This window comes from Streptomyces sp. CB02056 (genome assembly GCF_001905545.1).
Classification (GTDB): Bacteria; Actinomycetota; Actinomycetes; order Streptomycetales; family Streptomycetaceae; genus Kitasatospora.
This window is the reverse complement of the sequence record NZ_LIPD01000003.1, coordinates 283147-975673: the sequence shown is the minus strand read 5'-3', so window position 1 is coordinate 975673 and position 692527 is coordinate 283147. Positions and strand designations below refer to the sequence as shown.

629 protein-coding genes, 21 tRNA genes, 1 rRNA gene, 1 other RNA gene, 5 pseudogenes and 2 riboswitches are annotated in these 692527 nt (G+C 73.7%); of the genes and pseudogenes, 320 read left to right on the top strand and 337 right to left on the bottom strand.

All coding sequences use genetic code 11. From position 1 onward, the window contains the following. Positions 1-210: 210 nt before the first annotated feature. A pseudogene (locus tag AMK13_RS11875) lies at positions 211-1497 on the bottom strand (PP2C family protein-serine/threonine phosphatase); the annotation flags it as partial. Between the two features lie 206 nt (positions 1498-1703). After that, positions 1704-3152, bottom strand: a complete 1449-nt coding sequence (locus tag AMK13_RS11870; RefSeq protein ID WP_079272033.1) for an NAD(P)/FAD-dependent oxidoreductase — start codon at positions 3150-3152, stop codon at positions 1704-1706. Between the two features lie 476 nt (positions 3153-3628). On the opposite strand from AMK13_RS11870, the gene AMK13_RS11865 reads away from it, so the two are divergent. Continuing rightward, positions 3629-4516, top strand: a complete 888-nt coding sequence (locus tag AMK13_RS11865; RefSeq protein WP_241852827.1) for a TetR/AcrR family transcriptional regulator — start codon at positions 3629-3631, stop codon at positions 4514-4516. Between the two features lie 339 nt (positions 4517-4855). Continuing rightward, positions 4856-7108, top strand: a complete 2253-nt coding sequence (locus tag AMK13_RS11860) for a sigma-70 family RNA polymerase sigma factor (RefSeq protein ID WP_241852826.1) — start codon at positions 4856-4858, stop codon at positions 7106-7108. A 122-nt stretch (positions 7109-7230) separates the two neighbouring features. On the opposite strand, the gene AMK13_RS11855 is transcribed toward AMK13_RS11860, so the two are convergent. The 3 genes from AMK13_RS11855 to AMK13_RS11845 form a co-directional block, all read right to left on the bottom strand. Beyond that, on the bottom strand, positions 7231-7935 hold the full coding sequence (locus AMK13_RS11855) for a DsbA family oxidoreductase (RefSeq protein WP_049660456.1): 705 nt from the start codon (positions 7933-7935) through the stop codon (positions 7231-7233). 110 nt (positions 7936-8045) lie between these two features. Next, entirely contained in the window at positions 8046-8567 is a 522-nt protein-coding gene (locus AMK13_RS11850; RefSeq protein WP_074002090.1) for a universal stress protein, read from the bottom strand. Between the two features lie 115 nt (positions 8568-8682). After that, positions 8683-10842, bottom strand: a complete 2160-nt coding sequence (locus AMK13_RS11845; RefSeq protein WP_074002089.1) for an asparagine synthase-related protein — start codon at positions 10840-10842, stop codon at positions 8683-8685. 822 nt (positions 10843-11664) lie between these two features. Between AMK13_RS11845 and AMK13_RS11840 the strand changes: the two genes are divergently transcribed. The 7 genes from AMK13_RS11840 (at position 11665) to AMK13_RS11810 (ending at position 20281) form a co-directional block, all read left to right on the top strand. Then, on the top strand, positions 11665-13092 hold the full coding sequence (locus AMK13_RS11840) for a hypothetical protein (protein WP_049658584.1): 1428 nt from the start codon (positions 11665-11667) through the stop codon (positions 13090-13092). Positions 13093-13580: 488 nt separating this feature from the next. Beyond that, positions 13581-15158 carry a TROVE domain-containing protein gene (locus AMK13_RS11835; RefSeq protein WP_074002088.1) on the top strand — a complete coding sequence of 526 codons (1578 nt, stop codon included), beginning with the start codon at positions 13581-13583 and terminating at the stop codon, positions 15156-15158. Between the two features lie 123 nt (positions 15159-15281). Then, positions 15282-16112 (top strand): tRNA (guanosine(46)-N7)-methyltransferase TrmB, encoded by an 831-nt coding sequence (gene trmB / locus AMK13_RS11830; protein ID WP_049658578.1) that lies wholly within the window; start codon positions 15282-15284, stop codon positions 16110-16112. A gap of 115 nt (positions 16113-16227) precedes the next feature. Beyond that, the gene (locus AMK13_RS11825; protein ID WP_074002087.1) at positions 16228-17577 is read left to right on the top strand and encodes a PrsW family intramembrane metalloprotease; all 1350 of its coding nucleotides are present in this window, start codon (positions 16228-16230) and stop codon (positions 17575-17577) included. A gap of 98 nt (positions 17578-17675) precedes the next feature. Beyond that, a tRNA-Met gene (locus AMK13_RS11820) sits at positions 17676-17749 on the top strand. Positions 17750-17942: 193 nt separating this feature from the next. After that, the gene (locus AMK13_RS11815) at positions 17943-18716 is read left to right on the top strand and encodes a hypothetical protein (RefSeq protein ID WP_074002086.1); all 774 of its coding nucleotides are present in this window, start codon (positions 17943-17945) and stop codon (positions 18714-18716) included. A 425-nt stretch (positions 18717-19141) separates the two neighbouring features. Continuing rightward, positions 19142-20281, top strand: a complete 1140-nt coding sequence (locus AMK13_RS11810) for a hypothetical protein (protein WP_074002085.1) — start codon at positions 19142-19144, stop codon at positions 20279-20281. Between the two features lie 9 nt (positions 20282-20290). Here AMK13_RS11810 and AMK13_RS11805 read toward each other — a convergent pair whose 3' ends face one another. The 4 genes from AMK13_RS11805 to AMK13_RS11790 all read right to left on the bottom strand — a co-directional run bounded on the left by AMK13_RS11805 (position 20291) and on the right by AMK13_RS11790 (position 23086). Then, positions 20291-20740 (bottom strand): GNAT family N-acetyltransferase, encoded by a 450-nt coding sequence (locus AMK13_RS11805; RefSeq protein WP_074002084.1) that lies wholly within the window; start codon positions 20738-20740, stop codon positions 20291-20293. Between the two features lie 36 nt (positions 20741-20776). Beyond that, positions 20777-21520 (bottom strand): class I SAM-dependent methyltransferase, encoded by a 744-nt coding sequence (locus AMK13_RS11800; RefSeq protein WP_079272030.1) that lies wholly within the window; start codon positions 21518-21520, stop codon positions 20777-20779. A gap of 90 nt (positions 21521-21610) precedes the next feature. After that, positions 21611-22351, bottom strand: coding sequence for a sensor domain-containing protein (locus tag AMK13_RS11795; RefSeq protein ID WP_053112132.1), 741 nt, complete (start codon positions 22349-22351; stop codon positions 21611-21613). A gap of 120 nt (positions 22352-22471) precedes the next feature. Continuing rightward, positions 22472-23086 carry a GNAT family N-acetyltransferase gene (locus AMK13_RS11790; RefSeq protein ID WP_074002083.1) on the bottom strand — a complete coding sequence of 205 codons (615 nt, stop codon included), beginning with the start codon at positions 23084-23086 and terminating at the stop codon, positions 22472-22474. 42 nt (positions 23087-23128) lie between these two features. On the opposite strand from AMK13_RS11790, the gene AMK13_RS11785 reads away from it, so the two are divergent. Further along, entirely contained in the window at positions 23129-24004 is an 876-nt protein-coding gene (locus tag AMK13_RS11785; protein WP_074002082.1) for a hypothetical protein, read from the top strand. Between the two features lie 107 nt (positions 24005-24111). On the opposite strand, the gene AMK13_RS11780 is transcribed toward AMK13_RS11785, so the two are convergent. Then, positions 24112-24960 carry a M23 family metallopeptidase gene (locus AMK13_RS11780; RefSeq protein WP_074002081.1) on the bottom strand — a complete coding sequence of 283 codons (849 nt, stop codon included), beginning with the start codon at positions 24958-24960 and terminating at the stop codon, positions 24112-24114. A gap of 12 nt (positions 24961-24972) precedes the next feature. Further along, a riboswitch (cyclic di-AMP (ydaO/yuaA leader) is annotated at positions 24973-25131 on the bottom strand. Positions 25132-25326: 195 nt separating this feature from the next. On the opposite strand from AMK13_RS11780, the gene AMK13_RS11775 reads away from it, so the two are divergent. From AMK13_RS11775 to AMK13_RS41800, 11 genes are all read left to right on the top strand, one after another. Next, positions 25327-25617, top strand: a complete 291-nt coding sequence (locus AMK13_RS11775; RefSeq protein WP_074002080.1) for a YiaA/YiaB family inner membrane protein — start codon at positions 25327-25329, stop codon at positions 25615-25617. 84 nt (positions 25618-25701) lie between these two features. Continuing rightward, entirely contained in the window at positions 25702-26583 is an 882-nt protein-coding gene (locus AMK13_RS11770; RefSeq protein WP_198959332.1) for an alpha/beta fold hydrolase, read from the top strand. A 59-nt stretch (positions 26584-26642) separates the two neighbouring features. Next, entirely contained in the window at positions 26643-27209 is a 567-nt protein-coding gene (locus tag AMK13_RS11765; RefSeq protein WP_074002078.1) for a TetR/AcrR family transcriptional regulator, read from the top strand. 125 nt (positions 27210-27334) lie between these two features. Next, positions 27335-29554 carry a SpoIIE family protein phosphatase gene (locus AMK13_RS11760; protein ID WP_074002077.1) on the top strand — a complete coding sequence of 740 codons (2220 nt, stop codon included), beginning with the start codon at positions 27335-27337 and terminating at the stop codon, positions 29552-29554. 232 nt (positions 29555-29786) lie between these two features. After that, the gene (locus AMK13_RS11755) at positions 29787-31046 is read left to right on the top strand and encodes an ATP-binding protein (protein ID WP_074002076.1); all 1260 of its coding nucleotides are present in this window, start codon (positions 29787-29789) and stop codon (positions 31044-31046) included. Further along, positions 31030-31443: a roadblock/LC7 domain-containing protein gene (locus AMK13_RS11750; RefSeq protein ID WP_049653168.1), complete on the top strand. Its 414-nt coding sequence runs from the start codon at positions 31030-31032 to the stop codon at positions 31441-31443. The genes AMK13_RS11755 and AMK13_RS11750 overlap by 17 nt, the downstream gene beginning before the upstream one ends. Next, positions 31440-31805, top strand: coding sequence for a DUF742 domain-containing protein (locus tag AMK13_RS11745; RefSeq protein WP_049653167.1), 366 nt, complete (start codon positions 31440-31442; stop codon positions 31803-31805). Before AMK13_RS11750 ends, AMK13_RS11745 begins: the two co-directional genes overlap by 4 nt. A gap of 70 nt (positions 31806-31875) precedes the next feature. Beyond that, positions 31876-32445 (top strand): GTP-binding protein, encoded by a 570-nt coding sequence (locus AMK13_RS11740; RefSeq protein ID WP_049653188.1) that lies wholly within the window; start codon positions 31876-31878, stop codon positions 32443-32445. Continuing rightward, complete coding sequence (locus tag AMK13_RS44725; protein WP_241852825.1) at positions 32442-33905, top strand: cytochrome P450; 1464 nt, start codon at positions 32442-32444, stop codon at positions 33903-33905. The genes AMK13_RS11740 and AMK13_RS44725 overlap by 4 nt, the downstream gene beginning before the upstream one ends. Next, positions 33890-34975 carry a cytochrome P450 family protein gene (locus AMK13_RS11735; protein ID WP_241852824.1) on the top strand — a complete coding sequence of 362 codons (1086 nt, stop codon included), beginning with the start codon at positions 33890-33892 and terminating at the stop codon, positions 34973-34975. The genes AMK13_RS44725 and AMK13_RS11735 overlap by 16 nt, the downstream gene beginning before the upstream one ends. Before the next feature lie 43 nt (positions 34976-35018). Then, the gene (locus AMK13_RS41800) at positions 35019-35279 is read left to right on the top strand and encodes a hypothetical protein (protein ID WP_049653159.1); all 261 of its coding nucleotides are present in this window, start codon (positions 35019-35021) and stop codon (positions 35277-35279) included. A 112-nt stretch (positions 35280-35391) separates the two neighbouring features. Here the strand turns inward: AMK13_RS41800 and AMK13_RS11725 are convergent, their stop codons facing one another. Together AMK13_RS11725 and AMK13_RS11720 are read right to left on the bottom strand one after the other, a co-directional pair. After that, the gene (locus AMK13_RS11725; protein WP_074002074.1) at positions 35392-36216 is read right to left on the bottom strand and encodes an isocitrate lyase/PEP mutase family protein; all 825 of its coding nucleotides are present in this window, start codon (positions 36214-36216) and stop codon (positions 35392-35394) included. Then, positions 36213-36725, bottom strand: a complete 513-nt coding sequence (locus tag AMK13_RS11720; protein ID WP_079272027.1) for a carboxymuconolactone decarboxylase family protein — start codon at positions 36723-36725, stop codon at positions 36213-36215. Before AMK13_RS11720 ends, AMK13_RS11725 begins: the two co-directional genes overlap by 4 nt. A gap of 155 nt (positions 36726-36880) precedes the next feature. Here AMK13_RS11720 and AMK13_RS11715 point away from each other — a divergent pair, with 155 nt between their 5' ends. From AMK13_RS11715 to AMK13_RS11705, 3 genes are all read left to right on the top strand, one after another. Beyond that, a complete protein-coding gene (locus AMK13_RS11715) occupies positions 36881-37663 on the top strand; it encodes an NRDE family protein (protein ID WP_074002073.1) in 783 nt (260 codons plus the stop codon). A gap of 114 nt (positions 37664-37777) precedes the next feature. Further along, positions 37778-37993, top strand: a complete 216-nt coding sequence (locus tag AMK13_RS11710) for a hypothetical protein (protein WP_074002072.1) — start codon at positions 37778-37780, stop codon at positions 37991-37993. Between the two features lie 98 nt (positions 37994-38091). Next, the gene (locus AMK13_RS11705; RefSeq protein ID WP_074002071.1) at positions 38092-39015 is read left to right on the top strand and encodes an undecaprenyl-diphosphate phosphatase; all 924 of its coding nucleotides are present in this window, start codon (positions 38092-38094) and stop codon (positions 39013-39015) included. Here the strand turns inward: AMK13_RS11705 and AMK13_RS11700 are convergent. Beyond that, complete coding sequence (locus tag AMK13_RS11700) at positions 39000-39752, bottom strand: alpha/beta fold hydrolase (protein WP_074002070.1); 753 nt, start codon at positions 39750-39752, stop codon at positions 39000-39002. The genes AMK13_RS11705 and AMK13_RS11700 overlap by 16 nt on opposite strands. A 114-nt stretch (positions 39753-39866) precedes the next feature. After that, positions 39867-40745, bottom strand: a complete 879-nt coding sequence (locus AMK13_RS11695; RefSeq protein ID WP_074002186.1) for a sigma-70 family RNA polymerase sigma factor — start codon at positions 40743-40745, stop codon at positions 39867-39869. 210 nt (positions 40746-40955) lie between these two features. On the opposite strand from AMK13_RS11695, the gene pdxR reads away from it, so the two are divergent. Next, positions 40956-42398, top strand: a complete 1443-nt coding sequence (gene pdxR, locus AMK13_RS11690) for a MocR-like pyridoxine biosynthesis transcription factor PdxR (RefSeq protein WP_241852823.1) — start codon at positions 40956-40958, stop codon at positions 42396-42398. A 96-nt stretch (positions 42399-42494) separates the two neighbouring features. On the opposite strand, the gene AMK13_RS11685 is transcribed toward pdxR, so the two are convergent. The 10 genes from AMK13_RS11685 to AMK13_RS11640 all read right to left on the bottom strand — a co-directional run bounded on the left by AMK13_RS11685 (position 42495) and on the right by AMK13_RS11640 (position 53521). Continuing rightward, the gene (locus AMK13_RS11685) at positions 42495-42704 is read right to left on the bottom strand and encodes a DUF6126 family protein (protein ID WP_049651771.1); all 210 of its coding nucleotides are present in this window, start codon (positions 42702-42704) and stop codon (positions 42495-42497) included. 32 nt (positions 42705-42736) lie between these two features. Then, positions 42737-43372 (bottom strand): helix-turn-helix domain-containing protein, encoded by a 636-nt coding sequence (locus tag AMK13_RS11680; protein WP_049651770.1) that lies wholly within the window; start codon positions 43370-43372, stop codon positions 42737-42739. Between the two features lie 89 nt (positions 43373-43461). Then, the gene (locus AMK13_RS11675) at positions 43462-45174 is read right to left on the bottom strand and encodes a pyruvate dehydrogenase (RefSeq protein ID WP_049651777.1); all 1713 of its coding nucleotides are present in this window, start codon (positions 45172-45174) and stop codon (positions 43462-43464) included. Between the two features lie 139 nt (positions 45175-45313). After that, a complete protein-coding gene (locus AMK13_RS11670) occupies positions 45314-47722 on the bottom strand; it encodes a glycoside hydrolase family 65 protein (protein ID WP_074002068.1) in 2409 nt (802 codons plus the stop codon). Next, on the bottom strand, positions 47719-48468 hold the full coding sequence (locus AMK13_RS11665) for an HAD family hydrolase (protein WP_049651768.1): 750 nt from the start codon (positions 48466-48468) through the stop codon (positions 47719-47721). Before AMK13_RS11665 ends, AMK13_RS11670 begins: the two co-directional genes overlap by 4 nt. A 157-nt stretch (positions 48469-48625) precedes the next feature. Continuing rightward, positions 48626-49426, bottom strand: coding sequence for a VOC family protein (locus AMK13_RS11660; protein ID WP_049651767.1), 801 nt, complete (start codon positions 49424-49426; stop codon positions 48626-48628). Between the two features lie 262 nt (positions 49427-49688). After that, positions 49689-50180, bottom strand: coding sequence for an SRPBCC family protein (locus tag AMK13_RS11655; protein WP_049651766.1), 492 nt, complete (start codon positions 50178-50180; stop codon positions 49689-49691). Between the two features lie 132 nt (positions 50181-50312). Beyond that, positions 50313-52034 (bottom strand): LCP family protein, encoded by a 1722-nt coding sequence (locus AMK13_RS11650; RefSeq protein ID WP_079272026.1) that lies wholly within the window; start codon positions 52032-52034, stop codon positions 50313-50315. A 587-nt stretch (positions 52035-52621) separates the two neighbouring features. Continuing rightward, positions 52622-52694 (bottom strand) — tRNA-Lys (locus tag AMK13_RS11645). Between the two features lie 47 nt (positions 52695-52741). Next, positions 52742-53521, bottom strand: coding sequence for a nucleotidyltransferase domain-containing protein (locus tag AMK13_RS11640; protein WP_074002067.1), 780 nt, complete (start codon positions 53519-53521; stop codon positions 52742-52744). Between the two features lie 193 nt (positions 53522-53714). On the opposite strand from AMK13_RS11640, the gene AMK13_RS11635 reads away from it, so the two are divergent. Both AMK13_RS11635 and AMK13_RS11630 read left to right on the top strand, forming a co-directional pair. Beyond that, positions 53715-54476 carry an SDR family oxidoreductase gene (locus AMK13_RS11635; RefSeq protein ID WP_074002066.1) on the top strand — a complete coding sequence of 254 codons (762 nt, stop codon included), beginning with the start codon at positions 53715-53717 and terminating at the stop codon, positions 54474-54476. Between the two features lie 112 nt (positions 54477-54588). After that, on the top strand, positions 54589-55284 hold the full coding sequence (locus AMK13_RS11630) for a tyrosine-protein phosphatase (protein WP_074002065.1): 696 nt from the start codon (positions 54589-54591) through the stop codon (positions 55282-55284). A gap of 7 nt (positions 55285-55291) precedes the next feature. On the opposite strand, the pseudogene AMK13_RS11625 reads toward AMK13_RS11630, so the two are convergent. After that, positions 55292-55750 (bottom strand): annotated as a pseudogene (locus AMK13_RS11625) (RICIN domain-containing protein); the annotation flags it as partial. A 158-nt stretch (positions 55751-55908) separates the two neighbouring features. Between AMK13_RS11625 and AMK13_RS11620 the strand changes: the two are divergent. Both AMK13_RS11620 and AMK13_RS11615 read left to right on the top strand, forming a co-directional pair. Then, positions 55909-57003: a hypothetical protein gene (locus tag AMK13_RS11620; protein WP_074002184.1), complete on the top strand. Its 1095-nt coding sequence runs from the start codon at positions 55909-55911 to the stop codon at positions 57001-57003. A gap of 105 nt (positions 57004-57108) precedes the next feature. After that, complete coding sequence (locus tag AMK13_RS11615) at positions 57109-57444, top strand: hypothetical protein (protein WP_074002063.1); 336 nt, start codon at positions 57109-57111, stop codon at positions 57442-57444. Between the two features lie 7 nt (positions 57445-57451). On the opposite strand, the gene AMK13_RS11610 is transcribed toward AMK13_RS11615, so the two are convergent. From AMK13_RS11610 to crcB (AMK13_RS11585), 6 genes are all read right to left on the bottom strand, one after another. Further along, the gene (locus AMK13_RS11610) at positions 57452-58291 is read right to left on the bottom strand and encodes a TIGR02452 family protein (RefSeq protein WP_049660839.1); all 840 of its coding nucleotides are present in this window, start codon (positions 58289-58291) and stop codon (positions 57452-57454) included. 223 nt (positions 58292-58514) lie between these two features. After that, the gene (locus AMK13_RS11605) at positions 58515-60806 is read right to left on the bottom strand and encodes a DEAD/DEAH box helicase (RefSeq protein ID WP_380719618.1); all 2292 of its coding nucleotides are present in this window, start codon (positions 60804-60806) and stop codon (positions 58515-58517) included. A 195-nt stretch (positions 60807-61001) separates the two neighbouring features. Further along, on the bottom strand, positions 61002-61742 hold the full coding sequence (locus AMK13_RS11600; RefSeq protein WP_143204525.1) for a hypothetical protein: 741 nt from the start codon (positions 61740-61742) through the stop codon (positions 61002-61004). 157 nt (positions 61743-61899) lie between these two features. Next, a complete protein-coding gene (gene crcB, locus AMK13_RS11595; protein ID WP_074002061.1) occupies positions 61900-62274 on the bottom strand; it encodes a fluoride efflux transporter CrcB in 375 nt (124 codons plus the stop codon). Further along, positions 62271-62669: a DUF190 domain-containing protein gene (locus AMK13_RS11590; protein WP_074002060.1), complete on the bottom strand. Its 399-nt coding sequence runs from the start codon at positions 62667-62669 to the stop codon at positions 62271-62273. The genes crcB (AMK13_RS11595) and AMK13_RS11590 overlap by 4 nt, the downstream gene beginning before the upstream one ends. After that, positions 62666-63172: a fluoride efflux transporter CrcB gene (gene crcB, locus AMK13_RS11585; RefSeq protein WP_198959337.1), complete on the bottom strand. Its 507-nt coding sequence runs from the start codon at positions 63170-63172 to the stop codon at positions 62666-62668. Before crcB (AMK13_RS11585) ends, AMK13_RS11590 begins: the two co-directional genes overlap by 4 nt. Before the next feature lie 154 nt (positions 63173-63326). Between crcB (AMK13_RS11585) and AMK13_RS11580 the strand changes: the two genes are divergently transcribed. The 4 genes from AMK13_RS11580 (at position 63327) to AMK13_RS11565 (ending at position 64094) form a co-directional block, all read left to right on the top strand. Next, the gene (locus tag AMK13_RS11580) at positions 63327-63668 is read left to right on the top strand and encodes a metallopeptidase family protein (RefSeq protein WP_074002059.1); all 342 of its coding nucleotides are present in this window, start codon (positions 63327-63329) and stop codon (positions 63666-63668) included. Between the two features lie 115 nt (positions 63669-63783). After that, positions 63784-63856, top strand: a tRNA-Glu gene (locus AMK13_RS11575). Between the two features lie 63 nt (positions 63857-63919). Continuing rightward, a tRNA-Asp gene (locus tag AMK13_RS11570) sits at positions 63920-63993 on the top strand. 27 nt (positions 63994-64020) lie between these two features. Then, a tRNA-Phe gene (locus tag AMK13_RS11565) sits at positions 64021-64094 on the top strand. A gap of 66 nt (positions 64095-64160) precedes the next feature. Here AMK13_RS11565 and AMK13_RS11560 read toward each other — a convergent pair. Together AMK13_RS11560 and AMK13_RS11555 are read right to left on the bottom strand one after the other, a co-directional pair. Beyond that, positions 64161-64565: a type II toxin-antitoxin system VapC family toxin gene (locus AMK13_RS11560; protein WP_074002058.1), complete on the bottom strand. Its 405-nt coding sequence runs from the start codon at positions 64563-64565 to the stop codon at positions 64161-64163. Further along, the gene (locus AMK13_RS11555) at positions 64562-64792 is read right to left on the bottom strand and encodes a FitA-like ribbon-helix-helix domain-containing protein (RefSeq protein WP_074002057.1); all 231 of its coding nucleotides are present in this window, start codon (positions 64790-64792) and stop codon (positions 64562-64564) included. The genes AMK13_RS11560 and AMK13_RS11555 overlap by 4 nt, the downstream gene beginning before the upstream one ends. Positions 64793-64924: 132 nt before the next feature. On the opposite strand from AMK13_RS11555, the gene AMK13_RS11550 reads away from it, so the two are divergent. Then, entirely contained in the window at positions 64925-65410 is a 486-nt protein-coding gene (locus AMK13_RS11550) for a DUF3995 domain-containing protein (protein WP_074002181.1), read from the top strand. A gap of 107 nt (positions 65411-65517) precedes the next feature. On the opposite strand, the gene AMK13_RS11545 is transcribed toward AMK13_RS11550, so the two are convergent. Beyond that, positions 65518-66411, bottom strand: a complete 894-nt coding sequence (locus AMK13_RS11545) for a hypothetical protein (RefSeq protein WP_074002056.1) — start codon at positions 66409-66411, stop codon at positions 65518-65520. Further along, the gene (locus AMK13_RS11540; RefSeq protein WP_049654070.1) at positions 66408-66926 is read right to left on the bottom strand and encodes a SigE family RNA polymerase sigma factor; all 519 of its coding nucleotides are present in this window, start codon (positions 66924-66926) and stop codon (positions 66408-66410) included. Before AMK13_RS11540 ends, AMK13_RS11545 begins: the two co-directional genes overlap by 4 nt. A 150-nt stretch (positions 66927-67076) precedes the next feature. Between AMK13_RS11540 and hrpA the strand changes: the two genes are divergently transcribed. Together hrpA and AMK13_RS11530 are read left to right on the top strand one after the other, a co-directional pair. Then, positions 67077-71057, top strand: a complete 3981-nt coding sequence (gene hrpA / locus AMK13_RS11535) for an ATP-dependent RNA helicase HrpA (RefSeq protein WP_380719627.1) — start codon at positions 67077-67079, stop codon at positions 71055-71057. Between the two features lie 156 nt (positions 71058-71213). Then, positions 71214-71287, top strand: a tRNA-Asp gene (locus AMK13_RS11530). A gap of 359 nt (positions 71288-71646) precedes the next feature. On the opposite strand, the gene bldC is transcribed toward AMK13_RS11530, so the two are convergent. Both bldC and AMK13_RS11520 read right to left on the bottom strand, forming a co-directional pair. After that, on the bottom strand, positions 71647-71853 hold the full coding sequence (gene bldC / locus AMK13_RS11525; protein WP_014137253.1) for a developmental transcriptional regulator BldC: 207 nt from the start codon (positions 71851-71853) through the stop codon (positions 71647-71649). A 487-nt stretch (positions 71854-72340) separates the two neighbouring features. Further along, positions 72341-73279 (bottom strand): hypothetical protein, encoded by a 939-nt coding sequence (locus AMK13_RS11520; RefSeq protein ID WP_074002054.1) that lies wholly within the window; start codon positions 73277-73279, stop codon positions 72341-72343. Positions 73280-73477: 198 nt separating this feature from the next. On the opposite strand from AMK13_RS11520, the gene AMK13_RS11515 reads away from it, so the two are divergent. Together AMK13_RS11515 and AMK13_RS11510 are read left to right on the top strand one after the other, a co-directional pair. Then, the gene (locus tag AMK13_RS11515) at positions 73478-74635 is read left to right on the top strand and encodes a Glu/Leu/Phe/Val dehydrogenase dimerization domain-containing protein (RefSeq protein ID WP_074002053.1); all 1158 of its coding nucleotides are present in this window, start codon (positions 73478-73480) and stop codon (positions 74633-74635) included. 382 nt (positions 74636-75017) lie between these two features. Beyond that, on the top strand, positions 75018-75275 hold the full coding sequence (locus AMK13_RS11510; protein WP_049654080.1) for a DUF3073 domain-containing protein: 258 nt from the start codon (positions 75018-75020) through the stop codon (positions 75273-75275). A gap of 149 nt (positions 75276-75424) precedes the next feature. On the opposite strand, the gene purM is transcribed toward AMK13_RS11510, so the two are convergent. The 3 genes from purM to AMK13_RS11495 form a co-directional block, all read right to left on the bottom strand. Further along, positions 75425-76510, bottom strand: coding sequence for a phosphoribosylformylglycinamidine cyclo-ligase (gene purM, locus AMK13_RS11505; protein WP_074002052.1), 1086 nt, complete (start codon positions 76508-76510; stop codon positions 75425-75427). Between the two features lie 82 nt (positions 76511-76592). Beyond that, positions 76593-78176, bottom strand: a complete 1584-nt coding sequence (gene purF, locus AMK13_RS11500) for an amidophosphoribosyltransferase (protein WP_049654084.1) — start codon at positions 78174-78176, stop codon at positions 76593-76595. Between the two features lie 331 nt (positions 78177-78507). Further along, complete coding sequence (locus AMK13_RS11495) at positions 78508-79353, bottom strand: hypothetical protein (protein WP_074002051.1); 846 nt, start codon at positions 79351-79353, stop codon at positions 78508-78510. A gap of 126 nt (positions 79354-79479) precedes the next feature. On the opposite strand from AMK13_RS11495, the gene AMK13_RS11490 reads away from it, so the two are divergent. Both AMK13_RS11490 and AMK13_RS11485 read left to right on the top strand, forming a co-directional pair. Further along, on the top strand, positions 79480-80763 hold the full coding sequence (locus AMK13_RS11490; RefSeq protein ID WP_049656442.1) for an adenylosuccinate synthase: 1284 nt from the start codon (positions 79480-79482) through the stop codon (positions 80761-80763). Between the two features lie 133 nt (positions 80764-80896). Beyond that, the gene (locus AMK13_RS11485) at positions 80897-81499 is read left to right on the top strand and encodes a GNAT family N-acetyltransferase (protein WP_074002050.1); all 603 of its coding nucleotides are present in this window, start codon (positions 80897-80899) and stop codon (positions 81497-81499) included. Positions 81500-81539: 40 nt separating this feature from the next. Here the strand turns inward: AMK13_RS11485 and AMK13_RS45850 are convergent, their stop codons facing one another. Beyond that, a complete protein-coding gene (locus AMK13_RS45850) occupies positions 81540-81671 on the bottom strand; it encodes a hypothetical protein (RefSeq protein WP_259316694.1) in 132 nt (43 codons plus the stop codon). A gap of 371 nt (positions 81672-82042) precedes the next feature. Between AMK13_RS45850 and AMK13_RS11480 the strand changes: the two genes are divergently transcribed. The 3 genes from AMK13_RS11480 (at position 82043) to metG (ending at position 85036) form a co-directional block, all read left to right on the top strand. Next, on the top strand, positions 82043-82891 hold the full coding sequence (locus AMK13_RS11480) for a helix-turn-helix domain-containing protein (protein ID WP_063780290.1): 849 nt from the start codon (positions 82043-82045) through the stop codon (positions 82889-82891). Further along, on the top strand, positions 82888-83088 hold the full coding sequence (locus AMK13_RS11475; RefSeq protein WP_074002049.1) for a DUF397 domain-containing protein: 201 nt from the start codon (positions 82888-82890) through the stop codon (positions 83086-83088). Before AMK13_RS11480 ends, AMK13_RS11475 begins: the two co-directional genes overlap by 4 nt. A 214-nt stretch (positions 83089-83302) precedes the next feature. After that, positions 83303-85036 carry a methionine--tRNA ligase gene (gene metG / locus AMK13_RS11470; protein ID WP_074002048.1) on the top strand — a complete coding sequence of 578 codons (1734 nt, stop codon included), beginning with the start codon at positions 83303-83305 and terminating at the stop codon, positions 85034-85036. A 98-nt stretch (positions 85037-85134) separates the two neighbouring features. Here metG and AMK13_RS11465 read toward each other — a convergent pair whose 3' ends face one another. Then, on the bottom strand, positions 85135-87186 hold the full coding sequence (locus AMK13_RS11465) for a serine hydrolase domain-containing protein (protein ID WP_074002047.1): 2052 nt from the start codon (positions 87184-87186) through the stop codon (positions 85135-85137). Positions 87187-87453: 267 nt separating this feature from the next. On the opposite strand from AMK13_RS11465, the gene AMK13_RS11460 reads away from it, so the two are divergent. Both AMK13_RS11460 and AMK13_RS11455 read left to right on the top strand, forming a co-directional pair. Next, entirely contained in the window at positions 87454-88794 is a 1341-nt protein-coding gene (locus AMK13_RS11460) for a sensor histidine kinase (RefSeq protein WP_241852822.1), read from the top strand. Further along, on the top strand, positions 88758-89408 hold the full coding sequence (locus AMK13_RS11455; protein WP_074002046.1) for a response regulator: 651 nt from the start codon (positions 88758-88760) through the stop codon (positions 89406-89408). Before AMK13_RS11460 ends, AMK13_RS11455 begins: the two co-directional genes overlap by 37 nt. Before the next feature lie 7 nt (positions 89409-89415). Here AMK13_RS11455 and cutA read toward each other — a convergent pair whose 3' ends face one another. Beyond that, the gene (gene cutA, locus AMK13_RS11450; RefSeq protein WP_074002045.1) at positions 89416-89784 is read right to left on the bottom strand and encodes a divalent-cation tolerance protein CutA; all 369 of its coding nucleotides are present in this window, start codon (positions 89782-89784) and stop codon (positions 89416-89418) included. A 75-nt stretch (positions 89785-89859) separates the two neighbouring features. Between cutA and AMK13_RS11445 the strand changes: the two genes are divergently transcribed. Then, on the top strand, positions 89860-90699 hold the full coding sequence (locus AMK13_RS11445; RefSeq protein WP_074002044.1) for an alpha/beta fold hydrolase: 840 nt from the start codon (positions 89860-89862) through the stop codon (positions 90697-90699). A 70-nt stretch (positions 90700-90769) separates the two neighbouring features. Here AMK13_RS11445 and AMK13_RS11440 read toward each other — a convergent pair whose 3' ends face one another. From AMK13_RS11440 to AMK13_RS11430, 3 genes are all read right to left on the bottom strand, one after another. Next, complete coding sequence (locus tag AMK13_RS11440) at positions 90770-91672, bottom strand: class I SAM-dependent methyltransferase (protein ID WP_074002043.1); 903 nt, start codon at positions 91670-91672, stop codon at positions 90770-90772. A gap of 40 nt (positions 91673-91712) precedes the next feature. Continuing rightward, positions 91713-92750, bottom strand: a complete 1038-nt coding sequence (locus AMK13_RS11435) for an NAD(P)/FAD-dependent oxidoreductase (protein ID WP_079272052.1) — start codon at positions 92748-92750, stop codon at positions 91713-91715. 96 nt (positions 92751-92846) lie between these two features. Further along, positions 92847-93206, bottom strand: a complete 360-nt coding sequence (locus AMK13_RS11430; protein WP_241852821.1) for a hypothetical protein — start codon at positions 93204-93206, stop codon at positions 92847-92849. A 54-nt stretch (positions 93207-93260) separates the two neighbouring features. Here AMK13_RS11430 and AMK13_RS45845 point away from each other — a divergent pair, with 54 nt between their 5' ends. Beyond that, a complete protein-coding gene (locus AMK13_RS45845) occupies positions 93261-93392 on the top strand; it encodes a hypothetical protein (RefSeq protein WP_259316692.1) in 132 nt (43 codons plus the stop codon). Next, positions 93389-93793 (top strand): type II toxin-antitoxin system VapC family toxin, encoded by a 405-nt coding sequence (locus AMK13_RS11425; protein ID WP_074002041.1) that lies wholly within the window; start codon positions 93389-93391, stop codon positions 93791-93793. The genes AMK13_RS45845 and AMK13_RS11425 overlap by 4 nt, the downstream gene beginning before the upstream one ends. A 52-nt stretch (positions 93794-93845) precedes the next feature. Here the strand turns inward: AMK13_RS11425 and AMK13_RS11420 are convergent, their stop codons facing one another. After that, a complete protein-coding gene (locus tag AMK13_RS11420) occupies positions 93846-94415 on the bottom strand; it encodes a GNAT family N-acetyltransferase (RefSeq protein WP_079272023.1) in 570 nt (189 codons plus the stop codon). A 23-nt stretch (positions 94416-94438) separates the two neighbouring features. Beyond that, positions 94439-95356 (bottom strand): imine reductase family protein, encoded by a 918-nt coding sequence (locus tag AMK13_RS11415; protein ID WP_074002040.1) that lies wholly within the window; start codon positions 95354-95356, stop codon positions 94439-94441. Between the two features lie 105 nt (positions 95357-95461). Between AMK13_RS11415 and AMK13_RS11410 the strand changes: the two genes are divergently transcribed. Further along, positions 95462-95809, top strand: coding sequence for a winged helix-turn-helix transcriptional regulator (locus AMK13_RS11410; RefSeq protein ID WP_074002039.1), 348 nt, complete (start codon positions 95462-95464; stop codon positions 95807-95809). 51 nt (positions 95810-95860) lie between these two features. Here the strand turns inward: AMK13_RS11410 and AMK13_RS11405 are convergent, their stop codons facing one another. Together AMK13_RS11405 and AMK13_RS11400 are read right to left on the bottom strand one after the other, a co-directional pair. Next, positions 95861-96283: a DUF350 domain-containing protein gene (locus AMK13_RS11405; RefSeq protein ID WP_074002038.1), complete on the bottom strand. Its 423-nt coding sequence runs from the start codon at positions 96281-96283 to the stop codon at positions 95861-95863. A gap of 136 nt (positions 96284-96419) precedes the next feature. Then, entirely contained in the window at positions 96420-96908 is a 489-nt protein-coding gene (locus AMK13_RS11400; protein WP_049651067.1) for an LURP-one-related/scramblase family protein, read from the bottom strand. Between the two features lie 128 nt (positions 96909-97036). On the opposite strand from AMK13_RS11400, the gene AMK13_RS11395 reads away from it, so the two are divergent. The 3 genes from AMK13_RS11395 to AMK13_RS11385 all read left to right on the top strand — a co-directional run bounded on the left by AMK13_RS11395 (position 97037) and on the right by AMK13_RS11385 (position 100568). Beyond that, positions 97037-97549, top strand: a complete 513-nt coding sequence (locus AMK13_RS11395; protein ID WP_074002037.1) for a GNAT family N-acetyltransferase — start codon at positions 97037-97039, stop codon at positions 97547-97549. A 110-nt stretch (positions 97550-97659) separates the two neighbouring features. Then, on the top strand, positions 97660-98691 hold the full coding sequence (locus AMK13_RS11390; protein ID WP_074002036.1) for a Fic family protein: 1032 nt from the start codon (positions 97660-97662) through the stop codon (positions 98689-98691). Positions 98692-98738: 47 nt separating this feature from the next. Further along, a complete protein-coding gene (locus AMK13_RS11385; protein ID WP_074002035.1) occupies positions 98739-100568 on the top strand; it encodes an NHL domain-containing thioredoxin family protein in 1830 nt (609 codons plus the stop codon). 73 nt (positions 100569-100641) lie between these two features. Here the strand turns inward: AMK13_RS11385 and AMK13_RS11380 are convergent, their stop codons facing one another. After that, positions 100642-101949 carry a M18 family aminopeptidase gene (locus AMK13_RS11380; RefSeq protein WP_074002034.1) on the bottom strand — a complete coding sequence of 436 codons (1308 nt, stop codon included), beginning with the start codon at positions 101947-101949 and terminating at the stop codon, positions 100642-100644. Positions 101950-102275: 326 nt separating this feature from the next. Next, entirely contained in the window at positions 102276-104105 is a 1830-nt protein-coding gene (locus AMK13_RS11375; RefSeq protein ID WP_074002033.1) for an acyl-CoA dehydrogenase, read from the bottom strand. A gap of 213 nt (positions 104106-104318) precedes the next feature. On the opposite strand from AMK13_RS11375, the gene AMK13_RS11370 reads away from it, so the two are divergent. Together AMK13_RS11370 and AMK13_RS11365 are read left to right on the top strand one after the other, a co-directional pair. After that, positions 104319-104822, top strand: coding sequence for an SseB family protein (locus AMK13_RS11370; protein WP_049651062.1), 504 nt, complete (start codon positions 104319-104321; stop codon positions 104820-104822). Positions 104823-104946: 124 nt separating this feature from the next. Then, positions 104947-105906, top strand: a complete 960-nt coding sequence (locus tag AMK13_RS11365) for a pirin family protein (protein WP_049651061.1) — start codon at positions 104947-104949, stop codon at positions 105904-105906. A gap of 59 nt (positions 105907-105965) precedes the next feature. On the opposite strand, the gene AMK13_RS11360 is transcribed toward AMK13_RS11365, so the two are convergent. Next, a complete protein-coding gene (locus AMK13_RS11360) occupies positions 105966-106787 on the bottom strand; it encodes a protein phosphatase 2C domain-containing protein (protein WP_063780134.1) in 822 nt (273 codons plus the stop codon). Positions 106788-106990: 203 nt separating this feature from the next. Here AMK13_RS11360 and AMK13_RS43445 point away from each other — a divergent pair, with 203 nt between their 5' ends. Next, entirely contained in the window at positions 106991-107134 is a 144-nt protein-coding gene (locus tag AMK13_RS43445; RefSeq protein ID WP_158077691.1) for a hypothetical protein, read from the top strand. Between the two features lie 112 nt (positions 107135-107246). On the opposite strand, the gene AMK13_RS11355 is transcribed toward AMK13_RS43445, so the two are convergent. Next, the gene (locus tag AMK13_RS11355) at positions 107247-107855 is read right to left on the bottom strand and encodes a TIGR03086 family metal-binding protein (protein ID WP_074002032.1); all 609 of its coding nucleotides are present in this window, start codon (positions 107853-107855) and stop codon (positions 107247-107249) included. Continuing rightward, positions 107852-108718, bottom strand: a complete 867-nt coding sequence (locus tag AMK13_RS11350) for an alpha/beta hydrolase (RefSeq protein WP_074002031.1) — start codon at positions 108716-108718, stop codon at positions 107852-107854. The genes AMK13_RS11355 and AMK13_RS11350 overlap by 4 nt, the downstream gene beginning before the upstream one ends. Positions 108719-108883: 165 nt before the next feature. Between AMK13_RS11350 and AMK13_RS11345 the strand changes: the two genes are divergently transcribed. After that, positions 108884-109525 (top strand): TetR/AcrR family transcriptional regulator, encoded by a 642-nt coding sequence (locus AMK13_RS11345; RefSeq protein WP_074002030.1) that lies wholly within the window; start codon positions 108884-108886, stop codon positions 109523-109525. Here AMK13_RS11345 and AMK13_RS11340 read toward each other — a convergent pair. Continuing rightward, positions 109522-110862: an amidase gene (locus AMK13_RS11340; RefSeq protein WP_074002029.1), complete on the bottom strand. Its 1341-nt coding sequence runs from the start codon at positions 110860-110862 to the stop codon at positions 109522-109524. The genes AMK13_RS11345 and AMK13_RS11340 overlap by 4 nt on opposite strands. A 20-nt stretch (positions 110863-110882) precedes the next feature. Further along, on the bottom strand, positions 110883-111113 hold the full coding sequence (locus tag AMK13_RS11335) for a hypothetical protein (RefSeq protein ID WP_049657159.1): 231 nt from the start codon (positions 111111-111113) through the stop codon (positions 110883-110885). A 238-nt stretch (positions 111114-111351) separates the two neighbouring features. Here AMK13_RS11335 and AMK13_RS43440 point away from each other — a divergent pair, with 238 nt between their 5' ends. The 7 genes from AMK13_RS43440 (at position 111352) to AMK13_RS11300 (ending at position 117153) form a co-directional block, all read left to right on the top strand. Beyond that, a complete protein-coding gene (locus AMK13_RS43440; protein ID WP_049657156.1) occupies positions 111352-111576 on the top strand; it encodes a response regulator transcription factor in 225 nt (74 codons plus the stop codon). Between the two features lie 84 nt (positions 111577-111660). Next, positions 111661-111999 (top strand): hypothetical protein, encoded by a 339-nt coding sequence (locus AMK13_RS11325; RefSeq protein WP_074002028.1) that lies wholly within the window; start codon positions 111661-111663, stop codon positions 111997-111999. 99 nt (positions 112000-112098) lie between these two features. Continuing rightward, positions 112099-113022, top strand: a complete 924-nt coding sequence (locus AMK13_RS11320) for a hypothetical protein (RefSeq protein WP_074002027.1) — start codon at positions 112099-112101, stop codon at positions 113020-113022. Further along, entirely contained in the window at positions 113019-113594 is a 576-nt protein-coding gene (locus AMK13_RS11315; RefSeq protein ID WP_074002026.1) for a hypothetical protein, read from the top strand. The genes AMK13_RS11320 and AMK13_RS11315 overlap by 4 nt, the downstream gene beginning before the upstream one ends. A gap of 48 nt (positions 113595-113642) precedes the next feature. Beyond that, entirely contained in the window at positions 113643-115172 is a 1530-nt protein-coding gene (locus AMK13_RS11310; protein WP_143204524.1) for a peptidoglycan-binding domain-containing protein, read from the top strand. After that, a complete protein-coding gene (locus tag AMK13_RS11305; protein ID WP_049657146.1) occupies positions 115169-115897 on the top strand; it encodes an ABC transporter ATP-binding protein in 729 nt (242 codons plus the stop codon). The genes AMK13_RS11310 and AMK13_RS11305 overlap by 4 nt, the downstream gene beginning before the upstream one ends. Positions 115898-115908: 11 nt before the next feature. Beyond that, positions 115909-117153 carry an ABC transporter permease gene (locus tag AMK13_RS11300; protein WP_074002025.1) on the top strand — a complete coding sequence of 415 codons (1245 nt, stop codon included), beginning with the start codon at positions 115909-115911 and terminating at the stop codon, positions 117151-117153. 43 nt (positions 117154-117196) lie between these two features. On the opposite strand, the gene AMK13_RS11295 is transcribed toward AMK13_RS11300, so the two are convergent. Beyond that, positions 117197-117844: an ATP-binding protein gene (locus AMK13_RS11295; RefSeq protein WP_181970636.1), complete on the bottom strand. Its 648-nt coding sequence runs from the start codon at positions 117842-117844 to the stop codon at positions 117197-117199. A 229-nt stretch (positions 117845-118073) separates the two neighbouring features. On the opposite strand from AMK13_RS11295, the gene AMK13_RS11290 reads away from it, so the two are divergent. The 11 genes from AMK13_RS11290 (at position 118074) to AMK13_RS11240 (ending at position 130573) form a co-directional block, all read left to right on the top strand. Then, positions 118074-118898: a hypothetical protein gene (locus tag AMK13_RS11290; protein WP_079272020.1), complete on the top strand. Its 825-nt coding sequence runs from the start codon at positions 118074-118076 to the stop codon at positions 118896-118898. Between the two features lie 185 nt (positions 118899-119083). After that, positions 119084-119833, top strand: a complete 750-nt coding sequence (locus AMK13_RS11285) for a YcnI family copper-binding membrane protein (RefSeq protein WP_074002023.1) — start codon at positions 119084-119086, stop codon at positions 119831-119833. A gap of 78 nt (positions 119834-119911) precedes the next feature. Further along, positions 119912-120571, top strand: a complete 660-nt coding sequence (locus AMK13_RS11280) for an SCO family protein (protein ID WP_049660017.1) — start codon at positions 119912-119914, stop codon at positions 120569-120571. Further along, positions 120568-121083: a copper chaperone PCu(A)C gene (locus tag AMK13_RS11275; protein WP_107418708.1), complete on the top strand. Its 516-nt coding sequence runs from the start codon at positions 120568-120570 to the stop codon at positions 121081-121083. Before AMK13_RS11280 ends, AMK13_RS11275 begins: the two co-directional genes overlap by 4 nt. A 13-nt stretch (positions 121084-121096) precedes the next feature. Continuing rightward, positions 121097-123133: a FixH family protein gene (locus tag AMK13_RS11270; protein WP_074002022.1), complete on the top strand. Its 2037-nt coding sequence runs from the start codon at positions 121097-121099 to the stop codon at positions 123131-123133. Positions 123134-123147: 14 nt separating this feature from the next. Continuing rightward, positions 123148-124464, top strand: a complete 1317-nt coding sequence (gene efeB, locus AMK13_RS11265; protein WP_074002177.1) for an iron uptake transporter deferrochelatase/peroxidase subunit — start codon at positions 123148-123150, stop codon at positions 124462-124464. A 160-nt stretch (positions 124465-124624) separates the two neighbouring features. Continuing rightward, positions 124625-125560 (top strand): prephenate dehydratase, encoded by a 936-nt coding sequence (pheA, locus tag AMK13_RS11260; RefSeq protein ID WP_049652857.1) that lies wholly within the window; start codon positions 124625-124627, stop codon positions 125558-125560. A gap of 507 nt (positions 125561-126067) precedes the next feature. Next, on the top strand, positions 126068-127342 hold the full coding sequence (gene serS, locus AMK13_RS11255) for a serine--tRNA ligase (RefSeq protein WP_074002021.1): 1275 nt from the start codon (positions 126068-126070) through the stop codon (positions 127340-127342). A 49-nt stretch (positions 127343-127391) separates the two neighbouring features. After that, positions 127392-128237 (top strand): HAD family hydrolase, encoded by an 846-nt coding sequence (locus AMK13_RS11250; protein ID WP_049652861.1) that lies wholly within the window; start codon positions 127392-127394, stop codon positions 128235-128237. Between the two features lie 307 nt (positions 128238-128544). After that, complete coding sequence (locus AMK13_RS11245) at positions 128545-129267, top strand: FadR/GntR family transcriptional regulator (protein ID WP_049652863.1); 723 nt, start codon at positions 128545-128547, stop codon at positions 129265-129267. A 64-nt stretch (positions 129268-129331) separates the two neighbouring features. Next, the gene (locus tag AMK13_RS11240) at positions 129332-130573 is read left to right on the top strand and encodes a CynX/NimT family MFS transporter (protein WP_074002020.1); all 1242 of its coding nucleotides are present in this window, start codon (positions 129332-129334) and stop codon (positions 130571-130573) included. Positions 130574-130662: 89 nt separating this feature from the next. Here AMK13_RS11240 and AMK13_RS11235 read toward each other — a convergent pair whose 3' ends face one another. From AMK13_RS11235 to AMK13_RS11220, 4 genes are all read right to left on the bottom strand, one after another. Then, positions 130663-131379, bottom strand: a complete 717-nt coding sequence (locus AMK13_RS11235) for an ABC transporter permease (protein ID WP_049652868.1) — start codon at positions 131377-131379, stop codon at positions 130663-130665. 76 nt (positions 131380-131455) lie between these two features. Beyond that, on the bottom strand, positions 131456-132373 hold the full coding sequence (locus tag AMK13_RS11230; RefSeq protein WP_049652871.1) for an ABC transporter ATP-binding protein: 918 nt from the start codon (positions 132371-132373) through the stop codon (positions 131456-131458). A gap of 9 nt (positions 132374-132382) precedes the next feature. Next, a complete protein-coding gene (locus tag AMK13_RS11225; RefSeq protein ID WP_074002019.1) occupies positions 132383-133282 on the bottom strand; it encodes an ABC transporter permease in 900 nt (299 codons plus the stop codon). Further along, positions 133266-134243, bottom strand: coding sequence for an ABC transporter ATP-binding protein (locus AMK13_RS11220; RefSeq protein WP_049652877.1), 978 nt, complete (start codon positions 134241-134243; stop codon positions 133266-133268). Before AMK13_RS11220 ends, AMK13_RS11225 begins: the two co-directional genes overlap by 17 nt. Positions 134244-134457: 214 nt before the next feature. Between AMK13_RS11220 and AMK13_RS11215 the strand changes: the two genes are divergently transcribed. Genes AMK13_RS11215 through AMK13_RS11200 form a run of 4 tightly spaced genes read left to right on the top strand, consistent with a single transcriptional unit; the run spans position 134458 to position 138326 of the window. Beyond that, a complete protein-coding gene (locus AMK13_RS11215) occupies positions 134458-134898 on the top strand; it encodes a hypothetical protein (protein ID WP_074002018.1) in 441 nt (146 codons plus the stop codon). 13 nt (positions 134899-134911) lie between these two features. Continuing rightward, positions 134912-137194, top strand: a complete 2283-nt coding sequence (locus tag AMK13_RS11210; protein WP_074002017.1) for a hypothetical protein — start codon at positions 134912-134914, stop codon at positions 137192-137194. Continuing rightward, the gene (locus AMK13_RS11205) at positions 137191-137802 is read left to right on the top strand and encodes a hypothetical protein (protein ID WP_074002016.1); all 612 of its coding nucleotides are present in this window, start codon (positions 137191-137193) and stop codon (positions 137800-137802) included. Before AMK13_RS11210 ends, AMK13_RS11205 begins: the two co-directional genes overlap by 4 nt. Continuing rightward, on the top strand, positions 137799-138326 hold the full coding sequence (locus AMK13_RS11200) for a hypothetical protein (protein WP_074002015.1): 528 nt from the start codon (positions 137799-137801) through the stop codon (positions 138324-138326). Before AMK13_RS11205 ends, AMK13_RS11200 begins: the two co-directional genes overlap by 4 nt. A gap of 47 nt (positions 138327-138373) precedes the next feature. Here AMK13_RS11200 and AMK13_RS11195 read toward each other — a convergent pair whose 3' ends face one another. Beyond that, complete coding sequence (locus AMK13_RS11195) at positions 138374-139261, bottom strand: LLM class flavin-dependent oxidoreductase (protein WP_074002014.1); 888 nt, start codon at positions 139259-139261, stop codon at positions 138374-138376. 29 nt (positions 139262-139290) lie between these two features. Continuing rightward, the gene (locus tag AMK13_RS11190) at positions 139291-139497 is read right to left on the bottom strand and encodes a hypothetical protein (RefSeq protein WP_074002013.1); all 207 of its coding nucleotides are present in this window, start codon (positions 139495-139497) and stop codon (positions 139291-139293) included. A gap of 161 nt (positions 139498-139658) precedes the next feature. Here AMK13_RS11190 and AMK13_RS11185 point away from each other — a divergent pair, with 161 nt between their 5' ends. Beyond that, the gene (locus tag AMK13_RS11185) at positions 139659-140504 is read left to right on the top strand and encodes an HAD family hydrolase (RefSeq protein ID WP_074002012.1); all 846 of its coding nucleotides are present in this window, start codon (positions 139659-139661) and stop codon (positions 140502-140504) included. A gap of 28 nt (positions 140505-140532) precedes the next feature. Here the strand turns inward: AMK13_RS11185 and AMK13_RS11180 are convergent, their stop codons facing one another. The 20 genes from AMK13_RS11180 to AMK13_RS11085 all read right to left on the bottom strand — a co-directional run bounded on the left by AMK13_RS11180 (position 140533) and on the right by AMK13_RS11085 (position 167554). Continuing rightward, positions 140533-141459 (bottom strand): phosphate ABC transporter ATP-binding protein, encoded by a 927-nt coding sequence (locus AMK13_RS11180; RefSeq protein ID WP_079272019.1) that lies wholly within the window; start codon positions 141457-141459, stop codon positions 140533-140535. A 23-nt stretch (positions 141460-141482) separates the two neighbouring features. Beyond that, positions 141483-142406, bottom strand: coding sequence for a sortase (locus tag AMK13_RS11175; RefSeq protein ID WP_079272018.1), 924 nt, complete (start codon positions 142404-142406; stop codon positions 141483-141485). Continuing rightward, positions 142403-144208, bottom strand: coding sequence for a phosphate ABC transporter substrate-binding protein PstS (locus AMK13_RS11170; RefSeq protein WP_079272017.1), 1806 nt, complete (start codon positions 144206-144208; stop codon positions 142403-142405). Before AMK13_RS11170 ends, AMK13_RS11175 begins: the two co-directional genes overlap by 4 nt. Positions 144209-144246: 38 nt before the next feature. Continuing rightward, on the bottom strand, positions 144247-145494 hold the full coding sequence (gene pstA / locus AMK13_RS11165; protein WP_074002011.1) for a phosphate ABC transporter permease PstA: 1248 nt from the start codon (positions 145492-145494) through the stop codon (positions 144247-144249). Between the two features lie 64 nt (positions 145495-145558). Further along, positions 145559-146590: a phosphate ABC transporter permease subunit PstC gene (gene pstC / locus AMK13_RS11160; protein WP_049661130.1), complete on the bottom strand. Its 1032-nt coding sequence runs from the start codon at positions 146588-146590 to the stop codon at positions 145559-145561. Positions 146591-146705: 115 nt separating this feature from the next. Beyond that, positions 146706-149330: a hypothetical protein gene (locus AMK13_RS11155; RefSeq protein ID WP_143204523.1), complete on the bottom strand. Its 2625-nt coding sequence runs from the start codon at positions 149328-149330 to the stop codon at positions 146706-146708. Between the two features lie 247 nt (positions 149331-149577). Continuing rightward, positions 149578-150171 (bottom strand): hypothetical protein, encoded by a 594-nt coding sequence (locus tag AMK13_RS11150; RefSeq protein ID WP_074002009.1) that lies wholly within the window; start codon positions 150169-150171, stop codon positions 149578-149580. Between the two features lie 56 nt (positions 150172-150227). Further along, positions 150228-151268, bottom strand: coding sequence for a PstS family phosphate ABC transporter substrate-binding protein (locus AMK13_RS11145; RefSeq protein ID WP_074002008.1), 1041 nt, complete (start codon positions 151266-151268; stop codon positions 150228-150230). Positions 151269-151356: 88 nt separating this feature from the next. Continuing rightward, the gene (locus AMK13_RS11140; protein ID WP_049655594.1) at positions 151357-152388 is read right to left on the bottom strand and encodes a PstS family phosphate ABC transporter substrate-binding protein; all 1032 of its coding nucleotides are present in this window, start codon (positions 152386-152388) and stop codon (positions 151357-151359) included. Positions 152389-152838: 450 nt separating this feature from the next. After that, positions 152839-153243 (bottom strand): hypothetical protein, encoded by a 405-nt coding sequence (locus AMK13_RS11135; RefSeq protein ID WP_049655595.1) that lies wholly within the window; start codon positions 153241-153243, stop codon positions 152839-152841. After that, on the bottom strand, positions 153233-153646 hold the full coding sequence (locus AMK13_RS11130) for a DUF1508 domain-containing protein (protein ID WP_074002007.1): 414 nt from the start codon (positions 153644-153646) through the stop codon (positions 153233-153235). Before AMK13_RS11130 ends, AMK13_RS11135 begins: the two co-directional genes overlap by 11 nt. A 168-nt stretch (positions 153647-153814) precedes the next feature. Next, entirely contained in the window at positions 153815-155713 is a 1899-nt protein-coding gene (locus tag AMK13_RS11125) for a GAF domain-containing sensor histidine kinase (RefSeq protein WP_079272014.1), read from the bottom strand. 46 nt (positions 155714-155759) lie between these two features. Beyond that, positions 155760-159278: a thiol reductant ABC exporter subunit CydD gene (cydD, locus tag AMK13_RS11120; RefSeq protein WP_074002006.1), complete on the bottom strand. Its 3519-nt coding sequence runs from the start codon at positions 159276-159278 to the stop codon at positions 155760-155762. A gap of 4 nt (positions 159279-159282) precedes the next feature. Then, entirely contained in the window at positions 159283-160308 is a 1026-nt protein-coding gene (cydB, locus tag AMK13_RS11115; protein ID WP_074002005.1) for a cytochrome d ubiquinol oxidase subunit II, read from the bottom strand. 33 nt (positions 160309-160341) lie between these two features. After that, positions 160342-161886 (bottom strand): cytochrome ubiquinol oxidase subunit I, encoded by a 1545-nt coding sequence (locus AMK13_RS11110; RefSeq protein ID WP_049651270.1) that lies wholly within the window; start codon positions 161884-161886, stop codon positions 160342-160344. 372 nt (positions 161887-162258) lie between these two features. Continuing rightward, a complete protein-coding gene (locus AMK13_RS11105) occupies positions 162259-163620 on the bottom strand; it encodes an EF-hand domain-containing protein (protein ID WP_241852820.1) in 1362 nt (453 codons plus the stop codon). Then, positions 163613-163849, bottom strand: a complete 237-nt coding sequence (locus AMK13_RS44045; protein WP_074002003.1) for a hypothetical protein — start codon at positions 163847-163849, stop codon at positions 163613-163615. The genes AMK13_RS11105 and AMK13_RS44045 overlap by 8 nt, the downstream gene beginning before the upstream one ends. Before the next feature lie 255 nt (positions 163850-164104). Continuing rightward, complete coding sequence (locus AMK13_RS11095) at positions 164105-164992, bottom strand: LAETG motif-containing sortase-dependent surface protein (RefSeq protein ID WP_074002002.1); 888 nt, start codon at positions 164990-164992, stop codon at positions 164105-164107. 261 nt (positions 164993-165253) lie between these two features. Then, the gene (locus tag AMK13_RS11090) at positions 165254-166753 is read right to left on the bottom strand and encodes a sensor histidine kinase (RefSeq protein ID WP_074002001.1); all 1500 of its coding nucleotides are present in this window, start codon (positions 166751-166753) and stop codon (positions 165254-165256) included. Between the two features lie 12 nt (positions 166754-166765). After that, on the bottom strand, positions 166766-167554 hold the full coding sequence (locus AMK13_RS11085; RefSeq protein ID WP_274538680.1) for a response regulator transcription factor: 789 nt from the start codon (positions 167552-167554) through the stop codon (positions 166766-166768). A 398-nt stretch (positions 167555-167952) separates the two neighbouring features. On the opposite strand from AMK13_RS11085, the gene rrf reads away from it, so the two are divergent. Together rrf and AMK13_RS11075 are read left to right on the top strand one after the other, a co-directional pair. Then, positions 167953-168069 (top strand): 5S ribosomal RNA (gene rrf / locus AMK13_RS11080). Positions 168070-168301: 232 nt separating this feature from the next. Beyond that, on the top strand, positions 168302-169015 hold the full coding sequence (locus AMK13_RS11075; protein WP_030246527.1) for an IclR family transcriptional regulator: 714 nt from the start codon (positions 168302-168304) through the stop codon (positions 169013-169015). 112 nt (positions 169016-169127) lie between these two features. Here the strand turns inward: AMK13_RS11075 and aspS are convergent, their stop codons facing one another. Further along, complete coding sequence (gene aspS / locus AMK13_RS11070) at positions 169128-170435, bottom strand: aspartate--tRNA(Asn) ligase (protein WP_074001999.1); 1308 nt, start codon at positions 170433-170435, stop codon at positions 169128-169130. Between the two features lie 288 nt (positions 170436-170723). Beyond that, positions 170724-171077, bottom strand: a complete 354-nt coding sequence (locus tag AMK13_RS11065) for a UBP-type zinc finger domain-containing protein (RefSeq protein ID WP_049651258.1) — start codon at positions 171075-171077, stop codon at positions 170724-170726. A 383-nt stretch (positions 171078-171460) separates the two neighbouring features. Here AMK13_RS11065 and AMK13_RS11060 point away from each other — a divergent pair, with 383 nt between their 5' ends. Continuing rightward, positions 171461-173695 carry a transglycosylase domain-containing protein gene (locus tag AMK13_RS11060; protein WP_074001998.1) on the top strand — a complete coding sequence of 745 codons (2235 nt, stop codon included), beginning with the start codon at positions 171461-171463 and terminating at the stop codon, positions 173693-173695. 145 nt (positions 173696-173840) lie between these two features. After that, positions 173841-174275 carry a VOC family protein gene (locus AMK13_RS11055; protein WP_074001997.1) on the top strand — a complete coding sequence of 145 codons (435 nt, stop codon included), beginning with the start codon at positions 173841-173843 and terminating at the stop codon, positions 174273-174275. Positions 174276-174307: 32 nt separating this feature from the next. On the opposite strand, the gene AMK13_RS11050 is transcribed toward AMK13_RS11055, so the two are convergent. The 8 genes from AMK13_RS11050 to AMK13_RS11015 all read right to left on the bottom strand — a co-directional run bounded on the left by AMK13_RS11050 (position 174308) and on the right by AMK13_RS11015 (position 179828). Further along, on the bottom strand, positions 174308-175411 hold the full coding sequence (locus tag AMK13_RS11050; protein ID WP_074001996.1) for a methyltransferase domain-containing protein: 1104 nt from the start codon (positions 175409-175411) through the stop codon (positions 174308-174310). A 56-nt stretch (positions 175412-175467) separates the two neighbouring features. Continuing rightward, positions 175468-175596: a hypothetical protein gene (locus AMK13_RS45840; protein WP_274538679.1), complete on the bottom strand. Its 129-nt coding sequence runs from the start codon at positions 175594-175596 to the stop codon at positions 175468-175470. A gap of 888 nt (positions 175597-176484) precedes the next feature. Further along, on the bottom strand, positions 176485-176937 hold the full coding sequence (locus AMK13_RS11040) for an NUDIX domain-containing protein (protein ID WP_074002174.1): 453 nt from the start codon (positions 176935-176937) through the stop codon (positions 176485-176487). A gap of 72 nt (positions 176938-177009) precedes the next feature. Continuing rightward, positions 177010-177858: a helix-turn-helix domain-containing protein gene (locus AMK13_RS11035; protein WP_074001995.1), complete on the bottom strand. Its 849-nt coding sequence runs from the start codon at positions 177856-177858 to the stop codon at positions 177010-177012. Next, a complete protein-coding gene (locus AMK13_RS11030) occupies positions 177848-178369 on the bottom strand; it encodes a DUF6879 family protein (protein ID WP_074001994.1) in 522 nt (173 codons plus the stop codon). The genes AMK13_RS11035 and AMK13_RS11030 overlap by 11 nt, the downstream gene beginning before the upstream one ends. Continuing rightward, positions 178353-178574 (bottom strand): hypothetical protein, encoded by a 222-nt coding sequence (locus AMK13_RS11025; RefSeq protein ID WP_074001993.1) that lies wholly within the window; start codon positions 178572-178574, stop codon positions 178353-178355. Before AMK13_RS11025 ends, AMK13_RS11030 begins: the two co-directional genes overlap by 17 nt. A gap of 460 nt (positions 178575-179034) precedes the next feature. Further along, positions 179035-179436, bottom strand: a complete 402-nt coding sequence (locus AMK13_RS11020; protein ID WP_049651250.1) for a hypothetical protein — start codon at positions 179434-179436, stop codon at positions 179035-179037. 98 nt (positions 179437-179534) lie between these two features. Then, positions 179535-179828 carry a hypothetical protein gene (locus AMK13_RS11015; protein WP_143204522.1) on the bottom strand — a complete coding sequence of 98 codons (294 nt, stop codon included), beginning with the start codon at positions 179826-179828 and terminating at the stop codon, positions 179535-179537. A gap of 227 nt (positions 179829-180055) precedes the next feature. Here AMK13_RS11015 and AMK13_RS11010 point away from each other — a divergent pair, with 227 nt between their 5' ends. Further along, the gene (locus AMK13_RS11010; RefSeq protein ID WP_074001991.1) at positions 180056-180430 is read left to right on the top strand and encodes a hypothetical protein; all 375 of its coding nucleotides are present in this window, start codon (positions 180056-180058) and stop codon (positions 180428-180430) included. Positions 180431-180601: 171 nt separating this feature from the next. Here the strand turns inward: AMK13_RS11010 and AMK13_RS11005 are convergent, their stop codons facing one another. Both AMK13_RS11005 and AMK13_RS11000 read right to left on the bottom strand, forming a co-directional pair. Further along, a complete protein-coding gene (locus AMK13_RS11005) occupies positions 180602-180805 on the bottom strand; it encodes a DUF397 domain-containing protein (RefSeq protein ID WP_074001990.1) in 204 nt (67 codons plus the stop codon). Next, the gene (locus tag AMK13_RS11000) at positions 180798-181664 is read right to left on the bottom strand and encodes a helix-turn-helix domain-containing protein (protein ID WP_074001989.1); all 867 of its coding nucleotides are present in this window, start codon (positions 181662-181664) and stop codon (positions 180798-180800) included. Before AMK13_RS11000 ends, AMK13_RS11005 begins: the two co-directional genes overlap by 8 nt. Before the next feature lie 227 nt (positions 181665-181891). Between AMK13_RS11000 and AMK13_RS43435 the strand changes: the two genes are divergently transcribed. Both AMK13_RS43435 and AMK13_RS10990 read left to right on the top strand, forming a co-directional pair. Next, positions 181892-182245 carry an ATP-binding protein gene (locus AMK13_RS43435; RefSeq protein WP_158077690.1) on the top strand — a complete coding sequence of 118 codons (354 nt, stop codon included), beginning with the start codon at positions 181892-181894 and terminating at the stop codon, positions 182243-182245. Next, positions 182242-182493, top strand: coding sequence for a hypothetical protein (locus AMK13_RS10990; RefSeq protein WP_049651245.1), 252 nt, complete (start codon positions 182242-182244; stop codon positions 182491-182493). The genes AMK13_RS43435 and AMK13_RS10990 overlap by 4 nt, the downstream gene beginning before the upstream one ends. 83 nt (positions 182494-182576) lie before the next feature. Here the strand turns inward: AMK13_RS10990 and AMK13_RS44040 are convergent, their stop codons facing one another. The 5 genes from AMK13_RS44040 to hisC form a co-directional block, all read right to left on the bottom strand. After that, positions 182577-183239, bottom strand: coding sequence for a DUF5666 domain-containing protein (locus tag AMK13_RS44040; RefSeq protein WP_074001987.1), 663 nt, complete (start codon positions 183237-183239; stop codon positions 182577-182579). Between the two features lie 12 nt (positions 183240-183251). Further along, positions 183252-184463, bottom strand: a complete 1212-nt coding sequence (locus tag AMK13_RS10980) for an ABC transporter permease (protein ID WP_074001986.1) — start codon at positions 184461-184463, stop codon at positions 183252-183254. Further along, positions 184460-185314, bottom strand: coding sequence for an ABC transporter ATP-binding protein (locus AMK13_RS10975; RefSeq protein ID WP_074001985.1), 855 nt, complete (start codon positions 185312-185314; stop codon positions 184460-184462). Before AMK13_RS10975 ends, AMK13_RS10980 begins: the two co-directional genes overlap by 4 nt. A gap of 9 nt (positions 185315-185323) precedes the next feature. After that, a complete protein-coding gene (locus tag AMK13_RS10970; protein ID WP_074001984.1) occupies positions 185324-186706 on the bottom strand; it encodes an efflux RND transporter periplasmic adaptor subunit in 1383 nt (460 codons plus the stop codon). Between the two features lie 324 nt (positions 186707-187030). Beyond that, positions 187031-188110, bottom strand: coding sequence for a histidinol-phosphate transaminase (hisC, locus tag AMK13_RS10965; protein ID WP_049651240.1), 1080 nt, complete (start codon positions 188108-188110; stop codon positions 187031-187033). Positions 188111-188452: 342 nt separating this feature from the next. Here hisC and AMK13_RS10960 point away from each other — a divergent pair, with 342 nt between their 5' ends. The 5 genes from AMK13_RS10960 (at position 188453) to AMK13_RS45835 (ending at position 194681) form a co-directional block, all read left to right on the top strand. After that, the gene (locus AMK13_RS10960) at positions 188453-189610 is read left to right on the top strand and encodes a LacI family DNA-binding transcriptional regulator (RefSeq protein ID WP_074001983.1); all 1158 of its coding nucleotides are present in this window, start codon (positions 188453-188455) and stop codon (positions 189608-189610) included. A 421-nt stretch (positions 189611-190031) separates the two neighbouring features. Further along, entirely contained in the window at positions 190032-191144 is a 1113-nt protein-coding gene (locus AMK13_RS10955; protein ID WP_079272051.1) for a metallophosphoesterase, read from the top strand. Between the two features lie 272 nt (positions 191145-191416). Further along, the gene (locus AMK13_RS10950) at positions 191417-192508 is read left to right on the top strand and encodes a hypothetical protein (RefSeq protein WP_074001982.1); all 1092 of its coding nucleotides are present in this window, start codon (positions 191417-191419) and stop codon (positions 192506-192508) included. A 138-nt stretch (positions 192509-192646) separates the two neighbouring features. Further along, positions 192647-194122 carry an alpha/beta hydrolase family protein gene (locus AMK13_RS10945; RefSeq protein ID WP_074001981.1) on the top strand — a complete coding sequence of 492 codons (1476 nt, stop codon included), beginning with the start codon at positions 192647-192649 and terminating at the stop codon, positions 194120-194122. Positions 194123-194552: 430 nt separating this feature from the next. Further along, positions 194553-194681, top strand: coding sequence for a hypothetical protein (locus AMK13_RS45835; RefSeq protein ID WP_274538678.1), 129 nt, complete (start codon positions 194553-194555; stop codon positions 194679-194681). A gap of 21 nt (positions 194682-194702) precedes the next feature. Here AMK13_RS45835 and AMK13_RS10940 read toward each other — a convergent pair whose 3' ends face one another. Continuing rightward, the gene (locus AMK13_RS10940; RefSeq protein WP_074001980.1) at positions 194703-195626 is read right to left on the bottom strand and encodes a LysR family transcriptional regulator; all 924 of its coding nucleotides are present in this window, start codon (positions 195624-195626) and stop codon (positions 194703-194705) included. Positions 195627-195760: 134 nt separating this feature from the next. On the opposite strand from AMK13_RS10940, the gene AMK13_RS10935 reads away from it, so the two are divergent. Next, positions 195761-196147: a VOC family protein gene (locus AMK13_RS10935; RefSeq protein WP_074001979.1), complete on the top strand. Its 387-nt coding sequence runs from the start codon at positions 195761-195763 to the stop codon at positions 196145-196147. A gap of 91 nt (positions 196148-196238) precedes the next feature. On the opposite strand, the gene AMK13_RS10930 is transcribed toward AMK13_RS10935, so the two are convergent. The 4 genes from AMK13_RS10930 to AMK13_RS10915 form a co-directional block, all read right to left on the bottom strand. Continuing rightward, complete coding sequence (locus tag AMK13_RS10930) at positions 196239-196676, bottom strand: SRPBCC family protein (protein ID WP_049659222.1); 438 nt, start codon at positions 196674-196676, stop codon at positions 196239-196241. A gap of 154 nt (positions 196677-196830) precedes the next feature. Continuing rightward, positions 196831-197277, bottom strand: coding sequence for a type II toxin-antitoxin system VapC family toxin (locus AMK13_RS10925; RefSeq protein ID WP_074001978.1), 447 nt, complete (start codon positions 197275-197277; stop codon positions 196831-196833). Continuing rightward, positions 197267-197494 (bottom strand): AbrB/MazE/SpoVT family DNA-binding domain-containing protein, encoded by a 228-nt coding sequence (locus AMK13_RS10920; protein WP_074001977.1) that lies wholly within the window; start codon positions 197492-197494, stop codon positions 197267-197269. Before AMK13_RS10920 ends, AMK13_RS10925 begins: the two co-directional genes overlap by 11 nt. A gap of 127 nt (positions 197495-197621) precedes the next feature. Further along, entirely contained in the window at positions 197622-198419 is a 798-nt protein-coding gene (locus AMK13_RS10915) for a helix-turn-helix domain-containing protein (protein ID WP_107418718.1), read from the bottom strand. Between the two features lie 113 nt (positions 198420-198532). On the opposite strand from AMK13_RS10915, the gene AMK13_RS10910 reads away from it, so the two are divergent. Both AMK13_RS10910 and AMK13_RS10905 read left to right on the top strand, forming a co-directional pair. Then, positions 198533-198889: a VOC family protein gene (locus AMK13_RS10910; RefSeq protein ID WP_074001976.1), complete on the top strand. Its 357-nt coding sequence runs from the start codon at positions 198533-198535 to the stop codon at positions 198887-198889. Positions 198890-198906: 17 nt separating this feature from the next. Then, entirely contained in the window at positions 198907-199338 is a 432-nt protein-coding gene (locus AMK13_RS10905) for an SRPBCC family protein (protein ID WP_074001975.1), read from the top strand. A 58-nt stretch (positions 199339-199396) separates the two neighbouring features. On the opposite strand, the gene thiC is transcribed toward AMK13_RS10905, so the two are convergent. From thiC to tenA, 3 genes are all read right to left on the bottom strand, one after another. Further along, a complete protein-coding gene (gene thiC, locus AMK13_RS10900) occupies positions 199397-201211 on the bottom strand; it encodes a phosphomethylpyrimidine synthase ThiC (RefSeq protein WP_074001974.1) in 1815 nt (604 codons plus the stop codon). A gap of 258 nt (positions 201212-201469) precedes the next feature. Then, positions 201470-201670: a DUF5326 family protein gene (locus AMK13_RS10895; protein ID WP_049653234.1), complete on the bottom strand. Its 201-nt coding sequence runs from the start codon at positions 201668-201670 to the stop codon at positions 201470-201472. A gap of 272 nt (positions 201671-201942) precedes the next feature. Further along, positions 201943-202614 carry a thiaminase II gene (gene tenA, locus AMK13_RS10890; RefSeq protein WP_049653239.1) on the bottom strand — a complete coding sequence of 224 codons (672 nt, stop codon included), beginning with the start codon at positions 202612-202614 and terminating at the stop codon, positions 201943-201945. 163 nt (positions 202615-202777) lie between these two features. Here tenA and AMK13_RS10885 point away from each other — a divergent pair, with 163 nt between their 5' ends. Continuing rightward, positions 202778-203158, top strand: coding sequence for a phage holin family protein (locus AMK13_RS10885; RefSeq protein WP_049653241.1), 381 nt, complete (start codon positions 202778-202780; stop codon positions 203156-203158). 96 nt (positions 203159-203254) lie between these two features. Here AMK13_RS10885 and AMK13_RS10880 read toward each other — a convergent pair whose 3' ends face one another. Then, positions 203255-203680, bottom strand: coding sequence for an SsgA family sporulation/cell division regulator (locus tag AMK13_RS10880; RefSeq protein ID WP_049653243.1), 426 nt, complete (start codon positions 203678-203680; stop codon positions 203255-203257). Positions 203681-203877: 197 nt separating this feature from the next. Then, positions 203878-204771 (bottom strand): IclR family transcriptional regulator, encoded by an 894-nt coding sequence (locus tag AMK13_RS10875; protein ID WP_079272009.1) that lies wholly within the window; start codon positions 204769-204771, stop codon positions 203878-203880. 238 nt (positions 204772-205009) lie between these two features. Here AMK13_RS10875 and AMK13_RS10870 point away from each other — a divergent pair, with 238 nt between their 5' ends. Beyond that, positions 205010-205552 carry an NUDIX domain-containing protein gene (locus AMK13_RS10870; protein ID WP_074001973.1) on the top strand — a complete coding sequence of 181 codons (543 nt, stop codon included), beginning with the start codon at positions 205010-205012 and terminating at the stop codon, positions 205550-205552. On the opposite strand, the gene AMK13_RS10865 is transcribed toward AMK13_RS10870, so the two are convergent. The 4 genes from AMK13_RS10865 to pdhA (AMK13_RS10850) form a co-directional block, all read right to left on the bottom strand. Beyond that, complete coding sequence (locus AMK13_RS10865; RefSeq protein ID WP_079272050.1) at positions 205553-207028, bottom strand: globin domain-containing protein; 1476 nt, start codon at positions 207026-207028, stop codon at positions 205553-205555. A gap of 414 nt (positions 207029-207442) precedes the next feature. Continuing rightward, the gene (locus tag AMK13_RS10860) at positions 207443-208768 is read right to left on the bottom strand and encodes a dihydrolipoamide acetyltransferase family protein (protein WP_074001971.1); all 1326 of its coding nucleotides are present in this window, start codon (positions 208766-208768) and stop codon (positions 207443-207445) included. Next, positions 208768-209736, bottom strand: coding sequence for an alpha-ketoacid dehydrogenase subunit beta (locus AMK13_RS10855; RefSeq protein WP_074001970.1), 969 nt, complete (start codon positions 209734-209736; stop codon positions 208768-208770). Before AMK13_RS10855 ends, AMK13_RS10860 begins: the two co-directional genes overlap by 1 nt. 77 nt (positions 209737-209813) lie before the next feature. Continuing rightward, positions 209814-210956, bottom strand: a complete 1143-nt coding sequence (gene pdhA / locus AMK13_RS10850; RefSeq protein ID WP_074001969.1) for a pyruvate dehydrogenase (acetyl-transferring) E1 component subunit alpha — start codon at positions 210954-210956, stop codon at positions 209814-209816. A 149-nt stretch (positions 210957-211105) separates the two neighbouring features. Here pdhA (AMK13_RS10850) and AMK13_RS10845 point away from each other — a divergent pair, with 149 nt between their 5' ends. After that, on the top strand, positions 211106-211567 hold the full coding sequence (locus AMK13_RS10845) for an Lrp/AsnC family transcriptional regulator (RefSeq protein WP_049652805.1): 462 nt from the start codon (positions 211106-211108) through the stop codon (positions 211565-211567). Positions 211568-211615: 48 nt separating this feature from the next. On the opposite strand, the gene AMK13_RS10840 is transcribed toward AMK13_RS10845, so the two are convergent. After that, positions 211616-212200, bottom strand: a complete 585-nt coding sequence (locus AMK13_RS10840) for a TetR/AcrR family transcriptional regulator (protein WP_049652808.1) — start codon at positions 212198-212200, stop codon at positions 211616-211618. Positions 212201-212329: 129 nt separating this feature from the next. Between AMK13_RS10840 and AMK13_RS10835 the strand changes: the two genes are divergently transcribed. From AMK13_RS10835 to AMK13_RS10825, 3 genes are all read left to right on the top strand, one after another. Further along, positions 212330-213598, top strand: coding sequence for a glycosyltransferase family 39 protein (locus AMK13_RS10835; protein WP_079272007.1), 1269 nt, complete (start codon positions 212330-212332; stop codon positions 213596-213598). 161 nt (positions 213599-213759) lie between these two features. Next, positions 213760-215460 (top strand): phenylacetic acid degradation protein PaaN, encoded by a 1701-nt coding sequence (gene paaN / locus AMK13_RS10830; protein ID WP_074001966.1) that lies wholly within the window; start codon positions 213760-213762, stop codon positions 215458-215460. Positions 215461-215605: 145 nt separating this feature from the next. Further along, positions 215606-217096, top strand: a complete 1491-nt coding sequence (locus AMK13_RS10825; RefSeq protein ID WP_074001965.1) for an FAD-dependent monooxygenase — start codon at positions 215606-215608, stop codon at positions 217094-217096. A 60-nt stretch (positions 217097-217156) separates the two neighbouring features. On the opposite strand, the gene AMK13_RS10820 is transcribed toward AMK13_RS10825, so the two are convergent. Next, positions 217157-217723, bottom strand: coding sequence for a CGNR zinc finger domain-containing protein (locus AMK13_RS10820; protein WP_074001964.1), 567 nt, complete (start codon positions 217721-217723; stop codon positions 217157-217159). Positions 217724-217981: 258 nt separating this feature from the next. Here AMK13_RS10820 and AMK13_RS10815 point away from each other — a divergent pair, with 258 nt between their 5' ends. The 5 genes from AMK13_RS10815 (at position 217982) to AMK13_RS10795 (ending at position 224583) form a co-directional block, all read left to right on the top strand. Beyond that, complete coding sequence (locus AMK13_RS10815; RefSeq protein ID WP_079272006.1) at positions 217982-220153, top strand: protease pro-enzyme activation domain-containing protein; 2172 nt, start codon at positions 217982-217984, stop codon at positions 220151-220153. 315 nt (positions 220154-220468) lie between these two features. Then, on the top strand, positions 220469-221491 hold the full coding sequence (locus AMK13_RS10810; RefSeq protein WP_079272005.1) for a hypothetical protein: 1023 nt from the start codon (positions 220469-220471) through the stop codon (positions 221489-221491). 184 nt (positions 221492-221675) lie between these two features. Next, complete coding sequence (locus AMK13_RS10805; RefSeq protein WP_074001963.1) at positions 221676-222152, top strand: VOC family protein; 477 nt, start codon at positions 221676-221678, stop codon at positions 222150-222152. 15 nt (positions 222153-222167) lie between these two features. After that, positions 222168-223079: a pyridoxamine 5'-phosphate oxidase family protein gene (locus tag AMK13_RS10800; protein WP_074001962.1), complete on the top strand. Its 912-nt coding sequence runs from the start codon at positions 222168-222170 to the stop codon at positions 223077-223079. Between the two features lie 157 nt (positions 223080-223236). Then, positions 223237-224583, top strand: coding sequence for a peptidoglycan-binding protein (locus AMK13_RS10795; protein WP_107418707.1), 1347 nt, complete (start codon positions 223237-223239; stop codon positions 224581-224583). A 40-nt stretch (positions 224584-224623) separates the two neighbouring features. Here the strand turns inward: AMK13_RS10795 and AMK13_RS10790 are convergent, their stop codons facing one another. Further along, positions 224624-225385, bottom strand: a complete 762-nt coding sequence (locus AMK13_RS10790) for a TrmH family RNA methyltransferase (protein WP_074001961.1) — start codon at positions 225383-225385, stop codon at positions 224624-224626. Beyond that, positions 225382-226017 (bottom strand): TetR/AcrR family transcriptional regulator, encoded by a 636-nt coding sequence (locus AMK13_RS10785; RefSeq protein WP_074001960.1) that lies wholly within the window; start codon positions 226015-226017, stop codon positions 225382-225384. The genes AMK13_RS10790 and AMK13_RS10785 overlap by 4 nt, the downstream gene beginning before the upstream one ends. A 93-nt stretch (positions 226018-226110) precedes the next feature. On the opposite strand from AMK13_RS10785, the gene AMK13_RS10780 reads away from it, so the two are divergent. Then, positions 226111-226758, top strand: a complete 648-nt coding sequence (locus AMK13_RS10780) for a hypothetical protein (RefSeq protein ID WP_074001959.1) — start codon at positions 226111-226113, stop codon at positions 226756-226758. Positions 226759-226996: 238 nt separating this feature from the next. Here AMK13_RS10780 and AMK13_RS10775 read toward each other — a convergent pair whose 3' ends face one another. From AMK13_RS10775 to AMK13_RS41795, 4 genes are all read right to left on the bottom strand, one after another. Then, on the bottom strand, positions 226997-229168 hold the full coding sequence (locus AMK13_RS10775) for an FUSC family protein (protein ID WP_074001958.1): 2172 nt from the start codon (positions 229166-229168) through the stop codon (positions 226997-226999). A gap of 9 nt (positions 229169-229177) precedes the next feature. After that, entirely contained in the window at positions 229178-230446 is a 1269-nt protein-coding gene (locus AMK13_RS10770; protein ID WP_074001957.1) for an HTTM domain-containing protein, read from the bottom strand. Then, the gene (locus AMK13_RS10765) at positions 230443-231105 is read right to left on the bottom strand and encodes a DUF5819 family protein (RefSeq protein ID WP_049660264.1); all 663 of its coding nucleotides are present in this window, start codon (positions 231103-231105) and stop codon (positions 230443-230445) included. Before AMK13_RS10765 ends, AMK13_RS10770 begins: the two co-directional genes overlap by 4 nt. Positions 231106-231198: 93 nt before the next feature. Next, positions 231199-232419: a rhodanese-like domain-containing protein gene (locus AMK13_RS41795; RefSeq protein ID WP_074001955.1), complete on the bottom strand. Its 1221-nt coding sequence runs from the start codon at positions 232417-232419 to the stop codon at positions 231199-231201. 215 nt (positions 232420-232634) lie between these two features. On the opposite strand from AMK13_RS41795, the gene AMK13_RS10755 reads away from it, so the two are divergent. Continuing rightward, complete coding sequence (locus tag AMK13_RS10755) at positions 232635-235478, top strand: ATP-binding SpoIIE family protein phosphatase (RefSeq protein ID WP_241852818.1); 2844 nt, start codon at positions 232635-232637, stop codon at positions 235476-235478. An 82-nt stretch (positions 235479-235560) separates the two neighbouring features. On the opposite strand, the gene AMK13_RS43425 is transcribed toward AMK13_RS10755, so the two are convergent. Next, the gene (locus tag AMK13_RS43425; RefSeq protein ID WP_158077687.1) at positions 235561-236253 is read right to left on the bottom strand and encodes a hypothetical protein; all 693 of its coding nucleotides are present in this window, start codon (positions 236251-236253) and stop codon (positions 235561-235563) included. 277 nt (positions 236254-236530) lie between these two features. Next, the gene (locus AMK13_RS10745; RefSeq protein WP_079272003.1) at positions 236531-238360 is read right to left on the bottom strand and encodes a phosphatidylglycerol lysyltransferase domain-containing protein; all 1830 of its coding nucleotides are present in this window, start codon (positions 238358-238360) and stop codon (positions 236531-236533) included. A 338-nt stretch (positions 238361-238698) separates the two neighbouring features. On the opposite strand from AMK13_RS10745, the gene AMK13_RS10740 reads away from it, so the two are divergent. Next, the gene (locus AMK13_RS10740; protein ID WP_234348583.1) at positions 238699-239352 is read left to right on the top strand and encodes a response regulator; all 654 of its coding nucleotides are present in this window, start codon (positions 238699-238701) and stop codon (positions 239350-239352) included. Continuing rightward, on the top strand, positions 239349-240494 hold the full coding sequence (locus tag AMK13_RS10735; protein ID WP_079272002.1) for a sensor histidine kinase: 1146 nt from the start codon (positions 239349-239351) through the stop codon (positions 240492-240494). The genes AMK13_RS10740 and AMK13_RS10735 overlap by 4 nt, the downstream gene beginning before the upstream one ends. Before the next feature lie 84 nt (positions 240495-240578). On the opposite strand, the gene AMK13_RS10730 is transcribed toward AMK13_RS10735, so the two are convergent. Beyond that, positions 240579-240662 (bottom strand) — tRNA-Leu (locus AMK13_RS10730). 421 nt (positions 240663-241083) lie between these two features. Here AMK13_RS10730 and AMK13_RS10725 point away from each other — a divergent pair. From AMK13_RS10725 to pknB, 6 genes are all read left to right on the top strand, one after another. After that, positions 241084-241953, top strand: a complete 870-nt coding sequence (locus AMK13_RS10725; RefSeq protein ID WP_074001954.1) for an FhaA domain-containing protein — start codon at positions 241084-241086, stop codon at positions 241951-241953. 46 nt (positions 241954-241999) lie between these two features. Next, a complete protein-coding gene (locus AMK13_RS10720; RefSeq protein ID WP_074001953.1) occupies positions 242000-242545 on the top strand; it encodes an FHA domain-containing protein FhaB/FipA in 546 nt (181 codons plus the stop codon). A gap of 53 nt (positions 242546-242598) precedes the next feature. Next, positions 242599-244218, top strand: a complete 1620-nt coding sequence (locus AMK13_RS10715; protein WP_074001952.1) for a PP2C family protein-serine/threonine phosphatase — start codon at positions 242599-242601, stop codon at positions 244216-244218. 133 nt (positions 244219-244351) lie between these two features. Next, positions 244352-245755, top strand: coding sequence for an FtsW/RodA/SpoVE family cell cycle protein (locus tag AMK13_RS10710; protein WP_074002167.1), 1404 nt, complete (start codon positions 244352-244354; stop codon positions 245753-245755). Then, complete coding sequence (locus AMK13_RS10705; protein WP_074001951.1) at positions 245752-247209, top strand: peptidoglycan D,D-transpeptidase FtsI family protein; 1458 nt, start codon at positions 245752-245754, stop codon at positions 247207-247209. Before AMK13_RS10710 ends, AMK13_RS10705 begins: the two co-directional genes overlap by 4 nt. A gap of 260 nt (positions 247210-247469) precedes the next feature. Further along, positions 247470-249587 carry a Stk1 family PASTA domain-containing Ser/Thr kinase gene (gene pknB, locus AMK13_RS10700; RefSeq protein ID WP_074001950.1) on the top strand — a complete coding sequence of 706 codons (2118 nt, stop codon included), beginning with the start codon at positions 247470-247472 and terminating at the stop codon, positions 249585-249587. A 130-nt stretch (positions 249588-249717) separates the two neighbouring features. On the opposite strand, the gene AMK13_RS10695 is transcribed toward pknB, so the two are convergent. The 5 genes from AMK13_RS10695 to AMK13_RS10675 all read right to left on the bottom strand — a co-directional run bounded on the left by AMK13_RS10695 (position 249718) and on the right by AMK13_RS10675 (position 253432). Further along, positions 249718-250560, bottom strand: a complete 843-nt coding sequence (locus AMK13_RS10695) for a class E sortase (protein WP_074001949.1) — start codon at positions 250558-250560, stop codon at positions 249718-249720. A gap of 37 nt (positions 250561-250597) precedes the next feature. Beyond that, entirely contained in the window at positions 250598-251692 is a 1095-nt protein-coding gene (locus AMK13_RS10690; RefSeq protein ID WP_053112322.1) for a class E sortase, read from the bottom strand. Between the two features lie 5 nt (positions 251693-251697). Then, on the bottom strand, positions 251698-252363 hold the full coding sequence (locus AMK13_RS10685) for an aminodeoxychorismate/anthranilate synthase component II (RefSeq protein ID WP_074002166.1): 666 nt from the start codon (positions 252361-252363) through the stop codon (positions 251698-251700). A gap of 55 nt (positions 252364-252418) precedes the next feature. After that, positions 252419-252598: a hypothetical protein gene (locus tag AMK13_RS10680; RefSeq protein WP_049656795.1), complete on the bottom strand. Its 180-nt coding sequence runs from the start codon at positions 252596-252598 to the stop codon at positions 252419-252421. 69 nt (positions 252599-252667) lie between these two features. Then, complete coding sequence (locus AMK13_RS10675; protein ID WP_375877801.1) at positions 252668-253432, bottom strand: DUF881 domain-containing protein; 765 nt, start codon at positions 253430-253432, stop codon at positions 252668-252670. Between the two features lie 169 nt (positions 253433-253601). Between AMK13_RS10675 and crgA the strand changes: the two genes are divergently transcribed. Further along, the gene (gene crgA / locus AMK13_RS10670; protein WP_049656797.1) at positions 253602-253850 is read left to right on the top strand and encodes a cell division protein CrgA; all 249 of its coding nucleotides are present in this window, start codon (positions 253602-253604) and stop codon (positions 253848-253850) included. 347 nt (positions 253851-254197) lie between these two features. On the opposite strand, the gene AMK13_RS10665 is transcribed toward crgA, so the two are convergent. Further along, on the bottom strand, positions 254198-255091 hold the full coding sequence (locus AMK13_RS10665) for a rhomboid family intramembrane serine protease (RefSeq protein WP_074001947.1): 894 nt from the start codon (positions 255089-255091) through the stop codon (positions 254198-254200). 260 nt (positions 255092-255351) lie between these two features. Here AMK13_RS10665 and AMK13_RS10660 point away from each other — a divergent pair, with 260 nt between their 5' ends. Next, positions 255352-256089, top strand: coding sequence for a DUF5324 family protein (locus AMK13_RS10660; protein WP_074001946.1), 738 nt, complete (start codon positions 255352-255354; stop codon positions 256087-256089). 397 nt (positions 256090-256486) lie between these two features. On the opposite strand, the gene AMK13_RS10655 is transcribed toward AMK13_RS10660, so the two are convergent. Further along, positions 256487-256795 (bottom strand): hypothetical protein, encoded by a 309-nt coding sequence (locus tag AMK13_RS10655; protein ID WP_143204521.1) that lies wholly within the window; start codon positions 256793-256795, stop codon positions 256487-256489. 77 nt (positions 256796-256872) lie between these two features. Then, positions 256873-257355 carry a hypothetical protein gene (locus tag AMK13_RS10650; RefSeq protein ID WP_074001944.1) on the bottom strand — a complete coding sequence of 161 codons (483 nt, stop codon included), beginning with the start codon at positions 257353-257355 and terminating at the stop codon, positions 256873-256875. Positions 257356-258065: 710 nt separating this feature from the next. Between AMK13_RS10650 and AMK13_RS10645 the strand changes: the two genes are divergently transcribed. The 3 genes from AMK13_RS10645 to AMK13_RS10635 are packed head-to-tail and all read left to right on the top strand — an operon-like array spanning position 258066 to position 260503. After that, a complete protein-coding gene (locus AMK13_RS10645; RefSeq protein ID WP_074001943.1) occupies positions 258066-259379 on the top strand; it encodes a transcriptional regulator in 1314 nt (437 codons plus the stop codon). A gap of 51 nt (positions 259380-259430) precedes the next feature. Beyond that, positions 259431-259964 (top strand): NUDIX hydrolase, encoded by a 534-nt coding sequence (locus AMK13_RS10640; protein ID WP_241852817.1) that lies wholly within the window; start codon positions 259431-259433, stop codon positions 259962-259964. A 53-nt stretch (positions 259965-260017) separates the two neighbouring features. Then, a complete protein-coding gene (locus AMK13_RS10635; RefSeq protein WP_074001942.1) occupies positions 260018-260503 on the top strand; it encodes a hypothetical protein in 486 nt (161 codons plus the stop codon). Between the two features lie 51 nt (positions 260504-260554). Here the strand turns inward: AMK13_RS10635 and AMK13_RS10630 are convergent, their stop codons facing one another. The 26 genes from AMK13_RS10630 to AMK13_RS10505 all read right to left on the bottom strand — a co-directional run bounded on the left by AMK13_RS10630 (position 260555) and on the right by AMK13_RS10505 (position 279898). Next, positions 260555-261136, bottom strand: coding sequence for a hypothetical protein (locus AMK13_RS10630; protein ID WP_074001941.1), 582 nt, complete (start codon positions 261134-261136; stop codon positions 260555-260557). A gap of 142 nt (positions 261137-261278) precedes the next feature. Beyond that, the gene (locus AMK13_RS10625) at positions 261279-261596 is read right to left on the bottom strand and encodes a hypothetical protein (protein WP_074001940.1); all 318 of its coding nucleotides are present in this window, start codon (positions 261594-261596) and stop codon (positions 261279-261281) included. Further along, positions 261593-261844 carry a hypothetical protein gene (locus AMK13_RS10620; RefSeq protein WP_074001939.1) on the bottom strand — a complete coding sequence of 84 codons (252 nt, stop codon included), beginning with the start codon at positions 261842-261844 and terminating at the stop codon, positions 261593-261595. Before AMK13_RS10620 ends, AMK13_RS10625 begins: the two co-directional genes overlap by 4 nt. 9 nt (positions 261845-261853) lie before the next feature. Next, positions 261854-262963, bottom strand: a complete 1110-nt coding sequence (locus AMK13_RS10615; RefSeq protein WP_074001938.1) for a peptidoglycan-binding protein — start codon at positions 262961-262963, stop codon at positions 261854-261856. A gap of 73 nt (positions 262964-263036) precedes the next feature. After that, positions 263037-263543 (bottom strand): hypothetical protein, encoded by a 507-nt coding sequence (locus AMK13_RS10610; RefSeq protein WP_074001937.1) that lies wholly within the window; start codon positions 263541-263543, stop codon positions 263037-263039. A gap of 9 nt (positions 263544-263552) precedes the next feature. After that, on the bottom strand, positions 263553-266291 hold the full coding sequence (locus tag AMK13_RS10605) for a hypothetical protein (protein ID WP_074001936.1): 2739 nt from the start codon (positions 266289-266291) through the stop codon (positions 263553-263555). 15 nt (positions 266292-266306) lie between these two features. Then, positions 266307-268223 (bottom strand): phage tail tape measure protein, encoded by a 1917-nt coding sequence (locus AMK13_RS45830; protein ID WP_074001935.1) that lies wholly within the window; start codon positions 268221-268223, stop codon positions 266307-266309. Between the two features lie 15 nt (positions 268224-268238). After that, positions 268239-268379: a hypothetical protein gene (locus AMK13_RS43420; protein WP_158077686.1), complete on the bottom strand. Its 141-nt coding sequence runs from the start codon at positions 268377-268379 to the stop codon at positions 268239-268241. Further along, positions 268376-268780 (bottom strand): hypothetical protein, encoded by a 405-nt coding sequence (locus AMK13_RS10595; RefSeq protein ID WP_074001934.1) that lies wholly within the window; start codon positions 268778-268780, stop codon positions 268376-268378. The genes AMK13_RS43420 and AMK13_RS10595 overlap by 4 nt, the downstream gene beginning before the upstream one ends. Positions 268781-268793: 13 nt before the next feature. Further along, positions 268794-269291: a hypothetical protein gene (locus AMK13_RS10590; protein ID WP_074001933.1), complete on the bottom strand. Its 498-nt coding sequence runs from the start codon at positions 269289-269291 to the stop codon at positions 268794-268796. After that, positions 269291-269701, bottom strand: coding sequence for a phage tail tube protein (locus tag AMK13_RS10585; protein ID WP_074001932.1), 411 nt, complete (start codon positions 269699-269701; stop codon positions 269291-269293). Before AMK13_RS10585 ends, AMK13_RS10590 begins: the two co-directional genes overlap by 1 nt. Positions 269702-269714: 13 nt before the next feature. After that, positions 269715-270446 (bottom strand): hypothetical protein, encoded by a 732-nt coding sequence (locus tag AMK13_RS10580; RefSeq protein WP_074001931.1) that lies wholly within the window; start codon positions 270444-270446, stop codon positions 269715-269717. 2 nt (positions 270447-270448) lie between these two features. After that, positions 270449-270898: a hypothetical protein gene (locus AMK13_RS10575; protein WP_074001930.1), complete on the bottom strand. Its 450-nt coding sequence runs from the start codon at positions 270896-270898 to the stop codon at positions 270449-270451. A 12-nt stretch (positions 270899-270910) separates the two neighbouring features. Beyond that, a complete protein-coding gene (locus AMK13_RS10570) occupies positions 270911-271516 on the bottom strand; it encodes a hypothetical protein (protein WP_107418706.1) in 606 nt (201 codons plus the stop codon). Continuing rightward, on the bottom strand, positions 271513-271803 hold the full coding sequence (locus AMK13_RS10565; RefSeq protein WP_143204520.1) for a hypothetical protein: 291 nt from the start codon (positions 271801-271803) through the stop codon (positions 271513-271515). Before AMK13_RS10565 ends, AMK13_RS10570 begins: the two co-directional genes overlap by 4 nt. 69 nt (positions 271804-271872) lie before the next feature. Then, positions 271873-273105 (bottom strand): phage major capsid protein, encoded by a 1233-nt coding sequence (locus AMK13_RS10560; protein WP_074001928.1) that lies wholly within the window; start codon positions 273103-273105, stop codon positions 271873-271875. A gap of 89 nt (positions 273106-273194) precedes the next feature. Next, entirely contained in the window at positions 273195-273881 is a 687-nt protein-coding gene (locus AMK13_RS10555) for an HK97 family phage prohead protease (protein ID WP_074001927.1), read from the bottom strand. Continuing rightward, positions 273881-275071, bottom strand: coding sequence for a phage portal protein (locus tag AMK13_RS10550; RefSeq protein WP_143204519.1), 1191 nt, complete (start codon positions 275069-275071; stop codon positions 273881-273883). Before AMK13_RS10550 ends, AMK13_RS10555 begins: the two co-directional genes overlap by 1 nt. Positions 275072-275085: 14 nt before the next feature. After that, positions 275086-276525 carry a hypothetical protein gene (locus AMK13_RS10545; RefSeq protein ID WP_079271999.1) on the bottom strand — a complete coding sequence of 480 codons (1440 nt, stop codon included), beginning with the start codon at positions 276523-276525 and terminating at the stop codon, positions 275086-275088. Beyond that, positions 276515-276769 (bottom strand): hypothetical protein, encoded by a 255-nt coding sequence (locus AMK13_RS10540; RefSeq protein ID WP_143204518.1) that lies wholly within the window; start codon positions 276767-276769, stop codon positions 276515-276517. Before AMK13_RS10540 ends, AMK13_RS10545 begins: the two co-directional genes overlap by 11 nt. 486 nt (positions 276770-277255) lie before the next feature. Continuing rightward, positions 277256-277504: a hypothetical protein gene (locus AMK13_RS10530; RefSeq protein WP_074001923.1), complete on the bottom strand. Its 249-nt coding sequence runs from the start codon at positions 277502-277504 to the stop codon at positions 277256-277258. Then, entirely contained in the window at positions 277501-277782 is a 282-nt protein-coding gene (locus tag AMK13_RS10525; RefSeq protein WP_074001922.1) for a hypothetical protein, read from the bottom strand. Before AMK13_RS10525 ends, AMK13_RS10530 begins: the two co-directional genes overlap by 4 nt. Before the next feature lie 213 nt (positions 277783-277995). Beyond that, on the bottom strand, positions 277996-278217 hold the full coding sequence (locus AMK13_RS10520; protein ID WP_074001921.1) for a DNA-binding protein: 222 nt from the start codon (positions 278215-278217) through the stop codon (positions 277996-277998). Continuing rightward, positions 278214-278504, bottom strand: a complete 291-nt coding sequence (locus AMK13_RS10515) for a hypothetical protein (protein ID WP_074001920.1) — start codon at positions 278502-278504, stop codon at positions 278214-278216. Before AMK13_RS10515 ends, AMK13_RS10520 begins: the two co-directional genes overlap by 4 nt. Beyond that, a complete protein-coding gene (locus AMK13_RS10510) occupies positions 278501-279112 on the bottom strand; it encodes a hypothetical protein (protein WP_074001919.1) in 612 nt (203 codons plus the stop codon). The genes AMK13_RS10515 and AMK13_RS10510 overlap by 4 nt, the downstream gene beginning before the upstream one ends. A 63-nt stretch (positions 279113-279175) precedes the next feature. Further along, complete coding sequence (locus tag AMK13_RS10505; protein WP_074001918.1) at positions 279176-279898, bottom strand: hypothetical protein; 723 nt, start codon at positions 279896-279898, stop codon at positions 279176-279178. Positions 279899-280014: 116 nt separating this feature from the next. On the opposite strand from AMK13_RS10505, the gene AMK13_RS10500 reads away from it, so the two are divergent. Continuing rightward, positions 280015-280203, top strand: coding sequence for a hypothetical protein (locus AMK13_RS10500; protein ID WP_074001917.1), 189 nt, complete (start codon positions 280015-280017; stop codon positions 280201-280203). Positions 280204-280211: 8 nt separating this feature from the next. Here the strand turns inward: AMK13_RS10500 and AMK13_RS10495 are convergent, their stop codons facing one another. The 11 genes from AMK13_RS10495 to AMK13_RS10445 form a co-directional block, all read right to left on the bottom strand. Continuing rightward, on the bottom strand, positions 280212-280859 hold the full coding sequence (locus AMK13_RS10495; protein WP_074001916.1) for a hypothetical protein: 648 nt from the start codon (positions 280857-280859) through the stop codon (positions 280212-280214). A 58-nt stretch (positions 280860-280917) separates the two neighbouring features. After that, positions 280918-281493: a hypothetical protein gene (locus AMK13_RS44035; protein ID WP_074001915.1), complete on the bottom strand. Its 576-nt coding sequence runs from the start codon at positions 281491-281493 to the stop codon at positions 280918-280920. After that, on the bottom strand, positions 281490-281732 hold the full coding sequence (locus tag AMK13_RS10485; RefSeq protein WP_074001914.1) for a hypothetical protein: 243 nt from the start codon (positions 281730-281732) through the stop codon (positions 281490-281492). Before AMK13_RS10485 ends, AMK13_RS44035 begins: the two co-directional genes overlap by 4 nt. A 25-nt stretch (positions 281733-281757) precedes the next feature. Then, the gene (locus AMK13_RS10480; RefSeq protein WP_074001913.1) at positions 281758-283317 is read right to left on the bottom strand and encodes a hypothetical protein; all 1560 of its coding nucleotides are present in this window, start codon (positions 283315-283317) and stop codon (positions 281758-281760) included. An 88-nt stretch (positions 283318-283405) separates the two neighbouring features. Beyond that, entirely contained in the window at positions 283406-283885 is a 480-nt protein-coding gene (locus AMK13_RS41785; RefSeq protein ID WP_074001912.1) for a hypothetical protein, read from the bottom strand. Then, complete coding sequence (locus AMK13_RS42825; protein ID WP_143204517.1) at positions 283882-284094, bottom strand: hypothetical protein; 213 nt, start codon at positions 284092-284094, stop codon at positions 283882-283884. Before AMK13_RS42825 ends, AMK13_RS41785 begins: the two co-directional genes overlap by 4 nt. Next, positions 284091-284312, bottom strand: coding sequence for a hypothetical protein (locus tag AMK13_RS10470; protein ID WP_074001911.1), 222 nt, complete (start codon positions 284310-284312; stop codon positions 284091-284093). Before AMK13_RS10470 ends, AMK13_RS42825 begins: the two co-directional genes overlap by 4 nt. Continuing rightward, positions 284309-284716 carry a hypothetical protein gene (locus tag AMK13_RS40890; protein ID WP_079271997.1) on the bottom strand — a complete coding sequence of 136 codons (408 nt, stop codon included), beginning with the start codon at positions 284714-284716 and terminating at the stop codon, positions 284309-284311. Before AMK13_RS40890 ends, AMK13_RS10470 begins: the two co-directional genes overlap by 4 nt. Continuing rightward, complete coding sequence (locus AMK13_RS10460; RefSeq protein WP_074001910.1) at positions 284716-285069, bottom strand: hypothetical protein; 354 nt, start codon at positions 285067-285069, stop codon at positions 284716-284718. Before AMK13_RS10460 ends, AMK13_RS40890 begins: the two co-directional genes overlap by 1 nt. Beyond that, positions 285066-285698 (bottom strand): hypothetical protein, encoded by a 633-nt coding sequence (locus AMK13_RS10455; RefSeq protein ID WP_074001909.1) that lies wholly within the window; start codon positions 285696-285698, stop codon positions 285066-285068. Before AMK13_RS10455 ends, AMK13_RS10460 begins: the two co-directional genes overlap by 4 nt. Positions 285699-285990: 292 nt before the next feature. Then, positions 285991-286230, bottom strand: coding sequence for a hypothetical protein (locus tag AMK13_RS10445; protein WP_074001907.1), 240 nt, complete (start codon positions 286228-286230; stop codon positions 285991-285993). Between the two features lie 276 nt (positions 286231-286506). Between AMK13_RS10445 and AMK13_RS10440 the strand changes: the two genes are divergently transcribed. Next, the gene (locus tag AMK13_RS10440) at positions 286507-286923 is read left to right on the top strand and encodes a hypothetical protein (protein ID WP_143204516.1); all 417 of its coding nucleotides are present in this window, start codon (positions 286507-286509) and stop codon (positions 286921-286923) included. Positions 286924-287049: 126 nt separating this feature from the next. Then, entirely contained in the window at positions 287050-287313 is a 264-nt protein-coding gene (locus AMK13_RS10435; protein WP_074001905.1) for a hypothetical protein, read from the top strand. 56 nt (positions 287314-287369) lie between these two features. On the opposite strand, the gene AMK13_RS10430 is transcribed toward AMK13_RS10435, so the two are convergent. The 15 genes from AMK13_RS10430 to dnaA form a co-directional block, all read right to left on the bottom strand. Then, positions 287370-288665: a tyrosine-type recombinase/integrase gene (locus AMK13_RS10430; protein ID WP_079271996.1), complete on the bottom strand. Its 1296-nt coding sequence runs from the start codon at positions 288663-288665 to the stop codon at positions 287370-287372. Positions 288666-288768: 103 nt separating this feature from the next. After that, positions 288769-288841: transfer RNA gene (locus tag AMK13_RS10425), tRNA-Ala, on the bottom strand. Positions 288842-289027: 186 nt separating this feature from the next. Then, positions 289028-289156, bottom strand: coding sequence for a DLW-39 family protein (locus AMK13_RS44710; protein ID WP_014137031.1), 129 nt, complete (start codon positions 289154-289156; stop codon positions 289028-289030). A 259-nt stretch (positions 289157-289415) separates the two neighbouring features. Further along, on the bottom strand, positions 289416-289778 hold the full coding sequence (locus AMK13_RS10415) for a DUF6191 domain-containing protein (RefSeq protein ID WP_074001902.1): 363 nt from the start codon (positions 289776-289778) through the stop codon (positions 289416-289418). A gap of 156 nt (positions 289779-289934) precedes the next feature. After that, a tRNA-Ile gene (locus tag AMK13_RS10410) sits at positions 289935-290008 on the bottom strand. A gap of 85 nt (positions 290009-290093) precedes the next feature. Continuing rightward, a tRNA-Ile gene (locus tag AMK13_RS10405) sits at positions 290094-290170 on the bottom strand. Between the two features lie 16 nt (positions 290171-290186). Then, positions 290187-291581: an SAM-dependent methyltransferase gene (locus tag AMK13_RS10400; protein WP_074001901.1), complete on the bottom strand. Its 1395-nt coding sequence runs from the start codon at positions 291579-291581 to the stop codon at positions 290187-290189. A gap of 260 nt (positions 291582-291841) precedes the next feature. After that, a complete protein-coding gene (locus AMK13_RS10395) occupies positions 291842-292597 on the bottom strand; it encodes a DUF3566 domain-containing protein (protein WP_074002160.1) in 756 nt (251 codons plus the stop codon). Between the two features lie 150 nt (positions 292598-292747). After that, positions 292748-295357 (bottom strand): DNA gyrase subunit A, encoded by a 2610-nt coding sequence (gene gyrA, locus AMK13_RS10390; RefSeq protein WP_049654618.1) that lies wholly within the window; start codon positions 295355-295357, stop codon positions 292748-292750. 56 nt (positions 295358-295413) lie between these two features. Beyond that, the gene (gene gyrB / locus AMK13_RS10385) at positions 295414-297438 is read right to left on the bottom strand and encodes a DNA topoisomerase (ATP-hydrolyzing) subunit B (protein WP_369808323.1); all 2025 of its coding nucleotides are present in this window, start codon (positions 297436-297438) and stop codon (positions 295414-295416) included. Positions 297439-297697: 259 nt separating this feature from the next. Beyond that, complete coding sequence (locus tag AMK13_RS10380; RefSeq protein WP_049654619.1) at positions 297698-298237, bottom strand: DUF721 domain-containing protein; 540 nt, start codon at positions 298235-298237, stop codon at positions 297698-297700. 193 nt (positions 298238-298430) lie between these two features. Beyond that, the gene (gene recF / locus AMK13_RS10375; RefSeq protein WP_049654621.1) at positions 298431-299564 is read right to left on the bottom strand and encodes a DNA replication/repair protein RecF; all 1134 of its coding nucleotides are present in this window, start codon (positions 299562-299564) and stop codon (positions 298431-298433) included. Between the two features lie 41 nt (positions 299565-299605). Further along, positions 299606-300481, bottom strand: a complete 876-nt coding sequence (gene gnd / locus AMK13_RS10370; protein ID WP_049654622.1) for a phosphogluconate dehydrogenase (NAD(+)-dependent, decarboxylating) — start codon at positions 300479-300481, stop codon at positions 299606-299608. Positions 300482-300651: 170 nt separating this feature from the next. Then, entirely contained in the window at positions 300652-301782 is a 1131-nt protein-coding gene (dnaN, locus tag AMK13_RS10365) for a DNA polymerase III subunit beta (RefSeq protein ID WP_074001900.1), read from the bottom strand. Between the two features lie 953 nt (positions 301783-302735). Beyond that, entirely contained in the window at positions 302736-304592 is a 1857-nt protein-coding gene (gene dnaA / locus AMK13_RS10360) for a chromosomal replication initiator protein DnaA (protein ID WP_074001899.1), read from the bottom strand. Between the two features lie 353 nt (positions 304593-304945). Between dnaA and rpmH the strand changes: the two genes are divergently transcribed. The 9 genes from rpmH to AMK13_RS10315 all read left to right on the top strand — a co-directional run bounded on the left by rpmH (position 304946) and on the right by AMK13_RS10315 (position 311661). Beyond that, entirely contained in the window at positions 304946-305083 is a 138-nt protein-coding gene (rpmH, locus tag AMK13_RS10355; RefSeq protein ID WP_030305394.1) for a 50S ribosomal protein L34, read from the top strand. Positions 305084-305101: 18 nt separating this feature from the next. Then, a complete protein-coding gene (gene rnpA, locus AMK13_RS10350; protein WP_049655849.1) occupies positions 305102-305530 on the top strand; it encodes a ribonuclease P protein component in 429 nt (142 codons plus the stop codon). Further along, complete coding sequence (gene yidD / locus AMK13_RS10345) at positions 305527-305898, top strand: membrane protein insertion efficiency factor YidD (protein ID WP_049655851.1); 372 nt, start codon at positions 305527-305529, stop codon at positions 305896-305898. The genes rnpA and yidD overlap by 4 nt, the downstream gene beginning before the upstream one ends. Beyond that, positions 305895-307067 carry a membrane protein insertase YidC gene (gene yidC / locus AMK13_RS10340; protein ID WP_049655853.1) on the top strand — a complete coding sequence of 391 codons (1173 nt, stop codon included), beginning with the start codon at positions 305895-305897 and terminating at the stop codon, positions 307065-307067. The genes yidD and yidC overlap by 4 nt, the downstream gene beginning before the upstream one ends. Before the next feature lie 82 nt (positions 307068-307149). After that, on the top strand, positions 307150-307680 hold the full coding sequence (locus AMK13_RS10335; RefSeq protein ID WP_049655854.1) for a Jag family protein: 531 nt from the start codon (positions 307150-307152) through the stop codon (positions 307678-307680). A gap of 159 nt (positions 307681-307839) precedes the next feature. Then, on the top strand, positions 307840-308658 hold the full coding sequence (gene rsmG, locus AMK13_RS10330; RefSeq protein ID WP_079271995.1) for a 16S rRNA (guanine(527)-N(7))-methyltransferase RsmG: 819 nt from the start codon (positions 307840-307842) through the stop codon (positions 308656-308658). Between the two features lie 247 nt (positions 308659-308905). Further along, positions 308906-309877: a ParA family protein gene (locus AMK13_RS10325; RefSeq protein WP_074001898.1), complete on the top strand. Its 972-nt coding sequence runs from the start codon at positions 308906-308908 to the stop codon at positions 309875-309877. Next, the gene (locus AMK13_RS10320) at positions 309874-310914 is read left to right on the top strand and encodes a ParB/RepB/Spo0J family partition protein (protein WP_074001897.1); all 1041 of its coding nucleotides are present in this window, start codon (positions 309874-309876) and stop codon (positions 310912-310914) included. Before AMK13_RS10325 ends, AMK13_RS10320 begins: the two co-directional genes overlap by 4 nt. Positions 310915-311046: 132 nt before the next feature. Then, on the top strand, positions 311047-311661 hold the full coding sequence (locus AMK13_RS10315) for a GNAT family N-acetyltransferase (protein ID WP_049655856.1): 615 nt from the start codon (positions 311047-311049) through the stop codon (positions 311659-311661). Between the two features lie 93 nt (positions 311662-311754). On the opposite strand, the gene trxA is transcribed toward AMK13_RS10315, so the two are convergent. The 7 genes from trxA to AMK13_RS10280 all read right to left on the bottom strand — a co-directional run bounded on the left by trxA (position 311755) and on the right by AMK13_RS10280 (position 322490). Further along, positions 311755-312081 carry a thioredoxin gene (gene trxA / locus AMK13_RS10310; RefSeq protein ID WP_049655857.1) on the bottom strand — a complete coding sequence of 109 codons (327 nt, stop codon included), beginning with the start codon at positions 312079-312081 and terminating at the stop codon, positions 311755-311757. Between the two features lie 129 nt (positions 312082-312210). Next, positions 312211-313176: a thioredoxin-disulfide reductase gene (gene trxB, locus AMK13_RS10305; protein WP_049655859.1), complete on the bottom strand. Its 966-nt coding sequence runs from the start codon at positions 313174-313176 to the stop codon at positions 312211-312213. A gap of 173 nt (positions 313177-313349) precedes the next feature. Further along, on the bottom strand, positions 313350-314342 hold the full coding sequence (locus AMK13_RS10300; RefSeq protein ID WP_074001896.1) for a hypothetical protein: 993 nt from the start codon (positions 314340-314342) through the stop codon (positions 313350-313352). After that, positions 314339-315073, bottom strand: coding sequence for an RNA polymerase sigma factor SigM (gene sigM, locus AMK13_RS10295; RefSeq protein WP_079271994.1), 735 nt, complete (start codon positions 315071-315073; stop codon positions 314339-314341). Before sigM ends, AMK13_RS10300 begins: the two co-directional genes overlap by 4 nt. A 45-nt stretch (positions 315074-315118) precedes the next feature. Next, entirely contained in the window at positions 315119-317134 is a 2016-nt protein-coding gene (locus tag AMK13_RS10290; RefSeq protein WP_074001895.1) for a protein kinase family protein, read from the bottom strand. A gap of 303 nt (positions 317135-317437) precedes the next feature. Continuing rightward, complete coding sequence (gene murJ / locus AMK13_RS10285; protein ID WP_074001894.1) at positions 317438-319900, bottom strand: murein biosynthesis integral membrane protein MurJ; 2463 nt, start codon at positions 319898-319900, stop codon at positions 317438-317440. Between the two features lie 58 nt (positions 319901-319958). Next, the gene (locus tag AMK13_RS10280; protein ID WP_074001893.1) at positions 319959-322490 is read right to left on the bottom strand and encodes a DUF6049 family protein; all 2532 of its coding nucleotides are present in this window, start codon (positions 322488-322490) and stop codon (positions 319959-319961) included. 367 nt (positions 322491-322857) lie between these two features. Between AMK13_RS10280 and AMK13_RS10275 the strand changes: the two genes are divergently transcribed. Beyond that, positions 322858-324282 carry a CCA tRNA nucleotidyltransferase gene (locus AMK13_RS10275; protein ID WP_074002159.1) on the top strand — a complete coding sequence of 475 codons (1425 nt, stop codon included), beginning with the start codon at positions 322858-322860 and terminating at the stop codon, positions 324280-324282. Positions 324283-324381: 99 nt separating this feature from the next. On the opposite strand, the gene AMK13_RS10270 is transcribed toward AMK13_RS10275, so the two are convergent. From AMK13_RS10270 to AMK13_RS10250, 5 genes are all read right to left on the bottom strand, one after another. Then, the gene (locus AMK13_RS10270; protein ID WP_143204515.1) at positions 324382-325398 is read right to left on the bottom strand and encodes an LppU/SCO3897 family protein; all 1017 of its coding nucleotides are present in this window, start codon (positions 325396-325398) and stop codon (positions 324382-324384) included. 32 nt (positions 325399-325430) lie between these two features. After that, complete coding sequence (locus AMK13_RS44030) at positions 325431-326072, bottom strand: LppU/SCO3897 family protein (RefSeq protein WP_074001891.1); 642 nt, start codon at positions 326070-326072, stop codon at positions 325431-325433. Positions 326073-326180: 108 nt separating this feature from the next. Further along, the gene (locus AMK13_RS10260; protein ID WP_338016271.1) at positions 326181-327503 is read right to left on the bottom strand and encodes an MFS transporter; all 1323 of its coding nucleotides are present in this window, start codon (positions 327501-327503) and stop codon (positions 326181-326183) included. 189 nt (positions 327504-327692) lie between these two features. Continuing rightward, a complete protein-coding gene (locus AMK13_RS10255; protein ID WP_049651119.1) occupies positions 327693-328775 on the bottom strand; it encodes an inositol-3-phosphate synthase in 1083 nt (360 codons plus the stop codon). A gap of 126 nt (positions 328776-328901) precedes the next feature. Continuing rightward, positions 328902-329600 (bottom strand): PadR family transcriptional regulator, encoded by a 699-nt coding sequence (locus tag AMK13_RS10250; protein WP_049651118.1) that lies wholly within the window; start codon positions 329598-329600, stop codon positions 328902-328904. Positions 329601-330118: 518 nt separating this feature from the next. On the opposite strand from AMK13_RS10250, the gene AMK13_RS10245 reads away from it, so the two are divergent. Continuing rightward, a complete protein-coding gene (locus tag AMK13_RS10245) occupies positions 330119-332605 on the top strand; it encodes a transglycosylase domain-containing protein (RefSeq protein ID WP_241852815.1) in 2487 nt (828 codons plus the stop codon). A 169-nt stretch (positions 332606-332774) separates the two neighbouring features. Then, positions 332775-334352 (top strand): glycosyltransferase family 87 protein, encoded by a 1578-nt coding sequence (locus tag AMK13_RS10240; RefSeq protein WP_049651115.1) that lies wholly within the window; start codon positions 332775-332777, stop codon positions 334350-334352. Between the two features lie 40 nt (positions 334353-334392). Here the strand turns inward: AMK13_RS10240 and AMK13_RS10235 are convergent, their stop codons facing one another. The 3 genes from AMK13_RS10235 to AMK13_RS10225 form a co-directional block, all read right to left on the bottom strand. Continuing rightward, complete coding sequence (locus tag AMK13_RS10235) at positions 334393-335427, bottom strand: alanine racemase (protein ID WP_049651114.1); 1035 nt, start codon at positions 335425-335427, stop codon at positions 334393-334395. Positions 335428-335440: 13 nt separating this feature from the next. After that, positions 335441-336559: a lipid II:glycine glycyltransferase FemX gene (locus AMK13_RS10230; protein ID WP_074001890.1), complete on the bottom strand. Its 1119-nt coding sequence runs from the start codon at positions 336557-336559 to the stop codon at positions 335441-335443. A gap of 224 nt (positions 336560-336783) precedes the next feature. Further along, a complete protein-coding gene (locus AMK13_RS10225) occupies positions 336784-337083 on the bottom strand; it encodes a hypothetical protein (protein WP_074001889.1) in 300 nt (99 codons plus the stop codon). Between the two features lie 321 nt (positions 337084-337404). Here AMK13_RS10225 and rpsF point away from each other — a divergent pair, with 321 nt between their 5' ends. From rpsF to rplI, 4 genes are all read left to right on the top strand, one after another. Continuing rightward, entirely contained in the window at positions 337405-337695 is a 291-nt protein-coding gene (rpsF, locus tag AMK13_RS10220) for a 30S ribosomal protein S6 (protein ID WP_049651111.1), read from the top strand. A gap of 96 nt (positions 337696-337791) precedes the next feature. Beyond that, positions 337792-338409, top strand: a complete 618-nt coding sequence (locus tag AMK13_RS10215; protein ID WP_049651110.1) for a single-stranded DNA-binding protein — start codon at positions 337792-337794, stop codon at positions 338407-338409. A 79-nt stretch (positions 338410-338488) separates the two neighbouring features. Next, positions 338489-338725, top strand: a complete 237-nt coding sequence (gene rpsR / locus AMK13_RS10210; protein ID WP_030059640.1) for a 30S ribosomal protein S18 — start codon at positions 338489-338491, stop codon at positions 338723-338725. A gap of 17 nt (positions 338726-338742) precedes the next feature. Next, positions 338743-339189, top strand: coding sequence for a 50S ribosomal protein L9 (gene rplI / locus AMK13_RS10205; RefSeq protein WP_049651109.1), 447 nt, complete (start codon positions 338743-338745; stop codon positions 339187-339189). Positions 339190-339272: 83 nt separating this feature from the next. On the opposite strand, the gene AMK13_RS10200 is transcribed toward rplI, so the two are convergent. Further along, positions 339273-340619: an MATE family efflux transporter gene (locus AMK13_RS10200; protein ID WP_049651108.1), complete on the bottom strand. Its 1347-nt coding sequence runs from the start codon at positions 340617-340619 to the stop codon at positions 339273-339275. 451 nt (positions 340620-341070) lie between these two features. Between AMK13_RS10200 and dnaB the strand changes: the two genes are divergently transcribed. Beyond that, the gene (dnaB, locus tag AMK13_RS10195; RefSeq protein ID WP_079271991.1) at positions 341071-342675 is read left to right on the top strand and encodes a replicative DNA helicase; all 1605 of its coding nucleotides are present in this window, start codon (positions 341071-341073) and stop codon (positions 342673-342675) included. A 22-nt stretch (positions 342676-342697) separates the two neighbouring features. Here the strand turns inward: dnaB and manA are convergent, their stop codons facing one another. Continuing rightward, positions 342698-343876: a mannose-6-phosphate isomerase, class I gene (gene manA / locus AMK13_RS10190; protein ID WP_074001888.1), complete on the bottom strand. Its 1179-nt coding sequence runs from the start codon at positions 343874-343876 to the stop codon at positions 342698-342700. Positions 343877-344212: 336 nt separating this feature from the next. On the opposite strand from manA, the gene AMK13_RS10185 reads away from it, so the two are divergent. After that, positions 344213-344980, top strand: coding sequence for a polyprenol monophosphomannose synthase (locus AMK13_RS10185; RefSeq protein ID WP_074001887.1), 768 nt, complete (start codon positions 344213-344215; stop codon positions 344978-344980). A gap of 96 nt (positions 344981-345076) precedes the next feature. Here AMK13_RS10185 and AMK13_RS10180 read toward each other — a convergent pair whose 3' ends face one another. Next, entirely contained in the window at positions 345077-345484 is a 408-nt protein-coding gene (locus AMK13_RS10180; RefSeq protein ID WP_079271990.1) for a winged helix-turn-helix transcriptional regulator, read from the bottom strand. A gap of 107 nt (positions 345485-345591) precedes the next feature. Between AMK13_RS10180 and AMK13_RS10175 the strand changes: the two genes are divergently transcribed. From AMK13_RS10175 to AMK13_RS10130, 10 genes and pseudogenes are all read left to right on the top strand, one after another. Beyond that, positions 345592-346239, top strand: coding sequence for an FMN-dependent NADH-azoreductase (locus tag AMK13_RS10175; protein WP_074001886.1), 648 nt, complete (start codon positions 345592-345594; stop codon positions 346237-346239). A gap of 109 nt (positions 346240-346348) precedes the next feature. Beyond that, on the top strand, positions 346349-347338 hold the full coding sequence (locus AMK13_RS10170; RefSeq protein WP_074001885.1) for an MBL fold metallo-hydrolase: 990 nt from the start codon (positions 346349-346351) through the stop codon (positions 347336-347338). A 16-nt stretch (positions 347339-347354) separates the two neighbouring features. After that, positions 347355-348296: pseudogene (locus AMK13_RS46395) on the top strand (NTP transferase domain-containing protein). Next, a complete protein-coding gene (locus tag AMK13_RS10160) occupies positions 348293-349501 on the top strand; it encodes a molybdopterin molybdotransferase MoeA (RefSeq protein WP_241852812.1) in 1209 nt (402 codons plus the stop codon). The pseudogene AMK13_RS46395 and the gene AMK13_RS10160 overlap by 4 nt, the downstream one beginning before the upstream one ends. A 55-nt stretch (positions 349502-349556) precedes the next feature. Then, complete coding sequence (locus tag AMK13_RS10155; RefSeq protein WP_074001884.1) at positions 349557-350618, top strand: potassium channel family protein; 1062 nt, start codon at positions 349557-349559, stop codon at positions 350616-350618. Positions 350619-350736: 118 nt separating this feature from the next. Continuing rightward, entirely contained in the window at positions 350737-351714 is a 978-nt protein-coding gene (locus AMK13_RS10150) for an NAD(P)H-quinone oxidoreductase (RefSeq protein ID WP_049659602.1), read from the top strand. A 149-nt stretch (positions 351715-351863) separates the two neighbouring features. Beyond that, positions 351864-352652 (top strand): hypothetical protein, encoded by a 789-nt coding sequence (locus tag AMK13_RS10145; protein ID WP_074001883.1) that lies wholly within the window; start codon positions 351864-351866, stop codon positions 352650-352652. 292 nt (positions 352653-352944) lie between these two features. Then, positions 352945-353559, top strand: a complete 615-nt coding sequence (locus AMK13_RS10140; RefSeq protein WP_198959330.1) for a bacterial proteasome activator family protein — start codon at positions 352945-352947, stop codon at positions 353557-353559. Positions 353560-353861: 302 nt separating this feature from the next. Then, on the top strand, positions 353862-355307 hold the full coding sequence (locus AMK13_RS10135) for a protein kinase domain-containing protein (RefSeq protein ID WP_074001882.1): 1446 nt from the start codon (positions 353862-353864) through the stop codon (positions 355305-355307). A 112-nt stretch (positions 355308-355419) separates the two neighbouring features. Then, positions 355420-357138, top strand: coding sequence for a protein kinase domain-containing protein (locus AMK13_RS10130; protein WP_074001881.1), 1719 nt, complete (start codon positions 355420-355422; stop codon positions 357136-357138). 19 nt (positions 357139-357157) lie between these two features. On the opposite strand, the gene AMK13_RS10125 is transcribed toward AMK13_RS10130, so the two are convergent. Beyond that, the gene (locus tag AMK13_RS10125) at positions 357158-358258 is read right to left on the bottom strand and encodes a phosphotransferase (RefSeq protein WP_241852811.1); all 1101 of its coding nucleotides are present in this window, start codon (positions 358256-358258) and stop codon (positions 357158-357160) included. Between the two features lie 64 nt (positions 358259-358322). Further along, complete coding sequence (locus AMK13_RS10120) at positions 358323-358982, bottom strand: response regulator (RefSeq protein WP_074001879.1); 660 nt, start codon at positions 358980-358982, stop codon at positions 358323-358325. Between the two features lie 426 nt (positions 358983-359408). On the opposite strand from AMK13_RS10120, the gene pdhA (AMK13_RS10115) reads away from it, so the two are divergent. From pdhA (AMK13_RS10115) to AMK13_RS10105, 3 genes are read left to right on the top strand one after another with little or no spacing between them, the layout of a single operon-like run. Continuing rightward, a complete protein-coding gene (gene pdhA, locus AMK13_RS10115; RefSeq protein WP_049658931.1) occupies positions 359409-360563 on the top strand; it encodes a pyruvate dehydrogenase (acetyl-transferring) E1 component subunit alpha in 1155 nt (384 codons plus the stop codon). Then, positions 360563-361537, top strand: a complete 975-nt coding sequence (locus AMK13_RS10110; RefSeq protein ID WP_049658928.1) for an alpha-ketoacid dehydrogenase subunit beta — start codon at positions 360563-360565, stop codon at positions 361535-361537. The genes pdhA (AMK13_RS10115) and AMK13_RS10110 overlap by 1 nt, the downstream gene beginning before the upstream one ends. Before the next feature lie 15 nt (positions 361538-361552). Beyond that, the gene (locus AMK13_RS10105; RefSeq protein ID WP_074001878.1) at positions 361553-362989 is read left to right on the top strand and encodes a dihydrolipoamide acetyltransferase family protein; all 1437 of its coding nucleotides are present in this window, start codon (positions 361553-361555) and stop codon (positions 362987-362989) included. Positions 362990-363070: 81 nt separating this feature from the next. On the opposite strand, the gene AMK13_RS10100 is transcribed toward AMK13_RS10105, so the two are convergent. Continuing rightward, positions 363071-364027 carry an LAETG motif-containing sortase-dependent surface protein gene (locus AMK13_RS10100; RefSeq protein WP_074001877.1) on the bottom strand — a complete coding sequence of 319 codons (957 nt, stop codon included), beginning with the start codon at positions 364025-364027 and terminating at the stop codon, positions 363071-363073. A gap of 211 nt (positions 364028-364238) precedes the next feature. Then, positions 364239-365162 carry an LAETG motif-containing sortase-dependent surface protein gene (locus tag AMK13_RS41780; RefSeq protein ID WP_074001876.1) on the bottom strand — a complete coding sequence of 308 codons (924 nt, stop codon included), beginning with the start codon at positions 365160-365162 and terminating at the stop codon, positions 364239-364241. Positions 365163-365527: 365 nt separating this feature from the next. Between AMK13_RS41780 and AMK13_RS10090 the strand changes: the two genes are divergently transcribed. Continuing rightward, entirely contained in the window at positions 365528-366760 is a 1233-nt protein-coding gene (locus tag AMK13_RS10090; protein ID WP_079271989.1) for a M64 family metallopeptidase, read from the top strand. Positions 366761-366820: 60 nt separating this feature from the next. Continuing rightward, the gene (locus AMK13_RS10085; RefSeq protein ID WP_079271988.1) at positions 366821-368212 is read left to right on the top strand and encodes an MFS transporter; all 1392 of its coding nucleotides are present in this window, start codon (positions 366821-366823) and stop codon (positions 368210-368212) included. Between the two features lie 39 nt (positions 368213-368251). Here AMK13_RS10085 and AMK13_RS10080 read toward each other — a convergent pair whose 3' ends face one another. Further along, positions 368252-369073 carry a maleylpyruvate isomerase family mycothiol-dependent enzyme gene (locus tag AMK13_RS10080; protein ID WP_049656343.1) on the bottom strand — a complete coding sequence of 274 codons (822 nt, stop codon included), beginning with the start codon at positions 369071-369073 and terminating at the stop codon, positions 368252-368254. Positions 369074-369247: 174 nt separating this feature from the next. Between AMK13_RS10080 and AMK13_RS10075 the strand changes: the two genes are divergently transcribed. The 3 genes from AMK13_RS10075 (at position 369248) to AMK13_RS10065 (ending at position 372036) form a co-directional block, all read left to right on the top strand. Then, the gene (locus AMK13_RS10075; RefSeq protein ID WP_049656341.1) at positions 369248-370045 is read left to right on the top strand and encodes a carbon-nitrogen family hydrolase; all 798 of its coding nucleotides are present in this window, start codon (positions 369248-369250) and stop codon (positions 370043-370045) included. A gap of 209 nt (positions 370046-370254) precedes the next feature. Further along, positions 370255-371271, top strand: a complete 1017-nt coding sequence (locus tag AMK13_RS10070; RefSeq protein WP_074001873.1) for a GntR family transcriptional regulator — start codon at positions 370255-370257, stop codon at positions 371269-371271. A 117-nt stretch (positions 371272-371388) separates the two neighbouring features. Continuing rightward, positions 371389-372036 carry a hypothetical protein gene (locus AMK13_RS10065; protein WP_049659440.1) on the top strand — a complete coding sequence of 216 codons (648 nt, stop codon included), beginning with the start codon at positions 371389-371391 and terminating at the stop codon, positions 372034-372036. A 65-nt stretch (positions 372037-372101) separates the two neighbouring features. Here the strand turns inward: AMK13_RS10065 and AMK13_RS10060 are convergent, their stop codons facing one another. After that, complete coding sequence (locus tag AMK13_RS10060; RefSeq protein WP_074001872.1) at positions 372102-372887, bottom strand: SLATT domain-containing protein; 786 nt, start codon at positions 372885-372887, stop codon at positions 372102-372104. Positions 372888-373254: 367 nt separating this feature from the next. Between AMK13_RS10060 and purD the strand changes: the two genes are divergently transcribed. From purD to AMK13_RS10040, 4 genes are all read left to right on the top strand, one after another. Next, a complete protein-coding gene (gene purD / locus AMK13_RS10055) occupies positions 373255-374502 on the top strand; it encodes a phosphoribosylamine--glycine ligase (protein ID WP_049659445.1) in 1248 nt (415 codons plus the stop codon). Positions 374503-375127: 625 nt separating this feature from the next. Then, a complete protein-coding gene (locus AMK13_RS10050; protein WP_074001871.1) occupies positions 375128-376714 on the top strand; it encodes a hypothetical protein in 1587 nt (528 codons plus the stop codon). A 227-nt stretch (positions 376715-376941) separates the two neighbouring features. Then, a complete protein-coding gene (locus AMK13_RS10045) occupies positions 376942-378480 on the top strand; it encodes a N,N-dimethylformamidase beta subunit family domain-containing protein (protein ID WP_049654022.1) in 1539 nt (512 codons plus the stop codon). Between the two features lie 125 nt (positions 378481-378605). After that, positions 378606-379505, top strand: coding sequence for a phosphoribosylaminoimidazolesuccinocarboxamide synthase (locus AMK13_RS10040; RefSeq protein WP_049654021.1), 900 nt, complete (start codon positions 378606-378608; stop codon positions 379503-379505). Positions 379506-379538: 33 nt separating this feature from the next. Here AMK13_RS10040 and AMK13_RS10035 read toward each other — a convergent pair whose 3' ends face one another. From AMK13_RS10035 to AMK13_RS10005, 7 genes are all read right to left on the bottom strand, one after another. After that, positions 379539-380162 (bottom strand): response regulator transcription factor, encoded by a 624-nt coding sequence (locus tag AMK13_RS10035; RefSeq protein WP_049654019.1) that lies wholly within the window; start codon positions 380160-380162, stop codon positions 379539-379541. A gap of 17 nt (positions 380163-380179) precedes the next feature. Continuing rightward, positions 380180-381409: a sensor histidine kinase gene (locus AMK13_RS10030; RefSeq protein ID WP_079271987.1), complete on the bottom strand. Its 1230-nt coding sequence runs from the start codon at positions 381407-381409 to the stop codon at positions 380180-380182. Positions 381410-381506: 97 nt separating this feature from the next. Further along, entirely contained in the window at positions 381507-382334 is an 828-nt protein-coding gene (locus AMK13_RS10025) for an ABC transporter permease (protein ID WP_074001869.1), read from the bottom strand. Beyond that, a complete protein-coding gene (locus tag AMK13_RS10020) occupies positions 382331-383338 on the bottom strand; it encodes an ABC transporter ATP-binding protein (RefSeq protein WP_074001868.1) in 1008 nt (335 codons plus the stop codon). The genes AMK13_RS10025 and AMK13_RS10020 overlap by 4 nt, the downstream gene beginning before the upstream one ends. 187 nt (positions 383339-383525) lie before the next feature. Beyond that, positions 383526-383598 (bottom strand) — tRNA-Gly (locus AMK13_RS10015). Positions 383599-383637: 39 nt separating this feature from the next. Further along, positions 383638-383710 (bottom strand) — tRNA-Gly (locus tag AMK13_RS10010). Positions 383711-383853: 143 nt separating this feature from the next. Next, complete coding sequence (locus tag AMK13_RS10005; RefSeq protein ID WP_030056585.1) at positions 383854-384171, bottom strand: histone-like nucleoid-structuring protein Lsr2; 318 nt, start codon at positions 384169-384171, stop codon at positions 383854-383856. Between the two features lie 465 nt (positions 384172-384636). On the opposite strand from AMK13_RS10005, the gene purS reads away from it, so the two are divergent. The 4 genes from purS (at position 384637) to AMK13_RS09985 (ending at position 388761) form a co-directional block, all read left to right on the top strand. Next, entirely contained in the window at positions 384637-384891 is a 255-nt protein-coding gene (gene purS, locus AMK13_RS10000; RefSeq protein WP_049654013.1) for a phosphoribosylformylglycinamidine synthase subunit PurS, read from the top strand. Further along, positions 384888-385565 carry a phosphoribosylformylglycinamidine synthase subunit PurQ gene (purQ, locus tag AMK13_RS09995; RefSeq protein WP_049654011.1) on the top strand — a complete coding sequence of 226 codons (678 nt, stop codon included), beginning with the start codon at positions 384888-384890 and terminating at the stop codon, positions 385563-385565. Before purS ends, purQ begins: the two co-directional genes overlap by 4 nt. Next, the gene (gene purL / locus AMK13_RS09990; RefSeq protein ID WP_074001867.1) at positions 385565-387820 is read left to right on the top strand and encodes a phosphoribosylformylglycinamidine synthase subunit PurL; all 2256 of its coding nucleotides are present in this window, start codon (positions 385565-385567) and stop codon (positions 387818-387820) included. Before purQ ends, purL begins: the two co-directional genes overlap by 1 nt. A 65-nt stretch (positions 387821-387885) precedes the next feature. Further along, positions 387886-388761 (top strand): sterol carrier family protein, encoded by an 876-nt coding sequence (locus AMK13_RS09985; RefSeq protein ID WP_074001866.1) that lies wholly within the window; start codon positions 387886-387888, stop codon positions 388759-388761. A gap of 32 nt (positions 388762-388793) precedes the next feature. On the opposite strand, the gene AMK13_RS09980 is transcribed toward AMK13_RS09985, so the two are convergent. Beyond that, complete coding sequence (locus AMK13_RS09980) at positions 388794-389591, bottom strand: DUF3152 domain-containing protein (RefSeq protein ID WP_241852810.1); 798 nt, start codon at positions 389589-389591, stop codon at positions 388794-388796. A 218-nt stretch (positions 389592-389809) separates the two neighbouring features. On the opposite strand from AMK13_RS09980, the gene AMK13_RS09975 reads away from it, so the two are divergent. Further along, the gene (locus AMK13_RS09975) at positions 389810-390229 is read left to right on the top strand and encodes a DUF3151 domain-containing protein (protein ID WP_049659647.1); all 420 of its coding nucleotides are present in this window, start codon (positions 389810-389812) and stop codon (positions 390227-390229) included. Positions 390230-390370: 141 nt separating this feature from the next. On the opposite strand, the gene fbaA is transcribed toward AMK13_RS09975, so the two are convergent. Beyond that, positions 390371-391393 carry a class II fructose-bisphosphate aldolase gene (gene fbaA, locus AMK13_RS09970; RefSeq protein ID WP_049659648.1) on the bottom strand — a complete coding sequence of 341 codons (1023 nt, stop codon included), beginning with the start codon at positions 391391-391393 and terminating at the stop codon, positions 390371-390373. Between the two features lie 362 nt (positions 391394-391755). Between fbaA and AMK13_RS09965 the strand changes: the two genes are divergently transcribed. Further along, positions 391756-392478, top strand: a complete 723-nt coding sequence (locus AMK13_RS09965) for a DedA family protein (protein ID WP_074001865.1) — start codon at positions 391756-391758, stop codon at positions 392476-392478. Between the two features lie 105 nt (positions 392479-392583). Here AMK13_RS09965 and pyrE read toward each other — a convergent pair whose 3' ends face one another. The 6 genes from pyrE to AMK13_RS09935 form a co-directional block, all read right to left on the bottom strand. Continuing rightward, complete coding sequence (pyrE, locus tag AMK13_RS09960; RefSeq protein WP_049659651.1) at positions 392584-393120, bottom strand: orotate phosphoribosyltransferase; 537 nt, start codon at positions 393118-393120, stop codon at positions 392584-392586. A gap of 65 nt (positions 393121-393185) precedes the next feature. Continuing rightward, complete coding sequence (locus AMK13_RS09955; protein WP_143204512.1) at positions 393186-394211, bottom strand: hypothetical protein; 1026 nt, start codon at positions 394209-394211, stop codon at positions 393186-393188. Positions 394212-395049: 838 nt separating this feature from the next. Beyond that, positions 395050-396696, bottom strand: coding sequence for a polyamine aminopropyltransferase (locus AMK13_RS09950; RefSeq protein ID WP_274538677.1), 1647 nt, complete (start codon positions 396694-396696; stop codon positions 395050-395052). 155 nt (positions 396697-396851) lie between these two features. Beyond that, positions 396852-397382: a DUF2617 family protein gene (locus AMK13_RS09945; protein ID WP_074001863.1), complete on the bottom strand. Its 531-nt coding sequence runs from the start codon at positions 397380-397382 to the stop codon at positions 396852-396854. Between the two features lie 513 nt (positions 397383-397895). Continuing rightward, a complete protein-coding gene (locus AMK13_RS09940) occupies positions 397896-399056 on the bottom strand; it encodes a pyridoxal phosphate-dependent aminotransferase (RefSeq protein WP_049650410.1) in 1161 nt (386 codons plus the stop codon). A gap of 129 nt (positions 399057-399185) precedes the next feature. Further along, positions 399186-399743 carry a YbjN domain-containing protein gene (locus tag AMK13_RS09935; RefSeq protein WP_049650411.1) on the bottom strand — a complete coding sequence of 186 codons (558 nt, stop codon included), beginning with the start codon at positions 399741-399743 and terminating at the stop codon, positions 399186-399188. A gap of 440 nt (positions 399744-400183) precedes the next feature. On the opposite strand from AMK13_RS09935, the gene AMK13_RS09930 reads away from it, so the two are divergent. After that, entirely contained in the window at positions 400184-400465 is a 282-nt protein-coding gene (locus AMK13_RS09930) for a helix-turn-helix domain-containing protein (RefSeq protein WP_074001862.1), read from the top strand. A gap of 102 nt (positions 400466-400567) precedes the next feature. Here AMK13_RS09930 and clpB read toward each other — a convergent pair whose 3' ends face one another. Further along, the gene (gene clpB, locus AMK13_RS09925) at positions 400568-403174 is read right to left on the bottom strand and encodes an ATP-dependent chaperone ClpB (protein ID WP_049650413.1); all 2607 of its coding nucleotides are present in this window, start codon (positions 403172-403174) and stop codon (positions 400568-400570) included. Positions 403175-403271: 97 nt separating this feature from the next. Beyond that, positions 403272-404213: a LysR family transcriptional regulator gene (locus AMK13_RS09920; protein ID WP_074001861.1), complete on the bottom strand. Its 942-nt coding sequence runs from the start codon at positions 404211-404213 to the stop codon at positions 403272-403274. A 71-nt stretch (positions 404214-404284) separates the two neighbouring features. Here AMK13_RS09920 and AMK13_RS09915 point away from each other — a divergent pair, with 71 nt between their 5' ends. From AMK13_RS09915 to AMK13_RS09890, 6 genes are all read left to right on the top strand, one after another. Further along, complete coding sequence (locus tag AMK13_RS09915; RefSeq protein WP_074001860.1) at positions 404285-405394, top strand: TDT family transporter; 1110 nt, start codon at positions 404285-404287, stop codon at positions 405392-405394. Positions 405395-406102: 708 nt separating this feature from the next. Then, complete coding sequence (locus AMK13_RS09910) at positions 406103-407092, top strand: LuxR C-terminal-related transcriptional regulator (protein WP_241852809.1); 990 nt, start codon at positions 406103-406105, stop codon at positions 407090-407092. Beyond that, positions 407082-408056, top strand: coding sequence for a helix-turn-helix transcriptional regulator (locus AMK13_RS09905; RefSeq protein ID WP_074001859.1), 975 nt, complete (start codon positions 407082-407084; stop codon positions 408054-408056). Before AMK13_RS09910 ends, AMK13_RS09905 begins: the two co-directional genes overlap by 11 nt. After that, positions 408049-409029 (top strand): helix-turn-helix domain-containing protein, encoded by a 981-nt coding sequence (locus AMK13_RS09900; protein WP_074001858.1) that lies wholly within the window; start codon positions 408049-408051, stop codon positions 409027-409029. Before AMK13_RS09905 ends, AMK13_RS09900 begins: the two co-directional genes overlap by 8 nt. Then, the gene (locus AMK13_RS09895) at positions 409022-409981 is read left to right on the top strand and encodes a hypothetical protein (protein WP_074001857.1); all 960 of its coding nucleotides are present in this window, start codon (positions 409022-409024) and stop codon (positions 409979-409981) included. Before AMK13_RS09900 ends, AMK13_RS09895 begins: the two co-directional genes overlap by 8 nt. Further along, a complete protein-coding gene (locus tag AMK13_RS09890; RefSeq protein ID WP_074001856.1) occupies positions 409974-410945 on the top strand; it encodes a LuxR C-terminal-related transcriptional regulator in 972 nt (323 codons plus the stop codon). Before AMK13_RS09895 ends, AMK13_RS09890 begins: the two co-directional genes overlap by 8 nt. Before the next feature lie 7 nt (positions 410946-410952). Here the strand turns inward: AMK13_RS09890 and AMK13_RS09885 are convergent, their stop codons facing one another. Continuing rightward, positions 410953-411570: a hypothetical protein gene (locus AMK13_RS09885; RefSeq protein WP_143204511.1), complete on the bottom strand. Its 618-nt coding sequence runs from the start codon at positions 411568-411570 to the stop codon at positions 410953-410955. Positions 411571-411906: 336 nt separating this feature from the next. Between AMK13_RS09885 and AMK13_RS43415 the strand changes: the two genes are divergently transcribed. Beyond that, entirely contained in the window at positions 411907-412065 is a 159-nt protein-coding gene (locus tag AMK13_RS43415) for a hypothetical protein (RefSeq protein ID WP_158077685.1), read from the top strand. Between the two features lie 81 nt (positions 412066-412146). On the opposite strand, the gene AMK13_RS09880 is transcribed toward AMK13_RS43415, so the two are convergent. The 5 genes from AMK13_RS09880 to dnaK all read right to left on the bottom strand — a co-directional run bounded on the left by AMK13_RS09880 (position 412147) and on the right by dnaK (position 417614). Beyond that, entirely contained in the window at positions 412147-413136 is a 990-nt protein-coding gene (locus AMK13_RS09880; RefSeq protein WP_074001855.1) for a helix-turn-helix domain-containing protein, read from the bottom strand. Positions 413137-413310: 174 nt separating this feature from the next. Then, the gene (locus AMK13_RS09875) at positions 413311-413841 is read right to left on the bottom strand and encodes a heat shock protein transcriptional repressor HspR (RefSeq protein WP_274538676.1); all 531 of its coding nucleotides are present in this window, start codon (positions 413839-413841) and stop codon (positions 413311-413313) included. 7 nt (positions 413842-413848) lie between these two features. Continuing rightward, positions 413849-415012 carry a molecular chaperone DnaJ gene (gene dnaJ / locus AMK13_RS09870; RefSeq protein WP_049650429.1) on the bottom strand — a complete coding sequence of 388 codons (1164 nt, stop codon included), beginning with the start codon at positions 415010-415012 and terminating at the stop codon, positions 413849-413851. A 146-nt stretch (positions 415013-415158) separates the two neighbouring features. Continuing rightward, positions 415159-415776: a nucleotide exchange factor GrpE gene (gene grpE, locus AMK13_RS09865; protein ID WP_049650422.1), complete on the bottom strand. Its 618-nt coding sequence runs from the start codon at positions 415774-415776 to the stop codon at positions 415159-415161. Further along, positions 415773-417614 carry a molecular chaperone DnaK gene (dnaK, locus tag AMK13_RS09860; RefSeq protein ID WP_074001854.1) on the bottom strand — a complete coding sequence of 614 codons (1842 nt, stop codon included), beginning with the start codon at positions 417612-417614 and terminating at the stop codon, positions 415773-415775. Before dnaK ends, grpE begins: the two co-directional genes overlap by 4 nt. Before the next feature lie 308 nt (positions 417615-417922). On the opposite strand from dnaK, the gene AMK13_RS09855 reads away from it, so the two are divergent. From AMK13_RS09855 to AMK13_RS09840, 4 genes and pseudogenes are all read left to right on the top strand, one after another. Continuing rightward, positions 417923-420148, top strand: a complete 2226-nt coding sequence (locus tag AMK13_RS09855; protein ID WP_074001853.1) for a (Fe-S)-binding protein — start codon at positions 417923-417925, stop codon at positions 420146-420148. A 342-nt stretch (positions 420149-420490) separates the two neighbouring features. After that, positions 420491-421564: pseudogene (locus tag AMK13_RS09850) on the top strand (sugar phosphate nucleotidyltransferase); the annotation flags it as partial. Positions 421565-421750: 186 nt separating this feature from the next. Continuing rightward, entirely contained in the window at positions 421751-422815 is a 1065-nt protein-coding gene (locus AMK13_RS09845; protein ID WP_074001852.1) for a Yip1 family protein, read from the top strand. A gap of 124 nt (positions 422816-422939) precedes the next feature. After that, positions 422940-423830: a metal-dependent hydrolase gene (locus AMK13_RS09840; RefSeq protein WP_074001851.1), complete on the top strand. Its 891-nt coding sequence runs from the start codon at positions 422940-422942 to the stop codon at positions 423828-423830. An 86-nt stretch (positions 423831-423916) separates the two neighbouring features. On the opposite strand, the gene dcd is transcribed toward AMK13_RS09840, so the two are convergent. Further along, complete coding sequence (dcd, locus tag AMK13_RS09835) at positions 423917-424492, bottom strand: dCTP deaminase (protein ID WP_049651628.1); 576 nt, start codon at positions 424490-424492, stop codon at positions 423917-423919. A 71-nt stretch (positions 424493-424563) separates the two neighbouring features. After that, positions 424564-424785 carry a hypothetical protein gene (locus AMK13_RS09830; RefSeq protein ID WP_074001850.1) on the bottom strand — a complete coding sequence of 74 codons (222 nt, stop codon included), beginning with the start codon at positions 424783-424785 and terminating at the stop codon, positions 424564-424566. Between the two features lie 276 nt (positions 424786-425061). Here AMK13_RS09830 and AMK13_RS09825 point away from each other — a divergent pair. Next, positions 425062-425135, top strand: a tRNA-Gly gene (locus tag AMK13_RS09825). Between the two features lie 61 nt (positions 425136-425196). Here the strand turns inward: AMK13_RS09825 and AMK13_RS09820 are convergent. Further along, positions 425197-426132: a LysR family transcriptional regulator gene (locus AMK13_RS09820; protein WP_074001849.1), complete on the bottom strand. Its 936-nt coding sequence runs from the start codon at positions 426130-426132 to the stop codon at positions 425197-425199. A gap of 146 nt (positions 426133-426278) precedes the next feature. Between AMK13_RS09820 and AMK13_RS09815 the strand changes: the two genes are divergently transcribed. Continuing rightward, positions 426279-427517 (top strand): MFS transporter, encoded by a 1239-nt coding sequence (locus tag AMK13_RS09815; RefSeq protein ID WP_074001848.1) that lies wholly within the window; start codon positions 426279-426281, stop codon positions 427515-427517. Between the two features lie 46 nt (positions 427518-427563). Here the strand turns inward: AMK13_RS09815 and AMK13_RS09810 are convergent, their stop codons facing one another. Together AMK13_RS09810 and AMK13_RS09805 are read right to left on the bottom strand one after the other, a co-directional pair. Then, the gene (locus tag AMK13_RS09810; RefSeq protein ID WP_074001847.1) at positions 427564-428682 is read right to left on the bottom strand and encodes a nucleotide disphospho-sugar-binding domain-containing protein; all 1119 of its coding nucleotides are present in this window, start codon (positions 428680-428682) and stop codon (positions 427564-427566) included. 280 nt (positions 428683-428962) lie between these two features. Beyond that, entirely contained in the window at positions 428963-429745 is a 783-nt protein-coding gene (locus AMK13_RS09805) for an alpha/beta fold hydrolase (RefSeq protein ID WP_074001846.1), read from the bottom strand. A gap of 394 nt (positions 429746-430139) precedes the next feature. Between AMK13_RS09805 and AMK13_RS09800 the strand changes: the two genes are divergently transcribed. Then, on the top strand, positions 430140-430619 hold the full coding sequence (locus AMK13_RS09800) for a hypothetical protein (protein ID WP_074001845.1): 480 nt from the start codon (positions 430140-430142) through the stop codon (positions 430617-430619). A gap of 539 nt (positions 430620-431158) precedes the next feature. On the opposite strand, the gene AMK13_RS09795 is transcribed toward AMK13_RS09800, so the two are convergent. Together AMK13_RS09795 and AMK13_RS09790 are read right to left on the bottom strand one after the other, a co-directional pair. Then, positions 431159-431821: a response regulator gene (locus tag AMK13_RS09795; RefSeq protein WP_049651636.1), complete on the bottom strand. Its 663-nt coding sequence runs from the start codon at positions 431819-431821 to the stop codon at positions 431159-431161. Positions 431822-431884: 63 nt separating this feature from the next. Continuing rightward, on the bottom strand, positions 431885-433159 hold the full coding sequence (locus AMK13_RS09790) for a sensor histidine kinase (RefSeq protein WP_380718235.1): 1275 nt from the start codon (positions 433157-433159) through the stop codon (positions 431885-431887). A gap of 340 nt (positions 433160-433499) precedes the next feature. Between AMK13_RS09790 and AMK13_RS09785 the strand changes: the two genes are divergently transcribed. The 7 genes from AMK13_RS09785 (at position 433500) to AMK13_RS09755 (ending at position 440305) form a co-directional block, all read left to right on the top strand. Further along, positions 433500-434060 carry a GlcG/HbpS family heme-binding protein gene (locus AMK13_RS09785; protein WP_074001844.1) on the top strand — a complete coding sequence of 187 codons (561 nt, stop codon included), beginning with the start codon at positions 433500-433502 and terminating at the stop codon, positions 434058-434060. Between the two features lie 152 nt (positions 434061-434212). Continuing rightward, positions 434213-434644 carry a YunG family protein gene (locus tag AMK13_RS09780; RefSeq protein WP_049651638.1) on the top strand — a complete coding sequence of 144 codons (432 nt, stop codon included), beginning with the start codon at positions 434213-434215 and terminating at the stop codon, positions 434642-434644. Between the two features lie 109 nt (positions 434645-434753). Beyond that, positions 434754-435638: an NAD(P)-dependent oxidoreductase gene (locus AMK13_RS09775; protein ID WP_074001843.1), complete on the top strand. Its 885-nt coding sequence runs from the start codon at positions 434754-434756 to the stop codon at positions 435636-435638. Between the two features lie 156 nt (positions 435639-435794). Then, the gene (locus AMK13_RS09770; RefSeq protein WP_049651640.1) at positions 435795-436376 is read left to right on the top strand and encodes an NAD(P)H-dependent oxidoreductase; all 582 of its coding nucleotides are present in this window, start codon (positions 435795-435797) and stop codon (positions 436374-436376) included. Between the two features lie 394 nt (positions 436377-436770). Then, positions 436771-437913 carry an LPXTG cell wall anchor domain-containing protein gene (locus AMK13_RS45825; protein ID WP_143204510.1) on the top strand — a complete coding sequence of 381 codons (1143 nt, stop codon included), beginning with the start codon at positions 436771-436773 and terminating at the stop codon, positions 437911-437913. Positions 437914-438123: 210 nt separating this feature from the next. Further along, positions 438124-439374, top strand: coding sequence for a hypothetical protein (locus AMK13_RS09760; protein ID WP_375875080.1), 1251 nt, complete (start codon positions 438124-438126; stop codon positions 439372-439374). Between the two features lie 85 nt (positions 439375-439459). Further along, positions 439460-440305: a MerR family transcriptional regulator gene (locus AMK13_RS09755; RefSeq protein WP_074001841.1), complete on the top strand. Its 846-nt coding sequence runs from the start codon at positions 439460-439462 to the stop codon at positions 440303-440305. A 9-nt stretch (positions 440306-440314) separates the two neighbouring features. Here AMK13_RS09755 and AMK13_RS09750 read toward each other — a convergent pair whose 3' ends face one another. Beyond that, positions 440315-441370, bottom strand: a complete 1056-nt coding sequence (locus AMK13_RS09750) for a helix-turn-helix domain-containing protein (RefSeq protein ID WP_074001840.1) — start codon at positions 441368-441370, stop codon at positions 440315-440317. A gap of 234 nt (positions 441371-441604) precedes the next feature. Between AMK13_RS09750 and AMK13_RS09745 the strand changes: the two genes are divergently transcribed. From AMK13_RS09745 to AMK13_RS43410, 3 genes are all read left to right on the top strand, one after another. Further along, positions 441605-442282, top strand: a complete 678-nt coding sequence (locus AMK13_RS09745; protein WP_241852808.1) for an RNA polymerase sigma factor — start codon at positions 441605-441607, stop codon at positions 442280-442282. Continuing rightward, the gene (locus tag AMK13_RS41775; RefSeq protein WP_074001839.1) at positions 442279-443727 is read left to right on the top strand and encodes a hypothetical protein; all 1449 of its coding nucleotides are present in this window, start codon (positions 442279-442281) and stop codon (positions 443725-443727) included. Before AMK13_RS09745 ends, AMK13_RS41775 begins: the two co-directional genes overlap by 4 nt. A 256-nt stretch (positions 443728-443983) precedes the next feature. Further along, complete coding sequence (locus tag AMK13_RS43410; protein WP_074001838.1) at positions 443984-445180, top strand: hypothetical protein; 1197 nt, start codon at positions 443984-443986, stop codon at positions 445178-445180. 97 nt (positions 445181-445277) lie between these two features. Here AMK13_RS43410 and AMK13_RS09730 read toward each other — a convergent pair whose 3' ends face one another. Both AMK13_RS09730 and AMK13_RS09725 read right to left on the bottom strand, forming a co-directional pair. Then, positions 445278-446777: an aminopeptidase P family protein gene (locus AMK13_RS09730; protein WP_074001837.1), complete on the bottom strand. Its 1500-nt coding sequence runs from the start codon at positions 446775-446777 to the stop codon at positions 445278-445280. Between the two features lie 129 nt (positions 446778-446906). Beyond that, the gene (locus AMK13_RS09725) at positions 446907-448355 is read right to left on the bottom strand and encodes a PP2C family protein-serine/threonine phosphatase (RefSeq protein ID WP_079271983.1); all 1449 of its coding nucleotides are present in this window, start codon (positions 448353-448355) and stop codon (positions 446907-446909) included. 614 nt (positions 448356-448969) lie between these two features. Between AMK13_RS09725 and AMK13_RS09720 the strand changes: the two genes are divergently transcribed. Then, positions 448970-449632, top strand: a complete 663-nt coding sequence (locus tag AMK13_RS09720; protein ID WP_049655147.1) for a bifunctional DNA primase/polymerase — start codon at positions 448970-448972, stop codon at positions 449630-449632. 275 nt (positions 449633-449907) lie between these two features. Here the strand turns inward: AMK13_RS09720 and AMK13_RS09715 are convergent, their stop codons facing one another. From AMK13_RS09715 to AMK13_RS09700, 4 genes are all read right to left on the bottom strand, one after another. Continuing rightward, a complete protein-coding gene (locus AMK13_RS09715) occupies positions 449908-450891 on the bottom strand; it encodes a DUF5926 family protein (RefSeq protein WP_049655150.1) in 984 nt (327 codons plus the stop codon). 69 nt (positions 450892-450960) lie between these two features. Further along, entirely contained in the window at positions 450961-451380 is a 420-nt protein-coding gene (locus AMK13_RS09710) for an ATP-binding protein (protein ID WP_338016264.1), read from the bottom strand. A gap of 427 nt (positions 451381-451807) precedes the next feature. Beyond that, positions 451808-452632: a glycerophosphodiester phosphodiesterase gene (locus tag AMK13_RS09705; RefSeq protein ID WP_079271982.1), complete on the bottom strand. Its 825-nt coding sequence runs from the start codon at positions 452630-452632 to the stop codon at positions 451808-451810. 99 nt (positions 452633-452731) lie between these two features. Next, positions 452732-454150: a purine-cytosine permease family protein gene (locus AMK13_RS09700; RefSeq protein ID WP_079271981.1), complete on the bottom strand. Its 1419-nt coding sequence runs from the start codon at positions 454148-454150 to the stop codon at positions 452732-452734. Then, positions 454143-454287, bottom strand: a riboswitch (TPP riboswitch). It overlaps the preceding gene by 8 nt. Before the next feature lie 266 nt (positions 454288-454553). On the opposite strand from AMK13_RS09700, the gene AMK13_RS09695 reads away from it, so the two are divergent. The 5 genes from AMK13_RS09695 (at position 454554) to AMK13_RS09675 (ending at position 460482) form a co-directional block, all read left to right on the top strand. Beyond that, on the top strand, positions 454554-456428 hold the full coding sequence (locus tag AMK13_RS09695; RefSeq protein ID WP_241852806.1) for a S1C family serine protease: 1875 nt from the start codon (positions 454554-454556) through the stop codon (positions 456426-456428). Positions 456429-456491: 63 nt separating this feature from the next. Further along, positions 456492-456579 (top strand) — tRNA-Ser (locus tag AMK13_RS09690). A gap of 207 nt (positions 456580-456786) precedes the next feature. Continuing rightward, the gene (locus AMK13_RS09685) at positions 456787-457614 is read left to right on the top strand and encodes a MerR family transcriptional regulator (protein ID WP_074001836.1); all 828 of its coding nucleotides are present in this window, start codon (positions 456787-456789) and stop codon (positions 457612-457614) included. Positions 457615-457659: 45 nt separating this feature from the next. Continuing rightward, positions 457660-458877: an MFS transporter gene (locus tag AMK13_RS09680; protein ID WP_074001835.1), complete on the top strand. Its 1218-nt coding sequence runs from the start codon at positions 457660-457662 to the stop codon at positions 458875-458877. 240 nt (positions 458878-459117) lie between these two features. After that, positions 459118-460482 (top strand): FAD-binding oxidoreductase, encoded by a 1365-nt coding sequence (locus tag AMK13_RS09675; protein ID WP_074001834.1) that lies wholly within the window; start codon positions 459118-459120, stop codon positions 460480-460482. A 276-nt stretch (positions 460483-460758) separates the two neighbouring features. On the opposite strand, the gene AMK13_RS42820 is transcribed toward AMK13_RS09675, so the two are convergent. After that, positions 460759-460941: a hypothetical protein gene (locus AMK13_RS42820; RefSeq protein WP_143204509.1), complete on the bottom strand. Its 183-nt coding sequence runs from the start codon at positions 460939-460941 to the stop codon at positions 460759-460761. On the opposite strand from AMK13_RS42820, the gene AMK13_RS09670 reads away from it, so the two are divergent. Together AMK13_RS09670 and AMK13_RS09665 are read left to right on the top strand one after the other, a co-directional pair. Beyond that, positions 460940-461269 carry a hypothetical protein gene (locus AMK13_RS09670; protein ID WP_049656286.1) on the top strand — a complete coding sequence of 110 codons (330 nt, stop codon included), beginning with the start codon at positions 460940-460942 and terminating at the stop codon, positions 461267-461269. The genes AMK13_RS42820 and AMK13_RS09670 overlap by 2 nt on opposite strands. 532 nt (positions 461270-461801) lie before the next feature. Then, positions 461802-462602, top strand: coding sequence for a pyridoxine/pyridoxamine 5'-phosphate oxidase (locus AMK13_RS09665; protein ID WP_234348562.1), 801 nt, complete (start codon positions 461802-461804; stop codon positions 462600-462602). 50 nt (positions 462603-462652) lie between these two features. On the opposite strand, the gene AMK13_RS09660 is transcribed toward AMK13_RS09665, so the two are convergent. After that, the gene (locus AMK13_RS09660; RefSeq protein ID WP_198959328.1) at positions 462653-463720 is read right to left on the bottom strand and encodes an EamA family transporter; all 1068 of its coding nucleotides are present in this window, start codon (positions 463718-463720) and stop codon (positions 462653-462655) included. Between the two features lie 152 nt (positions 463721-463872). Here AMK13_RS09660 and AMK13_RS09655 point away from each other — a divergent pair, with 152 nt between their 5' ends. Next, entirely contained in the window at positions 463873-464745 is an 873-nt protein-coding gene (locus tag AMK13_RS09655) for a DUF1906 domain-containing protein (RefSeq protein ID WP_107418704.1), read from the top strand. A gap of 216 nt (positions 464746-464961) precedes the next feature. After that, positions 464962-466623 carry a long-chain fatty acid--CoA ligase gene (locus AMK13_RS09650; RefSeq protein ID WP_074001832.1) on the top strand — a complete coding sequence of 554 codons (1662 nt, stop codon included), beginning with the start codon at positions 464962-464964 and terminating at the stop codon, positions 466621-466623. Between the two features lie 67 nt (positions 466624-466690). Here AMK13_RS09650 and AMK13_RS09645 read toward each other — a convergent pair whose 3' ends face one another. Further along, entirely contained in the window at positions 466691-470221 is a 3531-nt protein-coding gene (locus AMK13_RS09645; protein WP_107418703.1) for a PAS domain-containing protein, read from the bottom strand. 177 nt (positions 470222-470398) lie between these two features. Here AMK13_RS09645 and AMK13_RS09640 point away from each other — a divergent pair. From AMK13_RS09640 to AMK13_RS45820, 6 genes are all read left to right on the top strand, one after another. Further along, positions 470399-470492 (top strand) — tRNA-Ser (locus AMK13_RS09640). Positions 470493-470755: 263 nt separating this feature from the next. Then, positions 470756-470828: transfer RNA gene (locus AMK13_RS09635), tRNA-Arg, on the top strand. A 34-nt stretch (positions 470829-470862) separates the two neighbouring features. Next, positions 470863-470938 (top strand) — tRNA-Arg (locus AMK13_RS09630). Positions 470939-471290: 352 nt separating this feature from the next. After that, positions 471291-473540, top strand: coding sequence for an Ig-like domain-containing protein (locus AMK13_RS09625; protein WP_074001831.1), 2250 nt, complete (start codon positions 471291-471293; stop codon positions 473538-473540). Positions 473541-473734: 194 nt separating this feature from the next. Then, complete coding sequence (locus tag AMK13_RS09620; protein WP_074001830.1) at positions 473735-475009, top strand: SPFH domain-containing protein; 1275 nt, start codon at positions 473735-473737, stop codon at positions 475007-475009. After that, positions 475006-476001, top strand: a complete 996-nt coding sequence (locus tag AMK13_RS45820) for a C40 family peptidase (protein ID WP_074001829.1) — start codon at positions 475006-475008, stop codon at positions 475999-476001. The genes AMK13_RS09620 and AMK13_RS45820 overlap by 4 nt, the downstream gene beginning before the upstream one ends. A gap of 98 nt (positions 476002-476099) precedes the next feature. Here AMK13_RS45820 and AMK13_RS09610 read toward each other — a convergent pair whose 3' ends face one another. Then, positions 476100-477053: an aldo/keto reductase gene (locus tag AMK13_RS09610; protein ID WP_049650145.1), complete on the bottom strand. Its 954-nt coding sequence runs from the start codon at positions 477051-477053 to the stop codon at positions 476100-476102. Between the two features lie 143 nt (positions 477054-477196). On the opposite strand from AMK13_RS09610, the gene AMK13_RS09605 reads away from it, so the two are divergent. Next, positions 477197-477397: a hypothetical protein gene (locus AMK13_RS09605; RefSeq protein ID WP_049650146.1), complete on the top strand. Its 201-nt coding sequence runs from the start codon at positions 477197-477199 to the stop codon at positions 477395-477397. Positions 477398-477451: 54 nt separating this feature from the next. Here the strand turns inward: AMK13_RS09605 and AMK13_RS09600 are convergent, their stop codons facing one another. The 8 genes and pseudogenes from AMK13_RS09600 to AMK13_RS09565 all read right to left on the bottom strand — a co-directional run bounded on the left by AMK13_RS09600 (position 477452) and on the right by AMK13_RS09565 (position 487840). After that, entirely contained in the window at positions 477452-478474 is a 1023-nt protein-coding gene (locus AMK13_RS09600; RefSeq protein ID WP_074001828.1) for an endo alpha-1,4 polygalactosaminidase, read from the bottom strand. A gap of 22 nt (positions 478475-478496) precedes the next feature. Next, a complete protein-coding gene (locus tag AMK13_RS09595; RefSeq protein ID WP_074001827.1) occupies positions 478497-479192 on the bottom strand; it encodes a spherulation-specific family 4 protein in 696 nt (231 codons plus the stop codon). Next, positions 479189-480106 carry an NAD-dependent epimerase/dehydratase family protein gene (locus AMK13_RS09590; RefSeq protein ID WP_074001826.1) on the bottom strand — a complete coding sequence of 306 codons (918 nt, stop codon included), beginning with the start codon at positions 480104-480106 and terminating at the stop codon, positions 479189-479191. Before AMK13_RS09590 ends, AMK13_RS09595 begins: the two co-directional genes overlap by 4 nt. A 125-nt stretch (positions 480107-480231) precedes the next feature. After that, positions 480232-480933 (bottom strand): annotated as a pseudogene (locus AMK13_RS09585) (nucleotidyltransferase family protein); the annotation flags it as partial. Between the two features lie 75 nt (positions 480934-481008). Further along, complete coding sequence (locus tag AMK13_RS09580) at positions 481009-482001, bottom strand: SDR family NAD(P)-dependent oxidoreductase (RefSeq protein ID WP_074001825.1); 993 nt, start codon at positions 481999-482001, stop codon at positions 481009-481011. Between the two features lie 159 nt (positions 482002-482160). After that, the gene (locus AMK13_RS09575; protein ID WP_074001824.1) at positions 482161-483693 is read right to left on the bottom strand and encodes a hypothetical protein; all 1533 of its coding nucleotides are present in this window, start codon (positions 483691-483693) and stop codon (positions 482161-482163) included. A 150-nt stretch (positions 483694-483843) separates the two neighbouring features. Beyond that, on the bottom strand, positions 483844-485358 hold the full coding sequence (pelF, locus tag AMK13_RS09570) for a GT4 family glycosyltransferase PelF (protein WP_074001823.1): 1515 nt from the start codon (positions 485356-485358) through the stop codon (positions 483844-483846). Positions 485359-485479: 121 nt separating this feature from the next. Beyond that, a complete protein-coding gene (locus AMK13_RS09565; RefSeq protein ID WP_234348242.1) occupies positions 485480-487840 on the bottom strand; it encodes a hypothetical protein in 2361 nt (786 codons plus the stop codon). A 354-nt stretch (positions 487841-488194) separates the two neighbouring features. Here AMK13_RS09565 and AMK13_RS09560 point away from each other — a divergent pair, with 354 nt between their 5' ends. Next, a complete protein-coding gene (locus tag AMK13_RS09560; RefSeq protein ID WP_079271976.1) occupies positions 488195-489184 on the top strand; it encodes a tyrosine-protein phosphatase in 990 nt (329 codons plus the stop codon). Here AMK13_RS09560 and AMK13_RS09555 read toward each other — a convergent pair. The 8 genes from AMK13_RS09555 to AMK13_RS09525 form a co-directional block, all read right to left on the bottom strand. Beyond that, positions 489171-490079: an RNA polymerase sigma factor SigF gene (locus tag AMK13_RS09555; RefSeq protein WP_049650154.1), complete on the bottom strand. Its 909-nt coding sequence runs from the start codon at positions 490077-490079 to the stop codon at positions 489171-489173. The genes AMK13_RS09560 and AMK13_RS09555 overlap by 14 nt on opposite strands. A gap of 144 nt (positions 490080-490223) precedes the next feature. Continuing rightward, positions 490224-491069 (bottom strand): RNA polymerase sigma factor SigF, encoded by an 846-nt coding sequence (locus tag AMK13_RS09550; protein ID WP_375876738.1) that lies wholly within the window; start codon positions 491067-491069, stop codon positions 490224-490226. A gap of 315 nt (positions 491070-491384) precedes the next feature. Then, positions 491385-491678, bottom strand: coding sequence for a Dabb family protein (locus AMK13_RS09545; protein WP_049650156.1), 294 nt, complete (start codon positions 491676-491678; stop codon positions 491385-491387). A 94-nt stretch (positions 491679-491772) separates the two neighbouring features. Next, the gene (locus tag AMK13_RS44025) at positions 491773-491937 is read right to left on the bottom strand and encodes a hypothetical protein (protein WP_181970620.1); all 165 of its coding nucleotides are present in this window, start codon (positions 491935-491937) and stop codon (positions 491773-491775) included. Positions 491938-492424: 487 nt separating this feature from the next. Next, positions 492425-492511 (bottom strand) — tRNA-Ser (locus AMK13_RS09540). A gap of 67 nt (positions 492512-492578) precedes the next feature. After that, entirely contained in the window at positions 492579-493106 is a 528-nt protein-coding gene (tadA, locus tag AMK13_RS09535; protein ID WP_079272045.1) for a tRNA adenosine(34) deaminase TadA, read from the bottom strand. 50 nt (positions 493107-493156) lie between these two features. Further along, positions 493157-493714 (bottom strand): tRNA adenosine deaminase-associated protein, encoded by a 558-nt coding sequence (locus AMK13_RS09530; RefSeq protein ID WP_049650157.1) that lies wholly within the window; start codon positions 493712-493714, stop codon positions 493157-493159. Positions 493715-494063: 349 nt separating this feature from the next. Then, positions 494064-494267, bottom strand: coding sequence for a hypothetical protein (locus tag AMK13_RS09525; protein WP_049650158.1), 204 nt, complete (start codon positions 494265-494267; stop codon positions 494064-494066). A 195-nt stretch (positions 494268-494462) separates the two neighbouring features. Between AMK13_RS09525 and upp the strand changes: the two genes are divergently transcribed. Beyond that, complete coding sequence (upp, locus tag AMK13_RS09520) at positions 494463-495098, top strand: uracil phosphoribosyltransferase (protein WP_049650159.1); 636 nt, start codon at positions 494463-494465, stop codon at positions 495096-495098. A 99-nt stretch (positions 495099-495197) separates the two neighbouring features. Here upp and AMK13_RS09515 read toward each other — a convergent pair whose 3' ends face one another. Both AMK13_RS09515 and AMK13_RS09510 read right to left on the bottom strand, forming a co-directional pair. Further along, on the bottom strand, positions 495198-495881 hold the full coding sequence (locus AMK13_RS09515) for a LytR C-terminal domain-containing protein (RefSeq protein ID WP_049650160.1): 684 nt from the start codon (positions 495879-495881) through the stop codon (positions 495198-495200). A 271-nt stretch (positions 495882-496152) separates the two neighbouring features. Next, a complete protein-coding gene (locus AMK13_RS09510; RefSeq protein WP_030061387.1) occupies positions 496153-496449 on the bottom strand; it encodes a type II toxin-antitoxin system VapB family antitoxin in 297 nt (98 codons plus the stop codon). A 192-nt stretch (positions 496450-496641) separates the two neighbouring features. On the opposite strand from AMK13_RS09510, the gene AMK13_RS09505 reads away from it, so the two are divergent. After that, positions 496642-498222, top strand: coding sequence for a helicase HerA-like domain-containing protein (locus tag AMK13_RS09505; RefSeq protein WP_074001822.1), 1581 nt, complete (start codon positions 496642-496644; stop codon positions 498220-498222). A 28-nt stretch (positions 498223-498250) separates the two neighbouring features. Here the strand turns inward: AMK13_RS09505 and AMK13_RS09500 are convergent, their stop codons facing one another. Next, positions 498251-499417 carry a hypothetical protein gene (locus tag AMK13_RS09500; RefSeq protein ID WP_074001821.1) on the bottom strand — a complete coding sequence of 389 codons (1167 nt, stop codon included), beginning with the start codon at positions 499415-499417 and terminating at the stop codon, positions 498251-498253. Positions 499418-499532: 115 nt separating this feature from the next. After that, positions 499533-500192: a rhomboid family intramembrane serine protease gene (locus tag AMK13_RS09495; protein ID WP_074001820.1), complete on the bottom strand. Its 660-nt coding sequence runs from the start codon at positions 500190-500192 to the stop codon at positions 499533-499535. A gap of 99 nt (positions 500193-500291) precedes the next feature. Between AMK13_RS09495 and AMK13_RS09490 the strand changes: the two genes are divergently transcribed. Together AMK13_RS09490 and AMK13_RS09485 are read left to right on the top strand one after the other, a co-directional pair. Continuing rightward, a complete protein-coding gene (locus AMK13_RS09490; RefSeq protein WP_049650163.1) occupies positions 500292-500810 on the top strand; it encodes a YbhB/YbcL family Raf kinase inhibitor-like protein in 519 nt (172 codons plus the stop codon). A gap of 14 nt (positions 500811-500824) precedes the next feature. Further along, a complete protein-coding gene (locus tag AMK13_RS09485) occupies positions 500825-501721 on the top strand; it encodes a hypothetical protein (protein WP_074001819.1) in 897 nt (298 codons plus the stop codon). Positions 501722-501744: 23 nt separating this feature from the next. Here AMK13_RS09485 and AMK13_RS09480 read toward each other — a convergent pair whose 3' ends face one another. Next, on the bottom strand, positions 501745-502743 hold the full coding sequence (locus AMK13_RS09480; RefSeq protein WP_049650165.1) for a helix-turn-helix transcriptional regulator: 999 nt from the start codon (positions 502741-502743) through the stop codon (positions 501745-501747). 117 nt (positions 502744-502860) lie between these two features. On the opposite strand from AMK13_RS09480, the gene AMK13_RS09475 reads away from it, so the two are divergent. After that, positions 502861-504387 (top strand): MFS transporter, encoded by a 1527-nt coding sequence (locus AMK13_RS09475; protein WP_107418702.1) that lies wholly within the window; start codon positions 502861-502863, stop codon positions 504385-504387. A 108-nt stretch (positions 504388-504495) separates the two neighbouring features. Here AMK13_RS09475 and AMK13_RS09470 read toward each other — a convergent pair whose 3' ends face one another. Next, positions 504496-505140 (bottom strand): HhH-GPD-type base excision DNA repair protein, encoded by a 645-nt coding sequence (locus tag AMK13_RS09470; protein WP_074001818.1) that lies wholly within the window; start codon positions 505138-505140, stop codon positions 504496-504498. Positions 505141-505551: 411 nt separating this feature from the next. Between AMK13_RS09470 and AMK13_RS40870 the strand changes: the two genes are divergently transcribed. The 3 genes from AMK13_RS40870 (at position 505552) to AMK13_RS09455 (ending at position 509492) form a co-directional block, all read left to right on the top strand. After that, positions 505552-508026: a terpene synthase family protein gene (locus tag AMK13_RS40870; RefSeq protein WP_079271974.1), complete on the top strand. Its 2475-nt coding sequence runs from the start codon at positions 505552-505554 to the stop codon at positions 508024-508026. 128 nt (positions 508027-508154) lie between these two features. Continuing rightward, the gene (locus tag AMK13_RS09460; RefSeq protein ID WP_074001817.1) at positions 508155-508952 is read left to right on the top strand and encodes a VOC family protein; all 798 of its coding nucleotides are present in this window, start codon (positions 508155-508157) and stop codon (positions 508950-508952) included. 36 nt (positions 508953-508988) lie between these two features. Beyond that, positions 508989-509492: a DinB family protein gene (locus tag AMK13_RS09455; protein WP_049660190.1), complete on the top strand. Its 504-nt coding sequence runs from the start codon at positions 508989-508991 to the stop codon at positions 509490-509492. A 43-nt stretch (positions 509493-509535) separates the two neighbouring features. On the opposite strand, the gene AMK13_RS09450 is transcribed toward AMK13_RS09455, so the two are convergent. Further along, on the bottom strand, positions 509536-510231 hold the full coding sequence (locus AMK13_RS09450) for an ArsR/SmtB family transcription factor (RefSeq protein ID WP_074001816.1): 696 nt from the start codon (positions 510229-510231) through the stop codon (positions 509536-509538). A gap of 163 nt (positions 510232-510394) precedes the next feature. On the opposite strand from AMK13_RS09450, the gene AMK13_RS44670 reads away from it, so the two are divergent. Both AMK13_RS44670 and AMK13_RS09440 read left to right on the top strand, forming a co-directional pair. Then, entirely contained in the window at positions 510395-511879 is a 1485-nt protein-coding gene (locus AMK13_RS44670; RefSeq protein ID WP_074001815.1) for a hypothetical protein, read from the top strand. Further along, positions 511876-512649, top strand: coding sequence for an isocitrate lyase/PEP mutase family protein (locus AMK13_RS09440; protein WP_074001814.1), 774 nt, complete (start codon positions 511876-511878; stop codon positions 512647-512649). Before AMK13_RS44670 ends, AMK13_RS09440 begins: the two co-directional genes overlap by 4 nt. A gap of 102 nt (positions 512650-512751) precedes the next feature. Here AMK13_RS09440 and AMK13_RS09435 read toward each other — a convergent pair whose 3' ends face one another. Continuing rightward, on the bottom strand, positions 512752-513516 hold the full coding sequence (locus AMK13_RS09435) for a TetR/AcrR family transcriptional regulator C-terminal domain-containing protein (protein ID WP_074001813.1): 765 nt from the start codon (positions 513514-513516) through the stop codon (positions 512752-512754). A gap of 310 nt (positions 513517-513826) precedes the next feature. On the opposite strand from AMK13_RS09435, the gene AMK13_RS09430 reads away from it, so the two are divergent. After that, positions 513827-515341, top strand: a complete 1515-nt coding sequence (locus AMK13_RS09430; RefSeq protein WP_074001812.1) for an MFS transporter — start codon at positions 513827-513829, stop codon at positions 515339-515341. 154 nt (positions 515342-515495) lie between these two features. Beyond that, positions 515496-516236 carry a helix-turn-helix domain-containing protein gene (locus tag AMK13_RS09425; protein ID WP_074001811.1) on the top strand — a complete coding sequence of 247 codons (741 nt, stop codon included), beginning with the start codon at positions 515496-515498 and terminating at the stop codon, positions 516234-516236. On the opposite strand, the gene AMK13_RS09420 is transcribed toward AMK13_RS09425, so the two are convergent. The 4 genes from AMK13_RS09420 to AMK13_RS09405 form a co-directional block, all read right to left on the bottom strand. Continuing rightward, the gene (locus tag AMK13_RS09420) at positions 516233-516646 is read right to left on the bottom strand and encodes a VOC family protein (protein WP_074001810.1); all 414 of its coding nucleotides are present in this window, start codon (positions 516644-516646) and stop codon (positions 516233-516235) included. The two genes, AMK13_RS09425 and AMK13_RS09420, sit on opposite strands and share 4 nt — an antisense overlap. 70 nt (positions 516647-516716) lie before the next feature. Continuing rightward, positions 516717-519161, bottom strand: coding sequence for a helicase C-terminal domain-containing protein (locus AMK13_RS09415; RefSeq protein ID WP_241852804.1), 2445 nt, complete (start codon positions 519159-519161; stop codon positions 516717-516719). A gap of 209 nt (positions 519162-519370) precedes the next feature. After that, positions 519371-520480, bottom strand: coding sequence for a hypothetical protein (locus AMK13_RS09410; RefSeq protein WP_074001809.1), 1110 nt, complete (start codon positions 520478-520480; stop codon positions 519371-519373). Positions 520481-520607: 127 nt separating this feature from the next. Beyond that, positions 520608-521234 (bottom strand): TetR/AcrR family transcriptional regulator, encoded by a 627-nt coding sequence (locus AMK13_RS09405; protein WP_074001808.1) that lies wholly within the window; start codon positions 521232-521234, stop codon positions 520608-520610. Between the two features lie 110 nt (positions 521235-521344). Here AMK13_RS09405 and AMK13_RS09400 point away from each other — a divergent pair, with 110 nt between their 5' ends. Next, entirely contained in the window at positions 521345-522028 is a 684-nt protein-coding gene (locus AMK13_RS09400) for a hypothetical protein (RefSeq protein WP_074001807.1), read from the top strand. A 28-nt stretch (positions 522029-522056) separates the two neighbouring features. On the opposite strand, the gene AMK13_RS09395 is transcribed toward AMK13_RS09400, so the two are convergent. Further along, positions 522057-522881, bottom strand: a complete 825-nt coding sequence (locus tag AMK13_RS09395; RefSeq protein WP_074001806.1) for an alpha/beta fold hydrolase — start codon at positions 522879-522881, stop codon at positions 522057-522059. A gap of 1545 nt (positions 522882-524426) precedes the next feature. Here AMK13_RS09395 and AMK13_RS09385 point away from each other — a divergent pair. Further along, on the top strand, positions 524427-526805 hold the full coding sequence (locus AMK13_RS09385; RefSeq protein ID WP_158077683.1) for a type I restriction-modification system subunit M/S: 2379 nt from the start codon (positions 524427-524429) through the stop codon (positions 526803-526805). Positions 526806-527056: 251 nt separating this feature from the next. Here the strand turns inward: AMK13_RS09385 and AMK13_RS09375 are convergent. Further along, positions 527057-527141: transfer RNA gene (locus AMK13_RS09375), tRNA-Ser, on the bottom strand. Between the two features lie 108 nt (positions 527142-527249). On the opposite strand from AMK13_RS09375, the gene ffs reads away from it, so the two are divergent. From ffs to AMK13_RS09325, 10 genes are all read left to right on the top strand, one after another. Continuing rightward, an RNA gene (gene ffs / locus AMK13_RS09370) (signal recognition particle sRNA small type) lies at positions 527250-527346 on the top strand. A gap of 77 nt (positions 527347-527423) precedes the next feature. Continuing rightward, the gene (locus tag AMK13_RS09365; protein ID WP_074001803.1) at positions 527424-529631 is read left to right on the top strand and encodes a DNA polymerase III subunit gamma and tau; all 2208 of its coding nucleotides are present in this window, start codon (positions 527424-527426) and stop codon (positions 529629-529631) included. A gap of 159 nt (positions 529632-529790) precedes the next feature. Continuing rightward, positions 529791-530132: a YbaB/EbfC family nucleoid-associated protein gene (locus AMK13_RS09360; protein WP_074001802.1), complete on the top strand. Its 342-nt coding sequence runs from the start codon at positions 529791-529793 to the stop codon at positions 530130-530132. Between the two features lie 249 nt (positions 530133-530381). Further along, the gene (gene recR, locus AMK13_RS09355) at positions 530382-530981 is read left to right on the top strand and encodes a recombination mediator RecR (protein WP_049658152.1); all 600 of its coding nucleotides are present in this window, start codon (positions 530382-530384) and stop codon (positions 530979-530981) included. Continuing rightward, entirely contained in the window at positions 530974-531687 is a 714-nt protein-coding gene (locus AMK13_RS09350; RefSeq protein WP_241852803.1) for a DUF5063 domain-containing protein, read from the top strand. Before recR ends, AMK13_RS09350 begins: the two co-directional genes overlap by 8 nt. A 375-nt stretch (positions 531688-532062) precedes the next feature. Continuing rightward, on the top strand, positions 532063-533343 hold the full coding sequence (locus AMK13_RS09345) for an aspartate kinase (RefSeq protein ID WP_074001801.1): 1281 nt from the start codon (positions 532063-532065) through the stop codon (positions 533341-533343). Positions 533344-533403: 60 nt separating this feature from the next. Continuing rightward, the gene (locus tag AMK13_RS09340) at positions 533404-534471 is read left to right on the top strand and encodes an aspartate-semialdehyde dehydrogenase (protein WP_074001800.1); all 1068 of its coding nucleotides are present in this window, start codon (positions 533404-533406) and stop codon (positions 534469-534471) included. 292 nt (positions 534472-534763) lie between these two features. Next, on the top strand, positions 534764-535309 hold the full coding sequence (locus AMK13_RS09335; protein ID WP_049658157.1) for a SigE family RNA polymerase sigma factor: 546 nt from the start codon (positions 534764-534766) through the stop codon (positions 535307-535309). Further along, a complete protein-coding gene (locus AMK13_RS09330) occupies positions 535302-536630 on the top strand; it encodes a hypothetical protein (RefSeq protein WP_143204507.1) in 1329 nt (442 codons plus the stop codon). Before AMK13_RS09335 ends, AMK13_RS09330 begins: the two co-directional genes overlap by 8 nt. A gap of 126 nt (positions 536631-536756) precedes the next feature. Further along, positions 536757-537536 carry an SURF1 family protein gene (locus AMK13_RS09325; RefSeq protein WP_049661142.1) on the top strand — a complete coding sequence of 260 codons (780 nt, stop codon included), beginning with the start codon at positions 536757-536759 and terminating at the stop codon, positions 537534-537536. A 70-nt stretch (positions 537537-537606) separates the two neighbouring features. Here AMK13_RS09325 and AMK13_RS09320 read toward each other — a convergent pair whose 3' ends face one another. The 4 genes from AMK13_RS09320 to AMK13_RS09305 form a co-directional block, all read right to left on the bottom strand. Beyond that, complete coding sequence (locus tag AMK13_RS09320; protein ID WP_074001798.1) at positions 537607-538215, bottom strand: hypothetical protein; 609 nt, start codon at positions 538213-538215, stop codon at positions 537607-537609. After that, the gene (locus AMK13_RS09315; protein ID WP_074001797.1) at positions 538212-540068 is read right to left on the bottom strand and encodes a S9 family peptidase; all 1857 of its coding nucleotides are present in this window, start codon (positions 540066-540068) and stop codon (positions 538212-538214) included. The genes AMK13_RS09320 and AMK13_RS09315 overlap by 4 nt, the downstream gene beginning before the upstream one ends. Positions 540069-540263: 195 nt before the next feature. Beyond that, complete coding sequence (locus AMK13_RS09310; protein ID WP_079271972.1) at positions 540264-541793, bottom strand: MFS transporter; 1530 nt, start codon at positions 541791-541793, stop codon at positions 540264-540266. Positions 541794-541905: 112 nt separating this feature from the next. Then, positions 541906-542283, bottom strand: coding sequence for a nuclear transport factor 2 family protein (locus AMK13_RS09305; protein ID WP_074002136.1), 378 nt, complete (start codon positions 542281-542283; stop codon positions 541906-541908). Positions 542284-542462: 179 nt separating this feature from the next. On the opposite strand from AMK13_RS09305, the gene AMK13_RS45815 reads away from it, so the two are divergent. After that, positions 542463-545258: an AAA family ATPase gene (locus AMK13_RS45815; protein WP_074001796.1), complete on the top strand. Its 2796-nt coding sequence runs from the start codon at positions 542463-542465 to the stop codon at positions 545256-545258. Positions 545259-545526: 268 nt separating this feature from the next. Here the strand turns inward: AMK13_RS45815 and AMK13_RS09295 are convergent. From AMK13_RS09295 to AMK13_RS09280, 4 genes are all read right to left on the bottom strand, one after another. Further along, positions 545527-545600, bottom strand: a tRNA-Pro gene (locus AMK13_RS09295). Between the two features lie 100 nt (positions 545601-545700). After that, positions 545701-546645, bottom strand: coding sequence for a metallophosphoesterase (locus AMK13_RS09290; protein ID WP_049658238.1), 945 nt, complete (start codon positions 546643-546645; stop codon positions 545701-545703). Further along, positions 546645-547355 (bottom strand): CGNR zinc finger domain-containing protein, encoded by a 711-nt coding sequence (locus AMK13_RS09285; RefSeq protein WP_074001795.1) that lies wholly within the window; start codon positions 547353-547355, stop codon positions 546645-546647. The genes AMK13_RS09290 and AMK13_RS09285 overlap by 1 nt, the downstream gene beginning before the upstream one ends. A 171-nt stretch (positions 547356-547526) precedes the next feature. Next, on the bottom strand, positions 547527-548792 hold the full coding sequence (locus AMK13_RS09280; protein ID WP_255357465.1) for a helix-turn-helix domain-containing protein: 1266 nt from the start codon (positions 548790-548792) through the stop codon (positions 547527-547529). Between the two features lie 816 nt (positions 548793-549608). On the opposite strand from AMK13_RS09280, the gene AMK13_RS09275 reads away from it, so the two are divergent. Further along, on the top strand, positions 549609-550061 hold the full coding sequence (locus AMK13_RS09275; protein WP_049658244.1) for a GatB/YqeY domain-containing protein: 453 nt from the start codon (positions 549609-549611) through the stop codon (positions 550059-550061). A gap of 179 nt (positions 550062-550240) precedes the next feature. Here the strand turns inward: AMK13_RS09275 and AMK13_RS09270 are convergent, their stop codons facing one another. Further along, positions 550241-552532, bottom strand: a complete 2292-nt coding sequence (locus tag AMK13_RS09270; protein ID WP_074001794.1) for a transglycosylase domain-containing protein — start codon at positions 552530-552532, stop codon at positions 550241-550243. 501 nt (positions 552533-553033) lie between these two features. Here AMK13_RS09270 and AMK13_RS09260 point away from each other — a divergent pair. Next, complete coding sequence (locus tag AMK13_RS09260) at positions 553034-553357, top strand: WhiB family transcriptional regulator (RefSeq protein ID WP_030240986.1); 324 nt, start codon at positions 553034-553036, stop codon at positions 553355-553357. A gap of 127 nt (positions 553358-553484) precedes the next feature. Here the strand turns inward: AMK13_RS09260 and AMK13_RS09255 are convergent, their stop codons facing one another. Continuing rightward, complete coding sequence (locus AMK13_RS09255) at positions 553485-554654, bottom strand: ArsA family ATPase (protein ID WP_074001792.1); 1170 nt, start codon at positions 554652-554654, stop codon at positions 553485-553487. After that, on the bottom strand, positions 554651-555724 hold the full coding sequence (locus AMK13_RS09250) for an ArsA-related P-loop ATPase (protein ID WP_074001791.1): 1074 nt from the start codon (positions 555722-555724) through the stop codon (positions 554651-554653). The genes AMK13_RS09255 and AMK13_RS09250 overlap by 4 nt, the downstream gene beginning before the upstream one ends. 212 nt (positions 555725-555936) lie before the next feature. Here AMK13_RS09250 and AMK13_RS41760 point away from each other — a divergent pair, with 212 nt between their 5' ends. The 5 genes from AMK13_RS41760 (at position 555937) to AMK13_RS09235 (ending at position 558689) form a co-directional block, all read left to right on the top strand. After that, positions 555937-556095: a DUF4177 domain-containing protein gene (locus AMK13_RS41760; RefSeq protein WP_094743074.1), complete on the top strand. Its 159-nt coding sequence runs from the start codon at positions 555937-555939 to the stop codon at positions 556093-556095. Beyond that, a complete protein-coding gene (locus AMK13_RS09245) occupies positions 556092-556559 on the top strand; it encodes a RidA family protein (protein WP_049656835.1) in 468 nt (155 codons plus the stop codon). Before AMK13_RS41760 ends, AMK13_RS09245 begins: the two co-directional genes overlap by 4 nt. Before the next feature lie 115 nt (positions 556560-556674). Beyond that, the gene (locus tag AMK13_RS09240) at positions 556675-557541 is read left to right on the top strand and encodes an NUDIX hydrolase (RefSeq protein WP_074001790.1); all 867 of its coding nucleotides are present in this window, start codon (positions 556675-556677) and stop codon (positions 557539-557541) included. A gap of 144 nt (positions 557542-557685) precedes the next feature. Further along, positions 557686-557859, top strand: a complete 174-nt coding sequence (locus AMK13_RS43405; RefSeq protein WP_158077682.1) for a hypothetical protein — start codon at positions 557686-557688, stop codon at positions 557857-557859. Then, complete coding sequence (locus AMK13_RS09235) at positions 557856-558689, top strand: MBL fold metallo-hydrolase (RefSeq protein WP_049656840.1); 834 nt, start codon at positions 557856-557858, stop codon at positions 558687-558689. The genes AMK13_RS43405 and AMK13_RS09235 overlap by 4 nt, the downstream gene beginning before the upstream one ends. Positions 558690-558772: 83 nt before the next feature. Here the strand turns inward: AMK13_RS09235 and AMK13_RS09230 are convergent, their stop codons facing one another. Further along, positions 558773-559447, bottom strand: a complete 675-nt coding sequence (locus AMK13_RS09230; RefSeq protein WP_030288117.1) for a Crp/Fnr family transcriptional regulator — start codon at positions 559445-559447, stop codon at positions 558773-558775. A gap of 309 nt (positions 559448-559756) precedes the next feature. Between AMK13_RS09230 and AMK13_RS09225 the strand changes: the two genes are divergently transcribed. The 3 genes from AMK13_RS09225 (at position 559757) to AMK13_RS09215 (ending at position 563349) form a co-directional block, all read left to right on the top strand. Beyond that, entirely contained in the window at positions 559757-561397 is a 1641-nt protein-coding gene (locus AMK13_RS09225) for an FUSC family protein (protein WP_074001789.1), read from the top strand. 51 nt (positions 561398-561448) lie between these two features. After that, positions 561449-561949 (top strand): MarR family winged helix-turn-helix transcriptional regulator, encoded by a 501-nt coding sequence (locus tag AMK13_RS09220; protein WP_049659810.1) that lies wholly within the window; start codon positions 561449-561451, stop codon positions 561947-561949. 266 nt (positions 561950-562215) lie between these two features. Then, on the top strand, positions 562216-563349 hold the full coding sequence (locus AMK13_RS09215) for a sensor histidine kinase (protein WP_158077681.1): 1134 nt from the start codon (positions 562216-562218) through the stop codon (positions 563347-563349). 44 nt (positions 563350-563393) lie between these two features. Here the strand turns inward: AMK13_RS09215 and AMK13_RS09210 are convergent, their stop codons facing one another. Both AMK13_RS09210 and AMK13_RS09205 read right to left on the bottom strand, forming a co-directional pair. Next, entirely contained in the window at positions 563394-565934 is a 2541-nt protein-coding gene (locus AMK13_RS09210) for an FtsX-like permease family protein (RefSeq protein WP_143204506.1), read from the bottom strand. A 218-nt stretch (positions 565935-566152) separates the two neighbouring features. Further along, a complete protein-coding gene (locus AMK13_RS09205; protein WP_074001786.1) occupies positions 566153-566785 on the bottom strand; it encodes a response regulator transcription factor in 633 nt (210 codons plus the stop codon). Between the two features lie 123 nt (positions 566786-566908). Between AMK13_RS09205 and nth the strand changes: the two genes are divergently transcribed. The 4 genes from nth to AMK13_RS09185 all read left to right on the top strand — a co-directional run bounded on the left by nth (position 566909) and on the right by AMK13_RS09185 (position 570661). Next, entirely contained in the window at positions 566909-567802 is an 894-nt protein-coding gene (gene nth, locus AMK13_RS09200) for an endonuclease III (protein WP_079271969.1), read from the top strand. Continuing rightward, complete coding sequence (locus AMK13_RS09195) at positions 567799-568572, top strand: NUDIX hydrolase (protein WP_049652149.1); 774 nt, start codon at positions 567799-567801, stop codon at positions 568570-568572. The genes nth and AMK13_RS09195 overlap by 4 nt, the downstream gene beginning before the upstream one ends. Before the next feature lie 46 nt (positions 568573-568618). After that, positions 568619-569806: a MarP family serine protease gene (locus AMK13_RS09190; protein ID WP_049652148.1), complete on the top strand. Its 1188-nt coding sequence runs from the start codon at positions 568619-568621 to the stop codon at positions 569804-569806. A 153-nt stretch (positions 569807-569959) separates the two neighbouring features. After that, positions 569960-570661: a metal-dependent hydrolase gene (locus tag AMK13_RS09185; protein ID WP_049652147.1), complete on the top strand. Its 702-nt coding sequence runs from the start codon at positions 569960-569962 to the stop codon at positions 570659-570661. Positions 570662-570773: 112 nt separating this feature from the next. Here AMK13_RS09185 and AMK13_RS09180 read toward each other — a convergent pair whose 3' ends face one another. From AMK13_RS09180 to AMK13_RS09150, 7 genes are all read right to left on the bottom strand, one after another. Continuing rightward, positions 570774-570974, bottom strand: a complete 201-nt coding sequence (locus tag AMK13_RS09180) for a hypothetical protein (RefSeq protein ID WP_049652146.1) — start codon at positions 570972-570974, stop codon at positions 570774-570776. Between the two features lie 231 nt (positions 570975-571205). Continuing rightward, complete coding sequence (locus AMK13_RS09175; protein ID WP_074001785.1) at positions 571206-572288, bottom strand: alpha/beta fold hydrolase; 1083 nt, start codon at positions 572286-572288, stop codon at positions 571206-571208. Between the two features lie 210 nt (positions 572289-572498). Then, positions 572499-572975, bottom strand: a complete 477-nt coding sequence (locus tag AMK13_RS09170; RefSeq protein ID WP_049652144.1) for a phage holin family protein — start codon at positions 572973-572975, stop codon at positions 572499-572501. Between the two features lie 249 nt (positions 572976-573224). After that, a complete protein-coding gene (gene nhaA / locus AMK13_RS09165; protein WP_074001784.1) occupies positions 573225-574631 on the bottom strand; it encodes a Na+/H+ antiporter NhaA in 1407 nt (468 codons plus the stop codon). A 455-nt stretch (positions 574632-575086) separates the two neighbouring features. Continuing rightward, on the bottom strand, positions 575087-577045 hold the full coding sequence (gene acs / locus AMK13_RS09160) for an acetate--CoA ligase (RefSeq protein ID WP_074001783.1): 1959 nt from the start codon (positions 577043-577045) through the stop codon (positions 575087-575089). A 264-nt stretch (positions 577046-577309) separates the two neighbouring features. Further along, complete coding sequence (locus tag AMK13_RS09155; protein ID WP_079271967.1) at positions 577310-579742, bottom strand: SulP family inorganic anion transporter; 2433 nt, start codon at positions 579740-579742, stop codon at positions 577310-577312. 452 nt (positions 579743-580194) lie between these two features. Next, positions 580195-581202 (bottom strand): ATP-binding protein, encoded by a 1008-nt coding sequence (locus tag AMK13_RS09150; protein WP_074001782.1) that lies wholly within the window; start codon positions 581200-581202, stop codon positions 580195-580197. Positions 581203-581418: 216 nt separating this feature from the next. On the opposite strand from AMK13_RS09150, the gene AMK13_RS09145 reads away from it, so the two are divergent. Continuing rightward, positions 581419-582309 carry an oxidoreductase gene (locus AMK13_RS09145; protein WP_074001781.1) on the top strand — a complete coding sequence of 297 codons (891 nt, stop codon included), beginning with the start codon at positions 581419-581421 and terminating at the stop codon, positions 582307-582309. 380 nt (positions 582310-582689) lie between these two features. Here AMK13_RS09145 and AMK13_RS09140 read toward each other — a convergent pair whose 3' ends face one another. Continuing rightward, entirely contained in the window at positions 582690-583487 is a 798-nt protein-coding gene (locus AMK13_RS09140; RefSeq protein WP_074002134.1) for an HAD family hydrolase, read from the bottom strand. 840 nt (positions 583488-584327) lie between these two features. Here AMK13_RS09140 and ssd point away from each other — a divergent pair. The 7 genes from ssd (at position 584328) to AMK13_RS09105 (ending at position 590227) form a co-directional block, all read left to right on the top strand. Further along, positions 584328-585452, top strand: a complete 1125-nt coding sequence (gene ssd / locus AMK13_RS09135) for a septum site-determining protein Ssd (RefSeq protein ID WP_074001780.1) — start codon at positions 584328-584330, stop codon at positions 585450-585452. Beyond that, positions 585452-586789, top strand: a complete 1338-nt coding sequence (locus AMK13_RS09130) for a TadA family conjugal transfer-associated ATPase (RefSeq protein WP_079271966.1) — start codon at positions 585452-585454, stop codon at positions 586787-586789. Before ssd ends, AMK13_RS09130 begins: the two co-directional genes overlap by 1 nt. 148 nt (positions 586790-586937) lie before the next feature. Further along, complete coding sequence (locus AMK13_RS45810; RefSeq protein WP_074001779.1) at positions 586938-587975, top strand: type II secretion system F family protein; 1038 nt, start codon at positions 586938-586940, stop codon at positions 587973-587975. A 152-nt stretch (positions 587976-588127) separates the two neighbouring features. Then, positions 588128-588748, top strand: coding sequence for a type II secretion system F family protein (locus AMK13_RS09120; RefSeq protein ID WP_241852802.1), 621 nt, complete (start codon positions 588128-588130; stop codon positions 588746-588748). Between the two features lie 54 nt (positions 588749-588802). Next, positions 588803-589096, top strand: a complete 294-nt coding sequence (locus tag AMK13_RS44645; RefSeq protein ID WP_079271963.1) for a DUF4244 domain-containing protein — start codon at positions 588803-588805, stop codon at positions 589094-589096. Between the two features lie 190 nt (positions 589097-589286). After that, entirely contained in the window at positions 589287-589712 is a 426-nt protein-coding gene (locus AMK13_RS09110) for a TadE family type IV pilus minor pilin (protein WP_074002130.1), read from the top strand. Further along, positions 589700-590227: an Rv3654c family TadE-like protein gene (locus AMK13_RS09105; protein ID WP_074001778.1), complete on the top strand. Its 528-nt coding sequence runs from the start codon at positions 589700-589702 to the stop codon at positions 590225-590227. Before AMK13_RS09110 ends, AMK13_RS09105 begins: the two co-directional genes overlap by 13 nt. Here the strand turns inward: AMK13_RS09105 and AMK13_RS09100 are convergent. Further along, positions 590222-592642, bottom strand: a complete 2421-nt coding sequence (locus AMK13_RS09100; protein ID WP_079271962.1) for a DEAD/DEAH box helicase — start codon at positions 592640-592642, stop codon at positions 590222-590224. The two genes, AMK13_RS09105 and AMK13_RS09100, sit on opposite strands and share 6 nt — an antisense overlap. Before the next feature lie 221 nt (positions 592643-592863). On the opposite strand from AMK13_RS09100, the gene bldG reads away from it, so the two are divergent. The 12 genes from bldG (at position 592864) to AMK13_RS09040 (ending at position 610090) form a co-directional block, all read left to right on the top strand. Continuing rightward, complete coding sequence (bldG, locus tag AMK13_RS09095; protein ID WP_049659132.1) at positions 592864-593205, top strand: anti-sigma factor antagonist BldG; 342 nt, start codon at positions 592864-592866, stop codon at positions 593203-593205. Between the two features lie 160 nt (positions 593206-593365). Next, positions 593366-593785, top strand: a complete 420-nt coding sequence (locus tag AMK13_RS09090; protein WP_049659131.1) for an ATP-binding protein — start codon at positions 593366-593368, stop codon at positions 593783-593785. A 386-nt stretch (positions 593786-594171) separates the two neighbouring features. Next, a complete protein-coding gene (locus tag AMK13_RS09085; RefSeq protein ID WP_074001776.1) occupies positions 594172-594948 on the top strand; it encodes a hypothetical protein in 777 nt (258 codons plus the stop codon). A gap of 278 nt (positions 594949-595226) precedes the next feature. Then, the gene (locus tag AMK13_RS09080) at positions 595227-596759 is read left to right on the top strand and encodes a DUF7059 domain-containing protein (RefSeq protein WP_079271961.1); all 1533 of its coding nucleotides are present in this window, start codon (positions 595227-595229) and stop codon (positions 596757-596759) included. Between the two features lie 215 nt (positions 596760-596974). Next, positions 596975-597433, top strand: a complete 459-nt coding sequence (locus tag AMK13_RS09075) for a DUF3592 domain-containing protein (RefSeq protein ID WP_117488501.1) — start codon at positions 596975-596977, stop codon at positions 597431-597433. 389 nt (positions 597434-597822) lie between these two features. After that, entirely contained in the window at positions 597823-600705 is a 2883-nt protein-coding gene (gene topA / locus AMK13_RS09070) for a type I DNA topoisomerase (RefSeq protein WP_074001774.1), read from the top strand. Positions 600706-600862: 157 nt separating this feature from the next. Then, entirely contained in the window at positions 600863-604387 is a 3525-nt protein-coding gene (gene tmk / locus AMK13_RS09065; RefSeq protein WP_074001773.1) for a dTMP kinase, read from the top strand. A gap of 284 nt (positions 604388-604671) precedes the next feature. Then, positions 604672-605883: a DNA polymerase III subunit delta' gene (locus AMK13_RS09060; protein WP_049660729.1), complete on the top strand. Its 1212-nt coding sequence runs from the start codon at positions 604672-604674 to the stop codon at positions 605881-605883. 235 nt (positions 605884-606118) lie between these two features. After that, positions 606119-607360, top strand: a complete 1242-nt coding sequence (locus AMK13_RS09055) for a hypothetical protein (RefSeq protein WP_074001772.1) — start codon at positions 606119-606121, stop codon at positions 607358-607360. Between the two features lie 133 nt (positions 607361-607493). Next, complete coding sequence (locus tag AMK13_RS09050) at positions 607494-609176, top strand: alpha/beta hydrolase (protein ID WP_079271960.1); 1683 nt, start codon at positions 607494-607496, stop codon at positions 609174-609176. A gap of 108 nt (positions 609177-609284) precedes the next feature. Next, positions 609285-609935, top strand: coding sequence for a leucine efflux protein LeuE (leuE, locus tag AMK13_RS09045; RefSeq protein ID WP_074001771.1), 651 nt, complete (start codon positions 609285-609287; stop codon positions 609933-609935). 81 nt (positions 609936-610016) lie between these two features. After that, a tRNA-Thr gene (locus AMK13_RS09040) sits at positions 610017-610090 on the top strand. 64 nt (positions 610091-610154) lie between these two features. Here AMK13_RS09040 and AMK13_RS09035 read toward each other — a convergent pair. Together AMK13_RS09035 and AMK13_RS09030 are read right to left on the bottom strand one after the other, a co-directional pair. Further along, positions 610155-610799 carry a LuxR C-terminal-related transcriptional regulator gene (locus AMK13_RS09035; RefSeq protein ID WP_074001770.1) on the bottom strand — a complete coding sequence of 215 codons (645 nt, stop codon included), beginning with the start codon at positions 610797-610799 and terminating at the stop codon, positions 610155-610157. Beyond that, a complete protein-coding gene (locus AMK13_RS09030) occupies positions 610751-612103 on the bottom strand; it encodes a sensor histidine kinase (protein ID WP_241852800.1) in 1353 nt (450 codons plus the stop codon). The genes AMK13_RS09035 and AMK13_RS09030 overlap by 49 nt, the downstream gene beginning before the upstream one ends. Before the next feature lie 240 nt (positions 612104-612343). On the opposite strand from AMK13_RS09030, the gene AMK13_RS09025 reads away from it, so the two are divergent. The 3 genes from AMK13_RS09025 to AMK13_RS09015 all read left to right on the top strand — a co-directional run bounded on the left by AMK13_RS09025 (position 612344) and on the right by AMK13_RS09015 (position 615374). Beyond that, positions 612344-612727: a hypothetical protein gene (locus AMK13_RS09025; protein ID WP_049654416.1), complete on the top strand. Its 384-nt coding sequence runs from the start codon at positions 612344-612346 to the stop codon at positions 612725-612727. A gap of 32 nt (positions 612728-612759) precedes the next feature. Then, complete coding sequence (locus AMK13_RS09020) at positions 612760-613662, top strand: ABC transporter ATP-binding protein (protein ID WP_074001769.1); 903 nt, start codon at positions 612760-612762, stop codon at positions 613660-613662. Between the two features lie 65 nt (positions 613663-613727). Beyond that, on the top strand, positions 613728-615374 hold the full coding sequence (locus tag AMK13_RS09015) for a hypothetical protein (RefSeq protein WP_074001768.1): 1647 nt from the start codon (positions 613728-613730) through the stop codon (positions 615372-615374). 123 nt (positions 615375-615497) lie between these two features. On the opposite strand, the gene AMK13_RS09010 is transcribed toward AMK13_RS09015, so the two are convergent. The 3 genes from AMK13_RS09010 to AMK13_RS09000 all read right to left on the bottom strand — a co-directional run bounded on the left by AMK13_RS09010 (position 615498) and on the right by AMK13_RS09000 (position 617443). Then, the gene (locus AMK13_RS09010; protein WP_049654411.1) at positions 615498-616082 is read right to left on the bottom strand and encodes a TrmH family RNA methyltransferase; all 585 of its coding nucleotides are present in this window, start codon (positions 616080-616082) and stop codon (positions 615498-615500) included. Beyond that, positions 616079-616723, bottom strand: coding sequence for a class I SAM-dependent methyltransferase (locus tag AMK13_RS09005; protein ID WP_049654410.1), 645 nt, complete (start codon positions 616721-616723; stop codon positions 616079-616081). Before AMK13_RS09005 ends, AMK13_RS09010 begins: the two co-directional genes overlap by 4 nt. Positions 616724-616930: 207 nt before the next feature. Then, on the bottom strand, positions 616931-617443 hold the full coding sequence (locus tag AMK13_RS09000; RefSeq protein WP_079271959.1) for a carboxymuconolactone decarboxylase family protein: 513 nt from the start codon (positions 617441-617443) through the stop codon (positions 616931-616933). A gap of 229 nt (positions 617444-617672) precedes the next feature. Between AMK13_RS09000 and AMK13_RS08995 the strand changes: the two genes are divergently transcribed. After that, positions 617673-617873: a hypothetical protein gene (locus AMK13_RS08995; protein ID WP_049654408.1), complete on the top strand. Its 201-nt coding sequence runs from the start codon at positions 617673-617675 to the stop codon at positions 617871-617873. 45 nt (positions 617874-617918) lie between these two features. Here AMK13_RS08995 and AMK13_RS43400 read toward each other — a convergent pair whose 3' ends face one another. Further along, positions 617919-620687 carry a lysylphosphatidylglycerol synthase transmembrane domain-containing protein gene (locus AMK13_RS43400; protein WP_074001767.1) on the bottom strand — a complete coding sequence of 923 codons (2769 nt, stop codon included), beginning with the start codon at positions 620685-620687 and terminating at the stop codon, positions 617919-617921. A gap of 68 nt (positions 620688-620755) precedes the next feature. Then, positions 620756-621517: an SDR family oxidoreductase gene (locus tag AMK13_RS08985; protein WP_074001766.1), complete on the bottom strand. Its 762-nt coding sequence runs from the start codon at positions 621515-621517 to the stop codon at positions 620756-620758. Between the two features lie 195 nt (positions 621518-621712). Between AMK13_RS08985 and AMK13_RS08980 the strand changes: the two genes are divergently transcribed. From AMK13_RS08980 to AMK13_RS08960, 5 genes are all read left to right on the top strand, one after another. After that, positions 621713-622639, top strand: a complete 927-nt coding sequence (locus AMK13_RS08980; RefSeq protein WP_049660173.1) for a helix-turn-helix transcriptional regulator — start codon at positions 621713-621715, stop codon at positions 622637-622639. A 38-nt stretch (positions 622640-622677) separates the two neighbouring features. Further along, the gene (locus AMK13_RS08975; protein ID WP_049660172.1) at positions 622678-622944 is read left to right on the top strand and encodes a UBP-type zinc finger domain-containing protein; all 267 of its coding nucleotides are present in this window, start codon (positions 622678-622680) and stop codon (positions 622942-622944) included. A gap of 190 nt (positions 622945-623134) precedes the next feature. After that, the gene (locus AMK13_RS08970) at positions 623135-623407 is read left to right on the top strand and encodes a hypothetical protein (RefSeq protein WP_049660170.1); all 273 of its coding nucleotides are present in this window, start codon (positions 623135-623137) and stop codon (positions 623405-623407) included. A 288-nt stretch (positions 623408-623695) separates the two neighbouring features. Further along, entirely contained in the window at positions 623696-624973 is a 1278-nt protein-coding gene (locus AMK13_RS08965; RefSeq protein WP_074001765.1) for a serine hydrolase domain-containing protein, read from the top strand. 122 nt (positions 624974-625095) lie between these two features. Continuing rightward, positions 625096-626073 (top strand): sigma-70 family RNA polymerase sigma factor, encoded by a 978-nt coding sequence (locus tag AMK13_RS08960; RefSeq protein ID WP_074001764.1) that lies wholly within the window; start codon positions 625096-625098, stop codon positions 626071-626073. Here the strand turns inward: AMK13_RS08960 and AMK13_RS41755 are convergent. Then, the gene (locus AMK13_RS41755; RefSeq protein ID WP_074001763.1) at positions 625981-626382 is read right to left on the bottom strand and encodes an STAS domain-containing protein; all 402 of its coding nucleotides are present in this window, start codon (positions 626380-626382) and stop codon (positions 625981-625983) included. The genes AMK13_RS08960 and AMK13_RS41755 overlap by 93 nt on opposite strands. Positions 626383-626500: 118 nt before the next feature. Between AMK13_RS41755 and AMK13_RS08950 the strand changes: the two genes are divergently transcribed. Then, positions 626501-626992 (top strand): NUDIX domain-containing protein, encoded by a 492-nt coding sequence (locus AMK13_RS08950; protein WP_063780323.1) that lies wholly within the window; start codon positions 626501-626503, stop codon positions 626990-626992. Between the two features lie 114 nt (positions 626993-627106). Here AMK13_RS08950 and AMK13_RS08945 read toward each other — a convergent pair whose 3' ends face one another. The 4 genes from AMK13_RS08945 to AMK13_RS08930 form a co-directional block, all read right to left on the bottom strand. Continuing rightward, the gene (locus tag AMK13_RS08945; RefSeq protein ID WP_049657457.1) at positions 627107-627865 is read right to left on the bottom strand and encodes a Clp protease N-terminal domain-containing protein; all 759 of its coding nucleotides are present in this window, start codon (positions 627863-627865) and stop codon (positions 627107-627109) included. Between the two features lie 77 nt (positions 627866-627942). Further along, complete coding sequence (locus AMK13_RS08940; RefSeq protein ID WP_074001762.1) at positions 627943-628686, bottom strand: tyrosine-protein phosphatase; 744 nt, start codon at positions 628684-628686, stop codon at positions 627943-627945. Positions 628687-628824: 138 nt separating this feature from the next. Beyond that, the gene (locus tag AMK13_RS08935) at positions 628825-629568 is read right to left on the bottom strand and encodes a VC0807 family protein (RefSeq protein WP_274538675.1); all 744 of its coding nucleotides are present in this window, start codon (positions 629566-629568) and stop codon (positions 628825-628827) included. Between the two features lie 173 nt (positions 629569-629741). Beyond that, positions 629742-630443 (bottom strand): hypothetical protein, encoded by a 702-nt coding sequence (locus tag AMK13_RS08930; RefSeq protein WP_074001761.1) that lies wholly within the window; start codon positions 630441-630443, stop codon positions 629742-629744. Positions 630444-630817: 374 nt separating this feature from the next. On the opposite strand from AMK13_RS08930, the gene AMK13_RS08925 reads away from it, so the two are divergent. From AMK13_RS08925 to AMK13_RS45805, 4 genes are all read left to right on the top strand, one after another. Next, a complete protein-coding gene (locus AMK13_RS08925) occupies positions 630818-631711 on the top strand; it encodes an RNA polymerase sigma factor (protein WP_443333950.1) in 894 nt (297 codons plus the stop codon). Beyond that, complete coding sequence (locus AMK13_RS08920) at positions 631708-632799, top strand: hypothetical protein (protein WP_074001759.1); 1092 nt, start codon at positions 631708-631710, stop codon at positions 632797-632799. The genes AMK13_RS08925 and AMK13_RS08920 overlap by 4 nt, the downstream gene beginning before the upstream one ends. 417 nt (positions 632800-633216) lie before the next feature. Beyond that, positions 633217-634887: a protein kinase domain-containing protein gene (locus AMK13_RS08915; RefSeq protein ID WP_074001758.1), complete on the top strand. Its 1671-nt coding sequence runs from the start codon at positions 633217-633219 to the stop codon at positions 634885-634887. A 20-nt stretch (positions 634888-634907) separates the two neighbouring features. Beyond that, entirely contained in the window at positions 634908-635042 is a 135-nt protein-coding gene (locus AMK13_RS45805) for a hypothetical protein (RefSeq protein WP_274538674.1), read from the top strand. 66 nt (positions 635043-635108) lie between these two features. Here AMK13_RS45805 and AMK13_RS08910 read toward each other — a convergent pair whose 3' ends face one another. The 5 genes from AMK13_RS08910 to AMK13_RS08890 all read right to left on the bottom strand — a co-directional run bounded on the left by AMK13_RS08910 (position 635109) and on the right by AMK13_RS08890 (position 640116). After that, the gene (locus tag AMK13_RS08910; RefSeq protein WP_053112473.1) at positions 635109-635633 is read right to left on the bottom strand and encodes an ion channel; all 525 of its coding nucleotides are present in this window, start codon (positions 635631-635633) and stop codon (positions 635109-635111) included. 88 nt (positions 635634-635721) lie between these two features. Beyond that, positions 635722-637059 (bottom strand): hypothetical protein, encoded by a 1338-nt coding sequence (locus AMK13_RS08905; protein WP_074001757.1) that lies wholly within the window; start codon positions 637057-637059, stop codon positions 635722-635724. Between the two features lie 207 nt (positions 637060-637266). After that, positions 637267-637557, bottom strand: coding sequence for a Sec-independent protein translocase subunit TatA (gene tatA, locus AMK13_RS08900; RefSeq protein ID WP_049659292.1), 291 nt, complete (start codon positions 637555-637557; stop codon positions 637267-637269). 221 nt (positions 637558-637778) lie between these two features. Next, complete coding sequence (locus tag AMK13_RS08895; RefSeq protein ID WP_074001756.1) at positions 637779-638348, bottom strand: methyltransferase family protein; 570 nt, start codon at positions 638346-638348, stop codon at positions 637779-637781. A 223-nt stretch (positions 638349-638571) separates the two neighbouring features. Further along, a complete protein-coding gene (locus tag AMK13_RS08890; protein ID WP_074001755.1) occupies positions 638572-640116 on the bottom strand; it encodes an MFS transporter in 1545 nt (514 codons plus the stop codon). Positions 640117-640199: 83 nt separating this feature from the next. Here AMK13_RS08890 and AMK13_RS08885 point away from each other — a divergent pair, with 83 nt between their 5' ends. Beyond that, entirely contained in the window at positions 640200-640790 is a 591-nt protein-coding gene (locus tag AMK13_RS08885; protein WP_074001754.1) for a TetR/AcrR family transcriptional regulator, read from the top strand. A gap of 58 nt (positions 640791-640848) precedes the next feature. On the opposite strand, the gene AMK13_RS08880 is transcribed toward AMK13_RS08885, so the two are convergent. Then, positions 640849-641166, bottom strand: coding sequence for a hypothetical protein (locus AMK13_RS08880; RefSeq protein WP_049659213.1), 318 nt, complete (start codon positions 641164-641166; stop codon positions 640849-640851). Between the two features lie 153 nt (positions 641167-641319). On the opposite strand from AMK13_RS08880, the gene AMK13_RS08875 reads away from it, so the two are divergent. Beyond that, complete coding sequence (locus AMK13_RS08875; RefSeq protein ID WP_074001753.1) at positions 641320-641583, top strand: hypothetical protein; 264 nt, start codon at positions 641320-641322, stop codon at positions 641581-641583. A 100-nt stretch (positions 641584-641683) separates the two neighbouring features. On the opposite strand, the gene AMK13_RS08870 is transcribed toward AMK13_RS08875, so the two are convergent. Further along, positions 641684-642841, bottom strand: coding sequence for an acyl-CoA dehydrogenase family protein (locus AMK13_RS08870; protein ID WP_074001752.1), 1158 nt, complete (start codon positions 642839-642841; stop codon positions 641684-641686). A 198-nt stretch (positions 642842-643039) separates the two neighbouring features. On the opposite strand from AMK13_RS08870, the gene AMK13_RS45800 reads away from it, so the two are divergent. Continuing rightward, positions 643040-644200 carry a TetR/AcrR family transcriptional regulator gene (locus AMK13_RS45800; protein ID WP_074001751.1) on the top strand — a complete coding sequence of 387 codons (1161 nt, stop codon included), beginning with the start codon at positions 643040-643042 and terminating at the stop codon, positions 644198-644200. 34 nt (positions 644201-644234) lie between these two features. On the opposite strand, the gene AMK13_RS08860 is transcribed toward AMK13_RS45800, so the two are convergent. Continuing rightward, positions 644235-644609 (bottom strand): hypothetical protein, encoded by a 375-nt coding sequence (locus AMK13_RS08860; protein WP_074001750.1) that lies wholly within the window; start codon positions 644607-644609, stop codon positions 644235-644237. Between the two features lie 255 nt (positions 644610-644864). On the opposite strand from AMK13_RS08860, the gene AMK13_RS08855 reads away from it, so the two are divergent. From AMK13_RS08855 to AMK13_RS08830, 6 genes are all read left to right on the top strand, one after another. After that, the gene (locus tag AMK13_RS08855) at positions 644865-646769 is read left to right on the top strand and encodes an ATP-binding protein (RefSeq protein ID WP_074001749.1); all 1905 of its coding nucleotides are present in this window, start codon (positions 644865-644867) and stop codon (positions 646767-646769) included. 61 nt (positions 646770-646830) lie between these two features. Continuing rightward, positions 646831-649191: a hypothetical protein gene (locus tag AMK13_RS08850; protein ID WP_074001748.1), complete on the top strand. Its 2361-nt coding sequence runs from the start codon at positions 646831-646833 to the stop codon at positions 649189-649191. 206 nt (positions 649192-649397) lie between these two features. Then, positions 649398-650051, top strand: a complete 654-nt coding sequence (locus AMK13_RS08845) for a DedA family protein (RefSeq protein WP_049659017.1) — start codon at positions 649398-649400, stop codon at positions 650049-650051. Between the two features lie 119 nt (positions 650052-650170). Further along, complete coding sequence (locus AMK13_RS08840; RefSeq protein WP_241852799.1) at positions 650171-652012, top strand: threonine/serine ThrE exporter family protein; 1842 nt, start codon at positions 650171-650173, stop codon at positions 652010-652012. A gap of 89 nt (positions 652013-652101) precedes the next feature. After that, positions 652102-653175 (top strand): hypothetical protein, encoded by a 1074-nt coding sequence (locus AMK13_RS08835; RefSeq protein WP_181970613.1) that lies wholly within the window; start codon positions 652102-652104, stop codon positions 653173-653175. A 294-nt stretch (positions 653176-653469) separates the two neighbouring features. Beyond that, the gene (locus AMK13_RS08830; protein WP_074001746.1) at positions 653470-654768 is read left to right on the top strand and encodes a C40 family peptidase; all 1299 of its coding nucleotides are present in this window, start codon (positions 653470-653472) and stop codon (positions 654766-654768) included. On the opposite strand, the gene AMK13_RS08825 is transcribed toward AMK13_RS08830, so the two are convergent. Then, the gene (locus tag AMK13_RS08825) at positions 654753-655181 is read right to left on the bottom strand and encodes a type II toxin-antitoxin system VapC family toxin (RefSeq protein ID WP_074001745.1); all 429 of its coding nucleotides are present in this window, start codon (positions 655179-655181) and stop codon (positions 654753-654755) included. The two genes, AMK13_RS08830 and AMK13_RS08825, sit on opposite strands and share 16 nt — an antisense overlap. Positions 655182-655303: 122 nt before the next feature. Next, positions 655304-655627, bottom strand: a complete 324-nt coding sequence (locus AMK13_RS08820) for a hypothetical protein (RefSeq protein ID WP_074001744.1) — start codon at positions 655625-655627, stop codon at positions 655304-655306. Positions 655628-655751: 124 nt separating this feature from the next. On the opposite strand from AMK13_RS08820, the gene AMK13_RS08815 reads away from it, so the two are divergent. Together AMK13_RS08815 and AMK13_RS08810 are read left to right on the top strand one after the other, a co-directional pair. Further along, positions 655752-656273: a GNAT family N-acetyltransferase gene (locus AMK13_RS08815; protein ID WP_074001743.1), complete on the top strand. Its 522-nt coding sequence runs from the start codon at positions 655752-655754 to the stop codon at positions 656271-656273. A 40-nt stretch (positions 656274-656313) separates the two neighbouring features. Next, a complete protein-coding gene (locus tag AMK13_RS08810) occupies positions 656314-657594 on the top strand; it encodes a GNAT family N-acetyltransferase (RefSeq protein ID WP_074001742.1) in 1281 nt (426 codons plus the stop codon). Positions 657595-657672: 78 nt separating this feature from the next. Here the strand turns inward: AMK13_RS08810 and AMK13_RS08805 are convergent, their stop codons facing one another. Both AMK13_RS08805 and AMK13_RS08800 read right to left on the bottom strand, forming a co-directional pair. Further along, positions 657673-658134, bottom strand: coding sequence for a hypothetical protein (locus AMK13_RS08805; RefSeq protein WP_074001741.1), 462 nt, complete (start codon positions 658132-658134; stop codon positions 657673-657675). 251 nt (positions 658135-658385) lie between these two features. Continuing rightward, a complete protein-coding gene (locus AMK13_RS08800) occupies positions 658386-659204 on the bottom strand; it encodes a TetR/AcrR family transcriptional regulator (protein WP_234348640.1) in 819 nt (272 codons plus the stop codon). 180 nt (positions 659205-659384) lie between these two features. Between AMK13_RS08800 and AMK13_RS08795 the strand changes: the two genes are divergently transcribed. After that, positions 659385-659957, top strand: a complete 573-nt coding sequence (locus tag AMK13_RS08795) for a GNAT family N-acetyltransferase (protein WP_107086613.1) — start codon at positions 659385-659387, stop codon at positions 659955-659957. A gap of 70 nt (positions 659958-660027) precedes the next feature. Here the strand turns inward: AMK13_RS08795 and AMK13_RS08790 are convergent, their stop codons facing one another. Together AMK13_RS08790 and AMK13_RS08785 are read right to left on the bottom strand one after the other, a co-directional pair. Then, positions 660028-660507 carry a macro domain-containing protein gene (locus AMK13_RS08790; RefSeq protein ID WP_074001740.1) on the bottom strand — a complete coding sequence of 160 codons (480 nt, stop codon included), beginning with the start codon at positions 660505-660507 and terminating at the stop codon, positions 660028-660030. A 9-nt stretch (positions 660508-660516) separates the two neighbouring features. After that, positions 660517-661875, bottom strand: a complete 1359-nt coding sequence (locus tag AMK13_RS08785) for an MFS transporter (protein ID WP_074001739.1) — start codon at positions 661873-661875, stop codon at positions 660517-660519. A 114-nt stretch (positions 661876-661989) separates the two neighbouring features. Between AMK13_RS08785 and AMK13_RS08780 the strand changes: the two genes are divergently transcribed. After that, positions 661990-662976, top strand: a complete 987-nt coding sequence (locus AMK13_RS08780) for a LysR family transcriptional regulator (RefSeq protein WP_074001738.1) — start codon at positions 661990-661992, stop codon at positions 662974-662976. A gap of 112 nt (positions 662977-663088) precedes the next feature. Here AMK13_RS08780 and AMK13_RS08775 read toward each other — a convergent pair whose 3' ends face one another. Continuing rightward, positions 663089-663703: a YceI family protein gene (locus AMK13_RS08775; protein WP_074001737.1), complete on the bottom strand. Its 615-nt coding sequence runs from the start codon at positions 663701-663703 to the stop codon at positions 663089-663091. Positions 663704-663887: 184 nt separating this feature from the next. On the opposite strand from AMK13_RS08775, the gene AMK13_RS08770 reads away from it, so the two are divergent. The 8 genes from AMK13_RS08770 to AMK13_RS08735 all read left to right on the top strand — a co-directional run bounded on the left by AMK13_RS08770 (position 663888) and on the right by AMK13_RS08735 (position 671901). After that, entirely contained in the window at positions 663888-667079 is a 3192-nt protein-coding gene (locus tag AMK13_RS08770; protein WP_074001736.1) for a DEAD/DEAH box helicase, read from the top strand. 25 nt (positions 667080-667104) lie between these two features. Next, positions 667105-667305, top strand: a complete 201-nt coding sequence (locus AMK13_RS08765) for a hypothetical protein (RefSeq protein ID WP_049654144.1) — start codon at positions 667105-667107, stop codon at positions 667303-667305. Positions 667306-667338: 33 nt separating this feature from the next. Beyond that, a complete protein-coding gene (locus AMK13_RS08760; RefSeq protein WP_241852798.1) occupies positions 667339-668343 on the top strand; it encodes an RNA polymerase sigma-70 factor in 1005 nt (334 codons plus the stop codon). A 34-nt stretch (positions 668344-668377) separates the two neighbouring features. Continuing rightward, positions 668378-669475, top strand: a complete 1098-nt coding sequence (locus tag AMK13_RS08755) for a DNA polymerase III subunit beta family protein (protein ID WP_074001735.1) — start codon at positions 668378-668380, stop codon at positions 669473-669475. Between the two features lie 82 nt (positions 669476-669557). Further along, a complete protein-coding gene (locus AMK13_RS08750) occupies positions 669558-670361 on the top strand; it encodes an alpha/beta fold hydrolase (protein WP_074001734.1) in 804 nt (267 codons plus the stop codon). A 104-nt stretch (positions 670362-670465) separates the two neighbouring features. Continuing rightward, positions 670466-670873 (top strand): helix-turn-helix domain-containing protein, encoded by a 408-nt coding sequence (locus AMK13_RS08745; RefSeq protein ID WP_049654148.1) that lies wholly within the window; start codon positions 670466-670468, stop codon positions 670871-670873. Between the two features lie 2 nt (positions 670874-670875). Then, positions 670876-671409 (top strand): hypothetical protein, encoded by a 534-nt coding sequence (locus AMK13_RS08740; protein WP_074001733.1) that lies wholly within the window; start codon positions 670876-670878, stop codon positions 671407-671409. A 138-nt stretch (positions 671410-671547) separates the two neighbouring features. Then, positions 671548-671901, top strand: a complete 354-nt coding sequence (locus AMK13_RS08735) for a DUF2516 family protein (protein WP_049654152.1) — start codon at positions 671548-671550, stop codon at positions 671899-671901. Positions 671902-672022: 121 nt separating this feature from the next. Here the strand turns inward: AMK13_RS08735 and AMK13_RS08730 are convergent, their stop codons facing one another. Continuing rightward, positions 672023-673516, bottom strand: a complete 1494-nt coding sequence (locus AMK13_RS08730) for a PP2C family protein-serine/threonine phosphatase (RefSeq protein ID WP_049654153.1) — start codon at positions 673514-673516, stop codon at positions 672023-672025. 249 nt (positions 673517-673765) lie between these two features. Between AMK13_RS08730 and AMK13_RS08725 the strand changes: the two genes are divergently transcribed. After that, positions 673766-674329, top strand: a complete 564-nt coding sequence (locus tag AMK13_RS08725) for an O-acetyl-ADP-ribose deacetylase (protein WP_074001732.1) — start codon at positions 673766-673768, stop codon at positions 674327-674329. A gap of 134 nt (positions 674330-674463) precedes the next feature. Here the strand turns inward: AMK13_RS08725 and AMK13_RS08720 are convergent, their stop codons facing one another. Next, on the bottom strand, positions 674464-675297 hold the full coding sequence (locus AMK13_RS08720) for an SAM-dependent methyltransferase (protein ID WP_074001731.1): 834 nt from the start codon (positions 675295-675297) through the stop codon (positions 674464-674466). Between the two features lie 216 nt (positions 675298-675513). Here AMK13_RS08720 and mshA point away from each other — a divergent pair, with 216 nt between their 5' ends. Both mshA and AMK13_RS08710 read left to right on the top strand, forming a co-directional pair. After that, the gene (mshA, locus tag AMK13_RS08715) at positions 675514-676884 is read left to right on the top strand and encodes a D-inositol-3-phosphate glycosyltransferase (RefSeq protein ID WP_369808316.1); all 1371 of its coding nucleotides are present in this window, start codon (positions 675514-675516) and stop codon (positions 676882-676884) included. A gap of 79 nt (positions 676885-676963) precedes the next feature. Then, complete coding sequence (locus AMK13_RS08710) at positions 676964-677536, top strand: YbjN domain-containing protein (RefSeq protein ID WP_074001730.1); 573 nt, start codon at positions 676964-676966, stop codon at positions 677534-677536. Between the two features lie 12 nt (positions 677537-677548). Here the strand turns inward: AMK13_RS08710 and AMK13_RS08705 are convergent, their stop codons facing one another. Beyond that, positions 677549-678889 carry an MDR family MFS transporter gene (locus AMK13_RS08705; RefSeq protein ID WP_074001729.1) on the bottom strand — a complete coding sequence of 447 codons (1341 nt, stop codon included), beginning with the start codon at positions 678887-678889 and terminating at the stop codon, positions 677549-677551. Positions 678890-679038: 149 nt separating this feature from the next. On the opposite strand from AMK13_RS08705, the gene AMK13_RS08700 reads away from it, so the two are divergent. Together AMK13_RS08700 and AMK13_RS08695 are read left to right on the top strand one after the other, a co-directional pair. Beyond that, positions 679039-679797: a phosphoglyceromutase gene (locus tag AMK13_RS08700; RefSeq protein ID WP_049657900.1), complete on the top strand. Its 759-nt coding sequence runs from the start codon at positions 679039-679041 to the stop codon at positions 679795-679797. A gap of 276 nt (positions 679798-680073) precedes the next feature. Next, positions 680074-680670, top strand: coding sequence for a lytic polysaccharide monooxygenase (locus tag AMK13_RS08695; RefSeq protein WP_074001728.1), 597 nt, complete (start codon positions 680074-680076; stop codon positions 680668-680670). 108 nt (positions 680671-680778) lie between these two features. On the opposite strand, the gene AMK13_RS08690 is transcribed toward AMK13_RS08695, so the two are convergent. Beyond that, the gene (locus AMK13_RS08690) at positions 680779-680958 is read right to left on the bottom strand and encodes a hypothetical protein (RefSeq protein ID WP_074001727.1); all 180 of its coding nucleotides are present in this window, start codon (positions 680956-680958) and stop codon (positions 680779-680781) included. 194 nt (positions 680959-681152) lie between these two features. Next, positions 681153-681842 carry a phosphate signaling complex protein PhoU gene (gene phoU, locus AMK13_RS08685; RefSeq protein ID WP_049657907.1) on the bottom strand — a complete coding sequence of 230 codons (690 nt, stop codon included), beginning with the start codon at positions 681840-681842 and terminating at the stop codon, positions 681153-681155. 306 nt (positions 681843-682148) lie between these two features. Here phoU and AMK13_RS08680 point away from each other — a divergent pair, with 306 nt between their 5' ends. Together AMK13_RS08680 and AMK13_RS08675 are read left to right on the top strand one after the other, a co-directional pair. Further along, a complete protein-coding gene (locus AMK13_RS08680) occupies positions 682149-683576 on the top strand; it encodes a sensor histidine kinase (protein WP_079271956.1) in 1428 nt (475 codons plus the stop codon). Between the two features lie 2 nt (positions 683577-683578). After that, positions 683579-684274 carry a response regulator transcription factor gene (locus AMK13_RS08675; RefSeq protein WP_031069385.1) on the top strand — a complete coding sequence of 232 codons (696 nt, stop codon included), beginning with the start codon at positions 683579-683581 and terminating at the stop codon, positions 684272-684274. A gap of 102 nt (positions 684275-684376) precedes the next feature. On the opposite strand, the gene AMK13_RS42810 is transcribed toward AMK13_RS08675, so the two are convergent. Further along, a complete protein-coding gene (locus AMK13_RS42810; protein ID WP_074001726.1) occupies positions 684377-685060 on the bottom strand; it encodes a hypothetical protein in 684 nt (227 codons plus the stop codon). Between the two features lie 450 nt (positions 685061-685510). Here AMK13_RS42810 and AMK13_RS08660 point away from each other — a divergent pair, with 450 nt between their 5' ends. From AMK13_RS08660 to AMK13_RS08630, 7 genes are all read left to right on the top strand, one after another. Further along, the gene (locus AMK13_RS08660; RefSeq protein ID WP_014136563.1) at positions 685511-685993 is read left to right on the top strand and encodes a CarD family transcriptional regulator; all 483 of its coding nucleotides are present in this window, start codon (positions 685511-685513) and stop codon (positions 685991-685993) included. A 308-nt stretch (positions 685994-686301) separates the two neighbouring features. Continuing rightward, the gene (gene ispD, locus AMK13_RS08655) at positions 686302-687057 is read left to right on the top strand and encodes a 2-C-methyl-D-erythritol 4-phosphate cytidylyltransferase (RefSeq protein ID WP_074001725.1); all 756 of its coding nucleotides are present in this window, start codon (positions 686302-686304) and stop codon (positions 687055-687057) included. Then, on the top strand, positions 687047-687547 hold the full coding sequence (ispF, locus tag AMK13_RS08650; protein ID WP_049657183.1) for a 2-C-methyl-D-erythritol 2,4-cyclodiphosphate synthase: 501 nt from the start codon (positions 687047-687049) through the stop codon (positions 687545-687547). Before ispD ends, ispF begins: the two co-directional genes overlap by 11 nt. A 141-nt stretch (positions 687548-687688) precedes the next feature. Beyond that, positions 687689-688081 (top strand): PPOX class F420-dependent oxidoreductase, encoded by a 393-nt coding sequence (locus tag AMK13_RS08645; protein WP_049657181.1) that lies wholly within the window; start codon positions 687689-687691, stop codon positions 688079-688081. A 95-nt stretch (positions 688082-688176) separates the two neighbouring features. Beyond that, entirely contained in the window at positions 688177-689571 is a 1395-nt protein-coding gene (cysS, locus tag AMK13_RS08640) for a cysteine--tRNA ligase (protein WP_049657179.1), read from the top strand. Positions 689572-689708: 137 nt separating this feature from the next. Next, on the top strand, positions 689709-690701 hold the full coding sequence (rlmB, locus tag AMK13_RS08635) for a 23S rRNA (guanosine(2251)-2'-O)-methyltransferase RlmB (RefSeq protein WP_049657177.1): 993 nt from the start codon (positions 689709-689711) through the stop codon (positions 690699-690701). Between the two features lie 168 nt (positions 690702-690869). Further along, on the top strand, positions 690870-692527 hold a 1658-nt coding region (locus AMK13_RS08630; RefSeq protein WP_074001724.1), incomplete at its 3' end, for a DoxX family membrane protein.

Genomic DNA, 692527 nt, shown 5'->3' with positions numbered 1-692527 from the left:
GCAACCCGATAAAACGAGCACGCCGAATAAGCACCAGGTCACAGCGCCGAAAAGCGCAAACGACCGGCACGAACCGGAAGTGGTGTTTCAGAGGATTGGCCACCGCGGGACCGTCCGCGCAGATGCGTGTCCGGTGCTCCCTGCCAGGCAGCTCGAAGAACACTAGACCTCTGGAGTCGCCGGGTCAAGTGGCGCAACCGAATTCTCGGTGCCCTCCTCCGCCGGCAGCTGGAAGGCCAGGACGGCGACGTCGTCGTCGTGCTCGGAGGTCACGCCCATCGCCCGCAGCAGCCGGGCGCAGATCACCTCGGGGGCGCCGATCGCGCCGGTCAGGGTGCGGGCCAGGAGGTCGAGGCCCTGGTCGATGTCCTCGTCCCGGCGCTCGACCAGTCCGTCGGTATAGAGGACACCGGTCGTACCGGGGAGCAGGCGCAGGGTGTGGGAGACGTGCAGGCCGCCGCCGGTGCCGAGCGGCGGGCCGTTCTGCTCCTCGCTGCGCAGGATGGTGCCGTCCGGGCAGCGCAGCAGGACGGGGAGGTGTCCGGCGGAGGCGTAGGAGAGGGTGCGGCGCCGCGGGTCCCAGACGGCGTAGGTGCAGGTGGCGATCTGGTTGGCGTCGATCTCCATGGCGAGGCCGTCGAGCAGGCGCATCACCTCGTGCGGCGGGAGGTCGAGGCGGGCGTAGGCGCGGACCGCCGTCCGCAGCTGGCCCATGACGGCGGCGGCGCGCAGGCCGCGGCCCATGACGTCGCCGATGACGAGTGCCGTGCGCCCGCCGTCGATGGCGATGACGTCGTACCAGTCGCCGCCGACCGCGGCCTCGGCGCCGCCCGGCTGGTAGGTGGCGGCGACCCGCAGGCCGGCCGGCTGGTCGAGCTTCTGCGGGAGCAGGCTGCGCTGGAGGGTGACGGCGGCCTCGCGCTGGCGGCGTTCCGCTTCGCGCAGGCGGGCCGCGGCGAGGACCTGGTCGGTGACCTCGGCGGCGAAGATCAGCACGCCGGCGGGCGGTCCCTCGGCGGGGGCGTCGCCGCCCTCCCCCGTGCCGAGCGGGACGCAGGAGACGTTGTAGTAGCGGTTGCCGGTGAGGCCGAGGATGCAGCGGGCCTTGACGCTGCGCGGGCGGCCGCCGCGGATGACCTGGTCCATCAGGGGCAGGACGCCCATGGTGGCGAGTTCGGGGAGCGCCTCGGCGGCCGGCAGTCCGGTGGGGCGTTCGCCGAAGAGTTCGCGGTAGGCGCGGTTGGCGTAGCCGAGCTGGTGGAGCGGGCCGTAGGTGACGGCGACCGGGGCGGGGATGCGGTTGAGGACCTCGCGCAGGTTCTGCGGCTTGTGCGGGTCGGGGAGCTCCGCGGTGGCGGCGGGGCCGGCCGGATCGCGGGGGCCCGGCACGACGACGCCCTCGGGGCAGGGCGCACCGTCCTCGGTGCCGGTCCCGGGGGGCGGGAGGGCACGCCAGGGGACTCCGGCGAGCCGGGCGCTCCAGCGCATGAGGTTCAAACGACGGCCGCTTCCTCGTTTTCCAGGCATATCATCACTTTTTGTGTGCGCAGCAGCACACGGGGTAATGACCAGGTCGGGCTGATCCTGTCAGGCGGAGGCCCGGTTCCGGAAGTCGCGCGCCCGGCGTGGCCGCCCGATCCGCCGTCCGACCCACTCCCCGGTTCGCCGTCCGGTCGGCCGCCGGCCCGGGTCGGCGGCCGCGGTCACCGGGGAGCATCGGGGCCGGCGTCGGACGGCCGTCCGGGCTCGGGGCCGAACCCCTCCTCGAAGGCCGAACGCGGGTGCTCCATCGCACCCAGCGAGACCGGCTCGCGGGAGAACACCCCGCCCAGCACCCAGTCCATCAGCACCCGCACCCGGCGCTCGGTGCTCGGCAGCCGCCGCAGGTGCCGGGCCCGGTGCAGCCACCAGGCCCGGCGGCCGGTGAGCCTGCCGCCGCGCCGGGTGTGGGCGACGGCCCGGTGCGGGCCGAGCGAGGTCGAGCAGGCGGCGGGGCCGGGCCGGTAGTCGGCCAGGCCCGGGGCGTGCGGGCCGCCGTCCAGGGCCACCACGACGTTGCGGGCGAGCAGCTCGGCCTGGGCGAAGGCGTGCTGGGCGTTGGGGGCGCAGGGGGCGCCGTCCGCGTTCGGGTCCGGTACGGCGGCGCAGTCGCCGGCCGCCCAGACGCCGGGCAGGGCGCGCCCGTCCGGTCCGACGGCCTGCAGGGTCGCCAGGCACCGCACCCGGCCGAGGGTGTCCAGCGGCAGGTCGGTCGCGCGCAGCAGCGGGGACGGCCGGACGCCCGCCGTCCAGACCAGCGTGCGGGCGCCGAAGCGGCTGCCGTCGGAGAGTGCCACGACCCGGTCGGCGGCGGACTCCAGGGTGGTGCTCAGCCGGATGTCGACGCCGCGTTCGCGCAGCTCCCCCAGGGTGTGCCGGGCGAGTTCGGGCGACTCCTCGGCGAGGATCCGCCCGGTCGCCTCGACCAGCACCCAGCGCAGGTCCTCGGCGCGGACGTTGTGGTAGCCGCGCACGGCGGTGCGGGCCATGTCCTCCAGTTCGGCGAGCGCGCCGACGCCCGCGTAGCCGGCGCCGACGAAGACGAAGGTGAGCGCGGCCTGGCGCAGCGCCGGGTCGCGGGTGGCGGAGGCGAGGTCGAGCTGCTCCAGGACGTGGTTGCGCAGGCCCACCGCCTCGCCGACGGTGGAGAAGCCGAGGCCGTGCTCGGCGAGGCCGGGCACCGGCGCCGTGCGGGAGACCGATCCGGGGGCCACCACGAGGACGTCGTAAGGGAGTTCGACCGGGGCGGGGGGTTCGCCGGGGCCCGCGGCGTCGGCCAGGGCGCGCCGGGCGGCGTGTTCGATCCGGGTGATCCGGGCGGTGAGCACCCGGCAGTCCGGCAGGACCCGGCGCAACGGGACGACCACGTGTCTCGGGTCGATCGAGCCGGCCGCCACCTCGGCCAGCAGCGGGTGGTAGGTGAAGTACGCCTGGGGCTCGACGACGGTGATCTCCGCCTCGCCGCGCCGCAGCCGTTCCCGCAGGGCGCGCTGGAGGTGGAGTGCGGCGGCCGTTCCGGCGCAGCCGCCGCCGGCGATCAGGATCCTGATGGTGCGCCTCCTGCCGATGCGACGTTTCGTCCCGGCCACCCCGCGGCCGGGGGTGTCCCCCATCACGCCCCCTATGAAGGACCGGCGGGGGTCGTCTTGTCCACAGTCCGTACGGGGCTGGTTGCGACGCGAGTGACCGTCGTGGCCAGTTGTGCCTACTGGGCGACTTTCTGACGCACTTTCGGCCTCGGAGAGTGGTGAACTATGGTCGGATTGTGTACCGGGGCGGCCGTCGCCATGACAATCAGCGGCGACGCACCGTGGAGCGGCCACTACGGCCAGTTCCAGCGTTGGCGTGAGAACCCGACTGGGGGACGGTCATCCGGGGAAGGGTAGTTCCCGGACAGGGCCCCGGTCGGTGCCGACGCGCCGAGCCGGACGTGGACCCGGCGCGGCGGCACGAACCGTGGTCACCGGATCGGGACGGGCGGCACGAGCATGGGTCATCGGGTCACTTCTGACGGGCCGAGCTGCACCGGGGGGTGCAGGGGCGGGCGACGACAGGGTCCGGTTTCGGACGCCTGCGGGGGAGAGTTGGGATGATGGATCAGGAGCAGGTATTGGGGCGGGCGGGTGCGTCGCAGGTCGGACCGGGCATGGTCCCCGAGCAGCGCGGCCCGGTGGACCTGCCGCAGGGCGGGACGGCACCGGCCGGTCTGGCCCGGGCGGCCGTCCCGTACCGGGTCGAGCCAGCGCCGGCCGCCGTGCCGGTGCCGGGGGCCCGGTTGCGGGTGGACGCCCGGCGGAACCTGGAGAGCGTGCTGCGGGCGGCGCGCGAGGTGTTCGGCGAGTTCGGCTACGGCGCGCCGATGGAGGAGGTGGCGCGCCGGGCCGGGGTCGGGGTCGGCACCGTCTACCGGCGCTTCCCGAGCAAGGAGGTGCTGGTCCAGCGGATCGCCGCCGAGGAGGTGGCGTGGCTGACCGCGCAGGCGCGGGAGTCGCTGTACGGCGGTGACGGCGCCTGGGAGGCGCTGGCCGGCTACCTGGCCCGCGCGGTGAGCAGCGGCGCCGGGCGGCTGCTGCCGCCGGAGGCGTTCCGGTACGCGGAGGAGCTGGGCCGGGTGCCCGAGCAGCGGGCGGCGGAGCCGCCGGCCGCGGTCCGCTTCGACCTGCGCGGCGAGGAGGCCCGTTCCGGCGGGGCGGTCGAGCCGTCGGCGGCCGACGCCGATCCCCGGCTGCTGCTCCAGCTGCTGGCCGCGCTGGTGGCGCGGGCCGGTGCGGCGGGCGAACTGCGGCCGGGCGTCACGGTGTCGGACGTGGTGCTGGTGCTGACGGCCTCGGTGCCGGTGCACGCGGCCCGTCCGTCGGTCTCCGCGCCGACGGCCGTCGGTTTCTCGCCGATTTCTCCGCAGACGGAGGGCCAGCCGGTCGCCGGGCCCTCGGACCGGCTGCTGCAGATCCTGTTGGACGGCCTGCGGGAGCGCTGACACCCGTCGGCCGGCCGGGCCGCCACGCCGGACGGGCACGGGAGTTGGGAGGAGGACCGGCGCGCGACCCGAGTGCGCGCGCCGGGGTGCGGGAGTCGCACACCCCGCCGCCGCACGCTGGGCGAACGCCCCCGCGACGGCCCCTCGGAGGAGTGGAAGGCGACCGGTCCGGCTACCGCCGATCCCTGCGCTATGCCATCCTTTGCCCGTGGTTGGAGCCAATGTCCCGATGCGCGCCGTTCGCGCGCCGTCGGCGCCGTACGCCGGGGAACCGTGCGCCTACGCACTCCCGCGCGCCCTGCCACACTACGGGGGCTGTCGTGGAATCTGGGGTCCGTTGTGAGCGCCGAGGAACAGAACGACTACGGGTACGGCCTCGACTTCGGGGGCCGCTCCGGTGAGACCGCCGAGGGGTCCGCCGCGGGCCCCTGCAGTCTCGGCAGCGCTGGCGGTACGGCCCAAGTGCCGGGCGCCGCAGCGGGTTCGGCCGCCGGCCACGTCCCCGACCAGGCCGGGATGCCCAGCCGCGAGACGCTCTCCGCCTCCGCCGCCGCACTGCCCCCGGGCCGGGTGCCCGGGCAGGCCCCGGCGGGCCGGGGCGGCGTCGCCCCCGAGGCGTTCGTCGGCGAACCGTTCACCGGCGACGGCCGCACCGCCCGGCCGACCGTGCCCGCCCCCGCCGACCCGGTGGACGGCGAGCGCCCGGCCTCCGACTCCGAGTTGACCGCCCGGGTGCGGGCCGGCGACGACACCGCGTACGAGGAGATCTACCGCCGGCACGCCGACTCGGTGCGCCGCTACGCCCGCACCTGCTGCCGGGACAGCTTCACCGCCGAGGACCTCGCGGGCGAGGTCTTCGCCCGCACCCTGCAGGCGCTGCGGGCGGGCAAGGGCCCCGAGTTCGCCGTCCGCGCGTACCTGCTGACCGCCGTGCGCAACGTCGCCGCCGCCTGGCACCGCAGCGAGCGGCGCGAGCAACTCGTCGACGACTTCGCCGTGTTCGCGCAGACCTCGGCCGCCGTGGTCGACTTCGACCTCGCCGACCCGGGCGCCGACGCCTGGGCGATGGCGATGGCCGACCAGCGGATGGTCATGCAGGCCTACGCCGAACTGCCCGAGGACGACCGGATGGTGCTCTGGCACACCGAGGTCGAGCGGGAGTCCCCGAAGACCGTCGCGGTGATGCTCGGCAAGACCGCCAACGCCACCGCCGTCCAGGCCCACCGGGCCCGCGACCGGCTCGCCGCCGCGTTCCTCCAGGCGCACGTCTCGGGCAGCCAGGACAGCGCCTGCGAGGCGTACGCCAACCGGCTCGGCGCGTACGCGCGCGGCTCGCTGCGCAAGCGGGCCTCGGCGGAGGTCGGCCGGCACCTCACTGAGTGCGACCGCTGCACGGCCGCCTGCCTGGAACTGACCGAGATCAACACCGGGCTGCGCGCCCTGCTGCCCGGCGGGGTGCTGGTCTGGATCGGCGTCGGCGGGTTCGGCGCCGCCGCGGCCGCCGTGGGCGGTGCCGCCGCCGTCGGCGGTGCGGCAGCGGCCGGGACGGCCGCCGCGACCTCCGGGTCCGCGGGAGCCGCGGGCGCTGCGGGCTCGGCCGGTGCGGCCGGTGCGGCCTCCGGCGGGGGCGGGGCCGGCGCCGCCGCGGCCGGCGAGGGCCTGGGCACCGCCGCCAAGGCCGGGATCGCCGCCGCCATCGCGGTCGCCGCGGCCGCCGTCGCCGCGTACGCGCTCACCGGCTCACCCGAACCGCAGCCCCCGGCGGCCGCTCCCCCGGCCCCCAGCGCCCCGGCCGCCGCCTCCCCGGCACCGCCCGCGCCCGCGTCCGCCGCACCCGCGGCACCCGCCGCGGCCCCGGCGCCCGGCGCCGCCGCACCGGCCCCGGAGGCGCCCGCGTCGAGCGCCGACACCAAGCCGGCCGCCGCGTCCACGCCCGCCCCGCCGCCCGCCACCACCCGGGCACCGGAGTCCGGCACGCCCACGTCCGGCAGCCCGAAGACGCCGACGCCGGCCTTCACTCCCCCGGTGGTGCCCGTACCGAGCCTGCCGCCGCTGCCCACCCCCGACGTGCCGGTCGTCCCGACGCCCACCCTGCCGCCGGTGCCGACCCCGACCGTCCCCACGCCGACGCCGCCCGTGCTCAGCGACTTCTGGGGCAACTCGCTGCCCGTGCTCAAGCCCGGCAGCAACCGGGTGCCGCCGCCCGAGCCGAGCATCCGGCAGAAGGACAGCGACAAGTTCTGGCAGCGGGACGGCGGCTGGATCGGCGGCGACTACCACCCGCACGTGATCACCGTGCACGCCCCGGCGGCCACCGTGATCGACCTCAACCGCACGTGCACGTCCTTCGACGCGCTGGCCGGGGTGGACGACGCCACGATCTCGCCGGGCGGGGTCGTCTTCACCGTCCAGGGCACCGACGGCACCGTCCTGTGGCGCTCCCGCGCGCTGGCCGTCGGCGACGACGCGGTGCCGGTGCACGTGCCGCTGGCCGGGCAGAAGGCGATCAAGCTGTCGGTCACGCCGGTGAGCGGGATCTGGTCGGCGCTGAACGTCGCGGACTGGGCCGAGGCCCGCTTCCGCTGCTCGTGACCCGGGCGCGCTCCGGGCGGGCATGACGGAGGCCCGCTCCAGGGGTGCTGGAGCGGGCCTCGGGTCCGCGGTGCCGTGCCCGGGTGGGCCGCCGGGGTGGGCGGCCTGGGCCCGGTCGGCCGTCAGATGGCGCAGGAGCCGTCCGCGCAGGCCTCCCCGGCCGGGGCGACCTGCACCGGGGCGGGGCGGCGCTCGCCGATCTCGGCGGCGACCTGCTCCAGCACCTTGCCGAAGGTCGCGGCGTCCTGGCCGCCCTGGACGGCCCACTTGCCCTCGAAGACGAAGGTCGGCACGGCGCTGATGCCCAGCTCCCGGCCCTCGGCCAGCTGGGCGTTGACCTCGGCGGTGCCCTCGTCGCCCGCCAGGTAGGCGGTCACCCGGTCCCGGTCCAGGCCGGACGCCACGGCGACGTCGGTCAGCGCGGCACGGTCGCCGACGTCGACGCCGTCGGTGAAGTGCGCCTTCAGCAGCGCCTCCTTCAGCCGCCCCTGGACGGCCGGGCCGTACTCGGACTCCGCGAGGTGCAGCAGGCGGTGGCCCAGGAAGGTGTTGGCGTGCAGCGCGGCGTCGAAGTCGTACGCGATGCCCTCGGCAAGGCCCAGCTCGGCCACCCGCGCGTCCATCGCCACCGACTGCGGGCCGTAGCGCTCGGCCAGCCAGGCGCGGTGCGGGCTCGCCGTGGCGGGGGCGTCCGGGACCAGCTGGTACGGACGGTAGACGACCTCGACCTGCTCCTTGCCCGGGAAGTCCGCCAGGGCCTGCTCGAAACGGCGCTTGCCGATGTAGCACCAGGGGCAGGCGATGTCGCTCCAGATCTCGACCTTCATGCGGGGGGCTCCAGGGGGCGTCTTGTGGGATGGGGACAAGATGGATGAACGATGAACCATCTCGGTACATTCCCGGCACCCCGCGGGCGTCTTTCCCGCTCCGCTCCAGGTCAGGCCGCGGGCGGCGCCGGAACCACCAGCACCGGGCAGGCCGCGTGGTGCACGACCGCCGAACTCACCGAACCCATCAGCAACCGGGCGAAGCCGCCGTTGCCCCGGGTGCCGATCACCAGCGTGTGCTGCCGGGTCGCCGCCTCCAGCAGCACCTCGATCACATTGCCCAGCACCACGTGCAGCGACAGCTCCCCCGCGTACGGCACGGGACGCCTGCGCTGCACGGCGGCCACCGAGCGGCGCAGCCCGTCCGCCATGCTCTCGACCAGCGTCTCCACGCTCTCCTGCACCAGCTCCGCCATCCCCGGGGGGTAACCGGCCGGCGCCGGGTTGACCACGGCGAGCACGTACAGCGGCAGCCCGAACAGCTCGGCCTCCGTCATCGCCCGGTCCAGCGCCCACAGCGACCCGTCCGACCCGTCGCACGCCGCCAGCACCCCGGGCGGCCGCCCCGCCGGCGGACGCCCGAGCACCGACAGCACGACCGGGACCTCCCGCCCCGCGCTCCCACCGGCCACCGCACGTCCTCCTCACCCCGGATCCACACCCCCGCCATCATCACCGCCCCGCCGATCCGGACCCGGCAACCGCGCCGCAGGGCGGGGAGGGGCGGGCCCGGGCGCCGGCGGGGGTTCAGGAGGTGAGGGCGGGTTGGCGGGGGGTGGGGAGGCCGGTCCAGCAGGCGCCGTGGCGGCGGGCGCGGATGCGGCGGAGCCAGAGTTCGGTGGAGACGAGGTCGGCGAGGCCGGCGAGGGCGGAGGAGGAGAGGGGGGTGGCGGGGTCGGCGGACTGGGCGAGGCCGGCCCGGACGGCGGGGAGGTCGATGAGGCCGGCGTCGGCGAGCAGCGGGGCGTCGAAGAGTTCGGCGAGGCCGTCGGCGGCGAGGCGCAGGCCGGTGCGGGCGGGGGCGGCGCGGTCGGGGCGGGGGACGCGGCCCCAGTCGGGGGGCAGGTCGGTGCGGCCGGCGCCGGTGAGGACGGCGTGCAGGAGGGCGTGCCGGGCGCCGGGCTGGAGGCGGACGTCGTCGGGCAGCAGCCGGGCGGCGCGCACCACCTGGTTGTCGAGGAAGGGCGCGTGCAGCCGTTGGCCGGGCTGTTCGGCGGCGTGCACGAGCGTGCGGAACCCGCGCGCCTGCCGGTAGAGGGCGTGCCGGGCCCGGTGCGCGCCGGGGTGTTCCCCGGGCGCCGGTCTGCGCGCCGCCAGGCGGAGCCGCAGCGCGACCGCGGAGAGCGCCTCGTCGGACAGCCAGCGGGCGGCCGGACCGGGCACGCACCAGGCGAGGTCGGCGGCCGAGCGGGCCCCGGCCGTACCGGCGCCGTCCGGGACGTGGCGGGCGGTCAGTCTGGCGGCCGCCTCGTCCAGCGCCTCGGCGTAGCGGACCCGGGAGAGCCGGTGGGCGGCCCGGACCACGGTGAGCGGGGTGCGCAGCGTGCCGGTGAGGACGCCCGCGGCCGCCCGGTCGGCGCCGGCCAACGCGACCACCGGGGACAGCAGTTCGCGCGGCCGGCCGGCCCGGAGGAGGTCGGCGAGCCGGGCCGGGTGCCCGTCCAGCACCTGCCGGGCGCCGTAGCCGGTGAGGTGGTCGGTGCCGCCGGCGTCGAAGCGGGCCTCGGCCCGGGCGGCGGCGACGAGTTCGGGCCCGGGCTCGTCGGTGAGCCGGCCGGACTGCGGGTCGGCGCCCGGCCCGGCGTACGGGAGGGTGTCCGGGCCGGGGTCGAGCACGGTGTGCCGCAGCCGCGGGGTGTCGGGGGCGAGCGCGAGACCGGCCGGGGGCCCGGTCTCGCCGAGCGTGACGGCGGCCAACTGCTCGGGGGCGGCGGGTTCCTGGGCGGCGGCGCGGGCCCAGGAGCCCTTGACCGCACCGCTCCTGGCCCCGGCCGCGGCCGCCCGGACCACTGCGGTGGACGCGGTCGCCGACGGCAGCGGGACGGCGGCGGCGAGCAGGGCGACGGTCGCGGAGGCCGTCCCGTACGACAGGTCGACGCCCAGCCGGGCCCGCCCGACCGGGTCGGCCGGGTCGGCCGGGTCGGGGACGGGGGCGGGCGAGGTGGTGCGGACCCGGGAGCGGACGGACTCCAGCAGGGCGCGGGTGAGTTCGCGGACGGCGGGCGCCTCGTCGCGCGGCTGCTCGGCGCCGGCCGGGTCGTCGTAGCCGGACAGGTACGGGCGGCCGCCGCGGATGCCGAGCACGTGCCCGGGCGGCACCCCCTGGACGCCTTCGTACGGGGTGCCGGTGCCGAGCGCCTCGGGGGACTCGGGGCAGGCGAGCCGGGCGGCGAGGTGGCCGGTGTCCAGCGGGGCGCCGACCAGGTCGGCGAGCGGCAGGGCGGCGGTGGCGTACGCGGTGCCGCCGGCCCACGGGGTGTGGAAGACGGGCTGGGCGCCGGCGAGGTCGGTGAGCAGCAGGGTGGACCGGGTGCCGGAGCGCAGCACGACGGTGTAGCTGCCGGGCCAGGCGGTCAGGTGGCGGACGGCGCCGCCGCGGGCGGCGGCGAGGCCGGCGGCGAGTTCGGCGTCGGTGGCGCCGCAGTGGCCGAGGACGGCGAGCCGGGAGGTGGCGGGGGTGTCCTCGACCTGGTCGGGGGCGGTGGGGCCGGTGCTGACCACGGCGGGGGCGCCGGGGCGGAGGGTGACCAGGCGGATCTCCCCGGGGCGCCAGTCGCCCACGGCCCAGAGCGGGTCCGGTCCGGCCCAGAGCGGGCGCGCGGCGATCGGCTCGACCCTGGCCAGCGCCTCGTACGCCGGGGTGCCCGCGCTCGACGCGCCCGTGCACCAGCCCGTCAGCCACCGCATCGCGCCTCCACCGGACGAGGACCTGCATCCGTGCGGTGCGTTCGTTCGCCGCCCGCCGGGCGGCCGGGTGGTGTGCCGTGGCGGCCCGTGCGCGTCCCGGCGTGCCCCCGCAGCTCGACGCGCCGTCAGTGGACATCGTGCCACCGCGGGCGGTCGCCGTGGTCGGTGTTTCGGGTTCCGCTTCCGTTCGGACCGCCCGTTCGACGGCAGCGGCGGCGGGGCGGGCCGGCCCGGGTGCGCCTGGGGATGCCTTCAAGGGCCCGGGGCCCGGGCGGCGCCCGATCACGCCGGGTGGGCAAGTTCCGTGCTTCGGAGGGGAGTTCGATCGTCCGGGCGCTCCCGAGGGGGCGGGCGGGCCGGGCCTCCCCCTCCCCGGCCCGGACCGCCGACGAACGCCTTTGGCATGGGCATCGCGAGATGGCCGAAAGGCGTCGCCCGACCCGGGAGGGCATCCGCACGCCCTCCCGGACTCCACCGCCGCCCGCGGGGATTGAGGCGGCGGCGTCCCCCGGCCCGCCGGGTCCTCGACGGCAGGCCGACCCACGACCACCAGCGAATCGCCGACCTGCCGGTCGGGCCAGGGGGCACGGCCGGGCGCACGTGTACACGGGACCGGAGCACGACGCTCCGGAGCGCCGCGCGGTCGGCCGGATCCGAGTGGTCCGGACCAACTCCGGTGCGGCACCGCCGAGTGCGCGATCCCGCCATCCGGAATGCGACCTCTTAACCGTCGGAACGCGTCCGACTACGCTAGGTACAGCAGCTACGGCCCGGTGCCGCCCGGGCCCCGCGCACAAGGCCGCAGGAGGTGCCGCCGCCACCATGACCGTCAGCCCACGTGGACCGAACGAACGGCTCGGCACGCTCCTGACCCTCGCCCAGATCAGCAACGCCGGACTGGCCCGCCGGGTCAACGACCTCGGCGCCCAGCGCGGGTTGACCCTGCGGTACGACAAGACCTCGGTGGCCCGCTGGGTCAGCAAGGGCATGGTGCCGCAGGGGCCCGTCCCGCACCTGATCGCCACCGCCATCGGCGGCAAGCTCGGCCGGCCCGTCCCGCTGGAGGAGATCGGCCTGGGCGACACCGACCCGGCGCCCGAACTCGGCCTGGCCTTCCCGCGCGAGGTCGCCGACGCGGTCCGCTCCGCGACCGACCTGTGGCGGGTCGACCTCGACCTGCGCCGGGGCCCCGGCGGCGGCCGCTGGAGCGACAGCCTGGCCGGCACCTTCTCGGTCGCCGCCTACGCGACCCCGGTCTCCCGCTGGCTGATCACCCCGGCGGACGGCTCGGTGGCCCGCGAGGTGCCGCGCTCCCCCACCGACACCTCCTCCTACCGGGTCGGCCACTCGGACGCCGCCAAGCTCCGCGAGGCCGCCCAGGAGGCCCGCCGCTGGGACTCCAAGTACGGTGGCGGGGACTGGCGTTCGTCGATGGTGCCGGAGTGCCTGCGGGTGGAGGCGGCACCGCTGCTGCTCGCCTCGTACAGCGACGCGGTCGGCCGGGCACTGTTCGGCGCGACGGCCGAACTGACCAGGCTGGCCGGCTGGATGGCCTTCGACACCGGGCAGCACGAGGCCGCCCAGCGCTACTACATCCAGGCGCTGCGGCTGGCCCGGGCCGCCGCCGACGTGCCGCTCGGCGGCTACGTGCTGGCCTCGATGAGCCTCCAGGCCGGCTACCGGGGCTTCGCCGAGGAGGCGGTCGACCTCGCCCAGGCCGCGCTGGAGCGCAACCGGGGCCTGGCCACCGCCCGCACCATGAGCTTCTTCCACCTGGTGGAGGCCCGGGCCCAGGCCAAGGCCCGCAACGCGGCGGCGTGCGCGACGGCGCTCGGCGCCGCGGAGAGCGCGCTCGAACGGGCGCGCGCCGGGGATCCCGATCCGGCGTGGATCGACTTCTACGCCTACGACCGGCTCGCCGCCGACGCCGCCGAGTGCTTCCGCGACCTCGGAGTGCCCTCCAAGGTCCGGCAGTTCACCCGCGAGGCGCTGGCCACGCCCACCGAGGGCTTCGTCCGCTCGCACGGCCTGCGGCTGGTGGTCTCGGCGATGGCCGAGGCGGAGGCGGGCAACCTGGACGCCGCGGTCGCCGCCGGCGAACGCGCCGTCGAGGTGGCCGGCCGGATCTCCTCGCAGCGCAGCCGGGAGTACGTGGTGGAGATGCTCCGGCGGCTGGAGCCCTTCCAGGGTGAACGCCGGGTACGGGAGTTGACCGAGCGGGCGCGCGCGGTGATCGTCGCCCCGGCGTGAGCGCCGGAGCGGCGACTCAGGCTGGTCATCGGACGGCGACCGGAACAGCGACCGGAACGGCGAGAGGGCCCGGCGGTAATTGAGGTGCGCCGGCGGGAGGGGCCTGGCTAGGGTTTCTCCCGTCCAGGTGCGCAGGCAGAGGTTACTTCCACTCTTAATGGGCGTGTCGCGGGTTCGAGTCCCGTCACCGGCTTCGGGCCGGTGTAGCTCAGTCGGTAGAGCAGCTATGTCACCTCAGCCGTCCTCGATCTCTGGACACCCACACGTGAACAGTTCGTCCGCACCTCCCGGTGCGACGGCAGCGGTTACTTCTTGGTGAGGCGCCCCCTGGGCGCTGCGGTTCGAGCCCGCGAAACACCGCCGCCACCTTTGATCTCGGGAGGCGGCTCCTCGTGGTGCCCGGGTCCCGTCAGCCGTGACGGCCCCGGGCACCGCTGCCGCAGCACGCCTCCCTCCCACCGACACCAGCACGCCGAGGGGGCTGCCGCATGTCCAGGTTCAACGTCCGCGGGGCCAAGTCCGGTCCGAGTTCGCCGGTGACCACCACCGGCGCGCGCACCGTCAACCACAACGGCGGCACCGGCTTCGTCCGGGACCGCAAGTCCGAGCTCTTCCTGCTCGCGGTGGCCAACATGGTCGGCCAGGACACCTTCCACGAGCGCGGCGGCGAGCGCGACGACCGCTACACCGCGCTGGTGCGCGAACTCGCCGTCGCCGAGCCGGAGTGGACCCTCGGACTGCTGCGCTGGCTGCGCCACGCCGCCCAGCTGCGCACCGCCGCCCTGGTCGGCGCCGCCGAGTTCACCCGCGCCCGGCTGGACGCGGGCGCCCACGGCCACTCCCGGCAGGCCGTCGCGGCGGTGCTGCGGCGCGCCGACGAGCCCGGCGAGCTGCTCGCCTACTGGACCTCGCGCTACGGCCGGGCGCTGCCCAAGCCGCTCAAGCGCGGTGTCGCGGACGCCGTCCGGCACCTGTACGACGCCCGCTCGCTGCTCAAGTACGACACCGCCGGCAAGGGCTACCGCTTCGGCGACGTGATCGAGCTGACCCACCCCTCGCCGGACCCGCGGAAGCACTGGCAGGGCGCGCTGTTCGCCCACGCGCTGGACCGCCGGCACCGGCCGGAAGAGGCCGTCCCGCCGGCCGCCGACCGGGTGCTGACCGCCAACCGCGAACTGCTCGCGCTGCCCGTCGAGGAGCGCCGGGCAGCGGTGACCGCCGAGGGCGGCGCGGAACGGCTGGCCGCCGCCGGGCTGACCTGGGAGGCCCTGGCGGGCTGGCTGCAGGGCCCGCTGGACGCGGCGGTCTGGGAGGCGGTCATCCCGTCCATGGGTCCGATGGCGCTGGTGCGGAACCTGCGCAACTTCGACCGGGCCGGGGTCCCGGACGCCGTCGCGGCCGAGGTCGCCCGGCGGATCTCCGACCAGGACGAGGTGCGGCGCTCGCGCCAGTTCCCGTTCCGCTACCTGGCCGCGTACCGCAACGTCCCCTCGCTGCGCTGGGGGCACGCGCTGGAGACCGCGCTCGGCCACTCGCTGGCCAACGTGCCGGAACTGCCCGGCCGGACGCTGATCCTGGTGGACCGCTCCGGTTCGATGTTCGACCGTTCCGGCGGGCCGACCGAGCTCAACCGGGCGGACTCCGCGGCGATCTTCGGCACCACGCTGAAGCTCCGGGCCGCCGAGGCGGACCTGGTCGAGTTCGGCACCACCAGCCGGGTCGTCGAGGTCGGCCGGGGCGAGGCGGTGCTGCGGGTGCTGGAACGGTTCTCCAGCCTCGGCGGCACCAACACCGCCGACGCGGTCCGGGCCCGCTACCGGGGCCACGACCGGGTGGTGATCGTCACCGACGAGCAGACCGGCCCGGGCCACCGGGGCGGTGACCCGCTCGCCGCCGTCCCGGCCCACGTGCCCGTCTACACCTGGAACCTGGCCGGCTACGCCCCGGGCCACGGTCCCGGCGGCGGCGCCCACCGGCACACCTTCGGCGGCCTGAGCGACGCGGCCTTCCGGCTGGTCCCCCTCCTGGAAGCCGGGGCGAACGCCCGCTGGCCCTGGGAGGAGTAGCGGGGCGGCGGAGGCTTCGGGGGCGGGTCGGCGCACCGGACGGAGGGCGGGCGGACGGGCCCGGATGAGCCCGGTCACAGGCCCGGCCGGGGCGCCCCGGCAGCCCCGTAGACTCGGTTGATTGTGACTGCCACCGCCCCGATCCCCCAGCCCTCGCCGTCCGCCCGGCTGTCCGCCGCGCCGGCCGCCTACCCCGCGCCGATGTACCCGCACAAGGCCACCGAGGCCCAGCACCGCGAGCGTCGCATCCGCAGCTTCCAGCCGCGCCGGGGCCGGATGACCAACGCCCAGGCGAGCGCCCTGGACCGGAGCTGGGAGACGTACGGCATCCCCATCGACGGCACCCCGCTGGACCTGCCGGAGCTGTTCGGCGGCCTGCCGGTGACCCTGGAGATCGGCTTCGGCATGGGCGAGACCACCGCCGCGATGGCCGCCGCCGACCCGGCCACCGGCATCCTCGCCGCCGACGTGCACACCCCCGGCCACGGCAACCTGCTCGGCATGCTGGAGCGCGACGGCTCCCGCAACGTCCGGACGGCCGCCGGGGACGCGGTGATCCTGCTGCGCGACATGCTCCAGGACGCCTCGCTGGCCGGTCTGCGGGTCTACTTCGCCGACCCGTGGCCCAAGCCGAAGCACCACAAGCGCCGGCTGGTCCAGCCCTCCTTCCTCGACCTGGTGCTGCCCCGCCTCGCCCCCGGCGCCCTGGTGCACTGCGCCACCGACTGGGAGCCGTACGCGGAGCAGATGCTGGCCGTGCTGTCCGCCTCGCCGGAGCTGGAGAACCTGCACCCCGAGGGCGACGGGACCGGCTGGCTGGAGCCCGCGGACCACCCGGACGGCAGCGTCCCCGGCTACGCCCCGCGGCCGGACTGGCGTCCGGTCACCAAGTTCGAACGGGCCGGGATCGCCAAGGGCCACGTCGTCCACGACCTGCTGTTCCGCCGCCGCTGACCCACCGGCCCGGTTCGAACGGGCCACCGCGCGGCGGCCGTACGGGCGGGACCGGGACGGACGGTTCGTCCCGAGTCCTCCCGGCGGGCCGCCGCCGTGGCCTACCCTGTGCCGCATGGGCAGCCCGTCCGGCGGCGGGTTCCGGGCGAACGGTCGGACGACGGTCGCCGCCGCCGGCGCACCGGAGACGGTCCCGCGCACCGGCGACACCCGGACCATCCCGGGGCCCCGGAGGCACCGGGCCCACCGCCCGCTGCCCGCTCCTGGCACCGCCGCCGTCCCGGTAGCGGCCCGGCCCCCGGCCGTCACCCCCGCCGCGACCCGGACGCCCGCCGCCCCCGCCACCCCCGGAGCCCCGCCGGGCCGCAGCCGCTCGGTGGCGCTCTCCTCGGTCACCGCGACCGCCGTACTGACCCTGATCGGCTGCGGGGTGCTGATCCTGCACCTCGTCCAGCGGCAGACCGGCACCGTCGGGCTGCTGGTCGGCCTGGGCCTGGCGATGGTGCCGCTGCCGTTCGTGCTCGGCGGCCTGGCCTGGCTCAACCTCACCGCCCGGGTGCCGCTGCGGCACACCGTGTTCTGCCTCGGCTGGGGCGCCTGCGCGGCCACCACCGTCGCCATCCTGGCCAACAACTGGACGGCGAACTACCTGTCCCGGTACCGGGGCCCGTTCGGGGAGCTGCTCGGCGCCGGGATCGCCACCCCGGTGATCGAGGAGACCGCCAAGGCCACCGCCCTGCTGGTGCTCCTGCTCCCGCTCGGCCAGCGGCTGCGCTGCCACGGCCGCCGCACCGGGCGCCCCTGCGCGCCGCTGCTGCGCCGGTCGCCCGCGCCCCGGAGCCCCCGCCCGTACCCGCGCCACCCAGTCGGGCCGCACGCCCGCGGCCGGCCGCGGCTGCGCCCGTACCTGCGGCCGCTGCCCTACCTTCGCCCGGCCCCGCCCTCCGGTGCGCCGCACCGCCGCTCCCGGCCGCGCACCCTGGCCGCCGGGGTGGTGCTCGGCGGGATGACCGCCTGCGGCTTCGCGTTCACCGAGAACGCCCTCTACCTGGGCCGGGCCTTCACCAGCGACCAGCGCCAGCGGCTGGACAGCATCGGCCTCGGCGACCCGCCCAGCCTGCGCGACTTCGACAGCACCGTGCAGACCTTCGTGCTGCGCGCCCTGCTCTCCCCCTTCGCCCACCCGCTGTTCACCGCGCTCACCGGGATCGGCCTGGCCCTCGCCCTCACCACCGCGCGGCGCTGGCTGGCCCGGCTGGCGGTCCCGGCCGGGCTGCTGCTGGCGATGGCGCTGCACGGCACCTGGAACGCCGCCGCCGACCTCGGCACGGACGGCTTCCTGGTGGTGTACGGGGCGCTGATGGTGCCCTGCTTCGCCGCGCTGGTCTGCTTCGCGGCCTGGGCGAGGTGCCGCACGGGCCGGCACGCGGCGCCCGCCCGGCGGCGGGCCGCCCGGGTGCCCTGAACAGGTGCCTGCGGAGGAGCTCGAGCGGTGCCTTCAAGAGGTGCTCGGGGAACCGATTTCCCATCTCGGCGACTTCCACGTATTGTTGTGTTTACCGACGCGGGGTGGAGCAGCTCGGTAGCTCGCTGGGCTCATAACCCAGAGGTCGCAGGTTCAAATCCTGTCCCCGCTACTCAGTAGCGGAAAGGCCCGGAGGATTCTTCCTCCGGGCCTTTCGCATGTCCGGGTACGGGCGCGGCACGTTCCTGCCACGAAGCTGTAACAGCGGCCCGTCCGACGATCACCTGTCAGGGACCTGAACCATACTGAGGAAAAATTCATCCAATTGGGGGGCCGCACGGGCCACCCCGGACAGGAATCACCACATGCTGTCGAAGCGCCTGGTCAGCACCGCCGCGATATGCCTCGTCCTGGCCGCCGGCACCGCCGCGTGCGGCAGTGCCACGAGCGACGGGAAGGCGGGCTCCGCGCAGAAGCTCGACACCGGCAAGCTCAGCGCCCAGGACATCGAGAAGCAGGCCAAGGAGGCCCTGGCCTCCGCGACCTCCCTCAAGATGGCGGGCACCGTCGACACCGGTGACGGTGCGATGGAGCTGAACCTGACGATGGACAACAAGAGCCAGTGCACCGGCACCATGGCGATGCCGGGCATGGGCAAGTTCGAGATCATCAGCGACGGCAAGACCTCGTACGTCAAGCCGGACACCGCCTTCTGGACCGCCGTGGGCGGCCCGAACGGCGCCAAGGCCGCCGAGCTGTTCAAGGGCCGCTACCTGACCGGCTTCGAGAGCGACCCGTCGATGGGCTCCCTCACCAAGGTCTGCAACCTGGCCGACTTCAGCAAGAAGATCACCGACAGCAAGAGCAGCAGCGACAAGGTCGAGAAGGGCTCCGCCGGCGACGTCAACGGCGTGAAGACCTTCAGCCTGAAGAGCACCGACTCCAAGGGCGAGGTCACGACCCTCCAGATCGCGACCGAGGGCAAGCCCTACCCGGTGCGGATCGAGCACGCCGGCGCCAAGGACGGCAACGGCAAGATCGACTTCAGCGAGTTCGACAAGCCGCTGACCGTCCAGGTCCCGTCGGCCGACAGCACGATCGACTTCACCAAGTTCAAGGACCAGCTCAAGACCGCCTGAGCGGCGGACGCGGGGACCGCGAAATAATCCGTTGCCTCCGGCCGGAGCGCTGCCTAGGCTGGCAGCACACTGAAGGGAGGTGATCCTGAGTTGAGTACCGTCAGGATGCGTGAGGTGGCTGCTCGCTAGAGCCGCCCCTGCCTGCGCAGGGTGAGGCCCCAGGCCTCCGGCAGGCGAAATCCACAGCAGTCACCCGGCCCGCGGGCTCACCGGTACATCCCCGGTGCCTCGGCGCCTGGCCAGTGCACGGGCCGGCGTAGAGGAGCAGCCCGCGGGTCGTCTGCGTTCCCGGGGAGCTTCCGGCACTGCGCCGGAGGCTCCCCGTGGCGTGTCCGGGGAGGGCCGTCGCGTGTCCGGGGCGGGGCCGCGGCGCTAGAGTCTGCGCGGGTTCCGGAGCGGAGCGGCGCGGGCACAGGGGGTAGGCGATGGCGAAGGCGCGGCGGCGGGACGGCGGGGCGGCCCTGCGGACGGTGCGGTGGTGCGCCACCGGGGTGCTGGCCGGGACGGGGCTGCTCGGACTGCTGCTGTTCGCGCTCGGCCGGGAGCACGCCTGGCAGGCGCTCGGCGGCGGACTGGTCGTGGTCGGGGCCTCGGTGGTGCTGGGCGGCGGGCTGGGCTTCCTGTTCGGGGTGCCCCGGGTCCGCGGTGGCGGCACCGGTGAGCCGCAGGGCTCGTACGCGCCGAACACCAATCTGGAGCAGGTCTCGGACTGGCTGACCAAGGTGCTGCTGGGCGTCGGGCTGACCCAGCTCGGCTCGCTCGGCGAACGGCTGCACGACCTCGGTACGGCGCTGGCGCCCGCCCTCGGCGGCGGCCCGGAGGCGGTGCCGTTCGCGGCGGCGCTCGTGCTGTACTTCCTGGTCTTCGGCTTCCTGGCCGGCTGGCTGGTGACCAGACTGGCACTGCCGCAGGTGCTGACCGAGACCGACCAGGCGCTGGACCTCTTCCTCGCCGGGCAGGACCGCGACCGGCACGGCGACAAGGTCGGCGCGGACGACCTGCGGGTCCGCGCGATGCAGCAGCTCGGACTGCTGGGCGGCAGCGCGGAGCGCCAGGCCGCCCTGGCCGGGCAGCTGCCGCCCGCCTCCGGTGCGCCGGCCGGGCCGGAGGGCGTGGTGGCGGAGGTCCGCTCGACCGCGCGGCGCTCGGCGCTGACCGCCGACCAGGTGCGGGCCCTCTTCGCGGACGGCTCCGAGGGCCGACGGATCCAGGCGCTCGCACTGATGCAGGGCGATCCGGCGCTGGCGGACCTGCCGAGCGTGCTGGACGCGATCGAGCACCCGCGCTCGGACTTCGAGCAGTACCACGGCCTGCTGGCCGCCCGGGGGCTGCTCTCCTGGCTGCCCGCCGCCGGGGCGCAGCGGCTGCGGGACGCGGTGGCGACGCAGCTGGTGGACCCGCGGGGCATCCCGTACGGGTCGGACCGCAGCTGGCTGGCGGAGAAGATCCTGTCCCGGCTCCAGGGGACGGCCCTCGTGCCGGAGCAGCCGGCCCGGCCCGCCCCGCAGGCCGTACCGGCCCAGCCGGGCGGGCCGGGCGGGCCGTCGGCCGCGGGGACCTCCTGACCGGAGGAACTACCGGACGGTGAAGCGCAGTTCGGGGCGGTCCCAGGTGATCCTGCCGTGCGCGGGGAAGGTGCCGACGCGTTCGGCGCCCACCCGCAGGTAGAAGCGCTCGGCGTCCGGGTGGGAGACCACCAGCACGCTGGCGATGCCGGCCGCGCGGGCCTGCTCCAGCATGTGCGCGATCAGCTCGCGGCCGGTGCCGCGCCCCTGGGCCTCGTCGGCGACGAACATCAGGTCCAGTTCGGCCGGTTCGCGGATCAGCCCGTAGAAGCCGAGCAGTTGGTCGGTGGCCGGGTCGAGGGCGAGGAACACCTCGTGGCCGGCGATGTAGTCGGGCGTCACCCGGTAGCCGTCGATCATCGGCGCGTACTCGCCGTGGTAGGCGGAGGAGGCCTGGATCAGGTCGGTGAGCCGGTCGGCGTCGGTCGCCTCTGCGCACCGGATAGTCGTCTCGATCATGGCGGCGAGTATAGGGGCAAACCGGAGTAGTGACTATTACATGACCGGCTGCCCGGCCGCCCGGCGTCGTCGGTCGGCGGCCCGCAGCACCAGGACCCGCACGGTGCGGCCGTCCACCGGCCCCGGACAGCGGAGGATCTCGCTGGCTATCCGGCGCTCGCCGAGCGCGTACCGCAGCGGGTCGAGGTGGCCGCAGCGGCGGCCGTGCCCGTCGTTCAGCGGCTGGACCCGGACCTCGCCGTCCGGGGAGGTGACCCGGACCAGCTCGGTCAGCGCCGCCAACTGGCGCTCCGGGCCGAAGACTTCGGGGTAGGCGAAGATCAGGTAGCCGCTCAGGGTGAGGGCGAAGGCGCCGTCCGCGAAGGGCAGCCGGGGCAGCGCGGCGGCCACGTACCGCTGCGGGTGGGCGGCCGAGTCGGCGGCGAACAGCCGGCGGGCCCGGTCCCAGCTGCGCAGGTACCGCTCGGGCCGGTACGGGCGGGGCGAGGGGTGGAGCCACGGCCGGGCGGTCATCGAGGCGGCCATCGCCGCCCGGGCGGCCAGGGCGAGGTCGGCGACCACCGGCGGCGGCAGCGCGTACGCCGGGTCGACGGCGACCACCCGGCAGCCCAGCTCGCGCGCCTCGGCGGCCAGGCCGGCCGCGCCCCCGGGGCAGTCCAGCAGCGGCCCGGGCAGGGCGGCGAGCCGGGCCCGGGTGAGGCCGAACAGGGCGCAGTACTCGTCCAGCGGACGGGAGGTGACCAGCACGTCCGGGAGGGCGGGGGGAGGGCCGGCGGCCACCCGGCCATCCGAACACGGAGCGGCCCCGCCCGCATCCGGAGGAGTCCGGAACGCAGGCGGGGCCGTCGGGGCCTGGATGGAGCCGGGCGGTCAGCGGCCGAGCAGGCCCTGGGCGGCGGCCCGGTTGACGTTGGTCAGGCCGCGGACCAGCTGGGTGGTGAGGAGGACCAGCAGCACCCCGAGGAGCGAGAGCCCGGCGATCTGCCAGGGCGCCTCGATGTCGTACACGTGCCGGATGTCGTGGCTGTCGTAGAAGTCGAACACCCGGTACCCGTGCCAGGAGGTGTAGGTCGGGAAGACCCAGTGGTACAGCGGGTAGAGCGCCGCCGCCCAGCCGAGCAGCAGGAACACCAGCGTCACCGCGAAGCTGAACACCGCCCAGGGGAGCATCAGCACCTGGTACAGCACGGCCTTCCAGCCGGCCCCGTCCGCCAGCCGCGCGGTGACCGCGCCCCAGCTGCCCTGGCGGACCCGGCGCACCGGCTCCGGGCCGGGGACGTCCAGGGCCAGCATGCCGCGCACCCGGGCCCGCTCCAGCCGGCCGAAGCCGCGGGCCGTGGCGGTCAGGGCGCCCAGCACGGGCAGGCCGAGCGCGGTGACGAAGGTGGCGAGGCCGAAGCAGAACATCGTGACCGCGACGGCGAAGCCGAGGATCGCCACCGGCAGGCCGGTGAGCGCGTAGCCGACCTCGCGGTAGTAGTACGCCGAGAACGGGGCCCGCCACAGGGCCGGCCGCCGCTCGGTCCGCCGGGCCCGGACGGGGCGCGGGTCGTCACCGCGACCGCCCAGAACGTCCCACTCCCGGTCCTCCACGCTGCGGCTGCTGCTCATGTTCCCGGCCCCCGGCCCCTCGTGCTGTCGTCTGTCGCTCGTTCGTCCCGCTGACTGCGTCCAGTCTGGTGGACGCGCCGCCCGGCCGTGATCCGGAGGCCTGGCGGATCCGGGGTGGGGTTAACCCCCCTCCACCCGGGCGGCCGGGCCCGGCCACTCCTCGGCGAGCAGCGTGAAGAGGTACGTGTCGGACCGGTCGCCGCCCGCGAACCCGGCGGACCGGACCCCGCCCTCGGACCCGTCGGACCGAGGCCGCCCCTCCGGCCGGAAGCCCAGCCGGGTGAGCACCCGGCCGGAGGCCGGGTTGGCCGCGGCGGTCCGGGCGGTCAGCCGGTGCAGGCCCAGGGTGCCGAAGGCGAAGTCGCGGAGCAGGCCGACGGTCTCGCCCGCGTAGCCCCGGCCCCAGGACCCGCGGGCCAGCACGCACCCGAGGTCGGCGGCGCCGTGCCCGTCGAGGGTGAGCGCGGCCTGCCCGATCGGCGTCGCGTCCCCGGGCTCCTCGGCGTCGGCGATCCTGGTGACGGCGAGCCGGTAGGTGTCCCGCTCCTCGGCCATCGCCTCCTCCAGGTAGAGCTCGATCTGGTCGGCGCAGTCCTCCCGGCCGCTCGGCCCGAAGGGCAGGTGGCGGGTGACCTCGGGGTCGCCGAACAGCGCGTGCAGCGCGTCCACCTCCTCCTCGGTGTGGTGGTACTCGCGGACGGCCAGGCGCGGGCCGGTGAGTCGTACGGGGACCATGGCTGCCGACCCTATCCCCGCCCGGCGGCTACCGTTCGGACTATGAACGACGAAGACCTGCGGCTCGCCCCGCGCACCAAGGCCGCCGACCTGCTCGCCTGGGCGGCCGAGCAGGGCCGCGCGCCGGTGGCCGAGGGGCCGCTGCGCGCGGTGCTGGCGCTGCTGGAGCTGGGCGAGGGCAGGATGCACGACGGCTGGCCCGAACTGACCTCCGACGCGGTGGAGCACCTGCTGTACGAGCGGCTCCACCTGTACGTCCAACCCGCGCCCGAGGAGGACCCGTTCGCCTACGGCGACGCCGTCCGGCTGCTGGTCGACCACCAGCGGGCGTCCCGGCGGCTGAACGCCAAGCGCCAGGAGCGGCTGCACGCGGAGGCCGAGTGGCAGGGCGAGGTCGCGGCCGGGCTGCTGCGCCGCGCCGACCTGGTGACCTGGCCCCGGCTGTACGCGCTGCTGCTGCACGCGTACGGGGTGGACGTCACGGACCCGGCGGCGGTGCGGGCCTGGCTGGCCGGCTTCGGGGAGCTCCCGGAGGAGGAGCGGCTGGCCGCGTACGAGGCGCTGGCACCGGCCGGCTGGCTGGACGAGCCGGACGAGCAGGGCTGGGGCCCGGGCCGGGTGCTGTCGGTCGGCATGGCCACGGACGGCGCTCGGCGGCTGCTGGAACAGGGCCTGATGCGGCGCAGCTACCGCAACCTGGCGGAGCTGACCGCGCTGGGGCGGCCGATGCCGGAGGAACTGGCCGGGGACTTCGGGCGGTTCGAGGAGGCGGCGGTCGAGGCGGCGCTCGACCTGTTCGGCGGGTGGACGGTGCCGGGGCTGCCGCAGCTGCTGGTGACGGAGTTCCCGGAGCTGGCGCCGGAGCCGGGCCAGGAGGAGATCGAGGCGTACCTGGCGCAGCTGCCCGCCGAGGAGTGAGACGCCGCGGCGAAGCCCCCGGTCCGGTGCTGGTGCTCCGGGCCGGGGGCTTCGCGCTGGGTCCGCCCGGGCGGGTGCCTCAGGGCGGGTGCGTCAGGGCTGGCGCCTCAGGGGTTGAGGCCGCGCTGCTGGAGCCAGGGCTCCGGGTCGACCGGGGCGCCGCCGCCGGGGCGGACCTCCATGTGCAGGTGCGGGCCGGTGACGTTGCCGGTCGCGCCGACCTTGCCGATCTGCTGGCCGGCGGCGACCTTGCCGGAGCCCTTGGTGATCGCGGAGAGGTGGCAGTACCAGATCTCGGTGCCGTCGGGCAGGGTCTCGACGATCCGGTAGCCGTACGAGCCGGCCCAGCCGGCCGAGGTGATGGTGCCCTGGCCGAGCGCGTGGACCGGGGTGCCGGTGTCGGCGGCGAAGTCCAGGCCGGTGTGCAGGTTGGCCCAGTAGCGGGCGCTCTGGCCGTAGTGGGCGGAGAGCCGGTAGTCCGTCACCGGGAGGGTGAGGGCGGCGGCCTTGGCCCGCTCGGCCTCCTCGGCGGCGCGCTTGGCCTCGGCCTCCTTGGCGGCGGCCTTGGCCTCCGCCTCCTGGGCGGCCTGGAGCCGGGCGGTCTCCTCGGCGGCGGTGCGCTGGCTGTCGGCCTGGTTCTGGATGCGGGCGGCGAGCGCGAGGCCGGGGTCGGCGGAGAGGGCGACCGCCGTCTCGTCCGGGGCCTCGATGGCGGGGGCGGCGGCCGGGGTCGCCGAGGTGAAGCCGGTGGCACCCAGGGTGGCGGCGACGGCGGTGACGCCGAGCAGCGGGGAGGTTCCGCGGGTCTGACGCGGCATCCGGTGGCGGTTGGTCTCGGCCTCCGCGGCGAAGTCCTCCGGGCCGAAGGCCTCGGGGCCGTCCGGGCCGGGGTGGTCGAGGAGCTGGGTACCGGCTGCGAAGCCGGCCGGTTGTGCCGGGGTGTGCGTCGACGCCACGGAGGCGCGCTCCTTTCCTTCCTTCGCGCCTACCGGGTTAGCTGACGGGTTCGGAGCAGGAAGGTCTCCTACGGCCGGGCCGGAGCCCCGCCGATTCACCCCAAGGAACGTGGTTCCCCGGCTCCCTGACCTGCCCGGAGGCCGGTCGGTGGGATTAGGCGACGGCGCACGGTGCCGTCTGGGTACGGCGTTGACAACCGCGCTGCGTTATCAAACGTTAATCCTAGGAGGCTCTGATTCCAAGCCATCCGTTCGGAGCAGCCCCGCGGCAGGTGATCGGACGTCAACGAACGGTCCCTCATGCACGGCCCCATCTGAGTACGCCTACTCATGTGCGGGCCGGCCGGGCCGCAGCATCCTGACGCCATGAGCGCACCGATGCAGACCCGCACCACGGCCGCCTACTACCTCCAGGCCGTCCTGTCCTTCGCCCTGTCGGGCACCGCCCTCGCCGTGGGGATCATCTACCTGCCGGTCGGCGGGTGGACCCGGGCCTTCCTCGGGCTCGGGCTCCTCTTCACGGTCAGCTCCGCGTTCACGCTGGCGAAGGTGATCCGGGACCGGCAGGAGTCCAACGACATGGTCACCCGGGTGGACCAGGCCCGGCTGGAGAAGCTGCTCAGCGAGCACGACCCGTTCAAGGTCGAAGGGGTCTGACCGCTCCCTTCCCCCTCTTCTCCGTCGCCTCCGACGCCTCCGGCACCCGACCGCTTGACGGCTAAGGCTATTAGCCTTAGCTTTATGGCTATCGGCAGCAACGCCGATGCCCCGCACCGGCGGCCCGAGGAGGACCCCATGAACGGCACCATCACCCCGAGCACCCAGTACCTCACCGTCCCCGGCGGCCGGATCGCCTACGACGACACCCGGCAGGGCGACGGCACCCCGGTCGTCCTGCTCCCCGGCATGCTCGACAGCCGGGCCGCGTACCGGCACCTGCGCCCGCTGCTCGTCGCCGCCGGCCACCGGGTCGTCACCATGGACCTGCGGGGCTTCGGCGAATCCTCGATCACCTGGGACGACTACGGCCCCGCCGCCCTCGCCGGCGACGTCCTCGCCCTGCTCGACCACCTCGGCATCGAGCGCGCCGTCCTCGCCGGGAACTCGTACACCGGGGCCACCGTCGTCAAGGCCGCCGGGGACGCCCCCGAGCGGGTCGCCGGGATCGTCCTGCTCAACGCCTTCGTCGAGAACCCGCCGCAGGGCGCCCTGATGCGCGGCGCCATGGGCCTGATGGGCGCCGCCCTCGTCCACTGGCCGGCCGCCTGGGGCTTCTACCTGCGCCGGATGGCCTTCCCCGGCGCCAGGCCCGCCGACTTCGACGCGTACGTGGACGGGCTGGTCGCCGCGCTGCGCACCCCGGGCCGGAAGACCGCCACCCGCGGGTACGTCCACGGCGACTCGGCGCCGGTCGGCTGGACGGCCGCGGTGCGGTGCCCGGCCCTGGTCGTCATGGGCAGCAAGGACCCCGACTTCCCGAAGCCGGAGCTGGTCGCCGACCGGCAGGCCGCCGCGCTCGGCGCGCGGAAGGCGATGATCGAGGGGTCCGGGCACTACCCGATGGCCGACAACCCGGCGGCCACCGCGGACGCCCTGCTGCCGTTCCTCGCCGAGCTCGGCTGAGCCCCGCCCGTCCGCTGCCCGCCCCTGCCCGACCTGATCCGTACGGAGAGCCCGAACCCATGCCCCGCGTAGGACTGACCCCCGACCAGGTCGTCGACCACGCCCTCGCCCTCATCGACGAGCAGGGCGCCGAGGCCCTCACCCTGGCCTCCGTCGCCGCCCGGGCCGGGGTCGCCACCCCCTCGCTGTACAAGCACGTCAGCGGCGGCCTCGCCGAACTGCGGCGGCTGATCGCCGTCCGGGTCACCGGGGACCTCGCCGACCGGCTGGCCGAGGCGGCCGTCGGACGCAGCGGGGACGACGCCGTCGCCGCCGTGCTGCGCGCCTACCACGCGTACGCCACCGAGCACCCGCACCGCTACAACGCCCTCCCCCAGGCCCCGCAGCCCGACGACGACCTGGCCCGGGCGGCCGCCCGGCTCGTCGGCGTGATCATCGCCGTGCTGCGGGAGTACGGGCTCGACGGCTCCGAGGCGGTCCACGCCGCCCGCACCGTGCGCTCCGTCGCCCACGGTTTCGCCTCCCTCACCACGGCCGGCGCCTTCCAGCTCACCGAGGACCTCGCCACCACCCAGGACCGCCTCATCGCCACCCTCACCACCGGCCTCCGCGCCTGGCCCGCGTAAGCGGCCGGCCCCGCACCGGGCACTGCGCAGGAAGTCGGCCCGGCCGACTTCCCGCGGTGGCGGTGGTGCTGGTGCGGCGGTTCGGTCGGCCTTCGCCGGTGGGGGAAATGGGGTATCAAGGACCAGTGCCCCTGGAGCCCGCCGGCAGTCCGACCGCGCGCAGTGCGATGCGCTGCGTGCGGCTGCTGCTGGGCTGCACCAGCGCGGCCGAGCTGCTCGGCACCGTCCTGGCCGAGGGCCCGAGCTGGATCACCGGCGAGGGGTCCGCGCTGTACCTGCTGGACTCCGCCGGGATGCTCCGGCTGACCGCCTCGCACGGGCTGCCGGACTGGGCGCACGAGCGCTACAGCGTGGTCGACCCGGCCGGTGAGCTGCCCGCCGCGATGGCCCTGCGGCTGCGCCGCCCGTACCTGCTCAGTCCCGAGCACACCAGCGTCGACTACCCGAACCGGAACACCGGCATGGGTACCGGGATGGTCGCCGTGATCACCCTGCCGATGGTCGTGGACGAGCGGCCGATCGGTGTGCTGGCCCTGGCGCTGGCCCACCGGGGCACCGTGCCGCGCCGCGACCTGGACGTCCTGGAGACCCTCGCCGAGGCCTGCGCCCACCGGCTGGCCCATCTGCTGGACCACGCCGACGCCCACCTCCCGTACGGCACCCGGGCACCGTACGGCGTCCGGTTACCCGAGGACCCGCGGGCGGCGGACGGCCGCCCCGCCGGGCTGGCGCACCCGCTGCTGTCGCTGGCCGTGCGGGCCGCCGGGCACGGGGCCTTCGAGCGGGACCTGGTCACCGGGGAGAGCTACTGGGACGCCGAGGCGTTCCGGCTGGCGGGCCGCCCGCCCGCCCCGGACGGCGCCGCCCCCGAGCTGGACCGGCTGGTCCACCCGGAGGACCTGCCGGACGTGCAGGCGGCGCTCGCCGAGGCGCTGGCCGCCGGCGGCCGCTACCGGATCGGCTACCGGGTGCTGCGGCCCGGCGGCAAGGTCGCCCGGGTCGAGGAGTCCGGCGAGGTGATGCTGGACGTGCACGGGCGGCCGGTGCGGATCGCCGGGCTGCTGGCCGAGGCCGGGCACCGGGAGCCGCCGCCGGCCGAGGGGCGGAACTCCCCGGCCGCCGCCCGGACGGCGCTGCTGCTGACGCTCACCCGGGCGCTGTCCCGGGCGGTGACCGTCCGGGACGTCACCACCGCCGTCACCGATGTCGCCCGCCCGGCGCTCGGCGCCGCCGGCATCGTCCTGGACCTGGTGGACGAGGGCCGGCTGCTGCCCGTCTCGCACACCGTGTACGGGGGCCCGCGCCGCACCGAGCTCACCCGTCTGGCGGACCTGTCCGAGTCCGTGATGCAGCGTTCGCTGGCCCGCTCCGCCCCGCTGTTCAGCGAGCCCGCCGCCGCCCGCACCCGACGCGACCCGCTCACCCCGGCCGCCTGGGCGGTGCTGCCGCTGGTCGCCTCCGGGCAGCAGGTCGGCTCGTGCCTGATCACCTTCGCCGCCGAGCGGGTGTTCAGCCGGGAGGACCGCACCCTGTACTCGGCCTTCGCCGGCATCCTGGCGCAGTCCCTGGAGCGGGCCCGGCTGTACGACACCCACCACCACCGGGCCTCCGAGCTGCAGCGGGCGATGCTCCCGCGCACCCTGCCGCGGCTGGCCGGGATCGCCAGCGCCGCCCGCTACCTGCCGAGCACCGAGGGGATGCAGATCGGCGGCGACTGGTACGACCTGCTGCGGCTGCCGGACGGCCGGATCGGGCTGGTGATCGGCGACGTCCAGGGCCACAACGCGGAGGCCACCGCGGTGATGGGCCAACTGCGCAGCGGGCTGCGGGCGTACGCGACGGACGGGCACGACCCGGCCGCCACCCTGACCCGCACCAGCCGGCTGCTGGCCGAGCTGGACACCGAGCTGTTCGCGACCTGCCTCTACCTGACCCTGGACCCGGCCGACGGCGTGCTGACCGCGGCCCGGGCCGGGCACCCGGCGCCGGTGCGGATCACCGCCGACGCCGCGGCCGTCGAGCTGGAGCTGCCGGGCGGGCCGCCGCTGGGGGTGGCCCCGGAGCGGCCGTACCCGCTGGCGGTGGAGCGGCTGGCGGTCGGCGAGACGCTGCTGGCGTACACCGACGGGCTGGTCGAGGACCGCGAGGAGGACTACGACGAGTCGGTGCAGCGGATGCTCGGCGGGCTCGAACTGTGGGCGCGGCAGACCGGTCCGGGGCGGATCGGCCCGGCGCCGGCGCTGGAGCGGCTGGCCGATCTGCTCACCCTGAACGTGACCGAGCGGCGGTCCCGGCCGGACGACGTGGCGCTGCTGCTCCTGCACCGGACGGCGCCCCTTCCGTAACACCGTGCGCACAGGCCCCACACATCACCGGACGCGATCCGGCCGGGCGGCTCGATCCCGACGTTCCCGGCGGTGCCGATCGGGCCGCTCCGATACCTCGTCAGGCGGTGGGATCGGGGTCGAACGATTGCCGATTGACGCCGAATTGACTCGATATTGACGAGATCCGGTCACTTGGCGAGATCCGTTCACACCTTCGTAGGATCATCACCCTAGAATTCGCGGCGTGACGATGACTCAGTGGTCCGTAACGGCAACCGGCGTACTCGCCGTCCTCGCCCTCGTGGCCGCCGCGCGGTACCGCGCCGTGTCCGTCACCCAGCGCGGCCGTGCCGACCGGCTGCGCGGCGAACTCCTCGCCGTCCAGGAACAGCTGGCCACCGAGCTCTCCCGCCGCGGCGCCGAACTCGCCGCCGTCCAGCAGGAGCAGGAGCACACCGCCTCCACCCAGCGGGCCTTCCTCAGCGTCGCCCGCCGGATCCTGGTGATGGCCCACGACCAGCAGGCGCTGCTGGACGAGATGGAGCGCACCCACGACGACCCGACGCTGCTGGAGGGCCTGCTCAAGGCCGACCACGCCGCCGCCCAACAGGCCCGGCTGGCCCAGACCCTGGCCGTGCTGTGCGGCGCGCGGGCCGGCCGGCACTGGCCGGAACCGGTCTCCCTGGAGGACGTCGTCCGCGGCGCCCAGTCGCGCATCCTGCCGTTCCAGCGCGTGGTGGTGCGCAGCCGGACCGAGACCGCGGTGGTCGGCGCCGCCGCCGAGGCGCTGATCCACGCGATCGCCGAGCTGCTGGACAACGCCACCCGCTACTCCCCGCCCAGCACCCAGGTGTTCGTCACCCTGATGCCGGTCCACAACGGCGCCGTCATCGAGATCGACGACGGCGGCGTCGGCATGCCGGAACAGGCCGTCGCCAAGGCCGCCGCCGCGCTGGCCGGCGGCAGCACCCTGGAGGTCTCCCGGCTGGGCGAGGTGCCGCAGCTGGGCCTCGCCGCGGTCGGCCGGCTCGCCGAGCAGTACGGCTTCCGGGTCACGCTCAGCTCGGCGCCCTCGCCGTACGGCGGCGTGCGGGTGGTCCTGCTGCTGCCGAACGCGCTGCTCACCGAGCCGCTGCCGCCCACCGTCCCCGGCCTCGGGCCGGACGACCGGGCGTTCAACCCCGGCCCCCGGCCGGCCTCTCCCGCCGGCCACCCCCTGGTGGAGACCCCGCCGCCCGGCCGGCACGCCGCGACCGGTGACACCCCTCCCCCGCTGCCCCGCCGGAGCCACCGGCGCGGCCGCACGGGCCGCCCCGCCCAGCACGCCGCTCCCCCACCGCCGCCCGCGCCGCCGTACCGCTCGGCCCGGGACGCGCAGGCGTTCATGGCGATGTTCCAGGCCGGGACGGCCAGCGGCCGTTCCGCCGCCCGGGCCCAGTCCACCCCTTCCCTTCCCGCTTCCCCCCGACTTCCCCAGCGCTCCGGAGAGTTCCATGACCACCACCCCTGATCTCGGCTGGCTGCTCGCCGACATCATCGCCGTCCCGCAGGTCCAGCACGCCGTCGTCGTCTCCAACGACGGCCTGGAGATCGGCCGCAGCGCGGGCATCCCGCGCGACGACGCCGAACGGCTCGCCGCCGCCTGCTCCGGACTGCAGTCGCTGGCCCGCGGCGTCGCGACGGGCTTCGGCGGACCGGGCAGCGCCACCCGCCAGATCATCATCGAGTACGGCGGCGGCTACCTCTTCGTCGTCGCCGCCGGGGCCGGCGCGCACCTGGCCGTGGTGGCCGGCGAGGCGGTCGACGCCGGCCTGGTCGCCTACCAGATGCAGGTCCTGGTCGAGCGGATCGGCACCCACCTCACCAGCCCGCCGCGCGTCGACCACGCGGCGGGGGGCCACCGGTGAGCGGCCCGGTCCGGCCGTACGTCATCACCGGTGGGCGCAGCCGCCCCACCCGGTCCGATCTGGCCGTGGAGAGCCTGGTCAGCGCCGTGCCCGGACCATTAGGACTGCCCGAGCCGCCGGACCTGCCCGAGCACGAGCTGATCAACCGTGAGCACCGGCGCATCCTCGCGCTCTGCCACAGCCTGCTGTCCGTCGCCGAAGTGGCGGCCCACCTGGGGCTGCCGCTCGGCGTCGTCAAGGTGCTGGTCGGTGACCTCTGGGACCTCGGCGCCGTGCAGGTGCTCCCGCCCGTCCCCCAGGCCGAACGCCTGCCCGCAACCCTCCTGGAGGAGGTGCTCGTTGGCCTCCGCCAACTCCGCTGAAGCCGTCCCCGACGCCCCGGACGCACCGGGCGCCACCGACGCCGCCGGGTCCGCCGCCGGGCCGCAGTACCTGCCCTCCTCGGTGCAGGGCGCGGTCAAGATCCTGGTCACCGGTCCGTTCGGGGTCGGCAAGACCACCCTGGTCGGCTCGCTGAGCGAGATCACCCCGCTGCGCACCGAGGAGACCATGACCGCCGCCAGCGCCGGCATCGACGACCTCACCGGTCGCGCCGGCAAGACCACCACCACGGTGGCGCTGGACTTCGGCCGGATCACGCTCAACTCGCGGCTCGCGCTGTACCTGTTCGGCACGCCCGGGCAGCAGCGGTTCTGGCCGCTCTGGGACGACCTGTCGCGCGGAGCGCTCGGCGCCATCGCCATGGTCGACCTGCGCCGCCCGGACGAGAGCTTCGACGTGCTCGGCCGGCTGGAGGAGCAGCGCATCCCGTTCGCGGTCGCGGTCAACACCTTCCCGGACACGCCGAGTTACCCGGAGGAGGAGCTGCGCTCGGCGCTGGACCTGCTGCCGGAGGTGCCGATCCTGCACTGCGACGCGCGCGACCGCCGGCAGTCCTACGACCTGCTGATCGACTTCGTCGACCACCTGCACCGCAACTCGATCCTGGAGCTCCAGGGATGACCTCCCCCGAACACCCGGGAGCCCCCGGGTGCCCCGTCGCCCACGGCGGCGGACGGCCCGGCGGGCTGCCCGTGGGCGTGCCGCTGACGCCGCTGTACGGCCCGGCCGTCGCCGAGGACCCGCACGGCCTGTACGCCCGGCTGCGCGAGCGCTACGGGCCGGTCGCCCCGATCGAGCTGGAGCCCGGGGTCGAGGCCTGGCTCGTCCTCGGCTACGCCGAGCTGCTCGAACTCACCCGCAACGAGGCGCTGTTCTCCAAGGACTCGCGCCGCTGGCGGGTGCCCGCCGAGGGCCGGCTGGCGGCCGACTCCCGGCTGCTGCCGATGACCTCCTGGCGGCCCACCCTGCTCAACCTGGACGGCGCCGAGCACCAGCGGCTGCGCGCCGCCGTCTCCGACACCCTCGCCCAGATCGACCACCGCCAGCTGCGCGGCACCACCGAGGCCGCCGCCAACGGGCTGATCGACGGCTGGGGCCCGGACGGCACCGCCGACCTGGTCGCCCAGTACGCGCGCCGGCTGCCGCTGCTGGTCTTCACCCAGCTGGTCGGACTGCCGGTGGAGAGCGGGCCCCGGGTGGTCGAGCTGATCAGCCACTTCGTGGACAGCAGCGCGCAGTCGCAGCGCGCCGGACTGGAGTTCCAGGCACTGCTCGTCGACCTGGTGCGCCGCCGCCGGGCCGCCCCCAGCGCCGACCTCACCTCCTGGCTGCTCGCCCACCCGGCCGGGCTGACCGACGAGGAGGCGGTGCACCACCTGGTGGTGCTGATGGTCGCGGGCAACGAGACCTCCATCAACTGGACCGGCAACACGCTGCGGCTGCTGCTCACCGACCGGCGCTTCCGGGCCACCCTCACCGGCGGGCGGCTGACCGTCTCCGACGCGCTGGAGGAGGTGCTCTGGCGCGACCCGCCCACCCAGAACTTCCCCGGCCGCTGGGCCACCGGCGACACCGTGCTCGGCGGCCAGTACATCAGCGCCGGCGACATGCTCGTCCTCGGCCTGGCCGCGGCCAACGCCGACCCGGCCGCACAGGGCGTCTCGGCCGCCGCGCAGGGCTCGCTCGGCGGCAACCGGGCCCACCTCGCCTGGGGCGCGGGCCGGCACGTCTGCCCGGCCCAGCACCCGGCCCGGATCATCGTCGAGACCGCCGTCGAGACCCTGCTGCACCGCCTGCCGGACCTCCAACTGGCCGTACCGCCCGGCGAGTTGGCCTGGCGCCCGTCCCCGTGGTCCCGGGCCCTGACCGCCCTCCCGGTGCTCTACAGCGCCTTCACCCCGCCCCGCCCGCCCGCCCCCGAGAGGCCCGCATGGACACCACCACCGAATCCGGAACCCGCGCCGAGCCCGTCAGACTCGACCCCTTCGGCCGCGACCAGCACGGCGAGAACGCCCGACTCCGCGAAGCCGGCCCCGCGGTCCTGGTGGAGCTCCCTGGCGGGGTGGTGGTCTGGGCGGTAACCCACCACGACACCCTCCAGTCGCTGCTGTCCGACCCCCGGGTCGGCAAGGACGCCCGGCTCTGGACGACCTTCCGGGAGGGACGGCTGCCGGAGGGCTGGCCGCTGCTCAACTTCATCGTCGTCCCCGGCATGGTCACCGCCGACGGCGAGGACCACCGGCGGCTGCGCGGACTGGTCTCGCAGGCCTTCACCCCGCGCCGGATAGCCGACCTGGCCCCCGCCGTCGAGGCCCGGACGGTCGCGCTGCTGGACGGGGTCGCGAAGCTGGAGGGCGAGTTCGACCTGCGGCGGCACTTCGCCTACCCGCTGCCGATGCAGGTGATCGGCGAACTGCTCGGCCTCGGGCTGGCGGAGCAGGACGAACTGCACGAGCTGTCCGACACCATGGTCTCCAGCTCGGCCACCCCGGCGGCGGCGCTGGCCGCGCAGCGGGGCCTGAACACGCTGCTGGCCTCGGTGGTGGCGGCCAAGCGGGCCGAGCCCGGCGACGACCTGACCACCGACCTGATCGCCGTCCACGAGGCGGGCGACCGGCTCAGCGAGGCCGAGCTGGTCGGCACCCTGCTGCTGATGCTGGTCGCCGGGCACGAGACCACGCTCAACCTGATCACCAACGCCGTCCGCGCCCTGCTCGCCCACCCGGACCAGCTGCGGCTCGTCCTGGACGGGGAGCAGCCGTGGTCGGCGGTGGTCGAGGAGACCCTGCGCTACGACTCCCCGGTCGGGCAGTTCCCGCTGCGCTACGCGAGCGAGGACATCGCGGTCGGCGACGTGGTGATCCGGCGCGGCGAGGCGCTGCTGGCCTCCTACGCGGCGGCCGGACGGGACTCCGGGCACCACCCGGACGCGGACCGCTTCGACCTCACCCGGCAGCCCGCCAAGCACCTGTCGCTCGGCCACGGCCCGCACTTCTGCCTCGGCTCCGGGCTCGCCCGGATGGAGGCCGAGACGGCGCTGCGGCACCTGTTCACCCGCTTCCCGGGGCTGGCCCTCGCGGAGGGCCGGACCGACGAGCCGATCGCCTCGTTCGTCAGCAACAGCGTGCGCACCCTGTGGGTGACGGTCTGAGCCGACCGGTTACCTGAGGGCGGTCCGGGTCGTTCGGCAGGGCATGAAGAAACTCGCCACCCTGGCCGCCCTCACCATGGCGGGCCTCGCCCTCGCCGTCCCGGCGGCCTCCGCCACCTCCCAGACCGCCTCCTCGCCGGACGCCACCGGCGGGCTCACCGACGGGCTCGAAGTCTCCCCCGGCGACCTCGCCCTGCGGACCGTGGGCAAGCTCCCGCTGCTCGGCAAGCCCGCCAACGAGATCGAGGCGATCGGGACCAACCAGATGGCCCACCCGGGGCTCAGCGGGCAGATCCTGAACTGACCCGGCGCTCCGCCACCGGAGCGCGGGCGGCCGGCCGACCCCCGAACGGCCGGCCGCCCACGCCACCCGACGCACGACGACCGCTCGACCCGCGGCGCTCAGGCCGCCGGGCTCAGAGCGCGGACAGCCGGTTGAGCTCCGGGTAGCCCAGCCCCTCCGCGAGCGCGGTGAACGTGCCGCTCCCGTACACCTCCTCGGCGGCCCGGCGGACCGCCGCGTACGCCACCTCGGCCAGGCCCGGGCCCAGGCTGATCCGGGCCACGCCGAGCTTCGCCAGCTCGGCGACCGCCGGGGAGCCGGGGCCGGCCAGCACGTTCAGCGGCGCCGGGACGGCCTCGACCAGGGCGGCGATGGTCTCCGGGTCGGACACCCCGGGGACGAACACCCCGTCCGCGCCCGCCTCGACGTACGCCCGCAGCCGGTGCACCGCGTCGTCCAGCCGGCCCTCCGGGGCGCCGATCCCGCGCAGGAACACGTCCGTCCGGGCGTTGACGAAGAGCGGCACGCCGGCCGCGTCCGCCGCGGCCCGGGCGGCCGCGATCCGCTCGGCGGCCTCCGCCGGGGGGCGCCCCTCGTCCTCCAGGTTCACCCCGACGGCACCGGTGGCGAGCAGCGCGGCGACCGTCTCCCCGACCCCGGCGGCGGTGTCCGCGTAGCCGCCCTCCAGGTCCGCGGTGACCGGCAGGTCGACGGCGCGGACCACCTGGGCGGTCCGGGCCAGCACCTGCCCGGGGTCGGCGCCGCCGCCGTCCGCGCTGCCGAGCGACCAGGACACGCTCGCGCTGGCCATCGCCACCGCCCGCGCCCCGGCGGCGGCCACCAGCCGGGCGCTCGGCACGTCCCAGGCGTTCGCCAGCACCAGCGGCTCGCCCGGGCGGTGCAGCTCCCGCAGCAGCCGGGCCCGCTCCCGCCGGACGGCGGGGTCCGCGGCGCTCACCTGGCGGCCGGGCTCATGCGGGTGGACACGCCGATCCGGTTCCAGGCGTTGATGGTGGCGATCAGCGCGATCAGCTGGGCCAGCTCGGTCTCGTCGAACCGCGCGGCGGCCTCCGCGTACACGGCGTCCGGCACGTGCCCCTGGGTCAGCAGGGTGACCGACTCGGTGAGGGCCAGGGCGGCGCGCTCACGGGCGGTGAACCACGGGGTCTCGCGCCAGGCCGGGAGGGAGACCAGGCGGTGGTCCTGCTCGCCGTGCTCGCGGGCGTCGGTGGAGTGCATGTCGATGCAGAAGGCGCAGCCGTTGAGCATCGAGGCGTGCACCTTGACCAGCTCGGCGATGACCGGGTCGACGCCCTCCCGGGAGGCCCGGTCCACGGCGACCATCGCCTGGTAGTAGGCGGGGGCGAGCTTGTGCATCAGCAGGCGCTGCTCGGGGGCGGGCACCGGGGCCCCGTCCGTACCGGCCGTCCCGTCCGCGGTCGCGCGCGTGGTCTCGTTCGTCGTCATGGTCGCCAGCCTAGGAGCGGGGTGGCCTGCCGTCCTGGTGCGTTCGGCCACGCGTTCCTTGGGCCACTTCCGGCGTGCGAACGACCGTGCGAGGATCGCCGGCAGGAGATCACCGCCAGGAGGTCTCCGACAGGACGAGGTCAGGGGGCCCGGTCGTGTGCACGGCGTTCGTCAGCATCGAGCCGGAAGCGGCCGTGCCGGTGCTGCTGCTGTCCGTCCGGGACGAGTACCTGGGCCGCGCCTGGCTGCCGCCGGACCACCACTGGCCGGACCGGCCCGACCTGCTCGGCGGACTGGACCTCGCGGCCGGCGGCACCTGGCTGGCCGTCGACCCCGTCCGGCACACCGCCGCCTGCCTGCTGAACGGCTTCGGCCCGCTCGCCCCCGCCGACGCCCGGCGCACCCGCGGCCGGCTGCCGCTCACCGCCGTCCGGGAGGGCGGCATCGGCCACCTCGACCTCACCCCGTACGACCCGTTCCACCTCGTCCTGGTCCGGGCCGACGGGGCCCGGGTGTCCAGCTGGAGCGGCGGACGGCTGGAGGAGCGCGAACTGCCGTCCGGCCTGAGCGTGGTGCTCAACGACGGGCTGGAGGGCCGGGCGGCCGACCGGACCACCTCCGAGCGGATCCGCGACCTGATGGCCGCGCGGGCCGCCCACTTCCGGTCCCGCCTCACCGCCGAACCCCGGCCCGAACCGACCGCCGACGGGCCGGCCGCCGCGGCCTGGGGCGGATGGCTGCCGATCGTCGCCGGGGACGGGCTGGCGCCGGACGCGGACGCCGCGCTGATCCAGCGGCGCGACTTCGGCGACGGGCGGATCTGGGGCTCCTCGTCGATCTCGCTGCTCGCGCTCGGGCCGGACCTGCTGCGCTACGACTTCGCGGCCGCGCCGGTGGCCGCGGACGGGCCGGGGTGGCGGCGGGTGGCGACGGGCTGACCCGCCGGGTCGCGGCGGGCGGCGGCGGGCGGCGGGCGGCGCCGGGAAAAGGGCTTGCACCTGACGCTGCGGGAGGCGGCATCGTGGCCCGGGTCGAGCCCGAAGGAGACCGCCGTGACCCGCCCGGACCCCCCGCGCCGCCCCCGCCGCCTGCTCGCCGTCCTGACCGTCGCCCTGCCGCTGGCCGGCATGCCGGCCGCGGTGACCGCCGTCGTCCTGCTCGGCGACGCGGCGCACCGGGCCGTCCCGTCCGCCACCGTCCTGGCCTCCGTGGCGGCGGCGCTGATCGGGCACCTCGCCCCCGGTGTCCCGCAGCCGTACGGTCGGTGAACTTCCGACGGCGGGGCTGCCGAACGTCTACATGCGCGTAGTAGCTTCGCGAGGGCCCCCGACCCGGCCGGCCACCGACCCCCGAGCGAAGGTGCGCGATGTCGACCCTGACCTACCCGGAAGCGATAGGCGTCGGCCTGCTCCAGGGCGTGACGGAACTCTTCCCGGTCTCCAGCCTCGGCCACAGCATCCTGCTGCCCGCCCTGGTCGGCGGGCGGATCCAGCACGACCTCGACATGACCGCCGAGGGCTCCTCGTACCTCGCCGCCCTGGTCGCCCTGCACCTGGCCACCGCGCTCGCCCTGGTGGTCTACTTCCGCAAGGACTGGGTCCGGGTGGTCGAGGGGCTGTTCGGCTCGATCCGGCACCGCCGGGTGGAGACCCGCAACGAGAGGCTCGCCTGGCTGCTCGTGCTGTCCACCATCCCGGTCGGCGTGGCCGGCCTCGCGCTGGAGAAGGCCCTGCGCAACGCGCTCGGCAAGCCCGTCCCGGCCGCGGTCTTCCTCGCCCTCAACGGGCTCGTGCTGCTCGGCGCCGAGCGGCTCAAGCGCGGCGGCACCGGCCGCCGCCGGGCCGGACACACCGCCGGACACGCCGACGACGAGCCGGGCCTGGACCCGGCGATCGCCTCCGACCACCGGCTGACCAGGCTCGGCTACGGGCAGGGCGCCTGGATCGGCGCCGCGCAGATCCTCGCGCTGTTCCCGGGCATCAGCCGCTCCGGCGTCACCATGAGCGCCGGCATCCTGCGCGGACTGCACCACGAGGACGCCGCCCGGTTCTCCTTCCTGCTCGCCACCCCGGTCATCCTGGCCGCCTCGGTGCTCAAGGTGCCCGAGCTGTTCAGGCCGGAGAACTCCGGCGTGCTCGGCCCCGTCCTCGCGGGCAGCCTCGCCGCCTTCGTGGCCGGCTACGTCTCGGTGCGGTTCCTCACCCGGTACTTCGAGACCCGCAGCCTGACGCCGTTCGCGCTGTACTGCTTCCTGGCCGGCGTCGGCAGCGCGGTCTACCTGTCGCTCTGAGCCGTCCGGCCGCCGCTCCGGGCCGTCCGGCCACCGCTCTTCGCCGTACGGGCCGCCTCACCCAGGATCCCGGCGAGGTCGGCCGGCCGGGAGAACATCGGCCAGTGCCCGGTGTCCAGCTCCACCAGCCGCCAGTGGCCGTCCGCGACCAGCCCGGCGACCACCGGCGGCGGCTCCGGCCAGTCCATCAGGCACTTCACGTACACCGCCGGGAGTCCGCTCAACGGGCCCTCCAGGAACGCCGGTTCGGTCAGCGAGGGGCCCGGGTGCGGGGTCGCCCCCGCGGCGATCCGGGCGATCTGCCGGACCGTCAGCCCCTGCTCGGCGAACTCGGCCGGCGGCAGCGGCGGCCACCAGCCCCCGTGCGCGGCCAGGTCGGCCCGCAGCGCGGCCGGCTCCGGCAGCTGGTCGGCGAAGGACTCCCCCGCCACCGGCACGTTGGCGTCCACCAGGACCAGCCCGGCCAGCCGCCCGCCGATCCGCTCGGCGGCCTGGCCCACCGGGATGCCCGAGTAGCTGTGCCCGACCAGCACCACCTCGCGCAGGTCCAGCCGCTCCACCTCCGCGACGACGTCCGCCACATGCGCCTGCTGCCCGGCGGGCGCGCCACGCTTCTCCGCGAGCCCGGAGAGCGTCAGCGGGTACGCCCCGTGCCCGGCCGCGCGCAGCTCCGCCACGACCTCGTCCCACGCCCAGGCGCCGAGCCAGGCGCCCGCCACCAGCACAAAGTTCGCCATGGGCGGCACCGTAGCGCGCGAGTGTGACGGCGGCCCGGAAAGCGACGGGAAACACCACGTGGAGGAACGGTGGGGGCGCCCCGCCCGCGCCCGGGCGCCCCCGGCGGTTCCGGGTCAGCCGGTGGTGAGGCCCAGGGCGGCCAGCCGGGTCGGGTCGGTGAGGATGTCCAGCCCGGTGATCCGGCCCTCGTGGACGGTGAACGACATGACCGACAGCGGACGGCCCCCGGCGAAGGACACCACCCCGGGCGAGCCGTTGACCAGCACCAGCCGGCCGTCGGCGGCGAACCGGGCGAAGGCGATCGCCTGCGAGGCGACGTCCGCCGCACCGCGGCGCAGCACGCTCGGCACCAGTGTGCCGCCGTCCGACCGGGCCACCACGTCCGGGTCGAGCACCGTCAGCAGAGCGTCGAAGTCCCCGCCCCGGGCGGCCCGCAGGAAGGCCTCCACCACCTCGCGCTTGCGGGCGTCGTCGGAATCCGCGGCCGGGGTCGCGCCCTGGACCCGGCGGCGGGCGCGGCTGGCCAACTGCCGGGTGGAGGCGGAGGTCCGGCCGAGCACCTCGGCGATCCCGTCGAAGGGCACCTCGAACATGTCGTGCAGCACGAAGGCCACCCGCTCCGCCGGGGAGAGCGTCTCCAGGACCACCATCAGCGCGATCCCGACCGAGTCCGCGACCAGCACCTCGTGCACCGGGTCCAGCGCCGACAGCCCGCCGACCACCGGGTCCGGCAGCCGCACCCGGCCCTCCTGCTCGGGCAGCGGATCCTCCCGGCGGGAGGCACGGGAACGCAACTGGTCCAGGCAGACCCGGCCGACCACGGTGGTGAGCCACGCCCCGAGGTTGCGCACCCCGCCCACATCGCTGCGGCCCAGCTTCAGCCAGGCCTCCTGCACGGCGTCCTCGGCCTCGGCGAGCGACCCGAGCATCCGGTAGGCCACCGCCCGCAGCTGGGGTCGCTCCGCCTCGAAACGCCGGGCCAGTTCGGCCAGTTCGGTCGGCTCGGCCGATTCGACTGCTTCAGCCGGCTCGGCCGATTCGGCCGGGAGGTTCTCCTCGCTCACCCTGTCACATCCTCGGGTCGGGATCCGTCGGTCCAGTGACGGACGCTAACCGACCGGGAGGACACGATGAGGAGGAGCCCTCCGGCGCCACCCGGTGACCCCGCCCGCGCCCCCTGGCGACAGGCGAGAATGGAGGCCGTGAGCACCTCCCGGACCACCTCCTGGACCACCTTCGGCGGCGACCTGCACCTGGACCTCACCGAGCGCCGGGCCGCCGGCGCCGGACTGCGGGCCGCCCTGGAGGACGCGCTGCGCGAGGCCGTCCAGGACGGGCGGCTCACCCCCGGCACCCGGCTGCCGTCCTCCCGGGCGCTCGGCGAGGACCTCGGGATCGCCCGCAACACCGTGGTCGAGGCGTACGGCCAGCTCACCGCCGAGGGCTGGCTCAGCTCCCGGCAGGGCTCCGGCACCACCGTCGCCCGGCGGACGGTCCCGGAACCGGTCCAGGGCCGGCGGCCGGCCCCCCGGGCGGTACGGGCGCGGCAGACCGCCCGGTACGACCTGATGTCCGGACGGCCCGACCTCTCGCTCTTCCCCCGCACCGCCTGGCTGGCCGCCGCCCGCCGCGCCCTCGCCACCGCGCCGCACGAGGCCCTCGACTACGGCAGCCCGCTCGGCCGGATCGAACTGCGGCAGGCGCTCACCCACTACCTGGCCCGGGTCCGCGGGGTGCGCACCGACCCCGACCACCTGCTCGTCTGCACCGGCGTCACCCAGGGCCTCGGCCTGCTCTGCGCCGCCCTGCGGGAACGCGGCGCCCGCACGCTCGCCGTCGAGGAGTACGGGCTGCCGCCGCAGCACGCGGTCGCCCGGGCCGCCGGACTCGCCACCGCCCCGGTGCCGCTGGACGCGGACGGCGCCCTGGTCGACCGGCTCGACCCCCGGGCCGGCGCCGTCCTCCTCACCCCCGCCCACCAGTTCCCCACCGGCGCGGCGCTCTCCGCCGACCGGCGGGCCGAGGCGGTGCGGTGGGCGCGGGAGCAGGACCGGTACGTCATCGAGGACGACTACGACGGCGAGTTCCGCTACGACCGGCAGCCGCTCGGCGCGATGCAGGCGCTGGACCCGGAACGGGTGGTGTACGCCGGGACGGCCGCCAAGAGCCTCGCGCCGGGCCTGCGGCTGGCCTGGCTGGCCCTGCCGGACGCGCTGGTCGAGCCGGTCGCCCGACTGAAGGCGCTGGCCGACACGATGTCCCCGGTGCTGGACCAGCTGACGCTCGCCGAACTGATCACCTCCGGCACGTACGACCGCCACGTACGGCGCTGCCGGCTGCACTACCGGCGCCGGCGCGACCACCTGGTCGCGGCGCTCGCCGAACACGCCCCGCACGTCCGGGTCACCGGCATCGCGGCCGGCCTGCACGTCGTCATCCGGCTGCCGCCCGGCTCCACCCCCGAACCCGAACTCCTCGCCCGCGCCCAGCAGGCCGGCCTCGCCCTCCACGGCCTCGCCTGGCACCGCACCACACCGTCCCCCGCCGAGGCCCCGACCGCCCTGGTCATCGGCTACGCCACCTCACCGGACCACGCCTTCCCGGCGGCGGTCCAGGCCCTCTGCGAACTGCTGCGCGGGGCCTGAGCGGGAGAGGGGAGTGCGGGTGGCCGGGCCGGTGCGGGAGCGGCGGTCCGCCCGCCCCCTCGGGGGTGGGGGCGGGCGGACGGTTCGGGGTGTGAACTACTTGTTCCGGCTGCCGAGTTGGAACAGGAGGATGATGAACCCGGCGAAGAGGTGGCAGCCGACGGTGTAGAGCACCAGGCGGTGGTAGACCCGCTTGTTGGCCCACTTGCCGGCGTCCATGGTCTTCGGGCCGGCCGGAGTGTCGGCACCGGCGGCCGGGTTCTCGGCGTCGGCGGCCGGGGTGACGGTGGTGGTGGGATCGGCCATGGTGATCTCCTCCGGGGTGTTCTGACGGCAGGTCAGTGAACGGCGGCGGGGCCGCCGCCGAGGCAGAGTTCGCCGCCGGGGCTCTGCAGCAGGGTGTGGACGAAGAGCAGTTCGACGCCGCTGTCCGACTCTGCGGCGATGCAGTGCGGGGTGAGCGAGTCGTAGTGGGCGGAGTCGCCCACCGCGAGGTGGTGGACGCGGTCGCCGAGGGTGACGCGGAGCGCGCCCTTGAGGACGTACAGCCACTCCTCGCCCGGGTGGACCCGGACCACCGTGTCCTGCACGCCCGGCGGGACGTGCACCCGCAGGGCCTGCATCGCGCGGCCGGGGGCGCCGGCCCGCCGGTAGCCCCAGCCACCGGCCCGGCCGGGTTCGATGGCGCCGCCGCGGACGATCGGGTCCGGCTCGGCGAGGGTCTCGCCGAGCAGGCCGGAGACCGAGGTCCCGTACGCGCGGGCGAGGCCGAGCAGGACGGGCAGCGAGGGCTGCCGGCGGCCGGTTTCCAGTCGGGACAGATAGGCTGGGGAGAGCCCGACCCGCCCGGCGGCCACCTCCAGCGTGAGACGGCTGCTGAGCCGGTGCTCACGGAGACGGGCGGCGAGGCCGGCGACCTCCTGGTCGTCGAGCTGTTCGCCTGCTGCGGCGGCGCCGGTGGAGCTGCTGGTCATGTGTCCAGTGGACACCCGCCGTGCCGCACGGGCAAGAATTTTGCCTCAGAGGCAAGACTTCCCTGGCAGGCCCCCCGACCGGCCCCCGCTCACGGCCGCGGGATGTTCCGCAGGTTGCTCCGGGCCAGGTCGACCATGCGTCCGACGCCGCCCGAGAGCACCGTCCTGCCCGCCGCCAGCGCGAAGCCCTTCAGCTGGGCGGCGGTGATGTGCGGCGGGATGGAGAGCGCGTTGGGGTCGGTGACCACGTCCACGAGGGCCGGGCCCGGCCGCTCCAGCGCCTCGACCAGCACCTCCCGGACCCGGGCCGGCTCGGTCACCCGCTTGGCCTGGATGCCCATCGCCCGGGCGATCCCGGCGTAGTCCACGTCCCCGTTGTCGATCTCGAACTCCGGGTAGCCGGAGACCAGCATCTCCAGCTTGATCATGCCGAGCGCGCCGTTGTTGAAGACCACCGTCTTCACCGGCAGCCGGTGCTTGGCCACCGTGAGCAGCTCGCCGAGCAGCATGCCGATCCCGCCGTCGCCCGCCATCGCGACCACCTGCCGCCCGGGGCAGGCGAGTTGGGCGCCGATCGCGTGCGGGAGGGCGTTGGCCATCGAGCCGTGCAGGAAGGAGCCGATCACCCGGCGGCGGCCGTTGGGCTGGAGGTAGCGGGCGGCCCAGACGTTGTTCATGCCGGTGTCCACGGTGAACACGGCGTCCTCGGCGGCCACCTCGTCGAGCACCGAGGCGACGTACTCGGGGTGGATCGGCAGGTGCTTCTCGATGTCCCGGGTGTAGGCGCCGATCACGTCCTCCAGCGACCGGCAGTGCTTGCGCAGCATCCCGTCCAGGAAGGCGCGGTCGCGCTTGGCGTCGAGCAGCGGCAGCACGGCCCGCAGGGTGGCGGCCACGTCGCCGTGGACGGCGAGTTCGAGCGCGGTGCGGCGGCCGAGCCGGGTGGCGTCGTGGTCGACCTGGACGGTGTGCGCCTGCGGCAGGAAGGAGTCGTACGGGAAGTCGGTGCCGAGCAGCACCACCAGGTCGGCGGAGTGCAGCGCCTCGTGGCAGGCCCCGTAGCCGAGCAGGCCGCTCATGCCCACGTCGTACGGGTTGTCGAACTGGATCCACTCCTTGCCGCGCAGGGAGTGGCCGATCGGCGCGTTCAGGGCCTGCGCGGCGGCCATCACCTCGGCGTGCGCCCCGCGCACCCCGGCGCCGCAGAACAGCACCACCTTGCGGGCGGCGTTGAGCAGCCGGGCCAGTTCCTGCACCTGGGACCAGGGCGGGGCGGCGACGGCCTGCTCGGTGAGGAAGTGGCTGGTGCCGGTGGGGGCGGCGGCGGAGAGCGCGGCGACGTCCCCGGGGAAGGCGAGCACCGAGACGCCGTGCGAGCCGAGCGCGTGCTGGACGGCGACCCGCAGCAGGCGGGGCAGCTGGGCGGGGGTCGAGAGCATCTCGCACCAGGTGCTGCAGTCGGTGAACACCCGCTCGGGGTGGGTCTCCTGGAAGAAGCCGGTGCCGATCTGCCCGGACGGGATGTGCGAGGCGAGCGCGAGCACGGGCAGGCCGCTGCGCTGGGCGTCGTACAGCCCCTGGACGAGGTGGGTGTTGCCGGGGCCGCAGGAGCCGGCGCAGACCGCGAGCCGGCCGGAGAGTTCGGCCTCGGCGGCGGCCGCGAAGGCGCCGGCCTCCTCGTTGCGCACGTGCACCCAGCTGATGCCGTCGGCCCGCCGGATGGCGTCCACGACCGGGTTGAGGCTGTCCCCGACCACGCCGTAGACCCGCTCCACCCCGGCCTGCCGGAGCACCTCCACCATCTGTTCGGCCACGCTCGGCACGGCGGCGACTCCTTCGCTGGGGCGGCTCCACGGGACACCAGCACTCTCCGGGGCGGCCGGGGGCGGCGCAGCCGGGGTGGGGCGAACGGGTGAGGCGGCGGGAGCGGGGTGCGGGCTGCTACTCGGCCGCCAGGTGGTCCTGCTGGCCGAGCTTGCCCGCCGCGAGGCCGGCCTGGGGCTTGCGGCGGCCGGGTTCGCGGCCCGGGGGCTGGGCGACCCGCTCCTGGGCGGGCGGGGCGGTGGTCGGCAGGGTGACCGGGGCACCGGACTTGACCTGCACCGCCTCGCCGTCGTGCCGGACGTGGAGGACCTCGCCGCGGCGCAGCGTGTACGTCGTCCGCTCGTGGGTGATCTCGACGCCGAGCAGGTGCCCGCGCACCAGCAACGAGAAGCTCAGCCGCATCAGCCCGGACGGCAGCCGGGGCCGGAACGAGAGCGCCTCGCCGTGGTCGCGCAGCCCGCCGAAGCCGGCCACCAGGGCGATGCAGGCCCCGGCGAGCGAGGCCATGTGCAGGCCGTCGCGGGTGTTGCCGCCGAGGTCGTGCAGGTCCATCAGCGCGGCCTCGGCCGTGTAGTCGTAGGCGAGGTCGAGCTGGCCGACCTCGGCGGCGATCACCGCCTGGGTGCAGGCGGAGAGCGAGGAGTCCCGGACGGTCAGCCGCTCGTAGTAGGCGAAGTTGCGGGCCTTCTGCTCGTCGGTGAAGGCGTCGCCGCGGACCTGCATGGCGAGCACCAGGTCGGCCTGCTTGACCACCTGCTTCCGGTACAGGTCGAAGTACGGGTAGTGCAGCAGCAGCGGGTAGTTCTCCGGCGGGGTGTGCTCGAAGTCCCAGACCTGGTGGTGGGTGAAGCCGTCGGCCTGCGGGTGCACGCCGAGGTCCTCGTCGTACGGGATGTACATCGCGGCGGCCGCGTCGCGCCAGGCGGCGGTCTCCTCGGTGTCCACGCCGAGCAGCGCGGCCTCGTGCGGGTTGCGGACGGCGGCCTCGGCGGCGGCGCGCAGGTTGGTCTGCGCCATCAGGTTGGTGAAGACGTTGTTGTCCGCGACCGCGCTGTACTCGTCGGGGCCGGTGACGCCCTCGATGCGGAACCTCCCGGCCACGTCGTGGTGGCCGAGCGAGCGCCACATCCGGGCGGTCTCGACGAGCAGTTCGAGCCCGTACTCGCGCTCGAACTCCGCGTCGCCGGTGGCCCGGACGTAGCGGGCGACGGCGGCGGCGATGTCGGCGCCGATGTGGAAGGCCGCGGTGCCGGCCGGCCAGTACCCGGAGCACTCCTCGCCGCGGATCGTCCGCCACGGGAACACCGCGCCGGACAGGCCGAGTTGGACCGCCCGCTCGCGGGCCAGCGGCAGGGTGGTGTGCCGCCAGCGCAGGGCCTGGTTGACGGCGGCGGGCAGGCAGTAGGTGAGCACCGGCAGGACGAAGGTCTCGGTGTCCCAGAAGCTGTGCCCGTCGTAGCCGGGCCCGGTCAGCCCCTTGGCGGGGATGGCCCGCTCCTCGCTGCGGGCGCCGGCCTGCAGGACGTGGAAGACGGCGAACCGGACGGCCTGCTGGAGTTCGACGTCGCCCTCGATCTCGATGTCGCTGGTCTCCCAGAACTCCTGGAGGAATTCGGCCTGTTCGGCGATCAGCCCGTCCCAGCCGGTGTACCGGGCGGCGGTCAGCGCGGCCTCCACCTGGTCCCGGACGGCGGGCAGCGAGCGGGTGCCGGACCAGCCGTAGGCCATGAACTTGGTCAGCCGCAGCCGCTGTCCGGCCTTGAGCACGGTGGTGACGCTGATCCGGCACTGGTCGGCGTCGGCCTCGGCGACGGTGTCGGACTTCTCCGGCCCCTCGATGATGTGGTCCATCCCGGCCGCGACCCGGATGCCGCTGTACCGGGTGCGGTGCACCAGGATCGCCTTGGTCCCGCTGGCGTGGTGCGCCTCGGGCTGCAGCGGCGCCTCCAGCACGGCGGCGGCCCGCGGGTCGCCCTCGGGGCCGCCGGGCAGCTGCTCGTTGGCGACCAGCTCGGACTGGAGCACGATCCGCACCGGGCCGTCCACCGCCTCGACGCTGTACTCGACGGCGGCGACGGCGCGCTGGGTGAGCGAGACCAGTCGGGAGGAGCGCACCCTGATCGTCCGCCCGGCCGGGGAGGTCCACTCCGCCTCGCGGTGCAGCAGGCCCTCGCGGACGTCCAACCAGCGCTTGTGGCTGACGAGTTCGCCGTAGCGCAGGTCGAAGGGCTCGTCGTCCACCAGCAGCCGGATGATCTTGCCGTTGGTCACGTTGATGACGCTCTGGCTGGACTCCGGGTAGCCGTAGCCGCCCTCGCCGTACGGCAGCGGGCGCAGCTCGAAGACGCCGTTGAGGTAGGTGCCGGGCAGGCCGTGCGGCTCGCCCTCGTCCAGGTTGGCGCGCAGGCCGATGTGGCCGTTGGAGAGCGCGAAGACCGACTCGGCGCGGGCCATCGAGGCCAGGTCCAGGCCCTGTTCGGTGATCTGCCAGGGGTCGATCGCGAAGTTCTTGTCCCCGGGAGTCATGCCTCCTCCTCCCCCAGGAGCTCGGAGAGGTCCTGGACGACCACGGTGGCGCCGTCCCGGCGCAGTTCGGCGGCCTGGCCGGTGCGGTCCACCCCGACCACCGCGCCGAAGCCGCCGGCCCGGCCGGAGGCGACCCCGGCGAGCGCGTCCTCGAAGACCGCGGCGTGGGCGGGTTCGACGCCGAGGGCGCGGGCGGCGTACAGGTAGGTGTCGGGGGCCGGCTTGCCGGGCAGTCCCTCGGCCTTGGCGGTGTTGCCGTCCACGATCACCTCGAACAGTTCCTCGATGCCGGCCGCCCGCAGCACGTCCCGGCAGTTGGCGCTGGAGGAGACCACGGCGCTGGGCAGCCCGGCCGCGCGCAGCCGGTGCACGTAGTCGACCGAGCCCTGGTACGCCTGGACGCCCTGCTCCCGGATCAGCCGCAGCACGGTGTCGTTCTTGGCCCGGCTGATCCCTTGCACCGTGGGGGAGTTGGGCGGATCGTCCGGGGTGCCCTCGGGCAGGTCGACGCCCCGGCTGCGCAGGAACGCGCGGGTGCCGTCCAGGCGCGGGCGGCCGTCCACGTAGGTGTCGTAGTCGGTGACGGCGTCGAAGGGGACGAACTGGCCGCCGGTGCGGGCGGCTTCGGCGCGCAGGAAGGCGTCGAAGGTGTCCTTCCAGGCCGCGGCGTGCACCTTCGCGGTCTGGGTGAGCACCCCGTCGAGGTCGAAGAGGAAAGCACGGATGTCGTCCGGTAGCCCCAGCATGGGTGCAGTCTTACCCGGGAACGGGGGGAAGCCGCCCATTTCCCGGCGGCGCGTCGCGGGAAGGGCGGCTTCCGGTTGCCGGGCGGGGCCGGGCCGGACCGGACCGGGGCGGGGCGGCGTCACGGCGCCAGGGCGGCGTTACGGCGCCGGGGCGGCGTTACGGCGAGTCGGGCATCTGCGCCTCGGGCGCCTCGATGACCGCGAAGACCGCGCCCTGCGGGTCCTGGACCACCGCCATCCGGCCGGACTGCATGTCGAAGGCCGGCTGGATCACCGAGCCGCCGGCCTTGACCAGGGCGTCCACCGTGGAGTCGGCGCCGTCCACCGAGAAGTAGGTCATCCAGTGCGAGGGCGTGCCGGCCGCCAGGTAGCCGGGGATCGCCTGCATGCCGCCCACCGTGCGGTCGGCGACGTTGAGCGAGAAGTAGCCGTCCATGCCCTGGATGGTGGCCGGGCGCAGCCCGAGGGCCGGCTGGTAGAAGCGGCCGGCCGCGCCGGTGTCGGCGGTGTTGAGCTCGTTCCAGACCAGTGCGCCGGGCTCGTTGACCACGCCCGCGCCGATGAAGTCCATCGCCTGCCAGACCCCGAACACCGCGCCGGTCGGGTCGGCGGCGACCAGCATCCGGCCGATCGTGCCGACGTCCATCGGGTCGTACAGGACCGTGCCGCCGGCCTCGGTGATGGACGCCCGGGCCGCGTCGGCGTCGTCCGAGGCGAGGTAGGTGGTCCAGGCGACGGGCGGCGTCGGCTGCCCCTCGGGCGCCGCCTGCGCCATGATCCCGGCGACCGGCCGGCCGTTGAGCATGCACACGGCGTAGCCGCCGAACTCGGCCGGGCCGACCTCGCCCTGCCAGCCGAACAGGTCGCGGTAGAAGTCGAGCGCGGCCTGCTGGTCGCTCGCCATCAGGTCGACCCAGCACGGGGTGCCGGGCTTGTACGGATCGGTGACTACGGGCATTGCTGGGCCTCCCGGAGGCGGTGGTGGCCGGCTGTGGTGGTCGGGACGGTCGGAGCGGTCGGGCCCTCGTCCCGGCCGGGCCTGGTGGGGGTACGGCCCGGCCGGGACGACGGCGGTACACCGCCACCTTCGGTCCGCCGCCGCGATCCCGCCACCGGACGGCGCCCTGGCGGGCGACCGGCGGCCGGACCGTCACGGGGCTCGGGCGGGGTGCTCACGGGCTGTTCACCGGGGCTGTTCACCGAACTCTTCCCCGGGCTGCTCACGGGGCGTCGTGGTGGTGCCCGGTGACGAAGTACGGCTGCACCTTGCCGCTCTGCGCGTAGTCCTTGAGCCGGACCAGCAGTTCGGCCCAGGTGCCGGCCACCGCCGGGACGCCGTCCTCGCTGCCCGGCTGCCAGCCGCCATGCCGGAACAGCAGCCGGGTGCGCCCGGGCGCGGCGGGCCGGTCGGGCTCGGAGGCGGTGGGCTCGTCGGGGGCGACGGGCTGGTCGGACAGTTCCCAGCTGATCCAGGTGCCGGCCCAGTGCGGCGGGAAGGACCCGGCGTTGGTCCACACCACCCGGTCCCGGTCGGCCCGCTCCACCCGCAGCCGGAACGGCTCGGGGACGTCGGGGAAGTCGAACAGCAGGACGTCGCCGTCCCGGTCCACGCCGGTGGTCCACCAGGCGGTCAGCCCGTCGTGCGTGGTGAGTGCGGCGAGCACCACGTCCCGGGGCGCGGCGATGTCGAGCTGGAGGGCGATCTCGGGCATGGGTCCGCCTTTCGGTGGCCGCCGGATTCCCTTACGCCCACCATGGCACGACCCCCGGGCCCGCGCGCCCCGGAGGGCGCCGGCCCGGGGGTCGTCCCCGTCGTTCCGGTGGGTGCGGTCGTTCCGGTGCGGTCAGCCGCCGCTGCCGTAACTGGTGTTCGCGCAGATGTCGTCGTCCGCCGAGCGGGCGTCGTTGGTGATGGTGGTCGGCAGCGGCTGCGGGGGCGCCGGGACACCCGGGGTGGCGGCCGTCGCGCCGCCGCCGGCGGGGGCACCGGTCGACATCCCCATCGCGGCCGCGAAGTCCTGGCCGGTGATCACCGAGATGCCCCGGGCGGTGCTGGACTCCAGGCTGGCGCCGGGGAACAGCGCGGCGACCTTCTCGGCGTTCGCCTTCTGCCCGGAGCCGTACTCGATCGTGGTGGTCTTGTACTTGGTGCTCGCCGCCTGGCCCGCCGTGCTGGCGGTGAACTTGGCGCCCTTCAGCAGTTCGGTCGCCTTGCCGGCCAGGCCGTTGGTCATCGTCCCGTTGTAGACCGCCACCCTGATCGCCGAGTTGGACGTGTCCGCGGCCGGGGCGGCCGGGGTGGTGGGCGCGGCGGGCTGCTGCGGAGCCGGGCCGGTGCCGTCCGCCGGGGCGTCCGGCTGCTGGCCGGTGGCGTTCTGGCCGTCGATGGTCTGGTCGGCCTTGAGGGTCTCCCAGAGCTTGTTGGCGTCCGGCTGGACCAGGTCGAGGTCCTTGTCCTGGGTGCGGAAGCGCCAGGGTGCCGTCACGAACTTCAGGTCGTGCATGTCGATGTTCTTCAGCGACAGGCCGAAGGAGGCAAGCTTGTCGGCCGAGTCCAGGCCCGGGTCGACGACCAGCGACTTGGTCGCGGCGTCGGCCAGCGGCAGGAGGGTGGTGGGGTTCATCCCCTCCTTCTTGATCTTGGTGGCGAGCGAGCCGAGGAAGGCCTGCTGGCGCTTCATCCGGCCGATGTCCGAGCCGTCGCCGATGCCGTGCCGCAGCCGGACGTAGTCGAGCGCCTGCTGGCCCTCGACGGTCTGCTTGCCCTGCGGGAGGACGAGGTCGCCCTTCCTCTTCAGGTTGGGGTTGATGTCCCCCTCGTAGATCGGCTTCGGCAGGCAGATGTCCACGCCGTTCACGGCCTTGGTCATCGCGGCGAAGCCGTTGAAGTCGACGACCAGGGTGTGGTCGACGCGGATTCCGGTGAGCTTCTCCACCGTGTTCTGGGTGCAGGCCGGGTTGCCGTCGTCGCTGCCGCCCATCGAGAACGCGGCGTTGAACAGGTCGGTGTTGCCGCCCTTGGTCCACTTGCCGTTGGGCAGCTTGCAGGACGGCAGCTCGACCTTGGCGTTGCGCGGTATCGAGATGCCGACGGCGTGCTTGTGGTCGGCGTAGACGTGCAGCAGGATCGTGGTGTCCGAGCGGGCGCCGCCGTCGTCGGCGCCGCCGCCGAGGTCGGAGTTGTTCTTGCCGCGGCTGTCCGAGCCGATCAGCAGCACGTTGACCGGCCTGTTGCCGTCCGCGTCGGCCTTCGCCTCCGGGGGGCGGTTGCGGGCTATGGCGTCGGCGTCGAAGGACTTGATGTTGGCGTTCAGCTTGAGGTAGATCGCGCCGCCGACACCGGCGATGACCACCAGCACGCCCGCCGTCGACCAGGCGACGATCTTCTTCACGTTCTTCTTGGGCTTGGCGCTCTTGCGCGCCGCGGCCCGGCCGCCGCCCGCGGCGGCCGCGGCACCCGCGGTGGCCGAACCGCCACCCTTGCCCTGCGCGGCACGGCGGGCCTCCGCCCGGCCACCGCTGCGCGGACCGGGCACTGGGCTCTCCGCACCTTCCGTCGTGGGCATGTCCTCGCCCCGAGCCGGGCTCTCGCCCCTCCGACCTGACATGCGCGTACCTTTCACCGACGGAAGCGACGCCCCTGACGATCCGGCGCACCGCACACAGAGAGACGGCCCGAACCGTTCCCAGGTTGCACATACGACCGTCACCACTAACCGACGATCGTGGCTTCCGATCATATTTAGGCCCGACACGATCACCGACCCTCGGCCCTCGGACAACCCCGCCGACCGACGGGCAACACCACCGCAGAACAGTCGAAAACGCCCGATTCCGACGTGACCCATGCCACTCCACCGGTCCGCGTCCACACCGAATTCCAGCCACCGGCACGGCAGGTGGGGGCGCCACGCGATCGGCACCGGCCGCGGGGCGCGCACCGGCCGCGGACGGCAGCGGATCGGCCCACCCCCGGACCAGGCACCCCAACGCCCTCGCACGCACCGGAGTTGGGCACGCGGGGCAGGCCCGGGCGGCTTCCGCCAGGACCGGCCGCGGCCCGTGACGGTGCGCGGCTCCGGGCGGCGGAACGCCCACGCCCGGGAACGACGGAGGCCGGATCGGAGAACATCCCGATCCGGCCTCGGTGCGGTGGGGCGCCAGGGGCTCGAACCCTGAACCTACGGATTAAAAGTCCGCAGCTCTGCCAATTGAGCTAGCGCCCCGCGGCCCTGGAACACCCGGGGTTCCGGGTGGGAGGACCACGGCGATCCTACCCGGTGGGGCCCAGGGCTCCGCCAGTGGATTGCGCGGGCGTGCCGGGGTTGTGGAGCGGGTCTTGAGGCGGTGTGTAGTGGGCGGCGCGGACCCGGCGGAGCCAGGCCTCGACGGGGCGCGGGTTGGGCGCGGCGGGCAGCACGCCGGGGCCGGCGAGGCGGTCGGCAGCGTCGGCCAGCAGGCCCTCCGCGAGGGTGGGGTGGTCGGCGATGCGTTCGCCCAGTTCGCGGATGCGTTCGGGGTCGGGCAGCCGGATCGGGTTGCGGCCGGTCTCGTGCAGGCGGACGGCCTGCTCGACCAGCCGGACCAGGTGCCGGGCGTGCTTGGCGGCCCGGCGGCGGGTGGCCGGGTCGGTGGTGTCGCGGGTCAGCAGCTTGCGGAACTGCTGGTCGGCGTAGCCGAGGTAGGCCTTCCGTACGGCCGGTGCGCTGAGGAAGGCCGTGCGCAGGCCGACCAGTTCGTCGCCGAGCGGGGTGCGGACCTCATAGAGCCCGTCCGGCAGCCAGACCAGCTCGGAGGCGGTCGGGTTGCAGCCCAGCGCCAGCCGGCACCACTTGGCGGCCTCGTGCAGGGTGAGGTCCGGCGCGGTGGTCACCTGGGACTCGGCCGGGCGGTGCAGGCCGTGCAACTCCTCGGTGGGGGTGGCGAACAGGCCCAGCCGGTCGAGGTCGGAGCCGGCGTGGGCGAAGCCGTACGCGGTGGAGCCGACGATGCCGGAGAGCAGCACCGTGCCGGGGACGGACGGAGGGACGGGAGCAGCGGGAACGGCGGACATCGGCGGACTCCTCTCGTACGGACGGGCGGGCACCGCATCCTCGTCCGGGCATCCTCGCCGGAGCGGGCCGCGCCGGGCGAGCGAATTCCGCTCCGGCGCCGGCCCGGCCGCCGATACCGGGCCCCGAGGATCGCGGCCCCGCGGGCGGCCGCGGCGGGTGTCCCCGGCCGGGCCGCCGGGTAGCGTACGGGCCATGTCGACCACCCCGACCGATGAGGTCCTGATCGTCACCGGCGCGAGTCGCGGCATCGGTGCCGCCACCGCCCTGCTGGCCGCCCGCCGCGGCTACCGGGTCTGCGTCAACTACCGTACGGACGAGGCCAACGCGGCCGCCGTCGTGGAGAAGATCCGGGCCGACGGCGGCACCGCCCTCGCGGTCCGCGCCGATGTCAGCCGCACCGCCGGGGTGGAGCGGCTGTTCACCACCGTGGACGCCGAACTCGGCCCGCTCACCGGGCTGGTGAACAACGCCGGCACGCTGGAGCAGCAGTGCCGGCTGGAGGAGATCGACGAGGACCGGCTGAACCGGATCTGGGCCGCCAACATCACCGGCCCGTTCCTCTGCGCGGCCCAGGCCGTCCGCCGGATGTCCACCCGGCACGGCGGGCGCGGCGGCGCCATCGTCAACGTCGGCTCGGCGGCCTCCCGGATCGGCTCGCCGAACGAGTACGTCGACTACGCGGCCGCCAAGGGCGCGGTGGACTCGATGACCCGCGGCCTCGCCCTGGAGGTCGCCGCCGAGGGCATCCGGGTCAACACGGTGCGACCGGGGCTGATCCACACCGGCATCCACGCGCTCGGCGGCGAGCCCGGCCGGGTCGACCGGGTCGCGCCCAACCTGCCGATGCGCCGCGGCGGGCAGCCGGAGGAGGTCGCCGAGGCGGTCCTCTTCCTGCTCTCCCCGGCGGCCTCGTACACCACGGGGGCGTTCCTGGAGGTCTCGGGCGGGCGCTGAACAGCCCGGTTCCGTACCGGAGGGGGCCGGTTTCGGCCAGCGTCGTCCCGCCACCGAGCGGCCCCCTCCGGTTTCCTTCCGCCCGTTCGCCCCCGCCCGTACGGTGGTGGCCATGACCGACGCCTTCATCGACATCCCCGGTGTGCGCAACTTCCGTGACGCGGGCGGGATCGGCGCCCTCCGCCGGGGCGTGCTGTACCGCTCCGGGTCCTTCCACACCCTCACCGAGGAGGGCGCCCGGCGGCTCAAGGCGCTCGGCCTGCGGACGGTGTTCGACCTGCGCAGCGCGTTCGAGCTGCGGACCTGGCCGGACCAGCGGCACGGCCTCGACCACGAGTCCCTCAACCTGCCGACCCTGCCCGCCGACCGCAAGGACGTCGACCGGCCCTGGCCCGAGGACCAGGCGGCCCTCTACCCCTTCATGGCCGAGACGGCCGGCCCCTCGCTGGCCGCCGTGGTCCGCCGCCTCGCCGCGCCGGACTCACTGGCCGCCGTCGTCCACTGCGCCGTCGGCAAGGACCGCACCGGCCTGACCATCGCCGTCCTCCAGTCCCTGCTGGGCGCCTCCGAGGCCGAGATCACCACCGACTTCCTGCGCTCCAACGTCGGCCTCGGCCTCGACAAGGGCCCCACCCCGTACGTCGACGAGACCGGCACCGAGCGGATCTCCCGCCCGGTCGACGCCGGGCACCTCGCCTCCTCGCTGGCCTGGATCCACGACCACCACGGCACCGTCCCCGACTACCTGCGCCACCACGGCACGACGGACGCCGAACTCGACGCCGTCCGCGCCAAGCTCTCGGACTGACCGGCCGTCAGCCCTCCCGGCGCTCGAAGCGCCACCACTGCGCCGGGGTGTCGGCGTCCTCCCGCTGGTGGACGTCGGCCTCCGGGGTGTCGCCCGCCGTCAGGGGCTTGCCGCTGATGAAGCTGGTCACCGTGTAGGTGCCCGGGGCGTCGACGTGGGCCTCCAGCAGCCACTCCTGGGCGCCGAAGGCGTTGGCCGACCACTGCTGGATCCGGACGCCGTCCTCCGTCGAGGCGCCGGCGACGTCCAGGCGCTTCCCGCTGCCGACGTTCTCGATGTGGAACAGCGCGCCGCCCGGGTGGACGGCGGTGAGGCGCCAGAGCCGGGCGTCGCTGCCGTCGTCCGCGCCGAGGACGATCCGGGCGCCGCTGCGCCGGGAGCCGTCGGCGACCCGCAGCAGCAGGCCGCTGCCGACGTTGCGGACGAGGTAGCTGCCGTCGGTGATCGCGGAGTCTGTCACGACCGCAGTCTGCCACCGGGCACCGACAGGCCGTCCCGCACCGCCGTACGGGCCGCCGTACGGGCCGCCGTGCGGGCCGCCGTGCGGGCCGCCGGCCGAGGGCTCCGAGCCGGGGGCGCGGAGGAGTTTCCGCCGGACCGGCCCCGCCCCCTATGCTGCGGCGAATGTCCACCGAGCAGATACCGTCGCACCGTCAACAGCCCACCTTCTCCGAAGCCGTGGCCGCCCTGGAGGCCGTGGTCGCGGCCGGGGACGACGAGCGGTTCGGGCCCGCCCTCGGCCTGGTCGGCGGGCTGTTCGGCGCGGCCGACCCGGCGGAGCGGGTGGCGGCCGGTCCCCGGCTGGCCGCGCTGCTGCCGGACGCCCCGCCCTTCCCCCGCGCGCACCTGGCCATGGTGGTGGGCGCCTGCGTGGAGCACGGCGCCGACCCGGTGGCCTGCTCCGGCCCGGTGCTGGCCGGTCTGCGCGGGGCGCTGACCGGCGCGCAGCTGCTGGTCCGGCGCTGGGTCTCCACCGGCGGCGGCCCGCTGCCCAGCGCGGAGGAGGACGATCCGGCCGAGGCGCACGAGCGGATCGCCGACCCGGCGCACCTGGACGAGTGGCACGCGCACCTGGCCGTGGTCGCCTGGTGGACGCTGCACCTGTGGCAGCAGGCGGCCTGGGCGGTGTACGCGCACGCGGAGGTCCGGGCCGAGGCCCGCGCCTCGGGCGTGACCGAGGTGCTCCTGGAGCTGTTCGACCGCTACCAGGGCGAGCAGCACGACTTCAAGGGCCTGGTCCACCTGGCGCTGATGCTGGACGACGAGCCGCTGCTGGTGCTCGACCGCCCCACCGGCACCGGCTACCTGCTGCGGATGAGCGGCCTGAGCGACACCTTCCAGCTGCACACCCTGCTCGCCGACGTGCTGATCGGCGGCGGCCACCTGCCCGGCACCCCGCAGGAGCGGGAGGTGGTGGCGCTGGCCCGGACGGCGTTCCTGGACGGCCGCCGGGTGATCGCCACCGGTGCCTTCAACCTGGTCGCGCCGGACGGCTCCTGGATCTGGAACGAGGGGACGCCGGGCGATATCCCGGTGGTGGACGGCGTGCGCACCCTGGTGCTGGAGCCGCTGCCGTACGAGCGCAGCTGGTCGGCCGGGCGGTTCATCCAGGAGGTTCCGGGCGACCTGCGGCTGGAGCGGGTGCTCGACCCGGTGGAGGCCGCCCGCCGGCTGGCCGCCACGGTGCCGGGGCAGACGCCCGCCGAGGCGTTCCGGTAGCCCGGGGCGCTCCGCCGAAGCCCGTTCCGGGAGGCCCCGACGGCCCCGCCCGTTCACCGGGTTAGGGTCGGAAGCCGACACAGCCCCCTACGAGTGGAGTCGACGATGGCGAAGGTCCCGAACGTGATCGCGGCCGCCGCGCCCGCCGCGCTGACCGCGGCGAGCGGTCTGGTCGGCGGTTACGGCGTCGCCCGCTGGAGCGGCCGGCGCGAACTGGGCGGCGCGGTGCTGGCGGTGGCCGGCGCCGGGGCGGCCGCGCAGTGGCGCCGGAGCTCGGGCACGGGCACCGCGGCGGCGCTGACCGGCCTGTACGTGGCGGCCTTCGGCGGCTCGCACCCGCTGGCGAAGAAGATCGGCGCCTGGCCGTCCGTGTTCGCGGTGACCGGCGTGGTCGCGGCGGCCTCCACGGCCGCGACGGCGCTCTCCGCCCGCAAGCGCTAGCCGGCCCTCACCGGACCGCGCGCTCCGCACCGAACCGGGCCTCGAAGGCGGCCCGGTTCGCCGAGACCGGCGCGCGGTCCCAGACCGCGAACACCACCCGGTCGAAGGCCGCCCCGTACCGGGCCAGCGCCCCCTCGAAGGCCTCGGCGACCTGCGCCGGGTCGTTGCCGAACACCCCGCAGCCCCAGGCGCCGAGCACCAGCGTGCGCAGCTCGTGCCGGGCGGCCGCGGCGAGCACGCGCACGGCCCGCTCGGCGAGCACGCCGCGGACGTCCGTACCGGGTGAACGCCGTTCCAGCTGACCGGCGTTGGGCGCGGGCGAGGTCAGGAAGGAGACCGGGTACGGCCGCGCCAGCAGCTCGCCGCGCCCGTCCCGGATCACCGGCACCGCCGGCGAGACGATCACCCGGTGGCTGTACCGGAGGTCGGTGGAGGCCCGGTGCGCCTCGTAGTAGTCCGGTGCCTCCAGCAGGCAGCTGTACAGCAGCGCGCTGCGGCACAGGTCTTCCTCCTGGGCGCGGGCGCCGCGCAGGTAGCCGCCGCCGGGGTTGCGCGCGGAGGCGAAGTTCAGCACCCCGACCGGCCCCGCCCCGGCGTCGACCAGCCGGCGGGCGGCCTGGACGCTCCCCTCGGCCGTGACCTCGATCCGCCCGGCCGCCGGCCCCGGCCCGCGGCCGCCCTCCGCCAGCAGCGCGTCCAGCCGCTCCGGCGCGTACGACACCGTGCCGGCCTTCGCCGCCGCCAACTCCTCCCCCACCCGCACGAGTTCACCCCCGGCCGTCCGGTAGCTCCCGCGCTCGGCGATCTCCTCGTTCACCCGTGCCACGTCGTGCAGTCTGCTGCTCATGGCCGCGACGCTACGGGACTACCGCGCCCGTGCGCCACAGGTTATTCTCACTTCCAGAACAACACCCCGGGGGGATGGCGGGGTGTCCGCGTGGGGGAAACGCGAAGGGCCCGCTCCAGGGGAGGAGCGGGCCCTTCGTGCGTTTCACGCGGTCGGCCCGGCCGTGTGGTCGGCCCGGCCGCACGTTCAGCCCGGCCGGCGGTCGGTCACCGCCGGTGCGGCGTCAGTTCTTCCAGCGCGGCTTGCGGTCGTCGCCGCCACCGAAGCCACCCGAACGGCCACCACGGTCGTCACGGTCACGGCCACCGCCGAAGCCGCCACGGTCACGGTTGAAGCCACCGCGGTCGGACTGCGGACGGCCACCGGAGCGGTGGTCGTCGCGGCGCGAGAACGGACGGCTGCTGCCGCCGCGCTCGTCACGGTCCCGGCCGAAGGACGGACGGTCGCCGAAGGAGCGGGCCGGACGGTCGCCGCCGCCGAAGCCACCCGAACGGCCGCCGCGGTCGTCACGGTCACGGTTGAAGCCACCGCGCTCGCGGTCGCCACCACCGAAGCCACCCGAACGGCCACCACGGTCGTCACGGTCACGACCGCCACCGAAGCCGCCACGGTCACGGTTGAAGCCACCGCGCTCGCGGTCGCCGCCACCGAAGCCACCCGAACGGCCACCACGGTCGTCACGGTCACGGCCACCGCCGAAGCCGCCACGGTCACGGTTGAAGCCACCGCGCTCGCGGTCGCCACCACCGAAGCCACCCGAACGGCCACCACGGTCATCGCGGTCACGACCGCCACCGAAGCCACCCGAACGGCCACCGCGGTCATCGCGGTCACGGCCACCGCCGAAGCCACCCGAACGGCCGCCCCGGTCGTCACGGTCACGGTCACGGCCGTAGGCCGGACGCTCGCCGCGCGCCTCGCGGTACGACGGGGCACGGTCCTCGGCCTGCGCCGCGGCGGGGGCCTCGGCGGCCGGAGCGGCCTCGGCCGACTCACCGGACTCGGCCTCGGCGGCCGGCTCCTCGTCCTCGATGCCCAGCTCGGCCCGCTCGCGCGCCGCACGGGCGGCCAGGCGGTCTGCCTCCTCGCGCAGCTCGGTGGCGCGGCGCTGCGCGCGCTCCAGCTGGCGGGTCATGTCGGCGAGCTCGCGCTCGGCGGCACCGGCGATGCCGGCGGCGCTCTCGGCCTGGACCTCGGTCAGCGAACGGGCGCCGGTGATCTTGGCGACCTCGGCGTCGAAGGCGTGGTCGAGGATGTGGCGCGAGGCGTCGACGCCCGCGTCCTCCATCAGGCGGAAGACGCCGCGGCGCTGGTGCGGCAGCACCAGGGTGACGACGGCGCCGGAGCGGCCGGCGCGCGCGGTGCGGCCCGAGCGGTGCAGGTAGTCCTTGTGGTCGCCGGCCGGGTCCACGTTCAGGACCAGGTCGATGCCGTCGACGTGGATGCCGCGGGCGGCGACGTCGGTGGCGACGACGACGTTGACGTAGCCGTCCTTGAAGTCGCCGAGGACGCGGGTACGGGCGCCCTGGGTCATACCGCCGTGCAGCGCGTCGGCCTTCACGCCGGCCTCGATCAGCTGCTCGGCGACGCGGTCGGCGCCCATCTGGGTGCGGACGAAGATGATCGTGCGGCCCTTGCGGGCGGCGATCGCGTTGGTGATCGGCGCCTTGTCCTTGGGCTTCACCACGAGGATGTGGTGGGTCATGGTGGTGACCGCGCCGGCCGACGGGTCGACCTCGTGGGTGACCGGGTTCTTCAGGTAGCGCTTGACCAGGGTGTCGATCTCGTTCTCCAGGGTGGCGGAGAACAGCAGGCGCTGGCCGCCGGCCGGCACCTGGTCGAGGATCTCGGTGACCTCGGGCAGGAAGCCCATGTCGGCCATCTGGTCGGCCTCGTCGAGCACGACGGTCCGGACGTCGGCGAGCTTGGCGCTGCCGCGGTTCAGCAGGTCGCGCAGACGGCCGGGGGTGGCGACGAGGATGTCGACGCCGCGCTCCAGCGCGTAGATCTGGTTCGACATCGAGGTGCCGCCGCAGACGACCTTGAGCTTGAGGCCGAGCACCGAGCCGAACGGCTCCAGGGCGTCGGCGACCTGCATGGCCAGCTCACGGGTCGGGACGAGGATCAGGCCGCGCGGGTGCTTGGGCTTGGTGCGCTCGCCGTCGGCCAGGCGGGTCAGCAGCGGCAGGCCGAAGCTGAGGGTCTTGCCGGAGCCGGTACGGCCACGGCCCAGCACGTCCTTGCCGGCCAGGGCGTCCGGGATGGTCGCGGCCTGGATCGGGAACGGGGTGGTCACACCGCGCTTGGCGAGGGCACGCACGACGTCGTCGTGCAGGCCCAGGTCGCCGAAGGTGATGGTGGGCTCGGCGGCCGCCTCCTCGGTGGCCTCCACGGTCTCCACGGCCTCGGCGATCACCTCGTCCGCGGCGGTGTCGTTGATGTCGTTGGTGTCGGTGACATCGGCGGCGGCCTCGTTCGCGGGCATGGCGAAGCGGGCGTCGTCAACGAGAGACATGCAAAACCTTCCGGAAGTGGCACGCGCCAAAGTCCGGGGTTCTGTTTCACAACCGCCTCTATGCGGTCAGCCACGGATCGCCGGAACGCGCCAAGGGCGCCAGATGGGAATAGGGCGCCAGTCAAATGGATCAAACGAACGATCTACCACCATAGACGAACCTGGGGATCAGAGGCAAACCCCCTGCTCAATCACCTAATGCGCGACCACCCGCGGGCTCGGGGCCGAGGAACCGGAGCTGCCGGAGGACGGGTCCGGGGCCGGCGGGACGGTCGCGGCGGGCGAGCTGTGCTCGGGCGCCGGAGTGCCGGACGGGTGGCTGCTCGGGGTGGACGAGGGCGTCCCGGCCGAGCCGCCGCCGGAGCGGCCCTCCCCGGTGCCGCCCGCCCCGCCGGTACCGCCGGAGCCCGCCGTACCGCCCGACCCGCCCGGGCCACCGCCCGGGTGCGGCACGGGACTTGTGTTCGCACCGCCCGCCGAACCGCCGCCCGGACCGCCGTCGGGAGCGCCCGACCCCGGCACCGGGACCACCCCGGCCACCGCGCCGTTCGCCCCCTGGGCCGCCTCGCCGGGCGCCGTCACGGTGGCCCCGTTCGCCCCGCCCTCGCCCTGGAGGCCCCCCGGCCGCTCCGGATGGCCCGAGGCCCCGCCCGGGTGCCCGGCCCCCGGCGAGGCCGAGGGCCCGCCCGTCGCCCCCGGCCGGGCCGCCGGACCGGCCTGCCCGACCGGCGCCACGCCGTGCTTCTCCTCCGCCGCCGGGCCGACGGACATGCACCCGGTCAGCCCGAGCCCGGTCACCGTCAGCAGCGCCGCCGCCCGTACCGCGCGCGAGCGCGGGAGCGCCGCCGCCCGCCCCGGAGCCGTACGCGCCGCGGCCAGCCGCACCCGCACCGCCCGTACCGCCCGCACCGTCCGTGCCGCCCGTACCGAAGCCACTGAGGTCCCTCTCTACCGCCCCACCCGGGCCGCCCACTCGCGCGCGGCCGCTTTTGGTGCCCAACGCGCGCCCGGCCCGGCGGGACACGGGCAGCGCCCAAGCTCGCCCGGGCCGGGAGGGCGCACCGGCCCCTCCCGAGGGCTTCCGGCGCCCCGCTCAGCCCCAGAGGGCCGAGGCCAGCTCCGCGCCCGCGTAGACCGCGGCCAGCCCGGCCGCCACGCTGCCGGCCGCGTTGGCCAGCGCGTACCGTCCGGCCCCGGTCTCGGCCAGCCGCAGGGTCTCGTACGAGAAGGTCGAGTAGGTGGTCAGCGCCCCGCAGAGCCCCGTCCCCAGCAGCAGCTGGACCTGCGAGGAGGCCGCGCCCGCCGCCACCGCGCCGGTCACCAGCCCGAGGACCAGGCAGCCGACCACGTTCACCGTGAACGTCCCCCACGGGAACACCGAGTCGTGCCGGGACTGCACCGCCCGGTCGGTCAGGTACCGCAGCGGCGCGCCGACCACCGCGCCCGCCACCACCAGCAGCCAGTTCACTCCGCCGTCTCCCCCCGGCCCGGATCCCGGCCCGCGTCCCGGCCCGGCTCCGCCGCCGGCCCCCGGCCCGCGTAGGTCACGACCTCGCAGCGGTCCAGCAGCACCAGCCCCTCCGCCACCATCCCGTCCAGCTGAGGCAGGAACGCCCGCACCCGCTCCTCCTCGTCCACGATCACCACCGCCACCGGCAGGTCCTCGCTCAGCGACAGCAGCCGCGTGGTGTGCACCAGCGACGAGGCCCCGAACCCCTCGATCCCCCGGAACACGCTCGCCCCGGCCAGCCCGGCCGCCCGGGCCCGGTGCACGATCTCGCTGTACAGCGGGCGGTGCTGCCACCGGTCGTTCTCCCCGACCAGCACGGTCAGCCGGAGCGCCGGCCCGCTCAGCCGGCTCACCGCGCGCCCCCACCGGGCGCCGTCGCGCCCCGTTCGGCCCCGCGGCGGACGGCCCGGTGCACCAGACGCCGGGTCAGTCCGGCCGCCGCCCACACCGCGAACAGCGCGCCCGCCAGCGTCAGCCCGAGGTACGCCACGGCGGGCCCCGGCCGGCCGCCCTCCAGCAGGCGGCGGACGTCCACCGCGTACGTCGAGAAGGTGGTGAACCCGCCCAGCACCCCGGTGCCGAAGAACGGCCGCACCAGCGGATGCGCCTGGCGCCCCTCGGTGATCACCACCAGGAACACCCCGATCACCGCGCAGCCGACCACGTTGACCAGCAGCGTCGTCCACGGGAAGGCCGACGGCCCGGTCCGCCAGCCGAGCCCGGCCGCGTACCGGGCGACCGCCCCGATCGCCCCGCCCAGCGCGACCACCGCCACCGCCCGCCCCTGCCCGCGCAGCACCGGCGGCCGGGCCCGGCCGAGCCGTCCGCCGGGGGCCGGCGCCGCGCCCGACGGCAGCACCCGGGCCGGGCCGTCCGCCGCGGTGCCCCCGGGCGCGGTGCCGTCCGCGGCGTCGTCCACGGCGCCCTCCGAAGTCGTCACAGCCCCATCAAACACCGGCCCCCGCCACCTGGCACACCGTCATCCGGCACCGGACAATGATCCGGTGGAGATGACCCGGGAAGAGTTCGAATCGCTGGTCGGCGACGCCCTCGACCAGATCCCCCCGCAGCTCGCGGCCATGATGGACAACGTCGCGATCTTCGTCGAGGACGAGCCCGACCCGAGCGACCCCGAGCTGCTCGGCCTCTACGAGGGGACCCCGCTCACCGAGCGCGGCGAGTGGTACGCGGGCGTCCTGCCCGACCGCATCCTGATCTACCGCGGCCCCACCCTGCGCCACTGCGAGACCCACGAGCAGGTGGTCGAGGAGGTCCGCACCACCGTCATCCACGAGGTCGCCCACCACTTCGGCTTCGACGACCACGAACTGGACGAGCTGGGCTGGTCCTGACCCCCGCCCACGGGCCCCGCCCCCCACCCGGCCGAAACCCGTTTTGGCGATCCGCCCCGCATCCCATATGCTTCTCGACGTCCCCGAACGCTGGGAACAGCGGGACAGGCCACAAGCCCTCATCGTCTAGTGGCCCAGGACGCCGCCCTTTCAAGGCGGTAGCACGGGTTCGAATCCCGTTGGGGGCACGCAGTACCGTAGTAAAGTGCAGTGCGCAAGACCGCAAGACCCTGAGTGGTTCGCCACTTCTAGGTCCCGTGGAGCAGTTGGTTAGCTCGCCACCCTGTCAAGGTGGAGGTCGCGGGTTCAAGTCCCGTCGGGATCGCTCGTCTCGCAAGAGACGGTGCAGTACGGCCAGGTAGCTCAGTTGGTACGAGCGTCCGCCTGAAAAGCGGAAGGTCGCCGGTTCGACCCCGGCCCTGGCCACAACCCGGAAGCCCCCGTAGCGAATTCGCTACGGGGGCTTCGCCGTTCTCCCGCCCCGCCGGCCGACTAGGCGAAGACCTCGATCGCGCACCTGGCCGCGCCGCTGCGTCGGATGCGGGCGTCGCTGGTGACCAGGGGGACGGCGAGGGTCTCGGCGAGTGCCACGTACTGGGCGTCGTAGGCGCTGATGTCGTGGTGGAGCTCCCGGACCCGCTGCCAGAGGACCAGCGTCTCGTGCTTGGTGACGGCGAGCGCCTGGTAGTCGGCGATCGCCTTCTCCGCCTCCTTCGCCGTGAGCTTCCCGCCCCGGACCATGCCGAACAGGGCCGAGACGAGCTCGTAGTCGAGCAGGCCCGGGGCGGCGAGCACATCCAGGTCGCGGAGCCGGGCGCGGACGGCGCGGCCGGCCGGGCCGTGGTCGGCGAGTGCCCGGACCAGGGCCGAGCAGTCCACGACGACGGTGGAGGTCACCGGGGCTCCCGGCCCTCGTCGATCGCCGAGAGGATGTCGGCGGTGCTGATCTCGGTCCGGGCCTCCCGGTCGAGCCTGGTCATCATCTCGGCGAGCGACGGGGTGGCCGCCTCGCGGGTGACGAGGTCGAGCAGGTAGGCCTGGAGGCTCTTTCCGGCCTGCGCGGCCTTCAGCTTGAGGGCGTCCAGGACCGGGTCCGGGACTTCGCGGATGGTGATGGCTGTCATGCCTGCATTTTAGCTGCACCAGCTGCATATTGCTGGCACTTCCGGGTGGGCGACCGGTTCCCCCTGGAGGGGGAGGGGGTACCGCCCGCGGGACGATCCGGCGGGGTGGGGCGGCGCGGGACCGTGGACGGCATGGAGACGACACGGGACACGGGGTGGAACCGGGTGGCGCGGGGCGCCGGGTACGCGGCGGCGGGGTGGGCGGTGGCCTTCGCGCTGGTGCACGTGTACTGGCTGGCGGACGGGCGGCTGGGGCTGCCGGACGGGCTGTCGGTGTGGAGCAGCACGCCGCTGCTGGTGATCGACGTGATCGCGATCCCGCTGTGCGCGGTGGCCGCGGCGGTGGCGCTGGCGCCGGTGCGGCGGTGGGGTGCCCGGGTGCCGGCCCGGCTGCTGGGCTTCGCGCTGTGGGGCACCACCGCGCTGCTGGTGCTGCACGCCGCGCCGTCGGTGCCGGACTGGATCGCGCTGGCCACCGGCGGCCGGTCGGGGGCCGAGCTGGACGCGATGGCCCGGTTCGCGACCTTCGGCTACGAGCCGTTCTTCCTGGCGGGCGGCCTGCTGTTCGCGGTCGTCTCGGCCGCCCGGCTCACCGTCCGCCGGGCGGCGGCACGGTGAGCCGGGCGGTGGGGCCGGGCGGCGTTGACCGTGTTCCTGGCGCCTGAGTAGGGTCGCGGACGGCGGGCTCGGTTCCGTCGAGCCCGCCATCCGGCCCGGTCAGGTGGTCAGGAGGTCCGGAGCCAGCTGTCGGTGCTGCTCACCACCGAGCCGTCCGCCGCGTACTGGGTGATCTTCGCGGCGTCGGTGCCCGGCTTCGCCACCACGCCGTAGTAGCGGAACGGGGAGTCCCCGACGGCGACCGGCACCGCCTCGGTGGTGCCGCCGGTCTTCCAGTCGACCGCGACCTTCGCGACCTCGGCCCGGACCCCTTCGATCACCACCGGCGGGATGCCCGTCGCGTGCTTGAGGCCGAGCGACGCGCCGCCGACCGCGGCCGGGTACCCGCCCGGGGAGGAGACCGCGTGCACGGAGTCGTCGGCCTGCCGCTTGCCGTCCACCGTGTAGTAGTAGTTCACCTCGTCGATGCCCGCGTCCCAGTTGCTGTCGACGTCGCTCTGCCTGACCGGCTTCACGTCCGGGTTGACGGCGTACCGCTCCGCCCGGATCAGCTGCGCCTGCTTGAGGGCGCCCTCCTTCGTGGGGGAGGTCGGCCACAGCGCCACCCAGGCCTCCCAGGCGTGGCCGTTCGCGGTGCCCTCGCCGACCTTGACCCGGGTGGGGTTGAACGGGTCCCGGGCGCCGGGCGCCTTCGGGGTGGCCGTGCCGCCCGCGGAGCCGGGGACGGCCACGTCGGTGGCCGAGGCCGCGACCACGGTCGAGACGGCCTGCCGGCCGCGCTCGCCGAGCACCGCCGTCCCCCCGGCGATCCCGGCGACCAGCGCCGCCGCCACCCCGGCGGTCAGCAGCCGCCGGCGCCGCAGCCGCCGCCGGCCCCCGGCGACCAGCCGGTCGTACGGGACCGTCCCGGTCTCGACGCTGCCGGCCAGTTCGCCCAGGGCCCGTACGGTGGCCGGCTCGTCGCCGCCCGCCTCGTCCCCGGGCAGGTACTGGTTGCTCATCTTGCCCCTCCGATGCTCGTCAGTCCGATGAGTGAGGAGGCCCCGCGGAGTTTGGCCAGCCCTCGGGCCGCCTGGCTCTTCACCGTCCCGACCGAGCAGCCCATGGCCTCCGCGGTCTGGGTCTCGCTGAGGTCCTCCCAGTAGCGCAGCACCACGGCCTGGCGCTGCCGCGGCGGCAGGGTGCCGAGCGCGGCGAGCAGCACGGCCCGGTCGTCCGGGTCGGTGCCGGCCGGCGCGGGCCGGTCCGGGAACTCGGTGACCGGGTACTCGACCAGCCGCCGCCGGAACCGCCGGGCGTGCTCGTTGATCACGATCCGGCGCACGTAGGCGTACGGATCGTCCGCGGCGCGCACCCTGTTCCAGGCCGCGTACGCCCGTTCCAGCGCCTGCTGGACCAGGTCCTCGGCGCCGTGCCGGTCCCCCGCGAGCAGGTACGCCGTCCTGAGCAGCCGTGACCAGGCGCTGCCGACGAACGTCCGGAACTCCTCGTCCCGGGCGGTCTTGTGGGCTCCCATGAGCACCTCCTCAACCCCCCAGAGCCCGGGACGGCCGTGGACCGTTGCCCGGCGTTCGCGATTCGCCGCTCACGGCTGTGACACTGGAGGGGCTCGAAAACCGAGGTGCGCTCCGCCGTGCCTCCTTGCGAACCTAGAGGGATGCCCGCAGTGAGTTCTCCCGCAGTCCAGTCCGCCACCGTACCCGCCGAGGGCGGCCCCGGAATCGGCGAGCTGGCCGCCCGTCTGCCCGAGCTGACCCTGCGCGACCAGGTGCGGATCGGGCGCCGGCTGGAGGGGGCCCGTCGGGTCCGCAAGCCCGAGGCCCGGCAGAAGGTCGCCGCCGAGATCGCCGCCGACATCGACCGCGCCGAGCTGGTCGTCGAGCGCCGCCGGAAGGCCGTGCCGGAGATCGGCTATCCCGCCGAGCTCCCGGTCAGCCAGAAGAAGGACGAGATCCTGGCGGCGATCCGGGACCACCAGGTGGTGATCGTCGCGGGCGAGACCGGCTCCGGCAAGACCACCCAGATCCCGAAGATCTGCCTGGAGCTGGGCCGCGGCGTGCGCGGCCTGGTCGGCCACACCCAGCCGCGCCGGATCGCCGCCCGCACGGTGGCGGAGCGGGTCGCGGAGGAGCTGGACAGCCCGCTCGGCGAGGCGGTCGGCTGGAAGGTCCGGTTCACCGACCAGGTCGGCCAGGACACCCTGGTCAAGCTGATGACGGACGGCATCCTGCTCGCGGAGATCCAGACCGACCGCGACCTGCACCAGTACGACACCCTGATCATCGACGAGGCGCACGAGCGCAGCCTCAACATCGACTTCATCCTCGGCTACGTCAAGCAGCTGCTCCCCCGCCGCCCGGACCTCAAGGTCGTGATCACCTCCGCGACCATCGACCCGGAGCGCTTCGCCCGCCACTTCGGCGACGCCCCGATCGTCGAGGTCTCCGGGCGCACCTACCCGGTGGAGGTCCGCTACCGGCCGCTCGCCGAGGACGGGGACGACGAGGCGGACGAGGTCGACCGCGACCGGGACCGGGACCAGGTCCAGGCGATCTGCGAGGCCGCCGAGGAGCTCCAGGCCGAGGGCCCGGGCGACATCCTGGTCTTCCTCTCCGGCGAGCGCGAGATCCGCGACACCGCGGACGCCCTCGACAAGCTGAAGCTGAAGAACACCGAGGTCCTGCCGCTGTACGCCCGGCTCAGCTCGGCCGAGCAGCACAGGGTCTTCCAGCGCTCGCGCAGCCGCCGGATCGTGCTGGCCACCAACGTCGCCGAGACCTCGCTGACCGTCCCCGGCATCAAGTACGTGATCGACCCGGGCACCGCCCGGATCTCCCGCTACAGCCACCGCACCAAGGTGCAGCGGCTGCCGATCGAGGCGATCAGCCAGGCCAGCGCCAACCAGCGCAAGGGCCGCTGCGGCCGCACCTCGGACGGCATCTGCATCCGGCTCTACTCGGAGGAGGACTTCCTCTCCCGCCCCGAGTTCACCGACGCCGAGATCCTGCGCACCAACCTGGCCTCGGTGATCCTCCAGATGACCGCGGCCGGCCTCGGCGACATCGCCGCCTTCCCGTTCCTGGACCCGCCGGACTCGCGCAACATCAAGGACGGCGTCCACCTGCTGCACGAGCTGGGCGCGCTGGACCCGGACGAGAAGGACCCGCGCAAGCGCCTGACCGCGCTCGGCCGCAAGCTCGCCCAGCTCCCGGTGGACCCGCGGATGGCCCGCATGGTGCTGGAGGCGGACCGCAACGGCTGCGTCCGCGACGTCATGGTGATCGCCGCCGCGCTCTCCATCCAGGACCCGCGCGAGCGCCCGGCCGAGAAGCGCCAGGCCGCCGACGAGCGGCACAAGCGGTTCAACTCGGAGACCTCCGACTTCCTCTCCTACCTGGCGATGTGGCGCTACGTCCGGGAGCAGCAGCGGGAGCTCTCCTCCTCGGCGTTCCGCCGGATGTGCAAGTCGGAGTTCCTCAACTACCTGCGGATACGGGAGTGGCAGGACATCTACGTCCAGCTGCGCACCGTCGCCAAGCAGTTGGGCGTCACGATCGAGGAGCCGCACGAGGACGCCGAGCCGGACGCCGACCGGATCCACCAGTCGCTGCTGGCCGGCCTGCTCTCCCACATCGGCCTGTTCGACGTGGAGAAGCGCGAGTACGGCGGCGCGCGCGGCGCCCGCTTCGCGGTCTTCCCGGGCTCCGGCCTGTTCAAGAAGCCGCCGCGCTGGGTGATGTCGGCCGAGCTGGTGGAGACCTCCCGGCTCTGGGCGCGGATCAACGCGAAGATCGAGCCGGAGTGGGTCGAGCCGCTGGCCGGCCACCTGATCAAGCGGAGCTACAGCGAGCCGCACTGGGAGAAGAAGGCCGGCGCCGTCATGGCGTACGAGAAGGTGACCCTCTACGGGATGCCGGTCGTCGCCCAGCGCAAGGTCAACTACGGGCGGATCGACCCGGAGCTCTGCCGCGAGCTGTTCATCCGCAACGCGCTGGTCGAGGGCGACTGGGAGACCCACCACCGGTTCTTCGCGGAGAACCGCAAGCTGCTCGGCGAGGTCGAGGAGCTGGAGAACCGGGCCCGCCGCCGGGACATCATGGTCGACGACCAGACCCTGTTCGAGTTCTACGACGCCCGGCTGCCCGAGGAGGTCGTCTCCACCCGGCACTTCGACTCCTGGTGGAAGAAGGCCCGGCACGAGCAGCCGGACCTGCTGAACTTCGAGAAGTCGATGCTGATCAACGACGCCGCGGGCGGCGTCACCGAGGCCGACTACCCGGACCACTGGCAGCAGGGCAAGCTCCGCTTCAAGCTGACCTACCAGTTCGAGCCGGGCAGCGACGCGGACGGCGTGACGGTGCACATCCCGCTGCCGGTGCTCAACCAGGTCACCGCGGAGGGCTTCGACTGGCAGATCCCCGGTCTGCGGGAGGAGCTGGTCACCGCGTACATCAAGTCGCTGCCGAAGGCGGTCCGCCGCAACTTCGTCCCGGCGCCGGACTTCGCCAAGGCGGCGCTGCGCGCGGTGAAGGACCGCCAGGAACCGCTCCTCCCGGCCCTGGAGCACGCCCTGAAGCGCCTGACGGCGGTCACCGTGCCCCCGGAGGCCTGGGACGACGAACGGGTCCCCGACCACCTCAAGGTGACCTTCCGGGTGGTGGACGGGCGCCGCAAGCTCGCCGAGTCCAAGGACCTGGAGGAGCTGCGGCTGAAGCTCAAGCCCAAGCTCAAGGAGACGCTCTCCTCGGCCGCCTCCGGCCAGGGCATCGAGCAGAGCGGGCTGACCGCCTGGCCGGCCTCGCTGCCGGTGCTCCAGCGCACCTTCGAGCAGCGCTCGCGCGGCCACTCGATGCGCGCCTACCCGGCACTGGTGGACGAGGGGCCGTCGGTCGGCGTCAAGCTGTTCGACACCCCGGAGGCGCAGGCCCGGTCGATGTGGGAGGGGACGCGGCGGCTGCTGACGCTGACCACCAACTCCCCGGCCAAGTCGATCCAGGGCCGGCTGGGCAACCAGGCGAAGCTGGCGCTCTCGCACAGCCCGCACGGTTCGATCACCGCCCTGTTCGAGGACGTGGTGTCGGCCGCGACGGACCGGCTGATGGCCCTGAACGGCGGCCCGGCCTGGGACGAGGCGGCCTTCGGGAAGCTGCACGACAAGGTGCGCGCGGACCTGTACGACCTGTCCGCGGACACCACCCTGAAGACGGCCACCGCGCTGATCGCCTTCCACAAGGCCTCGACCCGGCTGAAGTCGGTGAGCAGCCCGGTGCTGCTGAACGCGGTGAACGACGTCCGGCTGCACCTGGCCTCGCTGGTGCACCCGGGCTTCGTGACGGCCACCGGCTGGCAGCGGCTGCCGGACCTCAAGCGCTACCTGCTGGCGGTGGACCGCCGCCTGGAGGCGCTGCCCAACCACCCGCAGCGGGACGCCCAGCAGCTGCTGAAGGTGCAGCAGGTCCAGCAGGCGTACGGGGAGCTGCTGGCGGCGGTGCCGGCCGGGCACCAGCCGTCCGCGGAGGTGCGGGCGATCCGCTGGATGATCGAGGAGCTGCGGGTCAGTTTCTTCGCCCAGTCGCTGGGCACGCCGAGCCCGGTCTCGGAGAAGCGGATCATGAAGGCGATGGACGCGGCGCGGGCGACGCTCTGACCCGGGCGGGGGCGGGTGACCGCCCCCGCCGGTGCTGTGAGCTGCGGACGGGTGCGGGTGGGCGTTCAGGAGCCAGTTCGACCTGGGGGCCCACCATGGGCTACAGTCTGTCTTGTTCGCAGCGCGGCAAGCGAGTGAACGAGATCAGGAAACCCTGGTCCCGTGGAGCAGTTGGTTAGCTCGCCACCCTGTCAAGGTGGAGGTCGCGGGTTCAAGTCCCGTCGGGATCGCCGCAACGCGAGAGGCCCGGAACCGTCAGGTTCCGGGCCTCTCGCTTTTGGCCGTTCGGCCCTTTACCCCGAGTAGGTCTAGACCACAAGTGACAGACCGTGTGACGGTCGTCACCCGGTCCCCTCCGGAGCCGGCCTCGTGGAGCCCTCTCCGGAACCCCGTTAATTTAATATGTAAAATTGTACAGCTATTCACTGTAAATCCCCCCCACCCCACGCGCATCAAATCGTTATCCGGAGTTCAACATTCCGACCACTCGGCCGACGCCCGAACACCCTCGGGCGGGCACGACAAAGGGGCCGCTTACCGGACCCGGCGGAGTCCGGTAAGCGGCCCCTTTAAAAGAGCCTTCGGCCTATCAGGCCTCAGTACGCTGGGCGGGAATCCCAGCCAGCAGAGCGCGCACCTCCGCCTCACGGTAACGGCGGTGACCACCGAGCGTGCGAATCGACGTCAGCTTGCCTGCCTTGGCCCAGCGGGTGACCGTCTTCGGGTCCACGCGGAACATGGTGGCAACCTCTGCCGGCGTCAGCAGCGGCTCAGCATCAGGGGTACGAGCGGTCATGAGCGGCCTCCTCGGGAGAACCGAACCAGGGCGGTTCTATCCTTCAAATTCTGCACCTTGGCCCGCGATGCCCGAAATGGCATAGACGGGCCGAGTCGGTTATAGGACGAACGGCTTGTCCTGGTGTCTACAACTACACCATCCGTCCAGCCCTATCGACCAAACCGCCAAAATTGACCCCTCACGGGTTCAAGGCCGACGGATGGCGATGGACCACCCCATAGCGGACAGTCACATAGTGATGACATCCGGTTACGGGGGGACCAGACCCTCCGTTTCCCCGCAAAGCACGCATCGACTCCAGAACCACCCAAAAGTGGGCACGCTCACGTGAAGTTGGGCTGGTTGTCCCATTTTTGCACATAGGGGTAAGTTCGCGTCAACGGTGAGTAGTGTCACGTTCGGCAGCTATTGACCCGAACCGGGACCTTGGTCATCCGATGTGCAGCCCTTAGGACTCTTACAGTCATACACGCGCGGTCGGACGTCAGTTCGCGTGCCGCAGCGCCAGCACCCGGCGCCACCGCACCGTCAGCTCCCCGTGGACCCGCAGCGCCTCCGCGGTGTCGCCGGCCCGCAGCGCCCGCAGCCCCTCCTCCAGCTCCCCCGCCGAACGGTCCGCCAGGAGCCGCTCCGGGCCCAGCAGATGCACCAGGCCCCCGTAGTCCAGCTCCACCAGCGAGCGCGGGTGGAACTCCTCCAGCCAGCGCCCGACCCGCTCCGCGCCCCGCACCAGGTCCCCGTCCGGCGCCGCCTCGCGCAGCGCCCGGAAGGCCCGCGCCACCCGTCGGCGCGCCTGCGCCATCGGCACCAGGTAGAACAGCGCCGCCGGCCGGCCGCCCCGCTCCCCTCCCCCGCCCGGGCCGTCCACCGACCCCTCCCCGCCCGGCCCGTCCCCGCCCGGCACGAAGCAGCGGTCCTCGTCCCCGAACGGCAGGAACCAGTGCACCGGCACCTCCCACCGGCTGGTCAGGATCCACGGCCGGGCGTCCGGGTGCTCGGCCCGCCAGCGCTCCCGGTCCGCCTCGGCGGCCGCCCGGGCCACCGGCGGCAGCGCGGTGTCCAGCAGCGCCACCGGCGCCCCGGCCCGCAGCTCCTCCAGCGCCTGCCAGCTGCGCAGCCTGGTCGCCCACGGGCAGACGTACAGGACGCCGTCCACCAGCCGCAGGTACGCCCGCCCGCTCTCCCGCTCGGGCAGTGCCCGGGGCGTGCGGGCGGCCAGCCCGGCGAGCGCCTCCCGCTGCTCCTCCAGCACCGCCGCCGCCACCGGCTGGGCCGGCTCCGCGGCGTCCGGCCCGTGCTCCGCCGCCCAGGCCTGCCAGCGGGCCCGGTCGGGCTCCGGGTGGGCGGCCAGCGGCTCGTAGACCCGCAGGTGGGCCGCGTAGGGCGGCTGTACGGAGGTACGTACGACGGTCACGTCCTGCATGGTCGCACGCGCCGCGCGGCCCCGGGAGAGCGCGCCCCCGCACCGTTCGCGCCCGCACTCCGCACCGCCGTCCGTCTCACCCCTCGGACGTCCGGCCCCGGCTCGGGCAAGACGCCGGACCGGCGGCGCGCCCCCGACTACGCTTCGCCCTAGGCGCCCGCACCACAGCAGCGGGCCTTCAATACTGGAGTCACCACAGTGACCGACGTACAGACCCCCGCCACGCACCCCGCACCCGGCGTGCTCAGCAGGATCTTCCGTACCGAGCAGGACGGCGCCCCCGGCGACGGTCACGAGCAGGTCGTCCTCTGCCACGACCGCAGCTCGGGTCTGAAGGCGATCATCGCCATCCACTCGACCGCCCTGGGCCCGGCCCTCGGCGGCACCCGCTTCTTCCCGTACGCCTCCGAGGAGGCGGCGCTGGAGGACGCGCTGAACCTGTCCCGCGGGATGTCCTACAAGAACGCGCTGGCCGGGCTGGACCTCGGCGGCGGCAAGGCCGTCATCATCGGCGACCCGAACAAGGACAAGAACGAGGCGATGCTCCGGGCCTACGGCCGCTTCGTCGAGTCCCTGCGCGGCCGCTACATCACCGCCTGCGACGTGGGCACCTACGTCCAGGACATGGACGTCATCGCCCGCGAGACCGAGTTCGTGACCGGCCGCTCGCCCGAGCACGGCGGCGCCGGCGACTCGTCCATCCTGACCGCGTTCGGCGTCTTCCAGGGCATGCGCGCCACCGCCCAGGCCCGCTGGGGCCAGCCGACCCTGCGCGGCAAGCGGGTCGGCGTCGCGGGCGTCGGCAAGGTCGGCCACTACCTGGTCGGCCACCTGGTCGCGGACGGCGCCACGGTCGTCGTCACCGACCCCTTCGAGGCCGCCGTCAACCGCGTGCGCGCGGCCCACCCCGAGGTCGAGGTGGTCGCCGACACCGCCGCCCTGCTCCAGGCGAAGCTGGACGTCTACGCCCCCTGCGCCCTCGGCGGCGCGCTGACCGACGACGTCGTCGCGGCGCTGGGCGGCTTCGGCACCTCGATCGTCTGCGGCGCGGCCAACAACCAGCTGTCCCACCCGGGCGTCGAGAAGGACCTCGCCGACCGCGGCATCCTCTACGCCCCGGACTACCTGGTGAACTCCGGCGGCGTCATCCAGGTCGCCGACGAGATCGACGGCTTCAACTTCGAGCGGGCCAAGAACAAGGCCACGAAGATCTTCGACACCACCCTGGAGATCTTCACCCGGGCGACGGCCGACGGCGTCCCGCCGGCGGTCGCGGCCGACCGCCTGGCCGAGAAGCGGATGCGCGAGATCAGCGCCCTGCGCACGGTGCTGCTGCCCGGCGCCCGCCGCGGCTGACGGGTCACCAGCCGACCCCGTGGCGCGCGGGGGGCCGTCCCAGTGGCCCCCCGCGCATCACGATGTGGAACCGGATTCTCACTTCTCCGGCCGAACGGGTGATCCGAAGCCCCCCTAGGGGGGATAATCAGTCCTGGAACGACGGACCCAAGACACCTCTGGACAGCGCGCAAAACGCCGCAAAACCTCCCTTGACCTGGGAAGACCTGGTCGCGGGTGCGGTCGGTGCGCGCCACGTCACACTGACGACGTACCGTCCAGCGGCGGAAACAGGTACCGTTAATGCTCCAAGGGACGGTCCTCCCATTCGGGCAGGCCGGTCCTGATCATGAACACGTGTCAGACTCGGGGCCGTGAGCCCCATCGTTGAGGGGGTCGACCCATGGGGCGCGGCCGGGCCAAGGCCAAGCAGACGAAGGTCGCCCGCGAGCTGAAGTACAACAGCGGCGGGTTCGACGCTAACCGTCTGTCCAACGAGCTGGGCGTATCGCCGTCCACCGCTTCGATCGAGCCGGAGCCGATCGAGGAGGAGGAGGACGACGACCCGTACGCGGAGTACGCCGCCCGCTACGCCGACCTCGACGACGACGGCGACACCGAGCCGGGCACCGGGCCGTCGCAGGCCTCCCGCCGCTCGTAACAAGCAGTCCCGCCGGACCGGTCCGGGCGCCCTGGGCGCCGGGCCGGTCTTCGGCGTTCCCGCGTACGGCGGTCGCCGCGCGGGCCGGTCCTGACGACGGAAGGGCCCCTCCGGAGCTCCGGAGGGGCCCTTCCGTCGTCAGCGCCGGGTCAGTTCGCCCGGAAGCCCTCGTAGGCGTTGTAGAGGGCCGCGCCGCCCTCGTGCTCCTCGCCGCGCTCGACGATGTCGCCGAGCAGCCAGGCCTCCACGCCGCGGTCCTCCAGGATCGACAGCACGGCGTCCACCGAGTGCGGCGGGACGACCGCGACCATGCCGACGCCCATGTTCAGCGTCTTCTCGATCTCCAGGGTGGCCACCTTGCCGACCTCGGCGACGGTCCGGAAGACCGGCAGCGGGGTCCAGGTGCCGCGGTCCAGGCGGGCGTGCAGGCCGTCCGGGACGACCCGGGCCAGGTTGGCCGCCAGGCCGCCGCCGGTGACGTGCGAGAAGGCGTGCACCTCGGTGGCGCGGGTGAGCGCCAGGCAGTCCAGCGAGTAGATCCGGGTCGGCTCCAGCAGCTCCTCGCCGAGGGTCCGGCCGAACTCCTCGACCTTGCGGTCCAGCTTCCAGCCGGCCTCGTTCAGCAGCACGTGGCGGACCAGCGAGTAGCCGTTGGAGTGCAGGCCGGAGGCGGCCATCGCGATCACCACGTCGCCGGCCCGGACCCGGTCCGCGCCGAGCAGCCCGTCGGCCTCCACCACACCGGTGCCGGCACCCGCGACGTCGTACTCGTCCGGACCCAGCAGGCCCGGGTGCTCGGCGGTCTCGCCGCCGACCAGGGCGCAGCCGGCCAGCGCGCAGCCCTCGGCGATGCCCTTGACGATCGAGGCGACCCGCTCCGGGACGACCTTGCCGACGCAGATGTAGTCGGTCATGAACAGCGGCTCGGCGCCGCAGACCACCAGGTCGTCGACGACCATGCCGACCAGGTCGTGGCCGATGGTGTCGTGCTTGTCCATGGCGGCCGCGATGGCCACCTTGGTCCCCACGCCGTCGGTGGCCGAGGCCAGCAGCGGCCGCTCGTAGTTCTTGAAGGCGGACGCGTCGAAGAGGCCGGCGAAGCCGCCGAGACCGCCGACCACCTCGGGGCGGTTGGCCTTCTTCACCCACTGCTTCATGAGCTCGACGGCGCGGTCGCCCGCCTCGATGTCGACACCGGCGGCGGCGTAGGTGGCGCCGTTCTGGTTGCTGGTCACTGCGTGCGGCCCTTTCGGGTCAGGTGGGGGTGGTTCGGAAACAGCGGTGGGGCCCCGGTTCGCGGGACCCCACCGTGCGTTCTTACGGGCGGCGCAGCGCGTCGGCCGCGCCCGCCCCGCCGAGCAGCGACTGGACGCCGTCCAGGTCGCTGCCGCTGGTCGGCTTGCCGCGGACGGCGGGCGGCTGCTGGCCGCCCTTGATCTCGGCCTCCAGCAGGAGCTTGCCGAGCAGCGCCGGGTCGGGCAGCTCCATCGGGTACTCGCCGTCGAAGCAGGCCCGGCAGAGCCGGTCCTTGGGCTGCTTGGTGGCCTCGATCATGCCGTCGATCGAGATGTAGGAGAGCGAGTCCGCGCCGAGCGTGCGGCCGATCTCCTCGATGGTCATGCCGTTGGCGATCAGCTCCGCGCGGGTGGCGAAGTCGATGCCGAAGAAGCAGGGCCACTTCACCGGCGGCGAGGAGATCCGGATGTGCACCTCGGCGGCGCCGGCCTCGCGCAGCATCTTCACCAGCGCGCGCTGGGTGTTGCCGCGCACGATCGAGTCGTCCACGACCACCAGGCGCTTGCCGGCGATGACCTCGCGCAGCGGGTTGAGCTTGAGCCGGATGCCGAGCTGGCGGATGGTCTGGCTGGGCTGGATGAAGGTGCGGCCCACGTAGGCGTTCTTCACCAGGCCGGAGCCGTACGGGATGCCGCTGGCCTCGGCGTAGCCGATCGCGGCGGGGGTGCCGGACTCGGGCGTCGCTATCACCAGGTCGGCCTCGACGGGCGCCTCCTTGGCCAGCCGGCGGCCCATCTCCACGCGGGAGAGGTGCACGTTGCGGCCGGCGATGGAGGTGTCGGGGCGGGCCAGGTAGACGTACTCGAAGACGCAGCCCTTGGGCTTGGCCTCGGCGAACCGCGAGCTGCGCATGCCGTTCTCGTCGATGGCGATGAGCTCGCCCGGCTCGACCTCGCGGATGAAGGAGGCGCCGCAGATGTCCAGCGCCGCCGTCTCGGAGGCGACCACCCAGCCGCGCTCCAGCCGGCCGAGCACCAGCGGGCGGATGCCCTGCGGGTCACGGGCGGCGTAGAGGGTGTGCTCGTCCATGAAGACGAGCGAGAACGCGCCCTTGACCTTGGGCAGCACGACCTTGGCCGTCTCCTCGATGGAGAGGTCCGGGTGGCCGGCGAGCAGGGCCGTCACCAGGTCGGTGTCGTTGGTCGCGGCGTTCCGGCCGGAGCGCGAGACGTGCTCCTCGCCGGGCAGTTCGGCGACCATGGCCGCCAGTTCGGCGGTGTTCACCAGGTTTCCGTTGTGCCCGAGGGCCAGCGAACCGTGAACGGTCGCGCGGAAGGTCGGCTGGGCGTTCTCCCAGACCGAGGAACCGGTGGTCGAGTAGCGGGCGTGTCCGACGGCGATATGCCCGTGCAAGGACCCCAGCGATGCCTCGTCGAAGACCTGGGAGACGAGCCCCATGTCCTTGAAGACGAGAATCTGGGAGCCGTTGCTCACTGCGATGCCCGCGGATTCCTGACCGCGGTGCTGCAGGGCGTAAAGGCCGAAGAACGTGAGCTTGGCGACCTCCTCGCCGGGAGCCCAGACACCGAAGACGCCACAAGCGTCCTGGGGGCCTTTCTCACCGGGAAGAAGATCGTGGTTGAGTCTTCCGTCACCACGTGGCACGCCTTCGAGTCTAGGGCAGTTGACCCGGGCTTCCGGACCCCGGGACTGCGGCTTTGTCCCGCGATCGCGAGTTAACGCGCGTAGACAAAACCCCTTACCGGTCCGGCATTTCGGGTGGGGGGAATTCCGGCGCGTGGCGGTTGGCCTTGCGGTTCGCGCCTGTTGGGGAGTTCGGTGTGCGCGACGGCGGGGGTCGGGGGGCGGACGAACGTGAGCCTGCTCACCCGGGGTTCCCCCACCGGTCGCCCGGCGGTCGTCCGGCGGTCGTCCGCCCGTGGTTCCCCGGCTGCCCGCCGGTGGCTCCCTCGTCAGCCCGCCGGTGGTTCTCCCGTCAGGCCGCGGGCAGCAGCAGGCCCCAGGCCCCCGGGTGCACCGTCCAGGTCCGGGCCCGGACCGGGCCGACCGGATGGCCGTCCGCCTCGTAGCCGAAGCCGCGCCCGACCACCGAGACGCTCGCCGCCCGGGCCCGCACCAGGGCGCCGGAGGCGGCGACCACCACCTCCATCTCGCCCGTTCCGTGCGAGGCGCCGGCCGGGAGCGAGACCTGGACCAGCCGGACCGGCCGGTGGACGTCCGCGAGCAGTCGGCCGTCGGCCTCGACCCGGACCCGGGAGCCGTGGTCGGTGCCGTCCGGGGTGAGTGCGTTCGCCTGCTCGGCCGCAGCCAGTTTCGCCCATAGCGAACGCCAGCCCCCCGGACGGCCCACCGGACGGCGCGCGGCCCCGCCGGTGATCCGCACCCCGCCCAGCGCCACCCCGCCGCCGTCGTCGACCAGCAGGTCCAGCCGGCGCGGCGCGCCCGAGAGCACCGCCCGCGCGGCCCGGACCGGCTCCCCCGGCACGCCGAGCGCGCGGGCCGCGACCAGCTCCTCCGAGCGGCCGACCGGAACCATCCCCACCGGTTCGTCGCCCAGCTCACGCTGGCGGTGCAGGGCCTGGAGCACCCGCTGCAGAGCGAGGTCGGAACCGATCACCACCGGTCGCCTCCGACCCCGGTGCGAAAGCACCCGGTCGAGCTCGGAAGGGCTCTCCGGAAAGACCACCTTGACGTCCGCTCCCCCGCAGAGCACGTCCTTCGCGATCCGCACCGACTCGCCGTCGGTCTGCCGGGCCACCGGGTCGAGGAGCAGCAGGAGCGGCTCCGGGCCGCCGGTAGCAGGCGTGGACAGGGACGACACGACCGGTCCTTCCTCAGGTAATCTCTCGGTGCAAGAGCCCCTTGCGCCATTGCGCCAGGGGCTTCGTCTATCTCGGGGCAGACTGCGGCCTACGCAGGATGCCCCAACCGGAAGGGGTGTACGCCTGTGCCGGCACTCGTGCTCGTTGGCGCTCAGTGGGGAGACGAGGGCAAGGGGAAGGCCACCGACCTCCTCGGTGGCTCCGTGGACTACGTGGTCCGCTACCAGGGCGGCAACAACGCCGGTCACACGGTGGTCATCGGTGACCAGAAGTACGCCCTGCACCTGCTCCCTTCCGGCATCCTCAGCCCGAACGTGACGCCGGTGATCGGCAACGGCGTCGTGATCGACCCGGCCGTGCTGCTCTCCGAGCTGGCCGGCCTGAACGACCGCGGCATCGACACCTCCAAGCTGCTGATCTCGGGCAACGCCCACCTGATCACGCCGTACCACCGCACCCTGGACAAGGTCACCGAGCGCTTCCTCGGCAAGCGCCGGATCGGCACCACCGGCCGCGGCATCGGTCCGACCTACGCGGACAAGATCAACCGCGTCGGCATCCGGGTCCAGGACCTGTTCGACGAGTCGATCCTGCGCCAGAAGATCGAGGCGGCGCTGCACGACAAGAACCAGATCCTGGTCAAGCTGTACAACCGCCGCACCATCCCGGCCGACCTGGTGGTCGAGGAGTACCTGGGCTACGCGGAGAAGATCAAGCCCTTCCTCGCCGACACCACCCTCGTCCTGGACGAGGCGCTGAAGGCCGACAAGGTCGTCCTGCTGGAGGGCGGCCAGGGCACCCTGCTCGACGTCGACCACGGCACGTACCCCTTCGTGACCTCGTCGAACCCGACCGCGGGCGGCGCCTGCACCGGCGCCGGCATCGGCCCGACCAAGATCGACCGGGTCATCGGCATCCTCAAGGCCTACACCACCCGCGTCGGCTCCGGCCCGTTCCCGACCGAGCTGCTCGACGAGGACGGCGAGGCGCTGCGCCGGATCGGTGGCGAGCGCGGTGTCACCACCGGCCGCGACCGCCGCTGCGGCTGGTTCGACGCCGTCATCGCGCGCTACGCGACCCGGGTCAACGGCCTCACCGACTTCTTCCTCACCAAGCTGGACGTGCTGACCGGCTGGGAGCAGATCCCGGTCTGCGTCGCGTACGAGATCGACGGCAAGCGCGTCGAGGAGCTCCCCTACAACCAGTCGGACTTCCACCACGCCAAGCCGATCTACGAGACGCTGCCGGGCTGGACCGAGGACATCAGCAAGGCGAAGACCTTCGCCGAGCTGCCGAAGAACGCCCAGGCGTACGTGAAGGCGCTGGAGGAGATGTCGGGCGCGCCAATCTCGGCCATCGGCGTCGGCCCGGGCCGCGACGAGACGATCCAGATCAACTCGTTCATCTGAGCCTGATCCTCGGCTGACACTTCGAGGGCCCCGCGGGATCCGTCCCGCGGGGCCCTCGTTTGCCTCGCGCGGCAGATTTGCACTAGTACAAACATCTCTTGCTTCTAGTGCAGAGCGGCGCTACGTTCGGATCATGACCGCGAAGCTGCCCTCACCCGTCGTCCTCACCGGCCGCCACATCCGCCTGGAGCCGCTGGAGCGCCGCCACCTCGCCGACCTCTGGACGGCCGTCGGCTCCGACCCCGAGGTCTGGCGCTGGACCATGCACCTGCCGCCCGTCTCGGAGCAGGAGTTCGGCGCGGTCCTCGACATCCGCGTCGCCGAGGCGGCGGCCGGCGACTCGGTGAACTTCGCCGCCGTCGACCTCGCGAGCGGCCGGGCCGTCGGCGTCACCGGCTACCACGACCTCAGCGCGCAGGACGAGTCCGTCGAGATCGGCGGCACCTGGTACGCCCGCTCGGTCTGGCGCACGGCGGTCAACACCGAGGCCAAACTGCTGCTCCTCTCCCACGCGTTCGAGGACCTCGGCATGGGCCGCGTCTTCTGGAAGACCGATGCCCGCAACGAGCGCTCCCGCACCGCGATCCAGCGCCTCGGCGCCCAGTACGAGGGCACCCTCCGCCGCCACCGCCGGCGCCCCGACGGCACCTGGCGGGACAGCGCCTACTTCTCGATGCTCGCCGAGGAGTGGCCGGCGGCCAAGTCCCGTCTGACCGAGCGGCTTTCACGGGGCTGAGCCGCCGGACCGGCGGAGTGCGGCGAAGGGGGCGCGGAGGCTATTTCCGCTCGCCTCGGGCGGAATGGCCGGCCGCGAACTCGCGCTTGGCCGCGCGGGGTTCACAGGCCTGGATGTTCACCAGCCAGACCAGCCAGCCGACGAACAGGACGGCGAGCAGGAGCGCCGACAATCCGGCGACGAGAAGCGCATTCACCGGGATGCGGAAATGCGCCGGGGTGGATGGGGCCGGTGGGGAGGGCCGAGGGGCGTGGGGAGTGGCATGGCTGTCTCCGGTCGGTGATTTCGGGCGCCGCGACCATGCATCTGATGTGTCATTACGGCCGAATGTCGGCCGTTAGACGACTGTTTGACGACTGTTTAGGCGGCAACAAGTCAGTGAGTGACACGGATGACCATAGGGTCAAGGTGCCAGAGTTGCTACCGAGCGGGAAGACGTTCACTCCATCGTGGGGTATCCCCCATTTTGGTAGCTAGGGCCCGGTACGCGCGGCACACTTCACCGGAAGCATCGACGCGAGCCGCGACCCGGAGAAGAGAGTCATGCCACCCCGCTTGTCGCCGACCGTGCGCCAGCAGCGCCTCGGGATCGAGTTGCGCAGGATGCGCGAGCTCGTGGGCGTCACGCCCAAGAGCCTGGCCGCCACCATCGGCACCGACCTGCCCAAGATCTCCCAGATGGAGAACGGGAAGTCGGGCATCAGCGCCGAGCGGCTCCGGATCTGGGCGCACACCTGCGGCTGCGAGGACGGCCCTTACCTGGACGCCCTGTTGGCGATGACGCAGGACCGGCGCAAGTACTGGTGGGACGGCTACCGCGGCCGGCTGCCGAACGCGATCATCGACATCGCGGAGATGGAGCACCACGCCTCCTCCCTGTCCATCCTGAACAGCACCTTCATCCCCGGCCTGCTGCAGACCCCGGACTACGCCGCCGCGGTGTTCGAGCGGCTTCCCCCCCAGTACCGGCAGGAGGCGGACATCCGGAAGGCGTTCCGGATCCGGCGCCAGCAGATCTTCGTCGACCACCCGAAGCCGTACAGCGCATTCCTCCACGAATCCGCGCTGCGCATGCAGTTCGGCGGCCCGGACGTGCTGCGCGACCAGCTGCGGGGCCTGCTGGAGAACTCCGAACGGCCCGGGGTGGAGATCCGGGTGATCCCGTTCAGCGTGCCCACCTACACCGGCTCCGGGGAGAGCCTGTACCTCGCCCGCGGGCCCGTCCCGGAGCTCGACACCGTCCAGATCGATCTCTCCCACGGGCCGACATTCGTGCACACCCAGGTCGAACTGGCCTCCTACCGCCGGATCAAGGAGGAGACCGCGGCGATCGCGCTCGGACCGGACGAGTCCCGGGAGTTCATCCGGTGCTTGCTGAAAGACTTCGCATGAATACCTGGCGCAAGGCCTCGGCCAGCGGTGAGAGCACCGACTGCGTCGAGGTCAGAGCCGCGGGCGAACTGGTGGAGATCCGCGAGTCGGACCGGCCCGAGGTCGTCGTGCGGACCACCCCGCGCAAGTGGGCCGCCTTCGTCCGCGGGGTGAAGTCCGGGGAGTTCGACCGGTACGGGGACTTCACCCGGCCCTGATGCCCAACCCTGACGTCCGACCCTGACGTCCGGCCGTGATCCCGGCCGTGATTCCCGGCCCCGCCCGGCGCGTGCGGCGGCGCCGCCGACCGGCCCCGCTCCTTGCGCCCCGGCCCCCGCTCCTTGCCCTAGGCTGGCAGCCCACAGTGGACCCTGCGCCCGACACGGCACTCCGGGTGGGGTGCGCGTGCGGGAGAAATCGGAGCATCCGAGGATGGCTCGGCACCTGATCACCAGCGCCCTTCCGTACATCAACGGGATCAAGCACCTGGGCAACATGGTCGGGTCCATGCTCCCGGCGGACGTCTACGCCCGCTACCTGCGCCGACGCGGGCACGAGGTGCTGTTCATCTGCGCCACCGACGAGCACGGCACGCCCGCCGAACTCGCCGCCCAGGAAGCCGGGTTGCCGGTCGCGGAGTTCTGCGCCCGGGCGCACGACGCGCAGCGGGCGGTGTACGACGGCTTCGGGCTCTCCTTCGACCACTTCGGCCGCAGCTCCTCGCCGCAGAACCGGGAGATCACCCAGGAGATCGCCCGCGAGCTCCAGCGCAACGGCTTCATCGAGGAGCGCGCGATCCGCCAGGTGTACTCCAACGCCGACGGCCGCTTCCTGCCGGACCGCTACATCGTCGGCACCTGCCCGCACTGCGGCTACGACAAGGCCCGCGGCGACCAGTGCGAGAACTGCACCCGGGTGCTGGACCCGACCGACCTGCTGGAGCCGCGCTCGGCGATCAGCGGCAGCGCCGACCTGGAGGTCCGGGAGACCCGCCACCTGTTCCTGCTCCAGTCCAAGCTCACCGAGGAGGTCGAGGACTGGATCGACGCCCACGCCGACGACTGGCCGGTGCTGGCCTCCTCGATCGCCCGCAAGTGGCTGACCGAGGGCCTCCAGGACCGCTCGATCACCCGCGACCTGGAGTGGGGCGTCCCGGTGCCGGCCGACGTGTGGCCCGAACTGGCCGCCGAGGGCAAGGTGTTCTACGTCTGGTTCGACGCCCCGATCGAGTACATCGGCGCCGCCAAGGAGTGGGCGGACGCGGCCCCGGCCGGGCACCTGCGGGACTGGAAGTCCTGGTGGTACGAGGCCGACGAGAGCGTCCGGTACACCGAGTTCATGGGCAAGGACAACGTCCCGTTCCACACCGTGATGTTCCCGGCCACGCTGCTCGGCTCGCGCCGCCCCTGGAAGAAGGTCGACTACGTCAAGGCCTTCAACTGGCTGACGTACTACGGCGGGAAGTTCTCCACCAGCCAGCGGCGCGGCGTCTTCGGCAACGACGCGCTGGACCTGCTGCCCGCCGACTACTGGCGCTACTTCATGATGGCGCACGCACCCGAGTCGGACGACTCCAGCTTCACCTGGGACCTGTTCGCCTCGGTCGTCAACAAGGACCTCGCCGACACCCTCGGCAACTTCGTCAACCGGGTGCTCACCTTCAGCCGCAAGCGCTTCGGCGACGACGTCCCGGGCGGCCACGCCCCGGGCGAGGCCGAACAGCGCCTCGGCGAGCAGGTCGCCGGGCTGCTCGCCGAGTACGAGGCCCAGCTGGACGCGCTCAACTTCCGCAAGGCGGCGCAGGCCCTGCGCGCGCTGTGGAGCGCGGGCAACGCGTACCTGGACGAGAAGGCGCCCTGGCTCCAGGTGAAGACCGACCCGGAGGCGGCGGCGCTGACCCTGCGCACCGCGATGAACCTGATCCACCTGTACGCGGTGGTCTCCGAGCCGTTCATCCCGACCACGGCGGCGGCCATGCGCGGCGCCTTCGCGCTGCCCGCGGACTCGCCGGCCGCCACCCGCGACTGGATCGGCCCGGAGGAGGCGCGGGCGCTGGACCTGGTGCCGGCCGGGACGGCGTTCACGGTGCCGCCGGTGCTGTTCGCCAAGATCACGGACGAGGACCTGGCGGCCTGGACGGAGCGCTTCGGCGGCTCGGCGGGCTGAGCGGCTGGACGGCTGCGTGACGGCGGCGGGGCCCGGGGTGATTCCCGGGCCCCGCCGCCGTTCTCGTACCGCCGTACCGTCCTGCCGACGCGCCGCCCTCAGCCGAGCAGGTCCAGCGCGCCCGTCCCGGTGAGGTCGTACGCCCCCGCGAGGACCAGGAAGAGCAGCACCGCCAGCGTCAGCCCCGTGTAGTGCAGCCGCCCGAACAGGTTCCACCAGCGCCCGCGCCAGGCCAGCACCGTGCAGAGCGCCATCACCGGGGAGAGCACCAGGGCCGTCACGACCAGGGCCGGGACCACCGTCAGCAGCGGCGAATCGCCCAGGAACAGCGTCTGGTTGAGCGCGTTGGCGTCCGCCGTCAGCAGGGCGAAGCAGCCGGTGGCGGCGAGCAGCAGCGCCCCGGTGGTCCAGCCGAGCAGCCGTACGGCCGGCCGGTCGGCCCGGCCCCGGCGGCGGGCCAGGCGGACCGCCGCCGCCACCGGCCAGCCGAGCAGGGTGAGGGCGAGGACGGCGAGGCTGCCGACGGCGACCGCCTGGTGCGGGCCGGGTGCCTGGTACCAGGCGAGCCGCTGGTAGGCGATGGTCGGGTCGGCGTCGGTGAGCAGCGTGAGGGTGCCGTCGGCGGCCCGCTGGAAGGCGATCCGCGCGGTGCCGCCGACCTGCTGGAACAGACCGGGTTCGAGCTGCTCCCAGTGCGTCTCGGCCGCCTCCGGGTCCCGGGTGACGGGGCCGGTGACGGTGAGCCGGCCGTGCTCGGCGGTGACGTGAAGGGAGGCCATCAGGGCGGCGGCCCGGGTGAGGTCGGCGTGGCTGGTGCGGGTGGAGCGGTAGTCGCCGGTGTAGGCGTCCAGGTCGCCGGTGAGCGGCGCGGTCGCGGCGGCCGGGGGCGCGGGCAGGAAGCGGTCCAGGAAGGCGGTGAGCACCTGCTGGGTGGCCCAGCCGCCGCTGGCGTCGGTGCCGTCGCCGTTGAGGGTCACGTAGAGGCCGAGGCCGCGCTGGGGCAGCAGGGCGAGGTTGCTGTGGAAGCCGGGCACGTCGCCGTCCTTGACCAGCAGCTGCTCACTGCCGTGGGTGCGCTGCTCCAGCAGGTAGGCCAGGCCGGGCAGACGCGGGTCGGGGCCGTAGTGGCGGGCGAGCAGCCGCTCGGCCGTCGCCGGGTCGAGGATCCGCCGGGCGTCCGGGCCGCCCTGCGGGAGCAGGGCCAGCAGCAGCTTCGCCATGTCGTCGGCGGTGGTGACGGCGGCGGCGCCGGTGGGCGTCCAGGGGCCGTAGAGGCCCGCGGTCCCGGTCTGGCCGTCGCCCTCGGGGCGGTGGCCGCGGGCGAGGTCGGCGTCGATCGCGGCGGGGTGGGGCTGGCTGAAGGTGGTGCGGTCCATCCCGAGGGGCTGGAGGACGTGCTGGGAGACGTACTGGTCGAAGGGCTGCCCGGAGACCGTCTCGACCAGGTAACCGGCCAGCGCCACACCGTAGTTGTCGTACGCGGCGGCGGTGCCGGGGGCGCGGACCCGGTCCGGCTGGTGGGCGGCGAGCGAGGCGCCGAGGCCCTCGACCCGCTCGGGCCCGGCCTGGGCGAGGCCCATGAAGCTGTCGTCGAAGCCCGCGGTGTGGGTGAGCAGGTTCTCGACGGTGACCGGGCGGCCCGGGTAGCCGTCCCTGACCTTGAAGGCGGTCAGGTAGCGGTTGACGTCGGTGCCCAGGTCCAGCTTCCCCGCCGCGACCTGCTGGAGGACGGCGACGGCGGTGAACACCTTGGCGTCGGAGCCCATGAAGAAGGCGGTCCGCGCCGGGTCGACGGGCCGGTTCGTCCGGGTGTCGGCGACGCCGTAGCCGCCCGAGAAGACCTCCCGCCCGCCGGCCACCACGGTCACGGCGGCGCCGGGGATGCGGTGCTCGGCGAGCAGCCGGGGAAGCAGCTCGTCGAACAGGGCTCTCACCTGGACGGGGTCGGCCGGGGAGGGCGGCGCACCGGTGGCGGCCGTCGGCACGCCTGTTCGCGTCGTCGGCGCGCCGCTTCCGGCCGTCGGCGCACCTGTTCCGGACGCGCGCCCGGCGGCGTGGGCCGGGGTGAGGCCGTGGAGGAAGAGGCCGAGGGCGGCCAGCACCAGGACCAGACGGACCAGCGGACGGCCGGCGGCGAATCGCTCGGACATGGCGAACTCCCGTGATCATTGCGGTGGTTGGCGGGGGTCCGGCGCTCCGCTGACGGGCCGCTTCCGGACACCTCGAACGCTAGGCCGGGAGCGGTGGGCCGGGGCAGGGCCCCTGGGCGTCGATCGGAGGGTGTACCCAGGTACCGCCGAGAGGGGGCCGAGGCCCCGTGAACAGGGCGGCGGGGTAGGGCAGTCTGGTGGTCCGCAGGGTCGGGACGGCGGCCGCGAGGCCGGTACGGAGGGGGACGGACAGTGACAACGGGCAGCGTGGGCAAGGAAGTCGGGGACGGCGCCGAGGCCGCCGGGGTGAGCGCGGGCACGCCGCTCGACCGGGCGCGCCGGGCCGTACGGGACCTGCTGCGCGCGACGGCACTGGCCGGGTTCGCGGTGCCGCAGCTGCTGCTGCTCGTCGCCGCCACGGTCACCGCCGTCCTGCTGGGCGTGGGCCTCGGCGTCCTGCTGGTGCCGGCGACCGTCCTCGCCGTCCGGGCCCTGGCCGGCCGCCGCCGCACGCTGGCCGCCCGCTGGTCCGGCGTCGCGGTCCGCGAGCCGTACCGGCCGCTGCCGCCGGCCGAGCCGGGCCTCAAGGGCGCCTGGCAGCGCTGCCGGGCCCTGCTCGGCGACCCGGCCACCTGGCGGGACCTGCTCTGGCTGCTGGTCGACCCGGTGATCGGCTTCACCGTGGCGCTGTTCCCGCCGGCCCTGGTCGCCTTCGGCCTCTTCGGCCTGCTGCAGCCCTGGCTCTGGGAGCCGATCGCCTCGGCCGACGGCAACACCTGGTACTGGTGGGTGCACGTGACGGACCCGGGCAGCGCCCGGATCGCCGTCCTGCTCGCCGTCCCGACCCTCCTGGCCGGTCCGGCGATCGCCCCCGGCGCGCTGCGCGGCCACACCGCGCTGGCCGGGGCCCTGCTCGGCCCGACCGCCCGCGCCGAGGCGCTGGCCGCCCAGCGCAAGGTCGTCCACCTGACCGAGACCCGGCGCGACGCGCTCACCGCCCAGGCCGCCGAACTGCGCCGGATCGAACGGGACCTGCACGACGGCGCGCAGGCCCGGCTGGTGGCCATGGGGATGAACCTGGGCGTCGCCGAGCGGCTGGTCGAACGGGACCCGCAGGCCGCGAAGCAGCTGCTCGCCGAGACCCGCCAGGCCTCCGCCACCGCCCTCAACGAGCTGCGCGACCTGGTCCGCGGCATCCACCCGCCGGTCCTCGCCGACCGCGGACTGGCCGACGCCGTACGAGCCCTGGGCATGGACAGCCCGCTGAACGTCACGGTCACCGCCGACCTGCCCGGCCGCGCCGAGGCACCGGTCGAGTCCGCCGTCTACTTCGCCGTCTCCGAGGCCCTGACGAACGCCGCCAAGCACGCGGGCGCGAGCCGGGTCGACGTCCAACTCTGGTACCAGGACGGCACCCTGAAGGCCCAGGTCACCGACGACGGCACCGGCGGCGCCGACCCCTCGCGCGGCACCGGGCTGCGCGGCCTGGAACGGCGGCTTGCTACCTTCGACGGCGTCCTGGCCGTCCGCAGCCCGCTCGGCGGCCCCACGACCCTGACGATGGAGCTGCCGTGCGAGTTGTCCTCGCCGAGGACCTCTTCCTCCTGAGGGACGGACTGGTCCGGATGCTGGAGGCCTACGACTTCGAGGTCGTGGCCGCGGTGGACACCGGACCGGCCCTCCTGGAGGCCCTGCTCACCGAACGCCCGGACGTGGCCGTCGTCGACGTGCGGCTGCCCCCGACGTTCACCGACGAGGGCCTCCAGGCCGCCCTGGAGGCGCGCCGGCGGATCCCCGGGCTGCCGGTGCTGGTGCTCTCCCAGTACGTCGAGCAGCTCTACGCCAAGGAGCTGCTCGCCGACGGCACCGGCGCGATCGGCTACCTGCTGAAGGACCGGGTCTTCGACCCCGACGAGTTCGTGGAGACGGTCCGGCGGGTGGCGGCCGGCGGCACCGCGCTCGACCCGCAGGTGATCGCCATGCTGGTCGGCAGCAACGAACGCAACAAGCCGCTGGACCGCCTGACGCCGCGTGAGCGCGAGGTGCTGGGCCTGATGGCGGAGGGGCGCTCCAACGCGGCGATCGCCGAACGGATGGTGATCACCGAGCGGGCGGTGAAGAAGCACACCGCCAACATCTTCCTCAAGCTCGACCTGCCGCCCTCGGAGGAGGACCACCGGCGGGTGCTGGCCGTGCTCGCCTTCCTCCAGGTCGCGCCCTGAGCCGTCCTCAGTCCTCGGCGCCCTGGGTTTCCTCTGGCGTGGTTCCCTCGGGCGTGGTCTCCGCGGCCACCCAGTCGAGGTAGCCCCGGCTGCCGCCCGTCACCGGTACGGCGACCAGCTCGGGCGTCTCGTAGGAGTGCCGCCCGGCCACGAACGCGCCCAGCCGGTCCACGAGTTCGGCCCTGGTCTTGAGGTCGATCCGCCACTCCTCGGCATCCTGCACCTCGCCGTCCCACCAGTACACCGACCGTACGGGGTACACCTGGGCGCAGGCCGCCAGCCGCTCCCGCACCACGGCGGACGCCAGGGCCCGGGCCCGCTCCTCGCTCTCGTGGGTCGTGGTCACCACGACGAAGCGCCGCTCACTCGCTGTCATGCGCCGACGGTACCCCGGGACGGGTCGGCCGAATTCCCGTTGCCCCGGCCGGACGGCGGTTGCCACGATCGGCCGATGACCACCTTCACCGGCCCCGACGGCACCCGGCTCGGCTACCGCGTGCTCGGCCGGGGCGAGCCGCTGCTCGTCCTCGCCGGCGGCCCGATGCGCGACGCCGCGTACCTCGGCGACCTCGGCGGCCTCTCCGCGCACCGCGCCCTGCACGTCCTCGACCTGCGCGGCACGGGCCGCTCGGAGCGCCCGGCCGACCCGGCGGACCACCGGGTCGACCGGCAGGTGGCGGACGTCGAGGCCTTCCGGACCCACCTCGGGCTCGACCGGGTGGACCTCCTCGCCCACTCCGCCGGCTGCTCGCTCGCCACCCTGCACGCGCTGCGGCACCCGGAACGCACCGGTCGGCTGGTGCTGGTCACGCCCAGCCTCCGGATCTTCGGCAGCACCTCCTCCGAGGACGACTACCGCGAGGCGGCCGAGGCCCGCGGCCTCGCCGAGGAGGAGTGGTACCCGGCCGCCCGGGCCGCCGTCCGCACCGCCTTCGCCGGCGGCGCCGCCGACCCCGACGCCGTGGCACCGCTCTTCCACGGCACCTGGGACGCCGCCGCCCGCGCCCACGAGGCCGACCGCACCGCCCAGAGCCACCCGGAGGCCGCCGCGGCCTACCACGGCGGCGGCTTCCAACCCGCCGACGTCCGCGCCGCCGTGGCCGAACTCGCCTCCCCAGCACTCCTGTTGGCCGGCGAGTACGACCCCGACCCGAGGCCCGGGGCGGTCCGCGCCACGGCCGCGCTGTTCCGCCACGCCCGTACCGCCGTCCAGCCCGCCGCCGGCCACTACCCGTGGCTCGACGACCCGGCCGCCTTCAGCCGTACGGTGGCCGCTTTCCTCACACCCTGAAGCGACGCGCCGCACGGACGGTCCCACACCCGCATCCGCCAACCCGTGAGGCCCCGCAGGGGCCGCCGGGTCAGTCCCGGCGGGCCGTGTGGACGGTCATCGCGGAGAGGTAGAAGGCGTCCGGGCGGTGCAGGATCCCGGTGGGGGCGTCCTCGTCGAGCAGGGCGTCCAGGGTGGCCCGGTCCTCGGTGTCGAGCTGTTCGGCGAGCCGGTCGCGCAGCCGGGTCAGCTGGACGTGCAGGTAAGCGCGGACCGGGCCGGCGAGCGGGGCGGGGTGGTCGACCAGGAAGGTGCGGGTGCCGGTCGGGGTCAGCCCGGCCCGCCCGAGCATGGCCGGCCAGTCCTCGATCTCCTCGGTGCTGTCCGGCAGTTCGGCCCGCATGGTGGTGAAGCCGTCCTCGTGGGCGGCGTCCATCCGGGCCTGGAGGCCGGGCCGGCCGAGGCCGAAGTCGCGCGGCAGGTAGCGCGCGGGCAGGCCGCGTTCGGCGACGGCGAGCAGGCCGCCGGGCCGCAGCGCCCCGGCGAGCGAGGTGAGCGCGGCCTGCTGGTCGCCGAGGTGGTGGATGGCGTTGCCGGACCAGATCAGGTCGGCCTCGCCGAGCTTGTCGAACTCGGCGGGCAGGTCGGCCTGTCGGGTGCCGAGCCGACCACCGGAGCGGACCCGGGCACGCTCCAGCAGGGCGGCCGACTGGTCGACGGCCACCACCTCGGCCGCGGGGAAGACCTCCGCCAGCAGTCCGGCGATCACCCCGGGCCCGCTGCCGACGTCGAGGACCCGCCGAACCGCGCCCTCGCCGTGCAGGCCGAGCAGCCACCGCCCGGCCTCGGTGACGGCGCCGGCCCGCAGGTCGCCCTCCAGCTCCAGGTGCGCGGCGAGCGCGTCCCAGTCGAAGTCGGCGGCGGGGACGTGCCCGTGGGAGTGCCCGTGGGACGGGCCGTGGGAGTGGGAGTGGTCGTGCTGGTGCGCTGACATCAGGGTTTCTCCGATCGTGGGTTGACGAAAGCTTCCCCGCTCAGGCGGGCACGGCGGCACCGGACGCGCGGTACCGCACGACGGCCCGCTCGACCTCCTCCGCCGCGAGGTCGTGGTCGAGCGCGAAGGCGGCCGCCGCGCCCATCCCGGCGGCGGTGACCACCTGGGCGCGCGGGTCGGCGACGTTGCCGACCGCCCAGACGCCGGGGAGGCTGGTGCGGCCGGTCCGGTCGGTGGTGACCCAGCCGTTGTCGTCCCGGGCGCAGTCGAGGCCGAAGAGCAGCGCGTCCCGGGGCACCGGCTGCGGGAAGACGAACACCGCCTCGCGCGGCACCACCTGCCCGTTGGCGAGCTCGACGCCGCGCAGCCGCCCGTCGTCGGAGACCAGGCGGACGATCCGGCCCTCGACCACCCGGACGTCCCGGGCGGCGAGCCGTTCCCGCTCGTCGTCGGTCAGTGCGAGGGTGTGCGCGAGCAGCACCACGTCCGCCGACCACTGCCGCAGCAGCAGCGCCTGGTTGACCGCCCCGGGGCCGGTGCCGAGCACGCCGAGCGGGCGGTCGCGGACCTCCCAGCCGTGGCAGTACGGGCAGTTCAGCACATCCTGGCCCCACCGCTCGACCAGGCCGGGCAGCTCCGGCAGGCCGTCCCGCAGCCCGGTGGCGACGACCACCCGGCGCGCGTGCAGCACCGGCCCGCCGGCCAGGTGGACCACGAAGCCCGGCGCCGCGGACCCGGCCGGACCGGCACCGGCATCGGCACCGGCACCGGCGGGCTCGATGTGCTCGACCCGGGCGTCGATCAGGTCCGCCCCGTACCGGGCGACCTCCTCCCGCCCGACCGCGAGCAGCGCCGCCGGGGGCATGCCGTCCCGGCTCAGGTAGCCGTGCATGTGGGCGGCGGGCGCGTTGCGCGGCTCGCCGGCGTCCACCACCGCGACCCGGCGCCGGGCCCGGCCCAGCACCAGCGCGGCGTTCAGCCCCGCCGCTCCGGCGCCGACCACCACCACGTCGTAGCGCTCGCTCTCCCTGCTCCCGGTCACCCCGGCTGTCCTGGTCGTCCCGGTCGTCTCGCCCATGGCGCTCACCTCCACCGCCAGGCTGCGGCCCACCCCACCGGATCGGCAAGCAATGTTGCCGCCTCAGCAAACCCCGGCCCCGAGCCGACCCCGCCCTCAGCCCACCTCGGCGGCCCGCGCCCCCGTCCGCCGCCAGTACGACCGGGCGGCCACCGCCAGCGCGACCCCGTACCCGGCGAACCCGCACATCCCCACCCAGGCGACCTCCAGCGCGCTCTGCTCACCGGCGAACTCGCCCAGCCTGATCCGCGTCACCCCGGCGGTGCACAGCCCCAGGTAGCCGACCCCGACCACCCCGTACGGCGCCAGCGTGGCCGCACCCAGCAGGGCCGGGGTGAGCGGCAGCCAGCGCGGCACCCGGCGGCCGCGCAGCGGCAGGGTCCAGCGCGGGAAGACCTGCCCCCACGGACGGACCAGCCCCCAGAGCAGGAACACCCCGAGCAGCGCCAGCAGCATCGTGCCGTCCAGTCCCCAACGCTCCAGGGCGAGCCAGAGCCCGGAGGAGCCCCCGTGGAAGAGCTCCAGCGCAAGTGGCGGAGCGCACCCGCCGTCGACGCCGCACAGCTGCGGGCCGAGGCCGACACCTTCTACGGCGACGAGGACCGGGTCGAGGGCGGCGGCGACCCGTGGGAGCGCGCGTGAGCGAACGACGCCAGTGCGGCCTGCTCGACACCTGTGTGGTGATCGATCTGCCGCAGATCGATCCGGAACTCCTGCCGTTCGAGGTCGCCGTGCCCTCGGTGGTGCTGGCCGAGCTCTCCCAGGGTGTCGCCATGGCCAAGGACCCGGTGCAGATGCTGGCCAGGGCCCAACGGCTGGCCGACGTGGAGGCGGAGTTCACCGCCCTCCCGTTTGACCGTGAGGCCGCCCGGCGATTCGGAACACTGATCGCACTCACGATCCAGGCCAAGCGCGACCCCCGCCCTCGCCTCATGGACCTGATGATCGCTGCCACCGCCGCCGCCCACGGCCTACCGCTCTACACCCGGAACGCGGACGACTTCATCGGCCTGGAGCAGGGGATCGAGGTCATCGCGGTATAGCCGCTCCGACCGGGCCACCCCGCCCGGCCGTGGTGGCCGGGCGGGCCGGGGCTCATCCCCTCGGGGCGGCGAAGCAGTGGACGGTGACGGTGCGGCCGGAGGCCCACCGCTGGTCGCCGCTGCCGAGGTGGGTCCAGCCGAGGCGGCGGTAGAGGGCCACGGCGGCGGTGTCGGTGGCGAGGACGTCGAGCACGGGGTGCAGGCCGAGCGCCCGCGCGTGCGCCACGGCGCAGGCCAGCAACCGTGCGCCGATGAGGTGGCCGCGCGCCGTGGGGGCGACGTAGAGGCGGCCGATCACGCTGGTGAGCTCCGGGCGGCCGCCGGTGCGGTGGCCCCACAGGGCGGGGGCGAGGTCGTCCGGGGTGCTGCGGGCGAGGCCGACGTGTCCGGCGAGCCGGCCGTCCGACTCGGCGATCCAGGCGGCGAGCTGGCCGTCCGGGGTCAGCCAAGCGGCGGGGCGGTCGGGCCAGTCGGCGGGATAGCCGTCGGCCGCGTGGACGTCGCCGAGCACCCGGACGCAGTCGGCGAGGTCGTCGGCGCGGCGCGGTCGGACCAGCACCCCCGCTCCGGCCTGCCGTGAGTGGGACGCGACGACGGTGGCGCGTTCTTCGAGGTCTGCCATGCCGGTACGTTACCGGCCGGGCCTCACCGTCGCAGCAGGTCGACGACCCCGGTCAGGTCCTCCTCGCCACCGCCGATCTCCAGCCTGCGCTCCATCAACCGGAAGTACGGCTCCAGCAGTTCGGCGCTCACCCCCTGCTCCTCGGCGGTGCCCAGCAGCGTCTGCCGGCCGGCCACCTGCATCGCCAGGTTGGACACCACGCCCTGGGTGTAGTCGCCGCTCTCCAGCTGCTCCGCGGTCCTGGCCACCGAGCCGGACATCGCGGCGAGCCAGCCGCCCAGCAGCGGCGCCAGCTCGCCCGGTGCCACGTCCTCGCCGCGGACCAGCGCGAAGGCGTGCGCGATCCCGGCGAACATCCCGTACATCCCGCTGAGCAGCGCCACGTCGTGCAGCGCCGCGTACCCGGCGTCCGCGCCCACGTACCGGATGCCGGCCGGGACGGCGAGCGTGACCCCGTGCTCCTCGAACAGCTCGGACGAGCCGCTGTAGAACACGTACGCCCCGGCCGCCGGGACACCGATCATCGGCGGGACGGCCATGATCCCGCCGTCCAGGTAGCGGGCGCCTCGCTCCTCGGCCCAGGCGGCGCGGGCGCGGGCCTGCGCGGGGGTGCTGGTGACCAGGTTGACCAGGTCCTTGCCGGTCAGGTCGACGCCGTCCAGCGCCGCCGGCACGGAGGCGTCGTCGAGCAGGCAGACGACGACCAGCCGGTTCGCGGCGACCGCCTCCGCGGCGGTGGCGGCGACGGCGGCACCGCGGGCGGCGAGCCCCTCGGCGCGGGCGGCGGTGCGGTTCCAGACGGTCAGCGGGTGCCCGGCGGCGAGCCAGGCCCCGGCCAGCGCGGTACCCATCGCGCCGAGGCCGAGCAGGGTGAGCGGGGTGGACGGGGTGTTCAGGGCGGGCGTGGTCTCGGACGCGTTCTCAACGGGGTTGGTTGCCATGGCAGTCAGCCTCCGCGCTGCCCCCGGAAACGATCAAGTACGCACTTCGGAGTGGGTGGTTACCCTGGGGTCAGTATCCAGGTCGGAGGTTCGGAAGGGGTGGGCATGGCGACCGTGCCGAGGCCGGGGGCGTACATCTGCGGGACGGACGCCGCGATGGACGTGATCGGCGGCAAGTGGAAGGTGTCGATCCTCTGGGCCCTGGGCGAGCGCCCGCGCTGCCGCTTCGGCGAGCTGCGCCGGCTGCTGCCGGGGATCACCGAGAAGGTCCTGGCCGCGCACCTGCGCGAGATGGAGGCGCACGGCATCGTGCACCGGGAGGCGTACGAGGAGGTGCCGCCGCGGGTCGAGTACGCGCTGACCGAGGCGGGGCACCGCCTCAACACGGCGCTGGGGCCGCTGGGCGCCTGGGGCCGGGAGCACCTCCTGGGCGGGGCGCCGCACCCGGCGTAGCGCCGCCCCCCGGTGCGCCGTACCCGACGTGGCGCGGCCCGGGGAAGGGCCCTACGCGATCGCGGCCGACACCACCGCCGCCACCGCGATGTTGCAGGAGGCGGACACCCACACCGCCGGGTGCGGCTCCGGCTCGACCAGGATCGCGCCGAGCTTTCCCGGCGTCAGCAGGTCCACCAGCCAGAACGCGACGGCCATCAGCACCAGCCCGAGCAGGCCGTAACAGGCCGTCGACAGCAGGCCCTTGGCGAAGTCGGCGTAGGTGTACATGATCGCGGTGAAGACGATGCCGCCGATGCCGAGCAGCGCGGAGCTGAGCAGGACGGCGGCGTTGCGGTTGCGCTCGACCCAGATCTGGTGGCCGAGCCTGCCGGGCGTCAGCAGGTCGACCAGTCCGATGCCGAGGAGCAGCAGCACCACGCCGAGGGCGCCGTAGGCCGCCGCCGCACCGAGCCCGTGCAGGATGTCGTTCATCGTGGTTCCAGCCCCCGGTCCGCTCACGCCAGCCCCCGACCGGCTGGTCAGGGCCCCCGACCGCCTTGGTCAAGGGTTGGCAAAAGATACCCCACCCGGGTGAGGGGCGGACCGGGATCCGGAAACCGGGGACGGGTCAGTCGTCCTCGTGCACCAGGTGGTCGACGCAGGCCGCGACGGCCAGCAGCAGGCCGGTGTCCGCGCCGTCGGCGATCTCCACCCCGTAGGTGTCGCGGATCCGGAACCACTTGCGGCTGATCCGGGCCAGGTCGTCGCCGTGCTGGTTCTCGATCCGGTAGTCCTTGTCGATCAGGTTGCCGTGGATCTTCAGCTCGCCGCCGGAGGCCAGCTCCACCAGGTACTTGTCCCGGAACGGGGTGAACAGCTTCTCCCGGACGGTGGCGACCACCTCGCCGTCGGCGTCCTCGATCTTCATCGCGTCGCGGACGGTGAGCATCTTCTCCTTCACCACCGCGACCACCCGCCCGTGCGCGTCCTTCAGCTCGAAGGTGTCCCGCAGCCGCAGCACCTTGCCGTCCACCAGGTACGCCTTGCGGCCCCGGTCGTCCTCGATCCAGTAGTCGTCGCCGACCGCGAACAGCTTCTCCCTGACCAGGTACCGCACCTGCGACCTCCTCGTGTTGACGTCCGCCCCATTCGACCCCGGACCCCCGGCCGCGGGAAAGCACCGCCACGGGACGGCCGACCGGAAACCCCGTCGCACAACGGCCTCCGATCCCCTTCAATACGGCCATGCACCCTGACCTCACCACCGCCGAACTGCGCAGCGAGCGCCTCGACCTGCTGCCGATCGCCCCCGGGCACGCCGAGGAGCTGGCGGCCGCGCTCGCCGACCCGGCCCTGCACGCCTTCACGGGCGGCCGCCCGGCCACCGTCGAGGAGCTGCGCGCCCGCTGCGCCCGGCTCGCCGCCGGCTCCCCCGACCCGGCCGAGGCCTGGGGCAACTGGGTGCTGCGGCTGCGCGCCGACGGCGCCCTCACCGGCTACGTGCAGACCACCGTCCGCCCCGACGGGGCCGAACTCGCCTGGGTGGTCGGCACCCCCTGGCAGCGCCGCGGCCTGGCCACCGAGGCCGCCCGCACCCTGCTCGCCCACCTCACCGCCGCCGGCGCCACCACCGCCGTCGCCCACATCCACCCCGACCACCACGCCTCCGCCAGGATCGCCACCGCCCTCGGCCTGCGCCGCACCGCCCACACCCAGGACGGCGAGACCCGCTGGCAGGCCGACCTCACCCGCCCGTAACCCCTCGCGGCCCGCGCGGTCACCATGCACTGGTCAGATCCTTGCGGCCCTCAGAGTTGATAAGTTCAATTAGCCGCTGATGGCATGTATCAACTCTGGGGAGAGCGACGTTGGCAGGACGAGGCAGGCCCAGTCGCAGTACCGTCTACAACCGACTCGCCGGCGCGCTGACCGAGCTGAACGAGCGCTTCGGCGGACTCCCCAGTCCCCGAGAAGCCCAGGAGATCTGGGACGACATCTGGCACCAGGAAGCACACCACTCCACCGCGCTTGAGGGCAACACCCTGGTCCTTCGCGAGGTGCAAGCACTCCTGGACCAGGGTCGAGCCGTCGGAGCGAAGCCGCTCAGCGAGTACAACGAGGTCCAGGGCTACGCTGACGCCGCCCGCTGGGTCTACGGCCAGGCACTGGAACCGGACGCTTGGCATGACGGCCGCCTCGTTACCCTCAGCGAGATCCGCCATATCCACCACGCGGCGATGACCCCGGTCTGGAACGTGGCACCTCACCCGGACGCGAGCGACCGCGAAGGCCCCGGCAACTTCCGCGAGCACGACATCGCCCCCTTCACCGAAGGCATGACGCCGCCACGCTGGCCGCTGGTGCCGGCACAGGTCGAGCAGTGGGTTACCGAGGTCTGTGCTCTTGGCCGGCTGATCGAGGACAGCACGGATCTCGACCGGCCCCTCCCCGAGGAACTGGCCAGGATCCACAACCAGTTCGAACGAGTCCACCCGTTCCTCGACGGGAACGGCCGAACCGGTCGACTCGTCATGAACCTTGTCCTCGTCCGCCTCGGGTATCCGCCGATCATCATCCTCAAGCGACAGCGGGACGCGTACCTGACCGCACTACGCAGGGCGGACGCGGGAGACTACGGCACCCTCGGCGAGCTGATCGCCCGGGCGATGGAGGACAATCTCAACCGCTTCATCGTCCCCAACGTGGCCGGCCCCGCGAGGATGGTCCCGCTCGCCGCACTCGTCGATGAAGAGCTGTCTCTCGCAGCGCTCCGGCAAGCAGCCCAGCGCGGTCGCCTGAACGCCGTGCAGGGCCCTGACGGAGTCTGGCGCTCGTCACGCAAGTCCGTCGCGGCGTACAAGGCCGCCAAACACCAGCGCAGGCCCCGCTCCACGGCATGACGCCCCGCCCTGGAATGCGGGCAGCGGGCGTGCGGTTTGATTGACGCATGGCATCTCGTGCACGTGTACGCGCCCCCGAACTGGTCGGGGCAGGCGGTTGGCTGAACACCGGCGGCAAGGAGCTCACGCTCGCCGACTTCCGGGGCAAGATCACCATCCTGGACTTCTGGACCTTCTGCTGCATCAACTGCCTGCACGTCCTGGACGAGCTGCGGGAGCTGGAGGAGGCGCACCGCGACACCGTGGTGATCGTCGGGGTGCACTCGCCGAAGTTCGTGCACGAGGCCGACCACCAGGCCGTGGTCGACGCCGTCGCCCGCTACGAGGTGCACCACCCGGTGCTGGACGACCCGGCGCTGGCCACCTGGAAGCAGTACGCCGTCCGGGCCTGGCCGACGCTGGTGGTGATCGACCCGGAGGGCTACGTGGTCGCCCAGCACGCCGGCGAGGGGCATGCCCACGCGCTCGCCCGGCTGGTCGAGGAGCTGGAGGCCGAGCACGCCGCGAAGGGCACGCTGCGCCGCGGCGACGGCCCGTACGTGGCGCCGGAGCCGACCGCGGGAAGCCTGAAGTTCCCCGGCAAGGCGGTCCGGCTGCCGAACGGCCACTTCCTGGTCGCCGACTCCGGCCACCACTCGCTGGTCGAGCTGGCCGAGGACGGCGAGACGGTGGTGCGCCGGATCGGCGACGGGCAGCGCGGACTGGTGGACGGCGACGGCTCGGACGGCGCCGGCCCGCGGTTCAGCGAGCCGCAGGGCCTCGCGCTGCTGCCGGAGGGCTCGGCGTACGACGTGGTCGTCGCGGACACCGTCAACCACGCCCTGCGCGGCGTCCGCCTCGCCGACGGCCTGGTGACCACCCTGGCCGGCACCGGCCGCCAGTGGTGGCAGGGCTCGGCCACCGAGGGCCCGGCCCGCGAGGTGGACCTCTCCTCGCCGTGGGACGTCGCCTGGTTCGACGGCCGGGTGTGGATCGCGATGGCCGGCGTGCACCAGCTGTGGTCGTTCGACCCGGCCGCCGACACGGTCGCGGTCGCGGCCGGCACCACCAACGAGGGCCTGGTGGACGGGCCCGCCGCCGAGGCCTGGTTCGCCCAGCCGTCCGGCCTCGCCGTCTCCGCGGACGGCGAGCGGCTCTGGGTCGCCGACTCCGAGACCTCCGCGCTGCGCTGGGTTTCACGTGAAACAGGGGCGGTCCGGACCGCCGTCGGCACCGGCCTGTTCGACTTCGGCCACCGCGACGGCGCGGCCGACCAGGCGCTGTTCCAGCACCCGCTGGGCGTCACCGTGCTGCCGGACGGCTCGGTGGCCGTCGCCGACACCTACAACCACGCGCTGCGCCGCTACGACCCGGCGAGCGGTGAGGTCAGCACGCTGGCCACCGACCTGCGCGAGCCCTCCGGGGCGGTGCTGGTGGACGGCGACATCGTGGTGGTCGAGTCGGCCCGGCACCGGCTGACCAGGCTGCGGCTGCCGGAGGAGGCGGTACGGGTCGAGTCGGTGGCGCACCGCACCCGCCGCGCGGCCACCGAGGTCGCCCCGGGCGCCTTCCGGCTGGACGTGGTCTTCGAGGCGCCGAACGGCCAGAAGCTGGACGAGCGCTACGGCCCGTCCACCCGGCTGCTGGTCAGCTCGACCCCGCCCGAGCTGCTGGTCTCCGGCGCGGGCGCGGACACCGACCTCTCCCGTGAGCTGGTGCTCTCCGCCGAGGTCGCCGAGGGCGTGCTGCACGTCTCGGCGATGGCCGCCTCCTGCGACGACGACCCGGAGATCGAGTACCCGGCCTGCCACGTGCACCAGCAGGACTGGGGCGTGCCGGTGAAGCTGGTCGCCGACGGCGCCCGCCGCCTCCCGCTGGTCCTGGCCGGGATGGAGTAACCCGGAACAACGCTCGGCAGAACAGCGCGAAGGGGCCCGGCGGACGACCGCCGGGCCCCTTCCGCGTCCGCCGTCAGCCCTCCAGGAAGGCCTTGAGCGCGCTCGCCAGCAGGTACGGGTCCTCCGCGCCGCACAGTTCGCGCGCCGAGTGCATGGAGAGCGCCGCGATGCCGCAGTCCACCGTCTTGATGCCCAGCCGCGCCGCCGTGATCGGGCCGATCGTCGTACCGCAGGGCATGGCGTTGTTGGAGACGAAGGTCTGCCACGGCACGCCCGCCTTCTCGCAGGCGGCCGCGAACACCGCCCGCCCGACGCCGTCGGTCGCGTAGCGGTTGTTGACGTTGACCTTGAGGATCGGCCCGCCGTTCGGCATCGGGTGGTGGCCCGGCTCGTGCCGCTCGCTGTAGTTCGGGTGGACGGCGTGGCCCATGTCCGAGGAGAGGCAGACGGTGCCGGCGAGGGCCCGGGCCCGGTCCTCGGTGGTGCCGCCGCGCGCGTGCACCGTCCGGTCCAGCACGGTGCCGAGCAGCGGGCTCTGCGCGCCGGTGTCGGACTCGCTGCCGGTCTCCTCGTGGTCGAAGGCGGCCAGCACCGGGATGTACGGCAGGCTGGCGGCGCCCTCGGCGGTGGCGACGGCGGCGAGCGCGGCGGTGGCCGCGTGCACCGAGAGCAGGTTGTCCAGGCGCGGGGCGGCCAGCAGTTCGCGGTCGCGGCCCAGGTAGGAGGCGGGCTGGACGTCGTGGGTCATGAGGTCCCAGCCGGCCACGTCGGCGGCGTCCAGACCGGCCCGCTGGGCGACGTAGGAGATCAGCGCGCCCTCGTCGACCGGGCCGAGGCCCCAGATCGGGGTGAGGTGGCGCTGCTTGTCGAGCTTCATGCCCTCGTTGACCTGGCGGTCCAGGTGGATGGCGAGCTGCGGCACGCGCAGCAGCGGCTCGTCCAGCTGGACCAGCCGGGCGGTGCCGTCCTTGAGCGCGAGCCGGCCGGAGAGGCCGAGGTCGCGGTCCAGCCAGGTGTTCAGCGGGACGCCGCCGTAGATCTCCACGGCGACCTGCCGCCAGCCCTCCGAGCCGGTGTCCGGCACGGGCTTGACCCGCAGGTTGGGCGAGTCGGTGTGGGTGCCGACGATCCGGAACGGCGTCTCGGGGCCCGCTCCCTCCGGCAGGTACCAGGCGATCAGCGCGCCCCCGCGGATCAGGTAGCGCCCGCCGGCCGCGTCGTCCCACGCGTCCGTCTCGGCGACCTGCCGGAAGCCCGCCTTCTCCAGCCGCTCCGCGGCGCTCGCCACCGCGTGGTACGGGGAGGGTGAGGTGCCGAGGAACGCGATCAGGTCGTCGCTGTGCGTCCGGTCGAAGAATGCCTGGCGGGCGGCGGTCGACATGCTGCTCCTGGGTCGAGTGAGGGCCGAAGCCGGATGGGGAGTCGGCTTCGCACCTGAGCATATGCCCGTACACGGACAGGGCATTCGGAACACCTGGTTCGGTGCACGACCCGGACACGACCGTGAACCGCCGCGCACGGTCGGAGCTTTCCGCCGCCGGCCGCACGCCCGGACGCACACCCGGACCATGGCGCCGGACGCCCGCCCCGACCACGGCCCCGGACGCACCGAAGGGCCCGGTGGCAGCCGGGCCCTTCGGTGCGAGGGTGTGTCAGGCGGTTCGAGGGGTGCGCGGGCCCGGACGGGCCCGGCGGTCCCGGACGGGCCTAGAAGGCCTCCTCCGCCAGGTCCATGATCTCGTTGTCGATGCCCTCGGCGATCAGGCGCTGCGGGGTGACGGTCGGCAGGACGTTCTTGGCGAAGAAGCGGGCCGCCGCGACCTTGCCCTGGTAGAACGGGACGTCCTTCTCGGAGGCGCCGGCCTCCAGCTTGGCCAGGGCCACCACGGCCTGGCGCAGCAGCAGCCAGCCGACCACGACGTCGCCGGAGACCATCAGCAGGCGGGTGGTGTTCAGGCCCACCTTGTACATGTTCTTGACGTCCTGCTCGACCGAGGTCAGGTCGGCGATCAGCTTGCCGACGATGGCCGCCAGGTCCTCGGCGGCCTTGCCGAGCAGCTTGCGCTCGGCGGCCAGGGCGTCGCCGCCGGCGGCCGAGTCGACGAACTTCTGGATCTGCTCGGACAGCGCGGTCAGCGCCTGGCCGCCGTCCTTGACGATCTTGCGGAAGAAGAAGTCCTGGCCCTGGATCGCCGTGGTGCCCTCGTACAGGGTGTCGATCTTGGCGTCCCGGATGTACTGCTCGATCGGGTACTCCTGGAGGTACCCGGAGCCGCCGAAGGTCTGCAGCGACTGGGCGAGCTGCTCGTAGGACTTCTCCGAGCCGTAGCCCTTGACGATCGGCAGCAGCAGGTCGTTGAGGCGCTCGGCGGCCTCGTCGTGCTCGCCGCGCAGCTTGGCGGCCATCATGTCGTCCTGGGTGGACGCGGTGAACAGCACCAGCGCGCGCATGCCCTCGGCGTAGGCCTTCTGGGTCAGCAGCGAGCGGCGCACGTCCGGGTGGTGGGTGATGGTGACGCGCGGGGCGGTCTTGTCCAGGAACTGCGAGATGTCGGCGCCCTGCACGCGCTCCTTGGCGTACTCCAGGGCGTTCAGGTAGCCGGTGGAGAGGGTGGCGATGGCCTTCGTGCCGACCATCATCCGGGCGAACTCGATGATCTTGAACATCTGGCGGATGCCGTCGACCTTGTCGCCCAGCAGCCAGCCCTTGGCCGGGTGCTTGGCGCCGAAGGTCATCTCGCAGGTGTTCGAGGCCTTGAGGCCCATCTTGTGCTCGACGTTGGTGGCGTAGACGCCGTTGCGCTCGCCCAGCTCGCCGGTCTCCCAGTCGAAGTCGAACTTGGGGACGATGAACAGGCCCAGGCCCTTGGTGCCCGGCTTGCCGCCCTCGGGGCGGGCCAGCACCATGTGGATGATGTTCTCGGACATGTCGTGCTCGCCCGAGGTGATGAAGCGCTTGACGCCCTCGATGTGCCAGGAGCCGTCCTCCTGCTGGATCGCCTTGGTGCGGCCGGCGCCCACGTCGGAGCCCGCGTCGGGCTCGGTGAGGACCATGGTGGAGCCCCACAGGCGGTCGGTCATCCGCTTGGCGACCTCGAGCTGCTCCTCGGTGCCCTCCTCGGCGATGACGCCGGCGAAGGCCGGGCCGGAGGAGTACATCCAGATGGCCGGGTTGGAGCCCAGGATCTGCTCGGCGAAGGCCCAGATCAGCGAGTTCGGGGTGACCTGGCCGCCGATCGACTCCGGGATGCCCAGGCGCCACCACTCGGCGTCCATGAAGGTCTGGTAGCTCTTCTTGAAGGTGGCCGGGATCGGCGCGGTGCTGGTCTCCGGGTCGAAGACCGGCGGGTTGCGGTCGGTGTCGGCGTAGGACGCCGCGAGGTCGTTCTCGGCGAGGCGCGCGATCTCGCTGAGGATGTTCTTCGCGGTCTCGACGTCCATGTCCGCGAACGGTCCGGTGCCGTACACCTGCTCGCGGCCGAACACCTCGAAGAGGTTGAACTCCACGTCCCGCAGGTTGGACTTGTAGTGACCCATGGCCGTTATCTCCGGTTCGTCGCTTCCGGGAGACCGCCGCGTTCCGGCGTCCCGTACCCACCAGTAGGCATCATGATGCTACCCAGCGGTAACTTGGGCAAGCCCCCGCCGGCGAATCCGCTATGAACGTGGTCACGTCCCACAGCCGACGCGGCCACTCCTTGTCAGGATCGGTGCCAGCGGAGAGGGGTGCGCTCCCGCTAGCCTGTCCGTGTGTACGGATATGACCAGAACACATACCCGGGCGACCCCTACCAGCAGCAGGCGGGACCGCAGCAGGGCATGAACGGCATGCCCGGACCCGACGCCTACGGCGGGCAGTCGCAGGCCCCCCAGCAGTCCCTGTACCCCGAACCCTCGCCGCCCTCACTCGCGGACGCCGTCCGGGCCTTCACCACCGGCTCGATGGCGGTCGAGGACTTCCAGGCGATCTTCATCACCTCGAAGGTGCACTGCCCCCGCGGCGACCGCCCCGGCTTCCTGGCGCTGCACAACACCCCGACGCCGGTGATCCCGATGTTCAGCTCGCTGAAGGAGCTGCGCCGCTACGCCGGCAAGGACTCCAAGCACTTCACCGTCACCGGCGCCGAGGTCCTGGACCTACTGCCGACCGGCTACGGCTTCGCGCTGGACATGGAGGGCGAGCACCGGATGGTGTTCGACGCCAAGGCCGTCGAGCAGATGGTCGACTTCACGATGCGCCGGATGTACGGCTGAGCCATGCTGGACGAGGAGCCCTGCGCTCCTCCGTCACTACATAGTTCAACTTTCAACTTGCTTGTTGTTGAGGATTGAACTAATCTCATGGATGTAGGCCAGACACCCCCCGAAGGAGGCCGACATGCCCGCCGTGACCGTCGACAACCCGCTGACCCTCCCGCGCGTCACCACGCCGGACCCCGCCGTCACGAGCGCACGGCCGGTCCTCACCGTGGCGACCGCCCCCGAGGGCTACGAGGGCGAGGGCTTCCCCGTCCGCCGCGCCTTCGCCAGGATCAACCAGAAGTACCTCGACCCGTTCATCATGATGGACCAGATGGGCGAGGTGGACTACGCGGCCGGCGAGCCCAAGGGCACCCCCTGGCACCCGCACCGCGGCTTCGAGACCGTCACGTACATCATCGACGGAACGTTCATCCACCGGGACTCGCACGGCGGTGGCGGCACCATCACCGACGGCGACACCCAGTGGATGACGGCCGGCTCCGGCCTCCTGCACATCGAGACCCCGCCGGAGTCCCTGGTGCAGTCCGGCGGCCTCTTCCACGGCCTCCAGCTGTGGGTCAACCTGCCCGCCTCGGACAAGATGATCACCCCGAAGTACCAGGACATCCGCGGCGGCAGCGTCAAGCTGCTCAGCACCGAGGACGGCGGCGCGCTCCTGCGCGTCATCGCCGGCGAGCTGGACGGCCACCAGGGCCCGGGCACCACCTTCACCCCGATCACCATGATCCACGCCTCGATCAACCCCGGCGCCCAGATCACCCTGCCCTGGCGCGCCGACTTCAACGCCCTCGCCTACGGCCTCGCCGGCAACGGCTCGGCCGGCACCGAGCACCGCCCCTTCCACCGGGGCCAGGCCGTCGTCTTCGGCGACGGCGACTCGATCACCCTGCGCGCCGACGAGAAGCAGGACTCCCGCGACAACAACTTCGAGGTCGTCCTCCTCGGCGGCCTCCCGATCCGCGAACCCGTCGCCCACTACGGCCCGTTCGTGATGAACAGCCACCGCGAGCTCCAGCAGGCCATGGAGGACTTCCAGGCCGGCCGCCTCGGCACCATCCCCGCCGACGGCCACTGAGCCCGCCCGCTCGCGAGGGCCCGGACCGCACCCGGTCCGGGCCCTCGCGCGTCCACCGCCTACAGCAGCGCGTACAGGGCCGAGGCGTCGTCGTGCGTCTTGCCGCGCGGCCAGCGCTCGCAGCCGGCGTCCGCCCGCTCCACCGCCCGGACCTGGGCGATCAGCTCGCCCGGCCCGGACTCGGCGAGCAGCCGCAGCACGTCGCCCCAACTGCCCAGCCCGAAGCGCTCGGTGTAGCGCGAGGCGCCGTCGGTGAGGGCGGCCAGCGCGTGCAGCCGGTCCAGCCGGACGGAGCCGGTCTCGGCGTGCTCGGCCGCCCGAGGGCTGGCGGCGGCGATCCACGGTCCGTTGCCCCGGTTGCGGGCGGCGCGCACGGCCAGCACGTACTCCAGGTGCAGCGCGGCCCGCTCGGCCGAGCCGGGGACGGTCTCCCAGACCTGCCGGCGCAGCTCCTCGCCGCCGGGGAAGCGCTGGTTGTCCCCGATCACCTTCGGCGGGCCGTCCTTGAACTCCAGCACCAGCAGGGAGTCGCCGAGCACCAGGTACTCCAGCGCCTCGCCGTGCCGCCGGGCCGCGACGACCATCGCGGCGGGGGTGTTCGGGTGGGCCAGGTCGCAGCGGCCGCCGTGCAGCGCGGCCGTCTCCACGATGGCGTCGGCCAGGCAGTCGGCGATCGAGCGGTCCGCCCGGTCGGTGAGCCGGGCGAGCAGGTGCACGCCCAGCCGGCGCACGTACCAGGCCGTCCCGTGCCGGCACCCGGACTCCAGGCCGACCGGCGAGCTCGCGCCGTCCAGCAGGACCAGCGCCTCCGGCGAGGCCACCGCGAAGTCCTCGCTCTCGCGGTCGGGCCGCCGTGCTTCCCCTGCGAGCTGTAGCTGCATCCCGACAGTGTGGCCGCCGCCCCCGGCCCGCGCCCAGACCCGTGCGCCGGTGTGGCGCGGGCCGGGGGCCGGCGCCCGGTGGCAGCCGGGGTGATTCGGCCATACCGTCGGACAGTGACCGGACGATTCGGCCAATCGGAGCGGGTCGGGTTTGGGATCACCTTCGGGTGTCCGGGCGGCCCGCGACTGACGAGGAGCGGAAGATGTTCTGGGAGTTCATCGTGTTGCTGGCCGCCTCGCTCGGCTTCCCGACCGCCGCACTGCTCTTCCTGATCGGCGGCCCGCGCTTCCCCGACGAGCAGCGCGGCCCCGAGAGCCGGGGCGCCGGGGCCGCCCGCCGCCCGTAGGGCCTGCCCGACCGCGGACGCGGGCCGAAGGCAGGCCCCGGGGTTTCCGGAATCCCCTGTGTTCCGGAAACCCCGGGGCTGTGTTCCGGAAGCCCCGGGGCGGACAGGGCCGTTACGGCTTCCAGGCCGGGTCGCGGCCGAGCAGTGCCAGGGCGCGGTCGAACCGGCCGGTGCCGCCGCCGGGTTCGAGCCCCGGGGCAAAGGCCCGGCCGGGTGCCCGGTGTTCCTCGGTGTTCGGGACGGCCTCGGTCACCGTCAGCAGCGCGGTGGCCAGCGCGTCGTCGCCGTCCACCGCGGCGACCAGCGCGTCCTGGGTGCCGAGCGCGGCGGCGACGTCCCAGCCGTGCACCAGGGTGTCCAGCAGGTGGAAGCCCACCGCCTGGGTGAGCGGGAAGGGGCCGCCGTCGCGGATCTCGGCCAGCCAGATCGGCCGGTCCGCGGTGGCCGCCTCCCGGAAGGCCTCGGTGAGGTCGGTCCCGGTGCGCCGGAAGGCGCCCGCCGGGTCGGCGCCGAGCGGGGCGTCCGCGAACAGCGCCAGGTCCGGCCCGGCGCCGCGGGCGGCCGCGGCGAAGCCCTGGTGCTGGCCGACGCAGTGCTCCAGCAGCTTGCGCAGTGTCCACCCCGCGCAGGGGGTGGGCAGGTCGAGCTGGTCCGGCCGTAGGCCGTCCACCACCTGGACGGCCAACTCCATGGCCTGTGCGTGCAGTTCGACGATCCTCATACGACAGCGACCTCCCGGCCGGCAGAGATGAATCCGATCACCTGATCAACAACGGTCGGCTCCGCGATAATCCTGCTGTGGCCCAGGCCCTGAGTGATGGTCAGCTCCAGCCGCTCCCCGTACGCCTCGCGCAGCCGGTACGCCTCGCTCGGTGGGACGACGGTGTCGCCCTCGTCGTGCACGACCAGGACCGGCCCGTCGACCGCCTCGACCCGGCGGGCCGCGTCGAAGCGCTCCCAGCCCCCGGCGTCCCCGCCGAACAGCTCCCGCTCGATCCGCTCCCGCAGCGCCCGCTCGACCTCGGCGTCCAACCCGAGCCCGGCACAGAAGGCGGCCGGGAAGAAGCCCACCCGGGACACCCCGGAGACGGCCGCCAGCCGGCCCGCCCGCAGGCCGTCGGCCAGCGCCCCGAAGGCCGCGCAGACACCCAGCGAGTGCGCCAGCACGGCCTCGAACGGCCCGTACCGCTCCTGGAGACTCAGCGCGAGCTCGCGGTACTCCGGCACGCCGGTGGTCCGGCCGCCGGAGTCGCCGTGGCCCGGCGCGTCGAAGGCGACGACGCTCAGCCCGAGCGCCCGCAGCCGGGGCACGTACGGGGCGAACCGGGAGGCCCGGGAGCGCCAGCCGTGCAGCAGCAGGACCGGCCGCTCGCCGCTGCCCCAGCGGTAGCCGACCACCGCCTTGCCGTTCACGGCGAGCCGCTCGGTGGCCGCCCGTCCGTGCACCTCCCGCTCCGACGCGCGCACCCTGCTGCGCCGGACCGGGTGCGTGAACAGCTCGAAGGCGGCCCGCCCGGCCAGGCCGGGGGCGAACCGGGCGGTGGGGTTGAGGGTCGTACGGATCAGTCCGCGGGTCGGGTCCATCGGGTCTCCCTGCTCTCGCGCTCCTTGTCCTGCCTCGTTCGCGGCGAGATATTAGCACGACCGTTCGTGCAGTTTTAGGGTTCTCCGGGGCCGCCCCGATGCACCCACTACCCTGGGCGGCACGCAGGGCGAGCAGAACAGACGAGCAGAACAGGGGCGCGGACGATGGCCGGAACGACCACGGACGGACGGGTCCTGCGCGGCGAGGAGACCCGCCGCGCGGTGCTGCGCCGCGCCGTCGGGATCGCCTCCGTCGAGGGCCTGGACGCGCTCTCCATCGGCCGCCTCGCCACCGACCTCGGGCTCAGCAAGAGCGGCGTCTTCGCCGGCTTCGGCTCCAAGGAGGAGCTGCAGCTGGCCACCGTCCGCGCCGCCCGCCGGATCTTCGCCGACGCCGTCGTCGCCCCGGTCGCCGACACCCCGCCCGGCCTCGCCAGGGCCCGCGCCCTCTGCGAGAGCTGGCTGGCCTACTCCCGCGCCCGAGTCTTCCCCGGCGGCTGCTTCTTCTACGAGGTCACCGCCGAGTTCGACGCCCGCCCCGGCGCCGTCCGGGACGCCCTGGCCGGCTGCGCCCGGGAGTGGTCCGACACCGTCGTCGAGACCCTCGCCGCCGCCCGGGCGGCCGGCGCCCTGCGCCCCGACACCGACCTCGGGGACCTCGCCTTCGCCCTGATCGCCGTCCTGGAGACGGCCAACTCCCAGGCCGTGCTGCACGACGAGGACACCCCGTACGAGCGGGCCGGCCGCCTGCTGCTGCGCCTGCTGCGCGCCGAGGCCGCCGACCCGGCCGACCCGGCGCTCGCCTAACGCTCCGTCAGCACCCTTTCAATGAAGGCTGCTTGGGCCAGCAGAAGCTCGTCCCCGCCGGGCGCGCCGACCACCTGGAGGCCCAGCGGCAGCCCGTCCCCGGTCCGCCCGGCCGGCAGGCTCAGCGCCGGGCGCCCGAGGAAGCTCCACGGCAGCGACATCACCGCGTCCCCCGTGCTGTGCAGGCCCTCCGGCGCCCCGCCGGTCGCCGAGGGCGCCAGCCACAGGTCCACCCCGGCCGCCGCGCCCGCCGCGGCCACCCGCTCGCGCAGCCGCTCCCGGAACCGCAGGGCGGCCTCCCGGTCCTCGGCCGCGACGCCCCGGCCGACCCGGATGCCCGCCGCCGTCTCCGGCCGGTAGAGCCCGCCGAAGCGGGCGAACCAGTCGGCGTGGCCGCGGGCCAGCTCGAAGCGGTTGACCGTCTGCAGCTGCCGGACGACCTCGGCGAAGTCCGGGAACAGCTCGACCCGGCGCACCGTGAGCCCGGCCCGCGCCAGCCGGGCCAGCTGCTCCTCGAAGGCGCGCAGCGCGGCCGGCTCGGCGCACTCCAGGTACGTCCCGTCCGGCACCCCGAGCACGGGCGGCCGGACCTCCCCGGCACCGATCCGGTCCGGGGAGGGAAGCCGGCCGTCGCCCCGCCAGTCGTCGCAGAGCAGCGGGGCCGCCAGGGCCGCGCCCGCCAGGTCGGCGGTGAAGGTCCCCAGGGTGTCGAGGCTCGGCGCGTTCGGGATCACCCCCGCGATCGGGATCCGCCCGTACGTCGGCCGGAAGCCCACCACCCCGCAGTACGCGGCCGGGCGGATCACCGAGCCGACCGTCTGGGTGCCGATCGCCAGCGGCACCAGCCCGGCCGCGACCGCCGCCGCCGAACCGCTGCTGGAGCCGCCCGGGGTGTGCCCCGGACGGTGCGGATTGCGGGTCGGACCGGGGGCGCTCGCGGCGAACTCGGCGGTCACCGTCTTGCCCGCGACCATCGCCCCCGCCGCCAGCAGCCGGTCCACCACCACGGCCTGCGGCCCGGCCAGCACCCCGGGCGGCAGCGCCGAACCGCCGTGCGTGGGCAGCCCGTCCACGTGCACGATGTCCTTGACGCCCACCGCCACCCCGTACAGCGGCGGCCGCCGGTCGGGCTCCGGGTACCGCGCGGCCAGCTCGCGCGCCCGCGACCGCAGCCGGTCGTACCGCCCGGGCTCCGGCACGAACGCGTGGATCAGCGGGTCCACCCGCTCGACCAGCGCGCACAACCGGTCCACGTACTCGGGGAGTTCCGGCACACCGGCGCGCAGCCCGGCGGCCTCATCGGTCAACGGCGACGGCCGGACGAGGGATTCCTCCATGCCGAGCACGGTAGCGCCGTTTACGGGTGCTCGGCCGCCAGGTACGGCGCCTCGCGCAGGAAGTACGCCCCGCAGGTGTGGCAGCACAGCTCCGGGGTCTTCCCCCAGTCCACCGCCTCCCGCACCCGCGCGGCCGGGTCGAGCTCGCGGCCGCACATCGCCACACTCTCCTCGCCCCGGACCATGTGCCACAGCCGCACCCCGCCGGCCTCGCCGCCGGCGCCGTACTCGGCCCGCATCTGGTGCATCATGCCCCCATCGTCCGACCGTCGCGCGCACCCGGCAACCGGAGCGGAACCGCCGATCGGCGGCCCGTACGGCCCACCCCCGGCCGGCTCACCGCGGACATCCGGAGCGTCTCTCTCCGTAACATCCACGTTGACTGGGCCTACCGCCCGGCCGAGACTTGTCGTGCGTACGCTCCACACTCGGCTACGGGGGGAACCGATGGGCGATGCACAGCTTTTGACGATCGATCATCTTTCGAGAATGCGCGCGGCGGCCGACCGGGTCAGGGGGCTCTCCCAGCGCCGCGCCCAAGTCCTCGAACTCATCGGAACCGACCTGTCCAACCAGGAGATCGCCGCCGAACTGCGGATCGAGGAGCGGACCGTCAAGGCGCACACCGCCGCCCTGTTCGAGCAGCTCGGCGTGTGCTCGCGCATCCAACTGGCCCAGGCGGCCCTGCTATTCCGGCTGGAGGACTGTACCTGAGGACACTGGTGGACCGTCCGGCCCGGTGCTGAGATGTCCTGGCCCCACTCGGGGCATCGGCAACTACCCTCCGCACCAAGAGAGATGGGACTCACCATGCTCAAGAACCGCATGGGCCGCGTGGCCACCGTGGCGGCCGCCGCCGTCGCCGCGCTGACCCTCGGCACCGGGGCCGCCAACGCCCTCTACGTCAGCGACTACACCACCGCCGCCAACATCCGCAGCGGCCCGTACACCAACTCCTCCATCAACGGCATCGGCTACCCGGGCCACGGCACCAACGACTGGTGCTTCACCAACGGCTCGACCGTCAACGGCTGGTCCTACTGGGACAGCAACACCGACCGGAACACCGGCGTCTGGGGCTACACCCACGAGGACTACATCTCCGGAGCCCGCACGGGCCAGACGACTCGCTGCTGATCCGCCCCACCGCACCACGGCCCTCTTCGCCCCACCGCTAATGGGGCGAAGAGGGCTCCGCCCGAGACTACCGGCCCGCCCACCCGATGAGGTCCACTCGTGAGGTCCCACCGCCGCACCGCCCTGGTCGTCGCCGCCACCGGGCTCGCCCTGCTCACCGGCTGCTCCTCCGGCGGGAGCGCCGCCCCGACCACCGGCGGAACCGGCGGCCAGGCCGCCGCGCCCGCCCTGACCGCGACGCCCACCCCGACGACCGTGGCCGACACCCAGCAGCTCCCGCTGCGGGCCTTCGCGGCGAGCCCCCAGGAACTGACCGGCATCGCGAAGGCGCAGGGCCTGCTCACCCAGGACTGCATGAAGCGGCTCGGCTTCGCCTCCTGGCAGCCGAACAACGCCGACCTCACCAAGGCCGGCAAGGACGACATGCCCACGCCGTACGGGTTCCTCAACGAGGCGCAGGCCGCCCAGTACGGGTTCCACCAGCCCGGCACCGCCGGAGGAGCCAAGGTCGGCAGCGGCAGTCCGATGAACCCCGCCGAGTTCACCGCGCTGTCCGGGCTGAAGTCCCCCACCGGCGGCGAACCGGCCGGCGGCAGCACCCCGCCCGGCGGCTGCACCGGCGAGGCCGACCGCAAGCTCAAGGGCGACAAGCCGCCCGCCGCCGACGTCTACGGGGACCTCACCGGCCAGTCGATGAACCGCACCAAGGCGGACGCCCGGGTGGTCGCCGCCACCACCGAATGGGCGTCCTGCATGAAGCAGCGGGGCTACGCCTACGGCAACCCCGAGAGCCTCAGCACCGAGTCCTGGGGCCCCACGGTGACCCAGCGGGAGATCGACACCGCCAAGGCCGACGTCGCCTGCACCCGGCAGACCAACCTCTCCGGCATCGCCTTCGGCGTCCAGAGCGCCATCCAGAAGCAGCTGATCGAGCAGCACGACAACGAGCTGAAGGCCTACCGCGCCGCCATCCAGTCCCAGCTCGACCAGGCGGCGACGGTGCTGCGGGAGCACGGCCAGTGAGCCGCGCCCGGCCCGGCCGCCCGGCGCGGACGGCCGCCGCCGCCCTGGCCTGCGCCGCCGTCCTGGCCGCCGCGGGCTGCTCCGGCACCTCCTCGGCCGCCCCGGACCGCACCACCGCCACCGGCCCGAACGGCGAGCGGCTGACCGCGGTCGGGGACGACCTGCGGCAGCCGTACCTCGCCTACTGGGACGAGTGGACGAAGGTCGCCCGGGCCGGCGACGTCGCCGCTGCGCCGCTGGACGCCCACGCCGACGAGCCCAACCTCTCCATCCTGCGCGCCTCGGTGGACCAACTGCGCCAGGAGGGGCAGCACATGAGCGGCGAGGTGAAGCACCGGCTGCTCGGCGTGCGGACCGACGGGGAGGCCCGCCGGCTGTACGACTGCGTCGACCTGAACGCCTGGCGGATCGTGGACGCGGGCACCGGCCACGAGATCAGCCAGGTCGGCCGACGACCCGAGCAGCTCAGCATCATGACGATGCGTCTGATCGACGGGGTGTGGAAGGTCACAGACATCCAGAACCCGCTGCCGTGCCCCGGGGGCACCGCCGCCCCGCCCCGCAGCAGCTGACCCCCGTCCGAGCGCGAAGCACCGGAAGACGTACCGGAAATGGAAGCCGTGGAAACACCCGAGCCCGAGGCCACCGCAGCGGAACCCGCCACCCCGGCCGGGTCCACCCCGCGTCGACGGCGGCGGCTGATCGTCGTGATCGCCCTGGTCGCGGCGGTCACCGCCGGGGGCGGGATGTGGGCCGCCACCCTGATCCGCTCGCCGGAGCAGGCCGCCGCCGACGCCAAGGCGCCGCCCGCCTCGGTGCTCACGGCACCGGTGGTGCAGCGGGTGCTCTCCAACACCACCGTCCTGCGCGGGGTGTTCACGGCCGGCCAGTCCTTCCCGGTGCAGCCGGGCGCGGTCTCGGCCAGCGCCGGCGGCCCGGGCGGCGGCACCCCGATCGTGACGGCGCTGAAGGTCAACAGCGGGGACGCGGTGGACTCCGGACAGGTGCTGGCCGAGGTGTCCGGACGGCCGGTGATCGCCCTGCCCGGCTCGACACCCGCCTACCGCGACATGGCACCGGGCGAGTCCGGCGGCGACATCGGCCAACTGCAGGACGTGCTCCGGGACATGGGGTACTACCCGGGCGGCGACGACAAGGGGTACTTCGGGGCCGCCACCAAGGCCGCCGTGGCCAGGCTCTACCAGAAGCTCGGCTACCCGGCGGCCACCACCGGCGACCAGACCGCCACCGCCGTCCGGACCGCCCAGCAGGCCGTGGACCAGGCCAAACAGGCCGTCCGGGACCTGGAGAGCCAGCCCGCCCACGGCGGCGGCGAGCCGACCGCGGCGGCCACTCCGGCCACCACGGCCCCGGCGGCCGGCAAGAACGGCGCACCGGCCCCGGGAACCACCGGGACCGGCGCACCCGCCGGGGGTACCACTGGAGGTGCCGCCGCGCTCGCCCGGGCCCGCGCCGATCTCACCGCCAAGCAGCAGGACCTGGCCCGCGCCCAGGCCAAGGACGGCCCCCAACTGCCCGCCGCCGAGGTGGTCTTCCTGCCGGCGCTGCCGGCCCGGGTGGGCGCCGTCGGCGCCAGGGTCGGCGACAAGGTGACGGCCCCGGTCCTCACCCTCACCGCCGGCGGCCTCAACCTGACCGGCCACCTGCTCCCCGGCGACGCCCCGCTGGTCAAGCCCGGCATGGACGTCACCGTGCTGTCCGAGACCACGGGCGTCCAACTCGCCGCCAAGGTCGGCTCGGTGGGCGCGCTCGTCACCCCGGGAAGCCCCGGTGGCGGCGGGGGTGGGGGCGGCGCCGCCAGCGCGGCACCGGCGGCCCCGGGCGCCGGCACCGACCCCTACGTCCCGCTCGTCGTCACCCCCGACGCCCCCTGGGACCCGGCCCTGGAGGGCCAGGACGTCCGGATCACCGTGGTCGCCGCCTCCACCCAGGGCGAGGTGCTCGCCGTGCCCTCCTCCGCCATCAGCTCGGGCGTCGACGGCCGGACCTCGGTGTCCGTCGCGGGCACCGACGGCACCCGGCGCACCGTGGAGGTGACGGCGGGCGTCGCCGCGGACGGCTTCGTCGAGGTCAAGCCCGCCGCCGGAGCCGAGCTCAAGCCCGGCGAGCAGGTCGTGGTCGGCCGGTGAGCGGGGCCGGGACAGACCGCGCCGGAGCCGACCGCGACACCCCGGTGATCCGGCTGCGCGGGGCGTTCCGCACCTTCCCCGGCCCACCGCCGGTCACCGCCCTGCACCCCCTCGACCTGGAGGTCGCCCGCGGCGAGTACGCCGCCGTGATCGGCCCCTCGGGCTCCGGCAAGTCGACCTTCCTCAACCTGCTCGGCCTGCTCGACCGGCCCAGCGGCGGCACGTACGAACTCGACGGCATCGACACCGGCGCGCTCTCCGAGGCCCGCCGCACCGCGCTCCGCGGGCGCCGGATCGGCTTCGTCTTCCAGTCCTTCCACCTGCTGCCGTACCGGACCGCACTGGAGAACGTAATGCTCGCCCAGGTCTACAACGGATCGGCCAGGGCGGGCCGGGCCGACGCCGCCCGACGGGTCCTGGACCAGGTCGGCCTCGGCCACCGGGCCGAGGCCCTGCCCTCCAGGATGTCCGGCGGTGAACGCCAACGCGTCGCGGTGGCAAGGGCATTGGTGAACCGGCCGTCGCTCCTGCTGTGCGACGAACCGACCGGAAACCTCGACTCGGCGACGGCCCTGCGGGTCATGGAGCTGTTCGAGGAACTGCACGGGAGCGGCCTGACCCTGCTGGTCATCACCCATGACCGCGAGGTCGCCGAACGGGCCCGGCGGACCATCACCATCCGGGACGGCCGGCTGAGCGCGACCGGGGCGGCGGTCGAACGGTGAGGAGGCGCGCCATGTCCACCGAAGTCCCGCTCTCCCGGCTCGGGTTGACCGACCTGCTGAGCGAGGCGCTGTCCGGCATGGTGCAGCGGCCCGGCCGGTCGGTGCTCACCCTGCTGGGCACCGTCCTCGGCGTCGGCGCCTTCGTCGCCGTCCTCGGGCTCACCTCCAGCGCCACCGGCCAGATCGGCAAGCGCTTCTCGGCGCTGCAGAACACCACGGTCACCCTGGTCGGCCGCGGAGCGGAGGTGGTCCTCGGCAACGGCCAGCACCGCGCCGCCATGGACTTCCCCGAGGACGCCGACCGCCGGGTGGGCCGGCTCAACGGCGCGGTCGCGGCCGGGGTCTACTGGAGCGCGCCGCTGACCGAGCCGAAGATCTCCACCTCCCCGGTGCCCGGCACCGGCTCCGGCGCCGGGCTCAACGTCCTGGCGCTCTCCCCCGGCGGCTTCGACGCAATCGAGGCCCGGGTCTCCGCCGGCACCGTCTACAACGCCTTCCACAGCGAACGCGGCCTGCGCGTCGCGGTCCTGGGCTCGGCCGCCGCCGGACGGCTCGGCATCAGCCGCCTCGACGCCCACCCCGCGGTGTTCGTCAACGGCGTCGGCTTCACCGTCATCGGCATCATCGACGGCAGCGCCCGGCTGCCCGAGACCGCGCTCGACGTCATGGTGCCCACCACCACCGCGCGGACGCTCTGGGGCAACCCGCCGCCCGGGGAGAACGGCCGGGCCCGGATGGTGGTCCGCACCCGGACCGGCGCGGCCGCCCTGGTCGCCTCCCAGGCCCCGACCGCCCTGCGCCCGGAAGCCCCCAAGGACTTCGAGGCCCTCGCCCCGCCCGACCCGCACACCCTGCGGGACTCCGTCTCCACCGACCTCACCGGGCTGTTCCTGCTGCTGGCCGCCATCTGCCTGGTGATCGGCGCGGTCGGCATCGCCAACACCACGCTGGTCGCCGTCCTGGAGCGCACCGGCGAGATCGGCCTGCGGCGCGCCCTCGGCGCCCGGCCCCGGCACATCGCGGCCCAGTTCCTCACCGAGTCCACCGTGCTCGGCACCCTCGGCGGGCTGATCGGCACCGCGATCGGCGTGGCCGTCGTGGTGCTGGTCGCGCTGGCCCGCGACTGGACCGCCCTGCTCCAGCCCTGGACGGTCCTGCCCGCACCGCTGGCCGGCAGCCTGGTGGGCCTGCTGGCCGGCCTCTACCCGGCCCTCCGGGCCGCCGCCGTCGAACCGGCCGAAGCCCTGCGCCACTGACCCGACCCCGGCTCCCCCGCCGTCCCCTACAACGAAGCCCGCCCTACGAAGCCGCCCGCAGCAGCGCGTCGTCCTGCCACTTGAGGATCTTGTCGAAGCTGACGATCGCCCCGCGCAGCGGGTGGTTGCGCAGCTGGACGTGGTCGGTGAGGGCGTGGATGAGGAAGAGGCCGCGGCCGGACTCGGCGGTGAGGTCGGGGAGGGTGTCCAGGTCGACCGGGCGCAGGGTGGGGACGCTGGGGCGACAGGGCAGGACGTGGGTGTCGTACGGGTGGCCGTCACGGCGGGGGCCGTACGCGGCGAGGACGCGGGCCGGGACGGTGGCGCGGCCGCGGCGGGTGCGGCGGGGCGCCCGGCCGGCCGCCGCCGGACGGGCCTGGTCCGGCGCGGGGGTGCGGCGGACGGCGGCGGCCCCGGCGGGGGCGGGGGCCGGCAGGCCGGGGCCCGAGTCGGTGACCTCGATCCGCAGCCGGTCGCCGCAGATCGAGGCGGTGACCTGGAAGCCGTCGTCGGGCCGCCCGGTGGCGCCGTGCTCGACGGCGTTGGCGCAGGCCTCGGTGAGGGCGACGCCGAGGTCGTCCGCGATCTGCGGGTCGACGCCCGCGGTCGCCATCGCACCGAGCAGGATGCGCCGGGCCAGCGGAACGCTGGCCGGGTCGCGCTTGAGGTGCAGAGTCCACCAGATGTCCACGGGAGGTCCCTCCTGGCTGCGGCTCCACATACAACTAGGTATCTCCGGGCGATTCCCCGGCGAACCGTGCCCGGGGGCCGCTACCGCCCGTTCGGCGGATGGACCGGGGGCCGGGGTCTGTGCCGGGCGACGCGTACGCCCCCTCGCACGCGCCGCCGAAAGGGGCATTCGTAGGGATTTCCCACCCTGCCCGTGTCGGCGGCGTACGCAATGAGAGGATGGCCCGGCCATGACTGCCCTCGCCGCCGCCCCGCTCCCGGGCGCCCCCGGACCGGCCCAGCCGGTGGGGTCCGCCGCCTGGGACCTGCGGCTTGCCCGGGCGGTCCCGTTCGCGCTGGTGTGCACCCTGATAGCCGCCGCCGGGCACGCCCTGGCGGGTGGCGGGAACGTGCCGCCGACCGCGCTGGCGCTGGGCTTCGCCGCGGTGCTGGCGTTCGCGGTGGTCTGCGGCGGGCGGGAGCGTTCGCTGGCGGCCATCGCCGGGGCGCTCGGCGCCGGGCAGCTCGGACTGCACTGCCTCTTCCACGGTTTCAACGGTTTCGGCGGCTCCATGGCCGGCATGCACCACGGCGGCTCCGGTCCGCTGACCGTGCCGCAGGTGGCCGGCCGGCTGATCTGCAACGAGGCCCGCCCCGGCACGCTGCTCGGCCTGCCGGGCAGCCCGTCCCCGGAGCAGCTGGTCTCCTCCGCGGGCCTGGACCCGCACGCGTTCGCCGCCGCGCCCTGGTGGCAGGCCGGGGTCTTCGGCATGACGCCGTCGATGCTGGCCGGGCACCTCGGCGCCGCGCTGGTCGCGGGCTGGTGGCTGCGGCGCGGCGAGGCGGCCCTGTGGCAGCTGCTGCGGGTGGCCGCCACGGCCGCCCGGGAGCACTGGGCGGCGCCGCTGCGTACGGCGTTCGCGCTGGTGGCCGCGTTGCTGCGCGGTCTGTTCGGGACGGCCGGCCCGGCCCGCCGGTTCGGTGCCCGGGGCGGGGAGAGCCCGCTCCCGGCGGGTGCCGTGCTGCGGCACAGCGTGGTGCGGCGCGGCCCGCCGTGCGGGGCCCTCGCGTACTGACCGGCGTTTCCTGGCGGCCCTCGGCCGTCCCGGGTGCCCGGCGTGCGTACCGTCCGGCCGTTCCCCCGACCACCGGGGCGGCCCGAGGCTCCACCCCCGCGTCCCCACCCCCGCGGCCCCCGCGGCACGGCTCCCGTCCGTCGCCGGTTCCGGCTGCCGCCGAGCTCCGATCGGAGACCCGCATCATGCGTTCCCTTCCCGCCCGCCGTCTCGCCGCCGTCGCCCTCACCGCCGCCGCGTCCGTGGTGGCGCTGGCCGGCCCCGCCTTCGCGCACGTCACCGTGAACCCGGGTGCGGCCGCCCAGGGCGGCTACACGGCCGTCGACTTCCGGGTGCCGAACGAGAGCGACACGGCGGGCACGGTGAAGCTGGAGGTCAACCTCCCGCTGGACCACCCGCTGGCCTCGGTCCGGACCCTGCCGCTGCCGGGCTGGACCGCCGCGGTCGAGAAGGCCAAGCTCGACAAGCCGATCAAGGTGCACGGCAACGACGTCACCGAGGCCGTCTCCAAGATCACCTGGACCGCCGACGCCGGCACCAAGATCGCCCCCGGCCAGTTCCAGGAGTTCCGGGTCTCGCTCGGCCCGCTGCCGACCGACACCGACAACCTGGTCTTCAAGACCCTCCAGACCTACGACAACGGCGACATCGCCCGCTGGATCGACGAGACCAAGGACGGCCAGCCCGAGCCGGCCAAGCCCGCGCCCGTCCTGAAGCTCACCAAGGCCGCCGAGGGTGACGGCCACGGCGTCACCGCCTCCCCGGCCGCGGGCGCCCACGGGGGCAGCTCCGACCAGGCCGCCGCCTCCGGCGACGCCAAGTCCAGCGACTCCACCGCCCGCACCCTGGGCGTGGTCGGCATCGTCGTCGGTGTGATCGGCACCGCCGTCGGTGTGCTCGGCCTGCGCCGCAAGAGCGGCAACGCCGCCTCCTGACCCCACGCCGGTGGGGCCCGTACCCGGACCACGGGTACGGGCCCCACCGGTGGCCCACCCCGCACGATCGGAACTCCCATGCCCCGCACCACCCGCCTGGCCGGCGCGGCCGCCCTCGCGCTGGCCGCCGCCCTGACCCTCTCCGCCTGCGGCTCCTCCGGCGGCGGCTCCACCGCCGCCAAGGTCACCCGGCAGAAGGAGGACACCCCGTACCAGGGCACCAAGCTCGCCAAGAACTTCGAGAAGCCGGACCTCCAGCTGACCGACACCGCCGGCCAGCCCTTCGACCTGCGCCAGCAGACCAACGGCAAGGCCACCCTGCTGTTCTTCGGGTACACCAGCTGCCCGGACGTCTGCCCGACCACCATGGGCGACATCGGCGTCGCGATGAAGGCGCTCCCCGCGGAGGAGCGGCAGAAGGTCAACGTCGTCTTCGTCTCCACCGACCCGCAGCGCGACACCCCCCAGGTGCTGCGCACCTGGCTGGACTCGATGGGCAGCGACTTCATAGGCCTCACCGGGGACCTGGCCAAGGTGAAGACCGCCGCCAGGTCGCTCGGCATCATGATCGAGGACCCGGTCGTCAACGCGGACGGGACGGTCACCTCCACCCACGGCGCGCAGGTGCTGGCCTTCCTCCCCTCGGACGACAAGGCGCACGTGCTCTACATGAGCGGCACCGAGGAGAAGACCTACGAGCACGACCTGCCGCTGCTCGCCAAGGGGGTCGCGGCGTGACCCCGGTACAGACCGGGACCGGCCGCTTCCGCCGCAGCGCCCTGCTCGGCGCCGTCGTCGCCACGGCCCTGGGCGGCGGCGCCATCCTGGCCGCCTGCGGGACGGGCGGCGGCGCGGGCGGCCAGGACGGTGCCGCCGCCGGGCCGGCCCGGCTCAGCGTCGCCGACTCCTACATCCCGCTCCCCCCGGCCGGCGGCATGGCGGCCGGCTACCTGACCGTCCGCAACGACGGCGGGCAGGACCAGCTGCTCAAGGTGAGCAGCCCGGCCGCCGAGTCGGTCACCATGCACCGCTCGAGCGCGTCGACCATGGAGCAGGTGGACAGCCTGGACGTCCCCGCGCACGGCGCGCTGCAGCTCGCCCGGGGCGGCAACCACCTCATGATCATGGGATGGCAGAAGGCCCCGGTCCTCGGCGACGAGCTGGAGCTGGACCTCACCTTCGCCAAGTCCGGCACCATCTCGGTCAAGGTGCCGGTCAAGGAGCTCACCTACCGCCCCGGCCAGAGTTAAGGGGACCGCCACCATGCAGTCGGCCGGCCTGGAGAAGGCCACCCACCGCCGGATCGCCGGGGTGCTCGGAGTGCTCGGCGCGTTGCTCGCGCTGATGCTCGCGGGCGCCGGGCCGGCCTCCGCGCACGCCACCCTGGATTCCACCGACCCCCGGCAGAACTCGGTGGTCGCCACCGCCCCGCAGGCGGTGACGCTGACCTTCAGCGAGTCCGTCTCGCTCTCCAACGACTCCGTCCGGGTGCTCGACCCGGCCGGCAAGGCCGTGGACACCGGCAACCCGGCGCACGCCGACGGCAAGGGCAACACCGCCCGGGTCGGGCTGCGCGACGGACTCGCCAACGGCACGTACACGGTGGCCTGGCGGGCCGTCTCGGACGACTCCCACCCGGTCGGAGGGGCGTTCACCTTCTCCATCGGCGCGCCCTCGGACACCTCGGTGTCGGCCACCGCGCTCCAGGGCGCCGAGGCCGACGGCCTGGTCGCCGCCCTGTACGGCACCGGGCGCACCGTCGCGTACGCCGCCTTCGCGCTGCTGGTCGGCGTCGCCGCCTTCGTGCTGCTCTGCTGGCCGGCCGGCACCGCCCGGCGCCGGGTGCAGCGGCTGCTGATGACGGGCTGGACGGCGCTGCTGGTCTCCACCGTCGCGGTGCTGATGCTGCGCGGCCCGTACGAGCGCGGCTCCGGGATCGGGCAGGCCTTCGACCTGTCGCTGGTGCGCGCCACGCTGGACGAGCGGATCGGCACCGCGCTGGCCGCCCGGCTGCTGCTGCTCGCGGCGGGCGGGGTGTTCCTGTCGCTGCTGGTCGGGCAGCTGGGGCAGCCGCCGCGGCCGGTCGTGCCGAAGCCGCGGGACGAGGAGGAGGCCGGCACCGACGACCTCGCGCGCGGCGCGGCCTCCGAGGACGACGCCGAGGCCGCCGAGCTGCGCGAGCTGGAGCGGCGGGCCGCCGAACGGCCGCAGCGCGAGGCCCGGCTCGGCCTCGGCGTGGCCGGGCTGGTGCTGGCCGTCGCCCTCTCGGCGACCTGGGTCGGCGCCGACCACGCCTCGGTGGGCATCCAGGTCTGGCTGGCGCTGCCGCTCGGCATCCTGCACCTGATCGCGATGGCGCTCTGGCTGGGCGGGCTGGCCGCGCTGCTGGTCGCGCTGCGCGAGGGCGTCGGCGCCGAGGTGGTGGACCGCTTCTCGAAGATCGCCTTCGGCTCGGTGGCCGTCCTGGCCGGGACCGGGATCTACCAGTCCTGGCGGGGCCTGGGCAGCTGGGGCGCGCTGACCGGCACCGAGTACGGGCGGCTGCTGCTGGTGAAGAGCGGCTGCGTGGCCGCGATGCTGGGCGTCGCCTGGATCTCCCGCTCCTGGCTGGCCAGGCTGCGCTCGGCCCCGGCCGAGGCGGTCGAGGTCGCACCGGCCGAGCTGCCGGAGCCGGTCGCCGTGGCGGCGCACAGCGAGGACCCGGCCCGGCAGGCGCAGCTGGAGCGCCAGCGGGCCGCGCTGCGGAGCGCCGGACGCGACCGCGGGCTGACCCCGACCCGGGCCGGGCTGCGCCGCTCGGTGCTGGTCGAGGCGCTGGTCGCGGTGGCGGTGCTGGTGGTCACCACGATGCTCACCAACTCCCCGCCCGGGCGGGTGGCGGGCGAGGTCAAGGCCGGGGCGGCCGCCGCTCCGGCCGCCGGCGGGGCCGCCGCGGCGCCGCAGACCGAGCCGGGCCGCACCGTCGACCTCAAGCTCCCGTACGACACCAAGGGCCGGACGCCGAACGCCAAGGGCACCGCGACCGTCACCCTCAACCCGGCCCGGACCGGGCCGAACGAGGTGAAGCTCGCGCTGGACGGCGCGGACGGGCAGCCGGTGGACGTCCCCGAGGTGGAACTCGCCTTCACCCTGCCGGACCGCGACCTCGGTCCGCTGCCGGTCGCGCTCACCCCGGAGGGCACCGGCCGCTGGAGCGGCACCGCGCAGCTGCCGCTGGCGGGCACCTGGGTGGTGTCGGTGCAGATCCGCTCCTCCGACATCGACCAGACCACCCCGACCCAGCAGTTCAAGATCGGGTGAGCGGGGTGACCGACATGTCGACGGACCACGCTTCGTCAGGCCGCAAACCGACAAGCCACGGCCCGGCGGACCGCGCTTCGGCGGGGCCCGCGGGCTTCACCCGGCGGGCGCTGCTCGGCACCGCCGGGGCCGGGCTGCTGGTCGGGGCCGGCGCGGGCGTCGCCGGGGCGGTCGCCTACGACCGTCCCGACCGGAGCGGCCGGGCCGCGGCCGGCCCGGGCGGCGCGCTGGGCGCGGCCCGGGTGCCGTTCCGCGGCGAGCACCAGGCCGGGATCACCGACCCGCCGCAGGCCAGGGTCCAGCTGGCCGCCTTCGACCTGGCCGAGGGCGTCGGCCGGGACGGGCTGCGCACCCTGCTCCAGCGCTGGACGAAGGCGGCCGACCGGCTGACCGCCGGGGAGCCGTCCGAGGAGTTCGACAACCAGGTCGCGCTGGACGCCGGGCCCTGCTCGCTCACCGTCACGGTCGGCTTCGGCGCCACGCTGTTCGACAAGGCCGGGCTGGCCGACCGCCGCCCGCCCGGGCTCGCACCGCTGCCCGCCTTCCCCGGCGACGCGCTCGACCCGGCCCGCGGCGACGGCGACCTGTTCGTCCAGATCGGCGCGGACGACGCCCTGGTCGCGGTGCACGCCCTGCGGGTGCTCCAGCGGCTGGCGGCCGGTACGGCGGCGCTGCGCTGGCAGTCGGCCGGCTTCGCCCGCACCCCCGGCGCCGCCGCCCAGCCGGTGACCGGGCGCAACCTGATGGGCCAGATCGACGGCACCAACAACCCCCGGCCGGACGAGGACGGCTTCGCCGCCAAGGTGTTCTGCGCCGCCGGTGGCGACCAGCCGGCCTGGCTGACCGGCGGCTCGTACCTGGTGTTCCGGCGGATCCGGATGCTGCTGGACAACTGGGAGGCGCTGCCGGTGGACCGGCAGGAACGGGTGATCGGGCGGCGCAAGTCGGACGGCGCCCCGCTCGGCGCGCCCGCCGGGGCCGGCGAGCGCTCCCCGGTCGACCTCGCAGCGCAGGGCCCGGACGGCACCCTGGCGATCCCCGCCGACGCGCACATCCGGGTCGCCGCCCCGGCGGCCAACGGCGGGGCGGCGATGCTGCGGCGCGGGTTCTCGTACCACGACGGGCTGCTGCCGGACGGCTCACCGGACGCCGGGCTGCTCTTCCTCGCCTTCCAGAACGACCCGGGCAAGGGCTTCACCCCGGTGCAGCGCAAGCTCTCCCGGGGCGACGGCCTCTCCCGCTTCCTGCGGCACGAGGCGAGCGGCCTGTACGCGCTGCCGCCGGGCGCGCCGCCCGGCGGCTACCTCGGCCGGCAGCTGCTGGAGGGGTAGTTCCCCGGACGGTTCCCCGGGGGTCCGACCACGGACCCCCGGGATCCACCGCCGCGGTCCCGGCCACTGGAACGCTTGGCCGCCGGGGCCGTTGAATCGTTAGGGTGACTGCTTCGGCACACCCTGCCCGCGCAGTACCCCGGAACCCCACGGAGGCGTCATGTCGGCCACCCGCTACACCTACCTCGGACCGGCCGGCACGTTCACCGAGGCGGCCCTGCACACCCTGCCCGAGGCGGCGACCCGGGAGCTGGTGCCGCTGTCCTCGGTGGCGCTGGCGCTGGACGCGGTGCGCGGCGGGGAGGCGGCCGGGGCGTTCGTCCCGATCGAGAACTCGGTGGAGGGCGCGGTCACCGCGACCAACGACGAACTCGCCTCCGGCACACCGCTGATGATCTACCGTGAGGTGCTGCTGCCGATCACCTTCGCGCTGCTGGTGCGGCCGGGCACCGAGCTGTCCGGGATCAAGACGGTGACCAGCCACCCGGTGGCCCAGCCGCAGGTGCGGCGCTGGCTGGCGGCCAATCTGCCGGAGGCGGACTGGGAGTCGGCGGCCTCCAACGCGGACGGCGCCCGGCTGGTCGCCGAGGGCCGCTACGACGGCGCGTTCGCGGGCGAGTTCGCGGCGCCGATCTACGGGCTGGAGCCGCTGGTCAAGGAGATCGCGGACGCGAAGAGCGCGGCCACCCGGTTCGTCCTGGTCGGCCGCCCGGGGCGGGTCTCCTCGCCGACGGGCGCGGACAAGACCTCGATGGTGGTCTGGCTGCCGGACGACCACCCGGGCGCGCTGCTGGAACTGCTCCAGGAGTTCGCGGTGCGCGGGGTCAACCTGATGCGGATCGAGTCCCGCCCGACCGGCGAGGGCATGGGCAGCTACTGCTTCCTGATCGACTGCGAGGGCCACCTGTCCGAGCGCCGGGTCGGCGAGGCGATGATGGGGCTCAAGCGGATCTGCCCGCAGGTGCGGTACCTCGGCTCCTATCCGCGCGCCGACCGGCAGGAGTCCACCCACCGCCGGCCGGGGACCTCGGACGGGGATTTCACCTCGGCGGCGGACTGGCTCTCCCGCGCGCTCGACGGCCGCGGGGACATCTGAGCTTCGCCTCGAGTCCTTCCGGACTTTTCCGACTGTTTTCGCCCGGCCCGGGCGGCCCGGGCGGGTGACCGCACCGTCGTCCACAGGGGCCGTCGGGGCCGGAGACCGCTGTCCACAGGGCTCCCCGCTGTCCACAGCCCGGAGTTATCCACAGGCCTGGGGACGAGTCGACAAACCGGTATAGCCATTGCCCAGACCCGGTCGGACCATCGGTTTGCGTCGCAGAGATGACCAATCGGACCAGAGTCACCCGGTTGCCAGCAAATCACCCGTCCGAGTGCTTCAATTCCCTCACCCGAGAAGGTTGATTGAGGTTTGAAACCTCAATTCCCTGGTTCGTTCACGCGGAAGGCAATCCTCCCCTTTGATCCACAGGCCCGGGGCCCGGCCTGTGGATAACCCGGCGACGGGAAGTTCCCCACAGGAGTTATCCACAGGCGCGGGCGAGTTATCCCCAGGGAAAAAGCCGTACCGGTGGAGGAACGGTCTCCCGGTACGCTTGGGCCTGTGATTGACCTTCGCCTGCTCCGTGAGGACCCTGACCGAGTGCGCGCCTCGCAGCGCGTCCGTGGCGAGGACGTCGACCTGGTCGACGCCCTCCTCTCCGCCGATGAGCGGCGCCGGTCCTCGGGCAGCCGCTTCGACGAACTGCGCAGCGAGCAGCGGGTGCTCGGCAAGCAGGTCGCCCAGGCCAAGGGCGACGAGAAGGCCGCCCTGCTCCAGCGCACCAAGGACCTGGCCGCCGAGGTCAAGGCCGCCGACGCCGAGCAGGGAGCGGCCAAGGAGGAGGCCGACCGCCTGCTCCGCTCCCTGGCGAACCTCATCGACCCGGCCGCCCCGGTCGGCGGCGAGGAGGACTTCGTCACCCTCGAGGAGATCGGCACCCCGCGCGACTTCGCCGCCGAGGGCTTCGAGCCCCGCGACCACGTCGAGCTCGGCCAGATCCTCGGCGCGATCGACACCGAGCGCGGCGCCAAGGTCGCCGGTGCCCGCTCCTACTACCTGACCGGCGTCGGCGCGCTGCTGGAGCTCGCCCTGGTCAACATGGCGATCGCCCAGGCCACCGCGGCCGGCTTCATCCCGATGATCACCCCGACCCTGGTCCGCCCGGCCGCCATGGACGGCACCGGCTTCCTCGGCCAGGCCGCCGAGAACGTGTACCACCTCGCCGAGGACGACCGGTACCTGGTCGGCACCAGCGAGGTCCCGCTCGCGGCGTACCACATGGACGAGATCCTCGACGCCGACAAGCTGCCGCTGCGCTACGCCGGCTACTCGTCCTGCTTCCGCCGCGAGGCCGGCACCTACGGCAAGGACACCCGCGGCATCATCCGCGTCCACCAGTTCGAGAAGGTGGAGATGTTCGTCTACACCACTCCCGAGGACGCGGAGAACGAGCACCGGCGCCTGCTCCAGTGGGAGAAGGACTTCCTCAACGCGCTGGAGCTGCCGTACCGGGTGATCGACGTCGCCTCCGGCGACCTCGGCGCCTCGGCCGCGCGCAAGTTCGACATCGAGGCGTGGATCCCCACCCAGGGCAAGTACCGCGAGGTCACCTCGACCTCCAACACCACCGAGTACCAGGCCCGCCGGCTGTCGATCCGGATGCGCGAGGAGGGCAAGACCCGCCCGCTCGCCACCCTGAACGGCACCCTGGTCGCCGTCCCGCGCACCATCGTGGCGATCCTGGAGAACCACCAGCAGGCCGACGGCTCGGTCGTCGTGCCCGAGGCGCTGCGGCCGTACCTCGGCGGACGGACCGTCCTCGAGCCGGTCAAGTAAGCCGGCCCGCCCAGCACCACCTGCGACACTCCCGGGAGACGTACGGCCCATGAGCACCACCAGCCCCAGCCCCGTCTCCCCCGACGGTGGCGACCTGCCCTACCGGCTGGTCGCCACCGACCTCGACGGCACCCTGCTCACCAGCGGGGAGACCGTCTCCGAGCGCACCCGCGCCGCCCTGGCCGCGGCCACCGGCGCGGGCGCGCTGCACATCATCGTCACCGGGCGCTCCGCGGTCTGGGCCCGCCCGGTCTTCGACGAGATCGGCTACACCGGGATAGCGGTCTGCGGCCAGGGCGCCCAGGTGTACGACGCCGGCGCGCACAAGCTGCTCACCTCGCTCACCCTGGACCGGCGGCTCGCCGCGCTCGCGATCGAGAAGATCGAGGCCGAGACCGGCCCGCTGGCCATCGCCGCCAACCAGGACGGCCTCGACGGCCAGGTGCTGGCCGGCCCCGGCTACGAGCTGCTGATCGGCTCCGACCTGCCGGTCGTCCGGGTCGACCGCGGCGGGCTGTACGACTCCCCGCTCAGCAAGCTGTACATCCAGCACCACGCCCTCACCGACGACGCCCTCGCCGAGGCCGCCCGCCGCGCCGCCGGCGACCTGGTCGGCGTGGTGATGGCCGGCGCCGGCGTGGTCGAGCTGCTCCCGCTCGGCCTCTCCAAGGCCACCGGCCTGGCCGTCGCCGCCCGCCGCCTGGGCGTCCGCGCCGCCGACACCATCGCCTTCGGCGACATGCCCAACGACGTCCCGATGTTCGGCTGGGCCGCCCACGGCGTCGCCATGGCCAACGCCCACGAGGAACTCCTCGCCGTCGCCGACACCGTCACCACCAGCAACGACGAGGACGGCGTCGCCGCGGTCCTGGAGCACCTCTACCCGCAGCGCTGACGCCTCCGGCGCGGCCCTTGTGCGCCGTGCCCCGGGCTCGCACACCCCGTAACCCCGCCCGAAGCCGGAGAACCGCCGGCGCTCGGGCCATCCGCTGCGGCCTTCCGCCCCGCGCAGTTCCCCGCGCCCCTGCTGGGGCGCGGGGAACTGCTGTCTGCGGAGGAGACGCACCCCCGGCGGCGGGTGGGGTGAGGCCGATCGGGGGGTTCAGGGGCTGGTCAGGGATGGGTTGTAGGATGACCGGGCAAGCGGTTGTAGGATGACCGACGACTGGTTTCGGCGTGTGCGGTGGGAAGGGAGGTCCGGCATGAGCGGCGGTCTGCAGGCGGCCGGGCGGCGTTCCCTGGTGGACACCGCGATCGAGCAGTTGCGGGAGCAGCTGGCGGGTGGGGCGTGGCCGGTGGGGTCGCGGATTCCCACCGAGCACGAGCTGGCCGAGCAGCTGCGCGTCGGGCGGAACACCGTGCGGGAGGCGATCCGGGTGCTGGTGCACGCCGGGATGCTGGTCTCCCGGCAGGGCGAGGGGACGTTCGTCCGCTCCACCAGCGACCCGGCGTCCGTGCTGCGCGGCGTCCAGCGCTCCGGCATCCGGGACGTCCTGGAGGTCCGTGCGGCGCTGGAGACCGAGGGCGCCCGGCTGGCCGCGCTGCGGCACACCCCCGAGGACGTCCGGCGGATGCGCGCCGCCCTGGCCCGTGAGGCCGAGGTGTTCGCGGCGCACCCCGAGCGGGCGAGCCGCGAGGCCACCGTCGAGCACGACCTGGAGTTCCACACCGCCGTCGTCGAGGCCGCGCACAACCCCGCGCTGGCCGAGGTGTACCGCTACTTCGGTGCCTCCGTCCGCGAGGCGATGACCTCCGCCTTCGGCGACCACGACATGCCCGAGGCGGTCGTGGCCACCCACGAGGCGCTGGTCGACGCGATCGAGAGCGGTGACCCGGACCGGGCCGAGGCGGCGTGTCGTGCGCTGCTCGCCGGCCCGACCGCGGCCGTCGAGCAGCTGCTCGCGGCCATCGCGGCCCGGAAGTAGGACGGCGCGAGCCTCCCTTCCGCCGTCCGCTTCCCCCGCACATTCACGAAAGAACAGCACACCCATGGCCGTCACCCGTGCCCAGCAGCCGGTTGTCACCGCTCCTGCCCCGCTCCCCGGCCGCGCCCGGCTGGCCCATCCGCTGCTGCTGCTGACCGGCATCGTGCTGGTCGCGCTGAACATGCGCGCCTGTCTGGCCGCGGTCTCCCCGATGGTCGGCGAGATCCAGCGGACCTTCGGCCTCTCCGCCACCGCGAGCGGTCTGATCACTACCGTCCCGGTGCTGTTCCAGGGCGTCGGCGCCCCGCTCACCCCCCGGCTGACCCGCCGTTTCGGCGCCGAGCGGGTGGTGCTCGGCGCGGTGCTGGTGCTGGGCGCGGGCGTGCTGCTGCGGGTGCTGCCCTCGGTGGCGGCCCTGTACGCGGGCTGCGTGGTGATCGGCGTGGCGATCGCGGTGCTGAACGTGTCGATGCCGGGCCTGGTCAAGCGCGAGTTCCCGGACCGCGCGGCCACCATGACCGGCGTCTACTCGACCACCATGCTGGTCGGCGCCACGCTCGCGGCCGGCACCTCCGTCCCGCTGGAGCACGCGCTCGGCGGCGGCTGGCGGGCCTCGCTCGGCGCCTGGTCGCTGCTCGCGCTGGTCGCGGCGGTGGCCTGGCTGCCGCAGGTGCTGCGCTCCCGCCAGGAGCGGCAGGGGGCGGTGGCCGCGGCCGCCGCGCCGGCCAAGCCGATCGAGGGCATCTGGAAGTCCGCGCTGGCCTGGCAGATCAGCCTCTTCATGGGCATCTCGTCGCTGCTGGTCTACACCCTGGTCGCGTGGATGCCGACGATCCTGGCCGAGCACGGCATGGACCGCGGCCAGGCCGGTCTGGTCTTCGCCTTCTCCAACCTGGTGCAGGTGGCGGGCGCCTTCCTGGTGCCGCTGATGGCCGGCCGGATGACCAGCCAGCGCGCGCTGGCGGTGGTCATGGTCGCCCTGAACGGGCTGGGCATCGCGATGCTGCTGGTCGCGCCGGTCTCCGCCGCGTGGGTGTCGGCGACGATCCTGGGTGTGGCCCAGGGCGGTTCGCTGGGCCTGGGCCTGGCGTTCATCGTGCTGCGCACCGACACCGCGGCCGGTGCCGCCCAGCTGGGCGGGATGTCGCAGGCGATCGGCTACCTGGTCGCGGCGGCCGGCCCGGTCGGCGCGGGTGCGCTGCGCCAGCTGACCGGCGGCTGGGAGACCCCCCTGGTGCTGATGCTGGTGCTGGTCCTGGTGGTCGGCGCGGCCGGCTGGGGCGCGGGCCGCAACCGCACCCTCTGAACCGACCGCGCGCACTACAGCTCCGGACGGCGGTGAGCCCCGGACACCCTCACAGGTGTCCGGGGCTCACCGCTTGTGCGGTACGGGGCTCACTCCTCGCCGGCGAGGGTCATCCCGGCCAGTTTCACCGAGGCGAGCACCGTCGCCGCGACGGTGACCACCAGCAGCAGCGGCACGGCCGCTCCGAGCGAGACGTCCGAGCTGATCGCGTTCTGTCCCGCGACCGCCTCGGCCACCGAGCGGCCCCACTGCTGGATGCTCAGCGTCCGGGCGCCCTCGACGAAGTTGCCGACCGTCGACTCCCAGATCAGGGCGTACGCCAGACCGGCCACGACCGCGTGCCGGGTGACCACGCCGAGCAGCAGGAACAGCGCGCTGTACGCGGCCCCGGCGACCAGCACGGCCACGGTGTAGCCGAGCGCCACGCCGTCCTGGGTGCCGACCAGCAGCAGCCCGGCCAGCAGCGTCGGGACGACCGAGAACAGCCAGGTGACGCCGATCGCGACGACCAGCTTGGTGGTCACGATCCGCCACCGGGGCAGCGGCTTGGCGAGCAGGTAGACGATCGAGCCGTCGTCGATCTCGTTGGCGATCACCCCGGTGCCGACCACCAGTCCGAGGATCGGGATCAGGGTGCCGAGGCCGAGGGCGCCGAGGATGTTGTTGGCCATGTCGTGCGGGTCGGCGCTGGACACGCTCGCGACGGCCGCGACGACCAGCAGCAGGGCGGGGGCCACCAGCAGCAGCAGGCCGCGGCGGCGCCCCAGCAGCCCGCGCAGGGTCAGCCTGGCGACGGTGGGGTTCATGGTCGGTCGGCCCCTTCCTGGGCAACAACGGTCCTGGCGGCAGCGGTCCCGCCGACAGTGGTCCTGCCGACGGCGCTCACGCGGAGACCAGGTAGGAGAAGACGCTCTCCAGCGATTCGTCCGCCGGGGAGACGGTGTACAGCCGGATGCCGGCCTCCCGGGCGACCCTGGGCAGCAGGGTGGTGAAGCCCTGGAAGTTCACCGCTTCGATCCGCAGCGCCCGCTCCCGTTCGTCCACCTCGATGCCGCTGGTCGAGCCGTCGGCGATCAGCGCGGCGGCGAGCCGGCGGTCGTCGCTGGAGCGGACCAGGTAGCGGTGCGGGCGGTCGGTCATCAGCCGGCGGATCTTGCGGAAGTCGCCCGAGGCGGCGTGCCGTCCGGCGACCACCACCTCGATGTGCCGGGCCAGCTGCTCGACCTCCTCCAGGATGTGGGAGGAGAACAGCACCGTCCGGCCGTCGGCGCCGAAGCGGCGCAGCAGGTCCATCAGCTGGAGCCGCTGGCGCGGGTCCATGCCGTTGAAGGGCTCGTCGAGCAGCAGGACGGACGGGTCGTGGACCAGCGCGGAGGCCATCTTGACCCGCTGCTTCATGCCCTTGGAGTAGGTGCCGGTGCGGCGGTCCTTGGCGTAGTCCATCTCCACCAGGTCCAGCGCCCGGCGGGCGGCGGCGCCCGGCTGGGGCAGGCCGTGCAGTTCGGCGTTGGCGAGGACGAACTCCCAGCCGGTCAGGTAGTCGTACATCGACTCCCGCTCGGGCACCAGGCCGATCTGCTTGTACACCTGCTGGTTGCGCCAGATCGGCGCGCCGTCCAGGGTGACGGAGCCGCTGGAGGGGGCCAGGAAGCCGCTCATCATGTGGATGAGGGTGGACTTGCCCGCCCCGTTGGGACCGAGCAGGCCGGTGATGCCGGGGCCGATGGTCATGGTGATGTCGTTGACCGCGACCACGTTCCCGAACCAGCGGGAGACCTTGTCGATGCTGATGGTGGCCATGCCGCCCTCTCAGACGTTCCGGTAGCGGCGCAGCAGCAGCCGGTACGAGCCGACCACCATGGCCACCGCGACGAGCGCGAACACCGCCAGACCGAGGCCGCCCGGGGCGTGCCGGCGGTCGAAGCCGTCGCCGAGCCCGAACAGCTCGTTGACCAGGGACTCCACCAGGTCGGTGGGCGAGATCAGCGACATCCACTGTGGGGCGTCGGAGCCGGTCGTGCTGCGGTTGCTGATCCCGACCGCGGCCGCTCCCAGCGCGGCGCTGACCGCCAGGTAGCCCATGATGGCGGCCACGCCGAAGCCGCGGCGCGGGGTGGCGGCCGCGATCACCACGGCCACCGAGGTCGGCACCAGGGCGTACAGCACGGCCGCGACCAGGCCGTACAGGAAGTGCGCGGTGTTGTGCCCGAAGTCCATCCCGGCGAGCAGCGCGCCGATGTACAGCACCAGCAACGGGGATGCCATCAGCAGCAGTTGGGCGCAGACCATGGCGCCGAACTTGGCCCGGACGTAGTCGGTGCGGGTGATCGGGCGGGAGAAGTACAGCGGGACGGTCTGGTAGCGCAGGTCCCGGGAGAGCAGGACCGGCGCCTGGGAGGCGAGGAAGACCGAGATCACCAGGCTGAAGATGGAGAGGTAGCCCGCGTACTCGACCGGCAGCTCGTCGCGCTTCATCACGACCGAGACCGCCACGAAGATCAGCGCGGGCACGGTGATCACGCCCAGCACCAGCATCGGCAGCACCTTGGACTTGCCGGAGCGGCCGAGGCCGTACGCGGCGCGCAGGCTCTGGGTGAAGAGCGCGCGGGTGGCGTAGCTGCGGCCGAGCCGGGGGCCGGTGTAGCCGCGGTAGCCGATGTCGTGGATGACGCCGGTGTCGGCGGACCTGGTCTCAGGAGGCAGCGGCATCGTTCGTCCCTCCCTTGCTCTGCTCGGTGTCCTGGGCGTCGGTGAAGAGCTCGGCGACCCGGTGCCGGCGCTGCTCCAGCCGGACCAGGCCGAGGCCGAGTCCGGCGACGGCGTCGCGGATGGTGTCGTACGTCGACTCGTCGGCCAGCCGGACCAGCAGCAGGTGCGAGCCCTCGGGCTGGACGGACAGTCCGGCCGCGGCGAGCCGCTCGCGGACCGCCGGACCCGGCTCGCGGCCGTGGTCCTCCGGGAAGTCGCCGACCTCGACCGCGAGGACGGCCGTCGCCTCGGTGAAGGAGGCGGTGGAGGAGGAGCGCAGCAGCTTGCCGCCGTCGATCACGACAAGGTGGTCGCAGGTCCGCTCCAGCTCGCCGAGCAGGTGGGTGGTGACCAGCACCGAGATGCCGAAGTCGGTGTGCACCCGGCGGATCAGCGCCAGCATCTCGTCCCGGCCGGCCGGGTCGAGGCCGTTGGTCGGCTCGTCCAGCAGCACCAGTTTCGGGTCGTGCACCAGCGCCTGGGCGAGTTTGACCCGCTGCTTCATGCCGGTCGAGTAGCCGCCCATCGGGCGGTACCGCTCCTCGTACAGGCCGACGTGCCGCAGGGTGTCCGCGGTGCGCTCACGGGCGGCGGTGGCGGGCAGGCCCGCCATCCGCGCCATGTGCACCACGAACTCCGTCGCGGAGACGTCCGGTGGCAGGCAGTCGTGCTCGGGCATGTAGCCGACCTGCGCGCGGATCTCGGAGCCCTGGGTGGCGACGTCCAGGCCGAGGACCTCGCCGCGGCCGGAGGTCGCCGGGGCGAGCCCGAGCAGGATCTTGATGAGAGTGGACTTGCCCGCGCCGTTGGCCCCGACCAGACCGACCACACCCGGCCGCACCTCGACGGTGAGCTGGTCGAGCGCGGTGACACGGGGATACCTCTTGGTGAGGCCGTCCGTCTTGATGACAGCTGTGGACACGGGACCAAACGTAACGGCCTTGTGCGGTACGGGTCATGAGCTGGAATGACGAGGCCGTCTGCTGCTGCGGTATGACGTCGGAGCCCCTCACCCCTAGGGGTTAGAAAAAGCGGAATCCACCTGTACCCTTTGTCGAATCTCTTTACACACTTGCCTGACTCTTTGCCAACGGGGGTGCCGGAGCAGCGCCCCGGCACGGAGGGGGACGATCGACATGTCTGATCGGGCGACCGCGTTCGACCGGATGATGAACCCTTGGGCCTACGACGCGGACGGGAACCTGACCGACTCGGCCCGCGCCCGGGAAGCGGCCCGCACACAGCTCAACTCGGCCTCGGCGAGCGGCGGCGGAGGCGGGGGCGGGGGCGGCTTCAGCGCCGACACCAACGCGCTCACCACCGCGGGGAACAACTCCGACCAGATCCACGCCCGCCTCAACACCGAGGGCCGGGGCGCCGACGAGGCCACCGCCAAGGTGTCCACCTCGCTCGCCAATTGGAGCACCGGCAAGGCCGCGGCGGGCGCCGCCGGCACCTGGGACCAGTGCGTCGCCGCCCTCGGCGGCACCATCGGGCAGACCACCCAGGCGCTGCGCGCCACCGCCGCCAACTACCGGCAGAACGAGTCGGCCGTCCAGCACGACCTCGGCAACTGAGAGGACCACCGAGATGGTCGACTTCCACGAGCTCAGCACCGCCGACTTCGGCGTCCTGGACACCGCCGCCACCGCCTGGACCACCGTCGCCCAGAAGCTCCACGCGATGGACGGCGACTGGGACACCACGGTGATCGCCCAGGTCGACTCCGCCTGCTGGAGCGGCCCCGCCGCCGACCAGGCCCGCCCCGGCCTCCAGCGCACCAACGAGCAGCTGACCGCCGCCGTCACCGAGGCCAACGCCTTCGCCTCGATCTTCACCGAGGCGTCCACCGAGTTCAAGGCCGCGAAGACCAAGCTGGACAAGGCGGTCGCCGACGCCCGGACGGCCGGGCTGACCGTCACCGAGAACGGCACCGTGAGCTGGCCCCCGGCCGACAACGCCACCCGGCACGACTACGAGGCCCTCCGGGACTACCAGAAGGAGTGGGGCGACAAGGCGGAGGCCGCCCGCAAGGCGATCGACTCCGCCGTCGCCGAGGCCACCGCCGCCGACGAGCGGATCGCCTGGGCGCTGCGCGCCGACAGCATGACGGACGGTCAGAAGTCCTTCAACGGCAAGGCCATCGGCGGCGGCCCGGAGGCCGACGGCCGGCGCGCCGCCCAGCTCGCGGCCCGGGGCGGGGACATCACCGAGCCCGAACTGACCGAGCTGAACTCGCTGTTGGCCTCGCACGGCAACGACCCGAAGTTCGCCACCACGTTCTACCAGGACCTCGGCCCGGACGGCCTGATCAAGTCCTGGAACAGCATGGTCGGCGACCCGGCGCACCCCCGCGACGACAAGGACCCGCGCTGGAAGGCCTACCAGGACCTCCAGAAGAACCTCGGACTCGGCCTGGCCACCGCCACCCGCACCACCAACGAGCCGCACCTGTCCGACGAGTGGGCCGCCGCACTGCGCAAGGCCGGCTCCCAGCCGGTCTGGGACAAGCCGTACCGGGCCTCCGGCCTGGACTACGTGCCGTACGGCTACCAGGTGCTCTCCGGCATCCTGATGAACGGGAACTACGACGCCCACTTCATCAACCCGATCGCCGAGCACGTCACCCAGCTCGACACCCAGGACCGGTACTGGCCGGCCCCGATGCCCGGCTCCAAGATCCAGGGCTTCAACCTGACCGGCGGCGACGAGGCGGGCTCCGGCTTCCGCCCCACCACGGCGATCCTGGAGGCGCTCGCGCACAGCCCGGACGCGGCCAACAAGTTCTTCACCGAGCAGCCGACCGCCTACAACCAGGACGGCACGGTCAACCAGGGCGGCAAGCCGAAGCCCTCGGACTACTTCTCCTACTACTCCCACGACAAGGACTGGATCCCGGACACCACCTCCCGGGACTCCAAGGTGTGGGACGCGAGCAAGCAGGCCGGTCCGGCCGCCTTCGGCCGCGCCCTGGAGGCCGCCACCACCGGCCACCCGTACGACGAGCCGGGCCCCGTCCCCCCGGACCGGCACACCACCGAGCAGGCCGACCTGATGAAGCGGGTCGTGGACACCTTCGGCCGGCACGGCGACGACGGGGCGCTGGACGACATCAAGGGCGACGGCAAGCTCGCCGCCATGCGGGGCAGCCTCGGGCACATGACCGCCGAGTACATCGGCGACGTGCAGAACTCGCTCTCCCACGGCACCGACCTGCCGGTCAACGGCTCCCCGGCCTCCCTCGACGCCTCCTCCGTGGCCGGGCTGCTCGACGCCCTCGGCCGCGACCCGGACGCCTACGGCGCGGTGGCCAACGCCAACCAGGCGTACACCACCGCCCTCATCCGCGGCCACCTGGACAGCGGGCAGACCGACTTCGCCCGGCTGGAGTCGGACATCAAGCACAACGCCGAGTCCGGCGGCGTCGTCAGCGGCTACCTCAACCAGGCCCGCATCGACGAGGTGCACAACGAACACGCCGCCTCCGACAAGGAGTTCAACGACGCGCTGGAGAAGAACGTCGGCTACGGCAAGGACGCCTTCAACGCCGTCATCGGCAGCGTGACCGAGAAGATCCCGCTCGGCGGCGAGATCGCGGACCAGATCGTCGACTCGATCGCCGACAGCGTCATCGAGGCCAACAAGAAGGACACCACCGAGGACGGGCGCCAGGAGAGCCGCAACCACACCGCCGAGGCCGAGGGCCGGGTCGCGCGGGGGGCCGACCAGGCGGTCCGGGACGCCGGCAGCGGCACCGGGATCGCCCGCCAGGACATCGACCGGCTCGCCAACAGCGCCCGCGACAGCGCGCTCCAGGGCATGTCGCGCGGGACGGCGAACAACTCGTCCACCAACGCGAAGGGCGACGCGTGAGCGGGTCCGGCGCCGGGCCCGCGGCCCGCTGGGCCCGGCTCCTCGCGGGCCGCTGGGCCGGGCGGCTGCACGACCCGCTGCTGCTGCCCGCCGTGCTGGTCGTGGCGGTGGCCGCCGCCGGGTTCGTCGGCTACCGGGACTGGCAGGGCCACCGCCCGTCCGAGCCCCCCGGCCGGTCCGCCCACCTCTGCCGCCTGCCCACCGGCGCCGACACCCCGCTCGGACGGCTGCTGCCGCCCGGTGACCAGGACTCCGAGGAGCGGACCAGCTCCGGCGTCCGCGACACCGACCAGCAGAGCTGCGTCGTCCGGATCGACGGCCGCGCCGTGCTCACCCTCACCGCCGTCCGGCGCGAGGGGGAACTCGCTCTGGCCGCCGCGGAGGCCACCCGCCCGGACGCCCGCCCGCTCGACCTGCCCGGCCTGTCCGCGGCCTGGCCGGGCGGCGCCACCGCGGCCCAGTACTGCGTGACCGGGCCCAGCGGCTACATCGAGGTGCGGGTCACCGCCGGGGAGGCGGCCCGCGCCGACGGGGCGGACGGCCGACAGGCGATCGAAGAGGTCACCCGCGCCGCGCTGGCGGCGAAGACGAAGGAGCTCTGCCGGTGAAGCACCCCCGGGCCCTGATCGCGGGCGGTTCCGCGCTGCTGCTCGGCGGCGGCCTGCTCGGCTGGCACCTCTACCTCGACCACACCGCCTACCGGCCGCCGGCCGTCGCCCTGTCGCACGGCGAGTGCCGCGGCCTGCTCGACGACCCGGCCGTCACCGGGCTGCTCGGCGGCGCCCCCCGGGTCTTCGTGGAGACGACCTACCGGGCGGCGACCCCCGACGCCCCGGCCTCCGTGCGCTGCTCGGTCAACGGCGGGGACGGACGGCTGCTGACCGCCGAGGCGTCGTTCGGCGGCGTGCTCTCCGGCGGCGACAGCCTCGGCGCGGTGGGCTTCGAGTGCACCGTGGACGGCCGGCGCACCGGCTACCGCGCCGTCCTCAGGCTCACCGGCAAGGACGGGAAGCTCCTCCCGGACGGGCCCGGCCGCAAGCGGATGGGCGAGGCCGCCCGCGGCTTCGCCGAGCGCGCCGCCGGGCAGCAGCTCGGCTGCGCGGGCGGCGCCGAGCGGCTCGACGTGGTGTGAGCCGCCCGGCGCCGCTTCCGGCTCGTCGTCAGTCGTCGGATCCCGGTTCAGCCCAGCTGGGCGAGGCCCTCGGTGGCGATCCGTTCGAACACGGTGAGGTCGTTCTCGAAGATCGAGTCGGGGATCGGCCAGTGGATCACCAGCTCGGTGATGCCCACCTCCCGGTAGGTGCCCGCCCAGTCGACGAAGGCGTCCACCGACTGCAGCGGCTTCTCCGCCGTCGACCCCTGGAGCAGCACCTTCTCCAGCGTCCCGGCGTCCCGCCCGACGGCCTCGCAGGCCGCCGTCAGCTTCCCGATCTGCGCGGCGACCACGCCGGGCGCCTCCGCCACCGGCACGTCCGCCGGGCCCTTCGGGTCGCCGTACGTCACCCAGCCCTGCCCGTGCTCGGCGGCCAGCCGCATCCCGCGCGGGCCGGCGGCGGCCACGTAGAACGGCACCCGCGGGGTCTGCACGCAGCCCGGGATGTTCCGTGCCTCGACCGCCGAGTAGTACGTCCCCTCACGGGTCGTGGCGTCGTTGGTCAGCAGCTCGTCCAGCAGCGGCACGAACTCCCCGAACCGGTCCGCCCGCTCCTTCGGCGACCACGCCTCCTGGCCCAGCGCCGTCGCGTCGAAGCCCGTCCCGCCGGCCCCGATGCCCAGCGTGACCCGCCCGCCGGACACGTCGTCCAGCGTGATCAGCTCCTTCGCCAGCGTCACCGGGTGCCGGAAGTTCGGCGAGGTGACCAGCGTGCCGAGGCGCAGCCGCTCGGTGGCGCAGGCGGCCGCCGTCAGCGTCGGCAGCGAGCCGAACCAGGGCTCGTCCTGGAAGGACCGCCAGGACAGGTGGTCGTAGGTGTACGCGGTGTGGAAGCCGAGTTCCTCGGCCCGCCGCCAGGTCTTCTGCCCCTCGCTCCACCGGTGGACGGGGAGGATCACGGTGCTCAGTCGCATGCCCCCGACCCTACGTCCGCGCGGCGCGGTCACGGGTGCGGGCGGGTGCGCTGGGCGGGGAGGGACGGGGCGGAGGTGCGGCGGGCGAGGTCGGCGAGGGTGTGGAAGAGGACGTCGCCGAGCAGGACCGGGTCGCGCGAGGCTTCGGGTGCCCGCGGCGCTTCGGTGGCCTGCGGGTCGCGGGTGTCGGGGCGGGCGGGCGGGGGCGGCTGGTCACGGAGCTGGCGTGTGGGCATGGCTCTTCCTGCCGACGGGGTTGCCGTGGGCAGTCATGCCCGCCGTGGTCGGCCGAGCACCCCGGGTACGGGCGGATCGGCCGGAAACGGCGCATGAAGGGCTTGATCACTGCGGGGGCGTCCGCAGGCCGCGGACCCGGGCCGGTGCCCCGGCCGCGCCGATGGGCGAAGATGGACCGGTGACCGAATCCCGCACCGCGCCCCGCCTCATCGCCACCGACCTGGACGGCACCCTGCTCTGCTCCGGCGGCACCGTCACCGACCGCACCGCCGCGGCGCTGGCGGCGGCCGAGGCGGCCGGGGTGCGGGTGGTGTTCGTGACCGGGCGGCCGCCGCGCTGGATGCGGCAGGTGAGCCCGCACATCGGCGGCCACGGGGTGGCGATCTGCTCCAACGGCGGCGCGGTGGTGGACGTGCGGCGCGGCGAGCTGCTGGAGACCTTCCCGCTGCCGGTGGAGACCACCCTGGCGGTGGTCGAGACGCTGCGGGCCGCGCTGCCCGGCACCGCGTTCGCCTTCGAGTACCCGGGCGGCTGGGCCCGCGAGGCCGGCTACGCGGTGCCGATGTGGGGCGACGAGATGGAGCACGAGGTCGGCCCGGCGGAGGAGCTGCTGGGGGCCGGCGGGTCGGTCCGGGGCCTGTTCAAGCTGCTGGCCAAGCACCCGGACCTCGACCCGGACAAGTTCCTCGCCGAGGCCAGGGCGGCGGCCGGGCACCTGGCCGAGATCACCCGCTCCGCGTCGATCCCGCTGCTGGAGATCAGCGCGCCCGGCGTCACCAAGGCCAGCACGCTGGCCCGCTGGTGCGCCGGGCACGGGATCGACCGGAGCGAGGTGGTGGCCTTCGGCGACATGCCGAACGACCTGGAGATGCTGGCCTGGGCCGGCACCGCGTACGCCGTCGCCAACGCGCACCCGCAGGTGCTGGCGGCGGTGCCGCTGCACACCGTGAGCAACGAGCAGGACGGCGTCGCGGCGGTGCTGGAGGAGCTGCTCGGGCTCGGCTGAACCCGGGGCTCCTCCAGCCGGTCGGTGCTCAGCCGAAGCGGCCGTTGACGTAGTCCGAGGTCCGCTGGTCGCGCGGGCTGCCGAAGATCTGCCCGGTCGGCCCGGCCTCGACGATCCGCCCCGGGGTGTCGTGGGTGGCCAGGAAGAACGCGCAGGTCTGCGAGACGCGCTGGGCCTGCTGCATGTTGTGGGTGACGATCACGATGGTGAGCCGCCCGCGCAGTTCGGCGATGGTCTCCTCGACCCGGCGGGTGGAGGTCGGGTCGAGCGCGGAGCACGGCTCGTCCATCAGCAGGATGTCCGGCGAGACGGCCAACGACCGTGCGATGCACAGGCGTTGCTGCTGGCCGCCGGAGAGCGCCCCGCCCGGGGTGTGCAGCCGGGTGGACACCTCGTCCCAGAGCCCGGCCCGGCGCAGGCTGGTCTCCACCAGGTGCTGGCGCTCCTCCTTGGAGACCTTGATCCCGGCCAGCTTGAGCCCGCTGGAGACGTTGTCCTGGATGGACATCGCCGGGAACGGGTTGGGCCGCTGGAACACCATGCCGATCCGGCGCCGCACCTCGGCGGGCCGGCGGCCGGGCCGGTAGACGTCGTCGCCGTCCAGCAGCACCTCGCCGGCGAGGGCGGCGCCGCGCACCATCTCGTGCATCCGGTTGAGGATCCGCAGGTAGGTGGACTTGCCGCAGCCGGACGGGCCGATCAGCGCGGTGACCTCGCCGGCCGGCATCGCCAGCGAGACCCGCTCCAGCACCTTGCGGCTGCCGAACCAGGCGGAGACCTCCCGGGTCTCCAGCCCGGCGAGCGGCCCGCCGTCGGGGTGGCCGTCCGCGTCCTGCCCGTACGGCTGGTCCGCGTACGGGTCGGGGGCGACCGGGGGGAGGGTGATGGTGTCGGCGACCGGGTCGGTCGGTGAGAACTCGGCCTGCGGGGTGTCGGTCAGTGGTGCGTCGGTCATCGGAACGGTCCTCCGGGCGCGCGTCAGTAGAGGTTGGGCAGCAGGGCGGCGGCGTTCTCGTAGACCGCCCAGAGCAGCGCGCCGACCACCGGCGCGAGGCTCAGGTAGGCGGCCGAGCGCCGCCAGTACCGGGCCAGCACCAGGGCGCCGGCCACCGCGCCGAGCAGGCCGAGCGACCAGAGCTGGAGGGTGGCCAGCGCGCCCTTGTCCGCGGCCAGCGCCTTGTCGTACGGGACGGTGGCGGGCCGGCGGCCGGGGTTCTGCTCCGGGTCGCCGTCCAGCCGGGCGCCGATCAGCACGGTGGAGCCGGGGATCCAGTCGGAGTCGCCGGTGACCAGCACCATCCGGTTGCCGGCCGCCGGGTCGACGATCGGGTGGTCGCCGTCGCCGTACACGTTGACGGTGTAGCTGAACTTGCCCTGGCCGGTGGTGGTCTCGATCTTGTCGCCGACCCGCAGCTTGGACAGGTCGGCGAACGGCGCGCCGAAGGTGGCGCCGCGGCCGAAGAGCACGGTGACACCGCGCTGGCCGGGCAGCGCGGTGTCCCGGCGGTGGCCGGGGCCGCGCATCAGGTCCCGGCCGGTGGTGCCCTCGACGACCACGGCCTGGTGCAGGCCGATCGCCGGGATGTCCAGCAGCGCCACCGGGTCGCCGTCGGCGGCCGCGCCGGTTGGGGCGACCGCCCGGGCCAGCTGGTCGCGGAAGGTCTTGTACCCGGTGGACTGGTAGTGCCGCTGCTGGACGTGCGACAGCGTGAACAGGTACCCGACGAAGCCGAGCACCAGCGCGGCCGCGAGGCTGACCGCCCAGGCGCCCTGGAGGAACCGCCGCCGCCCGGGGGAGACGGCGGGCCGGACCGGGGCGTCGGACGCGGCGGGGGCGGCGGGGGCGGCCGGCTGCGCCGGGGCGCTCCGCTCGACCGGCTTCTCCAGCACCGGGGCCGTCACGAGGTGCCGCCCGAGCCGTTGCGGCGGCGCAGCAGACGGCGGCCGAGCAGCGGCGGGACGAGCACCACGGCGAGCAGCTCCAGCGCGGTGAGGGAGGACAGCATCCAGTCCTCGGGCTTGCCGCTGATCTCGACCACGTTGGCGGCCACCTCGGTGGCGGCGCCGCCGCGGCCGCGGGCGACCACCTGGCCGGTCTGCGGGTCGATCACGTCCTCGGTGCCGTCACCGGCGCCGGGTGCGTTCGGGTCGCCGCCGGCCGCTCCGGCGGCGTTCGGGTCGCCGGCACCGCCGGCCGTACCCGCGCCACCGGTACCGCCCGCCGCACCGCCGGTACCGGTGCCCCCGGTGCCACCGGACCCGCCGGTGCCGCCGGAACCGCCCGCCGCACCGCCGGAGCCGCCGGCCGCGCCGCCGGAACCGCCCGAGCCGGAGCCGGTCTTGACGGGCTGGCCGTCCTTCACGGTGCAGTCCAGCGGGCTGCCCGCCTTGTCGCAGGGGCTCGGCATCGGGGCGTTCTTGAGGACGGTCAGCTCCCCGGCCGAGTTGAAGGTCGGGTTGGCGCAGTTGGCGAGGGTGTCGGGGTCGACCGGGCTGGCGTTGCCGGGGATGTTCCTGGTCTGCAGCAGACCGCCCTTGACCAGGCCGCGCGGGATCGGCGAGTAGCCGAGGTCGTCCGCCTTGCCCTGGCCCTCGCACAGCACGTAGGAGAGGAAGCGGCTGAGCGCGGAGCCCTTGTCGTTGTTGAAGCGCGGCGGCGGGGGTGCCGAGGCTCCGGCGCGCGGCACGATCAGGTAGCTGTAGCTGGAGATCGGGTAGGCGCGCGGGTCGTCCATGGTGTAGACGCCGTCGAGGTTCTGCTGCAGGTAGTTCGGGTCGTTCGCGGGGGTGCCGTCGTCCACGCCGCGGATCTTGGCGGCGGTGAGCGCGACGGCGACGTTGGAGGCGGTCGGCAGCGCGTAGTAGCCGGCCTGGTTGAGCACCTTCACGACCGGCCAGTTGCTGCGCTTGGCGAAGGCGTACTCGTCGTAGCCGATGGTGCCGACGTTGGTCGGGGACTTGATGTAGCCGGCCACCACGTCGGAGCCGTTCTGCGCGGTCATCCGGCCGGAGGGCGGGAAGAACTCGGTGTAGTCACCGCAGCTCACGCCGTTGACGGACTTGCAGTAGGCGTCCCACTGGTCCTTGTGGGTGTGCTCCATCCAGCGGGTGAACTGCGCGGTGGCGCCGGAGCCGTCGGAGCGGACCACCGGGGTGATCGGCAGGCTGGGCAGCGGCTTGCCGTAGTCGTTGGTGATCTTCGGGTCGTTCCAGTTGGTGATCTTGTTCGTGAAGATGTCCACGACGGTCTGCGGGGAGAGCCGCAGGTCGCGGACCTGCTTGCCGCCGACCACCAGGTTGTACATGAAGGTGGTGCCGCCCGCGGTGATCGGGACGTAGGAGAAGCCCCAGGTCGGCTTCTCCGCGCTTCCGGTCCCGGACGCCTGGCCGCCCTGCCCCACCCCGCTGTCCTGCCCCGAGCGGAACGGCACGTCCGAGGCCGTGAAGTCGTCCTGCCCGTTCGACCAGGCGGTGCGGCCGGCCGCGGAGCCGACCGGGCTGAAGTTGATCTGGATGCCCTGCGGGGAGACGTCCTGCCGCCACTGGTCGATGGCAGGACCGGCCCAACTGGAGCCGTCCGCGCTCAGCGAGACGGAGGCCGCGAACGCCGGGGACTGCCCCAGCAGCGGGGAGGCCGCCGCGAGCATCAGGGACATCGTCCCCGCCAGCAGCCGGGCCACGGAGCGACTGAGGCCCCTGGACATGTGAACTCCTCTGGTACGGAGGGTGGTTGGTCTGGACATCAGTGCTTCGCCTGCGAGTGGAGGGCGTACGGACGGGCGATGCCCCCGAGGGCGGCCGCCTCCTGGCGGCGGGCCTCCCGGTTGATCCGGCGCTTCTGGGCCCGGGTCAGCTGCCCGGGACGGCGGCCGCCGAGCATGCGCGCGGTGACGAAGAGGATCAGCACCACGGCCATCAGGGTCAGGCCGGCCGCGAAGCCGCGCGCGATCATCCCGTCGTACGGCTGCTTGACGTAGTTCCAGATGTACAGCGGCAGCGACACCTGCTGCGCGTCGAACGGGCTGGCGTTGAACCGCGGGGTGAAGCCGGAGGTCAGCAGCACCGGCGAGGTCTCGCCGACGCCGCGCGCCATGCCGAGCACCACCGCGGTCACCAGACCGGGCCGGGCGGTCGGCAGCACCACGTTCCACACCGTGCGCCACTGGCTGCCGCCGAGCGCGTAGGAGGCCTCCCGCAGGGTGCCGGGCACCAGCCGGATGACCACCTCGGCGGCCCGGGTGACGATCGGCATCATCATCACGGTGAGCGCGAGCGAGGCCGCGAAGCCGCTCTTCTCGAAGCCGAAGGTGAGGATCACGATGCCGTAGACGAACAGGCCGGCCACGATGGACGGCAGCGCCGTCATCGCCTCGACCAGGGTGCGCACCGGGCGGGCCGCCCGGCCGCCGACCTCGGACATGAAGACGGCCGCCGCGATGCCCAGCGGAACGGCGAACAGGGAGGCCAGGCCCAGCTGTTCGAGCGAACCGACGATCGCGTTGAGCGCGCCGCCGGAGGTGAGCGGGTCGAGCGGGCCGGTGCGCTCCATCGACTCGGTGAAGAAGTTGAGGTGCTGGGCCGCCTCCCAGCCGCGGCTGGCGACGTAGCCGATCTGGTCGGCGGTCAGCGCGACCACCAGCAGCCCGGAGCTCCAGGCGACCACGGCGACCAGCCGGTCCCGCACCATCATCGGGTTCCACTGGAGCCGGCCGAGCAGGTAGTAGCCGGCCAGGAAGAGCAGGTACCAGCAGAGCAGGAAGCCGAAGGCGCCGCTGAACGGCAGCACCCGCTCGTAGAGCACCCAGTCCAGCGCGAGCGAGCCGACCGCCGCACCCGCCACGGTGAGGACGTCGTCGCGGGTGACGCCGCCGATCCGCAGCTTCTTCTCGGGGCCCGGGGTCCCGGCCGCGGCGGGCCCGGGGGACGCGGGGGGCGAGGGCTCGCCGGCGGGCCCGGACGCCGCGACCGGCGGCAGGTCGAGCGTGGTCATCGGATGGTCCCTTCACGGTGCGGACGGCTGCGTGCCCTGTGGGCGGACTGACGGTCGGTCATGCTCAGTCCGCCGTCGCGGCGCCGGAGCGCGAGCGGTTGATGACGATCCCGGCCAGCACGTTGACCAGCAGGGTGAGCGCGAACAGCACCAGGCCGGCGGCCATCAGCGCGGAGAGCGACAGCGCGTCCGACTCGCCGAAGCGCAGCGCGATCAGCGCGGAGATCGAGTTGGCGCCGTTCTCCAGGATGTGGGTGATGGCCTTGAAGTTCGGCGAGATGATCAGCGCGACGGCGATCGTCTCGCCCATCGCCCGGCCGAAGCCCAGCATCACCGCGCCGATGACCCCGCCCTTGCCGAACGGCAGGACGACCGCGCGGACCATCCCCCACCGGGTCGAGCCGAGCGCGTACGCGCCCTCCCGCTCGCCCTGCGGGGCCTGGGAGAACACCTCCCGGCTGAGCGAGGTCACGATCGGGATGATCATCAGGGAGACCACCACGCCGGCGATGAAGGTCGACGAGGTGTACGAGGTGCCGATGTCGCCGGTCCGCACCTTGAGGAAGGGGATGTACTCCCCCAGGTGGTTGGCCAGCCAGCGGACGAAGCCGATGATCCGCGGCTGCAGGAAGAACAGGCCCCACAGGCCGTAGACGATGCTGGGGATGGCCGCCATCAGGTCGATCAGCGAGACCAGGGCGGCCCGCAGCCGCACCGGGGCGTACTCGGAGATGAAGATCGCGGTGCCGATCGCCACCGGGACGGCGATGACCAGCGCGATCACCGCGATCAGCAGGCCGTTGGGCAGGACGGCGGCGATGCCGAAGTTGTGGGCGGCGGTCTGCCACTTCTGCTCGGTCAGGAAGGACAGGCCGACGGCGCGCAGCGCGTCGGAGCCGCGCAGGATCAGGAAGAAGGCGATCAGTCCCATGATCGCGAAGACCGAGAAGCCGGCCAGCCGCAGCACGCCGCGGAACACCCGGTCGCCCGGGGTCGCGGGGGAGGTGATCGTGCGGGGCACGTCCTGGTCGGGCCCGTGGTCGGGTTGGCGTGGTGCCCCGGCGTACGGTGCCGCGGGCTCGGCGGCGGATGTCATGGTGTGCTCTCCGTGCTCGGGAACGGGCGTGCTCGGTGAGGGACCGGGGCGCTGCCTCGGCGGGAGGGAAAGCGCTCGGCGGGGCCGGAACGGCGGCCCCGCCGAGCGCGGGTTCCTACTTGCGGCGCAGTCGCGACCACTGGGCGCGGGCGCCGGTCAGCACCTTCGCCCCGGCCGGGGTACCGCCCAGGACCAGCGCGGCCGGTCCTCCGACCAGCAGCACCAGGCCGGCGATCAGCGCGACGGGCAGCAGCAGGCGGGCGGTGCCGGGACGGTCGGGCACCGGGGTGCCGACCGGCGCCGCGGCGATCGCGTTGCCGGAGGGCGCGGCGCCCGCGCCGGGCTTGGCGCCGCCGGCCGCACCGGGAGCCGCGGCTCCGCCGGCCGTGCCGGTCCCGGTGGAGCCGGTGCCGGAGAGGCCGCCGCCGGACAGGCCGTCGGAGGAGCCGAAGCCGGTGCCGCCGGAGTTGCCGTCGGCGGTGGTGCCGCCGGTGCCGGAGCTGCTCACCGGGGTGGTGCCGTCGCCCGTGCCGCCGGAGCCGGAGGAACCGTTGCCGCTCTCCGGGGTGCCCGGCTCGCCGCCGGGCGGAGGGGCGGTCTGGTTGCCGGGCAGCTTGCCGTCCTGGGCCGCGACGTGCTGCACGGCCTCCTGGGCCTGCTGCCGCTGGGCGCCGGTCAGCGCGAGGTAGCCCTGGGCGAGCTGCCCCGGCGCGAGGCCGTAGGTCTGGCCGTCGGTGGTCACGGTCTTGAGGAACTGCGAGATCGACGCGGCCTTCTCGGCGGGCACGCCGCCGGTCGGCACCATCGCGTACTGCACCGCGGTCAGCGGGTACGCCCGCTGGTCACGCGAGAACGCGGTGTCCGGCGTGCCGTAGGGCAGCTGCTGGACCCCGGTGGCGGCGTCGGTCGGCATGTCGCCGACGGCGGCCTGGAAGCCGGCCGTGCCGGGCGACACGAAGGAGCCGGCCGGGTTGAGCAGCGAGGCCTCGGGGAGCGAGAACGCCTTGGCCTGGGCGGTGTCCATGATGGCGAGCAGCGAGCGCACGCCGGGGATCTGCGTGAAACAGGGCTTGTGGCTGCCGTCGGACTCGCTGTTCGGCTGCTGGCAGTTCGGCTGGTACTGCATCAGGTTGCGCGCCACCCGCCCGAGACCGTCGAGCGAGGGATTCCACTCGTACTGCTTCCAGTGCTTGAAGTCGACTCCCGCGCTGCCCTGCGCGGGCCCGGAGTAGTCCTGGACCTGGAACGCCTCCGCCGGGTAGCCGGCGAACTTCGGCTTCAGGTAGAAGCTGTCGACGCGCATGCCCCACGGGTCCGGCTCACCGTCGAGGAAGCGGCTCGCGTCCGGATCGGCGGCGAGCCACGAGGTCAGCTGGTAGGTGAAGTCGGTGGTGCCACCGGGAACACCGGGGTAGACCGTCAGGGTGCCGCCGCAGCTCGTCGGCCAGTGGATCCCGTTGGCCGCCGTCTCCGGGTTCAGCTGCTTGAACTCGGGGTCGGTGTAGAGGCAGGTCGAGTTGCCGGCCACGGAGGGGATGCTCATGCCCGGCGAGGCGTAGGACTGGGTGAGCAGCTTGGCGACCAGCCGGGCGTTCAGCTTCATGTCGCGGATCTGCCGACCGGTCTTCGGGTCGTCGATCAGGTACGTGACCGAGATGCCGGTCGTCGCGAGCGGGGCGTAGACGTACGGACGGGTGGGCGGCGAGCGGTCGGGCCGCGCCGTCAGCGCGACCTCCGTGCTGCTGCTGCCCCCCAGGAACGCGGCACGGGCCTGCGGCTCACCACCGGAGGGGACGTAGCCCACAGTCATCGGCGAGTCGCCCAGGCACAGGCCGGCCCGCCACTGCTGCATGGCCCGGTTGGCCATCTCCAGACCGGCGGCACCGAAGGCCTGGTTGCTCACCGTGCAGGAGTCCGCCGTGGGCGCGAAGGACAGCGGGACCACCGTCCGGTGCTGCCAGGCGCACTGCTCGCTGGTCCGGTTGCCCGTCTTCCAGTTCTGGTTGCCGGGGGTCATGATCCCGTCGGCGGCGGTGTAGCCGTCCGGGTCGGCGTCCAGGTCGTGGAACTCGCAGTCGGCCTTGCCGTCGAGGACCTGGAAGAGGTCCAGCGGGTCGCCGCCGTAGTTCGGCTCGACCACCAGGGAACAGGGGTGGGTCGCGTCACAGCCGAGCGTGGAGCTCTCCTTCGCGCTCCACACCTCGATCGAGGCGCTGCCCGAGCCGTCCGGGCCGGTGGCGGCGATCACCTGGTTGGTGGGCCACTCCGGCACCTCCGTGCGCGTCGGCCGGGGCGGCTGCTCGAAGCCCTTCGTCCGGTCGCCGCCGTAGAGGGTGCTGCCGTAACAGTCCGTCACCGCCGGGTCGGTGCCCCGGCACTGGTAGATCCGCACCGCGTAGAGGATGTGGGTCGACAGCGACTGTGCCGTCGGTGCGGGATCGTTGGTGCCCAGGTAGACCGTCGGGGTGAAGCCGCTCCAGGAGACCTGGAGGACCTGGTTGGTCAGGTTCGCCGTCTGGGAGACGGTCACGCTGCCCTCGGTGCCGTACTTCTTGGCGGACGGAATCCAGACCTTCGGGCCCGGGACGGTCACCGCCGAGTCGGCGTGCGCCTGTGGCGCCGCGCCCAACCCGATCGGAATGACGGCGAGCGCCGCCACCACGGCCTTGGCGAGGACCAGGGCCGGTAGTCGACGGCGCCACCTCCCTGGGCCTCTCGGGTCGGGTACGCGGTTTCTCATGGCGAGGCCTCCGGGAGATGCGGGCCGCCGAGGGAGGCGGCACGAGGGCGTCGATCGCGCTGGGGACGGACGGTTCCGTGCGTACTATTCGGCCAGCCGGACATGGCGGGATCCGGTCGACCAGATGTACGAGACCACAACGCGACGACTCCGTACCGGAGTTGGGAACTCCGCAAGCGAAGGGCCCGCGCCGAGGCGCGGGCCCGCCGACCTGCGGTTCAGTACCGGGTGAGCGGTACCGGGTGGTTCAGTGCGCCGGGGTGTAGGACAGCGCGAGCTTGCCGATCTTCTGGCCGGCGGTGAAGTAGCCGGTGCCCAGCTTGGTGTCGAGGTACTGCGCGCCGGCCGCGTCCACCTCGAAGCTGGAGGAGGTCAGGTTCTGGGTGAGGCCGCTGCGGGTGATCACGTTGTCGCCGGACGGGTCGAGCAGCGGGACCGGCGTGGTCGAGCCGTTCGGAACGGCGGTGAAGTAGCCGTTGTCGACCGAGAAGTCGAGCTGCTTGAAGGCCACGCTCTTGCCGGTCTTGAGGTTCAGGAAGAGCAGGCCGCCGCCGAACTGCACGTCGCCGTAGAAGTTCGGGATGTTCGCGGCGCCGCCGGTCACCGGAAGCGTCACGGTGAGGCCCGCCGTCTGGTCGTACGCCGGGTCCGCGGGCTGCAGCGGGATGATCACGATGCCGTTGAGCGCGGCGTTCGTCAGGAAGTTGACGTCGGTGGTGATCACGGCCTGGCCGGCGGCCGGGGTGGTGGCCGTGTCGGCGACGGCGACGCCGCTCACGGCGGTCAGGGAGAGGACGACGGCGGCACCGGTAGCGGCCAGGCGGGCGCTGATGCGGGACATGCTGGACTCCTTGGGAGAGGGAGAGGTGATGTGCGGGTGGTGCGGTTCGGCGGGGCTCAGGAATGGGTGACGGAGCCGCAGGCGATCTGCGGCAACGGGACGAAGCCGGACTTCCTGATGGCGTCCGCGCCGTTGCGGCAGATCCAGCCGCCGCGGCCGAAGATGCCGCGCAGCGCGGCACCACGGGTGTTGTCGGCGTACAGCTCCGCGTCGCGCAGGACGTTCGACAGCACGACCCCGTACGGCGCCGTGACGGCGGAGGCCGAGATCGTCCTGGTCTGCGGGTCGATGGGCGCGATGCCGTCGACGGACCTCAGGGTCAGGGCACCCGGCACGTCCTCACCACCGCCCTGCCCCTGGTACGCCTGGCCGATGTAGTAGCCCGTCGAGTAGGGGATCAACGCGTCGGGGTCGGCCAGGACCGGGTCGCTGCCCTGGTTCTCCCGGATGCCGCTGGTGACGCAGGCACCGGGGGTGACCGCGTAGCCGCGACCGATCGTGAGCAGGAAGTGCGCCCTCAGACCTGTCCCGGGCGGGGGAAGGTAGGCCTTGATGGTGGCGTTCGGCAGCGCCGGGTCGATCTGGTTCCAGGTGGTGACCGCGCAGGTGTAGATGTCCTTCAGGTTCCCGGTGCTCAGGTTCGCCGGGGCGTTTCCGGTGGCCGGGGCGGCCCAGGCGACGGCGTCCCAGGCGATGGCCACGAAGTCGTCCGTCGAGAGGTCGTCCTGCTGCGGGCCGCGTGACGCGCGGGCGAAGTCCACGGTGGTGCCGGTGCGGCCGTTCAGCGCGACCATGCCGGCGTGCTGGTCCGCGGGCCGGGCGATCGTCGTGGCACCCGACTTGGTGGTGATGGTCCCGCTCGGGCGCGTGTCCCAGCTGTACAGCCTCGGCGTCGCCGGATCCGTCAGCGAGGCGTTGTAGCCGCTCGCGATCCGGTTCATCAGGATCTGGGTCGTCCCGTCGCCGACACCCACGACGTCGACGGCACGCGGTGTGACACCGGCCGCCGGGTCGGCGAGCGCGGTACCGCCGACGGTGGTCGTCGCCAGGACGGCGATCGCGGCGGCACCGCCCAGCATGGTCATGGCCCTGCGCATCGGCCCGCCTCCGGCGTCCGGTCGTGGTGAGGGTGGCCCGGCGGCCGCGGGGCGAGGCCCCGCGGCCGCCGGTGTGGTGCGGGGTGGATCAGGAGTGGGTGACGGCGCCGCAGGCGAAGGCGGACAGCGGCAGGAAGCCGTAGCTCTTGAGGTCGTTGGCGCCGTTGTTGCAGAGCCAGCCGCCCTTGCCGAAGATGGCGCGCAGGGTGGCGTTCGAGTTCCACTCGGTGTCACGGAAGACGTTGTAGACCACGCGGGAGTACGGGGTGGCCGCGAAGGCGGCGCTGATCGTCTTGGCCGTGGTGTCCACCGGCAGGACACCGTTGACGTTGCGGATGGTCAGCGGGCCCTGGACGTCGGTGCCGCTGCCCTGGCCGTAGTAGACCTGGCCGATGTAGTGGGCCACGGAGTAGGGGACCAGCGCGTTGGGGTCGGCCAGGACCGAGTCGCTGCCCTGGTTCTCCTGGGTGCCGCTGGTGACGCAGCCACCGGGGGTGACCGCGACGCCGCCACCGATGGTGGTCAGGAAGTAGGAGCGGGTGCCGGAGTCGGTCTGCGGCAGGAAGGGCTTGATGGTGGCGTTCGGCAGCGACGCGTCGATGTCGTGCCAGTTGGTCACCGCACAGGTGAAGATGTCCTTCAGGTTCCCGGTGGTCAGGTTCGCCGGGGCGTTGCCGGTGGCCGGGGCGGCCCAGGCGACGGCGTCCTTCGCCAGGCTGACGAAGTAGTCGCTGCTCGGGTCGCTCGACTGCGGGCCGCGCGAGGAGCGGGCGAAGTCCACCGTGGTGTTGGTGTAGGTGGCCAGCGCCTTGATGCCGGCGCCGGAGCCGTTCGGGCGGGCGATCGCGGCGGAACCGGCCTTGGGGGTGATGGTGGTGCCGGTGGGGGTCGCGTCCCAGCTGTAGACGCGGGGGGCGTTCGGGTCGGTCAGCGACGCGTTGTAGTCGGCGGCGAGCTGGTTCACGACGGCCTGGGTGGTGTCGGAGCCGGTGCCCACGAAGTCGATGGCGCGCGGCGTCACGCCGGCGGCCGGGTCGGCGACGGCGGTGCCGCCGGCGACGGTCGCGATGGAGGTCGCCAGGGCGGCGACGGTGAGCAGCTTGGCAGCGGTCTTACGCATGTTCCTCTTCCTCCGGGGGAGAGACGTACATCGCGTGAAACCCGTACTCCGTTCGGGAGTTCGGGGCCGTGTGGCCGCGTCCGCTGCGGCCTCGCCGGCAGTGCCGATCCTGTCCGGCGGGGAGGTTCCGCCGGAAGGGAGGCCGGGTCCGGCCGGGGAATGTCGACTCATCGGTTCGACGAGGTTTAGCCACTGGTCAGCGTGCACGTGACAGGGGCACTACCGGCCCTCCGAACCCGGTCGACGTTCTTCTCCAGGAAGCTGCTCGGGGTGTTGCCGGAAACCTGCCCTTCACCGGAACTGCACGGACGGGGGCCGTGGACGGAACCGCCGCCTCCGGACGCGCCCCCGGACATGCTCCGGACATGCTCCGGATACGCCCCGACACGCCTCCGGACATGCCGACATGGCGGCCCGTCGCGTTCGACGGACCGCCATGCACACGGTCTCCTACAGCGGTCGGCGGCCGTCCCGCCCCGATCGCCGCAACTCCTGCCCCACCCACTGCAGTCCGGCCAGGAACCCCTCGATCCCCGCCTGGCACTGGTCCCGCCGCAGGTATCCCCGGGCGCTGCGGGCGACCGGGACGGCGTCGGCCGCCCCCGGCCGGGTGCTGCGCACCGGCAGGTAGGCGGCCCAGACCCACTGACGTCCTTCGGACTGCCCGACCGAGCACCGCAGCGCGGCCCGTTCGATCAGCAGCACCCGGACGGCCTCGGCGAGTTCGTCCTCGCTGCGGTACGTCCGTACGCCGACCCCGAGCGGCCTCCCGTTGGCGGCCCGCAGTGCCCAGCCGAGGCAGCGGTCGGCCGCCGGCACGATCAGCAGTCGCGGGCCGCGTCGCTCAGCGGCCATCGGTGCGTCTCAACGGTACGGCGGGCTCCGGGAGTTCGTGCGGAGGCTGCTTGGAGAGCAGCACCACGAACCGCCGGAAGGCGTTCTGGCAGGTCGCGTACCGCTCGTACGCGCGGCTGGAGCGCACCTCGGGGAGGGCGCGCGAGCCCGGGACGACCCAGATCCAGCCGATGCCCTCCCGCACGTGGGTGATGCGCGCGGTGAGCCCGGGCGCCGCGGCGCGCAGGCCGTCGAAGCCCCGCTCGGCCTCGCCCGCCGTCTCGAACGCGGCCGGGGTGATCGCGACCACCCGGCCGTTGGACGCCTTCAGTTGCCAGCGGTAGCGCCCGTCCGCTGCCCGTTCGGCGCGGAAACCCCCTCGACTTGCCCCTGCTGCGGTGTGACCGCGGCCGGCAGCGTTCACTGCCCCCTCCGTCCGGTTGCCCTCCGGTTTCCCCTCCGAGCGGAGCAAAGCTATGTGTGCACACGGAGCCCCCGAAAGCCCAGAACGTTCACAACTTGCGCTGTTGGTCGGGAAGTTCTCTCTCGTTTAACTTTCACCGGTTCTTGGTGGTAGTCCCGGTCGGAACCCTCAGAGCCGGGCCGTCCAGCGCACCATCGTGCCCTTGCGGTACGGCCCGCTCTCGTGCCAGGCGTCGCCGCCGAGCGCCTCGGCGCGCCGGGTGAGGTTGAGCAGGCCGCTGCGCCGGCCGCCGGCCGGGATGCCCACCCCGTCGTCGGTCACGGTGAGCAGCACGCCGGGCCGGCCGCCCCGGTCCAGCGAGTCCGGGTCGCCGCCCACCGGGCGGCCGTCCTCGCCCAGGTGGGTGGTCGCGTCGATCTCCACGCCGACCCGGGAGGCGCGCGCGTGCCGGGCCGTGTTGGAGAGCATCTCGCGCAGGGCGGCGAGCAGTTGACGGCCGGTCTTCTCCCCGACCAGGCTCTCCACCGGCCCGACGAAGCTCACCGAGGGCTTGAAGCCGAGCGCGGCCGCGGCCTGGCTGGCCTCCCGCAGCACCCGGGTGCGCAGGGTGTCCGGCGCGTCGCCGTGGTCGTCGTGCTGGAGGGCGTAGATGGTGGTGCGGACCTCCTGGATGGTGGCGTCCAGCTCGTCCACCGCCTTGCCGATGCCGACCCTGACCTCGGGGACGACGGCCCGCCGGGCGGCGCTCTCCAGCATCATCCCGGTGGCGAACAGCCGTTGGATCACCAGGTCGTGCAGGTCGCGGGCGATCCGGTCGCGGTCCTGGAAGACGGCCAGCCGCTGCTGGTCGCGCTGGCCCTCGGCGAGCCGCAGGGCCAGCGCGGCCTGCGAGGCGAAGGTCTCGGCGAGCTGCTTCTCGCTGTCGGTGAACGGCACCGCGCCGTGCGGGCGCCAGACGCAGAGCCCGCCGAGCACCCGCCCGGCGGCGACCATCGGCACGGCCATGGACGGGCCGAAGCGGCGGGCGAGCCGGATCACCACGGTCGGGTCGCTGGACATGTCGTCCAGGTAGACGCTCTCCCCCGCGAGCAGCCGCGCCGCGAAGCTCTCCCGGGGCAGCAGTTCGCCGCGGACGTACTCGGCCAGTTCGCCGGAGGCGTGCGCGACCCGCATCTGCCCGTCGCCCTCGCCGCCGCCCTCCGGGCCGGTCGGCAGCAGGATCATGCCGAGCGCGGCGTCCGCCAGCTCCCGTACCTGCTCGGCGGCGACGGTCAGCGCGCTCTCGGCCTGCTCGGCGGAGAGCAGGGCGGTGGCGACGGCGGCGGCGCCGGCGATCCAGCGTTCGCGGCGGCGGCCCTCCTCGTACAGCCGGGAGTTCTCGATGGCCACGCCGGCCGCCGCGGCGAGCGCGTGCACCACCTGCTCGTCCTCGGGGGTGAAGGCGCCGCCGCCCTTCTTCTCGGTGAGGTAGAGGTTGCCGAACACCTCCGCGCGGACCCGGATCGGCACGCCCAGGAAGGTCCTCATGCAGGGGTGGTGCGGCGGGAAGCCGGAGGAGCGCGGGTCGGTGCGGAGGTCGGCCAGCCGCAGCGGCTCGGGGCGGTCGATGAGCGCGCCGAGGATGCCCCGGCCGGCGGGCAGTTCGCCGATCTCGGCGGCGGTCTCGTCGTCGACCCCGACGTGGATGAAGTCGGCCAGGCCGGTGCCGCCGGGGGCGATCACGCCGAGCGCCGCGTAGCGGGCGTCGACCAGTTCGGCGGCGCCCACGGCGATCCGGTGCAGGGTGGCGTGCAGGTCCAGCCCGGCCCCGATCGAGACCACCGCCTCCAGCAGCCGCTGCATCCGGTCGGTGACCGCGGCGGCCGACTGCAGGCGCTCGGCGACCTCGGTGACCAGGGTGTCCAGCCCGAGTGAGGCGATCTCCGGCACCTGGTGGGGCGTCTGCTCGGCGGCGGCCCCGGGGAGGTCCGACGGGAGGCCCGGAGCGGGGTCCGACGGAAGGCCCGGAACGGGGTCCGACGGGAAGCCCGGAGCGGGGTCGGGCGGGAGGTCCGGCGTGGGGTCCATGAAGAAAGCCTACGTTTGTACGCTTTTCAGCCGAAGGACGGCGCGACTAACGGGTGACGGCCCGGCCGGCGGCGGCCGGAACCGGCTCCAGCAGCCCGTCCGCCTCCCGCTCCCGCCGCCACATCGCGTGCAGTCGCCCGTCCGGGTCGGCGACCAGCTCCGACCAGCGGCCCCGCTCGGCCACCCGTCCGCCGTCCAGCACCAGCACCTCGTCCACCGTGGTGTCGTCCAGCCCGGCCAGCCGGTGGGTGATCAGCACGGTGGTGCGGCCCTCGGTGGCGGCCAGCAGGTCGGCGGTGAGGGCGTCGGCGGTGGGCAGGTCGAGGTGCTCGGCGGGCTCGTCCAGGACCAGCACGGGGAAGTCCGCGAGCAGCGCCCGGGCGAGCGCCAGCCGCCGGCGCTGGCCGCCGGAGAGCCGGGCGCCGTGCTCGCCGACCATGGTGTCCAGGCCGTCCGGCAGGCCCTCGGTCCACTCCAGCAGCCGGGCGGCGGCCAGCGCGGCGCGCAGCTCCTCCTCCCCCGCCGCCGGCCGGGCCAGCCGCAGGTTCTCCCGCAGCGAGCTGTCGAAGACGTGGGCGTCCTGGGCGCAGAGCCCGATCACCCGGCGGACGGACTCGCCCGCCAGCGCGCGGCTGTCCACCGCCTCGGGGCGGCCGTCGGCGAACCGCACCGTCCCGGCGCTCGGCTCCAGGAAGCGCAGCAGCGCCTGGGCGAGGGTGGTCTTGCCGGAGCCGGACGGGCCGACCACGGCGATCCGGCGGCCGGCCGCGAGGTCGAGGTCCACCCCGACGAGCGCGTCCGCCGTCTGCCCGGGGTGCCGTACGGTCAGCCCGCGCACCGCGACGGGCAGCGGCCGCTCGGGCAGTGCCACCGGTTCGGCGGGCTCGGCGACCGGGGCTTCGGCGGAGAGCACCTCGTCCAGCCGGGCCCGCGCGGCGCGGCTGCGCTGGCGGGCCTGGACGGCGAGCGGCATCCCGGTGACGGCCTCGAAGGCGGCCAGCGGGGTCAGCACCACCACGGCCAGGCAGACCGGCGCCAGCACCCCGTCGCGCACCCCCTGGACGCCGACGGCGGCCGCGGCGGTCACGGTCAGCCCGGTGAGCAGGGCGATCAGCCCGGTGCCGAGCGCCGTGGTGGCGGCCGAGCGGGCGGCCAGCCCGGTCAGCGCGGCGTCGGCGCTACGGACGGCGGCCAGCCGGCCGGGCAGCGCGCCGGCCACGGTGAGCTCGGCGGTGCCGGTGAAGGCGTCCACCACGGCGGTGGCCAGGCGCCCGCGCGCCGGGGCCTGGCGCCGCTCGGCGCCGGCCGACCAGCGGGCGGCCAGGGCGGGCACCAGCCCGCCCGCGAGCAGCAGTCCGAGGCCGAGCACCAGCCCGGCGGCCGGCAGGAAGGCGGCCATCGCCGCGGTCGAGGCCAGCGCGACCAGGCCGGCCACCGCGGCCGGCAGCCGCCAGCGCAGGTAGTGGTCCTGGACGGCGTCCACGTCGGCGACCAGCCGGGAGAGCAGGTCGCCGCGCCGGAAGGCGGGCAGTCCGGCCGGGGCGAGCGCGCTCAGCCGCCGGTAGACGGCGGCCCGCAGGGTGCCGAGGGTGCGCAGCACCGCGTCGTGCGAGACCAGCCGCTCGGCGTAGCGGAAGACGCTGCGGCCGATGCCGAAGGCCCGTACCGAGGTGACGGCCATCATCAGGTAGAGCACCGGCGGCATCTCGGAGGCCCGGGAGATCAGGTAGCCGGAGGTGGCCATCAGCGCGACGGCGCAGCCGAGGGCGAGCGCGCCGAGCAGGATCGAGAGCGCCAGCCGGGGGGTGCCGCCGCCCTCGGGCCGGGGCTCCTCGGCGACGGCGGGGGCGGGAGTGGGGCGGCCGCTGTGGGCGAGCGGCGCCACCGGGGCGGCCGGGGCGGCGGCCGCCGGGGCGGCCGCCAGCCGTACCCGCCGGTCGGCGACGGCCAGCAGGGCGGGCCGGTGCGCGACCACCAGCACGGTGCGCGCCGGGTCGGCGGCGAGCGCCCGGACGGCGTCCACCACGGCCGCCTCGGAGGCGCCGTCCAGGTTGGCGGTCGGCTCGTCCAGCAGCACCAGCGGCCGGTCCTCGGCGAGCAGCACCCGGGCGAGGGCGAGGCGCTGGCGCTGCCCGGCGGAGAGCCCGGCGCCGTCCTCCCCCAGGACGGCGGCCAGGTCGGTCACGAAGTCGAGCGCGTGCGCGGCCCGCAGCGCCGTCCACAGCTGCTCGTCGGTGGCCTCCGGCCGGTAGAGCCGCAGGTTCTCGGCGACCGTCCCGGCGAACAGGTGCGGGTGCTGCGGCACCCAGGCGATCTGCCGCCGCCAGCTCTCCGGCTCCAGCTCGGCCAGGTCGTACGTCGTACGGCCGTCGGCGGCGGTGATCCGGACGGTGCCCGACGACGGGGCGGTGAGGCCGAGCAGCACGGCCAGCAGGGTGGACTTGCCGGCGCCGCTGGGGCCGGTGAGCGCCGTGCTGGAGCCCGGGCGCAGGGTCAGCGCGGCGCCGTCCAGCGCGGGCTCGGTGCGCCCGGGGTGCCGGACGACCAGGCCCTCGGCGGCGATCACGGCGCTCGCGAGGTCGGGTGCCGGGGTGGTGCCGGCGGCGGGCAGCGGGGTCTCCAGCACCCGGAACAGCTCGTCGGCGGCGGTCAGCCCCTCGACGCTGGAGTGGTAGAGCGCGCCGACCTGGCGGATCGGGAAGTACACCTCGGGGGCGAGCACCAGGATCAGCAGCCCGGTCTCCAGGTCGAGCGTGCCGTCCACCAGCCGGAAGCCGACGGTGACGGCGACCAGCGCGACGGACAGGGTGGAGAGCAGCTCCAGGGTGAAGGAGGAGACGAAGGCGATCCGCAGGGTGCGCAGGGTGGCCCGGCGGTAGTCGGCGGTGATCCGGGCGATGGTGGCGGCCTGGGTGCGGGCCCGGTTGAACACCTTGAGGGTGGGCAATCCGGCGACCACGTCGAGGAAGTGGTGGGAGAGCCGGGACAGGGTGTTCCACTGCCGGTCCATCCGGGACTGGGTGGCCATCCCGATCAGCACCATGAACAGCGGGATCAGCGGCAGCGTCCCGGCGATGACCGCGGCCGAGGTGAAGTCGGCGCCGACGATCCGCAGCAGCACGATCACCGGGACGACCACGGCCAGCGCCAGCTGCGGCAGGTAGCGGGCGAAGTAGTCGTCCAGCGCGTCGATGCCGCGGGTGGCGAGGGTGGTGAGTTCGCCGGTGCGCCGGCCCGCCAGGTAGGACGGGCCGAGCGCGGTGGCGTGGTCGAGCAGCCGGCGCCGCAGGGTGGACTTCACCCGGGCGACGGACCGGTGGGCGGTGAGTTCGGTGAGCCAGCCGACCAGCCCGCGCCCGACCGCGGTCAGGGCGAGCAGCAGCAGCGGCGTGGTCAGCTCGCCGAGCGTCGCCCCGCGCTGGAAGGCGCGGACGACGATCTCGGCGATCAGACTCGCCTGGGCGACCACCAGGGCCGCGCCGACCGCGCCGAGCAGCACGGATCCGGCGAGGAAGGCCCTGGTGGTGCGGGCGTACCCGAGGAGTCGGGGGTCGACCGGCTTCACGGCGTCAGGCCTGGTCGAGCGGGGCGGCCGGGTTGTGCCCGGGGATGTGCTGGACGCCGATCCGCTTGCGGAACACCCAGTACGTCCAGCCCTGGTAGAGCAGCACCAGCGGGGTGAAGATCGCCGCCACGACGGTCATCACCTTCAGCGTGTACGGCGAGGACGCGGCGTTGCTGACGGTCAGGCTCCACTCCGGGTTCAGGGTGGAAGGCATGACGTCCGGGAAGAGCGCCAGGAAGAGCATCGCGACCGCGGCCACGATGGTCGCCCCGGAGAGGCTGAACGCCCATCCCTCGCGGCCGAGCTGGTTGGCCGCCAGGGCGCCGAGCAGGGCGACCACCGCGACGATCATCGCGGCGAGGCTGCGGCCGTTGCCGTGGTCCACCTGGGTCCAGGTCAGGAAGGCCAGCGCCAGCACGGCGGTCGCCAGGCCGGAGACCAGGGCGGACCTGCGGGCCCGCTCGCGGATCTCGCCGACCGTCTTGAGCGCGGCGAACACCGAGCCGTGCAGGGTGAACAGGGCGAGCGTCACCAGGCCGCCGAGCAGCGCGTACGGGTTCAGCAGGTCCCAGAGGGTGCCGACGTAGTTCTTCTGCGCGTCGATGTCCACGCCGCGCACGATGTTGGCGAAGGCCACGCCCCAGAGGAAGGCCGGGAGGAGGGAGGTCCAGAAGATGGCCTCCTCCCAGTTCCGCTGCCAGCGGGCGCCGTCGTTCTTGGCCCGGTACTCGAAGGCCACCCCGCGGACGATCAGGCAGACCAGGATGACCAGCAGCGGGATGTAGAAGCCGCTGAAGAGCGTCGCGTACCAGTCCGGGAAGGCCGCGAAGGTGGCGCCGCCGGCGGTCAGCAGCCAGACCTCGTTGCCGTCCCAGACCGGGCCGATGGTGTTGATCAGCACCCGCCGCTCGGCGGTGTTGCGGGCCAGCGGCTTGGTCAGCACGCCGATCCCGAAGTCGAAGCCCTCCAGGAAGAAGTAGCCGATCCACAGGACCGCGATCAGCACGAACCAGACGTCGTGGAGTTGCATGTCAGATCCTCAGTTCCCCGGTGTCCCGGCGCCTCAGTAGGCGAAGGCGAGCGGCTTGTCGGCGTCCTCGTCCGAGGACGGTCCGCGCAACGACGGGTCCTTGGTGGGCGGCTGCTCGGTCACCACCGGGCCGGCCTTGGCGTACTTGACCAGCAGCCGGACCTCGATGACGGCGAGGATCGCGTACAGCGTGGTGAAGGTGGCCAGCGCGCCGATCTGGGTGCCGACGCTGACGTTGGGGGAGACCGCGCTGGCCGTGGTCATCAGGCCGAAGACGGCCCAGGGCTGACGGCCCATCTCGGTGAAGATCCAGCCGAAGCTGTTGGCGATCAGCGGGAAGCCCATGGTCAGGATGCCGATCCGCCAGCTCCACTTGGTCAGCTGCGGCCCCAGCTCGCGCCTGGGGGTGAGCATCAGCCGGGGCACCTCGGTCTCGCCGGTGCGGAACTCGGGGTGCAGGAAGAGCTTCTTCCGGGTGGTCCACAGGCCGATCAGGCCGGCCAGGAAGGAGGTCATCCCGAAGCCGATCATGAGGCGGAAGCCCCAGTAGGTGACGAAGATGCTCGGGATGTAGTCCTTGGGGTCGCCGCCGTGCTGGGCGGCCTCGGCGGCGGCGGTGTCGTTGATGCCGGGGACGGACGAGCTGAAGTCGCTGTGGGCGAGGAAGGAGAGTATCCCGGGGATCTCCAGGGCGACCGAGTTGTGGCCCTTGCTGACGTCCCCGACCGCGAAGACCGAGAACGGCGCCGGCGCCTGGGTCTCCCACAGCGCCTCGGCGGCGGCCATCTTCATCGGCTGCTGCTCGAACATGACCTTGCCCAGGGTGTCGCCGCTGAGCGCGGTGCCGGCGCCGAAGACGACCGCGAGCACCAGGCCGAGCCGCAGCGAGGTGCGCATCGCGGCGGTCTTCTTCGGGTCGGCGGTCTCGGGCTTGCGCTTGGCCTTCCAGAGGTGGAAGGAGGCGATGCCGACGACGAAGGCCGCTCCGGTGAGGAAGGCGGCGGTCAGGGTGTGGAAGACGACCACCAGGGTGGTGTTCTGGAACAGCACCCGGACGACGTCGGTCAGCTGGGCCTTGCCGGTGACCGGGTCGATCGCGTAGCCGACCGGGTGCTGCATCCAGGAGTTGGCGGCCAGGATGAAGTAGCCCGAGAGCACGGTGCCCAGCGCCACCATCCACATGCAGGCGCAGTGGATCTTCCTCGGCAGCTTGTCCCAGCCGAAGATCCACAGGCCGATGAAGGTGGACTCGAAGAAGAAGGCGATCAGCGCCTCCATCGCGAGCGGGGCGCCGAAGACGTCGCCGACGAAGCGGGAGTAGTCGGACCAGTTCATGCCGAACTGGAACTCCTGGACGATGCCGGTGACCACGCCCATCGCGATGTTGATGAGGAAGAGCTTTCCCCAGAACTTGGTGGCGTGGAAGTACTTCTCCTTGTTCGTCCGCACCCAGGCGGTCTCCAGACCGGCCACGATCGCGGCCAGGCTGATCGTGAGCGGGACGAAGAGGAAGTGGTAGACGGTGGTGATGCCGAATTGCCATCGCGCGATGGTTTCGTGAGCGATTGCCAGTTCCACGTCGCCCTCTCTCCCAACCTGCCCGCGTGACGACGGGCATCTTCCGGACAAACTTCATCTATAGCCGTAGACCGTTGCTCAACCACGCAAGCTTGTCCGCTTGTGAACGTGAACACGTTCACAAGGAGCAGTATCCACCATCCTTACGGGGGAACCGCAGGTGGGGTGGGATTGACAGGCTGTGCGCTGCGTCACGGGCCGCGGCGCGGTCCGCACAGTCTGCGGACCCACCGCGGGCCGGGGCAACGAACGACCGGGCGGACGGCCGGAAGTTGTTGGCCGAACCGGCGCTTGACAGGCCCGCGACCCGGTCGCCCCGACGGGATCCGCGTGCTAGGGCCTGTCCTCGGACTCGCCTCTGCGGGCCACGTCCTACGGGCGGCCGAGCAGCTCGGTGCCCGGGACGGAATCGGCGCGGGCCGTGAAGAACCCGGTGAATCCGGCCAGGAACTCCTCCCGGGTGATCCGCCCGTCCCCGTCGGCGTCCAGCCGGCGGAAACCGTGCGACAGCTCCGCCGGGTGCACGCGCGGCCCGCCGAACACCGCGCGGTACTCGTCGAACTCCAGGAAGCCGCTGCCGTCGGTGTCGGCCGCGGTGAACACCGCCCGCAGCGCGGGCAGCAGCCCCCGCTCCAGGTAGGCCTCGTCCCGGTCCAGGCCGGCCAGGGTCGCCGCCACGAACTCCTCCCGGCTGACCCTCCCGTCCCCGTTCGCGTCCATCACCGCGCGCAGCTGCTCCCACCAGCTGTCGAAGGCCTCGTACACCCGGGCCTCGCCCGCCTCGTCCAACTCCAGCTGCCAGCACACGTTGTGCGCCATCGCCCGCAGGTCGTGCGCGGTGATGAAGCCGTCGCCGGTCTGGTCGAGCACCTCGCGGAAGAAGCGGTCCAGCCGGGGCCCCCGGCCGTCCCGGTGCGGGCGGTGGCGCTTCGGCGCCCGGTGCTCCTCCGGGGAGCGGTAGCGCAGCCGGTCCGGGAGGAGCGGGACGACCGCACCGGCACCGCGGTGCAGCACGGCGGACAGCAGCGCGGCCCGCCGGGTCCGGACCAGCCCGAACCGCTCCCGCACCGCCGGCGGCAGGTCCGCCACCGTCAGCTCGCGGATCGCCCGGGCGACCACCACCCGCACCACCCGCCAACCCGCGTCGCCGAGGAACCGGAGCCGGCGCGGCGCGGGCGCCTCGCGCAGCAGGTCGTCCAACAGGTGGCGCGCCGCCTCGGTGTGCTCCAGCCGCTCCCGCGCGTACCGGGCGAAGTAGGCCGGCAACTCCCCCACGGTTTCCGGGATCTCGCCCTTCGGGAGGTCGAAGACGGCGACCGCCTCCCGGAACTCCGCGTACGCCTGCGCCAACTCCCCCGCGTCGTACCGGTCCCCGCCCAGCCGGCGCATCGCGACCACGCCCTCGAAGAGCGTCAGCAGCACCCACGCCCTGGTCGCCGCGTCCCCGGCGTCGTACGGCCGCCCGTCCGGCCCCGTCCCCCGGATCCGCTTGTGCGCCCGCTCCAGCCGCGCGACCTCCCGGCGCAGCGCGTCCGCGTCCTGGTAGAACAGCCGTCGCCCGCTGCCCAGCGTGTGCTCCACCCGCCGCCACGGGTGCGCCCGGTACGTCGAGTGCTCCGCCATCCCCGCCGCCACCACCGGATCCGCCGCCTGCAGCACCAGCAGCCGCCACGCGACCAGCACGATCCGCCACTCCGACAGGTCCCGCCTGAACGACGCGCCGCGTTCAGCCACGGCGCTCACCGGTGATCTCGGGACCGATCACGAAGCCCTTGGCGGGGCCCTCGGGGATCACGGCCTCCTTGCCGTACGGGACCCGGGTCGAGGTCGCGTAGGCACGGCGCTCGGGGTCGGGGCCGGTGAGGACGGTGACTGCGTCGAACCCCTCGATGATCTCCACATGGATGCCCTCGGGGACGTCCATGGACTTCCACATCTCCCACAGCGCCTGGTCCAGGTCCACGCCGGTCTCCTCAACAGCAACCGCGCTCATCGGAACACCCCAATTTCCCGTCCAGTGATCAGCCCGCGCGAGCCCGCGTGAGCAACGGCAGCACGGTCGCACGCGACCTGGGGGTCGGCCGGGTGAACGGCAACGGGTTCACTCGATCGAGGAGTTTCGGGGCCGGGAACGCCGGAACCGCAGGACGGGCCGGGGCCTGTCCTGCGGTTCGGGGGTGGTCGCGCCCGCCTTTCGGGCGGGCGCGGACCTGGTGGGTCAGGAAGCCGAGCGGGCCGGCTTGCGGCGGGAGACGTAGAGGGCGGCGGCGCCGAGGCCGAGGGCGAGGCCGGAGCCCAGGGCGAGGTACGGGGTGGCGGGGTTGGAACCGGTGTCGGCGAGTTCGGTGGCCGAGCCGGTGGTGGCGGCCTGCGTGGCGGTCGCGGTGCTGGTCGAGGTGGTCGACCTGTTCGAGGCGGTGGTGGCCCTGGTCGCGGTGGACGCCTTGGTCGCGGCGGTGTCCGAGGCCGGGGTGCCGGCGGCGGGCTGCTCGGCCGGCTTCTCGACCGGCTTCGCGGCGGCGGCCCGGGCGTCGGCGAGCGCCTTGTCCGCGGCGGCCTTGGTGGCGGCCGCGGCCTTGGTGGCCTCCTGGGCCGTGGAGATCCGCCGGAACGCCTCGACCTTGGCGTCGTCCAGGGCCTTGCCCGCGGCGGTCACGGCGGCCTTGGCCTTCTCGTCCGCGGCGGTGGCGGCGTTGGCGGCCTCGAACGCCTTCAGCATCCGCTCCCTGGCCTTGGGGAGGTCCTCCTCCTTGGCGGTGCCGTACGCCCGGGCGGCCTCCTCGGCCTCCTTGTCGGTGGTCTCCCTGGTCGCGGCGGCCTGCTTGGCGGCGGCCCGCGCCTCCTGGAGCCTGCCCTGGTAGGGCTGCGGGTCCTTCAGGAACGCGGTGGCCTCGGCCGTGACCTCGGCCTCGTTCGCGACGGCCGCCGTGTGGGCCTTGGCCGCGGCCCCGGCGGCCTGCTCCAGCTCGGCGATCGAGCCGCTGTCGCTCCGGGTCTGCGTCACCGACGCCGACTCCGCGAAGGCGGGCGCGGCGGAGAGCACGGCGGCGGGCGAGACGACGGCGGCGACGAGGACGGCCGAGACCAGCGAACGGCGGAGGTTCACGATGACCCCTTTCGGGTCGAAAGGAAAAGCAAGGGTCACGGCCGGAGGGTTCCTCACGGCCGGACGACGCCGATCATAGGCACACGCATTCTTAACGCTCCATGCCGGATTCCGGCAATGACCGGGCGTCCAACCTTCCGGGTTCGCCGGGGAATTGACGAGTCGACAAAGCCGGGGCAAAAGCGCGCCCCGAACGCCCGAATTCGTGGCATTCGGGTCGGCGGGGCCGAATTCGCGGCATTCGGCCCCGCGGGAATCCGGTCAGCGCTGCCGGGGGAGTTCGACGCGGAAGGTGGCGCCCTCGCCCGGGGCGGTGTGCAGGGTGAGGGTGCCGCCGTGGGCGCGGGTGAGGGCGGTGGCGATGGCGAGGCCGAGGCCGGCGCCGCCGCCGTTGTCGCGGCTGCGGGAGGCGTCGACCCGGAAGAACCGGTCGAAGACCCGCTGGGCCTGCTCCTCGGTGAGGCCCGGGCCGGAGTCGGCGACCTCCAGCAAGCAGACGCCGCCGGGGCCGGCGCCCACCCCGATCCGGACCGGGGTGCCGGCCGGGGTGTGCTTGACCGCGTTGCCGACCAGGTTGGTGACCACCTGCCGCAGCCGCGCCTCGTCGCCGAGGACGGGCGCCGCGCCGGGCGCGCCGGTGCCGGCCGGACCGGTGAGCGCGACCGGGCGGCTCGGGTCAAGGGCGGTGAGGTCGTGCAGCGCGTCGGCGGCGAGGGTGCGCAGGTCCATCGGGGCGAGGTCGAGCGGGCGCTCCTCGTCCAGCCGGGCGAGCACCAGCAGGTCCTCGACCAGGGCGCCCATCCGGTCGGCCTCGCTCTCGATCCGGGTCATGGTCCGCTTGACGTCGGCCTCGGTGGGCAGCGCGCCCATCCGGTACAGCTCGGCGAAGCCGCGGATGCCGGCCAGCGGGGTGCGCAGCTCGTGCGAGGCGTCCGCGACGAAGCGCCGCATCCGGGCCTCGGACTCGGCGCGGGCCGCGAAGGCCGCCTCGATCTGGGTGAGCATCCCGTTGAGCGCGATCGACAGCCGGCCGACCTCGGTGCCCGGGGAGAGCTCCGGCATCCGGTGCGACAGCTCGCCGGCCGCGATCCGCTCGGCGCCCGCCTCGATCCGGCGCAGCGGCCGCAGCCCGGCGCGCACCGCGAAGAAGCCGAGCGCGGCGATCAGCACCAGGACGCCGCCGCCGATGGCCAGGAAGGAGGTGCTCAGCCTGCCGATGGTGGCGTCGATGTCCTCGCGGGAGACCGCCACCATGACGTAGGTCGGGGTGACCGTCGGCGAGGCGTACGCGCTGGGGTTGGCGGCCTGCCCGCGGGGGGCCTGGAGCGGCAGCACCAGCACCCGCCAGCTGTGCCGGCCGCGCTGGTCGGGCAGGTCGAAGGGGACGTCGGGGGCGGTCCGGGTCGGGTCCAGTCCGGCCAGCTGGGGCGCCGGGTCGCTGTCCGAGACGGGCTGGCGCATCAGCGCCTGGACCTTGCCGTCCGAGGAGAGGTACTGCACCAGGTACTGGCTGGGCAGGCTGACCCGCCGCCCGGCGACCAGGGGCTTCCCCGCGGCCGGCGCGACCACCTGGCTCGGGGGCTTGCGGGAGAGCGGCAGCCCGTACCGCTGGAGCTGTTCGTCCAGCTGCTCCACCAGCTGGGTCCGTACGGCGCCGAGCACGAAGGTGTCGCTGACCGCGAGCCCGGTGGCGACCAGCGCGAACACGAGCACCAGCAGCCGGGCGCGCAGCGACAGCCGGGAGGAGAAGCGGGCGGGCACGAGCGGGTCCGGTCAGCCCTGCGGGGGGCGGCGCAGGGCGTAGCCGATGCCGCGCACGGTGTGGATCAGCTTGGGGCCGTGCACCGGGCCGGAGTCGAGCTTGCGGCGCAGGTAGGAGATGTACGACTCGACGATGGAGAGGTCCCCGCCGAAGTCGTAGGCCCAGACGTGGTCGAGGATCTGCGACTTGGAGACCACCCGGCCGACATTGGCCATCAGGTAGTGCAGCAGCTTGAACTCGGTCGGGGAGAGCGAGACCGGGGTGCCGCCCCGGGTGACCTCGTGGGCGACCGGGTCGAGGCTGAGGTCGGCGACGACCAGTCGGCCGTCCTCGGCGGGCCCGCCGGCCCGGCGCAGGATGGCGCGGATCCGGGCGATCAGCTCCTCCAGGCTGAAGGGCTTGGTGACGTAGTCGTCCGCCCCGGCGGCCAGGCCCTGGACCTTGTCGCCGACGCCGTCCTTGGCGGTGAGGAAGAGCACCGGCAGGTGGTCGGCGGGGTGCCCGTGGGCCGGCCCGGCTATCTGCCCGCGGCTGGTGCGCTCGCGCAGCTTCTCGACGACGGTGAAGCCGTCGAGGTCGGGGAGCATCACGTCGAGGACGACCAGGTCCGGGCGCTCGGCGGCGACCAGTTCGAGCGCCTCGGTGCCGGTGGCGGCGGAGGCGACGCGGAAGCCGGAGAAGCGCAGCGAGGCGGAGAGCAGCTCGCGGATGTTGGGCTCGTCGTCCACGACGAGCAGGAACGCCTCGCCCTGGCCGCCGGGCACCGTGGAACCGCCTGGTGTGGTGACAGTGCCTTGCACGGGGCTTTCGCCTCCCGGTCGGACGATGACGTTCAGCATGAGGCTAGCCCCCGGAGGCTATGCGGCATGGATGAATGTTGGATTAACACCTTATCGGTCGGTTTTTGGGCGATCGGCGCACAGGGGTGGGGTCGGTGGTGTGCGCACGGGCGTGGACACGACGGACGGGGCGCACACGCTGCGTGACGCGCCCCCTCGGTGTGCCGGCTCCCCCTCCGAGCGGGTCGACGGGAGCCGACGGGTGGACACCGCCCGCCGGTCGGCCCGACCCCCGGTCGCGAGCGACCCCCCGGACGCGACCGGCCCCTCGGGACCGCGGAATCCGTTCGCTTTTCCTCCTGCTATGATTTACAGCGAGGCGTAGGCAGTGCTTTCGAGCAATTGCCCGGCCCGATCATTTCGGTGGTCATAGCGAGAGGGAAACGCCCGGCTCCATTCCGAACCCGGAAGCTAAGCCTTTCAGCGCCGATGGTACTGCAGGGGGGACCCTGTGGGAGAGTAGGACGCCGCCGAATTCTTCTTACGGCCCCTGCCGTGTTTCGAAAGAGACACGGCAGGGGCTTTTTGCGTTTCCCCGGCCGTTCCCCGGCTGTTCCCCGCTTCCAGTGCGGGCGCCGACCCGCCCGCAGCGGCGCGTCCGCCATCCGAGACGCCGAGTCCCGGAAGTGGTGCTTTGCGGGCATCTGAGAGGATGGCGGACATCGAAACAGACTTGCGTCTCGCTACCTGAGACTGCAATATCATGCTATGGACAACACTAGCGGCGTCGGCGTTCTCGACAAGGCCGCTCTGGTGCTCAGCGCACTGGAGTCGGGCCCCGCCACACTGGCGGGGCTGGTCGCCGCCACCGGTCTGGCGCGCCCCACCGCCCACAGACTCGCCGTCGCACTCGAACACCACCGCCTGGTCACCCGCGACATGCAGGGCCGCTTCATCCTCGGCCCCCGCCTGTCCGAACTCTCCGCCGCCGCCGGCGAGGACCGACTGCTCGCCACCGCGGGCCCCGTCCTCACCCACCTGCGCGACGTCACCGGGGAGAGCGCGCAGCTCTACCGCCGCCAGGGCGAGATGCGCATCTGCGTCGCCGCCGCCGAACGACTCTCCGGTCTGCGCGACACCGTCCCCGTCGGCAGCACCCTGCCGATGAAGGCCGGCTCCGCCGCCCAGGTCCTCCTCGCCTGGGAAGAGCCCGAGCGCCTCCACCGAGGCCTCCAGGGCGCCCGCTTCACCGCCACCGCGCTCAGCGGCGTCCGCCGCCGCGGCTGGGCCCAGTCCATCGGGGAGCGCGAGCCGGGCGTCGCGTCCGTCTCCGCCCCCGTCCGCGGGCCGTCCAACCGCGTGGTGGCCGCCGTCTCCGTCTCCGGCCCCATCGAGCGGCTCACCCGCCACCCGGGTCGCCTGCACGCCCAGGCCATCATCGAGGCCGCCAACCGGCTCACCGAGGCCCTCCGCCGCAGCTGACCGCCGGGCAGCGCGGCCGGAACGCACGAACGGAACGGGCCGCGCCCGAGGAAAGGATCTCCTCGGGCGCGGCCCGTTCCGTCTTCCGGTCCCCCGCCTACGGTTCGACGCCCTACGGTTCGAGGCGGTGCGGGCCCCGGAAGAGGAACGTCGCCTCGCGGATCGACGGCAGGCCGACCGCCAGCATCAGCAGCCGGCCGAGCCCCAGACCGAGCCCGCCGTGCGGCGGGGTGCCGTAGCGGAAGCAGTCGAGGTACCCGGAGAGCGGGCCGGTGTCCATGCCCTTCTCCCGGGCCTGGGCGACGAGGCGGTCGTACCGGTGCTCGCGCTGGGCGCCGGTGGTGATCTCCACGCCCTTCCACAGCAGGTCGAAGGACTCGGTGACGCTCGGGTCGTCCTCCGGCCGCAGGTGGTAGAACGGCCGCACGGCGGCCGGGAAGCGGGTGACGAAGACGAACTCGTGCCCGGTCTCCTCGGCGATCAGGCCGCACAGCGCCCGCTCGCCCTCGGGGTCGAGGTCCTCCTTGACGCCCTCCGGGTCCCAGCCGGTGGCGCGGAGCCGGGCCAGCGCGTCGGCCATCGTGATCCGGGGGAACGGCAGTTCCGGGACGACGACCCGGGTGCCGAAGTGCTCGGCGATCGCCGCGCCGTGGCGCTCGGCCACGGCGGTCAGGACGCGGTGCAGCATCCGCTCCTCGAAGGCCATCACGTCCTCGGCCCCGTCGACCCAGGCGATCTCGACGTCGACCCCGGTGAACTCGGTGGCGTGCCGGGAGGTGAAGGACGGCTCGGCACGGAACACCGGCCCGATCTCGAAGACCCGGTCGATGCCGCCCGCGATGGCCATCTGCTTGTAGAACTGCGGGGACTGGGCGAGGTAGGCGGTCCGGCCGAAGTAGCCGACCTCGAACACCTCGGCGCCCGACTCGGAGGCCGTCCCCATGAGCTTCGGCGTGTGCAGCTCGGTGAAGCCCTCCTCGGCCGCCACCTCCCGCATCGCCCGCTCGACGGTCGTCTGGACGTCGAAGACCAGCTGCTGGGAGGGCCGCCGGATGTCGAGGAACCGCCAGTCCAGGCGCTGGTCGATCCCGGTCTTCTCGTCGATCGGCAGCTTCGGCTCGGCCGGTGAGACGACCTCCACGCGGGTCGGGACGATCTCCAGACCACCGAGCTTGACCTGCGGGTTGGCGACCACCCGGCCGGTGATCTTCACGGCGGACTCGACCGTCACGCCCTCGAAGGCGGCCTCGATGACGTCGTCCTCCCCACCCCGGAGGTGGGTGACCTGCACGAGACCGGTGTGGTCCCGGACCAGGACGAACTGGATGCGCCGCTGGAGTCGGAGCGTGTTCACCCACCCGTAGACGGTGACCGTCTCCTCCAGGTGCGCGGGCAGCTCGGCGACAAGGGTGCGCGTCATGACAGGGAACTCCCCGGGTTTGCGGGCGCGTTGGTCGCGCCACGTCGACGGGCGGTAAACGGCCGCCCTGGGCGCGTTCACCGTAGAGGATCAAGCCCGTGGGAGTCGCGGGGTTTTCCCTCGTGTCCGGGCGGACGGCGGCCGGTGTCCGGGCGGACGGCGGCCGGGCGGACGGCGGACAGGGGTCGGCGGCCCCTGCGCGGTGCGAGGGGCCGCCGGAACGGTGCGGTCGCCGTCGGCCGACCGCCTCGTACGGGGAGGAGGCGGTGGCCGTCGCGGTGGGGACCGTCAGTGCAGCTGCGACTGCCAGTCGACGGGGACCCGGCCGGCCGGGCCCGGGGTGGGCTGGGTGACCGGGTGGGCGGTGGGGGGTGCCAGCGGCGGGCCCTCGTAGTACTCGCCGGTGTCCAGGTTCCAGAACCACTCCTCGCCGGGCTCGAAGCTGACCAGGAACGGGTGGCCGGCCTGGCGCGCGTGCTTCGTCGCGTGCTGGGCGGGGGAGGAGTCGCAGCAGCCGATGTGGCCGCAGGCCGCGCAGCGGCGCAGGTGGAACCACCATCCGCCGCCGGCCAGGCACTCCGCGCAGCCGTCGCCGCTGGGCACCGCGGCGGGGTCGATTCCCGGGATCGGCTCGCCGGTCATAGCTGCCTCCTCGGCTGGGCGGTCCGTCCCCACCAGCCTGGCCCGGCCGCAGCGGCGCTGCCAGTCCGGGGCACCTGACCGTCCGCGGCACTTGACCGTCGGGGCACCTGACCGTCCGGGCGCCGCAACCTTTCGGCCCGCTCACGGCATCAACCTGGTAGGGGGCGGGCCACGGGAGGGGCGCCGCAGACGGGGCGGACCAGGGCGGCCGGGGGCGGGGCGGGGCGGACCGAGTCGGAGGCCGGCCGCCGAATTCCCCCGAATTCATTCGGTACGTATGCGATTCACCCCCCGGGAATCGACCCCGGAGCCTGTTGCAGAGCCGTGACAGCCGCACGCGAAAAACCGTTCGACCGGAGACTTCCAAGGGTTAGCATTCCGGAATGGCATCGAACCTCCCCCCGATATGGAGTTCCTCCGAGAACGCGGACCTCCAGCCGTCCCGCAAGGCCCCGCTCCGGCTGGCCCGCCTCGGTGCGACCTTCCTGGGGGTGAGCGTCGTGTCCGGTGTGCTGCTGGCAGGCCTGGTCCTACCCGTCGCCGGCGGCATCGGGCTGACGGCCAAGAGCACGGCGGAGGGGTTCGAGGACGTCCCGTCCGACTTCAAGACCCCGCCGCTCACCCAGGCGACGCAGATCTTCGACGCCAAGGGCGGCCTGATCGCCAAGGTCTACGAGCGCGACCGCACCGTCATCACCGCCGAGCAGATGTCGCCGTTCATGCGCCAGGCCCAGGTCGACATCGAGGACGCCCGCTTCTACGAGCACGGCGCCGTCGACCTCAAGGGCGTCCTCCGGGCGATCAGCAAGAACGCGGAGAGCGGCACCGCCTCCCAGGGCGCCTCCACGCTGACCCAGCAGTACGTCAAGAACGTCAACGTCGAGCAGGCCGGCGACGACCGGGACGCCGTCCTGGAGGCCCAGCGCAAGACCCTGGGCCGCAAGATCCAGGAGCTCAAGGTCGCGATCAAGCTGGAGGAGGAGGTGCCGAAGGAGCAGATCCTCACCAACTACCTCAACATCACGTACTACGGGAACGGCGCCTACGGGGTGGAGGCCGCCTCCCAGCGCTACTTCAGCAAGAGCAACAAGGACCTCACCGTCGCCGAGGCGGCGACGCTCGCCGGGCTGGTGCAGAACCCGTCCCAGTACGACCCGAAGCTGCACCCGCAGGCCGCGCAGAACCGCCGCGACACCGTCATCGACAAGATGCTGGAGAACAAGCACATCACCGCCGAGCAGGCGAAGGAGGCGAAGGCCGCCCCGCTCGGCCTGAACTACAAGGCGCCGCAGAACGGCTGCATCACCGCCCAGGCCGGCATGGGCTTCTTCTGCGACTACGTGCGCCACGTGGTCAAGCAGGACCCGGCCTTCGGCCAGAGCTCCGACGAGCGCAAGAAGTTCTGGAACCAGGGCGGCCTGAACATCTACACCACGCTGGACCCGGAGAAGCAGGCCGCCGCCCAGAACGCGGTGAGCAGCAACGTCCGGGTCACGGACAGCGTCTCCGCCGCCGCCTCCATGGTCGAACCCGGCACCGGCAAGATCCTCGCCATGGCCCAGACCCGCCCGTACGGCCTGGACACCAACCAGAACCAGACCGTCGTCAACCTCAACGTCGACGCGGCGATGGGCGGCGGCAACGGCTTCCAGCCCGGCTCCACCTTCAAGCCGGTCGTCGCGGCCGCGGCCCTGGAGGCGGGCCTGCCGGCGACCCAGGAGTACTCGTCCCCGAACAAGCTCGAGTACCCGACGATGAAGACCTGCGAGGGCACCTGGAAGAACGAGGCCCGGCCCAGGACGGTGGTGCCCAACGAGTCCGCGAGCGAGAAGGGCCCGTACCAGCTGAAGATGGCGATGGCCCTCTCGGTCAACACCTACTTCATCCAGATGGAGCAGGAGATCGGCCTCTGCGCGGTCAAGCAGATGGCCAACAAGCTCGGCATCACCACCAAGGCCAGCGGCAAGCCCCTGGAGGAGGTCCCCGCGATGGCCCTGGGCGTCGAGGAGATGAGCCCGCTGACCATGGCCAACGTCTACGCGACCTTCGCCGCCCAGGGCACCCACTGCGCCCCGGTCGCCATCAACCGGATCACCACCGTGGAGGGCAAGGACGTCCCCGTCCCGTCCTCCCAGTGCGAGAAGGCGTTCTCCGACTCGACGGCACGGGCGCTGAACACCGTCCTGAACGGCGTCACCGAGAACAACGGCACCGGCGCGGCGCTCAGCCTGGACGACAACCGCCAGATCGCCGGCAAGACCGGCACCTCGGACCGCAAGCGGGCCGCCTGGTTCAACGGCTACACCCCCCAACTCGCCACCGCCGTCTGGATCGGCGGCCCCCAGGGCGGCGTCGAGATGCGCAACATCACCATCAACGGGAAGTACCGGGCCGAGGTGTTCGGCGCCGACGGCCCCGGCCCGATCTGGCGGGACGCCATGAACCAGGCCCTGCGCGGCACCCCCAAGCAGTCCCTGCCGATGGCCGACATCCCCGACCCGGCCCCCCGGACCGACCCGAACAAGACCCCGTCCGGCACCGGCACCGGCGCCCCCGGCGGCCAGGCGACCGCCCCGGCGGGCCCGGCGACCACCACCGAGAACGACCAGCAGCCCTGACGCCGCGTTCCCCTCGCGTCGCCTCGCACGTCGCCCGCACGTCGCCCCGTCGAGCACCGGCTCGGCGGGGCGACGTCGTTCTCCCCCCCTGTGCGGTGCCGGAAATTGAGCGGTGCGACCTTCTTGTCATGGCTATGGTGGCCCGATGGCATCGATCAAGCAGTTCCAGGTCACCTTCGACTGCGCGGAGCCCGAGCGCGTCGGCCGCTTCTGGTGCGAGGCCCTGGGGTACGTCCCGCCGTCCACGCCGGAGGGGTTCGACACCTGGGACGACTACCAGCGCTCGCTGCCGCCCGAGAAGCGGGGCTCGTGGTTCGCCGCCAGTGACCCCACGGGTGCCGGCCCGCGCATGTACTTCCAGCGCGTCCCCGAAGGCAAGGTCGTCAAGAACCGGGTGCACCTCGACGTACGGGCCGGCACCGGCCTGGTCGGCGCGGAGCGCGTCGCGGCCCTGGAGGCCGAGTGCGCCCGACTGGTCGCCCTCGGCGCGACCCGCGTCCAGCTGCTGGTCGCCGACGAGGAGAACGAGTCGTGCCTCTCGATGCAGGACGTCGAGGGCAACGAGTTCTGCCTCGACTGAGCACCGCCCGGATTCCACAACTTCCTGTTCGCTCAGAGCGCCCAGCGGGTCACGCTGCCGTCCGGTGCCGAGTAGCTCACGAACTGCCCCTCCGGCCCGGCTTCGACCGTGAACCACTCACGGCGGGGGCGGTTCTGGCCCAGCCAGCTCCGGTGGGCGGCTTCGACCGCTCGCCAGAGGTCGCGGGGGCCGCTGCGGGCGACGGTGCCGCCGTGCGCGTGGGCGGTCGAACCGTCCGCGACATCGCGAAGGACGTGGCCGTCCCGGACGACGGTGGGACCGAGGTGGAGGTCGGCCCAGAACGCGAACCCCGGGTCGTCCAGGACCTGCGAGTTGGTCTCCGTCATCCGGCTATCCGCCTGCGGGCCCGGCACCTCCCGCCCGCTCTCCTTCCCGCCGCGCAACGGCATGAAGGCCGCCGGACGGGGCAGGAACCGCCCGACCGCGCGCCCGTCCGACACCTTGGTGAGCCTGGCCACCGCACCGCCCAGCGGGGCGACGATGAGGCCGCCCGGCGCGCACTGGTCGAGCCACGCCCGGGGCACGCGACGGACACCACAGGTGGCGATGATCCGGTCGTACGGCGCCCCCGGCGGGTACCCGTCGGCTCCATCAGCCTGGACCACGACGGGCGCGAAGCCGGCCTCGCCCAACCGGGCACGGGCGGTCGCCACCAGGTGCTCGGTACGGTCGACGGTCGTGACGTGGGCCGCCCCCGCGAGGTGGCAGAGCAGAGCGGCGTTGTAGCCCGTCCCCGTCCCGACCTCCAACACCCGCTCCCCGGGCCGGACATCCAGCGCGTCCAGCATGTCGGCCATCAGGCTCGGCAGCGTGGAGGATGAGGTCGCCACCCCGCGGACGCCGTCCGGCCCGGCATCCTCCGCATGCACGCCGCCCACCTCGGTGACCAGCACCCGGTCCGCGTACACCTCCCGCAGCCACGCCTCACCGGCCGGCCAGGGGCGGTGCACACCCCCTTCCTCCCGGTAGAACACCGGAACGAACGGATGCCGCGGCACATTGAGGAACGCCTCGACCACCCGCGACGACAGCACCGCGCTCACCCGCTCGATCTCCGAGGCCAACGCGACCCGCGCCCGCAGGAGTTGGTCTTCGCTGTGGAGGACAGTCGTCATGCCTGACGGACCCCTTCCAAGTAGTCGCAGATGGCAGCAGCCCACTGGGGTTCACCTCAGGGGGAGACCTGCTTGCCGGGGTCCGGCCCCGTGTAGACCGGCGAGCGGAAACGCCGACGGAACGCCTCCGGCCCGTACCGCTGGTCGAGCCAGTCGGTCAGGCAGGACAGGTCTCCGCTGATCATGGCGGAGAGGATGAGTGCGTGCAGGGTGTTCGCAGCGGTTCCACCCGTATCGGTGAGGAAGCACTGGTACCTCATGCCGACGCCACACTCGTATCCGGCCAGGGCCTGATGGAAGTCGGTGGCAACACCCGGCGACACGGTCGAAGTCGACCGCCTCCAACTGCCCGGTGGTGTCTCGGAAGGCCAGACGGTCATCCGGTTCGATGCGCTCGGCGATGCCGAGGAGATCGGCCACCGCAGCGGCGATCGACCGTGCTTCCCGGTCGGTGGCCCCCTCCATGATGATGCCGAGATTCCGCGTCGAGGAGGCTCCATCGCCGTCCCTCGCCGAGTACGTACGCCCTTCCGCGTCCACACAGTTGATCCCGTAACGGCTACGAACCACCTGGCCGTCCCGGAGCCGGTACTCCCGGAACGAGCCCCAGTGCAGGCAGTCATGGGCGTAGGACCGCAGTAGGTCGAGTGCCACGAGTTCCGGCGACGCCCATCGAGGATCACTCAGCCGGCCGTACCTCGTGATCACCGACGCCAACTGCACATGCCGGTAGCCCTGATTCGGGTGGTGGAAACCGCCGAACGCGTCCGGGCGCGTCGAACGCACCCCCACCCACACCCGGTCGATCGGCAGCATCCGGTCCAGCCCCAATTCACGGTAGCGATCAGCCAGAAGAGCCGCTCCCTGCCGGAACACCTCCCGGGCCCCCTCGTCCTGCCACGCCTCGACAACCCAGTGCAGGAGCGAGAACGCGATGTGCGGGTGCGCCTGGCCGAGTGCGGCGGTCGCCCGCCGTACGGCCAGGAGATGTGCCAGTTCAGCCCGTTCGTCCGGGCTGCCCGCCAGGTGCTCGTTCGGGCCCAGGCAGGAGGGCGTGAGCGAGCGGCCGAGGGTCAGCGACGTCGACGGCTGATCAACTGCCGGTGCGATTCCTGCAATCCGTCGGGGAGTTCGTCCGGTGAGAACCATTGAGCCTCCAGGATCTCGAACGAGGGGGCGCTGGTCTGTCCACTGACGTACAAGGCCTCGTAGGCGACTTCGACGCGCAGCTTGTAGCCGCTCTTCAGGTGCGCCAGTTCGCACACCTTCACCATGAGCCCCGTTTCCTCCCGGACCTCACGCACGATCGTGTCTTCGAAGCTCTCGCCCGCGTTCGCGTAGCCCGTCGGCAAGCCCCACTGCTGGCCCTCCGGCCACATCCGGTGCTTCAGCAGCAAGACCCGGCCGTCCTGGTGACGCACGATGCCCGTGACGCCCACCATGAACTTCGAGTGCCAGAGCCAGAGAACGCGCCACTGCATCGGACCACGGATGATCCGCCAGAGCTTCACGGCGACCTTCTTCATGGACCCGCCCTTCATGCAGAAATCAGGTTAGGGGAATTTCGGAAATCCCATCAACGTTATTCCGGAAATCGACTAAAGATCTCGCCGGCCCCCTCGAAAACGGGCGGCCCACTCCTCCAGCCTGACGCGGGCCTCATCACCCCAGAGCGAGTAGCCTTCGAATCTCCCGAACTCGTTCAGATACTCCTGAACATCCCTCGGATCACGGAAAACGAGCGCACCGGTGGACACTTCCACGGTGGCCAGAACGGCATCGTAGACCGTGAAGACATTCAGCGGAGCCCATGGCATGCGGCCGGCCATGGGGATGACCCCCAGCCGGACATTCGGCAACCGGGAGACCGACACCAGTCGATCGAGCTGCACGGCCATGGCCTGTTCCGAGACGAGCGGCCAGAGGCAGGCCTGCTCGGTCAGGATGAAGGTGAAGCTCTTGGCCCTCTCATAGAGAACGGCCTGCCTCTCCAGCTTCCTGGCGATGGCCTCCGAATGATCGCCGGGGAACAGGGCGAGGCTCGCCCTGATGTATTCGGGCGTCGCGAGCAGACCGGTGATCATGGTCGGCAGGAAGTACCTGAACTCCGTCGAGTGCCGTTCAAGGGCGGCCAGCTCGACCTGCTTCTTGTCCAGTCCCTTTCGGCGCAAGGCCTTGGCATCCTGCCACTCCGTGTTCGCGATGCGAGCGAGAGCGGTCACCCGCGCGATCAGCTCCGCCGGCGCGTCGAGCGCCCGCAGAATCAGTTCGACATCGACGAGGGACGGTATGACCTTGCCGGTCTCGATCTTGGAGATCTTGGACTGCGACATGTTGACACGCCGAGCGAGCTGGACCCCGGAGAGTCCAGCTCGCTTGCGAAGCTCTTGAAGGATCGCCGCCAGGTCCGCACTCGATCGGCCTAGATCCTGCGGATCAAGCGCCAATTCCCTTCACGTACTCCTCGAAAGGCACCGATTCGGCGATGGCGATCCGCTGGTATTCGATGAACGGGTCGACATCCCCCTCGAACACGGTGCGGTCGATCTGTGTTCCATCGGGAAGGTAGTTCATGAGCACCACCTCCGCCTTGTCGAACATCCAGTAGTCAGTGACTCCCGCCAACGGGTTGGGCCGATCCGTGACGTCCATGATCCGGACATCCTCGCCGGCCCACACATGCGGCAGGTAGTACATGAACTCGTAGCGGAGGTATTCGGAGAGCGGTCGCGTGACGATGTGCACCCGCCCCTTGGTTTTCCCCTCCCGCCGCACGCGCTTGAGGTCTTCCGTGTACTCGTTGGAATGCGCATGCGGGTCGATCCGTTCACCGGCTCGAAAGGCTCGCAGTTCCTCTTCCTCCTGCGGAACCCTGTAGGCCGGAAGGGTCTCAAGCCGCCAAGCCTCCGTCTCGAACTGACGGAACCTGGCTTGCCAGGCCTCACCATCCAAGCGCACGAACAGCCTCCCGAAGCACACTCTCGGGGATCTCCACCAGGCCCTCGCCGCCGGGCGGCGCGAAGGCGCCGGAGACGGCCCCCTGGATCACGAACGTCCCCCGCTCGGTGCGGTAGACGTTGGGACAGTCGTTCTGATTGCACTCCCCCGAGCCACCGCCGTCGCCCGTGTTGGTCAGCCGTGTGAGACCCGACCTGGTGTCCATCTCAACCCCCTTGGAGAGCGGTCCTGCCAGAGCACCTGGGCACGACGCTAGAGGGCTGGTCAGCGGCTGTCCACGACGGAAGGGAGGTATTCCCGTATCGGACTAAAGATCAAGATCGCGAGGCCTCCCGACCAACAACACGCTCCTGCAAGGACATTGGCTCCGCCCCACGCCAAGAGGAAACGAACATCCCCACCCGGCGGCTCCTTGCGGGGAGCGAGGAGCCGACGGGTAGGGCTACCGGCGCAGGAAGTCGGAACGGCGACTCTGCTGGCGAAGTCGATTTGCCGGGTATGTCGCAGCGAGCACTTCGTGACAAAACAGCTGGAAGCGCCCATCCTGTGGTCTCATATCGTGAGACAAACCTGTCGCAATACCACAGAACCAGCCCGCGACTTTGCCAGCAGAGTCGAACGGCCGACTTCCTGCGCCGAGTCGGGGTGGGGGTGGGGGTGGGGGTTCAGTCGGCGTTGGGGAAGGCGGCGCGCAGGGCGGGGGTGCGGGTGAGGATGGCGACGGCGAGGAGGGCGAGGGCGGAGAGGCCCTGGAGGACGGCGTACCAGGGCGGGCAGAGGCCGGGGATGAGGTCCACGGCGATGATGGCGATCGGCATCACGGTGGAGAGGGTGCGGACGCGGTCGAAGGCCTTGGCAGAGCCGTCGGCGGCGCGGGTGGCCAGCCGGTGGAGGTACGGGGCGACGGCGAGGAAGATGACGCCGCGGATCCACATGAACGGGGTCGTCGGGTGGCCGATGGACGCCATCACGGCGACCGTGCCGAGGACGATGGCACCGGCTAGGCCGAAGAGCGTGATGCACTTCTTCACCGTGGTGAAGGTGGACTGGTGGGCCGTGGGCGCCATGGTTCTTTCCCCTCCGTGTCGTTGTGGGAACGACGCTACGGAGCGGACGCGCGGCCGAGTATGGGTCCAGCCCCACAAGGGGGTGGGTCCAGCCCCACTTATGAAGCGGGCAGTGGACCCGGGTTGGTGATGACTCCGGTCCAGCAGCCGTCTTGGTCGGCCTCCTGCCAGGTGACCTCGAGTGTGCGGTGGGTGAGCTCCTCGGCCTTGCGGTGCATGGCCGTCTGCGCGATCACGGGCTCGCAGGAGGGCGCGGGTTCGTCGAGTCCCCCGTCGGCAATGCCGCCCGGTCCGGTGAAGTAGACGGCGTACCGCCACCGGTTCGGGGTCCGGTACAGGACGAGCATCGCCGGAGTGCCAAGTCTGCGCCAGTACGGCTCCCGCTTTCCCATGCCGGAACCGTAGCGGCACCGGCAGGAGGGGCCGCCGGGGCGGAGGCGGTGCGTAGGAAGTCGGGCCGGCCGACTTCCTGTGCCGGGTCTTATCGGGTTCTTGCCGGGAACCGGCAGGGGACCGGGCGGGATCTTGCGGGGTCCGGGCGGCGCGGGGCAGGGGCTGGTCTGGATAGTGTGATCGTCAGTGGACGTGAGCGAACGTCCGTGATGTGGGGGGTGGGGGCATGACTCCACTGGGCTTGAGCGTGGCCACCTGGTGGTGGATCGTCGTGCTGACGACGGTGCTGTTCTGGGCGATGGCGATACCGCCGCAGGTGACCCGGCAGTACCGGATCATGGTTGCCCTGGCGCCGCTGGTCGGAGCGCTCTTCCTGGTCGGGCGCTCCCACATGAACGGGACGACCTCGGCCGGCGCGCTGTCGATGTACGCGCTGGCGATGCTGTCGCTGACGCTGGGAACGGCCGGGCACCTCGGGAGGATGGCGCGCCTGCAACTGGCGGGCGACAGGGACGAAGTGCCGCTCACCTGGGGCTTCATGGTGCAGTTCTTCCTGTGCGTGACCGCGGGCTTCGTGGTGTATTTCGTGATCCAGCCGTAGGCGCGGGAGAGGGACGGACCGCACCCCGGCCTGGATCGGGGGTCATCCGGTCCGGGACGCCGAACTGGTCGACGGCGGAGTGGAGTTCGCGGTGGCAGGGTCGGGCCCCGACCACTTCTGAAGCACGCCGGCGGCCCCTTGCGGAGGAGCAAGGGGCCGCCGGACAGTTCGCTAGGCGGTGATGGTCACCAGGTGGTCGAACTCGCCCGCCTGAGTGCCCTGGAGGAACGCGGCGAAGTTGCGGGCGGTGGTGCGGACGATGACGTCGCCCTCGTCGGACTCCCGGAGTTCGATCACACCAGCATCGGCTCGCACCTCAACACAGTCTGCGTTCGAGCCCGAGAAACTGGACTTCTGCCAGGTGGAGTTACGCATATTTACTTTCCATGTCCTTCTTGATGGAGCGAATAAACTCTCGGGACTCCTCCCCCGAGAGAGCAGCCGAACCGATCCGGGCGAGCAGCGACCGAAACCTGGCCGTGTGAGCCGGGGCATCGAAGAGAAGGTTTCCGACACCCGAGTCCGACTGAACCGTGTCGAGTTCCTGAACCGGACCCTCGACGTACGTGAAGTTCTCGTTGGGCAGCGGGATCATGTCGACGTCGAACAGCACGACTCGGATGGAGATGTTGGGCCGCTCTGAGGCCTCGACAAGGGCGCCGAGTTGCTCGGCTTGGACCTTTGCCCCGCCGAACTGCATCCGCAGCGCCGCTTCATGGATGTATGCGGTGTACGGAGTCGCCTCAGAACGGATGATGTGCTGACGCCGCAGGCGGAAGGAGGCTCTCAGGTCGACCTCGTGCCCCGGCAGAGGCGGATAGGAGCGAGCGAAGACGGCTGAGGCATAGGTGTTGGTCTGAAGCAGCCCATGGATGAAGGCCATCGTGTAGACCGAGAGCGCCCGTGCGTGAGCCTCGATCTCAGCAACTTCGAGGAAGTCCTGCGAAAGGTTCCCCCGGTACTCCTCCCACCAGCCTCCCTTGTCGCGGTCCGTGATGATGTCCGCGAGCGCGTCGATCAGGGGCTCGTTGACGCACATGCACAACGCCGCGATCGTGCGCAGGCGTTCGACGCTGATGCCGGTCTTGCCGCTCTCCATCTGCGTCACGTGGGCGGGGTTGATGCCCAGTGCGCGGGCGAGCTGGCTGCCGCCGAGGCCGGCCTGTTCCCGCATCCTGCGAAGTTCGGCACCCAACCTCAACTGGCGAAGCGTCGGGTTCGATCGAAGGGCCATGGGTCCAGTCTGCCAGCCCCGTTCGGGGGAACTTCGCGTGGATCGCCACAAATCTGTGGCGCCTCACGCTATCGTCACCCTCAGAACGATCCGATGGATCGTCAGACACGCCTTGGTTCAGGGCAGTAGGCGCCTGCTGCCCTCTGGCCGAAGAGCGGCCACGCCCTGGTCCGGCTCGCGGCTCTCCCCCTCCACACCCATACCTCTCGGAGGTTCCCGTGTGCACCTTGAACACCCCCTCCCTCACCCTCACCCGGCAGGCCCTGCGGAGTGCCCTGACCCGCGCCTCCTGGGACACCGAGACCATCTTCAACGCCGAACTCGCCCTCAGCGAACTCATCGTCAACGCGTGGCGGCACGCCGGTACCGCCTCGCCCGTCGTCTACTTCTCCCTCGACGTCGACACCCTCCGGGTCTGCGTCGCGGACGAGAGCGCCCTGCTCCCCCAGGAGAAGCCCCTCTCCCTGCTCGCCGAGTCCGGCCGGGGCCTCCAGCTCGTCGCCGGGCTCACCCACCGCTGGGGCGTCGACCCCCAGGAGCGTGGCAAGACGGTCTGGTACGAGCTGGACTCCGCCGCGTGACCCGCGAACCGATCGCCCCCGACGACCCCCGGATGCGGAACTTCGCCGCCCCGCACATCACCGGCCTGCTCGGGGAGTTGCACCGTCGGGGCCTCCCGTACGGGCTGCTCTGGGGCTCGGCCTCGGCGGGCGAGACGATCCTCGACGGGCGTCTCCTCGTCGACTTCGGCAACGCGCCCGTGAGCACCCTCGTCAACCTCCTCCACCTGCTGCGGGACCTGGACCGGGAGGCGGCGTGGGAGCGGTGAGCCTCCTCGAACCGCGCTGAACACATGCGAAGGCCCTCGCCCACCGAAGGGGCGAGGGCCTCGCGGCGTCCGTCGGCTCCGGGTCAGCCGCCGGACGGGTTCCTGGGGGCGCCGCCACCGGCACCGCCGCCTCCACCACCAAAGCCACCGCCGAAGCCACCGCCGGCGGCGCCTTCGACCAGCTGGCTGGCGGTGTAGCCACCGTTGGCGTCGGGGGTGCCGACGACCGTCACGCTCTGGCCGGGCTGCAGGTCCCCGACCTTGCCCTCCTTGTTGAGCTGGACCTTTGTCGCGTCGCCGGTGGTGACCTTGATGGTGTTGCCGTTGGTGTCGGTCAGGTAGACGGTGTTGCCGTCGACGGCCTTGACCGTGCCCCGGGCGAAGCCGGCCTGCCCGCCCTGCCCCTGCCCGCCCTGCCCAGCGCCCTGCCCAGCGCCCTGGCCCCCACGGCGGGAGCCGCCCTGCCCCTGCCCGTAGCCACCTCCCTGAGCAGCAGCGGCGGCCGCCGGCCGGGCGGAGGACTTCCCGCCGCCCGTCGGCCCGTTGTTCTGCTGGTACCAGACCCCGCCCGCGAACGCCCCGGTGGCGATCACGCCGCCCGCCAGCACCAGGCTGAGCCAGGGCAGCTTCCGCCTCGGCGGCGCGGCCAGTTCGGCGCTCACGTCCCGCGCGTCCGGCGGGGTGGCGAGGAGGGCGACCTGCTCGGCGGGGGTTCCGGGCCCGACGGTGGCGATCTCTTTGCTCATGACAGTGGAGTCCTACTCGTGCCGGAGGGCGTCGATCGGCCGCAGCGAGGCGGCCCGGTTGGCGGGGTAGCTGCCGAAGAACAGCCCGATGGCGACGGCGATGGCGAAGGCGCCGAGCACCGATTCGGGGATCACCACGGGTTTGATGCCGACGATGCTGAAGTGCGAGCCGGCGATTCCGGCGGCCACGCCCAACCCCGCGCCGATCACCGAGAGCAGCGTCGACTCGGTGAGGAACTGCCCGAGGATCACCGCGCGCGGGGCACCGAGCGCCTTGCGGATGCCGATCTCCCTGGTCCGCTCGGTGACCGTCACCAGCATGATGTTGGTGATCCCGATCCCGCCGACCAGCAGCGAGATCGCGGCCACCGCGCCGAGCAGCACGGTGAAGGTCTTCGTCGTGCTCTCCCTCGCGGTGAGCAGGGAGGCCTGGCTGGTGATCCGGAAGTCCGCCTTGGCGGGGTCGGCGATCGCGTGCGTGCCGAGCAGGACGCGGGTGATCTCGGACTGGGCGGCCGTGGTGCTGTCCGCGTTCACGGCCTGGACCAGGATCTGGTTGACGGAGCCGAAGCCGGTGAAGGCGTTCTGCACCGTCGGCAGCGGGGCGATGACGACGTCGTCCGGGTCGGTGAAGCCGCTGCCGCCCTTGGCCTGGAGCACGCCGACCACGGTGAACGGCGTGCCGCCCAGCACCACGGACTTGCCGACCGGGTTCTCGGTGTCGAACAGCTGCTTGGCCGTCGTCGCGCCGAGCACCGCGACCTTGCGCGAGTCGAGCACGTCGTCGTCGGTGAAGTACTCGCCGTGCGCGACCTTCTGGTTGGCGGTCTCGAAGTACGACGGGTAGGTGCCGACGATCGAGCCGGGGCTGTACGAGATGTTCCCGTACAGCGCGGTGCCGCTGGTGGTGACCACCGGGGCGACCGACCTGATCGCCCCCGCGTCGGTGTCGCTCACCAGCGCCTTGGCGTCGGCGACCGTCAGCTTCCTCACCGAGGAGGTGGCCCGGGAGCCGCCGTTGGCCGAACCGGAGCTGACCGTCAGGGAATTGGTGCCGAGCGAGGTGATCGAGTCCTTCACCGCCACCGACGAGCCGTTGCCGACCGCCAGCAGCAGGATCACCGAGGCCACGCCGATCAGCACGCCGAGCATGGTGAGCGCCGAGCGCACCTTGTTGGCGGCCAGGCCGCCGACCGCGAAGCGGAGCGTCTGCCAGAGGATCACGCCGACACCTCCGCGCCCGCCACGCCGGCCGCGCCCGCCGGGCCCGCCGCGAGCTCCGCGTAGGCCGCGTCCAGGAAGGGCGGCGGCCCCTCCACGGGCGCCTGCCGCAGATCGCTCACGATCTGCCCGTCGACCAGTCGCAGCACCCGCTTGGCGTGCCGGGCGACCTCGTCCTCGTGGGTGATCAGCACGACCGTACGGCCGGTGGCGTTGAGCCCGTCGATCAGGGCCAGCACCTCCTCCGTCGAGCGGCTGTCGAGGTTGCCGGTCGGCTCGTCGGCGAGCAGCATCGCGGGCGCCGTCACCAGCGCCCGCGCCACCGCGACGCGCTGCTGCTGGCCGCCGGAGAGCTCGTTGGGCTTGTGGCCGGCCCGCTCGGCGAGCCCGACCAGCGACAGCGCGGCCATCGCCCGGCGGCGCCGCTCGGCGGTCCGGACGCCCGCGTAGGCGAGCGGCAGCTCGACCTGGGCGAGGGCGGTGGTGCGGGGCACCAGGTTGAAGGACTGGAAGACGAAGCCGATCTTGCGGTTGCGCACCAGTGCGAGCTGCTGCTCGTCCAGGTGGCCGACGTCGGTGCCGTCGAGGAGGTAGCGGCCGGCGGTCGGGACGTCCAGGCAGCCGAGGATGTTCATCAGCGTGGACTTGCCGGAGCCGGAGCTGCCCATCACGGCGACGAAGTCGCCCTGTTCGATGTCCAGGCTGACGCCCTGCGGCGCGCCGGTCTCCGGGTCGGAGGGGCCGCGCAGCGCGTGCACGGTGGCGTCGCCGTGCCCGTACGCCTTGGTGAGGCCGCGGATGCGGATCACCGGGACGGGGTGCGCGGGGACGCGCTTGTCGATGACGTGACGCATGCTCACGACTCAGCCCTTGCCGCCGCGACCGGCCCCGCCAGCGGTGCCGCCACCGCCACCGGAACCGCCCGGGAAGACCCCGCCGCCGGCCCCGCCCCGGTTGCCGCCGAGGCCCGGGAAGGAGGCGTTCGGGAAGCCGTTCCCGCCGCTGGTGGTGGGAAGTTCGACCTTGTCGCCCTCCTTCAGCCCGGAGACCACCTGCACCGTGCTGTCGCCCTCGACCCCGACCCCGACGGTGACCCGCTCGGAGGCGCCGTCCGGCTGCACCAGGGTCGCGGTGCGCGAGGTGCCGGTGCCGGACAGCGCGGAGGTGGGCAGCGAGAGCGCGTTGTCGGCCTCGCCGGTGATCACCTGGACGGTGGCGCTGAGGCCGGTGCGCAGCGTGCTGGTGTCGCCGGTGATCTGCAGCGTGGCCGCGTACTGGACGGCGGCGGAGCCGGCCGCGCCGCCGGAGCCGCTGCCGGTGGGCAGCGAACTGACCGACAGGACGGTCGCGTTGAGCTTGGTGTCGGACTGCGCGTTCAGGGTGACGGTGGCCGCCTCGCCCTTCTTCAGCTTGAGCGAGTCGAGCTCGGAGAAGTTCGCGGTGACCTGCATCCCGGTCGGGTTGGTGAGCACGATGAAGCCGCTCGGGGCGGCCGCCGAACCCGTGCCGGTCCCGGTGGACTTGCCGGAGGAGGACGAGGCGGAGGCGCCGGAGCCGGTGGCCCCGACGGTGTCGCCGACCTTGCCGGAGACCGAGGCGACCGTGCCGTCCACCGAGGCGGTCAGGGTGGTGCCGGCCAGCGCCGCCTGGGCGTTGGCCAGGTTGGTCTGCGCGGTGGCGACCTGCTGCTGGGCCTGGGCCACGGCCGCGTCGTCGACCTTGGTGGTGGTGACGGTGGTGGTCTGCGGGGCGGGCGTACTGCTCCCGCCCGCCCCGCGTCCACCGCTGCCGGCCCCGCCGCCGGGGGTGGCGGCGGAGGTGGCGCCCGGCAGCTGCTCGGTGGTCGTGGTGGTGACCCCGGCCTGGGCCTTGGTGAGGTTGGCCTGGGCCGTGGTGAGCGCGGCCTGGGCCGCGTCCACCTGCTGCTGGGCCGCCGTGGTGTCGACGGTGGCGAGCACCTGGCCCTTCTGCACGGCGTCCCCGACCGCGACCTTCACCGCGGTGAGCTTGCCACCGGTGGTGAAGTCCTGGGCCGCGTCGGTCGGTGAGACCAGGGTGCCGGTTCCGGACACGGTGGCCAGGACGGTGCCCTTGGACACCGTGGCGGTACGGGCCACGGGCTTCGCGGAAGCCGGGCCGGAGCTGCCGCTGACCGTGGCGTACACCAGGGCGGCGCCGCCCAGCAGGGCCACGCCGAGCGCGGAGTTGACGAGGACGGCGCCTCGCCGCCGTGGGAGCACCTTCATGGCGGACAGCTTCCCGGCGGGCTCTTGCGTCGTGCTGGGCGGCGGCTGGGAGAAGCCTGACCGGCCGGATCCGGGCATTGCGGACAGAACACCCGTCCCGTGCGGGCGCCTTGGCCGTCCCGTGGGCGGCCGTTGGGCCAACTCCCAGCGGGCTCCCAGCGATCTCCAGCCATCCGGGAGGGCGTTCTGAGGACGTTCTCACGGAGGCGCGAGGAGCTGCCGGGAGCTTCGGGGAGGCGCGCGGCGCCACGGGGGCACCCGCGCGGGAACGCCGCAGGGGCGCGCCGGAGGACCGACGCGCCCCTGCGGGCCCCAAGGGAAGAGTCAGAGCGACTTGCGGAAGGCCTCCGCCACCGCCAGGAAGATCGAGTTGCCCTCGGCCTCGCCGATCGACACCCGCACGCCCTCCGGGAACGGCCGCACGATCACGCCGGCCTCGGCGCACGCGGCGGCGAACTCCTGCGAGCGGTCGCCGAGCCAGAGCCAGACGAAGTTGGCCTGCGAGTCCGGGATCTCCCAGCCCTGGGCGCGCAGCCCGGCCACCACCCGGGTGCGCTCCTCGACCAGCGCCTCCACCCGCTCCAGCAGCGCCTCCTCGGCGCGCAGCGAGGCGACGGCCGCGTCCTGGGCGAGCCGGCTCACGCCGAACGGGGTGGCGACCTTGCGCAGCGCGGCCGCCACCGGCTCGTGCGCGATCGCGAAGCCGACCCGCAGGCCCGCCAGGCCGTACGCCTTGGAGAAGGTGCGCAGCACGCAGACGTTCGGGCGGTCCCGGTAGAGGTCGATGCCGTTGGGCACCTCGGGGTCGCGGATGAACTCGATGTAGGCCTCGTCGACCACGACCAGGACGTCGGCCGGGACGGCGTCCAGGAAGCGCTCCAGCTCGGCGCGGTGGATCACGTTGCCGGTGGGGTTGTTGGGGTTGCAGACGAAGACCAGCCGGGTGTTCGGGGTGATCGCGGCGAGCATCGCGTCCAGGTCGTGGTCGCCGTTCGCCTTGAGCGGCACCGGGACGGGGGTGGCCCCGGCGACGGTGGCGACGATCGGGTACGCCTCGAAGGAGCGCCAGGCGAAGATCACCTCGTCGCCCGGGCCGGCCGTGACGAGCACCAGCGACTGGGCGATGCCGACCGAGCCGGTGCCGGTGGCGATGTGCTCGGCGGGCACCCCGAAGCGCTCGGCCAGCACCGAGGTCAGCTCGGTGACGCCCATGTCGGGGTAGCGGTTGAACGAGCCGGCCGCCTTGACCGCCGTCTCCAGCACGCCGGGCAGCGGCTCGTAGGGGTTCTCGTTCGAGGACAGCTTGTAGGCGTCGGCGCCGGCCGGCTTGCCGGGCTTGTACGTGGGGATGCCGTCGAGGGTCGGCCGCAGCCGCGGGCCCTGCGCTGACGTACCACTGCTCACGGTCGTACTCCGTTTCCAGTTGCGGAACTCTCCGGTGCGCTCGCCCGCCACGGACGGGGTCGCCGCCGTGCCCGGGACCTCGTGACGCGTCCGGACCACCCCGGTCGGGTGCCTTGCACGATACCGACCGCCCTCACCCGTAGGAGTGAGATGCCCGGTCGGGTTACAGGCGCAGATCAGCCATTCTGCCCGGTTCCTTTGGCACATGTCAGAGGTAAGAGGCCTGGTTTCAGGCGGGTATCGAAGGGGCGCACCCCGGCTCACTCGTGGAGAAACGTATCTCTGCGGGCTCCCGATGCGCCGGTCACAGACCCTTGTCAGGAGCCATACGATCGGTCCGCCATGACAGCAGCAGCCAACCAGAGCGGTCGGCGTCCCACCACCTCACGGCGTCTGGAGCGGGCCGGCATCCGGGATGTGGCAGCAGCCGCCGGAGTGTCGATCACCACTGTCTCCGATGCGCTGAACGGGAAGGGCCGCCTGCCCGACGAGACCCGCAGCCGGGTGCGCGAGGTCGCCGAGCGCCTCGGCTACCGCCCCTCCGCGGCCGCCCGCACCCTGCGCACCGGACGGTCCGGCCTGATCGGCCTGACCGTCACGACCTACGGTGAAGAGCCGTTCACCTTCACCGAGTTCGCGTACTTCGCCGAGATGGCCCGGGCCGCCACCAGCGCCGCCCTCGGCCGCGGCTACGCGCTGGTGGTGCTGCCCGCCTCCTCCCGCCACGACGTCTGGGGCAACATCGCCCTCGACGGCACCGTGGTCATCGACCCGCCCGACCAGGACCCCCTGGTGAGCGAGCTGTACCGGTCCGGCGTCCCGGTGGTCAGCGACGGCAAGCCCGGCAACTGCCCGGTCACCGCCTGGGTCGACAACGACCACGAGGCCGCCGTGCTCGGCATCCTCGACCACCTCTCCGAGGCCGGCGCCCGCCGCATCGGCCTGCTCACCGGCACCAGCACCGACACCTACACCCGGCTCTCCACCGAGGCCTACCTCGGCTGGTGCGCCAAGGTCGGCCAGGAACCGGTGTACGAGACCTACCCGGCGCACGACCCGGCCGCCGGCGCCGTCGCCGCCGACCGGCTGCTCGCCCGGCCCGACCGGCCGGACGCCGTCTACGGGCTGTTCGACCCCAACGGCACCGACCTGCTGGCCGCCGCCCGCCGGTACGGCCTGCGGGTGCCGGACGACCTGCTGCTGGTCTGCTGCAGCGAGAGCGACGTCTACGCCACCACCGAACCGCCGATCACCACGCTCTCGCTCAAGCCGCGCAAGATCGGCACCACCGTGGTCAACCTGCTCATCGACGCGATCGAGGGCGTGGACTCCGGGACTGGCGTCGACATCGCCCGGCTCTTCCCGCCGCGGTTCCGCACCGCCGGCACCGGGCCGCCGCCGGGCACCCTGATGCCGACCGAACTGATCGTCCGCGCGTCCTCCCAGCGCCGGAGTCCGCGCACCACCGTCAGCCCGCCCCGGTCGCCTGGCGAGGTTTAGACCACCGCGCCGCGGCGGCCCCGGGACCGGGCCGCCGCGCCCGGGCAGAGCTGACGAGACCGTACCGAGCCGGGACAAAACGGACCTTGTGGGGCCGCCCGGCTGACGCTCCGGAGGATTGGATACCCACCAGGTGACGACGCCGGGAGAGTGGTCTTCCTATGATGGGCGAATGACACCCGAGGACCGCTTCCCCGGGCCTGAGCACCCCCACTCAGGCCCCCGCCACCAGCCGGACCTCGACGTGCTGCCGTACGGCACCTATTACGAACCCGATCCCTCCACCGGCTACCCCGCGGCCCCGTACGACGGGGAGACCCACGACGGGGAGACCTACAGCGGCTACGGCGGAGCCCGCTACCTGGAGCAGCACTGGCCCGCCGACGGTCAGGGCCACACCGTGCACGCCCAGGGGATCGGCATGGACCACAGCCCGGCCTTCGCGCAGCAGGGACAGGGCGGCTACGAGAACGGACCGGGGTACGAGGGGGGCCAGGAGCAGGGCGGGTACGACGGTCAGGAGCAGAACGGGTACGAGGGCGGCCAGGAGCGGAGCGGCTACGACGGCCAGGACCAGGGCGGCTACGAGCCCACCCTGCCCGACCAGCCCTCCCCGGCGCTCCAGCTCGCCGGCCGCGACGACCCGCCGACCATCGAGCTCGGCCCGCCGCTGCCCGACCCCGCCGCGCCGACCTACCCGTACCCGGCCCCCGGCCCCGGCGAGCCCCCCGGCCCGGTCTACGTCGTCGGCGACGTCCACGGCTACCTGGAGGAGCTGCGCGCCGAGCTGCGCCACCAAGGCCTGATCGACGCCGACGGCCACTGGTCCGCCGGCCGCGCCCGGATCTGGTTCCTCGGCGACTTCACCGACCGCGGCCCCGACGGCATCGGCGTCATCGACCTGGTCATGCAGCTGGCCGCCGAGGCCGCCGCGGCCGGCGGCTACTGCCGCGCCCTGATGGGCAACCACGAGCTGCTCTTCCTCGGCGCCGCCAAGTACGGCGACGAGCCCGTCCAGTCCACCGCCGGCACCGCCTCCTTCCTCGCCGCCTGGCGGCTCAACGGCGGCCAGCAGAACGACCTGGACCGCCTGGAGGCGCACCACATCAGCTGGCTCTCCCGGCTCCCCGCCATGGCGGTGGAGGACGGCCACCTGCTGCTGCACTCCGACACCACCGCGTACCTGGAGTACGGCGAGTCCATCCCCGACGTCAACGACGCGGTGCACAGCCTGCTCGCCGACGGCAGCGTGGACGAGTGGTGGGACTGCTTCCGCCGCTTCACCAAGCGGTTCGCCTTCCGCGGCGAAGCCGGGCCGCTGGCCGTCCACGAGCTGCTGGACACCTACGGCGGCAGCCGGATCGTGCACGGGCACAGCCCGATCCCGTACCTCACCGGCGCGGTGCACAACGACGACGGCCAGCCGCCGCACATCCCCGGGCCGTACGTGTACGCGGACGACCTCGCGGTGGCGATGGACGGCGGCGTCACCATGGAGGGGCGGCTGCTGGTCGCCCGGCTGCCCATCGGCTGACCGCCCGGCCGCCTGTCACCCGACCGCCCGGCCGTACGCCAACTGACGCCAGGCATAGAACAGTTGTTCCCGGCGCCCGAACCGTCGCACGCGCGCGTCCGGGGGCGCGAAATTCCGGAAACCGACTGTCAGCCCGGGCGTGCCCGCCCCTACCATGAGGCACACCACACCCGGCCGCCCGTCCGGCGGCCCGCCTCCGCGCCCGTTTCGGCGTCCTGAGGGCCGTACGCCCCCGGGGCCGAGCGAACGGGGTCCGCACGAACGGGGTCCCCATGACCAACCCCCCGCCCCTGCTCGCCGAGGACCGCCCGGAGTACGAGCGCCTCCTCACGGAAGCCCTGCGCGACCGCACCGTCCTCACCGCCCTGCGCGCACCCGGCGCGCTCGCCACCGCCGAACTGCGCCTCCGCGCCCTGCGCGACGCCGACCGCGTCAACGCCGCGGCCGCCACCGAGTACGCCCACTACACCCGGCTGCGCGAGGCCCTGCACAGCACACCCCCGCCACCGCCCGGCGGCGAACCCGCCAACCCCGGGCTGCTCACCCAGCTGCGCACCGGCGGCGGCGGAGGCGGACCGTTCCCCGTCCTCACCGTGCTCACCCCGATCCTGGCCTGGGCCGCCGCCCTGTTCCTGCTGCTGATCGGCTACCTGCTGCGCGCCGCCGAGCCGGGCCTCGCCCTCGCCGGCTCCCTGGTCACGGCCGGCTGGGTGGCGCTCGCCGCCGGGGTCGCCGCGATGGCCATCGGCATCATCGGGCTGCTGCTCACCGCCCTGCGCGACGGCGCCGCCACCGCCCCGGCCGGCACCGACCCGGAGCTCGCCGCCGAACTCGGCGACGCCCACGGCGAATGGCGCACCGCGCTGCGCGAGCGCGGACTCCTCCCGTACCTGCTCGACGCGCTGCCGCCGGTGCCGGCCCCGGCGACCCGACCCGGCGTCAGCCGCCCCGACGGCACCGGCCCCGACTTCAGCAGCCCGGACTTCACCGGCCCCGGCTACAGCTCACCCTCGTTCACCAGCCCCGGCGCCGAAGGACTGACCGACCGCGAAGGCCGCGTCCCCCGCCCGGCCGGCTTCACCCCACCCGACTTCACCGGACCCGGGTACACCCCACCCGACTTCACCGGACCCGACGCCGAAGAACTCACCGACCGCGAGGGCCGCGTCCCCCGCCCCGTCGGCTTCACCCCACCCGACTTCACCGGACCCGGGTACACCCCACCCGACTTCACCGGACCCGACGCCGAAGAACTCACCGACCGCGAAGGCCGCGTCCCCCGGCCAGCCGGCTTCACCCCACCCGACTTCACCGGACCCGGGTACACCCCGCCCGACTTCACTGGACCCGACGAGGTCCGCTGAACCCTCCGCTCCCCGGCCGGCGCCCCCGGACCGGGGGACATCCCCACCCCCGGTCCGGGGGCGGCCACCATCGTCCCGGGCCCCGCTGCCCGCCAGGCTGGAACCCACGAGTGGAGCACGACCCGGGGGAGACCAGCGATGCGCACCGGACCCGTCCGACCAGCCCGAACCGGACCGGCCCTGCTGCTGGTCACCGCCCTGCTGGCGGCCCTGCTGGGGCTGCTCCCCGGCGTCGGAGCCGAAGCAGCCGCAGCCGGAGCGGCGGGCGACGCGCCCGCGCCGGGCGGTCCGGTCCCCAGCCCGGTCGACTTCACCGGCGCCGGCGGCACCGTCCTGCACGGCCTGGTGCTGGCCGCGCCCGGCGCGAAGGCCGGCACCCCCGGCCCGGGACTGGTCATGCTCCCCGGGGCCGGCCCGGGCCCGCTCGCCGAGCTGCGGGCCGCCGCCGAGTCGTACGCGCGGCACGGCGTCACCGTCCTCGTCTTCGACAAGCGCACCGACGGCTACTCGACGACCCACCGGGACTACGGGCAGCTGGCCGACGACGCCCTGGCCGCCGTCCGGCTGCTGCGCGCCCGGCCGGAGGTCGCCCCGGACCGGGTCGGCCTGTGGGGCCTGTCCGAGGGCGCCTGGGTGGCCTCGCTCGCCGCCACCCGCACCACCGAGGCGGCGTACCTGGTCACCGTCGGGGCGGTCGGCCTCACCCCGGCCCGCCAGCAGGCCTGGGCGTACCGGGGCTACCTGCGCCACGCCGGCGTCTCCGGCTCGCTGGTCACCGCGCTCTCGGACACCTCCGTCCGCCTGCTCTCGGCGGCCGGGCTCTTCCCGGAGGCCGACTACGACCCGGTGCCGGTGTGGGAGCGGGTCCGCCAGCCCGTCCTGGCCGAGTGGGGCACGCTCGACCGCGAGGCCGCCCCCGAGGAGAGCGCGACGATCATCCGCCGGGCCCTCGACCGCGGCGGCAACACCCACTACACGCTGCGGACCGTCCCCGAGGTCCGGCACAACCTCCACCTGACCCGGGACGACGGCTACGACCGGCCCGACCTGCTCCCCGCCGACTACGCCGGGACCGAGTCCGCCTGGATCCAGCGGCTCGCCACCGGCCTCCCCGCCGCCTCCGCCGACCCGGCCCCGCACCAGGACACCCGCAGCCTCGCGCTCGACCCGCTCCCCTGGTACGAGTCCACCTGGTTCGAGGTCGTCGCCACCCTGCTCTGCCTGACCGGCTTCGCGGGCTACGCGCTGAGCGGCGCCGTCCGCCGCCTGCGCCGCCGGCCGCGCCCGGCCGCCCTGCCCCGGGCCGCCCGCTGGGCCGCCCTCGCCGGAACGGCCGCCCTCCTGGGCGCCCTCGGCTACCTGCTCTTCCTGATGCTCACCGCCGCGATGTTCCCGGGCCCGGTCCTGTTCGGCCGCCCGGTGGTCTGGCTGGCCGTCCAGCTGCTCGCGCTGTTCGCCCTCGGGGCGGCCGCCGTCGCCGCGGCCGGTGCCCGGCGGGAGCGGGCCGCCCTGGCCGCCGCCTCCCTGGCCGCCCGGGCGCGGCTGGGCGCCCTGCTGCTGGCCGGGCTGGTGTTCCTGCCCTGGGCCCTGTCCTGGGGACTGCTGCTGCCCTGACCCCCCGCCAGCGGGGCAACGGCCCGCTCCCTCGCCCGGGGGAGCGGGTTCGGCCCGGATGAGGACGCCCCGGCCGGCCCGCTCCGGGAGGGTCGGAGCCGGTGGCGGACGGACCGCGTCCGCCCGGGTCGGGAGGCGGAACCATGGGCGCACGGACGATCGCGGCACGACTGCACGGCACCCCCGCACCGGGCGTGCCCCGTTGGGCGGTCCGCACCGGGTACGCGATCACCCTGGCCGTCCTGCCCTCCTGCCTCTGGCGGATCGGCGGCTTCATCGTCGGCCTGCCGCTGCTCGACCACGGCCCGACACCACCGGAGCGGGACCCGGCCCCGTTCGACGGAGGCTGGGCGTACATCCTCGCGCTCAGCGTGGTCAGCGAGGCGCTGGCCCTCCTCTGCTTCGGCCTGGTCGCCCGCTGGGGCGAGGTGTGGGCGGGGTCGTCACCCACGGCTGGCAGACCGTCGTGTTCTGGATCGGCTACCTGCCGCCGGCCGCCTGGGGTCCGCTCCTCGCCGTGCTCACCGTGCACTACTACCGTCGGCGCAGGGCGAGTTGAGCCGCTTCGGGGCGGGCGCGGTCAGTCCGTCGCCGGCGCGCGGAGCGGCGCGCCCCCGGGCCGCTCCGCGACGACGTTCGTCGCCGCCCGGACGAAGGCGCGGACCCGGGCGGTGGTGTTGCTCTCCAGCCAGACCGGGCCGCGCTCGATCGGGGGCGCGTCGTGGATCGGCACGTACGCGACGTCCGGGCGCGGGTAGTAGTGGCGGGAGTGCTCGCCGACCGGGAGGACGCCGCGGCCCATCGCGACCAGGCTGAGCAGCTCGGAGAAGGTGCCGCCGGACGGGCCCTTGGGCACCGGACGGCCGGACGGGGTGCGGTCGGGGGTGCGGTCGCGCTTGAAGCCCGCCGAGGTGACGGCCGGGTACTGCACCACCGGGTGGTCGGCGAGCACCTCGACCGACACCGACCGCTCCGCGGCCAACGGGTGCCCGGCCGCCACCGCGAGGACCCGCCGCTCGGTCAGCAGCACCGGCCCGCGGGCCATGCCGTCGAACGGGTAGGAGGCGATCAGGACGTCGACCGAGCCGTCCTCCAGGCTCGACCGGGAGTTGGACAGCTGCACCTCGCGCACGTCCACCCGGCAGTCCGGGTACCGCTCGCCGAACAGCGCGGCCGCCTTGAGCAGCACGGGCGCCGTCCACTCCCCGAGGAACGCCACCCGGAGCTCCCCGGTGACGCCCCGGGCGGCGTCCTCCGCCCGGCGCAGCGCCGCCTCCGTCGCCGCCGCCACCGGCACCAGGTCCTCGGCCAACTGCCGCCCCACCGCGGTGAGTCGGACCGACCGGCTGGTGCGGTCGAACAGCTGCGCGCCGATCCGGCGCTCCAGTTTCCGCACCACCTGGCTGACCCGCCCCGTGGTCAGGTGCAGCCGCTCGGCGGTCCGCCCGAAGTGCAGCTCCTCGGCGAGCGCGAGGACGACCTCGATCTCCAGCCGCTCCAGCATCCCGGCCCCGCCCGCCCCTCGATCGTTGAATGCGGCTCAACGATCGTACGACGATCACGCGTTGATCAGGCCTCCGGCCAGGAGGATCGTGGAACCCGTCCCCAGCAGTCGCACCCGAGCGGAGCCGATCACCCATGCGCGTCGTAGCCTTCGACCACCTGGTCCTCAACGTCGCCGACGTCGAGCGTTCGCTGGCCTTCTACTCCGGCCTGCTCGGCCTGGCCCCCGTCCGGGTCGACGAGTGGCGGGCCGGCCGGGCGCCGTTCCCGTCCGTCCGGGTCGGCGCCGAGACCATCATCGACCTGGTCCACGGCCCCCGGCACGAGTCCAACGTCGACCACTTCTGCCTCACCGTCGAGCCCCTCGACTGGCAGGAGGTCATCGACGCCGGCACCTTCACCGTCCTCGAAGGCCCCGTCCCCCGCTACGGCGCCCGCGGCACCGCGACCTCCGTCTACGTCCAGGACCCGGACGGCAACACCGTCGAACTCCGCTGGTACCCCCAGGACGCCGACCGCTGAGCGGCGCCGACCGCCGAAGGGCGCCGACCGCCGAGCGGCGCCGCCCCCGGCCCGAGCACCGGGCCGGGACGGCACGCGGCCGGCCGCCGGGTCAGCTCCGGCCGGCGAGGTGCTCGACCAGCCGGTCGAAGCTGGAGTTCAGCCCCGCCTCGGCCTCCGGGCCGCGGTACATCTCCGGCACCCCGGTCTGGTGCAGCACCACCCGGGTGCGGCCCTCGTCGAGCCCGGTGAAGGTGAGGGTGGAGCGCATGCCCGAGCCCTCCTCCACCATCGCGAAGAACTCGCCCGCCCGGATCTCGGTGATCTCCGCCTTCAGCGGGTACCGGTCGCCGGTCTCGTCGACCACCATGGTGCTGTCGTAGCGCCCGCCCTCCTTCGCCTCGATGGTCACGGTGTCCAGCGGCACGTGGGTGCCGACCGGACCCCAGAAGCGGACGAACTGCTCCGGCTCGAAGTACGCCTCGAACGCGGCGGCGGGGGCGCCCGGCAGCTCGCGGGTGATGGTCAGCTCGCCCAGGTTCTCGGTCATCTCGGGATCTCCTCCGTGGTCACGTCTGTCGCTTGCACAGGGGTAGACCGGGACCGCCCCGAGAACTCATCGCTCCCCGCGAAAGTTTTTCCGACGAGTTCTCCGGGGTTCCTCCGGCGGGCCCGAAGCTCTTCCCCACCGGCCCCGGAACGCGCTACGGGCAGATCAGCTCGATGGTCGGGAAGTACGTGCGGTAGCGCGTGGCATCACGGGTCAACAACCGGTAGCCGCGCACCGCCGCATGCGCACCGATGTAGAAGTCCGGCAACGGTGCGGTCTTCTGCCCGCCGCGCTTGCGGTACAGCAGAAATGCCTTGCCGGCCAGGAACCCCGCCTCGTAAGGGAGCGGTTCCCGCGCGAAGTCCTCGACGGGAAGGACGGCGTCAAGGTCCTCGATCGCGGCGTACGCCACCGAGACCTCCGCGTAGACGATCGGGTTGATCACCACGTCGCCCTCGTCCTGGGCCTTGGCCAACGCGGCCTCCGACCAGTCGGCCCAGGCCTCGTCATCCGTCATCAGATCCAGCAGCACGCAGGAGTCGACAAGCGTCACCGGCCGCGCCCGGCCCGAACCGACCAGCCTCAACCGGCTACTCGCCACGCAGCAGCTCCATGATCTCGTCGGTGGACATGCCGCCCGAAGCGCTCCCCCTCATCCGGCGGGCCGCCCGCTGCCCTCTGGTGCCGTGGCCCTCCCGGCGCACTATCCGCAGGACGCCGCCCTCCTCGATGACGTCCACCTCGTCGCCGGGGCGCAGGCCGCACTTCTCGCGGAGTTCCGCGGGGATCGTGACCTGCCCTTTGCTGTTCAGCCGCATGTCCCACCTCCGGCGTAGCACGTATTACCTCTACCACGTAATACTAGTCCGGCGACGGACCCTCCGGGAGGTCCGCGACGAGCGGACCCTCCAGGCCTGAAGGCGGCATGCTCACCGCCCCGCCGGCTCATGACGGGCCCGGGCCCGGGGCGAGCAGCCGGCGCAGTGCCGTGGGTGTGTGCCCCACGTGCTCGCGGACGACGCGGGTCAGGTGCGCCTGGTCGGCGAAGCCGAGCTGGGCCGCCAGGGCGGCGAGGCCGGGTTCGCCCTCGACGATCCGGTCCATGGCCCGGATGACGCGTACGCGGTTGCGGTAGCGGGTCAGCGAGACGCCCGTCTCCCTGGAGAACACCCGGCTCAGCCGGTAGGGCGACACCTCCAGCAGCGCGGCCAGCGCGCAGAGCCCACCGGCCTCCGGGGCCTCCTCGATGATCGCCTCGCGCGCCGCCGCGGCCAGCGCCCGGTCGGCCGGCCGACCTGCCCGCCGGGCGCGGGCGGTCGGCTCACCGGCCGCGGCCGCGACGAGGCGGAGCAGTTCCTCCGCCAGCGCGTAGTCGATGTCGCCGGTGCCCGCGGCGGCGACCAGACGGCGGTGGGCGAGGTCGACGCGCGCGTCGACGTACACCGTCGTCGCGGCGGGCGGGCGCCCGAGGAGGGAGGGCTCGAACCTGACCGACGTGCAGACGTCGCCGCCGGCCGGGTGCGCGAAGCGCTCCTGCTCGCCGGGCGCGCCCAGGTAGGCCGTGGTCGCGTCCAGATCGGTGTCGGTGCCGTCGGCCGACCGCCGGAACCTGCCGCGTCGCACCAGCACCAGGCGGTGGTCGTCGCGGCTCTCCGGCCGCGACCACCGGGTGTGGTCGGAGCGGCACCCCACCACGGTCACGGTGAACTCCGGCCGGGCGGCGAGGGTCGATGCGGACAGCATGCCGCGGACGGTACCCGCCGGGTACGACAGGACGGCCCGCAAGGATCTTCAAGACCTCCGGTGCCGTCACCCCGGATGCTGGGGCCCACGTGACGACAGGAAGGGAGCCATCCATGGCCGTCCACGCGGAGCTCACCGCGATCACCATCGACTGCGCCGACCCCCGGGCCCTCGCCGGGTTCTACCGCCAGGTCACCGGCTGGGACCTCGGGCAGGCCGACGACGACTTCGTCCAACTCGGCGCGGGACCGGTCCGGTTGGCCTTCCAGCGGGTCGCCGGCTACCGGGGGCCCGGCTGGCCCGACGCCGCGAAGCACGCCCACCTCGACTTCGCCGTCGCCGACCCCGAGGCCGCGGTGAAGGAGCTGCTCGCGGCGGGGGCGACCAGGCCGGAGTTCCAGCCCGGCGAAGGCGATTGGACCGTTCTCGCCGACCCCGAGGGCCACCTGTTCTGCATCGCTTCGGCCTGACGAGGAGTCGACCACCCATGGCCTCGATCCACAAGGAACTCGTCATCGACGCCCGCCCCGAAGCGGTGTGGTCGGTGCTCAGCGACTACGGCGCGGTGCACGAGCGGCTGGCGCCCGGGTTCGTCACCGACACCGTGTTGAGCTCGGACACGCGCACCGTCACCTTCGCCGACGGCACGATCGTGCTCGAACGGCTCGTCGACCTCGACCACGAGGCGATGCGGGTCGCCTACACGGTCGTCGGCGGCAGCCTCCACCCGTCCCACCACCACGCGTCCATGCAGGCCCTTCCGGAGGCCGGCGGCCGGACGAGGTTCGTGTGGCACACCGACGTCCTGCCCGAGGCCCTGGCCGCACCGATCGCCGAGTCCGTCGAGCACGGTTCGGCGGTGATCCGCCGCACGCTGGAGGCCGCCGCACCGGTCGCCGGCCCCGACGCCGGGAGGTAGCGGAGGACCGCGAAAGCGCCGCCCCGAGCTGATCGGGGCGGCGCTCCGGCGTCCCGGGTCAGTCCACCAGCGGGAGGTAGACCTTGTTGCCCTGGGCCGCGAACTCGGCGGACTTCTCGGCCATGCCGGCCAGCGCCTCGGCGTCGAACTCACTGGAGACGGCGGTGGATCCGTCGCCGTGCTCGTCGCGGATCTTCTGGGAGATCTTCATCGAGCAGAACTTCGGGCCGCACATCGAGCAGAAGTGCGCGGTCTTGGCGGGCTCGGCGGGGAGGGTCTCGTCGTGGAAGTCGCGGGCGGTCTCCGGGTCGAGGGCCAGGTTGAACTGGTCCTCCCAGCGGAACTCGAAGCGGGCGTCGGAGAGGGCGTCGTCCCAGGCCTGGGCGCCGGGGTGGCCCTTGGCCAGGTCGGCGGCGTGGGCTGCGATCTTGTAGGTGATCACGCCGGTCTTGACGTCGTCCCGGTTGGGCAGGCCCAGGTGCTCCTTGGGGGTCACGTAGCAGAGCATCGCGGTGCCCCACCAGGCGATCATCGCGGCGCCGATGCCCGAGGTGATGTGGTCGTAGCCGGGGGCGACGTCCGTGGTCAGCGGGCCGAGGGTGTAGAACGGCGCCTCGTCGCAGATCTCCTTCTGGAGATCCATGTTCTCCCGGATCTTGTTCATCGGGACGTGGCCCGGGCCCTCGATCATCACCTGGACGTCCCGCTCGCGGGCGATCCGGCCGAGCTCGCCGAGGGTCTTCAACTCGGCGAACTGCGCCTCGTCGTTGGCGTCCGCGATCGAGCCAGGACGCAGGCCGTCACCGAGCGAGAAGGTGACGTCGTAGGAGGCGAGGATGGAGCAGAGCTCCTCGAAGTTGGTGTAGAGGAAGTTCTCCTGGTGGTGGGCCAGGCACCAGGCCGCCATGATCGAGCCGCCGCGCGAGACGATGCCGGTCTTGCGGCGCGCGGTGAGCGGGACATAGCGCAGCAGCACGCCGGCGTGGACGGTCATGTAGTCGACGCCCTGCTCGCACTGCTCGACGATGGTGTCCCGGTACACCTCCCAACTCAGCTCCTCGGCGCGGCCGTCCACCTTCTCCAGGGCCTGGTACAGCGGCACGGTGCCGATCGGCACGGGGGAGTTGCGCAGGATCCACTCACGGGTGGTGTGGATGTTGCGGCCGGTGGAGAGGTCCATGACGGTGTCGGCGCCCCAGCGGGTGGCCCAGGTCATCTTCTCCACCTCCTCCTCGATCGAGGAGGTGACGGCCGAGTTGCCGATGTTGGCGTTGATCTTCACCAGGAAGTTGGTGCCGATGACGGCCGGCTCCACCTCGGGGTGGTTCACGTTGACCGGGATGACGGCCCGGCCGCGGGCCACCTCGGCCCGCACGAACTCGGGCGCCAGGCCCTCGCGCAGCGCCACGAACTCCATCTCCGGCGTCACCACGCCCCGCTTGGCGTAGGCGAGTTGGGTGACGGCGGCACCACCGCGGCCGCGCAGCGGACGGCGCGGGCGGCCGGGGAAGACGGCGTCCAGGTTGCGCAGGTTCCCGCCGCGCGGCGAGGTGTGCTTGATCCCGTCGTCCTCGGGGCGCGACTCGCGGCCGTCGTACTCCTCGACGTCGCCGCGCTGGCGGATCCAGGGGTCCCGCAGCGCGGGCAGGCCGCGCCGCACGTCGGGCTCGTACGACGGGTCGGTGTACGGGCCGGAGGTGTCGTACAGCGGGACGGTCCCGCCGTTGGTGAGCCGCACCTCGCGGTACGGGACGCTCAGGTCGGGGCGCGATCCCTCGCGGTAGGCCTTGTGCCAGGCCGGGGTCGGGTAGCCGGTGCGCTCGCTGCTGGGGGCGCTCCGGACAGACTGCGGCTGTGCTTCGAACGTGGTCATCTGACCTCTACTCCCTACGCCGGCATTACCCGGTCAGGTTCCTGCGGTCGACGCAGCCGTCGGTCCGTCCGTCGACGTCCCGGTCAGCGTCCTCTCAGCCCGGTGCTCCGAGCTCCCGCGTCGCAGGCGGTGTTGCCTGCACACGACGCCCAACACCGTAGCGAGCGGATCGCCGCAGGTCCAGAGCGCCTCACGCCAGAGGCCCGGCTCCCCGTCTCGCGGGGGGCCGGGCCTCAGGGCGGCGGTCGGGGCGGCCGGTCAGCTCTTGGCCGCCTTCTTCACCAGGACCACCACGGCGGCCGCGATGCCGACCACCACCAGCAGCTTGATCACGATCGAGAGCAGTGCGCCGACGACGCCGAACACGAAGGCGACGATGTTCCAGGCCAGCACCAGGACCAGCACCGGGATGACGATGTTGCGCACCCAGGAGGGCAGCGACTTCCAGAGCTCAGCCATGTCGGTTCCTCTTCTCCCCTCGGGTCGGCCGCCGTCCGGTGCCGCATCCCGCTTGCTTTCGGTACTTCGATCGTACGGTGGCGCGAGTGCCGGAACGAGGCCCAACGGCCCGGAGAGAACCCCGAGATCCCCCCGATCCCGACCCCCCGGGTGACCCCCGAGAACTCCTCCGGCGGGGGCACGGCCCCGGGCCTTTACGACCTGTCCGAGCGACGCCGGAAGCAAGCCCGTCCGGACGACGGGCGGCAGGCGGCGGGCGCCGCCCGGACGGCTCAGACCGGCCAGCGCTCGCCGCGCCAGGCGGCGTCCCAGAACATCCACTCGTAGCGCGAGGTGGTCACGAAGTGCCCGACCACCTTCCGGCGTTCGGCCGCGGACAGCTCCTCGCCCAGCCGGTCGGTGAGCGCCAGCACCCGGCGGACCACCGACTGGAAGGCCTCGTCGCCGTAGGTGGAGATCCACTTGGCGTACAGCGGGTCGGGCGAGCCCTGGGCGAGCAGCGCCTCGCCGACCCGGGCGTAGATCCAGTAGCAGGGCAGCACCGCGCCGAGCGCCTCGGCGAAGGAGCCGCCGTAGACGGTGGCCAACAGGTAGCTGGTGTAGGCCCGGGTGGTGGGCAGCACCGGCTCGGCGGCGGCCTCCTCGGCGCTGCCGCCGAAGGCGGTCAGGAACTCGGCGTGCATGCCCTGCTCGGCGGCCAGCGCGCCGACCGCGTCGTCGGCGAAGGCCCGGACGTCCTCCTCGCCGGGTGCCTTGGCGGCGCAGACGGCGAGCGCGCGGGCGTAGTCGCGCAGGTAGTGCGAGTCCTGGACGACGAAGTGGCGGAAGGCCTCGCGCGGCAGGGTGCCGTCGGTGAGCCCGGCCAGGAAGGGGTGGGCGAGGATCTCGGCGTACACCGGCTCGATGGCCGCCCAGAGTTCTTCGGTCAGCGTCTTGGTGCTCATGACGCGACCCTAACCGCCGGGGCGGCCGGTCCTCCGGCCAGTGTGCCGCCGTCCTCCCCCGTCCCCGGGCCCGTCCGTCCACCTCCCGGACCAGGGGCATTCAGCACGACCCCGCCGTGTGGTGGTTCCGCCGGGAGGGTGGTTCCTGTCAGGCTTGGGCGGCATGAAGGGTTTCCTCATCAAGACACTGATCAACGCGGCGGCCATCTGGGTCGCCGCCTGGATCGTCAGCGGCATCCAACTCGCCCAGGGCAAGGCCGACTGGCAGCACAAGGCGCTGACGGTGCTCGGCGTCGCCGTCGTGTTCGGCGTGGTGAACTGGCTGATCAAGCCGGTGGTCAAGCTGTTCTCGTTCCCGCTGTTCATCCTCACGCTGGGACTGATCACCTTCGTGATCAACGCCCTGATGCTCCTGCTCACCTCCTGGGCCTCCGGGAAGCTGAGCCTGGACTTCCACGTGACCAACTTCGGCTCGGCGCTGGTCGGTTCACTGATCATCAGCCTGGTCGCGTGGGGCCTGCACCTGGCCCTGGACGACGACTGACCGGTGCCGTGCGGACGGCCGAAAGGGGCCCGCACCCGGGTGTTGCCACCGGGTACGGGCCCCTTCGCCGTTCCTGTGCGACCGCGGCCGGGGCGATCACCCCGCGTTCTCACGCCCCTTGAGCAGGTCCGCGAGCTGGGCGTCGATGTCCCGCCCGGAGAACTCCTGCCCCATCGGCACCAGCCGGTCGGTCCGCGCCAGGAAGGCGATCAGCGGCGCGGACGAGGCGCACAGCAGGGCGTCCCCGTCGGGGGAGTGCAGCACGATGCGGACCTCCGAGAGCTCGTCGCCGACCGGGCGGATGTGCACGTCGCCCTCGCCCGCCGGTCCGCTGATCCCGTCGAGCAGCAGCTCCCGCGCGAAGTACCAGGTGACCGGGGCGTCGCCGGGCAGGTGGAAGGTGAGCCGGACGGCGTACGGGTCGTCGGCCTCGTACGCCAGGTCCACCGGGAGGCGGAAGGAGAGCTCGTGCGAGACCACGAGGTTCATCACCAGGTGACCCTGGACTGTGCTGTGCTGCATGGCGCCAGTACCTCTCGTTCTGCCCGCGCCGTCGGTTCGCTTGGTCCGATGGCGGCGGACATGTTTTCGACGGTTTTTGTGACGGTTTATGCAACCAATCCACGTTCGATCATCATCGTCCATGTTTGGGGATGTAGTGGACAAGGCGTGCTTTTTCAAATGGTGAACGAGCCGGAGCAGGTCCAGACCAAGTGGTGTCAGAAGATGAACGACGGACTCATCGCCCCGACCCCGCGCCGCAGTTGGCACGCGACGGAGACCAGCCGGTCGGCCCGCTCGACCGGGAGCGACAGGGCCATCGTGGCGACCACCGGGCCGATGGTGATCGGGACGGCCGCGCAGACCGTGCCGAGCGCGTACTCCTGACGCTCCAGCACCGGCATGGTCGGCCGCAGCGAGGCGAGCCGGCGCAGCACCGCGGTCTCGCCGGTGAGGGTCGACGGGGTGAGCCCGGCCGGCGGGTGGCGGGCGAGGTGGTCGCGGCGCTCCTCCTCGGGCAGCTGGCCGAGCAGGCACTGGCCGATGGCGTGCGCGTGGGCGGTGGCCCGGAAGTCCGCCCAGGGCTCGACGGCCGGGCGGTTCGGGTCCTCGGCCACGTCCACCACGTGGACCTCGCCGTCCCGGTACAGCGCGAAGTAGACCGCGGCGCCGAGCTCGTCCCGTAAGGACCGCATCCGCGTCCGCAGGTCGGGGTCGCCGCACCGGCCGCGGGAGCGGGCTATGCCGTCGAGCGCCTCCCCGTGGAAGAAGCGCCCCTCGGAGCGCCGCAGGTAGCCCTCGTGGGCCAGGGTCCGCAGCAGGTGGTAGGCCGTGCCGAGGGGCAGTTCGGCGGCCCGGGCCAGCTGCTTGGCGGTCGCGCCGCGCCGGAAGCCCCCGACGGCCTCCAGCAGCCGCAGCGCCCGCTGGACGGAGCCGATCAGGGTGGGCCCGCGGTCCGCCTCGGGCGGCCGCGGCGCGGCGGGCCCGGCCTCCCGCGCGGTCCCGAGCGGACGTGCCGCCTCGAACGGTTGCTCTCCGAACGGGTGCTCCCCGAACGGTCGTGCTGTCTCGAACGGTTGCGTCTTCTCGAACGGCTGTGCGATCCGATCCATGACACCCAACCCCCAGCCCGAGTCCCTCGTACAGGTCCGTGCCCAGAACGGGCATGCGGAACGAAACCTCCGATTTGCCCGATAGCTGCTCATTGCAGCACAGCGGGACCCCGAACGGATGCACCCGACCGGGTCGGCGTTTCGACCCGTTCCCGGCGTGTTTCGACCCGTTCCCCGGGTTTCGTTCCTCCCCCGGCGCGGGAGACTTCCGCACAACGCGCCAGTCCCGGAGGTGGCCATGGGCCCCGAGAACCGCACCGCGCCACCACGCCCGGTCGTGAAGCGCACCGCGCGGGCGATCCTGCTGGAGCTGGACCCGGCCGATCCGTACGGCCCGGCCTCGATCGTGCTGATCCGGCGGGTCCGGCCGGACTCGCCGCACCCGTACTGGATCACGCCCGGCGGCGGGGTCGAGCGGGAGGACCGGACGGTGGTCGAGGCGCTGCACCGCGAGGTGGACGAGGAGCTCGGCGGCAAGGTCGTGGACGTGGTGCCCGCCTTCGTCGACACCATCAGCCACACCCACCATGACGACGGCACCCCGCTGCACCCGCACGGGGTCAAGGTGCAGCACTTCTTCGTCTGCCGGCTCGCCTCGATGGACCTCGACCGACGGCACGGGCCCGAGGTGACCGACCCCAACGGCGAGTACGAGGTGGTCCGGCTGCCGTTCACCCGCGAGGGCGTCACCTCGGTCAACGTGGTCCCGCCCCGGCTGCGGGCGTACCTGGCGGCCAACATCGAGGGCATCCGCGCGCTCCTCGCCCCCGACCTCGGGTGATCACACGGCGGCCGGGTCGCCGACCGGGTCGTGCCGGATCAGCTCGGCCGGGACCCCGGCCCGCAGCAGCACCCCGACGCCCCGGCGCACCATCGCCGGCGGCCCGCTGAGCACCGCCTCGCGACCGGTCCACGGGCCGAACCGGCCCACCGCATCGGGCAGTTCGCCGGTCAGCAGCCCGCCGGTCAGCAGTCCGCCGCCCAGCAAGCCCCCGGCGTGGCCGCCGCCGGAGAGCACCGGACGGACCGTCAACCAGGGGTGGCGAGCGGCCAGTTCGCGCAGCCCGTCCAGCGCGTACAGCTCCTCGGCCCGGCGGGCCCCGTAGAACACCTCGACCCGGCGGCCGGACGCACCGTGCTCGGCGGCCTCCTCGACCAGGGCGCGGATCGGCGCGATCCCGGTGCCGCCGCCGAGGCAGAGCAGGTCCCGGCCGGCCGCGTGGTCGACGGTCATCGCGCCGACCGCCGGGCCGAGCCGCAGCACGTCCCCGGGCGCGGCCCGGTGGACCAGCGCGTTGCTCACCCAGCCCGCCTGGACGGCCTTGACGTGGAAGGTCAGCAGCCCGTCCGGGCGGGGCGCGCCGGCGAAGGAGTAGTGCCGCCAGACCCGCGGCCACCAGGGCGTCTCCAGCGCGGTGTACTGCCCGGCCCGGAACGGGTAGGCCTGGTCCGGCCGGACGGTGACCACCGCGACGTCCCGGGTGCGGCGCTCGTGCCGGACGATCTCGCCCTGCCACCAGGCCGGCGAGGTGCGGGCGTCCTCCTCGGCGGCTTCGATCATGGCCGAGGAGATCATCCGGTAGGCGCGGCGCCAGGCCGACTCGGCCTCGGCGTCCCAGCGGTCGCCCGTGTACCGGGCCAGCGTTCCCACCAGGCACTCCTCCACCACCGCGTAGTGCCCGGCCAGTGCCCCGTACCGGCGGTGGGACCGGCCGAGCCCGGCCAGCGTGGCGCGCAGGGCCGCCGGCCGGTCGAGCTCGCGGACCACGGCCAGCAGGGTACGGAACAGCCGCTCGCGGTGGACGTCCATGGCGGCGGGGAAGGACGAGCGGAGCTCGGGGTGGCGCAGGAAGAGCAGCGCGAAGAAGTGCGCGGTGGCCCGGTCGGCGACCGGCTCGACGGCGGCGAGGCCGGCCCGGACCAGCCCGACCTCCCGGGCGGTGAGCGGCCGGCGGGCGGTGGCCGGGTCCTGCCCGGCGGCGGGGAGCGCGGCGGCGGGCTGCCCGGCGGGGGTCCGTACGCCCCAGGCGTCGCTCCACCGGTCGCCCGGGCCGACCCGGTTGAGGCCGGGAGCGTCGGCGAACAGCGGGCGGAAGCCGGCGGCGGGGGCGGGAGCCGGGGCGTGGACGTGGGCCGGAGCCGGGACGAACGGCGGTTGCAGCGGCCGGACGGGCTCCAGCAGCGACACCGGCGGCAGCACCTCCGTCGGTGCCTCCGCCGCCACCAGCGGCGGCAGGTCCGGCGGGTCCACGGGCATCGGCGGGGCCACGGGCGCAGGCGGGTCCAGGCGCACCGGCGGGGCCAGGGGCACCGGCGGCCGGGCGACCGCCTCCCGCGACGGGCCCCCGTCGGGCGCGGACTGTCGCAGGCCCGGGACAGACGAGACCCCCGCCGAGCCGTGCCCGGTACGGACCAGGACTGTTCCGCGGGACTTCACCGCTACGTTTCGAGTACCCAAGAGAATCGTTTCGCCCTCCGGCCGGCCTGCGCCACCACCTGGCTTGTCGCTACTGGCGCCAAGGCAGCGTGGCACGGCCCGACCGACCGACCGACGAATCACGCGAAGCCCGGACATCCGGGCCCGGAACGCGCTACTCTCCCCACCCCCGGTCGCCCCGGGTGTCCGTCCGCACACCCAGGGCGACCGGAGAGCCGGGCTCGACGGCGGTCCTCAGAGCTGCCGCAGCAGCATCCCCGGCTGCTCCACACAGTCCGCGACGAACCGCAGGAAGCCGCCCGCCGTCCCGCCGTCGCAGACCCGGTGGTCGAAGGTGAACGACAGCTGGGTCACCTCGCGGACCGCCAACTCCCCCTGGTGGACCCAGGGTTTGGCGACGATCCGACCGACCCCGAGCATCGCCGCCTCCGGGTGGTTGAGGATCGGGGTCGAGCCGTCCACGCCGAACACCCCGTAGTTGTTCAACGTGAAGGTGCCGCCGGTCAGTTCGGCCGGGGTGAGCGCGCCGTTGCGCGCCGCCTCGGTCAACCGGCCCAGCTCCTCGCCGAGTTGCCCGGTGCTGCGGTTCTGCGCGTCCCGCACCACCGGGACGACCAGTCCGCGCTCGCCCTGCGCGGCGAAGCCCAGGTGCACCGCCGAGTGCCGGACGATGCCCGAACCGTCCCCGGTCACCGAGGAGTTGAGCTCCGGGAAGCGCGCCAGGGCGACGGTGCAGATCCGCGCCAGCAGCGCCAGCACGCTCACCTTCGGCCCCGGCGTGGCGTTCAACTGCCGCCGCAGCGCCATGAGTTCGGTGGCGTCGGCGTCCACCCAGCAGGTCGCCGCCGGGATCTCCCGGTGGCTGCGGCTCAGCTTCTCGGCCACCGCCTTGCGCAGCCCGCGCAGCGGGACCACGCCGTCCTGCCCGGCCGGCCCGGCGGGCGCCGGAGCGGCCACCTTGGCCGCGACCGCCCGTTCGACGTCCGCGCGCATGATCAGTCCGTCCGGCCCGCTCCCGGTGAGCGCGGCCAGATCGACCCCCTGCTCCCGGGCCAGCCGCCGCACCAGCGGCGAGATCACCGGCACCACCGCCGGCCCGGCCGGGACGACCGGAGCCCGCACGGCCACGGCACCGGCGGCGACCACGGCCGAGGCCGAGGCCGGTGCCCCGACCCGGCGCCGCCGCCCGCCCCGGCCCGGCTCGGCGACCCCGAACCCGACCAACGGCCGCTCCACCTCGGCAGAGGCGGAGGCGGCGGCAGGCGCAGCGGCAGAGCCCGGCCCCGCCGCATCCTCCGGCCCGCTCCCCACCGCCGGCGCCACCGCGACCGTCACCAGCGGCGCGCCCACGGCGATCTCCTCGCCCACCTCGCCGTACCGCGCGGTGACCACCCCGCCGTACGGACAGGGCACCTCCACCACGGCCTTGGCGGTCTCCACCTCCACCACCGGCTGGTCGACCGCGATCACCTCGCCGACCTCGACCATCCAGCGCACCACCTCGGCCCCGGTGAGCCCCTCACCGAGGTCGGGCAGCCGGAACTCCCGTACGACGGGCATCATCCTCGGTCCTCCCACTGCAGCCGGGCGACCGCGTCCAGGATCCGGTCCACCCCGGGCAGGTGGTGGTGCTCCAGCATCGGCGGCGGGTACGGGACGTCGAAGCCGGTGACCCGCAGCACGGGCGCGGCCAGGTGGTGGAAGCAGCGCTCGGTGACCCGGGCGGCGATCTCCGCGCCGGTGCCGCCGAAGCCGCTCGCCTCGTGCACCACCACGGCCCGGCCGAGCGAGCGCACCACCCGGAAGACCGTCTCGTCGTCGAACGGCACCAGGGTGCGCAGGTCCAGCACCGCGAGGTCCCGGCCCTCGGCCTGCGCCGCCTCCGCCGCCGCCAGGCAGACCGGCAGCGAGGGGCCGTAGGTGATCAGCACGGCGGAGGTGCCGGTGCGCCGCAGCACCGCCCGGCCGATCGGCTCGACGGGCGCGTCCGGGTCGAACTCGGCCTTGCCCCAGTAGAGCCGCTTGGGCTCCAGGAACACCACCGGGTCGTCGGAGGCGATCGAGGCGCGCAGCAGCCCGTACGCGTCGGCCACCGTCCCCGGGGTGACCACGTGCAGGCCGGGGGTGCTGGTGTAGTAGGCCTCGGAGGCGTCGCTGTGGTGCTCGACGCCGCCGATGCCCCCGCCGTACGGGATGCGGACGGTGATCGGCAGCGGGAGCCGGCCCGCCGTGCGGTTGCGCATCTTGGCGACGTGCGAGAACAGCTGCTCCAGCGCCGGGTAGGCGAAGGCGTCGAACTGCATCTCGACGACCGGGCGCAGCCCGTACATCGCCATGCCGATCGCGGTGCCGAGGATGCCGGCCTCGGCCAGCGGGGTGTCCAGGCAGCGCTCCGGTCCGAACTCGGCGGTGAGCCCGTCGGTGATCCGGAAGACCCCGCCGAGCGCGCCGACGTCCTCGCCGAGCACGTGCACCGCCGGGTCCTCGCGCATGGCGTCCCGCAGCCCGGAGTTGAGCGCCTGCGCCATCGAGGCGGTGCGGACATCAGAGGGGCGCCGCGCAGAGGCTCCGCCAAGGGTGGGGGTGGGCGACGGGTGGGCCGTGCTCATCGGTCCGCCACCTCCGCCTCGGCGGCCAGCTCGGCGGCCAACTGGGCGGCCTGCTCGCGCAGTTGCGGGGTCGGCTCGGCGTAGACGTGGGCGAACAGCGACATCGGGTCCAGCTCCGGGTCGGTGTGGAACTCCGCCCGCATCCGGGCCGCCAGCGCCTCCGCCTCGTCGGCCGCCTCCCGCACCAGGCGGTCGTCCAGCACGCCGAGTCCGCGCAGCGCCCGCTCCATCAGCAGGATCGGGTCGTGCTCGCGCCAGGCTGCCACTTCGGGCTCGGTGCGGTAGCGGGTGGCGTCGTCGGCGTTGGTGTGGGCGTCGATCCGGTAGGTCAGCGCCTCGACCAGGGTCGGGCCGCCGCCGGCCCGGGCCCGCTCGACCGCCTCGGTCAGCACCGAGTGCACGGCGGGCGCGTCGTTGCCGTCCACCAGCCGACCCGGCATCCCGTAGCCGACGGCCTTGTGGGCCAGGCTCGGCGCGGCGGACTGCGCCCTGAGCGGCACGGAGATCGCGTAGCCGTTGTTCTGCACCAGGAAGACCACCGGGGCGTCCAGCACGGCCGCGAAGTTCAGCGCCTCGTGGAAGTCGCCCTCGCTGGTGCCGCCGTCGCCGAGCATCGCCAGCGCGACCACCGGCTCGCCGCGCAGCCGGGCGGCGTGCGCCAGCCCGACGGCGTGCGGGGCCTGGGTGGCGAGCGGGGTGCAGAGCGGGGCGGTGCGGCTGGCCCGCGGGTCGTAGCCGGTGTGGGCGCTGCCGCGCAGCAGGGTCAGCGCCTCCAGCGGGTCGACGCCCCGGGAGACCACGGCGAGGGTGTCGCGGTAGCTGGGGAAGAGCCAGTCGTGCTCGCCGAGCACCAGCGCGGCGGCGACCTGGCAGGCCTCCTGGCCGGTGGACGCCGGGTAGACGGCGAGCCGGCCCTGCTTGGTCAGGGTGGTGGCCTGCTGGTTGTACCGGCGGCCGACGACCAGGCGGCGGTACAGCTCGCGCAGCAGGGCGGGGTCGTACTTCTCCAGCGCGGGGGTGCCGATCGCCCGGACGGGGGAGGGGTCCGGGAGGAGGGGTGCCGGATCGGTGCGCGGGGCGGTGGCCCCGGGCAGCCAACCGGGTACACCCGCGTGGTGTCTGTGGTCGAGAACGGTCATCTCGGGGCACCTCCAGGGGTTGCGGGGGCTCCCTACCGATTGTTCGGTCGTCTGTTCATCTTGACCAGAAGCGTGACAAGGTGGTGGACATTCGGCCTGTACGGCGGTCGACTGGTGGCAGTGCGTCCAATCGGTGGGGGTGGGGGGTCATGTCGGCTGAACAGATGTCCAGACTCGACCGGGTCGACCGGTCGATCCTGCGGCTGCTGCAGCAGGACGGTCGCGCCTCCATCCGCTCGGTGGCCGAGCGGGTGCACGTGTCCCGGGCCAACGCGTACGCCCGGATCTCCAGGATGGTCGAGGACGGCATCATCCGCGGCTTCACCGCCAGGGTGGACCACGAACGGGCCGGTCAGGCCGCGTCGGCGTACGTCACCCTGAAAATCGTCCAGAACTCCTGGCGGACGGTGCGCGAGCAGCTGCTGGAGCTGCCCGGGGTGGCGCACATCGCGCTGGTCGGCGGGGACTTCGACGTCCTGCTGCTGGTGCACACCGCCGACAACAAGGCCCTGCGGGAGCTGGTGCTGGGCAGCATCCAGTCCATCCCGCAGGTGCTCGGCACCCGCACCATGCTGGTCTTCGAGGAGACCGACCAGGTGCCGCCGCTCTGAGGAGGGCTCCGCCTCGAGGGCGGGGCCCGGGCCCGGGGGAAGGACCGGTCAGCGCGCCCGCAGCCCGTCGAAGGCCAGGTGGACCACCGCGTCCGCGACCCCGTCGGCGGCCTTGAGCCCCGGCCGGTACCACTCCACGATCGAGTTGATCATCCCGAACAGCAGCCGGGTGGCCAGCCGCGGCTCCACGTCCGCGCGCAGCGCGCCGTCCGCGACCGCCGCCCGCAGCAGCTCGGCGACCTGGTGGTCGAAGTCCCGCCGGCGCTCCAGCGCCCACTGCTCGGTGGCCGTGTTGCCGCGCACCCGCAGCAGCAGCGTCACGTACGGCAGCTCGTCCAGCAGCACCTCGGCGGTGCGGCGCACCACGTGCTCCAGCCGCTCCACCGCCGGGCCCGCGACCGCCTCGGGCTCGGCCAGGATCGCGAACAGCCCGTCCAGCGCCCGGCCGACCGCCAGCCGCAGCAGCTCCTCCTTGCCGCGCACGTGGTGGTAGATGGAGGACTTGGAGATCCCGGCCGCCCGGGACAGGTCCTCCATCGAGGTGCCGTCGTAGCCGCGCTCGTTGAACACGTCGACGGTCACCGCGAGCAGTGACTCCACGGTGTAGGCGGTGCGCGTGGTGTGATCGGCCATCCTCCGAGTATCCCCGGCCGTCACCCCCGTCACGCGAGCGGGTCCGACTGGTCCACACCAACCAAGGGACGCCGACGGGGGCAGGCCCTAGACTCTGCGGACGATCCGTCCACGTCCAAGGCTGGGGACATGAACGCAATACCGGCAGTCGCCTCCGACGTGCCAGAGAAGCGCAGCGAGGAGCCGGAGGAGACCGCGCGCGCCTGGCAGGAGCGCGGCCGGGCCCTGGTGGTCCGCTTCGGACCGGCGGTGTGGTGCTACGCGGTGCTGAAGCTGATCGGCTTCACCGTCTTCATGAAGCTGCTCTCCTTCTCCGGGGAGTACGCCAAGAAGCCGGCCCGGTTCGGCGGCGGCGCCAACCCCTGGGACGTGGTGGCCACCTGGGACGGCTGGTGGTACCAGCAGGTGGCTCGGTTCGGCTACCACCCGGCGCTCGTCCCGATACCGAACGGCCCGGTCGGCTTCAGCGTCGAGCAGAACTCGGCCGCGTTCTTCCCGCTCTACCCCGGCCTGATGCGGATGACCTCGGACGTCACCGGCCTCGGCCTGTACGGCGCCGGGATGCTGGTCTCGGTGGTGGCCTCGCTGTTCGCCGCGGCCGGCATCTACGCCGTGGTGGAGAAGCTGACCGGCGACGCGCGCTCCGGTGTGATCGCGGCCGGCATCTGGGCGATCGCCCCGGGTTCCGGCGCCGAGTGGGCGGTCTACTCGGACTCCCTCTTCGTCGCGCTGGCCGCCTGGGCCTGCTACTGCGTGATGACGAAGCAGTGGGTCGCGGCCGGGGTGATCACCCTGGTCGCCGGGCTCAACCGGCCGACCTCCGCGGCGCTGATCGGCGCGGTCGGCCTGGCCGCGCTGGTCGAGCTGTACCGCCGCGAGAGCGGCGTCCTGCGCCCGCTGGCCGCGATGCTGCTGGCCCCGCTCGGCCTGCTCGGCTACGTGGGCTGGGTGGGCTGGCGGACCGGCGAGTGGGGCGGCTACTTCCGGCTGCAGCACGACGCCTGGCTGCACTACTTCGACTGGGGCCAGGGCACCTGGCACGCGATCCGCGGGGTGCTGCTGGGCCGCAGCGACTACCCCTTCGCCTTCCCGATACCGGACCTGTTCGCCACCCTGATCGTGCTCAGCCTGCCGATGCTGATCGTGCTGCTGGTCCGGCTGCGCCCGCCGCTGGTGCTGACCGCCTACACGCTGGCGACGATCGTCTCGGTGCTCGGCAGCCTGGGCATCTTCGGCAACGTCTCCCGCTACCTGCTGCCCGCGTTCCCGCTGTTCATCGCGCTGGCGGTGGGGATGCGCAAGCTGAGCCTGCCGGTGCTGGCCACCGTCCTGGGCACCGGCGCGGTCGCCTCCGGCTGGTACGCCGGGTACGTCATCTTCGAGCTGGGCGTGCCGTAGACCCGGACCACCCGAGCCCCCGGGGGCGCGTCCGCCACGGACGCGCCCCCGCGCGTTTCCCGGTGGATTCCTCCCACCACACCCTCGTGGCCCGACCGATCGTTCGGTTACTCTGTGACGTGTCCCGTCCTGCTTTCCGAGGCCCTCCGAGGAGCGCACAGATGTCCGCAGCGGTCACCCACCCCCTCGTCAGCGAGCTGGTCGAGCGCCACCAGGCCACCCTGGACGCCGCGCTCGCCGCCGCCGCCGAGCGCGACTACTGGTCGCCCTACCCCGAGTTCCCCAAGGCGTACGGCGAGAGCGGGCCGGCGGACGGCAAGGCCGCCTTCGACGCCCTGCTCGGCAAGCCCTTCACCCTCGAAGGCCACCCCACCGACGGCGACCAGGTCGGCGGCGAGGCCTCCCCGTACGGCGTCGAGCTGGGCATCACCTACCCGCACGCCGACCCGGACGCGCTGATCGCCGCGCTCACCGCCGCCCGCCCCGGCTGGGCCGCCGCGACCCCGCTGGAGCGCGCCGCCGTCTGCCTGGAGATCCTGCACCGGATCAACGCCCGCTCCCACGAGTTCGCCCAGGCCGTCATGCACACCACCGGCCAGGCCTACGGCATGGCCTTCCAGGCCGGCGGCCCGCACGCCCAGGACCGCGGCCTGGAGGCGGTCGCCTACGCGTACGCCGAGCAGACCCGGCTGCCGAAGCAGGCCGGCTGGACCAAGCCGCAGGGCAAGCGCGACCCGCTGGTGATGACCAAGGAGTTCACCGTCGTCCCGCGCGGCCTCGCGCTGCTGATCGGCTGCAACACCTTCCCCACCTGGAACGGCTACCCGGGCCTGTTCGCCTCGCTGGCCACCGGCAACCCCGTCCTGGTCAAGCCGCACCCGCGGGCCGTCCTGCCGCTCGCGCTGACCGTCGCCGTCGCCCGCGAGGTGCTCGCCGTGGCCGGCTTCGACCCGAACCTGGTCGTCCTGGCCGCCGAGCACGAGGGCGGCACCGTCGCCGCCGCCCTCGCGGTCCGCCCCGAGGTCAGGCTGATCGACTACACCGGCTCCACCTCCTTCGGCGACTGGCTGGAGGAGCACGCCAGGCAGGCGCAGGTGTACACCGAGAAGGCCGGCGTGAACGCCGTCGTCATCGACTCCACCGACGACTACAAGGGCATGCTGGGCAACCTGGCCTTCGCGCTCTCCCTCTACAGCGGCCAGATGTGCACCACCCCGCAGAACGTGCTGATCCCGCGCGGCGGCATCGCCACCGACCAGGGCGACAAGTCCTACGACCAGGTGGTCACCGACCTGGCCGGCGCCATCGAGGGCCTGCTCTCCGACGACGCCCGCGCCGCGGCGATCCTCGGCGCCGTGGTCAACCCCGGGGTGCTCCAGCGCTCGGCCGCCGCGGCCGGCGGCGAGTACGGCGAACTCGCCCTCGCCCCGCGCGCGGTGACCTCCCCGGACTTCCCCGGCGCGACCGTCCGCACCCCCGCGCTGGTCAAGCTGGACGCCGACAAGCCGGACGACCGCGCGGTCTTCCGCAGCGAGTGCTTCGGCCCGGTCTCCTTCGCCGTCGCCGTCGAATCCACCGCCGCCGCCGTCGAGTTGCTGCGCACCACGGTCCGCGAGAAGGGCGCCATGACGGCCTCCGGCTACACCACCTCGCCCGAGGTGGAGGCGCTGCTGGTCGAGGCCGCGCTGGACTCCGGCGTCTCGCTCTCGCTCAACCTGACCGGCGGCGTCTTCCCCAACCAGACCGCCGCCTTCTCCGACCTGCACGGCACCGGGGCCAACCCGGCCGCCAACTCGGCCTACTGCGACGGCGCGTTCGTCGCCAACCGGTTCCGCACGGTGGAGATCCGCCGGCACGCCTGAGCCGTTCACCCCCGTCACCGGGCCCCGGCGGTCACCCACCGCCGGGGCCCGGCGGTTCACAGCTCCGACGGCGCCCGCGATGATGGAGGCTGGGAGAACGCCGGGAACGGCGTACGACCGCCCTCCGAACAACGGGAGCTGATACATGGCCGTGAAGCCGACGACCGAAACCGACGTCCTGATCGTCGGCGCCGGACCGACCGGACTGCTGCTGGCCGGCGACCTCGCCGCCGCCGGAGTCGGCGTCACGGTACTGGAGAAGCGGGCCGCCGAGTCCAACCTCACCCGGGCCTTCGCCGTGCACGCCCGCAGCCTGGAGCTGCTGGACGCCCGGGGCCTGGCCGAGGAGCTGATCGCCACCGGCCGCCCGCTCGCCGAGCTGAGGATGTTCGACCGCTTCGGCATCGACCTCGCCGCGCTGCCCACCCGCTTCCCGTTCGTGCTGATCACCCCGCAGTACAACGTCGAACGGCTGCTGCTGGACCGCGCCGAGAAGGCCGGCGCGACCGTCCTGCGCGGCGCCGAGGTCACCGGGCTGCGCCAGGACGCCGAGGGCGTGACCCTGGAGACCCGGGACGGGCAGAGCCACCGCGCCGCGTACGCGGTCGCCACCGACGGCGTCCACTCCACCGTCCGCGACCTGCTGGGCATCCCGTTCCCCGGGGAGTCGGTGGTCGACTCGGTGGTGCTGGCCGACGTCCGGCTGGACCGCGAGCCCGCCCAGGCGATCACCGTCGGCGCCAACCAGGCCGGCTTCGCCTTCATCGCCCCGTTCGGCGACGGCTGGTTCCGGATCATCGCCTGGGACCGCGAGGAGCGGTACCCGGACGGCACCACCCCCTCCGCCGAGCAGCTCACCGCCCTCGTCCGGGCCATCCTCGGCGAGGACTACGGCCTGCACGAGGTGCGCTGGAGCTCCACCTTCCACAGCGACGAGCGGCAGGCCCCCAACTACCGCTCCGGCCGGGTCTTCCTGGCCGGCGACGCCGCGCACTGCCACTCCCCGGCCGGCGGCCAGGGCATGAACACCGGCCTCCAGGACGCCGCCAACCTCTCCTGGAAGCTCGCCGCGGCACTCCGGGGCCACGCCACCGACGCCCTCCTGGACACCTACCAGACCGAGCGGCACCCGGTCGGCAAGACGGTGCTGCGCACCTCCGGCGCGCTGATCCGGCTGGCCCTCGCCGAGTCCGCCCCCACCCGCGCCCTGCGCGGCGCGCTCACCGCGCTGGGCGGCCACCTCGACCCGGTCACCGAGCGCGGCGCCCGGCTGGTCTCCGGCATCGGCATCTCCTACCCCGCGCCCAAGGACGCCCACCCGCAGGTCGGCAAGCGCGTCCCGGACCTGCGGCTGACCGCCCTGAGCAAGCCCGCCGAGGGCGCCCCGGCCGCGCCCGAGCGGCTCTACGAGGCGCTGCGCGCCGGGAGGTTCGTCCTGGTCAGCAATGACGAGCTGGCCGCCGCCGAGCCCTGGGCCGACCGCATGGTCTCCGCCGCCCCCGCCGACCCGCACGGCAAGCTGCGCGACACCGTCCTGCTGATCCGCCCGGACGGCTACGTCGCCTGGGCCGCCGTCGACCCCGGCCAGGGCGAGCTGCGCGCCGCCCTCACCGACTGGCTCGGCGCCCCGGCCTGACCACCCCCGGGCGGGCCCGCGGCCCCCGCGCGCCCGCCCGGCCCGTCGTTCGCCGGCCGCTCAGCCCCGGGCCTTCACATAGTGCCGCGCCGCCTTCGCCCGGTTCCCGCACACCGCCATCCGGCACCACCGCCGGCGGCCGTTCTGCGAGGTGTCGAAGAAGTACAGGACGCACGCCTCGTGCGCGCACTGCTTGATCCGCTGGGCGCCCCGGTCCAGCAGGTCCAGGAAGTCGTCCGCCGCCAGCCAGGAGGCCAGCCACTCGGGCCGGTCCACCTCGACGTGCGCGGTCGGCCCCTGCGGGCCGAGCTCCCGGCGCAGCCGCCCGTGGCCCAGCACACCGTTCAGCCGGGCCACCGCCTCCGGCCCCAACTGCCCCTGCCCACCCAGCTCCTGGACGGCCTCGGCGATCACCTCACGGGTCTCCCGCAGGGCCGCGAGCCCCGACCCGGCGGCCCGGCAGCGGTCCGCGAGGCCGGCCGAGGAGAGCCAGATCGCGTAGCCGTCCGGTTCGGCGAGCAGGTCGTTGACGGGCGTTCCGGCCCAGCGCGTGTTGAGCAGGTCCAGTGCGAGCGGCTCACCGATCAGCGGTCGCGGGTCCCTCGGGTCCGGCTGCACGTCAGTCATCGCTCTCCCTCGGATCGGTCCGATTCTACGTCCGCCCCTTCCGCCCGGACTGGTCTGGACCGGCCCCGGAACCACGGTCATTCACTGTATGGAACCGCCGAGTTGGGGGCCCTCCACAGTTGACTGTTTTTTAGCAACGAATTGCCCGGCCATGAGCCAATTCGCACACGGGTTCTGTCATGTTCGAGCCAGCGTTCTCGACCCCCCTGAACGCCTGGTCCCTTGCCGGCCCCCCACAGCCGGCTGGAGGAGGATCCGTTGCGTCCCCGCTCCCTTGCCCTCGCCGCGGCGATAGCCGTGCTGCCGCTGACCGCCGTCTCGCTCGGTGTCTCCACCGCGCAGGCCGCCACTCCCAACGCCTCCCCGCGCGTCGCCCTGCCGAACACCGTGAACCCGGCGGTGGCCCACTCGGAGAAGAAGGGTGACGTCCCGGCCGCGCAGCAGATCTCGGTGTCCGTCAGCCTGAAGCTGCGCGACACCGACGCCCTGGACCGCTTCCTGACCGCCGTCACCACCCCGGGCGCCCCGGAGTACGGCCACTACCTGACGCCGGAGCAGTTCACCGCGCGGTTCGGCCCGACCCAGGCCGCCGTCGACCAGGTCCGGACGTACCTGGCCCAGCAGGGCCTGACCGTCTCCGACGTGAGCGCCAACCGCCAGGTGGTCAACGCCCGCGGCACCGCCGCCCAGGTCTCCCAGGCCTTCGGGACGCACGAGAGCGCGTACCTCGACCCGCAGCTCCAGCGCGCCTTCTTCGCCAACGACGCGGCAGCCTCGATCCCGTCCGACCTGGCCTCCGTGGTCCAGGGCGTCAGCGGCCTGGACAACCACGCGGTGCGCAAGAACCGCCTGGCCACCCCGAACGCGGTCGCCCCGAACTCGGTCACCCCGAACACGGCGACCGCGAGCCCGAGCGGCATGGCCCCGGCCCAGTACACCGGTGCGTACAACCTCAACAAGACCGGCGCGGACGGCACCGGCACCACGGTCGCGCTGTGGGAGTTCGACGGCTACCAGTCCTCGAACCTGACCACCTACGACTCCCAGTACGGCCTGTCCGGCCCGGCCGTCTCCACCGTCTCGGTGGACGGCGCCAACTACGACTCCGCCCCCGGCCAGGGCCAGGGCGAGGTCGAGCTGGACAGCGAGATCGTCCGCGGCGCGGCGCCCAAGGCCACCCAGCTGGTCTACGAGGCGCCCAACAGCGACCAGGGCGAGATCGACATGGCCAACAAGATCGTGACCGACAACAGGGTCTCGGTGGTCTCGATCTCCTGGGGCTCCTGCGAGCCGGACACCACCGCCGCCTCGATGACCGCGGTCGACAACGCCTTCAAGCAGGCCGCCGCCCAGGGCATCTCGATCTTCTCCGCCTCCGGCGACGACGGCTCCCGCGACTGCACCCGCTCCACCAGCGGCTCCGGCGTGAAGGCGGTCGACTTCCCGGCCTCCAGCCCGCACCAGACCGGCGTCGGCGGCACCAACCTCAAGGTCTCCAGCGGCAACGCCTACTCCTCGGAGAGCGCCTGGAGCACCGCCGGCGGCGGCGTCTCCACCGTGTTCGCCAAGCCGAGCTGGCAGACCGGCACCGGCGTCAGCGGCACCATGCGCACCGTCCCGGACGTCTCCTCCAACGCCGACCCGCAGAGCGGCTTCGCGATCTACACCGCCGGCGCCTGGCAGGTCTACGGCGGTACCAGCGCGGCCGCGCCGCTCTGGTCCGGCTACGCGGCCCAGTTCAACCAGAAGGCCAAGGCCGCCGGCCAGGCCGTCCTCGGCGAGGCCAGCCCGCGGCTGTACTCGGTGGCCAACGGCAGCGGCTACGGCAGCACCTTCCACGACGTGACCACCGGCGCCAACCAGGACTTCTCCGCCAAGGCCGGCTACGACCAGGTCACCGGCTGGGGCTCCCCGGTCGCCGACGCGCTGACCACCGCCCTGCTCGGCGGCACCACCACCCCGCCGTCCGGCGGCTGCACCGCCGCCCAGCTGGTCGCCAACGGCGGCTTCGAGAGCGGCACCGCCTCCCCGTGGACCGCCTCCAGCGGCGTGGTCAGCAACAGCTCCTCCGAGGCCGCCCACTCGGGCAGCTGGAAGGCCTGGCTGGACGGCTACGGCTCGGCCCACACCGACACCCTGTCGCAGACCGTCTCGATCCCGGCCGGCTGCGCCTCCGCCAAGCTGACCTTCTGGCTGCACGTCGACACCGCGGAGACCGGCACCACCGCGTACGACAAGCTGACCGTCCAGGCCAACAGCACCACGCTGGCGACCTACTCCAACGTGGACGCCGCCGCCGGCTACGTCCAGCGCACCCTGGACCTGACCTCCTTCGCGGGCCAGACCGTGACCGTCAAGTTCACCGGCACCGAGGACTCCTCGCTGCAGACCAGCTTCGTGATCGACGACGTCGCGCTGAACGTCGGCTGACCACCGGCCGCACCACCGCACCACCCGATCCCCGCCGGGGCGGAGCCGTCAGGGCCCGCCCCGGCGGTGTCCGTCCCGGGCCCTGCCGGAGCCGTCCGCCGGCCCGGTCGGGCCCCGGTCAGCGGCCCGTGTTTCCGGACTGTTTCAAGATCGATAACCCTTCGGTCCACCTGCCGTGACCACTGTCATACGCACGACTGATGACGTAGCCTCTCGACCGTGCATAGGGTTCCCCAAAGCTCGGTGAAGCCGCTGGCGGCGCGCCCCGGCGCCGACCCGGTCCCGCCGAACTCACCTGGTGGGGAGGGTCACCGTATGGCCGCACAGCAACCTCAGGACGCCGCGCGGCTGCGGCTGGTCGGATCGCACACGGAGCGCCCGGGCCCGCCCGGGCCGCCCGGCCCGACTCCCGCCACCCCCGGACCGCCCCCCGGCCGGCTCGCCCCGGTCGGCGGCTTCGCGGACACCCTCCACCTGGCGATCGAGGCCAGCGGCCTCAGCCTGGACCGCATCCGCGCCGCCCTCGCCGGGCGCGGCGTCAGGGTCAGCGTCACGACCCTGAGCTACTGGCGGCGCGGCCGCAGCCAGCCCGAGCGGGCCAGCTCGCTGCGCGCCGTCCACCTGCTGGAGGAGCTGCTCGGGCTGCCGCACAGCGCGCTCTCCTCGCTGCTCGGCCCGCCGCGCCCGCGCGGCCGCTGGGCCGCCGCGGCCAACACCTGCCACCTCGGGCTGGAGGACGTCTGGCCGGGCGAGCAGGAGATCGCCAACATCTTCGCCGAGCTGAACGCCCCGCCGGCCGGCGAGCTGGAGCGCCTGAGCATCCACGACTCCTACTACGTGGACGCCGAGCGGCGCGGCAACCTGCTGCGGATGCGCCAGGTGGTGCGCGCCACGGTCGGCGGCGTCGGCCGCTGCCTGGTGGTGCACATGGCCGACGAGGAGGCGGCCGGCTGCCCGGAGATCACCGCGGTGCGGCACGGCCGGCTGGGCCGGGTGCGCCGCCGCCCGGAGGCCGGGCTGATCGTCGGCGAGCTGATGCTGGACCGCCCGCTCGGCCTCGGCGACAGCACGGTCTTCGAGTACGAGGTGGAGATCCCGCCCGGCGGCCCGACCACGGAGTACAGCCGCCGCTTCGCCACCCCGGTGCGCGAGTACGTGCTCCAGGTGCACTTCGACCCGGCGGCCGTCCCGGCGCACTGCGAGCGCTACGACCGCGAGCCGGGGGCCGACGTCGACCACCGCCGCGAGCAGCTGTGGATCGGCGCCTCGGCGAGCGCCCACGTCCTGGCCCCGGACCAGCAGCCGGGCCACATCGGCATCCGCTGGGAGTGGGCCTAGCCCTTCCGCTCCTTCGAGACCCGCCGGACCTCACGGTCCGGCGGGTCTTTCGCATGCCCGCCCGAAGACCTGACCCTTCCGGCTCCCTGCACTGGTTGACGCTGCATCACCTAACTCCTACTCTCGTGAATACCGGTTAGGCAGCTGCCTCACCGGCAGCCGAAGCCTCCGGGAGTGACCAGGCATGTCCAGCACCGCCCAGCTCCGCACCCTGCAGACCGGCCACGTGGGCCTGAACGTCACCGACCTGGCCCGCTCGATCGCCTTCTACCGCGCCGTGTTCGGCCTCGACGTCACCGCCGAGGGCACCGACCCCGACCGCCGCTACGCCTTCCTCGGCCGCGACGGCCGCCTGATGGTGACGCTCTGGCAGCAGAGCGCGGGCCGCTTCGCCCCCGGCAACCCCGGCCTGCACCACCTCTCCTTCGAGGTCGAGAGCCTCGACGAGGTCCGCGCCACCGAGCGGCTGCTGCGCGAACTCGGCGCCGAGTTCGCCTACGACGGCGTCGTCCCGCACAGCGAGGGCTCGGCCTCCGGCGGCATCTTCTTCACCGACCCGGACGGCATCCGGCTGGAGGTCTACACCCGCACCGGCGTGGCCGGGACCGAGGCCGCCGCCCCCGCCCCCACCGCCACCGCCCCGACCTGCGGGTTCTTCTAGGAACCGGGCCCGGCCATGACCACCACCAGCACGCCGTACCACCCCGGCGAGCGGGCCGCCCAGGCCCGGGCCGGCCGGACCGAGCGGGCCGACCACGCCGGCCGGTCGATCCGCCGCACCGTCCCGGCGGTCGCCGCCCGCTTCCTGGCCGAGCGCCGGATGCTGGTCCTCGGCGCCGCCGACCGGGACGGCCGGGTCTGGGCCACCCAGCTGGCCGGCCCGGCGGGCTTCCTCACCGCCCCGGACGAACGCACCATGGCCGTCGCCGCCCTCCCCGCCGGGGCCGACCCCCTCGCCGAGGCACTGGCCGGCCCCGCCCGGGTCGGCACGATCGCGCTGGACCCGGCCGGCCGGCGCCGGATGCGGCTCAACGGCCGCTCCCTCCCGGACGGCCGGGGCGGGCTGCGGGTGCACGCCGACGAGGTGGTCGCCAACTGCCCGAAGTACATCCAGCGCCGCACCCCGACGGACCGCCCGGCCGCCGGCCCGCCCCGTACGGTCGCCGCCGGCCCCGTACTGACCACCGCCCAGCGGCTGGCGGCGGCCACCGCGGACACCTTCTTCATCGCCAGCACCGGCCCGGACGGCAGCGTGGACGCCTCCCACCGCGGCGGCTTCCCCGGCTTCCTGGAGCCGGTGGCGCCGGACCGGCTGCGCTGGCCCGAGTACCCGGGCAACAGCATGTTCCTGACGCTCGGGAACCTGGAGCTGGACCCGCGGGCCGGCCTGCTGCTGCCCGACTGGGAGACCGGCGGGGCGCTGCTCGTCACCGGCGAGGCCCGCACCGACTGGTCCGAGGAGGCCCGGCAGGGCGTCCCGGGCGCCGAGCGGATGGTCGAACTGGCCGTCACCGGCGTGCTCGAACTGGCCGACGCCACCCCGCTGACCTGGACCGACCCGGAGTACTCGCCCGCCATCCCGCGCTGACCCCGCCTCACTTCGCCTAGACCCTCCGCCCGACCCACGCCACGCCCGGGAGCCGAACGGGTCTCACCCGTTCGGCCTAACCCACCGTGACTCATCGCGCCCGCTTTGGGACTTTGGTCCGGATAACACGCGGAATAGTCCGGGAAAGAGGCGGAGCATGACCCTGACCGACCCCCTGTCCCCGCTCATCGAGTTCGACGACGTCGAACCGGCGGAGGACTGCATATGCGGGGGCTGCAACGCCCGCCGACGAGCACGGCTGCACGCCGCGCCCGTCCACGAGGGCGGACACGCCTCCGCCCGCAGCGTCCGCCGCCGGGCCGCCGTCCTGATGGCCGCCGTGGGCACCGCGCTGGGCGGCGGAGCGGCCGCCGCCGGCACCGCCACCGCGGCCCCCGCACCCGGCCCCACCCCGGGCGGCAACAGCAGCAGCCAGTCCCAGACCCCCCAGGGCGAGGTCAGCGGCCTCTACGGCCAGGCCCCCGGCGCCCGTACCTTCGCCGCGCCGCGCGCCGCCGCGGCGCCGCTCACCCGGGCCCAGATCATCCAGCGCGCCCAGACCTGGGTCGACCAGGGCGTGCCGTACAGCATGAGCCGCTACTGGTCGGACGGCTACCGCCAGGACTGCTCCGGCTTCGTCTCGATGGCCTGGGGCCTGGGCAGCAGTCAGACCACCTGGACACTGCCCAACTTCGCCGAGCGGATCGGCAAGAACGACCTCCAGCCCGGCGACGTCCTCATCTACAACAACCCGGCCAACCCCCAGGCCGGCTCGCACGTCACGATCTTCGGCGGCTGGGCCGACTCCTCGCGCACCAAGTACGTCGCCTACGAGCAGACCGGCCCCTCCGCCAAGAAGCGCTCCACCCCGTACGCGTACTGGAACAACTCCGGCTCCTACGTCCCGTACCGCTACACCGGCCTGTCCTCCGGCAGCAACGACGGCGGCGGCACCTCCTCCACCGCCTTCCCCGGGGCCGACAAGTTCGGCCCCGGCGCCAACAACGCGTCCGTCACCAGGCTCGGCCAGCTGCTGGTGCAGCGCGGCGGCGCCGGGTTCTACTCCGAGGGCCCCGGCCCGCGCTGGGGCGAGGCCGACCGCAAGGCCACCCAGGCCTTCCAACAGGCCCAGGGCTGGCGCGGCGCCGAGGCCGACGGCATCCCCGGCAAGGACACCTGGGACTACCTGGTCAACGGCAAGGGCCGCGACATCGGCGGCGGGGGAGGCACCCCGCTGCCGCCTCCGCCGCCGCCCGTCACCGGGGGCTCCGCCTTCCCCGGCGCGCAGTACTTCGGGCCCGGCCAGAGCAACGACCACATCCGGCAGCTCGGCGAGCAGCTGGTCCGCAAGGGCTTCGGCGGCTCGTACAGCGTCGGCCCGGGACCGCGCTGGACGGAGAGCGACCGCCGGGCCGTCCAGGCCTTCCAGCAGGCCCAGGGCTGGCGCGGCAGCGAGGCCGACGGCTACCCGGGCCCCGACACCTGGCGCCGGCTCTTCTCCTGACGCCCCCTCCGAGGCGCGGTGCCCACCCGGGCGCCGCGCCTCAGCGCTTCCCCGACATCCAGTGGAACAGGCCCATCCCGACGCTGGTCGCCAGGTTGAAGCTGGACACCCCGGGCCGCATCGGCACCGCCACCAACCGGTCGGCGCGGTCCTTGAGTTCCGCCGACACACCGTGCCGCTCCGTCCCGAAGGCGAGCAGCGCGTCGTCCGGGAACGGCACGTCCCGGATGTCCGCGCCCTCCGGGTCCAGCACGTACAGCGGCCCGTCCGGCAGCTCCGGCAGGGCCAGCCGCTCCACCGCGGTCGCGAAGTGCAGCCCGGCGCTCCCCCGCAGCACGTTCGGGTGCCACGGATCCAGGTCCCCGGTGGTCACCACCCCGGTGGCGCCGAAGCCCGCCGCGAGCCGGATCACCGCCCCGACGTTCCCCAGGTTGCGCGGGTTCTCCAACAGCACCACCGGCGACCGGCGCGGCAGCCGGCCCAGCACCGCCCGGTTCGCCTCGACCCCGGGCCGCACCGCCAGCGCGACCACCCCGGTCGGGTGCAGCCGCGGCACCAGCCCCCGCAGCGCCGCCTCCGGCAGCTCCACCGCGAGCCCCTCCAGCGCCGGAACGACGTCCGGCGCCAACTCACCCGCCAGCGCCAGCAGCGCGCCCCGGTCCGCGGTCAGCACCCGCCGCACCTCGCCGCCGAACCGCAGCGCGTGCTTCAGCGCGTGGAAGCCGTCCAGCAGCACCGCCCCCGGCTCCCGCTCGGCCGCCCGCCACGCCCGTACCAGCCCGTCCTCGTCCGTCCTGTTCACTCCGCCATCGTCTCCCCCGGGCGCCCCGCCGCGGCGATCACCTCGTCGAAACCGAGCGCCCGCCCCGGCGGGCCGTCCGTCGTGGCGGCCAGTCCGGCCAGCGCGAGGTCCAGGTGCCGGTGGACCAGCGAGCCGTCCGCGTCCAGCGCCGCCAGGGCGCCCGGCAGCGGACGGGACACCCGGACGCAGAGCAGCACCAGGTCCCCCATCCCGACGTCGGGGCGCAGCCGCCCGGCCTCCCGCGCGGCGCGCAGCAGATCCTCGACGGCCTCCACGGTGCCCCGCCGGACCGCCACCAGCTCCTCGTCCACCACCAGGCGCTCCAGCAGCACCACGATCGCCGCCCCCATCCGCAGATCGGCGGCGGCGTGCACGAAGCGGCGCAGCGCCTGCCACGGGTCCGCCTCGACGCGCCGCGCCTCCTGCGCGGCCTCGCCGAGCCGGGCCAGCAGGTCGGTGACCAGCGCTCGGACCAGCGCCTCCCGGTCCGGGAAGCGCCGGTAGAGCGTGCCCGGTCCGACCCCGGCCCGCCGCACCACCGCGTCCAACGGGGCGTCCGGGCCCCGCTCCAGGAACACCTCGCAGGCGGCGTCCAGGATCCTGCGCCGGCTGCGTTCCGCGTCGGCCCTCATCCACAACTCCCTAACCGGAGAAAATCTCTCCCCCTATGCTAGCGTCACCAGAAGCGGAGAAAAACTCTCCGCCTCTCCCGGAGGAGCGCCACCATGCCGACCAGCCTCACCATCCGCACCGAGATCGACGGCACCCCCCACCCCCGCGAGGCCGTCCTCGCCTGGGAACTCGACCGCGCCCGCGCCGCCCTGCACCTGCTCAAGCAGCGCCTCGGCGACACCCGCACCCGCGAACTCCTCACCCCCGACACCACCGCCGCCGACACCGCCCTGACCACCTGGGCCCAGGCCTCCGCCGGCCGCTGGAGCACCGCCGTCACCGAACTCACCGCCACCGGCATCGACGCCCGGACCTTCCTCACCTGGTGGCAGACCCGCCTCCACTCCGGCGACCGCACCGCCCTCCTCGCCGCCAACCCCGAGCACTACCTCGCCGACTCCACCGGCAACCGGGTCGAGATCATCGAAACCCTCGGCACCACCCCGACCCGCTTCTTCCTCCACTTCCACGACACCCCCGGCAACGCCACCTTCCCCGTCCGCATCGGCGGCACCGGCACCCTCGCCGACGGCACCGAAGTCCTCCACGTCATGCACGAGTTCGCCGACACCCCCGACGGCCTCCGCATCCGCCTCACCGTCCAGTTCCCCGAAGCCGCCCCCGACCTCCTCCCCACCGGCCACCAGTGGCACTTCGCCTGCGAGTTCACCAACTGGCTCCAAGCCGCCCACGCCGCCTGACACCCACGCACCCGTCACGCCCCTCAGCACCCTCCCCCCACCCCCAGCGGGCGCGCCCACCCACTCCCGCACCAGGGCCCCCTGCGCCACCCCCACCCACCCGCCCCTCCCCTCTGGCGAGAGGGACGCGCTGCGGGAGGGGGTGGCGCAGGGGGTGGCCGCGGAGAGGGGCGTGACGGGTGATTTTCAGACTGCCAACGGTGATAGCCCCCCACCCACAGGGTCGGCAGTCTGAAAATCATCCAGCCCCCGGAGCGGCCACCCCCGGAGCCGCCCCCGGCCCCCCACCCTCCCGAGAGCCCTCCCCCACAGAAGACCCCCGCAGAGCCCGCTCCAAGTCCCGCAGAGCCTGCCCCACCAACCGAACCCCCGCCCGCACCACATCCCGCTGCACCCCCGCCGGCGCCCCCGCCAACCCCTCCTCCAACCGCGCCTGCGCATCCCGCACCGCCCCGAACTCCACCGCCTGCCCCGTCAGCAGCGCCGCCGCCGCGAGCGCCGTCGCCAGCCGCAGCTCCTCCGCGTACTCCCCGGTCCCCGGCACAGGTTCCGCGTCCGCCGCCGGCAGGTGGGCCTCCAGCAGGACGGCCGCCCGCCCGAGGGCCCCGACCGCCGCCCGGGCCCGGTCGATCTGGCGCCGGCTGACCCCGGCCAGCCCGGTCTCGTGCCGTCCCGGTTCGGCGTCGGCCCGCTGCATCGCCTGGATCAGTTCGGACCGCGCCTCCCGCGAGTCCAGCAGCGCGCTCCGCACGACCCGCCCGCGCGGCGCCGCCGGCTTCTCGTAGCAGGCGATCACCGCTCCCGCGTACCGTCCGGCGGCCGCCAGCCACTCGGCGAGCCGTTCGCCGAGCCGGGCGGTCTGCCAGGTCGGGAACAGCGCGTACGTGACGAGCGCGATCGACCCGCCGAGCAGGGTGAGCCCGACCCGTTCGAAGGCCGTCACCAGCGGGTTGCCCTCCTGCAGCCCGAGCAGGAACACCACGTACGTGGAGATCCCGACGGTGGTGAGCGCGTACCCGGTGCGGAACGCGAGGTACGCCCCGCCGATGCAGACCACCGCCAGCGCGGCCAGCACCCATTCCCCGGGGTGGAGCAGCTGCACCACGAGCGTCGAGACGGCGACTCCGACCACCGTCCCGGCCAGCCGGGCGACGCCCCGGCTGTAGGTCTGCGCGAAGTCCGGCCGCATCACCATCGCGGCGGTCATCGGCGCCCAGTACCCGTGGTGGAACCCGACGAGCCGGGCCAGCAGGTAGGCGACGGTGACCACTCCGGCGAGCCGGACGGCGTGCTGGAAGATCGCCGAGCGCGGGTGCAGCTGCCGCCGGACGGCCCGCGCCGCGACCGGCAGCATCCGGGCGATGGTGGGCTTGCGCAGCGCCCCGCCGGCCCCGACCACCGGCGTGGTGATGGTGTCCTCGTCGTTACGGTCCAGGGTGTCCGCGGCCTTGCGCAGCAGCCCGCCGAGCCGCCGGGCGGAGCGCCGGGCCGCGCCCTGGAGCCGCGGCCCGTCGTCGGAGCCGACCAGGGTGAGCGAGGGCGCGGAGCGGGGGAGCCGGACCGGGTCGCCGGTGCGGATGGCCCGGGCGAGGGCGTCCATGACCTCGGCGGCGGCCGCCAGCACCTCCCGGGCCCGGTCCCGTTCGGGTCCTTCCTCGGGGGCGCCCACCTTGGGGTCGGCGAGTGCGGCGAGGGTGGGCCGGATGCGCTCGGCGATGCCGCGCAGGCCGCGCAGCTCGGGCGGCCGGTGGCGGTCCTGCCAGGGGGTGAGGGCGGCCGCGTGGCGGGCCGTCATGAACGGTTCCGGGTCCACGTGCGCGGTCGGGTCCTGCCGCAACCGCCGGGCGTAGTCGGCGAGTTCGGCGTAGGTGTCGGCGAGGGCCTGCCGCTGGGCGGTCCAGCTGCCGATCGGCCAGACGGTGATGACGGTGGCCTGGACGACCCCGCCGAGGGCGGCGACCAGCCCGTGGCTGAGCGCGGTGACGGTGCTGACGGGGAGCTGGACGACGATCAGCATCACCGAGACGGTGTTGGTGGCGACCACCCCGGCGGTGGGCCCGATCGCCCAGGCCAGCCCGGCGCCGAAGGCCCACACCGCGAGCAGTACCGGGAACAGTCCGGGGACGCCGGCGGCCAGGTAGCCGAGGAAGGTGCTGATGCCGAGTCCGGCCCCGGCCGCGACGGCGAGGCTGGCCCGGGGCCGGAAGCTGCGCTGGAAGGTCGCCGAGCCGGCGATGAACGCGCCCATCGCGGCCGAGGTGGCGAGCGCGACCCCGCCGAGCGCGAGGGTCGGGAAGAGCACCAGCGCCACCGCGACCGCCCCGCGCACCGCCCGCTTGGGGTCGGTGAGCGCCCGGTCCAGGGTGAGCCCGGTCCGCGCGGTGTCACGAAGTGCGGCGAACCAGGACATAGCGCCATCCTAGGGCGTGATCTCCGGGGCCGGGCCCGACCTCCGGCGGAGCCGCGCCGCCACCCACAGCAGGGCCCCGGTCGGCAGGAAGACCGCGTCCGCCGCGATCATCGCGAGCGAGAACACCGGCAGCCCGAGCACCACCGCGATCCCCGCGTGCTCCAGCACCATGACGGCCAGCAGGACGTTCTTGACCCGCCGGTTGACCAGCGTGAACGGGAACGCCACCTGGAGGACCACGGTGCCGTACGAGACCAGGAAGACCGGCAGCAGCGCCGAGCCGACCAGCGCGGACAGCCCCGGCCAGGGGGCGAAGTAGTCCAGGTGCAGCGGGTAGTACAGCGCGGTGCCGTCCTGCCAGCGCGAGCCCTGCACCTTGTACCAGCCGGCCGTGGCGTAGATCAGCACCACCTCGACGGCGATCACCAGCATCGCGCAGTTGTGCACCATGGTCGCCAGCGCGTCGAGCACCGCCCGCGGCTCGCCGTCCGGCCGCAGCCGGCCGAGCGTCCACCAGAGCCCGGCCACCGCCCAGAGCCCCCAGAACAGCGGCGACCAGCCGAGGTACGGGAAGGCCCGGTCGGTCCAGGTCAGGGTGTCGCCCGCGAAGCCGCCGAACTGACAGGCCGCCAGGACGGCCCCGAGCACCGCCCAGAGCACCACCCCGGTCCGCCCCGGCCGGGGCCTGCGGGCGTCCAGCGACCAGACCTCGGCGCAGCGGGTGAAGACCAGGTAGACCGCCATCAGGTGGACCACGTTGTCGCCGCCGTCGCCGAGGAAGACGTCGCGGTTCTGCAGGGACAGCACGGTGACCAGGAACAGCACCGTACTGGCCCTGGTCCGCCAGCCCAGCAGCACGGCCAGGGCGGCCAGCACCGCCAGGTGGTAGACCAGCTCGAACCAGAGCCGCCCGCCGAACCAGGGCAGCACGGTGAGCGCCCCGTTGTCGGCCAGCAGCCGCTGGGCCAGCTCCGTCGACCAGGGGGACCGGTCGCCGTACAGCACCCGCCGGTGGGGCCACTCGCGCAGCAGGTAGGCCAGCCAGACCAGCCCGAAGCCGATCCGCACCACCGCGGCCTGGTGACGGCCGAGCACCCGCCCGGTGAAGGCCTCCGCCGCCCGTCCGAGCGGCGCCCGCGGCCCGCGTGCCTCCCGCGTCTCCCGCACCGCACCGGGCTCCGCCGCCCGCCCGGCCCCGGCCTGCCGCGGCACACCGCCGGACGGCACCGCCGCACCCGGCGGCAGCGCCCCGTCGGCCCGTACCGTCGCCTCGTTCATCCGAGCAGCCCCCGGTAGTCCTCGTCCGCCACCGGCCACCACGGCAGCTCCCGCACCCGGGGCGCCGCCGGCGCGGGCTCGCCGCTCCAGGACGGCGGCGGGACGGTGACCGCGGTCGAGCGGAACTGGATCTCCAGGACCCGTTCGCCGTCCGCCTCCCGGCCGATCCGCTGCAGGGCGATCCGCTTGAGGTACTGCTCGGCGAGCCGGCCGCGCGGGGAGGCCGGGCTCTCGTCCTGCGGGTTGTGCGTGCCGTCGTAGAAGTCCCAGGCCCGGCGCAGCAGGTTCTGGTCGACGTGGCTGGGCGCCGGGTTGCCCCGTATCGCGGCGATGTCCTGCGCGGTCAGCCCGATCCAGTCCCCGGTACGGGTGGCCCCGGCGGGCGCGGCGGTGCGGACCCGGGCGTCCACGCTCACGTTCTGCTGGAGCGGGTTGGGCGCGAACAGCTTCCAGTTCTGCTCGAACTCCGGGTACACCAGGCCGTCGACCTCGTCCCGGTACTGCCGGGACACCGAATTGGCGGGCGCGACGTGCAGGAAGACCGCGGCGAGGAACAGCCCGGTGCCGCCGGCCAGCACCGCCCCGGCGAAGCCGAGGACCAGCTGCGCGGGCCTGGACCAGGCCCGTCCGGCAGCCGGCCGGTCCGTCGTCTCGGTCATGGCCTCCCCCGACCGGTCGGCGGGCACCGCCGACCCGGTGCCGGCGCGCTCGCGCGCGCCCATCCTGCCCTAAGGGCCGTGGGGCGGGGGCCGTCAGAGGACGAAGGCCTCCTGGCCGGTGCTGCTCACCATCGGACGGCCCGCACCCTGCCAGGCGTACATCCCGCCGTCCACGTTCACGGCCTCCCGGCCCTGCTGCACCAGGTACTGGACGACCTGCGCGGAGCGGCCGCCGACCCGGCAGAGCACGTACAGCTTCTCGTCCGGCAGCTCGCCGAGCCGGGCGATCACCTCGCCGATCGGGATGTGCAGGGCGCCGTCCACATGGCCGGCGTCCCACTCGTCCTGCTCGCGCACGTCCAGCAGGGCGGCGTCGGCGGGCACGGCGGCGGCGTCGGCGGAGGGGATCTGCGGGAACATCGTGTGGCTCTCCTGGGATTCGGTCGGGTGCGTGCCATTGTCGCCCACCGGCGCCGTGCCGTGGGCGCCGGAGGACGGGCCGTCCGCCGGGGCCGGGCCGCCGAGCAGCCGCGCCAGCTCGGCCTGCTGCCTGGCGGCCTTGGCCAGCAGCTCCTCGGCGAGCTGTTCCAGCAGCCGGTCCGGGTCCTGCGGGGCGAGGGCGAGCAGCTGCCCCATCGGGGTCTGCTCCAGCCGGACCTGCTCGGTGGCGGTCTCGGCGATCTTGGCGGTCAGCCAGTCCAGCCGGCGGCGCAGCCAGTCCGAGCGGTCGGGGGAGTCGACGGCGGGCGCGGCCTCCGGCGCGGTGGACCACTCGGCGGCCAGGGCCCCCAGCGCGCCCGCGTCCCCGTACGCGTAGGCCTCGTTGACCCGGACCAGGAAGGCGGCCCGGCGCTGCTGCTCGCCCGGGTCGGTGGTCAGGTCGGGGTGGGCGCGGCGGACCAGCTCGCGGTAGATCCGCTGGGCCTCCTTGCCGGGCCGCACCCGCTCCGGCGCGGCGGGCGGCGGCGGGGCCGGCTCGCCGTCCTGGCCGGTCTGCTCCCGCACCGAGTCGAACAGCGCGTCCAGGTCGGGCAGTTCGTCGACCTGCCGGCGCGCCTCGGCGGCCCGGCGCAGGTCCTCCGGCAGGCCGGTGCGGGCCGCCACGGCCTCGGCGACCAGCGCGTCCAGCTCGTCCAGCCGGGCGTAGAGCGGGCCGAGCAGCTGGTGGTGGATCAGCGCGAAGTTGTCGATCTCGACCCGCAGCGTCTGGACGTCCACGTCCATGCTGAGCCAGGCCAGCTCGGCGGCGGCGACCCGCTCCTCCAGTGCCTGCTGCTCCGGGTCGGTCCAGCGGGCGGGGCTCTGCGCGCTCAACTTCTCGCCTCTGTCTCGTCCGGCCGGCGGCGTCCTGCGGACCACTCGTACGGGCGGTCCGGCCTGCCACCCTACCGCCGTGATCGCGGGCCCCGTCCGGGTGAACCGGGGGTACGGACCGGCGCGCGGCGCGCGACACGCAACCGATCCTGAGGAATCTCCCCGTTTCGGTGTCGAGCCCGGCCCGGTCCGTGCTTCGCTGGTATCCGCACAGCGTGCCTTCCTCCGGAGAGACGGCCGCCCCGGGCGCGGCGGCCAGGCGGGAGCAGAGCGAATCCATGGTGGCCGAGTCCAACTCCACACCGCGGCCGGCGGGCGACGGAACCGCGCCGGGCGACCACCCGACGGGGGTGGCCGCCCTGGTCCGGCTCGCCCCCGTCCTGGTCGACCGGTCCGGCCGGATCGCGCAGTGGGGGCGGGCCGCCGAGGAGCTCTTCGGCCACCGCGCCGACGTCGCCCACGACCGCCCGGCCTCCGGCCTGCTGCCCGCCCTGGAGTCGCGGGTGCTCGAACGCTGCTCCGTCCGCCGCCCCTGCGACGCGTTCGACACCCTCGCCGAGCGGACCGCCGACGGCCGCCCCTGGATCGGAAGGCTGACCGTCACCGACCGCGAGGAGCACCAGCGCGACGTGCTCTGGTGGGCGTACCCGCTGCCCGGCCCGGTCGGCGGGCTGCTGGCGCTGGCCGCCGACGCCCGCCCGCTGCGCGCCACCGGGCCGCGGCTCGCGCTCGGCGAGCGGCTGCTCCCCTTCGCCGCCGCGCCCGGCGTCCGGGGCGGCTTCCACGCCCTGGCCGCGGCGCTCACCCCGGCCGGCCTGCCGGTGCCCGAGCCGCTGGTCCGGCTGCTGCCCGCCGCCCACCGCGCGGCGCTGCTGGCCGCGCTGGAACGGGGCGGACTGCCCGCCCTGCGGCTGGACCCGGCCACCGTGCTGCCGGTGCTGCCCGCCGACGCCCAGACCGGCAGGGCGCAGGCGGCCGCCGGCCTCGGCCGCCGCTACCCGACGCCCCAGCAGCGGGTCGCCCGGGTCGGCCCGCCGCCGCAGCCCGAGCAGGGCGCGCCCGGCCGCCGGCCGCCCGGCCCGCTGCCCGTCCAGCGCGAGACCCCGGACCGCCCCGCCGCCCAGCCCGCGGCCCCCTCCGCCGTCCGGCCGGTGGCCGCCGTCGGCGGCGGCTCGGCGGGCGCCGGCCCGTCCGTCCCTCCCCCCGCCTCCGGCCGGGAGGTGCCCCCGCCCACCGCAGGAGCCGCAGCCATCGAGCACGCCACCGTCGAGCCGTCCGCCACCGGCCGTCCGCCGCTGCGCACCGACCAGGCCCCGCCCGCCACCGTCCCGGTCCCCGCCCCCGCGGGCGGCGAGGGCCCGACCGGCGGCCGGCTCGGCCCGTTCCTCACCAACGGGCAGGCCGGCGAGCAGCTGGCCCTGCTGAACGAGGTCGGCGGCAAGGTCGGCACCACGCTGGACCTCGGCTTCACCGCCCACGAGCTCTGCCAGGTGCTGGTCCCCCGGGTCGCCGACTTCGCCTGCGTGGACCTGGTGGACGGGCTGATCTCGGACTCCGAGCTGCCGGCCGCCCGCCCGGACGACGACACCATGCTGCGCCGGGTCGCCCTGGTCTACAACGAGACCGGCGGCGTCTGGGACCACGTGCTCTCCGAGGGCTCGCTGGTCAGCATGCCCCGCCGCACCCCGCCCGGGATGGCCCTCCAGCTGAACCAGCCGGTGCTGGTCCCGGTGGTCAGCCCGGACGTCGCGGTCGACTACGCGATCGCGCTCGGCGACGCCCGGCTGACCCCGGTGGTCACCGGCCGCTCGATGCTGGTCGTCCCGCTCTCCGCCCGCGGCACCGTGCTGGGCATCCTCAAGCTGCTCCGGCTGCCGGACCGCGCGCCCTTCGACGAGAGCGACGCCGCGACCCTCAAGGAGCTGGCCGTCCGCGCCGCGCTGTCGCTGGACAACGCCCGGCTGCACCGCGCCGAGGCCAGGGTCGCCACCACCCTGCAGCGCTCGATGATCCCGACCCGCCCGCCGCAGATCCCCGGCGTGCAGATCGCCCACCGCTACCTGCCCGGCGACCCCAAGGCCGAGGTCGGCGGCGACTGGTTCGACGCGATCCAGCTGCCCGGCAGCCGGGTCGCCCTGGTGGTCGGCGACGTGATGGGCCACGGCATCCACTCGGCCGCCGCGATGGGCCGCTTCCGCACCGCGATGCAGACCCTCGCCGCCCTGGACCTGCCGCCCGGCCAGCTGCTGCGCCACCTGGACAACCTGGCCCACAAGCTCGGCGACGACCACCTCGCGACCTGCCTGTACGCGGTCTACGACCCGATCAACCGGACCTGCGAGCTGGCCAGCGCCGGCCACGTCCCGCCCGTACTGGTGCACCCGGACGGCACCGGCGAGCTGCTGGAGATCCCGGCCGGCGCGCCGATCGGCGTCGGCGGGGTGCCGTTCGTCGCCAAGACCATCGACGTCTCGGACGGCTCGATGCTGGTGCTCTGCACCGACGGCCTGGTCGAGGTCCGGGGCGGGGACATAGGAGCCGGCCTGGCCGCGCTCTGCGGCAACCTGATCGACCCCCGGCAGAGCCCCGAGCAGGCCTGCGACGTGGTGCTGCGCCGGCTGCACTCGGACGACCGCAAGGACGACGTCGCCCTGCTGGTGGCCCGCTTCGACGGGGTCGCCCCGTCCGAGGTGGCCACCTGGGACCTCACCGTGGACCACCGCGAGGTCGGCCGGGCCCGCTCGCTGGTCCGCGAGCAGCTGGCCGGCTGGCACCTGGAGGCGCTCAGCGACACCACCGAGCTGCTGGTCAGCGAGCTGGTGACGAACGCCGTCCGGGTCGCCCGGGACACCGTGAAGCTCCAGCTGATCCGGGTGGACAAACTGCTGGTCGAGGTCAGCGACGACAACCACAACCTGCCCTCGCTGGAGCCGGCCGAGCAGCTCGGCGAGACCGGCCGCGGCCTCACCCTGGTCACCAAGCTCGCCGAACGCTGGGGCACCGCCCGCAAGGCGGTGGGCAAGGTCGTCTGGTTCGAGCTCCCGCTCCCGCACGCCTGACGGCCGCGCCGACGGGCCCCGGACACCGAACGGCCGCGTACGGGCACCCGTACGCGGCCGGCTTGAGCGCGGTCGGCGCCCGTCAGGGGATGACGGCCCCCGCCGAGGTGCGCCGACGGGCCTCCACCGCGACCTCCCGCGAGGCGGCCGCGGCCACCGAGGCGGCGGCGCCGACCCCGGCCAGCACCCGCGGCCAGAAGTCCCCGAAGACCTCGACCGAGACGGCGATCAGCAGCGCGGTGATCACCGCGACCACGTGCTCCAGACCGGCCAGGTTCGGCAGCACGACCGCCTCGCCGATCATCACCGCCACCACCAGGCCGGCGGTGAGCCAGGCCCGGCAGCGGAACGCGATGCAGATCGCCAGCGCCACCACCGCGGCCGAGGGCCCGGTGTCCCGCACGTAGGCGACCCACTTCGGGAAGCCGAACAGGTGGTGCGGCCCGATCGCCACGCCGACCCGGGCGAACAGCGTGCCCGCCAGGGTGCAGGTGTAGGCGACCACCAGGGTCATCCGCCGGCCGAGCACGATCTCGGCGATCGAGAAGACCACGAACACCTGGGCCAGCGCCCCCCAGACCGGAAGGTCCAGCGCCGGCACGTACAGCGAGAGCGGGGTCCGCAGCAGCGAGACGTCCAGCGGCAGCGCCGCCCGCACCACCCCGATGTTGTTCACGAAACGCTCGCCGCCCGGCAGGTGCTGGACGACGCTGAACAGCAGGATCAGAAACGTCGCGACGGTGGCCAGGGGAACGGCGGCGAACTTCTTTCGCACCACCGCATCCCGGACCGTCGCGAACAGCGTTCCCCACTCGGCGACAGCGGCCGCTCCGGCGATTGCCAGCGGCCCCTTTCGCACGCCCCCCGCGTGGGTCCTGTGCATCACAACAGTTTCTCCGAATCCCCGAACGCTCTACTACTCCAACATTAGAAGCCAGTTAACAAAGCCACATCGGCACGGATGGGGAGTCGGGTCATCCTCTGGGGGGAGGCAATCCCCCCATCAGCCCCCCAATTCGACCGGCCGGTCCCCTCCGCCCCCCGACGGAGGGCTACCCCTTCCCGTCCCGGGCCGCCACCGGGACCCGCGGCGCCACCACGGCGGCCCGGGCGTGCCGGCGGCGGAACAGGGCGGGCAGGCTCGGCGCCACGATGAAACCCTCGGCGCGCGCGCTCGCGATACCGATCCGCGGAATCTCGCTGCTCTTCTCGAAGAGCAGGTAACGCGGTTCCCAGATCGGGCGGTACTTGGCATTGGCGCGGTACAGCGACTCGATCTGCCACCAGCGCGAGAAGAATCCCAGGATCGAGCGCCACAGCCGCAGCACCGGGCCGGCGCCGAGGCGCGAACCGCGCTCGAAGACGGAACGGAACATCGCGAAGTTCAGCGACACCCGCTTCAGCCCGACCTCGTCGGCGCGCTGCAGCAGCTCGATGACCATGAACTCCATCAGGCCGTTCTCGGTGTCCCGGGCCCGGCGCATCAGGTCCAGCGAGAGCCCGTCCGGGCCCCACGGCACGAAGCTCAGCAGCGCCTTGAGCTCGCCGTCCCCGTCGTGGCACTCCAGCATCACGCAGCGGCCGTCGCCCGGGTCGCCGAGCCGGCCGAGCGCCATCGAGAAGCCGCGCTCGGTCGCCCCGTCGCGCCACTCGTCGGCCTTGGCCACCAGCTCGGCCATCTCCGCCTCGGAGATGTCCTCGTGCCGGCGGATCCGCACCGTGTACCCGGCCCGCTTGACCCGGTTGTAGGCCTGCCGGACCACCCGCATCGCGCGGCCGTCCAGCGAGAACTCGTCCAGCTCGACGATCGCCTCGTCGCCCAGCTCCAGCGCGTCCAGCCCGTGCCGGGCGTAGATCACCCCGGCCTCCTCGGAGGCGCCCATCACGGCCGGCGCCCAGGCGTGCTCGCGGGCCTCGGACAGCCAGGCGTCGATCGCGCCCGGCCAGGCCTCCGGGTCCCCGATCGGGTCGCCCGAGGCGAGCGAGACGCCGCCGATGACCCGGTAGGTGACCGCCGCCTTGCCGCTGGGGGAGAAGACCACCGCCTTGTCCCGGCGCAGCGCGAAGTAGCCGAGCGAGTCCCGCTCGCCCTGCTTGTCCAGCAGCCCGCGCAGCCTGGCCTCGTCCTCGGCGGTGAGCAGCTCCTTGCCGCGCGGGCTGCGGAAGGCGACGTACAGCACCAGCAGGAAGAGCACCGCGCCCATCGCGTTGATCGCGGCGTTCACCCAGGTCGGCGCGGCGATCACCGAGCGCAGGTGCTCGGTCGGGGTGATCGTGATCATCCGGCCGACCGAGTACCGAAACAGGTCCCAGAAGCCGGCGCCGGAGAGCTCGTTGGTCATCCAGACCAGCAGCGCCCCGACCCCGCCGCCGAACGCCAGCCCGCCGACGAAGGTGGCCGCCGCGGTCTTCGGGTTGGAGCTGTCGCCCTTGGACGTGAACTCCTTCCGCCCGACCAGCAGCGCCAGGACGAACAGGCAGGTCAGGACAGTGGAGAAGTAGTTGAGCGGGTGCCTGTTGAAGCGCTCGTCCGGCACCAGCATGAACGCCAGGTAGAGCAGCGCGAAGAGACCGCCGAGCGCCGTGTTGAAGATCCACGCGGCCCGCTTGCGCCGCCGCATCGCGATCGCGAGGAAGACCGACAGCACCGCGCTGGCCAGCCCGGAGGTCATCAGGTACGGGGTGAAGTACTCACCCTCGTTGTGCTCGCTGACCTGGTTCCGGAAGGGCACCAGCAGGACCGTCGCCACGTTCAGCAGCGCGATCAGCCGCAGGTACCAGACGGAGGCCGCGGCGGCCCTCGGACGCCAGCGACCGGGCTCGTCGACGGGCCGGGGCCCGGGGGACGTGGCGGACGGCTCCGACTTCACAGTGGACGACACAGCTCAATTCCAAACGATCAGATGGTGGGGCGCATCCGCGAACGGCCCGGCGCCGGGCGCCCGCTCGGGCCCGACGGACTGACCGGCGACCTCGCCCGGCCGACCGCCCGAAATGGAGAAGCGGCCGGAAAAGAGTCAGCCAACTCCATGTTTCCCCACCCAGCCTGAGAATTGCGTGAACCGGGTAGCGGATTCCCACCCCCGCCGAACGGCGGGGGTGACCGCCCGCCGCACGTTCGGCACCCCGCCCCGCCTACCCCTACCCTCGAAACGACCCACGCGGACCGCCCCGACCCGGCCGCCCGAACCGAGGAGGCACCATCACCACCACCCGCGTGCTGATCGTCGACGACGAGATCCTGGTCCGCTCCGGCCTGGGGCTGATCGTCGGCTCCGCCGCCGACCTGGAGGTGGTCGGCGACTGCTCCGGCGGGCAGGCCGAGGAGCACGTCCAGCGGCTGCGCCCGCACGTGGTGCTGCTCGACATCCGGATGCCCGACCTCGACGGCATCTCGGTGCTGCGCCGCCTGCGCGCCCTGCCCGACCCGCCCGCCGTGGCGATGCTCACCACCTTCGACACCGACGAGTACATCGGCACCGCGCTGCGGGCCGGCGCGGCCGGCTTCCTGCTCAAGGACACCGCCCCCGACCAGCTGGTGCACGCCGTCCGGGTGCTCGCGGCCGGCGGCAACATCCTCTCCCCGACCGTCACCCGCACCGTGATCGGCGGCTACGTGGACGGCGGCGGCCCGGACGCCGAGGCCACCGCGCTCGCCCGCACCCTCACCGGCCGCGAGCTGGACGTGCTCTCGCTGCTCGGCGAGGGCCTGTCCAACGCCGAGATCGCCGACCGGCTGTTCCTCGGCACCGGCACGGTCAAGGACCACATCAGCGCGATCCTCGGCAAGCTCGGCGCCGCCAACCGGGTCCAGGCCGCCGTCCTGGCCCACCGGGCCGGTCTGGTCCGGCCCAAGCCCGGCGACGGGGCATGACGACCGCCGACCAACTGCCGTCCCGACGGCTGCCGGCCTGGTGCACCGCCCCCTGGCTGATGCTGCTGCTGCCCGTCCTGTACGCCCTGCTGGACGCCGCCCTGGTGGCCCGGGAGGCCGCCTGGTGGCAGGTGGCGCTGTCCACGCTGGCCGCCGTCGCCCTGTTCTGGCGCCGCCGCTTCCCGGTGGTGGCGCTGCTCCTCACCATGCCGGGCAGCTGGGTGGACGAGATCTGGCTGGCCCCGATCACGGCCGTCTACTCGGTGGCCGCCGAGCGCCCCCGCCCCCGGGTCGTGATCCCCTGCGGCGTCCTGTTCGCGCTGGTCGAGTTCTTCCACTGGCCGCTGCCCCAGGACGTCCTCGACCTCAGCCGCGCCACCGCGCTGGACGCCATCCAGGCCGTGATGCTGGCGGCCGGCCCGGCCGCCACCGGTCTGCTCGCCCGCACCCGGCGGGAGCTGGCCGCCCGGCTGGACGAGCTGACCCGCGGCCAGGAGCGGGAGAGTCGGCTGCTGGCCGAGCGGGTGCTGATCAGCGAGCGCGGCCGGCTGGCCCGGGAGATGCACGACGTGGTCTCGCACCAGGTCAGCCTGATCAGCATCCAGGCGGGCGCACTCCAGGTGAGCAGCCCCGACCCGGCCGCGGTGACCGCCGCCCGCACCATCCGGGAACTGTCCGTACGGACCCTGGACGAGCTGCGGCAGATGGTCGGGGTGCTGCGCGGCACCGGCGGGCTGCCGGACGCCCCGCTCGCCCCGCAGCCCCGGCTGGCCGACCTGCCCCGGCTGATCGAGCAGAGCGGCCTGGCCGCGGACACCGAGCTGGTCCCCGGCGACCGCCCGTGGCCGGAGGCGGTCGAGCGGGCCGCCTACCGCACCGTCCAGGAGGCGCTCACCAACATCACCAAGTACGCCCCGGAGGCGGCGGTGCACGTCCGGGTCCGGGCGAAGGGCCGCCGGCTGCGGGTCGAGGTCCGCAACGAGGCCCCGCCGGTGCGTCCGGCCGAGACCCTGCCGGGCGGCGGCCACGGCCTGGTCGGCCTGCGCGAGCGCGCCCAGCTGCTGGGCGGCACCCTCACCGCGGGGCCGACCCAGGACGGCGGCTTCGAGGTCCGCGCCGAACTCCCGGCCAGCCGCGGCTGATCCCGCCCGCCCCCGAAATCCACGCCACCGGGGAGCGGACGACAAAAAAGCCCCGCAGATCCGTAGATCTGCGGGGCTTCGCTGTGCGCGAGGGGGGAGTTGAACCCCCACGCCCTTTCGGGCACTGGAACCTGAATCCAGCGCGTCTGCCTATTCCGCCACCCGCGCATGGGTGTTGTCCTCGTTGCCGACCGGCCTTCCGAACCACTCGGTACCATCGGTACTTCGCGCTTCCTGGACCGGCCTCCCTTTCGGGCGGCCCTTCCGACGTGGAAAACATTAGCACGACCTGGGGGGCTGCTCCGAATCCGTTGTCCGGGGAGGCCCACGGCACCCGAACCGATGCCCGACGCACGCCCGTGCGACTGCCGGAAGGGTGCTCCGACGGGCACACCTGGCGTGCCGTACCCGACATGCGTCACCCTGTGTGTCCGAGCCCACCCCCGGGCACCACACGGTCCGGGAACCGTACGGAAGGGCCCGGCGTGGATACGATCAGTACGGAAGTACCGCAAGTAGGAGGCGCGACCGGGTCCCGGGCGGGATCCGGCCGGCAGGCAGGCGAACGAACCCTGGAAGGGGGTGCCCCATGGGAGTGCTGAAGAAGTTCGAGCAGCGGCTCGAGGGTCTCGTCAACGGCACCTTCGCCAAGGTGTTCAAGTCCGAGGTCCAGCCCGTGGAGATCGCCGGAGCGCTGCAGCGCGAGTGCGACAACAACGCGAGCATCTGGAACCGCGACCGCACCGTCGTGCCGAACGACTTCATCGTCGAACTGAGCCCGCACGACCACGAGCGGCTGAGCCCCTACTCCGGGCAGCTCGGCACCGAACTGGCCGGCATGGTCCGCGAGTACGCGGAGGCCCAGCGGTACACCTTCATGGGCCCGCTCCAGGTGAACCTGGAGAAGGCCGACGACCTGGACACCGGGCTGTACCGGGTGCGCAGCCGCACCCTCGCCGCCGAGGAGCCCCCGCAGCAGCAGCAGTACGCGCCGCCGCAGCCCGGCTACGACCGTGCGCCGGCCGCACCGGCCCCCGGCGCACCGTGGCAGCAGCCCGGCGCCGGCCAGTACAACGCGCCCCCGCCGCCGGCCGCGCCCCCCGCGATGCCCCCCGGTCAGCCGGCGCCCGCGGGCGGCAACGTCCGGGCGTTCCCCGGCGCGGGCCACGGCGGCGCCGGGACGCGCCGCTGGATCGAGGTGAACGGCGCCCGCCACCAGATCACCGGCTCGGCCTGCGTGCTCGGCCGCTCGACCGAGGCGGACGTGCGGATCGACGACCCCGGGGTCTCCCGCAAGCACGCCGAGATCCGGCCCGGCACCCCTTCGATGGTGCTCGACCTGGGGTCCACCAACGGCATCGTGGTGGACGGACAGCACACCCAGCGCGCTACGCTCCGCGACGGCTCGCGAATCGTCGTGGGCTCCACCACCATCGTCTACCGGCAGGTCGAAGGGTAGTGTCCGAATTGTTCGCGCGCCTCGCTCACCGACTGGCGGGACGGTCATGTCAGAACTGACCCTCACGGTCATGCGGCTGGGCTTCCTGGCCGTGTTGTGGCTGTTCGTCATCGTCGCGATCCAGGTGATCCGCAGCGACCTGTTCGGCACCAAGGTGAACCCGCGCTCCTCCCGTCGGGGCGCGAGCGCCACGACCGGCGGCGGCGCGGCCACCTCGACCGCCGCACGCGCCGCGGCGCCGACCCAGGCCGGCCCCGCGGCGGCCCAGACCCAGGGCGGCGGCGGGCGCCGCCGCGGCGGTCCGACCCAGCTCGTCGTGGTGCAGGGCTCGCTGGCCGGCACCACGGTGGCGCTCCAGGGCCAGACCATCACGCTCGGCCGCGCGCACGACTCCACCATCGTGCTGGACGACGACTACGCGTCCTCCCGGCATGCCAGGATCTATCCGGATCAGACTGGGCAGTGGACGGTCGAGGATCTAGGCTCCACCAACGGCACCTATCTGGACCGGCAGCGCCTGACCGCGCCCACTCCGCTCCAGCCGGGCATGCCGATCCGTATCGGCAGGACCGTCATCGAACTGCGGAAGTAGTAGCGCATGAGGGACAGCATCCCGTCCATGACCCAGAGGGGGGCACAGGTCGCATGACCCTGGTGCTGCGCTTCGCCGCCGGCTCCCACAAGGGACTGATCCGGGAGGGGAACGAGGACTCCGGCTACGCCGGGCCGCGGCTGCTGGCCGTGGCCGACGGCATGGGCGGCGCCGCGGCCGGCGAGGTCGCTTCCTCCGAGGTGCTCGGCTCGATCGTCCGGCTGGACGAGGACGTGCCGGGCCCCGACCTGCTGACCCTGCTGGGCGACGCCGTCCAGGGCGCCAACGACCGGCTCCGGCAGATGGTCGAGGAGGACCCGCAGCTGGAGGGCATGGGCTGCACGCTCACCGCCATGCTGTGGACGGGCCAGCGGATGGGCATGGTGCACGTCGGCGACTCCCGCGCCTACCTGCTGCGCGACGGTTCCCTGGTGCAGATCACCCAGGACCACACCTGGGTGCAGCGCCTGGTCGACGAGGGCCGGATCACGCCCGAGGAGGCCGAGACCCACCCGCAGCGCTCGCTGCTGATGCGGGCGCTGGACGGCCGCGGCCAGGTCGAGCCCGACCTGTCGATCCGCGAGGTCCGGGCCGGCGACCGCTACCTGATCTGCTCCGACGGCCTCTCCGGCCCGGTCAGCCACCAGACCCTCCAGGACACCCTCGGCAGCTACTACGCGCCCGAGCAGACCGTGCAGGAGCTGATCCAGCTCGCGCTGCGCGGCGGCGGTCCGGACAACATCACCTGCATCGTGGCGGACGTCATCGACGTCGGCGCCACGGACACCATGAGCGGCCAGTTCAACGACGTCCCGGTGGTGGTCGGCGCGGTCGCCGACGCCCCGCCGTCCTCGGCCGCCGCCGACCGCTCGATCGCGGACACCCCGGCCGGCCGCGCCGCCGGCCTCGGCCGCGGCCCGCAGGGCGCCTTCGGCCCGGCCGAGGGCTACGCGGAGGGCTTCGGCCCCGCGCAGAACGGTTTCGGTCCCGCCGAGGGCTACGAGGGCGAGTACGGCCCCGGCTCCGGCGAGCCCTCGGTGTACGGCACCGAGGACTTCGACGAGGAGCGGCCCTCGAGGCGCAAGCGCAAGGGCCTGACGGTCTCGCTGGCCGCCCTGGTCACGCTGGGCCTGCTCGGCGGCGCCGGCTACTTCGGCTACCAGTGGACCCAGGACCAGTACTACGTCGGCACCCAGGACGACCACGTCGCGATCTACCAGGGCATCAACCAGAACCTGGCCGGGGTGAGCCTGTCCTCGGTGCACTCCTCGTACAGCAGGATCCAGCTGAAGTGGCTGCCCGAGGACCAGCAGGTCCACGTGAAGAAGACCATCTCGGTCGGCAGCATGAAGGACGCCCAGTCGACGGTCAACGAGCTCGACGGCTGGGTCCAGCTCTGCCAGAAGGCCGCCAAGGCGACCGCCCCGGCCGTACCGCCCGCCACCCAGGCGACACAGGCCGCGTACCTGGCCAGCACGCCCACCCCGACCGAGAAGAACCGCGGTCCGGCCGCCACCACGCCGACCACCGCGCCCCCGGCCTCGCCGACCGCCCCGACGGCACCCGCCCCGGCGCCGAACGCGACCCCTCCGGCCACCGGCGCGCAGGGCGACCAGGCCCCCCCACTGACCGAAGAGGAACTCAGCCGGGCCAACTCCTGCCCGAAGCAGTGACGTCCGTGATCCGACATAGGACCGCCCCGAGCGGGTTTGCCGGCCGTCAGGGAGCGGTCACCACGTGAGCAGCTACGACCTGAGCCAGGAAACCACCCGGTCCGGCCGACGCCGGGCGGCGGCCGAACGCACGATCCCCCGTCGGCGGGGCAACACCACGATCTCCCCGCAGGAGGCGCCGAACCGGCGCAACACCGAGCTGGCCCTGCTGGTCTTCGCGGTGCTGCTGCCGGTCCTCGCGTACGCCAACGTCGGCCTCGCGATGGACGCCAAGCTGCCCGCGGGCATGCTCGGCTACGGGCTCGGCATGGGCGCCCTGGCACTGGTCGCGCACCTGCTGGTGCGCCGCTTCGCGCCGTACGCGGACCCGCTGATGCTGCCGATCGCCACCCTGCTCAACGGCCTCGGGGTGGTGATGATCTGGCGGCTGGACAAGGCGGGCAAGCTGCTCCGGGGCAACTACCCGGCGGCCGAGAACCAGCTGATGTGGTCGGCCCTCGGGATCGCCGGCTTCATCGGGGTGATGGTGCTGCTGAAGGACCACCGGGTGCTCCAGCGCTACACCTACATCTCGATGGTGGTGGCCCTGGTCCTGCTCGCGGCGCCGGCCTTCTTCCCGTCCCGGGCGGAGGACTTCGGCGCCAAGATCTGGATCCGGATGGGCAGCTTCTCCATCCAGCCGGGCGAGTTCGCCAAGATCGTCCTGACCGTGTTCTTCGCCGGCTACCTGATGGTCAAGCGGGACGCCCTGGCGCTGGCCAGCCGCCGGTTCATGGGCCTGTACCTGCCGCGCGGCCGCGACCTCGGCCCGATCATCGTGATCTGGCTGCTCAGCCTGCTGATCCTGATCTTCGAGAACGACCTGGGCACGTCCTTCCTGTTCTTCGGCCTGTTCGTGGTGATGCTCTACGTCGCCACCGAGCGGACCAGCTGGATCCTGTTCGGCCTGCTGATGTCGGTCGGCGGCGCGGTCGCGGTCGCCTCGACCGCGAGCCACGTGAAGGTCCGCATCGACGCCTGGCTCGACCCGATGGCCGCCTTCGGCGCCAACCCGCCGAAGGGCGCCACCGAGCAGATCGGCCAGTCGCTGATGGCGCTCGGCTCCGGCGGGGTCACCGGCTCCGGCCTGGGCCAGGGCCGCTCCTGGCTGATCGCCTTCGCCGCCAAGAGCGACTTCATCCTGGGCTCGTTCGGCGAGGAGCTCGGGCTGACCGGCCTGATGGCGATCTTCCTGCTGTACGCCCTGCTGGTGCAGCGCGGCCTGCGCACCGCGCTCGCCGCCCGCGACCCGTTCGGCAAGCTGTTCGCCGTCGGCCTCTCCTCGGCGATGGCGATCCAGGTGTTCGTCGTGGCCGGCGGTGTCACCGGGCTGATCCCGCTCACCGGTATGACCATGCCGTTCCTCGCGCAGGGCGGTTCGTCCGTGGTCGCCAACTGGGCGCTGGTCGCGATCCTGCTGAAGATCAGCGACAGCGCCCGCCGACCGGGGGCCGAACCGGCCCCGGCCACCGAGGGCCAGGAGGGACCAGCCCGATGAACAAGCCGATCCGCCGGGTATCGATCTTCTGCCTCGTCCTGATCCTGGCCCTGATGGTGCGCACCAACTGGGTGCAGGGCGTCCAGGCCGAGTCCTGGGCCACCAACAAGAACAACAAGCGCCAGCTGTACGACCGGTACGCCCACCCGCGCGGCAACATCATCGTCAGCGGCCAGCCGGTCACGAAGTCCGACTTCGTCAACGGCCTGCGCTACAAGTACAAGCGGTCCTGGGTCGACGGCCCGATGTACGCCCCGGTGACCGGCTACTCCTCCCAGGCCTACGGCTCCAGCCAGCTGGAGAACCTGGAGGACGGCATCCTCTCCGGCACCGACGACCGGCTGTTCTTCCGCAACACCCTGGACATGCTGACGGGCGAGCAGAAGCGCGGCGGCGACGTCGTCACCACCATCAACGCCAAGGTGCAGAAGGCCGCCTTCGACGCGATGGGCAACAAGAAGGGCGCGGTGGTCGCGCTCGACCCGAAGACCGGCGCGATCCTGGGCCTGGTCTCCACCCCGTCCTACGACCCGGGCACCTTCGCCGGCGGCGAGACGGCCGACCAGAACGCCTGGAAGGCCCTCGACGCGGACCCGAACAAGCCGACGCTCAACCGGGCGCTGAAGGAGACCTATCCGCCCGGCTCGACCTTCAAGCTGGTCACCGCGACCGCGGCGTTCGAGAACGGCCGCTACCAGAGCATCGACGACGCCACGGACACCCCGGAGCCGTACGTCCTGCCCGGCACGACCACCCAGCTGAAGAACGAGAGCCCGAACGAGCGCTGCGAGAACGCCACGATCAAGTCCGGGATGGACCAGTCCTGCAACACGGTCTTCGCCAAGATGGGCGCGGACCTGGGCAAGGAGCGGATGCGGGCGCAGGCCGAGAAGTTCGGCTTCAACAGCACGATCGACACCCCGGTCCGCTCCGAGAAGAGCGTCTTCCCGGACAGCTCGAGCCCGGACGGCACCGCCCAGGACTCGATCGGCCAGCACGACACCCGCGCCACCCCGCTCCAGATGGCCATGGTCTCCGCCGCGATCGCCAACAACGGCAGCCTGATGCAGCCGTACATGGTCGACCAGGAGCGCTCGGCCACGCTGACCACCGTCTCCAAGCACACCGAGAAGCAGTTCTCCCAGGCGATGAGCCCGGCCACCGCGCAGAAGATGCAGGACCTGATGGTCTCGGTGGTCGAGAACGGCACCGGCACCAACGCCAAGATCCCCGGCCTGCAGGTCGGCGGCAAGACCGGCACCGCGCAGCACGGCGAGGACAACGCCGGGCTCCCGTTCGCCTGGTTCACCTCCTGGGCGAAGACCCCGGACGGCCAGTCGGTCGCGGTCGCGGTGGTGGTCGAGGACGGCTCCCAGAACCGCGACGGCATCAGCGGCGGCCGCCTCGCCGCCCCGATCGCCAAGGCGGTGATGCAGGCCGCACTCGGCAAGTAGGAGCGCGGGTCCGGGGTGAGGGGAATGTCACGATGGGCAGCCCCGTCCGGATACCGGTCTGGTATCGGCCGACGGCTGACTCCGGTCCGCTGCGGTCCGACCGGTAGCGTATCCGCCAGCAGCGGGTGTGCCCGTTGCCGCCCGCGAGGCACCGCACGGCCCGGCCGGAGAACCGGTCGCGGACCGCGCGGCGTCACCCAGAGCGTGCGGGGACACCTACGTCACAACCTCACCGGCGGGTGAGGGAGAGGGTCGGAACTATGGAAGAGCCTCGTCGCCTCGGCGGCAGGTACGAGCTCGGCGGCGTCCTCGGACGCGGCGGCATGGCCGAGGTGTACCTCGCCCATGACACCCGACTCGGCCGCTCCGTCGCTGTGAAGACGCTCCGGGCCGACATGGCCCGGGATCCGTCGTTCCAGGCCCGGTTCCGCCGCGAGGCGCAGTCGGCGGCGTCCCTGAACCACCCCGCCATCGTCGCCGTGTACGACACCGGCGAGGACTACATCGACGGCATCTCCATCCCGTACATCGTGATGGAGTACGTCGAGGGGTCCACGCTGCGCGAGCTGCTGCACTCCGGCCGCCGGCTGCTGCCCGAGCGCGCGCTGGAGATGACCATCGGCATCCTCCAGGCCCTGGAGTACTCGCACCGGGCCGGCATCGTGCACCGCGACATCAAGCCGGCCAACGTGATGCTGACCCGGCAGGGCAACGTCAAGGTCATGGACTTCGGCATCGCCCGTGCGATGGGTGACGCCGGGATGACCATGACGCAGACCTCGGCCGTCATCGGCACCGCCCAGTACCTCTCCCCCGAGCAGGCCAAGGGCGAGCAGGTCGACGCCCGCTCCGACCTCTACTCCACCGGCTGCCTGCTCTACGAGCTGCTGACCGTGCGCCCGCCGTTCGTCGGCGACTCGCCCGTCGCGGTGGCCTACCAGCACGTCCGGGAGGAGCCGCAGCCGCCGTCGGTCTTCGACCCCGAGGTGCGCCCCGAGGTCGACGCGATCGTGCTGAAGGCGCTCGCCAAGGACCGCGACTACCGCTACCAGAGCGCCGACGAGATGCGCGACGACATCGAGCGCTTCCTCGACGGCCTGCCGGTGGCCGCCGCCCAGCAGGCCGCGTACGGCATGGGCCCGGGCGGCTACGGCTACGACCAGAACGGCTACCCGCAGCAGCACGACCCGTACGGCCAGACCAACGTGCTGCCGCAGCAGCCCGGCGGCCCGACCACCGTCCTGCCGCAGGCCTCCGGGCAGCCCGGCTACGGGCAGCAGGGCGGCTACCAGGACGACGGCTACGGCCAGACCTACGCCGGCCAGGCGGGCGGCAACGACGGCTACGACGACGGCTACGGCCGCGGCGGGGGCCGGCGGGGCGAGGACCCGCCGAAGAAGAGCAACACCTCCTGGATCGTGCTGGCGGTGGCCGCCGTGCTGGTCCTGGTCGGCACCTTCTTCGTCGCCCAGGCGATGTTCGCCGACAAGGGCACCAAGGAGACCGCGAAGGTCACCGCGCCGAACCTGGTCGGCAAGACCCTGGCGGAGGCCAAGACGGCCGCCGCCGCGGCCGGTGCCAAGCTCGTGGTGACCGAGGGCGACAAGATCGCCTGCCCGGACACCAACATCAAGAAGGACCAGGTCTGCACCCAGACCCCGCAGTCCGGCACCCAGGTCGCCGAGACCTCCACCATCACGGTGCAGGTCTCCTCGGGCCCGGCCAAGGCGCAGGTCCCCGGTGTGGTCGGCAAGCCCAAGGACCAGGCCACCAAGGCGCTCGCCGACCTCGGCTTCACCAACGTGACCACCGAGTACAAGGACGACGACACCGCCGCGCAGGACACCGTCACCGCCCAGGACCCGGCGCCCAACGCGGCCGTCGACCCGAGCGCCCCGATCAAGCTGACCGTGTCGCAGGGCAAGGCCAAGGTGACCGTCCCGAACGTGGCCGGGGCCCAGAAGGAGGACGCGCAGGCGACCCTCCAGGGCCTCGGCTTCCAGGTGGACGTCTCGAAGACCGCCCCGGCCCCCGACCCGAGCAAGGTCAACACCGTCGCCTCGCAGTCGATCCCGGCCAACACCAAGGCCCCGGCCAACAGCAAGATCTCGCTGACGATCTTCAAGGCGCAGGACAAGCCCCAGGTCCCGCCGCTGGCGAACGTCAAGCTGGGCGCCGCCGCGGACCAGCTGAAGGCGCTCGGCCTGACCTACGTCGTGGTCAGCGGTCCCCCGGACCCGAACGCGACGATCCTCCAGAGCAACCCGCCGGCCGGCACCCAGGTCGACCCGAACACCCAGATCCAGCTGTACACCAAGGCGGCCGAGCCCCCGAAAGGGAGCGACCCCACCACCACACCCCCCAAAGGGGACCACTAGGCCTCCGGTATTCCCCTGGTTCGGCTGAGCCGGGGAACGAGCAGCACGGAGCACGCCCGAGGGCCCGCCGCGACGAACGCGGCGGGCCCTCGGGCGTTCCGTACGGGCTCCAGGAGGCCCGTGGGCGGCTTCAGGAGTGCCGCAGCTCCGGCGGCGGGGTGCGCTTGGCGTCCATGTCGTCCACCCGCACCAGGCTCCCCCAGACGGCCATCCGGTAGCGCGAGGTGTACACCGGCGTGCAGGTGGTCAGGGTGATGTAGCGGCCGGGGCCCTCGTAGCCGGAGCGGGCCGGGACGGGCGCCACGATGCCGGTGTCGTACTTGGACGTCTCCGCCAGGGTGCTGTCGACCTTGTAGACGTACCACTTGTCCCGGGTCTCGACCACGACGGCGTCGCCCCGGTGGACGGCGTCCAGGTCGTGGAACTTGGCGCCGTGGCCGTCCCGGTGGGCGGCCAGCGCGAAGTTGCCCTGCTGGTCCCACGGCATCGCGGCCCGGTACGGCTGCTCGTAGACGCCCGCGACGCCGTCGTCCAGGACCTCGGTGGAGGTGCCCATCCGGATCAGCACCTGGTAGTCCCGGCCCATCGCCGGGACGTGCAGGAAGCCGACGTCGTCCCCGGCCGCGAACTGCTTCGGCACGGACCCGGGCTCGGCACCGGGGGCGCCGGGAGCAGCGGACGCGCCGGGGGCCGGGGCGGCGCCGGGCGTCGCCCCGGGGCCGGGGCGCGGGCCCGCGGCCCAGCTGCCGCGCAGCCGGTCGGCGGCCGCCGAGGCCGAGCGGTCCGCCTGCACGTTGGTCCACCAGAGCGAGTAGCCCACGAACAGGCCGAGCACCAGGCCCATGGTGATCAGCAGCTCGCCGAAGACCCCGAGCGCGGCCAGCGCCCGGCTCCGGCCCCGCCCGGCCCGCGGCTCGGGCGGGGCGAAGGCCTCCTGCGCCGGTTCGGCCGATCGCGCGCTCTCGTCCTGCATCTGCGGTGCTCCCCCTCCGGGCCGGGCGGCCGGGCGGCTACCCGCCCGTGATCGCGGCCGGCTTGCCCTGGGCACGCGGCCGTTCCTCGATCATCTTGCCAAAGACGATGAGGCGGAACTTGGAGGTGAACTCCGGCGTGCAGGTGGTCAGGGTGATGTAGCGGCCCGGACCGGCGTACCCCGCGCCGTTCGGCACCGGCTTGATCACGCTCACGTTGTTGGGGGAGGTCTCCGGGATGCCCCCGGTGACCTCGTAGGTGTAGTAGCCGGCCGCGGTCTCCACCACGATCTTGTCGCCCTTGCCGAGCTGGTTGATGTACCGGAACGGCTCGCCGTGGGTGTTGCGGTGGGCGGCCAGCGCGAAGTTGCCCGCCTTGTCGCCCGGCATCCCGGTTCCCGTGTAGTGGCCGACCAGGCCGTTGTCGAGCACCCCCGACTTGGAGGTGCCCTCGGCGATCGGGAACTTCAGCCCCAGCTTGGGCAGGTAGATGATGGCGAAGCCCTTGCCGGGCTCGAACACCTCGGGCTTGTCCGGCGCCGGGGCCGGCTGCCCCGGCTGGACGGGCGCGACGGCCGCGTTGAACTGCTGCTCCAGCTGGTTGCGGGCCCCGTCGGCGGCCGCGTCGGCCTGCACGTTGGTCCACCAGAGCTGGTACGCGACGAAGAGCAGCATCACCACGCCGAGCGTGATGCACAGCTCGCCGACGCTCCGGGCGGCCACCACGAGCACGGACTCCCGGGGGCGCACCCGCCCGGCGCCGCGGCCGTTCGACCGGCGCCGGCCGCTGCCGGAGCGCAGCGAGGTGCGGCCCTGGGCGGCGCGGCGGCGCTCGGCCCGGCCACCGGTGGGGGCCGGTTCGGCGGCCGGCGCGCCGAGGTCCAGGGGCAGCCGCAGCTGGAGGGTCTGGTCGGGCAGCCAGGGGTACTCGGGCCCGTCCACGATGGGCTCCTGGGCCTGCTCGTACACGCCCCAGGCGTCCTCGGGCACGGTCTGCACCGGGATCCCCTGCCGGTACGGCGCACCGCCGGTGCCGTCGTCCTGGCCCGGGTACCGGGGCCCGCCGTACTGCTGCGCGGTGCCGTACGGGTCCGCCTCCGGCTGGAAACGCCCCTCCGGACGCAGCGAGGTCACGCCGGTCAGCCCCGGCCGATCACCGGGGCGAGCCCGGCCGACCGGTCGACCGCCTGCGGGAAGCCGCACTCCGCGAGCCAGTTGGCGAGCATCCGGTGCCCGCCCTCGGTGAGCACCGACTCGGGGTGGAACTGCACGCCCTCGACCGGCAGTTCACGATGCCTGAGCCCCATGATCACGCCGCTCCCGGTGCGCGCGGTGACCACCAGTTCGGCCGGCACGGTGGCCGGCTCGACCGCGAGCGAGTGGTAGCGGGTCGCGGTCAGCGGCGAGGGCAGGCCCTCGAAGACGCCGCCGTCCTCGTGCTCGACCGGCGAGGTCTTGCCGTGCAGCAGCTCGGGCGCCCGGCCGACCACGGCGCCGTACGCGGCCGCGATCGACTGGAGGCCCAGGCAGACGCCGAACACCGGCAGCCCGATCCGCGCGCAGTGGTGCACCATCTCGATGCAGACCCCGGCCTCCTCCGGGGCGCCGGGCCCGGGGGAGAGCAGCACCCCGTCGAAGCCCTCGTCGCCGGAGCGGCGGACGGCGTGCTCGACGGTCACCTCGTCGTTGCGCACCACCTCGCAGGTGGCGCCGAGCTGGTACAGGTACTGGACCAGGTTGAAGACGAAGCTGTCGTAGTTGTCCACCACCAGGATGCGGGGCGGAGTGGTCGGCCGGGTCGTCATGCGCGCGTGGTCTCCGTGGGGTGCGGTGCGGGAAGGGAGTGCCGGGCCCGCCGGCTCAGCCGGTCGCGGCGCCGTCGCCGCCGTCCACTGTGACGTCGCCGAAGGGGAGCAGCGGTTCCGCCCACGGGAAGACGTAGGTGAAGAGGAGGTAGACGATCCCCAGCACGAGGAGCAGCGAAATGACGGCCCGGACCAGGGTGTTCCCCGGGAGGTGACGCCAGATCCAGCCGTACATGGTGCTCCCTCGACGTAGCGGACTGGGTTAAAGAGTAGACCCGCCGTGCGCGCCCGCGGGGCCGGTCCGCTACTGCTGGCCGCCCGCCGAGCGCAGCTCGGTGGTGCCGGAGTAGCCGGGCAGGCTCAGCTCGCCGCTCTCCTGGACCTTCCAGCCCAGCCCGTACGCCTGGACGTACTGGAGGTAGTTGCGGACCGTCGGGTCCGCCTCGACGGCCGAGCGCAGGGCGTCGGTCCGCCCGACCGCCCTGACCACGTACGGCGGGGAGTAGACCCGGCCCTGGAGCAGCAGGGTGTTGCCGACGCAGCGGACGGCGCTGGTGGAGATCAGCCGCTGGTCCATCACCTGCACCCCTTCGGCGCCGCCCCGCCACAGCGCGTTGACGACGGCCTGGATGTCCTGCTGGTGGATGACCAGGTCGTTGACGCCGGGCTCGGGCACCCCCGGGATGCGCGCGGTGGCGTTCGGCGGGGCGTCGTTGAGGGTGACGGTCAGGCCGCCGCCCTGGAGCGGCTCCAGGGCCGCGCCGGAGCGCAGGCCGCCCAGCTGCGCGGCGTTGGCGGGGTCGTGGCCCTGCTGCTCGGTGAGCTGCTGGGCGCGGGCCTGGAGGTCGGCGAGCTGGGACTGCGCCTGCTGGTTCTGGGCGCTGCGCTGGCGGACCACGTCGCCGAGGCTGAGCAACGAGTTGTCGGTCCGCAGGTCGGTGCCGCGGGCGGTCTGCGCGCTGATGTAGAAGAGCAGTCCGGCGAGCGCGAAGACGGCGCAGGTCAGGGCACGTCCGACAATTCGGGTGCCGGAACGGCGGGTACGGGCCGGCTCAGGGGGAATCGACAAATTAGTCACCGTACCCTTATCTCCTCTAGACCCGCCGAGCCACTACGCTAACGGACGCCGGTGGCATGTGGCGGAGCGGTCCCCAGGACGTTTCTCCACAGCCGACCGCGGCCGATTCCACCCGCTGCACCCTGCGCGGTCTCACAGCGCATCGACAGGAGAGCTCCTCGTGCCGAAGTCTCGACTCCGCAAGAAGTCCGACTACACCCCGCCGACCACGGCCGCGGTGAAGATCAGTTCGGGCCGTGGTTGGGTCGCGCCGCTGATGCTCGCGCTGTTCCTGATCGGCCTGGTGTGGATCGTCACCTACTACGTGACCAGCGGCACCTACCCGGTCGAGAGCTGGCGCAACTGGAACATCCTGGTCGGCTTCGGCTTCATCGCCGCCGGCTTCGGCGTCTCCACCCAGTGGAAGTGACGCTCCGCCCGTCCTGAGGCTCGGCTTCGAGCCGTTTCCCGCCGCTCCGGATCGCTCGTCCCGGGGCGGCGGTCAGGCGTGCCCGGAGCCGGGCGGGAGCGCACCGGAATCCGGTCGGTTATCCCCACCATCGGACTGTCGGGCTTATCCACATGGTTATCCACACTGGGGAAAAGTCCCCCGGGCCTGTGGATAACTTTCCCCGGCGGGCCCGTCCACAGCTGTGCACAACTCCCCGGGAACGGGAGAACCGCACAGCAGGACACGCGTAGAACACCAGTCCGCACCCGGGTGGTCGCACAGCCTGTGCACAACCCCGCACCCGCTGTGGACAAACGTCCGAGGGGTCAGGCGCCGTAGAGGGCCGTCCCGGCCAGCAGCATCCCCGCCTCGACCGCCACCGCGCCCGCCACCGTCAGCCCCTGCACCAGGCCGCGGCGCTCGCGCGGGGCGTACATCAGGCCGACCGCCGTCAGCGAGCCGAGCAGCAGGCCGCCGACGTGCGCCCGCCAGTCGACGCCCGGGCGGGAGAAGGTGACCACCAGGTTGAAGACCAGGAACGCCATCGCCGGGCCGAGCGGGCCCCTGTTCCGCAGCTGCAGCACGATCGTGGCGCCGATCAGCCCGAAGACCGCCCCGGAGGCGCCCACCGAGTTCATCCAGCCGCCGGCCACCAGGAAGGCGAAGGTGCTGCCGCCCAGGCCGGAGACCAGGTAGAGGGCCAGGAAGCGGAGCCGGCCGAGCGCCTCCTCCAGCGACGGGCCGAGCCAGTACAGCACCAGCATGTTCATCCCGACGTGCCACCACTCCAGGTGCAGGAAGGTGGCGGTCAGCAGCCGGTACCACTGGTCCGGGCCGTCGGCGATGCCCGCCGGGCCGCCGAGGATGTCCCGCCCGGCGCTGAACAGCGACCAGGTCTGGCCCAACCGCGGGGTGAGCACGAAGGCGGCCAGCACCCAGACCACGATGTTGAGCCCGATCAGCACCCGGGTGACCAGCCCGCCGTCGGCGGCCAGGGCCCCGCCGAACCGGGTGGTCGCCTGCCGCGACCCGGTGTGGCCGTTGCCGACGCACTCGGGGCACTGGAAGCCCACCGAGGCGGTCACCATGCACTGCGGGCAGATCGGCCGCTCGCAGCGGGTGCAGGAGACCCCGGTGGGGGTCTGCGGGTGCCGGTAGCAGTCGGGCGGTCCGGCCTCCGGGGACCGGTCGACCGACGGCCTCGGCTCGTCCGGGAGCATCAGCGGGTCCCCTTCCCGTACACGACCTCCGAAACCGCCAGCCTACTGCCGCGCCCCCGCCCCCGGACCGGCTCCCCCGCAGCCGGACCCGGCTTTCTCCGCCCCGCCGGGGGCGCTGTCCTCACGCCCGCCCCGTCCGGCCCGCCCCGGCAGGGGCCCCGCGTACGGCCCACCCCGACATGCCTCCGGACAAATCAGCATGCATGATCAGCATTCAGGTGGATATGTGCATAAAGGACACCACCCAGGAGGAGAGACTCGTGAGCTTTTCGGATTCGGCCCGTGAGACGGCCACCAGGACCCGGGACACCGCCGCACAGTTCGCGGACGGCGCCAAGCAGCGCCTCGGCCCCGCCTTGGACGCCTTCGGTCCGAAGGCCGCACAGGCCGCCCACCACCTCCGCTGCCAGTACGACCGGCACCTCGCCCCCCAGTTCGGCCAGGCCTTCGCCAACCTGCCGCCGGAGGCCCAGCAGAACACCCTGAAGGCCCTCCACCGGGCCCAGGAGGCCGCTCTGGCGGCCCGCCTGTCCGCCGCCCGGGCCGCGGACCAGGCGCGCGCCACCGTCGGCCCCAGGGTCGCCCAGGCGGTCGAGGAGGCCCGCGCCACCGTCGGCCCGGTCGCCCACGAGGCCCAGGCCCGCGGCGCCGCCGCGCTGACCGCCCTCCAGGGCAACGTCAGCTCGGCCGAGATCAGCGAACTGGCCGCCCGGAACGCCAGGAAGGAGCAGTGCAACCGCCTGGCCACCGGCCTCGCCGTGGCCGGCCTGCTGGCGATCGGCGGCGGCATCGTGGCCTGGCAGTGGTGGCGCCGGCACAGCAACCCGGAGTGGCTGGTCGAGCCCCCGGCCCCGCAGGAGCCCCGGCCGGCCGGCGCGCACGCCGCCTCCACGCCGGTGAACGGCTCCGGCCCGGAGGCCGTCGCCGAGTCGACGGACGGGTCCCCGACCGCCGGGAAGGACGGCCCCGCCGCCGAGGACGGCCCCGGGTCGCGCTGACCGTACGGACGAACGCCCGCAAACGCCGATCGGCCGTCGACCAGGATCCTGGTCGACGGCCGATCGGCTACTGCTGTGGGCTGTGGAGCATAGGAGACTCGAACTTTCTTTTTACACACTTGTGACCTGCGACGATGCGCCAGACACGGGCAAAAGTGGGCAATTGACGTGACGCTCGATGTCGATCGATACGGGTGGATGACCTCCGGTGCTGACTTGTCAGCATGCCCGGGAACGCAGAACCGCCCCCGAGAGGATGCTCTCGGGGGCGGCCCGGCCGCTACGGTCCGTCATCTGGACGGGCGGGCCGGCCTCGCGCAGACCCTCCCGCAGCAGCCGTTCAACCTGTCCGGTCAGCCTGCACTGGCCGAACAGAAGTTCGATCCCTTGCTCGGCGTCAGCCTCTACCCCAGACCTCGGGGTCCGCGCCGTATCCGGCCGCGATGAGAGCTTCACGGGTACAGGCCACGCCGACGGGCGTCACATAGCGCTCAGGTGCCGTGCGGTCGAGCCGGGCCACTCCGCACACGGTGCTTATGAACGATATGTACGTTCGGGGCAGGCTGAGGGCGGCCACCGTGACCTCGTCCATGTCCTCGGTGACCTGAAACGGCGCACCGGTGGTACGTAGGGAGGTCACGTCCGCCCATGCCTGGACCAGCTTGTGGATGTAGTCCGAGGAGAAGTCGGAGTTGGCCTCGGCCACCTGTTCCGCGATGTAGGTTGCGTACGCGGGGAAGGATTCCGCGAGCCACGCAGCCCCCCGAGACAGGACCCGTGCGCTCACTGGGCGGCCCCCTGCGCGGTTCGGTAGCCGTGGGAATCGGCGGCCTGTACCTTGCGCCGGATCCACTCGTCGGCTGCGGTCGGGGTGGGCAGCCACCCGGAGGCCTCGCCGTTGGTCAGCAGGTCCCGAACGATCCACTGCTCGGGATAGCCGACAGGGCGCTCCACCCGCTCGGCTACGTAGCGGGCACCGACACGCTGCCGACGGGTCATGCGGTCCCCGTACGCGACCCGCACAACGACGCTGCTGCTGTTCTGTAGGCGGAGAGGCACGTCGGTGGTCTCGTCCCCACGCATCCAGCGTTCCAGGTCATCAGTCCGGCCGGCGCCGAACATGCGCCGCATCGCTCTCCGCTGGACATCGTCGATCGGCAACGCGCTTACCGTCGCCCATACCCGCTCGATGGCTTGGAGGGCCGGGAGCGCCACAGGTTCAAGGTGTCCGTCCACCGACACAGTGAGGTGGTCGGTAAGGGTCATCAGGTGGTTTTCCTCGGTCTTGAGTCACGGGCACCGGGTCGGTGCAGGGGGCAGGCACAGTCGGGCCAGAAGTCCCAACGCGGCGGGTCGTCCGGCGGGCCGATCTCGGGGGGAGTCACGGTCACCGCGGTGAAGCTGTGGCGTCGGCCGTCGGCGGAGACCTTGTACGTGCGCAAGCTCAGACCGGGGTGACGCCCAGCCTGCTGACGGGTGTCCTCGGCGGGCCGGGTCATCTCAGCCCCTTGAGCCGGCGGCGACGGCGGCGGGCCTCGCCGATCTGCCAGATGACCAGCGCTCGGCGTCCGGCCCGCTTCAGGTCCGCCGCGTGCGTCACGGGGAGGTCCGGTGCCGGGCGGCCGGGGCGCCGGGGCGGGGTGACGAACATCACTTCGTCACCCCCGAAGCCGGGGGAGCGCAACCGCCGCGGCACGCGACGACCGCCCAGACGAGGCTGTCGCGCCGGATGTGCCCGGCCGGGCCGAAGGGGACGTCGGTCGCACCGCAGTCGATGCAGGCGCGTTCGTGGAGCTGGGCGTACGTGGGGGCCCTGCGTCCACGAGGCAATGCCGGTGAACTCATGGAACCAGCGTGCCGACGGCGACGGTCGGCGGGCAGGGCGTGCGCGAGGCGTGTCCGAGCACTTCGCTTCACACCCCGTGTGAAGCGAAGTGTTCTACGGTATCTGACACCGCATCAGCAGGAGGTCCCCCGTGGAGCCGAATCCGCTGCTCGACGCTCTCATCGACGAGGCCGAGATGTCGCACGCGGGCCTGGCCGCCCGTGTCAATGCCGCCACCGGAGCCAGGTACGACCACACCGCGGTCGCCCGGTGGATCCGTGGCCAGACGCCCCGAGGCGCGGTTCCCGATGCGATCTGCACGATCCTCGGGGAGCGGCTCGGCAGACCTTTCACGCTCGACGGCATCGGCATGGGTCGCCCCGGCTCGTCGTCAAACGAGCTTGTCGGGTACCTCGATCGGGCAACAGCTCTGTGGCGGTCGGACCGCCAGTCTCGTCCCGAGGTGCAGGCCGTTCCAGCGGTCACCGGCACGGCCGCCGTCGTCCCGGTCTGGGAATGGGAGAACCCCCCGGACGACCGCGACGTGTCCCGCGCGGGCACCCTTCACGTCGGCGTCACGGACGTACAGATGCTGCGGGCAGCCCGTACCCGGTACGAGCAGATGTACCGGGGCGCCGGCGGGGTCGCGACCAAGGGGCGGGTCGTCGGCTTCCTCACCGAGCACACCGCCCCCCTCGTCCGCGGGTCCTACACCGACGCCGTCGGCCGGGACCTCCTGCGGGCGGCCGGAGGCCTCGCCGCTGTCGCCGGTATCTGCTCGTACGACGCCGACGCCCAGGGCCTCGCACAGCGCTACTTCCACCAGGCGCTCCGACTCGCCAAGGCATCCGGCGACCGGGCGTTCGGCGGGTACGTGATAGCGCTCCTCGTCAACCAGGCGATCTACCTACGGGACTACCGGCAGGCCGTGGCCTTCGCCGAGGCCGGGATCCGGTCGGCCGGACCGCACGCCAGCTCAGCCCTCGCCACCGACCTGTACGCAATGCAGGCGAAGGCCTTCGCGCGGATGGGCGACGCCACCTCGGCCCACACGGCGATGGCCCACGCCGAAACCGCGGCCGGCCGCATCCGGCGTGAAGAGGAACCCCCAGAGACCGGCTACGTTCAACCGGGCCTGGTCGAGGCACAGCTGGCCGAGACCTTGATCAGCCTCGGAGACTGGGAGCCGGCACGGCAGTATGCCGAGGAAGCAGTACAGACCCAGGCCCACGCGCGAGGCCGCGTGCACCGACTTGCCACCCTCACGACTGTGGACCTCGGCCGGGGAGAGGTCGAGCAGGCCGCAGCCCACGCGGTGGGTGCCCTGGATCTGGCCGTGGGGATGGAATCCGGGCGCCTGAACGATCGCTTCGTGGCCCTCCGGCGGAAGCTGGCGGGCCACTCCACGACCGCGACGCGCGATGCCGTCGACCGGATCGACGACGCGCTCTCCGTGCCTCTGTGACGAGGCTGGGATACTGGCCGCCATCGGTGGCCAGTAGGTAGGGAGTTCGGCGTGTCGGTGTGGCGGAATCTGGGCGAGCACACGGTCTATGAGAACCCGTGGCTGCGGGTCAACTTGGCGGACGTCGAGCTGCCCGACGGGCGCCACCTCGACCACTACATCCTGCGGCAGCGGCCCGTTGCTCTGGCCACCGCAGTGAACGAGAAGCATGAAGTGCTGCTGCTCTGGAGGCATCGCTTCATCACCGACTCGTGGGGTTGGGAGTTGGCCGCCGGTGTCGTCGAGGACGGCGAAGACGTTGAGGCAGCGGCCGCCCGGGAGATGCTCGAAGAGACCGGGTGGCGCCCGGGCCCGCTCCGACACCTCCTCACGGTGGAGCCGAGTAACGGTTTGGCCGACGGCAAGCACCACATCTACTGGTCGGACCAGGCCGAGTACGTCGGACACCCTGAAGACGACTTCGAGTCGGATCGTCGGGAGTGGGTGCCGCTATCCTCCGTGCCCGACCTCGTGGCCAAGGGCGATGTCCGATCTGCCAACGCGGTGGCGGCGCTGCTGATGTTGTGGCGGATTCGGGAGTGCTGATACCGGCGGTACGTGTACCGTCTGCGCAAACCACACCAGTCCCAGGGGGGACCATGCGCATCCGTACCACCGTGTCGGCCCTCGCCGTCGGCCTAGCCGTCCTCGGCCTCGCCGCGTGCTCCAGCTCCACCACGTCCACCAGCAGCACCAAGGCGGAGGCGCCCGCGAGCAGCACGGCCGCCGCTCAGCCGACCTCGGCGGAGCCGCCGGCGCCCGAGGCGCCGGCGGCTGGGACGGCGTCGGCCGCACCTACGGCTAGCATCCCGCCGAAGCCGGACGAGGCGACAACGGCGGCGTACATCGCGGCGCTCAAGGCGATCGACCCGGAGATCGTCGGTGACAAGCCGGACCGGGCGGTGTCGCGTGGTCGTGACCAGTGCCGGTCGGTCGCCGACTCCCCCAAGGACACTGCCGGGTTGGTCGACCTCGCCAACAAGCGGTTCACCTCGCCGAAGCACCCGGACGGGTTCGGGGCCGAGAAGTCGGCGAAGATCCTCCAGGTCGTCCGCAAGCACATCTGCCCGACGTACGGCACCTGATCACGACGAATCGCCCCCGCCCGGGCCGAAGCCGGGGCGGGGGCGCGGTGGTTACCGGTGGGGGTTGAGGGCCCGGAGCCGGGTTGTGAACCCGGGGTCGACGTCGGGCCGGGCGCACCTACCGGTGGCCGGGTCGAGGTGCCCCCAAGTCCCGCGGCGGCCCTGACCGCAGAGCATGAGGGTCATGGTGCTCCCGGGCTCGTGGATGCGGGTGACCTCGTGGTAGAGGTCCCGGGATACGGCATTGGTGCTGCCCTCGGTGTGTTCCTGTCCGAGGTCGGCGAGCACCTGGCCGTCAACGACCCGGTACCGGTCCTCGGTGTACCCGCCTCCGAGGATGTACGACCGGAAAGTCCAGGGGTGCGAGTGCGGGGACGGCCGGCCGTCCGGCCGGCGGGTGTCCGCGGCGAACCAGATGTTGATCTTGGCGGTCCGCTCGGGGTCCTCCTGAAGCGTCAGCTCAGCCTTGCTGAGCTGACCATGGACGTCGGGCACCAGCCACCAGGCCGCCGGGTGAACGAACTGCTCCCAGGTGAGGGCGTACGTCGGCGCGTGGGCGGCGATGCCGGCGGCGGCGGTCTCGTAGTGCATGGTGCTCAGCGTGAGTCCAGGTGCGATCCGGATCGGTTCCATGTCGACAACTCTGGTCGCATACACGGCAGTTGACTAGGTGTTGTCTGTTGTCACTTGGGGTCGGAGTTGGACAACAGGTCTGACCAGGGGGTGGCCGGCGCACCAGGCAACGCCCCGCTCCGCCGGTGGCGGAGCGGGGCGGTCAGGGCTTCTGCTGGAGTTCCTGGACGGCGGCCTCGACGCGGTCGACGGCGTCTCGGAGGCTGCTACCCGAGTTGGGGTGTAGCTCGTGCTCGATCGCGCTGATGCGCACCATCACCCCGGGGCGGGCGGGAACGCCGGGTCGTGCCGGTGTGCCTTGCCAGTCCTCGGACCACGCTTCGACCACAGCGTGGATCTGCCGGATCCGCTGGACGGTCCGCCAGAGCAGAGCGAGGACGGCGGCGATGGCGCCGATGGCGGCGGCCCAGGCCGCGAGGGCGTCGAGCTGGACGACGCCGGTGTCGGCGAGGTCGGTCACTCGCGCACCGCCCGGGCCAGCGCGTTGGCGTCCGGGTCCGGAGCCTTCCGCAACCAGGCGGGGAGCCAGCTGTCCACCATCGGCAGCGCCATCACGCGGGTCACGGCTCCGGCCACGGCCAGGATGGTGCCGAGGCCGGGCAGGGTGCTGGGGATGTCGGCGGTCTGGACGAGCAGGGGCAGGCCGGCGGCGATGCCGAGGACGAGGGCGACCACGGTGCGGGTGGTGCGCCGTGCGGAGTCGGTCATGATCTTCTCCTAGTCGATGACGGTGAACTGGTGGGCGGCGCCGAGGCGTTCGAGGGTGCTGCGTCCGGGGATGCCGTCGGCGTCGCCGCCGGTGTAGCCGCAGCGGCGCTGCCAGGCGGCGTACGCGGTGACGGTGCGGGTGCCGAACGAGCCGTCCACCCACTGCGGGCCCAGCAGCGCCTCGTCCGCCAGCGCCTGCTCGACGACCTGGGCCTCGTCGGCGTAGGTCTGGTGGCCCTGCTCGGCGGCGGGGTCGGTGCGGGCGGCGGCGATCACGTGTGCGAGGGACACTGTGCGGCCGCCGGGCAGGGTGCCGAGCAGTTCCCTCAGCGAGTGCGGGCCGGGGATGCCGTCGGCGTCGGCGCCGGTGTAGCCGAGGCTGCGCTGGAAGTCGGCGTAGTTCTCGGTGTCGGCGTCGGTCCAGTCGGGGCCCGGGCCGGAGCGGTAGTGGCCGCCGAATCCGGCGCGGACCAGGGCCTCGCCGACGGCGGTCACCTGCGGGCCCTGGGCGCCGTACCCGTACGCCAGGCCGTTGACGACGGCCTGGTAGCGGGCGGGGACGTCCTCGGCGGGTGCCGGTGCGGGCTGCGGCGCCGGGGCGGCGTCGCCCGGCCGCGGGGCGCCGGCCTGAACCCAGGCGTACAGCGGCCCGCCCGGGCACGAGGTGGCGTAGCCGTCGCGGTGCCCCTGGATCTCGGGCCCCGCCCCGCCCTCGGCGCGCAGCCACTCGATCGCGTCCCTCAGCCCGTGCAGCTGCGCCGCGCTCGGCTCGGTGAGCCCGGAGTCGCCGAGCATGGCGCATACCGCGTAGTGGCCGGCGTTGAGGGTGGGGTTGCCGTTGGCGCCCGTCTTCCGGTGCGCTCCCCGGCCCTCGAACACCCATCCGTGCGGGCAGACGACGGCGGTGTACGCGATGTCGGAGTAGTCCTCCTTGGGGTCGGCGAGGTGGGAGGCCTGGAGTGCGCGCATCCGGGGCGCGCACCGGCCGTGGTCGGCGGCCAGGCTGACGGGCACGGCGGTGCCCTCGTAGTGGACCTTCACGCCGCGGGTGCTCTCGACGGCGACGAGCGTGTACTTCGACGGCGCGGCGCCCCACTGGGCGCGGGGGACGAACTGCATGGTGGGTGCCTCCAGGGCATGGGAAAGCCCCCGGGCCGGGACGGCACCGGGGGCGAGGGCGGGGCGGGGTGGGTCAGGCGATGCGCTGCGCGCGGAGCCACGACGATGCGGCGATCGTGGTCCCGGTGCCGTGGGCGGCGTACTGCGCCCACCGGAGCTGGAGCGTGCCGGCCGCCACGGTGACGATGTGCCCGGTCAAGCGGCATGAGGTCAGGGAGTTGGGGCCGCCGATGCCGTACGTTCCGGCGGCGACCGGCTGGCCGGGGATGCTGCTGTGGCTGGCGTAGGCCGCCTGGCCGCCGAGCGCCGGCGCGCCGATCGACCAGCGCATCGCGGTACCGGACGGCACCGCCCAGTCGAGTTGCAAGCCCCCCTGGTTGTACTCGCCGGCGTAGTACAGACAGCCGTCGAGGAGGTAGGCCGCGCCGGCCTCCAGCGGGAGGGACAGGTGGGGGTCGGCGGTCAGGGTCGTGGTGTTGGCGCGCGCGGTGTCGAGCGACTTGATCACGGTGATCGGCGGGATCGCGGCCAGCTGCGCCCCGAGGATGCGCTGGCCGGCGGCCCAGGGCGGGTACGCCACAGGGTCCTCCTAGAGAGAGATGATGGCGGGCTGCCAGAGCCGCACGTCGGCCCCGGCCGGGAGCGCCTTGACGACGCCGTTGACCGAGCGGACGACCTGCGCGCTCTGGGCGCCGCCGGACGGGGCGCCGATGGCGGTCACGGTGACCCGCTCACCGGCGATGGCCACGTCGAACGGCAGGTCGGCGGAGCTCGTGGTCCACGAGGGCCCGCTGGTGGTGGCGATGGACAGGGTGGTGGCCGTCGCGTCGGCGCCGACGGCCAGCCGGCTGCCGGCGGTGTCGGCCCGGCCGAGGACGGGGTCCTCCAGGACGGCGACCGACCACGGCCCGGCCGGCTGGCAGCTGAACACGACGTCCCAGTCGTACAGACCGATGGTCTCGGTGTAGCCCTCGGCGAGCAGGGCGACCGCGGCGGGACCGTCCTCGGGCGGCATGCCGATGATGTCGATCCGGTCGCGCAGGTCCAGGCCGAGGACGGTCGGGATCAGGTGGGGTGCGGCCGCGAGGTCGATGTGAACGCTCGGATACCGCGGGCCGTCCCAGGTGCCCAGGTGCAGCCTCCAACCCGCGAGGTCGGACAGCTGCTCATCCCGCCACAGGCTCAGCGTCACCCCCTCGTCGTACCGGCCGACGCCGGCGGGCGGGGGCTGCGTCGACATGCGGCTCGTCGTGTCGACCGCCCGGGCACTGGACCCGCCGGACCTCGTGATCGTGACGTCGTTGCGCACGCCCTGGTCGTCGTCGGCGGGCTCCAGCGGCGGCGCGACGTCGCCGCCCCCGTAGTCGAGGACGAGCCGGGGCAGCTGGTTGTAGGCCAGGTGGCCGGCCCGGTACCAGAGCGCGAGGTCGTCGATCCGCTCGGCCAGGATGCCGTGGTCGGAGTCCGCGGCTTCCTGGAGCAGCGCGAGCAGCGCGCCCGGGCGCTGCGCCCCCAGGGGGACCTCGGAGTCGACGTCCCCCTGGATGACGACCGGCACGCCTTCCTCACTGCACAGCCGCCCGATGCGCTCGGTCGGCCGGTTGCCCGTCCAGCCGTTGTCGGCGCGGTTGTAGACGTCGGCGTCGTGGTCGAACACGGCCAAGTGCCCGAGGCCCAGGCCGTTGAGGCCCTCGCCGAGCTGCGTGTCGAACTCGGTCGGGACACCGACCGACCCGACGTACGAGCCGGATCCGTTGCCGTTCGCCTCCGAGCTGACGGCGTACCACTTCATCGACCAGTCCACCCGTCCACCGTTCTGCGTGGCGTAGACGATCATCTGGCGCCACTCCGGCCCGGCGAACAAATTGTTCCCGGCGAGGTGGTCCATGACCGTCGTGCCGTTGGCGTCGAGCCCGTACAGGTGCACCGCGGTGCCGTCGAGCGCGCCGACGTCGAGGATCCACGTGCGCACCGTGCCGGTGGACGTCCAGGCGAGCAGCCGCGACGTCACCGTCGGGGCCGCCGTACACCGGTACACGAAGTGGATCTGCCACGTCTGCGGGGGCGCCGCGGGGGGCGGGACGGCGCCGCGGATCCGCGCCCCGGTGCGCAGCGTGGGCAGCGGCGAGGAACCGGTGAGGTCGCTGTCCGCGCCGAAGTCGACCGCGCTGGTCTCCAGCGGGCCGACACCGAGGACGGGGCTTGCGGCCTGGGTGGCGCCGCGCTCGTCCTCCATGGGCCAGTAGGCGAGCGGACGGCCGGTGGGGATGTAGCGGCGCAGCGTGCTCTGAAGCGGGGCCGCGCCCTGCCCGAGGCGGCGCATGATGCCGGCGGCCTGGATGGGGATGTAGGTGTCGCGGCCGCTCACGTCCCGGCGCGGCAACCACGAAGCCACCTCGCCGACGAAGCGGGGCACGAGGTTGGAGACGGAGGCGGGGGCGACGACGCTCCACGTCCGGCCCGCCCCGTCGGTGAACACCGTGGTACCCGCGGGCTGGACGGTGAAGTTGGGGTCGGCGACGACCACGCCGTTGATGCCGTTGCGGACCTCGGCGCGCAGCACGTGGGCGGGCAACCCGAGGACGGACGGGACGGCCGGGTTGTCACCGAGGACCAGGGGCGCTGCACCCGGGTGGACGGTGGTGGGTCCGGCGGCGGTGACGGGGCCGCCGAGTTCCGTCCAGGGCCCGGAGATGCTGGGGCCGGTGTAGAAGCGGGCGCTGTGGCCGCCGGCGCCGTTGTCGACGTCGAGGACGGCACGGACGGCCAGGCGGCCGGTGGGCGTCGGCTGGATAGACCAGTCCGAGCTGAGGTCCCTGATGGTGTCGTTGGTGCCGTCCTCCGTCCAGTCGAGGAACACGTAGCCGTTGCCGAGGTGGAGGCGCCAGCTGCGCCCGGTGGTGTCGTAGCGGGCGAGGATCTCGTAGTACTTGTCGTCCACGGGGACGTGCCACAGCTGGTCGAACTCGACGCGGATGTCGAGGTCACCGGCGATGCGGAGGGCGGGGGCGTCGGGGGTGCTGGCGCGGCTGCCGAATGCCCCGGTGATGTCGAGGTAGCTGGTCGGCCCGGGTACGCGGACGCGAAGCGGGGTGTTGCGGCCGATCCGCCCGTACAGCGGGGACGCCGCGTTGCGGGGGCTGTACTTCCCGTTGGGGTTGTTGAGGGTCATGGAGCACTTGGCGGGGTCGCACCGCGAGGCCTCGTCGTGGCGGCCGCGCTCGATGTGGATGCGGTCGCCCAGGCGGACGTCGGCGGTGATGTCCGTCCAGATGCCGTCGATCTGGAGGTCGACGCCGAGGCCGAGCGGGGTGTGCGGGAAGGCCATGCGGCCGCCCCCTTTCTACGTGAAGGCGACCTGGGCGTTTCCCTGTCCGGTGACCCGGACGATGCGGCGCATGAGGCGCTGGAGCTCGGAGTCGGCGCCGGCGGTGTCGAGGGTGATGCGCACCTCGACCACGCCTCCTCCGGCGGCGGCGCGGGACAGGGGGGTGACGGTGGCGCCGCCGGGCAGGTTCAGCAGTTCGGGTCCGGCCTCACCGACCAGCACGGTGCCGGACCCGGTGATCTGGCCGCCCTTGGCGAGCATGGGGATGTGCGGCATGGACCAGCCCCGGCCACCGATCGCAGGGATCCAGTCCGGCATCGTGAACGACAACCGGCCGACGGTGGAGTTCCAGAACCGGCCGACGGCGTTGAACGCGGTGCGGAACGGGCTCATGATGATCTCGCCCAGCGTCGCGAAGCCGGATGCGATGCGGCCCGGCAGCGATGCGACGAAGTCGAACGCCGCCGCCGCGCCGGACCGGATCGAGTCCCAGTGCCGGGAGATGTACAGCACGGCCAGGCCGAAGGGACCGGCCAGGATCGCGAGCAGCAGCGGCCAGTTCGCGGCGACCCAGTTCCAGACCGCAACCATGGCACCCCAGACGGCGTTCCAGCAGGCCGTGACGATGTCGCGGAACGTCTCCGAGTGCTGCCAGAGCAAGACGACGGCGGCGACCAGGGCGATCACGCCGATGATGATCAGCGTGATCGGGTTGGCGGCGAGCGCGGCGTTCCAGGCCCACTGCGCGGCGGTGGCCACGGTCTGCACGCCGGTCCAGATGCCCTGGGCGGCAGACCACGCCATCGTGGCGCCCTGGACGACGAGGATCGCCGCGGCGACCACGCCGAGGGCGATCGCGAGCGGCTGCACCCAGGACGAGTGCGCCTGCCCGAACTGAACCAACTGGCCGCCGACGTCCGCGAGTTTGAGCATCGTCTCGCGTTTGAACTTCTCCAGGGCGGTAGCCGGGTTGTCGGCGATCGTCTTGGCCATCTGGTCGGTTGCGCCGGCGATGTCGCCGAGCGCGGCCTTCGCGCTCGACGGGTCGAGCGCCATCAACGCCTTCTGCGTGTCCTCGCTCTTGGTCCCGAACAGGGCGAGTGCCGCGTTGTTGCGTTCCACCGGGTCTTTGATGCTCCGGATCCTGTCGAAGACCTGGTCGAGCGCGGCCGCCGCCTTGGGGCCGCCCTCGACGAAGACCTTCTGCATCTGCTTGCCGTTGAGGCCGATGCCCTTGAACGCGGCCATCGTCGCGTCGTCGCCCTTCTGGGCGATCAGGACGAACTCCTTGAGCGCGTCGGCGACGACGTCGGCGTCGCGGGCGCCGGCGCGCAATCCCTGGGCGAGCAGGCCGGTTGCCGTCGCTCCGTCCAACCCCAACTGGCGGAACTGGGTGGAGTATTCGCCTACGGTGTCGATCAGATCGCCGCTCTTGTCAACGCCGCTCTGCATGGCCTTGGTGATGATGTCGAACGCCTCGTCGGCGTCCTTGGCGAGGCCGGTACGAAGGAACTGGCCCACCGCGGCGGTGGATTCGGCGACGTCGATGTCGAAGGTCTTGGCGAGCGCCATGGCCTTGGTGGTGATGCGCTCCAGGCCGGCGCTCGCGGCGTCTCCGCCGATGTTCTGGACGACGCCCTTGATCGCGGCGTTGACGTCGGCGGTGGACTCCCCCCAGGCCTGCTTGTAGACGCTGGCACTCACCTTCGACAGCTCGGCCGCGCGCTCGGCGCCGACGCCGAGTTGGGCGGCGAGCTTGTCCGAGGCCGCGCCCATGTCGAGGGAGTCGGCGACGCCCTTGCCGAGCGCACCGGCGACGGCGGCGGAGATGCCGGCCGCCGCCGTCCCGATCTTCTCCTTCATCTGGCCCAAGGTGGCCGACGCTTTGTCCTTGGCGATCAGGTTGAACACGAGGGAGGTGTCGGAGGCCATGTCACCCCCTCGTGGTCACCGCCGGCGGGCGTCTTCGGTCTGCTTCTCGTAGGCGTCCAGCCAGGCGTGGACGTGCTCGGTCTCCTCGACCGTCATCAGCTGCCACTCCCACGGGCGGATGCCCAGGAGGTGCGCGGCGTCGCCGAGTCGCCTCACCCGGCGATCGGCGGCAGCGCTTTTCCCTCGGGCTCCTCGTGGGCGTCGGCGATCTCGGCGTCGAGCTGGGCGAGGACGGCATCCCGGACGTCGGCCGACACGGTCTCGGCCGCCTGCTCGCGGATGATCATCAGCTCGGCCTTGCTGTGCTCCAGGCGCAGCTCGTCCCAGGCGTAGTCGACGTCCTCGAAGCGGGTGGTGGGATGGGCGCGCTTCAGGAAGACGAACAGCAGCGCACGTCGGCACAGGCTGTTGCCCTTGATGACGGCCTGGGTGAACTCGGAGAAGTTCCGGCCGGTGAGTCGCTCCAGTCGCTCCCGCTCGGCCGACATCAGCTTGGTGGGCTGGTAGGGCCAGCGCTGGGGCTCGTCGGACCCCTCGGGCTGGTAGACGAGGTACATGGGTGGTGGTCTCCTATCGGGCCCGGTCGGCGATTCGGCGGGCCATGGCGTCCATCGCGTCGGCGACGGCCTGGCGGTAGGTGGCGGAGTTGGGCTGCATCGCGCGATCGAACCACTGGACCTTGCCGTGCTGGACGCGCCAGGCGCCGCGACCGAAGGTCTGGGTGCGCCAGCCGGCCGCGCGCTGGGTGCGCTTCGGCGCGTTGGCAAAGTTCCTGATGCCCTGGATCTTGCGGGACTTGACGCGGGCTCCGGTCCAGCGGCCGCCCAGCTTGACCTCGGGGCGGATCTTCTTGGCGATCGCGGAGCGCAGCGCGGGGGCGGCGGTACTGGCGGCGGCCATCGACATGATGCCGGACTTGGCCTGTTCGGCCGCGGGCTTGAGCGCGTCGCGCATGCCCTTCGCGAGGTCCTTGCGGAGCTGCTTGCCGTCCTCCTCGGCGCGCAGCGCGGCGGTGAGGGCGTCGATGCCCTCGAAGCTGACCGAGACATCGACGGGGGACTCGGCCATCAGCTGGTGGCGCGGACGACTTCGCCCGAGGTGGGGTAGCTGACGCCGGCCGTGGCCTCGTCGCCGACGCTGCCGGAGATCGGCTGCCACTCCTTGATCAGGATCTGGCCGGAGTACTTGGGGTTGGAGGGGCCGACGGCGGCCTGGGTGGGCCGGACCTCGAAGCTCACGACCTGGCCGAGCAGCGGCCACATGATCGAATCGAGCTTTCCGGCGGCGAAGTCCTGGAGCAGCTCCAGGCCGAGCGTCCCGGACTTGAGGCCGCCGATGCTGACCTTCCAGCCGCTGGAGACGTACGTCGTGACGTCCTTCTCCTCGCACTCGATCGCCAACTCGGCCTTCTTCGCGTACTCGTTGAGGACGTTCCCGGCGATGTTGAGGTACTCGCCGGTCAGGACCATGGTGGGCATGGTGCCCTCCCTTCTACTGGATGCCGAGGGCGGCGACGAACGTGATCGAGGGGCCGGTCCCGGCGACGGTCCAGGCGACGCGCCACCACGTGTCGGTGACCGGTGCCGGGACGGCGAGGGCCTGGCCGCCGAGGCCGGCGGCGGCGGTGTAGGTGGCCCGGGTGGTCGGGGTGGTGAACGCGGCGTCGGCGGCGGACTCGACGCGGACGGTCAGCGTCGGCGTGGTGCCGGCGGCCGAGAGGACGTGCAGCGTGCCGTACAGGAGACGGCCGTCGGGGACGGGGCCGAGCTGGAGGGCGGTGCCGGCGCCGGTGCCGGAGCGGGCGGTACCGGGCGGGTGGGCGATCTGCCCGCGGGTCATCGCGCCGGTGCCGGACGCGCCGGCCTGCCAGGGGGCGAGGTCGCCGACGGCGCCGCCGAGCGTGTAGTCGGTGCGCAGCGCCTGGGTGAGGTAGGCGAGGGAGCCGACGGCTGCCAGGTGCGGGGCGACGGTCCACGGGACGACGCCGCCGATCGTCGCCCACGTGGCGTCGTCGACCAGGCCGGGATCACCGGCCTCCCAGAACCCTTCTGCAGTCACCTTGCTGGAGCGCAAGCCGCCCTGGACGCGCTTCCAGCCGCCGGTGCCGAAGACGGTGCGGTCCTTGACCTCGCACTCGACGGCCAGCTCGGCTTTGTTGGAGGCGCCGGTGAGGTCGGCGCCACCGGCGAACAGGCGTACGTCGGTGAGGACTTGGGCGGCCATGGTCACGTCCTCCCGTCGCCGATGACGCGGATGATCAGCTCGGCGCCGACGTACTGGGTGCCGGCGTGCTCGTACCAGCGGTAGCCCTGGACGCGGGCGAGGTGGAGGTCGTCGGCCAGGCCCCCGAGGGCGGGCTGGCCGGGGGCGCCGCGGGCGGCCTCGATCGCGCCCTTCAGCGAGGCCGGGCCGGCGCCGGACAGCATGGCGTCGAGGATGAGCTGGGCGGCGCGGTCGTCCTGGCGGCCGACGAGGATGCGGCAGGTGAACTCGGCCTCGTCCCGGCCGCGGCCGAACGTCACGTCGTAGGTGACGGTGTACTCGCCGACAAAGAAGTGCGGCGCCGACACACTGTCGGGGGTGTAGCCGGTGCTGGTGAGCTGGGCGGCGCCGGCCGGGAGGGTGACGGCGCGGGCGGCGTCGGCGATGGCGGCGCGGACGGCGGCGAACTGCACGGTGGGGGCCTCCTATCCGAATCCGGGCACGATGAAGTGCTCGATCAGGGCCCAGACGTCCGGGTCGCGGCGGGACAGCCGTACGACGCCCCACTCGGCGGAGCCGGTGACGCCCTCGGGGCTGTCCTTGCGCCGGTAGAGGCGGGCGGCCTGGATGAGGGTGGCCTGGACGATGTCGTCGGGGACGGCGGGCCAGCCCCAGCGGGCGGTGACCCGCACGCGGCTGGTGCCGTAGCCCCAGGTCCCGGCCGGGATGACGAGGGCGGTGACGGGGCGGCCGCGCGCGAGCGCGTTGTCGGGGCCGGTCTCGTACCCGGCGACGGCCGTCCAGGCGCCGGCGGTTCCGGTCTCGACGAGCAGGCCGGCCGGGTCGCCGATGTCGTCCACGACCAGGCGCTCGCCGCCGTCGGTGCTCAGCGTCCGGCCCCCGGGGTTGTAGGTGCGGGCGGTCGGCGCCGGGTCGAGCCAGAAGCGCCGGCCGCACGCCGAGTCGATGCCGCGCGCGGCCGCGCTCAGCGCCATGGCGAGCAGCGTGTCCCGGGTGAGGTCGCCCGGGTCGATCTGGAGCGACAGCTTCAGCTCGGCGAGGGTGGCGTAGTCGGTGGCCACGGTCGTCACGTCCGGACGATGTTGCCCTCGGCGTCCCGGGGCAGACGCGGGCGGCCGCGGCGCCGTGCGCCGGTGCCGTCCTCGGTGGCCTCGGGGTCGGCGTCGTCCGGGCCGTCCTCGGGATCGGTGCCGTCCGGGCCGTCCTCGGGATCGTCCTTCTCCTCGATGACGGTGGCGTTGCGGTGGGCGACGAGCTGGCGGGCCTCGGTCTCGGGCAGGTCGAGGACGGCGCCGGGCGGCGGCCAGTCCTGGCCGTCCCGGGTGCCGGACATCTGGATACTCATGCGCACGCGCACGGGGTGACTCCTCGCGGTGGTAGGGGAGGTGGGGCGCCGGCGCGCGGGTGCGCGCCGACGCCGGGCGGATCAGGTCGCGGCGCCGGCGAAGTGCTTGATCGCGCCCGTGGTGTCGACCTGGTCGCCGTCGCCGCGCAGGATCGCGCGGTAGGTGATCAGGTCGGAGTTGAACGCGTAGTCGTCGGAGCGCTCGAAGCGGATCGCCTCGACCTGCCGCACGAAGTACGTCGAGAAGTCCCCGAACAGCACGCTCTTCGCGGTGACGGCGGGGGCGGGCATGTTCGGGTCGGTGAACAGCGGCTTGCCGAGGATGCTGTCCGGCGCCCCGGACAGGCCCGGGGTCCACAGGTACTGGCCCGTGGAGTCCTTGAGCTTGCGGACGGCGGCGACGGTGGAGTCGCGCATCATCCACCCGCACGACGCCGAGGCCCGGTACGGCGCGATGACCGAGTAGAACAGGTCGATCAGGTCGTCGGCGGACGGGACACCGGCCACGCCGGTCGCGCCGGTCTTGCCGAGCGAGGCCGCGGTCAGCACGCCGTTGGGCTGCGAGGTGCCGGTCCCGGTGACGAGGTGCGCGCCGAACCCGTTGCCCAGCGCCCGGCCCGCCTGCGTGGCGAGGTAGCCGATGAGGTCGACGGCGGTGTCGTTGGCCAGCTCGTGACTCACCTGGAGCAACAGGCCGTACTTGTAGGCGTCGAGCGGGACCTGGCCGAAGGCGGGATCGCTGGCAGGCAGGGCGCCGGCCTCGGCGACGATCGACGCGTTCGCCGAGTGCGCGGTGGTCTTCGGTACCTGCATCTGCTCGCCGGTCGAGGTGGTCAGCACGGTGGGCCCGGCGGCGAGGACACCGGACACCTCGATCATGTGCTGGACCAGGCGCCGGTAGAAGCTGACCGGCACCGTGCTGGCGCCGCTGCCCGCGGTGAGCTTGGACAGGGTGCGCAGGTCCATCGGCATCGGGCCGTCGGGCCGGATCTCGAAGCTGCGGCTGCCGGACTGGCCGGTCAGCCAGGACCGGACCTGCTCGGCCTCGCCCTTGGCCTGCGGGGCGGTGCGCTCGGCGGGCTTGGCCAGGAGATCGGCGAACGCGGCCTCGGCGTCCGCCGCGCGCTGCTCGGCGGCGGCCATGTCCTTGACGCGCTCGTCGATCCGGTCGAGGTCGGCGTTCAGGCGCTGGTAGGTCTGCTCCTCCTCTCCGGTCAGCTCGCGCTTGTCAGCCTCGGCGGTGTCCAACACGGCCTTGGCCTGCTCCCAGATGCTGGCGCGGCGCTCCTGGAGCCGCTTAATGAAGTCGCTCATGTGGTGCCCTCCCTGGGCATGACGGTGTCGCCCGCCGGCCGGGCCGGGGGCGTGGTGGACGGGGGTGTCGAGGTGGGGGTCGCCCTGCCTCAGGGGGTGCGGCGCCTCAGCAGTTCGGCGCGCCGCTGCCGCAGGCTCACGAGCGGGTGGGGGTCGCCCTGCCCGGCCGGAGCCGCGTCGATGACGGTGGTCGCGGGGGCGCGGCCGAGGAAGCGGGCCAGGCCGTCGCCCGCGGCGGCGGCCCGGACCTCCTCGACGGTGGCGCCGGCCCGCTCGGCGAGGGAGCGCAGCCCGGTGTCGGTGTCGAGGTAGGCCGGGCTGTTGACGGGGGCGACGTCGACCAGCTGGCCGGACAGCAGGGTGCGCATGGGGAAGCCCTGGTCGGTCAGGCCCCAGTCGTCGTCGAAGCAGAAGAACGCGAACGAGGACCGGGTGACGTCGCCGCGCGCGACCAGCTCGTAGACGTCGGCGCGGGTGGACGGCAGGTCGGCGGTGTAGTCGAGGCCGGTGCCGTCCACGACCAGGCGCAGCGTGCCGCCCGCAGTCGTGCCCAACAGGAAGTCGTCGTCGTGGTTGTAGCGGGCCATCGCCTCGGGCCAGCCGTCGCCCTCGCTCTTGGCGAAGAAGGCGGGGTCGATGCGCTCGACGAAGCCGCCCAAGTTCCTGCTGAGCTTGTTGAACTTGGCGGCGTACCCGCCGATGGTCATCTTGCCTGCGCCGGTGTCCGCGCGGACCTCGACCAGGCCGCGCGCCGTGCGGCGCTCTGCCGTGCTCATCAGGCCTCCAGGGCCGGTGCGTTGGTGGGTATGGCCTTGCGCTGCGGCCCGTACAGGTCGCCGCCCGCGCCCGGGGGCAAGGGGGCGAGGTTCTCCAGCGCGCGGATCTCGTCGAGGTTGCGCCAGCCCTGTTCCAGGGCCAGGCCGTGCGCCCGGTAGCGCTCGATGATCGTCGTGCGGATCATGGCGTCCGCGTTGAAGCGCACGGCTTCGCGGCCGGGCATCAGGGTGGAGAACACGTTCTCCAGCCGGACCAGCCACGGGCGCAGCGTCAGCGTGATCAACTCGTTGGCGGCGGCCTCGACGTTGGTGTAGGTCATGGATCCGCCGGAGTCGCCGCCGACCATGGTCGGCGGGACGCCGTAGATCGCTGCGATCTGCGAGGCGGTGAGCTTCGCGGTCTCGATGAACTGCGACTCTTCGGGCGAGACTTGCAGCGCGGTGAAGTCCCAGTCGCTGCCCAAGACGAGGGGCTTGCGGGAGCGGATCCGGGCGGAGATCCGGTCGCTGATCTCTTCGGACTCGTCCCGGCTGATCGTGCGGGAGCCGTTCTTCAGCACGCCCGGCGGCGTGCCGCCGTTGGTGAACCACGACAGCCCGTAGTCGGTGGTCTCCAGGCCCACGCCGATGGTGCGGGCGAAGACCTGGACCGGGGACATCCCCTTGACGTGGCCGGGGAGCACCATCCAGGGGATGTGGACGATGTCGGCGTCGGGTACCTGGCGGCCCTGCCAGTAGAAGACGGGCCGGGTCGGGACCTGGTCATCGACGAAGACGTCGTCGGGGTTGAGCCACTCGATCGTCGTCGGGTAGCCGAGGCCGTCCCGTTGGGTGATCAGCCCGTAGGCGTTGCCGCGCAGGCACAGCGAGATGACGCACTTCTGGAGCCAGGTGAAGAGGTCGTCGCGGGCAGCCGGCGCCCACAGCAGTTCGGGGATGTAGCTGAGGGGTTCGCGGTTGGAGCCGTCGCGTCGGTACAGCTGGAGCGGCAGCGAGGCAACCTGCTCGGAGATCAGGCGCACGCACGACCACAGCGGGATCAGGGACAGTGCGCGCTCGGTGGACACCTGGGACCGGGCGGAGCCGCCCGACCCCCAGGGCAGCGAGGTGATCGCCCGCGACGTCGCGCCGGAGATCCACCGCAGCGGCGCCGCGAGCGCGCGGCCGAAGCGGCCCATACGGCTGGACATCGGCTTCACCTCCTTCACAGGACGGAGTCGAGGACGTCGTAGTCGGCGTCCTCGACGAGGTGGGTCCTGGTCTCCCAGGCCCAGCGGGCGAGGGTGACGGCGACCAGGGGGGAGATGTCGACGGTGGAGATGCGCCGGCCCCAGGCCCAGGCGTCGCCGAGCGGGCGGGTCTTGGCGCCGCGGATCGCCTCGGCGACCTCGGGCTGTGCGGTGTGCCGTACGGTGCGCTGGGTGATCGCGTCGACCAGCTGGCCGCACGCGGCGGCGACGTCGGGCGCGGCCGGGACGGCGAGGTCGCCGCGCACGGGCCGCTCGACGTCCTCGGGGCGGCCGATGCCGGCTTTGTCGAGGTCGACCAGCAGGGAGCCGGCCGGGCCCTTGGCGTCGAGGGCGATCGCCACCGGATCCCAGCGGTCGGCGAGTTGGACCAGGCGGTCGACGATCCACTCGGTCCCCGGGCGGCGGTCGATCACCTCCAGGTGGCCGGTGCCGTCGGCGCGCAGCCCGTACGCCGCGATGCTCGCCCAGTCCCGGGACGGTGTGACGTCCAAGGCGAACGCGACGTCGCCGACCAGCTGGGACTCCTCGTCGGCGAGGGCGTCCCAGACGGCCGGGTCGATGACGCCGCCGCCCTCGGTGAGCCGGGGCAGCCACGCGCCCAGGCGCTCGATCATGAACCGCTCGCCGAGGCCCGAGGGCAGGGACTCGCCCCGGACGAACTCCTCGGTGATCCGGCCGCCGAGGGCCGGGTTGCACGCGTACCAGAGGTCGACGTCCTGGGCGGCGCGGCGGCGATGCTCGGGGTCGGTGGGGTCGAGGTCGGTACCCCAGTCCAGGTGCATCAGCCGTGGGTCCGCACCGGACTCGCCGTCCTCGCGCAGGTTGTAGCACCACGCGTCGGGGCTCTCTGGCGGCGTGCCGAAGAACCACAGCTGCGGGTCGGGGCGGGCCGACATGGTCGGCATCAGTGCGGCGATCTGGGCCGGGGTGATCTCCTGTGCCTCGTCCAAGATGTTCTTGTCGCCGGAGAAGCCTCGGCCGGACCCGCGGCTCCTCGCGATGAACTTCAGGCGGCCGCCGCCGGCGGACTTGCGCAGCTCGATGCCCTGCTCGCCGTTGGCCTGCCAGTACTTGTGGACGTGCCGGTCGAGGTCGGGGGTGTTCTCCACCAGCTCCCGGATCCGCCGGTACCCCTCCTCGGCGGTCTTGTACTCGTGCGCCGAGTGCATGATCAGTTCCTCGCGAGTGAGGAACAACCAGCCGAGCTCCAGGGCTTGGATCGCACCGCCCTTGCCGTTCTGCCGCGGCACCCAGATGGAGTTCTTGAAGCTGGCCCACCGGCCGTCGGCGCGCTCGCCCAGGCCCTGGTTCAGGATGTAGCACTGGAACGGATCGAGGATCAGGCCGGCCGTCGCGGCGAGGTCGATGAACTCCGAGCCAGCGCTACTGACCACTCCCTCGGGCAGCGTCGCCACCCTGGGCGTCTGCGCGCCGCGCCGCGCGGCGTGCGGTGAGTTCGTCAAGGGCGCTCACCTCCCGGCCGCCCGGAAGCGACTCCAGCTCGGCGATCGTCAACCGCAGTTCCTTGGACAGAACGGCGACCACCGGGCCCGAGGCCTCGTCCAGCTCGGCGGCGAGCTTGTCCCGGACGGCCTCCAGCGCGGTCCGCCGGTCGCCGTCCGAGGCTGCTGAGGACACCGGTCCGACCATGATCAATACCGCCTTGATTTCACGGGGAGAGACGCGGACGACTGGGCGCGGGGCCTTCCGGCCGGCCCACCCAAAAACGGACATCACCCCAGGTCACGAATTTGTGATCACCAGTTACGGGATGTGCGCACTGCCCTCGTGATCGGGCGGTTGCCTCGCTCGGTGTTGCACAGCCGGAGGCAGGTCGGGCACGGCGCGTTGGCGCCGTGGGCCGGCCGCATGCCGTGGGGGTCGAGGGGCTGGCCGGGGTCGACGCTCACCGGGGTGAGGTGGTCCGCCTCGCCCGCCCCCTCGTGTCCGCAGATGTGGCAGCGATCGCCGTAGATCGCGAACATCTCGCGGCGTGCGCGCTGGTACGGACGGCCGGACCGGTGCCGGGCACGGGACATGCTGCTCCTCTCCGGGAGGGGGGTGCCTTTTCTCGGAGGGAGGGGGGGTGTTTTTCCTGAGGGAGGGGGTGTTTCCCAGGGGGTCTCAGCTGTCCGCCGGGGCGCAGCCGGGCGTGAGGGCGGGGAACGGGATGTGCAACCGGGCCGTGACGGGGGTGCCGTCGCCCTGGGCGACGACGTTGCCCGAGGGGGAGCGGACGAACACGGTGACGAACGTCCCGGTGCGGACGTCGAGGCGGACCGAGGTGACCAGGGCGGGATCGAGGCCGAGGGCCTGGAGCGCGGCGAGGTGCTGGTCGTGGGTGATGGCTGTGGGCAGCGGGTCCACGGTCACCGGCTCTCGGGGCCGCGCGGGCGCACGGGGCGCACGCCGGTGTGGGGCGCAGCGGGGCCCAGGGTCACGAGGGCCTGGCCCCCGTCCGGGGTGGTGGTGTGGACGGTCAGGCCGGTGGTGTGGATCACCGTGCGTCCGGCGGCGAGAACGAGGTCGTTGACCAGCGAGGCGGGCAGGCCTGTGGCGCTCAGCTCGGCGTGGTAGGCGGTAAGGACCGTGGCGGTGGTCGGCAGGACGGGGCGGCCGCGGTCGAGGTCGCGCGGGGTGGGGGTGTGCACGGCGGTCCCTCCAAGGGTGGTGGTGCGGCGGCCCGGGCGGGGTGTGTGGTCCCGCGCTGTCCGGACACTGCATCAGCGGGCCGGGCCGCCGCAGGTCTGGAGACGGCGACGGGCCCCGCGGCGTCTGCTGCGGGGCCCGTCGTGTTCGTCTGCTTCACCCGGAAGTGGACACACGGGTGGTGCGAAGATCGTTGCACTGCGCTACACCGCTGGTCAAGTGGGATCGGCGCGGCCGGTGCCGCGGGGTTTCCAGCACTCGATCAGGTCCAGCGCTACGGGGGCGTCGTACTCGGGGTAGCGGGTGGACCCGCCGATCCGGGTGAGCCGCCCTTGGCGGACCCAGCCCCGGACGGTCGGGGCGGGCACGCCGAGGCGGACGAGGTCGGCCATGGTCACGCGGCCGGCGGCCGGTATCCGGTCGCGGGGCCCGGTCATGTGGTCCCGGCCTGATCCGTGCTGGTCATGGTGGTGGTGAGAGTGGCCAACGGGTCGCCCGCGGGAGCCGGGTGCGCCGTCGCAAACTCGGCCCAGAGGGTGCGTCGGGCAGCGTCGAAGTGGTCAGCGGTCGGGATGCCCAGCTCGGTGCCTTGGGCCTCGGCGAGTACGGCGTCGGCACGGGCCCGGGCGAGGCCCAGACAGGCGGCGTCAGTGCGCAGCCGGGCCACCTCGGTGAGGTGGTGCAGGGCGGCGCGGAGACTGGCGGCCCACGCGGTCAGGCTCATGCGTCCACCGTGGTGCAGTTGGTGCGGCCCGTGGGCGAGGTCCGGCAGAGCTGGCCGATGCGGGAGATGTTGCGGCCGATGGTGTGCGCGAGGACGTCCCGGGGCACGCCGCCGGCGTCGAGGCGGCGGATGAGCTGGTCCCGCTCGGCCTCGGCGTCGCGGCGGCCGGTGGTGTGCTCGGTAGCGCGGTGTGCAGCGCGGGCGAGTGCGGGGAGCGCGCTACTGCCGAGTGGGCTGTCGTCTGCGGGAACGGGTTCCCACTCGGCGAGGACGTGGTCGGCGGCCGCGAGGTGGAGCGCGGCGTCCTCGGCGGGGTGCTGTGCGAGGAGGCGGTAGCCGAGGCCGATCCGGGACGGTCCGGGCTCGGGCGTGACGAGGTCGACGAGTGCGCGCGCGCCGTCGGGGAGCGCGCTAACGGTGGCGGTGGCGTACGTCGAGTGGCCGGGGCACCGCGGATCGGGGTGGTCGCTGAGCTGCACGGTCACGGTGGTGAGGCCGTTGTCGTGGTGCTGGACGTCCCAGATGGTCACGGTTCCGTGGACGGTCCAGGGTCCGGCGATGCCGTGAATCCGGGCGCTGTAGGTGCCGCCGATGACGAGGCTGCTCATAGTGGTGGGCTCCGGGTGGGAGCGCGCTCCCGAGGGCCGGGTAGCGCGGTGACGGGCGGGTGGTCAGAGGCCGAGGGCGGCGTACGCGCGAGCGTGCTCGGCGCGGGTGAGTCGGTCGTCGAGGTGCGCGCCCGCGAGGCATCCGGGGTGGTCGCACGCGGCGGTGACGCGGCCCTCGGGCGGGCGGCCGTAGTGCTGAGCGAACGCGGGGCGGGCGGGCGCGCAGTGGCGGCCGCGCCAGTTGAGCAGGGGTCGGCCGCCGGAGTCGTGCGGGCCGGTCCAGTCCAGGTGGCCGTCGCCGGTGGGGCGGGTGAGGGCGGCCAGCTTCGCCTCGGCGCTGTCGTACACCGTGCGCGGGGTACGGACGACGCGGCGCTCGGCGGTGTCGATCTGGTGCTCGGGGGCGACGCAGCCCGGGCGGCCGCAGCCGGACTTGGCGTGCCCCTCGGGGTCGGTGCCGTGCTGGATGCGGTAGGCGACGCGGTGGGCGCTGTAGGCGGTGCCGGAGTGCCGCATCACGCGGCCGCCGGCGCTGGTGTGCTCGCCGGTCCACGTCATGTGACCGCCCCGGGTGCGGCGGGTGTGGCTGCGCCACTTCTCCTCAACGGTGAGCCGCTGGGGGGTGCCGCCGGGCAGGGCAGGGATGCCGGCGTCGATGCGCAGCTGTCGGACGGCGCGACGGTCCATGTGCAGCTCGGCGGCGACGGCGGCGGTCGAGCGGCCGGCGCGCAGAAGGTGACGGGCGCGGCGGCGCTTGGCGGCCAGATCGGCGCGGGACGGAGGCATGGGGGTCTCCTCAAGGCATGGATTCGGTCAACTGTCAAGCTGAGAGCGTTAATTGAGTGTTAATCGGCCTCTTGGAGGTGCTGGCACGATGGCCGTGTCGAGCGAGAGGGAGAGCGATGTTCAAGGTGGGCTTGTGGTTCCCGGACGACAGTGAGGTGTTCGTCCGGATGCCGGCGGTGCCGCGGGTGGGTGACGTCGTGTGCTGGTTGGAGGACGAGGGCGAGCGGATGGTGGTGGACTCGGTGGAGTGGATGACGGCCCCGGACTACGTGATCCCGGTGGTGGTGATGCGGTCCGAGGTGTAGGCCGCGGTTCACGCGGCGGGCCGGTCGGCGGTGCGGGCGTGTTCGATGCGGCGGCGCAGCCGGAGCCACTGGAGCGGGCCCCAGGTGGTGCGGCAGCGGGTGCAGCGGACGGTGGTACCGCCGTGCGGGAGTTCCAGGCGGCCGCCGCAGGCCTCGGCGGGGTCCTGGCCGGCGTCGGCGGGGTGGGTGCCGACGACGGTGGGGCGGTCGACGGGGGCGACGTGGCGGGTGGCGGCGTGGTGGAGCTCGGCGACCTCGCGCGCGCAGTCCCCGGCGGCCGGCCAGTCGAGCTGGATGTAGGCGAGGTGGTCCCGCAGTCCGGCCGCGGCGCGGCGGACCCGGCCGGGCAGGTCGCCCCAGGGCTCCGGCCACCGGATCCCGGCGTCCTCGTGCAGTGCCTGACGCCAGGTCTCCAGCACGGTGACAATCCCGCCGGGGCCGACGAGGTCCAGGACGTCCTCGGCCACCGGCATCGGGGCGTCCGGTCCGGCCGGGCTGGTGCCGAGGCGGTCCCGGACCTGGGAGGAGGGGCGCAGGTGCGCGCCGAGGGCGGTGTAGAGGTGCGGCAGGTCAACGAGGTGGCGGCCCAGGCGGAGTGCACACGGGGTGCAGAGCCGGCCGGGGGCCTCGTGGGCGCAGAGCTGGCAGGGCGTCATGTGGTGGTCCTGGTGGTGCGGGCCGCCCGGCCGGGGCCGGGCGGCGGGTCGGACGGGGTCAGAGCGCGCGGGACCGGGTCAGGGCCGGGGCGATCCGGTCCAGCTCGGCGCCCAGGTCGAGGCCGGCGTCCTCGACGACGAGGTGAAGCCGGACGAGCGCGGCGGCCTCGGTGTGGTCGACGGCGATCTGGTCGGCGGTCAGCCGTCCCGGGGCGGGTACGGCCTGGAGCTGCTCGGCGACGGCCCGCAGGACGGCCGTTGCCCCGGTCGCGCGGCGGGCCTGGCGGCGGGCCTCGGCCACGGTCGCGCGGTGCGCGGCCCGGGAGCGGCGCAGCTCGGCGGCGGTGGCGGCGTACTTCGTGGCGACGGCGTCGAGCGCGGCCTGGTGGGCGGCGGCCTCGGCCTCGGCGGAACGCAGCCGGTCGGCGGTGCGCTGGGCGGCGGCCCGGGCGCCCCCGGCGGAGCGGCGTTCCTGTGCGCGGTCGGCCCGGTCGCGCTCCCACAGCCGGTGCAGGGTGCCGGCCTCGTCCGGGCCGAGGCGGTCGGCGGCCCGGCGCACGAGGTGGTCGAGCCGGGTGCGTTCGGTGGCGGTGAGCGGCAGGGCCGACGGCCGGCGCGGGCGGGCGGCCGTCACCGGGCACCGTCATCAACGGGGCGGGCGGCGTCGTCGGCCGGCCGGATGGTAATGGTCCAGCCGCCCCCGACGGGCTCGACTTCGGCGACGTCGCGCAGCGGAGCGCACGGCCACGACACCGCCTCCCCGAGGGCGGACCAGCAGGCCGCGCAGGCCAGGCCGTCGTGCGGGTTGGTGGGGGTGAGGAGGGCGTGGTCGAAGACGACTTGGCGGGCGGTGTCGATGTCGGTGTCGGTCACGGTGGGGCCTTTCGGTCGGGGAGGGTCAGGCCGCGGCGGCGGTCTCACGGGCGCGGCGGCGGACGGCGCGCTGCTCGCGGTACTCGCGGCCGAGGGTGGTGTCTGCGGCGGGCGGCCAGGTGCGGGCGGTGTCGGCCGCGCACATGCCGCACGGCAGCGAGATCGAGGGGTGGACGGCACACACCCAGGTCCGGGCGGCGGACGGCGCGGCCGGGGCGGGCGCCGGGCGCGGCTCGGGGACGGGCGCGGGGTGGTGCTGCGTCCGGCGGGCGGCCGCGAGGTCCCGTGCGTCCTGGACGCGCTGCTCGCAGGACCGGCAGTTGTCGGCGCGGGCGAGGTCCCAGCCGGATTCGCAGGTCGGACGGTCGCAGCCGCGGCGGGTCAGACCGCGCTCGACCAGCCAGCCGTACGGGCGGCGGACGTCGGCCGGGCAGGTCGAGGCGTAGCGGCGGCGCAGCCGGGCGGCGACCCGGGCGACGTCGCCGGCTTCCTCGATCGCGGCGCCGACGGCGCGGGCGGCGACCCGCTGCTCCCACCGGGACATCCGGGCCACCAGGGCCGGGACTTCGGCGAGGACCCGGTAGGCCTGGTCGGTGATCAGCAGCGGGGGCAGGGGGTTCGGCGTCTCCGGCGCAGCCGAAGCGGCGCCCGGCCGGACGGCGCCGTCGCGGGTGCTCGCGGGCGCGCCCGTGTCGCGCGGTACGCAGGTATCGCCTACGGCGGACGGGCAACCACCCACGGGGCGGCGCCTGTTGGAAGGATCTTGTTCAAGGGATCCTGTTCGTCCGGTTGATCCATTAGGGGTACTCGCGGCCGATCCGTGAGGGGTGGTGACAGCCGATCCGTGAGGGGTGGCGGCCAGGTCGGCGGGGTCGAACAGGGCGAGCTGGCCGTCGATCTCGCCCCGGTGGACAGGCTCGGCCACGGCCGGGCGGCCGGCCTTCACGCGGCGGGGCTCCGGGATGTCGAGGGCGAGCTGGGTTGCGACGTCGGCGATCGGGGCGGGGTGGACGGCGTAGCGGGCGGCGCGGCCGCGGGCGTCGGTGCGGGTGATCCACCCGGCGGCGAGCAGCTCGGCGACGGCCGTACGGGCCCGGGCCGGGCTGATGCCGGCCAGCCGGGCTATCAGGGCCATGCTCGTCGGCTCGTCCAGGTGGGAGCGCACGCTGAGCACGCAGTAGGCCAGGAAGTCGTAGCCCGACAGGACGTTGCGGGCGTACGAGGTGACGCACACCCACAGGACGGTGTCGTCATCCTCGGACGGCAGGGCGAGCACGCGCGCCGAGGTGCCGCCGGGGCGGCGGACGGCGCGGACGATGCCGGCGGCCTCGGCGGCGCGCAGCCCGGCGCCGACGGTGTCCGGGTGCAGCCCCAGGCCGGCGGCGAGCGTGCGGTCGGCCGCCCAGCAGTAGCCGTCCGCGCCCCGGGCGTAGTCTCCGACGGCGGTGGCGGCGCGCAGGTGGTCCCCGGTGAGCGCCGGAAGCCAGCTCGACGGGAAGCGGGTCCAGAACGGCGCAGCGGCACGCCGGGGCGGCCGCTGCCCGGTGTCGGTGGGCGCGGCGGCGGCGTCGGCGGGCCGCTGCATCAGGGGTGCTCCAGTCTGGTCGGTGCTGGTGCCCGAGGGACGCGGGTCGGTGCGCGCCGCGCCCCTCGGGCCGTACGGGGAGGCCGGGCTACGGGCGGCGGTAGCCCTCGGCGTCGAGCGCGGCGGCCAGGTCGGCGGCCTCGTCCGGGTCGACGCCGGCGCGGGCGAGCGTCGCGCGCAGTCCGGCCTGTCGCGCCTCGACCGGGACGTCGTCCCACAGACCGGGCTGGCGCGGGTCCTGGCGGCTGGGGTTGCCGGAGCTGTCGAGGTAGTACGTCGAGGCCGGCGTCTCGCCCTTGGGCGCCCGCAGGACGGTGCTCATCGCGACCGACAGCGGGCCGCCCTCGACGTGGCCCCGCGGGGGCTCGACGAGCACGACGAGCTGCAACGTCCCCTTCTTGCCGTGCCGGGCAACGGAGTTGAGCAGCTGGTACAGCTCGGCGGACGCGGCGTCGTGGACCCGGCCGCCCATGTGCTCGCGGAGCACCTCGGAGAACGGGGCGGGCTCGGGGTCGGCGGTGACCACGCCGGTGGTGAGGTCGAGGTGGGCGGTGGTCGTGGTGCTCATGGGCGGTCCTTGGTGCTGAGAGGGCAGGTGGTGAGGTGGGCGGGCCCCGTGGTCTGGACGAGCCGGATCACGGCGGCCGCGCCGAGAGCGGCGTCCCGATGGCCGCACGGGCACAGGTAGTCGGCGTACGGCGCGCGGACCTTGGTCGCGAACACCACGTGCAACCCGACGAGCCGGGGAGCACGCGGCGTGGCCGCGCGTGTGGTCACGGCCGCGGGTGCGGGGAGGGGCGCGGGGAAGCGGGGCCCGGATCGGCTCGGTCCTCCCGGGCGGCCTGGGCCACGCGCTGCGCTTCGGCGGCCCAGGCCGCGCGCCAGCGGCGCGCCTGGTCGTTGTCCACGCCCCGCTCGTGGATACGGTCCTCGGCCCAGGCCGCGAGCAGGCACAGTGCGGCGATGATGCAGACGGCGAGCAACAGGCGGGTCACCGGGTACCCCCCTCGGCCGGGCGCAGCTCGGCGAGCGCGATGCCGTACGTGGAGCAGCTGCCGGAGCAGTACCAGCGGCCGGGCTCCGCCGAGCCGATGACCCGGGCGTAGACCCAGCCCGGGCCGGCGACCTCGGGGGCGGCGACATCCTGGCCACAGGCCGCGGTCGGACACGCGGTGGCCAGCGGCCGGGACGGAATCGGCGGCCGCTCGCCGGTGAGGCCGCGGTTCCACTCGTGCGCGGAGCGGGACGCCCGGGCGGCGGCGCGCTCGCGCCGCGAGGCGGTGAAGGCCGCGCGGCACCCGCACTCGTCCGTCTCGGGAATGGGCACTCGGCGGTTGCGGTGCTGGTTGTAGCCCGTGAGCGTGCCGTGCGCGATCGGGCCGAGGGTGCGGGTGGTCATCAGAACTCACCCGTCAGCCGCACCGGCACCGTGGTGACGTAGTACTCGACGTTCTGGCCGTCTGCGGCCAGGTACTCCTCGTCCATGTCGTCCTCGGTCACCGGGTGCCAGGCCAGCTGGGATTCCGGCCGAGCGGCGGCGGCGTCCAGCAGGCACCGGGCCCGGGCGGCGTCCCGGCTGACGTACAGCCCGAGGGAGTCGTCGTCCCACGATGCCCGGTAGACCTCCAGCGGGGTGGTGCGCAGCAGGCCGGCGGCCGCGAGGGCCTGGACGATCGCGGCCGGCGTCGGGTCCGTGCCGAGCATCGCCTGGACCACCAGCTCGGCGGCGTGGGTGATGTGCTGCTGCGTCACGACGCCACCGCCGTCGCCGTACGCCCCAGGTACACCGATGCCGTGATCGAGACGGGGATGCCGTCGACCGTGCACTCGCCGCGGCCCATCCGGGACTGGCCGGTCGAGGAGTCCCTCCACCGGATCTCTGCGCCAAGGTCGGCGCCCCAGGCCTCGACGGAGACGACGTCGTCCGCGTGGACCACCACCCGCGGAGTCGGGTCGTAGGGGTAGCGGTCCACACTCACCGAGACGGGCGCCGGGGTGAGCCGCTGCGACAGGCGCAGCGCCAGACCGTGCGCGACCACGAGCGGGTCCGCCACGTCAGGTGCCGCAGCGGTGCGCAGTTCCTTGACCTCGGCGCGAAGCCGGTCCAGCTCGGCATCGGCGTCGCCGAGCTGGCGGTCCAGCGTCACGATCTCGGCCACCAGATGCCGGAGCATCGAGCCCATCTGACGGATCAGCCGGCGTGCACTGCGACGCGTTGCGACACGCCACCACTCGGCGGCGGGCACCAGGGCGTCGAGGTCCAGCTGGTGTACGGCCACGAGGACGTCCGCCGACAGCGCGGGCACCTCCATGTCCGCGGGGATGGCGGCGTCGAGCGCGATCTCAGCCGCGGTCGGGCCGGTGTTGCTACGCTGGGGCATGTGTCTTCTCCGTCGTAGAGGCGGGTGAGGGCCGGGGCCGTCCAGGTGTGAGAGCCGGGGGACGGCCCGACCCATGTCGGGGGTTAGTCGGCGATCCGCCGCGCCCTGATGTACTGGCGAACTTCGCCTACGGCGTCGCCGGCCAGCAGACGAGAGACCCTGACCACGTCGAGTCGGGGGTCCGCGTGCAGAGCTGCGAGCGCCGCGGCGGCGAACTCGGCGGATCCTGCGAGTCGGATCGTGCCGATCGCGGGGGTGCTACCCGGGGGAGTGGGGTGGGCCATGGGGGAGGTCAGCCCCTGCGGCTGGCGCCGAGGGGAACGAGCATCGCCGGACCAACGGCCACCGACGCCGGAAGCTCGGTCGGCCGGACGCTGTGGATACGCCGGATCTCGGCGATGTGCTCCTCGCTGAATCGCACGGCCCTGCCGTACTTCTCGTGTGGCAACCGCCGAATGTGGCGCCGGAGCCAGGTGTCGTTCTTGAGCCCGAGCGCCGTCGCCGCGCCCTTGTAGTCGAGGAGGGGGGACATCGTCGTTCTCCTTGGTGCCGTTCGATGCGGCTCAATGCCGCTCGCGTTCGCGAACACGAACATACATGCTCGCGTTCGCGAACGCGAGCAGCTTGGGCACCTTAAGGGAAGATCAAGTTCCGTGATTGGCCTGTTCTTGACGCCCGGAGGTGACGACGGCCCCCGGAGCGCACTGTTAGCCTCGTTCGCGAACGCGAGCACGCAGGCGTCCGACCGCCCGCTCGCGAGTACCGGCCGGGCCGCCGCTTGGACGGGAAGCATGCGAAGGGGATGGTCATGTCTGACCGAAAGGGCGCACCCGCGCTCACTGCGCTGGTGCTCGCCGCGCTCGACCGGCCCGGGATGTCGCTGCGCCGGCTCGCCGAAGCCTCAGTGGACCCCGAGACGGGGGACCGAATCAGCCAGACATGGCTCCATGACATAGCTCACGACCAGGTCCGCCGCGCACCAGAGCCCAAGTTCCTGCGCGCACTGGCCGCCGGAACCGGAAAGCCCCTGGTGCGCGTACAGCAGGCCGCGGCCTCACAATTCCTCGGCTACACCGCCACCGAACTATCCGACCTTCCCGAGGATGCGCGGGTGATCGTCGGCCATCTCGCTGGCATGGACGCATCAGAGCTTCCGCAGGTCAGGGCCGTGATCGAGGCACTTTTGGCCAAGACGGATGAAAGTTCAGGTAAGCGGGATGTTTAGTTCCGGTTTGAACGAAACCGCGCCTCTAACCAGTAGTCCAGCCCACTAATCGGGTGTACGTTCGATCCGGCCTCGCGAGGAGGACGGCCGTGCGCACACTGCCCGGCCGGGACTAGGGGGTTATGTGTGAACACTGTCGTCACCCACGAGGCAACGCTGGACGACGGCGCGCCCCTCGTCCTGGTGGCCCGCACCACCGTGCTGATCATCGTGGGCGACCCCAGAGTCGTTCCGGCCGACCGCCTCGGGGACATCGCCTCGACGGCGGGGAAGCTGATGGCTGACCGAGACCTCGCGCCGGCCGCCATCATCGACATCCTCGCGCCGTACATGGACCAGCTCATCGCCGGTGCCGATGCCTCCTCGACCATCGGCCACGCCGCAGCCTGATCCCGCCGCAACCGCGCCCCCGCTCATCCGAGCAGGGGCGCGGCGCTGTTCCTGAGCTACACCCTGGTGAGCACGGTCGCTCGCTCCAGCTCGACGGCCTGGCGGACGTCGTCCGGCACCACCGGGGACAGCGCGGCGTCCATGCTGTACGCCACGGCGGCGACCAGGTCGTCGTCGAGGATGGCCATGAGGTGGCCGTACTCGTCGATGGTGGTCTGGATGCTCTCGTGGCCCAGCCGGGCCGAGATGGCCGGGAGCGGGACGTTGCGGGCGATCAGCCACGCGGCGTGGGTGTGCCGGCAGTCGTGGAGCCGCGGTTCCTTGTACATGCCCTCCGCTCGTGCGGCCTCCAGGGCCGGGAGCCACCGCAGCCGACGGAACGTGGCGGGCAGCCAGGCCCCGCCCTCGACCGCGGTGAACAGCAGGTCCGTCCGCCGCCGCTTTCCACGGCAGGCCCGGGCCACGATGGAGGCGAGGTAGGGCGTCAGGACGAGCGTGCGACGGCTCCTGACGCTCTTCGGAGCGCCGGTGAACCGTTTCCCCTCCTCATCCTCCTTCCAGGTCCTGGAGACGCGCAGGACGGGGCGCCCGCCGACGTGGTCGAAGTCGCGGACCTGGAGCGCGCTGACCTCGCCCCACCGAAGCCCAGTGCCGAGCAGCACCTGGACGAGGTCGATGGCGTCGGCCGCGAGATGCCGCAGGATCAGGCCGGCCTCCCAGTGCTCCAAGTAGGTCTTCTCCTCGCTGTCGCCGTCGTCCTTGCGCGGCAGCTTGGTGTCCGAGCACGGGTTGTACCGGCGCAGCGGGTTCTGCCCCTTGGTCGCGCTCCCGAGGATCGCGCTCAGCAACCCGTGGTGGTCCCTGACCGTCTTGGCGGAGTACGGCTTGCGCTTGCGGTCCGGCGGGTCGTGCGGTGCCGGGGTGCCGGCGGCGAGCGCGTTGATCCACGCTTTGACGTCGTCCTCGGATATCGCGTCCGGGCCGTCCACGATGATCTTGTCGCGGAACCAGGGGACCATGCCCTCGCGGACCAGCCGGCGGTACTTCCGCTTGGTGCCGCCCTCGACTCCGGTGAGCAAGGTCACATAGTTCAGCGAGTAGGTCTCGAACATGTGGGCGGGGTCGACTGCGGGCGCCGGGGCCTCCTCTTCCTGGACGAAGCCTCGGCCCTTCACCCAGCCGGGAGGCCACTTGTTCCCGTACCCGGTGACCAGGTTCATGAAGGCCTTGGCGGCGTCCGGGTCGTCGAAACGCTCGCTCTCCTGGTCCCCTGCGGCGGCGCCGCCGTCACGCCAGTAGACCTCGTGCACCGGCCCGGACCGTTTGCGTTCGCGAATGCGAATGGTTGCCATGGGGCGAACATACGCCTGTCATGCTGACAAATCTGCTGACTAATCCGGGAACGCCAAAGGGCCGCCGACCTGTTGTCCCAGGTCAGCGGCCCTTTGGGCGCTGTGGAGCATAGGAGACTCGAACTCCTGACATCTGCCTTGCAAAGGCAGCGCTCTACCAACTGAGCTAATGCCCCTCGACGGCACCGCGCGCGTGCCAACGGGCACTAGCGTACCGGTTTCCGGCGCGATTCCCAGCGCCGTCCCCCCGGAACGGTGCCGTTCCAAGGGGTCGGCCGGTCCGGTTCGTCGACCGGGCCGGCCGGCCCGGGAGGCGCCGACGGGCGCCTCCGGAGTTCGTCGATCGTCAGATCGCCGGGGGCTCAGCGACCGGCCGGGACCGGGTCGGTGGCCTCGGTCCACAGGTCCTGCTCGGCGCGGTCCGCCTGGACCTGACGGTAGACAAAGAAGCCGCCGAGGGCGACCAGGGCGACCAGGAGAAGCTTCTTCACCGCGGGACCTCGTCCTTCTTGCGTTGGTGGACTCAAGAGCCGGATCCGGCCGGACTGACCGGGCCGACGAGTCCAGTTGTGTTTCGAGCGCGAACGGGCGGCCGGGTGCCAGACTGCCCTTGCGGCCGATGATACACACCGGTGTCCCAATCGTGACCAGCCACCGGTGCGGCCAACCCGGCGGTCCGGTCCCAGGATTGACGCCGCACCTCCTGGCGGGCGGTCCGACCGTGCCCGGACCGTCCCGCGCGCCCGCGGATCAGACCCGGCCCGCCGAGCCGTCCGCGGGTCCGCCCGCCGTCCCGTCCGCCGGGCGGCCCGGCGCCACCACCACGGCGGTGCCGCTCGCCAGGTCCACCCTGGTCCGCGGCGGCGCCCCCTCGCCCTCCTCGTCCCGCAGCATCAGGGTGCTGCGACGTTCGTCCAGCTCGTGCTGCTTGCCCGCGGCGAACTGCGCGTGCAGCTGCTCGAACCCGGTGGCCGAGATCTGCCCCTCCCGGCCCGTCCCCCGCCAGGGCACCCAGCGGGCGCGGCGCGCCCGCAGTGCCAGTTGATCGAGCGCGGCCAGCACCACCAGGGCGCAGACCAGTCCGGGGATGCTCATCGCCCAGAACACCGCCATGCCGTCACCAACCCTCCACCGTCCCTCCCCCGAGAACCGTCGGGAGGGGCGCGCGGTTCCCGGTCCGGCGGCGGGAACGCGGCGGGACGCCCGGAGGCAGCGCGGCGGGAAACGTCGAAGGGCCCGGAGTGGATCACTCCGGGCCCTTCGGGGAGGTGGGCCTAACAGGACTTGAACCTGTGGCCTCTTCCTTATCAGGGAAGCGCTCTAACCGTCTGAGCTATAGGCCCTCACCGATGAGAGATCGTACCGGATGCCGGCCGATCCGCGAAAACGCCGAAGGGCCCGGAGTGGATCACTCCGGGCCCTTCGCGGTGGTGGGCCTAACAGGACTTGAACCTGTGGCCTCTTCCTTATCAGGGAAGCGCTCTAACCGTCTGAGCTATAGGCCCTTGCCGCACTGAAAGATTAGCGGACCGACGGCCGATCTCCCAAATCCGGGTCGGCCGGGGCTGCGGCGGCACCCCCCGCGACCAGCTGCGGCGCACCCACGGAGGGGCGCAGCAGCCACTCCTCGCGGGTCGGCGGCAGGCCCGCCGCGCCCTCCTCGGTGCTGCGGACGGCGAGGACCTGGTTGATCCCGATCCGGTTCTGCTCGAAGGCGAGCGCGGAGGCCGCCATGTACAGCCGCCAGACCCGGGCCCGGCCGCGGCCGACCAGCCGGACCGCCTCCGTCCAGTGCGCCTCCAGGTTGGCCACCCACTCGCGCAGGGTCAGCCCGTAGTGCTCGCGCAGCGACTCGACGTCCCGGACCTCGAAGCCGGCCTCCTCCAGCCGGGCCACCGTGGACCCGACGGGGGAGAGCTCGCCGTCCGGGAAGACGTAGCGGTCGATGAAGGGGCTGGTGCGGTGCGGCACCCCGGGGATGTCGGGGCGGCGGGCGATCTGGTGGTTGAGCAGCCGGCCGCCGGGCACCAGCAGCCGGTACAGGCCCTCGGCGTAGACCCGGTACTGCTCGGAGCCGACGTGCTCGGCCATCCCGACGCTGGAGATCGCGTCGAAGGGCCCGTCGGTGATCTCCCGGTAGTCCTGGAGCCGGACCTCGACCCGGTCGGACAGCCCGGCCTCCTCGACCCGGGCGCGGGCCAGCGCGACCTGCTCCGTGGAGATGGAGACGCCGACCGCGGTGACCCCGTAGTGCTTCGCCGCGTGCAGCAGCAGCGAGCCCCAGCCGCAGCCGACGTCCAGCAGGCGCATCCCGGGGCGCAGGCCGAGCTTGCGGCAGATCAGGTCGAGCTTGGCCTCCTGGGCCGCCTCCAGGCTCTTCGCCTCGGGCGCCCAGTAGGCGCACGAGTAGACCATCGAGGAGCCCAGCACGATCCGGTAGAAGTCGTTCCCGACGTCGTAGTGGTGGCTGATGGCCGCGCGGTCGCGGCTGCGGCTGTGCAGCCGCCCTGGGGCCCTGCGGACCTCCTCGCGGGGCGGCTCGGGCTCGAGGCCGACCGCCCCGGCCCGCAGCGCGGCGGCGAGCACCCGGCGGCCCTTGGGGCCGAGCGCCTCGCGCGGCCCGAGGGCCAGGGTGCGGACCTCCGGCCGCTCGGCGAAGCGGGCGACGGCGGAGAGCGTCTCGTACAGGTCGGTGCCGGGGGCGAGTTCCAGGTCCCCCGCGACGTAGGCCCGGGCCAGGCCCAGCTCGCCCGGCTGCCAGACCAGCCGGCGCAGCGCCCGGCGGTTGCGCAGGACCACGGTGGGCGCGCCCGGCGGCCCGGCGGTGCTGCCGTCCCAGGCCTGTACCCGCAGCGGTACCGGGACCCCCAACAGCCCTTCGAGGGCTTCGACCAGTTGACCTGCGAGCTTCGCCACCGCGCGCCTCCGTCCAGTCGTCCTGCGGAACCTCAGCTGACCCGGTCGGGCGGACCGGGGGCGGCCTGCGGCACTCCCAGGCGCGGGACGGGCGGCACCCAGCTTGTCCCACCGCGGCCGCCCGGTTTCCGGGTGGCACGCCGCGGGCGGCCGGCTGTCACCCGAAATGCCGACGGGCCCCACCCGCTGCAACAGCGGGTGGGGCCCGTGCATTCCGTCCGCGGACGGGGAGCTGAGCGAGCGTCAGGATCCGGCCGGGATCAGTCCTCCTCGGCCAGGGTGAGCTCGACGCCGCCGGTGAAGCCGGCCGCCGCGTTGTAGATGAACGCGGAGAGCGTGGACAGGGCGGTCAGCAGGACGACGTCGACCACGGCGATCAGCGTGGTGAAGGTCATCACCTTGCCGAAGCCGACGTAGTCCATCAGGTTGAGGCCGCCGCTGCTGTCCGAGCCGGTGACGTCCTTGAGGGTCTTGGTCAGCGAGTCGAAGACGCCGAGCGAGTCCAGCGTCATCCACAGCACGGCCGCGGCCACGATGATGATGATGCCGACGGCCAGCGACAGCAGGAAGCTGACCTTCATCACCGACCACGGGTCCACCTTGGTCACCCGCAGCCGGGCCTTGCGGGTCCGGCCGAGGCCGGCCCCCCCGGTCGCGGCCGCGGGGGCACCGGCGGGGCGGCGCGCCGCCCCGGTGGGGGTGCCGCCGGCCGGGGTCGCCCCGACCGGGGTCCCGCCCGCCGGGGTGTGGCCCGGGCTCCGGGTGCCCCGGGCCGGGGTCGGCTGCCCCTTGGCGTACGTGGTCGGCTGCGAGAAGCCGGCCTGGCCGCTCGGCGGCGCGGGCGTCTGCCCCCCGTAGGTCGCACCGCTCTGGCCCGCTCCACCGGCCGGCGGCATCAGCGAGGTGGACGCGGCCGAGTGCTCGGTCGGCGGCTGCGGAACGCCGTACGCACCCCCGCCCTGCGCGCCCGGACGGCCGCCGGAGGTTCCTCCCGCAGCACCCGTGGCTCCACTCACCTGGTCCTCCCGCACTTCCCACCAGGACGGCGGCGCCGCCCTGCTTCGTCACTCGTCATCCAGCGCCCGGCGGGATTGCCCGGAACTGGTCGGCGTCCGGTGCCGCCGCATCCATACTCTGGACGCGGCGGCACCGGTCTGCGGTTCGGTTCAGGCCTCGACGTCTCCGTCGACCGCCGTCTCCGCTCCCTCGGCCGTCTCGGTGGACTCGGTACCCGCCACCTCGTCCTCCGCCGTCTCCTCGTCCTCGGCCTCCGCGTTGCGGGCCATGCCCACGACCGCGTCGCGCTTTCCGAGGTTGATCAGTTGGACGCCCATGGTGTCACGTCCGGTTTCACGAACCTCGGAAACCCTCGTGCGGATCACCCCACCCGAGAGGGTGATCGCCATGATCTCGTCGGATTCGTCGACCACGAGCGCGCCGACCAGCGAGCCCCGGCCCTCGACGATCTTCGCCGCCTTGGTGCCGTAGCCGCCGCGCCCCTGGACACGGTACTCGTCCACCCCGGTGCGCTTGGCGTAGCCGCCGTCCGTGGCGGTGAAGACGTAGGTGCCCGGACGGACGACGTTCATCGAGAGCAGTTCGTCGTCCTCGCGGAAGGCCATGCCCTTGACGCCGGAGGTGGCGCGGCCGGTCGGGCGCAGGGCGTCGTCGGTCGCGGTGAAGCGGATCGACTGGGCCTTCTTGGAGACCAGCAGCAGGTCGTCCTCGGCGGAGACCAGCTCGGCGCCGATCAGCTCGTCGTCCTGGCCCTCCTCGTCCTGGCGCAGGTTGATCGCGATCAGGCCGCCGGAGCGCGGCGAGTCGTAGTCCTTGAGCGCGGACTTCTTCACCAGGCCGGCCCGGGTGGCGAGGACCAGGTACGGCTTGTCCTCGTACGTCCGCACGGCCATCACCTGGGCGATGTGCTCGTCCGGCTGGAAGGCCAGCAGGTTGGCGACGTGCTGGCCGCGGGCGTCGCGCCCGGCGTCCGGCAGCTCGTAGCCCTTGGCGCGGTAGACCCGGCCCTTGTTGGTGAAGAACAGGATCCAGTTGTGGGTCGTCGTCACGAAGAAGTGGTCGACGATGTCGTCCTGCTTCAGCTGGGCACCGCGCACGCCCTTGCCGCCGCGCTTCTGCGAGCGGTAGAGGTCGGAGCGGGTCCGCTTGACGTAGCCGCCACGGGTGATCGTGACGACGATGTCCTCCTCGGCGATGAGGTCCTCGATGGAGAGGTCGCCGTCGGAGGGGATGAGGGTGGAGCGCCGCTCGTCGCCGTACTTGTCGACGATCGCGGTGAGCTCCTCGGAGATGATCTCCCGCTGGCGGACCGGCGAGGCCAGGATCGCGTTGTACTCGTCGATCTTGCGCTGGAGCTCGTCGTGCTCGTCCATGATCCGCTGGCGCTCGAGGGCGGCCAGTCGGCGCAGCTGCATCTCCAGGATCGCGTTGGCCTGGAGCTCGTCGATGTCGAGCAGGCCCATCAGGCCGGTGCGGGCGGCGTCGGCGCTGGCCGAGGCCCGGATCAGCGCGATGACCTCGTCGATCAGGTCCAGGGCCTTCAGCAGGGCGCGCAGGATGTGGGCGCGCTCCTCGGCCTTGCGCAGCCGGAAGGTGGTGCGCCGGACGATGACCTCGACCTGGTGGTTGACCCAGTGCCGGATGAAGGCGTCGAGCGACAGCGTGCGCGGCACGCCGTCGACCAGGGCCAGCATGTTGGCGCCGAAGTTGGTCTGCAGCTCGGTGTGCTTGTACAGGTTGTTCAGCACGACCTTGGCGACCGCGTCGCGCTTGAGCACGACCACCAGGCGGGTGCCGGTGCGGGACGAGGACTCGTCCCGGACGTCGGCGATGCCGGCGATCTTGCCGTCCTTGACCAGGTCGGCGATCTTCAGCGCGAGGTTGTCCGGGTTGACCTGGTACGGCAGCTCGGTGATCACCAGGCACTGGCGGCCCTGGATCTCCTCGACCTCGACCACGGCCCGCATGGTGACCGAGCCGCGGCCGGTGCGGTAGTAGTCGTCGATCCCGCGGCGGCCGACGATCAGCGCGCCGGTCGGGAAGTCGGGGCCCTTGATCCGCTCGACCAGGGCGTCCAGCAGCTCCTCGGCGGAGGCCTCCGGGTTCTCCAGGTACCAGAGCGCGCCGGAGGCGACCTCGCGGAGGTTGTGCGGCGGGATGTTGGTGGCCATGCCGACCGCGATGCCGGTGGCACCGTTGACCAGCAGGTTGGGGATGCGCGCGGGCAGGACGGTCGGCTCCTGCGAGCGGCCGTCGTAGTTGGGCGCGAAGTCGACGGTCTCCTCGTCGATGTCGCGCATCATCTCCATGGCCAGCGGCATCAGCTTGCACTCGGTGTAGCGCATCGCCGCCGCCGGGTCGTTGCCCGGGGAGCCGAAGTTGCCGTTGCCGTCCACCAGCGGCATCCGCAGCGACCACGGCTGGGCCAGGCGGACCACGGTGTCGTAGATCGAGGTGTCACCGTGCGGGTGGTAGTTGCCCATGACGTCGCCGACGACGCGGGCGCACTTGTAGTAGCCCTTCTCGGGCCGGTACCCGCCGTCGTACATCGCGTAGAGCACGCGGCGGTGCACCGGCTTGAGGCCGTCGCGGACCTCGGGGAGCGCCCGGCTGACGATCACGCTCATCGCGTAGTCGAGGTAGGAGCGCTGCATCTCGGTCTCGAGCTCGACCGGCTCGATCCGCATGGTCACCTGGGCGGTGCCCTCGGCTGCGGGGGTCTCGGGCTGTTCGCCTTCGGGACGGTTGTCGTCGACCACTGGTGGTCAGTTTCCTTTCACGCGGACTGGAACGTGCGGGGCCTGCGGTGCAGGCGTCACACGTCCAGGAAGCGAACGTCCTTGGCGTTGCGCTGGATGAAGGAGCGGCGCGCCTCGACGTCCTCGCCCATCAGCACGGAGAACAGCTCGTCGGCACGGGCGGCGTCCTCCAGGGTGACCTGGAGCAGCAGGCGGTGCTCGGCGTCCATGGTGGTGACCCGGAGCTCCTCGGCGTTCATCTCGCCGAGACCCTTGAAGCGCTGGATCGCGTCGTCCTTGGGCAGCCGGCGCCCGGCCTCCACCCCGGCCGCGATCAGCGCGTCGCGCTCGCGGTCGGAGTAGGCGTACTCGAAGTCGTCCTTGCCCCACTTGATCTTGTACAGCGGCGGCATGGCGAGGTAGACGTACCCGGACTCGACCAGCGGCCGCATGAAGCGGAACAGCAGGGTGAGCAGCAGGGTGCGGATGTGCTGTCCGTCGACGTCGGCGTCGGCCATCAGGACGATCTTGTGGTACCGCAGCTTGGACTCGTCGTAGTCCTCCTGGATGCCGCAGCCGAAGGCCGAGATGAGCGCCTGGACCTCGGTGTTCTGGAGGACCTTGTCGATCCGGGCCTTCTCGACGTTCAGGATCTTGCCGCGGATCGGCAGGATGGCCTGGGTGCGCGGGTCGCGGCCCTGCTTGGCCGAGCCGCCGGCGGAGTCACCCTCGACGATGAAGATCTCGCACTCGGACGGGTCCTTGGACTGGCAGTCCGAGAGCTTGCCCGGCAGCGAGGCGGACTCCAGCAGGCCCTTGCGGCGGGTCAGGTCGCGGGCCTTGCGGGCGGCGACGCGCGCGGTGGCGGCCTGGATGGACTTGCGGATGATGTCCGCGGCCTCGTTGGGGTTGCGGTCCAGCCAGTCGTTGAGGTGCTCGTGGACGACCTTCTGGACGAAGGTCTTGGCCTCGGTGTTGCCGAGCTTGTCCTTGGTCTGGCCCTCGAACTGGGGCTCGCCGAGCTTGACCGAGATGATCGCGGTCAGACCCTCGCGGATGTCCTCGCCGGAGAGGTTGTCGTCCTTCTCGCGGAGCAGCTTCTTGTCCCGCGCGTAGCGGTTGACCAGGCCGGTCAGCGCGGCGCGGAAGCCCTCCTCGTGGGTGCCGCCGCCGTGGGTGTGGATGGTGTTGGCGAAGCTGTAGACCCCCTCGGTGTAGGAGGAGTTCCACTGCATCGCGATCTCCACCGAGATCGCCTTGTCCTTGTCCTCCGCCTCGAAGTCGATCACCGAGGGGTGGACGACCTCGCCCTTGCGGGAGTTGAGGTGGGCGACGAAGTCGGCGATGCCGCCGTCGTACTTGTACGTGACGGTGAGCGGCTTGCCCTCCTCGTCCGCGTGCTCGGGGCGCTCGTCGGTCAGCGAGATCGACAGGCCCTTGTTGAGGAAGGCCATCTCCTGGAAGCGCCGGGAGAGCGTCTCGAAGGAGTAGACGGTGGTCTCGAAGATGTCGCCGTCGGCCCAGAAGGTCACCGTGGTGCCGGTGCGGTCGGTCTCCGCGCCCTTGACCAGGGGGGCGGTCGGCGCGCCCATCTTGTAGTCCTGGGTCCAGATGTGGCCGTCCCGGTGGATCTCCACCGAGAGCCGGGTGGACAGCGCGTTCACCACGGAGACGCCCACGCCGTGCAGACCGCCGGAGACGGCGTAGCCGCCGCCGCCGAACTTGCCGCCGGCGTGCAGGACGGTGAGCACGACCTCGACGGCGGGCTTGTCCTGGCCGGGGACGATGTCCACCGGGATGCCGCGGCCGTTGTCGACGCAGCGGATGGCGCCGTCGGCCATGATCGTGACGTCGATGGTGTCGGCGTGCCCGGCCATCGCCTCGTCGACGGAGTTGTCCACGACCTCCTGCACCAGGTGGTGCAGGCCGCGCTCGCCCGTCGAACCGATGTACATGCCGGGGCGCTTGCGGACGGCGTCGAGGCCTTCCAGCACCTGGATGTTGCTACCGGTGTAGGAAGCCTGCTCGGACTGGTCTGGGGTCTGGCTGGGGTTGCCGGAATCGGCCACGAAGCGCCCTCTCTGGCACAGCACGGGTCGCATGCCCACCCCGTACGGGCGGGCGTGCGACCACAGCGTTTCGACTCGGTTGCCACTAGCAACAGTGTTTGGCTTTCAGTCTACCGGTACGACTGACAGAGATGGGCGTTTGGCAGCCCTTGAGGGCAGATATGCCGCCCTGAATCCCCTCGGGACATGTCCCGATACTCGCCCGGGGGGCCCAGGGCGCCTGGAAGGGCTGTCAGGGGTTCCGGAAGATCGCCATCCGATCCGTGCCCCCGCCGGCCGTCCGAGGTCCCGGTCAGCCCCAGGTGTCGCCCGGCCCCTTGCTCCCGGGCGCGCGCAGCCGGCCGTAGCCGCGGGCGGGCGCCGCGGGGCCGAGCACCTTGATGGTCCGGACCGTCCCGTGGCCCAGCTCGTGGTTCAGACGGGCCACCAACTGCCGTGCCAGCCAGCGCAGTTGGGTGGCCCAGGCGGTGGAGTCGCACTGCACGGTGAGCACCGCGGCGGCCTCGTCGTAGGAGGAGGGGTGGCAGTGCGCGGCGATGTCCGGGCCGACGATCTGCGGCCAGCGGCCCATCACCCCGCCGACGGCGGCCGAGGACTCCCAGCCGCGCTCGGTCAGCAGCCGGTTGAGCGCCGCGCCCAGCGGGACCGGGTCGCGGCCGTCCGAGCGGGCGCCGCTGCGCAGGCCGTGCCGCTTCGCCTCGCGCTTCTCCCGGACCTGCTCGCCGCGCTGACGGGCCTGGGCCCGGGCCGCGCGCAGCGCGGAGCGGGCGAGGTCGGCACCGGTCGGCGCCGGGGCACCGGGCTCGGGGGAGTGCTCCGCCGGCTCGCTCACGGCGATCTCCTTTCCCCAGCCTGTGGACAACGGTCGCGGTCGCGCGCCCGCCGAGCCGTCCAGCCTACGGGAGCCGCCGGGCCCCTCGGGCCGGGCCGGGGGCGCGCGGTGCGCGGAAGCGGTCGCGGTCCGGTGACGGCGGTGTGGTGGTGCGGGTGGAGGGGTGTGAAGCGGTGCGGACGCGGGGGCGCGGTCAGGCGTCGACCCGGCGCACCGCGCCGTCGGAGACCGCGAACCGGGCGCCGGCCAGCGCCTTCGGCACGTCCTCGGCGACCGCCGCGGTCACCAGCACCTGCTCGCCGCCGGCCACCAGCTCGGCCAGCCGGTCCCGGCGGGCGGCGTCCAGCTCGGCGAACACGTCGTCCAGGATCAGCACCGGCTCGCCGCCGTCGGCGCGCAGCAGCTCGTACGAGGCCAGCCGCAGCGCCAGCGCGAACGACCAGGACTCGCCGTGGCTGGCGTAGCCCTTGGCGGGCAGCGGGCCGAGCTTGAGCCCCAGCTCGTCGCGGTGCGGGCCGACCAGGGTGACACCGCGCTCGACCTCCTGCTTGCGGACCGCCTGCAGCGCGTTCAGCAGCTGCTCCTCGGCCTGCTCGCGGCTGGTCGGCAGCTCGCCCTCGAAGGAGCTGCGGTACTCCAGGGCGGTCTCGCCGCCGCCGGGGGCCAGCTGCCCGTACGCGGCCGCCACCAGGGGCTGCAGGGCGGCCACCAGCTGGATCCGGAAGGCCGTCAACTCGGCGCCGGCGCGGGCCAGATGGCCGTCCCAGACCTCCAGGGTGGACAGGTCGGCGCCCTTGCCGCCGCCGGCCCGGCGGGCCATCGCGGCGGTCTTCAGCAGGGCGTTGCGCTGCTTGAGCACCCGCTCGTAGTCCTGCCGCACCCCGGCCAGCCGGGGTGCCCGGGCGGTCAGCAGCTCGTCCAGGAAGCGCCGCCGCTCACCCGGGTCGCCCTTGACCAGGCTGAGGTCCTCGGGGGCGAACAGCACGGTGCGCAGCAGGCCCAGGACGTCCCGCGGGCGGACGTTGTCGGAGCGGTTGATCCGGGCCCGGTTGGCCTTGCCCGGGGTGAGCTCCAGCTCGATCAGGGTGGACCGGCCGCGGTCCACCACCGAGGTGCGGACCACCGCCCGCTCGGCGCCCAGCCGGATCAGCGGGGCGTCGGTGGCGACCCGGTGGCTGCCCAGGGTGGCCACGTAGCCGATCGCCTCGACCAGGTTGGTCTTGCCCTGGCCGTTGGGCCCCACGAAGGCGGTCACGCCCGGGTCGAGGGGAACCTCGGCCCGGGCGTACGACCGGAAGTCGGCGAGCGACAGGTGCGCGACGTGCATGGCTGTGGACTGCGCCCGCCTTCTTGGGGAGGACCTGCTGGTTACTTGGACTCGACCGCGTGGCCGCCGAACTGGTTGCGCAGCGCGGCGATCATCTTCATCTGCGGCGAGTCCTCCTGGCGGGAGGCGAAGCGGGCGAACAGCGAGGCGGTGATCGCCGGCAGCGGCACGGCGTGGTCGATCGCGGCCTCGACGGTCCAGCGGCCCTCGCCGGAGTCGGCGGCCCAGCCGCGCAGCTTGTCCAGGTGCTCGTCCTCGTCCAGGGCGCGGACGGCCAGGTCCAGCAGCCAGGAGCGGATGACGGTGCCCTCCTGCCAGCTGCGGAAGACGTCGCGCACGTCGGTGACCTCGGGGGCGGCCTCCAGCAGCTCCCAGCCCTCGGCGAAGGCCTGCATCATCGCGTACTCGATGCCGTTGTGGACCATCTTGGCGAAGTGGCCGGCGCCCACCGCGCCCGCGTGCACCGAGCCGAACTCGCCCTCGGGCTTGAGGGCGTCGAAGACCGGCTGGGCCTTCGCGACGTGCTCGGCGTCGCCGCCGTACATCAGCGCGTAGCCGTTCTCCAGGCCCCAGACGCCGCCGGAGACGCCGCAGTCCACGAAGCCGATGCCCTTGGCGGCCAGCGCCTCGGCGTGCTTGACGTCGTCGGTCCAGCGGGAGTTGCCGCCGTCGACCACCACGTCGCCGGGGGAGAGCAGCTCGGCGAGCTCGTCGACGGTCGCCTGGGTGGCGGCGCCCGCCGGGACCATGACCCAGACCACGCGCGGGCCCTGGAGCTTGCTGACGAGCTCCTGGAGGCTCTCGACGTCGGAGATGTCAGGGTTGCGGTCGTAGCCGATGACGGTGTGGCCGGCGCGGCGGATCCGCTCGCGCATGTTGCCGCCCATCTTGCCGAGACCGATGAGGCCGAGCTCCATGACCAAGTCCTTACCTGTGGTGACGTGCCTGCCGGCGGCGCCGTTGCCGCACTCCTTGAGCCTACGCGCTGGAGCGGCCCCGCCCGGCTGCGGTCGGGGCCGGCCGGGGGAGACGGCCACAGGCTGTGCACAGCGGGTGTGCACAGCCTGTGGACGAAGGACGGGCGGGATCAGCCGGAGAGGCGGACCGGCATGATCAGGTACTGGTAGGCCTTGTCCTCCTCGGCGTCCACCGAGACCTTGCCGCTGAGCAGCGCGGGCTTGGTCGGGGTGGTGAAGCTGAGCTGGGCGAAGGGGGAGTCGATGGCCTTGAGGCCCTCCTCCAGGTAGCCCGGGTTGAACGCGATCGAGATGGCGTCGCCCTCCAGGGAGGCCTCGATCCGCTCGGTGGCCTGGGCGTCGTCGCCCGAGCCGGCCTCCAGCGTCAGCACGCCCTCCTCGAAGTTGAGGCGGACCGGGGTGTTGCGCTCGGCGACCAGCGAGACGCGCTTGAGCGCCTCCAGGAACGGCTGGGTCTGGATCGCCGCGATCGCGTTGAACTCGGTCGGGAAGAGGCTGCGGAACTTGGGGAACTCGCCCTCCAGCAGCCGGGTGGTCGTCCGGCGGCCGGCGCCCTCGAAGCCGATCAGGCCCTCGCCCGCGCCGCCCGAGGAGAGCGCGATGGAGACGTTGTCGCCGCTGCCCAGGGACTTGGCGATGTCCTGGAGGGTCTTGGCCGGGACCAGCGCGACGGCGGAGATGTCCGACTGCTCGGGCTTCCACAGCAGCTCGCGGACGGCGAAGCGGTAGCGGTCGGTGGCGGCCAGGGTGATCCGGTCGCCCTCGATCTCGACCCGGACACCGGTGAGCACCGGGAGGGTGTCGTCCCGGCCGGCGGCGACCGCGGCCTGGCTGACGGCCGAGGCGAAGACGTCCCCGGAGACGGTGCCGGTGGCGGTCGGCATCTGGGGCAGCGCCGGGTACTCGTCCACCGGGAGGGTGGGGAGGGTGAACCGGGAGCTGCCGCAGACCACGCTGACCCGCTGGCCGTCGGTGGAGATCTCCACCGGCCGGTTGGGGAGGTTGCGGGAGATGTCGTTCAGCAGCCGGCCGGAGACCAGGACGGTGCCGGCCTCCTCGACGTCCGCCTCCAGCTCGACCCGGGCCGAGACCTCGTAGTCGAAGCCGGACAGCGCCAGGCTGCCCTCCTGCGCGGTCAGCAGCAGGCCGGCCAGCACCGGCACCGGCGGCCGTGCCGGGAGGCTGCGGGCAGCCCAGGCCACCGCCTCCGCGAGGACGTCACGCTCCACCCGGAACTTCACCGGTAACCGCCTCCTGGATCGAGCGCTCCCGCTCGCACTCTGGTTCGTCTGATCTTGATCGTCGGTTCGGCTGTCCACCGAGCTCGGTCACTCCGCTTCCAGTCGCAAGGACAGTCTGACGTACTCCGCCGACAGACGGGGCAGACGGGCGGAAGCGACCCGAACTGTTGTCGGGGCCCGGTTGTCCACAGATTCGGGGCCCACCCACTTTGAAAGCAAGTCCGGGGTCTAAATGTGTAGTGGTAGTAGTAGGGCCTGTGGAAACCGTGGATAACCCCGTTTCCGCAGGTCAGAGCCCGAATTTTGTCCACAGCGGGTGTGGACGGCGGCTGTGGACGGGCAGGCCGCGCTGTGGACAGCCGAGCGTTACCCACAGGGCACGGAGGGTATCCACAGGTTATCCCCAGGGCTGTCCCCAGATCCGGGCCCGGTTATCCACGGGCGCCGGTCAACTTTACGTGACGCCTTTCACACCAGGGTATGAACGTCAGCCCACGGTTGTCGAACTGTGGACGCCGCTGTGGACAACCTGGGGATAACCGGTCCTCCCCTGGGGACAACCGGTGGATAACCCGGACGGCCCACTGTGGACCCGTCAATTGTCCACACCCTGTGGATAACCGTTGTGCACAAGTCCACAGGCACCTGACCTGCGCGGAAGAGCGTAGCGGCGACGGGCCTGTGGACGAATTCTGGATAACTCCGCACTCCCCACCCTGTGGACGGCGGCGGAGGGGCCCGTCCTGTGGACAACGGCCTTGCGCGCCCCCGGGTTTCGAATCACCGGTCAGTTGTTCGGCGCGGGCTGTGGACTGGCGGACCGTCCGTCGAGGGCATCCCTGCCCAGCCGGCGCGCGACGCACACCTGTGGACACGAGAAAGGGCGTCAGGATTCGCTCCTGACGCCCTTGGGGCCCGTCTTCGGATCCGGGGCCCCGCCGTGCCTGCTCCGGCTAGCTCTTGATGCGGTTGGTGAGTTCGGTGACCTGGTTGTAGATCGAGCGCCGCTCGGCCATCAGCGAGCGGATCTTGCGGTCCGCGTGCATCACCGTGGTGTGGTCGCGGCCGCCGAACTGCGCGCCGATCTTCGGCAGCGAGAGGTCGGTGAGCTCGCGGCAGAGGTACATCGCGATCTGCCGGGCCGTCACCAGCACCCGGCTGCGCGAGGACCCGCAGAGGTCGTCCACGCCCAGGCCGAAGTAGGCGGCGGTCTGCTGCATGATGACCTGCGCGGTGATCTCCGGGCCGGCGTCCTCGTCCCCGCCCGGGATCAGGTCCTTGAGGACGATCCCGGCCAACTCCAGGTCCACCGGGGCCCGGTTGAGGTTGGCGAAGGCGGTCACCCGGATCAGCGCGCCCTCCAACTCCCGGATGTTGCGGGTGATCCGGGAGGCGATGAACTCCAACACGTCGGCGGGAGCGTTGAGTTGCTCCTGGATCGCCTTCTTGCGCAGGATCGCGATCCGGGTCTCCAGCTCCGGCGGGGTGACGTCGGTGATCAGACCCCACTCGAAGCGGTTGCGCAGCCGGTCCTCCAGCGTGGTCAGCAGCTTGGGCGGCCGGTCCGAGGAGAGGACGATCTGCTTGTTCGCGTTGTGCAGGGTGTTGAAGGTGTGGAAGAACTCCTCCTGCGTGGACTCCTTGCTCGCGAGGAACTGGATGTCGTCCACGAGCAGGATGTCCATGTCCCGGTAGCGGCGGCGGAAGGTGTCCGCCTTGCCGTCCCGGATCGAGTTGATGAACTCGTTGGTGAACTCCTCCGAGGACACGTAGCGCACCCGGGTGCCCGGGAAGAGACTGCGCGAGTAGTGCCCGATGGCGTGCAGCAGGTGGGTCTTGCCCAGCCCGGACTCGCCGTAGATGAAGAGCGGGTTGTACGCCTTGGCCGGGGCCTCGGCGACCGCCACCGCCGCCGCGTGCGCGAAGCGGTTGCTGGCGCCGATGACGAAGGTGTCGAACAGGTACTTGGGGTTCAGCCGGGCGGCCGGCTCGTCCTTGCGGGAGCCGCCGGCCGGGGGAGCGCCGGGCGGGGCGGGCACGCCGGGGACGCCGGGACGCTCGGCGGAGCGCTCTGGGGCGGCCTTCTCGGCCGGGCGGCCGCCGGTGGGGCGGGAGCCGCCGGCCCGACGGCCGGCGCCGGTGCGGGGCTGCTCGTTCGGGCCGGGGCCGTAGGCGCCGCCGAAGAGGTCGCCCTGGGTGGTCGCGGGCGGGCCGGGGACGGGCCGCGGCGCCGGACGGGACGCGGGCTCCTCCGCGTCGCGGTAGCCGGGCGGCTGCTCCTGGTAGCCCTGCCAGCCGGGCCCGCCGCCGGGGCCGCCGTACGGGGCCTGGCGCTGCTCGTAGCCGCCGGTGTCGTAGCGGGGGCGCTCGTAGTCCTGCTCGTACCCCTGGCCCTGCTCGTACGGCTGCGGCTGCTCGTAGGGCTGGCCGTGCTCGTACGGCTGCTGGTAGCCCTGGCCGCCGTAGCCGGGGGTGTCGTCCTCGGCCGGGCCCGGGTAGGGCTCGGCGGGGGCCTGGGGGGCGGGCGCGGGGGTGGTCGGCACCGCGTTGGCGTCGACCATCACGGCGATCCGGACCGGGCGGCTGAGCTCACGGCTGAGGGCCTCGGTCAGCTGCGGCAGCAGCCGGCCCTCCAGCACCTGCTTGGCCCGCTCGTTCGGGGTCGCCAGCAGGGCGGTGTCGTGCATCATCCACATCGGCTGGGTGCGCTGCACCCACTGTTTGTCCATCTCCCCGACATCGGGGTCGGCGACCAGCCGCTCGACGACCCTGGCCCAGACCGGGACGAGGTCGCTGTTGACATCAGCCACTGGTGCACGCTTTCCAAGAACAAACCAGACAAGTTCTGCAACGGTAGTCAGCGAACAGGGACGGATCAAGTCGTTGTCCACAGGCTGTGGGTAAGACGGGCGGGAGACGGCTGGTTTGACCCCCGTGCCCCGTCCCGCGTACCGTAACCAGGTCGAGTTGTCGATGGCCGCTGCCGCATGTCCGCGGGTCCACCCGCTCCATAAGGCGCGCAGCACGGGCGCCGTGGATTGCCTCAAACCCCAGCCGAACTGGGGCGATGGGCCGGATTTCCGAATCAGGGGAGATCACGCGGACGCACGGTGACGGCCAAGCGATTCCCCGTCATCCTACGATTCACCTCAGGAGCCCCCGAGTGAGCAAGCGCACCTTCCAGCCGAACAACCGTCGTCGCGCGAAGACCCACGGCTTCCGGCTGCGTATGCGTACCCGCGCCGGCCGCGCCATCCTGGCCGCCCGCCGTGGCAAGGGCCGCAGCAGCCTGTCCGCCTGATCCGCGCCAGAGTCTGTTGTGCTGCCCTCCGAGAATCGGCTGCGGCGGCGCCAGGACTTCGCGACCGCGGTGAAACGCGGTCGCCGGGCCGGCCGGCCCCTTCTGGTCGTCCATCTCAGCAGAGACGGTGACCCGCAGGGGCAGACCGACCGGACCAGCGACTCCCGCCCGCACGTCGCCGAGGGGACTCCTTCGGCGCGTGCGGGTTTCGTCGTGAGCAAGGCCGTTGGCCCGGCGGTCGTTCGCAACCTGGTCAAGCGCCGGTTGCGCCATCTCGTTCGTGATCGTCTCTCCAGGCTGCCCGCCGGTAGCCTGATAGTGGTGCGTGCGCTGCCCCAGGCCGCGACCGCCTCGTACCAGGACCTCGAACGTGACCTGGACGCGGCACTGAAGCGGTTGCTGAGGACGGAGCCCGCCGCCACGGCGCCGACGGGAGCAGGTCGATGAAGTACCTGCTGATGGGTCTGATCAGGGTCTACCAGTGGACCATCAGCCCACTGCTCGGTCCGGTCTGCCGTTACTACCCCTCCTGCTCGCACTACGGCTACGAGGCCGTGAAGGTGCACGGAGCGGTCAAGGGCGGCGGGCTGACCGTGTGGCGCATCCTGCGCTGCAATCCGTGGACGCCCGGTGGGGTCGATCATGTCCCGCCGCGCAAGCATCCGGTGTGGCACCGGCGGTTGCGAGACTGGCTGAAGAGCCGGTCCGCCACCGGAGACCCGGTGACCGCCACCCCCGCCGGTCCGGACCCCGAGGGCCCGGCGACCATTGGCCCCGTGCGGCCAATCCACCTGTCCAAGGAGCCTGACCGGTGACCTTCTCCTTCCTGAATCCCCTGTACACAGCGGTGTCCTGGATCATCGTCCAGTTCCACTCGCTGTACAGCCACATCTTCAACCCGGACGGTGGCTGGGCCTGGGGTCTCGCCATCGCCTCGATGGTGGTCGTCATCCGGATCTGCCTGATCCCGCTCTTCGTGAAGCAGATCAAGGCGACCCGGGCCATGCAGGCGATCCAGCCGAAGATGAAGGCCATCCAGGAGCGCTACAAGAACGACCGGCAGCGCCAGTCCGAAGAGATGATGAAGCTGTACAAGGAGGCGGGTACCAACCCGTTCTCCAGCTGCCTTCCCATCATCGTGCAGGCGCCGTTCTTCACCGCGCTCTACGGGGTGCTCGCCAAGGTCGCCAAGGGCCAGGACATCGGCGTCATCCACGGTGACCTGCTGGTGAGCGCCGGCAAGGCGCACATCTTCGGTGCCCCGCTCTCCGCGACCTTCGTGGGCAGCCCCGAGACCAGCGTCAAGATCGTCACCGCCGTGATGATCATCCTGATGTCGCTGTCGCAGTTCGTCACCCAGCGCCAGCTGATGACCAAGAACGTCGACCTCTCGGTGAAGACGCCGTTCATGCAGCAGCAGAAGATGCTGATGTACGTCTTCCCGATCATGTTCGCCGTGATGGGCATCAACTTCCCGGTCGGTGTCCTGGTCTACTGGCTGACCACCAACGTCTGGTCGATGGGCCAGCAGCTGGTCGTGATCCACAACAACCCGACCCCGGGCAGCAAGGCCTTCGAGGAGCGTCAGGCCCGTCTGAAGAAGGCCGGCCGGCTGCGTCCGGACGGTACGGAGATCAAGGGCGCGCTCTGGGGCATGCTGCCCCCGTCCAAGGCGGCCGTCAGCGAGGCGGCCAGCGCCGCCGCGGTGGTCGAGGAGTCGGTGCAGGTGCGCCGCCAGCAGCCCCGTCGGCAGAGCAAGGCCCAGCGCCAGCAGGCCGGTGTCGGACAGCCGACCGGCGAGCCGGACAAGGACAGCCAGGCGGAGGAAGCCGCCGACACGGCTCCGTCCGACAGCGTGCCGTCCGACTCCGGTGCCAAGCCGGCGGCCGCCAAGCAGGCCGCGGCGAAGCCCGCCGGTACCAAGCAGGGCACCCGGCAGCAGCCGAAGCGCGGTGGCGGCCAGCGGCCGAAGAAGAAGTCCTGACCGGTCCCGAGCCCGTTGTGACCGCCGCGAAGAGCTTCGTCCCCGGCCCGACAGACGGGCCCATCTCCGAAGGAGTCCATCAGTGACGGAAGGCACCACCTCCGCCGTCGAGGCCGAGGCCGCCGCCAGCGCCGACGAGAGCCTCATCTCCCGCCTGGAGCAGGAGGGCGACATCGCGGCGGACTACCTGGAGGGTCTGCTCGACATCGCGGACCTCGATGGTGACATCGACATGGACGTCGAGGGCGACCGCGCCCTGGTCTCCATCGTCAGCGACGGCAACGACCGTGCGCTGCAGCGCCTGGTCGGCCAGGACGGCGAGGTGCTGGAGGCCCTCCAGGAGCTGACCCGGTTGGCTGTCCACCGGGAGACCGGCGAGCGCAGCCGCCTCATGCTGGACATTGCCGGCTTCCGGGCCCGCAAGCGCGAGGAGCTGGCGGTGCTCGGCGCCCAGGCCGCCGAGCAGGCCAAGAGCAGTGGCGAGCAGGTCAAGCTGCGGCCGATGACACCCTTCGAGCGCAAGGTCGTCCACGACGCGGTCGCCGCGGCCGGCCTGCGCAGCGAGTCCGAGGGCGAAGAGCCCCAGCGGTTCGTGGTCGTGCTGCCGGTCTGAGGCCGACAGGTCGACGACCGGCCGCCGCGGCGGCCGGAGAGCTTCACCGGACGCGACCCCGTCCGCCTCGTGCGGGCGGGGTCGTCGTCCCTTCTGGGATGTTTCACGTGAAACAGTGCGTTGAGCGGGTCGGTGGATCCGGGGATCGGAGAGGTCGAGATGGACACGGAGAACGCGGCTGCCGGCCGGCCGGGGGCGGACGTGGACCCGGCCGCTGAGGGGCCGGCCACCGAGCTGGAGCACCCTGGCGAGGCACCGGCTGCCGCCCGGGAGGTCTTCGGGGAGCGCTACGACGCCGCGGTCCGCTACACCGAGCTGCTGGCCACCGCGGGCGTGCAGCGCGGGCTGATCGGGCCCCGCGAGGTGCCCCGGCTCTGGGACCGCCACGTGCTGAACTGCGCGGTGCTGGCCGAGCTGCTGCCCTCCGGCATCACCCTGTGCGACGTCGGCTCCGGGGCCGGCCTGCCGGGCATCCCGGTGGCGCTGGCCCGTCCGGACGTCTCGGTGACGCTGCTGGAGCCGCTGCTGCGCCGGACCACCTTCCTGGAGGAGGTCGTCCGGGAGCTGGGGCTGGACAACGTCACGGTGCTGCGCGGCCGCGCCGAGGAGATGGTCGGCAAGCTCGCGGTGGACGTGGTGACCGCCCGGGCGGTGGCGCCGCTGGAGCGGCTGGCCGGCTGGGGCATGCCGCTGCTGCGCCCGCACGGGCAGATGCTGGCGCTCAAGGGGGACAGCGCGGAGCAGGAGCTGGCCGACTCGCGGGCCGGACTGGCCAAGCTGGGTGCGGTCGAGTGGAGCGTCATCGCCGTCGGCGAGGGCACCCTGGAGACCTCGACCCGGGTGGTCCAGGTGAAGGCGGGGGAGAGCCCCGGCGGGGTGAAGGCGGCCACCCGGCGCGCCAAGGCGGCCCGGGCGGGCCGCACCGCGAGCGTCCGGAACGGCGAGCGCGGCCGGGGCGGACGGCGCCGCGGACGCTGATCGGGCGTGACATCGGGCACCTGACGACCACGGGCGGACGGGCCTCCTGCGAGGGGGGAACGTCCGCCCGTCGTCGTTCAGGTGTCGGTGGGGTCGACGGCTGGACACCGGAGTGTCGCAACGTCAGATTTCCGGCATAGCGGGCATGGTGTTTCCCGTGAAACGTCGCTCCTTGCTCTCGGGCATCCTCCGCCGTGACCGGGCGGCGACTGTTGCCGCTCCGGTTTCACGTGAAACACTGACCCCCATGCAGGACTCGGAGACCGTCGACCAGATCGATGACACGCCCATCGCGCGGGCCGCCCAGGCCGCGGTCCGGGCGATCGGCCGAGCGGGTGAGGGACTGCCCCGGCCGGCCGCCACCCGGGTGATCGTGGTCGCCAACCAGAAGGGTGGGGTGGGCAAGACCACCACCACCGTGAACATGGCCGCCTCCCTCGCCATGCACGGCCTGCGCGTCCTGGTCGTCGACCTCGACCCGCAGGGCAACGCCTCCACGGCGCTCGGCATCGACCACCACGCCGAAGTGCCGTCCATCTACGACGTCCTGGTGGAGGGCAAGCCGCTGGCCGACGTGGTGCAGCCGGTGCAGGACGTCGAGGGGCTGTTCTGCGTCCCCGCCACCATCGACCTGGCCGGCGCCGAGATCGAGCTGGTCTCCCTGGTGGCCCGGGAGAGCCGGCTCCAGCGCGCCATCACCGCCTACGAGCAGCCGCTCGACTACATCCTGATCGACTGTCCGCCCTCGCTGGGCCTGTTGACGGTCAACGCCATGGTCGCCGGCCAGGAGGTGATGATCCCGATCCAGTGCGAGTACTACGCGTTGGAGGGCCTCGGTCAGCTGCTGCGCAACGTCGAGCTGGTGCGCGCGCACCTCAACCCCGCACTGCACGTGTCGACCATCCTGCTCACCATGTACGACGCCCGGACGAGGCTGGCCGCCCAGGTCGCCGAGGAGGTCCGGACCCACTTCCACCAAGAGGTGCTGAGCACGGCGATCCCGCGGTCGGTGCGCATCTCGGAGGCGCCCAGTTACGGGCAGACGGTGCTCACCTACGACCCGGGGTCGACCGGGGCGCTCTCCTACCTGGAGGCCGCCCGCGAGCTCGCGCAGCGTGCGGTGGGCCCGGGCGGCTCGCTGGTGGGTCAGCAGCGGGACGGCCAGCAGGGGCACGGCGCCCCGGTGGCACAGCACGGTACGACGGAGGGTCATCAGTGAGTGCTCGCAGGGTTGGTCTGGGTCGAGGGCTGGAGGCGCTGATCCGCCCCGCCGCGCCGGTGGACGGCGGGGTGGAGGCGAAGACTGCGGCAGCCGTGCCCGCACCGGCCCCGGTGACGCCGCTGCCGAGTGTCCGCGGCACGGTGGCGGCCAGGGCGGCGGCCGAGAAGCGGGCCGAGCAGGCGCAGCCGGCCGGCGCCTACTTCGCCGAGCTGCCGCTGGACGCGATCACCCCCAATCCGCGCCAGCCGCGCGAGGTCTTCGACGAGGACAAGCTGGCCGAGCTGGTCACCTCCATCAAGGAGGTCGGTCTGCTCCAGCCGATCGTGGTCCGCCAGGTCGGCGTGGACAGCTTCGAGCTGATCATGGGCGAGCGCCGCTGGCGCGCCTCCCGGGAGGCCGGGCTGGAGCGGATCCCGGCGATCGTCCGGGCCACCGAGGACGACAAGCTGCTGCTGGACGCCCTCCTGGAGAACCTGCACCGCGCCGAGCTGAACCCGGTGGAGGAGGCCGCCGCCTACGACCAGCTGCTGCGGGACTTCTCCTGCACCCACGAGGAGCTGGCCGATCGGATCGGCCGCTCGCGGACGCACGTCTCCAACACCCTGCGGCTGATGAAGCTCCCGCCCTCCGTCCAGACCCGGCTGGTGGCCGGGACGCTGATGGCCGGGCACGCCCGGGCGCTGCTCGGTCTGTCGGACCCGGAGCAGCAGGAGCGGCTGGCCGCGCGGGTGATCGCCGAGGGCCTCACGGTGCGCAACGTTGAGGAGCTCGTCGTGCTGATGCGCTCGGAGGAGCCGGAGCAGCCCAGGCGCCAGGCGCCGAAGGCGGGCAAGCTGAACTCCCCGGCCTTCAACGACCTGGCGAGCCGGCTGTCCGACCGCTTCGACACCCGGGTCAAGGTCGAGGTGTCGCAGCGCGGCGGCAGGCTGGGCAAGGGCAAGGTGGTGTTGGAGTTCGGCTCGGTCGAGGACCTGAACCGGATCCTGGACAGCATGGCCCCGGGGGAGGACGGTCTGCGGCTGTCGCAGGGTTGAGCTGGCCCGGCCGGCCGAGGGCGACGACCCGATGGGTGCGTGTTCCACGTGAGCGCTGTTTCACGTGAAACATGCACCCATCGGCGTTTGTGGGGGAATGCTCGACCGTGAGAGGGAGGAGGAGGTGCGGCCATGGGACGGCGGATCGTTCCGCTGACGCTGGACAACCTCGGGGACCTGCCGGCCGGCTGCCGCTCCTGCGTGTTCTGGGAGCTGGACCCGGTCAGTGCGAAGGAAGCGGTGGAGTCGGGCAAGCCGGAGCTGGAGAAGGAGGGGTGGATCTCCACGGTGCTGCTGGAGTGGGGCTCCTGCGGTCGGATCGTCTACGTGGACGACCGGCCCGCCGGGTTCGTGCTGTACGCGCCGCCCGCCTACGTCCCCCGCTCGCAGTCCTTCCCGACCAGCCCGGTCTCGCCCGACGCCGTCCAGCTGATGGTCAGCCGGGTGCTGCCGGGCTACCAGCGCCAGGGGATCGGCCGGGTGCTGGTGCAGACCGTGGCCAAGGACCTGATCGGGCGCGGGGTGCGGGCGATCGAGGCCTTCGGCTCCTCCGGGCGGGCGCCGACCAGTTGCGTGCTGCCGGCCGACCACCTGCTCGCGGTCGGCTTCAGGACCGTCCGCCCGCACTCGCGCTACCCGCGGCTGCGGCTGGAGGCGCGGACCACGCTCTCCTGGCGGGGCGACGTGGAGGGGGCGCTGGAGCGGCTGCTGGGCGGCGGGCGCAAGGAACCGGTGCTGCCCTTCTAGGGCCCGGAGACGCCCTTCGAGGGGCCGGGAACGACGGAGGCGGGGCTCCCCCCGAGGGGAGCCCCGCCTCCGCGCGGTCGACGACCGGAAGACCTAGATGAAGTCGGCCAGCTCGCGCAGCAGCGCGGCCTTCGGACGGGCACCGGTGATGGACTTCACCGGCTCGCCGCCCTGGTAGACGATCAGGGTCGGGATCGAGATGACGCCGTACTTGGCGGCGGTCGCCTGGTTGGCGTCCACGTCGAGCTTGGCGATGGTCAGCTTGTCGCCGTGCTCGGCCGCGATGTCCTCCAGGACCGGGGCGACCTGGCGGCACGGGCCGCACCAGGTGGCCCAGAAGTCGACCAGTACGGGCTTCTCGCTCTCGAGGACGTCCTTCTCGAACGTCGCGTCGGTGACTGTGGTGGTGGCGCCGGCCACGGGAACTCCTCGGGGTTCGGACGGAGGGGGCTGCTGCCAGGAGAACAACGGGTGGGCCCGTTCTGTTTCTGCCCGGCCGGGGCGGGGGTGTTTCACGTGGAACACCCCCGCGGGTGGAGCGGGATGGGCTCAGACCGCGACGGCGGCGGCCTTGGCCTCCAGGTCGTCCAGCGCGGCCAGGTAGCGCTCGGCGTCCAGGGCGGAGGAGCAGCCGGTGCCGGCGGCCGTGATGGCCTGGCGGTAGGTGTGGTCGACGACGTCGCCGGCGCCGAAGACGCCCGGGATGTTGGTCCGGGTCGAGGGGGCGTCGACCTTGAGGTAGCCCTCGGCGTCGAGGTCCAGCTGGCCCTTGAAGAGCTCGGTGCGCGGGTCGTGGCCGATCGCGATGAACAGGCCGGTGACGGCCAGCTCGCGGGTCTCGCCGGTGGTGGTGTCGCGCAGGGTGACGCCGGTCAGCTTCGGGTCGCCGTGGATGGCCTCGACCGCGCTGTCCCACTCGAAGCGGATCTTCGGGTCGGCGAAGGCGCGCTCCTGCATCGCCTTGGAGGCGCGCAGGGAGTCCCGGCGGTGGATGATCGTGACGCTCTTGGCGAAGCGGGAGAGGAAGGTCGCCTCCTCCAGCGCGGTGTCGCCGCCGCCGACCACCGCGATGTCCTGGTCGCGGAAGAAGAAGCCGTCGCAGGTCGCGCACCAGGAGACGCCGCGGCCGGAGAGCTTGTCCTCGTTCGGCAGGCCGAGCTTGCGGTGCTGGGAGCCGGTGGTGACGATCACGGCGCGTGCCTTGTGCACGTTGCCCTCGGAGTCGGTGACGGTCTTGACGTCACCGGTGAGGTCGACCGCGACGATGTCGTCGGGGATCAGCTCGGCGCCGAACTTCTCGGCCTGGGCGCGCATGTTGTCCATCAGCTCGGGGCCCATGACGCCGTCCCGGAAGCCCGGGAAGTTCTCGACCTCGGTGGTGTTCATGAGCGCGCCACCGGCGGTGACGGCCCCCTCGAAGACCAGCGGCTTGAGGGAGGCACGGGCCGTGTAGAGCGCGGCCGTGTACCCGGCCGGGCCGGAACCGATGATGATCACGTTACGGACGTCGCTCACTGCTTCTCCTGGTTCGCATCGCGACCCGCGTTTGCTGCGGGGAGGGCGGTCCTGCTCCGCCGCCCGGGACAACGACTGACCAGTGTCTCGCATTCCCAGGCGGATCAGTACCAGCCGCCCGAAGTCCGGAAGCGGCGTGGCGGAGTTGGCGTGGATCGCATGGAAACCGCCGGTCAGTGGCTGGGAACGGCCTGGTGCAGGACGGTCGGGCCGCAGTCGGGGGAGCGCAGGTAGACGTCGACGAAACCGGGCCGGCCGGGCAGCGGGTAGACCAGGACGTCCACCGGGGCGCCCTGGAAGGTGCCCCGGTCGGTGGCCAGCGGGGTGCCGGAGGCCGGGGCCGGGCAGCCCGGCGCGGTGGGGGAGCCGGTGGGGGAGCCCGTGGGGGAGGGCGGGTCGGACTCCGGCCGGCCGCCGGCGGCGGGCAGGGCGCCCTCGGACATGGCGGGCCCGGTGGCCCGCAGCCCCGGGACGTTCTCCGAGCGGGCCAGCAACCGCTGGACCTGGGTGGCGAGTTCGTCCTCGCGGTAGTCGGTGCCGGCGGCCGTGTGCGGGGCCCGGGCGTCGTGGCTGTCGGCGGTGGCGGTCGGGGCGCCGCCCGCGCTGGCCGTCACCGTGCCGGACCGGTCGTCGGGCTGCAGCAGCAGAGCCCCGCCGAGTCCGAGGGCGGCCAGGGCGGCGGCCGTGCCGATCAGCAGGGCGAACCGCCGCCGCCGGGGGCGGCCGGGGCCGGTGGCCGGGCCGGACCGGCCGGCGGGACGCCCCGCGGGCCTGGAGGGCGGGGCGGAGGACGGCGTGAGGGGCGCCGTGGCGGTGAGTACGGGTCGGGCCGGGGCCTCGGGTCGACGGTCGGCCGCGGGGGCCTCCTGCGGCCGCTCGACGGCCTCGCCGGCGCTCCCGGCGGCTTCGGCGACGGCCGCGGCGAGTGCCGCGTCCAGCCGGGCGGCGACGTCGGCCGGCATCGGCGGGGTCTCGACGTCGCCGAGCAGGGCCCGGACCTCGGCGAGCGCGTCGACGGTCTCCCGGCACTCGGCGCAGCCGTCCAGGTGCCGCCGCAGCGCCTCGACGGTGGAAGGGGAGTCGACCAGCCCCTCGGCGAGGTCGGCCAGCTGCTCGACCGGGGGGTGGTCGTCGGCGGGGTCGGGGAAGGAGGGATGGGCGTTCATCGGGTGCTCACGTCTCCTTCCAGCATCGTCCGACCGGTGCTCTGCCCCGTCCCTGTGCCGGTGCTCGGCCCCGTCCCTGTGACGGAGCCGGGGCGCTTCGGGTTCCCGGGGGTGTCCCGGCGCGGCGGGGCCGAGCCGGGGGCGGGCGGTGTTTCACGTGAAACATCGGGCTCGCGCAGGTGCCGGACCAGGGGGAGGAGCCGGGCCCGGCCACGCGCGCAGCGGCTCTTCACGGTTCCCACCGGGACGCCCAGCAGCTCGGCGGCCTCGGCCACCGGGTAGCCCTGCATGTCGACCAGCACCAGGGCGGCCCGCTGTTCGGCGGGCAGTTCGGCGAGCGCCGCGGTCAGCTCCCGGTGCAGCTCGGCCCGGACCACCGGGGAGTCGGCCGGCTCGGCGGCGCCGACCAGGGTGTCCAGCCGCTGCGGGTCATCGTCGAGCGGGGTGGTACGCCGGGTGGCGCTGCGCCGGGCGCGGTCCAGGCAGGCGTTGACCACGATCCGGTGCAGCCAGGTGGTGACCGCCGAGCGGCCCTGGAAGCCGGCGGCGGCGCGGAAGGCGGACACCAGGGCGTCCTGGAGGGCGTCGGCGGCCTCCTCGCGGTCGCCCAGGGTGCGCAGGGCGACCGCCCAGAGCCGGTCGCGGTGGCGGTCCACCAGCAGGCCGAAGGCCGCCGGGTCGCCGGCGACGTGCCGGGCGAGCAGCGCCGCGTCGTCGTCCGCCACCGTCACCCCCCTCTGCCGTCGTGCCGTCGTGCCGGGGCCGTCCGCCCCGGGTCAGCCGGAGACCTTGACCTCGGCGACGTGGCCCCGGTACTTGCCGTCGGCATCCTTCGCCAGACCGGTCAGCCAGATCAAGAGGTACCGCGTGGTGGTCGGGGAGTCGAGGGTGTACTCGACATTGGTCCCGGTCTTCTTGCCCACGACGGTGAAGGCGTCCGGCTTGGCCTGCAGCGGGTTGCCGGCGGCGGCCGCGGTGGGCACCCGCAGCTCCGCGGACTGCTCGCCGCCGGAGAACAGGACGCTCACCGAGGAGACCGGCTGCGGTGAGCCGAGGTCGATCAGCAGACCGGTGCCGGACTTGAGCGCGGGCGGCTTGGGCCCGAGCTGGTCGACGTACCAGCCGGTGGTCCAGGAGGTGTTCGCGTCGTTGTCGATCGCCTTCCCGATGCTCTCGGTGCCCTCGGGCCCGTCGCCCAGCGGGTTGTACGACTGCGCCTCCTTGATGGCGATCGACACCGGGTTGTGGGTGCTCGCCTGGGGGCTCGGCGCGGTGCTGCTGGCCGAGGTCAGCGGGGACGCGGTGGCCGCCCCGGTGTGGCGCAGGCTGTCGACGAACTGCCAGGAGGCGACGCCGATCGCGCCCAGCGCAACCGTCCACGCGGTGGCCTTGACCACCCGGCGCAGCCGCCGCCGGGTGCGGGTGCGCCGGGAGGGGGCCGGGCGGGAGGAGGCCGGCAGCGGGGAGACGGTGGTGTCGGCGACCCGGGTCGGGTTGGGCGCGGTGGGCAGCGCGTGGGTGTTGTGCCGGGGCGGGGCCGGGAAGGCGGGCAGCTCCGGCGCGGGCTGGCGGATCTTGGGCAGCTTGGCGATCGCCCGGACCAGTTCCTCCGGGGTGGTGATCGGCTGGGCGTGGTGCGGCGGCTGGTCGAACAGGGCCCGCGCGGCGAGCTCTGACAGGCCCTTGTGGACCCCGGCGCGGACCTGGTCCGGCGCGGCGTTCTGGAGGCCCTTGGGCAGGCCCTGGAGGTCGTAGCGGTCCTCCGGGTACGGCCAGCGGTGGGTGAGCGCGGCGAACAGCAGTGCGCCGATCGCGCGGGTGTCGGCCCGCTGGGCGTCCTCGGCGTCCTCGGCGGGCAGCCCGCGCAGGGCGGCGTCCACCGCGATGCCGTTGATCCGGTACTGGCCGCTGTCGGTGCGCAGCACGCAGCGCGGGGTGAGCCGCAGGTGGGCCTGGCCGCGCCGGTGGGCGGCCGCGACGGCGTCGGCGACCTGGCGGACCATCTGGTACGCCTCGTGCGGCTCCATCGGGCCGTTGGCGAGCAGCCTGGCCAGGTCGGAGGAGTGCGGCAGCCACTCCCGCACGACGTAGACCAGCTCGCCCTCGTGGACGGCGTCCAGCACCTGGACGAAGCGCGGGTCGCCGAGCAGGGCGGCGGACTTGGCCGCGGCCAGCACCTTGCGGGCCCGCTGGTGGCCGGAGGCCATCAGGTGGACGCCGACCGCCCGGCGCAGCTTCTCGTCGACGGCGCGCCAGCTGCTGAAGGTCTCGGTCTGGGAGATGCACTCCTCCAGCCGGTACCGGTGGCCGATCATGTCCCCGCTGCGGCGCTGCGGGGCGGGGAGGGTGCGCGGGAGGGTGGCGGTGTCGCGCGGGTCGACCGTGGGCTGCGGGTCGGTGGGGCGGCGCGCGGGGCGGGTGGGCTCGGGGGCGGGCTTCTTCCGGGGGGACCCGGCGGCCAGTTCGGCGCGCAGCTCCTGGACCGAGAGCGGGGCGGTGATCTCCGAGGTCTCCTCGCCGGCGGCGGGCTCCGGGCCCGCGGCCGGCGCGTCGTCCCGGTCCTCGCCCCGGCCCTTCTCCCCGTCCTGGTCGGTGTTCTCGTCCGCGTCGGTGCGCCCGGGGGCGGCGGCAGCGGTGGGGGCGGCGGGGGCGCCCTCGCGGGCGTCCGCGGAGGTGCTCTCGCCGGCGTCGTCCGAGCCCGCGAGCTCGTCGATCGCCGCGGCCAGCGCGGCCTCGTCCGTCGCCGCGTCAGCTGCTGACGTGTCGACGACCGCCTTGGTGCCATCAGCCACCGTGGTCCTGCCTCCCCTTGTGTCGCCGCGGCTTGAGAGAGTCGCTGGAGCCCTAGGGTCGGCGGCCCTGTGCTCCAGGACAATTGTGCCCACTCTTCTCCACCGGGTACGACCGCTGAGACGTCCGCTCGGTTGCATACGGGTGGAGAGATGTGGTGCAGATCCGACACCTGGTCGCCATCCGGCGGTCGGGCGGACCCGAACCAACCGGTGGCCCAGCACTCGGCCGGACGAGCGGAGGAGCCTTCTGCTCCGGTTGACGCCCGGTCAGGGCGCCCGCTCGTCCGGCCGGTGGTCGGGCGGTCAGCGGCCCAGTCGGCCGCGGACCATGCCCAGCATGGAGTTCAGCTCCTCGATCCGCAGGCGCTTCGCGATGAGCACGAAGACCGCCAGCTGGAGGCCGCCGGCCACGACCAGGGCCGCCACGCTGCCCGGCCAGCCGCCGAGCACCTGCTGGACGCCCAGGCTGGCGCCGAGGCCGACCAGGGCGGCCGGGACGCAGGCGGCGGCCAGCCGGCTGTACGTCCGGCCGATCCGCTTGGTGTCCAGCCCGCCGATCCGCTTCTTCAGCTTCGGCATCGCGACCATCACCCCGATGGCGTAGGCCAGGCCGTAGCCGAAGGCGAGGCCGGTCACCGTCCACTCGGAGGGCAGCACCAGCCAGCACAGCAGCGCGAAGCCGGCCTGGCAGGCGGCGACCCAGACGGTGTTGTAGAACGGCGTCCGGGTGTCCTCGTAGGCGTAGAAGCCGCGCAGCATCACGTACTGGGCGGAGTACGGGATCAGGCCCAGCGCGAACGCGGAGAGCATCAGACCGACGTTGGTGGCGTCGTTCAGGACGGTGTCGTTGCCGCCGATCGCGTAGATCGCCCGGCCGACCACCGGGCCGAGCGACAGGAACAGGAAGGCCGCCGGGACGACCGCCACCGCGGTGGTGCGCAGACCGTAGGAGATGTCGTCGCGCACGGCACCGGCGTCCTCGTCGGCCGCCGCCCGGGAGAGCCGGGGGAGCACCGCGCTCATGATCGAGACGGTGATCACGGCCTGCGGGAGCTGCCAGATCAGCAGCGCGTTGGAGAACGCGGCCAGGCCGACGCCGTTGTGGCCGGCCGCCGCCGCGGCGGCGCCCGCCTTGGTGGACAGCTGGGTGATCACCAGGTAGCCGGCCTGGTTGGCGAGCACGAAGAAGAACGTCCACTTGGCCAGCCGGGCGGCCTTGCCCAGGCCGTGGCCGCGCCAGTCGAAGCGGGGCCGGAAGCGGAACCCGGCGGCCCGCAGGTACGGGATCATCGCCAGCGACTGGACGGTCAGACCGATCAGGGTGCCGAGGCCGAGCAGCCGCACGCCCTCGGGGGAGATGCCCTCCGGGGTGACCTGGGTGGTGCCGAACCCGCCGTAGACCCAGATGTAGGCGGAGAAGGTGAAGATCACCACGATGTTGTTCAGGACCGGCGTCCACATCATCGCGCCGAAGCGGCCGCGGGCGTTGAGGATCTGGCCCATCACCACGTGGATGCCCATGAAGAAGATGGTCGGCAGGCAGTAGCGGGCCATCGCCACCGTGGTCTCGGCGCGCTCCGGGTTGGCCATCATCGGCTGGGCGATCAGCCGCACCAGCACGGGCGCCCCGAGCACCGCCAGGAAGACCACGCCGCCGAGCCCGACCATCACCAGGGTGAGCAGCCGGTTGGCGTACGCGGTGCCGCCGTCCTCGTCGTTCTTCATGCTGCGCACCAGCTGCGGCACGAAGACCGCGTTCAGCGCGCCGCCGCCGATCAGGATGTACAGCAGGGTCGGCAGGGTGTTCGCGGCGTTGTACGAGTCACCCATGATGCCGACGCCGATGGCCGCGGTGATCACCATGGTCCGGACGAAGCCGGTGCCGCGGGAGACCAGCGTGCCGGCCGCCATGATCGCGCTGGAGTTCAGCAGGTTGGAGACCTTGCCGCCGCCGGCCGCCTTGCCGGGCTCGGCGGCGGGGGCGGGCGCCTGCTCGGCGGTCCGCTCCTCGGCGACGATGTCCGCCAGCGGCTCGACCGCCGGGGGCACCGCGACGGCGGCCACCTGCATGGTGGCCTCCGCCTCGGAGAGCGGCGGGTCGAACTCGATCGGCGGCACGAAGTGCTGCTGCCCGCCCGGAGCGGCGCCGTACGGGGGCTGCCCCGGGTGGCCGCCCATCGGCGGGTACGGCGCGGGGCCGGGCGGAGGGCCGGGCTGGGGGGCCGGGGCGGGCTGCGGGACCGGCGGCTGGACCGCGGCCTGCGCCTCGCGGCCGCCGAACAGGCCGTCCACCCCGACGTACTCGGTGGTCTCGGTGTCCCAGGCGGAGTGCGCCGGGCCGGGCTGCCACTGCTGCCGGGGCTGCTCGACGCCGCCCCAGTGGCCGCCGGCGGCCTGTGCCGGGGCCGGCTCCTGCGGCCAGGCGGGCTGCACCGGGGTGTCCCAGCCGGGCTGCACCGGCGGCACCGGGGCCCCGAAGTGCTCCGGGGCCTGGTACGGGGTCGGCGGCACCGGCGTCGGGTAGCCGACGCCCTGCGGCGGCAGCTGCGGCGGCACGTCGTACGCGGCGGCCGGCGGCTGGGGCGCGGCGGGCCGACCGGCCCGCAGACCGTACGGGTCCTGGCCGTCCTGGGGGTTCCCGTACGCGTCCACCGCGTACGGGTCCTGGGCGTAGGTGTCGGCCACGTACCAGTCGCCGGACGGCGACTCGGCGCCCGGCCGGCTCTCACCGCGGCCCGACGGCCGCTCCTCGCTGCGCCCGGTCATGTCACCTCTTCGCTGTCGTGGGGGGAGGCCGGCCCGGCAAGGCAGGGGGTCGGCGGTATCAAGGACCAACCTTCTCATCACCGGCGGCCCGATCCCGGCCATCCGGGCTGCTGCCACGCGGTGTCTGCGCGGGACCGTCACCAGGGGTGTCGTCCGTCCCGTCGGTCCCGTCCGCCGCCGGGGCCCCCTCCGCGGTGTCCTCCGCCGGGGCCCGCGGGGCGGGCTCCGCCGCCGCGGCGCCGCCCGCGGCCGGGGCGTCCCCGAGCGGGGCGTCGCCGACCGGCTGGTCGCCGTCCTCGTGCGGCTGCCCGCCGAGGCGCTTGCGCTGGCGCACGAAGCGCAGCGCGGCCAGCAGCAGCAGGACGCCGGCGCCCGCGAAGACGTACAGCACGCCGTTGGTCACCGAGGTGACCTCCACCGTGAACTTCTGCGCCTCGCCGTACGGCCGGGAGTCGGGGCCGGTGGTCCACAGCTGGGCGGTCATCGCGACCGGCCCGTTGTTGTGCGCCTCGGCGTTGAAGCGCAGCGTCACGCTCTGCGAGGCCGGGAGGACCAGCTCCTCCTCCTTGCTCACCCGCAGCCTGTTCGGCTGGGCCGAGGTGAGCACCAGCTTCAGGTTGGTGACCGTCTGGGTCAGGTCGTTGCGGACGCTGACCTGGAGCAGGCCGGACTCGCCGGCCAGGGTGACCACGTTCTTCCTCGGCACCTGGACGGCCTTGGTCAGCTCCTTCAGGTACCCCGTGACGCCGGCCCGGTAGGTGCTCCCGGCCGGCGGCTGGCTGCGCCACTCGGTGGACAGCGAGCGGACCATCGCGGCGCTGAACGGACCGCGCACCCGCTGCGGCAGGGTGAGCACCCGCATCAGGGTGTCCAGGTCGTGCTGGATGTCGTCGGTGCGGCTCAGGTCGGCCGCCGGCAGCTCCGAGGCGCGGATCTGGGTCGGGTAGTCGGTGGGCGCCGGGACGGCGGTGTTGGCCTTCGGGTCGGCCGCGGACTGGGCCACCGCGTCCAGCTTGACCGAGGAGATCCACTTGCCGTCCGCCGTCTGGAGGGCGTTCGCCAGCGCCTTGGCGCCGGCGGTGCTCAGCTCGCGGGGCGGCAGGACGAGCAGCCCGCGCTGGTTCTGCGGCTGCTCGTGGGTGATCGCGAAGGTCTCGGCGAGGAAGCGCTGGGTGGCGTCGGTCTGCGCCTGCGGGCTGCTCAGGTCCTTGTCGAAGAGCGCGGAGACGGTCTCGTCGGCCACCACGGCGCTCTGCCCGCCGCCGATCGGGCGGACCGCGGTCGGGGTGTAGGTGAGCGAGTCCGGCTCCGGCATGCTCGCGCCGTCGACCAGCACCAGCCCGTTGCCGGACTGCTGGGCGAGGGCGGCGATCTGCTGGTCGAGGTAGCCCCGGTACGGCCAGGCGACGTCCGAGCGGGTGTCCACGGAGAGCCGGCCCTCGACGGTCAGCCGGCCGGCGGTGGACGCCTTGCTCAGCGCGGTGGTCATCCCGGCCAGGTCGGAGCCGTTGTGGGCGATCGAGGCGAGGTCCGGGTCGGCGTACGGCAGCGAGACCACCTGGCTGCCCGGCTTGGCGACGGCGGCCCGCAGCTTGTCCAGCCAGGCGACGGCGGCGGCCGAGGCGGGCACCTGGACGGTGTTGTCGTCCTTGGCGGACTTGCCCGCGGCCTCGGTGCCCGGCTTCTGCACCCGGTAGGGCTTGGTCATCGCGAGCGCGGCGTCCAGCAGGTCCGGGTCGATCACCCAGGTCAGGCCGTTCAGCTTCGCGCCGGTGTCGACCAGCTCGTACAGCCGGCCGCCCGGGGCGAACTCGCCGGCCAGGCTGTCGTCGCGCAGCACCGGGGTCGGCTGGTCGCTGTTGTCGGCGGTGGTCTGGGCGGCCAGCACCGGCGCGTGCACCAGCGGCCAGATCGTGGCGACCTTCGTCGGCTGCGCCTCGGCGCCGCCCGGGTTGTACGGCAGGAAGGTCCGGGCGATGCCCAGGGCGCGGTCGCGCGGGTTGTCGCCGGTCCCGCCCCAGGCGTCCACCGCGAGCTCGTACGCGCCGCTCGCGGAGAAGCCGAGGTCGCTCACCGCGACGCTCAGGGTGTACGGCTGGCTCTGCCCCGGGTTCAGCTCCGGCAGGGCGTACTGCGGGCTGTCCAGCTCCACGCCGTCCTTGCTGTCCGGCGTGGAGCGGTCGGCCACGTTGGCCAGGTCGCTGCGCCGGTCCAGCGGTTTGCCGGAGTACGGCTTGCGGACGGCCGCGTGGGCGCCCTTGATCGCCGACTTGCCGGCGTTGGTGACCTGGCCGGTGATCGTCACGATCCCGCCCGGGGCGGCCACCTGCGGGTTCAGCGTGTCGATGGTCATCACCACCGGGTACTCGGCCGTGGCGGTGGAGTCGCCGGCCGGCCGGACGTTGCCGCCGGCGGGCAGCGCACCGGCCGGGGAGGCCGTGAAGAGGGTCAGGGCGGCCGCGCAGGCGGCGGCCAGGCGCCGGCCCGCACGGCGCGCCCGGCGGGCCGGATGGCGCCCCCCGGCGGGGCGCTCGGCCCGTCCAGGCTGTCGGTGCGCCCCCAGGCCCGAGTGCCGTGCCGGCTCACTCACTCGCTTCGCCCTCGCCGTTCTCGATCGTTCGCTGCTGATGCTGTCCGTCCGGCGCGGTCCGCCCGACGGTCTTCGCTTGACTCTGGTGGAGCTCTTCGCCCGACGCCGTCGCCGCACCGCTGCCACGGGGATCCCGCGGACGGCGGCGGCGCGCGGCACCGCATCCCCTGTCCGGTGCCCGATACTCGTCCACCGGCATGGTAACGATGCAGCCCGCGGCGCAGTGTTGCGGGCTGTGGGGTGAGACGCCCAGAACGCGCGGGCGGTTGACCTGTCGGGGCACGTACCCTTGTGAGCCGTGTCCACTGCCAATGAGCCCACCGCGCGCACCGACCGTTCCAGCACCGACGTCCAGGTCGTCCCAGGGCTGAGCGAGGCCCAGACGCTCGGCCTCCAAGAGCTGCTGCGGGTGTCGCCGGTCGCCGACGAGATCGCCAGCCGGTTCCAGGCGGCCGGTCACCGGCTGGCGCTGGTCGGCGGGTCCGTCCGGGACGCGCTGCTCGGCCGGCTCGGCAACGACCTGGACTTCACCACCGACGCCCGTCCGCAGCAGGTGCTCAAGCTGGTCAAGGGCTGGGCGGACGCGGTCTGGGACGTCGGCATCGCCTTCGGCACGGTCGGCGCCCGCAAGGACACCCCCGAGGGCTCCTTCCTGATCGAGATCACCACCTACCGCTCCGAGGCGTACGACCGCACCTCGCGCAAGCCCGAGGTCAGCTACGGCGACACCATCGGGGAGGACCTGGTCCGCCGGGACTTCACGGTCAACGCGATGGCCGTCGACCTGCCGGGCCGCGGCTTCGTCGACCCGCACCACGGCCTGGAGGACCTGGAGGCCCGGGTGCTGCGCACCCCCGCCACCCCCGAGGAGTCCTTCTCCGACGACCCGCTGCGGATGATGCGGGCCGCCCGCTTCGCCGCCCAGCTGGACTTCGACCCGGCGCCCGAGGTGGTCGCCGCGATGACCGCGATGGCCGAGCGGCTCACCATCGTCTCCGCCGAGCGGATCCAGGCCGAGCTGAACAAGCTGTTGCTGGCCAAGCACCCGGTGAAGGGCCTGCGGCTGCTGGTCGACACCGGCCTGGCCGGGCACGTGCTGCCGGAGCTGCCCGCGCTGCGGCTGGAGCGGGACGAGCACCACCGGCACAAGGACGTCTACGAGCACTCGCTGACCGTCCTGGAGCAGGCCATCGACCTGGAGCAGGACGGCCCGGACCTCACCCTGCGGCTGGCCGCGCTGCTGCACGACATCGGCAAGCCGCGCACCCGCCGCTTCGAGTCGGACGGCCGGGTCTCCTTCCACCACCACGAGGTGGTCGGCGCCAAGATGACCCGCAAGCGGATGCGCGAGCTCAAGTACTCCAAGGAGCTCACCGAGGACGTCTCGCGCCTGGTCGAGCTGCACCTGCGCTTCCACGGCTACGGCGGCGGCGAGTGGACCGACTCCGCGGTGCGCCGCTACATCACCGACGCCGGTCCGCTGCTGGAGCGCCTGCACAAGCTGACCCGCTCCGACTGCACCACCCGCAACAAGAAGAAGGCGGCCGCGCTCTCCCGCACCTACGACGGCCTGGAGACCCGGATCGGCGAGCTGAAGGAGCAGGAGCAGCTGGACGCCGTCCGCCCGGCGCTGGACGGCAACCAGATCATGGAGCTGCTCGGCCTCAAGCCCGGCCCGCAGGTCGGCAAGGCGTACAAGCACATGCTCGAACTCCGGCTGGAGCACGGCCCGATGGAGCACGACGAGGCGGTCGGGGCGCTGCGGGCCTGGTGGGCCGAGCAGCAGGGCTGAGCCCGGCTCCGGACGGCGCGACGGCGCCACGGGAGCTCCGGGCACGACGAGAGGGGTGGCCCCGGCGCTCGGCCGGGGCCACCCCTCGTCCGTACCGGGCTACTTGATCTGCTTCATGCAGAGCACGTAGTCCAGGGCCGGGAAGCTCGGGTGCTTGCTGGTGTACCAGCTGTCCGACTTCGGCTGCTTCTCGCAGGACTTCTCGTCGGAGGTGGCGAGGTACTTGTAGACGACCTTGTACTGGGCCTTGGCGTCGGTGCAGGGCACCACGGTGATCTTCGGGTGGGTGTCGTTGGTCTGGTTGGTGCCGTTCGCGTTGTACAGGCAGTCGCCGACCCCGGCCGCGTCCACCTTGCTGTCCGAGTCGGTCGGGGTGCTGACCGGCGGGAGGGTGAGCGTCGGTGCCGGCAGCGTGTAGGTCGGCGAGGGGATGACCGGCGGCGGCGTGGGCGAGAGGGTCAGCCGGGTGGGGGTCGGCGTCGGGTCGGCGGCCGGGTCGGTCTTCCCGGGGCCGAGCACGCCGGTGGCGGCCAGGGTCACCGCGGCCACCAGCGAGACCGGCACCAGCAGCATCGCGATGTGCGGCCGGCTGGTCAGCGGGACGCCCGGGTTCAGCTGCGGGCCGTGGCTGCCCGGGACGGGCGGCTGCAGCCGCTTGAACTTGTTGTGCGGGCCGAGGTTCAGCAGCAGCGTGATCGGGGTCAGCAGCCAGGACACCAGGCTCCACCAGCCCTGGACCAGCGTCCGGGCCGACATGTCGCGCACCGTCGCCGTTCCGCAGGTGCGGCAGAACGGGCCGGTCATCCGCAGCATCCGGTAGGCGATGATCAGGCCCTGGTGGCCGCGGACGGTGGCGTTGACCGCGGGGTAGCCGCCGCAGAACCGGCAGGTGGTCCCGTCCATCGGGGGCGGCGGCGGGTACCCGTAGCCGTAACCGCCCGGCGGGGGCTGGACGCCGTACGGCTGCTCGGGCGGCGGCGGCGCGCTCGGGTAGCCGTACCCGGGCGGCGGCGGCGGGGGCGGCGGCGGGGCGCCGTAGGAACCGCCGGAGGCGTACGGGTTGCCGTCGCCCGGTGGCGGGCCGTACGGCATCTGGGGCGGAGGCGGAACGGACAAGGGGTCCCCCGGGAAAGGAAGAGCGGAAGAGTTCAGGACTTCTTCACCGGCGGGACGCCGGTGGTGGCGGGCGCCAGCGGGCCGAGGCAGAGCACGTACCGCTTCTTGTTCCAGCGGCGGCCGCTCTTGCCCGAGACGGCGGTCGTGGTCTGCGGCGTCTGCTGGCAGCGGGTCACGTCGGTGGTGCCCTCGAACTTCGACAGCACCCGGTAATTCGCTTTGGTGTCAGTGCACTTGACGATCTCGACGTCTCGGGAGCCGCTGGCGTGCACACAGTCGCCGGCCTTGGCGCTGCTGACGCTCGGCCCGGCCACGAAGTAGCCCACCGCCAGCGCCAGGCAGCCGCCGACCACTCCGACGATCCGCAGCTTGGAGCGGATGCCGCGCTTGGCGGCCGGCGCGGGCTGCACCGGCGGTGCGGGCTGCGGGTAGCCGTACGGCCCGGGGGGCGGCTGCTGCCCGTACGGCCCGGGGGCCGGCTGCCCGTACGGCTGCTGCCCGTAGGCGGGCGGCGGGCCGAAGCCGGGCGGGGGCGGCGGCGCGGGTTGTCCGTAGGCCGGCGGCGGCCCGTACGGCGCGGCCGGCGGGGGGACGGGTGCCCCGTACGGCGGTGCTGCGGGCGGGCCCACCGGGGCCGACGAGGGCGGCCCGTACGGATTGGGCGGTGTGCTCATCAGTTCGTCCCCCGAGACAGAGTTCTGTCGCTACGACAGGTTCGAGTACCTTAGCGAGTCGGTCGGACGCCGTCGGCCCCGAGCCCCGCGGGTTTCCAGGAGGCCTGGTCAGCGGGGGAGGGGACTCCGGCGGGCGGAGCGCAGGTAGAGGACCGCCGTCAGCGCGTATACCCCGGCGACCCCGAGCACCACCGCGACCGAGCGGCCGGACAGCGGCAGCACCAGCGCGGTGACCAGGGCGGCGGCCACGAAGGCGACGTTGAACAGCACGTCGTAGATGGCGAAGACCCGGCCGCGGTACTCGTCCTCGACCGACTCCTGGACCGCCGTGTCGGCGCAGATCTTGGTGCCCTGGGTGACCACCCCGAGCAGCAGGGCGGCGAGCAGGCAGGGCACCAGGGTGAAGCTCAGGCCCAGCGCCGGGACGAAGACCACCGGGGCGACCAGGCAGGCCGTCATCCACCCGGCCAGGCCCAGCCGGCGGGTGCACCAGGGGCTGACCAGCGCGGCGACGAAGAACCCGGCGGCGGACAGGCCGACCGCCTGGCCGAGGGTGACCAGCCCGGCCGCGCTGTCGGTCGGGTCGTTGAAGGTGTACCGGGCGAGCATCACCACCACCACGATCAGCACGCCGTAGCAGAACCGGGCCGCGGTGACGGCGGCCAGCGCGTGCACGGCGGGCCGGCAGTCCCGGACCAGGTGGCGCACCGCGGCGCCGAGTTCGACGGCGGCCCGGACCAGCGCCTGGCCGAGCCCCGGGCGGTCCCGGTGCTGCTCCGGGCCGAGCAGGTCGCGGTCCATCCGCCGGGCGGCCAGCGCGGCCGACAGGTAGAGCAGTGCGGCCACCGTGACCAGGGCGGCGTCGGCCCTCGGCCCGGGGGCCATCAGCTGGTGCAGCGCGAAGCCGATGCCCCCGCCGGAGGCGGCGGCGACCGTCCCGAGGGTGGGGGAGAGGGCGTTGGCGGTGACCAGCTGGTCCTGCTCCACCACCCGGGGCAGGGCGGCGGACAGGCCGGCCAGGATGAACCGGTTGAGCGCGGTGACCAGCAGGGCCGAGGCGAAGAACAGCCAGGTCGGGGCCTGTGCCAGCAGCAGCGCGCCGGTGCCCAGGCCCAGTCCGAAGCGGGCCAGGTTGCCGAAGTAGAGCACCTGGCGGCGGCGCCAGCGGTCCAGCAGCACACCGGCGAACGGGCCGATCACCGAGAACGGCAGCAGCATCACGGCCAGCACCGAGGCGATGTCGGCCGGGGAGGACTGCTTCTCGGGGGAGAAGACCACGTACGCGGCGAGCGAGACCTGGAAGACGCCGTCCGAGAGCTGGGAGAGCACCCGGGCGGTCAGCAGCCGCCGGAAGTCGCGGCCCTTCATCAGGTCGAGGAGCGTGGCGCGGTGCGCGGACTGGTGGGTGCTGCCGTTCTCGGTGATCGCCACCCGCCCAGAGTGCCATGGAACCGGCCGCTGTTTCACGTGAAACATTGGCCGCGAGAACGTGAAGGGCCCGCGATCCGGAGACCACGGGCCCTTCCTGCGAGCTGGCGGCGCTCAGCGCTCAGCGCTGAACAGTCGCGAACTTCGCTGCGCTCAGCGCTCAGCGCTCAACAGTCGCGAACTTCGCTGCGCTCAGCGCTCGACCTCGCCGCGGATGAACTTCTCGACGTTCTCGCGGGCCTCGTCGTCGAAGTACTGCACCGGCGGGGACTTCATGAAGTACGAGGAGGCCGACAGGATCGGGCCGCCGATGCCGCGGTCCTTGGCGATCTTCGCGGCGCGCACGGCGTCGATGATGACACCGGCGGAGTTCGGGGAGTCCCAGACCTCGAGCTTGTACTCCAGGTTCAGCGGGACGTCGCCGAACGCGCGACCCTCGAGGCGGACGTACGCCCACTTGCGGTCGTCCAGCCAGGCCACGTAGTCCGAGGGACCGATGTGGACGTTCTTGGCGCCCAGCTCGCGGTCGCGGATCTGCGAGGTGACGGCCTGGGTCTTGGAGATCTTCTTGGACTCCAGGCGCTCGCGCTCGAGCATGTTCTTGAAGTCCATGTTGCCGCCGACGTTCAGCTGCATGGTGCGCTCGAGGATGACACCGCGGTCCTCGAACAGCTTGGCCATCACGCGGTGCGTGATGGTCGCGCCGACCTGGGACTTGATGTCGTCACCGACGATCGGCACGCCGGCCTCGGTGAACTTGTCCGCCCACTCCTTGGTGCCCGCGATGAACACCGGCAGGGCGTTCACGAAGGCGACCTTGGCGTCGATGGCGCACTGGGCGTAGAACTTGGCCGCGTCCTCGGAACCGACGGGCAGGTAGCAGACGAGGACGTCGACCTGCTGGTCCTTGAGGACCTGGACGACGTCGACCGGCGCCTCGTCCGACTCCTCGATGGTCTCCAGGTAGTACTTGCCCAGGCCGTCGAGGGTGTGGCCGCGCTGGACGGTCACGCCGGTCGGCGGCACGTCGCAGATCTTGATGGTGTTGTTCTCGCTGTTGCCGATGGCGTCGGCCAGGTCGAAGCCGACCTTCTTGGCGTCGACGTCGAAGGCGGCGACGAACTCCACGTCGCGGACGTGGTACTCACCGAACTGGACGTGCATCAGCCCGGGGACCTTGCCGGCCGGGTCGGCGTCCTTGTAGTACTCGACACCCTGCACCAGCGACGCGGCGCAGTTGCCCACGCCCACGATGGCTACGCGAACCGAACCCATTCCGGTTGCTCCCTGTGATCTCATGAGGCCCGCCGGGGTAGGCGGAACTCGTCCTGCTTCTTCGATGACTGCGTGCACGGGCGCGAGGCGCCCATTCCTGCCGCGCGGCACAGGGCTGGCGCGGTGTCAGCGCTCCTGGGCGGAGCGCCCCGGGCGGTCGTACGGTGGCCCGGACGGGTCCGGGGACCCGGTCTCCTGGCCACGGCCGTCCGAAGTCTTGCGGGGTCCGGCGGCGCTGCCGCCGGCGTCGGGGCCGGTCTTCCCGGTGCGGTTGGACCGCTCGGTCTCGATCAGCTCGTTGAGCCAGCGGACCTCGCGCTCCACCGACTCCAGTCCGTGCCGCTGGAGTTCGACGGTGTAGTCGTCGAACCGCTCGCGGGCGCGGGCCAGCGAGTTGCGCATCCGCTCCAGCCGCTCCTCCAGCCGGCTGCGGCGCCCCTCCAGGACGCGCATCCGCACGGCCCGGTCGGTCTGGCCGAAGAAGGCGAAGTGCACGCCGAAGTGCTCGTCCTCCCAGGCGTCCGGGCCGGAGTCGGCGAGCAGCTCCTCGAAGCGCTGCTTCCCCTCGGCGGAGAGCCGGTAGACGATCTTGGACCGCTTGCCGTTGAGCGCGGTGGCCGGGACGTACTCGACGTCGGGGTTGTCCTCGACCAGGAAGCCCTGGGCGACCAGGCTCTTCAGGCAGGGGTAGAGCGTCCCGTAGGAGAGCGCCCGGAACGTCCCGAGCAGGATGTTCAGCCGCTTGCGCAGCTCGTAGCCGTGCATCGGGGCGTCGTGGAGCAGCCCGAGGACGGCGAACTCCAGCACTCCTGAGCGCCTGCCCACTGTCGCCGCCCTCCTCCCGCTCGGTGTCCGATCGGCCGCTGCATCCGGCGGTATACCGCTTCGATGTATCGGCTCGATATATCGAGAACAGTAAACCCGACCCCCGGAACGGGCAAGAGGGGCGCGCGTGAATGTGATCACAAGCCGACGCGCGGCTGGTGTTGGCAACGGGCTTGTAATGATCTGTTGCCGTTTTGCGGGCATTGGCAACTGATGTCCGATTAGTTGTATATCCGTGCTGCGTACGCTGTCGCGTGTGCACGAGGACCACCTCCGGGATCAGGGCGGTTGGCGGGCATCGGACGTGAACCCTGCCTTCAGGCTGGAAACGCCTGGCGAGGAGTGGCTGGAAGATGAGCGAGCGACGGCGAAGGACGCCCAACCCGGGCGGTGAGGGGCAGCAGCCCCCGGGAGGCGGTGGCCGTCAGGGCGAGGGGCCGGGACCCGACGAGCTGCGCTCGGACGGCGCCGGTCGGCGACGCCCCTCGGGGGTCAGGGAGACCGCACAGCAGCCCCGGATGACCCGTGCGGAGATGCGCAAGGCCGCCCAGAAGAAGGGCGCCAAGGGGGGTGGCCGGCGCGGTGACGCCGCGGCCGCCTCCGCCGCCGCGGCCGCCGGCCCCGGCAAGAAGCGCTTCATCGACTACCCGCGGTTCGGCAAGACCGGCGTCCGGCGCTGGCTGCCGTCCTGGAAGCAGTGGCTGAGCGCCTTCGTGCTGGTCTTCGGCTGCTTCGTGGGCCTGGTGTTCTACCTGTACCAGACCACCAAGGTCCCGGAGTTGAACGAGCTGGTCAAGGACCAGAACACGATCTACTACTGGGCCGACAACACGGAGATGACCCGCAAGGGGCAGACCAACCGTCAGATCGTCGAGCTCAAGGACATCAGTCCGCACCTCCAGGACGCCGTCATCGCCGCGGAGAACAAGAGCTTCAAGACCGACAGCGGCATCGACCCCAAGGGCATGCTCCGCGCGGTCTGGAACATGGCGAAGGGCGGTGAGACCCAGGGCGCCTCGACGATCACCCAGCAGTACGTGAAGAACGCCTACCTGAGCCAGGAGCAGACCCTCAGCCGCAAGGTGAGGGAGTTCTTCATCACGCTGAAGATCAACCAGGAGAAGGAGAAGCCGGAGATCCTCACCGGCTACCTGAACACCAGCTGGTTCGGCCGCGGTGCGAACGGTGCCCAGGCGGCCGCCCAGGCGTACTACGGGGTGGACGCCAAGGACCTCAACGTCTGTCAGAGCGCCATGCTGGCCGGTCTGCTCAAGGGTGCGGCGTACTACGACCCCACCAACCCGGCCAACAAGGACCGGGCCCAGGGCCGGTGGAACTGGATCCTGGACCAGATGGTGGACACCAAGGCCATCACCCCGGAGGAGCGCGCCAAGTGCACCGCGTTCCCGGACCCGATCGCGCAGAAGCCCAACTCCAACATGAACGGTGAGATCAGCTACCTGGTCGACACCGCCAACAAGTACGTGATGGCCACCGACAAGACGATCACCCAGCAGATGATCGACCGGGGCGGCCTGAAGATCTACACCACCTTTGAGAAGGACAAGGTCGACGCGCTGAAGAGCGCCGTCGACGCCGTCAAGGCGGAGAACCTCAACCCGCAGAAGCGGCCGGACAACGACACCAACATCCAGTTCGGCTCCGCCAGCATCCGCCCCGGCGACGGCGCGATCGTCGCCCTCTACGGCGGCGACGGCGTGGAGAACGGCCACTTCGACAACAACGCCGACGCCACCGGCGTCCAGGTCGGCTCGACCTTCAAGCCCTTCGTGCTGGCCACCGCGATGCAGACCGGCGTGCAGACCGCGAAGGATGACAAGGGCAAGCCGAAGCGGATCAACGCCGACAGCCGCTACCTGGCCGACGACATGTCCGAGATCCGCAAGGCGGACGGCTCGCTGGTGATCGGCGACGACGGCAAGCCGTACCGGCAGAAGAACGAGGACGCCGGCAAGCGCGGCTACGTCTCGCTGCGGATGGCCATGCAGTACTCGTACAACGTGCCCTTCGTCCAGCTGAACCAGGACGTCGGCGGCCAGAACGTGGCCGACATCGCGGTGCAGATGGGCATCAAGAAGGAGAGCCTCGCCGACCCGAAGACGGCGACCTTCCCGCTCGGCACCTCCACCATCAGCCCGATCCGGATGGCCACCGCCTACGGCACCCTGGCGGCCAGCGGCAAGGAGGCCGAGCCGTACTCGGTCACCAAGGTCGAGGTGAGCGGCGTGGAGCGGCCGGGCTTCGGCAAGAAGGAGCCCAAGGTCGCGCTGGAGCCGGCCGTCGCCGACAACGTCACCGACACGCTGGTGAACGTGGCGGTGAACGGTACCGGTAAGAAGACGAAGGACCTGGGCCGCCCGGTGGCCGGCAAGACCGGTACCACCGACCAGAACAAGTCGGCCTGGTGGGTCGGCTACACCCCGCAGCTGGCGACCAGCGTCGCGATGTGGCGCGAGGACCCGACCAAGCACGAGCGGCAGTCGCTCAACGGCACCGGCGGCAAGGAGTCCATCCACGGTGGTGACATCCCGACCGATGTCTTCACCCGGTACATGAAGGCCGCACTGGCCAACGAGAAGAAGATGGACTTCCCGACCCCGCAGCCGGTCGGCACCGAGGTCGACTCCTCCGGCGCGCCGTCCACGGCCAGCGCGGCGGCGACCCCGACCACGACCGACAGCCCGACGGCCCCGCCGGCCGCCCAGACGCAGGCGCCGCAGCCGCCCGTGCAGCCGCAGCCCACCCAGACCTGCGTGCCCGGCGTGGACTGCCCCGGCGACCAGCCGACCCCCTCGCACACCAGGCCGAACCCGGGCAACACCTGTCTGCCGGTGATCGGCTGCCCGACGCAGCCGCCGGGACCGACGGACACCACGCCGCCGGGCGGCGGCAACGGTGGCGGTGGCGGACGCCCGACCGGCGGCGGCAAGCCGACGCCGAGCAGCACGGGCGGTCTCCAGGGCGGCGGGGCGGCCGGGCAGTAGCCCCGGCCGGGCGGAACCCGGAACCCGGAACCACGGCGGTGGCGGTCCTCCTCGGAGGGCCGCCACCGCCGTTTCCGTCGCGGCCGCCGCGCCCGCCCGCGGCGAAGAGGTACAGACCGTTGCGGGGTCCTCCTCGTCCCGGCGGGACGGGTGCGGCAGGATGTCCGGCATGACGTCGAGCGATCGTGACGAAACCGCCGGGCCGGACGGGTCCGGCGCCGCCGCAGGGCCCCTCCCGGCAGCCGTCGCCACGGCCGCGCCGCCGGCCAACACCGTGGTCGTGCCGGCCGACGAGGACCCGGTGGCGGCGGCCGGCAGCGAGGTGTTCGGCGGGCCCCCGGGCCGCCGGGCGCTGCTCGGCGTCTCCTGGTGGGTCCCGGCGCGCTTCCTGGCGCTCGCGGTGATCGTGGTGTCGGTGCTCGGGATGGTGCAGAAGCTGCCCTGCTACGAGCAGGCCTGGTTCCAGCCGGGCTCGCCGCAGTACATCCACGCCTGCTACAGCGACATCCCGCACCTGTTCTCCGGACGCGGCTTCGCGGCTGGGCTGCACCCGTACGTGGACCGCGTCCCGGGCTCCTCGGGGGACCTCCAGTACCTGGAGTACCCGGTGCTGACCGGCCTGTTCATGCAGGTCGCGGCCTGGCTGACGCCGGGCGGCGGGGACCAGCAGAGCCAGGAGCAGTGGTTCTGGGCGATCAACGCCGGGATGCTGATGGCCTGCGCGGTGGTCGCCGCGGTGGCGCTCTCCCGCACCCACCGGCGCCGTCCGTGGGACGCGCTGCTGTTCGCGCTGGCTCCCGTCCTGCTGCTCAACGGCACCGTCAACTGGGACCTGCTCGCGGTCGCCCTGGCCGCCGTGGCGATGGCCTGGTGGAGCGGTGCCCGCCCGGGCTGGGCCGGTGTCTTCATCGGCCTGGCCACCGCGGCCAAGCTCTACCCGCTGCTGCTGATCGGCCCGCTGCTGGTGCTCTGCTGGCGGGCCGGCCGGTGGCGCGAGTTCCGGGTGATGCTGGGCGGCGCGGTCGGCTCCTGGCTGGTGGTCAACCTGCCGATCATGCTGGCCAACTGGCGGGGCTGGTCGACCTTCTACGTGTTCAGCAAGCACCGCGGCGAGGACTACGGCTCGTTCTGGCTGATCCTGATGCAGCGCCGGGGCGCCGGGCTGGCCGACCTCGACGTCTACATCGGCGTGCTGATGGTGCTGGGCTGCCTGGCCATAGCGTGGCTCGGCTTCTCGGCCCCGCGCCGGCCGCGCTTCGCCCAGCTGGCCTTCCTGGTGGTCGCGCTGTTCGTGCTGGTCAACAAGGTGTACTCGCCGCAGTACGCGCTCTGGCTGCTGCCGCTCGCGGTGCTGGCCCGGCCGCGCTGGCGGGACTTCCTGGTCTGGCAGGCCTGCGAGGTGCTCTACACCCTGGGCATCTGGTCCCATCTGGGCCTGGTCACCGGCTCCAAGCAGCACGGGATCGGCGAGGGCTGGTACCACTTCGCGATCGGGCTGCACCTGCTGGGCACCCTGTACCTGGTCGCCCTGGTGGTCCGCGACGTCCTCCACCCGGACCGCGACCCGGTCCGCTGGGACGGCAGCGACGACCCCTCCGGCGGGGTGCTGGACCACGCCCCGGACGTGTCCGTGCTGGGCACCGCCCGCCGGCTGCGCGAGGAGGAGAGCTACGCCGGGTACGCGCCGGCCGGCCCCGAGCAGTGGCTCAACGAGCCCGAGCTGCCGGAGCCGGCCGAAAAGGCCTAGCCGGTCGGAAAGGCCTGGCGGGTCGGAAAGGCCTGGCGGGTCAGCGGTCCACCACGCGGTCGAAGTGCGTGGTGGTGTGCCGGACCTGGAGACCGAGCTCCTCGCCGATCGCCGGGGGCTTGGTCTCCCCGTCCAGGAAGAGCAGCGAGACCTGCATGTGCGGCGGCTCGGCGAACCACAGCTGCTTGCCGGCCCAGTGGAACGGCGACTTGGTCTTGTTGACGGTCGCCAGGCCGGCCCGGGCGATGCCCTTGGCCCGCGCCCCCATGCTCTGGAGGTACTTGGGCGCCTCCAGGCCGATGCCGTGCGCGGTGCCGCCGGCGACCACCAGGATGTGGCCGTCGGAGGGCGCCGGGTGCTGGCGGTAGCCGTAGCGGTCGCCCTTCTGCAGCGGGGTGACGTCCAGGACGGTGGCCCGGACCTCCAGCGCGGCGTGGTCGCCGAGCCAGAGCCGGGTGCCGATCCGGGCCCGGAAGACCGTCTCCGGGTAGCGCTGGGCCAGCTGGTCCATGCCGGCCGCGCCGAGGTGGCTGACGAACACGGTGTGCACCGGGATGCCGGCCGCCCGGGCGGTGTCCACCCAGTACGCGACCTCCTCGATCGGGCTGGAGCCGTCCGGCCGGTCCATCGGCAGGTGCAGCGCCAGGCCCTCGAAGGCGACGCCCTCCAGCTCGTTGGCGACGGTGCGCAGGTCGGCCGCGCTCACGCCGTGCCGGCGCATGGTGGTCATGCACTCCAGCACCACCCGGGCGCCGTGCAGCGAGCGCAGCGCCTCCACGCTGGCCACCGTCCGGATCACCCGGGCGTGCGGCAGCGGGAGCACCTCCTCGCCGACCCGGTACGGGGTGAGCACCAGCAGCTCGCCGCCGTACCACTCGGCGGCGTCGGCCGCCTCGTACGCGGTACCGACGGCGAGCACCCCGGTGCCCAGCAGCGTCGCCTCCTCGGCCAGCCGGTGGTTGCCCAGGCCGTAGCCGTTCCCCTTGGCGACGGGCACCAGGCCGGGGAACTCGGCGAGGACGGAGCGCTGGTGGGTGCGCCAGCGTTCGGTCTCGAGGTAGAGCGACAGCGTCATCGGGTCAGCCTCCTCAGCGGCGGGACATGTAGAGGTCGAGGGCCTTGTGCAGCAGCTTGTTGAGCGGGAAGTCCCACTCGCCGAGGTACTCGGCCGCCTGGCCGCCGGTGCCGACCTTGAACTGGATCAGGCCGAACAGGTGGTCGTTCTCGTCCAGGGTGTCACTGATGCCGCGCAGGTCGTACACCCCGCCGCCGAGGGCGTAGGAGTCGCGCATCATCCGCCACTGGATGGCGTTGGACGGCTTGACCTCGCGCTTGTGGTTGGCCGAGGCGCCGTAGGAGTACCAGACGTGCTCGCCGACCACCAGCATCGTGGTGGCGGCCAGCGGCTCGCCCTCGTGGTAGGCGATGTAGAGCCGCATGCGGTTCGGGTCCTCGGCCACCAGGGCCTTCCACATCCGCTGGAAGTAGGCCAGCGGGCGCGGGGTGAACTTGTCGCGCTCGGCGGTGACCAGGTAGAGCTGGTGGAAGATCGGCAGGTCGTCGTAGCCGCCCTGGTAGACCTCGACGCCGCTCTTCTCGGCCTTCTTGATGTTGCGGCGCCAGAGCTGGTTGAAGTTCTTGTGGATGTCGTCCAGCGAGCGGTTGGCCAGCGGCACCTGGAAGACGTAGCGGGGCTGGACGTCGCCGAAGCCGGCGCCGCCGTCCTCGCCCTGCAGCCAGCCGGCCTTGCGCAGCCGGTCGGCCACCTCGAAGGCGCGGGCCTCGTACCAGTCGGCCTCGACGTCGCGCAGGCGCTTGGCCTGCTTGCCGGCGATGGCCTCCTTGATGGTGGGGGCGTTCCAGCGGCGGATGACGATCGGCGGGCCCATCTTCACCGAGAACGCGCCCTGCGACTTGAGGTGCGCCAGCATCGGGGAGAGCCAGCGGTCGAGGTCGCGGTCGAACCAGTCGATGACCGGTCCCTCGGGCAGGTAGGCGAGGTAGCGCTTGAGCTTGGGCAGCTGGCGGTAGAGGACCAGGCCGGCGCCGACGAGCTGGTCGGTCTCGTCGAACCAGCCGATCGACTCGGAGCGCCACTCGGCCTTCACGTCGCCCCACGACGGCACCTGCATGTGGCTGGCCGAGGCGCGGCTCCTGATGAAGGCGAGGTGCTCCTCGCGGGTGATCGTCCTCAGGCGCAGGCTCATGTGCTCGGTGCTCCTCGTCGTCGGGCTGCGGTGGCCCAGGTTCTCGGGCTGACCTTATCGTCCGGGGTCCGGGCGCCCGTCGCTGCGGGCACGGCGGCGCCCCCGTCGGGTACCTGTCTCCTCTGCAGATACGCGACGGGGGCGGCGAGGGTTCCGGGCGGGGCCTGTGGGCTCGGTCCCAGCGGTGCGGTCCGGGGGCGTGCGAGGGGGCGCGGGGGCCCGGTTCAGCCCCAGAGACCGCCGCGGGCGATGCCGAGGTAGAAGCCGATCGCGGCGGCGCCGAGTGTGATCATCAGGACGAAGCGCTCGGCGGTGGTGACCGAGACGAACATGCCCCACAGGCCCGTGACGATGCCGAACAGGCCGGTCCACGAGGTCAGCAGGTGCAGGTTGTGGAAGAACGAGGTGGTGAAGGCGATCACGCCCAGCACGGCGGTGACGCCCACCAGGGCGTTCTCGCGGGGGTGCGGGTGGCCGTCGGTGTTCAGGGTGAGGGCGGGCATGCGGTGGACGGACTGTGCCATGGGTCCCACCTCCTGGCGTGGAGACGAACGGGCAGGAATCCCGTTCCGTCCAGATTGCGGCGCTTGGGCCGCTCTCACAACCCCTATGCGTTTTGTTCGGCCGTCCGGGTGCAGGTAGGCTGTGCCGTCTGCACTGGTGTAGTTGTGCCCCCTCTGCACCCTCTACCGGGTGGGATCCGCCTCCGGGCGGAGCGGGGGCCGATTGTCCGACCCGGCCGCTACGGTGGGCCGGAGTCGTCACTGCTCCGGTGCCGACGCTACGCACAACCCTCCTGCCACGGAGAGACCGTGGCCGCTGAGTCCAAAGGAGGTGGGTTACTCATGCGTCACTACGAGCTGATGGTCATCCTCGACCCCTCGGTCGAGGAGCGCGCTGTCTCCCCCCTGATCGAGAACTTCCTCACCGTCGTCCGCAACGCGGGTGGCAAGGTGGAGAAGGTCGACACCTGGGGTCGCCGCCGTCTGGCTTACGAGATCAACAAGCAGTCCGAGGGCATCTACTCGGTCATCGACCTCAAGGCCACGCCTGAGGTCGTCAAGGAGCTCGACCGCCAGCTGGGCCTGAGCGAGTCGGTTCTGCGGACCAAGGTCCTGCGCCCGGACACCCACTGAGCCACCTCTGAGGCCTTCGGGTCTCGGGTAGCTCGCGTCCGCTGTTTCACGTGAAACAGCGGTGAACGGACATCTTCCCGAGAGGTCATCACCACCATGGCAGGCGAGACCGTCATCACCCTCGTCGGCAATCTCGTCGACGACCCCGAGCTGCGCTTCACCCCGTCGGGTGCGGCGGTCGCGAAGTTCCGCATCGCGTCCACCCCCCGCACCTTCGACCGTCAGACGAACGAGTGGAAGGACGGCGAGAGCCTCTTCCTCACGTGCAACGTCTGGCGGCAGCCGGCGGAGAACGTGGCCGAGTCGCTGCAGCGCGGCATGCGCGTCATCGTGCAGGGCCGACTGCGCCAGCGGTCTTACGAGACCAAGGAAGGCGAGAAGCGGACGGTCTTCGAGGTCGAGGTCGACGAGGTCGGTCCGAGCCTGCGCTCGGCGACCGCCAAGGTCACCCGGGCCAACCGGTCCGGCGCCCCCGGTGGCGGCTTCGGCGGCCAGCAGGGTGGCGGCCAGGGCGGCGGCGGCAGCTGGGGTGGAAACTCCGGCGGCGGCGGCCAGCAGGGCGGCGGCAGCTGGGGTGGAAACTCCGGCGGCGGCCAGTCCGGCCCCTCCGACGACCCCTGGGCCTCCAGCGCCCCGTCCGGTGGAAACCAGGGCGGCGGCTGGGGTGCCCCGGCCGGCGGCGGTGGCGGCTACTCGGAAGAGCCCCCGTTCTAAGAGCTGACAGATTTCGTGCGGCCCGGCCGCCGGCGTCCCCGGACGCCCGCCGGGCCGTGAACCCCAAATGGAGCACACAATGGCGAAGCCGCCTGCTCGCAAGCCGAAGAAGAAGGTTTGCGTCTTCTGCAAGGACAAGGTCAACTACGTTGACTACAAGGACACGAACCTGCTGCGGAAGTACATCTCCGACCGCGGCAAGATCCGTGCCCGTCGGGTGACCGGCAACTGCACCCAGCACCAGCGTGACGTCGCCACGGCCGTGAAGAACAGCCGTGAGATGGCGCTGCTGCCCTACACCAGCACCGCGCGCTAAGAGAGGGTGACCAAGTAATGAAGATCATCCTCACTCACGAGGTGCCGGGTCTCGGCTCCGCCGGCGAGGTCGTCGAGGTCAAGGACGGCTACGCCCGCAACTACCTGGTCCCGCGTGGCTTCGCCATCCGCTGGACCAAGGGTGGTCAGAAGGACGTCGACGCCATCCGTCGCGCCCGGAAGATCCACGAGATCCAGACCCTCGAGGCCGCCACCGCGGTCAAGGGTCAGCTCGAGGGCGTCCAGGTCAAGCTGGCCGTCCGCTCGGGCGACGCCGGCCGTCTGTTCGGCTCGGTGACCCAGGCCGACGTCGTCGAGGCCATCAAGGCCGCCGGCGGCCCGGCCGTGGACAAGCGCGCCGTCGCGATCGCCTCGCCGATCAAGACCGTGGGCTCCCACAAGGTCTCGGTCAAGCTGCACTCGGACGTCGTGGCCAACCTCGACGTCGCCGTCGTGGCTGCCTGAGCTCCGTAGAGCACAAGGCCTGAGGGCCGGACTCCTCCGGGAGTCCGGCCCTCGGTCTTTTCCGGCCCGGTTCTCTTCGGGTCTCAGCCGCGCACCGCTCCGGTGACCAGCCACTTGCCGCCGCGGGCGCGCCAGGCCAGGAAGCCGGCCCGCAGCAGCATGAACAGGTTCATCGCCCACCAGAGCCCGGCCAGTCCGGTGCCGGTGGCCGGCACCGCCAGGGCCACCGGGACGAACACCGCCAGGGTGGCGAGCCCGGCCCAGGCCAGGTAGCGGCCGTCCCCGGCGCCCATCAGCACGCCGTCCAGCACGAAGACCGGGCCGGCCACCGGCTGGGTGAGCGCGAGCAGCAGCAGAGCGGTGTCCAGCTGGGCCCGGACGGCCGGATCGGGTGTGAAGAGCGGGACGTACAGCGGGCGGGCGACCACCACCAGCAGGCCGAGCACCAGCCCGGAGACGACACCCCACTCGACCATCCGCCGGGTGGCGGCCCTGGCGCCGGGGACGTCCGAGGCGCCGAGGTAGCGGCCGATGATGGCCTGGCCGGCGATCGCGATCGCGTCCAGCGCGAAGGCCAGGAAGTTGAACAGCGCCATGGTGATCTGGTGGGCGGCGACCTGGTCGTCGCCGAGCCGGGCGGCGACCGCGGTGGCGGTCATCAGCACCGCGCGCAGGCTGATCGTCCGGACCAGCAGCGGGCCGCCGGCCCTGGCACTGGCCCGGATGCCCGCGGTGTCCGGCCGCAGCGAGGCCCCTTCCCGGCGGGCGCCGCGGACCACCACGACCAGGTAGGCGGCGGCCATCCCGGTCTGGGCGAGCACGGTGCCCCAGGCCGAGCCGGCCACCCCGAGCCCGGCGCCGTACACCAGGCCGGCGTTCAGGCCGATGTTGGCGGCGAAGCCCGCGACGGCCACCACCAGCGGCGTGCGGGTGTCCTGGAGGCCGCGCAGCACCCCGGTGGCGGCCAGCACCATGAGCATCGCCGGGATGCCCAGCGAGCTGATCCGCAGGTACGTCACCGCGTGCGGCGCGGCGGTCGCCGAGGCGCCCAGCGCGTCGGCCGCCCAGGGCGCCAGCACCAGGGTGAGGAGGACCACCGGGACGGCCAGGCCCAGGGCGAGCCAGATGCCGTCGATGCCCTGCTGCACGGCGCCCCGGCGGTCCCCGGCACCGATCCGGCGGGCGACCGCCGCGGTGGTCGCGTAGGCGAGGAAGACGAACACGCCGGTCGCGGTGGAGAGCGCGGCGGAGGCGACGCCCACCCCGGCCAGCTGGGGGGTGCCGAGGTGGCCGACGATCGCCGAGTCGGCCATCAGGAAGAGCGGTTCGGCGACGAGCGCGCCGAAGGCCGGGACGGCCAGAGCGAGGATCTCCCGGTCGTGCCGGCGTCGCGAGGGCTTCGGGGCCGGGGTCGGGGGCGAGGCGGTCATGGGCTCCAGGCTACTCATCCACAGGTAATGGATGTAAGGGCCTAGTGACTATTACTCGAAATCTTGAGCGGCGCGGTTCGTCCGCTCTGCGCCCACAGCCGTTCGGAGGTGTGTGAAGAATTTCTCATGCACAGGACCGGGAAGAGGTAATCCCAGGTCAACAGGTTGACGGTGGATCGATTGTTCGGTTATCCACAGGGACGTCCACAGGGGTGTCCACAGCTTTGCGGCAGTTCTCCACAGGACGGGGCCGGTCATCCACACCCCCTGTGGATAACCGCCTTGGCGCAACGGCGTCCGGCGCCTTAGCGTGGGCCCTCCACCCGACACTCCCGCCGCCCCGGCGTCCGTTTTGTCGGGACCGTGGCGTACAAAGAGGAGCGGCTCCGCTCCACCCAGCCACCGGCAAGCCCGCTCCACCTTCGCACCACTCGCTGATCGGGGAACACGCGTGACCGGCCCCCAGTACGACGACCACGACGCCCCGCCGCCGGAGGAGGACTGGCAGCCCGCCGAGGACCCCTTCCCGGCCGGCGCCTTCGACGACGCCCCCTTCCCGGACGGCCCGGGGGACCGGCTGCCGGTCTCGCGCGGCCGTGGCCAGGGCGGTCAGGGTGGTGGCCGTGACGGCCAGAAGGGCGGCTTCCAGAAGGGCGGCAAGGGCGACCGGAAGGACGGCGGCTGGCAGCGCCGGGACGAGGGCGGCGGCGACGGGGGCGGGGGCGTGGACGGCTTCGAGCGCGTCCCGCCGCAGGACCTGGACGCCGAGAAGTCCGTCCTCGGCGGCATGCTGCTCTCCAAGGACGCCATCGCCGACGTGGTCGAGGTGCTCAAGCCGGTCGACTACTACCGGCCCGCGCACGAGATGGTCCACGGCGCGATCCTCGACCTCTACGCCCGGGGCGAGCCGGCCGACCCGATCACCGTGGCCGGCGAGCTGACCAAGCGCGGCGAGCTCCAGCGCGTCGGCGGCGCCTCCTACCTGCACACCCTGGTCAACTCCGTCCCGACCGCGGCCAACGCCGAGTACTACGCCCAGATCGTGCACGAGCGCGCGGTGCTGCGCCGGCTGGTCGAGGCGGGCACCCGGATCGCCGGCATGGGCTACGCGGCCGAGGGCGACGTGGACGAGATCGTCAACGCCGCCCAGGCGGAGATCTACGCCGTCACCGAGCAGCGCACCAACGAGGACTACGCCCCGCTCTCCGACATCATGGAGGGCGCCCTCGACGAGATCGAGGCGATCGGCTCCCGCAACGGCGAGATGTCCGGCGTCCCCACCGGCTTCGCCGACTTCGACCAGCTCACCAACGGCCTCCACCCCGGCCAGATGATCGTCATCGCGGCCCGTCCCGCGATGGGCAAGTCCACCCTGGCGCTGGACTTCGCCCGGGCCTGCTCGATCCACCACAAGCTGCCGAGCGTGATCTTCTCGCTCGAAATGGGCCGCAACGAGATCGCCATGCGCCTGCTCTCCGCCGAGGCCCGGGTGGCGCTGCACCACATGCGCTCCGGGAACATGACGGACGACGACTGGACGCGGGTGGCCCGCCGGATGCCCGACGTCAGCGAGGCGCCGCTGTTCATCGACGACTCGCCGAACCTGTCGATGATGGAGATCCGCGCCAAGTGCCGCCGGCTGAAGCAGCGCAACGACATCAAGCTGGTCGTCATCGACTACCTCCAGCTGATGCAGTCCGGCGGCTCCCGGCGGGCCGAGAACCGTCAGCAGGAGGTCTCGGACATGTCCCGTAACCTCAAGCTGCTGGCCAAGGAGCTGGAAGTCCCGGTCATCGCGCTGTCCCAGCTGAACCGTGGTCCCGAGCAGCGCACCGACAAGCGGCCGATGGTCTCGGACCTCCGCGAGTCCGGCTCGATCGAGCAGGACGCCGACATGGTCATCCTGCTGCACCGCGAGGACGCCTACGAGAAGGAGTCCCCGCGCGCGGGCGAGGCCGACCTGATCGTCGCCAAGCACCGTAACGGTCCGACCGCGACGATCACGGTGGCCTTCCAGGGCCACTACTCGCGCTTCGTCGACATGACCCGGGACTGAGCCCGGGCCCCGTCCGGAGCGGTCAGACGGTGACGGTGGCGCGGAAGAGCGTGCCGCCGGTGCCGGAGAGGCGGGTCGGGGTGCCGGTGGCGGGGAGGAAGGCGGCCTGGCCGCGGGCCAGGTCCAGGACGGTGCCGTCGGCGGCGGTCAGCCGGGTGGCGCCCTCGGTGCAGAGCAGGATCTGCGGGGTGCGGCCGTCGATCTCGCGTTCGGCGCCGTCCAGGACGAAGCGGGAGAGCCGGAACTCGTCGATCGGGACGGGGTAGAGCTCCTCGCCCGGGGTGCCCTCGACCGGGGCCGGCTCCAGCGGCTCGGGGGCGCCGGCCTCGAAGACCACGACCTTCAGCAGCTCCGGCACGTCGATGTGCTTGGGGGTGAGGCCGGCCCGCAGCACGTTGTCGGAGTTGGCCTGGAGCTCGACGCAGACGCCGGACAGGTAGCCGTGCGGGACCCCGGCGCCCAGGTAGAGCGCCTGGCCGGCCCGCAGCCGGACGTGGTTGAGCAGCATGCCGGCGACCACGCCGCGGTCGTCCGGGAAGTCCTCGGCGATCCGGGCGTACGGGGCGTACTCCCCGTCCGGGTCGGTCGCCGCCAGCACCTCGACGGTCCGCCGGACGGTCTCCGGGTCCAGCGCGAGGGCGGCGGCCAGGGCGCCGCGCAGCGCCTCGGAGGTGTCCTCGGCGGCCAGCCGCCCGATCACCGGGGCGAGCCCGGGCACCCCGAGCCCGGTCAGCAGCCGGGCCGCGTCGGCGGGCCGCCGGAAGCCGCACAGGCCGTCGAAGTCGCCCAGCGCGCAGACCATTTCGGGCTTGTGGTTGGCGTCCCGGTAGTTGCGCTCGGGGGCGTCCAGGGGGATCCCGAGGGCGTTCTCGGCGGCGAAGCCGGCCCGGGCCTGGTCGAGCGTGGGGTGGGCCTGGATGGACAGCGGGATGCCCGCGGCCAGGACCTTGAAGAGGAACGGCAGGGTCGGGCCGAACCTGGCCACGCTCGCGGCGCCCAGCTCGCCCTCGGGGTCGGCCGCGATCAGCTCGTCCAGCCGGCGCGGGCCCTCGCCGCGGTCGGCGCGGGACGGGGCGCCGGGGTGGGCGCCCATCCACAGCTCGGCCTGCGGTTCACCGGTCGGCCGCTGCCCGAGCAGCTCGGGCAGGGCGGTGAGCGACCCCCAGGCGTACGGGCGGACGGTGTTGACGAGCCTGTCCATGCGCGCGGTCCTACTCCTTCGCAGTCTGGGCGGCCCCGGATGTCCCGAGTCCGGATCGCCGGGGCGGGCCCGGCGGTGCGGGCGGTCCGGGCACGGGCAAGGGAAACGACCCTAGCCGAACGGTGTCACCCACGGGGAAACGGTGGCCACCGGGTGGGAGTGCCACGGCCGGACCTGCGGTTCCCGGCGCGGTAGTAGGATGCCAGGACGCAGTAGCCTCCGCCCTGCGCGCAGTTCGCCACCGAGGTCCTCCCGGCGGGCTGCCGGCGGAGCCGCGTTCCAGAGTGCGGGCGCCGGTGTTCCGAGACCCCCCGTCATCGGCCGAGAGGTTTGTACGTGACCGTGAACCAGCAGAGTTTTGCTGATCTCGGCAAGGTCCTGGTGATCATCCCGACCTACAACGAGGCGGAGAACGTCGAGCGGATCGTCGGCCGGGTCCGTGCCGCCGTCCCCGAGGCGCACGTCCTGGTCGCCGACGACAACAGCCCCGACGGCACCGGCGAGCTGGCCGACAAGCTGGCCGTCGAGGACGAGCACGTCCACGTCATGCACCGCAAGGGCAAGGAGGGCCTCGGGGCCGCCTACCTCGCGGGCTTCCGCTGGGGCATCGACAACGGCTACGACGTCCTGGTCGAGATGGACGCGGACGGCTCGCACCAGCCCGAGGAGCTGGACCGGCTGCTGGGCGCGCTGCGCGGCGCCGACCTGGTGCTGGGCTCGCGCTGGGTGCCGGGCGGCCGGGTGGTGAACTGGCCGAAGTCCCGGCTGCTGCTCTCGCGCGGCGGCTCGACCTACTCGCGGCTGATGCTGGGCGTGCCGATCCGGGACGTCACCGGCGGCTACCGGGCGTTCCGCAAGGAGACCCTGCTGGGCCTGGGCATGGACGAGGTCGCCTCGGCCGGGTACTGCTTCCAGGTCGACCTGGCCTGGCGCACGGTGAAGGCCGGGTTCAAGGTCGCCGAGGTGCCGATCACCTTCGTCGAGCGCGAGCTGGGGGCGTCCAAGATGAGCCGCGGCATCGTGGTCGAGGCGCTGTGGCGGGTGACCACCTGGGGCGTCACCGACCGGCTGGCCAAGCTGCGCGGGGCCACCGCGAAGCGCTGACCGACCGAACCGTTCCTGGCCGAAGGGCCCGTCCACCGAACCGGTGGACGGGCCCTTCCGCATGTCCGGGGGAGGTGCGCCGGGCGCCCGGGGGGCTCAGCAGCCGGTCCTGAGCACGCCCTCCGGCAGGTAGCGGTCGGCCCAGACCGCCAGTTCGGTGAGCGCGGGCTTGAGCGCGAAGCCGGCCTCGGTGAGCCGGTAGCTGACCCGCAGCGGCGGGCCGGCGTCGACCTCGCGGACGACCAGCCCGGCCTCGGCCAGCTCGGTCAGCCGGTCGGAGAGCATCCGCTCGCTGATGCCCGGGACGGCGCGGCGCAGCTCGGAGAAGTACGCGGGGCCGCCGTTGGTGAGGACGCCCAGCAGCATGCCGGTCCAGCGCTTGCCGAGCAGGGTGAACACCCGGGTGAGGGCCAGGTCGACGTTGCGGCACGGGCCGGGGCCCTCGGCGCCGCACGCGTCGGTGGAGATCGGGACTCCGTCGGTCACTGCCTCGTGCTCGGCCATGGGTCCAGCCTACTCGAACCCCTACTAGTGACTGTAGAAAAGTAAGCTGCTACGGTAATTGCAGTCGCAGCGAAATCAGCAGCTACTTATTATCTGGAGGCACTGCCATGCCCACGCTCCTGCACCTCGACTCCTCCGCGATCGCCGACGGCTCCGTCTCCCGCGAGGTCACCGCCGCCTTCCGCACCGCCTGGCAGGCCGAGCACCCCGAGGGCACGGTGATCTACCGGGACCTCGCCGCCGACCCCCTCCCGCACCTCGACGTGCACGGCATCAGCGCCGGATTCGCCCCCGCCGAGGCCCACAGCGCCGAGCAGGCCGCCGCCTTCGCGCTGCGCGAGCAGGTGATGGCCGAGCTGGAGCAGGCCGACGCCGTGCTGATCGGCAGCCCGATGTACAACTTCACGATCCCGTCGACCCTCAAGACCTGGCTGGACCACGTGATCCTGGTCGGCCGCACCGCCGGCGAGACGCCCTCCGCCAAGGGCACCCCGGTCACCGTGGTCGCCTCCCGCGGCGGCTCGTACGCGCCCGGCGCCCCGCGCGAGCCGTTCGAGTTCGTCACCACCTACCTGGAGAAGGTGCTGACCGGCATGCTCGGGCTGGAGGTCGACTTCATCGTCCCGGAGTTCACCCTGGCGGCCGCCGTCCCGGCGATGGCCGACTTCGTCCCGAAGGCCGTCGAGTCCAAGGCCCAGGCCCTGGAGCAGGCCGCCCGCCGGGCCAAGGAAGCGGCCGCCCGAGCCGCGGTGTGACGTGCACCGGAGGCGCGCCCCACCGGGCGCGCCTTCCGCGCAATCGGCCGTCGGTGCTCCCATGCTGTAGGGCGCAGGGAATCCGACCGCCGACCAGAGGGAGCAGCCCGTGACGACGTCCCCGTCCGAGGAGAGCGCCGGCGCGGAGCGTGCCCAGGCCCGCCCGGCCGCGGGCGCGGTGCCGCCCGAGCCCGGGCAGCCGGCCCGGCCGTTGGAGGTCGCCGTCTTCACCGGCCCCGAGTCGGCCTTCTTCGCCACCTCGACACTGATCCTCGGCGAGCGGACCGCGATCCTGGTGGACGCCCAGCTGACCCGCAGCGCCGGGCGCGAGCTGGCCGAGTGGGTCGCCGGCAAGGGCAGACGCCTGCTCGCCGTCGTCGTCACCCACCAGCACCCGGACCACTACTTCGGCGCCGAGGAGGTGCTGCGGCTCTTCCCCGACGCGCAGCTGCTGGCCGCCCCGGCCGTGGTCGAGGGCATCCGGCGCACCGTCGCCGCCAAGGTCGCGCAGTGGAAGCCGGTGTACGGCGACGACATCCCGGACCACCCGCTGATCCCCGCCCCGCTGCTGCCGCAGCCGCTGATGCTGGACCGCCAGGTGATCCCCGTGCTGCTGCTCGGCCAGGCCGACTGCGGGGACTCCACGGTCGTCCACGTGCCGAGCATCCGCACCGTGATCGCCGGGGACTTCGTCCACAACGGCACCCACGTCTGGACCGCCGACACCACCCCGGCCCAGCGCACCACCTGGGGGCACAACCTCGGCCGGATCGCCGACCTCGGCGCGGACCGGGTGATCGCCGGCCACCGGGCCCCGGACCAGGGCGACGACGCCGCCCGGGTGCTGGCCTTCACCGGCGAGTACCTCCAGGACTTCGACCGGCTGCTGGCCGAGCACCCGGACGACCCGGAGGCGCTGGTCACGGCGATGAACGAGCGGTACGGGGAGCTGACCCTGCCGTCCTTCCTGCAGCTGGGCGCGGCGGCCAACACCGCCCGCGCGGCCGGGACCGTGGCGGCCGGGGCCGAGGTGGCCGGGGCCGAGGTGGCGGGGGAGGACCGGGAGTCCGAGGAGGACGGCGGACCCGAGCAGGCGTAGGGCGGATACTGGCCGCATGACGCCGTACGACGTGATCGTCCCGGCGGGCGGGGCCGCCCGGCGCCTCGGCGGGGCCGACAAGCCCGGGCTGACGGTCGGCGGGACCACCCTGCTCGACCGGGTGCTCGCCGCCTGCGCGGGCGCCCGCACCACCGTCGTGGTCGGCCCGGTCCGGCCGACCGCGCGCGGCGGCGTCCACTGGACCAGGGAGCGGCCGCCCGGCGGCGGGCCGGTCGCCGCCGTCGCGGCCGGGCTCGACCTGGTCACCGCGGACACCGTGCTGCTGCTCGCCGCCGACCTGCCCTTCCTGGACCGGCGGACGGTGGACCGGCTGGTCGCCGCCCTCGACCGGGCCGGGGCGCACGGGGACGCCGCCGTGCTGGTCGACGCGGGCGGCCGCGACCAGCCGCTCGCCGCCGCCTACCGCACCGCCCCGCTGCGCGCCGCGCTGGCCGCCCTCGGCGATCCCGCCGACCAGCCGCTGCGCCGCCTGGTCGGCGGACTGCCCCGGCTGCGGGTGGCCGACACCGACAACGTCGCCTACGACTGCGACACCTGGGAGGACCTGGAGCAGGCCCGCGAGCGCGACCGGACCTGAGGCGCACCGCCCCGGCCACCGACGTGTGAGCGAAACGACGCGCCCCGCACACGGGGCGAACACTTCGGGAAACCACCGATCAGGCAGCATGGGCGCATGGAGCGCACGCTGGATGACTGGATCGCCGAGGTCAAGGCCGACCTGGGCATCGACCTGGACGTCGACGTCCACGGTCTGCTCGACACGGCCCGGGTGGTCGCGCACGGGGTGGCCCGGCCGGCCGCGCCGCTGACCGCCTTCCTGATCGGCTACGCGGCCGCCCAGCGGGGCGGCGGGGCGGAGGCCGTCGCCGAGGCGGCCCGGCGGACCGAGGCCCTCGCCGAGGGCTGGGGCCCCGCCGACCGGCCGGGCGAGTCGTGAGCGCGGTCGGACAGCCGACCGTGGCCGCACCGTCCACCGGTCCCGGCGTGCTGAGCTGGCCCGGCGCCCGGGAGACCGCGCGCCGGGCCGGGCTGCGCCCGCTGCCCGGGGTCCCCGTCCCGCTGGCCGAGGCGCTCGGCCGCACCCTCGCCGAGCCGCTCGGCGCGCTGACCGACCTGCCCGCCTTCGACACCTCCGCGATGGACGGCTGGGCGGTCGCCGGTCCCGGCCCGTGGCGGGTCGCCGGCCGGGTACTGGCCGGACGGGCCGAGCCGGCGCCGCTGGCCGACGGCACCGCCGTGGAGATCGCCACCGGCGCCCAACTGCCGCCCGGCGCCACCGCCGTACTGCGCCGTGAGCACGGGTGGACGGACGCCGCGCTGCTGCACGACCGCGGCCCGCGGCCGCTGACCACCGGCCAGGACATCCGCCCGCGCGGCCAGGAGTGCCGCCTGGGCGAGGAGTTGCTGCCGTCCGGCACCCCGGTCGGGCCGGCCGTGCTCGGCCTGGCCGCCGCCTGCGGCCACGACCGGCTGCCGGTCCGCCGCCGTCCGGAGGTCCGACTGCTCGTCCTGGGGGACGAGTTGCTCACCTCCGGGGTGCCCGGGTCGGGCCTGGTCCGGGACGCGCTCGGGCCGCTGCTGCCGCCCTGGCTGCGGGCCGCCGGTGCCGGGACGCCCGAGGTCGGGTACGTCCGGGACGACTTCGGGCTGCTCCGGGACGCGCTGCGGCACTCCACCGCCGATCTGGTGGTCACCACCGGCGGAACGGCCGCCGGACCGGTCGACTTCCTGCACCGGGCGCTCGCCGAGGCCGGCGCCCGACTGCTGGTGGACGGCGTCGCCGTCCGGCCGGGGCACCCCATGCTGCTGGCCGAACTCCCCGGCGGCCGCCACCTGGTGGGCCTGCCGGGCAACCCGCTGGCCGCCGTCGCCGGGATGGTCACCCTCGTCCTGCCGCTGCTGCACGCCCGCAGCGGACGGACCGTCGGCCCGCCCGCCCTCGCCCCGGCCGCGGCCCCGCTGGCCGGGCACCGGACGGACACCCGGCTCCAGCCGGTCCGGCGGACCGCCGAGGGCGTCCTGCCGCTGGCCTTCGACGGCCCGGCGATGCTGCGCGGGCTCGCCCGGGCCGAGGCGCTCGCGGTGGTGCCGCCCGGCGGGGCGGCGGCGGGGGAGACGGTCGAACTGCTGGAGGTGCCGTGAACGAGGGAACCGTCAAGAGCCGCGCGGCCGGCGCGGGGGCCGCCGGGGTGGGCGCATGAGCCGGATCCGACGCAACCTCGCGCCCGGCACCGAGCCGTGGGCGGACGCCGGGATCGTGCTGCCCGCCCGACGGGCCGAGCCCGCCGTGCGGCAGGTCGGCTCCCGGCTGCTGCTGGCGCTCGCCGTCCTGGTCGCCACCACGTTCATCGTCTACCTCGACCGGGACGGCTACAACGACAACGCCGGCGGCGGGCTGAGCTTCCTGGACGCGGCGTACTACGCCACCGTGACGCTCTCCACCACCGGGTACGGCGACATCACCCCGTTCAGCGACGGCGCCCGGCTCACCAACATCTTCGTGATCACCCCGCTGCGCGTGGTGTTCCTGATCATCCTGGTCGGCACCACCCTGGAGGTGCTCACCGAACGGACCCGCCTGCAATGGCGGTTGAACCGCTGGAGGTCCACCGTGCGCGAGCACACCGTCGTCATCGGCTACGGGACGAAGGGCCGCAGCGCCGTCGACACCCTGATCGGGCAGGGGGTGAAGAAGGAGGAGATCGTCGTCGTCGACCCGCAGCGCAAGGTGGTCGACGCCGCCGCCCAGCACGGCCTGGTCGGGGTGGTCGGCGACGCCACCCGCACCGACACCCTGGTGCGCGCCGGGCTGCCCACCGCCGCGCGGGTGGTGGTCGCGCCGGAGCGGGACGACACCGCCGTGCTGATCACGCTGACGGCCCGCCAGTTGAACAAGGCCGCCACCGTGGTCGCCGCCGTACGGGAGGACGAGAACGCGCCGCTGCTGCGGCAGAGCGGCGCCGACGTCGTGGTGACCAGCTCCAGTTCGGCCGGGCGGCTGCTCGGGCTGTCGATGCTCAGCCCGCACGCCGGGGCGGTGATGGAGGACCTGCTGACGTACGGCAACGGGCTGGACGTGGTGGAGCGCCCGGTCACCCGGGCCGAGGCCGGGCACAGCCCGCGCGAGTGCGCGGACCTGGTGGTCGCGGTGGTCCGGGGCCGACGGGTGCTCAACTACACAGAGCCGGAGGCCGCCGTGCTCCAGCTCACCGACCGGGTGATCGTCATCAAGTCCAGCGCGGTCGCGCCGACGGGCTGAGCCGCGCCCACGGGCGGGTCGAGCGTCGCCCACGGGTCGAGCCGCGCCGACCGGTCGAGCCGCGCCGACCGGTTGAGCCGCGCCGTGGAACCGCCCCCGCCCGCAGTAGGTTCGGGGCATGCATGCGATGACGATTCCCGTACCCGGCGGTCCCGAGGCACTGGTCTGGGCCGAGGTGCCCGACCCGGTCCCCGCCGAGGGCGAGGTCCTGGTCGAGGTGGCGGCCACCGCCGTCAACCGCGCCGACCTGCTCCAGCGGCAGGGCTTCTACAACCCGCCGCCCGGCGCCCCGCCCTACCCGGGGCTGGAGTGCGCCGGGCGGATCGTCGCGCTCGGGCCCGGGGTGGCCGGCTGGGCGGTCGGCGACGAGGTGTGCGCGCTGCTGGCCGGCGGCGGCTACGCGCAGCGGGTCGCGGTGCCGACCGGGCAGCTGCTGCCGCTGCCCGCGGGGCTGTCCGCCGAGCAGGCCGCGGCACTGCCCGAGGTCGCCTGCACGGTGTGGTCCAACGTCTTCCTCACCGCGCACCTGCGGCCCGGCGAGACGGTGCTGCTGCACGGCGGCGCGAGCGGGATCGGGACGATGGCGATCCAGCTGGCCAAGGCGGTCGGCGCCCGGGTCGCGGTCACCGCGGGCGGCCCGGAGAAGCTGGCGCGCTGCGCCGAGCTGGGCGCGGACATCCTGATCGACTACCGCGAGCAGGACTTCGTCGAGGTGCTCCGGGAGGCCACCGACGGGGCCGGGGCGGACGTGATCCTGGACATCATGGGCGCCAAGTACCTCCAGCGGAACGTGGACGCGCTGGCGGTCAACGGGCGGCTGGTGATCATCGGACTCCAGGGCGGGGTGAAGGGCGAGCTCGACCTCAACACGCTGCTGCGCAAGCGCGGGGCGGTGATCGCCACCAACCTGCGCGGGCGGCCGCTGGCGGAGAAGGCGGCGATCGTGGCGGCGGTGCGGGAGCACGTGTGGCCGCTGGTCGAGTCCGGGGTGGTGAAGCCGGTGGTGGACCGGGTGCTGCCGCTGGCAGAGGTGGCCGAGGCGCACCGGGTGCTGGAGCGCGGGGAGCAGGTCGGGAAGGTCGTGCTGCGGGCCTGAGCACGGGGGACCCTGGTGACGGGGCGGCGACCGGACGGGTGTGAATTGCCCGAAATGCCGTAACGGCGGGCGCGTGCGAATCTGGTCCGGAGCAGTCCCGCCGCCGATCCCGCCCCCGGGCGCCGTCGGCCGTCGGAAGGACTCCGACCGTGGCCGCATCTCCGCACGCATCCCTCGGGCCGCTGCCCGTCGCGCCGCACCACCGTCGTCCGTCCCGCCGTTCTCCGGGCCGCGCCCAGCGGCTGTTCGCGGCGGCCGTGCTGGGGCTCACGCTCCCGCTGGCCGCCGCCTCGGCGGCGGTGGCGCTGCCCTCGCCGGGGGCGCTCCCCCTGCCGGCGGCGTATCCCTCGCCGGACGCGGGGACGCGTGCCGAGCCGGGCGGTGGGCCGGCCGCCGAGCAGGACGACGAAGCCGACGACGAACCGGGCGTCCCCGGGCCGGTGGCGGCGCCGCCGCGGCGACCGCTGCCGCGTCCGCACCCGGCCGGCAACGCCCCGCAGGCCCACCGGCACCACCTGGCCTCGCTGCCCGAGCGCTCCGACGCCGCCGTGGAGCAGGCTCCCGACCAGGCTCCCGAGCAGCTGCCGGACCAGGCCGCCGACCAGGCCGTCGACCAGGCCCCGGAGCAGGCTCCCGACCAGGCTGCCGAGCAGACCCCGGAAGAGGCCCCGGACCAGGCCGTCGGGGCCGAGCAGCCGGAGGCCGACGGGGACGCCGCGGAGGCCGAGGCCCCCGGCGCGGCCGCCGTCCCGGACCCGGCCGCGGCGAACACGGCCGAGGCGGTCGCCGGACAGCCGGTCGCGGCCGTGGCCGGGGTGCCCGCGCTCTTCCCCGCCCGCTGGCAGGACGCCTCCACCACCCAGCTCCCGCTGGGCGTCGGCCTGGGTCTGATCGGCTGCGGCCTGGGACTGGTCGGCCTGCGGCTGCGCAAGGACTGAGCCCCCCAGGGCCGGGGCTGCGGTAGCGCAAGGGCTGGGGCCCGGCGGGGCGCGGCGCGCCCGGAGCGGGCCCGGGGTTTCGGCGGCCACGGAGCGGCGGACCGCCGTGCGCGGGGCCGGGGTGCCGTCGCCGGGCCGCCGGTGGCCGGTCGGCGGACCGGGTGCGGGAACTGAGTATCCGTACGGATTCCCGCAGGGCGTCCGGAGGCGTAGCGTCGTCACGGGTGGCGCAGGACGGCGGGACGACCGGGGGCTTCCGCCCGACCAACCCCAGTGAGAGAGAATGTTGTTCATGACGAATCCGATGAACGAGCGCCCGTCGCAGGAGCCCTTCCGGGCCGGCGGCGGGCAGTCGCAGGACGGCCAGAAGGTGCTGATCGTCGGACCGGACGGGCTGCCCGTGGGCCAGGGGTTCGCCGGTGCGGCTGGGGACGGGGACGACGAGGGCGACGTGCCGCGCGAGCTCCCGGTGACCGAGATGGTCGAGCAGCCCGCCAAGGTCATGCGCATCGGCAGCATGATCAAGCAGCTGTTGGAGGAGGTCCGGGCGGCGCCTCTCGACGAGGCGAGCCGGGTCCGGCTGAAGGACATCCACGCGAGCTCGATCAAGGAGCTCGAACTGGGGCTGGCCCCGGAGCTGGTCGCCGAGCTGGAGCGGCTGTCGCTGCCGTTCACCGACGACACCATCCCGACCGAGGCCGAGCTGCGGATCGCCCAGGCCCAGCTGGTCGGCTGGCTGGAGGGCCTGTTCCACGGCATCCAGACCGCCCTGTTCGCGCAGCAGATGGCGGCGCGGGCGCAGCTGGAGCAGATGCGGCGGGCGCTGCCGCCCGGGCTGCACAGCGGCGAGCCGGACGAGGACGAGCCGGGCCAGGGCCGCGGCATCCGCTCCGGCCCCTACCTGTAGCCGCACCCGGCGGTACCCGCCGGTAGGCGCCTCCGGGCCGCCCGGACCGCCGTCGGACCGGACGTACCACGACGATCCTCCCCGGCCCCGGGCCGCCGGGCCGGGCGGCCGCCGGGCCGGGACCGGCCCCGGCCCTGGACCGATCACCGTCGGCGCGAGCCGATACCCTGGCCCCTGTCGCCGGCCGGTGGAACCGCCGCGGCAGGGGCCCGCCAGGCCAGCGGGCCGGGCCCACCACGCACGGACGAGACCGAACGTCAGGTTGCGGCGAGCACGGCCGCGCCGAGGGGGAGCAGAGGACCATGAGCGAGCACGGCAACGCGGCGGTCGAGGGCTTCTCCCTGGGCAACGGCCGCTATGTGCTGCAGCGGCTGCTGGGCGAGGGCGGCATGGCCTCCGTGCACCTCGCCCACGACCGCGTGCTGGACCGGCAGGTCGCGCTGAAGAGCATGCACAGCGAGCTGGGCCGGGACGACTCGTTCAAGGAGCGGTTCCGCCGCGAGGCCCAGGCGGTGGCCCGGCTGGAGCACCCGAACATCGTCACCGTGTACGACAGCGGCGAGGACATCGCTCCGGACGGCTCCAGCACGCCGTACATCGTGATGCAGCTGATCGACGGCAACGGCCTGCGCGAGGCGATCAACGAGGCGGTCGGCCAGTACGGCGCGATGCCGGCCGAGGAGGCCCTGAAGGTCACCGTCGGCGTGCTGAACGCGCTGGAGGCCTCGCACGACATGGGTCTGGTGCACCGCGACATCAAGCCCGGCAACGTCATGTTCGACCGCAAGGGCAACGTCAAGGTCATGGACTTCGGCATCGCCCGTGCGCTGGAATCCGGCGTCACGTCGATGACGCAGACCGGCATGGTGGTCGGCACCCCGCAGTACCTCTCGCCCGAGCAGGCGCTCGGCAAGCCGGTGGACGCCCGCTCCGACCTCTACTCGGTCGGCGTGATGCTCTTCGAGATGATCACCGGGCAGCTGGTCTTCGACGGGGACTCGGCGTTCTCGATCGCCTACAAGCACGTCCAGGAGGAGCCGCCGGCCCCCTCCACCCTCAACCGCTCGATCACGCCCGAGGTGGACGCCTTCGTCGCCCAGGCGCTGCGCAAGGACCCGGCGCACCGGTTCCAGAGCGCGGCGGCGATGCGGGACGAGGCGGAGCGGCTGATCGCGGCCGCCAAGGGCGGCGACAACGGGCACCGGCTGCAGGCCAGCACCCCGCTGGTGATCAACGAGGGCCCGCGCTCGGTGCACGCCGCTCCGCAGGCCCCGCAGACGCCCCAGCCGCAGTACCTCCAGCAGGGGGCCCAGCAGTACCGGACCCCGCCGCCCGCCTACCAGACGCCGCAGCCGCAGGCCCCGCACACCCCGCACCCGCAGTACCTCCAGCAGGGCGGGCAGCAGTACCAGACCCCGCCGCCCGCGTACCAGACCCCGCGGCCGCAGGCCCCGCACACGCCGCACCCGCAGTACCTCCAGCAGGGGGCGCACACCCCGCCGCCGCAGCCGATGCCGCAGCCGATGCCGCCGTACCAGCAGCCGAAGGCGCCCACCAGCGGCGGCGGCTGCTCGACGGCCGTGGTCGTGATCGGGATCATCGTCGGCGTGCTGGTGCTCGCGGGCATCATCATCGCGATCGTGGTCAACAAGGCGGACGAGAAGACGGGCGGCAAGTTCAGCCACGCGGACCGTCCCGCCGACGTGCTGGTCCTCGACCTCCCGGCCGACCGGAATGGCCTGCTCTGACGGTTTCCGGCAGGTTCGGGGGTACCACGGTCGTCCGCCGGAGGCGGTAGCGTTCGGGGATACGTAAGCGACAGGGCACCGCGATCCGAGCGAACGCCCGGGGCGAGGAGCGATGGCACAGACGCAGCAGCCGGACGACGACGCGGGTGTCCGGGCGGTCGGCCGGACCGGCGGAACCCCGAGGATTCCCGAGCCCGGCGGCGAGGCCCCGACCTCGGCGCTGCCGCCGGTCGCCACGGGCGGCCCGCACACCCCGGGCCGCGGCACCGCCGTGCCGCTGAGCACCGTCGGGGACGGCCGTTACCGGCTGACCTACCGGCTCGGGCGCGGCGGCATGGCCGAGGTGTTCGCCGCCGAGGACGTGCGGCTCGGCCGCACCGTCGCGGTCAAGCTGCTGCGTGGCGAGCTGGCCCAGGACGACGTCGCCCGGCTGCGCTTCACCCGCGAGGCACACGCCGTCGCGGCGCTCAACCACCACTCGATCGTCGCGGTCTACGACACCGGCGAGGAGTACGACGGGGACGAGTCCACGCCGTACATCGTGATGGAGCTGGTCGAGGGCCGCACCGTCCGCGAGCTGCTGGCGGACGAGGAGGCGCCGCCGGTCGACCAGGCGCTGATCATCATCGCCGGGGTGCTGGAGGCGCTCGCCTACAGCCACCGCAGCGGCATCGTCCACCGCGACATCAAGCCCGCCAACGTGAGCATCACCAACGCCGGCGCGGTCAAGGTGATGGACTTCGGCATCGCCCGGGCGCTGACCGGCGGGGCCACCACGATGACCCAGACCGGCATGGTCATGGGCACCCCGCAGTACCTCTCGCCCGAGCAGGCGCTCGGCAAGCCGGTCGACCACCGCTCGGACCTGTACGCGGCCGGCTGCATGCTCTACGAACTGCTCACGGTGCGACCGCCGTTCACCGGCGACACCCCGCTGTCGGTGGTCTACCAGCACGTCCAGGACCCGCCGGTGCCGCCCTCGCAGGCCAACGGCCGGGTGCCGGCCGGCCTCGACGCGCTGGTGCTGCGCTCGCTCGCCAAGAACCCGGACGACCGCTTCCAGGACGCCGACGAGTTCCGCGCCCACGTGCAGCACGCGCTGCGCGAGATGCACGGCGCGGGCGGGGCCGCCTGGGCCGGCGGGGCCGCGGTCGACACCGGCGCGACCCAGGTGCTCCGGCCGGACCAGGCCGCGGCCACCGCGGCCTTCGGCGCGGTGGGCCCGGCCGACCAGACCTCCGTGCTGCCGTACTCGACGGGCGGCCCGCACACCCCCTCCTCGCCCTACCCGGCGGCCGGCGGCCCGTACGGCGGCGGCCCCGGCGCGGGCGGGGACGACGAGGGCCCCGGCCGGCGGCGCGGGCCCTGGGCCTGGGTGGCCGGTGCGATCGCCGTGCTGGTCGCGGCCGGTGCGGGCATCGCGTTCGCGCTCAGCGGCAGCGAGCCCACCGGCCACTCGGACATCTCGCCGCAGCCCCCGGCGGCCACCAGCACCGAGACGACCGCGCCCCCGTCCCAGAGCGGCCTGGCGACCCCGCCGGCCTCGGCCTCCGGCAGCAAGAAGCCGCAGCAGCCGACCGACCCCGGCAACAACAACGGGAACAACAACGGGAACAGCGGCAACAACATGTCGCCGTCGCCGAACACGGGCAAGCACACCCCGACCCCGACGCCGACCGGGACGGCCAGCCACACGCCGACCGGGACGGCGCCCGCGACGACGGCGCCGGCCACGACGGCGCCGCCGCAGACCGCGGGCCCCGGCACCGGGTCGCCGAAGCCGCCGACGGACCCGAAGCCGTCCATCCCGGTCGTGCCGCCGACCCCCTGACCCGGTCGGCGGCGGCGGGTCAGTTGGCGAAGGCGTCCAGGACCTGCTCGTACTCCTGGCACCACCACGCCAGCTGGCCCGCGGAGGCGGGGTAGAGCGGGTCGGCCCGGTGGTCGGCCCGCTGGTAGCGCCACTGCAGCATCCAGAAGTCGTTCAGCCGCTCCCACCAGACCCGGTGGACGGCGGCCGCCAGGTGCTCGGCGGTGGCCGCCCCGGAGGCCCGGTAGGCCTGGGAGTAGCGGCGGACCCGGACCAGGTCGAGGGCGCCGGACGAGCGGTCGTTGAAGAGCAGCGTGGCGGCCCGGACCGCCTCCTCGGCGCGTGGCTGCGGGCCGAGCTTGTCCCAGTCCAGGACGGCCGCCACCCGGCCGCCCCGCGGGTCGTCCTCGTACAGCAGGTTGAGGCCGTGGAAGTCGCCGTGGGTCCAGCCGGTGGGCGGTGCGGCCTCCGGGGCGGGGCGGCGGTGGGCGTGCTCGGCGAGCAGTTCCAGCCGTTCCGTGAGCCGTTCCACCACGAGGGCGTCCAACTCCCCGGCCGGCTGGTGCTCCCGGGCGCGGCGCCGCAGGTCGCGGGCGAGTGCGGCGCTGTCGACGGGATCGGCGCTTCGGTACCCGGCGGGTTGTTCGAGGGGGGCGCAGACGTCGTCGAGCGCGCCGTGCAGCCGGCCGAGCAGCGTGCCGAGCGTGTCGCACTGCGACGGGTCGAGCTCGTCGCCGTGCCGGTGCCGGCCCTCGACCCAGGGGAACAGGGCGAACAGCCGGCCGCCCCAGGCGGCCACCGTGCCGGACCGTTCGGCGCAGGCCAGCGGGGGTGCGACGGGCAGGCCGAGGGTGTTCAGCGCGGCCATCGCGCGGTGGTGGGCGAGGATCTTCGGACGGCTGGCGGTGGCGGAGTCGACGTAGCACTTCAGGAAGTACGGACCGGCCTCGGTGGTGACCAGGTACCCCCGGTTCAACAGGCCCTCGGCGACGGGTTCGGTGGTCAGTGGCCGTCCGACCCGATAGCGGGCCAGGACCTCGGCGAGCGCACCCCCCGGGACGGGGGGACTGAGGGTCCCCATCGGTGGTGCGGAGAGATCGGGGCGGGCCGGTGCGCAGGCGAGGGTCTGGCTGAAAGTCACGTGCAGAGGTTATGGCCCCCTTGTGGGGGCCCTTGACAAACCGTCAGTTCTGTGAAGGGCCGGATCAGTACTGGTGGTCGGCCTGGTGCCGCGCCACGAAGGCGGCCGCCTGGGTGCGCCGCTCCATGCCCATCTTGGCGAGCAGACTGGAGACGTAGTTCTTCACCGTCTTCTCCGCCAGGTGCAACTCGTTGCCGATCTGACGATTTGTCATACCTTCGCCGATCAGATCGAGGATCCGCCGTTCCTGCTTGGTGAGTTGGGCGAGCCGTTCGTCCTCCTTCTCCCCGCCGTCGCGCAGCCGGGCGAGCACCCTGCTGGTGGCGACCGGGTCGAGCAGCGAGCGGCCGGCCGCGACGTCCCGGACGGCGGTGATCAGGTCGGTGCCGCGGATCGCCTTCAGCACGTAGCCGGAGGCGCCGGCCATGATCGAGTCGAACAGTGCCTCGTCGTCCGAGAACGAGGTGAGCATCAGGCACTTGATCTCCGGCAGCTTGGACCGGATCTCGCGGCAGACCTCGACCCCGTTGCCGTCCGGCAGCCGGACGTCGAGCACCGCCACGTCCGGGTGGACCGCGGGGATCCGGGTGAGCGCCTCGGCGGCCGTGCCGGCCTCGCCGACGACCTCGATGTCGTCCTCGACCGAGAGCAGATCGTGCACGCCCCGCCGGACGACCTCGTGATCGTCGAGCAGGAATACCCTGATTTGTCCGTTATCAGTCACGTCCAAAGCCTCCCATAACACCGTACGAAAGACCTATCGCCCGCACCTCCATACCAACGCGATCCGGCCACAGCCGTCCGAAACCGATACCGAGAACCCCCTTACGTACGGGCGTCTGCCCGGATAACGTGCGCTGGTGTCCTGAAGGCGCTCGAATTGAGAGCTGCGTCACGCCGACCGTCACCCCCACCCTTCCGACGGCGAGCCGAACGCGGCACCCTCGGGGTTGTAGGCCCTGAACAAGTAGGACGTCCTAGCGCAAGCGCGTCGAGGGCGGACGCTGGGTAACGTTCTCGTGAGGGACGCCGTCGGAACAGGATCACCACCTGCCCCGCAGTGGGAGCGCACACCCACGCGCGCCCCGCGAGGCGGTGACCGGACCGGTCACCGGCGACCCCGGGCGGCCGGACAGACCGAGGAGTGAACGTGACCGTCAAAAGCACGGCGAGGGCCCGCAAGAAGGCGGCCCCCGGCGTCCCTGACACCCTCCGCGCCACGGGCAAGGACGCCCAGCCGGAGCTCGTCCAGCTGCTCACGCCGGAAGGCGAGCGGGTCGAGCACCCGGACTACCCCCTCACCACCACTCCCGAGGAGCTGCGCGCCCTCTACCGCGACCTGGTGCTGGTGCGCCGGTTCGACGGCGAGGCCACCGCGCTCCAGCGCCAGGGCGAGCTGGGCCTGTGGGCCTCGCTGCTCGGCCAGGAGGCCGCCCAGGTCGGCTCCGGCCGCGCCATGCGCCCCGGTGACTACGCCTTCCCCACCTACCGCGAGCACGGCGTGGCCTGGTGCCGCGACGTCGACCCGCTGAACCTGCTCGGCATGTTCCGCGGCGTGAACCACGGCGGCTGGGACCCGAACGAGAAGAACTTCCACCTGTACACCATCGTGATCGGCGCGCAGACCCTGCACGCCACCGGGTACGCGATGGGCATCACCAAGGACGGCGCCGACGACGCGGTCATCGCGTACTTCGGCGACGGCGCCTCCAGCCAGGGCGACGTCAACGAGGCCTTCACCTTCGCCTCGGTCTACAACGCGCCGGTGGTCTTCTTCTGCCAGAACAACCAGTGGGCGATCTCCGAGCCCACCACCACCCAGACCAAGATCCCGCTGTACCGCCGCGCCTCCGGCTTCGGCTTCCCCGGCGTGCGGGTCGACGGCAACGACGTGCTGGCCTGCCTCGCGGTCACCCGCTGGGCGCTCGACCACGCCCGCAACGGCAACGGCCCGGTGCTGATCGAGGCGTTCACCTACCGGATGGGCGCCCACACCACCTCCGACGACCCCACCCGCTACCGGCACACCGAGGAGACCGAGGCCTGGAAGGCCAAGGACCCGATCTCCCGGCTCCGCGCCCACCTGGAGAAGGAGGGCCTGGCCGACGAGGAGTTCTTCGCCGCCGTCGACGCCGAGAGCGAGCAGCTGGGGCTGCGGGTGCGCGAGGGCGTGCGCGGCATGCCGGACCCGGACCCGACCCTGATCTTCGACCACGTGTACAGCGAGCCGCACACGCTGGTCGATGAGGAACGGGCCGAGTACGTCGAGTACGCGGCCTCCTTCGAGGCGGGGGAGACCCACTGATGGCCGGTCAGCTGAGCATCGCCAAGGCGCTGAACGGAGCGCTGCGCAAGTCGCTGGAGAACGACCCGAAGACCCTCCTCATGGGCGAGGACATCGGCAAGCTCGGCGGCGTCTTCCGGATCACCGACGGCCTGCAGAAGGACTTCGGCGAGGACCGGGTGATCGACTCCCCGCTGGCCGAGTCCGGCATCGTCGGCACCGCGATCGGCCTGGCGCTGCGCGGCTACCGCCCGGTGGTGGAGATCCAGTTCGACGGCTTCGTCTACCCGGCCTTCGACCAGATCGTCTCCCAGCTGGCGAAGATGCACGCCCGCGCGCTCGGGCACGTCAAGATGCCGGTCACCATCCGCATCCCCTACGCGGGCGGCATCGGCGCGGTCGAGCACCACAGCGAGTCGCACGAGGCGTACTTCGCGCACACCGCCGGTCTGCGCGTGGTCACCCCGTCCAGCGCGCACGACGCGCACTGGATGCTGCGGCAGTCGATCGAGTCCGACGACCCGGTCGTCTTCCTGGAGCCCAAGCGCCGCTACTGGGACAAGGGCGAGGTCGGCGACGCCGCCGACCTGGGCCTGCACGAGGCCCGGGTCGTCCGGCCCGGCACCGACCTGACGCTGATCGCGTACGGGCCGATGGTCAAGGTCTGCCTGGAGGCCGCCGCGGCCGCCGAGGAGGACGGCCGCCGGCTGGAGGTCGTCGACCTGCGCTCGCTCTCCCCGGTGGACTTCGCCGCCCTGGAGGCGTCGGTCAAGCGCACCGGTCGGGCCGTCGTGGTGCACGAGGCACCGGTCTTCCTGGGGATGGGCGCCGAACTGGCCGCCCGGCTCACCGAGAAGTGCTTCTACCACCTGGAGGCACCCGTGCTGCGGGTCGGCGGCTACCACGCGCCGTACCCGCCGTCCCGGGTCGAGGAGGCCTTCCTCCCCGACCTGGACCGCGTGCTCGACGCCGTCGACCGCGCGCTCGCGTACTGACTCCGGGGAGCGAAGATGACCACCGAAGTTCGCTCGCTCCGCGAGTTCAAGATGCCCGATGTGGGCGAGGGCCTCACCGAGGCCGAGATCCTCAGCTGGTACGTCAAGCCCGGTGACACCGTCACCGACGGGCAGGTCGTCTGCGAGGTGGAGACCGCCAAGGCGGCCGTGGAGCTGCCCATCCCGTTCAACGGGGTGGTCGAGACGCTGCACTTCCCCGAGGGCGCGACGGTCGACGTCGGCACCGTGATCATCTCGATCGCGGTCGCCGGGGAGGCGGGTGTCGCGGCTCCGGCCGCCCCCGCCGCGGCGCCGGCCCAGGCGCCGGTTCCGGCTCCCGCAGAGGAGCCCGAGCCCGAGCGGCGCGAGGTGCTGGTCGGGTACGGCCCGCGCACCGGCGGCAGCCAGCGCCGGGCCCGGCGGACGACCACCACCAAGGTCGCCGCGACCAGGCCGGCTCCGGCCGCCGCCCCGGCCCCGGTCGCCGCACCGGCGCCCGCGGCCCCGGCTCCGGTCGCCGAAGTACCGTCCGGGGAGCGGCCGTTGGCCAAGCCGCCGGTGCGCAAGCTGGCCAAGGACCTCGGCGTCGACCTGCGCGCGGTCACCCCGACCGGCCGGGACGGCGTGATCACCCGCGAGGACGTGCACGCCCACGCCGCCGCCCAGGCCGCTCCGGCGGCCCCGGTGGCGCCGGTGGCCGAGACCGCCGTGGCCGAGCCGGCCGCGCCGCAGGCGCCGGTGTCCGGCGCGGGCGACGTCCGGGTGCCGATCAAGGGCGTCCGCAAGGCGACCGCGCAGGCGATGGTGGCCTCGGCCTTCACCGCCCCGCACGTCACCGAGTTCGTGCAGGTCGACGTGACCCGCACGATGAAGTTCGTCCGCCGGCTCAAGGAGAGCGGCGAGCTGGGCCGGGACGTCCGGGTCAGCCCGCTGCTGATCGTCGCCAAGGCGCTGCTCACCGCGATCAAGCGGCACCCCGGGATCAACGCCCAGTGGGACGAGGCGGCCCAGGAGATCGTCCTCAAGGGCCAGGTGAACCTCGGCATCGCCGCGGCCACCCCGCGCGGCCTGATCGTCCCGAACATCAAGGACGCCGGGTCCAGGACCCTCTCGGGGCTGGCCACGTCGCTCGGCGAGCTGGTCGAGACCGCCCGTCAGGGCAAGACCTCGCCGGCCGACATGCAGGGCGGGACGATCACCATCACCAACGTCGGCGTCTTCGGCGTCGACACCGGCACCCCGATCCTCAACCCGGGCGAGGCCGCCATCCTGGCCTTCGGCGCGGTCCGGGAACTGCCGTGGGTGCACAAGGGCAAGGTGGTCCCGCGTCAGGTGACCACGCTCGCGCTCTCCTTCGACCACCGCCTGGTGGACGGGGAGCTGGGCTCCAAGGTGCTGGCCGACGTGGCCGCGCTGCTGGAGCGCCCGAAGCGCCTGATCACCTGGGGCTGACGGCCCGGTAGCACCGAAGAAGGGGCCCTCCTCCGCACCGCCGTGCGGAGGAGGGCCCCTTCGGTGTGACCGCCCGTTCGACTAGCGCTGGGGACGGAGTCGACGGACGGCGATCAGGACGCCCGCTCCGAGGGCGAGGAGCAGGGCGGAGGAGGCGGCGAGGAAGGTGTTGGTGGAGGAGGAGCCGGTCTGGGCGAGTTCGGGGGTGCCGGCGGGGGCGGTGGTGGCCGGGGCGGTGGTGGGGGTGGTCGGCTTCGGGGCCGGGGCGGCCGGGGCGGTGTCCTTGGTCTGCTCGGCGGCGGGCTTGGCCGGGGCCGGCTTGGCGTCCTTGGTGGGGGTGGGCTTGGGCTTGGCCGGGGTGGTCGGCTTGGTGCCGGGGGCGGTGGACCGTGCTACCTGGAAGGTGTGGTTGGCGTCGCCGGTGCCGTCGGCCGGGAACCCGGGGGCCTTGGCGATGGTGCCGACCCCGAGCTCGGTCAGGTCCTTGGGCGCCTTCGCGGAGAGCCCCACCCGGAACATGAAGTTCGCGGCCCGGCCGTCCTCCAGGCGCGGGGTGGTCGTCGCCGGGGACTCGACGGTGAACAGCGTCGAGTCGCCGTAGTGCCGCAGCTTGACCGGCTTCCAGCCTCCCGCGGAGGCGACCTCGACCGTCAGGTCCTCGATCCGCAGGCCGGTGCCGGAGTTCGGGTTGAACAGCGCGAGCATCGCGGAGACGTTCTGGTAGGGAGCGCCGGTGAAGTTGGTGACGGCGACGCCGATCTCGACCTTGGGGCCGCCCGCGATGATGGTCTGGCCGTCCGGGGTCATGTGGAACCCGGCCTTGTACGACCCGTGGTGGTCCGCGGTGGCCTGCCGAGCGGTCGCGGCGGGCGCGCCGGCGGCGGCGGTGCCGCCGTTCCCGGCGGCCCAGGCGGTGTCGGTGGTGAGGAGCTGGACGCCGCCGGCGAGGACGACGGTGGCGGCGAGGGTGGCGATGCGGTGGCGGCCGGAGAAGGCGCGGTCGTTCTTCGCGAAACGGGTGATAACGGACGTGCGCATGACGTGACTCCCCAAAGTCGTCGTGCTGGTGGTGTGTGGGTGAAGACGACCGGCTCCGCTCCTCACGAGCGGAAGCGCCCCCCGGCTCCGCCGGTCTCGCTCTCCGTGCCTTCATCTGTATGGACGCGCATCCCCGCCGGGGGTTGCAGGTGGGTTCCGAGAATCTTTCGACCGTCGGCGCCGGGGCCCGCTCGGCCCTGACGACCGCAGGTCAGTGCTGGCGGCGGAGGCGGCGCACGGCGACCAGGGCACCCGCTCCGAGGGCGAGGAGCAGGGCGGAGGAGGCGGCGAGGAAGGTGTTGGTGGAGGAGGAGCCGGTCTGGGCGAGTTCGGGGGTGCCGGCGGGCGCGGTGGTGGCCGGGGCGGTGGTGGGGGTGGTCGGCTTCGGGGCCGGGGCCGGGGCGGTGTCCTTGGTCTGCTCGGCGGCGGGCTTGGCCGGGGCCGGCTTGGTGTCCTTGGTGGGGGTGGGCTTGGGCTTGGCCGGGGTGGTCGGCTTGGTGCCGGCGGTGTCCTGGGGGTGGGTCACCTTGACCGTCTTGAAGCCCGAGTCGCCCGGGCCCTGGGAGCCGGCCATCTCGGTCGAGGCCAGCAGGTCGATCGTGGTCACGCCGGCCGGGGTGCCGGCGGCCAGCGAGTAGCGGAACTTGAAGGTCGCCGAGCTGTTGGCGGCCATCCGCTGGCGCTGGGAGCCGGTGATGTCGACGACGCGGGAGCAGCCGTCGAGCAGCTGGAGGTTCTTCCAGGCGCCGGTGTAGTCCTCGTACTGGATCTTGACGTCCTTGAGGCGGGCCGCGGCGCCCGAGCCCGGGGTGTGGATGCCGAGGAAGGGCTCCATGCCGTGGGCGTCCTCGGCGGCCTTGTTGGTGACCTTGACGGAGACCTCGTTCCAGCTGCCGTCCGCCACCACGGAGGACTTGGCGGAGACGATGGCGGTGTCCGGGGACAGTCCGGGCACGTTGGCCGGAGCCTCGTACGCGCCGTTGAGCCGGTGGTCCCCGCAGGCCCAGGCGGTGTCGGTGGCGAGGAACTGGACGCCGCCGGCGAGGACGACGGTGGCGGCGACGGTGGCGATGCGGCGGCGGCCGGAGAAGGCGCGGTCGTTCTTCGCAAAACGGGTGATAACGGACGTGCGCATGACGTGACTCCCCAGGGTCATGGGTCTGACGGTGTGTGTGGGCGAAGACGACCGGCCCCGCTGCTTCACGAGCGGAAGCGCCCCCCGGCTCCGCCGGTCTCGCTCTCCGTGCCTTCATCCGTATAGACGCGCATCCCCGTCAGGGGTTGCAGGTGGGTTCCGAGAATTTTTCGGAGTTCTTCGGCGGGCCTCGGAGACCGTCCGAGTGATGGTTGGTATGACCTGAATGATCCGGAAAGTACGGATCGTTCGGCCAGGTCGGTGACTTTTTCGCGGCCGGATAGGGGAGTCCCGGCCGCCCGGGTACGTCTCCGCTCCACCACCCGGGCGACGCCGGGTGACCGGAACCCGGAGGACGCACCCGTATGCCGCCTGGCAACCCTGGCCGTCTCGTCCGGAGTCTGGCCGCACTCGTGCTGGTGTCCGCCGCCGCCCTCCCGGGCGCCCTGGAGCTGGTCGGCCCCTCGCCGTTCGGCGTGATCGGGCCGGGGGCCGCCGCCGACCGCGCGGTGCCGCCGCACGCGGCCCTCCAGGCCGACCAGCGGATACCCGCGGCCGCCCCCACCGTCGACATACGCCGCACCGGGGACCCGGCCAACCGGATCACCCTGGTGCTGCTCGGCGACGGCTACACGGCCGGCGAGCAGGAGCTCTTCCGGCAGCAGGCCGACAAGGCCTGGCACGCGCTGATGGACATCGAGCCCTTCCGCACCTACCAGGGCTTCTTCAACATCAGGCGGGTCGAGGTGGTCTCCCCGGTCTCCGGGATAGCGGAGTCCGAGAGCCGCGGGCGCAAGACCGCCACCCCGCTCGGCATGCACTTCTGGTGCGAGGGCACCGCCCGGCTGCTCTGCGCCGACGAGGCCGCCACCGCCCGGTACGCGGGGGGCGGCGCCGGGCCGCAGTACCTGATAGCCCTGGCCAACTCCACCGAGTACGGCGGCGCCGGCGGCACCGGGGTGACCACCCTGGCGGGCGGCAGCCCGGACGCCGGGCGGATCATCCAGCACGAGATCGGGCACACCGTGGGAGACCTCGGCGACGAGTACGACAGCGCCCCGGAGGACGCCGACTACCCGAACCTCGCCACCCTCAACGCCGACGACATGCGCAGGAAGCAGACCAAGTGGTGGCGCTGGCTGGGCGCCGAGTCCCCGGACGGGGCCGGGGTGGTCGGGGCGTACCGCAGCGCCAACGGCCTCTACCGGCCCACCCCGGACTCGGTGATGCGCACCCTCGGCAGCGCGTACAACCTCCCCTCGCGCGAGGCGATCATCGAGGAGCTGTACCGCAGGGTCCGGCCGACCGACGCCCCGGTGCCGGCCCCCGGCGAGGTGTCCGGGCGGCCCCGGCTCGACGTCCGGCCGCTGCCGCTGACCGGCCCGCGGCAGCTGAAGGTGGAGTGGAAGGTGAACGGCGTCCCCGTGACGCCGCAGTCCCCCGACGGCTCCTGGCTGGACACCGCCCCGCTGGAGCTGGCCCCGGGCCGGACGGCCACCGTGACGGCGACCGTCAAGGACACCACCGACTGGGTGCGGGACGAGGCCTTCCGGGAGCGCCACATGACCCGCTCGGTGTCCTGGACGCTGACCGGCTGAGGAGCGGTGCGCGCCCCGGATCTGGGCGTCCAATCATGGGATGACTAATCTGGTCGGACTATGACCGTGGAGCCCGCCCGTCCAGCCCCGTCCCCGTCCGTCCCCGCTCCCCGACCCGCCGCCGGGCCCCCGGCCGGCCCCGCGCCGGCGTCAGCGCCGGTGCCCGGACCCGTATTCGAGCCGCCCGGCGGCCGCGCGGCCTGGCTGGCCTGGTCCGTCGGCGTCAGCGTCTACATCCTGGCCGTCATCCACCGCACCAGCCTCGGCGTGGCCGGACTGGACGCCGCCGACCGCTTCGGCATCGGCGCCTCGGCGCTCTCCACCTTCTCGATCCTCCAGGTGCTGGTCTACGCGGCCATGCAGATACCGGTCGGCCTGCTGGTCGACCGGTTCGGGCCGCGCCGGGTGCTGCTGCTGGGCGTCCTGCTGCTGAGCGCCGGTCAGCTGGCCTTCGCGTTCAGCTCCTCCTTCGGCCCCGCGCTGGCCTCCCGCGCGGTGCTCGGCTGCGGCGACGCGATGACCTTCATCAGCGTGCTGCGGATCGCCGCCCGGTGGTTCCCGGCGGCCCGGAACCCGTTCGTCGCCCAGCTGACCGGCCTGGCCGGGATGGGCGGCAACCTGGTCACCACCGTGGTGCTCGCCCAGGCGCTGCACAGCGAGGGCTGGACGCCCACCTTCACCGCGATCGCGCTGCTGGGCGTGGCGGTGTTCGCGCTGGTCGCGCTCTTCCTCAAGGACACGCCCCCGCAGGAGGCCGCCGCCCGGCCCGGGGAGGCCGGGAAGGGCGGGGCGACCGGGGCACGGCCGAAGGTCGGCCAGCAGGTCCTCGCCTGCTGGCGGGAGCCGGGCACCCGGCTCGGGCTCTGGATCCACTTCACCACCCAGTTCCCCGGCAACGCCTTCGGCCTGCTCTGGGGCCTGCCCTACCTGGTGCAGGCGCAGGGCATGTCCCGGGCGGGGGCCGGCGGGCTGCTGACCCTGCTGGTGCTCAGCAACATGAGCTTCGGCTTCCTCTTCGGCCGGCTGCTCTCCGCCTCGGCGCGGGCCCGGATGCCGATCGTGCTGACCGTCGTCGTGACCACCGCGCTCGGCTGGGCGCTGGTGCTGGCCTGGCCCGGCGGCCACCCGCCGACCTGGCTGCTGGTCGGGATCATCCTGGTGATGGGCAGCAACGGCCCGGCCTCGCTGGTCGGCCTCGACTACGCGCGCGCCCGCAACCCCGCGGAGCGGCTCGGCACCGCCTCCGGGATCGTCAACATGGGCGGCTTCATCGGCACGATGATCACCCTGTTCGGCATCGGCGTGCTGCTGGACGCGCTCTCCCCGGACGGGGCCGTCGGGTACTCGGCCGACGCCTTCCGCTGGGCGTTCTGCTGGCAGTACGTCCCGCTGGCGGTGGGCACGGCGATGATCCTGCGGCTGCGCCGGAAGGTCGCGGCGCAGGCGGGCTGAGCCCGGGGCCGTCCGGCCCCGGGCCCCGGGCGGCCCGCCTCAGATGGTGACCGAGAAGTTGGCCAGCACCCGCTCGGCCAGCTCCTGGTCGCCCTCGACGGAGACCGGGCCGGGCCGGCCGCGGCCGCAGGCGAGCCGCAGGTAGGTCTCCCAGTCCATGGTGAGCTGGACGTCGGGCGCCAGGCTGATCGACTCGTCCACGGTGCAGTGGCCGGTGGCGTCCACCCGGACGGTGCGCAGGAACTCCACCGGGCCGGTGACGTCCAGCACCAGCGCCGTTCCGGCCGGGGCCCCGGCCTTGGTGGCGACGGCCTTGGGCAGCAGCTCCAGCAGCACGTCCCGGGTGATCAGCGCGGCCGGGGCGTCCAGGTTGCCCGGGGCCTCCAGGGCCCGGCGCAGGTCCTGCTCGTGCACCCAGACGTCGAAGGCCCGCCTCCGCAGCAGCTCGTGGTACGGGACGTCCCTGGCCAGCGGCCCGGCCGGCCAGCGCACCGGCTCCTCGGGCGTCTGCTTGGCGTTCCGCAGCGCCCGGGAGCGCCGGATGATCGTGTACTCCAGCTCGCTGGTCATCTCCAGCGCGGTGTGGCAGCGGCGCTTGTCGACCGGGAGTTCGACGTAGCGGGCGAACTCGGAGGTCACGTGACGGAGGTCACGCGGCAGCGAGTGGATCGGGCGGGGGTCGCCGAGCAGGTCGGACTCGACCGCGATCACGTGCGAGACGACGTCCCGGACGGACCAGCCCGGACACTCGGTGGCCCGGTTCCAGGAGCCCTCGGGAAGGGGGGCGACCAGCTCCGATATGGACTCGATGGTCTGGGTCCACGCCTCGGTGTAAGCCTGCACGGTCTGGTTGTCCGTCACGGGAATCTCCGGCCCTCCGTCAGCTTCCTTGCCGCCTGTGCCCCGCCGTCACGGCCGACCGGGATGGTCCGGCTTTCCCGGCGCACACGCTAACCGCACGTTACGCTGCCGGGAGACAGCTGGGCAGCGCTTTCGGGTGACGATCGTAGGTCTCTTGCCGTGGACGGTGGTACTGTGCGCGCTTCATTGATCCAACTCGCGGTCTCCGACGCGGAGCCGCCCGCCGAGCGGAGGGCTCGGGCGGCCGCCCTGGTGCGGGCGCAACAGGGTGCCGACCTGGTGGTCCTCCCGGAGCTGTGGCCGCTCGGCGGCTTCGCCTACGACCTCTGGTCGGACGGCGCGGAGACGCTGGACGGGCCCACCTCGGACGTGATGTCGGCCGCCGCCCGGGCCGCCGGGGTCTGGCTGCACGCCGGTTCGATCGTCGAACGCGATCCGGACGGTCCGATCTACAACACCTCGCTGCTGTTCTCCCCGGACGGCGAGCTGGTGCACACGTACCGCAAGATCCACCGCTTCGGCTTCGACAGCGGCGAGGCGGTGGTGATGGGCGCCGGGCAGGAGATCGTCACCGCGCCCACCGACTTCGCCACGCTGGGCCTGGCCACCTGCTACGACCTGCGCTTCCCGGAGCTGTTCCGGGCGCTGCTGGACGCCGGCGCGCAGCTGCTGGTGGTCCCGGCGGCCTGGCCGGCCCGGCGGCGCGAGCACTGGACGCTGCTGGCCCGGGCCCGGGCGGTGGAGGAGCAGGCCTTCGTGCTGGCCTGCAACACCGCCGGGACGCACGCCGGGGTCGAGCAGGCCGGGCACAGCATCGTGGTGGACCCGTGGGGCCGGGTGCTGGCCGAGGCGGGGGCGGACGAGGAGGTCCTGACGGTCGAGTTCGACCCGGCCGAGGTGGCCAAGGCGCGCGAGGAGTTCCCGGTGCTGCGGGACCGCCTGCTGGGGATCCCGGCGCCGGTCCAGCGCTGAGCCGGAGCGGCGCCCGGAGCGGGGGCCGGCACGGCGGCGGGAGCGGGGGACGGGACGCGGTCGGGACGGCGCCGGGGCGCCGCGGACGGCGTTCCGGAGGGTTGGTTCGTACCTGGGTCGATCGGGTTTGAGAAGATGAGCACTCGTCGTGTTCCCCGCCGGCCCGTACGAGGGCCTGCCCGGTCGGCCCGCCCGAGGAGGTCGCGCCCATGCCTGACAACGGCGCAGGCGACACCCCCCGTCCCGTCATCCACCGCAACAGCCTGCGCGAGCAGATCGCCGGCGCGCTGCGCGAGGAGATGATGGCCGGCCGACTCGCGGCCGGCCGCAACTTCACCGTCAAGGAGATCGCCGAGCTGTACGGCGTCTCCGCGACCCCGGCCCGCGAGGCCCTGGTCGACCTCGGCGCGCAGGGCCTGCTGCGGGCCGAGCACCACCGCGGCTTCACCGTGCCCGAGCTCGGCTGGGACGACTTCCTGGAGATCTTCGAGTCCCGGGTCCTGATCACCGACAGCTTCCACCGCCAGTACACCGCCCGCCGGGCGCTGCCCGACCTCAGCCGGCTGTCCTCGCTGCACCGCCGGGCCGACGCGGCGGTGCGGGCCGCCCGGGCCGGGAACCTGGACGTGATGGTGGGCTGCGACCGCCGGTTCTGGCAGGAGGTCGGCGCGCTGCTCGGCAACCGCCGGATCGCCGACTACCTGGACTGGCTGCGGGTGCAGTCCTGGATGTTCGCCGCCCGCTACCTGCGGGAGCTGCCCGCGCTGGGCGGGGTCTGCTGGGAGCGCCACCCGGACCTGGTCGAGGCGATCGAGGCCCGCGACCCGCTCGCCGCGCACCGGATCATCTGCGAGTACAACCTGTACACCGTCCGGCTGCTGGCCGGGCTGGCCGGACAGCCGCTGGAGTCGGTGACGGTCCTCGGACTGCTCACCGAGTTCGCCGGGGAGGAGCCGCCGGCGGTGCCGGTCGAGCCGCCGCCCGCGCCGCCGGCCCCGCCGGAGCCGGCCGCCGAGTCCGCCGCCGGGCCCGGCGCGGCCCGCGCCGAGCGGAGCCGCCGCAGCGACGAGGTCGGCCGGGAGCTCGGCCGTGAACTGGGCCTGGGCCTCGGCCTGGTGCCGCAGCCGCGCGCGACGCCGTACGGCCGGTTCGGCCGGCGGCTGCCCGAGCCGCCCCCGGAGGCCCCGCGGGGGCGGTCCGACCCGCACGCCGCGCCGGGCCGGTAGGGTGGGCGGGCGTCGGACCGGGCGCCCCGCCAACGGGCCGTCCGGGTACCGACCCAAGCCCCCGTCGTCGCCCCGTCTCCGCGGGCGATCCCCGCCTCCGGAGAGGAACTGCCGGCCATGGCCTGCGACCTCTGGCTCGTCCCGCTGGTGGACGTGCTGAGCCACAGTCCCGACAACCCCTTCCGGGACGACCTCGCGCTCTACAACGCGGTGCTGGCCTCGCGCGGGCTGCCCGAGGTGCCGGTCTACCAGTTCGTCCCGGGTATCAGCGGTGCGGTCGAGCCGATAGCCGCCTTCGACTACGACTCGCTGCACTTCCTGCGCCGCGCCTACCTGTTGGGCCTCACCGGACTGGACATCACCCCGGTCGACACGCTCGGCGGCGACTACGAGCAGCTGCTGGAGATGTTCGAGAGCGGCGCCGAACAGTCGCACCTGGTCTGGCACTTCGACCATGCCGGCGCGTACGTGCCGGTCGAGTTCGCGGTGCCGCTGGTGGACGAGACGCTGCTCGCCTCCGGTGGTCCGCTCGGCTCCAGCCACGGGCTGCTGCGCGAACTCCAGGCCGTCGCACCGGCGCTGGGCATCGACCCGCTCAACCCGCCGGACCCGACCCGGCCGCTCGGCCCGACCGGCCTGGAGCAGCCGTTCGGGCCGCCGATCGACGACGTCCACCCCTTCGCCCGGGAGCGGCACGCCTGGTCGGGCCTGTACGCGGCGGCGACCAGGAGCGTCGCCCAGGGCTCGATGATCGTCTTCGCCTGAGCCCCGAGCCCCGAGCCCCGAGCCCCGAGCCCCGAGCCCTGAGCCCCGAGCCGGCCTCCCGGCCGCTAGCGCAGCGGCCCCTCCGGCGGCCGCTGACGCGGCATGGTGGGCCGGGTGCCCGGCGGCGGCAGCACCCGCACCTGGGCGCCCACCCCGGGCTCGCTGCGCCCGCCCCAGGCCCCGCCGGACTGGGTGGGCAGCTGGGTCATCGAGGCGCGGAACTCCAGCATCCACTCCGAGGTCTCGGAGCGGACCATGTCGGAGACGTCCTCGCAGAACCGGCGCAGCACGCCCAGGCAGCGCTCGGCGGCCTCGCCCGCGGTGCCCTCGGTCGGGCCGAGCACCTCGCGCACGCACTCCGACGCCCAGTCGAACTGGAAGGCCTCCAGGCGGCGTTGCAGCGCCTGCCCGGTGGAGACGTCCCGCATCCAGCCGGAGGTGAGGCCGAAGACCCGGTCGACGGCCAGGCAGCCGGCGGAGAGCGCGAAGCCGACGTAGCCCCAGCCGGTGCCGTTCGCGAAGGCGCCGGCCAGGTCGACCAGCGGGGCGGTCACCCCGCCCACCGCGAAGCCGGCCGCGCCGAACCGCAGCAGGCGCGCCCAGCGGCGCTTCCAGATCCGGTCCCGGCGGTACCACTCGATGGCCTCGACCGCCCGCTCCTCGGACCAGCGGTAGAGCTCCTCCAGCCGTTCGGCGGGCTCGCCCCAGTCCCCGAGCGGGAACTGTCGGGTGCTCAGATCGTCCCGGCGTCGGGTGGAGGCCCGTCGGACGACGGCGGCGGCGGGCGGGTCCTCCTCGCCGATCTCCTTGCCCCAGGCACTCTCCTCGGGCTGCATTTCCGGCTGGCTCACCTGTGGGGCTCCCTGTGGCGGGCGGACTGCTGGGTCTGTCGGCGCAACGGCTGACGTGGTGTCCGCCGGTGGTTCTCCAACAGCACTTCTTACCGCCAAATGGCTGACCGTGGGGGCGCTTCTCCGCTGATCGTTACCGGTTTCGGCCAACGGAACCCGAGGTGGGCGGGTTGCGGGGGTCGGCGAGATTTCACCCGTCCGAGCGAGGGTCCGGTGACCCGCCGTCGTGACCCGGGCACCCGTCGCCGAATCGGCCCGGTCGGGCTTGGACGATCCTCCAGTGTGCTCGGCGTACGGAGCGTTCCGCCTGGAGGATCCGACGGGACCGGAGAGCGGCCGGAACAGGCCACCGACTACGCTGCCAGGCGTGAAGGTCCTCGTCATCGGCGGCGGCGCCCGCGAACACGCCCTGTGCCGCTCTCTGTCCCAAGATCCCGCTGTGTCCGAACTGCACTGTGCCCCGGGCAACGCCGGGATCGCGCAGGTTGCGACGGTCCACCCGGTCGACCAGCTGGACGGTGCGCAGGTTGCCGCGCTGGCCGGCCGGCTCGGCGCCGCCCTGGTGGTGGTCGGGCCGGAGGCCCCGCTGGTGGCCGGTGTCGCGGACGCCGTGCGCGCGGCCGGCGTCCCGGTGTTCGGCCCGTCCGCGGCGGCCGCCCGACTGGAGGGCTCGAAGGCCTTCGCCAAGGACGTGATGGCCGCGGCCGGCGTGCCCACCGCCCGCTCCTACGTCTGCACCACCGCCGCCGAGGCGGCCGAGGCGCTGGACGCCTTCGGCGCCCCGTACGTGGTGAAGGACGACGGCCTGGCCGCCGGCAAGGGCGTCGTGGTCACCTCCGACCGCGCGGAGGCGCTGGCGCACGCCGCCGCCTGCGAGCGCGTGGTCATCGAGGAGTACCTGGACGGCCCCGAGGTCTCGCTGTTCGCGATCACCGACGGCACCACCGTCGTCCCGCTCCAGCCCGCCCAGGACTTCAAGCGCGCGCTGGACGGCGACGAGGGCCCCAACACCGGCGGCATGGGCGCCTACTCGCCGCTGCCGTGGGCGCCCGCCGGGCTGGTCGAGGAGGTCCTGGAGACCGTCCTCCAGCCGACCGTGGACGAGCTGCGCCGCCGCGGCACCGAGTTCTCCGGCCTGCTGTACGCGGGCCTGGCGCTCACCTCGCGCGGCACCCGGGTGATCGAGTTCAACGCCCGCTTCGGCGACCCGGAGACCCAGGTCGTGCTGGCCCGGCTGCGCACCCCGCTGGCGGGCGTGCTGCTGGCCTCCGCCAACGGCACCCTGGACCAGCTGGAGCCGCTGCGCTGGGACGAGGGCGCGGCCGTCACCGTGGTCGTCGCCTCCGAGGGCTACCCGGCCGCCCCGCGCACCGGCGACCCGATCGACGGCCTGGCCGAGGCCGAGGCGGACGGCACCGCGTTCGTGCTGCACGCCGGGACGACGGCGGGCGAGGACGGCCAGGTGCTGAGCGCCGGCGGCCGCGTGCTGTCGGTCACCGCGACCGGCGCCGACCTGGCCGAGGCGCGCGAGCGCGCGTACGCCGCGGTGGACCGGATCTCCCTCAAGGGCGGCCAGCACCGCACCGACATCGCGCTGAAGGCGGCCACCGCCTGAGGCCACCCGTGCCCGTGCCGACCGCGGCCCCCGTGCGAACCGTTCGCACGGGGGCCGCGGCGTGTGACGGCCCCGCTCGGGCCCGTGGCGGGGGACCGCCGGCAGGGGCGAGCGAAGCTCGAACAACCGAGCTGGCCGGTCAACCCCCATGGGCGCAGTGCCCCGGGCGTTTCGGGGCTGGAGGGGCCGCCGGGGCGCACTCACCGTTCGGCCGACGGATTCCAGCCCATCGGGTGACAGCACCCGCATCCGGCTGACGCAACCGGCTGCGCGGCCTTATGGTGCGCTGGATCGCGGTGCGCGGGGCCCGTGCGCCGGGGTCGCCGCCGGGTAGCGGTGCTCCCACGGGGGGATGCTGGACGGCGTCCGGCCGGGCGGTCGTCGGGTGCTTCGCACCGGACCGGCCGCCGGCGTCCGGAATCCGGGCAGTGTCACCGGGACGAGTGGAAACCGGGGTGATCCGGAACGCCCACCCGGACCGGGGCGTCGAAAATGTCAGTAGCGCCACGCAGCATGCACTACCGGGGATCGGACGCCTCCGCTTCCCGGTCGGAACTGATCATTTCGAGTCGGCTCAGGGCCCGAAGCCGGGCGCCCGAGGGCTCCGAAGGGGGTGCCGCACCGTATGGCAGCAGTCGACATCGCGCGCGCTCACGCCCAGGCGGTCCTGCGGGTCCGAGGCCTCGCCCGGGCCGCCGCCGCCCTGCCCACCGCCGTCGCGGTGGTCCTGCTCGCGGGCCGGTTCACCGGCCGGATCGGCGCGCCCGGGGCCTCCGACGCGGCCGGCTGGGACGCCGCCCGCTGGGCGGTCTGCGCGGTCGCCGCGCTGACCCTGCTGGTGGCCGGGCTGACCGCCCGGGCCCTGCGCCGGGCCGTCCCGCCGTCCACTCCGGCCGTCCCGCTGGACCGCGCCGAGGCACCCGAGCTGTACCGGCTGATCGACGAACTGGCGGACCGGCTGGACGTGCCCGCGCCCTCCGCCGTCGCCCTCACCCCGGACTGCGACAGCTGGCTGGAGGACGTCCCGTCCGCCCGGCCGACGGCCGCGCCGCCGCAGCCGGACCCGGCCGAGCCCGCCCCCGTCCTGGTGATCGGCTCGCCCTTCCTCTGGTGGATGCGGGCCGGCGAGCTGCGGGCCCTGCTCGCCCCCGTGGTGGCCGGCACCGCCGCCTCCGCCGACCCGGAGATCGCCGCCGCCCGGCGCTTCCTGCGCCGCCTGGACGCCTGCCTGGACTCCGGCGGCGGCACGGCCCCCGGCCTCGGCGGCGGCATCCTGGCCGCCCCGCCCCGGCCGCCCCGGCGCGGTCCGGCCGCACTCGCCGACCGGGTCGTCCGCCGGGTCGTCCGCCGTCTGCTCGGCGCCTGCCGGGGCCACTCCGCCGAGCTGGAGCGCTCGGTCGCGGGCTGGGCCTCCGAGCAGGCCAGGGCGGTCGACTACGGCCTGCGGATCGCCGCCCAGGAGCAGGTCGGCCTGGCCTACGCGGGCTGGGACCGGCTGCTCACCCGGGTCGCGCTGCCCGCCTGGCGGCTCGGCCGCCACCCGGCCCACCTCAACGCCGGCGTGGTCTCCGCGCTCACCGAGCTGTCCCGGCGCGACCGGCTGGCCGACGGCTACGGCAGCCGGCTCGGCGACCGCCCCGCCTGCGACCTGCTGGAGGAGCCCGGCACCGTCGACCGGGCGGTCTCCCGGCTCGCCGCCGACCTGTTCTTCGGCCGCCCGGCGGCCGGCGGCTGGCACGAGCTGGAGTGGGCCGACTACCCGGCCGAGGTGGTGGACGCCGGCTGGCGGGCGGGCGCCGCCGCCCTGCAGACCGCCCTGGACCGGCTCGCCCCGCAGTCCCGCCCGGGCGCTCCGACCCTCACCCGGCTGCTGGGCCGGCTCGCCGAGGGCGACGGCGAGCTGCTGGCCGCCGCGCTCGCCGCCCAGCTGGCCCGCACCACCGCCCCGGCCCCGCTGCTCGAACCCGACCGCAGCGGCCGCGACCTGCTGGTCGACCACGTCACCGCGATGGTCTGCTGCGCCGCCGTGGACACCGCCGGCGGCGCCCCCGGCCTGGACTGGCTGGACGGCCCGGTGCTGCTGCTCGGCGGGGTGCGCCGCACCGACCTGGCCGGCCCGGTCGCCCAGGCCGTCGAACAGGGCCAGGACGGCCCGCTGCGCGCCTGGCTGGACGCGGCCGACGTCCGTCTCGAGAAACCCGTCCGCCTCTGACGTCCCAGGCGTTCCAGGAGGGCGCTCGGTGCCCCGGTGCGCGCCCCCAAATCGGTTGGCCGCCCGGCGTCTTCGCAGGCCGGAGGCCCTGCCCGGGAGGCGCGCGAGATTCCCTGCACCAATTGCTACCGGAGGGTGACGTTACGGCAGCACTCTGTGGTGTATTAGACCGCACGCACATCCGGGGGGCACGTGCCACCGGGCGGAAGTGCACCTGGGAGGGGCGCGTGGGGACCGAACTCAACCGCCGCTGGGAGTCGGGGACGCACGCCTACAGCGTCTCCGACCCCTTCGGTCAGGGGCCGCTGCCCTGGCTGCGCAGCCCGGACCAGTACCTGGCGGGGGCGGAGGGCGCCGTCCCCTGGTACGTCTCGGTGGACGCGCCCGGCCAGCAGCCGCTGGCCGCGGGCACCCGGCCCAAACCGTCGGTCGGCAGCCCGCAGGGCGCCAACGACGTGGACCAGCAGATCAAGGGCTTCGCCTCGGCCGGGGTGATCCGCCCCGGCGGCTCGGTGGACTTCCGGGTCACCGTCAACCCGCCCCGCGAGTTCACCGTGGACGTCTTCCGGATCGGCCACTACGGCGGCGACGGCGCCCGCCACATGACCTCCAGCCCGCTGATCTCCGGCCTCGCCCAGCCCGCCCCGCTGGTGGTCGACCGGACGGTCTCCTGCCACCACTGGTGGCACTCCTGGCGGCTCCAGATCCCGGCGCACTGGAAGCCCGGCTCGTACGTCGCCGTGCTGACCACCGCGGACATGCTGCACCGCAGCCACATCCCCTTCACCGTCCGGGACTTCGACGAGCGGGCGCGCACCGCCGAGCTGCTCCTGGTGCTCCCCGACGTGACCTGGCAGGCGTACAACCTGTTCCCCGAGGACGGCCGCACCGGCGCCAGCCTCTACCACGCCTGGGACGGCCTGGGCGGTCTGGTCGGCGAGCCGGAGGCGGCCGTCACCGTCTCCTTCGACCGCCCGCACGCCACCGCCGGACTGCCGCTGCACGTCGGCCACGCGTACGACTTCATCCGCTGGGCCGAGCGCTTCGGCTACGACCTCTCCTACGCCACCGCCACCGACCTGCACGCCGGCCTGGTGGACCCGTCCCGGCACCGGGCGCTGGTCTTCCCCGGCCACGACGAGTACTGGTCCGAGCCGATGCGCCGGGCCGCCGAGCGGGCCCGGGACGGCGGCACCTCGCTGGTGTTCCTCTCCGCCAACACCATGTACTGGCGGGTCGAGCTGAGCGCCGCCGCCTCCGGCGAGCCCAACCGGCTGCTCAACTGCCGCAAGCGGCAGAAGGTCCGCCCCGGCAGCCCGGCCGCCGGGGCGCCCGGCGCGGCCAGCGCGCTGTGGCGGGACGCCGGGGAGCCCGAGCAGCAGCTGCTCGGGGTGCAGTACTCGGGGCGGGTCGCCGCGCCCGTCCCGCTGGTCGCCCGGCACACCGCGCACTGGCTCTGGGACGGCACCGGCCTCCAGGAGGGCGACGAGCTGCCCGGGCTGGTCGCCGGCGAGGCCGACCGCTACTACCCCAAGGTGGCGCTGCCCGAGCACATCGAGCGGGTGCTGCTGGCGCACTCGCCGTACCAGGACCTGGGCGGTCGCACCCGCTACCAGGAGACCTCGCTGTACCGGGCGCCCAGCGGCGCGTACGTCTTCGCGGCGGGCACCTTCGCCTGGTCGCCCGCACTGGGCCGCCCGGGCCTGACCGACGAGCGGATCCAGCGGGCCACCGCCAACCTGCTGGACCGACTGTGCAAGAACTAGGCGCTCCGTCCCCCGAGGCCGGGGACGGGTCGGGGCGGGCGAACCCGGTCGTGAAAGACTGCGGGGGCAGTGACCTCCCCTTTCGCGGTGCCCCACCCGCGAACGACCCCTGAGGACTGAACACCTTGAGCGGATTTGTCACCAAGCCCGAGCCGGTCCAGGTACCCGGCCTGGTCCACCTGCACACCGGCAAGGTGCGCGACCTCTACCGCACCGGATCGGGCGAGCTGGTCATGGTGGCCAGCGACCGGACGTCCGCCCACGACTGGGTGCTGCCGAACGAGATCCCGGACAAGGGCCGCATCCTCACCCAGCTGTCGCTGTGGTGGTTCGAGCGGATCGCGGACATCGTCCCCAACCACGTGATCTCCACCGAGGTCCCGGCCGGCGCCCCGGCCGACTGGAAGGGCCGCACGCTGGTCTGCCGCAGCCTGGAGATGGTCCCGGTCGAGGCGGTTGCCCGCGGCTACCTGGCCGGCTCCGGCCTGGCCGAGTACCAGGAGAGCCGCACGGTCTGCGGCATCGCGCTGCCCGAGGGCCTGGAGAACAGCTCCGAGCTGCCCGCCCCGATCTACACCCCGGCGCTCAAGGCCGAGGTCGGCGAGCACGACGAGAACGTCTCCTACGAGGAGACCGCCCGCCGGATCGGCGCCGAGCTCGCCGCCCAGCTGCGCCGCACCACCCTGGACGTCTACGCCCGGGCCCGGGACATCGCCCGCGAGCGCGGCATCATCCTGGCCGACACCAAGTTCGAGTTCGGCCTGCTGGACGGCGAGCTGCTGATCGGCGACGAGGTGCTCACCCCGGACTCCTCCCGCTACTGGCCCGCCGACCAGTGGCAGCCGGGCCGCTCGCAGCCGTCCTTCGACAAGCAGCTGATCCGCGACTGGCTGGTCTCCCCGGCCTCCGGCTGGGACCGCCACGGCGAGCAGCCGCCGCCGGCGCTGCCGACCGAGATCGTCGAGCAGACCCGGGCCCGGTACATCGAGGTGTACGAGCGGCTGACCGGCACCACCTGGGCCTGAGCCCGGGACGATCGCCCGCGGGCGCCGGATCCCTCAGATCCAGCCGTGCTCGCGGGCGATCCGCACCGCCGCGTGCCGGTTCTCCGCGCCCAGCTTGGTGGCCGCCGAGGACAGGTAGTTGCGCACGGTGCCCTGGGAGAGCGAGGCGCGCTCGGCGATCTCGGCGATCGGGGTGCCGTCCGCGGCCAGTTCCAGGACGTCCGTCTCGCGCGGGGTCAGCGGGGTCTCGCCGGCGCTGATCGCGTCCGCCGCCAGCTCCGGGTCCACGTACCGGCCGCCGGAGCGCACGGTCCGGATGATGCCCGCCAGGTCGGCCGCCGAGACGGTCTTCGGCAGGAAGCCGCGCACCCCGACCTCCAGCGCCCGCTTCAGGTAGCCGGGGCGGCCGTGGCCGGTGACGATCATGCAGCGGCAGTCCGGCAGCAGCAGCCGCAGCGCGGCGGCCACCTCGATGCCGTCCTTGCCGGGCATCTGGAGGTCCAGCACCGCGACGTCCGGGCGGTGCGCCTGGGCCATCGCCAGCGCCTCCGTCCCGGAGCCGGCCTGGGCGACCACCTCGATGTCGTCCTCCAGCGAGAGCAGCGCGGCCAGCGCGCCCCGGATCAGGTGCTCGTCGTCGGCGAGCAGGACGCGGACGGGCGCGGCGTTCTCGGTCATCGGGCGGTCTTTCTTCCTCAGCTCGGCAGCGGGACGGTGGCGAGCATCCGGAAGACGCCCTGCCCGGCGGTCGGCACGGCCAGCTCGCCGCCGTGGGCGGCGAGCCGTTCGCGCAGTCCGCGCAGCCCGGTGCCGCTGCCCTGGGAGGGGAACGGGACGTCGGGCACCCCGTCATTCTCCAGCTCCAGCACGGCCCGTCCGTCCTCGGTCCGCAGCCGGATCAGGCAGCGGTCGGCCTCGCTGTGCCGCAGCACGTTGGTGGTGGCCTCGCGGATGACCCAGCCGAACACCGACTGGACCGGGGCCGGCAGCTCGTCCGCCTGCTCGCCGAGGTCGATCTCGCAGACGACGTCGGCCGAGCGCAGCACCGCGCGGGCGCCGATCGCCTCGGCGTGCAGGTCGGCGGTGCGGTAGCCGCGGATGACGTCCCGGACCTCGCGCTGCGACTCCTGGGCGATCTTCTGCACCTCGGCCATCTGGTCGGCGGCCTCGGTGCGGCCCCGGCGGGCGAGCTGCACGGCGAGCTCGCTCTTCAGCGCGATGGTGGTGAGGTTGCGGCCCATCACGTCGTGCAGGTCGCGGGAGAAGCGCAGCCGCTCCTCGGCGACGGCCAGCCGGGACTGCGCCTCGCGGGCGGTGTCCAGTTCCCAGACGATCGAGGTCAGCCAGGCGAAGCTGCGGCAGCTGAAGCCGATGAAGGCCATGCCGATGGTCAGTCCGGTCAGGTACCCGGCGACGCCGGCGGGGTCGCCCCCGGACAGCACCCCGGCCGGGAAGACGGCCGCCAGCATGCCCACCCCGGTGACGGCGGCCCAGCGCGGGGTCAGCGCCACGCACACCGGCCCGAAGGAGGCGATCAGCAGGACGCTGGCGACGAACGGGGTGAAGGGCGCGCCTCCCGGGCTCCGCGTCCCGCCGTCGGCGGGCCCGAACAGCAGGACCGTCCAGGAGCCGGCCACCGCGAGGCCGGCCGAGAGGGCGGTCCAGAGCCGGTGGTCGGCGGGGCGGCCCAGGTAGTGGTCGAGCGCGGTGCGGTAGGCCCGCAGCAGCACCAGGGTGACGGCGAGTCCGATCAGCAGGGAGATCCGGATCACCGGGATGTTCTCGGCCTGGTCGGCGACGCTCCCGACGGTGAGCAGGATGCCGGGCAGGATGAACAGCGCCATCAGGTAGAGCGACCAGCGCAGGTACAGCTCGGTGCGCTGGGGATTGCTCAGGCTCGTCCAGCTGCGAAGCGGCGACCGCATTCTCATTTCTTCCGCCCCCAGTTCGACCACGATCATGCTTGCTGCCTTCATATCAGAGGTCGGACCGGGGGCGTTCCTTCGGATTACTGCCGGATGCTCAGCGGCGCGGCTCCCAGCGGAAGTAGCGCACCGCGCCCCAGACCGCGAGGGCGAGCCAGATGCCCCCGGTGACCAGGTGCGAGCCGGCGGCGCCCCAGGAGCCGGCGAAACCGGTCGCGGCGGCCGAGCCGTCGGTGCCGAACCAGCCGACGCGGATCAGCTGGAAGGCCGGGGTGGTCGGCAGCAGGCGGCAGATGTTCGCCAGCTGCTCGGGCATGACGTCCAGCGGGACGAACAGGCCGGAGCCGAACTGCATGACCAGCATGACCGGCAGGGTGGTGATGCCGGCGCTCTCCACGGTCCTGGTGAAGGCGCTGGACAGCGCGGCCAGGGCGATCATGGTGGCCAGCGCCAGCAGCAGGCCGACCAGCATCAGCAGCGGGTTGACCGGCACGGTCAGGTGCAGGGCGACGCTGCCGCCGATCCCGATCAGGGCGGCCATCAGCAGGCCGAGGGTGAGCGAGGGGACGGCGGTGCCGAGCAGGATCTCGATGTCCCGGGCCTCGCCGGTGCGCAGCCGCTTGAGGACCAGCTCGCCGCGCCGTCCGACGTACGCGGCGGTCAGGTTGTAGTACACGACGAAGGCCAGGACCATCCCGACCGAGCCGTAGACCAGCAGCGAGTCGACGTCCAGGCCGGGGTTGGACTCGGCCTGCTGCGCCAGCGTGCTCCGGAGAACGACGACCAGGAACAGCGGCAGCACCAGGGCGGTGAACAGGGCCGTGCGGTTGCGCAGCAGCAGGGTGGCCTCGGCCCGGCCGAGGGCGAGCAGCCGGCGGACGGCGGTGCTCTGCGGACCGGCGGTGGTGGCGGTGGCGGTGGTCATCGGGCGGATCCGATCAGGCGGCGGCGGGCGGGGCGGGTGGCGGCGGGCGCCTGCGGGGGGTGCTGGTGGGCGGCCTCGGAGGCGATCGCGAGGAAGGCCTCCTCCAGCGAGGCGCTGCGGGCGTCCAGCGCGCCGAGCGCGATGCCGTGGTGCCGGGCCCAGCCGAGCAGGTCGGTGAGGGTGTCCTGGAGCCCGACGGTCTGCACGGTGACCTTGCGGCCGTCGACGGACAGCTCGGCGCCGGGCAGGAGGGGCAGCGCGGTCCCGGTGAACTCGGGCAGTTCGAAGGAGATCCGGGAGGGCCGGCCGGCGATCACCTCGGCGACGGTGCCGGAGGTGACGACCTGGCCGCCGTGCATGATGGCCAGCCGGTCGGCCAGCTCCTCGGCCTCCTCCAGGTAGTGCGTGGTGAGCAGCACCGTGGTGCCCTGGGCGCGCAGCTCGCGGACCAGCCGCCAGACGGCGGCGCGGGCCTCCGGGTCGAGGCCGGTGCTGGGCTCGTCCAGGAAGAGCACCTCGGGGCGGCCGAGCAGGGCCATCGCGAGGTCCAGCCGGCGCTTCTCGCCGCCGGACAGCTGCTTGACCCGGACGTTCGCCCGGTGGCCGAGGCCGACCAGCTCCAGCGCCTCCGCGACCGGGCGGGCGCCGCTGGTCATCCCGGCCCAGGTGCGGCCGGTCTCGGCGGCGGTGAGCTCGCCGGAGAAGCCGCCCTCCTGGAGCATGATGCCGATCCGCGGGCGGACGGCGCCGCGCTCCGTGAAGGGGTCCCGGCCGAGCACCCGGACGGTGCCGCCGGTGGGCGCGGCCAGGCCCTCGATGACCTCCATGGTGGAGGTCTTGCCGGCCCCGTTGGTGCCGAGCAGGGCGAACAGCTCGCCGCGGCGGACGGTCAGGTCGACGCCGCGTACGGCGTGGTACCCGGTGCTGCCGCCGCCGTAGTGGCGGTGCAGGTCGGTGACCTCGATCACGTCGTCGCTGGGGCGGGAGGGCCGGCTCGTTTCCATGCCCCAAGCCTCCCGTCGGCCGGGCGGTACGGGCAGTGCGAGCCGTCATGACATCGCGGTGGGGACGCACGGGTCGGCGATGACAAATGTCATGGCCGATATCGCCGGCCGCCGGGTGCGGGGGTGCCGGGACGCTCGGGAGGGAATGCCGAAGGGCCCCCTCGATTGAGGGGGCCCTTCGTATCTGAGCGGACGACGAGATTCGAACTCGCGACCCTCACCTTGGCAAGGTGATGCTCTACCAACTGAGCCACGTCCGCAGGTCAAACTATTGAGTTGTGCTGTGCTCGCGCACTGCGAGCGGACGACGAGATTCGAACTCGCGACCCTCACCTTGGCAAGGTGATGCTCTACCAACTGAGCCACGTCCGCATGGTGCCTGGTGGGGCACCCGCCGCCTCTTCGGATCTCTCCGTTGCGGCGACGAGGAATACTCTACAGCATCGTTCGGGGTGGTCGCCCCACCCTTTCGGACCGGGCGGGCGGGGCGACCGGGGAGCGGGCTCCCCGCGGGGTCAGTTCGCCTCGGCGAACGCCTCGTACACGTGCTTGGGGATGCGGCCGCGGGCCGGCAGTTCCATCCCGCGGGACAGGGCCCAGGCGCGGACGGCGGCCGGGTCCGGGGTGAGGGCGGTGCGCCGGAAGGACTTTCCGGTGCGGCTCTGCCGGCGGCCGGCGGCGACGAACGGAGCGAGGGCCTCCCGCAGCTTTTCCGCGTTGTCCACGGACAGGTCGATCTCGTACGACTTTCCGTCGACGCCGAAGTGGACGGTTTCGGCGGCGGCGCCGCCGTCCAGGTCGTCGGAGAGCGTGACAACTACACGCTGAGCCATGGGTGTCAATCCTCTCGGGCAATTCGGCCGCCGGTCCGAGGGGGTACCGGGGCCTGATGTGCACCAACTCGCGCAAGCGCGTACGGGCGGGCCGGGCGGCTCGCCTGATACGCAGCACTTGCCGCGACAGGTGGCCCTATTCTGCACCCGAAGGGGGCCGAAATCGAAGAGTCCGGCATTCTTTTCCGGATATTCACGTCTCTTCGGCGGGTTCCTTGATACCGATGTGCGGGTCGGGCGGTTCTGTCCCCAAGTGCCGTATTCGGGTGTTCTCCGGAGGGCGTCGTTCCGAGTGCCGAATCCGGGGAAACCGGCCGGCCCGGGCGGGTGATCGGGGCGCTGGATCCCTTGCTGCGTAAGGGTCTGGGGTCTACGCGCGTCGCTATGCCCGGCCAGCAATCCTGCCCGAAACCACCGGTAGTCTGGAGTTCCCCCGCCTCACCGAAGACACCACCGGGAGTGCCAGTGGCACGCGTCGTAGTCGACGTCATGCTCAAGCCGGAGATCCTCGACCCCCAGGGACAGGCGGTGCAGCGTGCACTGCCCCGTCTCGGATTCACCGGGATCGCCGACGTCCGCCAGGGCAAGCGTTTCGAGCTGGATGTGGAGGGCCCGGTCGACGACGCGGCGCTCGCCCGTATCCGCGAAGCCGCCGAGACCTTTCTCGCCAACACCGTGATCGAGGACTTCACCGTCCGGGTCGAGGAGGAGGGCAAGTGACCACCCGCGTCGGCGTCGTCACTTTCCCCGGCTCCCTCGACGACCGCGACGCCCGGCGGGCGGTCCGTCTCGCCGGCGCCGAGCCGGTCGCCCTCTGGCACCGTGACAAGGATCTCCACCAGGTCGACGCCGTCGTCCTGCCGGGCGGATTCAGCTACGGCGACTATCTGCGCTGCGGTGCCATCTCCCGGTTCTCGCCGGTGATGGAGACCGTCATCGAGCAGGCGAAGCTCGGAATGCCGGTGCTCGGTATCTGCAACGGCTTCCAGGTGCTCTGCGAATCGCACCTGCTGCCCGGTGCGCTCACCCGGAACGACTCGCTGCACTTCATCTGCCGCGACCAGAAGCTGCGCATCGAGAACGCCGGCACCGCCTGGACCGGGGATTACTCCGTCGGCCAGGAAATCGTCGTCCCGCTGAAGAACGGCGAGGGCCGCTTCGTCGCCGAGGAGCGGGTGCTCGACGAGCTGGAGGCGGAGGGCCGGGTCGTCGCCCGTTACCTGGACGTCAACCCGAACGGTTCGTACCGCGACATCGCCGGCATCACCAACGCCGCCGGCAATGTCGTCGGCCTGATGCCGCACCCGGAGCACGCCGTGGAGCCGCTCACCGGTCCGACCACCGAGGGCCTGGGCTTCTTCACTTCCGTCCTGAAGCAGCTGGTGAACGCCTGATGAGCCTCGACACCGTCAAGAACGCCGAGCAGACCCCGGACGCCGCCCAGCCCTGGGCCGACCTCGGCCTCAAGGAGGACGAGTACGCGCGCATCCGCGAGATCCTCGGCCGCCGTCCCACCGGCGCCGAGCTCGCCATGTACTCGGTCATGTGGTCGGAGCACTGTTCGTACAAGAGCAGCAAGGTCCACCTGAAGCAGTTCGGCGAGAAGAAGCCGGATTCGGACGCGATGCTCGTCGGCATCGGCGAGAACGCCGGTGTCGTCGACGTCGGCCAGGGCTACGCGGTCACCTTCAAGGTCGAGTCGCACAACCACCCGTCGTACATCGAGCCCTACCAGGGCGCGGCCACCGGCATCGGCGGCATCGTGCGCGACATCCTGGCGATGGGCGCCCGCCCGGTCGCCGTGATGGACCCGCTGCGCTTCGGTGCGGCCGACCACCCGGACACCCGGCGCGTGCTGCCCGGGATCGTCGCGGGCATCGGCGGCTACGGCAACTGCCTGGGCCTGCCGAACATCGGCGGCGAGGTCGTCTTCGACTCCTGCTACCAGGGCAACCCGCTGGTCAACGCGCTGTGCGTGGGCGTCATGAAGCACGAGGACATCCACCTCGCGCAGGCCTCCGGCGCCGGCAACAAGGTCGTCCTGTACGGCGCCCGCACCGGTGGCGACGGCATCGGCGGCGTCTCGGTGCTCGCCTCCGAGACCTTCGACGACACCAAGCCGGCCAAGCGCCCGGCGGTCCAGGTCGGCGACCCGTTCCAGGAGAAGCTCCTGATCGAGTGCACCCTGGAGATCTTCCGGGAGAAGCTCGTCAAGGGCATCCAGGACCTCGGCGGCGCCGGCCTGTCCTGCGCCACCAGCGAGCTGGCCTCGGCCGGCTCCGGCGGCATGCGGATCGAGCTCGACACCGTGCACCTGCGCGACCACACGCTCTCGCCGGAGGAGATCCTCATGAGCGAGTCGCAGGAGCGCATGTGCGCGATCGTGGAGCCCGACAAGATCGACCGCTTCCTGGAGATCTGCGAGAAGTGGGACGTCATCGCCAACGTCATCGGTGAGGTGACCGACGGCGAGCGCCTGGAGATCTACTGGCACGGCGAGCTCGTGGTGGACGTCCCGCCGCGCACCGTCGCCCACGAGGGCCCGACCTACCAGCGCCCGTACGCCCGCCCCAGCTGGCAGGACGCGCTGCAGGCCGACGCCCCGACCGCCGAGCGGCTGGCCCGCCCGACCACCGGCGAGGGCCTCAAGGCCGACCTGCTGAAGGTCGCGAGCCACCCGAACCAGGCCTCCAAGTCCTGGATCACCGACCAGTACGACCGCTACGTGCTCGGCAACACCGTGCTCTCGGTCGGCGAGGACTCGGGCATGATCCGGATCGACGAGGAGACCAACCTCGGCGTCTCGGTCGCCACCGACGGCAACGGCCGCTTCGCCAAGCTGGACCCGTACACCGGCGCCCAGCTGGCCCTGGCCGAGGCGTACCGCAACGTCGCGGCCGGCGGTGCCAAGCCGCTCGCCGTCTCCGACTGCCTCAACTTCGGCTCCCCCGAGGACCCGGACGTGATGTGGCAGTTCGCCGAGGCCACCCGCGGCCTGGCCGACGCCTGCCTGGTGCTCGGCACCCCGGTCACCGGCGGCAACGTCTCGCTGTACAACCAGACCGGCGAGGTCGCCATCCACCCGACCCCGGTGGTCGCGGTGCTCGGCGTCATCGACGACGTCACCCGGCGCACCCCGCTGGCCTTCGCCGAGGAGGGGCAGCTGCTCTACCTGCTCGGCGACACGGCGGACGAGCTCGGCGGCTCGGCCTGGTCGCAGGCCGTCCACGACCACCTCGGCGGCCTGCCGCCCGCGGTGGACCTGGAGCGCGAGCGGCTGCTCGGCGACATCCTGATCGCCGCCTCGCGCGACGGCATGATCGACGCCGCGCACGACCTGTCCGATGGCGGCCTCGGCCAGGCGCTCGTGGAGAGCTGCCTCAAGGGCGGCCACGGTGCGCGGATCGTCCTGCCCGAGGGCCAGGACCCGTTCGTCCTGCTGTTCTCGGAGTCGGCCGGCCGCGCCGTCGTGGCGGTGCCGCGCAGCGAGGAGCTCCGCTTCAACGACATGTGCACCGCGCGCGGCCTGCCGGCCACCCGGATCGGTGTCGTGGACGGCGACAGCCTGGACGTCCAGGGCCAGTTCAGCGTCTCGCTGGCGGAGCTGAAGGACGCCCACACCGGCGTCATCGAGGCCCTGCTGGCCTGACCGGCCTGTTCGAGGGGCGGGCGGTTCCTGGTGAACCGTCCGCCCCTCGTCATATGTTGAGCCCCATGCCTGCCAAGCCCCGTACGTACCAGCCGCAGAAGGTCCGCGCCGCGCTGGCCGCCCAGACCAGGGCGCTGCGTGCCGCCGTGGACGCGCTCAGCACGGAGCAGCTGGACCTGCCGACCCGGCTGGGGCGGTGGCGGGTCCGTGAACTGCTCGCCCACCTGGCCGTCCAACTCGACTACGTCCCGGCGCACCTGGACGACCGGCCGCAGGGGCGGGCACCGCTGGACCTGTCGGGCTGGGCGGCCGGGGTCGCCACCGTCGCGCCGCTGCTGGACGAGCAGGCCCGGGCGCGGGGCGCGGCGGAGTTCGCCGGGGACGCGGCCTCGGTGGCGGCCGCCTTCGGCCGGGCCGCGGACGCGCTGCTCGCCCTGCTGGAGCGGCCCGAAGCCGCCGACCCGGCGCGGCGGTTCGAGATCCGGCTGGGTTCGATGACGCTCTCCGACATGCTGGTGACCAGGCTGGTGGAGACGGTCGTGCACGCCGACGACCTGGCCGCCGCGCTCGGGCCCGACGCCTTCCCCGGCTCCCCGGTCTCCTCGGCCTTCCCGGTCTCCGCGGCCTCCCGGGCCCTCCCGGCGTTCCCGCACGACCGGCAGGCCGTCGCGGCCGTCACCCGGCTGCTGGCCGACGCCTTCGCCGACCGCGCCCCGGGCGGCGCGGTCGAGCTGCGGATCCCGCCGTACGCGGTGGTGCAGGCCGTCGAGGGCCCCCGGCACACCCGGGGCACCCCGCCCAACGTGGTGGAGACCGACCCGCTGACCTGGATCCGGCTGGCCACCGGCCGGACGGACTGGGCGGCGGCGGTGGACGCGGCCGAGGTGTCCGCCTCGGGGGAGCGCAGCGACCTGCGGGCGTACCTGCCGGTGCTCGGCTGACCGGCTCTCCGGTGCGGCTCCGGTCCCGCGGGCTACGGGACGGACGGCCCGCTGAGGTAGGTGCCCTCCGCCGAGTACGGCCAGGCGTTGGGCGCGCAGCCCTTGAGCCCGTAGATCTGCTGCATCATCGCGGGCGCGGGCTTGCCCTCGCCCGGGCAGCCCTCGTGCCCGTGGCCGATCCGGTGGCCCACCTCGTGGTTGACGATCAGCGCCCGGTACTCCTCCAGCGGGCCGCTGAACTGCGGTGAACCGGTGTTCCAGCGCTTGGAGTTGACGAGCACCTGGTTGCCGACGTTGCAGTTGACCTCGCCGTGGGTGTCCAGTCCGGAGGCGCCGCAGATCCGGTCCACGGTGGCCGGTGAGGCGATCTTCACGGTGAAGTCGTACGGGCCGTCGGCGACCAGCTGGAAGCCGTTCTTGCGGTCGTTGGTCCAGCCGCGCTTGTCGCCGAGGATGCCGTGGACCTGCGCGGCGGCGGACGGGGCGTCGATGCCGATGCCGTCCTCGACCTCGACCCGGTAGCGGCGCACGGTGCCGCGCCCCACCGGCTTGGCGGTGGCGGGGGCGACGGTGAAGGTGCCCGCGCCCTTGGCGGGGCCGGGGTCCGGCGCGGCGGGGGCGGGCGGCGGGGTCGGTGTCGGGGCCGGCGGGGGCGGCGGGGTGTCGGCCGGTGCGGGAGCCGGCGCCGGTGCCGCCGTGGCGGCCTGCTCGGCCGGCGGGGCGACCCTCGCCTGGGTGGTCGGGGTGGTGGCCGGGGTGGCCGAGGGGCGGTTCAGCATGACCGCCGCGGCGCCCAGCACCAGAACGGAGAGCACCAGTGCCGTGAGCATGCCAGGACCGGGTCTGCGCCGCTGCCGGCGGCGTCGGCGACCGCCCTTCCGGGGCGGTGCGGTGCGCCTGCCGACGGATCGGGCTGCAGACATGATCTTCACACTGGCATGGCGAACGGGTGAATGTCCACCTTCCCGTGGGCGGCGCCGGTGCCCGTGGCGGCCGCCCGTCCGGGACGGCGGTTGACCCCTGCGTCTCGGGTGGCAGACTTCAGGGCATGGCGATTCACAGGAATCTTCTCGACGGTCCCGAACCGACCCTGCTCCCGGAGGAGGAGCGGCCCTACCGGATGCTGGCGGAGGAATCGGCCTCCCCGACCCAGGTGGCGGCCGAGTTCCCGGTCTTCTGCCTCGCCTGGGCGATGCTGGCCGACGACGCCTACGCGGCGGGCCGGTACGTCGAGTCGTACGCCTACGCCCGTACCGGCTACCACCGTGGTCTGGACGCGCTGCGGCGCAACGGCTGGAAGGGCCACGGCCCGGTGCCGTGGGAGCACCGCGGCAACCGCGGCTTCCTGCGCTGCCTGGCGGCGCTCGCCCGGGCGGCCGGCGCGATCAAGGAGACCGAGGAGGAGGCCCGCTGCTGGCAGTTCCTGAAGGACAGCAGCGCGGAGGCGTACGCGGAGCTCAAGCAGTAGAGCGGTCGAGCGGCAGAGCCGTAGAGAGCGGTAGAGCTGTAGAGCGGTAGACACCCCCGACGTACGGGTGCCCCCGGCGGAGTCCGCCGGGGGCACCCGTTTCTCACGCTCGGGGCGCGGGTCCTACGCGGGGCGCGGGCCTCACTTCAGGCGCTTGCCCGCCGAACGCAGCTGCTCGGCGGCCTCGCGCACGCGGGCGGCCATGCCGGCCTCGGCCAGCTTGCCCCAGGTGCGCGGGTCGTAGGTGTTCTTCTTGCCGACCTCGCCGTCGACCTTCAGCACGCCGTCGTAGTTGGCGAACATGTGGCCGGCCACCGGGCGGGTGAAGGCGTACTGGGTGTCGGTGTCCAGGTTCATCTTCACGACGCCGTTCTCCAGCGCGGTGGCGATCTCCTCGGCGGTCGAGCCCGAGCCGCCGTGGAAGACGAAGTCGAACGGGTCGGTCTTGCCGTACTGCTTGCCGATCGCGTCCTGCAGCTCGCGCAGCAGCTCCGGCTTCAGCACGACGTTGCCCGGCTTGTACACGCCGTGCACGTTGCCGAAGGAGGCGGCCAGCAGGTAGCGGCCCTGCTCGCCCAGGCCCAGCGCCTCGGCGGTGCGCACGGCGTCGTTGACGGTGGTGTACAGCTCGTCGTTGATCTCGTGGGTGACGCCGTCCTCCTCGCCGCCGGTCGGGGTGATCTCGACCTCGAGGATGATCTTGGCGGCGGCGGCCTGGGCCAGCAGCTCCTGGGCGATGGCCAGGTTGTCGGCGAGGGTCTCGGCCGAGCCGTCCCACATGTGCGACTGGAACAGCGGGTTCTCGCCCTTGGCCACGCGCTCGGCGGAGACCGCCAGCAGCGGGCGGACGTAGCCGTCCAGCTTGTCCTTCGGGCAGTGGTCGGTGTGCAGCGCGACGGTGACGTCGTACTTGGCGGCGACGATGTGGGCGAACTCGGCGAGCGCGACCGCGCCGGTCACCATGTCCTTGCTGTGCTGGCCGCCCAGGAACTCCGCGCCACCGGTCGAGATCTGGATGATGCCGTCGCTCTCGGCCTCGGCGAAACCACGCAGCGCGGCGTGCAGGGTCTGCGACGACGTGACGTTGATGGCCGGGTAGGCGAACTTGCCCGCCTTGGCCCGGTCGAGCATCTCGTTGTAGACCTCGGGAGTTGCGATGGGCATGCGATCCGCTCCTGTCGGGTTGCGGCGTACGGACGGTGCTGTCCGACGCTGTGTACGCCTTCGTGACGACTCCGTGCCGGCCCGCCGACGCGCGGCGTTGCGGTGGTGGCTCTCCGGCACGTTCGCGGCGACCTGCGCGGTACGGCCATGAGGGTGGTGTGCCACCGCGGACCGGACGCCTGTGCCATCTTCCCAGACTCGTGCCCGCGGGTCAGCAGGAGCCCGCCATGCGGAACGTCGCACGGTACGGGCGCACGGCGGCACCCGGGCGGCCCCGGCGGGGGCCGGAACCGGTCCCGGCCGGGCGCCGTCGGCACGGTACGCCCGCGTCGCCGGCAAGGTGCGCCCGCTATCCTGCGCCCGTGGACTACAACCAGCTGGCCGTCAACCTGCTCGACGCCAAATCCCTGATCTCGTCCCTCGGCGCCATCGGGCTGATCGCGATCATCTTCGCGGAGACCGGCCTGCTGGTCGGCTTCTTCTTCCCGGGTGACTCGCTGCTGATCCTCGCGGGCGTCGCCGCCTCGAACGCAGCCTCCTCGGTGCTCGGTGACGGCGCCAAGCTGCCGATCGCCGTCCTGCTGATCGGCTGCCCGATCGCGGCGATCGCCGGTGCCCAGCTCGGGCACCTGATCGGCGCCAAGGTCGGGCCGAAGATGTTCGACAAGCCCGATTCGAAGATCTTCCGCCGTGAGTACGTGGTGAAGGCGGAGGAGTACTTCAACAAGTTCGGCTCCGGCAAGGCCGTCGTGCTGGCCCGCTTCATGCCGATCATCCGCACCTTCCTGAACCCGGTCGCCGGCACCCTGGAGATGCCCGCCCGGACCTTCTTCGTCTGGAACGTGATCGGTGGCGTGCTGTGGACCGAGTCCATGCTGCTGATCGGCTACTTCTTCGGTGACGCGCTCGCCCCGGTGATCGACAAGTACCTGATCCCGGCGGTGCTGCTGATCGTCCTGCTGTCCATCTCGCCGATCCTGATCGAGGTCATGCGCGAGCGGAAGAAGAAGCGGGCCGGCGTCGGCGCCGAGGTCGACGAGGAGAGCCAGGTCCAGGCCGGCGGCGGCCGGCACCGGCGGGGCTGAGCGCCCGCCGCTCCGGACACGGCGAGGGCCGGTGCTGTTTCACGTGAAACAGCACCGGCCCTCGGTCGTTCGTCGTCCCGGCCTTGTCGTCCCGGCGGGTCGGGGTCAGAGACCCAGGTCGTCCAGGGTGTACGCGGTCACGTACTCCAGGCCCTGGGCCTCGACGGCGGCCGCGCCGCCGCGCTCCACGATCACCGCGACGCCGACCACCTCGGCGCCCGCCTCGCGCAGCGCCTCCACGGCGGTCAGCACCGAGCCGCCGGTGGTGGAGGTGTCCTCGACGGCCAGCACCCGGCGGCCCTTGACCTCCGGGCCCTCGATCCGGCGCTGCAGGCCGTGCGCCTTGCCGGTCTTGCGGACCACGAAGGCGTCCAGCTGCTGCCCGCGCGCGGCGGCGGCGTGCAGCATCGAGGCGGCCACCGGGTCGGCGCCCAGGGTCAGACCGCCGACGGCGTCGTACTCCAGGTGCGAGGTCGCGTCCAGCATCACCCGGCCGACCAGCGGGGCGGCCACGCCGTCCAGCGTGATCCGGCGCAGGTCGACGTAGTAGTCGGCCTCCTTGCCGGAGGAGAGGGTGACCTTGCCGTGCACGACGGCCTTGTCCTTGATCTGTGCCAGCAGGGCGTCGCGGTCGTTGCTCATGAGCGTTCAGTCTAGGCCCTGGCAGTCCCCGCGGCTCTCCGGGCTCGCGCCCGGCCGGCGCCAGGTCAGCGGCGGCGCAGCGCCCTGACCAGCACCACGGCACCGCCCAGCAGGGCCACCGAGCCGCCGATCACCCACGGCACCGCGTTGCGGCCGCCGGCGCCCGGCACCACGATCCCGCCGGCCTCCCCGCCCCAGCGGGACGCCGCCCGGGCCCGCGCGCTGCGGGCGGGCAGCGCCGGGGCGTACGGGCCGCGCGGCGGGGCGTGGTCCACCTCCTCGGCGGACCGGCCGACGATGCTGCGGCGCACCGGGCCGGAGAGCACCGGCTCGTCCTCGTACGCGAAGAGCGGCTCGGCGGGCAGCTCCTCGGCGACGCCGTCCTGCCCGGCGGAGCCGTCCGCGTCCTCGCCCTCGCCATCGACGTCGTCCTCGTCGTCGTCGGCGGAGCCGGTGGGCAGACCGAAGCGCTCGGCGTCGGCGTCCGAGAAGGCGATCAGGTCGGAGAGGTCGTCGTCCAGGTCGTCGCCGGGCTGGTCCTGGCGCTCCTCGATGAAGACCACACCCGCGCCGGTCGAGGTCTCCGCGGCCTGGTCCTCCTGCTCCTCCAGGTCCTCCGAGCCCTCCTGGTCCTGCGGCTGCTCGCCCTCCGGGGCGACCAGCGCGGCGGCGAACCTGTCCAGCAGACGGCGGCCGGTGGCGTCGAGGGTCTCCTCGTCGAACTCGGTCAGCCGGCCGGTGGCGCTCAGGTCGCCGGTGAAGCGGATCGCCGCGGTGCCCTCCTCGGCGCCGTCCACGACGCTGACCCGGACGGTGGCGGTCGCCTCACCGCTGCCCCGGGCCTCCTCGCCCTCGGCGAGCACGGTCAGCACGCCCTCCCGGCCCTCGATCAGCGACAGCACGCCCTTGTACGTGATCGTGGAGCCGCCGATCCGCAGCTTCAGCCGGCCGCCGATCTCCTCGGCCGCACCGGACCCGACCGCGGCCGGCTCGGTGCTCAGCCCCGGCACGCTCCGCGCCAGCAGCGCCGGATCCTGCAAGGCCTGCCGCACCAGCTCGGCGGACATCGGGACGACAACCTCATGCTCCATGCCACGGAGCCTACCGACTGGTCCCCGCCCGGTCCCTACCCACCACCACCAGATTTTCCCCATCCCACCCGTTCCCTTGGCCGTCGCACCATCTCGCCACCCCGAGCCCGGGGCCGCCCCGCCCACCGACCCCGCACCCTCCGGCGCTGCCCCACCCACCCGGCCCCGCAGGCCCGGGGCGGCCCACGGTCCTGCCCATCGGGCCCGCGCCCATCCAGCAGCGGCCAGGCCTGGGGCCGCCCTCCCCATCAGCCCCTCACCGCGACGGGCCCCGCCTCGCCCACCTGGCCCCGCAGGCCCGGGGCTGCCCTCCCCACCTGGCCCCGCAGGCCCGGGGCCGCCCTCCCCATCGGCCCCGCACCGCGACGGGACCCGCTCCGTCGCCCGTCGTCCGGCGGCCGTCCGCCCCGCAAGGTGGGCCGGGGCCATGGGCCTTCTCCTGCCTGGGCCCGCTCCCCGGCTGCCGAGCGGCCCCGCCCGTGCGGGGGCTTGCCGGTCGAGGAGCCCGTTCTTCCGGGCCTCCCTGCGCGAGAAGTCGGCTGGATCGACTTCTCGCGCAGCGGCGATGGGGGCGGCGAGTCGATCACCGTTCCGCCTGTGCACGGACTCCGGGGAGCGGAGGGGGCTTCTGCCCGCCTCGGCCCGCTTCGTGGATGCCGGGCGGCCCCTGCCGTGTCCGGCGGGGGCCGCCTTCCCCCGGCCGCTCTTCCCGGGGCGTCGGGTGCGGCCGGTGGCGACTCCGCAGGGCCGTCGGAGCGGCGGTGCGGGTGCGGGGTTTCCGGCTGTCGGCCTCAACGGTGGCGCAGGAGGGCCGCCGGGCCGCGGCTCAGCGGCGACCTCAGCGGGGGCCGAGGAGGGTGAGGGCGGCCGGGGGGTGGGCGGGGCGGAGGGCGGTGAGGCGGGTGGTGGTGGCGTGGAGGGTGTCGGGGGTGAGGGCGCGGGGGGCCGGGGCGTCGGGGGCGAGGGTGAGCGGGGGGCGGGTGGCGGCGGCGAGGAGGAAGTTCTGGGCCCCGTCGGGCGGGCCGGGGCGGCAGGCGGCGGTGGCGCTGCCCGGGACGGCGTACGGGGCGGTCTGCAGGCCCGTCGTCCGCAGGCCGGACTCGATCTGCCAGAGGCCGTCCAGGTCGCTCCCGGCGCGGACGGCGATCCGGCCGCCGGGGGAGAGCAGCCGGGTGGCGAGGCCGTAGAACTCCTGGGAGTGGAACTTGACCGGTCCGCCGTCGGCCGGTGCCGGGAGGTCGGCGAGCACCACGTCGTACGGTCCGTCCCCGCCGGAGGCGCCCGCGCCGCGCAGCCAGGCCATCGGGTCGGCGGCGGTGGTGCGGACCCGGGGGTCGTCCAGGGAGCGCCCGCCGAGGGCGGCGAGCCCGGGGTCGGTGCGGGCGAGCCGGGGGAGGGCGGGGTCGGCGTCGACCAGCCGGACGGTGCGGACGCCCCGGTGCCGCAGCACTTCCCGCAGGGCGAGTCCGTCGCCGCCGCCGAGCAGCAGGACCCGGGCGTCCGGGCCGGCCGCCATGGCGGGGTGGACGAGGCCCTCGCTGCCCCGGTACTCGTCGGGTCCGCAGACCGCGAGCCGGCCGTCGAGGTAGAGCCGGAGCGGGCCTTCGGCGGGGCCGGTGAGCACGATCTCCTGGTACCGGCTGCGGGTCGCGTAGCGGACCTGGTCGCCGTACAGGGCGTGCCGGGCGGCGCGTTCGACGGCGTCGGAGCCGGCCGCGGCCGCCGCGAGCACGGCGAGCACCAGCAGGCAGCCGCCCCAGAGCAGCCGTCGTATCCGGGGGGCGGGTTCCTCGCGGAACAGCCAGAGCACCACGGCGGCCCCGGCGACGGCGTTGACGGCGCCGGTGAGCAGTGCTCCGTCGCCGGGCCCGAGGCCGGGCAGGATCAGGAACGGGAAGGCGAGGCCGCCGATCAGGGCGCCCACGTAGTCGGCGGCGAACAGGTCGGCGACGGCCCGTCCGGCGTCCTCGCGCCGGATCCGTTGGATGAGGGTCATCAGCAGGGGGATCTCGGCGCCGATGAGGATGCCGATCAGGCAGGTGAGGCCGACCATGGCGGCCTGGTAGCGGCCGATCCAGGCCCAGCAGGAGTAGAGGGCGAGGGCGGAGAGTCCGCCGGTGAGCGCGAGCGCGCACTCGACCAGGGCGAAGGCGGTGGCGGGCCGGCTGGTGAGCCGTTTGGCGAGGAGGGAGCCGAGGCCCATCGCGAAGACCATGACGGAGAGCACGACGGAGGTTTGGGTGACCGTGTCCCCGAGCAGGTAGTCGCCGAGCGCCACGAGTTCGAGTTCGTAGACGAGTCCGCAGGCCGCGCAGACGAACGCGGCCAGCAGGACGGTCAGGCGGGCGAACCGTGGTCGGGAGCGCAGCCGGGGCCGACGGCGGGCGGGCAGGAGTGGGGCGTGGGCTCGCCCGGGCCGGGGTGGGGTGCCGTCGTCGAGGTCCACTCGCGGGCGTGCGGGCGGACCGGCCGGATGGTTGATCACGAACAAACGCTAGGGGACGTGCGGGACGGATGGCTGCGCCCATCCGACGGACAGTGAGCGACGTCGAATTGACGAATCGTTCCTGCGTACGATTCGCAGGCCCGGGTTGGGCGGCCTACGGCCGGACCGGTGTTCCGCTCCGGACTTGGGGGCGGTCATGCCCCGGACACCACCAGCGAGGAGCGGGTGCACACCAGCTGCCCCTCCTGCGGATAGGCGTGCCAGGTGCGCCACAGCAGCCGGTCCGGGCCGCCCTGGGTGACCAGCGCGGTGAAGGCGCTCGGGTCGCCCGGGAAGACCCCGGCGAGGCCCCGGGGGTGCCCCTCGACCAGGGCCAGCAGCTCCTGGGCGCGGGCCGCGAAGTCGTGCGGCGGCAGCGCCTCGATGCGGGCGGCGAACTCGTACTCCCAGCCGCCGACCTGCTTGGCCACCCGGGCCGGCAGCGGGGTGCGGCGGCCGGGCAGGCAGGCGACGGTCTCCAGACATCGGCCGGGGCCCGCGTCGATCACCACCTGGTGGGAGGCGCCCAGCAGGCGCAGCTGGAGGGTGCCGGACGCGCCCGGGCGGCCGCCTCCGTCGAGTCTCAGGTCGCGGACGGCGAGAGCGGGCAGCGGGTCGCCGCCGAGGCACCAGGCGAGGTCACCGGCGCGGGTGTCCGTGTAGGAGGTCTGCAGTGTGGTGAGCATGCTCGGCTCCGCGTTTCAGCTCCGTGCGCGCCCGCCGAGCAGCACCGAGTAGGCCTAGGCGATGGCGAGGCTGTTCGTGGCTGTGCGGCCCTGGGCGCGGCCGACCGTGGAAGGAAGGATTCCGGCTGGAGATTCAGCAGCAGAGAAGCACGAATACGTCGGGCCCGCCGGTGATTTACCCAACTTTGTCAAGCATTCACCGTTTCGAGCACACCTGCTTCCCGGCTCTGATCGAGCCCGTGTACGAGTCTGCACAGCGCGCGCCCCTATCACCGGATTGCGCGCCGTGCGCGCCGGGTGTGCGCTGTTCGGGCGCATCACGCACCGCCGCCCTCCAGGCGCGGGGCGTGGAGGGCGGCGGGAGAGTGCCCGGAGGGTCGGCCAGCGTGCCTCAGTGGCGGCAAACAAGCAAGCCGATCAAGGAAGTTGATGATCCATCAGAACTGGTGTCGGGCTGCGGGCAGTCCTGTTCGAAGGGTGCGGAGAAGGGCGTGAAAGGGGGCGTGCGGCCCCTCACAGGCGCCGCAGGCGGGCGACGGCCTCCTGAAGGACCTCGTCCTTTTTGCAGAAAGTGAAGCGGACCAGGCTACGGCCGGCCTCCACGTCGTCGTAGAACACCGCGTTCGGGATGGCGACGACGCCGCAACGGCCGGGCAGGGCACGGCAGAACTCGATGCCGTCCTTCTCGCCGAGCGGGGTGATGTCGGTGGTGACGAAGTACGTGCCCTCGGGCGTGAAGGCCCGGAAGCCGGCCGCGGTGAGGCCGTCGACCAGCAGGTCGCGCTTGCGCAGCAGGTCGGCGCGGAGGGTGTCGAAGTACGTGTCCGGCAGCCGCAGGGCCTCGGCGACGGCGTACTGGAAGGGGCCGGCGCTGACGTAGGTGAGGTACTGCTTCGCGGTGCGCACGGCCGCCACCAGGTCCGGGCTCGCGGTGACCCAGCCGACCTTCCAGCCGGTGAAGGAGAAGGTCTTGCCGGCCGAGGAGATGCTGACGGTGCGTCCGCGCATGCCGGGCAGGGCGGCGATCGGGTGGTGGGCGGCGCCGAACACCAGGTGCTCGTAGACCTCGTCGGTGGCGACCAGCAGGTCGTGCTCGACGGCGAGTTCGGCGATGGCGGCGAGCTCCTCGGCGGTGAGGACGGTGCCGGTCGGGTTGTGCGGGGTGTTGATCAGCAGCAGCCGGGTGCGCGGGGTGATCAGCGAGCGCAGCTCGTCCAGGTCGGGGCGGAAGGACGGGGCCCGCAGGGTGAGCGGCACCCGGGTGGCGCCGGCCATCGCGATGCAGGCGGCGTACGAGTCGTAGAACGGCTCGAAGGCGATCACCTCGTCGCCCGGCTCCAGGAGGGCCAGCAGGGTGGCGGCGATGGCCTCGGTGGCGCCGGCGGTGACCAGCACCTCGCTGTCCGGGTCGTACGCGAGGCCGTGGAAGCGCTGCTGGTGCTCGGCGATCGCGGTGCGCAGCTCGGGGACGCCGGGGCCGGGCGGGTACTGGTTGCCGCGGCCCTCGCGCAGGGCCCGTACGGCCGCCTCGCGGACCTCCTCGGGCCCGTCGGTGTCCGGGAAGCCCTGGCCGAGGTTGATCGAGCCGGTGGCCGTGGCCAGGGCGGACATCTCGGCGAAGACCGTCGTGCCCATCCCGGCCAGTCGGCGGTTCAGCAGTGGCCTGGTACCCATCGGTGGCTCCTCACGGCTCGTTGTCAGGCCATCCTGGGTCAGCCGGGAGCCGGGGACAAGAACGGCCCGCCACCGCCGCGGGGGCGGGTGGCGGGCCGAACGGGCGGTGCGGGGGGTACCGGGGCGGGATCAGGCCTCGTCGGTGCCCTCGGCGCCCTCGCCGTCCTCGCCCTCGATCTCGTTCTGGAGGCCGAGGCGCTCGACGATCCACTGCTCGAAGCCGACCGCGGCCTGGGTCCAGTTGGCGGTGGTGGTGACGAAGTAGTCCAGGTTGACGCCGGCGCCGACGATCATCTGGGCCTCGCCGATCAGGCGGACCACGCCGTCCTCGTGGGTGTGGGTGTAGACCTTGGGCCAGAGGGTCTCGCGGTTCCACTCGTCGATCAGGTCGAGGATCTCGCCCTTCTTCTCCAGCGGGTACGCGCGGTCGTAGAAGGCGCGCACCGCGAAGAGCTCCTTCTGCTCGCCGCGGAACATGTAGTAGACGCGGAAGCCCTCCCAGGGGGCGGTGAGGTCGCCCTCCTCGTCCACGACGTGCTTGAGCTGCATCTGGTCCAGCAGCTGGGTGACCAGGCCCTGGTCCGGGACGATGATCGGCGGCGGGCCGGCCGGCCGCCCGCCCTGGCCGCCGGGCTGGCCGCCCTGGGGGACGCCGAAGGACGGGATGGACGACGGGTCGATGCTCATGGGGGTCCTCATTCCTCAGTGCACGTGGTGGCCGGCAATGAGAGGCCGCCCTTTCCACCTCCCATCCTGCCTCATTCGGGGCTCCGCTCACAGGGGCAGCCGAGGGGCGAGTCGATCTTCGTCCGGCGTTCTTCGCGGCGTTCTTCGCGGTGTCGTTCCAGGTGTCCTTCCCGGGTTCTTCCCGGGCTTCCCCCGGGTGTTCCCCGGCGGTTCCGGCAGGGGTGGAGCGGGCGGCCGTCACGGAGGGTGCGCGGGGCGGGGCGGAGGCCGTCCGGAGGGCGCGCGCGTGAGCCACGTCACGCGCCCGGCGCGCCGGTTCGGCTGCCGTGCGGGCCGGATGCGGTTAGCGTGCGACGGAAATCGCTTCGGTCAAATCCCGGCCCAGCCGGGTGAGTTGAGCTGTCCTGAGGCGGACTGTCCGGAATTGAGGGGGAACAGGAGTGGGTGGAGCGGCGACGGGGGACGGCGCATCGCTCGGGGCGCTGCTGCGGAGCATCCGGCTGGACCGGGGGATGACGCAGGAGCAGCTGGGCGAGGCGACCGGGCTGAGCGTGCGGTCGATCCGGGACCTGGAACGGGAGGTGTCCTGCCCGCGGGTGTCCACGCTGCGGCTGCTGACCCAGACCTGGAACCTGCCGGACGCCCAGGTGGCCGAACTGCACCGGCTGGCGCGCAGCCGGCGGGACCGGACGCGGCGGCTGCTGCGGCAGGCGGCGGAGTGACGGCGTCCGGCCCGGGGCGCGAGACGGGCCGGGGGCGCGGAACGGGCCGTCCCCCGCCGCCGGAGCGGAGGGAACGGCCCGTGCGCCGGACATCCGGCGGTGCTACTTCTCCAGCGGCCCCCGGCCGCGGACGGTGAGGCGGTCGCCCTCCTCGTCCCGCTCGACCACGACGGTGTCCCCGTCGTGCACCGCGCCGGACAGGATCGCCCGGGCCAGCTGGTCGCCGATCGCGGACTGCACCAGCCGGCGCAGCGGGCGGGCGCCGTACGCCGGGTCGTAGCCGGTGAGCGCCAGCCAGTCGCGGGCGGCCTCGGAGACGTCCAGGGTGAGCCGCCGCTCCCGCAGCCGCTCGCCCAGGAGGGCCACCTGGAGGTCGACGATCCGGCTCAGCTCGCCGGTGCCCAGCGGCTCGAAGACCACGATGTCGTCCAGCCGGTTGAGGAACTCCGGCTTGAACGCGGACCGGACGGTGCCCAGCACCAGCTCCCGCTTCTCGGCCTCCGGGGTGGCCGGGTCGACGAGGTACTGCGAGCCCAGGTTGGAGGTGAGGATCAGGATGGCGTTGCGGAAGTCCACCGTGCGGCCCTGGCCGTCGGTGAGCCGCCCGTCGTCCAGCACCTGGAGCAGGACGTCGAAGACCTCCGGGTGCGCCTTCTCCACCTCGTCCAGCAGCACCACGCTGTACGGGCGGCGGCGGACCGCCTCGGTGAGCTGGCCGCCCTCCTCGTAGCCGACGTACCCGGGCGGGGCGCCGACCAGGCGGGAGACCGAGTGCTTCTCGCCGTACTCGCTCATGTCGATCCGGACCATGGCCCGGGCGTCGTCGAACAGGAAGTCGGCCAGGGCCTTGGCGAGTTCGGTCTTGCCGACGCCGGTCGGGCCGAGGAAGAGGAAGGAGCCGGTCGGGCGGTCCGGGTCGGCGATGCCGGAGCGGGTGCGCCGCACCGCGTCCGAGACGGCCTGCACGGCCTCCTTCTGGCCGATCAGGCGGCGGCCCAACTCCTCCTCCATGCGCAGGAGTTTGGCGCTCTCGCCCTCCAGCAGCCGGCCGGCGGGGATGCCCGTCCAGGAGGCGACCACGTCGGCCACGTCGTCCGGGCCGACCTCCTCCTTGACCATCGAGGCGGAGGCGTCCTGGTCGGCGGCCCGCTCCTGGGCGTCGGTGAGCTCCTTCTCGGCGGCCGGGATCTCGGCGTACATCAGCTTGGACGCCCGCTCGAAGTCCCCGTCGCGCTGGGCGCGTTCGAGAGCGCCGTGCAGGTCGTCCAGCCGCCCCTTGAGCTCGCCGACCCGGTTGAGGCTCTTCTTCTCCTGCTCCCAGCGCGCCGTGAGCACGCTCAACTGCTCGTTCCGGTCGGCGAGGTCGCGCCGCAGCCGGGCCAGCCGGTCGACCGAGGCAGGGTCCGACTCCTTCTCCAGGGCCAGCTCCTCCATCCGCAACCGGTCGACCGAGCGCTGGAGTTCGTCGATCTCGACCGGGGAGGAGTCGATCTCCATCCGCAGCCGGGAGGCCGCCTCGTCGACCAGGTCGATCGCCTTGTCGGGCAGGAAGCGGGAGGTGATGTAGCGGTTGGACAGGGTGGCCGCGGCGACCAGGGCGGCGTCCGAGATCTGCACCTTGTGGTGCGCCTCGTACCGGCCCTTGAGGCCGCGCAGGATGGCGATCGAGTCCTCCACGCTGGGCTCGCCGACCAGCACCTGCTGGAAGCGGCGCTCCAGGGCCGGGTCCTTCTCGATCCGCTCGCGGTACTCGTCCAGCGTGGTGGCGCCGACCATCCGCAGCTCGCCGCGGGCGAGCATCGGCTTGAGCATGTTGCCCGCGTCCATCGCGGAGTCCCCGCCGGCGCCCGCGCCGACCATGGTGTGCAGCTCGTCGATGAAGGTGACGACCTGGCCGTCGGAGGCCTTGATGTCGTTCAGGACGGCCTTCAGCCGCTCCTCGAACTCGCCGCGGAACTTGGCGCCCGCGACCATCGCGCTGAGGTCCAGCGAGACCAGCCGCTTGCCGCGCAGCGACTCCGGCACGTCGCCGGCCACGATGCGCTGGGCCAGGCCCTCGACCACGGCGGTCTTGCCGACGCCGGGCTCGCCGATCAGCACCGGGTTGTTCTTGGTCCGGCGGGAGAGCACCTGGACCACCCGGCGGATCTCGTGGTCGCGGCCGATCACCGGGTCGAGCTTGCCGTCCCGGGCGGCCTGGGTGAGGTCGGTGCCGTACTTCTCCAGCGCCTTGTAGGTGCCCTCCGGGTCCGGCGAGGTGACCCGGCCGCTGCCCCGGACGTCCTTGAACGCGGCGAGCAGCGCCTTCGGCGTGGCGCCCTGCTGCACCAGCAGCTCGGCCACCTGCCCGCCCTCGGCGGCCAGGCCGACCATCAGGTGCTCGGTGGAGACGTACTGGTCGTCGAGGTCGCTCGCGCGCTTGCCGGCCTCGGTGAGCACCGCGATGGTGTCCCGGGCGAGCTGCGGCGCGGAGACCGTCGAGCCCATCGCGCTGGGCAGCGCGGCCGCCTGGCGGCGGGCCTCGGCGTCGACCCGGGCGACGTCGGCGCCGACCGCCTCCAGCAGGGGCCGGGCGATGCCCTCGGGCTGCTCCAGCAGGGCGATCAGGATGTGCACCGGCCTGACGTCCGGGTTGCCGGCCGTGCCCGCCTGCCGGATCGCGGCGGACAGGGCGTCCTGCGTCTTGGTGGTGAACTTGCTGGCGTCCACTGCTGGGGGGTCCTCCCTGGTCGTCCTTCACTACTGCTACGTACAGCATGCACTAAGTTGAGCCTATTCCGCTCAACCTTTCCCGGACAGGGCTTCTTCAGGCCGGGGGAAGCCGGCGCGCCGCCGGACGCCCGACGGGCCGCCGGGTCAGCCCCAGCAGCTCCCGGGCGGGCCCGCTCGGCCGCTGCCCGGCCGGCCAGACCGCGCGCAGCGGCCGCCGCAGGTCCAGCTCCTCCACCAGCGGCACCTCGACCAGCCGCCGGGTGGCCAGCTCCTCCACCACGGCCAGCTCGCTCAGGCAGACCGGCCCCGCCCCGGTCATCGCCGCCGCCTTCAGCGCGGTCGACGAGGCCAGCTCCATCCGGGGCCGCGCCGCGCCCCCGTACGGCTTCAGGGCCGCCTCCAGCACCTCCCGGGTGCCCGAGCCGGGCTCGCGCAGCACCAGCGGGACGGCCGCCAGCTCGGCCCCGGTCAGCGGGGCGCGGCGGCGCGCCCACGGGTGGCCGGGCGCCACCACGACCACCAGCCGGTCCGCCGCCACCACCGCGCCGGCCAGCCCGGGCGGGGTGGACGGGCCCTCGACGAAGCCGAGGTCGGCGTCCCCGGCCAGGACGTGCCCGGCGACCTCCGCCGAGTTCGCCGTCCGCAGCGTCACCGCGGTGCCCGGGCTGGCCTCGGACAGGCCCAGCAGCCAGCCGGGCATCAGGTACTCGGCGACGGTCAGGCTGGCCACCACCCGCAGCTTGGCGTCCCGCCGCTCGCGCAGCGCGTCGATCCCGGCGTCCAGCGCCTGCGCCGCCTCCACCACCTGCCGGGCCCACTCGACCACCAGCCGGCCCGCCTCGGTCGGCCGGCTGCCCCGGGGCGAGCGGTCCAGCAGCGCGACGCCGATCTGCCGCTCCATGCCCTTGATCCGGGCGCTGGCGGTCGGCTGGCTGACGCCCAGCTCGGCCGCCGCCCGTCCGACGCTGCCCAGCCGGGCCACCGCGAGCAGCAGTTCCAGGGCGCCGAGTTCGGGGACGTGCGAGGAGAGGGGCATAGATCCAGGCTATGCCCCCATAGAAGCCCCGGCGCTACCGGCCGCCGGGCCCTCCGGGCGACGGTGGGAGCATGTCCACTCTGGCCGGTATCCGACCCCTCGCCCGCCCCGCCGCCCGCCGCCGGCCCGACCTCGCCCAGCTCGGCCCCAACTGGTACGCCGCCGTGATGGGCACCGCGATCCTGGCGAACGGCGCCGCCGTCCTGCCGGTGCGGCCGCCCGGGCTGACCGGCTTCGGCGAGGTGCTGTGGGCGCTCGCGCTGGCCGCCCTGCTGGTGCTGGCCGGGGCCCGGCTGGTCCACCTCACCCGGCACCGCGAGGCGGCCCGCGCCCAGCTGCTGGACAACCCGGCGACCGCGGTCTTCTACGGCTGCCCGCCGATGGCGCTGCTCTCGGTCGGACTGGGCACCATGCTGCTCGGCTCCCGGGTCATCGGCACCGGCCCGGCGGTCGCCCTGGACGCGGTGCTGTGGAGCCTCGGCACCGTGTACGCGCTGGCCGTGGCCGGCGGCATCCCGTACCTGATGATCACCCGGCACCGGGTCTCCGCCCTGGAGGCCAACCCGACCTGGCTGCTGCCGGTGGTCGCCCCGCTGGTCGCCTCCGCCTGCGGCCCGGCGCTCGTCCCGCACCTGCCGGCCGGAACGGCCCAGCAGGCCATGCTGTACGGCTGCTGGGCGCTGTTCGGCGTCGGCCTGCTGGCCACCCTGGTGCTGCTGCCGGTGGTGTTCACCGGGCTGTTCCACAGCAGGCTGCCCGCCCTGGCGCTCACCCCCACGCTGTTCCTGGTGCTCGGCCCGCTCGGCCAGTCCGTCACCGCGGTCCACCAGCTCGCCGACGCCGCCCGCCCGGTACTGCCCGCGCTGGCCCCCGCCATGACCGACCTCGCCGAGCTGTACGGCGTGGCGGTGATCGGCGTCGCGATGCTCTGGCTGGCCGTCGCGCTCGCCGCCAACCTGCGGGCCCGGCGGGCCGGGATGCCGTTCGCGATGACCTGGTGGGCGTACACCTTCCCGGTCGGCACCTGCGTCACCGGCGCCTCCGCGCTCGCCCGGCACACCGGCTTCGCGGGCTTCAGCGCGCTGGCCGTCGGCCTCTACCTGCTGCTGGCGTCCGCCTGGGTGCTCGCCGCGGGCGGCACTGCGGCCGGGCTCGCGCGGAGGCGGCTGCTGGCCCGCTGAGGTGCCCGTCGCCCGGGGCGGCCGTCCGCGCGGTGCGGGCGGCCGGGCCCGTTCCCGCGCGCGGACGGTACGGCTCAGGAGCACGCCGCGGATGCAGGAACGTGCACGGCCGGGACGACCGCGCCCGGCGGCCCGGCGGAAGTGCCGGTCGGCGCCGACTCCCCTTCCAGGCCCGGGTTCCCACCGGAATCCGCCCCACCGCCCGAACCGCCCGCGGACGCCCCCGGATGCAGATAGCTGCAATTGCGCGAACATGCACTCGGGCGGCACTTGTTCACCGGCCGTCACGCTGTGAGGGTGGAGGCACGCCAAGTCGTCCAGGCAACCGCAGCCTGATGGTGGCGACTCGCTCTTCGAAACTGACCGCAGGTGCGACAACCCGCACCGGTGGAACGGGGGGGAAGGGCGCCGGCCGGGACCATGTGTGGTGATGGCCTCCCGGCCGGACCCGTCGAGGCGTTGCTGCTCCGCCTCGACGGGAGCGCCTTGGCATTGGCGTACCGATGGCGGCCCCCGGACGACCCGGCGTGCGACGGCACCCGGGCCCGGGGGTCCGCCGTCCCACCCGGTACCGTGACCGCCTGATCCATGATCACGCCGTACCGCCCACCGGCACCGTGAGCCCGCCCGGCCCACCGGTGCCGCGGCCCGCGCGGCGAGGAACAGGGGCAGCACCAGGGGAGAGGCGTCCGGCAGGGAGAGTGCGACGTGACGGCGGAACCGGCGGTCACACCGCAGCAGGGACCGGTGGGCGAGGAGCCCGACGAGGCCGCCCGGCAGCTCTACCTGGCCATCATCGCCGAGGGCGGCCGCGTCCCCACCGGCGAGGTCGCGGACGTCGACCGGGGCGCGCTCCAACAGCTCATCGACATCGGCCTGTTGATGGTCAACCGGATGGACCGCTGCTACACCGCCGTCAGCCCGCGCTCGGTCAGCGACCGCCTCGGCGCCGAACTGCGCAGCGAGGCCACCCGGCTGCTGGTCCGCGCGGAGAACCTCCCGGGCGCCCTCGACGGCCTCACCCGGGCCTACGACGCGATGCCCCGGCCGACCGACCGGGCCGGCGGCGCCGTCCACGTCGAGGGGCACGTCCACATCCGCCAGCGGATCTCCCAACTGGTCTCCGACTGCCGCTCCGAGGTCCTCACCGCGCAACCCGGCCACCGGCCCGCCGACACCCTCCAGGTCGCCCTCCTCCAGGACGTCCAACTGCTCCGGCGCGGCTGCTCGCTGCGCACCATCTACCAGCCGGTCGCCCTCGCCGACCCGCCCGCCCTCGCCTACGCCGAGGAGGTCACCCGGCACGGCTCGCTCATCCGGGTGCTCGACGAGCCCTTCCAGCGGCTGATCGTCTTCGACCGGACCGTCGCCGTGATCTCCGCCAACGACGACAACAGCACCGCCGCCTTCATCACCGACCCGGCCACCATCACCTACCTGGTCGGCACCTTCGAACGCGACTGGGCCCGCGCCGACACCGCCGGCGCCGCCGCCCCCGGCCAGACACCCGCCCGCACCATCCCCGACCGGGTCGGCCGGCTGCTCGCCCGCGGCCTCACCCAGCGCGCCGTCGCCACCCGGCTGGGCCTGAGCGAACGCACCGTCGCCGCCCACATCTCCCGGCTGCGCGACCGCTACGGCGCCCAGACCCTCTTCCAACTCGGCTGGCTGATGCGAGGCTCCCGCGATGACCGATGAGCCGGGCCCGGCCGAGCGGGCGCTCTACCTCACCGCCGTCCGGGGCGGCGGCCGACTGCGCCCCGAGGACCTCGCCCCCGCCGACCGCCCCACCCTGGCCGCCCTCGTCGCCCGCGGCCTGCTCACCCCCACCGCCACCGGCTGGACCGCCGCCAGCCCGCGCGCCCTCGGCGACCGGATCGGCCTCGAACTGCGCACCCGCGCCCTCCGCCTGCTACGGCACGCCGAGCGGCTCCCGGGCACCCTCGGGCCACTGGCCCGCGCCTACGACGCCGCCCGCCACCCGGGCGTCGACCTCCCGGCTGTCCACCCCGGTACGGGCGATCCCGGTACCGGCGATCCCGCGGCCGGCACCGTCGACGACGCCGCCGCGGTCCGCCGGCGGGTCGGCGAACTCGTCTCGGAATGCCGGGAGGAGGTCCTCGCCGCCCAGCCCGGACCGCGTCCCCTCGAAGCCCTCCGGATGGCCCTCGCCCAGGACCTCTCGCTGCTCCGCCGCGGCTGCTCGCTGCGCACCGTCTACCAGCCGGTCACCCTCGCCGACCCCGCCGCACGGAGCCAGGTCGCGCTGCGCACCGGGCACGGCGCCCAGGTCCGCGTCCTCGCCGAACCGTACGAGCGGGTACTGGTCTTCGACCGCGCGGTGGCCGTCATCCCCGCCGACGAGGACCGCAACCGGGCCGCCTTCCTCACCGACCCCACCACCGTCGCCTACCTGGTCGCCCAGTTCGAGCGCGACTGGGCCCGCGCCACCCCCGCCGACCGCCACCTCGACCCGCCGTCCGTCACCACCGTCCGGATCGGCCGGCTGCTCGCCCGCGGCCTCACCCAACGGGCCGTCGCCACCCGGCTCGGCGTGAGCGAACGCACCGTCGCCGCCCACATCTCCCGGCTGCGCGACCGCTACGGCGCCCACAGCCTCTTCCACCTCGGCTGGCAGCTCCGCGGAGAACACCATGACTGACACCCCCGCCACCCCGCTCTCCGCCGCCCTCCCGGACGCCGCCGCCCGCGCCCTCTACCTCGCCGTCCTGCGCGAGGGCGGCCGGGTCCGGTCGGCCGAGGTCGGCGCGGAGGACGGTCCCGCGCTCCGACGGCTGGTGGAACTCGGGCTGCTGGTGCCGCAGTTGCAGGACGCGGCGTACAGCGCGGTCGACCCGCGGGCGGCCACGGAGCGGATCGGCACCGAGATCCGCCGACAGAGCGCCCGCCTGCTCGTGGAGGCCGAGCAACTGCCCGAGCTGATGGGCGAACTGACCCGCGCCTACGACGCGACCCCGAAACGGCGGAGCGGCACGGCCGGAGTCCGCTACCTCACGGCGAAGGAGGACATCCGGCACGAACTGGAACTGCTGGCCCAGGAGTTCCCCGACGAGACGATGACCGCCCAGCCCGGCGGCCCCCGTCCCGCCGAACTGCTACCCGACTCCCTCGACCGCGCCCGCCGCGTCCACGAGCGCGGTGGCACCGTGCGCTCGCTCTACGAGGCCTCGGCCAGACTGGACCCGCCGACCGTCCGCTTCGCCGCCGAGGTCGCCCTGCTCGGCTGCACCACCCGGATCCTCGCCGTCCCGTTCACACGCTTCCTGGTCTTCGACCGCACCGTGGCCGTCATCCCGGCCGCTCCCGATCACACCAGCGCCGCCGTGGTCGACGACCCGGCGATGGTGTCCTTCGTGGTGGACACCTTCGAGCAGCTCTGGCAGCGCGCCGAGGGAGTCAACTGGGCTGCCCTGGCCGCCGGTTCCGCCGACTCGCCCAGCCATCAGCAGATCGCCCGACTGCTCGCCCAGGGCCTCACCCAGCGCGCGATCGCCACCCGCCTGGGCCTGGGCGAACGGACCGTGGCCGGCCACATCGCCCGGCTGCGGGAGCAGTACGACGCCGAGACACTGTTCCAGCTGGGCTGGCAGATGAGGGGAGCCCACGATGCCTGACGCCGACCTGCCGGACGCCGCCGCCCGGGAGCTCTACCGGGAGATCCTCAGGGACGGCGGCCGCCTCCACGTCGCCGACATCCGTCCCGAGGACGAGCCGACGGTCAGACAACTCGCCGACCTGGGACTGCTCGTCCTCCGCGTCGCCGACAGCGCCTACAGCGCGGTGAACCCCCGGTCCGTGGCCGAGCGCATCGGCGTGGACCTGCGGGAGGAGAGCGCCCGCCTGCTCGCCCGGGCCGCGCTCGTTCCGGATCTGCTGGACGACCTCACCCAGGCCTACGACGCCGCACCGCGTCGGAGCGAGTCGGGTGGAGGCGTCCGTCGGCTGACGGGCATGGCGGAGATCCGGCACCTGGTCTCGCAGTTGGTCAAGGACTATCCGCACGAGGCCCTCGGTGCCCAACCCGGCGGTGCCCGTCCGCCGGAGCACATGAAGGACTCGCTGGAGCAGAGCCGTCGCTACATCGAGGCGGGAGGCGCGATACGCACGATCTTCGAGCCGACGGCCTGCGCCGACATGCCCACCGTCGAGTTCGCGCGAGGGTCGACGCAGGTCGGAGCCCCGATCCGGGTGCTGGACGGGCCGTTCACCCGAACCCTGATCTTCGACCGCACCGTGGCCGTGATCCCGGCGGCCCCCGACAACACGGTCGTCGCCGTCGTGGAGGACCCCGCGATGGTGGCCTACCTCGTAGGGGTCTTCGATCAGCAGTGGGCTCGGGCCACGGTGGTGGACTGGGCAGCCCTGGCCGGTGGCTCCGCCGGACCCGCCGCGCACGAGCAGGTGGGACGCCTACTCGTGCGGGGGCTCACCCAGCGGGCGATCGCGACCCGGTTGAGCCTGGGCGAGCGGACGGTCGCGGCCCACATCGCGCGGCTGCGGGATCAGTACGACGCCGAGACGCTGTTCCAACTGGGCTGGCGGATGCGGGGGGCTCGCGATGTCTGACGCCGACCTGCCGGACGCCGCCGCCCGGGAGCTCTACCGGGAGATCCTCCGGGACGGCGGCCGGCTCCGTGTCAGTGAGGTCCGAGCGCAGGACGAAGCGGGGGTCAGGCAGCTCGCCGACCTCGGCTTCCTGGTTCTGCATGCGGCCGACGGCGTCTACAGCGCGATCAACCCCCGGGCCGTGAGCGAGCGTCTGGGCGCCGACCTACGGGAGGAGAGCAGCCGTCTGCTCGCCAGGGCAGCCAGTCTCCCGGATCTGCTGGAGGACCTCACCCAGGCCTACGACGCGGCTCCGCGTCGTAGGGACGTGGCGAGTGGCGTCCGGCAGGTGGCGGGCATGGTGGAGATCCGGCACCTGCTATCCCAGCTCATCAAGGACTATCCGCACGAATGCCTGACCGCCCAGCCGGGCAGGTTCCATCCTCCGGCTCAGCGGGAGGACAGCCTCGCGCAGACGTGCCGCTACATCGAGCGCGGTGGCTCGGTGCGCACGATCTACCAACCGCAGGCCAGGCTGGACCGGGATCAGGTCGAGTACGCGGCGGAGACCACGAAGCTCGGTTCGCGGATCCGGGTCCTCGACGCGGCCTTCAGCCGGACCCTCATCTTCGACCGAACCGTCGCCCTGATCCCGGCCGCCCCCGACAACAGGGCCGCTGCGGTGGTGGAGGATCCCGCGACCGTCACGTACCTGGTCGGGGTCTTCGAACAACAGTGGCGGCAGGCGCAGGTCGTGGACTGGGTCGACCTGGCGGCCACGTCGACGGAACCCGCCGCCCACGAGCAGGTCGGGCGGCTGCTCGCCCGCGGCCTCACGCAGCGGGCGATCGCCAGCCGGTTGGGGCTGAGCGAACGCACCGTCGCCGGTCACATCGCCCGGCTGCGTGAGCTGTACGACGCGGAGACGCTGTTCCAGTTGGGCTGGCAGATGCGGGGAGCCCGGGCGGGGGAGCCCGGTGGGTAGCCGCTGCTCAGCCGGTGGCGGCGCCGGTCGGCCAGTAGCCGGGGACGGCGGGCTGCTGCCGGGGGACGTTGAACTGCTCGCCGGGGGCGGTCCAGAAGCCCTCGCGCAGGGAGAGCGCCATGCCGGCCCAGTCGAGCGCGGTCTCGACCGTGTGGTTGAGGGCCTCCTGCGACCAGGTGTCGTCGAAGACCAGCGGGAGGACGGGGGCGACCTGCTCGATGGTGGCGATCAGCGGGTTGTGGGTGATGGCCTCGTCGACCAGGAGGACGATCGGCTTGCGCAGCGCGGACGCCCAGCCGAGCTCCAGGCTCACGCCGGCCGAGAGCGGGGCGCCGACGTAGGCGAACACGAGGTCCGCGGACTGGAGGGCGCGGAAGTCGGAGGGGACGCGGGGCTCCGGCGCGCGGCCGGAGATGGTCCAGGCGTCGCTGTGGTGCGCGCTGTACACGGCGGCGCCGCTGCGGAGGAGGGTGGTGCGGAGCGTCGTCAGCCGCGTCCGGCTGGCGAGGGTCACCACGCTGTCGGCCGGCCCGGTCAGTCGCATCAGCGGGGCGGCCAGGAACACACGTGCACGCCGACCCTCAGGGGCCTGGCTGTCGTGGTGACGCAGGTAGGGCTCGGTCATGTCGACTCCGGGGAAAGGCCGACCGGGGGAGTGTGTGTCGGCGATGCGTTGGCTGTGGACCGTTCTGTGGACTGACGCCACCGATGAACGGTTTAGAATTTGACGGTACATTGGCAAGGTGTGGTGTCCTTGCCGGACCATTGGGAGCGAACTGATCGTCCATCGCGGGGCGGTGGCGCGTCCAGAGTTGGCCTGTGTCATCTGGATGACTGGCAGGGAGATGACGCACATCCCGCCCACCGGCGGCAGGCAGTCGCCACCTCTCGCGCAGTTGTATCTGAGCCGTTATCCTGCTCGATGCTTCTAGTGACGGATCTAGGCAGAGAGAGTGAGGGCGTGACCGAAATGCGCCGATTTGTCTGCAAGATAGTGTTTTCGCTGGCTGTCGTCGCCGCGGTGGTCGGTGCGGGCTCGCTCGCGATCGGCGCCGACTCGCAGGACGGGACCGCCGGCAGGGCTGCCGTTGCCATCGCGGACGACATCTCCTGGCAGTGAACGCGGCAGGCGGGGAGCGTGGTCGCGGGGGCGGAATTCTTTGGTGAATTCGTCGAATGCGGGTGGAAGTAGCCGGGCGGTTCAGTCGACGGAGCCCTGAGTCTTTCGGCCGAGCGCGTACCCGAGTTGGAACAGCGAGTCGACCTTGTAGTCGTCCCGCATTTCGGCGATATGTCTCGCCAGTGTCCGTTCGCTGATTCCCAGGCGCCGTGCGATCACCCGGTGGTTGGTGCCTTCGAGCATTTGGTCGATGATCGTCTGGCGCAGGCGGGACACCACTTGCTGGGGTACCGTCCGGTCGCCCTCGAATTCGAGCGCGCGGCTCCAGTACTGCTCGAACACCTCCTTGGCGAGGTAGTCGACGATGGCCGGGTCGTAGATGAAGGCCGCGAGGCTCATGTCGTCGTCGATCGGGATCACGGCCACTCGCCGGTCCATCACGATGAGTCGAGTGTAGGGCTCGTCGAGGGTCCGGTACTGGCCGCCGGCCTGCGCGAGCGTCGCCACGTAATCCCTGGTCGGCTGGTGGTAACGGGTGCTGGCGTGGTAGATCGTCCGCATCCTGGTACCGCTGCTGAGCGTCTTCAGGTCGTAGGCGATCATCCTGGCGAGGAGGTCCGGTTGGCGGGGGCCGCCAGGCTGGAGCGCCAGGGCCTCCTCGAACCCGGAATCTCTGAACTGCTCCAGTCGTTGCCTGATCAGGGCTTTCCCGCGCACATGCTCTATCGAACCCCCGGAGTTATTCGGGGTGTGGAATTCCCGGGCCAGCTCCTGCAGTTCGGATGGGAAGGACACCGCGCGGGACAGGAGTTCCAGCGCCTGGCGCTGCCAGGAATGGCTGAGACTGGTCGAGAGCTGCGCAGGATCGACGGCCACGAGGAAGTCCGCGTCATCGGCGTCGGGGACGAGAAGTCCGAGCCTCACCAGCTCGTCCCGTGCGGAATCATCGGTGTTGGAATTCGGACCCGACGGCAGACTGCCGTCACCCCGGACGACGGCGAGATACAGCTCGCGTGCTTCCGCCGAGAGGATGGTCGAGCCGGCGGCAAGGGGCTGCTCTCGTCCACTCATTCGTGACTCCTTGCCGTTGCAGTGCTACCTGCGTTCCATCAGCGCTGACGCTGGACGATTTTTAGCATGCCAGATCCATTGGGCCCCGGAGAGGGACGGCGACCGCACTCTCTCACCACACGGCAGCCGCCGGCACCCCCCGAGAGGAGGGGCCGGCGGCCGGTGGGTGCCCGGTCAGCGCTTGGGGCGCCAGACGACGAGGGCGCTGGACTGCGGGGTGGGGGGCTGGTACGGGACGAGGTCGCGGCGGTAGGAGGCGTGGACGGCGGCCTCGCGCTGCTGGAGGGCGGTGGCGGCGCCTTCCAGGGAGTCGACCAGTTCCGTGACGCGGGACTGGAGGGCGGTGACCTGGTTCTCCAGCTCGATGATCCGCTTGATGCCCGCCAGGTTGATGCCCTCGTCCTGGGAGAGCCGCTGGACCTCGCGCAGCTGCTGGATGTCGCGTGCGGAGTAGCGGCGGCCGCGGCCGGCGGTGCGGTCGGGGCAGACCAGGCCGAGGCGGTCGTACTGGCGCAGGGTCTGCGGGTGCAGGCCGGACAGTTCGGCGGCCACGGAGATGACGTACACCGGGGTGTCCTCGGTGAGGACGTACGCCGGCGGGGCGGTGGCGGCGCGGCGGGTGCGGCGGGGGCCGGTGCCGGGCAGGCCTTCGCCGAGGCCGGGGCCGATCGGGGTGTCGGGGTCGATCGGGTTCATCGGGGACATCTGGTCGTCACGCTCCCTTCGCCGCCCGGAAGAGGGCGGCGCGCGGATCGTCGGAGGCGGTGGCCTCGCGGTACTGCTCGAGGGCGTTCAGCGCGTCGCCGGTGACGTGCTGCGGCACCACGACCTCGACGGTGACGAGGAGGTCGCCGCGGGTGCCGTCCTTGCGGGTGGCGCCCTTGCCGCGGGCGCGCATGGTGAGGCCGTTGGCGCTGCCCGGGGGCAGCTTGAGCTTCACGGCGGGGCCGTTCAGCGTGGGCACCTCGATGGTGGCGCCGAGCGTGGCCTCGGGGAAGGTGACCGGCACGGTGACGGTGAGGTTGTCGCCCTTGCGGCCGAAGACGGGGTGGGGGTCGACGTGCACGGTGACGTAGAGGTCGCCGGGCTGTCCGCCGCGCTCGCCCTGTGCGCCCTTGCCCTTGAGCCGGATGCGCTGGTCGGCCTGGACACCGGCCGGGATGCGGACCTGCATGGTGCGGGCCGAGCTGGCCCGGCCGCTGCCGTGGCAGTCGGTGCACGGGTCGTCGACGATCATGCCCCGGCCGCGGCAGTCCTTGCACGGCTCGGAGAGCGCGAAGGCGCCCTGGCCGCGGCTGACGGTGCCCGCGCCGACGCAGGTCGGGCAGACCCGCGGGGTGGTGCCGGTCTTGGCGCCGGTGCCGTTGCAGCTGCGGCAGGGGGCCTGGCTGGTCATCCGCAGCGGGACGGTCGCGCCGTCCACCGCCTCCTCGAAGGAGAGCGTCACCTCGGTCTCGACGTCGGCGCCGCGCCGGGGCTGGGCCTGCCGGGTGCCGCCGCGGTTGAAGAGGCCGCCGAAGACGTCGCCGATGCCGCCCCCGCTGCCGGCGCCGCCCTGGCTGCCGCTGAAGAGGTCGCCGAAGTCGAAGCTGTAGCTGCCGGTGCCGCCGGGGCCGCCGCCGGCCCGGAAGCCGCCGTTGGCGAAGAGGCTGCGGGCCTCGTCGTACTCCTTGCGGCGCTTCTCGTCGGAGAGGACGTCGTACGCCTCGGAGATGTCCTTGAACCGCTCCTCGGCCTTGGCGTCACCCTTGTTGGCGTCGGGGTGGAACTCGCGCGCGAGCTTGCGGTAGGTCTTCTTGATCTCGGTGGCGGTGGCGTCCTTGGGCACGCCGAGGACCTTGTAGTAGTCCTTCTCGACAAAGTCCTTGCCACTCATGGCGTACGCCACCTCCCGATGTCCATCGTCACTGAGCTGTCAACAGCGGCTGCGAGCACGACTGCTGACAGCGCGCTGCGGAGCCGGCCGCCGTACTGGCCGGCGTACGACTCCGCAGCGCACTGGTTGTCACCCGTCACAGGTTGTCAGCTGTCCGAGCCACCGTCGGACTTGTCCGCGTCGGCGGACTTGGCCTCGGCGTCCGTGGACGCCTGGCTGCCGGGCTGGGGCTCGGCGACCGCCACCATCGCCGGGCGGATGATCCGCTCGCCGATGCGGTAGCCGGGCTGGAGGACCTGGACACAGGTGTCCTCGGTGACGTCCGAGGAGTAGCTGTGCATCAGCGCCTCGTGCATGGTCGGGTCGAAGGGCTCGCCCTCCTTGCCGAACTGCTGCAGGCCCAGCTTGGCGACGACCGTCTCCAGCGACTCGGCGACGGACTTGAAGCCGCCGGTGACCTCGCCGTGCTCGCGGGCGCGGCCGATGTCGTCCAGGACCGGGATCAGCGACTCCAGGATGTTGGAGACGGCGATCTCGCGGACGGTCAGCCGGTCGCGCTCGACCCGCTTGCGGTAGTTCTGGTACTCGGCCTGGAGGCGCTGCAGGTCACCGGTGCGCTCGGCGAGCTCGCGCTTGGCGGCGGCGAGACCCTCCGAACCGGACTCCCCGCTGCCGGCCGCGGCGGCCTCCTCGGCAGCCTTGATCACGGCCTCTTCGGCGGCGGAGTCGTCGCCGGGCTTGCCGCCCTGCGGCTTGTCCGTCATGCCGCACCGCCCTTGGGCTTCTCGTCGTCCACGATCTCGGCGTCGACGACGTCGTCGTCCTTGGCCTGGGCGGAGTCACCGGAGGGGGCGGCACCGGCGGTGGCGTCGGCGTTGGCGTACAGCGCCTGGCCGAGCTTCTGCGCGGTGGTGGAGACCTTCTCCGAGGCCTCGCGGATCTTCGCGATGTCCTCGCCCTTCAGGGCCTCCTTGAGCTCGCCGATGGCGGTCTCGACCTCGGTCTTGACGTCGCCCGGCAGCTTGTCGGCGTTGTCGGCGATGAACTTCTCGGTCGAGTAGACGAGCTGCTCGGCGGAGTTGCGCGTCTCGACGGCCTCGCGGCGCTTGTGGTCGTCCTCGGCGTACTGCTCGGCCTCGCGGCGCATGCGGTCGACCTCGTCCTTCGGCAGCGAGGAGCCGCCGGTGACGGTCATCTTCTGCTCCTTGCCGGTGCCGAGGTCCTTGGCGCCGACGTGCATGATGCCGTTGGCGTCGATGTCGAAGGTGACCTCGATCTGCGGCAGGCCGCGCGGCGCCGGCGGCAGGCCGGTCAGCTCGAACATGCCGAGCTTCTTGTTGTACGCCGCGATCTCGCGCTCGCCCTGGTAGACCTGGATCTGCACGGACGGCTGGTTGTCCTCGGCCGTGGTGAAGATCTCGGAGCGCTTGGTCGGGATCGTGGTGTTGCGCTCGATCAGCTTGGTCATGATGCCGCCCTTGGTCTCGATGCCGAGGGACAGCGGGGTGACGTCGAGCAGCAGGACGTCCTTGACCTCGCCCTTCAGGACACCGGCCTGGAGCGCGGCGCCGATGGCGACGACCTCGTCCGGGTTGACGCCCTTGTTGGCGTCCTGGCCGCCGGTCAGCTCCTTGACGAGCTCGGCGACGGCCGGCATGCGGGTCGAGCCGCCGACGAGGACGACGTGGTCGATCTCGGACAGCGAGATGCCGGCGTCCTTGATGACGTTGTGGAACGGGACCTTGCAGCGCTCCAGCAGGTCCGCGGTCAGCTGCTGGAACTGGGCGCGGGTGAGCTTCTCGTCCAGGTGCAGCGGGCCCTCGGCGGAGGCCGTGATGTACGGCAGGTTGATCGAGGTCTCGGAGGACGAGGACAGCTCGATCTTGGCCTTCTCGGCGGCCTCGCGCAGACGCTGGAGGGCCATCTTGTCCTTGGACAGGTCGACGCCGTGGCCGCCCTGGAAGACCTTGACCAGGTGGTCGACGACGCGCTGGTCCCAGTCGTCGCCACCGAGGTGGTTGTCACCGTTGGTGGCCTTCACCTCGACGACCCCGTCGCCGATCTCCAGCAGGGAGACGTCGAAGGTGCCGCCGCCGAGGTCGAAGACCAGGATGGTCTGGTCGTCCTTGTCCAGGCCGTACGCCAGGGCGGCCGCGGTCGGCTCGTTGACGATGCGCAGGACGTTCAGGCCCGCGATCTCGCCGGCCTCCTTGGTGGCCTGGCGCTCCGAGTCGTTGAAGTACGCCGGGACGGTGATGACGGCGTCGGTGACCGTCTCGCCCAGGTACGCCTCGGCGTCCCGCTTCAGCTTCTGCAGCACGAAGGCCGAGATCTGCTGGGGGTTGAAGTCCTTGCCATCGATGTTGATCTTCCACCCGGTGCCCATGTGGCGCTTGACCGAGCGGATGGTGCGGTCGACGTTGGTGACCGCCTGGCGCTTGGCCACCTCGCCGACGAGGACCTCGCCGTTCTTGGCGAAGGCGACGACGGACGGCGTGGTCCGAGCGCCCTCGGCGTTCGTGATGACGGTGGGCTCGCCACCCTCCAGAACGCTGACGACCGAGTTCGTCGTACCGAGGTCGATGCCGACCGCGCGTGCCATCGTAGATACCTCCACGGAAGAGTTGAGCTTTACAGGCTCAAGGATGCACGACCCGGTGGACGGAGTCAACAGCTATGAGCGCTGCTCGCTCAACTTTGCTGAGCGATGGGGCGGAGTGGGCGCGCCACGCCGGGGCGGGGGTGCGGCCACGTGACTGCCGCCATAGCTTGGGAATCTTCTGGACAACGGTCGGTCACCGGTAATGTCCGGGCCGTCGGCCCGGCAAGTTACCGACCAGTACACTCAGTTCCCAAGACCGTGTAACGCAGAGCCTGCTCAACCGCAAAGCCGCAGGAGACGGAGAGCCGATGCAGCTAGCAGCGATCGTCATCTCGCTGGTCACATTCGTGATCGGCACCGCGCTCGCCGCCCGTGCGGCGCTGTACATCTACAAGGTGGTCCGCACCGGTGCGCCGGACTCCACCCGCTTCGGGCAGCCCGCCCAGCGGGTGAAGACCGTCGCGACCGAGTTCGTCGGCCACACCAGGATGAACCGCTGGGGGATCGTCGGCATCGCCCACTGGTTCGTGGCGGTCGGCTTCTTCAGCCTGGTGCTGACCATCGTCAACGCCTTCGGCCAGCTCTTCGACGCCGACTTCGCGCTGCCGATCATCGGCCACTGGATGATCTGGCAGCTCTTCGTCGAGCTGGTCGGCACCCTGACCACGCTGGGCATCGCCGTCCTGATCGTGATCCGGCTGATGAGCCTGCCGTCCCGGTCCGGCCGCAAGTCCCGGTTCGCCGGCTCGATCGCCTGGCAGGCCTTCTACGTCGAGTACACGATCCTCGGCATCGGCCTGTGCATCCTGATGCTGCGCGGCCTGGAGGGCGCCCTCAACGGCGTCGACTCGTACGGGCCGGAGCACCTGGTCTCGTACCCGCTGGTCTCCGCGCTGGGCGGCCTGTCGCACGGCACGCTGGAGAACCTGATCTACCTGTTCGCGATGCTGAAGATCTGCATCTCGTTCGCGTGGGCGACCACCATCGGCCTCAACCCCTCGATGGGCGTGGCCTGGCACCGCTTCCTCGGCTTCTTCAACATCTACTTCAAGCGCGAGGAGGACGGCGGCACCGCGCTCGGTGCCCTCCGTCCGATGACCTCGGGCGGCCGGCCGATCGACTTCGAGGACCCGGCCGAGGACGCCGTCTTCGGCGTCTCCCAGGTCGAGCACTTCTCCTGGAAGGGCATCCTCGACTTCTCCACCTGCACCGAGTGCGGCCGCTGCCAGTCGCAGTGCCCGGCCTGGAACACCGGCAAGCCGCTCTCGCCGAAGCTGCTGATCATGAGCCTGCGCGAGCACGCCTACGGCAAGGCGCCGTACCTGCTGGCCGGTGGCGGCAAGGACATGGAGGGCGAGGAGCGGGCCACCTCCGAGCAGCTCAAGGACGTCCCGGCGGCCGCCCTGGCCGAGGCCGAGCGCCCGCTGATCGGCACCGCCGAAGAGAACGGCGTCATCGACCCGGACGTGCTGTGGTCCTGCACCACCTGCGGCGCCTGCGTCGAGCAGTGCCCGGTGGACATCGAGCACATCGACCACATCGTCGACATGCGCCGCTACCAGGTGATGATCGAGTCCTCGTTCCCGACCGAGGCCGGGACGATGCTCAAGAACCTGGAGAACAAGGGCAACCCGTGGGGCATGGCCACCAAGGCCCGCCTGGACTGGGTCAAGGAGCTCAAGAAGGAGACCGGCATCGAGGTGCCGGTGATCGGCGAGGACATCGACCCCGCCGAGGTCGAGTACCTCTACTGGGTCGGCTGCGCCGGGGCCCTGGAGGACCGCGCCAAGAAGACCACCAAGGCCTTCGCCGAGCTGCTGCACACCGCGGGCGTGAAGTTCGCGATCCTCGGCAAGGAGGAGTCCTGCACCGGTGACTCCGCCCGCCGCCTGGGCAACGAGTTCCTGTTCCAGATGCTCGGCGCGCAGAACGTGGAGACGCTGAACGCGGCCCTGGAGGACGCCCCGGTCAAGCGGATCGTGGCCACCTGCCCGCACTGCTTCAACACCATCGCCAACGAGTACCCGCAGCTGGGCGGCCACTTCGAGGTCATCCACCACACCCAGCTGCTGCAGCACCTCATCGACGAGGGCAAGCTGATCCCGGTCAACCCGGTCGAGGGCCTGATCACCTACCACGACCCCTGCTACCTGGGCCGCCACAACAAGGTCTACAGCCCGCCGCGCGAGATCATGGACAAGGTCCCCGGTCTGCGCCAGCAGGAGATGCACCGGCACAAGGAGCGCGGCTTCTGCTGCGGCGCCGGCGGTGCCCGGATGTGGATGGAGGAGCGCATCGGCAAGCGGATCAACACCGAGCGCGTGGACGAGGCGCTGTCGCTCAACCCGGACATCGTCTCCACCGCCTGCCCGTTCTGCCTGGTGATGCTCTCCGACTCGGTCAACGGCAAGAAGAACGAGGGCGCGGCCAAGGAGCACCTGAAGGTGGTCGACGTGGCCCAGCTACTGCTCGACTCGGTGAAGGCCCTCCCGCCGACCGGGGACGAGGAGCAGCCCGCGACGGTGGGCGCCTGACCGGCGCCGACGAGCCCGCTGTTCGACAGTTCTGCTACAACTGCCCGGCCCGGTGGACGCCGCGAACGCGCCCGCCGGGCCGGGCTTTCGGTCGCTCCGGACGGCCCGCCCCGGTACGGCGGGCGTACGGGGGGTGACGGCAATCGCACAGGCGCCGGACGGGCATTCGGTCGGAAGCAAATACAGTAGGCCCGGACCGGCTTCGTGCCGGTCGACCCGTTCCGGACGGAAGCCCCGGGCGGGTGGCGACCCGCGCCGGCCGCACGGCCGGGTCCAGACCGACGACGAGGTGTCGGCCCGCCGGGCCGGGCCGCAGAGACCACAAGGGGAACAGCGCAGACCATGACCGAGGCGATCATGCTGGTCGGTGGTAAGGGCACGCGACTGCGTCCGCTGACCACCCACACCCCCAAGCCGATGCTGCCGGTGGCAGGCGTCCCGTTCATCGCGCACCAGTTGGCCCGCGCGGCCGCCGCCGGCGTCACCCGCGTCGTGCTGGCCACCTCGTACCTGGCCGAGGTGTTCGAGGACCACTTCCAGGACGGCACCCCGTACGGCATCGAGCTCGTCTACCTGACCGAGCGCGAGCCGCTGGGCACCGGCGGGGCGATCCGCAACGCCGCCTCCGGCCTGACCTGCGGCCCGGACGAACCGGTCCTGGTCTTCAACGGCGACATCCTCTCCGGCGTCGACATCGCCGCCCTGCGCGACGGCCACGTGGCCGCCGGGGCCGATGTCACCCTGCACCTGACCCGGGTCGAGGACCCGCGGGCCTTCGGCCTCGTCCCGACCGACGAGGACGGGCGGGTGCTGGAGTTCCTGGAGAAGCCGGAGACCCCGGAGCAGATCGTCACCGACCAGATCAACGCCGGCTGCTACGTCTTCACCCGGTCCGTGATCGACCGCATCCCGACCGGCCGCGAGGTGTCCGTCGAGCGCGAGACCTTCCCCGAACTGCTGGCCACCGGCGCGCTGCTGCGCGGTGTCGTCGACACCTCGTACTGGCTGGACCTGGGTACCCCGGCGGCCTTCGTCCGCGGCTCGGCGGACCTGGTGCTCGGCAAGGTCGACTCCCCGGCCGTCCCCGGCCCGACCGGCGACGCCCTGCTGCTGCCCGGCGCCACCGTCCACCCGGGCGCGGTGCTCAGCGGCGGCACCGTGGTCGCCGAGGACGCGGTGGTCGAGGCCGGCGCGATCGTCGAGGGCAGCGTGATCCTGCCCGGCGCGGTGATCGGCCCGGACACCCTGGTCAAGGACTCGATCGTGGGCGCCTTCGCCACCGTCGGCGCCCGCTCGGCGCTGGACGGCGCGGTGATCGGCGACGGCGCGATCGTGGAGTCGGACAACGAGCTGCCGAACGGCATCCGGATCGCCTGCGGCACCCTGCTGCCGGTCGGCGCCGTCCGCACCTCGGCCGGCCCGGGCGGCTGCCCGGCCGGCACCAGCGCGGCCGCGGCGGTGCACGGGCCGTCGGTCGGCGCACAGCGGTAGCCACCCCGCGCCCCGCGGGTTTTCGGCCCCGTTCGTCTCAGCCTCGCTGCAAACCGGCCCCGGCTTCGTCCGGGGCCGCCGCGGGCCGGGCCGGACGGGTACCTTCGGACCGTGGCTGGTAATCGATACGACAACGGTCAGGGCGCGGACCGTCCGCGCGGCGGGTGGTCGGCCCCTCCGCCGCCGTCCGCGCCCGGGGGGCACGGGGGGACGGACGGGCCGGAGTACTTCACGGCCCCGCACGCGGCGACGCCCGGCGGGCCCGGCGGCGCGCCCGGCGGTCCGGGCACGCCCGGTGGTCCCGGCACGCCCGGCGGTCCCGGGCAGACGGCGGGGGACGGGTACGACCCGTACGCGGCGGACCGGCCCGGCAGCACCCGGGCCTTCCCCGTCGGCGACCCGTACGCGGCCGGCGGTCCGTACCAGGGACAGCCGCCGTACCAGGGGCACCCCGGCCAGGAGCACGGCTACTACGACGACGGCCACGGGCAGCAGCCGCCCTACGGCCCCGAGCAGGGCTACGGCCCCGACCAGGGCTACGGCGCCGAGCAGGGCTACGACCAGCAGCCGTACGGCCAGGACAACGTCGCCGTCTACCGGGCCGGCGGCCAGTCCGCCCCGCACGTCGCCGGGCCCCGACCGCACTGGCGCGAACTGTTCACCGGCCTGTTCCGCAGCCCGACCGCGGTCTTCGACCGCACCCGCGACCACCAGGTCTGGCTGCCCGCGCTCACCGTCTCGCTGCTGTACGGCGCGCTCGCGGTGCTCGGCATCGGGCTCACCCACGACGACATCGTCAACTCGACCTTCACCGTGGCGCTGACCGGCATCCTCGCCGCCGCCATCGGCTTCACCGTGGCCGGCGCGCTCTTCGGCGGGGTCACCTACGCGATGGCCCGCCAGCTGGGCGGCGACGGCCCGTGGAAGGCGACCGTCGGCCTGGCCGCGCTGATCGGCTGGCTCACCGACGCGCCCCGGCTGCTGCTCGACCTGGTGCTGCCCTCCGGCAGCGCCGTCGTCCAGGTCGTCGGCTGGGCCACCTGGATGCTCTGCGCGTACCTGCTGACCAGCATGGTCCGGCGGCTGCACGACCTGCCCTGGGGCAAGGCCGCAGCCGCCTCGGCGATACAGCTGGTGGCGCTGCTGGTGCTGATCAAGCTGCCGACGCTGGGCTGAGCCGCACCGGGCGGAGCGACGCCGGGCCGAGGGCTCCGACGGGCGAAGGGCAGAATGGGGGCGGGTCGCGGCCGAGTGCCGGGCCCGCCCCACCCTCGTCGTCCCACCTTCACCGGAGCCAGGAATGACCCTCCCCACCACCCACGTCAGCTTCCCGGCCGGGGCGGTGACCGGCGAGTCCCCGGTGCTCGCGGTGCACCCGCTGGCCGACGGCCGGTACGCCGTCGTCACCGCGGCGACCCCGTTCCACCCGCTCGACCACACCTGGCCCGACCAGCCGGCCGACCTCGGCACCCTGACCGTCGACGGCACCGAGCTGGCCGTGGTCGACTGCCTGACCGGCGCCGTCGGCCCGGAGGGCGGGGAGCCGCTGGTCGGCGCCGACATCCCGGTCCGGCGCGGTGACGAGGAGTGGTCCTGGCTGGTCCTGCACGTCGTCGACGGCGACCCGGGGGACCTCGTCGGCCGCACCGCCGCGCTCGCCGTCGACGCCGACCGCCGGGGCGCCCTCAGCGCCTCGCACAGCGGCTGCCACCTGCTCGCCCTCGCCCTGAACGCCGCGCTCGCCCCGCGCTGGCGCAAGGACCCGGGCCGCTCGGACGCCTTCGGCCACCCGGACTTCGACAGCCTCGCCATGGCGAGCTCGGTGATGGACACCGCGGCCAGCACCGACACCTACCGGCTCGGCAAGTCGCTGAAGAAGAAGGGCTTCACGGTGGACGCCACCGAGGAGTTCCCGGCCCTCGCCGATGCCCTGCCGGCCCTCACCGAGGCCGTCAACGCCCGGCTGGCCGCCTGGGTCGCCGCCGACGCCCCGGTCCGCATCGAGGTGCCCGGCCCCGAGCTCACCGCCCGCCGCCAGTGGCACTGCGAGCTGCCCGAGGGCGGCGCGCAGATCTTCTGCGGCGGCACCCACCTGCACCACCTCGGCGAGCTGGCCGAGCTGCGCACCGAGCTGCGGCTGTCCGAGGACGGCACCGAGCTGGTCGCCGTCACCAGCCCGAAGCGGGCCTGAGAAACGCCGCGGGCGGCCTGATCCCTCGGGTGAGGGGTCAGGCCGCCCGTCGTGCGTGCGCTCCGTGGGACCCGCGGGTCCTGTGCTCAGACGTCGCTGCGGTGGAAGTTCAGGTACGAGCGGGACGGCGTCGGGCCGCGCTGGCCCTGGTAGCGCGAGCCGTAGCGCTCCGAGCCGTACGGGTGCTCCGAGGGCGAGGAGAGCCGGAACAGGCACAGCTGCCCGATCTTCATGCCCGGGTAGAGCTTGATCGGCAGCGTCGCGACGTTCGACAGCTCCAGGGTCACGTGGCCGCTGAAACCGGGGTCGATGAAGCCGGCCGTGGAGTGGGTGAGCAGGCCCAGCCGGCCCAGGCTCGACTTGCCCTCCAGCCGGGACGCGACGTCGTCGGGCAGCGTGATGACCTCGTACGTCGAGGCCAGCACGAACTCGCCGGGGTGCAGGATGAACGCCTCGTCGCCCTCCGGCTCGACCAGCCGGGTCAGGTCCGGCTGCTCCTCGGAGGGGTCGATGTGCGGGTACTTGTGGTTCTCGAACACGCGGAAGAAGCGGTCGAGGCGCACGTCGATACTCGACGGCTGGATCATCGCCGGGTCGAACGGGTCGACGACGACCCGACCCAGGTCGATTTCGGTCCGGATGTCCTTGTCAGAGAGCAGCACGCTTCGAGGTTACGTGCACGACAGGGCCCCGGACGAATCCGCCCGGGGCCCGTTCCGTCCCTCCGCGACCGTCAGGCCAGGAACTCCGCGGCCTCCAACCGCATCGCCCGCGCCAGTTGCGGCTCCGACAGCTCCCGCACGTCGGCCAGCACCGAACTCCGCATCCGTCCGCACTGCGGGCAGCGGATCAACCGTCCGGGCCCGAGCCGGCCAGGACCGAGGTTCTGCATCGGGAACGTGGTGGTGCTGAACAGGTGCCCCTCGGCACAACGAACGACGGCGCGCTGCTCCATCGATCCCCTTCCCATCCCTAACCCAGTACTCACCCGTACCTGCTCGCCCCGACGGCCGAGCCCCGGGACAGCGTCACATTAGGGGATGTTCCGGACATTCCTCACCATGGCTCGCCGCCTCGGCCCCCACCCACCGGAGCACTCGCGCGCGGCCCACACAGTACGCCTCCACACCCGCCCCACCCGGCTCCGCCACGTCCACCGACCCCCTGTGCAACCACCGGTGCGAATGGGGTACAGTGACACTGGATCGAGCGGTCTCTGACGGCTCATCGGGCGGGCGTAGTTTAATGGTAGAACATGAGCTTCCCAAGCTTAGAGCGCGAGTTCGATTCTCGTCGCCCGCTCCAGCAGTAAAGCCCCAGGCCAGTGGCCTGGGGCTTTCGCGTTGTCCGGGGCCGGTCGGGGCGGTCAGTGGGGGAGGGTCCAGGCGGGGGTCCAGGTGCCGGGGGTGCCGGGGGTGGGGGCGGTGGTGGCGAGGTGGGCCCGGAGGGCGGGGAGGGCCGGGTGGGGGTTGTCGCGGTGCCAGAGGAGCGAGTGGGGGTAGACGGGCGTCGGGTCGGTCACCGGGATGCGGCGCAGGCCGTGGGCGGCGGGCCAGACGAGGCGGGTCCGCTCGCTCATGAAGGTGGCGAGGGCCGGGGTGTCGGCGATGGTGTCGAGGAGGGCGTCGGAGCCGAAGTTGGGGCCGGTGGCCTCGATGGTGAGGCCGAACTCGGCGACGAGGTCGGCGTAGTAGGCGCCCCACTCGGTGCCGGGGACGATGCCGGGCATCCAGATCCGGTGGCCGGCCAGGTCGGCGACGGTCAGCGTCCGGGCGCCCGCCAGGGCGTGGGCGGGGCCGGTGAGGAGGTGGAGCGGTTCGTCGAGCACCCGGACGGATGCGATGTCCTCGGGGAGCGGCCGGCCGGGCATGGCGACGGCGCGGAAGGTGGCGTCGATCGTGCCGGAGCGGACGGCGGCGACGGCGGTCTCGATGTCGTGCAGCATCAGCACGTCGAGGTCGATGTCCGGGTGGGCGCGGTGGAAGTCGCGCATCAGGCCCGAGACGGCTCCGCGCGAGTTGAGCACGTCGACGCGCAGCGGGCGGCGGCCGGCCCGTACGGACGCGACCGCGCGTTCGGCGGCGCGCAGCAGTTCGCGGGCGTGGGGCAGGAACGCCTGTCCGTCGATGGTGAGTTCGGCGCCGCGCGGGGTGCGGGTGAACAGTCGCACGCCGAGGTCGCGCTCCAGTGCGGCGACGCGTTTGGAGACGGCCTGCTGGGTGATCGACAGGTCGACGGCGGCCTTCTGGAACTGGCCGGCTTCCGCGATGGCGGCGAAGGTGCGCACTGCTTCGAGGTCCACGCCGATCCACTGTAGAGAACAACCTGTGGTTGTGCGGGGTGGGCGAAACGGTTGTTTGACCGGCCGCTGTGCCTCCCGGTTGGCTCTCACCGGTCAACTCCGGTTTGTCCGGTCGGGGTCGGGACGTCGAGGGGAGCGCACCGCGCATGACGGGTGGGAAACGGCTGGGCCAGCGGTTCGGCTGGCTGTGGGCGGCGTACGCGGTGAGCGCGTACGGGTCCGGGCTGGGGTTCGGGGCGCTGCCGCTGATCGCCGTGCTGGTGCTGCGCGCCGGACCGGCCGAGGTGTCCGCGCTGTCCGCGGTGGGGCCGGCGGTGGGCGCGCTGATCGCGGTGCCGCTCGCGCCGTGGGTGGAGTTCCGGCGCAAGCGTCCGGTGATGATCGCGATGGACCTGGTCCGGTTCGCGGCCATGGCGTCGATCCCGGTCGCGTACGCCCTGGGAGGGCTGGGCTTCGTCCAGCTGCTGGTGGTCTCGATCGTGGTCGCCGCGGCCAGGATCGCGTTCGGCGCGGCCAGCGGCGCCTACCTCAAGGCCCTCGTCCGGCCGGACGACCTGCTGGTGGCCAACGCGCGGTTCGAGTCCACGAACTGGAGCTCCATCGCGATCGGTCCGCCGCTGGGCGGGGCGGCGGTCGGCCGGTTCGGGCCGGTCACCACCGTGGTGGCCGACGCGCTCAGCTACCTGCTCTCCGCGCTGGGCATCACCGCGATCCGCGGCCGGGAGGAGGCGCCGCGGCGGACCGGCGGGAACCCGGTCCGGGCGGGCGCGGTGCTCGACGGCTGGCGGCACATCCTGGGCGACCCCGGTCTGCGGGCGCTCTACCTCAACAACATGCTCGTCGCCGGTCTGATCATGGCCACCGAGCCGGTGCTCGCCGTCCTCCTGCTCCGCCAACTCCACTTCGCCCCATGGCAGTACGGCCTGGCCTTCGCCGCCCCCTGCCTCGGCGGGCTGATCGGCTCCCGGCTGGCCCGGCGGGTCGTGGCACGCCACGGCCGGGACCGGGTGTTCCGGACCGTCGGCACCCTGCGCGCCGTCTGGCTGATCGGCCTGGCCTTCGTCCGCCCCGGCGTGGTCGGCCTGGTCACCGTGATGGCCGTCGAGCTGGCGATCATCGTCAACATGAGCCTGTTCAACCCGGTGCTCGCCACCTACCGGCTCGAACGCACGCCCAAGCACCTGGTCGCCCGCACGCTGTCGGCCTGGTCGATCGGCCAGCAGGCGTCCATCGCCGTCTGCACCGCGCTCGGCGGGCTGCTCGCGGCCGCCACCGGACCGCGCACCGCCCTCGCGGTCGCGGGACTGCTCATCCTCGCCACGCCGCTCCTGCTGCCCCGGGCCGACGCGTCGGCGGCCGTACCGCCGGTGGCCGCACCGCTGTGAGCGGGTACGGCCGTGAGCGGTACGGCCACCGGCGGCGGGGGTGGGATCAGCGGCGGGCGGCGAGGTCCTCCAGGGTGGGGACCAGGGCGGCCGGGGTGGGCAGGGCGGCGTTGTCGGCCCGGAGGCGGTGGGCGGCGTCGCGCAGCGCGGCGTCGGTGAGGACACGGGTGAGCAGCGGGGTGTCGACGGCCTCGGAGGTGGAGCTCAGGGCGGCACCGGTGGCGGTGATGGCGTCGGCGTTGAGGAAGTGGTCCGCGCCCTGGGGGAGCAGCAGCTGGGGCAGGCCGGCCTGGAGGGCGGTCAGCATGGTGCCCGAACCGCCGTGGTGGATCAGCGCGTCGGCGCGGCCGAGCAGCTCGTTGAGCGGGACCCAGGGCAGGCCGCGGACGTTGGCGGGCAGGGTGCCGAGCGGGGCGAGGTCGGCGTTGCCGACCGCGAGCAGGAAGTCGGCGTCGACCTCGGCCGCCGCCTCGACCAGGCGGACCACCGCGCGGACGCCGTCGATCTCGGCGAGCACGGTGCCCAGGGTGACGACCGCCCGCGGGCGCTCGGGCTTGCGGAGGAACTCGCCCGGGACGATGCCGCCGCCGTTGTACGGGACGTAGCGCATCGGCAGGCCGTCCGGGTCGCCGCCGAGCGGGCCGAGGTTGAGCACCGCGGTGACGCCCGGAGCGGTCAGGCCGCGCTCCTCGTACAGGTCGGAGACATGCGAGGCCACCAGGTCGGCCATCGGGCGGCCGGGGCTGGCACCGAAGTTCTGCACCACCGACGGGATCTTGAGCTGGGCGGCGACCAGCGGGCCGGCGGCGGCGAAGGAGTCGTGGACGATCAGGTCGGCGCCCCAGTCGGTGGCGACCGCGAGCAGGCCGTCCACGTCGGGGCGGGAGGCGTGCGCGAACATCGCGGCCGCCATGTCGAGGATCTCTTCCTGGGTCTTGTCCCGGTTGACGTACTGGACCTTGCCGCCGAGAGCCTCCTCGATGATCTCCCGCAGGCCCCGGCCGTCGCCGACCTGGGCGACGGGGAAGCCCGCGGAGCGGATCAGCTCGACGGGCTGCCCGGTGGCGAACAGGACCTCGTGCCCGACGGCGCGCAGCGCCTGGGCGGTGGGCACCATCGGGTAGAGGTGACCGGCCGCGGCGGGGCCGGTGAAGAGTATGCGCATGGTGGTCTCCTTGCGAATGTTGCTGACAAGGCAGTCTCACCTTTGAAGTTGACGTTCAGTCAATTCGATAAGGATCACCATGCGCGGTAATCGGCCTTTCTGGAGCAGGGCTTGCCTCTCGGGCAACGGTGTGCTCCACGCGCCGGTCGCCCGGGCCGTGCGCGCCCGCCGGACGGGCCGCCCGCGCGCCGCCGTTCGCTCCCTCCCGGCGGTCGGCGGTCGGCGGTCGGTGGTCGGCGGTCGGCGGTCGGCGTTCAGCGGGTGGTCGTGCGGCGGGCGGTCATGCGGCGACGAGGAAGTCCCGGACGGCACCCGTGAACGCCCCGGTCTGCTCGGCGAGCACGATGTGGCCGGTGTCGAACTCGGCGTAGGCGCTGCCGGGCAGGGCGGCGTGCAGCCGGCGGGCGTTCTCCACCGGGACGGTGGCGTCCTGGCGGCAGCCGATCACCAGGGCGGGGGCCTGGACGCGCGGGAGCAGCGGGCCGAGGTCCAGGCCGAGGTTGAGGGCGATGTGCCGCAGGGTGCCCGGGGTCGGCCGCATGTAGGCGGTGTTGGCCTGGACGGCGGCGCGCCCGATCCGGTCGAGGAAGCCGGGGCTGAAGGCGGTGAGGGTGGCGTAGCCGCCGAACGCGGCGGGGTGGTCGGCGAGGGAGAGCCAGGTGGCCATGGAGAGCCGCAGGTACTCGTCCTGTTCCGCGCTGATCCAGCCGGCGGCGGCGACCAGGCGGCGGACCCGCCCGGGGTGCAGGGCGGCGGTCGCGGTGGCGACGACGGCGCCGAGGGAGAAGCCGAGGACGTCGGCGGGGCCGCGGCCGGCGTCCTCGATCACGGCGGCGACCTGGGCGGCCAGGGTCTCCAGGGCGAGCGGACCGCCGTCGTCCTCGGCGGCCGCGCTGCCGGAGAGGTCGGGCAGCAGCACGGTCCAGCGGTCGGTGAAGGAGTCCAGCAGGCCGTCCCACATGGCGGAGCCGGGGCCGGTGCCGTGCACCAGGACGAGGGTGTCGGGGCCGTCGCCGACGACGCGGTAGGGGATGCGGGCGGTGCCGACGGTGATGACGGGCATGGCGGGTCCTCTCGATGGCTGGGTCGGACGGCAGGTCAGAAGGCCTGCCGGGTGCGGCCGGTGGGCCGGTCCGGCCCGGCCGGTCGGCCCGGGAAGTAAACTACACAGTGCAGATCAGTGATTCAACTGCACCGTGCAGTGCATTTTGAAGGTGTGGGAACGGTGAGGGACGGAACCGGGAGGGGAACTGCCCGTACCCGCCCGCCGTCCAAGCAGTGACGGAATGCCGGCCCGGGTTGAACACCGGGGGAGTGCGGAGGGCCCTGTGCAGTCAGGTGGTGCCGAACTGAACGTCGGATGCCCGGGCGGAGGCGGCCCCGGCCGCCCCGGCGGTGCGCGGGTCGCGCCGGTCCGGCGGTCGGAGTCCGAGCCGGGGGCGGAGTCGGGGCCGGAGGTGACGATCGACCAACTCGACGCCACCGAACGCTGCGAGACGCTGCTCCAGGACACCCTGGACGCCGTCCGTCCGGCGCCGGTCTGGCAGGGGGCGCCCGCGCGGGCGGGGGCGCGGCTGCCGCTGCCGGGGCGCGAGTCGGAGCTGCTCTGGTACGTCACCCGGGGCCGGGACCTCCTCACCGTCGTCTCGCTGTCCCGGCGGGCGGCGCTGGCGGACGTGGTGGAGCGGCACTGGCGGCGGCGCGGCTGGACCATCACCTCGCTGAACGCCGGCCGGGACCGCCCTGGCGTCGCCGCGGCCACGCCGGACGGCTACCGGCTGGAGCTGCGCTTCGGCGAGTCGGGCGAGGCCGGGCTGACGGCGAGCTCGCCCGGAGTGGCCCGCTCGGAGCGGGGCCCGGTGCTGTCCGGGAGCGTCGACCGCTGTGCGCCGCCGCTGCCGTACGTCCGCTGCCCGTACTGGAGCGCGCTGGTCTAGCCGGGGGTACTGGCCGGCCGAGGGCGCTGGTCTAGCCAGGGGCGCTGGGGACCGGGGGAGGCGTGGAGCGAGTCCCCCCGGACTCGCTCCACGCCGCCTCGTCGCGCGGCTTCGGCGTTGCCGCTCCCCCCGACACCCCGGCAAACCCGCCGTTCCCCCCTGGCCACACCCCCCTCCGGCGAGAGCGGTCCGCACAGGCCCGGCGAGCCCCCACCTCCGGGGACGTCGTTGATCTCAAACTAACAAACCGCGTGGTTGGTTTGTCAATAGCGGAATCCACAAAACATCCACATCGTGACGGAGTGCTCCGCAGTGGTCGGAAAGGCCCGGGACCAGCGGTTTGTCGTCCCACCGGGGTGTCCGCCGCCCGAGCCGCCCGACGCCGGGCGCGGACACGTAGTGCTGGACGCCGCCGTGGAATCCGACATTCCGAGCATCGTGGCAGCACGCTGTGACACCGGACGGGCGCCCAGCGCAGCCGGAGAAGCGGCCGGGGAAGCAGCCGGGGAAGCAGCCGGGGGAGGACGGAGCGGGCGGGCTCAGCGCAGCAGCCGGCGTTCCTTCGCCACCGCCACCGCGCCCGACCGGGTGTCCACGCCCAACTTGTCGTAGATCCGGCCGAGGTGGGTCTTCACCGTGGCCTCGCTGATGAACAGCGCCCGGGCGATCTCCCGGTTGCCCAGCCCCTGCGCCAGCTGTCCGAGGATGTCCAGCTCGCGCTCGGTGAGCTGCGGCGAGGGCGCCCGCATCTGCGCCATCACCCGGGAGGCGACCGGCGGCGAGAGCACCGTGCGGCCCTGCGCGGCCGCGTGCACGGCGGCGAACAGCTCCTCGGGCCGCTCGGCCTTCAGCAGGTAGCCGGTCGCGCCGGCGGCGATCGCCCGGGTGATGTCGGCGTCGGTGTCGTAGGTGGTGAGCACCAGGACGTGCGGCCCGTCCGGGGTGGCGGTGATCCGCCGGGTGGCCTCCACCCCGTCGATGCCGTCGCCGAGTTGGAGGTCCATCAGGACGACCTGCGGGGCCAGCCGGGCGGCCAGCGCGACGGCCTCCTCCCCGGTGCTGGCCTCGCCGACCACCTCGATGTCGCCGGCGCTCGCGAGCAGCGCCAGCAATCCGGCCCGCACCACAGCGTGGTCGTCGCAGACCAGCAGCCGGACGGGAGCGGTCCGGACGGGAGTGGTCCGGCCGGGAGTCGTGCTCATCGGTGCTCCAGGGTCATCGCTCGTCCGGGCTCATCTGTGCTTCGGGGGACCGGTGTTCCGGGCTCATCGGTCGTCCAGGGGGATCGCGGCGGAGACGACGGTGCCCTCGCCGGGCGCGCTCTCCACGGTCAGCCTGCCACCCAGCTGCCGCAGCCGGGCCCGCATCGCCGGCAGGCCGTACCCACGGCCGCCCCCGTCCCCGGCGCCGTTCCCACCCCCGGCACCGGCCGCGCCCGGGTCGAAGCCCTGCCCGTCGTCGGCGATGTCCAGCACGGCCTGGTCGCCGAGGAAGGACAGCGTGATCGCGGCCGTCGACGCCCCGGCGTGCTCGCGGACGTTGGCCAGCGCGCCCTGGGCGATCCGCAGCAGCGCGGCCTGCGCGGCGGCGGGCAGCGGCACGGGCGTGCCGTCCAGGTGGAAGCGGACCGGCAGCCCGCTCTCGGCGGACTCCCGCTCGGCCAGCGCCCGCAGCGCCCGGTCGAGGGTGCGGCCGTCGGACAGCTCCGCCGGGGCGAGGTCGTGGACGAAGCGGCGGGCCTCGGCCAGGTTCCGGGCGGCCACCGAGGCGGCGGTGCGGACGTGGGTGCGGGCGGTCGCCGGGTGGGTGTCCCAGGTGCGCTCGGCGGCCTGGAGCAGCATCTGCTGGCTGGACAGGCCCTGTGCCAGGGTGTCGTGGATCTCCATCGCCAGCCGCTCGCGTTCGGCCAGGGTGCCCTCGCGCCGTTCGGTGGCGGCGAGTTCGCGCCGGGTGCGGACCAGGTCGGCGATCAGCGCGCGCTGCCGGGCGGCCTGCCGGGCCATGAAGAGGAAGACGCCGGTGGCGAGTCCGGCCACCGCGGCCGGCAGCAGGACGAGGGTGGCGTCGGCGCCGCCGGGCAGCCGGACCTCGGCGGTCACCACCAGCAGGGTCAGCGCGCCGACCAGCGGGATGGCCGCCTTCGCGGGCAGCACCCGCAGCCCGGTGTAGATCAGCGGCACGGCGCACCAGGCGAAGCTCGGCGCGAGCAGCACCAGCACCACCCAGAGCGCCACCACCAGGGCCAGCGCCCAGCGGCGGTGCCGGTCCGGGGCGGTCGGACGGCGGTGGGCGAGCCAGGACCCGGCCGGCTGGGCGACGGCGAGGGCCGCGCTCAGCCCGATCACCCAGGGCGCCTGCGCGGTGCCGGAGTGGTGGGTGAGGTAGCGGCTGAGCGCGGCGGCGAGCAGCAGCAGGAAGGCGGAGTCCAGCAGCAGTGCGAGCCGGCCCGCGTCCGGATCGCCGGCGTCGTGGCCGAGGGCGCCGCCGGCGCCGGTGCGGTCCGCGGCGGGGCGGCCGGCGGTCGGGCGGGGCTGCTGCACGGGTGGCTCCTGGCTGAACGGGTGGTGCGTGCGCGGTCGGCGCCGGCCCGTACCGGCCGTGCCGGTCCGTACGGGCCCGTCCCGATCCGCACCGACCCGCACCGATCCCTCGATGGTGACCCGTCCGGCCCGGGGCCGCATCAGCCGATCGGTTGACGCCGCCGTCCCCCATCATGCCCGGACGCCCGCGCCGGACCGCCGATGCGGCGGCCCCGTCCCCGGCCGGAGGATCGAAGCACGCCGCCGGGCGATCCCCCCAACGGCCCGGCGGCCCCCGAACTCCCCCACCCCGCCCCACCTCACCCGACCCCACCCCGCAGATCCGCTGAGGAGCTGGACCATGAAGAAGACCTCCGTCCGCACCCGGGTGCTGACCGGCACCGTCGTCGCCGCCGCGCTCGCCGCCGCCACCGTGGGCGCCGTCTCGGCCAGTGCCGAGTCCACCGACACCCCGGCCGTCCCGGCCGCGGCGAAGGCCGACACCCAGAACAAGAACCTGGCCCCGAGCAGCGGCCTGACCATCGACGCCGCCACCCGCGCCGCCCAGGCCGCCCTGGACGCGGCCACCAAGGCCGGCCAGCACGTGTCGGTCGCGGTCGTCGACCGCGACGGCGTCACCCGGGTGCTGCTGAAGGGCGACGGCGCCGGCCCGCAGGCCCCGGTCTCGGCCGAGCGCAAGGCCTTCACCGCGGTGTCCTGGAACGCCCCGACCTCGGAGCTGGCCAAGCGCCTGGCCCAGGCCCCGAACCTGAAGGACATCCCGGGCACCCTGTTCCTGGCCGGCGGCGCCCCGATCCAGTCGAAGGGCGCCCCGATCGCGGCCGTCGGCGTCGCGGGCGCGCCCAGCGGCGACCTGGACGAGCAGTTCGCGCAGGCGGGCGTCGCCGAGCTGGCGAAGTGACCGGGGGCCCGGCGGGCCCGCCCCGCGCCCGGGGCCGGGCCCGCCGGGCCGGGGTCTCGTTCGGGTGAACGCCGGAAGGGTAGCCGCAGAACACGGGATGACCCTTCGAAAAGCCGGTGCCGCTGTCAGTGGCGCGTGGCAGGCTTCCCGGTATGACGGCGTGGACCCTCAACGACATCGAACGCGCGATCCGCTCCTCCTGGGGCGTCGACACCTGTGCGCCCGAGGATCTGGCCCACTGGCGTCCCGACAATCCCGCCCGTGGTCAGTGCGGGGTGACGGCGATGGTGGTGCACGACCTGCTCGGCGGCGAGCTCATGATGGGCGAGGTGTACGTCGACGGGGTGCGGACGGACCTCCACTGGTGGAACCGTTTCGCCACCGGCTTCGAGATCGACCTCACCCGCGAGCAGTTCGGGCCGGACGAGCTGGTCGGCCGCGGCCGACCGGTCGCCCGCCCGGCCCGCCCCGGCCGGCTCCAGGCCCAGTACGAGCTGCTGCGCACCCGGGTGGTCGCCGAGCTGGAGCGCGGCGCGGCCGCCGACCGCACCCGGCTGCCGTCCCGGGCCCGCGCCTGCGCCTGAGAACCGGCCCGGCTCCGGGTGTGCTTCCGTGCCGACCGGCAGGTAGCGCAGCTCTTCTGACGTACAGTCGGCCGCATACGAGCGGTGCGGCGGCGACGGGAGTGCGCGGATGACCGGGCGGACGATCGGCTTCGTGGGGCTGGGTGCGATGGGGCGCGGCATGGCCGGCAGCCTGCTGCGGGCCGGCCACACCGTACGGGTCTGGAACCGCTCGCCCGAGCCGGTGGCCGCCATGGTGGCCGAGGGCGCGGAGGCGGCCGGCTCGCTCGCCGAGGTGTTCGCCGCCGACACGGTGGTCTCCATGCTCGCCAACGACGCGGCGGTCGAGCGGCTGCTGCTCGACCCCGCGCTGCTGGCCGGCGCCGGGGCGACCCTGCACGTCAACATGGCCACCGTCTCGCTCGCCCTCGCGGAGCGGGCCGAGGCGCTGCACGCCGAGCACGGCGTCGGCTACGTCGCCGCCCCCGTCCTTGGCCGGCCGCCGGTCGCGGCGGCGGGGCGGCTGAACATCCTGGTCGCGGGCGCGCCCGAACTGCTGGAGCGGGCCGAGCCGCTGTTCGCCGCGATGGGCGAGCGCACCTGGCACTTCGGCGAGAGCCCCCGGCAGGCCAACACCGTCAAGATCAGCACCAACTTCCTGATCGCCTGCGCGATCGAGTCGATGGCCGAGGCGTGCAGCCTGGCCGAGGCGCACGGGATCCGGCCGACCGACCTGGTCGACCTGCTCACCGGCACGCTCTTCCCCGGACCGATCCACACCGGCTACGGCGCGATGGTGGCCGAACGCCGGTACGAGCCGGCCGGGTTCCGGCTGCCGCTCGGCCTCAAGGACGTCGGCCTCGCGCTGGACGCGGGGGCCGCGCGCAACGTGCCGCTGCCGATCGGCAGCGTCCTGCGGGACGCCTTCCTGGACGCGCTGGCCCACGGCGACGGGGACAAGGACTGGGCGGCGGTCGCCGAGGTCGCCCGCCGCCGGGCCGGGCTGTCCGACTGACCTCCGCCCGCCGGCCCCCGGGCCGGGCTGCCGGACCGGACCCGCGCCCGCCAATCCCCGGCTGCCGCCCGGCGGTTGGCATGGGCGCGGAATAAACCGGCGTCCGACGGCTGCTCACTCCTGCGTCCGCACCGTACGTACCACGGAGGAGTCCTGATGGGCGATCAGCCGCCCGGCGCCGAGACGCCGCGCCGTTTCCTGTTCCTCGACGCCAGCGCGCGCCCCGACGGCAACTCGGCCCGGCTCGCCCGGCTGGCCGCCGAGTCGAGCCTGCCGGCCGGTGCCGAGCAGCAGTGGCTGCGGCTGGACGAGCACCCGCTGCCGCCCTTCCGGGACCTGCGGCACACCGGCGACGGCACGTACCCCGAGCCGGCCGGCCACGAGCGGACGCTGCTGGACGCCACCCTGGCGGCCACCGACCTGGTCTTCGTCGCGCCGCTGTACTGGTACGCGCTGCCGACCAGCGCCAAGCTCTACCTCGACTACTGGTCGGCCTGGTTCCGGGTGCCCGGCGTGGAGTTCCGCGAGGGGATGCGCGGCGGCACCATCTGGGGCGTGACCGCCCTCGCCACCGAGGACGACGACAACGCCGAGCCGCTGATCGGCACCCTCCGGCTGACCGCCGACTACATGGGGATGCGCTGGGGCGGGGTGCTGCTGGGCCACGGCACCCGCCCGGGCGAGGCGCTGGCGGACGAGCGCGCGGTGATCGCGGCCAAGTCCTTCTTCGCGGGCTGATCCTCCGGGCCGGCCTTCCGGGCCGACCCCTCGGGGCAGAACCCTCGCGGCCGGTTCCGCACGGCCGACCCCCCTCACGGACCGACCCCCGGCGGGCCGGGTGCCGCGCGCACGCGCCGCCCGCCGCCGGGGGTCGTGCGGTACCGTCCTCCGGGCGTGTACCCGTCATCCGGCCGCCGTCCCAGCCGAGCGCAAAAGGCGTACGGACGGCCAGAGTTGGACGAATCGGGCAGCCCTCTCCCGGGCCCGGAGCGCAGTGTGCCACCCGCCTTCCGGACCGGTCCCGTCGTTCGGTACTCTCCGTCGCACTTTCAGCTTTCGCGGGGGGTCCGCGGCGTTCTTCGGCCGCCCCCTCGCGCCCGGGCCTCGCCCGGACACTTCCGTGAGGTCTCCCTTGTCCATACGTCGCAGTCTTGCCCTTGCCGGGGCCGCCGCGCTCGCGTCCTCGCTCGTCCTGGCCGGCGCCCAGGGCGCCATGGCCGTCGGTGCCACCGGCACCCCGTCCGCCGTCGCCTCGCAGGCCGACAAGGCGTCGCGCGCGAGCCTCGACCTCTCGCTGAACGGCGTGCCCGGCACCTTCATCGCCGGCGGCGACGCCCGCGAGTTCACCTTCAAGATCGACAACCGGACGAAGCACGACTTCGTCTTCATCCCGCTGCTCAAGTTCAAGAACAAGGCGGGCTCGCTCCAGGCGAAGGACCTCAAGGTCCAGTACCGGCTCCCCGGCGGTGAGTGGCAGACCGCCGTGGTCGCCCCCGACCAGAGCGGCGAGAAGAACAGCTCCGTCCTGATGATGCTCGGCACCCTCGACTCGGCCGGCAACCCGGTCGCCGACGACCTGCTCGGGGTGAACCGCGGCAAGAACGTCCCGATCAAGGTCCGGGCGTCCTTCACCGACGGCTCCCCGCTCGGCCGGGCTGGCGTCGTCCCGGTCGTCTTCGCCGCCCAGCTCGACGACTCCACCCACCAGCCGGTCGACAACGGCCACCTCAGCTGCGACGGCGGCGTGGGCTTCACCATCAAGGCGCCGGGCGGCAAGCCGACCCCGACGCACACCGGCAAGCCCAGCCCGACGCCGACCCAGTCCCAGACGGGCAAGCCCAGCCCGACCGCGAGCGGCTCGCCGTCGGCCACCGCGACCGTCACGCCGACCGAGAAGCCGACCGAGACGCCCACCGGCAAGCCGACCGACACCCCGACCGAGAAGCCCACCGAGAAGCCGACCGAGAAGCCGACCACTCCGGCCACCGGTGAGCCCTCCGGCTCGGCCACCGCCCCGGCCCCGGTCGAGAGCAGCGGCGACACCTCGGGCCCGATCGACTTCCCGGTGGAGCCCCCGGTCATCACCCCGCCGCCGCTGACCCCGGCCGCCGTCGACAAGGCCAAGGCCGCCGCGGACGGCAGCGACAAGGCCCTGGCCCAGACCGGTGGCGGTAGCAACACCACCGCGATCGCGGCCACCGGCGGCGCCGTCCTGGTGGCCGGTGTCGGCACCCTCGTGGTGCTGCGCCGTCGCAAGTCCGCCCAGCAGGGCTGAGGCGAAGCGCGCTGACGCGAGCGCGCCGACCCGAAGCGCACTGATCCGGAACACCCCCGTGCCGCCCGCACCGTCCCCTCGGAGGGATCCGCGGGCGGCACGGGCCGTTCCGGGGGCCGACCAGGGCCGTCCCGCGGGCGGTCCGGACGGTTCTCCTCCGTCACATAGGATGTCCGGCCGGAGGGGGGCGGAACGGCGGGGAGAGGACAGGTGCGGGTAGCACGCACGGCACGGACCACCACCGACTACGAGGCGACGACCGGGCGGATAGCCGGGCTGCCGCTCCGGAGGCACCACGTCCTGCTGACCGCCTGGACGGTGCTCTGGTTCCTCCTGGTCGAGCCCAGCGGCGGCTTCTCCTGGCACTACCTGCGCCAGGGCGAGCAGTTGCTCTTCAGCGGCCAGCCCGACGGCGGCCTGTCGCTCTACGCCCACCACCCGGAGCTCCAGATCGGCCCGGTCAGCCTGGCCGCGGCCCGGCTCACCGCCCCGTTCGCACCGCACACCGGCGAGCTGATCGCCGAGGCGGTGAGCGCCGGTCTGGGCCTGGTGATGCTGGTCGTGGTCGGCCGCACCGCGGCCCTGTACTACCTCGGTACCGGGACCAACCACCGGCGGCTGCAGCAGCGGCTGCTGATCGCCGGGCTGGCGTTCATCCCGATGTGGGTCGAGGTCTCGGTCCGCTTCGCGCACCTGGACGACGTCCTCGCGCTGTTCTTCACCACCCTCGCCGCGCACGCCCTGGCCCGCGGCAAGCCCGTCCAGGTCGCGGTCTTCCTGGCGCTGGCGGTGGACTCCAAGCCCTGGGCGATCGCCTTCGCCCCGCTGATCCTGGCGCTGCCCCGGCCCGCCTGGCTGCGCACCGCGCTCTGGTTCTGCGCCCTGGTGGCGATCGCCTGGCTGCCGTTCTACCTGGGCAACCTGGACACCATGGCGGCCGCCAAGTTCACCATCCCGAACCAGCCCGCCTCCGCGCTGCGCTGGTTCGGGGTCACCGACCCGGCCACCCCCTGGTGGGACCGGCCGACCCAGTTCGCGCTCGGCATCGGGCTCGGCTGCGTCGCCGTCTGGCGCGGCCGCTGGCCGGCCGTGGTGCTGCTGGGCGCGGACGCCCGCATCCTGCTCGACCCGAGCGTCTACACGTACTACACGGCCTCGATCCTGCTCGGCACCCTGCTCTGGGACGCCGTCGGGCAGAAGCGGCTCGTCCCGTGGTGGAGCTGGATCGCGCTGGCCGCGCTGTACGGCGGCACGCTGTTGCTCCCGTCCGACGCGGCCCGCGGCTTCGTCCGGCTCGCCTTCGTGGTGGTCTCCGCCGGGTACGTGCTGTTCTGGCCCACCCAGCGGTCCCGGCGGCAGCGGCCCGGCGCACCGGGCGACGGCGGGAGCGGCGGCACCGGCCGCCGGGGCGGTCGGGGCGGCCGGCGGCGCGAGCGGGCGCTGGCCGGCGCCGGGGTCTGACGGCAGGGGCCCGTCCCCGTCCACGGCTTGACCCTCACGCGACGTGAGAGCCGAGGGTGGTGGTCAGCACCAGGGAGGAACCCCGATGACCAGTGAGGGCTACTCGGTCGGCGCCGTGGCGAAGATCGCCAAGGTGACCGTCCGCACCCTGCACCACTACGACGAGATCGGCCTGCTGTCCCCGGCCGGCCGGACCCGGTCCGGCTACCGCCGGTACGTGGACGCCGACCTCGACCGGCTGCAGCAGGTCCTCTTCTACCGGGAGCTCGGGTTCCCCCTGGACGAGATCGCGGCGATCCTGGACGACGACTCGGTCAGCCCGACCGAGCACCTCCGGCGGCAGCACCGGTTGCTCACCGACCGGATCGGTCACCTCCAGGAGCTCGCCTCAGCCGTCGAACACGCCATGGAGGCACGGAGAATGGGCATTCAGCTGACCCCGGAGGAGAAGTTCGAGATCTTCGGCGAGGGCTACCAGGAGGACTGGGAGCAGGAGGCCGAACAGCGCTGGGGCGACACCGCGGCCTGGGCCGAGTCGCAGCGCCGCACCGGCGGCTACTCCAAGGCCGACTGGCAGCGCATCCAGGCCGAGATGACCGCGCTCAACGAGCGCCTGGCCGGGGCGGTCACCGCCGGCGAGCCCGCCGACGGCACGGTGGCCACCGGCCTCGCGGAGGAGCACCGGCAGCACATCCGCCAGAACTTCTACGACTGCACGTACACCATCCACCGGGGCCTGGCCTGCCTGTACATCTCGGACCCGCGCTGGACCGACACCTACGAGAAGATCGCGCCGGGCCTGGCCCAGTGGCTGCACGACGCGATCGTCGCCAACGCGGACCGGCGCGAGGGGAAGTCCGCGGAGAAGGCCGGGGAGAGGACCGCGGAGAAGGCCGAGGAGAAGCGCGCGGAGGAGCGCGAGGGGCAGTAGGCCGCGCGCTCAGGCCACCCCGCGCCCGAAGGAGCGCCGGTAGGCGGTCGGCGAGGTGCGCATCACCCGGCCGAAGTGGTGGCGGAAGGTCGCGGCGCTCTCGAAGCCGACCGCCGCGGCGATCTCCTCCACCGTCCCCTCCGGCGACTCCAGCAGCGCCAGACTGGTCGCGATGCGCTGGGTGACGACCCAGCGCATCGGGCTGGTCCCGGTGCGGGCGGTGAAGTGCCGCAGGTACGAGCGGTCCGACATCCGGGCGGCGCGGGCCAGCTGCGAGATGGTCAGCGGGGACGACAGGTGGTCCAGCGCCCACCGCATGCTGAGGGCGATCCCGTCGTCCTCCTCCTCGACCGGGCGGACCGCCGCCTCGACGAACTGGGCCTGCCCGCCGTCCCGGTGCGGCGCCACCACGAAGCGGCGGGCCACCGCGTTGGCCACCTTGGCGCCGTGGTCCCGGCGGACCAGGTGCAGGCAGAGGTCGATGCCGGCCGCGCTGCCCGCGCTGGTCAGCACGTCGCCGTTGTCCACGTACAGCACGTCGGGGTCGACCCGCACCGCCGGGTACCGCTGCTGGAGCAGTTCGGCGTACCGCCAGTGGGTGGTCGCCTCCCGGCCGTCCAGCAGTCCGGCGGCGGCCGGTGCGAAGGCGCCCGAGCAGATCGACACGATCCGGGCGCCGCGCCCGTGCGCGATGCGCAGCGCCTCGACCAGGTCGGGGGAGACGCCGCCGAACGGGTTCGGCACCCCGGGGACCACCACCGTGTCGGCCGCCGCCAGCTCGTCCAGCCCGTGCCGGGCGGTCAGTGCGAAGCCGCCCACCGCCTCCAGCGGCGTCCCGGGCCGGTCGGCGCAGACCTTCAGCCCGTACCAGGGCGCCGCCAGCAGCCCGGCCAGCTCGGGCCGCGCCAGCCCGAACACCTCGACCACCACGCCGAGTTCGAACGGCGCCATGCCCGGGAAGGCGTACACCGCGACGTCGTGCACGGGCTCCGGGCGCCGGCCGATGGCGACGGGCACCGGCCGCGGGGCGGCACCGGTCCGGTCCTCGGCGTGCTGCTCGGCCATGCGAACCCCCTGCTCACGGGTGGCGGAATGCCGGTGAGTGTAGCCGTCCCGACCCCTTCGGAATTTTCTTCGAACCCGCCTGCAACCTTCACCCCCGTCACACGTCCTTTGGTACGGGGGCGGAGGGAACCCGGCAGAGGGCGGCTGGGATGATCCCCCCGATCACGATCTTGATCAGGTGACCTGACGGAACGGCGGCCGCCGTCACCGTCCCGGGGGAAAGCGGAAACGCGCATGTCCATGGCCATCGGGCCGACCGCCGCGCAGGCAGGGGGGCGGGGCTTCTCCATCCGTGGAGTCGTCGCCGCGCTGTTCGGCGCGCAGGAGGCCGGCGAGCCGCTCGCCGGCGCCGCCACCGAGCAGGAGGCGAAGCAGCGCCGTTCCGGTTTCCGGCTGCTGCGCGGCGGTCGCAAGCCCGCCGAGGACCGGCCCACCCTGACCGACCTGTACCACGCCCACCGGCTCGGCCTGGTCCGGATGGCGGTCATGCTGGTCGACCACCAGGACCTGGCCGAGGACGTCGTCCAGGACGCCTTCACCCAGCTCTACCAGCGCTACGGCGAGGAGCTGGACGACCTCGACAACGCGCTCGGCTACCTGCGCACCTCGGTGGTCAACGGCGCCCGCTCGATGCTGCGCCGCCGCAAGACCGCCCGCGAGTACGTGCCGCCGCACGTGGCCGACGCCCCGTCCGCCGAGGACCACGCGGTGCTCAACGACGAGCACCGCCGGGTGCTGGTGGCCCTGCAGGAGTTGACTCCCCGCCAGCGTGAGGTGCTGGTGCTGCGCTACTGGTCCGACCTGTCGGAGGCGCAGATAGCCGAGACCCTGGGACTGTCCCGGGGTGCCGTGAAGTCCACCGCCAGCCGCGCTCTGGACGCCTTGGAAAAGCACCTGGAGAAGGTTCGATGACCGACAAGCTCCCCCGCCGCACCGGCGGCGACGGCGACGGGCCGGCCGAGACACCGACGGAACGGCTGCTCCGCGAGGCGATGACGGCCCGGGCCTCCCTCGTCACGGCCGCCAGCCTGCGCCCGGCCGCTCCCCCGAAGAACCGGATCCGCCGGCTGCGCCCGGTGTACGCCGTCACCGTGCCGCTCGGCCTGGCCGCCGCCATGGCGCTCGGCGTGCTCACCTTCCACGGCGAGCCGGTCGCCCAGGACGAGGTCCCGCCCCCGGCCGCCACCCTGACCACCTCGCCGAGCCCGACGCCCGAGCCGACCGGCAACCCCAGCCCGACGGCCGCCCCGACCGATCCGGGCACGCCCACCAGCGAGGCCGAGACGGAGGTCCCGCTCGCCGACGGCGTCCCGACCACCGCGACCTCCGCCCCCGGCACCGCGAGCGGCCCGGCGAGCTCGTCCAGCCTCCGGGGCGTCAAGTTCAAGGTGCCGGCGGGCTGGAAGGCCGTACCGGTCTCGGCCGACCGGGTCTGCGTCCTGAGTCCGGGCGCGCCGACGGAGCCGCAGCAGGGCTGGGCGCCGGCCAGGTGCGAGCCGTACGGCGTCCTGGTCGTGGCCTACAACTCCCCGGACGAACTCGAGGGCGGCGCCTGGCCGACGACGAACGACCTGGTCGCCGACAGCGGCTGGGGCCACCAGCCGAACTGCCCGATCTGGGGCCGGCCCTACTTCCCGGACAACGGCTACTCCTCGGTCGGCGCACCCGTGCGGACCAAGTCCACCGTGGCCGGCAAGACGATCGACAAGACCCAGTGGAACGTCACCTGCAAGCCCGGGGACACCTTCACCGCCCAGATGTGGGGGATGGGCCTGGACCAGGTCTTCGTGGTGGCGAACGGGCTCAAGAGCGACTACCAGTCGGGCCTGACGACGATCGTCAACAGCCTGGACGTGAGCGGCCACAAGTCACCGTCCCTGACCGCGTCCGACAAGGGCGCGAAGGACATCGCGATCACGGTCGACGGCGGCCTCGGCGCCGGGCAGAAGGTGTCCACCAACGGCACCCCGGTGACCTTCACGGTGACGTACCGGAACACCGGCCAGAAGACCTACGACAAGCTCCAGCCGCTGGTCTACACGAAGGAGTACGCCGGGACGCCGCCGAGCGAGATGGTCATGATGAACAAGGGCAAGCTGGAGCGCCAGGACGGCGGCGCCTGGAGGGAGATCCTGCTCTCGATGGGCGGCGGTATGGACTACGCGAAGGTGGACCAGCAGGCCTGGTTCTCGCTCGCACCGGGGGAGACCAAGAGGGTGACGTACCGGATGGCCCTCGACCCGATGGACGGGCCCGGCACGATGCCGCTGTCCGTCCAGGCGACGCTGCCGTACGACGCCACCGGGTCGCTGACCTCCCTGAAGGAGCTGATCGTCCCGGTGACGGTCGTGAAGTAGCCGTCCCACGCGGGCCGTTGAGGCGCCGCGACCGGGTTTCCCCCGGTCGCGGCGCCTTTCGGCGTTCCGGGGAGGGGCCGGGAAAAATTCTTCGAACCGGCCTGCAACCCCCCGGCGGGATGGACGTCTATCAGGGTGAGAGGCAGGGAGAGCGAGCCGGCGGAGCCGGGGGGCTCGGGCCGGTTCCTCGGGGCGCGACCGTAGGCGCCCGCTCATTCGATCACCACCATCACCATGTCCTTGGGGGGACTGTCACATGAACGCGTCCGTTATCGCCCGTATTGCGAAGATCGTCCCGCTGGCCGTCGTCACCGCCGTGGGAATCGCGGCCTGCGGCCCGACGAACGGCGAGGCGTCCGTCGCCGCCTCCGCTCCCGCCTCCACCCCCGCGGCCACCTCGTCGGCCACCCCCGGCGCGGGCGCCGTTCCGACCGTCCCCGCCCCGGCCGCGCCGACCACCGAGGCCGCGCCGACCACCCCCGCCCTGACCAACGCCGCCCCGGCCGCCGCTCCGGCCGCTGCCCCGGCCGCGCCCGTGGCCGCCAAGACCGAGGCCAAGACCGCCGCGAAGGCCCCGGCCGCGCCTGCCCCGGCCAAGCCCGCCGGCGGCATCGGGATCACCTTCAACGGCCTGCGCGCGGGCCAGAAGATCCAGGTGGGCGACCAGGTCTCCTTCTCGGTGACCTGGAAGAACAACGACGCCTCGGGCACCCGCGCGGTGGCGCCGGTGGTGGCCACCCAGCAGTTCGAGGGCGCGGAGTGCCGGCGGGTGCTCTCGATGGCGCAGGGCACCCTGGAGCGCAAGGACGCCACCGGCTGGAAGGCCATGCCCGCGCTGAGCCAGGGCGGCGGCATGGACTACGCGGGTACGGGCAACGACGCGGCCTTCGAGCTGGCCGCCGGCGAGAGCCGGACGGTCGAGTACCGGATGGTGCTCGACGCGGGCAACCAGCCGGGCAGGCTGTACGTCGAGGCGGACGCCGTGGTGCCGTCTACCTACAAGGTGCTGACCAAGGGCGTGGTGACCACGTCCGTCGTCGACTCGCACCGCCCGGTGGTGAACTCGGTCTCCAAGCCGACCCCGCTGGTCGTCGGCGGGACCCCGACCGAGTTCTCCTTCAAGGTCTCCTCGCCCGACGGCCCCGGCCTGCTGCGCCCGGCGGTGTACCTGTCCGTGCCCGCGAGCGAGGGCCTGACCGGGGAGGACGTCACGATCGAGGCGAAGGTCGGCGGCGAGTGGAAGTCCTTCGAGGCGACCGAGGACTGCAACGGGCGGATCGGGGTGGCGCCGGCCCAGCTGACCGGCGTGATGACGGGCAACCCGGCCGAGTACACCTTCCGGGTCGGCCTGAAGCGGACCGGTTCCACCAAGCCGGTGGAGATCGAGGTCGGCGGCGCCTCGGACGGCCACTACGGCGCCCCCACCACCCTGCGGCCCGCCGTCCGTCGCTGACACCGGCGGCCCGCACCGGAGCCGAAGGGCCCGGCCTCCCACTGCTCGGGAGGCCGGGCCCTTCACCGTGGCCGCGTCACGGCCGTCGTGCGCAGGCTCAGGCGAGCGAGGCCATCCAGGCCTCGACGTCCTCGGCGCTGCGGGGCAGGCCGGCCGAGAGGTTCTCGTTGCCGTCGGCGGTGACCAGGATGTCGTCCTCGATCCGGACGCCGATGCCGCGGTACTCCTCCGGCACGGTCAGGTCGTCCTGCTGGAAGTACAGGCCGGGCTCGACGGTCAGCACCATGCCGGGGACCAGCAGCGCGTCGACGTGCTCCTCGCGGCGCGAGTGGGCGCAGTCGTGGACGTCCAGGCCGAGCATGTGGCCGGTGCCGTGCAGGGTCCAGCGGCGCTGGAGGCCCAGCTCCAGGACCTTCTCGACGTCGTACACCGAGGCGTCCAGCAGGCCCCAGGCGAGCAGCCGCTCGGCGAGCACGCGCTGCGAGGCCTCGTGGAAGTCGCGGAACCGGGCGCCGGGCTTCACCGCGGCGATGCCGGCCTCCTGGGCGTCGTACACCGCGTCGTAGATCCGGCGCTGGACCTCGGTGAAGCTGCCGTTGATCGGCAGGCTGCGGGTGACGTCCGCGGTGTAGAGGGTGCTGGTCTCCACGCCCGCGTCCAGCAGCAGCAGCTCGCCCGGGCGCACGTCGCCGTCGTTGCGCACCCAGTGCAGGGTGGTGGCGTGCGGGCCGGCCGCGGCGATGGTGCCGTAGCCGACGTCGTTGCCCTCGACCCGGGCGCGGCGCCAGAAGGTGCCCTCGATCCAGCGCTCCGAGGTGGCGACGGCCTGGCCCAGCTCGCGGACCACGTCGGTGAAGCCCTTGACGGTGGCGTCGCAGGCGGCGCGCAGCTCGCCGATCTCCCACGCGTCCTTGACCAGCCGCAGGCCGCTCAGGAACTCCTTGAGCCCGGCGTCCTTGTCGGCGTCCAGGGCGTCGGCGAGCGCGGCCTCCAGGCCGGCGTCGTAGCCGCGGACGATGCGGGTCGGCACGGCGGAGTCGGCGGCCTTCGCGGCCAGCTCCTCGGCGGCCTTGCGCACGTCGCGGGCGGGCAGCCCGAGCAGCTGCTCCTGCTCGGCCAGGCTGTGCCGGCGGCCGACCCACAGCTCGCCGTAGCCGTCCAGCCAGAACTCGCCGTTCTCGCGGTTCGATCGGGGCAGCAGGTAGAGCACGAAGTCGTGGCCGGTCGCGCCGGTCGGCTCGCCGACCAGCACCGCGTCCTCGGTCTGGTCGCCGGTGAGGTGGACGTACTCGCTGGCGGCGCGGAACGCGTAGTCGGTGTCGTTGGAGCGGACCCGCAGGTTGCCGGCCGGGACGACCAGGCGCTCGCCGGGGTAGGCGGCGGACAGCGCGGCGCGGCGCTCGGCCGCGTACGGGGCCTGGGCGACGGGGGCGAGGCCGTGCAGCTCGGTGTCGGCCCAGCCGGACTTCATCGAGGCGGCCAGCTCGTCGGAGATGTCGCCGTAGAGACCGTTCTTGCGGCCCTTGTGCTGCTCAGGCTCCTCGCCGCCCTCGGCCTCGGGGTTCTCGGCCACCGCGGGGGTACGGTCCTCGGTCACGTGCAACGCCTCCTTGGGGGGTGGTACCGCCGCCCCTGGGGGAGGTGTCGGATCGCGACACGCGCGGGCGGCCGTGCGTCCGTCCATGGTACGGACGCCCGGCCGCCCGTTCGTTCCGGGCCCGAACCGTCACTCGAAGCGGGCCGCCAGCAGCATCAGGTCGTCGGTGGCCGTGCCCGCGGCGTCCGGGTCCGGGCAGACGGCCAGCAGGTGGGCGCAGAGCCGGTCCGGGTCGATCCGCACGTCGCGCGGGGCGTCGGCGGCGGCCCGGCGCAGGTTGGCCTGCCCGGCGTGCAGGGTCGGGCCGCAGCGGCGGGCCAGGCCCTCGGTGTAGAGCAGCAGGGTGTCGCCGCGCTCGGCGACGAACTCCACCCCGGGGGCCTCCCAGCAGGCCAGCATGCCGAGCGGGGCGGAGAGCGAGGTCTCCACGAACTCGGCGCCGTGCCGGCCGACCAGGACGGGCGGGCAGTGCCCGGCGCCGGCCAGGGTGATCCGGCGCTCCTCGGGCTCGATCCAGGCGTAGACGGCGGTGGCGGTGCGGGTCGGTTCGGTGGTCTTGAGCAGCAGCTCCAGGTCCCCCAGGACGGAGACCGGGTCCTCGCCCTCCAGCACCGCGTACGCCCGCAGCGCGGCCCGGACCCGGCCCATCGCGGCGGCCGCGCCGGGGGCGGAGCCGGGGCCCGCGCCGGGGCCGTCGCCGGAGACGGAGCCGACGGTGAGGCCGATGGTGCCGTCGGGCAGCGGGATCGCGTCGTACCAGTCGCTGCCGGTGGAGCGCTCCAGCCCGGCGGGGACGAGCCGGGCGGCCAGCCGCAGCCCGGCGGCCCGGGGGAGCCGGTCCGGCAGCAGGCCGCGGCGCAGCGCCTCGGTGGTGCGCGAGATCCGGTCCGCCTCCAGCTGCTTGGCGAGCAGCGGGGCGGCGATCTCGCAGTAGTGGCGGGCCAGTTCGCGCTGGCAGTCGGTCGGTTCGGCGGGCTCGTCGTAGAACCAGAGGGCGGCGGCGAGCGGGCCGTCCTCCTCGGTGGCGAGCGGCAGGCCGTAGGCGCCGCCGAGGCCGAGGTGGACGGCGAGTTCGCGCAGCCGGGCGCCGGTGGCCGGGTCCTCGGCGAGGTCGTGGGAGTGCAGCTGGGCGGGCCGGTCCCGTTCGCGCAGCAGCCGGGCCAGCAGGCTCTGCTCGGTCGGGACGGTCTCCAGGGCGCCGAGGCTGGCGCGGTCGAGGCCGTGGCCGACCGGCTGTCCGGGGCCGCCGCCGGGCCGCCGGGTGACCAGCATGCCGCGCCGGGCGCCGAGCAGGGCGGCGCCGGAGGCGAGGACGGTGTCCAGGGTGGCGGCCAGGCCGCGGGCGCGGGCGAGCCGTTCGGTGTGCTCGTGCAGGCTGGTGATATCGGACAGGCGTCCGGCCAAACGGTCCTGCAGCGCGGCGGAGGGCGCCGTGCGGGTGTCCGCCGTGCCGTCCGGGGCGTTGACGGGGCCGGGGAGGTCCGGCAGGTCGAGGACGGTGAGCCCGCCCGCGCAGCCGGGTTCGCCAGGCTCGGCGGTCGTCGTCGGGAGGGCCGTCGACGGGTGGGACTCGTTCATGCCGTCACTCCTGACGCGGTGCTACGTGCCATGCGAAACCCCCAGGTACGGCCAATGTGGAGCGAGCACGGCCAAAGGGCGTGTTTCGCCTCGATTCGCTACTACTCGTCATTGATCGACAGCAATGCCACCACTTCTACACAGGCCATTCGGGGCATGTCCAGATCCAGGACGACGCGGTGGCCCGTTCCACATCGATCGCGACCCGGTCGGGGGGCGCGCGGGGTTGGTGCGCGCGCCACTCGGCCCGGAGGCATGGAGCGGGCCGCGAGCGGGCAGAACCGGGAGGACGGCCCGGGCGGCCGTCCGGATCGTATGTCCGTGCCGCCCGTGAGCCGGGTCGGCCGGAACTCTCTCACTCGTACGGTGGAACCAAGCGCGCCCGGGCGGCGTCCATCCGGTCGCGTACGGGATTCTCGTTCCAAGGGCTGTGCCCTGCGCGGCCCTTTCACGTCGTACTCCACACCTGCTCCACGTCGTGCCGCGCCGTCCGCCCTGCCGCCCGCCCCGCGCCGCGCCGCCCGGGTCCGTGCCGCGGCGGGTCCGCGCGGAGGATCCCGACGGACGCCGGCGGAGCGGAGCGAACCGAGCGGTCAGGGAAAGGAACGAGCGCCATGCGTGAGAACCCGAAAGACCGGTCGGAGGATCGTTCCGCCCGGCTGGCCGCGGCCCTGACGGCCGCCGTCGACCACCGTTGGCCCGTGGTGCCGGGCGCCGTGCTGCGCGACGGCCGCTGCTCCTGCGGCGACCTGGACTGCACCGTCCCCGGCGCGCACCCGCACGACCCCTCGCTGCTGGCCGCCACCACGGACGCCCGGATGGTGCGCTGGTGGTGGGAGCGGCAGAGCCCGGACGCGCCGGTGCTGGCCGCCACCGGCTCCACGGTCTCGGCGGTCAGCCTGCCCGCGGCGGCCGGCGCCCGGGCGCTGGTCTACCTGGGCGCGCTGCGGCTGCCGCTCGGCCCGGTGCTGGCGATGCCGGGCCGCTACGCGCTGCTGGTGGCCCCGTACTCACTGGACGTGCTCGGCGAGATGCTCGCCCAACTCCCTTGGGTGCCAGGCTCGTTGCGCTACCACGGGGCGGGCGGCTTCCTGCCGCTGCCGCCCGGCGGCGCGGCCGTCGGGGTGCCCTCGGCCGGAGGCTGGGGGAGGGTGCGCTGGGTGCTCGCGCCGCGACCGGGCGTCGGCGGCGGGGTCTGGCTGCCGCAGGTCGGGCCGCTGCTGGGGGAGTTGGTGGAGGCGACGGTCCGGCTGGACAGCGGGCGTTCGGCCTACTGAGGGCCACCGGAGCGGGACGGGCTGTCGACACCGTCCGCCGGGCCCGGATCCGGGCTTCTCCCGGGTCTCGGCCCGGGCCCGTCCGGGGGCTCCGAGCGGGGCACTCCGGAAAAAGAAAAGATCCGGCCGCTGGCGACGGGGGATGCACCAGCGGCCGGACTCTTTAGACAGTAACAAGGATCCGCGCCCGCGCCAATTTCCAAGACGCCCTCCACGCCCGGAAATTGCGCGTTCACCGCGACAATGTGACGCGTATCACGCGGATCCTGCGCCCTTTAGTTCAAGGTGACCTGACGGTTCACCAGGTTCGCGCGGGTGCGCCGCTCCTCGGCGGTCAGCGGGGCCGCGTCGGCGAGCACCGCGGCGAGCCGCTCGGCGAACTCGGCGGCCGGCTTCTCGCAGTCGGCGGCGGTCATCGCGAGCGGGAGGTCCCACACCGGGACGGTCAGGCCGTGCGCGCGGAAGGAGCCGACCAGGCGGGTGTCCGGGCCGAGCGAGGCCTCGCCGGCCGTGTTCAGCCGGGCCAGCGCGTCCAGCAGCTTCTCCTCGGGCACGGTCATCACCCAGCGCAGGTGGTTCTTGTCCGGGGTGCCGCACCAGTACGCGGAGTCCACGCTCGCGAGCTTCTCGGTCGGGATGGCCGAGGCGTTGGCGCGCTCCAGGGAGGCGGCGACCTCGCCGGTGGCGGCCTCGGCGTCCTCCAGCCAGAACTCGAAGCCGGTGTGCACGGCGGGCGTGAACGCGGCGGTGGTGTCCAGCAGGTCCTGCAGGCGGCGCCCGCCCGGGACGGTCCGGCGGGCCGGCACCGGGCTGCCCGGCTCGGTGGCCAGGGCCAGCTCCAGGGCGTCCGCGAGGTCGCGGCTGAGGTCGCCGGAGGCGGACTGGGTCTGCAGGCCGAGCAGGATCGAGCCGTCCTGGCGGCGCAGGGCCGGCCAGGCCAGCGGCAGCACGGTGGCCAGGGTCACCGACGGGACGTCACCGGTCGCGCCGTCGGCCACGCCGGCGGCCAGCGTCAGCGGCACCGTGGCGGCGGGCACCAGCTCGCGCAGGGCCACCCAGTCGGCCTCGCCCGGCAGGCCCTCGAACGGGCGGTGCACCAGCTCCTGCACCGCGTGCGAGGCCTCCCGGCCGTGACACGCCTTGTACCGGCGGCCCGAGCCGCAGGGGCAGTCCTCGCGGGCCCCGACCACGGGGATCTCGCCCGTGACGGCGGTGGTGGACTGGCGCTGCGGCGCCTTCTTGGCGGCCTTCTTGCCCATGCTGCGGCTCTCCCGGGAACGGTGGTCCTGTGTCCCGGGAAGCCTAACGACACATTCCCCGAGCCCGGCTCACGCGCTACGGGCATCGCCCCCGGTGCGCCGGGCGTGCCGGGCCCGGGCGGGCAGCGCCGCCCAGACCGTGACCTCGCCGGGGGCGTCGCGCACGCCCCAGTCGCTGGCCAGCTGGTCGACGATGCTCAGGCCGCGGCCGCCGCGCGAGGTCAGCGAGGGACTCGCGGGCAGCGGCCGGGTGGCCGCCCCGCCGTCCGTGACCTCCAGGGTGAGCACCCCGTCGGCGTGCATCTGCCAGCGGACCAGCACCCCGCCGGCCGGCTCGGCCGGACCCTCGGCGGGCTCGCGGGCGCCCTGCGCGGCGTTCGCCCCGGAGGGGACGCCGACCAGCACCTGCCCGAGCACCTCGGCCCGGGCGCTGCGGCCCAGGGCCGGCAGCGGGCCGAGCGGACGGGCGTACCGACAGGCGTTGCTCAACAGCTCGGAAAGGATCAGAACAGCATCATCGATGACCGGTTCGGGTACCTGCCGGTCACCCAGATCTCGACGCAGTCGGCGCCGTGCGACCCCGACACTCGCTGGGCCGTGCGGCACTGCCATGGTCGATGAAGTCGGCACTTCACGCGCCACCATCAACGCCACCCCCGGACCTCCTTCAGCGTATGCCGAGGGAGAGATGCCCCTTGGTAATGCGTCGGAAACGAGCACCGGACGATCCCGCGAGCCCATTTCGAGTGCGGCGACCGACGGTCGACATCAGGTCATTCCGCGCTCACCCTCCGTCGCCCGGATGCAAGAATTCCGGCAATTTCGCGCGAGGAAGGTTTGACTGCCGACCAGAGTGATCGGATCGGAGGGGTTCGGAGGAGTACGGCCTTCGGTGCGCCGACGGATCACCGGTGGATCACCGGCCGAGCTGCGCCAGTACCTCCGCGGGCCGGTTGGTGATGATCGCGGACACCCCGAGCTCCAGGCAGAGCTCGACGTCGGCCGGCTCGTCCACCGTCCACACGTGCACCTCGTGGCCGAGCTCGCGCAGCCGGGTCACCAGCTGCGGGCGGGCCCGCACCAGCTCGATGCCCGGGCCGGCGATCCGTGCCCCGCCCGGCAGCGGCGAGCCCTCGCGCAGCCGGCCGAGCAGCGGCAGGGTCCGCTCGAACAGGAAGACCCGCCGGTACCGCGGCGCGGCGGCGGCCACCCGGTTCAGCGCGACGGAGGAGAAGCTCATGATCCGGGCGGACGGGCGGTCGCCCTCCCGGGTCGCGCCGATCTTGAACCGCTCCAGGGTCCGCAGCAGCTCGGCCTCCACCCGGCCGCGGAAGCGCACCGGGTGCTTGGTCTCGATCGCCAGGTCCACCGGGCGGCCGCACTCCACCACCAGCTCCAGCAGCCGCTCCAGCCGCAGCACACCGCGCAGCTCCGGGTCGGTGCTGGGGCGGCCGGTCTTCCAGGCGCCGAAGTCGTACGCCTCCAGCTCGGCGAGGGTCATGGCCGAAACGGTGCCCCGGCCGTTGGAGACCCGGCCGATCCGGCGGTCGTGCACGCAGACCAGCGCGCCGTCGGCGGTGACCCGGACGTCGCACTCCAGCGCGTCCGCGCCCTCGTCGAGCGCGCGCCGGTAGGCCGCGAGGGTGTGCTCGGGCAGGGCGTGGGAGGAACCGCGGTGGGCGATCACCTGGACGGGCGGCACGGTGCGCGCCGCCGCCGAGGACAGGTCTGGGCTGGTCACAGGCCCAACGATAGGCGGCGGAGGTGAAGCGCGGACAAAGACGGCCCCAACCTGTGGGGCCGTCTGCGCACCTGCGGGGCCCGCTCGGGCCCCGCTCCGTCAGCCCCGGACGGCGCGGCGGCCGAGCGGGGTGAGCGCCCAGGTGGCCAGGGCCGGCACCAGGAAGGCGAACAGCGAGGCCGAGGTCCACTCCTGCGGGGTGAAGTGCAGCGCCTCCTGGGCGGAGGTCCAGAAGTCCGTCCACCAGCCCGCGACCTTGGTCGGCGCGATGAACTGGTAGACCGCGAAGCCCAGGGCCCACGGCAGCAGCATCAGCCAGCGGGACGGCGCGTCGGCGGAGAGGTTCCAGCCGCGCCGGCCGGCGCCGAGGAAGTAGTCCACCACGAGCACCGCCAGCAGCGGCACGAACACCGAGCCGATCAGGCCGAGGAAGCCGTAGTAGGTGTCGGTGAACTCGTCGATCTGCAGCGCCAGCACGGTGATCAGCACGCCGATCGCGCCGGAGAGCACCCGGCGGTCCACCTTCGGCAGCAGGTTCTGCACCGACATCGCGGTCGAGTACACGTTGGCGAAGGACTGGTCGGTCTCGCGCAGCACCAGCACCAGCAGGAACAGCCAGCCGGCCCAGACCCCGAGGAAGGAGTCGAAGATCCGGTTCGGGTCGCCGTCCGACTGCAGCAGCGCCATCAGGCCGAGCACGTAGCACCAGACCTGGGCGACCGTGTAGCCGGAGAAGCTGCCCCAGAACGCCGAGCGCGGGGTGCGCGAGTGCCGGGTGTAGTCGGCGGCGAGCGGGACGAAGGAGACCGACACCGCGATCATCGCGTCGGTGGCGCCGAGGAAGCCGTGCCAGTTGCCCGCGCCCGGGTCCGGCACGCCCTGGCGGCCCAACTGGACGGTGAAGTACACCATCGCCACCGCGACCGCCCCGGCCACGAAGCGGCGCAGCACCGCGATCGAGCCCAGCGGCCAGATGGTCAGCGCGGTGGTCAGCGCGCCCGCGAGCAGGACGAACAGCCAGCGGTAGCCGGTGGTGTGCGCGACGGTCTGCGCGCCCGCCGAGATGGTCAGCAGCTCGAAGACGCCCCAGCCGATGCACTGCACGATGTTCAGCACCGTCGGCAGGTACGACAGCCGGGTGCCGAACAGCCCGCGCAGGTTCGCCATCGCGGGGGCGCCGGTGCGGGCGCCGATCAGCGCGGCCACGGCGAGCATCGCGGTGCCGACCGCCGTACCGATCGTGATCGCGGTCACCGCGGCGGCCAGCGACAGCTCGCTGCCGGGGGCGCCGAGCACGGTGGCGGCGGTGGAGAAGCCGATCAGGCTGACGCCCAGGTTCATCCAGAGCGCGAAGTGGTCCCGGAAGCGCAGCGTGCGCGGCGGTTCGGTGTCCAGGACCAGGGGCGCTTCGACGTGCTCGGCGCGTTCCAGGAGGGCGGTCGCGCCCGGCGCGGGGGCGTTCGCGCCGGAGTCGGAGGCGTTCGTGCCCGAAGAAGAGGATGGCGAAGCAGGCGGCATGGCCGATACTCCCTACGCCGGCATTACCCGGACAGGTTCCGGCGGTCAGCGCCCCCTCGAACGTCCGTCACTCGTGTGGCGTACGGTCGACATGCGCACTCTCAGCCTGGTGGGTCCAAGCTCCCGCGTGTCAGTTTGGAGCGCCAGGCTAACCGGCGCGGGTGCCGACGCCCAAGGCCGAGGGCGGGGCGGTCCGCATCGCGGACGCCCGACGGGGAGGGGAGCCCCGGCCGTCGGTACGGGTGCCGGAGCCGGTGTCGGTGCCGCTGCGGGTGCTGACGCCAGTGCCGGTGTCGGTGCCGGCTAAGGATTCTTATGAGTTCTTCAGAGGGGTCCTTACGGCAAACGAATCGACAGTGCGAAAAACTATGGTCCTTGGTTCTGCCAGCTATGGAGGTCGTCCGTGAGCACCGAGCGCGAGGTTGGGCCCACCGGGCCGCAGGGGGAGCAGCCCGCCGGGCCGGGGGCGGCCGAGTCCGCTGCCGCGGGCCCCGCTCAGGGCGGGCACAACCCGACCATGGCGTTCCGGCGGGTGCCCGAGCCGGAGGCGGGCGCGGTCGAGGCCGCCGCCGCCGAGGCGGCGCCGTCCGCCGACGCCGTTCCGGCCGAGGAGGTCCCGGCCGGGGGTGGGCACAAGCCCACCGTCGCCTTCACCAAGGTGCCCGCACCGGAGGCACCCGCCGAGCCCGTGGCACCCGCCGCACCCGCCGAGCCCGTGGCACCCGCCGCACCCGCCGAGCCCGTGGCACCCGCCGCACCCGCCGAGCCCGCCGTACTCGCCGTCGAGGAGCCGGCCGTCGACCCGGCCACCGGCTACATCGACGCGCCGCCGCCGGTCCTGCCGCCCGTTCCGCCCGCCCCGGTGGCCGCCGCACCCGCCGCCCCGGCCCTGCCGCCGGCCGGCAACCCGTACGCCACCCCGACCCACGGCGTCCCCGCCGCCGGCGCGCACGAGGGGTACGGCGCCGCTCCGGCCGCGCCCGCCGCCCCCGCCGCGCACGGCCACCACCCCTTCGGGGCCGGCCAGCCGCTCGGCGGCTGGGGCCCCACCCACGACTCCACCTCCGGCGGCGCCGGCTACCCCGGCGGCCCGGCCGGCCCGCTCGGCTACCCGGCGGAGTACCCCGGCGGTCCGGGCGGCCCCGGCGGCCCGCGCAAGAAGCGCGGCGGCCTGGTCGCCCTGATCGCGGCCGTCGCGCTGGTCGCCGGTGTGGCCGGCGGCGCGCTCGGCGTGTCCGTCTCCGACAGTTCCGACCGCAGGAGCTCCGCGAACGACCACCGCAGCACCACCGTCCAGGCCAGCGACACCCAGAAGAACGAGCCCGTCCCCGGCTCGATCGCCGCCATCGCGCAGAAGGCGCTGCCCAGCGTCGTCACCATCAAGGCGCAGGGCAACGGCGAATCGGGCACCGGCACCGGCTTCGTCTTCGACACCGAGGGCCACATCCTCACCAACAACCACGTCGTCGCGCCGACCCTCAGCGGCGGCAAACTGACCGTCAAGTTCGCCGACGGCAGCTCCTACAGCGCCTCGGTGCTCGGCCACGCCGAGGGCTACGACGTCGCCGTGGTCAAGATCGACAACCCGCCCAAGAGCAAGCTGGCCCCGCTGCCGCTGGCCGACTCCGACAAGGTCAACGTCGGCGACGCCACCGTCGCGATCGGTGCGCCGTACGGCCTGGAGTCCACCGTCACCAGCGGCATCATCAGCGCCAAGGACCGCCCGGTGGCCTCCGGCGACGACACCGGCTCGCAGGCCTCGTACATGAACGCCCTGCAGACCGACGCCTCCATCAACCCCGGCAACTCCGGCGGCCCGCTGCTCGACTCCGGCGGCGCGGTGATCGGCATCAACTCGGCGATCCAGTCCAACGCCTCCGCCAACGGCCGGGCCGGCAGCATCGGCCTGGGCTTCGCCATCCCGATCAACCAGGCCAAGTGGGTCGCGGACACCCTGATCAAGACCGGCAAGCCGGTCTACGCCAAGCTCGACGTGCTGCGCAACGACGACTACAAGGGCGACGGCGCGCAGATCCAGACCAAGGACATCCAGGGCCAGCCCGCCGTCACCCCCGGCGGCGCGGCCGACAAGGCCGGCCTCAAGCCGGGCGACGTCATCACCAAGCTCGGCGGCGTCCCGATCGACAACGGCCCCGCCCTGGTCAGCCGGATCTGGACGCACAAGCCCGGCGAGACCGTCGACGTCGAGTACACCCGCAACGGCCAGACCCTCAACACCAAGGTCACTCTCGGCCAGCGCGAGGGCGACCAGCCGTAACCCCCGCCCGCACCGAAACGTGTGCACCGAACCCCGCCGGACCCGTTAGGCTGACCTCCGCCTGGAGAGCTGCCCGAGCGGCCTAAGGGAACAGTCTTGAAAACTGTCGTGCGGTGACCCCGTACCGTGGGTTCGAATCCCACGCTCTCCGCCGGTAGGAGAACCACCTGCTCAGGGCGGGTGCCGAGACCACTCGGCACCCGCCCTCGGTGTTTCCCGGGCGGGTGCGGGTGCGGGTGCGGGTGCGGGTGCGGGCGCCGGCCGTGGGCCAGGTGGGGAACTGCCGTGGAACGGCCACGGGCGAGGGCGGGGCGGGGGTTGACCCTGACACGGTGGCAGGGGGTGGAGTGGTCGCACCATGTTGAACATCGGAGACTTCGCCAGCCACGGCCGGGTGTCGGTGCGGATGCTGCGCCACTACGACGCGATCGGGCTGCTGCGGCCCGCCCGGGTGGACCCGGTCAGCGGCTACCGCTTCTACGAGGCGTCCCAACTGGCCCGGCTCAACCGGGTGATCGCGCTCAAGGAGCTCGGGTTCACCCTGCAGCAGGTGCGGGCCGTCCTGGACGAGCGGGTGGACGCGGCCGAGCTGCGCGGGATGCTGCGGCTGCGGCGGGCCCAGCTCGCCGCGGCGATCGCGGCCGACGAGCTGCGGCTGGCCCGGGTGGAGGCGAGGCTCCGGACGATCGAGAGCGAGGGGACCATGTCCGTGCGGGATGTCGTGGTGAAGCCGGTGCCGTCCGTCCGGGTGGCCCAACTGACCGGTGTGGCCGCGAGTTACGAGCCGGAGGACATCGGGCCGGTGATCGGGCCGCTGTTCGCCGAGCTGTGCCGGCGGCTGGCCGGGGCCGGGATCGAGGCGGCCGGCCCGTCCGTCGCCCACTACCAGGACGCCCCGGAGGGCAACGGCTCGGTGCTGGTCGGGGCCGCCGTCCCGGTCGGCCCGTCGGTGCGGGCGGGCGCGCACGACTTCGAGGTGGTCGACCTGCCGCCGATCGGGGAGGCGGCGACGATCGTGCACCGCGGCCCGATGGACGAGGTCCTGGGCGCGGGCCAGGAGCTGGCCCGCTTCATCGAGGAGAACGGCTACCGCTCGGCCGGCTACGCCCGGGAGCTGTACCTGGAGTGCCCGGAGGACCCGGCGGGGTGGGTCACCGAGCTCCAGGAGCCGGTGGTCCGCGGGTAGCCGGGCTTGCCCTCGACCCGGTCGAGGGTCCTAGCGTCACCCGGCATGACCACTGCCGCTGCCACCGCCGCCGTCGGTTCGCGGGCCGCGCTGCCCCGGACGTACCTGCTCTGGCTGGCCGGGGTCCAGGCCGGACTGCTGGGCGACGCCGCGCTGTACTTCGCCCTCGGCTGGGCCGCCTCCGCGCACGGCGGCGGCGCGGCCGGGCTGGTCCTGACGGCGGTCACGGTGCCGCGCACCGCGCTGGTCCTGCTGGGCGGCGCGGTCGCGGACCGGTTCGGCGCCCGTCGGGTGATGCTCGTCGGGGACACGGTGATGCTGGTCGCGACCGCCGCGCTGGCGCTGGTCGCGGCCGACCGGGGCACACCGCTCTGGCTCCTGGTCGCGGCGGCGGCCGTGATCGGGACGGTCGACGCCTTCCACCTCCCGGCGAGCGGTTCGATGCCGCGCCGGCTGGTGCCCGCCGACCGGCTGCCCCGGGCGCTCGCCCTGCGGCAGGCCGGCGGGCAGGGCGCCGTCCTGCTCGGGGCGCCGCTCGGCGGCCTGCTGGTCGCGGCCGGCGGGCTGCCCGGCGCGGCACTCGTGGACGCGGTGAGCTTCGGGGTCGTGCTGCTGGTCCTGCTGCGGCTCCGCCCCGGGGCGGACGGGCCGTCCGGTCCGCGGGCCGGCCTGCTGAGCGAGGCCGCGTCCGGCGTCCGGCTCGCCCTGGCCGACCCGCTGCTGCGGGCCGCGCTGCTGCTCACCGGTGCGGCGGCCGGGGCGCTGCTGCCGGTGGTGTCGCTGCTCGGCCCGCTGCTCGCCCGGGCGCACGGCTGGTCAGCCGGGACGGCGGGACTGGTGAGCGGCGGGCAGGCGGCCGGGGTACTGGCGGTGGCCGTCCTGGTCGCCCGGCGGGGCGCGCTGCCCCGGGCCGGCGTGGGGGCGGCCGCCGGGCTCTGTACGGCGTCGGCGGGGATCGCGCTGCTGGCCCTGGCCGCGGGGCCGGTGGCGGCGGTGGCCGGCAGTACGGTGGCGGGCCTCGGCTCGGGGCTCTTCGCCTGCCACCTCGGCCCGCTGGTGCTGACCGGCGCGCCGCCGACCCATCTCTCGCGGGTCCAGGCCCTGCTGACGCTCGTGCAGAGCCTGGCCCTGGTGCTCTCGAACGCCCTGCTGGGCCTGCTCGCGGACGCGGCGGGCGCCGCCCCGCCCACCCTCCTCTGCGCCCTCGCCACCGCCGCGGCCGGCCTCATCGCCCTGGCCACCCCGACCCTCCGCCGGGCCTGAGCCGACCGGTCGCCCGCGCCGGCCCCGGGATCCGGCCGGCACCTCCCCGTACGGCGGCCCTTGCCGCCAACCCCGGTGCCCGCCCGCCCCCTGCCGTCCGGGCGGTGCCTCGTCCTCCTGCCCGTTCACCTGCCCCTGCCCGTCCCGGCGCCCGCCCCTCCCCGTGGCCCACTTGCCCGCCCCCTGCCGTCCGGGCAGAGTGCGGAGGTGGAGGCGGTCGGGCGGCGAGTGGAGGCGGCGATGAGTGATCTGACGGACCGACTGGCGCAGGGCCTCCCGGACGGGGCCGTCGTGGTGGACCCGGACGTGACCGCCGCGTACCGCCACGACATGGCGGGCTTCTGCGCGGCCGGGCAGCCCGCGGTGGTGGTGTTCCCGGAGACGGTCGAGCAGGTGCGGCACGTGCTGCGCACCGCGACCGAGCTGCGTGTCCCGGTGGTGCCGCAGGGTGCCCGGACCGGGCTGTCGGGTGCGGCGAACGCGGTGGACGGCTGCGTCGTGCTGTCGCTGGTGAAGCTGAACCGGATCCTGGAGATCGACCCGGTGAACCGGATCGCGGTGGTCGAGCCCGGTGTGGTGAACGCCGAACTGTCCAGGGCCGTCGAGGAGTTGGGCCTCTCGTATCCGCCGGATCCGTCCAGCTGGGAGTCCTGCACGATCGGCGGCAACATCGGCACCGGGGCCGGTGGGCTCTGCTGCGTGAAGTACGGCGTCACCAGCGAGTACGTGCTCGGGCTGGACGTGGTGCTGGCGGACGGGCGGCTGCTGTCCACCGGCCGCCGGACGGCGAAGGGTGTGGCCGGGTACGACCTGACCAGGCTGTTCGTCGGCTCGGAGGGGACGCTCGGGGTGGTGGTCCGGGCGGTTCTGTCGCTGCGGCCGGCGCCCGCCCCGCAGCTGGCGCTGGCGGCGGAGTTCCCGAGCGCGGACACGGCCGGGGCGGCGGTCTGCGAGGTGATGGCGCGCGGTCTGACCCCGTCGCTGATGGAGCTGATGGACGCGGTCTCGGTGCGGGCCGTCAACGAGTTGGGGCGGATGGGGCTGCCGGAGTCCACCCAGGCGCTGCTGCTGGTGGCCTTCGACGGGCCGGACCGGGTGGCCGAGCTGGCCCGGGTCGCGCGGCTGTGCCGGGAGGCCGGGGCGACGGAGGTGGTGCCGGCCGAGGACGAGGCGGAGTCCGATCTGCTGCTGGCCGCCCGGCGGATGGCGCTGCCCGCGCTGGACCGGCTGGGCACCACGATGATCGACGACGTGGCGGTGCCGCGCTCCCGGCTGGCGGAGATGCTGAACGGCGTCGCGGTGATCGCCGAGCGGCACGGGCTGACCATCGGGGTGGTCAGTCACGCGGGGGACGGCAACACCCACCCGATCGTCATCTTCGACGCCTCGGACGAGGAGGAGACGGCCCGGGCCCAGCGCTCCTTCGACGAGATCATGGCGCTCGGGCTGGAGCTGGGCGGCACGATCACCGGGGAGCACGGTGTGGGGCTGCTGAAGCGGGACTGGCTGGCCCGTGAGTTGGGCCCGGTGGCGTTGGACCTGCAACGGCAGCTGAAGGCGGTCTTCGATCCGCTGGGAATTCTGAATCCAGGCAAGATGATCTGATTTTCACTGAAGTATTTCGGCGGGGACCGCACGTCCGAACCCCTGCCGTCGTGGTGTGACATCCGACGGCCTTTTCATGACCGGGAAAGTCGACATGGGAGGGTGACCGAACTTTTCCGGGGGCGCGCGTGCGGTTCGCACGCGCCAGGGTGGTGCGCCCAGCGGATCGTGTGACGGTGCCGCGCCGTCCCCCGGACCGACCATCGAGCAGCGGCCGTACGGGTGAAGTCCCAGCTCGGACGGGGTATCTCGCCGCGTTTTCCGTTTTCCCGGCCGTCATGCGCGGCCCGGGTGGATATCACGCAAACGGGCGAAATTCGCCGTGTGAGCTAGCGCTTTGTCGATTTGTTGCGGAAGTCTGTCTTCCGGCGTCGCAGCCCGCAGGTGTTCGTCCGGTCGACGAACCTTGCGCACCTTGATCGACCATTGCGCGACAAGCAGCTTCCCGGAGGCATTCATGGCTCGCACCCACCCCCGTCGAACAGCCGGGCTCCTACTCGCCGGCCCGCTCGCGGCCGGCCTGCTGCTGGCCGGTGCCGGGGCTGCCGCCGCCGACAACGGCGCGGGCGCCGAGGGCGCCTCCAACGCCGGGGCGGTCTCCGACACCGGCACCGGCAACGTGTTCGGCGGGGTCGACGGAAACTACGTCTCCACCCAGCAGACCGCCGCCGGCTCCGGCGCCACGAACCAGGACAACACCATCGCGGTGAAGGACAACACCGGCACCGTCCAGGGAGGCCAGGGCAACAAGGACGTCAACGTCGTCGTCGCCCCGACCTTCAACTGACCGGCCGCACGGCCGAGTGACGGCACCGGGCACCACGGAAGGCGGGGGCGCCGGACGTGGGTGGACGCGGGTGAGCTGAGCAGCCGCCGACAGGCCCGGACCGGAACGGAACGGCCGGAACGGACACCGAACCACCGACGCATCACGACCAGAGGGAACAGCGCAACGACCGGCCTGCGGAAAGGGTCACCGCGAAACCGGTCTCGTGGGCGGTGCCGCCATCGGCACCGCCCACGAGTGTGTCCGGCGCCGGTCCCGGGTTCCCCGGCCGTCGGCCTGGGCGTCCCCGCAGGACGTCCCCGCCGGGCCTCCCCGCCGGATCTCCCCGCCGCGCATCGCCGTCGGAGCACCCCGCCGGGCATCCCCGGAATCCCCCGCCGACCGGCCCGGATCCGTCCACCGAGGGCCCGCGCCCGGAGCCGTCGGCCCACGGCGGTACGGTTGCGCTCCGACAGCGCACCCACGTGCCCGGGCCCGGATGGACCGGCCCGGCCGGGGCGGCGACCGCGGCAATCGGAAGGAAGGGCGCGCGATGGCGGCGGAGGAGGAGGGCCTGACCGGCCCGGACGAGGCCAGGCCCGCACCGGAGGCCGGGGCGGAGCCGGCGGCGGACGCGCGTCCGGAGCCGTCGGCCGAGCCGCTCCACGAGCACCGCTCCGGGCCCAGGTCCGTCCCCGAACTACTGCTCGGCCGCCCGCCGATGGCCCGCCCGCTGCCGTCCTTCGACCACCAGGCCGCCCCGGCCGAGCCCGGCCCGCTGTTCGTGGACTGGCTCGCCACCGCGCTGCACGCCGGGGTGCTGGACCCGCAGGCCTTCACCCTCTCGACCGTCGACGCGGACGGCATGCCGGACGCCCGGGTGCTGGTGCTGCGCGACGTCGACGCGGCCGGCACCGGCTGGAACTTCTCGGCGGCCGCCGACAGCCCCAAGGGCCGCCAGCTGGCCGAGCACCCGGCCGCCGCGCTGACCGTCTACTGGCCGCAGCTGGGCCGCCAGGTCCGGGTGCGCGGCACCGTCGAGCGGGCCGCCGACCTGGTCGCGGCCGCCGAGTTCGCCACCCGCTCGCCCGCCGCCCGGGTCGGCGCGCTGGTCGGGCGGCAGAGCGAGCCGCTGGGCTCGGTCGCCGAGTACGACGAGGCGGAGGCGGTCGCCCGTCGCCGGCTGGAGGCGCATCCGGACGCGGTCGCGCCCGGGCACGCGGTCTACACCCTGTGGGCGCACGAGGTGGAGTTCTGGCAGGGCGACGCCCAGCGCCGGCACACCCGGCTGCGCTACACCCGCACCGGCCCGGTCAGCTCCCCGGAGTGGTCGCGCACCCTGCTCTGGCCGTAGCGCTGTAAGGCCGCCGGGTCCCCAGGGCGTCCTGGGGACCGAAGCGAGGGCTACCGTCGCCCGGTCAGCGTGGCCCCCACGCTGGCCGCGACCACGCACCCGATCCCGGCCAGCTGCGGCGCGCCCAGCAGCTGGCCCAGCACCACCAGCCCGACCAGCGCGCTGACCGCCGGCTCCAGGCTGACCAGCACGCTGAACACCCGCTGCGGCATCCGTCGCAGCGCGGTCATCTCCAGCGCGTACGGGATCACCGGCAGCAGCAGCGACACCCCGGCCACCGCGGCGAGCAGCGCCATCGGCGAGGCCTCGGGCGCCGTCAGCCCGTGCCAGGCCTGGCCGAGCCCGAACGGCGCGAGCGTCAGCGCGCCGACCGTCATCGACACCGCCAGGCCCTGGAAGCCCTGGAAGGCCGCGCCGACCTTGTCGGTGAACAGGATGTACAGGGCGTAGCAGGCGGCCGCCCCGAAGGCGTACAGCAGGCCGACCGGGTCGAGCGATCCGCCGCCGTCGCCCTCGCCGAGCAGGGTCAGCAGCGCCACGCCCGCGGCCGCGAGCAGCGCCCAGAGCAGGTGGCTGGCGCGCCGGGCGAAGACCAGGGCGACGGCGAGCGGGCCGAGGAACTCGATGGTCGCGGCGGTGCCCATCGGCAGCCGGTCGATCGCCCCGGCGAACAGGAAGGTCATCCCGGCCGAGGCCATGCCGAGCAGCGCGGCCGCGGCGAGGTCGCGGGGGCGCTTGCCGCGCAGCTTCGGCCGGGTGACGGCGAGCAGGATGACGGCGGCGAAGCCGAGCCGGAGGAAGGTCGTGCCGCTGACGCCGAGCGGGCCGAACAGCGGCTTGGACAGGGCGATGCCGGTCTGCACCAGGAACATCGCGGTCAGACAGAGAAGCGGCGCCGGGATCCGCTCCGGGCGCCGCAGGACCTTGCCGAACCGGCCGGTGGACCGGCCGGGGTGGACTTCGGGTGGCGCCGAGGGGCCGGACGCCCCACCTCGTCGCCAGCTGCCCCGCTCGCCGGCGGGCTCGCCCTTGGGGGAGGGCGGCATGGCCAGGGCCTCGGCGACGGCGGCGGCCGACGACGAGGCGGCAGGGGTTTCGCTGGTATGGGAGGTGGGCATATTTGTGAGTTTGCCGTAAGGAGTGATGAACCAGCAAGCTCGTTACAAAAATCGGGACGGATACGGACGGGTGCGTCCGAAAGGGTGGACTCGCGCGGGTGTCGCGGCGTGGCTGCCGCGGTCGTCCGACGGACCGTCAGTATCAAGGCGGGGTGCGCCATCTCCGCTCCGCCGCCCTCCTCGCCGCCGCCCTCGTGCTCCTGCTGGCCACCGACGGGACGGTCGTGAACGCCGAAGCCGTCACCCCGGCCGCCGGCGCCGCCCCCCGCATCCGGGCCGTCAGGCTGCCCGACCGGTCCGGCCCGCCCCGGGCCCGCGACACCTGGAGCGGCCCCGCCTTCGACGCCTGCACCGCACCGCCGCTCGACACCCTGAAGGCCTGGCGCGACGCCTCCCCGTACGGGGCGCTCGGCGTCTACACCAGCGGCTCCCAGCGCGGCTGCGGCCAGCCGCGGCTCACCGCCGAGTGGGTGCGCCAGGTGCGGGCGCTGGGCTGGCGGTTCCTGCCGGTGCACGTCGGACTGCAGGCGCCGTGCGCCGACCCGGGCCACAAGCCCAAGCGGATCGACCCGGGGAAGGCCGTCGATCAGGGCCGGGAGGAGGCGGACGAGGCCGCCCGGTCCCTGCGCGCGCTCGGCTTCGCCAAGGGCAGCCCGGTCTACCTGGACATCGAGGCCTATCCCTTGCGCGACCCGGCCTGCGGCCAGGCCGTGGTCGACTTCACCCTCGGCTGGACGGCGGGCCTGCACGCCGCCGGCTACCGCTCCGGCTTCTACTCCAGCCTCGACTCCGGCATCGCGGACCTCGCCGCCGCCGCCCGGGCCGGCGGTTCCCCGATGCCCGACGCGCTCTGGTACGCCCGCTGGGACGGCCAGGCCGACACCGACGGCTCCGGCGCCCTGGCCCCCGACCTCTGGACCTTCCACCAGCGCGTCCACCAGTACCACGGCAACGTCGAGGAGACGTTCGGCGGCGCCACCCTCACCGTGGACCGCAACCACGTGGACGGCCCGACCGCCCGCTGAGACCCGCCCGCTGAGATCCGCCGCCGCCGACCCGTCGCCCTCACCGGGCGGGGAGCGGGCCGGGGGCGGAACCGGGACGAATCCGTGATCCGCGCAACGGGGCCGGGATACTGACAGCAGGGGGTGGGAGCGGCACAATCGGGCACGTCCGCGCGCATTACCGCCCGGTAGGTGCCGCGAGCGCAGCCCCCAGTGCCGCCAGGTCAAGGAGGACCCGTGTTCAGCACGATGCAGGACGTTCCGCTCACCGTCGCCCGAATCCTGGAGCACGGGTCCACGGTCCACGGCCGTTCGACCGTGACCACCTGGGACGGCACCGGCCCGGTCGTCCGGACCTACGCCGAGGTCGGCGCCCGCGCCGCCCAGCTCGCCTGGGCGCTGCGCGACGAGCTCGGGTGCACCGAGGAGAGCGTCATAGCGACGCTGATGTGGAACAACGCCGAGCACCTGGAGGCGTACCTCGCCGTCCCCTCGGCGGGCTCCGTGCTGCACACGCTGAACCTGCGGCTGCCGTCCCAGCAGCTGTCGTTCATCGTCAACCACGCCGCCGACCGCGTGATCATCGTCAACGGCAGCGTCCTGCCGCTGCTCGCCGCCGTCCTGCCGGACCTCGCGCCGACCCTCAGGCACATCGTGGTCAGCGGCCCCGGCGACCGCTCGGTGCTGGCCGGCTTCGCGGGCGGCGTGCACGACTACGAGGAGCTGATCGCCGGCCGGCCCACCGAGTACCCGTGGCAGCGTGACATCGACGAGCGGCAGGCCGCCGTCCTCTGCTACACCTCCGGCACCACCGGGGACCCGAAGGGCGTGCTCTACAGCCACCGCTCGGTCTACCTGCACTGCCTCCAGGTCAACACCGGCGACAACTTCGCCTTCACCCCGAGCGACACCGCGCTGCCGGTGGTCCCGATGTTCCACGTCCAGGCCTGGGGCATCCCGCACGCGGCCTTCATGTCCGGCGCCAACCTGCTCATGCCGGATCGTTTCCTCCAGCCCAAGCCGATGGCCGAGATGATCGCGGCCGTCCGCCCGACCGTCAGCGCCGCCGTCCCCACCATCTGGGCCGGCCTGCTGGGCGAGCTCGACGCCGGCGACTACGACACCTCCAGCCTGCGCATGGTGGTCATCGGCGGCAGCGCCTGTCCGCCCTCCCTAATGAAGGCCTACGAGGAGCGCCACGGCATCCGGGTGCTGCACGCCTGGGGCATGACCGAGACCTCCCCGCTCGGCTCCTTCGCCCAGCCGCCGGGCGGCCTCACCCCCGAGCAGGAGTGGCCGTACCGCATCACCCAGGGCATCTTCCCGGCCTCCGTCGAGGCCCGGCTGATCGGCCCGGGCGGCGAGCGGATGCCGCACGACGGCGTCTCGGCGGGCGAGCTGGAGGTGCGCGGCCCGTGGATCGCCGGGGCGTACTACGGCGGCGCCGGCCAGGACCCGGTCCGCCCGGACGACAAGTTCTCCGAGGACGGCTGGCTGCGCACCGGCGATGTCGGCACCATCACCGCCGACGGCTACCTGACCCTCACCGACCGGGCCAAGGACGTCATCAAGTCCGGCGGCGAGTGGATCTCCTCGGTCGAGCTGGAGAACGCCCTGATGGCCCACCCCGACGTGGCCGAGGCCGCCGTGGTCGCCGTCCCGGACGAGAAGTGGGGCGAGCGCCCGCTGGCCACCGTGGTGCTGCGCCCGGGCGCGACCGCGGGGCTGAAGGAGCTGCGGGCCTTCCTGGGCGAGCGGATCGCCTCCTGGCAGCTGCCGGAGCGCTGGTCGATCGTGGAGTCGGTGCCGAAGACCTCGGTCGGCAAGTTCGACAAGAAGGTGATCCGGGCCAGCTACGCGGCCGAGGAGCTGGACGTCACGGTGCTCGGCAAGGAGTGACCGCGCGAAGGGCCGGCCGCCCCCGTACGAACGGGGGCGGCCGGCCCTTCCACGTGTGCGGCGCGCCTCAGCCGGCGGCGGCGACGCCCGCCTCGCCCATCGCGCCGATCCGCCCGAGCAGGTCGACGATCCGGGACTGGACGTCCTCGCTGGTCGAGCGCTCGGCGAGGAACAGCACCGTCTCGCCGGTGCGCAGCCGGGGCAGTTCGCGCGGGTCGAGGTCCACCGAGGTGTAGACCACCAGCGGGGTGCGGTGCAGCCGGTCGTTGGCGCGCAGCCAGTCCAGCAGGCCGACCCGGCGGCGGCGGATCTGCAGCAGGTCCATCACCACCAGGTTGGGCTGCACGCTGCTGGCCCGGGCCACCGCGTCGTTCTCGTCCACCGCGTGCTCGACGTGCATGCCGCGCCGCTCCAGGCTGCTGATCATGGCGGCGGCGATGTCCGGGTCGCCCTCGACCAGCAGCACCCGCGGGGCGTGCTGCTCGCCGTCGCGCGGTGCGAGGGCGCGCAGCAGGACGGCCGGGTCGGCCCCGTACGCGGCGTCCCGGGTGGCCTGGCCGAGGCCGGCGGTGACCAGCACCGGGACCCGGCGGTTGAGCGCCGCGGTGCGCAGTGACTGGAGCGCGGTGCGGGTGATCGGGCCGGTCAGCGGGTCGACGAAGAGGGCGGCGGGGAAGCCGGGGACCTGGGCGTCCACCTCCTCGCGGGAGCGGACGATCACCGGCAGGTAGCCGCGCGCCTGGAGGGCCTGCTTGGTGGCCGGGTCGGGCTCGGGCCAGACCAGCAGCCGACGGGTGTTGGCCAGCTCGCCGGTCGGGGCCGACGGCTGCTCGGGTGCGGGCCGCTCCTCGGCGGGCGGGAGCTCGGCCATCGGGCGCGGCGCGGTCCGGGCGGCGTCGGCCGGGACGGGCGGCTGCGGCGCGGCGGCGGGCACCGGGCCGAGCTGGCGCGGCGGGGCGAGCTCGCCCAGTCCGGTGCCGACCGGGCGCGGTCCGGACGGCTCCTCGGCGGCGGGCAGCGCGGCCCGGGCGGGCGCCAGCGCGGTGCCGGGGGAGGGCTGCGCCTGGCCGGCCTGGCCTCCTTGGCCTCCCTGTCCGGACGGACCGGAGGCGTTCACCAGGGCGTCCGGGCCGGGCCCCGGCGGGACGGCCAGCCGGCGGCGGCGCCCGGTCGGGGCGGCGGCCGGTTCGGGCGGCGCGGGCGCGGGGCCGGCCGGCAGGGCGTGCTCCAGACCGGGGTAGACCGGGGTGTCGGCCGCCCCGGGCAGGGCGAAGCCGCCGGAGGACTCCTCGGCCGAGGGCAGCGCGCGGCGGCGGCGGTGCCTGGTCTCGCCGGAGGCCTGCTCCTGGGCCGCCTCGGCGGTCGGGGTGCCGCCGGGCGGGGTGCCGTCCGGGGCGGCGGGCGCGGGCGCGGGCGCCGGACCGAGGGCGAGCGGCTCGCGCCCGCCGGGGCGGTTCGGCTGCGCCCGGTGGCCCTCGACGGGCACGGCGTAGGCGGGGCCGGAGCGGCCGTCGTCCTTGCCCCACGGGTCGCTCTGGGCGCCGTTCGGCCCGGCCAGGCCCTGGCGGCCGTACGCGGGGTCGTTGCCGGTGCCGTTCCACTGCTCGGGGACGGCCCGCTCGACCCGGGCGGGGGCGTTCGGCCACTGGTCGGCCGGGATGTCGGGGTTGCCGGGGGCACCGGGGACGCCGGGGACGTCGGGGGTGTCGGGGGTGTCGGACGCCGGGGTCTCGGCGGCCGGGCGGCCGCGGCGGCCGCGCCGCTCGGCGGGCGGCTCCTCGGCGGGCGCCCGTTCCGCGGCGGGGGCCGCGGCGGCCTCGGGGGTCTCGGAAGCGGGCTGCTCGTCGGCCGCCGCGGGCTCGGCGCCCTCGCCGCTGCTGGGCAGCTGCGGGATGCCCGGGAGCTCCGGCAGGACGGCGCTGTCGCTCTCCTTGGGCCGGTCGGAGCGGCCTTCGGCGGCGGCGCGCTCGGCGGCGGCCTTCGCGGCGACCGGGTCCAGCGGCAGCTCGACGACGTACGTGGTGCCGGCCTTGCCGGGCAGCTCGTGCGGCTGGAGCACACCGCCGTGGCGCTCGACCACCGCGCGGGCTATCGGCAGGTGGACGGGGCTGCCGCCGACGCCGGGGCCGCGGATCTCGACCCGGGCGACCTCGCCGCGCTGGGCGGCGGCCAGCACGACGGTCGGCGGCTCGGGGGCGGGCGGCAGCGCGGGCGCGGCGGCGCCGTTCAGCCCGGGCACGGTCAGACCGGGGGACGGGGCGACGGGGGCGTCCAGGGAGAGTCCGACGCCGCTGACGTCGGCGACCAGGTGGGCCAGCGCCTGGGCCAGCCGCCGCTCGTCGGCGATCACCTCGACCGCGGCGGCGTGCACCGAGAACCGGACCCGGCCGGGGCCGACCAGCTCGCCGGCCTCCTCGACGGCCCGGCGGACCACCTTGTCCAGGCCGACCGGGACCCGGGACGCGGCCTTCGGCCCGTCCTTGCCGTCCTTGGCGCCGGCCTTGGGCTCCTTGCCGTCCTTGCCGTCCTTGGCCTCGGCGGCGCCGCTCTCGCCGGCTTCGCAGCGCTGGTGGTCGAGCACCCCGTCGATCAGCTTCCCGTACCGGCGGCACTCGGCGGCCAGCCGGCGCAGCGTCCAGTTGGCCTCCGGCCAGAGCTGGCCGGCCGGGTCGGCGGCGAGCGCGTCCAGCCGCTCGTTCAGCGCGTTCAGGGCACTGCCCAGCTCGCTCTCCAGGACGGCGGTGAGGTGCTCGTTGCGGGCGACCAGGGCGAGTTCGCGGCTGCGGTCGGTGAAGGTCATCACCGCGCCGACCAGCTGGTCGCCGTCCCGGACCGGGGCGGTGGTGAGGTCGACGGTGACCGGCCGGCCGTCCTTGCGCCACAGCACGGTGCCGCGCACCCGGTGCTTGCGCCCGGAGGTGAGGGTGTCCAGCAGCGCCGACTCCTCCAGCGCCAGCGGGGTGCCGTCGGCCCGGGAGTGCTGGATCAGCGGGTGCAGCTCGCGCCCGCCCAGCTCGCTCGCCCGGTACTCCAGGATGTGCGCGGCGGCCGGGTTGACCAGCACGCAGCGGCCTTCGAGGTCGACGCCGAGCACGCCCTCGGCGGCGGCCCGCAGGATCATCTCGGTCTGCTTGTGCTGGCGGCGCAGCTCGGCCTCGACGCCCAGCCGGCCGGAGAGGTCGCGGACCAGCAGCAGGAGCAGGTCGGAGGAGGAGGGCGAGTTCTCGCGGTACGAGTCGTACGGGGAGCGCGCGTAGCCGCGGCCGTCGCCGTCGTCGGCGAAGTCGTTGCCGGACACCTCGACCGGGAAGGTGGTGCCGTCGGTGCGGTGGGCGGTCATCCGGACCGGGCGGTCGAGGGCGTCGCCGTCGCGGGTGGCCGGTCGCATCGAGCCGGGGATGCGGCTGGGGTCGAACTCGGGCAGCAGACCCAGCACGCCCATGCCGACCAGTGAGGTGCCCGGCGCCTGCAACGCCTGGACCGCCGCGCTGTTGGCGTCCACGACGGTGCCGTTGCTGTTCACCAGCAGCAACGCGTCGGGCAGGGCGTCGAGTATGGCGGCGAGGCGAGCAGCGCCTCGGATCGGCCTGCTGCTCACGTCGACAGGTCTCCTCGGCTCGGGGCAGCTCCTCCGGAGACGGCAGTATCTCATTCTTCTTTGCGGCGGAGTCGACCCGCCTAGTAACGTTGGCGGCGGTTGGTGCCGAGCCCCACGGTTGTGGCATCATCACTGACACACGGAACGGCTCCGCTCGCGCGGGTACGATCCCTGTGGGGAGGCTTCGCCTAGTCCGGTCTATGGCGCCGCACTGCTAATGCGGTTTCGGGGTTATTCCTGATCGAGGGTTCAAATCCCTCAGCCTCCGCCAGTCGGGAGCCCCCGTCGACGATCTCGTCGACGGGGGCTCTTCGCGTTCCCGGACACGTTCCCGGCTGCGGTCCGGCTGCGGTCCGGCTGCGGTCCGGCTGCGGTCCGGCTGCGGTCCGGGACGGCCCGGAGCGCGGCCCCGGCGGCGCGCGGGAGGAGGTCGGGAGGGGTCGGGTGAGGCCCGGAACAACCGATTTCGTCCTACGCCGCAGGTCATGTAATGTTGTCCCCGCAACGCCCCGGCGGCAACGTTCACCAGGGCGAGCGCTCATAGCTCAACGGATAGAGCACTTGACTACGGATCAAGAGGTTGCAGGTTCGAATCCTGCTGAGCGCACTCAACTCCGCAAGATCGGGTTCGCCCGTTCCTTGCGCTCATAGCTCAACGGATAGAGCACTTGACTACGGATCAAGAGGTTGCAGGTTCGAATCCTGCTGAGCGCACCATCGAGAAGCCCTCGGCCACCGGCCGGGGGCTTCTCCGTTTCCCCGGCGTACCCGGCGAGTGATTCGAACACAGGCCACGGGTGGGTGGCCGCGTCCCGGAGGCCGGTGTCCGCCGAATGGGCCTGGAGGTGCCATTCCCGCGTCCGTTCGGGTGGCGCCGATTGCCGCCTAATGGATGAAATGCAGCCGTTTCGGGTACATCCCGTCCTGCCGCCCGGATGACCGCCGAACGGGTGGGACACGGCCAAAAGCACCGGTGTCGCAGTATGACCGGCCCAGGATCGTGATTCCTTTTTGTCGGATCTTGTGCAGACTGCCCACCCCCCGGCAGCCGACCGCGAAGGAGAGCCGGATGAGCCGACAGTTTCCCCGTACGGCTGTCGCCCTGGCCGTCCTCGCGAGCGGGCTGCTGACCGCGTGGAACGTCCCGCTCGCGGCGGCCCGGCAGTTCCCCGACACCCGGTCCGCCGAACACCGGGCGGTGCCGCCCTCCGGGCTCCCGGCCCGGGTCGACCTCGACGCCGCCCCGCAGGAGTACGGCACCGCCACGCACGTGGCCTCCGACCTCCTCCTGGGCGCCGGCGCGACCGCCCCGGTGCGCACCGGCCGCAGCGGCGCCGACGTGTCGATCGCCCTCCCCTTCCCCACCGAGGCGGCGATCGGCCGCTACTACCGGCTCACCGTTCCGGTCGCGGTCGGCGACCGGCCCGCCACCCTGGCCGGCTGGATCGACTTCGGCCGCACCGGCCGGTTCGACCCCGCCCAGCGGGTGCAGACCGAGATCCCGGCCGGCGCCGCCACCGCGACCCTGGAGTGGACCGTCCCGCCCGGCGCGGCCTCGGGCGAGACCTGGGCCCGGCTGCGGATCGGCCGCGACGCCGGACAGCTCGTCTCCTCCGGCGGCTTCGCCGACTCCGGACAGGCCGCCGACCAGCGGATCGAGCTGACCGTCGGCGCCGCCCGGCCGGAGATCGCCGAGCCGGTCGCCGGTGCCGTCCTCGCCGACGCCCGCCCGCAGGTCAGCGGCCACGGCGCGGTCGCCGGCGCCACGGTGGAGGTCCGGGAGGGCGACACCGTCCTCTGCCGGACCGAGGTCGGGAGCGGCGGTGACTGGTCCTGCCGCCCCGGCACGGAGCTGGCCGTCGGTCCGCACGCCCTCACCGCGGTGGAGACCACCGGCGGCGGCGTGGTGCTGCGCGGCGATCCGGTCACGGTCGACGTGAAGACCGTGCCGCCGGGCGCTCCCACGCTCACCGTCCCCGCGTACACCGACGACCCGGGGCTCCGGCTCACCGGCACCGGCGAGGCGGGCAGCACCGTCTCGGTCCTCGACGAGGGCTCCAGCGACGAACTGTGCATCACCGGGGTGCCGGCGGGCGGCGCGTGGTCCTGCCTGCCGGTCGAGGACCTGACGGACGGGAAGCACCTGCTCACCCCGGTCGCGGTCGACCGGGCGGGCAACCGGACGGCCGGGCTGCCGGTCCCGCTGGTCGTCTCCACCGCCCTGCCGGGCCGGCCGGTGCTCACCTCGCCGGCCCCGGGGGAGACCGTGCGGGTCAGCCGGCCGAAGCTGGCCGGCCGGGCGGATCCGGGCACGGACGTGCTGGTCACGACGGGGGCCGGCGCGGGCGCGGAGCCGGAACGGCGGACGGTGCTCTGCGGGGCGACGACGGCGTTCGACGGGAGCTGGAGCTGCACGGCCAACCGGGACCTGGCGGCCGGGGAGCAGTGGCTGACCGTCACGGCGACCGACCGGGCGGGGAACGCGGCCTCGGCGGAGCCGGTGCCGGTACGGGTCGCCACGACGGAGGCGGCGCCCGCTCCGGGGGCGTCGAGCCCGGCGGTGCCGAGTGCGGCGGCGCAGAGTTCGGTACTGCCGAGCCTGGTGCTGCCGAGCGCGGCGGCTCCGAGTGCGACGGCAACGGCGACGGCTTCGGCTCCGGGGGCGTCGAGCCCGACGGCGGCGGTGTCGGCGTCGAGTTCGGCAGCGAGCCCGGTGGCGTCCGGTGCGGCGGCGGTGCCCTCGGGCCCCGCTAAGCCGAGCCCGAGCGCCCAGGGTGCGGCGGTGGCCTCGCCGACTCCGTCCGTCGTGGCGGCGCCAGCGGGGGTGCCGGTCGCCGTTCCGCCGGTGGGCGCACGGCCGGTGACGGCGAGTCCGGTGGGCTCCGGTCCGTCGGCGGGCCCGTCGGCGGGGCCGTCGAGGGCGACTCCCGGGCCCGCGAAGACCGTGGCGGACGCGTCCGCCACGCCCGTCGCTTCCACCAGGCCCGTCGTCCCGACCCTTTCGACCGCCGAGGCCTTCTCCCCGAGCCTGACGCCGGCCCCCGCTACCGGCCACGGCGCCCCGGCCGCGGCCGTCGTCGCGGTGCGGCCCGGGCCCTCACCGGCCGGAGCCGCCGACCCGGTCGACTCCGCCGGGCCCGCCGGGGACGCGGTTCCGCCGTTGGCGGCGCCGCCGGTGGAGACCGCGCAGGGCGCGTCCGGGCGGTCCGGGGTGACCGGCTGGCGCGGTGGAATCGCCGGATTCCTGCTGGTGCTCACCGGCCTCGGGCTGATCACCCGTCGGGTGTTCGCTCGCAGGCCAGGTGCTCCTCGGCGCTGAACTGCGCCGAACTGTCCCGACCATCAGTTCATGTGCCTGCGCGTCAGGTCGGCTTTGGATGATTCGTCAGTAAATGTCGACACACCTCGGCTCAAATGTCGCATTTGATGACGTATGAACTTAGCCTGACCCTGGCACTGCCCGTCAGATCCGGGCCGCCCGTTGCGCGACACACCGACCCAGAGGATCCGTGCATGGACGTCACCCGCGATTCTTCGCAGCGACCCGACAACTTGCCCAAGGCGCTCCCGCCGGCCCTGCCGGAACGTTCCGCCGTCGGTTCCGGCCCGCTGGCCGGGACCACCGCCGTCAAGACCCTCAAGCCGGGCGGCCCGGCCGACAGCGGTCCGGCGACCACCCCGCTGGCCGTCGTCCCGAGCCCCTCCCACGGCGGCTCGGCGGACCTGCGGGACCCGCTGGAGTCGGCCGCCCCGGAGACCATCGAACTCCCGGACCCCACGGTGGCCGGGGCCCTGACCGCCATCACCTCCCGGCGCCCGCCGCGCGCCGACCAGGCGCTGCGCGAGCAGCGCGCCACCGCGCTGCCCGGCTGGCTGGCCCTGCTGGCGGTGCTGATCGGCGTGGGCGGCGTGCTGCTCGTGCTGCTGCGCACCGGCGTCATCCCGTACTGGGACGCGCTGCCTGACCTGCGCGGCAGCGCCGCGCGGGAGAGCGGCCGGGTGGAGGTGGACGCGCCGTGGATCGCCGCGGTGGCCGCCGCCGGCCTGCTGGTGGTGTTCACGCTCGCCGGGCTGCTGGCCAACGCGGGCGGCGAGACCCGGGTGCTGACCCGCTGGGGCCGCTACCGGGGCACCGTCCGCCGGACCGGCCTGGTCTGGGTCAACCCGCTGCTGCGCCGCCGCCGGGTGGACGTGCGGCTGCGGCACTGGCGCAGCGAGCCGGTCAAGGTGGTGGACCGCACCGGCACGCCGATCGTGGTCCGGCTGCTGATCGTCTGGCGGGTCAAGGACACCGCGCGGGCGCTGCTCGCGATCGAGGACCACGAGAGCTACCTGCGCGAGCAGGTCCAGGCCGTGCTCACCCGCACCGCGTCCACCCTGCCCTGCGACAGCAACGCCGCGCCCGGCCCCGCGCTGCGCGACGGGCAGTGGTTCGCCGACGAGATGACCAGGGCGCTGGCCGCCGAGGTCGCCCCGGCCGGCCTGGAGGTCTACTCGGTGCAGCCGCTGGCCCTGGACTACGCGCCCGAGGTGGCCGAGTCGATGCGCCGGCGCAGACTGGCCGACCTGGACGCGGGCCTGCGCACGGTGCTGGTGGACGACGCGGTCGAGGCCGCGGCGCTCGCCGTCCGCCGACTGGAGCGGGCCACCGCGCACGAACTGGACGAGGCCGCCCGCAGCGCGCTGATGGAGCAGCTGCTGGTCGCCTTCGTCGCCCCGGCCGGAGTGGCCGCCTCGGTACCGTCCCCGGCCGCCCGTGCCGGGCGGAAGGAAGGACGACCCGCATGAGGATAGCCACCGGCGCGTACGCCGAGTCCGGTATCGGCCCCGACGGCGATCCCGGACTGATCGGCTTCGAGGAGCGCCTCGGCAGCATCCCCGCGCTCGCGGGCTGCGGCTGCCCGAACTGCGTCGTCCGGCCGCGCACCGCCCGCTCCGCGGCGGCGGCCGGCGGCAGCCGAATACACCGGGCCGTGCGGGGCACCTGCCTGGCCACCACCGTGCTGGCGGGCGCCGGCGTCGTCGGCCTGACGGCCGGCGCCGGATCCGCGCACGCCGCGGCCGGGAAGCAGGGCTGGGACGGCTCGAAGTACTGGTTCAAGAACGGCTCCGGCGAGTGGCGTTGGACCAGCCACTACGACGTCTACGCGAGCCGCACCGGGCAGTCCGGCGGCTCCGCCGGCTCCTCCGGTTCCGCCGCCCAGGCCGTCTCCAACGGCTCGGCCTCCTCCGCCGGGATGCGCCAGGGCTGGGACGGCTCGAAGTACTGGTTCAAGAACGGCAGCGGCGAGTGGCGTTGGACCAGCCACTACGACGTCTACGCGAGCCGCACCGGGCAGTCCGGCGGCTCCGCCCGGACCCCCGCGCAGCCCGCGCCCCCCGCGAGCCGTCCGTCGGCGAACCCCGCACCGGCCTCCGGGAACATGGAGTCGGCCATCGACTACGCGCTCGCCCAGCTGGGCAAGCCGTACGTCTGGGGCGGCAACGGCCCGTCCGGCTACGACTGCTCGGGGCTGGTCCAGCAGGCCTACCGGCGCGCGGGGATCAGCCTGCCGCGGGTGGCCGACGACCAGTACGCGGCGACCACGCCGATCAGCGCCGGGCAGCTGCGCCGCGGCGACCTGGTGTTCTGGTCCGACAGCGGCCGGGCCTCGGGGATCCACCACGTGGGGATCTACCTCGGTGGCAACAAGTTCGTAGAGGCTCCCCGGCCGGGCACGACCGTCCGGATCTCGACCCTCAGCCAGGGCTACTACCCCACCCACTTCGGGCGGCCGTGACCGCGCGGCCGTAACGGCGAAGGCCGTACCGGGCCCCGACAGCGCGCCGCTGTCGGGGCCCGGACCGCGTTCGGAGCGGCCGCGGTGCCGGATCCGGCTCAGGCGGAGGCGGCGTCCAGCAGGGCGGTCTGCTCCGGGGTGAGCTGCAGGGTGGCGCCGACCAGCAGCGGCGGGAGCTGCTCGACGGTGCGGGCGCTGGCGATCGGGGCGGCGACCGTCGGACGGGCGGCGAGCCAGGCCAGGGCGACGGAGGCGGGCTCCACCCCCTGCTCGGCGGCGACGGTGTCCAGCGCCTCCAGCACCTTGGGGCCGCGCGGCTCGGCCAGGTAGCGGGCGGCGCCCTCTGCGCGGGCGCTGGCCACGCCGTCGGCGCCCGGACGGTACTTGCCGGTCAGGAAGCCGGAGGCCAGCGCGTAGTACGGGACGGTGGCCAGGCCGTGCTCGGCGACCACGTCGGCCAGCGGGCCTTCGAAGGTGCCGCGCGAGACCAGGTTGTAGTGCGGCTGGACGGCGACGTACTTCGCCAGGCCCTCGCGCTCGGCGAAGGCCAGCGCCTCGGTGAGCCGCTCGGCGGAGATGTTGGAGGCGGCGACCGCCCGGACCTTGCCCTCGCGGACCAGCTCGTCCAGCGCGGTGACGAACTCCTCGACCGGGGTGTCGTCGTCCCGGTGGGTGTAGTAGAGGTCGATCCGCTCGACGCCCAGGCGGCGCAGCGAGTCCTCGGCCGCGGCCTTGATGTTGGCGGCGCCCAGGCCACCGCGCTCGGCGAGCATGCCGACCTTGGTGGCGATCACGACGTCCTCGCGGTTGCCGCGGCTGCGCAGCCAGTTGCCGAGGACGGTCTCGGACTCGCCGCCGGTGTTGCCCGGGGCCCAGGAGGAGTAGACGTCGGCGGTGTCGACGAAGTTTCCGCCGGCCGCCGCGTAGGCGTCCAGGACGGCGAAGGACTGCTGTTCGTCGGCCGTCCAGCCGAAGACGTTGCCGCCGAGGGAGAGCGGGAAGACGGACAGGTCGGAGGTGCCGAGGCTCACCCGGCTGTGGTTTCCGGTCATGAAGGCAGTCAACCCCATGGCCCGGCCCGGCATTCCGGGAACCCCGCGGTCTTCACGAGGCTGTTGCACGGAAGGGTGGTGTGGTCCGCGCGACGGGGGTCCGGGGTGTGCCCGAGGTGGGCCGATTCGTTAGAGTCCGTGCCATGGCTGACAACGACTACGACCCCGCCGGCAGCACCCAGATGTTCCGGGCGTTCGTCGACGAGAGCCCGGCGCCCCAGGCCCCGGGCAACGTTTCCACCTACGGCAGCAGCAAGAGCAGCGGCCGCACCGGCGTGATCGCGCTGGTCGCCGTCGTCGTGCTGGTCGTCCTGGGCGCCGTCGTCTGGCTGGCGGTCAAGTGACCTTCGCGCGGGTGACCCTCGTCCGGGTCACCCGCGCGACGGAAGACGAACACCTCAGCAGGGCTTGCGCCAGGCGTTCAGTTCGAGCTTCTTCCGCATCGAACTGAAGCCCAGCGACTTGGCCTTGCCGCAGAACTGGTCCGTGTCGAGCTTGTACTCGACGTGGAAGACCGCCTTGCCCGCCTTGACGAAGGGCGCGACCCGGTCGCACTCGTCGAACTGCGCGCACTCCTCGTTGACCGCGAAGTCGAAGTCCGGGAGCAGGGCCGGGATCTGGTCCAGGTCGTTCTTCAGGCCGATGGCCAGGCCGCGTTCGTGGGCGAGCTGGGCCAGCATCCGGTTGTACTTGAGCTGGTCGTCCGGGGTCAGCGGGAAGCCGCTGTTCTGGTTGTACGCCTCGATGGTGTCCGGCTCGACGGCGTCGAAGCCCTTGCTCCGGCACATGTCGAAGCGGGCGGCCATCAGCGGCTTCAGCTGGTCGAGCTTGCGGATGTCGAACCACTTCTCGCCCTTCCAGCCGGTGTCCGAGCCCTGGAGGGACTTGGCGAAGGCGGCGGAGTCGGGGCGGAAGTCCTCCCAGGAGCCGGCGTTGATGTAGCAGATCACCTTGCGGCCCTTGGCGTGCAGCGCGGCCACCACCGAGGCGTCGTTCTCGAAGCCGTCGATGTCGTAGACCGGGACGTCCACCGACTGGTCGACGCCGCCGCCGAGTTGCCACTGCCAGGCCAGGCCCGGGGCGGGCTGCCAGCGGGCGCCGGCCGGTGGTGCCGGGTTGCCCGGCGGGGTGCCGGTGCCCTGCGGGGTGCCGGGAGGCGTGCTGCTGCCGGGCGTGCCCGGGGCGGGCGCGGTGGTGCCGGGAGCGGTGGGCACGGGGGTCGGCGTGCCCGGCTCGGTGGTGCTCGGGTCGGGGGTGCCGGGGGTGCTCGGCGCGGTGGCCGCGGGGGAGTTGCTCGGGGTGCCGTCGGCCGAGTCCTGGTCGTCCTCCGATCCCGAGCTGCTGCACGAGCTGACCAGCAGGGCGGTGGCGGTGGCGAGGGCCAGGGCGGCCGGGAGGTGCCGGTGGTTGCGGCGGTTCACGGTAGTCGGACTCCGGATCGGGTCAGGTCAGTTCGGCGGCGTTCAGGCCGTACGGCAGGGTGCGCCAGGGGTTCTCCCCGGCCCCCGGTACGGCGCAGCCGACGCCGGCTCGCCGGGCGGCGATCAGGGCGGCGGCGTCCTGGGCGTGCTCGGAAGGGACGTCGTAGACCAGGTGGCAGAAGCGGGAGGCCGCGTGCCGGCCGGTCCACAGCGGCAGCGTCATGGCGCGGTAGGCGTCCCAGTCGCCCTCGAAGGTCACCAGCAGGTCGGCCAGGCCGACTTCGGCGTAGCCCGGGTCCGGGTGCTCGCCGTGGCCGAACACCACGGTGCCGCAGCCGGCCGCGCGGGCGGCCGTGGCCAGCCGCCGGTAGTGCGCGAGCGCACCCGGGTGGGTGGAGACCTGGTCGAGGTAGACGCCGGTGATGCCGTGGCGCTGACGGTACGTCAGGATGTCGGCCACCACGGCCGCGTGCGGCCGGCGGCCGTAGTCGGTGTCGGTGTAGCCGACCAACGGCAGTCCGGCGGCGCGGAGTTCGTCGGCGGCCTCGGCGAAGACGTGGTCCGGGAACTCGCCCGGACCGTCGGCGAGGTTGAGCACGACGGCGGCGATCCGGGCGGGGTCGGCGGCGGCGACCGCCTGCCAGGCCGCCGGGTCCACCGCGGGGTGGACGTACAGCGGCACCAGCAGGCGGCCGTCGGGGGTGTGCCCGGCGGTCATGCGACCACCGGGTCGGGCGTGGGCCCGGCGGTGCCGAGCCACAGGTCGCGCAGGGTGTCGGCGAGGTCCGTCTCCGGCCGCCAGCCGAGCTCCCGGTCGGCGGCCGACACGTCGGCCTGCTGCCAGGAGACCGCAGCCGAGCGCTCGGAGCCCGCCCCGCTCTCGTCGATCCGGCCGGTGAAGCCGGCCGCGGTGACCAGCCCGTCCGCGATCGCCCGGACCTGCCGGGCGTGCCCGGAGGCCAGGTTGAGCACCCGGGGGAGCGGACGGTCGGCGGTGACGGCCAGGCCGACCGCCTTCGCCACGTCCCGGGCGTCGACGAAGTCTCGGTAGGCGGAGAGGTCGCCGACCGTGATCACGCCGTCGGCGCCCTCGGGCGCCACCCGGCGCAGCTCGGCGGCCAGCCGCCCGGGCAGCGAGCCCGCCGGGGCGCCGGGGCCGACCGGGTTGAACACCCGCAGCACCACGGCGTCCAGCGGCGAGCCGGCCACCGCGAGGGAACCGGCCAGCTTGGTCGCGCCGTACACGCCGACCGGGCGGGCGTCGGCGTCCTCGGCGAGGGACTCGCCCCGCGCGCAGACGCCGTACTCGCCGGCCGAACCGATGTGCACCAGGCGGGCCTTCGGGGCGCCGAGGGAGAGCGCCTCGCAGAGCACCGCCGGGCCGCGGGCGTTCACCTCGGCGAGCTTGACCGCGCTGCCGGCCACCGCGCCGGCGAAGTTGACCACCGCGTCGGGGGCCAGCGCGGACAGTTCCTCGCCGAGCGGGCCGGCCTGGGCGGTGGCCAGGTCCAGCCGGAGGTCGTGGGCGGGCCGCCGGCCCGCGGTCAGCACGGTGGCACCGGGCACTGACCGCAGGACGGCGGTGGCGTGACGGCCGAGGAAGCCGTCGCCGCCGAGGAGCAGAATTCTCACGCGGCCCGTCCGTCGCTCTCGGCGCCCGCGGTGGCGGGCTCGGTGGTCGCGTCGTCCGGGGCGGTGCGGGCGGCCGGGATCGGCAGCTCCGCGACACCCGGTGTGATGCCGCTCGACTCGAAGGGCATCAGGACCGGACGGATGGTGGAGAACTCGGCGTTGGCCCGGTCGTAGTCGTCGGGCCGGCCGATGTCCAGCCAGTAGCCGCCGAACTCGTACGCGGCGGGCGGGGTCTCGGCGGCCAGCAGGTCGAGCACCAGCTCGTCGAAGCCCAGCGGCAGGCCGGGGGTGTACTTGGCCAGCGCCGAGCGGGAGACGCCGTACACGCCCATCGAGACGCGGTAGTCGATGCTGGGCTTCTCCTGGAAGCCGGTGATGGTGCCCTCTTCGGAGGTCAGCACGCCGAAGTCGATCTTGACCTGGCGGGCGTAGGTGGCGATGGTCAGCGGGGCGCCGGACGCCTCGTGGTGCTTGAGCACCCCGGCGAAGTCCAGGTCGGTCAGGATGTCGCCGTTCATCACCAGGAAGTGCTCGGGCAGGCGCTCCTGCATGGTGAGCAGCGGGCCCATGGTGCCGAGCGGGCTGTCCTCGACGGCGTAGCCGACCCGCAGGCCCCACTGCGAGCCGTTGCCGACGTAGGCGCGGATGATGTGGCCGAGGTGGCCGATGGCCAGGGTGACGCTCTGGAAGCCCGCGGCGGCGAGCTGGCGCATCACGATCTCCAGGATCGCGTGCTGGTCGCCGATCGGGACGAGCGGCTTGGGAAGCGCGGTGGTGTACGGGCGGAGACGGACGCCCTTACCGCCGGCCAGGATCACTGCGTGCATGGTGTTTCCCCCACGGAAAGGATGTGCAGGACACGAACCTTGGTTACCAGGACGAGCAAGATCGGTCGGGGCGGGTCAGACGTTGTAGATGTCGGTCTTGTAGCGGGCCAGGTTGGCCGGGTCGCGGAAGAACTCGATGGTCTGCTCCAGGCCCTGCTCCAGGCTGAAGTTCGGGGCCCAGCCGGTGGCCTCGCGCAGCCGGGTCGCGTCCGCGACCAGGCGCATGACCTCGGAGTTGGTCGGACGGATGCGCTGCTCGTCCTCCTTCACCACCAGGTCCACGCCCATCAGCTTGCCGACCAGGGTGACCAGGTCGCCGACCGAGATCTCGCCGCCGGTGCCGGCGTTGAAGGTCCGGCCGACCACCGTGTCGGCGGGCGCGGAGCCCACCGTGCGGAAGGCGTTGGCGGTGTCCTTGACGAACGTGAAGTCGCGGGTCGGGCGCAGGTCGCCGAGGGTGATCTCGGTCTGGCCGGCCGCGACCTGGGCGATCACGGTCGGGATGACGGCGCGCATCGACTGGCGCGGGCCGAAGGTGTTGAACGGGCGCAGGGTGACGACCGGGGTCTCGAAGCTGGCGTGGTAGCTGTCGGCCAGCCGGTCCCCGCCGGCCTTGGAGGCGGCGTACGGGGACTGGGTGTTGATCGGGTGGTCCTCGGTGATCGGCACGGTCTGCGCGGTGCCGTAGGTCTCGCTGGTGGAGGTGTGCACCAGGCGGGGGATCTCCTGGTGGCGCACCGCCTCCAGCACGTTCAGGGTGCCGGTGACGTTGGTGTCCACGTACGAGTGGGGGGCGCGGTAGGAGTACGGGATCGCGATCAGGGCGGCCAGGTGGTAGACCGCCTCGGTGCCCTTGACCAGGCCGTTGACCGAGCCCGGGTCCCGGACGTCGCCGAGGACGATCTCGACCGAGTCCAGCACCTCCTCGGACAGGGTCTCCAGCCAGCCGAAGGACGAGAACGAGTTGTACTGGACCATCGCGCGGACGTGGTGCCCGTCGGCGACCAGGGTCTCGACGAGGTGGGAGCCGATGAAGCCCTCGGCTCCGGTAACCGCAACGCTGCTCATGCGGATGTCGCTTTCTCGATCTGCCGGGGCGGCCGGACGCACTGGGGTGGCCGGCCGCCGTTGGCCCGGTGGGTGTCTCAGGTGGAACGGGTACGGCGGTGCACGCGAAGGAGGCGTGCGGGATATTCGATGTGTTCAGCGGTGCTGGGTGGTGCGTTTTCAGCGGTGCTGGGTGGTGCGGCCGAGCGCGGGCCCGGCCAGTGCGGTGAGGACGAAGGCGGCCGTCCCGCAGCCGATCAGCTGCAGGACGATCGGGTCCGCACCCGCCAGCAGCCCGGCGCTCTCGGCGACCGCGGCGGCCAGACAGACGAGGGCGGTGCTCCAGCTGAACCCGAAGGCGTTCAGCAGCAGCGCCAGCCAGAGCGAGCCGCCGAGGAGCAGCATCGCGCCGAGCTGCGGCACGCCGAGCGCGGGGGCGCCGGGCCACAGCACGGTCGCGGCGGCGTCCAGCGCGGCCACGGTGGTGAGGTAGATGAACAGGCAGCCGAGCAGGATCCCGCCGGTGCGGCGGGTGAACTGGCCGCTGGTGTGGCTGGTGCGCAGGGCGGCCACCGCCATCGCCCGGTAGCGGAAGAGTAGCCACTCGGCGAGGCCCAGGCTGAGCGTCAGCGCGATCATGGCCGGTCCGGTCGGGGTGGTCGACGTCCCCTGCGCGGGGAGGCCGCCGGACTGCACGGCCTGGTGGATCGTCCCGCCGAGGCCGGCGATCAGCGTGAGCGCGCCGCAGGCCAGGCCGAACAGCAGGTGCGGGACCTCCTGGCGGACCGGCAGCCTCAGCTCGACGGACTCGCGTTCGCCGCCGCGGATGCAGACCAGCAGCTCCCGGACGGCCAGTCCGACCGCCAGCACCAGCGAGACGAGCAGCACGACCGTACGGACCGGCTGGGGGACGTCCGCCGCCAGCACCACGCCCGCGCCGACCGAGGCCGGGGCCAGCGCCAGCAGCAGGAACTTCTCCCGCCCGAGCACCAGCAGCACGGTCGCCGCGCCCAGGTAGCAGGACTGCCCGGCGGCGAAGCACAGCGCGCCCAGCGGCCCGCCGACCACGTACGCGGCGGCCGCCGCGACCAGCGCGCCGACCGGGGCGCCGACGGCCAGGCAGACCGCGGCCTCGCGGCGGCGCAGCCGGCCCAGCCAGCGGTAGGAGCGGTGCGCCAGCGCCTGGTTGAAGCCCCAGCTGACCAGCGTGGCGACGGACAGCGCGAGCATGCCCGAGGGCAGGCCGAAGCGCATCCGGGTGGTCGCGAACAGGTTGGCGCCGAGCAGGTAGCCGAGCCCCGGCAGGGCGAACACCAGGCCGCGCACCACGCAGCGCCAGGGGTCGGCCCGCCAGGGGTTGGCGAACTCGGAGCTCGGGCCGGGGTAGCGGCGCTCGACCTTCTCGAACAGTTCCTCGGCGACGGTGAACGCGTCGGGGCGGCCGTACAGCAGGGCGGCCTGCTCGTCCGACAGGCCGTCGGACTCCAGGAAGGCCGCGATCTCGTACGGGTGGACGGCGTCGGCGCAGACGTCGCGCAGGCGCTCGGCGAGCTCGTCCAGCGGGTCCGCGGGGAGGTAGAGCGCGTCCTCCGGCTCCGGCTCCGGCTCCTGCTCCGACGGGGCGGGACGGCGGCGCTTGAGCGGCAGGGCGCGCAGCTGCACGGTCTGGTCGGGGCCGGCCTCGCCCGGAATCAGTCGCAACGGACCGCTCATGCGTCCACCTCGCTGTGCTCGGCGGCCGCTGAGCGGGACACGCGCCTTTCGATGGTTCGCTCGCTGCGCTCGTTCACGCGTCCACCTCGTTGTGCTCGGCGGCCGCTGAGCGGGACACGCGCCTCTCGATGGTTCTGTCGCCGTTCCCGTTCACGCGCCGACCTCGCTCGGCTCGGGGCGGGCGGCGGCCAGCTGCTGGTCCCAGTCGGGGCTGGGGACCTGGTCGGTGACGGCGACCATGCCGCCGGGCATCCAGCGGGCGGTGCCCAGGAGCTCGGTGTAGATGCCGCGGAAGCCGTCGATGTTCTGGCGGAGGGTGAACTGCTCGATCACCCGCAGCCGGGCGCCCTCGCCGAGCCGGGCGCGCCGTTCGGCGTCGCGCAGCAGCTCGATCGCGGCGGCCGCCATCGGTTCGGGTTCGCGCGGCGGGACGACCAGTCCGGTGTCGCCGACGGCCTCGCGCACGCCGCCGACGTCGGTCGAGACGGTCGCGCGGCCGCAGGACATCGCCTCGATCAGGGTGAACGGGAAGCCCTCGCTGATGCTGGAGAGCATGACCACGTTGCCCGCCGCGTACGCGTCGGTGATGTCGGCGACGCGGCCCTCGAAGGCCACCGAGTCGGCTATGCCGAGCTCGGCGGCCAGGGCTATGCAGCCGTCCCGGTACGCCTCGCCGCCCTTGGGGGTGCCGCCGAAGAGCCGCAGACGCGCCTCGGGGATCTCCCGCTGGACGATGGCGAAGGCCCGGATCAGCGTCTCCAGGTCCTTGATCGGGTCGACCCGGCCGGCCCAGCTGAGGGTCGGCGTCTCGGGCTCGGGGCCGGCCGGCGGGAAGGCCGCCGGGTCCACCCCGTTGTAGACGGTGCGGATGTGCGAGGACGGCGTGCCGCCGCGCTCCTCCCAGCGCCGGTTGTACCGGTTGCCGGGGGTGACGAGGGCGGCCTGCCGGTAGCTCTCCTCGGCGAGCATCCGGTAGAAGCCGAGCAGCAGCGCCTTGACCGGCCAGCGGTAGGGGCCGGTGCGGTAGCCGAGGTAGCGCTCGCGCAGGTAGATGCCGTGCTCGGTGAGCAGAAACGGTACGCCGTACTGCTGGGCGGCGATCAGCCCCGGCAGGGTGGCGAGGCCGCCGCTGGCCGCGTGCGCGACGCCGTCCTTGGGCGGCTCGACCGAGAGCGGCCGCAGGGCGTGCTCCAGCAGGTCGGTGGCGTTCAGGGCGTCGTGCAGGGTGGGCCGGGAGACGGCGGTCGGCAGGTAGTCGCGGGTCCAGACCTGCTGGAGGGTGCGCAGCGCGCGCTCGCTGCGCAGCGCCGGGCTGAGCAGCCCGTGCCGGGCGAGGTCGGCGAAGTTGTACAGCTCGGTGCCGAAGTGGGTGGTGTAGACCGGGTCGAGGATGGAGTGCAGGAAGCGCTCGTACGCGTTGAGGAAGCGCCGCATCTCCTTGCCGCGGGGCGGTCGGCCCTCCGAGGCGGGCCCCCACAGCGGCGCGGTGGTGACCGACCGTACGTTGGCGGGCAGTTCCCAGGCCAGTGGCTCGTGGCCGGTTCCGGTGACGGCGATGACGTCGAACTCGACGTCCGGCATGCCCTGAACGAGCTGGTCGCACCAGACGCTCACGCCGCCGTGCTGGTGCGGATACGTCCCCTCGGTGAGCAGGGTGACGCGCATTCCTGTCCCCCCTCCTGTTCTTGCGTAGGTTCCGGCCTGGATGACCGGAACGGGAGCCGTGGCGGGGCCGGGCCGGGCGACCGGCCCGGCCCCGCCGGTGGCGGGTGGTGCTGGTTACCGGTTACCGGTTGCCGGAGCGTCCGGTGGTGCTGCTCGGCGTGGCCGTCCCCCCAGAGGCCTTGCCGTTCTTCGTCGCAGCCTTGTCGTCGTGGCCGTTGCCGCCCTGACCGATGGTGCCAGCGAGGACATCCTTGCCGGGCACCGGGGTTCCGCTACCCGGGACCAGGGACGGAGCGGGCTTGCGGGTGGTGTCGCTCGGCCCCACCGGGACCGGGGTGGCGACACCCTGCGGCACGACCTTCTTGTCCGCCGGCGCCGGGGCCGGGACGGACTTGGCCGCGACGCCCGGCGCGACGGGGGCCGGGGCGGCCGGCGCGGACGGCAGCTGCAGGGTGACGCTGCTCTGCAGCGCGCCCGGGGACACCCAACCCGAGAGGGTACCGGCGTAGGACGAACCGAACCCGCCCGTTCCGATGGCCAGCTTCTGAGCGGTTCCGGTCGGCATGGTGGCCTGGACCTGAACGCCGGACGGCGCGTTGACGGTGACGGTGCTGCCGACCCGGTAGGCGGTGACCTGGCCGGAGGCGAGGGCGGTGTTCCAGGCCGCGCGGCGCTGGAACTCCTGGCCGATCTCGCGCTGGCTCAGGTTCACGATCGGGGCGCTGTCCGCGTGCAGCGAGCGGTAGGTGCCGAGGATCTTCTCCAGCACCGGGTACAGGATGCGGTCCTCGGACAGGTTCGACTGGTGCACGAAGTGCGGCCGCGGGTCGTTGCTCAGCACGTGGCCGAGGTCGATCCGGGCCTCCAGCGGCACGATGTACGACTGGTAGCCGGTGGTGGTGTCCAGCGGCTGGGGCAGGCAGGTGGAGTTGGCGTTGTTCTCGCAGACGCCGCTGCCGCCGTTGGCCTTGCTGGTGTAGATCCAGTTGTACTCGTCGGCCTCCTCCTTCGCCGTACCGGCGTTGTAGAAGACGTTCATCGGGTACCGCGGCACGGTCAGGGCGGAGCCGACGGGCCGCTGGCCGGTCTCGCGGGAGGCGTCGCTGGCGGTGAACTTGATGCCGTTGGCGGCCAGCGCCGGCGCCAGGTTCGGGTTGTCGCTGGTCTCCTGCGGGGCGGTCAGCAGGCCGGAGTGCTCGCCGGTGACCAGGGACTGCGGGTCGAAGCCCAGGCCGTTCGCGGTGGCCCAGTCGGCGTTGGTCTTGATCTGGGAGGAGATGGTGTTCTGGTCGACCCAGACGGTGGCGCCCGCGGTGTTCTTGGCGCAGACCCACGGCACCACGGTGACGTTCTGCTCGCAGCCCAGGTACGGGTGGGTGTAGGTGTGGTTGACCCACCGGTAGTTGCTCTGGTCGGCGATCATCTGGTTCGCCGTGGGGTCCACCGTGGTCTGGTGGTCGGCCTTCCAGTCCTCGCTGCCGCCACCGTTGAACACCATGTCCAGGGTGAAGTTGTTGGCGGCCTGCCACTGCTTGAGGTGGTTGGCGTCGTCGACGGTCATCCGGATCGGGTTGGCGGTGTCCGGGGTGCCGGGCGGGCAGGTGACGTCGCCGGGGGTGCACTTGAGCACGGTGTCCCAGCGGTCGTCGGCCAGGAAGACGTCGTCCACGTGGGTGGCGAAGTAGTTGCGGTCGTAGCCGAGGTGGACGCCCTGGGTGAGCCAGTCGACCATGCCGCGGGCCAGCAGCCGGTACTGCTGCTGGTACTGGTTGTAGACGAACGTGACGACCAGTTCCTTGCGGCCGTCGTGGGTGTACTCACCGACCAGCGAACCGCGGCTGGCCGTGTTGGGTATCGGCGCGTCGACCAGCGGGACGAACGAGGCGCCGGCCGGCAGGCTGGCGAGCGGAGTGGCCAGGTAGCCGTAGCTCTCGCCGACGTTCGGGTCGTTGTCCTCGAACGGGACGCTGCCCTTGAGGTACCCGAACGGGCCCGAAGTTCCGGCCGCCGTGGTGGCGCCCTGGAATCCGTCGAGAGTGCCCACGAATCCGGGATTCTGGGCGTAGTTCAGCCCCACCGCCGGGTTGGCCCACGTGTACGCGTCGATCTGGCGGACGTTGAATGCGGCTTCGTAGGTCGCGATCGCCGTCATCTCGGTGGCACTGTTGGGGAAGGGGTTTTCGTTGGGCAGCACGATGCCCTGGAACTTCCCGCGGGGCTGGCCGTTCAGCGTGTCGCTCAGGAAAGCGGAGTTGATGACGGGGCGGTTGGGGTCATTGAGGCTGATGACCTTGTAGGGCGTGCCCTGGCTCTTCAACTCGGCGGTGATGGCAGCGACGGACGGGCCGCCGTCGTCGACGACCAGGACGGTGAGGTCGATCCTGGGCGGCGCCGCGTCGGCGTGGGCCAGGGTGGTCTGCAAGCCGCTGGCCAGCAGGACTGCCGCCGCGCACGCGGCGACTCTTCGGGTCGCTCGACCCATGGTGATCCTCCCCTTGGTGCAGGCGTCACGCTGCTCGGCGCTCGCCTGCCCGTGTAGCTGTTCGCGGGCAGCAGGCTGCCCGGGCCCATCCTGGTCGAGGGACGGTGGTGCGAGGGACCAATTGGGCGAGAGTGCAGCGAACCTGTTACCAACGTTCATGGCGAAGCCATGAAGGCGCTGATTGTGACCGGAACCGGACCGGCGGCGCAAATAGTGAATTGAAAATGAAAAACCGGAAGCTGACTGCTACACGTGGTTACCGACGGTGCGGCCCAGTGGGGCGGGCGGGACACCTACACTGTCGTCGTTGCGCATGACACTCTTGCACATCTCGCCGCCCAGTTGGGCAGGTTCATGCAATATCGGGCACGGCTGTGCCATGTGACAGTCCGAATATGCAATGGAGGTGCTCACATGGTCGATCAGCATACCGAGTCCGGGGGATTCCCGAGCGTACGGAATGCGTCACCGGAGGCGGGCGGAACGCCGCTGGTCGGACGCAGTCTCGGTTTGCGCGGTGCGCTGAATGCCCGTGATCTGGGCGGGTACCGGACGGCTGACGGGCGGATTCTCCGGCCCGGGGTGGCACTGCGCAGCGATGGCCTGAACCGTGTCACCGCCGAGGACCTCGGCCCGCTCGGCGCGCTCGGCCTGCGCAGCGTGGTGGACCTGCGGAGCATGGCCGAAGTCCGCGAGACCGGTCTGGACCACCTGCCCGGCGGTGTGACGCTGCACCATCTCCCCCTGCTGGCACCGGACTTCGACATCGTCCTGCTGGTCCGCGACGCGCTGGCGGACCACGACCCGGAGCGCCAGCGGGCGCTGCTCGGCGACGGCCGGGCGGCCGCCCGGATGGCCGGCCTCTACCGGTGGTTCGTCACGGACCGGGTGGCGCGCGAGCGATTCGCCGCCCTGCTACGGCTGCTGGCGGACCCTCAGGGGCCGCCGCTGCTGTTCCACTGCTCGGCGGGCAAGGACCGCACCGGCTGGGCCGCGGCCCTCCTGCTGACCGCCCTGGGGGTGGACCGGGAGACCGTCCTGGCCGACTACCTGCTCACCAACGAGCGCTCCGCCCCGGTCGTACGACGGGTGCTGGACGACTTCGGGGCCCGCGGCCTGATGCGCGAGCCCGAGCTGCTCCTGCCGGTCTTCCGCGCCGACGGCGGCTACCTGGACGCGGCCTTCGCCGAGGTCGCGGCCGGCTGGGGCGGCTTCGACGCCTACTGGCGGGACGGACTCGGACTGGACGGGGAGGTGCTGGCCGGGCTGCGCGCCAACCTGCTGGACGACCCGGGAGCCGAGCGGGGCGGCCCGGCTCCCGGTGGTCGGCTCAGCCCTCGTTGATCAGCCCCTCGCGCAGCTGGGTGAGCGTCCGGGTGAGCAGCCGCGAGACGTGCATCTGGGAGATCCCGATCTCCTCGCCGATCTGCGACTGGGTGAGGTTGCCGAAGAACCGCAGCATGATGATCCGGCGCTCGCGCGGCGGCAGCTTGGCCAGCAGCGGCTTGAGCGACTCCCGGTACTCGACGCCCTCCAGCGCGAGGTCCTCGTAGCCGAGCCGGTCGGCCAGCGGGCCGTCGCTGTCCTCCTCGCCGGTGCTGGAGTCGAGCGAGCTGGCGGTGTACGCGTTGCCGACCGCGAGGCCCTCGACCACGTCCTCCTCGCTGACCCCCAGGCAGGCCGCCAGCTCGGCGACGGTGGGGGAGCGGTCCAGCCGCTGGGAGAGTTCGTCGCCGGCCTTGGTGAGCGCCAGCCGCAGCTCCTGGAGCCGGCGCGGAACGCGGACCGACCAGCTGGTGTCCCGGAAGAAGCGCTTGATCTCGCCGACCACGGTGGGCATCGCGAAGGTGGGGAACTCCACCCCGCGCTCCGGGTCGAACCGGTCGATCGCCTTGATCAGGCCGATCGTGCCGACCTGGACGATGTCCTCCATCGGCTCGTTGCGGCTGCGGAAGCGCGCCGAGGCGTACCGGACCAGCGGCAGGTTGAGCTCGATCAGGGTGTCGCGGACGTAGGTGTGCTCGGCGCTGCCCGGGTCCAGCGCGGCCAGCCGCAGGAACAGCGAGCGGGAGAGCGTCCGGGTGTCCAGCACCGAGCCGGGCGGCGTCTCCGGTCCCGTGTCGGGGCCGGGCGGCCGGGCCGGTTCGACCCGCTGCCGCGGGACCAGGTCCTCGACGACGGCCGTGCCGTTGGCCTGGCCGCCAGCGTGGATCTCCGCAGTGCCCAGCTCTCCGGACATGCACCCACCCCCTTGTGACTGTCAGTTGAACGGGGGCCGTCGCGCGGTGGTTCCCGGCGAGGGCCTTCCCCCTGCATACCGGAACACGGTCCACGGCAAACCCGAACGTCGCAAGATGTCACGCCGGGGTAACTCGCTGCAATCTCACTCTTCCCAGGAGTTGCCGGTCCGAAGCCTGGTCAGGATCCGGGAGAGCAGCCGGGACACGTGCATCTGGGACATCCCCAGCTCGGTGCTGATCTGGGACTGGGTCAGGTTGGCGAAGAACCGCAGCATCACGATCCGCCGCTCCCGCTCGGGGAGCTGGACCAGCAGGTGGCGGACCATGTCCCGGTGCTCGACCTCGGCCAGCGCGGAGTCCTCGTAGCCGAGCCGGTCGAGCAGGGCGAGCCCGCCCTCGTGCTCCTGTGCGGCCTCCAGGGACGCCGCGTTGTACGCCCGCCCGGCGTCCAGGCAGGCCCGCACGTCCTCCTCGGGGATCCGCAGGCTGGCGGCGATCTCGGGCACCTTGGGCACCCGGCCGTGCAGCACTGTCAGCTCCTCCATCGCGCCGCTGACCTGGACCCACAGCTCCTGGAGCCGGCGCGGGACGTGCATGGTGCGGACGTTGTCCCGGAAGTAGCGCTTGATCTCGCCCAGGATGGTCGGCAGCGCGTAGGTGGGGAACTGGACGCCGCGGCCGGGGTCGAAGCGGTCGATCGCGTTGATCAGGCCGATGGTGCCGACCTGGACGACGTCCTCCATCGGCTCGCTGCGGCTGCGGAAGCGGGTGGCGGCGTAGCGGACCAGCGGGATGTTCACCTCGATCAGGGCGGCCCGGACCCGCTCCCGCTCGGGGGCGTCCGGGGGCAGCTCGGCGAGCCGTTCGAACAGCACCCGGGTCAGCGTCCGGACGTCCACGGCGGGGCGGCCGCCGGGGCCGCGCAGCCGGTCCGGTCGGAGCTCGCCGGCCGGGCTGGTGATCGCAGCCAGCACTTCGTCCACGGACACCTCACCCCTCCCAAAGTCGTCAACGGCGGGCCCTGCGGAGCGGGTGCCACGGCGGGTTCACGACCTCGCCATGTCCGGCAAAACCGGTCATAGCATCACAAGGTGGGCACAGGTCGGGCAAGCACCCGATGGAGGTGTGTTGGTGGGCCGTTCAACCTTTCCCGGGCCGGCCGGCGAACCGCCGCGCGGATCGTTCCGGGACGGAGCAAGGCGCCCCGCCCGGAAGCCGGACGGGGCGCCGCGGTCCGTCCGGGGGAAGCGCCGGGGTCGGGCTTCGGGTGGTCCGGGTCGGACGGGTGGGGGCCGGACGGGTGCTCAGACCTCGACGTCGGCGATCACCCAGGTGGCGAACTCGCGCCAGAGGCCGGCCGCGGCCTGGTGGTCCGGGTGGGTCAGGTAGGCCTGGAGGGCGTCGCGGTCCTCGACCAGGCTGTTGATCGCGTAGTCGTACGCGATGTCGCGCTCGGTGGTGTTCCAGCCGCACTCCCACTCGCGCAGCTCGGGGATCACCGAGCCGAGCGCGTCGAAGGCCTTGGCGCCGGCGAGCACGCGCTCTTCGTCCTTGCTGACGCCTTCGTTGAGCTTGAACAGGACCAGGTGGCGGATCACGATTGCCGCTCCTCGCGGACGGGGACAGAGGGTCCCGCTCACCGTAGCCGGTGCCAGGGGGCCGACCGCTACCCGAATGGGTGCGGGCCGTCCGTCACTTGATCAGACCGGTCATGAAGGTGCCGACGGCCTTGGCCGCGTTCGAGATCCCCTCGAAGCCGAGCTGGACCAGCTCGGCGGACCGGGAGGGTGAGGTGATGATCGAGTAGAGCACGAAGATGAGCAGGAGGGCCATGCCGATCTTCTTCGCCTGCGCCATCGGGTGACCTCTTCCTCCCAGCTGTGGGCCGCCGTCATCCGGTCCCCGAGCGGCCTGCAGGGGGCAGCTTATCCACCCGGACGGGCTATCAAGTGTGCGACGCGTTCGGCCGGCGGGACGAAGGTCCCCGCGAGTGGGGCCTTTCTCCGGATGCCCGCTCGCGGGCCGGACGGCAGGATGGAAGACGTACCGAGGATCTGGCAGGAATCCCCGGTGCATGGATCCGGAGCTCCCCGCTGTGGGACCGGTCGCCGCGGCTTCCCCCCGACGCGGCGCCGGTTGTGGGACTCCGCCGGGGGAGCGGTCAGTCCCCCCGAACCGCTCCCCCTCCAGGCTCCGTACGGACCGGGCACCGGTGGTCATCGGCCCGGGGTACGGAGCCGTTCCCATGTCCGGGGCCGTTCCGGCGGTGCCCTGCGGCTCCCGCGACGTGGGCGGACAAACGCCGAGGGCCCGTCCGGATCGGACGGGCCCTCGGGCTCTCGAGCGGTAGCGGTGGGATTCGAACCCACGGTGGAGTTGCCCCCACACACGCTTTCGAGGCGTGCTCCTTTGGCCGCTCGGACACGCTACCGAGAGGAACTCTACCGGAGGGGTGGCGCAGTCACGAAATCCGTATCACCGCGGTGCCCGGCGGGCCCTCAGCGGTGGGTGTCGAAGAAGGCGCGCAGCTGCGCGCCGCACTCGTCGGCGAGGACGCCCGGGATCACCTCGGGCCGGTGGTTGAGCCGGCGGTCGCGCATCACGTCGAAGAGCGAGCCGGCCGCGCCGGCCTTCTCGTCGAGGGCGCCGTAGACCACCCGGTCGATCCGGGACAGCACGATGGCGCCGGCGCACATGGTGCACGGCTCCAGCGTGACGACCAGCGTGCAGCCGCTCAGCCGCCACTCCCCGGTCTTCTCCGCGGCCTGCCGGACCGCGACCACCTCGGCGTGCGCGGTCGGGTCGCCGACCGCCTCGCGCTCGTTGTGGCCGCGTCCGATCACCTCGCCGTCCGGGTCCAGGACGAGCGCCCCGACCGGTACGTCCCCGGTGGCCGGCGCCAGCGCGGCCTCGGCGATGGCGAGGCGCATCGGCGCCGCCCAGCGGTCGCGGACCGGGTCGGGGCGGACGGGGGCGGGCAGCGGGGGGACGCGCGGGACGGTCAGCGGAGTGGATGCGGGCTGCATGGCATCCAGTGTCGGGTATCCGGTGGTGGACACCGGCATGGCCGACGCCGCTACCGGACGGCCTCCAGGACCTCGCCGCAGCCCAGGGCCTCGGCGATCTCCTCCAGGGCGTCGCCCGGGACCGCGCCCTCGCCGCTGAGCGCCAGCAGCTCGTCGGCGGCGAGGCCGAACTCGGTGAGCAGGTGGGCGTCGCCGAGCGGGCCGACCGGGACGCCGCCGCGGGCGTCGGCGTCCTCCTCGTCCTGCTCCTCGGCCTCCTCGGCCTCGTCCAGCAGGTGGTCCAGGTCGCCGAACTCGCTCTCGCCGGCCTGGTCGACCAACTCGTCGGTGAGGACGGAGCCGTAGGAGCTGCGGGCGGCCGCGGCGCCGTCCGACACGAAGATCCGCGGGTCCTCCTCGCCGTCCACGCGGACGACGGCGAACCAGGCGTCCTCCTGTTCGATGAAGATCAGGACGCTGTCGTCGTCCTGGGCGGATCCGCGGGCCAGGTCGGCCAGATCGGCGAGGGTTTCGACGTCGTCGAGCTCCGTCTCGCTCACATCCCACCCGTCCTCGGTGCGAGCAAGCACTGCAGCGAAGTACGCCACCAGGGACACTCCCAAGATCATCGGTCTCGGCTGTCGGCGCGCACGGGCAACGCGGAAATCTGGCCGCCCCCGCGCCAGAGGCGGTCCGCTTGTTCGGACCGTCCCATCGGAATCGTGACAGAAAGCCCGCCCTTGCGGGGGGTGTTCTGCAGCGCGTCTTTGCAGGTCGTGTCGGAAGGACCGGGTGGCGGACGGCGAAGCCGGGCCGGGGCGGTCCGAGGCCGGTCGAAATTTGCTCCGAACGCCCGGCGGGGCCGTTCGGGTCCCTTCCCGGGGCCGTCCGGGTGTCGCGCCGGACGGGCGCCAGGGTGGCATCAGGGTGGTCCGGGGGTGCCTCCCGAGGCGGTTCCGGGGGCGGTTCCGGGCCCGGTCAGATCCGGAAGGTCCGCATCCGCATCGCCTCGCGCATCCGCCGCTCCTTGGTCCGCCGCGGCTGGACCCGCTCCCGCAGCTCGCGCGCCTCGGTGAGCTCGCGCAGGAAGACGGCCCGCCGCTTGCGGCGCTCCGCTTCCGTCTCGGGGTGGTCGTACGGCGGGCCCGGGCTCCGGCCCACCCCGTCGACGGGCTCGTCCATCGAGCCGTCCCCAGGGTTCGGGTTGCTCGTCATAAGAGGTGACATTCCCAGAACGGCCCGGTTGATACCACAGGAGGCACTTCCGTCCGGACGGCCGCGCCGGGTCACGGCGAGTCACGGGAGCGTCACCCGGACCGGTGCCCCGGTGGGCACGGCGAGTCGTACACCCGTCCAGGACCGGGCTAACCTCGATACATGCGTCTCCACGTTGTTGACCACCCCCTGGTCGCCCACAAGCTCTCCACCCTGCGCGACGAGCGCACCGACTCGCCGACCTTCCGTCGCCTGACCGACGAGCTGGTGACCCTCCTCGCCTACGAGGCCACCCGGGACGTCCGCACCGACGAGGTGGAGATCACCACCCCCGTGGCGGTCACGCTGGGTACCCGCCTCAGCTACCCGCGCCCGCTGGTGGTCCCGATCCTGCGGGCCGGCCTCGGCATGCTGGACGGGATGACCCGGCTGCTGCCGACCGCCGAGGTGGGTTTCCTCGGCATGGTCCGCAACGAGGAGACCCTGGAGGCCTCCACCTACGCCACCCGGATGCCGGACGACCTCTCCGGCCGCCAGGTCTACGTGCTCGACCCGATGCTGGCCACCGGCGGCACCCTGGTCGCCGCGATCAGGATGCTGATCGAGCGCGGCGCCACCGACGTCACCGCCGTGGTGCTGCTGGCCGCCCCCGAGGGCGTCGAGGTGATGGAGCGGGAGCTGGCAGGCCTGCCGGTCACCGTCGTCACCGCCGCCGTGGACGAGCGGCTCAACGAGAACGGCTACATCGTCCCGGGCCTCGGCGACGCGGGCGACCGGCTGTACGGCACGGCCGGCTGAGCCTCCCCACCCGAACCACCGAACACCGAGAGCCCCCGGCACTGCGTCTGCCGGGGGCTCTCGGTGTTCGGTGGTGCCGCGCGTCCGGTCGGTGCCGCCTCAGCAGCTGCCGGTGGCGGTCGGGGCGGGGGAGGGCTTGGTGGCCAGCGCGAGGGCGGCGGCCGCCTGGGTCTCGTCCAGCAGGGCGTTGTAGCTGTCGCCGATCACGAAGTCCACGGTGGTGTCGGTGCGGGCGTCGGCGGTGACGGCGGCCCCGGCGATCTGCGAACCGACCAGGGTGCCCGCGCCGGCGCCGGCCGGACCGGCGATCACCTGGGCGGTGCCGGGCACCTTCTTGTCCAGCTCGGCCGGGGCGTTGCCGACCTTGCCGATGACGAAGCCGCGCTTCTTGAACTCCTCGGCCGTCCGGCCGGCCAGCCCGGCCTTGGTGGTGGCGTTGTAGACGTTCACGGTGACGGCGGAGGCCTGCGGGACGGCGTGCGGGTCGCCCTGCGCGGCGGCGGGCGCACCGGAGGCGGCGGGGGTGCCCGGGGCGGCCCCCGGCGTCGGGGCGGCCAGCGGCTTGCCGGACGGGTCCGCGCAGGCCTGGGCCGAGGCGTTCTTGTTCCTGCCGGTGAAGATGTCGTACAGCTGCACGCCGCCGAGCGCGACCAGGGCCAGGGCGAGCAGGCCGGCGAGTGCGGCGATCACCTTGCGGCTCTTCTTCGGAGGCCGGCCCAGGCGCGGGTAGGTGTTGCCGGTGACGCGGTACTGCTTCCCCTTGAGGCCTTGGGGAGTCAACATGCTCACGGTTTGTCTCCCCCTCGTACCAGGGCGGGGTCGGGATGACGGATCGGCCGGGTGGGGGCTTCCCCCGGTGCGGGCGGAATCCCCTGGTCGCGGCCGTAGTCAGCAGCGTAGTGCCGGACAGCCTCGAAGGTACTAAACGATCATCATCTGGCGTACCCCGGTACCCGAAAGGGGGTACCGGGGTACGCGCGGACCGCCCTCCGCCGGGTGGCGAGGGGGCGGTCCGGAAAGCCCGTGGGGGTCCGACGGCCCGGTCGGGGGTCCGTCACTCCATTTCGAGGACGCGGGCGTGCAGCACCTGGCGCTGCTGCAACGCCGCCCGGACGGCCCGGTGCAGGCCGTCCTCCAGGTAGAGGTCGCCGTGCCACTTCACCACGTGGGCGAAGAGGTCCCCGTAGAACGTCGAGTCCTCGGCCAGGAGGGTTTCGAGGTCGAGTTGGCCCTTGGTGGTCACCAGCTGGTCGAGTCGCACCGGGCGCGGGGCGACGTCAGCCCACTGGCGGGTGCTCGTCCGGCCGTGATCCGGGTACGGCCGCCCATTGCCGATGCGCTTGAAGATCACACGGAAAGCCTACCGTTCGGACGGCGGATGGCGCAGCAGCCGAGGCTCCGCCACGCGCGCCGGTGTGAACTGCGCATGGACGAATGCCGCTGTTTGATGGGAAATGTCGCGAACATCGCCCGGTGCCGATCGGGTTCCGTGCCGATGCCGAAGCGTTCCGAAGCGTTCCGATCCGCTCAGGAGTGTTCACCGATGGACTCCGACCTCACCCCGCAGGCCGTCCGGGAGATCGCCGCCGGGTACGCCTTCACCGGCCCTGCCCTCGACCTCGGCGCGGTGCTGCTGGACGGCACCGCGTACCCGGACGCCCAGGTGCGCATCCCGCTGGGCGTGCTCAACCGGCACGGGCTGGTCGCCGGGGCCACCGGCACCGGCAAGACCAAGACCCTCCAGCTGATCGCCGAACAGCTCTCCGCGCAGGGCGTGCCGGTGTTCCTGGCCGACATCAAGGGGGACGTCTCCGGTGTCGCCGCGCCCGGGACGCCGAGCGAGCGGACCGGTGCCCGGGCCGCCGAGGTCGGGCAGCAGTGGGAGCCGCGCGGCTGCCCCGCCGAGTTCTACGCGCTCGGCGGGCAGGGCGCGGGCATCCCGATCCGGGCCACCGTCACCAGCTTCGGGCCGCTGCTGCTGGCCAAGGTGCTCGACCTGAACGAGACCCAGGAGTCCTCGCTCACCCTGGTGTTCCACTACGCCGACGCCAAGGGCCTGGAGCTCTACGACCTCAAGGACCTCACCGCGGTGATCGCCTTCCTCGCCTCGCCCGAGGGCAAGGAGGAGCTGCGGACCATCGGCGGGCTCTCGGCGGCCACCGCCGGGGTGATCCTGCGGGCGCTCACCGTGCTGGAGAACGAGGGCGCCGGGGCGTTCTTCGGCGAGCCCGAGTTCGACACCGCCGAACTGCTGCGGACCGCTCCGGACGGCCGGGGCGTGGTCTCGGTGCTGGAACTGCCCGCCGTACAGGACCGGCCGCGGCTGTTCTCCACCTTCCTGATGTGGCTGCTCGCCGACCTCTACCAGGAGCTGCCCGAGGTGGGCGACCCGGACAAGCCCAAGCTGGTGTTCTTCTTCGACGAGGCGCACCTTCTGTTCAAGGGCGCCTCCAAGGCCTTCCTGGAGGCGATCACCCAGACCGTGCGGCTGATCCGCTCCAAGGGCGTCGGCATCTTCTTCGTGACCCAGACGCCGCGGGACGTCCCGTCCGACGTGCTTGCGCAGTTGGGCAACCGGGTGCAGCACGCGCTGCGCGCCTTCACCCCCGACGACGCCAAGGCGCTGAAGGCCACCGTCTCGACCTTCCCGCGCTCCTCGTACGACCTCGGCGCGGTGCTGACCTCGCTGGGCACCGGCGAGGCCGTGGTCACCGTCCTCTCCGAGAAGGGCGCGCCGACCCCGGTCGCGGCGACCAGGCTGCGGGCGCCGCAGTCGCTGATGGGGCCGATCGAGGCGGCGGACCTGCGGGCGGTGGTGGACGCCTCGCCGCTGACGGCGCGCTACCGGGACGCGATCGACCGGGAGTCGGCGTACGAGAAGCTGGCGGCGCGCGCCCCCCGGCCGGAGGCGGCGCCGGCCGGGCCTCCCGCGTCGGCTCCTCCCGAGCCGGCGGCGCGGCGGGAGGAGCGGGAGGGGAAGGCGCGGGAGCAGGCGGGCGTGGGCGGGCTGCTCGGGTCGCTGCTGAACAACCCGAGCGTCAAGTCCTTCGCGCGCTCGGCCGGGAAGCAGCTCGGGCAGGAGATCTCGCGCAGCCTGTTCGGGACGTCCAAGCGGCGGCGGTGACCGGTTCCGGGGCGGGCGGCGGCCGGCCTCAGGAGGAGAGCGCGGCGCCGATCCGGTCCAGGGAGGACAGCCGCATCAGGCCGTAGTGGTAGAACTCGACCTCGGGGACGCCGAGTTCGCGCAGGGTGGCGATCTTGGCGGCGAGGTTCTCCGGGCCGTCGCAGTCGGAGGACATCGGGCGCAGGATCACCGCCATGGACTTCGGGTGGACGCCGTGCAGGGCGAAGGCGGCGAGCTTCTCCCGGACGGCCTCCGGGGTCTTCGCGTAGCCGAGGGTCTCGATCTGGTCGGCGGCTCCGGCGAGGGCGGGCAGGTCGATGCCGGCCAGCCAGCCGGTGCCCGGGCCGCCGCCGTCCATGAAGCTCAGCCGCATGCCGTGCCGGCGGGCCTGCTCGGAGAGGTCGGCGGCCAGCGAGGTGACGGTGGCGGCGGAGGCGTCCACGTAGGCGGCGAAGGCGCCGTCGGCGAGGGCGCTGAGGTCGGCGGGCCGGGCGGCGGCGGACTCGTCGGCCAGCCGGTGGCGCAGCTCGGCGCGGACCGCCTCGGCCACCTCCTCGGCCGGGACCCCGGCGGCGGTGGCGGCGGCGCGGCAGTGCGGGCAGAAGCAGACCCCGAGCAGGGCCTCGGCGGTCGGGCCCAGCTCCTCGAAGTAGCGCTCGTGGTGGTAGCCGTGGCGCAGCCCGTGGAAGTGCAGGGACTCGGCGCGGACCGCGTCCACGCCGTACCGGGCCAGTTCGGCCACCAGGGTCAGCGCGTACTCCCGGACCTCCGGGTTCGCCGGGCAGAGCTCGGTGAGGTGGCGGTCGCCGAAGGCGTTGGCGGGGGCGCAGTCGGGGTGGGCGAAGCCGAGCCGGTCGTTGTGGCAGAAGACCGTCCAGGCGTGCAGCTTCAGGCCGCGGCGGCGGGCCTCCTCGCCGGCCTCGGCGAAGGGGTCGCGGTCGCCGATCGCGGTGGACGGCGCCGGGGCCAGCCGGCGGCCCCGCCAGGCGGCCGGGTCGGGGCGGAAGTACGCCGCGCCCGGCTCCAGGTAGCGGACCACCCGGCGGGGGTTGTGCGGGAAGACGTCGCGGGCCTCGTGGTAGACGGAGGCGAGGGTGACGCCGCCGACCCCGGCGCGGTCGGTGAGGTTGCCGAAGAAGGTGTCGGCGCCCTCGTCGAGCAGGTCGGTGGCGAAGGCGAGGACGGACGACTCCACGGTGCGGCTCCGGAGCTGGGGGAGGGTGAGCCGTCCACGCTAGCCGCAGGGGTGGGATTGGTCTATACCTGATGGCCCGGGTGGGCTACCGGGCCGACGGCCGCCGGGCCGGGGGCTACAGGCCCAGGTCGTCCAGCTGCTTGAGCAGGGCGGATCCGGGGCTGTCCGGGGCGGCGGCGGGCTTCGGGGCCCGCTGTTCGGCCGGCCGGCTGCGGAGCAGGAAGGCGGCGGCCAGCCCGCCGATCAGTCCGCCCAGGTGGCCCAGCCAGCTGACGCCCGGGGTGACCGGCAGCACGCCGATCAGGATGGTCGAGTAGACCGCCGCGATGACGATGCCGACCGCCGCGTCCAGCACGTTGCGGTCCAGCACGCCGCGCAGCACCACGTAGCCGAGGTAGCCGTAGACCAGGCCGCTCGCCCCGGCCGTCACGGTGTTCGGGCTCTCCAGCAGCCAGACCAGCAGCCCGTCGGACATCGTGATCACCAGGCTGGCCAGCAGGAACTTCTTCATGCCCCGGTAGGCGGACAGGAAGCCGAGCAGGAACAGCGGCCAGGCATTGGCCGCGATGTGGTCCCAACCGAAGTGCAGGAACGGCGAGGTGAAGATCTCCGGCAGGTCGCCGATCCGCTCCGAGCGCAGGCCGAACTCCTGCGACAGCCCGTAGTCGTCCAGCCAGTTGACCACCTGGACGGACCAGATGACGGCCTGGAGGCCGAGCATGGTGAACAGTGCGTCGCGCGAGTCGGAGAGCAGACGGGTCATTCTGGAGGCCATGCCGTCGACTCTAGGGGCGGCGGGATCGCACACGCACCCGATTACGGCGAGCCGTTTAGAGTGACCTGTGTCATTCCGACCGTGAGAGGTGACCAGCCCATGAGCAAGCGCGCGCCGCTGCCGTACGAGTTCCTTCCGCAGGTGCCGTCCTTCCCGCTGAGCAGCGAGGACATCACCGAAGGCGGCACGCTGGGCCCGGAGTTCGTCCACGCCGACGGCAACCTCTCGCCGCAGCTGGCCTGGTCGGGCCTGCCGGAGGGCACCCGGAGCATCGCGGTCACCTGCTACGACCCGGACGCGCCGACCGGCTCCGGCTGGTGGCACTGGCTCGCCCTGAACCTGCCCGCCGACACCGCCGGCCTGCCGCGCGGCGCCGGCTCCTCGGACGCCGGCCTGCCCGGCGAGGCCTCCTTCCACGGCCGCAACGACTTCCCGGGCAACCGGTACGACGGCGCCGCCCCGCCGCCCGGCGCCCCGCACCGCTACGTCTTCGCGGTGCACGCGCTGGACGTGGAGAAGCTGGACGTCGCCGCCGACACCCCGCCGGCCCAGGTGGGCTTCAACCTCACCTTCCACACCCTGGGCCGGGCGCTGCTGACCGCCGAGTACGGGGTCTGAGCGGGGCCCGATCGATGTCGATACCGGTGTCCGACCGTCCGGTCGAGGTCTGGCGGCTGCCCGCAGAGGACGTCCGGGCCGGCCACCGGGCCCTGACCTGGACGGTCGGGCCGCAGGGGGAGCTGGCCGTCCTGGTGGTGCCGGAGCGGTACGCGGCACCGGCCGGTTCGTGGCCGTGCGCCCGGCTGCCGTTCGACGGCGAGGTGGTGGTGCGCGGCCCGCGGGGCGAGTGGCGGGTGCCGCTCACCGGGGTCGGGGTCCCGCCGGACTTCCTGGCGCTGCTGCCGGGCGGCCGGGTGCTGCTGGTCGGAGGCAGGGCCGAGGAGTCGGCGGACGGCTGGGAGCGCAACGGCCAGGTCTTCGGGCCGGACGGACGGCTGACCCGGGAGCTGCAACTCGGCGACGACGTCCAGGCGTTGACCACCGACCGGGACGGCCGGATCTGGCTCGCCTTCGGGGACGAGGGCAACTACGGGGACAACCCGCTCGGCCAGTACGGCCTGCTCGGGCTGGACACCGCCGGACGGATCGTCTGGCGGCCGGACTTCGGGCAGCTGGGCGACCAGCCGCTGGAGGGCCTCGCCGCCGCCACCGAGGGACGGCGGGCCTGGCTGGCCTGGTACGGGGACAGGAGCCACCTCACCGGGATCGACCCGGACGGGGGCGAGCCCGTCGTCATGCGGCTGCCGGCCCGCCAGCCGGTGGGCTTCGCGATCGCCGGGGACCGGGCCGTGTTCCTCCAGCCCGGCGGCGAGCTGATCCGGTGCGAACGGGAGAGCCGGAAGGGCTGGCGGGAGGTGCGCCGCGAGCGGGTCGGCGTCCCCGGCGGCCTCGACCGGGGGCGCGCGCACGGCCGGGACGGGGTGCTCTGGTTCCGCTCCGGCAACGGCTGGTTCCGGGTCGAGGCCTAGGTTCCGGCCCTCGGGTCGCGGCCTCAGGTGCCGGCCCTCAGGGCGGGGCCCGGGGTCCGGGCCTCCGGGCCGGCCGCGTGGTGGGCGCGGTCGGCGAGCCGGCGCAGGTGCTCGCGCAGCGCCGGCGGCTCGTGCACCTCGAAGGGGCAGTCCAGCGACAGCAGCCGCATCGCCGTCCACTCCAGCGAGTCGGAACGGGAGCGGAGCCGGCAGCTGTGCCCGTCGATCGGCTCGACCTCGGAGTCGCCCGGCCGGAGGCTGTCGCGGACCCGCTCGGCCGGGGCGTGCACGGTGGCGACCACGGTGCCGCTCGGTGACGGGCGGCGCAGCTTGCCCGCCACGTACGCGGCGGCGTCCTCGGCGGGGAGCGGGCGCGGGGTGAAGCGGACGCCGGTGGCGGCCGGGCCGCTCAGCCGGTCGACCCGGAACAGCCGCCAGTCCGCGCGGTCCAGGTCGTAGCCGACCAGGTACCAGCGGCGGCCGACCGAGACCAGCCGCTCGGGCTCGACCTGCCGACTGGTCTCGGCGCCGTCGTACGCCCGGTAGCCGAAGCGCAGCCGCTCCCGGGCGGTGACGGCGCGGGCGAGCACGGTGAGGTCCTCCGGGTCGACGGTCGGGCCGTCCCCGGCGAGCAGCGGCACGGTCGCGGAGTTGAGCGTCCCGACCTGGTGCCGCAGCCGGCCCGGCAGCACCTGGAGCAGCTTGCCGAGCGCCCGTACCGAGGCCTCCTCGATGCCGACCACGGCGTGCCCGGCCGCCGCGCGGAGCCCGACCGCGATGGCCACCGCCTCCTCGTCGTCCAGCAGCAGCGGGGGCATCGCGGTGCCCGCGACCAGCCGGTAGCCGCCCTCCGCGCCCATGCTGGCCCGCACCGGGTAGCCGAGCTCGCGCAGCCGGTCGATGTCGCGCCGGATGGTGCGGGGGCTGACGCCGAGCCGTTCGGCGAGCTCGCTGCCGGGCCACTCGCGCGGGGTCTGGAGCAGCGAGAGGAGGTTCAACAGTCGGGCCGGGGTGTCGCTCATGTGCGCCTCTCGATGCTTCGCTCGCTCGTGCCGTCCAGAATGCCGGACCAACTGGGACAGATTCTGACCTAGATGCCCGCTACTGTCGTGGACGTGGAAAAGGTAGAGGAGTACGGAATGGGCACCGCGGCAGCGGAGCGCCGGAGGTGGATCGCGCTGACGATCGTGATGGTCGCCTCCTTCATGGACCTGGTCGACGTGACCATCGTCAACATCGCCATCCCGAGCATCCAGCAGGACACCGGCGCCTCGTTCAGCGCCGTCCAGTGGGTCACCGGGGGCTACGCGCTGGCCTTCGCGATCGGGCTGATCACCGGCGGCCGGCTGGGTGACATCCACGGCCGCAAGCGGGTGTTCCTGATCGGGATCGGCGGCTTCACGCTGGCCTCGGCGCTGTGCGGGCTGGCCTCCAGTCCGGAGATGCTGATCGCGACCCGGGTGCTCCAGGGCGGCACGGCCGCGCTGATGGTGCCGCAGGTGCTGTCGATCATCCACGCGACCTTCCCGGCGGAGGAGCGCGGCAAGGTGTTCGGCCTGTTCGGCGCGGTGGTCGGGCTGGGCGCAGTCTCCGGTCCGATGATCGGTGCGCTGCTCACCGAGTGGGACCTGTTCGGCCTGGCCTGGCGGCCGATCTTCCTGATCAACCTGCCGGTCGGCATCGCCGGACTGCTGCTGGGCCGCCGCTTCATCGACGAGTCCAAGGCCGACCAGGCGCTGAAGCTGGACCTGGTGGGCGTGGCGCTGGCCAGCCTCGGCCTGCTGATGCTGATCTACCCGCTGACGCACGGCCGGGAGGCCGGCTGGCCGCTGTGGGGCTACCTGTCGATGGCCGGGAGCCTGCCGGTGTTCGCGCTGTTCGTGGCGTACGAGAAGGTCAAGACGCGGCGGGACGGCTCGCCGCTGGTGGAGCTGGCGCTGTTCCGGGTGAAGTCCTTCGCGGCCGGGATCTGCGTGCAGCTGGCCTTCGGCGTGGCACTCGGCATCTACTTCCTGGTCTGGACCCTCTACATGCAGATCGGGCTGGGCTGGAGCCCGCTCAAGGCCGGCGCGACCGGCATCCCGTTCTCGATCGCGGTCTCCACGGCGGCCGGACTGTCGGTGCAGAAGCTGGTGCCGCGGTTCGGACGGAAGGTGCTGCAGACCGGCGCGCTGGTGATGGCGGCGGGCGTGCTCGTCTACATCTGGGAGGCGGACCGGTACGGGACGACGATCACCGCCTGGCAGATGGCGCTGCCGCTGGTGGTGATGGGCCTCGGGATGGGGCTGATCGTCGCGCCGATCACCGACGCGGTGCTGGCCGAGGTGCCGCGTGAGCACGCCGGTTCGGCGTCCGGGCTGATCAACACCGTGCAGCAGGTGGGCAACGCGCTCGGGCTCGGCCTGGTGTCGGTGGCCTTCTTCGGGGCGATGGACGACGTGGTCGCGCCGGAGGCGGTCGGGACGGCGTTCGGCGGGGCCTTCGTGCACGCGATGTGGTGGGTCGCCGGGGTGCTGCTCGCGGTCTTCCTGCTGATGTTCGCGCTGCCGCGGCGGCGCAAGGCGCTCGGGGCGGTGACCGGCTCCGCGGACGCGGCCGGTTCCGGGGGCGCGGGTGGCTCCGCGGACGGTTCCACCGCGGAGCAGCAGGCGCCCGTCGTGGCCTGACGGAGCGCTCCCGTTCACGGGCCCCGGTCGCGCGGCGCGGCCGGGGCCCGCGTCGCGCTCTGGGCGGGGCCGGCCCCGGTACGGCCGGCCGGGTGGGTCAGCCGGTGCTCAGCGCACCCCGGTCGGGGTGGGGGCGGCGGACGTGCGGGTGGTGGTGCGCGGCTTGGCGGCGGCCTTGGCCTCCTTCGCGGCGCGCTTCACCTCCTGCTTGAACTCCCGCACCAGGGTGAGCGATTCGGGGCCGGTGATGTCGGCCACCGAGCGGTGCGCGCCCTCCTCGCCGTACACCCCGGCCGCCTCGCGCCAGCCCTCCGGCCGTACCCCGTACTGCTTGCCGAGCAGGGCCAGGAAGATCTGCGACTTCTGCTTGCCGAAGCCGGGCAGGGCGTTGAGCCGGCTGAGCAGCTCCTTGCCGGTGCGGACGTTCTTCCACAGCGCGGCCGCGTCTCCGTCGTACTGCGCGACGAGGAACTGGCAGAGCTGCTGCACCCGTTTGGCCATCGCGGCCGGGTAGCGGTGGACCGCCGGTTTGGCGGAGAGGAGCGCGACGAACTCCTCCGGGTTGTAGGTGGCGATCTCGTGGGCGTCCAGGTCGTCGTGGCCGAGGCGCTGGGCGATGGTCAGCGGGCCGGTGAACGCCCACTCCATCGGGACCTGCTGGTCCAGCAGCATGCCGACGAGTGCGGCGAGCGCGCTGCGTCCGAGCAGTTCGTCGGCCTCGGGCTGCTGTGCGAGCCGGACGGTGACGTTCATGGGCTTGCCCTCCTCGGAGTTGACGTCGGGTCGGCGCCCAGTCTGGTGGAAGCGGCGTTGGCGTACGCGGTCAACACGCCCGTAGCCGGGGAAGTCTTGTCTGTTCAAGGCCTTGCCAGAGCTGCATTGTTCGTTGGCGGAGCGGTTGCCGGGGGTGCCGGCGGGGGCGCGAGGGATATTTTTTGCCCGCGCCTGTCGCATCCGCCGGGGTCCCGGGGCGGGGGCGGTGCGGCGTCCGTGGGACGGCGGGCGCGGGGGCGTGGGGGGTTGGGGAGGGCGCTCGGCCGGGTGGGTGGTTCTGGACGGGGGGAACGAGTCATTTCATATGACTGTTTCTGTTGTGACGGTGCGGCGAGCTGACGGCGGGTCATTCTTGGTCCAATTCGACACGTCCAGAAAGGCCCGCCCGCCGTGACCCAGCCGTTCGAACTGCCGTCCTTCTACGTGCCGCACCCGGCACGCCTCAACCCGCATCTGGACGAGGCGCGGGCCCACTCCACCGGCTGGGCCCGGGAGATGGGGATGCTGGAGGGGTCGGGGATCTGGGATCAGGCCGACCTGGAGGCCCACGACTACGGACTGCTCTGCGCGTACACCCACCCCGACGCCTCCGCCGAGGCGCTGTCCCTGGTCACCGACTGGTACGTGTGGGTCTTCTTCTTCGACGACCACTTCCTCGACATGTACAAGCGCACCAACGACCGCGGGGCGGGCAAGGCCCACCTCGACCGGCTGCCGCTGTTCATGCCGGCCGACCCGGCCGCCGAGCTGCCGGAACCGGAGAACCCGGTCGAGGCGGGACTGGCCGACCTGTGGCGGCGCACCGTGCCGGTGATGGGTGAGGACTGGCGGCTCCGGTTCGCCGCGAGCACCCGGAACCTGCTCAACGAGTCGCTGTGGGAGCTCGCCAACATCAACGAGGGCCGGGTGGCCAACCCGGTCGAGTACATCGAGATGCGCCGCAAGGTCGGCGGCGCGCCCTGGTCCGCGCAGCTGGTCGAGTACGCGGCCGGCGCCGAGGTGCCGAAGGAGGTGTCGGGTTCGCGGGCGCTGCGGGTGCTGATGGACGCCTTCTCCGACGGGGTGCACCTGCGCAACGACATCTTCTCGTACCAGCGGGAGGTGGAGGACGAGGGCGAGCTGAGCAACGGCATCCTGGTGCTGGAGCGGTTCCTGGAATGCTCCACCCAGGAGGCCGCCGAGGCGGTCAACGACCTGCTCACCTCGCGGCTGCAGCAGTTCGAGAACACCGTGTTCACCGAACTGCCGGTGCTGTTCGCGGAGACCGGGCTGGACCCGGCGGGCCGTGCCCGGGTGATGGCGTACGTCAAGGGCCTCCAGGACTGGCAGTCCGGCGGGCACGAGTGGCACCTGCGCTCCAGTCGGTACATGAACGGCGGTGGGGCGGCGGCGAGTTCGTCCGGTTCGGCGGCCTCGGGCGGCGAGGTGGCGCCCGGCTCGGGCGGTGGGCTGCCGGGGCTGCCGGGTGGGCCCGGGGGCGGCAACTGGTGGGACCAGTACGCGATCGGCGGCATCGGGACCTCGGCGCTGGACATCCTGCGCAGCACGGCCGCCGGGGCTTCGGTGGCCGCGGCGGAGGCGAGCCCGACGGGTGCGGCCGAGGGTGCGGCGGGCCCGGCCGTGCGGCGGGCGCGGTCGCACGGCCACGTGCCGCACCAGGCCGTCGGGCCGTCCCTGCTGCCCGAGTTCGAGCTGCCGTACGAGCTCCGGCTGAGCCCGCACCTGGACGGCGCCCGGGAGCGCGTGATCGAGTGGGCCGGGCGGATGGGGCTGCTGGCGGCGGAGCCGGGCGTCCCCGCGTCCGGCATCTGGGACGCCGAGTCGATGCGCGACTACGACCTCCCGCTCTGCGCGGCCGGCCTCCACCCGGACGCCACCGCCGACCAACTCGACATCGCCTCCGCCTGGTTGGCCTGGGGCACCTGGGCCGACGACTACTACCCCCGGGCCTTCGGACGCACCCGCGACCTGGGCGGCGCCAAGGCCGCCAACGCGCGGCTGTCCCTGTTCATGCCGGTGGACGGCACCCCGGCGCCGGAGCCCGTCAACGCGCTGGAGCGCGGCCTCGCCGACATCTGGGAGCGCACCGCCGGCCCGATGGCCGTCGAGGCCAGGGGCCGGTTCCGGGTGGCCGTCGAGGTGATGCTGGACAGCTGGATCTGGGAGCTGGCCAACCAGATCCAGAACCGGATCCCGGACCCGGTGGACTACCTGGAGATGCGCCGCTCCACCTTCGGCTCCGAGCTCACCACGAGCCTCTCCCGCCTGGGCCACGGGCAGACCGTGCCGCAGGAGGTGTACGACCACGGCTCGATGCGCGCGCTGGAGAACTCCGCGATGGACTACGCGTGCATGATGAACGACCTCTTCTCGTACCAGAAGGAGGTCGAGTACGAGGGCGAGCTGCACAACGCCGTCCTGGTGGTGCAGAACTTCTTCGGCTGCGACTACCCGTCCGGGGTCCGGATCGTCGACGACCTGATGCACTCGCGGCTGGGCCAGTTCCAGCACGTCGCGCAGAAGGAACTCCCGGTCATGTACGAGGACTTCGGGCTGGAGCAGGCGGCCAGGGAGCTGCTCGACGGGTACGTGGGGGAGCTGGAGAACTGGCTCGCGGGCATCCTCAACTGGCACGGGGGCTGCCTCCGGTACGGCACGGCCGACCTGGAGCGGCACTTCGGCGCCGAGCGGGACCTGGTGGAGGCCTCGCAGGCCCGTCGGGCGGCCACGGCGGCGGCCGCCGAGGCTCCGGCGGCGGGCACCGCCCCGGTGGTTCCGAGCGTGCCGGTGCCCTCGGCGCCCCCGGTGCCGCTCGGCCCGACCGGCCTGGGCACGGCCTCGCTGCGCCTGTCGGCGGGCGGCTGACCTCGGAGGTCCGCACCCGCGCGGGTTCCAGCCCGCGCGGGTGCGGCGCGTCGTGGCTAGGCTGACGAACCGGGGGCCGGCGTGCGCCCTCCAGGCGCGCGCGCTTCGCCACACACGAGGGCAGAGAGATGGCTGCGCTACCTGAGGGCACACCCTGTTGGGCCGACGCGATGTTCACCGACCTGGAGGGCGCCAAGGCCTTCTACGGCGACGTGCTGGGCTGGACCTTCGGCGAGAGCTCGTCGGAGTTCGGCAACTACACCCAGGCGTACTCGGACGGCAAGGCGGTCGCCGCGGTCGTGCCGCCGATGCCCGGCGCGGAGGCCCAGTCCGCCTGGTGCCTGTACCTGGCCTCACCGGACGCCGGCGCCACCGCGGCGCGGATCCGCGCCAACGGCGGCGAGGTGGTCATGGGGCCGATGCAGGTCGGCGACTTCGGCACGCTGGTGATCGCCAGGGACCCGGGCGGTGTGGTGTTCGGCGTCTGGCAGGCCGGGCGGCACGAGGGCTTCGAGAAGCAGGGCGAGCCCGGCGCGTACAGCTGGGCCGAGGTGGTGACCCGCGAGCCCGCGAAGGCGGACGCCTTCTTCCCGGCGGTCTTCCCGTACGGCGTGCAGAAGATGGCGGGCGGGGACTTCGACTACCGGATGTTCCAGGTCGGTGGCCGGCCGGTGCTGGGCCGGATGGGAGCGGAGGGCGACTTCCTGCCGCCCGAGGCCCCCTCGTACATCAGCGTCTACTTCGCGGTGGACGACACCGACGCCGCGATCGGGCGGCTGACGGCGCGCGGCGGCACGGTGTACTTCGGGCCGGTGGACAGCCCGTTCGGCCGGTTCGCGGCGGTCGGCGACCCGCAGGGCGCGGCCTTCGGGTTGATCGACCTCGATCGGCGGGTAGGGGAGCAGCCGGAGACGGAGGACGTCTGATGGGTCCGACGGGACGACGAGCGACAGGGGTGGCCGATGGGTGAGCGCGAGGAACTCGTCGAGACGCTGGACAAGCACCGCGGACTGCTGCGGCACACCGTACGGGACCTCACCGACGCGCAGGCGGCCGAGCGCACCACCGTCAGCGAGCTGAGCCTCGGCGGCCTGATCAAGCACGTGGCGGGGGTCGAGGCGCGCTGGGCGCGGTTCATCACCGGCGGTGCGGAGGCGATGCGGAGCGGGGACGCGGGCGCCGCCGACCCGGACGCCTGGGCGGCCCAGTTCCGGATGGCGGAGGGCGACACCCTGGCCGGGCTGCTCGCCGAGTATGAGCGGACGGCGCGCGGGACGGACGAGCTGGTCCGGAGCCTGCCCGACCTCGACGCCGCCCACGACCTGCCGCCCGCGCCCTGGTTCCCGCCGGGCACGGCCTGGTCGGCCCGGCGGGTGCTGCTGCACCTGATCGCCGAGACCGCGCAGCACGCCGGGCACGCGGACATCATCCGGGAGGCGCTGGACGGGGCGAAGTCGATGGGCTGAGCCGGAGCGGCGCCGTCGAGCGGGAGCGGCGCCGGGGCGGCCGTCAGGGCAGCTCCACGCCGAGGAGTTCGCGCAGCGCCCGGCCGCCGTCCGGGGTGACCCGGAGGGCCCGGCCGGAGCCGATCCGCTCCACCCAGGCGCGGTCCAGGGCGGCCCGGCAGAGGGCCGCGCCCAGCGCCCCGCCCAGGTGGCCGCGGCGCTCCGTCCAGTCCAGGCAGCTGCGCACCACCGGGCGTCCGCCGCGGCGGCCCGCGCCCGGCGGCAGCTCGATCGCCTGCGCGGCCAGCCAGTCCCGGCCGCGTCCGGTGAGGGCCAGCCCGTCCTCCTCGGTGACCAGGCCGCGCGCGAACAGCGCGTCCGACACGGCCACGCCGAGGCGTCCGGCCAGGTGGTCGTAGCAGGTGCGGGCGCGGGCCTCGGCGCTCAGCCGGGTGGCCTCGGTCAGGTTGCGGGGCGCGGTCGCGGGGCCGGGACCGGACTCCGCGAAGACGGTGAGGTCCTCGATCAGCGTGGCCACCGCGGGCGAGGCCAGCCGGACGTACCGGTGCCGGCCCTGCCGCTCCTCGGCCAGCAGCCCGCCCGCGATCAGCCGGGACAGGTGCTCGCTGGCCGTGGACGGCGCGACGCGCGCGTGCCGGGCCAGCTCACCGGCCGTCCAGGCGCGGCCGTCGAGCAGGGCGGAGCAGATGGCGGCCCGGGTGGGGTCGGCGAGCAGGGCGGCGAGGGCGGCGAGCGTCATGCCTCCATGGTCGGGGCACGGCGGTGCGTGGATGCCCTGGTGCGGGGGACGGGGCGGTCGCGGCGGCGGGGCCGCGTGGGGGAGCGGAGCCGGGGGCATGCCCCCAGGGTCGCCCCGGCACGGTTCGGCCGGGACCGAAACGACCCGGGGCCACGATGACGGCATGAGCGAAACCACGGTGGTCCCCGGGGCGGCGACCACGACCTTCTCCCGCTACGACGACGTGACGGCGGCCCTGGCCGATCCCGCGCTGGTGCCGCTGCCCGCGGCGGCCCCCGCGCGTGGTGTGCCGGGCAGCGACCCCGGCACGGTGGCCTGGCTGCGGTCCGTCGTCGCCCGGTTCAGCTCCGGGGAACCGCACGCCCGGCGCCGGGCGCTGGTGCTGGCCGACCTGGAGCGGCTGGACCCGGACCGGCTGCGGGTGGCCGCGGCCGGCGGCTTCGAGCCCGACATCCGGCTGCGGGTCGTCCGGGTGCTCGCGGCGGAGCTCGGCCTGGCCGACCCGGAGGCCGTGGCGCGGGACGTCGCGACGGTGTCCCGGGCGTACTTCACCGACGCGCCGGCCTGTTCGGCGGTGGACGGCCCGGCGGTGGACGGCCCGGTGGCGGGCGCGTCGTTGGACCCGGTGGTGGACGGCGCGTCGGCCGACCCGGTGGCCGACGCGGCGGTGGCCCGGCTGCTGCCCGCGATGGGGGACCGGGACGAGGAGACCGCCGCGAACCGGATCGGCCTGCTCGTCCAGGCCTGCGACGCCACCGCCGCGCTGGTCGAGGGCGCCCGCCGGCACGAGGACGGGTTGGCCGGCGTGCTGCGCACGGATCCGCCGGCCCGGACGATGCGGCGGATCGCCGTCCGGGCGACCGAGGTCGGCGGGGTCGCGGTGCCGGTCGGGACGCGGGTCCTGCTCGACATCGCCGCCGCCCAGGCCGGGGCGCCGGCCGGGGTCGCGCTCACCTTCGGCGCCCCGCCCCGGAGTTGCCCGGGCCGCTCGCAGGCCCTGGTGATCGCCGAGGGCATCCTGTACGGCGCCTCCGACCCGGCGGACACCGGGACGCCGCCGCCGTCGACCCCGGACCTCGACAAGGCCGAACTCGCCGCCCTGGTCCCGGAGATGGTCACGTACGTGCTCGCCCTGGCGGTCGGCTGGACGGCCTGGGACGGCCGTCCGATCGTCAACGCCGACGGCCGAACCTACGCGCCGCACAAGGCTGTTCGCCGCATCACCGACCATCTCGTCGACCACCTCGCCGAGGTGGAGGCCCGGCTGGTCGGCGAACCGACCGAGCCCGACCGCTGGCACGCCTCCAACGCCACCACCCCGGCCGACCTGGCCCCGTTCACCACCGCCGACCTGGACGAGGCCCGCAGCCGGCTGACCCGGCTGGCCGGGATCTGGTCCCGGCGGGTCGCGGCGCTGCCGGACGAACAGCTGGACGACTCCCCGGGGACGGGCTGGAGCTTCCGGCAGATCGTCTGCCACGTCTCCGAGGCCGGGTACTACTACGCGGACTCGGTCGGGAGCCTGGCGGGTGCGAAGGACGGCGCCGCGGATCCGGCGTGGGTGACCGACAGCCCGACGTGTGCGACCGACAGTCCGGCGGACCCGACCGGACACCGTGCGAACGAGCCGATGGAGACGACCCGATGACCCCCTTCGCCGCCCTGCACCACCGCCCCGGGCGCCCACTGCTGCTCCCCAACGCCTGGGACCACGCCTCGGCCGTCGCCCTCGCCGCCCAGGGCCACCCCGCGATCGGCACCACCAGCCTGGGCGTGGCGGCCGTCGCCGGCCTCCCCGACGGCGCCGCCGCCACCCGCGCGGAGACCGTACGGCTGGCGCGCCGGCTCGGGCGCGACGGCTTCCTGCTCAGCGTCGACGCGGAGTCCGGGTTCAGCGACGACCCGGACGAAGTCGCAGAGCTGGCCGTGGAGTTGGCCGAGGCCGGCGCGGTCGGCATCAACCTGGAGGACGGCCGGGCGGACGGCATGCTGGCCCCGTCCGCCCGCCACGCCGCGAAGATCGCCGCGGTGAAGGCGGCCGCCCCGGAGCTGTTCGTCAACGCCCGTACCGACACCTACTGGTGCGGGCAGGACGCCCCCGAGGCGGAGACGCTCCGCCGCCTGGACGCCTACCAACAGGCGGGCGCGGACGGCGTGTTCGTCCCCGGGGTGACCGGTCCGGCGGCGATCGGCCGGCTGGTCGGCGCGCTCGCCGTCCCGCTCAACATCCTCTGGACGCCGACCGGCCCGGGCCTCGTCGAGCTGGCCGCGCTCGGGGTGGCCCGGGTCAGCCTCGGGTCGCTGCTGTACCGCGCGGCACTGGCGGCGGCGGTGGCCACGGCGGCGGCCGTCGCGGCGGGGGAGCCGGTCGGTCCGGTGCCGGGGTACGCGGAGGTGCAGGCGCTCAGCGGGAGCTGAGCCGCGCGGTCGGGGCGGCGCTGGGCCGCGTGGCCGGGGCGGCGCTGGGCCGCGTGGCCGGGCGGGAGGCGGCACGTCGGGCGGGGGCGGCCCCCGGAGGGCTCAGTGCTGTCCGCGGGCCGTCCTGGCCGCTTCGATCCCGTCCAGGATGACGTTGACGCCCCGGGCGAAGGTGCTGTCCCGGCCTCCGGCGACCTCGTCCGGAACCGAGGTGGTGTACAGCCGGTGCAGCCGCGGGAAGTCCTTGGTGGCCTCCGTGACGACGGGCAGCAGCCGGTTCATCCACTCCTGCTCGTCCTGGCCGCTGCGGGCCAGCGCGGCCAGCCAGGCGGCCTCCACGCAGGCGGTCCCGATGGTGTAGCCCATGACCGCGTTCATCGCGTCGTTCGCCTCGACGATCTCGAAGCCGGCCGCCTCCAGGACGTCCAACAGGGCTTCGGAGAGCCGCATCCAGTTGGGGCCGAGATAGATCATCCCGACGTCTCCGATCACCCCGACCATCCACGGGTGGCGGATGATGGCCGTGCGCATGCTCTCGGCGCACTCCGTGATCTTCGCGCGCCAGACCTTCGGCTCCTCGGACCCCTCGGCCGAGGGGTGCGGGAGGGTGCCGAAGACCTGGTCGACGACCAGGGCGAGCAGCTCGTCCTTGTTGGCGACGTGGGTGTAGAGCGAGGTGGCGCCGGCGTTCAGCCGGGCGGCGAGCTTGCGCATGCTCAGCGCCTCGATGCCGCCGGAGTCCAGCAGCGCGAAGGCCTCGGCGACGATCTGTTCGCGGCTGAGGGCGGGCTGTTCCCGCCGTCGCTCGGGGCGGTTCCACGGCATGGGGATGCCCGGGGTCGCGCCGTCCTCTGTCCTGGCCGCCATCGGGCCCTCCTCACCAATCGTCCGGATCCGGTCCGGTTCGGCGCCGCTCGCCACGGGTTGATGCGAACAGTGTACGGGGCGACGAACAGCGTGCGGAGATCGAACGGTGTGCGGCGTTGCGAACAGTGTGCGGTGTCCGTACAGTGTTCGGAGCGGCGCACACCGTTCCCCTGGGGACGGAGGACGGTGTGCCCGCGACGACTTCCGCGCGGCTCCGGCGTCACAGCCCGGCCCGCGCGCCCGTTCCGACGCTCGACGCCCGAGCTCGGAACCCGACGCTCGAAGCCCGAAGTTCGAAGGGGGAAACGCCGTGGAACGTCATCCGCAGCGCTGGCTCATCCTGGTCGTGCTCTGTCTCAGCAGCCTGGTGCTGGTGATCGACAACATGGTGCTCACGGTGTCCATCCCGCCGATCGCGGAGGACCTCAAGGCCGGGGCGCAGGACATCCAGTGGATCATCGACTCGTACATCCTGGTCTTCGCCGGCCTGCTGCTCACCTCCGGCAGCCTCTCCGACCGCTTCGGACGACGGAAGGTGATGATCGTCGGGCTGGCGCTGTTCGGCGCCGCCTCACTGGTCGCGGCGTACGCCGGCAGCCCCGGGGAGCTGATAGCCGGGCGCGTCCTGATGGGCGTCGGCGGCGCGCTGGTCATGCCGAGCACGCTCTCCATCCTGATCACCGTCTTCGACGACGAGGAGCGCCCGAAGGCGATCGCCGCGTGGACCGCGGTGGCCATGGTCGGCCTGGTCGGCGGTCCGGTGCTGGGCGGCGCGCTGATCGCGCACTTCTGGTGGGGCGCGGTCTTCCTGCTCAACGTGCCGATCGCGGCCGTCGCCATCGTCGCCGCGGTGCTGCTGATGCCGGAGTCCAAGGGACCGTGGCGCCGCCCCGACCTGCTCGGCATGGTGCTGTCGATGGTCGGCATGACGGCGCTGGTGTGGTCGATCATCGTGCTGCCCCAGGACGGCTTCACCAGCGTGAGCACCCTCGGCGCACTCGCCCTCGCGGTGGCCTCGCTGGTCGGCTTCGCCGTCCGGCAGGTCCGCACCGACTCGCCGATGGTTCCGATCAAGCTGTTCCGCAACCGGGTCTTCACCGGCGCCAGCTTCTCGCTCATCCTGCTGACCTTCGCGACCGGCGGGCTGATGCTGGTCCTCACCCAGTACCTCCAGTTCGTGCTGGAGTTCTCGCCCACCGACACCGGCCTCGCCTTCATCCCGCTGGCCATCGCCTCGCTGGTGTTCAACGCGCTGGGCGCGGTGCTCGGCAAGAAGGTCCCGGCGCGGGTGTTCACCTCGATCGGCATGCTGATCATCGCGGGCGGCTTCGGACTGCTCGCCACCCTCTCGGTCGGCGACGGCTTCACCAAGGTCTCCCTGGCCATGCTGGTGCTCGGCATCGGCTCCGGCCTCGCCATGCCGGCTGCCTCCAACGCGCTGATGAGCGCCATCCCCAGTGAGCACGCCGGCGTCGGCTCCGCGCTCAACGACACCATCCAGCAGTCCGGTGCGGCGCTCGGCGTGGCCATCCTCGGCACCGTGCTCTCCAGCACCTACACCGGCGCGATGCCCGCGGCCGCCCCCGCCGCCGCCCGCCACGACATCACCGGCGCGCTCGCGGTGGCCGGCTCCACCGGGGACGGCGGCCTGGTCGCGGCCGCCCGGGAGGCGTTCAACACCGCCACCTCCACCACCTTCACGGCGGGCGGCATCGCGGTCGTCGCGGCGGCGGCGCTCACCCTGGTGCTGATGCGCGACGGCCGGAAGACCGCCGGTACGGGGGCCGAGCCCCCGGCGGTGCCGGAGGCCGAGCCGGTCGCCTGACCGGCCCCTCTCCCCGGGCAGATCGCCCCGGCCGCCTCGTGCGGCCGGGGCCGTCGGCGTCCGCCCGCCGTCCTGTCGCCCTCCTGCCGCTGTCCTGCTGCTGTCCTGCTGCCGTCCGCCCGCCGGGTCCCTGCGGGGCGCGTAGCCTCGGATCATGGAACCGTCCGCCTCGTACCAGGAACGCGCGTGCCGGCTGCCCGGCGCGGTCCTGTGGACGAAGCCGGCCCTCGGGCGTACGGGCGGTCGTGCGAGTGCCGGGCGTACGGGCGCCGCGCGGGCCGGGCTCGTCCTGCCCGACGGCTGCATGGACCTGCTGTGGACGGAGGGCCGGCTGCTGGTCGCCGGACCGGACACCCGTGCCTTCCACCCCGGCCCCGGACTGCGCGGCCCCTGGGCAGGCGTACGCTTCCGGCCCGGCGCCGCCCCCGCCCTGCTTGGCGTCCCCGCACACGAACTGCGGGACCGTCGCGTCGAGTTGGCCGACCTGCGGCCCGCCGCCGAGGTCCGGCGGCTGACCGAAGGCATCGACGCGGCCCCCGACCCGGCCGCCGCCCTGGAGGCCCTGGCCCTGCAACTGGCCGCCGACGCCCAGCCCGAGGACCGCCTGATCCGCGCCGTGGCCGCCTCGCTCGCCGCCGGCCGCTCCGTCGCCGCGACGGCCGAAACGGTCGGCCTCGGCGCCCGCCAACTGCACCGCCGCTCCCTGGCCGCCTTCGGCTACGGGCCCAAGACCCTCGCCCGGATCCTGCGCCTCCAGCGCGCCCTGGCCCTCGCCCGCTCCGGCGTCCCGCAGGCCGAGACGGCGGCCCGGACCGGCTACGCGGACCAGGCCCACCTGGCCCGCGACGTACGGGAGTTGGCGGGCCTGCCGCTGACCGCGCTGCTCTCCTCCTAGGGCCTGTCCTCGAGCGGCGCGAGCAGGTCCACCCCGTTGCCGTCCGGATCGTGCACCACGGCGTACCGCTGCCCCCAGAAGGCGTCCCACGGCTCCAACTCCCCGTGGTACCCGGCGCCGGTCAACTCCCCGTACACCGCGTCCACCTGCGCGGGACTCGCGCAGCGGAACGCCAGCGCGGACCGGCCACCGCCGCTCGGCGGCCGCCAGGCGGGATGGAACGACCGGATGGTGGCCTCGGAATCGAGCACCAGAAGCGGCCCGCCCGGCACCTCACCCTCGACGTGCGGCTCCCCCTCCGCCCCCTCGGGAAACCCCACCCCCAGCCGCCGGTAGAAGCCGACCGAGGCGGCCACATCCGCAACGGCCAGCCCGACGAACGCGAACCGCGGTACACCTGTGCTGTTCATGCCCCCACGCTAGGCACCCCCGCCCCACCCGGTCTTGAACGAATCGGACACCGGCCGGCCGACGGCCCGGCTACGAGGGCATCACCCCGTGGATGCGGGAGAGGGTGAAGACCCGTTCGGCGTCGCGCAGGTGGCACCAGGCGTGGAGGTAGGGCGCGTCGAGTTCGAGGCGGCTCAGGGTGCGGACGGTCGTGTTGCCCGAGGTGGCGGTGTACTCGACGGTGATCGATTGCTTCTCGTTGACGGCGTGGGCCAGTTGGCGGACGTCGGTGAAGGACAGGTTGCGCGCGTGCCCGGCGATGATCTCCTCGGTGTCGCTGGCGTAGGGGCGGCCGTCGTCGGGGTCGGGCTCCGGAGCCTCCTGCGGGGCCGCCAGTAGCCGGGCGGCGACGGCTGCCAGGTCGGTGGCGGTCCGGGCGCCCGCGACGCGGACGGCCTTCCGCCGTGGGCCGGCGGGTCGGCGCGGGGTCGGGAGCGGGTTCGTTGCCCGGTGTCGCCGGGTCCGCTCGATGTGGACGGATCCGTCCTGCTCCTCGGCGACGGGGGCGTAGCCCGCCGACCGCAGGGCCGCGAGCGTCTCGTCCGGTGGGGTCCGGCTGATCAGCACCGTCGGTGCCAACTGCCGCAGGCCGAGCGGGGCGAGCCTGCGGTGGGCGGCCAGTTCGGCGAGGAGGGCGGGCTCCGCGCCGTGGATCACGCAGGCCGCGGAGACGACGCGCACCCGGCCGTGGCCGCGCGCGGTGTCGCGGATCAGGTACGCGAGCGGTTGCGGCAGCGGTTCCGTGGTGGTGGTGGTGGCGACGGCGACGGCGGCGAGGTCGGCCGTCAGCGTGTCGGCGGTGTGGCCGGCGTCGAGGGCGCGGCGGACGCTGTCCGGGCTGAACCGCCATACCGACGCCGTACCGGTGGCCTCCCGGTCGGCGACGGAGTCCAGCAGGGTGACGAGGGGCGTCGAGGGAGTGCCGGCGACCACGGCCGTGAGATCGCTGCCGAAGCGGGCGGACCCGGTGGAGGCGGGCAGCAGCCGTCGACAGGCGGCGGCCACCGCGTCCGGGCCGTCGGCGTCCAGGGCCGCCCCGAGCGGGGACAGGGCGCCGAGGGCGAGGACGCCGAGCAGCTCCGATTCGCCGACCAGGGTGGCGAACGGGCTGGCGTCCTGGGCGAGTTGGTCGACGAGCGGACGCTGCCACGCGATCAGCGCCCCCAGGTCCGCCGGGTCGGTCGCCCCCTCACCCGGCGGGAGCCGCGTCGCGGAGGCGAGCAGTCCGTGCCGGGCCTGGACGCAGCCCCCGCGGGGCGGGGCTCCGGCGAGGGCGGGCAGCGCCTTCCCCTCCTCGTCGCGGCTCCCGCCGGGGGTCAGCGGCAGTGTCCACCAGGCGCGGAGGAGCACGGCGAGCCGGTCGGCGGGTTCCCCCTCCGCCCAGCCGTCGTAGGCCTCGGTCGCCGCGACCCGGTCGCCGTCCCGGGCCAGCAGCCCGGCCGCGGCGGCCGACTCCAGCGCGATGCGCACCACGGTGTCGTCGCACTTCGCGGCCTTGCCGAGCCGGGACAGCTCTCGGGCTCCTACCCCGCCGGACTTCAGCCGGGCCGGGGGAGCGGCGGCGCACGCCGCGAGGACGGAGGAGGCGTGGGCGGCGAACGCCATCGCCGCGGCGGCGGCCTCCCGGTCGACGGCCGATCCGGTGACGGGCCGCGTCCGGACCGCGGGCGGGACGGGCGTGAACGGGGCGTGCCAGCCGGTGCCGCGCAGCGCGAGGGCCACCTCCGAGGGCATCCGGGCGGGCCCGTACCAGCGCCCGTCCCGGATAAGCAACCCCCGTTCCAGCGCCCACCGTTCGCCCGGCCCGGGATCCGGCCGCGGGAGGCCGTACAGGATGCGGGCCGACCGCTCCGGCGCCTGCCGCGCACGTTGCTCCAGGAGTTTCCGAGTAGCCGTGGGGGCCTTGGCGACCAGCGCGGTGACCCGGTCCGGATCGCCGTGGTGGTCGGTCAGCGCGGCCAGCCGCTTCTGCTTGGTGCCCGTCGACGTGATGCCGACGGCGGCGAGCATGCGGCCCAGATCGGTGGAGGTCGTGTCCGCGAGCAGCCGTGCCAGTGGCGCGTCCAACCCGAGGGGTGCGGCCCACACCTGCCGCAGCGGCGCCGCCACGTGCAGCCGCCCGTCGCCGCCCGGCCACACCAGCGCTCGATCGGCCAACTCCCGCAGTACCGCTTCCAGTTGGTGAGCGCGCTCCCCGTCCGTCGCGTCGAGGAGGTTCGCCAGTACGTCCCGGGTGGCAGGCGCCAGTGCGGCGGCGCCCTCCGCCACCTGGAGTTCGGGCAGCGTGAGTCGGGGGATCGCCAGCGCGACCGAGGCCGGGCGCTGGAGCCGGTCCGCCAGTTCGCCGACCGATCGCGGCTCCGGCTCCACCGCGGCGTCCGGGCGCGAGGCCAGGACCCGTACGACCTGTGCCGCGTCGGCGCCGCGCAGCCACGCGACCAGGGTCGATCCACTTGTCTTGCCGATGGGGAACACCTCACCACAGAGGACGGATGCCGTCCCAGGTCGGAACCGGCCGGGGCTCAAGCATGGCAAACACGGTGTGCCGGCGGGCGGTTCGGGCCGCACGGCGAAGCGACCGGCGGGCGGTTCGGGAGACAGCGAGGGCCCGGGCCGCGGTCGGTGGTCGCGGTCCGGGCCCTCGGGGGCGGGAGCGTACGGGAGCAGCACCCGCGGCAGGGCGGTCAGTGCAGGACGTTCAGGGAGTTGGTGGCGTTGTCGACGAAGTACACGGCGTCGCGGTCGAGGTCGACCGCGAGCCCGAACAGGGCGCCGGCGCCGGGCGGGGTGCCGCTGTCGTCGAGCGTGCGGACGGCGACCTGGTCGCCGGCGGGGGTGGTCTCGACCAGGTTGCCGTCGCCGGAGTTCACCGTGAGGACGTCGCCTCCGGGGGCGACGGCCAGGCCGAGCGGCCCGTTGAGGTTTCCGCCGGTGCTGACGGTGGTGCCGGTGCCGGCGTCGGAGGCGCGGTGGACGGCGTCGGGGATCGCGGCGATCCGGTTGGCGAGGGTGTCCGCCACGTAGAGCGTGTCGTCGTGGCCCAGACCGACGCCGGTCGGGCCGATCACCAGGGCGGCCGGGTCGGTGCGCTGGCCGAAGCCCGAACCGATCCGGGTGGTCGCGATCCGCTGCGGCGGTGCGCCGCCCGGCCGGCACAGGGTGATCCGCAGGACGGTGCCCTGGTCGACCTCGGCCCCGCCGCCCGCGACCGTGCCGTTCAGCAGGTTGGTCACGAACAGCTCGTCGCGGTCGCCGGAGCTGACGGCCGTCATGTCCCACGGGCCGTTGATGCCGTCGCCCACGATGGTCTCGCGGACCGTTCCGTTGCTGTCCAGCACCAGCAGGCAGCCTGCCTGGACGGTGGCGGAGGTGCCGTCCGTGGTGGGCGTGCTGCCGACCACGACCCAGCCGCCCGGCAGGACGGTCAGCGCCGTCGAGAGCCCGACCCCGCCGGGGCACGGCCCGGGCAGGTGCGCCGGGTCGATCTGGGCGAACGTGCTGACGGCGCCGTCCGGACTCACCTGGACCAGGGTGGTCCCGGTGCCCTGCTGGTTCTGCGCGTTGTTGAAGTTGCTGATCAGGACGTTGCCGCGGTGCAGCCTGCCCGTGCTGTGCCGGATCACGAACGTGCCGTACGGGTTCACGTCCCCGTTCGCGGGCACGGTCGAGGCGACCGGGGACACGGTGTTCAGCGGCCCGAGGAACGGTGCTCGGCCGACGGCGCCCCCCGCCGCCGTGGCGCCGAGCACCACCACGGCGGCGGCGACCACGCCGGCCTGCCCCCAGAACCTCATGCGCGAAGAGTGAAGTCTCATAACGCGAAGTTATGTCGCGGTCGAATCGCCTGGCGCGCGGAGTTCACCCAGCGGGGTCCCGCAGGGACGCCAGGGGTCCGGGCCCGCCTCGCCCGGGAGGGCGCCGCTAGGAGAGCGCCGCGAAGCCGGTGCAGAGCAGGCGGACGCTCCGGGTGAACTTCTCGTCCTGGCCCACGCGCGGGATCAACGGGCCCATGAGCAGGGGGAACCGCTCGCACAGCTCGGCGTACTGCTCCGCGGTGACGGGCGGTGGCGCCGCCGGCTGGTTCTGCTCCTGGAGCACGAAGCCGGTGACGTGGCTGAGCAGGGTGTCGGCGGCGATGCCGCAGTGCTCGGCGGGGAGACCGGCGTCGAGGAGGGTGCGCAGCAGGCGTTCCATCAGGGAGAGGGCGCCGGGGCTGAGCACGCCGGGGCTCTCGGCGAGGAGCTGGGCGCCGCCGGGGTGCTGTTTGAGGCTCAGGCGCAGGGCGGCGGCCTGGGCCTCGACGCGGTCCTGCCAGGCGGCGGTGGGCGGGAGGGCGGCGAGGGCCTCGGTGCCGGCGTCGTACGCGCTGCGGCAGACCCGGTCGGCCATCAGGGCGAGCAACTCGTCCTTGCCGCGCACGTGGTAGTAGAGGCTGCCCGCGTGGGCGTCCAGGCGGTCGGCGACCTGGCGCATGGACAGGTTCTGGTAGCCGACCTCCGCGAAGACGGCCATGCCCGCATCGACGATGCGCTCCTTGGTGAGCTTCATGCGGTCCACCGTACAACGTTTTCCAACACTGTTCGAAAACTGTGCTAGCTTGGCGCCATCAGGTTTTCGAACGGCGTTGGAAAACGTCGGAACCGGGGGGAGGGCCAGACATGGGAGCGATCGTCTTCAACGTGACCACGGCCGCGCTGATGGTCATGATGGTCAACTGCGGGCTCGGCGTCGTCGGCCGCGACACCCTGCGCGGACGGCCGCTCCCGTGGGCGGCGGTCGCCCTGACCGCGCTCGCCGTCGGCGGCGTCCTGCTCCAGCTGCTCTGGTCCGGCGCCATGGACGCGCTCGACGCGGACCCCGCCAAGTCCGGCTGGTGGCGCGAGTTCACCTCGGTGTTCATGCAGAACGGCGGCCTCTTCGGCGGCCTGTGGAACCTCGTCACCCTCGCCGCCGTCGCCGCCCTCGCCCAGTGGTACTGGGGCGGCCCGCTCACCCTCGGCTTCTTCCTCGCCGGCATCCTGCTGCCCGGCCGCGTCGACAGCCTGCTCGGCCTCGGCGGCGGCCCCAGCACCGACCCCCGCAACTTCGCCGGCAGCTCCGGCGCCACCTACTTCCTCGGCGCCACCCTCGCCCTGGCCTTCCTCACCCGCACCCGCCTCCCCAAGGAGCTCACCCTGGCGGCCGGCGTCCCCGCCCTCGGCCTCGCCATGTGGATCGCCCAGGAGAACGGCCACGGACTGGTCTCCGTCTACGGCTTCGCCCTCGCGGCAGCCGCCTGGGCCGTCCGCCGCCGACTCCGCCCGGCCGGCGCGTCCCACCCGGCCCCCGGCCGGGCGGCCTGACCCCGAACTGCCCTGCCCTGGAGGCCGGCTAGGGGGTCCGGCCGGCTCCTTCGATGAAGCCGGTCACGCGCTGCGCGTAGGCGTCCGGATGGCTGAGGTGGGGGACGTGCCCGGCTCCCTCGAAGGTGTGGGTCTCGGCCTGCGGCAGGGCCGCGGAGAGCCGGGCGACGATCGCGGCGAACCAGGGCGGGCTCTGCGTCCCCTTCGTCAGCAGGGCGGGCCCGGTGTAGCGGGAGAGGCGGCCGAGGTCGAGGTCGGCCCACTGCGGGTCCGCCTGCTCGTCCGCGAAGGTGGGGGCGTTGGCGACGAAGGTCTCGCGGAGCTGTTCCGGCAGCCGGTCCCAGGCGCCGGGCCCCAGGGCGACCTCCTCCACGAACCGGCGGGCCCCCGCGAGGGTCCGGCCGGCCGTCAGGAGGGCGAGGACGGATTCGATCCTCTCCCCGGTGGCCGCCGTCAGGGGCAGCAGCCGGGGGTCGTCGGCGACGGTGTCCAGGAGCGGGGGCTCGTGGGCGACGAGGCCCCGGAAGAGCTCGGGCCGCCGGGCCGCCAGGCCGAGCGCGGTCGAGGCGCCGAAGGAGTTGCCCGCGACGTACGCCGGCGCGAACCCGAGGGTCTCGATCAGCGCGGCCAGGTCCTCCTCGTCCTCGAACCGGGACCCCCGCCCCGGCGGGCGCTCGCTCCGGCTGTGCCCCCGCCGGTCGTAGGCGAGGACCCGGAACTTCTGCGCGAGGGCGGGCAGGACCGGCCCCCAGCTGCCGTGGTCGCCCCACGAGCCGTGCACCAGGACCAGCGGCTCGCCGTCCCCGTCCACCTCGTAGAAGAGTTCGACGCCGTTCACCGCGACCCGTGGCATGCCGCCCTCCTCGCCCGCAGACGGCGGTCGCCGCCGGGGCCATTGAGGCACCCCGGGCCCGGCCCCGCAACCGCGACGGGCCCGACACCACACGCACGGCCGCCCCGCGCGATTGGGGCGGATCAAAGCCCTGACGGGACGGAAGCCCATGGACGCGGAAACGACGAAGGCCCGGGCCGCTGAGCGGTCCGGGCCTTCTGCCGGCGGAGGATACGAGATTCGAACTCGTGAGGGGTTGCCCCCAACACGCTTTCCAATTCTTTCGATCCCCGTCCGCCGTGGTTCACACCCGTCCTGACCTGCGGCGTCGTCAACCACTGAGGGGCAACTGAATCTGGCTGGACGGGGGTGAACGAGACCAGAACTGAGACCAGGTGGTGCTCACCTACCGAGAACGCGCGTCGCCAGGCGGCCGCGGAGTCGGTGCTCTCGATCGGGTCACTCGTGGACAGGGGGTGGTGCGGAGGGCTTCGAAGCAGCGTCGGGTGTTGCCCGGCGCCTCCATGCAGAGGTGGCCCCACCCCTTGGCGGTTTCGTTGGTGGCGAACCGCAGCCGCCACTCGTCACCGACCGGTGGTGGCGGGACGTCGTCTCCACGCCTGGGGCTCACAGGGCGAGTACCTCGCCGTGGTCATCACCAGGAAGTGGCTCGGTGGGCTGGGCGCTCAGTGTGGGGTCCGCCAGGATCCTGGCAGTGGCCCGTCACTCGACGATCACGCGGTGCAGGTTGGTGTGGACGTCCAGTTCCACTCACGTCGCGGGTGGCGTCCACGAGGTCGACGACGAACTCGCGCACCTCCTCGGCCGACAGATGTCGAGCCCACGGGAAGACCTCGGGGAGGGCGAGGAGGACCGCGCGCACCCTCGTCACTGGTGATCAAGGCCGCGAACAGGCGCGCGGTGGCATCCGCGGCCTCCTCGCGCTGACGGTCGTGACGCTCGGTGGTCAGGTACGGGTCCTCGCCGTCACGACGGGTGACGTGGACGCGCTGTGCCCGCTCGACGGTGTCCGCGACACGCTTCGAGTTCTTCGAGAGGTCGGAGAACGACACAGTGAGAGGGGGACTCGACGCTACTTCGGAATGTGTTCCGAAGTCGATCGGAAGGGCTGCGCCCCCGGGCCCGGAGCCCGGAGTGGCCGATCGGGCTGGACGTCCTGCGTGGGGCCGCGTTGAACGGGAGCGGACGCGGCCGGGTCGATGCCTCCGCTCTGCAGGGGTAATTACGGAGAGTGTCGACACTCCTCGCGACCTTCGGGGATGCTGACTTCCAGAGGGCACTCGAAGGCTTCTCATGGTGCGCCCTCCCTGAAAGTGTGAAGTTCACGGTTTGCTCCTTGCATCGGTCGACTGTGGAGGTGCATTCACGGCTTGTCAGTAAAGCTGCAGCTCATGACCACTATCTTGAGTGGCGGTCTGCGCTTTCTCTGAAGGTTGCGGTAGTAGAGATCTGTGCGCACTTCAGTGCGCAGTTGGTGCTCTGATGGTCAGCCATCTAGCTTTGCTTCAACAGGGCAGCCGACCGATGACGGGGAGAATGACTGCGTTGAGTGACAAGAGTAGTGACAGGAGACTCGTCTCCCGGGCCAAGATTGCAGAGCTGGCCGGCGTCGGGGCCCCTGCGGTCACGAACTGGCAGAACCGCCATCCGGACTTTCCGCAGGAGCAGCGGGTCGGCCACAAGCGGTTGTTTCGGCTCGCTGACATCGTGCGATGGCTCGACGCCCGGTCTGTGCCCAAGTCGGCACGGAGGGAGGGGGAGCACGTAGGGATCACCTATGGCGACAGGGTCCGAGCCTTGTCCGGGCAGTACGAGGGAGTGCCCGCGGCCGACCGGGCCGCTGGGTTCGCCGTCTCTTCACCGAGTGCCGAACAGTCGCGGTCGCGGTCCCGGCAAGTCCTGGCAGAGTTGCTGAAACCCCAGATGGTGGAAACGTGGGGCGCGCCGTCGCTGACGGCCTATCTTCCCTTGCCGATGTGCCTGATCTTTCTGAGGTGGGGAGCACACAAGGACTGGGTGGCCCTGGAGGATCGGGTCGGCGCACACCCGGCGGTGACACCCAAAGGCTTCCTCAGCGAGGTGGGGGAGCGAACCGATCGGTTGCTGAAGACCTGTGGGGCGGCGCCAGCCATGCGGTTTGCGCTGCAGGGTCTTGAGCCCCTACTCGCTGCTGACGTACCGCAGTTGATGACCTCGGTGGCTGGACTCGACCGGGATGCCTTCCGAGATCTGCTCGACGCGTACGCCGAGGTCGTGCGCATGGACAGTCGTAGCGCCTTCACACCCAGAACGGTGGTGGCCCTGCTGAGGGAGCTGGTTGCCCCGGCGGGTGTGTCGGGCCGGCTCCACGATCCCTATCCGCGTGGCGGTGAACTGCTGTCGGCCATGGTGGCGGCCAGTGGTGACGGTTCGGTGTTGAGGGTAACGGCCGGAAAGCCGGACGAGGCGACGCTGCGCCTGACCGCGATGAACTTGATGCTCCACGGTGTGACGCCACGGGTGGGCGCCCATGACATCGCACCATGGCCCGAGCCGGCGGAGCGACGGCAGGAACGGGTGGACCTGGTTCTGGCGAATCCGCCGTTCAACGCCGAATCGGGCCGGGTCGTGGCCGGAGGTTGGCGATATGGGTCCCCGCCTCCGTCCAACGCCAACTTCGCCTGGATCCAGCACATCCTCTCCACTCTCGGACCCGGTGGACGAGCTGCGGTGATCATGGCGGACAACGCTGCCGTATCCGACCAGCCGAGGGAGCGCGCGATCCGGCAAGCCCTGGTCGAGGACGGGGTCGTCGACGGCATCCTCGCCCTTCCCCCACACCTCTTCACCGGTACCGCGGTGTCGGCCTGCATCTGGTTCCTGTCGGCGCCGTCGCAACGTGCCGAGGTGCACTTCATCAATGCCCGCGAGTTGGGTGAGCTGGTCACGCGGACCCGCCGAGAGCTGAGCCCCGACGACGTACGGCTCCTGGGACAGATCCACCGATCGCTGCGTGACGGGAACCCCGTGCCCGACGAAGCGCGCGCGCTCGGTCGATCCGTCGCCGTGGAGGAGATCGAGCAGCGTGGCTACTCGCTCAGCCCCGTCGACTACGTCAGCCTCGGCGCGTACGAGGCGGCGACACCCGAGCAGGTGAAATCCGCCCGTCGGAAGCTCGACGATTCCCTGGACCTGGCGGGATCCCTGGACGCGGAGGCGTGGCGGCTCTGGGAGCGGGCAGCGCCCGGCCGCAGCCCGGAACCCGATGCGGGCGGCCGACGGAACGTGCTCCTGCAGGATCTGTGCAAGGTGCAGCCAGGCCCGTCGCCCTCCTTGCTGAACCCCGGGATGTACTCCGAGGACGGCACTGTCCGAGTGGTGCTGCCCAAGCACCTGCGAAACCGGCGGATCCATGGCAGCGAGGACACCAGAATCTCGGCACGCGACGCGCAGCAGCTCCAACGGTTCCTGTTGCGCGAGGGCGACATCCTCTGCACGCGTACCGGGACGGTCGGACCCGTGGCACTGGTGGGAGAGGAGGGGGCCGGCAGCCTCTACAGCGGGAACCTCCTCCGGCTGTACGACTTCGAACCCGATGTGGACCCGCGTTTCGTCCTGGCATACCTCTCGCTTCCGGGAGCCCAGGCATGGATCAAGGACCGGGCGGCGATGTCGACCGTCCACTCGATCAAGACCAGCGCGATGAGGCAGCTCCCGGTATCGCTGCCGCCGTACGAGGAGCAGCAGCGCGTTGGAGAGCTTCTGCGTGCGCTCGACGATCAGATCGCAGCCCACCAGCAGGCAGCTGCCGCAGCCGATGCCGCCAGGGGCGAGCTTTCAACGCTCTTGGTGGACACCGCGGCACTGCCGACCACTCACCAGTCCGATGCGGGCCTCATCCCTCCTATCGACCACACCACAGCAGAGGAAGCCGAAAATGAGTAGCCTGCCCGTCGTCACGCGAGTCCCGTGGCTGCTTGTCTCCGCGCTCACTTCCGTGGTCATCGCTTTGCTGGCCTTCATGCTGAAGCGGGGCGCCGGCACGGACCGGCACAGCGCCGTCATCACGGCCGGCGCGGCCTTCGCCAGCTGCATGCTGCTCTGCCTCGCGGTCCTCTCGGCCGCCGTGAGCGGCTGAACCGGACACCGGAAACGACGAAGGCCCGGGCCGCTGAGCGGTCCGGGCCTTCTGCCGGCGGAGGATACGAGATTCGAACTCGTGAGGGGTTGCCCCCAACACGCTTTCCAAGCGTGCGCCCTAGGCCTCTAGGCGAATCCTCCGTGGGAGAGCTTAGTACATGTTTCGGGGTGCTCGCGACCACCTGTCCCGCAGGCAGGAGGGTGGGGGTGGCCTGTGGATCGTTGGGGCGGGGATCCGGTACTGTGGGGGTCAGCCCCTCGTGTGGCGTCATCTCTCTGAACCCCCCCAGGGCCGGAAGGCAGCAAGGGTAAGAGGGCTCTGGCGGGTGCGCGAGGGGTCTTTGCGTTCCCGGGGCCGGTCGGGGACGGTCGGCGGGGTGAGGGGCGACGCGTTTGTCGGTCCGTCCCGATATCGTCGGGGGTGTGTCCCTAGCCCTGTACCGCCGCTACCGCCCCGAGACCTTCGCGGAGGTCATCGGGCAGGAGCACGTGACCGCTCCGCTCCAGCAGGCCCTGCGCAACAACAGGGTCAACCACGCGTACCTGTTCAGCGGGCCGCGCGGCTGTGGCAAGACGACGAGCGCGCGCATCCTGGCCCGTTGCCTCAACTGCGAACAGGGGCCGACGCCGACGCCCTGCGGGGAGTGCCAGTCCTGTCGGGACCTCGCGACCGGCGGGCCCGGGTCGATCGACGTGATCGAGATCGACGCCGCCTCGCACGGTGGTGTCGACGACGCGCGCGAGCTGCGCGAGCGGGCGTTCTTCGCGCCGGTGCACAGCCGGTACAAGATCTTCATCCTGGACGAGGCCCACATGGTGACCTCGGCCGGCTTCAACGCGCTGCTGAAGGTGGTCGAGGAGCCGCCGGAGCACCTCAAGTTCATCTTCGCGACCACCGAGCCGGAGAAGGTGATCGGGACGATCCGGTCCCGGACGCACCACTACCCGTTCCGGCTGGTCCCGCCCGGCACGCTGCGCGACTACCTGGCGGAGGTGTGCGGCCGGGAGGGGATCCAGGTCGAGGACACCGTGTTCCCGCTGGTGGTGCGGGCGGGGGCCGGGTCGGTGCGTGACTCGATGTCGGTCATGGACCAGCTGCTGGCCGGGGCCGGCGAGGGCGGCGTGACGTACCAGATGGCCACGGCGCTGCTCGGGTACACCGACTCCGCGCTGCTGGACGAGGTGGTGGACGCCTTCGCCGCGCACGACGGGGCGACGGTGTTCCAGGTGATCGACCGGGTGGTCGAGGGCGGGCACGACCCGCGCCGCTTCGTCACCGACCTGCTGGAGCGGCTGCGCGACCTGGTGATCCTGGCCACCGTGCCGGACGCGGGGGAGAAGGGGCTGATCGACGCCCCGGCCGACCGGGTCGCGGTGATGCAGGCGCAGGCGGACGCGTTCGGTGCGGCCGAGCTGAGCCGGGCCGCAGACCTGGTCAACACCGGGCTGACCGAGATGCGCGGCAACGCGGCGCCCCGGCTGCAGCTGGAGCTGATCTGCGCCCGGGTGATGCTGCCTGGCGCTTACAGCGACGAGCTGTCGTTGCAGGCGCGGATGGACAAGCTGGAGCGACGGGCGTCCGCGGGCGGGTTCGCCGCGCCGATGGCGGTGCCCGGGGGCATGCCGATGGCGGCTCCGACGGCGACGCCTCCGATGGCGGTGGCGCCGGTGGCCGAGGTGCCGGTGGCGCCCGCGCCGGTCCAGTCCGCCGCCGTACCGGCCGCGCAGGCCCCCCAGCCCGTACAGGCCGCGCCGCCCGCCGCCGTGCCCGCCGGGCCGGCGCCGGGTGCCTGGCCGATCCCGCGCAGCTTCCCGCCCGCCGGCGGGGCCCCCGCCGCGGCTCCCGCGGCGCCCCCCGTGGCGCAGCCGCAGGCCGCCCCGGCTCCGGCCCCGGTGCCGGCCGCCGCTCCCGTGCCCGCCCCGGCCCCCGCCCCGGTGGCGGCTCCCGGTGGGCAGCCGTCGGCGTCCGCGCAGCAGGGTGCCGCGCAGGTGCGGCAGCTGTGGCCGCAGATCCTGGAGGCGGTGAAGAACCGCCGCCGCTTCACCTGGATCCTGCTCAGCCAGAACGGCCAGGTGGCCGGGTTCGACGGCAGTGTGCTCCAGGTGTCCTTCATCAACGCCGGCGCCCGGGACAGCTTCGTCGGCAGCAACAGTGATGACGTGCTGCGCTCCGCGCTGGCCGACGCGCTGGGCGTGGACTGGCGGATCGAGTGCATCATCGACCCGTCCGGCGGCGTCGGCGGCCCGTCCGGCGGCGGCCTGTCCGGCGGTGGCCAGAGCGGCGGCGCACCGGGGGGCGGTGCCCAGGCCGGTGGCGGCTGGGGAGCCCCGGCGGCGCGTCCGGCGGCCGCCGCGCCGTCGATGCCCGCGCCCGCCCCGGCGCCCGTGCAGGCTCCGCCGGTCCAGGCCGCGCCGGCGCCCGTCCAGGCCCCGCCCGTGCAGCCCGCGCCGGTGCAGGCCCCGCCGCCGGTGGCGGCGCAGGCCCGTCCGGTGCGCTCGGTGGCTCCGGAGGACGACGTCCCGGAGGCGGACGACCCGGACCTCAAGGAGGACGTGTTCTCCGGCCAGGAGCTGATCATCCGCGAATTGGGGGCGACGGTGCTGGAGGAGATCCACCACCAGGGCTCCTGATCCGGCCCCCGGGTCCTCCGGCCCAGGTCTCCGGGCCTACGGGCCCCTGAGCGGACCCTGATCCGGGCCCGATCCGGGGCCCGGACCGGCGGGCAGCACGTAGGCTCGGCGGTGACGGACGAAGCGCCGTACGACAGCCGTGACAGCAAGGAGACAGCCGTGTTCCCCGGTGGTGGCCAGCCCAACATGCAGCAGCTGCTGAAGCAGGCGCAGAAGATGCAGCAGGATCTCGCGAACGCCCAGCAGGAGCTGGCCGAGGCGAAGGTGAGCGGTTCGGCGGGCGGCGGCCTGGTCGAGGCGACGGTGACCGGTGCCGGTGAGCTGGTGGCGCTGAGCATCTCCCCGGCCGCCGTGGACCCGGACGACACCGAGACCCTGGCCGACCTGGTCCTGGCGGCCGTCCGGGACGCCAACCAGACCGCGCAGAAGCTGCAGGCCGAGCGCATGGGCCCGCTGACCCAGGGCCTGGGCGGCGGCGGCATCCCCGGCCTGCCGTTCTGACGTCGTCCAACGGCGGCTTCCAAGGCCAGAAGGTCTGAAGTTCAGACGACAGACCCATGTGATTTATGTGGGAGTCGGGCGTCGGGCGCTGTGTCCGACGCCCGATTCGTTGGATGATGGCACCGGAGTACCACCGGCCGTCCGGCACCACCGGCCCCGGCCGTCCGGCTCCACCAGCTTTCCGGCTTCACCAGCCACCCGGCTCCACCGGCCGTCCGGCACACCGACCATCCGAGGGAAGGCGCGACGTTGTACGAGGGCGTGGTTCAGGACCTGATCGACGAACTGGGCAGGCTGCCCGGCGTCGGGCCCAAGAGCGCGCAGCGGATCGCCTTCCACGTGCTGCAGTCCGACCCGACGGACGTTCGCCGGCTGGCGCACGCGCTGCTGGAGGTCAAGGACAAGGTCCGCTTCTGCGCGGTCTGCGGCAACGTCGCGGAGGCCGAGCGGTGCCGGGTCTGCCTGGACCCGCGCCGCGACCTCGCCGTCATCTGCGTGGTCGAGGAGCCGAAGGACGTCGTCGCCATCGAGCGCACCCGTGAGTTCCGCGGCCGCTACCACGTGCTGGGCGGCGCGATCAGCCCCATCGAGGGCGTCGGCCCGGACGACCTGCGGATCCGCGAGCTGCTGTCGCGCCTCGCGGACGGCACGGTCACCGAGCTGATCCTGGCCACCGACCCCAACCTGGAGGGGGAGGCGACCGCCACCTACCTGGCCCGGCTCTGCAAGCCGATGGGCCTGAAGGTGACCCGTCTGGCGAGCGGCCTGCCCGTCGGCGGGGATCTGGAGTACGCGGACGAGGTCACCCTCGGCCGCGCCTTCGAAGGGAGACGACTGCTCGATGTCTGACCGGACGATCAACCAGCAGCCCCACACCCCCCACCAGCAGTCCCACGGGGAACCGGGGGCGCACGCCCCGCACGTCCACGGCCACGGCTCGGAGCCGGACGACTTCGCCGTGCAGATCGCCGACTCGGTGGAGAGCTTCGTGCTCGCCGTCACCGAGGTCGCCAAGGGCGACGAGCCCGGCAGCGCGGTCTCGCTGCTGCTCCTGGAGGTCTCGCAGCTGCTGCTGGCCGGCGGCCGGCTGGGCGCGATCGAGGACGTCGTCCCGGAGGACCGGTTCGAGCCGGACACCGGCCCCGAGCCGGACGGTGAGCAGCTGCGCGAGCGCCTCGCCGAGCTGCTCGCGCCGATCGACGTCTACCACGAGGTCTTCGACCCGTACGGTCCGCCGGAGAAGCCCAACGCCTTCCGGATCTCGGACGACCTGGCCGGCGTGGTCAGCGAGCTCCAGCACGGCCTGACCCACTACCGCGAGGGCCGGGTCAGCGAGGCGCTGTGGTGGTGGCAGTTCTCGTACCTCTCCAACTGGGGCACGACCTGCACGGCGGTGCTGCGGGCCCTGCAGTCGCTGATCGCCCACGTCCGGCTGGACAGCCCGATCGGCGCGGCGCCGGACGGCGCGGACACCGACGACGACGGGCTCACCGACGAGCAGCTGGAGCAGCAGGCGGGCGACCTGATGGCGGCCGAGCTCGGCCTCGGGCGGTAGTTTCCCGGACGGAAATCCGGTGGAATCCGGCGGATCGCGGGCAGATCGTGGCACGGATACCGGCACGGATCGCGGGCTGATCGAATGCGCCCTCGGATTGTGACGAATGCCTCAGCGCCCCGGCCGGAAAAGAAATCCGGCCGGATCGCCGTCCCCCGGTCGGGCGATTCTTCGGAGCGGTACCGAATCGCCCGCAGACCTGACGGCGGAGCCGTCCGTACGGCCGCTCACGTGCTGAAACTACCGTCTCACGATATGGAAAGCGCCGGTCGGAGCACCCCTGCTCGGTAGACTGACGACGACCGCACCCCCCTCTCCCCCGGGGGGTACGGGGGCCCGTAGCCCCCGGAAAAGACTTCGAGTCGAGGAGCGCACGTGGGCCTTGTCGTGCAGAAGTACGGCGGCTCATCCGTTGCGGATGCCGAAGGCATCAAGCGCGTGGCCCGCCGAATCGTTGACGCCAAGAAGGCCGGCCATGAGGTCGTCGTCGTGGTGTCCGCGATGGGCGACACGACGGACGAGCTCATCGAACTCGCGGAGCAGGTGTCACCGCTGCCTGCCGGCCGTGAGTTCGACATGCTGCTGACCGCTGGAGAGCGCATCTCCATGGCGCTGCTGGCCATGGCGATCAAATCCCTGGGGCACGAGGCGCAGTCCTTCACGGGCAGCCAGGCCGGTGTCATCACCGACTCCGTGCACAACAAGGCGCGCATCATCGACGTGACGCCCGGTCGCATCCGCACCGCCCTGGACCAGGGCAACATCGCGATCGTGGCCGGCTTCCAGGGCGTCTCCCAGACCAGCAAGGACATCACCACGCTGGGCCGGGGCGGCTCGGACACCACCGCCGTGGCGCTCGCCGCCGCGCTGAAGGCCGAGGTCTGCGAGATCTACACCGACGTGGACGGCGTGTTCACCGCCGACCCGCGCGTGGTGAAGAAGGCCCGCAAGATCGACTGGATCGCCTACGAGGACATGCTGGAGCTGGCCTCGTCGGGTTCCAAGGTGCTGCTCGATCGGTGTGTCGAGTACGCCCGTCGCTACAACATCCCGATTCACGTACGCTCGTCCTTCTCGGGTCTTCCCGGGACGATCGTCAGCAACGACAACCCGAACAAGCCCGAAGGGGGCGAGATGGAGCAGGCCATCATCTCCGGAGTCGCCCACGACACCTCCGAGGCCAAGGTCACCGTCGTCGGCGTGCCCGACAAGCCGGGCGAGGCGGCGCGCATCTTCCGCGCCATCGCCGACGCCGAGGTCAACATCGACATGGTGGTGCAGAACGTCTCCGCCGCGTCGACCGGCCTGACCGACATCTCCTTCACCCTGCCCAAGACCGAGGGTCAGAAGGCCATCGACGCGCTGGGCCGGGTGAAGCAGGGCATCGGCTACGAGTCGCTCCGCTACGACGACGCGATCGGCAAGATCTCGCTGGTCGGCGCCGGCATGCGCTCCAACCCGGGCGTCACGGCGACCTTCTTCGAGGCGCTGTCCGCCGCGGGCGTCAACATCGAGCTGATCTCCACCTCGGAGATCCGCATCTCGGTGGTCACCCGCGCCGACGACGTGCCGGAGGCCGTCCGTGCCGTGCACAGCGCCTTCGGCCTGGACAGCGAGAGCGACGAGGCCGTCGTCTACGGCGGCACCGGGCGATGACCCGGGAACGGAGCGGGAGCACCGGGCGATGACCCGGGCACCGGGCCGGGACGCCGGGCGATGACCCGGCGTCCCAACCTCGCCGTCGTCGGCGCCACCGGCGCGGTCGGCGAGGTGCTGCTCGGGCTGCTCTCCCTCCGCCAGGACGTCTGGGGCGAGGTCCGACTCGTCGCCTCCCCGCGCTCGGCCGGCCGTACGGCGGTGGTGCGCGGGGAGACCGTCGGGGTCGTCCCGCTGGCCGAGGAGGCCTTCGCGGGGATCGACGTCGCGCTCTTCGCCGTCCCCGACCAGGTCTCCGCCCAGTGGGCGCCGATCGCGGCGGCCAAGGGCGTCGTGGTGGTCGACGACTCGGCCGCCTTCCGCACCGCCGAGGACGTGCCGCTGGTCGTCCCGGAGGTCAACGCGGCCGCGCTGCGGATCCGCCCGCGCGGCATCGTCGCCAGTCCGGCCGGCACCACGCTCGCGATGATCGCCGCGGTCGGCGCGCTGCACGCCGAGTACGGGCTGGCGCAGCTCGTGGTCGCCTCCTACCAGGCCGCCGGCGGCGAGGGCCGCGACGGCGAGGCGGCGCTGCGCGCGCAGACCGGGCTGGTGGCGGGCACCGCGGTCGGCCGGCAGACCGGCGACCTGCGCGCGCTGATCGCTGATCAGGGGCCGTTCGCCGCCCCGCTCGCGCTCAACGCCGTGCCCTGGACCGGCGGGCTGCGCGACGGCGGCTGGTCCGCCGAGGAGATGGGCATCCGCGACGAGTCCCGCAAGGTCCTCGGCCTGCCCGCCCTGAAAGTCTCGGCGACCTGCGTCCACATCCCCGTCGTCCGCACCCACGCGCTGGCCGTGCACGCGCGGTTCGAACGCGAGGTCACCCAGGAGCACGCGCAGGAGATCCTGCGGGACGCGCCCGGCGTGGTCCTCTACGACGACCCGGCGGCGGGCGAGTTCCCGACGCCGAACGACGTGGTCGGGACGGACCCGGTCTGGGTCGGGCGGGTCCGGCGGGCGCTGGACGAGCCGGAGGCGCTGGACCTCTTCCTCTGCGGGGACAACCTGCGCAAGGGCGCGGCGCTCAACCTGGTGCAGCTGGCCGAGCTGGTGGCGGCGGAGCTGACGGCGGGAACGCCGACGGATTAGAGAGTGACGGGCTCTCACGGGTTCCGATGTGCCCGCTTGTGTCCACACCTGTGTCCATACCTGTGTTCGCTCCTCGACACAATCTGTCCGGAATCCCGTGGGAATCCCCTGGAGGCCTCTTCAGCCGATGCGGAAGAATGGGCCCCGGGCCGGGCAACCATGACAGGGGATCGAGTGTCCAACGTGCGTGGCGAACGTGATGGTGGGGGCAAGGGCGGGCATCCCGGCAAGAGCCGCGGTGTCCTTCCCCTCGCGCGCCCCGAGGCCTGCGAGTAGGCCGGAAGAAGACCAGATGACGGCGGCCGCACCCGGTGCGGCGGACTCCGGTGCCGGTACCGACGCGGGTACCAGCGAGGACCTGCTCACCGCGACCTACCAGGCGCACTACCGCTCGCTGCTGCGGCTCGCCGCGCTGCTCCTCGACGACCTCTCGACCTGCGAGGACGTCGTCCAGGAGGCGTTCATCCGGGTGCACGCCGCCCGGCGCCGGGTGCGCGAGCCCGAGAAGACCCTGGCGTACCTGCGGCAGACGGTCGTCAACCTGTCCCGCTCCACGCTGCGCCGCCGCATCCTCGGGCTGCGACTGCTGCCGAAGCCCATGCCTGACATGGCCAGTGCAGAAGAAGGTGCTTACGATGCCCTGGAGCGCGACCAGTTGAAGGCCGCGCTGCGTGGTCTGCAACGCCGTCAGCGGGAGGTTCTGGTGCTGCGTTACTTCGTGGACATGACGGAGGCGCAGGTCGCCGAGACCCTGGGCATCTCGCTCGGCTCGGTGAAGGCCTACGGCTCGCGCGGGCTCGCCGCCCTGCGCGTCCAGATGGCGGCCGGACATGGCTGAGGCGGACGGCGACCGACGGCGGCCGGCGGACGGCACTCCGGAGGCGGGCGGGCCTGAGGTGAACGGACCGGGGACGCCCGGGGCGAACGAGCCCGGGGCGACCGGGCCCGGGGCGACCGGGCTCGGGGCGACCGGGCTCGGGGCGACCGGGCTCGGCGCTTCCAGAGCGAGCAGGCCCGGGGCCGAGGCCCCGGAGGAGCTGCTGTCCCTGTCCACCGAGGAACGGGCGGTGCGCGAGCTCCTGCACGGCGCCGTCTCCGGCATCCAGCCCGCGGCCGGCGGGCTGCCGCGGATCCGGCGGGCGGTGCCCCGCCGCCGGGCCGCCCGGCGCGGTGCCTGGACCGGGGCGGCCGCGCTCGCCTTCGTCGTCGCGATCGGCCTGCCCGTCCTGCACGAGGGGGAGCACCTCGGGCTCTCCGGCGGCCCCGGCTCGGCCGACGCCAAGAGCCCGGCCGCCACCTCGCCCAGCGGCACCGCCGGGACGACCGGCGGCACCGGGGCGGCCTCGCACGCGAACCCGAGCGGCCCCGGCGACACCACCCCGCCGCCCGGTACGGCCTCGGCCCCGCACAGCCCCGGCGGCGGGCAGGCGAGCACCGACGGCGGCGTCGCGCCCAGCGGGACCTCCGGCGCCGGTGACGGCGGCATCGTCCCGCTCTGCACCCGGACGGACCTCGGTGAGGGCCTCGCCCAGGTCGGCACGGCCGACGGCGACGGGCGGATCTACGGCTCGTTCACCGTCTACAACGTGTCCGGGCGCAGCTGTCGGCTCGGCGGGCCGGGCTCGGTGGCGGTCACCGCCGTCAGCGGCGGCGACCGCGGCCGCATCCGCACCGCCGACCACGCCCCGGGCGACCCGGCCGCCGGCCTGCCCGCGATGGACGGGGAGCCGCCGGTGCTCGCGCCGCGGGCCGGGTACCGGGTGCCGTTCGCCTGGGTCCCCGACCAGACCTGTACCGGCTCGGGCACCCTGAGCACCCCGTCGAACAGCGTCAACCAGGTGGCCCTGCGCTCGGACGTCCCCGCCGCCGAGTCCGGCGCCCCGGCCTCCGTCCCCACCAGTGAGGTCAGCGCCAACCCGCCGGCCTCCTCGTCCCCGTCGGCGGGCCCCACCACGGCCCCCAGCCCGACCGCGACGCCGACCGGCAACCCGACCACCGCGCCGCCCGCCGTGACCATCGCCCACACCCCCGCCCCCGGCAGCCCGGCGGCCGCCACGGCGACCCTGCCGGTGGCGTGCAGCGGCACCGTCTACCGCGGCGGCGTCCAGGGGCTGGGCGGCCCGGCGCCGCAGCCGTCGGGCTCGCCGACGGCTCGGTGACGGCTCGGTGACGACGGCCTGAGCGTGGCCGCCGATGTAGAGGAGGGGCCGGGGCGACCGGCCGGAGGCGGCCGTGTGCGGGGCCCGGGGGACGGGGCGGGTGTGAGGAGTGGATACCGTGGGGGTGTGTACCGGTTCCTCCTGACTCCGCGCTGGCTCGGCGGCACCGTCGTGGCCGTGGCGGCCGTGGCGGTCTGCCTGTGGCTGGGTTCCTGGCAGCTCGGCCGCTTCGAGGACCGGGTGTCCACGCACCAGGAGGCCAAGCAGGCGGTCACCGCTTCGGGTGACGCCCGGCCGATCGACGCGCTGCTCAACCAGGCGACCCCGCAGGTGAGCACGGAAACCGTCGGCAGGACCGTCACGGTGACCGGCAGCTACGACGGCGAGCACCAACTGCTCGTCCCCAACCGCGTGGTGGACGGCAAGCAGGGCTACTACGTGCTCACCCCGCTGCGCACCGCCGACGGACACGCCGTCGCCGTGGTGCGCGGCTGGTCGGCCGGGGACCCGGCTGTCGCCGGGCCGCCGCCGGGCGGAGAGGTGACGGTGACCGGGCGCCTCCAGGCCAACGAGTCGGTGGGCAGCAACGGCGCGGTGGCGGGCGGTCTGCCCGCCGGGCAGCTCGGCATGATCAACCGGGCCTCGCTGCTGAACGTGCTGGAGTACGACGGCTGGTACGACGGCTGGGTGGCCGCCGACGACGCGCCCGCCGGGCTGGCCTCCGTACCGACCGTGCAGCCGCAGGGCGGCGACGGGCTCACCCTGCGCGCGTTCCAGAACCTGGGCTACACCCTGGAGTGGTTCGTCTTCGGCGGGTTCGTGGTCTTCATGTGGTACCGCCTGGTGCGCCGGGAGGCGGAGGCGGAGCAGGACCGGGCCCTCGGGCTGGACCCGGTCCTGGATTGACCGGCGGCGCCTTGACGCAGACGCCGGTTCGGCGCTCGGCCGCCCCGGCTCGGCGCTCGGCCGCCCCGGCTCAGCGCTTGGTCGGCAGGGCCGGTGCCGGTGTCGGCTTGACCGCCGGCGGGGGCGTCGTCGGCGTCGGCGTCTGCGGGGGGAGCAGCGGCTGGGTCGGGGTCGACGAGCCGGTGGGCAGCGGCGTCGGGTCGCTGTGGCAGTGGCCGTTGCCGTTGCCGCCGCCGTTGTGGTCGTCGGAGTCGTAGTGGTCGATGTGGTGGTGCACGCTGCGACCGGTCTTGGAGCCCTTGGACCCCGACCCCTTCGAACCGGACGAGCCGTTCTTGCCGCCCCCCTTGGCGAGCTGGACCGGGTCGCCCCCGTCCGCGGGCGGCGTGTACACCGCCCGTACGACGGCCGCCCCCGGACCCGCCGCGCCCGCCTTGGTCGCGGTGCCGGCGTGCGGACTGACGGGCGGCGCGGCGGGCGGTGTGGCGCCGGCGGGCGGCGTCGCGGCGGCGGTCGGTGACGCGGGCACGGCCGGCGCGGGCGCGACGGCCGAGGAGCTCGGTACCGGCGGGCCGGTCGGGGGCGGGCAGGCCGCGGTGTTCCGCTGTGAGCCCGAGCAGCCGGTGAGCACCAGGGCCCCGGCGACCGCTACCCCCGCGAGCATCAGCAGGCGTCTCACGCAGCCCCTCCGTCTCCGTCACGCCCGGCCGTGCCCAGGTGCCGCCGTACGAAGTCGATCTCCAGTCGCAGCTGCTTGATCCGCTCCTCCACCACCAGCGAGCCGTGCCCGGCGTCGAAGCGGTACACCTCGTGCGGCTTGCCGAGCAGCTCCAGCCGCTCGACGTAGTTGTCGATCTGCCGGATCGGGCAGCGCGGGTCGTTGACCCCGGCGCTGATGTAGACCGGTACCCGCACCCGCTCGACGTAGGTCAGCGGCGAGGAGGCGGTGAAGCGCTCCGGGACCTCCTCCGGGGTGCCGCCGAAGAGCGTGCGGTCCAGCGACTTGAGCGCCTCCATCTCGTCGGCGTACGCGGTGTGGTAGTCCGCGACCGGGACGGCGGCGAGGCCGAGGGCCCAGTCGTCGGGCTGGACGCCGAGGCCGAGCAGGGTCAGGTAGCCGCCCCAGCTGCCGCCGGTGAGGACCAGCCGGGCCGGGTCGGCGAGGCCGCTGTCGACGGCCCAGGCGCGGACCGCCGCGATGTCCTCCAGCTCGATCAGGCCGACCCGCTCGTGCAGCGCGTCCGTCCAGGCCTGGCCGTAGCCGGTCGAGCCGCGGTAGTTGACCCGGACCACCGCGAAGCCGTGGTCCAGCCAGGCGGCCGGACCGGCGGCGAAGGAGTCGCTGTCGTGGTGCGTCGGGCCGCCGTGGATCTCGAACACGGTCGGGTACGGGCCCTGCGCGGGCGTCGCCGGCCGCTGTACCAGGGCGTGCACCCGCCCGCCGGGCCCGTCCACCCAGACGTCCTCGACCGGCACCGAACCGGGCGGCACCGCGCCGGGCGCCCGCAGCACGACCGTCCCGGCGGTGGAGCGGACGGCGGAGGGCTCGGCGGCGGAGGACCACAGGTACTCGACGGTGCCGTCCGGACGGGCGGTGGCGCCGCTGACGGTGCCGCGCGGGGTCTCCAGGCGGGTCAGCCGGCCGTCGGCGAGCGCGTACGAGAACAGCTCGCTGCGCGCCTCGTACTCGTGCTCCACCAGCAGCGCCTCGGCGCCGGGGCGCCACTGCGCGGAGACGTCGCCGGGCAGCTCGCGGCCCTGCTCGTCGCGCAGCGGAAGGGCGGTCTCGGCGCCGGTGGCGACGTCCCAGATCATCGGCTCCCAGCGGCCGGTGCGCTGGTGGGCGACCAGCAGGCGGGTGTCGCCCTCGACCGGGGCGAAGCCCAGGCAGGCGACGCCGCGCGGCTCGTCCCGGCCGGTGACCTCGTCCAGCTCGGCGACGGTCTCGACGCCGCCGTCGGCGGCGATGCGCACGACCCGGATCGCGGAGTGCATCGCGTCGCCGTGCTCGGTGTGGTCGATGGCGAGCAGGGTGCTGTCGTGGCTGAGGTCGCCGATGCCGCCGTACTCCTCGTGCCGGTAGACCTCGACCGGCACGGTGGCGCCGGGGCGGCGCAGGTGCAGGGTGGTGCCGTCCTCGTCGGTCGAGCGGCCGACCACCACGGTGCCGTCGCGGCCCAGGGCCAGGCCGGCCGAGTAGGAGGCGGCGAGGCCGGGCACGGCCTCCTCGTCGGGGCCGCCCGCGAACGGCTGGCGGCGCCAGACGCCGAACTCGTCGCCGTCGTGGTCGTCGAACCACCAGACCCAGTCGCCGTCGGGGGACAGCTCGGCGTCGGTGGTGCCGTTCGGACGGTCGGTGACCCGACGGTGGGCGCCGGTGGTGCGGTCCCAGGCGTAGACCTCGTAGGTGCCGGTCGCGTTGGACACGTACAGCGACCGGTCGGGGGCGTCCTCGGCCCAGTCGGGCAGCGACACCCGGGCCGCCCTGAACCGCTGCTCCCACGCCGGTACGGCGCTCTTCTCCTCGCTCATCCGACCATCCAACCCGATCGGGGGGAGGGAAGGGAACGGGCGGGTGGGCTTCGGCCCACCCGCCCCGTGCCGCCGGGGTGGCGGCGGGGTGCCGGTGCAGGCGTTGCCATGCGCGGCGGCCGGGGCGTCCACGAACGCCCGGCCCGGGGCCCGGGTTCCGTGGGGCCGGGGCGGGTGCCCGGGGCCATGCCGGGGTCAGCCCTCGCGCGGCGCTTCGTGCGGCGCTTCGTGCGCTCGGTGCGCTTCGGCCGCTCCGTGGGCCCCGTGTGCTCCGCGCGGCAGGAACCGGACCAGGCCCACGAGCACCAGCTCCAGCACCGCCAGGGCCAGGACGCTGCGGCCGAAGGCGGCGGCCGGGTCGCCGGCGCCGTAGTAGACCAGGCCGATCAGCGCGATCCCGAGCGCCCCGCCGACCTGCTGCACGGTGGACACCACCCCGGCCGCGGAGCCGGCCAGCCGCGGCTCGACGCCGGCCAGGACCACCGAGGTCACTGGGGCGATCACCAGGCCCATGCCGAGGCCGTCCACGAACAGCCCGGGCGCCAGCCACCGGACGCCGCCGTCCGCGGCGCCGTACGCGGTGAGGGCCAGCAGGCCCAGCCCGAGGGCCATCAGCAGCCCGCCGAGGGCGATGGTGCGGCGCTCGCCGAGGCGGGCGGTGACGCGGTGGGTGGTGTTGGAGGTGATCAGGTAGCCCAGGCCGATCGCGGTGAAGACCAGTCCGGCGCCCAGCGCGTCCAGGCCGCGGCCGAACTGGAGGTGCAGGGCGAGCACCAGGAAGAAGGAGCCCTGGCCCAGCCAGAAGGCTAGTTGGGCGAGCAGGCCGGCGCTGAAGGCGCGGTCGCGGAAGAGCCGGGTGTCGACCAGCGGGGTGGTCGCGGTGGTGGCCGTGGCGGCGGTGGTGGCGGTGGCGGTGGCGGTGGTGGCGCGGTGCTGGTGCACGGCGAAGACGGCCAGCAGGGCGAGCGAGCCGCCCAGGCAGAGCCCGGTCCACAGCGGCCAGTGCAGCTGCGGGCCCTGGATCAGCGGCAGCACCAGGCCGGTCAGCGCGGTGGTGACCAGCAGCACGCCCACCGGGTCCAGGCCGGGCCGCTGCGGGGCGCGGGACTCCGGCAGGCTGCGGCGGACCAGCGGGAGGGCGGCCAGTCCGATCGGCAGGTTGATCAGGAAGCAGCTGCGCCAGCCGAGGCCGAAGAGGTCGGCGCGGATCAGCAGCCCCCCGATCAGCTGGCCGAACACCGCGCCGACGCCCATGGTCAGCCCGTACCGGGCGAAGGCCCGAGCCTGGGCGGCTCCGCTGAACGCGGTCCGCAGGATCGCCAGCACCTGCGGACCCATCAGCGCCGCCGACAGGCCCTGCGCCACCCGGGCGCCGACCAGCGCGGCCGCCGTGGGGGCGAGGCCGCAGGCGGTGGAGGCGAGGGTGAAGAAGGCCAGGCCGAGCCCGAACACCCGGCGGCGGCCGTACCGGTCGCCGAGGCGGCCGGCGGTGACCAGGCCGGCCGCGAGGGCCAGGCTGAAGCCGGCCATCACCCACTGGACGGCGGCCGGGCCGGCGCCGAGGTCGCCCTGGAGGGAGGGGAGGGCGACGTTGACGACGAAGATGTCGAGGGCGGTCATGAAGGTGGCGGTCAGGACGACCGGCAGCAGCCCCTTGGGGGCCGTCGGCGCCGTTGCCCCTGTCTCGGCCTCGGTGGGCCGCCGGGTGTTCAGTGAGGTGCTCATCTCGGGCTCTTCTCAAGGGGGTTGGCGACTCAAGCGGGTCGGCGGCCGGTGCCGAGGGGCGGGGGCGGTGGGGAGCGCCCCGCCCCTCGGCCGGAGTGGCGGTCTGAGGGGGTCAGGCGCCCGGCACGCGGTCGAGGAAGCCGTACACCGCGCCGATCCGGCCGTCCGGGGTGGCCGCCAGCACGTCGAAGCCGATCACCACCGGCTCCGCGCCGGTCGGGCCCAGGTTCCAGGTGAAGCGGGCGACGTCGTGGTGCGCGTCGACCGGGCCGAGGGTGAACTCCAGCCCCGGGAACTGGGCCTGGGCGGCGCCGATCAGCGCGTCGATCGCGTCCCGGCCGGTGACGGCGGCCAGCGGGTCGGTGTAGCGGCCGTCCTCGGCCCACACCTCGTCGACCAGCTTGCGGCGGGCCGCCGGGTCGGTCTCGTTCCACACCGCGAGGTAGCGCTCGGCGAGCTGCTGGAGGGCGGCGGTGGTGATCTTGGTCATCGTCATCTCCCGTGTTCCGGTGGGTGGTTGGCCGGGTCGTTCCCGGTGCTCACCACGGTAGGGACGGGCGGCCGACGGCGAATCCGTCACGTATGGGTATGGGGGTACGTAGCCTCCGCGGAGGTGTACCGGTGCGCTGGTCGGCAGTGGTGCGCGGCCCCGCTGGGTAGGGTCTGGGCATGCTGTACGGGAGGGAAGGCGAACAGGCCGCCGTGGACGGGCTGTTGGACGGGGCGCGGGCCGGACGCAGCGGAGTGCTGCTGTTCCGGGGCGAGGCCGGCATCGGCAAGACCGCGCTGCTGGACGACGCCGTCGCGCGGGCGGGGGAGGCGTTCCGGGTCGTCCGGGCGGCCGGCGTCGAGTACGAGGCCGAGCTGCCGTACGCCGGGCTGAGCCTGCTGCTCGCGCCCGGCCTGGACCGGCTGGACGTCCTGCCGGGCCCGCAACGGCGGGCGCTGGAGGCGGCGTTCGGGCTCTCCGACGACGAGCGGACGGGAGACGACCGGACGGGCGACCGGGCGGGCGACGGCGGTGGGGCGGGCGGCGGTGGGGCGGGCGCCGACCGGCTGCTGGTCGGGCTCGCCACGCTCGGCCTGCTCGCCGAACTCGCCGCCGACCGGCCGCTGTTGTGCGTCATCGACGACGTTCAGTGGCTGGACCGAGCCTCCCTGGACGCCCTGCTGCTGGCCGCCCGGAGGCTCCAGGCCGAGGGGGTCGCCCTGCTGCTCGCCGCCCGCACCGGCGGCCCGTCCGGGGCCGACGGCAGCCCGGCGGAGCGCCCGCTGGGCCTGCCCGAACGGCAGGTGACCGGCCTGCCCGAGGCCGACGCCACCCGGCTGCTGGCCCGGCGGGTCGGCCCCGACCTGCCGTCCACCGTCCGCGACCGGCTGCTCGCCGAGGCGGCCGGCAACCCGCTCGCGCTCACCGAACTCCCGGTCGCCGCCGGGCCGCAGCCGCCGGCACCGGGCGGCCTGCCGCTCACCAGCCGGCTGCTGATCGCCTTCCACGGCCAGGTCACCGGCCTGCCCGCGGCCACCCAGACACTGCTGCTGGTCGCCGCCACCGAGGAGGGCGGGGCACTGGACGTCGTCCTGCCCGCCGCGGCCGCCCTCGGCGTCACCGCCGAACACCTCGCGCCCGCCGAGGCGTCCGGCCTGGTGACGGTCACGGCCGACCGCCGGATCGCCTTCCGGCACCCGCTGCTGCGCTCCGCGATCCTCCAACGGGCGCCGCACCACCAGAAGACGGCGGTCCACCGGGCCGTCGCCGGCGCGCTGCCGGACGGCGACCGCCGCACCTGGCACCTCGCCCTCGCCGCCACCGCCCCCGACGCCGGCCTCGCCGACGCGCTGGAGCGCACCGCCGTCCGCGCCGGGCGCCGCGGCGGCCACGGCGGCGCCGCAGCGTACGAGCGCGCCGCCCGCCTCACCCCGGACCGTGACGGCGCCACCCGCCGGCTCGTCCTGGCCGCCGAAGCCGCCACCGAGGAAGGCGAGTTGGTACGGGCCGAGGCGCTCGCCGACGAGGCCTCCGGCCGTACCGACAACGTCCTGGCGCACGCCCTGCTCGACCAGGTCCGGGCCACCGCCCACTTCTGGCGCGGCTCCTACCCGACCGCCCACCGGCTGCTGCTCGACGCCGCCGGCACCGACATCGACCCGCCGTACGCCGCCCGGATGCTGCTCCAGGCCTTCCACGCCGCCTGGTACGCGGGGGAGGAGCCGGTGGCCGCCGTCCTGGACCGCCTGGCGGTCCTGCCGCTCGCCGCCGACGACCCCCTCGCCCCGCTCGCCCGCCACCTGCCCGCGGCGGTCCTGCCCGCGCTCGGCCGGCCCGCCGGCCCGCTGCCGCCCGTCCGGGAGGCCGCCGAGGCCGCCCGCCGGGCCGGGGCCGAGAGCCCGGTCGACCTCGTCCAGCTGTGCGGCGCCACCCTGGTCCTCGGACGCGACGAGGAGACCGCCGAACTCGCCGCCGAACTGGTCGCCGAGGCCCGCGCCAAGGGCACCGTCGGCGTGATGCCCACCCTGCAGTTCTTCCTCGCCGAGGCCGAACTCTTCCACGGCCGCCACCGCGACGCCGAACTCACCGCCACCGAAGGCCTCGGCCTCGCCCGGGACACCGGCCAGCACCAGTGGGTCAGCCAACTCACCGCGCTGCTCGCCCACCTGGCCGCGCTCGACGGCCGCACCGACCACTGCGCCGAACTCGCCGCCACCGCCCTCGCCACCACCGGCCCGCAGACCGCCGCCCCCGCCGCCGGCCAGGCCTGGGCCCAGTGGGCGCTCGCCCTGCGCGACCTCGGCCAGGGCCGCGCCGGCGACGCCGCCGACCGGCTGCACACCCTCACCACCGGCCCGCACCGCCACCACGTCAGCGCCACCCGGGCCGTCCCCGACCTCGTCGAGGCCGCCGTCCGCCTCGGCACCCCCGAACGCGCCGCCGAAGCCTACGAACGCTTCGCCCGCTGGACGGCCGCCGCCGACCGCCCCTGGGCCGACGCCCTCCGGCTGCGCTGCCAGGCCCTGCTAGGCCCCGACGAACTCGCCGAGACCACCTACCGCGCCGCCCTCTCCCGGCACGAAACGGCCCACCGCCCCTTCGAACAGGCCCGCACCGCCCTCCTCTACGGCGAATGGCTCCGCCGCACCCGCCGCCGCACCGACGCCCGCCCCCACCTGCGCGCCGCCCTGGAGACCTTCGACCGCCTCGCCGCCCACCCCTGGGCCGCCCGCGCCCGCACCGAACTCTCCGCCACCGGCACCCCGGCCCCCACCCCGGCCACCCCCACCGGCACCCCCCAGTCCCCCCTCACCCCCCAGGAACTCCAGATCGCCCGCCTCGCCGCCCAGGGCCTCACCAACCGCGACATCGCCGCCCAGCTCTTCCTCAGCCCCCGCACCGTCGCCCACCACCTCTACAAGGCCTACCCCAAGCTCGACATCACCTCCCGCACCGAACTCCCCACCACCCTCTGACCGCCCGGGCCCGGCGACGGCGGCGCGGCCGCGGAGCCCCGGACGCACCGGCGCTGTCCGTACGGGGAGTTGGCCTTGCTCGCAGCGCGGCTCGCCCGGCGGCCGGGGTGGGGCGTCGTGCGCGCGGTGGGGCCTGCCTGTGGTCGGCCGGTGGAGGTCGCGCGGACGGCACCCGGGCGTCGGACCCGGCTGAGGAGTGGTCACCCGGCCGGTCGTGCACAACGACAGAGGGCCTGCCGGATTTCTCCGGCAGGCCCTCTGCAGTGGGTCGGGGTGGCGGGATTTGAACCCACGGCCTCTTCGTCCCGAACGAAGCGCGCTACCAAGCTGCGCCACACCCCGGTCTTGCGGTTTGTCGCTCCGTCTCCTTCGCGACGAGTAGAACTCTACCGGACGCTCGCCGAGACACGAAATCCGGTTTCGAGCGGGCGTCCGGTGGGGGTCAGCGGGCTGCCGGGACGAGGGTGAGGAGGGTGGCCTCGGGGGGGCAGGCGAAGCGGACGGGGGTGTAGCGGTTGGTGCCGCAGCCGGCCGAGACGTGGAGGTGGGAGCGGTGGCCGCCGGCGGTGTGGGTGGAGAGGCCCTTGACCCGGCGGGTGTCGATGTCGCAGTTGGTGACCAGGGCGCCGTAGAAGGGGATGCAGAGCTGGCCGCCGTGGGTGTGGCCGGCCAGGATCAGCGGGTAGCGGTCGGCGGTGAAGGCGTCGAGGACGCGCAGGTAGGGCGCGTGGACGACGGCGAGGGAGAGGTCGGCGTCGGGGGACGGGCCGCCGGCGACCTCGCTGTAGCGGTCGCGCCGGATGTGCGGGTCGTCGAGGCCGGTGAACTCCAGGTCGAGCCCGTTCACGGTGAGCCGGCCGCGGGTGTTGGTGAGGTCGAGCCAGCCGGCCGCGTCGAAGCCGTCGCGGAGCTTCTCCCAGGGGTTGTGGACGGCGCCGGTGATGCCGCGGCGGGCGGTGCCGTCGGGGTTGTTCATGCCGTGGGCGCCGCTGCGCATGGCCTGGAGGTAGCGGGCCGGGTTCTTGCGGGCCGGGCCGTAGTAGTCGTTGGAGCCGAAGACGTAGACGCCGGGGAACTCCATGAGCGGTCCGAGCGCGTCGAGGGTGGCCGGGACGCCGAGCGGGTCGGAGAGGTTGTCGCCGGTGTTGACCACCAGGTCGGGGCGCAGGCCGGCCAGGCTCTTCAGCCAGCGCTGCTTCTTGCCCTGCCCGCTCACCATGTGGATGTCGGACACCTGGAGGACCCGGATCGGGCGGGCGCCGCGCGGGAGGACGGGGACCTCGATCCGGCGGAGGCGGAAGGCCCGGACCTCGTACCCGACGGAGTAGGCGAGACAGGCGGCGCCGGTGGCGGCGATGCCGAGGGGAACGGAGTACAGCGGTCGCATCAGCCCATGCTCTCAGACGGTCGATCAGCCTGTGTACGCCCGGAGTCGGGGGTGGGGGCGGTGGTCGGCGGGGCCTCCTCGGAGTCCCGGCGGGCGCGTAGCGCGCGGACCTTGTGGCGGTTGCCGCAGCGCTCCATGGAGCACCAGCGGCGCCGGCCCGGCCGCGAGGTGTCGACGAAGATCAGTTGGCAGTTGTCGGCGCCGCATTCCCGGACCCGGTCCGCGTACGGGCCGGTGAGCAGGGCGATGGCGTCCCGGGCGAGGGTGGAGACCAGCTGGGCCCCGTCGGCGGGCAGCGGGGCGGCCGCGGTGCCGTCGGGGGCGATCCGGGGGACCAGCGGCGGGTGCTCGGCGGCCCGGTTGAGGACGGCGTGGTCCGCGGGCGTGCCCCGGCCGCCGTGGGCGCGGGCGGCGGCCAGGCGCCAGAGGGCGTCGCGCAGGGTGCGGGCGGCGGCGAGCTGGGCGGGGGAGATCCGTACGGCGTCGGCGGGCAGTCGCAGTCGGGACGGCGGGAGCCAGGCGGCGAGGTCGGCGGGCCGGTGCAGCACCTCGTACCGGGTGTACGGGCCGGGGCCGCCGGTGGTGAGCAGTTCCAGGCAGAGGGCGCCGGGGTCGAAGTGGAAGCGGCCGCCCCCGGGGGTGGTGAGGAGCAGCCCGGGCGGGGTGGCGGGCGGTCCGTCGGCGGCGCTGCGGTCGGCTGCGTCGGTCATGCGGCCCAGGATAGGTGTAACCGGGATGAAGGGTTACGGAGCGGGAGGGCGGGCTACCAGGCGGCGGCGGTTCGGTCCGGTGCGACCGCGACGAGCTGACCCGCGCTCAGAAAGCCCGCGCCGCCCGTGCCAGGAGCACTGCTCCAGGCACGGGCGGCACGGGGCCGGCCCTCAGGCCGGGATGGCGTTGACGTACTCGCGCATCATCCGGGGCACCCGGTACGCGTACTGGTGGCCGCGCTTCACCTGGACGACGGAGAAGTCGACCAGCTCGGCCAGCACGTCGAGGTTGCGGGAGGGCTCCCGGCCGCCGTCGACCGGCTGCTGCCGGACGTCGTCGATGGAGAACTCCTCGGGGAACCGGGAGAACCGTCTGAGCGCCCGGCGCTGCCGTTCGTCGAGGAGCCCGTACGCCCAGGCGAGGCTGCGGTGCAGCGAGCGGTGGTGGGAGAGCCCGCCGACCTCCTCCTGGCCGAGGATCGGGAGCACCCGGCACTCGTCCACCAGGACGTGCAGGGGCACCGAGCGCATCCGGACGGCGGCGTTCTCGATCGCGAGCGCCAGGCCGCCGAGGCGTCGGCAGAGCTCGACCACCTGCGGCATCTGGTCGCCGAGGTCGAGCGTCGGGACGACCGAGTGCACCCGGCGGCAGAACAGTTCGGCGGCGGGCGGGCAGCCGTAGGGGCCGTCCGGGTGGTCGACCGACAGCGGCGCCACCTCCCACAGGTCGGCCGGGACCCCGGCGGGCGCCCGCAGCGAGGTGATCATGATGTGGAGCGCCGGGTGCCGCGCCAGCAGTGCCCTGACCTGCCGGGCCACCGTGTCGATGACGTGCTCGGCGTTGTCGACGACGAGCAGCAGCTGCGGCTCGGGGTCGGTCCGCGGGTCGCGGCCGACGCCCCGCAGGAGGGTGTCGAGCGCGCGCTGGGCCTGGGCCGAGGCGGCGGCGGGGTCGACGGCCTCGGGGGTGACCGAGCCGAGCTCCAGGACCGCGACGCCGTCCCGGAAGCGGTCCAGCAGGTGGGCGGCGGAGTCCAGCGCCAGCCGGGTCTTGCCGACCCCGGCCGGTCCGGTGAGCACCAGCGGGCGGCCCGGCCGCAGGGCGGTCACGACGTGCAGCAGGTCGGCCTGGCGGCCGACGGTGACGTCCGTCTTGGGCCGCAGCCCCTGCCAGCGCGCGTTGTCCGGGAGTTCGGCGACGCGGACCGGCGGTCCGGGCTCCGGCCGGGCGGGCAGCAGCCCGGCCGGGGCGCCCGCCTGGACGGCGTGGGAGAGCAGGGGGTCGTCCCGGTTGGTCGCCGCGGAGAACAGCGCGCCCACCAGGAGTTCCACGGAACTGCGCCGCGGATTCCGGATGGCGCCGGTTTCCAGATTACGAATGGTGCGGACGCTGACGGTGGAGTGTTCGGCTAATTGCTCCTGGCTCCATCCGACCATCTTCCGTTGGGTTACCAACATCGAGCGAAGCTGATTGTTGTCCATTCCCCCGCGCTTCCTGCTGTCGTGAGCAGAATAAAAGTCAGAAATCAGTGCGCCGTGCTGCGGCGCCAATCACTCCGAAAAACGATCGCCGTCGGCCGTCCGGCGGAGCGCAGGCGTGAGCGCCCGCGCCGACCGGGACCGCAGGGCGCCCGGGCCGCAAGGTGTCAGGGTTGCAGGGCGCCTGGCCGGCAGTGTGTCAGTGCCGTGGAATAATGAATCGGGGACGTGGTGACGGTTTGTCGCGGCTGATCGTGGCGGCCTTCGGCGATGATTCGGGGATGATTCGACGGTGAGGTGACCGCCGCCTTCGGGCTGCTCGGGCGACGCGCGAACGAGTGTACTACGCGGACTATTTTCGGCGAAGCGGTCGCAGTGTTCGATGTACCCCTGCGGAACCGGCAACTTCGCTCCGGAACAGGCAGTTCTCGGCATTTCGGCCGAGAATGTGCGGGCATTATCGGCCACCTTGGCCGAATCCCGTCGTCCGTTCCCGGCCGGGGGCATCGATTGTTCACGGACTCGACCGCCGCCCGTTCCCGGGCCGGACCGTTTCCCTGACCGTTTCCCGGGCTGCTTCCCCGGCTGCTTCCCGGGTCGGCCGGCTACCGCCCGCCCCGCCGCGCCCACAGCCGTCAGCGGGGCGGCAGCGGCGCGCCGACGGGCGACGGTCGGCCGTACTTGTCGGGGATACTCGTTCAACTGCGGAAACCCCGGTGGATGCCCACGGGAAACCGGTTGAGCCCACCCACAGCCGAAGGATAAGAAGAGGAAATGACAACGCTCAAGGAGCAGCTGCACGAGGACCTCACGGCTGCCATCAGGGAACGGGACGAACTGCGCTCGTCCACCATCCGGCTCACGCTGTCCGCCGTCACCAGCGAGGAGGTGGCGGGCAAGCAGAAGCGCGAGCTGTCCGACGCCGACGTGCTGAAGGTGATCGGCCGCGAGGCGAAGAAGCGCCGGGAGGCGGCCGAGGCCTTCGGGAACGCCGGCCGGACGGAGCAGGCGGCCCGGGAGCTGGCCGAGGGCGAGGTGCTGGCGGGCTACCTGCCCAAGCAGCTCTCCGACGAGGAGCTGGCCGCGATCGTGGCGGCCGCCGTGGCCGAGAGCGGCGCGACCGGCCCCCAGGCGATGGGCGCCGTCATGAAGCTGGTGAAGCCCAAGGTCGACGGCCTGGCCGAGGGCAGCCGGGTCGCCGCCGCCGTGAAGGCCGCCCTGGTCTGAGCCGCGGCTCAGACCAGGGCCCGCCCAGGGCCCGCCCAGGGCCCGTCCAGGGTCGAACCCCGGGCGGCCCCGGCCCCGCCCCCTGGTGCCCCGGCAGCACGCCGAAGGGGCGCCCTCCGCACTGGAGGGCGCCCCTTCGTCATGTTCCGCGGCGCGGGTCACCCCGCCGGGAGGGCGGGTCAGCCGTTCCCGTTGCCGCCGCCGTGGCGGCCGCCGTTCCCGTTCCCGGGGCCGGGCGGGAAGGTGAAGCCGCCGGGGAAGCCGCCGGGCAGCCCGCCGGGCAGACCGCCGGCCTGGTTGCCGGGCAGCCCGCCGGGCTGGCCCGGGTTGCCGCCCTGCTGCGGCGGCGGGGGGTTGCCGGCCGGCGGCTGCTGGGCGTTCGGGTCGGTGGCCGGCGGGGTGGTGCCCGGCGGGGGAGTGGCCGGCTGCGGGTCCGGGATGTTGGCGGTCTGGATCGGCTCCACGGGCGTGCCCTTGAGCGCCTGGTTCATCGCCAGCTGCCAGATCGGGCCGGGGCCGTCGGCGCCGAAGACCTCGGGGAAGTACTTGCCGCCGATGGTGATGTTCTTCATCTTGACGCCGCCGGCCGGGCCGCCGAGCCAGACCGAGGTGGCCAGCGACGGGGTGTAGCCGCTGAACCAGGCGGCCTTCTTCTCGTCGGTGGTACCGGTCTTGCCCGCGATCTTGCGGCCGTCGTCGAGGCCGAGGGAGGCCGCGGTGCCCTTCTCGGTGACGTTGAGCAGGACGGCGTTGAGCGAGTCGGCGGTCTGCTCGGAGAAGGCCTGGCTGCACTGGGACTGCGGGACGGGGACGTCCTTGCCGTCGACCGTGGTGATCTTGTTGATCGCGATCGGGGTGCAGTACTTGCCGCGGGCGGCGAAGGTCGCGTAGACGTTCGCCATGGTCAGCGGGGAGAGCTCCAGGGTGCCGAGGACCATCGAGGGCACCTCCTGGAAGGCGTCGCCCTTGGCGGACTGGGTGATGCCCAGCTTGTTCGCCATCTGCTTCATCGCGCAGAGGCCGACCTGCTGCTCCATCTGCACGAAGTAGGTGTTGACCGAGCGGGCCATCGCCTCCTTCAGCTGGTACGGCCCGACCTCGCTGTCCTGCTCGTTCTTCACCGTCTCCTTGGGCTTGACGGTGTTCTTCCAGGTGCCCGAGCAGGTGGACATCTGGGGGTACTCGATCTTGTTCTCGGACGGGAACGCCTGGGTGTTCGACATGCCCGACTCCAGCGCCGCCGCGGCCAGGATCGGCTTGAAGGTCGAGCCGGTCTGGAAGCCGTTGCCGCCGCCCATGGCCGCGTCCACGTTGAGGTTGACGACGGTCTGGTTCTTGTTCGGGTCCAGGCCGTACGGGCGGGTCTGGGCCATCGCCAGGATCTTGCCGCTGCCCGGCTCCATCATGGTCGCGGCGGCCGACACCGGGTCGGTCACGTTGACCTTCTTGGTGACGGCGTTCTGGGCGGCGGCCTGCTTGTCCGGGTCCAGCGTGGTGTAGATGTTCAGGCCGCCGGTGTTCCACAGCTTCTTGCGCTCGTCGGCGCTCTTGCCGAAGGCCGGGTCCTGCTTGACCACGTGGCGCACGTAGTCGCAGAAGAAGCCCATGCCGGCCTGGGCGGTGATGCAGCCGTTCTGCGGGTCCTTGTACTTCAGACCCAGCGGGGCGGCCTTCGCCTCCTTCGCCTGGTCGGCGGTGATGTGCTTGTTCTCCAGCATCTTGTCGATCACGACGTTGCGGCGCTTGAGCGTGTTCTCGGGGTAGCGCACCGGGTCGTACTGCGACGGGTTCTGGACCACGCCGGCCAGGGTGGCGGCCTCGGCGACGGTGAGGTCCTTGTTGCTCTTGCTGAAGTAGCGCTGGGAGGCGGCCTCGACCCCGTAGGCCTGGTGGCCGTAGAAGGTGATGTTGAGGTAGTTGGTGAGGATCTGATCCTTGCTCAGGTCCTCCTCCAGCTTGATGGCGACCTTGAGCTCCTGGATCTTGCGGCCCAGGGTCTTGCGCTGGGCCTCCAGGACGGCCGCCTGGTCGTCGCCGGCCTTCTCCACGTTGACGTTCTTCACGTACTGCTGGGTCAGCGTGGAGGCGCCCTGGGAGGCGGTGCCGCTCTCCGCGTTCTTGCTGATCGCCCGGAGGACGCCCTTGAGGTCGACGGCGCCGTGCTCGTAGAAGCGGGCGTCCTCGATGTCGACCTGGGCGTGCCGCATGAACGGCGACATCTGGTCCGCGGTGATGACGGTGCGGTCGCGCTCGTAGACCTTGGCGATCAGGCCGCCCTTGGCGTCGAAGATCTGCGTCGCCTGGGTGAGCGGCGGGGTCTTGAAGTCGTCGGGGATGTTGGCGAAGCTCTCCGCCGTGTCCTTGGCGGTCAGCCCGATGGCGCCGACGGCGGGCAGGGCGAGGCCTGCCAGCAGGACTCCGGAGAGCACGCTGACGCCCAGGAACTTCACGCCGTTGCCGGCGTGCTCCATCGGGGATCCGCCGGTCCGGCCGCGCGGAGCTCCGGTGTTGCCTGGGGGCTGGGATGCCTGGGGGCGCTTCGGTGCCATGGGGAGAACCCTACGTCGCGGATTCCCGCACACCGGGGCAGGTGTTCGCCTAGGCTTGTCACAAGCTTGCGACAGCTTCGGTGTGTCAACATCGTTCACTCTTGTGGGCGAGAAGACTTGCCCGAATTACCCGCCGATGTCCGGGTTTTGAGGCAGCTGTGGCCTGCTGTGCCGGTGTGGTCGGTCGCACTCAGTGACGACTCCTGTGGCGAGAGTGGGGGTTCCGCTCTTGGCAAGGTGTGCGACCTGCGATCACTCCAACGAGTGAGCTGATCGCCACCCATAGTCCAATTGGGTCATTCGAGATTGAGCCCGAAGGGGCTGTTGCAAGCTGTCGTTCTTCCGTAACGTCCTCAACTGGCAACGGTGAATATGCCGTTGCCGCCGTGGGGGAGCCTCGATACGGGAGAGGACGGCGCCGGCATGGGCTGGGTTGACGACTGGAGTGCGCAGGCCGCCTGCCGCACGAGTGATCCGGACGAACTGTTCGTCCAGGGGGCGGCACAGAACCGCGCGAAGGCGGTGTGCAGCGGCTGCCCCGTCCGGACCGAGTGCCTCGCGGACGCCCTGGACAACCGGGTGGAGTTCGGGGTGTGGGGCGGGATGACGGAGCGCGAGCGCCGGGCGCTGCTGCGCCGCCGCCCGACCGTCATCTCGTGGCGGAGGCTGCTGGAGACGGCGCGCACCGAGTACGAGGAGTCCCTCGCGACCGGGGTGATACTGACGGACTACGCCCAGGCGGGCTGAGCCCGGCCGCACCACGCGGCCCGGGCCGGTCGGCCCCGCGGACGGGGGGCCGTGCCGCGCAGGGCCGGTGACCGCGCCGGGTTGTACCGCGCGGGGTCGGTGACCGCACCGGGTGGTACCGCGCGGGCTAGACCGCGCCGTTGAGCCGGTCCCCGATGGCCCGCAGCCCGTCCAGGTCGTGCACGTCGCCCGGCAGCGCCGGCACCTCCACGATCGGCACGTCCGGGTACACCGAGACGAAGCGGTCGCGGGTACGGCGTTCGCGCCCCATGATCTGCATCCGCTCGGCGTGCAGCCGCAGCAGCCCGGCCGCGAGCAGCTCGGCCTCGGGCGAGGCGTGCTCCGAGCCGTTCTCCTCCAGGGCCTCGGCGGCCGCCAGCGCCCGTTCCGCGGTGAGCTGCGGTGCGCCCGTGCCGTGCACCCGGTTGAGCACCAGCCCGGCCAGCGGCATCCGGTCCGCGGCCAGCCGGTCCACGAAGTACGCCGCCTCGCGCAGCGCGTCCCGCTCCGGCGCCGCCACCACCAGGAACGCCGTGCCCGGCGCCTTGAGCAGCTGGTACGTGCGGTCCGCGCGCTCCCGGAAGCCGCCGAACATCGAGTCCATCGCGCTGACGAAGGTCTGCACGTCGGTGAGCAGCTGGGCACCGAAGATCTTGCCCAGGGTGCCGGTGAGCAGGCCCATCCCGGCGTTCAGGAAGCGCATCGCGCTGCGGCCGCCGACCTTGGCCGGGGCGGTGAGGATCCGGATCACCCGGCCGTCCAGGAAGGACCCGAGCCGGTTGGGCGCGTCCAGGAAGTCCAGCGCCGAGCGGGACGGCGGGGTGTCCACGACGATCAGGTCCCACTCCTCGGCGCCGCGCAGCTGCCCGAGCTTCTCCATCGCCATGTACTCCTGGGTGCCGGCGAAGCCGGCCGACAGGGACTGGTAGAAGGGGTTCTCCATGATCGCCCGGGCCCGTTCGGGCTCGGCGTGGGCCAGCACGACCTCGTCGAAGGTCCGCTTCATGTCCAGCATCATGGCCTGGAGCTCGCCGGTGCCGTTCACCCCCTTGACCACCCGGGGGGTGTTGTCGAGCTCGGTCAGGCCCATCGACTGGGCGAGCCGGCGGGCCGGGTCGATGGTCAGCACCACGACCTTGCGGCCGCGCTCGGCCGCCCGCAGGCCGAGGGCCGCGGCGGTGGTGGTCTTGCCGACGCCGCCGGAGCCGCAGCAGACGATGATCCTGGTCTTCGGGTCGTCGATCAGCTCGTCCACCGCGAGCCGCCGTCCGGTGCTCCGCACCCCGTTCGAGGTCATGCCGCCCCCTGCCGCTTCAGTTCGCCCGCCAGCCGGTACAGCCCGCCGAGGTCCACGCCCTCGCCCAGCAGCGGCAGTTCGTACGTCGGGAGCCGCAGCTGCTGGATGTCGGCGCGCTGCGCGCGCTCCAGCTCGACCCGCTCGGCGTGCTCCCTGGCCTGCTCCAGCAGCGGGTCGAGCAGCGGCTCCACCGCCGCCCGGACCTTCTCCCCGGTGCGGGTGCGGCCGCCGAGTCCGGCCTCGCCGAGCGCCAGGGCGACCTCCTCGCGGTGGTCCCCGTCCACCGCGGCCACCGCCGCCGCGTCCAGCACCGGCGGCCGGACCATGTTGACCATCACCCCGCCCACCGGGAGCCGCGCCTCGCGCAGCTCCTCGATGCCGTCGACCGTCTCCTGCACCGGCATCTCCTCCAGCAGGGTGACCAGGTGCACCGCGGTCTCCGGCGACTTCAGCACCCGCATCACGGCCTGCGCCTGGGTGTGTATCGGGCCGATCCGGGCCAGCCCGGCGACCTCGGCGTTGACGTTCAGGAACCGGGTCAGCCGCCCGGTCGGCGGGGCGTCCATCACCACCGCGTCGTAGCGCCGCCGGCCGTCCGGGTCCTTGCGCCTGGTCGCCTCGCAGGCCTTGCCGGTGAGCAGGACGTCCCGTACGCCGGGCGCGATGGTGGTGGCGAAGTCGACGAAGCCGACCTTCTGGAGCGCCTTCCCGGCCCGGCCGAGCTTGTAGAACATCTCCAGGTACTCCAGCAGCGCCAGCTCGGTGTCGATCGCCAGCGCGAAGACCTCGCCGGGCCCGCCCTCCGCGGCCGGCAGCCCGAGCTGGGCGCGGGAGACCGAGGCGATCCGGCGCTCCTCGTACGGGAGCGCGGCGATCCCGAAGAGCTCGGCGACGCCCTGCCGGCCCTCGACCTCGATCAGCAGCACCCGTCCGCCGTCGGCGGCGAGGGCCAGGGCCAGTGCCGCGGCCAGCGTGGTCTTCCCGGTGCCGCCCTTGCCGCTGACCACGTGCAGCCGGACGCCCTCCCAGTCGGGGTCGCGCCGGGCCGCCTGGCCGGGGGTGCGTGCCACGCTCCGTCTCCGTCCGTCTCCGTCCTACGGGCGTCCCCTCCTGACGAGGGTGCCCCTCGCCAGGGTGCCCTCCCGCGAGGGTAACCAGGGAGCGCACCGGATGCCCGGAGCACCTGGGCCGTCAGGCCGGATCATGCCCTGTTTGTGCCCCACCTCACACGCCTCGCGGCGGGCGGCGCGGATCGCCGCGACGGCTCGTCTAGAGTCTGGCCATGACCAAGTGGGAATACATGACGGCGCCCCTGCTGGTGCACGCGACCAAGCAGATCCTGGACAACTTCGGCGAGGACGGCTGGGAGCTCGTCCAGGTCGTGCCCGGCCCGAACCCGGAGCAGCTGGTGGCCTACTTCAAGCGGGAGAAGAACGCATGAGCAAGGTCGAGTCGAAGCTCGCCGAGCTGGGCCTGACCCTGCCGGAGGTGGCCGCCCCGGTCGCCGCCTACGTCCCGGCCCTGCGGACCGGCGACCTCGTGTTCACCTCCGGCCAGCTCCCGGTCGTCGGCGGCAAGCTGCCGAGCACCGGCAAGGTCGGTGCCGAGGTGTCCCCGGAGGAGGCCAAGGACCTCGCGCGGATCTGCGCGCTGAACGCCCTGGCCGCCGTGAAGTCGGTGATCGGCGACCTCGACCAGGTCGAGCAGGTCGTCAAGGTCGTCGGCTTCGTCGCCGCCGCCCCCGACTTCATCGGCGTCCCGGCCGTCGTCAACGGCGCCAGCGAGCTGCTCGGCGCGGTGCTCGGCGAGGCGGGCGTGCACGCCCGCAGCGCCGTCGGCGTCGCGGTGCTGCCGCTGGACTCCCCGGTCGAGGTCGAGATCCTGGTGCGGGTCAAGAGCGCCTGAGCGTGATCACGGAGGCGGGGCCGGGCTCGTCCGGCCCCGCCTCCGCGGTGTCCGGGTGGGCCCGATCCACTCGTGAGCCTGGCGGGAATCGTCGGGCACGCCCTAGCATCCGGGCATGGACCATCGAGCGACGACGCTGCCGATGCCGCCCGGCTGGCCCGCCCGGATCCGGGCGGTCGAATCCGGCGCGGTGACCCCGCCGGTGCCCAGGGCCGCCGCGACCGTCGTGCTGCTGCGCGACGCCGCCGAGGGGCCGGAGGCCTACCTGCTGCGCAGGCGCACCTCGATGGCCTTCGCGGCCGGGATGTACGCCTACCCGGGCGGCGGGGTGGACCCGCGGGACGCCGAGGTCGAGCCGGGCTGGGCCGGTCCGTCGCCCGAGGAGTGGGCCCGGCGGCTCGGGGTGGACGCCCGGACGGCGCGGGCGGTGGTCTGCGCGGCCGTCCGCGAGACCTTCGAGGAGGCCGGCGTGCTGCTGGCCGGCCCGGACGCCGACAGCGTCGCCGCGCCGCGCGACTGGTCCGCCGAGCGGGCCGCGCTGGAGGCCCACGAGCTGTCCTTCGCCGAGTTCCTCCGCGACCACGGGCTGGTGCTGCGCAGCGACCTGCTGGGCGGCTGGGCCCGCTGGATCACGCCGGAGTTCGAGGAACGGCGCTACGACACCTGGTTCTTCGTCGCCGCGCTGCCGGCCGGCCAGCGCGCGGCCCTGGAGGTCGGCGAGGCCGACCGGGTCGCCTGGCTGACCCCGGCCGAGGCGGTGCGGGGCCACCGGGAGGGCCGCTTCGGCATGCTGCCGCCGACCGTGACGGTGCTGCGCGAGCTGTCGTCGGTACGGACCGCCGCCGAGGCCCTGGCCGCGGCCGCCGACCGCCCGCTGGCGCCGGTCCTGGGCCGGGCCGAGGTCCGCGGCGACCGGCTGACGGTCCGCTGGCCCGGCTACGAGGAACTGACCATCGACGGGGAGTTCCCCGAGGGGTCCTGAGCGTTCCACCGACGGGGACCGGTCGTACGAGCCGTACGGCCGGCGCGACCCGCACGACCTGCACGACCTGCACGACCTGCACGACCCGCACGACCCGCACGACCCGACCTTGCCGTACCGACGCAGAGAAAGGACCGACGCCCGATGACCCACGACGACGTGGCTCGCCGGACGGCACCCGAGCTGCCCGCCCGCCGCCTGAACCCCCGTGACCTCGCCTGCGACAGCCAGGTCCCGTTCGTCGAGGTGGCGCAGCGCGCCCTCGTCCGGGCGCTGCCGTTGCGGGCCCTGCACCGGCACGTCGGAGGCGGTCGGTGAGCGGACTCCTGCCGGGCGACCCCGCCGCCGCCGTCGGCGGCGAGGCCACCCCTCGGGCGCTGTGCGTGCTGGCACCGAACCCGTCGCCGATGACGCTGGACGGCACCAACACCTGGCTGCTCTCCGAGCCGGGCTCGGACCTCGCGGTGGTGATCGACCCGGGCCCGCTGCACGAGGGGCACCTGCGCCGGGTGGTCGACCTCGCGGAGGAACGGGGCAAGCGGATCGCGCTGACCCTGCTCACCCACGGCCACGCCGACCATTCCGAGGGCGCGGCCCGCTTCGCCGAGCTGACCGGGAGCGAGGTACGGGCCCTGGACCCGGCGCACCGGCTGGGCTCGGAGGGCCTGGTCGGCGGCCAGCGCCTGGACGTCGGCGGCCTGGACCTGCGGGTGGTGGCCACCCCCGGGCACACCTCGGACTCGCTGACCTTCCACCTGCCGGACGACGGCGCGGTGCTCACCGGCGACACCGTGCTCGGCCGCGGCACCACGATGGTCGCGCACCCCGACGGCCGGCTCGGCGACTACCTGGACTCGCTGCGCCACCTGCACACCATGGCCTCCCAGCACGGCGTGCGGACCGTGCTGCCGGGCCACGGCCCGGTGCTCGCGGACGCGCTCGGCGCCGTCGACTACTACCTGGCCCACCGGGCGTCGCGGCTCGCCCAGGTGGAGACCGCGGTCGAGGCGGGCTGTCGGAGCGCCTCCGAGGTGGTGGCCCGGGTCTACGCCGACGTGGACCGGGCGCTCTGGCCGGCCGCCGAGCTGTCGGTGCGGGCCCAGCTGGACTACCTGGAGGAGCACGGGCTGATCCAGGGCGCCGACTGACCCGGTGGACGCGTAGGGCCCGGTGAACGCGTAGGGCCCGTCCGGATCGGACGGGCCCTTCCGCGTTCGCGGGTTCGCTGGTGTCAGCGCGAGCGGCGCGACAGCCGCTCGACGTCCAGCAGGACCACCGCGCGGGCCTCCAGCTTCAGCCAGCCGCGGCCGGCGAAGTCGGCGAGCGCCTTGTTGACCGTCTCTCGGGAGGCGCCGACCAGCTGGGCCAGCTCCTCCTGGGTGAGGTCGTGGGCGACGTGGATGCCCTCCTCGGACTGCACGCCGAACCGGCGGGAGAGGTCCAGCAGGGCCTTGGCGACGCGGCCGGGCACGTCGGAGAAGACCAGGTCGGACATCACGTCGTTGGTGCGGCGCAGGCGGCGGGCGATGGCCCGCAGCAGTGCGATGGAGACCTCGGGGCGGGCGTGCAGCCAGGGCTGGAGGTCGCCGTGGCCGAGGCCCAGCAGCTTGACCTCGGTCAGCGCGCTGGCGGTCGCGGTGCGCGGGCCCGGGTCGAACAGCGACAGCTCGCCGATCATCTCGCTGGGGCCGAGCACGGCGAGCATGTTCTCGCGGCCGTCCGGGGAGGCGCGGTGCAGCTTGACCTTGCCCTCCGCCACGACGTACAGCCGGTCGCCCGGGTCGCCCTCGTGGAACAGCGACTCCCCACGGGCGAGGGTGACCTCGGTCATGGAAGCGCGCAGCTCGCCGGCCTGTTCGTCGTCGAGTGCCGCGAAGAGTGCGGCGCGCCGCAGAACGTCGTCCACGTGCTTCCTCCTTCTCGGCCGTACGGCGGGTGGGCCGTCCGGCGCAAGTTCCGTTCAGTGTTCTGCATCACCAAGCATGGCGCATGTCGCTCCGATCATATGAGGAGGGGGTGTGTCGGGGTGTGCCGTGCGGGGCCATTCGTACCGGCGGACCACGGGTCGGGCCCGGGAACGGGAGGCCTCCGGCGGCTGTCGGTCGAACTCTTGTCCGTCCGACTCGAACAGGGAATCGCCCTCACCGTGCGGGTGTCCGGCGTGCGGCACCGCGGGCATATGTTTCACGGATAAATTACCTGTTAATCTTTTTGCATGGTCACCACCGCCCAGTTCCGCCAGGCACTTCGGGTCGGTCCGGCCGGGGACGGCTGGCACAAGCCCGCCCTCAGCGCCGTGGTCACCCTCGGCGCGCTCAACCTCACCCTGCTCGGCCTCGGCCGGCTCGACCTCGCCCTCTACACCTCGGCCGGCGGCCTGGGCGCGCTGTACGGGCACGGCCTGCCGTACCGGGCCCGGGCCCGGATGCTGGTCGGCGTGTTGCTCGGGACCGTGCTCAGCACCGGTGCCGCCCTCACCGCCGCCGCGCTGACCCGCGACGCCGCCGTCCTGGTCGCGGTCGCGGCGGTGCTCGCCGCCCTGCACAAGCTGCTCTGCGACGCCGCCCGGGTCGGCCCGCCCGGCAGTCTGATCATCACCTTCACCTCCTCCAGCTGCGCCTTCGTCCCGCAGCGGCTCGGCGAGGTCCCGCCGCACCTGGCGCTCACCGCGCTCGGCGCCGCACTGGCCTGGCTGGTCTGCATGGCCCCGGCCCTGGTGCGCCCGTACGGGCCCGAGCGGATCGCCACCGCCCGTGCCCTGGAGGCCGCGGCCCGGCTGCTGCGGAGCGATCCCGGCCGGCCGGACGCCGCCGCCCGTACCGCCCTGGTCGGCGCGGTCGAGGCGGCCCGGCAGAGCCTCGCGCTCTCCGCCCCGGCCCGGCGGCGCGCCCTCGGCGATGCGCCCGAGCGGCTGCTGGTCCGCGCGGAGGCCGCGCTCGCCGGACCGGCCCGGCCCGAGGACGCCGGGTGGTACCTCGACCGGGCCCGCGAGCTCCGACGCGGCCGCCCGCTGCCGTCGCCCGACCTCACCGAGGCGGAGGCGGCGGAAACGGAGGCCGCGGCCGCCCGCCGGCCCGGCCCCCGGCCGCCGCTGCGGCATGCGCTGCGACCCGGCTCGGCGCTGCTGCCGATCGCGCTGCGCGTCGCGGTCGGCTGCGCCGCCGCCGGGTGGCTCTCGCTGGCGCTCGGCGTCGGCCGACCGTACTGGGCGGTGGTCACCGCCGCCTCGGTGTTCCAGGCCAACAGCACACTGTCCTGGCAGCGCGCGCTGCAGCGGGTGCTGGGCAACCTGCTCGGCCTGCTGCTCTTCACCGCCGCGCTGCCCGTCGCCCACTCGGGCCCGGTGGCGCTGATCGGGCTCGGGCTGCTCTGCCAGTTCGGGGCCGAGGCGACGATCGCCCGCAGCTACTGGCTGGCGACGGTCTTCGTGACCCCGATGGCGCTGCTGATGACGGAGTTCGCGGGCCCGCAGCCGGCCGGGACGCTGGTCGCCGACCGCTGGCTGGACACCTGCGTCGGCGCGCTCACCGGTCTCGCGGCCTGCCTGCTGGTCACCAACCGCCGCACCGCCACCCGGCTGACCCACGCCCTGGCCGGAGCCGAGGCCGCCGGCCACCGGGCCCTGGCCGCCGTCTCCACCGTCTCCGCCGCGAGCGCCCCGGAAGCGCGCGCCGCCCGCACCGGCCTCGCCGCCGCCCTGCTGGAACTGCGCGAGGCCACCGACACCGCCGCCGGCGAGTGGCGCCGCCCCGCCCTCCCGCACCAGCGCGCCGCCGCCACCGAGCAGCGGGCCCACCACCTGCTGGCCGCCCTGCTGGAACGCCGGGGCCGAGGGGACCAACCGGACACGGCCTAGGATCGACAGGGTCGAAGCCGACCGGCAGGCCGCAGAACGGGAGCAGCACGCGTGGAGGACGTCGTCGCAGGTGTGCTGCGCCAGTGGGAGCGGGCCTACCCGGGGCTGGACACCGGTCCGATCGCCGTCCTCGGCCGGATCAACCGCTGCGCCGCCCTGCTCCAGCAGACCCCCGACCCGCTCACCCGGGCCGGCCTCACCCGCGCCGAGTTCGACATCCTCGGTGCCCTGCTCCGCCTCGACCGCGAGCTGACCCCCACCCAGCTCGCCCGGGAGAGCTTCGCCTCCGGCGCGGCCGTCACCAAGCGGCTGCGGCTGCTGGAGGAGCGCGGCCTGGTCAGCCGCCGCACCGACGACCGGGACCGCCGGGTCGCCCACCTCGCGCTCACCGAGCAGGGCCGCACCCTGGTGGACGGGCTGATCCAGGAGCTGGTCGCCCACGACCGCGCCCTGCTGGCCGGCCTCACCCCCGCCGAGCAGGACCGGCTCGCCGAGGCCCTCAGCGGCCTGCTGAACAGCCTGGAGGGGACGATCGGCCGCACCCCGGGCTGAGCCGACGGGCCCCGGCTGCCGGCTCGACGGACTCCGACGAAGCGTCAACGGCGCTGCTCCGGTGGGACCGTATGCTCGCGGTGCGGTGTACGGGGGCGCGTCGGGTACGAAGCGGGCTCCGTACGTCGCGTGCGGCGTGTCGAGTCGTCTACCGGGAGCTCCCCTTGGGCCACAGCGCGGACCGAACCGGCGGCGATCGTCTCCGGCCGAAGCGCCCGGGCGGCTCGGCCGACCCCCTCACGCGGCTCACCCGGGGCATCGTGGTCATGACCGCCGTCGGCTTCTGTGCCGCCTCGGCGGTGGCCACGGTCCGCAACCACGACGGTCTGGCCTACCAACTGCCCGCCGTCGCCCTCCTGTTGGTCCTGCTCGGCTTCCAGATCGGGCACGCCGGCCCGTGGCGCCTGGCGCGGCGCTGGTGGCCGTGGAGCCTGGTCGCCCACGGGGTGCTCACCTACCTGCCCTTCCTGCTCCTCGACGGGACGTGGGTCGGCATCCCGGGTTCGTTCGCCGGATCGGTGCTGCTGACCGTCGCGGCGCCGCGCTCCTGGGCGCTGGCCGCCGCGCTGGTGGTCGCCCAGTACCCGCTCTGCGCGGCGCTGGGCGGGAACACCGGCCAGTGCGTCAACGCGTCGGTGTCCATCGTCGTGGGTGGCATCGTGGTGTACGGGATGGCCCGACTCGCCGACCTGATCGCCGAGTTGCGGGCGGCCCGGACCGAGCTGGCCGAGCTCGCGGTGGACCGGGAGCGGCTGCGCTTCGCGCGCGACCTGCACGACCTGCTCGGCTCCAGCCTCTCGGTGGCGGCGCTGAAGTGCCAGCTCGTCGAGCGGCTGGCCGTGGAGCACCCGGAGCGGGCCCGCGCGGAGCTCGCCGAGGTGCTGGCGCTGGTGCGGCAGGCGATGGCGGACACCCGCCGGCTCTCCAGCGGCGACGTCCGGATGTCCCTGGCGCGGGAGGCGCGTTCGGCGGTCGCGGCGCTGCGGGCGGCCGGGATCGAGGTCGAGGCCGACCTGGACTGCGAGGGGCTGCGGCCCGAACTCGACGCGGTGCTGGCCACCGTGCTGCGCGAGGCGGTCACCAACCTGCTCCGGCACAGCACGGCCCGGCGCTGCGGGATCCGGGCGGGCCGGGACGACCTCGGCACGGTGCGCCTGGTGGTCTCCAACGACGGCGTTCCGGACGAAACCGGCGACGTGCCAAGCGAGTTGGGCGAAGGTCCGGACGAACCCGGCGGCGTAGCGCGCGAACCGGGCGGCGGGCGCGGCATCGGGAACCTCACCGAGCGGCTGCGGTCGGTCGGCGGCCGGCTGACCGCCGAGCGGGACGGAGCGGGCTGGTTCCGCCTCGCGGCCGTCGTCGAGGCCGCGCCCGCCCGGTCGGCCGCCCGCGCCGCCTGAGCGGTCCGCCTGCCCGGTACGGCCGACAGGTCCACGCGGCCCGGTTATTCGCGCATCCCCATCGCCTCGGTCGGCTCCCGCCGCAGCGCCAGCCAGGTGGTCAGCAGGACGGTGCCCGCCCCCAGCAGCGCCGCCCCGCCCAGCACCGCGGCCACCCAACTCCCGGGCGGCGCGGGCCAGGCCGGGCCGCCGAGCGCCAGGCCGACCGGGACCAGGACGGCGGCGGTGACCGCCGCGCCGAGGAGGAGCGCCACGGCGACCGTGATCCCGCCCTCCCAGGCCATCATCCGCAGCACCTGGCGGCGCGTGGTCCCCACCATTCGCAGCAGCGCGAACTCGCGCAGCCGTTCGGACGTGGCCATCACCATGGTGTTGACGACGGAGACGGCGGTGAACAGGCTGATGACGCCGAGCAGCAGCCGGGCCACCGCGGTGGCCGCCTCCTGCTGGTGCCGGCGTGCCGCGTCGTAGTCGGCCCGGTCGCTGATCCGGGCCATCGGGTAGGCCGGGGTGAGTCCCTGGAGTTCCCGGGTCACCTGCCCGGGGTCGGCGCCGGGGGCGGTGCGGACCAGTACGGTCGCCGCGAGCAGGTCCGGCAGGTGGGCGGCGGCGAATCCGGTGGGCAGCAACGCGTCGGCGAAGCGGTCCTCGCGCTCGTAGACGGCCGCCACCGTGGCGGTGCTGTCGCTGCCGTCATCCCAGCGGATCCGGACCGGGGCGCCGACGCCGACCTTGAGGCGGGAGGCCGTCCGCTGCCCCAGGGCGATGCTCTCGCCGCGCAGCCGGTCCAGCGAGCCGGCTGTCACCCCGGGGTCGAGCAGCTGTTCCAGCCCCTGTGGGTCCACGATCCGGGCGTCCGCCCCGGCGACGCCGCCGCCGTCCGCCGCGGAGCCCGAGGACACCATGACGAAGCCGGGGACCAGGCCGCCGGCCGCCGCGACGCCGGGCAACCCGCGGACGGCTTCCGTGAATTCCGTCGGCAGTCCGATGCCCCTCGCCTGGGCCACGTGGTCGGCCCGCAGCCGCCGGCCCTCCTCGGCGGCGCCGGCCTGCGCCTTGACGACCGGGACGAGCAGCATGCTGCCGTTGAAGGCCACCGCCAGTACCAGCGGGGTGACGGCGGCCGCGAAGCGGCGGGGCTGGGCCCGCAGGGAGGCGGAGGCGAGGAACCCGGCGACCGGGAAGAGCAGGCCCACCGGCCCGCCGATCACCACACCGGCGACCCGGCCGATCAGCGGCCCGAGCAGGGCCACCCCGAGCAGCAGCGGCACCACCATGCCCTCGGCCGTACCGGCCCCGTCGCGGCCGCCCGTCGAGTGGGCCAGCACCACGCCGCAGACGGCGAGCGTCGCCAGCCCGAGGCCGGCACGGAGCCGGCCGATCCGCGGCGGCGGCGCCGAGGCGTCGCGCAGCGCCCGGGTGGGTTCGACCCGGGAGGCCCGGCGCGCGGCGGCCCGGACGGCCAGCTGGGCGGTGACGACGGTGCCGCCGAGGACGACCAGTGGGGCGGTCGGCCCGATGTGCAGCGGCACGTCCGGGCCGACCACCCCGCGGTCGACCAGTACGCCCCGCAGCAGTGCGGCGAGGCCGGTCCCGGCCGGGAGGCCGCCGACCGCGGCCGCGAGGGTCAGCAGCAGCGTCTCCAGCGCGATCATCCGCCGCACCTGCCCGGTGGTGGCGCCGACCGCCCGCAGCAGGGCCATCTCGCGCAGCCGCTGCTGGACGGAGAGCGCGAGCGCCCCGGCCACCACGAAGGTCGAGACGAGCAGCGACAGGACGCCCATCGTCCCGGCGAGCGAGGAGAGGGCGTCCCCGGGCCCGGACGTGCCGGTGAGCTCCAGCTCGCCGCGCTCGTCGCCGGTGTGCACCCGGGGCCCGGACCAGTCCGCCTCGCCGTCGCGGGCCCGCGCCTCGGCGAGCGCCCGCCGGGCCTGCCCGGCCAGCGCCCGCAGGTCGGTCCCCTCCGTGACGGTGATGCCGATCGCGTCCGCGCCGGTCGTCGTCCCGGCGAGCCGGGCGGCCTGCCCGGGGCTGAAGAAGAGCGCGCTCTGGCGGGACAACTCCCGTGGCGGCGCGGCCAGTCCGGACACGGTGTAGTCGCGCGGCGCCCCGGTGGTGGCCAGCCGTACGGTGCCGCCGGGCGCGATCCCGGCGCGGGCGGCCGTCGCGGTGTCGAGGACCACCTCGTCCGGTCCGGCCGGGGCGCGGCCGGAGGCCAGCCGGAACGGGGCGAGGGCGGCGCTCGTCCAGGAGTGCCCGAGCGAGGGGCCGCCCTGCGGTCCGGACAGGACCCGCCCGTCGGCGGTGGCCACGGCCGCCGGGAAGGAGAGCTCGGGGAGGGCGGCCGAGACGCCGGGCAGTTCGGCGAGTGCGCCGGTCAGCGGTCCGGCGTCCGGGAGGCGATGGCCGTGGCCGATCACGAGCGGGGCCGCGGCGTACCGTTCGGTCGGCGTGCCCGCGCGCAGGCCGGACTCCAGCAGGACCCCGCAGGCGGTGGTCAGGACCAGGGCGCAGAGGAGCGCGGTGAAGGCTCCGGCGAAGCCCGCCTTCCGGGCCCGTACCGTCCGCCAGGCCAGCTTCAACACGTGGCTCAGCCCCCCGCCGGTACGCCCTCGATGACATCGCGAGCCTAGCTCCGGGCGCTTCGGACGGAATTCCCTTCGTCGACGAAGGAAGGCCTCGGTGAGCCGCGCCGTGGGCCGTCCACGGCCGGATCCATGGGAAACGCACGGTCCGTCGACCCGTCGACCCGTCGCCCCGTGGACCCGGTGATCCGGTGACCCGACGCCTCCGGGTCGGCGGATCACCGGGAACGATCCGGACCCACCGTCGGCAGCCAGCCCATCTCCTCGGCGATCCGGATCGCGTCGACCCGGCCGCGGCCCCCGGTCTTGGCCACCGCGGCGGCCAGGTGGTTGCGCGCGGTGCCCGTCGAGACGAACAGCCGGGCGGCGATCTCGCTGACGCAGTCCCCCCGCGCCGCGAGCCGCAGGACCTCCGACTCCCGGGGCGTCAGCGGGTTCTCCCGGGTGTCCAGGGCGGCCAGCGCCAGCTCCGGGTCGACGACGCGCTCACCGGCGGCCACCTTGCGGATCGCCGCGGCCAGCTCCCGGGCCGGGGCGTCCTTCCCGAGGAACCCGAGCGCACGGGCGGAGAGCGCGGCGCGCAGGTGGGCGGGTCGCACCAGTCCGGTGAGGACCAGCGTCCGGCAGCCGGGGAGCTTCTCGTACAGTTCGGCGGCCGCCCGCAGCCCGTCCAGTCCGGGCAGGTCGATGTCGAGCACCGCGACGTCCGGGCGCACCTCCAGGGCGGTCGGCACCACCTGGTCCCCGCGCTCCACGTCGGCGACGACCTCCAGGTCCTCCTCGTACGCGAGGAGGGCCATCAGCGCGCCGCGCACCATGCTCATGTCCTCTGCCAGCAGGACCCTGATCATCCGCACACTCCCCCTGTCAGGTGACGGCCACGGGCGGAGTTCATTAGACAACAGGCCTTGCCAGGGCGGGTTTCCGTGCTTGATCGGCCCCGAGCGGTCCTCCGGTCGGCGTAGCCTTCGTGCATGGCAGAGAGCAAGGTCCGGAAGGCCGTGGCGAAGAAGCCGGTGGCGGGGACGGCGGCGGTGAAGACGGCGGCGGTGAAGCCGAGGAAGCCGGAATCGCACCTGGCGATGGTGCGGCGGGCCCGGCGGATCAACCGCGAGCTGGCGGAGTTGTACCCGTACGCGCACCCGGAGCTGGACTTCGAGAACCCCTTCCAACTGCTGGTGGCCACCGTGCTGTCGGCGCAGACCACCGACCTCCGGGTGAACCAGACCACCCCGGCGCTGTTCGCGAAGTACCCGACGCCGGAGGACATGGCGGCGGCGAACCCGGAGGAGCTGGAGGAGGTCATCCGCCCGACCGGATTCTTCCGGAACAAGGCGAAGTCGCTCATCGGCCTGTCGATAGCGCTGCGCGACGAGTTCGGCGGCGAGGTCCCCGGTCGGCTGGCCGACCTGGTGACCCTGCCCGGAGTCGGCCGCAAGACCGCCAACGTCGTCCTCGGCAACGCCTTCGGGGTCCCCGGCATCACCGTGGACACCCACTTCGGGCGGCTGGCCCGCCGGTTCGCCTGGACCACCGAGGACGACCCGGTGAAGGTCGAGGCGGCCGTCGCCGAGATCTTCCCGAAGTCGGAGTGGACGATGCTCTCGCACCGGGTGGTCTTCCACGGCCGCCGGATCTGCCACTCCCAGAAGCCCGCCTGCGGCGCCTGCCCGATCGCGCCGCTCTGCCCCTCGTACGGCGAGGGGGAGACCGACCCGGAGAAGGCACGCAAGCTGTTGAAGTACGAGATGGGCGGCCAGCCCGGGCAGCGGCTGCGGCCGCCGGCCGACTTCCCCGGGGAGGCGGCCGCCCGTGCGGACGCCGCCGTCCACCACGGACAGGTCGCGGACCTGGCGGTGGACGCGTGAGCGGGCGGTGCGGGCACCCCGGGCCGGAGGCCGGGGGAGTCGCGCGGGGCATCGAGCTGGACGGGCTGCCGGCCTGGCTGGAGCCGGTCCGGGAGGCGGCCGAGCGGGTGATGCCGGAGCAGCTGAGCCGGTTCCTGCCGCCGGCCGAGGGCGGCCGTCCGGCGGCCGTGCTGATGCTGTTCGGCGAGGGGCCGCAGGGCCCGGACCTGCTGCTGATCGAGCGGGCCCGCTCGCTGCGCTCGCACGCCGGGCAGCCGTCCTTCCCGGGCGGCGCGCTGGACCCGGAGGACGGCGACCCGAATGGCCCGGGCCCGATCGCGGCGGCGCTGCGCGAGGCCTGGGAGGAGACCGGCCTGGACCCGGCCGGGGTGCAGGTGTTCGCGGAGCTGCCCCGGCTGTACATCCCGGTGAGCAGCTTCGTGGTGACCCCGGTGCTCGGCTGGTGGCGCGAGGAGTCGCCGGTGCGCCCGGTGGACGCGGCGGAGACCGGCGCGGTGTTCCGGGTCACCGTCGCGGAGCTGGCGGACCCGGAGAACCGGGTGCGGCTGCGCCATCCGTCCGGGCATGTCGGGCCCGCCTTCGCGGTCGCCGGGCGGCTGGTCTGGGGCTTCACCGCCGGGGTGATCGACCGGGTGCTGCACCACAGCGGCCTGGAGCTGCCCTGGGACCCGTCCAAGGTCGTCGACCTGTCGGACGAGGCGCTGGCCCTGGTCCAGGGCGACCTCGAACACTCCCGGGTGCTGCCGGGCGGCGACGCCGACGCTTCGTGACGGGCCGCCGGCGCGTCCGGCGCGCGGGCCGTGGGAGGGTGTCCGAGTGAACGTCCTGGATGTGCTGCTGATCGCCGCGGCCGTGGCATTCGCCGTGTCGGGCTACCGGCAGGGCTTCGTGGTCGGCGTGCTCTCACTGGTCGGCTTCCTCGGCGGCGGCCTGCTCGCCGTCGAGCTGCTGCCGCTGCTGCTGCTCGACCACATCGGCCCCGGCACGACGGCCTCGGTGGTGGCCGTGGTGGTGGTGATCGTCCTCGCCGCGATCGGCCAGGCGGTCACCGCGCACTTCGGCTGGAAGCTGCGCGGGCACATCGGGCGCCGCCCGGCCCGGGTGCTGGACGCGAGCGGCGGCGCGGTGGTGAACGTCGTCTCGATGCTGCTGGTGGCCTGGCTGATCGGTTCGGCGCTGGCCGGGGCGTCGCTCCCGACGGTCTCCAAGCAGGTCCGGTCCTCGGCGGTCCTCGGCGGGGTGCAGAACGCGCTGCCCGACGACGCGCCGAACTGGTTCTCGGACTTCTCCAAGGTGCTCGCCCGCAACGGCTTCCCGCAGGTCTTCAACCCCTTCGAGCACGAGCCGATCACCCAGGTCGACAGCCCCGACCCCGCGCTGGCCGGCAGCCCGGCGGTGGCGCGGGCCCGGCAGAGCCTGGTCAAGGTGGTCGGCACGGCGACCTCCTGCGGCAAGACCCTGGAGGGCAGCGGCTTCGTCTTCGCCCCGCACCGGGTGATGACCAACGCCCACGTGGTCGGCGGGGTCAACGAGCCGACCGTGCAGATCGGCGGCGTCGGCCAGCTGTACGACGCGACGGTGGTCCGCTACGACTGGCAGCGCGACATCGCCGTCCTGGACGTGCCCAAGCTGAACGCGCCCCCGCTGGCCTTCGCGGGCGAGGCCAGGACCAACGACAGCGCGATCGTGGCCGGCTTCCCGGAGAACGGCGCCTTCAACGTCCAGCCGGCCCGCATCCGCGGCCGGATCCAGGCCAACGGCCCGGACATCTACCACCGCGGCCAGGTGGTCCGCGACGTCTACTCGGTGCGTTCGCTGGTCCGGCAGGGCAACAGCGGCGGACCGCTGCTCACCCCGGACGGCGAGGTGTACGGCGTGGTCTTCGCCAAGTCCCTGGACAGCGCGGACACCGGCTACGTGCTGACCGCGGCCGAGGTGCGCGAGGACGCCGTGCAGGGCGGCGCCGCGACCGCCCGGGTGGACACCCAGGGCTGCGCGCTCTGACCGGGGGCCGGAGCCCGGGGGAGTCGCGCCGGGCCGGAGCGGCCGATATCCGTCGCTCCGTCAGACGGCCCTGGTAGCCTCGGCCGCGCTCACCCGTTCGGCTCAACCGGGCGCCGTCCCGGGGTGGGCCCGACAGGAGGTCGTGGCAGTCCGATGATGGGTCACTCGCACGCGGTGAGCGGGGCGATGCTGTACGCGGCCTCGGCCCCCTTCCTGCCCCCGCTGCTGCTGCACACCACCCTGCAGCCCGCGGACATACTGATGGGCACGGTGCTGTGCGCGGGCGCGGCCCTGCTGCCGGACCTCGACCACCACGACGGCTCGATCGCCAACTTCCTCGGTCCGGTCTCCAAGATGCTCTGCCGCTTCGTGGCCTGGATCTCCGGCGGCCACCGGCACGCCACCCACTCGCTGCTGTTCGTCGCGCTGATGGGCGCCGGCACCTGGGCCGGGGTCACGTACCTGGGCCGCTACTTCACCCTCGGGCTGACCTTCTTCCTGCTGGCGCTCGCCATCCGGGCGCTGCGGCTCTGCCCGCCGGGCGACGGCCCGGAGGCGTGGATCACCGTCATCGGCCTGGCCGCGCTCGGCACCTTCGGGATGAACACCTGGATGCCCAACTCGCCCGGCTGGCTGCCGTACGCGGTGGCCCTGGGCACGCTGGCGCACCTGCTCGGCGACTGCCTGACCAAGAAGGGCGCGCCGCTGCTCTGGCCGCACAAGGAGCGCTACGAGGTCGTGCTGATCAAGCGCAGCGGCAACAGCGTCGAGACCAAGGTGCTGGTGCCGATCATGTCGGTGGCGACCTTCGTCCTGCTCTGGTTCACCGCGCTGTCGCCGACGATCGTGAACTGAGGCGACGGTGTCTGTGACGACGGTGAACTGAACGGGCCTGTCGGGCCCGCCGGGCCCGCCGGGCGCTTCCGGCGCCCGGCGCACCGGCCGACGGTGGACGCGGCGCGAGGCCTCAGGTCTCGCGCCGCAGTCGTGCGCCCACCCAGCGGGCGCGCCGGCCGAGGATGCGGGGGATGCCGAGCTGCCGCCGCTCCGTGCGCTGACGGCCGTCGGGGCCGTCGAAACCGAGGTCGTCCGCCCGGTCGGGCCGGTGGGCGGAGCGCTGGGGGCTGTTGTGACGTCGGCCGCGCGGGGCGCCGCCGCTTTCGGGCATCCAACTCATACCGGAAGGGATGCCCCTGGGCCGGTGGAGGTAACCGCCCGGGCCTCGCCGAAATTGGCCTATGCGGTTGTCATATGAGCGTAAAGATAGGGGAGTTGGGGCCGAGAGCCCGTCCCGTGGACCGCACGTACGGCCGCGTCCCCGCCCGGTGCGGCCGTGCCCCCGGTTCCGTACGGTCGTGCCCCCGGTTCGTGCGGCCGCACCGGGCGGGACCGTGCCGGGTCACTCCTTGTGGCGGCCGATCCAGTCCAGCAGCTCGGCGGTGAACTCCTCCGGCGCCTCCTCGTGCGGGAAGTGCCCGACCCCCGGCAGCAGCCGCCAGCGGTACGGCGCCGCGACGTACTCGCCGCCGCCGAGCGCGGTGTGCGACAGCAGCACCGGGTCCGCGGCGCCCTGGACGTGCAGGGTCGGCGCGGTGATCGGCTTCTTCATCCGCCGGGCGAACTGGATGCCGTCCGGCCGGGCCATCGAGCGCAGCAGCCAGCGGTACGGCTCGATCGAGCAGTGGGCGGTGCTGGGGATCTGGATCGCCTGCCGGTACGCGTGCAGCGCGGCCTCGTCCAGGCCGTTCGGACCGGTCCAGGAGGTCAGGTAGCGGCCGACCAGCTCGGCGTCGTCGGCCACCAGGCGGCGTTCCGGTATCCACGGCCGCTGGAAGCCCAGCACGTGGTCGAAGGCGGCGAACTGCCGGCGGTCGGTCAGCAGCGCGCGGCGCAGGTCCCGCGGGTGCGCGGCGGAGACCACGGTGAGGCTCTGGATGACGGACGGCCGCATCACCGCCGCCACCCAGGCCAGGGTGCCGCCGGAGGCGTGCCCGACCAGGTGCGCCCGGCGCTCGCCGAGCGAGCGGATCACCCCGGTGATGTCCAGGGCGAGGTTGCCCGGGTCGTACCCCCGCGGGGTGCGGTCGCTGCCGCCTATGCCGCGCAGGTCGAGCGCCACCGCCCGGTAGCCGGCCTCGGCGAGCGCGGTCAGCTGGTGGCGCCAGGCCCACCAGTACTCGGGCCAGCCGTGCACCAGCAGCACCAGCGGGCCGGAGCCCAGCTCGGCGATGTGGAAGCGGGCGCCGTTGGCCGCGAGGTCGCGGTGCGTCCACGGGCCGGGCTGCCGGACGTTCCAGGCCTCGCCGCTCTCCGCCGAGGTCCCGGCGGAGAGCGGACTGTTGTCCTCGGGGCCGGTGTCCTCGGAGGCGGCGCCGGGGCCGCCGGGGCCTTCGGGAGTGAGCCCGGCGCCGGAGTCAGGACCGGAGTCGGGGCCGGAGTCGGCGGACGGCTGCGCGGGCACGGGCGTCTGGTCAAGCGGCATACCGAGAGCGTGTCACATCCGCGCGTCGGACACGTGCCCGGCACTCGTTGTCGGCCGGTCCGGCGCCCGTCGACGCGGCGCCGTCCGCCTCCTGCCGTTGCCCTGCTGCTGCCCTGGCGTCGTCCTGCCGCAGCCCCGGCGGCGCCTGGTCGGTGACGGGGCGCCGGTTATGGGGCGCCGGTTACCGGGTGCCGGTTGTGGGACGCCGGTTTACGGGATGCGGCCGAAGGCCCGGTCGATCTCCTCCTGGGTGGCCGGGCGCGGCCGGGCGTTCTTCAGCACGTCGGCGGTCTTCTGGGCGCCCTCGATGGTGCGCACCGGCTTCTCGATCTTCTTGAACGAGCGCCAGGCCAGCATCCCGAGCAGCACCGCGAGCAGCAGGTAGGCGCCCGCCACGATCAGGAAGGACCAGCCCAGCGACAGGCCCAGCGCGTGGATGCCGAAGGCCGCCGCGGCGCTCAGCATCGGGATGGAGAACAGCGCCACCACGCCGGCGACGATCAGCGAGACGCCGCCCGAGACGCCGCGCTTGACGTCCGCCCGGATCTCGGACTTGGCGAGCGCGATCTCGTCGTGGACCAGCGCGGACAGGTCGGCGGTGGCCGCCGCGAACAGCTGCCCCACCGAACGCTCGCCCTCGTAGGGCGCCCGGCCGTTGCTGGACGGGTCTGCGGCTCCTGCGGGCATCAGCGGTTCTCCTCTGCGGCTGTACGGCGTGACGCCGCCGCGGGTGTGCGGTTCCGGGGGCCGGTGGGGGGTCCGGAGGCGTCTGTGGGTTGTCGACAGCTCAGAATCATGCCCCTACCGGTCAGTCGGACACCACTCCGGGGCCCCGCCGGAGGGACGTGTCCCGGCGGCCGGGGCGCTCCGGAGGCCTCCCGGAGGGGTTTGCGGGGCGCTTTTCCGGAGGGGTTCTCCAGGGGGCTCCCAGGTGCCTCAGCCGGGCTGGCCGGGCCGGTCCCGGGGGCCGGGGGAGGGGTCCTGCCCCTCGTCGGTCGTCGGGCGGGCCGCCTCGCCGACCCGTGCCCGCCAGGCCGGGTCGTCCTCCTGGTAGACGTCCGGGACACCGTCCCCGTCCAGGTCCCGGTCCTCCTCCTCGCACAGCTCGCGGTAGTGCCGGTTGCGCAGCTTCAGCAGGATTGTGGCGACCGCCGCGGCGAGCACCGAGCCGACCAGCACGGCCGTCTTGGCCCGGGCGGCGAGCGCCGGGTCGTCCGGGAAGGCCAGTTCGCTGATCAGCAGCGAGACGGTGAAACCTATGCCCGCGAGCACCGAGACCGCGACCATGTCGGCCCACTTGAGCCGCGGGTTCAGCTCGGCCCTGGTGAACCGGGCGGTCAGCCAGGCGCCGCCCAGCACGCCCACCGACTTGCCGACCAGCAGACCGATCACGATGCCGAGCGGTGCGGCCTGGGTGAACACCTCGCGCAGCTTCGGACCGGAGACGGCCACGCCGGCCGAGAACAGGGCGAACACCGGGACGGCCAGGCCGGCCGAGAACGGGCGGACCAGGTGCTCGATGTGCTCGCCGGGGGAGTGCTGCTCGTCGCCCTCCCGGTGGCAGCGCAGCATCAGGCCCATCGCGACGCCCGCCACCGTGGCGTGGATGCCGCTCTCGTGCATCAGCGCCCAGTTCACGACGGCCAGCGGCACGAAGAGGTACCAGCCGTGGACACCGCGCCGGTGCAGGAACCAGAACAGCACCAGCCCGGCGAAGGCGAGGCCGAGCGCCCAGAACTTGATGCCGTGGCTGTAGAAGATCGCGATGATCAGGATCGCGATCAGGTCGTCGACGACCGCCAGGGTGAGCAGGAAGGCGCGCAGCGCGGACGGCAGGTGGCTGCCGACCACGGCCAGCACGCCGAGCGCGAAGGCGATGTCGGTGGCGGTCGGGATCGCCCAGCCGCCGGGGTGCCCGCCGGGGCCGGAGTTCACCAGGGCGAAGAGGATCGCGGGCAGCGCCACCCCGCAGACGGCGGCGACCACGGGCAGCAGCGCGGCACTGGGCGTGCGCAGCTCACCCGCGACGAACTCGCGCTTGAGCTCGATCCCGGCGACGAAGAAGAAGATCGTCAGCAGGCCGTCCTTGGCCCAGGTGGCCAGGGAGAGGTCGAGGTGGAGCGGGGCGGAGGGGCCGACGGTGTAGTCGAGCACGCTCTGGTAGGCCTGCGGCCAGACGTTGGCCCAGATCAGCGCGATGACGGCGGCGCCCAGCAGCAGCATGCCGCCGACCGTCTCGGTGCGCAGGGCGTCGGTGATGAAGGTGCGCTCGGGCAGTGACAGCCGGCCGAGGAACTGCCGGCGGCGGTTCGTCGGCTCATGGACGGGCGGCTGGTCGGTCACGGGGACCTCCTGGGGCTGGGAGCGGCAACGGATGCACGGGTGGTGCAGTTGCCGACCAGACTTCCCGGCGCGCCCTGTGACGCCCGCGACTCCCGTCAGGGATCTTGATGCGTCCTTAATAGTCTAGCGGGACGTTTGGGTGACATCCGGATTGTCCTATCCAAGGACTTAAGCCCTACGGGCCGGTTCTGCACTCCGGAGGAGCAGCGACCCGGCACCCGAACGGCCGCTCTGTACCCGAACGGGTGCGGAAGCGGCGGTTGACGGAACGACCGGCGGAACGACCGGCGAGACGGCCGACGAGACGGTTGTCGTACGGCTGACGAAACGGATGGCGAAACGGATGGCGAAACGGCTGTGCCCCGGACGGTGATCACCGTCCGGGGCACAGCGGTTGTCTCAGTGGGCCAGCCGTCGCGGACCCGGAGGGTCAGCGGCCGCCGGCCCGGGTGGGCTCAGCCGTTGCTGTTGTCCGAGGACGGCAGCTGGGCCTGGATCTGGCTCATCACCGTGCTGTCGGCCAGGGTGGTGGTGTCACCGACCTCGCGGCCCTCGGCGATGTCGCGCAGCAGGCGGCGCATGATCTTGCCGGAGCGGGTCTTCGGCAGCTCGCCGACCACCTTGATCTGCTTCGGCTTGGCGATCGGGCCGAGCGTGCGGCCGACGTGGGCCCGCAGCTCCTCGACCAGCTCGGGGCTCTCGGTGGCACCGCCGCGCAGGATCACGAAGGCGACGATGGCCTGGCCGGTGGTGGCGTCGGTCGCGCCGACCACGGCGGACTCGGCCACGGACGGGTGGCCGACCAGGGCCGACTCGACCTCGGTGGTCGAGATGTTGTGGCCCGAGACGAGCATGACGTCGTCCACCCGGCCGAGCAGCCAGATGTCCCCGTCCTCGTCCTTCTTGGCGCCGTCACCGGCGAAGTAGCGGCCCTCGAAGCGCGACCAGTAGGTGTCGATGTAGCGCTGGTCGTCGCCCCAGATGGTGCGCAGCATGGACGGCCACGGCTCGGTGAGCACCAGGTAGCCACCGGAGCCGTTCGGCACCTCGGCGGCGTTGTCGTCCACCACGGTGGCCGCGATGCCCGGCAGGGCGCGCTGGGCCGAGCCCGGCTTGGTCTCGGTGACGCCCGGCAGCGGGCTGATCATGATGGCGCCCGTCTCGGTCTGCCACCAGGTGTCCACGATCGGACACGTGCCGCCGCCGATGTGCTCCCGGTACCAGATCCAGGCCTCGGGGTTGATCGGCTCGCCGACGCTGCCCAGCACCCGCAGCGAGGACAGGTCGAACTTCGCGGGGATGTCGTCGCCCCACTTCATGAAGGTGCGGATCGCGGTCGGCGCGGTGTAGAGGATGGTCACGCCGTACTTCTGGACGATCTCCCAGAACCGGCCCTGGTGCGGGGTGTCCGGGGTGCCCTCGTAGATGACCTGGGTGGCGCCGTTGGAGAGCGGCCCGTAGACGATGTACGAGTGGCCGGTGACCCAGCCGATGTCGGCGGTGCACCAGTAGACGTCGGTCTCCGGCTTGAGGTCGAAGACCGCGTGGTGGGTGTAGCTGGCCTGGGTGAGGTAGCCGCCCGAGGTGTGCAGGATGCCCTTGGGCTTACCGGTGGTGCCCGAGGTGTAGAGGATGAACAGCGGGTGCTCGGCGTCGTGCGCCTCGGGGGTGTGCTCGGTGGACTGGCGCGCGGTGATCTCGTGCCACCAGACGTCGCGGCCCTCGGTCCACGGGATGTCCTGCCCGGTGCGGCGGACCACCAGGACGTGCTCGACGCCGTCGACCTTGGTGAGCGCCTCGTCGATGGCCGGCTTGAGGGCGGAGGGCTTGCCGCGCCGGTAGCCGCCGTCGGCGGTGATGACGAGCTTGGCCTCGGCGTCCTGGATGCGGGAGGCGACGGCGTCGGAGGAGAAGCCGCCGAAGACCACCGAGTGGGTGGCGCCGATCCGGGCACAGGCGAGCATCGCGACGACCGCCTCGGCGATCATCGGCAGGTAGACGGCGACCCGGTCGCCCTTGCGGACGCCGAGCTCCAGCAGCGCGTTCGCGGCCTGCGAGACCTCGTCCTTGAGCTGGGCGTACGTGATCGAACGGCCGTCGCCGGGCTCGCCCTCGAAGTGGATGGCGACCCGGTCGCCCAGGCCGTTCTCCACGTGGCGGTCGACGCAGTTGTACGCGACATTGAGCTTGCCGTCGGCGAACCACTTGGCGAAGGGAGGGTTGGACCAGTCGAGGGTCTCGGTCGGCTCGACGGCCCAGGTGAGGCGACGGGCCTGCTCGGCCCAGAAGCCCAGACGGTCCTCGGAGGCCTGCGCGTACGCGGCCACGGTGACGTTGGCGGCGGCGGCGAGCTCTGCCGGAGGGGCGAAGCGCCGCTCCTCCTTGAGCAGGTTGGCCAGGCTCTCGTTGCTCAACGCGCACTCCTCATCGAGTCATGATCGGGGGCGATCCCGTGCGTGGGGATTGTCCCGTGTGTCCCAGCGCACAGCTCACCAGGCGAACGGGGCAGTTGACAAGAGGCTCCTGTGAATTGGTGTAGACCTTTGACCGACGGCCGGGCGGCGGCCGACCGGCGACCGGCCGGCCTCGCGTCCGGTCCGCCGCGGAGGACCGGACGGCCGTTCGGGGGTGGGTGGGCCCGTGCCCCGGCCCGCCCGGCGGGGACACGGACCCGGCTCTCAGGCGGCCAGCCGGGGGCCCTCCTCGCCGTCCTCGACCGGAACCCGATCATCCTCCCTCACCCGTTCGGCCGATGCTGTGTTCGGCCGGACATCGGGGCCGGTTCCGATGGGGGCCTCGGTGTGGTGTTCGATTCCGTTCGCGTCCTTCCCGGTGCGGGCCTCGACCGGGCTGAACGTCCCGGCGGCCCGATCGAGGACGTAGGCCTGGGCCGTCGCGAGGTCGAAGTACATCCCGACCAGCCGCAGGGTGCCCTCCTCGACCCGGCGCTCCACCGCCGGGTTGGCCAGCAACTGGTCCAGCTGCTGGACCACGTTGGTGATGCAGAGCTGCTCCACGACGTCCACCGCGGGCCGGGCGGCGAACTCCGCCGGGACCCGTCGGAGCCGGTCCAGCGAGCCGCGGCCGTTGCGCAGCCAGCGGGTCAGCGGGGTGGGCGGCCCGGGGCGCTCGTGCACGCCGTCCAGCAGGGCCTGCATCGCGCCGCAGCCGGAGTGGCCGCAGACCGTGATCGAGCGCACCTCCAGCACCTCGACCGCGTACTGCACCGCGGCGGCCACCGAGTCGTCCGCCGCGCCGGGTTCGTGCGGGGCCGGCACCAGGTTGCCCACGTTCCGCACGGTGAACAGGTCCCCCGGACCGCTGTTGGTGATCATGCTGGTGACCATCCGGGAGTCCGCGCAGGTCAGGAAGAGCTGGGAGGGCGTCTGCCCCTCGCGCGCCAGCCGGGCGAGTTCCGGCCGGACCAGCGGGGCGGTGTGCAGCTGGAACACCCGGACGCCGTCCAGCAGTCGGCCGTGCGGGTCCTCCTGCTGCTCGATGCAGTGGTGGCCGACCCAGGGCGTCCAGGCCCGGCAGCGGTGCGGGCCCGGTGAACTGCCCGCACGCACGGTGCCGTCCGGGTCGAGCACCTCGTCGTCCTGGCGGCGCGTCACCATCGAGACCAGGCCGCCCGCCTCCTGGTGCCCGGCCCGCCAGGTGTGCAGCGTCTCGTACGCGGCGTGGTCCAGGAAGGAGCCGTCGTGGACCACGGTGACCTCGGCCCCGGCCGGGATGCCGGCCAGTGCCCGACCGAGCCGGGGCACGGTGGTGAAGGTGAGCGGGCCGTGCGTCCGGACGGTGACCGAGCCCCCGGGGCCGGTCTCCACGTCCACGTGGGCGCGGGTCAGCCGGTAGAGGGCGAGCAGGACGGCGGTGCCGGCGCCGATCGCGACGCCCCACAGCACGCCGACGGCCACCACACCGAGCACGGTGATCAGGTAGACCGGGAACTCGCGGTGCCGGTGCACCTTGCGGATGTGCGCGAAGCTCACCATCTGCAGCCCGACCACCAGCACCAGCGCGGCGAGCGCGGCCAGGGGGATCCGGCGCAGTCCGCCGGTCAGCGCCAGCGCGGCGGCCAGCACCCAGACGCCGTGCAGCACCGAGGCCCACCTGGTCTGGCCACCGGCCCGCACGTTGGCGGTGCTGCGCACCGCGCCCCCGGCGACCGGCAGCCCGCCGACCAGCCCGCTCACCAGGTTGGCGAGGCCCTGCCCGCGCAGTTCGCGGTCGAGGTCGCCGGTGCGGCGGGACATCCGGTCGGTCGCGACGGCGGACAGCAGCGACTCCACGCTGGCCACGGCGGTGACGGTGAGGACGGCGGCGAGCAGCCCGAGGACCGGGCCGTGCGGCAGCGCGGGCAGGAGCGCCTGCGGCCGCCAGGCGGGCAGCTCGATGTGGGCGAGCCGCAGGTCCAGGGCGAACACGAGGGCGGTGGCCAGTGCGACCCCGGCCAGCGGGCCGGGGACCCTGGCCAGGCGGGCGCCGAACTCGCCCGCTCGGCCGGGCAGTCGGCCGAGCCGGGGCCAGCCGACCAGGACGGCCACGGTCACCGCGCCGGCCAGCAGCGCGGGTGGGTGCGGGCCGGCCAACTGGCCGGGAAGGGCCAGGATGTCGGCGAGCGCGGAGCTCTGCGGCGAGCCGCCGAGGACGACGTGCAACTGCGCGATGGCGATGGTGATCCCGACCCCCGCCAGCATGCCGTGCACGATCGCGGGCGAGACGGCGAGCGCGGTCCGGGCCACCCGGCGTGCGCCGAGCAGGAGTTGGAGCAGTCCGGCGGCGACGGTGATGGCGCAGGTGGCCCGCCAGCCGTACTGGGCGATCAGTCCGGCGGTGATCACCGTCAGCGCCGCCGAGGGGCCGCTGACCTGGAGCGGTGTGCCGCCGAACAGCCCGACCACGATGCCGCCCACGGCCGCGGCGGCCAGGCCGGCGGTGAGCGGGGCGCCGGTGGCGAGCGCGATGCCGAGGGAGAACGGCACGGCGATCAGGAAGACCACGAGGGACGCGGAGAGGTCCTGGGCCCACCGGATGCGGGGGCCCGCGCCCGGCGGCGCGTGGTCGGTGGTGTCGGAGGCGATGGGGGCGCTGGAGATGTCGAGGGTCATTGTCTTCCCGTCTGTCCGGGGGAGCGAACGCAGTCAGGTCCGGCGGTGAATCCGGGGTGGGGCTCCGGGGCGGATCGGCTGTCGTGGGCGCGACGGTGTGGCGGGATGGCGTGGGCGCGGCGGGGGAGTGCGGGTGTCACCGGCCGGCGTTGACCATCAGGCCCGCCAGGGCTTCGGGCGAGGTGCGGGACGTCTCACCGGGGGCCACCGGGCGAACCATCAAGACTCGGTAAACCGAGGGTAATGAAAGCTTTGCACAGCGTGGTTCCGGGAGGGAAGCGGAAAACCCCCTGATTCACCCCAATGGGTGGTGGCCTAACGGTCGGGAATCTGCTGGTCGCAGCGGTCGTGGCTCCCGTTCGCCGGGGTCGGCTCCGGGGCCGGGCGCGGCGAACGGGCCGCGACCTCCCGGAGCGGGGAGGTCGCGGCCCGTTCGGCGGCGGTGGTGGGGGTCAGGCGCGGGCGCCCGCCGGGGCGGTGCGCGTGTCGCCGTCCGCGAACCCGCCCAGGACGAAGTCCTCGTCCACCTGGGTCGCGAGGTCGATGCCGACCTTGGAGTTGGCCCAACTCTCCGCGTTGCGGCGGTGGAAGAGCACCGCCTGCTCGGTGTAGCGGCGCGCGTCCCGCCGCCCGTACGCCGCGTCGGCCTCGATCCGCAGCTCCTCCAGCACGGCCCGGTCGGCCGTCTCCAGGGACTTCAGCGGCGGTTCGGCGCCCTGCTCCAGGCGGCGCACCCAGTCCGACTGCCGGAAGGTGGTGAGCAGGTCGTCGCCGACCTCGCGGCGCAGGAAGGCCAGGTCGTCCGGCCCCTGCACCTTGTTGCCGACCACCCGCAGCCGCACGCCGAAGTCGCGGGCGTAGTCCTTGTACTGGCGGTAGACGGAGACGCCCTTGCGGGTCGGTTCGGCGACCAGGAAGGTCAGGTCGAAGCGGGTGAACAGGCCGGAGGCGAAGGAGTCCGAGCCCGCGGTCATGTCGGTCACCAGGTACTCGCCCGGGCCGTCCAGCAGGTGGTTGAGCAGCAGTTCCACCGCGCCGACCTTGGAGTGGTAGCAGGCCACCCCGAGGTCCTCCTCGGTGAACGCGCCGGTCGCCAGCAGCCGGACCGAGCCCTCGTCCAGCGCGATCGGGCGGGCGCAGGCGGCGTAGACCGGGTTCTCTTCGACGATCCGCAGCAGCCGCGAACCGCGGCCGGGCGGCGTGGTTTTGATCATCTCGCCGGAGGAGCGGATGAGCGGGTTGCTGCCGCGCAGGTACTCCTTGATCTCCGGCAGGTGCCCGCCCAGTGAGGGCAGGGCGGCGGCCTGATCGTCCGTCAGGCCCAGCGCGGGGCCCAGGTGCTGGTTGATGTCGGCGTCCACGGCGACGACCGGCCGGCCCAGGGCTGCCAGGTGGCGGATGAACAGCGCGGACAGCGTGGTCTTCCCGCTGCCGCCCTTGCCGACGAAGGCGATCTTCATCTGGGGACTCCGGCTCTCGCTCAGGGCCCTCGCTGCGGGCCGTCCGCCCAGGGGCCGCGCGACGCCGCCCCTAGTTGGAAATCGTTATCGTCTCCGATAGTGGCCATGCTAGCCGGGGTTTGGGTGTCGCCGGGGGCGGGAAGTGAGGATTGCCTCTAACGGGTGATGCGGGGTTGCTGTTCCGGGAGGGGCGGCCCGTTCATTACTCTCGGGTAGGTGAGCACTGGAACTGATCCCCTCGCCCCGCTGGCCCAGCTCCCCGGGGTGCCCGACGCGGTCGCCGAGGTGCGCAAGGCCGTCGACCGGCTCTACGGCCACCGGGTGATGCGCCGCCGCGCGGCCGAGGTCACCTCCGAGTCCGCGCTGCGCGGCGCCCGCGCGTCGGCGGCCCTGGCCGGGGCCGACTGGCCGCTGGAGGAGGTCCGCCGCCGCAGCGACTTCGGCGCGGACCCCGAGGCCCGGACGGTCGGCGCGGCCCTGCGGATCGCCGCCGAGGCCGGCCAGCTGCTCAGCATCTGGCGGCACTCGCCGCTCCAGGTGCTGGCCCGGCTGCACCTGCTCGCGGTCGGCGACGGCGATCCGGCCGCCGGTCGCCCGCGGCGGGCCGGGGAGGGCGCGGAGGTGCTGTTCCCGCAGGAGCTGGAACCGGTGGAGAGTGTCGAGGTCGAGGCCGTCGACGGGCCGCCGCCCGTACTGCCGCCCGCTCCGGGTGCGGAGGAGGTCGCGGCCCGGCTCGACCAGCTCTCCCGGCTGCTGGTGGCGCGTGCGGAGGGCCAGGGCGTGGGCACGCCGGCCCTCGTCGTGGCCTCGGTGGTGCACGGCGAACTGCTCGCGCTGCGGCCGTTCGGCGCCCACAACGGCGTGATCGCGCGGGCCGCCCAGCGGATCGTGCTGATCGCCGAGGGGCTCGACCCGAAGTCGATCTGCCCGGCCGAGGTCGGCCTGGCCGAGCTGGGCACCGCCGCCCACCGCCGAGCCCTGGCCGGCTACCTGGCGGGAACCCCCGAGGGGATGGCGGCCTGGATCGCGTACAGCGGTCGGGCGCTGCGGCTCGGGGTGCGGGAGAGCACGGCGGTCTGCGAGGCGATGCAGCGCGGGATGGTCTGAGCGCCCCGCTCGGGACGGCGCGCGCGCCCCGGGAGGGGCGCGCGGAGACGAGGATGCGGCGGCACCTGCTCCTGCCGGGTGCCGCCGCTGGTGCAGATACCGGGTGACCATGCATGCACCGGAAGTGCCGATCAGACGGGGATCCTGCCCGTTCGTCTGGTCCGGCGGCCCGACAGCGGGTCGGCTGCATGTGGGTGCCCGGATATCTGTACGTGCGGTCCGTGGGGCCTGAACTGCGTTGTCGGTTTGACCTCTTAAGGTCCTGACCGGGTCTCGCGGGCCGTGCTTCATTTGTATCGCGTTTCGGGGGAAAGGGGAACCCGAAAAGAGAAGTCTGTCCCGATTGACCGTTTTGTCCAAGGGCTGCCGGGCCGCCCGCCTCAGGCGAGGGGGCGCCTCCGGCGGGCCAGGTACCAGATCACCCCGGCGGTCACCACGGCCGTCCCGACCGCCACCGCGGTCAGCACCGAGCCGCTCGGGGCCGAGAACTCGGGCAGTCGGCGCCGCAGTTCCACCGGCTTGTCGAAGACCAGCACCGGCCACTCCCGGGCCTGCGCCTCCTTCCGCAGCGCGCGGTCCGGGTTGACCGCCGACGGGTGGCCGACCGCCTCCAGCAGCGGCAGGTCGGTGGAGGAGTCGCTGTAGGCGTAGGAGGCGGCCAGGTCGTAGCCCTCGGTCGCGGCCAACTCCCGAATGGCCGCGGCCTTGTTCTCGGCGTAGGCGTAGTACTCGATCTCGCCGGTGTAGCAGCCGTCCTCGACCTGGAGCCGGGTGGCGATCACGTGGTCCGCGCCGAGCAGCCGGCCGATCGGCTCGACCACCTCGGAGCCGGAGCTGCTGACGATCACCACGTCCCGGCCGGCCGCGTGGTGCTGCTCGATCAGCGAGGCCGCCTCGTCGTAGATGATCGGGTCGATCAGGTTGTGCAGGGTCTCGGCGACGATCTCGCGGACCTGCTGGACGTTCCAGCCCCGGGTGAGCGCGGAGAGGTACTGGCGCATCTTCTCCATCTGGTCGTGGTCCGCGCCGCCGACCAGGAAGACGAACTGGGCGTACGCGCTGCGCAGTACGGCCCGACGGTTGATCAGTCCGCCCTGGTAGAAGGGGCGGCTGAAGGCCAGTGCGCTCGACTTGGCGATGATGGTCTTGTCGAGGTCGAAGAAGGCCGCGGTGCGCAGCCCGCCGGGTCGGGGGCGAACGGGCGGGCGGAGCTCTTCGGGCCCGGTGGCGTCGCCCTGGGACTCGTCGGCGTAGTCGTCGGCGTTCTCGGTGGTGTCCACGGGAACCGAGGATAGAGGGAGCCGCAAAAGACCCCGCCATTCGGCGTACTCGCGGGCGTGCGGGTTTGTGTTTCTGGCCGCTCGGGTACACCATGGAAGTCACGGATCGTTCGCGACCGTGCTAACCCGGTCCGGCTCCTCCCCCCCGAGCCGGGCTGTGGATAGACGACCCCCGCTCTCCCCCCCGGCGGGGGTCGTCGCACGTCCGGGGCCATTTTCAGGGCTTGAACGCCCCTCGCCGCGGGTGCGCCGCCGTCGTGTCGACGGCTTACAGGGGGTGTCGCCGCTCCGGCCCGTCAATCGACTTTCGTCACTCTGTGTCGCCATTTGCTCATGCCCGTCGAGGATCGAACGGCTGGTTCCGATCGGTGGTGCGAGCCCGTTCGGAAGCCGTTCGGAAGCGGTGTCCGGAAGGCGGCGGGCGGAGGTCGGGAGAACGGCTGAACGGGACGGGGCGGGTCGCCGGTTCATCTCGGTGACCCCCTTTCGTCAATTCTTCGCCGAATAGCCCCCCGCCCGGGTGAACGTTTTCCTCCACAGCACACGAGTTATCCACAGGCAATCGGAACCCGGATGACGAAATCCGGATCTCCCCCCACCGTGATGACCGGCGGCGGTCGCCGGGCAGGGCCTCACCCCCTTCCTCCCTCAAAGGCCTGTCGGGCGGCCGTCCGCCGGAACCGTCCGACGTGCGCCGTCGGCCACCTCCGGTGGTCGGCGGCGCGGAGGGGAGCAACCATGTCGACGCCGATCGCCGACCACATCACCGCCGAGGGCCCCGCGGTCGCCGGGCCGCTCGTCGTCACCGAGGACGAGGGCCTGGCCGAGCACCTGCTGCGGATCTGCGCGGCGGCGGGCACCGAGCCGAGGCTGGTCCGGGGCGCGCCGCCGACGCGGGACCTCTGGGAAGGGGCCTCGCTGGTCCTGGTCGGGGACGACCAGGCCGTCCGCTGCTCCGGGCTGGGGCGGCGCGGCGGAGTGCTGCTGCTCGGGCTGGACCTGGACGACCCCGGGGTGTGGGTCAGAGCCGTCCAACTCGGGGCCGAGCACGTGCTGTTCCTGCCCGACGCCGAAGCCTGGCTGCTCGACCGGATCGCCGACGCGGCCGAGGGCGTCGGCTGCCCGGCGGTCACCGTCGCGGTGCTCGGCGGGTCCGGCGGGGCCGGGGCCTCGACCCTGGCCTGCGCGCTGGCGGTCACGGCCGCGCGGGCGGGCCGGCGGACGATGCTCCTGGACGGCGATCCGCTGGGCGGGGGCCTCGACATCCTGCTCGGCGGCGAGCGGGTCAGCGGGCTGCGCTGGCCCGATCTGGCCGGCTCCCGCGGGCGGGTCAGCGGGGCCGAGCTGGCCCGGGCGCTGCCCGCGCTCAAACGGCTCTCCGCGCTGTCCTGCCTGTCCTGGGACCGCGGCGACACCCTGACGGTGCCGCCGGAGGCCATGCGCAGCGTGCTGGCCGCCTCCAGACGGCGCGGCGGGCTGGTGGTGGTCGACGTGCCCCGGCACCTCGACGCGGCCGCCGGGCAGGCGCTGGAGCAGTCCGACCTGGCGCTCCTGGTGGTGTCGGCCGAGCTGCGCGCGGTGGCCGCCGCCGACCGGGTCGCGGCGGCGGCCCGGATGCGGCTCGGGGACGTCCGGGCCGTGGTGCGGCCGGTGCGGGCCGGCGGGCTCCCGGCCCGGCAGATCGTCCGCGGGCTGCGGTTGCCGCTGGCGGGGGAGCTGGAGCCGGAGCCGGGCCTGGCCCAGGACGTCGTGAAGGGCGTCCCGCCCGGAAGCCGGGAGGGCGGCCCGCTCGCGCGCTTCTGCGCGAGCTTCCTGACCGAGGTGCTGCCGCCGGTGCCGGTGGCCGGAGGAGGTGTGTACTGATGGTCCGTCTGCGCAGAACGGTCCTTCGGAGCGGATCGCCCGGTCCGGGCGGCGGTGCGCGGGAGCACCGGCCGCTGCGGAGCGTGCCGCCGCCCGGCGGGCCGCCGGAGCCCGGGCACGGGCCCTGTCCGTACGGTCGTACGGCCCGCGAGCAGCGGGCGGCGGCCCTGGTGGACGCGGTCCGGCTGCGGCTGGCCGAGTCGGGGGCCGCTCCGACGGCAGGCTCGGTCGCGGCCGCGCTGCGGGCCACTCGCCCGCCGCTCGGCGGGGACGAGGTCCTGGACACCGTGCGCTCGCTGCGCGCCGAACTGGTGGGTGCGGGCCCGCTGGACCGGCTGCTGGCGGCGCCCGACGTCACGGACGTCCTGGTGAACGGTCCGGACGAGGTGTGGGTCGACCGTGGCGGCGGCCTGCAGCGAACCACCGGAGTCCGTTTCGCCGACGCCGAGGCGGTGCGGCGGCTGGCCCACCGGCTGGCCACGGCGGCCGGCCGGCGGCTGGACGACGCCCGCCCGTGGGTGGACGCCCGGCTGCCGGACGGCACCCGGCTGCACGCCGTACTGCCGCCGATCGCGGCCGGCTGCACGCACATCTCGCTGCGGGTCTGCCGCCCCCGGCCCTTCACGCTCGACGAGCTGGTGGCGGGCGGGTCGCTGCCACCGCAGGGTGCGGAACTGCTCGCGGGCATCGTGCGGGCCCGGCTGTCGCTGCTTGTCTCCGGCGGGACGGGCTCGGGGAAGACGACGCTCCTGTCGGCCCTGCTCGGCCTGGTCGGGCCGGACGAACGGATCGTGCTCGCCGAGGACTCCGCCGAGCTGCAACCGGCCCACCCGCACGTGGTCCGGTTGCAGAGCCGGCCGCCAAATCAGGAGGGGCTGGGCGAGTTCACCCTGCGGGACCTCGTCCGCCAGGCGCTGCGGATGCGTCCGGACCGGCTGGTGATCGGCGAGGTCCGCGGGCCCGAGGTGTCGGACCTGCTGGCCGCGCTGAACACGGGGCACGAAGGTGGCTGCGGCACGGTCCACGCCAACACGGCGGCGGACGTGCCGGTCCGGCTGGAGGCCCTGGGCGCGCTCGCGGGCCTCGACCGGACGGCGCTGCACGGCCAACTGCGGGCCGCACTCGACGTGGTGGTGCACCTGGTCCGCGATCCGGGCTCGGGGCGGCGCCGGGTGGCGGAGATCCACACGCTGGCCGGGGCCGGTGACGGGTCGGCCGTGACCACACCCGCGGTGGCCTTCCCGGCGTCCGGTGGCCTGAGCCCCGGTGCGGGGTGGGAGCGGCTGGTCGGACTGCTGGCGGCGCGCGGGGTGTCGCTCGGGCGGGGGCGCCCGTGATCGCCGTGACGGTGGCCGGGCCGGTGGGCGCGGACGTGCGGGTGGTGGAAGTCGCCTTCGCCCTGTTGGTGGGCGGGTGCGCCGTGGGAGCTCTGGTGCTGCTCGGCGGCGCGGGCCGGAAAGACCGAGGTCAACGGAGGTGGGTGAATTGACGCAGAGTCAGCTCGCGTTCTGCTGGGTGCTGGCGTTGTTCCTGGTGGCCGTCGCCGCGTGGCGTGCGGTGCAGGAGCAGTTGCCGGGCGGGCAGCGCTCCAGGCTGGTGCTGGCGGGCAGTGGGCCTCCGGTGCGGGGGCCCGGCCCGGAGATCGAGGTGCGGTCCTGGGCCAGGGGGCCGCTGTCGGGCTTCCTGGTTCCCGAACTGCTGCTCCTGCCGCTGGGGTTGTCCGCTGGGCAGGCCACCGCCTCACCGGTGCCGGTGCTCGCGGCCGCGCTGGCCGTCCTGCCGCTGCGCAGGTGGCGGCTGCGGCGACGCCTGGCGGTGGAGGCCCGGCACCGGGCCGCGGCGGTGGTGGAGCTCTGCGCGGGCCTGGCAGGGGAGTTGCGCGGTGGTGCGACGCCGGAGCAGGCGCTGCACCTGGTCACCGCACGGATCGCCGCCGACCCGGAGGGGCTGCGCAGGCTCGGTGAGGAGCCGGTGGCCCGACTGGCGGCGGGCCGTTACGGCGGGGACGTACCCGCCGCGCTGCACCTGCTGGCCGAACTTCCGGGCGGCAGTGGGGCCGCGGCCGTCGCGGCCTGCTGGCGGGTGGCCGAGGGCAGCGGATCGGGGTCGGCCGATGCGCTGGACCGGGTCGCGGAGGCGCTGCGCGGCGAGCGGGCGCTCGCGGAGGAGATCGCCGGGGAACTGGCAGGACCGCGCGCGACGATCGCCGTCCTGGCCGCGCTGCCGGGCGTCGGGCTGCTCCTCGGTGCGGCGCTCGGGGCGCACCCGCTGGAGGTCCTGCTGCACACCCCGGCCGGGCTGGGCTGCCTCGTGGCGGGGGCGGTCCTGGAGGGGCTGGGCGTGCTCTGGACGGCACGCATCGTCCGGGCGGCGGCCCACGGCGCGCTGGAGGCGCCGGCTGGGCGGGGTGGGCGGTGTGCGGCCTCAGGTCGTGCGGGGCCCGCTCTTCGGCCGGGCGAGCGGAACCGCGGGCTGTCGCGGGTGCGCGCACGGGCGCTCGGAGTGGAAGCGGGGGCGAGGTGATGCGGGGCATCGAGTGGGCGGCTTTCGCCCTCACGGCAGGCGTGGTTGCTGCGGGGTGGGCGTCGGTGCGCGGCCGGGTGAGACGCCGACGGGTACTCGTCCGGGCCCGGGGTGGAGAGGGGATCGGAAGGCGAACCAGGGCTGCTGCCTTGGTGGTTGAGCGTCGCCGACGACTGGTGGTGGCGGGCGTCGCCGGGATCACGGCGGCGGTGCTGCTCGGTGGCGGCCCCGGGCTGGCCGTCGGGGTGCTGCTCGCGGTGGGTGTCCATCGCTGGTCGGCCCGGGTGCGCTCGCCGGCCGACCGCAGGGCGGCCCGCGAGGAGGAACTGCTGACCAGGCAACTCCCGCTGGGCGCCGAGCTGTTGGCGGCCTGCCTCGGCTCGGCGGCGCTCCCCTCGGAGGCCGTGTCGGCGGTGGGCCGGAGTGTGGGGGCGCCGCTGGGGCCCCGGCTGGCGGCGATCGGGGCCGAACTGGCCCTGGGCGCACCGCCGGAGCTGTGCTGGCACCGCCTGGGCGAGCAGCACCCGTCGCTGGCGCCGCTGGCGCGCTGTCTGGAGCGCAGCAGCCTCGGCGGCGTCCCTGCCGCCGGCCCGCTGATCGGGCTGGCGCAGGGGCAGCGCACGGCGGCCGCCCGTGCGGCCCACACCCGGGTCCGCCGGGCCGCGGTGCTCGCCACCGCGCCGCTGGGGCTCTGCTTCCTCCCAGCCTTCGTCCTGATCGGCGTGGTGCCGGTGGTCGTGGGCCTCACCAGCCGCTTCGCCCAAGCGATGTGAAGGAGCGTCGGCCGCACGAGCGGCCGTCGTACGTCGAGTGACAGGAGAGTTTTCATGACCGCAGTGATCGCGATTCGGCCTGGTGCCGGGCGTCCGCTCCGCCCGTTGGCCGAGGAGTGGCAGCGGAGGAGCCACCGGTCGGCCCGTCGGGTGCGCTGGGCAGCCCGCCGGGTCCGCCGGGTGGCGCGACTCCGAGGCCGCTCGGACGCCGGGATGACCACGGCCGAGTACGCCGTCGGGACGCTGGGCGCGTGCGCCCTCGCGGCCGGGCTGTACAAGGTGGTGACCAGCGACGCCATCACCGGTGCGCTGACCGACATGCTGGTACGGGCGCTCCATGCGACCTGAGGCCGGCTGCCGAACTCCCGCCGGTGGGCCGCCTTCGGCGGGTGGACCCCTGGGGGCGGGCGCACCCCGTGGGGCTGCCTCCGGTCGTCGGTGGCCCCCGGCCGGGCGGTCGGGAGGAGGTTCTGCCCCCGTCTCGCGAGGCACGCGCCCCGGCGTCGCTCCGCCCGTGCTCCGGGCAGGCGGCAGGGGCCTGAGAACGGGCCCGGGCCGGGCGTGGTCGCTGCGCCCGGGGCGACGCGGCGACGCGGGCTTCGTGACGGCGGAGACGGCGGTGGCACTGCCGGCGCTCCTCCTGCTCGCGGGGATGCTGATCTGGGGCGTGCTCGCGGCGGCCGCGCAGATCCGCTGTGTGGACGCCGCCCGGGTCGGCGCCAGGGCGGCCGCTCGCGGGGAGGCGGACGCCGCCGGGCTCGCCCGCGCGGCGGCCCCGCCGGGCGCACAGGTCCGGGTCGCCCTGGCGGCCGACACGGTCCGGGTCGACGTGGAGGCGCCGTGCGCTGGGCCGGGCAGGCTCGGCGGGCTGCTCGCCGTCCGGCTCACTGCGGCGGCCGTGGCGGCCCGGGAGGACGTCCTGGTGGCGGGCGCGGAGGCAGGTGGTGGCCCGTGGCCGTCCTGACCGGGCTGCGGGAGGCGGCGGAGCGGCTGGCACGCGCCCGTGCGGCCCGAGCGGTCGCGGTGGGCAGCCGGGGGCCGGACGCCGGCTCGGCGACGGTCTGGCTGCTCGCCCTGGCGATGCTGGGCACGGCGGTGTTCGCCGGGACGATCGCGGTCGGCTCGGTGGTGGCCGCTCGGCACCGGGCCGAGTCGGCGGCCGACCTCGCGGCCCTCGCCGCGGCGGACCGACTGCTGCTGGACCGGGACGGCGGCTGCGCCCGGGCCGCCGGGATCGCCGCCGTCCAGGGCGCCGGGCTGGTGTCCTGTGCGGTCGACCGGTCGGCGGACGCCGTCGAGGTGGTGGCCGAGGTGGAGGTCCGCGGGCTCCCGGCCCGACTGCCGGTCGGCCCGGCGCGGGCGAGGGCTCGGGCCGGGCCGGTACGGGCCCCGGTCACCGGCCCGGAGGACACGCCGGAGGGCGGGCCGGGCGGGGCTCCGGGCGGAGTCCCGAGTACTGCTCCGGGAGCGGCCTCATGAGCCAGCTGGTGCCCCACCGTCCGGTCCCGGGACCGCTTCCGGTCCGTCCGGTGTCTCCGACCCGCCCGCCCCCGGCCCGTCGTCCGGTGCCTCCGTGGCTTCGGGTGCCCCGGCCAGCAGGACGTCCAGGAGCCGGACGGCGGCGGCCTTGTCCAGCGGGTCGTTCCCGTTGCCGCACTTGGGCGACTGGACGCAGGACGGGCAGCCGCGCTCGCACTCGCAGGAGGCGATCGCCGTCCGGGTGGCCGTCAGCCACTGGACCGCCCGCTGGAAGCCGCGTTCGGCGAAGCCGGCCCCACCGGGGTGGCCGTCGTAGACGAACACGGTCGGCAGGCCGGTGTCCGGATGCAGCGGCACGGAGACGCCGCCGATGTCCCACCGGTCGCAGGTGGCGAACAGCGGCAGCAGCCCGATCGAGGCGTGCTCGGCGGCGTGGGCGGCGCCGGGCAGCTGGTCGGGCGGGATGTCCGCGTCGAGCAGCTGGTCCTCGGTGACGGTCCACCAGACCGCCCGGGTGCGCAGTGTGCGGGGCGGCAGGTCGAGCTTGGTCTCGCCCATGATCTCCCCGGTGGAGATCCGCTTGCGGAGGTAGCCGACCACCTGGTTGACCACCTCCACCGAGCCGAAGCTGAGCCGGCCCTCGCCCCAGTCCACGGTGGTGTCGGTGTCGAGGACGGAGATGGAGGTGATGTCGCGGGCGGCCGTGGTGTACGGCGGGTCGGCCGGTTCGACCAGGGCGACGGAGTTCTCCAGGTCGAACTCCTGGACCAGGTAGGTGCGGCCCTGGTGCAGGTGGACGGCGCCGGTGTGGACGGTGGTGTGCGCGGCCGCGGCGTCCACCGTGCCGAGCAGCCGGCCGGTGTCGGCCTCGACGATCTGCACCGGGCTGCCGCCGCTGCCGCGCAGGTCCACCGCGTCGGCCGCGCGCTCGCGACGGGTCCAGTACCAGGAGCCGTCGCTGCGGCGGCGCAGCAGGCCGCGCCGCTCCAGGACCGGCAGCAGTGGTGCGGTGGACGGCCCGAACAGCTCCAGGTCGGCGTCGGTGAGCGGGAGTTCGGCGGCGGCCGCGCACAGGTGCGGGGCGAGCACGTGCGGGTTGTCGGGGTCGAGCACGGTGGCCTCGACGGGGGCCGCGAACAGCGCCTCGGGGTGGTGCACCAGGTAGGTGTCCAGCGGGTCGTCCCGGGCGATCAGGACGGCCAGCGCGCCCTGGGCCTCCCGCCCCGCGCGGCCCGCCTGCTGCCAGAGCGAGGCCCGGGTGCCGGGGTAGCCGGCCATCAGGACGGCGTCGAGGCCGGAGATGTCGACGCCGAGTTCGAGAGCGGAGGTGGAGGCGAGGCCGAGCAGTCGGCCGGAGTGCAAGTCGCGTTCCAAGGCCCGGCGTTCGTCGGCGAGGTAACCGCCGCGGTAGGCGGCCACCCGTCCGGCGAGCGGGCGGCCGAGCTGGTCCTGGGCCTGGAGCGCGACGAGCTCGGCGGCGCGCCGGGAGCGCACGAAGACGACGGTGCGGGTCTCCCGTTCGACCAGCTCGGTCAGCAGGTGGGCGGCCTCGGCGGTCGCGGTGCGGCGCACGGGCGCGCCGTGCTCGCCGACGTTCTCGGTCAGCGGCGGCTCCCAGAGGCCGAAGACCATCGGCCCGCGCGGCGAGGCGTCCTCGGTGACGGCCACGGCGGGCAGGCCGGTCAGCCGCCGGGCGGTCGCGGCCGGGTCGGCGGTGGTGGCGGAGGCCAGCAGGAAGGCGGGTGACGAACCGTAACGGGCGCAGATGCGGCGCAGCCGCCGCAGCACCTGGGCGACGTGCGAGCCGAACACGCCCCGGTAGCTGTGGCACTCGTCCACGACCACGTAGCGCAGCGCCTTGAGGAAGGAGGACCAGCGGGCATGGCCGGGCAGGATGCCCCGGTGCAGCATGTCCGGGTTGGTGAGCACGTAGGAGGCGTACTGGCGGACCCACTCGCGCTCCTCGGGCGGGGTGTCGCCGTCGTAGAGGGCGGCGCGCACCCTCGGTGGGGCGAGTTCGGCGGCCCGGCGCCGCTGGTCGGCGGCGAGCGCCTTGGTCGGGGCCAGGTAGAGCGCGGTGGCGCCGCGGCCGTTGCGGGCCTCGGTGCCGTCCAGCAGGTCGCTGAGCACCGGGGCCAGGTAGCCCAGCGACTTGCCCGAGGCGGTGCCTGTGGCGATCACCACAGTCTGGCCGCTTTTGGCCAGATTCATCGCTTCTGCCTGGTGCGCCCACGGCTGTTCGACCCCGACGGCACGAGCCGCGGCCACGACCTCCGGACGGATCGAGTCCGGCCATGGTGAATAACGCGCAGGTCGGGCGGGAAGGTGCTCCGTATGGGTGAGTCGGTCGGACCGCCCCCGGCCGGCGGCCAGGGTCGTGAGCAGTGCCTCGGGCGGGCTGTGTCGGGGCGGCATGAGGACCCAGTGTGTCACCGGCGTGACGGAGAATCGTCGTAAGCCATCGTGCGGGCATGGTCGCAGGTGGTTGAATGTGGCCGTGACGGCCGTATGGCCGTGGGTCGCAGCGCCGAGGCTTGCCACGCGTGGCTGGGCGCGCCCGGGCTCGCGACCATGCGGTGGCGGCCGTCCGGCCGAGGATCGCACATGACGTAGCAAGGCAAGGTGCTGGAGGTTCCGTGGACCTGTCCCTGTCGACCCGTTCAGTCGGCGATCGTACGGTCGTCGAGGTTGGCGGCGAGATCGATGTGTACACCGCCCCGAAGCTGCGGGAGCAGCTGGTCGAGCTCGTCAACGACGGCAAGTACCACCTCGTCGTCGACATGGAAGGCGTTGACTTCCTCGACTCGACCGGCCTCGGTGTGCTGGTGGGCGGTCTGAAGCGAGTGCGTGCCCACGAGGGCTCGCTGCGCCTCGTCTGCAACCAGGAGCGCATCCTGAAGATCTTCCGCATCACCGGCCTGACCAAGGTCTTCCCGATCCACACCTCGGTGGACGACGCGGTCAACGCGACCGACTGACGCGGCCGGGCCGGCCCGTGCGGCCGGCCCCGCTCGTTCTTCGCGTCCGGGTGCCCGGGTCCGTGTGGCCCGGTGCGTCCCCCGGGCGCCCCAGGGCCGGTTCCGCCGGCCCGCAGGGGCCGGGTCTCCGGCCCCGGTCGGAGCACCCCGAGGGGGAGAGATGGCAACCGTCGAACTTCGATTCAGCGCGCTTCCCGAGCACGTGCGGACGGCCAGGCTGGTCGCCGCGGCCGTCGCCAGACGGGCCGGGGTCGACGAGTCGGTGCTCGACGAGGTACGGCTCGCGGTCGGCGAGGCGTGCTCCCGCGCGGTCGGACTGCACCAGCGCGGCGGCATCGGCGGCGCGGTCCGGGTCGCGCTGACCGATCAGGAGAAGCGTTTCCTCATCGAGGTCGAGGACGAGGCCGGCCCCGCCGCCGTCCCGGCCTCCGGCGACGCCGAGGGCGGCGAGCCGGACGAGGACACCCTGGGCCTCGCCGTGATCACCGGCCTGGTCGAGGACCTGGAGGTCACCAACGGCGCGGCCGGTGGCCTGATCCGGATGAGCTGGCCGGTTTCGGTCGCCTCCATCGCGGTCTGAGGCGCTGCCTCGACGTCTCCTCGCGTCCCCGCCGCCTCGCGGGCGCTTCCTCGCGCCCGAGAGCGGCCGGGGTCCTGTTCCCGGGCATGCGGTGACACACCGCTGATCCCGGCGGTTCGCCGCGTCGCGGACGAGGACGTCCACGCGGATCCGCGCCGTGCGGCCGCCCTGGCCGCTCGCGCAGACCACTCCACCGCCGAAGCACCCCACCGCCGAAACACCCGGGCCGGGACGAGTGCGAGCGGGCCTGACCCGGGCCGGGGCGTCGAGAGGGCGGCCCCTGGGGGACGGGGGAGCCGGGAATCGGGGGACGGACGAATCGGGGGACGGACATCGGCCGTGTAGGTTCGACGACCGATGACGACCGAACCGAAAGGCTTCTCCCGGTGAACAAGCGACTGCTGGCCGTACCCGCCCTCGGCGTGCTGCTCGCGTTCGGCGCCGTCGGCTGCGGCGGCGACGACAACAACAGCAAGCAGCTGGAGTCCTGGGCGTCGAACGTCTGCGGCGCTGCCAAGGACCCGATCGCCCAGGCGCAGACCGCGCTGGCCGACACCGGACAGGTGAAGACCGGCGAGGCCCCGACCGACCTCCAGAAGCGGCTCTCCACGGACATCGGGCGGCTGGCCAAGACCAACCAGGACATAGCCGCCGCCATCGACGCGGCCGGGGCGCCCAAGGTGCAGGACGGCGCGGCCCTCCAGAAGGACACCGTCGAGGAGCTGAAGAAGGCGGCCGACGGGTACGTGGAGGTCCAGAAGAAGGTGGACGCGCTGCCCAACAACGACCAGGCCAAGTTCGCCGACGGGCTGCGCAGCGTGGCCGACCAGGTGCAGCAGCTGGCCTCGCTCTCCACCCAGGCGCAGAGCAAGCTCCAGCGTGGTGAGCTCGGCGCGGCGATGGCCAAGCAGGAGGGCTGCAAGCCGTCCCCGACCACCGCCCCGAGCGGCGGCGCCACCGGCGGTGCGGGGGCCGGCGCGAGCGGCACCCCGGCCCCGGGCGGCACGACCCCGGCGCCGGGCGCCACCGACACCCCGAGCGCCCCGGCCACCACCCCGGCGCCCGGCGCGACCGACGGCACGAGCCCGGCCGCGGCCGGTGCGACCACCGCTCCGGCCGCCCCGCCCACCACCCCGGCGAACCCGGCCCCCAGCGCGAGCTGAGCCCGGGCGGACCGGAGGGTCCGACGCGCCCGTCCCCGGTACCGGGGACGGGCCCGGTGACGGGGACGGCGAGACACCGCCCCCGGAGTCGCCGTCCCGCGAGTCGCCGTCCCGTGATCCGGCGCCCCCGCCGCAGGCCCGCCGCTGAACGACTCGGTGCCCCCGGCAGGGCGGCGCGTGGTGGCTTCCAGGGGGCGCGCGGGGTGGTGCGGGCTTCCGTCCGCCGGCCGCGGGGCGCAGCGGCGGCCACCGGCTGGGTGGCGGGGGACAATGGCGGGGTGATCAGTAGCCCCGTTCTCGACCCGACCCGCCTCGCCAAGTTCCGCGAGGCGCTGCTCGCCGCCTCGTTCACCGCCGACGGCTGCCTGGATCTGCTCGGGCCCACCGGCTATTCGGCGTTGGCCCGCAGCGAGGCGGTCCCGGCGCTGCGGGCGACCCGCGGTGGCAGCCCGCTGGAGACGCTGGTGCGGCTGTTCCTGCTGCAGCAGCCGGTCCCGTACCGGGCGGCCGCCGCCGCACTGCCGGTGGAGGACTGCCTGGCGGACGGCTGGCTGCGCCCCGACGGCGATCTGGTGCGCGCCACCGTCGACGTCCGGCCGTACGCCAACGAGGTCGCCGGGATGCCCAGTTCGGACGCCTGGGTGGTCTCCGACCTGGGCTGCGCGGTGGGCGGCGCGGGCGGCATCGGCTCCGGTGAGACCGCGCACGGGGTGGCCCGCAAGGACCTGGTGCTGGGCGTCGGCGGCGCCTCCACCACGCTGGCCAACATCACCGTGCGCCGCCCCGTCCGGGCCGCGCTGGACCTCGGTTCGGGTTCCGGCGTGCAGGCGCTGCACGCGGCCCGGCACGCCGGGACCGTGACCGCCACCGACCTCAACCCGCGCGCGCTGCGCTTCACCGAGCTGACCCTGGCGCTGTCCGGTTTCGACAGCACCGAGGTGTCCGCCGGAAGCCTCTTCGAGCCGGTCGGGGAGCGGAAGTTCGACCTGATCGTCTCCAACCCGCCGTTCGTGATCTCTCCGGGCGGCCGGTTCACCTACCGCGACGGCGGCATGGCCGGCGACGACCTGTGCCGCGGCCTGGTCCGCTCCGCCGCCGACCACCTGGAGCCCGGCGGCTACTGCCAGCTGCTCGCCAACTGGCAGCACGTCAAGGGCGAGGACTGGCACGAGCGGCTGGCGGGCTGGGTCGCGGGGACCGGGCTGGACGCCTGGGTCGTCCAGCGCGAGGTCCAGGACGTGGCCCAGTACGCCGAGTTGTGGCTGCGCGACGGCGGCGACCACCGCGGCCCCGGCGGCGACTACCAGGCCCGGTACGGCGAGTGGCTGGACGCCTTCGAGGCGGGCCGGGTCGAGGGCATCGGCATGGGCTGGATCACCCTGCGGGCGAGCGGCGCCGAGCGTCCGACCGTCCGGGTGGAGGAGTGGCCGCACCCGGTGGAGCAACCGCTCGGCCCGCACATCGAGGCCTGGTTCGACCGGCAGGACTTCCTCCGCTCGCACGACGACGCGGGCCTGCTCGCGGCCCGTTACGTGCTGGCCGACGAGGTGGTCCAGGAGCAGGTCGGCGCGCCCGGTGCGGAGGACCCGGAGCATGTGATCCTGCGTCACAACCGCGGCATGCGGCGGGCCACCAAGGTGGACACCGTGGGCGCCGGCTTCGTCGGGGTCTGCGACGGGACGCTGTCGGCGGGCGAGATCGTGGACGCCATCGCGCGGCTGCTCGGCGAGGACCGGGTGGTCCTGCGGGACCGGGTGCCGGAGTCGCTGCGCCTGCTGACCGAGCAGGGGTTCATCGACCCGGTCCGCTGAGACCGGAGCCGCCGAGGCCCGCCCCGCCCGGGCCTGCCCCGCCGGGACCGGAGCCGCTGATCGCGGCGGGACCGGTTCCGCCGCGACGCGGCCGGTTCACCGGTCCGTACCCCCTGGTTCGTCCGACCGCCGCCGGGCGGCTGTCTCCCGTTGGCCCTCCGCTGTGAAGCTCTGTCCACAGGCTGTGGACAGAGCTGGGGAGCCGGGGGCCAGAGGTGGACACGACGACGGCGATGGTGGGCGGGTCGGTGCTCGCCCTCTTCGGTGGCGTGCTGCTGCTCTGGTGCGCCGCCGAAGTGGGCCTGCGCCTGCGGGTGCGCCGCCGGGGGGCGTCGGCGGTGGCCACCGTGGTGGCCGAGGACGACGTGCACGGCCAGCTGGACAGTGCGCCGCTGCTGTCCTTCTCGGTGCCGCCCTCGGTGGGCGGCTCCGGCGCGTGCGGGATCGCGGGGCTCGTGATCGCCCGCCCGCGCGGGCACACCCCGCTGCGCCGTCCGGACCGTTTCGCGCCAGGTGCCTCGGTGCGGATCTGTTACGACCCGCGGCGCCCGAGCCGGGTGGTGCTGGCGCCCGGGGAGGTCGGCCGGGCGGCCGTCGTCGACCTGCTGTGGAGCGTCCTGGGCGTGGGGTGCCTGGCGGCGGGCGCCGGGCTCCTGGTCGCGGTCGGCGGCTGAGCCCCGCACTCCGCGAGGGATCCGGGAGGGGCCGGCAGCAGATCCGGGGGCGGGCGCCCAGGGCGGATTCACGCCATCCCGCGCCCACCTGTCGATTTTCCGTTGACAGATCTTGAAATCCGTCATTCCATCCTCCGGAACCTGCCGAAGGCCCCCCTCCACGGGGCGCGAACCTCCGTCATCGGGTTACCGTTCGAGTGGCGTCGGTGAGGCCGGCAAGTGAAAAAGCGGGATCCGTCCGTTTGACAAGGGTGGCCGGGGTACGGTCACACTCCGCTGGTGGGGGTGTCGTGCCGCGGCAGCCCCGGGACGGTGGAGGGGTCGGGCGGAGCGCAGCCCGTGCGGCCGGCGCCGACCAGCCACATAAGGACCGGGAGAGAAGAGCGAAGGTGTCCCCGAGCAGCGAGACCGCGCACGGACAGCGACTCGTCATTGTCGAGTCGCCGGCCAAGGCGAAGACGATCAAGGGCTACCTTGGCCCCGGCTACATCGTCGAGGCGAGCGTCGGGCACATCCGCGACCTCCCCAGCACCGCGGCCGAGGTGCCGGACAAGTACACCGGCGAGGTGCGCCGCCTCGGGGTGGACGTCGATCACGACTTCGCGCCCATCTACGTGGTCAACGCGGACAAGAAGTCCCAGGTCAGCAAGTTGAAGTCGCTGCTCGCGGAGTCCGACGAGCTCTTCCTCGCCACCGATGAGGACCGCGAGGGCGAGGCCATCGCGTGGCACCTCCAGCAGGTGCTCAAGCCCAAGGTGCCGGTGCACCGCATGGTGTTCCACGAGATCACCAAGTCGGCGATCCAGGAGGCCGTGGCCAACCCGCGCGAGCTCAACCAGCGCCTGGTCGACGCCCAGGAGACCCGCCGCATCCTCGACCGCCTGTACGGCTTCGAGGTCTCGCCGGTGCTGTGGAAGAAGGTCATGCCGAAGCTGTCGGCGGGCCGCGTGCAGTCCGTCGCGACCCGCCTGGTGGTCGAGCGCGAGCGCGAGCGGATGGCCTTCCACACCGCCTCGTACTGGGACCTGGTCGGCACCTTCGGCACCGGCCGCACCCCGGCCGACGCGGCCAACCCGGAGACCTTCGGCGCCCGGCTGGCCGCCGTCGACGGCAAGCGGATCGCCAGCGGCCGCGACTTCGGCCAGGACGGCCGGCTGAAGGCCGCCAGCGCGAACACCCTGCACCTGGACGAGCAGGCGGTCCGTCAGCTGGCCGCCGCCCTGGAGCAGACGGCGTTCGCCGTCCGCAGCGTCGAGTCCAAGCCCTACCGCCGCTCGCCGTACGCGCCGTTCCGCACCACCACGCTCCAGCAGGAGGCCAGCCGCAAGCTGGGCTTCGGCGCGAAGCGGACCATGCAGGTGGCCCAGAAGCTGTACGAGAACGGCTTCATCACCTATATGCGTACCGACTCCACCACGCTGTCGGACACCGCGGTCTCGGCCGCCCGGGCGCAGGTCACCCAGCTGTATGGGGCCGACTACCTGCCGGACGCGCCGCGCACCTACGCCAGCAAGGTCAAGAACGCGCAGGAGGCGCACGAGGCCGTCCGCCCGTCCGGCGACCGCTTCCGCACCCCCGCCGAGACCGGTCTGACCGGTGACGACTTCAGGCTCTACGAGCTGATCTGGATGCGCACCGTCGCCTCCCAGATGAAGGACGCGGTCGGCCAGTCCGTCACCGTCCGGGTCGGCGGCACCTCCGCCGACGGCCGGGACGTCGAGTTCTCCGCCTCCGGCAAGATCATCACCTTCCACGGCTTCCTCAAGGCCTACGTCGAGGGCGCCGACGACCCGAACGCCGAGCTCGACGACCGCGAGCGCCGGCTGCCGCAGGTCGCCCAGGGCGACCCGCTGGCCGCCGACCGGATCACCCCGGAGGGCCACGCCACCAAGCCGCCGGCCCGCTACACCGAGGCCTCGCTGGTCAAGGAGCTGGAGGACCGGGAGATCGGCCGCCCCTCCACCTACGCGTCGATCATCGACACGATCATCCAGCGCCGGTACGTCTTCAAGAAGGGGACGGCGCTCGTCCCGTCGTTCCTCTCCTTCGCCGTGGTCAACCTGCTGGAGAAGCACTTCGGCCGGCTGGTCGACTACGACTTCACCGCCAAGATGGAGGACGACCTCGACCGGATCGCCGCCGGTGAGGCGAAGTCCGTGCCATGGCTGAAGCGCTTCTACTTCGGCGAGGGCGAGGGCAGCGCCGCGGGCGGCGCCGCCGAGGCCGGCAACGGCGACGGCGACCACCTGGGCGGCCTGAAGGAACTGGTCACCGACCTCGGCGCGATCGACGCCCGGGAGATCAGCTCGTTCCGGGTCAGCGACGACATCACCCTGCGGGTCGGCCGCTACGGCCCGTACGTCGAGCGCGCCTCGACGGTCGAGGGCGAGCCCGGCCAGCGTGCCGACATCCCGGACGAGCTGCCGCCGGACGAGCTCACCGTCGAGCTGGCCGAGGAGCTGCTGGCCAAGCCCAGCGGCGACTTCGAGCTCGGCGCGGACCCGGTCAGCGGCAACATGCTGGTCGCCAAGGACGGCCGCTACGGCCCGTACGTGACCGAGATCCTGCCCGAGGGCACGCCGAAGACCGGCAAGAACGCGGTCAAGCCGCGCACCGCCTCGCTGTTCAAGACGATGTCGCTGGACACCGTCACGCTGGAGGACGCGCTGCGGCTGCTCTCGCTGCCGCGGGTGGTCGGCACCGACGCCGAGGGCGCGGAGATCACCGCGCAGAACGGCCGCTACGGCCCGTACCTCAAGCGCGGCACCGACTCCCGCTCGCTCACCGACGAGGACCAGCTCTTCACGATCACCCTCGACGAGGCGCTGGCGATCTACGCCCAGCCCAAGCAGCGCGGCCGGGCCGCCGCCGCCCCGCCGCTCAAGGAGCTGGGCAACGACCCGGTCAGCGAGCGCCCGGTGGTGGTCAAGGACGGCCGCTTCGGCCCGTACGTGACCGACGGCGAGACCAACGCCACGCTCCGCAAGGACGACGAGGTCGAGACCATCACGCCGGAGCGCGGGTACGAGCTGCTCGCCGAGAAGCGGGCGCGCGGACCGGTGAAGAAGGCGGCGAAGAAGGCCCCGGCGAAGAAGGCCGCGGCCAAGAAGACGACCACCGCCAAGACCGCGGCGACCAAGACCGCCGCGAAGAAGACCGCGGCGAAGAAGACCACCACCACCAAGACGGCGGCGGCGAAGAAGACGGCGGCCAAGAAGACCACCGCGAGCAAGACGGCGGCCGGCCAGGCCACCGCCACCGACGAGGGCTGATCCCAGGTCACGGCAGCCGGGCCCGTGCCCCCGATCCCGGGGGTGCGGGCCCGAGGTCCGTCGGGTCCGTGCGGGCTACGTCACAACCCGGTGATGAGCGCGATCCGGAAGCCCGTTCGCAGCGTTCCGGCCAGGCCCCGCCCGCTACGCTGACCGTATGACGAGCGAGGAGCAGCCCACCCCCAGCGCCGTCCCGGCCGCCAGAGCCCGGGCGTTCGACCTGCCCGAGGTCGCGCCCGCCGGGAGCCCGGCGGACCGGGCCAGGGCCCTGCTGCGGACACGCGCCTACCGGCGCCTGTGGACCACCCAGCTGATCGGCGGCACCGCCGACCGGCTCGGTCTGCTGGTGCTGCTCGCGCTCACCGTGATCGCCGCCGCCCAAGGCGGACAGTTCGGCAGCCTGCCGCGCAGCCTCGCCTTCGCCCTCGCCGCGGTCCTCGCCGTCCGGGTGCTGGCCACCGGGCTGGTCGGCGTCGCGCTGCTCGGCCCGGTGCACCGGCTGGTCACCGGCCGGCTGGACCGGCGCTGGACGCTGTTCGGCGCCGACGTGCTGCGCGCCCTGCTGATCGGCCTCGCGCCCTGGTGGAGCGTCTGGCTGGGCTCCGCCGCCAAGCCCTCCGGGGCCGCCGTCTACGTCCTGCTCGCCACCGTGTTCGTGACCGGTGCCGCCGAGCGGGTCTGGGGGATCGCCAAGTCCGCCGCCGTCCCGGGCCTGCTGCCGCCGGCCAACCCGCACCTGCCGGCCGCCGAGCAGCGCCCGGCCGCGGCCAACCTGGACAGCGTCCGGAGCATCGACCGCTTCACCGGCTGGGTGACCGTGCCGCTCGGCGCCGTCGGCCTGGTCGCCCTCACCCTGCTCAACAACATCGGCGCGGCCGTCGGCTCCGACTGGCTCCGCGCCCACCAGCTCACCTTCGCGGCGCTCGGCGCGGCCGGGCTGTTCACCGCCTCGGCGGTCCGCGGCTACCTCCAGCAGCTGCCCGGCGGCCCGGTGACCGTGGCCCCGGTCTCCCCGTTCCAGGGCCTGCGCGCCCCGACCGACGCGACCCCCGGCCCCGCGCTCGGCAAGGGCCGCACCGGCAGCGCCCCGTACTTCACCTTCGCCGTCGCGGCCGGCTACGCCTCGATGGCGGGCGTCGCCGCGCTCGCGCTGCTGACCGCCGCCGAGCACCGCGCCGGGCCGATCGGCTACGGCCTGCTGGTGCTCGCCGCCGCCGGGACGCCCGCCCTGGGCACCCGGCTCACCCGGGCCACGCTGCCCTCGCTGTCCCGCCGCCGACTGCTCGCGCTGGCGCTGCTCACCCAGGGCGTCGCGCTGATCCTGGCCGGCCTGGTGCTCGACTTCGTGCTGGTCCTGCTGCTCACCGTGCTGGCCGGCCTGGCCGCCGGGATCGTGGTCTCGGCCGGGCGCACCCTGCTCGCCCAGGAGGTCGAGGAGGCCCGGCTGCCGAAGGTCACCGAGCACCTGTTCGCGGTGCTCCGGGCCGTGGTCGCCGCCGCGCTGGTCGTCGTCCCGCTGATCGCCGCCGCCTACGGGGACGTCGAGTACGGCACCGTCGAGCCCGGCTCCTTCACCTTCATCCACGGCGGCGCGGCCCTGGCCGTCGCCACCTCCGGGCTGCTCACCCTGGTGCTCGCCGCGGTCGTGCTGCTGCGCACCGACGACCGGCGCGGCACCGCGCCGTTCGTCCGGGACCTGGTGGACTCGGTGCGCGGCGCGGGCGGCCCGGTGCCGCACCAGGGTGCGGGCACCGGCTTCTTCATCGCCCTGGAGGGCGGCGACGGCGCCGGCAAGTCCACCCAGGCCCAGGCGCTCGCCGAGTGGATCCGTGGCAAGGGGCACGAGGTCGTGCTCACCCGCGAGCCCGGCGGCAGCCCCGTCGGCCAGCGGCTGCGCGGCCTCGTCCTGGACGTCGGCAACACCGGCCTGTCGCACCGCGCCGAGGCGCTGATCTACGCCGCCGACCGCGCCGAGCACGTCGAGAACGTCATCCGGCCGGCCCTCGCCCGCGGCGCCGTGGTCATCACCGACCGGTACATGGACTCCTCCATCGCCTACCAGGGCGCCGGGCGCGACCTGGCCGCGACCGAGGTCTCCCGGATCTCCCGCTGGGCCACCGGCGGGCTGCTGCCCGACCTGACCGTCGTCCTGGACGTCGACCCGACCAGGGCCCGCGAGCGCTTCACCGAGGCGCTGGACCGGCTGGAGTCCGAGCCCACCGAGTTCCACCAGCGGGTCCGGGCCGGCTTCCTCTCCCTCGCCGCCGCCGACCCGGCGCGCTACCTGGTCGTGGACGGCAGCCAGGCCCCCGACTTCGTCACCACCGCCATCCGGCACCGGCTCGACCGCGAGCTGCCGCTCTCCGAGCAGGAGAAGGCCGCCCGCGCCGAGCAGGAGCGGCTGGCCAAGGAGGAGGCCGAGCGCCGCGCCGCCGAGGAGGCCCGCAAGAAGGCCGAGGAGGAGGCCGCCGAGCGCAAGCGGCAGGAGGTGCTGGCGCAGCTGCGGGCCGAGCAGGCGGAGAAGGAGCGGCTGGCCAAGGAGGAGGCGGAGCGGGCCGCCGCCGAGGCCCGGCGCAAGGCCGAGGAGGAGGCGCGCCGACGGGCCGCGGAGGAGGCCGAGCGCCGCGCCGCGGAGGAGGCCAAGCTCCGCGCGGCCGAGGAGGCCCGGCTGGCCGCGGAGGCCGTCGAGCGCAAGCGGATCGCCGACGAGGCGGCCGCCCAGGCCGAGCTCCAGCGGCAGCGCGAGCTCGCCCGCGAGGAGCAGCGGCGCCGGGCGGAGGAGGCGCTCCAGCGGGCCGAGGAGGCGCGGCTGGCGCAGGCCGCCGCGCTCGCGGCTGCGGCCGCCGCGGCGGAGTCGGCGGAGGGCCGGGCCGAGGGGCGGCCGGGGTCGGGTTCCGGCTCGGGTTCGGGCTCGGCGGGTTCGGGTTCGGCGGCGGGTTCGGGCTCGGGTTCGGCGTCGGGGGAGGCGACCACAGAGCTGCGGGCGGTCCGGGACATCCCGAAGGACGCTCCGCGGGACGCGGCTCAGGCCTCGTCGGGCGGGCTCGGGGACGAGGCGACGCGCGAGCTGTCGCCGCGGGACCGGCAGGCCGCCGTTCGGGCGGCCGAAGCCGCCGAGGCGCGCAAGGCTGCCGAGGCGCGTCGGGCCGCCGGTGCGGTCGACGAGACCACCAGGCTGCCGGTGATACCGGCCTCGGCGGTGGACGAGACGGCCGTGCTGCCGAAGGTCCCGGCGGAGGCCGACCGGACCGCGGTGCTGCCGCGGATCGAGCCCGGGCGCGTTGAGGGCCGTACGGACGGCCGTACCGAGGGGCGGGCCGAGGGCCGGGCGGCGCAGGCGCCGAGGCGCGCGGAGCCGGTCGACAGCACCCGTGAGCTGCCGGTGGTCGGCGCGGAGCCGGCTTCCGGGCCGCCGTCGCAGCCACAGCCGGCCGCCGAGCGGCCGCGGCCGGAGTGGGCCGAGGAGACGCCGATGGACGACCTGCCGAGCCTCACCGACACCCTGCTCGGCTCGCACGACGAGTGGGCGCGCTGGGAGCACGGCGGCCCGGGCCAGGGCGGTTCGTACGGCGGCCCGCAGAGCGGCGCCCAGGGCGGTGCGGAGCGGCCCGAGGGTCGTGGGAACGCCCAGGGCGAGGGCGACGGCAAGGGCAAGGGCCGTCGCTGGGGCCGCCGGGGCTGACCGGACACGCGTACGCGGCGCCGTCGGGGCGGGTCCCCGGCGGCGCCGCCGCGTTCCGTCGGGCAGCCGCCGGTGGGGCCGCGGTCCGTCGGGTGTCGGTCCGTCGGGTGTCGGTTCGTCGGGTGTCGGTCCGTCGCCGCGGGACCGGCCTTCCCGTCCGCCTTCTCGTCCGCCGTGTCCTCCGCCGTCCCCCGGACGGAGCAGTGGGTGTCGGAGCGGAGACGTATGCTCGACGGCGGGGAAGAGGCGCCACTGGCGCTGCCGTACGGAGCTTGGGAGCAGCAGTGGCCGTCTGGGACGACCTGGTGGGCCAGGAGCGGGTGGTCGAGCAGCTGACCGCCGCAGCCCGGGCGGCCGGGGCGACGATCGAGGCCGGTCGCGGGGCCGCCCCGGTCGAGGGCGTGAACGCCTCCCTGATGACGCACGCCTGGCTGTTCACCGGCCCGCCCGGCGCCGGGCAGGTCACCGCCGCGCGCGCCTTCGCCGCCGCCCTCCAGTGCACCAGTCCGGATCTCGCGCTCGGCGGCACGCCCGGCTGCGGGTTCTGCGACGGCTGCCACACCGTGCTGGCCGGCAGCCACGCCGACGTCAAGTACGTCCGGACCGACGGCCTCTCCATCGGCGTCGGCGACATGCGCGACCTGGTCATGCGCGCCTCCAGCTACCCGACCGGCGGCCGCTGGTCGGTGATCCTGGTGGACGCCGCCCACCGCCTCACCGAGGCCGCCGCGAACGCGCTGCTCAAGGGCGTGGAGGAGCCCTCCCCGCGCACCGTCTGGCTGCTCTGCGCCCCCTCCGTCCAGGACGTGCTGCCGACCATCCGTTCGCGCTGCCGCCTGCTGGTGCTGCGCACCCCCGCGGCCGAGGCGGTCGCCGACACCCTGGTCCGCCGCGACGGCGTCGACCCGGAGACGGCCCGGCTCGCCGCGCTCGCCGGTCAGGGCGACATCGAGCGCTCGCGCCGCCTCGCCGTCGACGAGCAGGCCCGGACGCGCCGGACGGAGGTGCTGCGCATCCCGCTGGAGGTCGGCGACATCGGCGGCTGCCTGACCGCCGCCCAGCGCCTGGTCGACACCGCCAAGGCCGATGCCGAGGCGCTCGCCGAGACCCAGGACGCCAAGGAGACCGACGACCTCAAGGCCGCCTACGGCGCCTCCGAGGGCAGCAAGGCGCCGCGCGGCATGGCCGGCGCGGTCAAGGAGCTGGAGAAACGGCAGAAGAGCCGGGCCACCCGCACCCGCCGGGAGACCCTGGGCGTCGCCCTGCTCGACCTGCTCGGCTTCTACCGGGACGTGCTCGCCATCCAGCTCGGCTCCACCGGCGCGCTCGCCAACGAGGACCAGCGGCAGGCGCTGAACCGGGTGGCCCAGGCCGGGCCCGCGGAGGGCACGCTGCGCCGGATCGAGGCGGTGCTGGCCTGCCGCCAGGCGCTGGACCGCAACGTGGACCCGCTGCTCGCGGTCGAGGCGATGACGGTGGCGCTGCGCGCGGGCTGAGGGCCGGGCGGGGCCGTTCTTCCTGGATTGCTCCGGCGGGCGGTACCCGTACGCCTCCTGGGGCGATACGCCGTCCCACCTTCGAGTGAACGAGCGACACTCGCCGGGCACACCGTCGTGTGACGGTCCGCCCGTTGTGCACGCTGGGGGCCGACTGCGCCCGCTGCCGGGGCGGTCGCCTCCCGTACGCGCCGGTTCCGGTTCGGCGCGGCCCCCTCCAGAGGTGGTGCGTCCCGTGGTTCGTTCGCTCCTCGTCATTCCCCTGCTGGCCGCCGCCCTCGGCGGGATCTGGCTGGCCCGGGGTGCCCAACAGCGCTGGCGCGACCTGCGCGCCGCCGAGACCTACGAGCTGGCCGGCGACCGCCTGCCGATGCTGGTTCGGGCGGCCGGGGCGATGGTCTGCGGGGTGTGCGTCACCGCCCTGACGGTGCTCACCACGCTCGGCGCCTTCGGCGGCCTCGGCCGGGACGTCCAGGCGCCGGACCGGGCGGAGCCGGTGGTGGACGCGGGGAGCGCGGGTGCAGGGTCGGGTGCGGGGTCGGGCGGCGGGACCGGTGCGGGGGCGGCGGCCCGGCCGCAGCAGGCGGCGCCGCCGGTGGCCGCCGAGTCGGCCGCTGCTGCCGGTGCCGGTGCCGGCGCTGCCCCGGTCGCCCCTGCCGCCGTCGGAGCGGCCGGAGCTGTCGGAGCTGCCGGACCCGCTGCGGCTCCCGCCGTGGCCAGCCGCTTCGACAGCGTCGGCCACCCCGGCGGCGGCGAGCTGCTCCAGTCCGCCGTGCTCGGCCCCGACGGCCACCCCCGCAACGTCCGGGTCTGGCTCCCGCCGCAGTACGCCAAGGAGCCGAACACCCACTTCCCGGTCGTCGTGATGCACGCGGCCGCGCCCCAGAAGACCGCCGACGCCGAGGTCCCGGACGTCTTCGAGGGCATCGGTTCGGCCCTCCAGACCGGCAGGACCCGCCCGTTCATCCTGGTCGCCCCCGAGGCGCCGAACGGCACCGCGCACCCCTGCGAGCTGGTCGCCGCCGCCCCGGCCGCCGTCGCCGACGACGCGACGCTGCGCGGCACCATCGCGGCCTCCTTCCGCACCCTGCCGCCCGGCCCGGCCTCCTGGGGCGCCCTCGGCGTCGACGGCGGCGCGCCCTGCGCGGCCGCCGCCGGACTGTCCCGGCCCGACCTGTACGGCGCGGCCGCGGCGGTCTCCGGCCGCTACGACGCCATCGCGCTCACCCAGACCGGCGCCGAGGCTCCGGCCGGCAGCTCCGCCAAGCTGCTGCTGGCCGCCGCCAAGGCCGACTCCGCCGGGCTGGACGCGGCCCGCAAGCTTCAGTCCGCGCTGAAGGCCGGCCCCGGAGCGGCGGCCAAGGCCGACGTGCGGATCTCGGACAACGTGCAGGACTTCACCCCCGACCGGGAGCGGCTGCGGCTGGTCCGGCAGGCGGCGCAGTTCCTGGCCGAGGCGCTGGCCAAGCCGTCCTGAGTGCCCGTCCGGCGGCGCTACGCTGCCCGGTACCCCGGGGGAGGGGTGCCGGGCAGCGGCGTTTCCTCCGGGGTGCTCCACTGGTTGTTCCACGGGTTGTTCCACGTGCTGGTCGATTGCGGAGTGGTGGCGGATGAGGGCCTTCGGGCGGACGCGGGCGCGGACGCGGGAGCAGGCACGGACGCGGGCGCTGGCCGCGGCGCTGGTCGTCGCCGGGCTGCTGGCGGGCGGGTGCGGCGCCGATCCGTCCGAGGCGCCGGGGGCGTCCCCGTCGGACCCGGCCGGCTCCGGCAGGCCCTCCGCCCCGGCGGCCGCGGCGGCGTCCGGGGCTGCCGGGGCCGCCGGGGCGACCCCGTTGGAGCCGCTGCCCGCCGTCGTCCCGGCCGCGCTCGCGCCGTACTACGCGCAACACCTGGCCTGGCAGCCCTGCGACAGTGGGTTCGAGTGCACCACGTTCCGGGTGCCGCTGGACTACGACCACCCGGGGGACGGCGACCTCACCCTGGCGGCCGCCCGCGCGGCGGCGGAAACCGCCTCCCCCTCCGCCTCCCCGCCCGCTTCCCCGGGCGCGCGGCTCGGCTCCCTGCTGCTCAACCCGGGCGGGCCCGGCGGCTCGGCGATCGAGTACCTGGAGGCCGCCGCCCGGACGTACGACCACGGGGTGCGCGCCCGGTACGACCTGGTCGGCCTCGACCCGCGCGGGGTGGGCCGCAGCAGCCCCGTCAGCTGCCTGAGCGGTGACCGGATGGACGCCTACACCGCCGTCGACCTGACCCCCGGCGACCAGCACGGGATCGACGCGCTGATCGCGGCCGACAAGGAGTTCGCCGAGGGCTGCCGGAAGCAGGCCGGGGCGGCGCTCGGCCACCTCGGTACCGTCGAGGGCGCCCGCGACATGGACGTGCTGCGCGCCCTGCTCGGCGACGAGAAGCTGAACTACGTCGGCAAGTCCTACGGCACCTTCCTCGGCGCCACCTACGCCGGGCTGTTCCCGAGCCGGGCCGGACGGCTGGTGCTGGACGGCGCGATGGACCCGGCGCTCGACTCCGCCACCGGCAACCGCACCCAGGCGGGCGGCTTCGAGACCGCCTGGGCCGCCTTCGCCCGGGACTGCGCCACGCGCGAGGACTGCCCGCTCGGCCGCACCGAGCAGCAGGTCGGCGAGCAGCTCACCGCCCTGCTGGAGGGCGTCCGCGCCGCCGCGTTGTCCACCGCCGAGGGCGGCCGCCGGCTCACCGGGTCCCAGGCGACCACCGGCGTCATCCAGGCCATGTACGCCGACTTCCTCTGGCCCAAGCTGCGCGCCGCGCTCGCCGACGCCAAGGCGGGCGACGGCACCGGTCTGCTGAAGCTCTCCGACGACTACTACGGGCGCGAGGCGGACGGCTCGTACCCCAACCTGATGTTCGCCAACACCGCGGTGAACTGCCTCGACCTGCCCGCCCCGTTCCGCGGGCCGGAGGACGTCCAGCGGGCCGTGCCGGAGTTCGAGCGGGTCTCGCCGCACTTCGGGCGCGACATGGCCTGGATGGCCCTGACCTGCGCGTACTGGCCGGTCCGGGCCACCGGTACGGCGCACACCATCCGCGCCGCCGGCGCCGCCCCGATCGTCGTCATCGGCACCACCCGCGACCCGGCCACCCCGTACGCCTGGGCCCGGTCGCTGGCCGACCAGCTGGAGTCCGGCCGCCTGCTCACCTTCGACGGCGACGGCCACACCGCGTACGGCCGGCACAGCACCTGCGTGGACGGAGCGGTGAACCGTTTCCTGCTGACCGGGGAGGCCCCGGAACAGGGCAAGCGCTGCGACCGGTAGGGCGTGCCCGGAGCCGGGAGACCGACAGGTGGTTCTCACTTCAACCGATTACCGGTACGACGTTACGATGAGCGCCCCCTGCCATCCTCCCCTGCACCGGAGCTCATCGTGCTCGGAGTCAACGACCTGGCGACGTACGTCCTCGGCGCCCTCGTCATCATCCTGCTGCCCGGCCCCAACTCCCTGTACGTGCTGTCCGTCGCGGCCCGCAAGGGCATCCGCACCGGCTACCGAGCCGCGGCCGGCGTCTTCATCGGCGACCTCACCCTGATCAGCCTCACCTCGCTGGGCGCGGCCTCCCTGCTCAAGGCCAACCCGGCCGTCTTCGCCGTGGTCAAGTTCGGCGGCGCCGCCTACCTGCTCTGGATCGGCTACGGCATGCTCCGCGCCGCCCGCCAACTCTGGCGCGACCGCCGCGCCGCGGCCGACCCCACCGCCGAACCCGCCCCCGAATCCACCGAGAACCCCTTCCGCCGGGCCCTGGTGATCAGCCTCCTCAACCCGAAGGCCATCCTCTTCCTGCTCTCCTTCTTCACCCAGTTCGTCGACCCCGCCTACGGACAGCCCGCCCTCTCCTTCGCCCTCCTCGGCGGCATCCTCCAGACCTTCAGCTTCCTCTACCTCTCCCTCCTCATCTTCGCGGGCACCACCCTCGCCACCGCCTTCACCCGCCGCAAGCGCCTCTCCGCCACCCTCACCAGCGGCGTCGCCGTCCTCTTCGCCGGCTTCGCCGCCAAACTCGCCGTCTCCTCCGCCTGACCACCGCCCCCGGATACCGGGTACGGATCACCCGCGAACCTGTGTAGACTGGCCCGCGTTGCCGCCACACACGGCAGCGGTGCCGCCTTAGCTCAGTTGGCCAGAGCAACGCACTCGTAATGCGTAGGTCGCGGGTTCGAATCCCGCAGGCGGCTCAGTTGAAGGCCCAGGTCGGAAGTTTCCGGCCTGGGCCTTTTTGCATGCCCGGGGTGGGCGGGGTTACTGGTCGAGGTAGGTGAGGACGGCCAGGATGCGGCGGTTGGCGGTGTCGGTGGGGTGGAGGCCGAGCTTGGTGAAGATGTTGGTGATGTGCTTGGCGACGGCCTTCTCGGTGATGAAGAGGGATTGGGCGATGCCGGTGTTGGAGCGGCCCTGGGCGAGGGATTCGAGGACTTCGCGTTCGCGGGGGGTGAGGGTGGCGAGGGCGGTGTCGCGGTCCTTGCGGACCAGGAGTTGGGTGACGACCTGGGGGTCCATGGCGGTGCCGCCGGCGGCGACGCGGTGGATGGCGTCGAGGAACTGGGTGCCGTTGGTGACGCGGTCCTTGAGCAGGTAGCCGACGGCGTGGCCGCCGGTGGCGAGGAGTTCGCGGGCGTAGAGGGGTTCGACGTACTGGGAGAGGAGCAGGACGGGGAGGTCGGGGGTGGTGCGGCGGGCGGTGAGGGCGGCGCGCAGGCCCTCGTCGGTGAAGGTCGGCGGCAGCCGGACGTCGACGATCGAGACGTCCGGCCGCTGCTCGGTGAGGGCCCGGAGGAGGTCGGGGCCGTTGTCCACGGCGGCCACCACCTCGTGGCCGTGGGCCTGGAGGAGGCGGATCAGGCCGTCCCGGAGGAGGAAGTGGTCTTCGGCGAGGACAATGCGCACGGAAGCTCCAGGGTCACCGTGGTCGGACCGTCGGGGGGACTGCTGACGGCGACGACCCCGTCGAAGGTGGCGAGCCGCCGTTCGACGCCGCGCAGGCCGGTGCCGCGGCGGGCGTCCGCGCCGCCCCGCCCGTTGTCGGAGACGGTGATGCGCAGTACGCCGTGATCGTAGCGGAGTTCGATTCCGGCGCGGCCGGCGTCGGAGTGCTTGACGACGTTGGTGAGGAGCTCCGAGACGGCGAAGTAGGCGGCGGACTCGACGGGCATCTCGGGGCGGCCGGGGAGGTCCGCCGAGACCTCGGTGGGGACCGGGCAGACCATGGCCAACGCCCGTACCGCGTCGGTGAGTCCGCGGTCGGCGAGGACCGGCGGGTGGATGCCGCGGACCAGGTCGCGGAGCTCCTCCAGGGCCTTCGCGGAGGACTGGCGGGCCTCGACCAGCAGGGCGCGGACGGCCTTCGGGTCGGTCTCCAGGAGGTGTTCGGCGGCGTCCAGGGTCATGCCCATCGCGACCAGCCGGGCCTGGGCGCCGTCGTGCAGGTCGCGCTCGATCCGGCGGATCTCGGCCATCCGGGTGTCGACGGCGGTGCTGCGGGTGGCGGTCAGGTGGGCGATCCGGCCGGCCAGCAGCTCCTGCTCGCCCGGGGCGAGCATCGAGCGGATGTGGCGGGCGTGCCGGCGGACCGTGCGGGGCGCGAGCCAGAGCGCGAGCGGGAATTGGAGCAGGCCGAGGACGCCGGCGAGGACGGCGGTGGCGGTGCCCTCGATCGGGATGAACTGGTACCAGAGGCCGTCCCACTCGGTGGACAGCTGGACGCCGAAGAAGGCCAGGAAGACGCCCCAGAGGCCGTTGAGCAGGACGGCGACCGGCAGGAAGGCGAGCAGGCTGCCGACGAACGGCTCGGCGAAGACCCAGCAGAACTCCCGACGGGTCTGCGGGTCGCGGGTGATCCAGCGGTAGCGGGCGAGGACGCCGGAGGCCCACTCGGGCACCGGCGGCAGCGGGCCGGGCGGTCCGGGGAACCGGACGTCGGACCACTCGGCGGCCAGGGCGCGCTGACGGTCGGCCAGGTCGCGCACCCCGGCCATGGCGCGGGGGACCAGGCCGAGGCCCGGCCCAACGAGGGAGATCGCGCACGTGACGCCGAGGGAGTGGACGAGGGCGAGGGCGGAGAGCCGACTGAGGGTCAGGGACCGCCGGAGGGCGGTGAGTCCGGTGGACACCGAGAAGCCCGTGGCCCTGTTCGGTGTGGTGCCCTCCTCGCTCGGCGCCGGGCCTTCCCCGTTGTGCATCGTGCTGTTCACGGACGCGATCCCCTCCCGGTGGTGCCGTTGTGCGGCCCGGTCGCGCCGGCCCGTGAGGCCATTCTGACGACTGCGGGGAGGCCTTGTCGGTGGGAGAAACTCCCCCTTTGGTCATACGGGATATCTGCCGAACGGCAGATGGCAGAAGCCCGCGGACCGGCCAGGCTTACGAGCGTGCTCACGTGCCCCAGGAAACGCGCCCGGAGCGGCGCATCCGACCCCGACCGCAAGGAGGACGACGTGGACCGACGTACGAGAACCGGATACGGGCCGGTCGTTCTCGTGGTGGCCGCGCTGCTGTCGCTCGCCGGCTGCGCCGACGCGATGGACGCCGCGCCCGAGGACAGGACCTTCGAGTTCGCCGCCCAGAGGCTGAACGTCGTGTCGCACGGTGCCCCCGCCGACCTCGTCGCGGTCGACCGGAAGGACGTCAAGGTCACCCGCTGGTTCGAGACCAGCGGCAAGGTCGGCAGCGCCAAGGCCTCCTGGGAGCTGAAGGACGGGGTCCTCGACCTCCGGGCGGGGTGCTCGGGGATCGCCAACTGCGACACGAAGTACCGGGTCGAGGTGCCCAAGGGCGTGGCGGTCCTGCGGGACGGGCGCGAGACGGAGCTCAAGGGGTGAAGGCGATGACTCCTGGCGGAGGGACGGGGAACATGCTCGAACTGGTTGATGTCACCAAGGTCTACAAGGGCGGCAAGCGGGCCGTCGACGGCGTCACGATGCGCCTCGGGCCGGGAATGGTCGGGCTGTTGGGGCCGAACGGCGCCGGGAAGTCGTCGCTGATGCGCATCGTGGCGACGGTCACCCGGCCCACGGGCGGGCAGGTCCGGTACCAGGGCGCCGACGTGGTGGCCGAGCCGGACCGGTTGCGCCGTGAACTCGGCTACCTGCCACAGGACTTCGGGGTCTACCCGAACCTGACCTCGCGGGAGTTCCTGTCCTACCTGGCGGCCGCCAAGGGGATCGGAGCCCGTTCCGCCCGGGCCCGGATCGACGAGCTGATCCAGCTGGTCAACCTGACCGAGGCGGTCAGGCGCCCGCTCGGCACCTACTCGGGCGGCATGCTCCGCCGGGTCGGCATCGCGCAGGCCCTGCTGGCCGACCCCAGGGTGATCGTGGTCGACGAGCCGACCGCCGGCCTGGACCCGGAGGAGCGGGTGCGCTTCCGCAACCTGCTCAGCGAACTCGCGGCGGAGCGGGTCGTGATGCTCTCGACCCACATCGTCTCCGACGTCGAGTCGGTGGCCTCCGACATCGCCGTGGTCGCGCACGGCCGGCTGCTGCGCCGGGGCGCGCCCGACGAGCTGCTCCGGGAGATCGACGGGCAGGTCTGGGAGGCGGTGGTCGCACCGGCGGACCTCCTGGAGGTCCAGGCCCGCCACGTGGTCAGCCGGATGGTGCGGACCGGGCACGGCGTGCGGGTGCGGCTGCTCGCCGCCGAGCCGCCGCGGCCCGACGCGGTCCGGGTCGTGCCCGATCTGGAGGACGCCTACCTGGGCGTCATCCACCGGCCGGGCGGCTCGGCCCGGACCGAGCAGCGGGCGGTGCGGCGATGAGGGCGACGGTGACGGTGACGGGTCCGGCGGTCGGGTCGGCTTCGGGGTCGGGGGTCGGGCCGGCGTTGGCCAGGCTGGCGGTCGGCGACTTCCGGGACCGGGTGCGCCGACCGGTGTACGCGGTGACGCTGCTCGCCGCGGTCGGGCTCGGCTACCTGGCCGTACCGGACGCCGGCGGCCACTGGACGATCATGGACGTGGGCGGCCACCGGGGCATCTACAACAGCGCCTACGTCGGCGCGGTCACGGCCCTGGCCGGTGCGCTCTGGCTCACCTTCGGCGGCTTCTACGTGGTGCGCAGCGGCATCGCGCGGGACGAGGCGAGCGGGGTCGGCCAGGTCCTCGCCGCCACCCCGCTGCGCAACTCCCGCTACCTCCTGGCCAAGTTCCTGAGCAACCTGCTGGTGCTCGCCTCCATGGTCGGCGTGCTGGCCGTCACCGCGCTGCTGATGCAGCTCGCCCGCGGTGAGGACCGCGCGGTCGACCCGATAGCCCTGGTGGTGCCGTTCCTGCTGCTCGCGCTGCCCCTGATGGCGCTCACCGCGGCGGCGGCGCTGGTGTTCGAGACGGTGCCGCTGCTGCGAGGCGGCTTCGGGAACGTCGTCTGGTTCGTGCTGGCCATGGTGCTCGCGCTCGGCGGGCAGTCGGCCTCCGCGCCGCTGGACGGCCTCGGCGTGCACCAGGTCGCGCGGTCGATGGGCGCGGCGCTGGAGGCCCGGCACGAGTCGGTCGGCGACGGCGGGTTCAGCCTCGGGCTGACCAAGGTCGACAAGCCGCTGGGCACCTTCCTCTGGGGCGGGTTCGAGCCGTCCGCCGGGTTCGTCCTCGGGCGGCTGGCCCTGGTGCTGCTGGCGATCGGCCTGGCGCTGCTGCCGGCCCTGTGGTTCGGCAGGTTCGATCCGGCGCGTGCCTCCGGCGGTGCGTCCGGGGGTGCGGCTGCCGTCGGGGCCGGGGCCGGGGCCGTCGCGGAGGTGATGGCCGGGGAGTCGTCCGGGGCCGAGGGGACGGAGACGGCGGGGGCGCGCTGGGCGACCGTACCGGGCGCTCGGCTACGGACCGAACCGCAGCGGACCGCCCTGCCGCAGGCCGAAGCGCGGCGGGCCGGGGCGTTCGGGCGGCTGCTGGCGGGGGAGGCCCGGATCCTGGTGCAGGGCGTCTCCCGCTGGTGGTGGCTGGTCGCCGCCGGGCTGACGGTGGCCGGGTTCGTGCTGCCGATGGACGCCGTCACCGGCCTGCTCCTGCCCCTGGCGTGGCTGTGGCCGGTCCTGATCTGGTCCCGGCTCGGCAGTCAGCAGGTCGAGAACGGTCTGGAGGTGCTGCTCGGCGCCTACCCGTCGGCCCGGCGCAGGCTGCTCGCCGAATGGGCGTCCGGGCTGGTGCTCACCGCGGTGACGGGTGCCGCCCCGCTGATACGCATGCTGGCGGCGGGCGACGGTGCGGGGACGGCCAGTTGGCTCGGAGGCGCGCTGTTCGTCCCCTCGCTGGCCATGGCGCTCGGGGTGGTGAGCCGGAGCCACCGGCTCTTCCAGGTGGTCTACCTGCCGCTCTGGTGGGTCCTCGTCAACAACGTCGCCGCCGTCGACTTCATGGGGGCCGTGCGCGTGAACGGCAGCCCGGGCGGTCCGGGGCCGCTGCTGGTCGGGGCGCTGTCCGCGGCCATGCTCGCGGTGGTGTTCCTGGTCGGCGCCGCCCGACGGAACGTCAAGGGCTGACCGGAGACGGGCGCCCGGGCCGTCGGCGGACGGTCCGGGCTGCCCTCGGGCTTCGGGGCACACCCAGGGGGTGTCGCCCGTCTGCCCGTCGTCTCCTTCTCGCCGTCTCCTGCGCGCCGTCTACTACTCGTCGTCGCCGAGGTCGCCCGCGAGGTCACCCGAGAGGTCGCCGTCCGGGGTGCCGCTGATCGCGTAACCCTGCCGGCGCGCCTCGTAGCAGGCCACCGTCGCGGCCGCCGAGACGTTCAGCGAGCCGACCCGGCCCAGCTGCGGCACGAACACGACCTGGTCGCAGAGCGCCAGCGCCTCGGGGGTGATCCCGCGGTCCTCGTGCCCGAGCATGAAGGCCACCGCCGGGGTCAGCTCGGCGGCGAACATCGGCACCGCCTCGTCCGCCAGCTCCAGGCCGACGACCTTGAAGCCGTCCGCCTTGGCCGCCGCGACCGCCTCGGCGATGGTCGGGAAGTGCTCCACCTTCAGGTACTTGTCGGTGCCCATCGCGGCCTTCTGCGCGCCGGAGGAGCGCACCGACGGGGTGTCCCCGACCAGGTACAGCTTCTCGGCGCCCATCGCCGCGCCGGTGCGGACCACCGAGCCGACGTTGAACGGCGACTGGAGGTTCTCCAGGATCATCGCGAGCCGGAACTCGTTGCTGCGCCGCCACGAGCGGTGCAGACGCTTCAGTTCGGTCCCGCGCAGCTGCTTCACGTCGTCGTACCTCGTCCACTCTCGGAGCCCTCGCCCACCTCGGGGCGGGGCCGCGCTTCCAGAATCCGGCACCCGTTGACCGACGTGACCCGACTGGTCGGGTAGCCCTGCTCGTTCAGCCACTTCTGGAGCGAGTCCGAGCCCAGGTGCTTCTGCACCACCAGGAACGCCGAGCCGTCCGGGGTCAGCCGGTCGAGCCAGTGCGTGAGCAGGCGGCGCAGCGCGGCCTTGCCGATCCGGATCGGAGGGTTGGAGTAGATGGTGGCGAAGCGGACGTCCTCGGGGACGTCGTCGGGCAGGGAGGCCTGGACGTTGCCGAGCCCCAGCGCCTCGGCGTTCAGCCGGACCAGCTCCAGGGCGCGCTCGTTGACGTCCACCGCCCAGACCGGGAGGCGCTTGCGGCGGCTCGCCCAGGTCAGCGCGATCGGACCGTAACCGCAGCCGATGTCCAGGATCGGGCCGCGCACCCGCGGCTGCGGGGCGTGCTCCAGCAGGATCCGGGTGCACGGGTCGAGCCGGGTGCGGGAGAACACCCCGGTGTCGGTGGTCAGTTCCAGGGTGAGGTCCGGCAGGGAGACCGTGATCGGCCGGCGGTCGCTGGCGACCTCGGGTGCACCGGTGAAGTAGTGCGAGCCGGACATGATTTCCCCGTCGTTCGTATGGGCCTCGGGGCCACCGGGTGGGTGTGGGTTAGCCCTTTGTACGGCACCGATCGTACCCCCGGTGGCCCGGACGGCGTTCCGGCCGCCGCCCGGGACGGGTGCTCCCGCCGGTGCACTCGCCGTCGCCCGGGACGCGGCTCGGGAACGGCGGTGCGGACGGCCGTGCGGCGCGGATGGTGGGCGCGGTCAGGCGGTGCCGGGGGTCTTGCGGGTGGCCACGTTGATGCGGTTCCAGGCGTTGATGGTGAAGCAGACCGAGATCAGCTGCGCCAGCTCGGCCTCCGCGAAGTGTGCGGCGGCCCGGGCGTACACCGCGTCCGAGACGCCGCCGTCGATCCGGGCGACCTCCTCGGCCAGGGCCAGGGCGGCCCGCTCGCGCTCGGTGTACACCCCGGCGGGGGCGTCCGGCCAGACCGGCAGCAGGTAGATCCGCTCGTCGGTCTCGCCTGCCTTGCGGGCGTCCTTGGCGTGCATGTCCAGGCAGTACGCGCAGCCGTTCAGCTGGGAGGTGCGCATCTGGACGAGCTCGACCAGGGCCGGGTCGAGGCCCTCGCGGGCGGCGGCGTCCAGGGCGATCATCGCGCGGAACACCTTGGGGGCGGTGCGGGCGTAGTCGAGGCGGGCGGTGCCCGCGAGGGCCTCGGTGGTCCGGGCGGTCCGGGTGGCTTCGGTGGTCCGGGAGCTCTCGTTCGTCGTCATGGCTACGACCCTAGGAGCGGAATGCACCCGTCCCCTGGGTCATTCACGGTGCTGTTTCGTGGGTCAATCAGGCCGGTCGGCCGGGGGCCCGCCGGAGTCCCGGCAACGCCGGAGCGTCGTCGGCGCGTCGCGTCCCGGCGCCGGGCGGCGGATACTGCGAGTACGCCAGCCGGGCCCGTGAAGGCCTCCGAACGCCCGTGAAGGCCTCCGAACAGTGAGGACGGATGCCATGCCGCAGGAACAGCACGAGGAATACCTGATCGACGAGACCGCCGAGACCGTCGAGCCCGACGAGCAGGCACCCGAGGGCGACACGTACGACGAGGTGGCCGAACGCCGGGCCGTCGGCGCGGACCCGGCGACCAACGTCGCGGACGTCGTGGAACAGACCCAGCCGGTCCGGCACGACGAGGAGGAGTACCGGGAGTAGCGGGGTCCCAGGGAGCGGAGCGGGAGCAGAGGGGCCCCGGAGCGGCTACAGGGCCCGGCGCCGTTGCAGCCAGGCCAGGGCCGCCCAGCCCGGCAGCACCGGCAGGATCAGCGTCAGCAGGCGGAACAGCGCCACCGCGGCCAGCTCGCCGCCCGGCTCCATCGACGTGGTCTGCTGGAGCAGCGTGAGCAGCATCCCGTCCACCGCACCGGCCCCGCCCGGGGTCGGCGCCGCGCTGCCCACCGCGTTGCCCACCAGGAACACCACCGCGACCGCGGCGAAGGACGGCTCCCGGCCGATCGCCCGGACACAGCAGTACAGGCAGGTGATCAGGCAGATCGACACCAGCAGCTGCCCGGTCACCCCCACCGCCAGTTTGGACGGGCTGCGCAGCAGGTCCAGCAGGCGCGGCACCACCTCGGCCGTCAGCGGCCGCAGCCGCGTCGCCAGCCACCGCCGGGCCGCCGGGATCGCCGACACCACCGCGAGCAGCGCCGCCGCCCCCGCCAGTCCGCCGACCACCGCGGGCAGCGCGTCCAGCTCGGAGCTGCCCGGTACGAAGTCCAGGAGGTAGACGAAGGCGCCGAGCTGCAACAGGTGCAGCACCAGCCCGATCAGGTTCCCGACGCCGACGCTGGACAGCGCCTGCGCGGTCGGGATCCCGGCCCGCTGCAACAGGCGGGTGTTCAGCGCGATCCCGCCGACGCCGCCGGGCGACACCAGCTTTACGAACGACCCGGCCACCTGCGCCAGTACCGCGTTGCGGAAGTCCAGCCGCTCCGGGACGAAGCCCACGAAGCCCATCGCCGCCGCGACGTGGCTGGCCGCCGCCGCGGCCAGCGCCAGCAGCAGCCACCAGGGATCGGCGTCCGCCAGCGCGGAGACCGGGTTGTCCTCCGCCGCGAACAGCTGCGGGATCAGCAGCCAGCCGGCCACCACCCCGCCCACGACGACCAGCAGGGTCCGCGGCCGCAGCCGCTCCAGCCGCACCGGCCGGCCTACCACCCGCGGGCGGGTGCGCAGGACCTCGGCGCGGATCTCGTCGAGCAGGCCGCTGGGGGCGGGGGTGTGGTGCTCGGGGGCCGGCTCGGTGGTGGTGGCCTCCGGGGGCGCCGGGGAAGCGGTGGTGGCGACGGGCCCGTCGCCGCCGGTGGGGGACCCGGCTTCGGCCGCAACGTCGACACCGGCCGGACCGCCCGACGGCTCGGCGGCCCGGGCGCCGGTGTGCTTCGCGTGCTGTTTGAGGGCGCGGCGGGTGGTGTGGGTGAGGGCGATGGGCTGGAGCAGGGGAAGTGCGGCGCCGACGGGGTCGGGGCCGAGGACGGCGGTGGCCGTACGGACGGAGCGGGCGGCGCCGGCGCGCAGGGCGAGGGTGGTGAGGAGCTGGGCGAGGTCGCAGTGGAGGACGAGTTCGGTGGCGGCGATGTCGCCGTCGGCGAAGTCGACCAGGTGGACCGCGCCCGAGTCGTCGATCAGCAGGGAGGAGGGGACGAGCGCGCGGTGGGCGATCTCGCGGCGCTGGAGCAGGGCGAGCTGCCGCCAGGCGTCGGTGAGCAGCTCGTCGGTGATCTCCTCGTCGGGGAGCTCGTCCAGGGTGCGCCCGGCCAGCCGCTCGTACGCGATGAGGGCGGTGTCCTGGCCGATGCCGGCGGTGGCGGCGATGCGGCGGGTGCGGACGCCGGCCGCGAGGGCCGCGTACGCGACCAGGGCCTCGTGCTCCAGCCCGGTGCGGGGGGAGCGCAGGACGCGCGGGTCGGGGGCGGTGCGCAGCCGCAGCCGGCGCCAGGCGCGCTGGACGGCGGCGGCGGTGACGGCCTGCCGGTCGAGGAGCTGGACGTCGAGGTCGGGGCGGTCGTCGGCCTGTCGGACCAGGTAGCGGTCGGGGCCGGCCGGCTGGGCCTCGACCGGGCGCAGGCCGCTGTCGCGCAGGGCGCGCAGGACCTCGCCGGGCCGGGGGCAGGGGTCGGGGGTGCCGACCGCGTACAGGGTGCCGTGGGCGCCGGTCCAGCCGATCAGCAGCCCGAGCAGGAGCGCGGTGGGGGTGGCGTACCCGCCGGTCAGTCCGGCGAGGCCGGAGAGGGCGAGGACGGTCCAGGGCAGGCGGCGTTCCCGGCTGCCGGAGGCGGTCATGAAGGCGAGGACCGGCGCGAGGTAGCCGTAGACGGGCTCGGTGTGCCCGAGTCCGCCGTCGGGCAGCGCGTGGGTGAGCGCGGTGAGCAGCGAGAGCGGGGCGAGGTCGTCGGCCCACAGGTCCAGGCCGAGGGTGGCGCCGTACGCGAGGACGGCGGCGAGCAGTCCGTCGGAGACCTGCTGGACGGCGCGCCGCCGGTCGGGGCCCAGCAGTCGGCGGACGGCGAGGCCCACCGGGAGCAGCAGGACGGCGGCGGTGGTGAGCCCGCCGGCCAGGCTCGCCAGCGGGCGCGGCACCAGCGCGGCCGCCTCGGCGACGTCGGCGGCGATGCCGCCGGTGGTGGCGCGGGCGTAGTCGGCGAGCAGCAGGGTGAGGGCGATGGCGAACAGGCCGCCGATCAGCCGGATCAGGGCGACGGGCTGCCGGACCCGGTCGGTGGCGGGCAGTGGGCGTGCCCGGAACCGGCCGGGTCCGGGGCCGGTCTGCTCGGGTATCCGGGCGGTGGCCGTTCCGGTGCCGCCGTCGGCCGGTACCCCGGTCCGTTCGTCGCCGCCGTCGGCCGGTGCGCCGGTCCGTTCGTCGTCGCGGGCGCTGTCACCGCTGCCGCGTTTCCGCCGCGCGGGCGCACCGCCCGGGTCGCCCCCGCCGGTGTCGCCGTCCGTTCTCCCCGTCACGATCGCCACGGATGGCATGCTCCCATGCCACCCGTGGGCGAGGAGTGGGGATTGCGCAGTGCCGGTACGACGGGGCCTTAGGCCTGGCGGGTCGGCAGGACGACCAGGTGGCGCAGGTTGACGTGCCGGGGGCGGCTGACGGTGTACGCGATGAGGTCGGCGACGTCCTCGGCCGCGAGGGCCGGGATGGCGTCGAACATGCCGCCGAGCTGTTCGCGCAGCACCGGGTTGTCGATGTGCCCGGCGAGTTCGGTGTCGGTCAGTCCGGGCTCGATCGCGCTGACCCGGACGTCGCGCGGGCCGAACTCGCTGCGCAGGGCGGCGGACAGTTGGGTGAGCGCGGCCTTGGTGGCCCCGTACACCGCGTAGTCGGGGAAGACCATGTGCGAGGCGATCGAGGAGACGTTGACCAGGTCGGCGGTGCGGCCCTCGGCGGCGGCCGCGGTGAGGTCGGAGCCGAAGGCGCGGACGATCCGCAGCGCGCCGGTGAGGTTGGTGTCCACCATGCGGGTCCACTCGTCGATCCGGCCGTCGGCGAGCGGGTTGGGCAGCATCACCCCGGCGTTGTTGACGACCAGGTCGACCGGGCCGTAGGCGTCGTGGACGGCCTTCGCGGCGGCGTCCACCGAGGCCTGGTCGGTGACGTCGGCGGTGACGGCGAGGGCCTGCCCGCCCGCGGCGGCGATCTTCTCGGCGAGGGAGTCCAGCCGCTCGGTGCGGCGGGCGAGCAGGGCGACCCGGGCGCCGGAGGCGGCGAGCAGCCGGGCGGTGGCGGCGCCCATACCGCTGGCGGCTCCGGTGACGACGGCGGTGCGGGCGGCGAGGGACGGGTGGCTCATCGGGGGCTCCAGAGGGTTCGGCCGGGCTGACGCCGACCACTCTGCGCGGGCCGCGACCGGTTACCCAGGGGTGCGTTCCTCCCGGGCACCGCCAGCCCGGGACGGGCCTTCCCAGGACGGGCCTTCCCGGGACCGGGGAGCCTGGGAAAGCCAGAGCCACCCTCGGGACGCCCCTCCGCGGCTACCCTGCCCGGCATGGAGAACACCCTGGGGGACTTCCTCCGCTCGCGTCGGGCCCGGATCCTGCCGGAGGAGGTGGGCCTGCCCTCGCACGGCCGCCGCCGGGTGCGGGGCCTGCGCCGGGAGGAGGTGGCGCAGCTCGCGGGCGTCAGCGTCGACTACTACGTCCGGCTGGAGCAGGGCCGGGGCGGCAGCGCCTCGGACGCCGTGCTGGACGCGGTGGCCCGGGTGCTGCGGCTGGACGGGGTGGAGGCCGCGCACCTGCGCTCGCTGGTCCGTCCGCCCAAGGCGCCGGCCGCCTCCGCCGCCCGGGTGCGGGGGCGGCAGCGGGTCCGGCCGGGGACGCGGCTGCTGCTGGACCTGATGACCGGGGTGCCGGCCTTCGTGCTGGGCCGCCGGATGGACGTGCTGGCCTGGAACGCGCTGGGCGACGCGGTGAACGGTTTCTCCACGCGTTCCGACGCCGGCCCGGACGGCCTGCCCAACCAGGCCCGGCACGCCTTCCTCGACCCGTCCGCCCGGGAGTACTACGGGCAGTGGGACGCGGTCGCCGCCGAGACCGTCGCCTTCCTGCGCCGGGACGCCGGACTGCACCCGGAGGACCCGGAGCTGGCCGCCCTGGTGGGCGAACTGTCGCTGCGCAGCGCGGAGTTCGTCCGGCTCTGGGCGGACCACCTGGTGCGGGAGAAGACCCACGGGGTCAAGCAGGTGAACCACCCGCTGGTCGGCGGACTCGACTTCGGCTACGAGACCCTCGGCGTCAACGGCTCGCCGGAGCAGCTGCTGGTCGTCTACACCGCCCCGGCGGACTCGCCCACCGCCCAGAAGCTGGCCCTGTTGGCGAGTTGGACGGCTCCGGGGGCGGCGGCCGGGGGCGCGGGAGCGGTGACCGAGGGTGCGGGAGCGGACGGGGCGGCCGCCGAGGGGGCGGAAGCGCCCTGAGCGGGCGATCCGCGCCGGGGCGGCATAGCCTTTCAGTCATGAGCGCCTGCGAAGACCTCGCTCTGGCTCCTCAGGACATCGAGCCCCGGCCGCCCGCCGACGGTTGCGCCGACTGCCTGGCGCAGGGCCGCCGGGACTGGGTGCACCTGCGGATCTGCCTGGACTGCGGTCACATCGGCTGCTGCGACTTCTCGCCGCAGCGGCACGCGACCGCGCACTTCCACAACTCCTCCCACCCGGTGATCCGCTCGTACGAGCCGGGGGAGGACTGGCGCTGGTGCTTCGTCCACGAGGTCATGGGCTGAGGCGGCCGGCCCCGTACGGCGCCTCCACCTGCCCCCGTGCGTACGGCGCCCACCCCTGCCCCCGTAGCGGCAGGTCGGCTTCTCCGCGGTGGCACGGGCCCGCAACCCGGATAAAATCCGGACATAACGCCCGTGCGGCCCCTCCGGCCGGCATCCGTCCGGCCCGGAGGCCGACGAAGGGAGGCCGACGATGACCAAGCGAACGCCCGGCAGCACCGCCAAGCTCCGCCAGGGCACCCAGGACCTGCTGGAGCGCCGGGGCATGGCGAGCCCGCCCACTCGGCTCGCGCCGGAGCCCAGCGCCGGCTCGATGTCCTACGCCGCCGCCGGGTACGGCGTCGGTGAGGCCTTCCGGCACGGCGGCCGGGACGCGGCAGGCGCGACGGCGCACGCGGCCCCGGCGATGCACGCCGAGCTCAAGGGGCACCGGCACCGTGGCGCGGAGAAGCACTCCGCCCACTGAGCCGCGACGCGCGCGGGGGCGGGTGGCCGGATCGCGGCCGCCCGCCCCCGCCGCGTGATCCCCCGACGCCCGCCCCCGACGCCCGACCCCGACCCGCGATCCCTTGATCCCTGACGCGTGGTCAGGGATGCGCTCGGGGAAGGTTCGGGGCCGTTCCCGGATGTCGCGGCCCGAGGCCGTCCCGAAGACTCTCTCCTGTCCGAGTGCCCGAGCCGCCGTCGGCCGGGCGGGCCGCCGACCAGGGCGGCCCGATACCCGCCGGGCGAGCCGCCGTTGGAGAGACTCCCCATGAACAGCCCTGCCCGTACCGGTCGTTGGTCCGTCCTCGTGGCGACCGGCGCGCTGCTCGCCGCCGCCACCGTCGGCGTCGCCACGATCGGCGCCGCGACCCCGGCCCTGGCCGCGGCCGCCTCCCCGACTACCTCCCCGGCCACCTCTTCGAGTGCCGTCGACACCACCGCCTCCGCCACGGCCCGACCCGGCCCGCTGGACCGGGAGTCGCTCGCCGAGACCCTCCACTCGCTGCCCGCCGGCGTCACCGGTGCGCTGGTCCGGGTCGGCGGCCAGGATGCCCGGTGGCGCGGCACCTCGGGGGAGGACGTGCCGGCGAACGCCCGGTTCCGGATCGGCAGCGTCACCAAGGTGTTCACCGCGACGGTGCTGCTCCAGCTCGCCGGCGAGGGCAGGGTCGACCTGGACGGCACCGTCCAGCAGTACCTGCCCGGACTGCTGCCGGCCGGCTACCCGCCGGTCACCGTACGGCAGTTGCTCAACCACACCAGCGGCCTGCCCGGGGGCGGCGGGATGACTTCCGGGGACGGCAGCACGGCGTGGTTCGCCGCGCACAAGGCGGTCTCCTACAGCCCGCAGCAGGTGGTGGCGGACATGCTCACCCAGCCGAGGAGCTTCGAGCCCGGCGCCGCCCAGCAGTACAACGGCAACAACTACTTCGTCGCCGCGCTGGTGATCGAGAAGGTCACCGGCGACGACTACGCCGACCAGGTGCGGCGGCGCATCACCGGCCCGCTCGGCCTGCACGCCACCTACGTCCCGGCCGCCGACGACCTGACCATCCGCGGCCCGCACGCCACCGGCTACGTGGACGTCCGGAACGCCGACGGCAGCACCGCCCGGGTGGACGTCACCGAGCAGAGCCCGTACCCGTGGGCCGAGGGCGGCATGATCTCCTCCGCCGCGGACCTGGAGCGGTTCTTCGAGGCGCTCTACCGCGGCCGGCTGCTGCGGCCCGCCCAGCAGGCCGAGGTGTTCGCCGTCCCGGAGCTGTTGAACGACCACAACAAGAACTGCGAGATCGGCCCGACCGCCGGGCACGCCTGCTACAGCACGGCCGGCCTGCTGCGCACCGTCCTGCCGAACGGCACCGAGGTCTGGGGCAAGAACGGCTCCCGGCCCGGCTACACCACCGGCGTCTTCGCCACCCGCGACTTCTCCCGCAGCGTGGTCATCGGGCTCAACCCGACCGGCATCACCGGCGAGGAGTTCCCCACCCTGTGGAAGCTGGTGACCACCGGTTTCGGCTCCGGCCAGGCGTACGGGCAGCACTGAGCCCCGCCGCTCCCGGGCGGCCGGAGCGGCCGAACCCGGTCGCGAGCGCCGCTGTCAGTGGTGTGCGCTACGTTCGTCGCGTTCACCAGGGCACACGGCAGGACGACGGGGGCGGGCGCACGATGGCCGACGTGATCACGGAGGAGCCGGTCGAGCTCCAACTGGAGCGGTACCGCACCGAGCTGACCGGCTACTGCTACCGCATGCTCGGCTCGGTCTTCGAGGCCGAGGACGCGGTGCAGGAGACCATGGTCCGCGCCTGGCGCGGGCACCGGGGCTTCGAGGGGCGGGCCGCGCTGCGCTCCTGGCTGTACCGAATAGCCACCAACGTCTGCCTGGACGCGCTGAACGGCCGCAACGGCCGGGCCCGGCCGATGGACCTGGCCGGCCCGGTCACGGTGGCCGCCGCGCACGGCACCCAGCTGCCCGAGGTGACGTGGATCGGTCCGGCGCCGGACGGCCGGGTGCTGCCCGAGACGGGGGATCCGGCCGAGGTGGCCGCCCAGCGGGAGTCGGTGAAGCTGGCCTTCGTCGCCGTGCTCCAGCGGCTCGCGCCCCGGCAGCGGGCGGTGCTGATCCTGCGCGAGGTGCTCGGCTGGAAGGCCGCCGAGGTGGCCGAACTGCTCGGCGTCACGGTGGCCTCGGTCAATAGCGCGCTCCAGCGCGCCCGGGCGGTGCTCGCCACCGACGCCCCGGCGGTCCGGCCGGCCCCCGCGCTGGACGAGGACCACCGCGCGCTGCTGGACCGCTACGTCCGCGCCTTCGAGGCGTACGACATGGACGGCCTCGCCGCGCTGCTGCACGAGGACGTCACGCTCAACATGCCGCCGTTCTCGATGTGGCTGCGCGGGCAGGAGGAGATCCGCGACTGGATGCTGGGCCCCGGGCACGGCTGCCGCGGTTCCCGGCTGCTCCCGGTGACGGCCAACGGCGCCCGGGCCTTCGGCCAGTACCGGCCGAGCCCGGCGGGTGGGTACGAACCGTGGTCGCTGATCACGCTGGAGGTGTCAGGGGGCCGGATCACCGGGGTCACCAACTTCCTGGACACCGGGGCGCTCTTCCCGCTCTTCGGCCTCCCGCCCCGGCTGGCGGCCGAGTAGCTCCACCAGGGCCGCGTCGTCCAGCGGGTCGTCGCCCAGCGGGTCGTCGGCCATCGGGTTGTCGTCGATCGGGGTGCCGTTCAGCGGGTCGTCGGCCAGCGGACCGTCCGGCCCCGGGAACAGCGCCGCGAGCCCGCTGAACACGAGCAGCTCCCGCAGCGGGCCGCTCGCGTTCAGCAGCACCACGCCCACCCGGTGCCGGGCGGCGGCCAGCCGGAGCCGGGCGAGGGCGTCGACGAGGGCGAGGTCGGGGGCGGTCAGCGCGCCCAGGTCACAGGTCAGTACGGCGTCGTACGGTGTGGTCCTCATGCGGGTTGGACCGCCGCGGCGCCGCCGACTCATCGGTCCGGGGGCGAATCCGCCGCTCGGGTCCCGTGTCCGGTGGCAGAGTGGGACGACCGAACCGCCCTGCCCCAGGAGAAGCACCGTGACGGCTGAGCCCTTGAAGTCCCGTGAGGAATGGCTGGCGTCCCTGCCCCGGATCTACGCGGCGGCGGGCTGCCTGCTGCGGGACGAGTCCGGCCGGATCCTGATCGTGAAGGCCGGGTACCGCGAGCACTGGCAGTTCCCGGGCGGCACGATCGACCTCGGCGAGGGCCCGGTCGAGTGCGCCGTGCGGGAGCTGGAGGAGGAGACCGGGATCGTCCAGGCGGCGGGCGACCTGCTGGCCATCTCCTGGACCCACGCCTCGGCCGAACTCGACCACCCCGCGCAGCACTTCATGTTCGACTTCGGCACCGTCCCGGACGGCACCCCCGTGACCGTCCCGGCCGGTGAGCTGGACGACTACCGCTGGGCCGCCGTCGAGGAGGCGCTGGACCTGCTCGGCCCGGCCCGTTCGGCCCGGCTGCGGGCGGCGCTGGAGGCGGCGGCCGACGGTCGGGTCCGTATCGTCACCACCCACGTCTCCGGCTTCTGAACCGACTGCCGACCCGGGTTCCGCGCCGGGTTCTGCGCCGGGGTCCGAGCCGGGTTCTGGGCGGAAGTGCCCTGCGCCGGACGGGAGTTCCGTCCGACGCAGGGCTCCGGCGGCTCACTGCTGAGGATCGGACTCCGTGTTCCGGGCGGCGATGACGGCGGCGATCGCCTCCGCGACGAAGGTCTCCGCCTCCGACTTGTCGACCTTCAGCCCGGCCAGCACGCCCTGGCCGTTCTCCTGCTCCAGCAGCGCGAGCAGGATGTGCTCGGTGCCGACGTAGTTGTGCCCGAGCTTGAGCGCCTCGCGGAAGGTCAGTTCCAGCGCCTTCTTGCTCTCGGCGTCGAACGGGATCAGCGCGGGCAGTTCGGCGGCGGCGGCCGGCAGGGCGGCGCCGGCCACCGCCCGCAGGGCCTCCGGGGTGACGCCCTGGGCGGCGAGCGCCTTCGCGCCGATGCCCTCGGGCTCGGTGATCAGGCCGAGCAGCAGGTGCTCCGTGGTGATCTCGGGGTTGCCCGCCTTGCGGGCCTCCTCCTGTGAGGCCACCACGACCTTGCGGGCCCGGGGGGTGAACCGGCTGAAGCCCTGGCTGGGGTCGAGGTCGTTGGGGGTGCCCGGGTCCTTGGGGACGAAGCGCTTCTGGGCGGCCTGCTTGCTGACGCCCATGCTGCGGCCGATGTCGGTCCAGGACGCGCCGGAGCGGCGGGCCTGGTCGACGAAGTGGCCGATGAGGTGGTCGGCGAGGTCGCCGAGGTGGTCGGCGGCGATGACCGCGTCGGAGAGCTGGTCGAGCGCGTCGGGGTGGACCTTCTTGATCGCGGCGATCAGGTCGTCGAGGCGCAGCGGAGTGCTGTTGGGAACAACGGGATTCTCCATGCCGTCAACCGTAGGTTGTCGATCCGGGGATCGTCAACCATCGGTTGACGCTATTCGCGGGTGGTGTTCCGGCGTCCTCAGGCGTCCGGCAGCAGTCGCCGTCGGACGGCGGCGATCCGCTCGGGCGCGACACCCGCCGCGAGCAGGTAGCCGTCCGGGTCGAACCCGTCGAGCGCCGCCGCCAGCGCGGCCTCGGCGGTGGTCCCGGCCTCGGCGAGCGCCGCGTCGATCCGGCGGAACGGGTCCGGCAGGCCCAGCATCCCGTACAGCGGGCGGATGTTGGGGCCGCTCAGCAGGTAGTCCCCGGCGATCGCGTCCCGGTCGACCCCGGCCAGGGCGAGCAGCAGCAGGGCGGCCAGGCCGGTGCGGTCACGGCCGGCGCCGCAGTGCACGACCACGCCGCCGGGGCGGGCGCCGGCGATCGCGGAGACCAGCGCGGCGGCGGCGTGCGGGCAGTGGTCCAGGTACGGGCGGAGCGCGAGCGGGGTGCCGTCCAGCTGTCCGTGGGCCTCCCACCAGGCGGGGCCGGCCAGCTCGTCCAGCGGGACGCGGATCAGCTCGACGTCGTCGGGGAGCGGGAGGAGCGGCTTGTACTCCTCGGCGTCGCGCAGGTCGACCACGGTACGGACGCCGTGGTCGAGGAGGGCGTCCCAGCCCTCGGCGGTGAGGCGGTCCAGGTTGTCCGCCCGGACTATCGCGCCCCGGGCGGTGAGCCGGCCGGAGGCGGTGGGCAGTCCGCCCAGGTCGCGGACGTTCAGGCAGCCGTCCCAGACGAGCGTGCGGTCCTCGGTACTGCTCGGCGCGTGCGTCGTCCGGTTCATGGGGCTCCCCGTTTCCTCGTCGGGGGTCCCGTTACCCCCTCGTTATGAACGACTCCCGGGAGATCCGGATGGTTCCTCGCTGTTCGAGTCCTCGGAACCGGCTGTTCAGAGAAGGAGGCGGGAGGAGTGGCCGCCCGCTCAGGCGGCGGTCGGGGCCTCGGCCTCGGCGCCGACCAGCCGCTCCATCGGCTCGACCGCGATCTGACCGAGCATCGAACCGCCCACGATCGCGCCGACCAGGAAGACGGTGGACAGCCAGGCCATGGTCGACACCGGCAGGGTGAAGGCGCCGACCACCCGGGCCGCGCACTCGGCCAGCAGCGCGGTGCCCCAGATGGCCGAGAACAGGCGCTCGTGGCGGTGGAAGGCCCGAGACCCGGCCGCCCGGCCCTCGACCAGGCGCTGCCAGGCGGCGGCGCGCTCCCGTCGGCCCTTGGTGACGAAGGGCATCAGCATCGGGGTCATCACCGGCCGGCCGATCAGCGCGGAGACCAGGATCGCCACCGCCACGGTGCCGCTCAGCCCGCCGTCCTTGGCGATCATCATCCGGGCGTCGCCGGTGACGAAGGTCAGCGCCAGGCCCGCCAGGTTGACGGCCAGCATCAGGGAGGCCCACAGGTTGAGCCTGCGCTCGGACAGCAGGCCGAGGACGGTCCGGGCGGCCGGGAAGGCCGTGCTCCAGGCCAGCGCGGCGAACTCGCTCAGGCCGAGGGCCGAGTGCAGCAGGTAGTAGCCGGCCAGCGGGGCGACCACGTCGAGGGCGAGCGGGCGGAGCCCGGAGACCAGCGGGTTGGGGGCCTTGGCGTGGGCGGCGCCGGTGGCGGCGGCGACCGGGGAGGCGACGGTGCTGGTGACGGCGGCGGCACTGACGGTCTGGCTCACGGTGGGTTCCTCCCCGGCTGGTGGCCGCGGGCCACTGCCCGCGTCGTGCCTCCAGTCTTTCCGTCCGACCCTCCGTCAGAGCAGTGCCGTCCGTTGCGTCATCCGCGTGACAGTTGTCATGGTGAGCGCCGTGACACCGCCTCCGACCTGCGGCTTTCCGCTCCCGGGCGGCCCTAGTCCTCGGCGGGGAAGGTCCACAGCTCGCGGCCCAGGGTGTCCAGGCAGCGGACGGTGCGGAAGCGCTCGTCCCCGGCGGACAGGAAGCCCCGCGCGGCACCCGCCAGGACGGTCCGGGCGACACCGTCGCCCCGGGTCCAGGCGCCGGTCAGCAGCAGGGCCTTGTCGGCCAGCTCGGCGCGCCGCACCCGGGCCACCGAGGCGGCCTCCAGCGCGGCGTTGACCGTCTCCAGCTCGGTGGGGAGGAGGTACGTCTCGCCGGTGGGAGCGCGGTCCGCCTCGGCCCGGCGCCGCAGTTCGGGCAGGCCGTAGTGGCGGACGGCGGCGACGGCGTCGTCCAGCGGGAGCTGCCAGCGCGGCCCGGGCAGCACCTCCCACCAGACGTCCTCGCCGACCGGCAGCACCTCGCCGATCCTGGCCCGCCAGGTCTCGAAGCCGTACCGGGTGCGCGGGTCGGGCCGGTGGCCGGGGAGGTCGGCGACGGTCCAGTCGGTGCGGCGGACCACGCTGAGGTCGAAGGTGAAGGGCACCCGGTCGGCGGTGGGGCGCTCGACCAGGCCGAGCAGCAGCCAGTGGGTCTCGTCCGGCAGGCTGAAGGTCCGGCGCCACCCGGTGAGGCCCAGGGCGCGCAGGGCGGGGGCGAGGTGCTCGCGCAGGCCCTTCGCGTGGAGCTCGTGGAGCTCGTGGGCGGTCGTCATCGCGGTCTTTCCCTGCTGGTCGGGCTGCCGGTGGAGGGCGTCGGCGGTGCCGGCTCCCTGCCCCTGCCGGGCCGGCCGGTGGCGGTCTCCGGCGCGACGGCTCGTACCGCCGGGGAGGGGCGTGCGACCGGGGCCCGCACGGGTCGTGCGTGCGCCCTCGGGCACGGCGGGGCCGGGTGGCGGGCCGGGTGCGTCGGCGGACCCGGCGTCCGGGGCGTCGGCGGCCCGGACTGCTTCGCCTACCGACAACGTAGGCCGGGCGGGCCCCTTCGGGCCGTGGGCGAACGGCAGCAGTCCTCGGGACCTTGGCCCCGGCCGGACCGGTCCTTCGGCCGGAGCCGAAGTGTTCGCCCGAATGGCGCATCATGTGGCGGGTGCAGAGTGCAGAGCGCCCCGGAGCGGGCACCGACGGCCCCGTCGGCCGGTCCGGACCAGTACCACCCGCCGGCCTGCCACCGGGCCCGGCGGCCGCCGCTCCCCCTGATCTGACGGAGGCGGTGCGGGCCGCGCAGGGCGGGGACGAGGAGGCGTTCCGGCTGCTGTTCCGGACCGTCCAGCCGGGCCTGTTGCGCTACCTGCGGGTGCTGGTCGGCGGTCGGCCGGAGGGTGCCCAGGACGCCGAGGACATCGCCTCCGAGGCCTGGCTGCAGATCGCCCGCGACCTGCGCGGCTTCTCCGGCGACGGGGACGGCTTCCGCGGCTGGGCCGCCACCATCGCCCGCCACCGCGCCCTCGACCACCTGCGCGCCCGGCGCCGCCGTCCGGTCGCCGACCTGCCCTTCGAGCAGCTGGTCGAGCTGGCGGCGGGGGACGACACGGCGCGGGCGGCGCTGGCCACGGTCGGCACCGCCGACGCGCTGGCCCTGATCTCCCGGCTGCCGCGCGACCAGGCCGAGGCCGTGCTGCTGCGGGTGGTCATGGAGCTGGACGCGGAGAGCGCCGCCCGGGTGCTCGGCAAGCGGGCCGGCAGCGTCCGGATGGCCGCCCACCGGGGGCTGCGGCGGCTGGCCAAGCTGGTCGAGCCGCTCGCGTCCGGGGGCGGCATCCCGGCGGCCCGGAGCGGCGAGGCGGCGACCCGGGGCGGCGGGGTGACGGGCGGCGCCGGAGCCGGAACGGCCGAGGGAACGGTGGACGGAACGACGGACACGGCGGCGGCCGGAGTGGGCGCGGGCGAGGCCGCCGGGCGACCCGCGGGGAAACCCGCGAAAAAAAGTTCTCCGCAGGGTGTGACAGAACGCCGGGCCGCGACGCTGAAGGACATGAGATGAGCACCAACCGATCCCGTCGGATCGACCGTGATGCCGCCGAGCAGCTGCTCGGTGGTGCCGTGGGCGGCCCGTCGGACGGGCAGGACGCCTCGCTCACCGGACCGGACGGCGGTCCCGGGCAGCTCGCCCGGGTGCTCGCCGCGGCCGCCGCCCCCGCGACGGCCGGCGAACTGGCCGGGGAGGAGGCCGCCCTGGCCGCGTTCCGGGAGGCGAGTCTCACGCCCGACCCGACAGTGACCCCCGTCCGGAGACGATCGATGGCAACCGCCGCGCTGGCCAGGGCCTTCAGCACGAAGGCCACCGCCGTCGTGCTCGGCGCCACCGCGCTGTGCGGTGTCGCCGTCGCCGCCGGCACCGGCAACCTGCCGTCCGCCCTGGGCGGTGGCCCGTCCGCGCCGGAGCACACGCTCGCCGGCCAGGACGCGGCCACCGGTCCCGCGGCGGGCTCGCCCGCGGCCGGACCGTCCGCGGGTGCGGCCCCGTACGGTGCCGTGGCGTCCGGCTCCGCCCGTCCGTCCGGAAGTGCCTCCGCCGGACCGCAGGCGGTCGTCCCGTCCGACCCCGCGACGCCCGGCACCCCCTCCGCCGAGGGGCGCGGCGGCCGTTCGGCCGTCCCGCCCGCACTGCTCGGCCTCTGCACCGGCTTCACCGACCGTACGGCCAAGGGCGACCGCCCGGCCCGGCTGGTCGGCGATCCGCTGTACGGCCCGCTGGTCACGGCGGCCGGCGGCGCGGACCGGGTGGCGGACTACTGCGAGGCCGCGCTCGACGACGAGGACGGCGACCACCAAGGCGCCGGCACCCCGACGGGCGACCCCGGCCGCGGCGGCACCGGCAAGGGGAACAGCGCCAACAGCGGCGGCAACGGCAACGCCAACAGCGGTGGCAACGGAGGCAATGCCGACGGCAACGCCAACGGCAACGCCAACGGAGGCCGTGGCAACGCCAACAGCGGCGGCAACGGCGAGGACGGCGGCGGCAGCGGGACCAGACCGGGCAAGCCCGGCGTGACCGTGCCCCCACCGGGCGCCGTCCCCCCGTCGGACGTCCGCCCGAGCAGGTCCGCCCGGCCCGGGAACGAGCAGTAGGCCGGGAGGCACCCCCCCCAGGACTCCGGGTGGGCGGCGAGCGACTCCCCCCGGGCTCGCCGCCCACCCGGAACAGCACCACCCGAAGTACCGCACCACCCGCAGGAAGCAGTACCACCCGAAGACCCCGGGTGGCCGGTCGGCTCCCCCGTGCCAACCGGCCGCCCGGCCGGCTCCGGCCGGACCGGTAGGCGCACCCCGGACGCGCCTCCGGCCCGGCCGGCCCGGAAACGTGCGGCCCGCCCTCCCGCAGTCAGGGCGGGCCGCACCCCCGTGCCGGCGGCCGGGGGACCGCTGCCCGGTCCCCCGACCGCCACCCTCCGCCCCCGGCGGACCCGCTCGGCGGTGCGGCTATCGTGCACGGGTGCACGAGGCGGCCCGGGACCCCGGGGCCAGGGCACGTGAGGGGAGCTCCAGGTGATCGGACGGGCGCTGAACGGGCGTTACGAACTCGTCGGGATACTCGGCGTCGGCGGCATGGCGACCGTCTGGCGCGGGGTGGACCGGGTGCTGGGCCGTCAGGTGGCCGTCAAGGTCCTCAACGGAGGCCTCGCCGACGACCCCCGCTTCGCCGAGCGCTTCAGCCGCGAGGCCCAGCACGCGGCCATGCTGGTGCACCCGAGGATCGTCATGGTCTTCGACTCGGGCGTGGACCAGGGCACCCCGTTCATCGTCATGGAGCTGGTCACCGGCCGTTCGCTGGCCGCCCTGCTGGCGGAGCAGCAGGTCCTGCCGGTGGAGCGCGCGGTCGGCATCGCGGCGGCGGTCTGCGAGGCGCTGTCGGTCGCGCACGCGGCCGGGCTGGTGCACCGGGACATCAAGCCCGGGAACATCATGATCACCGACGACGGCGGGGTGAAGGTCGTCGACTTCGGCATCGCCCGGGCCGGTTCCTCCAGCAACCTGACCCAGACCGCGAGCGTGCTCGGCACGGCCGCCTACCTCTCGCCCGAGCAGGCCACCGCCTCGGCGCTGGACGGCCGGACCGACCTGTACGCGGTCGGCTGCGTGCTCACCGAGATGCTCACCGGCGCGACCCCGTTCACCGCCGAGACCCCGGTGGCGATCGCCTTCAAGCACGTCAGCGAGCAGCCGCTGCCGCCCTCCGTCCGGCGCCCCGGCCTGCCGCCCGCGCTGGACGGGGCGGTGCTGCGGCTGCTGGCCAAGAACCCGGCGGACCGCCCGGCCGACGCGGCCGCCGCCCGGGCCGAACTCCTCGGCACGGTACCGGGGCTGATGGTCGGGGACCCGACGGCGGAACTGCTCGCGAACACCGCCGGCGCCGCCACCCAGCTGCTGCCGCCCGTGCCCTTCTCCCCGCCGTCGAACCAGCCGTACCAGCCGAACCAGCCGTACCAGCCGAACCAGCTGAGCCAGCCGAACCAGCTGGGCCAGCCGGACCAGCAGCACACCACCCTGCTGCCGCCCCAACCCCCGGCCGCCACCTCGGTGATGGCGCCCATTCCCGGCCCGGTCCCCGCCCCGATGCGCGTCCCGGCGCCCGCCCCCGCCGCCGGGCCCGCGCCCGCCCGCGGCCGCCGAAAGCCGCTGGTGCTCGGGGCGTTGGGCGTGGCGGGCCTGGCCGGCGTCACGGCGCTGGCCCTGACCGCCTTCGACGAGCCGGCCGGCAACGCGGCCGCCGCCAAACCGGCCGCGGCCACCGCCCCCACCACCCCCGCCGGTTCGGCCGCGACGCCCATCCAGAAGGCTTCCCCGACCGCGACCTCGGCGGCCCCCACCACCCCCTCGGCGGCCCCGTCCGCGCCCCCGGCCCCCACCCAGGCCGTCCCGCGCAACCAGCCCGCCGCGCTGCAGATCCAGGCCTTCCGCCAGGCCGTCGCCCAGGCCCAGGTCGGCAAGGAGCGGGACAAGCAGGCGGAGCTGCTCAGGATCCTCGACACCACCGCCGCCCGCCTCAACGAGGGCAACCCGGACGACGCCGCGCAGGAGCTCAAGGACGCCCAGAAGGTGATCCGGGACATGGGCAAGAAGCACGCCGTCGACGTCCCCACCTACGCCAACTGGAACGCCCGCCTCTCCGCCCTGTACGCCACCCTCCACACCACTGCCGACTTCCAGGACGACTGACGGGCCGCCACGATGGCGGTGTGCCGACGCTCGGTACCGTCGCCCTCGGCGCCGAGCGCGTCGACTGGAAGCGCTACCCCGAGGACCCGGACTTCGTGGTCCTGGCCGACACCGAGGGCAATCGCTTCCGCATGATCGACACCGGCCGATCCTGAGCCCACAGTGTTGTCCACAGGCTGTGGACAACACTGTGCGGCAACCGGTCCGTACGTCCGGCCGGTTCAGCCCCGCTCGCGGATCCTGCGTTCGACGTTGCCGCGGATCGCCCGGGAGGCCGTTCCGGCGGCCGCCGCGAGGAAGACGAAGTTGTACCCGATCTGGAGCACCACCACGAGCCGTGCCGTCTGCCCGGCCGGGGTGATGTCGCCGTAGCCCACCGTCGCCATCGTCACGACGGTGAAGTAGAGCGCGTCCAGCCGGGTCTCCAGTCCGGCGAACTCCGCCTTGTGGGCGCCCAGGACGTAGTACGTGGCGGCGAAGATGGTCAGCGCCAGGAAGATCAGGAAGGCCAGCCAGAGCACCGGCTGCCTGGCCGTCCCCCGCATCACCCCGACGATCTTGGCGAGCATCAGCCAGGTCAGCCCGACCAGCGCCCCCGCGAACACCAGCCAGCTCAGCAGCGGCCGGCGCTCGCCCAGCAACTGCAGCGGCAGCAGGAAGTACCCGAGCATCAGCAGCGTGGACGCGCCGAGCAGCCAGGACCAGGCCCGCAGGTCGGCGGGCGGCGGCAGCGGGTTCTCGGACATCCCGCTCAGCCTCGGCCACCGCACCCTCCGCCGCCCGTCGGACTGCTCCGCTCAGGCCAAACCTCGGTGCCCGGGCGGGCCAGCCCGCTCAGGCCGGGGCCCGGGTTCCTTCCCCGGGCCGCCCCGGCTCGTCCAGCAGCTCCAGCACCGCCAGGACGGCGACCAGCCCGAGCGCCAGACAGAGCGTCACCAGCACCGTCGGGTAGCTCCACAGGACGAAGGCCAGCGCCGCGAGCGCCACCGCCAGCCAGCCCAGCGGGGCCTTCCAGTGGTGGACGAACCGGCCGACCGGCCCGAGTCGCAGCCCGGACCGTCCGGCCACCCGCCGTACCGCGCCCAGTCCGGCGCGCCAGCCGCCCCGGACGGCGCGTGCCCAGCGCCCGGGGCCGATGACCCAGGCGCCGAGCGCGACCAGCAGCCCGAGGGTGACCACCACCCGGACGGCCGAGCGCAGGTACCGCACCAGGCTGTCGTACACCGCCTGGGCGACGGCCTGGTCGACGTCGGCGGGGAGCCGGTCCAGGTAGACGGCCCGGAACACGCTCAGCCCGATGCCCAGCAGCAGCGCACCGCCCGCCATGCCGAGGGCCGTCGTCACCACCGCCTGGCGCCGCCGGGCCGCGAGCAGCACCCCGCCGAGCGCGCAGGCGCCGGCCAGCACCGGGACCCAGAAGCCGGCCAGGTCCAGGACCCGCAGGGCGGTGCGGACCTTGGGGATGGCGTCGGACTGCACCAGCGGGTACGAGGTGTGGATCTCCGGGATCCGGGAGGCCAGCGGGACGCCCTGGTCGACCAGCGCGGACTTCACCCGGGCGATCACCGGGGCGAGGTCCAGCACCACGGTGTCGTTGCGGACCTCGACGGCGCCGCCGCCCTGTCCGGTCACCATCTTCTCCAGGGCGGCGTGCGCGTTCCGGTTGACCTCCGTCCAGAGGGCGACGAAGGCGTCGCTGTCCACGAGCCGGGCGACCTGGGTGTGGACGAGGCCGCTGAGTCCGTCGGTCAGGGCCTGGCCGATGCCGCCCAGCAGGGCGCCGAGCTGGGGCCGGTCGGCCGGGGCGAGGCCGTCGAGCAGCGAGTCGAGCGGGAGCTGCTTCACGATCTCGGCGGTCACCCGGTCGGTGACGGCCGTCTTGATCCGGGGGTCCCTGGCCAGCGGGGCCATCGTCGCGAGGTAGCGGTCGGTGTCGCTGATCTGGGACCTCGCCCAGAAGGCGAGGGCGCTGAGCGGGGTGAGCACGCAGGCGAGGACGATCAGCAGGGCGGCGAAGAAGGAGCGCACCCGGTGCCGGGGCGGCGGACGGTCCGTCGGGTGCGGTGCCGGGCCGGTCGCCAACTGTCGGGCGAGCCGTGCCTCCTGGGCCTCGACGGCGCTCAGCCGGGCCCGCAGCTCGGCCAGCTCGTCGCCGGGCCGGTCGGTCGGCATGCCGGGACTCCGTTCCTCCGGGGGTGCAATCCAGGAGACAACGGATCAGATCGGACGGCCAGTCGGGAGGCGCGGTGGCGCGAACGGCCCCGCGACCAGCCCCTGTGCGGGCCCGCGACCAGCCGCTGAGCGGCCCCGCGAACGGCCCGGAACGGCGGAAAGCCCCTGGTGGGGTCACCAGGGGCTTTCCGGAGGAGAAGAGGAGGATCAGGCGGTCGTCTCGGGCCGCTTGGTCTCGGTGGCCTTGGTCACGTTGGTCGGCGTGACGGCCGGGCGGTCGGCGCTCTGCTGGGGAGCGGCGGTGCTCTGCGCGGTACCGGCGGCAGCGGCGTCCGCCGGGGTGTCGTCCTCGCGCATGGCCTTCGTCTCGGCCTTCAGGATGCGCATGGACTTGCCCAGACCGCGGGCCATCTCGGGCAGCTTCTTCGATCCGAACAGCAGGATGACGACCGCCAGCACCACGAGAATGTGCCAGGGCTCAAGACCGTTCCGCAGCATCCCTGGCCACCGGTCCCTTCTTGTCTAGAGTCGTGGCGGGCGCCAGCGCCCGTGTTGGCCAGTATGCCTGGCCATGACGGAGAACGGATACACCAGCTGGGAAACGCTGGCCAAAAACCAGGTGCCGTTCGAGCGGATCGCGAGCGCCGCGCCGTCCACCTGGCCGAATGCGGGTGCCGAAGCTCACACCCGCCGACCGCTCCGCTCCGATCGGTATCCGATCAGTAGATGAACGGCACCAGACGCTTCGACACCCGGCGGTACTCCGCGTACTCGTTCCCGAGGGCGTCCAGCAGCAGGCGCTCCTCGGCGGAGATCCGCCAGCCGTACGCGGCGAGCAGCAGGGCCGCGACCACCAGGGCGGCGGCCCAGCTGCCGGTGCCGACCGCGTAGCCGACCCAGACCAGCAGGCTGCCGGCGTAGCCGGGGTGCCGGATCAGCCGGTACGGGCCGGTGCGGACCACGCGCTGGGTGTCCACGGTGCGCAGGGTGCGGGTGTAGTAGCGGCCCAGGGTGCGCATGCCCCAGGCCCGCAGCGCCAGCCCGGCGGCCACCGCGGCCACCCCGAACCAGCGGGCCCAGGTGGGCAGTTCGCCGACCGCGGCGCGGTCGAACAGCACCACGGCCAGGACGGAGAGGGCGTAGCAGCCGAGCAGCAGCCGGGTCGACCCGCGGTCGCCGCGGTCGGCGTGCCAGCTGCCGGCGGAGGCGTCCTCGCGCCGGCGCAGCAGCAGCTCGTAGGCGATCCAGCAGAGGAGGCCGAGGAGGGAGAGGAGGGCGGGCAGGGACATGAGGGGCTCCCGGCGGTCGGGTCCGAGGTGTGCCTCCACGGTCCTCCCCGGTGGGCGGCCGGGGCACGCACCCGGGGGTGGACCCACTGCGGTCCACCCCCGGGTGGAGGCCGGGCGCGGGCGTCGCGCGGCGTTCGGGCGGGGTTCGGGGCGCGGAACGGCGGAGAGCCCCCGCCGGGTGGGCGGGGGCTCTCGATGACTCGCGTGGATCGGGCCGGCCGGGTCAGGCGGTGACGGGCTCCGGGGCGGGGGCGGCGGCCGGGAGGTGGCGCATCAGGCGGTAGGCCAGGGCCGCGGCGCCCAGGGCGAAGACCAGGCCGACCACGGCGGCGACGTGCAGGCCGTCGGTGAAGGCGGTGCGGGCGGTCTCCAGCAGGTCGGCGCCGAGCCGGCCGGGCAGGTGGGCGGCGACGGTGGCCGCGCCGCCGAGGGTGTCCTGGGCGGTGCGGGCGGCCTCGCCGTCGACGCCGGCCGGGAGGGCGCCGTCCAGCCGGTGGTGGTAGACGGCGGCGCCGGCCGCGCCGAGCAGGGCGATGCCGAGGGAGCTGCCGAGTTCGACGGCGGTCTCGGAGGTGGCGGAGGCGGCGCCGGCCTGCTCGACCGGGGCGGCGGAGACGACCATCTCGGCGGTCATCGTCATGGTGCCGACCGTCCCGGCGGCCAGCACGCCGGCCGCGGTGAGGACGAGTGCCAGCGGGGAGTGCGGGCCGACCTGGGTCATCATCGCGAAGCCCGCCGAGCCGACCAGGAAGCCGCCGCCCATCAGCACCGCCGGGCGGACCCGGCCGGCCAGCGCCGAGCTGACGCCGACCGCCGCGCCGACGCCCAGGCTCGGCACCAGCGACCAGAGCGAGGCGGTCAGCGGGCTCATGCCCTTGACCAGCTGGAGGTACTGGGAGGTGAAGAGGGCGAAGCCCATCATCGCGAACATCGCGATGCTGTTGACGCTGATCGCGCCGCTGAAGGTGCGGATCCGGAACAGGCCGAGGTCGAGCAGCGGGTTCGCGGCGGTGCGCTGGCGCTGGACGAAGGCGCCGGCCAGCAGGAGTCCGGCGGCGACGGCGAGCCCGGGCAGGAGGCTCCAGCCCTCGACGGCGATCGTCTTGACGCCGTAGACCAGCGGCAGGATCGCGGCCAGCGACAGCGCGGCGCCGAGCAGGTCGAAGCGGCCGGTGCGGCGGGTGGAGCGGTACTCGGGGAGCAGGACGGGTGCGGTCAGCAGCACCAGGGCCATGACCGGGACGGCGAGCAGGAAGGCCGAGCCCCACCAGAAGTGCTCCAGCAGCAGGCCGCCGGCGACCGGGCCGAGGGTGGCTCCGGCGGTGAGGATGCCGCCCCAGGCGCCGAGCGCGATCTGCCGCTGCCTGGGGTCGTGGAACATCGTGCGGATCAGCGCGAGGGTCGAGGGCATCACGGTGGCCCCGGCGGCGCCGAGCACGGCGCGGGCCGCGATGAGCTGGCCGGCGTCGTGCGACCAGGCGGCCAGCAGCGAGGCGCCCGCGAAGCCGGCGGCGCCGATCATCAGCAGCCGGCGGCGGCCGATCCGGTCGCCCAGCGCGCCCATCGTGATGAGCAGCCCGGCCAGCAGGAACGAGTACATGTCCATGATCCACAGCTGCTGGGTGCCGCTCGGCGCCAGCGTGGTGGAGATGTACGGGACGGCGAAGAAGAGCACGCCCATGTCCATGGTGAGGACGAGGGTCGGGAGCAGGAGGACGGCCAGGCCGATCCATTCGCGACGGCCTGCTCGGCCGGTGGTTGCGGTCATGGGGAAGACGGTACGGATGTGTCAGACGCTTGTCTAGTACATATGTGCAAGACATCTGTTCAGTTCTTCCGTAGGATCGGGGCATGGGAAACCGCGAAGACCTGATGGCCGGCGCCAAGCGCTGCCTGTACGAGAAGGGCTACGGGCGCACCACCGCCCGTGACATCGCGACCGCCTCCGGCGTCAGCCTGGCCGCGATCGGCTACCACTTCGGCTCGAAGGAGACGCTGCTCAACGCGGCGATGATCGAGGCGATCGGGGAGATGGGGGAGGCGCTGGGCGCGGTGGTGATCGCCGCCAACCAGGTGTCGGACGACCCGGAGGTGCGCTTCGCGGCCGTCTGGGACGGGCTGCGGGACGTCTTCGTCGAGCACCGCGGGCTCTGGGCGGCCCAGTTCGAGGCGCTCGCCCAGGCCGGGCACGCCCCCGAGTTGGCGCAGGCCTTCGCGGCGGCGCAGAAGGAGGGCCGGCTCGGCCTCGCCGCGGTGTTCCGGGGGCTGCCGGAGGTGCCGGACACCGAGGAGGAGGTCGCCCTCGGGAGCTTCTACCAGACCCTGCTGGCCGGTTACTGCGCCCAGTGGCTGGCCGCGCCCGAACTCGCGCCCAGCGGGCAGGACTTCCTGCGCGGGCTGCGGCTGGTCAGCGACAGCGTGTTCAACCCCGTGCGGCCGTAGGGAACGTCCCGCCCGTGGGGTGCGCCCCACGCGCCCGTAGCGGGTGTTCTGCCGCCCGCTACGCGGTGACGGCGGTCAGCAGCACCACCGAGTCGACGTGCGCCAGCAGCCCGTGCCGCTCCTGCGGGACGGGCTCCAGGCGGCCGGCCGCCAGTTCCAGCCGCCGGCCGGCGATGGTCAGCGAGACCCGGCCGCGCAGCACTTGGACGCTGCCCGCGGTGGGCGGGTTGTGCTCGTCCAGCGCGGTGCCCGCGGTCAGCGCGATCACGGTCTGCCGCAGGATCCCGTCGTGCAGGACCAGGTGGGCGCTGCGCCCGTGCGGGCTCTCGGCCGCCCGGGCGGCGTGCTCCACGGCGAGCTGTTCGAGATCGGGCATCGCGCCTCCTCCTCGCTCCGGGCGCACTCCGTGTGCCCAGGGTCGCGGACGCCCGGGGGCCCCGCACCCGGAAGCGCTCCGCACCCCGGAAGGGCCCCGCATCCCGGAGCGGCCCGAGGTGCAGCCCCCGCCGACTGCCCGCATCGTGGAGGCATGGCGACCAACCAGATCTTCAACGGGCTTCAGGTCAACCGCTCGCTGCTGGCCGGCGGCGTGGTGCTCACCGGCGTCGGTTCGCTGCTCGGCGCGGCCGGCGCGGCGATGGTGTGCGCCGCGCTGTTCACCGCCGGCCGCGGCTGGCTGCGGAGCCTGGAGACCGCTCCGACCGCGCTCGCCCAGCGGGCCCTGCACGACGCGAAGGTGGCGTCCTCGGCCGGCTGGGACGCCTGGCGCGCCCAGCACGGCTCGCCCAACTGAGCCGGTGCGGTTGTCGGTCCGGGTGCGGCGGGTCACGCCTCCAGGCGGCCCGCCGCACCCGGCCCGAACGGCCCGGGCGGCCCGGGCGACCCGAACGGCCCTACAGCCCGAGCGACTTGGCGATGATGCTGCGCATGACCTCGCTGGTGCCGCCGTAGATCCGGAACACCCGGTTGTCGGTGTAGAGCCGGGCGATCGGGTACTCCAGGATGTAGCCGTAACCGCCGTGCAGCTGGAGGCACTTGTCGATCACGGTGGAGGCCGACTCGGTGCAGAACAGCTTCGCCGCGGCCGCGTCCGCGACGGTCAGCTCGCCGTCCTGGTACAGCTCCAGCGCCCGGTCCACCATCGACTGCTGCGCCACCACCTGGGCCTCGCAGTCGGCCAGGGTGAACTTGGTGTTCTGGAACTCGGCCACCGCCTTGCCGAACACCTTGCGGTCCTTGACGTACTGCACCGCGAACCGCACCGCCGCCGCGGACGCCGCGTAGGCGCCGACGGCGATCGCCAGCCGCTCCTGCACCAGGTTGTGGGTCAGGTAGGAGAACGCCCGGCCCTCCTCGCCGAGCAGGTTCTCCACCGGCACCCGGACGTCGCTGAACGCCAGCTCGGCGGTGTCCGAGGTGCGCAGGCCGATCTTCTGCAGCTTGCGGCCGACGGTGTAGCCCGCGGAGGAGGTGTCCACGCAGAGGATGGACAGCCCGGCCCGGCGGTTCTCCGGGTCGTACGGGGCGGTGCGGCAGACCACCAGGACGAGGTCGGCCAGCACGCCGCCGGTGATGAAGGTCTTGGCGCCGTTCAGGACGTAGTGGCTGCCGTCCTCGGAGAGCCGCGCGGTGGTGGTGATGCCCGCGAGGTCGGAGCCGGCGCCCGGCTCGGTCATCGCGATCGCGGTCATGATGTCGCCGGAGACGAAGCCGGGCAGCCAGCGCCGCTTCTGCTCCTCGGTGGCGTACTCCAGCAGGTACGGCAGCACCAGGCCGGTGTGCACGCCCGAGGAGCCGAAGCTGACGCCCGCCCGGGCGGTCTCCTCGGCGACCACCGCCTGGTACTTGAACCCGCTCTCGCCCGCGCCGCCGTACTCCTCCGGCACCTCGATGCCGTAGACGCCGAGCGCGCCGAGCTGCCGGTAGAAGTCGCGCGGCGGGTGGCCCTCGGCCTCCCAGTTCTCGTAGACCGGGACGACCTCGTTGGCGATGAAGTCCCGGATGGTCTCCCGGAAGGCCTCGTGGTCCTCGTTGAACACGGTGCGGCGCACGGCGGCGCTCCCTTCGACGGCACCGGCCGGGGCTGCCGGCCGGGGCGGAACGTGCCTGGTGATGGCCCCACAAGTTAATCCGGGGTAGCTTCGACTGTCCAGCGTCCGAAGGCTATTGGAGCACGGGCGGCGGGGGCGGCAAGTGAATCCTTGCTAGCCTGCTGGGAGTGTCCGGGGGAGACGGCGGGGAGGCGTGCCATGGTGGTCCGACGGCCGCCCGGGCGGCGCGCCCAGATCCTGGCCGTGGCCGCCGACCGCTTCCACCGCAGCGGCTACCACCAGGTCTCGATGACCGAGGTCGCCGCCGGTGTCGGCATCACCGCGCCCGCGCTCTACCGGCACTTCCGCGGCAAGCCCGAACTGCTCGACCGCGCCGTCCGGTTGGGACTGGACGCGCTCGCCGAAGGCCTGCGCCCGGCCCGCACCACCGCCGACCTCGGAGCCGCGCTGGCCGCCGTCGCGGTCGGCCACCGTGCGCTCGGCACCCTGGTGCAGCGCGACGCCCGGCTGCTGCCGCCGGCCCGGCGGGCGGCGCTGCGCCGTGAGCTGCGCGCGGACGTCGCCCTGATGGTCGCCGTGCTGCGCGCGGAACGGCCGGAACTCGCCGTCGGGGACGCCGAGTTGCTCTGCTGGTCGGCGCTCTCGGCCTGCGCCGGGCTCTCCTACCAGTCGGCGGCGCCGCAGCCCCGACGGGCCGAGGCGCTGCTGCGCGAGGTGGTCGCGGCCGTCCTCGCGGTCTCCCCGGGCGGTACGGCCGCGGGGCCCGGCGCCGTGGCCGAGCCGCGGCCGACGCCGGAGCCCGGGGCGCGGGCGCGCCGGGAGGAACTGCTCGCGGCGGCCGTACGGCTGTTCCACCAGCGCGGCTTCGACAACGTCAGCACCGACCAGCTCGGCGCCGCCGTCGGCATCTCCGGCCCCAGCGTGTACCGGCACTTCGACAGCAAGGCCGAGCTGCTCGCCGCCTCGCTGGTGCGCAGCCGCGAGCGGCTCTGGCACGAGGTGGACGGCGCGATCGCGGCCGCCGCCGGGCCCGGGGCGGCGCTCGACGCCGGGCTGGGCGCGTACGTCGACTTCGCGCTGCGCAACGGGGACTACCTGGGCGCGATGCTCAGCGAGACGGAGCGGCTGGCCCCGCCCGACCGCCGGGCCGCGGTGGACTTCCGGCGGGACTTCCTGCGCACCTGGGTCGGACTGCTGCGGCAGGTGCGTCCCGGGTACGACGCGGCGGCCGCCCGGATCCGGGTGCACGCGCTGTTCGCGCTGGTCAACGACGGGGTGCGGAACCGACCGCACAACGCCCGGCCGGACCTCGGGGACTGCCTGCTGCGGCTCGGCCGGGCGGTGCTGGGGCTCTCCTGACCGAGGCTCCCCCGGGGCGAGTCGGCGGCGGGGCCTAGTAGAGGACGTGCGGGTAGTAGACCTGCGCGTCGACGCCGCGGTCGCGCCGGGGAGCGTCGCGCCGGAGGGACTTGTGCTGGACGGTGTTGCCCTGGTCGGCGCTGACCGTCCCGCCGTTGCCCGTCACCGCGACGCCGTTGTTCTGGTTGCCCGCACCCGAACCGGTGGCCGTCTGCTGGGTGTTGACCACATTGCCGTGGACGGTGCCGATGATGTTGCCGGAGCCGGAGTCGCTCACCACGCTGCCGTTGGAACGGTCGCCCGCACCGGCGCCGGAGCCGCTGTCGGCGTGCGCGGTGGCGGCACCGAGGCCGACGAGGAGGAGTGCCCCGAGGGCGGTGACGGCGGCGGCTGCGCGAATACGGGACACGCTGGTCTCCCTGGCGAGAAGCGAATGGTGGTGCCGCCCGGAGCGGCCGCCCCGGGGCGCCGGGACCTGGCGTCGCGCCTTCAGCATTCACCAGTGGGGTGGACGAACTCCACCGAACGGGTGGCAATTCCCCCGATGGTGGAGGGGTGGTCAATTCGACGTTGTCGAAGTTGACCGCATTCCGTCATTCCATCGGGAAGGCGTCAAGAAGAAAGAAATGGTCGCCAGATAGTCGCACTGGCACACTGAGGACCCATGTCTGATGGTGCCCCGCCCGAGTTCACCCCCGCCGAGGAGCTGCGCACGACCGAGGTCGATCTCGGCGGCCTGGTGAACGTCCTCGCCACCCACCTCTACTCCACCCCGCTGGTCGCCCTGCGCGAACTCGTCCAGAACGCCCACGACTCGCACACCCGCCGGCTCCTGGAGGACCCGGACGGCGACCACCGCCCGCTGATCCGGGTGCGCGCCGACGCCGCCCGGCGGACCGTCGCCATCGAGGACACCGGCGCCGGCCTCACCGAACCCGAGATCCACTCCTACCTGGCCACCGTCGGCACCGGCTACACCCGGATGCTGCGCGACCTGACCGGCAACCAGGAGCTGATCGGCGCCTTCGGCCTGGGCTTCCTCTCCGCCTTCTCGGTCGCCGACGAGGTCACCGTCACCACCACCTCGCACCGCGAGCCGGGGCTCGGCCACCGCTACCGCAGCCGCGGCGGCGAGCAGTACCAGGTCGAGCCGGTGCCCGCCCGGCCCCGGCCGGGCACGGTGGTCGAGCTGGCGCTCAAGGCCGAGCACGGCCACCTCGCCGACGAGGACGTCCTGCGCGACGTGCTCGGCCGCTACTGCGTGCTGCTGTCGGTCCCGGTCCACGTCGGCGAGGACGAGCGGCCGGTCAACTCCGTCGAGGTGCCCTGGCGCGGGCGTCCGGAGGGCGACCCGTACGCCGCCCGGATGCGCTTCGCCGCCGCCTTCGGCCGCCGCTTCGAGCCGCTCACCGCCTTCCCGGTCGAGCCGGTCGAGGGCGCCACCGACGCGGTCGGCCTGCTCTGGGTCCAGGACGGCGGCAGCTACGGCAGCAGCGACAACCGCGACCTCGCCGTCTACCTGCGCGGCATGCTGCTCGCCGAGGACGCCCGCGACCTGCTGCCCCGCTGGGCCGGGTTCATCGGCGGCGTGGTCGAGTCCGACCGGCTCACCCCCACGGCCAGCCGCGAGGACCTCCAGCGCGACGAGCACTACCACGCGCTCCGGAAGGCCCTCGCCGACGCCATCGTGGACGGCCTGTACGAGACCGCCCGGCTGCGGCCCGCCGCCTGGCGCCGCATCCTCACCCGGCACGGCAACGACCTGCTCGGCGCCGCGCTCTGCGACGAGCGGCTGTTCACCCTGCTCGCCGACGACGTCCCGGTGCCCACCTCCCAGGGCGACCTCACGGCCGGCGCGCTGCGCGCGGCGGGCGGCGGCGCGGTGCACGTCGCGCTCGGCAGCGGCGGCGGCTTCGAGGAGATGCTGTACCGGGCGATGCGGGTGCCGATCGCGCGCGGCGACCGCTACGCCGTCCTGCCGTTCCTGCACCGCTACGCCGAACTGCGCGGCTGCCGGGTGGTCGAGCTGGGCAGCGAACGCGGCAACCGCGAGCTGTTCCGCGACCCGGAGCGCCCGCTGCCGGAGCACGAGGCGGCCTGGCTGGCCGGCGCCCTCGCCGACCCGGGCGAGCAGCTCGTCCCGGCCCGCTTCGACCCGCCCGGCCTGCCGCTGGTGCTGGTGCCGGACCGCGAGGCCGAGCTGAAGGCCCGGATCGAGGACGACCAGGCGGACGCCCGGATACCGTCCGCCGCCCTGCGGCTGGCCCGCGCCTTCACCGCCCGCACCGACGGCGGGGTCCGGGCCCGGCTCTACCTCAACCTGGCCAGCCCGGCGGTCCGGGACCTGCTCGCCGCCTACCGCGCCGGGCACACCGGCAGCGCGACCGCGGCCGGGCTGCTCCGCTCGATCAAGGTGATCATGGCCGCGGCCTCGTCCGGCCCGTCCGAGGGCGACCTCACCGCCGCGCTGGCCGGCATCGGCACCGCGGTCTCCGCGCTGACCGCCGCCGTCCCGGCCGGGCTGCCGGAGGTCCCGGACAGCCCCGGCGCGCTCACGGAGGAGCCGTGACGGACGGACTGTCAGTGGGGTGCGGTAGACAACTCATCAGCACGACGCAGGGGGAACAGCCATGACCACCGACATCTGGGCCTGGGTGCGGGACACCCACCGGCAACTGGCCGAGGCCGGCCACCACCGGCTGGCCGACGCCATCGTCGAGCTGCCCGAGCACGCCACCGAGGGGCGCAACGAGCAGCTGGACGCGCTCTACCCGGAGGCGGTGGCCGCCGCCCGGGCGCTCGGCCTGCCCTGGGTCGAGGTCTACCTGCGGCACTGGCGGATGCAGAACCTGCTGAACAAGCGCCAGCAGGGCGAGGCGGTGCTGCCCGAGGCGGTCGACCTGCTGGAGTTCGCCCACCGGGAGGACACCGAGGGCTGCCCGCAGTCCGTCTGCGTGGTGCAGGACTTCGCGATCTGCCACGCCCGGGTCGACGGGCCGGGGTACGTGGCCGAGCGCCTCGCCGTGGTCGGCGAGACGCTCGACCGGATCGAGCCCGACCGGGCCTGCTACGACTGCCTCTCCCGCGAGTACTCCGACGCCCTGGAGGACGACGGCCGGGCGGCCGAGGCGCTGGACCACCTGGACTCCGCGGCCAACCGGATGCGGGCGGCCGGCCAGCCGGTCTCGCTCCGCTTCCACCAGGCCCGGGCCGGCACCCTGCACCTGCTGGGCCGGCACGAGGAGGTGCTGGAGCTGCTGGCGACGGCCGAGCGGGCCGAGCAGACGCAGGGGCGCCGGCTGGACGAGCGGGACCAGCGCTGGGGCGCCCTGCTGCGGGCCCGCGCGCTCGCCGCGCTCGGCCGCACCGAGGAGTCGCTCGCCCTGCTGCCCGAGCGGGCCGAGGCCGAACGCCACGCCGACCTGCGCGGCACCTGGGCGGAGACGGCCGAGCTGCTGGTCGCGGCCGGCGCCCGGGAGAACGACGCCGAGCTGGGCGCCGTCCTGGCCGGCTGGGTCGGCTACCTGGACGGCGTCGGCGCGCACCGCCCCTGCGTGGACCTGCTGCTGGCGGCGGGCCGGCTCGCGCTCGCCCGCGGCGCCCGCACGGTGGCCCTGACCCTCGCCGCGACCGGAGAGCGCAAGCTCACCCGGCTGCGGCGCACCGACGGCGTGTCGGAGCAGGTCGCGGCCCTGCGCGCGGCCGCCGAGGCCCTGCCGGAGCCCGAGCTGCCCGTCCCGCCGGGCGAGCTGGCGGCGCACCTGGCCGAGGTCGGGGTGCCCTACGAGACCGGCGCCGACCTGCTCTCCGTCGCCCTGGACCGGTACCGGGGTGAGCAGGCCGGCGCCACCGAACTGGCGGTGCTCCTGGCCACCGTGCTGGGCGGCCTCGGCCACGCCCGCGCCGCGGCCGACCTGCTGTGGCGGCACCTGGAGGACGACCCGGCCGACCGCGAGCTGACCGGCGCGCTCGGCGAGATGCTGATCGACGCCCGGGACGCCGAGGGCATCCGCCGCCTCGCCGACCGGGTGGCCGTCACCGCCCCGGCCGACGGGCACTGGATACGGGCCCGCTGGGCCGCCGCCGAGGGCCGCTGGGACGAGGCGCTGGAGCGGTGCCAGGAGATCCTGGCGCTGGACGACGAGGTGCTCAACACCCGCCGCCTCGCCGCCCACGCCGCCACCGAACTGGGCGACCACGCCACCGCCCAGCGGATGTACCTGGAGCTGCTGGAGCGCGCGGCGCCGGCCGACGGCGCCGCCGAGGAGGAGGACGGCCACCGGACGGTCCAGGAGCCGGACCTCTGGCACCTGATCACCGCCGCCACCGCCAACCGGGACTGGGCCGTGGTCCGCTCCACCGGCGCGCTGCTCGACATCGAGTTCGACGAGCCCGAGGGCCCGGTGGACGAGGAGTGGCAGCTGGTCACCGTCCGCGCCACCCGCACCAACGGCGCGACGTCCGACCTGCCCGCGCTCCGGACGGGCCCGGCCACCGCCCGCATCCTGCCGGTGCTCGGCGACGACCTGACGCTCAACCACGGCGACGTGGTGGTCTTCGCCCCGGCCCTGCTGGAGCGCCCGCCGGCCGAGGACGCCCCCGAGGAGGAGCGGCAGCGCTGGCGCCCGGTGTTCGAGCTGCTCACCCTGCTCGACCCGGCCGGGTACACCACGTACTGGATCGACGGCGGCTGGCCCGGCGACGAGCCGTGGTCGGCGCTGCGCGAGGAGCTGCACGAGGCCGGGTGCGCGGTCTGGGTGTACAGCGGCGACGAGTACCGGATCACCGACCCGGCGGAGGGCGGCGACACCCTGCCCGGCGTCTACGCGGCCCTCGGCGTGCCGCCGACCGCCTCGGCCGCCGAGGCCGACGCCCTGCTGCTGCGGCTGACCGGCGGCTGGGCGCACCCGCTCGCCTGGCCGGAGCTGGCCAAGGCGGCCGGCGCGGACCTCGCCCGGCACGAGGAGACGGTCGAGCGCTACGGGCTCTGACCGCCCCCGACCGTACGGCCCCGGCAGGCCGGCCCTCCCGGGCCCCCGCCGGGGCCGCACGCGTTCCCGGGCTCTCACCGCGTGCGGCCCGCTCCCTGCCCGCGCCGCGTCCGTCCGTCCGACGGGAACCATCCGGTGCCGCCCCGAGTCTTTGTCAATGCTTTACCATTCCATTGCCAAGACCCGACCTTCGGAGTGCCCGCACCGTGACCAGCCTCGCCCTCGGCCCGTCCTGGCTCGATCCGACCACCCTGATCTCCACCTTCGGCCTGATCGGCATCCTGGCCATCGTCTTCGCCGAGTCCGGCCTGCTGATCGGCTTCTTCCTGCCGGGTGACTCGCTGCTGTTCACCACCGGCCTGCTGGTGGCCGGCGGCACCTACCTGCACCAGCCGCTCTGGCTGGTCTGCGCGCTGATCGTGGTCGCCGCGGTGGCCGGGGACCAGGTCGGCTACCTCTTCGGCCGCAAGGTCGGCCCGAGCCTGTTCCGCCGCCCCGACTCCCGGGTCTTCAAGCAGGAGAACGTGGAGAAGGCCGCCGCCTTCTTCGACCGGCACGGGCCCAAGGCGATCGTGCTGGCCCGCTTCGTGCCGATCGTGCGCACCTTCACCCCGATCGTGGCCGGGGTGAGCAGGATGAACTACCGCGGCTTCGTGGTGTTCAACCTGGTCGGCGGCGTGCTGTGGGGCGGCGGGGTCACCGTGCTCGGCTACTTCCTGGGGCAGATCCCGTTCGTCCGGGACAACATCGAGGCCATCCTGGTCGGCATCGTGCTGGTCTCGGTGATCCCGGTGGCGGTCGAGCTGCTGCGGGCACGCCGCTCCGGTGCGGCCGCCGCCGACCGGCACCGCGCCGGGTAGGCGTCCGCCGCTCCGGCCACGGGACGCCGCGTACATGTGCGTCGGGCTGTTCGATCAGGCAAGGTGTAACCCGAGATCGAGCGGTGGCCGGCGGCCGCCAGGGGCGGCAAGGAGTGGAAGTGCCTAAGCGGGGCCGACCGGGTGCGGGCAAGCGGGCGAGGGGAGGCCGGGCGGCCCGACAGCCGCGGCAGGCGTCCCCGAAGCCGGTGCACCCCGCCGACGCCCCGCCCACCGAGGGCCTGCTCGGCCACCCCGCCCCGGTGGTCGAGCCCACCACCGTCGTGCCGCTCGTGCCGCCCGTCCCGGAGACCAGGGGCCTGCTGGCCCCGGAGCCCGAGCGGGTGTCCGAGCCGGTGCCCGCGTCCGTGGCCGGGCGGGTCGAGGCCGGGCGGGTCGAGGCCGGGCGGGTCGAGGACGAGCGCCCGGTCCGCCGCCGCTCGGTCGCCGAGGACACCCTCACCCCCGAGGAGTGGCGGGCGGCCGGCTACACCCCGCCCACCGGCATCCCGGTCCCGGACCTGACCGCCGGCGCCCCCGGCGAGGCGCCCTGGCCGGACCGGATGCGCACCCTGCTGCGCACCCCGATGTCCGAGCGCCCCGCCTTCGAGCGCACCGCCCGCGAGATGCACCCCTCCGCGGCCGTCACCCGCAACGTCCCGCGCATCCTCGACCTGACGCTGCGCATCGGCGAGCTGCTGCTGGCCAGCGGCGAGGCCGCCGAGGACGTCGAGGCGGCGATGCTCGGCATCGCGCACGCCTACCGGCTGGACCGCTGCGAGCCGCAGGTCACCTTCACCCTGATCGGCATCTCGTACCAGCCCTCGCTGGTCGAGCCGCCGGTCACCGCCGACCGCGTGGTGCGCCGCCGCACCTCCGACTACACCCGGCTCGACGCGGTGTACGCGCTGGTCGCGGACATCACCGCGGAGCAGGTGACGGTCAACGACGCCTACCGCCGGCTCGCGGCGATGCGCCGCAACCGGCACCCGTACCCGGCCTGGTTCCTCGCCCTGACCACCGGCCTGCTGGCCGGCGCGGCGACCTTCCTGGTCGGCGGGAAGATCGACGACAAGGCCTGGCTGGTCTTCGCGAGCGCCTTCGTCGCGGCCGTCCTCGGCGACCGGCTGGCCTCCGCCCTGGCCAAGCGCCGGCTGCCGGAGTTCTACCAGTTCGTGGCGGCCGCGATGCCGGCCGCGGCCTCCGGCATCATCCTCTCGCTCAACGACTGGGGCCTGCGCGGCTCGGTCGTGATCACCGGCGGCCTGTTCGCCCTGCTGCCCGGGCGCGCCCTGGTCGCCGCCGTGCAGGACGGCCTGACCGGCTTCTACATCACCGCCGCGGCCCGTCTGCTGGAAGTGGTCTACCTGGTCGCGGGCATCGTGATCGGGGTGATGGTGATCCTCTACCTGGGGGTCGGCTTCGAGGCGAACCTGCGCCCGGACGAGAGCCTGGTGGGCGTCAACTACCCGCCGGTCCAGATGGTCGCCGCGATGCTGCTGACCCTGGCCTTCGCGACGCTGCTCCAGACCGACCGCCGGACGCTGGCCCTGGTCACCGTCAACAGCGGCATCGGCTGGGCCAGCTACGGTGCGCTGGTGTACAACGCGGGCGTCAACCCGATCGCGGCGACCGGTGTGGCGGCCGGCCTGGTCGGCCTGTTCGGCCAGCTGATGGCGCGCTACCGCAACGGTTCGGCGCTGCCGTACGTGACCGCCGCGATCGGCCCGCTGATGCCCGGTTCGGCGCTCTACCTCGGGATGCTCGCCTTCGCCCAGGGGCACTCCAGCGCCGGTCTGGTGTCGGTCTTCCGGGCGGCGGCGATCGCGATGGCGCTGGCGGTCGGGGTGAACCTCGGCGGGGAGATCGCCCGGCTGTTCCTGAAGCTGCCGGTCGGCGCCGAGCGCCCGTCGCTCTACCCGGTCATGCCCCGCCGGGCGGCCAAGCGCACCCGGGGCTTCTGACCGGACGGCGACCCGGTGTTGGGGGAGACGTGGGCCCCGGGCCACGTCACGGCAGGCAGGACGCAGGACCAGGAACGAAGGTAAGACCCATGACGACACTGCTGGACGGCTACCGCGAGCACATCGTCGCCGCGCACAAGCAACCGCTGTTCCTGCTGCTGGTCGGATTCATCACCTCCTTCGTCTTCATCCGGTTCAGCGTCCGGATGATCCGCGCCCAGGTGCGCTGGTGGCCGGGCAACGTGACCCCGGGCGGCCTGCACATCCACCACATGGTGTTCGGCCTGGGCTTCCTGCTGCTCGGCGGCATCGGGGTGTTCGCCACCTACGGCGGGCACCCGTGGATCGACTGGTTCGGGCTGGCCTTCGGCATCGGCTGCGGCCTGGTGCTGGACGAGTTCGCGCTGATCCTGCACCTGGACGACGTGTACTGGAGCGAACAGGGCCGCAAGTCGGTGGACGCGGTGATCTTCGGCATCCTGTTCACCTCCCTGCTGCTGGTCGGGTACGTGCCGCTCGGCGTGGTGCCCGGCGAGGAGACCAGGTGGGGGCTGATCACGATCATCTCGGTGAACTCGCTGGCCTCGGTGGTCACCCTGCTCAAGGGCAAGGTGTGGACCGGCCTGCTCGGGATCATGGTCCCCGGCCTGTCCTGGATCGGGGCGATCCGGCTGGCCCGCCCGAGCAGCCCCTGGGCCCGCTGGCGGTACGCCACGCGCCCCCGGCGCCGGGCGCGTGCGCTGCGGCGCGAGCGCCTGCTGCACCGGCGCGCGGACCGGGCCCGCACCTGGCTCTTCGACCTGATCGCCGGGGCCCCCGACAAGGTGCCCGCCAACCACCCGGCCGCGCACCGGGTGGCCGAGCGGATGGCCGCCCGGGCCAGCGCCCACCTCGACGCGCACGCCGCCCGGGCGCTGGCCCGCCGTCAGGCCCGCCTGGCCGACCGCCGCTCGGCGGCCGCCGCCGGGACGGCGGGGCGGGCCCCGGGTGCGGCGGACCCGGCGGTCGGGCCCGGTCCGGACCGCTCCCGCCTGGCGCAGCAGCGTCGCCGTACGGTTCGGGCGGGGCGCAGCCGGGCCTTCGCCGTCGGTCCGACCGGGCTGGAGAGCCGGCCCGCGCGGCACCCCAGGCTGCGGACGCACACCCGCCGGATCGGCCGGTAGTCCGTCCGGCCGCCGCCCGCTCTCGTCCGCCCTTCGCGGCCCGCCTCGGGCGCCTGCTCGGAGCCGACATTTGGTCAGATCATCTGATCGTCACCCGACCGGCGGAGCACTTTTCCAGGTGTGAAGCCTGCCGGAATTGAGAACATGAGCGTCATGTGACCGTTCTGTCACGTGATGGGATGATTCATCGGACTCCCCGCCACCACCGGGCCGCCGGGCCGTCGCCCGCCCGCCCCGATGCCGCGCACCGTCCGACGCCGTCCCCTCCGGACCCGTCAGAAGGGATGATGTCGCGTGGCTCGCAGGCTCCTGCCGACCCTCCTGTTGTCCCTCACCGCACTGCTCGGACTGCTTCCCGCCGCCCAGGCCGCCCCCGCGCTCGGCGAACCCGTCACCGGTGTACCGGCGGTCGGCCGGCCCGCGGACGAGGAGCCGTACCCGACCACCGAGGAGATCGACCGGGCCCGGACCGAGGCCGAGCGCAAGGCCTCCTCGGCCGCCGCCCTGGAGGCCGCCCTCACCGCCGCCCGGGCCGAGCTGGACCGGGCCGGGCGCACCGCCGAACAGACCGTCGAGGCCTACAACGGTGCCCAGCTGGCCCTCGCCCGGGCCCGCGCCGAGGAGGCCGCCGCCGCACAGCGCGCCGCGGCCGCCGAGACCGAGCGGGTGGCCGCCGCCGAGGACGCGGCCCGGCTCGCGGCCGAGACCTACCGGCAGGGCGCGGGCGCCGAACTGTCCGCCCTCAACGCCCTGCTCGGCGCCCACGGCCCGCGCGAGGCGGGCGAGCGCGCCGCCGCGGTCGGCCAGGTCAGCGAGCGCACCCGGCAGATCCTGGACGCCGCCACCTCCACGGCCGCCGCCGCCCGCCGCGCCTCCGCCGAGGCCCGGGCCGCCACCGGGGCCGCCGGGAAGGCCGCCGTCGAGGTCGGCGCGGCCAAGGCCCGGGCCGAACAGCGGCTGGCCGCCCAGCAGAGCGAGGTGGCCGCCGCCGGGCAGCGCCGCGAGCAGCTGCTCGTCGAACTGGCCGCCGCCCGGAACACCACCGTCGAGCTGGAACGCCGGCGCCGCGAGGCCCTGGAGGCGATCGCCGCCCGCGAGGCCGAGGCCGCCGCCCGCGCCGCCGCCGAACAGGCCGCCCGGGAAGCCGAGGCCGCAGCGGCGGCAGAGGCGGCAGCGGCGGCCGCCGCTGCCAGGGCCCAGGCCCCGCCCCCCGCCCGTCCGTGGTCCGCCGAGGGCGCGGCCGCCGCCATCGCCTTCGCCAAGTCCAAGATCGGCCTGCCCTACGTCTGGGGCGGCGAGGGCCCGGGCGGCTACGACTGCTCCGGGCTGACGATGATGGCCTGGCGCGAGGGCGGCCGGCAGCTCAACCACTTCGCCGCCGACCAGTACGCCCAGAGCACCCCGATCGGCTACCGCCAGCTGCGCCCGGGCGACCTGGTCTTCTGGACCGACACCGGCCGCGCCGCCGACATCTACCATGTCGGGCTCTACATCGGCGACGACCAGATGATCGAGGCCCCGCGGGCCGGCATGCCGGTCAAGCAGGCCAGCCTCTGGATCATGGGCACCCCGAACTTCTACGCCCGCCCCTGACCCCCGGGCCGGTGGGCGCCGGTCAGCACCTCGACGGGGGCGGTCGGCACCACCCCCTCGGCGGCGGCCGCGAGGGCGGGGTCGAGGGTGACCAGGGCGTCCGCCTGGAGCCGGGTCAGCGCGAGGTACTCGGCGTCCAGGGTGTCCGGCAGGCCGAGCCGCTCGGCGATCCGCCAGGCGGTGGCCTGCAGGACGCGGTCGCCGAGCAGCCGGATCCGCAGCGCCCGCACCGCGTCGAGCGCGCGTTCGGCGTCCCGCTCGGCCAACTCGCCGCGCCGGACGGCCCCGTAGAGGAGCGACAGCAGCTGGGAGCGCAGCAGGGTCGGGGCCGGCAGCTGGTGCCCGGCGGGGGTCGCGGCCCCGTCCCGGACCAGGTGGAGGGCCACCTCCGGAGTGATCACGTACGTGGCCATGGCGGTGGCGGCCTCCTCGGGGCGCGGGGATCGCCGACCAGTCAACTCCCGCGGGCGCCGCCCGCGGTGGACGCCACGAGGACCGCCGTGAAGGCCGTCACGAAGGCCGCAGCTCCGGCGGGCTACCGGTCGGCCAGGTCGGCCAGGGCCTGGCGGCTGTCGCGCAGCCGCACGACGGTCCAGCCCCAGGCGGCGGCGAACGGGATCGACACGAGGAACACGGCGAGCGCGCCGCCGATCCGGCCGATCATCTCGGAGTCGCAGGCCTCCGCCATGTGGAAGCCGGTCGGCTCGTAGAAGGCCGGTGTGCCGCAGATCCCCGCGGCCGGGAGGAAGACCAGCCACAGCGCCCAGAGCCAGCTGGCCACGGTCAGCCCGCCGACCAGCTTCGCCGCCAGCGACCAGCTCTCGTAGTCCTTCAGCCGGCGGACGTACTGGTCCTCCATGGTTCCCCCCGAAAACGGATCGTTTGTGCCTGAACCGGCACGAGGATGCCAGGTCGGGCCGCCGGGACGCCACTGTCGGCGGGTCGCGCTAGCGTGGCCGCCGGACCGGCACTGAGGAGGCGTCATGCGGCTGCGGGATGTTCGGGCGGGGGACGTCGAGGCGTACGTCCGGATGCGGTGCGACCCGGTGATGATGGCCGAGCTGGGCGGGCCGCTGCCCCGGGAGAAGGTGGAGGCGCGGCTGCGCAAGGACCTGGCCGAGGTGGCCGCGGACGGCGCCTGGATCAGGATGATCGTGCCGGACTCCGCCGGGGGCGACGAGGCCGCGGGCGTCGTCACGCTCTGGTCGGACGAGGAGGACGGCGTGCCGGTCTCCGAGATCGGCTGGATGGTGCTGCCCGAGTACCAGGGCCGCGGCCTCGCCAAGGCGGCCGTCCGCCTGGTGCTGGACGCCGCCGCCGAGGACGGCCGCTGGGGCGAGGTGCACGCCAACCCGGGGACGGCCAACGGGCCGTCCAACGGGATCTGCCGGGCGCTCGGCTTCCGGCTGCTCGGCGAGCGGGACCTGGACTTCGCGGACCGCGTCCTGCGGACCAACCACTGGGTGGTGGTGCCGGGCGAGCACACCGGGTCGCGCACGGAATAAATCGGATGCCGCCCCCGAAAGGCCGCCGTACGGTGGCCCCATGGGCAACAGCAACGATCACGCGGCCGTCGACACCGTGAGCGGGCTCCAGGTACGGGCCGTCTCGGTGGACGAGGTCGCGGAGTGGAACCGGGCGCTCAACTTCGGCTTCCTGCGCCCCGAGGTGGCCGTCGCGGAGGACCTGCGCCGCCGCTACTGGGAGCCCGGCCGGATGCTGGCCGGCTTCGACGGCGAGCGCCAGATCGCCACCTTCCGCAGCTTCGACACCGAACTGACCGTCCCGGGCGGGGCCGTCGTGCCGGCCGACGCCATCACCAACGTCGCGGTCACCGCCACCCACCGCCGCCGCGGCCTGCTCAGCGCGATGATGCGGCGGGACCTCGCGGCCGCCGCCGAGCGCGGCAGCGCGGTCGCGATCCTGGCCGCCGCCGAGTACAACATCTACGGCCGCTTCGGCTTCGGCCCGGCCACCCAGGGCGCCGGCTGGAACATCGACCTGCGCCGCACCCGCGGTCTGCGCGAGGGCCTGTCGGGCGTCCCCGGCGGCCGGACCGACTTCGTGACCATGGCGGAGCTGCGCGAGCTGGGAGCAGACCTGCACGAGCGCTGGCGGCGCACCCAGCCGGGGGCGATCGAGCGCGACGCGCTCTGGTGGGAGCGCACCTCCGGCGAGGTGCGGGCGCCGGGCGACGAGTTCAAGGAGCCCTTCGCCGCCGTCCACCGGGACGCCGCCGGGGAGGTCACCGGCCTGGTGCTCTACCGGATCGCCAACAAGTGGGACGGCGCCTACCCCGACTGCAAGCTCACCGTGAGCGAGTTCATCGCCCTCGACCTGCCCACCGCCGTCGAGCTGTGGCGCCTGGTGCTGTCGGTCGACTGGGTGTCCCGGGTCGAGGTGCCCAAGCTCGCCCCGGACGACCCGCTGCCGCTGCTGCTCCAGGACCCGCGCGCGGCCACCCCGCACGAGGGCAACGGGGACCTCGTGTGGCTGCGGGTGCTGGACGTCGAGGCCGCGTTCGGCGCCCGGAGCTACGGCGCCCCCGGCCGGGTGGTGCTGGAGGTCGACGACAGGCTCGGCTACGCCTCCGGCCGTTGGGCGCTGGAGACGGCCGAGGACGGCACCGGCCGCTGCGTCCGGACCACGGACGACGCCGACCTCGCGCTCGGCGCCTCGGAGTTGGGCTCGCTCTACCTGGGCGCGGAGACGGCGTCGAGGCTGGCCGCGGCCGCCCTGCTCACCGAACTGCGCCCGGGCGCGGCCGCCGCCGCCGACCTGCTGCTGCGCACCCCGCTGCGGGCCTGGACGCCGACCGAGTTCTGATCCCGCGCACACGCCGGAGGCCGACCCGTTCGCGGGCCGGCCTCCGGCGTGACGACAGCCGAAACAGCCGCTCGGGGCTCAGGAGATGGTGTAGACCTGCTTGGCGCTCGCCCGGTAGGCGTCGATCGCCCACTCGCGCCACGAGCTGACGCGCAGCTCCAGCTTCTCGCCCTTGTTCAGGGTCCCGGAGACCTTCACGTCGGCGACGCGCGGCGACTTCTTGCAGTCCGCCTCGGCGGACTGCTTCCAGCTCTCGCCGGCGCCTCCGTACTCGAGCCACGCGGTGACCCTGCTGGCCACGTCGCAGGTCGCGTCGGCGGTTCCCACGAAGGAGTATCCGCCCTCGCCGTCCCAGGACAGCGTGCCCTTGACCGTGCCCAGGCCCTGGTAGTTCTTCACCCAGAGGTCGACGGCGGTGGAGCCCGGTGCCACCGAGTTCGGGGCCGCCACCGCGTGGGGCGCGGCCAGGGCCGTCGTGCAGGCGGCGAGCAACACCACGGGAGCCATGCGGGACTTGAGAGTCGAGGTCAGGGAACGCATGTGAACTGATCTCCTTGTCTTCCTGTCGGATTGCATGTTCACGCTAGATCGCCGCGGTGGGCGCTTCCATCCCTCGAACGGGTGAATGATCTTCGGCCAAATCGAAAATCCTGCCGCCTTGATCCGGCTGGGGCATGGTGGTTGACGACGAGTCAGGGCGTGGATGGTGGGCTCCCGAAACGCATCCGGCCGGGCACTCCCGGTGGGGGAGTGCCCGGCCGGATGCGTTCCGTCCGTGGCCGGGGCGGGCGCTACTTGACCGCCGCCTTGCCGATGGTGGGCAGGATGAAGTCCTGGATCAGGCCCTTGGCGTCGCGGACGATCGGCCGGAAGACCCGGTAGCGGGACAGGTTGATCATCCGCGCCGCGAGCGGCGTCGAGCGCCGGACGAACTCCCTGGTCCGCTCGGTGTCCGGGGTGCGGTCGAAGACCCAGTACAGCACCACGATCATCAGGTAGAGCCAGAGCACGTCCGGCAGCAGCTCGACCAGTTCGGCGTCCAGCTTGGGCGCCAGCTCCGAGCCCTGGAGGACGTCGCGGAACAGCTCGACCGCCGTCGCCCGGGCCGGGTGGGACTCGTTGGAGAACGGGCTCAGCGAGCTGGTCGGGTCGGCGGCGGTGCGGAAGAACTGCGCGGAGAACTCGTGGTACGGCGCGGCCGTGTCGAGCCAGGAGTCCAGCGCGATCCGCAGCCGCTCGGAGAAGTCCCGGGTGTGGGCCATCCGGCGCCTGGCGTCGGCCGCGTGCTCGTAGGTCATCCGGTCGTAGAACCCCTGGATCAGGAATTCCTTCGCCGAGAAGTAGTAGTAGGCGTTGCCCACCGAGACGCCGGCCTCGGTGGCGATGGCGCGCATGGTGGTCTTCTCGTAGCCCCGTTCCTGGAACAGCCGCATGGCCGTCTCCAGGATCAGGGCACGGGTCGCCTCACTCTTGTCGGTCTTCGGCTGGGCCCGGCCGCCGGGCAGGGGCCCGCCCTCCGGTGCGGGGCCGCCCTCCGGTCCGGGCACGGCCGGAGCCCCGGCCGTGCCGTTCCCGCCGTCCGTTCGGTTCGTCGCTGCCAGGTCGTCCACGAGGACGAGCCTAGCCGGAGACGACGTTCCATCCGGTGTCGGTGTTCGTGGCACCGGATGCCCCCTCCGCACCCGGTACCACGATGACCCCCCGAATTTCGAACGCGTTCAAAAGCTGAGGGGAACTGTAGACGCTTCGGTTGAACATGTTCAACTCCATCTCTGTGGGAGGCTGGTCACATGATCAGTTCAGGACAGATCGTCATTCGGCGCGGCGGAGTGCGGGACGCCGAGGCCGTCGCCGAGCTGCACGCCCACAGCTGGCGCACCACCTACCGGGGGATCGTCCCGGCGGAGGGGCTGGGCGACGGGATGGCGGCCCAGCGGCGCGAGCTGTGGGAACTGCGCCTGGACGCCGACTACGGGGAGCCGGAGAACACGCCCGAGCTCCTGATCGCCGAACGGGCCGGTGCGGTGGTCGGGTTCATCTACCTCGTCCCGCAGCCGGACGGCGGGGTGCTGATCGACAACCTGCACGTGCGCCCCGGCCTGAACGGTGGCGGCATCGGCCGCGAGCTGCTGACCGCGGGCCGCGCCCATGTCGCCGAGCGGCACCCCGGGGCCGCACTCTCCCTGGAGGTGCTGCGGGACAACACCCGCGCGATCGCCTTCTACGAGCGCGAGGGCGCCGAGCGGGTCCGGGCACAGGAGGGGGAGTTCCCCGGCGGATTCCTGCTGCCCGAGTACGTGTACGCCTGGCCGGCCGAGCGCGTGGCGACCGGGGCCGACCGGCCGGAGCCGGCGGACCGGTAGGAACGGACCGATGGGAACGGATCAGTAGGAACGGACCGGTGGACGTGGAAGCGGCGCCGGAGCGGCCCGGTCAGTCGAAGTCGTAGACCGTCACCGGGACGCCCCGGTCCGTCAGCCGGGCGGTGACCAGCGGCTCGACCCGCTCCCAGCGCCCGCCCGCCAGACCGCAGCCGATCCGCGGCATGTGGACGGAGGCGCCGAGCCGGAGCGCGTGCCCGCCCAGCGCGTCCAGCCCGGTGTCGATCGCCTCGTACCGCACGGGCACCCCGGTGGAGCGCCCCGTCCGGATGCCGCGCTGGCCGACCAGGTTGGCCACCCAGACGTGCGGATCGACCTGCACCAGCTGGACGGCGCCGAGCCCGAAGTCGTTCGTCGCCCGCTCCCGGTGCCAGCGCCGGTACGCCGCCTCCGGCTCGGGCCAGCGTCTGGAGAGCGCGAGCACGAAGCCCTTGCCCCAGCCGCCGAGGTCGTTGCAGACGTGCGCGATCACCTTCACGCCCTTGCCGTGCGGCGTGGTGGCATCGCCTCGGACGTAGGTGATTTCCTCCATGCCTCGACGTTAGAGGGAGGCACTGACAATCCGCTCGGAATTATCCGCCGCAGCCGAACCCGCCGCACCTGATGCACCTGATGCACCGTCCGACGCACCGTTCGAGACGGGACCCGAGGCGCCGCCGGTCGTCGCCGCCCCCGGCGTCGCCAGGTGCCGCCGCCCCGCCAGCGCGATCAGCAGCGCGAGCCCGGCGGCCGCGGCGGGCAGGGCGTAGCCGGTGCCCGGAGCGGCCCGCTCGGCGACCGCCCCGGCGAGCGCCGCCCCCGCCGAGATGCCGACCACGATGCCGGACACCGCCATCGCCATCCCCTCGTTGAACTGCCGCCGCGGCAGCAGCTCCTGGACCAGCGTCATTCCCGTCACCATGGTCGGCGCGGTGGCGGTGCCGGCCGCGAACAGCGCCACGCCGAGCAGTCCGAGACCGGCCCCGCCCAGTCCGGCGGCGAGCGGCAGCAGCAGCACCACGACCATCGCCGTGGCGCCGAGCAGGAAGCGCGGGCCCGGCGCCCGACGCGGGGCCAGCAGTCCGAACAGCAGCCCCGCCAGGCAGGAGCCGGCCGCGACCAGGGCCAGCAGCAGGCCGGCCGACGCCTTGTGGCCGAGCGCGTCGGCGTACGCCACGGTGGTGATCTCGGTCGCGCCGAAGACCATGCCGGTCGCCAGGAAGGTCAGCACCAGCACCCGCAGCCCGGGCACCCGCAGCGGGGAGCCGGCCGAGTCGGCCGAGCCGACAGAGCCGGCCGGGACGGGCGGCGGCAGCGGCGGTTCGGTGCGCCGCTGGGCGGCGAACAGCAGGGCGCCGGTGGTGCCGAGGGCGCCGGCGGTGATCAGTCCGGCCTCCGGGGCGAACGTGGTGCAGAGCACCATCGCGAGCACCGGTCCGGCCATGAAGCAGAGTTCGTCCAGCGCCTGCTCGAAGGAGTTGGCCAGGTGCCGGGCGGCCGGGTCGTCCCGGTGCAGGTGCGCCCAGCGGGAGCGGGCCATGCCGCCGAGGTTGGGCGCCGCCGCCCAGGCCGCGGAGCAGAGGAGGAGCGTCCAGTCGGGTGCGCCGAGCCGGACGCCGAGCAGCAGGCCGGTCAGCGGAACGGCGTTGTACAGCGCGGCCGGTACCGTCACCCGCGCCTGCCCGTACCGGTCCACCAGCCGTCCGATCAGCGGCATCCCGATCGCGCCGGTGACCAGCCCGGTCGCCGAGACCGCCCCGGCCAGCCCGTACGAGCCGCGCCGTTCGGAGAGCAGCACCACCAGTGCGACGCCGTTCATCGACAGCGCCAGCCGGCCGAGCAGCCCGGTCAGGGTGAAGGCGACGGCGCCGGGGGCCGCGAACAGCCGCCGGTAGGAGGTGAGGAGGGCGCGCGAGGGCATCGGGCTCCTGTGAGCAGGTGGGAAGGGGGTGCCCCCAGCCTGGTGCCGGCGGCGGGCGGCCGTCCAACACCTGTTTCGCCGCACTCACAACACCCTGTTGTTAATCTGCCGCCCATGCCCCGTGACCTGCACCCCCGTCTGCTCCGCGGCTTCGTCGCGACCGCCGAGACCCTGCACTTCGGCCTGGCCGCCGAGCGGCTGCACACCGCCCAGCAGGCGCTCAGCCGGGACGTCCGGACCCTGGAGGGGCTGCTCGGCGACGCGCTGTTCACCCGCACCACCCGCAGCGTCGAACTCACCCCGGCCGGGCGGCGGTTGCTGCCCCGGGCGCGCCGGTTCCTCGCCCTGCACGACGAGATCCTCGCCGAGGCGGCGACCGGGGCCGGGGCCGCCGCCCGGCCGCTGCTGCTCGACCTCAACAGCGACGTCAACGGCCCGGACCTCGCCGCCGACCGGGTGCTCGAACGGGCCCGCGCCGCCTGGCCGGAGGGCGAACTGCTGGCCCGCTTCCACGGCGGGCTGGCCGCGGCCGCCGCCGAGCTCCTGGCCCACCGGCTGGACGCCTCCTTCGGGCGCTTCGCCGGACTGCCCGCCCCGGTGCGCGGTCAACTCGTCCAGCTGCCGGTGCGGTTGGAGCGGGTCTCGGTGATGATGGCGGACACCCATCCGCTGGCCGGCCGCGCCGCCCTGCGCCTGTCGGACCTGGTCGGGCACCCCGTCGACGTCTGCGTGGGCAACCCGGCCACCACCGAGTGGGCCGACCTCGGCACCCGGCTGCTGCGCGAGCACGGCCTGACGGCGGCCGCGCCGTACGCGCCGCCGGTCGGCGTGGACGAGACCGCCCGCTACCTGGTCCGGCACGGCGATCCGATGCTGACCACGGTCGGCGGTCCGCGGATGCCGGGGACGGTGAACGTGCCGCTGGTGGAGCCGGTGCCGCTGACCCTGGTCAGCCTGGTGCACCGGCCCGGCGAGCGTCACCCGGGGCTGCGGGCGCTGGCCGCGGCGGCGGACGAGCTCGGCGCGGCCGAGGGCTGGCTGCGCCGCCCGCCGGGCAGCTGGCTCCCCGCGGCGGACGCGGCGCTGCTCCCCCCGGGGTAGGCGAAAACCGCCCCTGCCCCCGGGGGGAGGGGCAGGGACGGTGCTCAGGGGGCGGCCCGCGACGGGGCGAGGCCGGCCGCGACGGGGGCGACCCGCGACGGGGACGGCCGGCTCAGGCCGCCTTGACGGCGGAGATCTCGAAGCTGAGCTTGACCTTCTCGCCGATCAGCACGCCGCCGGTCTCCAGCGCGGCGTTGTAGGTCAGGCCGAACTCGGTGCGGTCGAGGACGGCCTTGCCCTCGAAGCCGACCCGGTCGGCGCCGTACGCGTCGGTGGCGCTGCCGGTGTACTCCAGGTCGAGCACGACCGGGCGGGTGGTGCCCTTGATGGTGAGGTCGCCGGTCATCCGGTACGAGTCGCCGCCGACCAGCTGGGCGGAGGTGCTGCGGAAGCGGATCTCCGGGTGGGCGTCGGCGGCGAAGAAGTCGCCGGTGCGCAGGTGCTCGTCGCGCTGGGCCTGGTTGGTGTCGACGCTCGCGACCTTGATCACCAGCTCGGCCGTGGAGTTGCCCGGGTGGGTCCCGTCCAGGTGCAGCGCGCCGTCGTACTCGGTGAAGCGGCCCTTGACGTTGGTGACCATCGCGTGGCGGACCGAGAAGCCGATCTCGCTGTGCGTGGTGTCGATCGTCCAGTCGCCGGTCAGGTGGGCGAGGTCCGGACCGGCCGGGGTCCGGACGGTGGCCGCGGCGGGGGCGGTGACGGTCTTGGTGCGGTTGAACAGGCCCATGGCTTCCTCCTTGGTTCGAAGCCAGTTGTTTAGGCTTCAACTTGTTGGCTCCAGCGTAGGACAACTTCGTTCAACTTTCAACCATGGCGTCGGGGCTTCCCCCGAACGGCTCAGCGGACCGGTCCTGTCGGCCCTCCCGGCTAGGCTGCGAAGGACGGTTCCCACCCCGCCCGGAAGGCCCCCGATGTTCGTCCTGCACGCGCTCTGGCGGGCGGACGGGCGGCTGGCGCTCTGGGCCGAGGACGCCCGCGCCCACCCCGGCGCCCCCGAGCCGCACCCCGACCGGCCCGCCCCGCGCGCCCACCCCTACGCCTGCCCGGCCGGCGAGCTGGCCGCCGTGCTCGGCGGCATCGGCCCGGGCCTCGGCTGGCTCGCCGGCCAGGCCCCCGAGCGCTGGGCCACCCTGCTGCTGCCCACCGTCGGCACCGCCCCCGCGCCCTCGCCCGACCTGCCGGTCACCCCGCCGCGCGGCGGCGCCGTGCTCACCCCCTGGCGCGTGCCGGCCCTGCTCTTCGACGCCGGGGCCGCCGCCCAACTGCTCGGCGAGGTCTTCGACCCGGTCTGGGCCGTCACCGGCACCGACCTGCCCGGCGCCGGACGGGTCGAGGTGGTCCACGGCCCCTCGCTGCGCTGGCTCACCGGGGTGCACGACCTCGCCTGGCGGACGGTCGGCCGGGGCCGGGTGCTGCCGCTGCCCGTGACCGCCGCCGACGGCCGGCCGCGGGCGCGGTGGCGGCCCGATCCCACCCCGGCCGGGCGCGGCGAGGCCGCCGCCCTGGCCGCCGGCTGCCCGCCCGTCCTGCTGGGGGAGTGGCCGCACGGCCCCGGCAGCGGCGAGGCGCTGCTGGGCGCGGCCCTGGGCGCACTGGTGGACGCCGAGGCCCGCGCCGCACTGGCGGACACCCCCTTCCCCGCGCCGGGGGAGGCCGTCGCCGAGCGCTGGCTGCACGCCCTCGCCACCCCCGACGGCGCGATCGACGGCGCCCCGGCCGGGGAGGTCGCCGAACTTCGCCGCCGGCTCGGCGCCTGGTACGCCGCCGCCGAGCCCGTCGACCCGGCGCTGCGGCTCTGCTTCCGCCTGGTCGAGCCGCTCGGCCCCGACGCGGACGACCCCGAGGGCCGCCCCTCCGACGACGCCTGGCGGCTGGAGTTCCTGCTCCAGGCCGTGGACGAGCCCTCCCTGCTGGTCCGCGCCGCCGACCTGCACGAGGGCGGCGCCGCCCACGCCGCGCTCGCCCGCAAGGCCGCCGACCCGGTCGACGTCCTGGTCGCCGAGCTCGCCCGCGCCGCCCACCGCTGGCCCGCCCTGGACGGGCTGCGCCACCGCTCCCGCCCGTCCGCCCTGCCGCTCGACCGGGCCGGTGCGCTGGACTTCCTGCGCACCGCCGCGCCCGCCCTCGCTGAGGGCGGCTTCGGGGTGCTGCTGCCCGCCTGGTGGCGCCGCCGCCCCCGGCTCGGGCTCGCCCTGCGCGCCACCATCCCGCCCGCGCCCGGCACCCTCGCGGTCACCAGCCAGGTGGACCGGGACACCGTGGTCGCCTTCCGGTGGCAGGCCGCGCTCGGCCCGGAGGGGGAGCCGCTCACCGAGCGCGAACTGGCCGAACTCGCCGCCGCCAAGCAGGGGTTGGTCCGGGTGCGCGGCACCTGGCTGGAGGCCGACCCGGCCCAGATCGCCGCCGCCCTCGCCTTCCTCGCCGACCGGCGCGACGGCGTGCTCGCCGCCACCGAACTGCTCCGGCTCGCCCTCGACCCGGACGCGACGGTCGCCGGGCTGCCGGTCACCTCGGTGCGCGCGGACGGCCCGCTCGGCGACCTGCTCGCCGGGCGGGGCGGCGGCGCGGTGGCGCCGGAGCTGCCGCCGGACTTCCGGGCCGAGCTGCGCCCGTACCAGGAGCGCGGGCTGGCCTGGCTGCGGACCATGTCCGGGCTCGGCCTCGGCGCCGTGCTGGCGGACGACATGGGCCTCGGCAAGACCGTCCAGACGCTCGCCCTGCTGGCTGCGGAGAAGGCCTCCGAGAAGGTCCCCGAGCAGGCCTCCGGGAAGGCCTCCGGGAAGGCCTCCGAACGGCCCGGTGGCGCCGTCGGCCCGACCCTGCTGGTCTGCCCGATGTCCCTGGTCGGCAACTGGCAGCGCGAGGCCGAGCGCTTCGCCCCCGGCCTGCGGCGGTACGTCCACCACGGGGCCGGCCGCCTCGGCGCGGAGCAACTCGCCGAAGCCGTACGGGGCGTGGACCTGGTCATCACCACCTACGGGCTGGTCCAGCGCGACCTCGCCGCCCTGCGCGCGATCCGCTGGCGCCGGGTGGTCGCCGACGAGGCCCAGCACATCAAGAACACCGGCACCGCGCAGTCCCGGGCGATCCGGTCGCTGCCCGTCACCCGGCACCGGATCGCCCTCACCGGCACCCCGGTGGAGAACCGGCTCGCCGAACTGCACGCCGTCCTGGACTTCGCCAACCCGGGCCTGCTCGGCCCGGCCGAGCGCTTCAAGGAGCGCTACGCGATCCCGGTCGAGCTGCACCGCAACCCCGAGCGCACCGCCGAACTCCTGCGCCGCACCGCCCCGTTCGTGCTGCGCCGGGTCAAGTCCGACCCGGCGGTGGCGGCCGAGCTGCCCGCCAAGCAGGAGATGACCGTCTGGTGCAACCTCACCGCCGAGCAGGCCGGCCTCTACCAGGCCGTGGTCGCCGACCTGCTGCGGCGGGTCGAGGGCATCCGGGGCGTGGAGCGGCGCGGCACGGTGCTGGCCTCGATCGGCAAGCTCAAGCAGGTCTGCAACCACCCGGCCCAACTGCTGCACGACGGTTCGGCGGTGGCCGGGCGTTCGGGCAAGGTCGCCCGGCTGGCCGAACTGCTGGAGGAGGCGCTGGCCGAGGGCGACCGGACGCTGGTCTTCACCCAGTACGCCGAGTTCGGCGCGATGCTCCGCCCGTACCTGGAGCGCAGGCTCGGCGAGGAGGTGCTCTACCTGCACGGCGGCCTGGCCCGGGCGCGCCGCGAGGAGCTGGTCGACCGCTTCCAGTCCCCGGACGGGCCACGGGTGTTCCTGCTCTCGCTGCGGGCCGGCGGTACCGGCCTCAACCTGACCGCCGCCAACCAGGTGATCCACCTGGACCGCTGGTGGAACCCGGCGGTCGAGGAGCAGGCCACCGACCGCGCCTTCCGGATCGGCCAGCGCCGGGACGTCCAGGTCCGCCGACTGGTCTGCGTCGGCACCGTCGAGGAGCGGATCGACGAACTCCTCACCGCCAAGCGCTCGTTGGCCGAGGCGGTGGTGGGGGAGGGGGAGCGCTGGCTCACCGACCTGCCGGTCGACGCACTGCGCGAACTGGTCGCCCTCACCCGGGAGGACGCCGTGGCCGAGGAGGACCTATGACCGGTTCCGGCACCGAGGAGGACGTGTGACCGACGAACCGAGACCGCCCGTGGTCAACGTCGCCGCCTACTGGCGCGGCGACTTCACCCTGAGCCCCGCCCCGGCGGAGGAGGAGGACGGCCCGGACGAGCCCTCGCTGCGCCGCCTCGGCCGCTCCGGCATCACCGCGTACGGCCGCGACCTCTCCGCCGTGCTGGCCCCCGCCTACGAGGCCTTCCGGAGCTGAGCGCGACGACTACCGTGCGGTAGCGTCGCGCGGGTGACCGACACCCACGAGACCGGGCCGGCCGGTGAAGCCGGGCAGACCAGCGCGACCGGGCCGACCGACCCCCGGCTGGCCGACTTCGAGCGGCACCGGCGGACGGTCTTCGGCATCGCCTACCGGATGCTCGGCAGCGTCGCCGACGCCGAGGACCTGGTCCAGGACACCTGGCTGCGCTGGAGCGGCGTCACCGGCCCGGTCGCCAGTCCCGGCGGCTTCCTGGCCCGTACGGTCACCAACCTCGCCCTCAACAAGCTGGACTCGGCCGCCGTCCGCCGCGAGTCCTACGTCGGCCCCTGGCTGCCCGAGCCGCTGGTCGCCGAGCCGGACGCGACCGACGGCGTCGAGCGGGCCGAGACCGTCTCGGTCGCCCTGCTGGTGGTCCTGGAGAGCCTGTCCCCGCTGGAGCGGGCGGTGTTCGTGCTCAAGGAGGCCTTCGGCTTCTCCTACCAGGAGATCGCCGAGGCCCTGGACCGCACCGAGGCCGCCTGCCGCCAGGTCGGCAGCCGGGCCCGGGCGCACGTGCGCGCCCGCCGGCCGCGCTACGACGCCCCGCCCGAGCTGCGCCGCCGTGCCACCGACGAGTTCCTGGCGGCCTGCGTCGGCGGCGACCTCAACCGGATGCTGGAACTGCTCGCCCCCGACGTCACCAGCTGGACGGACGGCGGCGGGGTGATCAGCGCCGCGCTGCGGCCGGTCACCGGCGCCGACAACGTCGCCCGCTTCGTCCTCGGGGTGCTCCGCCGGCTGGGCGAGGGGGCCGGTGTCCGTCCGGTGCTGGTCAACGGCGTGCCCGGCGTGCTGGTCACCGTGGACGGCGCGGTCGACTCCGTCACCGTCTTCGAGTTCGCCGAGCAGCCCGACGGCGCCGTGCGGATCTCCGAGATCCGCGCGGTCCGCAACCCGCGCAAGCTGGCCCACCTGGCCGGCCCGGCCCCCGCCCCCGCCCCCGCCCCCGCTCCCGGCGCCGACGGCAGCGCCGACCGCTCCGGCCCGGCTTGACCCTCGACCAGGTCGAGCCCGCAGAGTCACCGGCATGGAGAGCGAGCTGCACAGCATCGGCGAACTGGCCCGCGCCAGCGGCCTGGGCGTCGGCACCCTGCGCTACTACGACGGCGCCGAGGTGCTCACCCCCGCCTGGGTGGACCCGCAGACCGGCTACCGCTGGTACCGGCCCGGCCAGCTCGCCGACGCCCGGCTGCTGGCCCGGCTGCGCCGGGTCGGCCTGCCGCTGGCCGGCATCCGCGCCGTGCTCGGCGCCGCGCCCGGCAGCGGTGAGGCCCGGCAGGTGCTTGACGCACACCTGCGCCGGCTGGAGGACGGCCTCGCCGACGCCCGCCGCGAGCTCTCCCTGATCCACGCGATGATCGACCAGAGGGAGCAGCCGATGACCACCACCCCCGCCGGACTCCGGCTCACCGTCCCGGCCGAGGAGCTCGCGGCCGCCCTGGACGCGGTCCGCTTCGCGGTCTGCGGGCGCCCGGAGCTGCCCTCGCTCGCCGGCGTGCTCTTCGAACCGGACGGACCGGTGCTGCGCCTGGTCGCCACCGACCGCTACCGGATGGCCTTCGCCGAGGTGCCCGCCACCGGCGACACGCCCGAGCAGCCGGTGGCCGGCACCGTCGTCCCGACCGCGCTGGTGGACGCGCTGCGCGCACTGCTCGGCGCGGGCCCGGCCGAGGTGGCGCTCACCCTCGGGGACGGACCGGTCCGGGCCGAGGTCGGGGAGCACCGCATCGAGGGCGTCGCGTTGAACGTCGACTACCCCGACCACCGGGCCGTCACCCGGCTCGAACCGGAGCACCGGATCACCCTGTCCGCCGCCGAACTGCGCGCCGCCGTCGAGACCGGCGCCACCCGCACCCTGCCCTCCGGCCCGGACGGCGCCGACTGCGAGGTCACCGTCCTGACCCTGGCCGGGGACGGAAGCCTGACGGTCGCCGACGACCCGGCCCCCGAGGGCTACCGACTGGCCGTCAACCGGGACTTCCTGCTCGACGCCCTCGACGCCGGGCGGCCCGGACAGCTGCTCCTCGAACTCGGCGGCCCGATCGCCCCGTTGGCCGTCCGCACCCCCGGGCGGGCGGGCACCTTCTCGGTCCTGATGCCCGTCCGGCTGCCCGAGTCCGCCTGACCGCCTCGGCCTGACCGCTTGACCGCCGCGGCCTGACCAGCCTCACCGGCCTGGCCTGCGCGGGCTCTGGAAGGATCACCGCATGAGCCCGCACCCCGATCCCCGCGCCTCCGAGGTCCACGTCCCGGCCCCCGGCGGCGGCCGGCTGTGGGCGGAGCGCCGCGGCACCGGCAGCCCGGTGGTCCTGCTGCACGGCTCCGGCATGGACTCCCGGTTGTGGGACGCCGTCGCTCCGGCGCTGTCCCGGCACCACGACGTGATCCGCTACGACGCCCGCGGCCTCGGCCGGTCCGCCGCGCCGGAGCGGGCCTTCGACGACGTCGCGGACCTGCTCGCCGTTCTGGACCACTTCGGTCTGCGCCGCGCCGCGCTGGTCGGCCTGAGCATGGGCGGGGAGACCGCGCTGGACTTCGCCCTCGCCCACCCCGACCGGGTCGCCGCGCTCGGCCTGGTCGGCGCCTCGGTCAGCGGCCACGACTGGCCGCCGTCCCCGGAGACCACCGCCTACGCCGAGGCCCGGCGCCGGGGCGACACGGCGGCGCTGGCCGAACTGGAGCTCTCCGTCTGGGCCGCCATGGGCCGCGACGCGCCGGGCGGCGAGCTGATCGCGACGATGGTCGAGGAGAACGCGGCCCGCCGGATCGTCAGCGAGCACCACCTCGCGGGCGCGCCGGCCCGGGCGGCCGAACCGCTCCTCGGCACCGTCGCCGCGCCCACCCTGGTCGTCCACGGCGACCGCGACCACCCGGAGATCGCGGCGATCGCCCGGCGGCTCGCCGCCGACATCCCCGGCGCCCGCGGCCACCTCGTCCCGGACGCCGACCACTACCTCCCGCTGCGCACCCCCGAACGGCTCATCGAGCTCCTCCTCGCCCACCTGGCCTGACCCCCGGCCCCGGCCCGCCCACCCGGCCGGTCTCCCGGCAGGGCCCGTTTGCTACCGCTAGCACCCTGCTTGCATTTGCAAGCAGGGTGTTGCAGGCTGTCCGCATGGCCTCACTGAACGTCGGCTCGCTGGGCGAGTACATCCGCGAGCAGCGCCGCAACGCCCAGTACTCGCTGCGGCAGCTGGCGGAGGCCGCCGGCGTGTCCAACCCGTACCTCAGCCAGATCGAGCGCGGGCTGCGCAAGCCGAGCGCGGAGATCCTCCAGCAGATCGCCAAGGCGCTGCGGATCTCGGCGGAGACGCTGTACGTCCAGGCCGGGATCCTGGAGGAGCGGCGGGGCGAGGGCCTGGAGCTGCGGGCCTCGATCCTGGCCGATCCGCTGATCAACGAGCAGCAGAAGCAGGCGCTGCTCGCGGTCTACGACGCCTTCCTCAAGGAGAACGCGTCGTCGGCTCCCAAGCCGACGGCCGACGGCCCAGCCACCCAGAACACCCACCGGGAGGACCGGTAACCATGCCCATCACCGACGAGATCAAGAAGACCCTCGGCGACCCGACCCCGCTGTACGCCCTGGCCGGCGCCGGAGACCTCGCGTACGAGAAGCTGCGCGAGGTGCCGGGCCGGGTCGAGGCGCTGGCGGCGGACCGCAAGGGTGCGCAGGAGAAGGCGACCGCCAGGCTCCAGGAGGCGCAGTCGCTGCTGACCGGGGCGCAGGCCAAGGTCACCGAGACCGTCACCACCCTGCCGACCGACCTCAAGGCCCTGCAGGAGCGGGCCCAGGGCTTCGCCCTGCAGCAGGTGGCCCGCGCTGTCGAGCTGGCGGTGAAGGCCAAGGAGACGTACGACGAGCTGGCCGAGCGCGGCAAGGTCGTGGTGGACAAGGCCCGCCCGGGCACGCCGGACGAGGCCGAGCGGCCCGAGCCGGCCGCGGAGCTGGTCGAGGCCGAGCCGGTGGCGGAGGTCGTGGAGGTCTCGGAGGTCGACGCCGAGCCCGCCCCGAAGAAGTCCGCGCGGGCCCGCAAGGGCGCCGCCGACGCCGCGGAGTGACCCGGGGCGTGTCCGACACGCCCCCGTACCCCGTGGGGCACATCCGGTGACCACGGGACGTTGAGCCCGTCGCGGACGGTCGTCGTGCCAGGATGGGCAGCGGTCGCAGCGCCGGAGTCGAGAGCAGAGGAGATCGAAATGGTCGGAGTGTTGCAGATTCTGGCCTTTTCCTACCTGAACCCGATCTGGTGGGCGACCATCGCCATCCTCGCCTACAAGCTGTTCGCCCTGGCCGACGCGGTCACCCGCCGGGAGGACGCCTACCGGGCGGCCGACAAGAAGACCAAGGGCTTCTGGGTGGCGATCCTGGCGATCTCCTTCGGCTGGGACTTCCTGTTCGGGGTGAACTTCTTCACCGGCATCGGCACCCTGGCCGGCCTGGTCGCCTCGATCGTCTACGTGGTGGACGTCCGCCCGGCGATCCGGGCGCTGACCGGCGGCAGCGGCGGCCGGGGCGGTCGGAGCAACACCGGGCCGTACGGCCCCTGGTAGGAGCGGCAGCCGACAACGCGACGGCCCGGGCGGGGAGTTCACCCGCCCGGGCCGTCGCGTTGTCCGCCCTCGTTCTTCGTCGACCGCTTCCGCGTCCGTCCGCGCGCCCCTCGGCCGGGGATCAGCCGAGGATCAGCTGCACCGGGTTGCGCTCCAGCAGCAGCACCGCGACGTCGTCGGTCAGCGCGCCGCCGTTCAGCTCCTCGACCTCGGCGATGGCGCTGTCGATCAGCCGCCCCCGGGTCAGTCCGGCGGCCTGGTGGTCGCCGATCAGGTCCGCGAGCCCGTCCTGGCCCAGCCGGCGCGATCCGGCCCCGACCCGGCCCTCGATCAGTCCGTCGGTGTAGAGCAACAGCCGCCAGCCGGCCCGCAGTTCGACCTCGTGGGCGGGCCAGGCGGACTGCCCGTCGTGGCACGGAAGCAGGCCGAGCGCGGGCCCGGCGAGGTCGGCGGGCAGGGTGATCGGCTCGTGGTCCCGGCCGAGCAGCAGCGGCGCCGGGTGCCCGGCGAGGTAGAGCCGGGCCCGCTCGCCGGTGCCGAGCGAGTCGAGGCCGCTGCCGGGGCCGCCGGGCTCGATGACCAGCATGCAGAGCGTCGCGAAGATCTCGTCGCTGCGCCGTTCGTGCTCCAGCACGTGCTGGAGGGTGGTGAGCAGGGTCTCGCCGGTGAGGCCCGCGAAGACCAGAGTGCGCCACGCTATCCGGAGCGCGACGCCGAGCGCGGCCTCGTCCGGGCCGTGGCCGCAGACGTCGCCGATCACGACGTGGACGGCGCCGTCGTCGGTGCGCACGGCGTCGTAGAAGTCGCCGCCGAGCAGTGCGCGGCGGCGGCCGGGGCGGTAGCGCCGGGTGAAGGAGAGCCCGGCGCCGTCGAGCAGCGGGGTGGGCAGCAGGTGGCGCTGGAGGCGGGCGTTCTCCTGGCCGCGCAACTCGGCCTCGACCAGGCGGCGCTGGGACTCGTCGGCGCGCTTGCGCTCGACGGCGTAGCGCAGGGCGCGGGCGAGCAGCGGGCCGTCCGTCTCGTGCTTGAGCAGGAAGTCCTGGGCGCCGGCGGCGACGGCGGCCGCCCCGAGTTCGGCCCCGGCGGCGTCGGTGAGCACCACGACCGGGGTGTGCGGGGCCCGGCGGAGCAGCTCGTGCAGGCCCTCCAGCCCGTCCGAGGAGTCGGTCGGGTGCGGCAGGTCGGCGGGCGCGGCGAGGTCGAGCAGCACGCAGCCGAACTCGGGGGTGCGGGAGCGCCCGCGCCGGGCCCAGTTCACGGGCGGGGCGAGCAGTTCGGTGGCCTGGTCCAGGCCGCGGGCCCAGTGGATCTCGATCGAGGTGCCGCTGTCGGCCACCGCCGCCTTGATCAGCTGGGCGTCCGAGGCGTCGTCCTCGATGACCAGCAGCCGCAGCGGGGCGCCGTCGGCCGGTCCGTCCGCCGCCGGGCCGCCCGGGTCGGAGATGTGGGACGGGTGGGAGGCGTGCGCGGCCCGCGAGCGGGGGTGGGGTATCGGGGGAGCCGCCGAGGCCGGTCCGGTCGTGACGCGGCTTCGGGCATGACCGACGGGGGCGCCGTCATGGGCGCCCGGCAGGCCCGCGGCACCAGGTGCCCGCCCGTCTCCCGTTGCGGGCATCGGTGGTTCCTCCCTTTCCCCGACTGCGTAACGGTCGACGTCCGTCCGCAGTGCCCGCCTGGCACCGCGCGTCGGGGAACTTCTCGCGACCATAACGTGATCTCCGGGGATTTCTCTGGCCGACCGGCGCCGTTGTGGCTATTGCCACGCCGGTGGTGGTGTGGTGACTGGACTCGGACGAGCACCCGGGCTCCGTCGGGTGGCTGCCGGAAAGGCTGCCAGGGCGGCTCCGGGAAAGGGGAGAGGGCGATGGTTGCGCGGATCACTCTGGTGGAGGGTGACATCACGGAACAGCCGGTGGACGTCGTGGTGAACGCCGCCAACTCGTCCCTGCTGGGCGGTGGTGGGGTGGACGGCGCGATCCACCGCAAGGGCGGACCGCAGGTCCTGGAGGAGTGCCGCCGGCTGCGCGCCTCGCACTGGGGCAAGGGGCTGCCCACCGGTCGGGCGGTGGCGACGACGGCCGGACGGCTGCCCGCCCGGTGGGTGGTGCACACCGTCGGGCCGGTGTACCGGGCGGAGGAGTACGAGGAGCGGGCGGAGCTGTTGGCCTCCTGCTATCGCGAGTCGCTGCGTGCCGCGGCGGGGCTCGGCGCGCGCACGGTGGCCTTCCCGGCGGTGTCGGCCGGGATCTACGGCTGGCCGCCGACGGACGCGGCCCGGATCGCGCTCGGCACCGTCGCGGAGGTGCTGGACGGCGGTGACGCGGAGGCGGGCGCGGAGCTGGCGGAGGTGCGGTTCGTGCTGTTCGGGTCGGAGATGTACGGGGTGTTCGAGCGGGCCCGGCGGGAGCTGTTCGGCCGGGGGGTCTGAGGGCGGGACCATCGTGGCGTGTCGGGGCGTCAACACGCCAGAGATATTCGATAACTCGTTCGAGTGAACGTATCGAATCGCTCACCGGCTCCCGGCGCGCACCGCCCGCACGGCGGCCACGACGGCCACGGCGGCTACGGCGCGAGCGCCGACCAGGGCACCGTGACCTCACCCTGCCGCCACCGCCCGCGCGCGTCCACCAGCGGCCAGCTGCCCGCCAGTGCCGTGCAGGCCGCCACCCAGCGCTGCCGCGCCCCGAACGCCCCGTACGGCGCGGCCGCCGCCCAGGCCCGGTCGAAGTCGGCCAGGAAGGCGTGCACGGGCCGCCCCGGCACGTTGTGGTGGATCAGCGCCTTCGGCAGCCGCTCGGCCAGGTCGGAGGGCTGGCCCAGGCCGCCCAGCCGGGCCGCGAAGGTCACCGTCCGGGGCCCCTCCGGGCCGAGCGCGACCCAGACGTGCCGCCGCCCGATCTCGTCGCAGGTGCCCTCGACCAGCAGTCCGTCCGGGGCGAGCCGCGCGCACAGCCGCTCCCACACCCCGGCGACCGCCGATTCGTCGTACTGCCGCAGCACGTTCGCGGCCCGGATCAGCTGGGCCGGCCCGCCGCCGTCCAGCGGCACCTCGAAGCCCCCGCGCCGGAAGGTGAGCAGCGGCGGCTCGGCGTACGGCAGCGCGGCGGCGACCCGCTCCGGCTCGATCTCGATCCCGACCACCCGGACGTCCGGCCGCACCGTGCGCAGCCGTCCGGCCAGTTCGACGGCGGTCCACGGCGCGGCGCCGTAGCCGAGGTCCACCGCGACCGGCGGCCGCCCGGCGGCGCGCAGCGCACGGCCGAGGGTGTGGGCGATCCAGCGGTCCATCCGGCGCAGCCGGTTGGTGTTGGTGGTGCCCCGGGTGACCGTCCCGACCGGGCGCCCGGTCCGTCCGCGGGCGGGCGCGGCGGGAGCGGGGTCGAAGGAGGCAGCCATGCCCAGAAGGGTAGTCGGGTCGCCGACGGCACCGTGCTGACCAGGGGCGATGGCGGCCGTTCCGGCCGGTGGGCCGGGGCGGGAATGCCGGGCGCGGTCCGTGTGGTTGGCACCCTGATGGTGATGTGTGCCCGGACGGGGCTGCGCACACCGGACAACGGGCGGCCCGGCGCGGACCGCCTCGACGGGCCGCACAGAGGAGGCTTCAGCCAGGTGATCCAGCACCCCGTCCGTTCGGTACGCCGGGCCCAGCCCGCCGCCCCCGCGCGCGGCCGGCTCCAGTCGCTCGTCCCCGGTCGCCGCCGCCCGCGCCGGATAGCCATGCTGAGCGTCCACACCTCGCCGCTGCACCAGCCCGGCACCGGGGACGCCGGCGGGATGAACGTCTACATCGTGGAGCTGGCCAAGCGCCTGGCCGACCTCAACATCGAGGTCGAGGTGTTCACCCGGTCGATCTGCTCGGACGACGCGCCGACGGTCGAGCTGGCCCCGGGCGTGCTGGTCCGCCACGTCACCGCCGGTCCGTACGAGGGCCTGGTCAAGGAGGACCTGCCGGCCCAGCTGTGCGCCTTCACCCACGGGGTGCTGCGGACGGAGGCGGGCCACCGCCCCGGCCATTACGACCTGGTGCACTCGCACTACTGGCTCTCCGGGCAGGTCGGCTGGCTGGCCGCGCAGCGCTGGGGGGTGCCGCTGGTGCACACCATGCACACCATGGCGAAGGTCAAGAACGCCGCGCTGGCCGAGGGCGACACGCCCGAGCCCGCGGCCCGGGTGATCGGCGAGACCCAGGTGGTGGAGGCGGCCGACCGGCTGATCGCCAACACCACCGAGGAGGCCGCCGAGCTGGCGCTGCACTACGCCGCCCGGCCGGACCAGCTGGCCGTCGTGCACCCCGGGGTCAACCTGGACGTCTTCCGCCCCGGCGGGCCGCGGACGCCCGCCGCCGCGCGGGCCCGGCTGGGCCTGCCGCAGGACGCCGCAGTGCTGCTGTTCGCGGGCCGGATCCAGCCGCTGAAGGCCCCGGATGTGCTGCTGCGGGCGGTCGCCGCGCTGCTGGGCCGCCGCCCGGAGCTGCGCGAGCGCCTGGTGGTGCCGGTGGTCGGCGGGCCGTCCGGCACCGGGCTGGCCCGGCCGGAGAGCCTGCACAAGCTCGCCGCCCAGCTGGGCATCGGCGACGTGGTGCGGTTCCACCCGCCGGTCGGCCAGCCGGACCTCGCCGATTGGTACCGCGCGGCGTCGGCGCTGGTGATGCCCTCGTACAGCGAGTCCTTCGGGCTGGTTGCGCTGGAGGCGCAGGCCTGCGGCACCCCGGTGGTGGCGGCCTCGGTGGGCGGCCTGCCGGTCGCGGTGCGGGACGGCGAGACCGGCACCCTGGTGCAGGGCCACGACCCGCTGGACTGGTCGTACGCGCTGGAGCCGTACGTCACCGACCGGGGCCTCGCGGCCCGGCGCGGCGAGGCGGCGGCCCGGCACGCGTCCCGCTTCGGCTGGGACACGGCCGCGGCGACCACCGCCGAGGTGTACGCCGGGAGCATGGCCCGCCCGGCGGGCCGGCTGGCCGGGGTCCGTCGCCGACCGGCCTGAGCGGAGGCCCGGGCGGAAGCCCCGGGGCCGACCGGCCTGGGGCTGCGCCCGCCCGGTACCGACGAGTAACGTCACCCCCATGGCAATCCGCACCAAGGACGAGGCCCTGACCCTCCTGCGCGCCGCCCTGGACGACGCCGGGGTGGCCTGGGAGCCGGCCGCCGCCGACCCGTACACGCTGGTGGCGGCCCTCCCGGGCACCCGCAAGCTGAGCACCACCTGCGCCCTGCGGGTCGGCGACCACACCCTGTCGGTGAACGCCTTCGTGATCCGCCGTCCGGACGAGAACCACGAGGCCGTCTACCGCTGGCTGCTGGAGCGCAACACCCGGCTGTACGGCGTCGGGTACGCGATCGACGCGCTCGGCGACGTCTACCTGGCCGGCCGGCTGCCGTTGGAGGCGCTCACCCCGCAGGTCGTGGACCGGCTGCTCGGCACGGTGCTGGAGAACGCGGACGAGCCGTTCAACACCCTGCTGGAGCTGGGCTTCGCCACCGCGATCCGGCGCGAGTGGGAGTGGCGGACCAAGCGCGGGGAGTCCACCCGCAACCTGGCCGCCTTCGCCCACCTGGCCGCCCCGCGGGACGCCTCGGCCGAGGCCTCGGACACCCCGGACGCACCGGCCGCACCGGACACCCCGGCCGCCGGCTGACCCGCGGGCCGGTCAGGCGCCCGCCGGGGCCTTCCCGGTCGGCTCCACCGCGGGCGCCGTGGCCGTGCGCGCCGGAGCCCCCACCGCGGGCGCCGGGACCTCCGTGGCCACGGGCCGACGGCGCCCGGCCGCGCCGGTCCGGCGGGCCAGCACCACGTACCCGAGCGCGGTGACCGTCCCGACCGCCCCGCAGGCCGTCCAGAGCACCGCCGGCCCCGCGTGCTGGAGCAGCAGCCCGCCGCCCGCCGGGCCGAGGAACGAGGCGAGCGACCAGGAGAGGCTGTGCACGCCCTGGTAGCGGCCGCGCCCGTGGGTCGGCGCCAGCTCGGCGACCAGGCCCATCATCACCGGCGTGTTGAGGATCTCGCCGACCGTCCAGACGGCCACCGAGAGCGCGAACAGCCAGGCCGAGGACCCGGCCAGCGCGGCCAGCCCGAAGCCCCAGCCGGTGAGCAGACAGCTGGTGATCAGCAGCCCGGTCCGTGAGCGGCCCTCCATCCAGCGGGTCAGCGGGATCTGCAGGACCACGATCAGCAGCCCGTTCAGGCCGATGACCAGGCCGTACTCGGTGGAGGTGATGCCGGAGGCGCCCATGTCCACGGCCAGCGTGGTGCTGCCCTGCTGGAAGACCAGCGCGAGCAGCAGGGTGAGCCCGACCAGCGCCATGAACGGGGCGTCCCGGAACACCGAGAGCAGGCTGACCGGCGGTTCGGCGGAGCCGTCCGCCCGGCCGGGCGCGGCCTGCGGCCTGGTCTCCGGGATCCGGATGAAGATCACCACCGCGCAGACCAGGGTGGAGAACGCGTCCAGCAGGAAGAGCGTGAGGTAGCCGTGGGTGGCGATCAGGCCCGCCACGGCCGCCGAGAGGCCGAAGCCGATGTTGATCGCCCAGTAGTTCAGCGAGTACGCGCGGACCCGGTCCTCGGCCGGCACCAGGTCGGCGATGATCGCCGAGGTGGGCGGCCGGGTGGCGTTGTTGCACAGGCCCACCAGGAAGGCCACCACGGCGATCGCCACCTGGCCGTCCGCGAAGCCGAGCACGGCGGTGAACAGCGCGGTGCCGAGCTGGGCGGCGAGCAGCGTGGGCCGGCGCCCGATCCGGTCGGCCAGCACGCCCGCGAGGATCGCCGCGACGGCCGAACCGAGGCCGAACAGCGAGGCCACCAGGCCCGCGTAGGAGGCCGAGTACCCCCGGTCGACGGTCAGATACAGCGCCAGGAAGGTGACGACGAACGCGCCGAGCTTGTTCACCAGCGTGCTCACCCAGAGCCACCAGAACTGTCGCGGCAGCCCGCCCACGGTCTCCTGTACGAGTCTTCGGATCCGGGGGTTGGCGACCAGGGCGACGAGCATGTGGGGGCTCCCGTGGGCAGGCGTCCGCCGAACGGTGCGGCAGGCCCGGTCAGCCGACGCATGTAAGTGTCAGATGCGCGGGGCACACATTACACATCGGCCGAAGGTCCCCACCAGGGGTTTTCCGACCCCCCACTAAGCTGGGGGCCATGGCTGACACGACGTACCGACTCATCCTGCTCCGCCACGGCGAGAGCCAGTGGAACCAGAAGAACCTGTTCACCGGTTGGGTCGATGTCGACCTCAACGAGAAGGGCGAGAAGGAGGCCGCCCGCGGTGGCGAGCTCCTGGCCGCCGAGGGTCTGCTCCCCGACGTGCTGCACACCTCGCTGCTGCGCCGCGCCATCCGCACCTCCCAGATCGCCCTGGACAAGGCCGACCGGCACTGGATCCCGGTCAGCCGCAGCTGGCGGCTGAACGAGCGCCACTACGGCGCGCTCCAGGGCAAGGACAAGGCCCAGACCCTGGCCGAGTTCGGCGAGGAGCAGTTCCAGCTGTGGCGCCGCTCGTACGACACCCCGCCGCCGGTGCTGGCCGACGACGCCGAGTACTCGCAGGCCGGTGACGCGCGCTACGCCGACATCCCGAGCGAGCTGCGTCCGCGCACCGAGTGCCTGAAGGACGTCGTCGACCGGATGCTGCCGTACTGGTACGACGCCATCGTCCCGGACCTCGCCGCCGGCCGGACCGTCCTGGTCACCGCCCACGGCAACAGCCTGCGCGCGCTGGTCAAGCACCTCGACGGCATCTCCGACGAGGCCATCGCCGGCCTGAACATCCCGACCGGCATCCCGCTGGTCTACGAGCTGGACGCCGACTTCAAGCCCGTCACCCCGGGCGGCCGCTACCTCGACCCGGACGCCGCCGCGGCCGCCATCGAGGCGGTCAAGAACCAGGGCAAGAAGTAGGCCGCTTGCCGCTACGGCCCCGCCACCCGGTCCGACCGGGCGGCGGGGCCTTCGTTCGTTTTCGGTCGGTTCGGGGTCAACCCGCTTGCCTGGTTGGGGAGTTGGGTAGGTGGCAAAATGGTTCAGACCATTGACGGCCGCAGTCGGCGGCTCCTACCGTGAGGGCACCGGACTGGCGCAGGCATGCCAGGATCTCCCCGTCCGGGCCGCCGCACCCCCACGCGCGCGCGTCTGTGCCCCCGGCGCACACTCCATCCACCCCCACGGAGGAGCACCATGCGCACACGCCACATCGTCGGGGCGGCCGTCGCCGCGCTGGCGATCCCGCTGACCCTCGCCTTCCCGGCCGCGTCCCACGGCTGGATCACGACCCCGCCCAGCCGGGCCGCGCTCTGCGACACCCACGTGGACGGCGTCCCGTGGGACTGCGGTGACATCCAGTGGGAGCCGCAGAGCGTCGAGGGCCCCAAGGGCTTCCCGGCCCTCGGCCCCTCGGACGGCACCATCTGCGCCGGCGGCAACGCGCGCTTCGCCGAGCTGGACGACCCGCACGCGGGCGCCTGGCCGACCACGCCGGTGACGGCGGGCGGGCAGCTCACCTTCACCTGGAAGTTCACCGCCCGGCACGCGACCACCGACTTCCGGTACTACATGACCAAGCCGGGCTACGACGCGAGCCAGCCGGTCACCCGGGCCAACCTGGACCTGACGCCCTTCCTGACCGTCCCGTACGGCGGGCAGCAGGTGCCGAGCACGCTCAGCCACACCGCGACCATCCCGGGCGGGCGCACCGGCCACCAGGTGGTCGTCGCGGTCTGGACGATCTCCGACACCGGGAACGCCTTCTACTCCTGCACCGACGTCGCGTTCTGACGTCCGGTCCCGACGCCCGGCCCGACGCGGACACGGGCACGGACGCGAACGAGGTGCACGGCCGCCGGAAGACCGTGCACCTCGGGGACTCCTCGGACGGCGGCGCGCTCAGTGGCCGCCGCAGCAGCCGCCGTCGGCACCGCCGCACTGGCAGGGCGCGCCGGACTGGCAGCCGCAGCCGCAGCCCGGGCCGCAGCCGCAGCCGGCGGCGAGGACGGGGAGCAGCTTCGGGGCGGGCGGCTCGACGGTGGTGTGGGCGGATGCCGGTCGGGTCGGGTGGGCCTTCATCGAGCTTCCCTCCTTGTGACGGGCACAGTCCTGTGCCCCCAACGTCGAGTGAAGCCGCCGAACGGACGGAGCGTCAACGGGCGCGCGGTGGTGGGGCGCACGGAGTGCCGTGCGCCCGCACCACCCTCGTCGCAGGTTTACTCGCCCCGGGGGGTGAGCCTGGAGCGGCCACGAAGCACCGCCCGGACCGGAGGTCAGTCGACCGGCGCGGCCTCGGCGGCCTCGGTGGCGGCCACGAACTCGGCCACGTGCTCGCCCGTCACCAGGTACACCACGCGCTTGGCGACCGACACCGCGTGGTCCGCGAAGCGCTCGTAGTAGCGGCCGACCAGGGTGATGTCGACGGCGGTCTCGATCCCGTGGTGCCAGCGCTCGTCGATCAGGTGCGACAGCAGCTCGCGGTGCAGGGTGTCGATCGCGTCGTCGTCCTGCTCCATCTCCAGCGCCTTGTCGACGTCCTTGGTGGCGATGACCAGGCCGGCCTTGGCCACCAGGCGCTGGGCGAGCTGGCCCATCTCCAGGACGGTGGAGTGCAGGTCGCTCGGCACGGCGGTGTCGGGGTAGCGCATCCGCGCGACCTTGGCGACGTGCCGGGCGAGGTCGCCGCAGCGCTCCAGGTCGGCGCTCATCCGCAGCGAGGTGACGACGATGCGCAGGTCGGTGGCGACCGGCTGCTGGCGGGCGAGGAGGTCGATGGCCCGGTTCTCCAGGTCGTGGTGGAGCTCGTTGACCTTCTCGTCGGCGGCGATCACACCCTCCGCCAGGGCGAGGTCCGCGTCGAGGAGGGCGGTGGTGGCGCGGCCCATGGCAGAGCCGACCAGCCGGGCCATCTCGACCAGGCTGTCGCCGATCGCATCGAGTTCCTCGTGGTACGCGTCGCGCATGTTCTCTCCTCAGTAGCTGTGTCGGTGGCGGTGCCGACCGGTCAGCCCGTCCGACCGTCGTTCCGGTGTCCGGGTGACCGCTGCTGGTGGCGCGCATCGTACGCGCACACCCGAGCCGGTGGCCGTTGTTCGGCACACCGATCTCTCCCACACGGGCTGCCTGGCCAACTTTCGGCCGCCTGGGCGACGGTGCACGGCCGCTCCGGTGAATCGGCGGCTACCTGAAGGTGAATTCTCGGCAACGCGTGGTCGATGCCTTGATCGGGTGCTTGGGGACTGGCCTGGCCGTGCGCTTACGCTGGCCACATGGACGTGAACGTGGCCGCCGCCGCTGCCTGTGCCATAGCCGGGCTCGGTGTCGGCCTCACCGCCTCCATCGCCTTCCGCTGGAGCGAGCGCGAGCAGGCCAAGGGCAGGTACAGCGCAACCGGCGGCAGGAACCCCGGCCGGTACCAGTCACTGGGTACCGGCAACCCCGAGCCGCCGCTGCCGCCCGGGGTCGACACCGTGCTCTCCGTGCTCCGCTCCTGCGCGATCGTGCTGGGCGAGGGCGACGAGGTGGTCAAGGCCAGCTCGGCGGCGTACGCGATGGGCCTGGTGCGCGGCGGTGCCGTCGCGGTGGACCAGATGCTCGCGCTGGCCCGCTCCACCCGCCGGGACGGCGAGATCCGCCAGGTCGAGCTGGAGGTGCCCCGGCCGGGCGCGGCCCGCGCGGCCGAGCCGCTCGCGGTCTCCGTCCGGGTCGCCCCGCTGGGCTCCCGGCTGGTGCTGGTGCTGGTCGAGGACCAGACCGAGCGCCGCCGGGTGGAGGCCGTCCGCCGGGACTTCGTGGCCAACGTCAGCCACGAGCTCAAGACCCCGGTCGGCGCCCTGTCGCTGCTCTCCGAGGCGGTCGTGGACGCGTCCGACGACCCGGAGGCGGTGCAGCGCTTCGCCGGCCGGATGCAGGTCGAGGCGGCCCGGCTGGCCAGCCTGGTCCAGGAGATCATCGACCTCTCCCGGGTCCAGGACGACCGGCTGATGATCGACCCGGAGCCGGTCGCGGTGGACGAGCTGATCGCCGAGGCGATCGACCGCTGCCGCCAGCAGGCCGCCGCCAAGCAGATCCTGATCGCGGCGGGCGGCATCGCCGGCCTCTACCTGCACGGCAATCGCGGCCAGCTCGCCGCCGCGCTCGGCAACCTGGTCGAGAACGCCGTCAACTACAGCCCGCCCCGCACCCGGGTGGCCATCGCCACCCGGCGGATCTCCAGCGCCGCGGCGCTCGGGGAGGCGGACGGCGAGCTCATCGAGATCTCGGTCACCGACCAGGGCATCGGCATCTCCGAGAAGGACCGCGAGCGGGTCTTCGAGCGGTTCTACCGCGTCGACCCCGCCCGCTCCCGGGCGACCGGCGGCACCGGCCTGGGCCTGTCCATCGTCAAGCACGTCGCGGCCTCGCACGGCGGCACCGTCTCGGTGTGGAGCGTCGAGGGCCAGGGGTCGACCTTCACCGTCCGCCTGCCCGCCGGGCAGGCACCCACGGAGGACGAGCCCGACGACGCGTTCGACGACGAGTTCGGCGACGAGCCGGACCACACGCCGGACGGCGGCCCCGCCGCCGCACCCCGAACCCTCACCACGGACCGGACGGACCGCGCTCCCCGCGCGCCCCGCACGGACCGTTCGCTCCCCACCGGGGAGCGGGCACCACACCTGTCAGACACAACCCCGCAGCTTGCCCCGGAGGCCTGATCGTGACCCGAGTACTGGTGGTCGAGGACGAGGAGTCGTTCAGCGACGCCCTCTCGTACATGCTCCGCAAGGAGGGCTTCGAGGTGGCCGTGGCCGCCACCGGCCCCGACGCCCTGGAGCAGTTCGAACGGAACGGCGCCGACCTCGTCCTGCTCGACCTGATGCTGCCGGGCCTGCCCGGCACCGAGGTCTGCCGCCAGCTCCGGGTGCGTTCCAACGTCCCGGTGATCATGGTGACCGCGAAGGACAGCGAGATCGACAAGGTCGTCGGTCTGGAGATAGGCGCTGACGACTACGTCACCAAGCCGTACTCCACCCGCGAGCTGGTCGCGCGGATCCGCGCGGTGCTGCGCCGCCGCGGCGAGGACGGCGGCGCGGGCGACAACGGCGGCGGCCCGGGCGCCCTGGAGGCGGGCCCGGTCCGGATGGACGTGGACCGCCACGTGGTGACCGTGGACGGCGCCAAGGTCGACCTGCCGCTCAAGGAGTTCGACCTGCTGGAGATGCTGCTGCGCAACGCGGGCCGGGTGCTCACCCGGATGCAGCTGATCGACCGGGTCTGGGGCGCGGACTACGTCGGCGACACCAAGACCCTGGACGTCCACGTGAAGCGCCTGCGGGCCAAGATCGAGCCGGACCCGGGCGCGCCGCGCTACCTGGTCACCGTCCGCGGCCTGGGCTACAAGTTCGAGCCGTAAACCGTCCCCACCACGCGGAAGGCCCCCGCCGGCAGCAGCCGGAGGGGGCCTTCGCGTCGCTCCGGCGGGCCCTGGAGGGCCCGCCGGGGGCGGGGTGCGGCGTCAGTGCGCGGCCGGGACGGCCGGGGCGGTGGTGCCGGCCGGGACGGCGGCACCGGTGGCCGGCGCGCCCGGGGTGGTGGCGCCGGGGGCCGGAGCGGTGGCACCGGGGGTGGCCGCACCGGGGGTGGTGGTCTTGGCCGGGGTCGCGGTCGGCGACGGGGTCGGACCGAAGCCCTTGTAGAGGCCGCGGCCGTCTGCGCCCGAGTCCGGGCTCACGGCGGCCTGGGCCTCGACCTTCTGGCCGTCCTTGAAGGTGAACACGGTCGGGGCGAAGCCGCCGACGTGGACGGTCGCGGAGGCGGCGGTGGCGGACGGGTTGCCCTGGCCGCCGATCACCACCGCGCCGCGGGCCGGGACGACGATGCCGGACAGCGGAGCGCCGGCGGCGTCCGCGAAGGTGGTGGCGGCACCGCCGACGGTGACGGACTGGAGCTCGGCCGGGGCGTCCGCGGTGTTCGCGATGTTCACGACCACGTTGGCGGGACCGGTGTGGTCGCCCGAGGCGCCCTCCCCGGTGACGACCACGATGTTGTTCAGCCGGAGGTTCGTTCCGAGGGTCGCCGCCGCGTTGTCCGGCTTGATCTGCAGGGTGTCCGGCGTGTTGCCGGCGGCGCAGGAGGACAGCGAGGCGATGGCGATGGCGGCGAGGGCGGCGATGCTGCCGCGTCGAAGGCTGCGGCTCACGGCGGCGGCTTCTCCCTAGGTCACGTGTCGGGTGGTCAGGTCTCAGATTATCGACCTCGCTTATGCGCTCCTCACGGGGTGGTCCCCGTGTCGCACTCCCGGGGGCCGCCGGGGGCCGTCCGGCCGTACGCCGGGGGTGCGTCCGGCGGTACGTCGACATGTCCGGGTCACGCGGAGGACAAGGTTCGACCAAGATCGAATAACGATTCGGCCGCGACTCGAAAAGGGGTGAAAGCTCAAGATCCAATCATGGTTGCGGGGGTGTTGCGCAAGGGTTTCGTCGAACCCCGGAACCGCCTCCGACCTGCGGGAAGCCCCTCTCGAACACCGGTCGCAGCACGTCATGGGGGTCCTTGTCAAGCCCCGAGACCGGCCCTGACCTGCGAAAACGCCCTTCGGGTGGGCCGAGAAGCGTGTTATTCTGGAAAGCCACGGAAGGGGTCCTGTCACATGACGTTCAAGGTTGGCGACACGGTGGTCTACCCCCATCACGGGGCCGCGCTGATCGAGGCCATCGAAACTCGCCAGATCAAAGGTGTGGACAAGACCTACCTGGTGCTCAAGGTGCAGCAGGGAGACCTGACGCTCCGCGTGCCCGCCGAGAACGCGGAGTTCGTCGGTGTGCGCGATGTAGTCGGCCAGGAGGGTCTGGACCGGGTCTTCGAGGTGCTGCGGGCACCGTACACGGAAGAGCCGACCAACTGGTCCCGTCGCTACAAGGCGAACCTGGAGAAGCTCGCCTCGGGTGATGTCATCAAGGTCGCCGAGGTCGTCCGCGACCTGTGGCGCCGCGAGCGCGAGCGCGGCCTCTCGGCCGGCGAGAAGCGGATGCTCGCGAAGGCGCGCCAGATCCTCGTCAGCGAGCTCGCGCTGGCGGAGAACACCAACGAGGACAAGGCGGAGACGCTGCTCGACGAGGTCCTCGCCTCGTAGCGCGCCACCGCAGTGCGGTCGGGCTGCCGCCCAACGCTCACAGCGCCCGGTGCCGGCGCGCCACTCCTCGGACGAACCGTCCGGGAGTGGTGCAGTGGCACTCCGGGCGCTGAGGCATGTCCGGACCACGCCACCCGCCCGAGCCGGCCCAGGCCTGCAAGACCGTTTCCGCACCCGTTCTTGCGCGGAACCGTTGCGCGGAACTTGCGGAGCTGTGCGGCGGACGGTGGACCGTGGTTCTTCGGAAGGGGCCCGGTGCGCCCGCCGGGCACGCCATGGCCATACCCACTTCGCCGAAGGAGTGAAACCTGAACGCGTCAGGAGCAGTCGCAGCAGCAGTGGTGCCCGCCGCCGGACGGGGTGAGCGGCTGGGGCCCGGGGCCCCGAAGGCCCTGCGGGAACTGGGGGGCGTGCCGCTCCTGGTGCACGCCGTCCGGGCCCTGGCCCGCAGTCGGGCGGTCGGCCTGGTCGTGGTCGCCGCGCCCGCCGACGGGGTGGCCGAGGTGGTCGCCCTGCTGGACAGCCACGGGCTGGACGACAAGGACATCCGGGTGGTGGCCGGCGGGGCGACCCGCCAGGAGTCGGTCCGGCTGGGCCTGGCCGCGATCCCGGACGAGGTCGGGATCGTGCTGGTGCACGACGCGGCCCGCCCGCTGGTCCCGGTCGAGGTGGTGGACGCCGTCGCGGCCGCCGTCCGGGCCGGGGCGCGGGCGGTGGTGCCCGCGGTGCCGCTGGCCGACACGGTGAAGCGGGTCGAGCCGAACCCGGGCGGCCCCGAGCCGGTGCTCGACACGCCCGAGCGCGCCACCCTGCGCGCGGTGCAGACCCCGCAGGGCTTCGACCGCGCCACCCTGGTCGAGGTGCACGCCAAGGCGCTGGCCGAGGAGAGCGCGGGCACCGCCGACGCGCCCCCGGTCACCGACGACGCCGGCCTGGTGGAGCGCTACGGCGGCCGGGTCGTCGTGGTGCCCGGCCACGAGGAGGCGTTCAAGGTCACCCGTCCACTGGACCTCGTGCTCGCCGAGGCCGTACTCGCCCGCAGGAGGGCCGCCGATGCCTACTGACCCGCAGACCCCCGTGATCCCCCGCGTGGGGATCGGCACCGACGTGCACGCCTTCGAGGCCGGCCGCCCGCTCCGGGTGGCCGGGCTGGACTGGCCGGACGCCGAGGTCGGCCTCTCCGGGCACTCGGACGCCGACGTCGCCGCGCACGCCGCCTGCGACGCGCTGTTCTCGGCCGCCGGGATCGGCGACCTGGGCGCCCACTTCGGCACCGACCGGCCGGAGTGGGCCGGCGCGTCCGGGGCGAAGCTGCTCGGCGAGGCGGCCCGGCTGGTCCGCGAGGCGGGCTTCGAGATCGGCAACGTGGCGGTCCAGGTGATCGGCGTGCGGCCGAAGATCGGCAAGCGGCGGGCCGAGGCGCAGGCCGCGCTGTCCGAGGCGGTCGGCGCCCCGGTGTCCGTCTCCGGCACCACCACCGACGGGCTGGGGCTGACCGGCCGGGCCGAGGGCCTGGCCGCGATCGCCACCGCCCTGGTGTACGAGCGGCGTTGAGCCGGTCGCGGTGAGCGGTCGGGAACAACCCGGACCTGACGGGTGTTCACCGGGTGTTCCCGGGGCCCGAGTCGCTAGTGTTCGGCTCGGGCCCGGACGGGGCTTCCGCTCGGGCCGAACGCCGACGTGAAGGGGTTTCCGATGGGTGTCGAACTTGCGGACAAGGTCAAGGAACTGCTCGACAGCACGAGCTTCGCCGTGGTCTCCACCATCCAGCCCGACGGGGGCCCGCAGGCCTCCGTGGTCTGGGTCAAGCGGGACGGCGACGACATCCTGTTCTCCACCGTCGAGGGCCGCCGGAAGCACCTCAACCTGGTCAGGGACCCGAGGGTGTCCCTCGTCATCAACGACAAGGACAACCCGTACGAGTACTTCGAGGCGCGCGGCGAGGCGACGCTGACCACCGAGGGCGGCCGGGAGCTGATCGACGAGCTGTCCCGCAAGTACCTGGGCAAGGACTACACCTTCGACGGTCCGGAGGCGGTCCGGGTGGTCGTCCGGATCTCCCCGGACAAGGTGCTCGGCAACATCTGAGTCCCGTCCGCGTCCCGCCGTTTCCCCGGGATCACGCCCCCGTTGTCCCGGGGAATGTGGCGGGGCACCCCCCGGTGCCCACTACGCTTGACGCTGTGAGCATTCGTCTGTACGACACCAGCACCCGCCAGGTACGCGACTTCGTCCCGCTTGTACCGGGTTGTGTCTCGATCTACCTGTGCGGCGCTACCGTTCAGTCGGCGCCACACATCGGGCACATCCGGTCGTACCTCAACTTCGACCTCATGCAGCGGTGGTTCGCCTACCGCGGCTACCAGGTGACCTTCGCCCGGAACGTCACCGACATCGACGACAAGATCATCGCCAAGGAGCGCGAGCTCGGCACGCCGTGGTGGCAGATCGCCTACGAGAACGAGCGCGCCTTCAACGACGGCTACGACGCGCTCGGCTGCCTGCGGCCGACGGTCGAGCCGCGGGCCACCGGGCACATCCCCGAGATGATCGCGATGATGCAGGGGCTCATCGAGAAGGGCCACGCCTACGCGGCCGACGGCAACGTCTACTTCGACGTGCGGTCGTACCCCGACTACCTGGCGCTCTCCAACCAGAAGCTGGACGACCTGCGCCAGCCCGAGGGCGAGGGCGAGACCGGCAAGCGGGACCAGCGCGACTTCGCGATGTGGAAGGCCGCCAAGCCGGGCGAGCCGAGCTGGGAGACCCCGTGGGGCCGCGGCCGTCCGGGCTGGCACCTGGAGTGCTCGGCGATGGCCCACAAGTACCTGGGCGCGGCCTTCGACATCCACGGCGGCGGGCTGGACCTGATCTTCCCGCACCACGAGAACGAGATCGCCCAGTCCAAGGCCTACGGCGACGACTTCGCCGGCTTCTGGGTGCACAACGCCTGGGTCACCATGGCCGGCGAGAAGATGAGCAAGTCGCTGGGCAACTCGGTGCTGGTCTCCGAGATGGTCCGGGCGTGGCGGCCGATCGTGCTCCGCTACTACCTGGCGGCTCCGCACTACCGCTCGATGATCGAGTACAGCGAGGAGTCGCTGCGCGAGGCCGAGGCCGGCTTCGGCCGGATCGAGGGCTTCATCCAGCGCGCCGTCGAGCGCTGCGGCACGGTCGACGCGGCGCCCGAGGTGCCGCCGGCCTTCGCCGAGGCGATGGACGACGACTTCGGCGTGCCGCAGGCGCTGGCCGTCGTGCACACCGCCGTCCGCCAGGGCAACAGCGCCCTGAACGCGGACGACAAGGAGAGCGTGGTGGCGCGACTGGCCGAGGTCCGTGCGATGCTCGGTGTACTGGGCCTCGACCCGCTCGACCCGCACTGGGCCGGGACGGAGCGCGGCGAGGACCTCCACGGAGTGGTCGACTCGTTGGTCCGTCTGGTCCTGGACCAGCGGCAGGCCGCGCGCGAGCGCAAGGACTTCGCCACCGCGGACGCCATCCGCGACCAGCTCGGCCTCGCCGGGCTGGCCATCGAGGACACCCCGTCCGGCCCGCGCTGGACGATCAACAGCCAGTAACCCCATCCGACGATCGGGGTGATGGGTGGGCCGTACCGGACCGGTGCGGCCCTCCCGCATGACGTAGCGCATGCCGTCGGCCGCCACCGGGCAGACCGGGACGGCCGGGGCATGCCGGACAGACAGGAAGTACAGCCATGGCCGGCAACAGTGCACGCAGGAACCGTCGCAACCCCGGATCGAAGAAGGGCGCGTCTGTCGGTACCGGCGGCCACAGCCGGAAGGCGCTCCAGGGCAAGGGCCCGACGCCGCCCGGTGCGGAGCGCAAGGGCCACCCGAAGCAGCGCGCCGCCAACGCCGCGATCAAGCGCGAGCGGGACGCCAAGGCCCGGGCCGGCATGCGCCGGGCCGGCGGCGGCGGCCGCGGTGGCCGCGGCGGCGCGGGCAGCGCCGAGCTGGTCTTCGGCCGCAACTCGGTGGTCGAGGCCCTGCAGGGCGACGTCCCGGCCAACGCGCTGTACGTCCAGCAGTTCATCGACACCGACGACCGGGTCCGCGACGCCTTCCAGGCCGCCAACGACCGCGGCATCCCGCTGATGGAGGCCCCGCGGCCCCAGCTGGACCAGATGACCGGCGGGATGAACCACCAGGGCCTGGTGCTCCAGGTGCCGCCGTACGAGTACGCGCACCCCGACGACCTGCTGGTCGACGCCGCCGACGCCGGCCAGGACGCGCTGATCATCGCGCTGGACGGCGTGACCGACTCGCGCAACCTGGGCGCCGTGGTCCGCTCGGCCGCCGCCTTCGGCGCGCACGGCGTGGTCATCCCCGAACGCCGCGCGGCCGGCATGACCGCCGGTGCCTGGAAGACCTCCTCCGGCGCCGCGGCCCGGCTGCCCGTCGCCCGGGCCACCAACATGACCCGCACCCTGGAGGCCTACCAGAAGGCCGGTCTGATGGTGGTCGGCCTGGCCGCCGACGGCGAGGCCGAGATCGGCGACCTGGAGCTGCTGACCGGTCCGGTCGTGATCGTCGCGGGCAGCGAGGGCAAGGGCCTGTCCCGGCTGGTCTCGGAGACCTGCGACATGCGGGTCCGGATCCCGATGTCCGGCCTGACCGAGTCGCTGAACGCCGGTGTCGCGGCGGGCATCGTGCTGTACGAGGCCGCGCGACTGCGCGCCAAGCGCTGAGCACGGCCGGGTCGCGGCGCGCAGGAGATCTTCCGAATTCCCCGCAATCCGAGTGAAGGCGATCGGGCCCCGACCGGGCCCGATCGCTTTTTTCATGATCACTTCAAGTGTGCGCCGGACATCCACCCGGGAGAGTGTCCTAAGCGGGCGTCACCCGGTTAGACGGGCGTGGACACCAGAACACCTCGGCGCCCCCTGTTCGGCGACGGCAGCACCGGGATAGACGCGGGCCCCGGCCTCAACACCGTCAAGGTGGAGTCGGACCCTTCGCGGCTCAGCAGCACCCAGGCGAGCTTCCGGCTCCGGCTCGGCGGCCCGGTGGCGCCGCTGATCGATGCCCCGGCCGGACTGCTGTCCACCGGTGCCGCATTCGGCGACCCGTACGCCAACCAGGGCCTGATCCGCCGTCCGCTGGTCACCCCGCAGGTCGTCGTGCCCTCCTCCGCCGTCCCGGCGCTGGCCGGGGCCGGGGCCGGCGGCGCACCGCGCCGCAAGGGCCGGGTCACCGCCGTCACCTGGACCGGCCAGGCGCCCCCCGGGGACCTCGCGGCCACCCGGCTGCTGGAGGCGGTGCGCCCCGGCTGCACCCCGGCCGGCGGCGTCCGCCTGATCGAGGCGGACACCCAGGCGCTCCCCTCCCTCGCGGGCGCCCGCACCCTCCCGCGCCAGCCCCGCGAGGGCGCCGGCACCGCCACCGAAGCGGGCGTCGGCCCGGTCGGCGAGCCGCACGGCTGGACCCCGAGCGGCGAACTGCCCGAGGTCTCCGCCGTCGACGCCGCGGGCAGGCAGCCCTGGTACCCGGGCCGCCGGGTCGACCTCGGCCTGGTGCTGCTGCCGCTGCGCGCCGTCCTCGGCTCGCTCTCCGTCTACGCCGGGTTCAGCAAGCTCTGCGACCCGGTGTACTTCGACGGCGGCGAGCGCGGCTCGATGATGCGCTGGCTCTCCTCGCTGCACCCCTGGAAGGTCGCCGAACCGCTGCTGGCCTTCGCCATGGCGCACCCGGTGGGCGCCGGCCTGGTGGTGTCGTTCACCCAGATCGTGGTCGGCGTGCTGACCGTCCTCGGCCTCTGGCAGCGGCTCGCCGCCGGCGCCGCGATGGCGCTCTCCGCCGCGCTGCTGTTCACCGTCAGCTGGCGGGCCGTCCCGGTCTACGACACCCCGGACCTGATCTTCCTCGCGGCGTGGAGCCCGCTGCTGATCGCCGGAGCGCCGTTCGCCTCGCTGGACGGGCGGCTCAGCCTGGAGGCCTGGCGCCGGTACGGCGCGGACGCGCCCGGGGCGCTGCGCCGCCGGGTGCTGCGCCGCGGCACCGTGGTCACCACGGTCGTCGTCGGCCTGACCCTGCTGCTCGGCTCGATGCTCGGCGCCGCCGTCCGTACCGGCGCCCGGGCGCACCAGGCGCCGGACCGTCCGGCCACCGACTACGGCACCCCGGTCTGGCCGTCCGGCAGCCCGTCCGGCGCCCCCGGCGGCAAGGGCACGTCCACCACGCCCCAACCCGCCGCCCCGCACCCGGCCACCCCGACGCCGAGCGCGACCACCCCGGCCGCCACGCCGTCCACCAAGCCGGCCACCCCGACGCCGAGCGGCAAGGCGCACTCGGGCAAGCCGGAGGCCGGGTCGGGCTCCTCCCCGGCCGCTCCCGCCCCGTCCGGCGGCTCCGGCGGCACCGCCCCCGCCTCGCGCGGCACCCCGGGCACCGGCGGCTCGGGGCCGGCGGCCAAGTCCAGCCCGAGCTCCGGCGGGCTGCTCGGCGGAGTGCTGGGCAGCGCGCCGCTGGCCGACCTCTCCGGCGGCCGGACCTCCCACCCGGGGGTGCCGACCGC

Excerpts from the sequence above, each read along its gene's own strand:
- AMK13_RS11870 (WP_079272033.1), bottom strand. The coding sequence starts at position 3,152 with ATGGGGGACACCCCCGGCCGCGGGGTGGCCGGGACGAAACGTCGCATC.
- AMK13_RS11865 (WP_241852827.1), top strand. The coding sequence starts at position 3,629 with ATGATGGATCAGGAGCAGGTATTGGGGCGGGCGGGTGCGTCGCAGGTC.
- AMK13_RS11855 (WP_049660456.1), bottom strand. The coding sequence starts at position 7,935 with ATGAAGGTCGAGATCTGGAGCGACATCGCCTGCCCCTGGTGCTACATC.
- AMK13_RS11845 (WP_074002089.1), bottom strand. The coding sequence starts at position 10,842 with ATGCGGTGGCTGACGGGCTGGTGCACGGGCGCGTCGAGCGCGGGCACC.
- AMK13_RS11840 (WP_049658584.1), top strand. The coding sequence starts at position 11,665 with ATGACCGTCAGCCCACGTGGACCGAACGAACGGCTCGGCACGCTCCTG.
- AMK13_RS11835 (WP_074002088.1), top strand. The coding sequence starts at position 13,581 with ATGTCCAGGTTCAACGTCCGCGGGGCCAAGTCCGGTCCGAGTTCGCCG.
- AMK13_RS11825 (WP_074002087.1), top strand. The coding sequence starts at position 16,228 with ATGGGCAGCCCGTCCGGCGGCGGGTTCCGGGCGAACGGTCGGACGACG.
- AMK13_RS11815 (WP_074002086.1), top strand. The coding sequence starts at position 17,943 with ATGCTGTCGAAGCGCCTGGTCAGCACCGCCGCGATATGCCTCGTCCTG.
- AMK13_RS11810 (WP_074002085.1), top strand. The coding sequence starts at position 19,142 with ATGGCGAAGGCGCGGCGGCGGGACGGCGGGGCGGCCCTGCGGACGGTG.
- AMK13_RS11805 (WP_074002084.1), bottom strand. The coding sequence starts at position 20,740 with ATGATCGAGACGACTATCCGGTGCGCAGAGGCGACCGACGCCGACCGG.
- AMK13_RS11795 (WP_053112132.1), bottom strand. The coding sequence starts at position 22,351 with ATGAGCAGCAGCCGCAGCGTGGAGGACCGGGAGTGGGACGTTCTGGGC.
- AMK13_RS11790 (WP_074002083.1), bottom strand. The coding sequence starts at position 23,086 with ATGGTCCCCGTACGACTCACCGGCCCGCGCCTGGCCGTCCGCGAGTAC.
- AMK13_RS11785 (WP_074002082.1), top strand. The coding sequence starts at position 23,129 with ATGAACGACGAAGACCTGCGGCTCGCCCCGCGCACCAAGGCCGCCGAC.
- AMK13_RS11775 (WP_074002080.1), top strand. The coding sequence starts at position 25,327 with ATGAGCGCACCGATGCAGACCCGCACCACGGCCGCCTACTACCTCCAG.
- AMK13_RS11770 (WP_198959332.1), top strand. The coding sequence starts at position 25,702 with ATGGCTATCGGCAGCAACGCCGATGCCCCGCACCGGCGGCCCGAGGAG.
- AMK13_RS11765 (WP_074002078.1), top strand. The coding sequence starts at position 26,643 with ATGCCCCGCGTAGGACTGACCCCCGACCAGGTCGTCGACCACGCCCTC.
- AMK13_RS11755 (WP_074002076.1), top strand. The coding sequence starts at position 29,787 with ATGACTCAGTGGTCCGTAACGGCAACCGGCGTACTCGCCGTCCTCGCC.
- AMK13_RS11750 (WP_049653168.1), top strand. The coding sequence starts at position 31,030 with ATGACCACCACCCCTGATCTCGGCTGGCTGCTCGCCGACATCATCGCC.
- AMK13_RS44725 (WP_241852825.1), top strand. The coding sequence starts at position 32,442 with ATGACCTCCCCCGAACACCCGGGAGCCCCCGGGTGCCCCGTCGCCCAC.
- AMK13_RS41800 (WP_049653159.1), top strand. The coding sequence starts at position 35,019 with ATGAAGAAACTCGCCACCCTGGCCGCCCTCACCATGGCGGGCCTCGCC.
- AMK13_RS11720 (WP_079272027.1), bottom strand. The coding sequence starts at position 36,725 with ATGACGACGAACGAGACCACGCGCGCGACCGCGGACGGGACGGCCGGT.
- AMK13_RS11705 (WP_074002071.1), top strand. The coding sequence starts at position 38,092 with ATGTCGACCCTGACCTACCCGGAAGCGATAGGCGTCGGCCTGCTCCAG.
- AMK13_RS11700 (WP_074002070.1), bottom strand. The coding sequence starts at position 39,752 with ATGGCGAACTTTGTGCTGGTGGCGGGCGCCTGGCTCGGCGCCTGGGCG.
- AMK13_RS11685 (WP_049651771.1), bottom strand. The coding sequence starts at position 42,704 with ATGGCCGATCCCACCACCACCGTCACCCCGGCCGCCGACGCCGAGAAC.
- AMK13_RS11680 (WP_049651770.1), bottom strand. The coding sequence starts at position 43,372 with ATGACCAGCAGCTCCACCGGCGCCGCCGCAGCAGGCGAACAGCTCGAC.
- AMK13_RS11675 (WP_049651777.1), bottom strand. The coding sequence starts at position 45,174 with ATGGTGGAGGTGCTCCGGCAGGCCGGGGTGGAGCGGGTCTACGGCGTG.
- AMK13_RS11670 (WP_074002068.1), bottom strand. The coding sequence starts at position 47,722 with ATGACTCCCGGGGACAAGAACTTCGCGATCGACCCCTGGCAGATCACC.
- AMK13_RS11665 (WP_049651768.1), bottom strand. The coding sequence starts at position 48,468 with ATGCTGGGGCTACCGGACGACATCCGTGCTTTCCTCTTCGACCTCGAC.
- AMK13_RS11660 (WP_049651767.1), bottom strand. The coding sequence starts at position 49,426 with ATGCCCGTAGTCACCGATCCGTACAAGCCCGGCACCCCGTGCTGGGTC.
- AMK13_RS11655 (WP_049651766.1), bottom strand. The coding sequence starts at position 50,180 with ATGCCCGAGATCGCCCTCCAGCTCGACATCGCCGCGCCCCGGGACGTG.
- AMK13_RS11650 (WP_079272026.1), bottom strand. The coding sequence starts at position 52,034 with ATGCCCACGACGGAAGGTGCGGAGAGCCCAGTGCCCGGTCCGCGCAGC.
- AMK13_RS11640 (WP_074002067.1), bottom strand. The coding sequence starts at position 53,521 with ATGTCCGCCGTTCCCGCTGCTCCCGTCCCTCCGTCCGTCCCCGGCACG.
- AMK13_RS11635 (WP_074002066.1), top strand. The coding sequence starts at position 53,715 with ATGTCGACCACCCCGACCGATGAGGTCCTGATCGTCACCGGCGCGAGT.
- AMK13_RS11630 (WP_074002065.1), top strand. The coding sequence starts at position 54,589 with ATGACCGACGCCTTCATCGACATCCCCGGTGTGCGCAACTTCCGTGAC.
- AMK13_RS11620 (WP_074002184.1), top strand. The coding sequence starts at position 55,909 with ATGTCCACCGAGCAGATACCGTCGCACCGTCAACAGCCCACCTTCTCC.
- AMK13_RS11615 (WP_074002063.1), top strand. The coding sequence starts at position 57,109 with ATGGCGAAGGTCCCGAACGTGATCGCGGCCGCCGCGCCCGCCGCGCTG.
- AMK13_RS11610 (WP_049660839.1), bottom strand. The coding sequence starts at position 58,291 with ATGAGCAGCAGACTGCACGACGTGGCACGGGTGAACGAGGAGATCGCC.
- AMK13_RS11605 (WP_380719618.1), bottom strand. The coding sequence starts at position 60,806 with ATGTCTCTCGTTGACGACGCCCGCTTCGCCATGCCCGCGAACGAGGCC.
- AMK13_RS11580 (WP_074002059.1), top strand. The coding sequence starts at position 63,327 with ATGACCCGGGAAGAGTTCGAATCGCTGGTCGGCGACGCCCTCGACCAG.
- AMK13_RS11555 (WP_074002057.1), bottom strand. The coding sequence starts at position 64,792 with ATGACAGCCATCACCATCCGCGAAGTCCCGGACCCGGTCCTGGACGCC.
- AMK13_RS11550 (WP_074002181.1), top strand. The coding sequence starts at position 64,925 with ATGGAGACGACACGGGACACGGGGTGGAACCGGGTGGCGCGGGGCGCC.
- AMK13_RS11545 (WP_074002056.1), bottom strand. The coding sequence starts at position 66,411 with ATGAGCAACCAGTACCTGCCCGGGGACGAGGCGGGCGGCGACGAGCCG.
- AMK13_RS11540 (WP_049654070.1), bottom strand. The coding sequence starts at position 66,926 with ATGGGAGCCCACAAGACCGCCCGGGACGAGGAGTTCCGGACGTTCGTC.
- bldC (WP_014137253.1), bottom strand. The coding sequence starts at position 71,853 with ATGACCGCTCGTACCCCTGATGCTGAGCCGCTGCTGACGCCGGCAGAG.
- AMK13_RS11520 (WP_074002054.1), bottom strand. The coding sequence starts at position 73,279 with ATGCAGGACGTGACCGTCGTACGTACCTCCGTACAGCCGCCCTACGCG.
- AMK13_RS11510 (WP_049654080.1), top strand. The coding sequence starts at position 75,018 with ATGGGGCGCGGCCGGGCCAAGGCCAAGCAGACGAAGGTCGCCCGCGAG.
- AMK13_RS11485 (WP_074002050.1), top strand. The coding sequence starts at position 80,897 with ATGACCGCGAAGCTGCCCTCACCCGTCGTCCTCACCGGCCGCCACATC.
- AMK13_RS11480 (WP_063780290.1), top strand. The coding sequence starts at position 82,043 with ATGCCACCCCGCTTGTCGCCGACCGTGCGCCAGCAGCGCCTCGGGATC.
- AMK13_RS11475 (WP_074002049.1), top strand. The coding sequence starts at position 82,888 with ATGAATACCTGGCGCAAGGCCTCGGCCAGCGGTGAGAGCACCGACTGC.
- metG (WP_074002048.1), top strand. The coding sequence starts at position 83,303 with ATGGCTCGGCACCTGATCACCAGCGCCCTTCCGTACATCAACGGGATC.
- AMK13_RS11465 (WP_074002047.1), bottom strand. The coding sequence starts at position 87,186 with ATGTCCGAGCGATTCGCCGCCGGCCGTCCGCTGGTCCGTCTGGTCCTG.
- cutA (WP_074002045.1), bottom strand. The coding sequence starts at position 89,784 with ATGACAGCGAGTGAGCGGCGCTTCGTCGTGGTGACCACGACCCACGAG.
- AMK13_RS11445 (WP_074002044.1), top strand. The coding sequence starts at position 89,860 with ATGACCACCTTCACCGGCCCCGACGGCACCCGGCTCGGCTACCGCGTG.
- AMK13_RS11440 (WP_074002043.1), bottom strand. The coding sequence starts at position 91,672 with ATGTCAGCGCACCAGCACGACCACTCCCACTCCCACGGCCCGTCCCAC.
- AMK13_RS11435 (WP_079272052.1), bottom strand. The coding sequence starts at position 92,750 with ATGGGCGAGACGACCGGGACGACCAGGACAGCCGGGGTGACCGGGAGC.
- AMK13_RS11430 (WP_241852821.1), bottom strand. The coding sequence starts at position 93,206 with ATGCTGCTGGCGCTGCTCGGGGTGTTCCTGCTCTGGGGGCTGGTCCGT.
- AMK13_RS11420 (WP_079272023.1), bottom strand. The coding sequence starts at position 94,415 with ATGGCAGACCTCGAAGAACGCGCCACCGTCGTCGCGTCCCACTCACGG.
- AMK13_RS11415 (WP_074002040.1), bottom strand. The coding sequence starts at position 95,356 with ATGGCAACCAACCCCGTTGAGAACGCGTCCGAGACCACGCCCGCCCTG.
- AMK13_RS11410 (WP_074002039.1), top strand. The coding sequence starts at position 95,462 with ATGGCGACCGTGCCGAGGCCGGGGGCGTACATCTGCGGGACGGACGCC.
- AMK13_RS11405 (WP_074002038.1), bottom strand. The coding sequence starts at position 96,283 with ATGAACGACATCCTGCACGGGCTCGGTGCGGCGGCGGCCTACGGCGCC.
- AMK13_RS11395 (WP_074002037.1), top strand. The coding sequence starts at position 97,037 with ATGCACCCTGACCTCACCACCGCCGAACTGCGCAGCGAGCGCCTCGAC.
- AMK13_RS11385 (WP_074002035.1), top strand. The coding sequence starts at position 98,739 with ATGGCATCTCGTGCACGTGTACGCGCCCCCGAACTGGTCGGGGCAGGC.
- AMK13_RS11380 (WP_074002034.1), bottom strand. The coding sequence starts at position 101,949 with ATGTCGACCGCCGCCCGCCAGGCATTCTTCGACCGGACGCACAGCGAC.
- AMK13_RS11375 (WP_074002033.1), bottom strand. The coding sequence starts at position 104,105 with ATGGGTCACTACAAGTCCAACCTGCGGGACGTGGAGTTCAACCTCTTC.
- AMK13_RS11365 (WP_049651061.1), top strand. The coding sequence starts at position 104,947 with ATGCCCGCCGTGACCGTCGACAACCCGCTGACCCTCCCGCGCGTCACC.
- AMK13_RS11360 (WP_063780134.1), bottom strand. The coding sequence starts at position 106,787 with ATGCAGCTACAGCTCGCAGGGGAAGCACGGCGGCCCGACCGCGAGAGC.
- AMK13_RS43445 (WP_158077691.1), top strand. The coding sequence starts at position 106,991 with ATGTTCTGGGAGTTCATCGTGTTGCTGGCCGCCTCGCTCGGCTTCCCG.
- AMK13_RS11355 (WP_074002032.1), bottom strand. The coding sequence starts at position 107,855 with ATGAGGATCGTCGAACTGCACGCACAGGCCATGGAGTTGGCCGTCCAG.
- AMK13_RS11350 (WP_074002031.1), bottom strand. The coding sequence starts at position 108,718 with ATGGACCCGACCCGCGGACTGATCCGTACGACCCTCAACCCCACCGCC.
- AMK13_RS11345 (WP_074002030.1), top strand. The coding sequence starts at position 108,884 with ATGGCCGGAACGACCACGGACGGACGGGTCCTGCGCGGCGAGGAGACC.
- AMK13_RS11340 (WP_074002029.1), bottom strand. The coding sequence starts at position 110,862 with ATGGAGGAATCCCTCGTCCGGCCGTCGCCGTTGACCGATGAGGCCGCC.
- AMK13_RS11335 (WP_049657159.1), bottom strand. The coding sequence starts at position 111,113 with ATGATGCACCAGATGCGGGCCGAGTACGGCGCCGGCGGCGAGGCCGGC.
- AMK13_RS43440 (WP_049657156.1), top strand. The coding sequence starts at position 111,352 with ATGCGCGCGGCGGCCGACCGGGTCAGGGGGCTCTCCCAGCGCCGCGCC.
- AMK13_RS11325 (WP_074002028.1), top strand. The coding sequence starts at position 111,661 with ATGGGACTCACCATGCTCAAGAACCGCATGGGCCGCGTGGCCACCGTG.
- AMK13_RS11300 (WP_074002025.1), top strand. The coding sequence starts at position 115,909 with ATGTCCACCGAAGTCCCGCTCTCCCGGCTCGGGTTGACCGACCTGCTG.
- AMK13_RS11290 (WP_079272020.1), top strand. The coding sequence starts at position 118,074 with ATGACTGCCCTCGCCGCCGCCCCGCTCCCGGGCGCCCCCGGACCGGCC.
- AMK13_RS11285 (WP_074002023.1), top strand. The coding sequence starts at position 119,084 with ATGCGTTCCCTTCCCGCCCGCCGTCTCGCCGCCGTCGCCCTCACCGCC.
- AMK13_RS11280 (WP_049660017.1), top strand. The coding sequence starts at position 119,912 with ATGCCCCGCACCACCCGCCTGGCCGGCGCGGCCGCCCTCGCGCTGGCC.
- AMK13_RS11270 (WP_074002022.1), top strand. The coding sequence starts at position 121,097 with ATGCAGTCGGCCGGCCTGGAGAAGGCCACCCACCGCCGGATCGCCGGG.
- efeB (WP_074002177.1), top strand. The coding sequence starts at position 123,148 with ATGTCGACGGACCACGCTTCGTCAGGCCGCAAACCGACAAGCCACGGC.
- pheA (WP_049652857.1), top strand. The coding sequence starts at position 124,625 with ATGTCGGCCACCCGCTACACCTACCTCGGACCGGCCGGCACGTTCACC.
- AMK13_RS11250 (WP_049652861.1), top strand. The coding sequence starts at position 127,392 with ATGAGCACCACCAGCCCCAGCCCCGTCTCCCCCGACGGTGGCGACCTG.
- AMK13_RS11245 (WP_049652863.1), top strand. The coding sequence starts at position 128,545 with ATGAGCGGCGGTCTGCAGGCGGCCGGGCGGCGTTCCCTGGTGGACACC.
- AMK13_RS11240 (WP_074002020.1), top strand. The coding sequence starts at position 129,332 with ATGGCCGTCACCCGTGCCCAGCAGCCGGTTGTCACCGCTCCTGCCCCG.
- AMK13_RS11235 (WP_049652868.1), bottom strand. The coding sequence starts at position 131,379 with ATGAACCCCACCGTCGCCAGGCTGACCCTGCGCGGGCTGCTGGGGCGC.
- AMK13_RS11230 (WP_049652871.1), bottom strand. The coding sequence starts at position 132,373 with ATGGCCACCATCAGCATCGACAAGGTCTCCCGCTGGTTCGGGAACGTG.
- AMK13_RS11225 (WP_074002019.1), bottom strand. The coding sequence starts at position 133,282 with ATGCCGCTGCCTCCTGAGACCAGGTCCGCCGACACCGGCGTCATCCAC.
- AMK13_RS11215 (WP_074002018.1), top strand. The coding sequence starts at position 134,458 with ATGTCTGATCGGGCGACCGCGTTCGACCGGATGATGAACCCTTGGGCC.
- AMK13_RS11210 (WP_074002017.1), top strand. The coding sequence starts at position 134,912 with ATGGTCGACTTCCACGAGCTCAGCACCGCCGACTTCGGCGTCCTGGAC.
- AMK13_RS11195 (WP_074002014.1), bottom strand. The coding sequence starts at position 139,261 with ATGCGACTGAGCACCGTGATCCTCCCCGTCCACCGGTGGAGCGAGGGG.
- AMK13_RS11190 (WP_074002013.1), bottom strand. The coding sequence starts at position 139,497 with ATGCCCACACGCCAGCTCCGTGACCAGCCGCCCCCGCCCGCCCGCCCC.
- AMK13_RS11185 (WP_074002012.1), top strand. The coding sequence starts at position 139,659 with ATGGGCGAAGATGGACCGGTGACCGAATCCCGCACCGCGCCCCGCCTC.
- AMK13_RS11180 (WP_079272019.1), bottom strand. The coding sequence starts at position 141,459 with ATGACCGACGCACCACTGACCGACACCCCGCAGGCCGAGTTCTCACCG.
- AMK13_RS11170 (WP_079272017.1), bottom strand. The coding sequence starts at position 144,208 with ATGTCCAGGGGCCTCAGTCGCTCCGTGGCCCGGCTGCTGGCGGGGACG.
- pstA (WP_074002011.1), bottom strand. The coding sequence starts at position 145,494 with ATGACCACGCTCGACCTGCCGCCGGTCGCGGCGTCCGGGCCCGCCGGC.
- pstC (WP_049661130.1), bottom strand. The coding sequence starts at position 146,590 with ATGACATCCGCCGCCGAGCCCGCGGCACCGTACGCCGGGGCACCACGC.
- AMK13_RS11155 (WP_143204523.1), bottom strand. The coding sequence starts at position 149,330 with ATGAGAAACCGCGTACCCGACCCGAGAGGCCCAGGGAGGTGGCGCCGT.
- AMK13_RS11150 (WP_074002009.1), bottom strand. The coding sequence starts at position 150,171 with ATGTCCCGCATCAGCGCCCGCCTGGCCGCTACCGGTGCCGCCGTCGTC.
- AMK13_RS11145 (WP_074002008.1), bottom strand. The coding sequence starts at position 151,268 with ATGCGCAGGGCCATGACCATGCTGGGCGGTGCCGCCGCGATCGCCGTC.
- AMK13_RS11140 (WP_049655594.1), bottom strand. The coding sequence starts at position 152,388 with ATGCGTAAGACCGCTGCCAAGCTGCTCACCGTCGCCGCCCTGGCGACC.
- AMK13_RS11135 (WP_049655595.1), bottom strand. The coding sequence starts at position 153,243 with ATGGCCGCTGAGCGACGCGGCCCGCGACTGCTGATCGTGCCGGCGGCC.
- AMK13_RS11125 (WP_079272014.1), bottom strand. The coding sequence starts at position 155,713 with ATGGACCCCACGCCGGACCTCCCGCCCGACCCCGCTCCGGGCTTCCCG.
- cydB (WP_074002005.1), bottom strand. The coding sequence starts at position 160,308 with ATGCAACTCCACGACGTCTGGTTCGTGCTGATCGCGGTCCTGTGGATC.
- AMK13_RS11075 (WP_030246527.1), top strand. The coding sequence starts at position 168,302 with ATGGACAACACTAGCGGCGTCGGCGTTCTCGACAAGGCCGCTCTGGTG.
- aspS (WP_074001999.1), bottom strand. The coding sequence starts at position 170,435 with ATGACGCGCACCCTTGTCGCCGAGCTGCCCGCGCACCTGGAGGAGACG.
- AMK13_RS11065 (WP_049651258.1), bottom strand. The coding sequence starts at position 171,077 with ATGACCGGCGAGCCGATCCCGGGAATCGACCCCGCCGCGGTGCCCAGC.
- AMK13_RS11060 (WP_074001998.1), top strand. The coding sequence starts at position 171,461 with ATGGCATCGAACCTCCCCCCGATATGGAGTTCCTCCGAGAACGCGGAC.
- AMK13_RS11055 (WP_074001997.1), top strand. The coding sequence starts at position 173,841 with ATGGCATCGATCAAGCAGTTCCAGGTCACCTTCGACTGCGCGGAGCCC.
- AMK13_RS11050 (WP_074001996.1), bottom strand. The coding sequence starts at position 175,411 with ATGACGACTGTCCTCCACAGCGAAGACCAACTCCTGCGGGCGCGGGTC.
- AMK13_RS45840 (WP_274538679.1), bottom strand. The coding sequence starts at position 175,596 with ATGATCAGCGGAGACCTGTCCTGCCTGACCGACTGGCTCGACCAGCGG.
- AMK13_RS11040 (WP_074002174.1), bottom strand. The coding sequence starts at position 176,937 with ATGAAGAAGGTCGCCGTGAAGCTCTGGCGGATCATCCGTGGTCCGATG.
- AMK13_RS11025 (WP_074001993.1), bottom strand. The coding sequence starts at position 178,574 with ATGGACACCAGGTCGGGTCTCACACGGCTGACCAACACGGGCGACGGC.
- AMK13_RS11020 (WP_049651250.1), bottom strand. The coding sequence starts at position 179,436 with ATGGCGCCCACGGCCCACCAGTCCACCTTCACCACGGTGAAGAAGTGC.
- AMK13_RS11015 (WP_143204522.1), bottom strand. The coding sequence starts at position 179,828 with ATGGGAAAGCGGGAGCCGTACTGGCGCAGACTTGGCACTCCGGCGATG.
- AMK13_RS11010 (WP_074001991.1), top strand. The coding sequence starts at position 180,056 with ATGACTCCACTGGGCTTGAGCGTGGCCACCTGGTGGTGGATCGTCGTG.
- AMK13_RS11005 (WP_074001990.1), bottom strand. The coding sequence starts at position 180,805 with ATGCGTAACTCCACCTGGCAGAAGTCCAGTTTCTCGGGCTCGAACGCA.
- AMK13_RS11000 (WP_074001989.1), bottom strand. The coding sequence starts at position 181,664 with ATGGCCCTTCGATCGAACCCGACGCTTCGCCAGTTGAGGTTGGGTGCC.
- AMK13_RS44040 (WP_074001987.1), bottom strand. The coding sequence starts at position 183,239 with ATGAGCAAAGAGATCGCCACCGTCGGGCCCGGAACCCCCGCCGAGCAG.
- AMK13_RS10975 (WP_074001985.1), bottom strand. The coding sequence starts at position 185,314 with ATGCGTCACGTCATCGACAAGCGCGTCCCCGCGCACCCCGTCCCGGTG.
- AMK13_RS10970 (WP_074001984.1), bottom strand. The coding sequence starts at position 186,706 with ATGAAGGTGCTCCCACGGCGGCGAGGCGCCGTCCTCGTCAACTCCGCG.
- AMK13_RS10960 (WP_074001983.1), top strand. The coding sequence starts at position 188,453 with ATGACAGCAGCAGCCAACCAGAGCGGTCGGCGTCCCACCACCTCACGG.
- AMK13_RS10955 (WP_079272051.1), top strand. The coding sequence starts at position 190,032 with ATGGACCACAGCCCGGCCTTCGCGCAGCAGGGACAGGGCGGCTACGAG.
- AMK13_RS10950 (WP_074001982.1), top strand. The coding sequence starts at position 191,417 with ATGACCAACCCCCCGCCCCTGCTCGCCGAGGACCGCCCGGAGTACGAG.
- AMK13_RS10945 (WP_074001981.1), top strand. The coding sequence starts at position 192,647 with ATGCGCACCGGACCCGTCCGACCAGCCCGAACCGGACCGGCCCTGCTG.
- AMK13_RS10940 (WP_074001980.1), bottom strand. The coding sequence starts at position 195,626 with ATGCTGGAGCGGCTGGAGATCGAGGTCGTCCTCGCGCTCGCCGAGGAG.
- AMK13_RS10935 (WP_074001979.1), top strand. The coding sequence starts at position 195,761 with ATGCGCGTCGTAGCCTTCGACCACCTGGTCCTCAACGTCGCCGACGTC.
- AMK13_RS10930 (WP_049659222.1), bottom strand. The coding sequence starts at position 196,676 with ATGACCGAGAACCTGGGCGAGCTGACCATCACCCGCGAGCTGCCGGGC.
- AMK13_RS10920 (WP_074001977.1), bottom strand. The coding sequence starts at position 197,494 with ATGCGGCTGAACAGCAAAGGGCAGGTCACGATCCCCGCGGAACTCCGC.
- AMK13_RS10915 (WP_107418718.1), bottom strand. The coding sequence starts at position 198,419 with ATGCTGTCCGCATCGACCCTCGCCGCCCGGCCGGAGTTCACCGTGACC.
- AMK13_RS10910 (WP_074001976.1), top strand. The coding sequence starts at position 198,533 with ATGGCCGTCCACGCGGAGCTCACCGCGATCACCATCGACTGCGCCGAC.
- AMK13_RS10905 (WP_074001975.1), top strand. The coding sequence starts at position 198,907 with ATGGCCTCGATCCACAAGGAACTCGTCATCGACGCCCGCCCCGAAGCG.
- thiC (WP_074001974.1), bottom strand. The coding sequence starts at position 201,211 with ATGACCACGTTCGAAGCACAGCCGCAGTCTGTCCGGAGCGCCCCCAGC.
- AMK13_RS10895 (WP_049653234.1), bottom strand. The coding sequence starts at position 201,670 with ATGGCTGAGCTCTGGAAGTCGCTGCCCTCCTGGGTGCGCAACATCGTC.
- tenA (WP_049653239.1), bottom strand. The coding sequence starts at position 202,614 with ATGAGCACCAAGACGCTGACCGAAGAACTCTGGGCGGCCATCGAGCCG.
- AMK13_RS10885 (WP_049653241.1), top strand. The coding sequence starts at position 202,778 with ATGAAGGGTTTCCTCATCAAGACACTGATCAACGCGGCGGCCATCTGG.
- AMK13_RS10880 (WP_049653243.1), bottom strand. The coding sequence starts at position 203,680 with ATGCAGCACAGCACAGTCCAGGGTCACCTGGTGATGAACCTCGTGGTC.
- AMK13_RS10875 (WP_079272009.1), bottom strand. The coding sequence starts at position 204,771 with ATGGATCGGATCGCACAGCCGTTCGAGAAGACGCAACCGTTCGAGACA.
- AMK13_RS10870 (WP_074001973.1), top strand. The coding sequence starts at position 205,010 with ATGGGCCCCGAGAACCGCACCGCGCCACCACGCCCGGTCGTGAAGCGC.
- AMK13_RS10865 (WP_079272050.1), bottom strand. The coding sequence starts at position 207,028 with ATGCCCGTGGACCCGCCGGACCTGCCGCCGCTGGTGGCGGCGGAGGCA.
- AMK13_RS10860 (WP_074001971.1), bottom strand. The coding sequence starts at position 208,768 with ATGCCCGTCGTACGGGAGTTCCGGCTGCCCGACCTCGGTGAGGGGCTC.
- AMK13_RS10855 (WP_074001970.1), bottom strand. The coding sequence starts at position 209,736 with ATGGCGCAGGCGCTCAACTCCGGGCTGCGGGACGCCATGCGCGAGGAC.
- pdhA (WP_074001969.1), bottom strand. The coding sequence starts at position 210,956 with ATGACCGTTCTCGACCACAGACACCACGCGGGTGTACCCGGTTGGCTG.
- AMK13_RS10845 (WP_049652805.1), top strand. The coding sequence starts at position 211,106 with ATGTCGGCTGAACAGATGTCCAGACTCGACCGGGTCGACCGGTCGATC.
- AMK13_RS10840 (WP_049652808.1), bottom strand. The coding sequence starts at position 212,200 with ATGGCCGATCACACCACGCGCACCGCCTACACCGTGGAGTCACTGCTC.
- AMK13_RS10835 (WP_079272007.1), top strand. The coding sequence starts at position 212,330 with ATGAACGCAATACCGGCAGTCGCCTCCGACGTGCCAGAGAAGCGCAGC.
- paaN (WP_074001966.1), top strand. The coding sequence starts at position 213,760 with ATGTCCGCAGCGGTCACCCACCCCCTCGTCAGCGAGCTGGTCGAGCGC.
- AMK13_RS10825 (WP_074001965.1), top strand. The coding sequence starts at position 215,606 with ATGGCCGTGAAGCCGACGACCGAAACCGACGTCCTGATCGTCGGCGCC.
- AMK13_RS10820 (WP_074001964.1), bottom strand. The coding sequence starts at position 217,723 with ATGACTGACGTGCAGCCGGACCCGAGGGACCCGCGACCGCTGATCGGT.
- AMK13_RS10810 (WP_079272005.1), top strand. The coding sequence starts at position 220,469 with ATGGCCGCACAGCAACCTCAGGACGCCGCGCGGCTGCGGCTGGTCGGA.
- AMK13_RS10805 (WP_074001963.1), top strand. The coding sequence starts at position 221,676 with ATGTCCAGCACCGCCCAGCTCCGCACCCTGCAGACCGGCCACGTGGGC.
- AMK13_RS10800 (WP_074001962.1), top strand. The coding sequence starts at position 222,168 with ATGACCACCACCAGCACGCCGTACCACCCCGGCGAGCGGGCCGCCCAG.
- AMK13_RS10795 (WP_107418707.1), top strand. The coding sequence starts at position 223,237 with ATGACCCTGACCGACCCCCTGTCCCCGCTCATCGAGTTCGACGACGTC.
- AMK13_RS10785 (WP_074001960.1), bottom strand. The coding sequence starts at position 226,017 with ATGAGGGCCGACGCGGAACGCAGCCGGCGCAGGATCCTGGACGCCGCC.
- AMK13_RS10780 (WP_074001959.1), top strand. The coding sequence starts at position 226,111 with ATGCCGACCAGCCTCACCATCCGCACCGAGATCGACGGCACCCCCCAC.
- AMK13_RS10775 (WP_074001958.1), bottom strand. The coding sequence starts at position 229,168 with ATGTCCTGGTTCGCCGCACTTCGTGACACCGCGCGGACCGGGCTCACC.
- AMK13_RS10770 (WP_074001957.1), bottom strand. The coding sequence starts at position 230,446 with ATGAACGAGGCGACGGTACGGGCCGACGGGGCGCTGCCGCCGGGTGCG.
- AMK13_RS10765 (WP_049660264.1), bottom strand. The coding sequence starts at position 231,105 with ATGACCGAGACGACGGACCGGCCGGCTGCCGGACGGGCCTGGTCCAGG.
- AMK13_RS10735 (WP_079272002.1), top strand. The coding sequence starts at position 239,349 with ATGACGACCGCCGACCAACTGCCGTCCCGACGGCTGCCGGCCTGGTGC.
- AMK13_RS10725 (WP_074001954.1), top strand. The coding sequence starts at position 241,084 with ATGGGAGTGCTGAAGAAGTTCGAGCAGCGGCTCGAGGGTCTCGTCAAC.
- AMK13_RS10720 (WP_074001953.1), top strand. The coding sequence starts at position 242,000 with ATGTCAGAACTGACCCTCACGGTCATGCGGCTGGGCTTCCTGGCCGTG.
- AMK13_RS10715 (WP_074001952.1), top strand. The coding sequence starts at position 242,599 with ATGACCCTGGTGCTGCGCTTCGCCGCCGGCTCCCACAAGGGACTGATC.
- AMK13_RS10705 (WP_074001951.1), top strand. The coding sequence starts at position 245,752 with ATGAACAAGCCGATCCGCCGGGTATCGATCTTCTGCCTCGTCCTGATC.
- pknB (WP_074001950.1), top strand. The coding sequence starts at position 247,470 with ATGGAAGAGCCTCGTCGCCTCGGCGGCAGGTACGAGCTCGGCGGCGTC.
- AMK13_RS10695 (WP_074001949.1), bottom strand. The coding sequence starts at position 250,560 with ATGCAGGACGAGAGCGCGCGATCGGCCGAACCGGCGCAGGAGGCCTTC.
- AMK13_RS10685 (WP_074002166.1), bottom strand. The coding sequence starts at position 252,363 with ATGACGACCCGGCCGACCACTCCGCCCCGCATCCTGGTGGTGGACAAC.
- AMK13_RS10680 (WP_049656795.1), bottom strand. The coding sequence starts at position 252,598 with ATGTACGGCTGGATCTGGCGTCACCTCCCGGGGAACACCCTGGTCCGG.
- AMK13_RS10665 (WP_074001947.1), bottom strand. The coding sequence starts at position 255,091 with ATGCTCCCGGACGAGCCGAGGCCGTCGGTCGACCGGTCCCCGGAGGCC.
- AMK13_RS10650 (WP_074001944.1), bottom strand. The coding sequence starts at position 257,355 with ATGACCCTTACCGACCACCTCACTGTGTCGGTGGACGGACACCTTGAA.
- AMK13_RS10635 (WP_074001942.1), top strand. The coding sequence starts at position 260,018 with ATGCGCATCCGTACCACCGTGTCGGCCCTCGCCGTCGGCCTAGCCGTC.
- AMK13_RS10630 (WP_074001941.1), bottom strand. The coding sequence starts at position 261,136 with ATGGAACCGATCCGGATCGCACCTGGACTCACGCTGAGCACCATGCAC.
- AMK13_RS10620 (WP_074001939.1), bottom strand. The coding sequence starts at position 261,844 with ATGACCGACTCCGCACGGCGCACCACCCGCACCGTGGTCGCCCTCGTC.
- AMK13_RS10615 (WP_074001938.1), bottom strand. The coding sequence starts at position 262,963 with ATGCAGTTCGTCCCCCGCGCCCAGTGGGGCGCCGCGCCGTCGAAGTAC.
- AMK13_RS10605 (WP_074001936.1), bottom strand. The coding sequence starts at position 266,291 with ATGGCCTTCCCGCACACCCCGCTCGGCCTCGGCGTCGACCTCCAGATC.
- AMK13_RS45830 (WP_074001935.1), bottom strand. The coding sequence starts at position 268,223 with ATGGCCTCCGACACCTCCCTCGTGTTCAACCTGATCGCCAAGGACAAA.
- AMK13_RS10595 (WP_074001934.1), bottom strand. The coding sequence starts at position 268,780 with ATGTACCTCGTCTACCAGCCCGAGGGGTCCGACGAGCCCCAGCGCTGG.
- AMK13_RS10590 (WP_074001933.1), bottom strand. The coding sequence starts at position 269,291 with ATGGCCGAGTCCCCCGTCGATGTCTCGGTCAGCTTCGAGGGCATCGAC.
- AMK13_RS10585 (WP_074001932.1), bottom strand. The coding sequence starts at position 269,701 with ATGCCCACCATGGTCCTGACCGGCGAGTACCTCAACATCGCCGGGAAC.
- AMK13_RS10580 (WP_074001931.1), bottom strand. The coding sequence starts at position 270,446 with ATGGCCGCCCAAGTCCTCACCGACGTACGCCTGTTCGCCGGTGGCGCC.
- AMK13_RS10560 (WP_074001928.1), bottom strand. The coding sequence starts at position 273,105 with ATGAGCGACTTCATTAAGCGGCTCCAGGAGCGCCGCGCCAGCATCTGG.
- AMK13_RS10555 (WP_074001927.1), bottom strand. The coding sequence starts at position 273,881 with ATGAGCACGGCAGAGCGCCGCACGGCGCGCGGCCTGGTCGAGGTCCGC.
- AMK13_RS10550 (WP_143204519.1), bottom strand. The coding sequence starts at position 275,071 with ATGTCCAGCCGTATGGGCCGCTTCGGCCGCGCGCTCGCGGCGCCGCTG.
- AMK13_RS10520 (WP_074001921.1), bottom strand. The coding sequence starts at position 278,217 with ATGACCGGGCCCCGCGACCGGATACCGGCCGCCGGCCGCGTGACCATG.
- AMK13_RS10515 (WP_074001920.1), bottom strand. The coding sequence starts at position 278,504 with ATGAGCCTGACCGCGTGGGCCGCCAGTCTCCGCGCCGCCCTGCACCAC.
- AMK13_RS10510 (WP_074001919.1), bottom strand. The coding sequence starts at position 279,112 with ATGAGCAGCCTCGTCATCGGCGGCACCTACAGCGCCCGGATTCACGGC.
- AMK13_RS10505 (WP_074001918.1), bottom strand. The coding sequence starts at position 279,898 with ATGCCTCCGTCCCGCGCCGATCTGGCCGCCAAGCGCCGCCGCGCCCGT.
- AMK13_RS10500 (WP_074001917.1), top strand. The coding sequence starts at position 280,015 with ATGTTCAAGGTGGGCTTGTGGTTCCCGGACGACAGTGAGGTGTTCGTC.
- AMK13_RS10495 (WP_074001916.1), bottom strand. The coding sequence starts at position 280,859 with ATGACGCCCTGCCAGCTCTGCGCCCACGAGGCCCCCGGCCGGCTCTGC.
- AMK13_RS10480 (WP_074001913.1), bottom strand. The coding sequence starts at position 283,317 with ATGCAGCGGCCCGCCGACGCCGCCGCCGCGCCCACCGACACCGGGCAG.
- AMK13_RS41785 (WP_074001912.1), bottom strand. The coding sequence starts at position 283,885 with ATGAGCACCACGACCACCGCCCACCTCGACCTCACCACCGGCGTGGTC.
- AMK13_RS40890 (WP_079271997.1), bottom strand. The coding sequence starts at position 284,716 with ATGACCACCCGCACCCTCGGCCCGATCGCGCACGGCACGCTCACGGGC.
- AMK13_RS10455 (WP_074001909.1), bottom strand. The coding sequence starts at position 285,698 with ATGCCCCAGCGTAGCAACACCGGCCCGACCGCGGCTGAGATCGCGCTC.
- AMK13_RS10445 (WP_074001907.1), bottom strand. The coding sequence starts at position 286,230 with ATGTCCCCCCTCCTCGACTACAAGGGCGCGGCGACGGCGCTCGGGCTC.
- AMK13_RS10440 (WP_143204516.1), top strand. The coding sequence starts at position 286,507 with ATGTCTGACCGAAAGGGCGCACCCGCGCTCACTGCGCTGGTGCTCGCC.
- AMK13_RS10430 (WP_079271996.1), bottom strand. The coding sequence starts at position 288,665 with ATGGCAACCATTCGCATTCGCGAACGCAAACGGTCCGGGCCGGTGCAC.
- AMK13_RS10415 (WP_074001902.1), bottom strand. The coding sequence starts at position 289,778 with ATGGCGGTGTTCTGGGCGATGAGCATCCCCGGACTGGTCTGCGCCCTG.
- gyrB (WP_369808323.1), bottom strand. The coding sequence starts at position 297,438 with ATGCGACCCGTGCTGTGCCAGAGAGGGCGCTTCGTGGCCGATTCCGGC.
- recF (WP_049654621.1), bottom strand. The coding sequence starts at position 299,564 with ATGCACGTCGCGCACCTGTCGCTCGCCGACTTCCGGTCGTACGCCCGG.
- gnd (WP_049654622.1), bottom strand. The coding sequence starts at position 300,481 with ATGGAGCTCGGCCTCATCGGTCTCGGCAAGATGGGCGGCAACATGCGC.
- yidD (WP_049655851.1), top strand. The coding sequence starts at position 305,527 with ATGAAGTACCTGCTGATGGGTCTGATCAGGGTCTACCAGTGGACCATC.
- rsmG (WP_079271995.1), top strand. The coding sequence starts at position 307,840 with ATGGACACGGAGAACGCGGCTGCCGGCCGGCCGGGGGCGGACGTGGAC.
- AMK13_RS10325 (WP_074001898.1), top strand. The coding sequence starts at position 308,906 with ATGCAGGACTCGGAGACCGTCGACCAGATCGATGACACGCCCATCGCG.
- AMK13_RS10315 (WP_049655856.1), top strand. The coding sequence starts at position 311,047 with ATGGGACGGCGGATCGTTCCGCTGACGCTGGACAACCTCGGGGACCTG.
- AMK13_RS10300 (WP_074001896.1), bottom strand. The coding sequence starts at position 314,342 with ATGAACGCCCATCCCTCCTTCCCCGACCCCGCCGACGACCACCCCCCG.
- murJ (WP_074001894.1), bottom strand. The coding sequence starts at position 319,900 with ATGACCGGGCGCAGCGAGGAGCGGCCGTCGGGCCGCGGTGAGAGCCGG.
- AMK13_RS44030 (WP_074001891.1), bottom strand. The coding sequence starts at position 326,072 with ATGAGCACACCGCCCAATCCGTACGGGCCGCCCTCGTCGGCCCCGGTG.
- AMK13_RS10255 (WP_049651119.1), bottom strand. The coding sequence starts at position 328,775 with ATGGGTTCGGTTCGCGTAGCCATCGTGGGCGTGGGCAACTGCGCCGCG.
- AMK13_RS10245 (WP_241852815.1), top strand. The coding sequence starts at position 330,119 with ATGACCCGTGCGGAGATGCGCAAGGCCGCCCAGAAGAAGGGCGCCAAG.
- AMK13_RS10240 (WP_049651115.1), top strand. The coding sequence starts at position 332,775 with ATGACGTCGAGCGATCGTGACGAAACCGCCGGGCCGGACGGGTCCGGC.
- AMK13_RS10235 (WP_049651114.1), bottom strand. The coding sequence starts at position 335,427 with ATGACGCTGTCGCTCTACCTCGAGACCGAACGCTGGCGCACCCACCAG.
- AMK13_RS10230 (WP_074001890.1), bottom strand. The coding sequence starts at position 336,559 with ATGAGCCTGCGCCTGAGGACGATCACCCGCGAGGAGCACCTCGCCTTC.
- AMK13_RS10225 (WP_074001889.1), bottom strand. The coding sequence starts at position 337,083 with ATGGCACAGTCCGTCCACCGCATGCCCGCCCTCACCCTGAACACCGAC.
- rpsF (WP_049651111.1), top strand. The coding sequence starts at position 337,405 with ATGCGTCACTACGAGCTGATGGTCATCCTCGACCCCTCGGTCGAGGAG.
- AMK13_RS10215 (WP_049651110.1), top strand. The coding sequence starts at position 337,792 with ATGGCAGGCGAGACCGTCATCACCCTCGTCGGCAATCTCGTCGACGAC.
- rpsR (WP_030059640.1), top strand. The coding sequence starts at position 338,489 with ATGGCGAAGCCGCCTGCTCGCAAGCCGAAGAAGAAGGTTTGCGTCTTC.
- rplI (WP_049651109.1), top strand. The coding sequence starts at position 338,743 with ATGAAGATCATCCTCACTCACGAGGTGCCGGGTCTCGGCTCCGCCGGC.
- AMK13_RS10200 (WP_049651108.1), bottom strand. The coding sequence starts at position 340,619 with ATGACCGCCTCGCCCCCGACCCCGGCCCCGAAGCCCTCGCGACGCCGG.
- manA (WP_074001888.1), bottom strand. The coding sequence starts at position 343,876 with ATGGACAGGCTCGTCAACACCGTCCGCCCGTACGCCTGGGGGTCGCTC.
- AMK13_RS10180 (WP_079271990.1), bottom strand. The coding sequence starts at position 345,484 with ATGGCCGAGCACGAGGCAGTGACCGACGGAGTCCCGATCTCCACCGAC.
- AMK13_RS10175 (WP_074001886.1), top strand. The coding sequence starts at position 345,592 with ATGCCCACGCTCCTGCACCTCGACTCCTCCGCGATCGCCGACGGCTCC.
- AMK13_RS10155 (WP_074001884.1), top strand. The coding sequence starts at position 349,557 with ATGAGCCGGATCCGACGCAACCTCGCGCCCGGCACCGAGCCGTGGGCG.
- AMK13_RS10150 (WP_049659602.1), top strand. The coding sequence starts at position 350,737 with ATGCATGCGATGACGATTCCCGTACCCGGCGGTCCCGAGGCACTGGTC.
- AMK13_RS10140 (WP_198959330.1), top strand. The coding sequence starts at position 352,945 with ATGACGAATCCGATGAACGAGCGCCCGTCGCAGGAGCCCTTCCGGGCC.
- AMK13_RS10135 (WP_074001882.1), top strand. The coding sequence starts at position 353,862 with ATGAGCGAGCACGGCAACGCGGCGGTCGAGGGCTTCTCCCTGGGCAAC.
- AMK13_RS10130 (WP_074001881.1), top strand. The coding sequence starts at position 355,420 with ATGGCACAGACGCAGCAGCCGGACGACGACGCGGGTGTCCGGGCGGTC.
- AMK13_RS10110 (WP_049658928.1), top strand. The coding sequence starts at position 360,563 with ATGGCCGGTCAGCTGAGCATCGCCAAGGCGCTGAACGGAGCGCTGCGC.
- AMK13_RS10105 (WP_074001878.1), top strand. The coding sequence starts at position 361,553 with ATGACCACCGAAGTTCGCTCGCTCCGCGAGTTCAAGATGCCCGATGTG.
- AMK13_RS10100 (WP_074001877.1), bottom strand. The coding sequence starts at position 364,027 with ATGCGCACGTCCGTTATCACCCGTTTCGCGAAGAACGACCGCGCCTTC.
- AMK13_RS41780 (WP_074001876.1), bottom strand. The coding sequence starts at position 365,162 with ATGCGCACGTCCGTTATCACCCGTTTTGCGAAGAACGACCGCGCCTTC.
- AMK13_RS10090 (WP_079271989.1), top strand. The coding sequence starts at position 365,528 with ATGCCGCCTGGCAACCCTGGCCGTCTCGTCCGGAGTCTGGCCGCACTC.
- AMK13_RS10085 (WP_079271988.1), top strand. The coding sequence starts at position 366,821 with ATGACCGTGGAGCCCGCCCGTCCAGCCCCGTCCCCGTCCGTCCCCGCT.
- AMK13_RS10070 (WP_074001873.1), top strand. The coding sequence starts at position 370,255 with ATGCCTGACAACGGCGCAGGCGACACCCCCCGTCCCGTCATCCACCGC.
- AMK13_RS10065 (WP_049659440.1), top strand. The coding sequence starts at position 371,389 with ATGGCCTGCGACCTCTGGCTCGTCCCGCTGGTGGACGTGCTGAGCCAC.
- AMK13_RS10050 (WP_074001871.1), top strand. The coding sequence starts at position 375,128 with ATGGCAGCAGTCGACATCGCGCGCGCTCACGCCCAGGCGGTCCTGCGG.
- AMK13_RS10035 (WP_049654019.1), bottom strand. The coding sequence starts at position 380,162 with ATGACCGAGAACGCCGCGCCCGTCCGCGTCCTGCTCGCCGACGACGAG.
- AMK13_RS10030 (WP_079271987.1), bottom strand. The coding sequence starts at position 381,409 with ATGCGGTCGCCGCTTCGCAGCTGGACGAGCCTGAGCAATCCCCAGCGC.
- AMK13_RS10025 (WP_074001869.1), bottom strand. The coding sequence starts at position 382,334 with ATGACCACCGCCACCGCCACCACCGCCGGTCCGCAGAGCACCGCCGTC.
- AMK13_RS10020 (WP_074001868.1), bottom strand. The coding sequence starts at position 383,338 with ATGGAAACGAGCCGGCCCTCCCGCCCCAGCGACGACGTGATCGAGGTC.
- AMK13_RS10005 (WP_030056585.1), bottom strand. The coding sequence starts at position 384,171 with ATGGCTCAGCGTGTAGTTGTCACGCTCTCCGACGACCTGGACGGCGGC.
- purL (WP_074001867.1), top strand. The coding sequence starts at position 385,565 with ATGAGCCTCGACACCGTCAAGAACGCCGAGCAGACCCCGGACGCCGCC.
- AMK13_RS09985 (WP_074001866.1), top strand. The coding sequence starts at position 387,886 with ATGCCTGCCAAGCCCCGTACGTACCAGCCGCAGAAGGTCCGCGCCGCG.
- AMK13_RS09980 (WP_241852810.1), bottom strand. The coding sequence starts at position 389,591 with ATGCTCACGGCACTGGTGCTCTCCGTTCTGGTGCTGGGCGCCGCGGCG.
- AMK13_RS09975 (WP_049659647.1), top strand. The coding sequence starts at position 389,810 with ATGGCGATTCACAGGAATCTTCTCGACGGTCCCGAACCGACCCTGCTC.
- fbaA (WP_049659648.1), bottom strand. The coding sequence starts at position 391,393 with ATGCCCATCGCAACTCCCGAGGTCTACAACGAGATGCTCGACCGGGCC.
- pyrE (WP_049659651.1), bottom strand. The coding sequence starts at position 393,120 with ATGAGCAACGACCGCGACGCCCTGCTGGCACAGATCAAGGACAAGGCC.
- AMK13_RS09955 (WP_143204512.1), bottom strand. The coding sequence starts at position 394,211 with ATGGAGCATGAGGTTGTCGTCCCGATGTCCGCCGAGCTGGTGCGGCAG.
- AMK13_RS09945 (WP_074001863.1), bottom strand. The coding sequence starts at position 397,382 with ATGCTCACCACACTGCAGACCTCCTACACGGACACCCGCGCCGGTGAC.
- AMK13_RS09940 (WP_049650410.1), bottom strand. The coding sequence starts at position 399,056 with ATGGGTACCAGGCCACTGCTGAACCGCCGACTGGCCGGGATGGGCACG.
- AMK13_RS09935 (WP_049650411.1), bottom strand. The coding sequence starts at position 399,743 with ATGAGCATCGACCCGTCGTCCATCCCGTCCTTCGGCGTCCCCCAGGGC.
- AMK13_RS09920 (WP_074001861.1), bottom strand. The coding sequence starts at position 404,213 with ATGCCCCTCTCCTCGCACGTCCCCGAACTCGGCGCCCTGGAACTGCTG.
- AMK13_RS09915 (WP_074001860.1), top strand. The coding sequence starts at position 404,285 with ATGTCCACTCTGGCCGGTATCCGACCCCTCGCCCGCCCCGCCGCCCGC.
- AMK13_RS09905 (WP_074001859.1), top strand. The coding sequence starts at position 407,082 with ATGACCGATGAGCCGGGCCCGGCCGAGCGGGCGCTCTACCTCACCGCC.
- AMK13_RS09900 (WP_074001858.1), top strand. The coding sequence starts at position 408,049 with ATGACTGACACCCCCGCCACCCCGCTCTCCGCCGCCCTCCCGGACGCC.
- AMK13_RS09895 (WP_074001857.1), top strand. The coding sequence starts at position 409,022 with ATGCCTGACGCCGACCTGCCGGACGCCGCCGCCCGGGAGCTCTACCGG.
- AMK13_RS09890 (WP_074001856.1), top strand. The coding sequence starts at position 409,974 with ATGTCTGACGCCGACCTGCCGGACGCCGCCGCCCGGGAGCTCTACCGG.
- AMK13_RS09885 (WP_143204511.1), bottom strand. The coding sequence starts at position 411,570 with ATGACCGAGCCCTACCTGCGTCACCACGACAGCCAGGCCCCTGAGGGT.
- AMK13_RS09880 (WP_074001855.1), bottom strand. The coding sequence starts at position 413,136 with ATGAGTGGACGAGAGCAGCCCCTTGCCGCCGGCTCGACCATCCTCTCG.
- AMK13_RS09875 (WP_274538676.1), bottom strand. The coding sequence starts at position 413,841 with ATGTCCCCGATGAACCCGATCGACCCCGACACCCCGATCGGCCCCGGC.
- dnaJ (WP_049650429.1), bottom strand. The coding sequence starts at position 415,012 with ATGAGTGGCAAGGACTTTGTCGAGAAGGACTACTACAAGGTCCTCGGC.
- grpE (WP_049650422.1), bottom strand. The coding sequence starts at position 415,776 with ATGACGGACAAGCCGCAGGGCGGCAAGCCCGGCGACGACTCCGCCGCC.
- dnaK (WP_074001854.1), bottom strand. The coding sequence starts at position 417,614 with ATGGCACGCGCGGTCGGCATCGACCTCGGTACGACGAACTCGGTCGTC.
- AMK13_RS09855 (WP_074001853.1), top strand. The coding sequence starts at position 417,923 with ATGCAGCTAGCAGCGATCGTCATCTCGCTGGTCACATTCGTGATCGGC.
- AMK13_RS09840 (WP_074001851.1), top strand. The coding sequence starts at position 422,940 with ATGACCCTCCCCACCACCCACGTCAGCTTCCCGGCCGGGGCGGTGACC.
- AMK13_RS09830 (WP_074001850.1), bottom strand. The coding sequence starts at position 424,785 with ATGGAGCAGCGCGCCGTCGTTCGTTGTGCCGAGGGGCACCTGTTCAGC.
- AMK13_RS09815 (WP_074001848.1), top strand. The coding sequence starts at position 426,279 with ATGACGGGTGGGAAACGGCTGGGCCAGCGGTTCGGCTGGCTGTGGGCG.
- AMK13_RS09810 (WP_074001847.1), bottom strand. The coding sequence starts at position 428,682 with ATGCGCATACTCTTCACCGGCCCCGCCGCGGCCGGTCACCTCTACCCG.
- AMK13_RS09805 (WP_074001846.1), bottom strand. The coding sequence starts at position 429,745 with ATGCCCGTCATCACCGTCGGCACCGCCCGCATCCCCTACCGCGTCGTC.
- AMK13_RS09795 (WP_049651636.1), bottom strand. The coding sequence starts at position 431,821 with ATGAGCACGACTCCCGGCCGGACCACTCCCGTCCGGACCGCTCCCGTC.
- AMK13_RS09785 (WP_074001844.1), top strand. The coding sequence starts at position 433,500 with ATGAAGAAGACCTCCGTCCGCACCCGGGTGCTGACCGGCACCGTCGTC.
- AMK13_RS09780 (WP_049651638.1), top strand. The coding sequence starts at position 434,213 with ATGACGGCGTGGACCCTCAACGACATCGAACGCGCGATCCGCTCCTCC.
- AMK13_RS09775 (WP_074001843.1), top strand. The coding sequence starts at position 434,754 with ATGACCGGGCGGACGATCGGCTTCGTGGGGCTGGGTGCGATGGGGCGC.
- AMK13_RS09770 (WP_049651640.1), top strand. The coding sequence starts at position 435,795 with ATGGGCGATCAGCCGCCCGGCGCCGAGACGCCGCGCCGTTTCCTGTTC.
- AMK13_RS09755 (WP_074001841.1), top strand. The coding sequence starts at position 439,460 with ATGACCAGTGAGGGCTACTCGGTCGGCGCCGTGGCGAAGATCGCCAAG.
- AMK13_RS09750 (WP_074001840.1), bottom strand. The coding sequence starts at position 441,370 with ATGGCCGAGCAGCACGCCGAGGACCGGACCGGTGCCGCCCCGCGGCCG.
- AMK13_RS09745 (WP_241852808.1), top strand. The coding sequence starts at position 441,605 with ATGTCCATGGCCATCGGGCCGACCGCCGCGCAGGCAGGGGGGCGGGGC.
- AMK13_RS41775 (WP_074001839.1), top strand. The coding sequence starts at position 442,279 with ATGACCGACAAGCTCCCCCGCCGCACCGGCGGCGACGGCGACGGGCCG.
- AMK13_RS43410 (WP_074001838.1), top strand. The coding sequence starts at position 443,984 with ATGAACGCGTCCGTTATCGCCCGTATTGCGAAGATCGTCCCGCTGGCC.
- AMK13_RS09725 (WP_079271983.1), bottom strand. The coding sequence starts at position 448,355 with ATGAACGAGTCCCACCCGTCGACGGCCCTCCCGACGACGACCGCCGAG.
- AMK13_RS09720 (WP_049655147.1), top strand. The coding sequence starts at position 448,970 with ATGCGTGAGAACCCGAAAGACCGGTCGGAGGATCGTTCCGCCCGGCTG.
- AMK13_RS09715 (WP_049655150.1), bottom strand. The coding sequence starts at position 450,891 with ATGGGCAAGAAGGCCGCCAAGAAGGCGCCGCAGCGCCAGTCCACCACC.
- AMK13_RS09700 (WP_079271981.1), bottom strand. The coding sequence starts at position 454,150 with ATGCCGCCTGCTTCGCCATCCTCTTCTTCGGGCACGAACGCCTCCGAC.
- AMK13_RS09685 (WP_074001836.1), top strand. The coding sequence starts at position 456,787 with ATGTTGAACATCGGAGACTTCGCCAGCCACGGCCGGGTGTCGGTGCGG.
- AMK13_RS09680 (WP_074001835.1), top strand. The coding sequence starts at position 457,660 with ATGACCACTGCCGCTGCCACCGCCGCCGTCGGTTCGCGGGCCGCGCTG.
- AMK13_RS09675 (WP_074001834.1), top strand. The coding sequence starts at position 459,118 with ATGAGTGATCTGACGGACCGACTGGCGCAGGGCCTCCCGGACGGGGCC.
- AMK13_RS09670 (WP_049656286.1), top strand. The coding sequence starts at position 460,940 with ATGGCTCGCACCCACCCCCGTCGAACAGCCGGGCTCCTACTCGCCGGC.
- AMK13_RS42820 (WP_143204509.1), bottom strand. The coding sequence starts at position 460,941 with ATGAATGCCTCCGGGAAGCTGCTTGTCGCGCAATGGTCGATCAAGGTG.
- AMK13_RS09665 (WP_234348562.1), top strand. The coding sequence starts at position 461,802 with ATGGCGGCGGAGGAGGAGGGCCTGACCGGCCCGGACGAGGCCAGGCCC.
- AMK13_RS09660 (WP_198959328.1), bottom strand. The coding sequence starts at position 463,720 with ATGCCCACCTCCCATACCAGCGAAACCCCTGCCGCCTCGTCGTCGGCC.
- AMK13_RS09625 (WP_074001831.1), top strand. The coding sequence starts at position 471,291 with ATGAGCCGACAGTTTCCCCGTACGGCTGTCGCCCTGGCCGTCCTCGCG.
- AMK13_RS09620 (WP_074001830.1), top strand. The coding sequence starts at position 473,735 with ATGGACGTCACCCGCGATTCTTCGCAGCGACCCGACAACTTGCCCAAG.
- AMK13_RS45820 (WP_074001829.1), top strand. The coding sequence starts at position 475,006 with ATGAGGATAGCCACCGGCGCGTACGCCGAGTCCGGTATCGGCCCCGAC.
- AMK13_RS09610 (WP_049650145.1), bottom strand. The coding sequence starts at position 477,053 with ATGACCGGAAACCACAGCCGGGTGAGCCTCGGCACCTCCGACCTGTCC.
- AMK13_RS09605 (WP_049650146.1), top strand. The coding sequence starts at position 477,197 with ATGGCTGACAACGACTACGACCCCGCCGGCAGCACCCAGATGTTCCGG.
- AMK13_RS09595 (WP_074001827.1), bottom strand. The coding sequence starts at position 479,192 with ATGACCGCCGGGCACACCCCCGACGGCCGCCTGCTGGTGCCGCTGTAC.
- AMK13_RS09580 (WP_074001825.1), bottom strand. The coding sequence starts at position 482,001 with ATGAGCAGCGTTGCGGTTACCGGAGCCGAGGGCTTCATCGGCTCCCAC.
- AMK13_RS09575 (WP_074001824.1), bottom strand. The coding sequence starts at position 483,693 with ATGAGCGGTCCGTTGCGACTGATTCCGGGCGAGGCCGGCCCCGACCAG.
- pelF (WP_074001823.1), bottom strand. The coding sequence starts at position 485,358 with ATGCGCGTCACCCTGCTCACCGAGGGGACGTATCCGCACCAGCACGGC.
- AMK13_RS09565 (WP_234348242.1), bottom strand. The coding sequence starts at position 487,840 with ATGGGTCGAGCGACCCGAAGAGTCGCCGCGTGCGCGGCGGCAGTCCTG.
- AMK13_RS09560 (WP_079271976.1), top strand. The coding sequence starts at position 488,195 with ATGCAATATCGGGCACGGCTGTGCCATGTGACAGTCCGAATATGCAAT.
- AMK13_RS09555 (WP_049650154.1), bottom strand. The coding sequence starts at position 490,079 with ATGTCCGGAGAGCTGGGCACTGCGGAGATCCACGCTGGCGGCCAGGCC.
- AMK13_RS44025 (WP_181970620.1), bottom strand. The coding sequence starts at position 491,937 with ATGGCGCAGGCGAAGAAGATCGGCATGGCCCTCCTGCTCATCTTCGTG.
- tadA (WP_079272045.1), bottom strand. The coding sequence starts at position 493,106 with ATGCAGCCCGCATCCACTCCGCTGACCGTCCCGCGCGTCCCCCCGCTG.
- AMK13_RS09530 (WP_049650157.1), bottom strand. The coding sequence starts at position 493,714 with ATGATCTTGGGAGTGTCCCTGGTGGCGTACTTCGCTGCAGTGCTTGCT.
- AMK13_RS09525 (WP_049650158.1), bottom strand. The coding sequence starts at position 494,267 with ATGGACGAGCCCGTCGACGGGGTGGGCCGGAGCCCGGGCCCGCCGTAC.
- upp (WP_049650159.1), top strand. The coding sequence starts at position 494,463 with ATGCGTCTCCACGTTGTTGACCACCCCCTGGTCGCCCACAAGCTCTCC.
- AMK13_RS09515 (WP_049650160.1), bottom strand. The coding sequence starts at position 495,881 with ATGTTGACTCCCCAAGGCCTCAAGGGGAAGCAGTACCGCGTCACCGGC.
- AMK13_RS09505 (WP_074001822.1), top strand. The coding sequence starts at position 496,642 with ATGGACTCCGACCTCACCCCGCAGGCCGTCCGGGAGATCGCCGCCGGG.
- AMK13_RS09495 (WP_074001820.1), bottom strand. The coding sequence starts at position 500,192 with ATGGCCTCCAGAATGACCCGTCTGCTCTCCGACTCGCGCGACGCACTG.
- AMK13_RS09490 (WP_049650163.1), top strand. The coding sequence starts at position 500,292 with ATGAGCAAGCGCGCGCCGCTGCCGTACGAGTTCCTTCCGCAGGTGCCG.
- AMK13_RS09485 (WP_074001819.1), top strand. The coding sequence starts at position 500,825 with ATGTCGATACCGGTGTCCGACCGTCCGGTCGAGGTCTGGCGGCTGCCC.
- AMK13_RS09480 (WP_049650165.1), bottom strand. The coding sequence starts at position 502,743 with ATGAGCGACACCCCGGCCCGACTGTTGAACCTCCTCTCGCTGCTCCAG.
- AMK13_RS09475 (WP_107418702.1), top strand. The coding sequence starts at position 502,861 with ATGGGCACCGCGGCAGCGGAGCGCCGGAGGTGGATCGCGCTGACGATC.
- AMK13_RS09470 (WP_074001818.1), bottom strand. The coding sequence starts at position 505,140 with ATGAACGTCACCGTCCGGCTCGCACAGCAGCCCGAGGCCGACGAACTG.
- AMK13_RS09460 (WP_074001817.1), top strand. The coding sequence starts at position 508,155 with ATGGCTGCGCTACCTGAGGGCACACCCTGTTGGGCCGACGCGATGTTC.
- AMK13_RS09455 (WP_049660190.1), top strand. The coding sequence starts at position 508,989 with ATGGGTGAGCGCGAGGAACTCGTCGAGACGCTGGACAAGCACCGCGGA.
- AMK13_RS09450 (WP_074001816.1), bottom strand. The coding sequence starts at position 510,231 with ATGACGCTCGCCGCCCTCGCCGCCCTGCTCGCCGACCCCACCCGGGCC.
- AMK13_RS44670 (WP_074001815.1), top strand. The coding sequence starts at position 510,395 with ATGAGCGAAACCACGGTGGTCCCCGGGGCGGCGACCACGACCTTCTCC.
- AMK13_RS09440 (WP_074001814.1), top strand. The coding sequence starts at position 511,876 with ATGACCCCCTTCGCCGCCCTGCACCACCGCCCCGGGCGCCCACTGCTG.
- AMK13_RS09435 (WP_074001813.1), bottom strand. The coding sequence starts at position 513,516 with ATGGCGGCCAGGACAGAGGACGGCGCGACCCCGGGCATCCCCATGCCG.
- AMK13_RS09425 (WP_074001811.1), top strand. The coding sequence starts at position 515,496 with ATGGAACCGTCCGCCTCGTACCAGGAACGCGCGTGCCGGCTGCCCGGC.
- AMK13_RS09420 (WP_074001810.1), bottom strand. The coding sequence starts at position 516,646 with ATGAACAGCACAGGTGTACCGCGGTTCGCGTTCGTCGGGCTGGCCGTT.
- AMK13_RS09410 (WP_074001809.1), bottom strand. The coding sequence starts at position 520,480 with ATGAGGTTCTGGGGGCAGGCCGGCGTGGTCGCCGCCGCCGTGGTGGTG.
- AMK13_RS09405 (WP_074001808.1), bottom strand. The coding sequence starts at position 521,234 with ATGAAGCTCACCAAGGAGCGCATCGTCGATGCGGGCATGGCCGTCTTC.
- AMK13_RS09400 (WP_074001807.1), top strand. The coding sequence starts at position 521,345 with ATGGGAGCGATCGTCTTCAACGTGACCACGGCCGCGCTGATGGTCATG.
- AMK13_RS09395 (WP_074001806.1), bottom strand. The coding sequence starts at position 522,881 with ATGCCACGGGTCGCGGTGAACGGCGTCGAACTCTTCTACGAGGTGGAC.
- AMK13_RS09350 (WP_241852803.1), top strand. The coding sequence starts at position 530,974 with ATGTCTGACCGGACGATCAACCAGCAGCCCCACACCCCCCACCAGCAG.
- AMK13_RS09340 (WP_074001800.1), top strand. The coding sequence starts at position 533,404 with ATGACCCGGCGTCCCAACCTCGCCGTCGTCGGCGCCACCGGCGCGGTC.
- AMK13_RS09335 (WP_049658157.1), top strand. The coding sequence starts at position 534,764 with ATGACGGCGGCCGCACCCGGTGCGGCGGACTCCGGTGCCGGTACCGAC.
- AMK13_RS09330 (WP_143204507.1), top strand. The coding sequence starts at position 535,302 with ATGGCTGAGGCGGACGGCGACCGACGGCGGCCGGCGGACGGCACTCCG.
- AMK13_RS09315 (WP_074001797.1), bottom strand. The coding sequence starts at position 540,068 with ATGAGCGAGGAGAAGAGCGCCGTACCGGCGTGGGAGCAGCGGTTCAGG.
- AMK13_RS09310 (WP_079271972.1), bottom strand. The coding sequence starts at position 541,793 with ATGAGCACCTCACTGAACACCCGGCGGCCCACCGAGGCCGAGACAGGG.
- AMK13_RS09305 (WP_074002136.1), bottom strand. The coding sequence starts at position 542,283 with ATGACCAAGATCACCACCGCCGCCCTCCAGCAGCTCGCCGAGCGCTAC.
- AMK13_RS45815 (WP_074001796.1), top strand. The coding sequence starts at position 542,463 with ATGCTGTACGGGAGGGAAGGCGAACAGGCCGCCGTGGACGGGCTGTTG.
- AMK13_RS09290 (WP_049658238.1), bottom strand. The coding sequence starts at position 546,645 with ATGCGACCGCTGTACTCCGTTCCCCTCGGCATCGCCGCCACCGGCGCC.
- AMK13_RS09285 (WP_074001795.1), bottom strand. The coding sequence starts at position 547,355 with ATGACCGACGCAGCCGACCGCAGCGCCGCCGACGGACCGCCCGCCACC.
- AMK13_RS09280 (WP_255357465.1), bottom strand. The coding sequence starts at position 548,792 with ATGGTCGGATGGAGCCAGGAGCAATTAGCCGAACACTCCACCGTCAGC.
- AMK13_RS09275 (WP_049658244.1), top strand. The coding sequence starts at position 549,609 with ATGACAACGCTCAAGGAGCAGCTGCACGAGGACCTCACGGCTGCCATC.
- AMK13_RS09270 (WP_074001794.1), bottom strand. The coding sequence starts at position 552,532 with ATGGAGCACGCCGGCAACGGCGTGAAGTTCCTGGGCGTCAGCGTGCTC.
- AMK13_RS09260 (WP_030240986.1), top strand. The coding sequence starts at position 553,034 with ATGGGCTGGGTTGACGACTGGAGTGCGCAGGCCGCCTGCCGCACGAGT.
- AMK13_RS09255 (WP_074001792.1), bottom strand. The coding sequence starts at position 554,654 with ATGACCTCGAACGGGGTGCGGAGCACCGGACGGCGGCTCGCGGTGGAC.
- AMK13_RS41760 (WP_094743074.1), top strand. The coding sequence starts at position 555,937 with ATGACCAAGTGGGAATACATGACGGCGCCCCTGCTGGTGCACGCGACC.
- AMK13_RS09245 (WP_049656835.1), top strand. The coding sequence starts at position 556,092 with ATGAGCAAGGTCGAGTCGAAGCTCGCCGAGCTGGGCCTGACCCTGCCG.
- AMK13_RS09240 (WP_074001790.1), top strand. The coding sequence starts at position 556,675 with ATGGACCATCGAGCGACGACGCTGCCGATGCCGCCCGGCTGGCCCGCC.
- AMK13_RS43405 (WP_158077682.1), top strand. The coding sequence starts at position 557,686 with ATGACCCACGACGACGTGGCTCGCCGGACGGCACCCGAGCTGCCCGCC.
- AMK13_RS09225 (WP_074001789.1), top strand. The coding sequence starts at position 559,757 with ATGGTCACCACCGCCCAGTTCCGCCAGGCACTTCGGGTCGGTCCGGCC.
- AMK13_RS09215 (WP_158077681.1), top strand. The coding sequence starts at position 562,216 with ATGACCGCCGTCGGCTTCTGTGCCGCCTCGGCGGTGGCCACGGTCCGC.
- AMK13_RS09205 (WP_074001786.1), bottom strand. The coding sequence starts at position 566,785 with ATGATCAGGGTCCTGCTGGCAGAGGACATGAGCATGGTGCGCGGCGCG.
- nth (WP_079271969.1), top strand. The coding sequence starts at position 566,909 with ATGGCAGAGAGCAAGGTCCGGAAGGCCGTGGCGAAGAAGCCGGTGGCG.
- AMK13_RS09185 (WP_049652147.1), top strand. The coding sequence starts at position 569,960 with ATGATGGGTCACTCGCACGCGGTGAGCGGGGCGATGCTGTACGCGGCC.
- AMK13_RS09180 (WP_049652146.1), bottom strand. The coding sequence starts at position 570,974 with ATGCCCGAAAGCGGCGGCGCCCCGCGCGGCCGACGTCACAACAGCCCC.
- AMK13_RS09175 (WP_074001785.1), bottom strand. The coding sequence starts at position 572,288 with ATGCCGCTTGACCAGACGCCCGTGCCCGCGCAGCCGTCCGCCGACTCC.
- AMK13_RS09170 (WP_049652144.1), bottom strand. The coding sequence starts at position 572,975 with ATGCCCGCAGGAGCCGCAGACCCGTCCAGCAACGGCCGGGCGCCCTAC.
- AMK13_RS09155 (WP_079271967.1), bottom strand. The coding sequence starts at position 579,742 with ATGACCCTCGACATCTCCAGCGCCCCCATCGCCTCCGACACCACCGAC.
- AMK13_RS09150 (WP_074001782.1), bottom strand. The coding sequence starts at position 581,202 with ATGAAGATCGCCTTCGTCGGCAAGGGCGGCAGCGGGAAGACCACGCTG.
- ssd (WP_074001780.1), top strand. The coding sequence starts at position 584,328 with ATGTCGACGCCGATCGCCGACCACATCACCGCCGAGGGCCCCGCGGTC.
- AMK13_RS09130 (WP_079271966.1), top strand. The coding sequence starts at position 585,452 with ATGGTCCGTCTGCGCAGAACGGTCCTTCGGAGCGGATCGCCCGGTCCG.
- AMK13_RS44645 (WP_079271963.1), top strand. The coding sequence starts at position 588,803 with ATGACCGCAGTGATCGCGATTCGGCCTGGTGCCGGGCGTCCGCTCCGC.
- AMK13_RS09100 (WP_079271962.1), bottom strand. The coding sequence starts at position 592,642 with ATGCCGCCCCGACACAGCCCGCCCGAGGCACTGCTCACGACCCTGGCC.
- AMK13_RS09090 (WP_049659131.1), top strand. The coding sequence starts at position 593,366 with ATGGCAACCGTCGAACTTCGATTCAGCGCGCTTCCCGAGCACGTGCGG.
- tmk (WP_074001773.1), top strand. The coding sequence starts at position 600,863 with ATGACGAGCGAGGAGCAGCCCACCCCCAGCGCCGTCCCGGCCGCCAGA.
- AMK13_RS09050 (WP_079271960.1), top strand. The coding sequence starts at position 607,494 with ATGAGGGCCTTCGGGCGGACGCGGGCGCGGACGCGGGAGCAGGCACGG.
- AMK13_RS09020 (WP_074001769.1), top strand. The coding sequence starts at position 612,760 with ATGCTCGAACTGGTTGATGTCACCAAGGTCTACAAGGGCGGCAAGCGG.
- AMK13_RS09005 (WP_049654410.1), bottom strand. The coding sequence starts at position 616,723 with ATGTCCGGCTCGCACTACTTCACCGGTGCACCCGAGGTCGCCAGCGAC.
- AMK13_RS09000 (WP_079271959.1), bottom strand. The coding sequence starts at position 617,443 with ATGACGACGAACGAGAGCTCCCGGACCACCGAAGCCACCCGGACCGCC.
- AMK13_RS08995 (WP_049654408.1), top strand. The coding sequence starts at position 617,673 with ATGCCGCAGGAACAGCACGAGGAATACCTGATCGACGAGACCGCCGAG.
- AMK13_RS08985 (WP_074001766.1), bottom strand. The coding sequence starts at position 621,517 with ATGAGCCACCCGTCCCTCGCCGCCCGCACCGCCGTCGTCACCGGAGCC.
- AMK13_RS08980 (WP_049660173.1), top strand. The coding sequence starts at position 621,713 with ATGGAGAACACCCTGGGGGACTTCCTCCGCTCGCGTCGGGCCCGGATC.
- AMK13_RS08975 (WP_049660172.1), top strand. The coding sequence starts at position 622,678 with ATGAGCGCCTGCGAAGACCTCGCTCTGGCTCCTCAGGACATCGAGCCC.
- AMK13_RS08970 (WP_049660170.1), top strand. The coding sequence starts at position 623,135 with ATGACCAAGCGAACGCCCGGCAGCACCGCCAAGCTCCGCCAGGGCACC.
- AMK13_RS08965 (WP_074001765.1), top strand. The coding sequence starts at position 623,696 with ATGAACAGCCCTGCCCGTACCGGTCGTTGGTCCGTCCTCGTGGCGACC.
- AMK13_RS08960 (WP_074001764.1), top strand. The coding sequence starts at position 625,096 with ATGGCCGACGTGATCACGGAGGAGCCGGTCGAGCTCCAACTGGAGCGG.
- AMK13_RS41755 (WP_074001763.1), bottom strand. The coding sequence starts at position 626,382 with ATGAGGACCACACCGTACGACGCCGTACTGACCTGTGACCTGGGCGCG.
- AMK13_RS08945 (WP_049657457.1), bottom strand. The coding sequence starts at position 627,865 with ATGGAGAATCCCGTTGTTCCCAACAGCACTCCGCTGCGCCTCGACGAC.
- AMK13_RS08940 (WP_074001762.1), bottom strand. The coding sequence starts at position 628,686 with ATGAACCGGACGACGCACGCGCCGAGCAGTACCGAGGACCGCACGCTC.
- AMK13_RS08930 (WP_074001761.1), bottom strand. The coding sequence starts at position 630,443 with ATGACGACCGCCCACGAGCTCCACGAGCTCCACGCGAAGGGCCTGCGC.
- AMK13_RS08920 (WP_074001759.1), top strand. The coding sequence starts at position 631,708 with ATGAGCACCAACCGATCCCGTCGGATCGACCGTGATGCCGCCGAGCAG.
- AMK13_RS08910 (WP_053112473.1), bottom strand. The coding sequence starts at position 635,633 with ATGTCCGAGAACCCGCTGCCGCCGCCCGCCGACCTGCGGGCCTGGTCC.
- AMK13_RS08905 (WP_074001757.1), bottom strand. The coding sequence starts at position 637,059 with ATGCCGACCGACCGGCCCGGCGACGAGCTGGCCGAGCTGCGGGCCCGG.
- tatA (WP_049659292.1), bottom strand. The coding sequence starts at position 637,557 with ATGCTGCGGAACGGTCTTGAGCCCTGGCACATTCTCGTGGTGCTGGCG.
- AMK13_RS08895 (WP_074001756.1), bottom strand. The coding sequence starts at position 638,348 with ATGTCCCTGCCCGCCCTCCTCTCCCTCCTCGGCCTCCTCTGCTGGATC.
- AMK13_RS08890 (WP_074001755.1), bottom strand. The coding sequence starts at position 640,116 with ATGACCGCAACCACCGGCCGAGCAGGCCGTCGCGAATGGATCGGCCTG.
- AMK13_RS08885 (WP_074001754.1), top strand. The coding sequence starts at position 640,200 with ATGGGAAACCGCGAAGACCTGATGGCCGGCGCCAAGCGCTGCCTGTAC.
- AMK13_RS08880 (WP_049659213.1), bottom strand. The coding sequence starts at position 641,166 with ATGCCCGATCTCGAACAGCTCGCCGTGGAGCACGCCGCCCGGGCGGCC.
- AMK13_RS08875 (WP_074001753.1), top strand. The coding sequence starts at position 641,320 with ATGGCGACCAACCAGATCTTCAACGGGCTTCAGGTCAACCGCTCGCTG.
- AMK13_RS45800 (WP_074001751.1), top strand. The coding sequence starts at position 643,040 with ATGGTGGTCCGACGGCCGCCCGGGCGGCGCGCCCAGATCCTGGCCGTG.
- AMK13_RS08855 (WP_074001749.1), top strand. The coding sequence starts at position 644,865 with ATGTCTGATGGTGCCCCGCCCGAGTTCACCCCCGCCGAGGAGCTGCGC.
- AMK13_RS08850 (WP_074001748.1), top strand. The coding sequence starts at position 646,831 with ATGACCACCGACATCTGGGCCTGGGTGCGGGACACCCACCGGCAACTG.
- AMK13_RS08835 (WP_181970613.1), top strand. The coding sequence starts at position 652,102 with ATGACGACACTGCTGGACGGCTACCGCGAGCACATCGTCGCCGCGCAC.
- AMK13_RS08825 (WP_074001745.1), bottom strand. The coding sequence starts at position 655,181 with ATGGCCACGTACGTGATCACTCCGGAGGTGGCCCTCCACCTGGTCCGG.
- AMK13_RS08820 (WP_074001744.1), bottom strand. The coding sequence starts at position 655,627 with ATGGAGGACCAGTACGTCCGCCGGCTGAAGGACTACGAGAGCTGGTCG.
- AMK13_RS08815 (WP_074001743.1), top strand. The coding sequence starts at position 655,752 with ATGCGGCTGCGGGATGTTCGGGCGGGGGACGTCGAGGCGTACGTCCGG.
- AMK13_RS08810 (WP_074001742.1), top strand. The coding sequence starts at position 656,314 with ATGGGCAACAGCAACGATCACGCGGCCGTCGACACCGTGAGCGGGCTC.
- AMK13_RS08805 (WP_074001741.1), bottom strand. The coding sequence starts at position 658,134 with ATGCGTTCCCTGACCTCGACTCTCAAGTCCCGCATGGCTCCCGTGGTG.
- AMK13_RS08795 (WP_107086613.1), top strand. The coding sequence starts at position 659,385 with ATGATCAGTTCAGGACAGATCGTCATTCGGCGCGGCGGAGTGCGGGAC.
- AMK13_RS08790 (WP_074001740.1), bottom strand. The coding sequence starts at position 660,507 with ATGGAGGAAATCACCTACGTCCGAGGCGATGCCACCACGCCGCACGGC.
- AMK13_RS08785 (WP_074001739.1), bottom strand. The coding sequence starts at position 661,875 with ATGCCCTCGCGCGCCCTCCTCACCTCCTACCGGCGGCTGTTCGCGGCC.
- AMK13_RS08780 (WP_074001738.1), top strand. The coding sequence starts at position 661,990 with ATGCCCCGTGACCTGCACCCCCGTCTGCTCCGCGGCTTCGTCGCGACC.
- AMK13_RS08775 (WP_074001737.1), bottom strand. The coding sequence starts at position 663,703 with ATGGGCCTGTTCAACCGCACCAAGACCGTCACCGCCCCCGCCGCGGCC.
- AMK13_RS08770 (WP_074001736.1), top strand. The coding sequence starts at position 663,888 with ATGTTCGTCCTGCACGCGCTCTGGCGGGCGGACGGGCGGCTGGCGCTC.
- AMK13_RS08755 (WP_074001735.1), top strand. The coding sequence starts at position 668,378 with ATGGAGAGCGAGCTGCACAGCATCGGCGAACTGGCCCGCGCCAGCGGC.
- AMK13_RS08750 (WP_074001734.1), top strand. The coding sequence starts at position 669,558 with ATGAGCCCGCACCCCGATCCCCGCGCCTCCGAGGTCCACGTCCCGGCC.
- AMK13_RS08745 (WP_049654148.1), top strand. The coding sequence starts at position 670,466 with ATGGCCTCACTGAACGTCGGCTCGCTGGGCGAGTACATCCGCGAGCAG.
- AMK13_RS08740 (WP_074001733.1), top strand. The coding sequence starts at position 670,876 with ATGCCCATCACCGACGAGATCAAGAAGACCCTCGGCGACCCGACCCCG.
- AMK13_RS08735 (WP_049654152.1), top strand. The coding sequence starts at position 671,548 with ATGGTCGGAGTGTTGCAGATTCTGGCCTTTTCCTACCTGAACCCGATC.
- AMK13_RS08730 (WP_049654153.1), bottom strand. The coding sequence starts at position 673,516 with ATGCCCGCAACGGGAGACGGGCGGGCACCTGGTGCCGCGGGCCTGCCG.
- AMK13_RS08725 (WP_074001732.1), top strand. The coding sequence starts at position 673,766 with ATGGTTGCGCGGATCACTCTGGTGGAGGGTGACATCACGGAACAGCCG.
- AMK13_RS08720 (WP_074001731.1), bottom strand. The coding sequence starts at position 675,297 with ATGGCTGCCTCCTTCGACCCCGCTCCCGCCGCGCCCGCCCGCGGACGG.
- AMK13_RS08710 (WP_074001730.1), top strand. The coding sequence starts at position 676,964 with ATGGCAATCCGCACCAAGGACGAGGCCCTGACCCTCCTGCGCGCCGCC.
- AMK13_RS08705 (WP_074001729.1), bottom strand. The coding sequence starts at position 678,889 with ATGCTCGTCGCCCTGGTCGCCAACCCCCGGATCCGAAGACTCGTACAG.
- AMK13_RS08700 (WP_049657900.1), top strand. The coding sequence starts at position 679,039 with ATGGCTGACACGACGTACCGACTCATCCTGCTCCGCCACGGCGAGAGC.
- AMK13_RS08695 (WP_074001728.1), top strand. The coding sequence starts at position 680,074 with ATGCGCACACGCCACATCGTCGGGGCGGCCGTCGCCGCGCTGGCGATC.
- AMK13_RS08690 (WP_074001727.1), bottom strand. The coding sequence starts at position 680,958 with ATGAAGGCCCACCCGACCCGACCGGCATCCGCCCACACCACCGTCGAG.
- phoU (WP_049657907.1), bottom strand. The coding sequence starts at position 681,842 with ATGCGCGACGCGTACCACGAGGAACTCGATGCGATCGGCGACAGCCTG.
- AMK13_RS08680 (WP_079271956.1), top strand. The coding sequence starts at position 682,149 with ATGGACGTGAACGTGGCCGCCGCCGCTGCCTGTGCCATAGCCGGGCTC.
- AMK13_RS08660 (WP_014136563.1), top strand. The coding sequence starts at position 685,511 with ATGACGTTCAAGGTTGGCGACACGGTGGTCTACCCCCATCACGGGGCC.
- ispF (WP_049657183.1), top strand. The coding sequence starts at position 687,047 with ATGCCTACTGACCCGCAGACCCCCGTGATCCCCCGCGTGGGGATCGGC.
- AMK13_RS08645 (WP_049657181.1), top strand. The coding sequence starts at position 687,689 with ATGGGTGTCGAACTTGCGGACAAGGTCAAGGAACTGCTCGACAGCACG.
- rlmB (WP_049657177.1), top strand. The coding sequence starts at position 689,709 with ATGGCCGGCAACAGTGCACGCAGGAACCGTCGCAACCCCGGATCGAAG.